Raw genomic sequence first — 922746 nt, forward strand, 5'->3', positions numbered from 1 at the left:
CCGCGAGCGGCAGGGACCACGGGCTGCGCCCGGGACGCGCCGGGCGGCCGGTTCGCCCGGCATTCCTCGGTGCCCGACGCCGGTCGGTGAACGGTGCCGCAGCCCGGGCCCGACGGGAGCCCATGTCCGGCGCCGCCGCCCACCCGTGCGGGCGCGGCGCGGCACCGGAGCCAGTCGCACGACCGCCGCGATCCGACGCGGAACCAGAGCCCGCCGCACCGTCGCCCGGGCCCGACAACGCACCGGAGCCGGTCGCCCGGCCGCCGCGACCCGACGCGGAACCAGCGCCTGCCGCACCGTCGCCGGGACGCGGTGTGGGACCGGCGCCGGCTGGGCGGTCGCCGGGACGCGGGGGCGAGCTGTCCGGCGGTACGAACAGGTCGGTCTGATAGGTGGGACGGGGCGGGCTACCGGCGGGGCGGGGCGACCGACCGGAACCGGTTCGTGGCCCGGCCCAGCCGGGCGCACCGGCCGAGCCGGAGGGTCGGGGTGCGCGGGCGGCGGTCATGACGGGCTCACCGTCGGGTGCCGCGACGGCGGGTCGCGGTGACCCAGAGGACCATGCCGGTGACGGTGAGCGCCAGACCGCCGGGGAGCAGCAGATTGCCGGTGATGTCGCCGGCGCTGCCGCCGAAGCCGGTCGCCGGCCCTCGGCTGGGCTTCATCTGGCGTACGACCTGGATCATGGTGGAGGCGGTCTCGCCGCCCCGGCACTCCAGCTTGACCCGGTAGTTGCCGGGGAGCACCCGCTCCTTGACCATCGCCGTGCCGGTCAGCAGCCCGCGCTGCGGCTGCACGGCGACCCGGCCGAACGCGTCCGAGACGACGATGGCCCCCACCGAGTTGTCGTGGCAGCTGGCGCGGAGCCCGACCAGATGGCCCGGTTCCACCATGCTCGGCGAGACCTCCACGAACACGGTCGGGCCGGGCTGCGGCGCGCCCTCGGGCGCACCGGGTTGCCCACCGCCGGGTTGCCCGGCGACGACCGGCACGACAGCGGCCCGCGCGGGTGCCGCCGGGTGCGCCGAGTCGGTGCCGGTCGGCACGGCCCGCGACAGCAGTGTCGCCACCGCCGGCACGGGCCGAGTCGGTGCGGCCACTCCGGCGGGCGCCGACGGAGGCGCCGCCACGGCCGGCACGGGTGTCAGCAGCGGGATGGCCAGGGCGATCGCGAGCAGTGGCGCGAGGGCCGCGACGGTGCGCAACGGAGCGGTGGACGATGCCGGACGAGTGCGGATCGCTGCTGACACGCTGCCCCCTCCCGGTGCGCCGGGGCGGTCGCCGGGCACCGCCGGACACCCGGTCCTGCCTTCTTCCGATGATGGTCTCACCACCGGGCGTACCTCACATCCGGGCCGGCGCGTGTTCGCGTAGGCTCGGGGCGTTGTGACCTCCACCGACCCCACTCCCGCCGTCGCCGTGCCGCATCCGGTACGGGCGATCCGCACCTACCACCCGCGTCGCGGCCGGATGAGCGGCCGGCAGGTGGCGGCGTTGGAACAGCACTGGCCGCGGTACGGGCTGCGCGTCGCCGACGCCGACCCGTTCGACCCCGTCGGCCTGTTCGGCCGCCGGGCCCCGCTGGTGGTCGAGATCGGTTCCGGCATGGGCGACACGACCGCGGAGATGGCCGCCGCCGACCCGGATCGAGATTATCTGGCGGTCGAGGTGCACACTCCCGGAATCGCCAACCTGCTGGACCTGATCCACCTTCGTGACCTGGGCAATGTCCGGATCGTCGACGGCGACGCGATGGAGTTGCTCGATCTGCTGCCGCCCGCCTCGCTGGACGCGGTACACGTCTTCTTTCCGGACCCGTGGCCGAAGTCCCGCCACCACAAGCGGCGGCTGATCCAGCCCGCCCACGTGGCACGGTTGCGGTCCCGGTTGGCGGTCGGCGGCACGCTGCACTGCGCCACCGACTGGGCGGAGTACGCCGAGTCGATGCGGGCGACCCTGGACGCCGACCCGGGCCTGGTAAACGCCCACGACGGGTACGCACCCCGGCCCGCGCACCGGCCGGTGACCCGGTTCGAGCGACGGGCGCTGCGCGCCGGCCGCCCGATCGCCGACCTGATCTACCACCGCCGCTGAGCCGATCCCCCGCCCGGGCCGGCCGGCCCTCGGAGCCCGGTTGGCGTCCCGACGCGTGATCCAGGCACCATGGAGCGGCCATGACACTCACCGCCGCGCTGCCGAAAACCGCCGACCCCGACACCCTCTACGACGCGTTCGCCAGTTGGGCGTCCGAGCGCGGCCTGGACCTCTATCCCCACCAGGAGGAGGCGGTCATCGAGATCGTCTCCGGGGCCAACCTGATCATGAATACGCCGACCGGCTCGGGCAAGAGCCTGGTCGCCATCGCCGCCCACTTCGCCGCACTGGCCGACGACCGGACGACCTTCTACACCGCGCCGATCAAGGCGCTGGTGTCGGAGAAGTTCTTCGCGCTGTGTGAGGTGTTCGGCGCGGAGAACGTCGGCATGCTCACCGGCGACGCCAGCGTCAACGCCGACGCCCCGATCATCTGCTGCACCGCGGAGATCCTGGCCAACCTGGCGCTGCGCGAGGGCAGCCGGGCCGACGTCGGTCAGGTGGTCATGGACGAGTTTCACTTCTACGCCGAACCGGACCGGGGTTGGGCCTGGCAGGTGCCGCTGATCGAGCTGCCGCAGGCCCAGTTCGTGCTGATGTCGGCGACGCTCGGCGACACCACCCGGTTCGTCGACGACCTGACCCGGCGTACCGGCCGGGCGACCGCCGTCGTGCGCTCCGCCGAGCGGCCGGTCCCGCTGCTCTTCTCGTACGCGATGACGCCGCTGCACGAGACCCTGGAAGAGCTGCTGGAGACCAAGCAGGCACCGGTGTACGTGGTGCACTTCACCCAGGCAGCCGCCCTGGAACGCGCCCAGGCGCTGATGAGCGTCAACGTCTGCACCCGGGCCGAGAAGGACATGATCGCCGCCGCGATCGGCGGGTTCCGGTTCACCTCCGGCTTCGGCAAGACCCTGTCCCGGCTGGTCCGGCACGGCATCGGCGTGCATCACGCCGGGATGCTGCCCAAGTACCGCCGGCTGGTGGAGACCCTCGCCCAGGCCGGGCTGCTCAAGGTCATCTGCGGTACGGACACCCTCGGCGTGGGGATCAACGTGCCGATCCGCACGGTGCTGTTCACCGGCCTGTCCAAGTACGACGGGGTACGCACCCGGCTGCTCAAGGCCCGCGAGTTCCACCAAATCGCCGGTCGGGCCGGACGAGCCGGCTTCGACACCATCGGGCGGGTCGTGGTGCAGGCGCCCGAACACGTCATCGAGAACGAGAAGGCGCTCGCCAAGGCCGGCGACGACCCGAAGAAGCGGCGCAAGGTGGTGCGCAAGAAGCCTCCGGAGGGCTCCATCGGCTGGGGCAAGCCGACCTTCGACCGGCTGGTGGAGGCCGAACCGGAACCGCTCACCTCCAGCTTCCAGGTCAGCCACTCGATGCTGCTCAAGGTCATCGGCCGCCCCGGCGACGCGTTCGCGGCCATGCGGCACCTGCTCACCGACAACCACGAGGACGCCGCGGCCCAGCGCCGGCACATCCGCCGGGCCATCGCCATCTACCGGGCGTTGCGGGCCGGTGGTGTGGTCGAGGAGCTGCCCGAGCCGGACGAGACCGGGCGGCGGGTCCGGCTCACCGTCGACCTGCAACTCGACTTCGCGCTCAACCAGCCGCTGTCGCCGCTGGCGCTGGCCACCATCGAGCTGCTGGACGGCGACTCGCCGTCGTACGCCCTGGATGTGCTGTCGGTGATCGAGTCGATCCTCGACGACCCGCGCCAGGTGCTCTCCGCGCAGCAGTTCAAGGCCCGTGGCGAGGCGGTCGCCGCGATGAAGGCCGACGGCATCGAGTACGAGGCCCGGCTCGAACTGCTCGACGAGGTGACCTGGCCCAAGCCCCTCGCGGAGCTGCTGGACAACGCCTACGAGATGTACCGGCGGGGGCACCCCTGGGTGGCCGACCACCAGCTCTCCCCCAAGTCCGTGGTGCGGGACATGTACGAGCGGGCGATGACCTTCACCGAGTACGTGCAGTTCTACGGGCTGTCCCGCTCCGAGGGCCTGGTGCTGCGCTATCTCGCCGACGCGTACAAGACGCTGCGGCAGACGGTGCCCGAGGAGGCCAAGACCGAGGAACTCGTCGACCTGATCGAGTGGCTGGGCGAGCTGGTCCGCCAGGTCGACTCCAGCCTCATCGACGAGTGGGAGCGGCTGCGCAACCCGACCGACCTGCCCGAGGTGGCCGCCGCCCTGGACGACCGGCCGGCGGCGGTCACCCGCAACCCGCGGGCGTTCCGGGTGCTGGTGCGCAACGCCCTGTTCCGGCGGGTCGAGCTGGCCGCGCTGCGGCAGTGGGACGCGCTGGGCGAGCTGGACGCCGACTCCGGTTGGCCCGCCGACGCCTGGGCCGACGCGCTGGAGCCCTACTTCGACTCGTACGACGGGATCGGGACCGGTCCGGACGCCCGTGGCCCGGCGCTGCTCATGATCGAACAGGGTCGGGAGCGCTGGACGGTGCGGCAGATCCTGGACGATCCGGAGGGCGACCACGACTGGGGCATCAGCGCCGAGGTCGACCTGGCCGCCTCCGACGAGGCGGGCGCCGCCGTCGTCCGGATCACCGACGTCGGCCAGCTCTGACCCTCTCGCGTGGCAACCGCCCTGCCGGCCGCGGTGCCGACGGCCGCAGCGGTCGGCTGGGCGAGCGGGCTGGCGGACAGCGGCCCGGGTAGGCCGTCCGTCCGATGCCACGGGGGTGGGACCGGGCCTGGTCCCACCCCCGCAGGGTCAACGCGAGCGTCAGTCGCGCGGGGTCTGGAACGCCACGCGACGGCGCCGGAACAGAACGAACAGCACGCCGCCGAGGGCCAGCACGGCGGCACCCACACCGGCCAGCGCGGCGGCCGGGGCGCCGGTCACCGGCAGGCCCCCGCCGGCTCCACCGTCGCCACCACCGGAACCACCGTCGCCCGTGTCGATGACGATGCGGGCGGTGTTGTTCTCGGGCTTGGACTCGGTGATCGTCCTGCCGCCGTCGACCACGATCGTGCCGTCGGTACCCGGCGTTGACTTGATCTTGATCTGAACGGTGGCCTTGATCCGGCCGTAGCCGGACGCGACGCTCGGAAACTCACTCTCGAAGTTGCAGCGCAGCTTCTCCGACTCGGGCAGCGTCCCGCCCTGACCGCCCTCGGTGTGGCACCACTCGGCGGGCAGCAGCACCGTGCCGCTCGGTGCGGTGATCGACACACCGGGGCCGCCGCCGTCCGACGGGCCGTTGTTGACGACCTCGTAGGTGAGGTCGACCGTCTCGCCGACCTTGCCCTTGACCGCCGGGGCGGTGACGGCCACGTCGAGATGGTTCGCCTTGGTCCAGAGCCGGAAGTCCGCGTAGTTGTCCGACTCGTCGAGCTCGCGTTCCACCACGGCCTGCCGGGCGGCACCGGCACGCGTGGCCTTGTCGTGCAGGGCGCGGACGGCATCGGCGAAGGACGGGCCGCTGCCCTTGCTGCTGGCGACCTTCTTCGCCGCCCGCGCCTCACCGGCCAGCGCGACGCTGAACGAGCCGTAGTGCTCGGCGGGGCCGGGCAGGTTACGACCGAAGGTCAGGTTGAACAGGGACTCCCCGGTCTCGTCGTCGAACAGCAGCAGGCCCTCACCCGGCTCCAGGGTCAGCGGCAGCACGCAGGTGACCGAACTCGGCCCGTACACGTACGGCAGACCGACGTCGTTCGGGTAGTAGTCCGTGTAGGTGCAGTCGCTGTAGCGCTCGACGAACGTGGTGCCGGTGCGCAGGTTGATGTCGATCGTGAAGTCGGTGGCGGGGCTGTCGCCCTCGTTGAGCACACCGGTGTACAGCGGGGCGGTGTCCCCGGCGCCGAGCCGACTCGACGCGTCGTTGACATCCTGGGCGGCGGCCACCAGATCAGGCCCGGAGGCGAGGATCGTCACCGGGAACGTCGTGGTGTTGTTGTCGGGGTTGGCGTCGTCCTCCGCGCCCGCGATCGTCACGGTGACCGAACCCGCGTCGCCCGGCGTGGCGCCCTGGCGGCTGGTCAGCGTGAGCGGGCGGATGGTGGTGACCTGACCGGCGTTGAGCGCGCCGACGGCGCAGGTGACGTTGTCGCCATCGATTTCGCAGGTGTCCCGCAGCCGGTCCGGCACGGTCGCGGCGACCCTCTCGGCCAGGTCGCCCAGGTCGAAGGTGACGGTCACCCCGGTCGCGTCGCCCGCACCGTGGTTGTAGGCGTACATGCCGATGGTGGTGCCGAGAGTGTCGATCTCGGCGACCGGCTCACGGGTGAACGAGACGAAGAGGTCGGGCTGGGTCTCCGCGGCGTGCGCGGTGGTGGCGGGGGCGAAGAGCGCGGTCGTCGCCAGCACTGCCGCGCCGACGGCGAGGCGGGACCAACGGGCCGTGAGGGATGTCATGTGTACTCCGGAGAAGGGGACGACGGAGCCACGGACTCTAGTTGAAGATCACCTCGGGCGTGGTCCCCCGCCGGGGCACCTCGGTCACGGGCCGGACCCGCTTCGCGGCGGAAAATCCGGTCGCCGACACCCGGTTGGCCCCTTATCTGCCCTGGGCGATGTCAGAGTCGTCGATTAGAATGTATGTACTAATCGAGTTCCTGACCTGGGAGGATGCTCGTGACCGCGCCCATCTCCGCCCCCCTCACGCCGTACGCCACCCTCCTCGGTTTCACCCGGTACGTCGACCGCACCGGCCCGACCAAGGCCAGCTTCGTCGGTGGCCTACGCCGACAGCGGGCGAGCCGTTCCGGATTCAATCCGCACGGGCAGTTCGTGAAGGCGCTCAAGGCCGACATCGCCTTCCACACCGGCGGCACCCACCTGGCGCAGGTGGTCGACGTGGTCAAGCCCCGCTGGCGCCCGCTCTACCAGTCGCTCGTGCCCGGCGCGACGGCCTGGCTGCACTCCCTCGGCGAGCCCGCCGAGGTCGACCTGGCCCAGACCCGCGACGCGCTGGCCATGCTCGGCGACCTTCCGATCAAGATCAACCCTCACTTCGGCATCCGGTACGCCGACGGCCGCGCCGAGGCGGTACGCCTGCACTTCGACGAGGCCCCGCCCAGCGAGGAGGCGACCCTGGCGGCACTGCACCTGACCGCCCGTCACATGGACGCCGTGCTCCCGCACGCCGAGCCGGTCCTGGTCGACGTGCGCCGGGGCAGCACCCACCGGATGCCCGACAACGCCAGGCCCCACGAGATCGAAAGCTGGCTCGCCGGCGAGGCAGCCGCCTTCCGCGCCATCTGGTCCGCCGCCGCCTGACCCACCCCGCCCCGCTCTCCCCCGCCCCCTGCCCTGCCCTGCCGTGCCGTGCCGTGCCGTGCCGTAGAAAATCAGCAACTTCGGGGGAAGTGTCGCCTCGACGCACCCGGAAGCAGCACTTTTCCCGAAGTTGCTTGAGCAGTAGCGCCCCGGGGCGGCGGGGCGGCGGGGCGGCGGGGCGGGGTGGCGGCGGGGCGGCGGGGTTATCCACAGGGGCGGCGGGCGGTGCTTGCGGTCGTCCATGGTGGACGGCATGGCTAAATCCGCTCGGCGTCCGCCGCAACTGCGCGGGCGCGTCTTCCAGGGTTCCCGTGCTGTGGCCCGAGGGCTACTGACCCGGGGCGAACTACGCAGCCGGGCGTGGCGACCGGTCTTCCGGGACGTGTACGCCGACGCACAGCTCACGATCTCGCACCGCACCCGATGCCTGGCTGCGGCGCGGTGGGTGCTCCCACCCGGGGCGGTGATCGCTGGGCGCAGCGCCGCCGCGCTGTTCGGCGCCGGATTCATCGGAGACGCCGATCCGCTCGACATCCTCGTACCCGCCGGTTTCCGCTTCGGGCCGGTCGCCGGTCTGGTGGTGCACACCGGCGAGGTCGCCGAGGCCGATGTGCTGTCGCACGCCGGCATGCCGGTCACCACGCCGCTACGGACCTGCTGGGACCTGGCCCAGTGGCTGGATCCGGAGGAGGCCGTGGTGGTGGTGGACCGGCTGCTCGGCCAACAACTGGTACGCGCCGAACAGTTGCGGGAGATGGCGGACCGGCGTCGCGGCGCCCGGGGCTGGAAACGCATGCTTCGGGTGACTCAGCTGGCCGACCCGGGCGCGGAGTCGGCTCAGGAGTCGCGGCTGCGGGTGCGGATCGTGCTGGCCGGTGTTCGCCGGCCGGTCACCCAGTTCGTGGTAGAACGTGACGGCAGGTTCATTGCCCGGGTCGATCTCGCCTGGCCAGAGTTGAAGATCGCGGTTGAGTACGACGGACTCTGGCACGACGACCCGCAGCAACTCCATCGCGACCGGCGACGCCTCAACCGCCTGCTCGGCGAGGACTGGATCGTGTTGCACGTGACCGCCCAACGGCTCCGCGAGGACTTCGACGGCTTCCTCGCCGAACTCCGCCAGGCAATCTGCACCCGCACCCGCTGATCCCACCACCCCACGCACAAGCCCGAACGGGCACAAGCGCAGACGAGCACAAGCGCAGACGGCAACTTCGGGGAGCTTGTCTCATCCTGTTTGTGCTGGTGGGCGAGTCTTGACATGGGCATGGCAGGTGTTTGGTTGCAGGTCAGGGGCCGGATGATCTTTGTGGTGATCGTCTGACTCGGATTCCGCGGGAAGTCTGCGGCGTGGCGACCCGGGACATGAAGGAACCCTCGGCGAGGGTTGCTGGTCGTGACACACATCAATCCGCCCACCGAGGGCCACGAATTGGTCTACCAAGTCCGCCTGCCCGTGTCCAGTGACACTGTCGCGCTGGTGACCGAGGCGATACGCACCTACCGGCGGCAGGTGAAGTCCCGCTGGCGCAAACTATCCGACCTGCAGACCACCACGATCGTCCTGGCGGTACTGCGCCACGACCAGCGTCCCGCCGACCTCGCCGCCGCCCACGGGGTGTCCCACCACAGCGTCCGCCGCTGGGTCAGACAAGTCATCACCACCGTGGCGCGGATGGCGCCACGTCTGGACCGTGTCCTGGCGGCCGCCGCCCGCACCTACCACGAACAGCCACTCCTGCTCGACGGCACCTGCGTGCCCGTGCACGCACCCGCCGACAAGGCCAAAGAACGACGCCACTGGTGCCTGAAACACAAAGTCCACCACCTACGCGTGATGACCCTGACCGACCAACACGGCCGACTCCTCTGGCTCTCCGCGGCCACCCCCGCACGACTCCACGAAGCCACCCACGCCAAACGCCTGCACCTGCCCGCCCGCCTGCGCCACCATCACCTCGCGATCATCTGCGACCGCATCCACACCCGCCTCGACGACCAACCCACCACCAACCCCACCGTCCTCGTCGGCCGCCGCGCCTGCCGCAACCACAAACTCACCCCCGCCGAGAAAACCGCCAACACCCTGCTCGCCCGCGAACGCGTCGCCAACGAACACGCCCACGCCCACCTCAAGAACTGGCGCATCCTCACCCGACTACGCCACGGCTGGCACCACCACGCCACCACCCTGCTCCGCGCCCTACTCGTCCTCACCAACACCGAAATCAACCGCTGACCCAGACAAACGATCACCACAAAGATCAACTAACCCATGGCCTGCGACCAAACACCTCACACCACCACGTCAAGCCCCCACCACCAGCACAAACAGGATGAGACAAGCTCGGGGAAACTGCCGCCTCGGGCCGTGTCGAGGGGACACCTTCCCCGAAGTTGCACACGCCCGTGGATCAGGGGTGCGAGCAGGGCAGCCTAGTGGGGGGTGGGTGGGGTCAGGTCGGTGACGGGCACGACCTTCGGATCCTCGGGGTTGCCGACGATGACGCGTAAGGCCGGATAGCGGTCGGCCAGGAGCTGCCGGCAGGGGTCGCAGGGGGTGACGAGGGACCGGCCACGGTCGCCGACGGTGACGATTGTCTCCAGCTCTGCCACGCCCTGTGTGGCGGCGGTGCCGAGCGCGACCGTCTCGGGGCAGGCTCCTCCCGTGGCGTGCACCACGTTGACTGCGGAGATCACGCGACCGTCGGCGGTACGCGCCGCCGTGGCGAGGGTGTGGGTGGCGCTGCGGCAACGCAGCTTCGCCACCGCGCTGGCGGCCTGCACCAGCGCCCGATCGGTGTCACGCATCTTCATCGGCGTCCCCGTGTCCCGCTTCCAGCCCGGCGCCCAACGATAGACCGACCGGAGCAGCCGGCCCGAGCAGGCCGGGCACGGCCCGGGTAACCAGGAGGCGGACCGGCGGGCGGCTGCCTATCCTTGGCCACGACATGCAGAATCCAGCCTCACCCGCCGCGACCGATCCCGTCCGCGAGTTGCAGCGTCGACTGTCTCCGCTGATGTTCCGCGACCAGCGTCACCTGCGCCGCCGGCTCGACGGGCTGCGGAAGCTACACGACCCGCGGCGCCGCGAGTCGGTGCTGGCGGAGATCGTCGCCGAGACGGTTACGGCGGAGGGCCGGCTGGAGCGGCGGAAAGCCGCGGTACCGAAGATCGTCTACCCGGCAAGTCTGCCGGTCAGCGAGCGCAAGGACGACATCGCCACCGCCATCCGCGACCACCAGGTGGTGATCGTGGCGGGCGAGACGGGCTCGGGCAAGACCACCCAGTTGCCGAAGATCTGCCTGGAACTGGGGCGCGGCATCGGCGGGCTGATCGGGCACACCCAGCCCCGGCGGCTGGCCGCGCGTACGGTGGCCGACCGGATCGCCGAGGAGCTGGGCACCGAGCTGGGTGACGTGGTCGGCTACAAGGTGCGCTTCACCGATCAGGTCAGCGAGAACAGCCTGGTCAAGCTGATGACCGACGGCATCCTGCTGGCCGAGTTGCAGACCGACCGGATGCTGCGCCAGTACGACACGTTGATCATCGACGAGGCGCACGAGCGCAGCCTCAACATCGACTTCATTCTCGGGTACCTCCGGCAGCTCCTGCCCCGCCGTCCCGACCTCAAGGTGATCATCACCTCGGCGACCATCGAGACCGACCGGTTCGCCCGGCACTTCGCCGGGCCACCGACCGCCGAGCATCCCGACGGCGAGCCGGCACCGGTGGTGGAGGTCTCCGGCCGGACCTATCCGGTCGAGGTGCGCTACCGGCCGCTGGTCGAGGTCGCCGGAGGCGAGGAGGAGGACGCCGACGAGGAGAACGTCCGCGACCAGATCCAGGCCATCGGTGACGCCGTCGAGGAGCTGGCCGCCGAGGGGCCGGGCGACATCCTGGTCTTCCTCAGCGGTGAGCGGGAGATCCGGGACACCGCCGAGGCGCTCAGCAAGCTGGTGCAGAACAAGCGGTCCCTGCTCGGCACCGAGATCCTGCCGCTGTACGCCCGGCTCAGCGTCGCCGAGCAGCACCGGGTCTTCGCCCCGCACGGCGGACGCCGGGTGGTGCTGGCCACGAACGTGGCGGAAACCTCGCTGACCGTGCCCGGCATCAAGTACGTGGTGGATCCCGGCACCGCCCGGATCTCCCGCTACTCGCAGCGGCTGAAGGTGCAGCGGCTGCCGATCGAGCCGATCTCGCAGGCCAGCGCCAACCAGCGCAAGGGTCGCTGCGGGCGTACCTCGGACGGCATCTGCATCCGGCTCTACGACGAGCAGGACTTCGACTCCCGCCCCGCGTTCACCGATCCGGAGATCCTGCGGACCAACCTGGCCTCGGTCATCCTCCAGATGACCGCCATCGGTCTGGGCGACATCGCCGCGTTCCCGTTCATCGATCCGCCGGACCGCCGCAACATCACCGACGGCGTGAATCTGTTGCACGAGCTGGGCGCGATCGACCCGACCGAGACCGAGCCGAGCCGCCGCCTCACCTCCCTCGGCCGGCGGTTGGCCCAGTTGCCGGTCGACCCCCGGCTGGCCCGGATGGTGCTGGAGGGGGAACGCAACGGTTGCGCCACCGAGGTGACGGTGATCGCCGCGGCCCTGTCGATCCAGGATCCGCGCGAGCGGCCGGCGGAGAAGCAGGCCCAGGCCGACCAGGCGCACGCCCGGTTCGCCGACGCCGAATCCGACTTCGTCGCGTACCTCAACCTCTGGCGGTACCTGCGGGAGCAGCAGCGGGCGCTGTCCTCCAGCGCGTTCCGCCGGATGTGTCGGGCCGAGTACCTCAACTACCTGCGGGTCCGGGAGTGGCAGGACATCGTCAGCCAGCTGCGGCAGGTGCTGCGTACCCCGGACGACCGGAACCGGGGACGCGGCCGGCGGGGCGGCCCGGACGCCGCGCCCGACGGCGGCGGGCGGCGTCAGGGCGGCGCGGACCTGCCGGAGGAGATCGACACACCGAAGGTGCACCAGTCGCTGCTGCCGGGCCTGCTGTCGCATGTCGGCCTCAAGGACGCGCAGAAGCACGAGTACCTGGGCGCGCGCGGAGCGAAGTTCGCCCTGTTCCCGGGCTCGGCGCTGTTCCGTAAGCCGCCCCGCTGGGTGATGGCCGCCGAGCTGGTGGAGACCTCCCGGCTCTGGGGGCGGGTGAACGGGCGGATCGAGCCGGAGTGGGTCGAGCCGCTCGCCCAGCACCTGGTCAAGCGCAGCTACAGCGAGCCGCACTGGGAGAAGAAGCAGGCGGCGGTGATGGCGTACGAGAAGGTCACCCTCTTCGGCGTCCCGCTGGTCACCTCACGCAAGGTCAACTTCGGCCGGATCGACCCGACGCTGAGCCGGGAGCTGTTCATCCGGCACGCGCTGGTCGAGGGCGACTGGTCCACCCACCACCAGTTCTGGCGGGACAACCAGCGACTGTTGCACGAGATCGAGGAGCTGGAGAACCGGGCTCGGCGGCGCGACATCCTGGTCGACGACGAGACGATCTTCCAGTTCTACGACGAGCGGATCCCGGCCGAGGTGGTCTCCGGGCGGCACTTCGACAGCTGGTGGAAGAAGACCCGGCGGGAGCGGCCCGAGCTGCTCACCTTCACCCGGGAGCTGCTGGTCAACGCGGGCCGCGGCGGGCTGGACGAGGCCGACTACCCCGACCAGTGGCGGGCCGACGGGGTGGCGTTGCCGCTGACGTACACGTTCGAGCCCGGCGCCCCGACCGACGGCGTGACGGTGGACATCCCGCTGCCGTTGCTCAACCAGGTGCCCGCCGAGAGCTTCGACTGGCAGGTGCCGGGGCTGCGCGAGGAGCTTGTCGTGGCGCTGATCCGGTCACTGCCGAAGCCGGTACGGCGCAACTTCGTGCCGGTACCCGACTACGCCCGCGCCGCGCTCGCCGCGATCACCGTCGGCGAGGAGCCGCTGCTGGACGCGCTGACCCGGCAGTTGCGGCGGATGACCGGGGTGACCGTGCCCCGGGACGCGTGGGATCTGAGCAGGCTGCCGCCGCATCTGCGGGTCACCTTCCGGGTGCTCGGTGACGACGACGAACCGGTCGCCGAGGGCAAGGACCTGCCGGCCCTGCAACGCCAGCTCAAGGCGGAGGTACGCCAGGTGGTGGCCGCCGCCGCACCGGAGGTGGCCCGGTCGGGGCTGACCGGTTGGGAGATCGGTACGCTGCCGCGCACCATCGAGCAGGTCCGGGCCGGGTACGCGGTGACCGCCTACCCGGCGCTCGTCGACGAGGGCGCGACGGTGGGCGTGAAGGTGTTCGACTCACCTGGCGAGCAGGAGGCCGCCCACTGGGCCGGTACCCGGCGGCTGCTGCGGTTGACCGTGCCGTCACCGGCGAAGTTCCTCCAGGGGCGGCTGAGCAACGAGGCGAAGCTGGCGTTGTCCCGTAACCCGCACGGCGGGGTGCAGGCGTTGATCGAGGACGCGGCCGGCGCGGCGATCGACAAGCTGATCACCGACGCGGGCGGGCCGGCCTGGGACGAGGCGGGTTTCGTCGCGCTGCGCGAGAAGGTCCGGGCCGAGCTGGTGGACACGGTGGTGGCGGTGATGGACCGGGTCCGGGCGGTGCTCGCCGCCGCGTACGCGGTGCAGCAGCGCCTCGGCGCGACGCGGAACCTGGCCGTGGTGGCCGCCCTGGCCGACATCCGCAACCAGCTCACCGGCCTCGTCCACGCCGGTTTCATCACCGAGGCCGGGTACGCCCGACTGCCCGACCTGCTGCGTTACCTGACCGCGATCGAGCGTCGACTGGACCGACTGCCGAGCAACCCCGCACGGGACAAGCAGCAACAGGACCGCGTCGCGGTGGTGCAACGCGAGTACGACGAGTTCCTGGCCGCCCTGCCCACGGCGCGACGCTCGTCGCCGGCGGTGCGCCAGATCCGCTGGATGATCGAGGAGCTGCGGGTCAGCATCTTCGCCCAGGCTCTCGGCACCCCGTACCCCGTCTCCGAACAACGCATCTACCGCGCCATGGACGACGCCGAGAACGGTTAGGGCAGGGGTTCGACGCCAGGGGGGAGTTGGCGGGTGGCGGTGGCGGTGTGGATGTAGTCGAGCAGGATACGGCGTAGTTCGCGGCCGGCGTGGGTGGGTACGGCGTCGCGGCGGCGGGCCACCGCGATGGTGCGGCGTACGCCCGGTGGAGCGAGCCGGGTGACCCGGATGCCGGTTCGGCGGGCCACCACCATGCCGGGTACCACGGCGATGCCCAGCCCGGCCTCGACGAAGCTGAGCACCGCGTCCATCTCCCCGCCGTCCACCGACAGGGTCGGTTCGAAGCCGGCGTCCCGGCACGCCTGGAGGGTGGCGTCGCGCAGGTCGTAGCCCTCCCGGAACATCACCATCGGCTGGTCGCGCAGGTCGGTGATGCGCAGCTCGGCACCGGGGATGGCGGTGGGCACCGGGTCGACCGAGGCGACCACCAGGTTCTCGGTGAGGATCGGATCGGCCCGCAGGCCGGCGTCGGTGCCCTGGCCGGGCATGATGATCAGCGCGAGGTCGAGGTCGCCCCGGAGCAGGTCACGGACCAGGTCCTGCGAGCCGCCCTCCTCCATCCGCAGGTCGACGGTGGGGTGGGCGTCGCGGAACCGGCGGAGCACCGGCGGAGCGAGCGAGGTGGCGAGGCTGGGGGTGGCGCCGAGGCGTACCCGGCCGCGCCGCAGGCCGACAAGTTCCTGCACCTCGCGGGTGGCGGTCTCGACGTCGGCCAGGATCCGGGTGGCCAACGGCAGCAGCACCTCCCCCGCCGCGGTCAGCGTTATGTTGCCCCTTACCCGCTCGAACAGGGGTGCGCCGAGGGTGTCCTCCAACGCGTGAATTTGCTTACTCAACGACGGCTGGGTGATGCCCACGAGGTCGGCCGCCTGGGTGAAATGTCGTACTTCGGCCACCGCGACGAAGTACTTCAGCTGATGGAGCTGCATCTACATAGCTTATGGCTATCAAGACTGCGGTGTCGATGCATTGGACGACTGATCGAAGTCCTCCTAGCGTCGGTCGAGTGGTAGTCACGACGAGAACCCGGTCGCCCATCCGATCGAATGTCGGCCTCAAGGCCGTCATGGCGGTGACGGGCATCCTGCTGGTGCTGTTCCTCATCGCCCACATGCTGGGCAACCTGAAGATCTTCTCGGGCGCTTCCTCGTTCGACCACTACGCGCACTGGTTGCGCGACATCGGCGTGCCGCTGCTGCCCAGCGCCGGGTTCCTGTGGATCCAACGGGTCGGCCTGCTGGTGGCGGTGCTGCTGCACATCTGGGCCGCCACGGTGCTGGCGTTGCGGGCCCGCGCCGCCCGCCCGGTCCGCTACGCCCACCGCAAGAAGGTCCGGGGCAGCTACGCGGCCCGGACCATGCGCTGGGGCGGCGTGATCATCCTGCTCTTCGTGGTCTACCACATCCTCGACCTGACCACCGGCACGCTGAACCCGGTCGGCGACCCGTCCCGCCCGTACGCCAACGTGGTCGCCGACTTCGCCCCGCAGCGCTGGTACGTCACGGCCTTCTACACCCTGGCGATCGTCGCGCTCGGCTTCCACCTGCGGCACGGCGTGTTCAGCGCGCTGCGCAGCCTGGGCCAGCAGACCCCACGCGGCGAGCAGCGGGCCCGGGTGGTGGCGCTGGTCTTCGCCGTCGTGCTCTGCGCCGGCTACCTCGTGGTCCCGTTCGCCGTACTCACCGGATTGGTGTCCTGACCATGGATCTGTTCACCGAGGGCGACCCGATCGCCGACACCAGGGCTCCCGACGGGCCGATCGAGACCCGCTGGGAACGCCGCCGTTTCGAGGCCAAGCTGGTCAACCCGGCCAACCGCCGCAAGATGACGGTGATCGTGGTCGGCACCGGCCTGGCCGGCGGTTCCGCCGCCGCCACGCTCGCCGAGCAGGGCTACCGGGTCAAGTCGTACTGCTACCAGGACAGCCCCCGCCGGGCGCACTCGATCGCCGCGCAGGGCGGCATCAACGCCGCCAAGAACTACCGCAACGACGGCGACTCGGTGCACCGGCTCTTCTACGACACCGTCAAGGGTGGTGACTTCCGCTCCCGCGAGTCGAACGTGCACCGCCTCGCCGAGGTCTCGGTCAACATCATCGACCAGTGCGTCGCCCAGGGTGTGCCGTTCGCCCGCGAGTACGGCGGCCTGCTCGACACCCGTTCGTTCGGTGGCGCGCAGGTGCAGCGCACCTTCTACGCCCGGGGCCAGACGGGTCAGCAACTGCTGCTCGGCGCGTACCAGGCGTTGGAGCGGCAGATCGGCCTGGGCAACGTGGAGATGAACGCCCGGCACGAGATGCTCGAGCTGATCGTCGTGGACGGCAAGGCCCGGGGCATCGTGGTCCGGGACATGGTCACCGGCGAGATCACCACTGAGTTCGCCGACGCGGTGGTGCTCGCCTCCGGCGGCTACGGCAACGTCTTCTACCTCTCGACCAACGCGAAGGGCTGCAACGTCACCGCCACCTGGCGGGCACACCGCAAGGGCGCGTACTTCGCCAACCCCTGCTACACCCAGATCCACCCGACCTGCATCCCCGTCTCCGGTGACCACCAGTCGAAGCTGACCCTGATGAGCGAGTCGCTGCGCAACGACGGCCGGGTCTGGGTGCCGAAGGTCAAGGGCGACGACCGCGACCCCCGTGACATTCCGGAGGACGAGCGGGACTACTACCTGGAGCGCATCTACCCGTCCTTCGGCAACCTGGTGCCCCGCGACATCGCCTCCCGCGCCGCGAAGAACGTCTGCGACGAGGGCCGGGGCGTCGGCCCGACGAAGCTGGGGGTCTACCTCGACTTCGCCGACGCGATCGACCGGCTCGGCCGCAAGGCCATCGAGGCCAAGTACGGCAACCTCTTCGAGATGTACGAGCGGATCACCGGCGAGGACCCGTACGAGGTGCCGATGCGGATCTACCCCGCCGTGCACTACACGATGGGCGGCCTCTGGGTCGACTACGACCTCCAGTCGACGATCCCCGGCCTGTTCGTCATCGGTGAGGCGAACTTCTCCGACCACGGCGCGAACCGGCTCGGCGCCTCGGCGCTGATGCAGGGCCTGGCCGACGGGTACTTCGTGCTGCCCAACACGGTCGCCAACTACCTGGCCGCCGGTCCGTTCGAGAAGGTCGACGCGACCCACCCGGCGGCCGTCGAGGCCCGGCGCGACGTGGAGGACCGCATCCAGCGGCTGCTCGCGATCGACGGCGACCGGACGGTGGACTCGTTCCACCGCGAACTGGGCCAGATCATGTGGGAGCACTGCGGCATGGAGCGCTCCGAGGCCGGGCTGCGCAAGGCCATCGACGAGATCCGCGCGCTGCGGGACCAGTTCTGGCAGCGGGTCCGGGTGCCGGGCAACGGCGAGGGGCTGAACCAGTCGCTGGAGAAGGCCGGCCGGGTGGCCGACTTCTTCGAGCTGGCCGAGCTGATGTGCATCGACGCCCTGCACCGGGAGGAGTCCTGCGGCGGCCACTTCCGCGCCGAGCACCAGACCCCGGAGGGCGAGGCGCAGCGCGACGACGAGCGGTTCGCGTACGTCGCGGCCTGGGAGTTCACCGCCACGGGTGAGCCCTCGGTGTTGCACAAGGAAGACCTGAACTTCGAATACGTCCACCCCACGCAGCGGAGCTACAAGTGAACCTGACCCTGCGCATCTGGCGCCAGTCCGGCCCCCAGGACAAGGGTCGGATGGTGACGTACCAGGTCGATGACGTCTCCCCGGACATGTCGTTCCTGGAGATGCTCGACGTGCTCAACGAACGGCTCATCCTCGCCGGTGAGGAGCCGGTCGCCTTCGACCACGACTGCCGTGAGGGCATCTGCGGCATGTGCGGCCTCATGATCAATGGGGACGCGCACGGCCCGCAGCGCGGCACCACCGCCTGCCAGCTGCACATGCGGCAGTTCAAAGACGGCGACACGATCGACATCGAGCCCTGGCGGGCCCGGGCCTTCCCGGTCATCAAGGACCTGGTGGTCAACCGCACCGCCTTCGACACGATCATCGCCGCTGGCGGGTACGTCACCGCGCCCACCGGCAGCGCGCCGGAGGCGCACTCCGTACCGGTGGCCAAGGCCGACGCCGACGCCGCCTTCGAGTCCGCCGCCTGCATCGGCTGCGGCGCCTGCGTGGCCGCCTGCCCGAACGGCTCCGGCATGCTGTTCACCGCCGCCAAGGTCACCCAGCTCTCGCTGCTCCCCCAGGGCCAGCCCGAGCGTTACACCCGGGTGATCGGCATGGTCGACGCGCACGACGAGGCCGGCTTCGGCGGCTGCACCAACGCCGGCGAGTGCACCGTGGTCTGCCCGAAGGGCATCCCCCTGACCACCATCGGCCGCCTCAACCGCGACTACCTGGCGGCCACCACCCGCCACGCCGACACCCCCGGCACCTGACCCCCCTCTGACCGAATCTGCTCCGTTGATCATGAGGTTGGCGGTAATTGTTGATCTTCAAACTGCCGCCAACCTCATGATCAACCCCGTGAAAGGCGGGGTTGGCCGGTCGGTTGAAAGCCGTTGGTGGGGGTAGCAGACCAGCTACGGGGACGGCGGCGAACTAGGGGGCGACATGCGGGCACTTACCTGGCAGGGGAAGCGGGACGTACGGGTCGAGGAGGTGCCCGACCCGAGGATCGAGGACCCGACGGACGCGATCGTCCGGATCACCTCGACCGCCATCTGCGGCTCGGACCTGCATCTGTACGAAGTCCTGGGGCCGTACCTCAAGCCGGGTGACATCCTCGGTCACGAGCCGATGGGCATCGTCGAGGAGGTCGGGTCGAGGGTGACCCGGCTCAAGCCCGGCGACCGGGTGGTGGTGCCGTTCAACATCTCCTGCGGATCCTGCTGGATGTGCCAGCGGCAGCTCTACGCCCAGTGCGAGACCACCCAGGTCACCGCCGAGGGCAAGGGTGCCGCGCTGTTCGGCTACACCTCCCTCTACGGCGCGGTGCCCGGCGGGCAGGCCCAGTTCCTCCGCGTTCCGTTCGCCGAGTTCGGTCCGATCAAGGTGCCGGACGACGGGCCGGACGAGCGGTGGCTCTACCTCTCCGACATCCTGCCGACCGCCTGGCAGGCGGTGAAGTACGCCGACACCCCACCCGGCGGCACCCTGGCGGTCTTCGGGCTGGGCCCGGTCGGGCAGTTCTGCGCCCGCATCGGCCGCCACCTCGGCGCGGACCGGGTGATCGGCCTCGACGTGGTGCCGGAACGGCTGGAGATGGCCCGCCGGCACGGTGTGGAGGTGCTCGACATCTCCCAACTCGACGACGTGCCCGGCGCGTTGATCGACCTGGTGGACGGGCGCGGGCCGGACGCGGTGATCGACGCGGTCGGCATGGAGTCGCACGGCGCGCCGCTGGGCAAGCTCGGCCAGGCCGCCGCCGGGTTGCTGCCGGACAAGCTCGCCCAGCCGATGATCGACAAGGTCGGGGTGGACCGGCTGGTCGCGCTCAAGGCCGCGCTCAAGGCCGTCCGGCGCGGCGGCACCGTCTCGATCTCCGGCGTGTACGGCGGCGAGGTCGACCCGCTGCCGCTGATGGAGATGTTCGACCGGGGCGTCCAGGTGCGGATGGGTCAGTGCCACGTGCGGCGCTGGACCGACGAGATCATCCCCCTGCTCACCGACGACGACCCGCTCGGCGTGACCGATCTGCGTACCCACCGGCTGCCGCTGGAGCAGGCGCCGCAGGCGTACGAGATGTTCCAGAAGAAGCAGGACGGCTGCGTGAAGGCCGTTCTCGCCCCGTGAGCCCATCGACGGGGTCACCTACGTCGATCCTTCGGCCTAGGGTGTGTCCTGCACACACCAGGGCACCGACGGGAGAGACGAGTGACCATTCGGATGGACCGCAGGACCGCGCTCGGCCTGGGCACCGTGGCGACGGCCGGCGCCGTGCTCGGCACCGCGATGCCCGCCGCCGCTGACCCGACCGGGCAGGCGGGCACGGGTGGCGAGCCGGGCGGTGACCGCGAACGGCTCGCCGCCCGCATCGGCGCGGCCTTCGACCGGGTGAGCACCCGGGCCGGCGGCAACTGGCAGGCGTACGTCAGCCTGGCCGGTCCGGACGGGCCGCTGGTCGCGGTGAACGAGTCGGCGGACCTGCGGATCGAGGCGTACAGCGTCAACAAGATCGCCGTGGCGGTCGCGGTGCTGGACAAGGTCGACCGGGGTCTGCTCGCCATCGACCACCAGGTGGAGGTGACCGAGGCGATCGTGGTGACCGGCGGCGACGGCATCTTCAGCCTGGACGGCGCCCACCCCAGTCTGGTGACCGTCGGCCACGTCCTGGCGAACCTGCTGACCGTCTCCGACGACACCGCGGTCCGGCTCTGCGGGCTGGTCTGCCCGGCCGCCGAGATCAACCAGATCCTGGTCGCGAAGGGCTTCCCGAACACGCAGGTGCAGCCGGTGGCGAACCCGAACCGCTTCTACCTGGGCACCAGCACGCCCCGGGAGACCCATGACCTGCTGCGGGCGCTGGTCGCCGGCACCCTGCTCTCCCCCGCCTCGACCGACCGGGTGCTGCGACTGCTGCGCTCACCGGTGGCGTTCACCGACGGGGTACGCCGCGAGATGTCCTCCGCCGAACGGGCCCGCGTCGCCACCAAGGCCGGCTGGTTCGCCGACGCCCGACACGAAGCCGGAGTGATCTTCGACACCGCCGGCGCGCCACTGGTGACGTACGCCCTCTTCGCCGACGGGCAGGCCGGCGCGGACGACTTCGGCGCCACCCACCCCGCCGTGCAGGCACGCGCCCGGTGGGGCCGGCGGGTCATGGACCTGACCGACGGTTTCGGCGGCACCGGCACCACCCACCGCAAGCACACGTACCGCCCCAGCAACGGCGGCTGAAGCCTGCCGACGGAGCTAACGTGAACCTCGGGGACCAACCGAGGGGGAACGATGCGGGTGCCGAACGAGCCGAGCGGGCGTAGCACCGGACGGCGGATCACCGGATCGGTGGCGGGCCTGGCCGCGGTGGCCGGGCTCGCCACCGCGGCCTGGGCCGCGCGGAACGTGCCGGCCGCGATCGGCGGCCGGCTGGCCGGCGCGCGCGCCGAACGGGCGGCCCGGTCACCACAGTTCCGCGACGGCACCTTCCACAACCGGACGGACACCCGCACGATGGTGCCCGCCTCCGACCGCAACCTGTTCCGGGAACTGCTCTTCGGCAAGCAGAAGCGCCGGCCGGGCGCACCCGTGCCACTGCTGCGACCGGCCGCCGAGACCGGCATCGACCCGGCGCGCGAGCTGAACGTCGTCTGGTACGGCCACGCCTCCGCCCTGATCGAGATCGAGGGTCGCCGGGTGCTGCTGGACCCGGTGTGGAGCGACAGGTGCTCCCCCTCGACGGCAGTCGGGCCGCGCCGGCTGCACCAACCGCCGGTACGCCTCGACGAACTGCCCCGCCTCGACGCGATCCTGATCTCGCACGACCACTACGACCATCTCGACATGGGCACGGTGCGGGAACTGACCGCCCGGCAGTCGGCGCCGTTCCTGGTGCCACTCGGGGTCGGTGCCCACCTCGACCGCTGGGGCGTACCGGCGGAGCGGATCATCGAGCTGGACTGGTCGGAGACCCACCGGGTGGCCGAGCTGGAGATCACCTGCACCGCCGCCCAGCACTTCTCGGGCCGGGGCCTGCGCCGCAACGGCACCCTGTGGAGTTCCTGGGTGGTGGCCGGCCAGCAGCGCCGCGTCTACTACACCGGGGACTCCGGCTACTTCGGCGGGTACGCCGAGATCGGCGCCGCGCACGGGCCGTTCGACGTGACGCTCATGCAGATCGGTGCGTACGACCGGGCCTGGCCCGGCATCCACATGTTCCCGGAGGAGGCGGTCGCCGCCCACCTGGACCTGCGCGGTGGGCTGTTCCTGCCGGTGCACTGGGGCACCTTCAACCTCGCCCTGCACGACTGGTCCGAGCCGGTGGACCGGCTCTGGGCCGAGGCGAAGGCCCGCGACGTGCGGCTGGCCGTGCCACGCCCCGGTGAGCGGGTGGTGGTCGACGACCCGCCGCCGGTCGACGGTTGGTGGCAGGCCATCGCCTGAGTCGCCGCCGCCCCGACGGCCCGAGCCGGTCGCCTCAGAGGACGAAGGCGTCGGTCCACAGGGCGCCGGAACGGCCGGAGAGCGCGTCCAGCATCGCCACCGCCTGACCGTCGGTGAGCTGGGCGACGAAGTCCACGATGGCCCGCCCGCGCGCCTTGCCGATCCGGTCCGGGGTACGCGGATGCAGTTCCGCCTCGGCCAGCTCCACCAGGTCGTGCAGCCGCCGGGGCAGCCGGGACTCCTCCTCCGGGTCGAGCAGCCACTCCCGCAGCGCCTCGACCAGGGTGTCGAGCAGCCGGGCCTGACCGCGCTGGTGCAACGCCAGGTCCGGGCGGGCCAGCACGAACCGGTGGTGCACGAACTTGAGCACCTGCACCTCGTGCCACTGCGCCGGAGCCAGCAGCACGTGCCCGGAGCGTACGGCGGGCTGCTCGACGACGGTGATCGCGTCCACGAAGCGGGTGGTCCACCGGGCGGAGAAGCGGGCCACGTACTGTTCCGCCTCGATCGAACCGTCGAACGGCACCGCGAGCAGCCCCTCGACCAACTCCTCCCGGACGTGTTCGACGGCGGCGGCGAACGCCTCGTCGTCGGCGATCCAGGCGTCCTTGTGGTGCAGTTGGCGACGCAGCCGCTCGATCGACGAGCCGGGGCGGCGGGCCGAGGTGGCCAGCGCGGAGTCGGTGATCGCCCGCAGGTGACCGCCCTCACGCTGCCAGGCCATCAGCTCGGCGGCCACCGCGCCCTGCTGGAGCACGCCGACCCGGTAGAAGTCCTCCACGTCGTGGATGGCGTACGCGATGTCGTCGGCGGTGTCCATCACCGACGCCTCGACGGTCTGCTGCCAGTCGGCGATCCGACCGGCGAACGGTGCCCGCGCCTGCCGCAGGTCGTCCAGTTCCGTGCGGTACGCCCCGAACTTCAGCGAGCCGCTGTCCGGGTCGTCCGGCGGCGGGGTCGCGCCGCGCGGCGGCGGGTCCATCGTCCGGGGGTGCGGGTCGGGGTGGTCGAGCCGGGTCCACGGGTACTTCAGCATCGCCGCCCGCACCGCCGCGGTCAGGTCCAGGCCGGTGGTCGCCGCGCCCCGGATCTCGGTCGAGGTGACGATCCGGTACGACTGGGCGTTGCCCTCGAACCCGTCGGTCAGGCCGAGCCGGTGCCGGGCCAGCCGGTCGAGCACCCGCTCCCCCAGGTGCCCGAAGGGCGGGTGCCCGAGGTCGTGGGCGAGCGCGGCGGCCTCCACCACGTCCGGGTCGCAGCCGCCGAGCTTCTCCACCAGGTCACGCTGGTGGTCGTCGGCGGTGAGCCGCTCGGCGATCGCCCGGGCCACCTGGGCGACCTTGAGGCTGTGGGTGAGCCGGTTGTGCACCAGCAGCCCGGACCCGCCCGGGCTGATCACCTGGGTGACGCCGCCGAGCCGGGTGAAGAACGGCGAGCCGACGATGCGGTCCCGGTCGGCCCGGAACGGGCTGGTCGCCAGGTCGCCGAGGGCCCGCGCGCTGCCGCCGAAGAGTCGGCGCGCCCGGGGCTCCACAGGTGGTTCCATGATCGCCACGGTAGCCCGGCAGAATGCACCACGGAACCCACACCCGAAGGCGGAGCGACAACGTGACCCTCTCTGTTCATCAGCGGATCGCCGAGGAACTCGGCGTCGCCGAGCGCCAGGTACGCGCGGCCGTGGAGCTGCTCGACGGTGGTGCCACCGTGCCGTTCATCGCGCGGTACCGGAAGGAGGCCACCGGCCTGCTCGACGACACCCAGCTGCGCACCCTGGAGGAGCGCCTGCGGTACCTGCGGGAGCTGGACGAGCGGCGCGCGGCGGTACTGGAGTCCATCCGTTCCCAGGGCAAGCTCGACGAGGCCCTGGAAGCGCAGATCATGGCGGCCGACTCGAAGTCCCGCCTGGAGGACATCTACCTGCCGTACAAGCCGAAGCGACGGACCCGGGCGCAGATCGCCCGCGAGGCCGGACTGGAGCCCCTGGCCGACACGCTGCTCGGCGACCCGTCTTCGGACCCCCGCTCGACGGCGGCGGCGTACGTCGACGCCGACAAGGGGGTGGCCGACGCCGCCGCCGCGCTGGACGGGGCGCGGGCCATCCTGATCGAGCGGTTCGCCGAGGACGCCGACCTGATCGGCACGCTGCGCGAGCAGATGTGGTCGCGGGGCCGGCTGGTGTCCCGGGTACGCGAGGGACAGGAGAGCGCCGGGGCGAAGTTCGCCGACTACTTCGACTTCGCCGAGCCGTACCCGAAGCTTCCCTCGCACCGCATCCTGGCGATGTTCCGGGGCGAGAAGGAGGGCGTACTCGACCTGACCATGGATCCGGAGACCGACGGCGACGTCGACGCGGTGGCCAGCGGGCCGACCCGCTACGAGGCCGCCATCGCCGGCCGGTTCGGGGTGAGCGACCGGGGGCGGCCCGCCGACAAGTGGCTGGCCGACACGGTGCGTTGGGCGTGGCGTACCCGGATCCTCATCCACCTCGGCGCGGACCTGCGGATGCGACTGTGGCAGGCGGCCGAGGAGGAGGCCGTCCGGGTCTTCGCCACCAACCTGCGCGACCTGCTGCTGGCCGCGCCGGCCGGTGCCCGGCCCACCATGGGACTGGACCCGGGCCTGCGGACCGGGGTGAAGGTGGCAGTCGTGGACGCCACCGGCAAGGTGGTCGCCACCGACACGATCTACCCGCACGAGCCGCGCCGGCAGTGGGACGCCTCCCTGCACACCCTGGCCACGCTGGCCGCCGCGCACGGAGTCGAGCTGATCGCCATCGGCAACGGCACCGCCAGCCGGGAGACCGACAAGCTCGCCGGTGATCTGATCAAGCGGCACCCGGAGCTGAAGCTGACCAAGGTGGTGGTCTCCGAAGCCGGCGCCTCGGTCTACTCAGCCTCCGCGTACGCCGCCCAGGAGCTGCCCGGGCTGGACGTGTCGCTGCGCGGCGCGGTCTCCATCGCCCGCCGCCTCCAGGACCCGCTCGCCGAGCTGGTGAAGATCGACCCACGCTCCATCGGTGTCGGGCAGTACCAGCACGACCTGTCCGAGGTGAAGCTGTCCCGGTCGCTGGACGCGGTGGTGGAGGACTGCGTCAACGGCGTCGGCGTGGACGTCAACACCGCCTCCGCGCCGCTGCTGACCCGGGTCTCCGGCATCGGCGCCGGGCTGGCCGAGAACATCGTGCTGCACCGGGACGCCAACGGCCCGTTCCGCACCCGGGCCGAGCTGAAGAAGGTGGCCCGGCTCGGCCCGAAGGCCTTCGAACAGTGCGCCGGCTTCCTGCGCATCCCCGGCGGCGACGACCCGCTGGACTCCTCCAGCGTGCACCCCGAGGCGTACCCGGTGGTGCGCCGGATCCTCACCTCGACCGGCCAGGACCTGCGGTCGATCATCGGCAAGTCGGCGATCCTGCGGGGGCTGCGGGCCACCGACTTCGTCGACGACACGTTCGGCCTGCCCACCGTCACCGACATCCTCGCCGAACTGGAGAAGCCGGGCCGCGACCCCCGACCCGAGTTCAAGACGGCGACCTTCGTGGAGGGCGTGGAGAAGATCAGCGACCTGACGCCCGGGATGGTGCTGGAGGGCGTGGTCACCAACGTGGCCGCGTTCGGCGCGTTCGTGGATGTCGGGGTGCACCAGGACGGGCTGGTGCACGTGTCGGCGATGTCCCGCACCTTCGTGAAAGATCCCCGCGACGTGGTGAAGTCCGGTGACGTGGTGAAGGTCAAGGTGTTGGACGTCGACGTGCCGCGCAAGCGCATCTCGCTGACCCTGCGCCTGGAGGACGAGGCGGAGCCCGCCGCAGGGCGTGCCGGCGGCCGGGGTGACGCGGGCCAGCAGGGACGTGGCAGGCAGAGCGGTCAGGGCCGCGGCGGGCAGGGTCGTACCGGCCAAGGTGGGCAGGGCCGTGGCGCGCAGGGCGGGCAGGTGCGCCAGGGACGCGGCGCTGCGGCACCCGCCGATGGCGCGATGGCCGACGCGCTGCGCCGCGCCGGTCTGCTCTAGAGAGCCTCCATCGTCAACGGCCGTGGCGGACGGGACGCATACCCGGTCGCGCCGGCCACGGCCGTTGGCACCAGCCGAGGCACGTACCACCTCGCGCCCTTTGCTCTGCTTCAACGGACGCAACGGTTCCGAGGCACCGCCGGTGCGTGGGTTGAAGCAGAGCAAAAGGCGTCAACCCAACACCGATCGGGTTCAACACATCGGACAACTTCGGAGATGTTGCTGCCTCAACCCGTCGCGAGACAGCAGCATCCCTGAAGTTGCTGACGGTGCCGGGGGTAGCGGGTGGGGGGTGGGAAAAGCGGCGGGCGGGTGGGTGGGCGTACCGTCGGGTCGTGGTGAGCGACGGCGGCCCGGACTGGCGAGAAGCGCGGCAGCAGGCGGTGCTGGCGCACGCGGCGGCCGCGCAGCGCCGCCGGGAGGCCGAGCAGGCGGAGGCGGCGGCGCTGGTCAGCGCCTTCGTCGCCGAGGCGCGGCGGCGCGGCCTGGCCACCACCCGACTCGTCGCCCGATCGCATGACGGCCGGGCCCGCTACCGGACCGGCCTGTACGGCTGGTACATCGACCGGGCGCGCAGCCGGGCGGTCGACGTGGACGGTCGTTTTCACCTGCTGACCGTGCCGCGCTCACTGCGTGCCCGGCTTTTTGGTGCCGACCCGCAGCCCGACCCGGCCCCGCTGATCGTCGGCGAAGGTGCTCGGGACGGCGAGTCGCTACCGCTGCGGATCATGTTGCAGCGGCGCCTCGACGCGGGCGACGCGGGCCTCTGACCAGCGGCTACGCGACACACCCGAGCTGACGCGGCGCGCCGGGACGCGTGTCCTTTCCATGTCCTCGCGGGTTGAGGTGTCGGGATGCGTGTCGACTGTCGCCATTTTCCGAAATCACGAGTGCTCAGTCTGATACAACCCGTTTGTCTGCTATGACCGGTTGACGTACGGAGGTCAGAACGGTGCCCGTATCCTCGGTGGCCACCCCGACGCGCCCGCCCCGGCCCGCCCGGCCGGACGACCCGGTCAAGCGGCTGTTCGACGTGGTCGTCGCGACCGCGCTGCTGCTGCTGACCGCGCCGTTGATGGCGGCGGTCGCGGCGGCGGTCGCGGTACGGCTGGGCCGACCGGTGTTCTTCCGGCAGTGCCGCATCGGACGGGACGACCGGCCGTTCGAGTTGATCAAATTCCGCACCATGCGGGCGCCCGATTCAGCCCGGGGATTGCTGACCGACGCCGAGCGGCTCACCCCACTCGGCCGCTGGCTGCGGGCCACCAGCCTGGACGAGCTGCCGACGCTCTGGTGTGTGCTGCGCGGCGACATGAGCCTTGTCGGTCCCCGACCGCTGCTGCCGCAGTACCTGAGTCGGTACTCCCCCACCCAGGCGCGACGGCACGAGGTGCGCCCCGGCATCACCGGGTTGGCCCAGGTACGCGGACGCAACAGCCTCGACTGGGACGCCAAGTTCTCGCTCGACGTGGAGTACGTGACCAAGCGCAGCCTCCGCCTCGACCTGTCGATCCTGGCCGCCACCGTCGGCACGGTGCTACGTCGGGACGGCATCTCGGCCGACGGCAACGCCACCATGCCCGAGTTCCTCGGCAGCCGACGATGACCGACACCATTCACCTGTCCTCACCGGACATCGGTCCGCTGGAGGAGTCGTACCTGATCGCGGCGCTGCGCTCCGGCTGGGTGGCGCCGGTCGGCCCGGATCTCGACGCCTTCGAGCGGGAGGTCGCCGCCCGGGTGGGCACCCGGGGCGCGGTGGCGGTCAGTTCCGGCACCGCCGCGCTGCACCTGGCGCTGCTCGGGCTGGGCGTCGGCCCCGGGGACGTGGTGCTGGTACCGACGCTGACCTTCGTCGCCACCGCCAACGCGGTCCGCTACACCGGGGCCCGACCGGTCTTCGTCGACTGCGATCCGCGCACCGGCAACATCGACGTCGCCCTCGTCGCCGAGCTGCTACGGGATCTGCGCTCGCGCGGGGAGCGGATCGGCGCGGTGATCCCGGTCGACATGTTCGGCAGTTGCGCCGACTACACCGCGCTGCTGCCGATCTGCGCCGCCGCCGACGTCGCGCTGATCGAGGATGCCGCGGAAGCGCTGGGCGCCACGCATCTCGGCCGACCGGCCGGTTCCTTCGGCCGGGTGGGTGCCCTCTCCTTCAACGGAAACAAGATCATGACCACCTCCGGCGGTGGCATGCTCGTCGGCGACGACCTGGCGCTGCTCGACCGGGCGCGACACCTGTCCACTCAGGCGCGCGAGCCGGTCCCGCACTACGAGCACCGGGAGACCGGGTACAACTACCGGTTGAGCAACCTGCTCGCGGCGTTGGGGCGGGCTCAGCTGATTCGGCTGGACGGGATGATCGACCGTCGGCGGCGGCTCCGCGACCGGTACGCCAAACTCTTCGCCCCGGTACCGGGAGCCGACCTGGTCGGCGCCGAGGACGCCGGCTCCAACTGCTGGCTCACCAGCATCCGGGTCGACCCGCGCCGTTCCGGCTGGACCGCGGCGGACCTGGCCGCCCACCTGTCCGCCCGGAACATCGAGACCCGTCCGGTGTGGAAGCCGATGCACCTGCAACCGGCGTACGCCGACGCGGAGAGCCGGCTCACCGGAGCCGCCGAACGGCTCTACGCCGAAGGGTTGACCCTGCCCAGCGGCAGCGCCCTCACCGAAGCGCAGGTCACCGCCGTGCTCTCGGCGATCGACGAGTTCCTGGCCGCCCGGACCGGAGTTCCGGCACCGTGACGGTACCCCTGGTCATCGTCGGATGCGGCGGGCACGGTCGGGAGGTCCTGACCATCGCCCGTGCCGTGAACGCCGCCGCTCTCCTGCCCCGGTGGCAGGTCCTCGGCTTCGTCGACGACCGGCCGAGCGAGGTGAACCTCAAGCGGGTGCAGCGACTCGACGTGCCGTTTCTCGGCGGTCTGTCCTGGTTCGCCGAGGCACCCACCGACACCCACCACGTCATCGCTATCGGCGACCCTCGGGTCCGGCGCACGGTCGCCGAACGGGTCGACCGGTACGGCACACCGGCGGCCAGTCTCGTACACCCCGACGCCACGCTCGGTCCGGACCTGCGGCACGGCCCCGGTCTGGTCGCCTTCGCCGGGGCGCGGGTCACCACGAACGTCACTCTCGGGCGGCACGTGCATCTCAACCAGAACTGCACGGTCGGGCACGACTGCGAGCTGGCCGACCACGTATCGGTGAATCCGCTGGCCGCGATCTCCGGGGAGTGTCGGCTGGCGGAGGGCGTACTCGTCGGCACCACCGCCGCCGTGTTGCAGGGCCTGCGGGTGGGTCGGGACAGCACCGTCGGCGCGGGCGCCTGCGTGGTGCGTGACGTGCCCGCCGGCGTCGTGGTCAAGGGCGTACCGGCCCGCTGAGCCCGACCGCTCGGCCGACATGGTCCGGCCGGTCACCAGCGGCACAACGATTCACCAGCAATCACCGAAAAGCCAACAAAGCACTCATATGGCATGTAACAAGGACAGGAGCGTACTGCTCCTTCCGCTCGCCCCGGGCGGAAGTGGTCGACAGCACAGGAGCCGCAGATGCGGGACACACAGACCAGCCGGCACCCGGACCCGACGGCACGCCGGAGCAGGATCCGATGGCGCACCCTGGCGTTCCTCGCCGTCGACGCCACGGCCTGGGTAGGTGGATTCGTCGCTGCCGCCTGGACCCGCTACGAGTTCGCCCTGACCACCACCCAACTCACCCGCGCCGCCGGCTGCGGGCTGATCGCCGCCGGGCTGCACGTGGCGGTGGCCGGGGCGCGCCGGGTGCGCTCTGGACGCCACCCGCTCGGCAGCCTCCCGGAGGTTCGCGGGTTGGCCGGCACCGCCCTCACCACCGTCGCGATCGTCCTGCTCGGCGTACTGCCGGTTGGCGAGCGGCCGGTGCCGGCGAGCACCCCGCTGGTCGGCGGCGCGCTCGCCCTGCTGTTCATGCTCGCCGTCCGGTTCGCCTACCGGCACCAGCGCGACCTGGCCCTGCGCCCGGACGTCCGCTCGTCGGCACCGGTGCTGCTGTTCGGGATGGGCGACGCCGGCCAGGGACTGCTCCGCGCCCTGCTCACCGACCCACGCAGCCGCTACCGACCGGTCGGGGCCCTCGACGACGACCCGGACAAGCGCAACCTCTGCGTCGACGGCATCCGGGTGCTCGGTGGGCGCGGTGACGTCGCCGAGGCGGTACGCCGCACCGGCGCCACCACCGTGATCTTCTCGGTCGCCAACGCCGACGCCGCGCTCATCCGGCAGATCCGGGAGGCCACCCTGAACACCGGCGCGGCGTTCAAGGTGCTTCCGCCGGTACGCGACCTGGTCGACCACCGGATCACCGTGACCGACGTACGCGACGTCCGGATCAGCGACCTGCTCGGCCGCCGGCAGGTGGTCGCCGAGATGGCGGTACGGACCAACGGCCTCACCGGCCGGCGGATCCTGGTCACCGGTGCCGGCGGCTCGATCGGCTCCGAACTGTGCCGGCAGGTGATGAAGGCCGACCCGGGCGAGCTGATGATGCTCGACCGCGACGAGTCGGCGCTGCACGCGCTCCAGATGTCGCTGAACGGCCGCGCCATGCTGGACGGGCCTGAGTTGATCCTGGCCGACCTGCGCGACGACGAGGCGATCCGGCGGATCATCCGGGAACGCCGCCCGGAGATCATCTTCCACGCCGCCGCGCTCAAGCACCTCACCCTGCTCGAACGGCACCCGGGCGAGGCGGTGAAGACGAACGTGTGGGGCACGCTGTCGGTGCTGGACGCCTGCCAGGACGTGGCAAAGTTCGTGAACATCTCCACCGACAAGGCCGCCGACCCGATCAGCGTCCTGGGCTACTCCAAGCGGATCACCGAGCGGCTGACCGCGCACGCCGCCTCGCGCTTTCCCGGCACCTTCCTCAGCGTGCGCTTCGGCAACGTGCTGAGCAGCCGGGGTTCGGTGGTCACCGCCTTCCAGCGGCAGATCGAGGCGGGCAACCCGCTCACCGTCACCCACCCGGAGGTGACCCGCTACCTGATGACCATGCAGGAGGCGGTGCACCTGGTGCTCCAGGCCACCGAGATCGGCCGTGACGGTGAGGCACTGGTGCTCGACATGGGCGAGCCGGTCCGCATCGCCGACCTGGCCCGGCAGATGGCCGAGCAGGCCGGCAGCGACGTACCGATCGTCTACACCGGCCTGCGCCCCGGCGAGAAGTTGCACGAGGACCTGCTCGGCACCGGCGAGACCGACGCCCGCCCGCTGCACCCGCTGGTCTCGCACGTCGCGGTTCCCCCACTCGATCCACTGGAGGTCAGTGGCCTCGATCCGTTCGACGACCCGAACAAGGTCATAGCCGAACTGGCCCGCCTCAGCGGCCAACCGGCCGGGCGCGTCAGCGACTCGGTCCTGGGTGGCCTCGCGCTGCCCCGGTAGCAGTCGCTGTACCGACGAGGGCTGGTGACCGATCCGGTCACCAGCCCTCGTGACATCGCTCAGCGACGGATGCCCGCCCAGTCGTGGTGCCGCCGCACGGTGGACAGGATGAAGTTCACCACCAGGCGGGACGTGTCGGTGACGTGGTAGTCGTCCGGACAGGGAACGCCGGCCACCGCCACCTGGTCGACCGCGACCCGAACAGCCTCGACGATCCCGTCACGGTCGAGACCCGTCATGATGATGCCGCCGGCGTCGAGCGCCTCCGGACGCTCCATGGAGTCGCGCAGGGTCACCGCGGGGAAGCCGAGGATCGCGGCCTCCTCGCTGATCGTGCCGCTGTCAGAGAGGACGCACCGGGCCTGGGTTTGCAGGCGTACGTAGTCGAAGAAGCCGAACGGCTCGTGAAAGGCGATGCCGTCGAGGTCTGTCCCATCGTCGGTCAGCGACTCCAGCCGTTTGCGGGTACGTGGATGGGTGGAGACCAGCACGGGCAGGCCCCACTCGGCGCGAACGGCCCGCAGACAGTCGAGCAGGCGCCGCAGTCGGGCGGGATCGTCCACGTTCTCCTCCCGGTGGGCACTGACCACGAAGTACCCTCCGGGCTTCAGCTCCAACTGGTGCAGAACCGAGGATGCCTCGATCTCGGGCCGGTAGTGGTCAAGCACCTCCCGCATCGGTGACCCGGTGTGCAGGATCCGCCGGGGATGCAGCCCCTCGGCGAGCAGGTTGCGTCGAGCGTGTTCGCTGTAGACCAGATTGAAGTCGGCGACGTGATCGACCAGACGACGGTTGGTCTCCTCCGGCACGTTGAGGTCGAAGCACCGGTTGCCCGCCTCCATGTGGTAGACCGGCACCCGCATCCGCCGCGCCATCACCGCGGCGATGGCGCTGTTGGTGTCCCCGAGCACGAGTAGCGCGTCCGGTCGCAGCTCACGGATCGCCTCCTCCACGCCGACGAGGACGCCGCCGAGCACCCGCCCGAGTGAAGACGTGTCCACCCGGAGAAAGCGGTCGGGTTCCCGAATCCTCATCTCCGCGAAGAACACATCGGACAGCGAGCGGTCCCAGTTCTGGCCGGTGTGGACGAGCACATGGTCGACCGTCCGGTCCAGTCGCTCCATGATCCGGGACAACCGGATGATCTCTGGTCGCGTTCCCACCACGGTCATGACCCGCGTCATCGCCTCACCCTTCGCACGGCCGGCTCCGACAATGGGCCGGCAACGGACCGTTGTTCAACGAGTCGAACCGGCCGGAGGGAACGCGAACGAAGCGCGAAGAATCGTCGGACTGCTGAGTCCATGGTCGATTCTCGAATTGCGGCTCTCCGGCAGTTGCCGAGCTGTATGGTCCGATTCGATGCGAATCATCAGCGCCCCCGGGGGTGCAAGGAAAGACAGGGGGAAATGTGGATTCCTCACTTTCGGGCCGCCATTTCTTGATCACCGGTGGCACCGGCTCCTTCGGGCAGACGATGGTCTCCCGCTTGCTCGACGCCGGCGCCGCCGAAGTGCGCGTACTCAGCCGCGACGAGTCCAAGCAGGACGCCATGCGGCACCGGCTGCGCGACGACCGGGTGCGCTACTACGTCGGGGACGTCCGGGATTTCGACAGCGTCCACAAGGCGGCCCGGGGCGTGGATTTCGTCTTTCACGCCGCCGCCCTCAAGCAGGTTCCGTCCTGCGAGTTCTTCCCGCTGGAGGCGGTCCGGACCAACGTGCTCGGCAGCGCCAACGTCGTCGACGCCTGCGAGCGCAACGGTATTGAGACGCTGGTGCTGCTCAGCACGGACAAGGCCGTCTACCCGGTCAACGCCATGGGCATGACCAAGGCGTTGATGGAGAAGGTCGCCCAGGCGCACGCACGGAACAATCCATCGGCACGGACGCGCGTCTGCTGCGTCCGCTACGGCAACGTCATGTATTCGCGGGGCTCGGTGATCCCGCTGTTCATCGAGCAGATTCGCAACGGTGTGGCGCCGACGGTGACGGAACCGACCATGACCCGGTTCCTCATGTCGCTGGGCCAGTCCGTCGAACTGGTCGAGCACGCGTTCCGGCACGGCCAGCCCGGTGACATCTTCATCCGTAAGGCCGGTGCCTGCACCATCGCCGACCTCGCCACCGCGCTGTGCAACCTGTTCGGCGTGCCGGCGAAGTTCGAAGTGCTCGGCATCCGGCACGGCGAGAAGCTGTACGAGACCCTGGCCAGCCGCGAGGACCTGGCTCGGGCCGAGGACTTCGGCGACTTCCTGCGGGTGCCGATCGACAGCCGCGACCTCAACTACGCCCTGTACTTCGACGAGGGCGACACCCGCCAGGAGCACGTCGCTGACTACCACTCGCACAACGCCCGCCGCCTCGACGTTCCCGAGATCATGGCGCTGCTGCTGACCCTGCCGGAAGTGCGTGCGCAGCTCGATGAGGTCGGTCAGCCGACCGAAGTACCCAGCACGTGACCGGGCCCGAGGCCGACGACCCGCTGTCCACCCGGGTCACGCTGGTCAGCCAGTTCTTCCCACCGGAGCCGGTGCCCATTCCCCTGGGGCTCACCCGCTGCCTGCGGCGGCAGGGCTTCAAGGTGGACGTGCTGACCGGGATGCCCAACTACCCGACCGGCGTGGTCCACCCGGGCTATGCACACCGACGGTCAGTCGTCGATGAAGTGGACGGTCTCCGGGTGTTGCGTACCCCGTTGCACCCGAGCCACGACCGGTCCGCTGTCGGCCGCGCCGCGAACTACCTGAGCTGGGCGACGTCCTCGACGCTGCTGGGCTCGTCGCTGCTGCGTACCGCGGACGTGGCGCTGGTCTACTCGTCACCGGCCACCGCGGCGACCGCGGCCCTGGCGGCCCGGCTGCGGTGGGGAATCCCGTACGTGCTGATGGTGATGGACCTCTGGCCAGACTCGGTCTTCGCGACGGGCTTCGTCACCCGGGGTCTGGCTCGCCGGGTCGCGGAGCCGACGCTGAGCCGGTTCACCGAGCTCACCTATCGCCGGGCCGCACATGTCACGGTCCCCTCCCCCGGGCTGCGCGACACCCTCGTCGCGCGGGGTGTGCCCGCGGAGAAGGTGTCCGTCGTCTACAACTGGGCCGACGAGAAGCTCATGCAGCCGACCGAGCCCGACCCGCACCTGCGCGCCGGCCTGGGCCTGTCGTCCGACGACTTCGTGGTGCTCTACGGCGGGAACCACGGGCCGGCGCAGGACCTCGGCGTCGCCATCGCGGCCATGGGCCGACTCCGCGACCTGACCGACCTCCACCTCGTGCTGGTCGGCGACGGGGTCAGCAAACCCGCGCTGCGTACGGCGGCTGCCGAACTCGGTCTCCGCACCGTCCACTTCGTCGACCCGGTCGCGCCGGAGCGTATGGCCGCCGTGATGGCCGCCGCCGACATCCAGCTGGTCAGCCTCGCCGACCAGCCACTGTTCCAGATCACCATGCCGAGCAAGGTGCAGACCATCCTCGCCTGCGGCCAGCCGATCCTGTCCTGCGCGCCCGGCGACGCCGCCCGGGCGATACGCGACGCCGGCGCCGGATTCACCACTGCCCCGGGCGATCCGCAGGGGCTGGCCCAGACCATCCGGCTCGCCCACGCCACGCCTCGCGCTCAGCTACGGGCGATGGGGCGGGCCGGTCTCGACCACTACCGGCTTCTCATGAGTGAGGCGGCCAACGTCCAGGTCCTCGCCGAGCTACTGGCTGTGGCGGCGAAGGACGGCGGCAGGCCCGACCGAAAGCGGGTGCGACGATGAACCGACGGGTACTCGTGCTGGGCGCCACCGGCATGCTCGGGCACACCCTGATGCGGGAGCTGCACGACGCCGCCGGCGTCGAGGTGCACGGCACCGCGCGGAGCAGCGCCGATCTGCCGCCGACGGTCGCGGCACGAGTCAGCACGGGGATCGACGTGCTCGCCCACGGGCGGGTGGGTCGGCTGCTCGACCAGATCGGTCCCGACGTGGTGGTCAACTGCGTAGGCGTGATCAAACAACGGCCCGAGGTCCAGAACGCCGTGCACACCGTCACCGTCAACGCCCTGTTTCCCCATCAGCTCGCCGAGGAGTGTGCGCGGCGCGGCATTCGTCTGGTGCACGTCAGCACCGACTGCGTCTTCTCCGGCGACCGGGGTGGCTACGTGGAGACAGACATCCCCGACCCGCCAGACTTGTACGGCCGGTCGAAGCTGCTCGGCGAGGTCGACCGCGCACCGGCCCTGACGCTGCGTACGTCGATCATCGGGCACGAGCTGAGCGGTCGCCGATCCCTGGTCGACTGGTTCCTCTCCCAGAATGGCGTCGTGTCCGGCTACACAAAGGCGATCTACAGCGGCATCACCACCGTCGAGTTCGCCCGGCTGCTGCGATCGGTAGTGCTGCCGCGCGACGACCTCACCGGTCTCTACCATGTGGCGGCGACGCCGATCTCGAAATACGAGCTACTCAGGCTGATCGCGGAAGCCTACGGCTGGACCGGTGACATCCTCCCGCACGACGCGTTCGTCTGCGACCGCTCCATGAATGCCGATGCGTTGGCCCAGACCACCGGATACCGCCCACCATCCTGGTCGAGGATGATCCACGACCTGCACGGCGCGCGCGGGCGTTGGGCACTGCTGACAGCTCCTGACCTCCGTCGCCCGACTCCTACGAGCTGACCCGCGACTTCACGAACAGGAAGATCTGATGGCCAGACGTTGGACGGCCGGCACTCTGATAGTTGGTGCCGGCACCATAGTGGCGGTCGTCGCCGCACTAGCCGTGGCGCACCCCGTCGTCGCCGTCGTCGCCGTCGTCATCGCGATTGTCGGCTATCTACTTGGACGGCTCGATGGGTGGCAGCGACTCTTTGCCGCAACGCTGGTGCTGTTGATCGGTGCTGTCTCCAACATCGCACCTCTCGCTCAGGTCACCTTCTATCCGCGCTACCTAGCTGCGGGCGCGCTGGTGGTTTGGACGTTCGTCGGCGGCGGCAGTGCGAAGATCAAGCGCCTCACCGGCTGGCCCCGCTTGTTCCTCGGCGGTCTCTGGGCATGTGTCGCCCTCGCAGTTGCCAGCAGCACGTGGTCCGTCGTGCCCCTCCTCACCCTCCAGCAGGCCGGTGCGCTGGCGCTGTTGGTGGCTTTGGTACACGGACTCGCCACGCGACGGTGGAGTAGCCAGCACCGTATCGCGCGGGACCTCGGCACCGCCTACGTCATCCTCACAGCCGCTTTCGTGATCAGTCTCGCCTACGGAGCCGCAGGCGCGACTGACGCATGGACCTATGGCGATCGGTTTCAGGGCATCTTTGCGAACCCGAACATGCTCAGCGTCCTCTGCGCCGTGGCCGTTCCGATTGGCTGGACCGTCTATCGGAACTCAGGCCGGTTGATTCACCTCGGTGGTGTCGTTCCGGCAACCGTCGCACTGATCATGACCGAGTCAAGGACTGCGCTGCTCGCCATCCTCGCAGGCGCCTGTTGGGTAATCGCCCGACACGGCCTGCCCACCGCGATCCGGGTTGTTTCCGCCTGCCTGGCGGCTGGGGCCGTCCTTCATTTGTTCAACGTGACCAGTGCTGTGACCGGCTCCCAGTGGACAGAACAACTGGCAGCCCGGTTCACCGACGCCGAGGACGGTGACATCTCGAGCGGTCGCATGGTCACCTGGCAGGCAGCACTGGATCTTTGGAAGAACCGGCCATCATTCGGTTTCGGTTATTCGGCTGGATGGTCTCTCTTCGAATACACTCGCCAAGTTGACCTCTTTGCCACCGAGGTGAACATGGTCCATAACAGCTACCTTCAGTGGTTATTGGAACTAGGGCTGGCTGGCGCGGCCAGCCTGCTACTGGTTCTGGCAGCCTGCGTCTGGGCGATCACCCGCGTCTCCCCGGTCGGAACAAACTCGGGTCTGATCTGGCTCGTCGCGACCGGGCTATTCGTTCAGGTCACCGAGTCTGCGATGTTCGGCACCGGGCAGCCTTACCCGTACATCTTCTGGATGGCGATGGCGGGCCTCGCCGCTAGCGCGCTGAGCCCTCCCCCTGCGGCTTCCCACCGGACACACCCCGGTGGCCGCATGGGACGTTCGGACGCTTACTCGGGTCCAAGTCGTAACCGAGGTCCCGACGTCAGGCCAGGTGTTGCCGTCCTAACCGCCGTGGGAGCCAGCGGTAGGCACAGGCGTTAGTTCTCGACGGTCACCGACAGCGGGGCACCCTCGTTTGCCCGAACTGGAACGTAGGACCGGAACACCCGGAGGACGGTCGTGAAAGTTCGAGAAGGACGTCTGGGATCCAGTCTCGGTCGCCCCAGAGCCGCAGACCCGAAGTCGTTTCAGATACTTCTGACCTGTGAATACTTTGAGCCAGGTTTCCGTGCCGGTGGACCTGTGCGATCGATAGCTCAACTACTGGAGTCCAGCTCACCCGAAGTGCAAATCACCATGGTTACCAGGAATCACGACCTGGGCTCCAAGGAGCCCTACGTCGGCCTGTCTGGACACTGGGTGCAGCGTGGACGTGCACGCATCTGGTATATCGAGCCACGCCGTCCATGGAGATGGCGTCGGCTGACTTCCGAACTCCGACGCACTCAATTCGATCTCTTGTACGTCAACAGTCTGTGGGCACCCTCATCTCTTATTCCGATCGTCGCTGCGAGACTGGGTCTCCTTCATGTGCAGCGGATACTGGTCGCCCCTCGTGGCGAACTGGGGAGCAACGCTTTGAGCACCAAAGCCACAAAAAAGCGCCTCTTCCTCCCGCTGTGGCGCGCTGTCCTTAAGCGATCCAACGTCTCCTGGCATGCGACCAACCACCACGAAGCTGATGCCATTCGCAGACTCTTCCCCGGCGGTGCGATCGAGATCCGGCAAAATGACGTGGCACTTCCGCCCGATCCGTTGCCACCGGAAGCATCAGGTGAGACTGCCCGGCTGGTCTTCCTCGGTCGCGTCAGTCCGATCAAGAACCTGACCGGCGTTCTTGAGGGGCTCACGCAGGTGATCCACCCCTTGATCTTCGACATCTACGGCCCGATCGAGGACGTCGCCTACTGGCAGGAGTGCCACAAACTCATGCGACTTGTTCCCGCGAACGTCTCGGTCACTTACCGGGGCGAACTCACGCCGAGCGAGGTACGACCGACCTTTGCACGATACGACGCCTTTGTTTTCCCGACCCGCGGAGAGAACTTCGGACACGTCATCGCCGAGAGTCTCTCCGCCTCCTGCCCGGTCATCTGTTCAGACCAGACGCCATGGAACGCGGTGCTCCGCTCGGGCGGCGGAGTGGTACTCACCGAACCGACTGCTGCTGCTCTTGCCCGTGAGATCGACCTGGTCGCCGCGGCTCCGGCGATGCACCGACTGCATGCCCGCGCGGCGGCGGGCGCGGCGTACCAGCGCTGGCGCGCCGGCGCGACGCAGCCGAACATCTTTGATCAGTTCCGGCAAGCTGGGCGGGCCACAGGAGCCCGAGACCAGGCTGAAGCCGAGACGCAGGACGCGTAGTCGATGCCGCCAGATGCCGGGCAGGCCGGCAAGATCCGCTCCAGCACGATCGTCGCTTCGGCGTCCAGCCTGCTCAGTGGGCTGGCCAACGCCGCGATGCTGGCGTACGCGGCACGGCAGGGTCAGACCGGGGAGATCGCTGCATACAGCGTCATGACCGCCGCGCTCACCTGGGTCGTGATCATGGTCATGGGCGGCTCGTCGCTGCTCTACGTCTCCGGCGATGAACGCGAACGCCGTGCCGTACGGAGCCAGCGCCTGCTTATCGCGATACCGATCATGATCGCTGCCACGGCAGGCATCACCGGGCTGTACCAGGTTCGGGGGTACGCAAGTCCGGCTCTGGTCGCGGCCGGCGGGATCATGATGCTGAACAGTCTCGCCGAGCTGCGCTACAGCGATCTGGTGCGGCAGATGCGGTTCGTCGCCGCGTCCGCCGTACTGACCGTGCCGCGGCTGTTGGCTCTGGCTCTGCTGATTGGGGGTGCGCCGCTGACCGCTGCGCTGGCGATCGGCGCAGCCGTCTACCTCCTCAGCGGTGAAGTCGTGGTTTGCCGCACTGTGACCGGCGCACGGCCGATGTGGACCCAGCTCTCGTTCCGGAACGCCGCCCGCGCCTTCCGGCTCAACCGCCGACTCTTCTCCTACAGCCTCGCGGACGCCTTCAGCGCCCGGGCTGGCACCATCGCCTTGTCGTTGGTCGCCAGCCCGCACGTGGTGGGCTGCTACGGCGCGTTGGTCAGCATCTATCAGGCGCTGGTGGCAGTAGTGTTCAGTGGCCTACGCGTGCCGATGGCGGTGCGGACGCGGCGCCGCCACCGCATCGGCCCGCCTGGCTCGATTGGGCGGGAAGCCGAACTCATCTCCGTGCTCTCCGCCTCGGTGATCGCCTTCGGCATCGTCACGTTCGCATCCCGGCTGACCATGGACATCCTGGACCTCGGAGTTCCCGACGCGGCGCTGTGGCTGCAGTTGCTGGCACTCGCGTTGCCGTTCGCCACGATCAACCGGGCCTTCGCCATGAACCGCATCGGCGACGGCGACTACGGCGCCGCGACGCAGGTCGCCACTGCGGTCGCCATGCTCGTCGGTGTCGGGCTCCTCATCCAAGCGACCACGCTCGGAGCGGCAGGGGTCGCCACGTCAGCGGCCGGCGCGGAGTTGGTCGTCGCTGTGGCGATACTCGTCGTGGCTGGCCGGCGGCGATGGGCGAGACGCCCGACGACGGGAGCCACCAACCTGTCGGTCACTAGACGAAGAGAGCGTGCTTCCCAGCGCGGGTCCGTTCCTGTTCGCTGACCTGGTAGAACGTGATGGACTCGGCGCGCAGGTCCGGGTGATCCTTGCGTAGCTCACGAACGAAGAACGCGCTGACCTCGGTCAGGTCAAGTTCGACATCAGCCTGCACGTGAATGTGCAGGTCGTCGGGTCGCTTCTGCCGGAACTGCACGCCCACAATCCCCGGGTACGTCTTCAGGATGTGCACCGGCAGGATGGGAGACAGATCGAGAATGCCCTGAGCCGCCGCCACCCGGACGACCTCCTGGCGGCGACCCAGGATCGACCGCAGTTCCAGGGCGTTCCCGTCGATGGCGTCGACCGGTTCGACCCGATCCCCGATCGCATAGTTGATCAGTGGGAACAACCGACGGTCCAGGGTGGTTACGGCAAGCGACTGATCACCGCCGACCAGGCAGATGAAACTGTCCCAGATGACCCGTATTGACCTGGCGCGATCACGTGATGCCGCCATCACCCCGGTCTCGGCCGCACCGTACTCGATGACGGCGGGTGCCTGGAGTACCCGCTCCACCAGCGCGATGTCGGCGTCGCTGGCAGTCTCCGAGCAGAGCAGCACCGCACGCAGCCGGCTCTTGTCACCCATATCCAGGCCATGTCGCTCGACATACCGGGCAAGCTTGAACACGGCGGAGGTGTAACCAACCAGCGACACCGGGTTTCGGTCGCGTAGCGCGAGATGGTGGGCGCGCAGTGCCGGCTCGCTGAGGTCGTACGCGTTGAGTCGGGTCATCCTCATGAGCCGGTCGGCGGCACCACGCTTGACCTTGGCTACCCGCGCCGTCATCCCGCTGCCGAACAGGTGTGCGTGCCCCCAGAGCAGCACCTGCGGATCAGCGGGTCGGACTCCCCACCACGAGCGCGCGAGGTAGTTGTTCGCCCACCGGGCGGCCAGTTCACCTGGTCCCTGCGGAAACCGCGTGGGTTGGCCGGTGCTGCCGCCCGTGCTGTACACGTGTCGAGTAGAGGCGCCCTCGAAGACCTCGACTGAGCGCCGGATCAGGGTTTCCTTGTCGAGCGCGGGAAAGTGCCGTAGGTCGGTCGGGTGGTCGATGTGTCCGGGCAGATCGTGCTCCCGTTGCCAACGACGGTAGAAGGGCACCTCGGTGGTGCAGTAGGACCAGATTTCGTTGAACCGTCGGACCTGGATCTGCTCGATCTCCGTCCTGGACAGGGCTTCGTCGTGCAATGCCTGTTTATTCGCCAACAGCCTGCGGCGGTCGCGAAACATCACTGTCGGCGGTGTCCATCCGCGCACGTCATCGCCCCCGAGATCCTCGCTGGTGGTGGAGACGCGGCCATTTGCACGCGCGCCCACACAACGCCGGCAACAGCCCAACGAGGCAACGAAATACGGGGTTACGTGCACCGATCGCCCGCAGCGGGATGTTACGCCGGATGTATTGACACGCGTGATGACCGGCACAAGGCTCAGCGCGGAAGTCCTTCGATCCAAGGGGGCAGGATGAGGCGCACACCGCTGGCGATCGCCGGCGTGTTCACTCTGGTCGGTGCGCTGGTGCTGACCGCACCGGCGAGCGCACGGCCGCCGTCCGACCCGGGCGGCGGCGACGGCATGGAGGTGTATGTCGGCACCGTCGATCCCGCGCAGTTGCACCAGCTGCGGGAGGCCGGTGTCGACGTCGGGCACGGCACGACGCCCGACCAGTCCGGCAAGACGGAGATCGAGACGGTGCTCAGCCGGGCGCAGGCCGACCGGCTGGCCCGCAAGGGCGTCGATCTGAAGGTCAAGAAGCTACGCGGCAAGGATGCCTCGCGGGTGCTGCGGGAGCAGAGCGCGGCGGGCTGGCGGGCCTTCCGGTCGTACAGCGAACCCGGCGGCATCCGCGACGAGATCACCGCCACCGCGGCCCGGTATCCGAAGCTGACGAAGGTGCAGAGCATCGGTCGGTCGGCCCAGGGCAAGCCGATCCTCGCGATCAAGGTCACCAAGAACGCGACCAAGACCAAGGACGGCAAGCGGCCGGCGGTGCTTTACGGCGGCACCCAGCACGCCCGGGAGTGGATCACGCCGGAGATGACCCGCCGGTTGATGCACCACGTGTTGACCAGCTACGGCTCCGACCGGGAGATCACCCGGTTGGTGGACACCACCGAGCTGTGGTTCATTCCGGTGCTCAACCCGGACGGCTACGACCACACCTTCACGCCCGGCAACCGGCTGTGGCGCAAGAACCTGCGCGACAACAACGGCGACGGCCAGATCACCGGGGCCGACGGCGTCGACCTGAACCGCAACTTCAGCTACAAGTGGGGCTACGACAACGAGGGTTCCTCGCCGGATCCGGCGAGTGACACCTATCGCGGCCCCGGTCCGAACTCGGAGCCGGAGACGAAGGCGCTCGACGGCCTGTTCAAGCGGATGGGGTTCGAGTTCTTCGTCAACTACCACTCCGCCGCGCAGTTGCTGCTGTACGGCGTCGGCTGGCAGGTGGCCACGCCCACCCCGGACGACGTGATCTACGAGGCGATGGTCGGCGACGACGCCAACCCGGCGGTGCCCGGTTACGACCCGGACATCTCGGCCGAGCTGTACACCACGAACGGCGACACGGACAGCCACGCCACGGTGCGTTACGGCACGCTGGGCTTCACTCCGGAGATGTCCACCTGCCAGGCGGCGGCCGAGTCGGACCCGGACGACCAGTGGCTGCCGGAGGACTGTGTCAGCGGCTTCATCTTCCCCGACGACGAGAAGTTGATCGCCGCCGAGGTGGCCAAGAACATCCCGTTCGCGCTGTCGGTGGCGAAGTCGGCCCACCAGCCGGACGACCCGGTCTCGGTGGTCGGCCGCAGCACCCCGGACTTCGTGGTGGACGCCTTCGACGTGTCGTACGGCCGGACCCAGCAGGTCGCCGCGATCACCCGGCGCTCGTTGAAGAACGTCAAGCTGAACTGGTCGGTGAACGGGGGCCGGACGAAGTCCACCCGGGTCCGCGAGTGGCGCGGCGGTGAACGCTACGGCGACACCCACGACGACTACTACGCCGAGCTGCGCGGCAAGGTCACCGGTGCCCGGCCGGGCGACCGGGTGCAGGTGTGGTTCACCGCGACCAGACCGGGCCGGGGCAAGGTCAGCAGCGAACGCTTCAGCTACCGGGTGCACGACGACATCGGTGGGGACGTGCTGGTGCTGGCGGTGGAGGACGTGACCGGGCTGAGCCCGGCCCAGGACACCACCACGGCGAAGTACGCCGACGAGATCGCCGCCTCGCTGAAGGCCGCCGGGCGCAGCAGCGACGTGTACGACTTCGACGCGATGGGGCGTGCCGCCCCCCACCACCTGGGGGTGCTGTCGCACTACGACGCGGTGGTCTGGGAGACCGGCGACGACATCATCCTGCGCGAGCCGGGTCAGGTGCCGGGCACCGTGGCGAAGGCGGCGGTGGACACCGAGCTGTCCGTCCGGGACTACCTAAACGAGGGCGGCAAGCTGCTGGTCAGCGGCAAGTACGCGCTCTACGCCCAGGCGGCCAACGGATCGTACGGCTATCTGCCGGACGCCCCGCCGGAGTGCACCGACGCCGCCGATCCGGCCTGCCTGCCGCTGCTGAACGACTTCCAGCAGTACTGGCTGGGGGCGTACAACTACGTCAGTGACGGCGGTACGTCGCCCGACGGGCAGCCGTACCAGGTCCTCGGCGACGAGGGCCGGTTCGCGGGGTTCACCGGCACGCTCAACGCCGACGGCTCGGCGGGCAACCAGGACCACACCGCGTCGTTCCTGACCACGTCGAGTTTCCTGCCACCGGCCCAGTTCCCACAGTTCACCAGCTCCGCTCCGGTGGGCTGGGGGCGTCCGGGCGGGGCGCCGTTCGATCCGCGTACCGGCGAGTGGTACCTGTTCAGCGGGCAGTCCGACGAGTCGTACAAGCGGCTCACCCGGACGGTGGACCTGACCGGGGCGAGCAGTGCTGAGCTGCGCTTCTTCACCTCGTTCGACATCGAGACGAACTGGGACTTCATGTTCGTCGAGGCGCGTGCGGTCGGCACCGACGACTGGACCACGCTGCCGGACGCCGGGGGTCTGACCACCCAGGAGACCGGGGAAAGCTGCGCCTCCGGCTGGGTGGCTCAACTGCACCCGTTCCTGGCGCACTACCAGGGCGCGGACTGTTCACCGACCGGCAGCACCGGCCAGTGGCACGCGGCGACCGGCAGCTCCAACGGCTGGAAGGAGTTCGTGGCCGACCTGTCCGGGTACGCGGGCGGGCAGGTGGAGGTCTCCATCAGCTACGCCACCGACTGGGCCACCCAGGGTCTCGGCCTGTTCGTCGACGACACCCGGGTCGTGGTAGACGGGGCCACCGCCGCCGAGACGTCGTTCGAGACGGACCTCGGTGGCTGGACGGTGGCCGGTCCGCCGGCCGGGTCGGCCCCGGCGGCCAACGACTGGTCGCGTAGTCAGCAGGCGTTCGAGGAGGGGTCGGCGGTGGTCACCCCGGACACCGTCTACCTGGGCTTCGGGCTGGAGGGGCTGGCACCGGCGGCCCGCGACGACCTGGTCGCCCGGTCGCTGACCCACCTGACCGGTCGACCGCGCCGGTAGCGACGGTCCAGGGCGCGCCGGCGGTCCCACCGCCGGCGCGCCTTGTCGCGTACCGGCATGACGGGCGTGCGGACTGTGATGAGCTGTGGGTATGGACCGCATCCGGCTCGGGCTGGTGCTGCATCCCACCCGGGACGTGTCCCCGGTGGTGGACACCATCGCCGCCTGGGCCGCGCGGCACCAGGTGGAGCTGACGGTACGCGAACAGGACCGGCAACGGGTGCCCGAGTCCGTCCGCCCGGTACCGGAGGACCAGCTCACCGCTGGAGCGGACCTGCTGGTCAGCGTCGGCGGGGACGGCACGATGCTGGGCGCGCTGCGGGCGGCCGTACCGGATCCGAAGCCGGTGCTCGGCGTACATCTCGGCAAGTTGGGGTTTCTGGTGGAGGTGGAGCCGCCGGAGCTGCCGGCGGCGCTGGACCGGCTGCTGGCCGGCGAGTACACCGTCGAGTCGCACAGCTGTCTGGCCTGCGACGTGTGCGGCGACGACGTGGTCGCGTTCAACGACATCGCGCTGATCCGCCGCCCCGGTCAGGGTTTCGTCACCGCGACCCTGGCCGTGAACGGGCAACAGTACGGCTACTACCGCTGTGACGCGCTGGTGGTGAGCACCCCCAGCGGGTCGACCGCCTACAGTTACGCCGCCGGCGGGCCGCTGGTCTCTCCCGCGACGCGTGCCGTGGTGGTCACCCCCAGCGCGCCGATGTCCGGCATCTCGCGATCGGTGGTGCTCTCCTCCGACGAACGGGTCCGGCTGGAACTGCGTGCCGGGTCCGCGCCGGTCGCGATCGAGGTGGACGGCCAGGTCATCCGGGACGGGTCGACCTCCGGTGCGGTGGATATCGGCTACCGCACCGACGCGGGCCTGGTGGTCCGCCTCGACCCGGCCCGGTACCAGGAACGCAGTCAGCTCAAGCTGAGCCTGCTCGACCTGCCGCTGCTGCCGGAGCAGCTCCGCGAACTGCTGCCGGAGAATCTGCGCCGCCAACTCGGCCGCCGCGAAGCGCCCCCACCACGCTGACCCGGCGCCCCGGCGGCTGACTTTCCCCCCTTACATCGATAGACTTCGCTTAATCCGCTACCGGTGTCGGTGGCCGTCCCAATCGGGCCCCCCTGTCGCGACCTTCCCGCCCGACCCACCACCGCGCCGGATCAGCCTGGAAGGAGGCACATGACCCGCGCACTCCTGCGGGCGGCGACCGTCCTCGCCGCCGCGCTTCTCGCCACCACCGTCATGGCCGGCAGCGCAGCCGCCAGCCCGATCTCCCAGCGATTCTCCGTCCCCTCCGGAGACAACTGCACCTACGGCTACACCGAAGGGGTCCTGGAATGGCGCTCCACCGCGCCCACCAGTGCGGTGCGACTGACCGGAGTCGTCGTCGACCGGCCCAGCGCCAATGAGCCGATCGCCTGCCGCGACGACCGTCGTTACACAATCGCCAGCTACGTCGCGTACGCGGGCGAACGTCCGATCGACCGGGCAGCGCAGCGGGTGGACAACGGAGTGCTGCGGTTCGACTTCGTTCTCGGCTCCAACGCCTCGGCGGTGGGCATCGACCGCGTGGTGATCCAGGTCTGTCGGATGTCGCTCGATCGGCCCAGCACCGTGCCGGACTACTGCGGTCGCGAATACACCTTCCGCCCCACGTCGATCGGCCCCAACGGGTTGTGACAGCGCTGGCCGGGTGTGGTCGCCCGCGGTCACCACACCCGGCACCGCGGCTTGGGTCTGACGCTCGCCCGCGGTCCGCGACGACGTCAGGCGCTGCCGAGGACGTCGGTGACGAGGGCCTGGGCCTCCTGTTGGAGGCGGGCCAGGTGGTCGGGGCCCTGAAAGGACTCGGCGTAGATCTTGTAGACGTCCTCGGTGCCGGACGGGCGGGCCGCGAACCAGCCCGACTCGGTGGTCACCTTCAGCCCGCCGATCGGGGCACCGTTGCCGGGGGCGGTGGTGAGCGTGGCGGTGATCGGCTCACCGGCCAGCTCGGTCGCCTTCACCTGCTCCGGGGAGAGCTTGCCGAGCACGGCCTTCTGCTCCCGGCTGGCGGGTGCGTCGATGCGGGCGTACGCGGGTGCACCGAAGCGGTCGGCCAGCTCGGCCCAGTGCTCGCTCGGCGTCCGCCCGGTGCTGCCGATGATCTCGGCGGCGAGCAGGCAGAGCAGAATGCCGTCCTTGTCGGTGGTCCAGGTGCCGCCGTCGCGGCGCAGGAAGGACGCGCCGGCGCTCTCCTCGCCACCGAAGCCGACCGCGCCGTCGAGCAGGCCGGGCACGAACCACTTGAAGCCGACAGGCACCTCCAGCAGCGGGCGGCCGAGGTCGGCGGCGACCCGGTCGATCATCGAGGAGGAGACCAGGGTCTTGCCGACCGCCGCGTCGGGCCCCCACTGGTCCCGGGTGCGGAACAGGTGGGCGATGGCGACGGCCAGGTAGTGGTTGGGGTTCATCAGCCCGGCGTCGGGGGTGACGATGCCGTGCCGGTCGGCGTCGGCGTCGTTGCCGGTGGCCACCTGGTACTCGGCGCGCCGGGCGATCAGCGAGGCCATCGCGTTCGGCGACGAGCAGTCCATCCGGATCTTGCCGTCGCCGTCGAGGGTCATGAACCGCCAGGTCGGGTCGACCGTCGGGTTGACCACGGTCAGGTCGAAGCGGTGCCGGTCGGCGATCTCGCCCCAGTAGTCGACGCTGGCGCCGCCGAGCGGGTCGGCGCCGATGCGGACCCCGGCGGCGCGGACCGCGTCGAGGTCGAGCACCGCCGGCAGGTCATCGACGTACGCCCCCAGGAAGTCGTACGTGTCGGTGGTGTCGGCGGCGCGGGCCCGCGCGTACGGGATGCGGCGCACCTCCTTGAGCCCGGCGACGAGGATCGCGTTCGCCCGGTCCTGGATCCACTTCGTGACGTCGGAGTCGGCCGGGCCGCCGTGGGTGGGGTTGTACTTGAATCCGCCGTCGTCCGGCGGGTTGTGCGACGGGGTGATCACGATGCCGTCGGCGAGCGCGCCGGTGCGTCCCCGGTTGTGGGTGAGGATGGCGTGTGACACCGCCGGGGTGGGGGTGTAGCCGTCGCGACTGTCCAGCAGCACGGTGACGTCGTTGGCGGCGAGCACCTCCAGGGCGTCGACGGCCGCCGGGGTGGACAGCGCGTGGGTGTCCCGGCCGAGGAAGAGCGGGCCGTCGACGCCCTGTTCCCGCCGGTAGTCGCAGAGCGCCTGGGTGACGGCGAGGATGTGGTCGGAGTTGAAGGCGTTGCGCAGGCTCGACCCGCGGTGTCCCGAGGTGCCGAAGGAGACCTGCTGCGCCGGGTCGGCCGGGTCGGGATGCTCGGCGTAGTAGGCGGTCACCAGCCGTGGTACGTCGACCAGGTCGGCGGGCTCGGCGGGCTGCCCGGCACGCGGGTGACTACTCACGGCTGTATTGGCCTTTCGTTCGCGACTGCGGGGCTCGCAAGCTCACTCCTCGCGCTCACGGTTCTACCTTCTGTCCTTTGCCGATGACCACGATGCCGTTGTCGGAGACCGTGTAACGCTGCCGGTCCCGTTCCAGGTCCACGCCGATCTCGGCGCCCTCGGGCACGTAGACGTTCTTGTCGAGGATGGCCCGGCGGATGACCGCGTGCCGGCCGATCTCGACACCTTCCATGAGTACCGAGCCGTCCACGTGGGCCCAGGAGTGGACCTTCACCTTCGGCGAGACGATCGAGTTCTCCACCAGCGAGCCGGAGATCACCGCGCCGGGCGAGACCATCGAGGCGACCGCACGGCCGACCCGCTCCCCCCACTGGTGCACGAACTTGGCCGGCGGGAACGGCGGCTGCTCGGTGTAGATCGGCCAGTCGAAGTTGTAGAGGTTGAACACCGGGTGGACGTTGATCAGATCCATGTGCGCGTCGTAGAACGAGTCGAGGGTCCCCACGTCGCGCCAGTAGCCGCGGTCCCGGTCGGTGCTGCCGGGCACCTCGTTGTCGCGGAAGTCGTAGACGTTCGCCTCGCCGCGCTCGACGAGTGTCGGGATGATGCTGCCGCCCATGTCGTGCTTGCTGGTCTTGTCGTCGGCGTCGTGTTCGACGGCGTCGATGAGCGCCCGGGTGGTGAAGACGTAGTTGCCCATCGAGGCGTAGATCTCGTCGGGCGCGTCGGGCAGGCCGACGGCGTCGGTGGGCTTCTCCCGGAAGGCGCGGATCCGTCGGCCGTCCTCGCCGACCTCGATGACGCCGAACTGGTCGGCCGTCGACAGCGGCTGCCGGATGCCGGCGACGGTCACCCCGGCGCCGGAGGCGATGTGGTCCTCCACCATCTGCCGGGGGTCCATCCGGTAGATGTGGTCGGCGCCGAAGACGATCACGTAGTCGGGCTGCTCGTCGTAGATCAGGTTGAAGCTCTGGTAGATGGCGTCGGCGGAGCCGGCGAACCACCAGGGGCCACGGCGCTGCTGCGCGGGCACCGGGGTGACGTAGTTGCCGAGCAGCGTCGACATCCGCCAGGTCTTGGTGATGTGTCGGTCGAGGGAGTGGGATTTGTACTGGGTCAACACGACGATCTTCAGATAGCCGGCGTTGGCCAGGTTGGAGAGGACGAAGTCGACCATGCGGTACATCCCGCCGAACGGGACGGCCGGCTTGGCCCGGTCCGTGGTCAGCGGCATCAGGCGCTTGCCCTCTCCGCCGGCCAGGACGATCGCGAGCACCTTGGCAGCCATGACCAGACGCTATCCATACCGCTGCCGGTTCACCACTCGTACGGGACAGTTCCGCCGCCGGGTGCGGCGCCGGATTCTGCACTAGGGTGCCGGGCATGACCGACTCCGCACGGCTGCGCGTGGACCTGCTGACCCGGGAGTACCCGCCGGAGGTCTACGGCGGCGCCGGGGTGCACGTCGAGTACCTGGCCCGGGAGTTGCGCCGGATCACCGACGTGCGGGTGCACTGCTTCGGCGCGCCGCGTACCGAGCCGGGGGTTCGGGCGTACGCCGAACCGGCGGCCCTGACCGGCGCGAACGCCGCGCTGCGCACCATGGGCGTGGACCTGGAGATGGCCGCCGAATGTGCCGGCACCGACGTGGTGCACAGCCACACCTGGTACGCGAACCTGGCCGGGCACACCGCGAAGCTGCTGTACGGGGTGCCGCACGTGGCGACCGCGCACAGCCTGGAGCCGCTGCGACCGTGGAAGGCCGAGCAGCTCGGCGGTGGCTACGCGCTCTCCTCGTGGTGTGAGCGCACCGCGTACGAGGCGGCCGACGCGATCGTGGCGGTCAGCGCGGGGATGCGTCGGGACGTGCTGGCCGCGTACCCGTCGGTGGACCCGGACCGGGTGCACGTGATCTACAACGGCATCGACACCGCGCAGTACGCCCCGGATCCGGGCACCGACGTGTTGGCGCGACTCGGCATCGACCCGGCCCTGCCCAGCGTGGTCTACGTCGGGCGGATCACCCGGCAGAAGGGCCTGCCGCACCTGCTGCGCGCCGCCCGCGAGCTGCCGGCGGACACCCAGCTGGTGCTGCTGGCCGGCGCGCCGGACACGCCGGAGATCGCCGCCGAGGTTGAGGGCCTGGTCGCCGAGCTGCGGGAGAAGCGCTCCGGGGTGGTCTGGGTGGCCGAGATGCTGCCCAAGTCCGAGGTGATCCAGGTGCTCACCCACGCCACCATCTTCGTCTGCCCGTCGGTGTACGAGCCGATGGGCATCGTCAACCTGGAGGCGATGGCCTGCGAGACGGCGGTGGTGGCCACCGCCACCGGCGGCATCCCCGAGGTGGTCGCCGACGGCGAGACCGGCCTGCTGGTCCCGATCGAACAGGCGGCGGACAGCACTCCGCTGGACCCGGCACGTTTCGAGGCCGACCTGGCGGCCCGCCTGAACGAGCTGCTGGCCGCTCCCGAGCGCGCCGCCGCGCTGGGCCGGGCCGGCCGGCACCGCGCCGTCGAACACTTCTCCTGGGACGCCGTGGCCGCCCGCACCCTCGACCTCTACCGCTCCCTGCTCAAGTAACGCGATCAACCGGCCGGGGTGATCAACTCCAGCTTCGGGAAGTACGTCCGGTAGCGGGCCCCGTCGCGGGTGAGCAGACGGTATCCACACACGGCCGCCTGGGCCCCGATGTAGAAGTCGGCTATCGGTGACCTCTAGGTGCCGCCCTGCGCGCGGTAACTCGCGTACGCCTTGCCCGGAGTCGATCAGTCCCCACGCAGCAACTCCATGAGGTCGTCGGTGGACATACCGGCGGTCTGCTTCGCGCCACCGCGCCCGCGCATGTGTCGCACCAGGCGCTGCCCTCGACTCTCCGCGCCGCTCACCCGGACGATTCGGAGCGCACCGCCGTCCTCGATCATGTCGACCTCGTCACCCTCGTGCAGGCCGTACCGGGCGCGCAGCGCGGCCGGAATGGTGACCTGCCCCTTGCTGTTGAGCCTCATGGCGCCTCCGCGTATCACGTAATACGAACGATACGTGTCAGCAGACAGATTCGTCCTCCGAGCATCAGAACAGCAGTGGGCGGGGTAACTCCCGGGCGGCCTCGGCGGCCCACGCCGGCACGTCGACTGTCACGACAGGTTCCTCTCCCGTACGACGGTGAGCAGCCGGTCTACGGCATCGCGGTCGGGTTGTTCCGGCAGCGTGGTGGTGGCGGCCGCGTCGGCGAGTTGGGCTTGCAGGTCCTCGGCCCAGCCGGTGACCGACTCCCAGGTCAGCTCGCCTCGGCGCACCGCGAGCAGCCGGTCACGCAGGTGCCGCATGTCCACCAGGATCTCGCCGGTGCGCAGCACGTGCACCCCGGCGATCAGCAGTCGGATCATGTGCATGGTCTGTTTGTGGTTCGTCTCGCCGGTGCGCTCGCGGCGGGCCGTCACCCGGTCGAGCTGGTCCCGGGCGTAGCCGCCGTAGGTCTGGGCCACCCGCCGCGACAGGAACGCGTGCCGGTTGGCCAGCAACTGTCGCCCGTCCTCGGTGATCGTCTCGACGAGCGGGGACCAGAGCACCTCCAGCACCGTCGGGTTGCTCTGCAGGGCCAGCTCGCAGAAGCGTTCGACCTCCCAGGAGAACTGTTCCTCCGCCGGCCCGTCGAGGTGGGTGGGTGGCTTCGCCAGGTGCCAGAAGGCGCGGGTCGGTGCCACGTACACATCGCGCCGGTCATGGTCGGAATCCGGGCCGTGCAACCCGTACGCCCGCGACCCGACCACGACGGCCAGCACCGTGTGCCGCTCGACCAGCTCGATCATGCCCGGCACGCTACCCAGAAAAACCGTCCGCCCGTGCGCCGGGCCCGCGTGCCAGTGCAACTTCGGGGATGTTGCTGCCTCACGCGGCGTGGACACCGCAACATCCCCGAAAGTGCACGGATCAGTGGATCAACGACGGAGGCTGACGCAGTCGACCGAGCGCGAGGGGATCTCGGGCAGTAGGTTGGGGCGGTGAGCGGACGGTTCCCGATCGAAGACGTCTCCCCCGTCGTCTCCTGCGGTCGCTACCCGGCCCGTGCGGTGGTCGGCGAGGTGGTGCCGGTGTCGGCGCGCGCCTACCGCGAGGGGCACGACGCCCTCGGCTGCAACGTGGTGTGGCTCGGCCCGGACGGGGTGGCCCGCCCGTTCACCCGGATGCGTCCGGGTGAACCCGGCCAGGATCGGTGGCACGCCAGCATCGTGCCGGACGCGGTGGGCGAGTGGAAATTCACCGTCGAGGCGTTCAGCGACCCCTACCTGACCTGGCACAACGCGGTCACCAAGAAGATCGCCGCCGGCCAGGGGCCAGCCGAGCTGGCCAACGACCTGGCCGAGGGCGTACGCGTGCTGACCGCCGCCACCAAGCTGGTGCCGAAGGGCGAGCGGGCCCGCCTCAAGACGGCCGCGAAGGCCCTGGGTGACGCCAAGCGGCAGTTGCCCCAGCGGGTGAGTCCGGCGTTGGAGCTGGCCGACCTGCTCTGGGCGCACCCGGTGCGGGAGCTGGTCACCACCGGCGAGGAGTACCGCCTCTGGGTGGACCGCGAGCGGGCCCTCTTCTCCGCCTGGTACGAGTTCTTCCCCCGCTCCGAGGGGGCGATCCCGGCGACCGTCGACGCGCCGGCCCGCTCCGGCACCTTCGCCACCGCCACCGAGCGGCTGCCGGGGGTGGCGGCGATGGGTTTCGACGTGCTCTACCTGCCGCCGATCCACCCGATCGGGCGGGTCAACCGCAAGGGCCCGAACAACAGCCTGCTCGCCGGCCCGGACGACGTGGGTTCGCCGTGGGCGATCGGCGCGGCCGAGGGCGGGCACGACGCCATCCACCCCGATCTGGGTACGCCGGAGGATTTCCGCGACTTCGTCGCCGCCGCCGCCGAGCACGGCCTTGAGGTGGCGATGGACCTGGCGTTGCAGTGCGCGCCGGATCACCCGTGGGTGACCGAGCACCCGGAGTGGTTCACCACCCGGGCCGACGGCAGCATCGCGTACGCGGAGAACCCGCCGAAGAAGTACCAGGACATCTATCCACTGAACTTCGACAACGACCCGGAGGGCATCCGCGCCGAGGTGCTGCGGGTGGTGCGGCACTGGGTCGGCGAGGGCGTGAAGATCTTCCGGGTGGACAACCCGCACACCAAGCCGGTCGACTTCTGGCACTGGCTGATCTGGGAGGTCAAGCGGGTCGACCCGGACGTGCTCTTCCTGGCCGAGGCGTTCACCCGACCGGCGATGATGCACGGGCTGGCCAAGGTCGGCTTCACCCAGTCGTACACGTACTTCACCTGGCGGACCTCGGCCGCCGAGATGCGCGAGTACTGCACGGAGCTGGTGGCGGCGGCCGACTACATGCGGCCGAACTTCTGGCCCAACACGCCGGACATCCTGCACGCCTCGTTGCAGCACGGCGGGCCGCCGATGTTCAAGATCCGGGCGGTGCTGGCCGCGTTGCTCTCCCCCTCGTGGGGCATGTACGCCGGCTACGAGCTGTTCGAGCACGTGGCGCGCCCCGGCGCGGAGGAGTACCTCGACAACGAGAAGTACGAGCTGCGGCCCCGGGACTGGGCCGGCGCCGAGGCGCGGGGCCGGTCGCTGGCGCCGTTCCTCACCACCCTGAACCGGGTACGCCGGGAGAACCCGGCCCTGCGCCGGCTGCGCAACCTGGTCTTCCACGACATCGACAACCCGGCCCTGCTGTGCTGGTCCAAGCACGATCCGGAGACCGGCAACACGGTGCTGGTGATCTGCTCGTTCGACTCGCACACCGTGCAGTGGGGCAACACCACCCTGGACATGCCGGCGCTGGGCCTGGACTGGCACGACCGGTTCACCGTGCACGACGAGCTGACCGGGGCCCGCTACGACTGGGGGCAGCGCAACGCGGTCCGGCTCGACCCGTACCTGCAACCCGCGCACGTGCTCACCCTGCGCCCGGTCGCGGCGGCGTCGCCGTCGACCGGGCCGGGCGCGTCCGGGCCGGCCGACGCCGGGTCACCGGGTCAGGGCGGCACCGAGCCGGTCACCCTGACCGTTGAGAACGTGCCGGCCGACCTGTCGGGCGGCACCGCACCGACCGTTCCCGCCCAGAAGGACGACACCCGATGGACCAGCTGATCTCCGGGGAGATCCACGACCCACACGCCGTGCTCGGCGCGCACCCGACCGGCGGGCGTACGGTGATCCGCGCCCTGCGCCGGGGCGCGGGCGACGTGAGCGTGCTGGTCGGCGAGGAGCGGCACCCGATGAAGCGGGTGCACGACGTCGGCGTCTTCGAGGCCACCGTCCCCGGTGAGGTGCTCGACTACCGGCTCGACGTCGACGGGGTACGCCAGGACGACCCGTACCGTTTCCCGCCGACCCTCGGCGAGCTGGACCTGCACCTGATCGCGGAGGGCCGGCACGAACGGCTGTGGGAGGCGCTCGGTGCCCGGGTGCTCGACGGCGGGGTGGCGTTCGCGGTGTGGGCGCCCAACGCCCGGGGCGTGCGGCTGGTCGGTGACCTCACCGGCTGGGCGCCCGACGACGGCTGGCCGATGCGGTCACTCGGCTCGACCGGCGTGTGGGAGATCTTCGTGCCCGGGGCCACCGCCGGCAGCCGGTACAAGTACCGCGTGCTGGGGGCGGACGGACACTGGCGGGACAAGGCCGACCCCCTCGCGGCGTACGCGGAGGTGCCGCCGGCAACCGCGTCGGTGGTGCACCGGTCGACGTTCGAGTGGTCCGACGCGGACTGGCTGGGCCGGCGGTCGCGGCGGCAGCCGCACCAGGAGCCGATGAGCGTGTACGAGGTGCATCTCGGCTCGTGGCGGCCCGGCCTGGGCTACCGGGAGCTGGCCGAGCAGTTGACCGCGTACGTGGTGGAACTGGGCTTCACCCACGTGGAGTTCCTGCCGGTGATGGAGCACCCGTTCGGCGGCTCGTGGGGCTATCAGGTGACCGGCTACTTCGCTCCGACTGCCCGGTTCGGCGATCCCGACGACTTCCGGTACCTGGTGGACCGGCTGCACGCCGCCGGGATCGGGGTGATCCTGGACTGGGTACCGGCGCACTTCCCGAAGGACGAGTGGGCCCTCGCCCGGTTCGACGGCACGCCGCTCTATGAGCACTCCGATCCGCGCCGGGGCGAGCATCCCGACTGGGGCACCTACGTCTTCGACTTCGGTCGCCGGGAGGTACGCAACTTCCTGGTCGCCAACGCGCTCTACTGGCTGGACGAGTTCCACGTCGACGGATTGCGGGTGGACGCGGTCGCCTCGATGCTCTACCTGGACTACTCGCGGCAGGACGGGCAGTGGACGCCGAACGTGCACGGCGGCCGGGAGAACCTGGAGGCCATCGCGTTCATGCAGGAGGTCAACGCGACGGTCTACAAGCACCACGCCGGGGCCATGATGATCGCCGAGGAGTCCACCGCCTGGCCGGGGGTGACCCGGGCGACCAGTGACGGTGGGCTCGGCTTCGGGTTCAAGTGGAACATGGGCTGGATGCACGACACCCTGCTCTACACCTCGAAGGACCCGATCTACCGGCAGCACCACCACCATCAGCTGACCTTCTCCCTGGCGTACGCCTGGAGCGAGAACTACACGCTGCCGATCAGCCACGACGAGGTGGTGCACGGCAAGGGTTCGCTGGCGAGCAAGATGCCCGGCGACACGTGGCAGCGGCTGGCGAACGTCCGGGTTCTGCTGGCGTACATGTGGGCCCATCCCGGCAAACAGTTGTTGTTCATGGGTTGTGAGCTGGCCGACGACCGGGAGTGGAGCGAGGAACGCGGCCTCGACTGGTACCTGCCGCACGACCCGGCGCGGGCCGGCGTGCAACGCCTGGTCGGCGACCTGAACCGGGTCTACCGGGACACCCCTGCCCTGTGGGCGCAGGACACCTCCCCCGCCGGTTTCCGCTGGCTCGCCGGGGACGACGTCGCCAACAACACCATCTCGTTCGTCCGGATCGCGCCCGACGGGGGGACCCTCGTCTGCGTGGCCAACTTCTCCGCGCTGCCGCTGGAGGACTACCGGATCGGGTTGCCGGCCGCGGGTGCCTGGGCGGAGGTGGTCAACACCGACGCCCACCACTACGGCGGCTCCGGGGTCGGCAACCTGGGCACCGTGCACGCCGAGAACGTGCCGTGGCACGGCCAACCGGCCTCGGTGGCGCTGCGCGTGCCGCCCCTGGGCGCCCTCTGGCTCCGTCCGGCGTGAACGCGAGGCACCTCACGAGATCTTGGAAAGTTTCCGTTCAGCGCTGACGGGAACTTTCCAAGATCTCGACCGGATGTCGCCGCGAAGCCTGATGCCACTCAGGAATTTCATCTTTGGGCGACATGACGCTTACTGGAAGTAGAACAATCCGCCGCTCCGGCACGTAGATCATCGGACGGTGAACTTTGCCCGCCTCCGCGCCCGTACTCCCGGTTCCAGGTGGACGACGAGGCGGAGGATCGATGGCGAGCAGCAGGGGTACGGCCCGGGACCGGGGCGGCGAACCCTCGCCGGGGCAGCGGAGGATCGCGGGGTTCGCGGCGGTCGGGGTGACCCTGGCGGTGGCCTTCGCGGTGGCGACCGGGACCAGTCAGGCGAGTGAGAACTGCGACGGCCTCGACGCCGCCGTCGGCAACAACCTCGCGTTCATCGCCGACCAGCTGGTGTTCCCCGACGAGTTGACGGAGGCCCGCATCGCCAACCGGCAGGCGGTCATCGACCAGCTCGAACAGCGGCGCGCGGCGGCCGGGTGCACCGGTGAGGTCGAGGTGCCCGACGCGGACCCGAACGCCGCGCTCAACGGTGGTGCGGCGGAGAACTGCGCCGGCCTCGACGGCGCGGTCCGCAACAATCTCGCCTTCATCGACGGCCAGCGGCGCAACCCGGACGCGCAGTCCGAGGCGCGGATCGCCAACCGGCAGGCCGTCATCGACCTGCTCGAAGACCGGCGCACCCTGGCCGGTTGCACCGGCGAGGTCACTCTCACGCCGGGCGGCTGACGCCGACGGACGGTGGGTGGGCTGGGCCGGGGTGACCGGCTCCGCCCACCTGCCGACCCGCTCCCCCGGCCGGCCCGGTCGGCAGACCGAGACCGGCGGCCCGTGGGCCGGCTCAGACCAGGCCCGCGCCGCGCAGCAGGGTCCACAGGCCCGCGCCGTCGGGGGCGGAGAGCCACTTCTGCCCCACCGGCCCCTCGGTGGGACTGTCGTGCGGGACGGGCAGGCTACCGGCGAGCACCGCCTGGGTGGGTGACAGCCGGCGGATCGCCACCCCGGCGACGCTGTCCGGGTGAGCGACCGCGAACTCGCGGTAGATCTCCTGGTCGTGCTGACCGTCGTCGCCGACGAGCAGCCAGCGTACGTCCGGGAACTCCTTGGCCAGCCGAGCCAGGGTGGCGCGCTTGTGTTCCCGGCCGCTGCGGAACCAACGGTCCTGGGTCGGCCCCCAGTCGGTCAGCAGCAGCGCTCCGGCCGGGTAGAGGTGCCGGGACAGGAACCGGGTCAACGTCGGGGCGACGTTCCAGGCGCCGGTGGACAGGTAGAACACCGGCGCGCCCGGGTGAGCGGTGACCAGCCGCTCGTAGAGCACCGCCATGCCGGGCACCGCGGCGCGGGCGTGCTCGTCGAGGACGAAGGTGTTCCACGCGGCGAGCAGCGGCCGGGGCAGCGCGGTCACCATGACCGTGTCGTCGATGTCGGAGATGATGCCGAAGCGCACCTCCGGGTCGAGGATGCGCACCGGCGCTTCGACCGGTTCGGCGTCGGGCATGCTCAGCCGCACCGAACCCCAGCCGGGTGGCAGGCCCGCCTCGACCACCGTGTCGATGAAGCCGCTGCGGTCGGCCTGCGCCTCGTGCACCACCCCGCCGGTCTCGATGGTGACCGTGACGTGCTTGGCCGGCAGGGTGGTGAAGCTGCGCCAGCCCCGGACCTTCTCCAGCCGGCCACGCTGGCGGGTGTCCGGCCGCCCCAGCAGCACCCGGCACATCACCCGCACCCAACCGGGCCCGCCGTAGCCGGTGTACGCGATGATGTTGGTCCGCCAGCCGGTACGGCGCAGCCGGCGTTCCACCAGGGCGTGCACGGCATCCTCGATCCGCGCGGCCCGGTGCAGGTTCGGTATGGCCAGCTGGCCTGCGGGAGTCGGTGGCACGCCAGCAACCCTGCCACAGACCAGCCACCTCGGCCACGCGAGCTGAGCCGAACCGCCACGCCCGGCGTGACCGCCGTGACACACTCCGGTCGGGACGACGACGGGGGCGAGGTCGTGCCACGAGCAACGGCGGATCCAGGGCGACAGCGGGGGCGGTGGCGGCCACGGCTCGACCCGCCGGCGCTGGTCGCGCTGCTGTTCGGGGTGGTCGGCGTCGGCTACCGGCTGGTCCTGGTGCTGACCACCGTGCCGGTCTCCAACAGCGACGAGGCGACCTTCGGGCTGGCCGCGCTGCACATCGCGCAGGGCCGTGAGCAGCCGATCTTCCTGTACGGCCAGCGGTACATGGGCACCCTGGAGTCGTACCTGGCCGCGCCGCTGCTCGCGGTGACCGGACCGAGCTGGCCGGCGCTGCGGCTGCCGGTGCTCGCCCTCTACGCGCTGTTCCTCTGGCTGATCCACCGGCTGACCCGGCGGATCGGCGCGCCGTGGTTCGCCACCGTCGTCGTCGGGCTGCTCGCCCTCGGTTCCGAGCGGGTCGTCCGGGACCAGGTGACCGCGGTCGGCGGGCGGCCGGAGGTCAAGGTGGCGGTGCTGGCGATGCTGCTGGTCGTGGTGGCGCTGGCCCGCGGCACGGTACGGCACCGGACGCTGGCCGTGGGCGGCTTCGGGCTGCTCGCCGGGGTGGCGCTCTGGTCGGACTGGCTGATCGTGCCGTACCTGGCGGTGGCCGGACTGGCGCTGGTGTGGACGTTGCGTCGGGAACTGTTCGGCTGGGCGGGGCTGCTGCTGGTGGTCGGCTTCGCCGTCGGGCTCGCCCCGATGATCCGCGACAACCTGGTGGCCCCGCCCGGGCAGGACTCCCTGTCGGTGTTGCGTGGCGTCAGCGGCGAGAACGGGCCGGTGCCACCGTGGTCGCAGCGGCTCGGCGGTGGGCTGCTGGAGGGCGTACCGCTGGCCGCCGGGCTCTGCCCGGTCGACGGGTGCGCCCGGTGGCAGGCGTGGTTCGGCCTGCTCTACCCGCTGCTGCTGGTGGCGGCGGCGACGCTCGCCGGGCTCGCGTACCGGCGGGCGAGCGGGCGTGGCGACCGGGTCGGCCCGGTGGTGCACCTCGCGCTGCTGGCCGGCGCGGCGCTGACCCTGCTGGCGTACGTGCGCAGCCCGTTGGCGGCGACGGATCCGCTGGGCAACGCCCGCTACCTGTCGGTGCTGCAACTGTCGCTGCCGGCGGTGCTCTGGCCGTTGTGGGTGGCGGCGGTCGCCGCCCGACGGGGCACGGCCGGCGTGGCGGGCCGGGTGGCGGGGGCGGCGGCCACCGCTGTGCTGGGCGCGCTGGCGGCCGGTTCGCTCGTGGTGACCGTGCTGTTCGCCACCACCGGCGCGGATCCCGGGCGCGTGGAGGAACGGCAGGCCCGGGAGTTGGCCGACACGGTACGCGCGGCCGGCCTGCGTGAGGTGTACGGCGAGTACTGGACCTGCAACCGGCTGGTCTTCAACACCGACGAGGAGGTGGTCTGCGGGGTGGTCGACGGCGGCCTGCGCCCGGGGCAGAACCGGTACCCGGCGTACTGGTGGCGGCTGGCCCGGGCGCAGCGGCCCGGGTACGTGCTGGCGGCCGACGCCCCGGCGGACCGGCGGCTGCGGGAACTGCTCGGCGACCGGGCCAGCGCGGCGCTGCTCGCCGAGATCGGTGGCTTCCGGGTGTACCACCCACCGGAGCCGCTGCGGCCGTGGCGTTAGAGTCACCCATGCTCATCCTGCTGCCGCCCTCGGAGGGCAAGGCCGAGGCCGGCTCGGGCCGCCGACTGGACCTGGACCGCCTCTCCCTGCCGGAGCTGAACCCACGGCGGGAGGAGGTGCTGTCCGCCCTGGTCGCCCTCAGCGCCGGGCCGCCGGAGACGGCGCTGACCGCACTGGGCCTCGGTGCCGGGCAGCACGGCGAGCTACGGCGCAACGCCCGGCTGCGGCAGGCCGCCACCGCGCCCGCCGGCCGGATCTACACCGGCGTGCTCTACGAGGCCCTCGACCTGGCCGGCCTGCCGGCGACGGCGCAGCGGGCGGCCGGACGTCAGGTGCTGGTCAGCTCCGGCCTGTGGGGCGCGGTGCGGCTGACCGACCGGATTCCGCCGTACCGCTGCCCGATCGGGGCCCGGCTGCCCGGCGTCGGCGCGCTGCCGGCGCTGTGGCGGCAGGACCTGGGTGCCGCGCTGACCGCGGCGGCCGGTCGCGGCCCGGTGCTGGACCTGCGTTCCGGGGCGTACGCGGCGGCCTGGACGCCGCGCGGCGAGTTGGCCGAGCGCACCCTCACCGTGCGGGTGCTGCACGAGCGGGAGGTCGACGGGGTGCCGGTGCGCTCGGTGGTCAGCCACTTCAACAAGGCCACCAAGGGGCGGCTGGTCCGGGACCTGCTGCTCGCCGGTGCCCGGCCGCGTTCGGTGGCCGCGCTGGTGACGACGCTGCGGGACCTGAAGTACACGGTGTGCGAGCAGGCCAGCGGGCCCGGCCGGCCACGTCAGGTCGACGTGATCGTTTCGGAGCTGTAACCAGACGCAAGATTTCCTCAAGGCTGGACCGGATCGGTACCACCGGTCGGTGTCCCGGGTCACCGTAAGAGGACCCGACGCGACGAGGAGGCCCTCCGGTGGTTGCCGAACCGATCCTGCTCGACCGGTCCCGTCCGTCATCGGCCCCGCCGGCGTCCAGCATGCCGTCGTCGGTCCGGCCCGCGTCGGCACCGCCACCGCTGGACTGGACGACCCTGGCCGACGCCTTCGAGACGGCCTGCCTGCTGCGCTGCATGCCGCCGCCGGCGACCCCCGCGCACCGGCAGGCCGGGCAGCAACCCGTCCGGCCGACCACGATCGAGTTCAACCGGGAGGAGGCGGCCCGGCGGACCCGGCAACTGCTCGATCGGCTCGACATTCCGGTGCGGCACGAGGTGGCGGTCGGTGGGCTGCGCCGCCGCTACGAGCTGCACCGGCTGCACGTCGAACGGGAGCACCGGCCGACGTACGCGGCGATCGTGGAGAACGGCTGGCGGCGCGGTCGGCGCGAACTGCTCGGCGGCCCGGTGCCGGGTGCCTCGACGGCGCGGCGGTTGTGGCGCACCCGGTTGGCCGCCGCCGCCTGGCGGGCCGCGCTGCTGGCCGGGGGTCGGCATGTCCGGCGGCACATTCTCGGGGTGCGGATCACCGACCGGGAACTCGGTGCGGTGCTGGTACGCGGCGCCGCCCTGCTGGACGTGCCGGCGCTGCTGCGGCCGAGCACCGGCTGCTTCCTGGTCAGTGTGGCGCACGGTCGGGACCGGGACCGGATCCTGCGGTACGCGGCGGAGGAGGCGGTGCAGCGGCCGGTGGCCTGACCCGGCGGTCATCCCACGGCCGCACCGGGCTGCGCCCGCCCCGGGGTTGCGTCATCGCGGTCCGGCGGCGCACAGTGCTGCCCGTGACCAGTACCCGGTATCCCGCCCGAGTCCGGTGGCGCGGCGCCCGCGTGGCGGTGGCGTTGACCGTGCTGCTGGCCCTGCCCGGCCTCGTCGGCTGCCGCGACGATCCGGGCGAACCGGTGGTCATCCGGATCGCCACCGGCAGTCCGACCGCCGTCTACCACGCCTTCGGCGCGTCACTGGCGGCCATCCTCAACCGGGAACTGCCGCAGGTGCGGGCGGAGGTGCTGGTCACCGCCGCCTCGGCGGAGAACGTGCAACTGCTCAACGCCGGGCAGGCCGAACTGGGCTTCACCCAGGCCGACGTGTTGCAGGCCGACCCGGGCCCGGATCCGCCGGTGGTGGCGGTGGCCCGGGTCTACGACGACCTGCTGCACCTGGTCACCACCGCCGACAGCCCGGTGCGGACGCTGACCGACCTGCGCGGGCGGCGGGTCTCGGTCGGCGCGACCGGTTCCGGGACCAAGATCACCGTGGACCGGCTGCTGACCGCCGCCGGCCTCGACGGTGCTCAGGTGCGGCAGGAACAGCTCGGCCTGGACGACTCGGTGGCGGCACTGCGCGCCGGCCGGATCGACGCGTTCTTCTTCTCCGGCGGGCTGCCGGTGCGCGCGGTCGCCCAGTTCGCCCAGGACACCCCCACCCGCATCGTCGACCTCGGCGATTGGACGGCGCCGTTGCGGCGCGGCAACCCGGAGGTGTACGTGCCACGCGACATACCCCACTCGGTGTACGGCGTCGATCCGGTCACCACCGTGGCCAACCCGAACTACCTGGTGGTGCGGGCCAACCTGCCGGATTCGCTGGTACGCGAGGTGACCCGGCTGCTGATGGAACGCCGCTCCGAACTGGGCGCCGCGCATCCGGCGGCCGGCCGGATGAGCCCTCGCTCGGCCATCGCCACCTCACCGTTGCCCCTGCATCCCGGTGCCGTCGACTACTACCGGGCCAGCAAACCCTGACCCGGCGGATCAGGCGGACCGCGCGGAGTCGCCGAGGCGGGGGAACGGTTCGGTGGAGAAGACCACCTCCACCGGCACCTCGAAGTGCCGGGCGATCCGCAGCGCCAGGTGCAGGCTCGGGCTGAACTCGCCGCGTTCCAGGTAGCCGATGGTCTGGTAGTGGACGCCCAGCGCCTCGGCCAGCTGGCGGCGGGAGATCCCCCGCTCCGCCCGGAGCATGGCGATGCGGTTGTGGACCAGCTCACTCATCTCGACGGTCCATCCTCAGGTCACCCGCTGCATGGCCTTCTCGCGGCGGGCCGCCACGCTCGAACCGGACTCCCGGCGGGCCATCCGGCGCAGCACCACCGGTGCCAGCATCAGCCCGGCGACCGCCCAGCCGCCGAGCACCAGCAGCGTCTCCAGGTGTCGCCACGAATCGCCGAGCTCGACGGCGGCCATGGCCTCGGGCAGCAGCGCCGACCGCATGCCGAGACCGAGCCAGTAGATCGGGAAGACCTGCGCGACCGCCTGCACCCAGCCGGGCAGGACGGTGATCGGGTAGAAGATGCCCGATGTGGCGATGAGTCCCATCATCGGCAGCATGATCAGCCCCATGTTCCGGGGGTTCGACAGCAGCGAGCCGAAGACCGCGCCGACCGGCATCGTCGCCACCATCCCGACGAGCATCACCCAGGCCAGGGTCAGCCAGGCCGCCGTGCGGTCGAGCGCCAGGGCGTCGAAGAGGAAGAGGCCGGGTACGAGCAGCAGGGCGACGCTGATCAGCGTCATCCCCGAAACCAGGGCGATCTTGCTGATGAGGTAGCCGAACATGCCGTTCGGGGTGGCCTTGGCCCGCAGCAGGGTGCCGTCCTCGCGTTCGACGGTGAGGATCGACGCCGTGGTGACCAGCCCGCCGAACGCCACGGTCATGCCGAGCGTGCTGGGCAGGGTCTGCGCGCCGAGTGAGAACTCGGTGCCCGGCACGGTGGCACCCCGCAGGAAGAACATCACCACCAGCAGGATGACGGTCGGGAAGAGATAGCCCCAGAGGGTCTCCGAGTGGGTCAGGCTCTGCCGTAGCTCGATGCGGCCCCGGGACAGGCCGGCCCGGGCGGCCACGACCAGTGGGCGGACCGTCGGGCTCATCTGCCCACCTCCTCGAACGCGCGGGTCGCGCTCTCGCCGCGCCCGGACTCGTGATCGCGTACCAACGTCATGTAGGTGTCCTCCAGGCTCGCCCGGCGCACCTCAAGGTCGGCGACGTCCTCGCCGTGTCGAGTGAACAGCTCCCGGACGAACCCGGTCGCGTCGCTGGTGGAGTGCACGAAGCGGTTGCCACCCTGGCTCCATCGCACCTCGGCGTCGGCGGAGATGCGCCGGGACAGTTCGTCGGCGGAGCCGCTGGCGATGATCCGGCCGCCGGCCAGGATGAGGATCCGGTCGGCCAGCTTCTCCGCCTCGTCGAGGTCGTGAGTGGTGAGCAGGATGGTGGTGTCGTCGACGTCGGTGAGCCGGTGCACCAGGTCGTGGAACTCGCGGCGGGCGGCGGGATCGAACCCGGCGGTCGGCTCGTCGAGGAAGAGCACCTCCGGCCGGCCCACGATGCCGATCGCCACGTCGACCCGGCGGCGTTGGCCGCCGGAGAGCTGACCGATCTTCTTGTGCGCGTGCTCGGTGAGGCCGACCACCTGAATCAGCTCGTCGGTGTCCCACGGCCGGCGGATCTCGTCGGTCGAGTAGGGCGCGTAGAAGGAGCCGAGGTGGGCCAGCAGTTCCCGGACCCGCCATCGACCGTGGTCCCGCCAGGACTGGAGGACCACGCCGAGTCGGGCCCGCCAGCGTTCGTCACCACGCGCCGGGTCGATGCCCAGCACCTCGACCCGGCCACCGGAGCGCATCCGGAAGCCTTCCAGGATCTCGATGGTGGTCGTCTTGCCGGCACCGTTGGGACCCAGCAGGGCCAGCACCTCCCCGCGCCGCGCGCGGAACGACACGCCGGTGAGCACGTCGGTCGAGCCGTACCGCATCCGCAGGTCGTCCACGTCCAGGGTCAGGTCCGTGGACGCTGCGGCACTGGTCGGGGCGTCCGCCTCTGCGCTGACAGCCATGGACCACCACCTCCATATGATCTGTGCGCTGAAAGATAGCACTCATACTACGGTTCGCAGCAAACCTTGGCTGCCCCCGCTGGCGCGGTTCCGCGCTCAGGCCACTGCCGGCTGCGATGACGCCGCGGCGGTGGGTGCCGGTGGTCCGGCCTCGGCGCCCGGGTCGGCCGGCTCGGCCGGCTGCGGGAACCACAGCGCGGCGACCAGGCCGCGCGGCGAGTTCGGGTGCATGGTGAGCCGGCCGTCGGAGGCGTCGACGAGCACGGCGGCGATGGTCAGGCCCAGCCCGGCACCGTCGACGTTCTGCACCTCCGGTGCCCGCCAGAACCGTTCGGTGGCCCGGCCGAGCTGGCTGCGGGTCATCCCCGGGCCGGTGTCGCGTACCTCGAGGGTCGTCCCGCCGTCGCGGGCCGCGACGGTCACCGTCACCTCGCCGCCCGCGCCGCTGAACTTCACCGCGTTGTCGATCAGAGCGTCCAGCGCCTGGTCGATGGCGGTCGGCACGGTACGGGCGTAGGCCGGGCCGGAATCGGCCGCCAACCGCAGGGCGACCGCCCGGTGCCGGGCCAACGGCTCCCAGGCCGCGACCCGGGACGCGGCCACGGCCGTCGCGTCGACGGTGATCCGCTGGTTCTCGTGGCGTTCCGCACGGGCGAGGGTGAGCAACGCGTCGAGCAGCAGCGCGAGCCGGTCGGTCTCCTCCAACGCCAGCCGGTGCTCGGCGCGGCCCTGCTCGTCGGTGACGCTCGGCCCCAGTTCCTCCACCCGCAGCCGCAACGCGGTCAACGGATTACGGAGCTGGTGGCTGGCGTGCGCGACGAACGCACGCTGCCGGTCCATCACGTCGGACACGACGTCGGCCATGTGGTTGAAGCTCGCCGCCAGGCGGCGCAGCTCCGGCGGCCCCAGCCGGTGCTGCACGCGAGCACCACGGTCGCCCTCGGCGATCTCGTGGGTGACCGCGTCCAGCTCGGTGACCGGGCGCAGCACCCAACCGGCCAGCCCGAACGCGGTGAGCACGCAGGCCAGCACGGCCAGCAGGCCCAGCGCGGCGACGAGCGTCCACCAGGTGGCGACGGTACGCCGGACCCCGTCGGCCGGGGTCGCGGTGACCACCGCACCGAGGACCTCGCCGCCGTCGTTGATCGGCACCGCCACCACGATCGGCCCCTCGACCCACGGCCAGACCGAGTCGGGTCCACTGGCCTGCTGCCCGGACAGCGCGACGTCGAGCGCCTCGCGGGTGCCCGGGGCCGGGCGCCAGCTCGCCGAGGCCACCACCTCCCGCCGGTCCCGGTCCACCACCGCCGCACCGATGCCGTACAGCTCGTCGTAGCTGCCCAGCTCGTGGTCGAGCGGACCGGGCGTGCCGTCCCGCAACGCCGGCCCGGCCAACGACGCGAACCGGGTGGCGTCGGCGAGCCGGTCGGCCCGTACCCGGTCGGTCTCCCGGGTGGTCAGCGTCACCGCCAGCGGCGTGCCCAGCGCCACCACCACCAGCACCATCAGCAGCAGATAGCTGATCACCAGCCGCCGTCGCACCCCGGGCTCCTCACTCGCCCCGGAGCCGGTAACCGACGCCCCGGACCGTCTCCACCAGCCGCGGGTCGCCGAGCTTGCCGCGCAGGGAGCCGACGTGCACCTCGACGGTGTGCCGATCGGTGAAGGTGGTGCCCCAGGCGTCGAGCAGGATCCGGTCGCGGGGCACCGCGACGCCGGGTTGCCGGGCCAGCGAGAGCAGCACGTCGAACTCCTTGCGGGTCAGCGACACCGGCCGGCCGGCCACCGCCACGGTCCGGGCCGCCACGTCGATGTACACCGGACCGACCTCGATCAGGTTGCGCTCCGGTGCCGCGTGCGCGGCCCGCCGCAGCACCGCCTCGATGCGGGCCTGGAGTTCCACCATCGAGAAGGGCTTGACCACGTAGTCGTCCGCGCCGAGCCGCAGGCCGAGCACCCGGTCCCGTTCCTCGCCCCGGGCGGTCACCGCGATGATGCCGAGCTGGTTGCTGCGCCGCCGCAACTGCCGGCACAGGTCGGTGCCGTCACCGTCGGGCAGGGTGAGGTCGAGCAGCACCAGGTCACAGGGGGCGGCGGAGAGCGCGGCAGCGACGGTGGCGGCGTGCTCCACCTCGTAGCCGCGACGGGTCAGGGCCGACGACAGCGCGGCGGCCACCCGTCGGTCGTCCTCGACCAGCAGGATGCGCACCCGGCCTCCCCGTTCGGTCTGCTCAACTGCCTGCGCCCAGATGGTGGCAGACGAGCGGCCTGGTGCACAGGCCCGGGGGCGGTCAGGGGGCGGCTCGGGCGCTCAGAGGCCGAACGTCTCGTCGGAGGCGCCGTCGCGCACCCCGTCCACGAAGCCCTTGAATCCGGGGTCCTCGTGGCTGGCCGGCACGGTGGCGACAACCTCGCCGGTGGCCTCGGTGACCGCGTCGATCAGCGGCGCGAAGTCGGTCTCGGCGTCGGCGAGGGTGTCGTCGTCGGCCTCCGCCAGGTTGATCACGTGCTGGACATCCTCCGACGGCGTGTCGGGGTCGTCGGCCCAGTCGGCGCCGGCGCGGTAGCACTCGTCGTAGAGCGCGCGCTGGCTGTCGGTCCAGTCCTCGTGGTAGCTCTCCATGCCCATCCCCTCGCCGGCGGCCTGCCCTTCGAGCATGCCCGCCGGGGCGGCGGACCGGGCCGGTACCGGACAAAACCGGGTCTACGACGACGTGCCCGGGACGAGGGCTCGTCCCGGGCACGTCAGGCGGTTCGGCGTCAGCGGCAGAGCCGGCCGACCTCCTCGGCGAACCGGTCCATCGGGTTGGCGTCGGCCGGGCCGAGCAGGTAGGTCTTCAGCTCCCGGCGGGCCTCGGTCATCGGGTCGTCACCGGCCCGGGTCACCGCCACGATCTTCTCCAGCTCGCCGCAGTCGGCGGCCAGCAGGTACGCCGCCCGGGACGTCGGGAAGGAACGCCGGAACTCGTCCTCGGGCAGCCCGGCGGGGTTGGCCACCACGTACGGCCGCTGGCTCTGCACGAAGTCGGACACCACGCTGGACACGTCGCTGACCAGCAGGTCGGTCTGGTTGAAGCAGTCGAACAGCGCCGGCACCCGCCCGGTGACGACGCGGTGGGCCGGTCCGTCCAGGGTGCTCGCGTCGACGTCACCACCGGCGGCGCGGATCATCGCCACGATCCGTTCGTGCACCGCCTTGGCCTGCTTGGACCGGCTGCCGGTCAACGGGTGCGGCTTGTAGACCACCCGTACCCCCGGCCGGACCGCCAGCAGGCCGGCGATGATCCGCTCACCCATCAGCACCAGCGAGGTGTGGTACGGGTCGTCGTCGAGCCAACCCTCCCAGGTGGGCGCGTAGAGCACGGTGAAGGGCCGCTCGACCGCCTCCGAGCCGAAGGTGTGCACCCCGGCCAGCTGCGGCCGGCCGATCTCGACGATGTCGGCGTCCAGGACACCCACCCCGGCCCGCGCGTACCGCTCGCGCCCGGCCAGGCCGGCGACCCACACCTCGTCGTAGACCTTGCTGTACGGGTTGACGCTCGCCGCCTTGTCGCTGTCACCGTGACCGACGAACACGTGCTTCATGCCGGGTTCACGCAGCATGTGGATGTTCGGGCCGACGTTCGCCGCGTACAGGGTGGTCCGCAGGCTGCTCTTGTCGAGGTTCATGAAGTCCGGTGCGGCCGGCACACAGATGACCGGCAGCCGGGTGTCGGCCAGTTCGAGGAACGCCTCCTTGCTGCGCATCAGCACCACCGCCGGCCGACCGAGCGCCTCGATCGGGGCGAGCCACATGTTCGCCTGGTAGACGTCCTTGGCCGGGCCGGCGAAGTACAGCGCCACCTCCGGGCGGTCCCGGTCCAGCCAGCGCTGCACGGCCGGCAGCAGCGGGCTCTGCCCGGTGCCCCGGCCGCGCAGCCAGGTCACCGCGACCACGCCACCGACCAGCGCGGCCAGTCCGACGGCGACCGCACCGGTCACGAAGACCGGCGCCACCTCGCTCGTCACGGCGGTGACGACCGCGCCCGGCAGCAGCAGCATGTTCACCCGGGGCAGCCGGTCGCCGACGAAGCGGGTGGCCCACTCCGGCGGTCGAGGCGCCGCGGACACCGGCCCCAGGTCGATGTTGCGCACCAGGGCCGAGATGGGGTTACGCCTGTCGATCATGCGGTTGAACGCACCGGCGAAGACCGCGATCACCCAGACGGCGGCGGGCAGCAGGAGCAGCAGGGTCAGCTCCTGGTCGAGGAGCGGCACCTCGGCGGCCACCAGCAGCACGGCCGACAGGTCGCGGCTCAGTTGGCGGTAGACCCGGCTGATGCCGACCTTCCCCAGTAGGCTCACGGTCGCCGGTGACCACCGCTCGACCGCGAACTCCCCCAGGACCGCCGCCACGGCGGCGACCGCGAAGAGACCGACCCAGCCGAGCGCGGCCGCGGCCAGCAGAATGAGATAGGACGCCACCAGCAGGGCGCCGCGCGCGGCGACCCCGACGCGTGCAGTCAACGTGCCGAACAACGAGAACGCTCCCTAAAAGAGATCGATGACCGGCTGGATACGCCTCGACGGCCGCCAGCGTAGCTGCGACCTTAACGCGAATCGTCTCCGGGACAACGTCCGGGTATCCGGCATCTTTCCCCCAAACCGCCAGGCCCGGCGTGGGGACGAGCGTCCCGACCGGGCGGAAACCGCCCGGCCGGAACGTCGGGCCAGGTCAGGCCCGACGCAGGCAGGTGACGGCACCGGGCTGGTCGGGCACGGGTGGGGGGCGCTCGGCGAATTCCAGGTAGCCCAACCGTTGGGCCGTCCGGCGGGCGAAGCGGTTGCCGCTGTAGACACAGATCGTCCCCACGTCCAGCCGCTCCAACGCCGCGGCGACCTGTTCGCGGGTCGGTCGGCCCTCGGCCGCGCCACTGTTGGCGAACCGGGTCAGCAGCAGCCGGTCCTGGGCGAACTGCGAGTTCAGGTCGTACTCCACCAGGTAGAAGTCGCGCGGCATGACCACCCGCACCCGGGTGGTCAGCATCGGTATCGCGCGCATGGCGGTCTCCGGCGCGAGAACGAGCCCGTCCGGGCGGTCGAGGGTGGTGATCCACTGCGCGATGCCCAGCCGCTGTTGCGGGATCTTCCAGACCGGTTCGCCGTGCACCTGGACCCAGCTGCGCTCGGCCCACATCGGCGTGGCGTAGGTGGCGAACGAGGCCACCATCGCCCCGGCCAGCACCACGCCGACAAGCGCCCGGACGCTGCGCAGCCGGGTCGGCAACCAGACGGTGCACAACAGCCCGATCAGCGCCGGGAGGGCGAGCAGCCACGGCACCCGCCACAGCACCACCGAGATACCGGTGAGCGCACCGAGCCACTCCAGCACCCCGGGCAGCAGCAGCACGCTGAGCGTGAGCCCGCCGCCGGCCGCGAGCAACGCCGGGGTGCGGCGGCGGGCCAGCAGCGGGCCGCACCACAGGGCCAGGCCGGCGATCACTCCCACGATGCCGATCTGGAACGTGCGCTGAAAGGTCCGCTCGGCACCCCAGACGTTGACGTCCGCCGCGGCCTCGCTGGCGGATCCGACGATCAGCTGCGCGACGGCGACCACCCCGACCGGGTACGCGAGGGCCGCGGAGCCGGCCACCAACGCCGCCTTCCACCGCCCCACCAGCAGCATCATCAGGGCCGCCCCGCCGACCAGCATCGGCAGGATGATCGCGGCAGTGGTGGTCAGCCCAATAGCGGTGACCGACAGGGCGACGATCAGCACCAGGGCACGCCGGGAGCGCTCGTCGAACCACCGGGTCAGGTAGAGCCACATCAGCGGTACGACCGCCGAGACGAACATGCCCTTGCCCTGGTAGAGCCGGGGCAGGTGGAAGGTGCCCAGGGCGGCGTCCGGTCCGCAGACCAGGGCGAGGAACGCCACCGCCACGGTGAAGGCGAGCACCGGGCGCCGGGGTGCCCAGCGCTGCACCAGCCGCCACAACGCCAGCACGGCGAGCACCGCCATGATGGGCAACAGCACGTACCAGGTCGCCGAGGCGGCCGGAAGGGAGAAGAGGCGGGCCAGCGCGCCCGCGAGCACCTCGATGCTGGCGACCGGGGGCTGCGAGGCCATCGGCGGCAGCACGTTCTCGCTGAACAGGAAGTCGTTGAGGGGAACCTGATCCCGCTCCGCCACCCACACCGAGCGACCCACGTAGTAGATGTCGTCGGGAGTGTTGCGGGCCAGGTAGAGCGAGGCGACCGCGGCCCCGCCGGCGATCAGCAACGCGTACGCCGACTGCCAGGCCCCCGGCGACGGCGCCGCCGGAGTGCTCGCCGGGGCGACCCGCCACGTCCGCCAGGTGAGCAGCACCGCGCCGACCGCCGCGACGATGCCCGCCGAGGCCGGCACCCACCAGGACAGTCCCTCGCCGGCCGGTGTGCCGGCCACTCCCGCGGTGATCGCCGCGCCGGTGCCGATCAGCAGGACCAACGCCGTCAGCAGGCGCTGCGCCACCGACATCCGTGCGGTGGCGGCGGCGGTCCGCGCAGCCGGTTCACTCCGGGCCGGGTCCTGCGTCCGGGCCGCAGCGGTGCCGGGCCCCCGGTCGCCGTCCCGCTCCGTCGCGGGGGCGACCTCGTCGACGTTCCGCCGCTCAACCGGGGTGACGTCGACGGCACTCGGTGGGGCTGCCGCCCCGGCGGCGGGTCCCGAGGCGGCGGTGCCGGTCCCCCGCGCCGCGCCGGCGCCGTCGGTCTCGGCGCCGTCGGTCTCGCCGCCGTCGGTCTCGCCGCCGTCAGTGCCGTCGGTCCCGGTGCCGTCCGTGCCGTCGGTCCCGGTGCCGTCAGTGTCGGCGGTGCCGTCCGTGCCGTCGGTCCCGGTGCCGGCGGTGTCGGTGTGCCGGCCCGGCCTTCCGGCGGGAGCGTCTCCCGACGCCACCGTGGTGCCGGTGGGCCGGGCGGACCGGCGACGGCGATGCCAGCGCAGGGCGAACCGGGTCGCCACGGCCAGCAGGGCCAGGGCCGGGCCGGTCACCAGCCAGGTCCGCAGCGTCAGCGACGGGGCCAGGTCCAACAGCAGCGCGGCGTGGTAGAGCAGCGTCCAGAGCGCGAACGCGAGCACCGCGCCGTCGGTCAGTACGGCGGGTATCGCGGCGAAGCCCCGCCGGAGGTGACCCGCCACCACTCGTGCCCGACGGGGGCGGGCGGGCGTGGGGACGGTCGCCTCATCGGCCGTTGCCGGCTCGACAGCGGCGACGGCGACGGTCTGGTCGGTAATCGACACGGGCGTCCTTGTCGTCGTACGGGCGGATCCGGCGGGGCCACGCGCTCCTCGCGCGCGACGGCGCCTGCACCACGAGCCACACCGAGAGTAGTAGTCGTCGCGGGGCTGTCGGGTCGAGCCGACGCGCGGAGCGGCGGGCTGCCGGGTGCCGTTCCGAACAGCCCTACCCACGGCGGCCGGTGCTCAACCAGGGTCGGGCGCGGACCGTTGCCGGGGTACCGCGTCCTGGGCACCGAGGCCGGACGCCACCGACTCCACCAGGGCCGCCAGGTAGCTGTCGGTGACGGGGGTGCGGGCGATGGCGATCCGCCAGTACAGCGGACCGACGATCAGGTCGACGGCGGCGTCCGGGTCGGTGTCGGCGGGCAGCTCGCCGCGCCGCACCGCCCGGCCGATCAGCTCACCGGCCACCTCCTGCTGCCGGGCGCGCAGCACGCGCTGGAGGGTCTCGTCGATCGTCGGGTTGCGGGCCGCCTCGGCCAGCAGGTCGGGGATGATCTGCGAGGCCAGCGGGTGTCGCAGCGCGTGCGCCAGGACCTGGAACAGCAGGGACAGGTCACCGCGCAGGGTGCCGGTGTCCAGCGCGGGCAGCCGACGGCCGGCGGCGGCGGCCACCACCTCCAGCACGAGATCCAGCTTCGAGTTCCAGCGCCGGTAGATGGCGGTCTTGCTGACCCCGGCGCGGCGGGCCACCGCCTCGATCGAGAGTCGGCCGTACCCGACCGCGGCGAGTTCCTGCATGAGGGCGCGCCGGATGGCCGTGGTGATCTCCCCACGGAGCACCGCCGCACCGGCTGGTGTGCGTCTCTTCTCGGCCGTCACCTGGAACTCTTCTCGACTGTCACGAGGGACAGCGTAGCGCAACGACGCTACGGTTGCGTCCCGACGCATTTCGGACTACTGTCCAGCCAGCGACCGGGGGCGGCGCTCCCGCACTCACCACGCTAGATTCTCTCGTCGCGAGACATAACGCCGGCACGACAGATCGGAGCGCCAATCCCCATGGCCAACCTGCTGGCCGACCCCGACTCCGGCCTCACCCCAGCCCAGCTGGCCGCCCGACACGGGCTGCGGGTGGCCGGCGAGCGGCCCTCGATCGGCGCCTACAGCGGCCAACTGTGGCGCTACCGGCATTTCATCTCGGCGTACGCCCACGCCAAGCTGACCGCCTCGTTCAGCAACGCCCGGCTCGGGCAGCTGTGGCAGGTGCTCACCCCGCTGACCAACGCGGCGGTCTACTTCCTGATCTTCGGTCTGGTGCTCGAACAGAGCCGCAACATCCCCAACTTCATCGCCTACCTGACCACCGGGCTGTTCATCTTCAACTTCACCCAGGTCAGCGTGCAGCAGGGCACCCAGGCGATCAGCGGCAACCTCGGGCTGATCCGCGCCCTGCACTTCCCTCGGGCCGCCCTGCCACTGGCCATCACCACCACCCAGTTCCAGCAACTGCTCGGCTCGATCGTGGTGCTGCTGGCCATCGTGCTCGCCACCGGCGAGCCGATCACCCTGATGTGGCTGATGCTGGTGCCGGCGGTGCTGCTGCAGACGGTCTTCAACGCCGGGTTGACCATGGTGGTCGCCCGGCTGGGCGCCAAGGCCACCGACCTCAAGCAGGTCATGCCGTTCGTGCTGCGGGCCTGGATGTACGGCTCCGGGGTGCTCTACAGCGTCAACCTGTTCGCCGAGAACCTGCCGGGCTGGGCGACCGCGGTGGTGCAGTTCAACCCGATGCTCGTCTACATCGAGCTGGCCCGCATCTCCCTGCTGGAGAACACCCACCTGCTCAACGACTCACTGCCGCTGACCTGGCTGATCGCGCTCGGCTGGGCGACGGTCGCGGGCCTCGGCGGCTACCTCTACTTCTGGCGCGGCGAACAGGAGTACGGCCGTGGTTAACCTGGAAATGTCCAATGATGTGACGGTGACCCTCCCCCGGATCCAGGAGCGGATCCCCACCGTGGTGGTGGACGACGCGCACGTCGTCTACCGGGTGCACAAGGGCGCCGCCGGCAACACCAGCCCGGTGGCCGCCTTCAAGCGGATGGTCACCCGCACCAACGCGCCGAACGTGCGGGTGGTGCACGCGGTGCGCGGGGTCACCTTCACCGCGTACCGGGGCGAGGCCATCGGGCTGATCGGCACCAACGGCTCCGGCAAGTCGACCCTGCTGCGGGCCATCGCCGGGCTGCTGCCGGTGGAGCAGGGCTCGGTCTACACCCAGGGGCAGCCGTCCCTGCTCGGGGTGAACGCCGCCCTGCTCAACGACCTGCCGGGTGAGCGCAACGTCACGCTCGGCTGCCTGGCCATGGGCATGTCTCCGGCGGAGGTGCGGCGCAAGCTTCCGGAGATCATCGAGTTCTCCGGCATCAACCAGCGGGGCGACTTCGCCTCACTGCCGATGCGCACCTACTCCTCCGGCATGTCGGCCCGGCTGCGCTTCTCCATCGCCGCGGCGAAGCAGCACGACGTGCTGCTGATCGACGAGGCCCTGGCCACCGGGGACAAGGCGTTCCGCAAGCGCAGCGAGCAACGGGTGCGGGAGTTGCGGGAGAGCGCGGGCACGGTGTTCCTGGTCAGCCACCAGCTCTCCTCCGTACGGGACACCTGCGAACGGACCATCTGGCTGGAGTCCGGCGAAATCCGGATGGACGGCCCGACTGCCGAGGTGCTGGCGGCCTACGAGGCATTTACGAACGGCAAGTAGAGTCTGGGTGAACGAGCGGCGCCCTGGGCCGCGTTGTCCCGTTGGGGCGACGCGGCCCACGCGTTATGGTTCACTCCGTCGCCGTGTCGGCGGAACCTTCCGTTCACGTACCCCACCACTGTCATGCACCCCGAGAGCGAGGACCGGCAATGACGCAGGACCAGACCACCGATCCGGGTACCACGCCGGAGGACCGGGCGCCGTGGCGGCCCTCACGGACGGTGGCGGTGGTGTTGGCCGGCGGCACCGGCACCCGGTTGGGCCTGGGCATCCCCAAGCAGTTGCTCAAGATCGCCGGTAAGCCGATCATCGAGCACACCCTTGCCGTCTTCGAGGCCGCGCCCGAGATCGACGAGATCATCGTGCTGATGGCCACCGGGCACGTCGCCGAGGCGCAGAAGATCGTCGACAAGGCCGGCTTCCGCAAGGTCACCAAGGTGATCGAGGGGGGCGACACCCGCAACGCCACCACCCGCGTCGCGCTGGACGCGGTCGGTGCGGGCGACTGCAACATCCTCTTCCACGACGCGGTGCGCCCGCTGCTCAGCGGCCGCATCGTCCGCGAGTGCGTGAACGCCCTGTGGACCTACTCGGCCGTCGACGTGGCCATCCCGTCGGCCGACACGATCATCCAGGTCGACGAGAACGAGTGCATCACCGACATCCCGGTGCGGGCCACGCTGCGTCGGGGCCAGACGCCGCAGGCGTTCCGCTCCGGCACCATCCGCGAGGCGTACCGCCGGGCCGAGGGCGACCCCAACTTCGCCGCGACCGACGACTGCGGCGTGGTCCTGCGCTACCTCCCGGAGACCCCGATCAAGGTGATCGACGGCTCGGACGAGAACATCAAGGTCACCCACCCGGTCGACGTGCACCTGGCCGACAAGCTGTTCCAGCTGGCCGCCGCCAAGGTGCCCCGGCTGACCGACCACCGCGCCTACAGCGAGGAGGTCTCCGGCCGGACGATCGTCGTCTTCGGCGGCAGCTACGGCATCGGTCACGACCTGACGGAGCTGGCCCGCCGCTACGGTGCCCAGGTCTTCCCGTTCAGCCGCTCCAGCACCGGCACCCACGTGGAGCGCCCCGAGGACGTCGAGGCCGCGTTGCGGACCGCCTTCGAGGCCACCGGCCGGATCGACCACGTGGTGGTCACCGCCGGGATCCTGGAGAAGGGCGCGCTCGCCGAGATGGACCAGGAGACCATCGACCGGGTGCTCCAGGTCAACTTCGTCGGCCCGGTCACCGTCGCCCGGCAGGCCCTGCCCTACCTCCAGCAGACCAAGGGCCAGCTGCTGCTCTACACCTCCAGCTCGTACACCCGTGGGCGGGCCGACTACGCGCTCTACTCGGCCACCAAGGCCGCCCTGGTCAACCTCACCCAGGCACTGTCGGACGAGTGGGCGGAGTTCGGCGTACGGGTGAACGTCATCAACCCGGAGCGGACCGCCACCCCGATGCGGACGAAGGCCTTCGGCGCGGAGCCCGAGCACACGCTGCTCGCCGCCGAGACCGTCGCCCAGTCGTCGCTGGACGTGCTGATCTCGGATCTCACCGGCCAGGTGATCGACGTCCGCCGTCCGCCGGGCGAGGCACCGGTCGCCGTCGCCGTACCCGCACAGACCGACCGGTCGGCCAGCGCCGCCCCCGTCGGCTGACCTCCGACCCACACGACCCGCGAAAGCGACACCGAGATGCGTGGTGAGCTGGTCCGGAAGTTGACCGCACGGGGCCTGGCCACCGGTGGGGCGGTCCTGGCGTTCCTGGTGCTCGCCCTCACCGGCGCGACCGCCTGGGGGCTCTGCCTGGCCGTGGCGGCGCTTGCCGCCACCGTCTGGGAGCGCCGGGTACGACCTAGTGCCGACAACGTCGCGGAGACCACGCTGGTCGCGGCGGGAGTGCTGGTCGGCTATGCCCGGCAGCTCGACGCCGGCTTCGATCCGGCGCTGACCGCGACCGCCCTGGTGTTGCTGGGCCTGGTGCTGCTGACGGGTCCGCTGCGCCAGGCCGGGAACCTGGAGATCCGGGTCGCCAACCTGCCGGTGCGTGCCTGGGTACCGCAGGCCGCGGCGGTGCTCGGCGACGCCGTGGCCGCGCTGCTCGGCCTGCTGGCCCTGGCCGCCCTGGCGGGTCTGCCCGCCGCCGTGGCCCTGGCGGCGACGCTGCTGGTCGGTGGGGTCGCCGCAGCGGTCGCGCTCGACCTGGCCCGGCGACGGTTCCGGCCGTCCCCGGCCGGGTCGGCGGTGGCTCGGGCACTGCGCCGGCACCAGCCCGAGTTCGTGCTGCACTTCTCCGCCCCACCCGGCTCCGAGTATCAGGTCACCATGTGGCTGCCCTACCTGGCACGGATCGGCCGGCCCTTCGTGGTGATGGTCCGGGAGCCGGAGTTCCTGGCCCCGATCGCGGCGGCCACCAGCGCCCCGGTGGTCTACTGCCCCACCACCCGGAGCATGGACGAGGTGCTGGTGCCGAGCCTGCGGGTGGCGTTCTACGTCAACCACGGCGCCAAGAACAGCCACTGCATCCGGTTCACGCAGCTCACCCACGTGCAGTTGCATCACGGTGACAGTGACAAGGCCCCCAGCGCCAACCCGGTCTCGGCGATCTTCGACCGGATCTTCGTCGCCGGTGAGGCGGCCATCGAGCGGTACGCCCGCGCCGGGATCCACATCCCGGCCGAGAAGTTCGTGGTGGTCGGTCGTCCGCAGGTCGAGGCGATCGAGGTGCGCTCGCGGCCGGCGCGGGGCCTGACGAACCCGACGGTCCTCTACACCCCCACCTGGACCGGGCACAACGCCGACGCCGACTACTGCTCGCTGCCGGTGGCGGAGCCGCTGCTGCGACGGCTGCTGGACCGGGGAGCCACGGTCATCCTGCGGGCCCACCCGTACACCGCGCAGAACCCGGCCTCGGCCCGGCAACTGGCCCGGCTGCACGACCTGCTCGCCGCCGACCGGACCCGCACCGGACGGGCGCACGTGTACGGTGCCGTGGCGAGCCGGCTCACGCTCACCGACTGCGTCAACCGCGCGGACGCGCTGGTCTCCGACGTGTCCGGGGTGGTCTCCGACTGGCTCTACTCGGGCAAGCCGTACGCGGTGATCGACATGGGCACCGACGGCGACCGGTTCGTCGAGCGCTTTCCGCTGGCCGCCGCCGGCTACGTGCTGCGCCGGGACATGGCCGACCTGGACGACGTGCTGACCCGACTGTTCGACACCGATCCGCTCGCGGAGGCCCGCTGGGCCACCCGCCGCCGCTACCTGGGTGACTTCCCCGTCGACTCGTACGCCGAGGTCTTCCTGGCCGCCGCCCGACGCGAGCTGGACCCGGCCTGGACCGCACCGGTGCAACGCGCCGCGGTCGCCGCGCCCTTCACCTCCGCCACCTGAGCTCACGGGCGGCGCGTCCCGCTGGGCGACCCGGAGCGACCCGGTCCGCCGGGTGGTCCGGAGGCGTGGTCCGCCACACCGGGGCACCGGTGCGGGTGGTCGGCGTCGCCGACCACCCGCACGCGGTTCTGCCGGGGTTAGGTCACGGGCAGGGCTGCCAGGCGAGGTGGTACATCGTCTGGATGCTGCCGTCGGTCGAGTCCATCGTGAGGAAGTTCGTGTCCGTGGACCTGCCCCGGCTCAGGCGCAGCTCGGTGTTGATGTTCAGGTTGCGCAGCTCGCCGCAGGGGTGCCAGACCACGGAGGCGATCGGCACCTCGTCGGTCACCATCCAGTTGTCGTCGAGCGGGGCGGGGATCGGGTGGTTGCTGAAGGTGCTCTGCGTCATGCCCTGGAAGTAGTAGTTCGCCCGCGCCGAGGCGACGGCACCAGCGTTGAGCAGCCCGTACCCGCGGTAGTCCACCTTGACGATCGCGAAGGTGTAGCCGGCCGGGGCGTGCACCAGCACGTTGAGCTGGCAGTTACGGCGCCCGTCGGTGACCGGGATGCCCGGGCCCGCCTGGACCAGGTAGTCGCTGTAGATGGTGGTGAAGGCGGTGTTGTCCGGGGAGACCGCGACGTCGGCGGTGCCCGGGCGGCATCCGGAGCCGGCCATCGCGACAAGGTCGATCACGACCTTGTCGGTGGGCGGATCATCCATGACTCCCCGAGCGGACGCCGGCGCCCCCACGGTCAACGACGAAGCGAGTAGGGCCAGCACCACGCCGCCTCGCGTCAGCAGTTTACGCATGAATCCTCCTCCGGTACAGGAAACGACGCCACATGCGGAACAAGCTACGTACAGACATAGATGACTGTCAACGTAATCACCATTCTTCGATCGCGAACTTCAAGCCGAGAATTATTCGGCTCAACGCGCCAGCCTTACGTCGTCCCACTGGGTGAAGATCGCCGGATACTCCGACCCGTGAGAACACTTGATCGGGCAGACACCCGTTACGCAGCAACAGTTATAGAGGTTGATCTCCGTCTCCGGCAAATACGATCAAGCGCCCGCCGATAATCGATCACATAGACGTAAGCTGATGCTTGCGAGTGCCGTACGGCGTCGCTAGCATCCTCTCGCAGAACGACATCCGAGTGCTCTCCACCACCACTCGCCACCGCCTGCTCCGGGTCGGTAGGCGACGAGCCCCACGGCCGTTCGGCGAAGAAACACGCGTTGAATTCGGTGAACATCAACTGCATCCGAGAGGAACAGAATGACCAAGAACCTCGTCGGCGCGAGAACCGCGATCTTCGCCGTACTCGGCACGGTTCTCGCGTTGTCCCTGTCCGTACCGGCGCACGCCGCCCCGGCCGGTTCCACGGCTCCGCCCGACAGCGAGATCACCGTCGAGGTGGTGGCGGCCAACGGCTCCGGCTGTTCGCCCGGCACCGCCCGCGTGGTGGCCCATCCCGACAACACCGGCTTCCGGATCCGGTACTACGACTTCGTCGCGACCGGCGGCCGGGGCGTCGAGGTCACCGAGAGCCGGAAGAACTGCCAGCTCGGCGTGCTCGTCAACGTGCCGGCCGGCTGGACCATCGCCGTCGCCGCCGCCGACTACCGGGGCCGGGCCCGGATCCCCACCGGCGCGACCGGTCGCCAGCGGACGAGCTACTACTGGCAGGGCTCGTCCGAGACCAGCCGCACCGATGCGACCTTCACCGGCCCCTACAACGGTTTCTGGGGCACCTCGGACGTCGCCCCCGTGCTGGTCTACACGCCCTGCGGACAACAGCGGGTGCTCAACGTCAACACTGAGTTGAGAGTGGATCCGGGCACGGCCGGATCGAACGTCAGCATGTCCATGACGACGACCGAGGGCGACGTCGACACCCTGTTCAACCTCAGGTGGGAACGCTGCTGATCCCCTGATCCGGCCTCGCCACGGCGCCGAGCCGCCCGGCGGGCACGGTGGACGACCTGCCCCACCCCGCCGGTTCTGGGTGCGTTTGTTGTCGATGGGGCGACAACAAACGCACCCAGCTATGCCACCGGCACCTCGTCGTCCACCCGGGCCGCCCCCGCGACCTCGTGGACCCCACGAACCGCTGCCGCCGGCAGTGCCGCGTAGACGTGTGGGAACGGGCCGCCGTTCGGGGCGTCCTCCCACCGCAGTGCGTCACCGAGCAGGGACGCGTCGAGCGCGACGATGACAAGTTGCGGCTGGTCGCCGAAGACCCGCGCCGCCGTGGCGGGCAGTTGGAAGCGCGAGGAGCAGTGAATGAAGCCGCTGTCCCGATCGAACGGTGAGCCGTCGAACCGGCCGGCGGCCTGGAACTCGGCCCATTCGCCAGGGAGCAGGATCTTGTAGATCAGCACATCGCCATGCTGTCAGAGCGGCGGACAGGTGGGTCGAGGCGTGCGGCGATCTGGAGGGTGTTCAGGTAGTGCTTGCGTATCGTCCCGGCCGGGCGGGCGGCGATCAGCTGCCGGATCCCGGCGAACAGGGTTTGCCGTTGCCAGGGCTCGGCGGCGATGTGATTGGAGTACGTGGACAGCACGGCCAGGTACTCCTCGGCGGTGTAGTCGCGGCTCCAGACGTAGCGGTGCACGGTCGGGCTGGCGAAGAAACCGCTGCCCGCCATCACCGCCGCGTCGGGGGCCACGATCGCCTCGGGTGGCTGCGGACCGCCGTGCCCGTCACCCATGCCCACCTCGGCGTAGATCCGCTGGACCTGCCGGAAGAAGTCGTCGCCACCTGCCGGTGACACGTGCTCGGTGGCCACGATCGCCAGGTGGCCGCCGGGACGCAGCAGCTCGGCCGCCCGACGGTAGGCGACCTCCGGGTCCAGCCAGTGCCACGCCGTGGCGGCGAAGACGAGGTCGAACGGCACGCTTTCGTCAGCTTCCCACCGCTCGAAGGGCGACACCACCACGCGCACGTCGCCCCGGCCGGCGAGTACCCGACGCGCCACGGTGGCCAGCTCCCGTCCCGGCTCCAGGCCGACCACCTGCCAGCCACGCGCCAGCAGACCACGGGTGGCCTTACCGGTGCCGGTACCGAGCTCCAGCACCCGGGCCGGCCCGGTCGACAGGCCGGTCGTCTCGGCCAGGTCGGCGAACAACGCCTCCGGATAGCCCGGCCGGGCCTGCTCGTACAGCTCGGCGGCGGTGTCGAACGTCGTGGCCAGCCCCACGTAGGGCCCCTGCTTCCCCATGGCTCCCCCGCACACGTCTCGAAACGTCGAGGCCGATGTCACCCTGATCGTCGCATCCCCCAGCCGTCGTGCCGACCCATGTCCCTCAGCCGCCACCCCTACTCGCCACCCCCACCCATCGATCGTCCCCACCGTCCACTCCGGGGACCGATTCCCCGAGATCTTGGACAAAATCCGTTCGCGAAAGACGGAAACTGTCCAAGATTTCGCGTGATGGCAGCGGGGTCGTCAGGCGGGTTGGTGGCGGGCCCAGGCGATGAAGCGGGTGAAGAGGGTGGTGGGGGTTGGGGCGTCGTGGGGGTTGAGTTGGTAGAGGTCGCGCATGGCGTCGTACATCAGGCCGGCGAGGTAGATGGACAGGCGGAACGCCCGGCAGCTCCGCTGTTACCAGCCGACGCTGGTGCCGGGCCTGCTCCAGACCGAGCGCTACGCCCGCGCGGTGATCCGGACCGACGCCGCGCTGACCGAGGCGGGGGTGGAGCGTCGGCTGGCCAACCGGATGGCCCGGCAGACGGTGCTGGAGCAGGACGACCCGCCCCAACTCGTCGCGGTGATCGACGAGGTGGTGCTGCGGCGGGTCGACGAGGAGCTCAAGGACGTGCTGGTCGAGCAGGTGCACCACCTGATGGCGCTGGCCACCCGGCCCAACATCAGCGTGCACCTGGTGCCGACCGGCGTCGCCATGCACATCGGACTGACCGGCCCCTTCATCCTGGCGCGGGGGGCGGACGGCGGCTGGGTGGGTAATCTCGAAACTCAACTCGGCGGCGTCCTGGTCGACAAGGACGACGACCTGAGTGACCTGCTGTCCAGGTGGGAGACGGTGCGCAACGAGGCACTGTCCGGCCGCCAGTCGATCGAGCGCATGAAGGATGTTGTGAAGCCATGGATCTGAACGGCGCGACCTGGCGCAAGTCCACCCGCAGCGGCGCCGGCGGTGGCGACTGCGTGGAGGTCGCCGACAACCTGCCCGGCGTCGTGCTGGTCCGCGACACCAAGAACCGCGACGCCGCCACGCTGGCCTTCACCCCGGCCGCCTGGGCGAGCTTCGTCGGCCTGGCGAAGCAGCACCGCACGCACGCCTGACGAACCCCGAACTTCGTCGCCCCGGCGACACCGCACCGCACGCAGGCCTGACGAAACCCGAGCCACGTCGACCCGACGACCAGCGCGACCCGCCGCATGACGTACCCGAAACGGAAGCCCTCGGCCAGCGGGCCGAGGGCTTCCGGGTGCGGCGGAACGATGCGATCAGGCCGAGTAGCCGCGGGTGGCGGCCCAGTTGGCGAGATCGATGGTGCTGAGCCAGTACGACGGGTACGAGGCGTCCGCCGAGTCGGCGATCTTCACCAGCCGCCCGGAGTCCTGGTAGCCGACCACGGCGATGTAGTGCCCGCCGGGGAAGGAGTGCCAGCGGCCGTCGGTGTCGGTGACGGTGCCGGCGACGTTCACCACGACGCCCCGCCCGTCGGTGACGGCGGCGACGACGTCCGCCTGAAGCTGGTCCATCTGGGCCGGGGTGGCCGCACCGCCACGGATCATCGTGGTCTCGTACGGGTCGCCCTTGACGACGGCGTTGAGGACGCGGGTGGTGTCCTCGGCCGAGTTGGTGCCGGCGAACGTGGTGCCGAGCTGGCTGGCCAGGGCGTCCTGGCTGCGCGCGACACCGGCGGCGCTCAGCGCGTTACGCACCGCGGCGGGACCGCAGTAGTAGCCGTTGATCTGGGCTTGGTGGTCGTAGTCCAGAACCTTCGAGGCGGGCGGCTTCGGTGCCGCCTTCTTGCTGGTCAGGTCCGGGTCGGGGGTGGCCGAGCTGGGCTTCGGCGACGGCGAGGCGGCGGCGCTTGCCGGTGCCGGGCTGGCCGGTGCGGCGCTGCTCGGCGCGGCGCTGCTCAGCGCGGCGGTGGCCGGCGCGACCTCCGCCTGGCTCGGCGCGGCCACCGTGTCGCCGCGCAGTTCGGCGGCGGTGGTGGCCCGCGTGGGGGCCGGGGTGTTCCCGGTGCCGGCCAGGGCGGCGCCGGTGCCGGTGGCCAGGACGAGCGCCACGGCGGATCCGGCAACGAGCTGATAGGGGCGTTCGCTGACCAGCCGACGGAGCCGGCGGGAAAGGGTGTGCTTCACGGATTCCTCCACGGGCTGAGGGGAGAACGGCACACCGGCTCCGGCGGTCGGGTCGGCAACGGAACGCCGACGACCGCCTGGGCGAGCGGGACAGGCCGTTCAAGGGGTACGCCCGGAAGAACCCGGGCGGTGGCGATGACCGGGGTCAGCTCGCGGCGGTCGGGCCGGCGAGCACGGGCACCGCGGTGCCGTGGAGGTGGGGGAACGGGGGGATCACATCGGACCGCACGAGGGTTGGTACTCCTTCCGTCACCGCCGACCGGGTTAGCTGACGGATTCGGGCGGGAAGACGCCCTACCGCGGGCCGAGGCTCGCGGATTCACCCCAGTGGTGCAGTGGGTCCCCGGTTCGTGAGTTCACGATTGAGCGGGTCGGTACGGCGTCGCTTCCTGCGATCGGTTACCGCACCGGACGCGCTGACACTACTGGCCGGTCACCTTGAAGCCAACCCGCTCTGACCTGCTTAAACATGATCGAGCGGGGCAATTTTCGGGTACCTGGGAACTGGCGTCGCTCAATGGGACCGACGGCATTCCGGGCACCAACGGGTGACAACCGGACGGCAGGGAGAAAAGTCGGCGGGGATTACTGCGACAAACGTCTTACCTACGAACAGTGACCGAATTTCGCACCAATGTGACCCAGCTCACGGAATTTCAGCCGAGCCGAGCCGGACGCCAGCGCGGGACCAGGCCGGACCGCTCGACGATGGCGCGTCCGGAGACGGGCGGTCGGTTCGGCCGGAGCCGCGCGGCGGCCGCGTACGCTTCGGCGGAGAGGGCGCGGGCCGCCTCGGTGGCCAGTTCCGCCGCCCGCCACAGGTCACGTTCCCGCCCGGCGGCCGATCGATAGGCGGCCAGGCGGTTGTCGCGTACCACCCGGGCGAGAACGGCCTCCTGCTCGGCCGGGTGACGTCGGGGATCCCAGCCGGACCGGTGCGCCAGTACGTCGGTGAGCTGCCGGGCGGTCAGGTCACCGCGCCAGTGGGCAGCCATCGCCGCCCGGTGCAGCCAGCGTTCCCGAGCCGCGTACTCGGCCGGGGTGCGCGGAGTGCGCGGGGCCGGCAGTCCGGTGACACCGGCCAGCCGCCGGGCGGCGGCCTCCGCCTCGTCGTACCCGGCCCAGGCGCGGTCCAGCTCCGCCTGGGCCACCCGCCACGCCGTACGCCGCCGCTCGGCGTTCTGGCCGGCGCCGGCTGCCGCGACCGCCACCTCCCCGGCGTATCGGCGCAGGTCGGCCTCGTCGGCCGCGGCGCGGAGCGCGTCCGGGTCGGTGGTCTTCTCCACCGGCCCGGCCGGCTCCGGGCGGGCGACCAGCACGGTGAGCACGCCCAGCGCGAGCACCAGCAGGACCGACCAGATGGCGGCGGCGCGTGGCACCTCGATCAGGAACTGGTAGAGGACGGTCTTCTCCATGTCGGCACCTCGGCGGAGATCGGTACGGCGTCGGTGGTCGTACCGGCAGCGGATGGCGATGCGGCGCGGTTGCCCGGGTTGAGGCGGGCGGTGCCGCCGGTCCTGGGGCGCATCGACGGCGCGACCGACGGCAACGGGCCGGCCGTGCTTGGCGCGGGTGCGCGGCCGGGCGCGGCGCGGAGGCGAGGAAAGGGTCGCCAGGATCAGGCGTGCGGTGGGGCGCGGGCGGCCCGGACACCCGCAACCGGAGCCGGCGACCCCCGCGTGACGCCGGCGGTGCCGCTGCCGAGCGCCGTCAGCCCGGGCTGGCCATCGGCCGCCGGCGGCAGCGAGGGCATCCCGGACCCGGCGGAGTCATCGGCGTCCCGCGCGATCGGCGACCCGGAGGCTTCCGCCGGGTCACCAACGCGCGGTCCGGACGCCCCGGCCAGGTCGGTGCCACCGGCGCCGCGCACGGTCGGCATCGCCAGGCCGGCCCGGTCGAGGCCGGTCACCAGGTCGGGACCGGCCAGGTCGAGGGGTACGGCGACTTCGCGGGCCAGGTCCCGTGCGACGGCGGCCGGTACGGCGGCCTCGGCCGGCGGTGCGGCGGCGGGTGCCCGGTCGGGCAGTGCCCAGGCGCCGAGGGAGAAGGCGGCGGCGACCGCGAGCCCGGTCAGCAGCCGCGCGGCCCAGCGCGCCAACCACCACAGCGGACGGGCGGGCGCGGCGGGAAGCACCTCGTCACGCTACCGCCACCGGCGGCCCGCACGCACCGGTCACCGGGCGTGTCGCACCGTCCGGCGCGTCGGGTACGCACGTCGATACGCGCAGGTCAGCCCCGCCGGCCGCTACCGTCCCTGCTGGACGGAGCGGTCCTGCCCCGGGCCGGTGGCGAGGTCCGCATCGCCGCCACCGGACATCCGCTGGCGCGGCAGCCCGTCCACGACCGGTCCGCCCGGCGTCCCCGATCGCGGGGCACCGCGCGACTCCGTGGCTCGCCCCGGGCCAGCCGGCGTCGCGGACCACCCGCCACCCGGCGTCGCGGGCTCGCCGTCCTGCGGGCCGGGTCGGGGTGGCCGGGACGGGGCCAGGAGACGCATCATCGGCTGCTCCACGTACCGCTGCAACAGCGCGGCCAGGCCCAGGGTGAGCAGCAGGAATCCGATCACCGCGACCGGGCCCCACCAGCCGGGCAGGCCGGTGCCCCAGTCGCCGGTGACCCGCAGGATCGTCATGATCACGAAGACGTGCACCAGGTAGAAGGCGAAGGAGACCTCGCCCAGCCAGACCATCGGTCGGGAGCGCAGCGGTGAGCGCCGCCCGTGCACGTCCGCGTCGGCCGCCGCCGCGATCACCAGGACGTACGCCGCCGACAGCAGTGCCGTCCAGAACTCGGCCGGGATCCACTGGGAGGCCGCCACCCAGGTCAGCACGAAGATCAGACTGGCCAGCGGCAGCCGAGGACCCCGCCAGCGACCACGCAGCATGAGTTCGGCGGCGGCCACGCCCATCCAGAACTCCAGCGAACGGACCAGCGGGAAGACCTGGGCGAACCACCAGCGGTCCGCCTCCGGCACCAGGGCCTGCCCGGGCCACAGCGCCAGGATGAGCAGCGGCACCGCGATCACCACGGCCCACAGCAACCAGGGTCGGGCCCGCCGCACCGCCGGCAGCACCAGCGGCAGACACAGGTAGAAGAACAGTTCGCAGGAGAGCGACCAACTGACGTTGTTGACGCTGTAGAAGTGGCCGGGCCGGGGATCCCAGGCCTGGACGAGGAAGAGGTTCTCCAGCGCCGCCACCGGGTTGATCGGATCGGCGAACCAGAGCATCGCCAGCATGGCCAGCGCCCACAGCACCAGATGGTTCGGATAGATCTTGGCGAACCGTCGCCGCCAGAACCGGCGGCGGGAGGCGCCCGGCCGCATCGACCAGACCAGCACGAAGCCGCTGAGGATGAAGAAGAACTGCACCCCGGACAGGCCCAGGGTGAAGATCTCCCCCACCACCGCCTGCGGGCCGGGGTCGGCGATGATGCGCATGGTGCCGGCGTGGAAACCGAAGACCAGCAGCGCGGCGATCCACCGCAGACCGGTCAGCGACGGCAGGCGGCTCGCATACCCGGGCCCGGCGGCGGGCGTCGGTCGATCGACGGCGATGGTGCTGGTCACCCCGGAACCCTACCCACTGAACCTCGGTCCACCTGGACTGCCCGGCACGCCCGCCGTCGGCGGCCGGTGCGGCCGGTGGCGGTGGCATACCGGATGCACTCGGGCGCTGACCCACAGATCAGTACAGAACTCCCGCAACCGCCGCAGGTGTCATCTGCCGGTCCCGTGACCTACTATTCCGAGACCCGAGAGGGACACCACCCCGTTACCTGGCGACCCGGGGGCGTGGGGCGGACGCACCGACGAGAGGCAGAGCCAGCGATGCACCAGCGGATCCTGATGCGAGCCCGCAAGGAGCCCTTCGAGATCAACTCCCCGGAGGAGACGTTCGACCGGAACCTGATCGGTGACAACGTCGGCAACCTGGTGTTCAGCCACGCCGCGCACAAGCTGCTGGGCGCGCCCGGCGTCGAGATCACCTCCAACCGGTTCGTGGTCAACCCGCGCGCGGCGGACCGGATCAACGAGAAGTACGACGTCTTCGTGGTGCCGCTGGCCAACGCGTTCCGCCGCAGCTACGCGCACCGGGTGGACGCGATGACGAACCTCATCGAGCGGCTGAAGATCCCGGTCGTGGTGCTCGGCGTGGGCGTGCAGACGAACGTCGACGGTGACCGGGAGTACCTGCGACCGATCGACGAGTCGGTCAGCCGGTTCTGCCGCGCGGTGCTCGACCGCTCGCACAGCATCGGGGTACGTGGCGAGATCACCGCGAGCTACCTGCGTACGCTCGGTTTCTCCGCCGTCGAGGAGATCGGCTGCCCGTCGATGTTCCTGCACGGGGACACCCTGCCGGTGGAGAAGCGCAAGGCCACGCTCGGCACCGACGACCGGATCGCGCTGACCGTCTCGCCGTACGTGAAGTCGATGGCGAAGATCATCCAGTCACACCAGCAGCGCTACCCCAACCTGCGCTACATCCCGCAGGACCTGAAGACCCTGGGCACCCTGCTCTACGGCGACGCGCCGGAGGACCGGGGCAAGACCAGCGCGATCCCGCTGCACACCTCGCATCCGTTGTTCACCGAGGACAAGGTGCGGATGTTCGTCGACCCGTGGACCTGGATCGACTACCTCACCGGCTTCGACTTCAACTTCGGCACCCGCATCCACGGCACGATCGTCTCGCTGCTGGCCGGCACGCCCGGCTACCTGTTCGCGCACGACTCGCGCACCCTGGAACTGGCCCGGTACTTCGAGATCCCGCACCGGGTCATGCGGGACGTGCCCAAGGACGTCGACGCCGCCCAGTTGTACGACGAGGCCGACTACTCCGGGATGATCAACGGGCACAAGGCGCGCTTCGCCACGATGCTCGCCTTCCTCGCCAAGCACGACCTGGGCAACGCCTTCGCCGACGGGGACAGTCCGGCGGCGTTCGACGCCCAGGTCCGCGCGACGACCTTCCCACCGGCGGTCCGGCCGGCCCTGGCGACCGCACCGGAGGTGCTGCTGCACCGGATCCAGTGGCTCTACGACCGGGACGCCGAACTCCGCGAGCAGCTCCAGCAGCAGCGCCCGGACCGGTTCCGGTCGCGGATCAAGAAGGCCGTTCCGGCACCGGTACGCCGCATCCTGAGCCGTTAACCTGGTGCCGGCCGGCTGTTCAATTACTGAACCGTCGCCGGTCACGTCAGGTTCCAGGTCTGTCCACCCGGGTGGCCAATTGTTTCCGGGTGGTCACACAGCCGACGCCAACGCCGCTGCTGAGCATCGTCGTGCCGGTTTACGGCGTCGAGGCGTACCTGCGCCAGTGCCTGGACTCGATCCACGCCGACATCCCCGCCGACGAGGCGACGCGGGTCGAGGTGGTCGCCGTCGACGACGCCTCACCGGACCGGTGCGGTGACCTGCTGCGCGAGTACGCCACCGAGCATCCCGGGCTGCGCGTGCTGCACCTGGCCCGCAACGTCGGCCTCGGGCCGGCCCGCAACGCGGGCCTGGACGTCGCCACCGGCCGGTACGTCTGGTTCATCGACAGCGACGACTGGCTGCCGGCCGGCACGATCCCGGCGGTGCTGGACCGGCTGCGGGTGGACCGCCCCGACGTGATGATGGTCGACCACCTGCGGGTGCACGAGTGCGGACGCGAAGAGGTGGACGCCAGCAGCCGGCTGCTGCGCGGCACCCCCGGCGTGGTGCGGCTGGCCGACCGACCGCAACTGCTGCGGGTGCAGCACACCGCCTGGAACAAGGTGGTACGCCGGGAGTTCATGGCCGAGCTGGGGCTGCGCTTCCACCCCGGCTGGTACGAGGACATCCCGTTCAGCCACCCGCTGCTGGTCGGCGCGGAGCGGATCAGCGTGCTGGACCGGGTCTGTTATCTGTACCGCCAGGGTCGCCAGGGCGCGATCACCTCGACGCGCAGCGGACGGCACTTCGACTCCTTCGAGCAGTACGACCGCCTCTTCGCCTGGCTGCGGCACCGGCATCCCGACGGGCGCTGGCACGCCGAGCTGTTCGACCTGATGGTGAACCACTTCCTGGTGGTGGTCGGCAACGACGACCGGCTGCACCCACACCTGCGCCGGGACTTCTTCCGCCGGGTGGCCGCGCACTACCGCAGGTACCTGCCCAGTGGCGGCTACCCCCGGCCGGGCGGGGTGTCGGGGCTCAAGCACCGGCTGGTCGGCCGCGACAGCTACCTGGCGTACGCGGCGCTGCGGCGGGCCCACCGGCTCGCCGGCCGGTTGCGGGGCGGCGCCGGTGGGGATCCCCTGACGGACGGGACGGGCCCGGCAGCGGACGGCCCGGCCCGAGATCGCACGTTGGTAAGCACGCACGGAAACGGATCGGAATGACCTTCAAGATCGGCTCGCATCTGGTCGGCACCGGGGAACGCCCCTTCGTGGTGGCCGAGATGTCCGGCAACCACAACGGCGACCTGGACCGGGCACTGTCCATCGTGGACGCGGTGGCGGCCAGCGGGGCGCACGCGCTGAAGCTGCAGACGTACCGGCCGGACACCATCACCATCGACGTGGACACGCCGGACTTCCGCATCTCCGGCGGACACGAGCTGTGGGGCGGGCAGAACCTGTACCGGCTCTACGAGAAGGCGCACACTCCGTACGAGTGGCACCGGCCGATCTTCGAGCGGGCGCGCGCCCTGGGGCTGACCGTCTTCTCCTCCCCGTTCGACGCCACCGCGGTGGACCTGCTTGAGGAGCTGGACGCCCCGGCGTACAAGATCGCTTCGTCGGAGCTGGTCGACCTGCCGCTGATCCGGCTGGTCGCGGCCACCGGCAAGCCGATGGTCATCTCGACCGGGATGGCCACCCTCGCCGAGATCGACGCCGCCGTGCGGACCGCCCGCGACGGCGGTGCCGGCGGGATCGTCCTGTTGGCCTGCACCGCCTCCTACCCGGCGCCGCCGGCCGACAGCAACCTGCGCCGCATCCCGGTGCTGGCCGACGCGTTCGGCGTACCGGTGGGCCTGTCCGACCACACCCCCGGCATCGGGGTGCCGGTCGCCTCGGTGGCGCTCGGCGCCTGCTTCATCGAGAAGCACGTCACGCTGGACCGCGCCGACGGCGGGGTGGACTCCGACTTCTCCCTCAACCCGACCGAGCTGGCCGCTCTGGTGGTCGAGTCGGAGCGGGCGTACGCGGCACTGGGCGGCACGGCGGTCGGGCCGACCCCCGCCGAGCAGGAGGGCCTGCGTTTCCGGCGCTCGTTGTACGTGGTGGCGGACGTGCGGGCCGGTGACGAGGTGACCGTGCACAACGTCCGCTCGATCCGGCCGGCCGGTGGGCTCCCCCCGGTCGAGATCGACCGGGTGCTGGGCCGCCGGTTCACCGCCGACGTGGCCCGTGGCACCGCGCTGAGCTGGGACCTCGTCTGACGGTGCCGGGGCGCGCCGTGCCGATCGCCGGCGGACGGGTATACCTCTGCGTATGACCTTGGTAGCGGTGGCGGCGGGCCTGGCACTGATCGCCGTGGTGGTGATCGACGTCTGGCTCACCGTGCTGCACCCGGACGCGGAGGGACCGATCGCCCGTACGGTCCGGCGGCTGGTCTGGCGAGCCTCGTCACTGACCAGCGGCCGACGCCGCACGCCGCGCCGCACGCCGCTGGTCTGGGCGGGGCCGGTGCTGGTCACCGGCACGTTCCTCGCCTGGCTCGGGCCGCTGGTGCTCGGGGTCGCGCTCGTCGTCTGGCCGAATCTGGACGGCTACCACCGGGTCACCGGTTACGGACCGGCCGGCTTCGTCGACGCCCTCTACTACGCCACCGGGCTGCTGACCGTGCTCGGCTTCGGCGATCTCACCCCGGACACCGGCGCGCAGAAGCTGTTCGCGGTGACCGCCGCCGCCCTCGGCTTCGGCTTCTTCGCCGCGCTGGCCACCTATCTCATCGAGCTGATCACCGGGCTGACGGTCCGTAACCGGTTCGCGCTGACCATCTACGACCAGGTTCGCGGCACCGACGGGGTGGGCCTGCTCGCCCGGAGCCTGACCGACGAGGGGGTCGACGTGGCCCGCGAGCGGTGTACGGCCTGGGCGGCGAGCCTGCGGGAGGTCGACGACACCGTACGTCGGTATCCGCTTGTCGCCCTCACCTACCGGCCCCGCCGCCGGGACTACGACATCGAGCCCGCCCTGGAGCAGATCGCCGCGGTCACCGTCGCGGCCCTGCTGGCAGCCAGGTGCGATCCCTGGCGCGGCCTGCGCCCCCGGGCGGAGGAACTGGCGTACGCCCTGCTGCGCCTTCAGGACACCATCGCCAGTCGGTACCTGGGCCGTCATCTGCTGCTGGCGACCAGTGAGCCGGCGGCAGCCGACGCGGATCCCGACCAGGTTCTCCGACGCGTGCACGCGCGGCTGGTGGACGAGCTGGGGCCCCGGTTCGATCGGCCACCGGACGGCGACAGGTTCGTCGACGAGGTGCTCTCCCGGTCACTGCCCTTCCTCGCGGCGCTGCGCGGCTGGTCGGTGCTCGGGGCCACCCGCGACGGACCACCGATCGGAGTGGCCCGACCGGACGAGCCGGAGCAACCTTGACGCACGAAGCTTGCTTCGTGAATAATGGTACGTAGTTCGAGGGGGAGTACCCGACGCACTGCGCGCCACCGTCAGTACGGGCCCGGCCGATCCGGGCCCCGGTGACGCGGCCACCACACCGGTGGCCGGGGAGACCTTCGTCTTGCGACGCCGGACGCCGCGTCCGGCCGGACGAGAGGTCTTCCCGGTGTCTGTCTCCTGGTGGGTCTGGGCCCTGCTGATGCTGGCGATCGCCGTGATGCTGGCGATCGACCTGTTCCTGCACCGTGACAACCACGTCATAGGCTTCCGCGAGGCCGCGACCTGGTCGGGCATCTGGATCGCCGCCGGCCTGCTGTTCGGGGTGATCCTGTGGGCGTGGCAGGGCGGTGACGTGGCCGGCACCTACTTCGCCGGCTATCTGATCGAGAAGGCGCTGTCCATCGACAACGTGTTCGTCTTCGCGATGATCTTCGCCTACTTCGCGGTTCCCGCCGCGTACCAGCACAAGGTCCTGTTCTGGGGCGTCATCGGTGCGCTGGTGTTCCGGTTCGTGTTCATCTTCGTCGGCGCGGAACTGCTGGAGACGTTCTTCTGGACCGCGTACCTGCTCGGTGCGTTCCTCATCGTGACCGCCTACAAGATGGCGTTCCGGCACGGCGAGCAGACCCCGCCGGACCGCAACCCGGTGGTACGCCTGGTACGCCGTCTCGTGCCGACCGATCCGGCCTACCACGGCGACCGGTTCTTCACCCGGATCAACGGCAGGCGGGTCGCGACCCTGCTGTTCGTGGTCCTGATCGCGGTCGAGACCACCGATCTGATCTTCGCGATCGATTCGGTCGCGGCGATCCTCGCCATCACCACCAGCACGTTCATCGTGTGGACCGCCAACGCGTTCGCGATCCTCGGGCTGCGCAGCCTGTACTTCTGCCTCGCCGGCCTGCTCCGCCGCTTCGTGCACCTGCACTACGGCCTGGCGGTGCTGCTGGCCTTCGCCGGGGTCAAGCTCATCCTGTCCGAGACCCCGGCCGGCAAGCTGCCCATCCCGGTGACCCTGGGCGTCATCGTGGCGACGATCGCGGTGTCGATCGCCTGGAGCCTGCGCAGCACCAGCTCGCGCCCGGAAACACCGGAGCCCGCACAACTTCGGTGATGGTGCGGTCTCAGCCGGTGCCGGACACCGCACCGTCGGGGAAAGTGCGCGATCCTCGGCCGACGCGGTCGGCCCGGTCGGCCGGGTCGGCGGGGGTGAAGGCGACGGTGACGACCAGGTCGTCCAACGGCAGGGTGCGCCACAGCCAGGCGGTGCCGGGCGGCACCTCCAGGCCGTGCCGGTGCCACCAGGTGGCCACCGGCACGTCGGCGAGCTTGGCCAGACACTCCACCCGGGTCCACCGGCCCCAGAAGTCGGTGGACCCGAACCGGCGGGCCAGGGCGACAGGAGGCGCGGTGGCGGCGCGCTCGGCGTCGATCGCGACCCGCCACCCGGGCACCGGTGGGGCGTACCAGCCGACACAGCGCCCGTCGCCGAGGTGGCTGCGGGTGACGGCGGCACCCGAGTCGGCCACCGTCGCCACCCGCAGGTGCCGTGGTGCGGCGGCGAGCAGGGCGGACACCCGTTGTCCCGCGCCGTCGACGGCGCGGGACAACGGCTGCGGCAGGTCAGATCGAGGCGGCACCGTCGACCACGATGACCTGGCCGTTGATGTTCGTCTGGTCGCGCAGCAGCAATCGCACCACCGGCACCACCTCCTCCGGCTCGGTCAGCTGACCGGTCGGCGTACGACGCACGATCTGGTCGAGCTGGGTCTGGCCGAGCACCGCCGACATCTCCGAGGCGAAGAAGCCCGGGGCGACCGCGTTGACCAGCACCCGCCCACCCAGTTCCCGGGCCAGCGAGCGGGTCGCCGCGTCCATCCCGCCCTTGGTGGCGGAGTACGCGACCAGGCCGGGGAAGCCGCGCTGCGCGCAGATCGAGGTGATGTTGACGATCCGCCCGCGCCGCCCCTGGGCCAGCATCCGTCGCACCGCCAGCCGGGTGAGCTGCAACGGTGCGGTCAGGTTGGTCTCGATGATCCGGGCGATGTCGGCGGTGGCGGTGTGCACGTGCAGGCTGTCCTGCCCGACGGCCGCGTTGTTCACCAGGCCGTCGATCGGGCCGAGCCGCTCCTCGGCCGCGCGGAGGAACGCCTGCGCGGCGGCGAGGTCGGTCACGTCGACCGGGCCGACGTGGGTCCGCTCGGGGTGGGCGTCGGCGAGCTTGGCCAACTCGGGTGTGACGGTACGGGCGAAGGCGGCCACCTTCAGGCCCGATTCGAGCAGGTCGGTGACGATGGCCAGACCGAGACCGCGGGATCCGCCGGAGACGAGCACCACGGAGCTGGGCGGTACGGGGGTGGGGGTGGTGGGGTCAGACATCGCTCTTCAGGGTCTCCTTGACGGGAATCTCGGTCAGCACACGGATCCGCCGCGGGACCGCGTACTCGGGCAGCCGGTCGGCGCACCAGCGCACCAGCGTCGCCTCGTCCAACGTCGCCTCGGCGGGCACCGGCCGCCGGTCGGCCGGGCCGGTGCCGTCGGCCGGCCGGGCGGAGCCGGCCGACGCGGTGTCGCCCACGGTCGGTACCACCTCGGCCACGACCATGTGGCCGAGCAGCGGGGCCCGCCGACCGGTGACCCGGGCCCAGGCCACCCGCGGATGCGCGGTCAGCACGTCACGGACCACTCCGGCGGAGACCTTGCTGCCACCGACGTTAATCTCGTCCGCGTCGAGCCGACCGGTGATCAGCACCCGGTCACCGCTCACCTGCGCCCGGTCGCCGGTGCGAACCGGACCGTCCAGCCCGGCACCGTGGTACGGCGAGGTGATCACCAGCTCCCCGTCACGCACCCCGACCGTGGGACGGCCCGGAGCCGCCCGGTCCAGCCAGTCCACCGGGAACCCCGCCCGCCCGTCGTGCACCACGATGGCCGCGCCGACCTCGGAGGAGGCGTAGATCCAGGAGATCCGGGCCGCCGGGAACACCTCCCGCAGCCGGTCCAGGATGGTCTGGTCGACCGGTTCGCCGCCGAGGGTCAGCTGCCGCAGCGGCACCCGGGCCAGCCCGGCCGGGTCGCGGTGCAGGGCCCGCCGCCAGAAGGTGGGGGTGCCGGAGGCGGCGTCCACACCGTGCTCGGCCGCCAGTGCCGGCCAGTCGTCGAGCTGATCCGGTTCCACCACCACCAGGTGCTGCCCCGGCTGGGTCAGCGACAACGTGACCACCTGCCACCAGGCGTACGTGCCGGGGGCGTACGGGCAGAGCCAGGTCCGCGCCGGCTGCTGCCCCCGCACGGTGGTGAGCGATTCGAGGGTGTGCCCCACCCGCTTGGGCCGACCGGTGGAGCCGGAGGTCAGCAGCCACAGCCGGCCGGGCTCGGCGGTCCGCGCCGCGGGCGCCGTCGCGTCACCGGCCGGCGGGGCGCCCAGCTCGGTGACCGCGAACCCGGCGTCGCGCAGCTCCGCGCGCATCGCCGCGTCGACCCGGCTGGCGGCGCTGAGCAGCAGCTCGGTGCCGTGCACGGCGTGGTGCCGGGCGGCGGCGAGCGCGTACCGGGCCGAGTGGGCCAGCGCGGCGACGGGCTCCGGGAGAGTCAGCTCCGGCAGGTCGCGCCAGGTCAGCGTGGCACCGTCGACGACGATCCGGTTGTCCGCCCCCGCCGGACGGACGGGGGCCGGCGGGGCGGTCTCGACGCTCACTGCCGCTGCAACTCGACGAGGAAATCCAGCACGTCACCGACGGTGGCGATCCGGCGCAGCCCGGGAGCGTCGAAGTTCAGCTCCTCCCCCGTGGCGTCCTCGACCCGCAGCGCCAACTCGGAGAAGTCCAGCGACCGGAAACCAACCTCGCGCAGATCGGCGGCGTCGTCGGCGGGCAACGCCTTGCCCTGGTTCTTGAGAACCTCGCCCATGAGGTCGCGAATCTGCGTCCGACTCAATTCCTTCATGCGGCGGAGTGTACAGCCAGGTGAATCGTGATTAGGGTGCCCGGTGACCAGGTGAACGGAGCGGAAAGCGAGCGGTACGTGTTGCGTGACGCCACCGAGGACGACGTTAACCTGATGTTGTCCTGGCGCAATCAGGAAATCAACCGACAGGTCAGCAAGACCAGTCACGTCATCACCGTCGAGGAGCACCGACGGTGGTGGTCGGCGGTCCGCCAGGATCCCTCCCGCCGGGTGCTGACGTACCTGCGCGACGGCGTGCCCAGCGGCGCGGTCAGCTACTTCGACCTGCGGTTGTCCGGCCCGCGTACCGGCGGGTGGGGGTTCTACCTGGACGCCGAAGGGCTGGCCGAGCGGGGTGACACGCTGCCCGCCTGGCTGGAGGTGATGCGGGAGGCGGTCGACCACGCCTTCGACGTGCTGGCGCTGGACCGGCTCGACGGCGAGGTGCTCGCCCACAACACGGCGGTACGGCAGATGAACCGTCGGTTCCGTTTTGTGGAGGGGCCCGGCCGCCAGGAGACGCACGACGGCCGGGAAATCACCGTCATCCCCATTTCCCTGGAGCGCGCGAACCGTCGCGTTCGCTGATTCTTGGCATTCCGTCCACGCATTGTTCACGTGGCTGTCGGGTTATGTTGGCCGGCCCGGCGCGAATGTCACCGGCGCCGCCATCCGGCCCACTTCCGCTGCGGATCGCCGCCCAGCCGGACGAAGCCGTACCGCGCGCCGTCCCAGTCGCCGGGCTCGCCGGGCGCCCAGCGGGCGAAGACCACCTCCGCGTCGGCCGGCGGCCGGTCCCGGAACCACGGCACCTCGGTCCAGGTGACCTGGTGGCTGAGGTTGAACCGGAGCTGGTAGGGCACGCCGGTGGAGGCGGCGACCCGGTCCGGTGCCCGGACCCCCAGCCCGGTCACGCTGGGCACGGGCGTGCCGGCGGTCGCCAGCGGGCGGATCAACCGCTGCGCGATCACCTGCATGGTCGCCACGTTGAGCACGACCAGCGCCGCGAGCACGACCGCCAGCAGGCTGGTGCGCGCGGCCGGACGACGGATCGCCAGCACGAGCACCAGCAGCAGGCAACCGGCGATCCCGATCGCGGCGCCGACCAGGGGCCGCATCTGTCGCCACCCGTCGGTCAGGGCCATCAGGTCCGGCGCGCTGAACCCGCCCCAGCGCAGCCGCGCGCCCTCGGCCTCGGCGTGGTCCAGGCGCAGCCGGATCAGTGCCCCGCCCGCCGCGAGCAGCAGCACGGTGACCCCGAGCCGGCGCAGCAGCGGCCGGTACGCCGTGCCGAACAGCAGCCCGACGCCGACCAGCATCCAGAACGGGGCGAACACCTGCACGTAGCGGGCGTAGATGGCGTCCGGCACCCGGTCCGGCACACCGGCCAGGACGACCTCCGCGCCGACGGCGACGCCCACAGTGGTCAGCAGGGCCATCCCGAACGTCCACCGGGCGGCGGCACCGCTCCGGCGGCACACCCTGGTCACCGCCTCGGCGCCGGCCAGCCCGGCCAGCCCGAAGGTGACCACCGTCAGGTACCACAGCTGCGTACCGACCGACGCCAGCACCTGCGACAGTCCGCGGACCGAGGTGAGCGCCCGCACGGCGTTGCCGCCGGCTGGCTCGCCGAGCAGGCGCACCGTGTCGCCGAGCAGCCGTACCCCCGCCTCGTTGCCCAGCGCCGCGACCGCGACCGGCAGCACCGCCGCCAGCAGCACCGCCGGGTCCAGCCGACGGCGGACGAGAAGTGCCAGGACCAGCAGCGCGAATCCGGCGACGATCACCACGCCGCGCGAGTGCACCAGGTGAGCCGCGCCCGCCAGGGCACCGCACACCGCCGCGGCGACCGGCCCGGGTCGGTCGACCAGCCGGTGCACGGCGAGCAGCCAGGCCAGCAGCAGCGGCCCGAACACCGCGTCGGTCATCGCCACCGTGGGGTGGAAGGCCACCGCCGGCAGGGTCACCGCACCGACCGCCGCCGCCAGCGCCGCACCGGATCGCAGCCCCAACAGCCGGCGACCGAGCAGGTACGCCAGCGGCAGGATCGTCGCGTTGAGCGCCGCGTTGATCACCCGTACCAGCAGGTAGGTGTCGAGGAACTCCCGGTCCAGGAGGAAGGCCGGCGCGATCAGCAGCGGGTAGCCGATCCGGCGGAGGGTCTCGTTCTCACTGCTGAACCCCCCGGGACCGCCGGCCAGGGCGCGTGCGGTGTTGAGGTAGCTGTCCTCGTCGGTGTGCGCGAACGGCATGCCGGCGTGGCGGGCCAACCAGATCCGCCAGGCGGTCGCCAGCAGCCAGCCGCCGACCAGCAGCAGGGGCAGCAACCAGCGACGGCGGCGCCGCGACACCGACCCGCCCGGGGCCACCGTCGCGTCCGCGTGCTCGGCCCGGGTCGCCTCGACCTCGACGGTCATCGTTCCTCCCACGACACGTCCGGGCCGACGGCGGCCGTCCGCACGCACCTGGGATCCCGGTCGGGTGGAGACCCTAGTGCCCAGGTCGACGCAGCTCGGTGGGCACGGCGCAACGACCGCAGGTGTTCGCCAACCGGGTGCCGGCCATTCACCGCCGTACGACACGTGGTTAACCGCAGGGCTCGGGCCCGTTAACCCGCCGCGTCTAGCGTTCCCACCCGGCCGGCCCAGGCCGACCGCGAATCCGACACACACGGGAGCACCAAGTTGAGCGAGCTGAACGGATCGTCCATCCTCGTCACCGGGGGAACGGGTTCCTTCGGCAGGACCTTCCTGCGGCACCTCCTCGCCGATACCGATCCGGCCCGGGTGGTGGTCTTCTCCCGTGACGAACTCAAGCAGTACGAGCTGCGTCAGCAGCTCGGCGACGACCCTCGGCTGCGCTGGTTCATCGGTGACATCCGCGACCGGCACCGGCTGACCCGGGCCATGCACGGCGTGGACCACGTTGTGCACGCCGCCGCCCTCAAGCAGGTCGACACCGCGGAGTACAACCCGTCGGAGTTCATCGCCACCAACATCACCGGTTCACAGCACGTCGTCGACGCGGCGATCGAGGCCGGCGTGCAGAAGGTGGTGGCGCTCTCCACCGACAAGGCGTCCAGCCCGATCAACCTGTACGGCGCGACCAAGCTGGTCGGCGACAAGCTGTTCATCTCCGCCAACCACTACGCGGCACAGCACCCGACCCGCTTCGCCGTGGTGCGCTACGGCAACGTGGTCGGCAGCCGGGGCTCGGTGGTTCCGCTGTTCCGCCGGCTCGCCGCCGAGGGCAAGAGCCTGCCGATCACGGACAAGCGGATGACCCGCTTCTGGATCACCCTGGACCAGGCCGTGCAGTTCGTCATCGACTCGTTCGACCAGATGCAGGGCGGCGAGCTGTTCGTTCCCCGCATCCCCAGCATGCGCATCCTCGACCTGGTCGAGGCGGTCGCCCCGGACGCGACCACCCACGAGATCGGCATCCGGCCCGGCGAGAAGCTGCACGAGGAGATGATCGCCCCGGACGACAGCCGGCGGACGCTGATCGCCAAGGACCGGTTCATCGTGCAGCCGACCATCGCCACCTGGGGCTACCAGCCGCCCGTCGGCTGCGAGCCGGTGGCGGACGGCTTCGCGTACCAGTCGGACACCAACGACGAGTGGCTCACCGTGCCCCAGCTGCGTGAGATGCTCGGCATCGCGGCATGAGCGAGCACCGCGAGCGAATCATCAGGCTCGGCGGCTCCGTGCCTCATGGCGGCACGCAGCGCAGCGGAGTGCCGTCATGAGTTCTTTCCTGCCGTACGGACGCCAGTCGGTGACCGACGACGACGTGGCCGCCGTGGTCGCCGCCCTGCGCAGCGACTGGCTCACCACCGGCCCGGAGGTGGCCGCCTTCGAGGCGGACATCTCGGCCTGGGCCGGTGGCGCCGGGGTGGCGACGGTCTCCAACGGCACCGCCGCGCTGCACGTGGCGTACGCGGCGGCCGGTGTCGGCCCCGGCGACGAGGTGGTCGTGCCGCCGATGACGTTCGTGGCCACCGCCAGCAGCGCGGTCGCCCTCGGTGCCCGGATCGTCTTCGCCGACGTGCAGGAGGAGACGTTCACCCTGGACCCGGCGGCGGTGGCCGCGGTGACCACCGAGCGGACGAAGGTCGTCGCCGCGGTGGACTACGCCGGTCACCCGGCCGACTACGACGCGCTGCGGACCGCGCTCGACGGCGGCGACGCGCTGCTGCTCGCCGACGCGGCCCACTCGATCGGCGCCACCTACCGGGGCCGGCCGGTGGGATCACTTGCCGACCTGACCACGTTCTCGTTCTTCCCGACCAAGAACCTGACCACCGCCGAGGGCGGCGCGGTCGCCACCACCGATCCGGGGTTGCTCAAGCGGGCCCGCCGGTTCCGCAACATCGGGCTGGTCCGGGAACCGGACGAACTTCGGTGGCCGGACGAGGGCGGCTGGCACCAGGAGGTGCACGAGTTCGGCCTGAACTACCGGCTGCCGGACGTGTTGTGCGCGCTCGGCCGCAGCCAGTTGCGCCGCCTGGACGCCTTCCTCGCCCGCCGCGCCGAACTGGTGGCCCGCTACGACGAGGCGCTCGCGGAACTGCCCGGCGTGCTCATCCCCGGCCGACGCGACTGGGCGGCACCGGCCTGGCACCTGTACCCGATCCGGGTGCTCGACGGCCGCCGCCGCGAGATCTACGAACGGATGCGCGCCGCCGGCATCGGCGTACAGGTGAACTACATCCCCGCGCACTGGCACCCGGCCTTCGCCGATCTCGGCTACCGGCGCGGCAGTTGTCCCGTGGCGGAGGCCTTCTACGCCCAGCAGTTGTCGCTGCCGCTCTACCCTGGACTACGCGACGCCGACCAGGAGCGCGTCATCGACGCGTTGGCCGCGGCCCTGCGCGGCACCTCGCTCCGGCCCGCCGCCTGAAGGAAAGCCCGATGCACCACGCCAACCACTTCTACGGTCACGCCCACGTGCTGGCCCGCTACGCCGGGCTGGGTGACGGCCATCCACCCCGGATCAACGGGTACGTCCAGCACGGCTGGAACATCGGCGACGGCCTCGCCCCCGGTCACCCGTACGCCGAGCGCACGCCGAGCCTGCTCTGGTCGGAGCAGACCCGGCGGCGGGCCTGGTCGGTCGGACGGCGCAACGTCACGGTGATCGGGGCCCCGTTCGTCTACCTGCTGGCCATGCGGCCGGAGGAGGAATCACCGCCGCACCGGGAGGGCACCATCTGGTACCCGTTCCACGGCTGGGAGGGCCAGCACGTCAAGGGCGACCACAAGGAACTGATCGCCCGCATCCGGGACACCGAACCCGGCCCGGTGACCGTCTGCCTGTACTGGCACGAGCACCGGATGCGGCGGGTACGCCGGCTCTACGAGAACGCCGGCTTCCGGGTGATCTGCCACGGCTACCGGGGACACTGGTGGAAGGACACCGACCCAGAGTTCCTGGACCGCCAGCTCGCCGAGCTGCGCCGCCACCGCCGGGTCGCCTCCAACCGGCTGACCAGCGCCATCTTCTACGGCATCGCGGCCGGTTGTGAGCCGGCGGTGTACGGCGACCCGATGGTGCTGGCCGACGAGGACCCCACCTTCGGCGGCACCGCCCGGATCCGCCGGCAGTGGCCGCAACTGCACGGCGAGCAGGTGCACCTGCCGACCGCCGTCGAGATCGCCCACGCCGAACTGGGCACCGACCACCGCCACCCGCCCACCGCGTTACGGGAGCTGCTGGGGTGGGCGTACCCGCAGGAGGAGACGACGTGACAACCGAGACGGCGTCAGCGGTGACGCTGCCCGGCGGCGAGATGCTCGCCTGGTCCGACCGGACGGATCCAGCCGACGACGGCCCCCTCGCCGCGTTGGTCGCCCGCCTGGTGCCGGCCGGTGCCCGGGTGCTGCTGGCCGGACCGCACGGTCCGGCGCTGCTCGACGCGCTGGCCCACACCCGGCTCACCTGCCTGCTGCGCGGCTACCCGGACGCGACAGCGGTCGCCGGTCGGGTGGACCGGGTCCTGGTGACCGGCCCGCGGGGCCTGCCCGCCGGCGAGGAGTACGACGTGGTGATCGCCGGTGCCGGGCTGGACGCGATCGAGTCGGTCGAGGGTGACCCGCTCGGCTGGGACGCGCTGCTGGCCCGCCTGGTGGCGGCCGTCCGACCCGGCGGTGACCTGCTGCTACGGCTGGACAACCCGCTCGGCGTGCACCGGCTGGTCGCCGCCGAGAGCTGGTACGCCGGCCGGGGCGACGCCGAGTGGACCGTCGGTGGTGTGCTCGACGCCGCCCGTCCCGCCAACCTGGCGCAGGTACGCGAGCGGCTGACCGCCGCCGGGATGCGTGCCCGCACCTGCTACGCCGGGTATCCGCGGCCCGACCTGACCACCGCGCTGCTGGCTGTCGACGAGCTGGCCCGGCGCACCACGAGCGGGCTGTTCGACGCGGTGCTGCACGCCGCCTGCACCGACGGGTACACCGGCCGCTTCGTCCTCGCCGACCCGGCCCGGCTGGCCGTGGACGCCCTGCACGCCGGTCGCGCCGCCGACCTGGCCCCGTCCTGGCTGGTGCTCGCCCGCCGGCCGGCCACCGAGCCGGGCGGTGCCGACGACGACGCCGGTGACCCGCTGCCGCACCTCGGCCGGCCGGAGGACCCGCCGCCCGGGGGCGGACCCGACCGGCTGCCGGTGGCGTTCGTCGCCGACCCGACGGCGGGCGGCACGGTGGTCGAGGTGCGGGACGGGCCACCGGGCTGGCACTGGTACCGGACCGGCGTCACCGTGCCCACCGCGTCGGCCGACGCACCGGACGCCGGTCGTGAGCCGGTCCACCGCGACCCGGCCGCCCCCGACGGACCGGTGCCGGACGGGCGTCTGCTGCGCAGCCTGCTGCTCGACGGATGCCTGCGGCGCGACACGGCACTGCTGCGCCGGCTGCTCCGTGGTTACGCCGACTGGCTCGACGGCCAGGCCGAGCAGGGACGGCTCGCCGGGGCGGTGGCCCTGGCCGGGGCGGACGACCTGGTCGTCGACGGTGACCGCTGGGGAGTGCTCGACCGGGGCTGGCGGGCCGACGCCCCGTTGCCGGTCGACGTGGTGCTGGCCCGGACGCTGTGGCGCTTCGCCGCCGACCTGCTCACCGGCGGGTACGCCCACCCGTGGACCTCCACGCTCGACGTGACGGGGCTGACCGTGCTGCTGGGTGGGGTCGCCGGACGCGACTTCGACCGGGCCGTCGTCGAGGCCGCGACGGAGAAGGCCGCGACGGCCGAGGTCAGCCCGACCGACCCGCCGCCGGGCCCGCGCAGCTACCAGCAGCTGCGCGAGGCGTGGCTGCGCCAGCGGGAGGAGAACGCCCGGCTGAGCGCGCTGCTCAAGTGGACCGAGAACCTGCTCACCTCGCGCGAACGTGCGCTGCGCCGGGCCGAAGCGAAGCTGAACCTGCTGAGCGGTTCGCTCAGCTACAAGGTCGGGCGGCTGGCCCTGACCCCGGCCCGGATGGCCAAGCGCGGTGCCCGCGCCGCCAAACGCCGGGCCCGCACCGCCATCGCCGTGAAGCAGGAAGGACCGGAATGACGGACCGTATCGTCGGCATCGTGCAGGCGCGGATGGGTTCGTCCCGGCTGCCCGGCAAGGTGCTGCGTCCGCTGGCCGGGCGCAGCGTGCTCGGCCGGGTGGTCCGGGCCGCCCAGGACAGCGGCGTACTGGCCGACCTGGTGGTGGCGACCAGCAGCGACGTCAGTGACGACGCGGTCGTCGCCGAGTGTGACCGGCTCGGCGTCGCCTGGCACCGGGGCCCCGTCGACGACGTGCTGACCCGCTTCGTCGGCGCCCTGGACGCCCGTCCCGCCGACGCGGTCATGCGGTTCACCGCCGACTGTCCGCTGCTGGACCCGGAGATCGTCAGCCTGGTCGCCTCGGTGTACCGGGCCGTGCCGGGGCTGGACTACGCCAGCACGTCGATCGCCCGTACCCTCCCCCGCGGTCTGGACGTCGAGATCATCCGGGCGGACGCGCTGCGTACCGTCGACCGGCTCGCCACCGACCACCACCGGGTGCACGTGACCTCGTACGCGTACGCGCATCCGGAGGTGTTCCGGGTGCTCGGCGTGACCCTCACCCCGGACCGCTCGCAGCTGCGCCTCACCCTCGACACCGAGCGCGACTGGGAGCTGGTCCGCGCGGTGGCCGACCACTTCGGTGACGTCAGCGTGCCGTTGGCCAAGCTCGCCGACTGGCTGGACGGGCAGCCCACCCTGCGGGCGCTCAACGCCGACGTCCGGCAGAAGCGGTTGGAGGAGCGCTGAGCAGGTTACGTGTCGGGCTGCGTTGCGACGCCGGGCCGCTACGCGGTGTCGGGCACCTGGTTCGCTGTCTCGCGCTCGGCGAGGAGTTCCAGGCCCGGGGCGCCACCGTCGAGGTCTTCGGCACCGTCGACGGCGTCGGGTGGGCGGCCGACCAGCTCACCGCCCGGGGCATCGCGTCGCACCCCGGCGCGGACACCCCAGACGAGTTGGTCGCCGCCGCCCGCCGCCACGACCTCGACGTGCTGGTCCTCGACTCCTACGAGCTGGATCCCGCCGGTGCGGGGGCGCTGCGGGCCGCCGGGGTGCTGACGCTGGCCATCGTCGACGGGGACACCCGGGGACAGGACGCCGACCTCTACCTCGACCAGAACTTCGCCACCGACCTGGCGGTGCCGGCGGGCCGGCTGCTCGCCGGCAGCGGGTACGCCCTGCTGCGTGCGGGCGTCCTGGCCGCCCGGCCGGCGGCCCCGCGCCCGGCGGTGACGGTCGATCCCCCCTCGGTGCTGGCCTTCTTCGGCGGCACCGACGCGGTCGGCGCGGCACCGGTGCTGACCGAGGTGCTGCTGTCGACCGGCCGGCCGATGGAACTCACCGTCGTCGTCGGCCGACCCGAACTGGGCGAGCGGATAGCTGGGCTGACGCCCGGCCCCGGGCAGTCGTTGCTGCCGGTGCCGCCCACCGGCACGCTGCCGGCCCTGATCGCCGCGGCGGACCTGGTGGTCAGCGCGGCCGGCACCTCCACCTGGGAACTGTGCTGCCTCGGGGCGCCGTCGGCGCTGGTCTGCGTGGTGGACAACCAGCGCGAGTCGTACCACCGGGTGGTCGCCGCCGGGCTGGCCGCCGGTCTCGGTGAGCTGCCCGCGCTGGCCGGTGACCCGGCGGCGGTCCGCGCCGCCACGGACACCCTGGCGGGGCTGCTCGACGACGGGGCCCGCCGGGCGGAGCTGTCCGCACGGGCCTGGGCCACGGTGGACGGGCGCGGGCGGGAACGGGTGGTGGACGCGGTGCTGGACGCGCTACGGCACGTCGCGGCTGGCCGCCCAGCGCAGTGACAGGCCCCGCGCGGCGCGGTCGGTGTTGATCTGCATCATGCTGCCGAGGATCGTCGCCCGGTCGACCACGATCGCGGTGCCGTCGAGCGTGTAGGTGGTCCGGTCGCTGATCAGCACGGCAGCACCCGGTGCGTCGTCGAGGTGTGCCGCCAGCGCCATGTCGAGGACGCCGGGCCGGATCGTCTCGGTCGCCCGGGCGACCGAGACCCCACCGGCGGCGAGCGCCTCGTACAGCGACGTCGTGGTGAAGTCCACCTCGCGCAGACCGGCCGCGTGTGACGCGCGTACCCACGAGACCTGGTGCACGGCGCGACGGCCAGCGAACGCGCGCACCCGCTCCAGTCGCAGCCCGGAATCGGTGACGCCGGCCCGCAGCGCCCCGGCGATCCGCGCCGGCAGCCGACGCACCGCCCGGCCGACGACGGTGGTGCGCACCTCGTGGCCCTGATCCCGCAGGTCGTCGGCGAAGCTGCGCAGCGAGCCCAGCCGGTACGCCAGGTGTGGCGGGGTGACGAAGGTGCCCCGGCCGGGTTGCTGCTCGATCAGACCCTCGTCGCTGAGCTGCCGCAACGCCTGCCGCAACGTCATCAGCGTGACACCGTAGGCGGCGCTGAGGTCGCGTTGGGACGGCAGCGCCTCGCCGGGCCGGTAGTCCCCAGCGCGGATCTTGGCGGCCAGGTCGGCGGCGATGGTGCGGTACCGCGCCGTGGGCGCGTCCTGCCCGGTAGCCATGCCGCCGCCCGCCCCCTAACCTCCGGCGTCCGCCGTTGTCCGTGCCGGCACGCCGTCCAGCGCCGCGCGCAGTGACCGGACGAATCCGGCGGTCGACGCCGGGCCGGCACCGTCGAGCAGGCGTCGCATCAGCGCCGCGCCGACGATCACACCGTCGGCGTCCCGCGCCGCGGCGGCCGCCTGCGCCGGTGTCGAGATGCCGAATCCCAAGAATACGGGCCGGTCCGTGACGCCCCGCAGGCGCCGCGCGAGTGCGGCGGCCGAGGCGGCGAGGTGCTCCCGTTCGCCGGTGATCCCCATCAGGGAGACCGCGTAGACGAAACCACGGCTACGCTCGGCGATCTCCCGCAGCCGGTGCGTGGGCGTGGCCGGTGACACCAGCAGCGCGAGGTCGACGTTCGCGGCCCGGGCGGCCCCGCTCGTCGCCCCGGCCTCCTCCAGCGGCAGGTCGGGCACGATCAGGCCGTGGACGCCCGCCTCGGCCAGGGACCGGCAGAACCGGCCCGCGCCACGGCGCAGGGCGAGATTCGCGTACGTGCTGACCACGACCGGCACCCCGATCCGGTTCCTCGACAGGTCGGCGAGGACGCCATCGGTGGTGGCGCCCCGGGCCAGCGCGACGTCGGACGCCTCCTGGATGGTGACTCCGTCGAGGGTGGGGTCGGAGAAGGGGATGCCGACCTCGATCGCGTCGGCCCCGGCGTCGGCGATCGCACGCAGGTGGTCGGTCCAGTCCGGGGTGACTCCCCCGGTGAGGTACGGCATGAGCAGCTTGCGTCCACGGTCGCGCCGCAGCCGGGTCTCGAGCGTGTTCACCGCGTCACCTCGTCGCCCAGGTACGTGGTCAGGGTCGCGATGTCCTTGTCGCCGCGGCCGGAGAGCGTCACGAGCACGCTGCTGCCAGTGGGTAGCTCGGTGGTGCCGGCGGCCCGGACGACCCAGGCGAGCGCGTGGGCGGACTCGATCGCCGGGACGATGCCCTCGGCGCGGGCCAACCGGACCGCCGCCGCCAGTGCCTCCTCGTCGGTGGCGGTGACGTACTCGGCCCGGCCGAGATCGCGCAGGTGGGCGTGCTCCGGACCGACTCCGGGGTAGTCCAGGCCCGCCGCGACGGACCGCGCCTCACGGATCTGGCCCTGCTCGTCCTGGAGGAACAGCGACTGGAATCCGTGCAGGACGCCGACCTCACCCAGCGCCGCGCCGGCGCCGCCCGCCGCCTCGACCCCCACCAGGCGGGCCGGCGTCTCCACGAAGCCGGCGAAGGTACCGGCGGCGTTGGAGCCACCACCGACGCAGGCGACGACCTGATCAGGTGTGCCGGCCGACAACTGCTCGGCGCACTGGTGTCGCGCCTCCTGGCCGATGACCGCCTGCAGCTCGCGCACCAGCCACGGGTACGGGTGCGGCCCGATCACCGAGCCCACGCAGTAGTAGGCGTCCTCGGTGACGCTCACCCAGTGGCGCATCGCCTCGCTTGTCGCGTCCTTGAGGGTCCGGCTGCCCGAGCGCACCGGCACGACCTGTGCGCCGAGCAGCCGCATCCGGAACACGTTGTGCGCCTGCCGCTCGACGTCGCGCTCGCCCATGAAGACCGTCACCGGCAGGCCCAGCAGGGCACCGGCGGTGGCGGTGGCGACGCCGTGCATGCCCGCGCCGGTCTCGGCGATCAGTCGCCGCTTGCCCATCCGGCGCGCCAGCAACGCCTGACCCAGCACATTATTGATCTTGTGAGAGCCGGTGTGCGCCAGGTCCTCACGCTTGAGCAGCACCGTCACGCCGAGTTCGGCGGACAGTCGCAGAGCCGGGGTCAGCGGGGTCGGTCGGCCCGCGTACCTCGACAGCAGCCACGCCAGGTCACCCCGGAAGCCCGGATCCGCCCACGCCTCGGCGAAGGCGGCCTCGACCTCCTCGCAGGCGGGGATCAGCGGCTCGGGCACGAACCGGCCACCGTGGCGCCCGAACCGACCGGCCACGGGCGCGCCGGTCGGGTCACGCAGGTCCAGAGCCTCCACGACAACCTCCTATTGTTCTATAACTCATGGCGACAGTTATAGAACAGTTCCGCCGGGGTGTGCAAGGGAGTTCCACCGACACGCCCACTCGACCCGCGCGGACCGGCATGGCGCTAGGACAGGTGTGCTAACTCGCTGCTAGGGTGGGGGCATGTCGCAGACCGCGTACCAGCCGTCGATGCTGGAGGTCACCGACGCGGCGCCCACCCTCGGTCCGCTGGCCGGGCAGCCGCGCCGGCACCCGTTGAGCCGGGGCGGCTGGCTCGATCACCTGCCCGGCTGGGTGCGCGGCTCCGACCAGGTGCTCGACGTGCTGCTACGCGAGGTGCCGTGGCGGGCCGAGCGACGCACCATGTACGACACCGAGGTCGACGTCCCCCGGCTGCTCAGTTGGTACGGTGCCGGCCGGCCACTACCGCACCCGGTGCTCACCGCCGCCCGCGCGGCACTGACCCGCCACTACGCCGACGAACTCGGCGAGCCCTTCGTCACCGCCGGCATGTGTCTCTACCGCGACGGCCGGGACAGCGTCGCCTGGCACGGCGACACCCAGGGCCGCTCCGCCCACACCGACACCCTGGTCGCCATCGTCTCCTTCGGCTCGCCCCGCCACCTGCTGCTGCGCCCCCGCGGCGGCGGCACCAGCCTGCGTCTTCCGCTCGGTCACGGTGACCTGGTGGTGATGGGTGGCTCCTGCCAGCGCACCTGGGAACACGCGATACCGAAGACCGCCCGCCCGGTCGGCCCCCGGGTCAGCGTCCAGTTCCGCCCGGCCGGCGTCGCCTGAGCGACCCCGCAGCCGCTCCACCGTCCTGAGCATGGGCGAGCCCGCTCCCGCCGGGAAACGGGCTCACCCTCAGCGACCTGATTGGCGCGTTCCGCTCAGACCGCGTGCCCTAGAACTGCGCGAAGAAGCGCCACACCTCGCCCTTGGTCCAGGTCCTGGCGCCGCTGTCGCCGCCGCCGTCGACCGGGCCGGGGGTGTGACCGCCGTCGAACGCGGCCCACTGCACGGGATAGCCGGCCCGGCATCCCGAGTAGCCGGTGGTGATGTGCGTCCGGCTGCCCGCCGCCGGCTCCGGCGGGTTCTGCGGGGTGCAGCCGTTGTTACGGACGAACCTGTCCCGCAACGACCGCCCGCTGGTGATGTTGTCGGAGATGCCGTGGATGCCGAAGTACGCGATCGGCTCGGTGCCACCACTGCACCCGCTCAGCTCCCGGGGAGCGCCGTAGACCGCGACGGCCCGGAAGACGCCGGCGCGGGCACAGGCGAGGGCGTAGCTCATCGCCCCGCCGTAGCTGAACCCGAGGGCGAAGCGCTGCGACGTGTTGACGCACAGGTCGCTCTCGATCCGACGGATCATGTCGTCGACGAAGGTGACGTCCTCGCCGCCGGAGTTGGCCCAGCCGTTGCCGATGCCCTGCGGCGCGACCAGGATCGCGCTGTTGTTCGACTGCTCCTGCTGCCCGTAGTAGGCCCAGGCCGCCCCGTCGGCTCCACCGTAGGCGACATCGCCGGCGGTGCCGCCCCACCAGTGGAACGCGAACATCAACCGGTATCGGGTGTTGCTGTTGTAGTTCGCGGGGAGCCGCAGGATGAAGGTGCGACTCTGGCCGCCACTCTGGATGGTGTGCGTACCGTTGCCCAGCGTCGGCGTCCGGCCGCATCCCGCGCCCGGATCACCGGTGGGTGGTGGCGACGTGGGGCCGCCCCCGCCGTCGACCCGGGCCAGTTGCCACTGCTGGTTGGCGCCGTTCCAGTCGGCGTACTGCACGATGTTCGCGCCGTCCGCGGTGGAGGCACCCTGCACCTCGACGACCTTGTTGCTGTGCCGGCTGATCAACCGGACATGACCACCGTCCGAGTCGGCCAACCGGAACTGCTGGTTGGTGCCGTTGTGATCCGACCACTGCACGACCGCGGCACCATCGGCGGTCGACGCGTTCGACACATCCAACACCTTGCCCGAATGCCGCGACTTCAACCGGTAGTAGCCGCCGCCGGAATCCACGAACTGCCACTGCTGGTTCGCGCCGTCGTTACGGGTCCACTGGCTGATCCGCGCACCGTCGTTGGTCGCCAGACCGTACACGTCCAACGCCTTGCCACTGTTGCGGTTCACCAACACGTACCAGGCGTTGGGGTCCACGGTCGCCGCCGCCGCGGGCGCCGCGTTGACCGCGACGAGGCTGCCGGCCACCAGGACGGCCGCACCGACCGCCGCCACGACCGACCGCCGTCGACGCCTTGGAGGAGAGGCGGGACGAACCTCACCATTCATTGATCCACTCCTTCGACTAGGACCACGCGCGGTCGGGAGGGGACGCGCGTTGTCGCAGGCACCGACGGTGTGGATGGTGGTGTCGACGCGTCGGGCCGCCAGCGAGCAAGCCCAACGTATCGTCATAATACGTCATACGTCAATGACGGATGTCGATGGATTGCGGCGTGCCGGACGGTCGCGTCCGGCACGCCGGGTGCGGAACAGGCAGCTACTCGCGGTCGATCTGGTGCCCCACCACGGCTGGGCCGAGCATGACGGCGAAGCCGGAACCGTCGCGGCGCGGGTCGGCCGCCGGCAGCTCCACCGCCTCACCGTTGACCGTCGAGCCGACCGGCCGCGGACCGACCCAACCGACCACCACGTCGGTCTCACCCTTGAGGAACCGATGGGCCCGCACCCCGCCGGTCGCCCGCCCCTTCGCCGGGTACGCCGACAGCGGCGTCACCTTGACCGTCGCACCGGTCGAGGTGACCACCATCGGCTCACCGTGCTCCGGATCGTCGGTGCGGACCGCACCGAAGAACACCACCCGCGCTCCGGACGGCAGGGCTATCCCGGCCATCCCGCCGCCCTTGAGCCCCTGCGGCCGGATCGTCCCGGCGGCGAACCGCAGCAGCGAGGCCCCGCTGGTCAGGAAGGCGAGCGTCTCGGCACCGTCGACCAGCCAGGTCGCCCCGACCACCTCGTCGCCGTCGCGCAACCCGATCACCTCGAACTCGTCGGATCGCACCGGCCAGTCCGGGGCACAGACCTTCACCACACCCTGCCGGGTACCGAGCGCCAGACCCGGTGAGCCCTCGGCGGCAGCGCCGAGCGGCGCCAGGCCGACCACGGTCTCCCCCGGCTCCAACGGCACCAGCTCGGCGGCGGACATCCCGCCGCGCAACGACACCGTGCCAGCCTGCTCCGGCAACACCGGCAGCGGCAGCACGTCCACCTTGAACGCCCGGCCGGCACTGGTCACCAGCAGCACCCGCCCCCGGGCGGTGGAGTGCACCACGGCGCGTACCGCGTCGTGCTTGACCCGGCCGTGCCGGCGGCGCCCCTCGGCGGCCTCCTCCGACTCGGCCGCGGTACGGGCCACCAACCCGGTCGCCGACAGGATCACCTGGCACGGGTCGTCGGCCACCTCCAGCGGCCCGGCCGGCGCGGACGCGGCCAGCACCTCCTTGAGGTCGCCGTCGACGAGCGTCGTCCGCCGGGGCGCGGCGAACTGCTTGACCACGGCGGCCAACTCGTCCGAGACGACCTTCTTGAGCACGTTCTCGTCGTCGAGGATGGTCGACAGCTCGGCGATCTCGGCCCGCAGCTTCTGCTGCTCGGCCTCCAGCTCCAGCCGGTCGTACTTGGTCAGCCGGCGCAACGGAGTGTCCAGGATGTAGTTCGCCTGGATCTCGGAGAGCTTGAACTGGCGCATCAGGCCGCTGCGGGCCGCCTGGGCGTCCTCGCTGCCCCGGATCAGCTTCACCACCTTGTCGATGTCAAGCAGGGCGATCAGCAGACCGTCGACCAGGTGCAGCCGCTCCTCCCGCTTGCGCTTGCGGTACGCGCTGCGCCGGGTCACCACCTCGTAGCGGTGGGCCAGGAACACCTCCAGCAGCTCCTTGAGCCCCAGGGTGCGCGGCTGCCCGTCGACGAGCACCAGGTTGTTGACGCCGAAGGACTGCTCCAGCGGGGTCAACCGGTAGAGGTCGGCGAGCAGTGCCTGTGGGTTCACGCCGACCTTGCACTCGATGACCAGCCGGGTGCCGCTCTCCCGGTCGGTGAGGTCCTTGACGTCGGCGATCCCGGTCAGCCGCTTGGTCTTGGTCACCTCGTTGGTGATGGCCGCGATGACCTTCTCCGCGCCGATGCCGTACGGCAACTCGACAACCGTGATGGCCTGCCGCCCCCGGCTGCCCTCCAGCGGCCCGATCTCCACCTTGCCGCGCATCCGCACCACGCCCCGGCCGGTCTCGTACGCCCGGCGCACCTCGTCCAGGCCGAGCAGCATGCCGCCAGTGGGCAGGTCGGGACCGGGCACGAACTCCATCAGCTTGTCGAGGGTGGCGTTCGGGTGCCGGATCAGCCACCGGGCCGCCGCGACGACCTCGCCCAGGTTGTGCGGGATCATGTTCGTCGCCATCCCGACCGCGATCCCGGCGGCACCGTTGACCAGCAGGTTCGGGAAGGCCGCCGGCAGCACCGTGGGCTGGGTCAGCGAGCCGTCGTAGTTGGGCTCGACGTCGACGGTGTCCTCGCCCAGCTCACCGACGAGCAGCATCGCCTCCCGCGACATCCGCGCCTCGGTGTATCTCGCCGCGGCCGGGCCGTCGTCCGGGCTGCCAAAATTTCCATGCCCGTCGATGAGTGGCGCGTTCAGCGAGAAGTCCTGCGCCAGCCGGACCATCGCGTCGTAGATCGCGCCGTCGCCGTGCGGATGGTACTTGCCCATCGCGTCCCCGACGATCCGGGCGGACTTCACATGCGCCCGGTCCGGGCGGTGGCCCTGCTCGTACATCGACCAGAGGATGCGTCGGTGTACCGGCTTGAGGCCGTCGCGGGCGTCGGGCAGGGCCCGGGAGTGGATGACCGAGAAGGCGTACTCCAGGTAGGAGTCGGACACCTCGGTGGTCAGCGGGTTGTCGATGATCCGCGCGCCGGCCCGGTCGAACGCGGAATGGTCGACCTTCGTCTCCTTGCGGCGTGCCATGGCTCAGCTTTCCTTCCGAGAGACCCGATGGTCAGGCGTCGATGGCGTCACGGTCGACCCGATCGGCGGAGTCGATCAGCCAGTTGCGGCGCGGTTCGACCTTCTCCCCCATCAGCAGTTCGAGGATCCGCTCGGCGGCGTCCACGTCGTCCAGGGTGATCCGGCGTACCGCGCGGGTGGCCGGGTTCATGGTCGTCTCCCACAACTCGTCGGCGTCCATCTCACCGAGACCCTTGAACCGGGGCACCGGGGTGACGATCTGCTTGCCGGCCTTCTCGAACCGGCGCATCGTCGACTCCATCTCCGCCTGGGTGTAGGTGTAGACGGTCTCCGGGTTGCGCCCCTTTGTCGTGATCTTGTGCAACGGTGGCATGGCGGCGTAGAGCCGGCCGGCCTCGATCAACGGTCGCATGTACCGGGCGAAGAGGGTGATCAGCAGCGTCCGGATGTGTGCGCCGTCGACATCGGCGTCGGCCATGATGAGCACCCGTCCGTAGCGCAGCGCCGACAGGTCGAAGGTGCGCCCCGAGCCGGCGCCGAGCACCTGCACGATCGCCGCGCACTCGGCGTTGTCGAGCACCTGCTGAAGGCTGGCCTTCTGCACGTTGAGGATCTTGCCCCGAATCGGCAGAAGTGCCTGGTACTCGGAGGTACGGGCGACCCGGGCGCTGTTGTGCACGAACACGCCCGCTTCCAGTGCGAAGTTGTGGTAGCCATCGACTGTCAGGTCATAGACGTCCGCCGTCTCGTCGAGCACTTCGACGGACACCACACGGTGGTTGACCAGAGCAGCAGCCTCACGAAGCCGGGTGTAATCCCCGTCGTAAAGCGTGAGGAGCCGGTCGAAGCGAAGCCCGGTACGGGCGGACTTCAAGCGCTCAGCCTCGTAGGACGCCGCGAGTTCACCATCGTGCAGCGCAAGCATCGGCGCGAGTCGGCGCAGCGCGGCCAGCCGCCTCCCTTCCTGCTGACGGCTCACCCGGTCCGCACGCGGCACGTCGGCCACGTAGCGCAGCCGTCCGGCCTGCACCTTGGCAAGGTGGCCATTCTTTGGATCGGCCATCCGCTGCTTCATCCGGCGAGAGTGGCGCTCGCCGAACTCCCGGTTGTTCTCATGCCAGGCCACGACCGCGTTGCGTTGCCGATCCCGTTCGGCGGGATCGGAGAACTGCTCGACGGTCTTTCGGGAACGCCACGCACGCAGCTCGGAGTCCTGCCATTGCCGAACGGAACGCTCCCGCCACTCCGCGCGCCGCGCGGGGTCGGTGAAGTACAGCCGAGCCCGCTCCGCAGCGGCCGCTCGGTGCTCCGGATCCGACCAGTAGCCTGCCTGCCGTTCCCTCATGCGGTCGGCGTAAGCGAACCGTTCGTCTTCGCTCAGCGCGGCGTACCAGTCCTGGAACCCCTGCTCGACCTTGGCTCGGAACGCGGGTGACTCGTTGAGTGCGAAAAGCCGAGCCAGGCACGCCTCTCGGAAGGCGGGGTCGCGCCACTGAGCGGTGAGCATCGCCGACTTGAACTCCCGGCCGCCGTTCTCGAACCACTCACGCCACCCGGCCTGGACGTGCTCGCCCATCATCGCGGCGTGCAGCGCCGAATGATCGGCCCAGGTCATCCGCTTGATGTTGCGCGGGTCGTTGTTGCGCTTGTCGATGTCGATGTGGTGCCGGACCCTGCCGTTGGCGGCGCTGTCCCTGCCGTTTCTAAGGTTCCACGCGTCGGCGAGGTAGTGGGTGTAGACCCACTCATCTTTGTCGTTCATCCAGACCCGCTCGTACCCTTGCAGCTTCTGTCCGGCCGCCTTGTTGGACAGGCTGCGGTAGAGCGGCATGAGGGAGTCGCCAGGCATCAGGGCGTCGGCACGGCGGTAAGAGCCGTCACGGAGCCGGAACCGGTGATCGGGTGTGCATCTGACCGACTCGCCGTTGTCGAGGGTGACCCGCACCAAAGGTGCACCCCGCTTGGTCACACGCGGCTCGACCAGAGGTGCTATCACCACTCGGCCGGCCTTGTTCGTGGTGTAGCCGAAGTGGGTTACACCCTGCTGCCAGTCATTCGCCAGATCGGCGAACGAGCGGCTCATGCCGGAGGCCAGCGCGACCATGGTGTCGCCCGTAAAGCACCCGAGGGCGCTGTCCCCTTCGACAATGAACAGCTCGCTGCGGTCCACCCCGGTGGCGCGGCAGTCGACGAGTTTGGCGGGCATGGCCGCGCCTTCGAGGGCGGTCTTGCGGCGGGCCGCGTCCTTCTGCTGCTTCTGGGTGAGGCGCACCCGGGACGCGTCGACGATCTTCTGCAGGACGGTACGCGCCTCGGTGCGGGTCTTGCGGTCGTCCAGCCAGGACTTGACGTGCTGCTCCACCAGAGCCTGCACGACCTTCGTGATGCCGGCGGTGGAGAGTTCGTCCTTGGTCTGCGAGGTGAACTGCGGCTCGGGCACCCGTACGTGCACCACCGCCGTCATCCCCTCCAGGACGTCGTCCAGCGTGGGCGCGTCCTCCTTGGCCTTGAGCAGGCCCCGGGTGGTGCGTACGGCGTCGGCGAGGGTACGCGCCAACGCCCGCTCGAAGCCCTTGCGGTGGGTGCCGCCGTGGGCGTTGCGGATGGTGTTGGTGAAGCACTCGACCGTGCGCTCGTAGCCGGTGCCCCAGCGGAAGGCGATCTCGACCTCGGCCCGGCGCTGCACGTTCGACTGCATGACGCCGTTGGCGTCGGCGGCGTTCTCCCGGTACGTCCCCTCGCCGGTGACCAGCAGGGTGCCGGAGACGGGCCGGTCGCCGGCCGGTGCGAGGAACTCCACCATGTCGGTGAGGCCGTTGGGGTAGTGGAAACGCTCCTCGGTGGATTCTTCCGTGGTGCGGTTGTGCAGCGTGTAGCCGACGCCGGGGACCAGGAACGCGGTGTGGCGCAGCTTGGCCCGCACCGCGTCGTGGTCGAGGGTGGCGCCGGTCTCGAAGTAGCGGGGGTCGTGCCAGTAGCGGATCGAGGTGCCGGTGCGGCGGCCGCGCTTCATGGCGCCGACGACCTGGAGCCCGGGGCCGGGGGTGAACGGCGCGTCGGGGCCGTCGCCGTCGAAGACGCCGGGCACCCCGTGCCGGAACGACATGGCGTGCACCTTGCCGCCCCGACGCACGGTGACGTCGAAGCGGCGGGACAGCGCGTTGACCGCCGAGGCACCCACGCCGTGCAGGCCGCCGGAGGTCTTGTAGCCGGAGCCACCGAACTTGCCGCCGGCGTGCAGGCGGGTGAGCACCAGTTCGACGCCGGAGATGCCGGAGCGGGCGTGCACGTCGGTGGGGATGCCCCGGCCGTCGTCGTCGACCTGCACCGACCCGTCGGCGTGCAGGATGACCTCGACGCTTGTGGCATGGCCGGCGACGCCCTCGTCGGTCGAGTTGTCGAGGATCTCGTTGACGAGGTGACCCACGCCACGGCTGTCGGTGGAGCCGATGTACATGCCGGGCCGCTTGCGGACGGCGTCCAGCCCCTCGAGGTGCGTGAGGTCGTCGGCCCCATACAGGGTGTCAGGCTCTGCGGTCAACTGGTCGTACTCCCCGGTCTCGGCGATGTGCTCCCCCGCGCCGTCGGCGGTCGGCCCGGCGCGGGCACGCCGCAGCGAGCGTAGCCGCACGCCCCGACAACCTGTGCGGACACCCGCCCGGCACGCCGAGGGCCGCTGCTGGCGGACCTGCTGCGGTCAACGCCCCGGCTGCCGGCCTTATGCCCGGCGGCGCACTCGGCACCGGCCGCGCGAGGGCATCCCTGACCCCGCTGGACCCGCCTGTCACGGATGTTTCCCACTGTTGACGTTCGTCACACCCGCGTGATCTCATCACCGCACCAGAGGATCTTTCACATTTCTATGAACGGATGGGGATGCCGATGTCCGCGTTGCGTCGTACCGCCGCCGCGATGGCCCTGGCCGTCACCGCGGCGACTCTCTCCACCGCCGTCGCGGTCCCCACCGCCTCGGCCGCACCACCCACCGCGGCGGTGGCCCTCGGTGACAGCTTCATCAGCGGCGAGGGCGCCGGCTCCTACCAGCCGGTGGTCGACGTGACCGGCGTGGCGCGGAGCTTCCCGGGCTGGACCGCGCCCAACAGCAACGCCTTCTTCTGCCACCGCTCCGCCAACGCCTCGCTGCACAAGGCGACGCTGCCCGGCATCCAGGACCGGTTCAACCTGGCCTGCTCCGGCGGGCAGCCGCACGACATCGCCGCCGCCTCGTCGGCGCGGACGAACGGCCGGCAGGTCTCCGCCCAACTCGACCAGCTCCGCGCGGTCGCCCAGACCCATGACATCGACCTGGTGCTGATCGGGCTCGGCTCGAACAACAGCTCGTTCACCTTCGGCGGGGTCGCCGAGAAGTGCGCCAACCGGTTCATCGCCGACGCCTGGACCGGCTGGTGGGAGTTCTGGGCGTACCTGAACGGTCCGGTGGAGCAGAAGCCGTGCAGCGACGCCGACCTGGCCACCGCCGCTCAGATCACCGCGGCGACCGCGGAGACCACCGCGGCGGTACGCCAGATCCTGACCACCCTGCGCGAGGTGGACGCCGACGGTCAGCACCGGGTGGTGCTGCAGGACTACACCAACCCGCTGCCGCTGGATCTGGCCCCCACCTACCACTCCGAGGACAACCGGGACGACACCCGGGACAAGTTCCGCGCGCTGGGTGCCGAACGGTACGCGGCCGGCTGCCCGATCCACCGGGCCAGCCTCGCTCCCGGCCACCGGTTCTCGCAGGGCCTCGGGACCATCGTCCGGTCCACCCGGGACACCCTGGCCGCCGAGTTCGCCGGTGCCGACCTGGTCTACCTCAACGTGCAGCGGGCCTTCGACGGCGCCCGGCTCTGCGAGAACACGAACAGCCCGACCGGCACCCTGGCCACCCCGATCCGGTTGATGGACAACCCGCCGAACGGGACCTTCGTGACCAGCCTCTCCGGCAAGGACAAGATCGCCATCCAGCGGATCGCCAACACCTGTGTGAGCTACTTCCAGACCTGCCAGGAGTCGTGGCACCCGAACGCCGCCGGGCACCAGGTGCTGGGCCAGTGCCTCTCCGGCGCGGCCAGCACCGCGGCCCGCTCGGTGGCCTGCGTACGCTCCGCGAACGGCACGATCGGCGTTTCCTGACCGCTCCCGGGTCGGGCAGTGGGTGCCCCGGAATCCGGCCGGATTCCGGGGCACCCGTCGCTGCGGTGCGGTCCCGGCGGGGGCGAGCCCCCCGCCATTACCTACCCGCCGGTAACATGTTGCCGTGAACGTGATCGAGTATCAGCAGGAGTTCGTCAACGTCGACGGTGCCCGGCTCGGCATCCAGATCTATCCGGAGCCCGTCGGGGTGGTCGACGCCCCGGTGGTGCTGATCGCGCCGGCGATGGGGGTGCCGGCCCGCTACTACCGGCCCTTCGCCGCCGCGCTGCGCGCCGCCGGGCTCGCCGTGGTGGTGGCGGACCTGCGCGGCACCGGCGAGAGCACTCCCCGGCCGAGCCGGACCTGCCGGTACGGCTACGCCGAACTGGCCGCCGACATCGGGGCGGTACGCACGGCGCTCAAGCCCCGGCTGGACGGCCGCCGGACCCTGCTGCTGGGGCACTCCCTCGGCGGCCAGGCCGCCGTGCTGCACCTGGCCCTGCACGGCGAGCACGAGGTGGACGGGCTGGCCCTGATCGCGGTCGGCATCCCCTACTGGCGTGACTTCACCGGCGCTCGGCGGTACGGGTTGCTGCCGGTGACCCAGGGCATCGCCGCCACGGCCCGGATGCTCGGGGTCTGGCCCGGATGGGGCTTCGGTGGCCGGCAGGCGCGCGGAGTGATCCGGGACTGGGCGCACACCGCCCGCACCGGCGACTTTCCCGAGGTGGACGGGGTGGACACCGAGGCGGCGGTACGCCGGATCCGCACCCCGGTGCTGGCGATCAGCGTCGACGACGACCAGTACACCCCACATCCCACCCTGGACCGGCTCTGCGCCAAACTGACGTCGGCTCCCGTCGACCGCGAACGCTACGGCGCGCCGGACACCAACCTGGACCACTTCACCTGGGTACGCGCCAGCGGGCCGCTGGCCGCGCGGGTGGCCGACTTCGTCGCCACCCTGCCCGCCCGCTGAACCGCCCAGCGGCGGCCGGGACGCCCGACGGACAGTCAAACCGACGGGCTAGCCGAAGCGCGTCGGCGCAGCCGGAACAGCAGCCGGGCCACGCCCATCGGCAGCAGGTGCAGCACCACCACCAGCGCGGCCGTCAGCGTTGCGTACCGGCCCACGGAGAGCCCGGCCAGGGCCAGCACCAGCCCGGCGCAGGCCACGGTGACCAGCGCGTGGCCTGCGATCCGTAGCGCGATCCGTCGGGGCGACGGGTCCGCCTCGGCCTCGGCGGATCGTCGCAGCGCCGCGCCGGCCGCCGCCGCGACCGCGGTCAGGCCGGCGATCTGCAAGGCCCAGAGGGCGACCCGGCCGACACCGGCCTCGTCGGTCACCGCCGGCGCGACGAGGGTGGCCAGCGCGAACACGACGAAGGTCGGTGGCCAGGTGAGCACGAAGGCGGCCAGCACCGCCAGCGCGACCCTGCTCGCCAGGCTCGGCTCCGGGGTGACCTCCTGCCGGATACGGGCGATCACCTCGTCGGAGGCCCACACCAGCTTGCCGTCGGAGCCCGTCTCTGGTGCCGGTTGCGCCATGCGGCGAGCCTAGTGGGATCGGTCAATGCGCTCGGGGCATCACGGTGTCTTGCCGCCGGAGCCGGACCCGTGGGGCGCCAGGACCCCCGGTGCTCGTCATCGACGGCGGGTACGCCGGGGTCCGGAAGAGAGGTCGAGACGGTGTGAGTGAGCGCATCGGCTCCGAGATCCGACTCGTCCGCCGCTGAACGCCGGATCGTCCCGGCGGCGGGTGTCCCCAGGTCACGGCGATTAGCCCGGCCGAAGCCGGGTAAGCCGCTGCGCCCGACACGGTGGAAGGGGACCAGATGTCTGACAGCCACACCGCACTACGTTCCATGCACGACCTGGGCCTGGCGGCCTGGTTCGGCGGCAGCCTGATGGGTGCCTTCGGCGTGAACGGTGCCGCGGCCCGGATCGGTGACTCGACCCAACGACTCTCGGTGGCGTCGACCGGTTGGAACCGGTGGACGCCAGTCAACGCGGCGGCCATCGGCGCTCACCTGGCCGGCGCGGTCGGCGAGCTGGTGACCGAGAGCCCGCGGATGGCCGCCCAGGCCGGGGTCGGCCGGGCCAGCACCGTGAAGACCGCGCTGACCGTCGGCGCCCTGGCGGTGACCGGGTACAGCCGGTTGCTCGGCATGCGACTGGCCAAGGCCGGCCAGGCGTCGGTCGAGGGGGTGACCGAGCCGAACGGGCAGACCCCGGCGAACGTGGCCTCCTGCCAGCGCCAGATGAAGGCGCTGCAATGGGCGATCCCGGCGCTGACCGGCGCCCTGATCGTGGTCACCGCCTACATGGGTGAGCAGCAGAAGCCCGGGCAGGTGCTGCGCGGCATGCTCGGCCGCGTGGGTGGCCTGGGGCACGCGTCGAAGACGATGGGCAAGGGCGCCGGCGGGATGGCGGCGGCCAGGGCGATCCGGCAGATGGCGATGTCCGGCCGCTGACGGCGGCGGGCACGACCGCCAGTGCACCCATGTGCCGGATGTCGGTTTCGCAGGGACCGGCGGCCGCGCACCGATCAGCGAGGTGGCCATGACGGACCGGGACAGGCAGGACCGGACACCCGAGGGTGTCGCCCCCTGGGGCACCACCGACGGCTTCGACGGGGATCCGCCGTGGGGTGCCGGCGCGGACTCCCCGATGGACGAGGACAGCGAGGAGACCGCCGTCCCCGAGGGGCGACGCGGTGAACGACGCGCGGCCGGCACGTCCGCCGGTGACCCGACGGACCGGCCCGCCGGGCGGCACGGGTTCGGCTCGGTGGAGCCGACCCGTACCCCGGCGGCCGGGCCCGGGGCACCACCGGACCCGGCGCCCTCGCGGCGCAGCTTCCCGGACGACTCCGCCGATGGGGACCTGCCGGACAACGCGCTGGAGGAGGCGACCGGGATGCACCCGGAGGGCACCTGGCGCGGGTGAGCGCCACCGTGCTGTCCACTCAGGACGGTACGGTCCGCCGGTCGGCCCCGTCGAGCAGACCGACCAGCCGCTCCGCGTCGCGTTGGGCCTGACCCGCGCAGCAGTTGTTGAACAGCACGTGCAACTCGTCGGCCTGCCCGGCGAGATCGATCAGCAGCTCGGACCAGCGGCGCAGTTCCTCGTCGCCGTAGGCGTACCGGAACCGGTCCTCCTTGTCGCCGCTGGTCCAGGCGCTGCTGTGGCCGTGGAACCGGATCATCGCCAGGTCGGCGGTGGCGACCGGGATCGGCGGGACCGAGTCCGGATGGCCCTGCGGCATGTCCACACCGCAGAAGGTCAGCCGCTGCTCGCGCAGGAAGGCCAGCGTCTCCAGCGCCGCCGCCCCGTCGAACCAGGAGGCGTGTCGCAGCTCGACGGCGACCCGCCACGGCCGGCACCGCGACGCCAGCTCCGCGATCCGTCGGCGGGCCGCCTCGCCGCGGGCCAGCCACGGCGGGAACTGCAACAGCACCGCGCCGAGCCGGTCGGCCGCCGCGATCGGCGCCAGCGCCGCCCGGAACCGGTTCCACAACTCGTCGTACGCGGCCGTCGGCAGGTCACGTCGCCGGATCCGGGCCGGCCCGCTGGCCGGGCGGAGGTCGGCGGGCAGGGTGGCCACCGGGGTCGGATGGCCGGTGAAGAGGCTGAACGCCTTGACGTTGAAGGTGAACCCGTCGGGGGTGGCGTCGACCCAGCCCTGCGCGGTCTCCGGTGCGGGCACCGCGTAGTACGACGTGTCCACCTCGACCAGCCCGAACCGGTCGGCGTAGTGGCGCAGTCGACCGGCCGGGGTGTTGGCCTCGCGCGGGTACCAGCCGGAACGGACGAGCGTCCGGTCCGCCCACGAGGACGTGCCCACCTTGATGACACCCATGTAGTTCAGTGGACCGCCGAACGGGCCCGTCGGCAACCGCTGGGCGGTGACCGCCGGGCCGACCCGTTGGTAACGTGCCGCGATGACTCTGCGGCGTCGATCCGCGGCGGTGGTGCTGCTCCGCCTGGCGATCGTGACAAGTGTGCTGGCCGGTGTGGTGCTCACCGCGCTCGGTCCGGCCACGGTGACCGGGCTGCTGCCGTACTTCACCATCCAGAGCAACCTCGCGGTGGGCCTGGTCGCCGGGTACGCGATCTGGCGGGCCCGGCGGGGCCGGCCCGATCCGCCGGACGTACTCGCCGCCGCGGTGACCCTCTACATCACCATCACCGCCGTGGTGTACCACGTGGTGCTGGCCAATCCGGCCAGCCCGTTCGCCATGCCGCAACCGGACCGGGCGCTCGGTGAGGCGTTCGGCAACCAGTTCCTGCACACCGTGGTGCCGTTGCTCGCCGTCGCCGACTGGGCGCTGCTCGGCCGGCACGGGCGGCTGCGCCTGCGGCACGCGCTGTGGTGGTTGGTGTTCCCGCTCGGTTATCTGGGTTTCGCCCTGGTACGCGGGCTGGTGGTGCACCGCTACCCGTACCCCTTCCTGGACGCGGGCGAGCTCGGCTACGCCGGGGTGGGCATCGTCTCGGCCTGCCTCGCCGTGGTGTTCTGGCTGCTCGGCGTGCTGCTCGTCGGCATCGACCGGACGCTGACCCGGCTCCGGCCAGCATCCGTACCGGCCGACCCGGTGCCGGCGGCCCGACCCGACCCGGCCGGATCGACACCGTCCGACACTGCGGCCCCAGCGAAGGAGCAGGCGGCGGAGGTGGTTTGAGTCGGCGTCCGTCGGGGAGCCTCGGGCAGGGGCACGGCGACGGGAGACAGCGATGCGTGCACTGCGGCTGCCCGCCTGGAAGACCGAGCCGGAACTGGTCGAGGTCGACGACCCGACACCCGGCCCGGGCCAGGTGGTGGTGCGGATCGGAGCCGCCGGTGCCTGCCATTCCGACCTGCACCTGATGCACGACTTCGAGGCCGGCGGCCTGCCCTGGAATCCGCCGTTCACGCTCGGCCACGAGAACGCGGGCTGGGTGCACCGGCTCGGCTCCGGGGTGACCGGGCTGGAGGTGGGTCAGCCGGTGGCGGTCTACGGCCCGTGGGGCTGCGGTCGCTGCGCCCGCTGCCGGGTCGGTGTCGACAACTACTGCGAGAACCCGGCCGCCGCGCCGGTGCCGGGCGGTGGTGGTGGCCTCGGCCTGGACGGCGGAATGGCCGAGTACGAGCTGGTGCCGGACGCTCGGCACGTGCTGCCGCTGCCGGACGGGCTCGATCCGGTCGACGCCGCGCCACTGACCGACGCGGGGCTCACCCCGTACCATGCGATCCGCCGGTCGTGGCCGAAGCTGCCACCGGGCAGCACCGCGGTGGTGATCGGCGTCGGTGGGCTCGGGCACGTCGGGGTGCAGATCCTCAAGGCGACCACCGCCGCCCGGGTCGTCGCGGTGGACACCCGGGAGGAGGCGCTGCGGCTCGCCGAGGAGTGCGGAGCCGACCTGACGATGCGCTCGGCCGAAGGCACCGCCGAGGAGATCCGCCGGGCCACCGGCGGCCGGGGCGCCGACGTAGTGCTCGATTTCGTCGGCGCCGACGCCACGCTCAGGCTGGGCGTCGCCGCCGCCCGGACCGTGGGTGACCTGACCATCGTGGGGCTCGGCGGGGGTTCGCTGTCGGTCGGCTTCTTCTCCGTGCCGTACGAGGTCAGCATCCAGACCACCTACTGGGGCAGCCGTCCAGAGCTGCTCGAGGTGCTCGACCTGGGTGCGCGCGGACTGGTACGACCGAAGACCACCACGTTCGGGCTGGACGAGGCGATGCGCGCGTACCGGATGATGCAGGACGGCAGTCTGGAAGGTCGGGCCGTGATCGTGCCGTGAGTCGCCCGACGACGCGCCCCTCTACAGTGATCATGTGGTCGCCGCGTTGGAGCTGTACCTGGACACCGTCGCCACCCGGCGGATCCGCGTGCTGTGGGACGCCCTGGAGGCCGAGGGGGTGCAGAGCATGCGCTCCCTGCTGGCGCAGCGGCACCGGCCACACGTCTCGCTCGCGGTCGCGCCGCGCTTCGACCCGGAGCAGGTGACGGCGGCGCTGGCCGGCACCACGGTGGCGGCGCCGCTGCGGTTGTCGTTCCAGCATGCCGGCCAGTTCGTCGGTCGGGTGCTCTGGTTGGGCCCGGTACCCACCCCGGAGCTGCTGGCGCACCACCGGCGGGTGCACGACCTGCTCGTCGCGGGCGGGGTGCCGCTGGTGGAGCACTACCGGCCCGGCCGGTGGGTGCCGCACTGCACTCTGTCCATGCGCGTCCCCAACGCGCTGATGGCCCCCGCCGTCCGCCGCTGCCTCGAGGTGCTCCCGCTGGAAGCCACGGTGGTCGCCGCCGCCCTCACCGACCACGCCCGCAACATCTCCCACCCCCTCCCCTGACAGACCGCTCCCGCCCCTGGGGCGGCGGGTGGGGTGGGGTCGATGAGGGTCAGGAGGGGTGGTTGTGGCGCCAGTAGCCCATGAAGGCCACCGCGCGGCGGTCCAGGCCGCGTTCGGTGACCAGGTGCCGGCGGAGGGTACGGATGACTCCGGCCTCTCCGGCCAGCCAGGCGTAGAGCGGGGCGGTCGGGTGTGCGTCGGGTACCTCCCAGAGGATCTCGTGGTCCTCGTCCACCTCGTCGACCGGTTCCGGTACCGGGCCGTCGCCGGTGACCGGGGTGCTGGCCAGCAGTTCGTCTGCGGCCGCGGCGACGGCGGCGACGAGCCGGCTGCCGTGCCCACTGGCACCCCGGGGCAGCCAGGTCACCTCGACACCGGGCGGCGTGACCAGCGACAGCGCGTCGCCGGCCTCGGGGACCTCCAGCAGCACCCGACCGCGCGCGTCGAGTGGCAGCCGCTCGCAGATGCCGCTGATCGCCGGCACCGCCGTCTCGTCCCCGGCCAGCAGCAGGCGACCGGTCGACGGGGGCCGGAACTCGACGCCGCCGTGGTCACCGCCGTACGCCGAGTCCGGACCCACGATGGCGATCTCGTCACCGGGGCGGACCCGGCGGGCCCACCGGGTCGCCGGTCCACCGTCGCCGTGCAGCACCAGGTCGACGTCGACCTCGCTCAGGTACGGCCGGACCGCGCGCACGGTGTAGGTCCGGATCGGGTTGCGCTGGTGATCCGGCAGGGCCCGCCACCGCGCGTACCAGTCCGGCCCCTGCGGAAGGAGCACGCCGGCCTGGCCGGGCAGCGGCAACGCCAGCTTGATCCGCTGGTCGTAGCCGTTGTCGGCGAAGCGGTCCAGGTCGGGACCGGTGAAGGTGACCCGGACGAAGGACGGGCTGAGCCGACGTACCGCGCGGACCTCGACGGCGAACAGCCGCCACGGTGCGACGGGCAGAGTGTGGGTCATGATGCCTCTCCGGGTCGGGTCGGTGCGCTTACCGGGACGGGGTGGCGGCGCGGGACCGCCACAGCAGCCAGACGAAGTAGGGGGTGCCGATCATGGCGGTGACCAGCCCGGCGGGTATCTGAGCCGGAGCGATGACGGTGCGGCCGAGCGTGTCGGCGAGGCTGACCAGGGCCGCGCCGAGCAGCGCGGCGACCGGGAGCACCCGGGTGTGCCGGCCGCCGACGAGAGCCCGGGCCGCGTGCGGAGCGACCAGGCCGACGAAACCGATCACACCGACGGCGGACACCGCCGTCGAGGTGAGCAGGGCCGCCGCGCCGAGCGCGATCAGTCGGGTGCGTTCCAGCCGGACGCCGAGCACCCGTGGGGTGTCGTCGTCGAGCGTCATCAGGTCCAGCTCGCGCCGGGCGGCGACCACGGCCGGCGTGAGCACCAGCAGGGCTATCGCCACCGGCAGCACCTGCGTCGCGGTCCGCCCGTAGGTGGAGCCGGAGAGCCAGGTGAGAGCCTTGCCGGTGTTCCAGGGGTCGAACGCGACGATCATGAAGGTGATCATGGCCATGCCGCCCTGCCAGGCACCGAAGCCGATCAGGACCAGCCGGTCGGAGCTGAGACCACCGCGCCACGCCGCGCCGTACACCAGGGCGAAGGCCAGCATGGCACCGAGTCCGGCGACCCCGGAGACGGCCCAGACGCCGGCCAGCGGCACGAAGGTGAGCAGCGATACCGCGCCCAGTCCGGCCCCGGCGGTGATGCCGAGGATGCCGGGCTCGGCCAGCGGGTTGCGGCAGACCGCCTGCACGGTGGTGCCGGCGACCGCCAGGGCCGCGCCGGCCAGCATCGCCGCGGCGACGCGCGGCCACCGTTGGTCCAGCACGAAGGTGTACGCCGGCCCGGTGCTGCCGTTGATCCAGTTGACGATGTCGCCGAGCAGCAGCCAGGTGTCCCCGGCGAGCATGCCGAGCAGCACCGCCGCGACGGTGACCGTGGCGGCGACCGCCACCACGGTGCGGTGGAAGGCCGCGGAGCGTACGGCGGCGTGGCCGCCGGCGGGGCGGCGGGTGGGGCCGGCGTCGCGGTGCCGACGGGCCAGCCAGATGAGGATGCCCGCGCCGAACAGGGTGGTCACCACGCCGGTCGGGATGTCGACGCCGGCCTGGCCACCCATCAGGGCTCGCAGCAGCACGTCGGAGCCGAGGACGATGATGACGCCGGCCATGCCGGACAGCGGCAGCAGGATCCGGTGCCGGTGGACACCGGGCACCAGGGGGCCGAGCAGCCGGACGATCACCGGCGCGCAGAGGCCGACGAAGCCGACCGGGCCGGTGAGGGTGACCGCCGCGGCGGACAGCAGCACCGCCAGCACGGTGACGACCAGCCGGGTACGGCGTACGTCGATGCCGAGCACGGTGGCCGTGTCGTCGCCGAGGGCGAGGATGTCGAGGCGGTGGCCGAAGAACATCAGCGTCGCCACGGCGGCCACGATCACGGGGGCGAGCTGGGTGAGGGTGTCCAGGTCGCTCTGCACCAGCGAACCGTTGCCCCAGGCGAACAGGCCGATGGTGGCCTGCTCGAACAGCAGGAGCAGCAGCATGGTCACCGAGCTGAGCGCCAGCGCGGTGGCCGAGCCGGCGAGGATCAGCCGGGTGGTGCCGGCCTGGCCGCCGGAGGACATCGCCATGACCAGGCCGGCGGCGGCGAGGCCCCCGCAGAAGGCCAGGCCACCGGCGGGCAACGCGGGCAGCGCGATGCCGAACGCGGCCACCGAGACGATGGCGAGGTGGGCACCGGCGTTGACGGCGAGGGTGTCCGGGGACGCGAGCGGGTTGCGGGCGATCGACTGCAACGCCGCGCCGGCGAAGCCGAGGGCGACACCGATGGTGAGTCCGGCGAGCAGCCGGGGCACCCGGGAGGCGACGAACACCCGGGCGGTCTCGTCGTCACCGCCGGTCAGCAGGCGGAGCAGGTCGAGCGCGCCCACGGTGGAGGTGCCCTGGGTGAGGTGCACCGCCACGACCACCAGCAGCAGCGCGGTGGCCGCGAGGAAGATTCCGACGACGCGCGGAACCGAGGCGCGCCCGGCCGGAGCCGGCTGGACAGCCGGCTCCGGACGCGAGGGCGCGGACAGCATGGTCACCCCGCGTAGGTGGTGACGAGCTGGTCGATGTACTGCTTGCCGGACAGCGGCCCGCCGAAGGTCCAGATTCCGTCGGGCATCCGGTGCAGGTTGCCCTGCTTGACGAAGGGCAGCGACTTCCAGATGGCGTTGCTGTTCAGCCCGTCGGCGAAGACGTCGGTGCCGTCCGAGGCGTTGTAGAAGAAGTGCAGGTCCGGGCTCTTGAGCACGGTCAGGCCCTCGACGTCGGTCTGACCCAGGCCCCACGCCGGGTCGGTCTCGCCGGTCCACGCGTTGGTGAGGCCGAGCTGGATGCCGATCTGGGAGACCAGCGCGCCCTCGCCGAACATCCGGATGCTGACCGTGCTGCCTTCCTTCCAGCCGTCGGCGATGGCGAACGGCTTGCCGGCGGCACCGGCGTCGGCGATCTTCTTCTTGCCGTCGGCGATGGCGGCGTCGAAGTCGGCGAGCAGTTTCTCCGCCTCGGCGGTCTTGCCGACCGCGGCGGCGATCATGTTCAGGTCGGCCCGCATCCGGCCGAGGTTGTCCGAGGCGTCGCTGCCCTTGGTCACGACGACCGGGACGTACTTCTCCAGCTGGGTGATGACGTTGGCACCCCGGTCGTCCTCCATGACCACGAGGTCGGGCTGCAACGCCACGATGGAGTCGATGCTCGGCTCGCCGCGGGTGCCGACGTCCTTGACGCCCGGGTCGAGCTTGGCAGCGCTGACCCAGGTCGCGTACCCCTCGGGGTCGGCGACGCCGACCGGCATGACGCCGAGACTGACGAGCATCTCGACCTCGCCCCATTCGAGACCGACCACCTTGGTCGCGGGGGCGTCGAGCTTGACCTCCTTGCCGCGGCTGTCGGTGACGGTGACCGGGCCGCTGGCGGCGGAGGTGGCGGCGGCGGGCTCGGTGGTGTTCTCGGTGGTGCCGCAGGCGGCCAGCAGCACCGCGGTGGCGGCAGCCAGCAGGGCGGTTACACGGGTACGGGACATGATGTTCTTTCTCGGGTGGGTGTCGTGACCGGTCTGTGCTCAGACCGGGACTCGGGCCAGGTGTCGGCCCACAGGGCGAGTCGTCACCAACCCGCTGAGCGGGTCGGTGCTGACCTCGATCCGGATGCCGTAGGTCTCGGTCAGATCCGGTTCGGTGAAGACCTCGACCGGGGTGCCGGTGGCGCGGACCCGGCCACCGTGCAGCAGGACCACCTCGTCGGCCACCGCGGCGGCCTGGTTGAGGTCGTGCAGCACGACGCCGACCGCGACGCCGTGGTCGTCGGCGAGGTCACGCATCAGGTCGAGAATCCCGACCTGATACCGCAGATCGAGGAAGGTGGTGGGCTCGTCGAGCAGCAGCACCGGGGTGTCCTGGGCCAGGCAGGTGGCCAACCAGACCCGCTGCAACTCGCCACCGGAGAGCTCGTCCACCGGCCGACCGGCCATCACACTGACGCCGGTGACCTCCATGGCGCGGGCGATGGCGGCCGGGCCGTCCGGGTCGTCCGCGCGCCACCGGCCCCGGTAGGGGTGGCGGCCGTAGCCGACGACGTCGCGGACGGTGACGCCGTTGGGGACCGGCCTGCTCTGGGCGAGCAGGGTGACCCGGCGGGCGTACTCCTTGGCGGGCAGGCCCGCGGCGGCGATGCCGTCGGCGAACAGCACGCTGCCGCGGTCCACCGGATGGAGCCGGGCCAGCGCCCGCAACAGGGTGGACTTGCCACTGCCGTTGGGGCCGACGAGAGCGGTCACCGTGCCGGCACGCAGGGCGATACCCGCGCCGTGCACCACCGTCGTGCCGTGGTAGCCCAGGCACAGGTCGACACCGCGTAGGCTCTGCTCGGCGTCGTTCGACATCAGTCCGCTCGACATATGGTTAGGCTAACCTAACCTAATTGCCTGTCAAGACGTGGGTCCGTCTCACCCTTCCGAACCCCGACCGTCACTCGGCGTTGCTGGACCGCCGTCGATGCGCCGAGCCGCCTCGCCGGCCAGCCCCGGTGGCGCACGCCGTGACGAGCCGCCACCTGCGATCGGGCCGGGACGCCGATGCCGGGCCACCCGTCAGGCGGCCCGAAATCCGTACCGGGGTGGGACGACAGAGCAGTCGGAGCAGCGGTAACGTTGCGCGTCATCCGCCGCCGGCCCGCCGGCGTGGCGCTCTTCGATCCTACGGAGGATGGGGCATGTCCATCGGCGAGGAACCGTTCGCAGTCCGCGACGACCTGGCCTCGCGGCCGAACTTCGAGGTCGCCCTGCGTGGGTACGACAAACGGCAGGTGGAACGCTACGTCGAGCAGATCGACGGCCGGCTCGCCGCGGTCTCGGCGGAACGGGACCGGGCCACCGCCCAGCTACGGGAGCTGACCGGAAAGCTTCAGGCGGTGCAGGGCGAGATGGCCGAGCTGCGGCAGCGACCGGCGCAAGTGGACAAGGCCACCTTCCAGGACGTCGGCCCGATGGTCGGCCAGATCCTGGACCTGGCCGAGAAGCAGGCCGCGGCGATCATCGAGACGCACAGCCAGCGGGCCACCAAGCTCCAGGCGGAGGCGGAGAAGACGCTCGCCAACGCGCGGGAACGCACGGTCAAGGCGCTTGCCGACCTCGAGGAGGAGCTGGCCGGCCGGCGGGCCGAGCACGAGAAGACGTACGAGGAGCTGCGGGCCGCCGCCGACGCGGAGCTGGCCGAGAGCCGCGAGCGGGCCGACAAGCTGCGCGCCGACGGGGAGGCCGCGCACGAGCGCGCGCAACAGGAGGCGCAGCGGATCGGCGAGCAGTGCCGCCAGCAGGTCGAGCAGGCCCGCTCGGCGGCGGAGGCGCTCACCACCTCGGCGCGTACCCAGATCCACCAGGAGATCCAGGCGGCCCGGTCGAAGAGCCAGCAGGAGCTGGCGCAGTGGCGGGCCACGGTCGAGGAGGAGCTGGCCGAGCGGCGGGCCACGGCCGAGGAGGACCTGGCCGAGCAGCGGGCGGCCGTCGAGCGCGAGCTGGCCGCGCAGCGGTCCGCCGCCGAGCAGCGGGTCAGCTCGATGATCGCCGACGCCCAGCAGTACTCGGCGGAGATCCGCAAGCGCGCCGACGAGCAGGCGGCCGAGGTACGCAAGCTCAGCGACGAGCAGGCCGCGGCGGCCGAGGAACAGCTGCACGCCGTCCAGCTCGAGGTCGGGGAGCAGCGTCAGGCCCTGGCCCAGCTGCACGAGCAGTTGGACGACGCCGAGCAGCAACTCGACGCCGCCCGCCGCACCAAGGACGCCACCGAGACCGAGCTGACCCGGCTGCGGCAGTTGCTGGAGGAGACCAGCCACGAACTCGTGGCGGAGCGCCAGCGGCTGGACGAGGTGCGCCGGGCGGCCGAGGCCGCCGAGCGGCACGCCAAGGAGACCCGGGCCCGGGTGCAGCGGGAGGCCAAGCGGGTCGCCGATCTGGCGGCCGCGGCGGTGATGGCCGCGGCGGCCGGTGGCGGCGAGACCGCCGAGTACCCGATGGTGGCCGCCCGACTCGGGGTGTCCCGAACCGGTGGCGACGCCGCCGCGGCGGGCGATGGCGAGGTGGCCTCGGCGGCCGGTGGTCGGGCCGAGGACGTGGCCACCGAAGCCGAGGGTGACGCCGAGCGGGCCGGGTCGGATCCACAACGCACGGTCACCGACGCCACCGACCCGGCGGGTCGGGAGCGCAACGGCGTGGCCGGCGGCCGACCGGGTCACCCGCAGCCGGAGCACGGCGCACGTCCCGTGGTGGATCCGGTGGCTCGCGCGGCGGCCGCGGTGGCGGCAGGTGGGCCGGGTGGCATCGACTGGTTCGCCGGTCAGGCCGGGAACCAGCAGTCCGAGGCGGAGGAACCGCCGGCCGCGACCGCGGCCGACCGGGCGCCGGAACCCGCGGCGAACTGAGCGCGACCGACGACGGGCCGCCCACCCCCGAACGACGGGGTGGGCGGCCCGCTGCGGTCAGGACCGGCTGGTTGCCAGTTCCGGCTCCCGCGCGGTCGGATCCGGCACCAGTCCGGAGGGGCCGTAGACCAGACCCTTGCGCCGTGCGCCCCGCTCGAACAGCCGGTGCAACGGAGTCGCGGCGAAGGTGGTCACGATGGCCATGATGGCCAGCACCGTGTAGAGCTGTTGGCTCACCAGGCCGGCGGAGAGCCCGATGTTGAGCAGGATCAGCTCCATCAGCCCTCGGGCGTTGGCCAGTGCGCCCATCGACCCGGCCTCCCGCCAGGTCATGCCCTGCCACCGGGCCGCGAGCCCGACGGCGCCGAACTTGCCCAGGAAGGAGGCCGCCAGTACCACGGCGGCGACCAGCAGCACGGACGGCTCGAAGATGAGGCTGAGCTTGGTGTTCAGCCCGGAGTAGATGAAGAAGGCCGGTAGCAGCAGGTACGCGGCGAGCGGCTCGGCCCGTTCCCGGAGCGCGTCGACGAAGCGCCCCCGCGGCATGACCGCACCCGCGACGAAGGCACCGAAGACCGAGTAGATGCCGACGAAGTCGGTGAACCAGGCGGCGAGGAGCACCACCGTCAGCGTGACGGTCAGCGGCCCCACCGGCAGTGCCGCCGTCTCACCGACGGCGCGTCGGCTCTCGGCCCAGCCGTCGAGTCGGCGCAGCAACGGCCGACCCACGAAGATCATGAACAGCAGGAACGCCAGCCCACCACCGAGGGCCACCACACCGCCGCCGATCCCGCCGGCGGCCGTGGCCACCACGATCGCCAGGAGCACCCAGGCGCACGCGTCGTCCGAGGCCGCGCAGGCCAGGGCCATCGTACCGAGCCGGGTGCGCAGCAGACCCGAGTCGTACACGATCCACGCCAGCATGGGGAACGCGGTGATGGCGATGGCCGAGGCGATGAACAGTGCGCCCTGCCAGGGGGCCACCCCGGCGCTGAAGTACTCGTCACTGTGGACGGTAAGCCACCAGCCGAGCACGCCACCGAGCAGCAGCGGCACGCCGAGCCCGGCCGAGGCGGTGGCCCCGGCCTGCCGGACGTGCCCACGGAGAATACCCAGATCGAACGAGCAACCGACCAGAAACATGTAGACGACGAGGCCGAGTTGCCCGATGACATAAATAGCGGTCAGCGAGGGGTGCGGTATGGCCTCGCCGCCGACCTGCAATGTCAGCGGGAACATCCATTCTTGCGCCGCCGGCCACAACAGCCCGAACAGCGACGGGCCCAGCAGGAAACCGGCGACCATGATGGCCACCACCTGCACCTGCCCCAACCTGCGAAACAGCGGCCAGATCAGTCGATAGACGGCCAGAATCACGGCCATCTGCAGAAAAAGATGCATGGCAATTTCGAGCATCGAAGGCATGAGCCATCCACTTCTCGATTGACACGGCAACGGAAACAGCGCTCGACCGAAATTCCCCCCGGAGGAATTATCGACGATGCTAGATCCGGTCCGGAGCCGCGACAAGAGTGGCTCGGCGTCCTCGGCCGTCCGGTGGCGGACACTTCACGACCCGGCCCGGTTGCCACCCCGGTACCACCGGTGGAAACGACGAAAGGTCTGGTTGGTCGAGTCTCTCTCCGCTCTCCAGAAGGGACCTTCCCCCGCACCCGGCGAGGTTCGCTCGATATCGGGTCGGCTGGGACGCCGACCGGTGACACCGCCGCGCCCGGGGGTCACGGGCTCATCCGAGACCGGGACCACCGGACGCGGCATACGGCCGCCGGGCCGGTCAGAACGGCCGGCGTGGCAGCCAGCCGAGGAAGCGGTTGCGCGCCCGGGCCAGCGGCAGTCCGGGCAGGTCCCGGGCGGCGGCGAGCAGACAGGAGCCCAGGTAGACCGCGAGCGCGGCGCGGGCCCCGCCGAACTCCGCGAGCAGTTGACTCTGCTTGATCGCGCACGGCCACTCCTGCCCGCAGCCGGTGCAGGTCCAACTCGGCGGCGAGGGCAGGTGCTCCGGTGGCTTGGCGGAGCGGTAACGCACGGCGGCACTGTTGCGTCGGCCGACCCGGGTCGGCAATCGGTACGGACCGCCCGACGCGGGATGTCGATCGGTGAACAGTTCCCGACGGGCCAGTCCGAGCGCCCCGCCCACCCGGACCAGCGCGTCCGGCCCCGGGCGATAGCCGACCACGGCACCCAGCAGGTGGTGACCCAGCAGATCGAAGGCGTCCGGCCCGAGGGCGAGATCGCGACAGAGCGCGATCAGTCGCGTCGGTGCCACCACCCGCTGCGCCACCAGGGCGCAGCGCAGCACCTCCCGCAGCGCTCCACCCAGGTCGGACAGGCGGGATCCCACGATGCCGGTCAAGTCTGTCTCACCGGCGACCCGCCGGAGTGCCTCAGCCGTCGCCAGTCGGACGATGTCAGTCGGATCCTTGGTCTCCAACGCCCCACCCCTATCCGTTAGGCGAACAATTGCCCTTGTTCGACACCCTTCGCATGATCACGGCCACGGACGGTTGCTGGCTAGCCCGGATCGCGCAAGCCGGACCGCACCGACTAGCCCGAAAACGAAACTCCCCTGACATCGACAACGAGCGAGATCCACCGGCGCGACGGATGTGCCACGAAAACTTCATGGGACTCCTTCCTTTGTGGATACCATCGATGGGAATCCTGGCTCCGCATGTCCTACCGCTCTCCGGATCCACCACGTCCCGTCGGGTGCCGTCCCGGCGTGCCGAAGCGCCCTCCGTCCAGGTCGATGGAGACGTATTGAAGACGAAGGTGCCGACCACCCACCGGTTCGACAGCGGCGACCCGGAAACGATCCACGACTACCTGGCCCACGCCTACCACTCCACGCTCACCATCCGCGCGGCCGTCGACGCCCGCTACCGGTTCCGCCACCACCGGGTGGACGCGGGCTCGTTCTGGTGGGAGACGTTGGACCAGTCCACCCAGCTCGATATCGATGTCGGCCCGTCCACCGCCCTGGTGATCTGCGAGGTCGTCAGCGGGCGCGTCGACCGCTCCTGCGCCGGTGCGCACGGACGGTTCGGGCCGGGCGACGTCTTCCTCGCCACCCTGCCCGACCTGGCCTGCTCAATGCGCTGGCTGCCCGGCAGGATCACCGCCTGTCTGCTGAGTCCCTCCGTGCTGGACCGGGTGACCGGCACCGCGCCCGCCGGCCGGGCGAGCAGGATCCGGTTCACCGGGCTGATCCCCGCCATCCCGGCCCTGGCCGGTCTGTGGCGACACACCACGAGCTACCTCCACCACGTCGTGCTGGGCAATCCATACGCGTACCGCGAGCCCCTGGTGATCGCCAACGCGGCCCGGATGCTGGCCGCGTCGGCCCTGGCGGTCTTCCCGCACACCAGCGCGGGCTGGTCGTCCACCCTCGACCAACGGGCCGCCACCACCGCCACGCTGCGCCGGGCGACGGCGTTCATCGAGGAGTACGCCGACCGCGACATCGGTGCGGCCGACATCGCCGCCGCCGCCCAGGTCTCGTTGCGGACCCTGCAACTGGCGTTCCGCCGGCACCTCGACACCACCCCGATGGCGTACCTGCGCCGGGTCCGGCTCGACCGTGCCCACCGCGACCTGATGCAGGCCGACCCGCGGCGGGAAACCGTCTCGGCGATCGCCTCGCGGTGGGGGTTCCTCAGCCACAGCCGGTTCACCGCGCGCTACCACGCCACCTACGGGTTCCCGCCCAGCCGCACCCTGCACGCCTGACGGCCGCGCTGGCCGACCGCCAGGGGCGGGCCACCGTCCGCATGATGGCCGCCCCACCGCATCAATGCCAGAATCGCACCATGCGGGGTACGCTCGTCGGCCGCGACGGGGTGTTCGATCAGTCCTGGCGCGCACTGCGCGAGCCGGGCTCGGTGCTGTTGGAGGGCCCGGCCGGCATCGGCAAGACGACGGTGCTCCGGGAACTGGTCACCGAGGCGAATCGGGCCGGCTGGTCGGTGCTGAGCTGCTCCCCGACCGAGTGCGAGACCGAGCTGCCCTTCGCCGCCCTCGCCGACCTGCTCCGCCCACTGGCGGACCTGGTGGCGGCGCTGCCCCGCCCACAGCGGGTCGCGGCCGAGGTGGTGCTGCTCCTGCGGGACAGCGACGAGACCATCGACGAGCGCGTGGTCGGTGCCGCCACCCGCTCGCTGCTGGAGGCGGCCCTCGCCGCCGGCCGGCCGGTGCTGGTCGCCGTGGACGACGCGCCGTGGCTGGACCGGCCGAGCGAACGAGCGCTGCGGTTCGCGCTTCGCCGGGTCGGGCCCGGGCTGTCCATCCTGGTCAGCTGCCGCACCGACAACACCCCGGCGCCGCGGATCGCGCCACTCGGGCTCGACGCCGGGCCCGGCCGACTGACCCGGCTGACCCTGGCCCCGCTGGGCGTGGGTGCCCTGCACCACCTGCTGCGGGAGCGGGTCGGCGCCGCCCTGAGTCGTTCGCTGCTGGCCCGGATCGCCCGGGAGGCCGCCGGCAACCCCCTCGTCGCCATCGAGGTGACCCGCGCGGTGCAGCGCCTGCCGCAACCCCCGGAACCGGCACAGGACCTGCCGGTGGCCTCCTCGATGCACCAGCTCCTCGGCGAGGTGCTCGCCCGGCTGCCGACCGGCTGCCGGGACGCCGTACGGCTGGCGGCCCTGCTGGGCGTACCGCTGCTTCGGGACCTGGCCGCGGCGGGGATCTCCCCCGCGCTGTTCGACGCCGCGGAGGAGGCCGGGTTGCTCGTGGTCGGGGCGGCCCGGGTGGAGTTCACCCATCCGGTCTACGCCGCCGCGGTCCGCGCCGGCATCCCGCCCGGCGTCCGGCGTGGCCTGCACCGCAGGCTGGCCGAGGTGGTCACCGATCCGGACGAACGGGTCCGGCACCTGGCCCTGTGCAGCACCTCGCCGGATCCGGTGGTCGCCGACGCCCTCGCCGCGGCTGCCGCCCGGCAGTACGCGCGGGGTGCGCCGGAGGCCGCCGCGAACCTGTACGAGTCGGCCGCGCGGCTCACCCCCGCCGACGACGAGGCCGATCGTGGCCAGCGGCTGTTGGCGGCGGCCCGGTGTCGCTTCGGATGCGGCGACCATCCCGGGGCACGGGTCGCCGCCGAGGCGGTGGCCGCCGGGTTCGACGGCGACGTCCGGGCGGAGGCGCTGCTGCTGCGCGCGGTGGTCGCGTGGAGTGCCGACGAGTCCGGCGGTACGGCGGTCGAGGCAGCCGGCCGGGCGCTGGCCGCGACCCGTCCGGATGCCCCGCTGGCCGGCCGAATCCACGCCCACCTGGCGCTCTTCGTCGACCTGCCGGATCCGGCGCGGGCCCACGCCGAGGCCGCCATCGCCCTGCTCACCGGTGCCGGTGGGGACCGCACGCTGCTCGCCGCGGCGCTGCTGCACCTGTTCTTCAACGAGGTACGCGCCGGTGAACCGCCCCGCGTCGAACTGCTCGACCGGGCGCTGGAGATGGAGGGGCCGGAACCGTCCTGGCTCGCCGGCACGATCCCGGCGATCTGGTGGAAGTCGATCGACGATCCGGCGCGGGCCCGACGACGGCTGGGCCGGATGCTCGACCTGGCGGCGGCCCGGTGCGACGAGCCCTCGCAGTACGACCTGCTCAAACACCTCGGCGAGACCGAGCTGCTCGCCGGCCGGTGGTCGACCGCCGAACGGCACATCGCGGCCGCCCGGGAACTCGGCGAGCTTCTGGGCACCGAGGCGACCGCGGAGATCTGGCTGGCCGGGCTGCTCGACGCGTTGCGCGGCCGGCTCGACGTGGCGCAGCGGGTGGCCGAGCAGGGGCTGCGACTGGGTGAGCGGCTCGACGACGACTGGTGTCGGCGGATCCACCTGCAACTGGGCGCCTTCGTGGCGCTCTGCGCTGGCCGGATGGCCGACGCCGCGACCGGATACGGTCGGCTCGCCGCGACGGTCGACCGGATGGGTCTGGTCGAGCCGCTGGCACAGCGCTTCGAGCCCGACTGGATCGAGGCCTGCGTGGGCGCCGGTGACCTCGTCACGGCGCGGGACGCCCTGGCCCGGCTGGCGGAGCGGCACCGGCGGTTACCCCGGCCCTGGACGCGGCTGGGGCTCGCGCGCAGCCGGGCCCTGCTGGCCAGCGCCAGCGGCGCCGACCCGTCGGTCGCCCTGGACGAACTGACCGCCGCGCGGTCCGCCGTACCGCCGGAGGTGCTGCCGCTGGACCGGGCCAGGTGTCTGCTGGTCGAGGGCGTGGTGCACCGCCGGTCCCGCCGCAAGCGCCCGGCCAGGGAGGCACTGGCCGCCGCGGCGGCCGAGTTCGACGCGCTGGGCGCGACCGTGTTCGGCGGGCGGGCCCGGGCCGAGGCCGCCCGGCTCGGCGGGCGGCCGCCCGCACCGTCGGACCTCACCGCCACCGAGGAGCGGGTCGCCCGGCTCGCCGCACAGGGACGGACCAGCCGGGCCATCGCCGACGAACTGTTCGTCAGCCCGAAGACCGTCGAGACCAACCTGTCCCGGGTCTACCGCAAGCTGGGCATCTCCCGTCGGGCGGAACTGGGCGCCGCGCTGGCCCGGGTCGGTGGAGCCGACGAACAGGCGCGCCGGTCGACGGCCACCGCCGGTACGCCGGCCGGCGCGGTCAAAGGCTAGGGAAACGCCGGATTCATCCACGGCCGGGTGGTCGTAGCGTCGAGCTGTCACTCCCGCCGGACCGGCTTCTCACCGGCGCGATCCCACACCATGTCGAGCTGCCCGGCCCGGTCGCGGCCGGTGTCCGAAGGGAACCGAACACGTGCGTCGACTGATCATGCCCGTGGTGGTGGTGGCCGCGCTCGCGCTGACCGGCTGCGACAGCGCGGACCCTGCGCCACCGGCGGCCGGCCCCGGCGCGGACGCCGACGCGGAGACCGACCTCGACCTGCCCGCCGACGGTGCCGGCAACCAGACCCCGGCCTGCCCGTTCACCGCGGCCCAGGTCTCCGAGCTGGTCGGCCAGTCGATGGTCGACGACGGCAACTGCAGCTTCGGCGACGGCAAGGGGGTGGCGGCGCTGTCCGTGACGACCGCTTCCCAGTTGGCCGGCGAGACGACCTACGACTTTCAGCGCCAGCAGGCCGAGCAGAGCTACCAGACGGTGACGGACCTCGACGGCGACGGTAAGGGTTACCTGGCGGTCAAGGACATCGGCGCCGAGGCGGTGCTGGTCGGCGGTGCCGGCAGCTTCACCGTGACGTTGAGCAGCTTCGAGCGTCTCGGCGCGGAGCCCGACGGCTACGCGCAGGCGCTGCGCCGGCTGCTCGACGCCCTGCCCCGGTGACACCAGCCCCGAGGAGACGACCGTGAGGTACCTCAAGCTCACCGCGGCGGCCGCTGCCGTCGCCGTGCTCACCGCCTGCGGCGGCAGCGCCGAACCGGCTGCCGCCCCGCCGCCACCGACCGAGGTGGCGGAGCCGGCACCGCCCAGCGAGGCGACCGAGCCGGAGCCGTCGACCGAGGCACCGCAGGTCGACGCCTGTGCCCTGGTGCCCAAGGAGGACGCCGAGAAGCTGGCCGGCACCCGCCTGGAGGATCCGGTGCCGGTCCGCGAGACCTGCACCTACACCGGGCCGACGTCGGGGCCGTTGGCGCAGGTGGAGGTGTACGTGGGCGACGGGGCCAAGAAGATCCTCGACGTCGACCGTGACCTCGACCATGAGTTCGAGACGCTGTCCGGAATCGGGGACGAGGCGTACCTGGAGGACGGCGCGGTCTTCTTCCAGGCCGCCGGGGTGTGGGTGGCGATCCGGCTGGTCCGGCTCGACGACCCGGCGAAGTACGACAAGCCACTGACCGAGCTGGCCCGGACGGTCGCCGGACGGCTCTGAGTCCGGCCGGGCCGATCACGCCGCCTTCCGTTCGGCAGGCGACGGCTCCCCCTCCTCACTCCGCAGCTCGTGACGCTGCGCCTCGAAGCGTCGCCGGATCACCGCGACGGCCTCCTCCTCGTGGCAGCCGAGGCTGCGCAGCAGGTCGGTGGCGACGGTACGGATCTGGGCCACCACCACGCTGCCGGAGAAGCCGACCCCATCCTCGTACGCCTCCGCGGCCCGGTCGACCGCCTTGAGGACCAACTGCTCGGACCGGTTCGTCTGATGCCCGCTCTCCGCCTCGACCTGCAACAACGCCAGGGCGTCACCGAAGTAGTGCACCGCGGCGGCCAGCCCGGCCGGGATCGGTTCGCCGTCACGGACCGCGGTGGCCGCCCGGCGCAGCATCTCCTGACCGCCCCCGACGGACAGGTCGAGGTAGCGGGTACCGCGTTGGTAGTGCTCGAATTCTCGCCGCCGGTGCCAGCGGGCCGGCGACACCGCCACCGCCTCCCCCGCACCGGAGACGGCGTCGTTGAGCAGTGCCAGTTGAGGGGTCAGACCGTACAGCCCGTCCCGGGCCCGGGCGACCGCCCCGGCGTCACATCGGGACATCCCGTCCGCGGCGTTGTGCAGGTGTTCGATCAGGGCGGCGAAGAGCGGGCGGGCGGCCCGTTGGATGATGCGCACCGGGTTGACCGGTAGCAGGGCCACCACCACCACGGCGGAGATCGCGCCGATGACCGCGTCGATCACCCGCGGCACCTCCAGTCCCCGCTGGATCGGCGAGAGGGTGGCGATCAGCACCGCCGTACCGCCGGCCTGGGTGACCACCGCGCCACCCCGGCTCATCGTCAGCGCGAGCAGGATGGCCAGGGTGACCACGGTGCCGATCTGCCAGGGACCGGTGCCGATCACCATGATCAGCGCGTCGCCCACCAGCAGGCCGGCCAGCACGCCGACCAGCAGTTCGAGAGTGCGGCGGGTCCGCCGCCCGATCGCGGCGGCGATGGTGCCGACGGCGGCGCTGGGCGCGAACACCGGCGACGGGTGGTTCAGCAGCTCGTGCGCCAGCGTCCAGGCGAGCGCGGCGGCCACCCCGGACTGCACCGCGAGGATGGCGTACAGCTCCAGGCTCCGGCGTCGCTCCCGCCAATTGATCTTCCGGCTGATGCCGCCGACCGTCTCGGCGACCCCGGCCTCGAACCGGTCACCGGCACGACGCGCCCAGCCCCGGTCGTCCTCCGCCCCCGCCACACCGCCGACTACCCCACGAGGGTGCGCTCATTCGCCGCCGGCCGGACCAGTGCCGCCCGGCTCCGGCTGCCGCCACCGAGCCGCTGGCCGTCGGTTCCACCCTTGCGGTACGACCGGCAACCCTGTTTGCCCATCGGGTCACCTTCCCCACCTGGAGAGAAAGGGTTGAGATCGCGAATCGTCGATTGACAAAGTTGATGATCCCAACTTATGGTGCGAGCCGGCCGGATGTTTCCGGTGGACCGGCGGCGCCCGGCCAGCCACCCCGTTGACACCATCACCACGCGAGGAGCGTCATGGCTGGGCTGAAGGGCACACTCCGCAGGACACGATGGCGATTCGGCCTGGTCGCCAGCGGTATCGCCGCACTACTCGCCGGTGCCGGCCTGATCACCGCCGGCACCGCCCACGCGGCGGCCGGATGCCGGGTGACGTACTCCGCCCCCAGCCAGTGGCCGGGCGGGTTCACCGCGAACGTCGCGGTGACGAACCTCGGTGACCCACTGAACGGCTGGCGACTGACCTGGACGTTCCCCTCCGGGCAGCGGGTCACCCAGGCCTGGAACGCCACGGTCACCTCGTCCGGCAACGACGTCACCGCCAGCAACGTCGGCTACAACGCCGCGCTGGGCACCAACCAGACCGTGTCGTTCGGCTTCAACGGGTCGTGGTCGGGCAGCAACACGACACCGACCACGTTCGCCCTCAACGGCGTCACCTGCACCGGCAGCGTCGGCACCACCCCGCCGCCGACCACCACCCCGCCGCCGAGCACGCCCCCGCCGACGACCCCGCCGCCCACGTCGCCGCCGGCCGGCGACCCGATGGCCTACGTGGCCGCGATGCAGCCCGGCTGGAACCTCGGCAACACCTTCGACGCGGTCGGCGCCGACGAGACCGCGTGGGGCAACCCGCGCGTCACCCAGGCACAGCTCGACGCCATCCGGGCACAGGGCTTCAACAGCATCCGCATCCCGGTGACCTGGAGCAACCACCACGGCCCCGCCCCGTCGTACACCATCGACGCGGCCTGGCTGAACCGCGTCAAGGAGGTCGTCGGCTGGGCCCTGGACGACGGCTTCTACGTGATGATCAACCTGCACCACGACTCGTGGCAGTGGATCAACGAGATGCCGACGAACCGGACCACGGTGCTCAACCGCTACAACGCGCTGTGGACCCAGATCGCCGCCGCGTTCCGGGACCACTCGCCGAGGCTGCACTTCGAGAGCGTCAACGAGCCGCAGTTCGCCAACAGCTCCGGCGACGCCCAGAACGCGGAGCTGCTGCACGAGTTGAACGTCAACTTCCACCGGATCGTGCGCGCCTCCGGCGGCGTCAACGCCACCCGGATGCTGGTCCTGCCGACCCTGCACACCTCCTCCGAGCAGGCCCGGATCAACGAGCTGACCACGACGATCAACCAGCTCAACGACCGCAACCTGATCGCCACCGTGCACTTCTACGGCTACTGGCCGTTCAGCGTCAACGTGGCCGGCGGCACCCGCTTCGACGCCACCACCCAGCAGGACCTGACCGACTCGTTCGACCGGGTGCACAACGCCTTCGTGACCCGCAACATCCCGGTCGTGATCGGCGAGTACGGGCTGCTCGGCTTCGACCGGCACACCGGCACCATCCAGCAGGGCGAGAAGCTCAAGTTCTTCGAGTTCCTCGGCCACTACGCCCGGACCAAGCGGATCACCACCCAGCTCTGGGACAACGGCCAGCACTTCGACCGGGTCGCCTTCCAGTGGAAGGACCCGGAGCTGTGGGCCCAGATCAGGTCGAGCTGGACCACCCGTTCCGGCACCGCGTCGTCCGACCAGGTGTACGTGCCGCGTACCGGCTCGATCACCGCGAAGTCGTTGACCCTCAACCTGAACGGCACCACCTTCTCCGGGTTGCGCCAGGGCAGCACCAACCTGGTGCAGGGCACCGACTACACGGTTTCCGGCAACCAGCTCACCATCACCGCGAGCGCGCTCACCCGGCTGGTCGGCAACCGGGCGTACGGGGTCAACGCCAGCCTCCAGGCCCGGTTCTCGGCCGGCGTGCCCTGGCGGATCGACGTGATCACCTACGACACGCCGGTGCTGTCCAACGCCACCGGCACGACCGCCGCGTTCGCCATCCCCACCCAGTTCCGCGGCGACCAGCTCGCCACCATGGAGGCGAGGTACGCCGACGGCAGCAACGCCGGCCCGCACGACTGGACGTCGTTCAAGGAGTTCGACGTGGCCTTCTCACCCGACTACCCGGGTAACCGGATCACGTTGACCGACACCTTCTTCGGCGAGGTCCGCGACGGTGCGCCGGTCACCCTCACCTTCCACTTCTGGAGCGGCGCCCAGGTCACCTACCGCGTCACCAGGTCCGGCAGCAACGTCACCGGGGTCACCGGCTGACCGGCCCGCGCCACCGGCCGCCCACCGGGTGGCCGGTGGCGCGCGGCGGTCATCATGGGCTCATGATCCGATTCCTGCTGAACGTGCTCTGGCTCATCTTCGGCGGTGGCCTGGTGCTGGCGATCGGCTACGGTGTCGCCGCCCTGATCTGCTTCGTGCTCGTCATCACCATCCCGTTCGGCGTGGCGTCGCTGCGGCTGGCGTCGTACTCGCTGTGGCCGTTCGGCCGGACCCTGGTACCCAAGCCCGGCGTCGGGGTGGCCTCGGGTCTGGCCAACGTCATCTGGGTGCTGCTGGCCGGCTGGTGGCTGGCGCTCTCGCACATCGTCGCCGGTGTCGGCCTCTGCCTGACCATCATCGGGATCCCGTTCGGCGTGGCCAACTTCAAGCTCGTGCCGGCGGCGATCTGGCCGTTGGGGCAGGAGGTCGTCCCCGCACCGTGACCCGGTTCCGGCCGCTGACGACTCACCAGTGGGCGCCGCCGCAGACGCCTTCGGCATCGCGTGGTTCGACCTGCAAGGTGGCGTGCTCGATGGTGAAGCGGTCGTGCAGCAGTTGCCGGGCGGCGGTCAGCACCGGGGCCAGCTCGGCTCCGGTGTCCAGGGTGAGGTGTGCCGAGGCCACCTCCATGCCCGAGGTCAGCGTCCACACGTGCAGGTCGTGCACGTCGGCGACGCCGTCGAGCCCGCGCAGCCCGTCGCGTACCTCGGCGACGTCCAGGTGTGGCGGCGCGGCCTGCACCAGCACCCGCAGCGCGGCGCGGGCGAGGCGGTAGGTGCGCGGCAGAATGAACAGCGCCACCGCGACGGCGACGATCGGGTCCGCGTACCACCAGCCGGTCAGCGCGATCACCCCGGCCGCGACGAGCACGCCGACCGAGGCGAGCAGGTCACCGAGAACCTCCAGGTAGGCGCCGCGCACGTTGAGGCTCTCCGTCGACCCGGCGCGCAGCAGCAGGAAGGCGACCACGTTGGCGACCAGCCCGCCGACGGCCACCACGAGCATCGGGCCGACCAGCACCTCCGGCGGCTCGTCGAGCCGCCGCAGCGCCGCCACCAGCACGTAGAGGGCCACCCCGGAGAGCAGCACCGCGTTGGCCAGCGCCGCCAGGACCTCCATCCGGTACAGGCCGAAGGTGCGCTGACCCGCCCGGGTGGCCCGGCTCGCGGCGGTGATCGCGGCGAGTGCCATGCCGATCCCCAGCACGTCGGTGAACATGTGGCCGGCGTCCGACAGCAGGGCCAGCGAGCCGCTGACCCAGGCACCGACCGCCTCCACCAGCATGACGACCGTCAGCAGGACGAAGGCCGCCCACAGCCGCCCGCGGTGCTTCTCCCCCGCCCGGGCGACCTGCCGCCCGTGATCGTGCCCACCCCCCACCCCAACCTCCTCGAAACCCGCAACCCCACCCACGAAAAACATATGCTGACATTGCTATAAATGCAACAGTCGCGCCCCACCTACCCCCGCGATCTTGCACTTGTGGTCCCGAGATGCACCTTTCCTCCGCTTGTGCGGGGGCAGGAAGTGCAAGATCGCGGGGAGGGAGCGGTGGGGTGGGGTCAGCGGGCGCGGCGGTTGGCGAGCAGGGCGTTGAGGATGACCGTGGGGGTGGCCAGCGAACTCGGGTGCTTGCGCATCGAGACGACGTCGTTGAACCGGCGGGCGGTGGCCACGTCGGTGACGGTCGCCGCGATGATCTGCCGGCTCACCCAGCTGGAGAGCCGGTAGCCGCGTGGATAGGGACCGTCGACGTGCGGCAACGCCAGGTCGGCCGAGGTGGAGATCGACCAGGCGGCGTCGACCACGACCTTCTGGAGGGCGAAGAAGTGACGGGCCGGCAGGCCGAGGTCCGGGCCGGACCGCAGGTAGCTGGCCAGGCAGGCCGCGTGCAGCGCGGCGGCGGTGATGCCCTGGCCGTACACCGGATTGAACGAGGCGACCGCGTCACCGACGCTCACCAGCGCCGCCGGCAGCCGGGTCAGCGCGTGGAAGTCCCGGCGCCGGCTGTCGGCGTGCCGGTAGGTCTGCACGTCGCCGAGGAGTTCGCTGTCGGCGACCATCGCGAACTCCGGCGGAAACTGCTCCCGCAGCCGGCGGACGAAATCCTCGGCGGTGCGGCCGGGACGGTTCTCCCCGTAGCCGGCCATCATGGCCATCCACCGACCGTCCTCGATCGCGAAGAAGGCGGCACCGGCCACGTCCACCGACCTCGTCGGGCTGTTCAGCGCCAGCACCACCGCGTGCTCCGGATTCGCCTCGGAGCGCCGGAACAACGCGGTCGCGTAGTTGAGGTGCACCGTCATCCGCCGCAGCGCCGGCCGCTCCCAGCCGGCCTCCGCCAACCAGTCGGACAGCCGGCTGGACCGCCCCATGGCGTCCACCACCAGGTCGGCGTGCTCGACACCGGGCGAACCGCCGACGTCGCACCGCACGCCGCTGGTCACGTCGCCGTCGAAGACCAGGCCGGTGGCCCGCGCGGTGATCGTCTTGACGTTCGGCAGTCGCAGCACCTGCTGCCGGATCAACGACTCCAGCAGCGGCCGGCTGCCGGCCAGGCTGTCCGCGTCGTCCGGCACGACGACCTTCAGCCGGCCGTCCAGGTAGGTCCGCCGGGCCGCGGGCGGAGCCTCCACCGCCCCCCGCGCCAGGGCCTGCTCCCGGAACCCGGGGAACAGCTGCTCCAACAGGAGGAACCCGCCGGGCAACAGGGCGTGCAGCTGGGTTCCCTGTGGTACGCCCGGCCGTCCACCGGTGGCGTGCAGGTCGTCGCGGTCGACGACCACCACGCACTCGGCGTGGTCGGACAGCACCCGGGCGGCCAGCATCCCGGCGATGCTGCCGCCGACGACCACCGCCTTGCCGATGACGGGAGACGACTGGTCGGGCGGTCGCACCGCGTTCAGCGCGGCGAGGACCCGAGCCGGGGAGCGGGACATCGTGCTCTCCAAAGGGGTACGAGGTGGGACGCCTTCCCGTCGGCCTGCCAGTGACCGTTGCCCGGGCAGGCCGACGGAGCCGGGCGGTCGGCATGACGCCCAACGATCGTTGCACAGCAAGGGAACGCCGACGGCGATCCGGTCGTACCTCCGTCACACCGCCGCGTCGGCTCAGGTCCGGACGGCACCGTCCGGCGCGGCGTCGCGTCCGCTGCCCGCCCGGTTGACCAGGTACCCGAAGGCGGCAGCCGTGAAGAACATGACGATGCCGTAGACCGCGCCGGGAATCGCCATCCGGGTGCTGTCGAGCAGCGCCGGACTGAGCGCGATGGTGATGGCCAACGTGCTGTTGTGGATGCCGATCTCGAACCCGGCCGCCTTGGCGGCGCTGCGCTCGACCCCGGCCAGCCTCGGCACCCCGTACCCGATGCCGAGGCTGAGCAGGTTGAACGCGAGTACGGCCAGACCGACCGAGACGAAGTAGTCGGCGAGGTTCTCCCGCTCACCGAGCACCGCACCGGCGATCACCGCGACCAGTACCACCACGGACAGCACCCGGACCGGGCGGTCCAGTCGCTCGGCCACCCGGGCCCAGCGTGCCCGGATCAGCATGCCGACCACGACCGGGACGAGCACGATCGCGAACACCTGAAGCACCTTGTCGAACTGCAACCCGATGCTCCGCGCGTCGCCGAGGAAGTACGCCGCCGACAGGTTGACCACGATCGGCAGGGTGAACACGGCCAGCACCGAGTTGATGGCGGTCAGGGTGATGTTCAGCGCCACGTGGCCGCCGAACAGGTGACTGTAGAGGTTGGCCGTGGTGCCGCCCGGCGAGGCGGCCAACAGCATCATCCCGACCGCCAGTTCGGGCGGCAGGTCGAAGGCGAGCACCAGGCCGAAGCAGAGCGCCGGGAGCAGCAGCACCTGGCACCCCAGCGCGATGACGGCGGCCTTCGGGTGCCGGGCCACCCGGCGGAAGTCGCCGGTGGTCAGGCCGAGACCCAGACCGAGCATGATGATGCCGAGGGCGACGGGTAGTCCGATCAGGGTCAGAGCGGAGTCCATGACACGACATCGTTACCACCGGGTAATGCACTGGCAATCCTCCATGCGGCCGGGGTGTCCGCTCCCCCCGCTCAGAACTGGACGACCCGCCCCACCCGGGGCGGGGTTCGGCCCGCGAGCACGTCGAGCCAGGCGCTCTCCAGTGCGGCCGGGCCGGTGCCGAGTTGGACGTCGACCCATTCGCCGGCCACCTCGGTGAAGCGCCGCCAGGCGTCGGCGAACCGTCGGTCGAGCCCGTCGCGACCCCAGTCGAGGCGGCGTTTGCGCATCTGCACCGGGGCGAAGAAGACCTCCCCGGCGGCGTCGGCGTTCGGGATCTGGTTGGTCAGGCCGACCGCGATGTCGCGCACCAGCCGGTCGCCGAGGTGCCGCCGCAGGGCGACCCGGGTCGCGGGAGCACCGGACAGGTCGAGGTACGCCGTCGGCACCGGGTCGAGGGCGGTGATCCCGTCGTACGGCAGCACCTCGTCGTAGCAGCCGAGCGCGCGGGTGAACTCGACGTTGCCGGGCGAGGTGAGCCCGACCAGGCGTGGGCCGCGCGCGCGCAGTTCGACGGCGGCGGCGTACGCGGTCTTGCTGGACGCCGACGAGACGACCAGCGACGTCGCGCCGTAGCAGTCGTTGTCGACGACCTGGTCGGCCAGCATGAAGGAGGTGAAGAACAGCGGCCGGAACAGGATCAGCAGGTCCTCCTGGTCGGCCCGGTACGCCGGGTCACCGACGGTCGCGCGGTACCCGTTGTACGGCGACGGCAGGTCGGCCCGGTGCGCGCTGGCGTCCCGGAATCCCGAGGCGTCCACCCTCGCCGGCCGGACCACCAGGTGTCCGGCCGGCGGAAGGTAGCCGTACACCCGGCACCCCACCTCGACCTCGGCGACGGTGGAGGCGACCACCTCGGCGAAGCCCCACACCGGCGGCAGCCCCCACTGCCCTCCCAGCCCATGGTGGTCGGGTGGAAAGAACTCCCAGTAGCGCATCGAGTCGCCGAGCACCGCGTAGGTGACGTTGTTCGCGGTCAGTCCGACACGGTCCACGCGTAACAGCGCCTCGCCGTCGGACAGCGCGGGCACGGCACGCTCCACCAGGGTGGTGCGGCTCAGCTCGGCACGGGCCACGGCGAACGTCCAGGAGGCAGCCATGCCGAAGACGCTAGGCAGCCCCGGCCTCCGAAACAAGATGCACTGTAGGTGCAAAATCCCACTCCTCGTCGGCACCGCACAACCTTTCCGGTCGGCCCGGGGTCTTCCTGTCATGAACGATGCCCAGGCAGGGCTGGAGGGGAGCAGGTGACCGATGACGGCTTCCGCGAGTTCGTCGAGATCAGGTACGCGGACCTGGTCCGGACCGCGTACCTGCTGACCGGTTCCCGTCACGCGGCCGAGGATCTGGTGCAGATCGCGCTGATGCGGGCGATGCGCCGGTGGAGTCAGGTGGACGAGCCGATGGCGTACGTCCGCCGGATCATGGTCAACGAGCGGACCCGGCTCTGGCGGCGGTTCGGTTCCCGGGAGCTCCTCGCCGGTGTCACAGGTTCCTGGCGGTCTCCGAGCGAGCCTGGCCGGGACCTGGCCCACGATGTCGTGGTCCGCGACGAGATGCTCGCCGCGCTGCATCACCTGCCACCCCGGATGCGTGCGGTGCTGGTCCTGCGCTACTGGGAAGACCTCACCGAGGCCCAGATAGCCGACGTGCTCGGATGCTCGGTCGGCACCGTGAAGAGCCAGTCCTCACGGGCGCTCGCCCGGCTCCGGGCGGTGCTGCCGGCGGCACCGCCCCGGCCGGTGACATCGGAACAACCGGCACCGTGCCGCGACGTCGGCAAGGGTTCGCTGGCCGCGGTGCCGGACGCGTCGAGAAGGAGAGATCCGAGCGATGGCCGATGAGATCAGGCACGCGCTGGCCCGGCTCGCCGAACCGGTGGTGCCCGAGCCCGACCCGTACCAGCGGTTGCTACGTCGCGTACGGCGACGCCGGCAGCGACAGGCGGCGGTGACGGGTGTGGCCGCCCTGGTGCTGGGGGTGGTGCTGCTACCGCCGCTCGGTGGGGCGAACCTGCTGACTTCCGACGGGTCGTCGCTGACCACTGCGGCGTACCAGCCGGCGAGCCCGATCGACGATCCGATGGTGCGGCGGCTGCTCGACTCGCCCACCCGCGGCAGCCTGGCCGGCGACACCACACTGATCGCCACCATCGAACGGGAGTACCGGGCCGCCCGCGCCGAACTCCTTGTCGATCCCTCGTTGGAAGACGTGCGGGTGCTGTTCGCCCACGACGCGCCAGGTGCCCGCGTGGTGGTGGTGGCCTACCTGGACGATTCGCACGCACTGCTACGCCAGGGCAGCGGCCCGGCGGGTGCCTCCGTGCCGGAGTTGCTGGACCAGACCGGCACGCCGGACGAGCCACAGGAGCTGACTCCGTATGTCTTCTTCGGACGGCACTCCCTCGCGGACGACGACCACAGCGCCGATCTCGCGGTCGGCCTGGCACCGGCCGGTTGTCAGGTGGAGATCTCCACGGACGGTCGGCTTCAGCCGGACGGATCGATCGTCCGATCCTGGCGGCCGGTCGACACCGACGGTTTTGTGGTGCATGGGGCGGGTGAGACGGCCGGACGGTGGCAGTTCACCTGCGACGGGGTGGTCCGGTACGCCGGCCCGGCGGTCCAGACCGGCATGGTCCGGACGACCGTGCCGATCGCCTCGGCGCTGCGGCAGCCCGACCTCAGCGTCTCCGCCGTCCGCGAACTGCGCGGCATGCTCGACGGCGAAGGACTCACCGGCTCGACGCCCCAGGTGCGCTGGACCGGTCGGTTGCCCGCCTGGGTTCCCGGCGCGCCGGCAGCCGTTCTGGTCCGGTCCTGCTCGGCCGATGGCGGCTGCGCCGCGATGCTGAAGGCCGACGTGCGCGCACTTCCGCGCTCGGAGTCGGCGGTTCTGCTCGACCGTCGCACGGGCGTCGGTAGCTCCGACATCGTCGTTGTGCCGCTACCGGGCGAGACTGCCGGCCTGCTGGTGGCCGGGCCGGAGTCGGCGACGCGCGCCGAGCTTGTCGACGCGCGGGGCTCCACGGTGACCGACGGACCGCTCATCAACGGGCTCGGTGTCTTCGCAGTCGACAATCGTAAGGTTGCCGGGTTGAAGGTCTTCGACGGTGCCGACCAGCTCCTGCTCAGCACGGCCACGCCGCGTCTCACGGCCGACAGCTACCAGCTCGCCGAACCGACGGTCTGGCTCTGGTGACGAACCGGCGCCGTCCCGGAGACCGTGCGGTGTCCGGGACGGCGCCGGTGCGGGCTTACCGGGCCGCCATGCGGCGGGTCAGTTCGGCCGCCCGGTACGCCGCGACCCGACGGGCCTCACCGGCCACGAAGCGCCGCAGCGGCGCCGGCGCGTCGGCGGTGACCCGCTCGTGCACCCGGGTGCCCGCCGACCCGGCGGTCAGCGTCACCACGGCCCGCAGGGACACCCAGCCCGGGCTGCGCACCTGGCTGACCAGCGGGCCGTGCGGCGGCGTCGACACCATGCGTACCCGGATGCGGTTGTCCCACCGCACCGGCCCGACCAGCCGGAACCGCTCGACGGCGAGGTACTCGGCGACCGCGCGGCCCTCGGCGTCGTGACCGTGCCGCACCTCGTCGACCGCCACGATCAGCGGCGACAGTCCGATGTAGCTGCGCGGATCGGCCAGGTGCGCGTACACCACCTCGGGCGGAGCCGCGACGGTGCAGGTGGTATCGAACGCGATCGGCGGCTTCCGGTCCTCGGGCACACCCAATCGTGGCACGCCGACGGCCGGACCATGTCCCGCCACCGGCGTGCCCGACCGCTCGCCACGGTGGTCGAGCGGATCTCCCTGGTCGCCGCGCGGAGCTACCCCGCTGCCGCCTTCGCCAGGCCGCGCTCGACCGCCGCGATGAGCTGCGGCCGCAGTTCCTCGGGCTGGATGATGGCGTCCACCGAGCCGACCTCGACCGCCCGCTGGATGCTGTGCACGCCGTCGAACTCGGCGGCCACCTCCGCCAGCTTCTCCGCCCGCACCGACGCGCGTACGTCCATCAGCCGCGTCACCAGCGCCGCCCGCTGCCCGCCGCTCGCCGCCGCGACGCGGGCCTCCAGCTCGGCCACCCGGGGATCCTTCGCGGTACGGGCGTCGACGTCACCGGCGAACACCACGGCCGCGGCCGGTGCGCCGCCGATGACGGAGGCGAAGGAGCCCGCCACGGCGAGGACCGTCATGTTCGGGTTGAGCGCCTTGGAGAAGACCACGAACGCGCCACCGTGGTACCGCGAGATCACGCAGAAGACGATCGGTCCGTCGAAGTTGACGATCGCCCGGCCGATCTCCGCGCCGTACTCCAGCTGCAACTGGCGCATCGACTCCGGCGAGCCATCGAAGCCGGAGAGGTTCGCCAGCACCACGAGCGGCCGGTTTCCGCTTGCCGCGTTTATCGCCCGGGCGGCCTTCTTGGACGACCGCGGGAAGAGCGTGCCGGCGGTGTAGGTGTCCGGCCCGTCGGTGGGCGGGAACCCGCGCCGGGGCACCGAGCGGGACTCGATGCCGAGCAAGCACACCGGGATGCCGCCGAGGTGCACGTCCTGCACGACCGCCGTCTCCGCGTCGGCCATGCCCGCCCAGCGTTCCAGCACCGCGTGGTCCTGGTCGGCCAGGGCCCGCATCAGCGTACGGATGTCGAACGCCTTCTTGCGGTCGGGGTTGCGTACCCGGGAGAAGATCTCGCCGACGGTGGTGAAGTCGCTGTCCGGCACGGCGTGCGGGTAGTCGGAGATGTCACGGTCGACCGGGTCGGTGGTGACCGCACGACGTGGCCGGCTCTCCCCCGGTGCCACGTAGGCGTGGTCGTGGTACGCCATCAGCACCCGGTGGGCGCCGCGCAGGTCCGGCGCCCAGTACTGGGCCTGACCGTTGGGACCCATCACCCGGTCGTAGCCGCCGATGCCGAAGTTGTCCTCGGCGGAGACCCCACCGGAGAAGTCGAGCGACTGCTTGCCGGTCAGCACCATCGCCGAGTCGGGCGTCATCACCAGGATGCCCCGGGTGTGCATGAGCATCGTGGCCTCGGCGTTCCAGTACGGCTGGGCGCCCACGGTGATGCCCGCGACGACGATGTTGATCTCACCGCCGGCCTGGGTGAACTCGACGATCCGCTTGAGCGCGGCGGCCACCCAGTCCATGTTCTCGGTGCCCGAACTCATCGAGATCCGCGCCCCGGCCGACAGCGCGAACCAGTCGACCGGTACCCGCATCCGCTCGGCCAGGTCGAGCGCGGCGATCACCCGGGCGCACTCCGGCTCGGCCAGCGCGCCCAGCGCCCTGGTCGGGTCGCCGAGCAGCACCACCCGGGTGACACCCTCCGGATAGCGCTCGGTGGGCGTGCTCGCCACCCCGACGACGATGCCTGCCCTGTTCTGGCCCTTGGGTCGCCGCACCGGCACCAGTTCGCCGGAGTCGGTCAGGTCGTGCTCGACGAAGCTGCCGTTGCGGCCGGCCAGCAGCTCGGTCAGCTCGTACGGGTAGGTGGTGCCGCGCCGCCGAGCCGACAGCACCTTCTGCCGGTAGTCGTCGAGCGGTTGGATCAGCTCCGCCGTCGGCTCGGTGACCGAGATGCGCATGCCCTCGGCGTAGGAGATCTGCACCGCGATGTCGGTCAGCTCACCGGTGTCCGTGTCCCGCTGGCGGCCGAGGAACAGCACCTCCTCCAGCCCGGCGTCCGCCGTGATCGGCAGCACCCGCTGGGCGACGGTGTTCAGCTCCTCGATGCTCAGCTCGTTGGGCGGCCAGACGAAGATGGTGATCCGGTTGGTGTCGAACCGCTTCTTCGCCGGGCGCTGCGCCTGCACCTTGCGGATCGCGTCGAGGCAGGCGTCGAGCGCACCCTCGACCGCGGGCAGCGCCAGGATCCGACCGTCGGTGTCGCGCAGCGGGGTGAGGTCGCGTACCTGGGCCATCGCGGCCAGCCGCTCGTCGGCCGGATTGTCCGGGGCGACGCAGTGGAAGAGGTACACCTCCTCGTCGGCCGAGGGCAGCCGGGTCAGGTCGAAGTTGCGCAGCCGGGGCAGTTGCAGACGCTGGGCGATCAGCGGGTGCAGGCCCCGGATCACCCGGTCCTCGCCCAGGTCCGGCCGGAAGGTGAAGTGGTGGTGCATCTCGGCGCCGTTACGTCCGGCGACGGAGACCGTCACCCGCTGGAGCATGTCCAGCAGGCCGGCCTGGTCGAGCACCTCCCGCAGGGTCGCGGCCATCGCGTCCGCGTCGGGCTGCTCGGCCCAGGTCAGGTACACGTCGGCGACCGACGGCACGGGATCGCCGCCCGACACCAGCGAGCCGTCGTCCGCGCCGACCAGCGTGGCGATCTCCGTCAGGGCCGCCGGCAGCCCGGCGAAGTCCGTGGCCGCGGCGACCAGTCGGAAACGTTCACCGTCGCGGTCGTACCCGGCGGTGAAGAACGACCGTCCCGCCACCTCGACGGCCCGGGCGTCGCTCGCGCCACGGCTGCCGTAGTAGCGGCGACTGAGCACCTCGAGCATCGGGCCGTGGTCGACGCCCGGCCGGCCGATGCGCTGGGCGAGCAGCCGGACCAGCGGCTCCGGTGAGGCGACCATCGTCGCGATCCGCTCGGCCCGGTCGGCCGCGCCGGGGTCGCGGTCGAGGTGACGCAGGTTGCGCCGCACGTCGGCGTACACCTCGGCCCGCTTGCGGCGCAGCATCGGCTGCGCCGCCCAGCGGAACACCACGCTGCGGGCGAGGTCGCCGATCACCGGGAAGCGGCGCTGGGTGGCGAAGATCAGGTGTTCCAACGCCTGACCGACCAGCTCGCGCAGGCTTTCGGCCGGCGGCGGCTCGGTCAGCCACCGTTGCAGGAAGGTGACGACCACCTTCACGTCGGCCGCCGCCCGCTGCTGGGCGAGGAAGATCCGGAAGACGGCCTCCTCCAGCTCCGGCGTCCGCTCGAAGTCCTCGACGCCGTAGTGGGCGAGCACCCGGGCGAGGCGCTGACGGAACGTCTCCGGCAGGGCGGCCCGCTCGACGTCGAGGCACTGCAGGTAGGTGTGGAAGTACTCGCGCGGGCTGTGCACCCGGGTGTCGGTCCTGGTCTCCTCACCGGCCGGCCGGTTGCGGCTGAGCTCGGACAGGTCGGCGAAGACCTGGAGCAGCTCGACCTCCTCCTCCAGCGGCCGGTGCGGCAGTTCGGCCCGGGCGGCCAGGTACGCGGCGAGGACTCGGCGCTCGTCACGCGGGTCCAGGTCGTAGCCGAGCAGCAGACTGCGCAGGTCGGCGATGCCCCGCGCGACCCGGTCGCCGGCCGACAGGCCGCTCGGCTCGGGCGGCAGTTCCAGGTCGACGGCGCTGGACTCGGCGACCTCGCTCGCGGTCCCGTCACCGAGCGGCTCCAGGCGCAGCAGCGGTGCGCCGGTCTCCACCTGGCTGCCGACGGAGACCAGGCACTCGCGTACCTTCGCCGCGAACGGGGCGCGCAGCACGGTCTCCATCTTCATGCTCTCCAGCACCAGCACCGGCGCGCCGGCCTCGACCTCGTCGCCCACCGCGAGCGGGGTCGCGACGACGAGCGCGGGTGACAGGGAGCGCAGTACGCCGCCCTCGTCGCGGCTGACCCGGTGCGTGACGCCGTCGACCTCGACCAGGTGGATGGGTCCGTGGGTGTCGGTGACCAGCCGGAACCGCCGACCGTTGACCAGGATCCGTCCGCTGTGCTCGTCGTAGCGCTCCAGTTCGACGTCCACCGTCGCCGTCTCACCGACGCCCACCCGGAACCGGTGTGGTCCGGTCTGCGCGACGGAGACCCGGTAGGTCGCGCCGCGCAGCTTCAGGTCGATCGGCCGGCCGCTGACGTGCTGGACCTGGGGACGGCCGCCGTGCGCGGTGGAGAGCAGGCGCTGCCGCTCCACGTGCGCCTCGTCCTCGTACGCCTCGATGGCGGCGGCGGCCAGCGCCACCCCGGAGTGCCGGGTGCAGACCAGGCGGCCCTGCGCGCGGACCCGGTCGATCCAGCCGGTGTCGGCGCTGGCGTCGATCACCTCGGGCTGGTCCAGCAGGTCGAGCAGGAAGCTCTTGTTGCTCGCACCACCCTCGATGATCACCGTGGTCTCGGTGACCGCGCGGCGCAACCGGCTCAGCGCCTCGTCGCGACTGCGGCCGTACGCGATGATCTTCGCGATCATCGAGTCGAAGTCGGCGGGGATCACGTCGCCCTCGCTGACCCCGGTGTCCACTCGCACGCCGGGTCCGCTGGGCAGCACCAGGCGCACGATCCGACCGGGCGACGGGGCGAAGTCCCGGTCGGGGTCCTCGGCGTTGAGCCGGGCCTCGACGGCGTGCCCCGCCTCGACCGGGATCCGGTCGCCGAGCCGTCCCCCGGCGGCCACCTGGATCTGCGCCTTCACCAGGTCGAAGTCGGTGGTGGCCTCGGTGATCGGGTGCTCCACCTGCAACCGCGTGTTGACCTCCAGGAAGGCGAACATCCGGTCGCCCGGGTGGTAGAGGAACTCCACGGTGCCCGCGCCCCGGTAGTCCACGGCCAGTGCGAGCCGCTCGGCCGCCTCCTTCAGCTCGCGGGTCTGCTCGGCGGAGAGCACCGGCGAGGCGGATTCCTCGATCACCTTCTGGTTGCGTCGCTGCACCGAGCAGTCCCGCACGCCCAGCGCCCACGCGGTGCCCTGGCCGTCGGCGATCACCTGCACCTCGACGTGCCGCGCGCCGGTGACCAGCCGCTCCAGGAAGACCACACCGCTGCCGAACGCGCGCTGCGCCTCCAGGCTCGTGCGCTCGTACGCCTCGGCGAGTTCGGTGTCGCTGCGTACCACCCGGATGCCCCGGCCGCCCCCGCCCGCGGTCGCCTTCAGCATCAGCGGGTAGCCGATCTCGGCCGCGGCGCGCTGGGCCGCGTCGAGGCTCTCCACCGCGCCGCGACTCCACGGCGCCACCGGGACGCCGACCTCCTCGGCGATCAGCTTCGCGCCGATCTTGTCGCCGAGCTTGCGCATCGCCTCCGGGCTCGGGCCGATGAAGGTGACGCCGTTCTTCTCGCAGAGCTCGGCGAAGGCCGGGTCCTCGGCCACGAAGCCCCAACCCACCCAGGCCGCGTCGGCGCCGGTGTCGTGCAACGCCCGTTCCAGCACCCGGTGGTCCAGATACGGTCGGGCGGACGCGGGCCCGAGGCAGTAGCTGTGGTCGGCCTCGCGTACGAAGGTGGCCGACCGCTCCGCCTCGGTGTAGAGCGCGACGGTCTCGATCGGCGGGGCGTCGGTCTCGGCATTGAGCTCGCGAACAGCGTGGATCAGCCGCATGGCGGCCTCTCCCCGGTTGACGATGGCGATGCGGCTGAACACCGAGCAGGCCTCCGGAAGATCGTCCTTGACAGGAGGGGACGCTCCCTCGGACAGGGGGTCCCGCTCAACCAACCTTCGTGGCTACCGGCGGGTAAGGAAGACGTGGGAACTACCACCTCCGGACAACGGATTTTGTCGGGACCCTCCAACGCCACGCTTCGACCCGGACGACGGGTGGTCCGGGTCACCCCGGACGGGCGCTCAACGACCACACCGGGTCGAGACGACAAACACCCTGCGTGGCGGTCAAATCTCCCAAGATCATCAAACGTTTCCCTGACGGACCTGGTGCTATACGGTCAGCGGGTGAGAGTTGAGCGTCACTGGTGGAACGGCGACCACACCCCACGCGGACGTCGGGACGTCTACATCCGCACCGACGGCGAGTCGTGGGAGGTCGAGGCCCGGGCCGGCGGCGGCACCGGCCGCTCGAAGATCTACCCCTGCCCCGGCCGCAAGTCGGCGGAGATCCTGGCCGGCGCGTGGATGGGCGGCCAGAGCCGCTGGCGGGTCGTGGCACCCTCCTGAACCGCACCGGCAGCCGGCTCGCCGCCGGTCGGGTAGGCTGATCGTGCGACCCGCCCGACGGCGGGTCCGATTCGATGTCCCAGACCCCGCGCCGTCGACGCGCCCGGCCACGGCCGGCAACGCAGCGCCGGGTGGGACGTCCCCTTCGACGTTCGGAGCCTTCATGGCGGCACGCCGCCCACAGCAACAGACCACCCCGCCCACCGTCCCGACCTTCGCCGAGCTGGGCGTGCCCGCCGCACTCACCCGGGTGCTGGCGGCGACCGGGGTGGAGCGGCCATTCCCGATCCAGGCCGCCACGCTGCCCGACGCCCTGGCCGGTCGTGACGTGCTCGGTCGGGGCCGCACCGGTTCGGGCAAGACGTACGCCTTCGCCCTGGCGGTGCTCACCCGGCTGGCCGCCACCGCCACGCCCCGGCGGCCCGGACGGCCCCGGGCGCTCATCCTCGCGCCCACCCGGGAGCTGGCCACCCAGATCGACAGCGTGATGGCGCCGCTGGCCCAGGCGTTGTCGCTGCGCACCATGACCGTCTTCGGCGGCGTCGCCGCGCGGCCACAGATCGCCGGGTTGCGCGCCGGGGTCGACGTGCTGGTGGCCTGCCCGGGCCGGCTCGCCGACCACGTGCAGGCCGGACACGCCCACCTGGACGCCGTCGAGATCAGCGTGCTCGACGAAGCCGACCACATGGCCGACCTGGGATTCCTGCCGACCGTCCGCCGGCTGCTGGAGCTGACCCCGCGCAATGGGCAACGGCTGCTCTTCTCCGCCACCCTGGACTCCGGCGTCGACGTGCTCGTGCGGCGCTTCCTCACCGATCCGGTGGTGCACAGCGTCGACTCTCCCCGGTCGCCGGTCGCCGCGATGACGCACCACGTGCTGCACGTGCAGGCCGAGGACCGGTTCGCCGTGCTGGTCGACCTGACCGCCGCGCCGGGCCGGACGGTGGTGTTCACCCGTACCAAGCGCGGCGCCAAGACCCTCACCCGCCGGCTGGTCGCGGCCGGGGTGGCCGCGGTGGAGCTGCACGGCAACCTGGCCCAGGGCGCCCGCACCAGGAACCTCCAGGCGTTCTCCGACGGCACGGTGCGCACGCTGGTGGCCACCGACATCGCGGCGCGGGGCATCCACGTCGACGACGTGGCCCTCGTCGTGCACGCCGATCCACCCGTGGAACACAAGGCGTACCTGCACCGGTCGGGGCGTACCGCCCGGGCCGGCGCGGCCGGGACGGTCGTCACGCTGATGACCGACACGCAGGCCCCCGAGGTGCGGGAGCTGACCCGCAAGGCGGGCATCGCGGCGACCACCACCCGACTACGTCCCGGGGACGCGCTGCTGCGTCAACTCGCGCCGGGGGAACGAACGCTCGCGGTCGCGCCGGCCGCCGGGACCCCGGCCACCCGGCGGGAGGTACCGCCCGCATCCACGGGCCGCCGTCGTCGCGGCGGTAAACCCGCCCAGACCAGCGCGGCCCGGTCCGCTTCAGCCAACTCGGGGCGGGCGGCACCGGCCGGCTCGGCACGATCCGCGTCGGCCGGCAGCGGACGATCCGGTGCCGCCCGGTCGGGCACCGGGCAGGCCGGTGCCGCGCGCTCCGGCGCGGCCGCGTTCTCCGCCCGGGCCCGGCCCGGCGGGCGTGGCGGCGGGCGCTGAGCGGCACCCCACCCCGACGACCTGGACGATTCACTGAGCGCCCGCCGGCGATGCCGGCGGGCGTTTCCTTGCGCCGTCCGAATACCTAGAACTACCATGCCTCACAGTTCTAGGTATTGGTGGTGGGAGAATCTCATGAAGGTCACCAAGGATCTCGTCGCCGCCTCGGCGACGCCGATGGTGCTCGGCATCCTGGCCGACGGGGAGAGCTACGGGTACGCCATCCTCAGGCGGATCAACGAGCTGTCCGACGGCGAGCTGGACTGGACCGAGGGGTTGCTCTATCCCCTGCTGCACCGGCTCGAACGGCTCGGACACGTGGAGTCGAGCTGGCAGTCGGTGCCCGGGGAGCGGCGACGCAAGTACTACCGCATCACCGACAGCGGTCTGGCCGAGCTGGCCGAGCAACGTCGCCAGTGGGACACCGTGGTGAGCGCCCTCAAGGCGATCTGGATCGACCCCGGCGACGTCCGGCGCGCGGTGACGATTCCCCTGGGAGGTCTGGCATGACCGCGCCCGGCAGCCCCGACGGCGGCACGGCCTCCCCCGGCCCGGACGGGCTGGAGGCCCAGTTCGCCCAGTGGCGTCACTACGTCCGCCGCCGGCCGGAGTTGCAGCGCGCGGACGCCGAGGAGTTGGAGGACCACCTGCGCGGCTCGGTCGACGAACTCATCGCCGCCGGCCTGCGCCCCGACGAGGCGTTCCTGGTCGCGGTCAAGCGGCTCGGCGGCCTGGACGAGCTGTCCCGCGAGTTCGCCCGGGAGCACTCGGACCGGCTGTGGAAGCAACTGGTTCTCACCGGCGGCACCGATGACCCGGAGACGGACAACCGGTCCCGGCGCGACCTGGTCGCGATGATCGTCTGCGCGGTCGGCGCGGCCGTGTCGATCAAGCTGCCGGCACTGTTCGGCCTGGATTTCGACCAGGACGGGGCCTTCTACGCACCCAACTTCGCGTTGTTCACGCTGCCCTGGCTGGCCGCGTACCTGGCCTGGCGGCGCCGGGCCGGGACGGCGGTGATCGGGGTGATGGTGGCGCTGTTCGCCCTCGGCGCGGTGGCCGCCAACGTCTACTCCCTCGCGGAGGACTCCCAGTCGCTGGTGCTGACCACCATTCACCTGCCGATAGCCCTGTGGTTCGTGGTCGGCCTGGCCTACGTCTGCGACGACCTACGCTCGTCGCGGCGACGGATGGACTTCATCCGCTTCACCGGCGAGTGTTTCGTCTACTTCGTCCTCATCGCCCTCGGCGGCGGTGTGTTGACCGCCTTCACGGTCGGCACCTTCCAGGCCATCGGCATCGACCCGGAGGGCTTCGTCTCGCAGTGGTTGCTGCCGTGCGGCGTGGTGGCCGCGGTGGTCGTGGCGGGCTGGCTCGTCGAGGCCAAGCAGAGCGTCGTCGAGAACATCGCCCCCGTCCTCACCCGCCTGTTCACGCCGCTGTTCACCGCCGCGTTGCTGGCCTTCCTGATCGCCATCGTCTGGACCACCGCCGGCATCAACGTCGAGCGGGAGGCCCTGATCCTGTTCGACCTGCTGCTGGTCGTGGTGCTGGGGCTGCTGCTCTACTCGATCTCGGCCCGCGACCCGCTCGCCCCGCCCGGCCTGTTCGACAGGTTGCAGCTCGCCCTCGTGGTCAGCGCGCTCATCATCGACGTGCTGGTGCTGTGGGCGATCACCGAGCGGATCACCGAGTACGGCACCACCCCGAACAAGGCCGCGGCACTCGGTGAGAACGTCATCCTGCTGGCCAACCTCGCCTGGTCGGCGTGGCTGGTGCTGGGATTCGTCCGCCGGCGCACCCCGTTCGCGGCCCTGGAACGCTGGCAGACCGGCTACCTACCGGTCTACGCCGCCTGGGCCTGGATCGTGGTGCTGCTCTTCCCCCCACTGTTCAGTTACCTCTGATCCGCCACGCGCCCCGAGCGGCCACCGCGTGCGAACGATCGTCATCGCGACCCGTTTGAACGCGGTGGCCGCCCTTCCCGGCAAGCGTCAGCTGCGAACCATCGTGCGGCCGGGGCTCACCCAGACCTTGACGCGTTCGCAATCATCGTTCGGGCAGCCTCGCCACACGGGGCGCCGTGGAACCCGCCGGTAGATCCAGCTCGAGGCCGCCGAGTCTGGTGAACCGATCAATGAGTGCGGTGAACAGGTCGTTTGCCGGCGTGTCCTCGGCGATCGACGCGTCGACGTCGTCGCGGATCTCGGCTTCCACGGATCGGCCATGTTGCGCAGCGCACCGACCTTCCCCGGCTCCGTGGTCGAGACCCTGGCACCGGCAGCCGCTTGAAGTGCCTTGACGGCAAGAGCCGAACGACACGAACACCACCCTCTTCGGCGACGAAGGTTGGCATATATAGCATCGATGCTATGACGTGGGGTACCGTTGAGTTGGAGCCGGAAGTCGAAAAGTGGTTGGAGGGCCTGCCGGCCGCACTGTTTGCTCGTGCGGCATTCTACGTCGACCTACTGGCCGAACAAGGGCCACTGCTGGGCGAGCCGTACACGAAACAGCAGGATGGGAAGCTACGCGAGTTGCGGTTCTACCTGGAACGGCAAGCAGTCAGGATCACCTACTGGATCGCGTCGGACAAGCGGATCATCTTGCTGACCGTCTTTCACAAGACGCGTATGCGCGACGAGCGAGAGGTCGACCGAGCACGCCGGGTGTTGGCCAGATGCATCGATGAGGCGCACCGCGCCGTGGAGAAGGAGGGCTAGATCATGGGTGAGCGTGTTGATTGGGCCTCGCTGCGGGAGCGGCGGATGGCCGAGCCGGGGGCGGCGGAGGCATACGACGCGACGCGGTTGGCGTTCGAACTTGGTCGTGCGATTCGAGAGCTTCGTGAGCGCCGAGGTTGGAGCCAGGCACAGCTTGCCAAGGAATCGGGGATGACGCAGTCGGCGGTCGCACGGTTCGAGGCCGGCGGCACCGTTCCGACCCTGCCCGTGTTGGAGCGGTTGGCGGCGGCCTTGGACGTGAGCCTCAGCGTCAGTTTCGAGCCACGCGACGCGGCTGCCTGAGTCGCCGGATCGCCTGCTGATCAGGCTCTGGGCTGACGCACGCTGGTCGGCGGGCCGAAGGCGACCGGCACCCCCGGCGAGTAGAGCACGCTGGTCGGCGGCCCCTGCGGCGGCGGCAGCCCGGCGGCGGTCACCAGTTCGTCGTCCAGGGCGAGCAGTTCCGCGTGGTGCAGCGGCCAGCGGGGATGCCAGTTCGGCAGGTGCCGGGTTCGCCCGTACGCCCGGGTGTGCAGGCCCCAGCGGGCGGTGACGAAGTGCTCCAGCGGCGTCGGCTCGGCGATCGGCCCGCCGACCCGGACCTCGATGCGGCTCGTCGCACCCGGCCGGGCCGGGCCAGCGGCGCCGGCAGCGGTAGCGGAGTCGGTCGCCGTCGCGTTCCAGGCTCATCGCCGACCACAGGTACGGCAGCCGCAGGGTGGCCCGGGCGACCAGCACCGGCACCAGCCGGGAGGCGTCGAGCGAGCGGAAGACCACGGCTCGTCGGCCGGAGCCGTCCACGGAGTACAACCGGACGTTGGTTTCCCAGAAGCTGCCGAAGTACGGCACACCCGGCCCGAAACCGAGCCCCAGGCCGACCATCCGGAAGCCGATCAGCCCGACGTAGGTCAGCCCGTCGAGGGTGTCCGGGCGGGTGCCGGCCGGCAGCAGCGGCGCGACCCGCCCCGGCTCCACCGGCCAGTGCAGGAAGACCAGGTCGTCCCAGCGTTGCCGAAGCATCGCGCGGCGGAATCCCCGGAGGGGTGCCGCGTCGACCGGCTCGATGTCCACACACCGATCCTGCCGCACCGGCCGACGGCACGGCACTCCGCTGGGCCGGCGGCACCGGCCCGTCCGATCAGGAGGAGGGGTGGCGGCTGCTCATCCGGTTTCCGCCCGCCCGCTTCGCCGCGTACATCGCGCGGTCCGCGTTCGCCAGGGTCTCCCCGAGGGTGTACGGGTAGCCGCTGGCCACACCGACGCTGACCCGCACCGGCCAGGCGGTCAGTCCGGCCACGGCGTCGACGGTCCGCTGGGCGACCTGCTCGGCGGCACCGAGATCGGCTCCCGGCAGGATCGCGACGAACTCGTCCCCGCCCAGTCGGGCCACGAAGTCGTCCCGGCGTACGCTCGCCGCGAGCACCTGCGCCACCCTCCGCAGCACATCGTCGCCGGTGGCGTGCCCCAGCGAATCGTTGATCTGCTTGAACCGGTCCACGTCGACGATCAGCACGGCCACGGGGTCGGATGCGCCCGTGGTGGGAGTGGCCAGGTTCTCCAGGAAGCTGTCGAGACCACGCCGGTTGGCCACCCCGGTGAGCGGGTCGATCCGCGCGGCCCGTTCGGCCCGCTCGTGCTGCCACCGCAGCACGTCGTACGACTGCATGGTCACCGCCGCGTGCAGCCAGCGGTGCCGCTGCCGCCACAGCAGTTCGGCGAGCGCGTCGCCGTAGGTGAGGCCGGGCAGCGCGTCACGCGCGCCGTTCTTCGCCAGCAGTACGGCGTGCGTACGGTGCAGCGCCGCGGTGATCAGCCAGTCGTTGTCGGGCGACAGGCCGGTCACCGCCTCCTCGATGACGCGCAGCGCCTCACCGGGCCGCCCGGACCGGCTGAGCGCGACGGCGTGGAACGGTCGGCACAGCAGTTGCTCCTGGTGTCGCTGTTCGACACCGTGCTCCCGCAGCGACGCCAGGAACCGGGGGATGTCCTCCGCCGCACCGGCCGGGTCCTGGCGGTCGGCGCGGGCGCACGCCGCGAACAGCGACGCGGAGAGCCGCCACACCTCCGCCTTGGGGCCGGAGGCTTCCGTCATCGCCCGTACCGCGTGTTCCTCGGCCACCGTGGTGTGCTTCTCCGCCTCGGCGACCTGACCGACCTGGTACAGCTCCAGGGCCCACATCAGGTTGAGTTCGGCGAGGTTGCACAGCCACATCGCCCGGTTGCCGTTGTCCGGGTACCCGGGTCGGCAGGTGGTCTCGTACGCCGCCTGGAACTGCGGCACCGCCAGCTCGTAGAGGCGCAGCTTCGCGTACCCGATCGCCAGCCCGGTACGGGCGTTGCCCTCGATCACCGGATCGGGTTCGCCGGCCAGCAGCGCCGTCTCCGCGCGGACTAGGTCCCGCAGGACGGCCTCGATGTCGTACTCGGCGATGTCCTGGTCGCCGAGGCGCAGCCGCCGGTCGGCGCGCAGCGACAACGCGCAGGAGCGCCACCCGGCGCTGTTCTCCCGCTCGGCGGCGACAAGCATCAGATCGGCGGCGGCGATCGCGGCGCGCAGGTCACCGAGCCGGGTCAGCGCGACGACCCGGGCGAAGTGCATCGCCGCGGGGCCGTCGCGCAGTTCCCCGGTCGGTTCCCGCAGTGCCGCGACCGCCTCCGCCAGCACCTGGGCCGCCCCACCGGCCTGCGCCTCCTCCAGTAGCCGCAGGGCTCGGAGGGTCACATCGTCCATGCGGTCTCCTCCGCACCGCCCAGGGAAGAACAGCCCGATGGTACGGTAATCAGCCCTCTTCGATAGTCTCCGACCGGTTCGGACTCTGCGCCAGCGGTCGCCAGGCGGCCAGAGCGACAAGCGCCATCGTCACCCCGGCGATCCAGAACGGTGTCGTGAGGCCCCAGATGCCGGCGATCAGTCCACCGAGGAGGGAGCCGACCGCCGCCCCACCGAGATCGAGCACCGCGTACGCGCTGCCGACCCGGCCGAGCAGCTGCGACGGCACCAGCCGTTGTCGCAGCGACGCGACGGTGACTCCCCAGACCATGCCGTGCGCGCTGAACACGACAAGGACGGCCACCACGACCCAGAGCGCCGTGGTGGTGGCCAGGATCAGGTGCGTGAGCATCTCGACGACCAGCCCGACCCGCAGCACCGCGGTTCGACCGACCGTCCGGACGAGTCGGGCCGCCACCGCGGTGCCGGCCAGTCCGCCGACCGCGAACGCGGTGAGCAGGAAGCCGTAACCGACGTCGGAGACTCCCAGACGCTGCCGGCAGTAGAGCACGAACACCGCGAACGCGGCGCAGAAGGCGACGTTGCCCACGCCCATACTCAGGGCCAGGGTCCGCAGCAGCCGGTGCCGCCACAACCACCGCACCCCCTCGGCGATCGAGCGGACCACCGAGGCGTGCGTCGTGGTGGCCGGGGCCGGGGCCGGCCGCAACCCTGCCAGCAGCGCCGCGGCGACGGCGAACGTGAGTGCGTTGAGGCCGAACGGTGCCGCCGCGGCGATCACGAACAGCCAGGCACCCAGCGGCTTGGCCACGAACTGGTTGCCGATCGTGAAGGTGGCGTAGAGCCGCGCGTTCGCGCTCGGCAGCCGGTCGGGGGCGACCACCGATGGCAGCAGCGCGCCCATGGCGGTGTCGGCCAGCGTCTCCCCCGTACCGAGCAGGAAGAGCACCACGTAGCAGACGACCACGGTGACGGTTCCGGTGGCGATGGTGAGGGCCAGCGTGGTGAGGGCGGCGGCCCGGACCAGGTTCACCGTCACCACCAGGCGACGCCGGTCGAGCCGGTCCACGTAGGCACCGCTGAGCAGGGCGAACAGCAGCCAGGGCAACTGCTGCACGAAGACGGCACCGGCGACCAGTGCCGGGTTGTCGGTGATGGAGGCGACCAGCAGTGGGCCGGCCGCCATGGTGATGCCGTCACCGACGTTGGACACCGCCGAGGCGGTCCAGAGTTTGGCGAAGTCCGCGCCGAGACGCGCGGATATCAGGGCACGCAAAATTGCTCCTCGAGCTGGAAGGGAACGGCCGTCAGGGGGACCGCTCCGCTGCGAGGAGCACCGCCACCGCCGGTGGACCGGCGGTGGGCCGCACGGGTCAGCGCACGGTGAGCTCTCGCGTCGGAGCGGGGGCCGTGACCAGGTCGAGGCGCATCTCAACTCCTGTCCTTCGACGGATGTCGACGCGGAGGATAGTCGACCGAGTCGGTAGGCGGACACCGGTTTCCGCCGGGTCGCGGCGCGTCCATGATCGCGACCACGGTCGATACAGTGACCCGGTGGAACAGATCAGCCGGCGGCGGTTCCTCGACGAGATGGTGGCCGTCACCCGGGACCGGCAGGCCACCACTCACCTCTACCTGATGCTGCGCGAGGGCGGCGGCATCGGTGTGCAGTGGGAGCAGCCCGGGCTCGACCATCTGCGGGAGTTCCGCGTCGTCGACCCGGACGGGCCCGCCTGCCCGCACTGCGTCATCATCGATACGGTCGTGGAGCTGGCCCCGGTGCTGCCGCTGGACATGCTGCGGACGGCCCGCTCCAGAGTGCAGTACGAGAGGATCCTGCACGCCGGCATGCTGCCGGCGCCGGCGTTCGCCCGGCAGTCGACGAGTCCGGAGGTCACCTGGTTGGCGGACTGTCACGGCGCGGCCGGCGATCCGCACACCGACGCGGACTGCGCCGAGCACGCGGCGGTCGTCGCGTCGGTGGTCACCGACCCGCTCGACGTCGACTCCGGGACCGTACTGCCCCGGGCACTCGGCGAGCTGACCGACGCCACCGACGTGTGGGAGCGGCTACGGCTTGCCCGCGACTGGCGGGACACCGCCGCCGAGGTGGCGCGGCGCAGCCGTTGGGCCGAGACGACCTGGGGTTTCCTGCGCGGTTCCGGGGTGCTGGGCGTACCCGCCGCCGGTGTGCCGGGGGTGGTCTACGCCCTGACTCCCGGCGCACCGGCCGACGACCGGCCCTTCGCCGAGCGGTACGCGACGACGGTGCGCGCCCTGTCCGGCCAGACCACTCTGGTGTACGCCGACCCGGTGTGCCTGGTGCCCGACCCGGTGCCCGGCAGTCAGCGGATGCCCAGCTTCGCCGGTGCGGTGGACGTGGCCACCGGACAACCGGTACGCACGTTGCGGCTGCCGTCGCCCCGCCGGCCGCTGAGCCGGCTCGGCCGGGGGATCCTGCTGCTGTTCGAGGCGCGCCACGCGATGCTGATCCGCCACGTCAAGCGTCCCCCGGACTGGGAGTCGGAAGCGGCGCTGCACGCCTTCGAGTTCGGCCTGCTTGCGGACCTCGGTGGCGCCGAGTACACCTCGGCCGTCGCCGCCTATCTGGAAGCCCTGCGCCGCGAGGGCGATCTGCTGGCCCGACCGCAGAAGGTCCTCGACCGCCGCCGACGCAAGGCCCTCGCGCGGGTCTTCGGCGACATCGACGACGAGGAACTGCACCTGTGGGCGTCGGTCGCCTACCGCAACGCGATCCTGCAGATGCTCGGCAGCCAGGCCGCCTTCGCCGAACATCTCCGACGACAGGCGTCCTGAACCGGCAGCGGGCCGGCCCTTGTGGGTGGGTTCGCCGCGCGAACCCACCCACAAGGGGCGTCAGTTACGCAGGTTCCACTGCTGGTTGGCGCCGCCGTGGCAGGCCCACAGGTGGACCACCGTGCCGTTGGTGGTGCCGTACCCGCTGGCGTCGAGGCAGAGCCCGGACTGGGCACCGGTGATGGTGCCGTTGGCGTTGACGTTCCACTGCTGGTTGATCTGGCCGTTGCAGTCCCAGATGATCACCAGGGTGCCGTTGCTGGTGCCCTGCCCGGACGCGTCGAGGCACTTGTTGCCGTACACCATGAGTTGCTTGCCGGCGGTGTAGGTCCACCGCTGGTTCGTCCCGCCGTGGCAGTCCCAGAGCTTCGCCTGGGCGCCGTTGGTCGTGCTCGCACCTTCGACGTCCACGCACCGCCCGGACTGGGTACCGACGATCTGCACGTTCTGGGTGCTGCTGCCGCCCTGCGGGCCGGCCCCGGCCATCACCGCCTGGGCACCGGAGGGCCAGTTCCCGTTGGTCACCGTCACGTTCCCGGACACCACGTTGCCCCGGTCTCCGTTCGTCACGTTGGTGCTGCCGTTCGTCGACCAGTTGTTGGTGACGGTGAAGTTGCCCATGTTCTCGGCGTACCAGTAGTTGGCGGTGGCCCAGGTGCCGGTGGACGAGAACACGTTGTTGCGGGCGGTGTAGTAGCGGGACCCCTCGTCGAAGTAGACGCCGAAGTAGCCGTTGGTCCGCAGGCAGTAGTTGTCGCTGATCAACCCGCCCGGGTTCGCCGACAGGGTGTAGATGCAGCCGCCGTCGTTCATCTGCTGCATCACGTCGTGCACGTAGTTGCCGATGAGGCGGTTGTTCGACGCGGTGGTGGCCGTCGTGTAGCGCGGCTGGTAGTTGTACAGGCCACGGCCGGCGTAGTGCTCGCTGCCACCCGCGTCGTTGGAGCCCCAGCCGTACCCGATGGACATGCCGGTGTACGGCATGTTGTAGACCTCGTTGTACGACACCGTGGAGTTGGTGACGTAGGTGGTGAGCACCGACACGATGCCCCGGTACTCGATGCCCAGGTCGTGCAGGCGGTTGTTGCTGATGGTGATGTCCCGGTTGACCATCCGCTGGTCACTGGGGTGGTGGGCGTCGGCGCGTACGCCACCGACGACGATGCCGCCGGCCGCGTTGCGGGCGATCTCGGAGCGGGTGACGGTGATGTTGCTGGCCCCCAGGCCCACCCCGCTGGCGTGGGCGTTGGCGTCGTTGCCGATGCCGATGGCCGTCTGCCCGAGGTTGACGAACTGGGAGTCGCTGAAGGTGATGTTGTTGGCGGCCGAAACCTGCACGGCGGCGGGCATCTGCTGCCAGTTCGGCCGGGTGGCCTCGAACTGCGGGCAGCCGTTGTGGCAGGAGGAGAAGCTGGGCCAGTTCCAGTTGCCGTAGATGTAGGCGCCGGTCTGCTGGTCCACGTAGCCCTGGTTGCTGCTGGCCCCCAGCCAGGTCGTGCCGGTGAAGGTGATGCCGGTGAACGAGATGTGGTGTGCCGGCGAGGCGTAGGTCCCACCGAGGTTGACCAGGGACTGCTGCGTCGGCAGTTCCACGCTCACGCTGCTCATGTTCTGGCCGGCGAGCGGGATGTAGTTCAGCGCGCCGCTGCCCGGGTCGAGGTACCACTCCCCCGGGGTGTCCAGGAACTCGTAGGCGTTGGTCAGGTAGAGCGGCCCGGCGCGGTGCGGGCTGGTGAAGGTGTCGTACCCGAAGTTGTTGTTGCTCCAGCCGGGTTGCTGCATCCGGATCAGGTTGCCGCTGATGCTCTGCACCGACACGTACCGGTCGGTGAACGAGTTGACGCTCTCCATCTGGATGCGGCTCTGGTTGGCCAGGTTGTTGAGGTAGCTCAGGGCGCCGCTGGTGAACCGCATGCCGGTGCTGTCCGCGGTGAAGTCCGCCCGGTTGACCTGGGTGCGGGCCCGGGTGGCGAGTGCCCCGTTGACGTAGAGCTGGCGGGTGTCGGTGCCGGCGCCGACGTTGGCCCGCCAGATGTTGCGGCCGGCGTCCACCTGCGACCAGCCGGTGACCGCCCGGGCACCGCTGATCACGGGGCGGGCCGAGGGTGCCGCCTGCCAGATGACCCGGTAGCCGTTGGTGCCGGAGTCGGCGGCGGTGAACCGCAGCGGCGAGGAGAGCCGGTAGACGCCGTCCGCCAGCTGCACGACGATGTCGCCCGACATCGAGCTGTTCATCGAGCGGACGGCGGTCTGCGCACCGGTCAACGAGCACGGTTGGGTGGCGGTGCAGGCGCTGCCGCCACCGGAGGGGGACGCGTAGAGGGTGGTGGTCGCGGCGAGGGCCGGTGCGGCGAACGTGGTCACGGCGGCCACGGTGGCCGCGGCGGTCAGCGCCACCGCCGCCGTCGCGGCCAGCACCCGTCGGGGTGTGCCGGGGGGTGGAGGTACGGACACGGGGGTCTCCTTACCTGGACGGGTGGTGCGATGTGGTGGGTGGTATGTGGACGGCAGTTCATCATACGAATGATGTCTGCGCAAGGATCGACTGAGATCACGCCGGTGACCCGATGCCGGCGCGGGCGGCGCGGCTCAGCCGAGGATGCTGCGGAGATAGGCCAGCCCGTCCCCCGCGAGCCGGTCCGGTGACGGGGCGAGCGGACGCCAGATCGACGCGGCGGTCGCGATCGTCGCGTTCTCCGGAGTGAACGACTCGATGCAGATCGCACCCCAGTAGCCGGTGGCGGCCAGGGCGGCGAGCAGCCGGGGCCAGTCCAGGTGGTCCGACCCGGGCGCGCCCCGGTTGGTGCCGCTGACCTGTACGTGCTTGATGTGCGGACCCGCCGCGGCCAGCGCCGCGTACGGGTTCGCCTCCTCGATGTTCATGTGATACGTGTCAATCATGAGACCGACGTTCGACGGCAGCCCGTCGATCATCTCCACGGCCTGTTCGAGCGTGTTCACGACGCTGGTCTCGTACCGGTTGAGCGCCTCCACCCCGATGGACACCCCCCGCTCGCCGGCCCGGTCGGCGACCGGCACCAGCGCGCGACGGAAATCTACGTAACAGGTGGCGCGTTCGGCCGGCGTCATCCGCCAGGTGCGGCCGACCGACGCGTAGACCGGACCACCGACGCACGGCGCGCCGATGATCGCCGCGCTGTCCACGCAGCCGTTCAGGTACGCCACCGTGGCCTCCACCACGGCGGGCTCGGCATTGACGAGTTCCCGCCCGGGTGGGGTGACCGCGCAGACGCCGGCCGCGGCCAGCCCGTACCTGGCGAGCAGGTCGCGGACCCGGTACGGATCCCAGTCGCCCGGCTGCTCGATCGGCAGTTCGACCGCGTCGAAGCCGAGCGCCGCGATCCGTGGAATCAGCGCGGCCAGGGCCTCGTCGTCGACCGGCGAGGCCCAGACCCAGGGATTGACACCGACGGCACGCATCGGACGCCTACTTCCAGCGCTGCGGGTAACCCGGCAGGTCGGTGCAGCCGCACATGGCGTAGTGCAGCGGCGGCATGTTCGGGTCGAGGTAGCTGTCCAGGTTCTCCTGGGTGATCGTCGGCTGGGGCAGCTTCCACGGGTCGGACACCTGCTGGCCGTCGAGGATCCGCAGCGCCGCGATGATCGGCGTACGCCACTGGTAGGTCGGGTAGGTGGGCGCGATCGCGGTCAGCCCCTCGTCCTTCCACATCTTGAGGAAGTCGAGCTGGTCCTCACCGTTGATCGGCGGCACCGGCTGACCGGCGTCCTGGAACGCCTCCACCGCCGCGACGGCGACCGCGCCGGCGTCCATCCAGACACCGTCGATGGTGCCGTGCCGCTGGATGTAGTCGTTGACGATCTTCTTGGTCTTGGCCGGGTCACCGTCGGTGAACTCGACCCCGACCACGTCGACCTGCGCCTTGTCGAACGCCACCTTCGCGGCGGACCACCGGGTCTCCAGCACGTCGACACCGGGCAGGATGCGCAGCGCGAGAACCTTGCCGCCGGGCTTCATCCGCTGGCTGACGAACTCCGCGCCGACGTGACCGAACCCGTACCCGCCGATCGGGTTGATGAACGTCACCGGGCAGTCGGTGTCGACGCCACGGTCGAAGACGATGACCGGCAGACCGGCGTCGCAGGCCGCCGTCACGGCCGGGGTGAGCGTGGCGGTGGTGTTCGGCGAGACGATGAGCGCGTCGCAGCTCTTGCCGAGCAGGTCGTTGATGTCGGCGATCTGCTTCTGGTCCTTGCCCTCGGCGTCGACGTGGACGAACTCGGAGATCCGGTCGCCCTGCGCCTCGACCTCGGCCTGCATGGTCTTGAAGCCAACCTGCCGCCACGGGTTGTTCAGCGCCGCGTTCGAGAAGCAGATCTTGTGGGGGCCGTCCTTCTTGAACTTGGCGGTGTCCACCATCTTCGGGTTGAGCACCTGCTCCCACGGCTTGTCGGCCGGCCCGGTCGGTGCGGCGTCGAGCAACGCGAGCTCGTTGTCGTAGTCGGCCTGCACGAAGAACTTCGACTGCTCGCCGGTGCCGGCCCCGGCCGGTGGTGCGGAGGCGCCGTCCGACGGAGTCGCCACGGGCTCGTCGGTGGCGCAGCCGACGAGGGACACCAGGAGGAGCGCGGCCGTGGCCGCCATGCGTCGTTTCATGAGAATTCCCCTTATCTCGACGTGGAACGTCGGGTCGAGACCGCCACGGCGAACAGGATGATGGCGCCCTGGACGGTCGGTCTGAGGGCGCCGGAGACGCCGTAGAAGTTCATGAGCGTGAAGAGCAGTTCCAGGGTCAGCGCGCCGAGCATCGCGCCGACGACCGAGCCACGTCCGCCTCCCAGGGCGACGCCGCCAAGGACGACCGCGGTGATGGCACCGAACTCCAGCCCGGCACCGGCCTGGAAGGACACCCCGCTGTAGCCGCCGATCAGGATGGCCGCGACGGCGGCGGCGAGGCCGCTGAGCATGAAGGCGATGGTCCGGGTACGGCCCACCCGGGCGCCGCTCAGCGCCGCCGTCCGCGCGTTGTCCCCGACCGCGATCAGGATCCGGCCGAAGTCGGAGCGCATCAGCAGCACCGCGAGCGTGGCGAGGACCAGCAGGACGACCAGGGCGTACGGGATGCGGCCGAGCACCGGCACGTCCTCGAAGGCGCGCCGGCCGAACCGACGGAACTCCTCGGAGAGCCCACCCTTCGGCGCGCCGTCGGACCAGAGATAGACCGCCCCCACCAGGATCAGGAACATGCCCAGGGTGGTGATGAACGAGGGCACCCGCAGGCGCGTCGTGATCAGCCCGTTGACCAGCCCGACGAGCACCCCACCGGCGAGCAGCACCAGCACCACCGGCCAGGTCCGGGACGGATCGCTGTCGATGAGCCGGGCGGCGACCACGACCTGCGCGGTGACCAGCGAGCCGACGGACAGGTCGAACTCACCGGAGACGATCACGAAGTACTGACCGGCGGCGAGCAGGATGATCGGGGCCGACCGGCCGAGGAAGGACATCAGGGAGGCCGGAGCCAGGAAGTCGGGCTGGCGTACGGCGACCAGGACCAGCAACACCGCGAGTATCGCGAGCAGGGGCAGCAGGCCACCGGTGCGGACCCGGGACAGTTGGGGCGGCAGCGGGCGACGCTGGACGAGTCGCATGTCAGACGGCCGCCTTTCGCATGGCCCGACGGGCGTAGACGGCCACCGCGGCGATGATGATGGCTCCCCGGATGACCTGCTTGAAGAAGGCGTCCACCTCGAGCTGGTTGAAGATGGCGTCGATGCTGGCGAGCAGCAGCACGCCACCGAGCGTGCCGACGACGCCGCCCTTGCCGCCGGCTAGAGCGGTGCCACCGATCACCACCGCGGCGATCGACTCCAGGTCGTAGAGGCCCTCGGTGCCCACCCGGGGGGCACCGGAGCCTAGCCGGCTGGCCAGGTAGATCCCGGCGAGCCCGGCGCACAGCGAACAGAGCACGTGGGCGGTGACCAGCACCCGGTCGTTGCGGACGCCGGAGAGCCGGGCGACCTCCGGGTCACCGCCGACGGCGACCAGGTGGTGACCGAACCGGGTCCGCGCCAGGGCGAACCAGCACGCCCCGGTGACGGCGAGCAGCAGCAGGAAGGACAGCGGTACCGGGCCGATGCGCTGGTAGCCCAGGCTCTGCACGAGCCCCGGCGAGGTGCTGCCGGCCGGACCGTCGTAGCCGTTGTCGAGATATCCCTTGAGCAGCAGCCCGACGCCGAGAGTGGCGATGAACGCGTTGATCCGCAGCCGGGTGACGAGCAGTCCGTTGAGCAGCCCGACCGCGGCGCTGACCGTGAGCGCCAGGCCGACCGCGGGCAACAACGCGCCGTCGCGGCCGTTCATCGTCTCGGCCGCGACGAGGGTGCTCAGGCTGATCACGTACGCCACCGAGAGGTCGAGCGAACCACCGAGGATGACCAGGGTCTGCCCGACGGCGACGAGGCCCAGTCCGGCGGCGACGTGCAACAGGCTCACCGTCGTCGACTGGTTGAACAGTGAACCGCCGTCGATCATGACGACCAGCCAACCGACCGCCAGTGTGATGGCCAGCGCCACGAACACGCCCGGCACCGGCCGTCGGGTCGGCCGCAGCGGCAGCAGGCTCACGCCGCCGAGCCCGACGGCTCGCTCGCTCCGCTCACTCACGCCGCCGCCTCCCGTACCGTGCCGACCGCCAGGGCGAGGACGTCCTCCTCGGTGGCGCCGGCGGGCAGCTCACCGGCGACGCGACCGTCGCGCATGACGAGCAGCCGGTCACTCATGCCGAGCAGTTCCGGCAGCTCGGAAGAGATCATCAGTACCGCCGCACCCGCGCGGGCGAGCCGACGGACGAGATCGTGGATCGCCGACTTCGCGCCCACGTCGATGCCCCGGGTGGGTTCGTCGAAGAGCAGGATCAGCGGGTCGAGCGCGAGCCAGCGGGCCAGCACCACCTTCTGCTGGTTGCCGCCGGACAGGAACCGGATCTCCTGGTCGTCACCGGCGGCCCGGACCTCCACCGCGGCGAGCAGCTCGCGGACGCGTACGGCGCGCGCGGCGCGGCCCGAGCGGGCCGGCACGACCGCCCGGCTCGCGAGCAGGGCGTTGTCGAGCACGGACTGCCGGGCGACGATGCCCTCGCCCTTGCGGTCCTCGCTGACGTACGCGAGGCCGGCCCGGGTCGCCGCGCGCGGTGAGCGCAGCCGGGTCGGTCGTCCGTCGATCGTGACCACGCCGGAGGTGAACGGTTCCACTCCGAACAGCGCGCGGGCCAGCGCCGATCGCCCGGAGCCCTGCAGGCCACCTATCCCCAGCACCTCCCCGGCGCGCAGGTCCAGGTCGACGTCGCGTAGTTTCCGGTTGCCGCCGCCGCGCACGGTGAGCCGTACCGCGCCGATGTCCGTGGGAACGGCCCGATCCGGGTAGTAGCTGGACAGTTCCCGGCCGACCATCTGGCGTACCACGTCCTCGGCGGTGGCGTCGGCGGTAGGCATCGTCCGCACCAGGCACCCGTCCTTGAGGACCGTGATCCGATCGGACAGGTCGAAGACCTCGGTCAACCGGTGCGAGACGTAGAGCAGGCCGATGCCCTGCTCTTGCAGCCGTCGCACCAGACCGTAGAGCAGTTCGACCTCGTGGTCGGCGAGCGCGGCGGTGGGCTCGTCCATGATGAGCAGGCGAGCGTCCAGCGCGAGCGCCTTGGCGATCTCCACCACCTGCTGCTGGGCGACTCCGAGGCGGCCCACCACGGCCTCCGCGGGCAGGTCCGTCTCCCCGATGGTGGCCAGCAGCTCCGCGGTGCGGCTGAGCATCTGTCGCCGGTCGACCAGGCCGCGCCGCTTCGGCTCATGGCCCAGGTACACGTTCTCCGCGACGGTGCGCTCCGGCAGGAGGTTGAACTCCTGGTGGATGATGCCGATGCCGGCGCGCTGCGCGTCCCGCGGGCCGCCGAAGACGCGGGGCTGCCCGGCGAACTCGATGGTGCCGGCGTCCGGGGCGTGCCCACCAGAGACGATCTTCATCAGGGTGGACTTGCCGGCGCCGTTCTCCCCCACCACGGCGTGCACCTCGCCCGGTGCCACGTCGAGGTCGACACCGTCGAGTACGCGTACCCCGAAGAAGGACTTGCCGATGCCCCGCAGGGTCAGCAGCGCCGGGGGTCGAGCCGACATCAAGAATCCTCACGGACAGTAATCGCCAAGGGCATCGGTGTGCCACCTCAGAATTCGCTCGGGACCGGCCGGTCACCTGGCTTTAGTTATCGGAAGCGAAGCTTCCTGTTGTCGTGCTCAAACTTTCGCTTGACATGACCGAAACATCACACGTATGAAGATAGATGCTCGGAGATTGGTACGCAATCCCCGATCTTCCCGGACTCTCGACCGGGCCGGTGGCAGGCAACGACGCCGGGCCAGGTCCACTGGGGAACGCAGGCGCCAATGATCAGTCCCATCCATGTTGTCGTTAACATCAATATATGTCCATATCAGCACTAATTAGGCTCCTTGCCATCACGGGGCCCGGAACCCACTCAGGCGTGACTCTGCGTCACATCCGGCGGAGTCGCCCCGGTGCGACGAACCGCGCGACGACCATCGCGCGTCCCGTCGTGGCACCAGGCACCACCCGACGTGCCGTGGGAGGCGACCGGACTCGTGGTCGCGCCCCCTGTTGCTCCGCCCCGACGAGGAGACGGCATGCGTCGTAAGACAGCCATCATCGGACTGATCTCCGGTCTGTTACTGGCGCTCGCGCTGGTCCAGCCGGCATCAGCGGCTCCGGAGTTCCGCGCCCTGTTGTTCACCAAGACCACCGGCTACCGGCACGACTCGATCCCGGCCGGGGTCTCGATGTTCCAGCAGCAGGCCGCCTCCGACAATTTCGAACTGGTACACAGTGAGGACTCCAGCGTCTTCACCGCGGCGAACCTGGCCACCTTCGATGTCCTGATCATGTTCCAGACGTCCGGCATGGTGTGGACCTCCGCCAGCCAACGCCAGGCGGTGGAGGGCTACCTCGCCAGCGGCAAGGGCATCGTGGCCATCCACAACGCCACCGACATGGGCATCGAAGCCGAGTACCCGTGGTGGGACCAGACCATCAACGCGGGTGCCCACATGCCCGAGCACTCCCCCGGCGTCCTGCCCGGCACCGCCATCGTCGCCGACAAGAAGCACCCGTCGACGGCAAGCCTGCCGGATCGCTGGAACCGCAGCGAGGAGTGGTACAACTTCGACAAGAACCCGCGCGGTGAGGTGCACGTCCTGGTCACCGCCGACGAGCGCACGTACAACCCGGGCCCTCGCGCGATGGGCTCCGATCACCCGATCTCCTGGTGCCGCAACACCGGCGGCGGCCGGGTCTGGGCCACCGCGATGGGTCACGCCGCGGCGTCCTACAGCGAGACCCACTTCCGCAACCACGTCCTCGGCGGGGTGAAGTGGGCCGCCGGCAACGAGCCGGGCGACTGTGGCGGCACCGTCTGGGGCAACTTCGAGAAGCGGACCCTCGACAGCAACACCGTCGACCCGATGGCGCTGGCCGTGGCACCCGACGGCCGGGTGCTCTACGTCCAGCGTGGCGGCCAGGTCAAGATCTTCAAGCCGAGCACCAACAGCACGGTGACCGCCGGCACGCTCAGCGTCTACACCGGAGGCGAGGACGGACTCACCGGGTTGGCTCTCGACCCGAACTTCGCCAGCAACGGGTACGTGTACCTCTACCACGCACCGGCCAGCAGCTCCACCGACGTCAACCGGGTCTCCCGCTACACCCTCAACGGCGACACGTTGAACATGTCCAGCGGGGTGACGATCATCGACATCCCCGCCTACCGGGACCGGACGTACCCCGAGCCCGGGCACACCGGCGGGTACATCGCCTTCGGGCCCGACGGCAACCTGTACATCGGCACCGGTGACGACGTCGCACCGAACCTCGACCCGAACTGGCAGGGCTACGCCCCGCTGGACTGGCGCCCGGGCAAGCACATGCTCGACTCGGCGCGTACCGCCGGCAACACCAACGACCTGCGCGGCAAGCTGCTGCGCATCCGCCCCTCCGCCGGCGGCGGATACACCATCCCCTCGGGCAACCTCTACCCCCAGGGGACGGCGCAGACCCGGCCCGAGATCTACGCGATGGGCTTCCGCAACCCGTTCCGCTTCTCGATCGACCCGGCCAACGGCTGGGTCTACCTGGCCGACTACGGACCGGACCGGAACCCGCCGACCACCAACCGGGGGCCCGAGGGCCTCGTCGAACTCAACGTGATCAAGACTCCGGGCAACTACGGCTGGCCGTTCTGCCACGGCGACAACCAGCCGTACGCGCCGTACAACCCGGACACCGGCGTGGTCGGCGCCAAGTTCAACTGCGCCGCACCGGTCAACAACTCGCCGAACAACACCGGCCTGACCAACCTCCGGCCGGTCGTCGCGCCCAACATGTGGTACGGCTACGGTGCCTCGCAGAACTTCCCGGAGGTGGGCTCGGGTGGCTCGGCACCGATGGGCGGACCGGTCTACCGCTACGACCCGGCGAACCCGTCGGCGACGAAGTTCCCGCCGTACTACGACGGCGTGCACTTCTTCTACGAGTGGTCGCGTGACTACATCAAGGAGATGCACTTCGACTCGGCCTCGGCGGTCACCCGGACCAACCCCTTCCTGCCCGCCACCCGGTTCAACAGCCCGATGGACCTTGAGTTCGGCCCGGACGGATCGCTCTACCTGCTGGAGTGGGGCACCAACTTCGGTGGCGGCAACAGCGACTCCGGTCTCTACCGGATCGACTACGTCCAGGGTGGTCGGTCACCGATCGCCAAGGCCAGCGGCACGCCGACCAGCGGCAACGCCCCGCTGACCGTGCAGTTCTCCAGCGCCGGGTCGGCCGATCCCGACCCCGGTGACACGATCAGCTACCAGTGGACGTTCGGCGACGGCACCACCTCCACGGCGGCCAACCCGTCGAAGGTCTACACCAGCAACGGCAACTACACGGCGCAGTTGAAGGTGACCGACAGCTCGGGCAAGACCGCCTTCGCCAACGTGCCGATCACCGTCGGTAACACCGCTCCGGTGGTCACCATCACCACGCCGGCCAACGGGGGCATGCTCACCTTCGGCGACCGGGTGTCGTACCAGATCACCGTCACCGATCCGGGTGGCGCGGCGGTCGACTGCAGCAAGGTCTACCTCAACCCGGCGCTCGGGCACGACGACCACGCGCACGAGACCACCGACTACGCCGGCTGTTCCGGGACCATCCCCACCGACCTGCTCGGCGGGCACCCGGACGGTGCCAACCTGTTCTACGTGCTCAACGCGCGGTACACCGACAACGGTGGTGCGGGCGGCGCGGCCCCACTCACCGGCCGCGCCCAGGTGATCCTCCAGCCCAAGCACAAGCAGGCCGAGTACTACAGCAGCCAGTCCGGCACCCGGGTCATCGACCAGGCCGGCGCGGAGAGCGGCAAGCGCATCGGGGACATCTCCAACAACGACTGGGTGGCGTTCACCCCGATGAGCCTGTCCGGCATCAACACCGTCAGCTACCGGCTGTCGTCGCCCTCCGGCGGCGGATCGATCGAGTTGCGGGCCGGGTCGGCGACCGGCACGCTGCTGGCCACCACCCCGGTGCCGAGCACCGGCGGCTGGGACAACTACCAGTCCACACCGCCGGTGAACGTCACCCCGCTGGCCGGCACCCACACCCTGTACCTGGTGTTCAAGGGCAGCGCCAACAACTGGTTCGACCTCGATTCGCACACCTTCGGTGGTCCGGGAGTGGGCGTCGGTGACACCGACGGTGGGATAGCCGGCCGCACGTGGACGCTCACCGCCCAACACAGCAACAAGCTGATGGACGTCAGCGGCGTCTCCACCGCCGACGGAGCGCAGATCCACCAGTGGGCGTCCACCGGGGGCAACAACCAGAAGTGGCAGGCGGTCGACGCCGGCGGCGGCACCGTCTATCTGCGGGCCGTGCACAGCAACAAGTGCGCGGAGATCACCGGTGGCTCCACCACCCCCGGCGCCTTCCTCCAGCAGGCCACCTGCAACAACGGCAACCAGCAGAAGTTCACCGTCACCTCCACCGGCACCACCGGGGTCTACACGGTGAAGAGTGTGCTGAGCGGGCTCTGCATCGACGTCAACGGCGGCGCCACCACCGACGGCGCCCGCCTGTTGCAGTGGACCTGCCACAGCGGCACCAACCAGCAGTGGCGGTTCAGCCTGGCCTGACAGCCGCGACCATCGGCGACGTCCCTGGGCCGCAGGAGCGGACCAGGGACGTCGCCAGAGGTCAGCTCGAGGCGAGCAGCCCGGCGCTGGCCAGCGACGGCCACAGCTCGTCGGGCACCACCGCCGCCGAGCGTCGCACGGTCTGCGCCATCTGCGAACCGTCGCGGACACCGACCACCGTCGAGACCACGGCCGGATGCCGTCGGACGAAGGCCAGCGCCGCCTCCGGCAGGGTGACACCGTGCGCGTCGCAGACCTCGGCGATCCGACGCGCCCGCTCGATCAGCTCCGCCGGCGCCTGCTGATAGTTGTAGAACGCGTCGGCGGGTGGGTGGTCGCGCGACAGCAGGCCCGAGTTGTAGACGCCGGCGATCACCACGCCCACTCCCCGGCTCTCCGCGAGCGGCAACAGGTCGTCGGCCGCGCCCTGTTCGAGCAGCGTGTACCGGCCGGCGCACATCATCACGTCCACGTCGGTCTCCCGGACGAACCGGGCGAGCATCGCCGACTGGTTCATGCCGGCCCCGATCGCACCCACCACACCCTGGTCGCGCAGCTCGACCAGGGCGGGCACGGCCTCGGCGGCGGCCTGCTCCCAGTGGTCGTCAGGATCGTGCAGGTAGGCGATGTCGATCCGATCCAGGCCGGTGCGCTCCAGGCTGGCCTCGATGCACCTGCGTACCCCATCGCGGCTGAAGTCCCACTTCCGGCGATGGCTCGCGGGAACGTCGAACCCCTCGGGGTCGCGCTGGTGCGCGTTCTGCGGCGACGGCTCCAGCAGCCGGCCCACCTTCGTCGACACCACGTACTCGTCGCGTGGTCGGTGCCGCAACGCACCGCCCAGGCGACGCTCGGACAGCCCGAGGCCGTAGTGCGGCGCGGTGTCGAAGTACCGCACGCCGGCCGTCCAGGCGGTGTCGACCGCGGCGGCGAACTCCTCGTCCGTGGTCGCCCGGTACAGGTTGCCGCCCTGGGCCGCGCCGAAGCCCAACTCGGTGAGGCCGATCGCCGGCCGGCGCGGCAGTGCATGTTTCCTCATCACGCTGCCAATCGGTAGCAGCGCCGGGCGGTGCCCGCCCAGAACGCCGCACGGTCGGTCGGGTCGAGGTCGCCCAGCAACTCCGTGACCGCTGCCACCCAGCGGGCGTACGAGGTGGCGAGCAGGGACACCGGCCAGTCCGAGCCGAACATCAGTCGCCGCGGCCCGAACACGTCGAGTGCGTGGTCGACGGCGGGTCGGAGATCGGCCACCGTCCAGGGTGACCGGGGCACCTCGGTCGTCAGGCCGGACACCTTGGCCGTCGTGTTGGGCGCTGCGGCGAGAGCCCGTAGGTCCCGCTTCCAGTGCTCGAACTCCGGGGTGCCCAGCGCGGGCTTGCCGAGGTGGTCCAGGACGAAGCGCACGTCCGGCAGGTCGTGCGCCAACCGGGCGGCCATGGGCAACTGGTGTTGCCGGACCAGCAGGTCGAAGACCAGGCCGGCGGCGCCGACCGCGGCGATGCCCCGGCGGACGTCCGGTCGGTCCAGGTAGGCCGGGTCGGGCTCGCTCTGCACGAGGTGACGGATGCCGACCAGGTGCTGCCCGCCGGGGGCCGCGCACAGCCGGTCGAGCTGATCGGCGACGTCGTGGGCTGCCAGGTCGACCCAGCCGACGACCCCGCCGACCAGGACGTCGTCGGCCGCGACGCGGAGCAGGTCCACGGTCTCCCGCGCCGAGGCGATGGACTGCACGACGACCGTGGCGGTGACGCCCGCCGCCCGGGCCGGCGGAGCCAGGTCGGTCGGTTCGAAGTCGGCGTCGATGGCCGCCATGGTCACCGGGTCGATCCACGGCTGGGGATGCCGGGCCCGGACCCACAGGTGGTGGTGAGCGTCGACGATGCCGGTCGGCCCGGCTGCTGCGTAGGTCATCGGCCCAACCATCCCCCGTCGACCGGCAGCACGATCCCGTTGACGTAGTTGGAGGCCGCCGACGCCAGGAACACGGTGGCTCCGCCGAGGTCGTCGGCGGCACCCCACCTGCCGGCCGGAATCCGGGCGAGGATCGCCCGGTCGCGCTCGGGATCCTCACGCAGGGCCCGGGTGTTGTCGGTGGCGATGTAACCGGGGGCGATCGCGTTCACGTTCACCCCGTGCGCCGCCCACTCGTTCGCCAGCGCCTTGGTGAGACCGGCCACGCCCGACTTCGACGCGGCGTACCCGGGCACCGTGATGCCGCCCTGGAAGCTGAGCAGCGACGCGGTGAAGATGATCTTGCCGTGGCCGCGCTGCACCATCGTCCGGCCGATCTCCCGACTCAGCACGAACTGGCTGTTCAGGTTGACCTCGATCACCTGGTCCCAGAGTTCGTCGGGGTGGTCGACGGCTGGAGCGCGGGCGATCGTGCCGCCGTTGTTGACCAGGATGTCGATCGGTCCGAGCGCGATCAGCTCACCGGCCAGCCGGCGGACCGCCGCCCGGTCGGCGAGATCGGCGCGCAGCGCGGTGAACCGTCGGCCGGTGGCCCGCACCCGGCGCGCCACCTCGCTCTCCTCCGGTTCCAGGTGTGCGGAGACACCGACGACGTCGGCGCCGGCCGCGGCGAGGGCCTCGGCCATGGCCAGGCCGATGCCCCGCCGGGCCCCGGTGACCACGGCGGTCCGTCCGGACAGGTCGAACGGGTTCGTCACCGGTCATCCTCCCGCCAGTCGAGCAGCACCTTCATCACACCGCCGCGCTCCAGCGCGGTGAACGCCTCGGTCGCCGCTTCCGGCGGCTCGACGCGGGAGATCAGTTGCCGCGCCGGTACCGCACCGGAGGCGACCAGCCGGATCGCCTCCACCATGTCGTCCCGTTGGTAGAGGCGGGCGCCGAGCAGCTCCAACTCGCGCCAGAAGAACCGGTGCAGGTTCACCTCTCGCGGCCGGGGATGGATCGCCACCATCACCAGTCGTCCCCTGGCGGCCAGCACCTCGACCGCCGTGCCGACACCCGCCGCCGCGCCGGACACCTCGAAGGCGACGTCGGCACCCGCGCCGTCGGTCCGGTCGGCGACAAACGCCGCCACGTCGATCGCGGCCGGATCGACCGCCTCGATGCCGATGTCGCCCGCCACGGCGCGCCGCGTCGGGTCCGGCTCGACGAGCAGGACCCGCGCACCGCGGCCCCGGGCGACGGTGCCGATGAGCACCCCGATCGGCCCGCCGCCGACGACGACCACGTGGTCGTCGGAGGCCACCGCGCCACGCCGTACGTCGTGCACGGCGACGGCCACCGGTTCGACGAGTGCGCCCTGGTCGAGCGGCAGGTCCTTGGGCAGCGGCAGGACGAGTTCCGCCGGCACGTTCCACCCGGACTGCATGGCGCCGGGCGAGTCGATGCCGAGGAAGTCCATGGCGTGGCAGATGTGCGAGTTGCCGCGTCGGCAGGCGGCACACCGCCCGCACCATCTGGTGGGCAGCACCGTCACCGGCTGGCCGACGGACCAACCGGTGACGCCCTCGCCCAGCGCCGCGACCCGTCCGGACATCTCGTGCCCGATGACGGCGGCGGCACCGACCCGGGAGTCCATGTCCCCGTGGTAGATGTGCAGGTCGGTGCCGCAGATCCCGGTGTAGGCCACCGAGATGCCCAGCTCGCCGGGCCCGGGCGCGGCGGGCTCACGTTCCTCGACTCCGAGGCGCCGTGCTCCCCGGTAGATCACTGCCTTCATCGATCCTCCGTATCAACGGCCGCGCGTCGCTCGTGCCGCCGGCCACCACCGTGGGTCCGGGTCAGTGGCTTCCGGTCGGCGACACCTGGTTGCTGTTGTGTGCCGGGGTGGCCGCCCGGGCCAGCGGGAAGCCGCCGGCGGTCGGCAGGACACCGTCCGTCGCCGCCAGCAGCCGTCGCCCGGCCTGCTCCGGCCGGACGTTCGGCCCGTCGACCGCGGGTGCCTGCGGGTGCCGGTCCATGGCCCGGATCCGCTGTTCGTCGACCCGCAGCCCGAGCCCCGGCGAGTCGCCCAGGATGAAGGCTCCGTCCTCGACGTGCACGTCGACGGAGACGCCGACCGGCGGCCAGAGGTCCTGCAACTCGCTGGTCAGGTGGTTCGGCACCGAGGTGGCCGCGTGCAGCAGCCCGAGCGGGCTGTTGCCGATCGGGCTGACCGGCAGGTCGTAGGCGTGCGCCAGGGCGGACACCCGCAGGAAGTGGGTGACTCCACCGATCGCGGACGTCTGGACGACGTCGACCGCGCCGGCGGCGATCAGTGGGCGGTACTGCTCGAGTCCGGTGAGGTTCTCGCCGGTGGCGACGGAGGCCCGCACCCCCCGGCCGACGGCGGCGAGTCCTTCGGCGTCCCAGCGCCGGACCGGCTCCTCGATCCAGATGAGGTCGAGGGTGCGTTCGAGTTCGCAGACGTGCCGGACGGCCTGCTTGCGGGTCCACGCCTCGTTGACGTCGAGCATCAGACCCGGCCGTAGTCCGTGACCGGCCTCGGTCAGGATCTCCTTGACCAGGTGGAGCCGGTGTCGGTCGTGTTCGATGTCGAGTCCGCCCTTGAGCTTGGCGGCCCGCAGCCCGTGCTCGGCGTAACGGAGGTACGCCGAGGCGAGTTCCTCGTCGCTGAGGGCGATGTCGAGCCCGGACGCGTACGCCGGGACCCGGCGGTCACGGCCGCCCAGCAACCGCCACAGCGGCTGGCCGGCCGCCTGCGCCTTGATGTCCCACAACGCGGTGTCGAGTGCGCCGATGGTGCCGAACACCGGGCCGGCGTGACCGGCCTTGAAGGTGTGTCGCAGCATCCGGTCGTAGAGCGTCGTCACCGCGCGGGGATCCTCACCGTCGATGGCCGCGAAGATCCGCTCGATCTCGACGTGCGGGCCGATGCCGACACCCGACAACCCCTCGTCGGTCTCCACGACGACGATCGGCACCGGGACCCTCCCGTCGGCGAACACGCCGTTGGCGTCGCCGACCGGCCGCCCCCATTCGTGGACCGTGGTAAGCGTCCGATATCCGGTGATGCGCATGTCAGCCCTTCGTGGAGCCGGCGGCGACGCCGTCGGCGATCTGGCGCTGGAGGAAGAGGTAGACCACCAGGACCGGTATCGCGGCGATCAGTACCCCCGAGGCGAAGGTGGGAATGTCGTCGGAGTACTGGCCACGCAGCGAGGTCACGCCGACCATGAGCGTCCGGTGATCCGCCGACGGCATCATCACCAGCGACATCAGGACGTCGTTCCAGCAGAACAGCGCATTGAGGATGCCGACCGACAGCAGCGCCGGGGTGCCCAGCGGCAGCATGATCCGGCGGTACACGCCGTACACGCTGTTGCCGTCGATCCGGGCCGCGTCGATGACCTCCCGCGGGATGGTCTTGTAGTAACTGGTCATCAGGAAGACGGTGAAGGGCAGGAACTGGGCCACGAAGACCAGGACCAGTCCGGGGTACGTGTCGATGAGTGCGGTGTCGGCCATGATCCGGGCAAGCGGCACCATGATCACCTGGAACGGCACGAACAGGCCCGCGAGGCAGCCCAGGAACAGCGCCGAGGAGCCACGGAACCGAAGCTGGCTCAGGGCGAAGCCGGCCATGGACCCGAGCAGCAGCAGCAGGACGACCGACGACGTCACCACGATCAGGGAGTTGAGGAAGTACCGGTCCATGCCGACGCTGTTCCACGCCGCGCTGATGTTGTCCCAGCGCAGGGTGTCGGTCACGGAGAACCGGTCGAGGATGTAGTCGCGCCGGGTCTTCATCGCCACGTTGACGGTGAACAGCAGTGGGTAGATCGTCGCCAGCGCGAGCAGCGACATCGGGATGGCCAGCAGCCACCGGCTCAGTCGTACCCGGGACATCAGTCCTCACCTCCGGCCCGCCGGAGCAGCTTCACCTGGAGCAGCCCCACGACGAGCATGATCACGAAGAGCACCGTCGACGCGGCCGAGGCCAGGGCGGGCCGGTTCATCTGGCCCTGCTGGATCCAGATGTAGTACTCCGGGAGATAGGTGGATCCTTCCGGCCCACCGCTGGTCATCACGTAGAGCAGGCCGAACATCGAGGTCAGCATCCCGACCATGGTGGTCACGGCGACGAACGCGATGGTGCGGGACAGGCCCGGGATGATCACGTGCCGGATGACCTGGGGCAGCGAGGCACCGTCCACGCGGGCCGCGTCCAGCAGTGCGGCGTCGAGGGTCGCGAACCCGGCCAGGAAGACCACGAGCGCCATTCCGAAGGTGGCCCAGATGTGTACGCCGACCACCACGAACATCGCGACGTCGGGATTGCCGAGCCAGTCCACCGGGCTGATGCCGGCCGCCTCGAACACGGCGTTGACCGGACCGTCGAAGGCCAGCAGCAGATTGAAGATCGCGCCGACGATGACCGGTGAGAGCACCGCCGGGAAGAAGTAGACGCTGCGGTAGAAGCGATGTCCGGGCACCTTGAGGTAGATGAACGTCGCCAGCAGACCGGGGATCGCCACCGCCACCGGGAGCAACAGCACCAGCAGCCCGACGTTGCTCAGTGCGGTACGGAACAGCGGGTCATCGATCAACTCGAGGTAGTTGTCGAGACCCACCGCCTGACCGTTGCGCTCGCCGTCTCCGGTGAAGGAGAAGTTGACCCCGAGCAGCAACGGATACAGCCGCAGCACCACGATGATCAGGATTGCGGGTGCTACCAGGACGTAGGGGGCGAAGCGCTCGGCCCGCGAACCGCCGCGGCCGGGCCGGGCCCGGGCACCACGGCGGCGGCCCGCGGCGCCGGCCGCCGCCCCGTCGGTCCGTCCGGCGGGCACCGGACGGACCGACGGTGCTGCGTTTCCGATCGGCACGAAATCAGCCCGCCTGGTCGGAAGCTGCCAGCTGCTTCACCGCCTCGTCGACGCTGATCGAGCCGCTGAGCAGTTGCTGGGAGACCCGTCCCATCAGGTCCAGGGTCTTCGAGGAGAGCGCCACGTGCAGGGCGGGCTTACCGCTGTCGAGCGCGGCGACGATCGCGGCGGCGGCCGGACCGGCCTGCGACACGTCGATGGTGGTGTCGGCGGCGATCGCGCCGGCCTCAGCGTAGAACGCCTGGAGCGCTCCGGTCGAGGTCAGCGACCGCACCAGGTCGGCGGCGACCTTGGGATCCTTGGTCCACTTCGCCACCGCGTACCCGATGCCGCCGTCATAGGCCAGGCTCGGCGTGGTGCCGGGGGTGACCACCGGTGCCTTCATCACGCCGAGCTTCTCGGGCGTGAGGAACTCGTTGAAGTCCTTCCAGTGCCCCACGTCCGACATCAGCCCGATGACGTGCGCGGCCTTGGCGGACTGGAAGAGCGCGAACGAGTCGTTGAACATCGCGGTCGAGTTGGCCCCGTCGTTGTTCAGGCCGGCGTCACCGGCCTCCTTCCAGAGCTCGAAGATCCGCTTCACGTTCGGCGAGGTCCAGTCGCGCTTGCCGGCGATCCAGTCGTCGTACTCCTGGGCGGTGAGGATGCCGGAGCCCAGGGCCGACATCCAGAACTGGATCCCGGCACCTTCCTTGTTACCCAGCGCGAAGCACTTGGCGTCGACCTTGTCGATGGCGGCGCAGTCGGCGAGGAATTCGTCCCAGGTCGTGGCGGGGCTCGCCGGATCGAGCCCGGCCTTCTCGTAGAGCGCCTTGTTGTAGTAGATGGGGTGCCCCTGCAGCGTCACCGGCGCGGCGTAGACCTTGCCGTCCTTGGTGAAGGCGTCCCAACCCGCGAGCCGCTGCTTGTCCTCGGCCACGTACTCGTCGAGCGGCACCAGCGCGTCGACCCGGTCCCGGATCTGGCCGCCGCCGTTGAACAGCATCACGTCCGGGCCCTTGCCGGACTGGATGGCCGCGCCGAGCAGCGTGTAGTACTGGTCGAACGGCTGCGCGACGAACTCGACCGTGACGTCGGGGTGCTTGGCGGCGAAGTCGGCCTTCGCCTTGTCGACATACGCTTTGGCCGACGGCTCGCCGGACTTCCAGTCCCACACCACCAGTTTGTCGGTCGAGCCGCCGGAGGAGGGGCCCGTGTCGCTGGCACTTCCACAACCTGCCGTCGCCAGTCCCACAACGAGGACGGCGGACCACAATGCTCGTTGTTTCATCGTTGTTCACCTCTGAAGGGAGTGGCTGACGGCCTGCCGCAGCCAACGTGATCAAGAACGTAACTCGTATGACGTCTGACGTCAACAGTCAGCCGTACACTGGCCCTGGACGTCGTGGTACGACGAGCCAATCGGAGGGGGACATGACGCCATCGCAGGAGACGGCCCTGGAGAAGCTGGCCGCCCCGACCTGGTCGCGCCGCCCCACCAACCTCGCCACGGCGGTCACCGCCGAGCTGGTGGAACGCATCGTTCGCGGGGTGCATCCGTCCGGCACCGCGCTGCCTCCCGAGCCGGTGCTCTGTGAGACCTTCTCCGTCAGTCGAACGGTCGTCCGGGAAGCGGTGAAGATCCTCCAGGAGAAGGGTCTGGTGCAGGTCCGTCAGGGTGCCGGCACCATGGTCACCCCGCCCTCGAACTGGGACATGCTCGACGAGCTCGTCCTCGCGGCCACCATCGCCGAGGACGACAGCCTCGCCATCCTCGACGACGTGGTGGTGACCCGGCGGCTGCTGGAGTCCGACATGGCACACGTCGCCGCCCGGGTCGCCGATGAGGAGACCGTGGACCGCCTGCGCGCCCTGGTCGACCGGATGGACGAGCTCGTCGGCGACACCGTGGCCTACCACGAACTCGACCGTGCCTTTCACGACACCGTCATGCAGGCGTCCGGGAACCGCATCGCTCGTGGCGTCGTGCAGGCGCTGGAGAGTCAGGTCGTGAACACGGCGCGGTACACCGGCCGCACCGAGCGGTCGCTCTGCGTCGCCTCCAACCGTGGACACCGACGTGTTTACGAGATGATCGCCGCCCACGACCCGGAAGGGGCCGCGGCGGCGATGTTCACCCACATCACCGAGGCCTGGGTGGTCCGCCGCAGCGGCTCGGGCAAGCCGGACCGCCTGCAACGCTGACCCGGGACACGCCGGGCCGACGGGCCCGACCTCCTGGCTCCCACTGCCGCCAGGAGGCCGAGACCCGCCGTCACCCTCGGCCCGGTCAGGAGAACTGGGCGAAGAAGCGCCAGATCTCACCCTTGGTCCAGGTGGTGATGCCACTCTCGGCGTACGTCCCGTCCACCGGCCCGGGCATGTGCCCGTTGTCGAAGGCCGCCCACTGCACCGGGTAGCCGGCCCGGCAGCCGGAGTAGGCCGTGGTGATGTGCGTACGGCTGCCCGCTGCCGGCTCCGGCGGGTTCTGGGCGTTGCACCCGTTGTTGCGGACGAAGGTGTCGCGCAGCCCTCGGCCCTGGCCGATGCTGAGGACGTTGTCCGAGATGCCGTGCAGACCGAAGTACGCGATCGGCTGGGTACCGCCACTGCAACCGCTGATCTGCGCACCGGCGATCACGGCGACCGCCCGGAAGACGGTGGCCCGGGCGCAGGCGAGAGCGTAGCTCATGCCACCGCCCCAACTGAAGCCGAGGGCGAAGCGCTGCCTCGGGTTGACGCACAGGTCGCTCTCGATCCGACGGATCATGTCGTCGACGAAGGTGACGTCCTCGCCGCCGGCGTTGCCCCAGCCGTTACCGAGCCCCTGCGGCGCGACCAGGATCGCGCTGTTGTTCGACTGCTCCTGCTGGCCGTAGTAGGACCAGGCGCTCCCGCTGGTGCCGCCGGAGGAGATCTCCTGCATGGTGCCGCCGCGCCAGTGGAACGCGAAGATCAGCCGGTAGGGGTTGTTGTTGTTGTAGTTCGCCGGCATCCGCAGGATGAACTGGCGGCTCTTGCCGTTGCTCTGGATGGTGTGCGTGCCGTTGTACAACGTCGGGGCCTTGCCGCACCCGGTGCCACCGGTCGGTGGTGGCGACGTGGGGCCGCCCCCGCCGTCGACCCGGGCCAGTTGCCACTGCTGGTTGGCGCCGTTCCAGTCGGCGTACTGCACGATGTTCGCGCCGTCCGCGGTGGAGGCACCCTGCACCTCGACGACCTTGTTGCTGTGCCGGCTGATCAACCGGACATGACCACCGTCCGAGTCGGCCAACCGGAACTGCTGGTTGGTGCCGTTGTGATCCGACCACTGCACGATCGCCCCCCCGTCGGCGGTCGACCAGTTGTGCACGTCGAGGACCTTGCCCGAGTGCCGGGACTTCAACCGGTAGTAGCCACCACCGGAGTCCACGAACTGCCACTGCTGATTGGCGCCGTCGTTACGGGTCCACTGGCTGATCCGCGCACCGTCGTTGGTCGCCAGACCGTACACGTCCAACGCCTTACCACTGTTGCGGTTCACCAACACGTACCAGGCATTCGGGTCCACGGTCGCCGCCGCCGCGGGCGCCGCGTTCACCGCCACGAGCGCGCTCGCCGCCAGCACCGCGGCGGCCGCCGCGGCCAGCCCCGACCGCCAGCCGCGTCTGGGTGGAGAGGCGGGACGAGCCTCACCGATGGCCTTCATGGTCCACTCCTTCGATCGGGGTCATCACGAGCAGCCGTGGATGCCCTGGGGATGTGCCGGCGTCAGGTGGTGGCGTCAGCACGGTGGGGTGGTGCGAAAGATCCGGTCACCGGAGTCGCCGGCCGGCAGGACGACGTGCCCACGGTCGCAGCCGGCCGGCGCGGGACCACGGCGGAGAATCGGGCTCCCGGCAGCCACAACACCCGCCCGTGACAGCGAAGTTAGCGTTAACGTCGTCATACGTCAAACGACAGAGGTCTATTGATTGGCTCTGCTCCGAGCCCCGACTCCGGGGCCACGCGAGGGCCTGGCACGGCTCGCCGACGGACCCGGTGGCGACTCCCGGGCCCGGACGACGGTCACGGCGTCCAGTACAGGTGCGGGTTCACCCGCCCGAACCAGTCGAAGACGGCCATGTTGTCCCAGCCGTTACCGGTTCCGTTGATGTCCGCCGGATCCCACCCGTTGCCGCGCACCGCGTGCCAGGTCGGCTCCCAGTAGAAGACACCGACCGCACCGGCGTTGCGCGCGGTGTTCTGCACCCAACTGAACTGCTGCGCCTGCCCCGACCAGGTGGCCGGGATGTTGTCGCAGCGCTCGGTACCCGAGATCACGTTCGGTTGGTGGTCGGCGTCGGCGGTGGTGAACGGGTACGCGGTCTCGGCGATCACCACCGGCTTGCCGTAGCGCGACCGCACGTCGGCGATCACGTTGTACAGGTTGGCCAGGGTGCCGTGCCACATGCAGTAGTAGGACAGGGCGGTGACGTCCCACGGGACACCCTGTGCCCGGATCCCGTCGTAGAACCAGCGAGCGTTGGCGTTGCTGTCCGCGTTCGCCGTGTGGATCCACACCTGGGTGCCGCCGTGGCACGCCTTGGTGGCCTGGTAGCCCCGCTTGAGCAGGCTCGCCAGCGGGGCGAAGTCGTTGTTGACCACCTGGCCGGCGGGCCAGAGCATCCCGACGTTGATCTCGTTGCCGATCTGCACCGCGTCCGGCGTGGTGCCCTGCGCCTTGAGTGCGCTGCACACGTCGTAGGTGTAGTTGTAGACGTCGGCCTGCAACTGGCTCAGCGAATGGTTGGCCCAGGCCGCCGGCGGATGCTGCTTGCCCGGATCCGCCCAGGTGTCCGAGTAGTGGAAGTCGATCAGCAGCTTGAAACCCTTGGCTTTGATCGTCCTGGCCTGCTGAAGCACCTTGGCCTTGTTGTTGTAGCCGCTGGCCGGGTTGTTCCAGACGCGCAGCCGCAGGTAGTTGACGCCCTTCGAGGCGAGGATGTCGTAGGGGTCGGCCAGCGCTCCGGAGGCGTTGTAGTAGCGGGCGCCGAGGTCGAGGCTGCGTTGCAGCGAGGAGACGTCCGCGCCGCGCATGGTGAGAGTGTTCGCCGCCTGCACGGGGGCGGTCAGGGCCAGCGGGGCCGCGAGGACGACCACCGCCGCGAGGACCCGGAGGGACGGTTTCATGGCGCTCCTTCACATCCGCAGGATGCGGGTGCCCGACGGGGTTCGGGCACGCCCGGCGGGTCTGCCGGACGGTCTCGGCACCAGGTGAGGTGGTGACAGGTGTCGATGCATCAAGCCTGACTGCAAGAGTGGCCCACGCCGGTGCCGCCGCACCAGCCCTGACCGGCGACGCGTGGTGGCGGCGCGGCGGTCAGGCGAGGAATTGGCACAGGGCGGCGGTCAGGCCCTCGGGGTTCTCCTCGGCGACGTGGTGCCCGGACTCGATCGGATGGCCGCGCAGATCGTCGGCCCAGGGACGCCAGACGGCGAGCGGGTCGCCGTAGAGATCCTCCAGGTCGTCCCGGGTCGACCAGAGCAGCAGGGTGGGGCACCGGACCGTACGACCATCCCGCCGGTCGGCCTCCTCGTGCGCCCGGTCGACCCCGAGGCCGGCGCGGTAGTCCTCCAGCATCGCCCGTACCGTCGCCGGGTCGTGGATGGCCTGCCGGAACTCCCGGTGGTTGTCGCTTCCCATCCGGTCCGGTCGCGCCTTGTCGCCGTACCAGGCGTCGGGGTCGGCGCCGATGGCCCGTTCCGGCTTGTCCGGCTGGGCGAAGAAGAACCAGTGGTACCAGCTCCGGGCGAACGTCGCGTCGCACCTGGCGAGGGCCTCGCTGATGGGTACGCCGTCGATGACCACCAGCCGGCTGACGGTGTCGGGATGGTCGAGCGCCAGGCGGAGCGCCACGTAACAACCGCGATCGTGCCCGACGGCGGCGAACGTCGAGTGGCCGAGTGTGTGCATGAGTCGGACCATGTCCGCCGCCACCACGCGCTTGGACTGCTGGGAGTGATCCGGCAGGATCCGCGCCTTGCCGGACTGGCCGTAGCCCCGCATGTCGGGACAGACCACGGCGAACCCGCGATCCACCAGCCTCGGGGCGACCCGGTGCCAGGTCGATCCGGTACGCGGATGTCCGTGGACGAGCAGGACGGCGGGACCGCGACCGGCGTGCCGGACGCGCAGTTCCACCTCGCCCACGTCGACCCGCTCGTCGGTGAAGCCCTCGAACATGTGCCTCCAGTACCCAGGTCGGCGTCACGTCAACAGAAGGGCCAAGAGGCGGTATTACTCATTGATTATCTTGCATGTATCGATCAGCTTCGGTATGAAAGCTTAGGAATCGTTCAGGTTCCGCTTCCTGGGAGGAGCGACGATGAAACCTGTCCTGCGCCGTCTACGCACGGTGACCGTCACACTCGCCACCTGCACCCTCGGACTGACCCTGCTGTCGGCCCCCGCCGCGGCACAATCCGCGCAGCCGATCACGCCAGTGTCCGAGCGGGCACCCGAATCGGACCAGTTCTCGGCCGAGGGTGTGACGACCGTCGGTGAACTGCGCACCGTCGGCGGTTCGTTGTCGTCCGCCCGCGACGGCCGGACCCAGATCATCAAGCACCCCGGCGCGACGTACATCAAGGTGCACTTCAGCTCGCTGCGGCTGGCTCCCGGCGAGTACGTCACCGTGTCGAGCCCGGACGGCCGGGAGAGCTACCGGTACGACCGTCACCTGAACCGGGCCACCGGCGCGGACTACACCACCGACGGCCGGCCGGGCTTCTGGGCGATGTCGGTGGAGGGCGACACGGCGGTGGTGACGCTGCACGGCAACCGCTCCTCCCGGGGCAGCGCCGCGACCGTCGACCGGTTCTGGCGCGGCTACGACCGCACGGAGATCGGCCAGTACAACTTCTCCACCCAGTCGGTGTGCAGCACCGACGCCCGCCGCGACGTGGTCTGCTACCAGAGCAGCCACCCCACCGAGTACGCCCGGGGCAACGCGGTGGCCCGGCTGCTGATCAGCGGCGGCGGGATGTGCACCACCTGGCGGGTCGGCAACACCAACCGCATGCTGACCAACAAGCACTGCTTCTCGACCCAGGCCGCGGTCAGCGGCAGCGAGATGCAGTTCAACTACCAGTGCGCCACCTGCGGCGGCGCGAACCCGGGCCCCGGCACGAAGGTGAGCGGCGCGACGCTCTACCGGGTGAGCAGTGGTGGCTCCAGCCAGCTCGACTACGCCCTGTTCTCGGTGAACAACTTCGCCGCCATCCAGGGCTTCGGCACGCTCTACCTGGCGACCTCCGCCACCACCACCGGGACGCAGATGTACATCCCGGGGCACGGTGACGGCAGCCCGAAGCGGCTGTCCATCTTCGAGAACACCCAGAACGGGGCGCGCTGCACCGTGCGCAACGCCAACTACAACACCTGGAACATCAGCTACAGCTGCGACACCTCCGGTGGCAACTCGGGCTCACCGGTGCTGAACAGCAGCCACCGGGTGATCGCCCTGCACCACCTCGGCGGCTGCCCGTCCAACCAGGGCGCCAAGGCACATCTCATCTACAACGAGATCGCGAGTCTGATCGACAACGGCTGACCACCGTGGTGGCGACCCGGACCGGACCCGTCCGCCGGGTCGCCACCACCCTCGTGGGGCGCACACCGCACGCCGCCGTACCATCCGGTACATGACGATTGCCGTCGAACAGCACGTGGCCGCCGATCCCGCCACCGTCTGGCGGACCGTGAGCGACGTCGACCGTTGGGCCGAATTGCTGCCCACCATCGACGAGATCACCCGCATCGACGGCGCCGGTCCGGTGACGGTCGGCAGCCGCTTTCGGATCCGCCAGCCGGGGCTGGCCACCGCCAGGTACGAGATAACCGACTGGCGACCCGGGGCCGGCTTCACCTGGCAGGCCCGTACGCCGGGCGTCCGGACCACGGCGAGCCACGAGCTGCGTCCGGAGGGCTCCTCGACCCGCCTGCGGCTGAGCATCGACTGGGACGGCCCGGCAGCCCGCCTGGTCCAGCTGCTGTACGGCAGGCGCACCCGGCGGCTCCTCGAGCGGGAGGCGACGGTCTTCGCCCGGCTCGCCTCGGGCGGCGAGGGAGCACGATGAGCCCGGTCGAGCGCACCGCCACCCGGTGGGAGGTCCTGGACGAACGGTTCCGGGCGGTCAGCGGTGACCACGTGATGCAGCGGCTGTTCGACGGCGGGCGTTGGCTGGAAGGGCCGGCGTACTCCCCCGCGTGGCGCTGCCTGCTGTTCAGTGACATCCCCAACGACCGGGTGTTGCGGTGGGACGAGGTCACCGGCCGGTGCGACGTCTTCGAGACGCCCGCCGGTCACCCCAACGGCCGTACCATCGACCGCCTCGGCCGGGTCGTGACGTGCGAGCACGGCCACCGTCGGGTGACCCGTACCGAGCCCGACGGGTCGTTGACCGTCGTGGCGGACCGGTGGCGGGGCAAGCGGTTCAACAGCCCGAACGACGTCGTCGAGACCAGCGACGGCGCGTTGTGGTTCACCGATCCGAGCTACGGCATCGACAGTGACTACGAGGGGTACCGGGCGGATCCGGAGCTGGACGGCTGCCACGTCTACCGCTGCTCGCCGGACGGCCGGGTCGAGCGGGTCGCCGACGACTTCCTGCGACCCAACGGTCTCGCGTTCTCGGCGGACGAACGGCGACTGTTCATCGTCGACACCCGGCGTCGACACCTCCGCCACTTCGACGTGGGCCCCGACTGGACGCTGCGCGACCGTGGCGTGCTCGCCGAGTGTGATGCCGGCTCGTTCGACGGGATCCGACTCGACCGGGAGGGCCGGCTGTGGGTCGCCGCCCACGACGGCCTGCACTGCTTCGACCAGGAGGGCACGCTGCTCGGCAAACTCCGGCTACCGGAGATCTGCTCGAACCTGACCTTCGGTGGCCGCAAGCGCAACGTGCTGTTCGTGACGGCCACCACCTCGGTCTACTCGCTCGCGCTGAACGTCACCGGCGCGGGCCCGACGAGCAGGTAGACGGGCGGAGCGCCGCTCCGGCTCTGCTGGTGGTCAGCACGTCCGGTATCAGGCCGGGTAACGCATGAAGTAGAAGAGGCTCTCCGGATTGTCGTCAATGGCCGACCGGACGAATTTAGATCGCCACAGGCGAAAGAAACGATTTCCGGAACCGCCGAAAAGTTGACGTGCGGTTGTCCGGTGAGGCCGCCGGAAGCGAGCAGCTTCCCGGGAAAACCGCAGTCCGCGCGCGAGGTTGTGACCAAGCGCCGCAAGGTGTGGGCGAAAAGTTCAGATTGGGCATGTCGGACGCTATCCATTGCTGCGAGGTCTTTCCTGGACCGATGCTGGAGGCAACCTCGACCACGTAAGGCAACCCTTGCGGTAGGGCTCGCCCGGTAGCTAACTTGGTCGCTGCACAGAGAATTTCCCCGTCAATTTTCTTAGTGGATTGCGATTGCCCCACGTCCCGAAGGACCGGTAGGTGGGGAATGCCGCAGCCGTCGACACCGAACAAGTGCCGGAGCCGGGTCGTGACACCCGGCCCGACTGGGTGGGGGAGAAAACTCCGATGCCGCACGATGACCTGTCAATACTCCTGCTCGGCCCGATCCAGGCCCGCCGGGTGGACACCGATCTGTATCTGGGCACCCCACGACAACGTGAGGTGCTGGCGGTGCTGGCGATGCGCAGCGGCATGGTGATGTCCGTGGCCCAGATCGTCGACGCCATCTGGGTGGGCCGCCGACCCGACTCGGTGGAGAACATGGTGCACACCTACATCGGCCGGCTGCGCCGGGTGCTGGAACCGCCCGACCGCCGCCCGGCACTCGCCCGGGTGCTGCGCTCCACCCGTCCTGGGTACACCCTGGACGTACCGCCGGAGGCGGTGGACGTCGTCCGCTTCGAGCGTGACGTCCGGGCGGCCCGCGCCGCCCTGTCCCGGGCCGAGCTGGCGCAGTCGCTCCACCTGTTCCAGCGTGGCCTGGCGCACTGGTCCGGGCAGGCCCTGCACGAGGCCACCGGCCCGCTGGCCGAGGCCGAACGGATCCGGTTGACCGAGCTGCGTCAGAACGTGCTGGAGGAGGTGACCGGCCTCCGTCTGCTCCTGGGCGACGTGGAGGACGTGGTGGCCGAGTTGCGCTGGATGCTCGTGGAGCATCCGGTGCGGGAGCGGCTCTGGGAACTGCTGCTCGTCGCGCTCGGGCAGACCTCCCGGCGGGCGGAGGCGCTCACCGCGTTCCAGGACGCCCGGGACACCCTCGCCGACCGGCTCGGCGTCGAGCCGGGTCACCGGCTGCAGGACCTGCACCGCCGACTGCTGCGCAGCGAGCCCGTGACGGTTCGTCCGTGGTGGGAGCGGCGGGTGCCGGTCTGACGGTGCGGGTCGGCGTCTCGGTGCGCCCTGCGCCAGCGGCAGCGCCCGGCCGCAAGGGCGCCCGCTCGGCGGACGACGAAGTCCCGTCAACGGAGCCGGTAACCGATCTGGATTACCGAGGGTCTCCGGGACCGGGCCGGGAGGAATGGGTGACCACCGAGCCGGGTAATGGCACACCCGTTCGAGAGGAAGGGTGTACGAGATGACCGAGAAGCATGATCCGCAGGCCGCGGTGAAGGATCCGGACGAGTGGGTGACCGGCGACGAGCCGACGACGGCGGCGCAGGAGTCCTACCTGCGGACCCTGGCCCGCGAGGCGGGCGAGAGCGTGCCGGACGACCTCACCAAGGCCGAGGCGGCGAAGTTGATCGACCAGTTGCAGCAGCAGACCGGGCGGGGTGACCAGGGCTGATCCCGGAGGGCCACCTCCAGCTCATCCCCGGGTCAAGCCGAGGAAACCGGCGCGGTCATCGCCGCGGACGCGAGCGCCGACCCACTCGGGGCGATCCCGGTCAGCCAGGTCACGGGACTGGAGTACGACCGGGTGGTGCTGGTGGAACCCGCCGACATCGTCGCCGCCGAGCCTCGCGGCATGAGCCGGCTCTACGTGGCCCTGACCCGGGCCGTCGCCGAACTGGTCATCCTGCACACCAGGGCGCTGCCGGAGACACTCAGGTCGTTACCTCCGCGACGACCCGCCACACCTGGGCGGCGAGCCAGTCGTTGAGCTGGTCCGGCTCGACCTCGTCCCGGTGGTCGAACCACCAGATGATGCCGGCGTCGACCATGCCGACGACGCTGGCCACCACGTACGCGGGCAGGTGCGCCTCGTGCCCCGCGGCGCGCAGGTTGGCGACGGCCGCCTCGGTGATCTCGGGAACGGCGTGCGCGGTGCCGAGGCGGGCCCGGAACCGGTAGAGGTTGGGGTGGGCCACCGCCCAGCTCAACACCCGGCCGATGACGCCGTGCACCACCTCCGGCGGGGTACCCGGAGCCGACAGCGACGGGCGGATCCAGGCGCTCACCTGGCGGGCGGCGTACCGCGCCACGGCCTGATCGAGGTCGTCCTTGCTGGCGAAATGACGGTACACGTGCGGTCTGGGCAGCCCGGCCCGGTCGGCCACCGTGCCGAGCCCGGCGTCGGTGCCGTGCTCCTCGATGACGCGGACCGCGGCCTCCACGATCACCTGCCGCCGCCGGGCCCGCTCCTGCGGGATGCCACCGGCACGGCGGGCGGCGATGGTGTCCCGTTTCACCAACGCATTGCTCACCGGATCACTGTAGCGGCTCGGTACCCTTGGCTGGGTACGAGCTGTACCCAACCAGCGTCCTGCGAGGTAGCCATGCCCAGTCCCGTACCCGGCCCCGTCGACCTCACCCGCCTGCAGGACGTGCTCGACGGACCGTGGGCCGAGATCCGCAACGCGCATCGCAGGCACCTCGACGAGCGCTTCCTCCCGGTGTACGGCGAGACCGGCGACCAGGCGCGCGAGCGGGTCACCCGGCTGCTCGGCGAGCTTCCGGTGAAGCTGGGCATCGCCTCGGCCTTTCCCACCCAGTACGGCGGTGGATCCGACGTCGGCGGCTCGATCATCGCCACCGAGATGCTGGCCCAGGTGGACCTCTCGCTGATGGTCAAGGCCGGCGTGCAGTGGGGCCTGTTCGGCGGCGCGGTCGCGGCCCTGGGCACCCGTCGCCACCACGACGCCTACCTTCGGGACATCATCTCCGGCCGGATCCTGGGCTGCTTCGCGATGACCGAGACCGGGCACGGCTCCGATGTCCAGCAGCTGCGCACCACCTGCACGTACGACCCCGAAACGCAGACCTTCGACCTGCACACCCCGCACGAGGCGGCCCGCAAGGACTACATCGGCAACGCCGCCCGGGACGGGCGGATGGCGGTCGTCTTCGCGCAGTTGGTGACCAACGGGCAGCGGCATGGCGTACACGCGTGGTTGGTGCCGATCCGCGACGAGCGGGGCAACCCGCTACCCGGCGTGACCATCGGCGACGCCGGGCCCAAGGCCGGCCTGCTCGGCGTGGACAACGGGCGACTGAGCTTCGACCACGTCACGGTGCCCCGGGACATGCTGCTGGACCGTTACGGCCAGGTCGCCGAGGACGGCACGTACTCCAGCCCGATCGAGAACGACTCGCGGCGCTTCTTCACCATGCTCGGCACCCTGGTCCGGGGCCGGGTCAGTGTGGGTGGCGCCGCGTCGGCGGCCACCAAGTCGGCGTTGACCATCGCGGTCCGGTACGGCGACATCCGCCGCCAGTTCAGCACCCCCGACGCCGAGCGGGAGGTGCTGCTCAACGACTACCTGGCCCACCAGCGCAAGTTGCTGCCCGCCCTGGCCACCACCTACGCGCTGCACTTCGCCCAGGCCGAACTGGTCGCGGCGGTGCACGAGGTGCAGGGCGGAGACGGCCCGGTCGACGAGCGGCGGCAGCGGGAGTTGGAGTCCCGCGCCGCCGGGCTCAAGGCCGCGCAGACCTGGCACGCCGCGCGCACCATCCAGCTGTGTCGCGAGGCGTGCGGCGGCGCCGGCTACCTGGCCGAGAACCGGTTGCCGGGCCTGCGCGCCGACACCGACGTCTTCACCACGTTCGAAGGCGACAACACGGTCCTGCTGCAACTGGTCGCGAAGGGGCTGCTGACCGGGTACCGGGACGAGTTCGGCTCGCTGGACGGCTGGGGACGTGCCTCCTTCGTCGCCGAGCAGGTTCGGGAGATGGTGCTCGAACGCTCCGCCGCCCGGTCGCTGATCCAGCAACTGATCAGCGCCGTACCCGGCCGCGACGAGGAGGTCGCCGTCACCGACCGGGGCTGGCATCTCAAGATCTTCGACGACCGCGAGAAGCACCTGCTCGAAGGGGCGATCCGCCGTCTGCGCAACGGCGCGGCCAGCAAGCGGGACCGCCCGTTCGACATCTTCAACGACGTCCAGGACCACGTCCTCACCGCCGCCGCAGCGCACATCGACCGGATCACCCTGGAGGCGTTCGTCGCCGGCATCGAGGACACCGCGGACCCGGCGGTCCGGGCGCTACTCTCCCGCGTCTGCGACCTGTACGCCCTCAGCGTCATCGAGTCCCACAAGGGATGGCTGCTGGAGCACGGCCGACTCACCCCGGTCCGCTCGAAGGCGATCACCGCCGTGGTGAACGGCCTGCTCAAGGAGTTGCGTCCGCACATGCGAACGCTTGTGGACGGCTTCGCCATCCCGGAGACCTGGCTGCACGCCGCCGTCCTGCGCGAGGAACCCGGCCGCCAGGACACCATGACCGCCCACGACAGCACACGAGGCGGTTGACAGCCGGCGCGGTGGAAATGTGCAATATGTTGCATGCCGATTCCTGCCCGCGCCGGCGTCGTCGCCCGGTCACTGCTGCGCGACGACGCCTTCCGGGCGATCCGCGACGCGATCGTGAACGGGACGCTGGCCCCTGGTGAGCGGCTCAACGACGGCGATCTCGCCCAGTGGCTCGGGGTCAGCCGCACGCCGGTGCGCGAGGCGCTGACCCGGCTCGAGGAGGCGGGCCTGGTCCGGACGAGGCCGGGCCGTTACACCATGGTCAGCCCGCTGGACCTGCGGGCACTGCGTGGCGCCCAGTCGGTGACCACGGCGATGCACGAGCTGGCGGTGCGCGAGGCACTGCCGAACCTGTCCACCGCCGAACTGGACGCCATGCGGGCGACGAACGCCCGGTTCGCGCAGGCGCTGCGGGACGACGACGTGGACGCGGCCGTCGCGGCGGACGACGAATTCCACGGCGTCCTGGTGGGCGCCTCGGCGAACGCGGCGCTGCGGTCGGTGCTCGACCAGTTCACGCCCGCGCTGCGGCGGCTGGAACGACTCCGCTTCGCCTCGCTGAGCGGCCGTGGCTCCGTCGCGCAACACGAGCGGATCATCGCGCGGTGCGCGGCCGGTGACGTCGAGGGTGCGGTCGCCGCCACCCGCGCCAACTGGCAGACGCTGGCCCCCCTGCTGGACACGGCGATCGAGGCGGACGGGCCCGACAGCTGAGCTACCGCGGCAACTGCGCCGCCTCGTCGATCTGGTGCGTCACCCGACAGGCGACCTCCCGCAGCGCGGTGACCTGTTCCTCGGTGAGCCCGTCGATGACGAACCGGCGTACCGCCGCGACATGCCCCGGCGCCGCGGCGACCACGAGATCCCACCCGGCCCCGGTCAGCACCGCCCGGTTGTAGCGGGGGTTCTCCGGGTCGGGCTCACGACGCAGCAGACCTCGCTGCTCAAGACGCTTGACGACGTTCGACAGCCGGGACAGCGAGCTGTTGATCTGGCTGGCCAGGGCGCTGAGCCGCAGGGTGCGCCCGGGTGCCATGGACAGGCCGCTGAGCACGAAGTAGTCGAACAGCGTGAGGTTGTGGTCGCGTAGCAGTTGCGCGTCGAGCGCGCCGGGCAGCTTGAACATGAGGCTGGCCAGGGCGAGCCAGGCCTCGCGCTCGCACTCGTTCAACCACCGGGGTTCCTCCGGCATGCTGCCCAGCCTAGCCGCCGACCGCGCGGCGGGAGGTGAGCCATCTCGCATTCACTTCAACCTTGAACCTCACTGCCCCTATCGTCGACTTCAAGCTTGAACCCAACCTATCTTGGAGTTGTCGTGACCCTGTTCCGACTGGACGCCAGCATCCGTACCCACGGGTCCGCGAGTCGCGAGATCGCGGACATCGTCGAAGCGGAGTGGCTCGCCGCTCACCCCGGTGACCCGATCGAACGTCGCCACATCGGCGTCGACGCGCTGCCCGCCACCGCCTGGGCGGCAGCGGTCGCCGCCGGGACGACCGCGCCCGAGGAGCACACCGCCGAGCAGCGCGCGGCCGTCGCCCTCGCCGCGACCCTGGTGGACGAGCTGCTCGCCGCCGACGCCATCCTGTTCGCCGTGCCGCTGTACAACTACGGCGTCTCACAGCACTTCAAGACCTACGTCGACCTGGTCAGCACCGACCAGCGCGCATTCGGCAAGCCGTTCCTCGCCGGCAAGCGGGTCGTGCTGGTCACGGTCCGGGGCGGAGCGTACGGGGGTGGCACCCCCCGGGAGGGCTGGGACCACGCCACGCCGTACCTGCGCCGGATCATCGCCGACTGCTGGGGAGCCGACCTCACCGTCGTCGAACGCGAGTTCACCCTCGTCGGCGTCAACCCCGCCCTCGACTCGTTCGCCGACCAGGCCGCGAAGATGCACGCCGAGGCCCTGCAGGCCGCCCGGGAGGCCGGTCGCGCCCTCGGCGCCGTTCCGGCCCCCGCCTGAGCCGGCCGGCGAGAACCTGCCGGGCGTCCGTGCCGCACACCGACGGTGTGCGGCACGGAACGACCGCCCGGCCCGGCCCGACATGACGGCCCGACCATCCACGCGGCAGGCGGGATTCGCCGGCCGTTAACGCCAGCGCCGGGCGGGAGTCAACTTCCCGGGGAAGGGTGACCGCTTGCTCGCTTTGTGCGGGCGCTCCTGAAGTGGACTCTGCGTGGGACGGGGCCGGCAGACAATGCGATCCGACGTGACCGGAGAGACGACCCTGTCCGTGGTCGTGCCGATGTACAACGAGGAGGCCGTGATCGACGGCCTCGTCGCCCGGCTCCGGCCGGTGCTCGACGACCTGCACGTCGACTACGAGGTGGTGGCCGTCGACGACGGCAGCCGAGACGCGACGGTGGCGCTGCTCACCGCGCAGGCACGGGACTGGCCGCAGCTGCGCGTCGTCCGGTTGCGACGCAACAGCGGCCATCAGGCGGCGCTGACCGCCGGCCTGCACCGGGCCCGCGGGCGGTGGGTGGTCAGCCTCGACGCCGATCTCCAGGATCCACCGGAGACGATCGCCGAGATGTTGCGGTTGGCGCGGGCGGGCGCCGCCGTGGTGTACGGGGTACGCGCCGACCGGAGCACCGACACCTTCTTCAAGCGGCACACCGCGCGGATCTACTACCGGCTGATGCGGCGGATCGTCGGCGCGGAGGTGCCGGCCCAGGCGGGCGACTTCCGGATGGTCAGCCGGGAGGTGGTGCAGACGCTGCGTCGGCTGCCGGAACGCAACCCGGTCTACCGGCTGCTGATCCCGGCCCTCGGCTTCCCCAGCGCCGAGGTCCGCTACGTACGCGAGGCCCGGCACGCCGGCCAGACGAAGTACCCACTGCCCCGGATGATCGCGCTGGCCTGGGACAGCGTCGCGAACTTCTCCGCCGCGCCGTTGCGGCTGGCCACCTGGCTGGGCACGGGTAGCTTCCTGGCCTGCCTGCTACTGATGGCCTTCGGCGTCGTCGGGCACCTGCGCGGGGTGACCATCCCCGGCTGGACGTCCCTGTTCGTCGCGGTGCTGCTGCTCGGCGGGGTCCAGTTGGTCTGCCTGGGCCTGCTCGGTGAGTACGTCGGCCGGATCTACGCCGCCGTGCAGAACCGGCCGACCTTCCACGTCGGGTCCGACACCGCCGACGACCGGCCCACCGGGGCCGAGCACCGGACGGCCGACGCACGTCCGGTCGCTGCCGTCCGTGGCTGAGTCACCGCTGCCCGCCGCCCACTCGCAACCGTCCGCCGTGTCCACGGCGGCACCGCCCGGTCGGGGACCGGCGGGGCCGGATCCGGCACCCGCGCAGGCCACGGCGGCACCGAGGGCCGACGCGGCCGCACCCGCCCGTGGCCCGGACGCGCTACGTCGGTCCGCCACGCTGCTGCCCTGGCTGGTCGTGCTCGCCGTGCTGCCGATCGTGTGGTGGGACGGCGGCATCCCGGTGGCCGAGGTCGGGGCGTTCGGGGCCTACTGGACGTTGGCGGTGGTGCTGCCGGGGACACTGGTGCACCGGGCGTTGCGCGGCAGCCGGGGCAACCTGCCCGAGGATCTCGGCTACGGCGCGGCCACCGGCCTGCTGCTCGAACTGGCCGCCTGGGCGCTCGCCGCCGGCACCGGAGGCCAGCACCTGCTGCGCTGGTGGCCGCTGCCGGTGGTCGTGGTCTTCCTGGCGGTGCCCCGGCTGCGCCGGCACTGGCGCACCGGATCCGGCCGGCGGCTACCACTGGCCTGGCACTGGGCGATCTGCGCGGTGCTGCTGCTCATCGCCGTGTGGGGATACGCCAACTGGCGGTCGTTGCCGCTGCCTCCGGCGGACTACGCCTACTACCAGGATCTGCTCTACCACCTCGGACTGGTGCACGAACTCACCCGGGACATGCCCTTCCAGCTGCCACACCTGGCCGGGGAGCCGCTGCGCTACCACTACCTGTCCGACGCGCACATCGCCAGCGCCAGCATGATCACCGGCGTGCCGCCGTCCACGGTGCTGCTGCACCTGTGGGTGGTGCCGGTCGCCTGGGTCGCCGCGCTGGTCGCCGCCGCGCTGGTCCGCGAACTGGCCGGACCGTGGTGGGTCGGTCCGCTGGCCGCCGCCGTGGGGTATCTCGGCGCCTCACCCACGTTCGGCTCGCCGCTGGACATTCCGTGGACCCGCGCGCTGTCGTACGGCAGTCTCTCTCAGACGTACGCGCTGCCGCTGCTGATGCTGCTCGCCGCCGTCTGTGTCCAGGTGCTGCGCGGGCGGGCCCTCGGCCCGGCCTGGGTACTGGTTCCGGCGCTCGGCCTGGCCTGCGCGGGTGCCAAGTCCAGCGCCCTGCCGCCCCTGATCGCCGGCCTCGGGCTCGCCGCGCTGGCCGCCTGGATCCGCCGTCGTCGGGTGCCGTGGCGGGTGTTCGCGGTGCTGGCATCGCTGGTCGCCGCCATGGCCGTCGGCTACCGGCTGTTCGCCGGTGGCGGCGCGGGCACCCTGCGGGCCCAGCCTCTCGGGCTGATCCGGCTCCTGGTGCCCTATCAGCAGACCTACGGTGCGGACGAAGGCGCCCAGTTCGGCGGGCTGCTGCCGCCGGGCCTGGCCGAGGCGGACGGGACGGCCGCGTGGCTGCTCGCGGCGGCTCTGGTCGGCTCGTGGCTGCTGCGGCAGACACCCCGACTGGCTGGCGGGCTGCTGCTGGCCACACCGGCCCGACGCGATCCGGTCGCCTGGTTGTTCACCGGTGCGGTCGCCGCCGGCCTCACGGTGGCCTGGCTGACCTACCACCCCTCCGCCAGCCAGATCTACTTCTGGCTACCCGTCATCCCGTTCGGTGCGCTGCTCGCCTGCTGGCTGCTCGCCCGGATCCCGGTACGGTGGCCGGTGCTCGTGGCCACCGGTCTCCTCGGCCTGCTCGCCCAACTGCTCGCCCCACCACTCGGGTCGCCGCCCGCGCTGACCCGGGCGGAGCGGGCCGTCGAGTCGGTACGCGTCGCCAACGCCAACGACTGGATGACGACGCTCGGCTGGTCGGCTGCCCGGTACGCCGCCCTGATCGGCCTGGCCGCACTGCTCGCCGTCGCGGTGGAGGCGCTGCTCCTCACCTGGCCCCGGGCCGCCGTCACCGCCCGCCGCGCCGCCCTGGTTCGCCGGCTGGGCCGCCCGGCGCGGGCCACGCTGCTCGGCAGGTCGGCGCTGGCCGGGACGGTCACGGCACTGCTCGGTGCCAGCATCGCCACCGGAGTGGAGATTCCGGTGCGGCACCTGCTCGCCAACGCAGACCCGCTCGGCACCGTCAACCAGCAGCTCGTGGTGTCCGAGAACGAGATGCGGGCCGCACTCTGGCTGCGGAAGCACACCGACCCCGACGACCGGGTCGCCACCAACGTGCACTGCCGACCCGTACGCACCACGCCGAACTGCGACGCCCGCGCCTACTGGGTCACCGGCCTGGGCGGCCGGCGCGCGCTGGTCGAGAGTTGGGCGTACGCCGACGATGTCGTCGCCGCCCACGGCCGCGACGGACACGGCTATCCCCGACAACCCGCACCCGACCCGGCGCTGTTCGCCCTCAACGAACGGGTCTTCACCGATCCGACCCCCACCGACCTGGCCCGGCTCCGCGACAACCACGGGGTGCGCTGGTTGCTCGCCGACACCAACGCCGGACCGGTCTCCGCGGACCTGGCCCGGCTCGCCCCGGTCCGATACACCGCCGGCCCGGTCACCATCCACGAACTGCCCTGACGCCTTCCGGCCTCGGTGCACCGACCGGGTCGGGGGTGGCTGGCCCGCCTCGGCGAACCGACCACCCCCGACCCGACAGCTCAGAACAGCCAGGTCGGCAGCGGCGGGGCACCGCGCAGCGGCACCGGCGGCTGGGCGGCGGGGCCGGACTCCTGGCTCGGCGCCCGACCACGGGCCGACGTCGTGCCCGGCGGCGGGGCGGCGGCACAACGGGTACCCTCCGCCGGCACGACCCGGTCGATCAGGTACGTCTCGATGGCCCCGTCAGCGCAGCTCACGCGGCCGTACACGATGTGTCCCCAGCCCTCGTAGGTGAGCAGTTCGGCGTGGTCACCGAACTGGTCGGCGGCACCGAGCGCCCAGTTGTAGCCGGTCGCCGGATCGTGCAGCGAGTTGACCAGCAGCAGTTTCGACCCGTTCGTCGGGTTGATCCGCCGCTGCGGGTTGTTCGCCGGGGTCGGCCAGCCCAGGCAGATCGCGCCGACCGACGCCCGGGGCGGGTTCGGCAGGTCCGGTGCGGCGCGCTGGGCCTCGGCGAGGATGGACCGCCACTGGGTGACGTCCCGCGCCTTCAGGTTCCAGTCCTGGCAGAGCACCGCCTGGTACGCGAAGGGCACCACGATCGGCGGCTCGTCGGCGACCTCCCGGGCCGCCGTCGCCGACGTCCCCCACGGCCATCCCGCGTCGACCCGCTCCAGCTCGGCGGCGATCTCCAGCCAGTACGGCTGGTAGTTGAGATTGCCCAACACAAAGTTGACCAGATCCCGCTGGGTGATCTTGTAGCTGTGGTCGTCCGGATCCGGCAGTTCGCCCCGGGCGGCGCGGTCGAGCAGCCGCTGCCAGAACTGGCGGATGTCGCGGCCGTACAGGGCACACTGCGGCAACCGGGAGCAGCCCGCCACGAACTCGTTGAACGAATCCTGCCCGGTGGCCGCCTGGGTGACGGCGAACCCACGCGCGTCCTGGCTGTGATCCATCACGCTGTCGGCCACAATGGCGCCGACGCGGTCCGGATACATTTCCGCGTACTGCTGGGCCATCAAGGTGCCGTATGACATTCCGAGAAAGTTCAGCTTGGCGTCACCGACGGCCGCACGTATCGCGTCGATGTCCTGGATCACCTGGAGCGTGTCCACGTGATCGAATACCGGCCCACTGTTGGCGCGGCAGTCGTCGGCCAACGCCCGGCTCGCCGAGACCATCCGGGAAAATGCGCTGGATGTTTTGATCGGCTCGACCGGCAAATCGTTGATCCGGTCGAGAGTACACATGATCGGTGAACTGCGGGCCACCCCGCGTGGATCGAATCCGACGATGTCGAAATGACGACGCAGTTCGTCGCCGTAGCTGGCCCACAGCGCCGAGTCGACACCGGAGCCGCCCGGACCGCCCGGGTTCACCAGCAGCGACCCCCGGCGCACCGCCGGATCCGTCGCCGGCCGCTTGGCCAGCGCCAACTCGATGGTCGGCCCGCCCGGATCGGCCCAGTCGACCGGAACCTCCAGGGTGCCGCACAGGGCGCCTGCGTCCTGCTCGCACGGCATCCACGCCACATCCCCGGTCGGGGATGCGAACCCGGACGACGGGGCGAGCGGCGCCAGCACCACCCCCACAGTGACCCCGGCGAGCAATCGCCGGATCAGTTTTCTGCGCATGCTCCCACTCCCAGATCGTTTTCCGGCTTTCCGCCGGCCGGTGCTGAACGTAGCGAACACGCCACGGCGCGGGGTTACCGGAGAATGTCGTCGCCACTACCATTCAGATCGCGACCTGAATGACCGGAATGACAGGACCCGGGAGCGCTCCCACGGATCGCTCGTGAATGGCGAGGTCAGGCCGGATAAATGGGGTGTCGCGACCGGTGACCCGGCGCCCGCCCGACGATTGTCAACATGGCGGAGGTCACAGGTGGCGGCGATGTTCGCGCTAACATCAGAGGCACTCCCTCGCAACGCCCGGTCAAATTGCGTGACGGATTGGAAACCACGGATTCACGTACTCGAACGGCCGGGAGCCCGCACCCCGACCTCGGTCGCCCGACATACGGTCGGGTACCGCGATCCGCCAGTCCCGGTGGCTCTGTGCCGGGCGGGACACGCCGACCGGTTGTTTTGCTGGGCGCGTCGATGGGCAGGAGGCCACAATCCGACGGTGGAGGCGACGCGATGAGCCAGCACATGCACCAGGAGGCAGGGCGGACACGCCTGGCGAGAAGAGCGCTGGCGCTGCCACTGCTCGGCGCCCTCGCGGTCGCCGCCGGCTGCGGGGGCGCCGACACCGGCGAGCCGGACTCGACCGCCACCCCACCACCGTCGGCGTCGAGCGTCGCGACCGAGCCGGCCACGGCCACCCCCACGGCCGACGCGACGGTGGTCATCCCGAAGTCGGCCTTCCTCGAACTGCCCGCGGAGTTGCGGAAGCTGCCGCCGCGCACGATGCCCGTCGCCGACGCGGTACCCGAGTTGTGCGACGACGGGTTCGGCACCGGCGGTCGGTCGGTCACCGCCAGCGCCGCGATGATGACCGGCTACCGGCAGCCCGGCGACCCGCCCTCCAACGTGCCGTACGGCACGATCGCACAGACGATCTTCACCTTCTCCGATGACGGCGCGGCGGACTACCTCCGGCGGCTCCGGGCGACCCTCGCCGACTGCGCCTCCTTCACCATCGGCAACGGCGACACCGTGCGGGTCCGCAGCGAGCCGTTGCCCGACGCCGGCGACGAGGGACTGCTCGTCGTCCAGGTACGGCCGGCGCGGAACCTGCCGGGCGACCTCGTCGAGGGCGAGACGACGACCACGCAGGTCGCCGTGGTACGGGTGGCCGACGCGGTGACCCTGCTGCACGACGAGGGATGGGAAGGCACCAGCGGCGACCCCGCTCTGGTGGACGACTTCGTGCGGGCGGCGGTGGACGCCCTCGACACCTGGCAGCGCTGAGCCCCGGAGCAGCCGGCGCCGAGCCGCCGGGAGCTGTCAGTCGATGCCACGGAGTCGACGGCGCATGATCCACGTCGACGCCGTGCCCTCCCCGGTCACGGCGCCGGTACCCGGGTCGATCGCGCGCCAGCGGTGCCGGTGCGGCCGGACGATCACGTAGCCCAACCTCGCGTAGAACGAGACGGCGGCCTCGTCGTCGACGTCCACGTCGAGACTCATGGCGTCGGCCCCCCGGGCCGCACCGGCCGCTTCACCGGCTTCGACGAGCGCCCGTCCGATGCCACGGCGACGGGCCGACGCGACCACCGCCAGCCCGTACAGCCATGGGTTCGGTGGGTCGCAGCCGTCCCGCCACCGGACGCTCACCACGCCCACCACGCGATCGGCGGCCACGGCGACGAGCATCTCCTCCGCGCCGCGCCGGGCGGCCTGGAGCCGCACCTCGACGCGGTCCCGCGACCCCGCCATCTCCCCCAGCCCGTCCAGGTCGGTGTCCAGCGCGGCTCGAATCATCACCCGGATGACCGTACCGGGGTGCGTCCCGCCGGCCACCGAACCTAAAGCAATTAGGTTCGGGGCTACAGGGTGTAGGGTGGTGGGCATGGCACGCGCGAACCTGACCCGGGCGGTCGTCACCACCGCGGCGGCGGAGCTGGCCGACCGGGAGGGATTCGAGGCGATCACCCTGTCGGCGCTCGCCCGCCACTTCGGGGTGCAGACCGCGAGTCTCTACTCACACGTCCGCGACCGGTCGGCACTGCTCGACAGCGTCCACGAACTGGCCCTCGGTGAGCTGGCCGACCGGATCGCCGTGGCCATCGGTGGCCGGGCACAGCGCGACGCGCTCACCGCCCTCGCCGACGCGCACCGTGACTACGCCCGCCAGTGCCCCGGCCGGTGGGCCGCCCTGCAACGGCCGGCGGCGGCATCGACGGTGCGGTCGGACGCGGCCGGCCGACTGGTCGCGCTGACCCTGGCGATGCTCCGTGGCTACCGGCTGCCGGAGACCGAACTCGTCCACGCCACCCGGCTGCTCGGCGCGACCATCAACGGCTTCCTGGCGCTCGAGGTCAACGGCAGCTTCGGGCACCGCGAACCCGCCTCCGACGTCTCCTGGCAGCGAGCGTTGAGCGCGCTCGACACCGCCTTCCGCGCCTGGCCCACCGAAGGGAACCACTGATGCCCGTCTCCTCCGACCTTCTCCGCGGCGTCGCCGAGACCGAGGTGACCCCGCGCGGCATCCGGCCACACCGGCTGCCGGCCTGGGTACGGCAGCAGTTCCCGGACGGTCAGCTGCTCGCGATGGAGAGCCAGCCGTCCGGCGTACGCCTCGTCTTCCGGACGGCGGCGAGCACGCTCGACCTGGTGACCCACCCGACCCGGATCACCTACCTGGGCGCCGAGCGACCGCGTGGCCGCATCGACGTCTATGTCGACGGCGTCCTCGCCCTCCGCGACCCGCTCGGCGGCGGCGACCGGGTGGAGGTCGACCTCACCAGCGGCCAGAGCGTCTTCCATCCCGGGACGGCGCACACGACAAGTGTCTCCGGGCTGCCCGCCGGCCGGCACCGGATCGAGGTCTGGCTGCCGCACAACGAGAGCGTCGAACTTGTCGACCTGCGGGCGGACGCCCCGATCGAGCCGGACGACGCCACCCTGCCGCTGTGGGTACACCACGGCAGCTCCATCAGTCACGGGTCGAACGCCGTCGCATCCAGCGAGACCTGGCCGGCCGTCGCCGCCCGCCGGGCCGGCGTCGAGTTGCGCAACCTCGGGCTGGGCGGCAGCGCGTTCGTCGACCCGTTCCTGGCCCGCGTGATCCGCGACGCCCCCGCCGACTACATAAGCGTCAAGCTCGGCATCAACGTGGTGAACCTCGACGGGATGCGGCTACGCACCTTCGTCCCCGCCGTCCACGGCTTCCTCGACACCATCCGCGACGGCCACCCGGACGTCCCGCTGCTGCTGATCTCGCCGCTGTTCTGCGGCATCCACGAGGACACCCCCGGACCGGGCGCGATCGACCCCGACTCGATCGGCACCGACCAGGTGCGTTTCGTCGCGACCGGAACGCCCGGGGACGTCGCGCTGGGACGCCTGACGCTCCAGGTCATCCGGCGTGAGCTGCGCTCGCTGGCCGAGCGGCGCGCCGCCGACAAGAACCTGCACTACCTCGACGGCACCACCCTGTACGGTCCAACCGACGCCGTCGACCTTCCGCTACCGGACGGCCTGCACCCGAGCCCCGAGGCCCACCAACGGATCGGCACCCGTTTCGCCGAGTACGCCTTCACTCCGGACGGCCCGTTCGCGTAGGTGTCGCCACACCGCAAACAGCCATAGGCAATCTGCCAGCTAGCAACCTTGGGCGATTTTTTTTACTGCGCCCGGGTTGTCCAGGCGCAGCATGCCAACCGTCCCGAGGGCCGCGCCGGCCACCAGCCAGCAGATCTGGGCAGCCGACAGCTGCTCGTCGGCGGTGGCGAGCCCGACGGTCGCCGTGCCAGCCACGATCGCCACGGCACCCGCCAACGCCGGCACGTCAAAGCGCCGAGTGCGTCGGTTGCCGGAACGGTCGACCATGTCTTCCATGATGCCCGATCGCCACCACCCTGACCACGCCCTGGATCAGGAGGAACCAACGCCCGCGGTGGCACGTTGGCTGATCCGCACCCGCCTCCGCCGGCTGCGCGAGCGACGCCTGCTCACTCAGGATCAGGTGGCCAATGAGATGGATTGGTCGCTGTCCAAGGTCATCCGCATCGAGAGCGGCGCTATCGGGGTCAGCGCCATCGACATGCGTGCGCTGCTCGCCCTCTACCGCGTCGACGACCGGGCGCAGCTCGACGAACTGTGGCGGCTCGCGCTCATCGCACGCTCCCGGCACGACCGGCGGATCTTCCACATGCCGTCGTCGGTCCGTACGATGTTCGAGCAGGTCGCCCACTTCGAACGATCCGCGACCACCATCGACGTCTACGCCGCCACGTGGATTCCCGACCTCCTGCAGACCCGCGAGTACGCCGCCGCGCTCGCACCCGTCCGACTCGGCGACCAGGTCGTGACGGACGACGTGGCCACCTCCGTGATCCAGCGTCAGGAATGGTTGGTCCGTCGCACCGGACACGTCCGGACGACCTTCCTGATCCAGGAGGCGGTGCTGCACCGCCAGGTCGGCGGCGCCTCGGTGCTGGCCACCCAACTACGGCGGCTGGCGGCGGCACCATCGGTCCGCATCATCCCCCGCACCGCCGCCGCCCGATTCGTCGCCGCACCGTCCTTCGCCGTCATGACGATCGGCGACCACGGAAGCCTCGCCTTCGTGTACGGCTTCGACGGCAGCATTCAGCTCGTCGAGGAGCCCGACCGGCTCGCGCAACTCCAGAGTGCGCTGTCCCAGGCCAGCGAGTTCGCCACCGATGCCGCCACGTCGTCACGGCTCATCGCCGAGGCAGGTCAGGAGCGGTAGTCGGCGGGAGAGACGTTCTGCCTGGGCTCGACGACGGGGAACGTGACTCCGGTGAGGTCTTCGGAGACGGCCCACAGCCGCTGCTGGACGGTCACCTCGTACGACTCCGGGCTGGAGGTGACCAGCCGGGGGTGGCCCATGACCTCGCCGTGTCCACCGGGACCGTAGTACTGGCCGCCGAGCACGGCGGGATCGGTGGCGGCGCGCAGGGTCGGCAGCGCGCCCATCGCCGGTGTCTGGGTGATCAGCGGTGCGAGCCAGGTGAGCGGAATCCGGAGCGCTGCGGGGCTGTTACGGGCAAGTTCGGTGCTGGACACGCCGGGGTGCGCGGCCACCGCGACCGTGGTGCCGTGCGGGGCGAGCCGGCGCTGCAACTCGTAGGTGAACATCAGGTTCGCCAGCTTGGACTGGCCGTAGGCGGCGACCCGGCCGTACGACCGCTCCCAGTGCAGGTCGTCGAAGTGGATCGCGGCCCGGATGCGGTGACCGACGCTGCTGACCGTCACCACCCGGGAATTGGGCACCGGCAGCATCAGGTCGAGCAGCAGGCCGGTCAGCGCGAAGTGGCCAAGGTGGTTGGTGCCGAACTGCATCTCGAAGCCGTCCCGGGTGGTCTGCTTCGGGGTGTACATCACGCCGGCGTTGTTGATCAGCAGGTCGAGCCGGTCGAACCGGGAGCGCAGTGCCGCCGCCGCGGTCCGCACGGAGTCGAGCGAGGTCAGGTCCAGTTCCTGCACGGTCACGTCGCCGGTCATCCGGGCCGCCGCCCGCTCACCCTTGCCGACATCGCGGACGGCGAGCACCACGGCCGACCCGCGCTCGGCGAGCGCCTTCGCGGTCTCGTACCCCAGCCCGGTGTTGGCCCCGGTCACCACGGCCACCCGCCCGCGCTGGTCCGGAACGTTCGCCGTCGTCCACTTCTCGCCCATGCCAGTCTCCCTTTACGTACCGGAGGTATCTTGTACCCACGACGCTAAAGTACTATCGGTACGTTGTCAACGTACCGGCGGTACGTAAGCTAGGATGGCGATCGTGACATTCCAGCGGGCGCGTACCGAGGAGCAGCGGGAGATTCGCCGACGGGCGATCCTCGACGCAGCGTCGGCGATGCTCGACGAGATGCCGGTGGCCGCGGTCACGCTCAACGAACTCAGCCGCCGGGCGGGTCTGGCAAAGCCGAACGTGCTGCGCTATTTCGAGTCCCGCGAGGCGGTGCTGCTGGAACTGCTGGACCGCTTCCTGGCGGAGTGGCTGGCCGACCTCACAGCCGCGCTGACCAACGGCATCGACGCGAAGCTACCCATGGCCGAGCGGGCGGTAGCGGTGGCCGAGATCCTCAGCCGCTCACTCTCCGGTCGCGTGGTGCTGTGCGACCTCTTCGGCGCGCAGGGCAGCGTCCTGGAACACAACGTCTCCGTCGAGGTCGCCATTCGCCACAAGCGCGCCTCCCTGGCCCACCTGGCCACCATGGCCGAACTGATCCAGCGGCAGCTGCCGGAGCTGGACGAGAACGTGGAGCTGTTCGGCCTGCAAACGCTGGTCATGGCCGGCTCGCTGGCGGCGTACGCCACTCCCCCACCCAGCCTGGAGGCGGCCTACCAGGCCGAACCAAGCCTTGCCCGCTTCCACCTGGAGTTGGAGGACGCCTTGAAGCTGGCCCTGACCGCGACCCTGCTGGGCGTGCTACCCCGCCGCTGATCGTGGCATGACCGGATCGGACATCATCAACGCGTGGGTGACCTTTTGATCAACCTGCTGGCGAGCGTCATCGCCGGTACGGCCGTCTGGCTCTCGGGGTTCCTGTTACGTCGGCGCAAGCTGAACCGGACCCGGGCCTTCTTCGGCCTCGCCGCCGGAGCGAGCTGCCTGCTGGTGGTGTCCCGGCACGCCTCGTCGCCGCGCGAGTTCAGCGTGCACCGCCGCGACGTCGCCGCGCTCGTGGAACTGGCGACCATCGCCCGCGAATGCGGCGCCCGTGCGGACCGGGTCGGCGAGAACCAACCGACCGGGGAGATCGGCCGGCTGACCGAGTTCTGCGTCGGCGGCCCCGGCGGCGCGAGCCCGCGCAGCGTCACCCACGTACGCGCGATCCTCCGCGGCGTGACGTACGAGGTCTTCGACGAGGAGAAGCGTCGACTGTCGTTCACCGTCGGGGGCACCGAATACGTCTACAGTCCACAGACAAGCTACGCCCTGCTCGCCCGCTTCTGGGGGCCGGTCGGTGGACGCCCCGTGTTCTTCATCGGTGGCCTGACCGCCGGCAGCAACCTCGCCGGCGCCCGCTACCTGGCCCGGTACCACCCCGAGTTGTACCGGCGGTTCGGCGCCGACCGGCCGTTCGCACTGGTGCTGCGAATCGTCGAGCCCGCCGCGTACGGCACCGATTTCACCGAGCTGGCCGCCGACGTCACCGATGTGGCCTTCCAGCCGGGACCGCAGCCTGGTGTCATCGACTCGGCCGGGACACCGCCGTCGACGAACTCGGACGACGGAGATCCACCCCGGACACTCCAGCCGGGCGTCTCGCCGGTGCAGTAGGACAAGCGGAAGCCGTGCGCGCCGGGGCATCTGGAGCCCAGCCCCGAAGTGATCCAGCCGGCTAACCGATCGGCGAGACCGACGCGTGGCTCTTCGGGCATTGCCAGCAGGCAACCCCGTCAACGAGGGCTGCGTTCGGAGGGTGCGAGTGGCCGGGCAGACATCCGGGCCAGGCAGTGTCGCCCTCATCGAACTCTTCCTCCTGCAGCAGGTCGGCCAGCTCGACAACCGCCAGCTCCAGCTCGCCGGTCACCCGGAGGCTGCCCACGCTGCCCCGGTGCGCCTGTCCACGCCTGCCGTAGCACACAAGCAGGACGTCGAGGGTGTCCAGGTACACCCCGATCGGCTGGATGACGGCGCCCCGCCGGGCGAAGTCCCGCGCCACCCGGCGCACCGCGCGCTCGTAACACTCCAGAGCGCCCAACACCAGCTCGTCATCCACGTCGCCGTCCGGCACGGTCTCCATCGCCTCGATCCACTCCGCGCTACGCCCAACGCTACCGACCTACCTCACCGGCGCCGGTCGGGGTGTAGGCAGGCGGATTGACGGGTACCTCGCGCCCCAACCCCGCACCCCCGCCCAGGAGGATCCCATGACCGTCGTACTCGCCGTTGTCTGCAGCGACGGGGTGGTGATCGGCGCGGACTCCCAGATCACCGACAGCGACCGTGGCCTGAGCTTCCCCGCCCGGAAGCTGCACCCACTGGGCTCCTGCGCCGCCTGGGGCGGCAGCGGCGCGCGGGGAGTACTCAACGACCTGCGGCCCCTCCTTGAGGACTCGGCCACCGCCATCCTCGAAGCACCCGACATCGGCGACGAGTTGCAGGAGCGCGTCCTGCCCGTCTTCAAGAAGCACTACGAGAACTACATCCCGGACGTGCCCGGCGAGGGCGACGGCGGTGGGGTGTCTTCGTACCTGCTCGCCGCCGGCTACAGCCAGGGCGCGCCGTGGATCGTGGAGATCAACCCCAACGGGCTCATCGGCCGTTACGAGGACGTCGGCTTCCACGCCATCGGCTCCGGGGCGCCAATGGCCCAGCAGGCCGGCGCGCTGCTGTCCCACCTCCGGTTGACCAGGCGCACCGTCGAGTACGGCGTGGTCGGCGTGATCCGGGTGCTGGAGGCGCTGGACCTGACCTCGCCGTCGGTCGGCGGGCCGTTCAACGTCGCGTGCATCCGCGAGGAGGGCGCCCACCACCTCGACGAGAAGGAGATCGCCAAGGCACTGAAGGACGCCCGGCGCTGGCGCGACCTCGAACAGGAAGCGCTCGACCGGCTGTTCGACTGACGCGAAGCGGGCGACGGCGACGACCCGCACGGACCGGGCGTACGGCAGACATGCGCCCGGCGTCCGCCAGGTCTCCGTTGTACGTAGGGTGCGGAAGTGGCAAGAGGCGAGCGGCTCTCGGAGCAGTTGGACTGGTACTGGCGCAAGAACCTGCGGCCGCGGCTCGAGGGTCTTACCGACGAGGAGTACTTCTGGGAGCCGGTGCGGGGCTGCTGGAGTCTCCGTCCACGGGGCACGTCGGCCGCGCCGATGTCGGACGATGCGGTCGAGTGGACGATGGACCAGGTGACCCATGGCCCGGTGCCGGCGCCGGTGACCACGATTGCCTGGCGGCTGGCGCACGTCATCGTCTCGTGTCTGGGCTATCGCGTCGGATGGTACTTCGGCGGCCAGCACGTCGACTCCGAGACATTCGCCTACGCGGGAACCGCCGACGAGGCACTGGAACAGCTCGATGAGATGTATGGGAGATGGCACGCGGGGGTTCGCGACCTGTCGGACGCTGACCTGGACAATCCACCCACGCTGGGTCCCGAGCGCTTTCCCATGGAGAACAGGATCCTGCACGTCAACAGGGAGCTGATCCATCATGGCGCCGAGATCTGCCTGCTGCGCGACCTCTACCGCTGGCAGGACCCTGTCGCTGCCGTGTCAGGCGGCGATCATGATGCGGTCGCCGATGCGTAGCAGGCCCTCGCGGTGGACGGCATCTGCTGTGGGTGGATCCGTCCCGGGAACTGGTCCTCACCTCCCATTGGACCGAGAATCCGCTCGGCCTCATCCGTCGGGTGTCGGAGGCCGTCACGGGTTCCGGGGGTAACTGACGGTCGGCGCTTGCGTCCTGTCGCGCACGCCGAGGACCTCGTTGACGAAGTCGTCCTTGTTGCGGGCGTAGGCCGTCAGGTCGGCGCCGTGAGCTTGCGCGAGATCGCGCTTGAGTTGCTCGTACCGGGACCGGTAGTCCGCCCGGCACCGGAGCGCATCGCGGAAGGCGACCCGCCGCAGCCAGAGCAGGGAGGTCGGCTCGGTGAGATGAAGCTGGTGGGTACGTTCCCACCAGTTGTCGGTCTCCGGCTTGAAGAAGTAGTGCGCCTCCTCCGGACGGTGCACGCCGTTGCGGTAACCAAGAGCGGTCACCACCTCGATGGCGGCTGCCGCCGCGGACAGACTCCGCACCGGTGCCATCATGTCGATGATCGGCTTCGCTGCCAGACCGGGAACCGACGTGGAGCCAATGTGCTCAACCGGCCCGACCAGCCACTGTCCCAGAGCGGCTTCGAGGCTGACCCGCTCCTGCTCGAACAGCACAGCCCACCGCGGGTCGTACGGGCTGAGGACAACCGGTGCCTGCTTCACGACAACTGCCTTTCAGTGCGACTAGCTGTGGACGGCGGGAGTCTCTACAAGATCGGGGCAGTTCAGTCTCGACGTGGGCGGTAAACGGAGAGCCGACTCTCATCGGTCGGACGGACAGTAGCGGTAACCAGTGTTCACGCGGCTGCCACAGCGCTGCGGTCCAGCACGCGGGCGTACCGGGCATCGCGGCCGGCGCGGCGGTGAGATCCTGGGCGGCATGACGGACCTCGACGCCAAGGCGAATCTCCATCGGTACCTGCGGGAGGCGCGCGAGGCGTTGCTCGGCAAGCTCGACGGGCTGTCGGAGTACGACGTACGGCGCCCGCTCGTGCCGACCGGGACGAACCTCCTCGGGCTGGTCAAGCACGTGGCCTCGGTGACCGCCGGGTATTTCGGCGAGGTGTTCGACCGCCCCTTTCCCGAACCCGTCGCGGGCCTGAACGAGGAGGCCGAACCGAACGTGGACATGTGGGCCACAGCCGACGAGTCCCGCGACGACATCATCGGCCTGTGGCACCGAGCTTGGGCACACGCCGACGCCACGATCGAGGCGCTCTCGATCGACGCGCCCGGCTCGGTGCGATGGTGGGAACACACGCCGGTGACGCTTCACCACATCCTCGTGCACGTGCTCGCCGAGGTGAACCGGCACGCCGGGCACGCCGACATCGTGCGCGAACTGGTCGACGGCCAGGTCGGCTGGCGGAAGCCCGGCGACAACGTGGTCGAGGGCGACGAGGCGTGGTGGGCCGCCTACCGCGAGAGGCTCGAATCCACCGCACGGAAGTTCGCCTGAGGACGCGTCTTCGCGCAGAAAGCAGCGAGATCAACGCTGAGCGAGTAGTAGGCAGACGGCCACCGCACCGGCTTTGAACCACGCGACCGATACGCGGACCCCGCACCCTGTTCGTGATCGCCGGTTGTGCGGCCTACTGGTACGTCAGCGGCAGATACCGCTCCCGGCCGCTCTGCTCAGTCGTCTGCGTGAACCCGGCCGCCTCCAGGATCGCAGCGAACTTGGCCCGTCGGCGTCGACGAATGGAGACCAGAAACAGGGTGACAGACATCAGCGCCGCCCAGGCGACGGCGGCGATAGCCGCGGCGGCGGTGGGGGACGTCCCACCCAGCCCGAGCCACACACCGAGGATCGCGCACAGCACGGTGAGGACGACATAGAGGAACCACGTTCGCTGCTTGTCGTCGTTCCAGCCTTCCAGGTCGTAGCTGATACGGGCCTTGAACAGATCCAGCACGTCGGCGGGCACGGGGGGCAGTGCGCCCCCGGTGGAAGCATCCGGGTACTGCACTCGGTTCCGCTCGGCCCTTTCGCGGGCCTGCGGACGGGGGTCGGGTACGAGGAACAGCTGCGGTCCGTTGCGGTGTCGCTGCCGTGTGTCCGTGTACGCGTAACCGAATTGCTCGGCAATAGCGGCCATATAGGCGAGTGAGCGCAACGTGGCCACCTGCTCGACCTCCACCGGCTGCCCGCTGGCCATCTTCCGCAACATCTTCCGCACGTGCCGCTGTCCCACCAGCGATCCCCCATCACATCGTTGATCAGACTTGCACAGCCTCTCGTCCGGGACGGGCCGGAGGTCCATCCACCAGTGCCACGGTCCCGGTTGAGCGATGCCACCGTAGCGGGTTCGAGCCATACCGCAGGGAAGCGGGCCGCCGCTCGGCCCCCACGTCAAGCGGGCCTTGACGGGTCGTACGGGCGCTGCCGGAACAGACCGGGTCGGCTCTCGTGTCACGGCTTACCCCCGGCGGACACCGCCACAGTGGCACAGTTGACCCAACCTCGCCCGGCACGAACGAGGCTCCCAGGGTCGGACCGCTGCTCAGGCAGCAGAAAGGCCACCTCCCGGAGCTGGGAAGTGGCCTGAGCTGCGTGGGCGATACTGGGATCGAACCAGTGACCTCTTCGGTGTGAAGCAGGACGCGGCACCCACCGCGACCTACAGAAACGAGAACCCGCAGGTCGTGGTGGGTGCAGTTAAGTGCCATTCGATGCCGTTGGGCGCGGTTCAGAGCCGTTGAACGCGCCCGACTGCTCCCACGTTGCTCCCCGATCCCCGGTGGTCGACCGCGTCGTCGGCCGGCCCGTCTTCACGCGTAGCTTCGGCGCGGCTCCCAAGGAACAACGCCGAGACTGACGGGTACTCAGCGTGACCAGCGTGCTGAGGTACCACGCGCACCGTCGGTGGCAGATGTGCTCACCGTGTAGTGGTCGTTCGGTCACGGTTCTCGGGCGGGTAGTGCTTGCGGAGGTCGGAGGTCGTCATCCGGTCGAGCATCTTGTCGGGGAGGATGCGGGAGGCCCGGATGAGGAGGGTAGCCGTTGCGCCGATGGTGTAACGGGTGCGGGGCCTGGCGTCGGTCACTGCTTTGGCGATCCTCGTCGCGGCGATGTCGGAGGTCACGCCGGCCTTGGTGAACGCCGCCACGTGGGAGGGTATTGCCTGCATCAGAGTGCCGTAGAGAACATCGTCGTCTCCTCGCAGAGGCCGCAGGCAAAGTCGTATCAGCGGCCTGGCTGGTCATGCTCCCCGGTACGGAGGTCGCCACCCTGTGGGGCGGCTCGATCCTCAGACATTGGCGAGGCAAGGACATCTACCGCGCGCTGGTCGCCCGCCGCGCGCAGATCGCCGCCGACCAGGGCATCACCTACCTCCTGGTCGACTCCTCCAAGGACAGCCGACCCTCCTCCAACGCCTGGGTCTACAACCGTTCACGACCACCACTCCATCGGTATGGAGCCCGACCACCCGAGCGAGCGTCACAGGGCAGATGGCCAACGGCGCACCATCGGCGGCAGCTTCGTGCATCTGCTGGCCGAGGTGCGACCAGTGGCGAAGCCGGGCAGGTCAGCAGGGACGCTTCCACGGTCGCTAATGTCGTCATCGTGAGTGATCATTACGGTGGCGCTTGGACGCTGCACCGACGCGACGACGGCGGGGTACTTGCTGAGCTCGTGGTGACCGGTGGCGACTTCCCGTGGTTGAACGCTCGTGTCGACCCGAGAGAAGGACTGGCGGAGCTTCGGCCGCTGTTCGCCGAGGAACTGCGGCTGCTCGACGGCATCGATGAGGATGTCGAGTCCTGGGAGCACGCGTACGAGACCGTCCGGAACGCCGTCACGCTTCGGTACCCGGATGGCCAGGAGGTTCCTGAGTTTCTTCTCCACCTTGACGGCGACGAGGCGTGGTGGCGGTGGAGTGACGAGCCGTTCGACGAGCAGAATGTCTAACCCGCCCGCTCGCTCGGCGGCCAGCTGCGCGTACACGTTGAGGGGCTCAGGACGACGATGCTGCCACCGGCGCGGTGTTCCCGATCCAGGCCCGGATGCGAGGCTGAGCGGGTGACCTACCCGCTCGCGCGCCGCGTCTACGACACCTGCCATCTGACCGGACGGTTCCGGCTGCGCTCCGGGCAGGTCAGCGAGGAGTACTTCGACAAGTACCTGTTCGAGGCAGAGCCGGATCTGTTGCGCGAGGTCGCGCAGGCGATGGTGGCGCTGCTGCCGGAGTGCGACGTGTTGGCGGGGATGGAGATGGGCGGCATCCCCCTCGCCACCGTGATGTCACAACTGACCGGGCTGCCCACGGTCTTCGTACGAAAGCATGCCAAGGAGTACGGCACCAGCAAGGTCGCCGAAGGCGGTCCCGTGAACGGGCGGCGGGTCGTTCTGATCGAAGACGTCGTGACCACCGGAGGCGCCCTGCTGGCGTCGTGCGGACAGCTGCGCGCCATCGGCGCCCAGGTGGACACCGTGGTCTGCGCCATCGACCGTGAACAAGGCGGTCGCGAGAACCTGGCAGCCGAGGCGCTACAACTCCACGCCGCCCTCACCCGTCACGATCTGGAAGCCTCCCAGATGACGTGACAACTCCGGCGCCGGCTCGATGCGCGGCAGGAGCACGTACCTTGACCCTGAACGGACATCGATGGTATCTGCGTGCCCTCCGCGCTCCAGCCCATGCCCAGACAGGTGTTATGAGGTGATTGTCAGGGCGTGCATGCCGCCGACAAAGCTGGTTCACCGCTCAACATGACGGGCATTGATCACCAGTCGCGCCACTCGCCAGCTGCTTCATCGACGCCACGGCGCTCCAACAACGCCTCGACGTCGATGCCTGCCTCAGCGAGTACTCACCGACGACGACCGCCGCCGGCCTGGCCGGCGACCGCGACACCGGTGTCGCCAGCCTCGGAAAACCGTGGAGTTAGGGCACGGTCGAAGGCCAGGTCAAAACCACATCAAAACGATCAAGCGACAGATGTACGGTCGCGCAAACCTAGACCTCCTCCGCCGACTCGGTCGTTTGCGCGTGACACCACAAGGCATCAGAGAGTTAGGCGCTGCGTCCACGGCTCGGTGCGGAACCGCCCGGCGCAGCGCCTCGGCGACGTCGACCAGCCGCTGGTGCGTCGCTGCCATGGCTGCCCGTCGAAGTGTCCGAGCCAGCCGTCACGTTCCGTCCGTAGCCATTGCCGGGCCTGCTCGACGCCGCGCGGCGCAACCGGGTCCCGCCCAGGCTTCGGCGGATTGCCCCACCCGGGGTCGAACCACCGTGCTGCGGCGGCGGTGTCCAGGTACCAGTCGGTCAGCCGCCGCCCCTCGTCGTCCGCTCCGTCGGTGGTTCCTCGGCGCGCAGGCGGGCGGTGGCGAACAATCGGATCAGGTCGTCGAGTCGGTATTGTTCGGGCCCGCCCGGTTGCAACAGTCCCAGGTCGACGAGTTCCTCCAGCACCTGCTCGGCGTCGTGCGGCCCGAGCTGGGTCAGTGCTGTCGCCGTTGCGATGGTGAAGGAGGCCGTCGTGGTGTGCGCCAGCCGCCTGAAGGCGGTCCGCGTCGGCTCCGGCAACTGCTGGTACGACACCATGAACGCGGCCTCGACCCCGGCGCCGTCAGGCGTCAGCACCGCAAGACGGCGATCGCTGTCGGACAGCTCTTTCACCAGGCGGGTCATCGACCAGCCCGACCGGCCGTCCAGCCGCGCGGCGGCGATCTGCAACGCGAGCGGAAGGTGGCCGCACAGGCGCGAGACGGCATCGATCTCCTGGGTGGAACAACCCTCCGCGTCGACGACGGTGCGCAGGAACGTCGCCGACTCCTCGGCTGTGAACGGCGCCAGACCGATCCGCAGGACCGCCTCCAGACCACCGAGGGCGCGTCGGCTCGTCACGATCACCATGGTCGGGCCTGCGCCGGGCAGGAGATGCCGGATCTGGCCCTCGTTCGCGGCGTCGTCGAGGACGATCAGGCAACGCCGTTGTTGCAGGATCGCACGCAGCTGGCCGGTACGCTCGTCGTCGTCACCGGCGATCCGCCGAGGGCTCACTGCCAACGCCCGCAGTAGTCGGGTCTGCGCGTCGCCGACCGCCAAGGCTGCCCCACCGGCACCGCTCAGATCGAGGTGGAACCGCCCGTCGGGGAAGAGGTCCCGTTGCTCCTCGGCGACCCGGAGCGCGAACGCGGTCTTGCCGACTCCGGGTGGACCGTACACGACAGCCACCAACGCGGCGCCGCCGATCGTCAGATTCGCGCAGCGGTGGGCGATCTGGCCGAGTTCACGCTGCCGTCCGATGAATTCGCGGTTCGGGCGTGGCAGGTCACCTGCACGGGGTCGGCCGGTCACCGCCGTGCGGCGGCCCGCTCGGGCCATCGTCACGAATGCCTCGCTGGCGGTGGGGGTGAGACCGAGGGCCTCGGCGAGGGCGGCCACCGTACGCGGGAGTGGGGCTCGGCTGAGTCCGCGTTCCATGTCACTGATAGCTCGGACGCTGATGCCCGATACCTCGGCCAAACCCTCGATCGTCAATCCGATTCGCTTACGTCGCGTACGCAGTTCCTGGCCGAATCCGGCGTCGTCATGCAGCGGACCGCGACGCGGCCCGTCGGCGGCCTCAGGCGCCGGGTCGTGCTCTTTCTCGGCCCCGACGGTGAGCGCAATGACGTCGTCGACCGCAGCGGCGGCGGACGTCTCGGGCAGTGGATTCCGATCTGTCCGCCCATCGTGGGTCTCGGGTAGGAGATCGAGGGAGTCCGCGTGGTCGTGAGTGTTCGGCACGTGACGTGACCTCCATCCGGGGTCGATATCGCCGTCGGGTCAGTGAACCGCCGCACTGTTTCGTGGGCCCGGCCTGCCGCGCTCATCGTCGCACCCGCGTTGCCGCCCCGAGCGCGGCCGATCCGCTGGGTGGTGCCTTCTCAAGGGCCTCACTCGTGCATGGCGGCCAACTCCGACCGGGCCATCGCCTCGTACTTCTCCGGCATGCGGCCTTCCAGCAGCTCGACTGCCTGAGTCAGGTCGCGCCGTGCCTCGACGCGTGCACCCAGCGCGGCACGGGCCCGGCCGAGCATCAGGTACGCCCGGCCGACGTACGCAGCGTCGCCGACCTCGACCGCCGATGGCAGCGCCAGTTCGGCCTCACCGAGAGCCTCCTGCCCGCGCCCCAGCTCCATCAGCACCAAAGATGCGTAGGTGTGGGCGATGGCAAGGTAGGCCACGGCTGGTCTCGGCCCGAGGGGCCGTTGTTCCACCTCCCGCAGCAGGTGACGAAAATGCGTCAGTGCGTCGTCGTACCGCTCGAGGTCGATGGACAGAAGGCCGATCCCGGTAAGTGCGGTCACGTACGCGTCATGGTCGCCGACGCTGTCGGCGAGCTCCTGTGCCTGCTGGTAGGCCCACAGCGTCCGGTCGGGCTGCCCGCCGAGGCGCCAGGAGTGAGCGGCGTAGGTCAACGCCCACCCCTGTTCCTTGACATCGCCGATCTCGACCGCGAGCTGGTATGCCTCCATCGCGGTCGCGGCGCCCTCGTCCGGCCTGTGCACGGTGTAGGTGGCGGCCCACGCGTGGTAGTTGAGGTGGGTGACCTCCTGGTGGCGGTCGGGCAGGTGTGCCGACGCCGCCCGGGAAAGGCCGTAGACCTCGTACCAGCCGGGCCAGCCCAGCATCGAGTCGGAGAACCAGTGCATAGCCTCGGCGACGTCGACGACCAGCTGGTGCTCGCCGGCGTCGGCCGCGGCGTGCAGGGCGCCGAGCCAGTTGTCGGCCTCGGCCTGGAGCCACGCGCCCGCCTCCTCGATCGAGGCGAGGGCGACCAGACCGGTCCACTGGTCCGGCAGTGAGCCGTAGGCCGGTTCGAACCATCGTCCGGCCACGATCGCGGTCTCCAACAGCCAGTCGGTCATCCGCTTCGCGGTCACGGAGCGGGTACCCGCCGCCTCCTCGATGTGCAGCCGCTCCCGGGCGAACAGCCGAATCAGGTCATGGAAGCGGTACCGGTCCGTCCCCGAGAGTTCGAGCAGGCCGAGTTCGACGAGTTCGTCCAGTCCGTCGGTGACGTCGAACAGGTTCGTCCCGTTGAGCACGCTGGCGATCGGTGGTGCGAAGTCGACGCCCGGCACGTGCGCGAGTCGGCGGAAGAGTTCCTGTGCGTCACCGGACAGCTGGGCATGGGACAGCGCGAAGGCGGCCGCGATCCCGGTATCGCCCGCGACCAGGTTGGCGAGCCTGCGGTCGGCGTCGGACAGCCGGGCGGCCAGATGCGCGACGGTCCATCCGGGGCGGGTGGCGAGCCGGGTGCCGGCGATCCGCAACGCGAGCGGCAGGTACCCACACAGTCGGGAGACATCCTCGACCTCGTTCGTCACGGCGGGGTCGGTGGCCTGGCCGGCGATCGCAGCGAGCATCTGCGCCGACTCGGCCGGCGCGAGCGGTGTCAGGGGTATGCGCAGGACGCCGTCGAGGCCGCCGAGCGTCCGGCGACTCGTCACCAGGACGAGGCCGGGGGCGGGGCCGGGCAACAACGGTCGGACCTGCGCCTCGCTGGCGGCGTTGTCGAGCAGCAGCAGGCACCGCCGGTCGTGCAGGACCGCCCGCAGCTGACGGGAGCGCTCCTCGTCGGTGCCGCCGATGCGTCGCGGGTTCACCCCGAGCGCCCGCAGCAACCGGGACAGCGCCTCACCGACCGCCATCGGTTGTGTCTCGGTGCCACGTAGGTCGACGTAGAAGTGACCGTCGGGGAAGCGGGCGGTCAACTCGTCGGCGGCCCGTACCGCGAACGTGGTCTTGCCCAGACCGGCCTGCCCGTGTACGACCACGACCGGCGGGGGACCGTGGTCGACTGCGACGTGCCGACGGACGAGGTCTAATTCCGTCGTCCGCCCGACAAAGTCCGGGACCAACCGGGGCAGTCCACCGAGCCGTGGCGATCCCGCCCCACCAATCGATCGCCCGGCACGAGCGGCCTCGTCGAGCTGCCGGCGTTCGTCCGAATTCAACCCGAGCGCCCTGGCCAGGGCCGCGAGCGTCCGCGTCTGGGGTGCGCCTGTGTGCCCCCGCTCCATGTCGCTGATCGCGCGGATGCTCACGCCGGACGCTTGAGCGAGCTCCTCCAGCGTCGACCCCGCCGCGCGCCGCAACGCCCGCAGCCGGGATCCGAACGGTACGTCGGACATCGCGCCTCCAAACGTGTCACTGGGACGACAGTGTGACCACGAGATGCGTGCCGCGCCCAGTCATTCTTTCGGCGCGGCCTGATCAACCGGAACCTCGCTGAGGCTCTTGCGCCGTGCCGTCTCGCCGGATCGCCCCGACTCGAGCTTGAAGTTCGGAGTCACCTGCCGTCTACCGCCCGTCCCGAGGTTGGCTCCTCACCCGCGACGAACCGCCCCGTCGCCCGACTGTTCGAGGGCGAAGGAGCGGCTCGGCCGGTGCGGACCGGTCAGATGGCGATGTCGGCGGCGACACCGATCGGAAGCCAGCGGACACTGCGCTGGATGTCCTCTGGCGCGCCGGCAAACTCGCGCTCGATGGCCTTCCGATGTTGCCGGAAGTGTTTCCAGCCCTCGTAGTGCACCGGAATCACGGTGTTCGGTCGGATGGCCTGGCAGAGTTCGACGGCGTCACGGCCGGTCATGGAATAGCGCGCCGGGCCGGTGATGGGAAATCGGACCCCGCCGAGATGGACGAGCGCGATGCCGACCCGGAGGCGTTCCGCGACCTCGCGGAGGCCGCGGAACAGGACGGTGTCGCCGGAGATCCACACGACGCCGTGTCGCTGCCCCTCCCAGCGCAACGAAAACCCGATGACGTCGCCGACGATCGGCCCGCTCAGGGGCGGCCCGTGCCGGCACGGCGTGGCGGTGATGTGGAGCGTGGGTCGGCCCTCGGCGCGGAGGGTCGTGGTCGACCACGCGGCAAGGCCCTCGGCGATGCCGCCCAAGCGCCTGGCGCCCGGAATCGTGGTGAGCACGGTGCCTGCGCTCGGCAGCAGCGCCCGGCCGGCGTCGTCGAGATTGTCCCCGTGCTGGTCGTGGGTGAGCAACACCGCGTCGACCCGGCCCAGTGCCGACGTGGTCACCGCCGGCCCTGCCAGTTTCCGCGAGGACGTCCCCCAGCCGAAGGCATACCTTCGGCCGGGGGCGTCGAACGTCGGGTCGCTGAGCAGCCGCCATCCGCCGATTTCGATCAGTGTGGTGGGTCCGCCGATGTGGGTGACACGAATGGTGGCTGTCGGATTCATCGGCAGTGGCGCACGGCCCAGTCGAGGGCGGTGTCCGCGACCTGTTCCCAGCCGGCTTCGCCGCAGGTCCAGTGGGAGCGGCCGGGGAATTCGATGTAGTCGGTGACGGTGCCCTCGCCCCGGTAATGGTGGGCGTTGGAGCGGTTGACCGACGGCGGCATGATGTGGTCCGCGCCGCCGGCGATGAACAGCAGCGGTGCCCGGTCGGGGTTGCGGAAGTCGACCCACGTCTCCTGCTTGCCGGGCTTGAAGTTCGCGATCAGCCCGTATGCCCAGACCCAGCTGCCGGGGGCAGGGATGGCATAACGGTCGTAGGCCGCCCGCGAGTCCGCCTCCGACAGCGTGTTGGTGAACGCGTAGTGCCACTGCTCGTGGGTGAACCCGGCCGCTTGGTGCCGCTTGGCGGGGTTGTTGAGGATCGGGAAGAGAGACTTGATCTGTGACGGAGGGGTGACTCGGATTCCCTCCGGCGGAGCGGAGTCGATGACCACCCCTGCGGCACCGTGCCCACGGTCGAGGAGCAGCTGGGTCAGCGTGCCGCCGAACGAGTGACCCATGATGATCGGTTTCTCCGGCAACGCGGTGATGATCTTCTCCAGGTGGGCGATCACCTCCGGGACGGTAACTGCGGCGATCGGGGTGGGATCGGCACGCAGCGCCTCCACTTCCGCCTCGAAGCCCGGGTAGGCGGGCGCGATCACGGTGTGCCCCCGAGCCTCGTAGTACGGAATCCAGTGCTCCCAGCTGCGCGGGGTGACCCACAGCCCATGCACCAGCACGATCACGCTCATGCGCCGTACTCCTTCAGAAAGGCCAGCAGATCCTGACCGAGCTGTTCCTTGTGGGTGTCGGTGATGCCGTGCGGGGCGCCCGCGTAGACGATCAGTTCGGCATCCTTGACCAGTGCCGCGGACGCCTTGCCGCCGACGTCGAACGGCACGACCTGGTCGTCGTCGCCGTGGATGACCAGCGTCGGAATGTCGAACCTGGTCAGGTCCTCGCGGAAGTCGGTGGCGGAGAACGCGGCGATGCACTCGTACGCGTTGCGATGTCCCGAGGCCATGGACTGCAGCCAGAAGGCGTCCCTGATGCCCGCCGAGACGTTGGCGCCCTGGCGGTTGTTGCCGAAGAACGGGCCGTCGGCCAGGTCTTTGTACAGCTGTGACCGGTCCGCCAGGGAACCGGCGCGGATGCTGTCGAACACCCCGACGGGCACCCCGTCGGGATTGTCGCCGGTGCGCACCATGTACGGCGGCACGGCGGAGACCAGCACCGCCTGTGCGACCCGCGCGGTGCCGTGGCGACCGATGTACCGGGCGACCTCACCGCCGCCGGTGGAGAACCCGACCAGAGTCGCGTCGCGGAGGTCAAGGTGCTCGATCAACGCGGCGAGGTCGTCGGCGTAGGTGTCCATCTCGTTGCCGTGCCAGGTCTGCGTCGAGCGGCCATGCCCACGCCGGTCGTGAGCGATGACCCGGTAGCCGTGGCCGGCGAGGAACAGTTGCTGGGCCTCCCAGCTGTCGGAGTTCAGTGGCCAGCCGTGCGACAGCACCACCGGGCGGCCGCTGCCCCAGTCCTTGTAGAAGATCTGCGTCCCGTCGAACATCGCGACGAACGGCATGCTCTGGTCCTTTCGATCATGCATCGGATGAGGTAGAGGTGCCGCGTGGTCAGGCGGTGGCGCGGGCCGCAAGTGTGATCAGATCGGCGGTGATCTTCGGCTGCGAAATCATCGCGACGTGCGAGGCGCGGACCTCGACAGTCCGGGCGCCGGCACGCTTCGCCATGAATCGCTGGGCTGCCGCCGGGATGAGGTTGTCGTCGCGGGCGACGAGGTACCAGGATCGGACCCCCCTCCAAGCCGGGGCCCCGGACGGCTCCTGCAGAGTGTGCACGTCACCCGGCCGCTGGGTCGCCCACATCAGATCCGTGGTGGACCGGGGCAGGTCACCGGCGAAGACCTCGCGGAAGGCCGCTTTCTTCACGTACCCGTCGACGCTGCCGCCGTCCGCCGACGGGTACGGCCGGAAGTCCAACTGGGCTTCGCCGAGCTTCGTCCCCGGAAACTGCGTCTGCAGGGCGAAGACGGTGTCACCGGCGTCCGGCGCGAACGCCGCGACATAGACCAGGGCCTTGACGTTCGGGTTTCCGGTCGCCGCGTTCGTGATCACCACACCGCCGTAGGAGTGGCCGACCAGCACGATCGGTCCTGACACGGTAGCCAGGATGCTCGCCAGGTAGGCCGAATCCGACGCCACGCCGCGCAGCGGGTTCGCCGGCGCAAGCACCGGATATCCCTCACGGGTGAGCCGACGCACGACCTCGTTCCATCCGGAGGCGTCGGCGAACGCGCCGTGGACCAGGACGACAGTGGGTTTCGCCTCCGAGCCGTGACCGGCTGCGGCCGGTCCGCCGATCGCGGCGGTGAGGACGCCGGTGGCCACGACTGCCGCCGAGCCGACGAACACCGTACGTCTTGCTACTCCAGACATGTGCTGCTCCCAGTGCTTAGATGGGCCGGTGACGGGCACGAGGCGGTGGGTCACCTGCCGGCTGGCATCGCGGCCCGGTTCTCGCATCACCGACGGATCTGCTGACCACCACCGGGCGGTCGATCAGGTCGTGGGTTCATGCAACCAACGGCACGGGGCGGACACCATGCGGAGCGTTAGGCAGAACGAGTCACCCGGTCGTCCGGCCGCGGGATCGCGTTGACGATCTCCCGCCGCGGATGCTTCTCTTTGCGGTCGTCCGCGTTCGGCTCCGGCAACAGCGGCTCGATCGCGCCCACTGGGCGGCGGCCAGGTCGGAGGGGTAGTCACGGCGCGCAGAGACCGCGCCACCCTGCCCGTACCAACGGTGCATGTCACGCCGCAACGCCGTCCACAACAGACCTTCTCGAACACGCACTCAACAGCGACCGCGCGCTCGTCGGCCGCCGGAATGGCGGGCTGGGGACCGGCCGGCGTCATCGCCAGCCTGCTCCCAAACTGCTCCCAATTTAAGGGGTGATAGCCAAGAAGCTCGTTACCGACCCTTCCGGCAACGAGCATCTGACCTGCACGTATAGATGGTGGGCGATACTGGGATCGAACCAGTGACCTCTTCGGTGTGAACTCTCGGCAAGCCGGTCGGATCGGGCTTGATACGAGGTCATCCGGCCCGGTGGGGCGCGTGTCGGTCGCGTTCGGTCGGCACGGTTGCTGTACTTCGCTGCTGTACTTCCGACGGCTGCCTGGTCCAGCCGATGAAGCGGCGGTGCAGCGCTCCGGCGGGTGCCCAGGGCATGTCCTCGGCGGCCCGGACGAGATAGCCGCCGAGGTAGAGGGCCAGCGACACCGGTGCGCCTGCGTACTCCGCGCGCAGCTCCCGCCGCCGCGTGGGACACGGCCAGGGCAGGTCGCAGCCACCGCAGCTCCAGATCGGCAACACCGGGCCGTGGGTGGTCAACGCACACCACCCAGGAACCGGGCCACGCTCGCGCGGGCCTGCCGACTCGTCGCCCAATCCACCTGCCAGCAGGGGTACGGGGCCAGCCGCGACCACCACGCCCGACAGCCGACACACATCCCGTCGAGCCCTCGGACGTGCACCGCGAGGATCATCCGCTCCGACCCGCCGGTCACTGCTCGTCCTCCTGCGGCCAGTGACCCCGGTTGATCGGAATACGGTGCCGAGCACGGCACGGCAGTTCGGCTCCGCACCGGCAGATGCGCCGCCAGTGCTGCCAGGACCACACTGGCCGGTGTCGGCGGGCGAGGGTCAGCGCGGCGGCTAGGACGTACTCGTCGTAGGAGACCCGATTGACCGGCTCGTTGCGCGCCCGACCCATGATCGTTCCTCTCGGCCATGGCGAAGGGAGCACTTGCCACCTCCTTGTGCCGCAGCTGCTTGGAAGACGTGGATGCCCGAGCGCGGGGGATGCGCCGGACATCCACGTCGGCGAGGACGGCCCAACAGCGCCAACCGAGGGAATCGACCTCCTCGCCAACCTCCCATGGGTAGCGTTGGGTAGTCAAGGGCTGACGTAGGTGGTCTACTCGTGTTGCCAACCGAGGAGAACCAAGTGCCACCGCGTTACCGATACGAGCAGATCGCCGACGACCTCGCCGAACGCATCGCATCCGGCGAGTTCCCACCAGGCTCCAAGCTGCCCAGCCGGCGAGAGCTGATCGAGCACTACGAGGTCACCGAGCCGGTGATCGACCGAGCCATGCAGGTACTACGAATCAAGGGAATGACCGAGACTCTGCCAGGGGTCGGCGTCTTCGTCGCCGAGTAACGCCTTCCACACCCGGCCGGCTCGACTTGGACCCCTCGCTTGTAAGTTCTAGGCGCTTCGTCCGGCGGGGTCCGTCTGCGTCCGTGACCTCGGGCGACTGTCCGCGCTCCCTCGTCGGTGGTCGTCTTCGTCCGGGCTCGTTGCTGTCACTGTTGCTGTCGACAGCATCAGAGCCATCGCCAGCTACGAGCGGGTCACGCTGCTGCCGCGACAGATGCTGTTCGGCCGACCCGACCCATCACCGGGCACTACCGGAGGGTCGAAGGACGTTTCCCAACCCTAGTACGGCAGCCGCCGTTTGAGATGTCGCTGGTGGGGCCGGGTAGACGAGGTGCGGCCACCGCGTGATCGTCTGTCTGCTGTGGACATAACTTCAGATCTGGCGGTGGCCGCGTGCCACAGCGTAAACCCTGCCCGGTGGCGGCGGGTTCTGGCCGGGGTGTGTGATGCGTTCGCGGGTCGGTTCGGGCGGGTCGAGCCGCGGCGGGCTGCGGCGGCGTTCGTGACCGGGCTGCTGGCGGATATCGAGGTCAAGACGTGCTGGCAGTTGGCGGAGCAGGCCGGGCATGCGCGGCCGGATGCGATGCAGAGGTTGTTGTATCGGGCGGTGTGGGATGCCGACGCCGTCCGCGACGATCTGCGTGACGTGGTCGTGGCCCGGTTCGGTGACTCGGACGCGGTGCTGGTCGTTGACGAGACCGGGGATCTGAAGAAGGGCACGCATACGGTTGGGGTGCAACGCCAGTACACCGGCACCGCCGGCCGGATCGAGAACGCGCAGGTAGGGGTGTTCTGTGGCTACGCCAGCCGGCATGGGCACACACTGATCGACCGCCGGGTCTACCTGCCGGTGTCGTGGACCGATGACCGGGACAGATGCCAGGCCGCCGGAGTTCCCGACGAGGTCGTCTTCGCCACGAAGTCCGAGCTGGCCGCCGACATGATCACCGCTGCCCTCGACGCCGGCGTCCCCGCTGGGTGGGCGGCTGCGGACGAGGCCTACGGCAACAGCAGTGTCTTCCGTGCTCGCCTGCGTGAACACCACCTGGGCTACGTCCTGGCCGTGTCCCGCAGCCACCTGGTCCCTCTCGACGGCGGGAAGACTCGGGTGCGGGCTGACCGGGTCGCCGCCGGCCTGCCGGCCTCGGCGTGGCAGCGCCGCAGCGCTGGCGCCGGATCCAAGGGCCCGCGTTTCTACGACTGGGCCTGGCTCGACGACGTCTGCACCGACGCCGACCCCGACGACGGCGGCCACCACAGCCTCCTGATCCGCCGCAACACCACCACCGGTGAACTGGCCTTCTACCGCTGCTGGACACCCAGACCGGCCACCCTCGCCCAGCTCGTGAGGGTCGCCGGCATCCGCTGGACGGTCGAGGAAAGCTTCCAAGCCGCCAAGGGCCAGGTCGGCCTCGACCAACACCAAGTCCGCCGCTGGGACTCCTGGCACCGCTTCACCACCCTCGCCCTGGCCGCCCTCGCCGTCTTGGCGATCTGCGCCGCCGAAGCCGACGATGATTCCACCGACACCGGTCTGATCAAGCTGACCGTCAACGAGACCCGCCGGCTGATCAACACCCTCGTACTCCGCCCGATCCGCGACCTCGCCCACCGTCTGCGCTGGTCAGACTGGCGCCGCCGCCATCAAGCCCGAGCCCGCCAAGCCCACTACACCCGACGCCTCAACCTCGAACTCCAGCCATGATCCCGAACGGCGGCTGCCGTACTAGGTTGCGAAGCATCTGGCCGAAAAGCCGGTCCATTGCGCCGCGAAGGTCGCCCCCGATTTCGGCCAGCGGTACAAGTGTTTGACCTTGGTATGTTGCGCCGGGATAGCTCTCCCGCGTCGATGCACGTATGTCCCGCGCTCGGCCAACGACTCCGTCGGCGGGCTCCTCGGGCACGGTGTTCATCAGTTCCACGTGTACGGCAATGGCCACACCTGCGCGATAGCCCGCCTCGGCGGTGATGCTGTCCAGCAACCCAAGCGTCCATACGGCGGCGGAAAGCACAGTTCGCCAGGCTAGTACTCGACGATCGTCCCCTCGTTCTGGGTAGATGATGTAGTTGGACGAAAGTCTCACCGCTCCCGACTCGTCGATCGCCAAGATGTCACGTACCGGAATCTCGGGTTCGTGCCCTTCGCCAGTAGTCGCCCGTTCGACGCCGGTCATGGTTCGGGCATACCTCGGCACACCGCGATCCGGTGACCAGCCGCCGCTGTAGAGGGCCTGCGCCAGGTCCTGATGCAGCCCGATCAGCCGTCCAGCGCGGTCTTTGGCTACCTCCATGTGTTCCTCAAGCCAGCGACTGTACGAGTTGTTGTCAGCCAGCCGTGCGGCCAGCAGGTGTTGATCTCTCACCGGGACCGGCTCTGCTGCGAGGGTGAAACAACCGACAAAAAGAGAGGCCGAAGGCGTGAATCCGCGGTCGCCTCGGGACAGATCCTTGACCGTCTCGTCGAGCGAGCGGGCGACGCGATTGGCGCGCTCTTCGCGCTGACGCATCAGCCGTTCAACCATCGCGTCGGGCATGACGTGGGCCCGGCGTTCGTCCCTGGCGTAGTACATGCCGGAGGGCACCTGGTGCGGGGCCATCAAGCTGACCGGAACTCGCACGACGACAATCCCCCGGGCCGGGTCATTGGGATCCTCAAGTTCCACCGCGCGCTCTAGGTGCAGCGGTGGATCTAGGCTTGCGGCCACTCCCTCGATGCGCTCCACGAGCCCGGCCAGTTGTACCGGTACAAGTCGCTCGGCCCTGACGGTCGCCTTGTCCTCCTCGACACCGACAACGAGGACGCCTCCATCGTTGGCCAAGCTCGCCAGAGCCTTACGGATCTTGCCGGTGCCAGCCTCGCCACCGCCGAACTCGGCCTTGAACTCCAGATAGTGACTCTCGCGGATGACCTTGGAGCGAAGATCCTCTTCGGCCTCTTTGAAGGAGCGCGGTGTCCAAGCGGGACGTTCTATGTTCACTGCCTGATGGTGCGGCTCGCGCACCTTCGGCGCAACTACGTTCGCCCTGCCGACATTCGTGCCTGAGCCCCGACTGCTTGCCCTCGCTCCGGAAGCCTCTTGGCAACTCTCCAGACGCGCTTGTACAGCACTCCGTGCCTGCCGCGAGCTACCTAGGGCGCCGGTCGGCTGGACACCCACTGGTTCCACCCAGCCTCGACCGCCTGGGTGACGTGCGCAGAATCCGGCATACAGTTCGACTCGTCCGTCGCCCACCAGGTCAGCCGCCGCCATATGGCGTCTGACCTGCTGTTTCTTTGGCCGCTACTGGTCGCCGTTGGTCATTCTTGGTCGGCGTTTGACGGCCGGCGACGGCCCAGACGGCCCGGGACGGCCCAGTGAAGCAGAAGCCGTCCCTCCGGTCGGCGGCCTTCGCGTCGTTGTCATTCGCACGCGATCCCGTCGCCGTCTCGGTCCAACTTGCGTGAGTAGCCTGGCTCGCCTTTGCGGATGGGAGCCGCGCCGGCAGCTCGTACCGCCGAGCAGTTCGCGTAGTAGACATCGCCGTCTGGCGCGGGCCCGGTGTCGCCGTTGCCGCCGTCTGGCTCGCAGGCTTCGCCATCGCCGTCCCGATCCAGGGCAGGTCGGAACCCGGGGTCATCCTCGTACAACGGGTCCTTCCCGGCAGCACGCACGGCGTCGCAGTTGCGGTAGTAGGGCTCCTTCGGTTGCGATGCCGCTGTGGTCGGTTTCGGCTTCGGCGGTGCGATCGTCCTGGACGGCTCAGCCTCGATGCTGGGAGAAGCGCTGACGGCCGCCAAGCGTTCGGCGGTCGGTACTACGGTGCTTGGTGAGGATGACGGACTTGGTGATGCGTTGGCCTCAGGTTTTTCGTCTCCGACGAGAGCGCCTAGACCAGCAAAGCCGTAGCAAGCAAGCAGGACCCCGCCAACGACGATTGCGGCAATGCCTCCGGCTCCGAGTTTCTTAGCAGGGGTCATCGGATCGGTCAGTACGGGCACCGTGAGGGGCGAGCTGGGCTGCCGAGTAGCCCACGGGCCCTGGGGCGGAACACTGGTCATGATGCGGAGTCTTCACAGGCGGCGTCCCGGTCTATACCCGCTGATGGGTTGATTTCCTGTCGGTAAGCCGACTTCTCAAGTGCGACCCCTCGCTTGCAGCTCTGCGCGCTTCGTCCGGCCGCGTCCGTGCACGTCTCTGACGTCGGGCGCTGATCCGTAGCCTTCCCTCGCCGGCCCTCCGCGTCTGGCCCTGTTGCTGTCACCGCTGCCCAGGTCCACAGCATCGCCGAGGTGACCGCCTGTCGACAGCAACAGGGCCACCTGCATCCGGGGACGGACTGTCAGCTTGGGAATCGGCTTGATTTGCACCGTGGGTAGCGGTCCCGCCTTAGGAGGGGGTACGGACCGTCCAGTTTCCTGCTGCCGCAGGTTCAGTGCGTACCGGTAGTTGCCCTTGTGTCGGGTACACAGCGGGCACGGCGACTCTTTGTGTCGAGCGCAGTTGAGGGATACCCTCCGCTGCGCCTGAGGTTAGCCCGAGTGGGTCCCGCGCTCTGCTGCCTGGTGCTGTCTTGTGCCAACCGCCGCCCATCGGCGTTGCCACCCTATTCATGAAGGCCGCGAGTTACGGCGGCATAGCGCTCGCCGAGTTGCTGGCGGAAGCATTGAAGCCTTTGAGCAGTAATAGCGCTGGTTGAGGTTGCTTCAGGTAGCTCCATCGAACTGTACCACCAATCTGGCCGAGCTTTCGCATGCAGGATAAGGGTCGAGATCTCGATGATTTCCTCGACTATGGACAGCGCCCACTCGCGCTCGTCCCTCAACAGGAAGGGTGCAGCATCAATCAGGAGTAGGTTTACCTCTCGACGCTCCTCGACACCCAAAGGAATCGGACCGACACCAAATCTAGCGCGTTGACGGAAGCTGTCTTCCACCTCGGATAACTTTGTCCACACCTTCGAGAGATATTCGACACGCTTCGCCCTGTAATCCTTGGACTTCTCGCGTGCCTGAGCGCGACGCCACTGCCAGAATCCCACTGCAATTACGAGCAGTGTTCCGACGAAGGTGAACAGTGAAGCGTAAATCTGAGACATTTGGGCCCTCGCACGGTCGAAAGTCTGCGAATCGCCGATATCTTCCATCAGAAGTTGATGCCAGACGTGGGTCCCTCAACGCCGAGCCACCTCACGTTCCAGCTTCAACCTCTGCCGATACTGCTCCAAGCGCCTGGCAAGCACGCGTCGATACTGCCTTGTACGAGCAACCTCCCAGATCAGGTGCCATTCCGTCTGCCGTCGACCCGCCCTGCTGGGGAGCGGGCCGCCGCCCGGGCCGCCACGTCAAGCGGACCTTGACACAGGTTCGGACGCTGGCGGGTCGGGCGGTGGTCTGCTCGGCTCGCCCGGGTCGTCGGCTGGCGGGATGGCTCCCCACCGCAACCACCCACGGACCGCGACACGCCGGTGGAGCCCCGGCCATCCTGGAGCCGGAGCGCCCCCGCCGGAGGCGCTCTAACCGCAACGCCGCGACCACCGCCAGCCCGCCGACGCGGCCGGCGTGCGCTTCCCTACGCCGCGCGGGCTCGTGGCCGTGCGGCCCGGCCGGCTGCCGGCCCACCACCCATCGGGAAGCGGCCTGTCGATCTGCGGCGGCCCCGTGGGCTACCCGCTGTTCGCGCCAGCCGCCGGGCGTGTTGCGTGGCCGGAGTCGGAGCGTCAGCGGAGCGACGGACGCGCGCCCAGGCGGCGGCGCGTGCGGCCCGTCAAGGGCCGCCTTGATAGACGTACAGAAAGTCCTCCCACACCGGCCGGCAGTCGGCCGGCAGTCGGCCGGCAGTCGGCCGTCCCAGCCCTGGCCGGAGGGATCACTGCGGGTTGACGTGTCGGTACCCGGTGCTACTCTGGCGGTCGTTGAGCACGCCAGCGCGGCCTTCCCGCCGGATCGCTGGACTCGACTCCTGAGAGGTCGAGCGGCGTTCTGCCGCTGATGCGGGGCACATCCCGCCGCCTCTCCATCGCCCGGCCACAGTGCCGGCTCTCTGAATCCGCCGAGCGGCCCAGCACGGCCTTCCGCCGTCCACGATGGCCCGGATTCGCTCGCTTTCCACGGGTGGGGCAGCCTGCGGCGATCCCGCCGGATGCCGGTATCCCAGGCTTCCCACCCGTGCCGGCCAATCACGTTCACGAGCGCGAGAGGACATCACCGATCGGCGGAGTGTGGCAGCACCACGATTCCGCCCTCCGGCGTCGGCCGCCCTTTCGGCGGTGCCAGGAGACACGACGAACACCACCAGCGGACCAGGGTCCACGGCTGGTGGTGCTTCGTCTTCCGTCCCTGCCACCCCGTGAGGAGAAACCGATGTCCGCCCCACTCGCCGTGTCCCGGCCCGGCCTCGCCGCCGGCCGGATCACCCAAGCCCTGCACCGTGCGGCCACGCCGGACTACTTCGACTGGCTGGAACACACCGCCGCCGCTGGCGGCTGTACCCGCCCGATCCGCCTCACCGGCACCCTCGCCAGCGTGGAGGCCGACACCGGCCGCGTCATCCGAGAACTGCACACCGACGAGCTGCCCGACCGCGCGATCTACAAGGCGTGCGGCAACCGCCGTGCGTCGCAGTGCCCGGACTGCGCCTGGGTCTACGCGGGCGACGCCTTCCAGGTCGTCCGCACCGGCCTGACCGGAGGCAAGACCGTCCCCGCCACCGTCGCGCGGCATCCGGTCGTGTTCGCCACCTTCACCGCACCCTCGTTCGGCGCGGTCCACCGTCGACACGTCCCCGGACACACCTGCGGCGACCGGCGGCGCTGCGACTGCCGCCCCGCCCCTTGCCACGCCCGCCGCGATGTCGGCACCTGCGACCACGGGCGGCCCGCGGCCTGCTTCGCCCGCCACGACGCCGACGATCCACAGCTCGGACGGCCGCTGTGTCTGGACTGCTACGACCACGACCACCAGGCCGTGTGGAACTTCGTCTCCGGCGAGTTGTGGCGGCGCACCAAGCAGGCCATCGAACGCCAGCTCGCCGCCCTCTACCGCCGACGCGGCATCAGCCACGTCCAGGTCGTCACGGACTCCGGCCGGGTGCGCCGGGTGCCGCCGGTTCGGGTGTCACACGGCAAGGTCGCCGAGATGCAGCGCCGGGGAGCGGTGCACTTCCACGTCCTGCTCCGCCTCGACGGCGTCGACCCCGGCGACAAGGACGCTCTGGTGCCGCCGCCGGCCGGCATCAACGCCGATGACCTGGACGCCGCCGTGCACGCCGCCGCCCGGCAGATCACCGTCACCACACCTCCGCACCCCGACCGTCCGGAGGGCTGGCCGGTGGCCTGGGGTGAGCAGGTCGACGTGCGCCGGATCGGCAGCGGCGACGGTGACGTGACCGACGCCAAGGTGGCCGCCTACCTCGCCAAGTACGCCACCAAAGCCACCGAGGTCACCGGCCACGCCTCGACCCGGCTCACCTCCGACACCATCGACGCCTACGCCAACCCCGACGGCGACCACCTCGCCCGCCTCATCGACGCCTGCTGGCGACTCGGACGCCCCACCGCCACCTACACCACCCGCAGCGCCGCACGAGCCGAGGACCGTCCAGGCCGCCTTGACACCAACCCATACGCCGGGCTGCGGCGCTGGGCGCACATGCTCGGCTTCGGCGGCCACTTCCTCACCAAGGCCCGCCGCTACTCCGTCACCTTCGCCCTGCTCCGCGACACCCGCGCCACCTACCGGCGGGCCGAAGATGAGGAAACCGAAACCCTCACCGTCGGCACGCTCACCTACCTCGGGGCCGGCTGGCGTACCGACGGTGACGCGCTGCTGGCCAACACCGCCGCCCGACAGCGACGGGAAAGCAGACGCGTCGGCTGGGAAGAACTCGCTCACGACGCCTGGCTTACCGGGGCCGCCGCATGAACCACGACCTGCGCCCCCGCTGGTACTCCCCCGCCGAGGTCGCCGTCCTGCTCGGCTTCGGCATCTCCAAGGTCAAGATGAAGATCGCCACCGGCGAGCTGCGCTCCATCAAGGACGGCAAGTACCGCCGCATCCTTCCCGAATGGGTCGACGACTACATCCGCGCCCAGATCGACCGGCAGGAGGCTGCCTGATGCCCGGATGTGCCCGCGCCAACGGCGAAGGCTCGATTTTCCCGTACCGCAACGGCTTCGCCGCGTACGTCTGGGTCACCAAGCCGGACGGGAAGCGGACCCGCAAGTACGTCTACGGCAAGACCCGGGAAGCCGTCCACGACAAGTGGATCAAACTGCACCAGCAGGCCAAGGCCGGACCGGTGGCGACAAGTGTGCCGACCGTGGGTAGCTTCCTCGCCTACTGGCTGACCGAGATCATCGAGCCGAACCGGGCGCCGCTCACCTTCGCCACCTACGAGACGTTCGTCAGGCGTTACCTCTCCCCCGGCCTGGGGGCCAAGCGGCTCGACCGGCTCCAGTCCCGGGACGTGCAGACCTGGCTCAACCAGGTAGCCCGCACCTGCCAGTGCTGCGCCCAGGGCAAGGACGCCGCCCGCCGTAAGGAGAAGCGGCGCTGCTGTGCGATCGGGCGTTGCTGCCAGGCGGTCCCGTCGACCCGCACGGTCAGCGACATCCGGGCCGCGCTGCGGGCCGCCCTCACCCACGCCCAGGCCGAAGACCTCATCACCCGCAACCCGGCTGTCCCGGTCACCCTCGCCACCGTCCGCCGCCGACGCGGCAAGTCCTGGTCCAGCGACGAAGCCCGCCGGTTCCTCGAATCCGCCCGCGCCGACGCCGACCCGCTCTACGCCGCGTACGCCCTGGTCCTCGTCACCGGCCTACGCAAAGGCGAAGCCCTCGGTCTCACCTGGGCCGACGTCGACCTCGACGCCGGGGAGCTGACCATCGGCCGGCAACTGCAACGCGTACGCGGAAAGCTCCTGCACCGCGACACCAAGACTCAGGCGTCCGACGCCACCCTGCCCCTGCCCGACATCTGCTTGGCCGCTCTCAAGCTCAGACAGCAACAACGCGACGAGGCACGAGCAGCCGCCGGCAAGGCGTGGCACGAGACCGGACTCGTATTCACCACCCGCTACTGCACGCCCATCGAGCCGCGCAACTTCCAACGCTCCTGGCAGACCCGCTGCGACAAGGCGGGAGTCACGCCGATCACCGTCCACGACGCGCGGCGAACCTGCGCCACCCTCCTGGCAGACCTCGACGTCCACCCGCGAGTCGCCATGCAGATCCTCCGGCACGCCCGCTTCTCCGTGACCATGGAGATCTACACCCAGGTCTCGTCCAAGGCGACCCGCGACGCGCTCAGGCGTCTCGGCGACTCCCTCGGCCGCTGACTGTTGTCCCTAAAGGGCAGCCCTTCGGAGGGCGTAGTTCAGCCTTTGCGGTTCGGATCGGTGAGAGCATCCCAGTCTTCAGCGCTCTTCGGGAACGGTCCCCAGTGCGGCAGGTAGAAGGGTCGCCGCGGTGGGTCGGCCACCGTGAACGGCTTGAACTCCGGGTCCGCGATCACCCGGTAGACGAACTCGGCCGTTGACATGTCGAGCTGGTGCCACGGCTCGATGGCGTCCCACCGCGCGACCACAGGCCACCGGTCGGGCTCCACTGAACGGTCCGCTAGCCAGTAGTACTCCCCCTCGGTCTGATCGCTGCCCCATTGGATCAGCCCCGGCCCCTCTTCGGGCTCGTACATCTCGTAGGGGGCCCACAGCCGCGCGGACTCATGCCCGGCTACCCATTGCCGAGAAGAGGCCCACGTCCGAAGCAGCGGCTGCGCATGGTCGTCGGTCTGCCGTAGAAGGTCCAGGTACGCGTAGAACGCCCCCGGCACAAACCGCCGACACAGTTCCTTGAAGTCTGTCGGCAGCGCGACGCCCAGCTCGGCTTCCACCTGCTCCCAGCCGGCACCGTCCTCGGGCTCTTGGTGCCATCCGGTCACGTCGATGATCCGGTCGATCCACGTCAGCTGATCATTCACGGCCGGCAAAGTAACAGTGCAGGCGGACATCCCCTCGCCTGCTCGCCACCCCGTCCGATGACCGTTGCTGTACTTCGCTGCTGTACGGGCAGCAGAAAGGCCACCTCCCGAATCCCGGGAAGTGGCCTGAGCTGCGTGGGCGATACTGGGATCGAACCAGTGACCTCTTCGGTGTGAACGAAGCGCTCTCCCGCTGAGCTAATCGCCCTCAGCGCGGATGACTCTACCCGATCGGGCGCGCGGACCGCGAACCCGGGGTCAGTGCGTCGCGAGGTAGTGCAGCACCTGGGCGATGACGTCGATGCCGAGGCTGTACTTGATCGACAGCAGGGCGACGGCGCCGACGAAGACGAGGCCGATTGAGCCGATCACCAGGCGTACGGGCAGGGATTGTTTCTTGACCCAGGCCGTCCAGCCATGGACGTGCCGGCGGGTGAAGGCGAGTAGGCGTTTGGCCCAGTGGAACTCCACCGCCCAGATGCCGAGGCCGGCGATCACCAGCAGCCAACCGGGGCCGGGCAGCGGGATGAGGGCGATGCCGAGGGTGACCACCAGGGCACCCAGCACCCCGAAGATGATCTTTAGTGCGATTCGGCCGGTGGGGTTGGCCCGGATCAGGGCGAGAGTGGTGGATATCCGCTGCCGCCACGGCGGCGGGTCGCGTCGCTCGGACACGGCGACACCACCCCTCTCGCGCTGTACGCCCCCGGTCATCTCCCCACGATGCCCCTTCCCGGTCGATCTATCCCGGCTTCCACCCGGGTAGCCACGTCCGTTGCGCACCCGCACAGCCGCAGCGCCACGGCCGCCCGACCGACCGTGATCGATCACTGACCGACCGTGCCGGCTTCTCCGCTTCTTCGGCACCCCGTACCCCCGCTGTTCGGCTGTGCGGACCGCGACGTTCGACGGGTCTCGCCCGGGCGCCGCATCCACTGAGGAACGCGTCCGCGACCATTTCCCGCCCCAGTGTGGCGCGGGCCCGTCACTGCAACCGCCGACTGGACGTTACCGGAGTAAGTCGACGACTCAACAAACCCGATGCCGGGCAGGATGAACCCACTGGGCAGAATCGGAAATTCTACATGAAGTTTCACTTTCATGAGGCCCTTCCGACCCCCTTCCCACCACTGGGTGAAGTCAGCGCATGGCGGAGCGTAGCCAGGAGTAGCGGCTGAGTATGGGAAAAGCGGGACACGCGCGTTCCGCAGCGGTGCCGGGGGGAGAACGTTCATGAGTGTCATCCGACCGACGACCGTAGAGGTCGAGACGTCGCTAAGGCTCGTCGCACCTGACGCCACCGCCCTGCCGGTGCGCGCCAGTCTGCGCTACGACCCTGCTGATCCGTATGCGGTCCATGTCCTGTTCCATGCGGAATCGGCTGGTGGCGAGGCGGTGAGCTGGTCCTTCGCCCGCGAGCTGCTGGTGACCGGGCTGGACGAGCCGGCGGGCATCGGGGACGTACGGGTCTGGCCCTGGGCCACCCCGCGCGGCGACTTCGTCGCGCTGGCGCTGTCGTCGCCGGACGGCAACGCCCTGTTCGAGGTGCCGCGCAGCGTGCTGGTGCGTTTCCTGCGGCGGACCTACGTCGTCGTTCCGCGCGGCCGGGAGGCCGAGCACCTGGACGTCGACACCGCGGTGAACCGGCTGCTCGCCGGTCGCTGACAGACCGAACCGGGGCCGCGCGGATCTGCCGAATCCGCGCGGCCCCCGCCTACCCCCTCCACACCCTCCCCCGCACCCCGCGACATCCTCCGCGATCTTGCACTTTCGGTCGTTGTTACGCGGCTTCTGCGGTGTAGGCACCGACACAAACTGCAAGATCGCGGGGCGGGTTGGGGTGGGGGTGGGGTAGGGCGGTGGGGTGGGTGGTCAGCCGTGGGTGGTTAGGCCGCCGTCGACGGGGATCACCGCGCCGGTCAGGTAGGCCCCGGCTCGGGAGGCCAGGTAGATGGCGGTGCCGGCCATGTCCTCGGGGCGACCGATGCGGCCGAGAGGGATCTGGGCCTCGATGGCCGAGCGGGAACCGGGGTCGTCGAGCGCGAACGCCATCATCTTGCTCTCGAACGGCCCGGGGGCGATCGCGTTGACGGTGATCTGCTCGCCGGCCAGCTGATGGGCCAGGCTGCGGGTCAGCATGTGCACCGCCGCCTTGGTGGCCGAGTAGGCGTACACCTCCATCATCGGCACCCGGATGCCGTCGATGGAGCCGATGTTGATGACCCGCGCCGGGTCGTCCGAGTTCGCCGCCGCCCGCAGGGCCGGCAGCAGCGCGGTGGTCAGCCGGAAGACCGCCTTGACGTTCACCGCCCACAACTTGTCGAACGCGCTCTCCGGGTAGCTCTCCAACGGCGCGCCCCAGGTGGCCCCGGCGTTGTTGACCAGGACGTCCAGCTTGTCGACCCGGTCCTGGACGGCGGCGGCGAGGTGCTGCGCGCCCTCGTCGCGGCTCAGGTCGGCGGGGATCGCCTCGCAGCGTCCGTGCACGGCCAACTCCTTGGCCACCGCCTCGCACACGTCGGCCTTGCGGGAGGAGATGATGACGTGCGCCCCGGCGGCGACGAAGCCCCGGGCGATCATCAGGCCGATGCCCCGGGAGCCGCCGGTGACCAGGACGGTCTTGCCGTCGACCGAGAACAGATCCTTCATGCCATCCCCTTGCGGTACCCGGCCTGGGGGCAGCCGGTGTCGGTGCCGCCGTCACGGACCCTCGGGGGCGTCACGACGACCAGGTCACTACCGATCAGTAACCTAACCGTCCGGCCACTTCGGGAACAACCCCGTCCGTCCGCCGAAGCCGCAACCTCCAAACCGGGTGGGGCGGGATGCGTACGGGCCGGGCTCGGGCTAACGTCGCAGGTGATGGTCCCTTCCGGTCACCTCGCCCCGGCGCCGCCCGACGCTGCCGCCAACCCGGCCGAGATCGAAACGATCACCCTCGGTGATCTCGCACCCGACAGCGGGTGGCGACGACCGTTGCTGCTGGACCGCGACGTGATCGTGCTGACCACGAGTGGGCACGGGCTCGCCGAGGTGGATTTCCGGGCCCTGCCCTGCCGGCCCGGCACGCTGCTGCGGATCCGTCCCGGTCAGGTGCTGCGGTGCGCCCTGCCCCAACTCGACGCCACGGTGGTCCGGTGGCGTCCGGAGGCGCTGGACGGGTTCGACGTCGACATCGACGGCGTGCCCAGCTGGGTCCAGCTGGCCGGCGAGGACGAGGACGCGATCATCAACGAGGTCAGCCAACTGACCGTCGATGCCAGCCGGCACCGGGACACCCGGGCCGCCCGCAGCCTGCTGCGCCATCAACTGAGCGTGCTGCTGCTGCGGCTGAGCATGCTGCCGTCCGGCTCCGGGCAGCCGTCGCGGCCGGAGGACGAGACCTTCCGACGACTGTGCCGCGAGGTGGAGCGGGCATACCAGGACACCCGGCGGGTCGAGGACTACGCCGACCGACTGGGCTGCTCGGTGCGTACCCTCACCCGGGCCTGCCTGGCGGTCACCGGGCGCAGCGCCAAGCAGGTGGTGGACGAGCGGGTCGCGCTTCAGGCCAGCCGGTTGCTGGCGGCCACCGATGAGCCGATCGCCCGGATCGGCCGGCAGCTCGGCTTCACCGAACCGACGAACTTCGGCCGGTTCTTCACGCGCGAGGTCGGCATGAGTCCGGGCGCGTTCCGGGCCGCCCGCGAACGGCCCGCGTCGGCACCGGTGGTCCGCCCCCGTCCACCCGTCGACGCTCGCATCGACGTCCATCGGGCATGACGGTGCGGCGCACGTGGTGCGCCGCCGGGCGATCCGGCGGGCTCAGGTGCGGCACCGGCGGCCACGGATTGGGCATGATGACGGGGTGCAGATCTCCGCGCGTGGCGACTACGCGGTACGGGCGACACTGAGTCTCGCGGCCAGCTACCCGTCGCTGCTGTCCACCCAGACCATCTCGGCGGAGCAGGACATGCCCCGCAAGTTCCTGGAGGCGGTCCTCGCCGACCTGCGTCGGGCCGGCATCGTGCGGGCCCAGCGCGGCGCGGAGGGCGGTTACACCCTGGCCCGACCGCCCGGCGAGGTGACCGTGGGCGCGGTGCTGCGGGCGGCGGAAGGGCCGCTGGCCGGCGTCCGCGGCCTGCGTCCGGAGGAGACCCGCTACGACGGGGTGGCCGCGCACCTGCCCGAGTTCTGGGTCGCGGTCCGCGCCGCCCTGCGCCGGGTGGTCGACGAGGTGAGCCTCGCCGACCTGGTGAACGGGCGGCTGCCTCCGCACGTCCGTCGCCTCACCACTCTGCCGGACGCCTGGGAACCCCGCTGATGCCCACTCCCACCCTGCGTACCGGCCTGCCCCGGATCCACGCCACCGTGGACGCGCGGAACAGCGCGTCGCTGGCCCTGCTGGCCCGGCTCGGTTTCGGTCACGAACGCGATGTCGCCGAGCCCGACGGCAGCACCACCTGGGTGTTGTTCGTCGACCACCCGAGCGACTGATACTCCACTGCGGATCCGACCTGGTTTGGCGAATAGACGCAACGGGAATCTTCGAGCCCGTACGGGAAGTCTCGAAGGGAGCCCCACAATGGGTGTGATGTTGCGTAAGCGCAAGAAGTTCGGGCCGCTGATCCTGCACTTCACGCAGAACGGCTTCTCGTCCTGGAGCATCAAGCTCGGTCGGTGGTCCTGGAACTCGCGGGCCAAGGCGCACCGCGTCGACCTGCCGGGGCCGCTGCACTGGAAGCAGGACAAGTCCTGAAGCGCCGACGTTCAGCGGGGCGCCGGCACCCCCGGCGCCCCGACATTGTGTCTGGCCGCACCATCCGTTTCCGCTGACCCGGGCGGGTCGCACCGATGACGCACCGCCGGGCCGGACAATTTCGACATGAATCAGAAAGCGGACCACCGGTCGGCGCGTCGGCGTACCGCACTGGCCTGCGGGCTCATTTTCGTGACCTACTTCGTCGTGCCGGTGGAGTCCGATCCCGACCCGACACGACTCGGCCTGCGCATCGTGCTCACGCTGCTGATTCTCGGCGTGGTGGCGTGGCTGGTCACCGGTCAGGTACGCCGCCAGGTCGTCGCCGCGACCCACGAACGCGAGGCCCCTCCGGTGACGCACCTGGTCCTCGCGCTGGTCGCCGGCCTGCTCGCCTTCGCGCTCGCCGACTATGTGATCGCCCGGGTCGCGCCGTCCCAGTTCGTGAACCTGGAAACCCGCGTCGACGCGTTGTACTTCGCGCTGGCCACGTTGACCACCATCGGCTACGGCGACGTGCACGCCCACGGGCAGCTCGCCCGGGTGCTGGTCTGCGCGCAGATGGTGTTCAGCATCGGGGTGATCGCCACCGGCTTCTCACTCGTGGTCAAGCGTCTGACCGCACGGGTGTGACGAGCACGTCGCCGCCGAGCCGGCCGGCCGGCGGGGTCCGGGTCACCCGGCCGCCGTCGAGCAGGTCGTGCAGGGCCCGAACGGCGTCCACCGCCCGGTAGGCGGTCTCCGTCAGCGCGTACCGGCGCAGCTCGGTGACCGTGCGCGGGCCGTGCCGGGTCAGCTCGCCCAGCAGCATCCGCCCGAGCGGGGCCGGATCCACCGGGGACGCCGGTGAGAGTGGCTCGCCGTACGGGTCGCGGAACCGCAACCCGCTCGCCCACAGGGTCTCCTTCAGCTCCTCCAGGCTGCGGTCCGATCCGGTGCCGAAGCCGAGCCGCCGGTCCGTGTCGACCAACTCGACCTCGGTGGCCAGCGCGAACCCGGCGTCGACAAGCGCCGCCCGCAGGTGCCGCGCCACACCGGCGACCACGAACGCCTCGGCGGCCCGGCCGGTCGCGGCGGCGGTCAGCGCCACCGGATCGTCCGCCTCCAGGTAGGACAGCACCGGCGCGCCCGCGGCACCGGCCGCCCGAAGGGCCACCGGCAGCCGGGCCGGCGGGCCGGGCATCAGGTGTACGGCGACCTCGGCCGGCAGTCCCGCCTCGGCGGCACCGACCCTGGCCGGCAGGGCCTCGGTGCCCTCGGCGAGCACGAGGACGGTGAGCCGGCAGCCGCGCAGCCGCGCGGCGTGCTCGCCGGCCAGGCGTACGGTCTGCTCGGCCAGGTGCGGGTCGCTGCCGTCGTACCCGAGGGCGACGGTGGCCCGGCGGGCGCGGCGCAGCGCGGCCGGCAGCCACCGGTCCAGGTGTCGGAGAAACGGCGCGTGCCCTACGGCGTCGATCGGCATGCTCAGGTTCTACCGCAACGGGTCAGGCCGGCCCGCCTGGACGGCGGGTCACACCGGGACCGAGATGCCGACGCCGCCTCGGGTGTCCCCGCCGTAGCGCTGGATCTCGGCGGCCAGGTCGAGACGACCGATCCTGGTCCGGGCGGCGAGGGCGGCGTCGTCGAGCCGGTCGGCGGGCACCAGCCAGACCACTTCGAACTCGAGCCCGTCCGGATCCCGGCCGTAGAGGCTCTTGGTGGTGCCGTGGTCGGAGGTGCCGACCAGCGCGCCGGCCTCGGTCAGCCGCCGGGCGGTGGTGGCCAGTTCGTCGAGGGTGTCCACCTCCCAGGCCAGGTGGTAGAGGCCGACGGTGGCCCGGCCGGCGGTCGACCGGCCGGCGCCCGCACCGATCTCGAACAGGCCGAGGTCGTGGTCGTTGGTGGAGCCCGGCGCCTGGAGGAAGGCGGCGCCCCGGAAACCCTCCGGGGTCATCGGTACCCGGCGGAAGTCCAGCACGTCGCGGTAGAAGGCGACGCTGCGGTCGAGGTCGCTGACATAGAGGACGGCGTGGTTGAGGCGATGGATTCCCATGCGCCAAGGCTAGCCGGAAATTAGTTGAGTGTTCAACTAACACGCTATGATGCTGGTCATGACCCGCTGGCTGGACCCGGACGAACAGCGCACCTGGCGGGCGTTCCTGACCGCCTCCCGGGCGCTGATGGACACGCTCGATCGCGAGCTGCAACGCGACGCCGGGATGCCGCACGCCTACTACGAGATCCTGGTACGCCTCTCCGAGGCACCCGGACGCCGCCTGCGGATGAGCGAGTTGGCCGAGTCCAGCGGCTCCTCGCGCAGTCGGCTGTCGCATGCGGTGGCCCGCCTGGAGGCGGCCGGCTGGGTGCGTCGTGAGGACTGCCCCACCGACCGGCGCGGCCAGATCGCCCACCTCACCGACGACGGTTTCGCGAAACTGGCCGCCGCCGCGCCCGGCCACGTCGAGGGGGTACGCCGGCACCTGTTCGACCCGCTCGACCCCGACCAGGTGGCGCAGCTACGCCGGATCAGCGAGGTGCTGGCCGAACGCCTGAGGTCAGCGTGACCGGATCCTGACCGAACCACTCCGGCGCGGGTCTTGTACTAAACGTCGCTGAATGAGCACGATGGGGCGTGCCCTCCGGCTTCGGTGAACTGACTGATCAGGCGCACGACCTGGTCTCCGCCGGCGATCTCGCCGGCGCCCAACGGCTGCTCGCCGACGCGCTGACCGGCGCCGACCCGCGCCCGGCCAACGCCACGTCCGAGTTGGCCGAGGCGGCCAGCCTGCACGCGCGGGTGCTGGTCGCGCTCGGTGAGCCGCACTCGGCACGGGGCTGGGCCGCCTACGCGTACGCCGCCAGCACCCGGCTGTACGGCCGCTCCGATCCGCGTACGGTGGCCGCCGCGGCCACCCTGGCGGCGGTGCTGCACCGGGTGGGCAGCTGGTCGCGGGCGGCCCGGCTGTACCAGGAAGTGATCATCGAGCTGACCGCGTCGGACGGGCCGGAGTCGTTGCGGGTGCTCGCCGCCCACGCCGATCTGGCCACCGTGGAGTACGCCCGGGGGCAGTGCCAGGTCGCCCGCGACCGGCTCCAGGACGCCTGGGAGTTGCACCGCGAGGTCTACGGCGACGGGCACCCGAGCGGGATCAAGATGCTGGCCCGGCTCGGCTCGATGCAGCGCGACTGCGGCCAGTTCGCCGAGGCGCAGGACCACCTGGCCCTGGCCCGTGAACTGGCCCGCCAGCACCTCGCCGTGGACGATCCGCTGGCCGTCCAGGTGGCGGCGCTGTCCCGGGCGGCGGCCAACCCGGACCACGTCTGCGCCGACAACCCGCCGGTCAGCGCGGAGGAACCGGTCGTGCCGTCCGCCCGTACCCCACCGACCGAAGACGTCCCTCCCGCGTCGACCTGGCCGCATCCGCGCCGGCCCGACGACGACGGTTCCGCCTGGGCGGCACCCGCGCCGACCGAGGCGGACAACACTGCTGCCGGAACAGCCGCGGCGGACACCTGGGCCGAACACGGTTCAGGATCCGCCGCGCCGCCGCGTGACACCTGGCCGCCCGCTTGGGCGACGGCATCGGAGGACGAACCGCCGGACGCACCGACCTGGGCCGCCGCTGCCGCGCCGCCCTGGGGTTCGGACGAGCCGGCGCCCGCCGCCGGGGAGGACCATCCGGCGGAGGGCTACCACCCGAGCCACGGGTACCCGACGTCGGATATCGGAGCGCCCGGTGCCGCCTCGGCGGTGCCCACGCCCCGGCAGCCGGTCGACGGCCCGGCCGGGCCGCCCGAGGACTGGTGGGTCGGCCCGGCCGCCGAGCAGCCCGCCCCGAACCCCTATCCGGAGGTGCCGCCACCCGCCGGCGGTGCCGTGCCGCCGAACGTGGTCGGACTGACCGGCACGCCCCAGGCCCCCGGGGTGTACCGGCTGCGCCGGGTCGAGCCGGAACGCCCCGGGCCACCGTCGCGGCTGCTGCCGGTCCCGGTACGCCGCACCGCCGCCGCACCGGAACCGGCCGACCGACCGAACCGGCTGGTGCTGATCGTCGCGGCCGGAGTGGCCGTGGTGCTGCTCGGCGCCGCGGCGGTGATCGCCGGGGTGTCCCGGGTCGACGGCGGCGATCCGGCACCGCCGGCGGCCAGCGGTGACCCGACCGGCGCGGCACCTCCGGCGGCCACGGCCACCGATGGCGCTGCTCCCCCCGCCTCGCCCGGTGCCGCGCCGACCGGCCTGTCGCTGCGCGACAACCGGGACAGTGTGACGCTGCGGTGGACGTACCCGGCCGGGGCGGAGGGGCCGGTGATCGTCTCGGGTGGTCGGAACGGTCAGCCGCAGAATCCGTTCGCGGATCTGCCCGCCGGCAGCGACAGCTTCGTGGTCTACGGGCTCAACCGCAGTCTCGACTACTGCTTCACCGTCGCCGTGGCCTGGTCCACCGAGACCGTCGCCCGCTCCGACGAGGTCTGCACCGAGCGCCGCTGACCGGCGGAGCGCGCTATCTTTGGCAGTTCAGGCACAAAAAAGAACGGCTTGAAAAAGCCGTTCTGAATGCGAATTCTAGCCAATCGGGAGACGGATTGTCAAGGCACTCCGGCGGTTCACCGTCCGACGACGAGATCGGCCGCGAGCAGGAGTACGTCTCGATGCTGTACCAACGCCTCGACGACCTGCGGGACCAGGCGGCGACGCGGTTGACCGAGCAGCTGCGGTCCACCGGTGGCACGTTGCAGGCCCGGTCGCAGCGCGACGGCTCGGTACGCATGTACGCCGATCAGGTCGAGCAGTTCTCGGCGGTGGAGAACGGCCTCTGCTTCGGCCGGCTGGACACCGACAGCGACCAGCGTCACTACATCGGTCGAATCGGCATCTTCGACACCGAAGGTGACTACGAGCCACTGCTGATGGACTGGCGGGCCCCGGCCGCCCGCGCCTTCTACCTCGCCACCGCCGCGAACCCGCAGGGCATCCGGCGACGCCGGCACCTGCGTACCCGGCAGCGGAAGGTGGTCGGCCTCAACGACGAGGTACTCGACCTGACCGCCGCCTCCCCCGCCGCCCACGAGGAGCTGACCGGTGAGGCGTCGCTGCTCGCGGCGGTGAACGCCGGCCGGACCGGCCGGATGCGCGACATCGTGGAGACCATCCAGGCCGAGCAGGACCGGATCATCCGGGCCGACCTGTCGGGCGTGCTGGTGGTGCAGGGCGGGCCGGGCACCGGCAAGACGGCGGTGGCGCTGCACCGGGCCGCGTACCTGCTCTACACCCACCGGCGGGAACTGTCGACCCGGGGGGTGCTGCTGGTCGGCCCGAACGTGACGTTCCTGCGGTACATCTCGCAGGTGCTGCCGGCGCTCGCCGAGACCGGCGTGCTGCTGCGCACCCAGGGCGACCTGTTCCCGGGGGTCACCGCCCACCGGGCCGAGCCGGCCACCACCGCCGCCCTGAAGGGCCGCCTGACCATGGTCGAGGTGCTGACCAACGCCGTCCGCGACCGGCAGCGGGTGCCCGACGAGCCGCTGGAGATCGAGCTGCCGCAGCGGGAGGTCCTGGTCCTCGACCCGGCCACCGTGCGGGCGGCGCGCGACCGGGCCCGGCGCAGCGGCCGGCCGCACAACCTGGCCCGCGCGGTCTTCGACATCGAGGTCATTCACGCGCTCGCCGACCAGGTGGCCGAACGCATCGGCGCCGACCCGCTGGGCGGGGAGAACCTGCTGGAGGAGGCCGACCGCGCCGAGATCCGCCGTGAGCTGCGCGAGGAGCCGGAGGTACGGGCGACCCTGGACGAGCTGTGGCCGGTGCTCACGCCGCAACGCCTGCTCGCCGACCTGTACGCCGACGCCGAGCGCATCGACACCGCCGCGCCCATGCTCAGCGACGCCGAGCGGGCCGCGTTGCACCGCGAGCCGGGCGGCTGGACACCGGCGGACGTGCCCCTGCTCGACGAGGCGGCGGAGTTGCTCGGCGAGGACGACCGGGCCGCCGCCGCCCGCCGGAGCCGGATCCGTGCCCTGCAACGCGAGTACGCCGAGGGTGTGCTGGAGATCGCCCGGGGTTCGCGCTCGATCGACGTGGAGGACGAGGCCGAGGGGGGCGAGATCCTTGGCGTGACCGACCTGCTCGACGCCGACCGGCTGCTGGAACGGCAGGAGGAGGCGGACCGGCTGACCACCGCCCAACGCGCGGCGGCCGACCGGGGATGGGCGTTCGGGCATGTCATCGTCGACGAGGCGCAGGAGCTGTCGCCGATGGCGTGGCGGCTGCTGATGCGCCGCTGCCCGAGCCGTTCGATGACCATCGTGGGCGACGTGGCGCAGACCGGTGCGCTGGCCGGCACCCCGTCGTGGGCGGAGGCGCTGGCGCCGTACGTGGCGGACCGGTGGCGGCTGACCGAGCTGACCGTCAGCTACCGCACCCCCGCCGAGATCATGGATGTGGCCGCGGGCGTACTGGCCCAGATCGATCCGGCGCTGCGCCCGCCCCGCGCCGTACGCTCCAGTGGTTTCGCGCCGCGCCAGCGGGCGGTGCCGGCGGAGTCGCTCGCCGCGGAGCTGGTGGCGACCGCCACCGCCGAGGCGGCCGGGCTGACCGACGGGCGGCTCGGGGTGATCGTCCCGGCCGGCCGGCTCGACGACCTCGGTGCCGCGCTGACGGCGGCGCTGCCCGAGGCGGCCGTCGGCGAGCAACCGGAGCTGGAGAGTCGCGTCGTGCTGCTGACCGTCGCCGGTGCCAAGGGCCTCGAATTCGACTCGGTCATCGTGGTCGACCCCGACCGCATCATCGCCGAGTCCCCCCGAGGCCCCAGCGACCTCTACGTAGCCCTGACCCGAGCCACCCAGACCCTGACCACCCTCACCCCCACCCCCTGACCCCTCACGCGTTGATCATGAGGTTGGCGGCGTCTTTGATCTCTGTGAGTGCCGCTAACCTCATGATCAACAAAGGGTTCGGGCGGGGTGGGGGTTAGTCGAAGTTGCCTTGGTGGGTGGTGGGGGTGGAGTTGTCGCTGGTGGGGCCGGCGGGTGGGGTGGTCAGGCCGCCGGTGGTGGCGTCACCGGTGGTGGTCGGGGCGACCTTGCCGGGGTGGCGCTCCGGTTGGCGGGCCACCCGACGGGCGCTGGCCGGGCCGGCGGTGCCGCCGGTCGTGGTGATCGCGCCCTGGCCGCGCGTCGGCCCGCCGTCGCGCAGGACGGTCGGGTCGATCGGCACGTCGGCCGGGTCGTCCGGGTCCTCACGTTGCAGCTGGCTCTCCACGTCGGTCGGCGGCACGGTCACCTCGTCCAGAGCGCCTTCGCCGTAACTGCCGCCGGTGATCCGCTCCTCGGCCCGGCGGGCGGCGTCCTGCCGCATCTCGTCCTCACGCACGATCCATCACCTCGCAGAAGGGTCGGTCTCGGTGCGTGCCCGGTGACCGGCGCGGCAAACCCGCACCGCCGGTTCACCCGACCGTCGCACTGCGCTTGCCTGCCCGCCGTGCCCGCTGCCGATGCTGTGCAGCGGATTCGGCGGGAGATCCCCGCGGGAGGGAGAGGACAGCGTGCGCACCGTACGCCGTACCGCCGTCGTGGCCCTGGTCGCGACGACAGTGACGACCATGCTGGCGGCGCCTGCCCCGGCACATCAGCGCCCGGACCGGAACTTCGACCTACAGGCCCACCGGGGCGGGCTCGGGCTGCGGGTGGAGAGCACCCTCGCGTCGTTCGGCAACGCCCTCCAGCTCGGGGTGAGCACCCTCGAACTGGACGTTCAGATCACCGAGGACGGACGGGCCGTGGTCACCCACGACCGGCGGGTCAGCGCCGCGAAGTGCACCGACACCGCCCCGGTCGTACCCGGTGACCCCGAGTTCCCGTACGTCGGGAAGTACGTCAACACGTTGACCCTGGCGCAGGTGCGCACCCTCGACTGCGGCTCACGTACGCTGCCGGACCGGCCCGGGCAGCTCGCCGTGCCGGATGCCCGGATGCCGCTGCTGAGCGAGGTCTTCGCCCTGGTGAAGCGGTACCGGGCGGACGACGTGACGCTCAACATCGAGACCAAGGTAGAGGCGGGAGCGCCGAGCGAGACCGCCCCGCGGGAACAGTTCGTCCAGGTCACCGCGAAGGAGATCCGGGCCGCCGGGCTGCTGCGTCAGGTGACCATCCAGAGCTTCGACTGGGGCGCGCTGAAGCGGATGCGTCAGGTCGAGCCCCGGCTGCCGCTGGTCGCGCTGACCAACTTCGACTTCCTCCAGGTCGGGCAGCCGGGCGCCTCCCCGTGGCTGGGTGGGCTGGACATCGACGACTTCGGCGGCGACCCGATCCGGGCGATCCGCAGCCTCGGCGTCACCGCCTTCTCGCCGGTGCACGGCTTCCCGCAGAACGGCACCGTCACCGACCCCGGCTACCGGCCGTACGTGACGCGGGAGATGGTGACCCACGCGCACCGCAACGGCATCCGGGTGATCCCGTGGACGGTGAACGACGTGCCGACCATGGCCAAGCTGATCGACGACGGGGTGGACGGCATCATCACCGACTACCCGGACCGGCTGCGCACGCTGCTCGCGCAGCGCGGCTACCGGCTGCCCCGGGCGTACGCGTCGCCGTTCGACATCCAGGCCCACCGCGGCGGCCGGGCGACCCGACCCGAGAACACCCTGCCCGCCTTCGCCAACGCCCTGGCCAACCCGGCGATCTCCACCCTGGAACTGGACACCGGCGTGACCTCCGACGGCCGGCTGGTGGTGCTGCACGACCGCGCCGTCAACGGCTCGCACTGCCTCGACACCGCACCCGTGCGGCCCGGTGACCCGCAGTTCCCGTACGTGGGCAAGCTGGTGCACTCGTTGAGTCTCGCGCAGCTCAAGACCCTCGACTGTGGTACGAGGACCGCCGCCGACATGCCGGAGCAGGTGCCGGCCCCGGGTGCCCGGATCCCCACCTTGGAGGAGGTCTTCGCGCTGGTGAAGGCCAGCGGCCGGACGGACATCCGGTTCAACATCGAAACGAAGATCAGCCCGTTGGTGAACGACACCGAGCCGTACCGCGGCTTCACCCGCAAGCTGGTCACCGCCGTGCAGCGCGCCGGCCTCACCGGCCGGGTCACCATCCAGTCCTTCGACTGGCGCACCATCACCTACGCCCGGCACCTGGACCGGCGGATCGAGACGGTCGCCCTGATCTGGCAGTACGGGCCGGCGGAGTGCGCCAGGCTGGCCGACGAGTGTTCGCTGCGGGCGGTGTACGGCGACCCGTCGGTGAAGAGCCCGTGGACCGCCGGACTGGACTGGTGGAAGTACCGGGACCTGGGCCGGCTCACCCGGGCCGCCGGCGCCAGCACGGTGTCGGCGAACTGGCAGGTGCACGACCCGGCGCAGGGTTCGGTCACCCACCCCGACTGGTACCTGCGGCAGGACCCGACGTACTTCCACGGACCGGACGTACGCACCCTGCAGGCCCGGTACGGCCTGAAGGTGATTCCCTACACCGTCAACGACGCGGGCGTGATGCAGCGGGTGATCGACCTCGGGGTCGACGGCATCATCACCGACGACCCCGATCTGCTGGTCGGCGTGGCCATCCGCAACGGCCTGCGGTGAGCCTCGGCGCGGGCGACGCGGCACCCCGGCGTCGCCCGCGGGAACGGCCCGAATCGCGGACCGGTCGGGGTTACTGCCCCCGTCGGCGGGGGTAGACGCGGGGTGCCCCCGCCAAGTGCGCGAACCGTGCCGTGGCCGACACGCGGTAGCGGGGCGAGGGTCGCAGGTTACGACTCATCAATCCTGAGGAGGACAGATGAGCACGCAGGCTGCATCTACCAGGCCGATGAACCGCCCGGCGCAGGACATGCAGAACCGCGCGGCCATGCAGGAGGCACCGACCCGTCAGATGCCGATGATGCAGGACGGGCACCGGGAGCCGATGCCGGCACCGGGTACGGAGACGAAGCAGGCGTTCCTGACCACCGAGTTCTGGATCTACGCCGCTGCCGTCACCACCGTGGTCATCGCCGCCTTCTGGCGTGGCACCAGCTCGTACGGGCTGAATCTGAACAACCCCGGCCAGGCGTGGTTCTTCATCACCCTGCTGACCCTCGGCTACCTGGGTAGCCGTGGTCTGGCCAAGGCCGGCAGCGCGAAGCGTTCCGGTGAGGAGCGTAAGCGGGGACGGTGACCCCGCTTAGGCGGGGCCTCGACCGGCCCGCACACGCACGGTGGCCCCTCGGGATCCGCTCCCGAAGGGCCACCGTCCCGTCGTGCCTAGAACTCCTCGAAGCCGCCGAAGTCACCGCCGAAGTCACCGGCGGCCTCGCTCACCTCGTCCTCGGCCCCTTCGAAGGCGTTGCCGATCATGTGGCCGGCGAGCATGCCACCGGCGGCACCCAGCGCCGCACCGGCCACCACGCCACCCATGCCGGAGCCGTGGCGCTGGTGCGGGTGGCCGAACTTCTGCCCGCCGCCGTAGCCGTGCGGGCCGAACGCCTGGGCGCGCAGGGCACCGAAGCGGCCGATCGTCTCCTGCAACCAGCCGTCGACCACCTGCACCCAGTCGGAGCGCTCCGCGTCGGAGTGCGCGACCTGGTGACGGCCGAAGACGTCGTGCCCGGGCGCCAGGAAGCCGCCGCGCTTGTCGCACTCCAGCACCACGTCCACGCCGTGCGGGTTGGTGACGAAGGTCAGTTCGAGTTCGTTGATGGTCTGCGCGTACTGCGGTGCGGCGAAGAACTCGATCTCCTGGTAGAACGGCAGGGTCTGGTGCACTCCGTGGATCAGCCCACGCTCCAGGTCGGCCTTCTTGAACCGGAAGCCGAGCTGCAGGAACGCCTCCAGGATGCGCTCCTGCACCGGCAGCGGGTGCACGTTGATCTCGTCCAGGTCGCCCTTGTCGACGGCGCGGGCGATCGCCAACTCGGTACGCAGCCCGAGGGCCATCCCGTGCAGACGCTGACCGTAGACCGCGGTGATCGGCGTCTCCCAGGGCAGCGGCAGCTGGAACGGGATGGACAGCGTCTGCTTCGCCGCGAGTTGCAGTGGCCCGCTGACCACCTGGCGGTGGAACTCCATCACACCGGCGTGCTCACCGACCTCGACCCGGGCGACCAGACCGACGGCGATCTCTTCGATGTCCGCCGCCGCGTCCCCGCCGAGCAGGTTGACCTGGCCGTCGAGGGCGAGTCCGGGTCTGGTGTTCGGGTTGGCCAGGACGGTGTCCACGCTGGGACCGCCCACGCCCAACGCGCTCAGCATCTTCTTGAAGACCATTGGTACTCCTGCGGGGTCTGGTGCCCGTACTCCATTGTGGGAGCGGACGCGGACCAGCGCACCCTATCGACCCGGGCTGTGAGGTCGCTGAAAAACCGGCGATCCTGGTGCGTCCCGGGTGCGTTCCCGGACGCCGACTGGCCGGGCGGCCCGAACCCGGGCCGCCCGGCTGCACGCGCTACCGGTCAGGGACGCCGAATGCTCTTGGTGTTCGGCGAGGAGTACGGACACTGGCTGGAGTATCCGGTACCGACCACGACGTAGCCCGACGGAACGGGCGAGACCCCGCAGACGACGGTGGTGCCGCTGGCGGACGGGATGCGGATGGTCCAGGTGTTCGGCCAGGCGTACGGACACTGGGTGGAGTTGCCCTGGGCCAGGATCACGTAGCCGTCCGGCAGCGGCCCGGCCTTGCAGACCACGGTGGTGGTGCTCGTGGACGGAATCCGGATCGTCATCGTGTTCGGCCACGCGTACGGGCACTGCGTGGAATTACCCTCGCTGAGCATGACGTAGCCGGCCGGGATGGTCGACACCTTGCAGACCGTGGTGGTGCCGGTGGTGGACGGGGTGGTGATGGTCCAGGTGTTCGGGTATGCGTACGGGCAGGAGCTCGACGAGCCCTCGGCGATGATCACGTAGCCGGCCGGTACCGGGGAACTCTTGCAGATGGTCGTGGTCGCCGCGCTGGCCGGCGACGACGCCGCCAGGTTGACGCCGATTGCCGCGGCGAGTACGACCAGCATGGTCAGTACGGCCCGCAACCTCGCATGACCCGCTTGACGCAACAACTGCACTGACGCCTCCACTTGTCAAGACTTCAATCGCTTTTCTGGGAGTCGGCCGCCGCGGCTTGACGCCAATCGCAATGATGCAAGTTAATGCTGACATGAAGTCAAGATCTGGTGGGCGATCAATGACTATCGGCGAGCTGGCCGGCCGGTTCGGCCTGGCTCCACACGTACTGCGGCACTGGGAGGCGATGGGTCTGCTCGCCCCTGACCGGCAACCCAACGGACGGCGTCGTTACCAGCGAAAACACGCCGGTCAGGTCGGTCTGATCCTGCTCGGCAAGGAGGCCGGGTTCAGCCTCGGCCAACTGCGGGCACTACTGACCAACCGGGACGACCCGACGGTATGGCGGCAGCTGCTGACCGAACAGCGAAACGTACTCCGCCGGCGAATAAGTGACTCACGCACCTCGTTGGCAATTATTTCCCACGCTCTGGACAGCGATCACCGGGACCTCACCGAATGCACCGAACTGGTGAATTCGATGAACACGACCGATGCCCGGTCGGAGCCCTCCCCCATTTCCGGCGAACCCGACTGAGCCCTTTCCACCTCGACCACGGCACAGCGGTGGCCGGGCCCGTGCCGGGCCCGGCCACCGACGGTGTGAGGTCAGCTCGCCGTGCAGCTCACCGCAGGAGCCGAGTTGGTCCCGGCCCAACTGCCGAGGAAGCCGAAGTTGGTGCTGGCCCCGGCACCGAGACGACCGTTGTAGGAGACGTTGCGGGCGGTCACGGTGGATCCGCTGCTGGAGATCGTCGCGTTCCAGGACTGGGTCACCGTCTGTCCGTTGGCGTACGTCCAGCGCACCGTCCAGCCGTTGATGGCGGTGGAGCCGGCGGTCACCCGCACGTCGCCCTGGAAGCCACCCTGCCACTGCCCGGTGATCGAGTAGGTCGCCGTGCAACCGGCGCTCGGCGGCGGGGTCGACGGGGGCGGCGTCGAGGGCGGCGGAGTCGAGGGGGGCGGCGTGGACGGGGGCGGGGTCGACGGCGGCGGCGTGGTCGGCGGAATCGAGTCGTAGACGCTCGCCTGCCGTGCGGTCTGCCGGATGCCGTTGGTGCCGTTGAACAACCGCTCACCCCAACTGGTCAGCTGGTTCGGGTTGAAGTTGGTGGCCATGTCGAGGTACTCCACGCCACCGCTGTTGCCGCTCCACGACCAGCCGAGCCAGCCGATGCCGTTGGCCTGGGTGTAGGAGAGGATCGCGTCCTCGTCGGGGTTGCCGTCGGAGTGGTTGTGCCCGAACTCGCCGACCACGATGGGCAGGCCACGGCTGCGGAACCGGCCCAGGTAGTCGCTGATCTCGGCGGCGGTGTCGAAGACGCCGTACATGTGGATCGAGAAGACCGTGTTGCCGGCCGGATCGGCGCTGAACACCGTGGGCGCGTTGTCGCGCATGGTGAACGACCAGTCCTGACCCCAGTTCGGCGCGTCCACCATGATGGTGTGCGTGAGGCCGCCGGTGCGCAGCCGGCGGATCGCGTTGGCGGTGTCGGTGGCCCACGACGAGTAGTTCTGGTTCCCGTACGGCTCGTTGCCGATGTTGACGATGACGTACGCTTCCTGGCCGTTGAGCGCACTGGCGATGCTGAGCCAGTAGTCGACCGCGCGGTCCAGGCTGACCGCCCCGCTCTGCTCGCCGTACCCCGTGGTGTCGTGCACCTCCAGCACGCAGATCAGCCGGTTGGCCTTGCAGAGCTGGATCACGTTCGACACGTCGCTGGCGCTGTTGCGGGTCCACCGGTCGCCACTGGAGAGCACGACCCGCACCGCGTTGGCGCCGAGGGCCTTGACGTCGGCGAAGGAACTGGTCTGGTTCGGATACCAGGTGTGCGCGTGGTTGACCCCACGCATGATGAACTCGTTGCCGTTGGCGTCGTAGAGCCGACCGTTGCTGACCGTGAAGCCGGCGGCGGCCTGGGCCGAAGGCCCGAAGGCGAACACTGCGGCGACGGTCGCCAGCAGGATGGCGCCGACGGCCGCGAACAGTTTTCTCATGCATTCCTCGCAGGAGGTGTCTCCCCCGTGCCCAGGGGGTGCGGTGAGTGGCAGGTGCGCGGCTGCAGCCCGACAGCCGCGTTCAGACCCGGCGAGGCATCAGCGTATGCCGATGGGATGGCGAAAGCAACCGGTTCAGTACGCCGGCTGCCCGTGACGACCCAGGAGACACCGAGTCGTCACGGGGGCGGACATCCCCACCACAGGACGTACACCACGCCGGCATCTGAACCGGTTCAGACAACGGTAGGCACGGGCCGAGCGCACCGTCAAGCGCCGAACAGGGGTTGACCGATCCGGGCCGGGGTATCCGGAATGACCCGTCCTCGGCCCGAAGGAGACGTCAATGGTCAGCGTCGGCTACACCCTGATGTGCGAGCAGGCAGGTCCGAAGGAACTCGTCGACCACGCCGTACGGGCCGAGGCGGCGGGCTTCGACCACCTCGTCATGTCCGACCACTACTACCCCTGGCTGGAGTCGCAGGGGCATTCCCCGTACGCCTGGTCGGTGCTGGGCGCGGTCGCGCACGCCACCTCCCGGGCGGCGCTGATGTCCTTCGTGACCTGCCCGATCCGCCGTTACCACCCGGCGGTGGTGGCGCAGAAGGCGTCCACCCTGGGGGTGCTCTCCGACGGGCGGTTCACCCTCGGCCTCGGTGCCGGGGAGAACCTCAACGAGCACGTGGTGGGCGGCTGGCCGCACGTGCAGCAGCGGCACGAGATGTTCGAGGAGGCGTTGCAGATCATCCGTCCGCTGCTGAACGGCGAGACGTTGACCTTCTCCGGCAACCACTTCGACGTGCCGGACGCCTACCTGTGGGACCGTCCGGACACGCCGGTGCCGATGGCGGTGGCCGCCTCCGGCCGGCAGTCGGCGACCCTGGCCGCCGAGTACGCCGACGGCATGATCGCCACCGATCCGGAGCCGCACCTGGTCGAGATGTACGAGCAGGCCGGCGGGGCCGGACGCCCGCGCTACGGGCAGGTGGCCATCTGCTACGGACCGGACGAGGCCGAGTGCCGCAAGATCGCCCACGATCAGTTCCGCTGGTTCGGACTGGGCTGGAAGGTCAACACCGACCTGCCCGACACCGACTCCTTCGCGGCGGCCACCCGCGGCGTCCGCGAGGAGGACGTGGCCGCCGAACTCTCCTGCGGCCCGGACGTCGACAAGCACGTGGCGGCGTTCAAGAAGTTCGTCGACGCCGGCTTCACCCACGTGGCCCTGGTCCAGGTCGGCGGCGACACCCAACCGATGTTCCTGGACTGGGCGCAGGACGAACTGCTGCCCCGACTGCGTGACCTGTGAACGACGAGGAGTGATCGATGCGCATCGGTAACACGGAGATCCGCCCCGCCGGCGGCGGCGTCGGCTGCCTCCTGATGGTCCTCTTCTCCATCCTCGCCTCGATCGTCCTGACCGTCCTGCTCAACCTGCTCCTGTGACCGCCGCCGGCGGGGTGAGGGCGAACTCGGCCAGCAGGGGGTAGTGGTCGGAGGCGTGGTCGGTGTGGGGGGTGCGGACCACCTCCACGCGGGTGAGGTGGGTGGCCAGGGTGGGGGTGGCGAGCAGGTAGTCCAGGCGCACGTCGGGGAACTCGGCGCCACCGTGGGCGGTGGGCACTGTCGGGCCGGCGTCGGTGCCGAGATCCACCAGCCCGGCGGCGAGCAGCCGGGCCACCGCGCGGGTCTCCAACGTCCGCCCGTCCCGACGCAGATGCCGTCGCCGGTACGCGGGCGGTAGCCGACCCACCCGGTCGGCGTGCTCGGCGTACGGGTCGAGGGTGTTCAGATCACCGGCGAGCAGCGCCAGGCCGTCCCGGCCGGTACGCACGGCGCCGGCCGCCCACCCCGCCTCGACCAGCCGTCGGGTGCCCGAGTACGGGTCGAGATGGGTACCGAGCACCGTCAGCGGACCGGCGTCGGTGCCCACCACCACACGTTGGGCCGCGTGGTGGAACGGCCGACGTACCGGTGCGGCGGCCAGCACCGGCCACGGTGCCCGCACCAGCACCGCGACCGGCTGCCCCAGCCAGGAGCGGGCCAGGTACGGCCGGAGCCCGACGCCGCCGGCGAAGCCCGCGACGTCGAGACCACCCAGTTCCTGCAACGCGAGCACGTCCGGCCGCTGCCGGCCGATGACCCGGGCCACCAGCTCGCGCCGGTCCGGACCGCCACGGTCCCGGCCACCGGTGCGGATGTTCCAGGTCATCACCCGCAACACGGGCGGCTCAGCCGGGCCGGCCGGCCCGGGCCAGCTCGTCGTCGAGGGTGTCCACGTCCTCCGACTCGATGGCCGGCTGGTTGCCCTGCCGGACGTCCTCGTTGGGGCGTACCACCCAGTACAACAGCCCGATCCAGAGCGTGGTGAGCAGGATCGCGCCCATGAAGTCCGTCGGGTGGTGCATGCCCCGGTACATCCGGGAGACCGCCACCCCGACCGGCATCACCACGGCGAGCGCCACGAAGACCCACCGCCACCACCGGTCGGTACGAGGGAAGACGATCACGGCGATCGCCACCCAGATGCAGAGTGTGGCGGCGATGTGCCCGGACGGGAACGACGAGGTCGGCATCGGACCGTCCAGGTTCTCCACCGGCGGGCGGGGCCGGTCCACCGCCGCCGCGCTGGCCAGGAAGAGGGTCAACTCGCCGAACATGGTCAACGCCACGAACAGCACCGGCCGCCACCGCCGCCAGATGGCCAGCACCAGCGGACAGAAGACCAGCGAGATCGCCAGGATGGCGTGGGTGTCGCCGACCTTGCTCCACCACCAGCTGAAATCGTCGAGCGCCGGGGTACGCCGCTCGGCGAACCAGGTCGGCACCGTCTCGTCGAGGCTGGCCAGGAAGGTGCTGTCGGCGTAGTAGCTGACGAACATGCCGAAGCCGTAGAGGGCACCGAACACCAGCACCCAGCCGACGATGATCTCGGCGACGCCGGCCCGGGCGTGCGGCAGCAGCTTCTCCTCGTCCGGCGCGGGCGCCACCTCCTGCCCGGCCTCCGGCTCCAACCCCTCGGTCAACGGCGCCGCGGGCCGCCCCCGCTCCAACCGCCACAACCGGAAGGCGTACGCGGTGACGCCCAACCAGGCCGCGCCGAGCAGCCAGGCACCGATCACGTCGGAGAGGAAGTGAACACCGAGCGCCACCCGGGTGAACCCGATCAGGAAGACGACGGCGGCGACCAGGGCCATCGCCGGCCGGCGCCAGCGGGGTGCCATCGCCGGCAGGAACACCAGCAACAACGCGCCGTAGGCCACCATCGACCCGAGGGCGTGACCGCTGGGGAAGCTCTGCCCCGCGTACGCGCCGATCGGCACCTCCACCTCGGGACGCAACCGGTCGACGAGCGTCTTGAGCGACGGGTCGAGGATCAGCGCGCCCGCGCCGGTGACGATCAGGAACACCGCGAGGCGACCCTGCCGGCGGATCAGCAAGCCGACCACGGCGACCGTCACCAACCAGATGATGACCGCCCGGCCACCGAGGTCGGTGATGGCGTTGAGCACCGTCACCAGCGGCCCGATCGGTGACACCTGGTCGTTGAGCCACTGGGCCACGCCGTGGTCCACGTCGTACAGCGGCGACCACCGCACCCGGACCAGCACCAGCAGCAACCCGAAGCCCACCCCGGCACCGAGCACGAGCGCCAGACCGGCGAGCGTACGTTCGGTGAAATGTCCCAGGGGTCGTCGCAGTACGTCCCTGACCGCGCCCACGGCAGCCTCCTTCGCTTCTGGCGTGGCGCAGTACCCGATCCGCCGCCGCGGTACACCCGGCGACCGGACGGTCAGAGTGCGGTCATCTCGCCGGTGTCGTGCACCGGTACCCGCTGTACGTTCGGCTCCCACAGGTCCGGCTTCGCCGGCTCCTGCACGCCGATGCGTACCGCCTCCAGTTGCGCCGCGAACGAGAGCCCGCCGAACAACGCCATGCCGGTGAGGTTCGCCCAGAGCAGCAGCGCCATGATCCCGGCCAGCGCACCGTAGGTCTGCCCGAAGTCTTCGCTGAACCGCACGTACCCGGCGAGCAGGAGGCTGGCCAGCCACCACATGGTGGTCGCGATGCCGGCACCGAACAACAGCCAGGACAGGCCGGGCTGGTGACGGCGGGGCGCGTGGCGGAACAGCACCGCGACGGCGAGCACCGTCAGGCCCAGGCTGAGCGGCCAACGCACCACGTCCCACACCGTCCCGGCGACATCACCCCAGGAGTAGTGGCGTTCCACCGAGTCGCCCATCGGCCCACCGCCGACCAGGATGAGGAACCCGGCCAGCGCCGGGAGACCGGCGGTGACGGCGAGCACGGCCGCCCGCAGGTACTTCCACAGCGCCGGGCGGTCCCGTTCGACGCCGTAGATCCGGTTGGCGCCCCGCTCGATCTGGGCCATGGTGCTGGTCAGCGCCACCAGGCCGGTGATCAGACCGAGAGTGAGCGCCACCTCGCCGGTCTCCTCGACCTGCTCGGCGCCCGCGCCGTCGCCCCCGCCGAGCAGCTCGGCGACCATCTGGTCACTGGTGCCAGGGGTCAACGCCAGCACCGTGTCGGCGACCACCTCCCCACCCTCGGCCACGCCCAGCTCGGAGATCAGCCCGGTGAGGGCGATCAGGAACGGCACCACGGCCAGGCAGAGCTGAAACGCGAAGGCACGGGAGTGGCTGAACCCGTCGCCGTAGCGGAACCGGGTGAACGCGTCACGCAACAGGTGCCAGCCGCCCTCCCGGCGCAGCGTCTGCCAGGCATGGTCGGCGCAGAGCTGTTCGTCGGACATCAGCCGGGTCTCCGGCACGATCCTGGTGCTGCTCACCGAGCGACCCTCTCGTTCGCGACCGCGGGGCTCGCAAGCTCACTCCTCGCGCTCACCCCGGCCAGCCCTCCGTTCGCGACTGCGGGGCTCGCAAGCTCACTCCTCGCGCTCACCGAACCGGCCCTCCGTTCGCGACTGCGGGGCTCGCAAGCTCACTCCTCGCGCTCACCCCGGCCCTCCTCGACGAGGCGTTCGCCGCGCTCGGCGGCGGCCGACGCGTCCTCGGCCAGGTCGGGCGCCTGCTCCGGCCGCGGTACGCACAGCCACAACGCCCGCCGCCGGATCTGCACCCGCAGCTGGCTACCCGGTTCGATCAGGTCGCCGTCCAGTTCCCGAGGCTGGCTCCGGTTGCTGGTTATCTCCACTCGACGGGCGCGGTACACCTCCATCCGCGGCACCCGGTCGCGACGGCGCAACACCGCCCAGCCGAGGGTGAGCCAGTGCCGCAGCGTGCGCGGGGTGAGCACGGCGACGTCGAGGTACCCGTCGTCGGGCTCCGCCTCGGTGAGCAGGGTCACCCCACCCTGGAGCCGACCGACGTTGGCGACCAGCACCGAACGGGCGCGGCGGCGCAACGGCGGCTGGTCGTCCAGCCGGATCGACACCCGCATCGGCCGGTCCCGCAGGTGTCGTGCCGCCCCGACCACGTACGCGGGCCAGCCGATCCGGCGCTTGGTGGTCTCGCTCGTGGCGTCGAGCATCTGGGCGTCGAAACCCATGCCGGCCATCACCGCGAAGTGGTGCCCGTCCACCGCACCGACGTCGAGCAGGCGGCGGCCACGCTCGATGGCCACCGCCAGCCCGGCGGGCAGTTCGTCGGAGAGCCCCAGGTTGGCGGCGAGCAGGTTGCCGGTGCCTTGAGGCAGCACGGCGAGTGCCACCTCGGTGCCGACCAGAGCATCGACGCAGGCCATCACCGTACCGTCGCCGCCGCAGGCGAAGACCACGTCGACCCCGGCGGCGAGCGCCTTCTCGGTCTGCCCGCGACCGGGATCGTCGGGGGTGGTCTCGAACCACAGCGGTTCCGGCCAGCCGGCCGCGTCGAGCGTGTCGCCGACGGTCCGGCGCAACGCGTCGAGATCGGTCACCTTGACCGGATTGACCACCACCGCGCTGCGCAGCGGCCCTTCGTCCCGTCCAGCTTCCACGGCGTCAGTGTGCAGCACCGTGCCGGGTTGGGCGACCCGACGCCGATGTGCCTCGATTCACCCCGCCGACGCCCCGTGCCGACGTTTCGACCGACGTTCGTCGGGGGACGCGGAGCAGTCGGTCGTCAGGCGCTGGCGCGCAGCGCGACCTCGACCCGCTGGCGTACGTCGGCCAGGTCTACCCCGGCCTCGGTGAGCGCCAGCGCGGCGAGGCCGTTTCCCTCCCGCAGCAGGCCGAGCAGGATGTGCTCGGTGCCGATGTGGCGGTGCCGCAGCCGGATCGCCTCGCGTAGCGACAGCTCCAACACCTTCTTCGAACGGGCCGAGAAGGGACCACCGGTCGGCCGTCGCCGGCCCCATCGGCGGCGCGGTGCCGGCACCGCCTCGCGGAGGGCGTCCTTGCCGAACGACTCCTCGATCCGGGTGACGATGGCGGCCAGGTCGATGCCGATCTCACGCAGCGCCGCCGCATCGGCCTCGCCCAGGCCGCTGCCCCCGGTCGCGGTGTGGCGGTGGACCCGCTCGCGCAGGTCGTCCGCGGTGACACCCGCGTCGCGGAGCACCCGCGCGGCCAGGCCGTCCCCGTCGGCGAGAACGGCCAGCAGAAGGTGCTCGGTGCCGACCGGCCGTTGGCCCTCGGCGCGGGCCTCCTCGCGGGCCCGTCGCACCACCTCGCGGGCACGGTCGGTGAATCGTTCGAACATCACGCCTCCCAGGAGGAATCGACCGCCGGTCGCCCGGCGTGCTTCTTGTGCACCGCCTGCCGGCTGACCTCGAGCGCGTCGGCGATCTCCTGCCACGACCAGCCCTGCCGTCGGGCGTTGTCGACCTGGACCACCTCAAGCCGTTCGAGCAGCCGGCGCAGGGCGCGGACGGCACGCAGGCCGACCCGGGGGTCGGTGCTGCCGGCCGCGGCCGCGAGTTCCGTCGCCTGACTCATGGCGTCAACTTACATTGACATCGCCGGAGTGTCAACCCCGGTTGACATCCGAGGTGTGGTTCCCCTTCGCTAGGGTCGTGGCCGCGCGGGCGTTCCGCGCCAGCCGTCGGTTGGAGGCCCGGTGAGCCAGGACGCGGACTACCAGGCAAGCCGTTTCACGCTCACCGACCTGACTCTCGAGATGGCCGGCGGCAGCGTGGTCGGCAACCGGTACCGCGACAACTACGACGTCCTGCACGTCGATCCCGCCCTCCCCTTCGTCGTGGTGGCCGACGGGATGGGCGACGGGGTGGGCAGCCGTCGCGCCGGTGCCGCCGCGGTACCGACGTTCGCCGCGCTCGTCCGCGAGGCGTGGCCCGAGATCGGGGCCGACCGGCTCCGCACCGTTGCCGACGCGGTCCAGGCCGCCGTACTCGAGGCTGGGCGAGGTAGCCCCCAGCTGACCGGCTGCACTCTCACCGGTCTGGTCGTCGAGCCGGAGGGCGGCCAGGGCTGGGTGGTCCAGTTGGGCGACTCACGGGCCTACCGGCTCCGCAACGACCTGCTGGAACTGGTCACCACCGACCACACCGTCGCCTGGCTGGGGGTGCTGCACGGCTGGTACCCGAGCGACTCTCCCGCCGCCGCCCGGGCCCGGTACCAGCTCACCCGCTACGCCGGCCACCCGGCCGCACCGGAAGCCGACCTGCTGGCCGTGACGGTGCGTCCCGGCGACACCTGGCTGCTCTGCACCGACGGGGTGAGCGACCAGGTCAGCTACCACGTGATGCAGGAGGCCCTCATCCGGGCTGAGCCGGCGGACGCGGTCCGGACTCTGCTGCGCGCCGCACTGGACGCCGGTGGGGCCGACAACGCCAGTGCCGTCGTGGTGCGGGCCCGGCCGGCGTCCTGACCACCCACCGGCGGTGCGGCGATCACGCCCCGGAGCAGCACCGGCGCGACTAGCCTCAACAGCAGGCCGAGCGCGACAGCTGCGGGGGTGATGGCGATGGCCGCAGCCAGCGACGCGCCGGTGCTCGTCGGCGTCGGTCCGGAGGACGCCCTGCCGGTGGCCCGCCTCGCCGCCCGGGTCGCCGCCGCCCACGGACGCGGGCTGCACCTGCTGCACGCCTTCAACTGGGCGGCCTTCGACGCACCGGCGGTCTCCAGCTCCCGGGCCGCCGCCGAACAGTTGATCGCCGAGGCGACCGCGGCGGCCAACGCGAACGAGCCGGGCGTGCCGGTCACCGCCGAGATCGCCGAGGGCTCGGCGGTGGCGAACCTGGTCCGCCGGTCGGAGGCCGCCTTTCTGGTGGTGGTCGGCGACGGCGGTATGGCCCACTGCGACCGCTGCATACCGGCGGACAGTCCCGCCGTGCAGGTGGCCGCCCGCGCCGAGTGCCCGGTGCTGGTCGCCCGGCGGGAACCACCACCCTCCGGCCCGGTCCTGGTCGGCATCGACGGCTCGGCCTCCGGCGAGGTGGCACTGGACTGGGCGCTCACCTGCGCCATCCGGCACGGCGCTCGGCTGCTGGCGGTCTGGGTGGTCGACCCCGACGGCATCGTCGAGGAGGCCACCGAACGGCTCAGCGACACGGTGTCCCGCCATCGGGCCGACCATCCCGACGCCGCCGTCGAGTGCCACGTCATCCGGGGCGAGCCCGGTGACGTGCTGGTCGACCAGTCCCGCTCGGCGCAGTTGGTGGTGGTCGCCGCCCGGGGCGAGGAGCCGCTGCGCGGGATGCTCGGCGCGGTCAGCCAGTCACTGCTCTACCACGCGCCGTCCCCCGTACTGGTGATCCGTGGCGTGACCGACACACCGGACCCGGACGGGTCGTGACACCCGGGCCGGCGGGACCAACGGCCCTGATCCAGGATCGCCGATTCCGCGAAGCTGACAGAGGAAACCGCGTTGCGGATGCGAGATTCACCGACCCGCGAGAGGCTCAAGCAGTATGGACACCGCTGTAGACCTGCGAAGCCCCCTGACCGATGACGAACTGCGCCGGCTGGACGCCTACTGGCGGGCGGCGAACTACCTCACCGTCGGGCAGATCTACCTGCTGGACAATCCCCTGTTGCGCGAACCGCTGGCCCCCGAGCACGTCAAGCCCCGCCTGCTCGGGCACTGGGGCACCTCTCCCGGGCTGAACCTGATCTACGCCCACCTGAACCGGGCCATCGTGGCGCGGGATCTCAGCGCCATCTACATCACCGGACCCGGACACGGCGGACCGGCGCTGGTGGCGAACACCTGGCTCGAAGGCACCTACAGCGAGCTCTACCACGACATCGGTCGCGACGAGGCCGGCATGGCCCGGCTGTTCCGCCAGTTCTCCTTCCCCGGCGGCATCCCGAGCCACGTCGCCGCGGAGGTGCCGGGTTCGATCCACGAGGGCGGCGAGCTGGGGTACGCGCTCAGTCACGCCTACGGCGCCGCCTTCGACAACCCCGACCTGCTGGTCGCCTGCGTGATCGGCGACGGCGAGGCGGAGACCGGCCCGCTGGCCGGCAGCTGGCTGTCCAACGTGTTCCTCAACCCCGCTCGCGACGGCGCGGTGCTGCCCATCCTGCACCTCAACGGATACAAGATCGCCAACCCGACGGTGCTGGACCGCATCCCCGAGTCCGACCTGCTCGACCTGATGCGGGGCCAGGGCTACCAGCCGTACGTGGTGGCCGGCGACGATCCCGCCGTGGTGCACCAGACCCTGGCGGCCACCCTGGACCGCGCGCTCGACGAGATCGCCGAGATCCAGCGCCACGCCCGCTCCGGCGGAACCGTCGAACGCCCGCGCTGGCCGATGATCGTGCTGCGTACCCCGAAGGGCTGGACCGGGCCGCACGATGTCGACGGCAAGCGGGTCGAGGGCACCTACCGCGCGCACCAGGTGCCGCTCTCCGAGGTCCGCGACAACCCGGATCACCTGGCCGAGCTGGAAAGGTGGCTGCGCAGCTACCGCCCGCAGGAGCTGTTCGACGCCACCGGCGCGCCCGTCGCCGAGCTGGCCGATCTGCCGCCCCGAGGGCCACGACGGATGAGCGCCAACCCGGTCGCCAACGGCGGCACGCTGCTACGCGACCTGAACCTGCCCGACTTCCGCGACTACGCCGTCGAGGTGCCCCGGCCCGGCGCGACGGTCACCAGCGCCACCGGCGAACTCGGCAAGTGGGTCCGGGACGTGATCAGCGCCAACCCGCAGACGTTCCGGCTGTTCGGACCGGACGAGGTCGCCTCCAACCGCCTCCAGGCCGCCTTCGAGGTCACCGACCGGGCCTGGGTGGCCGGCACCGTCGACGGGGACGACCACCTCTCCCCCGACGGACGGGTGATGGAGGTCCTCTCCGAGCACCTGTGCCAGGGCTGGTTGGAGGGCTACCTGCTCACCGGCCGGCACGGAATCTTCACCAGCTACGAGGCGTTCATCCACATCGTCGACTCGATGGTCAACCAGCACGCCAAGTGGCTGAAGGTCACCCGTGGCATCCCGTGGCGGCAGCCGGTCGCCTCGCTGAACTACCTGCTGTCCAGCCATGTCTGGCGGCAGGACCACAACGGCTTCTCCCACCAGGATCCGGGCTTCATCGACCACGTGATGAACAAGAAGGCCGAGGTCGTGCGGGTCTACCTGCCGCCGGACGCGAACACCCTGCTCTCCACCATGGACCACTGCCTACGGAGTCGCCACTACATCAACGTGGTGGTGGCCGGCAAGCAGATCGCGCCCAGCTGGCTCACCATGGACGAGGCCGTCGCGCACTGCCGGCGTGGCCTGGGCATCTGGGACTGGGCCAGCACCGACGACGGCAGCGAACCGGACGTCGTGCTCGCCTGCGCCGGTGACGTGCCGACACTGGAGACGCTCGCCGCCGCGGACCTGCTGCACCAGCACCTGCCCGAACTGAAGGTACGGGTGATCAACGTCGTCGACCTGATGCGGCTCCAGCCGGACTCCGAGCACCCGCACGGCCTGCCGGACTCCGAGTTCGACACGCTGTTCACCCGCGACAAGCCGATCATCTTCGCCTACCACGGCTACCCGTGGCTGATCCACCGGCTCACCTACCGCCGCACCAACCACCACAATCTGCACGTGCGCGGGTACAAGGAGGAGGGCACCACCACCACACCGTTCGACATGGTGATGCTCAACAACCTGGACCGCTTCCACCTCGTGATCGACGTGATCGACCGGGTTCCCGGTCTGGCCGCCCGCGCCGCGCACCTGCGCCAGGAGATGACCGACGCGCGCCAGTCCGCCCGCGACTACACCCGCCGCTTCGGCGAGGACGACCCTCGGGTCGCGGAGTGGCGCTGGGTCCGCGAGACCGACCCGACCAACCGGTGAGGAGATGCCCGTCATGAGCGAGCACGGCGCGGACGCGGAGATCCTGGTGGGCTACGACGGCTCCCCGGACGCCGCGACGGCCCTGGAGTGGGCGCTCGATCAGGCCCGCCGCGACGGCCGGCCGGTCCGGTTGGCGTACGTCTTCGAGTGGTTGACCGTGGCCGGCTGGGTCGGTCCGGGCGTCACGCCGGGGATGTGGCCCGACGAGCAGGCCCGCCGGCAGGTCGAGGAACTGGTCGGCAAGGCCGTCGCGGACGCCGCCGCCACCCATCCGGGCCTGGACGTACGCGGCGAGGTGCTGGACGGTCCGCCCGCCCTCATCCTCGAGGAGGCATCGACGCAGGCCGGCCTGCTGGTGCTGGGCAGCCGTGGTCACGGTGGCTTCGCCGGTCTGCTCGCCGGGTCGACCGCCGTCGCCGTCACCGCGCACGCGCACTGCCCGGTGGTGGTGGTCCGTCGCCGACCCGCCGAGAGCGAGCGGACCGGGCACGTCGCGGTCGGGGTGGACGGCTCCGAACAGTCGCTGCTGGCCCTCGGCTTCGCCGTCGAACAGGCCGCCCTGCGTCGGGTACCGCTGCACGTGGTGCGGGCCTGGCAGCCGCCACGGGACCAGTGGAGCCTGCGCGGCGAGCAGGCCCGCGACGCGGCGCTCGCCGACCAGCGTGCCGAGCTGGACGAGGCGTTGCACCGCTGGCAGGGCCGCTTCCCCGACGTCGAGGTGACCGTCGAGACCGCCGCGGCCGCGCCGGCCGGTCTGCTCGTCGACGCCAGCCGCAACGCGCAACTGATCGTGGTCGGCAGCCGGGGGCGCGGTGGGCTGCGGGGCATGCTGCTCGGCTCGGTCAGCCAGCAGCTTCTCCAGCACGCCCACTGCCCGGTCGCGGTGGTGCGGGAGCGCTGAGATGCGCCGTGGGCCGGCCGCGGTCAGGCCGGCCCACGGGAACCACCGCGAAGCGCGCGCAGCGCGTTGAGGATCACCAGCACGTCGATGCCCTCCTGCAGGAACGCGCCCGCCACGGGCGGCAGCCGACCGGCCGCCGCGAAACCCATCGCGAGCAGCGCCAACCCCATGCCGACCGTGGCGCTCTGCACCGCGATCCGACGGGCGTACCGGGCCACCTCAACCGCGTCGGCGAGCGGATCGAGGCGGTCGACGCTGAGCACCGCGTCGGCGACGTCGGCCGAGGCGGTCGCCCCGGTGGCGCCCATCGCCACGCCGACCTGGGCCTCCGCCAGCGCCGGGGCGTCGTTCACCCCGTCGCCCACCATCACGGTGACCGCCCGGCCCGCCTCGGCTCGGACCCGGGTCGCCTTCTCCCGCGGCGTGCACCGGGCCAGCACGTCGTCGACGCCCACCGCGTCGGCGACCCGGCGGGCGTCCTCCGGCCGGTCGCCGGTGACCATCACGATCCGGGTGAGGCCGGCGGCACGCAGCCGAGCCACGGTCCGGCGGGCGTCGGGGCGTACCGGATCCTCCAGCAGGACAGCGCCGAGCGGCCCGGTCTCCTCGGCCACCCAGACCAGCGAGTGTCCCGCCGCGCCGGCCCGACGGCTGGCCCGCTCGGCCCACTGCGGCAACTCACCGGCGAACTGGCCGACCCGGACGCGCCGGCCGTCCACCCGCCCGCTCACCCCCCGGCCGGGCTCCTCGGTCACCTCAGCCGGGGTGACCAGCCGAAGACCGCGCTCCCCGGCGGCGCGCACCAGCGCCGCCGCCAACACGTGCGAGGACAACTGCTCCACCGAGGCGGCCAACCGCAACACCTCGTCGGGGTCGCCGCCGGGAGCCACGACGAGGTGGGCGACCCGGGGACGGCCGGCGGTCAGCGTCCCGGTCTTGTCGACGAGCAGGGTGCGCGCCCGGCCCAGGACCTCCAACGAACCGCCGTCGCGAACCAGCACCCCGCGTCGGGCCACCCGGGACAACCCGGAGACGATGGCGATCGGGGTGGCCAGCAGCAACGGACACGGCGTGGCCACCACCAGCACCGCCACCGCCCGGAGGAAGTCGCCGGAGAGCACCCAGCCCAACCCGGCCAGCGCCAGCGTGAACGGCACGAAGGCGGCGGCGTACCGGTCGGCCAGTCGCACCGTCGGTGCCCTGCGGGCGGTCGCCTCCTCGGCCAGCCGGACGATGCCGGCGTACGTGCTGCGTTCGGCGCTCTCCGTGGCCCGCAAGCCGAACGCGGCCCCGGCGTTGACCACACCGCTGGCCACCCGGGCCCCGGCCGGCCGCTCGACGAGCCGGGACTCCCCGGTGACCACCGACTCGTCCAGGGTCGCGGGTGCCTCGGTGACACCGTCGACGGCGACCACGTCACCCGGACCGACCAGCAACCGGTCACCGGCCGCCACCCGGTTCACCGGCACCTCCTCGACAGCACCGTCGGCGGTGCGCCGCCGGGCGGTACGGGGTGCGCGCTCCAGCAGCGCCCGCAGATCACGGGTCGCCCGGCGCTGCGCGTACGCCTCCAGGGTCCGCCCGGTGGCCAGCATCACCGCGACCACCGCACCGGCCAGGTACTCGCCGACGACAAGTGCGCCGCCCAGCGCCAGCACGGCGATCACGTCCACGCCGAACCGCCGCCGCAGCAGGTCCCGCAGCACCGCCACGGCCGCCGGCAGCAGCGCCGCGAGGGTGGCCACCGCCCACAGCGCGTCGGCGACGCCGGGAAGCCCGGCCGGTCGCACCGCCGCACCGGCCAGCACCAGCAGCGTGAGACCGGCCAGCGGGATCCACAGCCACCAGCTGCCACGCCGCCGACGGGATGCCTCGGGTTGCGGACGCACCGGTTGGTCCGGCAGGCACTCGCCCTCGCCCCGGTCGCCGGCCGAACGTCGCTCACCCACCTGCGGATCGTCCCAGCCGGGCCGGGCGGTCGCGGCGGAACGCGGGCCAGACGTCCCGCCGGGTCGTGACGTGCGGATCGTGCGACCCGGCGACCGATGACGCACGATGAACCGGACCGCGCCCACAGCCGTACCGAGGTGCGGCACGATGGGCAGAGACGGAAAGGTCGTGAGGATGAGCCACCAGACGCCGGCTACCCACCGCCCGCTGACCACCGCCCTCGCGGAGGCCGCCGCGATGGCCGGTCACGCGCCGTCGGTGCACAACAGCCAGCCGTGGCGCTGGCGGGTGCTGCCCGACGCGCTGGAACTGCGGGTGGTCCGCGACAGCAGGTTGGCCGCCACCGACCCGGAGGGCGAGCTGGTCACCCTCAGCTGCGGTGCGGCGCTGCACCACGCCCGGCTGGCGTTGGCCGCCGAGGGGTGGGCGACCACCGTGCGGCGGATGCCCGACCCGGGCGACCCCGACCTGCTCGCCCGGCTCACCGAGCCACGGGCCACCGGCGCCGACCCGGACGCGATGCGGGCGGTGCAGTGCATGCAGGTGCGGCACACCGACCGGCGTCCGGTCAGCGACGAGCCGGTCTCCGACGACTCGTTGAGCGCCATCGCGGCGGCCGCCGTCGCGGAGGGTGCCCGGTTGGAGGTCCTCGACCGCGACCAGATGCTGCAACTGGCCGCGTCCGCCTCGCAGGCCGCCACGGTCGAGGCGGAGGACTCCCGGCTGCGGGAGGAGCTGGAGTACTGGACCAGCCGTGCCGGCGACACCGGGCTCCCTCCCGAGGTGTTGCCGGAGCAGCCCGCGCAGACCACCGTGCCGGGGCGGGACTTCGGTCGCGCGGGCACGCTGCCGGTCGGGCCGGGACACGACCGGGCGGCGTCCTACGCGGTGCTCTACGGCGACCAGGACGAGCCGGTCGACTGGCTGCGGGCCGGGGAGGCGCTGTCGGCCGCCTGGCTGGCCGCCACCCGACTGGGTGTCTCGATGGTCCCGCTCAGCGGGGTGGTCGAGGTGCCGGCCACCCGGCAGACCCTGCGCCAGCTGCTCGCCGGGCTCGGCCAGCCGTACCTCGGCCTGCGCCTGGGGGTCGCCGACCCGGCGCACGCCGGCCCACCGCACACCCCGCGACTGCCCCGCGAGCAGGTGGTGGACACCTCGGCGGTGGCCGGCGACGCCGCCTGACCGCGCTGTCCCGGACACCCCGCCGGCCGGCGTCGGGCGTTTCCGCGCGGCCGGTCGCCGGTTAGCATCGCCGGGTGACCGTCGGTGCACCCAACCCCCGGCACGAGCCACCGTCGCTCGGCCTGAGCCCACTGTCCCGAGTACGCCTGGACGAACTGCTCCAGGAGATGCTGGATCGCGTCGGCGAGGTCATGACCAGCCGGGAACGCCTACGGGCGCTGCTCGACGCGGTCGTCGGCATCGGCACCGACCTCGATCTGCGCAGCACCCTGCGGCGCATCGTGCAGGCGGCCTGCGACCTGGCCGGGGCCCGCTACGGCGCGCTCGGGGTGATCGGTCCCGACCGGATGCTGCACGACTTCATCACCCACGGCATCTCCCCGGAGCTGCACGCGAAGATCGGTGACCTGCCGCACGGCCGAGGGGTGCTCGGCCTGCTCATCGACGAACCGAAACCGGTGCGGATGCCGGACATCACCCAGCATCCGAACTCGTACGGCTTCCCGCCGCACCATCCGCCGATGCACACCTTCCTCGGCGTGCCGGTACGCATCCGCGACCAGGTCTTCGGCAACCTCTACCTGGCCGAGAAGCAGGGCGGCGTCGAGTTCACCGAGGACGACGAGGAGATCGTCGTCGCGCTCGCCGGTGCGGCCGGCGTGGCGATCGAGAACGCCCGGCTGTACGCGCTGGCCCACCGGCGGGAACGCTGGCTCGCCGCCACCGCCGAGATCACCTCACTGCTGCTCGGCGAGGTGCGCCGTACCGACGCACTGACCCTGGTGGCGCGGCGCGCCCGCGAGGTCGCCGAGGCCGAACTGGCCCTGGTGCTGCTCTACGACGAGGATGCGGAGCACTTCACCGTCGAGGTCGTCGACGGCGTCGGCGCCCAGGCCGGCGCGCTGGTCGGCACGGTGCTGCCGGCCGCCGACACCAGCTTCGCCGGTCCGGTCGTCGCGGGTCGGCATGATTCGGTGGAGGATCTGGCCCACGCCGCGCCGTGGCCGGCGGTGCTGCACACCGGACCGGCGGTGATCTCTCCGCTGGCCACCGCCGACACTCTGCACGGGGTGCTGGTGATCGCGCACCGCGTCGACCACGGCGGCGCCACCGACGACGACGTGGCCCTGCTGGGCAGCTTCGCCGGTCAGGCGGCGCTGGCCATGGAACGCGCCCGTGGCCAGGAGGAACGCGAGCAGCTGGTGGTGCTGGAGGACCGCGAGCGGATCGCCCGGGACCTGCACGACGTGGTGATCCAACGGCTGTTCGCCACCGGCCTGCAACTGCAGAGCGCGGTGCCGTTGACCGCGCGGCCGGAGGTCGCCAAGCGGATCAATGCCGCCGTCGACGACCTGGACACCACCATCAAGGACATCCGCCGCACCATCTTCGAGCTGCGTACCCCGATGAGCGCGGCGCTGCGCACCGAGATCCGCGAGGCGGTGGAGGCCGCCGCCGAGTCACTTGGTTTCCGACCGAGGCTGGAGCTGACCGGGCCGATCGACAGCGCCGTGCCGGACGAGGTCCGCCCCGAACTCGCCGCCGTGCTCCGCGAGGCGCTGTCCAACGCCGTACGCCACGCCGAGGCCACGGCGGTGTCGGTGGCGGTACGCGTCGACGCCGCCCGGGTCGCCGTCACCGTCACCGACAACGGCGTGGGTTGCGACCCGGCCGCCGCCCGGGGCGGACTGGTGAACCTGCGCGAACGCGCCGAACGGCACGGCGGCACCTTCGAGGTACGCGAGGCCGAGCCGCACGGCACGGAGCTGCACTGGTCGGTGCCGTTGGGGGCCTGAGCCGCACTGGTCAGTGCGTCTTGCCCAGCAGGCGGGTGGCCAGCACCGCGGCCTGGGTGCGTCGCTCCAGACCGAGTTTGGCCAGCACACTGGAGACGTAGTTCTTCACCGTCTTCTCGGCCAGGAACATCTTGCTGGCAATCTCCCGGTTGGTCAGCCCCTCGGCGACGTATTCCAGGATGCGCCGCTCCTGCTCGGTGAGGGACTGCAGCTCGCGGGGCTGCTCCACGCCGCTGCGGATGCGATCCAGCACCCGGGTGGTGATCGCCGGGTCCAGCAGCGACTGACCGGCCGCCACCCGGCGTACCGCGTCGACGAGGTCGGTGCCCCGGATCTGCTTGAGCACGTACCCGGAGGCACCAGCCATGATCGCCGCGAACAGCGCCTCGTCGTCCTCGTACGAGGTCAGGATCAGCCCTTTGATCGAGGAGTCCACGGCCCGTACGTCCCGGCACACGTCGATGCCGTTGCCGTCGGGCAGCCGGGCGTCAAGAATCGCCACGTCGGGCCGCAGCGCCGGAATCCGGCGGGCCGCCTCCGGTGCGGAACCGGACTCACCGACCACCTCGATGTCCCCACTGGCATGCAGCAGGTCGGCCAGACCACGACGGACGACCTCATGGTCGTCAAGCAGAAACACCCGGATCATCCCCCCTTTCTACCCCCTCCCACCCGCCCCCACCCGGGCCGAAAGTCCCAACCTCCCCGCCCACCCCGCCCCCCTCCGGTCAATCGATCATGAAGTTGTCACCACCTCACCTCGGCGCGTTGGGCAACAACTTCATGATCGTCGAGTGCTGGGTGGGAAAGGGGGGAGGCCGGGGAAGCCGGGGAGGCGGGGGGTCCTGGGGGTTCGGGACGTGTGGCCCTGCTGGGTGGGGGTGGGTGGGGCGCACCGTGGGGAGGTACCAGGCGGATGCGAGGGGGCACGACCATGGAGACCGGCTACACCGTCGAACAACTGCGGGCCGCCGCGACCGACGCGGTCCGTGCACCGTCCCTGCACAACGTCCAGCCGTGGCGGTTCCGGTTGCGTGACGGTGGGATCGAAGTGCTCCTCGACCCGACCCGACGGCTGCCCGCCACCGACCCGAGCGGCTGGGGTGCCCGCGTCGCCGGTGGAGCGGCGCTGTTCAACCTGCGCCTGGCCCTGGCGGTGGCCGGCGCACCGGCGACGGTACGACTGCGCCCGTACCCGTCGGAGCCGGACGTGCTGGCCCGGCTGGTGCCGGACCTGCCGCGCCGACCCAGCCCCGCCGAGCAGAGCCTCTACGCGGCCATCCCGCGCCGGTTCAGCAACCGTGCCCCGTTCTGGCCCGACCCGGTCCCGGCCGACTCCCGTTGGCGACTGGGTGAGGCGGCCCGGGCCGAGCACTGCTGGCTGGAACTGCTGATCGGGGTGAGCGCGGTCAACGCCTTCGCCGAGATCGCTCGCGGCGCACACCGGGTCCTCGAACGCGACCCCGCCTACCGGGCGGAACGCGAGGCGTGGGTACGCGCCGGCACCGAGCCGGACGGCGTCCCGGTGACCGCCAGCGGCCCCCGGGCCGAGCCACAGGATCTGCTTCCGTCGCGTGGCTTCGGTGGCACCCAGCGGGCACCAGGGCGGGACTTCGAGCCGGAGCCGCTGGTGGCGGTGCTCGGCTCCGCCGGCAACACCGCCGTCGACCAGGTGGTCGCGGGCCAGGCGTTGCAGCGGGTGCTGCTGACCGCCACCGACGCCGGGCTGTCGGTGTCGATGCTGTCCCAACCGATCGAGGTGCCGTCGGCCCGGGAGCAGCTCCGGCTGTCGCTGGGACGGTTCGGTACGCCGCAGATGGTGATGCGGATCGGGTACGGCCAGCCGGGCTGGCCCACCCCCCGCCGCTCGGTGGACGAGGTGCTGGACCTGCCGGTACCCCTCGCCTAGCGACGTCAGCGGGGTGGCACCGGGGACGGAGGGTCGGTGGCCAGGGCCGCGAGCAGGCCGGCCTCCCGGACCGGGTCCAGACCGACCGGCGGCCGGGCCGGTCGACCGGCCCGGGCCGGCACCGAACCCACCCGGCGCAACCAGGCCCAGGTGTCGGCAACGGTCTCGGTCACCGGGCGGCAGCCGAGTCCGTCGGCGTACGCACGGGTGACGTCCATCTGCTGCAGCCACCGGTACTCGTGCCCCGGCGGGATCCAGATCGGCAGATCGTTCCACGGTTCCACCCCGGCGGCGAGCAGGCGCCCCGGGTCGATCCAGCGCAGCCGGGCGGCAGCGCCGGTGGCCGCCAAGCCGGCGGTGAGCAGTTCGCCCATGGTGGTGTGCCCGGGTCGACTCACCACGTTCACCGCTCCGGCCTGGCCGGCGGCCCCGGCATCCAGCAGGAAGGCCGCCAGGTCGCGCACGTCGACGTACTGCACGGGCAGGTCCACCGGGCCGGGCGCGAGCACCTCACCGCCCTGGGCGAGACGGGTCAGCCACCACGGCAGCCGACCGATGTCCTCACCCGGACCGAGGATGAGGCCGGCGCGGGCGAGCAGTACCCGGTCGCCGAGCACCGCGCGCAGGGCCCGCTCGGCACCGGCCTTGAGCATCGGGTAGTCACCGTCGATGTCGTCCGCAGCGGCCTCCACCAGCGGGGCCTGCTCGGTCACGCCGGCCGGCACCGGCTGGGCGTACACCGAACCGCTGGAGACGTAGACGTAGTGTCCGACCCGGCCGGCCAGCATCCGCGCCGTCGCCTGGGCGACGCGGGGCGCACCGTCCCAGGTGTCGACGACGAGATCCCACTCCCCCTCGGTCAGCGCGGCCAACCCGTCGGCGGTGGTGCGGTCACCCACCAGGTGCCGTACGCCAGCCGGAGGCGCCCCGTGCCGCCCCCGGTTGAACGCCGTCACCGCCCAGCCCCGGTGCGTCGCCTCGGCGACCACCGCCCCACCCACGAATCCCGACCCGCCCAGCATGAGGAGTTTCATGTGAGCCACCCTGCCCCTCGTCGGCGCTGTCCGGGCGGCTCGTTCACCGTCAGCGGATCTGCCAACGGCAGAAGCCGGCGACGGCCCGCACCGGCTCGGGTGGGAAGTGGGTGCCGTGTCCGGCGGACGGCGTGGGCGTCCGCCGGACACGGCCGGGCGGTGCCGCGGGCACGGCGGGCACCACCAGCCAGTTCCTTGGTGAAAGGACGGCGAGTCCCATCGTCGGCCCCACCGGATGCGACGTCAACAACTTCCGGAAAAATATCGGTAGCCGGTCAGGCCGGTGCGGCGCTGTCCCGGACGACGAGTTCGGTGGCCAGTTCGACCCGAGGGCTCTCCACCTGCTCACCCCGGGCCAGCCGCAACACCGTACGCGCCGCCAGCATGCCCATCTCGGCCAGCGGCTGCCGCACCGTGGTCAACGGCGGCGAGCACCACCGCACCTCCGGCAGATCGTCGAAGCCGACCACGCTGATGTCGTCCGGTACCCGCAGACCCCGCTGCCGGACCGCCTCGTACACGCCCAGCGCCATCTGGTCGCTCGACGCGAAGATCGCCGTCGGCGGCTCGGTCAGCCCCAGCAACCGCAACCCGCCGTTGAAACCGGCCTCGTGGTAGAAGTCGCCCGGGCAGACGAGGTCCTCGTCGAAGGCCAGCCCGGCGGCTTCCAGGGCGGCCCGGTAGCCGTCCATCCGGGCCCGGCTGCACATCAACTGCGGCGGCCCGGCGATGAACCCGATCCGCCGGTGCCCCAGCCCGATCAGATACTCCGTCGCCCGCAGGCCCCCCGCCCAGTTCGTGGCGCCGATCGTCGGCGCCTCCCGGGCCGGCAGACCGTCGGCGTCGACGATCACCACCGGAATGCTCAGCCGACGCAGCTCGGCCTGCAGGGGCGGCTCGACCATCGAGGTCACGAAGATCACGCCTTCGGTGCCCCGGCGGCGCATGCCGTCGAGCCACTGCTCCGCGGAGGAGGTCTGCCGGTGGATGGCCGACACGACCGTGCCCACCCCCGCCGCGTGCGCCACATCCTCCACACCCCGGATGATCTCCACCGCCCACGGACTGTCCAGGTCGTTGAAGACCAGGTCCACCAACCCCGAACTGGCCCGCATACTCGGCGGCCGACGCCGGTAACCATGCCGCGTCAGCAACTCCTCCACCCGCTCACGGGTCTGCGGAGCCACATCCGAACGACCATTGATCACCCGGGACACCGTCGGCACCGACACTCCCGCGAGGTCCGCTATCGCGGATATGGTGATCTTCCGGGTGTCTCTGGCAACCACGACACTTCCCACCCAACCGGTACGGCGACAGCCCGCACCATGCCCCGGGGCGGCCAGGACGGGCAACCGGCCGCCCGCCCACACCCTAGTGCCGGAAATTTCACTCGACTATCGGTAGTTGGCGCAGTTCACTCCGAGGACCCCCGGTCGGCCCGTGGCGCGCACGAACTGTCCCGAATGACGAGTTCGGTGGCCAGTTCGACCCGAGGGCTCTCCACCTGCTCACCCCGGGCCAGCCGCAACACCGTACGCGCCGCCAGCATGCCCATCTCGGCCAGCGGCTGCCGCACCGTGGTCAACGGCGGCGAGCACCACCGCACCTCCGGCAGATCGTCGAAGCCGACCACGCTGATGTCGTCCGGCATCCGCAGACCCCGCTGCCGGACCGCCTCGTACACGCCCAGCGCCATCTGGTCGCTCGACGCGAAGATCGCCGTCGGCGGCTCGGTCAGCCCCAGCAACCGCAACCCGCCGTTGAAACCGGCCTCGTGGTAGAAGTTGCCCGCCTGGATCAACCGGTCGTCGATCGGGATCCCGGCGGCTTCCAGGGCGGCCCGGTAGCCGTCCATCCGGGCCCGGCTGCACATCAACTGCGGCGGCCCGGCGATGAACCCGATCCGCCGGTGCCCCAGCCCGATCAGATACTCCGTCGCCCGCAGGCTCCCCGCCCAGTTCGTGGCGCCGATGGTCGGCGCATCCTGGGCGGGAACACCCGCCGGGTCGACGATCACGGCCGGGATGTTGAGCCGGCGCAGCTCCGCCTGCTGCGGCGGTTCGAGGGTGGAGGTCACGAAGATGACCCCCTCGGTGGACCGGGTCCGGATGTTGTCCAGCCACTGCTTGGCCGAGGACGAGCGCCGGTGGATGGCCGACACGACCGTGCCCACCCCCGCCGCGTGCGCCACATCCTCCACACCCCGGATGATCTCCACCGCCCACGGACTGTCCAGGTCGTTGAAGACCAGGTCCACCAACCCCGAACTGGCCCGCATACTCGGCGGCCGACGCCGGTAACCATGCCGCGTCAGCAACTCCTCCACCCGCTCACGGGTCTGCGGAGCCACATCCGAACGACCATTGATCACCCGGGACACCGTCGGCACCGACACTCCCGCCAGGCGGGCGATGGCCGCGATGGTCACTGTCCGGTTGTCGTTGGCAGCCATGCGCCCTCCCTACTTCGCTCATCCCTCGACGCTGCCGGCGGGATCGCCGACGAGCTGACGGACGGCGGCGGCGCGGTGCCCGAGCGCCGACGACGCCCGTTACTGCTTCTTGGCCACCCTGGTGATGTCCTTGACGATCTGGTCCGGCCGCTTGGTGCCGGCGATCAGCTGCGCCACGCTCTCGTTGACCTGCGCGCCCACCGCCGGTGGGTACGCCTGGTCGAGGTAGAGCTGGAAGCCGGTCGCGATGCCGAGGTTCGCCGCCACGACCTGGTTGTTCAGATCCTTGATCCCGCCGGCCGCGGCCTGGTTGGTGGGCAGCACCGCGCCGGTCTGCGCGGCCCGGCGCTGGTTCCTCGCCTGCAGCAGCGTCCGGAGGAAGTCCACGGTGGCGGGCGGCGCGTCGCGGCCGACCACGAAGCCGTTGCCGCCGCCGAACGCGTCGGTGGCCGAGCCCTTGCCATCCTCGACCGCCGGGAACGGGAAGAAGGCGAGTCGGTCACCGAGGCCACGCTTGCTGGTCGAGGAGGACGCCTGCACCGACGGTGCCCACTGGCCCATCAGCTCCATGGCGGCCTCCTCGTTGCCCATCGTCGCGGCCTGTCCGGTCTCGGACCCGTACTCCGCGCGCAGGTAGCCCTTCTGGAACGGCTGCATGTCGACGAGTTCGCGGAGGCGTTCGCCGGCGGCGACGAAGACCGGGGTGTCGAAGTTACGGTCCTCGGCCGCCTGCTGCAGCGCCTCGAGACCGCCGATCCGCATCGCCAGGTACGCCCAGTAGTAGTGCCCGGGCCACTTGTCCTTGCCGCCGAGCGCGATCGGGGCGATGTTGACGGCCTTGAGCTTGTTGACCACCTGCAGCAGTTCGCCCCAGGTCTTCGGCGGCGTCTCGATGCCGGCCTTGGCGAAGTGGTCCCGGTTGTACCAGAAGCCGACCATGCCGATGTCGAACGGAATGCCGTAGATCTTGTCGTTCACCGTGTACGGCTGCAACGAGGCGGGCAGCAGTTGCCCGATCCAGCCCTGGACCTCGCTGGTGATGTCCTTGACCAGGCCGGCCTCCACCTGCTGCTGCAGTGCGCCGCCACCCCACGACTGGAACAGGTCCGGCGGCAGCGCGGCCTCGACCGCGCCGTTCAACTTGGTCTTGAACGCCTCGACCTCGAGCGGCTGCACGTCGATCGTGACGTGGGTGTGTGCGCCCTCGTACTGCCGGGCCAGATCAGCCCAGACGCCGAGCATCGGCTCGGCGTCCTGGACGTGCCACCATCTGATCTTCTGCGGGCTCGCGGAAGCGCCGCTGTCCCCATCCCCGCAGGCGCCGAGCAGGAGCGCGCCGGCGCCCGCGCCGGCCAGCCCCAGCAGCGACCGGCGGGTGAGGTGCGATGTCATGGTTAATCCCTTCGGGAGGCGTAGTAACGCGGAGGGAACACCACCGCGATCAGCGGCGGCCATGAAAGCGGGATCGCAAGTTTCGCTTCGATACCGGTATTTTCGACGTGATGGCCGGCACGTTACGACGGGCTTGCGTCGCCGGTCAAGGGGGTGTCGCGAGCGGACGTCAGCCGATACCGTGAGCGCCATCCCGGTATTTCCGGAGTATTTCCGGGAGGAAACCGGGATCGTGACCTGAAGGAGTCGAACATGTCGACCGAGATCGCAGACGTCGCCATCGTCCGGTCGATCCGCAACCCCGTTCTGACCGGCTTCCATCCGGATCCGTCCATCCTGCGGGTCGATGACGACTATTATCTGGCGACCTCGACCTTCGAGTGGTATCCCGGGGTCCGGGTGCACCACTCGAGAGACCTCGTCCACTGGCGGGAACTCGGCGGCATCATCACCGAACGCCGCCTGCTCGACCTGCGCGGCTGCGGCGACTCCAACGGGATCTGGGCACCCGACCTCACGTACCACGACGGGTTGTTCCACCTTGTCTACAGCGACGTCGCCAGCTTCGCCAGCGGCTACTGGGACGCACAGAACTTCCTCACCACCGCGCCGACCATCACGGGACCGTGGTCGGACCCGGTACGGCTGCACTCGCACGGCTTCGACGCCGCGCTGTTCCACGACGACGACGGCACCTCCTGGCTGCTGGCGATGAGTGCTGACTGGCGGCCGGGTCGCGACCGCTTCGGTGGCATCGAGATTCAGCAGTATGACCCGACCCGGCGGCAACTGGTCGGCCGACCCCGGATCATCTTCACCGGCACCGAGGTCGGTCTGACCGAGGGACCGCACCTCTACCGGCACGACGGCTGGTACTGGCTGGTCACCGCAGAGGGTGGCACCAGCTGGGAGCACCAGGTCACGGTGGCCCGGTCGCGGGAGTTGTTCGGACCGTACGAGGTGGACCCGGCCGGACCGCTGCTCACCTCGGTCGGCCGTCCGGACCTGACGCTGCAGAAGGCCGGCCACGGCAGCCTGGTGCGCACCCAGCGTGGCGAGTGGTATCTCGCCCACCTGGTGGGCCGTCCCTACACACCGCTCGGCAACTGCGTCCTCGGTCGGGAGACCGCGATACAGAAGGTCGACTGGTCGCCGGGAGGCTGGCCGTGTGTGTCCGGCCGGGTGCCGGCCGACGAGATCCCCGCCCCGGACCTGCCGGCCCATCCGTGGCCCGACGAGCCGGCCACCGACCACTTCGACGCCCCGCGCCTGGGTGCCGGCTGGTCGACCCTGCGTCGCCCGGCGACCGACGACTGGATCGACCTGCGCTCCCGCCCCTCGCACCTGCGGGTGCACGGCGGCCAGTCCCCCGTCGGTAAGCAGACGCCGAGTCTGGTGGCACGGCCGGTGGGCGCGGTGCGTTGTTCGCTGGAGACCGTCGTCGAGTTCGACCCGGGCGACCACCGGCATCTGGCGGGCATCACCGGTTACTACAACACCGAGAACTGGCACCACCTCTACCTGACCCGGGCCGACGACGGACGCTCCGTGCTGGAGCTGCTCAGCTGCGACGGTGGCCACCGCACCGCGTATCCACAGCTGACCGTCGACACCGGCGGCCGGCTGCGGGTGGGCCTGCGGGTCACCTTCGACGGGCCGGTGCTGCGCTTCGCGTACGACCTGGGTGACGGTTGGCAGTGGCTGCCGGTCGAGCTGGACGCCACCATCCTCTCGGACGAGCACGCGGCCCGGATCGTCGACGGCGAACCGGCGGCCTGGGGCTTCACCGGCGCTCTGCTCGGCCTCTGGGTGCAGGACATCGGCGGCGACGGCCGCTACGCCGACTTCGATCACGCCACCTATCTCGAACACTGATCCGCGTCGACCCACCGCCCGCCCTCCGATCGACCCACCGCCGGCGGGCACCCGGCCCCGGGCCGGCTCGACCCCGTCCACGGAACCCGCGGGAGCGAGCCGGCCCGGCCACTTCCGGCACGGGCGGCGGCCTCAGCGAGTCGGGAAGCCGGAGCTGGATCCGGAAGTTTCCGGTTGTAAACCGGACGTTCCAGCAGTGCAGACGGCCGACTTCCGGAAGTCTTCGTGGTTGACTGCGGGCATCGATGGCCCTAACGTTTCGGCCAAGTTACCGATCGACATTCGGAAAAATATCGGCGCCCTTTCCGGCACGTGTCACGTCCGGCCAGAGCGCCGCCAGCGCTGCCAACCTGCTCAGCACCGGTCCGAACCCGGCACTTCATGATCGACATATGTCGATCGAAGATCGAGAGGAATGCAGATGAAGTTGAGACGGTGGATGGCCGTCGGTGCGGTCGCCGTCGCGACCGCAGCGACATTGAACATGGTGCCGGCCACGGCCGGCCGGCCGTACGACCCGACCGCACAGACCCTGGGCGCCCTCGGCCTGCGCCACGGCCTGCAGATCGGCACCGCGGTCAGCGCGGACGCCCTCAACGACACCGCCGACCCGGAATACCGCAAGATCGCCGCGTCCGAGTTCGTCTCGGTCACCGCGGAGAACGCCATGAAGTGGGAAAGCCTCGAACCCACCCGGGGCACCTACGACTGGGAGGCGGCCGACCAGCTCGTCAACTTCGCCAAGCGTAACCGCCAGAGCGTACGGGGTCACGTGCTCGTCTGGCACAACCAGTTGCCGCAGTGGCTGACCGAAGGGGTCGCCGACGGCTCCATCAGCAAGCAGGAGCTGCGCGAGCTGCTGCGCAAGCACATCACCACCGTGGTCAAGCGCTACAAGGGCAAGATCTGGCAGTGGGACGTCGTCAACGAGGCGGTCAGCGACCCCTGGGACACCCCGCCCACCCTGCACTACAAGGGTTTCTGGGCCGAGAACCTCGGGCCCGGCTACATCGCCGACGCGTTCCGGTGGGCCCGCGCCGCCGACCCCAGGGCGCTGCTGTTCTACAACGACTACAACATCGAGGCGTTCGGCTCCGGCAACCCGGCCGACGACAAGACCCAGTTCGTCTACGACATGGTCAAGCGGCTGCGCGCCCAGGGCGTACCGATCGACGGCGTCGGCGCGCAGGGCCACCTCGGCACCCAGTACGGCAACTTCAGCACCTTCCAGGTGACCGAGGCGCTGAAGAAGTTCACCTCGCTCGGTGTGGCGACCGCGTTCACCGAGGTCGACGTCCGCAGCCAGATGACCGAGGCGGTCCAGGCCGGCAACTCCGAGGAGATCAACCCCAGGTTGCAGGCGTCGGCCGCCAACCACAGCGTGCTGATGAAGGCCTGCCTGCTCGTCCGCAGCTGCCTCTCGTACACCGTCTGGGGCTTCAGCGACAAGCACTCCTGGGTGCCGGGCTGGTTCGACGACCCGCCGGAGGGCCTGGCCACCATCATGGACGAGAACTACCAGCCCAAGCTGGCCTACCACGAGATCAAGTCCGACCTGATCCTCGCCGGCCCGCCGTTCGTCCTGCCCCGCATCGCACCCAAGCCCCGCCGCTGATCCTCGTCGCGGCGGGCGGACCAGCCATCCACCACCAGCGGGCCGTGTGGGGCGCCGAGCGCCCCACACGGCCCACCAGCGGAAGGTCCGACCGATGTCGTCCACCATGCAGCCCCTGCGTCCCCCGCCTGCCGCGTCCGGGTCGGGCGTCGGACCGCCGCCGGTACGGCCCACCGAGGTGATCGGCACCGACCGGGTCATCTGCCTCACCTTCGACGACGGACCGCACCCGGAGCACACCCCGCACCTGCTCGACGTCCTGGCCGCCCACCACGTGCGGGCGGTCTTCTTCCTTCAGGGCGACCGGGTCATCGAGCACCCCGAGCTGGTCCGCCGGATCGTCGCGGCCGGACACGCGCTGGGCAACCACAGCATGCACCACCACGACATGGGATCCTGGGCCGCCGGCCGGATCGCCTCGGACCTGCTGGAGACCAACGCGGTCATCCGGCACGCGGTCCCGCACGTCCGAGTCCCCTACTTCCGGGCACCGTACGGTGCCTGGGGCCAGACGCCCGGCGTGGCCACGGCGCTCGGGATGCGACCGATGGGCTGGCGGCTCGCCGTCACCGACTGGGAACCGCCCGGCACGGACGAACTGCTGCGGCGTCTCGTCGAGGGCGTCGCGCCGGGCGCCGTGGTGCTGCTGCACGACGGCGGCGGCGACCGTAGCCAGACCGTCGACGCCGTCGACCGCGCGATTCCCGCCCTGCACGCGGAGGGCTGGCACTTCGCCCTGCCCACCAGCGCCGACGGCCGCTGACCGGCCGTCGCGCTGTCGGGCGTACGCCGGGCCGCCGCTCGGTGGATCCGTTCGGAGCAGGTCACGCTCGACGGGGGCCGACCAGCCCGCCTCCGATCACCGTAGGTGGGACGGCTCCGGACCGAGGCCCACCGGTGCGGGTTCGGACGGAACACGCAGCGACAGGCACGGGGACAGGGCCGCGAGGACATCCGGCGCGTCGAACATCGCGCCCGCCGAGGCTACGCCGACGGCCCTGGTCCGGCCGGTGAGGATGCGGTCGACGGCCTCCACCGCGAGCGGCGCGCTGATCGCGTAGATGTCCTGACCTGTCGCCGCCAGGCGCCGGTGCGTACCACCGGCCCGGACGAGGACGTCGACCACGAAGGTCTGTGCGGATCGGCCGCGCTCGTCGACGGCGGTCGGCACCGGGGTGTCCGGAGCGGACAGCTCCGCCGCCGCCGCGGCGGTCAGGTAGGTACACACCCGGGGGACGGCCAGATGGCTGGGCACGGTGACCACGTCGGCCATGGTGAACTCTCCGATGACGCGTCGCGGGCCGAGCGGAGCCGGGAAGGGCCACTCCAGCGTCGGTAGCGCGTCGTCGTGGTACTCCAGTTGCCCGCCGGTGTAGCGGACCCGGCGGTGACCACGTCGCCGCGCCGACACCGCGCCGGCGGCGCGCGTTCCGGGGGTGGGCCGCCAACTGCTCAGGCCGTAGGCGACGTGCACCTCGTCCGCCGCCGCCGCGCCGTCCAGGACGGTGGTGACCAGCAGGTCGCCGAGCCCGCCGAAGAAGGCCATCGCCGGGACCACCGCGACGCCCGCGGCGCGGGCCGGCGCCGCGAAGTGCCGGAACGTGTCGAGGTTCGCCTCGATCTCCGCCGCCACGTCGACGTACGGGATGCCGGCGCGCAGCGCCGCCGTCACCAGCGCGGCGGCGGTCGAGGCGAACGGCCCGGCACAGTTGATCACAGCGGTCGCGCCGCGCAACGCCCGGTCGAGGGAGGTCGGCTCGTCTATCGACGCCCGCCGCGTCACCAGCCCCGGTCGGGTCCGCGCCAACGCCAGCAGCTTGTCCCGGTCGCGGCCGAGCAGCAGCGGCATGTACCCGCGCTCGCCCAACTCCGCCACCACGAACCGGCCGGTGTGCCCGTACGCGCCGAACACCGCCACCTCTCGCCCCGGTGCCATGCCTGCCTCCTCTTCGACGCGATCTGCTGGGCAGAACTCTGGCGGGATCGACGCGACAGCGCGAGTGTCTGGAACGACACGACCCATACAATTCCCGACATGAGCGTCGCCCCACGCTCCGTCGCGATCGCCGCCACCGACGGGATGCTGCACTTCGAGCTGTCGCTGGCCTACGAGGTCTTCGGCTCCGCGCCGGACGCCGTGCCCGTTGCCTGGTACGACGTCCGGGTGTGCGGCACGCACCCCGTCCGCGTCGGCCGGTTCCGGCTGGAGCCCGACCACGGGCTCGACCGGTTGGCCGCCGCCGACACCGTGATCGTGCCCGCCCTGGCCGACGTCGCCGAGGAACCACCCGCCGTCCTGGTCGAGGCGGTGCGTACGGCGTACGACTCAGGTGCGCGGGTGGTTTCCCTCTGCACGGGCGTGTTCGTGCTGGCCGCCGCCGGCCTGCTGGACGGGCGGCGGGCGACGACGCACTGGGCCCACACCCGGGAGCTGGCCGCGCGCCATCCGCGGGTGACGGTCGACCCGGACGTGCTCTACGTCGACAACGGCCGCGTGCTCACCTCCGCCGGCAAGGCCGCGGCCATGGACCTGTGCCTGCACCTGGTCCGCCGCGATCACGGCCCGGCGATCGCCAACATGGTCGCCCGCCGCCTGGTCGTACCACCGCACCGGGCCGGTGGTCAGGCCCAGTTCGTCAGCACGCCGGTGCCCGCCCGGGACGGCCATCCCCTGACCGAACTGCTCCCCTGGGTGATGCACCGCCTGGACCAGCCGCTCACCGTCGAGGATCTGGCCCGCCAGGCGAACCTCAGCTCCCGCCAGCTGGCCCGCCAGTTCCGCTCGGTGACCGGCACCACTCCGCTGCGGTGGCTGCTGACGCAGCGGATCCGTCGCGCGCAGGAGCTGCTGGAAAGCACCGACGACAGCATCGACACCATCGCGTCGGCGGCCGGCATGGGCACGGCGACGACGCTGCGTCGGCATTTCCACCGCGCGGTCGGCGTACCGCCGGACACCTATCGGCGGACCTTCCGGGCCTGAGCTGGGTACCCGCTCGGCGCGCTCGCCGTCGTCACAGTGTGGCGCCAGCCGAAAGCTGGTGGGCGATACTGGGTTTGAACCAGTGACCTCTTCCGTGTCAAGGAAGCGCGCTCCCACTGCGCCAATCGCCCGTGGTGCACCGGCGACACCCGCAGGTGTCACCGAATCGCGAGCGGACGACGGGATTCGAACCCGCGACCCTCACCTTGGCAAGGTGATGCGCTACCAGCTGCGCTACGTCCGCACTGCCTCCGGCTGCGCCGGCGACGGGGCAACTCTACCCGATGACAAGATCGCCGGAGGCGCCGCCCCCACGGCCGGTGATTGCGCCGCTCCCGACCCGGGTACAGACCTCTCCCGACAGCACACCGCACCCCCGGACAAAGGAGGCTGTCATGGGTATCGGCACCAGCATCTTTCTGTTGGCGCTCGGCGCCATCCTCACCTTCGCGGTCAACGCCAGCATCGGCGGGCTCGACATTGACGTGGTCGGCTGGATCCTGATGGCCACCGGCGTGCTCGGCCTGATCCTGACGACGCTCGTCTGGGGCCGCCGTCGCCAGACGGTCGCCACCACCGACGAGCCGGTGGAGTACCGCCGGGTCGAGGAGCGGCGGGACGTCGCGCCGCCGATGTGACCGGCTGCGGGTGGTGGCGGTCACCGGACGGTGGCCGCCACCGCCACGCGTCGGCGACCCGGCGCGGCACGCGCAGCTCGTCGACTCAGGAGCGGCGGGCGGCCAGTTCCGTGGTGACCGGCGCGTCCCAGTCGATCCGGTAGCGCTGCTCCGGGCCGAGCGTCCGCTCCTGGTTGAGGAAGGTACGCAACGCCAGCGGCATCATGATCCGCATCATCCGTTTCGCGACCGGGCCGACCGTCTTGGTGGAGGTCGTCTGCCGACCCCGCCGGAGCACCTTCTCCACCCGCACCCGACGCAAGCGCTCGTACGCGTCGAACGCGGCGGGCACCTCGGCATGGTCCCGCAGACAGCGGGCCAACTGCACGGCGCTCTCCACGGCCAGTGACGCACCCTGGCCGGAGCTGGGCGACGGCGCGTGCACCGCGTCACCCACCAGCACCAGCCGACCGCCGTGCCAACGGGGCACCGACGGCATGCTCTCGATCGATCCGATGGCCACCAGGTCGTCCGGCACGGTGTGGGCGAGCACCTGCCGGGCCGGCACGTCCTCGGCGAACACCTCACGGAGCCGGTGCAGCCACTGCGGTCGGGGGATCCGGCTCGCCTCGGCGTAGCTGGTCGGTCGACGGTCCGGAACGTTCGCGAACCAGGCGGTGCGACCGTCGGGCTGCACCCAGTAGCCGAAGAAGGCCCGAGATCCGAAGACGAAGTACATCGCCTCCGGATCGGCGTCGGGCACCGCGTACGGGGCCGCGCCGCCGAGGTTCAGCAGCGGCAGCACCTGCGGCCCGGGCGCCTGCGGGTCGATGAGCGTACGCACCCGGGACCGGACGCCGTCCGCGCCGATCAGCACGTCGGCGCTGGCCGTGGAGCCGTCGGCGAACCGGGCGAGTACGCCGTCACCGCTCTGCTCGGCGTCGACCAACCGCTTGCCGTACGCGATGCGCACGCCCTGCGCCTCGGCGCGTTCGCGCAGCACCCGGGCCAGGTCGTCGCGCCACAGCCCGAGCGTGACCGGTTCCACCGCCACATGGGGGAAGGCACCGATGCGGCCCCCGCGACCGTCGGTGACCACGGTGCGTCGCATGGGCAGGCCGACCCGCTCGACGGCTCGCTCGGCGTCGACCAGGCGCAGCGCGGCCAGTCCGTTCGGCGCGAGGGTCAGGGTGACTCCGCTCCCCTCGGCCGCCGACGGGTACGCCTCGTGGACGGTGGCCTCGATGCCGGCGCGACGTAGCGCCATCGCGGTCACCGGACCGGCGATCCCGCCGCCGATCACCAGCGCGGTTCGGACGGCTGTCATGCGCGACCTCCCATGGTCTCCTGCCAGGACTTCGCGTAGTCCGGCTGCTTGAGGGACTCGATCAACTCGGTGACGAACCGGCGCTCCGCCTCCAGCAGCGCGAGCGCGTACTGCTCCTCGACCAGGAAGATCCACCCGACACCGTCGGCGCGCGCCTCGTCGATGGTGGTGCGGGTCTCCTCGATCCGGCCGGCGAGCGCCGCCGACCGGCGGCGCAGCACCTCGACCGCCTCGTCGGGCGGAAGCAGGCTGAGCAGCGACAGCGCGACGGCGAAGTGCGGATGCTCCTGGCGGGGCTGGGCCAGCAGGGAACGCAGCCAGTCGTGCACCTCGTGGCGGCCCTCTTCGGTGATCGCGTACACCGTCCGTTCGGGCCGGGCGCTGTCCCGGACCGTCTCCTGCGCGGCGACGAAGCCGGCCCGGGCGAGTTGCTCGATGACCATGTAGAGGGAGCTGCGGGTGTACCGGATGAGCTTGTCCTGACCGGTGTGCTTGAGTCGTCGGCCCAGCTCGTAGGGGTGCATCGGCTCCCACATCAGCCAGGCCAGCACGGCCAGGGCCAGCGGGTTGGGCACTCTCCGACGTCGCTCCACCAGCACTCCTTAGTCAGGAATGACTATCCAGCACTGACTATTGAGTCGTCAACCCGCTGCCGCGGTGCCTCGCCGGAGAGAATGCGAAAGGCCCGCTACCGGATCTCCGGTAACGGGCCTTCATCTGCTGGATCCACTGGTGGGCGATACTGGGTTTGAACCAGTGACCTCTTCCGTGTCAAGGAAGCGCGCTCCCACTGCGCCAATCGCCCTTGCTGTTTACCGAGGTGGGGACGGGATTTGAACCCGCGTACACGGCTTTGCAGGCCGTTGCCTCGCCTCTCGGCCACCCCACCGAGGTTGCCCCCGTCACGCGTGGCGGCAGCTCCGAGCGGACGACGGGACTCGAACCCGCGACCCTCACCTTGGCAAGGTGATGCGCTACCAACTGCGCTACGTCCGCACGCCCCGGGGCGTACCCGGTGACGGATGAGAACTCTAGCCGAGCGGTGGATCGGATGCCAAATCGGGCTCCCGTCCCGGCGAGTCCGGAACTGTCCGGCTTCCGACTGTCGCAAGCCGGATCAACAGGGGTTTGGTGACCGGCCGTATCCGTTTCGATCGGATACGGTGACGGACGTGACGAGACGTGCGGCGGAAATCCGCCTGGATGCCCTGCTGCGCACCGCATGTGACGTGATCGGGCAGCGCGGGTTGGCCAACACCCGCACGGCTGATGTGGCGCAGGCCGCCGGGGTGAGCCAGGCACTTGTCTTCTACCACTTTGCCACCAAGGAGCGGCTGCTCGCCCAGGCCTTCGCGTACGCGGTCGAGCAGGATCTGGCCCGGCTCGACGCGGTCACCCGTTCCAGCGCCCCGCCGCTGACCAAGCTCCGTCGCATCCTGCGCCTCTACACCCCGGCCGGGCGGGCCACCTCCTGGTCCATGTGGATCGACGGCTGGGCGGAGTCGCTGCGTACCCCCGAGCTGGAGAAGGTCTCCCGCAAGCTGGACCTGCGGTGGCGGCAGGACCTGGCCACGGTGATCGCCGACGGGGTCCGGGAGGGCAGCTTCGTCTGCGCCGACCCGGCCGGGGCCGCCTGGCGGATCAGCGCCGTGATGGACGGCCTGGCGGTGCAGCTCGCGGTGCACGACCGGGTGATCTCCCGCCGACAGTTCGCCGAATGGGTACGCCTGGTGACCGCCCGCGAACTCGGGCTCGATCCGGAGCAGCTGGAGTAGACGGCCCCGGTTACCGACGCCACCGAATCCGGCGGGTTACCCGCGCCAGCGGCGGGAACAAAGGCGACATGGAGCTGCTGAAGACGTACCGGCGCAGCCTGGCCGAGTTCACCGACCGGGTGGAACAGGTACACCCCGGCCAATGGTCGGCCGCCACCCCCTGCCCCGGCTGGGACGTCCGCACACTTGTCAACCACGTGGTCAGCGAGGAACGGTGGAGCGTGCCGCTGCTCGCCGGCCGCACCATCGACGAAGTCGGTGACCGCTACGACGGCGACCAACTCGGCACCGACCCGATCGAGGTCGCCCGCGAGGCCGCGGCGCAGGCCGAGGTCGCCGCCACCAGCCCGGGCGCGCTGGAGCGGACCGTACACCTGTCGGCCGGCGCCACTCCCGCCGAGGAGTACCTGCACCAGCTGCTGGCCGAACATCTGATACACGGCTGGGACCTGGCGGTGGCGATCGGCGCGGACCCCACGATGGACGCCGACGCGGTGGCCGAGGCGGCCCGCTGGTACTCCCGCCACGTCGCGGACTACCGGCGCGACGGGCTCGTCGAACCCGAGGTCGAGCTGCCCGCCGGGGCCGGTGAACAGGACCGCCTCCTCGCCGCCTTCGGGCGGAACCCGGACTGGGCACCGTGACGCGACGCCACGGTGGGCCGGTTCGCGACCGCGCCCACCGTGGCCCGGATCAACTGAGGTAACCGTCGTCGCGGGGTACCGTCCGCCACCGGCTCCGCGGGTCCGGCCGTCGGTCCCAGTGCCCGGGCGTCGGACCGCCGACATCGACCGCGGGCTCCGGCTCCCGAGTCAGCTGCCGCAGCCGCAGCAGCAGGCCCACCCCGAGGAAGAGCAGCAGACCACCGAGGAGGAAGGCCACCTCGGTCAGCCCCAGCCCGCTGCCGGTCTGGTTCCCGGCGGCGTCGGCGTCCGGCGGATCGGCCGCCCCGCCCGCGTACCCCGCGTCGTCGGCGGGATCGCTCTCCTCCTCGGTCGGATCCACCGTCGGCACCTCGGTCGGATCCTCCGTCGGGTCCTCCGTCGGCGCCTGCGACGGGGTGGGTGGCGCGGTCGTGGGGCGGGCCTGGCCGCCCCGACCCACCACCTCGCGGGTCGCGGTCTGGCGGGACAGCAACCGCAGATTTCGGTCGTACGCCTCAGCGGCGAGGCTCACCCGACCCCGGTCGACGTCCCGGTCGAAGGCGATCCGGTACTGCGCGGTGACCGTACGCCCCGGGCAGAGCGTGCCCGGGTCGAGCTGACGGTCGGTCAGCCGGGCCGCGTCACCCTCGGCGCGCACCTCCACCGGGAACGAACCGGTCTCCTCGATCCGGTCCACCCGCACCTGGTCCAGTCGCAACCCCTGCACACCCAGCACCAACGACCAGCGGACCTTGATGCAGTCGCCCTGATCGTCGCGGGACACCACAGCGGAGACCGTCGCCACCCGCCCACCGGCGGTGAACTGGTCCGGCAGGCCGCCGAGTTCGGTGGCGAACGCCGCGTGCGCCGGCGCGGCCATGGCGAAGTCCACCCCGGTGAGACATGCCAGTGCCACCCCGATCCGTAGCGTGTGACGCCACAGCCTCTTCACGATCCGTCCTCCCGTTGGTCGCCTCCATTGGCAACGCTAGGAGCGCGGGGAGCCACCCGGTAGACGGGCGTGTTCGCACGTACCGTGAAGCGAGATGCCCGATTTCACGTACGGTATTGAACCGCCTACGGATCACCCCCGACACGCCGAACACGGCGACGGTGGACAATCACCGGATGTCCGCGCTCTCCGCCGCCTTCGTCCGGCTGCACGCCCGGCTCACGCCCGTCGCCTTCGTACCCGAGGTGCGGTTGCACCAGGCGGACGAGCCGATCGGGTTGTGGGAGCTGACCGAGGGCGAGTTCCGTAGCGACCGGCCGCCACCGTTCTGGGCCTTCGCCTGGGCCGGCGGCCAGGGCCTGGCGCGCTACGTCACCGACCACCCGGAGACGGTCGCCGGCCGCCGGGTGCTCGACCTGGCCTCCGGCTCCGGCCTGGTGGCCATCGCCGCCGCCCGGGCCGGCGCGGCCGCCGTCCGCGCCGTGGAGATCGACGAACTGGCCGTCGCGGCGGTCGCGCTCAACGCCGAGGCCAACGGGGTACGCGTCGACGCCGAACTCGGCGACATCCTCGACGGCGACGCCCACGACGCCGAGGTGGTCCTGGCCGGCGACGTCTTCTACAGCGAGGCGATGGCCAACCGGGTGCTGCGGTTCCTGCTGCGCGCCACCCGGGCCGGGGCGTCGGTGCTGGTCGGTGACCCGGGTCGGGCTTTCCTGCCCCGGGAACGCTTCGACGAACTCGCCGCCTACCAGGTGCCGGTGAGCGAGGCGCTGGAGAGCGTACGGGTGAAGCGCACCACGGTGTGGCGGTTGCGCGCCGGGCGCCCGACGGCGGCCGACTAGCGTGACGCCGTGCTGTTCCGCAGCTGGGAACGGGCCCCGGCAGGTACCGGGGTCGGCCCCGCCCACTGGCCCGACGTGGCCCGGGTGGCCGACCACGTGGGCGTCGAGCACCTGCTGGTGACCCGGCACGCTCTGGTGCGGCAGGTGCTCACCGACCCCACGACGTTCCGACCCGACAACGCACTGGACGCGGTGACCCCGATGCCGGTGGCCGCGCTGCGGGTGCTCGCCGCCCACCGGTTCCGGCTGCCGCCGACGCTGGCCAACAACGGTGGTGCCACCCACCCGGAGATCCGCGCCCTGGTCGCCGCGGCGCTGCATCCGGCACGGGTGGCCGCCCAACAGGACTGGCTGGCCACGCTGGTCCGGCAGCGGATCGCCGAGCTGACCGCCGCCCTGGACACCGGCGCACGGGTCGACCTGCACGCGGGTCTCGCCGCCGACCTGCCGCTGCTGGTCCTGGCCCGGCTGGTCGACCTGCCCGACGCGCCCGTCACGGCGGTGAAGGAGTTCGCCCGCGCGGCGCTGGAACTCTTCTGGGCGCCGCTCGACGTCGACCGGCAGCAGGCGCTCGCCGCCGAGGTGGGGCGGTTCCACCGGCTGCTGCGGGAGTTCGCCGCCACCGGTGACGGTCTGGTCGCGTCCCTGCGCGCCGCCGGGCACCCGCCCGACGTGGTCGTCGGCGCGCTGTTCTTCCTGCTGGTCGCCGGGCAGGAGACCACCTCGCAGTTCCTCACCCTGCTGCTGCACCGACTCGCCGGTGAGCCGACGGTGCTCGCCGGGCTGCGCGACGGCTCGGTCGACGTGGCTGACGTGGTGGAGGAGGGGCTGCGACTGGAACCGCCGATCGTCACCTGGCGGCGGGTCGCCGCCGTGGACACCACGCTGGGCGGGACGGGGGTGCCGGCGGGCAGCAGTGTGGTGTTGTGGCTGGCCCGAGCCGGACGCGACCCATCGGTCGTGCAGTCGCCGGACGAGTTCCGGCCGGGGCAACCTGGGTCGCGCCGGCACCTGGCCTTCGGGGCGGGCGCGCACCGCTGCGTCGGCGACCAACTCGCCCGGATGGAAGCCGCCACGCTGGTGCGCGAGGCGGCGCCGCTGCTGACCGGGGTACGCGTGGTGCGCCCACCCCACTACCCCGACAATCTCACCTTCCGGATGCCCGACGCCTTCGTCGTCCGCCGCTGACCGGCACCGCCGCTCAGGTGGTCTCGTCGGCCCAGGCGCGCCAGTCGTCGAGCACGCCGTACAGCGCCGGGGTGAGCCAGCCCGGCGCCGAACGCCGGAACACTCCCGGGTCCATCGCTCCGGCGCCGGCTGGCAGCGCGCCGAGCAGATTTGGCAGCAGGTCGCTGAGGTTCGCCCAGTGCACCAGTTCCGGCTCGGTCGGCCAGGCGCCGATCACCACGCCCGCCGGCACGGCCCGCCGTTCGAGGGCCTCCAGGGTGAGCGCGGTGTGGTTGAGGGTGCCCAGGCCGGCCCGCGCCACCACCACCGCCGCGGCGCCGAGCGACACCGCCAGGTCGGCGACCGTCCACGGCTCACCGGAGGGCCGCAGGCCCATCGGTACGAGCAGCCCGCCCGCCCCCTCGACCAGCACCAGATCGTGCTTGTCGGCCTCGTCCCGCACCGCGTCCACCGCGTTGTACAGCTCCAGCGGTGGCAGTTCGGCCACCCGGGCGGCGGCCAGCGGCGCGAGCGGGTCCGGGAAGCTGGCGAGCGTACGGCCGGTCATCGGGGCGGCCAGCCGGGTGACCGTCTCGACGTCGGCGGGGTCGCCGGTGGCCGTACCGGTCTGGCCCGGTTTGACCACCGCGACCCGCAGCCCGGCCGCCTGCGCCGCAGCCGCTATCGCCGCGGTCACCACCGTCTTGCCGACCTCGGTGTCGGTGCCGGTGACCAGCACCGGCCCGCGCCACTGATCCGTCATGGCGCACACTCCACGATGACCTCCAGGGCGTGTTCGAAATCCCCCCGTGGCACCCCGGCGCTGATCGTCAGCCGCAGCCTCGACCGGCTGTCGGGGGTGGAGGGCGGGCGGAAACAGCCGACCGCCACCCCCCGGTCCCGGCAGGCGGCGGCCCACGCCGTCGCCGCCTCCGGGCTGGGCGCGGTGACCGAGACGACGGCGGCGTCGGCAGCGGAGACGTCCAGGCCGGCGGCGCGCAGCCGGCCGACCGTGCGGGCGGCCCGCTCGGCCAGTTCGGCGCGCCGGCCGGCACCGGAGCGGGCCAGCCCGACGGCGGCCCGCACCCCGGCCGCCACCACCGGCGGCAGGGCGGTGTCGTAGATGAAGGTCCGCGCGGTCTCCACCAGGTGCCGGACGAACTCGGCCGGGCCGGCCACCACACCACCGGCCCCGCCGAGCGCCTTGGACAGCGTCGCGGTGACCACCACGTCGGGTTCGCCGGTCAGCCCGGCCCCGGCCACCGCGCCGGCGCCGTCCGGGCCGACCACGCCCAGCGCGTGCGCGTCGTCGACGAGCAGCAACGCGCCGTGTTCGCGGGCGGTGGCGTGCAGTTGAGCCAGCGGGGCGAGGTCACCGTCGACGGAGAAGATCGACTCGGTGACCACCACCGCCGGCCGGCCCGGAGCGGCGGCGAGAGCGGCGGCGACCGCGGCCACGTCGGCGTGCGGTGTCACCACCGTCTCCGCACCGGAGATCCGGCAGCCGTCGATGAGGGAGGCGTGGTTGTGCGCGTCGGAGATCAGCAGCGTACGGGGACGCACCAGCGCGCGGACCGCACCGAGGTTGGCCAGGTACCCGGAGGAGAAGACGAGCGACCGGTCGGTGCCGAGCCAGTCCGCGAGTGTCTCCTCAAGGGTGTGGTGCACGTCGGTGGAGCCACGGACCAGCCGTGAGCCGGTCGCACCCAGCCCGTACGCGGAAAGGGCCTGCGCGGCGGCGGCGATCACCTCCGGGTGCCGGGCCAGCCCCAGGTAGTCGTTGCCGGCCAGGTCGATCACGCCGTCGGCGGCGGCGCGTGGGCGCAGCCGGCGGGTCAGCCCCGCCTTCGCCCGCAGCTCGGCGCGGCGGTCCAGTGCCGCCAGCCAGTCCGCCACCGCCACGTCCCTCCCCCGCCGGTTCCCGCCGTCAGGCGCTTCCGCCGGGCGAAGTTACCACCCGCCGGACCTGCCCCGGCGTGGCGTGGTGCGGCTCGCCGCACCACGCCGAGACCGCTCCGCGCCCACCGTCCGCGCTCGTTTACCGCCCGCGAAGGGGCCTTGTAGGGTACGTGCCATGCCAGAGATCCTCGACCAGGCCCGGGAGCAGGTGCTGCACAACGGCGTCGGCCTCGACGAGGCCGGTGTCCTCGCCGTGCTGAACCTGCCCGACGAGCACCTGTCCGCCACCCTCCAGCTCGCCCACGACGTGCGGATGCGCTGGTGCGGCCCGGAGGTCGAGGTCGAGGGCATCGTGTCGCTGAAGACCGGTGGCTGCCCGGAGGACTGCCACTTCTGTTCCCAGTCCGGCCTGTTCACCTCGCCGGTGCGGTCGGTGTGGCTGGACATTCCCTCGCTGGTCCAGGCGGCGAAGCAGACCGCCGCGACCGGGGCGACCGAGTTCTGCATCGTGGCCGCCGTGCGCGGGCCGGACGACCGGCTGATGAAGCAGATGCGGGAGGGCGTCGCCGCGATCAGGGCCGAGGTCGACATCCAGGTCGCCGCCTCGCTGGGCATGCTCACCCAGGAGCAGGTCGACGAGCTGGTCGACATGGGGGTGCACCGCTACAACCACAACCTGGAGACCTGCCGGTCGTACTTCCCGAACGTGGTCACCACGCACTCCTGGGAGGAGCGGTGGGAGACCCTGCGGATGGTCCGCGAATCCGGCATGGAGGTCTGCTGCGGCGGCATCCTCGGCCTCGGTGAGACCGTCGAGCAACGGGCGGAGTTCGCCGCGCAGCTGGCCGAGCTGGACCCGCACGAGGTGCCGCTGAACTTCCTCAACCCTCGGCCCGGCACGCCGCTGGGCGACCGCCCGGTGGTCGAGGGCAGGGACGCGCTGCGGGCCATCGCCGCGTTCCGGCTGGCCATGCCGCGCACCATCCTGCGGTACGCGGGCGGCCGGGAGATCACTCTGGGTGATCTCGGTACCCGCGACGGGCTGCTCGGCGGCATCAACGCCGTGATCGTCGGCAACTACCTGACCACTCTCGGCCGACCGGCCACTGATGACCTCAAGCTGCTCGACGAGCTGAAGATGCCGGTCAAGGCGCTGTCGGCGACCCTGTGACGGCAGCCGTGACGGGTCAGACCTGGTGCGACAGATGCGGGGAGGCGGCAGCGTCCGGCGCCCACGAGCAGTGTGCGGCGGCCCGTGCCCTGGAGCCGCCGCGGTACTGCGCCCGGTGCCGCCGCCGGATGAAGGTGCAGGTGCTGCCGGTCGGCTGGTCAGCGATCTGCGTGGAACACGGCGAGATTCGGAGCTGAGCGGATGCTGCGCGGCACGGCGGTGACCCTACGACCGGCGACGGCCGCCGACGTGCCCGCGCTGGCGAGGATCCGCGCCGAGCCCGAGGTACGCCGCTGGTGGCGCGGTGGCGACGACCTGGTCGCGGCCGTCGAGGCGGATCTCGCCGAGGAGAGCGTCTCGGTGTACGCGATCGAGCACGGCGACCGGGTCGTCGGCGCGATCCAGTGGCACGCCGAGGAGGACCCGGACTACCGGCACGCCGGCCTCGACATCTTCCTCGACCCCTCGGTGCGCGGCGCCGGGCTGGCCGGGGACGCCATCCGCGTGCTGATCCGGCACCTGATCGAGGTGCATGGTCACCACCGCTTCACCATCGACCCGGCGGCGGCGAACACCGCCGCCATCCGGGCGTACGCGAAGGTGGGGTTCCGGACCGTCGGCGTGATGCGCCGCTACGAACGTGGTGAGGACGGCCGCTGGCACGACGGCCTGCTGATGGACCTCCTCGCCGACGACCTGCGCTGACGCCGCCCGGGCGGACTCGTCCGGCGGAGCCCTGCCCTCCCCGACGCACGGCTCCTGACAGACCGTGAGGTCTGCCCCCTGCAGCCCACTCCACTCTGCTCCCTTTGCTCTGCTTCAACCGACGCAACACTCACCGACAGTGACGGCAATCGTCGCCTGCTTGGCTGCTGGCCAATGCGAAGCCCCTGCTCAGGCGCTATTGCGTAGGTTGAAGCAGAGCAAAGCGTGCGAAGTGAGGCAAAGGTCTGACGCCGCCTATGCCACGCAGAGCGAGCATCGCTCGCTGTGCGTGGCATGTCACCCAGGAACGGTCGTTCCTGGGTGACATGCCAGCGCGGCGCCTTACACCGGCCGGCCGGCGGCGACCGGGAGACCGGTACTCGTCTCAGCCGATGGTGCAGGTGGCGCCGTTGAGCGTGAACGTGGTGGGCTTCGGGTTGCTGCCGGTGTGCGTGCCGTTGAAGCCGATGCCGACCGACGCGCCCGGTGCCAGGTTGCCGTTGTACGACATGTTGGTGGCGGTCACCGCCGCACCGGTCTGGGCGTAGGTGGCCGACCAGCCCTGGCCGACCCGCTGCCCGGCGTTCGGGAAGCTGAACGCCAGTGTCCAGCCGTTGATCGCGGTCGTGCCGGTGTTGGTGATGGTGATGTTCGCGGTGAAGCCGGTGCTCCAGTCGTTGGTGCCGTAGGTGACCCGGCAGGGCGACGTGGGCAGCGGCGCCGAGGTGGTCACCATCACCGTCTGCGAGGGCGGCGAGGCGTTGCCGGCGGCGTCGATCGCGACCACGTAGAACGGGGTCGTGCTGTCCGGAGTCAAGCCGGTCAGCCGGTAGGTCGGCTCGGTGACCGTGTCGATCAGGGTGTCGACCAGGTACGAACGGTAGATCCGGTACCCGACGACGCCCACGTTGTCGGTCGACGGAGCCCAGGTCAGCGTCGCACCGGTCGAGGTGACGGCGGAGACCGTGGGCGTGCCCGGCGTGGTCGGTGGGACGGTGTCCCCCGTGTCCACGGCGGGAGTCGTCACGCTCAGCGACGGTGACGAGAAGGACGTGTTGCCGGCCCTGTCCCGGGCCACCACGCTGAACTCGTACGTCCGGGCCGGCAGCACGTCGATCGTCAGCGAGTTGGTGCTGGCGTTGCTCAACACGATCGCGTCGCTGCCGATTTGGCGGGTGCTGACGAGGTAGACGTCGATCCCGCTGCCGGAGTCGGTGGACGGTGCCCAGGTCAGGCTCACCGACCGGGAGGTGACCGAGGTGGCCACCGGGGTGCCGGGGGTGGTCGGCCGGGTGGTGTCGGGGGCGTCCGGCGCGGGCTCCGAACCCCACACCACCTCGCCCCCGGAGTAGAGCGGCACGTTGCGGTTCGGCCCGGCGGTGGCCTGGTACGACGGGTCGTTCGCCGGGTTCCAGGTGCCGCCCTCGGGCACACCGACCTTGAACTGCACCTCCATCCGGTGCTGCGACTGGCCGGCCGGGGCGATGGTGTGCCCGGTGCAGTCGACCTCGACGTACCAGAGATCGCCGCTGGCCTGACGGGCGGTGGTCGGTGCCGGGCAGCCCTGGGTGTAGCTGGAGGTCACCTGCACCGGGCCGGTGCCGTCGGGCCGGAAGTAGTAGCGGAACTTCGCGTCGGTCAGCGCCCGGGCCGGGAAGGCCGACTTGTTGTAGATGATCGCCTTGATGCCGGTGGCTCGGGTCTCGTTCTGCATGACCGTGGTCTCCACGGTCAGCTCGTCGATGTCGGGCTGCTCGGGGACCGGGAAGTTGGCCAGCGGGGTGCCGCCGTACTCCTGGGAGAGCCGGGCCAGCGCGGAGGTGAAGCCGGCGTTGTAGTCGGTGGCGACCTCGTTCATCACGTAGTCGGACCGGTTGTCGGTGTACGCGTCGTTCGGCGAGGACGGCCCGCCGACCAGCGCGCCGTAGAGGGTGTGCCGGGTCTCGGTGGGTACGGTCTGGCTGTCCCACCAGGAACCGTGCGCGGTGCGGTGGTGCGGATTCTTCGGCGGATTGGTGCCGAAGCCGATCACGTAGCTGGAGTTGCGGGGGTTGTCACCGAGCGCGTAGTTGATCTGCCGGACGGCGAAGTCGTGGTAGCGCGCCTTGCGGGTCGCGTCGGTGGTCTTGTCGCTGTAGACCAGTGCGGCGAACGCGGTGTTGGCGGCGTACCGCAGGGCACCCCACGAGTCGAGCACCGCCATCCCGCCGGGCGAGTACCGGACCCGTTCGCCGTTGACCCCGACGGTCCAGAAGTCCAGCCACCGGTTGGCGTCGTCGACGTACTTCTGCTTGCCGGTCAGGTTGGCCAGCAGCACGTACGCCCCGAACTGCTTGTTGTCCCAGGCGACGGTCCACTTGTACGAACGGGTGGTGGTCTGCGGCTCGGTACCGAGCTTGTCGTACTCGCTCTCCGCCTTGGCCAGGTACGCGGCGTCACCGGTGGCCCGGTACAGCCAGATCGCGCCCCAGACCAGTTCGTCCTGGTAGCCGCTCCAGGACCGGTAGAAGCTGGTCGCGTCGGTGATGCACTCGTGGTAGTTCTTCCGCACCGTGTCGGCGAAGGTGTAGAGCTGGCGCGCGTGGGTCAGCAGCTTGTCGGCGTACGCGGCGTCGGTGGGCCGGAACACCATGGACGAGGCGGCCATCGCGGCGGCGGTCTCCCCCGCCAGGTCCGCGCCGCCGCAGCTCGCGTCGATCTTGTACGCGGGCCGCGCCATCGGCATCACCTCGGCCGGTCCCCACCACTTGTGGTCGTCGTCGCCGTTGCCCACCTGTCCGTAGAGGACGTTCGGCGACGGGTGCGCCTTGACGAAGTAGTCGTTGACGTACCGCAGGTTGTTCAGCAGGTGGGTGAGCTGGCCGGAGGCGGCGTACCCGGACCGGTACTCGACCGCGCCCCAGGCCAGCATGGTGGCGCTGAACGCCATCGGGAAGCCGAACTTCACGTGGTCACCGGCGTCGTACCAGCCGCCGGTGAGGTCGACTCCGACGTCCGAGCCGTCACGGAGCGCCGAGTCGCCACGCCACGAGACGCGGTTCCAGTCCGGCAGTTTCCCGGACTGCTGCGCCTCGTAGAACAGCAGGGACTTCTGCAGCGCCTCCGCGTAGTTGAAGGCCGGTGCCGCGGCGGTGGTCGCGGCACCGTCGGTCGGCGCGGCGGCGGCACCGGTGGCGGGTACGCCGAGCGCGAGCGTGCCGCCGGCGGCGAGCGCGGTGACGGCCGCCAGCATCCGGCGGGGCCAGGGCTGGTCCGGCCGGTGTCGACGGCCGTGGGGACGGCCCGGCCGGGTCGGTTCGTGCATGCGACTACTCCTGTCGATGCGTGGTCGGCAGCACCGACGGAGGCGAGGCCAGGTCGGACGGAACGGGCTGCCGACAGTGGTGGCGAGGTGGCTCCAACAGGACCGGGAGCGCTCCCATGGATATCCAGCAATGTAATGCTCAGGTCACCGCTTTGTGAAGACCGACAACCAACCCGACGGCAGCCCGTCCACAGATCTGCGGTTGTGACACCGCGACACGGCTGCGGGCGTACTCACCAGTAACAAAGGGGTCTTCTTCACATCATCGACATCCGTCTATTGGCTTGCCGGGAAGTGCCAGGTGAATCCAGATCTTCGAGGCGGCGAACGCGCGTCCACTCAGGACGCTCGACGACGCGTCGCCCTGATATACGGACCGTACTGTTGCCGTCGCACTGGGCCGCAGGCGACAGTACGCGGCACCTGGCGGCACCCGTCGACGGCCGCTCCCCCGCCCACCTGAGGAGATCGCGATGGCTCTACGACTCGCCGACGGAACCTCCTGGTCCGACACTCTCGCCCGGGCGGTGGCCGCCGCCGCGGAGGCGTTCGACCACCCGGCCGACGGCACCGTCACGCTACGGAACCTGGTCGGCGGCGAGTGGCGCACCGGCGGCGCGCCGACGCCGGCGCGTACCCCGGTCGACAACAGTGTGCTCGTCAACCTGGCACGGCTGGACGCGGCGACCGCGCACGACGCGGTGACCCACGCCGCCACCGCCCACGCCACCTGGGCCGACACTCCGCTGGCCGAACGCCGGGCGCGGGTCATCGACGCGCTGGACGCCCTCACCGCCCACCGCGACCTGCTGGCCCTGCTGCTGGTCTGGGAGATCGGCAAGCCGTGGCGACTGGCCTGCGCCGACGTCGACCGCGCCCTCGACGGGGTGCGCTGGTACGTCGACGAGATCGACCGGATGCTCGCCGACGGCCGTACCCCGCTGCCCGGCCCGGTCAGCAACATCGCCTCGTGGAACTACCCGATGAGCGTGCTGGTGCACGCCGAACTGGTGCAGATGCTCGCCGGCAACGCGGTCATCGCCAAGACGCCGTCGCAGGGCGGCGCGGTCTGTCTGACCGTGGCGCATGCCCTGCTGCACCGCGCCGGGCTGCCCGCCACGCTGCTCTCCGGCAGCGGCGAGGCGCTGTCCGAGGTGCTGGTGCGGGCGCCCGAGATCGGCGCGGTGGCCTTCGTCGGTGGCCGCTCCAACGGAGGAAAGGTGGCCGCCGCCCTGCTCGACTCGAACAAGCGACATTTCATCGAGCAGGAGGGCCTCAACGCCTGGGGCGTGTGGAACTTCTCCCAGTGGGACCTGCTCGCCGCGCATCTCAGGAAGGGCTTCGAGTACGGCAAGCAGCGCTGCACCGCGTACCCCCGGTTCGTGGTCCAGCGGGATCTGGTCGACGAGTTCCTCGACATGTACCTGCCGGTGGTCCGCTCGGTCCGGTTCGGGCACCCGCTCGCGGTCGACGAGACCTGGCGGGCCGGCGACCCGCTGCCGGAGCTGGACTTCGGCCCGCTGATCAGCGCCGCCAAGGCCGACGAGTTGCACCGGAAGGTCGACGAGGCGGTACGCGGCGGCGCCGTTCCGTTGTACCGGGGCAAACTCGACTGCGCGCCGTTCCTGCCCGGGCAGGACACCTCGGCGTACGTCGCGCCGTCGGTGCTGCTCGCCCCGCCCGGCCGATCCCGGCTGATGCACGCCGAGCCGTTCGGCCCGGTCGACACCATCGTCGTGGTGGACACCACCGACGAGTTGCTGGCCCAGATGAACGCCTCCAACGGCGCGCTGGTGGCCTCCCTCGCCTGCGACGACACCGACGAGGCGGCGAAGCTGGCGGTCGACCTGCAGGCCTTCAAGGTGGGCGTCAACAAACCCCGCTCACGGGGCGACCGCCAGGAGCCGTTCGGCGGGCGGGGCGCCTCCTGGAAGGGTGCGTTCGTCGGCGGGGACCTGCTGGTCCAAGCCGTCACCGTGGGCGACGACGACCGCCTCTACGGCAACTTCCAGGACCGCACCGCCCTGCCGCCGAACCTCTGACCAGGGGTCGACCAGAAGCACGCGGTGGGCAGGACTCCCGCACCGGGAGCCCTGCCCACCTCACCGGCCTCCGCACCGGAGGTCGGTCGTCTGAGCCGTCAGCCGGCGGTTTCCGCCGTCGCCGGGGCCTCGGCGGCCAACGGCACGGTCATGGTCAGCAGGCCACCGTCCCGCTGGACGGTGGTCGGCCGGGACAACCGGCGCAGCGTACGCAGCATCGGGGTGTTGTCCGCCTGGACGTGCAGCACCATCGCCGCGTAGCCGGCCGACTCGGCCTGCCGGGTCAGCCGGCGTAGCAGCGTCGAACCGAGCCCACGGCGCTGCCAGTCGTCGCGTACCAGCAACGCCAGCTCGGCCTCGTCACCCTCGGCGAGCAGGTTGGCCATCGCGACGACCGACTCCGCCGCCCCGCCGGAGCCGGTCGTCGCGGCGACCAGGGTCAGCCCGCGGGCCGGCTCCAGCAGCCGGCGCAGTCGGGCCGGAGCGGGCAGACCCGCGCCGCCCAGGTAACGGCGCTGCCGGCTGCGCGCCGAGCAGGCCTGATGCAACTCGACCACCGCCGTCAGGTCGTCCGCGACGGCGGGACGTACGGTCAGTTCGGCACCGTCGGGCAGCACCACGGTGACCTGCTCGGTGCTGCGGCGGACGGCGGTGGCCCCCAGTTCGAGCAGTGCCTGGGCCCGGGCGTACTCGGCCGGGGTGAAGCTCGGCGCGAGCCGGCGCAGGGTGTACGACCCGCCGTTCGGGTCGGCCAGCAGCATCGTGTTGCCGTCGATCCCGGGGCGGGCCAGGGCGGGCGCGGCCCGCCAGGTCACCTCGTCGGCACCGAGCAGCGCCCGGAGCACCTCACCTGTGGCATCCGGATCGTGCACCAGCCGGGTCGCCAGCCCGAGCACCCGGGTCGGCTGGTCGGCCAGGCCACGCGCCTCACTGCGCGCCACCCAGCAGTCCCGCCCCCGGCCCCGTTCGACGGCGGCGAGCAGTCCCGCCTCGTCGAGGGTGTCCGGCGCGTCGACGAGGAAATCGTCGACGGCACCGTGCTCGGTGGTGTGCACCTGCACGGTGAGGATGTTGACTCCACGCAACGCGAGGCTCGCCGTGAGCACCGACAGGTAGCCCGGCCGGTCGTCCACGGTGGCTCGGATCCGCCACAGCGTCATCGTTGCCTCCCTTCGCCTGCCACCCTCGTCCGCGGCTGTTGCCGGTCGGTTGCCTCACCATGTCCAGCCGCGTCCGGCCCTGCGGTCTGCGTCACAGCCGGTCAGGGGTTGGCGCTCACCGGCGGGGTGCCCACCAGGTCGAGCCGGTCGCCGAGGATCACCGCACAGGCGCGGACCAACTGGGCGAGCCGGTCCACCTCGGTCGAGTGGAACGCGGCCGGCGTGAGCGTGTCGCTGTGCTCGCGGGAGACCACCAGGACCAACCCGGCCCGACCGAACGGCGCGACCGCGAAGTGACCGCCGTCGGGTGCGGTCATCGCCCGGGCGCGCAGCGGGGTCACCTCCGGCAGCTTCGGTGGCACCGGGGTACGCCAACTGGCGTGCCCGACCGTCGCACCGCCACCCCCGGTACGCGACGCCCAGTCGACCGGCACCACCGCGGCGACGGACCAGTCGGCAGCGAGCAGCCCGGGTACCGCGTCGACCAGGGTGGCCAGCCCGTCGGCCGGGTTCGCCGCGACCTGCGCCAGCAGTTCGGCGTCCTGGCCGGTGGTGGTGGGCGCGCCGATCGCCCGCCAGACCCCGTCCACCCGGACGCCGGGGATCGCCGCCAGACCGGCCAGCAGCCGTTCCACCCGGGCGGCGCCCGGCCACACCACCGTGAAGTCGTCGACCGCCCGCCCGCCGAGGCGTTCCAGCACGACCACCTGGACGATGTCCGCCCCGGACACGCCGAGGGTGCGCGCCACCTGACCGAGCGTGCCCGGACGGTCCGGCAGGGTGACCCGAACGCGCAGCAACATCTCAAACCCCTCCGCTCGGCGGGCCGACACGGTGGCCGGCAGGCTGATGCCAGCCTGGCAGTTGACCATTTCGTCCCTGTTGCGGCGGCATGTCCCGAGGGTCAAACCTGACCTTGACAAGCCGCCGGAGCTGCCATGGACTGTCCGGATGACCGAACCGACCGCCGGCTCGCCCGCCGGTCTGGATCTGGACCGGCTCGGCGGCTACCTGTCGGCGCACCGTCCCGATCTGGCCGCCGGCCCGCTACGGGCCGAGCTGATCGCCGGTGGCCGGTCGAACCTGACCTACCTGGTCCACGCCGGCGATCGCGACGTGGTGCTGCGTCGTCCACCGCTCGGGCACGTGCTGGCCACCGCGCACGACATGGCCCGGGAGTTCCGGGTCATCTCGGCGCTCGCCCCGACCGACGTCCCGGTGCCCGGCGCCCTGCTGCTCTGCACCGAGCCGGACGTGCTGGGGGCGCCCTTCTATCTGATGGAACGGGTGCCGGGTGAGGTATTCCGCAGCCGCGCCCGCACCGACCGGCTCACCGGCGAGCAGCGACACGGGCTGGCCATGACGATGATGGACACCCTGGCGGCGCTGCACACGGTCGAGCCGACCGCGGTCGGCCTGGCCGACTTCGGCCGCCCGGAGGGGTTCCTGGCCCGGCAGGTCCGCCGCTGGTCGGGGCAGCTCGACCGGTCCCGCAGCCGACCGCTGCCCGGCATCGACGAGCTGCGCGACCGGCTCGCCGCCACCGCGCCGGAGGGGGCCAACGCCGGTCGGATCGTGCACGGGGACTTCCGGCTGGACAACCTCCTCGCCACCGTCGACCCGGTGACGGTGACGGCGGTGCTGGACTGGGAGATGGCCACCCTCGGCGACCCGCTGGCCGATCTCGGGCTGCTGCTGACCTACTGGGACGTGCTCGGCGGCGGCGCTTTCTCCGAGGGCAATCCGGTCGCCGACGGCCTCGGGCCGCGCGCCGGCTTCCCCAGCGGCACCGAGCTGATCGACCGGTACGCCGGCCGCAGCGACGTCGACGTCGGTCCCCTGCACTGGCACGTCGCGCTGGGCTGCTTCAAACTCGCCGTCATCTGCGAGGGCATCCACTACCGGCACACCCTCGGCCAGACCCTCGGCGAGGGCTTCGACACCATCGGGGGCCTCGTCGCCCCGCTTGTCGCACACGGACTGACCGCGGTGAGGGAGACCTGATGGACTTCGCGTACGACGCCCGGACCGAGCAGCTGCGCACCGAGCTGACGGATTTCCTCGAGCAGCACGTCTACCCGGCCGAACCGGTGCACGCCGCCCAGGTCGCCGCGGCCGGTGACCCGTGGGCCCGCCCGCCGGTGATGGCCGAGCTGAAGGCCGAGGCACGCCGGCGCAACCTGTGGAACCTCTTCCTGCCCGATCCGCGCCACGGTGCCGGGCTGACGAACCTCCAGTACGCCCCACTGGCCGAGCTGACCGGACGCAGCCCGCACCTCGCGCCGGAGGCGCTCAACTGCGCCGCGCCCGACACCGGCAACATGGAACTGCTCGCCGAGTTCGGCTCCCCCGCCCAGCAGGAACGCTGGCTCACCCCGCTGCTGGCCGGCGAGATCCGCTCCGCGTTCTGCATGACCGAGCCCGACGTCGCCTCCTCCGACGCGACGAACATCGCCACGTCGATCCGCCACGACGGTGACCACTACGTCGTCGACGGCCGCAAGTGGTGGTCGTCCGGCGCGATGGACCCGGCCTGCGAGATCCTCATCGTGATGGGCAAGACCGACCCGGGCGCCGAGCGGCACCGGCAGCAGAGCATGATCCTGGTGCCCCGGGACACGCCGGGGGTCACCATCCGCCGGGGCATGCGGGTCTTCGGCTACAGCGACGCCTCGCACGGCGGGCACGCCGAGATCGACTTCGACGGTGTACGGGTGCCGGCGGAAAACCTTATCGGTGCCGAGGGGACCGGCTTCGCCATCGCGCAGGCCCGGCTCGGTCCGGGCCGGATCCACCACTGCATGCGACTGATCGGCATGGCCGAACGAGCGCTGGAGCTGCTCTGCCGCCGGACCGTCGAGCGGATCGCCTTCGGCCGCCCGCTCGCCGAACAGGGCGTGGTACGCGAGTGGATCGCCGAGGCCCGGGTCCGCGTCGAGCAGGCCCGGCTGCTGGTCCTCAAGACCGCCTGGCTGATGGACACCGTCGGCAACAAGGGCGCGCACACCGAGATCCAGGCCATCAAGATCGCCACGCCGGCGATGGCCGAGTGGGTCATCGACAAGGCCATCCAGGCGTACGGCGCCGCCGGGGTCAGCCAGGACACGCCGCTGGCCGCGCTCTGGTCCGCAGCTCGCACGCTGCGCCTCGCCGACGGCCCCGACGAGGTACACCGCAACAGCCTCGCCAAGCGTGAGCTACGCCGCTGGACCGCCCCCGCCTGAGCGCGGTCGCCCCATGCCGCCCGAGGCACCACCGCCTTGCCGGCACCGGTCAGCGCCAGACCCACATCCGGCGATTGCCCGAACATCACTCCCCGTGCACATCAGGCCGACCCCGACATACCAGGTTGCAGCCTTTGCTCTGCTTCAACCGACGCAACGCTCACGGTCCGCATACACGCGCGGCCGACAGTCAGCACCGGCCATCGCGTTACCACTGCTCAGACACCAGTGCGTGGGTTGAAGCAGAGCAAAGCGCGCAGGGTGGCAGGTGGGTGGGACGGCTGCTGGCCACGCAGTGTCAGAAACACGGAGAGCAAGCGAGCGCTGACCGCAATGGCGGCCGGCCGAGTACCCGCACCCTGCATCCCCGGGGTACGCAGATCAGGCGGACGCACGCTCGACGAACTCGGTGTCCAGGACGACGTGTGGGGTGAGGATCTCGTCGCCGCGGATGCGGTCGACCAGCAGCCGTGCCATCTGCCGGCCCATCTCCTCCACCGGCTGGAACACCGAGGTCAGTGGCGGGTTGGCCTGCCGGGCGATGGGCTCGTCGCCGAAGCCGACCACCGCCACGTCCTGCGGCACCCGGCGGCCGGCCTCCCGCAGCGACCGCATGGCACCGAAGGCCATCAGGTCGGCGGCCACGAACACGGCGTCCAGGTCAGGGCAGCGCTCCAGCAGCCCCCGCATGGCCGTCGCCCCGCTCTCCTCGCTGAAGTCGCCGTACGCGATCAGGTCGGGGTTGACGCCGAACCCGGCGGTGCGGACCGCGTCCCGGTAGCCGGACAACCGGGCCAGGCCGGCGCCCATGTCCTGCGGGCCGGCGATGGTGGCGATCCGCCGCCGTCCGCGGCTGGCGAGATACTCGACGGCCTGCCGCGCCCCGCCGGCGTTGTTGACGTCGACGAACGACACGGGCTGCGCCTCGGGATGCAGCATCCGCGCCGGCCGCCCGCCGAGCACGGTGGGCAGGCCACGCTCCTCCAGCAGGGTGGGCAGCGGATCGTCGTCGTGCAGCGACAACAGCAGTACGCCGTCGACGTGCTGGTTGGTCAGGTGGTGCTCGACCCGCTCCCGCTCCAGCGGCGACTGGGCCATGGCCAGCCAGAGCTGCAACGGCGTCTCCAGCAGGGCGGAGCTGATCCCCCGGACGATGCCGGCGAAGAACGGCTCGGCGAAGATCCGCTCACCGGACTCGCTGACCACCAGGGCCACCGAGTCGGTCCGCTGGGTGACGAGCGCCCGAGCGGCGCGGTTGGGTACGTACCCCAGCTCGGCAATGGCCTGCTGCACGGCGGCCCGGGCCTCCGGACTCACCTGCGGGGAGCCGTTGACCACGCGGGAGACCGTGCCACGGCCGACTCCGGCACGGGCGGCGACCGCGTCGAGCGTCGGCCGCCCGAGCGACCGGGTGCGCTGCGTTGTCATCGTCTGCTCCTCCGACGTCAGGCGGCCCCGGCACCTTCACCAGCGTCGGTGCCGGGCCGCCCGTTACTGGCTGGCCATCGCCCTATTGTGCGGCCAGACCGTTGCGTCGGATCACCTCCGCGTACCACCTGGCACTGGACTTGGGGATGCGGGTCTGCTTGTCGTAGTCGACGTAGATCATGCCGAACCGCTTCGTGTAGCCCCAGGCCCACTCGAAATTATCCATCAGCGACCAGGCGAAGTATCCCCGCAGGGGGACGCCCGCGCTGATCGCCTCGTGCGAGGCGCGCAGGTGAGCGTCGAAATAGGCGAGCCGGTCGACGTCGTCGACCCGACCGTCGACCACCTCGTCGACGAAGGCCGAGCCGTTCTCGGTCACGTAGAGCGGAAGGTCCGTGTACTCCTCGTGCACCCGGCGCAGGGTCTCCACCAGACCGGGAGCGTCGATCTCCCAGTCCATGTCGGTGACCGGCACCCCCCGGGTGACGAACCGGACGTCCTCGCTGCCCGGCCAGCAGGACTGCGCCCGCCAGTACGGTTCCGGCTCCTCGCCCGAGACCGGCGCGGCCACCACATGCCGGCTGTAGTAGTTGACGCCCACCACGTCCAGCGGCGTGGAGATGGTGGCCAGGTCACCGTCGTGGACGTGGCCGAAGTCGGTCACCTTCACCAGGTCGGCCACCAGGTCGTCGGGGTACGCGCCGCGCAGGATCGGATCGAGGAAGAACCGGTTGGCCAGGGCGTCGATCCGCCGGGCCGCGTCGACGTCGGCCGGCGAGTCGCTGGCCGGGGTGACCGGGTACAGGTTGACGGTCACCCCGAGCTGTGCCTGCGGCACCGCCGTACGCAGCGCCTGCACCGCGAGCCCGTGCCCGAGCATCAGGTGGTGTCCGGCGCGGACCGCGTCGGCCCCGTCGGAGCGGCCCGGAGCGTGCACCCCGGAGCCGTAACCGAGGAAGGCCGAGCACCACGGCTCGTTGAGCGTGGTCCAGTACTTCACCCGGTCACCCAGGGCGTCGGCCACGAGCAGGGAGTAGTCGGCGAACCGGGCAGCGGTGTCCCGGGCCGGCCAGCCCCCGGCGTCCTCCAACTCCTGCGGCAGATCCCAGTGGTAGAGGGTGAGCCAGGGCTCGATCCCGTTGGCCAACAGCTCGTCGACCAGCCGCTGGTAGAAGTCGAGCCCTTCGGCGTTCGCCGGACCCGACCCGCCCGGCTGCACCCGCGGCCAGGACACCGAGAACCGGTACGACTTCAACCCCAGCTCGGCCATCAGCCGGACGTCGTCGCTGAGCCGGTGGTAGTGGTCGCAGGCGACGTCGCCGGTGTGCCCGGCGACCGTCCGGCCCTCGGTGTGGCTGAAGGTGTCCCAGATCGACGCGGTCCGACCGCCCTCGTTCGCCGCGCCCTCGATCTGGTACGCGGCGGTCGCCGCGCCCCAGAGGAAGCCGGGCGGGAAGGTCAGCGGCGGACGCTCGTCGAGGACGCCGACGGCGGGCGGGGTGGCGGGGTTGCTCACGACTTGACTGCACCTTCCATGATCCCGCCGATGATCTGGCGGCCGAAGAGGAGAAAGACGAGCACCAGCGGGATGGTGCCGACCGCCGTAGCGGCGAAGACCTGGGAGTAGTCCGTGTAGTAGGCGTACGAGAGGAAGGAGAGCGAGACCTGCAGGGTCGGGTTCTCCGGGGTGAGGATCGCGTACGGCCAGAGGAAGGAGTTCCAGGTCTCCATGAAGGTCAGCAGACCGAGCACGCCGGCCGCCGGACGCAGCGCGGGCAGCACGATGTTCCAGTAGATCCGGAACGTGCTGGCACCGTCGACCCGACCGGCCTCGATCAGCTCGTCGGAGATCGCCTGGCTGGCGTACTGCCGCATCATGAACACGCCGAAGGCGCTCACCAGGAACGGCACGGTCACCGCGTAGAGGGTGTCGTACCACCCCAGCGACTGCATCATGCTCCAGAGCGGGATGAGGCCCATCTGGGTCGGGATCATCATGGTGACGATGATCGCCAGCAGCAGCACGTTGCGACCGCGGAAGCGCAGCTTCGCGAAGGCGAAGCCGGCCAGGGAGCCGGTCAGCACCACCGACACGGTGACCACCGAGGAGACGATGATCGAGTTCATCAGGCCCTTGAGGAAGTTGGCCGCGTCGTTGTCGAGCACCCGACCGAAGTTGTCACCGAACGCGCCGGCCGGGGTCATCGGCGGTGGCACGTCGTTGATGGACTCCAGGCTGCGGGTGCCGATCACGATCATGTAGTAGAAGGGGTAGATCGACAGCAGCGCCGCCAGGACGAGCGCCATGTAGGTGAGTGGACTGGTGCGCCACAGGCGCTTTGAAGCCGAGATCATCGATCTCTCCTCACTTGGCCGCGCGGCGGACGAGTACGAAGTTGATCAGCGACACGAAGACGATGATCATGAAGATGGCCCAGGCCACCGCGGCACCGTAACCTGCGGTACTCAGGTTGTAGATGCCCTTCTCGTACATGTACATGGCCAGCGTCTGGAACTCCCGCTGGTTACCGCCGATGATGCTGCCGTTCGCGAAGAGCAGCGGCTCGGTGAACAGCTGCATGCCGCCGATCGTGGAGAGGATGACCACGAAGATGAAGGTGGGCTTGAGCATCGGCAGGGTGATCTGCCAGAACTGCCGCCACGGGCTGGCCCCGTCGATCGCGGCCGCCTCGTACAGGTCCTTCGGGATGGCCTGCATGCCGGCGAGCAGGATCAGGGTGTTGTAGCCGGTCCACCGCCAGTTGACCATCGTGGCGATCGCGGTCCAGGAACTCCACTCCTGGGCACGCCAGTCGATCTGGTCCACCCCGACGAGGCCGAGCAGCCAGTTGAACAGGCCGAAGTCGCGCTGGAACAGCATGCCGAAGACGATCGCGACGGCGGCCACCGACACCACGTTCGGCACGAAGATGGCCATCCGGAAGAAGGTCTTGGCGCGCAGCAGGGTCTGGTTCAGCAGGTTCGCCAGGAACAGTGCCATCAGCAGCTGCGGGATGGTCGACAGGGCGAAGATGCCGAACGTGTTGACCAGCGCGTTCCAGAAGTACTCGTCGGAGAACAACGCGGTGTAGTTGTCGAACCCGATGAACGTGTGCTCGCCGACCATGTCCCAGTCGTGCAGGGACATCCAGGCGGTGCGCAGCATCGGGTACAGCCCGAAGGCTCCGAAGATCAGGAAGAACGGCGCTATGTAGAGGTACGGGGAGTACTTGAGATCCAGGCGGTTGAACAGATAGCCCCGCCGACGTCGGGCGGGGACGTCGGGAGGTGGTGCTGCTGGCGACGGCGGCGCCGTCGTGGCCGACACGCTCATGAGTTATTCCTTTTCCAGCGAGGCCCGGGGGCCCTCGCGCAGAGTGCTGCGCGGTGGGGACCGACCGGTGGCGTCCGGGTAGTCCCGAACGCCACCGGAGGGGAATCACTCAGAAGACGCCCTGGGTCTGCGCGTCCTTGGTGAACTGCTCCCAGGCCGCATCCTTACTGGCCTGCCCGTTCTCGAACGCCCGCATCGCCGGCTCGAACGCGTTCTCCTTGACCGCCTGGTGCTTCGGGCCCAGGTGGATCGGCTCGATCTGGGCGACGCTCTCGCCGAAGATCTTGCCGGTCGGCGCGTTGCTGAAGTACTCGTTGGTGTAGTTGAGGAAGGCCTCGTCCTTCAGCGCCTCCAGGTTGGTGGGCAGCGGGCCCTTGGCCTTGAAGGCCTCCACCTGGCTGGTGGCGTTGGTCAGGAACTGGGCGAGCTTCGCCGCCTCCTCCGGGTAGTTGCTCTGCTCCGGCACGGCCAGCCACGAGCCGCCCCAGTTGCCGCCACCGCCCGGCACGGCCGCCACATCCCACTTGCCCTTGTTGGCCTCACCGGAGTTGTCCGCGACGATGCCGAGCATCCAGGACGGGCAGAAGGTGGCCGCGAAGGTGCCCTGCTTGAAGCCGCCGGACCACTCGGGCGACCAGGTGGACGCCTTGGCGGAGATGTCCACCATCGAGGTGGCGGTGTCCCAGGCAGCCTTCACCGCGGGGCTGGAGTCCGCGATGATGTTGTTCTCCTTGTCGTAGAACAGGTCGCTGCCCTGCTGGAACAGCACGCCGTTGGAGACGGCGGTGATCGAGTCGATGAACGCCTTGCCGGTGGCCTGCTTGTACTTCTGGCCAGCCTGGTGGAAGCCGTTCCAGTCCGGCCACAGCGCCGAGACCGCGTCCCGCTCGGTGGGCAGGCCGGCGGCCTCGAACAGGTCCTTGCGGTAGCAGACCGCGAGGCTGCCGACGTCGGTCGGCAGGCCGATCAGCCGGCCGTCCGGCGCCTTGCCCAGCTCCCACTTCCAGGGCAGGTAGTCGTCGGAGATCTCGGACGACACCAGCGGAGTCAGGTCGGCCCAGTTGCGCGGGTTGGCCTTGAACTCGTTGAGGATGCCCTCTTCCAGGGCGGTCACGTCGGCCGCGCCCTTGCCGGTGGCGAGGTAACGGACCAGCTTCGGCCGGTACTCGCCGAGCTGGGCGGTCTTGCGCAGCTCGACCTTGATGCCGGTCTGCTGCTCGTACTGCTTGACGAGCTCGTCGTAACCCATTTCGCCGAAGGTGTCGACGACCAGCTTCGCGGGCTTCTCGCCCTCGGCCGGCGTGTCGTCGTCGTTGCCGCAGGCCGCGAGCCCGCCGATGGCGGTGATCGCGGCCAGGGTGGCTGCCGCCATGCGGGAACGCCGCGTGGTGAGGCTCATCCTGACCCCTCTTTCGATGGTGAGGCTGCTTTTGTCTGTGGTGGGGGGTGCCGCAGCGCCTGCCGGCACCGGCTGCGTCAGCCGGCGTCGGCGCCCAAGCGCGCGCCATTGTGATCCACGCCTCTTGGGAACGCTCCCATGAGATTGCCGGCAGGTGTCGGGAGTGTCAATAGTCCAGTGGGAGCGATCCCAGATCGTTACCACGCAGCTCGTTTGACCGGGCAACCAATCGGGAATGACCGATAGGTTGTGCACAGACAACGGTCGATGGAGTCGTTGCAGTCAGCAGAGACGACGCAGCAGGGTGTCGACCCGACCGGCGTCGAAGCCCGCCGGGTCGAAGGCGGCACCGACCCAGTCCCGCATCGTCCGATGCTCCGGATGACCCGGCTCGGCCAACGCGGCGAGCAGCTGCCGATAGCCCTGCGGGCCGCCGACGTCCTCCGGCGGACCGGCCCGCTCCCCGTCGAGGCAGCTCGGATAGCGTTCGTCCGCCTCGGCGCCGAAGACGTCCTCCACCAGCAGGTCGTGCTCCCACCAGTCGCCGAAGTCGTACGTGTAGTGGAACCGGCTGCCCTTGCCGACCACCGCGTCCAACCGCACGTCCAACTCGTCGTGCAGGGCCAGCTCGCCGTCGGGGTCGGGTTCGCCGTACTGCACGCCGTCGATCTCGAACGAGTGCAGGTGGCAGTCCCGCCAGCCCATCACGTGCTGCACCACCCGGTGCAGCCGGTCCAGGGTGTAGCCGCCGGGTACCAGCACCCGACGCCAGATCGCCGGACGAACCCCGGACAGGGACATCCTCAGCTGGAAGATCTGACGCGGCATGGGTGTCCCATCCTCCCTCGGCATAGGCTGCGAGCATGATCTGCCGAGCGTGCCGGGCGCGGCGGCACGACGACTGCCCGGGCCGGAACTGGTGCGACTGCCAGCACCGTACCCCCCGACCGACCCCTCCCGTCACCGGTCCGGCCGGCGAATGAGCGACAGCGCGCCGATTTCCGTCCTCTGGCCGGATCCATCGCCCGGGCCGGTGGACGACGACACGCTCATCGCCAGATACGCCCGCGCCGACCGGCCGCACCTGCGGATGAACTTCGTGACCAGCGTCGACGGCGCGGTCAGTCTCGACGGTTACTCGGCCGGGCTGTCCGGCGCGTCCGACAAGCGGGTCTTCGGGCTGCTCCGGATGCTCTGCGACGCACTGCTGGTGGCCGCCGGCACGCTGCGCCACGAGAGATACCGGGCGATCCGGCTCGACGAGCGACGCCGGGCCTGGCGACGCGCGCACGGGCTGACCGAGTACCCGACCCTGGTCGTGGTCTCCGGCTCGCTGAACCTCGATCCGGCCCAGGCCGCCTTCGCCGACGCACCGGTACGCCCCGTGGTGCTCACCCACCGGAACGCGGCGGCACCGCCCGGCCTGACCGACGTGGCCGACCTGGTACGCCACGGTGACGACCGGGTCGACCTGGTCGCCGGGCTGGCCGAACTGCACCGACGCGGACTCGGTCAACTGCTCTGCGAGGGCGGACCGCACCTGTTCGGCGCCCTCACCGCCGCCGACCTGGTCGACGAGGTGTGCCTCTCGATCGCGCCGCTGGCCGCCGGGGCCGGGCCCGGCCGGATCACCGCCGGCGCCCCGAGTCCCGCCCGGAGCCTGCCGCTGCGGCACGTGCTCCGCGCCGACGACGGCACCCTGCTGCTCCGCCACGCCCGGCACTGACGGGCGACCCGCACGCCGTTACCGAAAAGACCGCGAGACCGCAGGTCAGCTCACTAGCGTAGACCGGTGTCGGGGGGCTGGGACGGGGCGTACGAGGTGGTCGAGCTGCGGGTCCACGGCGTTTCGGGAGCCGCCGCCGAGACACTGCTCGACCATCCGGTGGTGACCAGGGTCGCCGGTGACGACAACGCCGGCTTCTACCGTCCCCGGCCCGGCTTCGGCGTCAGCGACCGGCCGCAGGCCCTGCGGGTCGAGGCGTACCGGTGGGGGGCGCTGACCGCCGGCGGCGCCGTGCGTACCCTCTCGCTGCTCTTCCTGCTGCCGTTCATGCTCGTCAACCTCGCGGTGTGGACGCGGCCGGCGACCGGTGGGGCCGGCGGCGTGATCGGTCCGCTGTGCCGGGTGCTCGCCGCCACCCTGACCGCCGCGTTCATGCTCTCCGTGGTCGGCGTGACCGTCGACATCGTCGGCTGGCAGTGCGTTCCCTACCAGCCCTGCCTGCGTGGTCGCGGCTATCTGTCCTGGCTCGCCCACCTGCCGCTCGGGCCTCGCCTGGCGCTGCTCGCCCTGGTGCCGATCGGTGCCCTGCGGCTGCTCTGGTGGCTCGGCGAACGGTCGGCCCGGGTGTTCGAGGCGTTCCCGGCCGCCCGTGGGCAGGACCGCACCAGCGGCGGAGAGGACCGCGTCGACAGCCCGGGCTTCTGGAACGACGCACTCGTGGTGCACCGGTTGCGCGCCATCCACGTCGCGGTCGGGCTCGGTGTGCTCGACGCGAGCCTGCTCGCCGCGCCGGTGCATCGTCATCCCACGCCGGTCGCGTACCTGCTCTTCGGCGCGTCCTGGGTGTTGCTGGCGGCCGGTGTCGTCCTGCTCCTGCGTCCCGCGCGCGCCGCGCCGGACGGCCAGGGCCGGGGACCGGTCGACCTGCGCGGCATCCGGCCACTGCGGATCGGTGCGCTCACGCTCACCGTACTCACGCTGCTCTACAGCGCGGTGCCGGTGGAGCCGGAGCCCCCGCACGGCCAGTTGCCCGGATACGAGGGCGCGGTGGCCGGCCTGGTGGCGGTCCAGGCCGTGCTGCTCGGCGCGCTCGTGGCGGCCACGCTGCACCAGCGGCGGCGTAGCCGCGCCGTCGGCTCGTCCTGGCTGAGCGGGCTCGCGACGCCGATCTTCGCCGCCACGTCCATCGCCGTCTCGTACGGGTTCGCCGCCGCCCTCGTCTACCGGATCGCGGACCTGCTCGACCGCGGCGACATCCCGAATCCGGCCCGACTGGACCGGTCCGGCGCGCCGCCCCTGGAGCCACCGGTCTCCTACCGCTGGGCGGCCCTGGCCGGCCTGGTCACCGTCCTGGTCGTGGCCGCGACGACGCTCTGGCGCATCCAGGTGTCCCGGCGGCAGCGCCGCCGGATGGCCGAGGAGATCGTCCGACGCGACTTCCCCGACCCACCGCCGGAGGCACTGCCCCGACGCGCCGCCGTCCGGGAGATCGTCGCCCGGTCCGCGATCGCCGAGCATCTGGGGCCGGTGCTCACCGTGTTCCTGGTGCTGTCGGTGGTCGGCGTCACGGTCGTCGCCCTGGACCTGATCGGCATCGGACCGTCGGAGCTGAGCCGACGGCTGGCCGGCACCGACGGCGAGGCGGCCACGGACCTGGCCCTCGCGACCGATGTGGGTATCTACGTCATCGGCCTGGTCGGGCTCGGCATCGTGGTGCTCGGGCTGTTCTCCTACCGCTCCGAGGAGACCCGGCGCACGGTGGCGGCGATCTGGGACCTCGGCACGTTCTGGCCGCGTACGGTGCACCCGTTCGCGCCACCCTGCTACGCCGAGCGGGCGGTACCGGAGCTGGCCAAGCGGGTCGCCGCGCTGGCCGACCAGGGCGGGGTGATCCTCTCCGGGCACAGTCACGGTTCGGTGCTGGCCGCCGCCACCCTGCTCCAACTGCCGTCCCGGGTGCTGCCCCGGGTGGCGCTGCTGACCCACGGCAGCCCGCTGCACCGGGTGTACGCGCGCCTGTGCCCGGCCTTCTTCGGCAGCCCTGTCCTGACCGAGCTGGGCGAACGGATCGGTTGGCGCTGGGTGAACCTGTGGCGGGACACCGACTCGATCGGCGGACCGATCTTCTCGGCCCACCGCCCCGGCCAACGGCCGCGGGTCACCGGGCCCGCCGGCACCGTCGACCGGCGGCTGCGCGATCCCCGTGGCATCACCGTGCCGCCCGACGACACCGTCCCACCCCCGGTGAACCGGCACTGGCCGTACCACACCGACGAGGCGTACGAGGCGGCCGTGCGGGACCTGGCCGGGCGGTTGCGGGCGGCAGCCGGCACGAGCCCGGGCCCGACGGCCTGACGCTCGACGAGCCGCCCTTCACAGCCCGGACACCCGCCGTCAGAGTCCCGTCGCCGTGCGCGATCGGCACGGTGTCGTTACGTGGCCTGCGCCGCGTCGCGTGGCGGCCTGTCGTACTCCTCCGGCAGGATGCAGGGCGTGTGTGCCGACCGCGACGACCGACCGAGCGGAGTAGCCCGATGATCGACCAGGGGTTCGACGGCCCGGGCGAGGGGGTGGGCCGGGTGCTGGGCACCGCCGACGCCACTCCCCTGCAGTTCTGGACGGCGGTCGCCCCGGGCAGCTATCTCCAGCTCGACGACGTGGTGGTGACCCGGCGGGAGTTGCCCGACCGGGAGCCGGTGACCATCGCCGGAGTGGTCACCCAGGTCCGGGCGCGGCACGAGGGCGCGCAGTTCGACTCCGACGTGTTCGCCATCGCCGACGGCACGCTGCCGGCGCAGGTGCAGGAGGCCGCCGAGATCACCACCACCCGGGTGGATCCCGAGTTCTACGTGCCGCCGCAGCCGGGTGCCGTGGTGCACCGGGCCGAGGGCGACGCCCGCGCCCGGGCCCTGCACTTCGACCGGATGGAACGGCGCATCCCGATGGGCACCGGCCGCGACGGTGTGCCGGTCTACCTCAACGCCGACTTCCTCGACGGCAGTCGGGGCGCGCACGTGTCGATCTCCGGCATCTCCGGGGTGGCCACCAAGACCAGCTTCGCCACCTTTCTTCTCTACTCGGTGTTCCGCTCCGGCCAACTCGGCGGCGACGCGGTGAACGCCAAAGCGTTGATCTTCAACGTGAAGGGTGAGGACCTGCTCTTCCTCGACCACCCGAACGCCCGGCTCGACGATCCGACCCGGGCCGCGTACGCCCGGCTCGGCCTGGCCGCGGACGCCTTCCCCGACGTGCGGGTCTACGCGCCGCCCCGGGTCGGTGACTCGTCCGGCACACCGGACGTGAGCAGTCGGCTCACCGGGGTCGACAGCTTCTACTGGACACTCACCGAGTTCTGCGCGGACCGCCTGCTGCCGTACGTCTTCGCCGACGCCGACGACGAACGTCAGCAGTACACGATGGTGGTCCACTCCGTCGCCGCCCACCTGGCCCGGTACGCCCAGCCCGCCGACGGCGGCGTCAGCATCGACGGTGTCCGGCTGGGCAGCTACGGCGACCTGGTCGACCACGTCGTCGAGCAGCTCAGCGACGACGAGACGCGCGGTGACTGGGCGGGCAGCGCGGTCGGGTTGGGCACGGTGAACGCGTTCGCCCGCCGGCTGATCGGCAGCAAGAAGGACCTGTCCCGGCTGATCCGCGGCGATCTGGCCACCCGCCGTCCGCACAGCATCAACACCTCGGAGTCCGCCCAGGTCACCGTCGTCGACCTGCACAACCTGCCGGACCGGGCGCAACGTTTCGTGGTCGGCGTGACGCTCAAGACCGAGTTCGAGCGCAAGGAGAAGGCCGGCACCGCCAAACCGCTGCTGTTCGTGGTGCTCGACGAGCTGAACAAGTACGCCCCCCGGGAGGGCTCCTCCCCGATCAAGGAGGTGCTGCTCGACATCGCCGAGCGGGGCCGCTCCCTCGGGGTGATCCTGATCGGCGCGCAACAGACCGCGAGCGAGGTGGAGCGGCGGATCGTCACCAACTCCGCCATCCGGGTGGTGGGCCGGCTGGATCCGGCCGAGGCGTCCCGCCCGGAGTACGGATTCCTCCCACCCGCCCAGCGGCAGCGCGCGCTGCTGGCCAAGCCGGGCACGATGTTCGTCAACCAGCCGGACATCCCGGTGCCACTGTGTCTGGAGTTCCCGTTCCCCGCCTGGGCGACCCGGGTCTCCGAGGCGGGAGCCGCGCCGTCGCAGACCCTGCGGTCGATCACCCAGTCCGCCGACCCGTTCGCGGTCGTCGGCTCCGGCGGCGGCACCGACGACGACATCCCGTTCTAGCCCGGGGGTAACAGCATGAAGATCCTGCACACCTCCGACTGGCACGTGGGAAAGGTCCTCAAGGGACAGTCGCGGGCCGAGGAGCACAAGCAGGTGCTGGCCGGGGTCATCGAGATCGCCCGGCGGGAACGGCCCGACCTGGTCGTCATCGCCGGTGACCTCTACGACACGGCGGCACCGACCCCGGAGGCGACCCGCCTGGTCACCCGGGCGTTGACCGCGCTGCGCCGCACCGGCGCGGACGTGGTGGCGATCGGCGGCAACCACGACAACGGTCCGGCCCTGGACGCGCTGCGCCCGTGGGCCGAGGCCGCCGGCATCACCCTGCGCGGCGGCGTACGCGAGGATCCGGCCGAGCACGTCATCGACGGCACCACAGCCGACGGGGAACGCTGGCGGCTGGCCGCGTTGCCGTTCCTGTCCCAGCGCTACGCGGTCCGGGCGGTGGAGATGTACGAGCTGACCGCCGCCGAGACCACCCAGACGTACGCCGACCACCTGGGCCGGATCCTGGCCCGGTTGACCGAGGGTTTCGACGAGCCGGACCGGGTGCACCTGGTCACCGCCCACCTCACGGTGGTCGGCGCGGCCACCGGCGGCGGCGAGCGGGACGCCCACACCATCATGGGTTACGCGGTGCCCGCCTCGGTCTTCCCCGGCACCGCGCACTACGTGGCGCTCGGGCACCTGCACCGCGCCCAGCGGGTGCCGGGGCCGTGCCCGATCCGCTACAGCGGCGCCCCGCTCGCGGTGGACTTCGGCGAGCAGGAGAACGTCCCGGCGGTGACCCTGGTCGAGGTCACCGCGACCACGGCGGCGCGGATCCGCGAGGAGCCGGTGACCGCGGCGACCGCGTTGCGCACCGTACGCGGCACCCTCGCCCAGCTCGCCGAGATCACCCCGCCGGAGGGCTGGCTGCGGGTCTACGTGCGCGAACAGCCCCGCGCCGGTCTGCGTGAAGAGGTGCAGCAACTGCTTCCCCGGGCCCTGGAGATCCGCATCGACCCGGAGCTGGTGCCGGCGCCCGGCACCGGCACCCGGGTGGCGCAGCGCTCCGGCCGCTCGCCCCGGCAGTTGTTCGCCGACTACCTGGACAGCCGGGGGCATGTCGACGAGGGCGTCCGGGAACTCTTCGACGAACTGCTCGAAGAGGTCGATCACTGATGCGGCCGATGCGACTGGACCTGGCCGGTTTCACCGTCTTCCGCGACGCCACCACGATCGACTTCACCGACGCGGACTTCTTCGCCCTGGTCGGGCCGACCGGTTCGGGCAAGTCGACGGTGCTCGACGCGATCTGCTTCGCGCTGTACGGCACGGTGCCCCGCTGGGGCGGCACCCGTGGGCTGGGCAACGCGCTCGCGCCGTCGGCCACCGAGGCGCGGGTCCGGCTGGTCTTCGAGTCCGGCGGTGCGCGCTACGTCGCCACCCGGGTGGTGCGTCGGGACAGCCGGGGCAACGTCAAGACCGCCGGCGCCGGGTTGCAGCTGATGCCGGAGGGGTTCGACGTCACCAAACTGGACACCGGGCTCAGTCCGGAGGATCTCGGCGAGGTGGTGGCCGGCACCCCGGCGGAGATGGACGCGGCCGTGCTGGCGGCGGTCGGCCTGCCGTACGAGCAGTTCACCAGCTGTGTGGTGCTGCCGCAGGGCCAGTTCGCCGATTTCCTGCACGCCCGTCCGGCCACCCGGCAGCAGATCCTGGTCAACCTGCTCGGTCTCGGCGTGTACGAGCAGGTGCAGCAGCGGGCCACGACCCGGGCCGGGCTGGCGGAGGCGAAGCTGGAGGCGGTCGACCAGTTGCTCGCCGGGCTGTCCGACGTCGACGACGACGCACTGGCGCAGGCCGCCGGTCAGGTCGACCGGATGCGGGAGCTGGCCGGGTCGGTGACCGCCGCCGTACCGGAGCTGGAGGCAGCGCGCACGACGGTGCGGGAGGCCAACGCGGCGCTGGCCACGCTCGACGCCGAACTGGCCGCGTTGGCCGAGGTCCGGGCACCGGACGGGGTGGCCGAGGTGGCCCGGGCGGTCACGGCGACCCGGGCCGAGTCCGACGCGGCGGCGGCCGCGGTGTCGCTGGCCGAGGAACGCGAGGAGAAGCTGCGCGGCGAGCTGGCCGCCGCCGGCGACGAAAGCGCCCTGCGGATGCTGCTGCGGGCGTACGCCGACCGGGAGCAGCTGTCCGCCCAGGCGGAGCAGGTGCGGGCCGGAATGGAGGCGGCCGGCGTCGAGCACGACGCGGCGGTGCGGGCGCTGACCGGGGCGCAGGCGGCGGCCGAGCGCGCCGAGGCGGAGTTGGCGGTGGCGTTCCAGGCGCACGAGGACGCGAAGACCGCCGACCAGGCGACGGCGTTGCGGGCCCACCTCAGCGACGGGGACGCCTGCCCGGTGTGCGAGCAGCCGGTGGCCCGGGTACCGACGGTGCCGGCCGGCTCGGCGGTGGCCCGGGCGGTAAAGGCCGGCAAGGCGGCCCGGGCGGCGAGCGAAGCGGCCCGGAAGCTCGTCACCGAGCGCGACGCTGCCGCACGTGACCTGGAACGGGTGCTGCTGCGCGCCCGCGCCGAACATGACGGCCTGCGGGCCCGACTGGCCGAGCTGGACGAGCGGCTGACCGGTGCGGCCACCGCCGAGGCGCTGCGGGCGCGGCTGGCGGAGCTGGCCCGGCTGCGGCAGGGGCTGGACGAGGCGACCACGGCGCTGCGGGCGGGCCGGGACGCCGCCCGGCAGGCCCGGGCAGCGGTCGAGGCGGCGCAGGACCGGCTCCGGACGGCATGGCGGCGCTTCGACGGCGCCCGTGACGCGGTCGCCCGGTTCGGACCGCCGGCCACCGACCGCGACGACGTCGCCGCCGCCTGGGCCACGTTGGCCGAGTGGGCACGGGAGCAGGCACGGCACCGCCGGTCGGAGCGGGACGGGCTGGCCGGTGCGGTGGTCGAGGCGGAGACGGCGGCCGGTGCGGCGGCGGACCGCATCGCGGGCATCTTCGTCGACGCCGGGCTGCCCGCCCCGGACGATCCGGTCCGCGCCGCCGCCGTCGCCGTGGAGCGGGCCGAGGCCGAGCTGCGCCGGTTGACCGAGCGACGCGAGCAGGCGGCAGCGCTGCGCGAGCAGCGGGCCGGGCACGAACGCGAGGCGCAGGTGGCTCGGGCGCTGGCGGGGCACCTGCGGGCCAACAACTTCGAGCGGTGGCTGCTGGCCGAAGCGCTGGATCTACTCGTCGACGGCGCGTCGGGGATCCTGCGGGAACTCTCCGGCGGCCAGTACGACCTGGTCCACGACAAGGGCGAGTTCTTCGTGGTCGACCACCACGACGCCGGGCTGCGGCGCGGGGTACGGACGCTGTCCGGCGGCGAGACGTTCCAGGCGTCGCTGGCGCTGGCGCTGGCGTTGTCCGAGCAGTTGGCCGGGATGTCCACCACCGCGGCCAGCCTGGAGTCCATCGTGCTGGACGAGGGCTTCGGCACTCTCGACGCGGCCACCCTCGACACGGTGGCCGCCACCCTGGAGAACCTCGCCGCCCGGGGCGACCGGATGGTCGGCGTGGTCACCCACGTGCCGGCGTTGGCCGAGCGGATCCCGGTCCGCTTCGAGGTGCACAAGGACGCCCGCTCGGCCCGGGTGGAACGGACCGGCCGGTGATGCGGGCGTGAACCGCTTCTTCGTCGACGCCTGGGATCCGGGCTACGGCGCGTCGTTCGAGGCCGCGCCGGCCGGTCCGGCCGCGCCGAGCAGCGCCCAGGTCGAGGCGGAACACGAGCTGCCTGCGGTGGACTGGCGGGCGATCGGCCCCCGCCCGGAGGTCCGGGCACCGGACGTGGTGCTGCTTGTCGACGGGGTACGCCGGATCGACGCCAGCATCTGGACGGCCGAGGAGGACGGCGGCTCGTTTCCCGGGCTGGCCGCCTCGTACGCGGCCGGGGTGGTGCGGTGCGACCTGGACCGCGGTGCCGCGCAACTGGCCGGCGCCACGGTGGAGCGGGGCCTGTTCACCGCCAGCCCGTCGGCGACCGACGTGGTGGCCGGCAACGTCCGCTACCCGGTGCACCGGGTCGGCGGCAGCGGTGAGCTGGCCAAGCTGCCGGCCGCGGTGCAGGGTCCGCTCACCGCCCTGGAGGTGCGGGTCTCGGCCGCCGCGCGTACCGACGACGACCTGCTGGTGGTGGACGGGCCGTTGCGCAACCGGCGGCAGTTGCCGCGCACCCTCGGCTACATCAAGACCCAGCACAGCCAGTACCTGGACGCCCGACTCACCGCCGTGGTCACCGCTCTGCCACCGGGTCACCGTTCGCCGGTGTTCCGGCTCGGCACCGCCTGGGGCGGCTGGTCGTGGTATCTGCGGCTGCCGGTGGCCGCGGGCGCGCCCTGGGCCGGCATCGTGCGGCTGGAGTGCTCCGCCGACCTGGAGATCGCCGAGGCGGTGCGGCTGGCCGACCTGTCGCTTGCCACCCTGCCCCGGTTCGCCTCCAGCCCGTACAAGGATCCCCGGGCCCCACAGAACCTGGTGCCGATCGCCGGGCTGGAACGGTTGCTGCGTTCCCGCCTGGGTGACGCCCGGCTGCTGCATCGGGCGCTCACCGTCGCCGCCCGCACCGCCGCCGCCCGGGCCGGCCGCTGATGGGTCGGCGGCGCGACGCCGACCGGATCACCGAGCCGGTCGACACGGGGCTCGCCGAACTGGTGCCCGATCCGGACCGGTCCGGCTCGTGGACGCTGCTGCTCGACGGCGCACCACAGTCGCACGTGGACCTGACCGACCCGACGCACCTGGAGTTCGAGTACGTCCGTCGGCTGGCCGCCGCGATCGACCTGGTCGCACCGGCGGGTGCCCCGCTGCGGGTGCTGCATCTGGGTGGCGGTGCGCTGACCCTGCCGCGGTACGTCGCCGCCACCCGCCCCGGCTCGACGCAGCGGGTGGTCGAGGTGGACGGGGCGCTCGTCGAGCTGGTCCGGCGGACGCTGCCGTGGCGAGCCGACCCCCGCCTGAAGGTACGGGTGGGTGACGCCCGGGCGGTGCTCGCCTCGTGTCGCGAGGCCAGCTACGACGTGGTGGTCGCCGACGTCTTCGCCGGTGCCCGGACACCGGCCCGGTTGACCTCGGTGGAGTACGCGGCCGACGCGGCGCGGGTGCTGCACCCGGGGGCTGGTACCTGGCCAACGTCGCCGACGGCCCGCCGCTGCGCCACGCCCGGGCACAGGTGGCCACCGTGCGAGCGGTGCTGCCCCGGGCGTGTCTGGTCGCCGACGCCGCCGTGCTGCGCGGCCGGCGCTACGGCAACCTGGTGCTCGTCGCCGGCCGGCAGGATCCGCCGGTGGCCGCGTTGGCCCGCCGGGCCGCCGGTGACTGGTTTCCCGGCCGGGTGCTGGCCGGGGCGGAACTCGACCGCTTCACCAGTGGTGCCGTCGTGGTGCACGACGGTGCGGCCGTCGACTCCACGCCACCTCCGCCGGGGATTTTTTCCGTCCGACGTTGATCCGTTCGGTGCCGCCTTCCGTACCAGTCAGCAGCCATGCCCGTGGGGGGACGGCTTTCTGTCCAGGGACGTCGGAGGTCTGCATGCACGCACTGGCGGTCGGTTGGCAGGGCGACCGGGTGCGGGTGGACTGGATGTCCGCCCGGTCCCAGTCGCGGCCGACCACGTCCACCCGTGGGGTCGACTCTCGTGCGGCGGCTCGCCAGAATAGCCCGGTGACGCCGCGACCCACCCCTGGCCGCCACCAGGCTTCCACCACCGAAGCCGCCCATTCCGACCAGTTGGTCCGCACGCTCTACGCGGAACACGCCGGGCCGCTGCTGATGTTCGTGATGCGGCTGACCGGCGGGGACCGGCAACGGGCCGAGGACATCGTCCAGGAGACGCTGCTGCGGGCCTGGCGCAACGCGCATCGGTTGGGCGCGCAGGGACAGGGGTCGCTACGGCCGTGGCTGGTCACGGTGGCGCGACGGATCGCCATCGACGAGCACCGCAGCGAGCAGGCCCGCCCGGCCGAGACGTACGACCGGGACCTGACCGCGTTCGCCGAGGCCGACAGCACCGACCGGGTGCTGCGGTCGATGACGGTGGCGGACGCGCTGCGAACGTTGAGTCAGTCGCACCGGGAGATCCTGGTGGCGACGTACTTCCGGGGCCGGACGGTGCCGGAGGCGGCCGAGGAACTCGGTCTGCCACTGGGCACCGCGAAGTCGCGGGTCTACTACGCGCTGCGCGCGCTGCGCACAGCTCTGCAGGAGAGGGGGGTGACGGAATGAGCCGGGTTGACCACATGGACGTCGCCGCGTACGCGCTCGGCGTGCTTGACGAACAGGACATGGAGCGGTTCGAGGAACACCTCGCGACCTGCTGGGCCTGTGCCGCCGAGCTGGAGACGATGGTGCCGGTGGTCGGGCTGCTCTCCGACATCGACGAGGAGTCGATCACGGCATTGGAGCAGACCCACTCGGATCCGGTCCTGCTGGACCGGACGCTCGTGGCGCTGCGTACGCACCGTCGGCGGGCCCGGTTCCGGCAGGTCCTGGCGACCGCGGCGGCCGTGGTGGTCTTCGGTGGCCTGACCGGTGTGGTGTTCAGCAATCTCACCGACAGCAGCACGGCACCGCCGCTCGCCGGGCCGACCACGGCCCCGGTGAATCCGCCGGGCGACCGCCCCGGCAACCCCAGTGGTCCGGGATTCGGCGGTAACGAGCAGGAGGGTGAGCAGGTCGACGTCACCGACCCGGCCACCGGCGTCGAGGCGACGTTCTGGCTGACCTCGAAGGACTTCGGCACCAAGATGGACTTCAGCCTGGGCAAGCTGCCGGGGCCGCGCACCTGTCGCCTGGTGGTGGTACGCGACGACGGTTCCACCGAGGTCGTCTCCACCTGGTCGGTGCCGGACGGCGGGTACGGCACGAACGCCAACACGCAGAAGCTGGCGCTGTCGGCGGCCACGTCGACGAAGCGGGACGACATCAAGCAGTTCGAGGTGCAGGAGATCGATTCGCGGGGTGCCACGGACACTCTGGTGACCGTCCCAGCGGCCTGATCCACGTACCCGGAAGGCCCGCCTCGACCCCGAGGCGGGCCTTCGGTCTTTCCCGGCGTCAGGCGACTCAGCCACCCGGGGATACGGACTCACACGGACAGCGAACCCAGACGGTTCAATGGATTCTTGTGAACTTGCCCACCCTTTCGGATTCAACCTTGACAGCGCTCGACCCGTACTTCCCGGTGAACTGCCAAGTATGAGGAGGGCACGTGGCACAGATGAAGCGGACCGTCATCGCCGTGGGCGCCATGTTCGCACTTACGGCCTGCGCACCCGCAGGCTACAACGGGGCGGACGCGGGCGCGGCCGAGCCGGTCGCCGTCGCCGCGGCCGAGCCCAGCGTGACCGCCGACCCCGAGGCCAGCGCGGAGCCGGGCGCCTCGGCGTCACCGGGCGCGGAGGAAGAGACCGACGCTCCCCTGCCCGACGGTGTCGAACTGACCGACAGCCTGACCGGCAAGAAGTTCCCCCGGATGGGTAGCGCCGTGGTCAACCAGGACGGCTACATCCTGTACCGCTTCGACCGCGACACCAACGACCCGCCGTCGTCCAACTGCGACGGCCAGTGCGCCGAGGTGTGGCCGCCGGCGCTGACCGACGGCGCGCCGGAGCTCAAGGGCGTCTCCGACGACGCCGTCGGCACCATCACCCGCGAGGACGGCACCCGCCAGATCACCCTCGACGGCTGGCCGCTCTACACCTACATCGGTGACAAGAAGCCGGGTGCATGGAAGGGCCAAGGCGTCGGCGGCACCTGGTTCGTGGTCAACCCGGACGGCAGCAAGAACCTGGAGTGCCTGCCCAAGGGCACCCCGAAGGCGGTCGCCCCGCCGTCGAAGACCGAGTCGAACGAGTCGGACTCCGACTACGACTACTGATCCAGCAGGCACCTCGGTGGCCGGTCGCAGCCAGCAATGGCGCGGCCGGCCACCGGCGTCTGTCAGGGGCGTTCCCAGGGACTGGGCACCGGAAAGTAGGTGTCGAGGAAGGGCGTGACGACCTTGAGCTGGGCGGCCAGATCCTCCTCGGTCGAGAAGGCGTCGTTCAGGCAGAACACGTGCCGGTCCCGCCTGGCCAGCAGGTGTGCAAGCCGCGCAGGAGTATCCGGGTCGGACAACTCGGCGATCGCGTACCGGAGATTCCCGGGTACCGCCCGTCCGGTGTGGAACGAGTAGTAGTGGTGCAGCGACGAGGCGATCGAGATGTCCGTCAGGCTCCGGAAGCGACTCGCGGCGGTCTGCCGGTGCTGGGCGGCGAAGTTTTCTTCGATCTCGTACAGCACACTGCGCCGCAGGGCATGAGGCATGTGCTTCATTTTCTGCGTCAGCACGGTGCCGAAGCGCTCAGCGATCAGGGCACGATTGTTCTTGCCCGCCGCCGAGGACGGGATATCGGTCTCGGCGACGACGCCAGGCGGCACCAGGGCGGGCGACGGGAAGAACCGAGAGATCCCGTTGGCCAGGAAGAAGTCCCTTGGCAACACTTCCGTGCCGAGGAATACGTCGTCGTTGAAGTAGAGAAAGTGCTCGGAGAGTCCCTCGATGTGGTGCAGTTGGCTCTCGATGGCGTGCGAGTTGTAGGTGGGCAGCACCGACGGGTCCGCGAAGATCTCCCGGTGACTGACCACCCGGATGCCCGGCACGGACTGCTCCAGCCAGGGCGGCACCTGGTCGTCGGTGACCAGGTAGATGTTGCGAACCCAGGGTGCGAACAGATGCAGCGACCGTAGCGAGTAGCGGAGTTCGTCACGGCTGAGGAACCGCGCGGCGCTCGCCGCCTCGCTGTGATACGGCACTCCCGTCACTGCGGCTCGGCGTCGTAACCAGTCAGGGTCGGTGCCGTCGACCCAGGTATAGACCACGTCGACGGGGAACGTGACGTCGTCAGGGCGGGGCCCCACGAACGGCGGCCTGGTCGGCGCGGTCTCGGTGACAGTCACCGGGACCAGCCCGGTGAACAGTGATTCGGACGCCAGCACCGAGGGTTCCGACAGGTCGACCTCTACGGCCACCGGGTTCGGGCGAGGCGCCACCAGAGTGTTGCCCTGGCGGTTCCAGAACTCCACCTCGCAGCCGTACGTCTGCCCCAGCACCAGTCGTCGCCTGGGGTCCGTCCGGTACCAGGTCAACCGCAGTACGGGAGCCTCGGCCAGACGCTTCCAGGTTCTCGGCTCGAACCCGGCGACCGGTGGACGCTCGTCACCGGCCGTGGCCGTGGTCACGTATCCGGGAACTCGACCGCAGGCGTCAGCCAGGGCGACATGCGCCCGGTCGCGGTCGGCGGCGTCCACCGCGACCACCGAAGACCGATCAGAGGCACCACGGACACGAAAGTACGCCACGCCTGCTTCGTCGAGTGCTGCGGTAACTGCGGCAAGATTCTCAGCCCGCGCCCGCAGCGGCGTGATTTTCGCGGCCACCAGGGCGATCCGGGGTGCCTGATCCGCTACGACGACCGTTCGATCCTCCCCGGTCAGTAGCTCCGGCCGCCGCCGGGCCAAACGCTCGGCGCGGCGGTCGGCGAGTTGACTGTCGCGGGAGGCACGGGCGACCCATTGCTTCAGTTGGTGCCGGGTGCGCGGGCTGACCTTCTTTGCGATGGCCCGTCGAGCCTGCGGGCTCAACACCCGCCGGTAAACATCCACGAGTCCCGTCGGCTCGGCGAGTGCCCGTGGAGTCTCCGCCGGCGTCGACTGCTCGCCAGTCATCCGCGTCCTTTCGGTCCATCTTCCTTCGGACACCGTGCTCGCCCCATAGAACAGCGTCGGTTCATCGCCGAGGCCCGGGCAGCGCCGCAATCGCCGCAGCGGCACGTTGGCAGTTGTTTTGGTCCTGGAAAGTGAAGAAGTTGGCCGCGCGACGCGCGTACACCTCCTCCCGGACGCATCCGTTGTCAAGGTAGCGGATGATCGCGTTCACCGTTTCCTCGGCGTTCTCGCAGACCGGACCGAAGCCGTCCTCGCGATGCTCGAAATAGCCCTTCTTGTAGCCGCCGATGGTCCAGAACTCGTCGGCGTCGAACTGGGCGTAAATCAACGGCGTACCCAGATAGGCGACGTCGACTGCCGTGGACGAGTAATCAGTGATGAACAGGTCGCACTGGCGTAGTGCCTCCTGTACCGTCCGCTCGGTCTGGTCCGCCATCGCGAAACAGTCGTCGGTCGGCACGATGTCGGTCAACAACGAGCGCATCTCGTAGTGCGGCAGGAGTTCCAGTACGTAGCCATGTTGACGCAGCGCATCCCGCAGGCGCGAGTTACCGAACAGCTCCTTCAGGAAGGTCTGGTACGACGACCCCTGGAAGGCCATCTTCGGCCGGGCGGCCTTGTTGTACGACGGGGTCACCAGATAGGTACGCCAGGTCGGCATGAACAGGATCCGGTGCCGGCCACGTTCGGGGATCAGCGCGTCGAAGCGGGGTAGGCCGGTGTTTGAAACCATGTCACCGTAGTCGAGATCCTTGGCCACATACTCCGCTTCCCGGTGCGCCGAGGTCACGAAGAGGTCGAAGGCGGCACGGCCACGATGCACGCCCGAACTGACGTCCTTCTCGATGACGCCATGGTCGAGGAACACCCGGGCAGTGCCGATCCGCCAGTGCAGATGCTTGAGGAACTGCGACCGCTCCCAAGCCGACGGGAGCATGTACGAATCGATGTCGTACGAGTTGATTAGCTTCGTAGCGTGCAACATCAAGAACTTGTGCCGCCAGGAGTCGTGCTTGACGACGTTGCCCAGCCCACGCAGCCGCCGCGCGTCCGGGCTGTTCTTGGCCAGCAGGTAGTAGATGTTCCGACGCCGCTCCACCTTGCGCAGATAGCGGAACAGGTGCGACGAGTTGTCCTGTGCGGTGTCCTTACGCTCGCCGATCAGCCACACGTCCCGCCGTCGCATGAAGGGTGCCGTCACCAGGCGGAGCAAGCGCCAGTTCCAGAGCGGGGCTCGCGAGACGATGTGTCGAAGGTCCTTGCGTACCATGATCCGACGCCATCCACGTCGCCCGGCGACGCCGGCCTGCCGCCGCACCAGCAGGCCGGCGTTCTCGTGATCAGTGCAGGTGGGCAGGATCCGGGTGTCTCCGGCCAGCTTCAGCGTGGCGTCCCGCAGGAACGCGGCTGTGACGAGGCACTGTCGGGATGCCTGACCGGTAGCGGTCATGAACACGAGCCGCAGATTGTGCTGCCCGCCGCGAAGCTGCTGCACCGGAATCTCGGCGGAAAAGCCTGCCCACTCGCGATCAGGGTCGGCATTTCGTAGATCTGTACGCCGTTCGGAGACGACCGGCACGGTCAAATTGCTGCCACGCACCCGGAGCCCGAGCGGCGTGGTCATCGGGCCACGCATCGGCAGGCCGTTGAGCACCACCTGTCCGGACAGCTTCAGCACCGTCTCCGAGGACGAGAGCCGCACCTGTTCAAGCCGAGCACTTACGCTGCTCACCTTGGTCAGCGGTAGCAGCGCCGGTGTGACCGGGTAGTCGAGATGCAGGTCGCCACCGCACGCGATGACCCCGTGCACCCGCTCCCACGGCCGCGCGAAGAGCTCGAAGTCGTAGGTCTTGAACGCCAGATACGCGACACGGTGCCGAGTGTCCAGCGTCCACCGTGCGATGAAGGACGGATCGATGTCCTGGTAGATCCGGGTGCACTTGTCGAACATCTTCCAGAGGTCCGCGTCAGCGAAGTTGGCGTGCGCCCGCATGGCGAAACCCTGGAAACTGCGGACGAGGAACCGCTCCAGCACCTCGCGCCGGAATACGTCAAGATCCTGCCTTAGGTCCGCTATCGTCTCGCAGAGTTCCAGGTGATCCCAGAAGTTCCGCGTCCGGGTGAACAGATTGTCCATGATCGAGTCACCGACCGCCCGCTTGCGGTAGAGGTAGACGACCTCATCCACCAAGGCGATTCGCTCCGCCTTGAGCAGCATCGGAATAGCCAGGAAAGCATCCTCAAAGTGGACCCCCTCCCGGAACCGCAGACCGTGGGCGCGCAGCTGCGCGAGATCGTAGAGCTTATGACACGGTCCGGCGTCGAAGACCAGGTCGGGTGCGTCGACCACCGACTCCAGTAGCCGGTCTCCCTTGCCGAAGGGCTTCTTCCAGATAAACCGGGTGAGGTTCGGGAAGGTATCCATATCGCCGACGGCGATGCTCGCCTTGTGCTTCACGATGGCCTTGAGAAGCACCTCGATGGCGCGGGGCGGTAGAATGTCATCCGAGTCGACGAACGCGACGTACGGCGTATCTGCCATGTCCAAGGCAAGGTTTCGCGCGGCACCCGGCCCGCTGTTGTTCTGCCGGACCGCGGTCACGTTCGGATGTTCCTCGGCGAACTGCTTGGCGACCAGATCGGACCCGTCGGTGCTGCCGTCATCTACCAGAATCACACGGCATTGTTCAAAGACGGTTTGCGCCGCGATCGAGTCAAGGGTCTCCGGCAGGTAGTCCTCGACGTTGTAGACCGGAACAATGATCGTGACCTGGGGAACAGTGCCTACCACTCGGGGCTCCAGTGAGGATGGTGTGTGGGAAGTACGCGTTGACAGGTGCACCTACACGCGCCAGGTCAGCCGTCGGGCCTCGTGAGGACGTTGTGACCGCCGGCAGCCTTGAATCTGGTGTTGGGCAGGGTCGGTGCGTCGACCTGGTTCGGCCGCCGACTAGCCGGAAGGCTCTGCCGGGAACTGCGCCACAGTGCGCTCGCCCCCTGCCCGCGGCGCTCGGCCACAACCTCCTCGGGCAGTTCGAACGGTGCCGGGAAGGGCAGGTAGCGGGGCAGGAAGTCGGCGAGCATCCGCTCCTGTTCCGGCAGCGCGCGAGGATCCGAGTCGGTGTCGTTGAGGCAGAACACGTCGCGGTGACGACGCGCGAGCAGTTCGGCGAGGCGGGCCGGGGTCGAGGGGTGACCGAGGTCCGCGTACTCGTACTCGATGTCGGCCGGGACCGCCTGCGCGGTCAGGTACGCCCAGTACTGGTGCAACGACGACGGGATCGACAGATCCTCGTGGTGGCGGAACCGGTGCTGCGCGGTGGCTGTCACGTCGGCCTGCAACACCGCCTCGATCTGGTGCATGATGCTACGACGCAGGGCGAACGGCGTGTGCTTCATCTTCTGCGTGATGGTCACGCCGAACTGCCGTTGGATGTGCCGGCGGTTGTTCTTTCCGGCGGCGTTCACCGGCGGATCCGTGGGCTTGGCCTCGCCGAGCCCGAACTGGGCGGGCGAGAGGAAGAACTTCGCGATCCCATTGGCGTGGAAGAAGTGGGTCGGCAGCAACGGCCGGCCCAGGAAGACGTCGTCGTTGAGGTAGAGGAAGTGCTCCGCCAGCCCTTCGATGCGGTGCAGCCGGGCCTCGATGGCATGCGAGTTGAACGACGACAGCCCACCGAGGTCGGCGAAGAGTTCGGCGTGCGACACGACGGTGATCATCGGGTGGCTCGGGTCGAGCCAGCTGGGCAGCTGGCCGTCGGTCACCAGGAAGATCTTCCGCAGCCAGGGGGCGAAGCTGTGCAGCGAGCGCATCGAGTACCGCAACTCGTCCCGGTTCTGGTAGCGCGACGAGTTGGCCGCGATCGCGTGCAGCTCACCGTCGGGACCGCCCAATGCGGCCCGCTTGCGCTCCAACCACTCCGGATCCGAACCGTCCACCCAGGTGTAGACCGCGTCGATCGGGAACCCCACCCGATCCGGTGCGCGGACCGTGAGGTCCCGCCGGGTGCCGTAGGTGTGGTCGTCCGCCTCCGGCACGAAGTGGCTGAGCAGCGCCGCGGCGACCCGGACCGGCTCGGCCCGGGCCGGCGCCTCGTCGATCACCGCGTTGTGCCGAGGGGCGCGGACGACGTCGCCCACCCGGCTCCAGAACTCGATCTCGCAGGCGAACTGGGCACCGAGCACCACCCCAGCCCGGACGTCGGTCACCGGGAACCACACCTGAATAACCTCGGTCGGTGCCAGGTCGGGCTGGTTACGTCCGGGGCGTACCTCGACGGTGCGTACGTGGGCACCCGACAGCGCCGGCGCCGAACGCACCAGCCGGCGCACGGCGTCCCGCTGATCCACCAGAATCGCCACCGAACTGCGCAGGTAGTCGTCGTTACGCAGACAGTGGTACTCGATGCCGGCGTCCTCCAGGGCCGCGGTGACGGCGGTCAGGTTGCGGTGCCACAGCTCCAGCGGTGTCGCCGCAGCCACCACCTCGGCCTCGGTACGGGAACCGTCGTCGGTCACCGTCACCCGCGCGCCGACCGGGTGCAGGTCTTCACCGCCGCGCGGCCGGGTGAAGGTACGCACCAGGCCGAGCCGCCGATGTGCGGGAAGCAGGTGGAGCAGCCGCTGCCGGAGAGCGGGCGGCAGGAGACGGTAGAGGCGCAGCGCTATCATTCGCCGGGCCGTTCGATATGGACGGTCACGGCACGATCAGCGCTGACGGACGCCGGAGGGTGAACCGTGCGCCAAGCGCTCTGTATGAACAACCGCTGCGGCCGTCATCCCCGTTACCCTCCTGCACAGCTCCCCGTGTCGCGCAAGGACGACCGGCCGATGGTTCCCCCGGTGCACCGTGCCGTTTGCCGGACGGATCTGACCCTGCGCAGGTCGGACCATAGCAGCGTGTTCACCAGTGGGACAGGTGCGCTACTCCTGTTGGTCACCGTGTCGACAAGCCAGCAAGCCGGATAGATCCGGTGGTGCGGATTTTGCCCAAATAATCCTGGCCGATCAGGTGGTCCGAAAACCGGACGGATGGCTGTCAAGAATTGGCTGGGTAAATGGCTGCCCGGCATGCCGGGGTGGGTCGGCGGTGACCTGTCGCGAGCGGGGTGACACAGTGACCTGGTGACCGGGACGGAACCGAACGCCCGCCGGGTGTCGCCAACCCCGCCCGGCTACCGCTTCGCCGCTTCGGTGCGCCCGCTCACCTTCAGCCCGTACGACCCGTGTGCGCGCTTCGTCGCGGGCGTCTTCTGGTGGGCGGCGCGCACACCCGACGGACCGGCCACCCTCGCCCTGCGGCCCGAGGGCGGCGATCTGGTCGCCGAGGGTCACGGGCCCGGTGCCGGCTGGATGGTCGAGCACGCCGACGCGGTGGCCGGCCTCCGCGACGACCTGACCGGCTTCGCGGAGCTGGCCGCGAGCCACCCCGTGGTGGCGCGGCTGGCCGCGCAGCAGGCTGGGCTACGGATGCCGACCAGCGGGTTGATCTTTCCCAGGGTGCTGCGGGCCGTGTTGGAGCAGAAGGTCACCGGCAAGGAGGCCTACCGGGGGTACGCGGCGACCGTGCGCCACTTCGCCGAGCCGGCGCCCGGGCCGGTGCGGTTGCTGCTGCCACCCGACCCGGCGGTGATCGCCGCCGCCCCGTACTGGGTCTTCCATCCGTTCGGCGTGGAACAGCGACGCGCCGAGACACTGATCCGGGCCGCGCGGATGGCCGACCGCCTGCAGCGGTGCGCCGACTCGACCCAGGCCACCCGCCTGCTGCGGTCGATCCCGGGCGTCGGGCCGTGGACCGCCGCCGAGGTGGTCCGGGTCGCGTACGGCGACGCGGACGCGGTGAGCGTCGGCGACTACCACGTACCCAACACGGTCGCCTGGGCCCTGGCCGGCGAGGCGCGCGGCGACGACGCCCGGATGCTGGAGCTGCTGGAGCCGTTCCGGGGTCACCGGGGCCGGGTCTGCTGGCTGCTGGAGACCGCCGCTGTGCAGGCGCCGAAGTTCGGCCCACGCGCCCCGATCCGCTCCTTCGCCCACTACTGAGCGCCGGTATCAGGCGGCCTCGCGCAGGTCGGCCAGGTCGACCGGGGTACGCCGACGCAGCAGCTCCGCCAGTTCGTCCACCGAACCCACCTCGCCGAGCACATTCCTGCCGCCGCCGAAGCGCCGGGGATAGGTGTGCGCCAACCGGTACACGTACCGGCCGTGAATCAGCTCGACGCTGACCCGCCACCGTCCGCAGCACCCGCACACCCACTCCGCCACCTCGCGAAAGTAGCTCTGACCTGCGGTTTCTCGATCCGCCCGAGTGGGACGTGACGGGCCGGAGGAGGACACGCCGCCCACCGGGCGGCCGTGATCCGGGTCACCGCTGTCGGTGCCGTCTGGTTGACTGATCGCCGTGGACCTGCCGATCAACCCGCCGGTGGAGCCGATGCTCGCCCGCAGCGTCAACTCGATCCCCACCGGCCCGGGGATGACCTACGAACCCAAGTGGGACGGCTTCCGCTGCATCGTCTTCCGCGACGGCGACGAGGTGGAGCTGGCCAGCCGGGGCGGCAAGATGATGACCCGCTACTTCCCCGAGGTGGTGGAGCAGGCCCGCCGGCAGTTGCCGCCGCGCTGCGCGGTCGACGGCGAGCTGATCGTGATCCGCCGCGACGGCCCGGACGGGCAGCCCAGGCTCGACTTCGAGCTGCTGGCCCAGCGCATCCACCCGGCGGCCTCCCGGGTGAAGCTGCTCGCCGAGACGACGCCGGCCGACTTCGTCGCCTTCGACCTGCTCGCGCTCGATGACGAGAGCCTGCTCGACGCGCCCTACCCGACCCGCCGGGCCCGGCTGGAGCAGGCGTTGTCCGGGGTGCGGCCGCCGGTGCACGTCACCCAGATCACCACCGACGCCGAGGTGGCGCGCCGCTGGTTCGACGTCTTCGAGGGCGCCGGTCTGGACGGGCTGATCGCCAAGCCGGCCGACCTGCCGTACGAGCCGGGCAAGCGGCTCATGTCGAAGGTCAAGCACGCCCGGACCGCCGACGCGGTGGTGGCCGGGTTCCGCTGGCACAAGTCCGGTCCGGTGGTCGGGTCGCTGCTGCTCGGCCTCTACGACGACGCCGGGGTGCTGCACCACGTCGGGGTGAGCGCCTCGTTCACCATGGCCCGCCGCGCCGAGTTGCTGGAGGAGTTGGCCCCCTACCGCGACGTCGGGTCCGAGCACCCGTGGGTGCACGGCGACCACGAACGCGGGCAACGCATCCCCGGCGGGGTCAGCCGGTGGACCGGCACGAAGAACCTGGAGTGGGAGCCGCTGCGCCCGCAACTCGTGGTCGAGGTGGCGTACGACGCGATGGAGGGTGACCGGTTCCGGCACACCGCGCGCTTCGTTCGCTGGCGACCCGACCGTGACCCGCTCTCCTGCCGATACGATCAACTTGACCGGCCGGTCCGGTTCGACGTGGACCAGGTGCTGCGGGGTGACCCGGCGGTGCAGGCCGGGCCCGCGTAGCTTGGCCGTCGACCCGATCACGGAGGCTCGTTCGTGACCCGTACGCCCGACCGGACCCGCCGTTTCCGGCTCACCGTGGCCGGCCTCACCGCCGCCGTGGTGGTCACCGCCGGCTGCACGCTGCCGGCGTTCGCGCCGCGGACCGACGTCGACGGCGAGGCCGCGGCACCGGGGGCCGCACCGAACTGGCGGTCCTGCCCCGAGGTGGCCGACGAGGTGGTCGGGCGGCAGGCACCGGACATCCGGTACGAGTGCACCCGAATCCAGGTGCCGCAGGACTGGGCGGGCGGCAGCGCCGCCACGACCGGTCCCGGTGCCGGTGAGACCTTCGAGATCGCGCTGCTGCGGGCCCGCTCCACCAACCAACGCGACCGGATCGGCTCGCTGGTGGTCAACCCGGGCGGTCCCGGCGGCTCCGGCGTCGACACCGCCGTCTACCTCACCTTCGGTGAACAGTACGGCGGCCTGCCCGACGCGATCCTCGAACGCTTCGACATCGTCGGCTTCGACCCGCGCGGCGTGTCCCGGTCCAGCCCGGTCGAGTGCATCTCCGACGCCGACCTCGACGCCGTCTTCGGCTACAACCCCGACCCGGAGAGCCAGGCGTCGTTCGACGACTTCGTCGCGCTCAACGAGCGCATCGGCCAGGGCTGCGGCGCCAAGTACGGCGACCAGCTACCGCTGTACGGCACCGAGCAGGCGGCCCGCGACATGGACGCGATCCGGGCCGCCGTCGGCGACGAGAAGTTGACCTACCTCGGCTACTCCTACGGCACCCTGCTCGGCGCCACGTACGCCCAGTTGTTCCCCCAGCGGGTGCGGGCGCTGGTGCTCGACGGCGCGGTCGACCCCCGGCAAGACCTGATCGAAGGTTCGGAGAGCCAGGCGAGAGGCTTCGAACGCGCCTTCGACAACTTCACCAAATGGTGCGCGGCGAACGCCGCCCGCTGCCCCATCGCCCCCGACGCCCGAGCGGCGGTCACCTCGGCGATCGACAAGGCCGAGGTGACCCCCGTCCGCTCCGCCGACGGGCGGGAGGCCACCGCCGGCTGGATCTTCTACGCCATCGTCTCGTCGCTGTACTCCGAGCCCGGCTGGGAGCAACTGGGCCGGGCCATCGACCGGCTGAACGAGGGCAACCCGAGCGACGTGTTCCGGCTCGCCGACAACTACACCGACCGCGACTCCGACGGCGACTACAGCAACCTCTTCGACGCCAACCTGGCCATCAACTGCGCCGACGAGGAGCAACGCCCCGACCTGGAGCGCATCCGCCAAATCCAGTCCGAGTGGCGCAGCCGGTATCCGCTCTTCGGCGCGCCACTGGCCGCCGGCCTGGTCTCCTGCACCGAGTGGCCCGGCGGCAGCGACCCCTACCCGACCGGCCGCGCCGAGGGCGCCCCGCCGATCCTCGTCGTCGGCACCACCGGCGACCCCGCGACGCCGTACGAGCAGACCCCGGCGTTGGCCGAGATGCTGGGTGTGGGGCGGGTGCTCACCTGGGAAGGCGAGGGGCACACCGCCTACCCGCAGACGGCCTGCATCACCCAGGCCGTCAACGCGTACCTGATCGACCTGACCGTCCCACCCGACGACAAGCGCTGCCCAGCGCGCTAATGCCACGGATGCAGGTTCATGGCAAACTACTCGTCCCGGCCGCCGCTCGACGTCAGGTTAATGCCCTGCGCGTCCGCCATTTGCTCGGCGCTATGGATAATCTCATCAATTTCGCGTTCATAGAGCCCGAGCTCCTCGACGGCCTGCACGAACCCAAGCACCTTTACCTGAATCGCAAGTTCCAGATCAGATTCTGTGTATACGGCGCGATCTTCACCAAGCACACCCTCGGTTATCGAAATGACAGCCAACCTATCCAAGAGTGGATCCTGCGAAGCGGTGACCACCCTTTCAGCAAAGCCGGCAACAATTTCGCCGGTTTGATCGCGATTAAAGCGTTTCTTGACTGCCATCCCAAACGCCGCGTTGACCACTGCAACGATCGCCTCGTTAGACTGCTCACGCGGCAACGCAGCCACCCGCTCGCGGTCATATCCGGCCATAGCCCTCAACGTCTGACCAATCACCGATTTCGGTTGAATACCCGCGTCATTGCCGCCACCGGTGGTAGCACTTACACGCATCCCACGGCGAGATCGTCCAGCCTTGCGGCGCCAACGATCCAGCCGCTTCTCCGCCGCCCTGACCAATTCCGCCACCTCCCGTTCCGACAGACGCGCCGTCCGAACTGATTCTTCGAGAATAGGTAGAACCAGCAGTCGATCACGACGTCGAAGATCAAGTGGATGGGCTTCCCCCATAGCCAGATCAACGAGCGCCTTAACGACGTCGGGCGCGACCGGAGAATGCCGCTGCCTCGTGAGGATGGCTGAAACGAAGGTTCGAGCCGCTTCGGCATTGGCGTCTTGGGCAAACATCCGCCGCATCGCGACAATCCATGCTTGGTAGATCAGCTCGGGCGCCAAGACAGGATGGACCATCAGTAGCAATGTGTGCTGCATATTCTGATAGATCAGATACTGCCATACGCGCTTCCCGGCACCCGTCGCCGGCACCAGGGTCACCTTTCTTGCCTCCCGTACCACCGCCTCGCCACCTCCACCATCATCTTCACCGCACGTTTTGCTATCGCAAAAACTGCCAAGAATCCTATAAACCAGCCGGTCGCTGGATCAGGGTGTGCCGCCTTGATTGCCTTCTCAAGACCTCTCGCCGGCGCCTCGGTTTGGGTACGACGATTTTTGATTTGCTCCGACCGCTCCGTGGTCCGGTTTATTTCAATAAGGTTCTCTCTGCCAATCCTGTCGCATGTACATACCTGCGGCTCGCGCAAGTCCCGGTTGGGAATGCCCGTAGCTCCGCCGTGCACCGGACAACTCCGGTTGACATTATGTACGAGAACCGAGATGTCGCCGACGATCACATGGTAGGTGTGGATGTCGTCGACGGTGAGGTTGTGAACCGTGGCGATCGCGCCATAGGCGACGACGGCGATGACGCTGACCCGGGCGCCGTCGGGAGTCAGCAGCTGGTCGCCCAGGTTGAGGTGCTCGGCACGCAGCCATTCCCGCTTGTTGTCGACCCAGAACGGGTGCCCGTCGGTGGCGGTGACCGTGCCATCGGCGGTGCCGTCGCCATCGGAATCGACGCTGATGTCGACGAGCGTCTTGTCTCCGCCGCTCGTAATCAGCGCAGTGACCGGGCGGGCACCCTCCTGGCCCGTCTCGGGATCGACGGCCCAAACCACGTCGTCGAGTTCAATCTGCTCGATGGCCTTGTAGCTGCCGTCCGCCATCAACACGGGAGTACCAGGAACAAAGCTGTTACATGGCGGCCGCTTGCTCTTGATGGCGTTCTTTACTGCGCCCGCACCGCGCGCAGCGGTCTTCGCTTGGCGAACGCCGGGGACCATGCCTGCCACGCCCATCGCGCAGTCCAGACCGACCTCGCCCACACACGTCTTGATCGTGTCGATCGCACCGGCCACCACAGCCACAGCCCCGGCGGCTACTGCCACCACCTGCGCCGGCGGCGGTAGCACCGCAGCCACCATCGCCACCGTGCCGGCGACGGCGGAGATGGTGCCAGCGTTGTTGACGACCGCCTTGACCGCCGAGGTGGCGGCGCTAGCCACCGCGTTGCCGGCCCGGCTGGCCGCGTTCTTAACCTTGCCCCAGAAAAGTCCATCCGGGTCGGCGAACGTGATCGGGTTGTTGTTCGCGTACGCGAACGGGTGCATCCGTTGCGGGTCGTATTCGTCGGTTTGTGGGTCGACGGAGATGAACGCACCCAGCGCCGCGTCGTAGAACCGGGCACCCAGCAACGACAGGCCCGTCGGATCCTCGATACCTCCGACGAAGCCACGCTGGCCCGAGGGCCAGGTGCCGCCAGCGCCGCCGGAACGCTTGTTGCCGTACGGGTCGGAGTAGCGGACAGTGTCGACCCGGGTCACCGAGTTGACCGCCCAGTGGGCCGAGTCGTGCTGGTCCGAGGCCAGCCAGATCAGGTCCTTCGCACCGCTGGCGGTGGACGCCGTACGAGAGGCGACGACATCACCGGCGTGCTCGTAGTAGCGGGTCGTCGTCTTGTTCTGGCCGGAGACGGTCAGCTCTTGGCCGGCCACGAAGACGGTGGCGTCGCCGTTCGGGTCGATCCGAGCGATCCGGTTGCCGTCCACGTCGTAGTGCATCCGGGTCGTGCCGTCGGGTCCGGTGATCTCGCTGAGCTTGCCCTGGGCGTTCCAGTCGAGGGTTTCGGTGACCCCGCCGACCCGCCGGTAGGTCAGGTTGCCGATGGCGTCCCAGTCGTAGTGGTCGACCCGCTCGCCGGTGGTGACCGTCCGCACCGCGTGCGGCTGGCCGGCCGTGGCGGCGTACCCGTAGGTCGAGGTCACGCCGGCGCGCTGGTCGGTCACCGACTCGCGGGAGCCGGCCTTGTCGTAGGCGTACGACTTCCAGTACGGCGACACTCCACCCACGTCGCTCGACTGCGGGGTGCCGGCACACGTGCTCGTGCTCTGCGTCCATGCCTGGGTGAGCCGACGCAACTGGTCGTACTGGAAACACTGGACGTCGCTGTCGCCGGGCCGGGCGTTACCGTCGTTGTCCTGCGGCCGGTTGGCCATCGACAGCACGTTGCCCGCCGGGTCGTACTCGTAGTTCAGGGCGGCGACGTTTGTGATGCTGGCGTCGCGGTCGAAGTAGAACTCTGCCAGCCGCCGGGTCACGTCGTCGTAGACGTAGGTCTGGTACGCCTGCGGCTTGTTGTTGACGCCGAGCTTGCGTTGCAGCAGCTCGCCGTAGGGCGAGTAGGTGGCGTCGTCGACGTAGACGTTCACCGCTCCCGAAGGCGAAGACGTGCCTACCAGCCGGGTCACGTTGCCCAGGTCGTCGTAGGTGTGGTTGAGCATCTCGCGCTCAAGAGCACCGGCCCGCGGCATGGTGATCCGTTCGGGCGAGCCGTCGACCTTGAACGTGAAGGTGGAGACGTAGGTGCCTGCGGCACCGGCCAGGCCAGGCATAGCCGGCACGACCGACTCCTCGTCGCGGATCTGGTAGGCGTCGTTGTAGTCGAAGATCTGGCGGGTGAAGTGATAGCCGTCGACGATCGACAACTGCTTGGTCAGGTGGCCCTTGGCGACGGTGTCGTAGGTCCACTCGGCGGCAAGCTGGCCGTTGACCAGACGCTTACGTTGCCGCCCGAGCAGGTCGTACTCGGTGGAAACCACCTCGCCGCGCGCGTCGGTCGAGGAGGTCACGTCGTCGCTGTTGTCGTACGTCAGGGTGGTGACGCCCTTGTCCGGGTCGGTGGTGCGTCGCTCCCGTCCCCGCAGGTCGTACTCGTACTGCCACACCTTGCCGGTCGGGCCGGTCACGGTCTTCAGGTCGTCGCGCGGGGTGTAGGTGTACGTGGTGGTGTCGAACCCGCCGGTGGGGGTCCGGCCGTGGAACTGGCGCAGCTCGAACGTCCGGTCGTGGACATCGCTCAGAGTGGCAGTCGCGGTGCCGCCGAGCGGCGGGGTGACCGCCACCTGCCAGCCATCCGGGTTACCGCCGTAACTGGTGACCGTTGCCCACAGCTGGCTGTCCCCCGACCACAGCCCTTCGTTGACGACCCGACCAACGGCGTCGTGGCTGAACACCGTCCGCACCCGGTCCGCACCCGGGTTCAGCGCCAACAGCCCGGTGCCGGGTTGACCCGTGACGTATGCCGGACCTGCCTGGTACGCCTCCAGACCACGGTCGTTGTAACCGGTCGACGACACCAGGCGCCGGCCGTCGAGGGCGTCCTCCTGGGTCTGCACCGGCCGGTAGAGGGAGTCGAAGAGCCCGATCTCGGTGATGTAGTTGCCGTTGGGGCCGAGCCGCTTCGTGGTCACGGCCAGCGGCCCGTCGGCCCGTAACAGGTAGCCGAACTCCAGGTTCGGTGTCTGGGTCGCCTTGGTCCGGCCGGGCAACCACACCTTGGTGAGCCGGCCCAGCGGGTCGTGCGTCAGGTCGGTGCGCTTGTTGTTCGCGTCGACCACCGCGGTCGGCTCGGCCCAGGCCGGCTGCTGATAGGTGGTGACCTTGTGCTGAAGGGGGTTGAGGGTGACCGTCTGGGTCACCGGACCCGGTCCCGCCGGGGTGTACGCGGTGGTGGTGACACCGCCACGGGCGTCCGTGACGCTCTCGACCCGACCCAGATCGTCGTAGCTGGTACGGGAGGTGGTGGCGTAGACCGGCCCACCGCTCCAGGTGTCGAGGGTGTCCTCGCGGGTGACCAACCCTGCGCTCGGGGTGGCACCGTGGGTGTCCGAGCCGTCGTGGTAGGTACGGACGTCGGAGACGACGTCGTCCGGGCGGGAGATCGTCGCGCCGCACGCCTTGGCGACGGTCTCCACCCGGGACACGGCTGCCCGGATCCATGCGGTGTCGTTGCTGACGTACGTGGTGCGGGTGCAGGTCTCGTCGCCGGTGCTCGCGGTGTCTCCCAGGTCGGACACCGCCTCCGGCAGACCCTCCGCGGTGTACGTCGTCCGGGACTCGGTGCGCGCCCACTTGTTCGCCGCGAGAAGCTTGCGGCTCTTCTGCACGGACGGACCACTGAGGTACGCGCGGGCGGTGCCCCCGTCGTGGTCACGCTCGGCGGTCTGGCGGGTCCAGTACTGCGTGGTGGACGCCTCCACCACTGTCGAGTTGTCGAGGGTCGCCTCCTCCAGCGGCATACCGGCCAGCGCCGGGTGGTCGGTGAAGGTGTTGCCCTCGGAGTCGGACACCTGCACGTCACGTCGCCCTCCGCCGGGCAGCGGCTGGTCGTGCATGCCTCGGTGGAACCGCTTGCGGGTGGTCAGTGGCACGCCCTGGCCGGGCTCACCGACCTTGGTGACCACCTGGGAGTAGCCGCGCCACTGTCCGTACGTGCGGTGCTTCTTCTTGGTGAACTCGCTGTCGTCGTACCCCCACAGGGTCGACGTGCCACCGCCGGTGGTGGAGTACTCGTAGCTGGTGGTGATGGCGGGCTGGTCGGCGGTGCGGTCGATCTCGGAGATCTCGGTGACCACGTACTTGCGGAACCAGTCCAACTTCGGCGAGGCGTAGCCGTCCGGTGTCCAGTACACCGGGTAGCAGAGCCGGGAGTTGTTCTCCGGCGCGGCCGGCACGTCGTTGTAGTCGCAGTCCGCCTCCGAGTACGTGACGTGGATGTCGGCGCCCGATTCGGTACGGATGTTCTGGATCCGCCACCTGGAGAACAGGGGTGCCCCGGCGAGCACGTTGGCGCGGTTGGACAACTCCACTCCGGTGAACTGCACCGCCGGCTCGGTGACGGTGCCGCCGACGTGCCCGGCGTGCACGATCTCCTTCAGCCACAGTGACGCCGACCCGGCCACCTTCGGTGCCTTGAACTCGTGGGTCAGCGCCCACGACTCCACGTCCGAGAAGGTGCTGCCGCTCCACACCTGAGTGGTGATCTTCGTGAGCCGCTTGGTGGTGAAGAAGACCGGAGCCAGCTTGTCGGTGCAGGGCGCCGCGTCGCAGTACTTGTCCCACGGTACGTCCGGCCAGTTCGCCTTGACCGGCTTACCGTCCTTGTGGCATTCGGTGGCCAGGCACCGGTCGGCGACGTCGAACACCACTCGCCCGGTGGCGGACACGCTCGGGTGATCCGCGTGCAGGCCGTACTCGATCCGCCTCAGATGGCCACCGCGGTGGAACGACTGCCGGTTGTCCTTGTCATCGGCCGCACCGTAGTAGCCGGTCTCGCTCTCGTAGTGGTAGCGGACCGTGTTGCCGTGCACGTCCACGGCCTTGTCCAGCAGCCACCGCCACGCCTGCTTGCACGACGAGTCCTTGAAGGCGGTGGCGTGGCACTTCTCGCCGGCGTGGTTGCCGAAGACGGGGATCGTCCATCGGGAGTTCGCCGAGGTGACCTCGCTGGCGAAAAAGTACCGGGTGCCATCCGGCGTGGTGATCGTCCACCGCTCGGTCGTGGCGTTGCCTGACGTGGCTGCGGCGCCCTCCAGGCGGATCCGCCAGTTGCTGTCGTTCTGGACTCGCCAGGTACCGCTGCTGTCGTCCCTGATCAGCGAGGCATTGGTGCCGTTGAGCGAGACGGTGACGTTGTGCGAGTCACCCTTCCAGCAGTGGTCGTAGGTCTTCTTGTCCTTGTTGTTCGGGTCGTTACCGTCGACCGCGTCGCGATCGTCGGTGCAGGTGACGTAGGAACGCTCGATGAATCCCGGCGCGTACTCCCAGCCGTCGCCGACCCACGACGCCTGGTTGTTGGCACCGGCCATCCGGCCGTCCACCACCTGCGACGAGTAGTCCAACGACACCTCTGGTAGCGGACCCTCCGCCGGGGGCAGCCGCAGTGGGTTCGAGTACGAGAAGGCACCGGAGCTGTCTCCCGCCGTCCACGAGCCCGACGCCTTCAGGTCGGTGGCCTTGTAGTCGCCCTCCTCCGAGGACTCGTCGGCCGTCATGGCGAACACCATCGGTGCCGCTCCGGAGAGCGTGACCTGAGTCGAGACCGTACCGGTGACCGGGTTGTTGGTCGCCTGAACCGTCTCGATCTCCTGGCACTCCGACCGCTGCGGGGTGGTCGCCGCGCAGGCCGGCAGCCGCTTGAGGGTCAGCCGCTCCCCCCACCCCGCGCCGTAGAGTTCGCGGATCCCGGCGTAGTCAAAGGCAGCCTCGACGGTGCCGGAGCTGCCGTCGACGACAACGATCGGCCCACTGACACCTAGCCGACGCGAGTGTTGCTCGGCCAAGACCTGCACCCGCGCCTGGTCCGGAGCACGTTTACCGGTGACGGCTGAGGCCGTGACAGGTAGGCCGCCAGCAGTTCCCCGCACCGTCCGGCCGGACTGCCGGTCCCCGTCAAGGCGTCGGTCCGGCCGAGCGCCCGCGACCGCAAGGCTGGTCTCGCCCGCCGCTGGCCACGTCGCTCGCCCCGCGCCGGTCCATCGGCCGCCGTCGTCGGGCAATGGCGACCGGTCGACAGGTGCTTGCCGGAGCGACTCGGCAGGGATCGTCTTGACCGCACGGTCACCGGAGGGCACCTCGGCCGCCTGAGCTGGCTGAGCTGCGGCGAGGGTCGAGGCCACCAGCACCGCGACGGTGCCGAACGTGACGAGTCGTCGGGAACGGGAGGGGACGGTGCGAGGCTGCGACATGACACCTTCCTGACGCAGAGGGGTGGGGGAAAGTCAGGTGGGCGGGGTTGGGGCGGCCCCAAGCCGCCCCAACCCATGGCTCAAAGAGCAGCGAGGTCGGCGATCCGATCCGGATCGACGGTGGAAGTCCAGATGCGTACGTCGTCCACGACGCCACCCAGGGGTGCCCAGCGGCGTCCGTCGGCGGCACCGTTGCATCCGATCAGCGTCGGTCCAGCAGCCATCCACGGCGTGGTAGGGCCGTCTGCCTCGCCCTGCAACTCACCGTCGACGTAGAGCCGAATCTTGCCGGCCGCGACGTCGTAAACCCCGGCCAGGTGCGTCCACTTGCCCAACTCGGGCGGCTGCTGCGACTCGGCGGTGTGCCAGATCGCGGAAGTGCTGTTTCCGGTCGACGGGATGCCGAAGTGCCAACGATCGTGGGTCGGGTTGTACTTCAGGAAGAAGCCGCCGTGCACGTTGCCGACCTGCGAGAGCACCGTATGGTGATCGGTTGTCTGTTCCAGCAGCACCCATGCGGCCACGGTGAACGAGGCATCGGTTCGTACCGCCGGACCGGCCGACTCCGCGCAGGAGTTGTCGGAGAGTTCCAGGCCAAGTGCGCCGTCACGACCAAAACCCCTGTCACGCGCCCAGGCATACGGTCCAGTGATGGTCAGGTCGCGACCGTTACCTGACCAGTCCGTCAGATAGGTAGGGGTATCGCTCGCTGGGCCGTCCAGCGGCCACATCCCCTCCAGCTTCACTTCTGGGTTGCCGCCGTGCACCGCGGCCACCTCAGCGGCGCTCAACACACCCCGCCAGGCCCGCACCCCGGAGATCGCCCCGTGGACACGGTCGCCATGTGCCCCGGCCCACTTCGCGCACCCGACGGTCATCGGCCCACCGGCGTTCCAGTTGGTCCCGGTACGCTCCCTGGACGAGACGAGAACTCCGTTCACGTACAAGCTCATTTGTCTTGTTGTGGCGTCGTAGACGCCAGCCAGATGGGTCCACCGGCCGACGTCTCCGGTAATCGGAACCGTCGACGCGGTCACCGGCCCTCCGCCGATCTCACTGTCGGAGGCCAGCATCATGAGCGCCCAGTAAGGAACACCGTTCAAGTACCGCGTGCCGAGATACCACCCGCTGACCCGGTCACCGTCCTGACCCAGAACCGTCCGATTGCCCGTGCCAGCCGTGGCCAGCCTGACCCACGCCCCAACTGTGAACGATTCATCCGTGCGCACTACCGGGCCGGATGTGGTCGCGCACTGCGTGCCATCAAGCTCGACCGCCGACTCGGCTCGTCCGAACTGGTCATCCGTCCAGGACGCGTTCTCCGGCAGGATCACGTCCGTGGATCGGCCCGTGGCATCAGCTCCGCTGCCGTGCATCTGCCAGTCACCGACGGCACCAGCGGGCAGCTCAGTGGCGGCACGCGTGATGTGGGCGTCGGAAAGGAGGCCCTGCCAGACGCCGACGTGGTCGATGGAGCCAACCGTCTGATGCCACACTGTGGTTCCAGTTCCGACGCATCCCATCAAGAAACGTTCCTGAGCGTTCCAGGGTGCGAACGGGATCGATCCCTCGGCGGCGAGTTGTCCCCCGAGATAGAGGCGCATAACTCTGGCGACCGGGTCGACCGTGACCGCCACGTGCTGCCACGTTCCCAGCGCCGTCGCCGTCGGTGCAGAGATCGTGGTGAACGTCGCATCCGCAATGTCGGCGCTACTCAGCGTCAATTGCCAGCGGTCGGTGGGGCCGTTGTACTGCAGATAGAAGGACGAGCGGGAGGTGCCACCCTGGGCCGCCAACGCACGTACGCTCTGTTTGTCGGCGATCTTCGACCAGCCCGCCACCGTGTATTCGGCATCGGTGCGGATCACCGGCGTTGTCTCCGCACAGCTCGCGCCGTCGAAGTTCAACGCGGCATTCGCGTTACCTCTCCGGTCGGGACCGAACCCCGCCCCATTGCCCACCGTCAGGTCATGGCCCTGGCCGGAGTCGTCGAGGGCGTCACCGTCGAAACGCCAGGCACCCTGGGGCTGTGCCTCGGTGATGCGGCCGGTGAAGAAGTTGTACGCGGTACGCACCGAGTAGTTTCCGGCGATGTCCTGCGCCCAGACGTAGACGACAGTACGTCCGACCTCCGGTGTGAACGTGAGGGTGGTCGTACCCGTCGACGCCTTGAAGTTCTGCTGGGCGTCGACCCCGATGCCGTACGCGAACTGCTTCATGCCCGAGCGAGCGTCGGACGATTTGAAGGACAGCGTCACCGGCTGGCCCTCGATCGGGGTACCGGAGGTGCGGGTGACCACCGGCGCGGTGGGTGGGGTGTAGTCCAGCCGGAAGTAGCAGAGGCTTGTCCAGTCGGTGTCGTCTTTCCCGTCGATACCCCGGATTCGCCAGTTGTAGTTCCCCTCGGCCAGGGTGGGCGCGGGCCAGGAACGCTCGGCACCCGACTTGGTCGAACCCGAGGTGCTTTCGGCGGGAGCGGTCGGACCGTTGAGGTCGAACCGGATCTTGACGGTGCCGTCGCCGTCGCTGGCCTTGCCCCACAACATCGGCGTGCGGTCGGTGATCCACGGCCCCGGCGACGTCTTGGCGCAGGCACCGCCAGGGGTGGTTTTTACCGCCACCGGCGAATGCGGCTTGTGCTGGTAATCCGTGATCAGTTTAACCCTGGCCGGGTCGAACTTGGCCCATCGTCCGCCGCTCTCGGTCGCCATCCGCAGACCGAAGGTGATCGAAGTGTGGCCTTCGTCTGCGTGGCGTTGAACATGGTGGCCGATCTCCGTGTCGTTGAAGGACATCCAGTTGGGATCTTGGGAAGGGCTACATCCGCCGTTCGCCTTGCCGAGCTTCGTCTGCAGCGGTTCGCCGTGCAGCCATTTGTCCTTCATGCCGTTCCAGGTGGGCGTGTTGGCGGCCAGCGAGTTCGTTTGCCAGACGGAGATCGACTCACCGTCGCAGTCGGCGGTGTGCACGAGATAGGCGTCCAGACTGGCTCGGTCGATCAAGCGCTTGCCGGCCAGCGCTGACGTAGCGAAGTAGAAGTGCGACCGCCAAATGTCTCCGTGGTCGTCATGGTTCGATCCAACCCGGGCGACCTCTCTGGGCCAGTCGCTGCCGGAGGTCCACTGGGTGCTCGCCCTGGAGTCGTTCACCGGAGCCCAGCTGGCCCACTTCTTGTCATAGGTAGGGTCGATGAAGACGGGAAACCGGCCGGCGTCAAGCAGCTCGGGGTCTGCGGAAACGCTCATATGACCGTCGCCGACCTGGACGTCGACCGCCGCGGTCCTGGCGGCGTCCGCCGGACCACGAGCGGTGGAACGATCCGGCCTCGGATCAGATGGCGCACCGTCAGCCAGGAACCCGGCCCGCGCACCGGCGACCTCACGTGTCGAATCCCATGCTTTGGCCGGTGGGGCTGCCGCCAGCAGGCCCTCCGGGCCGGACACGGTGACGCCTCCGCCCAACGCGGACACGGTCGCTGACCCGCCCACGACGTAGCGTGTCTCGCGGACCAGCGGATTGGCCGCCGCCGCTGCGCTCTTGACCACGAGAAGGTGGGAGAAGCCACCCCGCTCGGCGCGCACCACGAGGTCGACGTCCGGGTACACGTTCGGATAGGTGATGCTGTCTCCGGCGATCACACCCTCCGGAAGTGGATCCACCCAGCCGAGTGAGAACGTGGCACCGCCCCCGGTCATGGTGGCGAAGGCCCCCGCACCGCCTGAGGAGAAGACCACGTCGGCCGTTGAGGCAACCGGCCGTACCAGGCCGTCGTGCCCCACCTGCAACGTCGTGTCGATCTCAGTCCAGTCGCCGTCCTGTCTGGTCCATTGCGGCTCGGCCCACGATTCGAAGGCGAAGTCACCGGAAGGCTGGGCAAAGACCTTCGTCGTCTCCGAGGCCGCATCGAGCACTTCCACGGCGACGTCACACGCCTCGGCCATGGCCTGGGCCGCGTGCTCCGAACTCACTCCGGATGGGGCACCGCTCGGGCACGGGTCGGTGCCTTCGGCACTGGCAGGAGCAACTGGCGACAACGCGGACAAGGAGCCGGCCAGTACTACGAGGGCCACAGTGGACTGAATCCAGGCAGGACGAATCGACAAGCCGCACCCCCGTGAAGCAAACGTGATCAAGCTTGCGGCACAACGTACAGATAGATGGAGCCCAACACCAGAGCGAATCTGTGACAACACTCTCCGTGTACCCATTACGGCGCAATAGCCGGTTTTGGCGATGCCGAGGTTTCGCGGTGGTTACTGCCCGTTCACTCCCGAGGGTCCGATTCGCGTTCGTGCTGGCTTCGCTGCTGCGGGGCGTGCCGATGCTCGCGGTGCGTCCGCCGCATGGACGAGCCCATCGACAGCGACCGACCGAACGCACCTCGCTAAGGGGAGCCGGCCGCGTGGTAGAGGCGAATCAGGCGGGTGACGGTGTCGCGGTCGCCGTCGACGCGTACGGTGCCGGCGCGTTCGGCGTCGATGAGCGGCAGGCCGCCGAACAGCACCTCGCTCCAGGCCGTCGAGTCGGTGGTCACGGTCGCCACCGGGTCGACGGCGGCACCGGGCTGGACGTCCAGCAGCCCGTCGACGGTGGTCAGCCGGTAGTCGCGGACCGGCGGGTCGGGCTGCCGGGCGTCGTAGAGGCGCAGGGCGGTCAGTGGTAGGCCCTCGGGGACGGGGGGCGCCATGGTGCGCATGGCGAGGACCATGGCGTCGGGGGTCATGCCACCACTGGTGCGAGGGTCCGGCCCGGAGGAGTACCAGCGGCCGAGCGAGGCCAGAACCGATTCCAAGCCACGGCCCCACTCGGTGACCGTGTACGCGCGGGTACGCGCCAGGTCGGGCAGGGTCACCTGGTCGACGATGCCGGCCTGACGCAGGGATCTGAGCCGGTCACTGAGGACTGCCGGCGTGATGCCACGAACGGCGTCCTGAAGATCGGCGAAGCGCTTGGGACCGAGGAGCAGTTCGCGGACGACGATCAACGTCCACCGGTCACCCACCAGGTCAAGGGCGTTGGCAGCCCGGCAGGCGTCGCCGTGGTGGGCGTAGGTCAGCTTGACAGGCAATCCCGATCAACTTCTTTCACGCTAGTAGACGCTATGTTTATAGTAGCGGTATGCCGAGTATGGATAGACAATCAGCGCCTCCCGTGGTCGACCGCGACACCTGGCTTCGGGAACGGAACGCACTGCTGGTCCGGGAGAAGGAGCACACCCGAGCGGGTGATGCCATCGCGGCCGCCCGCCGTCGCCTGCCGATGACCGAGGTCAACCCGGTCAAACTGGTCGGCGAGCAGGGCCCGGTCTCGTTGCTCGACATCTTCGACGGGCGAGACCAACTCGTGGTCTACAAGCACATGTGGCACCTCGGCAAGCCATTCGAGGAGCAGTGCGAAGGCTGCACCATCAGCATCTGGAACTTCCACGAGGCTAGCTACCTGGCGGCACGGGGCATCAGGTTCGCGGTCTTCGCCGAGGGACCGTACGAGGAGATCGCGCCGTTCCGCGAGTTCATGGGCTACCTCCACCCGTGGTACTCGAACTACGGCATCGACGAGCCCGCCGTCGCCGGCGGCGGCGTCATCGCCTGCTACCTGCGCCAGGGTGACCGGGTGTTCCTCACCTACGAGACGACCGGACGCGGCGTCGAGGCGATCATGGGCTCACTCAAGCTGCTCGACATGACCGCCTATGGACGGCAGGAAGCCTGGGAGGACTCCCCCGACGGCTGGCCGCAGGCCGACCCGACGTACAGCTGGTGGCGCAAGGACGGCCGCCCGGTAGCCCAGTGGACCCGCCCCGGCGTCACGCCCGTTCAGTCGGACCAGCACCACTGCCACTGAAGACCTGAGCCGAACGGTTGCCACCTACCCCGGGGCCATCGGTGGCAGAGGCCACGCCACACCGACCGGCATGTCGCTGAGGGATGGACGCGGACATTACGGATCTAATGGATCGGTGCTACGGATCGATGTCCTTGCTGCCTTCTTGTTGCTGGCCCTGACCGGCTGCACCGATGGCCCTCGGACACCTAGCAGCACCGAAGAGGCACCCGGACGCCCGTCGGGGCAGACGCCGGAGTCGACGCCTGCCCTGACGGTCGGGAGCGGCCGGGTGTTGGACGGTGACGGTTACCGGACCCTGGTCGCCGGTGCCACGTACGACTTTCTCGCGGCGATGCACGGCCGGGTAGCCGTCGGTGATGGCGGCCCGCCGGAACACCTGCCGCCCGTGCCGGTCGGATGCGCACCCGCCGGCGCCTCCGTGGCGGTGCTCTAACGCGTCACCCGGCGCAGCGACAGTTGACGTTGCTCCGCCGCACATCGGGTCGCACCGTTGTGGGACGCTCGCGGGATGAGTGAGGTGATCTTCCGTGAGGCGGTCCGGGCGGACCTGCCGGCCGTGCTCGACCTGCTCGCCGACGACGTGCTCGGCCGTACCCGTGACGTCGGGGAGGTCGACGCCACGTACGAGAAGGCGTTCGCGGACATCACCGCCGACCCGCGCAACCAGCTCGTGGTCGGTGAGGCCGACGGCGAGGTGGTGGGGTGCATGCAACTCACCTACATCCCCGGGCTCGGCCGGCACGGCGCCGAGCGGTTGCTCGTCGAGGCGGTCCGGGTCCGCTCGGACCAGCGCGGTCGCGGGCTGGGACGCCGAATGATGACCTGGGCGATCGACGCGGCCCGCCAGCGCGGCTGCGGGCTGGTGCAGCTCACCACCGACAAGACCCGCCACGACGCGCACCGCTTCTATGCCAACCTCGGCTTCGTCGCCAGCCACGAGGGTATGAAGCTCAGTCTCTGACACCGGCAGACGGGGGCCCGGCCAGCCTGGGTCGCCCCACATCGCAACCGAGGACGGTGGCCCAGAAGGTCGTCAGCGTCGCCAGACTCGACCCGTGGATCAAGGACCGGGTGGACTTCCGGATCAGCCAGAAGCCTCCCTCGGGCAGGACGATCACCCAGCCAACGGGTACGTCGTTCTCCGCCACGAGCACCAGCAGTTCCGGCTTGCTCTCGACCTCGATCACAGGCAGGTCCGCCATCTCGACGGACCCCATCCCCTGTCCCCCGCTCACCGGTAGCTCCGCCGGTGGCATCGCCGGACGGCGTGGCGAGACCGCCACAGCCGGGCCAGCCGCAGCAACGGCCGCTGCTGCGGCTGAACCGCCGCTGAGGCGCTCCGCTCGGGTTGACGGGCGCGGTACGCAACGGCCCGCTCGGAATAGGCGGGCCGCTGTACCACGTCGATCGGGTCGTCCTGCCGTTGAAACCACTTCCACCGGGCCACCACGAGCCTCCCGCGAACACGCATCGATTGCCGATGCCTGCCACCATCGGCCCGCGCTTCGCCGATCTGCAACGTCTCATGCGGAGATTCGGAGAAAGACATTTGCGGTGTGTCATCTGGGCCTCGATGCTGTTCCAAACGAGACACTGGCAGCACCGATCTGAGACGGGGTGACATGAGCGACGTTGGGTCTTCGGTGCCACGGCGGCAGCTGGGCCGGTTGCTGCGCCAGGCCAGGGAGGAAGCCGGCATCAACCTGGAGGCTGCCGCCGAGGCCCTCGAATGGTCGCGCGCCAAGATGTACCGCCTGGAGAGCGGACAGACATCGCTGCGTACCCACGATGTGACGCTGATGTGCCAGCACTACGGCACCTCAGCCGAGCTGACCGAGGTCATGGTCAGCCTGGCCCGGGAAAGCAAGAGTCGGGGTTGGTGGCACGCCTACGGTGAGGCCATCCCGGCGTGGTTCGAGCTGTACGTCGGGCTGGAGGCGGCGGCCCGCCGCGTGCGTCAGTACGAGCCGACGCTGATCCCTGGGTTGCTCCAGACCGCCGAGTACGCTGCGGTCATCTTCAGCGCCAAGGCTGGCCGGAGCCAGGATGAGATAGCGCAGAAGGTCGCGCTACGCATGGAGCGTCAGAAGCTGCTCGCTCGCCGCAGCCCGAAGGCTCCGAGCTTCGAAGCCATCATCGACGAGGCCGTGATTCGCCGCCCCATCACCGACCTGGACGCCTGGCGCAGCCAACTCGCACACCTGGTGAACGCCGCACAGCGACCTAACGTCTCGGTCCGGGTGCTGCCGCTGGGCAGCGGCCCCCACGCGGCATCCGTTGCCGGATCGTTCATCATGCTGGACTTTCCAGCGGTCGGCACGCGGCCCGCGGAGCCGTCGACCGTCTACAGCGAGGCGCTGACCGGCAGCCTTTACCTGGACAAGCCGACAGAAGTGGCGGCGTACGCTGACGCCTGGTCCACTCTTCTGGACCTTTCACTGGGCGTGCGCGAGTCTGAAGATCTGATCGGGACGGTTATCAAGGAGACCTTCGATGAATGACCTGACCAACGCCCGGTGGCGCAAGAGCAGCCGGAGCGGTGAGGGCGAGTGCGTCGAGGTGGCCGACGATCTGGCCGGCGCGGTCGGGGTGCGGGACAGCAAGGACGTTGCCGGGCCGGTGCTGCTGTTCGCCCCCGCCGAGTGGCGGTCCTTCGTCGAGACCCTCAAGGCCAACAGCCTCCCGTAGCCCCTTCGCCGCAACCCGCGAGCATCGGCCGCCTCCCCTCGTTCCGCCGCCCAAGGTCACACCTCCCGCCCTCGCCTCGTTGACCATGGGGTTAGCGGCAGTTTGAAGATCTACAACTGCCGCCAACCCCATGATCAACGGATACGGGAGGGGTGGGCGGGGCAGGGTCAGCGGGGGCGGTCGCGGTCTTTGGAGGGTTGGACGCGCTTGGGTTCGCCGGGCATCTTCGGGTGGTCGGGTGGGTAGGGCAGGTCGCCCTCGCCGGCGGCGGCGTCCCGCTCGGCCCAGTCCAGCAGGGGGGTGATGTCCCATGCGGCGTCGTCGATGCCGGCGTGCGGGTCGCCTCGTTGGGCCAGCCGTTCCGGGACGGTACGCAGGTCGAAGTCGTCCGGGTCGACGTCGGCCAGCTCGTCCCAGGTGACCGGGGTGGAGACGGTCGCCCGGGCGTTGGCGCGCAGCGAGTACGCGCAGGCGATGGTGCGGTCCCGCGCCATCTGGTTGTAGTCGACGAAGACCCGCTCACCGCGTTCCTCCTTCCACCAGGCGGTGGTGACCAGGTCGGGCCGGCGGCGGGCCAGTTCCCGGGCCAGCGCGATGGTGGCCCGGCGTACCTCGACGAACGTCCAACGCGGCTGGATGCGCAGGTAGACGTGCACGCCCCGGCCACCGGACGTCTTCGGCCAGCCCGGCACGCCCAGCTCGTCGAGGATCGCCCGCAGCTCGGCGGCGGCCGTCGCGGCGTGCGCGAAGTCGGTGCCGGGCTGCGGATCGAGGTCGACCCGCAGCTCGTCGGGCTGGTCGACGTCGGCGGCGCGGACCGGCCACGGGTGGAACACCACGGTGCCCATCTGCGCCGCCCAGGCCACATGGGCCAGGTCCGCCGGGCACAGCTCGGCGGCCTTGCGACCGCTGGGAAAGCTGATCTCGGCAGTCCGCACCCACGGCGGCACGCCCCGGGTCGGCACCCGCTTCTGGAAGAACATCTCCCCCGCGATGCCGTCGGGGAAGCGCTGCAACGTCGTCGGTCGGTCGCCGAGCGCCCGCATGATGCCGTCGCCGACGCTGACGTAGTAGTGGAAGACGTCGGCCTTGGTGAAGCCCCGCTCCGGGAAGATCACCCGATCGGGACTGGACAGTCGTACGGTCTGCCCGGCCACCTCGATCTGCTCGGCCGCAGCCTTCGTGCCACCCATTGCGCGACCATATGCGATGGGTCCGACCTTCGGCGTACCGTTGACCTGTGACTGTTCCCGACAGCGAACTGCCCCGCACCGAGGACGAGTGGCGGGTCCGGCTCAGCCCCGCCGAGTTCCGGGTGCTGCGCGAGCACGGCACCGAACCGGCGTGGACCGGCGAGTACGTCGACACCAAGACGCCCGGCATGTACCGGTGCCGGGCCTGCGGTGTCGAGCTGTACCCGAGCGACACCAAGTTCGACTCGCACTGCGGCTGGCCGAGCTTCGACGACGCCATCCCGGGCGCGATCAAGGAGATCGAGGACAACTCCCTCGGCATGAGTCGCACCGAGATCCGCTGCGCCCGCTGCGACAGCCACCTCGGTCACGTCTTCCGGGGTGAGGGCTTCACCCCGAAGGACACCCGGCACTGCGTGAACTCGCTCTCCATCCGCCTGGACCCGAGCGCCGCCTGACCGGGCCCCGGCCGCGCCGCCCTCCCCGCCCGCGCCGCGTCGGCACCAGGTCGACCGCTCAGGCAAGCCCGCGCCGATGTCGCGCGCCGGCCGGGGGTCGTCGCGGCCCGGCCGGTCAGTCGGCCGCGGGCCGGGCGGCCATCAGCGCGACCTGAGCGGTACGCGACTGCTCCACGCGCCGGGCCAGGTCGAGCACCCGCGCGTCGGTACCCGCCGCCTGATGGGCCCGAGCCAGGTTGGCGGCGGCCTGCTGGTGCGCGCTGAGCACCTCGATCAGCACCCGGTCTACCTCGGCGTCCGGGGCGTCCCGCAGCCGTGCCAACTGCTCGGGGCCGGTGCCGTGCCCGGCGTGGTCGTCGGCGCGGGCGCTGCGCCCGGCACGTGCCAGCCAGCCGCGTGCGGTGGCCAGTTCGTCGGTCTCGGTCGCCTCGACGGCGGCCACCAGAGTGCGCAGTTCGTCGTCGGTGAGCCGGTCGCGCACCAGCCGGACGATCTGGAGGGTCTGCTCGGTGTGCCCGGCCATCATCGACAGGAACAGCAGGTCGATGCCGGTCATCTCGCTGACGGCCCCAGGCGTCCGGGTCGACGTCCCACCAGAGGTTGCGGCCACCGGCGGCGTGGTGTCGGCGGGCGCGGGCCGCCCGGACGGCGCGGGCGGACCGCCGCAGCCGGCAACCAGCAGCACCGCGAGCAGGTACAACGGCAGCACCCGCGGTACGGCGGGCGGGAGGTGCGGCCGGTGCCGGTCGCACCTCCCGTCGGTCAGAGCTGGCTCCACAGCGCCGGTACGTTCGGCGGCTCCCAGCCGGCGATGGCGGTGTGCGCCTGCCGGCAGCGGTAGGTGCGGCCACCGTAGGTGACCTGGTCCCCGACCGCGTACGCGCGACCGGCGGTCCAGGTGCCGCCGGTCGGCGGGTTGGTGGTCGGGGCGACCGTCGGGGTGGGTGACGGTGCGGGCGGGTTGGTGGTGGGGCTCGGGCTGGGCGGGGGGTTGCCGCCGCCACCGCCGATCTGCAGGTCGACGCAGGAGTAGAAGGCGTTCGCGGTGTCGGAGATGTTCCACACCGCCAGCAGCTTCTGCCGGCCGGAGTAGCCGGACAGGTTGACGGTGTGCGAGACGGTCGCGCCGGGCTGGCGTCCGCCGCCGGAGAAGACCGCGACCCGGGTGTTGCCGATGAAGTACTCCCAGTCGCGGGTGGCGTGCATGGCCGTGTTGACCCAGGTGAACGTCACGGTGGTGCCGACCGATGTGGCCGGCCAGCCCCGGTTGTCGTCGTTGAGCACGGCGAAGTGCGAGATGTTGGCGTGACAGTTGCGCAGCCCCTTCGGGCCCTCGACGCTCTGCGGTTCCCATCTGATCTGCCCGCAGTCGGGCACCCGGTTCTGGGCGCAGAGCGCCTGGCGGCTCGGTGGTGACGAGACGTAGCCGTGGGCCTGGGCGGGCGTGGCGACGGCCAGGGTGGAGACCATGGCGCCCGTCGCGACCAGCGGAAGGGTGATTCTTCGACGCATGGCGGCAGCTCCTTGTCGGCGTGGTGCCTGGTGAGGTGCCACAAACATAATTTAAACCTTGTTAACAGTAAAGACCGCTGTCAATAAAACAGGGGCCAACCAGCGCCGTGCCGCAAGATGGGACAAAAGGTTTCTCTGATGGAGGTACGGGGCGTGGCTACCTGCGAGGTCTGCGGCAACGACTACTGGTTGGCGTTCGAGGTGCGGACGGTCAGCGGCGACGTGCACACTTTCGACAGCTTCGAGTGCGCCGCCCACAAGCTCGCCCCGATCTGCGAACACTGCAACGTCAAGATCGTCGGCCACGGGGTCGAGGTGTCCGGTCGGTTCTTCTGCTGCGGTCACTGCGCCCGCGCGGTGGAGACGGAACAGGGCGCCGAGATCCGCGACACTGTCGGCGCCCGCCCCGCCTGATCGTCCCCGCACCGACACCAGCACCAGGTGCCAGCAGGGGGTCGCGGGGACACGGCACTAGCCTGGCGGGATGCCTGACACGCCGCTGCACAGCGCGAGCTTCGCCGAGTTGGACGCGCGCACCTTCCACGACCTGGTGCGGCTGCGCGTCGACGTGTTCGTGGTCGAGCAGGAGTGCGCGTACCCGGAGCTCGACGGGCGGGACGTCGAACCCGGAACCCGGCACCTGTGGCTGACCCACGACGGCGCTCCGGTGGCGTACCTGCGAATCCTGGCCGACCCCGGCGGGGTGGCCCGGATCGGACGAGTGGTGGTCGCCCCGACGGCCCGGGGCGACGGGCACGCGGGCCGGCTGATGACGGCGGCCCTCGCGGAGATCGGTGACCGGCCGTGCGTGTTGGACGCCCAGTCGCATCTCGTCGACTTCTACACCCGACACGGCTTCACGGTCAGCGGGCCGGAGTACGTCGAGGACGGCATCCCGCACACACCCATGAGCCGGAAGCGGTGAAGGACCGCGAAACCGGTGCTGGAAGCGCTTCGACGCCCCCGTGCACCCGGTGCTGGAAATCGCTTTCCTCATTGACGGATGACGATCGAACGTGCCATCCTTCCGGTCGAGTCAGCACGCGAGGGCCACACCGACGGCACGGGAGAGGGCAACTCCCGAGCGTCCGGGCGATGTCGAGATCCGACGACTTCCCCTGGGGGCTCCCATGTCCAACTCGCTCAGATCATCACGGGCGCTCTGGCTGCTGGCCGTCGCGGCCGTCGCCACGCTGCTGCTCTCCACGGCATACGTGCGACCCGCCGCCGCGCACGGCTCGGTGGCCAACCCCATCTCCCGCAACTACGGCTGCTGGCAGCGCTGGGGCGGTGACTTCCAGAACCCACGGATGGCCACCGAGGACCCGATGTGCTGGCAGGCGTGGCAGACCGACACCAACGCCATGTGGAACTGGAACGGCCTCTACCGCGAGGGCGTGGCCGGCAACCACCAGGCCGCCATCCCGAACGGCCAGCTCTGCTCCGGCGGACGCACCGAGAACGGGCGCTACCGGGCGATGGACGTGCCGGGTGCCTGGCGGACCACCTCGGTCGGCAACAGCTTCCGGCTGAAGTTCTACGACCAGGCCAGCCATGGTGCCGACTACATCCGGGTGTACGCCACCCGGCAGGGCTACGACGCGCTGACCACGCCGCTGGCCTGGTCGCACCTGGAACTGGTCGGCCAGATCGGCAACACGCCGGCCTCGCAGTGGCAGCAGGAGCCCGGTGGGGTCTCCATCGAGATCCCGGTCAACGCCCCGGGGCGCACCGGCCGGCACGTCATCTACACGATCTGGCAGGCCAGTCACTCCGACCAGTCGTACTACATCTGCAGCGACGTGCAGTTCGGCGGCGGATCCAACCCCCCGCCCACCACGCCCCCACCGACCACGCCGCCCACCACGCCCCCACCGACCACGTCGCCCACGACGACCCCGCCGACCACCAACCCGCCGGTGACGGGGGCCTGCTCGGCGACCTACCGGGTCACCTCGACCTGGTCCGGCGGATTCCAGGGTGAGGTGCAGGTGACCGCCGGCAACGCCGCCATCCGCGGCTGGCGGGTGACCTGGACCAACAGCAGCGGACAACAGGTCAACCAGGCCTGGAACGCCACCCTGACCTCCAGCGGCTCCACCGTGACCGCCACCAACGTCAGCTACAACGGCAACCTCGGTGCCGGCGCCAGCACCAGCTTCGGCTTCCTGGCCTCCGGCAGCAGCACGACCATACCAACCGTGACCTGCACCGCCACCTCCTGACCCCGGCCGGGGCCGCGCCACACTCCCTCGGGCGCGGCCCCGCCCGGCTCAATGAGCGACAGCGGTGCCGTCCCCGCTGCGGAGGGCGCTTCCCGCGTTGACGTACGCCGATCCCCCGTGGCACGCTTCCTCCGGAGCCAACACCACAGGGCAACGCTGATCGACCACGGGAGAGGCAACTCCCGAGCGTCCGGGCGCAGTCGCGAACTGACGATTCCCTTGGGGAGCTCCATGTCGAACGTACTCAGATCACCCCGCGCCGCCTGGCTGCTGGCCGTCGCGGCCGTCGCCGCCGTCGCCCTGTTGCTGCTCAGCACCGCGCTGACCAACCCCGCCTCCGCACACGGTGCCACGGTCAACCCGGGTTCCCGCGCCTACGGCTGCTGGGAGCGCTGGGGCGGTGACCACATGAACCCGCGGATGGCCACCGAGGACCCGATGTGTTGGCAGGCCTGGCAGGCCAACCCGAACGCCATGTGGAACTGGAACGGCCAACTCCGCGAGGGTGTGGGCGGCAACCACCAGGCGGCCGTACCGAACGGCCAGCTCTGCTCCGGTGGGCGGGCCGAGGGCGGTCGCTACAACGCCCTCGACACGCTCGGCGCCTGGAAGACCACCCCGGTCCCCAACAGCTTCCAGTTGAAATTCTTCGACCAGGCCAGCCACGGTGCCGACTACCTCCGGGTGTACGCCACCCGCCAGGGTGTGGACACGCTCACCAAGCCACTGGCCTGGTCCGACCTGGAACTGGTCGGCCAGATCGGCAACACGCCGGCGTCGCAGTGGCAACGGGAGGTCGACGGAGTGTCGATCCAGATTCCGGTGAACGCGCCCGGCCGCACCGGCCGGCACATCATCTTCACCGTCTGGCAGGCCAGCCACTTCGACCAGTCGTACTACCACTGCAGCGACGTCCAGTTCGGTGGCGGCACCACCCCGCCGACCACCACGCCACCCACGACCACGCCGCCGACCACCACGCCACCCACGACGACCCCGCCGACCACCACGCCGCCGACCACCAACCCGCCGGTGACGGGGGCCTGCTCGGCGACCTACCGGGTCACCTCGACCTGGTCCGGCGGATTCCAGGGCGAGGTGCAGGTGACCGCCGGCAACGCCGCCATCCGCGGCTGGCGAGTGACCTGGACCAACAGCAGCGGACAACAGGTCAACCAGGCCTGGAACGCCACCCTGACCTCCAGCGGCTCCACCGTGACCGCCACCAACGTCAGCTACAACGGCAACCTCGGTGCCGGCGCCAGCACCAGCTTCGGCTTCCTGGCCTCCGGCAGCAGCACGACCACACCAACCGTCACCTGCACCGCCACCTCCTGACCCCGGCCGGGGCCGCGCCACACTCCCTCGGGCGCGGCCCCGCCCGGATCAGCCGACCAGATCGGCAGGCCAGCACCGGCCAGCCGGCCGGCGCCTCAGGCCAGTGCGGAGACGATGTCGGCGACCGAGCGACGACGGCCGGTGTAGAACGGCACCTCCTCGCGGACGTGCAACCGGGCGCGGGAGGCCCGTAGGTCACGCATCAGGTCGACGATCCGGTGCAACTCGTCGGCCTCGAAGGCCAGCATCCACTCGTAGTCGCCGAGCGCGAACGAGGCCACCGTGTTGGCCCGTACGTCCGGGTAGCCGCGGGCCATCTTGCCGTGCTCGGCGAGCAACTCCCGCCGCTCGGCGTCGGGCAGCAGGTACCAGTCGTACGACCGGACGAACGGGTAGACGCAGAGGTAGGCGCGGGCCTCCTCGCCGGCCAGGAACGCCGGGATGTGGCTCTTGTTGAACTCGGCCGGCCGGTGCAGCGCCATCTGCGACCAGACCGGGGTCATCGCCCGGCCCAGGGCGGTCCGCCGCAACCGCAGGTACGCGTCCTGGAGCGCGTCGCTCGACGCGGAGTGCCACCAGACCATCAGGTCGGCGTCGGCGCGCAGCCCGGAAACGTCGTAGGTGCCGCGCACCACCACGTCCTTGCCGGCCAACTCCTCGATCAGCGACTCGACCTCGCCGGTGACGTTGTCCCGCAGCGACGGCAGCGGCGCGCTGGCCCGGAACACCGACCACATGGTGTAGCGGATGGTGGAGTTGAGTTCCTTCAGTCGGGCCGCGTTGCTCTGCTCGGTCATCTCCCCGATCCTTCCAGTGCCGTGATGATCTCCTCGGCCGCCGTCTCACCGGAGCGGACGCAGACCGGGATGCCGACCCCGTCGTAGCCGGCACCGGCCAGCCGCAGAGTCGGATGTGCCGCCCGCAGCGCCGAACGGGCGGCGACCACCCGGTCGAGATGACCGGGGGTGTACTGCGGCAGCGCGCCGCCCCAGCGCTGCACGTGCCCGGCGACCGGGGCGGGCAGCGGCGCACCCAGCACCGCCGACACTTCCCGGTGCACGGTCGCGGCGAGGTCCTCGTCGGGGCGCTGGAGTTGCTCCTCGTCGCCGTACCGGCCGACCGAGGCGCGCACCAGGGCCACCCCGTCCGGCCGGCGCAGGTGCCCCCACTTGGTGGTGAAGAAGGTGGCCGCCTTGACCAGCAGTCCTTCGGTGGCGGGCACCAGGAAGCCGGAGAGGTCCGGCAGCATTGCTCCGGGCAGCGCGAGGGTGACCAGTGCGACGCTCGCGTAGTCCAGCCCGCCGATCTCCTTCGCCGCCTCCGGGGCGACGTCGGCGAGCAGCCGCGCCGCCGGTCGGGCCGGCACCGCGAGCACGACCGCGTCCACGTCGACGTGCTCCGGGTCGCGGGTCGGACCGACGGTCAGCCGCCAACCGGCGCCGGTCGGGGTGAGTTCGCGTACCGCCGCGTGGCGGTGGATCGTCGCGCCGCTGGTCGTCACCGCCGCGTCGACCAGGGTGCTCAGCCCGCCGTCGAGGGTGCCGAAGACCGGCTCACCGGGGGCGCGCGGCGCGGCGGCCTGCGCCGCGCGCACGGCCGCCAGCAGCGTGTGTTCCACCCGGGCGGCCCGGGCCAGCGCCGGCATGGTGGTGACCAGGGACAGGTCGTCGGCGCGGCCCGCGTACACCCCGCCGAGCATCGGGTCGACCAGCCGGTCGACCACCTCGTCACCGAACCTCGCGCGGACCAGTGCCCCCACCGCGATGTCCTGGTCGGCGCCGAGCAGGGGCCCACCGCCGTCGCGGTCGGCCGCCGGGGTCGGCCGCGCCACCGCCGCCACCTTCTCCAGATCACCGGGTACGCCGACAAGCGTGCCGCCCGGGATCGGGCGCAGCCCGCCGTCGACGGCCAACGCCGCCTGCCCGACGCTCGGGTGCACGATCCGTCCCGCCAGGCCGAGCCGGCGGATCAGGGCCACGGCGGCGGACTCCCCGCCGGCCGGGTCGCGCATCAGGAACGACTCGGCGCCGAACTCGACCGGCCCGCCGGCCAACTCGCCGGTGCGCAGCTTGCCACCGAGGTCGCCGGACTGCTCGTACACGGTGATGTCGACGTCGGCGGGGGCGCGGTCGCGCAACCGGACCGCGGCGGCCAGGCCGGCGACACCGCCGCCGACCACCGCCACCCGCCGCCTCGGCACGGCGGTCAGCCCCGGTCGACCGGTCGCGCGGACAGTTCGTGCACCAGGGCGACCACCCGGGTCAACACCTCCGGGTCGGTCTCCGGCAGCACGCCGTGGCCGAGGTTGAACACGTGTCCCGGCGCGGCCCGGCCCTGCTCCAGGATCCGGCGCACCTCCGCCTCCACCACCGGCCACGGAGCCAGCAGCAGGGTCGGGTCGAGGTTGCCCTGCACCGCCCGCTCCGGCCCGATCCGGCGGGTCGCGACGTCCAGCGGCGTACGCCAGTCGACGCCGACCACGTCGGCGCCGGCCTCGCCCATCGCGCCGAGCAGTTCGGCGGTGCCCACCCCGAAGTGGATCCGGGGCACACCGGTGTCGGCGAGCCCGGTCAGCACCTTCGTCGAGTGGGGCAGCACGAACCGGCGGTAGTCGGCCTCGGAGAGCGCGCCGGCCCACGAGTCGAACAGCTGCACCGCCGACACACCGGCCTCGATCTGCACCCGCAGGAACGCCAGGGTCACCTCGGCCAGCCGGCCGGCGAGGGCGTGCCACAGCTCCGGCTCACCGTGCATCAGCGCCTTGGTCTTGGCGTGGGTACGCGACGGACCACCCTCCACCAGGTAGCTGGCCAGCGTGAACGGGGCCCCGGCGAAGCCGATCAGCGGAGTGTCGCCCAGCTCCTTGACCAGCAGCCGGACCGCCTCGTCGACGTAGTCGACGTCGTCGCGCCCGATGGGCCGGATCCGTTCGACGTCGGCGGCGGTCCGCACCGGTTCGGCCACCACCGGGCCGGTGCCGGGCACGATGTCCAGATCGATCCCGGCGGCGGCCACCGGCACCACGATGTCGCTGAACAGGATCGCCGCGTCCACGTCGTGCCGGCGTACCGGCTGAAGGGTGATCTCGGTGACCAGATCGGGCCGGCGGCAGGACTCCAGCATCGCCACGTTGGCCCGGATCTCGCGGTACTCCGGCAGCGACCGGCCCGCCTGGCGCATGAACCAGACCGGGGTGTGCGGCACCGGCCGGCGGCGGCACGCCCGCACGAAGGGCGAATCGGCGGGCCCGCCGGGGCGGGGTTCGTCGTCTCGGGCGGCGGTGCCCGTGGTGTCGGTGGTCATCGCGGCAATCGTGCCACGCGGCCGATCGCCACCCCCCGCCCACCGCCACCTTTGTGACGTGGAAGGGAAAGACCAACGCCGTCGACAGTCGTGGATCACCGGGGTGCCGATCTCGGCGTGCCGACGCGACCGAACCGGTACGGCGGCTTAGGCTGCGGGCATGGCCCCCCCGATCGCGCTTCCGGACACGTTCGCCCGCGCGGTCGCGGGGCTCCGGTCGGCGACGCCCCGGCCGGAGATCCTGCTGGAGGAGGTGGGGGCACCCCAGCGGCTGGCCCCCTACTCCTTCGCGCTCTCCGCGTCCGTGCTGCGCGACGGCGACGAGGTGGCCAGCGGGCGGCTGATCCTGCTGCACGATCCGGCGGGGCACGAGGCGTGGCAGGGCACGCTGCGGCTGGTCACCTACGTGACCGCCGAGATGGAGGTGGACCTCGCCGCCGACCCGCTGCTGCCCGGGGTGGGATGGACCTGGCTCACCGACGCTCTCGACGCCCAAGACGCCGGGTACCGGGCCATCGGCGGGACGATCACGCAGACGATGTCGACCCGGTTCGGTGAGCTGGCCGGCCCGCCCGCGACCGGCGACGTGGAGATCCGCGCCTCCTGGACGCCGACCGGCGTCGACCTCGCCGCCCACCTGGACGCCTGGTGCACCCTGCTGGCCTCCACCGCCGGCCTGCCGCCGCCCGGCGTCACCGCCCTGCCGGAGCGCCGCCCGGCCGCCACCGGCTGAGCCGGCCTGCCCGGTGCCGGCCGCGCCGGTCCCGGCCGGGCGGCCGACACGCGGCGGGGCGGGTGGCGGCACTCGATCCACTCGCGCACTAGGGTTGGCAGGTGACCGACGAACCACCCCTGCGCCGTCGGGCCGCCGCAAGCCGTACGGGAAACGACACGCAGCACCCGCCGTCGGCGCGGTCGGAGCCCTCGGACGCGGGGACCGAGCCCACCGGCGGCGAGTCCGTGCCGCTGACCGCGCCCCGCGAGGGCACCCCCGAACCAGTCGCCACCCCGGATCAGCTCGCCGAGGTGGTGGCGCGATTCGCCAGCGGTGCCGGCCCGGTGGCCCTGGACGCCGAACGCGCCTCCGGCTACCGGTACAGCCAGCGCGCGTACCTGGTGCAGCTACGCCGCGCCGGTGCCGGTACCGCGCTGATCGACCCCCTGCCGCTGCCCGACCTGAGCGCCCTCGACGCCGCGATCGCCGGGACGGAGTGGGTGCTGCACGCGGCGAACCAGGATCTGCCCTGCCTCGCGGAGCTGGGACTGCGGCCACGCCGGTTGTTCGACACCGAGCTGGCGGCGCGGCTGGCCGGCTTCGAGCGGGTGGGTCTCGCCGCCCTCACCGAGCAGTTGCTCGGATTCAGCCTGGAGAAGCACCACTCCGCGGCGGACTGGTCCAACCGGCCACTGCCCGAGTCCTGGCTGACCTACGCCGCGCTGGACGTCGAGCTGCTGACCGACCTGCGCGACGCGCTCGACGCGGAGCTGGCCCGGCAGGGCAAGTCCGAGTGGGCGGCCGAGGAGTTCGCCGCGCTCGTGGCCAGCGGCGCCCGACCGCCCCGGGTACGCGCCGAACCGTGGCGACGGACGTCCGGGATCCACCGGGTCCGGGGCGCGCGGGCGCAGGCCCGGGTCCGGTCCCTGTGGTACGCCCGGGACCAGATCGCGGCTCGGCGGGACTCGGCACCGGGCCGGGTGCTGCCCGACTCGGCCATCGTCGCGGCGGCGGAGTTGGATCCGAGAGACGAGAAGGCGCTGCTCACCCTGCCCGGCTTCGGTGGTCGGTCGGTGCGGCGGCTGGCGCGTACCTGGCTGGCGGCGCTGGATGACGCGCGGCAGTTGCCGGACGACGCCCTGCCCGTGACGCCGACCGTGGAGGGGCCACCCCCGCCGCACCGGTGGGCCGAGCGGGATCCGGTCGCCGCCGGCAGGCTGACCCGCTGCCGGGAGGTGGTGTTGCGGGTGGCCGGCGAGCACAACCTGCCCCCGGAGAACCTGATCTCGCCCGACACCATCCGCCGGGTCGCCTGGCAGCCCCCCGAGGAGATCACCGAGGCGAGCGTCGCCGAGGCCCTGCGCGCCCACCACGCCCGCGAGTGGCAGATCGCCCTCCTCCTCCCCCACCTCCCCACCGCCCTCACCCCCACCCCCTGACCCCCCTCCCGCGCCCTCCCGGTTTCACCCCGATGACCAAGAAGTTTGCGTCAGCCGCACGGCGTGTCGTTGACGCAAACTTCTTGATCACCCGCAGTGCTGGCTGGGCGGGGGCCGGGTGGGTGGGTGGGTGGGTGGGTGGGTGGGTGGGTGGGTGGGTGGGTGGGTGGGTGTGGGGTGGGTTACAGGGGGAGGTGGCGCGGGGGTTATTACTGGCGAGTAGCATCGGGGAAACGCCAGTGCTGGCGACCTTTGTCCGGTCCGTCGTGCGCCTGCGGCGCGACGAGCCGGATCGTGGTCGAATAGGAGGCTCATCGTGCCCCGTGAAGTCCGGGATGTCGTCTTCGTCGACGGTGTCCGCACCCCCTTCGGCAAGGCGGGTGGCATGTACGCCAACACCCGCGCCGACGACCTGGTGATCCGCTGCATCCGCGAACTGCTGCGCCGTAACCCGCAACTGCCGCCGGAGCGGGTCGAGGAGGTGGCGATCGCCGCCACCACCCAGATCGGCGACCAGGGCCTGACCATCGGCCGCACCGCCGCGCTGCTGGCGGGCCTGCCCAAGACCGTTCCGGGTTTCGCCATCGACCGGATGTGCGCCGGGGCGATGACCGCCGTGACCACCGTCGCCGGCGGCATCGCCATGGGCGCCTACGACATCGCGATCGCCGGTGGCGTCGAGCACATGGGCCGGCACCCGATGGGCGAGGGCGTCGACCCCAACCCGCGCATCATCGCCGAGAAGCTTGTCGACCCGTCCGCGCTGGTGATGGGCTCCACCGCGGAGAACCTGCACGACCGGGTCCCGCACATCACCAAGCAGCGCACCGACGCGTTCGCCCTCGCCTCGCAGCAGAAGACCGCGAAGGCGTACGCCAACGGCAAGCTCCAGGACGACCTGGTGCCGGTGGCGATCCGCGACGAGGAGAACGGCTGGGGCCTGGCCACGGTGGACGAGGCGCCCCGGGACACCTCGATGGAGAAGCTCGCCACCCTCAAGACCCCGTTCCGTCCGCACGGCAAGGTCACCGCGGGCAACGCGGCCGGCCTGAACGACGGTGCCACCGCCAGCCTGCTCGCCGACGAGGCCACCGCCCGTGAGCTGGGCCTGCCGGTGGCGATGCGGCTGGTGTCGTACGGCTTCGTCGGCGTCGAGCCGGAGGTGATGGGGGTCGGCCCGATCCCGTCGACCGAGAAGGCGCTGCGCATCGCCGGCCTGACTATCGACGACATCGGCCTGTTCGAGCTGAACGAGGCGTTCGCCGTGCAGGTGCTGGCCTTCCTCGACCACTTCGGCATCGCCGACGACGACCCGCGGGTGAACCCGTGGGGCGGCGCGATCGCCATCGGTCACCCGCTCGCCTCCTCCGGCGTACGGCTGATGACCCAGCTCGCCCGGCAGTTCGCCGAGCACCCCGAGGTCCGTTACGGCATCACCGCCATGTGCATCGGCATCGGCATGGGCGGCACGGTCATCTGGGAGAACCCGCACTGGACCGGGTCCGCGCAGGAGGGTGGCGACAAATGAGCATCACCGCACCGAACGAGGTCGTCACCAGGGCACTGCTGCGGCAGGTGAACGTGCCGGGGCTGGACCGCCCGGCCGCCCTGATCACCCTCGACAACGGATTCGACCACACCAAGCCGAACACCTTCGGCCCCGGCGGCCTGACCAGCCTGGACGAGGCGATCAGCGCCGCGCTCGCGGCCGACCCGGCGTTCATCGCGGTCACCGGCAAGCCGTACATCTTCTGCGTCGGCGCGGACATCACCGGTCTGCCGCAGCTCGCGGACCGCGAGCAGGCGCTGGAGATCGGCCGGCTGGGCCACCGGGTCTTCGCCCGGCTCAAGGACAGCTCCGTGCCGACCTTCGCCTTCGTCAACGGCGCGGCGATGGGCGGCGGTCTGGAGCTGGCCCTGCACTGCCACTACCGGACCCTGTCGGCCGGCGCGACGGCGCTGGCGCTGCCGGAGGTCTCCCTCGGGCTGATCCCGGGCTGGGGCGGCACCCAACTGCTGCCGAACCTGATCGGCATCCCGGCCGCCACCCAGGTGATCATCCAGAACCCGTTGATGCAGAACAAGATGCTCAAGCCTAAGCAGGCCGCCGAGCTGGGCATCGCGGACGTGCTGCTGGAGCCGGCCGACTTCCTGGAGCGGTCCCTGGAGTGGGCCGCCGGTGTCGTCCGGGGGCAGGTCGAGGTGACCCGGCCCGAGGTCGACAAGGACATGTGGGCCGGCGTGCTGTACTTCGCCCGGCAGACGTTGGACCAGCGATTGCACGGCGCGGTTCCGGCCGCGTACCAGGCGCTCGACCTGCTGGAGACGGCGAAGGACGCGGACTTCGCCACCGGCACCGCCGCGGAGGACGAGGCCCTGGCCGACCTGGTCTTCTCGGAGGAGCTGCGCAGCGGCCTGTACGCCTTCGACCTGGTGCAGCGGCGGGCCAAGCGGCCGGCCGGCGCGCCGGACAAGGGCCTGGCCCGCCCGGTCACGAAGGTCGGCATCGTCGGCGCCGGTCTGATGGCCAGCCAGCTGGCGCTGCTGTTCGCCCGCCGCCTCCAGGTGCCGGTCGTGCTGACCGACCTGGACCAGTCGCGGGTCGACAAGGGCGTGGGCTACGTGCACGCCCAGATCGAGAAGGCGGTCAGCAAGGGCCGGATGGACAAGGGCACGGCCGCGAAGCTGTACGGCCTGGTGTCCGGATCGGTCGACAAGTCCGTCTTCGCCGACGCCGACTTCGTCATCGAGGCGGTCTTCGAGGACCTGAGCGTCAAGAAGCAGGTCTGGGCCGAGCTGGAGAAGATCGTCAAGCCGGAGGCGGTCCTCGCCACCAACACCTCCTCGTTGTCGATCACCGAGATGGCGGCGGAGCTGGAGCACCCGGAGCGGGTGGTCGGCTTCCACTTCTTCAACCCGGTCGCGGTGCTGCCGCTGCTGGAGATCGTCCGGGGCGAGCGGACCGACGACGCCACCCTGGCCACCGCCTTCGCGGTCGGCAAGCAGCTCAAGAAGTCGAGCGTGCTGGTGAAGGACGCTCCGGCGTTCGTGGTGAACCGGCTGCTCACCCGCTTCCTGGGCACCGTGTTCGCCGCCGTCGACGCCGGCACCCCGCTGGAGGTCGCGAACCGGGCGCTGGACCCGCTTGGTCTGCCGATGCGCCCCCTCGCCCTGCTCCAGCTGGTCGGACCGGCGGTGGCCTACCACGTGGGCGGCACCCTGCACGCCGCGTTCCCGGACCGGTTCGGGGTCAGCGAGAACCTCAAGCGGATCGCCGACTCCGGCCAGCCGATCGTCGTCGACGACGAGATCAACGCCGAGGTGGCGAAGCTGCTGGTGGTCGGCGACCAGCCGCTCACCGAGGAGCAGGTACGCCGCAACGCGCTGGACGCGCTGGCGCAGGAGATCCGGCTGATGCTGGACGAGGGCGTCGTCGCCGAGGCGCAGGACATCGACCTGTGCATGATCCTCGGTGCCGGTTGGCCGTTCCACCTGGGCGGCGTCACGCCGTACCTGGACCGGACCGGCACCAGCGAGCGGGTCACCGGTAAGCGGTTCCTGCCACCCGGCGCGGCCAGCCTGGCCGGCTGAGCGGCGACGAACGACACCGATCGCGGTGGTCACCCGACGAGGTGGCCACCGCGAATCGCTTTCTCGTGGTGCCGCTGGTGCGGATGCGACACCTGGCTACGATGACCGATCCACCCGAAACCCAGGAGCTGACCGCATGTCCCACCCCTCGGACGAGCACCAGAATCCGCCGCCCGCCGGTCCGTACCCGCCGCCGGGCGGGTATCCGCCCCCGGGCGGGTACCCCCAGCAAGGTCCCGCCCCGTACCCATCGGCTGGGGCCCAGCCGGTGCCGCCGCAGCAACCCGGCCAACCGGCGCCCGGCACCTACCCGCCGCCCGGCGCCTACCCGCCACCCGGCCAGCCGTACCCCGCCGGTCCTGCGCCGGCCGGCCCGGGGCAGGCCGGTCAGGGATTTCCCGGCCCTGGATTCCCCGGCCCCGCGCCGGCCGGTCCGCCGAAGAAGAAGTTCCGGGTCGGGATGATCGTGCTGATCGTTCTCGCGGTCCTGCTGGTGCTCTGCGTCGGCGGTGGCACCGCCGTCTGGTTCGCGGTCAAGGACGACGTCAGCGAGGCGGTGGACGCCACCCGGACCCGGATGGTGGCCCCGGACACCCTGGCCGGCCGACCCAAGAACACCGACCCGGAGTTGCAGCAGGCGGCCGACGACATGGTTCGCGACATCCGCTCGACGGTGAGCAACGAGACCAGCGCGGTGGGCGCCTTCTACGGTGACCCGGCCGCCGAGGACCTTGTCATGATCGCAGGCGCGTCCGGCCTGATGTCCGACCCGAAGCAGGAACTCGACGCGGCGGTCCAGGGCCTCTCCGCCGACCTGGGCCTCAGCAACATGACCTCGGTCGATCCAGGTCCGCTCGGCGGTGAGGCCAGCTGCGGCGACGGCCTGACCGAGGACGTGCCGCTGGGTGTCTGCACCTGGGCCGACCGGGGCAGCGTCGGGCTGATCGTGATGTTCTTCTCGTCCCGCGCCGACGCCCAGGCCGAGTTCGTCACCATCCGCGGCCAGATCGAGCAGCGCGACTGACCGCGGCCGGCAACCGGGCGGCGGAGGAGACCCCGCCAGCCCTGTTGCCGGCCGTTTCGCGTCGCGCGCCGGGGTCGGTCGAGTCCGACAGGCGCCGCGTCAGGAGGTGGCCGCGTCGTAGTCGTCGCGGTGCGCGAGAACCTCGCCCATGTGGGCCTGAGCCCAGTACCTGATCTCGCGCGTCGTGCGGTGCAGCGACAGGCCGAGGTCGGTCAGCTCGTAGGTGACGGTGACCGGGACGGTCGGCGTCACGGTACGGGTGAGCAGGCCGTCACGTTCCAGCGAACGCAGGGTCTGGGTCAGCATCTTCTGACTGACGCCGGCCAGCAGGCGGGCAAGCTCGGAGTAGCGCATCGCTCGCGGCGCTCCCGGACCCTGCGGAGCCGCGTCACCCCCCAACGCGCACAGGATCAGCACCACCCACTTGTCCGAGATCCGGTCGAGCAGCTGGCGGCTGGGACAGACCGCGAGGAACGCGTTGTATTCCACCCTGGCCTGCGCCTGCCGCTGGGCCGTCTTCGTCGTCGCCACCGAGCGCCCCTCTCACTGCTGGATGGTTACGCACTTTAGGGTGCCTACTTCCCGCTGGGAAGTTCCTCTCCAACACTGAGGCAGGCAAGCGAAACATGCCACCGTCTCCGCAGCGAAGAGGGCCACACCATGAGCACCCCTACTCCTTCCCTTCCCGGCGGCGCCTGGATGCTCGGCGACCGGACCGTCACCCGGTTCGGGTACGGCGCCATGCAACTCGCCGGCCCCTGGGTGATGGGGCCACCCGCCGACCGTGACGAGGCACTGGCCGTGCTGCGCGAAGCCGTCGACCGGGGCATCACCCACATCGACACCAGCGACGCCTACGGACCGCACGTCACCAACGAACTGATCCGCGAAGCGTTGCACCCCTATCCCGAGTCGTTGCTCATCGCCACCAAGGTGGGGGCGGACCGGGACGCACAGGGCGGCTGGCCGACGGCCCGCCGACCCGAGGATCTGCGCCGGCAGGTGCACCAGAACCTGCGCTCTCTCGGGGTCGACACCCTCGACCTGGTCGACATGCGGATGGGTGATGCCGAAGGCCCCCAGCCCGGCTCGATCATCGAGGCGTTCGAGACCCTCGCCGCGCTCCAGCAGCAGGGCCTGATCCGTCATCTCGGGGTCAGCAACGTCACCGCGGAACAGGTCGCCGAGGCCCGGGCCGTCGCCCCGGTGGTGTGCGTGCAGAACATGTACAACCTCGCCCACCGCCACGACGACGACCTCATCGAGCAGCTCGCCGCCAACGGCATCGCCTACGTGCCGTTCTTCCCGCTCGGCGGCTTCTCGCCGGTGCAGTCCGAGGCGCTCTCGGCGGTAGCCGCCCGGCTGGGCTCGACACCGATGTCCGTCGCCCTCGCCTGGCTGGTGCAGCGCGCACCGAACATCCTGCTGATTCCCGGCACGTCCAAGGTGGCGCACCTGCGGGAGAACATCGTCGGCGCGGGGCTCTCGTTGTCCGCCGAGGACGTCGCCGCCTTGGACGGCATCGGCCGGTGATCGGTATGCCGGACTGACATCGGAGCGGCGGCACCCCGCCGCTCCGATGTCCCGGCGTCGCTCCGCTCAGCCGTCCGTCGCGGCTTCCTCCGCCGACTGCCGGGCCGCCGCCTTCTCGGCGGCGCTGCGCAGTACGCAGAACTCGTTGCCCTCCGGGTCGGCGAGCACCACCCAACCGGCACCGGTCGGCCCGATGTGGTCGGCGATGTGCCGGGCCCCGATGCCGAGCAGCCGCTCGACCTCCTCGTCCCGGGTCCGGTCGGTCGGTTCCAGGTCGAGGTGCAGCCGGTTCTTCACCGTCTTGCCCTCGGGCACCGCCAGGAACAGCACCTCCGGACCACCCGGCGGCAGCAGCATGGCCTCCGGGTCACCCGGGAAGTCGTCCGGCTGGCGGGGGCACTCGAAGACCTGGGCCCAGAAACCGGCCAGGGCGTACGTGTCGTGACAGTCGATTCCGATGTTGTGAATCCGTGCGCTCATGTGTCGTCCTCGTGGTGTTCGCCACCGGCGTCGCAGCCCTGCCGGTCGCCAACCGACACCGCCGGGGCCGGCGAGCCTACGAGAGGCGCGACACGGCATGGCGGGGTCGGAGGCGGCCCTGCGGGCACGGACGTCGGGGCAGTCAGAACTGGCGTGTCTGGTCCGCTGAGTGGCGGGACAGCGATCCCGCTACGGGTGCCCCGCGAGGATGAGCGGTCAGCCGGCAAGGCGGGGCGCGGACAGCATCATGATGAACATCGACGCACCCCCCTCCCTGGTCGGGCTGACCTCGTGATCATCGCACTGCCACGCCTCGGGGAGCAACCCGGAGCGACCACCAGCCCGACTCGAACGATTGACGACATCAGGGCAAGGACCAGAAATTGGCGCGCACTACCGCCGGGGCCAGGACTGAAATCATTCACCCTCGGCGCTGTTTGCCCCTAGCTAGCAGCAATACGGCCGACAGAATGAAAAGTCCGCCAGAAAAAGCCGTCAGTATACGCTCCTGCGGACGATCAAGACCTGCTAGAACCTGCGAGAGCGTCACAGCAGCCATCGCACCTAACGTGGTCCACAAGAGCCAGGTGAGAATGGATTTCAAGCCGGCGACTCCTCTTTAGAACCAGAATCAGAATAGCCAGAGCAGAGGTGCAGAAATGCCGGCATTCCGCGAAACCAGGGTCAGCCGCAGCTACCTACCGACCCACTCGAGGCTGACGGCGAGCAGTACGCCAGGCACCGATAAGCCCTACAAAACCAGCCAAAGCTGCAAAACCAGCGAGAAGTGGCCGGTCTGCAAAAATAGCCCAAATCCCCCCGAGAAAGCATACAACTGAAAGGGCAACCTGGAACCAGGCCGGCCAGTAGGTGTCTTTCATCCCTGCTCCCTCTTCTTATGACCCAACATAAGGACGACAGCCACGGCTCGTCCAACATCGGACGGATGGCGGTCTACACGCCACGCATCAGTTGCCGCTGCTATGCGCGCTCTGCTTCTTCCGTTACCCGCTTGAGGCCAGCCCGCAAACCACCTCGCCGGTGCTGGCGCGGGGCTTGGCTACTATCGACTGATCCCTGGCGACGCCATGTTCCGCCTTCGAACTGCGGCTACCGAACTGCGCTGCCGACCGGGCACCGTGATCCCTCGGGTACGGTGCCCGGTCGGCAGTCAGCTCTGCATACCGCAGTCAGGGTTTCTTCTCTCCCGTAACCGCCGTGATCACTGCGAATAACGCCACAACCAGAACAGCGCCGCCGAGAATGTACGCGCTTAGGTTGCCATCTGCCACGACCATGAAGACGCTTGAGGCGACAGCGAGGAGACCGAAGGCGATCACGAGAACAACCGCCACCCTGTTCGTCAGGTCCACGGCTTGACCCGCTTCTCGGCCGACCAGGCCGAGGCCTCTACGGCGACTAGCGGCACGGTAAGCCATAACGATCGCTGCAAGTGCGGCAATAAGCGCAAGACCGAACAAGTAAGGGTGATCAACTGTGAATGCGTAAAGTCCAGTTGAGAAGCACGCGACCGACAGGACGATCCATAGCCAAACCGGCCCGTAGCTGTTTTTCATCACTTCCTCTTCCTTGCCAGCGCGGACTGCCCTTTGATCCCGAGCCATCTATCCGGTCTGGGGACCCGATGGGTCGGGAGAAAGGAAGTCGACGCCCGTGACGATTGCCGAGATACCACTGATCAGGCAACCCGCTGCCGGTAGCCAAATCTGCGCTCCCGGCAATGGCACGAACACAGATAGCTGTAGCCCGATCTGGAATCCGCCGGCACATGCGGTCACCAAGGTCAAAAAATCCGAGGCGTTCTGTAACCAATCTTGGCCGGTAGGGTCGATGTTGTTGGTTGGGTTGCAGCCAGCGTACGCGTACCGATTACCCTTTTGCGGGTTGCCGATGAAGCTGAGGTTGTCCTGCTGGGTGAAGCGGCCTTGGGTGGGGTTGTACCAACGTTGGCCGAACTTGGTGTAGCCGGTTGCGGGATCGTAGGTGCCGCCAGCGTATCGGAGGATGTTGGCCTGCCCGAGGCCAGATTCCGAGGCGGTCAGCGTGTTGCCGTACGGGTCGTAGGTGTAGTTGGCGGACAGTGAGCCGTCGGCTTTGACGGCGGCGACGACGGAGCCGAGGCCGTCGAGGACGAAGGCGTGGTCGGTGGTGCCGATGCGCAGGCCGAGCGGGGTGCCGAGGCCGTCGCGTTCGACGTAGGCGTTCAGGTTGACGCCGTTCTTCCAGGACTGGAGCCACGGCATGCCGTGCTGGTCTTCGTACCCGTAGGTCAGGTTGATGCCACCGGCGCGGGTGAGTTCGACCTGGTCGGTGCCGGCGTAGCCGTAGGTGGTGGTGCCGGTGGTGGTGGCAGTGGTCATCTGCCGGGCGGCGTTGTAGCCGATGCCGCTGACCGCCGGCGTGCTGGTCCGGGTCTGGTTGCCGCGGGTGTCGTAGGTGTTGTTGGTGGTGGTGACCTGGTTGGCGCTGTTGTAGGTCAGGGTCTGGGTGGTGGTGCCGTCGACCTTGACGGTCTCCCGGTTGCCATTGGTGTCATAGGTGTAGTCGTAGGTCTTGGCATGGTGGTTGGCGGCCTTGGTGAGTCGGTCGCCCTTGTCGTAGGTGTACTGGGTGACCTGCCCGCTGGCTTCGTTCTTCTGCCACTGCCGTATACCGGTGTCATCGGCCTTGGCGGTGGAGCAGGGCTGCCCGGAGACGTACTTCGCGTAGCAGTAGGTCACGTCGAAGACGGTGGCCGGGGTGCCTGAGTTGCGGGTGGCGGTGATGCGCTTGGGCCGGTCGGATTTGTCGTACGTGGTGGTGACGCGCAGGGCCCAGGTGCTGTTGGTGTCGTTGGTGGCGAACCACATGTTGGTGCGGTTGCCGTCCTTGTCGTAGGCGAAGTTGTAGCGGGTGCCCCCGGCGGTGTCCATCCGGACCAGCCAGTTCCGGGTGTTGTAGTAGTACTTCGTGGTGCCGCGCCCGTCGACGAGTTCGTCGAGGTTGCCGGCGGCGTCGGGGCGGTAGGTCTGCTCCGGGGTGCCGGGGGCGGTGCGCTTGCGCAGGCGGTTGAGCTGGTCGTACTGGTAGATGGTGGTGCCCGTGGCATCGGTACGGATCAGCAGGTTCCCGGAGCCACCGTGCTCGTAGGTGACCGTCCCGGTGGCGGCGCAGCCGGAATAGCTGGTCTTCGTCAACCGGTCGTCGAGGCTGTATTCGTAGGTGGTGGTGCAGCCCCCTGCGGTCTCGGTGCGCAACCGGCCGTAGGTGTCGTAGGTGAACGTCTTCGCCGACAGGTTGTTTCCGGTCGGCGGCGTCATCGTCTTGAGTTGCTTGTCGCTGTCATAGCTGTAGGTCGTGGAGTTGGTGCCGTTTCCGGGGTCGGTGGACGACTTGACGGTGCCGTCGCTGTTGTAGTCGACCTTCGCCTCGGCGGCGAGGGCATCCGTGCTGGAGGTCTTGTTTCCGGCACCGTTGTACGTGTAGGTGGAACTGTTGCCCTGCGTATTGATTGACGACGACGGCTGGAAGTTCGCCGTCGGATTCGTCGAGGTCGCCGTGTTCGCGTACGCGGCCGACGCGCTGGCACCGGTGGGCGATTCGGACTTCGTCTGGGACTGGCCGCTGTTGGCGCCGTGAGTGTTGGTGGTCGTGCCGCCCTCGGCGGAGACGCTCGTCGCGACGTCGCTGAACGGGGTGTACGTCTTGCTACGGCTGTTCCCGGCCGGGTCGGTGACCTTCGTGACCCGCTTGTTGGAGTTCAGTTCGTAGGTGGTGTGCGGCACCGAGGTGACCGGCAGCGACAGATCCTGCCGGGGGTCAGCCACGTTGGTGACCGCGGAACTGGTGTAGGCCAGGCGGGTGGTGGAGCCCTTCATCGTGGCGTTGTCGGTGACCTGGGTCAGCGACGTCACCCGGTGCTGCCCGTCGTAGGTGATCGTGACGAAGGTGTCGTCCTCCATGAGGATCTTCGTCAGGTCACCGGCGGTGTCGTACTCGAAAGACACCTTGCGCCAGGTCGCACTCTGGATCGTCTTGAGCCGGTTGTTGGCGTCGTAGCTGTAGGACACGTCTCGCCAGTTGCCGTCGCTGCCGGTGTGCCGGTAACGGGTCAACCGGTCACCGGTGTAGGTCACCGCTGCCGTGCGCACCGACCCGACGCCCCGGTTCGAGGTCACTGTCGACATCTTCCCCCCGCTGTAGGAGAAGTCGACCACGTTGTCGTTACGGTCCTCGGTCTTGTCCAGCGTCCCGTCGGAGGTAAAGAACAACTCCTTGCCGCTGTCGTTCTCGGTCAGCTTCCAGCCCGTGCCGTTGCGGGCCAGCTTTGCCTTGAACTCACCCGGCGAGGTGTAGCCCGAGCCCGACGCGGTGAACTTCCCGACCACCCCGTCGGTGGCCACGTAGGTGACCGAGTTGTCGTCGGTGGCCTCGATCAGCCGTACGTCCACTCCGGAGCGGGTCCGCCACCCGGGGCCGTGCGCCCCGTTGGCGATGTCGCTGCCCAACAGCAGGCTGTTGAACGACGCTCCGAGGGTCACGTTCTCCGCGATCCCCGGCAGCGTCAACTCCGTGCTGGTCAGCAGCAGGTTCCCGGAGCCGACGTTCACCTTCGCCTGCAGTCGGTCGGTCAACGAGAACGACAACTGCGTACCGTTGCGCACCGGCCCGGTGCCCTTCGGCACCGACGGAGCGGCACCCGCCACCATCGCCCGCGCCGCCGGCTGGGACGCGGAGTCGAACAGCCACACGTTCGGCCCCGACTGCGGCGACACCACTGGCTCAATTCCGGCGGACGGCGGACCCGCAGCCTCCGGCGCAGCCTGCACCGGCAGCGCAACCAGGGTCGACGCGGCGATGAAAACCGACGCCACCCCGACACTTACCTGACGAGATAACACACACCCTCCTAATATGAAATTCGGCGGGCCGATCCCGCCGAACAAAAAATCACCTGCAAATCGCCAAAAGAGCGCACGATGCCGCGCGACGCATCACAGAACTGGGAATGCACCGCTCAGCAGATAGAATCAGGCGACTTGCTTCAGTTCATCACCCTCATGAGGCGACAGATCATCCCGCCGACTCGGCGGCAGCGACGCGAGAATGCGCAAATCGCGGTCGACTCTGCGAGACGCCCGAATCAACGCCCACGTGGCGTACAAACTCAGGAGAAGACAAAATAGTCCGACAGCAGCCGCCCTCATGGACAGCACACAATGGCATAGCGCACGAAGCTCCCCGTAACAGCTCGTCCAGCCGATAGTTGCTTCACGACAAGCTATAGCAGTGCTTGAATCGGATCAATGCAAGTTACAAGCTGCAAGGAGCTTCCATCCCAAACCGGGCAATAAGAATCTTTGGTATCACAGCCAGTTACTTGTGACAGTCCTATCCGAGTGGCGGCGAAGAGGCACGCACCCACATGCACCGGGGCGCCGCGATGGGCTGCCCGCGACGCACCCAGCCGACGATCCGCAGGTGCAGTTCCTGCGGCGACACGTCGGTCAGGTCGGCGATGGCGTCGTAATAGTGGGCTGCCATCGCCAGGGACAGGCCGGACACATCCGGACCGTACGCGTGCAGCAGGTGAGCCCGGACGGTGCCGCACGGCCACGCGTCGCCGCACCCGGCGCAGTCCCAGGAAGGGCGGTCCGGGTGGTGTCGGTCAGGGTCGGTCGCGACGACGAACCGCAGCCGATCGCCTGCCTCCCCCTCGGTCACCGCGCGCCGGCCAGGCACGCCCTGATGGCGGCGACGAGCACGTACGCCTCCCAGCAGTGATGGCGTCCGCAGTCGGGATGCCGGTGGTCGCAGGCGTGCGCGTGCGTCAGGACCAGTCCGCCGGTGACCTACCGGCTCACCGCGACCACCGACACGAGGACGTAACGCCCGGCGGCCCTGCCCGGCTCCGGATACCACTCACCGGCCAGCAGGAGCAGCACCTGGCCGGGCGGCACCTCGAGGTCTACCGGCACGTCGCACCCCTTCTGTCGTCGGGAGGCTGCGGTGACCGTGCGGCACCGTCACGGACGGGGGATGCCAGGTACGGCTGGCCCGGTCACCGCAGCCCTGAGGACGCCCGCAGCTACCCGCCTCGACCACGACGTCAGCGACGAGTAGCGCTTCGTCCCCTTCGGTTCCGGCCAGTCGGCGCGGACCCGAACGTAGGTTGCCGACTACCCTGCGTGTGCGGAAAGGTGTGAGCAGTCCGGTTGGCCGCCGACCTGCTCGATGGCTTGCCGGCCGAGCACCGCAACGAACTGCTGCTCACCGTGGCCAGGCAGGTGGCGGACGCCGTTCCGGCAGGTGAGCGGCGGCGGCCCGCGTACGGGGAATTGACCGCCCGCGTCGGCGCATAGGCTGCCCGTCATGGCCATCGCCTACGCCCGGCACACCAGCCTTACCAGCGCTTTGGTGGAGGCCCTCGCCGACCTGTACGCGGTGGTGTACGCCGAACCTCCCTACGAAGAGGGGCCGGACGAGGTGGCCGGCTTCCGCGGCGGCCTACCCGAGCAGGCCGAACGCGGGGGCTTCACCCTGCACACCGCCCACCAGGGTCGGGCGTTGATCGGGGCGGCGTACGGATGGACGATGCCGGCCGGGGTGTGGTGGCGCAACGCCGACCGGAATCCGCCCACCGACATCCACGCCGCCGACAAGCTCGCGGTCATGGAATGGATCGTCCATCCGCGGTTGTGCGGCCGAGGTGTCGGTGCTGAGCTGATGCGACGACTGCTCGACGGGCGGCCGGAGCCGGTCGCGACCCTGGCAGCCAACCCGGAGTCGGCCGCCCGAGGCATGTACGAGCGAGCCGGGTGGGTGCAGGTGGCGAGGTCGATGTTGCCGTGGGGCACGCCGATGGACGTGTTGGTGCTGCGGCTACCCGCCGACGGCGTCCACGGATGACGGCGACGGGTCAGCGGGCGGCCTCGGCCGCCGGCAGGCTGACGGTCACCTCCAGGCCGCCGCCGGGCTGCGCGATGGCGGTCACCGTGCCGCAGTGCGCGTCGCAGACCGCGCGCACGATGGACAGGCCGAGGCCCGACCCGCGCGCCCCGGTGCGTTCCCGCCCGCCCCGCCGGAAGGGCTCGAACAACCCCGGCACGTCGGCCGGGTCCACCTCGAAGCCGGTGTTGCCCACCACCAGCCAGGACCGCTGCCCGTCCGAGCCGGTCCGTACCCAGAGCCGGCCGTGCAGGTGGTTGTAGCGGACCGCGTTCTCGATCAGGTTGCCGGCCAGCCGGTCCAGCAGCCCGGGATCACCCACCACCGGTGCGGGTTCCAGCGACGTCTGGACCGCCAGCTTGATCCGCTCCACCTCCCGGCGTACGGCGGACAGCGCGTTGACGGTGCCGGCGGCCAGGTCGAACTCGCTGCGCCGGCCGAGCCGTTGGCCGGCCTGCGCCTCGCTGCGCGCCAGCACCAGCAGCGCGTCGACCAGCCCGTTGGCGCGCTCGGAGGCGTCGCGGACCACCGTCGCCATCCGGCGGTACTCGGCCGCGTCCGCGTCGTCGTCGCTGAGCGTCACGTCGATTTCGGTACGCATGACCGCCAGCGGCGTACGCAGTTCGTGCGAGGCGTTGGCCACGAACCGTCGCTGCGCCTCGAAGGCGGCGGCGATCCGGTCCAGCATGGCGTCGAACGTGTCGGCCAGCTCGGCCACCTCGTCGTCCGCCCCGGAGTAGCCGATCCGCTGGTCGAGGGTGGTTTCGCCGAGCCGGCGCGCGGTGGCGGTGACCTGGTGCAGCGGGCGCAACGCGCGCCCGGCGACCGCGTACGCCCCGACCACGCCGACGATGCCGATCGCCAGCAGCGCGGCCAGCCCCTTGGCCAGCAGTTCCCCGGAGGCCGCGTCGACGAGCCGCTGCTGCCATGCGGCGGCCTCCAGGGTGCTCCCGTCGGCGAGCACCACCGTGGTGCCGGGCAGCAGCTCGTCGGTGGGACGCAACGCGTCCCGCACCAGCAGCCAGGCCAGCAGCACCAGGATCGCGCCGGCACCGACCAGCAGCACGCCGTTGAGCAGGGTCAGCCGCAGCCGCAGCGTGGGGCGTAACCGCAGGGTGGGTCGCCGCAGCGCGGGCAGCCGGCGGGCCGCGCCCGTCACTGCACGACCTCGGCCGTCCGGTAGCCGGCACCGACCACGGTCTCGATCAGCGGTGGATCACCGAGCTTGCGACGTAGCGTCATCACGGTGACCCGGACGATCGTGGTGAACGGATCGGTGTTGGCGTCCCAGACCCGTTCCAGCAGTTCCTCGCTGGAGACCACCGCACCCCGGGCCTTGAGCAGCTCGCAGAGCACGCCGAACTCCTTGTTGGTCAACTCGACCGGCACTCCGTTCCGGGTGGCGGTGCGGCGGGCCGGGTCCACCACCAGGTCCGCGATCTCCAGCACCGGCGGGGCCGCCGGGGTGGCGCGACGGCCCAGTGCCTGCACCCGGGCGACCAGTTCGTCGAAGGCGAACGGCTTCGGCAGATAGTCGTCGGCACCCAGTTGCAGACCCTCGACCCGGTCGGCGACCGTGCCGCTGGCGGTCAACATCAGCACCCGGGTCAGTTCACCGGACGCGGCCAGCTCCGCGCAGATCTGGTCGCCGTGCCGGCCGGGCAGGTCACGGTCGAGCACCACCACGTCGTACCGGGTCACGAAGGCCATCTCGTGGCCGCTGTCGCCGTCGTACGCGACGTCCACCGCCATGCCCCGCTTGCGCAGCCCCCGCGCTATCGCGTCGGCGAGGTTGCGCTCGTCCTCGACCACCAGTACCCGCATGCCCGCCCCTTTTCCGCCCGCCGACCACCGACAACGTAACGCCGCCGACCAAGCCGCCCGGGACGGGTGCCCGGCACACCGGCCGGGACGCAGGCGCGAGCCGGTCGCCCGGCACGGGATCAGTCGGGCAGTTGCCAGATGCCGTAGCCACCGTCGCGCAGGCGGCAGCCGAGCAGGTCGTACCGGCTCTGGCAGTCACCGCCGGCGTCGGGCAGCAGGTCGAGCCGGCGGGCCGGTGCCCCGGTGGGATCGAGCCGGGCCAGCACCAGCCCCACCTCGGCCACCGGACGCACCACGAGCACCTGCGGCGTGTACTCGTAGCGGGCCACCATGTTCCACGAACCGTGCTCGGTCAGGGTCGCGCCGGTGTCCAGGTCGAGGGTGAGCATCTCGTTGGTGTTCCGCGCCACCGCGAGGACGTTGTGCTCGTCGACCAGCACGAGATCGAGAATGTCGTCACTGCTCCAGCGCAGCGCCCCGGTGGCCGGGTCGAGGACCTGCAACCCGCCGCCGGCCAGCCCGGCGCAGAGCAGTGGCCCGCAGCCGGTGACGTAGGTCGCCGTCGGCACGGTCACCTGCCAGCGCTGGGCCAGGCCGTCGACGCTGAGCGCGGTGATACTGCTGGAGTTGCGTACCACCGTCACCAGGTCGCCGGTCACCCACGCCTGCTGGTAGCCGCTCGCGTGGTCGGCGGACGGTGCCAGGCGGTGCCGCACCGTCCCGGTCGTCGGGTCGATCACCTGGACCTCGCCGTCGACCGTGGCCACCACGATGCCGTCGAGCGTTCCGTCGTCCCGCTGCCGGTAGTCGACGCTGGCCGCCGACAACGACATGGACCACACCTCACGGGCGTCGGCCAGCTCGATCACCCTCAGCACGTTCGGCTCGCTGTCGGTGAAGGTACGCAGCAGCGCCCGGCCGGGCAGGTCGAGAACCGCGATGCCGGGTACCCGCCAGCGTTCCTCGCCGGTGTGGGCGTCCAGTCGCAGCGTCTGGCTGGTGCCGGCGTCCTGCCGGCCCATGGCGACCAGGACCCCGGCGTCGGCGACCGGATGTACCCGGTAGACCCGGTTGCCCAACGGCACGGGCACCCGCCACAGCGGTGTCAGCCGCTGCGGGGCGTCGGTGGGCCGATCGGGACGCGGATAGGCGAGCAGTTCCTGGCTGCCGTCGGTCGCCTCGGGCACCGGGGAGACGGTGAAGACCAGACCGGCGGCGATGAACAGATCGCTGCCCAGGGCCGCGGGCACGATCGCGTGGATCCGCCCGGCCGGCGGTGCGCCGCCCGCCAGGGTCAGCAGCGCGACGAGTGCCACCACCACGATCGCCAGCCGGCGGCCACCCGGCCCGGACCGACGGCGTGACACTGGCGGATCGGTCTGCTCGGTCAGCTCACCGAGGTCGATCAACGTCACGCCTGTCCTCCCCTGACACACACCGGACGCGCGGCGGGTTGGCGTGGTTCCGCCTGTACGATGGCCCGTCGTGGCTGTGCCGGTGGTGAATCCCTCGCTGAACCCCGTCTCCGAGACCGTCGAGACGCGATCAACGACAACACGTCCCCGGCGACGACTGACACGCGCCGACGTGCTGGCCATCGGAGCCTACGTGCTGCTCGGCGTCGTCGTCTGCCTGAACTACTGGGCGGACGTGAACAACCGGGTCTCGTCGCACCTGCCCACCGACCACAGCTGGTTCGAGTGGCTGTTCGCACACGGTGCGTACTCGGTGCAGCACCTGGAGAATCCGCTCTTCACCGCCCGGCAGAACGCCCCGGACGGGGTGAACATGATGGCCAACACCTCGCTGCTCGGGGTGACGCTGCCGTTGGCGCCGCTGACCATGCTGCTCGGTCCCCAGGTGGTCTACGCGCTCTACCTGGGTGGGGCGTTGGCCGCCACCGCCGGCACCTCGTACTGGATGCTGTCGCGACACCTGGTGCGCTCCCGGGCGGCGGCCTTCGTGGGCGGCGCCTTCCTGGGCTTCGCGCCCGGCATCGTGCACCACGCCAACGGCCAGCCCAACTTCGTCTCCAACTTCCTGCTGCCACTGATCGTGGTGCGGGTGTTCCGGCTGGTCGAGCCGGGCCGGTGGCGGCGCAACGGGCTGGTGCTGGGGCTCCTGGTCGCGTACCAGATCTTCATCAACGAGGAGATGCTGCTGCTCACGGCGCTGGCCTGCCTGGTCGTCGTGATCGCGTACGCGGCGATGCGTCCGCGCGTGGCGTGGGCGCGGGCCGGCACGTTCGCGGCCGGACTGGGTCTCGGCGGTGCGGTGGCGCTGCTGCTGACCGCCTACCCGATCTGGTTCCAGTTCAACGGCCCGCAGTCCTACCGGGGGCTGCAGGGCGGGGTGTTCCACAGCTGGGGCGAGGACGTCGTCGCCTTCGTCACCTTCCCCCGCGACACCATCGCCGGTGACGAGGCGGTGGAGGCGACCATCGGCATGACCGAGCAGAACACCTGGTTCGGCTGGCCGCTGGTGCTGCTGTCGGTGGTGGCCCTGGTCCTGCTGGTCCGCCGCTCGCTGGTGGCCCGGATCCTGGCCGTGCTGGTGGTGGTCTTCTCGGTCGCCGCGCTCGGCCCGGAGATCCGGTTCAACGGCGAACTGACCGGGATCGCCGGCCCGTGGTCGTACATCCCGGCGGACCTGCCACTCGTCGAGATGATGATGCCGACCCGGCTGACCCTGGTGACCACCGCCGCGCTCGGCGTGCTGCTGGCACTGGCCTGGGACGCGGTGGCCGGCAGCCACCGGTCACCGGTGCCGGCTCCCCGGGCCCCGCAGTCCGTGGCCACCGACCGGCGGCGGCTGCGCTGGCAGCACGTCGTCGGGTACGCCGCGATCACTCTCGCCCTGCTGCCGCTGCTGCCCCGTCCGCTGCCGGCCGAGCCGATCGACGCGCCGCCGACCTTCATCACCTCGGGGGCCTGGCGACCGTACGTGCCGGACGGTCGCACACTGGTGCCGGTGCCCATCCCCAGCAACGTGCACGGCCTGTCCACGCTGCGGTGGAGCGCGCTGACCGGGCACGACTTCCCGATCCCGGCCGGCTACTTCATCGGCCCGAACGAGGACGGCGAGGGTGTCTTCGGCGCGCCGAACCGGCCCACCAGCACCCTCATCTACCAGACCATGGACGCCGGTGAGCTGCCCGAGATCAGCGACGAGAACCGTCGGCAGGCGGTGGCGGACCTGCGCTTCTGGCGGGCGTCGGTGGTGGTGCTCGGCGCGCATCCCCGCGAGCCGGTGCTGCGGGAACTGCTGACCGCCCTGCTGGGCGAGCCACAGCGGGTCGACGACGTCTGGCTCTGGGACGTACGCGACCGGGTGTGACGCGACCACCGCACGGGTATCAACCGTCGAGAGTGGACGGGGTGCGGGATGAGTCAAGACGGATCGACGCAGCAGCGGGTGCGGCGGGGACGCCGCCGCTTTCTGCTGGTGGTGGTCGCAACGATGGTCGCCTCCTTGGTCTTGGGTGCCGCTCTCGCGGCGTCCGGTGTCGTCGCCGTGGACTCCGATTTCTGGGACGGTGGCCCGCCGGGCTGGGCGCAGGTCCTCGGCGCGGTGTTCACCGTCGGCGGGCTGGTCTTCGCGGTGGGCGGCTTCTGGTGGCTGGTCCGCAGCGGCTACTACCGCCGCAACGCCCGCTCGGTGCTGTGGGCGCAGAGCTGGTCGCGCCGCCGGCAGCTGGTCCGGCAGGTACGTGGTGACGCCCCGTACCTGGACGAGGATCTGCGCCTGCTGCGTCGGGTCGCGGCGCAGATGGTCGATCAGCCCGGTTTCCTGCTGCCCATGGCTGCCCTGAGCCTGGTGCAGGTCGGGCAGGCATTCTTCCAGTGGGCGCCGGCCTTCGTCATCATCGCCGCCGTCATCACCGGGGGGTTCGCGGTCGCGGCCGTCGCGGTGGTCCGCGACGCGCGCCGGGCGAGGGCGTTCCTGGCGGCCGAGCCCGCTGACGACGCAGTTCCGCAGCTCTGACGACGGGAGTGCTGGTCGGCACGGGTGGCCCGGCGAGCGGATCAGCCCGGGTCGGCGGGGTGGTGCGGGCCGGGCAGCGGCTCGGAGACGTGGGCGGTGACGATGCGCCAGCCCTCCGGTAGGCGCACCCAGGTCTGGGTCTGCCGGCCGGTGGTGGCGCCGCCGGCGTACCCGAACCGGGTCGTGACGACGGCGAGGTCCGCGCCGAACGCGGTGACCACCGTGTCGACCAGCCGGCGGCCGGGCGGCAGCGGTGGTTGACCGGCCCGCCACTTGCGCTGCTCGTCGAGCCCGTACTGGTGGTCGGCGAGGCCGAAGCGCACGGTGGCCCCGGAGTCCCAGAAGTATCCGCAGATCCGGTCGACGTCGCCGGCCACCAGCGCCCGCTCGTAGCCGGCGAAGGCCGACGTCACCTCGGCGACCACGTCCGTCCGGTCGATCTCCATCCGGCGAGGGTCCTTTCTGACGGCGGGTGGGACGTGGGGTGGGCGCACCCGGCCGGGCGGCGGCGGGCTGGTGCGGGCCGCACCGCCGCCCGGCCGGAGCTCAGTTGTTCACCGCCGGTTCGCGCTTCTCGTCGCCGGCCGGCGCGCCGGTGGCCACCGCCGGGCCGGTGCCGGCGGGAGTCGCGGGTGCCGGAGTGTCCCCGCCGTGCAGGCGGTCCAGTTCGGCCTCCTCCGGCTCGGGCACCCGGGGCGGGTACTTGCCGAGCGCGAAGATCGCGCAGATCACCGCCACGAAGAGGTAGCCGAGCGCCACCTGTCCGTTGGCGTTCCACTGCACCTCCTCGCCGTGGATCAGGCCGATGAAGGCGAGCACCGCGCCCGAGGCGGCGAAGATGGCCGCCTGGACGAAACGTTTGTCGATGATGAAGGCGACGATCGCGCCGAGCACCAGACCGGCGAGGATCGCCCCCTCGCCGAGGATCCGCAGGCCGTCGTAGACCACCCCGGCGCCGGCCAGGGCCTCGTCGCCCACCTCGGCGGCGGTGGTGCCGGCCGCCGCCAGGGCATTGTTCATCTGCCCGGTCGCCCACGCCGCGATGTTGGGTATCAGGGCCGCGACCACCGCCGCGGCGTGCGCCCGGGGTGTCGCCTGGAACGCCTGGGCGCCGATCAGCAGCCCGATGTAGAGCAGGATGGGCACGATCGCCGCGGTCGGGAAGATCGCGCCGAGCAGGGAGAACATCCCGAGGAAGCAGAGCAGCGCGATGACGACCCCGGTCGCCATCGAATAGCCGGTACGCCCACCGGCGGCCTTCCAGCCCGGGTGGCCGACGTATACCGCCGGGGGAAACGGCGAGCCGAGGGCGGAACCGATGACCGCGCCGGCACCGTCGGCGAGCAGCACACTGCGCAGGTTGTAGTTGTCCCCGGCGGTGGCCGCGCTCTCCACGTTCGTCATCGCCTCGGTGAAGTTGTAGACCCCCAGCGGGATCGCGGTCGCCAGCAGCGGCGCCATGTCGGAGAGCCCGCGCAGCAGCAGGTCGAGCTGGAAGGTGGGCACGGCGAACGCGATGTCCCGGGCCGCCGCGGTGACGTCCGGCACCGACATCGCCCCGCCGAGCCAGCCGATCGCCGTACCGAGCAGCAGGGCGGCCAGCCCGATCGGGAAGTTGAACGGCAGTTTGACGTCGGTCAGCAGGCCGATCAGCAGCAGCGCCAGGACGGGCAGGGCGATCCAGGCCAGCCGCCACATCTGGCCGGCCGGGTTCATCGAGATGAAGGTGATGGAGATGCCGGCGAGCGTGCCGAGCAGCGCCGCGCGCGGCGTGTAGCGACGGATGTACGGGCCGACGAACGCGCCGATCAGCACGATCACGCCGATGATGAAGGCCCAGGCCAGCCCGGCTTCCCAGGCGCGCACCGGGTCACCGGTGCTGAGGTAGATGGGCAGCATGATGACGAAGATGACGATGAACATGTGCGGCACGCTCGGCCCGTACGGCAGGGCGGTCACGTCGGAGCGGTTCTCCCGCCGGGCCAGCCGACGGGCCAGGTGGGTGTAGTAGATGTTGCCCGCGACCAGGGCGATGCCGAGGGCCGGCAGGATCGTGCCGAACACCTCCCGCTCCGGCAGGTTCACCACGAAGAGGCAGAGCCCGGTCAGGGTTAGCACATTTACCAGGACGTTGACGCCGAAACCGAAGAACGCGTTGGTGTCGCCGCGTACCCAGTACGGCAGCGACACGACGGAGGGTCTGGTGGGGACCATGGCTGCTCCCGGTCAGGAGGAGGATTGCAACACGGGGGTGGTGGGCAGCACGGCGAGCACGTCGGTCGAGTCGGCGACCCACCCGAAGATGCCGCCCTGGGCGGCGATCATGTCGAGCCCCACCCGATGGAACTCCGGGAAGTAGGACCCGACACAGTCGGCGAGCACGAGGCACTCGTACCCACGGTCGTTGGCCTCCCGGACCGTGGTGTGCACGCACACCTCGGTGGTCACCCCGGTGACCAGGAGGCTGTGGATGGTCCGCTCGGCGAGCAGGGCGTCCAGCCCGGTGGCGTGGAAGGCGCCCTTGCCCGGCTTGTCGATGACCGGCTCGCCGGGCAGCGGCGCCAGCTCGTCGACGATGTCGTGGCCGTACTCACCCCGCACGAGGATGCGGCCCTTGGGCCCGGGGTCACCGATCCGCTTGCTCGGCAGGCCCCGGTTGAGCTTGGCCGGTGGGCAGTCGGAGAGGTCGGGCAGGTGCCCCTCCCGGGTGTGCACGATGGTCAGTCCGGCGGCCCGGGCACCGGACAGCAGCGTCGTCAGCGGCGCGATGGTCCGCCGCAGCTGGCCGACGTCGTTGCCCAAGCTCTCGCCGAAGCCGCCGGGCTCCAGGAAGTCGCGTTGCATGTCGATGACGAGCAGCGCGGTGGTCGCAGGGTCGAAGGTGTACGGGAAGGGCCGCGCCGCGGCAACTGTCAACATGGCTCACCTCACATGGTCGTGGCGGCGATGACGGCGTCGGAGGTGGCGACGCAGCCGAACACGCCGCCCTGCATGGTCACCATGTGCAGCGCGGCGTCGTGGTTGTCCTTGTCGGTGGCACCGGTGCAGTCGGCGAGGATCAGGCACTCGTAGCCCCGGTCGTTCGCCTCGCGCATCGTGGTGTGCACGCAGACGTCGGTGGTGATGCCGGTGAGGATCAGGTGGGTGATGCCCCGGGTACGCAGCACCAGGTCGAGATTGGTGGCGTAGAAGGCGCCCTTGCCGGGCTTGTCGACGATCACCTCGCCGGGCGCCGGGGCGACCTCGGGCACGATCTCCCAACCGGGCTCGCCCTTGACCAGGATCCGTCCGCACGGGCCCGCCCCGCCGATCTCGGCGCCGATCTGCGCCGACCGCCAGCGCTTGTTCGCCGGCAGGTCGGACAGGTCGGGGTCGTGGCCCTCCCGGGTGTGCACCACGAGCATGCCGAGCGACCGGGCGTGCTCCAGCAGCCGGGCGGTGGCCGGCAGCCCCGCCCGGGTGAGGCCGATGTCGTAGCCCATCGCGTCGACGTAGCCGCCCGGGCCGCAGAAGTCGGTCTGCCAGTCGATGCAGAGCAGTGCGGTACGCGCGGTGTCGGCCATGCCGTCGTACGGCCACGGGTAGGGGTTCGCCGTTACCGGCCCGATGCTGCCCATCCTCTCCTCCTCCGGTTGTCAACTCCGCTGCGCCGCGGCCCGGCGGTAGGCCCGCCACCCGCCGGCGGCGCTGATGTCCTCGGCACCCGAATCGACCGCGTACGCCTCGCAGAGGAAACCGAGCACGTCCCGCCCGTCGTGCAGCCGAACCCAGCCCAGCGACAGCGGGGCCGGCACCCCGGCCAGCAACTCACCCACGGCGGCCACCGGCAGCCGCCACAGCTCGACCTCGATCGGATGGCCGTCCGGGTCGGTGTCGGCGACCCGGACCAGGCCGGGCAGTCCTGCGCCGTCGGCCGTCTCCAGGCGGTAGAGCCGGTAACGCGGCGCGGTGCGGGCGGCACCGGCGAGAGTGGCGCCCCGCTCGGTCAGCTCCGCGTTGCGGGACTCGCCGGCCAGGTGCCGGCCGACGACGGCGATCAACACCTGCGCCGACCCGGGCGGCGCGGCGACGGGGGCGGTGGCCTCGGGGACGGCTCGGGTGGCGGCGGTGAAGGCGGCGGCGAGTCGGGCCAGGGTGGTGTCGCTGAACGCGGGGCCGAGCAGGGTCAGGCTCGCCGGCCGGCCGGCCGCGGTGAACCCGTTGGGCACGGTCACCGCCGCCTGGTCGAGCAGGTTGGCGAACTGGGTGTAGCGGCCGAGCACCGTGTTGCGGCCGATCGGGTCCTCGGCGACCTCGGCGAGCGTGAAGGTCGTGCCGACGGTGGGCACCACCAGCACGTCGACCTCGTGCCACAGCTGGTCGACCTGGGCCCGCAACTCGCGCAACCGGTGCTGCCCCCGGAAGACGTCGATCGCGTCGTAGCGCCGGCCGGTCTCCAGCACGCCGCGGGTCACCGGCAGGACCGCCTCGGGGTGTTCCCGCAGGAAGCCGTCCAGCCCGGCGAGCCGTTCGGCCACCCACGGTCCCTGGTAGAGCAGCTCGCCCGCCTCGAGGAAGCTCTGCAACGGCACCGACCCGACCTGGCCGACCAGACCCCGTAGCGCCTGCACGCCCGCGGCGAACCGGACCGCCTGTCCGGCGTCGCCGAAGAACTCCAGGTCTTCTGCGCGGGGCACGCCGAGGCGTAGCGTGCCCGGCATGCGGGCCACCACCCGCTCCGCCGGTAGCGGACGCCCCCACGGGTCGGCCGCCGAGACGCCGCGCGCGGCGTGCAGCACGTCCACCGCGTCCGCGACGTCGGTGGCGAAGACCGAGACGCAGTCGAGCGAGCGGCAGGCGGGCACCACTCCGGCGGTGCTGAGCAGGCCCCGGGTGGGCTTGAGGCCAACGATGCCGTTCAGCGCCGCCGGAACCCGGCCGGAGCCGGCCGTGTCCGTGCCCAGGGCGAAGCTGACCTGGCCGGCGGCGACCGCCACGGCCGAGCCGGAGCTGGAACCGCCGGAGATCAACCCGCCGCCGAAGACGCTCGCGCAGCTGCCGTACGGCGAACGCGACCCGGTCAGGCCGGTGGCGAACTGGTCGAGGTTGGTCTTGCCGACGAGCAGGGCACCGGCGTCGAGCAGCCGGCGCACCACGGGCGCGTCCTCCACGGCCGAGTACCCGAAGTCGGGGCAGCCGGCGGTGGTGGTCATGCCGGCGACGTCGATGTTGTCCTTGACCGCGAACGGTATCCCGTACAGCGGCAGGGTCGCGGGGTCGGCGGTGGCCGCCAGCCGCTCGGCGCGGGCGAGGAGCTGGCCGGCCGGCACAGTGGTGATCCAGACCGGCCCGCCGTCCGCTCCGGACAGCCCGGCCAGGACCTGTTCCGCCAGTTCGGTGGGGGTCAGGCCGCCGTGGCGGTACGCCGACCGCAGCTCCGAGATCGATCCGATCCGCTCTGGCATACAGTCGATTGTCGACAGTTGTGTTTCGGCAAACCGCGCGCTACGTAACGGCGGCATGACGGCCAGCCGGTGCGGCTAGCCGAGATACGAGCGCGCCCCGTGCTCGGACAGCACGGCGAGCACCAGCTCCGGGTCACCGGCGGCGACCGCCTCGAAGAGCCGCTCGTGCCGGTGGACGCCGTCCTGCGGCTGCGCCACCTCCGCCTCGCGGCGCAGGTTGATCGCCATGTACAGCTGCAACTTCACCAGTATCGAGTCGTACACGGCCGAGAGCTGCCGATTGCCGGCCAGCGCCACCAGCGCGACGTGGAACGCCCGGTGCGACTCGGCGACCGCGAGCCGATCGCCGTCCCGGGTCGCCCCCCGCATCTGGTCCAGCGCCGCCCGCAGTCCGGCGAGGTCACTGTCCCGACGCACCGGGACAGCCGACCGCACTGCGAAGCGTTCCAGCACGTCACGCAGCTCGTACAGCTCCCGCACGTCGCGATCGGACAGGGTCGCGACCCGGACCCCCCGGCGCGGGACGTGCTCGACCAGACCCCGCTGCGCCAGCAGCCGCAACGCCTCACGCAGCGGCGCGCGGCTGATTCCGAGCCGCCGGGTCAGTTGCTCCTCCACCAGCCGTTCGCCGGGATCACTCCGGCCACTGAGGATCTCCCGGGTCAGCCGGGCGGCGGCGAGCTCCACCAGACTGACACTCTCCAGCTCGCCCTCCGCCGGCGATGCGGCCACGTCGTTCACCCCGACGAGTGTGCCACCTGCCGCCGCAGCCTCCGGCGGACGCGTCAGGCCACGAGAGGCCGGACATCCCAGACGAGGGCACCGTCGATCTCTCGGGCGGGGCCGAGCAGCGCCTCCATCGTCCGGCGCACCGGGTCACCGTGGTGCAGCCCACCCTGGACCACCACGGCCGCCCGCCAGTGCCTCAGATCTGCCACCGCCTGCCGGCGGTCGGTGTCGCTGATCGGCGGCACCTCACCGGTGTCGGCCACCCGGCGCAGCAGCAGCGACGTGGGCCGGTCCGGGGCGCCCCACCGGGCCGCCGGATCGTCCGGCGAACGGGGGCCGATGAAGAATCCACCCGGTGCGGTGAAGGCCAGGTCGGTGCGGGCGGACCAGAGCATGGCCGGGCTCTGGCCCGCGTTGGTCACCGGCGGCACGGCCACCACGGTCCGCCCCGCCGGCACGTAGGCCCGCCAGGTGCCCTCCGCCACGAACGCCGGCACCTGCCAGACCGGGACGGTACGGATCGGGGTCGGGGTCAGCGGCAGCAACGCGGCGGCCACCGCGCCGGCCCAGAGCAGCCGCACCGGCACCGCGTCCGGTCGCGTCGCGGTGCCGACCGGCTGACGTCGCACCCGGTCCACCGAGAGGGCGAGCAGGATGCCCAGCACCGGCACGCAGACCAGCGCGAACCGGGCCGGCACCACGTGGTCGAGCAGAGGCAGCTCGGCGATCAGCCGGTACGGGCCGGGCAGGTCGGTCAACGCTCCGTCGAGGCGTACCCGGGGGCCGAGGGAGAGCAGGGCGAACACCACTGCGCAGCCGGCCAACGCCCGGACCAGCGGCCGATGCCACAGCCACACCGTCACGACCAGGGCCAGCACCAGCAGACCCGGCCCGAAGAAGGAGTTCTCCTCGGTGGCGTTGGGTGCCAACAGGGCCGGCAGGCGGTGGTCACCGAAGACGGTCTGCCGGGCGGTGGCGGTGAACGACGCGGCGTCCAACTGGAAGCCGTACGCGTGGAACGGCATCCCCCGGTAGTGGCCGGGGCCGAAGAACTGGAACCACAGCGGGTAGGCCAGCAGCGCCGCCGCCACCACCGCGCCGACCGCGATCCGGCCGGCCGTGGCCGGGGCGAGCCGGCGCGCGGCGGCCCGGTCGGCCAGCGCGTACCCCACGACGAGGACTCCGGCGGCGAGCGCCACCAGGAGCAGCACCTCCTCGCCGAGGAAGACCTGGTACGTCACGACCAGACCGAGCAGCACACCGGGGCGCCACACCCGCGACCACGTGCCCGACGAGGACGCGTTCGCATCGGCGGGGTCGGGGGCGAACACCAGTGCCAGGATCACCGGCACCAGGAACTGGGCGGCCATGTGCAGGTGCGATCCGGCCTGCGCGACCATGCCGGGCGCGAAGCCGCAGACCAGCCCGCCGACCGCGGCGGCCAGCCGGGATTGAACCAACCGGCGGCGCAGCAGTACGTACCAGGCGGTGGCCGTACCGGCCAGGCACCCGATCACCGCCACCCCGAACGCCACCTGCGAGCCGAACAGCAGGGTGACCGGGGCCAGCGGAACGCCGAGGCCGAGCACCGAGGTGTTGGCCATCAGGTTCACCCCGTCGGGCACGTTCAGCGCTTCGCTCCACAGTGGATGCGCCCGGCCGGACACGACCCGGGCGGCGTGGGCCAGCATCCACTCGAAGAGAATCTGGTCCCCGGCCTGGTGGAAGAGCCGGTCCGGTCGGCCCCACTGCCGGCTGGTCAGCCAGCCGGCCAGCGCCAGGTAGCCGGCCACCACAACCAGGCCAGGCGTACCCGGGCGGAGCCGCCACCGGCGTCGGGGGCGGGCCCGCGCCTCCCGGTCGAGCGTACCGAGCGACATCAGGCCCGAGGGTCGGTGAGCGAGCGTACGTCCCACACCCAGACGTCCAGTTCGAGCCGGGCCGGCCCGACCAGTTGCTCGACGGTCTGCCGCAGTGACTCCGAATGCGGCTGCCGGACCGGCAGCACCAGGATCGCCGCCCGCCAGTACCGCAGCTCGTCCAGGGACCGGCGCCGCTGGCGGTCGGTCAGCTCAGGGGTCCGGCCGGTGGTGGCGACCTCCTCCAGCAGCTTCCCGATGCCACTGGGTCGGCCACCGAAGCGACCGGGGTCGCCGGTGTTGCCGTTGCGGGGGGCGAGGAAGTAGCCACCGGGGATCTTGAAATCGAGGTTGGTGGCGGCGGCCCAGCGCATGCCGTGGGTGTTGCCCATGCTCGGCACCGGGATCGGCACCAGGGTCTGGTCCGGCGCGACGTAGGCGCGCCACCGGTCGGAGGTGATGAAATCCGGCACCGGCGGTCGGGACGTCATCGGCAGCGGCATGGGGGTGATCGGCAGCAACGCGAGCACCAGACCGGCGGCGGTGAGCGTACGCACCGTCCGCCGGTCCATGGACAGCGTGCTGGTCCGCTCGATGGCCAGGGCCAGCAGGATCGCCACCACCACGCTGGTGATCATGCCGAATCGGGTCGGCACCACCGCGTCGAGCAGCGGCAGCCGGACCAGCCACTCCCAGGGACCGACGACCAATTCCCGGTCCCACCAGCTGATCCGCTCGCCCAGGGACAGGATGGTGTAGAAGGCGGCGGTCGCGGCGAGCGCCCGGACCAGCACCTCCCGCCGGAGCCAGAGGACGATCCCGACGGCGATCAGCGCCAGACTCCACCCGAAGAACGCGTTCTCCTCCGAGTAGTTCGGCGCGAGGTTGACGTTCGCCCGCTGGTTGCCGCCGATGGTGGGTGAGCCCGGGGCGAAGTAGGCGGCGATGTCGTTGCCGTAGTCACGCACGGCGTCACTGAGCCCGTGATACGCCATCGGGCCGGCGAACTGGATGTACAGCGGGTACGCCAGCAGTGCGCCGGCGATCACCGTGCAGGTGGCCAGCGCCTTGGCCAACGGTCGCCAGGCCGCCGACCAGAGCCCGGGTCGCTGGACGAGCACCGCGATCAGGAAGATCCCGCAGCCCATCGCGGTGAAGAGCAGGATCTCCTCGTTGATGAACGCCTGCACGGTGACCAGCAGGGCCAGCAGCGCACCGTCCCGGTACGGTCGGGTCGACCTCGTGATCACCATGACCCGCCACACGATGAACGGCAGCAGGAACTGGCTGATGATGTTCGGGTGCCAGCTGGCGTGCGACAACATCGCCGGTGAGAAGCCGCAGAACCAGCCGCCCACCACCGCGGCGAACCGGTTGCTCACCACGTGCCGGGACAGCACGAAGTACCAGGCCGAGGCGGTCCCGGCGAGACCGAGCGTGACCAGCAGCACGAAGGTCACGGCCGGTCCGAACAGCAGGGTCACCGGCACCATCGGGATGCCCAGGGCGAGGATGGCCGTGTTGGCCATCAGGTTGACCCCGTCGGGGTAGTTGAACTGCTCGGTGAAGAAGGGGAACTCACCGTGCAGGACCACTCGTACCGAGTGGGCGAGGAAGAACTGCACCTGGGCCGGGTCGCTGCTGTAGAGCGAGGCCACCCGCCCGGCCGGGTCCATCCAGATCTGGCTGGTCACCCAGAGCGCGGTCACCAGGAACCCGCCGAAGACGGCGAGATCCCGTCGCCGGGGAGTCCACCGGAACCGGCGTCGGCGGTCCGGAGCGGCCTCGACGCCGTCGGCACCCCGCGTACCGTCGGCCGGCGCGGTCTCCGGCAACTGCCGGTCCGCCCCGCCCTCGGTGGCGGGTGCCTCGGTGGCGTCGATCGCCACGGCCTGGACCGTGGCCGGCTCGACGATGGGTGCGGTCCCCAGTGTGCGCGCGATGGCCGCGTCGGCGTCGTTGCGCACCTCGTCACCCACGGTGACAACTTCGGACGGAGAGTCGGCGACGTCGGCGGATCTCGGCAGCGCGGCGGCGCGGGTCTCGGCAGGCGTCACAGTCGGCGGAGTCTACCCGAGTGGGGAAAGTGCCCCAAGTCAGACGCGGTGTCCCCTGTGGCCGGTGTGGTGACCGCGCGACGCAGCGTACGGTGCCCCGAAGCATCGGCGGGACATCTCGTACTATTGCCCTCCGACACGACGACGCGATCCGATCGGGGGCGTGACAGGTGGCTCCAGCCCGTTGGCGCGGCTTGACCGCCACCGGCCTGTCCACCCTGCTGATCGCGGTCACCGCCTGCGGGCCGGTCGCCGAGCGTCAGGCACGGGACCTGCGGGTCGGCTACGACAGCATGGACGGCGCCCTGACGGTGTGGCCGCCGCGCGGCTCCCTGGCCGAGGACACCACGGCGACCGCCGCCGTCACCGAGGCGGTACGCGACTGGCGCTCGCCCGTGGACGACCGGGTGCACGTACCCTCCTCCGGCATCCTCTTCTCCGGTGAGGTCGACGGCCGTCCGCTGGCCCTGGTCGCCGCCTCGGTACCCGGCGAGGCCGCGTCCTGGCTGCTCCAGCTCACCGGCGACGGCGGCCGCTACACGGTCAGTCACGCCACCGAGTACACCGACCCCGGCTACCTGGTCTACTCCGACGTGTTGCCGGTCCAGTCCGCCGACGGCCGGCGCTACCTGACCTCCGAACGGGTCCGGCGGCTGGTCGGGCCGAACGGTCGCATCGTCTCCGACCGCGACGGCCTGACCAACCCCGTCGAGGTGCCCCGGTGTCGCGCGGTGACCGTCACCGCCACCCTGCGCTCCACCGAGTCGTTGCCTCGGGGCCGGGCCACCGACCGGCTGCTCGACCTCGGCACCGGCATCACCGCCCCGCGATATCCGCTGGTCCGCGACGAGAGCGGCTCCGGCCGACGCGCCCTGACCGGCCTCGACACCTGTCTGCTGGCCGACGAGGACGGCCCGTTCGGCAGCATCGACCGGCGGGTCGGCGACCGGGACGTCCCGCAGTCGGTGCCGGCGTCCTGGCCGATGGCGAAACTCGCCGTGCGTACCCTCGGCGAGTTGTCGCTCGACGGAGGCGAGCCGGCCGAGTTGGAGCAGCTCACCTGGGAGAGCGCCGAGGGCACGATGAGCGCGGTGGTGTACCGGCCCGCCGACGACGGCGCGGTGGTGCTCTCCCCCGCCGACCGGACGAACCCGTTGCAGGTCTACGAGCTGCCGGTGCCGGATCAGCCGCTGGTCGTGCTGAGCTGGCGCGCCACCAAGGACACCGCGCTCTCGGTGCCACCTAACACGATCCGCCTGGTCGACCGCCCCGGCCTGGTGGTGGCTCCCCTCCCCGAGCGCCGCGAGACCTTCAGCCTCGCCGCCGCCGAAAAGACCCACTACCGCTCCGCCGGCTCCCCCCGCCGCTAACCCCACCCAACCCCCCGACCCCCGACCACCCGGGTTGATCATGAAGTTGTTGTCATGCCACGCCGATGGCGGTGACAACAACTTCATGATCAACGGCGCGAGGCATTCGCGCGGGGCCGGGTGGGAAGGTCAGTTGGGGGTGGGGTTGGCGGTCAGGTGGCGCGGGTCGACCGGTTCGGTGTCGAGGCGGGAGATCCAGCCGGTCACGTCGCGGGCCACGTCCTGAGCCGTCAGGCCGAGGTCGGTCAGGAGCTGGCTGCGCGAGCCGTGCGGATGCCAGCCGGCCGATACGCCCAGGTCCCGCAGCGGCACCCGGACATCGGCGTCGCGCATGGCCTGGGCGAGCGCGTCGCCCACCCCGCCGGAGCGGACGCCGTCCTCGACGGTCACCACCAGCCGGTGCTCGCTGGCCAGCTCGACCAGCTCCGTCGGGACCGGACGGACCCAGCGTGGGTCGACCACGGTCACCCCGTAGCCCTGCTCGGCGACCCGGGCGGCGACGTCCACGCCAAGCTGACCGAAGGCCCCCACCGCGACCAGCAGCACGTCGGTACGCGCCGACTCCGCCAGCACGTCGACCGGACCGACCCGCCGTAGACCGGGCAGATCGGCGGCGACCGCGCCGGTCGGGAAGCGGACGATCGTCGGGCCGTCGTCGACGGCGACCGCCTCACGCAGCTCCTCACGCAGCGTGGCGGCATCCCGGGGGGCCGCGATCCGCAGACCCGGCACCGCCCCGAAGACCGACATGTCCCAGATGCCGTAGTGGCTCGGCCCGTCGGGCCCGGTGATCCCGGCCCGGTCCAGCACGAAGGTGACTGGCAGCTTGTGCATCGCCACGTCCAGCAGGACCTGGTCGAACGCCCGGTTGAGGAAGGTCGCGTAGACCGCCACCACCGGGTGCAGGCCACCGAGCGCCAGGCCCGCCGCCGACGTGGCGGCGTGCTGCTCGGCGATGCCCACGTCGTAGGTGCGCTCCGGGTACTTGCGGGCCAGCTTCGCGATGCCGGTCGGCTCGGCCATCGCCGCGGTGATGCCCACCACGTCGGGCCGCTCGTCCGCGATCGCCACCAGCTCGTCGGCGAAGACGTGGGTCCACTTCACCGACGGCGCGGCGGTGGCCTTGCCGTCGGTGATGTCGAAGGCGCCGGGGCTGTGGAAGCAGTCCGCCTCGTCCTCCTCGGCGGGGCGGTAGCCGTAGCCCTTGCGGGTCACCGCGTGCACGATCACCGGACCGCCGAAGTTCTTGGCCGCCCGCAGGGCCGTCTCGACGGCGGTGATGTCATGCCCGTCGACCGGCCCGACGTACTTGATGCCGAGATCCTCGAACATCGCCTGCGGGGCGACCGCGTCCTTGATGCCCTTCTTGACCGCGTGCAGCACCTCGTACATCGGCTTGCCGACCAGCGGGGTCGAGCCGAGGGCGTCCTTGACGGCGTCCAGCACCTTCTCGTAGCCGGGGTTGAGCCGCAGCGTCGAGAGGTGATGGGCCAGACCACCGATCGTCGGCGCGTACGAGCGACCGTTGTCGTTGACCACGATGACCAACGGGTTGTCGGTGGCGGCGATGTTGTTGAGCGCCTCCCAGCACATGCCGCCGGTCAACGCCCCGTCGCCCACCACGGCGACGACGCTGCGCGACTCGCCACGCAGCGCGTACGCCTTGGCCAGCCCGTCGGCGTAGGACAGGGCGGTCGAGGCGTGCGAGTTCTCGATGAGGTCGTGCTCGCTCTCGGCCTGGTTGGGGTAGCCGGAGAGCCCGCCACGCTGGCGCAGCTGGTCGAACCCGCCCTGCCGGCCGGTGACGATCTTGTGCACGTACGCCTGGTGGCCGGTGTCGAACAGCAGCCGGTCCCGGGGAGAGTCGAAGACCCGGTGCAGGGCCAGGGTGAGTTCCACCACGCCCAGATTGGGCCCGATGTGCCCACCGGTACGCGACACCTTGGCGATCAGAAAGTCGCGGATCTCGGCGGCGAGGATGTCCAGTTCGGTGGCGGACATCCGCTTGACGTCCTGGGGACCGTGCACCGTGGCCAGCAGCCGGCCGTGGTTGGCCGTGTCCTCTTCAACACTCATGACCGCAGAGTCTATCGGCCCTCGCCCGCCGCGCAGCCCGGGCGCGGCGACCACCGGTCCTGAGCACCTGGTCAGCTGCGCACCCGTAGCCGGCGTGGCGACCCCGCTGCCCGGCGGCCGTGGCAGCCCGACCACCGGACGGGGACGGGCCGGTCAGGCCGGCACCAGCAGCCCGACCAGTTCCACGTGCCGGGTCATCGGGAACAGGTCGTACCCGCGCAGCGCCGCCAACCGCCACCCCAGCTCGGTGAAGACCCGCAGGTCCCGCGCGAAGGCCGCCGGATCACAGGCGACGTAGGTCACCGCGCGCGGCCTTGCGGCCAGCACGTCGCGTACCACCCGCGCCCCGGCGCCGGTCCGGGGCGGGTCGAGCACCACCACGTCGACCGGCCCGGTGACCCGGCGACGGGCCAGGGCGGTCTCCACCCGGGCCGCCACCACCTCGACGGCGGGCAGGTCACGCAGGTTCTCCCGGGCCGCCGCGACGCCGTCACCGGCCGCCTCGACCAGGGTGACCCGTCCGGTCTCACCGACCCGGGGGGCCAACGCGGCAGCGAACAGGCCGGCGCCACCGTAGAGATCCCAGGCCCGCTCCCCCGGCCGGGGGTCGGACAGCTCCAGCACCGCGTCGACGAGGGTGTCCGCGGCGGCGGGGTGCACCTGCCAGAACGACGAGGCGGGCAGCATCCACTCGCGGCCGGCGGCCCGCTCCCGGACCCGTTCCGGGCCGCTGACCCGCCGACCGGCCCCGGCCGCCACGGCGGTCACCGCCACGTCCCCGCCGGTGGTGGCGACGGTCTCCACCGCCTCGGCGTCCGGCCAGCTCGCCCCGCTGGAGGTGAGCACCGGCAGCTGCTGGATCGCCGGATGGGCGATCAGGCAGCGGTCGACCGGCACCACCTCGTGGGAGCGGTGCTTGAGCAGCCCGGCGCGACCCGCCGCGTCCACCGCGTACCGGACCCGGGAACGCCAACCGAGCGGACCGCCGGGCAGCGCCGTCACCCGCAGGTCCAGTGCGTCGCAGTCGGCCTCGTCCAGCCCGCCGAGGCGGACGAGCTGCTCCCGGACCACCGCCGCCTTCCAGCGCAGCTGCGCGTCCGGGGCGACATGTTGCAGGTCGCAGCCGCCACACCGACCCGGTCGGGCGTACGGGCAGGGCGGGTCCACCCGGTCCGGTGCCGCCTCCAGCACGGTGACCGCGTCGGCCCGGACGAAACCCCGGTGCACCTCGGTCACCTCGGCCAGCACCCGTTCACCCGGCAGGGCGTGCCGGACGAAGACCACCTGGCCGTCCACCCGGGCCACGCAGTGCCCTCCGGGAGCGACGGCCGCCACGGTCAACTCGACCCGCTCGGCCTCCTCCAGCCCGCTCACCGGGCCTCCCCGTCCGACGGCTCGCGCTCGGCGGGCGGCGGCAGGGTGGCGCGTGGCGCCACCCGAGGCCCACGCACCGGCCCACGGCCGAGCGTGGCGTCCATCCGCTCGAGGTCCTTGCCGGCCGTCGAGGCGAGCTGCCACGGCACGCTCGTCACCATCACGCCCGGTTCGAACAGCAGCCGCCCCTTGAGCCGCAGCGCGCTCTGGTTGTGCAGCAGGTTCTCCCACCAGCGGCCCACGACGTACTCCGGGATGAAGACCGTGACCACGTCGCGCGGCGACTCCCGGCGGACCCCGGCCACGTAGTTCAGGATCGGTCGGGTGATCTCCCGGTACGGCGAGTCGATCACGGTGAGCGGGATCGGCACTCCGCGACGGTCCCAGTCGGCCTGCAACTGCCGGGTGTCGTGGTCGTCGACGTTGACGGTCACCGCGGTGAGCGTGTCCGGTCGGGTGGCCTGTGCGTACGCCACCGCCCGCAACGTGGGTTGGTGCAGCTTGCTGACCAGCACGATCGCGTGGTTGCGGGCCGGCAGCACCGGCCGCCCGTCGTCGGGGGCGAGTTCGACGGCCACCCGGTCGTAGTGTCGGCGGATGGCCAGCATCAGCACGTAGATCAGCCCCATCGCGACGATGGCGATCCAGGCGCCGAGCAGGAACTTGGTGATCAGCACGATCACCAGCACCGTGGCGGTCATCGCCATGCCGAAGCTGTTGATCGCCCGGGACCGGAGCATCCGACGCCGCACCTGCGGGTCCCGCTCGGTGCGCAGCAACCGGTTCCAGTGCCGGATCATCCCGGCCTGGGAGAGGGTGAACGAGACGAAGACACCCACGATGTAGAGCTGGATGAGCTTGGTCACCTCGGCCTGGAAGCCGATGATCAACAGGATCGCGAAACCGGCCAGGAAGAGGATCCCGTTGGAGAAGGCGAGCCGGTCACCCCGGGTGTGCAGCTGGCGGGGCAGGTAGCGGTCCTGGGCGAGGATCGAGCCGAGCACCGGAAAACCGGTGAAGGCCGTGTTGGCGGCCACGAACAGGATCGTCGCGGTCACCCCGACGACCAGGAACAGCAGCACCGACCCGGGCCCGAAGATCGTCTCACCGAGTTGCGCGGTGACCGTCTTCTGCACGTACCCCTCCGGGCCGGAGACGATCTGCAGGGCGGGATCCTCGACGAACTGCAGCCCGGTGAGCCGGGCCAGCCAGACGATGCCGACCAGCATGCTCACCGCGACCAGGCCGAGCATCAGCAGCGTGGTGGCGGCGTTACGGCTCTTCGGCGCCTTGAACGCTGGCACTCCGTTGGAGATCGCCTCCACACCGGTGAGCGCGGCGCACCCGGAGGAGAAGCTGCGTAGCAGCAGGAACGCCATCGCCCAGCCGGTGGTGTCGTGCCACTCGGCGGCGATCACCAGGTCGGCGCTGGGAGCGCGCAGGTCCTCACCGAGCACGACGACCCGGACCAGCCCGGTGAGGATCATGCCGATGATGACGATCATGAAGCCGTACGTCGGGATGGCGAACGCGCTGCCCGCCTCCTTGATCCCGCGCAGGTTGACCGCGGTCAGCAGCACCACGGCGGAGACCGCGATGAGCACCTTGTGCGTCGCCACGAAGGGGATCACCGAGCCGAGGTTGGCCACCCCGGACGAGACCGACACCGCGACGGTCAGCACGTAGTCGACTAGCAGCGCACTGGCCACACCCACCCCGGCGCGCGGGCCGAGGTTCACCGTCGCCACCTCGTAGTCGCCACCGCCCGAGGGGTACGCGTGCACGTTCTGCCGGTAGCTGGCCACCACGGTCAGCATGACCACGACCACGCCGAGGGCGACCCACGGCGAGAACACGAACGCCGAGGCGCCCGCGATGGAGAGCATCAGCAGGATCTCGTCCGGCGCGTACGCCACGCTCGACAGCGCGTCCGAGGCGAAGACGGGCAGGGCGATGCGCTTCGGCAGGAGGGTGTGCTTGAGCCGGTCGGACCGGAACGGCCGGCCGACGAGCAGCCGCTTCAGCAGGGAGGTGGATCGGGCCACAACGGCCAAGCGTACGGCCACCGCCGACGGGCACGTGGGGTGGCCGGTCACGGGCGTGACCGAGGCGGGAGTACCGTCGGTCCCCGGCCGCGGCCCGGACGTGGCAGGCTCGCAGGCGACGAGGCGCAGCGGTACGCACCGTGGGAGGCAGCGTGCATGTCGTGATCATGGGTTGTGGCCGGGTCGGCTCGACCCTGGCTCACAACCTGGAGGCCCGGGGACACTCGGTGGCGGTCATCGACCAGGACGCGGACGCCTTCCGCCGGCTGCGGCCCGACTTCGCCGGGGTCACGGTCACCGGGGCCGGCTTCGACGGCGATGTGTTGCGCCAGGCCGGCATCGAGCGGGCCGACGCCTTCGCCGCCGTCTCCAGCGGCGACAACTCCAACATCATCTCGGCCCGGTTGGCCCGCGAGACGTTCGGTGTGGTCCGGGTCGCGGCTCGCATCTACGACCAGCGCCGCGCGCAGGTCTACGAACGACTGGGCATCCCCACCGTGGCCACCGTCCGGTGGACGGCCGACCGGATGCTGCGGCACCTGCTGCCCGAAGGGAACGTGGAGATCTTCCGCGATCCGACGAGCACCGTCTCGATCGTCGAGGTGCCGGTGCACAAGGACTGGATCGGCCGCCCGGTGCGGGCCCTGGAGGAGGCGACCGGCGCCCGGGTGGCGTACCTGATCCGCTTCGGCATCGGCACGCTGCCGACGGTGGCCAGCGTGGTGCAGGAGGGCGACCAGATCTTCATGCTGGTCACCGACGACATGGTGGCGGCGGTCACATCCGTGGCGGCGACGCCGGAAGGGGGTCAGTGATCATGCGGGTCGCTATCGCCGGCGCCGGCAACGTGGGCCGCTCCATCGCCCAGGAGCTGATCGAGAACGGGCACCAGGTGATGCTCATCGAACGGCAACCCCGGATGCTCCGGCCGGCCCGCGTGCCGGACGCCGAATGGGTGCTGGCCGACGCCTGCGAGCTGGCCAGCCTGGAGGAGGCCGAGCTGGCCGGCTGCGACGTGGTGGTCGCGGCCACCGGCGACGACAAGGTGAACCTGGTGGTCTCGCTGCTGGCCAAGACCGAGTTCGCGGTGCCCCGGGTGGTCGCCCGGGTCAACCGGGCCGAGAACGAGTGGCTGTTCACCGAGCAGTGGGGCGTGGACGTGGCGGTCAGCAAGCCCCGGGTGATGGCCGCGCTGGTCGAGGAGGCGGTCACCGTCGGCGACCTGGTCCGGCTGATGACGTTCCGGCAGGGCGAGGCGAACCTGGTCGAGATCACCCTGCCGCCGACCGCGCCCTACGTCGGGCACCCGCTGCGCGAGGTGCCCCTGCCCCGGGACTCCGCGCTGGTGGCGATCCTGCGCGGCAAGCGCGTCCTGGTACCCAGCCCGGACGACCCGCTCGAGGCCGGCGACGAGCTGGTCTTCGTCTGCACCGCCGAGGTGGAGGACGCGGTACGGGCGGTGGTGCTCGGCCCGGACAGCGTCGAGCGCACCCGCGAGTCACGCTGACCACTGCGCCGGGTCGGGCCCCGGCACCCCGACCGCCGGGGCGGCTCAGCTCGGCAGTGGCTCCGTGCGGTGCTCGCGGGTCACCCGCCGCACCGTCCAGACCGTGATCAGCAACAGCAGCACGTACGGCGGGTAGCCCAGGGCCAGCCGCGCCACCCCGAGGGCGGTCTCCATGTCGGCGGCGGCGGCCTCGTCGCCAAGCTGGTCGAACCGGCGGGCCGCCAGGTAGATGCCGGCCTGCACGCCCACCTTGGCCAGCCAGACGACGCCCCACAGCACGGTCAGCCTGGTGAAGGTGCGCACCAGCAGGGGGTCGTCGCGCCACTGCGAGCTGCCCTTGGCCACCAGCACCGACCAGATCCAGCCGACCAGCGGTTGCCGGATCACCGCCGACAGCAGCAGGGCCAGGCCGTAGCCGATGCCGTAGAGGATCCCCGGCAGGTAGAAGTCACGCGCGTCGCCGGTACGCCAGGCGATGGCGGCGCCGATCCCGATGCCGACCAGCCCGTTGACCGCGTGCCGCACCGGTCGGCGCTGAGCCAACCGCAGCCCACCGATCAGCAGCGCCACCGCCACCGAGGCGATCACCGCTGGCCGCAGGTCGGTGACGATGTTGGCGATCACGAAGACCACCACCGGGACGCTGGACTCGGCCAGCCCTCGCCAACCGCCGAGCTGGTCGGCCATCTGCTCGGCGACGGTGGGCAGCCGCTCCTCGTCCACCGGCCCGGTCTCCGGCTGGGTCGCCGGCTGCTGTCCGGTCGTCATCGCCCGCTGTCCATCCGCAACGCCCGCAGGTTCACTTCGACGGCTCCAGCTCGTAGTACGGGTTGTAGATCACCTTGCGGTCGTCGCGCACCGCGACCCGCCCCCGGGCCGTCAGGTGCCGGCCCGGCTCGATGCCGACGATGTGCCGCCGCCCGAGCCAGACCAGGGTCACGACGTCACTGCCGTCGTAGAGATCCGCCTCCAGCGCCGGCAGGTTCGTCCGGGGGGTGTAGACGACGGTACGCAGGCGGCCACTGACCGACACCACCTGCCCCCGACCGCACTGCAACACCGGCATCGCGCCGCAGCGGGCACTCTCCCGCTGCAGCTGTTGCGCCTCGATCTCGGCCTCGCTCGCGGTCAGCCGTCGCAACATCCGCCGCAGCGAACCCCGACCCTCGTCGGTGGCCATGTGCTCCGCGTCACCCTCTCCACACCGGTTGGCCGGTCTCGGAAGCCACCGCCGCCGGACAACTGCCGCGACGGCACCCGCCAGCGTACGCCGGACAGGCCGTTCCCGGCGCACCGGAAGCGCTCCTGCGGCCGGGCCGGGCACCCGCGCGGGCGCGGGGCCGCTGCTGGCCGATCAGCGGTTCCCGGGCGCCGACGCGGCGTCGGCCGGACCGGCCGCTGCGGCCTCTCCCGCCTCCCGGGGCAGCCGCAGCGGCAGCGGCTCACGCACCGGCTTGGCCTCCACACCCCGGTCGACGACCAGCCCGTCCAGGCAGCGGGTCAACGGACCGGCGGCGGACGGATCGGTGGCCGCCGCGCCCTGGTAGACCGCCCGAACCATCCAGCGCGGGCCGTCGATGCCGACGAACCGCAGATCGGTCAGGCCGTCCTCGGTGCGTACCCGGGCGTGCAGCTCGGTGCCGTACTCGCCGGTGGCCTCCTGCGCGGCGGCGCCGTCGGCGACCAGCGACTGGCGGATCTCTTCCCGTACCTCGTCCCAGATCCCCTCGGACCGCGGGGCCGCGAAGACGCCCAGTTGCAGGGCGCTCTGGCCGTGCACCAGCACGACCTGCTGGACCACCCCCTGCTGGTCGGCCTGCACCCGCACCTCGACCTCGGGCACCGCCGGAATCTGCAGGCTGCCCAGGTCGAGCCGCTGCACCTCGGTCGGGGCCTCGGTGACGTCGTACGGCCCGCGCGCCGGCTCCGCCGGAACCGACGGGGCGTCCTCGGTCTCGGGCAGGTTCGTGGCCCGCTCGTCAAGGGCGTGCCGTCCCGCGGCCCGCTTCCGGGAGAAGATCACTGCGTCCAACCTCCGCTGTTCGCACTCACGGTGCCATCTTTTCCGTTCGCGCCGTCCGTGGCCGGCGGCGGTACCAGCCCGGCGTGCCCGCCGGTGGAGCCGTGCCCGCCGGTCCCGCGTCCGGACGCGGGCAGCTCGGCCACCGGCTGGAAGATCGCTCGTTCCACCCGCTGCACGATCAGCTGCGCGATCCGGTCACCCCGGGCGATCTTCACCGCCGCGGCCCGATCGTGGTTGATCAGGTTGACCAGGATCTCACCCCGGTAGCCGGCGTCGACCGTACCGGGCGCGTTGAGCACCGTCACGCCGAGTCTGGCCGCGAGCCCCGATCGGGGATGGACCAGGCCCACGTACCCCTCGGGCAGGGCGATCGCCACGCCGGTCGGCACCAGCGCCCGACCGCCCGGTGGCAGCTCCACGTCGGCGGCCGCCACCAGATCGGCACCGGCGTCACCGGGATGGGCGTACGCCGGCATCGGCAGCTCGGGATCGAGCCGCCGGACCGGCACGGGCACCACGTCGGTCACGATGTCCCTCTTTCGTCCGTTCCGCTGGGGGTGACCCTGTCATCCTGCCCGGTACCCGAGGGCCGCCGCGCCGTACCCTGGCACGAGTGAGCCAGTCAGCGTCACCTTCGTCCGTCTCGGCCCCCCCGGCGTACGCCGAGCGCCTGCGGCTGCCCTGGTGGTTGTGGCTCGCCGGGCTCGCGGCCGCCGCCCTGCTCGCCGTGGAGGTGTGGATGGGCGCGGCCGGTGCGCGCGCCTGGCTGCCGTTCGCGGTGCTGCTGCCCGCCGCTGCCGCCGGGCTGGCGTGGTTGGGCCGGATCCGGGTCGCGGTGACCGACGCGGAGCTGCGGGTCGACGACGCCCGGCTGCCCGTCCGGTTCGTCGCGGACGCCGTCGCGCTGGACGCCGCGGGGCGGCGTGAGGTGCTCGGTGTAGGCGCCGATCCGCTGGCGTTCGTCGTCCAGCGCCCGTGGGTCCCCGGTGCCGTCCAGGTGGTCCTGAACGACCCGGCCGACCCTACGCCGTTCTGGGTGGTCAGTTCCCGCCACCCGGTCGAGCTGGCCGAAGCGCTGCTGGCCGCGCGGGACGCGGCCCGCTGATCCGAGCCGCCACCGCTCACCGGACCGTGCGCTGTCCGCCGACGCCGCTGCCGGCGGTCAGGACGACTCCGGCAGGGCCGGCGGGGTGGGCGACGCACCGGGCAGGCTGTGCCGCTGCCGACGCAGGTCGGCGCGGAGCTGGTCGGCCAGCGTCCGGGTCGCCCGCCGGTTCAGGTAGCTCGCCACCGCGGCTCCGGTGAGGAAGGGACCGAGCGTGGTGAGGTTGCGGCCGAACCGCTTGAGCAGCGTGTCCCGCAGCTCGTTCCGGGCGGCCGTACCCAGCACGGCGCCCACGCCGGCGCCGGGCATCATCGGGTTGACGCCGCGCTGGCTGGCCCATGCCTGCACCAACGCGATCGTCCGCTCGGTGCCGCCGGCCGGCAGCGGTAGGCCGTAGATCTCGTGCAGCTCACCGGTCAACTTCAGCTCCACCGCCACCACCGCGACCGTCTCGGCGGCGAGCAGTACCGGAGCGGACAGCAGGGTCGGTGTCACGGTCCACTGCACCGCCGAGGCTCCGCCGCCGGCCGCGCCGACCCCCGCCGTGGCCCGGGAGGCGTTGCGGACCAGCCGGTCGGCCAGTTCCTCGTCCGACAGCCCGGGAAAATGGCGGCGCAGGGTGGCCAGGTCCCGAACCGGCACGTGCGGGGCGATCTCCGCGACGGTGTCCACCATCCAGCGCAGCGCGGCCCTCGGCTTGAACAGGTCGCCGATCCCCCGGGCCCGAGCCTGGCCGACCAGCCGGGTGAGCAGTTGACGCCGTCTTGCCGGCTCGATCTCGTCGGCGGTCAGCGCCGCGACGGTCTTGCCCAACTCGTCGCGGTCCTCGGTGCGCTCGCTGTCCTCGCTCATGACCGCACCACGGCGCCGCGCCCGCCGATTCGCTCGCTCATGGCTATCGAGTCAACCAGGTTGCGCGGCGTCGCGCTCGCCGAGCCGGGCGGCGGCGACTCCACTTGGGAGTCGCCGCCATGGTCGTGGTCGTCGCCCTGCGGTCAGACGCACTCTCGGCAGATCAGCTCGCCGTTGCGTTCCACCGCGAGCTGGCTGCGGTGGTGCACCAGGAAGCAGCGGGCGCAGCGGAACTCGTCCTGCTGCATCGGTAGCACCTTGACCGTCAGTTCCTCGTCGGCAAGGTCGGCCCCGGGCAGCTCGAAGCTCTCAGCCACTTCGGCCTCGTCGACGTCCACGGCGCCCGACTGCGAGTCGACGCGCCGGGCCTTGAGCTCTTCCAGGCTGTCCTCGCCGAGGTCGACCTCGTCGCGGCGCGGAGCGTCGTAGTCGGTGGCCATCGGTTTCACTCTCCCATTTCGATGTTGTCGCTTCCGGTTGTAACGCCGGACGACGCTGTTTCGGTTCCGCTGGCCGGCTACCGCTAGTGTCGGCCACCTGACCCGACGACCGCTCGGACCAGACCGCCAGAGGATCTCCCCGGCGAGCGCGGAACCCTACCCCCCCTTTGGGCGAGGCATGTATACCGCCCTCGTGGCTGAGATGTACGCCCCTGCACGGGAAGTTGTTCCCAATGTGACTCAGGCGACACGAAGATAGGGGTAGTACTACCCCGTTCTCCGGTGGCGCGCCGGCATGTCGGACTGTTTCCACGCGACGGTCGGACACCCGTTAACCTCAGCGGCGTACCCGACGACCGACGGAACGGCCCGATGGTCGGCCGCCGCCACCCACCACTGCCCGGGAGTGACCTGATGAGCTTTGCGCGAGTGCGAGCACTCGTTGTCGTCGGTTTACTGGCGGTGGTCGCCCTGGTCTTCGTGGTCGTCGCCCTGGTCCGGGACACCCAGAGCAACGCCGGCGCCGGTGCGGGTTGTCCGGACGACTGGCCGCGCGCCGACGTCACCCTGCGCGACCACAAGGACGTCAAGATCAACGTGCTGAACGGCACGGATCGTCCCGGTCTGGCCGCCGACGTCGCGGGCGACTTCCGTAACCGCGACTTCCAGGTGCAGAAGGAAGCGACCCAGAAGAAGAAGATCGACGACGTGGCGGTGCTGCGCTACGGGCCGAAGGGAGTCGGCTCGGCGCACCTGCTGCGGGCGTACTTCCTCGGCGACGCCGAACTGGAGTACGACCCCAAGCGCGAGGACGACATCGTCGACGTGGTCCTGGGCGGCAGCTTCCAGCAGTTGGCCACCATCACCGAGGTCAACCAGTCGCTGGGCGACCTGGGTGCCCCGGTCGCCCCGCCCGGTTCCTGCCCGATGCCGGTCGACGGCTGACCGCCGGGTCTTCGAGCGGGTCCGACCGGGCACCAGGCGGCCTCAGGGGCCGCCGGAGGCGTCCAGGGCGGCCAGGCGGTCGTGCAACGCGTCGAACAGCGCCGGTGGGGCGGCAACGACCATCTCCGGCCCGGGGGCCACCCCCTTGAGCCCACCGACCCGCAGACCGGCCTCGGTGGCCACCAGCGCCCCGGCGGCCTGGTCCCAGGCGGCCAGACCCTTCTCGTAGTAGGCGTCGGCCCGCCCCTCGGCGACCAGGCAGAGATCGACCGCCGCGGCGCCGAGACGGCGGATGTCGCGCACGTGCGGAATCAGCTCGGCCAGTACGCGGGCCTGGTGAACCCGGCGGGCGGCGTCGTAGCCGAAGCCGGTGATCACCAGCGCCTGACCGAGATCGGTCTCGGTGGAGCAGTGCAGCCGCCGACCCGCCCGCCAGGCACCCCCGCCGACGGTCGCGGTCCACTCCTCGCCGGTGTGGATGTTGCGCACCACACCCGCCACCACCTCGCCGTCCACCTCCGCGGCGATGGACACCGCGCAGTGCGTCAGGCCGTACAGGTAGTTGACGGTGCCGTCGATCGGGTCGACGATCCACCGCACCCGGGCACGCGGGCCGTCGCCACTGGCCGCGGCACCGTACTCCTCGCCCAACACGGCGTCATCCGGCCGCAGCCGGCGCAGTTCGGCGGTGATCTGACGCTCCACGGCCCGGTCAGCCGCGGTCACCACGTCGGTGACGGTGCTCTTGGTCGCCGCGACCGAGACGCCTTCGGTCCGCATCCGGTACGCGGTGGCCGCCGCGCCCCGGGCCACCTCGATCGCGATCTCCAGCAGTTGCGGTGGCGGTGGCGCCGCGCGCTCCATATCCGTTCCCTTCCCGCACGGCCAGGTATCCGGCTTCCGCGCGGGTATCATCCTTACAAAGTCCAAAAGCGCACCGAATCGGCGGTCCCGACCGCCGATCAGCCGTGCGGCGCAGGATGATCGCCGCAGACGGCGTTACAATTCACCCCTGCCCACGCGCCACGGGCCGCCCGACAACCGGCCGGCCCGGGACACGGGGGTTCCTCAACCACATCGCCCGGCGCGGTGCCCTACGCTGCGTCGGACGAACCCGGCCGTGCTCGCTCTTCGCCTCCGGAAGGTCATTCGTGACAGAACCCCGCCAGACCGGCGCCGACGTTCGCTCGCTCACCGACACTTTGATCGCCCACGCGCAGAGCGCCGGCGGCCAGCTCACGTCGGCCCAGCTCGCGCGCACCGTCGAGTCCGCCGAGGTGACTCCGGCCCAGGCCAAGAAGATCCTGCGGGCGCTTTCCGAGGCCGGGGTGACCGTCGTGGTCGACGGCTCGGCCAGCACCCGCCGCCGGGTCGCCGCCGCCCGGTCCGCCACCCCCGCGTCCCGGGCCACCACCGCCAAGACCACCAAGAAGGCGGCCGCGCCCGCCCCGAAGCAGGCGCCTGCGGCCGAGGAGGCATCGGCACCGGCACCGCGGAAGGCGACCTCCCGCAAGGCGGCCGGGACCACCGCGGCAGTGGCCGCCAAGGCCGCCGCGCCGGCCAAGAAGTCCACCCGGGCCACCAAGGCGACGGTGGCCGCCGCGGCGGGCGCGGCGAAGCCGGCCAACGCAGCCGAGGGCGAGGCGGCCGAGGGCGAGGTCAATCCGGAGGAACTCGCCGCTGAGATCGAGGACGTGGTGGTCGAGGAGCCGGCGGAGCTGGCCCAGGCCGCCGCGGCCGACGCGGCGAACTCCGCCACCGACAACGACTTCGAGTGGGACGACGAGGAGTCCGAGGCGCTCAAGCAGGCGCGTCGGGACGCCGAGCTGACCGCCTCGGCGGACTCGGTCCGGGCGTACCTCAAGCAGATCGGCAAGGTCCCGCTGCTCAACGCCGAGCAGGAGGTGGAGCTGGCCAAGCGGATCGAGGCCGGGCTCTACGCCGCCGAGCGGCTGCGGGCCGCCGACGAGGGCGAGGAGAAGCTCGCCCGCGACATGCAGCGCGACCTGCTGTGGATCTCCCGGGACGGTGAGCGGGCCAAGAACCACCTGCTGGAGGCGAACCTCCGCCTGGTCGTCTCGCTGGCCAAGCGGTACACGGGCCGGGGCATGGCCTTCCTCGACCTCATCCAGGAAGGCAACCTCGGCCTCATCCGGGCCGTGGAGAAGTTCGACTACACCAAGGGCTACAAGTTCTCCACCTACGCCACCTGGTGGATCCGACAGGCCATCACCCGCGCCATGGCCGACCAGGCCCGCACCATCCGCATCCCGGTCCACATGGTCGAGGTGATCAACAAGCTGGGCCGGATACAGCGCGAGCTGCTCCAGGATCTGGGCCGGGAGCCCACGCCGGAGGAGTTGGCCAAGGAGATGGACATCACACCGGAGAAGGTGCTGGAGATCCAGCAGTACGCCCGGGAGCCCATCTCGCTCGACCAGACCATCGGTGACGAGGGCGACAGCCAGCTCGGTGACTTCATCGAGGACTCGGAGGCCGTGGTCGCCGTCGACGCGGTCTCGTTCTCTCTGCTTCAGGACCAGCTCCAGCAGGTGCTGCAGACGTTGTCCGAGCGTGAGGCGGGTGTGGTACGTCTGCGGTTCGGGCTGACCGACGGCCAACCGCGTACCCTGGACGAGATCGGTCAGGTCTACGGAGTGACCCGCGAACGGATCCGGCAGATCGAATCCAAGACGATGTCCAAGCTCCGGCATCCCTCGCGTTCCCAGGTTCTCCGGGACTACCTCGACTGATCAGCATCCGTCAACTGATCGTGCCGTTTTGACCACCTGGCGTACAACGTCGGATGGTGATCAGGTGGTTGCACGAATGTGATCGTTGACGTGGCACCCTGGGTGCACGGCACACTATCCGTGCCAGGTGTGACCTCGGTCCCCCGCGGGCACACAGGGAAGGCGAGGCCCGACAAGGGTGTTGCACGATAGGTGACCAAGACCGAAGAGAGTGTTCATCGGTGACGACCAGAGGAGGAAGGCGATGACCCCGACCCTCACGCCGCCGCCCGAGACGGTGAGCCCCCCGGCCGCCGATGAACGGTGCGACCGCTGCAATGCCGCCGGCAAGCTCCGGATCACCCTGGCGGGTGGCAGTGAGCTGGTGTTCTGTGGGCACCACGCCAACAAGTACGCCGAGGATCTCGTCAAGATCACCGTGCGGTACGCGACGGACCCGGAGTTCACCTGGCGCGGCGCTGACCTGATGGCCAACTGAGGCCTGAGCGACCGACACAAGCCGGCCGGAGACACCCACAGGGTGTCTCCGGCCGGCTTTTCCATGCCCTGGCCTTGGTGGACCAAGAGGTTCGCGTCCCGAAACCGCCCCCACGATGACGGGGCGGCGGGGGCCGTCCGGTGCCCATGGAGGGGGTGGGGTCGGTGGGGTGGGCGGTGTCAGAGGGTCTGGACGGTGGCTATGCGTTCTTCCAGTTGCTCAATGGTGGCCTGGGCGCTGGGTGGGCCGCCGCAGATCCGGCGCAACTCAGCGTGGATCTTGCCGTGGGGCTGGCCGGTGCGGTGGTGCTGGGCCGCGACCAGGGCGTTGAGCTGGCGGCGTAGGGCCACCCGGCGCTGGGCGGCGCTCATCGGTGCCGGCGGAGCGGACGCTGGCGCCGCGGATTCCGTCCTTCGCTCGGTCGCCCGACGTCGCTGGGCAGCGAGCTGGTCGGCCTGTCGTTTGGCGAGCAGTGACGCCACCTGTTCCGAGGTGAGCAGCCCGGGCAGGCCGAGATACTCCTCCTCCTCGGGGGTGCCGGCCTGGGCCGCCGTACCGAACGAGGCCCCGTCGAAGATCACCTGATCCAGTTCCGCCGTGGCGGACAGCGCGGCGAAACGCTTCTCCAGTTCACCGCTGGCCTGCTCGTCGCGCTGAGCCCGGTCCAGCAGTTCGTCGTCGAAGCCCTCGCGGTCCTTGGGTTTGCCGAGCACGTGGTCCCGCTCGGCCTCCATCTCACTGGCCAGCCCGAGCAGGTGCGGCACGCTGGGCAGGAAGACCGACGCGGTCTCCCCCGGGCGTCGGGCCCGGACGAAGCGCCCGATCGCCTGCGCGAAGTACAACGGGGTGCTGGCACTTGTCGCGTACACACCGACGGCCAGCCGGGGGATGTCGACGCCTTCGGACACCATTCGCACCGCGACCAGCCATCGTTGCTCGGACGCCGCGAACGTCGCGATCCGGGCCGAGGCACCCGCGTCGTCGGAGAGCACCACGGCCGCCCGCTCCCCAGTCACCTGCTCGATGAGCCTGGCGTACGAGCGGGCCGTCTGCTGGTCACTGGCGATGACGAGGCCGCCCGCGTCGGGCATGCCCGCCTCCCGCAGCACGGTCAGCCGGGCGTCGGCCGCCCGCAGCACCTGCGGCATCCAGTCGCCCGCCGGATCCAGGGCGGTACGCCACGCCTGGGCGATGAGATCCTGCGTCATCGGTTCGCCCAGCCGGGCCGCCAGTTCCTCCCCGGCGTTGGTCCGCCACCGGGTCTCACCCGAGTACGCCAGGAACAGCACCGGCCGTACCACGCCGTCGCGCAGCGCGTCGCTGTAGCCGTAGACCGAGTCGGCCCGGGAACGCAGCAGGCCGTCACCGCCCCGCTCGTAGCTGACGAACGGGATGGGGTTGTCGTCGGACCGGAAGGGCGTACCGGTGAGCATCAGCCGGCGTACCGCCGGCTCGAAGGCCGCTTTCACCCCGTCCCCCCAGGTACGCGAGTCACCGGCGTGGTGGATCTCGTCGAGGATGACCAGGGTCCGGCGGGTCATGGTGCGCCGCCGGTGCACCTGCGGTGCCATTCCGACCTGCGCGTAGGTGACCACGGCACCGTGGAAGTCGGCCGAGGAGTGCAGGTCGGCGTTGCGGAAGGCGGCGTCGAGTTGGATGCCCACCCGGGCCGCCGCCTCCGCCCACTGGGTCTTCAGGTGTTCGGTCGGCGCGACCACGGTGACCGCCTCGACGCTGCCGTCGGCGAGCAGTTCGGCGGCGATGCGCAGGGCGAAGGTGGTCTTTCCGGCCCCGGGGGTGGCGACCGCGGTGAAGTCCTCAGCCCGACGGCGCAGGTACTCCACCAGAGCCTTGCGCTGCCAGGCGCGGAGGGATGGAAACGTGTCGAGCGCCGGCGTCCGGACTGCCACCCGTTCGCTCCTCTCCGGCCACGGAATGTCCCGGCCGCAGGCCGGCGGGCCCGGGCCGGGGGGCACGGCGGTCGCCCCACGAAAATGCCTCCGCGCAGCCGAGCCGCGAAGGCCGACTCAGCATAACCAGCGGCCGCCCGGCCGCCCACGCGACGCCACCCCCCTTACCGGGGTGCCGTGCGCCACTGCCGGCTCACTCCGGCGGCGGCCCCGACAGGCCGGTGCGGGGTGGTCGCACCGTCGCCACCGGAGCCGACCAGCGCCGACGCAGGGCCACCAGGCGTACGCCGAAGACCAGCACCACGGCGACGGTGAGCGGGATCGGCCCGGTGTGCCCGAGGCCGTGGAGGAGCACCACCACGATCGAGCCGACGAGCGACGCGACCGCGTAGATCTCCCGCCGCAGTACCACCGGAATCTCACCGGTGAGCAGGTCGCGGACGAGTCCTCCACCGATCGCGGTGATCATGCCGATCAGGCAGGCACCGACCGCCGGGACCTGGGCGTCGAGGGCTTTGAGGGTGCCGGCGACGGTGAACAGGCCGAGCCCGGCCGCATCAAGCACCAGGACGGTGGTGCGCAGCCGGGCGAACTGTGGATGCAGCCAGAAGATCGCTGCGGCGGTCACGGCGGCGGTACCCGCGTAACGCCAGTCGGCGAAGGCCAACGGCGGAACCTCGTCGATGACCAGGTCCCGGACGATCCCGCCGCCGAGGGCGGCGACGAAGCCGACGAAGACCACGCCGAAGAGGTCGAGCCGTTTGGCCACCGCCGCAGAGGCGCCCGAGGCGGCGAAGACCGCGACTCCGGCCAGGTCAGCCAGGAGAAGGGCGGTGGAGGTGGTCACCGCCGCAGGTTACGCGGGCCGCCGCGCGGACCGAGGGCGTCACTCGCGGTACGAGTCGTAGATCTCCTTGCACTTCGGGCAGACCGGCGAACCCGGTTTGGGCGTCTTCGTCACCGGAAACGTCTCCCCGCACAGCGCCACGACGAAGGTGCCCATGACGGCACTCTCGGCGATCTTTTCTTTCCGGACGTAGTGGAACATCTCCGGACCGGTGTCGGCGTCCTTCAGCTCGGGACGTTCGAGGATCTGTGTACTCACGTCTGCACCTCCAACCGACAAGTCTGGCAGGTCACCCGCACCCGGTCCACCTGAGGTGACCCGGAGGGCGGGCGTACGGTGAGCGATTGTGACCGACTTTCATCTTCGCTACGGCACCGAGGTGGCCCGGGCCCTGCGCGAGCAGGGGCCCGTGGTCGCGCTGGAGAGCACCATCGTCTCGCACGGCCTGCCCCGGCCGGACAACCTCCGGGTGGCCCGGCAGATCGAACAGGCCGTCCGGGACGCCGGGGCAGTGCCGGCCACCATCGGCATGGTGGCCGGCGAACTCGTGGTCGGGCTCGACGACGCCGAACTGACCCGGCTGGCCACCGCCGACGGGGTGACCAAACTCTCCGTCCGCGACCTCGCGGTGGCGGCCGCATCCGGCGCTGACGGCGCCACCACCGTGGCCGCGACAAGTGCCGTGGCGGCCGCGGCGGGCATCGGCGTGTTCGCCACCGGCGGGCTGGGCGGGGTGCACCGCGAGGCGGCGCAGACCTTCGACGAGTCCGCCGACCTGGTCACCCTGGCGCGTACGCCGATCGCGGTGGTCTGCGCCGGGGTGAAGTCGATCCTCGACGTGGGCGCGACCCTGGAGCGGCTGGAGACCCTCGGGGTGGCCGTGGTCGGCTACCGGACCCGCCGGTTTCCGGGCTTCTTCATCACCGACGGCGGCTTCGACCTGGACTGGTCGGTCGACTCCCCGGAACGGGTCGCCGACGTGCTGGCCGCCCGCGAGCGGCACCGGGCACACCATGGCGGGCTGATCGTCGCCAACCCGCTGCCCACCGACGAGCAGCTCGACCCGGACCTGCACGACCGTACCCTCACCGAGGGTCTCGCCCGGCTGGAGCGCGACGGGGTGACCGGCAAGGCCGTCACGCCGTACCTGCTGGCCCACTTCCACTCCGCGACGCAGGGTGCCAGCCTGGCGGTGAACGTCCGGATCATCCTGCGCAACGCCGACCTGGCCGCCCGGATCGCGGTCGCCGCGGCCCAGCGCCGGGTCGACGCGTCGGCGTGACCGGGGTGACCGAGAACGACAGCGGCGGTACCGGCCGGGTCCTGGTCGTCGGCGACGTGGTCACGGACGTGGTGGCGGTGCTCTCCGGACCGTTGGCGTCCGGCTCCGACACCCCGGCGGCGATCCGTTCCACCGGTGGCGGCCAGGCCGCCAACACCGCGTCCTGGCTGACCGCCCAGGGCGTACCGGTGACCCTGGTGGGCGCCGTCGGCGACGACGGCGCCGGGCGTGACCGGGTGGCGGAGCTGACCGCGGCCGGAGTCGACTGCGCGGTGGACGAGATCGCCGGGTCCGCCACCGGCACGGTGATCGTGCTGACCGCCGGCGACGAACGCACCATGGTCACCGAGCGTGGCGCGAACGTACGGCTGCGTCCCGACCACGTGGACGCGGCGCTGTCCGACGCGCCGGACGCCACGCACCTGCACCTGTCCGGGTACACCCTGTTGGACGCGGGCTCCCGACCGGCCGGCCTGCGGGCACTGGCCGGCGCCCGCGAACGCGGCCTCACCACGAGCGTCGACGCGGCTTCCGCGGCACCGCTGCGGGCGGTCGGGGCGGCAGCCTTTCTGACCTGGGTACGCGAGGTCGACCTGCTGCTGGTCAACGTCGACGAGGCGACCGTGCTGGCCGGTGGACTGGAGCCGGCGGCGCAGGGCCGGGCACTGCTCTCCGTGGCCCGCCGGGTGGTGGTCAAACGCGGCGGGGCCGGTGCCGTCTGGGTCGATCGGGACGCCACGATCGTCACCTCGGCGGCGCACCGGGTGGCGGTGCGGGACGTGACCGGGGCGGGTGACGCCTTCGCGGCAGGCCTGCTGCGTGCCTGGCTGGCCGGGGCGGCACCCGATGCCGCCCTGGCCCGGGCCGTCGATCTCGGTGCCGCGGCGGTGGCGCAGGTCGGGGCCCGACCGGTTCGTTGAGCCACGCCGGGCGGGTCAAGGCTCCGCGTCGATGACCTTGTGGGGCCGCTCCTCGGCGGCGAGGCTCATCGGAGGCGGTGCCGCCTCGGTGGCCGAACGCGACGAGAAGCGGTTGGCGAGGCGGTGACGCTCCTTGGGCGGCCGGTCGTTGGCCAGCAGTACCGCGAGCCACGGGATGAGCACCATGCCCAGCGCGACCAGCGGCAGCCAGAGCCAGAGCAGTGGTGCCCGCACCCCGACCAGGATCGCGCCGACGATCACGCAGGCGACGCGGACACCCATCATCACGACGTAACGCCGCTGCCGGCTGGTCAGTTGATCATCCTGGCTGCGGGCGGCGTCGGTGATGAGGATCGGCTGGTACGCCTGGCGCTTCACCCGTGGTACCTCCTCCGGAGGGGTCGCATCCCATCCTGTCACTCCGACCGGGCGGGCGACGAGCTTCGACGGCCCCGAAATCCGTGTTACGGCCGTGGTACGCTCGCCGCGTGGGCAGCAGGTTCAGCTTCACCGACGAGGCGCTGGCCAATCTGCGGGTCTACGACGTCACGCCGGGGGAAGTCTGGGAGGCGCTGCACAGCGGCCGGCGGGTGATCCGCCACCTCGGCGACGACGTGATGGTGGTCTACGCCCCCACTGCCCGCGGACGCCGGGTGGCGGTGCTGCTGGCCGAGACCGACGGTGCCGACAACGACTGGGACGTCCTCTCCGCCCGCGAGTTGAGCGACGTCGAGGCCAAACGCTACGACGAGGCCGTGCGGAATTCTCCGGAGACGAGGAGGCGGTGACGATGAACCGTCACGACGCGATCAAGCAGTTCCACGGCGGCGGCGACCGGATCGCCGATCTGATCGACGAGAGCCAGGCGGTGGGCCTGCCCACCCCCGACACCGAGACTCCGATGGTCAGCCGATCCGTCCGGCTGCCGCTGGAGACCTACGAACGGGTCCGGGCCGCCGCCGAAGCCCGGGGCATCGGCGTGACGACGCTGATGCGGCAGTGGATCGAGACGGGCCTGGCCGACCTGGACGACTCGGCGACCGTCTCGCTGGCCGACGTCCGGCGGGCCATCGCCTCGCTGGCCCATCCGAGCGCTGCCTGACGGGATCATCGACCACCCCTCGGCGACCCGCGCGGCGGTCCGCGGCGCGCGGGTCAGGTCGGGAAGTTGGCATCACCCGGATCCGGACGGTCCAGCGGAGATGCCGATGGCTCCATCGGCTGGTCACGAGCACGCAACCCGTCCACGACGGCTACCAGGGCCAGGCCGGCCGCGACCACGGACAACGCCAGCATCGGCGTGCCGAGCAGGAGCAGCGGAGCGGACCCGAGCAACGCCAGCATCATCAACACCCGGCGGCGGGAGACCCGGGCGAAGATCTCGTACTCGAAACGGGCCCGCCCCAACAGGAACAGGGTCGGCCCGCCGACGATGAAGACCAGCCACGCCGGCTCGACCCGGTCGAACGGTTTCACGATGACCAACTCGTAGCCCACCCCGGTGAGCAGTACGCCGAGCACCATGACCAGGTGCGTGGTGGAGGCGGAGGCACCGAGCCGACCGGGCGACCGGGCCAGCCGCAGCGCCTCGACGAGCAGGTGACCTGCCCGATGGAAGTAGATCCGCCAGAGCAGCGCGGTGGTGAGGAAGGCGACCGTGAAGGCCGCCGCCGCGAGCTGGCCGAACCCCTCGCCGCTGTAGGTGATCCCGATGACCAGGACCGTCTCGCCCAGCGCGATGAGGAAGATCTGCTGGTAGCGCTCCGCGATGTGCTCCCCGGCGATCCGCCAGGCCGAGACCGGCGCCCGCCCCAGCACGGGCACCGGCCAACCCAGCAGGTAGCCGGCCAGATCGATGGTGATGGCCAGCGCCCACAGCCCGAACCGCAGGTCGGCGGGCCCGAGCGCACCGGCCAGCCAGAGCACCCCCGACGCTGCCGCCCAGGCGGCCAGCCGCCACGGCACGGTGCGGCGTGGATGCCGACCCAGCACGGCGGCGATGATCAGCGGTCGGCCGATCACCGTCACCAGATAGGCCATGACGAACGCCAGCGCCCGCTCCTCGAACGCCCGGGGCACGGCGACGGCCATCACCAGGCTGCCGAGCATGGTCCCGACCACGACGAGTTGGATCGTCAGGGCGTCCGGCTCGTATCGGCTGGTGACCCAGTTGATCAATGTCCAGACGTGCCACAGGGCGAGGAAGAGGATCAGGGTCTCCAGGAAGCCCAGCACGGTCAGCCCGTGCTCGACCTCGCCGATGAAGCGGACCGAGACCCGGGTGAAGGCGAAGACGAAGGCCAGGTCGAGAAAGAGTTCCAGGAAGGTAGTCCGCGCTGTTCCGTGCCCACCACGCAGCAGCGCGCCGCCCCGCTGCGCCATCGACCGCCCCCTGCCGTCGTCGGCGGCCCGGTCAGTCCCCGCGTGCGCTCGCCTTCGCCGCCGCCTTCACCTGCTGTTTGTACTCCCGAACCAGGCGCAGTGACTCGGCATCGGTCACATCCGCGACGGACCGGTGAGCGTCCGGATCACCGTAGTGGCCCGCGGCCTCCCGCCAACCCGGCGGTTGCACCCCGAACCGCTTGCCGAGCAGGGCGAGGAAGATCTGGGCCTTCTGCCGACCGAATCCGGGCAGGGCGGTGATCCGCCCGAGCAGCTCGCGGCCGTCGGCCGGGTCCGCCCAGAGCCGGGCGGCGTCGCCGTCGTAGCGCTCGACCAGCACCCGGCACACCTCCTGCACCCGGGCCGCCATCGCCTTGGGAAAGCGGTGCAGCGCGGGTGGTTGGGCGAAGATCGCCACCAGGGCCTCCGGATCGAAGCCGGCCAGTTCCCGGGCGTCCAGGTCGTGGCCGAGCCGCTGGGCCAGCACGTACGGCGAGGAGAAGGCCTTCTCCATCGAGACCTGCTGGTCGAGAACCATGCCGACGAGCAGGGCCAGCGGATCGCGGGCCAGCAGCTGGTTCGCCTGCGGGTCGATGGGCAGCGCGAGCGTCATGCCCTCATCCTGCCCGTACGCCGGTCGGGACGGGCACTGACACCCCTTCCGGACCGACCGGTCGGGACACGACGTGACGCGGCCCGGCGGATCGGTTCGCACCGTCCGCCGGGCCGATCACGCGGGGTGTGGGTCAGTTGACCACGAACAGCAGGCGGTTCGGCGAGCCGCTACCCGGGCTGGTCACCACGCCGGTGGTGGCGTTGTTGACCAGGTAGCTCTTGACCTGGGCCGGCGAGTAGGACGGGTTGGCGCCGAGCACGAGCGCGGCGGCACCGGCCACGTGCGGCGAGGCCATCGAGGTGCCGCTGATCGTGTTGGTGGCGCTGTTGCTGGTGTGCCAGGCCGACGTGATGCTCGAACCCGGCGCGAAGATGTGCACGCAGGAGCCGTAGTTGGAGAAGGAGGACCGGGCGTCGGTGCTGGTGGTCGAGCCGACGGTGATCGCGGTCGAGGTCCGGGCCGGCGAGTAGTTGCAGGCGTTGGCGCTGGAGTTGCCCGCCGCGACCGCGTAGCTGACGCCGGAGGCGATCGAGTTGCGCACCGCGTTGTCGATGGAGGTGCTGGCGCCGCCACCCAGGCTCATGTTCGCCACGGCCGGCTTCACCGCGTTGGCGGTCACCCAGTTCACCCCGTTGACCACGCTGGTGGTGGTGCCACCGCCGGAGCAGTTGAGCACCTTCACCGCGATCAGGCGGACCCCCTTGGCCACACCGTGGGTCGAACCGCCGACCGTGCCGGCGACGTGGGTGCCGTGGCCGTTGCAGTCGGTGTTGTTGCTGTCCACGGTGTTGGTGCCCCAGGTGGCCCGGCCGCCGAACTGGCTGTGGGAGGTCCGGATTCCGGTGTCGATGATGTACGCCCGCACGTTCGACGCGGTGTTCGGGTAGGTGTAGGTGGTGCTCAGCGGCCGGTTGCGCTGGTCGATGCGGTCCAGGCCCCAGGTCGCGTTGGTCTGGGTCGCCTGGATCGTGACCACCTGGTCCTGCTCCACGTAGGCCACCGCCGAGTTGGCGGCGAGCCGGGCCGCCTGGGCGGCGGTCATCTTCGCCGCGAAACCGGTGAGCGCGGCGCTGTAGGTGTCGGAGACACTGCCTCCGTACCGCTTGACCAGGGCACTGGCCCGGTCCGGAACGGCAGAGCGAGCCGTCGACGAACCGGCGGCACCGACGGCGTCGGTGCGCAGGACGACCAGGTAGCTACCGCTGACCGCGTTCGACGCGCCGGCGCCACGGATCTCGCCGGTGGGTGCGGCGACCGCCGCGGTGGTGCCGGCCGCCGAGACGGCCGCCGCGGTGGCGACGACGGCGAGCGCCCGGATGAGCTGCCGCCGCGCGGTGGACCCTGAGGACATCGTGCCTCCCTTACCTGGGCGGCCGACCGGGCTTCTGGCCGGGCGGTCCGCACCCTGGACTGAGTTGGAGGGAATGCTAGCGTTAGATCGACGAATATGACATAGATGTCAGTAGATTTAACTTCCGATGTCACGGGCGGTGGTCTCCGGACCCGACGCCACCAGGCAGGATGACGGTGTGGACGGACATGACATGCTGCTCTCCCGCGCCGGCATCGAAGCGCTGCGGACCGCGCTGACCCGGGCGGGCTTCACCGCGAACGGCATCGCCGCCCGGCTCGGCCCGCAGGCGACCGGCGGAGTCGCCCGCAACGACTTCCGAGCCGCGCTGCGCGCCACCGCCGACCGGGACCCCCTCGCGACCCTGATCCGGATCTTCATCTGCGAGCAGACCGAGCCGGAGGCGGCGGTGGCCGCCGCGCTGGCGCCGCTGCCACTCACCGACGCCCTCGAGGCGGGGATCGTCGAACGGCACGGCGACGGGCTGCGGATGGGGCTGGACCTGGAGCCGTACGGCGACGACTGGTGGGTCCTCGCGGATGTGCCGGCCAGCGCCCGCCCCGGCCGCCCGCTGCACGCCGAACACGTGCTCGGCATCGGCGGTGCGACCCAGACGATGATCGGGGCGGCCGTCCGACGGCCGGTGGACAGCGCGCTGGACCTGGGTACCGGCTCGGGCGTGCAGGCACTGCACCTGGGCACCCACGCGCGGCGGGTCACCGCCACCGACGTGTCCCGGCGGGCGCTGCGCTTCGCCGCCACCACCGCCGCCCTCAACGGTCAGGACTGGGAGTTGCTGCACGGCGACCTGGTGGCCCCGGTCGCCGGCCGGCGGTTCGACCTCGTGGTGAGCAACCCGCCGTTCGTGGTCGGGCCGGGCACGACCACCCACGTCTACCGCGACTCCGGTCGGGTCGGCGACGCGATCGGCGCGGAGCTGGCCGCCGCCGCCCCGGGCCTGCTCACCGCAGGCGGCGCCATGCAGTACCTCGCCAACTGGGTGCACGTCACCGGCGAGGACTGGGGCGAGCGGGTCGCCGGCTGGTTCGCCGGCACCGGCCTGGACGCCTGGGTCATCCAGCGCGAGGTCGCCGACCCGATGGCGTACGTCAACCTGTGGCTGACCGATGTCGGGGAGGCCACCGACCCGCAGCGGATGGCCGACTGGCTCGACTGGTTCGACGCGCACAAGGTGGAGGCGATCGGCTTCGGCATCGTCTCGCTGCGCCGCAGCGACCGCGCCGACCCGGTGCTGCGGGTGGAGGGCCTGCGCCAGCGGGTGCAGCCACCGATGGGCGATCGGATCGCCGACTGGTTCGACCGGCAGGACTGGCTGCGCGGTCGCGACACCGACGGGCTGCTGGCCGCGCGGTATCGCGCCGCCGACGGGCTGCAACTGCGCCAGGAAGCGACGATGGGCGCCGACGGTTGGGGGGTGGACCGGCAGGTGCTCGCCCTGCCCGACGGACTGCGCTGGACCGAGGAGATCGACCCACTGGTGCTCGCGCTGGTGGGCGGCGCCGACGGGCGGTTGCCGCTGCGGGACCAGTTGGCGCTGCTCGCCGTCGCCCACGACGTGGCCGTCGACGAGCTGGCCGAGGCGGCCGGGCCGATCGTGGCACACCTGGTGGAGCGGGGCTTCATCGCGCCGGTGCAGCCATGAGCCGCCCGATGCCCGCACCGCCGGCAAGCGGTCGCGCGTCGGTGGTGGTGGCCTGATGCGGGCCGTGGTGCAGACCGTCGGCCGGGCCAGCGTGACCGTCGCCGGCGAGGTGGTCGGCGCGGTCGACGACGGGTTGCTGGTGCTGCTCGGAGTCACCCACAGCGACACGGCCGAGATCGCTCGGACGATGGCCCGCAAGGTGCACGAGCTGCGCATCCTGGACGACGAGCGGTCGGCGGCGGAGATCGGCGCGCCGATCCTCGTGGTCAGCCAGTTCACCCTCTACGGCGACGCCCGCAAGGGCCGCCGCCCGAGCTGGACCGCGGCCGCCCCGGCCGAGGTGGCGGAACCGCTCGTCGAGGAGACGATCCGGGCGCTGCGCGAGCGAGGCGCGACGGTCGAGACCGGCCGCTTCCGCGCGCACATGCTGGTGGAGAGCGTCAACGTCGGTCCCCGCACCATCCTCCTCGACCTGTAGCGCAACTAATTGTTGCGCGTTCCGCCGACACCTCCTAGAGTCATACGCAACCAACGGTTGCAGGTATGGAGGAGCGCATGGAGTACGGCAGCATCGAACGCGAGATCCACATCGACGCCACGCCCGAGGTGGTCTACGAGGTCGTCACCGCGCCCGAACACCTGCGGCAGTGGTGGCCGGACGATGCGGACCTCGAACCGGTCCCCGGCGCGACCGGGACGATCACCTTCGGCGACACGCCGAACACCCAGGTCGTGCCACTGACCGTGGTGGCGGCCGACCCGCCCCGGCGTTTCTCGTTCCGGTGGGTGTACGACGATCTCGCCGTCGCGACGCCGACCAACTCGCTCCTGGTGACCTTCGAACTGGTCCCGTCGGGCACCGGGACGCTGCTGCGGCTCACCGAGACCGGGTTCCGGGAGCGGGGCTGGCAGGCGGCCGTGCTCGAAGAGCACTACCGCGACCACGTCACCGGCTGGGACCACTTCCTGCCCCGCCTCGTCGACTACGTGGCCCGGCTGGTGTCGACTCGATGAGTGTCGGTGTCGACGACGACCTCTGGTCCGCCGTCGGGGACCCGACCCGGCGGCGGATGCTCGACCTGCTGCTGACCGACGGCGGCGGCACGGCGACCACGCTGAGCGAGCAGCTGCCGGTCACCCGGCAGGCGGTCGCCAAACACCTCGGCGTACTCGGCCGGGTCGGCCTCGTCCACGGCACGCCGTCCGGCCGCGAACGCCGCTACGAGGTCGACGAGGCACAACTCGCCCGCGCGGTTGCGCAACTGTCGGCGGTCGGCGCCACCTGGGACGCGAGGTTGCGACGGATCAAGCGGATCGCCGAGGCGATCCAGCGCGACCAGCAGAGCTGAGTCCACCCACCCGACCGCCGCCACGTCCGTGGCGGCGCGATCCAGCCTGCCCATGTCCGGGCGTCATCACTCAGAAACGAGGTATCGAGATGTTGGACATCCTGCACCGGGTCGGCGTCACGTCGGCTCCCGAGGACGTCTACCGGGCCCTGACCACTGTCGACGGGCTCGCGAACTGGTGGACCGAGGACACGGGCGGCGACGGCGACGTCGGCGGGGTGCTCCGATTCCGGTTCATCCCCGGTGGCTTCGACATGAAGGTGCTGGAGAGCCGGCCGGCCGAGCTGGTGCTCTGGGAGGTCGTCGACGGCCCCGAGGAGTGGATCGGCACCCGGGTCCGCTTCGAGCTGAAGCGGGAGGACGACTTCACGATCGTGCTGTTCCGGCACGAGGGTTGGCGCGAGCCCGTGGAGTTCATGTACCACTGCAGCACCAAGTGGGCGATCTACCTGATGAGTCTCAAGCGGCTGGTCGAGACCGGTAAGGGTGAGCCCGCGCCGCACGACGTGCAGATAAGCAACTGGCACTGAGGTACGGCGCGGGATCGCGGAGTTCAGCCGAAGAGGCCGCGGCGTTGCAGCGACTGACGCAGCCAGCCGTCGAGCTGGGCGGCAAGGTCGGTGTTGGCCGCCGAGGCGTGCTCGACGGCGAAGCGACCGAAGACGTCGCGGCCCTCGGTGAACAGTCCGCCCCGCTTGTCCAGCTCCAACACCACCTGCACCTGCCGAGGGTCGGTGACGAAGGTGACCTCCAGCTGCTTCATCGCGCCCGCGTACTGGGGCGGCGGGTAGAACTCGATCTCCTGGTAGAACGGCAACGTCTGGTGGACGCCGTAGATGTGCCCGCGTTCCACGTCGGCACGGGAGAACCGGAAACCGAGCCGTAGCAGCGCCTCCAGCAGTCGCTCCTGGGCCGGCAGCGGGTGCACCGCCACCGCGTCCAGGTCGCCCTTGTCGACCGCGCGGGCCACCTCCAGTTCGGTACGCAGACCCATCGTCATGCCGTGCAGGTGCTGCCCGTACAACTCGGTGAGCGGGGTCTCCCACGGCACCTCGAACCGGAACGGGACGTCGTAGCGCTGCCCCGCCTCCAGCCGGAACGGGCCGGTGACCTGCTGGCGCTGAAACTCCTGGTTGGTGGTGTACTCGTTGTCCCCGCTCTCCACCTCCACCCGGGTGAGCAGCCCCAGTGCCACGTAGGACACGTCGACCCCGTGGTCGCCGCCGGTGACCGCGATGCTGCCCTCCAGGTGGCCGCCCGGCCGGCAGTTCGGATTCGACAGCACCGTCTCCACCGACGGACCACCGACTCCCATCGCCTGCATGAGCCGTTCGAACACCACGATTGCCTCCGTCCGTCGATCGCCCGCATCCGAGCCGGTACGCCGGCCCGACGGCCGACCGCTGGCACGGTAACCGGCGCCGACAAGCCCGACCGGCCGAACCGCCGAGCCACCGAGTGCCGGCTCGGAGACTGTCGGTTCCCCGATCGCCTCACTCCCGTTTTACGCCCCGACCGCCAAGCTGTTTGTCACCGGCGCGACTGGCCGGCGGACACGGCACGGACGTGGACACGGGGAGAGACTGAGATGGCCCAGCAGATGACGGAGCACCGGACGCACGCCGGCACCGAGGCGGAGCACGGCGTCGACACCCTGACCGACCTGGACGCCACCGACGAGCGCGGCGTCTCCACCGACCTGGTCCGGGCATACCTCAACGGAATTGGTCGGACGAAGTTGCTCACCGCCGTGCAGGAGGTGGACCTGGCGAAGCGGATCGAGGCCGGCCTGTTCGCCGAGGAGAAGCTCAGCACCTGCACCCCGGTCTCCGAGGAACTGCGCGCCGACCTGGAACTCGTCGCGCGGCAGGGCCGGGCGGCCAAGAACCACCTGCTGGAGGCGAACCTGCGGTTGGTGGTCAGCATCGCCAAGCGGTACACCGGTCGGGGCATGGCCTTCCTCGACCTCATCCAGGAAGGCAACCTCGGCCTCATCCGGGCCGTGGAGAAGTTCGACTACACCAAGGGCTACAAGTTCTCCACCTACGCCACCTGGTGGATCCGACAGGCCATCACCCGCGCCATGGCCGACCAGGCCCGCACCATCCGCATCCCGGTCCACATGGTCGAGCAGGTCAACCGGATGGTTCGCGCCCGCCGGGAGCTGGCGGTGTCGCTGGGCCGGGAGCCCACGGTCGCCGAGGTGGCCCGCGCGCTCGACGTGCCGGAGTTCCAGGTGATCGAGCTGATCTCCTACGACCGGGAGCCGGTGAGTCTGGACCAGGCTGTCGGCGAGGACGGCGAGAGCGCCCTCGGTGACTTCGTCGCCGCCGTCGACCCGGCCGCCGGACCGGGGGACGCCGCAACCCAGGGCGAACTGCGCAACGAGGTGAGCATCGTGCTGGCCACGCTCTCGCAGCGCGAGCAGGCCGTGATCCGGTTGCGGTTCGGCCTCGACGACGGCCGGCAGCGCACCCTGGACGAGGTCGGCCGCGAGTTCGGCCTCTCCCGGGAACGGATCCGGCAGATCGAAAAGGTGACGCTGCTCAAGCTGCGGGCACCGGAGCGAGCGCAGCGACTGGAGGCGTACGCCTGCTGAGCTGAGCGTTCGGCCATCGGCCCCCGGCGGTTCGCCGGGGGCCGATGTGCTGTTTCCACTTGACGGCAGGGGCACCGTCGGATACAAACCTCTTGGTTATCGAACCGGAAGGTTATATGACGTGCTCACCGACCTGGATGCCACCTTCGCCGCCCTCGCCGACCCGACCCGGCGGGCCATCCTCGCCCGGTTGGCGACCGGCGAGGCCACCGTCACCGAACTCGCCGCCCCCTTCGCGATGAGTCAACCGGCCGTCTCCAAACACCTGCGGGTGCTGGAACGGGCCGGACTGGTCAGCCGGGGACGCGACGCCCAACGACGCCCGTGCCGCCTCGAGGCCGCGCCGCTGCGGGAGGCCACCGCCTGGCTCGCCGCGTACCGCGACCACTGGGCCGAGCGCTATCAGCGTCTCGACGCCCTGCTCGACGAGCTGCGCGCGGCCGGGGAAGGACCGCACGGCACCGGCGGTACGGCCCGGTGATCGACGACCATCTGGTGGTCGACACGCCGGGCGATCGGGAGATCGTGCTGAGCCGGGTCTTCGACGCACCGGCGCGACTCGTGTTCGCCGCCTTCACCCGTCCTGAGCTGCTCGTCCGCTGGTACGGCGCACGCGGCTGGCAGTTGGTCGGGTGCGAGGTGGACCTGCGGGTGGGCGGGCGGTGGCGCTTCGAGTCGCAGGGCCCCGACGGCGAGCGGATGGTCCAGCGCGGGGTCTACCGGACGATCGACCCGCCGCACGGCCTCGTCTGCACCGAACGCTTCGACGACCAGTCGTATCCCGGCGAGACCCTGGTCAGCCACACGTTCACCGAACTGGCCGGGCGGACCACCGTCACCACCGCCCTGCGCTACGCCACCCCCGAGGGACGCGACATCGCCCTGCGGTACCCGATGGTCCGTGGGGTCTCCGAGAGCTACGCCCGACTCGCCGAACTGCTGGCGACGAGAACAGGAGGACCGCAATGAACTGGACGCTGGAAGTGGTCGTCGTACCGGTCTCCGACGTGGACCGGGCCAAGGATTTCTACGCCGAACGGCTCGGTTTCGCCGTCGACCACGACACGGTGATCAGCGACGAGGTCCGCATCGTGCAGCTGACCCCACCCGGGTCCGGCTGCTCGATCGTCATCGGCAAGGGCGCCGTGCCGCAGATGCCGCCGGGGTCGCTGAAGGGCCTGCAACTCGTCGTGCCGGACCTCGGCAAGGCCCGCGCCGAGCTGCTCGACCGCGGCGTCGAGGTCAGCGAGATCCAGGTGCTCGGCGAGAACCCTCGCCCGGTGCCGGACCCGCTGGACAACGTCGGCTTCGTCTTCTTCGCCGACCCCGACGGCAACGCCTGGGCGGTGCAGCAGATCTCCAGCCGAGCCTGACCCACCGTCCTTCACAGCCGGCGGGGGCCGGTGTCGGGGCGCGGCACGTCGGCCGAGCCGATCCGGACACTCGCGTGCAGCACCGACAGACCGTCGGGCCGGGCGAGCACCGGGTTCAGCGTCAGCGCCCGGACCCGGGGCTGGTCGTCGGCGAGACGACCGACCCGCAGCAGCAGATCGGCCAGGGCGGCGCGATCGACCGGCGCGGCCCCCCGATGACCACGGAGCAACGGGGCCGCCCGGGGCGCGTCGACCAGCTCGGCGGCGTCCCGGTCGGTCAACGGCACGGCCCGCCACGCCCGGTCGCCGAGCAGTTCCGTGGCGACCCCGCCGAGCCCGAACCCGACCACCGGCCCGAACGCCGGATCCTCGACCAGCTCCACCACACACGCCACCCCGGGCGGCACCATCGGCTGCACCAGGACGTCAGCGCCGAAGGCTGCCGCCAGCTCCGAACCGGCCCGGCGCACGGCGGCGGCGTCCGACAGGTCGAGGCGGACCGCCCCGAGGTCGAGGCGGTGCCGCAGTCCCGGCGCCGCGGCCTTGAGCGCCACCGGGAAACCGAGCCGGGTGGCCGCCTCGACAGCCTCGTCGACCGAGGCGGCCGGCACCGACTCGACCACCTCGATGCCGTACCCGGCCAGCAACGCCGCCACGTCGGTGTCGTCCGCCCGCAGCGCCGTCTGCGCCGCACCCGGGTCGACCCCGGACAGCTCCGGCAGGGTGCCGGTCGGCCGGCGCAGCCACTGCGCGTACGCGGTGACCCGGGCCAGCGCCCGAACCGCCTCCTCCACGCTCGGGTACGAGGGCATCCCGGCCGGGGCACGGCCGACGAGGAAGGTCGCCACCGCGGGCTTGCCGCCGGACAGCGCCGCGGGCAGGGCGGCGGTGAGGTCGGCCTCGGTGCCGGTGAACTGGCCGGGCAACGGCGGCGCGAAGAGCGCCACCAACGCGTCGACCGAATCGTCGGCGGCGGCACCGGCCAGCGCCTCGGCGAACTCGGCCGCGCTCGCCCTCGGCCCCACGTCCCGCGGGTAGCCGTCGGCGACGGTGAGTCCCTGGGCCGCGCAGGCGGTGGCCGCGAGCCCGGTCAGCGCCGAGGAGTTGCCGACCACGCCGACCCGATCGCCGGCCGGCAGCGGCTGGTTGGCCAGCAGCACCCCGACGTCGAGCAACTCGCCGACGGTGTCCACCCGGATCACCCCGGACTGGGCGAACAACGCGCTGACGGCCGTGGCGTCCGGGCCGGTGGCGTCACCCATCCCCGGTGGGCGGGCCGGTGAGGCCAGCGCCACCACCGGCTTGTCCCGGCCGATGCGCCGGGCCAGCCGGGCGAACTTGCGCGGGTTACCGAAGGTCTCCAGGTACAACATGATGACGTCGGTGCCGGGGTCGTCCTGCCAGTACTGCAACAGATCGTTGCCGGAGACATCGGCCCGGTTGCCGGCCGAGACGAAGCTGGACAGGCCGAGCCCGCGCCGGTCCGCCTCCGCCAGCAGCGCCACGCCGAACGCACCGGACTGGCTGAAGATGCCGACCCGGCCCGGCACCGGCAGGCGCGGAGCGAGGGTGGCGTTGAGGCGTACACCCGGGTCGGTGTTGGCCACCCCCAGGCAGTTGGGGCCGATCACCCGCATGCCCGCCGCGTGCGCCGCGCGCACCAGCGCACGCTGCGCGGCGGCGCCCTCGACACCAGCCTCGGCGAAGCCGGCGGAGATCACCACCAGTCCGTGCGCCCCGGCCGCCGCGGCGTCGGCGACCACCGCGGCGGCGGCGTCCGGGGGCACCGCCACCACCGCCAGGTCGACCGGCAGCCCGGCATCGGCCGCCGACGGGTACGCGGGCAGCCCGGCCACCCGCGCCGCACTCGGGTGGACCGGCACCACCGACCCGGTGAACCCGCCGTCGCGCAGATGCCCGAGCACCGCCGCACCCACCCCCTGGCCGGTGGCGCTGGCACCGTAGACGGCGACGCCGCGCGGGGCGAGCAGCCGGGCGATGGACCGCGCCTCGGTACGGTGCTCCCGCCCGCGCTGCACCTCCAGGGTCGCCTCGGTGGGCGCGATCGGGAAGCTCAGGTGCACCACCCCGTCGGCGAACTGGCGCTGGATCTGGTACCCGAAGTCGGCGAACACCCGCAGCATCTGCCCGTTGGCCGGCAGCACCTCGGCCACGAAGTTGACGATCCCGGCCCGGCGGGCGGCGTCGGCGAGATGCTCCATCAGCACCGAGCCGATGCCCCGCCCCTGGTAGGCGTCCTCCACCACGAAGGCCACCTCGGCGTCGGGCGCGGCCGGGCCGAGCCGTTCGTAGCGGCCCACGGCGACGATCCGGTCGCCGGCCAGCACCACGAACGCCTCCCGGTCCCGGTGGTCGACGTTGACGAAGCGGTGCAGGTCCCGCTCCGGGATCCGGGGGTACGGCGAGAAGTAGCGCAGGTAGCGGGTGCGTTCGGAGAAGCGGGAGTGCATCGCCACGATCTCGGGCGCGTCGGACGGGTCGATCGGCCGCAACTGGACCGTGCTGCCGTCGCTGAGCAGCACATCCACGGCGTGTTCGGCAGTGGTCACCTCGGACGGCCCTCCCCGGCCGGGTCAGTCAGTCACGCGGATCGTGCGGGTCGAGGCCGAGCAGCGGGAAGACCGCCTTGCGGGTCGCCGCGATCGCCCGGTCGACCGGGCTCGGTTCCCCGGTGGGCTGCCACGGCTCGTACCCCGGGTCGACGTCGTCGGTCATCCGCAGCGGCACGTCGAAGCCGGGCCGGCGGGCGGCGGCCAGTTCCCGCCAGGCCGGCGGGGTCAGCGTCGCCGGATCCAGCGGCGCTCCGGTGGCCACCGCCAGCAGGTGCGTCCAGGCCCGGGGCACCACCTCGACCAGGGCGTACCCGCCACCGCCGGTGGCCACCCAACGCCCGTCGCACAACTCGTCGGCGAGCGCCCGCAACGCCAGGTAGGTGGCGCGCTGCCCGTCGACGGACAGGTGCAGGTCGGCGAGGGGATCGACCCGGTGGGCGTCCGCTCCGCACTGGGTGAACAGGAGTTGCGGACGGAACGCCCGCAACACCGACGGCACAACCGCGTGAAAGGCACGCTGCCAACCGGCGTCCTCGATGCCGGGCGGCAACGGGATGTTGACCGCGGTGCCCGCGGCGTTCGGGCCGCCGGTCTCGTCCGGGAAGCCGGTGCCCGGGAACAGCGCGAGCGGGGTCTCGTGCAGGCTGACCGTCAGCACCCGGGGGTCGTCCCAGAAGATCTGCTGCACCCCGTCGCCGTGGTGCACGTCCACGTCGACGTACGCGATGCGCTCGGCACCCAGGTCGAGCAGGCGGGCGATGGCCACCGCGGGGTCGTTGTAGACACAGAACCCGGCCGCTCGGGCGGGCATCGCGTGGTGCAGACCACCGGCGACGTTGACCGCCCGGCGGGCCGCGCCCCGCCACACCGCCTCGGCCGCGATCACGCTCGCCCCCGCGACCAGCGCGCTGGACTCGTGCATCCGGTCGAAGACGGGATTGTCCGAGGTGCCCAGACCGAACCCGGCGAACAGCGGATCGCGCGGCGCGATCCGGACCGCGTCCAGGTAACGCGGGTCGTGCACCCGGGTGAGCAGAGCGTCGTCGGCCGGTGTCGGCGGCACCAGGCGCACCCCGGCCCGTTCCAGCACGCCCAGCTCCCGGGCCAGGGCGATGGTCAGTTCCACCCGCACCGGATCGAGCGGGTGGTCACCGAGGTCGTAGCCGAGCAACGACTCGTCCCACACCACCACCGTGTCGTCGGACATCTGCCCATGGTCGCACGAGGGTCGGTCGGCGGCCCGGCGGCCGGGCCCGACGACCCGGGTACGCCGCCGCCGAACCCGCGACCCGGCCGTCAGGTGTCGGAGACGGTCAGGTGTCGGTGGCCACCGGTCGGTCCGGGTCGGCGACCCAGTTGCTCCACGAACCCACGTAGAGCGCGGCGTCCGTGCGGCCGGCCAGATGCAGCGCGAGCACCGCCTGGGCTGCGGTCACCCCCGATCCGCAGTACGCCCCGACGGGAGCCTCGGCGGCCACGCCGACGGCGGCGAAACGGTGCCGCAGGGCCTCGGCGGCCGGGAAACGGCCCTCGGTGACGTACTCGGGCGCCGGCAGGTTCACCGCGCCGGGGATGTGACCGGCGACCGGATCGATCGGCTCGTGCTCGCCCCGGTAGCGGGGCGCGGCCCGCACATCGACCAGGACGCCGTCGCCGGCCGCCAGGCGGGCGGCGGCCGTGGCGTCCAACACCGGCAGGGACCCCGGGCGGACGGTCACGTCGCCCGGTACCGGATCGGTTCGGTCGGTGCTGACCGGCAGACCGGCCGCCGTCCAGGCCGGGTAGCCGCCGTGCAGCAGCCGGACCGCCCGGTGCCCCGCCCAGCGCAGCGTCCACCAGGCCCGCGCCGCGGACATCCCGTCACCGCCGTCGTACACCACCACCGGGTGCCCGGCCCGCACGCCGGCCGCCCGCAACGCCGCCTCCAGCGCGACCGGTTCGGGCAGCGGGTGCCGCCCGGCCGGGCCGGGAGCGCCGCACAGCGCGGTGTCCAGGTCGACGAAGACCGCGCCCGGTAGATGTCCGGCCAGGTAGTCGTCCCGTCCGGGCGGCCCGATCAGACGCCAGCGGACATCGAGCAGGGTGGGCGGGTCGACGCCGTCGAGCTCGGCGGCGAGCCGCTCGGCCTCGACCAGAGGTTCCTCGCTAGCGGGCATGGCCCCCAGTCAACACCACGAGTGACATGCCCGACGGCTCGGCAACCGGCCTCCAGGGTGCGGCAGGGTACCATCGAGGCCTGGAGGGCCGCTGACACCATGAAGACCCACGACCTGGTCGATACGACCGAAATGTACTTGCGTACGATCCTCGAACTCGAGGAGGAGGGTGTGCCTCCGCTGCGCGCCCGGATCGCCGAACGCCTGCGCCAGAGCGGCCCCACGGTCAGTCAGACCGTTGCCCGGATGGAACGCGACGGACTGCTCACCGTCGAAGGTGACCGGCACCTCAGCATCACCGACCAGGGGCGCAACGCCGCCGTCTCGGTGATGCGCAAGCACCGGCTCGCCGAGCTGCTGCTGGTCAACGTGATCGGGATGCCCTACGAGGAGGCCCACGAGGAGGCCTGCCGCTGGGAGCACGTGATGAGCGACGCGGTCGAGAAGCGGGTCTACGACCTGCTCAACCGGCCGACCCGGTCGCCCTACGGCAACCCGATCCCGGGGCTGGACGAGCTGGGCTCGCCCCAGTCCGAGCCCGAGCCGACGGACGTCGAGCGCAACCTGGCCTTCCCCGGTCTGACCGGCACGGTCATCGTGCGACGGATCTGCGAGAGCGTGCAGACCGACGCCGAGGTGCTGCGGCAGCTGCACGCGGCCGGCGTCGACCCGGGTGCCACGGTGACCGTGGCGCAGGAACGCGACGCCGTCTCGATCGACCGCTCCGGCGAGAGCGTCCGGCTGCCCCGCGAGATCGCCTCCCGCGTCTTCGTCGCCGCCGCCTGAGCACGGCGCGTACCCGCCGCCCTCAGGTCACGTAGGGGCAGTGTCGGCAGCCCCGGCCGCAGCAGGTGCCCCGACGGGCCAGGAAGCCGGCCGTGAGGACGAACAGCCCGGTCTCCGGGTCCGGATAGCCGGCGTCACCCGCGGCCAGGGCGGCGGCGTGCTCGGTGAGGATGCGCTGCCGGCCAGGATGATCGAGCGGCAGCCGGGACGGGTGCGGCTCGGTCAGCGGCCGAGCCGCCAGGGGCCGTCGTTCTCCGCTCATCACCGGCAGTCTAGGTTCTCCCCGATCGCGTCCATCCGTGCTGGCCCCGCCCAGCGGCGAGACAGCGGACCAAGTCGATGAAGGAGACCCAGTGGCCCAGTACGCAGTCCTGATCTACTCGCCGGCACCGGCCGACCCGATGGACCTCACCCCCGACTACATCGCCCTGCTGGAGCGGTATCCCGCGCAGGTGGCCGAACTCGGTGGGCAGATCGTGACGGGTTTCGCCCTGCAACCGAGCACCACCGCCACCGCGGTGCGCGGCGACCTCGTCACCGACGGCCCGTTCATCGAGGCCAAGGAGGTCGTGGCCGGGTTCTTCGTGCTGGAGGCGCCCGACCTGGACACCGCGGTGCGAATCGCCAAGCTGAACCCGGCCACCATCCACGGCGGGGTGGAGGTCCGGCCGCTGTTCGAGCCGCCTGCCGAGTGAGCGCCGACGAGCGCGGCGTCGGGCCGGCCACGGCCGCCGAGGTCGAACGGGCCGTCGCGGACGCACACCGCCGTGAGTGGACCTTCGTGCTCGCCGCCACGGCGCGCGTCGCCGGTGACTTCGACCTCGCCGAGGAGAGCGTCCAAGAGGCGTACGTGGCCGCGCTCGGCGCCTGGGCCCGCGACGGCGTACCGGAGCGTCCCGGCGCCTGGCTCACCGCCACGGCCCGGCGCAAGGCCCTCGACGTGCTGCGCCGACGGCAGGTGCTCCGCGCGAAACTGCCCCTGCTGGTGGAACCGGACCAGGCGGAACCGGACGTCCCGGACGAGGTGGCGGTGCCGGACGACCGGCTGCGCCTGGTCTTCACCTGCTGCCATCCGGCGCTCGCCCGGGAGGCGCAGGTGGCGCTCACCCTGCGCCTGGTCTGCGGGGTGAGCACCGCCGACATCGCCAGCGCCTTCCTGGTCCCCGAGCCGACCATGGCGGCGCGGATCACCCGCGCCAAGAAGAAGATCGCCGCCGCCCGGATCCCCTACCGGGTGCCCGAGGCCGTCGAACTGCCCGACCGGCTCGACGCGGTGCTCACCGTCGTACACCTGCTCTACACCACCGGGCACACCGCGCCCAGCGGCGGCGACCTGGTCCGCGCCGACCTGGCCGACCGCGCGCTGCACCTGGCCCGGATGCTGACCGCCCTGCTGCCCGACGAGCCGGAGGTACGCGGGCTGCTCGCGCTACTGCTACTCACCGACGCGCGCCGGGCCACCCGCACCGACGCCGAGGGCCGGCTGCTGCGACTGGAGGACCAGGACCGCTCCGGTTGGGACCGGGACGCCATCGCCGAGGGGCACCGCCTGGTGCTCGACGCGTTCCGCACCGGACGCACCGGCCGGTACGCGATCCAGGCTGCCATCGCCGCGCTGCACGCCCTCGCGCCCAGCTACCAGGCGACCGACTGGCCGCAGATCGTCCGGCTCTACGACGCGTTGCTGACGCACTGGCCCTCACCGGTGGTCGCGTTGAACCGGGCGGTGGCGGTGTCGATGGTGGACGGACCAGCCGTGGCGCTCACCGAGGTCGACGCTCTCGCCCGGGACCCGCGGCTGGCCGGCTACCACTACTTACCGGCGATCCGGGCCGACCTGTTACGCCGGCTCGGCCGCGACGCCGAGGCGGCGGTGGCCTACCGGGATGCCCTGGACCTGGTCGACAACGATGCCGAACGGGACTTCCTCACCACCCGCCTCGACGAGGTCCTCACCTCCTGACGACGTCTGCGCCAGGCCACTGTCACCTGTGCGAACGCCATGTCACGGAGACCTGATCGTGTCACCGTGACATGCGCCACGGAGAAGCCGCTCCCTGCCGGGCTATCGGGCGGACGGCGGGAAGGTTGCCCGGTAGTCGCGGGGACTGACGCCGACAAGCTGCCGGAAGCACGCCCGGAAGGCGGTCGGCGACGTGAAGCCGACCAGCTCGCCGATCCGCTCGACCGGCTGGTCGCTGCGCTCCAGCAGGTGCTGCGCCCGACGGACCCGGTGTCGGCTCAGCCAACGCATCGGCGTGGTGCCGGTCTGGTCGCGGAAGTGCCGGCTCAACGATCTCGGGCTCATCGTCGCGTACGCGGCGATCTCGGCCAGGGTCAGCGGACGGTGCAGGTTGTCGGTGAGCCAGGCCAGCAGCGGTTCGAGACTGTGCCCGGCCGGCGCGGGTGGCTCGTACGCGATGAACTGTGCCTGCCCACCGGCCCGCTCCAACGGCATCACGCAGCTGCGGGCGGTCTCGGCGGCGACGGCGGCGCCGTGGTCGCGGCGTACCACGTGCAGGCAGAGGTCGAGCCCGGCGGCGGCGCCGGCCGAGGTCAACACCGGCGCGTCCTCGACGAACAACACGTCCGGGTCGACGATGACGCTCGGATACCGGCGGGCCAGCTCGGCGGCGGCGGCCCAGTGGGTGGTGGCCCGCCGGCCGTCGAGCCGACCGGCGGCGGCCAACACGAAGGCGCCGGTGCAGATCGAGAGCAGCCGGGCCGGGCTGTCGGCCAGCGCCACGCGGACCGCCTCCGGCAGCGGCGCGTCCAGGTCGGCGATTCCCGGTACGACCACCGTGTCCGCCTCGGCCATCGCGGACAGGTCGTACGGCACCCGCAGCCCGAACGCACCGGCCCGGACCTCGCCGGTCGCCCCACAGACCCGGACCTGGTACGCGGCAGCGCCGTCGGCCCTACGGGCCCGGCCGAACACTTCCACCGGCACGGCCAGGTCGAACGGGACCACACCGTCGTACGCGACCACTACCACTCGGTGCATGAGCCCATTCTGGCGAGAACCCGTCGGTCGATGGCTCGCCGGCCCCTGCTCTCCCGCGCCGCCGGTACCTACATTCACCGCTCATGAACATCGTCGTGCCGCTGCTCATCGGCGTCCTCTACGTCTGCCTCAACTCGCTGATCCGGGAACCGCACCGCCGCCGTCTCAACGCCATCATGATCGCGGGAGCGGGCGCGGCGTACCTGAGCGGTGGTGGGCTCGGCGCGTGGGAGTTCCCGTTCGTGGCCGTGCTGGTCTACGTGGCCTTCCGAGGGCTGGAGTCGTGGCGGTGGATCGGTGTCGGCTGGCTGCTGCACACCGGCTGGGACGTCGTCCACCACCTGAAGGGCAACCCGATCATCCCCTTCGCCCACGACTCGTCGTTCGGCTGCGCGATCTGCGACCCGGTCATCGCGCTCTGGTGCCTGACCGGCGGCTGGTCGCTGCGGGACCTGCTCCGCCTCCGATCGGCCGAGCCCGTGGCGGCTACCCGAACCAGGTGATCTCCTGCCCGTGCCCGCGCGTCCAGGCCAGTGGCTGCCCGTCGAGCGCGAGCACGTTGAGGTGCAGATCGCTCGGCGGCTGCGGCAGGGCCGCGTACGGCAGCACGCTGGGTCCCTCGTTGGCGATCCAGTGGCCGGGCAGCCCGCGTACCGCCTCGGTGAAGGCCGCCCGGCGCGGTGCCGGCACCAGATAGAGCACGCTGGTGTGGAAGACCACCAGGGTGGCGTCGGCCGGTGCCCGCGCGGCCAGCGCCGGCAGGTCGTCGACCAGGTCGCCGCGGACCAGCAGCGGCGGATCGGCGGCGGCCACGGCCGCCGCCGCCCGTAGCCGGTCCCGGCGGTGCTCGTGCTCCGGCCAGATAAGGGCGTCCAGCCAGGCCACGTCGGCGGGCTCGGTCACGTCGAGCGGATTCAGGTCCAGGCCGGCCCGCCACACCACCTCCGGCCGGTGGTCCGGCGGCGTCAGGTTCGTGACTACGCAGTCGAGCACCGGCTCGCCCGCGCCGATCAGGTGGCCACCCGGGCTTCCGTCGCTGCCGGCGTAGCGGTAGGCGTACCGGTCCGGGTAGAGGCAGAGCCCGGCGGAGGCGCCGACCTCCAGCAGCGCGAGCGGCTGCGGCAGCGCCGCGAGCAACGGCAGCAGTACGGCGCAGCGACCGGCCTCGTTGGTCTGGGTGACCCGGGCACGGACCTCGGCCTCGACCGTCGACCAGTTGGCCAGCACGTAGTCACCGAACGCGGCCGGATCGTCGACCGGCCCGCCGAGCAGGCGCACCACGCCGAAGAGCAGATTCGGCTGCTGCTTGGCCTCCGGCAGGGTGCCGAGCAGGCCGAGCAGTTTCTCGTCCCGGGACACGAAACAGGCCAGCCGCTCGTACGCCGCAGAGACCCCGCGCGCCTCGCGCTCGGCGAACCTGACGTAGCGCTGACCGATCGTCATCGCCCGATCATCCCAACAACCCGGTCCCGGTGAACGGTGACCTTCCTCGCCGCCGCTCGTCACGAGATCTTGGTCCGAAACCGCCCTCGGAGGGGCGGCTTCGGACCAAGATCCGTGGCCGTCGGTGGATGCGGCACGCCGAACAGGCCGGCTGCACGAAACGAGCCCCGGGCGGTGATCCGCCCGGGGCTCGTCGCGTACTCCGGTCAGCTGCAGCCGCTGGTGGAGCCGCAGCCCTCACAGACGTAGCAGCTACCGGCGGGGCGCATCTTCGTACCGCAGGTGAAGCAGAGCGGTGCGTCGGCGGCCTTGCCGATCACGGCCTCCAGCAGCTCGGTGCTGGAACCGACCGACGGTGCCGGCTTGACCGCGGCGACGTCGCCGAGTTCCTGGGCCGGCTGGGCGACCGGGCCGGCCTTCGGCTCCTCCGGCTTGGTCTCCACCGGGGCGGAGGCGGCCATCGCGGTCAGGTCCGTGCCGTTCGCCTCGGCCTCGGCCTCGGCGGCGAGCTGGGCGGCCCGCTCCTTGGCGGTGAAGATGCCCAGCTCGGCGCGGCGCTCGTAGGGCAGGAAGTCCAACGCCAGGCGACGGAAGATGTAGTCCATCACCGAGGCGGCCATCCGCACGTCCGGGTCGTCGGTCATACCGGCCGGCTCGAAGCGCATGTTGGTGAACTTGCTGACGTACGTCTCCAGCGGCACGCCGTACTGCAAGCCGATGGAGATGGCCACCGAGAAGGCGTCCATCACCCCGGCCAGCGTGGAGCCCTGCTTCGACATCTTGAGGAAGACCTCGCCGAGACCGTCGTCCGGGTACGACGAGGCGGTGAGGTAGCCCTCGGCCCCGCCCACGGAGAAGGAGATGGTCTCCGACGGGCGCTTCTTCGGCAGCCGCTTGCGCACCGGGCGGTACTCGACGACCTTCTCCACCACCGGCTCGACCGCGGTGACGGTCGCCTCCGGCTCGGCGGCCTTCTTCTTCGCCGCCGACAGCGGCTGGCCGACCTTGCAGTTGTCCCGGTAGATCGCGAGGGCCTTGAGGCCGAGCTTCCAGCCCTCGAAGTAGATCTTCTCGACGTCCTCGACGGTGGCCTGCTCCGGCATGTTCACCGTCTTGGAGATGGCGCCGGAGATGAACGGCTGGACCGCCGCCATCATCCGTACGTGCCCCATCGGCGCGATGGACCGCTCGCCCATGGCGCAGTCGAAGACCGGGTAGTGCTCCGGCTTGAGGCCGGGGGCGTCCACCACGTGGCCCTGGTCGGCGATGTGCTCGACGATCGCCTCGACCTGCTCCTCCGGGTACCCGAGGGAACGCAGGGCGCGCGGCACGGTCTGGTTGACGATCTGCATCGAGCCGCCGCCGACCAGCTTCTTGAACTTGACAAGCGCCAGATCGGGCTCGACGCCCGTGGTGTCGCAGTCCATCATCAAGCCGATGGTGCCGGTCGGCGCGAGCACACTGGCCTGGGAGTTGCGCCAGCCGTTCTTCTCACCGATCTTGTTGCCGAGGGTCCACTGCTTGGTGGCCTCGCGGGTCAGCGCGGTGGCCACCGTCCCGGTCGGCTTGATCTCGTCGTTGGCGGCGGCGTGCTTGCGCATCACCCGCTTGTGCGGCTCCGCGTTGCGGGCGTAGCCGTCGTACGCGCCGACGATGCCGGCCAGCTCGGCCGAGCGGCGGTACGCCGTGCCGGTCATCAGCGAGGTGATCGCGGCCGACAGCGAGCGGCCCTGGTCCGAGTCGTACGGCAGGCCGGAGGCCATCAGCAGGGCACCCAGGTTCGCGTAGCCGATGCCGAGCTGCCGGTACGCCCGGGTGGTCTCGCCGATCTTCTCGGTCGGGAAGTCGGCGAAGCAGATCGAGATGTCCATCGCGGTGATGACCAGCTCGACGCTCTTGACGAACTTCTCCACCTCGAAGCCGCCGTCGGCGCGGAGGAACTTCATCAGGTTCAGCGAGGCCAGGTTGCACGAGGAGTTGTCCAGGTGCAGGTACTCCGAGCACGGGTTCGACGCGGTGATCCGGCCGGTCTCCGGGCAGGTGTGCCAGTCGTTGATGGTGTCGTCGTACTGCAGGCCCGGGTCGGCACACTCCCAGGCGGCCTGGGAGATGGTGCGGAACAGGTTCTTGGCATCGATGGTGTCGATCACCGCGCCGTCGAGCCGGCCACGCAGGTCGAAGCTGCCGCCGTTCTCCACCGCCGACATGAACTCGTCGGAGACCCGGACCGAGTTGTTGGCGTTCTGGTACTGCACGCTGACGATGTCGGAGCCGCCCAGGTCCATGTCGAACCCGGCGTCGCGCAGCGCGCGGATCTTGTCTTCCTCGCGCGCCTTGGTGACCACGAACTCCTCGATGTCCGGGTGGTCGACGTCGAGGATGACCATCTTGGCCGCGCGGCGGGTGGCACCGCCGGACTTGATGGTGCCGGCGCTGGCGTCGGCACCGCGCATGAAGCTGACCGGGCCGGAGGCGGTGCCGCCGGAGGAGAGCAGTTCCCGGGAGGAGCGGATCCGGGACAGGTTGACCCCGGAGCCGGAGCCACCCTTGAAGATCAACCCTTCCTCCTTGTACCAGTCGAGGATCGAATCCATCGAATCGTCGACGGCGAGGATGAAGCAGTTGTGCACCCGCAGGTTGCCGGCCAGGAACTCGCCGCTCTCGGTCTGGATGTCGTACACCTCCATCGACCCGATCGGCTCGATGCGGTCGATCTCCAGCCGCTTGACGTCGGCGGCCGGCCGGCCCGGCTTGGCGAAGCCCGCTTCGAGCTTGGCCATCTTCTCCGCGCCGACGAACCCAATGTGGGTGGCGAAGAGGTCCCGGTCGCCGTCGTTCTGGATGCGGACCGTCCACACGCCCTTGCGATCCGGACGCGAATCGGCCTTGAACGACACCCGGGAGAAGATCCCGAAGCGCAGCAACAGGCTCTGCACGCCCCGGATCAGCTCCTCCGAGATCATGTCCGCCGCGACGAGCGTGGACCGCTCGCGCGCCGAGACGTAGCCCTCGGCCTGGAAGATGCTGCGCAGGTACCCGGCGACGACCGGCAACGGCGCGGTGAACAGCCGCTGCGGCACCCGCATGTCGGTACCCCGGGTCAGCAGGTCCCACTTCTGCACGAACGGCCGAAGATGCTCGCCGTAGAGGCGGGTACGCCGGCAGTCGAGGTTCTGGTCCTGGGTGGTCACCGAGCGCTCCTTGCGGTGCGCGCCAGGGAACACCTCGTCGAGGATGGTGGTGACCCAGTCCAGCTCGTCGTCGTTGACGGTCATCGCCTCGATCGTCAGTGACCGGTTGGTGCCCTCGGCGTACTGGCCGACGAAGCCGTCCGACTGCAACCAGCCGGCCAACGCGGCCTCGCGGACCTCGCGCAGCTCCAGTTCACTTTCGCCGTAGGCGTAGGTGCGGTGCCATTCGAGCTTGTCACCCGGGTTGAGGCTGCCGGCCTCGACCCATTCACCGGTGCCGCTGCCCGTGCTCTTCCACACCACGTGGTCCGGCGTGACATCGAGCGTGTAGCCCGCCTTGGTGTGCAGTCGGAGTACGTCGCGCACCCCGTTCGCCTTGACGGCGACGATGCTGGTGAGGCCGGTGCCGTCGTAGACCTTGGCACCGACGGCGCCCTCTTCGACAAGCTTGCCGATCGGCACCAGCCCGCCGGGGGTGCTGACCAGCGAGTCGTACGGCAGGCAGGCGCTGACCTGCTGGGGTGAGGGGGTGCCGACGTTGAACCAGACCGGGGAGTTGAAGCTGAACACCTGGTGCAGCAGCATCCAGGTCAACTCGTGGGCGAAGACCTCGGCGTCGGCCGGGGAGGCGAAGTAGCCGTACTCCTCACCGGCGGTGCGGTAGGTGGTGACCACCCGGTCGATCAACTGCTTGAGCGACCACTCGCGCTCCGGGGTCCCCACCGCGCCCCGGAAGTACTTGGTGGTCACGATGTTGGCCGCGTTGACGCTCCAACTCTCCGGGTACTCCACGCCCCGCTGCTCGAAGTTGATCGAGCCGTCCCGCCAGTTCGTCATCACGACGTCGCGGCGTTCCCAGCTGACCTCGTCGTACGGGTGCACTCCCGGGGTCGTCCAGACCCGCTCGACCTTGAGCCCCGCGCCCGCCTTGTTTCGTGACCTGCTTGTCGTCACACCGTCCCCCGGCATCTCATCCGCCCCCTCGTCCGCGCGGGCCCGCCGCGCGATCCGACTGTCACTGGTACTTCTGGAATTCACTGCGCGCTGGCCGGCTCGGCACCGGCAGCCTCGCGGGCACGCGCGGCGGCCCGTAGCGTGTCGATCTCCCGCTCGAAGTCGGCGAGCGAGTCGAACGACCGGTAGACGCTGGCGAACCGCAGGTACGCGACCTCGTCCAGGTCCCGTAGTGGACCCAGGATGGCCAGCCCCACCTCGTGGCTGGGGATCTCGGCGGCCCCCTTGGCCCGGACGGTCTCCTCGACCCGCTGCGCCAGCAGCGCGATCGAGTCCTCGTCGACCGGCCGGCCCTGGCACGCCTTGCGCACCCCGCCGATGATCTTCGTACGGCTGAACGGCTCGGTCACGCCGCTGCGCTTGACCACGGCGAGCACCGCCTCCTCGACGGTGGTGAACCGCTTGCCGCACTCGGGGCAGGCCCGCCGCCGCCGGATCAGTTGGCCGTCGTCGGCCTCCCGCGAGTCGACCACCCGGGAGTCGGCGTGCCGGCAGTACGGACACCGCATCGCCCGACCTCCTCGATCGACCACAGGGCCGCCCCGCCCGCCCCCGGGCACGCCTCGGTAAGCCGGCGCCATCCCCGCAGGATGGTCGCCGGCCCGGCGGTACGGGAGTGCGGTCGGTAGTCGAACCCAACCTGTAGGCAACTTACGCCCATGTGACTACTACATCTAGGGGTCGACCGTAGGCCGCCGACGATCCGGGGTCAAGTTGGTCGGCGTGTCCGGCGCGTCACCCGATCCCCCCGTTTTTCACAACCGGTGGACCCAACGCGACGCCACCCACGCCGGTTACCACCAGCCCGGCGCGAGCATCGACAATTCCCCGCCACTCGAACACCCGTACTATTTATCAGGAAGGACCCGGGCGTCGCGCTGATTTCCGGATCGACACGCGACCAAAGGTCGTACAGATGTTTGAAAAAGACCGATCTCACCTATACGGTCATGAACAACCGGAGGTGACCATGGTCGACCCGCTGGCCAGCAGACCACCGCGCGCACCACGAGCCGCCGAGGCACCCAGCGCCGACCAGGGAGGACGGACGTGACCGAGGACCGGGCCAACCGGCCACAGAGCCCGCAGCAGAGCATCGAGGCGGGTCCGCCGGCCGCCCGACGCCGGAGTGTCACCCGCGCCCGTTCCGGTCAGCCGACCGTACGTCCGGTGACCCCGGTGGTCAGCAGCTTCCCCGACCCGGCGACCGTCGACCTCACCGCCCGGCAGCGACGCATCCTCGACTTCATCCGCACCTGGGTCGAACGCCACGGCTACCCGCCGAGCGTGCGCGAGATCGGCGAGGCGGTCGGGCTGGTTTCCCCGTCGAGCGTCGCCTACCAGCTCAAGGAGTTGGAGAAGAAGGGCTTCCTCCGGCGCGACCCGAACCGGCCCCGGGCCGTCGACGTCCGCTCCCCGAACGACGTCGACGACGAGCTGAGCCGCTCCCAGCGCCCCACGCCGGCCTACGTCCCGATGCTCGGTCGGATCGCCGCCGGTGGCCCGATCCTCGCCGAGCAGTCGATGGAGGACGTCTTCCCGCTGCCGCGCGAGCTGGTCGGCGAGGGCGAGGTCTTCATGCTCCAGGTCAAGGGTGACTCGATGCTCGACGCGGCGATCTGCGACGGCGACTGGGTGGTCGTCCGGCAGCAGCCGACCGCGGATTCGGGTGAGATCGTCGCCGCCATGCTCGACGGCGAGGCGACCGTGAAGACCTACCGTCTGCGTGACGGTCACGTCTGGCTGATGCCGCAGAACCCGGCCTTCGACCCGATCCCCGGCGACGACGCCACCATCATGGGGCGGGTGGTCGCGGTGCTGCGCCGCATCTGAATCGGCGACCGGGACCGGGTACCGACCCACGCTCGGTACCCGGCCGTCACATCAGTACCGGTCGCCCCGGTAGCCGTAGTGGCCGCCGCGCACCTGGCCGTACGGTTCGCCGTCGTCCTCCCGGTAACGCCCGGACCGTCGCCCCCGGTAGTCGGGCTCGGCCGGGCCGCCACGTCGGGGAGGCTCCGCCCGCCCACCGGTACCGGGCTGCGCGCCACCACGGGCACCGCCGCCGTAGACGCCGCCGCCCGGGCGTCCACCGCCGCCGGACGGTCGACCACCGCCCGGCCGCCCGCCGTAGACCGGAGCGCCCTCACCACCGGGCCGGCCCGCACCGCCGCCGCCGTAGACGCCTCCGCCGCCCTGCCCCGGGCGAGCACCGTTGCCGGCGGCCGGTCGGCCATTGCCGCCGCCGTAGACGCCGCCGGAGCGGGCGCCGCCGCCGGCCGGCGATCCCCCGTAGACGCCACCGGCCGCTGCCCCGCCGTACACCCCGCCCCGGCCCCGGTCCTGGGCCGAGCCGAATCCGTCGCCCTTTTGCTTCGCGGCGTCCACGTCATCGTCGCCGTCACGGTTGCGCCCGGCCGGTGCCGGACGCTTGCGGGCGCGCAGGATGCCGAAGATGCCCGCGCCGACCAGCAACGCACCGAGCACGCCGACCGCCGCGATCAGGTACATGATGTCGGTCGGGGTCAGGCCGTCGAGGAACGACTGACCCGACTTCTGCGCCGCGTCGGGATCGTTCGCCAGGTCTTTCGGCCCCTCGGTGGAGGGGGTGTAGCTGAGGATGTTGACGGGGTCGTCGTCCTCCAGGTGACCGGCGTCGGAGACGGTCAGGAACGTCTTGCCGTCGGTCGAGTAGGAGATCGCCTCGCCGAACGGGTCGGCCAGGGCGGTGACCCGGGGAGTGGTCGTGGTGAGGGCGGTGACGATGTCGCCGTTGGCGACGTCGTACTCGAAGGCGTCGGCATAGGTGCGCAGGACCACCCGTGAGCCGTCCAGGGATCGGGCCGCACCGGTGATCGCGACGCGCCCGAAGGTGCTCAGCGGATTTTCGGTGTCCGTCCTGGGCAGTTCGATGTCGCCGAGCTTCTTCATCGGCACGGGCTCGGTGTTACCGGTCTTCAGTGGCCCGTCCGGGGTGAAGATCTCGGCCTTGCCGGCGGTGACCTTGGTGATGATCAACGGTAGCTTGTCGTCGCCGATCAGCAGCGCCTCGGCATCGCGCGGCTCGCCGTCCGGGTACGACAGGCGGTGCAGCTTCGGCTGGCTGCCACCACCGATCGGCATGCTCCAGACCGCCACCCGCTCACGGCGTTCGCGGCTGGTCACGTTGTCGCCGGTGTCGGCGATCCACAGCGTCTTGCCGTCCGGGGCGACCGCGAGATCCTCGGTGTCGAACGGCCCCGCCCCCGAGTAGGGCACTTCGCGGACGACCTGGCAGTCCTTGTTGAGGTAGAAGACCCGCTTACGGTCGTCCTGCTCGGTGCTGTCGTTGACGACGATGTAGCCGTTCTTGGTCGCCACCAGGCCGGACAGCTCACGCAGTCGCGAGTCGGTGACCGAGCACTGCTTCTTGCCCGCCGCGGTGACCGGCGGCCCCGCCACGGCGGCCGGAGGGGCCGCCACCAGGGAAGACGCTGCCTTGGCGGGGGTCGAGCCGGGCGCGGCGAGCGCGGCACCGGTGACCGCCACGGTGACCCCGGCCAGGCCGAGGGCAACCGTGACGGAGGAAACAGTGCGGAGCATGAAAGAAGTGTCGCATGCCGCAGGTTTCCGTCGGGTGACGCGGCAGCCCGGTCACCGCGGGCGATCACCGCGCGGTACGGGCCGCCTGCGCCGTGTCATGGTACGGGGTCAGTTCGGCCGCGAGTGCCTCGTTGACCCGTACGTGCAGCATCGTCCCGTCCGGCAGGTGGGCGGTGCTGAGCACCTCGCCCTGCCGGTGCAGTCGGGCCACCAGGTCGCCCCGGTCGTAGGGCAGCACCACGCGCAGCTCGACCGCCGGGCGGGGCAGCCGCCGCTCGATCGTCTCGCGCAGGTCGTCGATGCCCCGGCCGTTGTGTGCGGAGACGAAGACCGCGTCGGGCCAGAGCCGCTTGAGCCGCAGCAGGGTCTCCTCGTCGGCCGCGTCGGTCTTGTTGACCACCAGCAGCTCGGGCAGCCGGTCGGCGCCGACCTCACCGAGCACCTCGCGGACGGCCCGGACCTGCTCCTCCGGGTCGGGGTGGGCGCCGTCGACCACGTGCACGACCAGATCCGCCTCGGCGACCTCCTCGAGCGTCGACCGGAACGCCTCGACGATCTGGTGCGGCAGGTGCCGGACGAAGCCGACGGTGTCGCTCAGCGTGTAGACCCGGCCGTCGGACGTGGTGGACCGGCGGGTGGTCGGGTCGAGCGTGGCGAACAGGGCGTCCTCCACCAGCACACCCGCCCCGGTCAGGCGGTTGAGCAGGCTGGACTTGCCGGCGTTGGTGTAGCCGGCGATCGCCACCGCGGGCACCGCGTTGCGGGTCCGGCGGGCGCGCTTGGTCTCGCGTACCGTCCGCATGGCCTTGATCTCCCGGCGCAACCGGGCGATCCGGTGGCGGATGCGCCGCCGGTCGGTCTCCAGCTTGGTCTCACCGGGACCACGGACGCCGACGCCGCCGCCGGCACCGCCACCCCGACCCGACCCACCGGTCTGCCGGGACAACGTCTCACCCCAGCCGCGCAGCCGGGGCAGGAGGTATTCCAGCTGGGCCAGCTCGACCTGGGCCCGCCCCTCCTTGCTCTTGGCGTGCTGGGCGAAGATGTCGAGGATCAGCGCGGTCCGGTCGACCACCTTGACCTTGGTGCGCTGCTCCAGGTTGCGCAGCTGGGACGGGGACAGCTCACCGTCACAGATCACCGTGTCGGCGCCGGCGGACAGCACCACCGAGCTGAGGTCGTCGACCTTGCCGCGACCGATGTAGGTCGCCGGGTCGGGGCGATTGCGTCGCTGGATGAGCCCTTCGAGCACCTGTGAGCCGGCGGTCTCCGCCAGCGCGGCCAGCTCGGTGAGGGAATTCTCCGCGTCGAGGAGGGTGCCTTCGGTCCAGACGCCGACCAGAACCACCCGCTCCAGTCGGAGCTGTCGGTATTCGACCTCGGTGACGTCGGTCAGCTCGGTGGAGAGACCGGGGACCCGTCGCAGCGCCTGCCGTTCGGAGAGCTCGTACTCGCCGGTGGTGGTGTCGAGCTCGTCGTCGGGGATGGAAACGTAGGTCTCCTGGTCTCGCAAGCGATCTCTCCTGTCCGTTCTGTGCACGTACCGAGTAATCCTGACATGTGTCAACGCCCGGTGCACCTGGTATATGCCCACCTGCGGACCGGCGGGAGCGGGGGCGGATGCCGGCGGCCCGGGGCGGGCGAGTAGAAATGCGGACGAGCCGTTCAGCGCCGACGGAGGGACCTGCGTGGCCACGACCCGACTGCCCAGTGCCGGATTCTCGATCACGATCCGGATCGCCGTGCCCGCCGACGCCTCCTCGATCGGCCGGCTCACCACTTCGGTGGGTGAGGCCGGGGCGATCGTCACCGCGCTGGACGTGGTCGACTCCGATCCGACGAACGTGATCGTCGACCTGACCTGCGACACCGCCGACGCCGGTCACGCCGACCAGGTGGTCGACGCGCTCAGCGCGCTCGACGGCGTGGACGTCCGCAAGGTTTCCGACCGCACCTTCCTGCTGCACCTCGGCGGCAAGATCGAGGTCAGTCCGAAGGTCGCGCTGCGCAACCGGGACGAGCTGTCGCGGGCGTACACCCCAGGGGTGGCCCGGGTGTGCCAGGCGATCGCGGACAACCCCGCCGACGCCCGCCGGCTGACCATCAAGCGCAACACGGTGGCGGTGGTCAGTGACGGCTCGGCCGTGCTGGGGCTGGGCAACCTCGGTCCCGCCGCGTCGCTGCCGGTGATGGAGGGCAAGGCGGCGCTGTTCAAGCGCTTCGGCGGGGTGGACGCCTGGCCGGTGGTGCTGGACACGCAGGACACCGACGAGATCGTCACCATCGTCAAGGCGATCGCGCCCGCGTACGGCGGGATCAACCTGGAGGACATCGCCGCGCCGCGCTGCTTCGAGATCGAGGCCCGGTTGCGCGAGGCGTTGGACATCCCGGTCTTCCACGACGATCAGCACGGCACCGCCATCTGTGTGCTGGCCGCGCTGACCAACGCGCTGCGCGTCGTCGGCAAGCAGCTCGCGGACGTCCGGGTGGTGGTCTCCGGCGCGGGCGCCGCCGGCACCGCGATCATGAAGCTGCTGCTGCGCCAGGGCGTCGGTGACATCATCGCGTACGACCGGCAGGGCGCCCTGCACCGTGGCCAGGCCGACCTCAACCCGGCCTGGCGGTGGCTGGCCGAGAACACCAACGCCGACGGCTACTCGGGTGACCTGCCCGGTGCGCTGGCCGGTGCCGACGTCTTCATCGGGGTGAGCGCGCCGAACCTGCTCACCGGCGACGACATCGCCACGATGGCGAAGGACGCGATCGTGTTCGCGTTGGCGAACCCGGACCCGGAGGTCGACCCACGGGAGGCGCGCAAGCACGCCGCGGTCGTCGCCACCGGCCGCTCCGACCAGCCAAATCAGATCAACAACGTGCTCGCCTTCCCCGGCGTCTTCCGTGGCATGCTCGACGCGCACGCCGAGGAGTTCACCGAGGAGATGGCGATCGCCGCCGCCCGGGCCATCGCCGACGTGGTCGGCGAGGAAAAAATCAACCCGACGGTCATCGTGCCCAGCGTCTTCGACTCCCGGGTCGCCCCGGCGGTCGCCGCCGCCGTCCGCGCCGCCGCCCAGAACCCCACCGTCACCCCACCCCCCGCCGCCGACCCCGGCCCCGCCGACCTCCCCGAAATCGCCGCCTCCGCCTCCGCCACCCCCTGACCCTCCCCTCCCCGCCCACCCTGACCGGCGTTGATCATGAGGTTAGCGGCGGTTTGAAGATGGCGGATTCTAGGGTTCAGTGCAACTGATCTTGGTTGTGCTGGAGGTGTTGGTGGCCAGGCCGGGTGTGGTGACGTTCGGGCATCGGCAGGTGTTGGAGCATTTGTGGGGGTCGGGGCGAACGATCTCGCAGATCGCGGGGCTGTTAGGCGTGCCGGTGTGCACGGTGTCGCGGGAGGTCGCGCGGTATCACAGTGCGCGGCACGGGACGAAGAATCCGCTCGGGCGGTCGTTGCCGCCCGGGCGGGCTCGTCGGCCGTATCGGTGGGGGTATCAGGCGCAGTGGGCGCAGCGGCGGGCTGACGCGGCTCGGCGGCGGCCGCAGGCGTCGAAGCTTCGGCCGGGCACGCGGCTGCGGCACACGGTGGCGGGGAAACTGGCGCGTAGGTGGTCTCCGAAGCAGATCGCCGCGTGGTTGCGGGCCACGTACGCCGACCGTCCGGAGTCACAGGTGTCCCACGAGACGATCTACCAGGCGATCTACGTGCAGTCGCGGGGCAACCTGCGCGCGGAGTTGGGTCGGCAGGTGGCGCTGCGTTCGGGTCGTACCCAGCGGCGCCCGCAGTCACGCGCCGCGGGTGCCGCCCGTCGCCGGCGGCCCTGGATCGGGGATCTGCACATCAGCACCCGGCCCGCGGAGGCCGCTGACCGGGCCGTGCCCGGGCACTGGGAAGGTGACCTGGTCATCGGCAAGGCCGGCGCCTCGGCGATCGTGACGCTGGTCGAACGCAGCACCCGCTACGTGATGCTCGGCGCCCTACCCAACGGCCGTGACAGCGAAGCCGTCATCGCCGTGCTCACCACCCTGGCCACCCGGATGCCGGCACACCTGCGCCGGTCGCTGACCTGGGACCAAGGCACCGAGATGGCCACCCACCCGAGATTCACCGTCGCCACCGGCTGCCCGGTCTACTTCTGCGACCCCCACAGCCCCTGGCAACGCGGCAGCAACGAAAACACCAACGGCCTACTGCGCCAGTACTTCCCCAAAAGCAGCTACGACTTCCGCACCATCGACCAGACCGGCCTGGACGAGGTCGCCCACGAACTCAACACCCGACCCCGCGAAACGCTGGACTGGGACACCCCAGCCCAACGCCTCGCACACCTCATCGCTCCCTAACGATTGCACTCACCCCTTGACCCCAAGGATCGACAACTGCCGCTAACCTCATGATCAACACGGGTCAGAGCGGGGGGAGGGTGAGCTGGCCGGTGGCGACGAGGAGGGCGGGGCCGGAGAGCCAGCAGGAGTCCTCGTCCACGGTCACGGTTAGGCGGCCGCCGGGGACGTCGACGGCGACAATCCCGGTCTGCCGGTTGGCGTCGCGTAGGGCCACGGCGGCGACGGCGCAGGCGCCGGTGCCGCAGGAGAGGGTCTCGGCGGAGCCACGCTCGTGGACGCGCATCAGCACGTGTGCGTCGACACCGGCCACCGGCGCGCCGGCGGCGGTGAACTCGACGTTGACGCCGTTGGGGAAGACCGCCGGGTCGACGTCGGGGGCGCGGGTCAGGTCCAGCCCGGCCAGTTCCAGCCCGGCGGGTAGCGGGCAGACCAGGTGGGGATTGCCGACGTCCACCGCCGTGCCGGGCAGGGTCAGCCCGCCCAGGGCGGCGGCGGAGGCGTCGTACAGCCGGGGTCGTCGCATCTCGACCGCGATGGTCTCGCCGTCGACCCGGGCCCGCACGACGCCGGCCCTGGTCGCCACCGGCAGCGCGTCACCGGACGGGACGGCGAACCCGGTCGCCAGCAGGTACCGGACGAAGACCCGGGCGCCGTTGCCGCACATCTCGGCGAAGGAGCCGTCGGAGTTCCAGTAGTCCATGAACCACTCGGCCTCGCCGGCCAGGGCGGCGCCGTCGGGGTGCTTGGCGGCGCGGACCACCCGCAACACGCCGTCCCCGCCGAGGCCGCGGCGCCGGTCACAGATCGCCGCGACCAGCTCGGGAGTCAGGTCGAGCGCGCCGTCCGGGTCGGGCAGGATGACGAAGTCGTTGCCGGTGCCGTGCCCCTTGGTGAACTCCACGTCCCCATCATCGCGCAGTCCCACCGAGGATCCGCAGTGCGGCCCCGACCAGCTCCGGATCGGCCGAGTCGAGCCAGTGCACCCGGGGATCGCGGCGGAACCAGGAGCGCTGGCGGCGGACGAAGCGACGGGTGGCCCGGACCGTCTCGTCGTACGCCTCGGTCTCGGTCAGCTCGCCGGACAGGAGACGCAGCACCTGCTGGTAGCCGAGCGCCCGGCTCGCGGTACGCCCGTGCGGCAGGCCGCGCTCGACAAGCCCCCGGGTCTCGGCGACCAGCCCGTCGGCCCACATCCGGTCGACCCGCAGCGCGATCCGCTCGTCGAGCCGGGCGGTGTCCAGATCCACCCCGATCTGCACGGCCGGGTAGTGAGGCGTCGGCTCGGGCAGCGCCGCGGTGAACGGCCGGCCGGTCAGCTCGATCACCTCCAGGGCGCGTACGATCCGCCGGCCGTTGCCGGGCAGGATGCCGGCCGCCGCGGCCGGGTCGGCGTCGCGCAGTCGCGCGTACAGCGGTGCCGGTCCGAGCGCGGCCAGTTCGCCTTCCAGGCGTTCGCGCAGCGCGGGGTCGGTGCCGGGGAACTCGAACTGTTCCAGCACCGCCCGCACGTAGAGTCCGGACCCACCGACCAGCAGCGGCACCCGGCCCCGGGCGAGCACGTCGTCGACCGCCGCCCGGGCCAGCCGCTGGTACTCCGCCACGCTGGCCGGCTCGGTGACCTCCCAGATGTCGAGCAGGTGATGGGGCACGCCGTCGCGTTCGGCGACGGTGAGCTTCGCCGTGCCGATGTCCATGCCCCGGTAGAGCTGCATCGAGTCGGCGTTGACCACCTCGCCGTCGAGCGCGTGCGCCAAGGCGATGCTCAGGGCCGACTTGCCGGCGGCCGTCGGCCCGACGACCGCGACCACGGTGCCCGGGGTGGTCACGGCCGCTCCCAGTTCGCCACGAGGTAGCCCACCCCGTAGGGCGCGGCGTGGTAGCGCAGTTCGCCGCGCCACGGGCCGCCCGCCGCCCGAGCGGCACCGGCGAGCACCTGCCACGGCGCCCGGCCGGCGACCCTGAGCTGCGTCGACCGGCCGGGGTCGAGGCCGAGCAGGGCGTCGCCGTCCGCCTCGGCCAGGGCCCGCGCGACCGTCTCGTCGTACGCCTCGGCGCGCGGATCGGCGTAGCCGGGTGCCTTCTCGCCGCGGCAGGCCGAGCCGTCCCCCATGACCAGCAGCGCCCACGGCTGTGGCGGCCCGAGCCGGGCACCGAGGTCGACGCAGGCCTGGACGGGTTCGTCGGCACCGACCGTCGTCATCCGCCAGTCCGTGCCACGGGTCCCGGCCGTCGGTTGCCGGTTCAGCAGCCAGGCACCGACAAGCAGGCTGAGGGGTAGTCGGTCGGTGCCCACCGGCCCGTCGGAATGGCTGCCGAGACGGACCTCAAGCGGCACCCCCCACGGTGCGAAGCTGCCCCGGAACGGGGCGTCGAGGTCGGCGTTGCGGTCGCCGGCCCCGAGCACCACGACGGTCCGCGCTCCGGAGTCGAGCAGCCGGGAGACGGCGGCGTCACAGGCGGCGCGCAGGTCGTCCAGCTCGGACGCGGCGGCACCGGCGATCTCGGGGACGAGCAGCGGCGGGTGGGGGCAGACTGCGGCGGCGACCAGTGGCACCAGGCAACCGTAGCGGCCCGGTCCGGCTGGGTGCCGCGTGCCGCCCGGCAGGGACGACGCGCCGTACGGTCGAAAGCGGCACGCCGGTCGGATGGCCCAGACAGGCCCTAGGACACCGTATGGTCACGGTCGGCGATAGGCGCTCGACGCGGACCGGGGCGCACCTGTGACAATGCCCGGAGAAACTTGGCTGCGCCGTGGCGGCGCCCGGGAGACTGCTCCCTGGTGCCGGGAGAACGAGGATGGGCACATGAGCGACTGGACTGCCTTCGGACGGGTGGACGCGGACGGCACCGTTTACGTCAAGACCGCCGAGGGCGAGCGGGTGGTCGGATCCTGGCAGGCGGGAGCACCGGAGGAAGGGCTGGCACACTTCGCACGCCGCTTCGCCGACCTGGTGACCGAGGTGGATCTGACCGAAGCACGGCTCAACTCCGGTGCGGCGGACGCCAACCATTCGCTCGCCACCATCCGACGGATCCGTGCTTCCCTCCCCGAGGCTCACGTCGTCGGCGACATCGACGCCCTGGCGACCCGGCTCGACAAGCTCGCCACCGTTGCCGAGGAGAAGGCCGGTGAGGCCCGGGCGGCGAAGGAGGCCGCCCGCGTCGAGGCGCTCGCCCGCAAGACCGCCCTGGTGGAGGAGGCCGAGAAGCTGGCTGCCGAGTCGACCGGTTGGAAGACCGCCGGTGACCGGCTCAAGGAGATCCTCGACGAGTGGAAGACCATCCGGGGGGTCGACAAAAAGACCGATGGCGAGTTGTGGAAGCGGTTCGCCGCCGCCCGGGACGGCTTCACCCGCCGCCGAGGTGCCCACTTCGCCTCCCTCGACGCGCAGCGCAAGCAGGCGCAGACGGTCAAGGAGGAGCTGGTCGCCGAGGCCGAGAAGGTCGCCGAATCGACCGACTGGGCGGCGACGGCCAACCACCTCAAGAACCTGATGACGCAGTGGAAGGCCGCGCCGCGCGCCTCGAAGGAGGCCGAGCAGAAGCTCTGGGAACGGTTCCGGGCCGCCCAGGACGCCTTCTTCAGCCGGCGTAGCGAGGTTTTCTCCGCCCGGGACAACGAGCAGCGCGCCAACCTGGAGCGCAAGCAGGCACTGCTCGCCGAGGCCGAGGCGCTCGACATCGACGGCGACCCGAAGGGCGCCCAAGCGAAGCTGCGGGAGATCCAGGCGCAGTGGCACGAGGCCGGTCGGGTGCCGCGCGAGGCGGCAGCCGGGCTGGAGCGCCGGCTGCGCGCAATCGACGAGAAGGTCCGCGAGGTGATGGACTCGGCCTGGCGGCGCACCAGCCGGGAGGACAATCCGCTGCTGGCCCAGATGCGTTCGCAGGTCGCGGAGGCAGAGGAGCGGCTGGCCCGGGCGCAGGCCGCGGGTGACACCCGACGGATCAAGGAGGCCGAACAGGCGCTGGAGTCCAAGCGCCAGTTCCTCAAGCTGGCTGAACAGTCGAGCTGAGTCGCGTCGGCTACCGAGCCCCCGCCCTTTGAGGCGGGGGCTCCGTTGTGTCCGTCCCGCCGGTACTTGACGACCAGACGAAGCGCGTTCGGGCGGCACACCCTTTACATCGACGACCGTCTGTGGTTCGCTGAGGAAAGCGCTTACCTATGGGCACGGCACGGGAGCCATCCGTACAGCGCAGTCAGCAATTGGTAAGTCCATTGGCAGGGACGGCCCGACCGGCACGCCCGTCTGGGCACCGGGCAAACGCGGATCGAGCCGACCATCCCTGCGCACCCTCTCCGAGAGGAAGCGACCATGCGCACCGCACGGCGTCGTACGACGCTGCTCGCCACCACCGCCTCGGCCACCGCCGCACTGCTCGCCGCCGGGGTACTCACCGCCGTCACCGCCCACGCCGCGGCCGGCTGCCAGGTCAACTACTCGGTCGCCGGCGAGTGGCCGGGCGGCTTCACCGGCAACGTCGTCGTCACCAATCTCGGCGACCCCATCTCCGGCTGGACCCTGCGCTGGTCGTACAGCGCCGGGCAGCAGGTCGTCAGCCCCTGGAACGCGACGATCTCGCAGAGCGGGAGCCAGGTGACCGCCACCAATGTCGCCTACAACGGCAACATCCCCACCAACGGGAACGTCTCGTTCGGGTTCAACGGCTCCTGGAACAACTCCAGCAACCCGGCCCCGACGAGCTTCACCCTCAACGGCGTGTCCTGCACCGGCGGCGTCACGCCAACCACCCCCGGCGGAACCACGCCGCCACCCACCACCACACCACCGACCACTCCGCCACCGACCACTCCGCCACCCGGCCCGGTACCGACGGGTCTGGTCGGCTGGGCCACCCAGAACGGTGGCACCACCGGCGGAGGTAACGCCTCCTCCACCACGGTCACCAGCGAGTCGGCGCTCCGTTCGGCAGTCAGTTCGTCAAGCGCCGCGGTTATCCGGGTGTCCGGCACGATCAGCTGCTCCGGCATGCTCAGCGTGGGCAGCAACAAGAGCATCCTCGGCGTCGGCTCGTCGGCCACGATCTCCGGTTGCGGCTTCAACATCAATGGCAGCCGGAACGTGATCATCCGTAACATCAACTTCCGCAACTGGAACGACGACGCCATCAACGTGCAGGAGTCGGCCACCAACGTCTGGGTGGACCACAACTCGTTCACCAACGGCTACGACGGCGCGGTGGACATCAAGCGCGGCTCCGACTACATCACGGTGTCCTGGAACCGGGTGTTCAACCACGACAAGTCCATGCTGCTCGGGCATTCCGACAACAACAGCAGCCAGGACCGCGGCCACCTGCGGGTGACCTACCACCACAACTGGTTCGACGGTTCCGGCAGCCGGCACCCGCGGGTGCGGTTCGGTAACCCGGTCCACGTGTTCAACAACTACTACTACAACAACGACTACGGCGTCGCGTCGACCATGGGCGCCGGCGTGCTCGTCGAGGGCAACTACTTCGAGTCCGTCGACGACCCGACCCTGGTCGGGTACGCCGCGTCGGGCCCGGGGACGTTGGTCCAGCGCAACAACCACTTCGTCAACTCCGGCAGCCCGCAATCGTCGGGCAGCGTGGCGAGCATCCCGTACTCGTACTCGCTGACCAGCGCCAGCCAGGTCAAGTCGGTCGTCACCAACGGCGCAGGCACCGGCAAGATCGGCCTGTAACCGTCGGTTTCACGGTGTTCCCCGGCCACCCGGTGGCCGGGGAACACACCTGCCTCACGCCGGTAGACGCCTGCCGAACTCGACCCGGCGCTCGGTCAGCGTACGCAGGCCGACTCGGCCGGCGGCGCGGCCGGCGGCACGCCCACCGTGGGCAGCCCCAGCGACACCCCGCCGGTACGCGGCACCCGTCCGGCCTCAACCGCGTCACCGGCCCTGGTCCGCCGGTGCGACAGGGGTTGACCGTCGGCGTTCAGATGGTGCGGAGCAGCGTAGGTGACCGTGGTCTCAACGAGGTCACCCGGGCGGATCGCACCCGCCAGCGACCCCACGTCGAAGTGCACCAGGCGGCCGTCGCAGGCCCGGCCCGACATCCGGCCGGTCCGCTCGTCCTTGCGGCCCTCACCGACGGCGACCAGCACCTCGACGGTCTCGCCGACGAGCTTCTTGTTCTCCGCCCAGGTGATCTCCTCGACGCAGGCGATCAGCCGCTCGTACCGCTCCTGCACGACCTGCTTGGGCAGTTGGCCGTCCATGCTCGCGGCGGGCGTGCCGGGGCGCTTGGAGTACTGGAAGGTGAAGGCGGAGGCGAACCGCGCCTCGCGGACCACGTCGAGGGTGCGCTCGAAGTCCGCCTCGGTCTCGCCGGGGAAGCCGACGATGATGTCGGTGGTGATCGCCGCGTCGGGCATCGCGGCGCGGACCTTCTCGATGATCCCCAGGTACTTCTCCGACCGGTACGACCGGCGCATCGCGCGCAGCACGTCGTCCGAGCCGGACTGCAACGGCATGTGCAGCGAGGGGCAGACGTTCGGCGTCTCGGCCATCGCCGCAATCACGTCGTCGGTGAAGTCCTTCGGGTGCGGGCTGGTGAACCGGACCCGCTCCAGCCCGTCGATCTCGCCGCAGGCGCGCAGCAGCTTGCCGAAGGCGTACCGGTCGCCGAACTCGACGCCGTAGGAATTGACGTTCTGCCCGAGCAGGGTCACCTCCAGCACGCCCTCGTCGACAAGCGCCCGGACCTCGCTGAGGATGTCGCCGGGGCGGCGGTCCTTCTCCCGGCCGCGCAGCGACGGCACGATGCAGAAGGTGCAGGTGTTGTTGCAGCCCACCGAGATCGACACCCAGCCGGCGTAGGTCGACTCGCGGCGGGTCGGCAGCGTCGAGGGGAAGACGTCGAGGGATTCGAGGATCTCCACCTCGGCGGCGGCGTTGTGCCGGGCGCGCTCCAGCAGCACCGGCAGCGAGCCGATGTTGTGGGTACCGAAGACCACGTCCACCCACGGTGCCCGGCGGACGATGTCGCCCCGGTCCTTCTGGGCCAGGCAGCCACCGACGGCGATCTGCATCCCCGGGTGCCGGTTCTTGACCGGACGCAGGTGACCGAGGTTGCCGTAGAGCCGGTTGTCCGCGTTCTCGCGGACCGCGCAGGTGTTGAACACCACCACGTCGGGGGTGTCCTCGGCCTCGCCCGCGCGGACGTAACCCGCCTGCTCCAGCAGGCCGGAAATGCGCTCGGAGTCGTGCACGTTCATCTGGCAGCCGTAGGTGCGCACCTGGTAGGTGCGCGGGCCGCCCGCCGCTGCGGTAGTCATGACGTGCACAGCGTAGCTGGGCCCGAGGAATCGGACGCAAACGTGATGCACTGCGGCAGCCGACCCGCCGCGGCGTCGTAGGACCTCAGGCGGCGGCCAGGGCGGGGTTCACCGAGTCGGGCGCCCAGCGGGAGCGGCGGCAACGCGACCAGCCCCGGCAGCGCGGATCCGCCTCGGTGCACAGCCGGCGGTCGCTGAGCACCTCGCCGTCGTCGGTCTCCCGCACGTCGAAGTGGACCGGGCGGATGCTGCCGTCCGGGGCCACCAGCAGGTGCCGGGTGTCGTCGAGCGTGTCGTCACGCAGGACGCAGTTGCGGCCGAGCAGCCGGGCCAGCGCCGCGACGCTGGGCAGCTCGGGCAACTCGTCCGGTACGCCGTAGCAGTCCACGATCGTGGCGAACTCCCCCGGCGCCTGCCAGACGTCGCAGACCACCGCGTACGTCGGCAGCCGCAGCGGATCCGCCACCGCCAGCGGCATCACCACCCGACCGAGCGCGTCGGCCAGCGCCGGGTAGACCTCCACCGGTCGTACCTGGTCGATTCTCCAGTTCCACAGCTCGGTCATGCCGTCTCCTCGCTGTGCTCGTCCCCACCGGCCTCCGGATCGGGCCATACGACGATGGTGGGGGGCATTTGCCCCCAGCCGGGGGCAAGTTACCGGTCTGTGACCATTCTGGCCCAAATTTCCCGGAGCATCATCGCTCCAGGTAGCGGGAAGATGACAGTTTATCGGGTATCGTGCGCGTTCCCACGCAACGGCACGCGTACCGAAACCTGCGTTCAGCGCAGGACGACCCGGTGTTCCCCGGGAGGCAGCAGCTCACCGATCACCGGGGCGCCCGGTATCTCCCCGGCGATCAGCAGCCCGCCGGAGGTCTGCGCGTCGGCCAGCAGCAGCCGATCCTGCTCGGTGGCGGCGCCGAAGTCCGTCCACGGGGTCACCCACTCCAGGTTGCGGCGGGAACCACCGCTGACGTACCCGTCCCGGACCGCCTCGCGGGCACCGGCCAGGTACGGCACCCGGGCGGTGTCGATCGCCACCGTCAGCCGGCTCGCCCGGGCCAGCTTCGAGGCGTGCCCGAGCAGACCGAATCCGGTCACGTCGGTGCCGCAGCGCACGCCGGCCGCCACGGCCACCCGCGCGGCGTCCCGGTTCAGCGTGGTCATCGCCGCCACCGCCGCCGGGAAGCTCTCGCCGGTGCTCTTGTGGCGGGTGTTGAGCACGCCGACGCCGAGCGGTTTGGTAAGCGACAGCGGCAGACCGGCCCGCCCGGCGTCCAGGGTGATCAGCTCTTCCGGCCGGACCAGCCCGGTGACGGCCAGGCCGTACTTCGGGCCGTCATCGTCGACGCTGTGCCCACCGGCCAGGTGGCAGCCCGCCGCGCGGGCCACGTCCAGGCCACCGCGCAGCACCTCGCGGGCCAGTTCCAGCGGCAGCACCTCGCGCGGCCAGCAGAGCAGGTTGAGCGCCACCAGCGGGCTGCCGCCCATCGCGTACACGTCGGACAGCGCGTTGGTGGCGGCGATCCGACCCCAGTCGTACGCGTCGTCGACCACCGGGGTGAAGAAGTCCGCCGTGGTCACCAGGCCGGTGCGCTCGTCCAGCCTCACCACCGCGGCGTCGTCGCCGTGGTCCAGCCCGACCAGCAGCTCGGCGGTGCCGGCGGTAGGGCCGAGACCGGCCACCATCGCCTCCAGCTCGCCCGGCGGGATCTTGCAGGCACAGCCGCCGCCACGGGCGTAGCGGGTCAGCCGCACGGGCTCGGTCATCTCCTCATGATCTCCGTCACGGGAGCGGGACGCCAGCCGGGTCGGTCAAATTCGGACGGCGGAGTCGGATCATCCATGGTGTTACCGCTCCGTGACCATCTGAGTTGTGTTCCGCCACTTCACCCCGCCTACAGTGGCCGCTACCGGGGGTCGACCGACTCCCGACAGCGACGAGGAGGACAGACGACGTGGCGACGGGCGAACCGCTCATCGTGCTGGACTCGGTCAACAAGTGGTTCGGGCCGCTGCACGTACTCGACGACGTCTCGCTGTCGGTGGGCCGGGGCGAGGTGGTCGTGGTGATCGGCCCGTCCGGCTCCGGCAAGTCGACGCTGTGCCGCACCATCAACCGGCTGGAGCCGATCAACTCCGGCACCATCACCTTCGACGGGCAGGCGCTGCCGGCCGAGGGCAAGGCCCTGGCCAGGCTGCGCAGCGAGGTCGGCATGGTGTTCCAGTCGTTCAACCTCTTCGCGCACAAGACGATCCTGGAGAACGTCACCCTCGGCCCGATCAAGGTCCGCAAGGAGAAGCCGGCGGCGGCCCGGGAGCGAGGGCTGGCCCTGCTCGACCGGGTCGGCATCGCCAACCAGGCCGACAAGTACCCGGCCCAGCTCTCCGGCGGCCAGCAGCAGCGCGCCGCGATCGCCCGCGCGCTGGCCATGCAGCCCAAGGCGATGCTCTTCGACGAGCCCACCAGCGCGCTGGACCCGGAGATGGTCGGCGAGGTGCTGGACGTGATGACCTCGCTCGCCCGCGACGGCATGACCATGGTCGTGGTCACCCACGAGATGGGCTTCGCCCGGCACGCCGCGAACCGGGTCATCTTCATGGCCGACGGCAAGCTCGTCGAGGACGCCGCTCCGACGGAGTTCTTCGCGAACCCGCGCAGCGAGCGCGCCAAGGACTTCCTCTCCAAGATCCTCACCCATTAGGCGTCCGGTAGTGGGGCGGGCCGTGACCCGGCCGGCTCCAGTCGAAGAAGGAGATCAGGTATGCGAATGAAGCGGATGGCGGCGGTTGCCGCCGTTGCCGGCCTCGCGGTCGCGATGACCGCCTGCGGCGGGGACAGCGACGAGGGCGGCTCCGGCACGGGCGCCGGTGGCATCGTCGGCAAGGCCGAGAGCCAGAACAAGCTGGTCATCGGCGTCAAGGCCGACCAGCCCGGCCTGGGTCTGCAGACCGGCAGCCAGTACGAGGGCTTCGACATCGAGATCGCGAAGATCATCGCGAAGGGCCTCGGCGTCGAGGAGAGCGGCATCGAGTGGAAGACCACCGTGTCGGCCAACCGGGAGCCCTTCATCGAGCAGGGCACCGTCGACCTGGTGGTGGCCACCTACACCATCAACGACGAGCGCAAGCAGAAGGTCAACTTCGCCGGACCGTACTACATCGCCGGCCAGGACCTGCTGGTCAAGTCGGACTCCACCCTCACCGGCCCGGACCAGCTGGCGGGTAAGACGGTCTGCTCGGTGACCGGCTCGACGCCGGCCAAGCGGATCACCGAGAACTACCCGGACGCCAAGCTGCAGCAGTTCGACGCGTACTCGAAGTGCCTGCCGCTGCTGGAGAACGGTCAGGTCGACGCGGTGACCACCGACGACATCATCCTCGCCGGCTACGCCGCGCAGGACCAGTACGCCGGCAAGTTCAAGGTGGTCGGCCAGACCTTCTCCGACGAGCCCTACGGCATCGGCCTGAAGAAGGACGACACCGACGGCTGCGAGAAGGTCAACGAGATCCTCAAGGCCGCCGCCGAGGACGGCAGCTACAAGGCTGCCTGGGACGCCACCCTGGGCAAGAGTGGCACCCCCGCGCCCGAGCTGGACACCACCAAGATGACCCACTGCGGCGCTGTCTGACCGGTACCGGAGCCGGCACCCGTTACGGGTGCCGGCTCCGGCCTGTCACCGGCCCTCATCACGTGCCCCGGGAGCCGAAGCATGGACGTATTCACCGATCCGGAGAACTTCGACGCATTCGTGTCGGGTTTCGTCTGGATCCTCAAGCTGACCGGCGCGTCCGCGGTCTGCGCGCTGGTCATCGGCGTGCTGCTGGCCGCGATGCGGGTCTCCCCCGTACCCGTGTTGCGCGGCTTCGGCGCGGCCTGGGTCAACATCTTCCGCAACACCCCGCTGACCCTGGTCGTCTTCTTCTGCTACTTCGGGCTGTACGCCACCCTCGGGCTGAGCCTGTCTCAGGAGCTCGACGTCAATATCTACTGGCTCGGGGTGATCGGCCTGTCGACCTACACCGCCGCCTTCGTCTGCGAGGCGGTGCGCTCGGGCATCAACACCGTGCCGACCGGCCAGGCCGAGGCGGCCCGGGCGATCGGGCTGTCGTTCGCGCAGACGCTGCGGATCGTGGTGCTGCCGCAGGCCGCCCGCTCGGTGATCGCGCCCTTCGGCAGCATCCTGATCGCGCTCTGCAAGAACGCCACGATCGTCGGCACCATCGGGCTCGTCGAGGCCTCCAGCGTCATGAAGGACCTGCTCAACAGCTACGGTAACGCCGTCATTCTGATCTTCCTGGTCTTCGCCGGCACGTTCGCCGCACTGCTCATCCCCACCGGCTACTTCTTCGGCTGGCTGGCCAACCGTCTGGCGGTGAAGCGCTGATGAGCACCAGCAACGTCCTCTACGACCACCCGGGCCCCCGGGCCAAGGTGCGCAACGCGGTGCTCAGCGTCGTCTTCGGCGTCGCGCTGCTCGCCCTGCTCTACTGGATCTACACGAAGTTCGATCAGGCGAACCAGTGGGAGCCCCGGCTGTGGGAGCCGTTCACCCGGTCGGCCACCTGGACCCAGTTCATCCTGCCGGGGCTGTGGGCCACTTTGAAGGCGGCTGGCGTCGGCATGGCGCTGTCGCTCGCCTTCGGCGTCGTCTTCGCCTTCGGCCGGCTCTCCGACCGCTGGTGGATCAGCGTGCCGGCCGGCATGGTGGTGGAGTTCTTCCGCGCCGTCCCGCTGCTGCTGATGATCTTCTTCATCTTCTACGGCGTGCCGTTCCTCATCCAGGGACCGGTGACCGCCTTCTGGGCCGTGGTGATCGGCCTGACCCTCTACAACGGCTCGGTGCTCGCCGAGGCGTTCCGGGCCGGCATCCGGGCCGTGCCCGGCGGGCAGTCCGAGGCGGCGTACGCGATCGGCATGCGCAAGAACCAGGTGATGCGGATCATCCTGCTCCCGCAGGCCGCCCGCGCCATGCTGCCGATCATCGTCAGCCAGTTGGTGGTGCTGCTCAAGGACACCGCGCTCGGCTACATCGTGGCCTACCCGGAGCTGCTCCAGCGCGGTGTCAACGACCTCGCCGCCAACTACGGCAACATCATCGCCTGCGCGATCGTCGCCGCCGTCATCTACATCGTGATCAACTCGATGCTCACCTGGTTCGCCGGCTGGCTGGACCGGCGCACCGGTGCCCGGGCCTTCCGGGTACCGAAGCAGACCGCACCGGCCGGAGCGGCGGACTCCACCCCCGAGGGCGGCGCCACCGTCTCCGAGCCGCAGGGCTGAGCGGTGTCAAGGAAGGGCCCCTGCTCGACTCGTTGCGGCGAGCAGGGGCCCTTCCTTACGCCTAACGGGCGATCTCGGTGACCCTGGACTCGCGAACCACCGTCACCCGGATCTGCCCCGGATAGGTCAGCTCCTCCTCGACCTGCTTGGCCACGTCCCGGGCCAGCACCGCCGCACCGATGTCGTCGACGTCGTCGGGCTTGACCATCACCCGGATCTCCCGGCCCGCCTGCATCGCAAAGACCTTGTCCACCCCGACCTTGCCGGCGGCGATCTCCTCGATGCGTTCCAGCCGCTTGACGTACGCCTCCAGGCTCTCCCGCCGCGCTCCCGGCCGCCCGCCCGAGCAGGCGTCCGACGCCTGGGTCAGCACCGCCTCCACGGTCTGCGGCGGCACCTCGTTGTGGTGCGCCTCGATGGCGTGCACCACGTCCTCGCTCTCCCCGTACTTACGGGCCACGTCCGCGCCGATGATGGCGTGGCTGCCCTCCACCTCGTGCGTGAGCGCCTTGCCGATGTCGTGCAGGAACGCCGACCGCTTGATCAACGGCACGTCCAGCCGCAGCTCGGCCGCCATCACCCCGGCGATGTGCGCGGTCTCCACCAGGTGCTTGAGCACGTTCTGCCCGTACGACGTGCGGTAGCGCAACCGGCCCAGCAGGGTGACCAGCTCCGGGTGGATCTCGGTGATGCCGACCTCCACCAGGGCGTCCTCGGCGGCCCGGTGGCAGAGCTGGTCGACCTCCTGGCGGGCCAGCTCGTGCACCTCCTCGATGCGGTGCGGGTGGATCCGACCGTCCAGCACCAGCTTCTCCAGCGTCAACCGGCCCACCTCCCGGCGCACCGGGTCGAAGCAGGACAGCAGCACCGCCTCGGGAGTGTCGTCGATGATCAGGTTCACCCCGGTGACCGACTCGAAGGCGCGGATGTTGCGGCCCTCCCGGCCGATGATCCGACCCTTCATCTCGTCGCCCGGCAGGTGCAACACGCTGACCACGCTCTCGGCGGTCTGCTCGCTGGCCACCCGTTGGATGGCGTCGACCACGATGTGCCGGGCCCGCTGCTCGGCGGTCGACCTCGCGTCGGATTCGATGTCCCGGACCAGCAGCGCGGCCTCCCGCTTCGCCTGGCCCTCGATCGCCTCGACCAACTCGGCCCGCGCGGCGTCGGCGGTCAACCCGGCGACCCGCTCCAACTCACGTCGCCGCTGGTTCTCCACCTCGGCGAGATCGGCCTCCCGCTCGACAAGCGCCGCCTCACGGGCCGCCAGCGCCGCGTTGGCCGCGGTGAGCTGGCGTTCCCGCTCCGCGAGCCGCTCCACCTCCTCGGTGTGCAGCCGCTCCCGCTCGTCCATCCGGGTCGCCCGCCGCTCCACCTCGGCCGCCTGCTCCCGGGTGGTCGCGGCCAACACCGCAACCTCCCGTTCACCGCTGCGCCGGGCCGCCGTGCGCAACTGCTCGGCGTCCGCCTCGGCCTGCTTGTGCGCCCGTTCCAGCACCGTGTCCGCCTCGGCACGGGCGTCGTCGAGCACCCGACGCGCCTCCGCCCGGGCGGCCTTCGCCTCGGCCTTGGCCCCCGCCGCCTCGGCACGAGCCGCCGCAGCCGCCGACTTCGCCACATCGATTGTGCTGTTCACCTCGTCGGCGGCGGTACGCAGCGCGGCCAGCGACTGCTCCTGCCGATCCTTCTCCGCGACGTACGCCGGATCCTCCGGTGCCGGACGCGTCAGCAACCCCCGCATCATCCGCACCCCGAACAGCACCGCGCCGAGCACCACGAGGGTCAGCACCAGCACGGCGACCAGGATGACGACGTCGAAGGCGCTCACCGGTCGGCTCCGTCCGGACCGTCACCGGCCACCACGGCAACGGCAGGTGGACCGGAACTCTGCTCACCGTCGTCGCCGGCACCGGAATCCGCCGCGCCGGGAGCACCCGCCCCCGCGCTCATGCCGACGCCCCGTTCCGCCGCGCACCCTTGGCGGGCAGCGCCGAACAGAGCCTCACGGTCGGCCCGCTCCGCTCGCTCATGCCGGGACTCCGGTGAACCTGTGCCGCCTCGCCATGGCGCGCCTCCCCTGAACCGTCGCGCCGCAACAGCCTGCCGGGTGGGCACGCTCCTGCGACTCTGGACGCCCGACCGGAGCGCATGGCCGTGGGTTGGCTTCCTCCGCCGACGTCCTGACGGCCGTGGGCGGGCCGGGTGCAGTGTCACGCGAGCCCGGACCGGCCCGTCCGGAGCTGACGTACGCGGCCGAAGGTGCCGGCCAAAGTGATGCTGTTCTGTTACGGGATCTATGTTGTGCGCTTAGCCTGCGCTTGGTCGGGCAATGTGAGCCTTTATGGCGAGGCTAGGTCTCAACCGGCCTCCGGTCAAGAACAGATGATCAAACCACCCGGACGGAGAGAAGTTAACTCGTCACCCTCCGCCAATGAACACTCGGACGCCAGCGGGCAAAAAAGACGAACGACCAACACCGAGTTGACCTCATCGGGGCTGGTCACGTCACGGAGGCGGGCGTCGCACCCGCGCTCGTCGCATCGCCCACGGCTCCGGGCGAGATCACAATTGGTGAGACGGCACGACGGCACGAACGCGCGGTCAGCGGTCGATCTCACCCTCGGCGTCGGCGAGGGCGTCGGCGTCGATCTGCTCGGCGAACTCGGCCGCCTCGGCGCTCTGCGCGGCGATCGCGTCCTTCACCGCCCGGATCGCGACACCGGCCGGGTAGCCCTTGCGGGCCAGCATGCCGACCAGCCGCCGGAACACCGCGTCCGGCTCACCCCGGGCGGTCCGCAGCTTCCGCTCCACCAGCGCGCGGGCGGTCTCCGCCTCGGTGGTCTCGTCCAGCTCGTCCAACGCCTCGCTGGCCGTGTCGCCGTCCACGCCGCGCTGACGCAGCTCGTTGGCCAGTGCCCGGCGAGCCAGCCCACGGCCGGCGTGCCGGCTACTCACCCAGGCCCGGGCGAACGCGGCGTCGTCGATGATGCCGACCTCGTCGTACCGGTCGAGGACCTGAGCGGCGGTCTCCTCGGAGATGCCCCGCCGCGCCAACACGGTGGCCAGCTCGGCACGGGTACGCGGGCGCACCGCGAGCTGCCGCAGACAGATCTCCCGGGCCACCTCGGCCTCGTCACGAGGCGCGGCTGCCGCGGCACCGGATGCCGAGCCGCCGGCCCGTCGGGCGGAACCGGCCCGGCCCGACGCGTCCGACGGGTCATCCGGGTCGGCGGGGCCTCCGGCGGCGCGGCGGCCCCGCCGGGGACGTGGTGTGGCGTCACCCGCGCGGGGCGGGCTGGCATCCCAGCCCCGCCCCGTGCGGGCACGTCGTCCTGCCACGACTCAGGATCAGAAGTCGACCGGCGGCAGCTCCGGGCCACCGGCGGCGTCGCCCGCGCCGACCCCGACGCCGAGCTTCTCCAGGATCTTCTTCTCGATCTCGGCGGCCACGTCCGGGTTCTCCCGGAGGAACTCGCGGGCCTTCTCCTTGCCCTGGCCCAGCTGGTCGCCCTCGTAGGTGTACCAGGCACCGGACTTGCGGATGATCGACTGCTCGACACCGACGTCGATCAGCGAACCCTCACGAGAGATGCCCTTGCCGTACATGATGTCGAACTCGGCCTGCTTGAACGGGGACGCGACCTTGTTCTTCACAACCTTGACCCGGGTCCGGTTACCGACCACGTCGGTGCCGTCCTTCAGGCTCTCGATGCGCCGCACGTCGAGCCGGACCGAGGCGTAGAACTTCAACGCCCGACCACCCGTCGTCGTCTCGGGGCTGTTGTGCACCATGACGCCGTCGACGAAGTAGTTGTGGTTGCCCTCGACCTCGATGTCGAACCGGTTCATCGAGCGGGTCTTCGGCTTGACCCGGACATCGATGACCCGTGCCGGCACCGGCATCAGCTCCGCCGCGACGAACTGCGGCTCGACGGCGCACCGGCCCCGGAAGCGCGGCAGCAGCTTGGCCTCCATCGCCGCCGGCACGTAGGGAGCAACCAGTTCCTGGAACCTCGCCGACGACTCGGTGGTGAAGACGATCGACGCCGTCTGCCGGGCCCCCCGGGCGACCAGCTTCACGTCCATCCCGTACGCGTCGCGCAGATGCTCCACCAGACGGTCGCGGCTGCCCTCCGCCATCGCCTCGACGCAGATCTCGATCCGGCCGGAACCGCCGGCCGTACGCTCCTGCAGGCCCTTGGAGCGGACGGTGAAGCAACCGTCATCCATGTACCACACCGCGAGCGCCAGCGGAGTCAGCGCCTTGAGGTAGTCCCAGTTGAGGTGCTTCTTGCCGTCGCCCAGGTAGACCGCGCGCTGTAGCTCGCCCAACTCCGGCAGCGGAGTGAAATCGACGAAAGCCGCGCCCCGTGCGTCGGTGCGCCGGGAGTGGCCGATGTTGCCGAGCAGCGAGACCTTCCAGTCGAGGTAGTCGACCTGCTGTGCACCGTGGCCGAGCCGGAAGCGGACACCGGAGCGGTCCTGGCGGTTCGGCGACAGGGCGCCGTCGTCCATCAGCGAGCCGAGCACGACCTGCCACTGCTGGTCGCTCAGCCGGCGTGACTCGGCGAGCATCACCCGGTCACCGGCGATCAACTCACCCGCCTCCCGCCAGCCCCCCGGAGTGCGTACCAGGTGGTTGGCGGTGGCGGCGAACTGCGCCCGCCCGTTGCCGCCCGACTTGGCGACGGTGAACTGGAGGAACTGCTCCGCCGGGCCGTTGTTGAACCAGTTGGTGATCCGCTTCGGCTCCACCCGGTCGGTGTCCGGGTTGTAGGAGAGAACCTCGACGTTCATCCGCTGGTTGACGATCTTGCCGATCTTCTCCTGCGTGCCGTCGGCCAGCGTGACCCGGGTCGAGTACGACATGCACCCGAACATGACACCGATCTTCTCGCGGAGCTGGTTGATGAAGATCGCGGTGGTGCCGGTGTTGTTGAGCACGCCGGTGATCTTCCGCAGCGCCTGGCTCATCAGCCGGGCCTGGAGACCGACGTGACTGTCGCCCATCTCGCCCTCGATCTCGGCGCGCGGCACCAGCGCGGCGACCGAGTCGATCACGATGATGTCGATCGCGCCGGAGCGGACCAGCATGTCCGCGATCTCCAGCGCCTGCTCGCCGGTGTCCGGCTGGGAGACCAGCAGGGCGTCGGTGTCGACACCGAGGGCCCTGGCGTACTCCGGGTCGAGCGCGTGCTCGGCGTCGATGAAGGCGGCGATGCCGCCGGCCCGCTGGGCGTTGGCCACCGCGTGCAGGGCGACCGTGGTCTTACCGCTGCTCTCCGGGCCGTACACCTCGACGACCCGGCCACGGGGCAGACCGCCCACGCCGAGCGCCACGTCGAGCGCGATGGAGCCGGTCGGAATGACCGAGGTCTGGATGACCGGTCGCTCCCCCAGCCGCATCACCGAGCCCTTGCCGAACTGCTTGTCGATCTGAGCGAGAGCAAGGTCGAGCGCCTTCTCCCGGTCAGGTCCTGCCGCCATCGTTGCCACCCCTGCCTTCGCCGGCGTCTTTCCTGAGCTTCGCGTCACGCGGGACACGCTAGGCGCTGGGTCCGACAGAAAACCAGCCGACTGGCCGTGGCCTGTGGACGAGCACCTCGCTGTGGACAATAGCCGAACAGGTGTACGACTCGGCAAGAGACACGCGGAAGTAACGAATCGGCTGCTCAGCGTAGTCGGGTGGGGACCCGGTCGGGGTAGGCCGCGACCACGGCACGCCACACCACGTGCGTCTCCACGCCGGCCTTGAGGGCCTGCTCGATGGTCCGCCCACCGAGTTCCGACAACACCTGGTCGCTGGCGATGCTGGCCGCGTACGCGGGCCCGAACGCCTCGGCCAGGCGCGCCCAGAAGTCGGTCAGCCGCACGTGATCAGTCCTTCCTGTCCGGTGCACCCACCGGCACCGGACGCAACGCTAGCGCCAGCAGGGGTGCCACCGCGACCGCGGCGAGCAGGGTGAGCACGGGATAGCCCGCGAGTTGCATGACAAACCCGCTGAGTGCTCCGGCCAACGCGCCGGCCAGCCCCATGAGCAGGTCGGACAGCCCCTGGGCGCTGGGCCGCACCTCGTCCGGCACCGACTCCGACAGCAGGGTGGAGCCGGCCACCATGGTCGCCGACCAGCCGAGCCCGAGCAGGATCAGCCCGACGGTGAGCCGGGGCGTGTGGTGCCCGGCGGTGCCGGCGACCGCGCAGGCGGCCAGCAGCGTCGCGATGCCACCGAGGATCACCGGGCGGCGGCCGAACCGGTCGGCGAGCCAACCGACCACCGGTGCCAGCGCGTACATGCCGGCGATGTGCAGGCTCAGCACCAGCCCGACCACCGGCAGCACCTCGTCGACGGCGTAGTACTCCCGCAGGTGCACCGGGGTCATCGCCATCACCGCCACCATCACCAGGTGGCCCACTGCCACGGCGGACACGCCGAGCCGGGCGGCCGGTCGGGCGCGTACCACCGACCAGGCGGCGCGCATGCCTCCGCCGCGCCGGGCCGGCGCGGCCGGCGCCGGGATCGGGCTGGCCGGGGCGAGCGCGGACGCCGCCTGGGCCGGCTCGGCCGGTGCCGGTGGCGGACCGGGCGGGGTCGGCTCGGACGCGCCGGCCCGGGCCGCCGCGAGCCGGCGCGCGGTGAGCAGCGGGTCGGGCCGCAACCACAGCAGCAGTACGCCGGCGGCGAGCACGAACGCGACGGCGCTGAACGCGAACGGGCCGGACAGTGCCGGCAGCCCCCAGCCGCTGGTGGTCCGGTCGGCGAGGGCGGCGAAGTTCGGGGCGGCCACCGCGCCGATGGTGGTGGCCCAGACGATCAGCGACAGTTGCCGGGCGCGCCGGTCCGGTTCGGCGAGGTCGACCGCGGCGTAGCGGGCCTGGAGGTTGGCGGCGGAGCCGCCGCCGAACAGGAGCATGCCGAGGAAGAGCAGCGGAACCGACCGGGTCGCCGCGGCGAGCACGACGAGCGTCCCACCCACCGCCCCGACCAGGTACGCGACGGCCAGGCCGGGGCGGCGGCCGTGCCCGGTGATGATCCGGGTGACCGGGACGGCGAGCAGGGCCGCACCGACCACGGCGGCGCTCTGCGCCAGGCCGGCCACGGCGGTGCCGGCGATCTCGGCGGCGAGCAGGGCGCCGACGGCGATGCCGATGGTCACGCCGATGCCGCCGACGACCTGGGTGGTGAAGAGCAGCCGCAGGGTGCGCCGCTGGATGGGCGCGACGTCCGGGTGCGCCGGTGTGGTCGTCAGGTCAGTGGCCAACGGGAGGCTCCTTGGTAAGGGGTGACCATCCTTTCGCACCCGACCGACGGTCGGCAGCCCGGTTTTCGTCACAGCCCCAGGCCGCGGCCGATGATCTCCTTCATGATCTCCGTGGTGCCGCCGTAGATGGTCTGCACCCGGCTGTCCAGCCAGGCCCGCGCCACCGGGTACTCCGCCATGAAGCCGTAGCCGCCGTGCAACTGCACGCACCGGTCGGCGACCCGGTTCTGCAACTCCGTGGTCCACCACTTGGCCTTGGCCGCGTCGGTCACCGACAGCCGGCCGGCGTTGAACTCGGCCACGCAGTGGTTGACGAAGGTCCGCGCGATGGTGACCTCGGTGTCCAGCTCGGCGAGGAGGAACCGGTTGTGCTGGAACTTGCCGATCGGCCGGCCGAACGCCTCCCGGGTGCGGGCGTAGTCGAGGGTGAGGGCGAGCAGCCGTTCGGCCGCGGCGACCGCGGCGACCGCGATGCTGAGCCGTTCCCGGGGCAGGTTGGCCATCAGGTGGTAGAAGCCGTGGTTCTCGGTGCCGAGGAGGTTGGCGGCCGGCACCCGGCAGTCGTCGAAGAAGAGTTCGGCGGTGTCGTTGGCCTTCAGCCCGACCTTGGCCAGCCGGCGGCCCCGGCTGAAGCCGGCGGTCCCGGTCTCCACCGCGATCAGGCTCACGCCGTGGGCGCCCTCGTCGGCGGTACGGGCCACCACGATCACCAGGTCGGCCAGCTCACCGTTGGTGATGAACGTCTTCTGCCCGTTGAGCAGGTAGCTGTCGCCGTCGCGGACGGCGGTGGTGCGGACGCCGGCCAGGTCGGAGCCGGCGCCGGGTTCGCTCATGGCGATGGCGGTGACGAGGTCGCCGGAGCAGAACCGGGGCAGCCAGCGCTGGCGCTGCTCCTCGGTGGTCAGCTCGGTGAGGTACGGCGCGACCACGTCGTTGTGCAGGCCGAAGCCGAGCCCGGAGCAGCCCGAGTTGACGATCTCCTCGACCAGGACGGCGTTGTACCGGAAGTCCCGCTGTCCGCCGCCGCCGTAGGTCTCGTCGACGTCCGGCCCGAGCAGTCCGGCGGCACCGGCCTTCCGCCACACCTCGCGGTCGACGATGCCGTCGGCCTCCCAGCGGTCGTGGTGCGGCACGGCCTCGCGGTCCAGGAAGCGCCGGCACAGATCCCGGAACTCGTCGTGGTCGGGCTGGTAGAGGTGCTGCTGCATGGCGGCAAGTGTGGCACCGCTCATGCGGACCGCCCAGCGGCCTCCTCCGGTCGCTGCGGGCCTGCCAGGTCGTGCGGGTGGTGATCGCCGTTCAACCGTCGGCCGAGGCGGCCGGCCCTGACCAGCACCCAGCCGGCCCAACCGGCGAGCGGTGGCACGAACAGGGCGTACATGACCGGCCAGGCCCGCTCCACACCGCCGTGCCAGCCGAGCAGGATCAACCCGGCGAGCAGTGGCAGGCCCGTGACGAGCGCGAGCGCCGCGCCCCGGACGCGCCAGCGGAGGTACGCCGGCAGTTCGGCGCGGAGGCTCTCGTCCTCGGGTGGTTCACCCGTCCGCAGGGCGCGGTTCAGGGCCTGCTCGTCCGCGCGGCGCCGGTCGCGTTCGTGCTGGCGTCGGACCGCGTCCGGCACCGGCCCGGCGCCGGACGACGTCGGCTGCTTCGCGCGCGACTGTGGCTGGACCGACGCCCACAACCAGGCTGGCAGCAGGAACAGGACGAACATGGCACCGGCGAGCACCGCCTCGGCCCAGGGGTCGCGGAACAGCAGCCGGAACCCGACGGCGAGCGGAGTGGCGGCTGCCCACAGCACCACCGGCCGCAGGATCGGTGGGATGCGACGGAACGCCACCGGTCCGGTCCGATCACCTGCCATGGGCTGGTTCTACCCCGCCGGCATGGCGACCAATCTCCACTAGGGATGGTCGATGGCCAGGGTGGCTGGTCAGCCGGTCAGCGCGCGGGAGACGACGGTGAGGTCGGCGACCAGCCCGTCGTACGCCATGTCCTGGTTGTCGGCCCGGAGCACGGCGGACGGATGGATGGTGGCCAGCAGCTGGGCCGATGGTGCGTCGGCGGCGTGGCCGGCGTTGTCGACCGGCACCTGGTGGAAGTCCTCGGGGCGCTGGGCGGCGGCCGGCCAGGGCAGCAGCTCACCGCGCTGACGGGTGACCCGGAACGTCGGGCCGAGCAGCGCCTTCGCGGCGGTCGCCCCGAGTACCACGATCACTTCGGGGGCCAGCTGGGCGAACTCGGCGACCAGCCAGGGCCGGCAGGCGGTGATGTGCACCCGGTCGGGGGTCTGGTGGATGCGCCGCTTGCCGCGCAGCTCGAAGCGGAAGTGCTTGACCGCGTTGGTGAGGTAGATGTGTCCAGGGTCCAGGCCGGCGTCGTCGACCGCCTTGCGGAGCAGCCGACCGGCCGGGCCGACGAAGGGCAACCCCTTCTGGTCCTCCATGTCGCCGGGCTGCTCACCGACGAAGACCACCCGGGCACTGGCGTCGCCCCGGCCGAAGACGGTCTGTGTGGCGTCCCGGTACAGCTCGCAGCCCCGGCAGCCGGCGGCGGCCGCGCGCAGCTCGTCGAGGGTGTCGGCCTGCGGCGGAATGAACCGCTGTGCGCCGGGCGCGGTGTCGGTGTCGGCCATGGCGACTGTTCTACCCGGTTCGGTGCGGCCCACGCGAGCCAGCGACAAGGCAGCAACATCAGGGAGGTAGTTCCATCCTGAATCCGCTGGTCAGCAGGTCTTGACCCTTGGGCGGTGGTGGGTGATTGAGCAGGTCCACGAAGAGATGATCTCCGGGTTGATCGTTTGCCCAGCACCAGCGTGGCCTGCATGACATACAGGTGAGCCCTCGGCCAGGGTGTTCGGTCGTGACACACAAAAACCCGCCGGCCGAGGACTCGCCGCTTGTCTACCAGTCCCGTCTGCCGCTGTCCACGAAGACACTGACCACGGTCACCACCGCCATCCGCCGTCACCGAGCCCAGGTGCGCTCACGATGGCGCAAGCTACCCGACCACAGCGCAGCAGCGATCGTCCTCGCAGTGCTGCGTCACGACCAACGCCCGGTCGACCTGGCCGCCGCCAATGGCATCTCCGCCAACACCGTCCGCCGCTGGGTCAACCAGGTGATCACCACCCTCGCCGCCCAGATGCCCCGACTGTCCCGGATCCTGCGCCGCGCCCGCCACCACACACAGGTGGTCCTGCTCGACGGCACCCTGATCCCCGTCCAACGCCCCCGCGACCGACGCCGCCGCCACGCCCACTACAACGGCAAACACAAAACCTTCGGCCTGACAGTGCTCGCCATCACCGACCTGACCGGAAACCTGCTGTGGATCTCCGCCGCCTACCCCGGCCGCACCGCCGAGATCACCGCAGCCCGCCGACACCGCATCCCCGCCCACCTACGCCACCACGACCTGGCCGCCATCTGCGACCTCGGCTTCACCAACCTCGACGACCAACCCGGCCCCTACCCCGGCCTACGACCACGCCGCCAACCCCCCGGCCGACCCGACGACCACCCCACCATCATCACCGGCCGCCGACCCGCCCGCGCCCACCCACTGACCCGCTACCAACACGCCGTCAACAACCTCATCGCAGGCGAACGCGCCACCAACGAACACGGCTTCGCCGACCTGAAGAACTGGCGCATCCTCCACCAACTACGCGGCAACCACCGCCACGCCACCACCCTGCTCCGCGCCCTCACCGTCCTGACCCAAAGCCACATCACCCGCTAACAACCAAACGGGGCATGCCAAACGATCAACCAAAAGATCACCCACCCCGTAACCAGCCCACCCACCACCACCAACCCTACAGTCAAGACCCCCCTACCAGCCCAAACAGGATGGAACTACTTCAGGGAAGTTGCCGCCTCGAACCCGGTCAAGGCGGCAACAGCAGGGAAGTTGCTGCGGCCGCCTCCGCGCGTCAGCGTCCGTGTGCGGGGTGGGTCAGGCGGTGAAGTTCGGTGAAAGGGTGGGGCGGGCGGCGCGGGCGACCGTGTCGGCGAACGCCGGGATCTCCTCCTCGCGCAGGTCGCTGACGGTGATGCGCAGTCCGGGCGGGCCGGCGATCCGGTAGAGCGCGCCCGGCGCGACCACCCAGCCGGCGTCGCGCAGGACGGTCAGCGCGCTGGTCTCGTCGTCCACCGGTACCCAGACGTTGATGCCGGTGCGGCCGTGCGCGGGCAGGCCACTGGCGGTGAGGGCGGTGACCAGGGCGTGTCGCCGTCGTTCGTAACTCTGCGCCGCCCGGTCGACAAGGGCGGTCGTCTCCGGGTCCGCCCAGAGCGAGAGCACCAGGCGTTGCAGCACGGTGGAGACCCAGCCGGTGCCGACCCTCGCCCGGCCGGCCACCCGCGCCACCGTGGTCTCGTCCGCGGCCAGCACGGCCAGGCGCAGGTCGGGGCCGAAGGGCTTGCTGACCGAGCGGAGTAAGGCCCAGTGGGTGGTGGCTCCGGCGAGCGGGTGCAGCGGTACGCGGGCCAGTTCGGCGGCGTGGTCGTCCTCGATCAGCAGCAGGTCGGCCCGGCCGGCGAGCAGGGCGCGTAGGGCGTCGGCCCGGTCGGCGGAGATTGCCGCGCCGGTGGGATTCTGGGCTCGGCTGGTCACGATGACCGCTCGTGCTCCGGCGTCGAGGGCGGCGGCCACGCCCGCGACGATCGGCCCGTCGTCGTCGACGGGCATCCCGATCGGCCGTAACCCGAGGGCGGCCAGCAGGTCGAGCAGGCCGGCCCAGCCCGGATCCTCCACGGCGACCGCGTCACCGTGGCGCAGGTGCGCGTCGAGCAGGCGCTCGATGCCGTCCAGTGCGCCGCCGGTGAGGGTCAGCCCGGGCGCCGGTACCCCGTCGGCGGCCAGTCGAGCCCCGGCCGCCTCGGTCATCTCGGGCAGCACACCGAGGTCGGGGTAGCCCACCGGGTCGCCGACGGTGTCGGCGAGGGCGGCCAGGTGCCGGCGCAGCGGCGGCAGCAACCGCTGGTCGGGTTGACCTCGGGACAGGTCACGCTGGCCGGGTGCGGGCGGCGGGCGCAGCGCGGCTCGGCGGGCGGCGACCGGCGGTCGGGGGCGTACCCGGGTGCCGTGCCGGCCGGCGGTGACGACGAGTCCGCGACGGCGCAGCTCGGCGTAGGCCCGGGAGACGGTGGCGGGGCTGACGGCCAGGTCGGCGGCGAGCGTGCGCACCGGTGGCAGTGGGTCGCCGGGGGCGAGGGTGGCGTCGCGGATGGCGGATTCGATGCTGGCCGAAATCTCGACGGCCGTCGCTCCGGCAACCTGATAGCGTGCTGACACAAAGATGGGATTGTACTAGAACAAAGGTGGAGGCATGTACCCGCAGACCACCCGCACCACCGCCAGCCGTTCCCGGGACCGGATGAGCTACGACCGCGCCGCCGCGCACGCCGTGCTCGACGAGGCGTACCACTGCGCGCTCGGGTTCACCGTGGACGGTGAGCCCCGGGTGCTGCCCACGCTGCACGTGCGCATCGGGGACACGCTCTACCTGCACGGCTCCACCGGCAGCCGGCCGCTGCTCGCGGCCCGCGCCGACGGCCTTGCGGTGTGCGTCGCGGTCACCCTGCTCGACGGGCTGGTCTACGGGCGCTCCCAGTTCCACCACAGCGCCAATTACCGGTCGGTGGTCGCGCACGGCACCGCACAACCGGTCACCGACCAGATCGAGAAGGCCGACGTGCTGACCGCCCTGGTGGAGAAGGTCGGCACCGGCCGCGCGGCGGACAGCCGACCGCCGAGCCGGCGGGAGCTGGCCGAGACCGCCGTGCTGGCGTTGCCGCTGACGGAGGTGTCGCTGCGCACCCGCGCCGGCGGGGTACGCGACGACCCGGCCGATCTCGACCTGGCGCACTGGGCCGGGGTGGTGCCGCTGCGGCTGACCCCCGGCCGGCCGGAGCCGGACGCCGGGGTCACCGCGCCGCTGCCGACGTACCTGCGCCCGCGCCGCTCGCCCTGGCACGAGCCGGCGGCGCTGCGCGGCGCCCACGTGCTGCTGGAGCCGCTCGACCTGGCACACGCCGACGAGTTGTACGCCGCCACCGCCGACGCCGAGGTCTGGCGGCACCTCACCCGACCGCTGCCGACCGGGCCGGGGCAGGTTCGTGAGGTGATCACCGAGGCCCTCTCCGACCAGCACCGGGTCGCCTGGGTGCAACGGTGCGCGGTCACCGGCGCGGTGGTCGGCTCCACCTCGTACTACGAGATCGATCCGGCGCGTCGGTCGGTGACGATCGGACACACCATGCTCGGCCGGCCGTGGTGGCGTACCGGGATCAACACCGAGGCGAAGCTGCTGCTGCTCGCCCGCGCCTTCGAGGAACTCGACGCGGTGCGGGTGGTCTGGCACACCGACATCCGCAACGAGCGGTCGCAGCGCGCCATCGAGCGGCTCGGCGCGACCCGGGAGGGGGTGCTGCGGATGCACCGGTTGCGGCCGGACGGCTCGTGGCGGGACACCGTGCAGTATTCGATGACCGTCGACGAGTGGCCGAAAGCACAGGTCAGCCTGCGGGAAAGGCTTCGTGCCCAGCCCATGTCGGCCCGATGATGTCGGACGTGCTGGGAATCACCGACCTCTGGACGTACGTGCTGGGCACCGTGGCCATCGTGCTGCTGCCCGGCCCCAACTCGTTGTTCGTCCTCTCCACCGCCGCACGTCGTGGCGTCGGCGTCGGCTACCAGGCGGCGAGCGGCGTCTGGGTCGGTGACGCGATCCTGATGTTCCTCTCCGCAGCCGGAGTGGCGTCGCTGCTCAAGGCGTACCCGCCGATCTTCCTTGTGATCAAGTACGCGGGCGCGGCGTACCTGGGCTATGTGGGGTTGACCATGCTGCGCGGGGCGTGGCGACGCTGGCGGGACCGCAACGACCCGGCCACCCCGCGGTTGATCGACGCCGCGGAGCCGGCCGCGATGCGCAGCCCGTTCCGCAAGGCCCTGGTGATCAGTCTGCTCAACCCGAAGGCGATCCTGTTCTTCGTCTCGTTCTTCATCCAGTTCGTCGACCCGACCTATCCCTGGCCGGCGTTGTCGTTCCTGTTGCTCGGTCTGATCGCCCAGGTGACCAGCGCGCTCTACCTGACCGCGTTGATCTTCGCGGGCACCTTCCTGGCCGCCCAGTTCAGCCGGCGTCGCCGGCTGGCGGCCGGCGCGACGAGCGCGGTGGGTGCGCTCTTCCTCGGCTTCGGCCTCAAGCTCGCCCAGGGGTGAGTGGCGGCTGGGCGGCGACCTCACGTGCCACCGCCACCACCGCCGCCACCGCCCTCGCCGCCGCCGACACCCGCGCCGCCCGCGTCGCCACCAACTGTCGGGCCGGGCGGCAGCGGCCGGTCGGGTGGACGGCTGACGTGAGCCGACTCGGGGACGGGGGCTGACCAGTCGGCGTGGGCCGCGGCGGCGGCGTGCCGGTTGATCGCCTCGCGCAGCCACCCGTCGACGGTGCTCACCCAGTCCCGCTGGTCGACGCCGGCGTGCCAGATCCGGAACCGGCTGATGCTGGTGTGGGTGATTCCGGCCAGCGCCAGCCGCCGGTCGCACCAGAGGATCACCTCCAGGCCGGCGGAGTTGGTCACGAAGATCACCTCCAGCTCGGTGATCGGCCCGGCGTAGAGCGGACCGACCCAGAAGCCCCACCGTTGGTGCAGGGGCAGGGCCTGCGCCACGCCGGGTAGCCGGCCGTCGACCAGGCCGGACTGGCGGACGCGGAAGCCGAGCGTGTCCAGGGCGGCGAGGATGTGCTGCTGGGTCGGCAGCGGATGGACCAGAACCGGCACCATCGCCCCCTGGTCCAGGGTGGCGTCGACCGCCACCTCGGTACGCAGTCCCATCCGCAGGCTGAGCAACGGCACCCCACCCAGCGTGGTCACCGGCGTCTCCCACGGCACCGGGAACTCGAACGGGATCGACCGGGCCCGTCCGGCCCGCAGCACCATCGCGCCGGCCACCTGGGCCTGATGGAACTGCACCAGCCGGCGGGGAGCCTCCGGGTCGTCCGGCTCGACCGTGCTGACCAGGCCGAGCCGGACGTGCCGGACCGGTACGTCGACGGAGTCGGCGATGAGGTTCACCCGCCCCGGCAGGCGCAGGCCGGGACGGGTGCTCGGGTTGGCCAGCGCGGTCTGCACCGTCAGGCCCGTTCCGCCCGATCCCGGTGACACCCCCGTCAGCCGCACCCGTTACCCCTATCTGAGCCGGCGTACCGCGCGCGGGATCGGATCGGTCTCGTCGTCGAACTCCCCGATGACCTCCTCCAGCAGGTCCTCCAGCGCGACGAAGCCGACCGGCCGGGTGGGGCCGCCACCGTTGCGGACCAGGGCGAGTTGGGACTGGCGGGCCCGCATCACGGCCACCGCCTCGGTCACGGTGGCGGTGTCGGGCAGCGTGATGGCGTCGTTCATCAGGTCCGCCGCGGTGGCGTCGGGTCGACCGGCGGTGGCCCGCACCGCCTCCCGTACGTGCACCAGACCGCAGACGTCACCGGCGGCGTCCAGCACCGCCAGCCGGGACCGGCCGCTGTCCCGGCTGACCTGCTCGATGCGGTCCGCCGGATCGTCCCGGCGCACGGTCACCATCCGGTCGAACGGTTCCATCACCTGGGCGACCGTCGTGCCCTGCAACTCCAGCATGCTGGTGAGCAGTTCGTGCTGGGCGGCACCGAGCAGTCCGTGTTCCCGGGACTGTTCGAGCAGCATCCGCAGCTCGTCCGGGCCGTGCACCTGGGCCAACTGGTCCTGCGGGTTCACCTTCACCAGCCGCAGCATGGCGTTGGCCACCGCGTTGAGCACCGACAGCACCGGACGGGCCACCCGGGCGAAGGCCCGGAACGGCAGGGCCAACAGCAGCGCGGAGCGCTCCGGGTGGGTGATCGCCCAGGACTTCGGTGCCATCTCACCGACCACCAGGTGCAGGAAGGTGACCAGGCTCAGCGCGAAGATCAGCGCGATCACGTGGCTGGCGCCGTACGGCACGCCGACCGCGTGCAGCAGCGGGCTGAGCAGCCGCTCGATCGCCGGCTCGGCCAGGGCACCGAGGCCCAGCGTGCACAGGGTGATGCCGAGTTGCGCACCGGCCAGCATCAGCGACAGCTCACGTACCCCGTCGAGAGCGGCCCGGGCCGCCCGGCCACCGCCGGCCGCCGCCTGTTCCAGGCGGTACCGCTTGCTGGCCACCAGGGCGAACTCGGCGGCGACGAAGAAGCCGTTGAGCGCCAGCAGGACCACGGAGGTGATCAACGCGAATCCGGTGCTCATGCCGTCACCTCCGAATGCCCGTCGGTGACCTGGAGGCGGACCGAGTCGGCCACGTGCCGATCCACCGCGAGCACCTCGACCAGGGCGCGCGGCGGCACCTGGCCGTTCTCGCCGTCGGCCGGCAGGCTGATCTCCAGCCGGTCACCGACCTCGGGCACCCGGCCCAGCTCCCGCATGACCAGCCCGGAGAGGGTGTCGTACTCGGCCCCCTCGGGCAGGGCGATGCCGGTGCTGTCGGCGACCTCGTCGATGCGCCAGCGCGCGGGCACCACCCAGGAGCCGTCCTCCTGCCGCGTCGGGGCCCGCTCCGGCGGGTCGTCCTCGTCGCGGATCGGGCCGACCAGTTCCTCGGCGATGTCCTCGAGCGTGATGACCCCGGCGAAACCGCCGTACTCGTCGACCACGCAGGCGAGCTGGCGGTGCCCCGAGCGCAGCCGGTCCAGCACGGTGGGCAGCGGCAGTGTCTCGGGCACCAGCAGCGGCGGTACGGCGACCGCGCTGACCGGGGTGGCGGCCCGCTCGGCCGGTGGTACCTGGAGCACGTCGGCGATGCCGATCACGCCGACCAGGTCGTCGACGCCCTCCGCGCCGCGTACCGGGAAACGGGAGTGGCCGGTGTCGAGCAGCTCGACCACCCGGCTCACCGGCTCGTGTGCGCGCACGGTGTGCACGTCCACCCGGGGCACCATCGCCTCGCCGGCCGTCAGCTGCCGGAAGTCGAGCCCCCGGTCCAGCAGCTCCGACATGTCGGCGTCGAGATGTCCCTCCAGCCGGGACTCGGCGATGATCTGTTCCAGGTCCTCCGGGGTGGCGCCGCTGGGCAGTTCCTCGATCGGCTCGATGCCGACCCGCCGCAGCAGACGCACCGCGGACTTGTCGAAGAGCTTGATCAGCGGACCGGCCATGGCCAGGTAGATCAGGGTGGAGCGGGCCAGTGCCCGGGCGACCGGTTCGGGCCGGGCGATGGCCAGGTTCTTCGGGGCCAGCTCGCCCACGACCATCTGCACCACAGTGGCGATGACCAGGGCCAGCGCGACCGACAGCGGCAGGCTGACGCCGGTGGAGACACCGGCCACGCCGAGCAGCTCGGCCAGGCCGGCACCGAGGTAGGGCTCGGCGACGTAGCCGACGAGCAGGGCGGTCACGGTGATGCCGAGCTGTGCGCCGGAGAGCATGAACGACAGCCGCCCAGTGACCTCCAGGGCCCGGACGGACGCCTGGTCACCCTCGGCGGCGAGCTGCTTCAGCTTGCCGCGGTCGACCGCGACGTAGCCGAACTCCTGCGCGACGAAGTAACCCGTCGCGACGGTCAAGACAACGATCAGAAGAAGACCGACGAGGATCAACACGGGAGGTTCAGGGCTCCCGGGGTCGTCGGTGCGTGGGGATGCCGGGGCCTACCCGGCTGGCTACTGCTGCCCTCCTGGGCAGAAGAGTCGATCATGTGGTCATTCTACCGGCGGCGTGGCCCGGGCCGGGCGGGTGTGCTTACTCATTGTGTCCGCAGGGCGGGACGGCTCAGTGGTCGGCGAGTTCGTCGACGTCGAGCAGGTCCCGGTCCACCCGCCCGGCCCGGTACGCGGCCCGACCGATCATCTGGGCGGCGACCGGGGCGGTGGCCAGTTGGAAGAGCCCGACGAGAACGATCATGCCGAGGTCGGCCGGGCTGCGCAGCCGCAGACCCACCCCCAGCAGCAGGAGCAGCACACCGAGCACCTGCGGCTTGGTGGCCGCGTGCATGCGACTCAGCGTGTCCGGGAAGCGCAGCACCCCGATGGCGGCGGCCAGGCTCAACAGCGCACCGGTGACGAGGCTGACCGCGGCCAGCCAGTCCGCGACGGCGCCCGGTGTCACGACCGGTCCCGGACGGCGAAGCGGACCAGCGAGACGGATCCGACGAAGCCGAGCAGGGCGAGCACCACCAGCACCGGCAGGGTGGTGGCGTGCCGGTTGACCGCCGCCTCCGCGCCGACGGCGCCGACCATGGTGGCGAGCAGCATGTCGGCGGCGACGACCCGGTCCAGCAGCGTCGGACCCCGGTAGAGGCGGACGAGGGCGAGCAGCGCGGTCACCGACAGCAGGCTGGTGAGCACGACGGCGAGGAAGATCGTCACGGGAACTCCTTGTCCACTTCTCGGGTACGCGTCCGGCGTAGTTCGGCGGTCGAGCCGATCGCCGCGACGATCCGCCCTTCCACGGCGCGGACCTGGTCACGGCTGGCGTCGAGGGCGGCGGGGCCGCGTACGTCGAGCACGTGCACGTAGAGGATTCCGGCGTCCCGGTCCACCTCGATGATCAAGGTGCCGGGCACCAGGGAGAGCACCTCGGCGGTGAGGGCCAGGTTGAGGTCGGTGGGCACCCGCAGCCGCACGCCGATGATCGCCGAATGGGGCGTGTAGCCCGGTTGCACCGCGATCCGGGCGACGTGGGCGCTGGCCCGGACCAGCTCGACGACGAACCGGCCGCCGAAGGCCAGCAGACCCCGCGGCCGGAGCCGGCCGTGGAAGGTCACCGGCGGCAGCGGAAAGAACAGCAGCACCACGCCGGCGGTCAGCAGCCCACCGAGCAGGTTGCCCCAGGTGAACTCCCCCCAGAACAGGTTCCAGGCGAGCACCAGCCAGCCGTAGGCGATCAGTTGGTCACGCCACCGGCCGACCCGGGTCCGCCGGTCCGGAGCCGCCGGCGTGGTCATGACGTCCCGCCAGGCAGCACGGCACGCACGTACGGGGTGCGCTCGATCAGATCCGCCGCCGCCCGCCCGGTGAAGTCGAACAACGGTCCGGCCAGGAAGGTCAACGACACGCCGAGCACCACCAGGGCGACCGTGGCGCCGACCATCAGCGCGGGCAACGGAGCGGTCGGCGCGACCGTTTCGCAGGGCGAGCGCCAGAAGGCGATGTTCCACACCCGGCTCGCCACGTAGAGGGTGAGCAGGCTGGTCACGGCACCGACGGCCACCAGTGTCCAGGGCAGCGGACCGCCCACGGCGACGCCGGCCTGGAGCAGGCCGAGCTTGCCCAGGAAGCCGGAGAACGGCGGGATACCCGCCAGGTTCATCGCCGAGACGAAGAAGAGCACGCCCACCAGGGGCGCCAGTCGAGCCAGCCCGCCGAGGCGGCGCAGGTCGGTGCTGCCGGCCCGCTGCTCGACCAGTCCGGAGATCAGGAACAGGGTGGTCTGGATGGTGATGTGGTGGACCACGTAGAAGATGGCGCCGACCAGTCCGGCGACCGTGCTCAACCCCACTCCGAAGATCATGTAACCGATGTGACTGACGAGCGTGAACGACAGCAGTCGCTTGATGTCCGACTGGGCCACCGCGCCGAGGATGCCGACGAGCATGGTCAGGCCGGCCGCCACCATCAGCAGTTCCCCGGCCCGCTGGTCCGGGAAGAGCAGGGTCTGGGTCCGGATGATCGCGTACACGCCCACCTTGGTGAGCAGGCCGGCGAAGACCGCGGTGACCGGGGCCGGTGCCGTGGGATAGCTGTCGGGAAGCCAGGCCGACAACGGGAAGACCGCCGCCTTGATGCCGAAGGCCACCAGCAGCATCAGTTGCAGGCTCAGCCGTACGCCGCCCGGTAGCGCGTCCAGCCGCGCGGTGAGCTGTGCCAGGTTGAGCGTGCCGGTGGCCGCGTAGACCAGGCCCACCGAGATCAGGAAGATCATCGATGCCAGGACGTTTACCACGACGTAGGTGGAGCCGGTCCGGATGCGTGGCCCGGTGCCGTTGAGGGTGATCAGGACGAAGCTCGCGGCGAGCAGCATCTCGAAGCCGACGAAGAGGTTGAACAGGTCACCGGCGAGGAACGCGTTGCACACCCCGGCGGTCAGCACGAGGTAGGTGGGGTGGAAGATCGCCACCGGCGACCGCTCCCCGACCTCCGCCTGGCCCTGCCCGATCGAGTACAGCAGCACGCAGAGGGTCACCGCCGAGGAGACCACGAGCATCAGCGCGGCCAGTTGGTCGGCCACCAGCACGATGCCCACCGGCGCCGGCCAGCCGCCGAGCTGTACCACCAGCGGGCCCTGCCGGTACGCCTGGACCAGCAGGACGACCGCCACCACCAGGCTGGTGCTCAGGCAACCCACGCTCACCGTCCGCTGGGTCCACGGCCGGCCCGCCAGCAGCAGGGTCAGCGCGGCACCCAGCACGGGCAGCACCACCGGCAGCGGGACGAGCGTGTTCATCGCCGCCTCCGGTCCGGTCCGGTCGACGCGTACCGGCTCATCCCGGGCCCTCCTCGCGCGGTGGGGCGGGTGCGTCGACCTGCTGCGGATCGGCGGTCGGCGGCTCGCCGGTGAGATCGGCGGCGGAAACCTCCCGTTGGGCTCTCCGGCGGACGATCTGCCGGTCCTCTATGTCGTCGGGCACCTCGTCGTCGCCGCTGAGGTACCAGCTGCGGTAGCTGATTGCCAGCAGGAAGGCGGTGAAGCCGAAGGTGATCACGATGGCGGTGAGCACCATGGCCTGGGGCAGCGCGTCGCTCATCGCCGCCTCGTCACTGACGCCGACCACCGGCGCCTCGCCGGACCGGCCGCCGAAGACGATCAACAGGTTGACGCCGTTGCCGATCAGGATGACGCCGAGCAGGACCCGGCTCAGGCTGCGTTCCAGCAGCAGGGTCACGCCACAGCCGACGAGTACCCCGATCGTGATGAAGGAGACGAGGTTCGCTCCGGCGGCCCTCACCGTGCCTCCCCTCGCTGGCCGGCGAGCCCGCCCCCGGCCCCGCCGGCCGCCTCGATGTGCCGGTCCACCTCGGCGCCGAGGCTGCGCAGCACGTCCAGCGCCAGACCGATCACCACCAGGTAGACGCCGATGTCGAAGAAGAGGGACGTGACCAGGTAGAAGTGACCGACCAGGGGCAGCCAGAGGTCGACCGTGGTGCTCTCCAGCACGGTGCCGTCGGCGATCAGGGAGACCACGCCACTGCCGATCGAGAGCAGCAGGCCGGCACCGAGCACGGTGCCGGCACCGATCGGCGCCGCCTCGACCAACTCGTACCGGCCACCGGCGAGGTACCGCATGGTCAGCGCGAGGCTGGCCACCAGCCCTCCGGCGAAGCCACCGCCGGGCGCGTTGTGCCCGGAGAAGAGCAGGTAGAGCGAGAACAGGACCGCGGTGTGCGAGATCAGTCGGGTGACCACCTCCAGCACGATCGACCGTTGCCGTTCGTGCAGCGTCGCCCCGCCACGCAGCCAGACCGCCCGACCTGCGGGCGCCTCGTCCTCGGCGACCTCCCGACGCCGGGGACGGGGGCCGGTACGGGACCGGTGGAAGATCAGACTCGCCACTCCGGTGGCCGCCGCCACCAGTACCGCCATCTCCCCCAGCGTGTCCCAGGCGCGGATGTCCACCAGGGTCACGTTGACCACGTTGCGTCCGTGCCCCTCCTCGACCGCCAGGTGCGGGAACTCCTCGGAGATGGACCGGGCCTGCCGGGCCGCCGCGGCACCGACGGCCAGCGCGGCAACGGTCGTACCGACGATCACGCCGATCGTCCGCCGGATCCAGCGACTGCGCCGCAGCGGCCGGGTCGAGAACCGTTCGGGCAGTCGACGCAGCACCAGCACGAAGATCGCGATGGTCATCGTCTCCACGAGAAACTGGGTGAGCGCCAGGTCGGGCGCGCCGTAGAGCACGAACAGCATCGCGGTGCCGTAACCGGTCATGCCGACCAGCAGCATCGCGGTCAACCGTCGACGGGCACCCACGGCGAGCAGGGCGGCGACGCAGACCACCAGCAGCACCACCGGCTGCGCGGGAGTGGCCCACAGCTCCAGTGGCTGTTCCCAGGGCTCGATGAGGAGCACCGTCCCGCCCGGCACCGCGGCCAGCACGATCAGGATGAGGCCGAGATACTGCGGCAGCGATCCCCGCTGGGTGACGCTGGTGACGTCCAACGCGACCCGGTCGAAGCGGTGGGTGATCCACTCGTACCCCTGTTGGCCGGTGACCGGCCAGCGCAGCCGGGCCAGCACCGGGGCCAGCGGGCCGCGCAGCGCGAACAGCGCGGTGCCACCCACCAGCGCCAGCGCGGACAGGCCGAGCGCCGGGGTGAGCCCGTGCCACAGCGCCAGGTGTTTCCCGACGGCGCCGAAGAGTTCGGGATACGGGCGGAGCAGCTGGTCCAGCGCTCCCGCGGCGGGGCCCGCGACGAGCCCGACGACGGCCAGCAGGGCCGGTGGGGCCAGCAGCGACGGCGCGATCCGGCCCAGGTCGGTGGCGTCGGCGCCGGGACGGTCGGCGAACGCGCCCCAGATGAACCTGATGCTGTACGCGACGGTGAGCACGGTGCCGACGACGAGCACCGCCAGCACCAGCGGCCGGTCGGCGAAGGCGGCGAACACGGCCTCCTTGGCGACGAAGCCGAACAGCGGTGGCAGCCCGGCCATCGAGGCGGCCGCGAGCACGGCCACCCCGGTCAGCACCGGTGCGGTGCGCCGCAGCCCGGACAACTCGCGCAGGTCACGGGTCCCGGCGCCATGGTCGATCACGCCGACCACGAGGAACAGCGCCGCCTTGAACAACGCGTGGGCGAGCAGCATGGCGACACCGGCGAGCGCGGCGTCCGCGGTGCCCACCCCGACGACCACCGTCAGCAGTCCGAGCTGGCTGACCGTGCCGTGGGCGAGCAGCAGCTTCAGGTCGGTCTGCCGCAGTGCCGCCCAGCCACCCACCAGCATGGTGGCCAGGCCGGCGACCAGCACCACCGGACGCCACGGACCGATCACGGCGAGCACCGGGGTGAGCAGGCCGAGCAGGTAGACGCCGGCCTTCACCATCGCCGCCGCGTGCAGGTACGCGCTGACCGGTGTCGGTGCGGCCATCGCCACCGGCAGCCACGAGGTGAACGGCAGCACCGCCGACTTCGACAGCGCACCGAGCAGGATCAGCAGTACCGCGACGACCAGGTACGCCCCACCGGGCAGCGGTTGCTGGGCCAGCTCGGACCAGCGGTAGGTGCCGGCGTGGTGACCGAGCATGAGGAACCCGACAAGCATGGCCAGGCCACCGAGGGTGGTCACGGTCAGCGCCTGGGCCGCGGCCCAACGGCTCGACCGCCGTTCGGTGCTGTGGCCGATCAGCAGGTACGAGAAGACGGTGGTGAGTTCCCAGCAGACGTAGAGCAGCAGCAGGTTGTCGGCGAGGACCAGCCCGAGCATCGCCCCGGCGAAGGCGACGAGCACCCCGGCGAACCGTGAGTTGCCGAGCGCGTCGGGCGGGAAGTACCGGGCGCTGTAGCCGAGCACCAACGCGCCCACCCCGCCCACCAGCAGGGTCATCAGCCAGGACAGGGTGGTCATCCGCAGCGCGAGATCCAACCCCAGTTCCGAAATCCACGGGTAGGTCTCGACGACCGCACCGCCACGCGTCACGTCGGGTGTGCGTACCAGTGCCCAGCCGAAGGCGGCCGCCGGCACCGACGCCAGCAGGTAACAGGCGCGCGGACCCCACCGGCGAACCAGCGGCGGCGCCACGACGGCCGCCACGAGGTGCAGGATCAGCAGTACGAGCACGCGCGCTCCCGGTCGAGGTGGCCGCGACGCCCCATGGGGGTTGGGGGTCTAGCAGCGATCAGACGACAGATCAGCGCGCTATGGATGCTTTTTCCGAGATAAAAACACTTTCGCCGTCAATGCGGCTGAAGGCGGGGAAAGACCGAATCAGCTGTGCGCGGCAACATCCGTCGTGGCGCTTCCGCCGCCACGCACCGGACGCCCCTCGACCACCAGGTCCGCCCGACCAAGTTGGGCCGCGGCCTTGTTGACCAGTCGCTGCGCGGCGGCCAGGGACCGCACGGACAGCAACCTCCCACGGCTTTCCCGACGCAGGACGAAGTAGTGCACGGCGGCCCGCACCTGGGCGCGGTCGGCCGCGCTGGCCTGCGCGGTGGACACGACGAGTTCGCGCAGGCAACTGGCGAGCCGCTCGGCCAACTCGAGATCCGCGCCGTGCAGCCCGGCACGCAGGGCCGTGACATGGCTGTCGACCTTGCGGATCAGGATGTCGGTGCCGGGGCCCGACCTCCGCTCCTCGACGGCCATCCCGCCCCCTCCACCGCTCACCACGACCCGGGTGAAGTTACTTTATGTTGCCTCGCCAGAGCAAGCAGTTAAGTAAGACTTAACGGATTCTCGGTGCAAGTAGCCTTAAACGCCTTAACACGACATAGCCGCCCCGACTCGCGGCGGATGAATGTCGGTGCCCGGGGGCAGGATGGGTGCGTGGCGGACACCAGCACGGCCTCCGGCGAGGGGGTGCTCTCCCGGTTCGGGCCGGCGACCCGGGAGTGGTTCGATGCGGCGTTCGCCGCACCTACGGCGGCGCAGGCCGGCGCCTGGAACGCGGTCGCCGCCGGCCGACACGCCTTGGTCGTGGCGCCCACCGGTTCCGGCAAGACCCTCGCGGCGTTCCTGTGGTCCCTCGACCGGCTCTCCCGCGAGACCGCGCCGGCCGATCCTCGGCGACGCTGCCGGGTGCTCTACGTCAGCCCGCTCAAGGCGCTCGCGGTCGACGTCGAACGCAACCTGCGCGCCCCGCTCACCGGCATCCGGCAGGCCGCCACCCGGCTCGCCCTGCCCCCGCCGGAGATCACCGTCGGGATGCGCACCGGCGACACCCCCGCCGACGAGCGGCGGGCCTTCGCCCGCACCCCGCCGGACATCCTCATCACCACGCCGGAGTCGCTGTTCCTGCTGCTCACCTCGGCCGCGCGGGACTCGCTGCGGGGTGTCGAGACCGTGATCGTCGACGAGGTGCACGCGGTCGCCGGCACCAAACGCGGCGCCCACCTGGCGCTCTCCCTGGAGCGGCTCGACCAGTTGCTGCCCGCCCCGGCACAGCGCATCGGGCTCTCCGCCACCGTCCGGCCGCTGGACGAGTGCGCCCGTTTCCTCGGCGGCGCCCGCCCGGTCGAGGTGGTGGCCCCGGCGACCGCCAAGACGATCGAGGTCAGCGTCCAGGTGCCGGTGGAGGACATGACCCGCCTCGACGAGCAGCCGCCGCCGGAGGACGATCTCGCCGGTCCACGCACGGCATCCATCTGGCCGGCCGTGGAGGAGCGGGTCTTCGCCCTGATCAGGGCGCACCGTTCGACGATCGTCTTCACCAACTCCCGACGCAGCGCCGAACGTCTCTGCGCCCGGCTCAACGAGTTGGCCGCCGACGGGACTGTTACGGCGACGTCACCCGCGACCGGCCCGGCGGCTCGGACACCTGCCGAGATGATGGCCCAGGCCGGCGCGGTGTCCGGTGCCCCGCCGGTGATCGCCCGGGCGCACCACGGCAGCGTCTCCCGGGAGGAGCGCCGGCAGATCGAGGAGGCGCTGAAGGCGGGCCGGTTGCCCGCGGTGGTGGCCACCTCCAGTCTCGAACTCGGCATCGACATGGGCGCGGTCGACCTGGTCGTGCAGATCGAGGCACCGCCGAGCGTGGCCGCCGGCCTGCAACGGGTCGGCCGGGCCGGGCACCAGGTCGGCGCGGTGTCGCGCGGGGTGGTCCTGCCCAAGCACCGCGGCGACCTGCTCTCCTGCGCGGTGGTCGCGGAGCGGATGGGCGAGGCGGCCATCGAGGAGCTGCGCCATCCCCGCAACCCGCTGGACGTGCTCGCCCAGCAGATCGTCGCGATGGTCGCGCTCGACGAGTGGCGGGTCGGCGACCTGGCGACCGTCGTCCGTCGGGCCGCGCCCTTCGCCGAGCTGCCCGACTCCGCGCTGCACGCCGTACTGGACATGCTCTCCGGCCGTTACCCGTCCACCGCCTTCGCCGAGCTTCGCCCCCGCCTGGTGTGGGATCGCGCCACCGACGTGCTGACCGGCCGTCCCGGCGCCCAACGGCTCGCGGTGACCAGCGGTGGCACCATCCCCGACCGGGGGCTGTTCGGCGTCTTCCTGGCCGGCGCGGAACGGGCCGCCCGGGTCGGCGAGCTGGACGAGGAGATGGTCTACGAGTCCCGGGTCGGAGACATCTTCCTGCTCGGTTCCTCCTCCTGGCGGATCGAGGAGATCACGCCCGACCGCGTGCTGGTCTCCCCGGCACCTGGGCAGGCGGCGAAGATGCCGTTCTGGAAGGGCGACCAGCCGGGCCGGCCGGTGGAACTGGGCCGGGCGATCGGCGCCCGGGTACGGGCCCTGCTCCGGCAGGACACCGAGCAGGCCACGGCCGCGCTGCGGGCCACCGGGTTGGACGACTGGGCCGCCGGGAACCTGCTGACCTACCTGCACGAGCAGCGGGCGGCGACCCGGGCCCTGCCGGACGACCGGACGGTGGTCGTCGAACGCTTCCGCGACGAGCTGGGTGACTGGCGACTGGCCGTGCACAGCGTCCTGGGCGCCCGGGTCAACGCACCGTGGGCGTTGGCCATCGGCCGCCGGCTCGCCGAGCGCTACGGGGTCGACGCGCAGGTGATGCCCGCCGACGACGGGATCGTGGTCCGGCTGCCGGACACCGCCGACACCCCGCCCGGCGCCGACGTGGTGGCCTTCGACCCGGAGGAGATCGCGCAGTTGGTGGAGGAGTCGGTGGGCACCTCGACGCTGTTCGCCGCGCGGTTCCGGGAGTGCGCCGCCCGGTCGCTGCTGCTGCCCCGCCGCGATCCGCGCCGCCGCCAGCCGCTCTGGCAGCAACGGCAACGCGCCGCCCAACTGCTCGACGTGGCCCGCGAGTACGCCGACTTCCCGGTCACCCTGGAGGCGGCGCGGGAGTGCCTGCAGGATGTCTTCGACCTGCCCGCCCTGACCGAGGTGATGCGTGACCTGGCCGGCCGCCGGGTGCGCCTGGTCGAGGTGGAGAGCGCCCGGCCGTCCCCGTTCGCCCGCTCGCTGCTGTTCGGCTACGTCGGTGCCTTCCTCTACGAGGGCGACGCGCCGCTGGCCGAACGCCGGGCCGCTGCCCTCACCCTGGATTCGGCCCTGCTCGGTGAGTTGCTGGGCCGGGTCGACCTGCGCGAGCTGCTCGACCCGGCGGTGCTCGCCGAGACCGAGCGGCAACTACGCTGGCTGACCCCGCAACGCCGGGCCCGCGATGCCGAGGACGTGATCGAACTGCTCCGGCAGCTCGGCGAGCTGAGCACCGCCGAGTTGGCCGAACGCGGAGTGCCCGAGGCGTGGCTCACCGACCTGGCCGCCGCCCGACGGGTGCTGCGGGTCCGCATCGCCGGGCAGGAACGCTGGGTCGGCGTCGAGGATGCCGGCCGGCTGCGGGACGCTCTCGGCGTGGCCCTGCCGGTCGGTGTCGCCGAGGCGTACCTCGAACCGGTTGCCGACCCGCTCGGCGACCTGGTGGCCCGGTACGCCCGCACCCACGCCCCGTTCACGGCCGCGAGCTGCGCGGCCCGGTTCGGGCTCGGGGTCTTCGTGGTCGAGCAGGCGCTGCGCCGGCTGGCCGCCCCCGGCCGGGTGGTCTCCGGCGAGTTCACCCCGGACACGGCCGGCACCCAGTGGTGCGACGCCGAGGTGCTGCGCCTGCTGCGCCGCCGTTCCCTCGCCGCGCTCCGCCGCGAGATCGAGCCGGTACCACCGCAGGCCCTGGCGACCTTCCTACCCCGCTGGCAGCAGGTCGGCTCCTCGGCGCGCGGGGTCGAGGCGGTGGCCGCGACGGTCGAGCAGTTGCAGGGTGCCTCGGTGCCCGCGTCGGCCTTGGAACGGCTGGTGCTGCCGGCCCGGGTCGCCGACTACTCCCCCGCCCAGCTCGACGAGCTGTGCGCCAGTGGCGAGGTGCTGTGGGCCGGCGCGGGGGCGATCTCCGGTGGGGACGGCTGGGTCAGCCTGGCGTACGCCGACTCGGCCGCGCTGCTGCTGCCGCCACCGGACGAGACCCTCGCGCGTACGCCCCTGCACGACGCGGTGCTGGACGCGCTCGACGCCGGGCAGGCCCTGTTCTTCCGGCCGCTGGCCGACCGGGTCGGCGCCACCGACGACGCCGAGCTGACCGCCGTCATCTGGGACCTGGTCTGGGCCGGCCACCTCAGCAACGACACCCTTGCTCCGCTGCGGGCGGTCCTCGGCGCCGGTGGCGCGCACCGCGCCCGCCCGACCGCCGCCCGCAGCCGTTACCGCCGACCGGGACGGGTGGCGCTGCCGAGTCGCGGTGGCCCGCCGACGGTGGCCGGACGCTGGTCCCGGCTGCCGGCGCGGGACACCGACCCGACCCGCCGCGCCGCCGCCCTCGCCGACGTCCTGTTGGAGCGGCACGGTGTGCTGACCCGGGGCGCGGTGGTGGCCGAGCAGGTGGCGGGCGGCTTCGCGGCGGTCTACCCGGTGCTCGCCGCGCTGGAGGAGCGCGGCGCGGCCCGGCGGGGATACTTCGTCGACGGGCTGGGCGCGGCGCAGTTCGCGGTGCCCGGCGCGGTGGACCGGATCCGCGCCGGTGCCGACCCACTCGACGGCGGCCGGCCTCGCGGCGGGGCCACGGTGGTGCTGGCCGCCACCGACCCGGCGAACCCGTACGGCGCGGCACTGCCCTGGCCGGAGCGGGCCGTCGACTCCGGTGACGCGGCATCGCCACCGACCAGCGGGCACCGGGCGGGTCGCAAGGCCGGGGCGCTGGTCGTGCTGGTCGAGGGTGGGTTGGCGCTCTACGTGGAGCGGGGTGGGCGGACGCTGCTCTCCTTCACCGACGACGTCGACGTGCTGGCCGCCGCCGGCAAGGCGCTCGCCGACGCCGTCCACTCCGGCGCGCTGGGCCCGATCTCGGTGGAACGCGCCGACGGCGAGTCCGTCGGCTCGTCGCCGCTGCGCGACGCCCTGACCGCCGCCGGCTTCCGCACCACCCCCCGCGGCCTCCGCCTCCGCCCCTGACCACCTCGTCACGGTGCGTCAGGCGGGGCAGGAAGAGAAAAGAGCAGGGTGGAGGGGTCAGCGAAGCTTGTCGAGGACCTTCTCGTAGCGGGGACGGTCGGCGGGCGGCGTTGGCGCCTCGAGGTAGTTGAGCACCACGGTGCCGCTGCGGTAGGCGGCTCCGCTCCACCGCTCGGCCAGGTCACCGGCGCTGCTCTCGTCGGGGAAGACGTAGACGGCCACGTGGTCGGTCACGACCAGTTCCGAGCAGCCCAGACCCAACCCGTCCGGTCCACAGTCGACGGAGCGGTCCCGGACGTTGGCCGCCTTGAGCCCGGCCGCCCGGAACGCCGCCACGACCTCCCGGCCGGTCGGTTCGCCGGCCTGGCGGGGCGGTAGCTCCACCGGCGGCGGGCTCGGTGGTCGCCGCTCGGTGGTGGCGTCGGCCTTCGGCGCGGCCGTACCCGGTCGCGATGGCGGCGGCGGCGCGACACCGCTCGGGGCGGTGTCACCCGGGGGCGCCGGGCTGGCAGCCGCGGTCGGCGCGGTCGCGGCCCCCGGTGCGGCCGGAGCCGCCGACGGGCCGCTGAGGGTCGGGGCCGGTCCGGCGGCCGGCGGCGCGTCCTGGTCGGCACCGCAGGCGGCCAGCGCCACGGTGGTCACGAGCACGACGACGGTGGGCAGCATCCGGTGACTCACCCACGCAGTCTGTCCAACCGGGACCGCCGCCGGCAGTGGCCGGTCGGTCAGCCACGGTGTCGGCTTTCCGGCATCGGAGCGCCCACCTCTCGACTCCGACAGACCGACGTGGTGCGGCAGCGGCGGCGCGGGTACGCCGCTACCGGGGATTGGCGGCGGAAGCGGCGGTCCCGCGCCGGCACCCTCCGCCGGGACGGCGGATACGGGCGTACGATCCGGTGCCGTGACCAGCAGCGCCGCCCGCGAGCCCCGGCCACCGGCCGAGGTCGTCTCGCTGACCACCGACTACGGCCTCGCCGACGGCTTCGTGGCGGCCTGCCACGGGGTGATCGCCCGCCTCGCGCCCGCGCTGCGGGTCATCGACGTGACCCACCTGGTGCCGCCGGGTGACGTCCGTCGGGGCGCGGCGGTGCTGGCCCAGACCGTGCCGCACCTGCCGCCCGGGGTGCACGTGGCGGTGGTCGACCCCGGGGTCGGTACGAGCCGGCGGGGTGTCGCCCTCGGCACGCCTGAGGGTCTGCTGGTCGGCCCGGACAATGGCCTGCTGCTGGACGCCGCCGCGGCGCTCGGCGGGGTGACCGGGGCGGTGGAGCTGACCAACCCGCGCTGGCTGGCCCCCCGGGTGTCGGCCACCTTCCACGGACGGGACGTCTTCGCCCCGGTCGCGGCCCGCCTGGCTCTCGGTGCCCCGCTGACCGACGCCGGCCCGGCGGTCGATCCGGCGACGCTGGTACGGCTGCCCGAACCGCTGGTCCGCCGGGTACCGGACGGGTTCGTCGCCGAGGTGCTGACGGTGGACCACTTCGGAAACGTCCAGTTGGCCGCCCCTGCCGAGCTGCTCGACCCCCTGCCGGCGCGGGTCCGGGTGTGCCCGGCGACCGAGCCGACCGCACCCGGCGCGGACGAGGACGCCCCGGCGGGCGTCGGCGGGTGGGAGCGGGAAGCGGTGCACGGGCGTACCTTCGGAGACGCCCCGGTCGGTGCCCTGGTGGCGCACGTCGACTCGACCGGCCGGGTCGCACTCTCCGTCAACGGTGGACACGCCGCCGAACTACTCGCGGTGGATCCGGGTACGCTGCTGCGGGTCCGGGGTTACGGCGTCGTGGGGGACGCTCCCGGACAACACGGATGAAGTGTCTACTGTGGAAAGCTGTCAAGGTGGATGATCGCTGGGTTCCCGCCGCTTGTCCCTGCTGCGCGTACCGGACCGGCGGTGGCACCTGCCCGGTCTGTTTCTGGACAGACGACGGTCAGGGCGACGCCGACGCGGACGTCGTACGCGGCGGGGCGAACGGGGACCTGAGCCTGTCGCACGCCCGCCTGAACTTCGCCGTCTACGGTGCCTGCCATCCCCGGTACCAGGAACTGGTGCGGACACCGAGGCCGGAGGAGATGCCCTGAATCGGCCGGGCACCCGCTGACGCGGCGAGCCGGGCCGGCCTGGGAGGACGCCGACCCGGCTCGGGGTGCCGGTCTCAGCAGACCGGCACCGACCCACCCCAGACCGTCGAGATGTACGCGTGGCTGACGAACTGCCCGCTGGCCAGGCGGTTCCACCGGTTGGTGGTGCGGTACGGGCCGACGATCGTCTGTCCGGTCACGTAGCACTGGATCGGCACGTTCGCGTACTGGGCGGCCAGGCCACGGGACTGGTAGCCGGTGCTCGGGCCGGAGCGCACGGTCAACGGCCCGTCACCGACCACCCCTCGCGGGCCGGTGCCGGTCCACAGGTACCCCACGTCGACCCAGGCGTTCGTGGACAGTTGCAACCCGTCCCAGAACGTCCCGTCGGCGAGGTCGATGCCGGCCGGGTTGAGCACCACCCGACCGAACTGGTCCCGCCCGCCGTTGTAGCCGTCCTGGTACGCGGCCTGCGCCTGCGGCCGGCCCTGCGGCAGTGCCTTCCAGTTCTCCCGCACCGCGCTGAGATTCCAGTAGTCGTCGCGGGTGTTCCACGGACCGACGTCCCAGACCGGGGCGTATTCGCACCGGCTGCCGGTGACGGTGCAGACCCGGACGGTGTAGTCGCCGGTGTTGCGTGGAGACAGCCCCCGACGCGACGGCAACGCGACGAAATGGTCCCGGGCGCGAACCGTGTGCCCGTTCGCGGTCAACTCGCCCACCAGTCCGACCCGGGTCGCGTACACCCGGTAGGTCAGACCGGGGGTGGCCGCGGTGGTGGCGGCGACGGTGTCGGCGGTGAGCCGGACGGCACGGACCTCGGTGCTGGCACCGGAGGGGCTGCCGGTCAACACCACCCGAGCCTGCACCCGGCGGACCGGCCGGTCGAAGACGGCCGCGGGCGCCGCGTCGCGCCATTCGGTCCAGCCGGCGGCCCGCCAGCCGCGGACCTGCACGGTCGCGGTGGCGCCGGCCCGGTCGACGATGGTGACCTGGGCACGGACCCGGGTGGCCGGGCGACTGAGGGTACGCGGTACGGCCACCAGCATGCCCTCGGCGACGGCGCTGCGTCGGGCGGGCACGCCGGGTGGCCGGGCGTCGGCCAGTCGCAGGCCGGCACGGGTGTGTCGCACGTTGACGTCGTCGGCGTCGACGACCGACAGCTCGGCGGTCCACCGGTCGGCCCGGCCGGCCGAGGAGGCGGCGTGGGGATGGAGGGCGAGGGCGAGGGCAGTGGCCAGGAGCGTGGCCAGGACGGCGTTGCGGGGATGATTCATCGGCATTCTCCTCAGAACTCCCCGATAGTGCCTATATCCGTAGATCGAACAGAAGCGTCATACAAATAGCGATACATGTGAATTGCGCTCGGGTGAGGGAGAATGGTGCCGTGCCCGAAGGTGACACCGTCTGGAACACCGCCCGCGTCCTGGAACGCGCGCTGGTCGGCGCCCGGCTGACCGGCAGCGACTTTCGGGTGCCCTCGCTGGCCACGACCGACCTCGCCGGATGGTCGGTACGCGACAGCGCGAGCCGGGGAAAACACCTGCTGCTCCGGCTGGACGCCCCGGCCGGCACCGGTGAGTCGCGCTGGACGCTGCACTCGCACCTGCGGATGGACGGCACCTGGCGGGCCTACCCGCCCGGGGAGCGGTGGACCGCCCGGCCGGCGCACCTGATCCGGGTGGTGCTGCGTGCCCCGGCCGCCACCGCCGTCGGCTATCACCTGCACGAGGTGGCCCTGGTGCCCACCGCCGACGAGGACCGCCTCGTCGGCCACCTCGGCCCCGACCTGCTCGGCGCCGACTGGGACCCCACCGAGGCCGCCCGTCGGCTCGCCAGCCACCCGGACACGCCGGTCGGTGTGGCCCTGCTCGACCAACGCATCCTGGCCGGCGTCGGCAACCTCTACAAGTGTGAGGTGCTGTTCCTGCGCGGGGTGCACCCGCGTACCCCCGTGCGGGACGTGCCCGACCTCACCGGTCTGGTGACCCTGGCGCAGAAGTTGCTGGCCGCGAACCGGGGCCGCTGGACGCAGAGCACCACCGGGGCGCTGGGGCGCGGCCGGACCAGCTACGTGTACGGCCGCCGGGCGCAGCCGTGCCGACGCTGCGGCACCGCCATCCGCAAGGAGGAGCTGGGCGACCGGGTCACCTACTGGTGTCCCACCTGCCAGCCCGGCGCGCCGGCCTGAGCCGGCACCACGCATCTTCCACGCGCCGGCCCGAGCCGGCACCACGCATCTTCCACGCGGCGGTCTGGGCAGGTCGGAGCCGGTGGACGGCCGGCCGCGCCAGCGGCGCGGAGTGGCGACAACGACACGCCGGCAGCTCGGCAGTTTGGCACGAATGGGGACTTCCTAACCGGCCACCACACGTCGCATGCTGCGGTTGAGGGCTCACGGAACGTCAGCACGCGGGCCCGGCCGCCACGTCGGGGTGACGGCCGGCGCGCCTCGATCACCGGGAGAGCCATGGCCGTGTTCCGCAGACTCCGGTCGACCTGGCTGGACCGCGCCGCCCGCACCGACCAGCCCGGCACGCCGAGCGCCGTGCCCGGCACCCGGACCGCCCCGGACACGGAGAACGGCACGCACCCCGGGGCCGACCGTGAGGTCCCGACGGCGGGGACCGCCGGCACCGCAAGTCCCGACGACACGGGCGCGGCGACGCGGACACCACCGGTGCCCGGCCAGCCGCATCCGGGAACGGCCCCGTCCCGGCCCGGGCCGGCGAGCCTGGACCCGGCGGCGGCCCCCCGCTACTTCGGCGCCGTGCCCAACCACGCCTACAGCCCGCTGCCCACGCTCGACGAGGACGGGCAGCCGGTGCCCGGCAGCGGGTTGCGCAAGTTCGTCGACCCGCTGCCCGGCCTCGGCCCACTGGGACGTACCCCGCACGGTGCCCACCTGCCGGTCGCCGTGCCCGACACGATCACCTATCCCGGTTGCGACTACTACGAGATCGGGCTCCAGGAATACACCCAACGGTTGCACCGGGACCTGCCGGCGACCCGGCTGCGCGGCTACCGCCAGCTGAATCTGGGTACCAACGCGGACGGGCACAACACCGTCGCCCCGCCACGGCGGCCCTGGCACCTCGGTCCGGTCGTGCTCGCCCGACGCGGCCGGCCGGTACGCGTCAAGTTCATCAACCAACTGCCCACCGGCGACCTCTTCCTACCGGTCGACCCGACCGTGCCCGGTGCCGGCCCGGGGCCCCTCGACGGGCCGGCACCCTACCCGCAGAACCGGGCCGTGCCGCATCTCTGCGGCGCGCTCACCGGCTGGATCAGCGCCGGCGGCCCCGGGCAGTGGATCACTCCGGCGGGCGAGATCACCCCCTATCCCACCGGTCCCGGCCTGGCCCACGTGCCGGACATGCCCCATCCGGGGCAGGGTGCGACCACCCGCTACTACCCGAACGACCAGAGCGGCCGGCTGCTCTGGTTCCACGACAACACCGTCGGGCTCTCCCGGCTGACCGTCTACTCCGGCCAGCTCGCGCTCTACCTGCTCACCGACGACGCGCAGGAGCGGTTGATCGCCGACGGCACGCTGCCGTCCGAGCAGTTGCCGCTGGTCTTCGAGGACAAGACGTTCGTGCCGGACGACGCCCAGCTCGCCGCCCAGGACCCGACCTGGGATCGGGACCGGTGGGGTTCCCGCGGCGCCCTCTGGCACCCGCACGTCTACCAGGTCCGCCAGAACCCCTACCGGCGCGACGGCATCAACCCGACCGGCCGGTGGGACTACGGGCCCTGGTCGCGTACCGCCCACGCCGGCCCCGACGCCTCCGCCGCCTGCGTGCCCAACCCGCATCACGACCCGGTCACCTCGCCGGATGAGCCGCCGGAGAGCCCGGGCGTGCCGCAGCCGAGCGCGGTGCCCGCCAGCTACGGCGACACGGTCCTGGTGAACGGTGTCGCGTACCCGTACCTGGAGGTGCAGCCGACGGTCCACCGGTGGCGCATCCTCAACGCCTGCACCGACCGCTGGCTCAATCTGCAGCTGTACCGGGCCGCCTCGGACACGCCGATGTGGACGCCGGACGGAAGCCTCGCCGACGCCGACGCCGGTGAGGTGCCGATGGTCGACGCGGTGCGCGCCCCGGGCCGGCCGGCGGGCTGGCCCACCGACGGGCGGCCCGGCGGCGTGCCGGACCCGACGGCGGCCGGCCCGGAGATGATCCGGATCGGCAACGAGGGCGGCCTGCTGCCGGCACCCGTGGTCGTGCCGAACCGACCGATCGGCTTCCGCCACGACCGACGCGACCCGACCGTGCTCAACGTCGACGGCCACGCGCTGCTGCTCGCCCCCGGCGAGCGGGCCGACGTGCTGGTCGACTTCGCCGCCGTCGACCCCGGCACCACCCTGATCCTCTACAACGACTGCCCCGTCCCGCTGCCCTGCTTCGACCCCCGCTACGACCACCACACCGGCGGCACCGACCGGACCGCCGAGGGCGGTGCGCCGCCGACCGTGCCCGGGTACGGTCCGAACACCCGTACCCTGTTGCAGCTGCGGGTGACGGGCACTCCGGCCCCGCCGTACGACCTCGACCGGCTGCGGGACCGCCTGCCCGCCGCGTACGCGGCCAGCCAGCGTCCCCCGGTCGTGCCGCAACCGGCGTACGACCCCTGCTTCGGCACCACGAGTACGGCGACCCGGATTCCGGTCCACGCCAGCACCGTCGAGTTCACCCCGCCCGGCGGGGCACCGGTGCGCCTGCCGCTGACCGTGCGGTCCGTGTGCCAGGTCTTCGAACCCGAGTACGGCAGGCTCGCCGGCCGCCTCGGCGTGGCCCACCCGCACGGCGGACCGCGCGGCGCGGCGACCCTGCCGCTCGGTCCCACCGACCCGGCAACCGAGGTGGTGTACGCCAGCGACCCGGCCCTGGCGATCGGCACACCGGGCGACGGCAGTCAGCTCTGGCGGGTACGCGGCTGCGGACGGCAGAGCCATCCGGTGCGGTTCGACGGCCTGGACGTGCAGGTGATCGGCCGGGTCGGCCGCGACGGCAGGATCCGGCCACCGCACCCCGGCGAACTCGGCTGGAAGCAGGTGGTGCGCGTCGATCCCGGTGAGGACGTGCTGCTCGCGCTGCGACCCGAGGCACCGCCGCTACCGTTCAAGATCGGCGACAGCGTGCGGCTGCTCGATCCGAGCCGACCGGCCGGCGCCCGGCTCGACTCCACCCCGGTCAGTCCCGTCGACGGGCGACCCGCGTCGGTGGTCAACCAGCTGGTGAACCTCGGCTGGGAGTACCGCTGGGGCAGCGCGGCGGCCGGCCATCGCGATCTGGGCATGAGCCGCCCGCTCGTGGTCCGGGTCTCGCCCCGGGCACCGACCGGGCTCACCGCCGCGCCGGCCCCGGGCTCGGCCACCGCGCTGCCAGCGATCACCCTCGCCTGGACCGGCAACGGCAGCCGCCCCCCGGCCACCAGCCACCTGCTGCACCGGGCCACCGACGCGACCTTCACCAACGGGCTGACCTGCATCACCGTCGCGGCCACCGCGACCCGGTACACCGACGCCACCGTCACCCCGGGCGTCACCTACCACTACCGGATCCGCGCCGAGAACGCAGCCAGCTGCTCCACCTGGTCCAACAGCGTTCCCGCGTCGGTACAGCTCACCGCGCCGGCCAAGCTGACCGGGACCGTTCCACCGGCCGCACCGCTGCGGGTGGCGCTGCGCTGGGCCAACAATTCCTTCGCCACCGGCATCGACGTGCAACGCGCCACCAACCCGACCTTCACCAGTGGGCCCGGCACCACCGCGATAGGCGTCGGCGACAGTCACCTGGACCCGGCGGTCGCGCCCGACACCACCTACTACTACCGGGTACGCACCACCTACCTGGGCGCCGCCTCACCCTGGTCCACCTTGGCGGCGGTGACCACTCCACCCGCGCCCGGCACGCCGACCTCGGTCAGCGTGGCCACCACCGCTCCCGGCCCGGACACCGCGACCGTGGTGCTCGGCTGGTCGGCCAGCACACCCGCCGGACAGGGTGCGGGCTTCACCGTGGAACGGGCCCTGGACCCGGCGTTCACCCGGGAACTGGCCACCTTCACCGTGACCGGTCGCGGCTTCACCAACACCGGCCTGGCCCGGGGCGTGACCTACCACTACCGGGTGCGCTCGTTCAACGTGGTCGGCGCCTCCCCGTACACCGGCCCCATCCCGGTCACCACCCCCGAGTAGGACGGGGGCGGTCAGCGCGACGGGGCGGGGCGGCCCACGGCGCGTAGTTCGGAGAGGGCGGAGGCGAAGCCGTGCAACAGGTCGGTCGCTTCGGTGAGGCGGGCGGCTGCGGGGTGTTCGGTTTCGGGGCGGCACTCCTCGGCGAGATAGCCGGCGGCGGCGGCGACCAGCCGCTCGTACGCTGTCACGCCCGTCTCCAACTGGCCGGTGAGCGCCCGGTGCGCCTCGGCCAGCGGCGGCTTCGCATCGGCCGGGGCGAGACGGGCCGCGCGTTCCACACTGGCGACCCGGTTGGCCAGCTCGCGCAGGGACTGTTCGGCGGCGGAGGCTTCGGCGACGGCCGGTTCGGCGAGACCGGTCAGCCGGCCGGCCATGGCTGCCATGGTCGCGGCGGCCCGGTCGAGCCGTTCCCACGGCTGGGCGGCGGCGGTGCCGCGCAGCGCGGTGCGGGAGCGGACCCGACGTACCTCGGCCAGCACGCCGGCACCGGCGGGAAGTCGTTCCACGGCGGCGACCAGGCGGGCGCGGTTACGGGCGGCCGCCTGGGCCGGGTCCAGCGGTGGTGGAGCGGGTTGGGCGGCGAGGGCGCGCAGGTCCACCCAGCGCCAGGTGGCCAGTGCGGTGGCCGCGCCCGCGGCGGCGGCCCACGCCGCGTCGGCCAGACCGATCCCGGCGTACGGGGTCAGCACCGCCGCCGCACCACTGAGCCCGCCGGCCAGGACGCTCCACCGGCGGGCGGAGCCGCGCAGCCTGCTCAGCCGGCGGAAATACCGGGTACGCTCGTCCGCTGCCACCGTCGCCTCCTCGATCCTCCGACTTAGCCGGCGATTCTGCGCTCAGCCGGCGGCCGTGGTGTCGCCGGTGCCGCGTTCGCGGCTCATGCTGGCGCGGATCTCGTCGAGCCGGGCCACCCCCGGGTCCGCGCTGGCCGGCTGCTCCTCGGCGGTGCCGCGGTCGGCGCCCGCGCCGAGCTGCTCACCGGCCATGCTGGCCCGGATCTGGTCCAGCCGGGCGGAGCCCGCCGAGTCCAGCGTCGCCTGCTGGATCTCCAGCATCCGGCCCTCGGTCGAGTTGCTGGCCAGCTCGGCGCGGCCCATGGCGTTGGCGTACCGACGTTCGATGCGCTCGCGTACCTCGTCGAGGGTGGGCGTGCTGCCGGGGGCGGTGAGCGCCGACATGGACTCCAGCGAGGCGGCGACGCTCTCCTGCATCTTGGCCTGCTCCAGCTGGCTGAGCAGCTTGGCGCGCTCGGCGAGCTTCTGCTGGAGGATCATGGAGTTGTTCTCCACCGCCCGGCGGGCCTGCCCGGCGGCGGCCAGCGCCTGGTCGTGCAGGGTCTTCAGGTCCTCCGCGGACTGTTCGGCGTTGACCAGCTGGGTGGCCAGGGTCTGTGCGGACTGCTCGTACCGCCCGGCCTCCGCCTCGTCACCCTTGGCCCGAGCCTGGTCGGCGAGAACCAGCGCCTGGCGGGCGTTGGCCTGCAACCGCTCGACGTCGGACATCTGCCGGGACAGTTTCATCTCCAGCTGCCGCTGGTTGCCGATCACCGCGGCGGCCTGCTGGACGAGCGCCTGGTGCTGCCGGTGCGCCTCGTCGATGGCCTGCTGGAGCTGCACCTTCGGGTCGGCGTGCTCGTCGATGCGGGCGCCGAAGAGCGCCATCAGGTACTTCCACCCCTTGACGAACGGGTTCGCCATCTCCGCGGTATCCCCTCAGTCACGTCGCTGCGCCTGCCCCACCTCCGGGCAACCGGCTCGGCTACCGGCGATGGTGGCTCCATCGTCCCAGCCGGGCGCCAACACGGCATCCGTACCGGCGGAAGGGGACGTCCGCGATCAACCCTACGCGGCGCAAGCTACCGCGACCATCGGCCACGAGGCTCAGGCGGCGCAGACCACGTCCCGGTCACTGCGGTCCGCGGGCCGGACCCGGGCACTGCGCAGCGTGGCCTTGAGCGGGGAGTCCTGGCGCACCGACACGGCGACGTTACCGTCCGAGGTGACCTGACGTACCCCCCGACCGGTGGCCTTGTGCACCGGCGCGGCGGCGACCGGCGTCGACTCGGTCGGCTCGTCCTGCACCGGCACCAGCACGCCCGGCATCTGTTCGGCGAGCGCGACCGTGTCGCTGACCTCGCGCAGCAGCTCGGAGAGGCGGGCACCCAGCGCGTCGCAGATCGCCGCGAGCAGTTCGCTCGAGGGTTCCTTCTGGCCACGTTCGATCTCGGAGAGGTAGCCCAGGCTCACGTTGGCTGCGGAGGAGACCTCGCGCAGCGTGCGGTGCTGCCCCTGCCGGCGCGCCCGTAGTGCGTCACCGATCACCCGGCGTAGCAGGACCATCGCACCTCCCCTGAGGGACACAGTTCGCCCGGCCGACCGGCCTGCGGGAGCACCGGCTGTCGGAGCTTTCCCGCAACCGTACCCGCTGTGCGCCGCCGCGACATCCCGCCCCGCCCGGTCATCCCACGGCCGCCGCTCACCGCCCGGTCGGTCCGGGGCGGCGCGGGCGTCCGGCCCGGCCGGTCCGACGGCACCTGGAGCCGCGGTCGGTGGTCCCGCGGGAATCGGCGGCGGCGCGGTCAGGCCGGGTACGGGGCGTCGATCCGGTCAGCCAGCAGGCGCAGGGCCTCGGTGACGGCGGCTCCCCGGACCTGGTCGCGCCCACCGTCGAGACGCAGTTCCCGCACCTCGGTGCCGCCCGGTCCGGCGACCGCGACGAAGACCAGACCGACGGGCTTGCCGTCCTGCGGTTCCGGGCCGGCCACCCCGGTGGTGGCCAGACCCCAGTCGGCGCCACAGCGCCGCCGCCCGCCCTCGGCGAGTGCCGTCGCCACGTCGGGATCGACCGGGCCGCGTTCGGCCAGCAGCTCCGCCGGCACGTCGGCCAGCCGCTGCTTCAGCTCGGTGGCGTAGACCACCAGGCCACCCCGGTAGACCGCGCTCGCCCCGGCGATCTCCACGACCGTTGCGGCCAACAGGCCTCCGGTCAGCGACTCGACGGTGGCGAACGTCTCCCGCCGATCGGCGAGCCGGTGCACCACACCGGCCGCCGCAGCGCCCATCGAACCCTCACCCTCGCGTACACCCATGATCTGCATCCTTCCCGGCGCCGGCGCGGTCTACCCGTCGCAACGCCGTTGCGCCGCTCACCCCTTGGCGCGGCGCAGCCGGGCGGCCTGGGCGATGTAGTCCAGCCCGGTGACGAGGGTGACCACGACCGCCGCGCCCATGATCCAGGGCCCGACCGGGGTGAGAGCGTCCGGCATCGGCCACAGGTACCAGGTGATGGCCAGCACCTGAAGCGCGGTCTTGATCTTTCCGCCCCGACTGGCGGCGATCACGCCGCGCCGGATCACCCAGAACCGCAGGACGGTGATGCCCAGCTCCCGGGCCAGGATGACCGCAGTCACCCACCAGGGCAGCCGGTCGTACCAGGACAGCAGCAGCAGGGCGGCACCGGTGAGCGCCTTGTCGGCGATCGGGTCGGCCACCTTTCCCACGGCGGTGACCAGCGCGAACCTGCGGGCGATCCACCCGTCGACCAGATCCGTCACCGAGGCCACGGCGAAGATCACGCAGGCGATGACCTGCCATCCGGCGTGGGTCATGCCCGACACCACCACCGAGGCGGCGAAGACCGGTACCAGCACCAGCCGCAGCGCGGTCAGGGCGTTGGCGGCGTTGACCACGGGTACCCGGGCCACCACCGGCACCGGAGGCGACTCCGTCGCCCCGGTCATCGAATCGCCCCGCTCGGGTGGCGCACCCGGCACCGCACCTCGTGCCCCCTCCGCCTCGTCCCAGCCCACCGTCACCGCGCCGCGCCGGGCGCGGCGGAGATCATCTCATCCGGCACGGCGAGCAGGTCGACGCCCTCGGTACCGGTCACCGTGGCCCGGACCAGGTCGCCGGGGCGCAGCGCGGCCAGGTCGACGCCGTCGCCGTCCGGGGCGACCAGGGTGGTCGACCCGTCCACCTCCGGCGCCTGGTGCGCCGCCCGTCCCTCGACGACCCCACCGTCCACCGAGTCGACGAGCACCTCCACCGTCGAGCCGAGGCGGTCCTCGGCCCGCTGCGAACACAGCTCGTCGGCGAGCGCGCTGAGCCTGTCGTACCGGCGTTTGATGGTGGCGGCGGAAACCTTGCCCGACAGTCCGGCGGCCTCCGTGCCGTCCTCGTCGCTGTAGTCGAAGACGCCGATCGCGTCGAGCCGGGCCTCGGTGAGGAACCGCACCAGTTCGTCGACGTCGCCCCGGGTCTCGCCGGGGAACCCGACGATGAAGTTGCTGCGTGCCCCGGCCTCCGGCGCGAGTCGCCGGGCGGCGGCGAGCAGCTCCAGGAACCGGTCGGTGGAGCCGAAACGACGCATCCGGCGCAGCACCGGCTCGCTGGAGTGCTGGAACGACAGGTCGAAGTAGGGTGCCACCCCCGGTGTGCCGGCGATCGCCTCGATCAGCCCGGGCCGGGTCTCGGCCGGCTGGAAGTAGCTGGCCCGGACTCGGACGATGCCCTCGACGGCGGCGAGCTGCGGCAACAGCTTCTCCAGCGCGCGCGGGTCACCCAGGTCCTTGCCGTAGGAGGTCGAGTTCTCACTGACCAGCACGAGTTCCCGGACGCCGCTCTTGGCCAGCCACTCGGCCTCGGCGAGCAGCTCGTCGGGGGTACGGGAGACGAAGGCGCCCCGGAAGGCGGGGATGGCGCAGAACGCGCAGCGCCGGTCGCAGCCACTGGCCAGCTTGAGCGAGGCCACCGGGCCGCTGTCCAACCGGCGACGCAGCACCGTACGCAGGTGCGCCGGGGTGTGCTCGTCGACGTCGGTGCCGCGACCGTGTCCCGGCAGGGAGACCGCGCTGTCGCGCCGGGCGACCGGGGTCAGCGGCAGCAGCTCGCGCCGGTCGCGGGGCGTGTGCGCGGCGACCTCCCGGCCGGCCACCACCGCGTCCAGCCGGGCGGCGATGTCGGGGTAGTCGTCGAAGCTGAGCACCGCCTGGGCCTCGGGAAGGCTGTCGGCCAGCTCCCGGCCGTACCGCTCGGCCATGCAGCCGGCGGCCACCACCTTCGCCCCCGTGTCGGCGGCGGCCAGCAGCGTCTGGATCGAATCCTGCTTGGCCTTCTCCACGAACCCGCAGGTGTTGACGACCACCACGTCGGCACCCTCGCCGTCGGTGGTCACCTGCCAGCCGTCGGCGTGCAGGCGGGCGGCCAGCTCCTCCGAGTCGACCTCGTTGCGGGCACAGCCCAGGGTCAGCAGCGCGACCCGGCGACCGTCGGGGGAAGGCGAGGAGGTGGCAGACACCATCCGAGGGTACCGGGCGACGGTGCCCGCACCGGCGACGGCGGTCGACGCCGGTGCGACTCAGACCGCCGTGGCGAGGATCCGGACCACGCGGTCGAGCAGGAAGACCTCGGTGCCGGCCAGACCGACCGAGCAGAAGACCGAGATCTGGTCCGCGCCGGTGCGGCCGGGTGCCGTGCCGGCCAGCACCGCGCCCAGGTCGCGCAACCGGGAGGCGTACGGCGGCAGCGCGGCGAGCATCGGCGGGGCGTACGACCGCGCCTGCGCCACCGAGTCGCTGGCCAGCACGGTGGCGGTGTCGAGCAGGTCGGTGCCGAACTCCGCGCGGTCCAGTTGCTTGAAGCCGACCGCGTTGACGTGCGTTCCGGGGCGCAGGTCGGCGGCGCTGAGCACCGGAGTCGGGCTGGTGGTGGCAAGCACCACGACGTCCCGGTCGCGTACCGCCTCCCGGGCGGTGTCCACCGCGCGGGCCGCGATGCCGAGTTCGGCCCGCACCCGGGCGGCGAACGCCTCCCGACGCGCGGCCGAGCGGCTGTGCACGGTCACCTCGTCCAGACGGCGCACGGCGGCGGTGGCCCAGACCTGGGTCCACGCCTGTCCACCAGCGCCGATCACGCCGACGGTGGCCGCGTCCGCGCGGGCCAAGGTGTCCACCGCCACCCCGCCCAGTGCGCCGGTGCGCCGCGAGCCGAGTTCCTCCCCCACGGCCACGGCCCGCACCGCGCCGGTCCGCCCGTCGTGCAGCACCACCACCTGCTCGGTCTCCGGGTGCCCGAACGTGTCGTACGCCCGGTACCCGTACCACTGCCCCACCAGGTGGCCGGCGGTGAGCACCATCCGGCCGGCGCCCAGCGGCGCGGCGGCCCGGGGCGGGGCCACGAGCCGTCCGTCGTGCGCGGCGAGCAGGGCCTGACGCATCGCGTCGACCGAGGTCGCCGCGTCCAGCGCGGCGGCGACCTCCGGATCGGAGATGAGCACGGTCACGCGTCCATGGTGCAGCTTGAAGCGGGCTTGAGGTACATCCGAGGTGATCCGTCTCACCCGGACCGCCGTCGAGGCGGTGCTACGGTCGATTTCGGCGGCCCGCGTGGCCACCCCGGACGAGTCGTGGGCGTACCCGGTCAGGCCAAGACGCCCCGGTGGCGAAACCGACTCGTCCCGGCCCCGGCGGCCGGGCCACTGCTGAAGAGGTGACCTGATGGCCTGGCTCGTGCTGGTGCTCTCCGGACTACTCGAAACGGCCTGGGCCATCGCCCTGGACCGCTCCGCCGGATTCACCCGACCCGTCGCCTCGGTGGTCTTCGTGATCACGCTGGTGCTGAGCATGGCCGGGCTGGCGTACGCGCTGCGGGAGATTCCGGTCGGCACCGGCTACGCGGTGTGGGTCGGCATCGGCGCGGTCGGCACCGCTGTCGTCGGCATGGTGGCGCTCAGCGAACCCGCCAACCTGCCCCGCCTGCTCAGTCTGCTGCTGGTGGTGGCCGGCGTGATCGGACTCAAGCTGTTTCACTGACCGGCGGGGGTGCGTGACGAGCGTCCGTAGTGGGTAGAGATCCGGACAGCAGACCTGAGACTCATCCCTTGGAGGAAGACATGGCCACCAGCACCGTCCGCTCGACCAGCGCCGCCCGCATCTGCACCATCGTGGGGTTCGTGTGCGCGGTCCTCGCGCTGCTGCTCAACCCGATCCTCTTCGGAGTCATCGGTCTGGTCCTCGGCGTCGTCGGCGCGGTGCTCGGTGACAAGCCGCTCGGCTGGTACGCCGCCGCGGCCAACGTGGTCGCCATGGTGCTGAGCATGCTGGTCCTCAGCGCTCTCTGACCACCGACTACTTCGATGGCCCGCCGCATCCCGCGGCGGGCCATCTCCGCATGACCGTTCCCGCCACGTAGAAGCCCGGCCGAGCACCGCTACGGACGGCAACATCGCTGATCGAACACGAACTGTAGCGCCAGCGGGGCAGCCAACCCTTACCCCTTCCACCGCTTTGCTCTGCTTCAACCAACGCAACGGGCTCTGAGCTGGGCCGATGAGAACGCATCCGCCGATGGCGGACAATCGACCGTTACCTTCGGTGACCGTTGCGTATATTGAAGCAGAGCAAAGGCGGCAGAGGGGTAGGTAGGTTTCCGGGCAGGAATTCACCTTGAGTAGTGAAGGTTGGTCAGGCGTGCTCGGCGATCAGGACCCAGTTGCCGTCGCTGGCCAGTGCCGTCGGCTCAGCCATCGCCACCCCGCAGCCCATCCAGGACCTCTTCCAGTTCGTCCGGCTTGACCAGCACATCACGCGCCTTGGAGCCCTCCGACGGGCCGACCACGCCCCGGGTCTCCATCAGGTCCATCAGCCGGCCCGCCTTCGCGAAGCCAACCCGCAACTTGCGTTGCAGCATCGAGGTCGAGCCGAACTGCGAGGTGACCACCAGTTCGACCGCCTGCACCAGCAGGTCCAGGTCGTCGCCAATGTCCTCGTCGATCTTCTTCTTGCTGTCCTGCGCGGGGGTCAGCACGTCCGGGCGGAACTCCGGCTCCCGCTGGTCCTTGCAGAACTTGACCACATCGTTGATCTCGCGCTCGGTGACCCAGGCACCCTGGATCCGCACCGGCTTCGAGGCGCCCATCGGCAGGAACAGCCCGTCGCCCCGGCCGAGCAGCTTCTCCGCGCCCGGCTGGTCGAGGATGACCCGGGAGTCGGCCAGCGACGAGGTGGCGAACGCCAGCCGGGACGGCACGTTGGCCTTGATCAGGCCGGTCACCACGTCGACCGAGGGCCGTTGGGTGGCGAGCACCAGGTGGATGCCGGCGGCCCGGGCGAGCTGGGTGATCCGCACGATCGAGTCCTCGACGTCGCGTGGAGCGACCATCATCAGGTCGGCCAACTCGTCCACGATCACCAACAGGTACGGGTACGGCCGCATCTCGCGCTCGCTGCCCGGCGGCGCCTTGATCTCGCCGTTGCGGACTTTCCGGTTGAAGTCGTCGATGTGCCGGACCCCGTTCGCGGCGAGGTCGTCGTAGCGCATGTCCATCTCACGGACGACCCACTCCAGCGAGTCGGCCGCCTTCTTGGCGTTGGTCACGATCGGGGTGACCAGGTGCGGGATGCCCTCGTAGCCGGTCATCTCGACCCGCTTCGGGTCGATCAGCAGCAGCCGCACCTCGTCCGGCGTCGCCCGGGTCAGAATGGACATGAGCAGGCTGTTCAGGCAGCTCGACTTACCGGCGCCGGTGGCCCCCGCGATCAGGATGTGCGGCATCTTCGCCAGGTTGGCCACCACGTAGCCGCCCTCGATGTCCTTGCCGAGGGCGACCACCATCGGATGGTGGTCGCTGGTGGCGGCGCGCGAACGCAGCACGTCACCCAGCGCCACGTTCTCCGGGTCGGTGTTCGGGATCTCCACACCCACCGCGCTCTTGCCCGGGATCGGGCTCAGGATGCGTACGTCGGGCGACTTCACCGCGTACGCGATGTTGCGGGAGAGCTGGGTGATCCGCTCGACCTTCACCCCGTGGCCCAGCTCGACCTCGTAGCGGGTCACCGTCGGCCCCCGGGTGAAGCCGGTGACCGCCGCGTCGACGTCGAACTGGTCGAAGACGCCGGTGAGCGCGGCGATCACCTCGTCGTTGGCCTTGCTGCGGGTCTTCGGGGCGGCCCCGCTGCCGAGCATGTTCGACGGGGGCAGCGTGTAGTCGCCGGCCAGACCGGTCAGCGCGAGCTGCTCGGCCCGGGTCGGCGCCGGCGAGTGCTCCGGCGGCTCGGCGGGCTTACGGCTGGCCGGCACCCGCGACGGCGCCTTGCGCGGCAGGACCATGGTCTCCTGCAGGTCCGCGCCGTCCAGGTCGTCGAACTCGTCCGGGTCCACCGGCGGGGGCACCCGCTTGGTGGGGCGCCGCCGGGTCGGCGTCGTCAACGCCTCCGCCGGCTCCGCCTCGTCCTGCCCGATCACCCCGCCGGCCAGCAGACCGAGCCGCTCGGGAATCTTGTTGATCGGAGTCGCGGTGACCACCAGCAGCCCGAACACCAGCAACAGGACCAGCAGCGGCACCGCCACCCAGGCGGTGACCGCGCGCTCCAGCACGCTGCCCACGCCCGCACCGATCAGGCCACCGGCGAAGTCCCGCTCCCCCGGGCCGGCCGGCTGCTGGCCGATGTGCAGCAGGGCCGCAGTGGAGACCAGCATGGAACCCCAGCCGACCAGCCCGCGCCCGCGGTGCTCGGGATCGCCGGGCTGCCGCATCAGCCGCCACGCACCGATGCCCAGCAGGACCGGCACCACGATGGAGATCGCCCCGAGGAAGAGCCGCACGGTGTCGGCCAGTCGGGCGCCGACCGGACCGGCCGCAGAGAACCAGATGGCACCCGCACCGAGCAGGGCGAGACCGATGAGCAGCAGGCCGGCGCCGTCGCGGCGGTGCTCCGGGTCGAGGTCGCGGGCCGAGGCGGCCTGCCGGCCGGCGGCGCGGACCACCCAGCCGACCCCGTGGGCCAGGCCCATCCACAGTGCCTGGACGGCCCGACCGACGTACGCGGCGAGGCCCGGCCCTCTCGCCGAGGTGCGGCGGCGCGCCGGCGTACGGGTGGTCTTCTTGGCCGGCTGACGGGCACGGCTGTTCGTGCCGCCACGCGGCGACGCGCCGCGCCGCCGACTCGCCTGAGGGGTACGGCCCGCCATAGCATCACCGTAACGGCGGGCCGGGTGATTGGCCGGTCATCCTGGTCGCTCCGCGTGTCGCAGCGCGGTCCCCGCCGCCTGCCGTGATATTCGCCTCGCGAGGGAGTGTCCGATGGGGTCGCCGGAATTCGAGGACCGTGCCGGCGACCCGTTGGCGGGTCATCCGTCGACGCTGCGGCCGTTGACGCGGGATCTCGTCGCCGCCGTGCTGACCCACCGCGGTCACACCGTGGCCGCCGACGCCGACGGCGCGCTCGTGGGCCGGTGGGCACAGGGGCACATCTGGTTCCTCCGCGCCGGAGACGCCGGGGAACTGCTCCAGGTGCGTACGGTCGCCGTCCACGCCTTCTCCGTCGAGGACGTGCCGTGGCTGCACGACTTCTGCAACACCTGGAACCGCGACCGGTTCTGGCCGAAGGCGTTCGTGCACGTCGACGACGCCGGCCGGGCCCGGGTCTGCGGCGAGGCCATCACGGACCTGGAACGCGGCGTCACGCCGCACCAGCTGGACCGGCTGCTCGACCGGGGCATCTCGGCCGGCTGCCGGCTGGCCGCCGAGGTCGGCCGGCTGGCGGGGACGGCGCACCCGTGACGGGGCCGGTCCCCGGCGCCCGCCGGAGCCGCAGCCGGACGCGAGGCACCGCCGGGCCGGCCGACGGCGTACGCGCCGATCAGCGAATCGCCGACGCCCTCGCCGACGCCCGCGACATGCCCGACGGCGAACTGCGCGTCGGCGAGTTGGCACGGGTCGCCGCCCTCGCCGAGGCGGACGGTGATCGGCACACGGCGCTGAACGCCTGGTGCGAGCTGGTCGAGACGCACCTGCGCGGCGGCGAGCGGTGGCGGCTGTTCGAGCCCGTGCAACGGTGCCTGCGCGCGGCGGAGACGGACGACGACACGCTGCGCCGCTACCGGCGGTACGCCGTCGAGGCGCTGCTCGGCACCCCTCGCATCGGCCTGGACCAGGCGTACGGCGTGCTGGAAGGGCTCGCCGTCGCAGGTGGCGAGGCGAACCCGGCGCTGGTGGCGCAGCTGAGGTGCCGGGTCGCCGACCACGTGGGCGACGAGCCTGCCGCCCGACGCTGGCTGGCCCGGTGGCGCGTCGCGACACCCGACCCGGCCGCCGGGTGCCCCGACTGCCTGCCGGTACGACAGGCGCGACTACTGGCCGGCTGGGGCGACTGGACGACGGCGCTCGACGTGCTCGATCCGCTGCTCGACGCGCCGGCCGGCTGCACCGCCCAACCGGAGGCGGCCCTGACCGCGGCGCTGCTGCCCTGGCTGCGGGCCGGCCGGCCGGAGCAGGCGGGCCACGCGCACGTGCGGGCGTACCGGCGGCACCGGGCGGAGCCCGACGGATTCGGCCACCTCGCCACCCACCTGCGTTTCTGTGCACTCGGTGGATACCTCGACCGCGGGATGGAGATCGTCGTCGAGCAGCTGCCCCGACTGGACGAACCGCACGAGGACCTGTCCGTGATGGAGTTCGCCGCGGCGGCCGCGCTGGTCTGCGGCCTGGCGGGCGAGGCGGACGCCGGCCGGACGGTACGCCGGTCGGCGTACCGTGGGCGACCGGCCGCCGAGATCACGGCGACTCAGCTCGGCGCCGAACTGCTCGCCGTCGCGACCACGCTGGCCGGCAGCTTCGACGCCCGCAACGGGACCGGGCACCAGTCCGGTCGGATGGCGGCCTGGCTGGCCGAGCGGCCACTCGCCCCGGCGGTACCGCTGCCCGCCGAGGAGGAGTTCGAGTCCGACGACGAGTTCGGGCCGGACGGCGGACCCGACGGCCGGACGGCGCCGCTCGGTCCTACCGCCGGGATGGCCATGGATGAGATCGGCGCGTTGACCGTGACCATGATCACCGAGGCGCTGGACCGGCGGGGTGACGACTACACCGTCGACCCCGCCGGCACGGTGCTGGGACGCTGGGGCGACGCGGTGATCCACTTCCGGCGGGCCGGGACGCGCCAGGACATCCTGCACGCCCGGGTGGTGGCCGGGCGTCGGCTGGCGGCGGACCGGCGCACCGAGGCGTACGCCTTCTGCAACGCCTGGAACCGGGACCGGCTGCTGCCCAAGGCGTACGCGCACGATCCGGGCGACGGTGAACTGGTGCTGGCCGGCGAGGTGACCACCGATCTGGCGTACGGTGTCGCCCCGGATCAGGTCGCGGTACTCGTCGACGCGGCGATCCGCACCGGCGTCGCGTACGCGGCGGCGGTCACCGCCCTGCCCTGATCCGACCCGGTCGGGCGCGTAACCGCACCCGACCGGGATCGGCCGATCAGCGCCGGCCGCTCAGGGCGCGGAAGTTCTGCGTGGTGAGCAGGGTCAGGTTGTTGCGCTGGAGGATCTCGTTGACCGGCTGGTAGAAGGTGGTGCCGCCGCGGACGCAGTCGCCGGAACCGCCGGAGGTCACCCCCTGCGCCTGGTTGCCCGAGATCCACGAGCCGCCGGAGTCACCGGGCTCGGCGCAGACGTTGGTCCGCACCAGGCCGCCCACCAGCCCTTCCGGATAGCGGACCGTGGCGTTACGGGCCTGCACCGTGCCGCACCGTACGCCCGTGGTGGAGCCGGAGCGGCAGATCGACGAGCCCACCGGCACCTCCTGCGAACCGGCCACCCGGGCCACCCCGCCGCGGAAGTCGGTCACCTCTGGCAGCACCCTGGTGTCGTTGTTGACCTGCACGAAGGCCCAGTCGTCACCGGGGAACGACGAGGCCCGGAAGACGCCCTGCGGTGCCCGGTCGGCACCGGTGGTGCGGGCACCGACCCGCCCGCAGTGGCCAGCGGTGACGAAGCCGCCGACCACCGCGAAGCCGACCGAGCAACGGCCGCTACCGATGAAGTAGGGCTCGCCGCCGCGTACGTCGGCGAAGAGCCGTGGCTGCTCCTCGGTGGCCATCCGCACCGCGGTTCGCGGCACACCGGCGCGGGCCACGAAACGCCACCCGGCGGCCTCGGCACCCGGCTCGGCGAGCACCACCACGCTGTTCGAGGCGACGTCGACGTACCAGCCGGAGACCTGCCGGGCCCGGGCGGCGGTACGGTCCATCCGGCTCTTGAGGGTGTCGAGCTGGCCGACCCCACGCTCGACCACCTTCGGCACCGCACCGGCGGCCCGGACCCGCTGCGCCTGGGCGGCGTCGGCGACCGCCACGTTGAGTACGCTGCCGTCGGCGCTGAGCCAGCTGCCGCCGTAGGTCGCGCCAAGGTCCGTCCGGAGCTGGTCGACCACTCCGGAGGCCCAGCGTTCGGTCTTCAGCCGGGCGGCCACCTGCGAGTCGTTCAGCCGCAGGTCCCGACGCATCGCCTCGACCACGTCCGGGTCGGCGCCCGCCACCGCCCCGCTGGTCGGTGCGCCGACCGGCGCGCCGCCGTCACCGGCGAACGACGGCAGGGCGACGGCCGCCGCCGCGCCCACGGCCGCCACCACGACACCGATGGCTGTCAATCGTCTGCGGTCCATCCGCCACGCTCCTCCCGGCCGGCGCGGTCACGCCTGCCGGCTCGGAGTACGGGCAAACCGCTCGAACGGTTGAACTCGCACGGCGACAAACCGATCTACTGACGCCGATGGGCCACCACCCGCCAGGTGTGGTGGCCCACCGGAGTCGGTCCGGTACGCCCGGTGTTCAGACCTCGACCACGGTAGGGACGATCATCGGGCGACGACGGTAGGCGTCGTTGACCCAGCGACCCACGGTGCGCCGGACGATCTGCTGAAGCTGGTGCGGGTCGGTGATCCCGTCCGCGGCGGCCCGGTTGAGCGCCTCGGTCACCAGCGGGATCACCGCGTTGAACGCTGCCGGGTCCTCGGAGAAGCCCTTGGCCGAGACGGTCGGACCGGCGACCACCTTGCCGGTGACCGAGTCCACCACGACGGTGGCGGCGATGAAGCCACCGTCACCGAGGATGCGCCGCTCGGTCAGCAGTGACTCGCTGACGTCGCCGACGGCCAGGCCGTCGACGTAGACGTACCGGCTCTTGACGCGACCCACCAGGCTGGCCCGCCCCTCCACCAGGTCGACCACGTCGCCGTCCTCGCAGAGCACCACCCGGTCCGCCGCCACGCCGGACTCGATGCCCAGCCGGGCATGGGCCCGCAGGTGCCGCCACTCGCCGTGCACCGGCATCAGGTTGCTGGGCCGGACCACGTTGAGCAGGTAGAGCAGTTCCCCGGCCGGGGCGTGTCCGGAGACGTGCACCTTCGCCACGTCCTTGTGCACCACCACCGCACCGGCCCGGGCCAGCCGGTTGATCACCCGGTAGACGGAGGTCTCGTTCCCCGGTACCAGCGACGAGGCGAGCACCACGGTGTCACCGGGCGCGATGGTGATGTGCCGGTGGTCGCCGCTGGCCATCCGACCCAGGGCGCTCATCGGCTCACCCTGCGAACCGGTGGACATCAGCACGATCTGCTCGGGCGGCATCGAGGTCGCCTCGTCGAGACCGACGACCAGGCCGGGCGGAATGTTCAGCAGGCCGAGATCCCGGGCGATGCCCATGTTGCGGACCATCGACCGGCCGATCAGGGCGACCTTGCGACCGTGCTCGGCGGCCGAGTCGAAGACCTGCTGCACCCGGTGCACGTGGGAGGCGAACGAGGCCACGATGATCCGACCCCGGGCCTTCGCGAAGATCGAGTCGAGGACCGGACCGATCTCCCGCTCGGGCGTGACGAAGCCCGGGATCTCCGCGTTCGTCGAGTCCGACAGCAGCAGGTCCACGCCCTCCGCGCCGAGCCGGGCGAAGCCCGCCAGGTCGGTGATGCGGCCGTCCAGCGGCAGCTGGTCCATCTTGAAGTCGCCGGTGTGTAGCACCAGCCCGGCCGGGGTCCGGATGGCCACCGCGAGCGCGTCGGGAATCGAGTGGTTCACGGCGAAGAACTCGCACTCGAACGGACCCAGCCGCTCCCGACCGCCCTCCCGCACCGTGAGCGTGTACGGCTGGATGCGCCGCTCGGCCAGCTTCGCCTCCACCAGCGCCAGGGTGAACTGCGAGCCGACCAGTGGGATGTCGGGCTTGTGGGCGAGCAGGTAGGGCACCGCGCCGATGTGATCCTCGTGACCGTGCGTCAGCACGATCGCCTGGATGTCGCCGAGCCGATCGAGGATCGGTCCGAAGTCCGGCAGGATCAGGTCGACACCGGGCTGTTCCACGTCCGGGAAGAGCACGCCGCAGTCGACGACCAGCAGCTTGCCGTCGTACTCGAAGACGGTCATGTTCCGGCCGATGGCGCCGAGCCCGCCGAGCGGAATGATCCGCAGTCCGCCCTCCGGCAGCGGCGGTGGAAGTTGGGCCTCCTCGTTGTGCGCCTCGGTCACGCGTTCACCTCATTCTGCGACGCCGTCACCCGACGGCCGTCGTATCGTTTGATCATTCAGGGAGCGGCAGGCCCGCCGCCGCGCAGTCAGCGCGCAGCTGGGCGATCTCGCCGTCGGTGGCGTCCACCAACGGTGGTCGGACCGGCCCGCCCGGCAGGCCCTGCACCGTCAGGCCGGCCTTGACCAGGATCACGCCCTGGGTACGGAAGATCCCGGTGAACAGCGGTAGCAGGCGGCGGTGCAGCGCCAGTGCGGTTCCCGTGTCCCCCGTGTCGAACGCCTCGATCATCCGCTTGGTCTCGGCGCCCGTGAAGTGCGTGGAGGTGCCCACCACGCCGACGCAGCCGACGGCCAGGGCGGGCAGGGTGAGCGAGTCCTCGCCGCTGTAGTACGCGAGCTCCGCCCGGCTGGTCACCCAGCTCGTCGCCGTCAGGTCGCCCTTGGCGTCCTTGACCGCGACGATCCGACCGTGCTCGGCCAGCTGGACCAGGGTCTCGGTCTCGATCGCCACACCGGAGCGGTGCGGGATGTCGTAGAGCATCACCGGCAGGCCGGTGGCGTCGGCCACCGCCGTGAAGTGGCGTAGCAGGCCGGTCTGTGGCGGCTTGTTGTAGTACGGCGTGACCACCAGCAGCCCGTGCGCGCCGGCCTTCTCCGCCGAGGTCGCCAGCTCGATGGTGTGCCGGGTGTCGTTGGTGCCGACCCCGGCCACCACCCGGGCCCGGTCGCCGACGGCCTCCACCACGGCCCGGATCAGCCGTTCCTTCTCGGCGTCGGTGGTGGTCGGCGACTCGCCGGTGGTGCCGTTGACCACCAACGCGTCGTTGCCCTGCTCGGTGACCAGATGATCCGCCAGCCGCGCCGCGCCGTCGAGGTCGAGCGCCCCGTCGGCGGTGAACGGGGTCACCATGGCCGTGAGCACCCGGCCGAACGGACGGGAGACCGTTCGGACCGGAGCGTCGAGGTGGTCGTGCGTCATGGTGACAACCTATCGGACGGCCGACGGCCGGCCACCGGGGAAGGGCGCACCACCCCCGGGCGGGCGGTCTCCCGCCGGGTCAGGACGCCTGGGCGTGCGGGCTCTGCGCCACCTCCGTGCCGTCGGGCAGCGTCGAGATGGTGAAGTCGGCGAAGACGTTCGGCGCGACCCGCTGCAACTGTCGCAGGCACTCCACCGCCAGCTCACGGATCTCCACGTCGGCGTGCTCGGTGGCGCGCATGCCGATGAAATGCCGCCAGGCCCGGTAGTTGCCGGTCACCACGATGCGGGTCTCGGTGGCGTTCGGCAGCACCGCGCGGGCCGCCTGGCGGGCCTGCTTGCGCCGCAGGGTCGGGTTCGTCACGTCGGCGAAGCGGCGCTCCAGCCCCTCCAGCAGATCGTTGTAGGCGCGCACACTGGCCTCGGCCGCCGCCACGAAGCGCTTGTGCAGCTCCGGGTCCTCGGCGATCACCGTCGGCTCCACCATGGCGGCGTCCCGCTCCGGCACGTACCGCTGCGACAACTGGGAGTACGAGAAGTGCCGGTGCCGGATCAGTTCATGGGTGAACGATCGGGACACGCCGGTGAAGTAGAAGCTCACCGAGCCGTGCTCCAGCACCGAAAGGTGCCCGACCTCCAGGATGTGCGCCAGGTAGCCGGCGTTCGTGGCGGTGGCCGGATTCGGCTTCTTCCAGCTCTGGTAGCAGGCCCGCCCGGCGAACTCCGCGAGCGCCTGCCCGCCGTCGGCGTCGGTCGACCAGGGCACGTCCTCCGGTGGATCGAAGTGTGTCCACGCGATCAGCTTGACCTGGGGCTGCACCATCTCCGGCATTCCTGGGACTGTAGCCGAGACCCACCGACGACCAGAAAACGCCGGTCCGGGCCGCTAGACGTAGAGGGCGGTGAACGGGGGCCAGGGCAGGTTGCGGACCACCGAGAAGGCCAGCCAGGCGGCGAGGAAGCCGCCGATCAGCTTCGGGCCGATGCGCAGCTCGGGCAGCCGCCAACCGAACGCCTGCCGACCGGCCCAGGCGACGAAGAGGTACGCCAGGAAGGGCAGCGCGAAGACGAAGAGGAAATGGTGCCGGGCGGCGGCCGGCAGATCGGCGTGCAGCACGTACCAGAGGGCGCGGGTGCCGCCGCACCCTGGGCAGTCCAGCCCGGTGGTCAGCTTGAGCAGGCAGGTCGGCAGGGCGTCGGGCGCGGAACGGGTGGGATCGCTGATCAGCGTGTACCCGATGCCGGCGGCGACACAGCCGACGGCGGCCAACGGCGCCACCCAGCGCGGTGTGCGGGCGTGCGCCCGTTGCACGAACCGGGTGAGCCGGTCGGACTCGACCACCGGATAACCGGCCGGGTAGCCAGCCGGCCAGTCGCCCTGCGGCGCCGCACCCGCCGGCCCACCGGACGGGTGACCGGCGTCCGGGCCACCATGGGCATGCTCGCCGTGCAGGTCGGGCCGCGGCTGGGCGTCCGGTCGGTCAACGCTCGTCACGGACCTCACCGTACACCGGCCACGCCCACCAGCGCGGCGGCCAGCGGCGCCGCGAGGTCACCGGCGGCGGGCGGAGCCACCGCGTCCAGGCCGAGCCAGCCGGCCAGGCGGTACAGCTCGGCGGCCAGGGCGATCGCCGTCTCCCCCGGGTCGACGCCCGGCTCCACCCAGGCTGCCGGCACCAGCAGCGCCCCGGCCTTGCGGTCCGCCTTCAGGTCGACCCGGGCGGTGAGGCGCTCGCCCTGACGGAACGGCAGCACGTAGTAGCCGTGCACGCGTTGCGGTGCGGGCACGTAGATCTCGATGCGGTAGCTGAAGCCGAACAGTCGCTCGGTGCGGGCGCGCTCCCAGACCAGCGGGTCGAAGGGGCTCACCAGGCCGTTGCCGCGTACCCAGCGGGGCAACCGGGCCTCGGCGTGCAACCAGGCCGGCTGCCGCCAGCCCTGCACCGTGACCGGTCGCAACTCCCCCGCCTCGACCAGCTCGGCGATGGCCTGCCGGGCACCGGCCACCGGCAGCCGGAAGTAGTCGCGCAGCTCCGGCTCCGCGGCCACCCCGAGCGACCGGGCCGCGATGCTCACCAGGGTGCGGTACGCCTCGGCGTCGCTCGGCGTGGGCGTGTCCAGCACCTGCGCCGGCAGCACCCGTTCGGGCAGGTCGTAGCGGCGGGCGAACGAGGTGGTGCGCTGGGCCGCGCACACCTCGCCGGCCCAGAAGAGGTACTCCAGGGCCTGCTTCACCGCCGACCAGTTCCACCCCCAGTTGCCGGTCTGGCGGGGTGCGTCGTGCTCGATCTCGGCCACGGTGAGCGGCCCCCGGGCGGCCACCTCGTCGCGTACCCAGGCGACCAGGGCGGGCTGCTCGGCGGCGATGCGACGCATCCCGCCCCAGGCGTCGGCGTGCGCCCGCGCCATCCGCCACCGCAGCGCCGGATGCAGGGCGACCGGCACCAACGACGCCTCGTGGCCCCAGTACTCGAACAGGTCGCGGGGGCGGCGGTAGGCGGCGGCGTCGAGCAGGGTGGTGGGATAGGGCCCGAGCCGGCTGTAGAGCGGCAGGTAGTGCGCCCGTTGCAGGACGTTCACCGAATCCATCTGGATCAACCCGATCCGGTCGAGCACCCGACGCAGGTGCCGGCGGGTGGGCGCCCCGGTGGGCGCCGGATCGGCGAAGCCCTGTGCGGCCAACGCGACGCGGCGGGCCTGGGCGAGCGAGAGCGATTCCGGAGCGGCCATCGCAGGCAGGCTACGGCAGGAGTACGACATCGGTGCGGACACTGGACCTGCCCACCCTGACGGCCTAGAACTAGTCCCATGCCCTGCATCCGCCGTGAGCAGCCCGACGACGCCGAGGCGGTGGCCCGGGTGCACGTGCGCGGCTGGCAGGCCGGCTACGCCGGGATCATGCCGGACGAGGTGCTCGACCGGCTCAACCCGGTCGCCTGGGCGCAACGCCGGCGGGCCCTCGGCACCGCCGATCCGGACCACCCCTTCACCACCCTGCTGGCCGAGGAGCACGGCACGCTCGTCGGCTTCACCACCTTCGGGCCGTACCGCAACAACCAGGATCGCGGCGACCTCGACCCGACGTACGGCGAGGTGGTGAGCCTCTACGTCACGCCCGAGAACTGGGGTGACGGCACCGCTCGGGCCCTGTTCGCGGCGGCCCGGTCGGGCCTGCGTGAGGCCGGCTGGGCGGAGTACCGGCTGTGGGTGCTGGCGGCCAACGACCGGGCCCGCCGGTTCTACGAGCGGGCCGGACTGTCACCGGACGGTGAGCGGTCGACCTATCCGGTGCCGTTGTCCGGCGGACGACCGGCGATCGAGCTTGTTGAACTGCGCTACACCGGCCGGCTCGACGGCAGCTGAGGCCGACGGCGACCGGGGCGCGACCCGGCGTACCGGCAGGAAGGCCAGCAGCGCCAGGCTGATCCAGACGTAGGTGTTGCCGAACAGGAAACCGTCGAGGCCGGTGAAGTCCTCCTCCCACGCCCAGACGATCCGGCTGGTCAGGAACGCGTACCCGACGGCCGCGCAGGCCAGCAGGACCCGGCGTCGGCCGCCCGGCGGGGCGGCCATGCCCCGGTCCACCAGCAGCAGCAGGCCCGGCAGCAGCCAGACCAGGTGATGCACCCAGGTGACCGGGCTGACCAGGCACATCACCGCGCCGGTCAGGGCCAGCCCGGTGGCCTCGTCGCCGACGGACGCCGCGACCCGGGACCGCCACGCCCAGAGCACCAGCGTCGCGGCGACCAGCAGCAGCCAGGCCAGCGTGCTGGGGCTCTCCGGGTCGAGTCGGGCCACCACGCCGCGCAGCGACTGGTTGGAGACGAAGGCCAGCTCACCGACCCGTCCGGTGTTCCACAGCGCGCTGGTCCAGAACTCCCGGGAGGCGTCCGGAAACAGCGCGGCGGCCAGCACGGTCGCGGCGGTCGCGGTGCCCGACGCGGTCACCGCGGCGCGCCACCGTCGGGTCACCAGCAGGTAGACGATGAAGATGCCCGGCGTGAGTTTGATCGCGGTGGCCAGGCCGATGCCGACCCCCGCCCATCTGTTGCCGCCCGGCAGCAGCCGGAGCAGGTCCACGGCCACCAGGAAGAGCAGCAGCGTGTTGACCTGGCCGAAGTTGATCGTCTCGCGCATCGGTTCGAAGGCGGCGACCAGACACAGCGCCACCGCGAAGGCGAACCAGCGGGTCCAACCGGCACGCCGGGACACCGGGTCCAGCAGCCACCAGATCAGCACCGCGCTGGTCAGCACCCCGGCGGCCACGCTGACCACGATCGCGGCGTGCCAGGACAGGTACGCCATCGGCAGCATCACCAGCGCGGCGAACGGTGGGTAGGTGAAGCCGTACTGGGTGCCGGGCTTGAGGTAGTCGTAGATCTCCCCGCCGTCGTGCACCCACCAGACCAGGGCACCCCGGTAGACCTGCAGGTCGAAGAAGCCGTGCCGGACGGCCGCCACGGACAGGAACCCGGCCACCGCGACGGCGAGGACGACGACCGCGGCGACCTGTCCCACCGTCCGCCTGGCACCCTGCGCCACCGTCGCCTCCCTCGCCCTGCGTAGGCTGTCGTGCCATGAGTCTCGGGTACGTCCGCCCGGCGCGTCCGGAGGACGCCGCCGAGATCGCCCGCATCCAGCTCGCCACCTGGCGGGTCGCCTACCGGCGACTGCTGCCCCGGGAGGTGCTGGACGGCCTCGACGAGGCGTCGCTGGCCGAACGCTGGGACGCCTCGGTGCGCCAGCCGCCGAGCGACACCCACCGGGTGCTGGTCGCCGTCGAACAGGCCGAGCAATCGTATCTGGTGGGCTTCGCCGCCTCCGGTCCGGCCGACGCCGAGGCGCTGGCCCCGAACGAACCGGCCGACGCGCTCGGCGCCGACGTGGTGGCGGTGACCGACCTGCTGGTCGAGCCCCGGTGGGGCCGGCGCGGGCACGGCTCCCGGCTGCTCGCCGCCAGCGTCGACCTGTGGCGGGAGTCCGGCTTCGACCGGGCGGTGGCGTGGGTGTTCGAGGGCGACCAGGCGTCCCGGAAGTTCCTCACCACCGCCGGCTGGGAGCCCGACGGCGCGGGTCGCGCGCTGGACGTCGACGACATGCTGGTCCCCCAGCTACGCCTGCACGTCGCCGTTCCCACCGAGCCACCCCAGGCCGGCTGAACGTCCCGTCCGGCCCGCCTCGGTCGCGCTCAGTCGAGCAGGTCGTCCAGGCCGAGGGTCAGGCCCGGGCGGTTGCGCACCGCGCGTACCGCGAGCAGCACGCCCGGCATGAACGAGACCCGGTCGTACGAGTCGTGCCGGATGGTCAGGGTCTCGCCGGTGGCGCCGAAGAGGACCTCCTGGTGGGCGACCAGTCCGGTGGCCCGCACGGCGTGCACCCGGACTCCGTCCACGTCGGCACCCCGGGCACCGGCGATCTCGTCCTTGGTGGCGTCCGGTGCCGGACCGAGGCCGGCCTCGGCGCGGGCCGCCGCGACCAGGCGGGCGGTGTGCATGGCGGTGCCGCTGGGCGCGTCGAGCTTGCGCGGATGGTGCTGCTCGATGATCTCGACCGACTCGAACCAGCGGGCGGCACGCGCGGCGAACTGCATCATCAGCACCGCGCCGAGACCGAAGTTGGGGGCGATCACCACGCCCACGTCGGGCCGGCCGGCCAACCAGCCGCGTACCTTCTCGATCCGCTGCTCGGTGAAGCCGCTGGTGCCGACCACCGCGTGGATCCCCTGGTCGATGCACCAGTGCAGGTTGTCCAGCACGACGTCGGGAGTGGTGAAGTCGACGAGCACCTCCGCGCCGGCCTCCGCGGCGTTCGCCAACCAGTCGTCCTGGTCGACCGTCGCGACCAGTGTCATGTCGGCGGCCGCCTCGACGGCCCGGCACACCTCGGCACCCATCCGGCCACCGGCGCCCAGCACGCCGACCCTGATCGACTCGGGGGCGGTCTTCTCCTGCTCGTCAGTCACGCGGCACAACCTATCCCAATCGGGACGCGGACACCCCGAGGGTGGTGCCCACCCGTTCGGCCGAAAAGGTCAGGCGCTGAAGTCCCGGCCGGCGAACGGGCCGACGACGGCGAGGGACATCGGCCGGTCCAGCAGTTCCGCGGCGAGGGCGTTGACGTCGTCGAGGGTGACCGCGTCGACCCGGTCGAGCAGCTCGTTGACCGGCACCAGATCCCCGTAGAGCAGCTCGCCCTTGGCCAGCCGGCTCATCCGGGAACCGGTGTCCTCCAGGCCGAGCACGAACGAACCCTTGCTCATCCCCTTGCCCCGGGCCAGTTCCGCCTCGGTGACGCCGTGCGCGGCGGTACGCGCCAACTCGGCCCGGGTCAGCTCCAGCACCTCGTCGACCCGGCTCGGGGCGCAGCCGGCGTAGACACCGAACAGGCCGCTGTCGGCGTACTGGCTCGCGTAGGAGTAGACGGAGTAGGCGAGGCCACGACGCTCCCGGATCTCCTGGAAGAGCCGGCTGGACATGCCCCCACCGAGCACGTTGTTCAGCACGCCGAGGGCGAAGCGACGCTCGTCGAGCCGATCGATGCCCGGGCAGCCCAGCACGATGTGCGCCTGCTCGGTCTCCTTCGCCTCCACCACGGTGGCGGCGGCCCGGGTGCGTACGCCCGGGGTGGCCGGCCGCTGCGGCGCGGGCGCCGCCGGATCGGTGTCCAGCGGAGTGCCCCGCAGCGCCTGGCGGACCAGCCGCACCACGGCGGTGTGGTCGAGGTTGCCGGCGGCGGCGATGACGATCTGCGGCGCCACGTAGCGCCGCCGGTAGAAGCTCTGGATCTGCCGGCGGGTCATCGGGGTGACCGTGTCGGCGGTGCCGGAGATCAGCCGGCCCAGCGGGTGGTCACCGTAGACGGCCTGGGCGAACAGGTCGTGCACCTCGTCGCCGGGCTCGTCGTCGTGCATGGCGATCTCCTCGAGGATCACGCCGCGTTCGGTCTCCACGTCGGCCGGCTCCAGCAGCGAGTCGGCGACCAGGTCGCACATGACGTCGATGGCCAGGGGCAGGTCCTCGTCCAGCACCCGGGCGTAGTAGCAGGTGTACTCCTTCGTGGTGAAGGCGTTGGTCTCGCCGCCCACGGCCTCGATGGCCGAGGAGATCTCCATCGCGTTCCGCTTGTGGGTGCCCTTGAACAGCAGGTGCTCCAGGAAGTGGGCGGCACCGGCCTGCGGACCGGTCTCGTCCCGCGAGCCGACCGCCACCCAGATGCCGAACGAGACGCTGCGCATGGCCGGGATCGCCTCGGTCAGCACCCGCAGCCCGTTGGGCAGCACCGTGCGGCGCACCGTGCCGCCCAGCGGATCGTCGCTCAGGGTCCGGGTCACCGCCCGGGTCGACCCACCGGCGGCCCGAGCGGTAGGGGTGGCCTGCCGGCCGGCGCGCGGCGTCGACCCCGGTCGGGTCCCGAGGAAAGACGAATGCCGGGTCCGGCTCACGGCCACCTGCTTCCAGTACGACGAGGGGATGGATGAGTTGACGAACGAACCGGCCGGGCGACGGTGTCGCCCGGCCGGTCAGCGGTTCACGTGTCAGCTGTGCCGGGTACGGCGTCGGGGACGGTTGTCGCCGCCACCCTCGCCACCTTCGCCACGCTCCGGCCCACGACCGCCCCGGTCGCCACCGCGGTCGCGGTCGCCCCGGTCACGCGGACCCCGGTCGCCACCCCGATCGCGGCTGGCGGGCCGCTCCTCACCGGTTGCGGCGGCCGGCGCCTCGGCGCCTTCCGGGCGGACCTTGTCCAGGTAGATCTTGCCGCGCTGGTCGATGTCGGCGATCTCCACCTCGACCCGGTCACCGACGTTGAGGAAGTCCTCGACCTTCTCGACCCGCTTGCCGTCACCCACCTTGGAGATGTGCAGCAGGCCGTCGCGACCCGGCAGCAGCGAGACGAACGCGCCGAACGGGGCGGTCTTCACCACCGTGCCGAGGAAGCGGTCGCCGACCTTGGGCAGGGTCGGGTTGGCGATCGCGTTGATCCGCTCGACCGCGGCCTGCGCCGACGGACCGTTCGTCGCGCCGACGTAGATGGTGCCGTCGTCCTCGATGGAGATCTCGGCGCCGGTCTCGTCCTGGATGGCGTTGATGGTCTGACCCTTCGGGCCGATCACCATGCCGATCTTGTCTACCGGGATCTTGACCGTGGTCACCCGGGGCGCGTAGTCGGACATCTCGGCCGGTGCCTCGATCGCCCGCTGCATCACGTCGAGGATGGTCTGCCGCGCCTCGTGGGCCTGCTGGAGGGCGGCGGCCAGCACGTCGGACGGGATGCCGTCGAGCTTGGTGTCGAGCTGCAACGCGGTGACGAAGTCGCGGGTACCGGCGACCTTGAAGTCCATGTCGCCGAAGGCGTCCTCGGCACCGAGGATGTCGGTGAGCGTGACGTACTGGGTCTTGCCGTCGACCTCGTCGGAGATGAGGCCCATCGCGATGCCGGCGACCGGCGCCTTCAGCGGCACACCGGCGCTGAGCAGGCCCAGCGTCGAGGCGCAGACCGAGCCCATCGAGGTGGAGCCGTTGGAGCCGAGGGCCTCGGAGACCTGTCGGATCGCGTACGGGAACTCCTCCCGCGAGGGCAGCACCGGGATCAGCGCCCGCTCCGCCAGCGCGCCGTGCCCGATCTCGCGGCGCTTCGGCGAGCCGACCCGACCGGTCTCACCGGTGGAGTACGGCGGGAAGTTGTAGTTGTGCATGTAGCGCTTGGACTTCTCCGGGGAGAGGGTGTCCAGCGCCTGCTCCATGCGCAGCATGTTGAGCGTGGTGACGCCGAGGATCTGGGTCTCGCCACGCTCGAACAGCGCCGAGCCGTGCACCCGGGGCAGCACGCCCACCTCGGCGCTCAGCGGGCGGATGTCGCGCGGACCCCGGCCGTCGATGCGGACCTGCTCGCGCAGCACCCGGCTGCGCACCTCGGACTTGGTCAGCGACCGGAACGCGGCGGAGAGCTCCTTCTCCCGGCCCTCGAAGCGGGCGCCGAGTTCCTCGTGCACCCGCAGCTTGATCGCGTCCAGGGCCTCCTCGCGGTCGGCCTTGCCGGCGATCTGCAGGGCCTCGGCGACGTCGGCGCGGGCCAGGTCGGCGACCGCGTCGTACGCGTCGTCCTGGTAATCCAGGAAGACCGGGTACTCGGCGACCGGCTTGGCGGCGACCTCGGCCAGCTCGCTCTGCGCCCGGCACAGCTCGCGGATGGCGGGTTTGGCGGCCTCCAGACCGCTGGCCACGACCTCCTCGGTCGGGGCGGGCGCCCCGCCGGCGACCAGCTTCACGGTGTGCTCGGTGGCCTCCGCCTCGACCATCATGATCGCGACGTCGCCGTCGGGCAGGGCCCGGCCGGCAACCACCATGTCGAAGGTGGCCCGGGCCAGCTCCTCGTGAGTCGGGAAGGCGACCCACTGGCCGTCCACGTGGGCCATCCGGGTGGCCCCGATCGGACCGGAGAACGGCAGGCCGGACAGCTTGGTCGACATCGACGCGGCGTTGATCGCGACCACGTCGTACGGGTGCTGCGGGTCGAGCGCGAGGATGGTCTCGACGACCTGGACCTCGTTGCGCAGGCCCTTGACGAACGACGGGCGCAGCGGCCGGTCGATCAGACGGCAGGTGAGGATGGCGTCCTCGCTGGGCCGGCCCTCACGACGGAAGAACGAGCCGGGGATGCGGCCCGCGGCGTACATCCGCTCCTCCACGTCGACGGTCAGCGGGAAGAAGTCGAACTGCTCCTTCGGCTGCTTGCCGGCGGTGGTGGCGGACAGCACGACGGTCTCGCCGAGCTGGGCGGTGACGGACCCGGCGGCCTGTCGGGCCAGCCGGCCGGTGGAGAAGGTGATCTCACGGGTGCCGAACGACCCGTTGTCGATCACGGCGGTGCGGGTTTCGGTGCCGAGTTTGGTCTCGGTCATGCTCTGTCAATGCTCCTTCGCATCGGGGGCCACGACGCGGGAGCTGTGCGGACGGCCGGTCTTCGATCGAAGCGCCCGGGACCGCCGGCGGGATGCCGGGGTGCCCGGAGGCCACTACCGGAGACCGGTACGCCGACGCTCCCTTGTCTGGGTGGTCGTGGCCCGTTTCTCGGTTGGGACGCCGACGGGGGAGTGACCTGGTGGGCCACTCCCCCGTCACGTCACCGGCGCAGGCCGAGTCGCTCGATGAGCGACCGGTAGCGGTTGATGTCCTTCTTCTGAACGTAGTTGAGCAACCGACGGCGACGGCCGACCAGCAGCAGCAGCCCACGGCGGCTGTGGTGGTCGTGCTTGTGCACCTTCAGGTGCTCGGTGAGATCGGCGATCCGCTTGGTGAGGACCGCGACCTGCACCTCGGGCGACCCGGTGTCACCCTCGGCGGTCGCGTACTCCTCGCGGATCTTGGCCTTTGCCTGCTGGTCGAGCGCCATGTTCTCCCTGTTCTGGTGGGTTGTCTCGATGCGGTCCGTCGGGCCGGGCTACGGCACCGGTGACGGACGGTCCTCGCACCCGCGGCGTCGAGCAGGCAGGCGAGGCCCCACGTCGGTCAGCCGACGTCCCAGCCAGCCTACCAGCACCCGCCCGGGCCGGCCGGTCAAGGGCCACGGGCGGGTCGGTGACCGGTCAGCCCAGCACCCGGCGGGTCCGCTCGACGTCCTGGGCGATCTGGGCGATCAACGGCTCGATCGCGTCGAAGCGGGTCTGGCCGCGCAGATGCGCCACGAAATCCAGTGCCAGCCGCTCGCCGTAGAGGTCGCCGTCGAAGTCCAGCGCGTAGGCCTCGACCCGGCGCTCCCGGCCGGAGAACGTCGGGTTGGTGCCGATCGACACGGCGGCGGCGAGCGGCTGCCGCTGCCCTCGACGGATCATCCGGGCGGCGTAGACGCCGTCGGCCGGGACCGCCGCGTGTCGGTGGCAGAGCAGGTTCGCGGTCGGGAAGCCGAGTTCCCGCCCACGCTGATCACCGCGGACGACCACCCCCTCCAGCCGGTGCGGCCGACCCAGCGCCGCCGCCGCCGCGGTCACGTCACCCGCGTCGACGCAGGAGCGGATGTAGGTCGAGGAGAAGACCGTGCCCGACTCGGCCACCAGCGGAGCCGCCTCGACGGCGAACCCGAAGGTGCGGCCGAGCCGCTCCAGCAGTGCCACGTCACCGGCGGCCCGGTGACCGAACCGGAAGTTGTCGCCCACCACCACGAGCGCGGCGTGCAAATGCTCGACAAGCACGTCGTGCACGAACGCCTCGGCCGACAACCGGGACACCTCGGGCGTGAACGGCATCACACAGAGCACATCCGCCCCGAGGGTCTCGATCAGCTCCGCCTTGCGGTGCGGCTCGGTCAGCACCGCCGGGTGGGAGCCGGGTCGCACGACCTCGGCCGGATGCGGGTCGAAGGTGAGCACCACCGACTTGACGCCGAGTTCACGGGCACGGGCCACGGCGTGCCCGATCGTCGCCTGGTGCCCCTTGTGCACGCCGTCGAAGACGCCGATGGTGACGACCGACCGTCCCCAGCCACCGGGCGCCGCGTCGTACCCCCGCCACCGCTGCATGCTGCTCCTCCGCTGTCGTTCACCGCCTGCCGCCGTCGGTCGGCCGTCCGGTACCCGGCGTCAGGCCGGGGCGAGCACGATCTCCGCGCGGGCCCGGCCGGCCCGCTCGCTGACGATAGCGATCAGTCCACCGGCCGGGTCGAACACGGCGTACGGCCCGGTATGGCCGACCGGGTCGAGCGGGCCGCCGTGCGACAGCACCTTCGCCTCCTCCTCGGTGGCGTCCCGGCGCGGGAAGAACCGTTCGGCGGCGGCCGCGAGCGGCAGGCCCACCACCTCCGGCGCGCGGTGCTCCAGCTCGTCGAGGGTGGCCGCCTCCGCCACGGTGAACCCGCCCACGGCGGTCCGGCGCAGGGCGGTCAGGTGGCCGCCGACGGCGAGGGCCAGACCCGCGTCGCGGGCGATCGCCCGGATGTACGTCCCGGTCGAGCAGGCCACGTCGATGTCGACGTCGACCACGTCGGGCGAGGCCCGGCGGATCGCCAGCACGTCGAGCCGGGACACGGTGACCCGCCGGGCCGGCAGGTCGACGCTCTCCCCCGCACGGACCCGCTTGTACGCGCGCTGGCCGTTGATCTTGATAGCGCTCACCGCGCTCGGCACCTGGTCGATCTCCCCGGTCAACCCGGCCAGCGCGCTCCGGACCGCCTCGTCGGTGAGCGTCCCGGCGGGCGTGGTGGCGATCACGTCGCCCTCCGCGTCATCGGTGACGGTGGCCTGGCCCAGCCGGACGGTCGCCGCGTAGCTCTTGTCCGCACCGATCACGTACGTCAGCAGCCTGGTGGCCCGACCGACCCCGATCACCAGGACGCCGGTGGCCATCGGATCGAGCGTGCCACCGTGGCCGACCCGTCGGGTCCGAGCCAACCGACGCAACCGGGCGACCACGTCGTGCGAGGTCATACCGCCGGGCTTGTCCACCACGATCAGGCCGTCTGTGCTCACGACGTGCAAGCCTGCCAGACCCGTTCGCCCGGCCGAGCACCGGACAGGCCGCCGAAAACGGGATGTTCCCGCTGGGACCTCCCTGCCACGATGGGCTCATCGGCGGCGGTGAGTGCCGCGCCGGCAGACACGGGGAGAACGAGATGAGCACGGACCGAGGTCCCGATTGCACGCGCCGGCCCGACGATTCGGTCGGCCTGCGTACGCCCGAGCAGCCCAGCGCGCTGCCGGACTGGATGCTGAATCCGCCACCGGCGAGGCGCACGCTGGGCACCCGCCTCGCCGAGGGCGTCGCCGCGCTGCCCGGTGCCGGTGCGGTCCGGCGCCGCTGGTGGGCCTGGCAGCGACGGCAGCCCCTGCGTCAGCGTTACCCCAACACCATGAAGATCATCGCGTTGCTCGTCTCCTTCGTGGCGAGCCTGGCCCTGGTGCTCGTCCTCTACGCGCTGTACGGCCAGGTCTTGTCAGGCGGGTAGACGCTCCTCGCCGATGACCGCCCAGGCACCGCTGCGTAGCCGCAGCAGCAGCCCGATCAGGCGGATCACGGTGAACAGCATCAGCCCGGCCCAGATGCCACCGAGACCCATGTCGAGGGCGTACGCCAGCCAGATCGCCGGCAGGAAGCCGCCGAGCGCACCGGCCACGGTGAGGTTGCGCAGATAGCGGATGTCACCCGCGCCGATCAGTACCCCGTCGAGGGCGAACACCACCCCGGCCAATGGCAGCATCGCGGCGAACCAGGGCCAGGCCACCAGCGCCTGCTCGTGGACCGCGCGATCGGAGGTGAACCAGGTGGGCACCACGGTGGCACCGGCCGCGGCGAGCACGGCGAACCCCGTACCGCAGATCGCGCCCAGCCGGCCGATCCGGCGGGCCAGCGCCCGGGCCGTCGCGTCGTCACCACCGCCGAGCGCCGCACCGACAAGCGCCTGCGCGGCGATCGCCAGCGCGTCGAGCACCAGTGCCGCGAAGAACCAGAGCTGCACGGCGATCTGGTGGGCGCCCACCGTGGCGGCGCCGAACCGGGCGGCCACCGCCGTGGCGGACAGGAAACTGGCCTGGAAGGCCACCCCACGGATCAGCAGGTCCCGGCTGAGCACCAGCTGCTGGCCGATGACCCGGGGGCGCGGGCGCAGCGCCACCCGCTCGGCCACCAGGGCGGCGGCGAAGAGGGCCCCGGAGAGGGTCTGCGCGATCACGTTCGCCACCGCCGAGCCGATCAGCCCCAGGCCCACCGGATAGACGAGCACCGGGCAGAGCACCGCGGAGAGCAGGTTGGGGCCGACCACGAAGAGCAGCGGCCGGCGGGTGTCCTGCACACCCCGCAGCCAGCCGTTGCCGGCGGCGGCGAGCAGCAGCCCGGGGGCACCGAACGCGGCGATGCGCAGCCACTCGGCGGCGGCGAGGGCCACCTCACCACCGCCGGCCAGGGCCCCCGCCAGGGCACCGCCGCCGATCTGCATGCCGACGACGACCACCAGCCCGACGCCAAGGGCCGACCAGGACGCCTGGACCCCCTCGGCCACCGCCGCGGCGCGGTCGCCGGCACCGTACCGGCGGGCCGCGCGGCCGGTCGTGCCGTACGCGACCACGGTTCCCAGCCAGGCGGTGAGGGTCATCACGGTGCCACCGACGGCCACCGCCGCGAGCGGCACCCGGCCCAGATGGCCGACGACCGCGGTGTCGACGAGCACGTAGAGCGGCTCGGCGGCGAGTACCACGAGGGCGGGCAGGGCGAGCGCGGCGATTCGGCGCGGCGACGCGACCCAATCGGCGGCAAGGGTGGACTGGCTCATCGGCGCCGATGGTGGCACGCGGAATGTAAGGGGAGCAAACTGGGGTGCTACTTACCGGGGTGAGCGTTCTCCCGGGTCAGTGCGGTGGCGCCGTCCCCCAGTACGGCGGCGCGCAGGGATCGTTCGGACCGGTGGTGACGTCGTACGCCTCGGCGGCCGGACGTCACCACCGGTCGGACACCGTCACTGACGGGTGTCCATGGAGGTCTGCAGGGCGCGACGGGCCTGCTCGCGGGCCTCGTCAGTGGTCTCGGGCTGGGGCTTGGCGGCCATGGTGGGCTCCCTTCCAGGGCACGCGCCACCGAGCGCGGCGGCGCGTCACGGGCGGTGCGGGGACTGTCGCCCGAGACCGGTTCCGGGATCGCCGGAACGGCGGAGGGCGGCCTGGTGGCCCGGGTCGGTCAACCCTTGGAGCACGAGCGGCACCGGGTATGGCTCCGCCCCTGACCTGCGCCGAAAGCGGCGCCGGCCGTTTCCCAAGTTATCGTTCAGGTCCACATGTTGCGTACTGTTCCCGCGATCTGGACAGGTTGCCGCACCGTCATCGGGCCAGGAAGTGCCAGCCGATCCACCACCAGAAGCCGAACAGGCCGATCCGGCCCACCGGCACCGGCCCCACCTCGTAGCGCATGACGTACCCGCAGAGCTCGCCGAGCGTCGGGATCTTCGAGCCCTCCCGTCGGGCCAGCCACTCGACCAGCCCGAACAGCGCCAACCCGACCAGGAACCCGCCGATCGCCAGTGCCCGCATCATCGCCGCACCAGTCCCCAGAACGCCGACAGCCAGACCAACCAGGCCGCGGACCGGACCAGGCGGTCCTCCAGCAGCGGGTCGGCCAGCAGGGAGAAGGTGGGAAAGTCGTCACCGGCCGCCGCGATGAAGGTGACCCCCTCGAAGATCCCGAAGACCACCACCGGCAGCGTCCACCAGACCGCACCGGGCCGCAACCGTTCCGGCGCCGGACGAGCCTGCACCCGCTTGGTCAGGCCGAGCCAGATCAGCACCCCGCCAGCACCGAACACATAGACGTTGGCCTCGGTCGAGAAGGACGGGAAGCGGCCACCCACCAGGGAGAGGGCGACAAGCACCGGTACGCAGACGACCGGCCGCTCCCAGGTGCGAGGGGTGTCGACGGTGAGGTCGTGGGGCTGCTCCATCATCCGATTCTCCCCGCCCTGTCCAGGTGCCGAAGTCTCGACGCCCCGGAGTCGACCCTGAAATCACCCCTGCTGGTCGGCGTCGCTCTCCGGGTCGTACGCCCGCAACTGGGTCCGGATCCGCTCGACGACCTCGTCCACCGTGCCACGGCCGGTGAAACCGGCGGCCAACCGGTGCCCACCGCCGCCCAGCGCGACCGCCACTCGACTCACGTCGGTCGCGCCCTTGCTGCGCAGGGAGACCGCCCACACGGCCGGCGCGGTCTGCTTGACCACACAACTGACGTCGGCCTCGGCGGTGCAGCGCACCGGATCGATGAGCGCCTCCAGCACGTACGGCCGCTGCTCGTGGCGGGCCAGGTCGTCCAGGGTCGCGTAGGTCCAGACCAGGCCCTGCCCGCCGGCCTCCTCGGGCTCCAGCCGGGCCCGCCCGAGCACCTCACCGAACAGCCGCACCGCGCCGAACGGCCGGCTGTCGAACACCCGTCGCGAGATGTCACCCGGCCGGATCCCGGTGGCCAGCAACCGGGCCGCCATCTCGTGCACCGCCGGGGTGGTCGCGTCGAACCGGAACGACCCGGTGTCGGTGCTCAGCGCCACGTACAGGCACTCCGCGATGCCGGCGTCCAGCGGCACACCGAGCCGCTCCAGCAACTGCTCGGCGAGCACGGAGGTCGCCGCCGCCGCCGGGTCCACCAGGTTCACGTCGCCGAAGCCGCGGTTCGAGGCGTGATGGTCGAGCACCAGGGCGGTGCCCTTCCCGGTCAACCGGCCGGCCAGCTCGCCGAGCCGCGACTCACTGGCCGCGTCGAAACAGATGACCAGGTCCGGCTCGGGTTCCGCCGCCGCCTCCGGTACCAGCAGTTCCAGCCCGGGCAGGCCGCGCAACGGCTCGGGCACCTCCGGCGGACCGGGGAAGGTGGCCTGCACCCGGTGGACCCCGAGCCGCCGCAGCCCGAGCGCGAAGCCGAGCATGCTGCCCAGCGCGTCCCCGTCCGGGTTGACGTGACAGATCAGCAGCACCCGGCCGTCGGCCGGCAGCTGGCGGACCGCCGCCACCGCGGCGGCCCAGTCGGCCTCGGTCGGCCCGGACGGACTCGACCCGGCCGGGTCGACCAGGCCGGCCGTCGCGGCCGGAGCCGGCGCGCCACTGCCGGCCGAACCCACCCGGCCAGGGCCGGGCTGTCGCCGCACGGCGGGATCCGGCTCGGTCACGGCACCACCGGAGGGGACGGTCACCGCCGGTCCCCGCCCCGGGCCTGGTCGGCGGTTCCGTCTGGTTCGTCCTCGTCCTCGGTGCCGCTGTCGTCCTCGTCGAGGCGGTACGGCTGCGCCTCACCGGCGTACTCGGCCCGTGCCGCCAGGCGCTGCACCTCGGCATCGGCGTTGCGGGCCGCGGCGAGCAAGTCGTCGATGTGCTTGACCTGATCCTGGACGTCGTCCAGGACGAAGGTCAGCGTCGGCGAGTGGCGCAGCCCGAGCGCCTTGCCGACCGTGCTGCGCAGCATGCCCTTGGCGCTGTCCAGCGCGGCGGCGGTCCCCGCCTGGGCCGCCGCGTCGCCGAGCACGGTGTAGAAGACCGTGGCGTCCCGCAGGTCGGCGGTGATCCGGGCGTCGGTGATGGTGATCATGCCGAGGCGGGGGTCCTTGATCTGACTCCGCACCACCGACGCGACCAGCTCGCGCACCCGCTCCGCGTGCCGGCGTACCTTGGCCGCATCCGTCATCTCCGCCACCTCCACGGCGTCCCGCTACCGGCCGGGCTCCGGTGACGCCGGCGTCACCGGAGCCCGCACCGACCCCAACACTCGAACCCTACCCGCGCCGTCCGCCCCGGCGTGCGGGGCGGCGGCCAACCGGCTCAGTCGTCGTCGCCGTGCAACCGACGACGCACTGACAGCAGTTCGACCTCCGGACGGCCCGCCACCAGACGCTCGCACGAGTCGAGCACCTCGCGGGCATGTGCCGCCTCGGCGGCCACCACCGCCACTCCTATCTCCGCTCGTCCGTGCAGGTCGAGCGCCCCTACCTCGGCGGCCGACACGTCGAACCGGCGCAGCGCCGCGACGATCGGCCGCACGTACGACCTCTTGGCCTTCAGCGACCGGGAGTCCCCCGGCAGCAGCAGGTCGAAAACTGCGGTTGCGGTGTACATCGCTGCGGACACTACCCGCACCCCACCCCACATGATCAAGGGGTTTACGCCGACCGGCGTAAACCCCTTGACCAGTGCGTCACCGCAGGATCAGGCGCGAACCTTCTCCCGCATCTCGAAGGTCTCGATCACGTCGCCGACCTGGACGTTGTTGTAACCACCCAGGGTCAGACCGCACTCGAAGCCCTCCCGGACCTCCGTCGCGTCGTCCTTGAACCGCTTGAGCGAGCTGATCGTGAGGTTGTCCGCCACGACCGTGCCGTCGCGCAGCAGGCGCGCCTTCGCGTTCCGTCGGATGACACCCGACCGGACGATGCAACCGGAGATGTTGCCGATCTTGGACGAGCGGAACACGTCGCGGATCTCCGCGGTGCCGAGCTCGACCTCCTCGTACTCCGGCTTGAGCAGACCCTTGAGCGCCGCCTCGATCTCCTCGATGGCCTGGTAGATGACGGTGTAGTACCGGATCTCCACGCCCTCGCGGTCGGCCATCTCGCGGACCTTGTTCGAGGCCCGCACGTTGAAGCCGATGATCGTGACCGGCTCGGACGAGGCGCTCGCGAGCATGATGTTGCTCTCGGTGATCGAGCCGACGCCCCGGTCGAGGACCTTGAGCTGGACCTCCTCGGGAATGTCGAGGTTGAACAGCGCGTCCTCCAGGGCCTCCACCGAACCGGAGACGTCGCCCTTGAGGATGAGGTTGAGCGAGGTCTTCTCGCCCTCCTTGAGCTGCTCCATGAGCGTCTCGAGGGTGGCCCGGCCACGGGAGTTGGCGAACGCCGCCGCCCGCCGGCGGGCCTGCCGCTGCTCGGCGATCTGCCGCACCGTGCGGTCGTCCGCCGCGGCGAGGAAGGTGTCGCCCGCGCCCGGCACCGCGGTCAGACCGAGGACCATGACCGGACGCGCCGGCCCCGCCTCGGTGACCTGGTTGCCGTTCTCGTCGAGCATCGCCCGGACCCGGCCGTGCGCCCCACCGGCGACGATCGAGTCGCCCGCCCGCAGGGTGCCCTTCTGCACCAGCACCGTCGCGACCGCACCACGGCCCTTGTCCAGGTGCGCCTCGATGGCCACACCCTGCGCCGGCCCGTCGGTCGGAGCGGTCAGCTCCAACGACGCGTCGGCGGTGAGCAGCACCGCTTCGAGCAGTTCCTCGATGCCGATGCCGGGCTTCGCGGCCACGTTGACGAACATGGTCTCGCCGCCGTACTCCTCGGCGACCAGGCCGTACTCGGTCAGCTGCTGGCGGACCTTGTCCGGGTTCGCCTCCGGCTTGTCGACCTTGTTGACCGCGACCACGATCGGCACCTCGGCCGCCTTGGCGTGGTTCAACGCCTCGATGGTCTGCGGCATGACACCGTCGTCGGCCGCGACGACCAGGATCACGATGTCCGTCACCTGGGCACCACGGGCACGCATGGCGGTGAACGCCTCGTGACCCGGGGTGTCGATGAACGTCACCGCGCGGTCCTCGCCCTCGTGCGGCACGTGGACCTGGTAGGCACCGATGTGCTGGGTGATGCCTCCGGCCTCGCCGGCGACGACGTTCGCCTTGCGGATCGCGTCGAGCAGCTTGGTCTTACCGTGGTCGACGTGACCCATGACGGTCACCACCGGCGCCCGGCTGACCAGGCGGTCCTCCGCGACCTCGGCGTCGAGGTCGATGTTGAACTGCGCGAGCAGCTCGCGGTCCTCGTCCTCCGGGCTGACGATCTGCACGTTGAAGCCGAGGTGTTCGCCCAGCAGCAGCAGCGTGTCGTCGGAGCACGACTGGGTCGCGGTGACCATCTCGCCCAGGTTGAACATCTCCTGGACCAGCGAACCCGGGTTGGCGTTGATCTTGTCAGCGAAGTCCGACAGCGAGGCGCCACGGGAGAGGCGCACCGTCTGCCCCTGACCTCGGGGGGCACCCGAGCTCATGGTCGGAGCCGACAGGTTGTCGAACTCCTGTCTGCGCTGCTTCTTGGACTTGCGACCACGGGTGGGCTTGCCGCCCGGACGCCCGAAGGCACCAGCGGCTCCGCCGCCACGGCCACGACCACCGCCGCCGGGGCGACCGCCGCCGCCGGCCGGCGCACCCGGGCGGAATCCACCGCCAGCGCCGCCGCCACCGGGGCCACCGCGGTAGCCACCGCCACCGCCGCCGCCACCGGGGCCACCGCGATAGCCACCGCCACCGCCGCCACCACCCGGACCGCCGCGGTAGCCACCGCCACCGCCGCCACCGGGACGACCGGCGCCGCCACCGGAGCGACCGGCACCGGGGCCACCGGGACGACCCGGACGCTGGCTCGGCATCGAGGCCGGGCTGGGCCGCGGCGGCATCGAGGCCGGGCTCGGCCGCGGCGGCATCGACGCCGGGCTGGGCCGGGAACCACCGGCACCGGCGGCCGGCGGCCGCTGCTGCTGGCTGCCCTGGATGCCGAAGGGGTTGTTACCGGCGCCGCGCGCCGGCGGGCGACCCTGCCGGCCACCCGGACCCGGGTTGGTGGGACCGGGACGACCCGCGGCCGGGGAACCCGGGCGGGGCGGCATCGCGCCGGGACCGGGTCGGGGACCCGGACGGGCGCCACCGTCGGCCGGGGGCTCCCGGCGAACGTTGTCCCGCTGCTGCTGGCGGGCGGCCTGGGCGGCCTTGACCGCGGCCTCCTGCTCAGCCTTCAGGGCGGCGGCACGCGCCTCCGCGGCGGCCACCTCGATGTCGTGAGCGCTCGCCGGCTTGGCGACCGGGGCCGCCGGCGGCGGCGGACCGGGCACCGGACCCTTCGGCTTCGGCCCGGGCACCGCCGGACGCCGTGGCGGCGTCGGCTTGGCGGTGACCCGAGGCTCGCCGGGGGTCGGCGACGGGGTCGGTGCCGCCGTCGGAGCCGGTGCGGCCGGCGGCGCGGCCGCCGGGGCTCCGGAGCCGCCCGAGGCGACGAAGGCGTTGCGCAGCCGTCGGGCGACAGGCGCCTCGACGGTGCTCGACGCGGACTTGACGAACTCGCCCATCTCCTTGAGCTTGGCGAGTACGGTCTTGCTTTCGACCCCGAGCTCTTTTGCAAGCTCGTGTACGCGGGCCTTACCTGCCACTGCACTCCTCACTCCGAGGTCGTGCGGGCAGCACCCGCAGCGACCTCACTCGTGCACTTGAAGCCTGATCATTTCTGGGACTTCATCGTGTGCTCATGTCGGTCGTCCTACCTTGCTAGCGGCCCTCGTCCGGTCGGGTGACCGGACGTGGTGGTTGACGCGTCAGGTACTCCGCGAGGGCCCCGTCATCCGGAACCCCGGCGACACGCAGCGCGCGCCCGAAGGCACGACGCCGCACTGCCTGCGCGAAGCAGGCCGGATCCGGGTGCATGTTCGCTCCCCGACCCGGCAGCGTGCGGGTCGGATCGGGTCGGAGGCTGACATCAGCCTCGTCGCCAATCGCGACGATCCGCAGCAGTTCACTGGCCGGTGCGCGCCGTCGACAACCCACACAGGTGCGCTCCGGCAGCGCGCGTCGTGCCACTGGTGGAAGTCTACCCCTAGCTACCCGACACCGCTCCGCCCGGTTCCCGGACGTGATCAGCCGCAGCCTGCCCGGCGGGGGCGGCCGGCTCGGCGTCGGACCGGATGTCGATTCGCCAACCGGTCAGCCGGGCAGCAAGTCGGGCATTCTGCCCCTCCCGCCCGATCGCGAGCGACAGCTGGAAATCCGGAACGGTCACCCGCGCGGCCCGGTTGGCCAGGTCGACCACCTCGACCCGCAACGCCTTGGCCGGGGAGAGCGCGTTACCGACGAAGGTCGCCGGATCGTCCGACCAGTCGATGATGTCGATCTTCTCTCCGTGCAGCTCGCTCATCACCGCCCGGACCCGCTGGCCCATCGGACCGATGCAGGCGCCCTTGGCGTTGACCCCGGCCGCGGTGGAACGCACGGCGATCTTCGTACGGTGACCCGCCTCACGGGCGATCGCGCCGATCTCGACCGTGCCGTCGGCGATCTCCGGCACCTCCAGGGCGAACAGCTTCTTCACCAGATTCGGGTGCGTGCGGGACAACGTGATCTGCGGGCCACGCATTCCCTTGGCCACGTGCACCACCACGCAGCGGATCCGCTCGCCGTGGGTGTACCGCTCGCCGGGCACCTGCTCCGACTGCGGCAGCACACCCTCGAGCTTGCCCAGGTCGACGGTGACGATGCCCTTCTCGGCCCGCGCCTCGTGCGCCTGCACCACCCCGGTGACCAGGTCGCCGTCGCGGCCGACGTACTCACCGAAGTGCACCTCGTCGGTGGCCTCCCGCAGCCGCTGGAGGATCACCTGCTTGGCGGTCATGGCAGCGATCCGACCGAAGTCGTGCGGAGTGTCGTCCCACTCCCGCTCCACGGTGCCCTCGGTGCCCAACTCCTGGGCGTAGACAAGTGCCGCGCCGGTCTTCCGGTCGATCTCCACCCGGGCGTGCGACTGCGCACCCTCGGTGTGCCGGTACGCGGTCAGCAGCGCGGTCTCGATCGCCGCGAGGATCGTGTCGAACGGGATCTCCCGCTCGCGCTCCAGTGCGCGCAGCGCCGCGAGGTCGATGTTCACCTCTCCTCGTCCTCCACATCATCGTCGTCGACGTCTTCTGATTCGGCCAACTCGTCCAGGCGGGTGAACTCGACCTGCACCCGGCCCGGGCCGAGGTCGGCGTAGGCCCACTGCGTACGGTCGGTGTCGGTCTCCAGCACCACGCGTTCGGCGTCGGCGTCGACCACCCGGCCGGTGACCTGCCGGTCGCCCCCGGACGGCGGGTTACCGCGTACGGTCACCCGCACCAGCCGCCCCACGTTGCGGCGCCAGTGCCGGGGCAGCGTCAACGGACGGTCCACCCCCGGCGAACTGACCTCGAGCTGGTACTCCCCCGCGACGATGTCGCCGCCGCTCTCCTCCGCCGCGTCCAGCGCGGTGGAGACCGCGCGCGACACGTCGGCCACCGCGTCCAGGTTGATCCCACCGTCGGCGTCGACGATCACCCGCACCACGTGCCGGCGGCCGGCCCGGGAGACGGTGAGATCCTCCAGGTCGTAGCCGGCGGCCTGCACCACGGGCGCGATCACCGAGCGCAGCCGCTCGCGGCGGGCGGCGAGGTCACCGCGGGAGGTCTGACCCGCGCGTGCAGCCTGGCCACCGCGGGGTCGACCCGTCGTCCTGGTGGCACGGCCACGCTGCGTCATCCGAAGAACCCTTCCGCTGCTCGCCGACGCCATGCCGGCACGCCACCGGTGCGGACGCGCCGGTGGCTGCGCAGAGCGTAACGCGCCGCCGGGACGACGGCCCGGGCGGCGCACCGACGCCACCGCCGGACACACCGCACGGCCATGGTGTTGACTTGTCCGGTGGCGATGGGCAGAACGACGCGGCAGGACGACGCCTCCGAGCTTTCCCGACGCGGCCTGCTGCGGGCTGGTGCGCTGCTGGCGCTCGGTGGGGCCGCCGCTCCGCTGGCCGGTTGCGGCCTGCTCGACCGCGACGAGCCACCGCCGCCACCCGATCCGCTCGCGCCGCTGCTGGACGAGTCCCGACAGCTCGCGGCCGGTCTGCGCGCCGCCGCCACCGCCCACCCCGACCTGGCCGCCCGGCTGCTGCCGCTCGCCGAGTCACACGAGGCACACGCCACGGAGATCGCCCGGCTGACCGGTGCGGCTACCGCCTCCGCCGCGCCCACGGCCACCCCGTCAGGCTCGCCGCCGACGGACCGCTCGGCGACGTTGGCCGCACTGCGCAGGTCCGAGCGCGCCGGCCGGGAGGCGGCGATCCGGGCCTGCGCCGAGGCACCCGCCGAGCGCGTCGCGCTGCTCGGGTCGGTCGCCGCCGCCCGCGCCACCCACCTGGAGGCGCTGCGATGAGCGAGTCCACCGAGGCGCTCGCCGACGCCCTCACCGCCGAGTACGCCGCGATCTGGGCCTACGGCCCCGTCGGGGTACGACTCAGCGGGGCCGAACGCAAGGCCGCGGCCGAGGCCGAGGCCGCCCACCGGGCTCGCCGGGACGCGCTCGTGGTGCAGTTGAGTACCGACGGCGGCAGCGTTCCGCCGGATCGGCCCGGGTACGCGTTGCCCTTCCCGGTGACCGACCGGGCCAGCGCCCTGCGGCTCGCCGTGCAGGTGGAGGAACGTACCGCGGCCTTCTGGCGGGCGGCGCTGCCGGTCAGCACCGGCGCCGATCGGGATCGGGCCCTGGCCGCCCTGGTGGAGTACGCGGTCCGGGCGACCCGCTGGCGGCGCAGCGCCGGAATCGCCCCGCTGACCGTGCCGTTCCCGGGCCGGCCGAGCTGAACCGGCCCGGCGGACCCACCCGGGCGTAGTCGAACTCACGTCCGCGCCGGTTGCGGTCCGCATACCAGGTATGCATACTCCGGTCCATGTCCATCCGCCACGGCCTGCTCGCCCTGCTCGAACGCGGGCAGATGTACGGCTACCAGCTCCGGGCCGCCTTCGAGGAGTCGACCGGCGCCACCTGGCCGCTGAACATCGGGCAGGTCTACACGACCCTGTCCCGGCTGGAGCGGGACGGGTTGGTCAGGTCGCTGCCGGAGAGCGAAGCCGGCCAACGGCCGTACGAGATCACCGACGCCGGGCGGGCGGACCTGGCCCTGTGGTTCGCCACCCCGATCAGCCGCAGCGACCGCCCGCGCGACGAGTTGGCGATCAAGCTGGCGCTGGCGTTGACCACCCCCGGGGTGGACGTCCGCTCGGTGGTCCAGACCCAACGGACCGCCACCATGCGCACGCTCCAGGAGTTGACCAGGCTGAAGTACGCCAGCGACCGGCCGGAGGACCTGCCGTGGCGGCTGGTGCTGGACGCCATGGTGTTCCAGGCCGAGGCCGAGGTGCGCTGGCTCGACCACTGTGAGAGCAGTCTGGTACGGCACCGCCCCCCGGCCGCCGGCCCAGCGCCCCTCTCCGAGGCGGTGGGCCACAGTGGTGAGGAGGCACGACGGTGACGACCGGCGGCGGACGGATGCCGGCCGCCCCCGACCCGCGAGCCGCGTCCGACTCCGCCGCGCCCTCCGACCAGGCCGTTCCCGCCCCGGCCGGCGACACCGTACTCGACCTGCGTGACGTGCATCGCACGCACGGCAGCGGCCCGGCGGCGGTACACGCCCTGCGCGGGGTGAGCCTGGCCGTGCGCCCCGGCGAGCTGGTCGCCGTGATGGGCCCCTCCGGCTCCGGCAAGTCCACCCTGCTCACCCTGGCCGGCGGGTTGGACAGCCCGACCGCGGGTGAGGTGCACGTCGAGGGGCAGCCGCTGCACGCCCTCGACCGGCGCGGGCTGGCCCGGCTGCGCCGCCGCCGCATCGGGTACATCTTCCAGAACCTGAACCTGATCGGCAGCCTGACCGCCGTGGAGAACGTCGCCCTCCCCCTCGAACTGGACGGCACCGGGGTACGGGCGGCCCGCCGGCTGGCCCTGGACGCACTGACCGAGGTGGGGTTGTCGGAGCTGGGTGACCGGTTCCCGGACCAGCTCTCCGGTGGCCAGCAGCAACGCGTCGCCATCGCCCGGGCGTTGGTCGGGCAGCGGCGACTGGTGCTGGCCGACGAACCGACCGGGGCGCTGGACTCGCAGACCGGGGAGGCGGTGCTGCGACTGCTGCGCCGCCGGGTCGACGCCGGGGCCGCCGGAGTGCTGGTCACCCATGAGGCGCGCCACGCCGCCTGGGCCGACCGGGTGGTCTTCCTGCGCGACGGCGTGACGGTCGACTCGACCGCCCCGCTGGCCGGCGTGGAGGCCCTGCTCAGCGGCAGCGGCCGGTGAGCGGTCGACCGTCCGGACCGACCGGCGGCGGGCGGCTGGCCGAGGCGCTCGGCTCGTGGCGGGCGGCGCTGCGTATCGCCCGACGGGAGGCGAGGCGGGCTCGCGGGCGCACCACCCTGGTGCTGGCGATGATCGTCCTGCCGGTGCTGGCGTTGAGCTTCGTCGCGGTCAGCGTCGACATGGCGCGGCTGACGCCGGGCGAGCAGATGGAACGCCGGCTCGGCAACGCCGACGCGGAACTTCGGGTGGTGGGACGCGGTCCGGTCGAGCAGAACTCCGACGGCAGCGGCTGGACCTCCGGCGACCGGGACCAGCCGCCCACCGCCGAGATCACCGCGGAACACGTCGCCGCGTTGCTGCCGGAGGGCAGCCGGGTACTGCCGGTGCGTCGCTGGGTGCCGTTCGGTGCCTGGCAGGGCGACCGGATCCGGGACGACATCGCCGCCACCGTGATCGACCTGACCGACCCCCTCGGGCGCGGCCTGGCCCGGGTCCACCGGGGCCGGGTACCGGCCGCCGCCGACGAGATCGCGGTGAACCTGGCCGCCCGACGCAGCCTCGGCGTCGACGTCGGAGACCGGGTCGCCGCCGCGGACGGCAGCCGCACCTGGACGGTCGTCGGCGTGGCCGAACTCCCCGAGCAACTGACCCCGATGGTCCTCCTGCACCCCGCCGGGGCGCCGGTGGAGACCAATCCCGACGAGGCGTTCCTGGCCGACCTGTCCGGCCCGCTCACCGACGACCTCTTCCGGCACCTCAACCGCAACGGTGTCGTGGTGGCCGCCCGGGTGCCCGCTCCGCCTGGGAAGCTGCCCCAGCACGTCGACTCGTCCACGGGCCGGATGAGCCTGGAGGAGGTCAGTACCGGTGTGCTGATCGGCGGGCTCGGTCTGCTCGAGGTGGTGCTCCTGGTCGGGCCCGCGTTCGCCGTCGGAGTGCGCCGTCGGCGACGGGAACTGGCTCTGGTCGCGGTGGCCGGTGGCGATGCGGTGCAGCTGCGCCGGGTGGTGCTCGCCGACGGCGTGGTGCTGGGCGGAGTCGGCGCCGTGACCGGAATCGCGCTCGGCATCGCCGCCGCCTTCGCCGGCCGCCCCCTGGTCGAGCAGTTCATCTTCTCGCAGCGGTTCGGCGGCTACCGTGTCTGGCCCGCCGCCCTGGTCGTGATCGCGTTTGTCGCGGTGCTGGCCGGGGTGCTGGCCGCACTGGCACCGGCATGGACGGCCGCGCGGCAGGACGTGGTGGCCGGGCTCGCCGGACGACGTACCCCGCCCGTCCACCGGCGCCGGTGGCTGGGCATCGGCGTCGCGCTGGCCGCCGGCGGCACCGTCGTGGCCGCGATCGGTGCGGTCGTCACCTCGCAGTCGGTCATCCTCGCCGGACTGGTCATGGGCGAACTGGGGCTGGTGTTCGCCACCCCGACGCTTGTCGGACTGCTGGCCCGGCTCGGTCGGTTCCTCCCGCTGGCGCCCCGGATCGCGGTACGCGACGCCAGCCGCAACCGTGCGTCGGCCGCGCCGGCCATCTCCGCCGTGATGGCCGCGGTCGCCGGCAGCGTCGCCCTCGGGCTCTTCCTGGCCAGCGACGACGCGCGCAACGAGCAGCAGAACCGGGCGCTGCTGCCGGAGCACACCGTGCTGGTCACCACCAGCGGCGATCCCGCGACGGACCGCCCGCCCACCCTCGACGAGATCAGCGGCCCGGCGCGGCGGCTGCTCGGTGCCGACACGATCGCTCCGCTGGTGGCGGCCGGCTGCTCGCCGGACTTCTACGCCTGCACGATCACCGCGACCATGCCTGCCGAGCGGGTCTGCCCCTGGCAGCCGTACGAGCCGCTCAGCGCGGCCGACCAGCTGCTGGCCCGGGCCGACCCACGCTGCCAGCACGACCACGAACCGCACGGCCCGTACCTGCGGGTGGCCGTGGACGACGGCACCGCGCTGCGGCTGCTGACCGGGGTCGCACCGGCCGACGTCGCGGCCGCCACCGCCACGCTGCGCGCGGGCGGTGCGGTGATAACCGACGCCCGCTTCCTCCACGACGACCGCCTGGATCTCCGGGTCGAACACGGGGACGAGACGCGGCCCGCGGACATCGCCACCGTGCCCGGACACGCGCTGCACACCGGGCTCGGTGAGCACTGGCTGCTGCTCTCGCCCGTCGCGGCCGACCGGCTCGGGCTGAGGACCTGGCAGGTCGGCTGGGCGCTGGACGCCCGGCAGCCACCGGACGAGCAACGACAGGACGACCTCGCCGCCGCACTCCGCCCGCTGGGCGCCGCCGGGGTCTCGGTGGAACGGAACCGGGACTACGACGACACCCGGCCGCTGCTGCTGTTGCTGGCGGCGGTCTCCGCGGTGGTCACCGTCGGCGCCGCCGGCATCGCCACCGGGCTGGCCGCCGCCGAGGGACGGGCCGACCTGTCCACCCTCGCCGCTGTGGGTGCGGGGCCGGGCGTACGCCGCCTGCTCTCGCTCTGCCAGGCTGGCGTGATCGCGGTGCTCGGCTCGGCGCTGGGCATCGTCGCCGGACTCGCCTCGGCCCTGATCGTGCTGGCCTTCACCAACCAGCGGTACGCCGACAGATGGCCGATCGAACCGCCCTTTCCGCTGGTGATGCCCTGGCTGACCCTGGGCGTGCTGGTGGTGGTGCCGCTGGTGGCGATGCTCGGCGCGGCGCTGTTCACCCGGTCCCGGCTACCGGTGGAACGCCGTCTGGACTGACCGGTGCCCCACCCGCCAGACTGTGCGGATGTCCGTGCTGGGAAGCCTCACCCGCCGGGTCGGCCGGTACCGATGGTTCGGTGCCACCGTCCGGCTGCTGGTACCCGTCGATCGGGCCGTCGGGCGGCTGACCCGGGGCCGGGTGGTCGCCCTCGGGCTCGTACCGTCGTTGGTGATCACCACGACCGGTCGCCGGTCTGGTCGGCCACGCAGCAACCCGCTGCTCTACGTGCCCGACGGCGATGGGTACGTGGTCGTCGGGTCGAACTGGGGCCAGACCCACCAGCCGGCGTGGTCGCTGAACCTGCTCGCCGAACCGAGGGCCGAGGTGGACGTCAAGGGCCGCCGGATCCCGGTACGCGCCGAGGTGGCCACCGGCGCCGAGCGCGACCGGCTGTGGAAACTGCTGGTCGACCAGTGGCCGGCCTACGAGACGTACGTGGCGCGGGCCGGTGGCCGCCAGATCCGGATCTTCCGACTCGTGCCCGAGCCCGGCCGCCGCACCTGACCTCTGCCTCGGTTCGACCGGGGAGTCCGGCACAGACGTTAGGGTGTGCGGTGACCGACAGGTCACAGTGGGTGGCGTGAACGCGGGGTGGTCGGCGTGGACGGTGTCCAGGAACACCGGGACGATCCCCGGTGGGACGTGGCCGAGCGGGTCGCCGCGGCCGTCCGGCGGCGGTTCCCGGCCGACGTGCTCGCGGTCGCGGTCCACGGTCCGCTGGCGCACGGCGACGACGACGGTGGGGGCGACGGCGAGGTGGGGTTGCTGGTGGCCACCTACCGGCCCGGCACCGGACCGCCGCCGGCGACCCGACGGGTGGACGGCGTGCTCGTCGATCTGACCGTCGTCGCCGCCGAGGAGCGGCTGCGCCAGGCGCGGCAACTGACCAGCCGGTGGCCACTGACCGCCGACCGGTACGTGACCACGCGCGCGCTGCACGATCCGACCGGATGGCTCGCCACGCTGCGCGACGAGCACCTCGGCCGGCTGGCCCGGGCCCGCCCGGCCGAGTTCACCTCGGCCGCCCGGCGGGCCTGGTACCGGGGCAGCGCCGCGCATGCCCGGGCGGCCCGGCTGGCCGAGTGGTACGAGACCGACCAGGCCCTGCTGATGCTGGGCGAGGCCCGGCTCGGCGCCGCCACGGTCAGCGGGCTGCTCAGCCGCACCTACTTCCGGGATCCCGGCGACGCGGTACGGCGAACCGGGCTCGCCGGTGCGGACATGACCGAGGTGGGTGCCGTGCTGGCCCGTCAGTCGGCGGAACTCACCGCCCGTGGCCGCCCGGTCGACGGCACCATCGACGACCTGCTCGACGGCTGACTCAGCCGAGCCCGCCCTGGACTCCGATCAGCGCACCGATCAGGTACGTCGCCACCGCGGCGGCGGCACCGAGCAGCAGTTGGCGCAGCCCGCCGGACCACCACCGGCGGTTGGTGAACCGGGAGACGATCGCACCGGCGACGAAGAGCCCGAGCCCGCCGACCGCCAGGGCGAGCGCCAGGCTGGTCGCGCCGAACAGGTACGGCAGCAGCGGCACCAGGGCCCCGACGGAGAAGCAGAGGAACGACGAGAGCGCCGCCGCCCACGGGTTCGGTTGTTCGTCCGGGTTGACGCCCAACTCCTCCTGCACGTGCATCCGCAGCGCCTGCTCCGGGTGGCGGCGTACCGCCTCGGCGACCTGGATCGCGAGGTGCTCGGGCAGCCCCCGGGCGACCCACATGTCGGCAAGCTCGCGGGCCTCGGCCTCCGGGTGACGCTCCAGCTCCCGGCGTTCCTTGGCCACCTCCGCGGCGATCTGCTCGTTGGCGGACCGCACGCTCGTGTATTCACCGAGCGCCATCGAGATCGCGCCGGCGACCAGGCCGGCGGTGCCGGTGAGCACGATGGTGCGGGGCGAGAGCCCGCCGCCGCCGACGCCGGCGATCAGGGCGATGTTGGTGACCAGGCCGTCCATCGCCCCGAACACCGCCGGGCGCAGCCAGCCGCCGGAGACGTCGGCGTGGTGGTGCTCGCGCAGTGCGGCCGGGGTCTCGGTCACGGCAGCGTCAGGATCTCGTGGCCGTCCTCGGTCACCAGCACGGTGTGCTCGAACTGGGCGGTCCACTTCCGGTCCTTGGTGACCACCGTCCAGCCGTCGTCCCACAGGTCGTACTGGTAGGTGCCGAGAGTGATCATCGGCTCGATGGTGAAGGTCATTCCGGGCTCCATCACGTCGGTGGGGCGCGGGCTGTCGTAGTGGGGCACGTAGAGCCCGCTGTGGAAGGACTCGCCGATGCCGTGGCCGGTGAAGTCACGGACCACGCCGTAGCCGAAGCGCTTCGCGTACGACTCGATGACCCGGCCGATCACGTTTATCTGTCGCCCCGGGGCGACGGAACGGATCCCCCGCATCATCGCCTCGTGGGTCCGCTCGACGAGCAACCGGTTCTCCTCGGCCACCTCGCCGACGCAGAACGTCGCGTCCGTGTCGCCGTGCACGCCCCCGATGTACGCGGTGACGTCGACATTGATGATGTCGCCGTCGACGAGCACGGTCGAGTCGGGGATGCCGTGGCAGATCACCTCGTTCAGGCTGGTGCAGCAGGACTTCGGGAAGCCCCGGTAGCCCAGGGTCGACGGGTAGGCGCCGTGGTCGATGAGGAAGTCGTGCACCACCCGGTCGATCTCGTCAGTGGTCACGCCGGGCTTGCAGTGTTCCCCCGCCAGCTGCACGGCCTGGGCGGCGATCCGCCCGGCCAGACGCATCTTCTCGATGGTCTCCGGGGTCTGCACGTGCGATCCCCGCCAGGGCCGGGGGGCCTTCTTGCCGACGTACTCCGGGCGGGCGATGTGGGCGGGCACCGGCCGCCACGGGGAGAGCGTGCCGGGGGTCAGCGGCGCACGGACGGTCATGACGCAAGCCTATCGCCGCCCGGTCAGTGACCCCCGCCACCGGTCCTCGCGAGCGGTTGTTGCCCTACCACAACCACTGTGTCAAGGTGTCTGCGTGGATCAAGGGGGCGCACCTCCCGATTTCTCCGCCAACGCGGAGACCGATGGTGATCACCTGAGCGTGGTGGTCACCGGCGAGGTCGACATGGCGACCGCCGACACCATGCTCCAGACCGTGCTGCGCGAGCCGGCCGGCCGGGTGACTCTCGACCTGCGGGCGGTCACCTTCTTCGACTCGGCGGCGATTCACGCGGTGGTCCGGCTGGCCGGCCACTATCCGGACGCGTTGACGGTCCTGCCGTCCCGGCAGGTCAGCCGGGTGCTGGAGATCGCCGGTCTGGGAAGTCAACCCTGGTTGCATCCGGCCTGACCGCGACCACCGCAGGCCGGGCGTCAGCCGGTCAGCACGCGGCGCAGGGTGAGCCGGGTCCCCTCGGGGGTGTGTTCGACCGAGAGATCCCCGAGTGCCCGGATCAGCGACAGTCCGCGACCCCGGAAGCCCGAGCCGGTCGACTCCCGCCACTGCCCGCTGTCCGACACCGTCGCCACCACCGTGCGGTCCTCGACCCGCACCTCGATCTCGACCACCGGTTCCACCGGGTCGACCGGGTGCTCGATGGCGTTCGCCGCCGCCTCGGAGACCGCCACGGTCAGGTCGAACAGGTCGGTCTCGCCCACCCGGTGCGCGACGAGAAAGTCCTCCAGCCGCTTGCGCAGCACGCTCAGCCGGGTCGGGTCGGCGGGCAGCCGCAGCGCGAACCGGTTGAGTTCCACCGCCTCCAGGGCCAGCACCGCGACGTCGTCCCGGCGGGGCCGGCCGGCGACCCGCGCCACCACCGCGTCGATCAGGTCGGCCACGTGCTCGCCGGAGCGGGCCGCGTCGGCGCGCAGCAGGGCCAACGAGTCGTCGATGCCGAGCTGCCGGTCCTCGATCAGGCCGTCGGTGTAGAGCAGCAGCCGGTCACCGGCCCGCAACTCGCCGGAGACGGTCTCGTACTCGGTGCCCGCGATGGCACCGACCGGCGGCCCGAGCGCCCGCCCGTGCAGGAACGCCACGTCGTCGCCCCGGATCAGCAGCGGCGAAGGGTGCCCGGCGCTGGCGTAGCGCAGTCGACCTGTCCGGGGGCTGAACCACAGGCAGAAGACCGTCGCGAACGAACGTTGCTCGGTGGAGCCCACCAGCCGGTTCAGCCGGGTCAACGACTCGCCGGGATCGAAACCCTCGAGCACGTACGCGCGCAGCGCGTTGCGCAGCTGGCCCATGGCCGCCGCCGCCGGCACCCCCTTGCCGACCACGTCACCGATGATCAGCATGAGTTCGTCGTCGTCCCGGGCCACCACGTCGTACCAGTCGCCACCCACCTCGACGTCCGCGCTGCCCGGCAGGTAGCGGCTGGCCACCACGGCTCCGGGCAGCTGCGGCAGGGTACGGGGCAGGAAGCTGTGCTGAAGGGTGGTGGCGATGCGGTGCTCGGCCTCGTAGAGCTGTGCGTTCTCCATGCGTACCCCGACCAGGCGGGCGAGCTGGGTCAACGCGGCCTCGTCGGCGTCGGTGCTCTCCCCGGTCGGATGCCACACCCGCAGCTCACCGAGCGGCTGGTCGGCCACTCCGGTCAGCGGCAGGACGAAGGACGGCTCGGCGCTGCTGGGCCCGCCGCCGTCGGCCTCGTAGCGCGTGCCACCGGCGGAGACCACCACCCGGACGGCCTCGGCGAGACTCAACGCGTGACGGGCGGCGATCTGGAGCACGTCGGCGGTGGATCGCGCGGTGTTGACCGCGACCGCCGCGTCCGCGAGCGCACGCAGCCGGCGGATGATCTGGTTACGTAGCTGGCCGAGGGCCATGTTCGCCCGGACCCGGGCGATCAACTCCTGCCCGGAGAACGGTTTGGTGAGGTAGTCGTCGGCACCCACCGACAACCCGGCCACCTCCTCGGCCGAGCCGGCGCGGGCGGAGAGCAGCACGATCGGCACATACCGGGTACGCGGGTCCGCGCGCAGCGCGGCGACCAGCCCGAAGCCGTCCAGGCGCGGCATCATCACGTCGGTCAACACCAGATCGAAGGCGCTCTCGGTGGCGCGTCGCAGCGCCTCCACGCCGTCGGCGGCGGTACTCACCTCCCAGGTGGGCACGAGCAACCGGGTGACGTGTTCGCGCAGATCCGGATTGTCGTCGACGACCAGCACGCGACCGGCGGGCACGACGGCGAGGGGCCGGGGTGCCCGCTGCGTCGCGGCGTCGGCGTCCGGCACGGTCGAGTCGTCGGTCGACGCCGGGCGGGACGCGGTCGCCACAGCGCCGGCGGTCCACTGCACGGTCTCGGCGACGAAGAGCGGGGCCTGCCGTGGCTCGCGGATGGCGTGCGCGGCGGGCTCGGCATCGGCCACCCGGTCGGCCTGCAGATGCCCGACACCGAACGGGACGGTGACCAGGAAGGTACTGCCAACGTCGACCTGGCTGGTGGCACTGACCCGGCCGCCGTGCATCTCGACCAGTTCGCGCACCAGGGCCAGGCCGATCCCGGTGCCCTCGTGGCTGCGGGAACGCACCCCCGGCACCCGGTGGAACCGCTCGAACACGTGCGGCAATTCCCGCGCGTCGATGCCCACCCCGGTGTCGGAGACCTCCAACTGCGCGGCACCGTCGACCGCACGGACCCGGATGCTGATCTCACCCTCGAAGGTGAACTTCAGGGCGTTGGAGACCAGATTGAGGACGATCTTCTCCCACATGTCCGGATCGACGAAGACCGGCTCCGCCAGCGGCGGGCAGTCCACCACCAACCGCAGGCCGGCGCGCTCGGTGGCCGAGCGGAACGTGCTGGCCACCCGGGAGGTGTAGTCGGCCAGATCGGTGGGTTCGTAGTGCGCCACCAGCCGCCCGGACTCCAGCCGCGAGAAGTCGAGCACCGTGTTGACCAGCTTCAGCAGCCGCAACGCGTTGCGGTGCATCACGGTCAGCCGCTGGGTGTGGTCCTCGCCAAGCCCCGGGTCCGCGAGCAGGTCCTCCAACGGGCCCAGCACCAGGGTCAACGGGGTGCGGAACTCGTGACTCACGTTGGCGAAGAAGTTGGTCTTGGCCAGGTCCAGGGCGGCCAGCTCGGCGGCGCGGGCCCGTTCCTGCTCGTACGCCCGCTGCTTGCCGACCGCCCGGGAGATCTGCGCGGCGACCAGTTCGAGGAACGTGCGGTAGTCCTCGGTGAGCGGCAGGCGCCGGGTCACTCCCAGCACCAGCACCCCGGCCGGGTCGTTGGTCGCGCTGATCGGCAGCACCACCGCCTCGTCGGCGGCATCGGGCGGAACCCGGCCGAGCAGCTCGGCGGTGGCCACCGCCGTTGCGACGCCGACCGCGCCCAGCTCCCGCAGCGCGGCGGGCGGATCAGCGGCGACGCTGACGGCTCCGCTCACCCCGGCCAGGCGCAGACGTCCGTTGTCGTCGCGCAGGTAGAGCAGCCCGAACGGGAGGTCGGCCCGGTGCCGGTCGAGCACTGCCGCCGCGACCTGGCCGAGTTCCGCGCTGCGCACCGGATCGGCCAGTTCCGAGCCGAGTTCGGCCAGCGCCCGCAGCCGGCGTTCGCCGAGCACCCGCCCGGTGGTCTCGCTGCAGATGCAGAGCACCCCGCTGATCATGCCGTCGACGTCGCGGATCGGATCGTACGAGACGTCGAAGTAGACGTCCTCCACGAAGCCGTGTCGATCCAGCAGAAAGTGATGGTCGCGGGCCTGGTACGCCTCGCCGCCGCGCAGCACGCTGGTCAGCAGCGGCCCGAGCACGTCCCAGGTCTCCGCCCAGTGCTCCCGGGCGGGCTCGCCCAGCACGGCGGGATGCTTGTCGCCGATGGTCGGCCGGTAGGCGTCGTTGTAGAAGGCACGCAGGTCCTCGCCCCAGAACATGGCGATCTGCGCCTTCGAGGCGAGCATCGTGCTGACGGCGTTGCTCAGCGAGGTCGGCCAGCGCTCCGGTGGACCGAGCGGACTCGCCGACCAGTCGCGGTCACGCAGCAGGGCGCCCATCTCGCCGCCGCCCGCGAATGCCGCCGCGAGCAGCGGCGACGTCCCGCTTTCCGCTGCGGACGGCTGACCATCGTCCACGCCCCCCTGGGCCGAGTTCATGCAGCCTCCCCGGCCGTGTCCTGCACCGCGCCCGATCACCAATGCCCTGATCCGCCTTCTACCCAGACGGATCAGCAACGTAACGCATCCGGCGGTTCGGACGCTGTTCAGCTCCAGGTGAACGTCGGTGACGGCGCGAGCGACCGAGAGTCGTCACCTGCTGTGCACGGGCGATCACAGCGGAGTGACGTACGCGCCGGTGATGCCGCCGTCGACGACGAACTGCGCGGCGGTCATGAACGAGGCGTCGTCGCTGGCCAGAAAGGCCACCGCGGCGGCGATCTCGGTCGGTTCACCGAACCGGCCCATCGGCACGTGCACCAGCCGGCGGGCGGCGCGCTCCGGATCGGCCGCGAACAGCTCACGCAGCAACGGCGTGGCCACCGGTCCCGGGCAGAGTGCGTTGACCCGGATGCCCTCCCGGGCGAACTGCACGCCCAGTTCCCGGGTGAGCGCCAACACCCCACCCTTGCTCGCGGTGTACGCGATCTGCGACGTGGCCGCGCCCATCAACGCCACGAAGGAGGCGGTGTTGATGATCGAGCCCCGCCCCTGCCGGCGCATGTGCGGGATGACGTGCTTGCAGCAGAGGTAGACGCTCGTCGTGTTGACCCGCAGCACCCGTTCCCAGGCGTCCAGCCCGGTCTCCAGGATGGAGTCGTCGTCCGGCGGGGAGATGCCGGCGTTGTTGAAGGCGACGTCCACCCGCCCGTACCGCTCGACCACCCCGTCGAAGAGATCGCGTACCGCCGCCTCGTCGGCCACGTCGGCCGCGACGAAACTCCCGCCCACCTCGTCGGCGGCCCGCTGGCCGGCTTCGGTGTCGATGTCGACGCAGACCACCCGGGCACCCTCGGCGGCGAACCGCCGCACGGTGGCCAGCCCGATACCGCTGGCCGCCCCGGTCACCACGGCCACCCGGTCCCGCAACCGTCCCTGCATGCTCACTCCTCGGTGCTGACGAAGACGTTCTTGACGTCGGTGAACGCGTGCAGGGCGTCCGGCCCCAGTTCCCGGCCCAGGCCGGAGCGCTTCATCCCGCCGAACGGCGTCCAGTACCGCACCGAGGAGTGGGAGTTGACGCTCAGGTTGCCGGCCTCGACGGCCCGGGCCACCCGCAGCGCCCGGCCCACGTCCCGGGTCCAGATCGAGCCGGAGAGACCGTACTCGGTGTCGTTGGCCAGCCGGACGGCGTCGGCCTCGTCGTCGAAGGGCAGCACCGAGACGACCGGACCGAAGATCTCCTCCCGCCAGTGGCGGTCCCCGGGCGAGTCGGCGAGCAGCACGGTCGGGGGGTACCAGTAGCCGGCGCCGTCGGGCCGGGAACCGGTGAACGCCACCCGCGAATCCTCGACGTACCCGGCGACCCGGTCCCGCTGCCCGGCCGAGATCAGTGGTCCCATCTCGGTGCTCTCGTCGGCCGGGTCACCCACCCGGAAGGCGTGTACCGCCGGTTCGAGCAGTTCGAGGAAGCGGTCGTACACCCCACGCTGCACCAGCAACCGGGACCGGGCGCAGCAGTCCTGGCCGGCGTTGTCGAAGACCGCGTACGGCGCGGTGGCGGCGGCCCGCTCCAGGTCGGCGTCGGCGAAGACGAGGTTCGCCGACTTGCCGCCCAACTCCAGGGTGAGCCGCTTCACCTGGCTCGCGCAGCCGGCCATGATCCGGGTGCCCACCTCGGTGGACCCGGTGAAGCAGATCTTGCGGACGGCCGGGTGGCTGACGAACCGTTCGCCGACCACCTTGCCCCGCCCGGGCAGCACGGTGAACACGCCCTCCGGCAGACCCGCCTGGTCGGCCAGCTCGGCCAGCCGCAACGCGGTCAACGGCGTCAGCTCGGCGGGCTTGAGCACCACCGTGTTGCCGGCGGCGAGCGCGGGGGCGAAGCCCCAGGCGGCGATGGGCATGGGAAAGTTCCACGGCACGATCACCCCGACCACACCGAGCGGTTCGTGGAAGGTGACGTCCAACCCGCCCGGCACCGGGATCTGCCGCCCGGTGAGCCGTTCCGGCGCCCCGGCGTAGTAGTCCAGCACGTCCCGGACGTTGCCCGCCTCCCAGCGCGCGTTGCCGATGGTGTGGCCGGCGTTGGCCACCTCAAGCCGCGCCAGCTCCTCCAGGTGTTCGTCCACCACCGCCGCGAACCGTCGCAACAACCGGCCCCGCTCCGCCGGACTCACCCACCGCCACCGCTGGTACGCCCGCTGCGCCCGCTCGACCGCCGCGTCCACATCCCCGACGGAGCTCTCCCCAACCTCCCTCAACACCACCCCACGAGCCGGGTCCCACACCTCACCCACCCACCCTCACCCCACCCTCTCCTCATCGATCATGCAGTTGTGGCATCTGGCAAATGCCATGTATCCCCGCACTTCAGGAGCCACAACTGCATGATCGCGGCTGGGGTGGGGTCAGAGGCGTTCGAAGCCACGGGTGAGTTCCCAGTCGGTGACGGCGGCGTCGAAGGCGGCCAGCTCGACCCGGGCCATGTTGGCGTAGTGGGCGACCACCTCCTCGCCGAAGGCGTCCCGGGCGACGTCCGACGCTTCCCAGAGGGTGAGGGCGTCGCGGAGGGTGCCGGGGACGCGTTCGGCGCTCGGGTCGTCGTACGCGTTGCCGGTGCACTCCTCGGCCAGGTCCAACTCGTTCTCGATGCCGTGCAGCGCGCCCGCCACCAGGGCCGCGATCGCCAGGTACGGGTTCACGTCGGCACCCGGCACCCGGTTCTCCACCCGCATTCCCTGACCGTGGCCCACCACCCGCAGGGCGCAGGTGCGGTTGTCGGTGCCCCAGCGCAACGCGGTCGGAGCGAACGAGCCCGGCTGGTAACGCTTGTAGGAGTTGATGTTCGGCGCGAAGAGCAGGCTCATCTCCCGCATCGTGGCGAGCAGTCCGGCGAGCACCCGTTGCCCGGTCGGGCTCAGGTGTGCCGGCCCGTCACCGAGCATCGCCGAGCCACCGGAGGTGTCCCGCAGCGAGAAGTGGATGTGGCAGGAGTTGCCCTCGCGCTCGTTCGGCTTGGCCATGAACGTGATCGACATGCCCTCCTGGGCGGCGATCTCCTTCGCCCCGTTCTTGTAGATGACGTGGTGGTCGGCGCAGGCCACCGCCTCGTCGTAGCGGAAGGCGATCTCGTGCTGGCCGAGGTTGCACTCCCCCTTGGCGCTCTCCGGAACCAGTCCCGCGCCGGCCATCTCGGTGCGGATGCGGCGCAGCAGCGGTTCCACCCGGGCGGTGCCGAGCAACGAGTAGTCCACGTTGTACTGGTTCGCCGGGGTCAGCTCCCGGTAGCCGCTGCGCCACGCCTGCTCGTACGAGTCCCGGAACAGGACGAACTCCAGCTCGGTGCCGGCGTACGCGGTCAACCCGTGCCCGGCCAACCGGTCCAACTGCCGGCGCAGGATCTGCCGCGGTGAGGCGATCACCGGACCGGTGCCGTCCAGCCACTCCAGGTCGGCCAGGAGCAGCGCCGTCCCGGGCTGCCACGGCACCCGGCGCAGGGTGCCGAAGTCCGGTTTCATCGCGAAGTCGCCGTAGCCGCGTGCCCAGCTCGACATCGCGTACCCGTCGACGGTGTTCATGTCGACATCCACGGCGAGCAGGTAGTTGCAGCCCTCGCTGCCGTTCGCGACGACCTGGTCGAGGAAGTACGGGGCGTGGAACCGTTTGCCCTGCAACCGGCCCTGCATGTCGACAAGGGCCAGCACCACCGTGTCGATCTCGCCCTCGACGACGGCGACCCGCAGTTGCTCCAACGTGAGCGGCGGCCTTCTCATCCGCGAGCCTCCATCACCAAGGTCTACCGGCCCGAGCCGATCACCGTCAACAAGACGCTCCGCCCGTACCCCCAACCACTCCCCCGGCAAACCGTCAGGGACCGACGACCGGTCGCCATCCGCGCACCGCGACAACGTCGACGCCGGCGGTGGTGAAGTAGGGATCGTCGGCCATAAGCCGATCGACCTCCGCCCGGTCGCCGGTGAAGACCAGCAACGCACCGGAGTCGCCGTCCCAGGGGCCGGCGAGGAGCAGCGCGCCCTGCTCGTGCAGCGCCCGCAACCGGCTCCGGTGGGCCGGCCGGGCCGCCAGCCGGGCAGGCTCATCGGTGAAGGCAAGTTCCACGCAGATCATGGCAAGGAGCCTAAGGACCAGGCAGTCGTACGGCTGTATCCCGCGATACGCTCCGCGAGATGGACCAGGTCGAACTGGCGGCGGTGCCGCTGTTCTCGATGCTCGACGAGGCACGCCTGGCATGGCTCGCCAACAAGTGTCCGCCCCGCGACCTTTCCCGGGGCGCCACCGCCGCCCGCGTCGGCGAGCCGGCCCGACACCTCGTCGTTGTGATCCGCGGAACTCTCTCGGCAGGCTATGACACCAGCCACGGCTCGCGGATCCGATTCGTGACGGTGACCGGCCCATGCGTGATCGACAAGGCAGCCGTACTTGGCGGCGGATCGCACACGGCGACCTGGACCGCGTCGACCGCCTGCCGGATCCGCCTGCTACCGGCGGACCACCTGCGAGATCTCATCGATGAGGTGCCGGCGCTCCGCGACCACGTCCTACGCCACCTGTCCGACCAGGTGAACCGCGACCGCCGGGCCCAGGTCCGCCGCGCCGCGCCGCAGCCCGTCACGCGGGTCGCCGCCTGGGTCGTCGAATCCATGCGTACGCGGGGCAGCCGGATCACTCTGCCGGGAGCGCAGCAGGGACTCGGTGAGGAGATCGGTCTGTCCCGGGTGACCGTCAACCGTGCGCTGCAGGCTCTCGTCGGCGCGGGTGCCATCCGGGTCGAGCCCGGCACCATCGTCGTGTTGGATCCGACCCGCCTCAGCTCCATGGATGGCGGGTAGGAGCGCCAGGGTCGCAATTGCGTTGCCGGTCGGGTGGGTCGTACCCCATGCTTAGGCCTGTGACCAGGCCCGATCGCGACGGGCCGACCACCGGGCCCTCGGAACGGCCCGGCCGCCGCGGCGGCGCGGGAAAGCGTCACCTCTCTCTCGGGTACGGCGTCGCGCCGTACCCCGACTCCGCCCCGCGCCGCTTCGGTCAGCACCGTGCCGCCGGTCAGGCCATCACCAGGCCGGCCACCCACAGGGCACCGATCACCATGCCGGAGAGGAACTCGACAAGCATCGACAGGCCCGCCGCGGCGACCGCCTGTTTCGTCGCCGGCCAGGCTAGTCGGGTGTCGCCGAGCCGCAGCCGCTCCATCGCGAAGATGCCGCCGACGAAGCCGATGACCAGCCCGACCACCGGGATCACGAAGAAGCCGACCAGACCGAGCACCGCACCGGCGAGCAGCGAGGTGGTGGGCACTCCGGCCCGCTTGAGGTTGCGGCCGGGCCAGGCGTACTTGACCACGGTGCCACTGACGGCGACCAGCGTCGCGGCGGCGAGTACCAGCCACCGGCCGGCTCCGGCGTCGCCGAACAGGGCCCACACCAGGACGCCGCCCCAGCACAGCGGCAGTGCCGGCAGTCCGGGCACCACCACCCCGGCCAACCCGGCGAGGATGGCCAGCGCGGTGATCACCGACACCGCGGTACCCGTGTCGGTCAGGCTCACGTCGACTCCCGTTGGCTCGGCACATCAGTTGGGCTCGGTACATCAGTTGGCTCGGCATGTCAGTCGCGCAGGGCATTGTCCCCGCGGGCGTCGACCGGGTGCTTCCTCACTCCGGCTCGCGGAGCCGGGCGACGATCGCCTCCGCCGGCCCCGGCGGGCCGAACAGCCGGCCCTGGGCGGTGTCGCACCGCAACGCCCGCAACCGTTCCGCCTGTACCTCGGTCTCCACCGCCTCCGCGGTGACCCACAGCTCCAACGCGTGGGCCAGCCGCACCAGCGCGTCGACGATGCGCTCGTCGCGGTGGTCGGCGTCGTCCGGCTCGGTGCCCCGGATCCCCTCGACGAACGGGCCGGCCAACTTCAGGCAGGTGATCGGCAACCGGCGCAGGTAGGCCAGGTTCGAGTACCCGGTGCCGAAGTCGTCCACGGCCAGCCGTACGCCGAGCGCGGCGAGCCGGTGCAGGGTACGCAGCGGCTCCCCCGCCGACCCCATCACCGCGCTCTCGGTCAGCTCCAGTTGCAGCAGTTCCGCCGGCAGTCCGGTGCTGGCCAACGCGTCGGCCACGGTGTCCACGATCGCCGGACGGTCGGCCTGGCGGGCGGCCAGGTTGACGCTCACCACCAGCCCGGCGTCCGGGAAGTCGGTGTGCCACCGCTGGGCGTCGCGGCACGCCTGCCGCAGCACCCACTCACCGAGCCGGACGATCAGGCCGGTCTCCTCGGCGAGCCCGATGAACCGGTCGGGACCGATCAGCCCCAGTTCCGGATGCTGCCACCGGACGAGCGCCTCGACGGCCAGCATGCGCCCGTCGAGCAGCGACACGATCGGCTGGTAGTGCAGCACGAACTCGCCCCGGTCGAGGGCCAGCGGCAGCCCGGCGGCCAGCGCCGACCGGGCGGTGTCCCGGGCGCTGCGCTCCGGGTCGTACACCGCCCACCGGTCGCGGCCCTCCGCCTTCGCCCAGTAGAGCGTGGCGTCGGCGGCCTTCATCAGCTCCACGACGCTGGTGCCGGCGACCGCCGAGTCGACGATGCCGATGCTCGCCGAGACCGCGAGCTGCTGGTCGCCGACGTGCACCGGCGCGGCGACGGCGGCCAGCGCCGACTCGGCCACGGCGATCACGTCCTGGACGGCGGTGACCCCGTCGACCAGGATGACGAACTCGTCACCGCCCATCCGGGCGACCAGGTAACCCTGGTCGGCCACGCAGTCGGCCAGCCGTCGGGCGATCATCACCAGCAGCCGGTCGCCGAGGGCGTGCCCGAGGCTGTCGTTTATCGCCTTGAACCCGTCCAGGTCGAGGAAGCAGACACCGACCCGACCGGGTGCGTCGGGCTGCTCGACCAGGCCGGCCAGCGTGTCGAAGAACAGCGTCCGGTTCGGCAGGCCGGTGAGCGGGTCGTGCAGTGCCTGGAAGCGCAGCCGCTGCTGGAGTTCGTACCGTTCGGTGATGTCCTCGACCACGGCCACGGTGAACCGGGGACGGCCGTCGTCGTGGCGGATCAGCGAGACGGCCAGGTCGGTCCAGACGGCGCTGCCGTCCTTGCGGTAGTACCGCTTCTGGACCCGGGCCGCGTCGTGCTTGCCCTCGATCAGTTCCTGGTACAGCTCCCACATGCCGGCCGCGTCGTCGGTGTGGAACAGCGACGCCACGTTGAGCTGCCGAAGCTCCTCGACGGGGTAGCCGAGCATGTCGGCGAAGGCGTGGTTGACGTCGATGATCGTCCCGTCGACTCCGGCGATGCCGATGCCGATGGCCGCGCCGTCGAAGACCGCCCGGAAGCGGGCCTCGCTGTCCCGCAACGCCGCCTCCGCGTCGTCCCGCGCCTGCCACATGGCGCGGGCGATCCCCTCCTGCTGGACGAAGGTCCGCTCCCGCAGCGCGCGGGCGAAGCCGGCCGCGAGTGCGCCCCGCATCACCGCGAGCCGCTCGTCGAGGCCGGGCCGCCCGGCCGTGGCGGCGAGCACGTCGGTCCGGAACCGCTCGCCGAGCGTACGGATCGACCACTCGATAACCCCCGGCTCGGTGAGGTGCGCGGCGACGAGTGAGCGTCCGACCTCCTCCGCCGCCGCTGCCGGTGGTTCGGCGGAGAGCAGCACCTCCGCCAGCCGGAGGGTGTGCCCCAGCAACAGCCGTTCGGTCTCGGCCGCGCTCAGCGGCACGAAACCCAGCCGGCGTACGGCCCGCGTCCAGGCGGCGGCGTACCGCTGGGCGCCGGCCGGGTCGACGGTGTCCCCGCCGGAGGCACCCACGGCGGCCATCGGGATCAGCCGGCGGGCCGGTCGTTCCGGGCGACACCACCGAAGGCACCGAAGCGCTGCCCGTCGGCGGTGACCTCGGACGGCGAGTCGGGTCGCCACAGCTCCATGTGCACCACCCCGGGCTCCACAATGGTCCAGTCGCCGAAGAATCCGGTGATCTCGGCCCGCGAGCGGAGGGTGATCTCGGTGGCGGTACGCGCCGACAGCCGTTGCGCGTCGAGCATCTCCTGCGGCTGGTCCTCGAAGGTGGAGTGGGAGATCACCAGGTGGCTGCCGGGGGCCGCCGCCGCGCGCAGGGTGGCCAGGATGTCACCGGGTCGGTCGGTGTCCGGGACGAAGTGCACCACCCCGGCGAGCAGGATGCCCAGCGGCCGGTCGAAGTCGAGCAGGTCGAGTTTGCGCGCCTCGGCCAGGATCCGTTCCGGGTCCCGCAGGTCGCCGTGGATGACGCCGGTCGACTCGTTGCCGGCGAGCAGCTCCCGACTGTGCGCCACCGCGACCGGGTCGATGTCGACGTAGACCACCCGGGCCTTCGGGTTCACGGCCTGGGCCACCTCGTGCACGTTGCCGACGGTGGGGATGCCGGAGCCGATGTCCAGGAACTGGTCGATCCCGGCCTCAAGCAGGGTATGCACGGCCCGGCGGAGGAACTCCCGCCCCGCCCGCATCGTCGCCGGCAGGTTCGGCGTCATGGCCGCGATCTGGTCGGCCAGTTGCCGGTCGATGTCGAAGTTGTGGGCGCCGCCGAGGAAGTAGTCGTACACCCGCGCCGCGCTGGGCCGGGAGAGGTCGATCTCGGCGGGAAGTCCGTCCGGCTGTTGCACTGGTTGCACCTCACGTCGTCGCCGTGGATCGTGATGCTGACCACTCTAAGCCGGTCCGTCGCGCGGGGGGAGATCCACAACGCTCTTTTCCTGATCCACCGTTCGGTGCCGACGGGTCAGGCGGCCTCCAGCAGCAGCGCGATGCCCTGCCCCACCCCGATGCACATGGTGGCCAACGCCCGCCGCCCGCCGCGCCGACGCAGTTCCAGCGCGGCGGTCAGCGCCAGCCGGGCACCACTCGCGCCGAGCGGGTGCCCCAGGGCGATGGCGCCGCCGTTGGGGTTGACGTGCTCCGCGTCCTCCGGCAGGCCGAGTTCGCGCAGCACCGCGACGGACTGGGCGGCGAATGCCTCGTTCAGCTCGATCACGTCGATGTCGGCGAGCGCCAACCCCTGCCGGTCCAGCAGCCGCCGGGTCGCCGGAACCGGCCCGATGCCCATGACCCGGGGCGGCACACCGGCCGCCGCCGTGCCGGTGACCCGGGCCAGCGGCGTGAGACCGTACGCCGCGACGGCCGCCTCCGAGGCGACCAGCAGGACCACCGCGCCGTCGTTGACGCCCGAGGAGTTGCCGGCGGTCACCGTGCCGCCGTCGCGGAACGGGGTGGGCAGCGCCGCCAGTTTCTCCAGCGAGGTCTGTCGGGGGTGCTCGTCGACCTCGACCAGCCGGGTCTCCCGCCGGCCCGCCGGCACGGTCACCGGCACGATCTCCTCGGCCAGCCGGCCGTCGGCCTGGGCCTTCGCGGCCCGCAACTGCGAGCGGTACGCGAACTCGTCCTGTGCCGCCCGGTCCACGCCGTACTCGGCGGCCACGTTCTCCGCCGTCTCCGGCATCGAGTCGATGCCCCAACCCCGCTCCATCAGCGGATTCACCAGCCGCCAACCGATGGTGGTGTCGTACACCTCGGCGGATCGGGAGAACGCGGTGGTCGCCTTCGGCATGACGAACGGCGCCCGGCTCATGCTCTCCACCCCGCCCGCGACCACCAGGTCCGCCTCACCGGCGACGATCGACCGGGCGGCGGTGGCCAGCGCGTCCAGCCCGGAGCCGCAGAGCCGGTTGACCGTGCTGCCGGGCACCTGCTCGGGCAGCCCGCCGAGCAGCGCCGCCATCCGGGCCACGTTGCGGTTGTCCTCGCCGGCCTGGTTCGCGCAGCCCAGCACCACGTCGTCGGTACGCGCCCAGTCCACCGACGGGTGCCGCGCGACCAGCTCGCGGATCACGTGGGCGGCCAGATCGTCGGGGCGTACGCCGGCCAGCGCGCCCGCGTACCGGCCGATCGGGGTGCGGACACCGGCCACCAGGTATGCCACGGTCATCGCGAGTCCTTCGGGGGTGGTGGGAAGGGCGGAACGGTGCGTCCGCCGGGTCGCGGGGACTCACCGACGGCCAGGATATCCCCGGTGGCTGCCGATAGGTTGTGGGCATGGCACGGGCCCAGTTCAGCGCGGAAACCAGCGGCGGCGGCGCGTTCGTCCGCCAACCCAACCGGTTCACCGGGCGGGTGACCCCGCACTCGACCGCACCGCCAGGCGGCGGGCCGGACGAGCAGGACCGCTGGCCGCTGGAGCCCGGCCGCTACCGGCTGATCTGGTGCCGGGCCTGCCCGTGGGCGCACCGGGCGCTCATCGTGCGTAACCTGCTCGGGCTGACCGACGCCATCTCGCTGGGCACCGTCGACCCGATCCGCGACGACCGGGGCTGGCGGTTCGCCCTCGACCCGGACGGCTTCGACCCGGTGCTGGGCATCGGTTTCCTCTCCGAGGCGTACCTGGCCACCGATCCGGACTACACCGGCCGGGTCACCGTGCCGGCGCTGGTGGACACCCGGACCGGCCGGGTGGTCACCAACGACTACCCGCAGCTGACCCTGGACCTGTCCACCGAGTGGCGGCGGCTGCACGCTCCCGGCGCGCCGGACCTCTACCCGGTCCAGCTGCGCCCGGAGATGGACACACTGATGGCCGAGATCCACCGGGACGTCAACAACGGCGTCTACCGGTGTGGCTTCGCCACCAGCCAGCAGGCGTACGACGAGGCCTTCGAGGCGCTGTTCACCCGGCTGGACGCGCTGTCGGAGCGGTTGGCCGGCCGGCGCTACCTGATGGGGGACTCGATCACCGAGGCGGACGTGCGCCTGTTCACCACGCTGGTCCGCTTCGACGTGGCGTACCACGGGCACTTCAAGTGCAACCGGCAGAAACTCACCGAGCTGCCGGTGCTGTGGGCGTACGCGCGGGAACTGTTCCAGACCCCCGGTTTCGGGGAGACCGTCGACTTCGACCACATCAAGCGGCACTACTACGCCACCCATCACGAGATCAACCCGACCGGGATCGTCCCGCTCGGGCCGGACCTGCACGGCTGGACGACGCCGCACGGGCGTGGCTGAGCCGCCGGCCACGGTCCGACGGCTGGTGCGGCGCGGCGCCGCGCTGGTCGCCGCGCTCTGCGCCCTGGCTGGCGCGGCTGCGGTGACACTCGCCGTGGTCGCCGGCCCAGGACCGGGCCTGACCGGGTACGTGAGTGAGGCCGGTGTCGTCGACAGCGACTATGCCTGGACGTACCGGATCGGAGTGTTCGCCCTGGCCGGGGCGCTGCTGCTGCTCGCCGTAGCGCTACGGGTCGGTGCGCCGCACGGCGACACGGCACTTCGGGCCGCCGTGACGCTACTCGTGGCGGCGAGTCTGTGCACGGTCCTGTCCGGAGCGGTGACGTGCAGCGCCGGCTGCCCACTCCCGCCGTTCGAACAAGCCACCGTGGCGGATCTGGTGCACGGCGGGGCCAGCATCGCCGCGACGGCGGCGGTGGTCTTCGCGATGCTGGCGGTCGCCTTCTCGCCGGTGGCGAGACGCCGGCTGCGGCGCACGGGCCTCGTCGCGGCAGCGGTGTCGCTGCCACTCGCGGGCGCGGTCGGTTTGGCGATGCTGCTGGTCGGCCGGAGTCCGCTGGTCGGGGTGCTGGAGCGGCTGCTGCTGACGGTTGCCGTCGGCTGGGCGCTGGCCACCGCCGGAGCGTTGGCGGTACGCGACCCCACGGTGGTGGCGGCGCAGGGTCAGCGGACACCGACCGTGCGCGAGCCCACAGCTCGCCGTCGGCGCTGAGGTCGCGCCCACGGGAGAGGATGGCGCGATGAGTTCGTTGTTCACGCCGCTGACGCTGCGGACGGTCACCCTGCCCAACCGGATCGCGCTGGCACCGATGTGCCAGTACAGCGCCGGACCCGACGGCCTGCCCACCGACTGGCACCTGGTCCATCTGGGCACCCGGGCGATCGGTGGCGCGGGCCTGGTGATGACCGAGGCGACCGCCGTGCTGCCGGAGGGCCGGATCAGCCCGCAGGACACCGGGTTGTGGTCCGGCCGCCACGTCGACGCCTGGCGGCCGGTGACCAGGTTTGTGGCCGCGCACGGCGCGGTGCCCGTGGTGCAGCTCGCGCATGCCGGCTTCAAGGCGTCGACGTACCGGCCGTGGGAGCCGCGCCAGGGTGGGGTGCCGGACGCCGAGGGTGGCTGGACGCCGGTCGGGCCCACCGGTGCACCGTTCGTGCCGGAGTACCGGGTGCCGTCGGCCCTGGACGACACCGGGATCGCCGATGTCGTCGCGGCATTCGCCGAGTCCGCCACGCGGGCGGTGGCGGCCGGCTTCGCCGCCGTGGAGATCCACGCCGCACACGGCTACCTGCTGCACGAGTTCCTCTCCCCGCTGACCAACGATCGGGCCGACGGCTGGGGCGGTGACCGGGCCGGGCGGATGCGGCTGACGCTGGAGGTGGCTCGGGCGGTGCGCGCCGCTGTCGGTGAGGACGTGCCGGTACTGGCCCGGATCTCGGCCACCGACTGGGTGCCAGGCGGCTGGACGGTCGAGGACAGCGTGGCCCTCGCCGCCGAACTCGCCGCCGCCGGGGTGGACCTGATCGACTGCTCCTCCGGCGGGGCCTCGCCATCCGCCAAGGTCCCGGTCGGGCGCGGCTACCAGGTGCCGCTGGCCGCTCAGGTCCGCCGCGAGGCGCAGGTGCCGACCGGCGCGGTCGGCCTGATCGTCGAACCGGAGCAGGCCGAGGCGATCATCGCCGACGGCGAGGCCGACCTGGTGCTGCTCGGCCGGGAACTGCTGCGCAATCCGTACTGGCCGTACCAGGCCGCCGCCAAGCTGGGCGCCGCGCCCAACTGGCCGGACCCGTACCTGCGGGCGGCCTGACCGGCGGGTCCGGCTGCCCGGTGACGACCGAGGGCAGCCGGACCCGTGCGGATCTCAGACCCGCTCTCAGCCGGCCAGGTGACCCCAGCGTCGGTCCAGGTCGCGCCACGGGCCCTGGGCGGCCACCGTGCCGGCGATGAGCACCACCACGTGGTCGGCCCGCACCAGCGCGGCCCGCTTCGAGGTGGAGCCGACCACGGTCACGCCCCGGTCCCGCAGCGCCTGCCAGAGCGCCAGCTCGGTGGTGACGTCGAGCGCGGAGGAGACGTCGTCGGCCACCAGCAGTTCGGTACGCGGCGCCAGCGCCCGGGCCAGCGCCAGCCGTTGCAGCTGGCCACCGGACAATCGGGTGCCCTTGTGCCCGATGAGCAGGCCGAGTCCGCTGCCGGTGGCGGCCAGGTCGTGGTCCAACTGGGCGGTGCTGACCGCGTGCGCGGCGTCCACCTGATGCCCGAGGGTGATGTTGTCCGCGACCGTGCCGGAGAGCACCCGAGGCAGCTGACCGACGTAGCCGACCTGGTTGGGGCGCAGGAACAGCTCCGGCTCGGTCACCGGCTCACCGTTCCAGCTCAGCACCCCGGTGTGCGGCGCGATGCCGGCGAGGGCCCGCAGCAGCGACGACTTGCCCGAGCCGACCGGCCCGACCACCAGGACCAGCTGCCCGCGTGCCACCGTCAGGTCCACGTCGCGTACGGCGGTGGTGCCATCGGTGTGCCGGACGCCGAAGCCGACCAGTTCCAGCCGCCGCAGCGGGGTACGCGGTGGCACCGTGGGGGCTGGGGCGGTGCCGGCGGCCAGGTCCACCCCGGGCACCCGCGCCGAGTACGCCTCGATCCCGGTCATCTCGGCCGTCCGTCGGGTCCACACCCGCGCCGACGGCACCTGGGAGATCAGCGAGGCGGTGGTCCAGGCGAACCAGCGTGCCGCGCCCAACGTGGCGACCGCGACCAGCGCCGCCCCGGCGGAGAGCCCACCGGTCAGGAACAACGCCCACACGCCGATCGGGAACAGCCCGCTGGCCACCGCCGGCGTGGAGCGCGCCCAGACCTGCACGGCGATCTCCCGGCGCTGCCGTTCGCTGCGTACGGTGTCGAGGTCGGCCAGGTGGGTCAGCACCGGTCGGGTGGCCCCGGCCAGCTTCACCGTGCGGGCCGCGGACAGCGTGGAGACCAGGGCGGTGGCGAAGGCCGCCCGCGCGGCGACGGTGTCCCGCGCCGCCCGCTCCAGTCTCGGGCCGAACGCCGTGGCGGCCAGCCCGGAGAGCACCATCGTGCCGAGGAAGAACAGTCCGGGCACCACGCTGCCGGTGATCAGGGTCATGGCGACCAGCAGGATCAGGCCGACGGTCTGGTCGAGCACGTTGTCGGCGAGTTGGACGACCCGCTCGGTGTCGCCGCCCTGGGCCACCACCTCGGCGGGGGTGTGCCGGCTGACCCGGCGCGGGCCGGTCTGGCCGTACACCAGGCGGGCGCTGATCCGCAGCATCTGCCGTACCCACCAGGCGGGGAACCACAGGTGGGTCCAGTAGTGCGCCGGGATGGCGAGGATCAGCCCGGCCGCGATACCGACGGCGGGCAGCCAGGGGTCGCCGGTGCCGTCGACCACGTCGGCCCAGAGCCAGGCGAGCACCGGCCCGTCCAGGCCGAGGATCGCCAGCACGGCGAAGATGCCCACCGCCGCCGCGCCGTACCGGGGGTCGTTGAGGCAGAGCCGGGCGATCTCCCGCAGGGTCCGTCCCCGGGAGGCCGGCCGCCGGTCGGCTTCGGTCGCCGCGTCCGTGGCACCGGCGCCGGCTTCCCGCCCGCCGACCTGTCGCCCCTCCGCCGGGTCGACCGGCTCCGGCCCGACGACCGGCGCGGGATCGCCCACCGGCAGACCTGCCTCGACGCCGTGCCGGGCGGGCAGCTCAGCATCGTCCGGCGGTGGCGAGCCGGTGCCGTCGCCGGTCTCGCCACCGACGGGCAGCAGCACGTCGGCGCCACGCCCGGCGGCCGTGCGGGCCCCCGCGGGCACGCCGATCGCGGTCGCCGGGCTGAACGTGCCGGCTGGTGTGGTGGCGGCCGGGTTGGCACCGACGAGCGCCGGCTCCGCCCAGATCCGGTCCGTCGCCGGCTCCGGCAGCAGCTCGGTCGCCGCGTCGACACCGTGCCCGCCCTGGTGGCCGGCCGCCAGCAGCTCGGCGAAGCGTCGCGACTCGGCCAGCGGGGCGGCCTCGACCACGGCGCCGTCGGCCAGCACCACCACCTCGTCGCAGCGGCTCACCGACGACAACCGGTGGGCGATGACGATGCCGATCCGGTCGCGCAGCAGGCGCTCGGTGGCCTGCTGCACCCGGGTCTCGGTGACCGGGTCGAGCCGGGCGGTGGCCTCGTCGAGGATCACCACGTGCGGGTCGCGGACCAGGATCCGGGCGAAGGCGACCAGCTGCTCCTGACCGGCCGAGAGCACGTGGCCGCCGTCGCCGAGGCGGGTGTCCAGGCCGGCCGGCAGCTCGGCGATCCAGTTGGCCAGCCCCAGCTCGTCGAGGGCCCGGGCGGCGGCGTCGAGCAGCTCGGGGTCGAACAGCGCCACGTTCTCGGCGAGCGTGCCGGCGAGGATCTCGGTCCGTTGCGGCACCACGGCGACCCACTGGCGCAGCTGCTCCACGTCGAGATCGAGCACGTCGCGCCCGGCGAGCAGGACCGTCCCCGCCGGCACGTCGACCGCCCGGGTGAGCAGCTTGGCCAGCGTGGACTTACCCGACCCGGTCCGGCCGACCAGGGCGTACGAGCGGCCCCGGACGAAGGTCAGGTCGACGTCGCGCAGTGCGGGGCCACGGTCGGCGTCCGGCCCGGTGCTCGGATAGCGGTAGGTCAGGTCGCGGATGACCAGGTCACCGTCGCTGGGTGCGGCACCGCCGCTGGGTTCCTGCGGGGCGGCCGAGAGCAGTTGCACCCGTCCCCACGCGCCGAGGGCGTACTGCACCTCCGGCACCATCCGGCTGACGTGTTCGACGGTCATGCCGAGGGAGAGTGCGAGCAGCCAGATCGCGGTGATCCGGGCGGCATCGACCCGGCCGGTGGTCAACGCCCACACCCCGCCGAGCACGACCAGCGCCACCCCGACCCGCGTCACCCCGGCCGCGACGGTGTTGACCTGCGCCGACATCTGCCACACCCGCAGTCCACGGCGCAACACCTCGGCCGCCCGGCGGGCGTACAGGCGCAGCACGTACGGCCGGGCCAGGCTGGTGCGTACGTCGTCCTGGCCGTGGATCGACTCCTCCATCACCGCCGCGAGGTCCGACCAGGCCGCTTCCTCGTGCATCCGGGCCGGGGCGATCCGGGCGGCGGGACGCCGCAGGGTGAACGCGAGCACGACGCAGAGCAGCAGCATGCCGAGCCCGGCCGGCCACCAGACGGTGAGCGCGACGAGCGTGGAGAGCAGGCCGACGGCCAGCGCCTGGGCCAGCCGTACGCCGGGGCCGCGCACGCCCGAGGCGACGTCGTACACGTCGCCGTCGATGCGGTCGAGCATCTCACCGACCGGGGTCGTCTCCAGCGCGGGCACGGGCTGCCCCAGCGCCACCCGGCACAGGCGACGGCGCAGGTCGGCGGACCAGTCGGCGGTGACGCCGGCCATCACCAGGCTCACCACCAGGTCGCTGACGACCGCCGCGACAAGCGCCACCGACAGCAGCACGAAGAACCCGACGGAGCGGTGCAGCAGCACCGGCCCGGCGAGCGCGGCGGTGGCCGCCTGGCCGATGCCGCCGAGCAGGATCAGGACGACCACCAGGGTCATCCGGCGCGTGGAGGTGACCCACAGATCACGGAGCAGGCGCATGCGTCGGTTCCTCCGGTCTGGTGGCGGAGTTTCCAGCCTGCTTCGCCCGGCCGCCTGACTCAACGCATTTTCGCCGGTGGCGGGGCGTGACGAAGGTCTCCGCCGACTTGGGGCCGGCTCAGAACAGCACGGTCGCCAGGGTGCCGACCGGGCGGAAGCCGCAGCGCTCGTAGACCCGCCGGGCGGGCAGGTTGAAGTCGTTGACGTAGAGGCTGACCGTCGGGGCGACCCGGGTCAGCGCGTCCGCGACCACCGCGGCCATCGCGGCGGTGGCGATGCCGCGTCCCCGCCACTCGGGTGCCACCCACACCCCCTGGACCTGCGCGGTGCGCCGGGTGACGACCGCCAGTTCGGCCTTGAACACCACCCGGCCGTCGACGAACCGGGCGTACGCCCGGCCAGAGCGGATCATGTCGGTGACCCGGCGCCGGTACCCGCGACCGCCGTCCTCGGCGAGTGGGGACACACCCACCTCCTCGGTGTACATCGCCACCGCGGCCGGGAAGAGCCGGTCGAGTTCGCCGCTGCGCACCCGGCGCACCTGCGGGTCGACCGGGACCGGGGGCAGCGCGTCGGTGACCAGCAACGGCTGGTTCGCGCGTACGTCGCGGGCCGGACCCCAGGTGTCGGAGAGCCGCTCCCACAGTTGCAGGACGGCGTCGGCCCGCCCGACGATCGAGGAACAGAGCCGTTCCTCGCCGGCCAGCAGGTCGGCGAAGGCCGCGATGGCCTGCGGGCCGGCCAGCACCGGGGTGAGGTTCCCGCCGAGCCAACAGACCGATTCGAGGTGCCGGCGGGAGCCGTACCCCAGCACCCGGCCCTCGGCCCGCCACCAGGCCAGCCCACGCGCGGCGACCCGCTCCGCGACCTGCGCGCTCGCGAACGGGTCGAGGTCGAGCAACCGCTCGACCGCGCGCCGTTCCGATTCCCCGATTTGCCGCACCGGCGCCGTCAGCACGGTTACAGCCTGCCAGATCCCTTCACCTTCCGTCGGCAGACACCAACCCCACCCCACCCCACCGCCAAACGCACCCACCCACCCCCACCCGCCACCGCCCGCCCCCGCTCGCGTTGATCAAGAGGTTTTCGCCAAATCCGGCGGCGAATCACGACGCGAACTTCTTGGTCAACAAGGCGGAACCCGGGCGGAGCTAGGTGAGGTGAGTTGTCGGCGTTGTGTTGGCGATATATCGTTGTTGCATCAGTGATAGTCCAAAGAAGGAGAAGGTCATGAGGTTCCATCGACGCGGGCATGGCGTGCACGAAGGGCGGATGCGGGGGTTCGGGTTCCCGCCGGGGCCGCCGTTTCCGCCGGGCGGGCACGGACACGGGTTCGGACACGGTCGGGGTGGCCGCGGACGGGGCCGGGGGCGCCGGCCTAACGTCCGCAACGCGGTGCTGGCCCTGCTCACCGAGCGGCCGATGCACGGCTACGAGATGATCCAGGAGATCGACTCCCGCACCGGCGGGAGCTGGCGACCCAGTCCCGGTTCGATCTACCCGACCCTGCAGTTGCTGGAGGACGAGGGCGTCATCGCCGCCACCGAGGAGTCCGGCGGTGGTCGCAAGCGGTTCACCCTCACCGAGCAGGGCCGCGCCGAGGCCGACGAGGCGGCCCAGACGCCACCCTGGGCGGAGGTCGCCGAGGACACCATCAACAGCTGGCACGACATCCGCAACGCCGGCATGCAGGCGATGCAGGCGCTACGCCAGGTGATGATGACGGGCACCGACGACCAGCGGGAACGGGCCGCCCAGGTGCTCGACGAGACCCGCCGCAAGCTGTACGCGATCCTCGCCGAATCCGAGTGACCCCGGTACGCGTCGAGGGCGGCCACCCGATGGATGGCCGCCCTCGTCCTGGTCGCGTTCGTCAGTGCACGGTGACGGTGGCGCCGGGAATCATGTCGCGCAGTTCCTCGGGCAGGTCGGCGCCCATCTCGTCGGCGAGCCGCAGCGCCTCCTCGATCAGGGTCTCCACGATCTGCCCCTCGGGCACGGTCTTGATGACCTGGCCCTTGACGAAGATCTGCCCCTTGCCGTTGCCGGAGGCCACGCCCAGGTCGGCCTCGCGGGCCTCACCGGGACCGTTCACCACGCAGCCCATCACGGCGACCCGCAGCGGCACCGGCAGCCCCTCCAGGCCGGCGGTGACCTCCTCGGCCAGCTTGTAGACATCCACCTGGGCCCGCCCGCAGGACGGGCACGACACGATCTCCAGGCCCCGCTCACGCAGCCCGAGCGACTCCAGGATCTGGTTACCGACCTTGATCTCCTCGACCGGCGGCGCGGACAGCGACACCCGGATGGTGTCCCCGATCCCCTCGGCCAGCAGCGCCCCGAAGGCGACCGCCGACTTGATGGTGCCCTGGAACGCCGGCCCGGCCTCGGTCACCCCCAGGTGCAACGGATAGTCACACTGCTCGGCGAGCTGCCGGTACGCCCGGATCATCACCACCGGGTCGTTGTGCTTCACCGAGATCTTGATGTCCCGGAAGCCGTGCTCCTCGAACAGCGAGCACTCCCACAGCGCCGACTCGACCAACGCCTCCGCCGTCGCCCGGCCGTACTTGGCCAGCAACCGCTTGTCCAACGAACCGGCGTTGACCCCGATCCGGATCGGCGTACCAGCGGCGGACGCCGCCGCCGCGATCTCCTTGACCTTGTCGTCGAACTGCCGGATGTTGCCCGGGTTGACCCGCACCGCCGCGCACCCCGCGTCGATCGCGGCGAACACGTACTTCGGCTGGAAATGGATGTCCGCGATCACCGGGATCTGCGACTTGCGCGCGATCGCCGGCAACGCCTCCACGTCGTCCTGACTCGGCACCGCCACCCGCACGATCTGACACCCGGACGCCGTCAACTCCGCGATCTGCTGCAACGTGGCGTTCACATCGGAGGTCAACGTGGTCGTCATCGACTGCACCGACACCGGCGCACCACCACCCACCGGCACCGACCCGACCATGATCTGACGGCTGGCCCGACGGGGCGCGAGCGGCGGCGGCGGCACGGGCGGCATACCAAGACTGACAGCGGTCACTTCAGGCACTCACTTTGGGAAGAGGGTGATCGGGTTGACCACGTCCGCGGTGATGGTGAGCAGGGTGAACACCCCACCGATCAGGATCACCACGTACGTGAAGGGCATCAGCTTGAAGTAGTCCACCCGGCCCGGGTCGGGCCGGCGCAGCCGCGCGTACAGCCAGGAGCGGGCTCGTTCGAACCAGGCGATGGCGATGTGGCCGCCGTCCAGCGGTAGCAGCGGCAGCAGGTTGAACACCCCGATGAAGAAGTTCAGCGAGATGAACAGCATGATGAAGATTTCCCAGGCGTTGTTGGCGACCGCCTCGCCGCCGAGGACGCTGGCGCCGACCACGCTGATCGGGGTGTCGATGTCCCGCTCGCCGCCGGTGATGGCGGTCCAGAGCGCGGGGATCTTCTCCGGCAGCCGCTGCAACGCCTGCGCGGTGGCCACCGCCATGTCGCCGATGAAGGTGCTGGTCGCGCCGACCGCCTCCACCGGGCCGTAGCTGACCAGGCCGGGGGTGCTGATGACCAGGCCGATGCCGAGGGCGGAGACGTCGCCGACCGGCCCGTCCGGGTTGTCGATCGGCGGGCGCTTGGTGGTGGCCAGCACTGTCTCGACGTTGCCGGGCTGGCCGTCGCGTTCGTACCCGATCTGGGCGGTGCTGCCGGGGCTGGTGGCCCGCAGTGTGGTGAGCAGGTCGCCGTAGTTGGCGATCGGGGTGCCGTTGATCGAGGTGATCCGGTCGCCGTCCTGAAGCCCGGCCGCAGCGGCGGGACTCGGCGCGTCACCGGTCTCGCAGGCCCGGTACGTGGTGTCCGGCAGGACGCAGTCCTGGAGGGCGATCACCGCCGGCTCGCTGCGGATCTGCTCCTCGGTGCTGGGAAAGTTCGGGTTGGGTAGGCCGAAGGTCATCGCGGCCAGCCACGCGGCGAAGATCGCCAACCCGAAGTGGGTCGCCGACCCGGCGGACATCACGATGGTGCGCTTCCACACCGGGTAGCGCCACATGGCGCGCTTCTCGTCACCGGGCTCGACGTCGTCGTCCTGCGGCGTCATTCCGACGATCTTGCAGAAGCCGCCGAGTGGGATGCCCTTGAGGCCGTACTCGGTCTCGCCGCGCTTGAACGAGAAGACGGTGGGGCCGAAGCCGACGAAGTAGCGGGTGACCTTCATGCCGAAGGCCTTGGCGGTGAGCATGTGCCCGGCCTCGTGCAGGCTCACCGAGACGAGGATGCCGAGGGCGAAGAGAACCACCCCGAACGCGAACGACATCAAGCTCCTTCCACCGCAGCAGCGATGATCTCCTGCGCGTGTGCGCGCGCCCAAGACTCGGCTTCGAGTACGTCCTCGACGGTACCCGGTTCGCCGAAATCGGGAGCCTCCTCCAACACGCGCTGCAACGTGTCGACGATGCCGAGGAACGGCAGCCGCCCGGCGACGAACGCCGCCACGCACTCCTCGTTCGCCGCGTTGTAGATTGCCGGCCGGCACCGACCGGCCTCCCCGGCCGCCTTGGCCAGCGCCACCGCCGGGAACGCCTCGTCGTCAAGCGGCGCGAACTCCCAGGTGTGCGCCGTGGTCCAGTCGACGGCGGCGGCGGCCTCCGGCACCCGGTCCGGCCAGCCGAGGCCCAGGGCGATCGGCAGCCGCATGTCCGGCGGGCTGGCCTGCGCCAACGTCGACCCGTCGACGAACTCGACCATCGAGTGGATCACCGACTGGGGGTGCACCATCACGGTGATGTCGGCGTACGGCACGTCGAACAGCTCGTGCGCCTCGATCACCTCAAGCGCCTTGTTGACCATGGTCGCCGAGTTGATCGTGACGACCGGTCCCATGTTCCAGGTCGGGTGGGCGAGCGCCTGCTCCGGCGTGACAGCCGTCAACTCGTCGCGCCGCCTACCGCGGAACGGGCCGCCGCTGGCGGTCACCACCAGCCGGCGTACCTCACCCCGGGTGCCGCCGCGCAGGCACTGCGCCAGCGCCGAATGCTCCGAGTCCACCGGGACGATCTGCTCCGGCCGCGTCACCGCGCCCTTGACCAGCGAGCCGCCGGCCACCAGCGACTCCTTGTTGGCCAGCGCGAGCGTACGCCCGGCGCGCAGCGCCGCCAGGGTCGGCGCCAGCCCGAGCGACCCCACCACCCCGTTGAGTACGACGTCACACGGCCACTGCGCCAGCTCGGTCATCGCCTCCGGCCCGGCCACGATCTTGGGCAGCTTGAACTCCCCGCTGGCCCAGCCCCGCCGGCTCGCCTCGGCGTAGAACGCCAGCTGGAGATCCTGCGCGGCGGACGCCTTGGCCACCCCGACCACGTCGACAGCGAGTTCGAGGGCCTGGGCGGCGAGCAGCCCGATGTTGCCGCCACCGGCACCCAGCGCCACCACCCGGAACCGCTCCGGGTTGCGGCGCACGATGTCGATGGCCTGCGTACCGATCGACCCGGTACAACCCAGCAGCACAAGATCACGGGGGGACGTCACGCCGCCCATTGTTACGCACTGCCGCTGAGCGCAAGGCAGGGCACCTTGTTGCGCCTGAGGTCGCGGAAGGGCGTCTCTGAAGGAAGGAAAGCTACTTCCCTTCCCGGTCCGCCTCCGGCGAGACCGGGCCTTCCGTCGAGTCAGCATCCTGCGGTGCCTCGTCGTCGAGCAGGTCTCCCGGGTCGACCGAGAAGTCGATCGACACCGCCGCCAGCGGTGACCACGAGACAACCACGCGAGACCTCGATCCTCGGTCCGTTGTTCTCCGGCAGCACGTACAGGGCAGCGCTCGCTGTCCACGGCGAGTCGCGGACGGCCAACACCTCAAAAGGCACGTGCCATCTTCTCCCGCTGCACGCAATCAACCTCTCACCGCCTCAACGGGTCAAACCCAGGACTGGCCGGTGGGACGGCGCCGTCCGCGTCAGCCGGGGGCGCTGCCGGCCGCGCGGGCGGTGTTCCGTCGAGCCGTGCCCGGACGGCGGCCGCTTCGGAGACGCCAAGCTCGTCGAGGATCGTGAGCGCCTGCCGCCACGCACGCCCGGCCGCCTCCGGGGAGCCGGCCGCCTGGTGGGTGTCGCCCAGATGGACCAACATCTCCGCCTCGTTGTTCCGCTCACCGATCCGGCGGATGAGGGCCAGCGCGCGCCGGTAGGCGGTGACCGCTTCCCCATACTGCCGGAGCCCATGGTGGGCGAAGCCGATACTGTCCCAGGCCTGGGCCTGCCCGAGCCGGTCTCCGACCGCCCGCATCAGGTCGAGGGCGCGGGCGCAGGAGGCGAGCGCGACCTCGTAGTCGCCGAGCAACGCATGCTGCCAGCCCAGGCCGTTGTACGCGCGGGCCTGCCCGGGACGGTGACCGGCACGCTCGAAGAGTTCCAGCGCCCGCTGGGTGTGCTCCAACGCGGCCCGGTACTCACCGTTTCGCTCGCAGAGCAGGCTGAGGTGGAACCGTACGTAGCCCTCGTCGACGGGCCGGTCGGCGGTGGCGAAGTTCCTCAGGGCCCGGTTGAAGTGGATGCGGGCCCGGAATCTGCGGTTGTCGATGCTGCTGTAGGCGCGGCCGAGTCCGCGATGGGCGTGGCCCTGGGCCAGCGGGTCGCCGATCCGCCGCGCCGCGGCCAGTGCCACCCGTTGCAGGGCGGCCCACTGCTGGCGGGGCACCTGGCGGTACAGCATCGGCTCGCACGCCCACGTCAGTTGCCAGGCACGGGCGTGAAAGCCGGTGCGCGCGGCGCCGTGGATCGCCGCGACCAAGGTGGTTTCCTCGGCCGCATACCAGTCCAGTGCGGCGGCCTCGTCGCTGAGGGCGACCACGGTCACCCCTTCGTCGGGCGGCGGGATGGCGATGGTGTGACGCTGGGGGTCCAGCATCCGGCTGGCGGCGTAGGCGGTGTGGAGCAGATGGTCGAGGAGCCGACCCTGTGCCATCCGTCGACGCGCTTCGGGATCGGTGGCCCTGGCCAGCTCCATCGCGTAGGCGCGCAGCAGATCGTGCGTACGGTACCGGTCACGATGGGGCGCCGAGACGAGGTGCGCGCGGGCCAGTTCCGCCAGGGCCGGCCGGACCTGCCGCACGGGTACGCCCGCGAGGCTGGCGGCGGCGGCCACCGTGACGTCGGGACCAGGGTGCAGCCCCAGCGTCCGGAACAGGGTCGCGGCGATCGGGCTCAGCCGTCGATAGGACCAGGAGAAGGCGGTACGGACGTCGGCGCCGTCGGTACCGGTGGACAACGTGTCGAGCACCGCGGTGCCGGTCCGTAACTGCGCGGCGAGCGCGGCGAGTGGTTCGTCGGGGCGGTCGGCCGCGCTGGCGGCGGCGATGGCCACGGCCAGGGGTAGCCGGGCGCAGCGGTCGACGATCTCCGCCACGGCCGCCGGTTCCTCGGCTGCCCGGCCGGTGCCGAGTCGGGACGCGAACAGCTCCGCCGCGTCGGTGGGGGTCGGCAACTCCAGCCTGAGCGGCAGCGCGCCCTCGCCCACGACCAGGCCGGTCAACTGGTTGCGGCTGGTCACGAGAGCCATACAGGAGGGGCCGCCGGGCAGCAGCGGGCGGACCTGGCCCGGGTCGCGGGCGTTGTCCAGCACCACCAGCACTCGACGATCGGCCAGCAGGCTGCGGTAGAGCGCGACGCGCGTGGACAGGTCGTCCGGCAGCCGGTGGGGGTCGGCGCCCAGCGCGATGAGGAATCCCCGCAGGGCGTTCTCGGGGGAGACCTGGGTGCCGTTCGGGTCGAAGCCGCCCAGGTCGACGTGGAGCTGTCCGTCGGGGAACCGGCCGCCGGCCCGGTGCGCCCACCAGAGCGCGACCGTGGTCTTGCCGACACCGGCGGTACCGTCGATCACGACCACGGTGGCCGACCCGTCCGGCTTTCCGCAGCTTGCGGCGGCCCTGTCGAGCGTGGCCAGTTCGGCCGCCCGGCCCACCAGGTGTCGGGCGACCGGGGGGAGTTGCCGGGGCACCGGCCACCGGCGGGACGCCGTCGGCGGGCGGGAACCGGTGCCACCGGGCGGGGTACGCCTGCGCTGGAAGGCGTACTCCAGCATCGCGTACCGGGGTCGCCAGGTCTCCTCGACCCCGGTACGCAGGGACAACTGGGACAGCCGGTGGTGCGCCCGCGCGTGGTCGTGGAAGCACTCCACCAGGCGACGCACCACGTCCCAGTCGGGTGGCCGGCGGACCGTGCCGTTGAGGATCGCGCCCACCTGGCTCTTGCCGAGACCGACCCGGGCGCTCACCACCCGCAGGCTCGGTCCCTGCGCCTGCGTCCAGAGCAGACGCAGATCAGCGCAGAAGTGCCGGAGCAGCTCGTCCGGATCGTCGGCGGGCACGGGCGTAAACCTTCCGCTCGCTCGCTGGTGGGGTCGGCCGCTGGCTGTCCGGTGCTGTCCGGCCGGGGCGGTCGGCAGCGTGCATCCGACCGGCGGCATCACGGTACCGTGACGCGGCGCGTCCGCACTGGCCACTCACCGTCACCCGGATAGTCGACTCTGATGGCTCCCCGACGAGAGGGAGTAGGAATGACCCGAGGAAAGAGGAGAGCCCGGAGTCGGCCGGTGCGCGTCCTGCTGGCCGCCCTGCTGTCCATCGTGGTGGTGGTGCCCACCGGCGCTCGACCGGCGTACGCGATCGACTGGACCCAGGTGATCACCGCAGCGATCAGTGCGGTCAGCTCGTGGGCGAGCGCCGGTAACACTCAGGCCGCGATCCAGGAGGCGACCCGGCAGATCCTGACCGCGGTCAACTCGGCCCGCACCGAAATCCTGGCGCAGATCCAGACGATCGCGACGGCGCAGACCCGGGCCTGCGCCAACCATGCCGTGATCGAGTTCTTCGACATCGAGCGGATGACGCCGGACAACATGCAGCGGTTCGCCCAGGACGCCACCGGCTGCGCGGTGGCGATCGAGAGCATGATCTCCGCGCTGACCGACAAGGCGAGCGTGGACCAGCTCGGTTTCGCGATGAACATCGTGACGCCGATCGCCCTGGTGGCACGGGCCCGGACCGGCCTGACCACCGACGGGCTGAAGAACACCCTGCGCTCGGCCAACACCCAGCTGGTGCCGAAGCTCGCACCGCCGTCCTGCACCTTCTGGTCACCCAACTTCGACCCGGAGCTGCCGTTGCCCCGCAACGGTGACATCGTCAGCTACTACCTCTACTGCACGGCGTACAACAACGACCATGGGTATGCGTACACGGAGGTCGTCTGGCCCAACCGGCTCCCGGACAACGCCTTCGATCCGGCGATCGCAGACGCCACCAGAAATACCAGCCGGGCGATCGCCGTCGCGGTGTTGCCCATGCTGGGCGGCTGACCCAGGGGCGGCGGCCCCGGGCAGGGGCAGTCTCGTGCCGGGCACCTGTCACACCTGGCTCGTCGGTGTGGCAGGTGCCCCGTCGCTCGGGCTGTTGCCCGAGCAGATCGCGCAGGGGCCGGCACGGGGCGTGCTTGAGCGCGGCGACCCGCAGCGCGTGGGCGTCGTGCGTTCGCCGCCGACTCCCGCGTCGTGCACGCCTCCACGTCGGCTACCTGCTCCGCACCCTCTCAGTCCAGCAGGTCGACCTCCCAGTTCGCCCGCTGAACCAGCGTGTCGGCCTCGCGTAGCTGCCGGGCGGGGCCATCGGCCTGACGAGGTAGACCCGCCACCGGCAACGCCGGGGTCAGGCCGATGCCGCCGCACGGAACGAGCACCCTTACGGCGTCGTGCTGGTGGCGTACACGTCGAGAGCGAACCGCCGGTACCTGCGCCGACGCGGGATCGCCGCGACGATCCCGTCGAAGGCCGACCAGGATGCCAACCGACGTCGGAAGAGGTCGAAGGGCGGCCGGCCCCTGGCCTTCGAACCCGAGCGGTACAAGCTACGTCATGCAGTGGAGCGCGGCACCAACCGGCTCACACGCAACCGGGCCGTGGCGACCCGGGACGACGTCCAGAATGGGCAGCACTGAGCAGCGTGGCGGCTTGGTGCGATGTGATGGCCAAGGCCCGCGCCGCCGACCCCCGAGTGGGACAATGCGACGCGCGTCGCTCGACGTGCCCGGATGCGGAAGCAGATACTCGCCGGTCAGGCGGCACGCGCAGTCTGCAACGGATGCCAGCGCATAGCCGATTCAGGTTGTGATCGACACCGTTGCGGCCATCCGGCAGCCTCCCCGCGTCGTAGGGACCACAATTTCCACCGAACCGGTTTCCTGATCGTGCTCCGACCGGCTCAGGACTGCGAAGACACGGTCCGGTGCCGACCGGGTTTGGTCGGCACCGGGCGGGTCCCGCCAGGTTCAGGTGCGGGGGGCGAGGCGGCCCGCGCGGGTGGCGGCGACGAACCGGGTCCAGCTCGTCACGCCGAAGCTCAGCTCCGCGCCCTGCCGGTCCTTGCTGTCGCGTACGCCGACCGCGTCGACAAAGCCGGCCACCTCGACGCATTCACCGCTGCCGGACCGGGACGACGTGCGCCACACTCCGTCACGTCTCATGGGTCATCTCCTTCGCGATCGCCGTGATCAACTCACGGGAGTCATCGACATCGAGCGCCCGCTCGCCGAGCGAGCGCCAAACTTCCTCGTAGGTCCGGATCTCGTGCGGTTTGTCAAGGTAGACCGCGCCGCACGGACCGTCCATGTAGATCGTGGTCGGCTCCGGTTCCCGCACGTCGGTGGGGAAATCGAGCATGGTGAAGGTGCCCGTGTCGGTCGAGCGGAACAGCCCGGCGGCCAACGGAAGCACCCGGATCTTGATGTTGTGCTGTCGACCCGCCACCACCAGCGCGTCGAGTTGCCGGGCCATCGCCGCCCGGTCACGCAGCGGCCGACGTAGCACCGCCTCGCTGAGAATCACGTCGTAGTAGGGCGCGCGGGGCACCGCCCGAGCCAGCAGACGTTGTCTGCGCAGTCGAACATCTACCTTGACCTGCTGTTCCGCCTGGGACAGATCCGGATGGTTCGTCGCGATGACCTCAGTCATGTACTCGACCGTCTGCAACAGGCCGGGTACCAGGTCGGCCTCGTACTTTCGGATCTTTGTCGCGGCGGCCTCCAAGCCGACGTACAGCTTGAACCAGTCCTCGATCGCCTCGCCGTAGCTGTGCCACCAGCCGTGCGCCTTGGTCTCCCGGGCCAGCGACCGCATGGTCTGGATGGTTTCGTGGGTCGCGCCGTACACCCGGCACATGGCCTCCACGTCGTTCGGGTGCATGGGGACCTGGCCGGTTTCGTACCGCCAGATTCGCGGCGTCGACCATTCCAGTTCCTTCGCGGCGGCGACCACAGTTACGTGCGCGTTTTCGCGAAGTTCTCTCAAATACCTGCCGAGTTGCCTACGCGGGACGGTGCTTCCCGGGTCGTCCACGTCATCTCCTCTGCTGTTGTCGCGTAAGGCACCTCATCCCTTGATTCGCATTCTCGCGCAAAACATTGCGCCAGGCCAGTAGTGAAATGACCATCGTGGATGACCAGCCAATCCCCCTGGCAGGTCACGGCCGGAGCGGACGCCTCCCACGAACCTCATCCCGGCGTCCGCTCCGGCCCGCGACCATTCCACAGAGGAGGATCATGGATTCGATCGACGACGCCCTCGGCGAGATTCCGCTGCCTCCCTACATCACCGCCGAAGATGTCACATTCGCGCTCCGGGCGATAAACGTGCACGCCGCAGAACAATGGCCCGACGGCCCGCGCTGCCGCAACGACCGGGCACCCCACCCCTGCCGCCTGCACCGCTGGGGCCGCCGCATCCTCGCCATGCGCGGCCTCACCGATCAGCAGATCACCACGATGCTCGCCGAGCAGGAAGCCGCCCGCCCATGATCTACCTGTCCGGGGAGCGCCCACTCCCCCAGCACGCCCGCGCCGCCACCTTCGACACCCGTTGGCGCGGCCTCGACCCGGACCAGGTGTACGCCTACCTCAACCGGCTCGCCGACGAACTGGAACGCCTGCACCGCGAACTGACCACCGCCAACACCGAAGCCGAACGCATCCGCCAGGCACTGCGCCAGTGGCAGTCTCGCCAGGCCGCCCACCGCCACCACAGTCGCGGATCGCGATGAGCCCGCCCCGCTGGGTGATCCACCTACCCACCACGCTGACCAGCCTCGACGACGCGACCGCACTCGCCGTGGCCCTCCGTGACTCCCTGGGCCACCTGACGGTCATCGACTTCGGCGAAACCACCCTCAGCGAAGAAGACCACCAAAGCCGGCGTACCCGAGTCTGGTGCGACACCCCACTCGACGGCCCTTACCGCTGCCACCGCCCCGACGACCACCCGGGCACCTGCGCTCTCGACCGATCTTGACGCCCACTGCCGGACCAAGTCCATGATCTTGTGACCTACTTCTGCCCGTACGATTCGTACGAGTTGCACAATCGGACTTGTGAGTGAGCCCGCAGCCGAACTCTCGATCTCAGACGCCCGCGACAGCCTCGCGGATATCGTCTCCCGCGCTCACTACGCCGGGAGAATCACCTACGTGACCCGTCGGGGGCAACGCCTGGCCGCCATCGTGCCGGCCGAGGTCGTCGAGGCCATCGAGCGCGCCGAAGACGCCAGCAATGTCGCCGCCGCCCGCGAGGCTTTGACTCGCATTGACGCGGGCGACACCCCGATACCGCTGATCGACCTACGCGACGAGCTCGGCTTGTGACCAGCCCGAATCCACCCGCCTACACCGTCCAGGTCGACAGAGCCGCCGCCAAGCTGCTGCGCGGCCTTTACCTGCACCGGCCAGCGCCGCCGCCGTCTCGGACGCCGTCAACGCCACCGACAGACCCGACGGGTCGGAGTGGGTGACCGGGTTGTTGTGGGCGTACGTGAAGCCGTTGTTCTGTAGCGGGTCGGTCAGGGCCGCTGACCCTCAACCATCAGCTCGTCGCGGTCGAGACAGTTCGCCAGCTCCAACGGCCTACGAGTAAACGTCCTTGCGATGCCCGACATCGTGGATGGTGAGTTCGTCGTCGTCTAGCCGGTAAAGGACCCGGTAGTCACCGACGCGCAGACGACGCCCAGATCCGTCGCGCATCTCGGTCGAGTTCTGCGGCGCAGGATCGGCGACCAAGCCGAGGATCGCACTCAGGACGGTCAAGAAAACGTTGCGAGGTTGCTTGTGCAGCCAGACCAGCACGTCCCGGTCGATCTGAACCTTCACGCCGCCGCACCGCCGGCCCGGTCAGCCAGCAGCGCCTCCACCTCGCGAGGATCGACCCCAAGCGATTCCAAAGCTGCCGACAGCGGCACGAACTGACCCTCGGCACGGGAACGGGCGATCACCGCCGAGTCCCGGCGGTCCCGGAACGCCTCGATCTCCTCCCACTCGTCGATGCCGATCAGGACAGCCACGGGCCGCTCGTACTTGGTGATGATCACCGGCTCACCGGTGCGCTCGATCCCCTCCAGCACCCGACCCACGCCATCGCGAAACTCCCGCAGCGTAATCCTCGCCATGTACCGCACTGTACCACGCGGTACCATTCCAACGCCCACAGCATGCCTCCGCCGCCACCTTCGACACCCGCAGGCGACGCGGCCCATCCCGGCGACGGCCCGGGCACCCTGGACCGTCGAGTACCCGATCAGGCGGTTCGCGGCGCGTCACCAGTCTCCGGCCACGGTGGGTCGGGTGGCGTCCACGGCGGTGTGCCTGCCGATGAGGATCCTCGCCCCGGCACCCGGCGTAGGGCGTAACGGATGGCCCACGCGACGCCGACAACCATCACGACCACCGCGACGATCGGCACGACGGCCACCGCCGCACGTTGCGGAGGCCAACCGGTCAGCAGACGCAGCAGCAACGACAGCGGCACCATCGCCCCAGCGAGGATGCCCGCGACGCAGATCCGGCCGGCCACGGCCTGCGACGGCGCCGTGACGTTGGCGACGAGCACCGCGACGCCCGCCGGCACCGCCGTCATGCCCACGATCAGCGCAACCACGAGAACCGATCCCACCCCGTCGTCCGAGTTCGCGCCACGCAGTGCGTAGGGGACGTAGACACCGAGCGCCACGAGGCCGAGCGCGCCACCGACGGCGGCGAGTGGAATCACGAACCAGCCGTACCGCCGCGTCAGCAACGTGGCGCAGCCGGCAAGCACCACCATGCTTCCCACCGCGACCGAAAGCGGAACGGCGACCCGCCAGCCGACGATGACGGTCGCCTCCGCGACACCCGGGATCGGTGTCGCGGATTGCTGGTGCCGGAAGCTGTCACCGGCAAGCGTGCCGAAACCGATGCGCTCCCAGCGGCCGGCGGTGTCGCGGCGGGCGAAACCGTCCCGGCCGTTCGCCACCAGCACGACCACTCCACCGCCCGGCTGATCCCGGACCAGCAGTGCGCGGGACGACAGGTACTCCTGCACGTCACGCATACCGGGTATCGCCGTTGCCAGTCGCTGCCGAGCGTCCTCGTCGACCTGCCAGGCGACGCGCCAGTTGGCCCCACCGTCCCGGCTCTCCTGCACCGCCAGGCGGCGCGGCACGATCCGGAAGCAGTGCCCCGGATCCCGCGCCGAACAGTCCTCCCCCGACGCGGCCGGTGGCGGCTGCTTGGAGAACAGCTCGTAGCCGCCCTCCGGCAGCTCCGAGAACGTCGGTCCGTCGTCCGCGCCGACCCACCACGTGTAGGGCTCCCGGGAGTCGTGATAGGCGTTGCCGATGCCGGCCACGGCGACGTCCCGCCACTCGTACAGGGCGACAGCGTCGTCGTACCGGGGAGCGGAGGTGGCCGCGACACCCAGCCCGGCGATCGGCAGCACCACCAGCACCGCCACCATCCGCAGCCACCGCGCCAGACTCGGGCGGGCCACCGCCGAACACCACGTCCACCAGGCCAGGGCCAGCGCCGGCAACGCCAGCAGGTCCGTGCCGTCGGCCAGGATCACCGAAGGTCCGCTCACCACGCTCCACACCGCGGACGCCGTGGCCGCCCCCTCCGGAGTGGCCTTCACCGCCGTGAATCCCACTCCAACGACGAAAATCGAGACGGCCGCCAGCAGGTCGCTCGGCGTTCGGCCAGATCCGGGACCAGCAATCCTGACCGTACGCCGCAGCACCGGCAGTCGACCGCACCCGGCCAGCAGCAGCGCCAGCACGACGGCCAGCAACGGTGGCGCCATCACCAGCCCGGCGACGTCGCTGAGCTTTCCCGTCAACCAGCCGGGATAGACCGCCTTGAGCACCTGGTCGTTGAGGATCAACAGCGCGGTGGCCGCCACCGTCACCGGATGGATCAGCCAGGTCAGGAAGCTGTCCATCGCCTTGTCACTCGAACGGCCCACGCCTGGTCCATGCTGCGGTGACGTGCCCATGCTTCCCCCGTGATGCTGCGAGCGCCCGAGCCTTCACGGTCGCCCCTGCTGGTAACACTCCAGCCTCACCCGAGCCTCAAACCCGCATCCATGCCGATCTGTCCAGCACCTCGCGGACACCCCTGGCGCTCGTCCGGCAACACGGGTGACAGGACGGTTGCCGAAGGGGATCACGGGGAAATGGAGCGCGATGGGCGGTGCGTGGGAGCGGACGAAGCGGATCAGCAGTGGGGCTTTCCGCCCCGTCCGTGGCCGGGACCTGTCACTGCACGCCGCCGCGATCACGTTCTACGGGGCGATCGCCGTGGTGCCGGTGGCGCTGCTGGCGATCTGGCTCACCTCGCTGCTGGCGGGGGCGTCCCAGGTCCGCCGGCTCACCGGGTACGCGGTGGAGGCGCTGCCGGACGCGATCGGTGCGCCGCACGCGGTGGCCGTGCTGGTCGAGGCCGGGGTCGGGCTGACGCCGTGGCTGGCCCTGGCCTCGCTGCTGCCGGCGTCGCTGTACGGCGAGGGGCTGCGCCGGGCGTTCGTGTCGGTCGCCGCGCCCCGTTCCGACGAACACCTCGTCGGCTGGCGGGGCCGGTTGCTGCTGCTGCCGCTGCTGGCACCGGCCCCGGCGCTGTTGCTGTCGATCCTGCTGGCCCTGCCGACCACCACCGGGCTGGTCCGGCGCGGTGGTTGGGCCGGTGTGCTGGGTGTGGTGCTGTCGTTCCTGGCGGTGTGGCTGGTGCTCACGCCGGTGCTGATGTGGGTCTTCCGGGTGGTCGGACCGGCGTCGCCGGACTGGCTCGCCACGCTGGGGATGGGCTCCTTCACCGCGGCGAACCTGTCCGGCTTCCTGCACGGTTTCGTGCTCTTCGCCTCGTTGCCACTCGACCTGGGCGTGCCCTTCGGTGGGCTCGACGAGGTGGGTGCCGCCGTGGCGATCCTGCTCTGGCTCTACCTGTTCCACGTGATCGTGCTGGCCGGTTACTCCGCCACGCTGGCCCTGTCCGCCTGGCGTCAGCGGCGGAAGGGGCCGGTGACCTCGTAGGTGATGCCGCCGGAGCCGGTCGAGTTGCCGCTGGTGCCGCGCTGGGAGGAGAAGTAGAGGCGGGAGCCGTCGGGGCTGAACGCGGGACCGGTGATCTCCGAGGAGGACTGGCCGTCGATCCGCAGGAACGGGGCGACCACGCCGGCCGGGGTGATCACGCAGACCTCCATGTTGCCGCCGTCCTCGGCCACGTAGAGGTCCCCGCCCGCGGTACCGGTGATGTTGTCGACGCCGGTCAGCGGCGCGGTGCCGGCCGGCACCAGCGAGTCGTCGTACGCCAGGTCGATGCGCTGGTTGACCGCGTCGTACGCCCACACCCGGTTGTCGCCCTTGGTGGTGAACCAGCAGGTGCCCCGGTCGTACCAGCAGCCCTCGCCACCGTCGAAGTGCTTCGCCGCGCCGACCTGGAAGCGGGTCGGGATCGGGAAACCGTCCCGGTCCGGAATGTTCTGCCAGGTCACCGGGCCGGAGGTGGCGTTGGCCGGCGCGCACAGCACCTGCACCTGACCGGTGCGCAGATCCCCCCAGGTGTCGGGGACGAAGCGGTAGAAGCAGCCGTCGCTCTCGTCCTCGGTCAGGTAGATCACCCGCCGGTCCGGGTCGCAGGCCGCCGCCTCGTGGGTGAACCGGCCCATCCGGGTACGCTCCTCGGCGCCGCGGCTGCCGTCGGGCCAGGTCTCGAAGACCCGCCCCAGCGGCACCTCCTCGCAGGACAGCCAGGTGCCCCACGGGGTGGCCCCACCGGCGCAGTTGACGTTGGTGCCGCCGAGGATGCGGTACGCGGTGGCGATCGACCCGTCGGCGCGGAACCGCACCGCGGAGGCCCCACCGATCAGCGGCACCTCCGAGTTCGAGACGTAGATCCACCCGTCACCGGCCGGGAAACAGGCACCACCGTCCGGCGCCCAGTGCCAGACGTACGAGGTGCCGGCGACCCGCTGACCCGAGCGGGCGATGACCCGGCTGCTGAAGCCGGCGGGCAGGTGGATGCCGTTGGCGTCGGCGGCCAGCAGGCCCCCGTACGGGCCGGGGCCGGGTTGGGCGGGTGCGGCCAGCGCGGCACCGGCCCAGAGGCTGCCGGAGAAGGCGGCGGCACCGCCGGCGACGGTGGCACGCAGCACGGTACGACGATCCATCAGGGGAACCTCCCAGGGGTGGCGGGGGCGGGCCCCACCCACGCTAGGTACCCCACCCCATCGACAAAACCCACTCCCCCATGAACACCAACCAAACCCTCAACCCCTGTTGATCATGAGGTTGGCGGCACTCCCGGAGATCGACAGCGCCGCCAACCTCATGATCAACAGGCGTGCGGCGGGGTGGGGAGGGGTTAGGGTGCGGGGATGGTGGGTGGTGGGATGCCCGGGCGGGCTGACGTGGTGGTCGTGGGGGCGGGGCACAACGGGTTGGTGTCGGCGATCCTGCTGGCGCGGGCCGGGCTGGACGTGCTGGTGCTGGAGGCCGCCGAGGTGATCGGTGGGGCGACGCGCACCGAGAACCCGTTCCCGAAGGTGCCCGAACTGCGTCACTCCACCGGGTCGTACCTGCTCGGGCTGATGCCGCCGGAGCTGCTGGCCGCGCTCGACGCCCGCATCCCGGTGCTGCGCCGCGACCCGCACTACTTCCTGCCCACCCCCGGCGGGGTCGGCTCCCCGTACCTGCTCTTCGGCACCGACCCGGAGGCCACCCGGGCGCAGCTCGCCGAGTTCTTCTCCCCCGCCGACGCCGCCGCCGACGAGGCGTTGCAGGCCGAGCTGGCCGCATTGCGCGAGGACCTCGCCCCGGCCTGGCTGGCCGAACCGCTCGGCGTCGAGGAGACCGCCGACCGCTACGTCCGCCCCGCGTTGCGCCAGGTCTTCGTCGACCTGGTACGCGGCTCCGTCGCCGACTACCTGGCCCGCTTCGACTTCCGCTCCGAGCTGCTGGTCAGCATGTACGCGGTCACCGACGGCCTGTCCGGGCTCAACGCCGGCCCCGACGACCCCGGCACCGGGCACAACTTCCTGGTGCACAACATGTGCCGGCTGCCCGGTTCGGGCGGCACCTGGATGATCGCCGAAGGCGGCATGGGTACCGTCTCGCGGATCTTCGCCGACGCGGCCCGGGCCTCCGGCGCGCGGATCGTCACGGGTGCCCCGGTCGCCGCGATCACCCTCGACGGAGGTGCCGCCCGGAGCGTGGTGCTCGCCGACGGCCGCCAGGTCGACGCCGAGGTGGTGCTCGGCGCCTGCGACCCGTACCGGCTGATGGAGCTGCTGCCCGACGGCGCGCTGCCGACCACGCTCAGCGAACGGATGGCGGCGGTCCGGCGCACCGGCAGCACCCTCAAGCTGAACCTGGCGCTGCGCGGGCTGCCCCGCTTCTCCTGCCTGCCCGAGGGCGCACCGAGCCCGTTCGGCTCCACCATCCACCTGCTGCCCGGCTCGGCGACGCTGGCCGGCGGCACCGGCGAGTCACCGATGGCGGCGCTGCGCGCCATGTGGGCCGACGTGCGGGCCGGGCAACTGCCGGCGGAGCCGACGATCGAGTGGTACCTGCACACCACCGTCGACCCGTCGCTGGCCGACCCGGCCGGGCACCACTCGTCGGCGCTGTTCGTCCAGTCGGTGCCGTACGAGTTGGCCGGCACCAACTGGGACGCCGAACTGCCCGGTTACGTCGACAAGCTGATCGGAATCTGCGAGCGCTACGCGCCCGGCACCGGCGACCTGATCGCCGACGCGGTGCCGCTGCCGCCACCCGGCATCGAGACGCACTTCGGCATCACCGGAGGCCACATCCACCACGTCGACAACACCGTCTCGTTCGCCGACCGGATGCCCTACGCCACCGGCGTCGACGGGGTGTACGCGGGCAGCGCCGGCTGCCACCCGGCCGGCAGCGTCATCGGTGCCGCCGGCCACAACGCCGCCCAGCGCATCCTCGCCGACCTCGGTCGGTAGGCGAGGCGTCGGCGTCCCCGGCCGGGGACGCCGAGGCGGACGGGCTCAGCTCGCCGGTGGGGCGGCCTCCGCGACCGCGACCTCCTCGCCGACCCGGTGGGCGCGGACCTTGTGGCCGACGCTGGTCAGGCAGCGCCCGCTGGGCAGGTCGAACCGCCAGCCGTGCAGCTGACAGGTGAGCTGGTCGCCGTCGACGATGCCGAACCGGCTCAGGTCCGCCTTCAGGTGCGGGCAGCGCCGCTGCACCACCCAGTCGCCGAGGGTGATGTCCTCGGCGTCGACGGCCCGCTCGTGCTCGTCGTACCAGCCCTCGGCGTACTGGAGGCGCTCGGTGGACAGGCACTTGAAGAAGGCGTAGACGAACTCGTTGTACTGCCCGATCCGGGCGGCCGAGAAGCGGCAGGACAGGAAGAGCGAGTTGACCCAGTCGACCTCGCCGATGTGCAGCAGGTGCTCCACCAGCGCCCGCTCGGTACGGAACCGGTAGCGCACCTTCTCGTCGGCGTACGGCCGCACCTGCTTGCCCGGGAAGTCGACCACGATGGATTCGATGCTCTCACCGTCGTAGCCGACCAGGTCGAAGCGGACCGGACCGCCGACCCCCTTGGCCAGGTAGATCGACTCGTCGAGCAGCGGTTCGACGCGCCGCTTCAGCTCCTTGAGCACGTCGACCTCGGGGTGCCGCCAGGACGCCTTCTCCGCCTCGATGATCGGCCGCTTGCGTTTGCGCATCTCCTCCAGGTGGGCGACCTTGTTGGCGAAGAACTCCTCCACCGGCACCGGGTGGGTGGTCGTGGCCCCGGTGGTGGTGACCTCGGTGACGCTGCCGGGCAGCAGCACGATGCCGTTGGTGCCGCCGACCTTGGCGTACTCGGACAGGAAGACCGACTGGTCGGGGAAGATGTTCCCCTCGTCGCCGAAGATGTCGTTGAACTGCCAGAGCTCGTCGTCGAGGAAGCACGGCGGGCCGGCGATCGGGAAGACGTGGTCGGCCTTCAGATCGTCGATGTAGCGCCAGGTGCGGTCGAACTGCCGGTCCCGCTTCTGCTTGCCGAACGCGGTCTTCGCCGCGCTGGGCAGCTCGTAGACCATCGGATACCAGATGGCGCCGGAGAACTGCAGCAGGTGCGCGTGCACGTGACCCAGCTCGGCGAAGGTGCTCAGGTCGGTCGGGCGGGCGTCGTTCTGGTTGAGCAGCCGGACGCCGTCGTACTCCACCCAGAGCGAGGAGTCACCGATCGGACCGTCGGTCGGGCTGGTCAACGCCTGGATCATGATCTTCAGGCCGCCGTCCAGCTCGACGACCTCCTCGTTGCGGGTCTTCAGGAACTTCGTGAAGCCCAGCGCGCGGAACTCGTCCTCCATCTCGGAGGTGGGGAACTCGGGCAGCAGCACGGTCGCCTTCTTCGACACGTACCGCTTGAGGTGCGCCGCGTCGAAGTGGTCCCGGTGCAGGTGGGACACGTACAGGTAGTCGACGTCGCCGAGGGCCTCCCAGTCGAGCTGGGAGTTGTCGGGGAACGGGAACCAGGAGGCGAAGTAGGCCGGATTGACCCACGGGTCGCACAGGATGCTGCCCGCGGCCGTGTCGATCCGCATGCTCGCGTGCCCCGTACCGGTCACTCGCACCGCAGTTCCCCCTCAAAACGACAATCAAGGTGTACGCCCCAGAACGCTACCGGAGGCAGTCTGGTCGTCGCCCCGCGACGCCGGTAGTGCCCTTCCACCCACCGGAGCGGGGCCCATCGGCCCTGGCCGGAAACCGTCCCGAGGGACGTGCCAGACTAGCCGGAGATCCGTTCGCGAGGAAGGACCGACAGTGGCAGGCAGCGAGCCGGTAACGTCGCCAGACCAGCACAAGCCCGGGCACCGTAAGGCCGGGCGGATCGGCGCGGTGCTCACCGCGTTCGCGCTGCTGGCCATGCTCTGCGGCAACCACGAAGGCCGGGTCGAGAACCTCTGGCTGATCGGTCTGGCCGCGCTGCTGCTGCTCATCGTGATCGGTGACGTGGTGCTGCGCCGCAACGGCCTGCGCTCCTGACGATTCCGGCGACCCGCGACCGTCCGCGGCTGAGCGACCGGACCGCACGCGTTCCGCGGCACCCGTTACCCGGAGACGTCGGACGACCTCGGCCCACCGCCGTCACCCGCCCGAACGAGCGAACGGGCCCGGCTCCGGTCTCCGGAGGAGGGCCCGTCCGCGTTGGTGCCGCTCAGCGGCCGAAGAGGATGTCCTGCACGTTCTTCAGCGCGGCGTCGACCTCGGCCTCGAAGTAGCCGCCCTGCACCAGTCCGAAGCGCAGCGTGTCCAGATCCTTCGGGTTCACCGGCATCTGGTTGCGCCCGGCCATCCCGCCGAGCAGCGACTCGAAGAACCGGTCCACCTGGTCCGGGTCGTACCCGCTGCCGAAGCGACGGACCTGGAAGCTGCGGCGGATCTGGTCCACCCGGTAGAGGTCGCTGCCGGGCGGGCCGGCCATCGGTGGCCCACCCATCGAGGGACCGGCCATCGCGGGCGGACCGCCCATTGCCGGGGGGCCGCCCATCGGAGGGCCGCCGAGCGCCTGCTGCGGCAGGCCGGGAGGCCCGGCCGGGCCGCGCCGCGGGTCCCGGTCCGGCAGCCTGATCTCGGCGGTCATGTCGGTACGGCCGTGCCGACCCGCCTCGAACCCGTCGAAGCGCTGGTCGTCCGGGGGGCCGTAGCCACCGGGGCCGTCCGGCGGACCGTAGCCGCCCGGCGCGTCCGGCTGACCGTAGCCGCCGGGGCCGGCGGGCAGACCACGCGGCGGGGGCCCGCCGTGGCCCATGCCGCCGGGCGGGCCCATCGGCGCACCCGGACCCATCGGCGCGGCCGCCCCGCGCGGGCCGTCGTAGCCACCCCGGGGTGCGTTGTCGTACCCGCCGGCGAAGGCACCCGTCGGCTCGTCGTAGCGGCCGTAGGGAGGCCCGGCCTGTGCCGGCATCGCCCGGGGTGGCATCGGCGGCTGCGGCACCGGGGACATGCCGCGGTCCTCCCGCATGCCGGGGCCCATCCGGTCCATCGGGCCCATCCGGCCGTCGCCGCGACCGGACATGCCGCCGCGCTCCTCCAACTCCGCCAGCTGCCGTTCGACCCGGTCGAGGTGCAGGTCCACCTGCCACTCGTCATAGCCGTTGAAACGAACCCGGAAGACGACGTCGTGGACTTCCTGCGAGGCCACCGGCGCTCCGACCGGCTGCCCGGCGAGTGTCGCCTCGACCCGGTCCAGGAAGGCGTCCACCTCGTCAACCTTGTATCCCCGGCGGAGCGCCTTACGCCGGAAACGCTGACCCTGACTCGCCACTATGTCTCCTGGTCTCGTTCGCCACGCCCGGTCACTCCGTCATCTCCCCGGCCGGGTCGGTGCCACTGTCCTCCGCGGCGGCCAGCTGCCCACATGCCCCGTCGATCTCGCGACCTCGGGTGTCCCGCACCGTGGTGGACACCCCGGCGTCGCGCAACCGCCGGACGAACTCCCGCTCGACCGGCTTCGGGCTGGCGTCCCAGCGGCTGCCCGGAGTCGGGTTCAGCGGGATCAGGTTCACGTGGGCCAACTTGCCGGCCAGCAGCCGGCCGAGCAGGTCAGCTCGCCACGGCTGGTCGTTCACGTCCTTGATCATCGCGTACTCGATCGACACACGACGGCCCGTGCGGGCCGCATAGGCCCAGGCTGCGTCCAGCACCTCGCACACCTTCCAGCGCTGGTTGACCGGCACGAGTTCGTCGCGCAGCTCATCATCGGGGGCATGCAGCGACAACGCAAGAGTCACCGAGAGGTCTTCGCTGGCCAGTCGGTGGATGGCCGGGACCAGCCCGACCGTGGAAACGGTGATGTGCCGCTGCGACAGACCGAGCCCCTCGGGCGCCGGCGCGACCAGGCGACGGATCGCGCCGATCACCCGGTTGTAGTTCGCCAGCGGCTCACCCATCCCCATGAAGACCACGTGCGACAGCCTCGGCGGCGACCCGGCGACCTTGCCGGCGGCGGCCACGCCCGCCAGGTACACCGCCTGGTCGACGATCTCGGCGGTGGACAGGTTGCGGGTCAGGCCGGCCTGACCGGTCGCGCAGAACGGGCACGCCATGCCACATCCGGCCTGGCTGGAGATGCACACGGTGACCCGGTCCGGGTAGCCCATCAGCACGCTCTCCACCAGCGAGCCGTCGTGCAGCCGCCACAACGCCTTGCGGGTCGCGCCGTCGTCGCAGGCCAGCTCGCGTACCGGGGTGAGCAGCCGGGGCAGCAGCTGGTCGGCCAGGCGGTCGCGGGACGACGCCGGCAGGTCGGTCATCTGCGCGGGGTCGCGTACCAGCCGGCCGAAGTAGTGGGTGGAGATCTGTCGGGCCCGGAACGCCGACTCGCCCAGCTTCGTGACCAGGTCCTTGCGGCCGGCGAGGTCGAGGTCGGCGAGGTGTTGCGGTGGCATCGCCGCCCGGCGCGCGCCAGGCGCGTCCGGGTCGACCGGGATCAGGGGAAGACTCGTCATGGCACGTCCAGTCTGGCACGCCCGGCTCGGAACACACCCCTGCGGAGGCGCCGGATCCGCTCCCGCATGGTCCGCCTCCTGGTCCCGCCGACGTCGGCCATGCCTCAGTTCACCGCCGGAACGAACACCACGAGCAGCAGGTACGCCGTGGGCACCGCGAACAGGACGGAGTCGAGCCGGTCCATCAGGCCGCCGTGCCCGGGCAGCAGGTTGCTCATGTCCTTCACGCCGAGATCTCGCTTGATCATCGACTCGGCGAGGTCACCGAGGACCGCGGCGCCCGAGACCGCCACCCCGAACACGGCACCCCACCAGGGCGCCACGTCGAACAACAGCCAGAGCAGCACCGCACTGCCCAGGGCCGCCGCACCGACCGAGCCGGCGAAGCCCTCCCAGGACTTCTTCGGGCTGATCGTCGGCGCCATCGGCCGTTTACCGAAGTTGGCGCCGGCCGCGTACCCCCCGGTGTCGGAGAGCACCACCGCGACCAGCGTCACCAGCACCCGCAGCGCACCGTCACCGGGAGACGACGCGAGCAGGGCGGCGAAGCCGCCGAGAAAGGGCACGTACACCGAGATCAGGGTCGCCGCGGTCATGTCCCGACGGAGGTTGGCCGTACCGTCGCCGAGCCGCCAGACCAGGGTGCCCGCCACGGTGACCAGCAGGCCGAGCAGGAGCGCGTCCAGCCCGGCGAACCAGGCCAGGGTCACGGTGAGCACCCCACCGGCGACCAGCGGCACCAGCGGCACCTCGGCGCCGCCACGGCGTACCGCGCGGGACATCTCCCAGATGCCGACGCCGAATGCCGCGACGAGCACCAGCAGGAACGCCGGGGTGTAGAGGAACAGGGGCAGCAGCACCGCCGCACCCAGGCACACCCCGACCGAGATGGCCGCCGGCAGGTTCCGCCCGGCCCGGCTCGCGCCCTGCTGGGTGGCCGGCCGACCGGCACCGGCCCGACGCCGGCCCCGGTGGCGCCGACCCGGACCGTCCGTCCCGTCGGGCTCTGGCGTCCCGAGGTCCGCGTTCCCCGGCGGGACGGCGGCGAGCTGGGTGGGCGGCGCGTCGTCGTGCTCCCGCACGGGCGTCAACTGGGTGGTGGGTGCCTCGTCGTGGTCCCGGCCGGCACCGACCCGCACCGGCGCGATCTGTGCGGTGGGTGCGTCACCGTGGTCCAGGTCGCGGGGTGCGCCGTGTCCGTTCGGTGGCTGGTCCCAGCCGCCGGGTCCACGCCCGTTGCGGTTCTCCGGGGCGGGCCGGTCGCCGCCGTACCGGCCCCGGCCCCACGGGCCGGGTTCGACGTCCGGGTCCGGCCAGGGCAGCGAGGTGGGTCGGTCCGGGCGATCCCAGTCACGGGCCTCGGCGCCGCCGTAGGGGTCGAGGTGGGCCATCACGCACCAGGGGGGAGCGGTACGAGATCCACCACTTGACGCACAGCCACTACCATCCCCTACCCGCGCGAGACGCTCCGTCTATGTGCCGGCCTGTCGGCTGGCCGATCCCCACCGTTCACCGTCGGGTCACCGGGAATCGTGCCGAGCCTACTGCACCCGCCCGCCCGGCAGGACGTACCGGTGCCCGCTCCCGCAGCCCTGATCATGAAGTTGTCACCACGCCACGCCGGTGGCGGGGGCGACAACTTCATGATCAAACAGGTGGTGGCCTCGGCGTCAGACTTCCAGGAGCTCGGACTCCTTGTGCTTGACCAACTCGTCGACGTGCGAGACGTAGCGCTGGGTCAGGTCGTCCAGTTCCTTCTCCGCACGCCGGCCCTCGTCCTCGCCGACCTCGCCGTCCTTGACGAGCCGGTCCAGCTCCTCCTTGCCCTTACGGCGGATGTTGCGGATGGCGACCTTCGCCTCCTCACCCTTGTGCCGGGCCACCTTGATCATGTCCCGGCGGCGCTCCTCGGTCATCTGCGGGAGCAGGATGCGCAGTTGGTTGCCCTCGTTGTTCGGGTTGACCCCGAGGTCCGAGTCCCGGATCGCCTTCTCCATCGCATTGATCTGCGAGTTGTCGTACGGCTTGATGATGGCCATCCGCGGCTCGGGAACGGCCACCGACGCCATCTGCGTCAGCGGGGTCGGGCTGCCGTAGTAGTCGATGATGACCTTGGAGAACATGGCCGGAGTGGCGCGACCGGTGCGGATGGCGCCGAACTCCTCCTTGGCGTGCTCGACCGCACGCTCCATCTTCTCCTCGGCCTCGAGGAGGGTGTCGTCGATCACCGGTCTCCTCGCCTCCTTCTTGTGCTCGTCGTGGGCTTGTCGGGTCACCGGGACCGCCGAGATCGCCGTCGGCGGTCGGCTCAGGTGGTGATCAGCGTGCCGATCTTGTCGCCACCCACGGCCCGGACGATGGTGTCGTCGCCCTGCGCGCCGAAGACCAGCATCGGCAGGCCGTTCTCCATGCAGAGGCTGAAGGCTGCCGCGTCGGCGACCCGGAGGTTGCGACGCAGCACCTCGGAGAAGGTGATCGAGTCGAACTTGCTGGCGGTCGGATCGATCCGGGGATCGGCCGTGTAGACGCCGTCCACGCCGTTCTTGCTCATCAGCACGACGTCCGCGTGGATCTCCAGTGCGCGCTGGGCGGCGACCGTGTCGGTGGAGAAGTACGGCATGCCCGCGCCGGCGCCGAAGATGACCACCCGGCCCTTCTCCAGGTGCCGGATCGCCCGCAGCGGGATGTACGGCTCGGCCACCTGGGCCATCGTGATGGCGCTCTGCACCCGGGTCTCGATGCCCTCCTTCTCCAGGAAGTCCTGGAGGGCCAGGCAGTTCATGACCGTGCCGAGCATGCCCATGTAGTCGGCCCGGGCCCGGTCCATGCCCCGCTTCTGCAACTCGGCGCCCCGGAAGAAGTTGCCGCCGCCGACCACCACGGAGACCTGCACACCCCGGCGCACCACGGTGGCGATCTGCCGGGCGATGGCCTGCACGACGTCCGGATCGACACCGATCGCGCCGCCACCGAACACCTCGCCGGACAGCTTCAACACCACCCGCCGGGCCCGGCCGGGCGGTGGTGCCGTCGGATCGTCCGCCGCCAACGTCCGGTCACTCACAACCTGCGTCATCCGCCCGTCCTTCCCCCACTGGCGCGCTCAGGTGCGCGTACCTGCCGCTGCCGACCTTATGGGACGAGGAGGCCGCGGTGTGTGTCGCGTACACCGGCGGCCTCCTCGTCTCGTCGTTGCTCCCAGCCCACGGGGCGCGGTACGCCCCGAGCCGGCTCAGGCCTGGCCGACCTCGAACCGCACGAAACCGGTGACCTCGATGCCCGCCTCGGCCAGCACCTGCTTCACCGTCTTCTTGTTGTCGGTCACCGAGGACTGCTCCAGCAGGACGAAGTCCTTGAAGAAGGAGTTGACCCGGCCCTCGACGATCTTCGGCAGCGCGGCCTCGGGCTTGTTCTCCTCGCGGGCGGTCTGCTCGGCGATGCGCCGCTCGGACTCGACGACCTCGGCCGGCACCTCGTCGCGGGTGAGGTACTGCGGCCGCATCGCGGTGATCTGCATCGCCGCGCCGCGCGCATCGGCGTCGCCCGCCTCGTCGGCCTTGCCGGTGTACTGCACCAGCACGCCGACCGCCGGGGGCAGGTCCTGCGCCTTGCGGTGCAGGTAGACCGCGACGTTGCCGTCGAGCTTGGCGAACCGGTTGAGCACCAGCTTTTCGCCGATCTTGGCGGACTGCTCCTGGACCAGGTCGGCGACGGTGCGGCCGTCGATCTCGGTAGCGAGCAGCTCCGCTGCGTTGCCGACGCCGGCCCGCTCGCCGTGCTCGACGAGCTGCTGCGCCAGCGCGATGAAGTTGTCGTTCTTGGCGACGAAGTCGGTCTCGCAGTTGAGTTCGAGCAGCGCCTTGCCGGAGTGCGCAACCAGACCGTTCGCAGCGGTCCGGCCGGCCCGCTTGCCGACGTCCTTGGCGCCCTTGACGCGCAGGATCTCGACGGCCTTGTCGAAGTCGCCCTCGGCCTCGGTCAGCGCCTTCTTGCTGTCCATCATGCCGGCGCCGGTCAGGTCGCGGAGCTTCTTGACGTCCGCGGCGGTGATCTGGGACATGGCTCTCTCTTCGGTGTTGAGACTGCGTGGAATGGTCTGAGGTGACGATTACCCGGTTCCGAGAGGTTCGTGCCCGGTCTACCTGCCGCCGGTCACCGTCCGTGGAACGGGCGGTGACCGGACGGCGGTACGGTCACTGGCCGGAGACGGCGGCCGGCTGCTCGGCCGCGGGCTGCTCGGCGGCCGGCTGCTGCTCGGCGGCCGGCTGCTCAGCGGCCGGCTGCTGCTCGTCGGCCTTCTTCGGCTCCTCGAGCAGCTCGCGCTCCCACTCGGCCAGCGGCTCGTCGGTGGCGACACCCGCTTCCGGCTTCTCGTCGCCGCCCCGGCGACGACCGGAGCGGGCGATCAGGCCATCGGCCACGGCGGCGGCGACGACCTTGGTCAGCAGCTCGGCCGAGCGGATCGCGTCGTCGTTACCCGGGATCGGGAAGTCGACCTCGTCCGGGTCGCAGTTGGTGTCGAGCACGGCGATCACCGGGATGCCCAGCTTGCGGGCCTCGTCGACGGCGATGTGCTCCTTCTTGGTGTCGACCACCCAGACCGCGGCCGGGAGCTTCTGCATGTCCCGCAGGCCGCCCAGGGTGCGGGTCAGCTTGATCTTCTCGCGGGAGAGCTGCAGGGTCTCCTTCTTGGTGTAGCCGGCGGCGGTGCCGCTGAGGTCACCGAGGGCCTCCAGCTCCTTCATCCGCTGCAGCCGCTTGTACACCGTCTGGAAGTTGGTGAGCATGCCGCCGAGCCAGCGGTGGTTGACGTACGGCTGGCCGACGCGGGTCGCCTGCTCGGCGATCGCCTCCTGCGCCTGCTTCTTCGTGCCGACGAACAGGATGCTGCCGCCCTCGGCCACCGTGTTGCGCACGAAGTCGTACGCCTTCTCGATGTAGTCGAGGGTCTGGCGCAGGTCGATGATGTAGATGCCGTTGCGCTCGGTGAAGATGAAACGCTTCATCTTCGGGTTCCACCGCCGGGTCTGGTGCCCGAAGTGAACACCACTCTCCAGCAGCTGACGCATGGTCACGACGGCCATGATTCGTACTCCTTGCGGTCCCTGGTTGTCCCGCCCGGCCGGCGGCCGGGCGTCCTGGTGCCCGGTCGTCGACCATGGTGGGCCCGACCGGGGTCGGGACCAGGGAGGCCGCCGCCGCACGACGACTCGTGAGGAGGGCACGCGAGGTCGACCGCACGAGGCGGTCGCCGGTTGACCAGTGTACGCGCTCTCCCGACCGTGCCACGCCCGGGTGCGGTGAGACTCCGCTCCACGGCGGCCGACCCGGGTGCCGCCACCGGCGGCCAGGCCACCGGCCGCCGCCGGCTACGTCCCGCCGCCTCGGCGACGCGCAGCCGGTGGCCCGACCATCCTCAGCCGGCGGCGAGCGCGGCCACCAGGAAGAGCGCCAGGCCGACCGTGAGGTAGGCCGTCGGCGGTCGCAGCCAGCCCCGGGCGCCGTCGATCAGCGAGAACCCGGTCGTCCGCAGCCCGTAGAGGCCGGCCGCGAAGATCGGCAGCCCACAGACCAGAAACGTGCCGGCCAGCACGTCCCCGGCGGCAACCGGATCGGCGGTCGCGCCGTGCAGCAGCACCCGCGCCGCCGGCACCTCGAAGATCACGACCAGCGCCGCGAAGAGCACCGCGAGCACCGGCCGCCGCGTCCGGTAGACACCGTCCCCGGCCGGCACCCCTGGCTGGACGCCGCCCGTCGGGTGACCAGATGTCGGGTGACCGAGGATCGGGTGACCCGCTGCCGGATGGCCAGCCGGGTGACCGGTCACGGCGTCGGCGGGACCGGGCGGGGCCTCGCCCACCGGCGGTTCCGTCCGGGGTGCCACCGACGGCACCGGACCGGTCGGCTGTTCCAGCGGGTTGGTCGCCTCCGGGCCGCGCTTGGCCTCGACGATCGGGTATCCGGCCAGCACGGCGCGGGTCGGATCCGTGGACAACGGCGCTCCGCCGCTGGTCGGGCCCACCTCGTAAGCGGCACGCCGGCCCGGGCGGTCGACCGGCAGTTCACCGGAGACGTCCGGTCCCGCCGGTTCCGTTCGGCGGGAACGCGACGCCCGGTAGCGCTCGGGCTCCCCCGCCACGTCGCCGAGCGGGTCCGTCAGTGCCGCCCGCCGCGGTGAGCCGTACCGGTCGTCGTCGTCACCGCGCTGCTCGGGTACCGCGCGGGGCTCGTCGCCGGGGTGGCGCCCCTCTCCCGCCGGACGCCACTGCGGGTCGGTGTAGCCACGGTCATGGTCGCCCGGATACCAGCGGGGCTCCTGGTCGTCGGCGAAACTGCGTCGTCCGTCCACGCCCGGCACCGTATGCGACAGGCGGTTGGTACGCCATTCGACCCCGCACCTGACCAGCCCAAAAAGGTCGCGCTAGCACATCCGGGGCATGATCGTCCGGTCGTCCACAACACCCTCGGTCGTCCACAGGCCACCACGGCGGGGTCGCCGCGAGTCCCGGCCCGGAGCAGTGTGCCGGTCATGACCAAGCGGAACCAGGCGATCGGCGGTTACGGGGAACGCTGCGCCGTGCGGCACCTCATCGAGGAGGGACTACGCCCGGTGGCCCGCAACTGGCGCTGCCGCACCGGAGAGATCGACATCATCGCCTGGGACGGGCCGGTGCTCGCCTTCTGCGAGGTGAAGACGCGGCGGACCGCCACCTTCGGCAGCCCCGCCGAGGCGGTGGTGCCGCGCAAGGCCCGCCGGCTGCGGGGGCTTGCGGCCGCCTGGCTCGCCGCCACCGGCACCACCGCCGACGAGGTGCGCTTCGACGTCATCTCGGTACTGCTGCCCCGCCTCGGCCGGGCGCGGGTCGAGCACGTCAAGGACGCCTTCCGGTGAGCGGGCGCAGCGGCCGGACCGGTCGGCCCGGTGCGTTGGGGCCGTGTCGCGGCACCGCAAGCGCCGAGGTGACGCGGTGAGTTACGCCCGGGTGCTCTGCGTCGGTCTGGTCGGAGTGACCGGGCAGCTGGTGGAGGTGGAGGTGGACCTCGCCGCCGGCCTGCCCGGAGTGGCGATCTCCGGCCTGCCCGACACCGCCCTGCACGAGGCGCGCGACCGGGTCCGGGCCGCGTTGGTCAACTCCGGCCAACGGTGGCCGAACCGCCGGATCACCCTCAACCTGCTACCGGCCACCCTGCCCAAATTCGGTTCGGCGTTCGACCTGGCGATCGCGGTGGCGCTGCTCGGCGGCTCCGGCGAGCTTCCGCTGCTGCCGCTGGACGGCGTGGCGGTGCTCGGGGAGCTGGGCCTGGACGGCACCGTGCGACCGGTCCGGGGCGTACTGCCGATGGTCGCCGCGGCGGCGAAGGCCGGCATCCGGCGGGTGATCGTCCCGGCCGGCAACACCGCCGAGGCGGCGGTCGTGCCCGGCCTGCTGGTCCGCGGCGTCGACACCCTGCACCGGCTGGTCGCCTTCGTCCGCGACGGCCGACCGCTGATCGAGCCACCGGTCGACGCTCCGCCGCCGCCCGCACCCGGGCCCGACCTGGCCGAGGTGGCCGGGCAGGGGCTGGGTCGACGGGCGCTGGAGATCGCCGCGGCCGGTGGGCACCACCTGGCGCTGATCGGGCCTCCGGGAGCGGGCAAGACGATGCTCGCCGAACGCCTGCCGTCGATCCTGCCGGAACTGGACGACGAAGCGGCCCTGGAGGTCACCGCCCTGCACTCGATCGCCGGCCTGTTGCCGGCGGGTGGCCGGTTGATCCGGCGTCCGCCGTTCCAGGCACCTCATCACACCGCGACCGTCCCCTCGATCGTCGGTGGCGGATCCGGGCTGGCCCGCCCCGGTGCGATCTCGCTCGCCCACCGGGGGGTACTGCTGATGGACGAGGCACCGGAGTTCAGCAAGGCCGCGCTGGAGGCGCTGCGTCAGCCGTTGGAGCACGGCCGGGTGCTGTTGACCCGTAGCCGGGGCAGCGCCGAATATCCGGCCCGCGCCCAGCTGGTCCTCGCGGCCAACCCGTGTCCGTGTGCGAACCCGGCCGGCGACGACCGCTGCGAGTGTGCCCCGCAGGCCCGCCGTCGTTACCTCGGCCGGCTCTCCGGTCCGCTGCTCGACCGGATCGATCTCCAGGTGCGGCTGCCTCCGATGCGCGCCGCCGAGCTGATGGAGTCGACCAGTCACGAATCCTCCACGGTGGTCGCCGGGCGGGTGGTGGCGGCGCGTGCGGCGGCGGCCGCACGTTGGGCACCGCTGGGTCGGCGGCTCAACGCCGAGATACCCGGCCCGCAGCTACGTCGGGCGCCGTGGCGGCTGCCCGGCCGCGTCACCGCCGATCTGCGGGCCCGGCTCGACTCCGGTTCGCTCTCCGCCCGTGGCTTCGACCGGGTCGTCCGACTCGCCTGGACGATCGCCGACCTCGACGGGCGGGCCCGGCCGGACGCAGGAGACGTCGGCGAGGCCATCACGCTCAGGACGGGAGAGGGCACATGAGCAGCCATGAGGAGTTGACCCTGGCACGGGTGGCGTTGACCTGGCTGGCCGAGCCGGGCACCCGGTCGGTGCACGCGCTGGTCGACGAGTTCGGCCCGGTGGGCGCGCTGGACCTGCTGCTGGACGGCGGAGCACCCCAGCAGGCGCTGCGCGAGTCGGTGGCGGCGCGCAGCCGGGGTGGTGACGCCAGGGTGATCGCCGCCACGGCCCTGCACCGCGCCGAGCGCCTCGGTGTCCGGGTCGTCATCCCCGGCGACGACGAATGGCCGGCGACGGTGGAACAGCTGCGTACGCTCCGCCTGTCCGACACCCGCCGCCGGGTGGATGTCGAGACCGCACCGCCGCTCTGCTTCTGGGTACGCGGCTCGTGGCCACTGGCGGAGGCGCTGGACCGGTCCGTGGCGGTGGTCGGGTCTCGGGCCGCCACGGCGTACGGCACCCACGTCGCGACCGATCTGGGTTACGGCCTGGCCGACCGGGACTGGACCGTCGTCTCCGGCGGCGCGTTCGGCATCGACGCCGCCGCGCACCGTGGGGCGCTGAACGCCGGTGGGCGCACTGTCGCGGTGCTCGCCTGCGGGGTGGACCGCGCGTACCCGATGGGCAACGCGGCGCTGTTCGACCGGATCGCCGACACCGGTCTGCTGGTCAGCGAGTGGCCGCCCGGCGCCGAGCCGCTGCGTCCCCGTTTCCTCATCCGCAACCGGGTGATCGCGGCGGGCACCCGGGGCACGGTGCTGGTCGAGGCCGCAGCCCGCAGCGGCGCCACGCAGACCACCCGACGGGCCATCGCCCTGGGTCGACCGGCGATGGTGGTGCCGGGCCCGGTCACGTCGGCCATGTCGGTCGGTGCCCACGAGATGCTTCGGGAGCACCCGGAGGCGCGACTGGTGACCGGCCTGGCCCACGTGCTGGAGGAGGTGGGTCGGATCGGCGAGTTGGCCCCGGTGCCGCGCGGGCCCCAACGCCCCACCGACCTGCTCGACGACGACGCCCGGTCGATCGTGGAGGCGATGCCGCGACGCGGTCGTGTCGATGTGGACGGCCTCGCCGTGCGGGCGGGTCTTGCCGTTCGCACGGTGCTGCGCAAACTACCGCTGTTGGAGGAGTTGGCCCTGGTGGTACGCCGGGAGGGCGGCTACGCCCTGGTCCCGCCGGGCCGACCGAGCACGCCGGCCCAGCCCGGCCCGAGCACGCCGGCCCAGCGCGGCCCGGTCGCGCCGGTCAGCAGGCCGATCGGCGGTGACGTCCCACCTTCCGCCTGATCAAGGGGTGCCGTCTGGCGGGCCACCTGTTCGCCGTCCGGGCAGGCCGACCGTAGGGTGGATCTCGTGGGCAGGATGGGCGGGATGGGCGGGCACGTGCCCGCCGCCAACGGCACCCAGGCGATGCACGACGCGCTGCCGGCACCACTGCGGGACGCGGTGGACGAGTTCGCGGGATACCTGGCCTCGGTCCGCAACCGTTCGGCACACACGGTGCGGGCGTACGTCGGCGATCTGGTGTCGCTGTTGGATCATGCTGGGCGGATGGGCTGCACCGAGGTGGCCGACCTGAGCCTCGACACGGTACGCAGTTGGCTGGCCCGGCAGCGCACCACCGGCGCTGCCCGCACCTCGCTGGCCCGCCGGGCCGCCGCGGCCCGCACCTTCAGCGCCTGGGCGCACCGGCACGGGTTGCTGCCCACGGACGTCGCCGCCACGCTGGCCAGTCCCCGACCGCGCCGGACACTTCCCACGGTGCTCCGTCCCGAGCAGGCGACCCTGCTCGTCGAGAGGCCCGCCCACCCCGCGGCCACAACCGTCTCCGGCGGGCCGGCAGCCGTCGCCGATCCCCCGCCGTCAGCCGACGACCCGTCCGTCGCCGTCGAGGCGGTACGGCTGCGCGACCGGGTACTGCTCGAACTGCTCTACGGCACCGGGGTACGGGTCAGCGAGGTGTGCGGGATCGACACGGCCGACGTCGACCAGGATCGGCGGGTGGTCCGGGTACGTGGCAAGGGCGGGCGGGAGCGGACGGTGCCGTACGGCCTGCCGGCGCAACGCGCCCTCGACGACTGGCTACGGCACGGGCGGCCGGTGCTGGCGGTCCCCGAATCCCGGGACGCGCTGCTGCTCGGCGCCCGGGGTGGCCGGCTGCATCCGACCATGGCTCGTCGGATCGTCGGCGATCACGCCGAGGCCGCGGGGCTGCCCCGGACCAGCCCGCACGCGCTGCGCCACACCGCCGCGACCCACCTGCTCGAAGGCGGCGCGGACCTGCGGGCGGTGCAGGAACTGCTGGGGCACTCCTCGCTGGCCAGCACCCAGATCTACACGCATGTCTCGGTGGAACGGCTCCGGGCCGCCTACCGCCAGGCCCACCCGCGCGCCTGACGGTAGGCGGCACGGCCATCGGGTCACGCACGACCTCCCGGCGGCGGGACGCCGTCCCTGACGTGACGGCTGCTCTGCATCCTGACCGGTGACGGCGGCAGCACCCCGGACACACCGAGCCCGACGGCTACGATCATCGGGTGAGCGTCCCGCCGCCGCCCGAGCCGATCACGGGCGCCCGTCTGCTCTTCTCTCTGGACCCGGCGGTCAGCCACCTCAACCACGGCTCGTTCGGGGCGGTGCCGATCGTGGCGCAGCGCGCCCAGCAACGGCTACGCGACGAGATGGAGGCCGACCCGCTGCGGTTCTTCACGCAGGGCCTGGTCGACCGGATCGCGCACACTCGCCGGCACCTGGCGGGTTTCCTCGGTGCCGATCCCGACGGCACCGCCCTGACCACCAATGCCACCACCGGCGCCGCCGTGGTGCTCCAGTCCCTGGGGCTGCGGTCTGGTGACGAGGTGCTCACCACCGACCACGGCTACGGTGCCGTGGCCTACTCCGTCCGCCGGGAATGCCGCCGCACCGGGGCCACGCACCGGGTCCTGCGGGTGCCGCTGACCGCCACCGACGACGAGGTGGTGCAGGTCGTCCGGAACGGGCTGCGGCCCGGCCGGACCCGACTGCTGGTGGTCGACCAGCTCACCTCGGCGACGGCCCGGCTGTTCCCGGTCGCCGCGATCGTCGGGGTGGCCGGTGAGCACGGCGTGCCGGTGCTTGTCGACGCCGCACACGCTCCCGGCATGCTGCCGGCGTCGGTGTGCAGCATCGGCGCCGACTTCTGGGTGGGCAACCTGCACAAGTGGGGGTACGCGCCGCGCGGCACCGCCGTGCTGGTGGTGGCGACCCGGTGGCGGGACCGGATCGAGCCACTTGTCGTCTCCTGGGAACAGGACTCGGGCTTCCCGGCCCGCCTGGAGTGGCAGGCCACCTCGGACTACACGGCCTGGTTGAGCGCACCGGCCGGGCTCTACACACTGCGCAGCCTCGGCGTCGACCGGGTACGTGGGCACAACGCCGGACTGGCCGCGTACGGGCAACGGGTGGTGGGGGACGCGCTCGGCGTGCCACCGGCCGACCTGCCCGACCCGGGCGGACCGACGGTCGCCATGCGACTCGTTCCGTTGCCGGCGGGGCTCGCCACGACCCTGGACGGTGCCCGGGCGTTGCAGTCCCGGATCGCGGAGCGGCTCGGTGCCCAGGTCGCCGTCACGACCTGGGACGGCCGCGGCTGGCTGCGGTTGTGCGGCCAGGTCTACAACACGCCCGAGGAGTACCAGCGACTCGCGGTCGGGCTGCCCGGTCTGCTCGCCCAGCGGTGAGCGGACGCACCGCGGCGACGACGAGGTCGCCGACGGGCAGCAGTCGAACCCGTCCGAGACCGAGCAGGGCGAGCGGGTCGAGGTAGTCCTCCCCCCGGCGCAGTCCCCAGTGCAGGCACGCGCTGCCCGGACAGCCGGCGTGCCCGGGCAGCAACGTGCCCAGGGGCGCACCGGCCGACACCACCGTGCCCACCGTGACGGTCGGTCGGACCGGTTCGTACGTGGTCCGTAGGCCGTCGGCGTGGCCCACGGTGACCACCGGCCGGTCGGCGACCACGCCGGCGAACAGGACCGTGCCGGCGCCGGCCGCCCGGATCGTGGCGGCGGCCGGGGCGAGCAGGTCGATCCCCCGGTGACCGGCCAGCCACGGCCGGGGCGGCGGGTCGAACCGGCGAACCGGCCGTGGCATCCCGTCGACCGGCCATCTGAACCGCCCGCTTCCGCCGAGCTGCGGCACCCCCTCGACCGGCCACCGCAACGGCCCGCCAACGGTGCCCGGGGTGCCCCCCGCCTGCGGTGAAGCCACCGGGCGCGACCAGCCGCTCGGCGCGGCCGGCGGGAACGGCGCGGCCGGCGGGAACGGCCGAGCATCCGGCGCGGCCGGCGAGGGCGACCCACCACGTGCCCCGGCCGCACCACCCATCGGTCCGGTGGGGGCCAGCAGCAGGAGCGTCGTGACTCCGCCGAGTATCGACATCCGTGGAGACATGCCGTCGAGCCTGACCGGGCCCGCCGAAGTCCACCGCCCCGGGCGGCAGATCTGTGGACGACCGGGCGTCCTGTGGACAGTCCACGCACGCACTGGTCGATCTGCTATGGGCGATCGTCGCCTACGCTCGGGACGTGACCCGCGACTGGTACGCCTGGCACCACCACTACGAGGACCCGGATTCGTCGCTGTCGCGGCGGCTGACCGAGGTGCGCCGGCGGATCGGCACCGCCCTGGACGAGGCGGCGGCCGGCCCGCTGCGGGCGGTCAGCCTCTGCGCCGGGCAGGGCCGGGATCTCATCCCCGTGCTGGCGACCCACCCACGCGGCGGTGACGTGACCGCCCTGCTGGTCGAGCAGGAGCCCCGCAACGTGGAACTGGCCCGCGCCGCCGTCCGCGAGGCGGGACTGTCCGGGGTCGAGGTGAGGTGCGGCGACGCGGCCGACAGCGACGCCTACGTCGGGATGGTCCCGGCCGACCTGGTGCTGGCCTGCGGCATCTTCGGCAACATCTCCGATGCCGACGTCCGCGCGATGGTGGGCCACTGCGCCTGGCTCTGCGCCACCGGCGGTACCGTCGTCTGGACCCGGGGGCGATGGGAGCCGGACCTGGTACCGACGATCTGCGACTGGTTCGTCGCGGAAGGGTTCGAGCAGATCACGGTCAGCACCCCGGCGGAGGGGGTCGGCGTGGGCGCGCACCGGCTACTCGGTCCGCCGCGACAGCGGCCGGCCGGCGCGACGATGTTCGAGTTCGTCGGGCGGCCGGAGGCCGCCGGGCACTGACGAAACAACGGGGTGCACTGTGGACGCCGGACGCGCGGTGGGTGGGGGCCTCCGTCGCTGCTGCGGCGGTACCCGGGGTCAGCCGCCGAAGCCGGAGTCGGCGGGCAGGGAGATGTCCGGCTTCTCCAGCTCCTCCACGTTCACGTCCTTGAACGTCATCACCCGGACATTCTTCACAAACCGGGCCGGACGGTACATGTCCCAGACCCAGGCGTCGTGCATCTCCACCTCGAAGTAGACCTCGCCGTCGGAGTTGCGGACGTGCAGGTCGACCTGGTTGGCGAGGTAGAAACGACGTTCGGTCTCCACCACGTAGGAGAACTGACGGACGATGTCGCGGTACTCCCGGTAGAGCTGGAGCTCCATCTCGGTCTCGTACTTCTCGAGATCTTCCGCGCTCATCGCACTCCGCCTTCCATGACCACATCTTCCCCCACCGGCGCCGGAGGCCGAGGCTGCTCGCCCAACGCCACGCCGACGGTACCCCCTACGGCGCCCGAGCGCCCCATCGGCTCGTCCCGGCTTGCGCCGAGCGGTCGCCGCGAGCGGGGTGGCCGGCCGTCGAGCCCGGAGACGGCGGCCACGTTGACGTACGAGTAACGGTGCTCCCGACACGGCCCGCGCTCCCGCAGTGCGGCGGTGTGCTCCGCGGTGATGTACCCCTTGTGCTCGGCGAATCCGTAGCCGGGATGCTCGGCGTCCAGGTCAACCATGATCCGGTCCCGGGTGACCTTCGCCAGCACGCTCGCCGCCGCCACGCAGGCGGCCACCCGGTCGCCCTTCCACACCGCGAGCCCGGGCGCACCCAGGCCGTCCACGCCGAACCCGTCGGTCAGGACATACTCCGGCCGGACCGCGAGCGACGCCAGCGCTCGGCGCATCGCGGCCAGGTTGCACACGTGCAGCCCGCGGGCGTCGACCTCGTCGGCCGGGACGACCACCACCGCGTACGCCAACGCGCGCTCGACGACCTCGTCGTGGATCCGTTCCCGACTCGCCGGGGTCAGCAACTTGGAGTCGGCCAGCCCGTCGATCTCGCCTCGCCGGCCCTCCGGCAGCACCACGGCGGCGGCGACCAACGGCCCCGCGCAGGCACCGCGGCCAGCCTCGTCGGCACCGGCGACATGCCGGAAGCCGCGCCGTTGCAGGGCCCGCTCCAACGCGTAGAGCCCGGCCTCCCGGCGTACCACGGTGCGTGGTGGAGTCAGCATGCCCGTCCCTCGATGACAGCCGTCGTGCCCAACGCGCGGGCCAGAACCTCGGCAAGGTCAGCTGGGTAGCAGCGCTCCCGGGTGCCCCGCAACTCGTCCGCCGACCACCACCGGTGATCGTCGACGCTGCCCCGCTCCAGCTCGCTGAACCCCGCCGTGTCGACCTCGTGCGCCGTCACCCGGACCAGGAAGAACTGCTGCTCCTGCCGGTACCAGACGCCGCCGAAGGAGAACTCGGTGACGTCGGCGTGCACCGGTTGACCGACCTCGGCCACGCTCACCCGGAGCCCGGTCTCCTCGGCCAGCTCGCGGATCGCGGCCTCGGCGTACGTCTCCCCCGGGTCGACTCCTCCGCCCGGGGTGACCCACCACCGGCCGTGTTCCGGACGGGCGGGGTCGAAGCCGCGGAACAGCAGCAACCGGCCGGCCGCGTCGACAAGCAGGACGCGAGCGGCACACCTCGGGGTGTAGACGGTCACCGCACCAGACTGCCAGATGCCCACGACGTCGCCCACGCCGCGCTGTCCGGGACGGGTGGGCACCCGCTCACCGACCGCGCCGGCCCTGGTCAGGAACTCGGGATGGCCTCGAACTCGTCCGGCACGGTCAGGATCCTCGCCCGGTCGAACGGCCAGAAGATGGTGAAGGCGCGCCCCACCACGTCGTCCTCGGGGATGGTGGCGGCCTCGACGTTCTGCCCGGACTGCTGGTAGTGCTCCAGCGAGTCACCGGAGGCGGACCGGTGATCACCCATGACCCAGAGCCGACCCTCGGGCACCTGCACGTCGAACTCCTGGTCCGCCGGCTTGTCCCGTTGCCCGTCGACCGAGAAGATGTACGGCTCGTCGAGCGGGGTTCCGTTGATCAGCAGGCGGTCCTGGTCGTCGCAGCAGACCACCCGGTCGCCGCCGACACCGATCACCCGCTTGATGAAGTCCTCCCCCGCCGGATTGCCACTCCACTCCAGCGGCGCCTTGAAGACGATCACTTCGCCGCGGTGCGGCGAACGGGTGTGGTAGACGAGTTTGTTGACAAGTACCCGATCGTCGATCTTGAGAGTGTTCTCCATCGACGGCGAGGGGATGAAGAAGGTCTGCAGTACGAAGGCACGTACCAGTACCGCGACCAGGATCGCCACCCCGAGCAGGATGGGCAGTTCCTTCCAGAAGGAGTGGCGCGGCTTGTCGGTCTGCTCGTCAATCACGGGAGGAGCCTACGTTGCCCGACCGAGCGCCACCGTCCGGAACGCGCGAGAACGGAAAGTGTGGCCGCAATCGGGATCAGCAGGACGACACCTCCGTCGGGGTCGGGGCGTACCGGGGCCGCGCCGCCGCCGGCGGTGGGTGGCGGTGCGACGGTGGCGAAGGTGTCGGGGATCGGCAGCGAATGCCACCGGTCGGACGGCCAGACCACCGCGAACGCCCGCCCGACCACGTTGTCGATCGGCACCGTGCCCTGGCACCGGGCATCCTGCGAGACCTGCCGGTGGTCGCCGAGGACGAACATCTGACCGGGCGGGACCACGATCTCCTCGAACCGGCGGGAGCGGCACTCCTGCGGATTCGGCGGGAGATCGAGCGGCGAGTCGCGCAGCACGTACGCCGACTCGTCCAACGGGGTGCCGTTGACCAGCACCCGTCCCTGGTCGTCACAGCAGCTCACCCGGTCCCCGGGCAGCGCAATGACACGCTTGATGAAGTCCTTCTCCCCGGGCCGACCGACGCCGATCAGATCGCCGACGGTGCGGCCGAGCTTGTCGGCGAAGCTGGTGGGCGGCTGCACGTCCACCTGCGGAACCCACTGGTCGGTCCCCCGGAAGACCACGACCTCGCCGCGCTGTGGGTTCCGGACGTTGTAGACGACCTTGTTGACCACGACCCGATCGCCGACGAGCAGGGTGTCCTCCATCGACCCGGAGGGGATGAAGAACGCCTGGAGCAGGAAGGTACGGATCAGCACCGCCAGGCAGAAGGCGACGATGAGCAGCAGCGGCAACTCCTGCCAAAGTGGCATCTGCCGCTTACCGCGCCGGGTACGCCGGCGCCACGGATCGGCCGCGCCGCTGTCGTCAAGCGCCTGTACCACGCTCACTCCCCGGTCCGCAGAAACAACTACCGCCCGGGAACCTCGTCGAGGCTCCCCGGGCGGTAGTGGAGGTCACCCGCCACACAGGAGGCGGGTCACCGCCGCGCTGCGCCCGTACGACCAGGGTAGTGCGGACTGGCCGGTACGGCATACGCGCAGCTCGGGCGGCGTGGCGCGGTACGAGATCAGCTCGGCTGCTTCTCGCGCAGCTCCTTGATCTTGGCCTTCTTGCCCCGCAGCTCACGCAGGTAGTAGAGCTTGGCCCGGCGGACGTCACCGCGAACCACGACCTCGATCCGGTCGATCGCCGGGCTGTTGATCGGGTAGGTCCGCTCGACGCCGACGCCGAAGCTGAGCTTGCGGACGGTGAAGGTCTCGCGCAGCCCGGCACCCTGGCGGCGGATGACGACGCCCTGGAAGATCTGGACCCGGGACCGGGCCCCCTCGACCACCCGGGCGTGCACCTTGACGGTGTCACCGGCACGGAAGTCGGGCAGGTCGGTGCGCTTCGACTGGGCGTCAAGGGCGTCCAGGATGTTCATCGCTGTGTCCTCGTGAGGCTCACGGCGCACCGTCACTCGGCGCGCGGATGGGTGATACTGATCCCCGGGTGGTGGCCGGACGAACCGGCCCCGGTCGGAGATCCTCGCAGCCGCCCACGGGCGCGGACGTCTGCGGCAACCCCCCTACTTTGCCACATCCGGTCCGGGCACCTGAAATCCGGCCCGATCCAGTGCCGCCACGTCCCGTTTATCCAGGCTCTGCGGATCCAGCCCGGTGAGCATGTCCGGCCGGCGGCGACCGGTGCGGACCAGCGCCTCGTCACGCCGCCAGCGGGCGATCCGGCCGTGGTCGCCGGAGCGGAGCACGTCCGGCACCGGCAGGCCGCGCCAGGTCGCCGGCTTGGTGTACATCGGCGCCTCCAGCAGCCCGTGCGCGTGGGACTCCTCGGTCAGCGAACCGGCGTTGCCGAGCACCCCCGGCAGCAGCCGGGTCACCGCCTCCAGGATCACCAGCACCGCGACCTCGCCGCCGAAGAGCACATAGTCACCGAGGCTCACCTCGGTGACCGGCATCCGCGTCGCCGCGTGGTCGAGGACCCGCTGGTCGATGCCCTCGTACCGGCCGCAGGCGAACAGCAGGTGCGGCTCGGCCGCCAGCTCGTGGGCCATGGCCTGGGTGAAAGGCACGCCGGCCGGCGACGGCACCAGCAGCCGTGGTGGGGCCAGCTCCGCCGGTGCCAGGGCGTCCAACGCCTCGCCCCACGGCTCCGGCCGCATCACCATGCCGGGTCCGCCGCCGTACGGGGTGTCGTCGACGGTGCGGTGCACGTCGTGGGTCCAGCCCCGCAGATCGTGTACGGCCAGCCGCAGCGTGCCGTTGACCCGCGCTCGGCCGATCAGCGACAGGTCCAGCGGGGCGAAGTACTCCGGGAAGATCGACACGATGTCGACGCGCATCAGGCTGCTCCGCCAGCTAGAGATCGAGCAGGCCGCCGGGTGGGTCCACCACGACCCGGCCACCGGCGAGATCGACCTCGGAGACGATCGCCTTGACGAACGGGATCAGCGCCGTGCGCCCCTCGGGACGCCGCAGCACCAGCAGGTCGGAGGCCGGAGCGTGATCGATCCGGGCCACCTCACCCAACCGCTCGCCGGTCGGCGTGACCACGGCCAGCCCGACCAGCTGGTGATCGTGGAACTCCTCCGGATCCTCCGGCGGGTCGACGTCGGCGCTGTCCACCGCGAGCAGGGTGCCCCGCAGTGCCTCGGCGACGTCGCGGTCCAGCACCCCGTCGAAGGCGACGAGCAGCCGCCCCTGATGCCGACGCGCGGACTCGACGGTCAACGTGTCTGGCGTCCGGAACGGCACGCCGGGACCGTCCGGCGCGGGCTGGGCGGCGTTCGCCCCCGGCACGGTGACGAGCACCATGCCGGGGGCGAACCGCGTCTCGGGCTCGTCGGTACGCACCTCCACGGTGACCTCACCGCGGATGCCGTGCGGCTTACCGATCCTGCCGACGATGAGCTGCATCAGTACGAGTCGACGATGTCGACGCGTACCCCGCGCCCACCGATGGAGCCGATCACCTGGCGCAGCGCCTTGGCGGTCCGGCCGGACCGCCCGATCACGGTGCCCAGGTCCTCGGGATGCACCCGGACCTCCAGCCGCTTCCCTCGCCGGGAGTCGACCATCCGGACGCGCACGTCGTCGGGGTGGTCGACGATGCCCTTGACCAGGTGCTCCAACGCCGGCCGCAGCGCCATGTCAGGCCTGCTCGCCGGTGTCCGTGGCGGGCTGCTCCTCGGCCTTCGGGGCTTCCTCGGCCTTCGGGGCCTCGGCGGCCTTGGCGGCCTTCTTCGCCGGCTTCGCCGGGGTGTCGGCCACACCGGCGGCGGCCTTCGCCTCGGCCTCGTAGGCCGCCTTGCGGTCGGCCCGCTCGGGCGCGACCTTCAGCGGCGGCGGGGCCGGCAGGCCCTTGAACTTCTGCCAGTCACCGGTCAGTTCCAGCAGCCGCTGCACCGCCTCGCTGGGCTGGGCGCCGACGGACAGCCAGTACTGGACCCGCTCCGACTTGACCTCGATGACCGAAGGGTCTTCCTTCGGCTGGTAGATGCCGACGAACTCGATCGCTCGGCCGTCGCGCTTGGTGCGCGAGTCGGCGACGACGATGCGGTACTGCGGGTTGCGGATCTTGCCCATCCGCAGGAGCCGGATCTTTACGGCCACGGTTGTTTCGCTCCTGTTGCGATCTCACCGACCCGGTACGGGCGGTGTGCACGGGTGAGCGCCAACCGGCACAGTGGGGTTGGGCCGGAGACCGCTCGGGTGGACTGGCGACGCGCCCGGGTTAGAGGGCGCCGGACACGCGCCGGATACCAGCCAGCCATTCTGCCAGATCCTCGCCGGAACGCTCACACCGCACCGGCAGACGTCACCCGGGGCGGACCCTGCGTGACGAACGACACCCCCGGCCGGTCAGCGCACCGGTGGCCGGTCCCAGCCGTCCGGCAGGCGGTCGGGAGCGGTCCAGTGCGGCGGCGGGGTGAAGTCGCACCAGGTGCCGTCGAAGGGAAAGACCCCCGCCTCGGCCAGGGCGATCACCCGTTTGCCCTCGGCCCGCACCGCCGCCTCGTCGGTCACCCAGTAGTGCTCCGGGAAGGCCAGTCGCTCGACGAACTCGTCCTCGTCCTTCCATTCCCAGCTGCGGTCCGGCCGGACCCACACGTCGAGATCCTGGTCGACGATGTCCACGCCGGCCAGCCCGCCGTCGTCCCACCGGACCCCCGGTTCCTCCAGGTTGACGTACCAGCCGGCGAAGCGGCCCCGCACGTCGCGGAACCACCAGACCGAGTGGGCCGCGCCCGTGGGCAGGAACTTCAACAGTGGTGGACCGGTCCAGCGCCCCTGGGCCAGCCGGTAGGTCGGGGTCAGCCACTCCCGGAAGGGCACCGCCCGCATGCCCAGCCCGGCCGCGTTGACCTCGGCCGCCACCGGCGTGCCCTCGGCGACCCAGAGCAGCAGCCCCCGCTCGTCGTCGCTGACCACCCGGGCCGGCCGCACCCAGCCGATCCGCCCCCGCCGCACGTTACGGTGCACCACCACCCGACCCCGCTCAAACCACACACCCCGACCCTACCCCCACCCCACCCGCACCGTTGATCATGAGGTTAGCGGCAGCTCAAGAGATCAACTATGCCGCCAACCTCATGATCAACAAGGCCGGTGAGGGGGTGGGGGTTAGTAGGCGCGGGCGAGGGTGGCGATCAGGTCGGGTTCGGTCTCGGTGTCGGGGACGGTGCCGTCGGCGCGGGTCAGGCAGCGGACGGTGACGCCCTGGGCGTTGGCCTTCGCCTCGCCGTCGACGCCGACTTCCGACCACGGGACGCGGGCCCAGCCGGTGGTCGCCGCCTCCAGCGCCTCGTCGAGGGTCGCCACGTCGACCGTGCGCGACTCGCGGAAGGCGAGCGCCTGGTCGTGCAGCGCCCGCTGGTCGGCGTCGAGGGCGGCCAGCACCGCACCGACCACGTCCGCCACCGGCGTGGGCGCCTTCGAGCCGTCGGTACGCCGGACCACCACCGCGTTGCCGGCGGCCAGGTCGCGGGGACCGACCTCGACGCGTACCGGATAGCCGCGCAGTTCGGCGTCGACGGCCCGCCGGCCGAACGGGGTGTCGGTGCGGTCGTCGAGCGCGACCCGGACACCGGCGTCCCGCAGAGCGTCGCGCAGCTTGGCCGCCGCCTCGGTGACGCCGTCACCGTCCTTGACCACCATGACGTACGCCTGGGTCGGCGCCAGCCTCGGCGGCACCCGCAGCCCGTTGTCGTCGCCGTGGCACATGATCAGGCCGCCGAGCATCCGGGTCGAGGTGCCCCAGGAGGTCGTCCAGGCGTGCTCCCGGCCCCCTTCGGCCGAGGAGTAGCTGATGTCGAACGCCTTGGCGAAGTTCTGGCCCAACTCGTGGCTGGTGCCCAACTGGAGCGCCTTGCCGTCGCCCATCATGCCTTCGCAGGTGTAGGTGGCGGTCGCCCCGGCGAACCGCTCGCGGGCGGTCTTGAGCCCGACCACCACCGGGATGCCGAGCACGTTCACCATCAGGTCCTCGTACGCCTCGTGCAGGATCTTGCGGGCGTAGGCGCGGGCGTCGGAGCGGGTGGCGTGCGCGGTGTGCCCCTCCTGCCAGAGGAACTCGCTGGTCCGCAGGAACACCCGGGGGCGCAGCTCCCAGCGGACCACGTTGGCCCACTGGTTGAGCAGCAGCGGCAGGTCCCGGTAGGAGTCGATCCACTTGGCCATGAACTCACCGATGACCGTCTCGCTGGTCGGCCGCACCACCACCGGCTCGGCGAGCTGCTTGCCGCCACCGTGGGTGACCACGGCCAGCTCCGGCGAGAAACCCTCGACGTGCTCGGCCTCACGCTTGAGGTAGCTCTCCGGGATGAACAGCGGGAAGTACGCGTTCTCCGCCCCGGCGGCCTTGATCCGGTCGTCCATCTCGGCCTGCATCCGCTCCCAGATGGCATAACCGGCCGGTCGGATCACCATGGTGCCCCGCACCGGCCCGTTGTCGGCCAGCTTCGCCTTGGCGATCAGATCCTGGTACCAGCGAGGAAAATCCTCTGCCCGGGGAGTAAGCACGCGCGCCATGACCGCACATCCTATGCGCCCACCCGTCCCGCCACCGCCTCCCCCGCCCTTCCCAGGGTTGATCATGAAGTTGTTGCCGCTCCGTTCGGCGTGTCACGCCAACAACTTCATGGTCAACGGGGTGATCGGGCGAGGGGGTGGCCGCGGAGCATCAGGTGGGTGGGGGTGCGGAGGGTGGTGAGGTCCTGGCGGGGGTCCTGGGGGTAGATGGCGAGGTCGGCCAGGCCGCCTTCGACGAGGCCGGGGAGGCCGAGCCAGGCGCGGGCTCCCCAGGAGGCGGCGGCGAGCACGTCCAGGGTGGACATGCCGGCCTGCTCGTGCAGCAGGAGCATCTCCTCGACGGCGAGGCCGTGGTCGATGCCGCCACCGGCGTCGGTGCCGACGTAGATCGGCACACCAGCCTCGTACGCGGACCGCACCACCTGCGGGAAGCGGTCACGCAGGGCGAGCATGTGCTCGGCGTACCCGGGGAACTTGGCCCGGGCCTGGTCGGCGATGTGGCCGAAGGTACGGATGTTGATCATCGTGGGAACCAGCGCGGTGCCCTGCCGGGCCATCAGGTCGATCAGGTCGAGGCTTAGTCCGGTGCCGTGCTCGACCGAGTCCACCCCGGCCCGCACCATGATCTCCACCGCCGACTCGCTGAAGGTGTGCACGGCGGCGCGTACCCCGGCGGCGTGCGCGGCGGCCACGGCTGCGGTCATCGTGTCGGCGTCCCAGGCCGGCGCCAGGTCGCCGACGCCCCGGTCGATCCAGTCCCCGACCAGCTTCACCCAGCCGTTGCCGGCGGCGGCCTGCTCCGTCACGGTCGCGGCCACCTCGGCGGCACCCACCTCCACACCGATGTCGCGCAGGTACCGCTTGGGCGGTGCCACGTGCCGGCCGGCCCGGACCAGCCGGGGCAGGTCGGGTTCGTCGTCAAGTTCCGGGTACGGGAAGGGCGAGCCCGCGTCCCGGAGGGCGAGGACTCCGGCGTCCCGGTCGATCCGCGCCAGCGCACGCGCCTGGTCCAGCGAGGTGATCGGTGCGCCGCCCCGGGCGATGCCGATGTGGCAGTGCGCGTCCACCAGGCCGGGCAGGATGAAACCGCCGTCGGCGACCGTCTCCGCGCCGGGCACCGGTTCGAAGGTGACCCGGTCGCCGACCAGCCACAGGTCGCGTACCTCGTCGTCGGGCAGGAGCACACCGCGCACATGCAGAGCCATGCGCACAGTCCTACCCGATCACTGCCCGTCGCGCGCCAGAAGCCCGGCCCGCCGCACGGTCAGCGCGGGCAGGTCCACCGACACCTTCCAGGGCCGCTCGCTGACGAAGAGGTCCTCGGTGTGCGTGGTGACCTCGTAGTCTCCGGACGCGCTGAGCGCGTACTCGGTCAACGTCATCTTCTCGTGCAGCGGGTCGACCACCCAGTACGACCGGACCCCCGCGTGGGCGTAGACCTTGGCCTTGTCGTACAGGTCGCGGAAGGTCGAGGTGGGCGAGATGACCTCGACGGCGAGCAGCGCGTCCTCCACCGGGACGGGCGAACGGTTCGCGTGCTCCCGGCGGATGGCGACCACGTCGGGTCGGGGCTCGTTGCGCCGGTCGATCCGCATCGACAGGTCGATGCTGACCAGGTAGTCGGGTGGGCAGTTGTCGTCCAGCGCGAGCAGCAGCTCGACACAGAGGTCCTGATGCAGGGCGGTCGGCGCTGGCAGGATCAACCTTCCGTTGACCAGTTCGTACGGAAGGTCCTCCGGCAGTTCGCCGAGGTCGTCGACCGTCCACTCCGAGCGCTCAGGTGGGATGGGCAGCACGGTCATGACTCCTCCTCCCAGGGGCGACATCACCCTAGGAGCCGGCAACACCACCCGCCGTCACCGACACGCTCAGCGGGGCGGCTTGCCGTCCTTGCCGAACTTGTTGAAGTCGATCTTCGGCAGCTTGAAGCCCGGCGGCAGACCCTGACCGGCGGCCAGGTCGTCGGGGTTCATCCCCGGCGGCAACTGCGGCATCCCGCCCGGGAAGCCACCCTGCACGCCCCGGGTGCCGGCGCCGCTGCGCGGCCGGTTGCCACCCTTGGTGCCCTTGCGCTTGTTCTTCGGCGACTTGGTCGCCTTGCGCCGACCGGCACCGGGCAGGCCCATCATGCCGCCCATCTGCTTCATCATCTTCTGCGCGTCGGTGAAGCGGTTGAGCAGCTGGTTGACGTCCATCACGGTGACGCCGGAGCCGTTGGCGATCCGGGCCCGCCGGGAGCCGTTGATGATCTTCGGGTTGGTGCGCTCGGCCGGGGTCATCGACCTGATGATCGCGGTGATCCGGTCGAAGTGCTTGTCGTCCAGCTCGGCGAGCTGGTCCTTGACCTGCCCCATGCCCGGCATCATGGCCAGCACGTTGGCGATCGGTCCCATCCGGCGTACCGCGATGAGCTGGTCGAGGAAGTCCTCCAGGGTGAACTGCTCGCCGCCCATCAGCTTGGCGGTCATCTTCTCCTTCTGATCGGTGTCGAAGGCCGCCTCGGCCTGCTCGATCAGAGTGAGAACGTCGCCCATGCCGAGGATCCGGCTGGCCATCCGGTCGGGGTGGAAGACGTCGAAGTCCTCCAGTTTCTCGCCGGTGGAGGCGAACAGGATCGGCTGCCCGGTCACCTCACGGACCGACAGGGCGGCGCCACCCCGGGCGTCGCCGTCGAGCTTGGAGAGAACCACGCCGGTGATGCCGACGCCGTCCCGGAACGCCTCGGCCGTCCGGACCGCGTCCTGGCCGACCATCGCGTCGATGACGAAGACGACCTCGTCCGGGTTGACCGCGTCCCGGATGTCGGCGGCCTGCTGCATCATCTCCGCGTCGATGCCGAGCCGGCCGGCGGTGTCGACGATGACGACGTCCCGGGCGGCCCGGCGAGCGTGCTCGATCGAGGACTTCGCCACCTGCACCGGGTCGCCGACGCCGTTGCCGGGCTCGGGGGCGTACACCTCGACACCGGCGCGGCCACCGAGCACCTGGAGCTGCCCGACGGCGTTGGGACGTTGCAGGTCGGCGGCGACCAGCAGCGGCTGGTGGCCCTGGGCCTTGAGCCAGCGGGCCAGCTTGCCGGCGAGGGTGGTCTTGCCGGAGCCCTGGAGGCCAGCCAGCATGATCACCGTCGGCGGCTGCTTGGCGAACTGGAGCCGCCGTCCCTCGCCGCCCAGCACGGCGATCAGTTCCTCGTTGACGATCTTGACGATCTGCTGGGCCGGGTTGAGCGCCTGGGAGACCTCGGCGCCGCGCGCCCGCTCCTTGACGTTCGCGATGAAGCCCTTGACCACTGGCAACGCGACGTCCGCCTCCAGCAGCGCGAGGCGGATCTCGCGCGCGGTGGCGTCGATGTCGGCGTCGGTGAGACGTCCCTTGCCGCGGAGCTTGGTGAAGATCCCGGAAAGGCGGTCACTCAAGGTGTCAAACACGCGAACATCCCGTTTGTCAGTGTTCCGATGAGCACGAACGAGGCCGGGTGAGCTGTCCGACCACCGCTAGGGTAGCCCGCCACCCACACCCCCGCTCCCGGCCGGGCAGCCCACCGCTGGGGCAGGTCTGTGGCAGTTGCCGTCGCCGACACGCCGCCCGGTCGACGCCTTCACTGCCACAGATCCTTCGGGCGTCGCTCAGACGGCGGCGAGCACGGCGGCCTCCAGGCGGGCCCGTTCGTCCTCCGGGGGCCAGCCGCCGACCATGTAGAAGGCGTCGACCACGTCGCCGCCGAGGGTGGCGATCCGGGCCGCCCGGACCTGCGCGCCGGCCGCGTCGAGCGCGCTGGTGACCCGGTAGAGCAGGCCGGCGGCGTCGGCGGCCCGCAGTTCCAGCAGTACCGCGTCGGTGGCGGCGTCGCGGTGCCAGACCACCCGCGGTTGGGCCCCGGCCCCCCGTGCGGCCAGGGCCCGGCCGCGCAACCGCTGGGTCACCGACACGTCGCCGCGTACCGCGCGACGCAGGTCCGCGCTCAGCGCCACCGGATCCGGGGCCAGGCCGTAGCGCGGCTGCACCCGGCACTGCACCAGGGCTCGCCCGTCCACCGTGGCGGCGTCGGCGGCGAGCACTTCCAGCCGGTGCAGGGCCAGGCAGCCGGCCACCGTCGCGAGCAGGCCCCGACGATCGGCCGCGGCCACCGACACCCGGTCCCCGGTCAGGTGTACGACCGGCAGCGGCCCGGCCACCAGCGCCGGGTCCGGTGCGGGCGGGGCGGGTACGTCGCCGGTGTCGAGGGTGGTGCGTACCCGGGCGACCAGCTCGGCGACCAGTCGGCCCTTCCAGTCCGACCAGGCGGCCGGGCCGGTGGCGGCGGCGTCGGCGCGTACCAGCGCGTACAGCAGGTCGAGGGTGGTGACGTCGCCGACCGACTCGGCCACCCGGGCGATGGTGACCGGATCGGACAGGTCCCGCCGGGTGGCCACCTCGGGCAGCACCAGGTGCAACCGGACCAGCGTGCCGATCAGCGCCGCCTCGGCGGCCGGCAGGCCGATCCGGGTGGCGATCCCCTCGGCGATCGGCGCGCCCACCACGCTGTGGTCACCGGGGAGCCCCTTGCCGACGTCGTGCAGGAGCGCGCCGAGCAGCAGCAGGTCGGGGCGATCCACGTCGCGGGTGTGCCGGCCGGCCTCGGCGGCCGTCTGCACCAGGTGCCGATCCAGGGTGAACCGGTGCACCGGGTTGTGCTGGGGCAGGCTGCGCAGCCGGGTCCACTCCGGCAACCAGCCGTCGATCAGCCCGTACCGGTCGCAGGTCTCCCAGGCCGGGATCATGCCGGTGCCGGCTCCGAGCAGCGTGGTCAGGGCGGCGCGGGCCTCCGCCGGCCAGGGCGTGGGCAGCGGCGGGCAGTACGCGGCCAGCCACTCGCAGGTGGCGCGGGCGATCGGCAGTCCGGTGGTCGCCGCGGCGGCGGCCAGCCGCAGCGACAGGCTGGCGTCCGGGCGGGCGCCGATCGCGGTGCGGGCCAGCACCAGTTCGCCGTCGTGCTCGACCACGTCCCGGGCCACCGGGCGGCGCAGCGGCCTTCCGTCGGCGCCCCGACGGCGACCGGAGCGCAGCCGGTCCGCGGCGCGGAGCGCGTCGTCCAGGGCGTGGCTGACGGTCCGGGCGTCACCGGCGACCCGACGCAGCAGGGTGTCGCCGTCGCCGTCCTCGGCACGTGACGCCGTGCCGTACCGCTGCTCCGGTGCGGTGCCGGCCGGCTGTGGCGGCACCGTGCCCGGCGGGGTGCCCTCGGCGACGCCGGACGGTGTGCGACGCAGGCCGAGCAGGGCGGCCACCCCGTCGCGCTCCTGGGCGAGCAGCCGGTCGACGCGCCGGCCGACCTGCTGGTGCAGCGCGTCCCGGGTGTCCAGCAGCCGCAGGTGTGCGGCGTGCACGGCGGGTCGTAGCGCGTCGGTGATCCCGGCGGTGGCGATGGCCCGCAGGATGCCGACGTCACGCAGCCCCCCGGCCGCCTCCTTCAGGTCGCCCTCCAGCAGATGGGCCAGCTCGCCGTGGGACTGCCAGCGGGCGGCGGTGCTTTCCCGCAGGGGCCCGAGCTGACGGACGGCGGTACGCCGCCAGTGGTCGGTCGCGCTGCTCACCAGCGTGTCCGCGAGGTCCGGGTCACCGGCGACGAGCCGGGCGTCGAGCAGCCCGAGGGCCACCTTGACGTCGTCCTGGGCGACCGACAGCGCCTCGGCGACGGTCCGGACGGAGTGGTCGAGCCGCAGCCCGGCGTCCCAGATCGGGTACCAGAGGGCGGCGGCAAGTTCGTCGATGCCGGGCACCCCGGCGTGCACCAGCACCAGGTCGAGGTCGCCGTAGGGGGCGCACTGCCGCCGGCCCAGCCCGCCGACCGCGAGCAGCGCGACGCCCGACCGGTCCGGCAGCAGCCGGGCCAGCCAGGCGTCGTACGCGTCGGCCCGGGCTCGGCGCGCCGTCGCGCCGACCCCGGCCGGTACGCCGACGACCTCGTTGACCAGGAGGTCAGCGCTACCGGGGGGTTCCGAGGCTGTCCTGCTGGTCAACGAGGTCATCGATCAGCGCCCTACAGTGCGTCCAGGCCGCGCTCGCCGGTACGGACCCGAACGACCTCCTCGACGGCGGTCACCCAGACCTTGCCGTCACCGATCTTGCCCGTCCGGGCCGCCGACACGACGGCGTCGACGATCTTCTCGACGTCGATCTCGTCGGTCAGCACCTCCACCCGGATCTTGGGCAGGAACTCGACGGTGTACTCGGCGCCCCGGTAGACCTCGGTGTGGCCCTTCTGCCGCCCGTAGCCCTGGACCTCGCTCACCGTCAGACCGGCCACGCCCAGCGTGTGCAGGGCCTCCTTGACGGCGTCCAACTGGTGCGGCTTGATGACCGCGGTCACCAGCTTCATGTCCAACCCCTCCATTCGCAGAACGTTAGCCGGCGACCTTTTCGCTTACCGGTTCGGTGGGCCCGGTCTTCGGCGCCGCCGAGGTACCGATGCCCGCGGCGGCGAACGCGCCACCGCCACCACCCGTGGAGCTGAACTCGTACGCGCTCTCCGCGTGCTCGGCGTTGTCGATGCCGTCGACCTCGGCCTCGGCGCTGGCGCGGAAGCCGATGGTCTTGTCGATCACGAAGCCGATGAGGTACGCGACCACGAACGAGTACACCAGCACGGCGGCCGAACCGAGTGCCTGCTTGCCGAGCAGCGTGACACCGCCGCCGTAGAGCAGACCGTCGTTGCCCTCACCCGCCAGCACCTCCATCGCCAGGAAGCCGATGAGCAGCGACCCGATGATGCCGCCGATCATGTGCACGGCGACCACGTCGAGCGAGTCGTCGTACTTGAGGCGGTACTTGAGGCCGACGGCCAGCGCGCAGACGACACCGGCGATGACACCCAGCGCGATGGCGCCGAGCGGCTCCAGGAAGGCACAGGCCGGGGTGATGGCGACCAGACCGGCGATGGCACCGGACGCCGCACCGAGGGTGGTCGGCTTGCCGTCCCGGATCTTCTCCACCAGCAGCCAGCCGAGCACCGCGGCGGCGGTGGCGACCTGGGTGTTGATGAAGGCGATCGCGGCGGTGCCGTTGGCGGCCAGCGCCGAGCCGGCGTTGAAGCCGAACCAGCCGAACCACAGCAGGCCGGCACCGAGCAGCACCATCGGCAGGTTGTGCGGCTTGAAGCTGTCCTTCGGCCAGCCGACCCGGCGGCCGAGCACCAGCGCCAGGGCGAGGGCCGCGGCACCGGCGTTGATGTGCACCGCGGTGCCACCGGCGAAGTCGAGCACGCCCAACTCGAAGATCCAGCCACCGCCCCACACCCAGTGCGCCACCGGGAAGTAGACCAGGGTGGCCCACAGGCCGGCGAAGAGCAGCCACGGGCCGAACCGGGCCCGGTCGGCGATCGCGCCACTGATCAGCGCGACAGTGATCACCGCGAACATCAGCTGGAAACCGGCGAACAGCAGGTCGGGGATGCCACCCTCGGTCCCGCTCTCCAGCATGCCGCGCAGACCGGCAGCGGAGAGATCACCGGTGATCCCGCCGACGTCCTCACCGAACGCGATGCTGTAGCCGTAGAACACCCACAAAAGGCTGACCAGGCCGATCGCGCCGAAGCTCATCATCATCATGTTGAGCACGGACTTGGACCGGGTCATGCCCCCGTAGAACAGCGCCAGGCCGGGCGTCATGAGCAACACCAGCGCGGCTGAAGTCAAAATCCAGGCGGTGGCACCAGAATCTAGCTCCGGCACGCTGCCTCCTCTCGGGTTGTTTTCTCCCTCCCTCCCGGCACCGCGCAGCATCGCCCGTACGCCGGTTGCGCGGAAGCCTGGTGGTCCGCTGTTTCACCCAGGGTCCCCGGCCGGTTTCCGAACCGTGACGGCTTGTTTCGGACGTGTGAAGAAAGTCGCACACCTCGGCGCTTCGACGGGGGTGGATCGGCCGTTTGGTGCCGGTCTATCCCCCCGTCGGCCCAGCGACCGACCGTCGCGAGGACCGCTCAGCGGAGGGCGTGCTCCAGGGCGTGTCGCTCGTAGTCGAGCAACCGCAGATCCCGCATCGGCCGGCGCAGGTGGCCCTTGTGCACGATCCGGACGAAGGCCGGCTCCCCGGCCGCGGCCATCCGGCGGATGCCCTCCACGTGGTCCACGATCCGTTTGCGGATGGTCCGGATCAGCCGGTGGCGGTCGCGCGGAATGAGCCCGTAGGCGTCAGCGAACAGCCGCAGCCGACGTGGCCGGTCCGGACGCTTCCAGCCGAGGGTGATCGAGTCCCGGTCGGAGAAGATCGGCACCCACGTCCAGGCCGCGTACGCCACGTCGTAGATCCGGGCACCGGGCGAGGCGAGGTCGAAGTCGATCAGCCCGAGGGTGCCGTCCGGCCGCCAGATCACGTTGTGCGGGGCCGCGTCGTGGTGGCAGATGACCTCGGTGTCCGGTGGCGGCGGGCCGAACGAGCGCCACACCGCCTGCGGTGGCGGCACGAAGCCGTACTGGGCGTCGTGGAACATCCGCAGCATGGTGGCGACGGTGACCAGGGCCTCGTCGGTGACCCAGTGCGGGGCCAGCGGGTACTCCCCGCACTCCCCCTCCAGGTACGACAGCACCTCCCGGTTGCGCTCGTCCATGCCGAGGGCACGGGGCGCGCCGGTGAACCCGACGTACTCCAGGTGACGCAGCAGGGCGTGCACCGACGGGGTCCACGGGCCGGCGTTGCGCCGCACCGTGTCACCGACCCGCACCACGGTGCTCACGTTCCCGCCGTGCAGCGGGATCTCCTGCGAGGTCACGTACGGTCTCCCGAGGCGCTGCGACGGGTGGCTCGGGTCGCGCCAGCCCGCGTACGCGCGATCGTCTCTGGTCACCCGAGGTTACGCGGTCTGGCCGGTGGGTTCGGTACCCAGCAACGCGTCGACGAACTGTGCCGGGTCGAACGGTGCCAGGTCGTCGGGGCCCTCGCCGAGACCGACCAGCTTCACCGGAATGCCGAGCTTGCGCTGCACGGCGATGACGATGCCGCCCTTGGCGGTGCCGTCGAGCTTGGTCAGCACCACCCCGGTGACGTTCACCACCTCGGTGAAGACGCGCGCCTGCTCCAACCCGTTCTGGCCGGTGGTGGCGTCGAGTACCAGCAGTGTCTCGTCGATCGGGCCGTGCTTCTCCACCACCCGCTTGACCTTGCCCAGCTCGTCCATCAGGCCGATCTTGTTCTGCAACCGCCCGGCGGTGTCGACGAGGACCGTGTCCACGCCGGTCTCGATGCCCCGCTTGACCGCGTCGAAGGCGACGCTGGCCGGGTCGGCGCCCTCCGGACCGCGGACGGTCTCGGCCCCGACCCGCCCGGCCCAGGTCTGCAGCTGGTCGGCGGCGGCGGCCCGGAAGGTGTCGGCGGCGCCGAGCAGCACACTGCGGCCGTCGGCGATGAGCACCCTGGCGATCTTGCCGCAGGTGGTGGTCTTGCCCGCGCCGTTGACCCCGACCACGAGCAGCACCGCCGGCACGCCCTCCTTCGGGGCGGTGTGCAACGACCGGTCCAGTCCCGGGTCGAGCGCGTTGACCAGCTCGGTGGCGAGCAGGGTGCGCAGCTCGGCGACCGAGCGGGTACCCAGCACCCGGGTGCGCTCCCGCAGCCGGTCGACGATGTCCCGGGTGGCGTCGACACCGACGTCGGCGGTGATCAGGCTGTCCTCGATCTCCTCCCAGACGTCCTCGTCGAGCCGGTCCCGGCTGAGCAGGCCGAGCAGGCCCTTGCCGAACACGTTCTGCGACCGCGACAGCCGGGAGCGCAGCCGCACCAGCCGGCCGGCGGTCGGCTCGGGCACCTCGACGGTCGGTGCCGGCGCCTCGACCGGTGGCTCGACCAGGACACCCGTGGACAGGTCGGCCTCCGGCGCCTGCACCGGCGGGCCGGCGAGGTCCTCCTCCGCCCGGGTGTCGACCTCCGTACGCGGCAGCGGCGGCTGCGGCCGTCGGCGCAGCCGCGGCACGACCAGCCCGATGCCGCCGAGGATCAGCAGACCGAGCAGGGCGAGAGCGATGAGGAGGTATTCCGTCATGCCGGAATCCTGTCAGATGCCGGCGATCACGTCTCAGCCACCGCTCCCGCCGGGCTCGGCGGTCACCCGGCGCCCGACCGCCCCCGGCGTCGGCCCAGGATGCGGCGGTAGTCTCGGCCACAGTTGGCAGTGGTGCGCCGCCGGCCGGGTAGTAAAGGATGAAGCTTTCTCGTCTGGAGGTTCGCATGCCCGCCGAGCTGCTCATCGGCCCCTTGCTACGCCGGGTCGTCGGCACTCGGGCCACCGTCTGGGTGGAGACCACGACGCCCGCTGTGGTCACCGTCCGCACGACCGGCGGCGCCACCGGCACCGCCCCCACCTTCAGCGCGTACGACCACCACTACGCGCTCGTCGTGATCGACGGGCTGACCCCGGACAGCGCCACGACGTACGAGGTGCTGATCGACGACGAGGTGGTCTGGCCGCTGCCGGACAGTCGTTTCCCGCCCAGTCTCATCCGCACCCGGGCCACCGACGACCGGGACCAGCCGGTCCGCCTGCTCTTCGGTTCCTGTCGGGAGACCACCCAGCACGCGACCACCCGCAAGTTGCCGCCGGACGCGCTCGACGCGTACGCCCGGCGGGTGATGGCCGACCCGGACCCGGCCGCCCTGCCCGACCTGCTGCTGCTGCTCGGTGACCAGGTCTACGCCGACGAGACCTCGCCGACCGTCAAGCGGCTGCTGCGCCGTCGGCGGCGGCGTCCCGAGGGCGCGCCGAAGGACCAGGTGGTCAGCTTCGACGAGTACACCAAGCTCTACCTGGAGTCGTGGCGCGACCCGGAGATCCGCTGGCTACTCTCCACCGTGCCGAGCGTGATGATCTTCGACGATCACGAGGTCATCGACGACTGGAACACCTCGGCCTCCTGGCGGGCCGACATGCGCGAGCAGCCGTGGTGGGCCGAGCGGATCGCCAGTGGGTTGGCCTCCTACTGGGTCTACCAGCACCTGGGCAACCTCTCGCCCGACGAGATCACCGCGGACCCGGTCTTCGCCAAGGTGAGCGCGGCGGAGGACGCCACCGGCGTGTTGCGGGAGTTCGGCGCGCGGGTCGACACCGAGGCCGACCTGGCCCACGACACCGAGCGCTGGCGGGCGGTGCAGTACCAGTGGAGCTACGCGCTCGACCTGGGGCGCACCCGCCTGGTGATGCTGGACAACCGGTGCAGCCGGGTGCTGTTGCCGGGTCGGCGGGCGATGCTGCCGCCCGGCGAATGGTCGTGGTTCGTCGACCGCGCCCACGGTGGCTACGACCACCTGGTGGTCGGCTCCTCACTGCCCTGGCTGCTGCCGCCCGGCATCCACCACGTCGAGACGTGGAACGAGAAGCTGGCCGACTCGCCCCGGCGGTGGGTCTCCGGGCTGGGCGAGCGGCTGCGCCGCGCGCTGGACCTGGAGCACTGGGCCGCGTTCCGCCGCTCGTTCGACGCGCTGGCGGAGTTGTTCGCCCGGATCGGCGCCGGCACGCCGGGTGCCCCCGACGACCGCAAGGGCGCCGGGCCGGCGTACCCGCCACCGGCGTCGATCAGCGTGCTCTCCGGCGACGTGCACCACTCGTACGTGGCGCGGGTCAGGTTCGCCGACCCCGGTGTGCACACACCGGTGCACCAGCTCACCTGCTCGCCGATCCACAACCAGGTGCCGGCCGGGATGCGCCCGCTGATGCGGCTGGGGTGGGCGCGCGGCCCGGCCGGAGCGGCCCGGGCCCTGGCCCGCACGGCGGGCGTCCGTCGGCCCCTGGTCAAGTGGCGCAAGCTGGCCGGTCCGTACTTCGGCAACGCGGTGGCGACGCTCACCCACGCCGGGCGCGGGGCCGAGGTGATCATCGAGGGCACCACCGGCGACGGTCACCTGCACGTGGTGGCCCGGCAGCGGCTCACCGACGGCCACTGAGCGCTCCACAAATCCGTCGCAGGTTGTCAGATACCGGGGCCAGAATCCTCGGATGACTTGGACAGCACCGGCGGTCGACCGAACCCCCGAGCCCTACGTCGGCGACGAGCGCACCATGCTGGAGGGCTGGCTGGACTATCACCGGCAGACCCTCCTGCTCAAGTGTGCCGGCCTCACCGCCGAGCAGCTACGCACGGCCAGCGTGGCACCGTCCGGCCTCACGCTGCTCGGGCTGGTCCGGCACCTGGCCGAGGTGGAGGCCTGGTGGTTCCGGGAGAACTTCGCCGCCGAGCAGGTCGACTACCCGTACTACACGCTGGACGACCCGGACGCCGACCTCGACGTCGGCGACGCCGACGCCGAGGCGGACTTCGCCACCTACCACCGGGAGGTGGCACGGGCCCGCGCCGCCGTCGTCGGGCGGTCGCTCGACGAGACGTTCACCGAGGTCGGCCCGAAGCGGCGCACGTTCAACCTGCGCTGGGTCTACGTCCACATGATCGAGGAGTACGCCCGGCACAACGGGCACGCCGACCTGATCCGCGAACGCATCGACGGCGTCGTCGGGGAGTGACCCGGCTGCTCTCGACGCCGGTCACGGCAGGTGCGCCCCGGGACACCGCGGCGTGCCGCGGGCCGGGCCTCAGGCGGCCAGTGCGGCGCGCAGGTAGCGCAGGTCGGCCGGCCCGTTCCAGCGGTACGCCGACAGCCCGGCCGCCCGGGCGCCGCTGATCGCCCGGTCCTCGTCGTCGACGAAGAGCACCCGGGCCGGCGGCGTGTCCAGCGCCGCACAGGCGGCCTGGAAGTACTCGGGTGCCGGCTTGTGCACCCCGATGGCCGAGGAGTTGACCACCACGTCCAACTCGTCGGTCAGGTCGAGGGCGGCCAGGTCGGCGTCGAGCAGGTCGGTGGCGTTGGTGCCGAGACCGACCCGGATGCCGGCGGCTCTCGCCTCGCGGACGAACGCGAGCACCTCGGGGTCGACCTCACCGCGATAGCGCTGCCACTGGGCCACCGCCGCCCGCGCCCGCTCGGCGTCACCGACCGACGGCGTGAGCGCGTCGGCCACGCTTGTCATCCAGTCGGCGTGGCTGACCTGGCCGGTGAGCACCGGTTGCAGCCGCCCCCACTGCATGGCGATCTCGCCGAGCACACCGGCGGAGAGGCCGTACTCCCGCTCGACGGCGGCGGCGACCGCCGGATCCCAGCGCCGCAGCACACCGTCGAAGTCCACCAGGAGCGCCGTCGCGCGTTCCCGAGCCACTACCCGTTCTCCTCGCCGCGGCCCTGCCGCTCGTCATCCCCGTCGGCCCGGTTGAGCCGTTGACTGATCACCTGGGTCACCCCGCCGCGCATCGTCACACCGTAGAGCGCGTCGGCGATCTCCATGGTCCGCTTCTGGTGCGTGATGACGATCAGCTGGCTCTTCTCCCGTAGCTGCGCCAGCAGGGTGATCAGCCGGCCCAGGTTCACGTCGTCGAGGGCCGCCTCCACCTCGTCCATGATGTAGAACGGGCTCGGTCGGGCTCGGAAGATCGCCACCAGCATCGCGACCGCGGTCAGGGACCGCTCGCCGCCGGAGAGCAGCGACAACCGTTTGATCTTCTTGCCCGGCGGGCGGGCCTCGACCTCGACGCCGGTGGTCAGCAGGTCGTCCGGGTCGGTGAGGATCAACCGACCCTCGCCACCGGGGAACAACACGGTGAAGACCTGCTCGAACTCTCGCGCGGTGTCGGCGAAGGCGCTGGCGAAGACCTCGAGAATCCGGTCGTCGACGTCCTTGACCACGGTGAGCAGGTCCCGCCGGGTCGCCTTGAGGTCCTCCAACTGCTCGGAGAGGAACTTGTACCGCTCCTCCAGCGCCGCGAACTCCTCGAGGGCGAGTGGGTTGACCTTGCCCAGCAGGGCGAGTTCCCGTTCCGCCTTGGCGGCCCGCTTCTCCTGCACCGGACGTTCGTAGCGGACCGGTTCGGGAACCGGCAGCCCGTCCCGCTCGGCTGCGGCCACCTCGGCGTCGGTGGGTGGCACCAGCTGACTCGGGCCGTACTCGGCGACCAGGGTCTCGACCGTAAGGCCGAAGTCCTCGGCCGCCTTGGCCTCCAGCTGCTCGATGCGCAACCGTTGCTCGGCGCGGGCGACCTCGTCCCGGTGCACCTGGCTGGTCAGCCGTTCCAGTTCCGCACCGAACCGTTTCGCGGCGGCCCGCACCTCCTGCAGCTCCGCCTCGCGGGTGGCCCGTTCCCGCGCCACCGCGTCGCGGTGCTCCTCGGCCCGGGCGATGCTGCTGGTCAGCTGGGTCAACGCCGACCGCGCGCCACCGGCCACCGCGCGGGCGATGGCGGCACCCCGGGTCCGCGCGGCGCGCCGGGCCGCCGCCCGTTCCCGCGCCGCCCGTTCGGCACCGGCCTGTCGGCGCAGCGAATCGGCCCGCCCGGCGATCGAGGCGACCCGCTCCTCGGCGGTACGCACCGCGAGCCGGACCTCCATCTCGTTCTGCCGGGCCTGCGGCACCATGGCGGCGAACTGGTCGCGTTCCTCGGTGGAGGGTTCCGCGTCGATCGGGGTCGCCTCCGCCAACCGCAGCCGCTCCGCCAACTCGGCCAGGGTGGTCAGATCCCGCTCCCGGGCCGCCTCGGCGCGCGCTCGGGACTCGCCGAGACGGTCGGTCTCCGCCTTCGCCGACCGCGCGGCGGCACCCAGCTCGGCCAGCCGCCGTGCCGCGGCGTTGCGGTGGCTCTCGGCCTCCCGCTTGGCCGCCGCCGCATGCTGCACCGCCTCCTTGGCGGTGGTCACCTCGGCACGTGCCTCGACCAACTGTTCGCGCAGCTCGGCGCTGGCCCGCTCGGCCGACAACCGACTGGCCCGGGCCTCCTCGACGGCCGCCTGGACCTCGATGTAGCTGGGCGCCTTGGCCGACCCGCCGGCCGCCGCGTACGCGCCGACCACGTCACCCTCCCGGGTGACCGCCCGCAGTTCGGGATCGCCGGTGACCACCTCGGCGGCGGCCGACAGGTCCGCCACCAGCACCACGTCCCGCAGTGCCCGGTGCACCGCGGGCCGGATCTGGTCGTCGCAGTCGACCAGGTCGGGTGCCCAGTGGGCGCCGTCGGGCAGTTTCGGCCGCAACGCGTCGGCCGAACCGGACATCCCCGGCCCGGCGGGGCTGCCGACGAGCAGCCCGGCACGTCCGGCGTCCGAGATCTTCAGCAGGCGCATCGCCTCGACGGCCTCGTCGACGCCGGTCACCGCGACCGCGTCGGCCAGCCCACCGAGCGCCGCGGCGAGCGCCGCCTCGTGGCCCGGTGCCACCGAGAGCAGGCCGGCGAGGCCGCCCAACAGACCGGGCACCTGGTCGGCGCGGGCCAACAGGGCGCCGGCACCGTCCTTGCGGCGCAGGCCGAGGGCGAGCGCCTCCTCCCGCGCCTTCCAGGTCGCGGCGTCCTTCTCCGCCGCCCGCTCCGCGTCCGACAGCGACCGGACCGTGGCCTGTGCCCGCTCCTGGGCGGCGACGGCTTCGGCGTGTCGGGCGTCCAGGTCGGCGTTGTCGCGGTCCGCCTCGGTGGACTGCTCGGCGACCGCGTCCAGCTCGGCCTGGGCCCGCTCGGCGCGGGCCATCGCGTCGGTGTGCGCGGCGGCGAGCCGCTCGATCTCCTCACCGGCGCTCGTGGTTCGCGCCCGGGCGGAATTCACCTGTCCGGTCAGCCGGGCCAGGCCCTCCCGCCGGTCGGCGATGGCCTTCGCCGCGGCGACCAGTTCCCGCTCGGCGGCGGCGAGTTGCCGCTCCAGCTCCTGGCGGTGCTCGACCGCCTCGGCGAGCCGCACCTGGTCGTCGGTGAGCGCCGCGCGCAGTTCCTCCTCCTGCTCGCGGACCCGCTCGGCTTCGGCCTCCAGCTGTTCCGGGTCCCGTCCCGGACGCTCGTCGTCCGGTGTGGCGGTCAGGTGCCGCAGCCGCTCGACGGCGAGCTGCTCGATCGAACGGAACCGTTCCTGCAGGGCGGAGAGCTTGTACCAGGTGTCCTGCGCGGCGGCCAGCAGCGGGGCGTCGGAGGCCAACGCCTCCTCCAACTCGCCGAGCCGGGACTGCACCTCGGCGTGCTCGGCCTCGACCTGCTCGCGTCGCTGCCGGAGCGCGGTCTCGTCCGCGATCTCCTTGTCCAGCGTGGTCCGCAGGGTGGCCAGGTCGTCGGCGAGCAACCGCAGCCGGGCGTCGCGCAGGTTCGCCTGGATGACGGCGGCCCGGCGAGCCACCTCGGCCTGCCGGCCGAGAGGTTTGAGCTGTCGACGCAGCTCGGCGGTGAGGTCGGTGAGCCGGTTCAGGTTGGTCTGCATCGCGTCGAGCTTGCGCAGCGCCTTTTCCTTGCGCTTGCGGTGCTTGAGGACGCCGGCCGCCTCCTCGATGAACGCCCGCCGGTCCTCCGGCTTGGCGTGCAGCATCCCGTCGAGCCGACCCTGCCCGACGATGATGTGCATCTCCCGGCCGATGCCGGAGTCGGACAGCAGTTCCTGGATGTCGAGCAGCCGGCACGAGTCGCCGTTGATCTCGTATTCGCTCTCACCGGAGCGGAACATCCGGCGGGTGATGGAGACCTCGGTGTACTCGATCGGCAGGGCGCCGTCGGTGTTGTCGATGGTGAGGGTCACCTCGGCCCGGCCCAGCGGGGCCCGCCCGGCGGTGCCGGCGAAGATGACGTCCTCCATCTTGCCGCCACGCAACGCCTTGGCGCCCTGCTCGCCGAGCACCCAGGCGATGGCGTCGACGACGTTCGACTTGCCGGAGCCGTTCGGGCCCACCACGCAGGTGATCCCCGGCTCCAGCTTGAGCGTCGTCGCGGAGGCGAAGGACTTGAAGCCCTTCACCGTCAGGCTCTTGAGATACACCTTCTCGATCCTCGTCCGGTGGCCGCCGTACCGTCGCCCGGCTGCGCGGACCCTGGTAAACCCGCAGACTAACCCGGGACCGGGTGGAGCACGCCACGCGACCCGCCTGCCCGACCGCCGGACACCGGCCGGCCCCGACCCCCACACGCGTGGCCGAGGCGGTCGGGCACGCACAGAGCTGCGCGCCGGCACAGGGTGTCGGCGCGCTCGGTGCGGTGGTGCTATTCAGTTGTGGCGACCGGTTGCGGCGGTCGCTCTCGTGCGACCAGGTGGATCAGGTCAGCGCGGGCTCGGCCAGACGGAGCAGATCGTCCGCCTCCGCCGCAGCCGCCGCGAGCCGATCGTTCTCGGCGCGCAGCCGCGTGACCTCGAACTCCAGTGACTGAACCCTGGCACGCAGTCGGGTGACCTCGTCGAGCAGGCGCCGGTCGGGCGCCGCACCTACGTGGCCGTAGAGGGCCTTCGCCATTTTTACTCCTTGATGTGCGCTGCCGGAGAGGCCGGCCAACGCGCGCCCATGTGAACGCGACTACCACTCCCACACATTCTGGGCATGGCCGGGCGCGACTGGCGACACCACCATATTGAGCCGACAGCCCCTGCTTCGTCAAGTTCTCGCAGGCCGTAGATCATCTCGGCGTCGGCCACACCCGTCACGGGAGGCTGCCATCAGGCGCGGACACGCTCTGTCCGGACACCCCGACTCTACGCTCCGGAATCACCGAACACCTCACCCGGACGTACCGGCTCCTCTTAACTCTTCCTTAGCCAGATTGCCGCTGCTCAGACACAACACGTAGCGTCACCCCGGCCCGTAACTGACCCGTGGAGGCGACAGGCGTGCACGGCTGGAATGATCCGATCGACCCGGAGCGCACCCCGTGGCGAGCGGAACCGCCGACCGACGATCCGGCCTGGTTGACCGACCGGCCAGCGCCACGGTCGTCCTACCTGTTCGGCGACGATCCGGCGGAGCCGTCCGACGGGTGGTACCGCGAGCAGCCGACCGAGCAGTGGCGGTCCGACGCTGCCGCGCACCCGGCCACGGAGGCGTACCGGCCGGCGGAGCAGCCGTACCCGACAACGGGACAGGACTGGTACGACACCTCCAGCGCACGGCACCAGCAGACCGGACGGCACCACCGCGACGACGAGCCCACCGCCACCGATGCCACCGACTGGCCCACGCACCACGCCGCGCCGCAGGAGAGCGCGTACGCCTACGATGATCGGCCCGACTGGTACACCGATCAGGCCGTCGGGTACACCGACCGGACCGGCGCGTACGCCGAACCGGTCGTTGGCCCGCACTACGGCCCGCCGCAGACCGGGCACCGGGAGCTGGCCGGTGTCGACGAGCCGGCACCCGAGCCGATCGCCGCGACCCGTCGGCCCCGCCGGCTGCCGCGCCCCCTGGTGATGGGGGGTGCCGCCGCGGCCGCCACGCTCGTGGTGAGCATCGGTGTCGCCGCCCTCGCGCTGCCCGGTGACGACGCCCCGACCAACACCACGGCGGGCCAGGCACCGGTCGCCAGCGCGCCCGCCGCGGAGGAGGATCCGGCACTCACGCTGGACCTGCCCGAGAGCACAAGCCCGAGCGCCAGTCCCAGCCCCAGTGTCTCCCCGAGCACCGCCACGGCCGCACCGTCACCGAGCCGGACCACCCGGACCAGGCCCGCACCCTCGCGGAGCACGGCCCCGTCCCGGCTGGGCACCGACCGCCAGGGCAGCCCGAGCCGGGCCGCCTCGACCAGCCCGTCGCCCTCCGACGACGTCACCGCCGAGGCCGCCGAGGTGGTCAAGCTGGTCAACGCCGAGCGGGCGAAGGCCGGCTGCGGCGCGTTGAGCATCGACGACAAGTTGATGACCGCGGCCCAGCGGCACAGCCAGGACCAGGCCGACCACCGGAACATGTCGCACACCGGCAGCGACGGCAGCGATCCCGGCGACCGGATCGACCGGGTCGACTACGCCTGGCGTACCTACGGCGAGAACGTCGCGTGGAACCAGCGGACGCCCGCGGCCGTCATGGACGCCTGGATGAACAGCGACGGACACCGCGCCAACATCCTCAACTGCGCCTTCACCGAGATCGGCGTCGGCGTGGCGCGCAGCAACGGTCCGTACTGGACGCAGGTCTTCGCCGCGCCGCGCTGAGTCGGCCGCGAATCCTCGTCGGGTCCGTGCTCGTTTGACCGGGTGGGTACGCCGGGACCCGGCGTACCGGGCTCGGGCGGCCCGACGCCGCCCCGCGACCTGCGGAGCTGGCGATGCGGTTCGGCCTGGGCGGGCGACCGGCCCGGTGGGTGCACCGCCGGGCGCTGCCGGCCGGACTGACGTTCACGCTGCTCGTCACTGCTGCGGCCTGCCGGCCTGACCTCACCCCGCCCGGAGCACCGACCAGTTGGCCGACCACCTCGACGCGGCACTGGCAGTGGCAGTGGCAGCTGGACGGGGTGCTCGACCCGGCCGTCGAGGCGGACGTGTTCGTCCTCGACCCGGTCGACACCACCGCCGCGCAGACCAGCGAGCTACGGTCCCGGGACCGTCGGCTGGTCTGCCAGGTGCACGTCGGTTCGGTGCACCCGACCGACCCCGACGCCAGCCGCTACCCGGCCCGCGTCCGCGGCGCGACGACGGCCCGGACCGGGCGCGTCTGGCTCGACGTACGCCGGTGGGACGTCCTGCGACCAGTGCTGGCCGACCGGTTCCGGCTCTGTCGTGGCAAGGGTTTCGGCGCGGTGGTGTTCGCCGACGCCGACGGCTACGACAAGCGCTCCGGCTTCGCGCTGGAGTTCGACGACCAGTTGACGTTCAACCGCAAGCTCGCCGCGCTGGCCCGCTCGCTCGATCTCTCCCCCGGGCTGCTCAACAACCTGCCGCAGGTCGCCGCGCTGGCACCGGACTTCGACTTCGCCGTCAACGAGGAGTGCGTACGGCTGGACCGGTGCGACAAGTTGCTGCCCTTCGCCGACGCCGGCAAACCGGTGTTCCACGTCGAGTACACCGGCGCCACCACCGACTTCTGTGTCACAAGCGTCGGCTACGGCTTCGCCTCGATCCGCAAGAACCGCAACCTGGACGCCTGGCGTCTGCCCTGCCCAGCCCCCTGACAGTGCCCCTCCCGCCCGACAGTGGGCGGGGTCAGGGGCGCGAGCGGGGGCGGGGTTGGCAGCGGGGGCAGCTGTAGGACGAGCGGTTCATGAAGGCCTCGCGGCGGATCGGTGCGCCGCAGCGACGGCAGGGCTGTCCCTCCCGCCCGTACGCGTTCAACGACCGGTCGAAGTAGCCGCTCTCGCCGTTGACGTTCACGTAGAGGGCGTCGAAGCTGGTACCCCCCGCGGTGATCGCCTCACCGAGGACGTCCCGCACGTGCGCGAGCAGCCGGTGGGCGGCCGGGCCGGTGAGCGCGTCGGTTGACCGGGTGCCGTGCAGCCCGGCCCGCCACAGCGCCTCGTCGGCGTAGATGTTGCCCACGCCGGAGATCAGGCTCTGGTCGAGCAGCGCCCGCTTGACCTCGGTACGCCGCCGACGCAGCGCGGCCACGAACTCCGCGTCGGAGAACTCCGGATCAAGCGGGTCGCGGGCGATGTGGGCGATCTCCGCCGGCAACGTGCCGCCGCCCTCGCTCACCGACAGCCCGCCGAACGTACGCTGGTCGACGAAGCGCAGCTCGGGGCCGCCGTCGTCGAAACGGAACCGGACCCGCAGGTGCGTCTCGTCGGGCGCGTCCGCCGGTTGCAGCAGCAGTTGCCCGGACATCCCGAGATGCCCGACGACGGCGTCCCCGCTGTCCAGCGGCAGCCAGAGATACTTTCCGCGTCGACGGACGTCGAGTACCTTCCGGCCGGCCAGCACGTCGGCGAAGTGTGCGCCGCCGGGCACGTGGCGACGGACCGCCCGGGGGTGGCGTACCTCCACCGAGTGGATCCGGCGGCCGGTGATCCAGCGGGACAGGCCCTGCCGGACGGTCTCCACCTCCGGCAGCTCAGGCATGGTGCGCCTGGGCCTCGACCTCGTCAACCAGGCTCCGCTGGCCGTCGACCGTCCCGTTGACCTGCTCGTCGACCGTGCCGTCGGCGGCCGCCCCGGCCTGGCCTTCGGCGGTCTTCTCCGCCTGCTCGGTGAGGGTCCGCCACGCCGACTCCGCCGCCCGCTGCTCGGCTTCCTTCTTGCTCCGCCCGTCGGCGCCGCCGTACCGGTTGCCGGCCACCACCACCCACGCGGTGAAGGTCTTCAGGTGATCCGGGCCGGTGCCCTCGATCCGGTACTCCGGCACGCCGAGGCCGAGCGCGGCGGTCAGTTCCTGCAGGCTCGTCTTCCAGTCCAGCGCGGCGCCCCGGCCGGCGGACTCGACCATCAGTGGGTCGAACAACCGGTGGATGACGATGGCGGCGGTGTCCAGGCCGTACTGAAGGTAGATCGCGCCGAGCAGCGCTTCGAGAGTGTCGGCGAGGATGCTGGCCTTGTCCCGACCGCCGGTGGTCTCCTCGCCCTTGCCGAGCAGCAGGTAGGGGCCGAGCCCGTCCGGGCCCAGGCCGCGCGCCACGTCGGCGAGCGCACGCATGTTGACCACGCTGGCACGCAGCTTCGCCAGCTGGCCCTCCGGCAGGTCGGGGTGGTTCTGGAAGAGCGCGGTCGTGATCACCACACCCAGCACCGAGTCGCCGAGGAACTCCAGCCGCTCGTTGGTGGGCAGGCCGCCGTTCTCGTACGCGTACGAACGGTGGGTCAGCGCGCGTTCCAGCAGCTCCGGGTCCAGCGAGACACCGAAGGCGGCCTCCAGGTGGCCGATCTCGGGTCGCCGGCGCTTGTCGTTGCTCATGATGTGCGTACCTCGGTGTCGGTCGTGCGATCGGTGCGGTCCCCGCCGAGCAGCGCGGCGACCCGCTCGGTGGCGTCGCGCCGCCAGAGATGGGCGGCCAGGGCGATGCCGGAGGCGATGTCGTCGGCGCGGGCGGCGCCGTGGCAGACGACGACGGTGCCGGCCACGCCGAGCAGCGCGGCGGCCCGGGGCGCGCCGCCACCGGGCGGGTTCCCGCCGGCCATGGCGTACGCGCCTTCGATGGCTTTGAGCAGCACGTTACCGGTGAAGCCGTCGGTGACCACCACGTCGGCGCTGGTGCCGAGGCAGACGTCGTAGCCCTCGACGAGCCCGACGTAGCGGGCGTCGCCGGGCAGCGCCGCCGCGCCGAGCACGGGGTCGGTGAGCCGGCGAGCCCGGTCGCCCTTGCCGGCTTCGGTGCCCACCGAGAGCAGCCCCACCCGGGGCGCGGTGATGCCGTGGGCGACCGCGGCGTAGGCGGCGCCGAGGGCGGCGTTGCGGGCGAGGGTCGCCGGGCTCGGCTCCAACGAGCCACCCACGTCGAGCAGGACGACGGTGCCGGAGACGGCGGGCAGCGCGGCGGCGAGGGCCGGGCGCCGGACATCGGGCCAGCGACCGAGGACGAGGGCGGCGGCGGTGACGGTCGCACCGGTGGACCCCGCGGAGACCAGCGCGTCGGCGTACCCGGCTCGCACGGCCGCCACGGCGGCCCGGACGGTGGTGTCGGCACGCGCCGCGCTGGGGTCGTCGGCCATGTCGACGACGGAGTGGGTCGGTCGGACCGTGATCCGGTCCCGTTGCGCCGGGTCCAGGGCGTCGATCAACGCGCCGGCGGCCCGGGTCGGCCCGACGAGAAGCAGGTGCAGGTCCGGGTCGTCGCACACCGCCCGCAGAGCGCCGTCCACCACGACGGCGGGAGCGTCGTCCCCGCCGAGGAGGTCAACGGCGATCCGTGCGACGCCCGGCTCCGTCTCGACGCCGACCGGCCTGGGCCGGCCGGCGTCGGCCGGAGTTGCGGACGACCGCCGGGGGGTGTGCGTCACCCGACCTGTGGTCGGAGACGTCACGCGCCGTCCGGGTCAGACCTCAAGGACCTGGCGGCCGTTGTAGGTGCCGCAGACCGAGCAGGCGGCGTGCGGCAGCTTCGCGGACTTGCACTGCGGGCAGGCGACGGTCGCGACCGCCGCGGCCTTCCAGTTCGCCCGGCGGGACCGGGTGTTGCTGCGCGACATCTTGCGCTTGGGGACGGCCACGGTTCTTACTCCTCTGTACGGGTCAGTTGCGACAGGCCCGCCCAACGCGGGTCGATCTGCTGGTGGCTGTGATCGGCCGGCAGATCGTCCCGGTGCACCCCGCATTCGGGGCACAGACCTGGGCAGTCCTGACGGCAGAGCGGGTTGTTCGGCAGCGCGAGCACCACCGCGTCCCGCAACGCCGGTTCCAGGTCGATCAGGTCGCCCTGCATTCGACCGACCTCGTCTTCCTCGGTGGTGACGTCAGTGGTGCTGTTTTCGTACGCGTACAGCTCCTGGATCGTCACCGTCACCGAGTCGTTGATCTCGCGCAGGCAGCGACCGCACTCGCCCCGGATCGGACCGCTGACGGTCCCCGAGACGAGCACACCCTCGGACACCGACTCCATCCGCAGATCGAGGTCGAGGCCCGCGCCCTCCGGCACGCCGATCAACTCCACACCGAGGTCCGACGGTGCCGGGACCACCCGTTCGACGGTACGCAGAGCACCAGGTCGGCGTGGCAGCTCCCTCGTGTCGAGGACCAGCGGCGACCTGGGGTCGAGTGAAGTGGGTGAGTTCTTGGGCATAGTCAGACTCCGGCCGGTGAGAGGCCGACAAACGAGGTTACCTGGACGGACGCCCCAGCGTCGAACCGGGGTGACCAGCCGGAGCGGCGGTCGGTCCTGGCGGCGGCGGATTGGTCCGGTCGGCGGCGGACGATCCGTTCGGCGGCGGCGGTGCGAGGTCAGAAGGGCAGCGGTCGCTCCGCCTCGTCCCCGGCGAAGGTGCCGATCTCCCGCAGCGCGTGCATCTTGTCCCGGCCGCGCTCTATCGAGGCCAGCGCCCGGGTGAGGAACTGTTCGAAGTTGGCCAGCGCGGTGTCGACGTAGTCGTCGACCTCCTCGCGCAGCCGCTGCGCCTCCGCCCGCGCCTCGGCGATGATCCGGGCACCCTCGTGCTCGGCGGAGACGGTGATCTCGTTCACCGAGACCAGGCGGGCGTGTTCCGCCTCACCCTCGCTGATGATGCGGTCGGCCTCCCGCTTGCCGGCCTCCATGATCTTGTCCCGCTCCTCCAGCAGGGCGGCGGCACGGCGCAGGTCGGCCGGAAGCCCTTCGCGCAGTTCGTCGAGGGCACCGATCATCTCACTCCGGTCGACCATGCAGTTGTTGCGCGACATCGGCACGGAGCGCGCCTGCTCCACGATGCTGATCAGTTCGTCGATGCGGTCGAGCGGGTCCACCGGTACCTCACTCCTGTCATTCGTCGGGCCGACCTACATCATGCGGGCTGCGGCCGGTTTCCCGCTTCACCCAATGATGTCGTCCCCCACCACCCCCGCACCGACCCCTCCCCGGGCGTGTCGCCCCGTGGTGGCCGTCAGGGGGGTGGGGGGACCAGGCGGGCCTTGAGGGCGTCGCGGACCACGTCGGGTACGTGGGGCGTGACGTCGCCGCCCCACTTGGCCACGTCCTTCACCAGGCTTGACGAGAGGAAGGAGTACAGCGGGTTGGTCGGCATGAACAGCGTCTCGACCCCGGCGAGGCCGATGTTCATCTGCGCCATCTGCAACTCGTAGTCGAAGTCGCTGACCGCCCGCAGTCCCTTGATCAACACGGTTGCCCGCTGCGCCCGGCAGAAGTCCACGAGCAGGCCCCGGAAGGACGCCACCCGCACGTTGCCGTAGGAGGCGGTCACCTCACGGAGCATCTCGATCCGCTCCTCGACGGTGAACAGGCCGCTCTTCGACTGGTTGACCAGTACGCCGACGATCACCTCGTCGAACAGCCGGCTGGCCCGGCCGATGATGTCGAGGTGACCGTTGGTGACCGGGTCGAACGAGCCGGGACACACCGCACGTCTCATGATCGGCGACCGTACCAAAGGGTGGTCTCGCCGTACCGGCGACTGCGCTGGCCAGTGATGCCTTCCACCCACTCGACCGGTCCGCCACGACTGGACCGCTCCACCACCACCAATGCCTCCGGCGCCAGCCAGCCCCCGTCCACCAGAGCGGCGAGCATCGCGCGGACGCCGTCGTCCGGCAGCGCGTACGGCGGATCGGCGAAGACGGCGTCGTACGGCTCGCCCGCCACGCCGGCGGCCAGGACGGTGGCGACCTTGCCGGCGACCAGCCGGGCCGAGGCGCCGACCCGCAGCGCCGTCAGGTTCTCCCGGATCACCCGGGCGGCGCGAGGGTCGGACTCGACGAGCAGTACGTGCTCCGCGCCGCGCGACAGCGCCTCCAGGCCGACCGCGCCCGAGCCGGCGTAGAGGTCGGCGAAGCGGGCGCCCTCCAGATCCACCTCGGCTTCGACCGCGCTGAACAACGCCTCGCGCACCCGGTCGGAGGTGGGTCGGGTGCCGGCACCGGGCGGGGCGGCGATCCGCCGGCCACCGAGGCTGCCGGCGACGATGCGGGTCATCGCGCACTCCTCATGTCCTTGACGCTACGCGATGCCAACCGGACGACCCGCACGCCACTGTTGACCCATCCGCACCCGTCCGAAGACTTTCCGTATATGGGAGATCACGAATCCACAACATCATTCTTAGGATTCCCTGAAGGCTATGGCGCGCAAGATCGGATCGATAAGGTCTGCCGGGTGTCGGGACGGGTACGGCCTGTCCGTCGCCGACGAAGCTTCCGGTTCCCCACTCAGGAGTAGACGTGAACCGTCTGAACTTCCGGCGCGTCGCGGCAGCCGCCGCCGGTGCGCTGATCGGCCTCGCCGGCGTCGCTGTCGTCGCCGCCCCCGCCAGCGCTCACCACCCCATCATCGAGGGTGTCGGCTGCAAGCTGAAGAACGGCACCGTGAGGGTCCAGTGGACCGTCACGAACAGCGAGCGGCAGTGGACCGCCGAGATCACCGAGGTGGTCTCCGAGACTCCGGTCACCAACATCGTGGTCGGCGCCATGCTGCCGAAGTTGGGTGAGGGCTCGCTGGTCGGCGAGCAGATCGCGACGTACAAGCGGCGCCAGGCTCCCCGCCTGACGGTGACCGCCGTCTGGGCGAAGCCCAGGCAGACCGTCACCAACACCCGGACCGGCGAGGCCCGGATCACCGGCTGGTGCCCGAAGCCCGAGCCGACGCCGACGCCGACGGAGAGCCCGACGCCGACGGAGAGCCCGACGCCGACGGAAAGCCCCGAGCCGACCGAGAGCCCCGAGCCGACGCCGACGCCGACCGACAGCCCGGAGCCGACCCAGAGCCCCGAGCCGACGCCGACGCCGACGGACGAGCCGGTGGTGCCGGAGCCGGGTGAGCCGACCTTCGAGCTCATCGAGACCTGCGACGAGCTGACCTTCGAGATCGACAACCCGGCCGATGGCATCCCCTTCTCGGTCGCCCTGACCTCGGACAAGGGGACGACGAAGACGCTGGAGGCAGTTCCGGGCGAGATCACGTCGGTCACCTTCGACGCGTACCCCGGCCTGGTGGTCACCCCGACCTTCACTGTCGAGGACGAGACCGTCGAGGGCGAGCCGGTGGCCTGGGAGCAGCCGGAGGACTGCGGTAGCGGCGGGGGTGGCGGCGGGCTGCCGGTCACCGGTGCCGCCACCGGCGGCATCATCGCCGGTGCCGTCGCACTGCTGGCCGCGGGCGCGGCCCTGTTCGTGGTGACCCGCCGTCGTCGACTGCGCTTCACCGCCTGATCCCTCCTGATCCGAATCGCGGCCGAGGGCGCGTCGACCTGTGGGTCGACGCGCCCTCGTGCGTTTCCGGTTTCCATACCCCGGGCGCGCTGCCGGCAGGTCCACAGCGGACACTGGTGCGCAAAGCCCTGACACGATCACCCGACGTATATCAATGATCTCGCATTCATAACATCTCACTTAAGCTTCCCTGAGGGCTGTTTCGTTTCTCGCGATCTCGCTAGGGTCTGCCCGGTGCCGGCGTCATGGCCGCCGGTCATCGGCACGGGAGACACCCCTTCCAGGCGCGGCACATGCCGCCAGCGCCGTCCGTCCCGCCCGCGCCGACACCTGACGCTCTTCACCCCGGGAGTACGCGTGATCCGACCCAAGCTGTCGCTGCGGCGGCCGCTGGCTGTCCTGGCAGCCGCCCTCATCGGCCTGACCGGAGCAGCGGCGGTGGCCACCCCCGCCAGCGGCCACCACACCACCATCACCGCCACCGTCGTCTGCGACCAGCTCAGTGGCGAGCGGGTGATCACGTGGACGGTGGCCAACAGCGAGCGCAGGACTGCCGCCACGGTCAAGAAGGTGACCGCCGAGCCGTCGACTCCGGTCCAGGTCCTCGTGCCGGGTGCCGACCCCGTCGACCTGCAGGGTGTGGCGATCCCCCGGGGCGGCTCGGTTCAGGCCGTACAGCGTGTTCCGGGCACCACCGAGAGCGCCAAGCTCATCGTCGAGGGCCGCTGGGACAACCGGCGGGAGCGGACCAACGAGGGCACCATCAACCTCGCCGCCGACGGTGCGTGCACGCCGGCGCCGAAGTGCGTCGACGCCAGCGAGGCGAAGTACAGCCACACCTTCGACGGCCCGAAGGGCACGGCGACGGTCAAGCTGGAGGGTGACCTGCCGCTGTGCGGCGAGGAGAAGCAGTACTTCACGCTGGTGTCGTACTTCGCCCCGCGCCCGCAGTTCGCCACCCCGCAGTACGTCTACGGTGAGCCGGACAGCGACTTCCTCGGCGCCGGCCAGAACGAGATCGAGCTGAACGTCGGTGTCCCGGACTGCCACACCCAGGTCGACCTGATCTGGGGCGGCGTCGACGAGGTCATCGACCCGCTGGTCGAGGACGGCAAGCGCTACGGCTCGAAGAAGCTGGGCGACAAGGGTGCTCCCGGCAACCGCTCGTCGGGCCCGCAGGGCTGGTACAACGGCGGCAGCAAGAACTGCACCACCCCGGCGTCCACCTTCTCCTCCGCCTGCGACGGCAGCGTCACCGTCTCGCTGAGCAACGACGGTTCGATCTCGAAGTACCCGGTCGAGTTCGAGGTCCGGGGCGAGAACGGCTGGTCCAAGACCGTCACCGTCGCGCCGGGCAAGGCCGACAACGAGACCGTGGTGCCCGCCGAGAACGCCGGCAAGATCGAGGTGCTGGTCGACGGCGAGGTCATCGAGAACGGCACGTACTCCTGGGAGCGTCCCGAGGACTGCCCGCTGCCGACGGTGACCACCGACGCGGACTGCGAGACCTTCGGGCTGACCGCGTCGAACCCGGAGGGCGGCATGCCGGTCAAGGTGGAGTTCACCTACGGCGACAAGACCGAGACCCGTACCGTCGCGCCGGGCTCGTCCGAGTCGGTCAAGTTCCCGGCCGGTGACGAGGAGGCGGCGCTGGTCGTCCTGCCGGAGCTGGGCCTGGAGCTTGAGGTCGTCTACGCGCCCGAGGGCTGCGGTGGCGGTGGCGGCGGCGAGGAGCCGCCGGGCCTGCCGGTGACCGGTGCCGCGGCCGGCGGCATCGCCGCGGGCGCGATCGCCCTGCTGGCGCTGGGCGCGGTCCTGTTCGTGATGGCGCGGCGGCGGCGGATCCACTTCACCGCCTGAGCCGAGCTGAGCGTGCCCGCCCCGGTCACCCCGTTCCACGGGTGACCGGGGCGGTTCGCTGTCCCGCCCGGCAACCGGGGCGCGAGGCAAGCGGAACGGCCGGTGGCCGGCGAAGCTGCTCAGCCCTTTTCGAGGTACTCTGCGCGGTCCTCGTCGACGAGCGCGGCGACCGAGGCGGCGAGCGCCGGATGTCGGACCAGCTCCGGATCCTCCTCCACCAACGCGATCGCCTCCGCCCGAGCGTCTCTGATCAGGTCCGCGTCGCGCAGCAACGACAGCAGGCGCAGGTGCGAACGACGACCGGACTGGGTGGCACCCAGCACGTCCCCCTCCCGCCGCTGTTCCAGGTCCAGCTCGGCGAGCTTGAAACCGTCAGTGGTGGAGGCGACCGCGTCCAGCCGCTCCCGCGCCCCGCTGCCGTCGGCCGCCTCGGTCACCAGCAGGCAGAGCCCGGGAGCGCTGCCCCGGCCCACCCGGCCACGCAACTGGTGCAGCTGCGAGACGCCGAACCGGTCGGCGTCCAGCACCACCATCATCGTCGCGTTGGGTACGTCCACCCCCACCTCGACCACCGTGGTGGCCACCAGCACGTCCAGCTGGCCGGCCGCGAAGGAGCGCATCACCGCGTCCTTCTCGTCGGCCGGCAGCCGGCCGTGCAGGACACCGATCCGTAGCCCGTGCAGCGGCCCGTCGGCCAGCAACGGCGCGACGTCGGTCACCGCGAGCGGTGGCCGCCGCTCCGAGTCGTCGACCGCCGGCGGCTCCTCCTCGGCCCCGGACGTCGAGTCCCCGATCCGGGGGCAGACCACGTACGCCTGATGGCCGGCGGTGACCTCCTCCCGCAGCCGCCGCCAGGCACGGTCGAGGAAGGCCGGCTTCTCCGCGGCCGGCACGACGTGCGAGGCGATCGGCGAACGACCGCGCGGCAGCTGGGAGAGGGTGGAGATCTCCAGGTCGCCGTAGACCGTCATGGCCACCGTACGAGGGATCGGAGTGGCGGTCATCACCAGTACGTGCGGCGGCTGCTCCGCCTTGGCCCGCAACGCGTCGCGCTGCTCGACGCCGAACCGGTGCTGTTCGTCGACCACGACCAGACCCAGGTCGGCGAAGTCGACCCCCTCGTAGAGCAGGGCGTGGGTGCCGAGCACGATGCCGGCCGCGCCGCTGGCGACCTCGGCCAACGCCCGGCGCCGCGCCGCCGCGCCCAGCGAGCCGGTGACCAGTTCCACCCGGGTGGCGTGCTCGGCGGCACCCAGTTCACCGGCCTGGGCGAGCGGGCCGAGCAGGTCGAGCATGCCCCGGTGGTGTTGGGCGGCGAGCACCTCGGTGGGGGCCAGCAACGCGGCCTGGCCGCCCGCGTCGACCACCTGGAGCATCGCCCGCAGCGCCACCACGGTCTTGCCGGAGCCGACCTCGCCCTGCAACAACCGGTGCATCGGGTGACCGGTCGCGAGGTCGGCGGCGATCTCGACGCCGACGTCACGCTGGCCGGCGGTCAGCTCGTACGGCAACCGGGCGTCGAAGGCGTCGAGCAGACCACCCGGTCGCCCCGGTCGGGGGCGCGCGGGCGACGCGGCGGCGTCCCGCTTGCGGCGGACCAGGGTCACCTGCACGGCGAACGCCTCGTCCCACTTCAGCCGCCGACGGGCCCGGTACAGCTCCTCCCGGCTGGAGGGCCGGTGGATCTCCCGTAGCGCGGTGCCCAGGCCGACCAGGTTCCGACTGGCCCGCACCGTCGCCGGCAGCGGATCCTCCGGCGGGGCCACCGTGTCCAGCACCACCCGGACGCAGCGGGCGATGACCCAGGTGGGCACCGCGGCGGCGGCCGGATAGACCGGAATGAGTGCCCCGGCGAACTCCTCGATCTGCTCGCTGGCCGCCGCCTCGCTGTCGGTCTGCTCCCCGAGCAGGACGTACTCCGGCCCGTTGAGCTGCCGCCGACCCCGGAACTCGGTGACCTTCCCGGCGAACAGTCCCCACCGGCCCGGCCGCAGTTCCCGTTCGCGCCACGCCTGGTTGCCGAAGAAGGTGAGGGTGAGGCTGCCACCGGAGCCGTCGCCGACGGTGACCTCCAGCAGGTTGCCCCGCCGCTGCCGCATCGGGCGTACGGCGGTGCGCTGCACCTGGGCCAGCACGGTGACCTGTTCGCCGACGTCCAACGTGCGGATGTCGGTGTGCTCGCCACGCTCGTCGTAGCGGCGGGGGAAGTGGTAGATCAGGTCACCCGCGGTGTGCAGGTCGAGGTGGCCGGCCAGCGCCTTGGCGGTCTTCTCACCGACCAGCTTCTTCAGCGGGGTGTCCAGATCGGACGGCTCGGCGGTCATTCGACACCGACCAGCAACGGATGATGCGGTTGCCCACCCGGGTACGCCTGCACCTCGACGAAGGGCCAGCGCGCCGTGATGTGCGTGCGTACCGCGTCCACCAGCCCGTCGGGTGCGTCCGCGCCGACGAGCAGGGTGACCAGTTCGCCGCCACCGCCGAGCATCCGGTCGACAAGTGCGACGCAGGTGTCCACCAGGTCCCCGCCGATCAGGTTCACCTCCCCCTCGACCAGGGCGAGCACGTCACCGGCGCGGCACGGGCCGGCGACGGTGAGCGCGTCCCGGCCGGCCCGGCACACCTCGGCGTACCGGCAGGCACCGGCCGCCTCGGCCATCGCGATCACGTCGTCGGCGAAGCGACGCCCCGGATCGCGCACGGCCAGCGCCGCCAGCGCCTGCACCGGTGAGCGGGTCGGCACCACGGCCACCTCCACCCCCAGCCGGTGCGCCTCCTCGACGACCTGGTTCGCCACCGCCTGCGCGGCCGGGTCGTTGGGCAGCACCACCACGCGGGCCGCGCCGGTGGCGCGTACCGCGTCGAGCAGTTCGCCGGTCGACGGATCGCCGGGCACCACCACCGCTCCCTCGGCGGCGAGCAACTCGGCGATCCCGGCACCCGCGGCCACCACCACGGCGGCCCGCCCGTCGGAGGACCGGGGCGGTACGGGCTCCGGTTGGTCGGTGAAGCGGGTCACCGCGATCTGGTGCGGGCGGCCGGCGACCACGCCCGCCTCGATCGCCGCGCCGACGTCGTTGACGTGCACGTGGACCTGCCAGGTGCCGTGGTCACCGACGACCACCAGGGAGTCACCGATGTCGGCGAGGGTGGCCCGCATCCGCCGCACCGCGGCGGGCTCGGCGTCGAGCAGGAACTGCACCTCGTAGGCGAACTCGGTCGAGCCGGTCTCCCGGGCGACGGTGACCGGCGGCCGCACCGACGAGACGCTGGACGCCGGCCGCACCGGGCTGTCCCCCGCCACCACCTCGACCAGCGCGTCGAGCAGCAGGCACAGCCCCTGCCCACCGGCGTCGACCACCCCGGCCCGGGCCAGCGCGGGCAACTGCTCGGGGGTACGGGCCAGCGCGTCGGCCGCGGCGTCGGCCGCCGCCCGGGCCACCACCCGCAACTCGTCGCTGCCTACCCGCTCGGCCGCGTCGGCCGCGGCCGAGGCCACCGAGAGCAGGGTGCCCTCGACCGGGCGGGCCACCGCCGCGTACGCCGCGTCGGTCGCCTCGCGCAGCGCCGCCGCCAGCTCCCGGCCCCGCACCTGGGGGGTGGCGGCCAGCGCGTCGGCGAGGCCGCGCAGGATCTGCGACAGGATCACCCCCGAGTTTCCCCGCGCGCCGAGCAGGGCACCCCGGGCCATCAGGCGCAACGCGTGCCCGTGCGCGGTCGCGACGCCGTCGGCGTGGGTGTCGAGATCCATCGCGAGCGCCTGGTGTGCGGAGGTGAGGGTGAGCACCAGGTTGGTGCCGGTGTCACCGTCGGGCACCGGGTAGACGTTCAGCTCGTCGATCTCACCCTGGTGCCGCTTGAGCGCGGCCAGGCCGCTGGCGCACCAGCGGCGCACGGCGGCGGCGTCGAGGGTGTCCAGCACGGTGGCAGCCTACTGGCGTACGCTGACACTCGCCCGGCGCCGGGTGGGTGCGCCCCGGTCGGGTTCCCGGCACGGTGCTGCCCGCGTCGGATGCCGAGCCGTCTGGGTGGCCGAGCCCGGTTGGGCGTGCGGTTCCCCCATCGGGTACCCTGGCCAGGTTGCCCGGGCTGCGCCTGGTGCCGACTTCATGAACGTTTCAATCCCAGGAGTATCCCGTGGCTAGCGTGTGCGACGTCTGTGGCAAGGGACCGGGCTTCGGCCACAACGTGTCCCACTCGCACCGGCGGACCAACCGCCGCTGGAACCCGAACATCCAGTCGGTGCGCACCCCGGCCGGTGGCGGCACGACCAAGAAGCTGAAGGTCTGCACGTCCTGCATCAAGGCCGGCAAGGTCGCCCGCGCCTGACGCGGTAGCACCCGGACATCACGACCGTCACACCGGCGGGCCCCGACGGGCCCGCCGGTGTCGTCGTGTCCGCATGAGCCGGGGGCTCAGAGCGTGCGGCCGAACGACAGGCAGCCGGGCTCGTCGGCGTAGAAGCCGAAGTTGGGGATCCGCTCGTAGCCGGCCGCCTTGTACAACGCGATCGCCTCGGGCTGGCGGTCACCGCACTCCAGGATGATCCGTCGGCGGCCGTGCTCCCGGGCCGAGCGTTCGATGGCCGCCAGCACCGTGCGGGCCACCCCCCGCCCCCGCGCCTGCGGAGCGGTGTACATCCGCTTCAGCTCGGCGGTCCCGTCGCCGTGGCTGCGCCAGCCGCCGCAGCCCACCGGCTGCCCGTCGATCCGGGCGACCAGGAACGCCCCGGCCGGCGGCACGAACTCGCTCGCGTCCACCGGGGTCTCGTCGCCGCTGCCACCGTAACGGGCGCCCAGGTCGGCCAGGGTCGCAGTGATCAGCCGCTGGGCCACCGGAGAGTCGAACGGCACCGTGTGGATCTCGATTTCGGGCACCCGTGCAGGGTACGACCCGACCGGCGGCCCTCCGCCGGGTGGCCGGTGGTCAGCGGAAATGGTCCCATCCGGGCGGGCCGTCGAACGGTCGGCCGTCCACGGTCACCCCGGCACCTTCGGTGACCCGACCGATCGCCCGCCAGCCCGCTGGCAGGGCCGTCGCCGGGGGGAAGGTCGCCGCCAGCGCGTGGTCGTCGCCACCGGCCAGCAGCCAGGCGTACGGGTCGACGCCGAGCGCCTGCGCGGCGTCGCGCATCTGCGGCGGCACCTCGAAGGCGTCCCGGGTGATGTCGACGGCCACCCCGCTGGCCTTCGCCACGTGCGAGAGGTCGGCGAGCAGCCCGTCCGAGATGTCGATCATGGCAGTGGCGCCGAGCCGGGCTGCCTGCGGTCCGGCCCGGTAGGGCACCTCCGGCCGCCGGTACGCCTCGACCAGCAGCCGGGGCGTGCGGAACCCACGGGAGAGCACGGTGAACCCGGCCGCCGCGTACCCGGTGCGACCGGCCAGGGCGAGCAGGTCACCGGGGCGGGCGCCGGCCCGGGTGACCGGTGACCGACCGCCCAGGTCACCGAGCGCGGTGACCGCGATGGTGAGCGTGGGACTGGCCGACATGTCCCCGCCCACCACGCTGGCCCCGACCCCGGCCGCCTCGGCGCCGAGACCGTCGGCGAGCTGCTCCATCCATCCGGTCTCCACGTCGGCGGGCACGCAGAGCGCCACCAGCAGGGCCGTCGGCTCGGCCCCCATGGCCGCCACGTCGGCGAGGTTCGCCGCCGCCGCCCGCCGGCCGATGTCGTGCGCGCCGGACCAGTCCCGGCGGAAGTGCCGTCCCTCGACCAGCACGTCGGTGGTGGCGACCACGCGGGCGTCCGGCGCGGCGACCACCGCCGCGTCGTCCCCCGGGCCGAGCAGCACCGTCGCGCCGTACGACAACCGGGCGGTCACCCGGTCGATCAGCCCGAACTCGCCGACACCCGCGACGCTCACCACGACACCCCCCTGCGCTCGCTCACGACGGCACTCCGCTTCGCTGCGCGCCGCCGTGAGGCACCACCGCCCTGAGCCTGACGGCTCGCTCGCTACGCTCGCTCACGACGGCACTCCGCTTCGCTGCGCGCCGCCGTGAGGCACCACCGCCCTGAGCCTGATGGCTCGCTCGCTGCGCTCGCTCACTGCTTCTCCTTGGCCACCGATCGGGATCAGCCCTGGTCCGTAAGGTACTTTCTCCCTTCGGGCCGCCTTGCCGGCGGCGACGGAGGGAGGTCGAGCGTGGTACAGGCGTACATCCTCATCCAGACAGAGGTCGGCCGGGCACGTGACGTGGCCGGTCTCATCGCGGACCTCGCCGGCGTGGTCCGCGTCGACGCGGTCACCGGGCCGTACGACGTGGTCGTGCTCACCGAGGCGAACACCGTCGACGAGCTCGGCAAGCTCATCGTCAGCAAGGTGCAGATGGTGCCCGGCATCACCCGCACCCTCACGTGTTCGGTGGTGCGCCTGTAAGTGGACGAGCACTCGAACTCCCCTGTCGCCCAGGCCGACCGGCCGGACGCGAAGGCACCCGACCGGACCAACCGCAGCGCGGCGCTGATCGCCACCGCGGTGGCGCTGCCGGTGACCCTGCTGGTGGGCGCGCTCGCGCTGAACATTCTCGCGCCGGAGGAGCCGGCCGCCGCGCCGCAGCCGTCGGCGAGCACCCCCGGCCCGGTCTCCACCGCGCCGGTCGAGATGGCCGCTCCCCCGCTCGGCGAGCGCCCGACCGTCGTCTGTCGTGCCCTGTTGTCGCAGCTGCCCGACTCGATCCGCGACCTGCCGCAACGACCGGTGAGCGCCGGTCCCGAGCAGAACGCCGCGTACGGCGACCCGGCGCTCACGGTGGCCTGTGGTGGTGCCGCGCCACAGGTGCGTCCCGACGACCACCTCTACCTGGTCAATTCGGTCTGCTGGTACGCGGTGGAGGGGCCGGACGCGACGGAGTTGACCACGGTCGACCGGGAGACGGCGGTGACCCTGCGGGTGCCGAACTTCTACGGCGAGGCGTTGCAGTGGGCCTCCCCGGTCTCCGCCACCATCGTCGAGTCGATCCGGTCCTCCGGCACGGCACCGTCCGGCTGCACCTCCTGACGCCTCCGGGCCGGCCCGCCCGGTACCGGGGCTGCGCGTCAACCGCCGCGGCGGGGCTCAGTACTGCCCGGGCCCCCGGGTCAGCGCCGTCCGGATGAGCCGGTCGACCAGCTTCGGGTACTCCAGGCCGGCGGCCGCCCACATCCGGGGGAACATCGACGTCGGCGTGAAACCGGGCATCGTGTTGATCTCGTTGAGGTAGACCTCGAGGTCGGGCGTGACGAAGAAGTCGACCCGGGCCAGGCCGGCGCAGTCCAGCGCGGTGAACGCGCGCACGGCGTAGTCGCGGACCTGCCGGGTGACCCGCTCCGGCAGGTCGGCCGGGATGTCGTACTCGCAGGCGGTCTCCGCGTCGATGTACTTGGCCTCGAAGTCGTAGAAGTCGTAGTCGCCGACCACCCGCACCTCGGCCAGCACGGACGCCTCCGGCGCGCCGCCGGCCTCGCCCTCCAGCACACCGCACTCGATCTCCCGACCGACGACGGCGCCCTCCACCAGCACCTTGCCGTCGATCTCCCGGGCGGTGGCGAGGGCCGCGTCCAGGTCGTCCCAGTCGTTGACCTTCGTGATGCCGAAGGAGGAGCCGGCCCGGGAGGGCTTGACGAAGACCGGCAGGCCCAACCGCCGCTTGTCCGCCTCGCTGAGCGTCGTCCCGCTGCGCAGCACCGCGTACGGGCCGACCGGGATGCCCTCGGCGGCGCAGAGCTTCTTGGTGAACTCCTTGTCCATCGCGGCGGCCGAGGCAAAGACCTTCGCTCCGACGTACGGGATGCCGGCCATCTCCAGCATGCCCTGGATGGTGCCGTCCTCACCGTAGGCACCGTGCAGGACCGGGAAGACCACGTCCACGTCGGCGAGCGCCCGGGGCCCCTCGGTCGGGTCGAGCACCAGCAGTCCACCGCCGGTGGGGTCGGCACGCAGCACGATGTCCGTGCCGGACGCCGTGGTGATCTCCGGCAGCCGGCGGGCGTTGATGGCCAACTGACCGGGGTCGCCGCTGGTGAGTACCCACTGGCCGGCCCGGGTGATACCGACCGGCACCACCTCGAACTCGTCCGGGTCCAGCGCGGCGAGCACACTGCCGGCGCTGACGCACGAGATGCCGTGTTCCGGGCTGCGGCCGCCGAAGACGATCGCCACGCGGGTCTTGCCTGGGGTGGTCACTGTGATCACCTTTCCGGGACGCACTGCTGGCGCTCTCCCGGATGACCTTACTGTGCGTGGCGGGCGAAGGGAGCCGATACCCTGCGGCAACGCAGCGCGGGCGCAAACGGTCAACAAGTCATATACGCAACGTAACCAGGCCGGCGCGGGTCAGCCGGCCAACTCACGCTCGCCGTAGGCGTGCCGGCGGCCGATGGCGAGCACCTTGACCCGCTGCCGGCCGGCCCGCACCATGCCCAGCGCCATGAAGGCCCCGGCGATCCGGTCGGCCGCCTCGCGGCTGCTCGCGCCGACCACCTGGCGGCGACGCTCGGGGGCCAGCCGCTCGTTGCGGCCGTCCACCTCGTACGGGCGCACGTCGGTCAGCACCACCAGGAAACGTGTCATCGCCGGCCGCCCCGGCGCTCGCCGAAAAACCGCTGACCAGTCCGCACGTCGATTCCCTTCCGGTGGCCGACCAACTGGCGTGGCACGCGGCGGTCAGGTACGGGGGAAAAACCTGACCGCCGCGCGCCCCATCCCCTCCGGTCGCTCACCACCACCGTCGCCACGACAACCGGCGGTGAGGACGCGCTAACAGATTGACAGCCTCATGGGCATGAATGCAACTCTCACCGGCGTTCTCTCATGTACAGCTTCCCAAGTATGTGCGACCATCTATCCATGGCTCCGAAGACCGCACGCGCCCGCCGGTTGGGCATCGCCCTGCGCCACCATCGCGAGGCCGCCGGCCTCACCCTGGAGACCGCGGCTGACGAGATCAACAGCACCCGCAGCACGCTCTCCCGCTACGAGAACGCGCAGACCCTGGTCAGTCCGGCCACCGTGCGCGCCCTGCTCACCCTCTACGGGGTCGGCGCGGACGAGGTCGCGGCCGCCGTCCAACTCGCCAAGGACGCGCGCAAGCCGGGTTGGTGGGTGTCCTACTCGTACCTGCTCGACCGGCGCACCATCGACTTCATCGCGCTGGAGGCCGAGGCCGTGGCCATCGCGAACTTCGAGCCGTCGGTGGTGCCGGGGCTGCTGCAGACCGCCGACTACATCCGCGGCGTGATGCGCGGCGGGCCGCACACCCTCAGCGACAACGACGTCGAGGAGCGGGTACGCATGCGACTGGACCGGCAGCAGCGGGTCTTCGAGGAGGACCCGCCGATCTTCGACGCGATCATCGACGAGGCCGCGCTGCTGCGCCCGGTGGGTGACGACGCCGCGCAGCAGGGCCAGCTGAGCCACCTGCTCAAGATGAGCGAGCTGCCGAACATCACCGTGCAGGTGATCCCGTTGGCCGCCGGCTACCACCGGGGCACCCGGGGTTCCCTGCACATCCTCGAATTCGCCGATCCGGAGGATCCGATCATCGCCTCCGTGGAGACGGTCGCCGGGCAGATGATCCTCGACCGTCCTGGCGACCTGCGTACCTGCACCAAGATCATGGAACACCTGCGCACCGTCGCACTCAGCCCGACGGACAGTCGCGAGGCAATCTTCGAACTCCTGAAGGGACGGTAAGGCGATGACACCGGAGATCAGCGCGGCGGTGACCGTGACGGGATGGCGCAAGAGCAGCCACAGCGGTGACGAGGGAGCCTGCGTCGAGATGGCGGTCGTCCCCGGCACCGTCGCCGTCCGCGACTCCAAGGACCCGCACGGCCCGCTGCTGAGCTTCCCGCCGGCCGCGTGGAGCGCCTTCACCCAGGCGCCGCCGACCCGCTGAGCCTCGGAGGAACCGCACCCCAGAGCCGCTGACCGGGCCGGTAAGGGCACCGCCGGCCCGGTCAGCCCCTCCGCCGTCGTCCGCTCAGTCGCCGACCAGCGGCGGCGGCGACGGCAACGCCCGGATCGCCTCCAGCGCCGCCAACGCCACGCCCCGCGCACCGGCCATGTCGCGGTCCGGCACCAGGGCGAAGGTGGCCAGGGCGGCCTGCTCCACCCGGAGCAGCGTGTGCTCCCGCACGGCGGCCAGGAACCAGTCGCGGAACGCCGGGTCCGTCTCCACCACCCCGCCGCCGACGAAGTACGCGTGCGGATCGGTGAAGTTCGCCGCGATGGTGAACAGGGCACCGAGCGCCCTCGCCTGCTGGGCGAAGATCTCCCTGGCCAGCTCGTCGCCCCGCTCGCCGTAGCCGCGTACCAGTTTCGCCGCCCGCTGCGGCGACTCGCCGGCCAGTGGGTGCCCCGGGAAGCGGGTCAGCCAGTACGGCAGCAGGTTGTGCTCGATCGCGGTCAACGACACGACGCTCTCGACGTCACCGGCGAAACCGCAGGCGCAGGTCGGCACCGGCTGTCCCGGTGCCAACACGGTGGTCAACGGAATCTGCACGTGCCCCAGTTCGCCGGCCATCCCCGCCGCCCCGGAGATCACCCGGCCGTGCTCGACCAGGCCGCCGCCCAGTCCGGTGCCGACGATCGCCGACACCGACGACCGCCGCATCGCGTCGGTCCCGAAGTGGACATGATGGGCGTAGAGCGCGGCGGCGTTGCCGTCGTTGTGGTAGATCACCGGCAGCCCCAACCGACGTTCGAGGGCACCCCGGACGTCGTAGCCGCGCCAGGCCGGCTGGGAGAAGTTCGTGGACCCCTTCGACGAGATGACGCCGCTGGCGCTGGCCGGGCCGGGGGTGTCCAGACCGACCGCGCCGACCTGGCCGCGGGACACCCCGGTGCGGGCCAGCACGCCGTCGAAGGCCTCCGCCATCGCCGCCACCGCCGCCTCCGGGCCCTCCTGCACCCGGCTCGGCGTCTCCACCAGGCGATCGACCAGGAACCGTCCGTCGAGCGTGAGCACGGTGGCGTTGTTGGTCGTGCCACCGTTGTCGATCCCGACCACCACCGTCGCGCCGTCCACCCGAGTTCCGCCTCCCACCGTCACAGCCTGACGTGAGGCTAGTTCTCGTACCGCCCGCCCGCCACGTCGTCCGGGCATCGGCCCGTCATCGCGGTGGCGTCGGCGACGTCGTCACGCGCCACCGACGGCACCAGGCCTGCCTCGCTCAGCACCGCCCGGAACCGCTCGACCTGCGTCCGGCCCACCTCCACCACCAGATGGCCGCCCGGCGCGAGCCAGTACGGCGCGGCAGCGGCCAGCCGACGCAGCACGGCCAGCCCGTCCGGCCCGCCGTCGAGTGCCGCGGCGGACTCGTACCGGCGTGCCTCGGGAGGCAGCAGAGCCATCGCGACCGTCGGTACGTACGGGGCGTTCGCCACCACCAGATCGAGCCGGCCACGCCAGGCCGCCGGCAGCGGATCGAACAGATCCCCGATGAGGACCGGCACCCCCGCGGCCGCGAGGTTCCGCCGCGCACAGGCCACCGCCGCCGGATCCACGTCGACCGCGGCCAGCAGCCGGGGCGCGGCGAGTCGACGCGCCAGCACCCGGCTGATCGCACCGGAGCCGCAGCACAGCTCCACCACGGTCGCCGCCGGCCCGGTCACCGCCACCGCCGTCGACACCAGCAGGGCGGTACGCGCCCGGGGCACGAAGACGCCCGGGTCGACCTCGATCCGCTCGCCGCAGAACTCCGCCCAGCCGAGCAGGTACTCCAGCGGCTCGCCGGCGACCCGCCGGTCGACCAGATCCGCGAGCGTCTCCGGGCCGCCGTCGACGGCCAGCAGCAGGCGGGCCTCCTCCTCGGCCCACACACAGCCGGCCTGCCGCAACCGGGCGACCAGGGCGTCGTACCCGACCGGGAAGACCGGCGCTCCCATCAGGCCGCGGCGTCCAGCGCGGCCGCGACGTCGGCGACCAGGTCGGCGGTGTCCTCCACCCCGCAGGAGAGCCGGACGAAACCGGGCGACGTGTCGTCGCCCCACTGCGCCCGCCGGTCCGCCGTGGTGTGCAGGCCGCCGAAGGAGGTCGCCGCGGCGACCAGCCGGGCCGCGTCGAGGAAGCGGGCGACCCGGTCGGCGCTGCCGAGATCGAAGGAGAGCACGCCCGGCATCCGTCGCAGTTGGCGCACCGCCACCGCGTGCGCCGGATCGTGCGGCAGGCCGGGCCAGCGCAGCCCGGCGACGTCGGCGCGCTCGGCCAGCAGCCGGGCCAGCGCCTGCGCGTTCGCCGTCTGCCGGGCCAGGCGCAGGTCGAGGGTGGCCAGCGACCGGTGGGCCAGCCAGGCGTCGAACGCGCCCGGCACGGCACCGGTCGCGGTACGCCAGGCGGTGACCGTCGACAGCAGCTCCGCCGACCGGGTGGTGACGTAGCCGAGCAACAGGTCGGAGTGCCCGGTCAACGCCTTGGTGCCGGAGGCCACGACCACGTCGGCGCCGAGGTCCAACGGCCGCTGCCCGAGCGGGGTGGCGGTGGTGTTGTCCACGGCCAGCAGGGCGCCCGCGGCGTGCGCCCGCTCGGCGAGCGCCGGCAGGTCCACCACGTCGAGTCCCGGGTTCGCCGGCGTCTCCACCAGCACCAGCCGTACCCCGTCGAGGTCCGGGTACGGGCCGGCGGTCGGCGCGAACCGCACCCGCACGCCGTTGCCGGCGAGGGTGTCGGTGGCGAACGCGCGCACCGGGAAGTACCCGTCGGCGGGCAGCACCACCACGTCACCCGCCCGCAGCACCGCCAGCAGCAGCCCGGTTATCGCCGCCTGGCCGCTGGCGAAGACCCGGCAGTCGCCGCCCTCCAGCTCACCCACCGCGGCCTCCAGCAGCCGGCGGGTCGGGTTGTCCGGACGCCCGTACCCGTTCGGGGCCGTCGCCGGGCCCTGCCACGGGTCGAGGTGGTACGGCGCGGCGAACACCGGCCCGGGCAGGAACGGCGCACCCGGGGTGGGCTCGGGCAGGCCGGCGTGCACGCACCGGGTGCCGTCTCCCGTCGACGGGTGGTCATGCGGCTGCGGGGCGTCGCGCTCGCTCATGGTGCTGCTCACTCCGGCTTCGTGGTGCGGCTCATCAGGGCCTGGACCGCCAGGCGCGGGTCCACCCCCTCGTGGCAGACCAGCTCGACCTGCTCGGTGATCGGCATCTCCACGCCGTGCGCGCGGGCCAGGTCCCGGATCGCCAGCGCGCTCTTCACCCCCTCGGCGGTCTGCCTGGTGGCCACCCGTGCCTCCTCCAGGGTGGCGCCCCGGCCGAGGTGCTCACCGAAGGTGCGGTTGCGGGCCGACGGCGACGAGCAGGAGGCCACCAGGTCACCCATCCCGGCCAGGCCGGCGAAGGTGAGCGGATCCGCGCCGAGGGCGACCCCGAGCCGGGCGGTCTCGGCCAGCCCACGGGTGACGAGCATCGCCCGGGTGTTGTGGCCGAAGCCCATCGCGGTGGCGATGCCGTACGCCAGCGCGATCACGTTCTTGACGGCGCCGCCCAGCTCGCAGCCGATCACGTCGTCGTTCGTGTACGGCCGGAAGTAGGGCGTGGTGATCGACCGCTGCACCAGGGTGGCCCGATCGGAATCGGTGCAGGCCACCACGGTGGCCGCGGGTTGCTCCGCGGCGATCTCCGGTGCCAGGTTGGGGCCGGAGACCACCACCACCCGGTCCGCCGCGACCCCGGCGGTCTCGACGATCACCTCGCTCATCCGCTTGGTGGTGCCGAGTTCGATGCCCTTCATCAGCGACACCAGGGTGGCCTCGGGGTGCAGGTGCTCCACCCACTCGGCGAGGTTGCCGCGCAAGGTCTGCGACGGCACCGCCAGCACCACCATCTCGGCACCCTTGATCGCCTCGACCGGGTCGCCGGTCGCGGTGACCCGCTCCGGCAACACCACACCGGGCAGGTACTCCGGGTTACTCCGCTCGGCCCGGATCGCGTCGGCGATCGACTGTCGCCGCGCCCAGAGCGTCACCTCCCGGCCGGCGTCGGCGAGGATCTTCGCGAACGCCGTACCCCACGACCCCGCCCCCAGCACCGCCACCTGCCCACTCACGCCGCCGCCTCCCTACGGTCGGCACCGGCGTGAGGCAACACCACACCGCACCGATGATTCGCTCGCTGACGCTCGCTCATGCCGCCGCCTCCGGGTGCTGGCGGTCGGGCTGGGGGCGGGTGGTGCGCTGCCACAGCGGCGGCGGTGTCCCGCCCCGGATGTCGGCGAGCATGTCCCGCAGCCGCAACATGATCACGTCGGTCATCTCCTCCAACACCTGGCGGCTCGGGGTGGCGCCGGCCCAGCGGCTCAGGTCGATCGGCGGCCCGGCCACCACGGTCACCGGGATCCGGGGCCGCAGGTTGATCCGGGCGCGGCGCGGATCGAAGATCCGCTCCGGTCCCCACATCGCCAGCGGCACCACCGGGGCGCCGGTGGCCAACGCCAGCCGGGCCGCGCCGGTCTTGCCCTTCATCGGCCACAGGTCCGGCTCCCGGCTGGTGGTCCCCTCCGGGTAGAGGATCACGGCACCGCCCGCGTCGAGCGCCCGGACCAGAGCGTCCAGCGACTTCACCGCGTCGACCGAGCCCCGCTCCACGGGGATCTGCCGGCACCGGTGCAGGATCCAGCCGATCACCGGCACCTTGAACACGCTCGCCTTGCCGAGGAACTGCGGCCATCGCCCGGCGTCGTAGACGAAGTGCGCGGAGACCAGCGGATCGGCGTGCGAGATGTGGTTCGGCACGATGATCACGGGACCGTCCTGGTCCAGGTGTTCCATGCCCCGCCAGGTACGCCGGGTCCAGACGGTCATCACCGGCTTGACCAGCACCACGGCGAACCATTGCCAGAATCCCAGCCTCCGCCGACCCACCGTGCCTCCTCATGCCCACCCCGACCCGCCACCGGAGGAGCCCGGTGAGGTCCGCAGCGGAAATCATGCCTGCTCGCCCCGGGTACGGCCAGTGAGGGTACCGCCGGCCGGCTGGCAGGATGGCAGGCGTGACACAGCCCTGGACGGTGGTGGTGCCGGTCAAGCGCCTGGCAGCCGCGAAGACCCGGCTGCGTGGCGGGCTGCCGGGCGTACCCCACCAGGAGCTGGCGCTGGCGCTGGCCGCCGACACCCTGGCGGCGGTGCGGGCCTGCCCGGTGGTGGCCGAGGTGCTGGTGGTCACCGACGACACCCGGGTCGCCGACGAGGCCCGGTCCGGTGGTGCCCGGGTACTGCCGGACGTCGCGGACGCCGGGCTCAACGCCGCGTTGCGGCACGGCGCGGCGGGCGTCGCCGGCTGGGTGGCCGGGCTGACCGCCGACCTGCCGGCGCTGCGGCCGGCCGAGCTGGCGGCGGCGCTGCACGCGGCGCTCGCCGGACCGCGCGGGGTACGCCGGTTCGTGGCCGACGCTCCGGGCACCGGCACCGTGCTGCTGGCCGCCCCGCCCGGCGTACCCCTGGACCCGCGCTTCGGCCCTGGCTCGGCCGCCGCGCACGCGGCCAGTGGCGCCCGTCCACTCACCGGCGACTGGCCGAGCCTGCGACGGGACGTGGACACCGCCGACGACCTGGCCGCCGCCGCGCGACTCGGCCTGGGTCCGCGCACCACGGCGCTGACCGGCGGCTGCCGCACCGAGTCCTTCGCCACCTGACCCCCGGGTGTGCGCGCGCCCGCCGGAGAGTTCGGTACGGTGCTGGCATGCAGGGCACGGTGGCGACCTTCGACGCGGCGACCCGCAGCGGACTGCTGCTGCTGGACGACGGCACCGAGCTGCCCTTCCCGGCCCGGGCGTTCGACGCCTCCGGGCTGCGCCTGCTCCGCCTCGGCCAGCGGGTCCGCGTGGAGACGGACGCCGCCGGCGACGTCGTACGCGTGACGCTGCCGACGATGTCCTGACAACCCGCCGCAAGTTCATTTTGCGTTAACCGAGTTCGGGTGATTATGGGCGGGTGAGCACCCCTCGCGAACACCCCGCCAGCCCCGCCGCCACCGACGACACCACCAGCCGCAACGGAGGTCGCCCCCGGGGGACCGACGGCCGGTTCCGCAGCGCCCACCCGACCCCGGACGACGGCCCGGGCAACGACCCGGCGGCGGCCTCCGCCGGCCTGGAGGAGGTGCTGGACCCGGTCTCGGAACCGGGGCTGCCGCAGCCCGCCGACGAGCCACCGTCCGTCCACCCGCTGCCCGAGGACCGGTTCCTCAACCGGGAGCTGTCCTGGCTCGACTTCAACGCCCGGGTGCTCGCCCTGGCCGAGGACCCGCACACCCCGCTGCTGGAACGGGCCAAGTTCCTGGCCATCTTCGCCAGCAACCTGGACGAGTTCTACATGGTGCGGGTGGCCGGGCTGAAGCGCCGGCTCTCCGCCGGCCTACCCGTGCGGGGCGGTGACGGACTGCCCCTGCGTACCCAACTGGCGCTGATCTCCGAGAAGGCCGCCGCGCTGGTGGCCCGGCAGGCCGCCTGCTACGTCGACGACCTGCTGCCCAAGCTCGCCGCCGAGGACATCCGGGTGCTGCGCTGGTCCGACCTCGGCGATGCCGAGCGGGAACGGCTGCGCACCTACTTCCGGGAGAAGATCTTCCCGGTGCTCACCCCGCTGGCGGTCGACCCGGCCCACCCGTTCCCGTACATCTCGGGCCGATCGCTCAACCTGGCCGTCGCGGTACGCGACCCGGACGGCGGGCCGGAGCTGTTCGCCCGGGTGAAGGTGCCGAACAACGTGCCCCGGTTCGTCCGGGTCGACCGGGACCGGCCCGGAGTCCGCATGCTGCCGGTGGAAGATCTCATCTCGGTGCACCTCGGGCAGCTCTTCTCCGGCATGCAGGTGGTCGAGTGCCACCTGTTCCGGGTCACCCGCAACGCCGAGGTGGAGGTCGACGAGGACCGGGACGAGGACCTGCTCCAGGCGCTGGAGCGGGAGCTGGCCCGCCGCCGTTTCGGCCCGCCGGTACGACTGGAGGTCGCCGCCTCCATCTCCGACCACATGCTGGAACTGCTCGTCCGGGAACTGGACATGGACACGCAGGACGTGCTGCGGGTCCGTGGCCTGCTGGATCTCTCCGCGCTGTGGCAGCTGTACGGCGAGGCCGACCGGCCCGACCTGAAGGACCCACCGTTCGTCCCGGCCACCCATCCCCGCCTGGCCGAGGGCGAGGTGCCGAGAAGTGTCTTCGCCACCCTGCGCGACGGCGACGTGCTGGTGCACCACCCGTACCACTCCTTCGCCACCAGCGTGCAGCGGTTCATCGAGCAGGCCGCCGCCGATCCGAACGTGTTGGCGATCAAGCAGACGCTCTACCGCACCAGCGGTGACTCACCGATCGTGGACGCGCTCGTCGACGCCGCCGCCGCCGGAAAACAGGTGGTGGTGCTCGTCGAGGTGAAGGCCCGCTTCGACGAGGTGGCGAACATCGGCTGGGCCCGCACCCTGGAACGAGCCGGCTGCCACGTGGTGTACGGGCTGGTCGGTCTCAAGACCCACTGCAAGACCGCCCTGGTGGTACGCCAGGAGGGCAACCAGATCCGCCGCTACTGCCACATCGGCACCGGCAACTACCACCCGAAGACCGCCCGGCTCTACGAGGACTTCGGCATGCTCACCGCCGACCCGGAGATCGGCGCCGACCTGACCGACCTGTTCAACGTGCTCACCGGGTACAGCCGGCAGACCGCGTACCGGCGGCTGCTGGTGGCGCCACAGGGCATCCGCAGCGGGCTGATCGAGCGGATCGAACGGGAGATCAACCATGTCCGGCTGGGCATGCCGGGACTCGTCCAGTTCAAGGTGAACTCGCTGGTCGACGAGGAGATCACCGACGCGCTGTACCGGGCCTCCCAGGCCGGCGTGCACGTCGACCTGATCATCCGGGGGATGTGCACACTGCGACCGGGGGTGCCCGGGCTGTCGGAGAACATCCGGGTGCACTCGATCCTCGGCCGTTTCCTGGAACACTCGCGGGTCTTCCGCTTCGGCAACAACGGCGACGCGGAGTTCTGGATCGGCTCCGCCGACCTGATGCACCGCAACCTGGACCGGCGGGTGGAGGCACTGGTCCAGGTCACCGACCCGGTGGCCCGGGCCGAGCTGGACCATGTGCTCGGTGCCGCGATGAGCCCGGACGTGGACGCGTTCGAGCTGGCCGGCGACGGCACCTGGACCCGCCGCGCGGGCCGGCCGGAGGCACCGCTGAGCCACCTCCAGCACCTGCTGCTGCGTCGCGTCGGCAGCACGGCCGGTTGACCGGGTCGGAATAGGCTGGGCAGATGGTCGAGGAGGAACGGAAGTTCACGGTGGAGGCCGGGTGGCTGCTGCCCGACCTCTCCCCCGCCGTGCCGGCCTCGGGGAGCGTCCGGACGCTGGCACCGGCGACCCTCGTGGCCACCTACCACGACACCGTCGACCTGCGGCTGGCCCGGGCGGGTGTCTCGCTGCGGTACCGCGAGGGTGACGAGGTGCCGTGGACGGTGAAGTTGCCTACCGACAGCCCCGGCGTCCGCCACGAGATCTCCCGCTCCGGCCCGCCCGACGTGCTGCCGACGGAGCTGGTCGAGCTGGTCACCGTGTTCCACCGGGGTGCCGCGCTCACCCCGGCGGCGGTGGTGCGTACCGTCCGGCACGCTCAGGAGATCGTCGACGAGGCCGGCCGGGTGCTGGCCGAGGTGGTCGACGACCAGGTCACCGTGCTGGACGCCGAGGGCGCCACCACCGGCGCCTTCCGCGAGGTGGAGGTGGAGCGCAAGGCCGGTGACGGCGCACTGCTCGACCGGCTCACCGAGTTGCTGCGTGACTCCGGTGCCCGGGGCGGTGACTTCACCCCGAAGCACGTCCGCGCGCTCGGCCGGGCGGCCACCGCCGAACCGGACCTGGTCGCCCCGGACGAACTGCCGGCCGATCCCAGTGCCGCGGCGGTGGTCACCGAGGCGGTACGCCGCGAGGTGGCCCGGCTGCTGGCGCACGACCCGCTGGTCCGGCTGCGCGCGCCGGTCGGCGACGACGACACCGCCGTCCACCAGATGCGGGTGGCCTGCCGGCGGTTGCGCAGCGACCTGAAGACCTTCGGCCCGCTGGTCCGCCCCGCGTGGGCCCGACCGCTGCGTACCGAGTTGAAGTGGCTGGCGGACGCCCTGGGGGCGGCCCGGGACGCGGAGGTGCTGCGGGAACGGTTGCGCCGCACCGCCGCCGCCGATCCGGTGAGTCCGGTGGATCCGGCGGCGGTCGACCGGCTCGACGCCGTCCTCGCCGAATGGCAGGCGGAGGCGCTGACCGGGGTGGACGAGGCGCTGCGCGCGCCGCGGTACCTCGCCCTGGTCGACGCGCTGGTGCTGGCGGCCCGCGCACCGCGACTCACGCCCCGGGCGGACGCGCCGGCCCGGCGGGTGCTACCTCGACTCGTGGCCCGCCCGTGGCGACGGCTGGCCGGCACACCGAAGAAGCCGGGCGGCGTCGCGACGCTGCACCCGGCCGGACCCGACGAGCAGTGGCACACCGTACGCAAGCAGGGCAAGCAGGCCCGCTCGGCGGTGACGGCGGTCGCCCCGGTGCTCGGCGGGGACGCGGCGAAGCTGGCCCGGGCACTGGCGAAGGTGCAGAACCTGCTCGGTGAGCACCAGGACGCGGCGGTGGCCGCCGAGACCTGGCGCGCGGTGGCCGAGGCCCGGCCCGACGACCATCAGCTGGCGATGACCGTCGGCCGGCTGCTGGAACGGGAGCGGGCGGCCGTACGACGGGCGCGGGCGGACTTCCCGTACGCCTGGCGGCGCGCCAGCCGGCGACGCCGGACCCGGTGGCTGGCGTGACCGCGATCCGGGCGGCCGGCGGGGTGGTGTGGCGACCGGCGGGGGTGGACCACGTCGAGGTGTGCCTGGTGCACCGGCCCCGGTACGGGGACTGGACCCTGCCCAAGGGCAAGCTGGAGCCGGGCGAGCATCCACTGCTCGCCGCCGCCCGGGAGGTCGCCGAGGAGGCCGACGCGCAGGCCGTGCCGCAGTTGCGGCTGCCGTCGGTGCGCTACCACAGCGAGGGCCGGCTCAAGGTGGTCGACTACTGGTCGATGCGGGCGGTCGGCTCCGGGGGATTCCAGCCGGACACGGAGGTCGACGAGGTCCGCTGGCTGGCCGTCGACGACGCGATGACGCTGGTGAGCTATCCGCACGACATGGAGGTGCTGGCCGCGTTCGCGGCGCTGCCGCCGGTCACCGCGACCCTGGTGCTGGTGCGGCACGGCCACGCCGGTAAGCGGCTGGCCTGGCCTGGCCCGGACACCGGGCGGCCACTGGACGCCCGGGGCTGGTCCGAGGCGGACGCGTTGGCACCGCTGATCGGGCTGATCCGCCCGGCCCGGCTGCTCTCCGCGTCACCGCGCCGGTGCGTGCAGACCCTCGATCCGGCGGCGGCGCTGCTGGACCTGCCGATTGAGATCTGCGGCGACCTGGACGAGCCGAGCGCCGGGCAGCAGCCCGACGAGTGCGTGCTGGCCGCCGCCGCACGCCTGGCCGCGCTGGCCGCCGCCGGCGAACCGGCGGCGGTGTGCAGTCAGGGCAAGGTGATTCCCGGTGCCCTGGAGCGGCTGGCGGGTCGGTGCGGCGACTACAGCACCGGCAAGGGCGGCGGCTGGCTGCTCGCCTTCACCGGCGACCGCCTGGTCGCCGCCGACCGTCTCTGACCGGGCGCCGGGCCAGCTCGGCCGGCAGCGATAGCGCAGCCGGTTCAGCTCGACAGGCGCACCGGGGCGTCCCTGGCCCCTGCACATCGCGCCGAGCTGGCCACGCCGCAGTCGAGCCGCGACCGCCTCAGCGGTCGGGCAGGGTGAGGGTGACGGCGACCGGCAGGTGGTCGCTGGCGGTGCCCGGCACCGCGACCGCGTCGGCGGCGACCAGATCGGGTGAGACGAGGACGTGGTCGATCTGCTCGCGCGGATCGTCCGCCGGGCTGGTCGGCAGCGGGCGGGCGGCGGCGAGCGCGTCGACCAGCCCGGCGTCGGTGAACGCGGTGAACGCCGGGTCGCCCGGCTCGGTGTTGAGATCACCGGCGACCACCAGCGGCGCGCCGTCGGCGTACCCGGTGGCGAAGTCCGCGACGGCGCGGGCCTGCACCACCGGGTCCGCACCCGGCGGCGGCTGCAGGTGGGTGCTCACCACGGCCAGGCGTACGCCGGCACCGAGGTCGACCGTCACGCCCAGCGCCTGCGCGCCGGTGGGCGCGCCCACCGCTGGCAGCGGACGGGTCCGGGCCCGTTGCACCGGCCAGCGACTGAGCACCGCGTCGCCCCACAGCGGGTCGGCGGCCGGCGCGAAGACGTACGGCATCCCCAGCCGGTCGGCGAGCAGGCCCAGTGTGTCGTGGCCACCGTTGAGCAGCCAGCCCCGGTCGACCTCGCTGAGCACCACCACGTCGGCCCGGCCGACCATCCGGTCCAGGGCGGTGAGGTCGAAGCGGCCGTCGAGGCCGAAGCCCATCCGGATGTTGTACGCCACCAGCCGCACCTGCTCCGGCGGCCCGGGCCGGTTGCTGGCCACCAGCCATGGCCCGTGCAGCCAGGCGGCGGCGAGGGCGACGACTGCGGCCAGCACCGCCAGCCGCCACCGGGGCAGCTCCGGCGCGGGGTCGGCCCGCGGTTGCCCGCCCGACGCGGCGGTCGCGCGCATCGCGACCATCCCGGTCAGGGCGGCCACCGCGGCCGGTACCCACTGGTTGGGGTAGCCGATGTCGTAGGCGGCGTAGTAGACGAGCGCGGCGACGGCGAAGACGAGCATCCCGCCCACCGCCGCGTACGCCGGGCCGGTGCCGCTCCGGTCGGTCGGCTGCGGCGACGCGCCGTCACCGGTCAGGCCGAGGCAGCCGCCCAGCCCCGCCGCGCCGGCCAGGACCGCGACGGTGAGCAGCGTCGGCGGACCGTATCCGAACAGCAGGGCCCCGGCCACCAGCAGCACCGGCGGCAGCGCCCGCCACCGTGGCTGCCACGGGGTCAACGCACCGAGCAGGAACAGCGGTGCCGCGGCACCCAGCGGCGCCAACGCGAACGGCGGGGGCGCGGCGGTGCCCGCCTCGCCGTACCAGTAGGACATGGCGCTTATCGCGACCGCGGGTGACAACGCCACCATGCCGCCGAGCAGCAGGGCCGGCCCGACGAGCAACCAGCCTCGGCGGTTCGGCGGCGGCCGGTCGTCGACCGGTCGTGTGGCGGCACGGCCGAAGGCCGTCTCGGCGGCCAGCAGCGCCGCCACCACCGCCACGCTCGCCACCCACGCCGGCCAGCGCTGCCACCACACCAGGTCGTACGTGCCGAGCAGCGCGTGGCCCAGCGCGCTCGCGGTCATCCCCAGCACCAGCCCGGGCACCGGGTGCGCGACCCGGGCGGCGGTGGCGGCCAGCCAGACCAGACCGGCGAGCAGACCGGCGCTGGCCAGCCACAGTTGGGCCCGCCCGCCCGGCGCGGCGGTGAGCGCCAGCCGGGCGGCACCGAGCACCAGCACCGCCGCGACCCCGACGGTGGCGGAGCCGACCCGTGCGACGAGGACCGGCGCGGCGAGCGCCAGCACGAACCAGCTGACCGCGAACGCGCCGAGCAGCTCGGCCGGGGTCGACGCGGCCTGACCGAAGATGGTGATGACCGACGGCAGGAAGACCCGCAGCACGTCGGTCAGGACGACAAGTCCCAGAGCCAGGGTGGCGGTGCCGAGACGGCGCTGACTCAACACGGTTCTCTTTCCGGCGAGGGGTGGTGCGGCGATTCTGCTGGCCGGGTCCCGGGCCGGTCAACGGTTCCCCGCCGTGTGCGGGTGGACCGTCGGTCGGAATGGCGAGGGCGCCCGCCGTGCCGGCGGGCGCCCTCGTCGTACGACCGGCTCAGCGCCGGGTCGCGGTCTTCCTGGCCGGCGCCTTCTTCGCCGGCGCCTTCTTGGCCGTGGCGGTCTTGCGAGCCGCCGTCGCCTTGGTCGCCGCGGCGGTCTTCTTCGCCGGGGCGGCCTTCTTGGTGGCGGCCTTCTTCGCCGGGGCGGCCTTCGCGGTCGTCTTGGTCGCGGTGGTCTTCTTGGCCGCCGCGGTCTTGCTCGCCGCGGTCTTCTTGGCTGCGGTGCTCTTCGCCGCGGTCGTCTTCTTCGCCGCCGTCGCCTTGGCACCGGTGGTCTTGGCGGTGGCTCCGGCGGTCTTCTTCGCCGCAGCCGTGGCCTTCGGCACCTTGCCGCTGGCCACCATCTCCTTGAACCCGGCACCGGGGCGGAACGTCGGCACCGAGGTCTTCTTGACCTTCACCGCCTCCCCGGTACGCGGGTTGCGGGCTGTTCGCGCGCCCCGGACCCGCTTCTCGAACGCTCCGAAACCGGTGATCGCCACCTTCTCGCCCTTGGTGACCGCCGCCTGGACCTCAGCGAGGACCGCGTCGAGCGCGGCCGTCGCCGTTTTCCGGTCCCCCAGGCGAACGGCGAGCGCCTCGATGAGCTCGGCCTTGTTCACGACTTCCTCCTGATTGTGCAACTGACTCGACGCGAGCCATTCTGCGCGCACGGTATGCCCTGTGCTGGCGGGACACAAACATTCGGCGGAAAAAAGCCCTTGTGTCGTAACGGATTCGCCCCCACCGGTGGCACCGGTGGGGGCGGAATCGGCTGCGGATCGGGGCGTTCGGGCTACGCGACCCGGGGCAGGAAGGCCGGTCGGTCGGCCTCGAAGGCGCTGATCCGGTCCTCGTGGCGGAGGGTGAGTCCAATGTCGTCCAAGCCCTCCATCAGCCGCCAACGGCTGAAGTCGTCAAGCGGGAACGACCAGGTGGCGGTGCCGACCCGCACCTCACGCGCGGTCAGGTCGACGATCAGCGGGGTGGCCGGATTCTCCTCGACCAGGCTCCAGATTTCTTCGACAGCTTTCAATTCAAGCTCTACCGGAAGCAACCCTTCCTTGAGGGCGTTCCCCCGGAAGATGTCACCGAAGCGCGGTGAGATCACCACTCGGAAGCCGTAGTCACGCAACGCCCACACCGCGTGCTCCCGCGATGACCCGGTGCCGAACTCGGGGCCGGCCACCAGAATCGACGCTCCCGAATAAGCTTGATCGTTGAGCACGAATGCCGGATCCTCCCGCCACGCGCTGAACAGCCCGTCGGCGAAACCGGTCCGGGTCACCCGCTTGAGGTACACCGCGGGGATGATCTGGTCAGTGTCCACGTCGGAGCGACGCAGCGGCAGGGCGGTGCCGGTGTGCACGGTGAACTTGTCCATGTCGCAGCCCTTCTACAGGTCGGCGGGTGCGGCCAACCGGCCGACGACGGCGGTGGCGGCGGCCACCGGCGGGCTGACCAGGTGGGTACGCCCACCCCGGCCCTGGCGGCCCTCGAAGTTCCGGTTGGAGGTCGAGGCGGCGCGCTGCCCCGGCGAGAGCGTGTCCGGGTTCATGCCCAGACACATGGAGCAGCCGGCGAAGCGCCATTCGGCACCGGCGTCGGTGAAGACCTTGTCCAGCCCCTCCGCCTCGGCCGCCTCGCGTACCGCGGCCGAGCCGGGTACCACGAGCATGCGTACCCCGTCGGCAACCCGATGGCCGCGCAGCACGTCGGCGGCGGCGCGCAGGTCCTCCAGGCGCCCGTTGGTGCAGGAACCCACGAACACCACGTCGACGGCGAGGTCGCGCAACGCGGTGCCGGGGTTGAGGTCCATGTACGCCAGGGCACGGCGGGCGGCGGCCCGCTCCGGCTCGGTGACGAACTCGTCCGGGTCCGGCACGACCGCACCCAGCGGCGCACCCTGCCCCGGGTTGGTGCCCCAGGTGACGAACGGCGTGATCTCGGTGGCGTCCAGGGTCACCTCGGAGTCGAAGGTCGCGCCCTCGTCGGTGGGCAGGGTCCGCCAGTAGGCGAGCGCCGCCTCCCAGTCGGCGCCGCCGGGGGCGTTCGGCCGCCCCTTCAGGTACGCGAAGGTCGTCTCGTCCGGCGCGATCATGCCGGCCTTGGCGCCCCACTCGATGGACATGTTGGCGATCGTCATCCGCCCCTCCATGGACAGCGCCCGGATCGCCTCGCCCCGGTACTCCACGATGTGCCCGCGCCCGCCGCCGGTACCGACCTTGGCGATCAGGGCGAGCACCAGGTCCTTGGCGGTGACGCCGGGGCCGAGCCGGCCGTCGACGGTGACCGCCATCGTCTTCGGGCGAGCCTGCGGCAGCGTCTGGGTGGCCAGCACGTGCTCCACCTCGCTGGTGCCGATGCCGAAGGCCAGGGCGCCGAACGCGCCGTGGGTGGCGGTGTGCGAGTCGCCGCAGACGATCGTCATGCCGGGCTGGGTTAGGCCGAGCTGCGGGCCGATGACGTGCACGATGCCCTGGTTGGCGTCGCCGAGCGGATGCAGCCGTACGCCGAACTCGGCGCAGTTGCGCCGCAGCGTCTCGATCTGGGTACGGGAGGTGGGGTCGGCGATGGTGAGCAGGTCGCCGCGACGCTGCTGGAACGAGGGATCGGCGTACCCGGTCGGGGTGTTGTGATCCTCGGTGGCCAGCGTGAGGTCGGTACGCCGCACCCGACGGCCGGCCATGCGCAGACCGTCGAACGCCTGCGGGCTGGTCACCTCGTGCAGCAGGTGCAGGTCGATGAAGAGCAGATCGGGCTCACCATCAGCGGACCGGACGATGTGTGCGTCCCAGACCTTCTCGGCCAAGGTTCTCGGCTCTGGAGTGACTCCCACCATCTGGACATCCTAAATTCTGGGAGGTAAATTTCGGCTTGTGGGACACAGTATGAGCGGTGTCGGCGTTCTCGACAAGGCGGTGGTCATCCTGGCCGCCTGTGTCGACGGCGCCAGCCTTGCCGAACTTGTTGAACGCACGAAGCTGCCCCGAGCCACCGCGCACCGGCTGGCGCAGGCGCTGGAGATCCACCGGATGCTGGTCCGGGACACTCAGGGTCGCTGGCGTCCCGGCCCACGCCTGGGCGAGTTGGCGAACGCGGCGCCGGATGTGCTGCTGACCGCGGCCGAGCCACTGCTGGCCGCCCTGCGGGACGCCACCGGTGAGAGCGCCCAGCTCTACCTGCGTCGGGCGGACGAGCGGATCTGTGTGGCCGCCGCCGAGCGGGCCAGCGGGCTACGGGACACCGTGCCGGTGGGCTCGGTGCTGCCGATGACCGCCGGTTCGGCCGCGCAGATCCTGCTCGCCTGGGAGCCGCCGGAGGCGGTGATGCCACTGCTGCCCCGGTCCAAGTTCACCGGCCGCACCCTCGCCGAGGTCCGCCGCCGAGGCTGGGCGCAGAGCGTCGCCGAACGCGAGGCCGGTGTGGCAAGCGTCTCAGCCCCGATCCGCGACCGCACCGGCCGCGTGATCGCCGCCATCTCCATCTCCGGCCCCATCGAGCGCCTCGGCCGCCGCCCCGGCGAACGCCACGCCATGGCCGTGGTCCGCGCCGGCCAACGCCTCTCCGGCCTCTGACCCCCACCCCCGCCCCATCCCGCTGCACCCGTTGATCATGAAGTTGTTGTCACGCCACGCCGGACGGCCAGACAACAACTTCATGATCAACGCGGCGGAGCGGGCGGGGCGGAGGGGGAGATGGGAGAAAGCCCGTCTCGGCGGGCGAGACGGGCTTTGGTGTGTGGTAGCCCCGACCGGATTCGAACCGGCGCTACCGCCTTGAGAGGGCGGCGTCCTGGGCCGCTAGACGACGGGGCCAGGCACTTTTGCGGATTCACCAGCCCTTGTGGGCGGTGCGGCAGTAGTCTAGCGGCGCCGCCGCCGAGTGCCGCACAGGGGTGGCGGGTGGGCGCCGCGGTCGGGGTCGGCAGTTGACCGAGAAAGCGAAACGGCTCGCTCCGCAGCGGCGGAACGAGCCGTGAACACCTGTAGCCCCGACCGGATTCGAACCGGCGCTACCGCCTTGAGAGGGCGGCGTCCTGGGCCGCTAGACGACGGGGCCAGAACACATCGCGGCACCACCCTTTCAGGCAGTGCCGCCGAACTCTACCAGACCTCGCCACCAAGGCCCCTCGCGGTGCCTCGTGCCGAACTCCACCAGAATCCAGCTGCCTCGATTCGTGACGAATCTCGGCTGCGCTGGGGTACCAGGACTCGAACCTAGACTAACTGAACCAGAATCAGTCGGGCTGCCAATTACCCCATACCCCATTGGCCCCTTGCGGCGCCGGGAACAAACTCTACCCTCCCGGCACCGACAGGCCAAATCGACTTCCCCAAACCGCTACTGAGCTGCCAAAACGGCGATCAGGTCGCCGACACCACCGGGTTCGTCAGCTCTCCGATCCCCTCGATCCGGACGCTCACCGTATCCCCGTCCGTGAGCGGGCTAACCCCTGCCGGCGTACCGGTCAACACGACGTCACCGGGCAACAACGTCATCACGTGTGAAACGTACGACACCAGGGCCGGCGCGTCGAAGACCATGTCGCCGGTGCGGCCGAGCTGCCGCACCTCCATCTCCTCCGGATCGCGACCGACCTCGCAGCGGATCTCCAGGTCGGTGACGTCCAGCCCGGTGGTGATCCACGGCCCGATCGGGCAGAACGAGTCGAACCCCTTCGCCCGGGTCCACTGGCTGTCGGAGCGCTGCAGATCCCGGGCGGTGACGTCGTTGGCGCAGGTGTAGCCGAAGATCGCCCGTTCCGCCGCGGCCCGGTCGGCCCGGCGGGCGCCGGGTGCGCCGATCACCACCGCCAACTCGGCCTCGTGCTCGACCTGCCGGCTGAACTCCGGCAGCCGGATCGCGTCCCGGGGACCGATCACCGAGGTCGAGGGCTTCAGGAACAACAGCGGCTCCTTCGGCACCTCGGCGCCGTGTTCGGCGGCGTGCTCGGCGTAGTTACGGCCGACGCAGACCACCTTGCTGGGCAGGATCGGCGAGAGCAGCCGGACGTCGGACAACGCCCAGCGGACCCCGCTGAACGTGATCTGGCCGAACGGGTGGCCGGAGATCTCGGCGATGGTGAGCCCCTGGGGGCCGGCCTCCGGTTCCCCCTCGACGACACCGAACGACATTCCCTTGGCATGAGCAAAACGAGCGATACGCACCAGGCCAATGTAGTGCGGCCAGCGCACGGTCGGCGCAGCTTACCCGCGCCGCGCACCGTCCGGGCCGGATTCACCGCTTCGTACCCACCCGACGCGCGCCCGCCCCTAGCGTCGGCTGCGGAGGTTCGTTCGTATGCCTGCATCGACACGACACCACAGGACCCTCGCCGCGATCGTGCACTGCGTCGGTCTGTTGACCGCGCTGCCGGTGCTGCCGACCGCCACCGCCCCGCACGCTCCGGCGGTCACCGCCCCGCATGCTCCGACGGCGGGGCTCACGCCGGCGGCGGCCGCACCCGAGCCCAGCATGCCGGCGGCACCACCGGCGGTACCGACGCCGACCCGGGTGGTCGCGCCGGCCGCCAGGCCGAAGGTGAGCGTACGGGTCGCGCCGGAGCGGAGCAGCGCGCCCGGGTACCGGATCGAGGTCCGGAACGCCGGCAGCACCCCGGTGGAGACGACCGTCCGTCAGGAGTTGCCCCAGGGGGTCTCGGCGACCACGGTGAGCGACGGTGGTCGGGTGCTCCGCCCCGGCGGATCGTCGGCGACCGAGGTGACCTGGCGGCTGAGGCTGGCGCCGGAGAGCACCACCACACTGGGCACCACGCTCACCATGACCGGATCCCGACAGCCGGTGACCGCTCCGACGTGCGCCTACGCCAGCGACGGCCGACAGCCGTACGACTGTGCGAGCGCCACCTGGACGGCGCCGGGGATGGCGGCGACGCAGTCGCCGGAGGCCACGGGCTGGCGGCGCCAGACACCCGCGCTGACGGCCGCCGGTGCCGCGCTGCTGGTGCTGGCCGTGGTGGGACTGCTCGCCTGGCGACGCCGCCGACGGCCGGTCGCCGCGGCACTGGCCTCGGACGGGCCGGGCACCGTCTACCCACGCCCGGCCGCGCCCCGGCCGCCGGCCCGACGCCGCAAGCCGCCGGTGTGGGTCGTGGTGCCGGTGGCCGCGATCGTGCTGGCCGGCACGCTGGGCGCCGCCGCGTGGTCCGCCACCCGCCGGGTCACCGCGATCGACACGGACAGCCAGCCGACCAGCGGCGCCTGGAGAGGCACCGGAGTCAGCGGGAGCCTGGGGACGCCGCTGCGCGAGGACGCGTTCGAGTTCACCGTCTACCGGATGACCTGCGAACCGGGCCGGGGCGCGCGGCAGTGTCAGGCGACCGTCGGGGTCCGCAACCTCACCCGCGAGCACCAGAGCTGGCACGGCAAGTTGCAACGGGCGTACCTGGCCAACGGCAACTGGGTCACCACCGACGAACCGGCCACCCGCCAGGCGAACCAGGGACGCGACGTGTTCGCCGACCCGCTGGCCGCCGGCAGCCGGGTGGTGCTGCCGCTGGTCTTCACCGTCACCGGGCGTGAGGCGCCGCAGCGACTGGAACTGCGCAGCGGGGTCTTCTCCGCTGGTGTCCGCGTCGACGTGCCCTGACCGGCGACCGGACGGCGGTCGTACCCTTGGCTCCGTGAGCACCGTCCCCGCCCCCGTCGTCGGTGGTGTCGACGGCGGGCGACCGACCAGCCTGCCGGCAACCGCCTGGCGACCCCTGCTGGCCGGGCACGAGCGACGCGCCGATTCACTCACGGCGGGACACCGGGCCCGGCGGGCCGCCGGGGCACGGCACGCCATCGACGACTTCCTGTACGACTACTACGGCACCCGGCCGTCGGTGCTGCGCCGGTGGCACCCGGGGGTCGGTGTCCGGCTGGAAGCCGGTCCGGACGGCCCGGCACCGCAGCACCGGTGGCGCTGGTACGCGACCGACGCCGACGGCTCGGTACGCCTCGACGTCGACGCGTTCCTGACCGACCGGGGCGACTCGGTGCGCTTCATCCACCGACTGCTGACCTCGATCGCGTCCCGACCGGCCTTCACCGGCTGCTTCGGGCTGCACGAGTGGGCGATGGTGTACCGCCAGGCCGAGCACCGGCACCCGCTGCCCCTTCGACTCGGTCAGCGGGGCACGGACGCGGTGGTCGAGTCGCACCAGATCCGGTGCACGCACTTCGACGCGTACCGGTTCTTCACCCCCGAGGCCGTCGAACTCAACCACCTCCGACCGACCCGGACCGGTCAGGTGGACCTCGACCAGCCCGGCTGTCTGCACGCCTCGATGGACTGCCACAAGTGGGCCACCAAGCTGGGCCCCGCCGTGCCCGGTGCGCTGGCGCTCGACTGCTTCGAGCTGGCCGGCGAGATCCGGCTGCTCGACATGCGGGCGTCGCCGTACGACTTCTCCTCCTACGGCGAGCCGCCGGTGGCGATCGAGACGCCGGAGGGCAAGGCCGAGTACGTGGCACGGCAACGCGAGTTCGCGCAGCGGGCCGGCCGGCTGCGGGCCCGGCTGATCGAGGTGTGCTCCGCGCTGCTCGACCGCGGTTGACGGTGCTACTCGCCGTCCACCCGACGGTCGCGCTTGCGCTGCCCCCGACGCTTCTTCTCGGCCAGCCGCCGCTCCTTGGCCGCCCGCGACGGGCGGGTCGGACGACGCGGTGGCGGTGGCGGGGCGACCGCCTCGCGCAGCACCGAGACCAGACGTTCCCGCGCCGCTTCCCGGTTGGCCAGCTGCGTCCGGTGCTCGCTGGCGGCGATCGTCAGCACGCCGTCGACCAGCCGTCCGGCGAGCCGGTCCAGCGCCCGGGCACGCAGCGACTCGGGGATGCTGGGTGAGCCGGCCAGGTCGAAGCTCAGCTCGACCCGGGAGTCGGCGGTGTTGACGCCCTGCCCGCCCGGCCCGGACGATCGGGAGAACCGCTCCCGCAGTTCGGCGGCGGAAACCACCCACCGGTCGGTCACCCGCAGTCCGTCGTCCACGCCCTGAGGCTAGCGCGGGGTCCGCGGCGCCTCCGCGCCAACGCCGCGAGCGCGCATCCGATCCGTTGTCAGCGGTCGGGCCGCTCGTCGGCGGTGCTGCTCGGCGTCGGCGTCGACGGCGCCGGATCGTCACCGCCACCGGTGGCGGCGTACGCGACCGCGCCGATCAGGAGCAGGGCGATGACACCGACCTTCGTGGTGACGACTTTGATCAGCATCCAGGCTGCCCGACGCGCCCCGGGCACGGTCTTCTTGGCCGCCTGGTAGTCGTTCCAGCCCCGCCGGGCGCGTGCGTACGACGACCCGACGCCACTTCCGATGATGAGGCCCACCAGCAGGAGGGCCGCGATGAGAGGACGCTCCACCCACGCCAGTATTCATACCGAGCGTAATATTTCCATTCTCCGATCATCGGTCGCCGGAATCCGACAGTTGCCCCGATCTCCCCGTAATCGGACAGTTACTATCGGTGATCAGCCGCCTTTCCCGATGATCGTGTCGGCGGTCTGCTGCACCTGCTCGATCGGGATGGCGAACCCGATGCCGATGGAGCCGTTGCCGTCGATCGTCGCGATCGCGGTGTTCACCCCGACCACCTCGCCCCGGGCGTTGACCAGGGGTCCACCTGAGTTGCCGGGGTTGATGGAGGCATCGGTCTGCACCGCCCGGTGCCGGTTGTCGCCGAGGCGCACCTGCCGGTCCAGCGCGCTGACGATGCCCGCGGTGACCGTGCCGGGCAGCCCCAGTGGCGACCCGACGGCCAGCACCGGTTCGCCCACCCGGGTCGCACCCGGCTTGGCCAACGGCAGCGACGTCAGGTTGGCCGACGACGGCACCTTGAGCACCGCGAGATCACTGTCCGGTTCCCGGCCGACCACCTCCGCCGCGTACCGCCGGCCGTCCGGCAGTTCGACGGTCACCGGCCCGCCACGGCCCTTGGCGATGATGTGGTCGTTGGTGATGATGTGTTGTTCGGAGTCGACCGCGAAGCCGGAACCGCTCGCCGAGCCACCCGCCGCCCCACCCACCAGCACCGACACCACACCGGGCACGGTCTTCTCGGCGGCGGTCACCAGCTCGGCCGGCACCGGGGCGGCGGACGCGGCGGCCGGCCCCGGGATGCCGTCGCGACCGGCCACCCAGCCGCCGGCGAGCGCTCCCGACCCGGCGGAGATCGCGATCATCGCCAGCCCGGCGAGCAGCCGGCGCCGCCAGCCGCCCAGCAACCGCTCCCGCGCCCGCGCCGCCGGGTCCGTCCCGCCCCGCCCGTCCGGGTCGAGATCGGGCGAGACGAACCAGGGTCCGCGCGGCTCACCCAGTCCGGTCTGCACTGCCATACGTACGCTCCTCACGTGTGTGGCTCGGCCGCGGCCGCCGTCGCGGGTCGGACGGTCGGAACTCAGGGCAGGCGGGAGAACCAGCGCATCGAGCCGGCCGCCGCGCCCATCGCGAAGACCAGCCCGAGCCCGATGAACCGGGCCGAGACGTCCTGCCGCACCGTGCGCCAACCCACCGAGCTGCCGATGTCGTCGTAGACGGCCCGCAGTTCGGCGCTCGTACCGGCCTCGTGGAAGCCGCCCCCGGTCTGCTCGGCCACGGCCCGCAGCGTCTCCCCGTCCACCGGCACCTGAATCGGTCGACCGCCCCGGTCGACGAAGCCACCCGGCGTACCGAACGAGATGCTGTGCACCGGCACGTCGAGGGCCACCGCCTCGGCGGCGGCCTCCACCGGATCCATGCCCGAGGTGTTCGCCCCGTCGGAGAGCAGGATGATCCGGGCCGGTGGTGGCTCGGTCGTGGCCTTGTCGTCGAGCGCCTTCACCGCGCCCAGCGAGGTGCTGATCGCCTCGCCGATCGCGGTGCCCTGCACACCCGTCGTGCCCTCGGCCAGCCGCTCGATCCCGTCGTGCAGCGCTTCCCGGTCGGTGCCCGGCGGCACCAGTACCGCCGCGCTACCGGCGAACGCGACGAGTCCCACGTTGAACTCGCCGGGCAGACCGTCGGCGAAGCGCCGAGCGGCGCTCTTGGCCGCGCTGAGCCGGTCCGGCTCGACGTCGCCGGCGAGCATCGAGGTGGAGACGTCCACCGCCACCATCACCGTGGCGCGTTCCCGGGGCACCCGGACCTCGGCGGTGGGTCGGGCGAAGCCGACCACGAGCAGGGCCAGCATCGCCAGGAAGAGGCCGGCCGGCAGGTGCCGACGCCAGGTCGGGCGCCGGGGCGCCACCCGGTCGAGCAGCCGCAGGTTGGTGAAGCGGACCGCGTACCGACTGCGACGCCGCTGCGCCACCAGGTACGCCGCCGCCAGTGCGAGCACACCGAGCAACAGCCAGAGCCGGACAGGTGACTGCCAGATCACGCCGCACCTCCCCGGTTCGGTGCCGGCGCGGCGGCGACCAACCGGCGTTGCGCGTGCACGTGCCGGACGATGTCGACGGTCCAGTCCCGGTCGGTGCGTAGCGCCAGGTGGGTCGCACCGGCCCGGCGCAGCGCCTCCCGGACCTGCTCACGTTGGGCGGCAGCCGCCGCCGCGTAACGCTCGCGCAGGTGTCGGTCGCCGGTCCACACCTCGCGGTGTTCACCGGTCTCCGGGTCGACCAGGGTGATCAGACCGACGTCCGGCAGTTCCAGCTCGCGAGGGTCGGTCACCTCGACCGCGAGCACCTGGTGGCGCACCGCGAGCTGACGTAGCGCCCGCTCCCAGCGGGCCGGACACCGTGGGTCGTCGGGCAGTCCGTCGAGAAAGTCGGAGACCACCACCACCAGACCACGCCGGTGGGCGACCCGGCGCACCTCGGCCAGCGCGTCGGCCAGCCCGGCGACGGGCGCGGTCCGGGGCCCGACGTCCGGGTCGTCGCCGGCCCGGGGCGCGGCCAGCAACGCACGCAGCAGCCCGAGCAGGTGAGTACGCCCGCCCCGGGCCGGCACCCGGTGCAGCCCGTACGGCGTGAGCACCTGCGCGCCGAGCCGGTTGCCGGGCCCGGCGGTGAGGAAGCCGACGGTGGCGACCGCGGCGACGGCCAGTTCCCGCTTGTCCAGCTCGGCGGTGCCGTACTCCATGCTGGGGCTGGCGTCGACGAGCAGCCAGGTGGTCAGCTCCCGGTCGGCGTCCACCTCCCGCACGTGCGGCACGGCGGTGCGGGCCGTCACCGACCAGTCCATCCGGCGTACCTCGTCCTCACCCGGCCGGTACTCGCGGCTGCCCGCCGGTTCGCTGCCGGGACCGGGCAGCAGACCGTGCCGCTCGCCGTGCAGCAGGCCGTCGAGACGTCGGGTCACCGTGAGTTCCAGCCGCCGCAACCGCTGGCCGGGGGTGAGGTCGGTGAGCACCGGGTCCGCCGCCACCGGCGGCACGGGGTTCCGGCGGCCCATCAGGCGACTGCCAGGTCGGTCGCGTACGCCGGCCTGGCGGCGGTCACCCGGGGCGGCGGTACCGCCTCGACCAGCCGGTGGACCACCCGGTCGGCGCTCACCCCGTCGGCGACCGCGTCGAAGGAGAGCACCAGCCGATGGGCCAGTACGTCCGCCGCGAGTTCCCGGACGTCGTCGGGCAGCACGTAGCCGCGTCCCCGGAGCAGGGCCTGGGCGCGAGCGGCCGATACCAGCCCGAGGGTGGCGCGTGGGCTGGCGCCGTAGGCGAGCAGCCCGGCCATCTCCGGCAACCCGAACCGGCCGGGGTCACGGGTGGCGAGGATGAGCCGAACCACGTACTCGGCGATGGCGTGATGGACGAAGACCTGCCTGGCCTGACGCTGGAACTCGCGCAGCCGCTCCGGGTCGAGCACCCGGTGCGCCCGGGGGCGGTCGGCGCTCATCCGGTAGAGGATGGCCAACTCGTCGGCGACGTCCGGATAGTCGACGACGATCTTCATGAGGAAGCGGTCCCGCTGCGCCTCCGGCAGCTGGTAGACCCCTTCCGACTCGATGGGATTCTGGGTGGCCAGCACCAGGAACGGCTCCGGTACCGGGTGGCTGCGCCCGCCGATCGACACCTGGCGCTCGGCCATCGCCTCCAGCAACGCCGACTGCACCTTGGCCGGTGCGCGGTTGATCTCGTCCGCCAGCACCAGGTTCGCCATCACCGGGCCCAGCTCGACGTCGAAGCTCTCCTTCGAGGCGCGGTAGATCCGGGTGCCGACGATGTCGGAGGGGACGAGATCGGGGGTGAACTGGATACGGGAGAAGCTGCCGCCGACCACCGTCGCGAGGGTCTGTGCGGCGAGGGTCTTGGCCACTCCCGGTACGCCCTCCAGCAGGCAGTGCCCGTCGGCGAGCAGTGCGACCAGGAGGCGTTCGACGAGCCGGTCCTGCCCGACGATCACGCGTTTGACCTCGAAGAGCGTCTGGTCCAACTCCGCCGCGGTCGCGTCCGGATCGGCCGGGCTGGGCAGGCTGGCCATGGTGTCCGAGATGTCCGTCACGGTGCTTGCTTCCCGAGCCGACCGGCGGACAAACGTCGGAATTTCCGGCCCTCCGCCGCCCAGACCACGTGATCGGCACCCTTACCGGACAGTGGGAAGGAGCGGGCCCCTACTTGCCCGGCACCGGCCTCCGTCCTGGGACGAAGGCCGGTGACAGTGGACCGATCAGCGGTGCACGAGGAGGTAGAACGGCAGGTCGGCCGGGGTGCCAGCGGAGTTGCGGGTCTGGATGAAGACCGCGTTCGGGGTGAGCAGTCGCCGCGCGACCGACACTTCACCGGCGGGTGGGATGCAGCACGAGTCCGGCCGGCCGATCGTCGCGACGTAGATGCCGTTCGTGACGTTGCTGCCGAACTGCACCTCGTACTCGCCGACGCCGTACTTGATGACGACACCGTCGCCGCGGGCCTTGGTGCCGTTGGCGTTGACCGCCGTGGCGTAGAAGCCGCTGACGGCCTGGGTGCCCATCGCGTCACCCTTGGCGAGGGTGGCCTTCGCGCTGTTCAGTGAGGCGGTGGTGACGGCCGGCTGCTGGGCGCTGCGGGCGGTGGGCTGGGCGGAACCGGTGGTCGGCTTCGCCGCGGCGATTCCGCCGCCGGCCAGGGCCAGCGCCAGCGCCGCGATCGCCACCGCGGCCGTCTTGCGTCGGAATAATCTGGTCATGACGGGACTCCCTTTTCAGGCGTGGAGATACGGCCGACCCGCGACACGCGGGGCGGTTGTTGCCTTTTTCGAGTCGGGCGGCAATGAGCGCTCACCGCCTGCGCACCCCGTCCGGGAGCGCACCCGCAGACGCATCCAACCCGGCCCATTGACATGCACTCTGAGCTGGCAGTTCCTTGCCCGAGCGCAGCCTCCCGAGCAGCTGAAACGTAGCACTGCAAAATGCCGAGGGTCAATAGTGACAATGCCGTCGGCGAGTTGTCGGATCAAGGCCATAAATTGCGAAAGTGAAGCCGTGCGCAATTCATGAAATCGTCTCTCGGAACTTTGTCGAGCTGCCGTACGGGATCCGGCCGGCTCGGGCTTTCGCGGCCGGGCGGTGCACACCGGGCGAGATTCAGTAGCCTGCCTGCCGTGGAGATCACCATCGGCCACCGGGCCTGGCGGCCGTCCCGGGTCGGCCTGCTCTGCTGGTTGGCCGTCGCGCCGGGTGTCGGCTGGGTGCTGGTGCGGTCGATCGGTCTGGACCGGGGGCCGTTGGTGCAGGCGTTGGCCTTCACGCCGTACGTGACGATCGCGAGCCTGGCCCCGCTGGTCCTCGCGCTCGCCCTGCGCCGCCGGGCCCCGGCGATCGTGGCGGCGCTGACCACCCTCGCCCTGGTCGCGCTGGTGGCACCCCGCGCCCTGCCCGCGCCGCAGCCGGACGCTGCCGGACCGACCGTGCGGGTGCTCACCGCCAACCTGCTCGCCGGTGCCGCCGATCCGGCGGCGGTGGTGGAGCTGGTCCGCGCCCGGCAGGTCGACCTGCTGCTCGTGCAGGAGTTCACCCCGACCGCCCAGGCCGAGCTGGATCGGCTCGGCCTGGACATGGTGCTGGTGCACCGGCAGCTCAACCCGGTCGTCGGCACCCCCGGCTCCGGCCTGTACGCCCGACATCCGCTCAGCGACGGCGGCATCCGACAGCTGCGCGGCGCCTGGGGCTTCACCCAGGCGTACGCCACCGTCACGGTGCCCGGCGCACCCCCGGTCCGCGTCGAGTCGGCGCACCCGGCGGCCCCGTACGCGGTCGACCAGGTGGAGTCCTGGCGAGCCGACCTGGCTGCCCAGCCGGCGGCCACCCCCGACGGACCGTTGAGCATCCTCGCCGGAGACTTCAACGCCACCCTCGACCACGGTCCGCTGCGCACCCTGCTCGACACCGGCTACGTGGACGCCGCCGCCTCGGTCGGTGCCGGGCTCACCGGCACCTGGGGACCGTACGACGGGGACCTCATCCCGCCCGTGGTGATCGACCATGTGCTGGTGGACCGGCGCATCGCCGTACGGGACGTGACGGTCCACCCGCTACCCGGCAGCGACCACCGGATGATCCTCGCCGAGCTGCGCCTACCCGCGGCGGAGAGCCGGTAGGCCACGGGGCCCCAGAGGTCAGACCCGGGCGCGGTCCAGGCCGTAGGTGAGCGCGTCGACCAGGGCGTGCCAGCTCGCCTCGACCACGTTGGGGTGTACGCCGACGGTGGTCCAGCCACCGCCCCGCCCGTCGGCCGTCTCGACGAGCACCCGGGTCACCGCGCCGGTGCCGTGGCTGCCCTCCAGGATCCGCACCTTGTAGTCGGCCAGCTCGAAGTCCCGCAACTCGGGGTAGTGACGGCCGAGACCGACCCGCAGCGCCTCGTCCAACGCGTTCACCGGACCGTTGCCCTCGGCCGTGGCGATCACCCGTTCCCCGCGTACCCGGATCTTGACGGTTGCCTCGGAGACGACCGAGCCGTCCTCGCGGTGCTCGACCAGCACCCGGTACGACTCCAGCGCGAAGGGCCGCACCGGCGCGGCGTCCGGCAGCTCGGAGCGGACCAGCAGCTCGAACGAGGCGTCGGCGGCCTCGAAGGACCACCCGCCGGCCTCCAGCTCCTTGACCCGGTTGGTGACCCGGGACAGGGTCTCCGGATGGCCGGCCAGTTCCAGCCCCAGCTCGCGGCTCTTCAGCTCGATGCTGGCCCGGCCGGCCATCTCGGTGACCAGGATCCGCATGTCGTTGCCGACCACCTCGGGCTCCACGTGGTTGTAGAGCAGCGGATCCACCTTGATCGCACTCGCGTGCAACCCCGCCTTGTGGGCGAAGGCGGCGGCCCCGGCGTACGCCTGGTGGGTGTCGGGGGCGATGTTGGCGATCTCGGCGATGGCGTGGGAGACCCGCACCATCTGCTCCAGGCAGCCCTCCGGTAGGACCGGCAGCCCGAGCTTGAGTTGGAGGTTCGCGACGACCGCGAAGATGTCGGCGTTGCCCGGCCGCTCGCCGTACCCGTTGGCGGTGCCCTGCACGTGCCGGACCCCGGCCTCCACGGCGGCGATGGTGTTGGCCACCGCGCAGGCGGTGTCGTTCTGGGCGTGCATGCCGAGCAGCTCCGGCGCGACGCCGATCCGGTCGGTGAGGTCGACGATGGTGGCGGTCACCTGGGACGGCAGCATCCCGCCGTTGGTGTCGCAGAGCACGAACCGCTCGGCGCCCGCCGAGAGGGCCGTCTCCACCACCGACGCGGTGTACGCCGGATCGTGCCGGTAACCGTCGAAGGTGTGCTCACCGTCGACGAAGACCCGACGTCCCTCGGCGACCAGGTGGGCCACCGTGTCGTGGATCATCGCCAGGTTCTCCTTGGCGGTCGTGCGCAACGCCCGCTCGACGTGCCGCAGGTCGGCCTTGGCGACCAGGGCGACCGCCGGGGTCTGCGCGTCGAGCAGGCCACGCACCTGCGGATCGTCCGCGGCCACCGTGCCGGCCCGGCGGGTGGCGCCGAAGGCGACCAGCACCGCGTGCCGGAGGTCGAGTTCGGCGCGCGCCCGGCGGAAGAACTCGGTGTCCTTCGGCACCGCGCCCGGCCAGCCGCCCTCGATGAACCCGACACCGAACTCGTCGAGCAGCCGCGCCACGGCGAGCTTGTCGACCACCGAGTAGCTGAGCCCCTCGCGCTGGGCGCCGTCGCGCAGCGTGGTGTCGTAGACCTGAAACGTCATGGTGATCCCTTCGTCAGGCACCGGCCGGCGCAACAAAAAGACCCCCCGCGGCTGCGGGAGGTCTGCGCGCTCGGCGAGGGGAAGGCCGGCGCGCTAGTTGCCAATAATGCGGGCGGTGCTGGTCACGCCCGGTACTCTGCCACCTCCAGGACGCTTCTGGGAGGCACAATCCACATCTCGGGACAACGGGTGGTGGCTGTGCCGGATGGTTTTCCTGGTGTAGAGCGCTCGTGCCCGGGTAGGAGTTTTCGGGACAACGAAACACGTTCCTCCGAGACGGTCCGACCGAGGACCGGGGCAGGAGAATCCCATGGACAGGCTCGACCCCAACACCACGCACACCACGCCCGACCCGGAGCTGCGTGCCGTCGACCAGAGCGTCGTCGCGGGCGGCCCGCCCGCCGGTGCCTTCGACCCCTGGAGCTACCGGGACGAGGCCGGGGTGGCCGGCGCGAACCTGGTCGGCTACAAGGTGGAGGCCAGCGACGGCTCGATCGGCAAGATCGACAGTGACAGCACCGAGGTCAACGCCAGCTACCTGGTCGTGGACACCGGACCGTGGATCTTCGGCAAGAAGGTGATGCTCCCGGCCGGCACGGTGAACCACGTCGACCACGAGGAGCAGAAGGTCTTCGTCGACCGCACCAAGGACCAGATCAAGGCCGCGCCGGAGTACGACGAGACGGCCACCGACCCGGCCTACCGGGACAAGCTCGGCGGCTACTACAACGACACGTACAGCGCCATGCCGCCCGGTGGCCCGCTCCGGTAGGACACCTGACGACGTGACGGCCGGTGGGACGCTGTTCCACCGGCCGTTACCGTGTCCGGATGGACGCCATTGAGCAGACTCGCAGGATCCCCTTCACCAGGATGTTCAACTTCCGGGACGTGGGCGGCTACCGCGGCCTGGACGGGCGTGCCGTCCGCACCGGACGGCTCTACCGCTCCGACTCGCTGCACGGGATGGATGAGGCCGACCGGGAGGCGTTCGCCGCGCTCGGCGTCCGGACCGTGGTCGACCTGCGCCGCCCGCAGGAGGTCGAGCGATACGGCCGGGTCCCCGACTTCGACGGCCTCACCTACCGGCACATCCACCCGGAGCACGCGCACTGGGAGGAGCGACCGTACCAGCCTGACACCGATCTGGCCCGCTACCTCGCCGACCGGTACGCCGATCTGGCCCGCACCGGCACCGCCGGTCTCGCCGAGGCGATCGGCCTGATCGCCGACAGCGCGAACGCGCCGGTGGTGGTGCACTGCGTCGCGGGCAAGGATCGCACCGGCATCGTCTGCGGCCTGACCCTCGCGGTGCTCGGCGTCGAGGACGCCGAGATCGCGGCGGACTACGCGCTGAGCACCGAGGCGTCGCAGCGCTTCGCCGCCTGGGTGGCCACCGCCCATCCCGAGGTGCCCGAGCTGCCCGTGCCGTACCTGTCCTCACCGGCCGAGACGATGCTGCTCTTCCTGGCCGAGATCCGGGAGGGGCACGGCTCGGTCGACGACTACCTGCGGCATGCCGGGGTCACCGACGAGCAGCTCGCCGCCCTGCGTGACCACCTGCTGACCTAGGCCGGGTTGTCCCAGACCGTGCCCGCGCGAGCTTCATGAGCACGGCAGGACGGTGCAGGGGCCCCGCGCCACGCTCGGCGTGACGACGGGGCCCCGACGAACCGCTCAGAAGACGCGGTGGACCCAGTTGTGCGGGTCCTCGGCCTTGCCCCGCTGGAGGTCCACCAGCTGTTGGCGCAGCGCCATGGTGACGGTGCCCGGCTCGCCGCCGGCGACGGTGAACTCCCCGTCCGGGAAACGCACCTGCCCGATCGGGGTGATCACCGCAGCGGTGCCGCAGGCGAAGACCTCGCGGAGTCGGCCGCTGGCGGCGTCAGTCCGCCAGTCGTCGAAGGTCACCGGCCGCTCCTCGACCCGGTGACCGGCCGCCGAGGCCAGGGTGAGCACCGACTCGCGGGTGATGCCGGGCAGGATCGTGCCGGTCAGCGGCGGCGTGGCGATCGACCCGTCGTCGTAGACGAAGAAGACGTTCATGCCGCCCAGTTCGTCGACCAATCGACGCTCCACGGCGTCGAGGAAGACCACCTGGTCGCAGCCGTGTTCGAGGGCCTCGGCCTGGGCGGCCAGCGAGGCGGCGTAGTTGCCGCCGCACTTGGCCGCGCCGGTACCGCCGGGCGCGGCGCGGGTGTAGTCGGGCGAGACCCAGACCGTCACCGGCTTGACCCCGCCGGAGAAGTACGCGCCGACGGGCGAGGCGATCACCGAGTAGAGGTACTCGTTGGCCGGGCGGACGCCGAGGAAGACCTCGCTGGCGAACATGAACGGCCGCAGGTAGAGGCTGCCGCCGTCGTCGCCGTCGGGAATCCACTCCCGGTCGATCTCGATCAGCCGGTGCAGCGAGTCCACGAAGGTCTGTTCCGGCAGCGCCGGCATGGCCATCCGGGCGGCGGAGGTGTTGAACCGGGCCGCGTTGGCGTACGGGCGGAACATCGTCACTCCACCGTCGGCGGCCCGGTACGCCTTCATGCCCTCGAAGATCTCCTGCGCGTAGTGCAGCACCGCGCTGGCGGGATCCATCGGGATCGGTGCGCGGGCCTCGACCCGGGCGTCGTACCAGCCCTTGCCGTCGGCGTACCGGATGGTGACCATGTGGTCGGTGAACACCCGGCCGAACCCGGGGTTTGCCAGCAGCGCAGCCCGGTCGGTGGCGGATACCGGTGCGGGGTTCGGACGGATCTCGAAATCGATCTTGTCACCACCGCTCATCGCGCTGACCTCCCTGGGGACGACGGCATGCGCCGACCGCACGCCGGAAACATGGTTGTGCCAGAAACCTACCCCGAACGGTCGTTCAGCGGATAGGTCCACCGGTGGACAGGTGGCACACCACCGGCGAGTCGCCACCGCCACCCTGGTTCCGCCGAAGCGGTGAGGTGGCCGTGGCCGGTGGGACGGGAACGGTTCAGCCGGCGGCCTGCGCCGCGATCCGGTCCCCCACCTCGGCGGTGCGTACGACCGCCTCGGGGCTGCGGGCGGCCAGTTCCGCGCTGACCGCGGCGGTGATCCGGGCGGCGGCGTCGGCGTGCCCGAGCTGATCGAGCAGCAGCGCCGCCGACAGCACGGCGGCGACCGGGTCGGCGACGCCACGGCCGGCGATGTCCGGGGCGGAGCCGTGCACCGGCTCGAACATCGACGGGTACGCCCCGTCGGGGTTGATGCAGCCGCTGGCGGCCAACCCGATACCACCGGTCACCGCGGCGGCGATGTCGGTCAGGATGTCGCCGAAGAGGTTGTCGGTGACCACCACGTCGTACCGCTGTGGCTGGGTGACCAGGAACATCGCCGCGGCGTCGACGTGCTGGTACTCGGTGGCGATGTCGGGGTGCTCGGCGGCGACCGTGTCGAAGGTGCGCGACCACAGAGAGCCGGCGTGGGTGAGCACGTTCGTCTTGTGCACGAGCGTCACCTTGCGCCGCTCGCGCCGGGCGGCGCGGGCGAAGGCGTCCCGGATCACCCGCTCGACACCGTGCCGGGTGTTCAGGCTCTCCTCGGTGGCGATCTCGGCGGGGGTGCCCCGGTGCAGCGAGCCGCCGGCGCCGGCGTACAGGCCCTCGGTGCCCTCCCGGACGACCACCAGGTCGACCTCGCCCGGCTTGACCGCCGCGAGCGGACTTGTCACTCCCGGCCAGAGCCGCGACGGGCGCAGATTGACGTACTGGTCGAAGGCGAAGCGCAGCTTCAGCAGCAGACCGCGCTCCAGCACGCCGGGCGGCACGGTCGGGTCGCCGACCGCGCCGAGCAGGATCGCGTCGTGCCCGGCCAGCTCGCCGAGCACCGAGTCGGGCAGCACCTCGCCGGTGCGGTGGTAACGTGCCGCACCGAGGTCGTACTCGGTCACCTCGACACCGGGCAGCACCGCGTCGACGACCTTGCGGGCCTCCGCGACCACCTCGGGGCCGATGCCGTCCCCGGCCACCACCGCGATCCGTGCCACGTCCGTCAGCTCCTTAGCTCGAATGGCTCGACGGTACGCCGCCGTCCCGCCCCCCGGTACGAGTGTTCCACCTTTCGGGAAATTGGTGACGCACAGCAGCTTCCCAGGCGGCATTCATGGCTCGGTCATCTCCGCTGTCTAGCGTGATCGTGAGCGTGACGGGCGTGGGCCCGGGCGAGCGCCGCGACGGGGCGGCACGCGCCGAGGAGAGGGCGGACGCGATGTGGACCGACGAGCAACCACGAACCCGCTGGGTCGATCCGGCGGTCTTCCGCCTCCGCCGGCCCGACCTGCGACTGGGCGCCCGGGAGGAACGGCCGGACCGCACCGATCTGGTGGCCGGCGACCGGATCGCCGTCCGGCACACCGTTCGCACCTCGACGGCTGCCTACACCCTGCTGCTGAACGCTCCCGAGTGGTTGGGCCGACGCGGCACCGGCGCGGCGCTGCGCGACGCGGTCGCCGAACTGCGGGCGATCGACCTGACCTACGGCCCGAACCGCCCGGAGAGCCTGGTGTCCCGGCTGCGCCGGGGTGAGATCGGTCCCGAGTCGTACCCGCCGCTGCGCGACCTGGTGGACCGCTGCGCCGCGATGCGCGCGGCCACCGACGGCTGGTTCGACGCCTGGGCGGTGCCCGGCGGCTTCGACCCGGGTGGCCTGCTCGGCGGATGGGCGGTCGAGCGGGCCGCGGCCCGGTTGCGCGACGCCGGCATCCACGACTACGCCGTGCTCACCGGCGCCGACCTGGTGGTACGCGGCCAGGCCGGACACGGTGGCCCGTGGCGGATCGCGGTGCACCACCCCACCGACCGGAGCCGGGCCCCGCTGCTGCTGGAGATGACGGCCGGTGCGGTCGGCACCTCCGGGGTGACCGGACGGCAGGGCCACGTGGTGGACCCGCACACCGGCGAGCCGGCCGGGCAGTTGGTCGCCGCCACCGTGGTCGGGCCCGACCTCGCGGTCGCCGACGCCTACGCCACCGCCCTGTACGCCGCCGGGCCGGCGGGGCTTGCCTGGTTCCGCCCCGGGTCGGACTACCGGGTGCTCTTCGCCGCCGAGCGCTGAACCGCGCGATCCCCCCAGGGGCGAGGGGAAGCAGGGCGTAGAAACAGCGATCGGCCTCCACGGTCGCGGCAACGACCGTGGAGGCCGGTCGGCGACGAGTGCGCGTGGCTCGCGCAATCGAGGGGTGCGGGCCGCTCGGCCGGGCGTCGACCTCGCCACCCGAAGACGGGCCGGCGCCACATGCTCGGCAGGTGACCGCACCGGTACGTTATCGAATTGACGCGTTTCGCGGCAAGGGTTCCACAGGGGAGCATCTGCGCAATGCCGGTACCCCCAGGCGTTCGCCTGCGGCAGGGTCGTTTTCGACAAGGTGAACCGCAGATGGCACGCTGTCCGCCGTGAGTTTCGATCTGAGCGTGTGGGCCCTGGCGGACGGGGCGACGCCCGAGGACGTACGAGCGGCGGTGCAGCAGTGCCGTAGCGGCCGGCACCACCAGCGTCAGCCGGACCCACGATGCGTGGGCTTCTACCGGGCGATCACCGCCAGCTACCCCGACCAGCCGGCCGGCCCGAACACTCCCTGGGCGGTCGCACCGCTGCACAAGGCGGCCGACCACATCGAGCTGAACCTGGACCCCGCCTGCCCGGACCAGGTGCTGCTCGACATCGAGCGGTTGGCCGGCGAACACCGGCTGATGCTGTTCGACGCCCAGGACGGTTCGGTCTACCCGCCGCCCGGGGTCCGGCTGCCCGGCTGACCGGCCCGCCGGTGCCGGGTGACGGGACCGACACGCGGGCGGACGCGATGCTCCGACCGATGCCGGCTCGGTGACCGGACGACGAGGGGCCCGGCCGATGGCCGGGCCCCGTCGTGGCGTGCCGGTGGCGAGCTACTCGTCGCGCAGGTCGGCGGCGCTGGCCGACGTCGCGCCGATCGAGTCCGCGACCGAGGTGAGCAGGTCGGCACCGAGCGCCTGGTCCACGGTGAGGGTCATCAGCGTCTCACCGCCGGCCTCCCGGCGAGCCACCTGCATCGCCGCGATGTTGATGCCGGCCTGACCGAGCAGGGTGCCGACGGTGCCGACCACGCCCGGGCGGTCGGCGTAGCGGAGGAAGAGCAGGATGCCCTCGGCGCCGATCTCCACGTCGAAGCCGTCCACCTCGGTCAGCTTGATGACGTCGCGGGTGCCGGCCTGCGCGACGGTGCCGGAGACACTCACCGTACGACCGTCGGGCAGCGCGCCACGCACGGTCACCAGAACCGGGTGGTCGACGGTCTCGGTCTGGGTGTTCAGCGACACCTCGACACCGCGCTGCGCGGCCAGGTGCGGAGCGTTGACGTAGGTCACCTGCTCCTCGACCACCGAGCTGAACAGGCCCTTGGTGGCGGCGAGCTTGAGCACCGACACGTCGTGGTCGACGATCTCACCGCGCACCTCGACGGTGACGCTGGCGGCGATCCCGCCGGCCACCGCGGTGAACGCGCGGCCGAGCTTCTCGGCGAGCGGCAGCAACGGCCGGACGTCCTCGGCGACCACGCCGCCGGCCTGCACGTTCACCGCGTCCGGCACGAACTCGCCCTGCAGGGCGAGCTTCACGCTCTTGGCGACCGCGAGGCCCGCCTTGTCCTGCGCCTCGGCGGTGGAGGCCCCCAGGTGCGGAGTCGCCACCACGTTGTCGAAGGCGAACAGCGGCGAGGAGGTGCACGGCTCCTTGGCGTAGACGTCCACCCCGGCGCCGGCGACCCGACCCTCGGCGAGCGCGTCGGCGAGGGCCTGCTCGTCGATCAGGCCGCCCCGGGCGGCGTTGACGATGCGTACGCCCGGCTTGACGATTGACAGCTCCTTCTCCCCGATCAGGCCCACGGTCTCGGGGGTCTTCGGCAGGTGGATCGAGATGAAGTCGCTCTCCCGCAGCAACTCCTCCAGCCCGACCAGCCGTACGCCGAGCTGCGCGGCACGGGCCGGCTGGATGTACGGGTCGTACGCGATGAGCCGGGTGCCGAAGGCGGCGATCCGGGAGGCGAAGAGCACGCCGATGCGGCCGAGGCCGACCACGCCGACGGTCTTGCCCTGCAACTCCACGCCGGTGTACTTCGAGCGCTTCCACTCCCCCGCCTTCAGCGCTGCGCTGGCGCTGGCGGTGTTGCGGGCGACCGCGAGCAGCAGCGCGACGGCCTGCTCGGCGGCGGAGACGATGTTGGAGGTGGGTGCGTTGACGACCATGACCCCCCGCGCGGTGGCGGCCGGCACCTCGACGTTGTCCAGGCCGACACCGGCCCGGGCCACGACCTTGAGTCGGGGGGCGGCGGCGATCGCCTCGGCGTCGATCTGGGTGGCGCTGCGGACGATGACGGCGTCGGCCTCGGAGAGCGCCGAGAGCAGGGCCGGGCGGTCGGTGCCGTCCACGTGCCGGACGTCGAAGTCGTGGGCGAGCACCTCGATGGCGGCGGGGGCGAGTTCTTCGGCGATCAGTACGACAGGAGTCATTGGTCCTCGTAGATGTCGTCAGAGCGGTCGGCCGGGGGCTGGGCGCTGCGCTGCGCCCGGCGCGCTCCCGGGCCATGGCCGTCAGGTGCCGCCTGGAGCACCTACCCGCGATCGTAGGGTGCGGGCCGCCCGGGGCGCGCCGGAGTGTGGGGTGAGTGCCCTCACAAACCGGACGTGACGTGCGTGTTAACGATCGTTTGCCAGGCGGAGACAGTACGGCACCCGGCCCCGGCGTCGGGGAGAACGCCGGGGTCGGGTGCCGCTGGGAAGGACGCTCAGGCGGTCTCGGTGATCGGCCGGTCCACCCAGCTCATCATGCCGCGCAGCTTCGCGCCGGTCTCCTCGATCGGGTGCGCCGCGCCCTCGGTCCGCCACTTGTTGTAGTTGGGTCGCCCGGCCTCGTCCTCGGCCACCCACTCGCGGGCGAACTCACCGTTCTGGATCTCGGTGAGGATCTTGCGCATCTCCTCCTTGACCCGGCCGTCGATGACCCGGGGGCCGCGGGAGAGGTCGCCGTACTCGGCGGTGTCGGAGACGCTGTAGCGCATCCGGGCGATACCGCCCTCGTACATCAGGTCCACGATCAGCTTCAGCTCGTGCAGGCACTCGAAGTAGGCCACCTCGGGGGCGTAGCCGGCCTCGGTGAGCACCTCGAAACCGGTCTGCACCAGCGCCGCCGCGCCGCCGCAGAGCACCGCCTGCTCGCCGAAGAGGTCGGTCTCGGTCTCCTCGGTGAAGGTAGTCTTGATCGCGCCGGCCCGGGTGCCACCGATGCCCTTGGCGTACGACAGGGCCAACGCGAACGCGTCGCCGCTACCGTCCTGCTCCACGGCGACCAGGCAGGGCACGCCCTTGCCGTCGACGTACTGCCGGCGGACCAGGTGACCGGGACCCTTCGGGGCGACCATCGCCACGTCCACCCCGGCCGGCGGCTTGATCAGCCCGTACCGGATGTTGAACCCGTGGCCGAAGAACAGCGCCTTGCCGGCGCTGAGGTTCGGCGCGATCGACTCGGCGTAGATGTGACGCTGCGCGGTGTCCGGCGCGAGGATCATGATCACGTCGGCCTCGGCCGCCGCTTCGGCCGGGGTGAGCACCCGCAGCCCCTGCTCCTCGGCCTTCGGCCGGCTCTTCGAGCCCTCCGGCAGACCGATCACCACGTCGACACCGGAGTCGCGCAGCGACAACGCGTGGGCGTGGCCCTGGCTGCCGTACCCGATCACGGCGACCTTCTTCGCCTGGATCAGGCCCAGGTCGGCGTCGTCGTCGTAGTACACCTCAACGCTCATGACTTCCCTTTCGTACGGCGGCCGCAGCGGCCCGTCGTGGCTGGTGGCCGGCCCCGGTCACCCGGACCCGGGCCGTGGTGGGTCAGGCGGCCCGCAGGGCCGGGCCGGCGGTGATCGCACGCGAGCCGCGCCCGATCGCCACCACACCCGACTGGACCATCTCCTTGATGCCGAAAGGCTCAAGGTCGCGCAGCAGCGCGTCGAGCTTGTCCGGGGTGCCGGTCGCCTCGACGGTGAGGGTGTCGGCGGCCACGTCTACCACCCGGGCGCGGAACAGGTTGACCGTCTCCAGGACCTGGCCCCGGGCGTTGCGGTCCGCGCGCACCTTGACCAGCAGCAGTTCGCGGGCCACCGAGGTGCCCGGATCCAACTCGACGATCTTCAGTACGTTCACCAGCTTGTTGAGCTGCTTGGTGACCTGCTCCAGCGGCGAGGACTCCGCGTTGACCACGATGGTGATCCGCGAGACGTCCGGGTTCTCGGTCTCGCCGACCGCCAGACTGTCGATGTTGAAGCCGCGCCGGGAGAACAGGCCGGAGACCCGGGCGAGCACGCCGGGCTTGTTCTCCACCAGGACGGACAGGGTGTGGATGGTCATTAAATATCGTCCTCGTCGAAGGCCGGGCGAACGCCACGGGCGAACATGATCTCGTCGTTGCTGGTGCCGGCAGGGACCATCGGCCAGACCATGGCGTCCTTGCCGACCACGAAGTCGATCACCACCGGCGCGTCGTTGATGGACATGGCCATCTCGATGGTCCGGTCCACCTCCTCGGCCGTCTCGCAGCGCAGCCCGACGCAACCGAGCGCCTCGGCCAGCTTGACGAAGTCCGGGATGCGGTGCTTGTGGGTGCCCAGCTCGGTGTTGGAGTAGCGCTCGTTGTAGAACAGCGTCTGCCACTGCCGGACCATGCCGAGGTTGCCGTTGTTGATGACCGCGATCTTGACGGGGATGCCCTCCAGGGCGCAGGTGGCCAGCTCCTGGTTGGTCATCTGGAAGCAACCGTCGCCGTCGATGGCCCAGACCACCGTGTCCGGTCGGCCCACCTTGGCGCCCATCGCCGCCGGCACCGCGTAGCCCATGGTGCCGAGTCCACCGGAGTTGAGCCAGGTCTGCGGCTTCTCGTACGAGATGAACTGGGAGGCCCACATCTGGTGCTGGCCGACGCCCGCGACGTAGATCGTGTCCGGTCCGGCGATCTCCCCCAGTCGCTTGATCACGTACTGCGGGGAGAGGGTGCCGTCGGACGGCTCCTCGTAGCCCAGCGGGTAGCGCTCGCGCAGGTCGTCGAGCTGCGCCCACCAGTCACTGAGGTCGGTGCCACGGCCCGCAGCCCGCTCGGCGGTGACCGCCGCCAGCAGCTCGTCGATGACGTGCCGGGCGTCGCCGACGATCGGCACGTCCGCGTGCCGGTTCTTGCCGATCTCCGCCGGGTCGATGTCGGCGTGCACCACCGTGGCGTCCGGCGCGAACGAGTCCAGCTTTCCGGTGACCCGGTCGTCGAACCGGGCGCCCAGCGCCACGATCAGGTCCGCCTTCTGCAGCCCGTAGACCGCGGCGACGGTGCCGTGCATGCCCGGCATGCCCAGGTGCTGCCGGTGCGAGTCGGGGAACGCGCCGAGCGCCATCAGCGTGGTGATCACCGGGATGCCGGTCAGCTCGGCCAACCGACGCAGACCCTCGGTGGCACCGGCCTTGAGCACGCCACCGCCGACGTAGAGCACCGGCCGGCGGGCGGCGCTGATCAACCGTGCCGCCTCGCGGATCTGCTTGCCGTGCGGGTGCAGGGTGGGCCGGTAGCCGGGCAGGTCCAGGGTGGGCGGCCAGGCGAAGGTGGTCGACGCCTGAAGGACGTCCTTGGGGATGTCCACCAGGACCGGCCCGGGACGCCCGGTCGAGGCCAGGTGGAACGCCTCGGCCAGCACCCGGGGAATCTCGCCGGCGTCCTGCACCAGGAAGTTGTGCTTGGTGATCGGCAGCGTGATGCCCTGGATGTCCGCCTCCTGGAAGGCGTCCGTGCCGATCGACGGGCGGGCCACCTGACCGGTGATCGCCACCAGCGGCACCGAGTCCATGTACGCGTCGGCGATCGGGGTGACCAGGTTCGTCGCGCCCGGACCGGAGGTGGCGATGCACACCCCGACCCGGCCGGTGGCCTGGGCGTAACCGGTGGCGGCATGACCGGCGCCCTGCTCGTGCCGGACCAGGATGTGCCGCACGGTCGAGTCGTAGAGCGGGTCGTACGCCGGCAGGATCGCGCCGCCCGGGATGCCGAAGACGACGTCTACGCCGAGTGCCTCCAGGGAGCGCACCAGCGAACCGGCACCGGACACCTGGGCCGGGGCGGGACGGGCCGCCGGGACGGCCGGCGAGGCGGCGCGGGTGTGGTCGGCGTCACCCGGTGCCTCGGCGGCGGTGCGGGCGCGCCGGGCGGAGTGGGCGAGCGTCTCGGGCGTGGGTCTCGTCATGACGGTTGGCCTTCGGCTGAAGTGGGTGGGGCTGCTCACACTGTGGAACGCGGGCGAGGCCGGCGTTCGATTGGTTCGACGGCAAGAAAAAGGCCCACGTGCCAGATGCACGGGGCCAGCGCACTCTCAGTCAGGGAGAGTGCGCTCAGGTAAGTACTCGCAGCGACCGGTACGACGACATGGGCTCAAGACTGACGCATCTCATGCGATGAGTCAACTGATCCCACATTTTGGTTCACGGACCGCGGCGCGTCGCCGTTCGGCGCGCCGATCGGACCGGGCGTGACCTGCCCGGTGACGCCTTCGCCGCGCCGCTGGACGGGCGGCCCGACGGGTCGCGGAACCGTAGTGCCGGCAACCGCCGGACGGGCCGGGCGGGCACCCGGCGACGTCGCCGCGTCCAGCATCGCCTCCAGGTGCTCCGCCGGTACGCCCCAGCCGAACAACGCACCCTGGCCGAACCGGCAACCGGCGGCCACCACGGCGGCCAGCTCCGTGGGAGTGGTCACCCCCTCGGCGATCACCTCCAGGCCGAACTGGTGGCCCAACCGCATCACGATGTCGACCATCGGAGCGAAGGCCGGACCGTCGCGCCCTTCCGGCTGCACCGGCTCGTGCTCCGCCACCAGTCCGTGATCGATCTTGAGAATGTCGATCGGCAGCCGGCGGAGCTGATTGAGCGAGGAGTAGCCGGCGCCGAAGTCGTCGAGGGCGATCCGCACACCGGTCAGCCGCAGCGCGGTCAGCCGCCGGATCAGCTCGTCGAGGTCGGTGGCGACCGCGTGCTCGGTGACCTCCAGCACCAGCCGCTGCGGCGGCACGTGATGGGCGCGCAGCGCCTCGGCGACCTGCACCACGTACTCGGGAGCGTGCAGCTCGCGCGGGGAGACGTTCACCGACACCCAGACGTCGTGGCCCTCGGCCAGCCAGCGGGACAGCTGATAGCAGGCCTGGTGCAGCACCCAGGCACCGAGCTTGGCGATCATCCCGCTCTCCTCGGCGAGCGGGATGAACTCGTCCGGCCGCACGTTGCCCAGCTCCGGGTGACGCCACCGCAGCAGCGCCTCCGCGCCGACCGGGCGGACCGACGGCAGGGAGGCCACCGGCTGGAACACCAGCCGCAGCTCGTCCCGCTCGATCGCACCGCGCAACTCGTGCTCGAGCGTGGTGCGTCGGCGCAGCAGCCGGTCGTACGCGCCGTCGTAGCGCTCGATCCGGTTCTTGCCGCGTTGCTTGGCGTAGCGCAGCGCCAGATCCGCGTGCCGCAGCAACAGTTCGACGTCGGGTTCGTCGGCCCAACCCGCCAGGCCGATGCTGACCGACAGGAAGACGGGTGCCTCGGGCTGCTCGTAGGCGCCGCCGAGCACCCGCAACAGCCGCTCCGCGACCACCCCCGCGCCGGCCGGGCCACCGTGCATGAGCACCGCGAACTCGTCACCACCGAGCCGGGCGGCCAGATCACCGGGGCGCAGGTTGCCCCGCAACCGCCGGCCCACCTCGGCGAGCACGGCGTCGCCGACGTCGTGCCCCCGCATGTCGTTGACGTTCTTGAAGCCGTCCAGGTCCAACCCGAGCAGCACGCACGGCACCCGTTCCTCCGCGCAGCGGTGCAGGGCCCGCAGCAGGCCGCGACGGTTGGCCAGCCCGGTGAGCGCGTCGGTGTGCGCGAGCTGCCGGAAGTGCGCCTCCCGGTCGGCCAGCCGGCGGGCGTAGGCCCGTACGTCGTGCAGGGTGAGGTACTGCCGGGCGACCAGGGCGAACCCCTCGACGCTGCCGGCCGCGATGGCCAACCCGTCGAACCGGCCGTCCTGGAGGAGGTGGTACATCGCCGAGGCGGCCATGGCGCCCATCGGCACGAAGGCGTACTCGCCGTCGCGACGGATCACGTCGATGGCGAGGTGGCCCGGCGGATCGATCCGGTACGCCGCCACCGCCGCGACCAACAGCCCGACGGCCAGGATCACCGCGCCGGTCAGCGCCAAACCCGGCCCGGCCTGGCAGAGCCCGGCCGCGACACCCAGCCCACCGACCGACGCGGCGGTGATCCCGGTGCCGAGCACGGCCAGGCACCGTCGGGGCGCGGGCGCCCGGAGCACCATGATCGCGGACAGGCCGGCGCTCAACGCCGCGCTGACCGAGGCGAGCAGGATCGACGGGCAGGCCGTCGGCGTCGCGTCGCCGAGCAGCCGGGTCGGCTCGGAGAACAGCACCCAGCCGACGAACCACAGCGCGGCTCCCACGATCACGCCGTCCAGCGCCAGCCGGGCCGCCGAGGGCACCGACCCGGTCACCCCGGGCAGCCGGAGCAGACCGAAACAGAACAGCAGGCCGCCGGTGGCCGTGCCGAGCGCCACCAGCGTGGCCCACGTGCTGCGATGCTGCTGCTCGTGCGCCCAGTGCTCGCTCGCGGTCACCGCGACAGCCGCACCGACCAGCACGGTCATCGCCGCGAACGCACCGCCGACGGCCAGCACCGCGTACGCCGGACGATGCGGCGCGGCCCGGCGCCGGACGGCGGCGGCGAGCAGCACGCCGGCCGTCAGGGCGATCAGCGCGCTCAGCACCGCGGCGCCGATCATGGCCGGGGGTGTGTGCACGCCCTCAACTCTGCCGGATCGACGCCCGCTGTGGGGATCGGGTGTGCATCTGTTGGGACACGGCGCGACGCCCGTGTCCGGACCGGCTGACCGGTGTCAGACTGGTACGCATGCCTGAGCTGCGGTCGAAGACCTCCACGCACGGTCGGACGATGGCCGGCGCCCGGGCCCTCTGGCGGGCCACCGGGATGACCGACGACGATTTCGGCAAGCCGATCGTCGCCATCGCGAACAGTTTCACCCAGTTCGTGCCGGGCCACGTACACCTCAAGGACATGGGCGGCCTGGTCGCCGACGCGGTGGCCGAGGCCGGCGGGGTGGGCCGGGAGTTCAACACCATCGCGGTCGACGACGGCATCGCCATGGGCCACGGCGGCATGCTCTACTCCCTGCCCAGCCGGGAGCTGATCGCCGACGCGGTGGAGTACATGGTCAACGCGCACTGCGCGGACGCCCTGGTCTGCATCTCCAACTGCGACAAGATCACTCCCGGCATGCTGCTGGCCGCGCTGCGGCTGAACATCCCCACCGTGTTCGTCTCCGGCGGCCCGATGGAGGCCGGCAAGACGGTGGCGATCGAGGGGATCGTGCACAGCAAGATCGACCTGATCGACGCGATGATCGCCTCCTCGAACGAGGCGGTGACCGACGAGCAGCTCGGCGAGATCGAGCGGTCCGCCTGCCCCACCTGCGGCTCCTGCTCCGGCATGTTCACCGCCAACTCGATGAACTGCCTCACCGAGGCGATCGGGCTGGCCCTGCCGGGCAACGGATCCACCCTCGCCACCCACGCCGCACGCCGGTCACTGTTCGTCGAGGCCGGCCGCACCGCCGTGGAGATCGCCAAGCGGTGGTACGACGGCGACGACGCCTCGGTGCTGCCCCGCGCGGTGGCCTCCCGGGCCGCGTTCGAGAACGCCGTCGCCCTGGACGTGGCGATGGGCGGGTCGACGAACACGATCCTGCACCTGCTGGCCGCCGCCCGCGAGGCGGAGCTGGACTTCTCCGTGGCCGACATCGACGCGATCTCCCGCCGGGTGCCGTGCCTGGCGAAGGTTGCCCCGAACTCGCCGCAGTACCACATGGAGGACGTGCACCGCGCCGGTGGCATCCCGGCCATCCTCGGCGAGTTGGACCGCGCCGGCCTGCTGCGCCGGGACGTGCACGCGGTGCACACCCCCACCCTGGAGCGCTGGCTGGCCGACTGGGACGTGCGCGGTGGGGCGGCCAGACCCGAGGCGGTCGAGCTGTTCCACGCCGCACCGGGCGGGGTGCGCACCACCGAGCCGTTCTCCACCACCAACCGCTGGTCGTCCCTGGACACCGACGCCGCCGGCGGCTGCATCCGGGACCGTGAGCACGCGTACACCGCCGACGGCGGGTTGGCCATCCTGTCCGGCAACCTCGCGCCGGAGGGTTGTGTGGTGAAGACCGCCGGGGTGCCCGAGGAGTGCCTCACCTTCCGTGGCCCGGCGAAGGTCTACGAGTCGCAGGACGACGCGGTGACCGCCATCCTGGCCAAGGAGATCGTCGCCGGGGACGTGGTGGTGATCCGCTACGAGGGGCCGAAGGGCGGCCCCGGCATGCAGGAGATGCTCTACCCCACCTCGTTCCTCAAGGGCCGGGGACTGGGCCGGGCGTGCGCGCTGCTCACCGACGGCCGGTTCTCCGGCGGCACCTCCGGGCTGTCCATCGGGCACGCCTCCCCCGAGGCCGCCTCCGGTGGGCTGATCGCGCTGGTCGAGCCGGGCGACGAGATCGTCATCGACATCCCGGCCCGCTCGATCGAGCTGAACGTGCCGGCCGACGTGCTGGACGCCCGCCGGGTCGCCCAGGAGAAGCGGGACCGCCCGTACACCCCGGTCGACCGGCAGCGCCCGGTGTCGGCGGCGCTGCGCGCGTACGCCTCGATGGCCACCTCGGCCAGCGACGGCGCCTACCGCCGCGTCCCCGAGTGACCGGCCGGATGGCCCGCCCCCGGTGGCGGGTCATCCGGGCCCTCGTAACCGCCCCGTCTCGGGTAGCGTGGAGGCAGCGTCGCGTGTCGGTGGCAGACCGTGTCAGGCATGGAGGCGTCGGATACGAAGGACCACGACGATGACATTGTCGTTCCCTTCGCCCTCCTGTGTCTGAGGGCGAGAAGACCAGGCTCATCGCCTGGAGTCACGAGCTGCGCAGCGTGCACGATCGGCTACACGAAGCCCTGCGCCTGACCCGCAGCGCACTCGCCGGTGGCGAGGCGGCGGAACCCGCCACCCGTGACCTGCTGCTGTTCTGTCACGGCTTCTGTGCCGCATTGACCGGGCACCACGAAGGCGAGGACCGCGAACTGTTCCCCGCCATCGCCGCCGCCCATCCGGAGCTGCAGGACACCCTGCGACACCTGAAGCAGGACCACTCGATGATCGCGCATCTGCTCGTGGGACTGCAGGCTGCCGTGAACCGGGCCGCCTCCCCGGCCGAACTCGACCGCCACGTCGAGGGGATCGCCGCCATCATGGAGAGCCACTTCCGGTACGAGGAACGCCAACTACTGGCAGTGCTCGACACGCTCGCCCTGAACGCCGACCCGCACGACGTCCTGGGTCCACTGTGAACCAGTTCACCGTCAACAAGACAACCGCGTCGAGCCCGGCGCGGTAAGGCATGCGTCGGGCTCGACGTACGTCGCGCTTGCCGTCACGACCCGAAGCACGCCCGCCCCGGGTCGTTGCTGGTCACGGACTGGTGCAGGTCAACGACGGCGTGGACGGGGAGCCGGAACCCAGGAAGCCGAACGTGGTGGTGCCGGCGGCCGGCAGCGATCCGTTGTAGTCGACGTTCCGCACGGTGACGGATGATCCGCTGGTGCTGAGGTTTCCGTTCCAGAGCTGACTGATTCCCTGACCACTGCTCAGATTCCACCGGACGGTCCATCCGTTGATCGGCGCATTGCCCGCCCGGACGACAACCTCGCCCTGGAAGCCGCCGGACCACGAGCTGACGGTCCGGTAGGTCGCGCTGCACGCTCCGCTCGGCGGATTCGTGGTCGGTGGCGTCGTGGTCGGAGGCGTCGTGGTCGGAGGCGTCGTGGTCGGAGGCGTCGTGGTCGGAGGCGTCGTGGTCGGAGGCGTCGTGGTCGGAGGCGTCGTCGGGTTCGAGAGCTTCGGCCCGGCGCAGTTGCTGACGATGCCGGGTACATCGTTGGCGTTGTCCAGTGCGTAGCTGTAGGGCGGGTTGGTGAACGGGGTGACACCACTGCCCTGCGCTCCGGTGTCCCGCCTACCGCTGGTGCCGTCGTAGACGTTGCCGCGGGCGGTGATGTATGTCGGGTTGGAGTCCTGGAAGCGGTGCGGGTTGTTGACGTTCTTGAAGTAGTTGTTCTCAACCAGGACCGAGGCGTACGAGCCGGTGCCGATTGAGTAGGCGTTCCCGGCGGAGGTGTAGTAACTGTTGTAGATGTGACCCTTGCCGAACAGCATGCGGGGGCCCCGCTGGTCGACGAGTTCGGCGAACCAGTTGTGGTGGTAGGTGGCGTTCAACTTCCCGCTGTCGGTGTCACCGTGGGTCGATCCACCGCCGACCAGGCTCGCGAGTCGGTGACTGTGCGAAGAATTGGTGTACCAGAACTTCGACCAGGACACCGTGATGTAGTCGACCCCGCGGGTCAGGTCCAACAGACCGTCGCTGGCGTCCCAGAGGTTAAGGTGGTCGAACCAGAGGTGGTGGGCGTTGCGCGCGGCGATCGTATCCGCCGGACTGCTGCCCTGGCCACCACCCTGCACGTTCAGGTTTCGCACAATGATGTTGCCACCACCGTTGATGTTGATCCCGCCACGGATCGTGGCATTCGCGTCCGCCCCGACGAGCGTCTTGTTGCTACCCACCTCCACCGGCGACGATCCGGTGCTGATGGTGCCGGAGATACGCAGTACCCGGGGCGTGGAACCACCCGCGTACTGACGCAGATCAGCCAGTGATGTGATGTTTTGCGTCGGAGCATTGCCGCCGCCGGTCGTCGTGCTGACCCCGTTGGCGGACACCGCCGCCCAGCCGTACAGCCGGTCGTCGCAGGCGACTGCGGCGGCCACGCTCGCGCCGTGCGGCGTCGGCACCGCCGCTGACACGCTCGGAATTGCCAGGGCTCCTGCCACGGTGAGGGTTACTGCCGAGGCGACGATCGCGGACATCCGCAGGCGTCTTGGCCGGACAGAATTGCCAGACTGAATCACTGCATTGCCTCCGTGTTCGGTGCGCGGCCGGTCAGCCGGCCGTGCACGACCAGTGCGGGTCAGGGGCAACCGCCCCACGAACTGGCATCACGCGCAAGGCAACTCCGCCCGGCTTGTCGCATTGCCAGCGGCCTTACATCACTGCGTGCCCTACCGCTTGATGTTCGGCGCGCACCATGGCGGATCCACGTGTGACGCTCGAATCGGTGACCCGGTGACCGGCTGGGGCTGCCCGTGCCCGACGGCCCGTGATTCCGCCTCCGGCTCACTGCGGAACCCGATCGAGACTATCCATAGAACTCAATATAAGGCAAGCGGTTTCCTCGCCCACTGTCACACTGCACGCTACTGAGAACACGTCGTCCACGTGTGGCTTGGTCCCGATCTTGAGTCACACGTCGCCGGGCGGCGCACCGGGGAACGAACCTGTCGACCATGGTTCACCCGAACGCCATGTCACCCCCGGTAGCGTGGCGCTGGTCGATCGAGATCAGGGAGGATGTCGATGGGTGCGAAACGGATGGCATGCGCCGCGGCCATGGCGGGAGTGCTCGCGGTGGGGGCCGGGATCACCGCCGCTCCGGCGAGCGCGGGCGGACAGCGACCCGGCAACCTACGGGTGGCGACCTTCAACGCCTCGCTGAACCGGGGTGTCGCCGGCGGGCTGGTCGCCGACCTGTCCGGGCGGGACGACGCGCAGGCCGGCAACGTCGCCGAGGTGATCCAGCGGGTACGCCCGGACGTACTGCTGATCAACGAGTTCGACTACGACCCGGCCGGGCGGGCGTTGGCGTTGTTCCAGGACAACTACCTCTCCGTGCCGCGCAACGGCACCCGCGCGATCCGCTACCCGTACCGTTACGCGGCCCCGTCGAACACCGGTGTCCCCTCCGGACACGATCTCAACAACGACGGGACCGTCGGCGGGCCCGACGACGCGTACGGTTTCGGGCTCTTCCCCGGCCAGTACGGCATGGCGGTCTACTCGGCGTACCCGATCGACCTGGCCCGGGTGCGCACGTTCCAGACGTTCCGCTGGCGGGACATGCCCGGCGCGCTGCTGCCCGACGACCCGGCCACCCCCGCGCCCGCCGACTGGTACTCCCGGCAGGAACTCGCCGACGTGCGGCTCTCCTCTAAGAGCCACTGGGACGTGCCGATCCGGCTGCCCGGCCGTACCGTGCACCTGCTGGCCAGCCACCCCACGCCACCGGTCTTCGACGGGCCGGAGGACCGCAACGGCCGCCGCAACCACGACGAGATCCGCTTCTGGGCCGACTACATCTCGCCGTGGCGGGCCGGCTACATCTACGACGACACCGGGCGACGCGGCGGGTTGCGGCCGGGGGCGGCCTTCGTGATCGCCGGGGACCTCAACTCCGACCCGTACGACGGTGACAGCCTGCCCGGCGCGGCGCTGCAGCTGCTCGACCACCCCCGGGTCAACGACCGGGTCGTGCCGGCCAGCGCGGGCGGCACCGCCGCGGCGCGACGGCAGGGCGGCGCCAACCTCGGCCACCGCAGCGATCCGCGTTTCGACACCGCCGACTTCGCCGACACCAGCCCCGGCAACCTGCGGGTCGACTACGTGCTGCCGAGCCGGGGCCTGCCGGTCCGTGCCACCGGAATCTTCTGGCCGGTGCCGGGTGACCCGCTGTTCCGGTTGGTCGGCGACTACGACCCGGCCCTGCCGGGCGGCTTCCCCACCTCCGACCACCGGCTGGTCTGGCTCGACCTGCGGCGCTGAGGTGTCGCCTGCCCCGGCGTCGGGTGACCGGCGCCGGGGCCTGCTAGACCTGCGCGCTTCAGCAGTGCTCGGCCTTCCGGTCGAACATCTGCCCGATGCGGATCTGGTTGCCGAACGGGTCGCGGATACCGAAGTCGATGCCGTACGGGCGTTCCATCGGCTCGTCGGTGATGTCGACCCCCTTGGCGACCAGCTCCTCGTACGTCTTGTGGGCGTCATCGGTGGTCATGAAGAGGAAGCCACCCGCGGCACCCTTGGACAGCAGTTCGCGGACCTGCTCGGCGGTGGCCGGGTCGAGGTTCGGCGGGCCCGGCTTCTCCAGCAGGATCTCCCGCTGCCGGTCGCCGGGAATGTTGACCGTGAGCCAACGCATGAAGCCGAGATCCTGATCCGTGTTCAACTCCAGGCCGAGCTTGCCGATGTAGAAGTCGAGCGCCTCGTCCTGGTCGAGGACGTAGATCTGGGAGCGGCTGATCGCGTTCATCGTCATGCCCGAAACGCTAGTGCAACGCTCTGACCTGCTGCTTATCCAAAACTGCTCGGTCTGGTCCACGCTTTCGTGAAGCAGCTCGGCACCGGCGCGGCGGGCGCCGTCCGCCGCTTGCGGTAGTCGGTGGGCGACTCACCGACGATCTGCCGGAAGGTACGGCTGAACGTGCCGAGACTGCCGAAACCGACAGCCGTGCAGATCTCCGTCACGTCCTGACCGGTGTGCAGCAGCAGGTACATGGCCCGCTCCACCCGACGCCGTTGCAGGTAGCGGTGCGGGGTCTCACCGAAGGTGGCCCGGAAGGTACGGATGAAGTGCGCCTCGGAGACGTGCGCGACCCGCGCCAGGGTCGGAATGTCGAGCGGTTCGGCGTATGCCCGGTCCATGGCGTCCCGGGCGCGCAACATCGACCTGTTCGTCTCTTCGATTGCTCTGCCCACAGCTGAGTACGGTGCCACAGCCTGCCGCCCCGGTCACGACACCGGCCCGCAGGCGAATCCTGGAGCAGTTCCTGCTCCTCCAGGCCAGGAACTGCTCCAGGGTCTGCACGAACGTGATGTCAGCGTGGACCAAGCCGGGCTACGCATTGATCGGCTGGCTACAGCTCGACGACGGCGTCCTTAGCGAGAGTGAACAGGCCAGCGTCAAGCGTGACGGTCTTCAGTTTCGTGCCCTTCGGCACCTACCAGGGTGTCTCCCGGGACACGGCCTTAGATGCAGGCGCCGACGTTCGCGCCGTTGGCCGGGCGTAGGAAGTTCGATGACGGGATGGACCCGTCCGCGTTGCGCGGCCCGGTGATGGTGCCCTGGTTGGTGCTGGCAAGCGACCAACTACCGCCGATGTCCCAGGAGTTGCCACTGCCCCGGGAGTTGCTGCCCAGTGACACGTTTGTGCCGTTGCTGACCGCCAGGTTGCCGGTCAGGATACTGGTGGAGCGGTTGACGTTGAATCCGACGCCCGGGTGGTTCCAGGCGGTGCTGCGCTCGATGCGATGCTGGCCGGGGTTGTTGTTGTCGACGAATCCGCTTACCGCGTTACTCCAGGCCATACTGTTGCGGACGGTGTGGTCGGCGGAGACACCGTTGCCACCGAGCTTGAACCCGTTGCCGTCACCAGTGTAGTCGGGAAGACTCCACCGATTGAACCCGTTTCCCCAGGTCAAGGTGTCTTCGGTCAGGATTGGCGAGCTGAACATCCAGTAGTCCAGGCCGTCGTCGGAGTTGTTCCACAGCCGGGCACCGCGGACCACGTTGCCAGTGCCGGAGCCCTCCTTGATAGCCAGTCCGTCGGCACTCTCACCGTTCTTGCGCGGGTCCCGGTTGCCGTAGGCGTCCAGGTTCAAGATCTGGTTGTTGCTCGACGCTCCCTGGATGTGGAAGCCGGACTCGTAGTTGTCCCGGGTCACCAGTCGTTCGAAGACACCGTTGTTGACGTCCAGGCCGAAGACACCGTACGGGCCGTTGATGATCTCCAGCCCGATCAGCCGCCACCAGTCACCCTCGATGTGGACCGCGCCCCGCTCGGGGCGAGGGATGCTCCCGCCGACCGGGGCGGGCGTGTGCGGCATGTTCTCCCCGTCGATGACGACCCGCTCGTTGGCGTGGTTGCGCATCGTGATGGGTTGGCTCGCCGTACCGTTCTTCAGCAGTTGGATGTTGCTGCCCGGCGCGTACGTTCCACCCCTGATGACGATCGTGTGGCCCGGCTCCGCGAGGTCGACAGCCCGTTGGATGGTGGCCAGCGGGGACCCGATCGTGCCGGGGTTGCTGTCGTTGCCGTTGGTCGCGACGTAGAGCATGGCTGGCGGTGGCGCGTTGCCCGCCTCGACGTCGAGATAGTCGACGTTGGGGAGGCCGTTGGACGAGGTGGGGCTGAGCCGGACGGTGTTGCTGCCGGCGTGCAGACCCACCGACAGTGCCTTGGTGCGCCAGGAGTCCCAGGCACCGGTGCCCTCGAACGAGACGTTCGAGGCGGTGGCACCGTTCACGATCAGGTTGGCCGGACGGGAACTGCTCGTGCCGTTGGCGAACCGGACGTGCAGCTCGACGGTCCCGGCGGTCGCGACGGACACGGTGAACTCGGCGTACGCGCCGACGGCGTTGGTGCCGTTGCAGAAACCGGTGCCGGAGTAGCCGGACCAGTTGGCATCGATGGTGCCGGTGCACCGTGCGGGACTGTTCTCGGCCTCGTAGCGGACAGGTGCGGCCATCGCCGGTGCGGCGATCGACACCGCGGCGACACAGGCCACGAGCGCGAGGCTGGTGGCGAGCGGCTTGAACGTCATGACTTCTCCAGGGGTCGGTCGTGCTTCGACGGCACGGCGACCGTCAGGTGCGGTCCCTGAAGCGGCCGTGCCGGCGCTGCGTGGTGGCCACGATCGGCCGGCCCGCGCTGCCCCTGCCCAGAGGGCCCCGCGACGACTCGCAGGACCTCGCGCCACCCGGACCTGGGCGAGGAAAGCGCTTTCCAACGTACCAGGATGCTAGCAATCCCCCGCACCACCGTCAATGCACTTCATTCACCACCGACATGCGACCGAAGTGTCAATGAATGTTCGCGACCACAAATAACGGCGATATTGAAATCACTAAGAGGCTGCAATGTCAAGGCGAGCGGTAAGATTTAGGACATTCTCAACCCGGAAAGTGGTTGCACTCTCGCTCTGCGGGTGAAGAAATACTCACCTACGGAACGAGGGCGACACCCATGGCCGCATCCGGCTGCGCCAGAATCAGTTCTATCCGGATGAACCAAAGAAGGACGTGATCATCAGCTCGCCGTTGAGCATCGAGCTGTCCGTGAACACCAACTACAGCACCAGCCAGGAAGCCGACAAGATCTTCTTTACCACCCACCACGGCAGCACAAAGCGCATCATCGCGATCCTCGACTCCGAGGGCAATTTGCAGATTGCCGGCCGCGTCATGGAAATGCAGCGGGACCTCAAATACAGGTGATCTGAACACCCGTCCGGCCGGCGATGGGACGCAATTTTCGGCCCACCGCCGGCCGGTCAACCTCACCCGAGAAAACACTCACTGAACTGCCGGAGTATCGCGGCCGACCACGCGGCCGTACTGCGCGAACGCGATCTGCTCGTAGACGTGGACGGCCCGCACGGCCCATGCCGACCACCGATTGTCGGCCTGGTCGCCCTGGTGAGTGGATCAGGGCACCGGGCGGACCTGCGTGGCGCCGCGCCAGCATCCGGTGCGACCCACGGCCGACCGCCACCCCTCACCGGAAAGCTGCACCATCGCATAGACGCAGGTACGCGTGCTGGTCAGCAGGTTGCCGTAGGCGGAGATGCCGGCGTAGTCCATGCTGAACTCCGCGGTGCGCGCCGGATCATCACCGTCGGTCACTGTCAGCCGCACCTGCGCGGGGCTGGATACCCGCACGGCCGGTTCCGGCGCCGGCACGAAACGAGGCCAGCTCGCACCGCAGGCGGGCGCGTAGCGAAGCTCGACAGTGCCGATCACCCGATCGTCGAGCAGCACCGCATTGCTGTCCAACGTGGTCACTGAGGGATCGGCCGCACAGCCGGCGTCCTTCGGATCGGCGCCGTCCCGGGCCGTCGCGCTGGTGTACCCCGTCGCCGAGTCGGATGCGGCTGCGGAAGGATTCACGGGCGCGCCGGGCGGCGGGCGGAAGGCCCCGGCGAGCCAGGGCACGGTGACGAAGGCGGCAAGCACGACTACGGCGAGTCCGACGGCAGAGCCGGTCTGCTTCACTGTCCGGGGGGCAAGAGCGTCCCGGGGCTGATCGGTCCTGACGGGTTGAGCGGGTCTGGCCGCCGGACCGGCGACCGCCTCACCAGTCTCGTCTGCGCCGGCCGCAGCACCCACGCGCCGCTCGGCACTGGGCTTGCGCTCGGCGAGAGGCGCATCGGGAGCTGCATCGCCTACGCCGTGGATGGCGGCCCGCAGTGCGTGCCACCGTTCGGCCCATTCCCGCTCGTCGCCGCCGAGCGCGCGGACGTAGGCGAGCGTGGTGTCCAGGGTGGGCATCCGCCGGCCGCCGGCCGCTTCCGACAACGAACTCGACGACCGGTGTGCCCGTCGAGCCAGGGCATGATAGGTGGGACGCCCGGCCGCTTCCCTGAGCAGGCGCAACTCGGCGGCGAACGCCTGGAGGGGATCGGCGGTGGGGTCTACGGGACGCTCCGCCCGAGCCATGAGCCCTCCCAGGGGTTGATTAACCGTCGCCGTTTTTGATTGTCCGTCGCGACACAGCGTAGAGATCAGTGTCGACGGACGGTAGAGATGAGGAGCCGAGTCCCGGGCTGACACAGCCCATCAGAGGTCAGGAGAGACAATGATCCGGAACGCCCGCCGGTTGGCCGCCGCTGCCGCAGGCGCCCTCATCGCCGCCAGCCTCCTGGTCGCGACGCCCGCCAGCGCCGCCACCTGTAGCGGTCACGGCTGCGACGGCACCGACCCGATCGACACCGGCTGCTCCGCGAACGCCCGTAACGCCACGAACTACCCGGCGTACATCATGCAGGGTTCGACCACCCTCGCCGTCGTGGAGCTGCGCTGGAGTGAGACCTGCAAGACCAACTGGGGTCGGATCTCCAACCGGGTCAGCCCGCACAACACCGTCCGGGTCCGGGTGTACCGGTCCAACCCGCACGGCAACACCAGTTGGTACGGCGGTACGGGCACCCAGTACTACGGCGACCAGCTCTACGGCCACAACATGACGGTCTGCGCGGTCGGCGAGGTGACCACCTCCTCCGGAACGACTTACACCAGCAACGCGCTCTGTGCCTGACGGTCTCCCGGGGCCGGTCCTGCGGTGCGAGCAGGACCGGCAGACAGGGTTACCGGGCCGGCGCGTCATGGGACCACGCGCCGGCCCGGTAACCACCCGCTACGGCGGCGGTGAGGTCGGGAAGCGGCCCCTCCGTCACCCGAGGCGTCATGAGGGTGCCCGTACCGGCAGGTCGTTGACGCAGCGCAGCACCGGGCGGGTGGTGAGGGCGGTGGGGTCGAGGGGCGCCGCCGACCGCACCGTGACGGTCGCCGCCTCGCCGGGGAGCAGGGTGACGAGCGCCGTGTCGATCTCAGCGGACGGGTCGAGGCGATCCGGGAACAGGGTCACGTCGCGCAGGATGGTGCGGGCGGTGACGCGTACCTGTTGGCCGCCCTCGGTCGGCTGCACCGTCGCGTCGAAGGCCGCCGTCGGCCATCGCACGTCGCGGTCCTCGGCAAAGAACCACCAGGCCCGTTCGGCCTGGTCGTCGGTCTCGGCGACCAGCAGTTCGTCCCGGGCGTCGTCGGGCCGGGCCAGCTCCGCCGCCAGTGCCAGGGTCACCGTCTCGTACGCGGGCACTTCCAGCTCCAGAATGGACTTCGCTTTCGGTTCCCCGGCCAGGGTGAGCCGGGTGACCGTGGCCGACGCCCGCCACGGCAGCCCGTCGTCGTTGACCGCGACCAGGGCCAGCCCACCGTCGCGGGGCTGCACGGTGAGCAGCCGGTCGGCGTAGGAGCGGCGTAGCGCGTACCAGAGTGGCTTGCGGCGACCGTCGCCGTCGACGGCGGCCCACGAGGTGACCGGCCAGCAGTCGTTGAGCTGCCAGACGATGGTGCCCATGCACCGGCCCCGGTGGGAGCGGAAGTGTTCCACCCCCAGGGCGATGGCCCGGGCCTGGTTGAGCTGGGTCAGCCAGTGCCAGTCGTCGAAGTCACGCGGCTCGGGCAGGTGCGCGTCCAGTCCTCGGCGCAGCTTGTGGTCCCCGTCGGCGGCCTTCTGGTGGTGCGCCATGCCAGGCGAGTCGGGCGCGAGGGGCTCGTCGGAGAGGGCGCGGCGCAGCGTCGCGTACGCGGGTGGTCCCTGGTAGCCGAACTCGGCGACGAACCGGGGCAGGTACTGCCGGTACTTGACGTAGTCGTCGGCGTTCCACACGTCCCAGATGTGCGTGGTGCCGTACGCCGGGTCGTTGGGGTGGATCTCCTCGCTGCCCGACCAGGGGCTGCCCGGCCAGTACGGTCTGGTCGGGTCCAGGGTGCCGACGACCCGGGGCAGCAGCTCCAGGTAGTAGCCGCGCCCCCAACTGCGCCCGGCCAGCGGTGCCTGCCAGTCCCAGTCGTGCCAGCCCCAGATGTTCTCGTTGTTGCCGGTCCACAGCACCAACGAGGGATGTGGCGCGAGGCGGATCACCTGTTCGGTGGCCTCGGCGGCCACCTCGGTGGCGAACGGCTCCTCCTCCGGGTACGCGGCGCAGGCGAAGAGGAAGTCCTGTTGCACCAGCAGTCCGCGCTCGTCGGCCAGGTCGTAGAAGTCCTCCGACTCGTACCGGCCGCCGCCCCAGACCCGCAGCAGGTTGACGTTCGCGGCCTCGGCCTGGTCGAAACGGTGGGCCAGGCGGGCGCGGGTGACCCGGGTGGGAAAAACGTCGTCGGGGATCCAGTTGACGCCCCGAACGAAGATCGGCACCTCGTTGACGTACAGCGTGAACGGGGCACCGTGCTCGTCGGGGGTGGTGTCCAGGCGGACCGACCGGAAGCCGATCCGGTGCTGCCACTCGTCGAGCGGGCCGCCGTCGGCGTCGTGCAGGGTGACCGTCAGCTCGTGCCGGTGCGGTGCGCCGTGGCCCCGGGGCCACCAGAGTTGCGGCCGGTGGACGGTGAGGGCCAGCACCGCGGACCGTTGCCCAGCCGGGATGCTCACCTCGGCGTGTTGACCCGCCACCCGCGCCCGTACGGTGAGCGGCCGGTCGACGACCCGTTCCACGTCGACGTGCACCTCCACCCGGCCGGTGTCGCCGTCGACGGTGACCAGTGGGCGTACCACCGCCAACCGGGCGACCGACCAGCCGTGCAGGGCGATCTCCTGCCAGATGCCGGCGGTGACGAGGGTCGGTCCCCAGTCCCAACCGAAGTTGCAGGCCATCTTGCGGATGAACTGGAACGGCTCCGGGTACGCGTTGGGCCGGTCACCGAGCCGGTCCCGCTGCGCCTCGGCGTACCGGTAGGCGGAGTCGAAGCGTACGGCCAGGTGGTTGGTCTCGGCGCGGAGCAGCGACGTGACGTCGAAGCGGTGACCCCGGTGCATGTTCTCGGTGTGGCCCACCTCGACGCCGTTGAGCGTGATCGTGGCAACCGTGTCCAGGCCGGCGCAGACCAGGTCGAGGCGGGCGGGTTCGTCGGACGGCCGCTCGAAGGTGGTCTCGTACACCCAGTCGGTGCGGCCGATCCAGGCCAGCGCGGTCTCGTTGTCGTCGAGGTACGGATCGGGGATCAGCCCGGCCGCCAGCAGGTCGGTGTGCACACAGCCCGGCACGGTGGCCGGCACCGTCACCCCGTCGACCTCGGGCGGCACCCGCTGGCCGGGCACCGCCCGCACGGTCCACCCGTCGTGCAGCGCCAGCCGGATCGGTCCGGTCCCCCGCGCGTCGCTCACGATTTCACCGCGCCTTCCATGATTCCCCGGACGATCTGCCGACCGCCGACGACAAGCATGATCAACAATGGGACGGTGGCCACGAACGCACCGGCCAGCACCCGGCGGTAGATGACGTAGTTGCCGCTGGCCAGGTCGGAGATGGCCACCATCGAGGTGGGATAGTCGGTGCCGTTGAGGGTGATCAGAGGCCACTGGAAGTCGTTCCAGGTGGCCACGAAGGTGAGCAGGCCGAGCACCGCCAACGCCGGCCGCACCGCCGGCAACACGATGTTCCAGTAGACCCGCATGGTGGTGGCGCCGTCCACCCGGGCCGACTCGACAAGCTCGTCCGGCACCGTGTTGACGATGAACTGCCGCATGTAGAACACCCCGAAGGCGGTGACCAGGCCGGGCACGATCACCGCCAGCAGGGTTCCGTTCCAGCCCAGCTTGCCCATCACGATGTAGAGGGCGACCACGCCGAGTTGGTTGGGCACGGTCAGGGTGAGGATCACGAACAGCATCAGCGGCCTGCTGCCCCGAAACCGCAACTTGGCGAAGGCGAAGCCGGCCAACGAGCAGAAGAACAGCACCGACGCGGTGACCACGGTCGACACGATCACGCTGTTCACCAGGGAGGCGGCGAAGTAGACGTCCTGGAGTGAGAACACCTCGTTCAGGTTGACCAGGAACTGGTCGCCGGGGATCACCACCGGTGGCAGTTGGGCGGTCGCCTCGTCGGTGCTGGTGGCGATGACGAACATCCAGTACAGCGGAAAAGCCGCGAACAGCGTGCTCACCGCCAGGAGCAGGTAGGTCCAGAAACCCGCCGGGGTGTCCTGCGGGGCCCGGCCCAGCAGCACGGCCCGTCGGCGTCCGCCGCGCGGTGCCGGCGTCGCCGGCAGGGGTCGTTCCAGCAGGCTCATCGCGCCTCGCTCATTTGCGTCCCCCCGAGATGCGGTTGGTCAACAGGGTGTTCAGGGCCGCGACCACGAGGATGATCAGAAACAGTGCCCAGGACATCGCGGCGGCGTAGCCGAGGTTGAGGTCCTTCCAACCGACCTTGTAGATCAGCTGCGCCACGGTCTGCCACTCACCGCCGGCTCCACCGGTGGCGGCCTGCGCGTTGAGGTCGAACAACATCGGCTCGGTGAACAGTTGCAGCCCGCCGATGGTGGACAGCACCACGGTGAAGATGACCACCGGCCGGATCATCGGCACGGTGATCCGCCAGAGCTGGCGCCACGGGCCGGCACCGTCGAGCGCCGACGCCTCGTACACGTCGCGCGGGATGGACTGCATCGCCGCCAGGTAGAGCAGGGCGTTGTAGCCGATCCACTTCCAGTTGACCATGGTGGCGATGGCGATCCAGGAATGCGTCTTGTCGGCCCGCCAGTCGATCGGGTTCTCGGTGCCGATACCGATCAGGCCCAGGGCCCAGTTCGCCATGCCGAGGTCGCGGGAGAAGAAGACGTTGAAGACCAGCGTGGAGGCGGTGATCGGGGTGATGTAGGGCAGCAGCGCACCGACCCGCCACCAGGTCTGGGCCCGCAACCGACGGTTGAGCAGCGACGCGATGATCAACGCGAGCAGCAGTTGCGGGACCGTGGAGAGCAGGAAGATGCCGAAGGTGTTGTAGAGGGCATTGCCGAAGTCCCCGTCGGTGAACAGCCGGCTGAAGTTCGCGGCGCCGGCCCAGCCGGTCAGCTCCGGGTCGTCGAGGCGCCAGTGGCGCAACGCCACCACGCCGTTGAAGATCATCGGGAAGAGCCCGAAGACGAGGAAGAGCAGAAAGAACGGCGCGATCATCAGGTACGGCACGTACCGCATGTCGAAACGGTGCAGCCGGTCGCGCCAGGTCATCGATCGGCCGGGAGTGGGCCGGGGGTGGCGGGTGGCCGTCGCGGGGGTCGCGCGGGTGGTGGACATTACCTGCTGGCCTTCTCGGCTTCCTTGATCGCCTCGGCCCAGGCGGCGTCCGGCCCGAGTGTGCCGTTCTGCACCCGGTTGATGACGTTCTCGACGGCGACCCGGGTGGGACCGTTCTTCCTGCCCAGGTACTGCGGCGTCAGGCCCTCGGCCATCCTGGGGAAGATCTGGCCGACCGGCGCGGAGTTGAAGAACTCGTTCTTGAAGTCGGCGATCGCGGGGTCGGTGTAGAGCGCCGGCTGCGAGGGCAGGTTGCCGACCGTCTTGAAGACCTCGATCTGCTGCTCCGGCTGGATCAACCACTCCAGGAACCGGTACGCCTCGTCGATGTTCCTGCCCTGCTTGGGAATGGTGAGGAAGGAACCACCCCAGTTGCCGCCGCCTCCGGGCACCGCGGCGATGTCCCACTTGCCCCTGGTGCCGGGAGCGGTGTTCTGGATGTGCCCGAGCATCCATGCCGGGCAGGCCAACACCGCGAACGAGCCGCTGGTGAAGCCCTTGTCCCAGTCGGCCTGGAAGCTGGTCAGGTTGGCCGACAGCCCGGCCTCGGCAGCCCGCACCGCATAGTCGAAGGCGACCTTCGGCCCACCCTCCATCCGCAGTTGCTCGTTCTCGTCGTAGAAGCCGACCTGCTGCTGGACCAGGATCGGGTTGAACAGATTCGTCGCGTTGTCGACGAATTTCTTCCTGGTCGTGGCGGTGTACTGCTGGCCGACCTCCAGGAACCTGTCCCAGGTGGGCCAGAGCGCGGAGACCTGCTCCCGCTCGGTGGGCAGGCCGGCGGCGGCGAACAGGTCGGTGCGGTAGCACATGGCCAGCCCGCCGACGTCGGTGCCGAGGCCGATCTGGGTGGCACCGTCCGTGGACAGGGACTGCTTCCACTTCCACGGCAGGTAGCTCGCCTCGTACTTGCCGGCACCGGAGTCGAGCAGGTTGACGAACTTGTCGGCCTGGCTGCGGAACTGGACCATGAAGCCTTCGTCGATCGCCGCGATGTCGGGCGCGCCCGTGCCGGCGATCAGCTTCTTCTGCAGGTCCTCGTGCTGGGCGTTGTACTCGCCCGAGTTGAGGGCGATCGTGACGTTCTGGTTCTCCGTCTCGTACTTCGCCTTCAGGTCCTGGAGCCCGAAGTCGCCCCAGAAGTTGATCGTCAGTGTCACCGCGCCACCGCTGTCGCCGCCCTGGGTGCTGCGCCCGCTGCACGCGACAACCAGGGAGCCGACCGTCAGACCCACGGCTGCGAGCCGCAGCCACCGAGGCGTAGACCGTCTCATGACCCATCCTCCGACACCGTTGGAAACGCCCCAGAGATCGAGGAACGTTGACTGAACCGGATAAGTGAGGTCACCGTACGAGGGTGTCGTCAGCGTGTCAACGACGGGTTAACATTGAGCGCCACCGTTAACCTCCAGCCTGTCCGTTCATGTGGGATCTACTGGTAGAGCAGGGATTATCGGCGGTAGAGCGTGGGAGTCCAAGCACCCGAAGGAACGACCGACAGCGAGCCGACCCGTCGACTGAACCGCACAAGTTCGCATGCTGGCCGGTGGCGCACCGCCCCGTACCGCCCGACGGTCGGGCGGACGGGTAGCGTGTGCCAAGCCGCCCGCGCGCCATCGACGCGGCCGGCTGGACGAACTGGTTCAGGAGGACGTACGCCGGTGAAGCGGCCCACGATCGCGGACGTCGCCCGGCGGGCGGGGGTCTCCAAGGGTGCGGTCTCGTACGCGCTGAACGGCCAGCCGGGCGTCTCCGAGGCGACTCGGCAACGCATCCTCGCCATCGCCGCCGAGATCGGGTTCAGCCCGAGCAGCGCCGCTCGTGCCCTGTCCGGCGCGACCGCCCGCGCCATCGGCCTGATCCTCGCCCGGCCGGCGCGAACCCTCGGCATCGAGCCGTTCTTCATGGAGCTGATCAGCGGCGTCGAGGCGGAGCTGTCCGCCCGGTCGTACGCGCTGACCCTGCAGGTGGTGGCCGACCAGAGCGCCGAGATCGCGGTGTACCGGCGCTGGTGGGGCGAGCGGCGGGTCGACGGCGTGCTGATCTGCGATCTGCGGACCGACGACGGGCGGGTGCCGGTGCTCGAGGCGCTGGGTCTGCCGGCCGTGGTGATCGGCGGCCCGACCGGCACCGGCGGGCTGCCGAGTGTCTGGTCGGACGACGCGGCGGCACTTGTGGAGACGGTGGAGTACCTCTACGCCCTCGGTCACCGGCGGATCGCCCGGGTCGGCGGCCTGCCCGAGCTGCAGCACACCGCGATCCGCACCCAGGCGTTCACCGAGGTGTGCCGGCGGCTCGGTCTCGCCGAGGCGGTCACCGCCTCCTCCGACTACACCGGCGAGGAGGGCGCCCGAGCCACCCGGCGGCTGCTCAGTTCCCGGGTCCGCCCGACCGCGATGATCTACGACAACGACGTGATGGCGATCGCCGGGCTGTCGGTCGCCCAGGAGATGGGTCTCGCGGTCCCCGCCGATCTGTCCATCGTGGCGTGGGACGACTCCCCGCTGTGTCGGCTGGTGCATCCACCACTCACCGCGTTGAGTCGGGACATCCCGGCCTACGGGGCACACGCGGCACGCCAGCTGCTGCAGCTGATCGAGGGATCCCCGACGGGCGGGCTGGAGGACGAGGCCCCGCAGCTGACTCCACGCGGCAGCACCGGCCCCGCCCCCGCAAACAGGTGAGACGGCTGGGCGGCCGCACCGGTCAACGCGACGTCGAGGGGAACTCCTCGAAGTACGCCTCGACCCGCTCGGCGGTCGCCGGCCGGGCCAGCTCGAACCCCTGGCCGTACCGGCAGCCGGCCCGCTGCGCCCCCTCGACCTGGTGGGCCGACTCCAGTTCCTCGGCCACCACCTCGAGACCCAGCCGCTCGGCCACCGTGACCACCACGTCCAGCAGGGGCCGGTGCGGGTCGGCGCCGGCCGTGGCCACCTCCGGCCCGACCTTGAGCAGGTCGATCGGTAGTCGCCGGAGTTGGGCGAGGGAGGCGTGCTCGGCCCGGAAGTCGTCAAGCGCGGTGCGGATGCCCATCGAGCGCAGCCCGGCGAGCCGGGCCACCACCGTCGGCAACTCGGCGGCCACCTTCGGCTCGGCGACCTCGACCACCAGCTGGTCCGGCCCCACTCCGTACGCCTCCAGCACCGCCGCCGTCCGGGGTACGAAGTCCGGTGAGGTGAGTTCCCGGGTGGTCACGTTCACCGCCATCCACATCCGCCGGCCGCCCACCGTCCAGTCGGCCAGCTGTCGACAGGCCCGGTCCAGCACCCAGGTGCCCAGTTCGCCCACGATGTCGAGATCCTCGGCCACCGGCAGCAGTTCCGCCGGGAACACGGTGCCCAGCACCGGGTTGCGCCACCGCAACAACGCCTCGGTGCCGACCGGAGCCCGGTCGGCCAGGCCGAGCACCGGCTGGTAGACCAGATCCAACTCGCCCCGGGCGACCGCCCCGGGCAGCTCCCGCTCCAGGTCGAGCCGGCGGACCAGCTGCTCCTCCAGGTAGGCGTCGTACCACTCGACCCGGTCCCGGCCGAGCTGGGCCGCGCGCCGACGGGCCAGGTCCGCCTGGCGGAACAGATCCTCCGGCTGCCCGCTGCCCAACTCGGTCAGCCCGATGCTGGGTCGCGACCGCAGCACCGCCCCGGAAACCTCGTAGGGTCGACTCAGCGCGGTGAGCAGCCGGGTGCCGAGCGCGTACGCGAGCACCGGTCCGGACCCGCTGACCACCGCGAGTCCCGTACCGGTCAGGTCGAACACCTCGCCGTCGTCGGCGACCACGGCTCGGGCCCGGCGGACGGCCTCGGCGGCGACGTCGTCGCGCACCAGCCGGCCGGGCAGTTCGGTGAGGTGCAGGTCGACCACGAGCAGGGCGCCGCAAGCCGGTTCGGTGCGGGCCGCCAGCGCCCGCAGCAGGCCGGCGCGGCCTGCGACGCCACCGGGGCCGGCGGGTGCCGGTGCCGGCATCGGGTCGGGTGCGACGGCCGACTCGTCCGTCGACATCGGCGGCAAGGAATTGACCAGTTGGCGCACCACGAGCGGCGGGACCACCGCGAGCGCGAGGAGCACCGCCGTGCGGTCGGGCAGCAGACCGACCTGCAACTGGTGGACAACGGCGAGCGCCACCGCGACCGGTGGGAGCACCGCCCGTGGCCAGACCAGTGGGGCCCGCCGGGCGGGCACGGGCCGCGCCACCTGCCGGACTCCGGCGGCGACCAGCAGCACGCCGACCACGAGTGGCGGCACGGCCAGCAGCGCCACCCGCCCACCGGCGGGCCCGGGCGGCAACCCGGCCAGCAGCACCAGGGCGAACAGGGTCAGCGCGGAGCCACCACGACACCGGGCGGTACCGCCGTCGCGGCCGGCCCCGGTCAGCACGGCCAACGCGTCGACGGCGAGTAGACCCAGGACCACCGCGACCGCCAGGCGCATCGGCGCGGGCACACCGGCGTACGGCAGCAGCAGCCAGGCGGTGAGGACCAGGCAGACACCGGGTACGGCCTGGTCGAGCAGCCGGTGCAGCCGACCCCGCGCCGACCGACGCGACCGGTACAGGCTGAACAGGCCACCGCCGAGCAGCGCGGTGGTGCCGGCGAGCCCGGTCGCGACGGCGGCCGGGCGGTATCCGGCGGAGGCCAGCGGTAGCACCGCCGCGGTCAGGCCGGCGGTCACCACCGCGGCATGCAGCAGGGCGGCGGCCCGCCGCGGACGCGCCGCCCGGCGGCGAGCCAACCGGCCGGCCGGTGGTTCGGCCGGCGCATCGGGACCGAGGGTCAGCCGGGACAGCCGAACCCCGGCCAGCGTGGACGCGGCCGCGCCGGCCAGCGCCACCACGGCCAGGGCGGGCACCGGACCGGCCACACCGAGGGCGATCAGCACGGCGGCGACCGCGAGCACGCAGGTCTCCGGCAGGATCGGCCGGGCGTTGGCACACGACGGAGCGCTACGGAACACAGACGCGACGGGCACGGCGGTCGCCTTCGTGAGGGGGCACGGGGGCGGTACGCGGACGACGGACATGGTCCACCGCCCACCCTCGGTGAACGAGTCGTTCGGCGAGAAGTGACGGCCTGTCGACAGTGAGTCAGGTCACGGCAACCGAGTGTCGAGATGGACCCATGACGGTGTCGCCGGATGGCGTGCGCTGGCGACCGACGGCCCACCGACAACCGCCTGCGCCGAGGTGGGATCATCTGGTCATGCCGCGCACCGACACCGCACGCTTCCGGCACAACCAGGCCATCCTGGTCGGGGCGATCGTCGCCACCATCGGCGCCGTGCCGCTGGCCAGTTCCCGCCCCTACCTGCTGCCGGTGCTGCTGGTGCCGCTGGCGGTGGCGGTCTGGGCCTGGCGGGCCGGCACCGACGCCGACCTGCGGGGTCTCCGGCTACGGGCGCTCGCCGGGGAGCGCCGGATCTCGTGGGACCAGGTGGTCGAGCTGGCGGCCGACCCCCGCGGACGGGCGGTGGCCCAGCTCGACGACGGCCGGTGGTTCGTGCTCCCGGCCGTGCGGAGTGCGGACCTGCCGAGGCTGGTGGCGGCGGCCGGACGCGACCCCGCCGAAGCGGATCAGTAGCCGTCCACCACGACGTTGCGCGGTGGCTCACCGGCCGCGAACCGTCGGATCTGCTGGCCGACCAGCCGGTACGCCCGGGGCAGCAGGCCCCGTACCGAGCCGGCCACATGCGGAGTGATCAGCACATTCGGCATCTCCCAGAGCGGATGGTCGGCGGGTAGCGGCTCGGGGTCGGTCACGTCCAGCGCGGCGCAGATCCGTCCGGTGGCCAGCTCGGCGACGAGGGCGTCGGTCCGGGCCACCGGGCCCCGGGCCGCGTTGACCAGCAGGGCGCCGTCCCGCATCGCGGCGAGGAACGTCTCGTCGACCAGCCCCCGGGTCTGCTCGGTCAGCGGCACCAGCAGCACCACGACGTCGGCCAGCGGCAGCAGTCGCGGCAGCTCGTCGACCCCGTGCACCCCCTGCTCGGGCCGGGCGCTGCGGGCCACCAGCAGGAACTCCACCTCGAACGGCGTCAGCCGCGCCCGCAACGCGGTGCCGATCGATCCCGAGCCGACGATCAGCACTCGTTTGCCGGCCAGTTCGTCGGTGGGGGCCACCTCGTCGTACGCCCACCGTCGCCGGGCCTGCGCGCGGGCCATCGCCGGGAAGGCGCGCAGCTGGGCGAGGATCGCGGCGACCACCCACTCGGCGGTGGACGGGTCGTGCACCCCACGAGCGTCGCAGAGCGTGACACCCTCGGGCACCCGACCCACCCAGGCGTCGGCACCGGCCGAGAGCAGTTGCACCACCGCCAGGTCGGGCAGCTCGCGCAGCAGGGCCACGGCCTCCTCGCCGGCCAGGAAGGGCGGTACCCAGAACCGGACGCCGGCCCTCGGCGACGGCAGCTTCGCCGGATCCTCCATCGTCTCGACGACGACCCCCGGCGGCAGCTCGCCGAGCAGGACGTGGCCGGCCTCGTGCGGGATCCAAACCTTCACCTCGCCGACGATAGGCGTCGGCGCGCGTCGACCAGCCGATGGGGGGCGACCCGCGCCGCCATCCACGGGGTCGGCCCCGGCGGGCTACTCTGGGGCGGGTGAGCGCTCCCCCGTACCTCCGCGCCCGTCAGGTTCGTGCCGCCCTCGTGGCGTCCTGCGCGATGCTGCTGCTCGTCGCCAGTGGTTGCAGCCTCGGCGACCCGGAACCCGACCCGGCCGGCGAGCCACCGAACCTGCCCAGTCCGACGGTCACCGCGGGCGACGGCGACCAGGAGGTTGTCGCCACCGTGCTCGCCCAGGGGTTGCGGGTGCCGTGGGGGATCGCCTTCCTGCCGGACGGCGGTGCCCTGGTCACCGAGCGCGACAGTGGCCGCATCGTCCAGGTCGGCCCGGAGTCGACCGCCGACGGTTTGAAGGTCACCGAGGTGCAGACCATCGACGACGTGGTCGCCTCGGGTGAAGGTGGTCTGCTGGGCATCGCGGTCTCTCCGGAGTTCGCCCAGGACCGGACGGTCTTCGTCTACTACACCGCCGAACGGGACAACCGGGTGGCCCGGCTGCGACTCGGCGAGAAACCGACCCCGATCCTGACCGGCATCCCCAAGGCGGGCATCCACAACGGTGGCGGCCTGGCCTTCGGTCCCGACGGACAGCTCTACGCCAGCACCGGCGACGCCGGGGACACCGACCAGTCGCAGGACGTCGAGCAGCTCGGCGGCAAGATCCTGCGGATCACACCGGACGGGAAACCGGCCCCCGGGAATCCCTTCCCGGATTCGCCCGTCTGGTCGCTGGGCCACCGCAACGTGCAGGGCATCGCCTGGTCCGGCGACCGGATGTACGCCGTCGAATTCGGCCAGAACACCTGGGACGAGATCAACCAGATCACCAAGGGCGAGAACTACGGCTGGCCCGAGGTCGAGGGGCGCGAGGACGACGACCGGTACGTCGACCCGATCGTGCAGTGGTCGACCGATGAGGCGTCCTGCTCCGGCCTGGCCGCGGTGGAACGGATGCTCGCCACCGCCTGCCTGCGTGGTCAACGACTCTGGCTGGTCGAGCTGACCGAGACCGGCACGGTCCTCGGCCAGCCGCAGGCCCTGCTGACCGAGCGGTACGGGCGACTGCGGGCGATCGCCGCCGCGCCGGACGGTTCGCTCTGGGTCAGCACCTCCAACCACGACGGGCGGGGCCGGCCGGCGCCCGAGGACGACCGGTTGCTGCGCCTCGTCTTCGCCGGTGGCGGTGCCGGGCGTAGCTGAGGCGCCGGCGCACGGCCTCATTCCAGGTTTGCCAAGATCTTTCGGCGGGCAGGTCAGAATCTCATCATGGACGGTCAGCAGAACGACGAGCCGCGCCGCGACCGGGACGGGGAGAGCACCCCGGAACGGTCGCGTCGCTTCCCACTGAGGCGACGCTCCGCTGCGGCGCGTACCGGCGGCGGGGGGTACCTGGGCCTGCGCCGCCTCGCCGTCGGCCTGGCCGTCCTGGTCGTGACGCTCCTCGGGGTGCTCGCCGGGGTCGTGGCGGGCGGCAACGTGGGCACCGAGATCGGGCCGTTCCACGCTGAGCTGTCCGTGTCGCCGACGACCGACGGCGGCACCACCGTCGACATTCCGCCGCTGGGCTCGTTGCTGCTGGACAGCCACGACGGGCCGACCCAGCTGACCGTCGAGCTGGGCGCGTTGGAGCAGAGCCGGGTGGAGGCGCTGATCGGCGACCCGGCGAGCCTCAACCGGGCCACCCAGTCGGCGGTCGACGAGGTTCGGGAGGGGGTGCTGCGGCTCGGCCTGCGCACGGTCGGCTCCGCCGTCCTGGCCACCCTGGTGCTGGCGCTGCTGGTGTTCCGCGACACCCGCCGGGCGGCCTGGGCCGGCGGCCTCGCGCTGCTGATCACGGCCGGCAGCCTGGGCACCGCCGCCGCCACCATCCGGCCCCAGGCGATCGAGGAGCCCCGGTACGAGGGACTGCTGGTCAACGCCCCGGCCATCGTCGGCGACGTGCGCAAGATCGCCGACGACTACACCCGGTACGCCGAGCAGCTCCAACGGCTCATCGGCAACGTCACCCAGCTCTACACGACGGTCTCGGCGCTGCCGGTGTACGAGCCGGACCCGGGCACCACCCGCGTGCTGCACATCTCCGATCTGCACCTCAACCCGAGCGCCTGGCAGCTCATCCGAACCGTGACCGAGCAGTTCGGTATCGACGTGGTGATCGACACCGGCGACATCACCGACTGGGGCAGCGAGCCCGAGGCGTCCTACGTCGGCTCGATCAGCCTGCTGGAGAAGCCGTACGTGTACATCCGGGGCAACCACGACTCGGGCCGTACGGCGGCGGCGGTGGCCCGCCAACCGAACGCGGTCGTGCTGGACAACACCACGACCACCGTCGCCGGGCTGACCATCGCCGGGATCGGTGATCCCCGCTTCACCCCGGACAAGAGCACCTCGCCGGCCAGCGGAGGGCTGAACCAGACCACCGCCGACGAGTTGATCACGACAGGTGAGAAGCTCGCCGCCACGATCCGCAGCTCACCCCGGCCGGTCGACATCGCGCTCGTGCACGATCCGGCCGCCGCCGGCCCGCTCTCCGGCACCACCCCGCTGGTGCTCGCCGGGCACACCCACGATCGGCAGGTCAACACGCTGCCGGAGGTGGCCGGCCAGCAGCCCACCACGCTGATGGTGCAGGGCTCCACCGGCGGTGCCGGGCTACGCGGGCTGGAGCAGGAGGAGCCGACCCCGCTGGCGATGACGGTGCTCTACTTCGACCAGGAGAAGCGGCTCCAGGCGTACGACGACATCACCGTGGGCGGCACCGGCCAGGCCCAGGTGAACCTCGAACGCACCGTCATCGCCCCGCCGGTAACCACCCCCCTCGGCGCCACCCCCACAGCCACCCCCACCACCACCATCTCCCCCACCCCAACCCCCACCCGCTGACCCCTACCCCCTGCCCTCCTCCACATCGGCCCAGGCCGCCCCAGCCCAGATGATCAAGAAGTTTTGGCCACTGTGAAGCGCTCTCCCAGGCCAAAACTTCTTGATCAACGACGCGAGGCGAGGCGGGCCGGGCCGGGTGGGGGTGGGTCAGCGGAGGGAGAGGGCGGCGAGGGCGGCGTTGACGATGCTGCCGGGGAGCAGGTCGTGCAGGTCGTAGAGGTCGTGGACGCTGCCGGACTGGCCGAACTCGTCGACGCCGAGCGGAACCGCCGGCGCGGCCACCGCCGAGCCGAGCCAGGCCATGGCGTGTGAGGCGGCGTCGTGCACGGTCACCACCGGCACCCGGTCGGCGAAGGCGGACCGCAGCGCGCCCGGCACGCTCGGCACGGTCGCCGTGCGTACGCCCTGGCGCAGCGTGCGTTGCCAGGCCCGGTAGAGGCGGTCCAGGCTGGTCACGTCCACCACATGGGCGGCGACCCCCTCGTCGGCCAGTTCCGCCGCGGCGGCCAGCACCTCGGGCAACACCGCACCGGAGGCGGCCAGTTGCACGGTCGGCGCCTCGGCCAGGTGCGGGTACGCCTGGTGGGCGTCGACCAGCCGGTACGCCCCGGCCAGCACCTGCCGGCGGAGTACCGCGTCACCGAGCCGGACCCGGGCCGCCTCGAACGGCGCCTGGTCGACCGGCCGGGTGCTGAGCCGGAAGTAGTACGCCCCGTCCTCGGCCGGCACCGCCGTCGGCGTCGCCCGGTCCGCACCGGCGATGTGCCCGAACGCGTCGCAGAGCAGCCAGTCGAGGCTCGCCGCGTACGCGGGCTCGACGAAGGTCACCCCGGGCAGTTCCAGGCCCACGCTCGCGGTGATGGTCGACTGGTGGGCGCCGCCCTCCGGCGCGAGGGTGACCCCGGACGGGGTACCCGCGACCACGAACCGGGCACCGGAGTAGGTGCCGTACAGGAACGCGTCGAGCCCGCGCAGCACGAACGGGTCGTAGACGGTGCCGACCGGCAGCAACGGCTGCCCGGACAGGTCCCACGCCAGGCCGAGCTGGCCGAGCAGCAGGAACAGGTTCATCTCGGAGATGCCCAGCTCGATGTGCTGACCCTCGGGGCTCTCCGTCCAGCGCAGCATCCGGTCCTCCGACCAGGACCGCTGGGCGGTCGGCGCGAACACGCCGGTCTTGTTGATGAACCCGGCCAGGTTGGTGGAGGTGGCGACGTCCGGTGCGGTGGTGACGAGGTACCGACCCACCTGCGGGTCACGGGCCAGGTCGACGAGCACCCGACCGAAGACCTCCTGCGTGGAGATCGGCTTGTTGGCGCGTACGTTCGTGGCCTGGGGCACGGCGACCCCCAGCGCACGCTCGCGGGGCGCGCGGGACAGCGCCTCCCGACGCTGCCCGGCCCGGATCCCGGCCGGCGACGCCGGGTCGAGCCGGTCCCACTCGGTGTCCCGGGTCAACCCCTGCGCGGCGCGCAACGCGTCGACCTGTTCGCCGGTCAGCAGGGCGGAGTGGTTGCGCGGGTTGCCGGCGATCGGCAACCCCCACCCCTTGACGGTGTACGCGAACACCACGCTCGGCCGGTCGGTCACCGCGTCGCACTGGGCGTACGCGTCCAGCAGCGCCGCCAGGTCGTGCCCGCCCAGGTCGGTGACGAGTGGGCCGAGATCGGCGTCGGCGACGTCGGCGATCAACGCGGCGATGCCCTCGGGGGCACCGTCCAGGAACTGCTTGCGCAGCGCCGGCCCGGTCAGCCCGAACAGCGACTGGTACTGCTCGTTCGGCATCGCGTCGATCCAGTCCCGCAACGCCGCCCCGCCCGGCCGGTCGTACGCTTCGGCGAGCCGGCGACCGTACTTCACCTCGACGACGTGCCAGCCGGCGGCCTCGAACTGGCCGCGCCACTGGTCGATCCGCACCCCGGGCACGACCCGGTCCAGCGACTGCCGGTTGAAGTCGACCACCCACATGACGTTGCCGAGCCCGGTGGTGGCCGGGTCGGCGACGGCCTCCCAGATGTTGCCCTCGTCCAGCTCGGCGTCACCGATCAGGGCCACGAACCGGGAGTGCGGTCGCGCCCCGAAGTGGGCGTCGACGTAGCGCCGGGTCACCGCCGCGAACAGCGGCGCGGCGGCGCCGAGCCCCACCGACCCGGTGGAGAAGTCGACCTCGTCCGGATCCTTCGTCCGCGACGGGTACGACTGGAGCCCGCCCCGTGCCCGCAGCCGGGGCAGGTACGACCGGTCCAGGTTGCCCAGCAGGTACTGGATGCCGTGGAAGACCGGCGAGGCGTGCGGCTTGACCGCGACCCGGTCCTCGGCGTCCAGGTGGACGAACCACAGCGCGGTCATCGCGGTGACCAGCGACGCGCTGGACGCCTGGTGCCCGCCGACCTTCACCCCGTCCCCAGCACCCCGGTCGTGATTAGCCGCGTCCACGATCCGGGTGGCGAGCCACAACACCCGCCGCTGAATTTCATCAAGAACATCAAGATCGTGCTCGTCCACGCTGGAACTCCATCCGGACATCTCCATTGACGCCCTCATTCGGGGTGGCGCAAGCGTTGATCATGTGGTTAGCGGCGGCGGGAAGATCGACAACTGCCGCCAGCCTCATGATCAACGCGGTCGGGGTGGGGTGGGGTGGGTCAGGATTGGGGGGTTAGGCGGGCCAGGATGAGGGTGCGGACGGTCTGGGCGTCGGCCTGGCCTCGGGTGGTCTTCATGACCGCGCCGACCAGGGCTCCGGCGGCGGCCACCTTGCCGCTGCGGACCTTGTCGGCGATGGCCGGGTTGGCGGCGATCGCCTCGTCCACCGCCGCGGTGAGGGCGCCGGTGTCGGAGACGACCTCCAGGTTGCGGTTGGTCATGATCTCGGTCGGCGAGCCCTCGCCGGCGACCACGCCCTCCAGGACCGTGCGGGCCAGCTTGTCATTGAGCTTGCCGGCGTCGACGAGGCCCTGAAGCTCGGCGACCTGGGTCGGGGTGGCCCCGATGTCGGCCAGTTCCACACCCGTCTCGTTGGCCCGCCGGGACAGCTCGCCCAGCCACCACTTGCGGGCGGCGGCCGGCGTCGCACCGGCCGCCACGGTGGCCTCGATCAGCTCGACAGCACCGGCGTTGAGCACCGACTGCATGTCCGCGTCCGACAGGCCCCACGCCTCCTGGAGGCGACGGCGGTGCAGCCGGGGCAGCTCCGGCAGGGCAGCCTTCAGCTCGGCCACCCAGGCCGGGTCCGGCGCGATCGGCACCAGATCCGGCTCGGGGAAGTAGCGGTAGTCGGTGGCGGTCTCCTTGGACCGGCCCGGGGTGGTGTCCCCGGTGTCCTCGTGGAAGTGCCGGGTCTCCTGGGTGATCCGACCGCCGGCCTCCAGTACGGACGCCTGGCGCAGCATCTCCGAGCGGACCGCCCGCTCGACCGAGCGCAGCGAGTTGACGTTCTTGGTCTCGGTGCGGGTGCCCCACTCCTCGCCGGGCAGGTTCAACGAGGTGTTGACGTCACAGCGCAGCGAGCCCTCCTCCATGCGTACATCCGAGACGCCCAGCGAGCGGATCACGTCACGCAGCTCGGTGACGTACGCGCGGGCCACCTCGGGGGCGAGCGCGCCGGTACCGGGGATCGGCTTGGTGACGATCTCGACCAGCGGAATACCGGCCCGGTTGTAGTCGACGAGCGACTCGGTGGCGCCGTGGATGCGGCCGGTGGCGCCGCCGACGTGCAGCGTCTTGCCGGTGTCCTCCTCCAGGTGCACCCGCTCGATGCCGATGCGCACCAGCTCGCCGTTGACCTCGACGTCCAGGTGGCCGTCGAAGCAGAGCGGCTCGTCGTACTGGCTGATCTGGAAGTTCTTCGGCATGTCCGGGTAGAAGTAGTTCTTCCGGGCGAACCGGCACCACTGCGCGATGGAGCAGTTCAGCGCCAGGCCGATCCGGACGGTCGCCTCGATGGCCGCGGAGTTCGCCACCGGCAGGGAGCCGGGCAGACCGAGGCAGACCGGGCAGACCCGGGTGTTCGGCTCGCCACCGAAGTCGGTCGGGCAGCCGCACCACATCTTGGTGTTCGTGCCCAGCTCGACGTGGGTCTCCAGGCCGATCACCGGCTCGTAGCGCGCGACGACCTCGTCGTACGCGGGCAGCGTCGTGGTCATGAGAACTCCAGCTTTGCAGGCGGTAGCCGGCCCACGGCGGCATCCGGACACAACGCCGCCAAGCCTAGCCGCTCGACCGGGCACGTCTCGGCCGGGCGTCACCCGGATGTCACTCGGGTGTGCTGAACCGCCTACGACGATTGAAGGTCACGACGAGCAGGATCCCGCCGATGGAGAACGCCAGCACGCCCAGCGACAGCAGCACGAGTGTCGAGTTCGACCCGGTGACCGGCAGCCAGGCCCCGCTCGTCTTCGACGGCGACGGGACGGGCGCCGCGGGGCTCGGCGACAGCGTCGAGGTCGGGTCGGCCGGGCTCGGCGTGGCGGTGGACGCGGTCGGGGTAGGGGTAGGGGTAGGGGTAGGGGTAGGGCTCGGAGCGGTCGGGGTGGCGCTCGGAGCGGTCGGTGTCGGGCTCGGACCGGTCGAGGTCGCCGTGGGGGTCGGGGTAGCGGCCTCGGCGACGACGATCGTGATGTCCTGCTCGCCGAAGAAGCCGTTCCTGTCGGTCATCCGCAGGGTCGCGGGGTAGGTGCCGGCCGTGGTCGGCGAACCCCCGAGCGAGTTACCGACCAGCAGCATGCCCGGCGGCAGGCTCCCCGCACTCAACGACAACCGGTACGGCTCCGTGCCACCCGTCGCCTCGACGGTGTGGATCGCGTACACCTGCCCCAGGACCATCGGCGACCGGGGCACGCCCGAGGTGATCTCGACCGTGGGTTCGCGTACCTCGATCGTGGCCGTCCGCTCGGCGAACTGGCCGGCCGCGTCGGTCATCCGCAGGGTGAAGGTGTAGGTGCCCGCCGTGGTCGGCGAACCCCCGAGCGAGTTACCGACCAGCAGCATGCCCGGCGGCAGGCTCCCCGCACTCAACGACAACCGGTACGGCTCCGTGCCACCCGTCGCCTCGACGGTGTGGATCGCGTACACCTGCCCCAGGACCATCGGCGACCGGGGTGCGCCCGAGGTGATGGTGACGGCCACCGCCGCGGCCGGGGATGCGGTGCCCAGCAGCAACGCGACCACCATCGTCAGGGCCATGACCGGGCGCAGTGTCTTCATCGCACATCCAGCTCTGATCAGAACGGCTCGCGTTCGCCAGCGACCAGCCGGTCCACCCGACTCTCGGTCATCCAAACAGGAGGGTTGACGATCGGCAATTACCCGATCGGTGACCAGTGTGTCGCGCCGACGCCACCGCGCCCGGCGCGGCCGGGTGGCCGCACCGGGCGGGCGAACGGTGCCGTGCGCGGACGACGGTCGGCCGCCTGCGCACGATCGGTCACATGGTCGGTGGCGTGAGCGTGCCGACCGCGCTCTCCAAGGCGGCGGCGACCCGGTACATCCGGTCGTCGGCCATGGTCGGTGCCATCACCTGCAGGCCGACCGGCAGCCCCTCGGAGAGCCCGCACGGCACCGAGATGCCCGGCCCGCCGTACAGGTTGCTCGGGATGGTGAACAGGTCGGCCAGGTACATCTGGTACGGGTCGGAGGTGCGCGCGCCGAGCGGGAAGGCGACGAACGGGGTGGTCGGCGAGATCAGCGCGTCGACCCGCTCGAACGCCGCGGTGAAGTCGCGGGTGATCAGCGTCCGCACCTTCTGCGCCTGCCCGTAGTAGGCGTCGTAGTAGCCCGAGGAGAGCGCGTACGTGCCGAGCATGATGCGCCGCTTGACCTCGGGGCCGAAGCCGGCCTCCCGGGTCAGCGACATGACCTCCTCCAGCGACCGGTTGCCGTCGTCGCCGGTCCGCAACCCGAACCGGACGCCGTCGAAGCGGGCCAGGTTCGAGGAGCACTCGCTGGGCGCGATCAGGTAGTACGCCGGCAGGGCGTAGCGGAAGTGCGGGCAGGAGATCTCGACGATCTCCGCGCCGAGCTTGGTGAGCGTGTCGACGGCCTCGTTGAAGGCGGCCGTCACGCCCGGCTCCGCGCCCTCGCCGCCGAACTCGGTGACGATGCCCAGCCGCACCCCGCTCAGGTCGCCGGTCGCGCCGAGCTTCGCCGCGGCCACCACGTCCGGCACGGGTGCCGGGATGGAGGTGGAGTCACGCGGGTCGTGCCCGCCGATCGCCGCGTGCAGCAACGCCGCGTCGAGCACCGTACGCGCGCACGGGCCAGGGGTGTCCAGCGAGGAGGAGAACGCCACCAGCCCGTACCGGGAGGTGCCGCCGTATGTCGGTTTCGCGCCGACGGTGCCGGTGACCGCGCCCGGCTGGCGGATCGAGCCGCCGGTGTCCGAGCCGATCGCCAACGGCGCCTCGTACGCGGCGAGCGCCGCCGCGCTTCCGCCGCCGGAGCCACCCGGGATGCGGTCGGTGTCCCACGGGTTGCGGCTCGGCCCGTACGCCGAGTACTCCGTGGAGGAGCCCATCGCGAACTCGTCCATGTTGGTCTTGCCGAGCATCACCGTGCCGGCGGCGCGCAGCCGCTGCACGATCGTCGAGTCGTACGGCGGACGCCAGCCCTCGAGGATCTTCGAGCCGACCGTGGTCGGCACACCCTTCGTGGTGAGGACGTCCTTGACCGCGACCGGCACACCGGCCAGCGGCCCCAGTTCCTCGCCGGCCGCCCGACGGGCGTCGATGTCCCGGGCGGCGGCGAGCGCGCCTTCGGTGTCGACGTGCAGGAAGGCGTTGACCCGGCCGTCCACGGCGGCGATCCGGTCCAGGTGGGCCTGGGTGACCTCGACCGCGGAGGCCGCGCCGGTGGCGACGAGCCCCGCGATCTGCGTCGCGGTCATTGCGGTGACGTCGGTCATGAGGCCACATCCTCGTCCAGGATCCGCGGTACGCGGAACCGCTGCTCCTCCGCGTCGGGGGCACCCGACAGCGCTTCCTCCGGCGTCAGGCACGGCGTCACGACGTCCTCGCGGAGCACGTTCGTCAGCGGCACCGAGTGGGAGGTCGGCGGGATGTCCGCGGCGGCGACCTCGCCCACCTGTGCGACCGCCTGGAGGATCACGTCGAGCTGACCGGCGAAGGTGTCCAACTCCTCCTCCGTCACGGCGAGCCGCGACAGTCGCGCCAGGTGCGCGACCTCCTCGCGGGAGATGGCGGCCATCGGTGCCCCCTTCGTGGCTGTGCTGCGTCTGCCTGACCTGCGCCCACCGCTGCCGGCTACGCGACACGCGGTGACCGCAGCGAGTCTATTGTTTCCCGCCCGGCCGGCCGTTGCCGCCTCCCCGAGCACCCGATAGCGGCCGGTCCCGGCCCGGCCGGATCAGCGGGCGTGCCGTCGGGGAATGTCCGCCTCGTCGTGGCCGCCGAGTGGGCGCAGCGGACGGTACCGGGCCAGCCAGGCGGCCAGTTCCTCCGCCGGCATCGGCCGGGCGTAGAACCAGCCCTGGGCGGCGTCGCAGCCGGCCGCGTGCAGCATCCGCCAGGTCCGCTCGTCCTCCACGCCCTCGGCCACCACCCGCAGCCCCAGCGCCTTGGCCAGTTCGATGGTGGAGCGGACGATCGCCGCGTCGTCGGCGTCCTCGACCATGCCGAGGACGAACGAGCGGTCCACCTTCACCTCCGACAGCGGCAGTCGGCGCAGGTGCTGGAGGGACGAGTAGCCGGTGCCGAAATCGTCGAGCGCGATGCCCACGCCGATCCGGTGCAGCCGGGTGATGGTGGTCAGCACCCGCCGCGGGTCGGCCATCAGCGCGCCCTCGGTGATCTCCAGTTGCAGCCGCTCGGGTGCCACCCCGTAGCGGGCGAGCCGATCGGCGATCTGGTCGGCGATCTCACCGGTGTGCAGGTCCCGCACGCTGACGTTCAACGCCGCCCGCAGTCCGAGGCCGGCCGCCGACCACTTGGCGAGCTGCTCCACCACGTCGTCGACGACCCGGCGGGTGAGCAGCCGCATCACCGCGCTCTGTTCGGCGACCCGGATCAGCTCCTCCGGGTCGACCATCCCCCGGCGCGGATGCCGCCAGCGCAGCAGCGCCTCCACCCCGACCACCTCGCCGGTGGCGATGGCGACCTGCGGCTGGTAGTACATCGTGATCTCGCCCGCGTCCGTGCCCGGCTCGGCGCCGGGACGATCCTCGGCGGTGGGTTCCGCCCCACCACCGAGGTCCGACTGGTCACCGGCGCGCGTCCCGGACCACACCGCCCCGCCGGCCGTCGCGGCGTCCGATCCGGCGTCCCGGGCCGCCCGGCGCAGGGTCGGGTCGGCGCCGGTGATGATCCGGGCGATCAGCTCGTCGTCGGGCCGCATCACCCGGGGACGGCGTCGCCGGCGATCCCACCATCGGGCGCCGGCCGGCTCCTCCGTCGGCACGGAGGTGGGCAGCACCGCGCCGTCGCCGCCGCGAACGGCGGTCAGGTCGGCCGGCGCGGATCCGTCGTTCCGCCCCGACGCGCCGACCTCCAGCACCCGGCGCAGGTCGGCCAGCAGCCCCAACCGCTCGGCGGAGTTGTGGTCGGACTCGGCGGTGTAGACGGCGACGGTGTCGTTGCGGTGCTTCGCGTCGTACATCGCCACGTCCGCGTGCCGCATCAGGGTGGCGAAGTCCTCCCCGTGATCCGGAAACAGGGCGATGCCGATGGAGCCGCCGACGTCCAGCGGCAGCCCGTCCAGCGGCACCGGTTCGGCGAGCGCCTGGACGACCTCATCGGCCAGCGCACGAGCCTCGCCGACCTCGCTGAGCCCGGTCATCACGATCGCGAACTCGTCGCCGCCGAGCCGGGCGACCATCTGCGGCGGCGCGACCACGCCGGTCAACCGGGCGCTCACCTCCACCAGCAGCCGGTCACCGACCGCGTGGCCGAGCGCGTCGTTGACGTTCTTGAACCGGTCCAGGTCGATGAGCAGCAGGGCGAGGCGCGTCGCGGGCTCTCCCCGGGCGGCGCGCTCCGCGTGCCGGTGCACCTGTTCGTTGACCTCCGCCAGCAGGGCCTTGCGGTTGGGTAGGCCGGTGAGCGGGTCGAGTGCGGCCAACTGATGCTGCTCCACGGTGAGCCGGGCCATCCGGTAGACCGCGAACAGCGGCACCAGCACCAGCGGCACCAGGGCGGCGCTGGCCCTGGCGGCGGTGACCAGCACCGGCGCGAGCAGCAGTAACGACCCGGTGGAGAGCAGCTCGAAGGGCAGGCCGTGCCACGCGTTGGGCCACCACCGCTCCCCGAAGCGCAGCCGCACCGCCGTGGTGACCAGCCCATAGTTGACGGCGAACCAGGCGACTCCGGCGCCGCCGATCGCGGCGATGTCGGTCCAGCCCAGCGCAGCGCCGTCGTAGATGCCGCCGGGGCCGAGCCGGGTGACCGCGTACGCCGCCGCCAGCGAGCAGGCGTACTGCCCCGCGTTGAAGGCCGTCCGCCAGGGCGCGTGCCGCATCCGGATCCCGGACACCACCACGGCGACCGCCTGCACCGCGACCGCGGGGCCGAGCCCCCAGCCGAGCAGGATCGCGAAGGTGAAGCAGGTCGAGGGGAAGACGGCCGAGGAGGACTGCCCCCGACCGGGCGGCAGGAAGGGCCGCGCGTCGCAGGCCACGGCGAGCACCGCCATCGTCCAGAACGCCGCCGGCAGGTCAGGCAGGGTCGAGACGAACGACACCAGCCCGCCGGCCGAGACGAGCACGGCCACCGCGAGTACGGCCGCGACGAAGGTGGAGAACTGCGCGGTACGCCCGGGCGGGACGAGGTTGCGCGGATCGGGCGACTCCATCACACCTCCCGGCACGAGACCGGCCCGTGGTCTCACGCGCCGTGCCCCAATGAAACGCCCCACCGCCCATCAACCCGGCGCGACAGTCACGAACCGGTCGTAGTCGTAATTAAGTTGGTATCCGGCACCGTGTCGTAAAGATCGTCACTCCTCGACCCGGGCCACCTGCCGGGCCGCCTCGGGGCCGGCGTCGAGGAGCACCCGGAAGCCCTCCTCGTCGAGCACGGGCACCTTCAGGCTCGCCGCCTTGTCCGCCTTGGAGCCGGGGTTGTCGCCCACCACCACGAAGCCGGTCTTCTTCGACACCGAGCCGCTGACCTTGCCACCCCGGGACTGGATCGCCTCCGCCGCCTGGTCCCGCGAGAAGCCGCCGAGGGTGCCGGTCACCACCACGGTCACCCCCTCCAGCGGACGTGGCCCCTCCTGCACCGCCTCCTCCGCCATGCGAACACCCGCCTCGGCCCACTTGCGGACCACCTCCCGGTGCCAGTCGACGGCGAACCACTCGCGGATGCTGGCGGCGATGGTCGGGCCGACACCGTCGACTGAGGAGAGTTCCTCCTCGGTCGCCCGGTCGACCGCCTCGATGGACCGGAAGTGCCGGGCCAACGCCTGCGCGGCGGTCGGCCCGACGTGCCGGATCGACAGGGCCACCAGCACCCGCCACAGGTCGCGTTCCCGGGCCGTGGCGAGATTGTCGAGCAGCTTGACGGCGTTGCTGCCGAGGCTGCCGTCCTTGTTGACGAAGAACGGCGCACGGGCCAGCCGCTCGGCGTCGAGCGAGAAGAGGTCACCCTCGTCGGTGATGATCTGCGCGTCGAGCAGCGCGGCGCCGCTCTTGTAGCCGAGTGCCTCGATGTCGAAGGCGCCCCGCCCGGCCAGGTGGAACACCCGCTCCCGCAGCTGCGCGGGGCAGCTGCGCGAGTTGGGGCACCGGATGTCGACGTCGCCCTCCTTGGCGGGCGCGAGCGGCGTCCCGCAGGCCGGGCAGGTGGTCGGCATGACGAACGGTCGGGCGTCCGGCGGACGCAGGTCGACCACCGGACCGAGCACCTCGGGGATCACGTCGCCGGCCTTGCGGATCACCACCGTGTCGCCGATCAGCACCCCTTTGCGCTCGACCTCGCGGGCGTTGTGCAGGGTCGCGTACTCGACGGTGGAGCCGGCCACCCGGACCGGCTGGAGCACCGCCCGGGGCGTGACCCGACCGGTCCGCCCGACCTCGACCTCGATGTCGAGCAGGGTGGTGTTGACCTCCTCCGGCGGGTACTTGAAGGCGATCGCCCAGCGTGGCGCCCGGCTGGTGGAACCCAGCCGGCCCTGGATGGGCACCGGGTCGACCTTCACCACCACGCCGTCGATCTCGTGCTCGACGTCGTGCCGGTGCGCCGCGTAGTGCGCGATGTAGTCCCGGACGCCGGCCAGGTCGGGCACCACCCGCCAGCGGTCGCTGGTGGGCAGCCCCCAGCCCTGCAACGCCGCGTACGACTCGGACTGGGTGGCCGGCTGGAAGCCGCGGCGGGCGCCGATGCCGTGCACCACCAGGCGCAGCGGGCGGGAAGCGGTGATCCGTGGATCCTTCTGCCGCAGGCTGCCGGCCGCGGCGTTGCGCGGGTTGGCGAAGGGTGCCTTGCCCTGCTCGACCAGACCGGCGTTGAGATCGGCGAAGGCGGTCACCGGAAAGTAGATCTCGCCCCGCACCTCGATGAACTCGGGGGCCGGTCCGAACTCCGCCGACTCGGTCAGCCGACCCGGCACGTCCCGGATGCTGCGTACGTTCGCGGTGACGTCCTCGCCGGTGCGGCCGTCGCCGCGGGTGGCCGCGCGGATCAGCCGGCCGCCCTCGTAGGTGAGGTTGATCGCCAGCCCGTCGACCTTCAGCTCGCACAGATAAGGTGCCGGACCACCGGCGTCCCGCTCGACCCGCTCCGCCCAGGCGGCCAGTTCCTCGTCGGCGAAGGCGTTGTCCAGCGACATCATCCGTTCGGCGTGCGCGACCGGGGTGAAGTCGGTGGAGAACGTGCCACCGACCCGCTGGGTCGGTGAATCCGGGGTGCGCAGCGCCGGGAACTCCGCCTCCAGCGCCTCCAGCTCGCGTAGTTGGCGGTCGAAGTCGGCGTCGGAGACGGTCGGGGCGTCGAGCACGTAGTAGCGGTACTGGTGCTCGGTCAGTTCCTGGCTGAGCGTGGTGTGCCGCTCCCGCGCCTGCGGCGTCGGCTCGGGACCGGCGGCCTCCTGCGCCGCATCGACCTGCTGGGGAACCGCTTCCTCGGACACCCTGCCGCCTCCGGACACCGCTGTCGACCTCCCGTGATCGTGCTACCCCCGCACGGTATCCCCCGGGTGGGACAACCGTGCGGCCAGCGCGGCGAGTTGATCGGCGTACTCGATCCGGCCGGCCCAGTCCGCCGGCCAACCGGCCATCCCGTTGGCCGCGCCGACGAAGGCTCCGGCGAGGGCGGCGATCGAGTCGGAGTCTCCGGCGCTCCGCGCGCCCCGGGCCAGCGCGTCGACCGGGGCGTCCGGGTGCCGGAGCGCGCAGTACAGGGCTGCCGTGAGCGCCTCCTCGGCGATCCAGCCCGCACCGGTGACGCGGCACGGATCGTCGCCGTCGTCCGGGGCGGCCAGGGCCGCGTCGAGTCGACCCAGCGCCAGGAGGCACTCGTCCCAACCGCGGGCGATGAACTCCTCCGGCGTCCGCTCGCCCGGCCGTTGCCACAGCTCACCGAGCCAGTCGGCCCGGTAGACCGTGCGCTGCTGCCGGGCCCGGGCGGTGAGCAGGCCGGGGAGGTCGGTCAACGGAGCGTCGCCGACGAGCAGCCGCACGGCGTACGCGGTCAGCTCGCTCGCCGCCAGCCCGGTCGGGTGTCCGTGGGTCAGGCCGGCCTGGAGCTGGGCCAGCCCGGCGAGGGTGTCCAGGTCGACGTCGAGCAGCCCGACCGGGGTGACCCGCATGTTCGCGCCACACCCCTTCGAGCCGGCCTCGGTGGCCTGCTGCCAGGGCCGGCCCCGGGACAGTTCGGCGCAGGCCCGCAGGCAGGTCATCCCCGGCGCGCGGTTGTTGTCCGGGCTGGCCGCCCAGTCCAGGAACCGGCGGCGCAGCAGCGGCTCCACCGCCTCGGCGGTGTACGCCGGCGCGTCGTGCAGCGCCCAACCCACCGCCAACGCCATCTGGGTGTCGTCGGTGACCAGCGCCGGGTCACCGTCCAGCTCACGCGGACCGGTGGACCCGTAGCGCCGGTCGATCTCGGCGACGGTGAGGAACTCGGTGGGCTTGCCGAGGGCGTCACCGAAGGCGAGCCCGAATAGCGAGCCGGCGACGCGCTGCGGCGCAGGGCTGATCATGACCGTGATGATGCCCGCCGCCGGCAAGTCCGCGCAGCACCCGGTCGGACCACCATTGTCGGCCTGCCGGTCCGGCCGAGGCCGGCACCGGCAGGCCGGGCGGTCAGTCCCAGCAGAGGCAGAAGGGGTGTCCGGCCGGGTCGGCGTAGACCCGGAAGCCCTCGCCCTCGCCGGGTAGCCGGCGGGCGCCCAGGGCCAGGGCCGCCTGCTCCGCCGCCTCGATGTCGTCGACCGTCACGTCGAGGTGGAACTGCTGGGGCCGCGCCGGATCCGGCCAGGCCGGCGGGCGCAGGTCGAGGGCCCGCTGGAAGGCCAGCCGGGGCTGGTGGCCGGGTGGCCCACCGAGCACCACCCACTCGTCATCGTCGGAGTTGTCCCCGATCAGCGGCAGGCCGAGCAGCTCCGCGTAGAAGCCGGCCAGCGCACGTGGGTCGGGGCAGTCGATCACCGTCGAACGCAGCTGTCCAATCATGGCGGGCATCGTGCCCGGTGGGTACGACGGAAAACCTCACTGCTCGGACAGCCGGCGGCCGGCGTCCCGACAGGCCGCGAGGACCGCCCGGACATATCCGGCGTCGGCACCGGCCAGGCCGCAGGCGGGAGTCACCACCACCTGCTCGGCGAGCCGGCGGCGCGGGAACCCGAGGCGGTCCCAGAGGGTGCGTACCCGGTCGGCCAGGTCGGCCGAGGTCGGTGCCCGACCGTTCGGCGTCGTCGGCGCAGCACCGGCCAGCAGCCCGAACCCGGCGTCGAGCGCCTCACCGAGCGGGTCGAGGTCGGTGAGCAGGCTCAGGTCGAGCGCGACACCGACCGCTCCGGCGGAGCGGAGCAGCTCCAGCGGCACGTCCGGGGCGCAGCAGTGCACCACGGTCGGCACCCCGACCGCGTCGATCACCGCGCTCAGCAACGCGCGGGCGTCGCCCGACTCCACCGCCCGGTAGGCACCGAGGCCACTCTCGGTGGGAACGCGGCCGGCCAGCACCGCCGGCAGGCCCGGCTCGTCCAGTTGCAGCAGCACCGAGGCGCGCGGCAGCCGACGGGTCACCGCCTCAACGTGGTCGCGCAGCCCTTCGGCCAGCGAGCCGGCCAGGTCCCGCAGCGCGCCGGGGTCGCGCAGCATCCGACCGCCGATCGGCAGCTCGATCGAGGCGGCCAGGGTCAGCGGTCCGGCCGCCTGGATCTTGAGTGGGCCGGCGTACTCCTCGGCCTGCTCGGCGAGCTGGTCCAGGTCGCGTTCCATCAGGTCGCGGGCCCGGCGCAGGTCGCGGCCGGGGCGCGGAGCCACCCGCCACCGCGCCGCGTACAGCTCGATCGGCAACTCCACCAGCAGACCGCCGGTGCGCCCGATCAGGTCCGCACCCGGCCCCCGGGCCGGCAACTCCGGCAGATGAGGCAGGGCGGGCAGCTCACCGAGGACGATCCGCTGCGCCTCGGCGACGTCGGTCCCCGGCAACGACCCCACACCCGTCGCCGCACCCACCGTCCACGGCAACCCTAGATCACTCACCGCCGCAGCCTACCCGCGAACACCTCAGCCACCTGTTGATCAAGAAGTTCTGGTCACGATTCCGGCGTGCGGCTGATGCAAACTTCTTGATCAACGCCCAGAGATGGCGGTCAGTCGGTGATGGTGGCGGAGCCGAGGACGATGTCGCCGGCCGGGTCGGGGCGGTAGGCGACGATGGCCTGGCCGGCGGCGACGCCGCGCACCGGGTGGCGCAGGTCGGCGTGCAGGGTGTCGCCGGCCACCGTGACGGCGGCGGGCACCACGACGCCGTGGGCGCGTAGCTGCACCTCGCACTCGATCGGGCCCTCGGGTCGCGGGCCACCGGTCCAGACCGGGCGGGTGGCGTTGACCTCGGAGACCTCAAGCACCTCCGCCGGGCCGACGGTGACGGTGTTCGTCGTCGGCGTGATGGAGAGCACGTAGCGGGGCCGGCCGTCCGGGGCGGGCCGGTCCAGGTGCAGCCCGCGCCGCTGGCCGACGGTGTACGCGTACGCGCCGGCGTGCCGCCCCACCACCGCACCGGTGGTGGCGTCGACCACGTCGCCGGGCGTCTCACCGAGGCGCTGGGCCAGGAAACCCCGGGTGTCTCCGTCGGCGATGAAGCAGATGTCGTGCGAGTCCGGCTTGTCGGCGACGGCGAGCCCGCGCTCGGCGGCCTCCTGCCGGACCTGCGCCTTCGTCGAGTCGCCCAGCGGAAACATCGAGCGGTCCAGCTGCTCACGGGTGAGCACGGCCAGCACGTACGACTGGTCCTTGGCCGCGTCGACACTGCGGCGCAGCAGGCCGTCGGGGCCGAGCCGGGCGTGGTGACCGGTGACCACCGCGTCAAACCCCAGGGCCACCGCCCGGTCCAGCACCGCGGCGAACTTGATCTTCTCGTTGCAGCGCAGGCACGGGTTCGGGGTACGCCCCGCCGCGTACTCGGCGACGAAGTCGTCGACCACGTCGGCGTGGAAGCGGTCGGCCATGTCCCACACGTAGAACGGAATCCCGAGCACGTCGGCGGCCCGCCGGGCGTCCCGCGAGTCCTCCAGCGTGCAGCAGCCCCGGGCCCCCGTGCGGTAGGTCTGCGGGTTGCGCGCCAACGCCAGGTGCACGCCGGTCACGTCATGCCCGGCCTGCACCGCCCGCGCCGCCGCCACGGCGGAATCCACACCGCCGGACATCGCCGCCAACACCCTCACCCGGACCACTCTCCCTTCCCACCGAGCCTATCCCCGCCCGGCACCGGCTCAACGGGGCGTACGCGGAGCCGCCGCCCGCCGGGCCCGTTCCACGGCCCCCGGTAGGGCGGCGATGAGCGCGTCGACATCGGCCGTGGTGCTGGTGTGGCCGAGGGAGAAGCGCAGCGACGAGCGGGCCCGGTCGTCGTCCGCGCCCATCGCCAGCAGCACGTGGGAGGGCTGCGCCACTCCCGCCGAGCACGCCGAGCCGGTCGAACAGGCGATGCCCTGGGCGTCCAGCAGGAGCAGCAGCGCGTCCCCCTCGCAGCCGGGAAAGGAGAAGTGCGCGTTGCCGGGCAGCCGGTCGGTCGGGTCGCCGTTGAAGACCACCTCGGGGACCGCCTGACGGACCCGCCGCACCAGGTCGTCACGGAGCGCGGCCAACCCGGCCGCGTACTCCTGCTGGCCCTTGACGGCCGCTTCGACGGCGACCGCGAAGGCGACGATGCCGGCCGCGTCGAGGGTGCCGGAACGCACGTCCCGTTCCTGTCCACCACCGTGCAGCAGCGGTACCGCCGCCACGTCCCGGCCGAGCAGCAACGCGCCGACGCCGACCGGGCCGCCGAGCTTGTGACCGGTCACGGTGAGCGCGGCGACGCCGCTGGCGGCGAAGTCGACGGGTACCTGCCCGACCGCCTGGATGGCGTCGGTGTGGAACGGCACCCCGTACTCGGCGGCCACGGCGGCCAGCTCGGCGATCCGCTGGACGGTGCCGACCTCGTTGTTGGCCCACATGGCGGTGACCAGCGCCGCCCGGTCGCCGTGTTCGGCCAGCTCGGTGCGGAGTACGTCCGGGTGCAACCGGCCGGACCCGTCGACGGACAGCCAGCCCACCTCGGCGCCTTCGTGCCGGTCCAGCCACTGCACCGCGTCGAGGACGGCGTGGTGTTCGACGGCACTGGAGATCACCCGGCGCCGCCCGGCCTCGGCGGCCCGACGCGCCCAGAAGATGCCCTTCACCGCGAGGTTGTCACTCTCGGTACCACCACCGGTGAAGATCACCTCGGACGGCCGGGCCCCGAGTACGGCGGCCACCCGCTCCCGCGACTCCTCCACCCGCCGACGGGCGCGCCGGCCGGACGCGTGCAGGGAAGACGCGTTGCCGACCTCGCGGGCGGTCGCGACGTACGCCTCCAATGCCTCGTCGAGCATCGGAGTGGTCGCGGCATGATCCAGGTAAGCCATCACGATTCAGCCTAACGACCACTCCGGTGCCGACCGCAGACCGGATTGCCTGACGGGACGTCAGACCGGTGACGCGGTCACCACGATGTTGTCCCGGTAGCGGCGAGCCTCGGCGTCGAACGGCCCACCACAGGTGATCAGCGTCAGCCGGGGACGCCCGTCGCGGGCGAAGTACCGCTCCAGTGGAATCTTCGTCTTGTCGTACTCCTCCCGGGCCACCACCCGGTAGGTCCGCTCGGTCCCGTCTTCACCGGTGGCCGTGACGGTGTCCCCCGGTGCCAGTTCCCGCAGCCGGTAGAAGGCACCCTTGCCCTGATCGGCGCTGTCGACGTGTCCGGCGATCACCACCGAGCCGGACTCGGCCTCCAGCCCGGGGCCGTAGCGGTACCAGCCGATCTCGTCGACGCTGGGCGGCACGTCGAACTCCTGGGTGCGCTCGTCGACGCCGACCGGGTCGACCCGCGCGGTGACCCCGATCGCGGGGATGCGCAACCGGACCGGGCGCACCGGTTCGGCGTCGTCCGGCAGCGCGCCGGGGGCCACCGCCACGGCCGGTCCGGTGCGCACCGCAGTGGGGCTGGCCAGGGCGGCGGCCTGCTCGGTGCCGACGCTTCCCGCCGGCCGGGACACGACCGCCACCACCGCCGCGACGGCGAGCGCGGCGGCGCCGGCGGCCACCGCCGCCAGCGCCGCACGGTTGCCGACGGTCACCGGCGACCCGACCGGACGACAGCCGCCCGCGCCCCACCCGCGACCAGCAGCAGGAGCCCGGTGCCCGCCAGGGCGTACCACCAGGTGCCGAGACCGGTGTCGGCCTGCCCGCCGGTGCCGCTCGGCACGCCGGACGGCGCCGAGTGCAGGCCGTCGATGGTCTGCGCGACGACGGAGAGGTTCTCCGCCTCGGCGGAGCCGATGGCGTAGACGATCGTCGCCGTGCCCTCGCGCAGGTTGAGGTCGGCCGGACCGATCACCACGGTGTCGGTGCCGGCGAGCACCACGTCCGCCGAGACGCTGCCGGCGTCCACGTCACCCTTCGCCTCGTTCGGGTTGGTCAGGCCCTCGAAGACCGGGCTGCCGCCGGCCCGCACGTCCACGGCCGGCGCGGCGGCGGTGTGCCGGACGATCAGCCGGGCCTTGCCGGCGTCGACCTTCGCGGTGTCGTTGACGAAGGGGGTGATGGTCGGCTCGCCGCCGGCGTTGAGGTGGGCGGCGATGCTGATGTTCGCCCCACCGGGCACCTCGGCGTCGTCGGCGGTGAGGATGGCGTCGCCGATCGGCTCGCCCGGCCTGGTCAGCGCGAGGTCGTACTGCCCCTCGGGCAGGTCCAGCGGACCGGCCACGTCACCGGGCTCGAAGTTCTCCAGGGTCTTCTCCCCGTTGACGTAGACGTCGACCGGGGTGTCCGGGATGCCGTGCACGACGGAGACCTTCGAGTCGGCGGCGTACGCCGGGGTCGCCGTCGCGATGCCGGCGCCGACGAAGGTCAGCGCGGCGACCGCGCCACCGGCGGCGACGCGACGAAGGTACGCGAACTGCATGTCTGCCTCCTGATGTTTCGTGCCACTTCGTCATGCTTGCTGTGCACCCCGAGTTACGCCGACAGCTCGCCGCCCGGATGCGGGCGGCGGCGACTTTCTTTTTGCGGCGGCAACCGCATCCGGCGGGCACCGTCCCGACGTAGTGAGGTCGACAGGACGCTGGGCTGACAGAGGGGACGGCGCCGGTGCGAGCTACAGTCGGGCATGCCCCCAACCAGGCGAACCGTCCCGTGACCGGGATCCGGCAGCAACCGGGCACACCCGAGGACGAGCTGGCCCGCCGTTTCCGGGCCGGCGACGAGCTGGCGCTGCGTGAGGCGTACGACCGTTACGGTCGGGCGGTTCTCCACCTGGCCACCAGCACGCTTGTCAACCGCAGCGACGCGGAGGACGCGACCCAGGCCACGTTCGTCGCCGCCTGGCTCGGCCGGGAGACCTTCGACCCGGCGAAGGGCTCACTCGTCGGCTGGTTGCTCGGCATCGGCCGGCGCAAGGTGATCGACCGGCTCAGGTCCGCCGCCCGGGAGAACCGGGTGGTCGACACCGTGCGCCAACTGCCCGAGCCGGCGCCCGCCGGCAGTGACCCGGACACCGTGGTCGACCGGCTGGTGGTCGCCGACGAACTGGCGCGGCTGCCGGACGAACAGCGACGCATGCTGGAATTGGCCTTCTTCGACGACCTGACCCACCAGCAGATCGCGACGATGACCGGAGTGCCGCTCGGCACGGTCAAGAGTCACATCCGGCGGGGCATGGCGAGTCTGAAGCGCAGATGGGAGGTGGACGGTGCAGCACCTGGAGCACGACCGGCTGGTATTTCTGGCGCTCGGTGAGAGTGAGGTGGACGTCTCCGACCGCACCCATCTCGACGCCTGCCCGCACTGCCGGGCCGAGTTGGACAGCCTGCGCCACGTCGCCGGTCTCAGTGCCGCCGGTCAGGAACTGCGTGATCTGCCCGACCCGCCGGAGCACGTCTGGCAGGGCATCATGGCCGAGATCACGGCGGCGGAGGAACTGCCCCGCCTCGCCGACCGGCAGCGGCCGGGCGGGACCGACCCGGTCACCACCGACACTGCGCCGGCACCTCGCCGATCACGACGCGGACGCTGGTCCCGGCTCGCCACCACGGCGGTCACGGCGGTCGCCGCCGCCACCGTCGCGGTGATCGGCACCGCCGCCGTGCTGCGCGACGGTACGCCCGCCGAGCCGACGGTGCTGGCCAGCGCTCCCCTGGCGGCGTACGGTTCGACTCCGCCGACGGCCCGGGGTGACGCGCGGGTGCTGGGCAGCGGCGAGTTGCATCTGCACGTGGCGAATCTCCCGGCCGTACCGGGGTACTACGAGGTCTGGCTCATCAACCCGCGGAACATGGAGATGTTCTCGGTCGGTGTGCTCGGCGACGGCTCCGACGTGCTGCTGCCGTTGCCGCCGAACGTGGACCTGGGGCAGTACTCGGTCGTCGACGTCTCGGCCGAGCAGTTCGACAACAACACCGCCCACTCCGGCGACAGCCTCCTGCGGGGCTCCCTGACGGGCTGATCGGCGGGCCGGTTCAGCTCCCCGGCCCGCCGATCAGCTCCCTCCTGCCACCGACGACACAGCCGCCGCCCGCAGTCGCGGGCGGCGGCTGTGTCGGGTACGACTCACTTGCGCTTGCGGATCTCCTCGGCCGCCTGCGGCACGATCTTGAACAGGTCACCGACCACGCCGAAGTCGGCCAGTTCGAAGATCGGCGCCTCGCCGTCCTTGTTGACCGCGACGATCGTCTTCGAGGTCTGCATGCCGGCCCGGTGCTGGATCGCACCGGAGATGCCCAGCGCGACGTAGAGCTGCGGGGAGACCGTCTTGCCGGTCTGGCCCACCTGGAACTGGTGCGGGTAGAAGCCGGAGTCGACCGCGGCCCGGGAGGCGCCGACGGCACCGCCGAGCAGGTCGGCCAGCTCCTCGACCAGCTTGAAGTTGTCCGCGTTGCCGACACCGCGACCGCCGGAGACGACCACGCCGGCCTCGGTCAGCTCGGGGCGGGAACCCTTCTGCTCGGCCACCCGGTCGACGACCTTGGCCAGCTTGTCGCTGTCGGTGACCGCGACGGTGAGCTGCTCGACCGCGGCGCTGGCCGCGGCCGGCGTCGGGTTCACCGAGTTCGGCCGGACGGTGACCAGCGGCAGCCCTCGGGTGACCTTGGACTTCACGATCGTCGACCCGGCGAAGGCCACCTGGGTGGCGGTGCCGTCGGCGGCCAGGCCCACCACGTCGGTCAGGATGCCGTTGTCCAGCTTGACCGCCAGCCGGGCGGCGATCTCCTTGCCCTCCTGGGAGGAGGCGAGCAGCACGGCGGCCGGCTGCACCCGCTTGACCAGCTCGGCGACCACGGTGGCCTTCGGCGCCACCAGGTAGCCGTCGATCTCGTCACCCTCGGCCGCGTAGATCTTCTCCGCGCCGTACTCGCCCAGTTTGCCGGCGAGGGCCTCGGCCGCACCGGTGCCGCCGAGCACCACCGCCGACGGGGTGCCCAGCTCCCGGGCGAGGGTGAGCATCTCCAGGGTGACCTTCTTGACGCCGAACTCCGCGGTGGCTTCGACGACGACGAGAACCTCAGACATGTCCCACACCCCTCACACGAACTTCTCGGTGGCGAGGAACTCGACGAGCTGCGTGCCGCCGGAGCCCTCATCGGTGACCTTGACGCCACCCGAACGCGGCGGGCGCTTGCTGTGCTCCACCACGGCGCTTGTCGCCCCGTCGAAGCCGACCTCGTTCGCGGCCACGCCCAGGTCGGCCAGGGCGAGCGTCTGCACCGGCTTCTTCTTGGCGGCCATGATGCCCTTGAACGACGGGTACCGGGGCTCGTTGATGGTGTCCCACACGGAGACGATGGCCGGGGTCGAGGCGGTGACCACCTCGTAGCCCTCCTCGGTCTGCCGCTCCACGGTGAGCGTGGCCCCGTCGACGGTGAGCTTGCGCGCACCGGTCAGCGCCGCGATCCCCAGCCGCTCGGCGAGCATGTGCGGCATCACCTGCACCCGCCCGTCGGTCGACTCCGAGCCGCAGAGCACCAGGTCGGCGTTGAGCTGCCCCAGTGCGGCGGCGAGCACCTTCGAGGTGGCGACGGCGCAGGAGCCGTGCAGGGCGTCGTCCACCACGTGCACCGCCTTGTCCGGGCCCATCGACAGCGCCTTGCGGATCGACTCGGTCGCCCGGTCCGGACCCATGGTCAGGATGGTCACCTCGCCGCCGTGCGCCTCCTTGATCTTCAACGCCTCCTCGATGGCGTACTCGTCCATCTCGTTTATGACGTTGTTCGCCGAACCGCGGTCGACAGTGTTGTCGTCAGTACGCAGGTTGCGGTCCGCGCCCGAATCGGGCACCTGCTTGACGAGTACGACGATGTTCATCGCGCTTCGACGACCCTCCTGCTGTGGTTATGTGATCTTTTCGCCCCAGATCTGGGCGCAGCCTCGCGCGTGCGGTGCCGTCCGGTCAACCATGGGCTGTTGTGCGGTTGCCCACGGCGCCATGTTACCTGTCAGTAGCATCGGCGCCCAGCACGCCCCTGATCCGTTCGATGACCTCGGCCTCAGCTGGGCTGATCCCATCATGGGCACGGGCCGTACGATCGGCCGCCGCCAGCACCACCGCGCGGTAGACCGGCACGTCCTGCGGCACCTTCTCGGTCAGGATCTCGATCCCCCGGCGCAGCGCCGGCAGCACCACCGACTCCACCTCGAGCGCCGAGTCACGCGGCAGTTTCGGTAGCGGCCCGCTGGTCAACGCCTCCTTCACCACTCCGCTGGCGCCGGCCATCGCCCCGGAGGCGGCGAAGCTCTCCCGGAACAGCGCGAGCACCCCCGGGTCGGCGTTCGAGACCATGAGCACCGCGCCGAAGGCGCCCGTCTTCAGCGTCATCTTCTCGTCGTCCGTCAGCCGCTGGCTCATGATCACGGAGTGTAGACGTACGGCGTGGTGGTGGTGACCGCGACGAGCCCGAGTCGCTCCAGCACCGGACGACTCTCGTCCGACGCGTCGACCTGCACCAACGTGCGGCCCCGCGCACCGGCCAGTCGGGCCCGGTAGGTGACCAGCGCGCGGTAGATGCCCTGACGCCGCCACCGCGGCAGCGTCGAGCCGCCCCAGAGCGTCGCGAACGTGCTGTCGACCGGGTACCGCACCCACCCGGCGCTCACCATCGTCTCGTCCGCCTCGGCCACCACGACCGTGATGGACTGCGGATCGGCGGCGATCTCCCGTTCCAGCCCGTCGGCCAGGTCGGACAGGTCACGCCCCCACACCTGCGACTTCAGCTCCGCGATCCGGTCCAGCTCCGCGCGCCCGGTCACCTCACGCAGGCGTACGCCCTCGGGCACCACCGGCAGCGCGGAGGCCAGCGGGGCGACCGGACCGATCACCACGGTCTCCTGATCTTCCGGCACGAATCCGGCGGCGCGCAGCCGCTGCGGCAGGTCGGCCGGCTCGTCGTGGCCGTGCAGCTTCCACTCGACCGGCTCACCCCGCTCGCGGAACACGGCCACCTGCCGGACGATCAGCTCGTCGAGACCGGCGCCGGTCAACCCACCGAGGTCGCGATAGGTCACCAGGCCCCGCTGGTCCAGGCCGCGCACCCGGAACACCGGACCGTCCGACTCCACCACCACGCCGTCGGGCACCGGGTCGGGCAGGCCCGGCCGCAACTGGGTGTCGTACGCCGCCCGCAGCGTGCTCGCGTCAAGATCCGTCATGCTCCCAACCTATTCCCGCCGGGAATCGGATAATCACTCTCGTGTGGCAGATGATCAGGAACTGGTTCGATCCGCAGGAGTTGCGTTCGGTGGGAACCACCCCCGACTACCGCTTCTCGCTGGCCAACGAGCGCACCTTCCTGGCCTGGCTGCGTACCGGGCTGGCGCTGATCGCCGGCGGGCTGGCCGCCGCGCAGTTCCTGCCGACCCTGTCCCTGGTCCACCTGCGCGAGGCGATCGCCGTGGCGTTGCTGCTGCTCGGCGGCGTGGTGGCGATCCGGGCCGTCGACCACTGGGCCCGCACCGAGCGGGCCATCCGGCTCGGCGAGGAGCTGCCCGCGTCCCGCTTCCCGGCCGTCCTCGCGCTGACCGTCGGCCTCGGCGCGCTGTCCCTGGTGGTGGCGGTGCTGGCCGGCGCGATACGCGGATGAGCACCGTTCGCGACCCGGGCCTGCAACCCGAACGCACCCGGCTTGCCTGGCGGCGCACCCTGCTCACGCTGACCGTCGTGGCGCTGCTGACCGTCCGCCTCGCGCTCACCGGCGGACCGGTCGGAGCCGGGTTGGCGGCGCTGACCATCCTCGGCTGGGGTGTGGTCGTCACGCTCTGTTGGCGACGGGCCACCGGAAGCGGCATACCCCCGACCGGCGGTCGGCTTTTCGCCCTGGTAGGGCTGGCCGCCGCCGGATTCGCACTCCTCGGAGCGCTGTTGGTGCTGCGCGGGCTGTGACCGCTGTGCGCGGTAGGTAATGATGGTTACATGGCCCGGCTGTACATTCTCCTCTTCCTGGTGCAGATCGTCCTCGCCGTCTGCGCCCTGATCAGCTGCCTCTCCGCCGAGGAGGACGGCATCCGCCACCTCCCCCGGATCGCCTGGCTGCTGATCATCCTGTTCTTCCCGCTGGTCGGCTCGATCGCCTGGTTCGTCGCCGGCCGGGAGCGCAAACCTGTCGGCGGGTCGACGTCCTGGGCTCCGGGGGCACGCCCGGCCGAACGCCACCGACCCGTCGCACCCGACGACGACCCGGAGTTCCTCCGCTCGATCGAGGAGCGCCCCCGCCGGGAGGATCAGGAACTCTTCCGCCGTTGGGAGGAGGACCTGCGCAAACGCGAGGACGACCTGCGCAAGCGTGAGGGCGAGCCGCCGCGCGAGGAACCCCGCCCCGAGGTGTAGCCGCCGGGGCGGGATCCGCGGTTTCAGGCCAGGTTCGAGGAGCGGGGGTACGCGTCGGCCGGATCGGTGAGCACGTTGACCAGGTACGGCACCCCGGCGTCGAAGGCCCGTTGCAGGGCCGGACCGAGTTCGGCGGCCTTGGCGACCGTTTCGCCCGCCCCGCCGAGCGCGCCGACCACCTGGTCGTAGCGCAGCTCCGGTTGCAGGTCGGCGGCCACGTCGTAGCCGTACATCGCCCGCATCGGGTGCTTCTCCAGGCCCCAGATGCCGTTGTTGCCGACCACGATGACCACCGGCAGTTTCTGCCGGGCCAGGGACTCCACGTCCATCAGCGAGAAACCGGCGGCGCCGTCGCCCATCAGCACGCAGACCTGCCGGTCCGGGTGGGTGACCCGGGCACCCATCGCGTACCCCATGCCGGTGCCGAGGCAGCCGTACGGGCCGGGGTCGAGCCAGGTGCCGGGCTGGGCCGGCTCCAGGTACCGCCCCGCGTACGAGACGAAGTCGCCGCCGTCGCCGATGGTGACCGCGTCCCGGGCGAGCACCTTGCGCAGCTCGCCGTAGATCCGGGCCGGGCGGATCGGGTCGGTCTCGGCCGCCATCTCCTCGGCGTCGCGGGCCTTCGCCGCGTCCTCGGCGGTCCGCAGCTGGGCGACCCAGTCGTCGTGGTCGACCCGGTCGCCGGAGTGCTCGGCCAGGGCGGTGAGGATGCCGCGCAGGTCACCGGCGGGTGCGGCGGCGGGTTGGACGTGACCGGCGCGCTGGCTGGGCGCGTCGACGATGTGCACCACCTGGGCCTCGCCGAAGTCGCCGAAGGAGAGCCGGAAGTCCAACGGGGTGCCGATCACCACGACCACGTCGGCGTTGGACAGGGCCACCCGCCGGGCCTTGGCGAAGGCCAGCGGGTGCTCCGGTGGCAGGGCGCCGCGGCCCATGCCGTTGGTGAACACCGGAACGGTGAGCGCCTCGGCCGCCGCCCGCAACTCGTCGACCGCGTCACCGGTCCAGACGTCCGAGCCGGCGATGATCACCGGACGGGCCGCGCCGGCGATCAGCGCGGCGGCGCGGGCCACCTCGTCGGGGTCGGCTTCGAGCGGGCTGAGCTGCGGGCCGGCCGGCAGCTCGGCGTCGCCGACCGAGAAGACCGCCTCCAGCGGGAAGTCGAGGAACACCGGCCCCCGGTGCGGGGTGAGGGCGGTGGTCAGCGCTGCGGCCACCGCTCGTGGGATGTCGTCGGCGCTGAACACCGTCTCGGCGTGCTTGGTGACCGGGGCGACCAGCGGAAGGTGGTCCATCTCCTGGAGGCTGCCGGAGCCCCAGCGGAACTGCGGCGCCCGGCCGCCCAGCACGAGCACCGGCGAGGCGTTGAAGAAGGCGCTGGTCAGACCGGAGATGCCGTTGGTCACGCCGGGGCCGGCGGTGAGTACGGCCAGCCCGGGGCGGCGCTGGAGCTTCGCCACCGCCTCGGCGGCGAAGACGGCGGACTGCTCGTGCCGCACGTCGTAGATCGGGAAGTCGGTCTTGTGCGCGGCATCGTAGAGCGGGAACACGTGTCCGCCGGAGAGGGTGAACATCTCCCGCACCCCGTACGCGCGCAGCGCCGCGAGGGCGAGCTCCCCGCCGTGGCCTTCGATCCGCTCCGTCATTCCCACTCCTTCTCGTCGCCTGACCGGAGTCACACGCTACTGGCCGGTAGGGAGAATGTGAACCATTCTCGGCACGCTCAGCGTCCGGTGAAGTCCGGCTTCCGCTTCGCCACGAAGGCCGCCATCCCCTCGCGTCGGTCGTCGGTGGCGAACAGCGCCGCGAAGAGCTGGCTCTCCCAGGCCAGACCCGAGTGCAGATCCATCTCCAGACCACCGTCGACGGCCAGCTTGGCCGCCCGTAGCGCCTGCACCGGACCGGTGAGGTACGGCCGCACCATCGCGACCGCGGTGTCGTACACCTCGGCCGCCGGGGCGACCCGGTCGGCCAGACCGATCCGCAGTGCCTCCGGCGCGTCCACCATCCGCCCCGACATGATCAGATCCTTGGCCCGGGCCGGCCCGACCAGCCGGGCCAGCCGCTGGGTGCCCCCGGCGCCGGGGATGATGCCCAGCTTGATCTCGGGCTGGCCGAGCTTGGCGTCCTCGGCCACCACCCGCCAGTCACAGGCCAGCGCCAGCTCACAGCCGCCGCCCAGCGCGTAACCGGTGATCGCGGCGACCACGGGCTTGGGGATCCGGGCGATCGCGCCGAGCGCGCTCGACAGGTCGGCGGCCCGCGCGGCCATGTCCACGTAGGACATGTCCGCCATCTCCTTGATGTCCGCACCGGCAGCGAAGACCTTCTCGCCGCCGTACACGATGACCGCGCGGACGTCGTGGTCGGCGGTGGCCGCGATCGCGGCGGCGCGCAACTCCTCCTGCACCTGGGTGTTGAGAGCGTTCATCGGCGGCCGCTCCAGCCGGATGGTGCCGATGCCGTCCCGGGTCTCCAGCCGCACGAACTCGCCCACGCTGAGCCTCACTTCCTCGTCGAAGTCGCGTGCCAACCTTACGACCCGGCTCGTTGGGGTAAGTAGTCTGGTGCCAGCCCCGTCGGTCGGGAGTCGCACGATGAACCCTCGTCACCCTGAGCCCCGCACTGGCCGTGCCGCGACGCCGTCGCCACACCCGGGCCGGCCGCACGGGCCGGGTGAACGGCGCGCCGTGGTCACCTACTACGACGACCGAGCGGTCCGGGTCACCTCGGCCGCGGTCACCGTCGAGGGCCGGGTCTACCCACTGGCCGAGATCAGCGAGATCTGGCACCAGCACGGCACCCGCTCCTGGCGGGTGCTGGCCGGTCGGGGCGCCATCGGCGCCGCGCTCGTCGCCCCGCTGGTGGCCGCCGCCGCCGGAGTCGCGCTGGCCATCCGGCTGGACCGGTCGGCAACCGTCACGATCGCCATCGTCGGGGCGTCCGTGCTGGTCGGGCTGGCGGTCGGGCCGGTCGCCGACTTCCTCTTCGAACACCTCGACCGCTCCTACGCCCGGGGCAGCCGGCAGCGGGAGGTCTGGATCCGCTGGCGAGGCCGCCCGGTGCAACTGCTGCGCACCCCGGACGCGCTGCGCTTCGGGCAGATCTACCGGGCCGTGCAACGCGCCATGGAGGTCGGCCGACCGATACCACCCCGTCGACGCTGAGCGCTCAGCCGACTACTGAAGGTTGCCCGGTGGTGTTTAGGCTTAGTGATGGCCCTCTATTACCGGGACGACGCGGTGCAGGTGACCTCCGAGGCGATCCGGGCCGGTGGACAGGTCATCCCGATCGCCGAGGTCACCTACGTCTGGCACGCGAAGGGGCGTACCACCCTCGCCGTACGTGGTCGGGTGCTCGGCCGGGGCGTGCTGGTCCTGCTGCTGTCGCTGCCTCCCCTGGTGGGCCTGATCTGTGTGCTGTCGCTGGCCTGGTCAGCCCAGGACCGGGGCGAGTGGCTGCCGGCGCTGATCGTGCTCGCCGCCTGCGTCATCGTGCCGCTCGCCTTCGTCCCGTTCCTGGAGATACCGCTCGGTTGGCTGGACCGCTCGTACGAGCGCGGTAACCGGGTGCTGGAACTGTGGGTGCAGTACCGGCGGCAGGAGGTTCTGGTGCTGCGCACGCCGGACGCGCTGCGGTTCGGCCAGATCTACCGCGCGGTGCAACGCGCCGTCGAGCAGCAGAGCGACGGGTGAGACCGTCGTCGGGCGGTGGTGGCCCGCCCGACGCACACTTGAACGCATGGCACTCCCCCTTCCCCGGCCGACCGCGGTCCTCGGTCTCACCCGTTCCGCCCTCGACCAGGCCGCGTCCTTCGCCGCCATCCCGGCCCGCGCGTTCGCGGTGCTCGACGAGGTGGAGGCGCTGCTGGCCCGGATCAACGGCGTGGTGGACCGGGTCGAGCGGACCCTGGACCGGACCGACCAGATGGTCACCGACGCCGAGGTGGCGGTCCGTGAGGTCGCGGTGATCAGCGCCGCCGCCACCGCCGCCGTGGACAACGCCACCGAGGTCGCCGCGGCGGCGGCCGTGGTCGTGGAGTCAGCAGGTTCGGTGGCCGGGCGGGCCGCCGAGACCGTGGGTACGGCGGCGGAGGCCGCCGCCACCGCCGCCGAACTGCTGAAGGCGTACGAGCCGGCGCTGCGCCGGGCCGCCCCGATGGCCACCCACTTCGTCGAGCAGCTCAGCCACGAGGAGGTGACCGCGGCGGTCCGGCTGGTCGACGAGTTGCCGAAGCTACGGCAGCACCTGACCGCCGACGTCCTGCCGATCCTGGCCACCCTGGACCGGGTCGGCCCGGACCTGCACGACCTGCTCGACGTCACCCGGGACCTCAAGCTCGCGGTGGCGGGTATCCCCGGGCTGTCGATGCTGCGCCGGCGGGGCGAGAAGCTCAACGACGACGCCGGCTGACCTCCCGACCCGCGCTCCAGCTGACGGTCCGCAAGGTCAACGCCCGGCGGGCCGGCTGATCGGCCCGCGGACCGCCCGGCGGGCCGGACGGTCGGCCGGGCGGTCAGCAGTCGCAGGTGGCGACGGTTCGCGGGGCGGTCAGGTCGTCGACCGGCCGGTGGGTGAATCCGGTGGCGGTCGCCACGGGCAGACCCTCCCGCACCCAGTACTCGTAGCCACCGCGCATCTCCTTGACCCGGTAGCCGAGCCGGGCGAACTCCAGCGCCGCCCGGGTGGCGCCGTCGCAGCCGGGGCCCCAGCAGTAGGTGACCACGAAGGCGTCGGGTGGCACCGCGTCGGCGGCCCGCGCGGCGATCAGGTCGGTGGGCAGGTGCACGGCGCCGGGCAGGTGGCCCTGCGCCCAGGCCGCGTCACCGCGCGAGTCGACCACGACCAGGCCGGGCAGTTCCGCGGTCAGGTCGTGGTGCACGTCGGCCACGTCCGTCTCGAAGCGCAGTCGGGCGAGGAAGTGGGCGACGGCGGTGGACGGATCGGCGGCCGGTACGGCGAAGGTTCGAGTCATGTGATCGATCGTCGACCGGTGCCGACCGCCGGGCGAGTGGCGGTCACGCCGTCCTGCGCTAACATCCGGCCATGACGCCGGTCGACCGCAGTGTGGCTGTGCTCGCGTACCCCGGGATGTCGGGTTTCGAGACCGGGATCGTCACCGAGGTCTTCGGGCTGCCCCGGCCGGAGCTCGACGTGCCCTGGTACGACCTGCGGCTGTGCGCCGAGCGACCGGGTCCCGTGCCGCTGCTCGGCGGCGCCAACCTGCACAGCCCGTACGGCCTCGACGTGCTGGCCGCCGCCGCGACCGTCATCGTCGCCGGCGTACCCGACGTGCACGGCACACCGTCGCCGGAACTCGTCGCGGCCCTGCGCCGGGCGCACCGGGCCGGGGCGCGGCTGCTGTCCATCTGTTCGGGCGCCTTCGCGCTGGCCGGTGCCGGCCTGCTCGACGGTCGACGGGCCGCCACCCACTGGCGGTACGCGGACCTGCTGGCCCGCCGGTACCCGAGGGTCACGGTCGACCCCGACGTGCTCTACCTCGACGACGGGGACATCCTCACCAGTGCCGGCAGCGCCGCCGGCCTCGACCTGTGCGTGCACGTGGTACGACGTGACCACGGCTCGGTCGTGGCCAACGCGGTGGCCCGACGGCTGGTGATCCCACCGCACCGCGACGGCGGACAGGCGCAGTTCGTCGAGGCACCGGTCGCCGTGGACCCGGACGACGACCGGATCGCCGGCAGCATCGACTGGGCCCTGGCCCATCTGGCGGAGCCGCTCACGGTGGCCCGGCTGGCCGGGCAGGCCCACATGTCCACCCGCACCTACCTGCGGCACTTCGCGAGAGCCACCGGCACCAGCCCCATCCGGTGGCTGGTCGAGCAACGCATCCGGGCCAGCCTGGCGCTGCTGGAAACCACCGACGCGCCGGTCGGGCAGATCGCGACGGCCGTCGGCTTCGACGCCCCGGTGACCTACCGTCACCACTTCACCCGGGCGATGCGGACCTCACCGACGGCGTACCGTCGCGCGTTCCGTACCGGCGTCGACGCCGCCGCGCAGGCCCGCCGGCTCGGGCGGCCCAGCCCGACCGAGCGGCGCTGACCCGGTCAGGACGCGGGCGCGTACAGCTGGTCGATCTCGACCCGGTGCGGCAGTGAGACGCTGGCGCCGAGCCGGCGTACGCAGGCGGCACCGGCGGCCGAGGCCCAGCGCACCGCGTCCACCAGGTCGCGTCCCTCGCCCCAGGCCACGGCGAGCGCACCGGTGAAGGCGTCACCGGCGGCCGTCGAGTCGATCGTGTCCACCCGCACCGCCGGCACGTGTACCGCCGTGCCGTCCCGGTCGCCGTACCAGGCACCCTGGGCACCGAGGGTCAGCACCGCCCGGGGCACCAGGTCGAGCAGCGCCCGCGGTTCCTCCCGCCCCCGCCCGGTGTACGCCTGCGCCTCGTTCTCGTTGACGACCAGCAGGTCCACGGCGGCGAGCAGTTCCGGCGGCAGTGGCACGGCCGGCGCCGCGTTGAGCACCACGCGGGTTCCGGCGGCGCGGGCCGCCACCGCCGCCTCGGTCACCGTCTCCACCGGGATCTCCAGCTGCGCGACCAGGACGTCGGCGTCGCGTACGGCGGCGAGTTCGGTCTCGGTCAGCTCGGTGAGCGACGAGTTCGCCCCCGGGGTCACCAGGATCGCGTTCTCGCCCTGCGCGTTGACCATGACCAGGGCCACCCCGGACGCGCCGTAGGTGGTGCGCAGCTGGCCGGTGTCGACCCCGGCGGCGGTGATCCGCGCCCGCAGGGTCACCCCGAAGGCGTCCGAGCCGATCGCGCCGAGAAAGACGCTTGCCGCACCGGCTCTCGCGGCGGCGATGGCCTGGTTGGCCCCCTTGCCGCCGGGCACGGTGACGAAGTCGGTGCCGAGCCTGGTCTCCCCCGGGCGCGGCAACGCCTCGGCGGTGGCGACCAGGTCCATGTTGGCGCTGCCCACCACCACGACACGGGTCTGTCGCACGGGCACCTCCCTGTCGCGGGACGTCGCCTCAGGCGGCGCGGGCGGTGTAGCGGTCGCCGTGGCGCTCGACGAGCAGCGGCAGCCCGAAGGTCTTGGTGAGGTTGTCGGCGGTGAGGGTGTCGGCCAGCATGCCCTGCGCCATCACGGTCCCGTCGCGCAGCAGCAGCGCGTGGGTGAAGCCGGGGGGAATCTCCTCGACGTGGTGGGTGACCAGCACGAGTGCCGGAGCGTCCGGATCCTGGGCCAGGTCGGCGAGGCGGGCGACCAGATCCTCCCGGCCGCCCAGGTCCAGGCCGGCCGCCGGTTCGTCGAGCAGCAGCAGCTCCGGGTCGGTCATCAGCGCCCGGGCGATCTGCGTCCGCTTGCGCTCCCCCTCCGACAGGGTGCCGTACGCCCGGTCGGCCAACGCGCTGACGCCCAGTTGGTCAAGCAGCGCCCGGGCCCGGGCCTCGTCGGCCGGGTCGTAGTCCTCCCGCCACCGGCCGACCACCGACCAGGCGGCGGTCAGCACCACGTCGACGACCCGCTCGTCGGCCGGCACCCGCTCGGCCAGCGCGGCGGTGGACAGCCCGATCCGGGTACGCAGCTCCGTGAGGTCGGTGCGACCGATCCGCTCGCCCAGCACGTGCGCGGTGCCGGTGGTCGGATGCAGTCGCCCGGCGACGATGTTGAGCAGGGTGGTCTTGCCGGCGCCGTTCGGCCCCAGCACCACCCAGCGTTCGTCCAGCTCCACCCGCCAGTCGACGTCGTGCAGCAGGGCGGTGCCGGACCGGCGTACGGCGACGCCGTCGAGGCTGACCACCAGATCCGCGTCCACGGGCGAGGGGGCGGGTGCGGCGCCGGCGGCGCCAGGGATCAGGTCACCAGTCACCAGCCCATCCAACCACGCACGCCCGTGGTGCCCCCACGGGCCGGCGTCGTCGCCGTAGGGTGAGGCGCCGTGTCGTTGCTCACCCCGCCCGGAGGGCCGCCAATGACCAGTGGGGTCATCGAGATCGAAGGTCTCCGCAAGACCTTCCACAGCCTGCGTCGCGGGCGACGGGTCGCGGTCGACGGCTTCGACCTGCTGGTCGAGGCCGGCCAGGTGCACGGCTTCCTCGGGCCCAACGGATCGGGAAAGACGACCACCCTGCGCGCGCTGCTCGGGCTGGTACGCGCCGACGACGGGCGGATGCGGGTGCTCGGTGCCACCGCGCCGGAGCAGTTGCCCCAGGTCGCCGGCCGGGTCGGTGCGATCGTGGAGAGCCCGCAGTTCTACGGCAACTTCACCGGGTACCGGACGCTGCGGCTGCTCGCCCTCGCCGGTGGCGTACCGGTCGGCCGGGTCGACGAGGTGCTGGAGCAGGTCGGCCTGGCCGACCGGGGCGACGAGCGGGTGAAGGGCTACTCGCTGGGCATGAAACAGCGGCTGGCGGTGGCGTCGGCGCTGCTCAAGCGACCCGAGCTGCTGATACTCGACGAGCCGGCGAACGGGCTCGACCCGGCGGGCATCCGGGAGATGCGCGACCTCGTCCGGGCGCTGGCGGCCAACGGCGTCACGGTGCTGGTGTCCAGCCACATCCTGGCCGAGATCCAGCTGATCTGCGACCACGTGACGATCATCTCGGGGGGTCGGCGGGTGACGGCCGGCCCGGTCACCGAGGTGCTCGCCGGCTTCGACCACAACGAGCACCTGGTCCGCGCCGACGACCTGGCCCGGGCCGAGGAGTTGCTGCTGGCCGCCGGGCTGACCGTCACCGGCCACGCCGACCACCTGGTGGTCAGCGGGGTGCCGGACCCGACCGAGGTGAGCCGGACGCTGGGCGAGCAGGGGGTCTGGGTACGCGAACTGACGCCGCTGCGGCCGGATCTGGAGAGCGTCTTCCTGGAGCTGACCGGCGCGCCGGCGCATCCGGGTGTGCCCCGGCAGGTGGACGGTTCGACACCGGCGGGCGGTCCGGCCGCCGACCAGGAGATCGACCTCGGGATGCGGGGAGTGGACGCGTGAACCTGATCCGTGCCGAGTTGGAGCGGCTCGGCGCCCGCCGCTTCGTACAGCTGATGATCGTGCTGCTGATGCTGGCGTTCGGGGTGACCGCGGCGACCACGCTGGCCGGGTCGCACCAGCCCTCCGCCGTCGAGCTGGCCGAGGCGCAGCGGCAGGCCGCCGCCAACCTGCGCGGCCTGGAGCTGGAGCACGAGCGGTGCCTGGCCCGGGATCGGGGCCAGCCGTTCCCTGGCGACGAGGGTTTCTACCTGCCGGAGGACTGCTCCGAACTGGACCCGGCGCTGCGCGACCGGTTGCCGGTGGCCGCCGACTACCTGACCGGGGTGTTCACCTTCACCCGGCAGGCCGAGCCGCTGCTCTACTTCCTGGTGGCGTACCTGGTGCTCTTCGGGTTCCTGGTCGGCGCCTCGTACATCGGCGCCGACCTGAACTCCGGCGGAGTGGTCAACCTGCTGCTGTGGCGACCGCGCCGGCTGACCGTGCTCGGCGCCAAGCTCGGCACACTGCTCGGGGCGGTGCTGACGGTGTCGGTGCTCGCCTCACTCACCTATCTCGTCACCTTCTGGGTCATCGCGCAGGTCGCCGGCTATCCCGGACCGACCAACACGGCCTTCTGGGCCGATCTGGGCGCCATCTGGGGGCGCGGGTTGACGCTTGTGCTGCTCGCGGCGGCGACCGGCTTCGCCATCGCGACGATGGGACGGCACACGGCGGCGGCGCTCGGCGCGGTGGCCGCCTACCTGGTGGTGTGGGAGCTGGGTGGGCGGATCGTGCTGCAGATCCTCGAGGTGGCCCGGCCCGACCAGCTCATGCTCGCCAGCTACGTCGGCGCGTGGCTGGCCGGCGAGGTCAGATTCTGGGACAGCACCGCCTGCCGGACCGTCGTCGACAGCTTCTGCGACGGCAGCTACACCCTGACCTGGCAGCCGGCGCTGGCGGTGCTGCTGCTGCTCACCGCCGGCCTCAGCGCCTCGGCCTTCGCCATCTTCCGCCGCCGCGACCTGATCTGACCCCCGCCCGGTCAGGCGATGGTGGAGCCGAAGACCTCGTCGCGGACGGCGTCCAGGGCCGTGCGCAGGGCACCGTGCACGATCGGCTCCTCGATCAGCCCGGTCGGCACCACCCGGGGCCGTACCAGGGTGATCGCGGCGACCTCGTGCTGCACCCGTTCGGCCAGGGCCGCCCCGCCGGCCTGCCCCACCTCTCCGGCGAGCACCACGAGCGGCGGGTCCAGCACCACACAGGTGCTGGCCACGCCGAGGGCGAGCCGGCGGGCCACCTCGTCGAGCATCGGCCCACCCGAGGTGCCGTCGGCGATCGCGGCCCGGACCGCGTCGGCGGCGGCAGCGTCCGGGTAGCCGTGTTCCCGGGCCAGGCCGCGGATCGCGTCGGCGCCGGCCAACTGCTGGAAGGCCGGCTTCGCCCGGCGCGACACGTCGCGCGGGATGGGAGCGCCGGGCACCGGCAGGTAGCCGATCTCACCGGCGGCACCGCTGCTGCCGTGGTGCAGCCGCCCACCCAACATGATCGCCAGACCGACACCGGCACCGACCCAGACCAGGACGAAGTCAGCCAGGCCCTGGGCCGCGCCGGACTGCGCCTCGGCCACCGCGGCCAGGTTGACGTCGTTCTCGAAGACGACGGGGGTGTCCAGGTCGTCGCGGAGTGCGGCGAGCAGACCCCGATGCCAGCGGGGCAGGTTGTACGCGAAGGTGATGTCGCCGGTGCCCGGGTCGACCAGGCCGGGGGTGCCGAGCACGATCCGGCGTACGCTCGACAGCTGCGCTCCGGCGCTGCCGGCCACCCGCACGACCGCGTTATGCACCACGCCGACCGGGTCGTCGGTGTCCTGGGTGGACTGCTCGACGCGCCCGATGACCGTACCGGTGATGTCGGCGCAGGCGGCCACCACCCGCTCCGGGCCCACGTCGACGCCCACCACGTGTGCGCTGCCGGGCCGTACGGCGTAGAGCTGGGCGTTCGGTCCGCGGCCCCCGGCCTGCTCGCCGACGCGGGTGACCAGTCCGCGCTCCTCCAGCCGCTCCACCAGTTGCGAGGCGGTGACCTTGGACAGGCCGGTCAGCTCACCGATCCGGGCCCGGGTCAGTGGCCCCTGCTCCAGCAGCAGTTCCAGCGCCGCGCGGTCGTTGAGGGCCCGCAACAGACGTGGGGTGCCGGGCAGCCGGGTCGCGCTCATGCCATGTGTCCTCAAGTATTAGTAAACTTTGCTAACTGTATGAACCTTTGAAGCCGTAGAACCGACAGGCGAACGGGTAAGCCGTAGCGTATCGGCCACGTGGGAGCGCGACCCTCCGCCGACCCGGTACGAGATCCGCGCCGGCCGGCATCGAGAGGAGAGAACACGTGGGGCTGGATCCAGGACTGCGCCGACTGGCGCTGGGCACCCTACTGGCCGCGTACCCGGGGTCGGTCCCGCCCGAGTGGGCCGTCGACCTGGTCGCCGACGGGCTCGCCGGACACACCCTGTTCGGCGGCAACGTCATCGCACCGACGCAGGTGTCGGCCAGCACGGCGGCGCTGCGCGGCGGCCGGTCCGACGTCCTGATCGCCATCGACGAGGAGGGCGGCGACGTCACCCGACTGGCCCACGCCACCGGCAGTCCCTACCCGGGCAACGCCGCCCTCGGCACGGTCGACGACGTGGCGCTCACCCGCCGGGTCTACCAGGCCATCGGTACCGAGCTGGCCGGCGTGGGCATCACCCTCGACCTGGCACCCACGGTCGACGTCAACACCGCCGACGACAACCCGATCATCGGCACCCGGTCCTTCGGCGCCGACCCGGAGAAGGTCGCCGCGCACGCCGCCGCCGCGACCGCCGGGCTCCAGGCCGCCGGAGTGGCGGCCTGCGCCAAGCACTTCCCCGGCCACGGGGCCACGGTGGCGGACTCGCACCACGAACTACCCACCGTGGACGTCGCGCCCGAGCTGCTGCGCCGGCGGGACCTGCCCCCGTTCGCCGCGGTGGTCGCCGCCGGGACGAAGGCGGTGATGACCGCACACATCCGGGTACCCGCGCTGACCGGGGACGGGCCCGCCACGTTCAGCCGGACCGTGCTGGTGGACCTGCTGCGCCACGAGTACGGCTTCGACGGCGTCGTCGTCACCGACGCGCTGGAGATGAAGGGTGCCGCCCTGGCCGCCGGCGGCATCGCCCCCGGCGCGGTGCGCGCCCTGGCCGCCGGTGCCGATCTGCTCTGCATCGGCGCCAAGGTCGATGCCGACCTGGTCGAGCGGGTGGCCGCCGGGATCGTGGCCGCGCTCGGCGACGGCCGGCTGGACCGGTCCCGCGTCGAGCAGGCGGCCGGTCGCGTCGCGGACCTCGCCGCCTGGACCCGGACCGCCGACCGCACCACCGCCGCCCCCGGCGACCTCGGGTACGCGGCGGCCCGCCGCGCGGTACGGGTGGAGGGCGCGCCGAGCGGGCTGGACCGGTCGCTCGTGGTGCAGTTGCACGCCAACTCCACGATCGCCGAGGGTCGGGTGCCGTGGGGACTCGGGCCACACCTGGACGGCACCGAGCAGATCCGGGTGGTGGCCGCCGAGACGGATCCGGCCGACCTGCGCCGACGCGCCGCCGGCCGGCCGATCGTCCTGGTCGCCCGCCACCTGCACCGGCTGCCCGGCGGCCCGGAGCTGGTCGACGCGCTGTCCGCCACGCATCCGGTGGCCGTGGTGGAGATGGGCTGGCCGGCGACCTGGCGACCCGACCGCGTACGGGCCTTCGTCACCACGTACGGCGCGAGCCACGCCAACGGCCGAGCCGCTGCCGAGGCGCTCGGCCTGGCCCACTGCGGCTGATCGACGGCGCGGTGCCGCTCGTCGACCGGCTGGTGAAGCTGTCGCGACTGCGCGTACTGCGGCCGGCGACTCAGCAGTTCGTCAGTCTGATTCACACCCTGCGTCACTGACCGCGCCGGGCGACAGGTAACGCTTCTTCCCAGGTCAAGTCCACAATTGGACAGCAACAAGACGGTGGCTGAGGCTTGCCCAGCGGGTTCCGGATACGTAGCGTGATCGGCACTGGAGCCGCACCCGGACCTGGGGGAGGCTGCGGACCGTGGATCCGGCCCGGGATCCACGGTCCGCGCCCTGCCGGGCGGTGTTCAGCTCGGGTAGACGCCGTAGGACCGCCAGCCGCGGTCGGGAAACCCGGCGGCCTCCGCCACCCGCGCCGAGGCGCCGTTGCGCCGGTCGTGCAGATAGGTCGGCACGGCACCGTCGTCGAGCACCCGGCGAGCCGCCTGGGCCACCAGTCTGCGGGCCAGGCCGCGGCCACGCGCCGCCGGGACGGTACCCACCGCCAGTTCGTGTCCGTGCCGGTCATGCCGCTTGATCCCGACGCCGGCCAGGTAGCGGCCCCGGTGGTCGCGCACGATGAGCACCGACCGGTCGAACAGCCGCAGCCAGGAGGGCAGGCCGGGGGTGGTCGGAGGGGCCCACTCACCGACGTCCGGCAGGTCCGCCGGCGCGACGCTCCACCGGAAGACGTCGTCGTGCACGGCCCAGCGTGGGTACCCGACCGCGGCCGGCAGGGCGTTCAGCAGCCCGTCCGGGCGCCGCACCAGCTCACGTACGGCCGCGACCCGGTCGGGCGCCACGGAGAGCACGCCGCTGGCCCGGGCGTGGACCGCGATGGCGGGGCGCGGGCGGCCGTCCCAGGCGGGTCGGGTCCGCCGCCCGGACCCGACCACGTGCAGGCCCGGGCCGGCCGGCCACTGTCCCAGCCAGGTCGCCAGGTGCAGGTGGAGCCGCCGGTCGAGCATCAACACCTCCCGGTCCGTCACCGTCGACGCCGCTCACGGTACGACGGACCCGGTGAGTTCGGGGCGTAGGTGGGCGCGATCCGGGGAACCTGAACGATCGATCGACCGTCATACCCATTTCCATACATGGACAACTTTCTTTGGAACGGTGTAGGCATGCCGAAACACCCGCACGACCGTGATCAGCAGGACCCCGAGCGCGCCTGGCGACACCACGGGGCGACCGGCCGGCCTCCCACCCAGACCCCCTACCGGGGACACCGCACCCGCCCTGCCACCCTCTCCTGGCATGACCTGAACAGCCTGCCGGCCGGCCCCGTACGACACCACCTGAACCCCCACTGACACACCAGCAATAAGCCGATCTTGATGCCTTGAAAAATCGCGGCGACCGCCGAGACGCACGGAGCGACTGTGCTGCACTACGACGCCGACTACGACCGGATCGCCGCGATCACCGGTCAACCGACCGAGTGGGTGGCGCCCCGGGGAAGCCTGTAGAGCGGCGAGCCACCGCGCGCTTTCGCACACCTGTCGGGTAACGTCTGCTGGTCCTTCGCGGGTCACGACAGGAGTTGGCACATCCATGGGCAAGAAGACGATCCACGTCTCCGACTTCAGCGGCACGATGCTGGGTGCCGACGACGAGGCCGTCCGCGTCGTCGTTCTCGATCATCCTGACCTGGTGGCCGGGCCCGTGCAGTTGGACGCCACCCCGGTGGAGGTGGAGAGCATCGACGACGCGGCGCTGGACGTGGCGGTGGTCGAGATCCACGACCGGCACGGCCAGGGCGAGCCGCGTCGGGTGGTGCTGACCGCGAGCGAGTTCGACGCGATGGCCACCGACGTGCCGATGGCGCAGTTGCTGAGGACCGCCGAGCGGGTACGCCCGCCGAAGGCCCGCCGCAGCGCCGAGAAGGTCGACTACGGCACCATCGAGCACGCCGGCCGGCCGCACCGGGGACGGGTCACCGAGGAGGAGGCCCGGTTGGTGCGGGAGCGGCTCGACGAGGTGAACAAGCGCCTCGCCGACGCCGGGCTACGCCAGATCGATCCGGCCGATCCGGAGCACGCCGCCCGGTACGGCTTCCCCGTCGAGCCCTGATCGGCTACTCGAACGTCCGCAGTTTGGCCAGGGCCGCCGCGATGTTCGCCTCGACGGCGGCCTTGTCCACACCGAGGCCGGTGAGCACGCCCTCGCCGTTCTCCTGCTCCAGCAGGGCCAGCAGGATGTGCTCGGTGCCGATGTAGTTGTGCCCGAGCCGCAGCGCCTCGCGGAAGGTCAACTCCAGCGCCTTCTTGCCTGCGGTGTCGTACGGGATCAGGTCCGGAACCTCGTCCGAGGATGGCGGCAGCGCCGCCGTGGCGGCCTCGCGCACGGCTTCGACCGACGCACCACCGGCGGCCAGCGCCCTGGCGGCCAGCGCCTCCGGTTCGGCCAGCAGGCCGAGCACCAGGTGCGCCGGGGTGATCTCGGCGTTACCCGCGGCCTTCGCCTCGTTCTGCGAGGCCAGCACCACGTTGCGGGCGCGGGGAGTGAACCGCTGGAAGCCTTCCTGCGGATCCAACGACGAGGCCACGAAGCGCTTCTGGGCGGCCTGCTTGCTCACCCCCATGCTGCGACCGATCTCCGTCCAGGACGCCCCGGAGCGGCGAGCCTGGTCCACGAAGTGGCCGATCAGGTGGTCGGCGACGTCACCGATGTGATCGGCCATCATGACCGCGTCACTGAGCTGGTCGAGGGCATCGGTACGGGTCTGCTTGATGACCTGGATCAGGTCGTCGAGGCGGACCGGATTCTTCAGCTGCACGGGTTCAGTCATGCGTCAACCTTAGGTTGACGGCCCACCCGTCGTCAACCATTGGTTGACGACGCTTCTCAGTGATGATCGCTGTTAACAACCTTGACTAATTTGGCCGAAATCGACAGACTCGGATTCGGAGAGCGCTCTCCAGCCGCCTCGCCAGCGTATCCGTCCCTCCACCCCCGAGGAGATTCCATCGTGGACGCCATCTCCCGCAGCCTCCGCCGGGCAGCCGCCGCCCTGGGTGCGGCCCTCGTCACCAGTGCGCTCCTGCTACCCGTGCAGTCCGCACCGGCCGCCGCCGCGATCGGCGGCCTCACCTGGCAGGACGAGTTCAACTCACCGGCCGGCACCCCGGTCGACCAGTCCAAGTGGCGCTTCGACATCGGCGGCCACGGCTGGGGCAACAACGAACGGCAGTACTACACCAACAGCACCAGCAACGCGGTTCACGACGGCCAGGGCAACCTGGTCATCACCGCCCGCCGGGAGAACCCGGCCAACTACCAGTGCCACTACGGCCGGTGCGAGTACACCTCGGCCCGACTGCTGACCGCGGCCACGTTCACCCAGGCGTACGGGCGGTTCGAGGCACGCATCAAGATTCCCCGGGGGCAGGGGATCTGGCCGGCGTTCTGGATGCTCGGCAACGACTTCGGCAACGTCGGCTGGCCGGCCTCCGGCGAGATCGACATCATGGAGAACGTCGGGCGGGAGCCGAACACCGTGCACGGCACCATCCACGGTCCGGGCTATTCCGGCGGCGGCGGGATCACCGGCAGCCGCACCATCGGACAGCCGCTGGCCGACACCTTCCACACCTACCGGGTGGACTGGGAGCCGAACATCATCCGCTGGTACCTCGACGGGTCGGAGTTCTTCCGGGTCGACCCGAGCCGGCTCGGCGGTAACCGCTGGGTCTTCGACCACCCCTTCTTCATGATCCTCAACGTGGCGGTCGGCGGCAACTGGCCCGGCTACCCCGACGGCAGCACCCAGTTCCCGCAGCAGATGCTCGTCGACTACGTCCGGGTCTACGGCCACGTTCCGGACGGCAACACCGGCACCACCCGGATCCGGGGACAGCAGAGCGGCCGGTGCATCGACATCCCCGGCGCCAACCCGGTCGACGGAGCGCCGCTACAGATCTGGAACTGCAACACCACCGCCGCACAGGCGTGGACCTTCGCCGCCGACGGCACCATCCGCGCGATGGGCAAGTGCATGGACCCGGCCTGGGCCGGCACGGCCAACGGCACCGAGGTCAACCTCGTGACCTGCAACGGCAACCCGGCACAACGATTCACCCTCAACGCCGCCGGCGACCTGGTGAACCTCAACGCGAACCGCTGCGTCGACGTACGCGACAACAACCCGAACAATGGCGGCCGGCTGCAACTGTGGGACTGCGCCGGCACCCCCAACCAGAAGTGGTCCCGAGCCTGAGACGACCGCCCACGAAGGATCGGTGGGCTCACCGCCACGCCCGGCGGTGAGCCCACCGGACGGGACACGCGTAAGAGTCGGTGACAGGCGGGTAGTAACCCGTGCGGTCATCGATGTACGGGAGGCGACGTGGAGAACGCTCAGGCAGCCGGCGGACGACGGATGTGGTGGTGGATCGGTGCGGCCGTACTGGTCATCGTGGTGGTGGTGGTCGCCACCTGGACGTGGGTGTCGGTCCGGGGCGACGGCCGTGACGGTCACGTCGTCACCGGCGCCGTCGGCGACCTGCGGGAGGCCACCTTCGTCCTGCTCGACGGTGCCGACGTGGTCAAGGTGCGCACCGCCGATCTCGGCGACGACGCGTACCGGGTGTCGACCCCCCGCGACGCCAACGTCCGGCCCGCGGTCTCCCTCACCGACGGCAGCCTGCTGACCAGCCTGCGCGGCACCGACCGGAACGGCCCGGCGGTCGTGGAGGCGGTGCTGGCCGAGTCGGTCCGCTGGCACGTGCGACTCAACGGTGGCGCCAAGGAGCAGCACCTGGACCTGCGCGGCGCGCGGGTCGGCGACGTCGAGTTCACCGCCGGCGCGAACCGGGTCGAACTGACGCTGCCCGCACCGGAGGGCACGCAGCGCACCCTGCTCGGCGGCGGCGCGAGCCAGATCGTCGTCCGCCTGGCCGGCGACGCGCCCGTGCAGGTACGCGCCGGTGGCGGCGCCGGTTCGGTCACCATCGACGGCACCACCCACTCGGGGGTGGCCGGCGGCACGACCTTCACCCCGCCCGAGTGGGACACCGCCACCGACCGCTACGACATCGACGCGACGGCCGGCGTCAACACCATCACCGTCGAACGCGTCGACGCCGGCTGAGCATTCGCAGACACGGTCAAGCCGGCCCGCGCGTCGCCGCCGATCGGGTACGTCAGATGCCGAACACCTGGTTCAGCTGATAATCCAATAGCTCTATCGCGGCCTGCGGCCCGCGCATGTTCGCCATCACGCTGTCGGCCAGGCCGGTCGCCAGGGCCAGCAGGTTGCCCGCCTCAGCGTCGATGTCGCGACCCGGGGGAAGCTCACCACTCTGCTGCGCGTCGGCCAGCAGCGCCCGGAGCATCCCTTCCAGCTCGCCGGAACCCCGGGTGTAGGAGAGTTCGGCCAGCGCCGGATCGGTCAGGGCCAGGGCGTGGTAGGCGGCGAAGACGGTGTACGAGGCGCGTTGCTGCTCGTCGACGGGGATGAGCTGCACCAACCAGGCGTACAGGCGGTCGCGGACACCGGCGGTCGCGCTGGCCTCCAGCCCGGTGTCGATCCGCCGGCCGACCGCCTCGGCCTGGTGTTGCAGCCCCGCGAAGAGCAGTTGCTCCTTGGTGTGGAAGTAGTACTGCACGGTGCTGACCGAGACGCCCGCCTCGGCCGCGACCGTCCGCATGCTCGCGGCGTGCAGACCTCGACTCGCCGCGATGTGCAGGAGCGCGGCGACGATCAGGGCCCGCCGTTCCTCGTGGTCGGCCAGCTTCGGCATGCGCCACATCACCCTTCTCGCTTTGGTGGTACGACTGTACTGTACTATCGTACTACCAAAACGCAGAGGGGAGGCCCGGTGACAGCCACCAGAGATCCCGGCGTCGGACGGTTCGCCAACGACCAGGCGAGGGAGAAATTCCTCCAGGCGTACGAGGTGGCGATGCGGTCCTGGCCGCAGCCCCGACAGGAGTTCGACGTCGAGACGAGCTTCGGCACCGTCCACGTGCACCACCACGGTGCCGGGCCGGGCGCACCGGTCGTCCTGCTGCATGGCGCCCAGGGCAACTCCTCGAACTGGTACCCGCAGGTCGCCGCACTCGGCGAGCACCATCCGGTGTACGCGCTGGACACCATCGACGACCCGGGACGCAGCATGCAACGGCGCCCGGTGGCAGGCACGGCCGAGAGCGCCGCCTGGCTCGACGAGACGCTCGCCACCCTCGACCTGAGCGATGTTCACCTGGTCGGGATGTCGTACGGCGGCTTCCTGGCGCTGGCCGCAGCCGTGCACCGACCCGACCGGTTGGCGTCGGTCACCCTGCTCGACCCGGGCGGCCTGCAGAAGGTCCCGTTCAGGTTCTACGCCAACATCATCGCGGGCGCCCTGGCCACGATGGCGCCACGCCGCACCCGGGCCTGGTTCGCCCACCGGCTCGCCAACCACGCGCTGATCGAGTCTCCGGAGCAACTGGCGCCCATCATGATCGCCGCACGGCACTGGCGGACCCAGCGTCCTTCGGCCCGCCGATTCGACGACGAAGAACTGCGGTCGATCCCGGTACCAGTGCTGCTGCTGGTGGCCGGGCGCAGTTCACTGCTGCGGCCGCACGAGGCGGTGGCCCGGGCCCAAGCACTGATTCCCTCGGTCCGGGCGGAGATCGTGCCCGGTGCTGGTCACGGTCTTCCGCTGGAGCGTCCAGAGCTGGTCAACCAGTGTGTCCTCGACTTCATCGCCGGCAGCACATCGGGCGACGCCGCCGGACGTGACCAGCCCGATCGGTGACGGTGCGGGGCTGCGTGGGGCGACCCGCCCGGGCTCGTTCCGACGCCCGCCCGCCGTCCGACAACCAGCCTCCGGCTACGGTACGTCCGATCGCCCGCTGCTAAGCGGGAACGACTGCGGTGTACCGAGGCTGGAGGGGCCGGCGTGGCCATGCGACTGCACGTCGGGTGTGCGATGTGGACCCATCGGTCGTGGCAGGGCAGACTGCTCCCCCATCCCCTGCCGGCGCAGGAACGCCTGCGGCACTACGCCAGCTGGTGCGATGCGGTCGAGGGCAACACCACCTTCTACGCCACACCGGCCCGCGAGACGGTCGCCTCCTGGGCGGAGCAGACCGGACCCGACTTCCGCTTCGTGGTCAAGCTGCCGAAGGTGGTCACCCACGAACGCCGCCTCACCGACGTCGACCAGCCGATGCGCGCCTTCCTCGACGCGATCGAGCCGCTCGGCTGCCGGGCGTACGCCCTCTGGGTGCAGTTGCCCGGCTCGTTCGGCCCGGATGACGTACCCACGCTCGCCCGGTTCCTGCGCCGCCTGCCCGCCGCGCACCGACCAGCCGTGGAGGTACGCGACCCGGTCTTCTTCACCGACCCCCGCGCGACCCGGCTGCTGGAGACGACGCTGGCCGAGACGGACGCCGAGTGGATCCCGTTCGACACCACGGCGTTCTTCACCGACCCGCCGACCAGCGACGCCGAGCGGGACGCGTGGACGAAGAAGCCCAGGATGCCGCTGCGTACGGTCGCGCTCACCGACCGGCCGATCGTCCGTTACCTCGGCCGGGACGACCCGGCGCGCACCGTCCAGGGCTGGCGGCGCTGGGTGGACGCCACCGTGACCTGGCTGCGCGAGGGCCGGTCGCCGACCGTCTTCGTCCACACCCCGGACAACGCCGACGCGCCGACGCTGGCCCGCCGCTTCCACGACGAGGTACGCGCCCGGGTGCCGGAGCTGGACCCGTTGCCCGAGCCGATCCCGGTCGAACCCACCACCCTCTTCTGACAGACTCCCGGCCCCGGCCCCACGGACCGCTGCCGCACCGCATTCAGGAAGCCTGCGCGATGAAGCCGGTGACATCCTCGGCGATCCGTTCGGGCTGCTCGCCGTTGACAGCATGGGAGGCGCCCGGGTAGAGCCGGACCGTGCCCCGGGGCAAAGTTTGGCGTGCGGTCTCGGCGGCCGACTGCGGGTCGTGCATCACCGATTCACCAGCGATGATCGCCAGGACCGGCAGGTCGAGTCGACGGAGTCGTTCCTCGCTGATCCGGGTGGGCTGCGGCAGCCGGAGCTTGTAGTGCTGCATGCCGGCTTCGATCATGTCGGCGACCGGCTCGTCCTCGACCGGGGCGCCACCGGCAGTGTAGGAGTTGAAGCTGTCCCGCCACGACCTGGGCAGCCAGGGCAGCGCGGCCGGGATGGACCGCACGATGGTGCCGAACGGCAGGTCGCCGAAGACGTGGACCGGGTCGATGAGGGTCATCGATGCGATGTGCTCCGGTCGGTGCAGCGCGAGGTTGACCGCGGTCCAGCCCCCGATCGAGAGACCGACCAGGTGAAACCTGTCCGGTGGGAGCGCCTGGAGGGTCTGGTGCAGCCACTCGGCCTGCGCCGCGTCGGTGTTGATCGGGCGGTTCTGCACGCTCATGCCCGGCTCGCCGAGCAGGTCGACGGTGTAGACGTCGCCGATCGGCAGCAGCAGCGGCAGGTTGTCCGCCCAGACCGGGGTGGCCGAGGCGCGCCCGGGCAGCAACAGCAACGGGGTGCTCGTACCGCCGCCGTCCGCCGTGCCGGCGAAGCGGTAGACGCGGACGATGCCGAAGTCGGTGCGTACGTCGATGGTCTCCGCCGGGTCGGGCAGGGCGGCGAAGGCCTCCGTGTAGGCCCGGAGGAACCAGTCCTGCCCGTCGGCGCTGTCCCAGTGGCCGATCGGAGCGGGCTGGCGGATGGCGAAGGTGACCACCAGTGCGATCAGTGCGAGCCCGGCCAGGACCAGGCGCAGCCATCGTGACCTGGGCCGCAGCCGGTTGAGAACCTTCATGATTCTGGTCCGCACCACACACTCCTAACCGATCGGTAGATTTTTCGACCGTACGGTAGAATCTGGCGGGTGACAAGGAGACGAAAGGGCGCGACGGGCGAACTGACCCTGATCGAGCGCGCCCGCCGCACCCAACTGATCGAGGTCACCATCGAGCTGGTCGCCGACCGGGGTTACGCCGGTGCCTCACTGGCCGCCATTGCCGAGCGCGCCGGCATCACCAAGGCCGCCGTGCTCTACCACTTCCCCACCAAGGCCGCCGTCGTACGCGCCGCCCACGAGCACGCCCTCGCCGCCCTTGTCGCAGACGTCGCCGCCGCGGTCGAGGCCGCCGACCCCGCGAACCGGCCCGCCGCGTACGTCAGGTCGATGGTGGGACACCTACGGGAGCATCCGCGACACACCCGCATGATCATCGAAGCGATGGTGCACGAGAACGATGGCCACGATCCGGCCGCCCGTTGGCGTCCCCTGGCCCAGCTCATCGATGCGGCCCGGCTCGCCTGCGGCGCCAGCGGTGACATCGACACGCGTACGACGGCGATCATCGTCGGGGGCGGCATCGACGCCATCGTCGCCGAGCAGCTCCACGACCCCGACTACGACACGGCAACGGCCGCCGAGCACCTCGTCGACATGCTCGACACGACGATCTCGCGGTGACCCGGGCTCACTGTCGCCGTGTGTACGCCCCGTGGTGCCGGACCGGTCACGCGGTCGGTTGAAGTGGCCTCGGCCGCCGGTGGTACTTCGGTCCGTCCGGAGCATGCATCTCGCCCCGGTAGACGCCGTGCCGCAGCTCGGAGACGTACCCCGCCAGCTCGGGCATGCCCATCCGGGCCGCCACGGCCAGCTCCGCCTCGACGTCGTACGGCACGCGGACGAACTGGATCGAGAACGGCGCGTCGAACTCCGCGTCGACGACACCTTCGAGGATCACGTAGACCGGGGTCGGATCGTCCATCGCGTTGCCGACGCTGCCGGTGTTGAACAGGGTGCGGCGCTCGCGGTCCACCTCGTAGAACGGATCGTGCGTGTCGCCGTAACCCACCACCGAGGGCTCCGGCCCGTCGCCGGTCGCCGGGGTGTTGGCGAACATGCCGAGGAACTCGGCCTCGTCGTGGTCGAACCGCACCCGACGGTGCACGGTCGTCGCCGACGCGTGGAAGAGTCGCACCCGCCGCCCGCTGAGCAGGAAGTCGTGGCTGAACGGCAGGCCGCGCAACCAGTCGCCCTGGCCGTCCGCGAGCTGCGCCAGCCACCAGGCCAACGCCTCGCTGTCGTAGGTCCGATCCGGGTCGGGGAGGAAGTCGTCCCAGTTGCCGAGGATGTTGACCTCGCACCGCTCCCGGCAGACCTCGATCACCTCGCGACCGCGCGGACCCTTGCCGACGTAGTCACCGAGGTTGAAGATCCGCTCGATGCCGCGGGCGTCGATGTCGGCCAGCACGGCCTCCAGCGCGGTCAAATTGCCGTGGACGTCGGAGATCAGGGCGATGCGGTCGAGGGGGCGGGCCACCGGCCGATCGTAGCCGCGGCGATGCCGTGGGTGGGTACGGCGGCCCGCCTACAACCAGCCGACGTCGCGCAGTTCGGCGAGCAGTCGCGGGTCGAGGTCGTCCGCTTCGAGTACGTCCCCGGCCGGTGGCGGTTCGATCGACAGTCGCCGACCGAACGAGTGGTAGAGAAGCTGCCACTCACCGGCGCCCGCTTCCACCTGATCGAAGTGCAGCGTCAGGTTCGTCAGCCGACCCTGCGCGTCGAGGGTGGCGTCGAACGGCACCATCGTGTTCGTCCCCGACAATTCTTCACGCAGCTCGGCGGTCAGCTGTGGATGCCGGCGTAGGTCGAGGACACCACGAACGGCTCGTTCGGTGACGAGCCGCAGCTCGACCGACGTCTTCACCAGTTCCTGAAGGTCGTCCGTCGCCTGCGTACCCATGAAGATCGAGGAGTCGTCACCCAGCAGCCGCGGCAGGTCGACCGCTAGCCACCTCTCGGGAGGCGCCCCGAAGCCGAAGAACCGCGCCCAACTCTCGCCGTCGACGGTCTTGATCTCGACCCACTGGAAGTGGCCGGGTTGCCGAATGGGGAAGTGGATGCTCATGTCGCTGCGGCGCCTGGCCGGATCCACCGTCATCTCGACTCTCGTACTGACCGAAGCTCCCTCGACGTCCCGGCGTGTGATGGTCAACCGGGTTGAGTAGGTGTCCTGGCCGACCTTCTTCGCACCCTCGTGCAGCCACGTGTGGAGGTCCTGCTCCGCCGCGCTCACCGACGGGCTCGGAGCGGACGCCGGCGAAGCCGCGTCGGCGCAGCCGGCCGCCAGGGCCAGCGCGACGGCCATACCTGCCGCCACGGTCAGCCGGCCCACCGCGCGAACACCCGATCGCCCCGACAGCCCGCCCGACCCCGGCCACGAGCTGTTCACCAGGTTCTCCATCCGATCCCGCTTCATGATCGGCACATGGTGCCAGCTCACCCGCGCCTCGTCCAGGGCGTCGGTCTCCGCGCGCGCTGCGCTTCTCTGACGCCGGAGGGGTCAGGCACCGCCGGTGCCTGACCCCTCCGGTTGCGGCTCTCAGCTGCGTCGACTCCACTGCTGGTTCGCGCCGCCGTTGCAGGACCAAAGAATGATCTTCGTTCCGTTGGCGGTGGCGGCGCCGTTGGCGTCGAGGCACAGTCCGGACTGGGCGTTCGTGATGGTGCCGTTGGCGTTGACGTTCCACTGCTGGTTGAGACCGCCGTGGCAGTCCCAGATGATGACCGTGGTGCCGTTGGTGGTGCCGGCGCCGTTGGCGTCCAGGCACTTGTTGCCGTACACGGTGAACTGCTTGCTCGCGGTGTAGGTCCAGCGCTGGTGCGAGCCGCCGGCGCAGTCCCACAGTTGCGTCTGGGTACCGTTCGTGCTGGTGGCGCCGGGAACCTCGAGGCAACGGCCGGACTGGCCGCCGACGAGCTGCGTGTCCGGCGTACCGCCGGTGCCCTGCCGCCGGACGAGCGACTTCGACTCGGCCGACCGACTCCCCTGGGCGTCGACCACGTAGAGCCGGTAGTCACCCGACGCCGTCGGCACCGCGATGGCGGTGGCGTTGCCGTCCGCCCTGGTCATCGTCGGACCGGCGGCGAAGGTGGTGGTGCCGGCCGGGGCCAGCCACAGCGACCTCGTCGGGTCACCGCTGCTACGAATCGGGATCGAGGACGTGCCGCTGCCGACGAACGTGCTCGCCGGCAGGACGTAGTCCTGCATCGGCAGGTTGCGCGGCTGGGTGATGTCCCGGAAGGAGTCCTGGAGCCCGGAGTTGACCGCGATCCCGTAGGCCGCCGCCGGCCAGACGTAGTCGGCGGAGACGAGGATGTCGTGGATGGTGCTGTTGGGCAGGTTCTTGTTGGAGACCTTGTTGATCGGCCCGTACGTCTGGGTGATGCTCAGGTCGTGCTTACGCCCGAAGTCGTCTGAGTTGATCATCCAGGTGATGTTCTTGTCCACGCTCAGGACGTTGTCCCGGAAGGTGATGAACGCCGAGCCCTCGTCCGGGTGGAGCCCGTACTTGTGGCCGGCCGGGACACCTTGGAAATAGTTGTCGTGGATCGTGGTGCCCGGCTGGCTGCCCAGCGTGTAGATGGGCGCCGTGTCGCTGAGTCGCTGCACCGTGTCGATGATGTGGTTGTGGCTGATGGTGTTGTTCTTCGCCGTGGTGGTGGGCCGGTTCGGCGCGATCGACCCTGCGGAGCCGTCGAAGTTCCACCACCCCCAGCCCATCGTGATACCCGCCCAGGGCGCCTTCTCGATGCGGTTGTGCTGCACCGTCAGGGTGTCGGCGAAGTACGCCGCGACCGCGCCGTGCCCGTTGAACAGCACCGCACTGTCGTGGATGTAGTTGTTCCTGATCTCGATGTTCTTCGGCGGCCCTTCGACCTGCGGCGGGTACTTCTCCCGGTTGCTCGACGTGTGGTCACCGATGAAGACGTGCTGCGGGTGGCCGACGCTTATCGCCGTTCCGGCGATGTCGTTCGTGTAGTTGCCGATCAACTGGGTGTTCGTCACGTCGTTGACCAGGTTGATGCCGTCGGCTCCGGTGTGCGCGATCCGGTTCCGCTCCAACCGGATTCCGCTGGCGTTCTGCAGGTGGATGATGCCGGGGGTGACGTCGACGTTGCGGTAGTAGTAGACGTGGAAGTTGCCGCGCGCGTACGCCTGGGCGCCGAGATTGCCCTGCTGGGCCTGCTTGTACACGGAGCCGGCGACGTTGAACAGGTTCCAGTCGGAGTGCCGCACGGTGAGCCCCGAGAACGTGATGTCGCGCGCCTGGTTGCTGGTCGAGGTGCCGGCGACCCGCAGCACGGTGGTCACGTTGTTGGGGGCGAAGACCGACGCGGTGGACATGTTGTCGGCGCCGGCCTTGTAGTAGTACAGCGTCCGGCTGGTCTTGTCGAAGTAGAACTCCCCGGGGGTGTCCAGGAACTCGTAGGCGTTCATGACCTTGTGCGAACCGTTGATCTGCGCGTTGCCGTTGAACGCCCCCTGGGCGATGGCGGCACCCGGCTGCTGGAACAGCGCGACGCGGCTCCCGCCCTCGGTGGTCACCTGCCGGACTCCCACGATGGCCGTGGTCCAGGTGGTGGCCGTCTCGATCTCGATGTCTTCCTGATTCTGGGAGATCGCCGGGAAATCGGCCGTACTGTATCTCGCGCCTGCGCACTGCGAGCCTGATTCCCAGGCCCAGTCGGCCTGTCCCGCGGTGATGGTGTACGTGCCGTGACAGCCCGCCGAGGTGATCGTCTTGGCCGCCATGTGGGCCCGCTGGCCGTTGACGTAGAGCGCCCGCAGCTTGTTGGCCCGGTCGAGCGGGGCCTTCCAGATGTTGCCGCTGTGCTGGGTCCAGCCGGTCACCTGCACACCGGCCTCGAGCACCGGCGTCTCGTTCGGGTACGCGGAGTAGATCACCCGATGGCCGTTGGTGCCGGAGTCACCGGCCCCGAACTCGATCGTGCTGCTCACCGGATAGCTGCCACCGCGAAGGTAGACCTGGATGTCGCCGGTCATGCTCGCCGTCTTCGTGCGGACCACGTCCCGCGCGCGCTGAAGCGTCCGGAACGGCGCGGCGAGCGTGCCGGGGTTGGCGTCGTTCCCGTTCGGTGCGACATGGAGCGTCTCCTGGACCGCGGCCAGGGCCGGCGCCTGATCTGCGATCACGGCCGGCAACGCGGCGGAGACGAACACCCCCAGCGCGAGTAGGCAACCTTTCCCGGCATGGACGACGGATCTCATCTCTTCTCCCTCCACGTCCGCGACGGCCCGTGCCCCGCCGAGGCGATGCGCCTATGCGCGCGACAGTCGGACCGTCCCGGAAGCCATTGACCTACCGCGCCCGCCGAGTCGGTACGGACGGCACGGACCGTTGCTGATGAATGCCGGGTCAGGCGGTCTGCACCTGCCACTTCTGGTTGTCGCCACCCCAGCAGGCCCAGAGCTGCACCTTGGCCGTGGTGGTGTTCACGTCCAGGCAGAGCCCGGACTGCGCGCCACGGATCGTGCCGTCGCCGCCGACCGTCCACCGCTGGTTGTCGCCGCCGTTGCACGCGTACGTGCCGACGACGGTGCCGTTCGTGGTTCCCCGGTTGTACGCGTCGAGACACCGCTGGCCGGCGAGGGCGGTGAGCTGCCCACCGGCCGCCACGGTCCACCGCTGGGCGGCGCTGTCGTTGCAGGCGTACACCTGGACCTGGATGTTCGCGGTGGTCGCGCCGGGGATGTCCAGGCACTGCCCGGTGCCGACGTTGCGCAGCCGGCTCACCCGGTCCGGGGTGCCGCCGTCGGTCAGGCCCCAGGCGTACCGGAGGCGGTCGAGTCCGCTGGCGTTGGGGGTGCTCAGGGTCAGGTTGGTGCCGGTGCCGTGCAGCTTCTGCATGGCGTACCAGTCGTCGCCCTGACCGGCGGTGACCTTGCCGCCCAGACCCGGCCAGTAGATCGAGCCGATCCGCAGTTCCCGCAGCACGTCGGTGGTGGCGCGGAAGTAGCGCACGAAGTTGTCGGTGCTGGTGGTGTCGTGGTAGTTGAGCCCGGTGTCCATCGGCGCACCGAACTCGTCCATGACGGTACGGGCGGCGCAGGAGCCGATCGCGTCCCGCAGGAACGTCACCCACTGGTCGTAGGTCTTCGCGCCGCTGAAGAAGGTGTAGTGGTGCAGCGACACGATCGTTCCGTCGAGCCGCCGGTCGGCGCACATCGACCTGATGTCGGTGTTCAGGCCGGCGCCGCTGACGAAGACCCGGTGGCGGGGGATCGCCGGACGGGCGGTGAGCCAGTTGTTCACCACGTTGGCCCAGTCCGCGGCGCTGTGCCCGCCCGGCTCGTTCATCGGCTCGAAGTACACCAGGTCGTTGCCGCCGTACCTGGCGACCACGGTGTTCCACATGGTGTCGAAGGCGGTGGTGTCGACGATCCGTCCGCCGCTGGCGGCCACGCCGTCGTCCCAGTAGGAGAGGACGACCCGGAGACCCTTCGCGGTGGCCGCGTCGATCGCGCCGGTGTACGCGTTCCACCAGCTCGTACCGACGGTGTAGGTGTTGATCGGCAGCCGGACCGTGTTGGCGCCCAGGTTGGTCTGGAAGCCGGTGTAGATCGCGTTGGCCTTGGCCAGCACGGTCGCGTAGCTGTCGGAGCTGTTCAGCCCGTGCAGGACCAGCGGGCCGCCGTGGAAGTTGTCACCCAGCCTGGCCCAGTTGACCCCACGGAACTGGCTGGTGTCGGCGGCTGCCGGTGCGGCAGCCGCGAGCACGACAGCCGGCACCGCAACGAGAGTGGCCAGGGCGCAGGCGAGCATCCGGCTCAACGAGCGGTTCGGGCGGAATCTGACCATCGTCGTTCCCCTCTGTGCGGTGCCGACTGTCGCGCTCATCAGCTCAGGCCCGAGCCCAGCGCTGGTTGGCCGCGCCGTGGCAGCTCCACACGATCACCGCGGAGCCGTTGGCGGTGGCGGCGCCGTTGACGTCCAGGCACAGCCCCGTCTGTGCGTTGCTGATCGTGCCGTTGCTGTTGACGTTCCACTGCTGGTTCGCCCCACCGTGGCAGTCGTAGATCTGCACCCGGGTGCCGGCGGCGGCGTTGTTCGGCACGTCCAGGCACTTGCCCATCACCTGCAATGCCCGCCCGTTCTGGGTGAACTGCTGGTTGGCGTTGCTGTGGCAGTCCCAGATGATCATCTGTGCGCCGTTCGCCGAACTCGCACCGTTGACGTCCAGGCACCGGCCGGACCCCTCGTTGCGGAACCGGTTGCCGGTCGGGGTCGGGGTGCTGCCGCCGTTGAGGGCGTCGAGGACCGCCGTGTACGCGGGCTTCTTGTTGCCGGCGCAGTCGAACAGCAGCGCGTTGTCGCCGCCGCGCCAGGAGTCACAGTCCCGTACGCCCCACACGGTGATGCCGGTGCAGCGCGAGATCGCCAGGCAGGCGCGGGTGACGGCGCCGTACATGTTGGCCTGGTTGCCGCCCTGGGTGATGTCCAGTTCGGTGATCTCCACGTCCACGCCCAGGTCGGCGAAGCGCTGGAGGTTGGCCTGGTAGTCACCGGGAAGCGTGGTGCCCAGGTGGGACTGGAAACCGACGCAGTCGATCGGCACGCCCCGGGACTTGAAGTCCCGGACCATGTTGTAGACGCCTGTCGACTTCGCGTTGATCCCGTCGGTGTTGTAGTCGTTGTAGCAGAGTTTGGCGTTCGGGTCGGCCGCGCGGGCAGCGCGGAACGCCGCCTCGATCCAGTCGTTGCCGGTGCGTTGCAGGTTCGAGTCCCGCCGGCCGCCACTGCCGCCGTCGGCGAACGCCTCGTTCACCACGTCCCAGGAGTAGATCTGCCCCCGGAAGTGGCTGGCCACCTGGGTGACGTGGTTGATGGCGGCGTTGCGCAGGTCGCCGCCGGAGAGGCCCTGCGCCCAGCCGGGCTGCTGGGCGTGCCACAGCAGGGTGTGCCCGCGCACCTTCATCCCGCGCGAGCGGGCGTGGTTGACGATGCGGTCACCGGCGCTGTAGTTGAACACGCCCCGCTGCGGCTCGGTCGCGTCCCACTTCATCTCGTTCTCGGCGACCAGGCTGTTGAACTCGCGGTTCAGCACCGTCATGTACGTGTTGTCGTTGAACTTGTACGTGCCGACGGCGGCGCCGAAGTAGCGCCCCTTCTCCGCCGCCGAGGTGCCCAACGTGGTGCCCGCGTTGGCGGCACCGCTGGGCACCAGGACCGTGCCGGCCACCAGCAACCCCACCGCCAGCGCGCGCATCGTTGCCGTGGTCGACCACCGTCGTCGCGGAGATCTGCTCGGATGTACGAGATTCCTCATGTGTCTCAGCACCTTCCAGAGTCGCGTCACTTCGACGAGTTAGCGCTAACATCGCCCGGCGACTCAGGTGCCCATCGGTGCAGACCACAGGAGACGAGAGAACGCTACACATCGATGGCAGTGAGATTGCCACAAAGTTACGGGGCGCTCAAGAAGTTCAGCCCAACGTCCGGAAAAAGACCAGCTAAGACGGGCACGTCGGACCGACCGGTCAGCCCGACCACCACACTGTCGATCGATGGCGGTAGCGGGTCAGAGATCCACACCGGTGCGGCACGTCGACTGCGCCATCACCGTCACGCGCAATGTGTACGTGAACATCAGCCACTCTGATCCGCCCTGCGGACGAGCAGGCGCCGGCCAGCGATGCGTGGCGCGCACCGATCCGACCTCCCCGGCCCACCCGGGCCGGTGGGCGCGGTGGTCGTCAGACGGAGCCCGCGGAACCGACACCGCGTTCACCGACCGGATCGGCGGCCGGCGCCGGCCCAGCCGCGTCGCCCGCCCCGGTCACCAGACCCAGGCTGGCCGGGTAGCTGCCGAACCGGCGTAGGCGCAGCTTGCGCACCGCGACCGGCCACGGCGTCTCGGTGGCGAGCACCACGAGATGCTCGAAGTTGGCCAGATACGACTCACCGCGCGCTGCCCGCTCGGCGAGGATGTACGGCTCCAGCACGCTCCACGCCTCTCGGGCGCGGAAACCACCCGTGCCGATCAACAACGCCGGGTCGACGACGCCGAAGGCCAGCATCTGGCCCAGGCCGTTGTAGTACAACGCGATCCGGTTCACGTGCTTACGAGCCTCGGGCGGCAGGTCGCTGACCCGCAGACCGGGCGGACAGCTCGCGCTCAGCTCGGTGAGCACGAACTGCTGACTGTCCAGGAAGGCGTCGCTCATCCGGTCCCGGGTGAGCAGCTCGATCGCGACCAGGGTGTGGTTCGCACTCTGCGACAGCCGCAGTTGCCGGAGCGCGAAGAACACCGAGACACCGACGGTGATCACCGAGACCGCGGCCACGACCGCGTTCGTCACGATCGCAACATCCATGGCGGTCATCGCACGAAGACCACTCCACCGGCCACCGGTTCCGCGCCGCCAGCCAACGCATCGATAAGAGTTGATGTAGTGTTGGTCGCGCTCCCAGCCTGCGTACTCCCCATCACCTGCTCAAGGAGCTGAGAACATGTCGCGACCACGTTGGCGTCCGGTACCCGTACTGGCCGGCCTGCTCGTCCTGGTCCTGTCCGCGCTCCTGTCGGCGGCGGTCGCCGGCACCGCCACGGCCGGCGCGCCGCGCCCCGGCAAGGTGCCGCTCACCGAGCTGACCGTGGTCTCCGAACAGGTGGCCTTCGGTCTGCGGCGTCCGATCGCGCTCACCGGGCTGCCGGACGGCCGGATGCTGATCGCGGAGAAGAACGGCACCGTCCGCGCCTACCACCCGGACACCGGCCTGGCGGCCGAGCCGGTGCTCGATCTGACCGCCCGGGTCGACACGTCGGGCAACGAACGCGGCCTGCTCGGCATCACCCCCGCGCCGGACTTCGCGCGGACCGGGATGCTCTACGTGGCCTACACCAGCCTCCCGGACGGCGCCCTGACCCTGGCGCGACTGCCCGTCGACGCCCCCGAGCGGCTACAGGTGCTGCTCACTCAGGAACACGCCGAGTACAACAACCACAACGGCGGACAGGTCGCGTTCGGCCGCGACGGCTACCTCTACTGGTCCCTCGGCGACGGCGGCCACGCGAACGACCCGTACAAGGCCGGTCAGGACCTCGGCACCCTGCTCGGCAAGATCGTCCGGATCGACGTCAACCGCAGCTGCGGCGCGAAGCCCTACTGCGTACCCCGGGACAACCCGTTCGTCCGCAACCGCGACGCACGGCCGGAGATCTGGCTGTACGGGCTGCGCAACCCGTGGCGGTTCTCGGTCGACAAGCTCGACAACTCACTGTGGATCGGTGACGTCGGTCAGGGTCTGGTCGAGGAGATCAACCACATCCGCCCGTGGCAGGGCGGCGCGAACCTCGGCTGGTCCTGCCGCGAGGGCACCCCGGTGTTCGACCCGGAGCAGTGCCGGCCAGGCGTGAAGTACACCGACCCGGTCTTCGAGTACGAGCACTACATGACCGAGAGCTGCTCGGTGACCGGCGGTGTGGTGTACCGAGGCTCCGCCACCCCGGAAGCCTGGGGCACCTACGTCGCCAGCGACTACTGCTCGACCCTCGCCTTCGCCGTACGCCCCAGACCGTGGGGTGGCTACGAGAGCGCCATCATCGGCAACTTCCCCATCCAGCCGACCGCGATCGACGCCGACGTGCACGGCGAGCTGTACGCGCTCAGCGACCTGCCGGGCTGGCTGAGCCGGATCCGGTTCGAGCGCGTCCAACCGGCCCCGAGCAGCGAGCCAGCGAACCGCTGAACCTGGGCGAGGGCCGGCGGCACCCGCAGATCGTCGTCTGTGCCGCCGGCCCCGCCGCCGCACTGGTCATCGCACCGCGCGGACGCCTTTCCGGCACGCTGCCCGGCTCACCGTTCGCTCAGCTCCGCAGGTCGAGCAGGGCCTTCCGTTCGACCTCGGTCAGCGGGCCACGGGCCTCGGCGGCGAGGCACTCCGCCAACTCGGTGCGGTTCTTGACGCCGAGCACCACGGTCGCCACGCCGGGGACGCTCAGGGCGTACCGGTGGGCCAACGAGGCGGGCGACTCACCGAACTCGGCGGCGAGCGCGCGGAACCGCTCCGCCCGGGCGAAGTCGACCGCGACCGGGGCGTCGTCGTCCACGGACCGGTCGATCTCGCCGGTGAGCGCTCCCGCCGCCACGGCACGGATGGCGATCACCGAGACGCCGTCGGCGACCGCGGCTCGGCGGATCTCGTCGTTCCGAGGCTCGGCCGACGCGCCGAGCAGCCACATGTCGCCACTCAGATCAAGGGCGTTCACCACCGCCTGGACCGCATCCGGGCGCGGCTGCTGGTGCATGGCGTCGATCACGGTCTGCGGGTGGCCGACACCGGTCAACCCCCAGGCCCGGATCTTGCCCTCGTTGCGCAGCCGTTCGAAGGTGGGCACCACCTGGTCTCGGTACAGCTCCCAGCCGAGTGTCCGGGGAGTGGGACCGGTCCAGCCCTGCGGGTGCAGTTGAGAGTGGAGCAGGAAGAGATCCAGCTGCTCGCGGCCGAGACGCTCCAGGGTGGCGTGCAGGCTGCGGATCATCTTCGCCGGGAGATCGCCGCCGTCCTGCTCGGGCAGTTCGATCTTGCTGGTGACCAGGACGTCCGCGGCCGGAATGCCGCGCAGCGCGGCACCGGCGACGTTCTCGGCCGCGTAGCCGTCACCGTAGGTCGGGGCCAGGTCGAGCATCGTGACGCCACCGTCGACGGCCGCCCGCACGGTCGCCACCGCCTCGGCGTGGTCGGTCGCCCCCCACACACCGCCGATCCCGCCCCCGCCCAGGGTGAGCGCGCTGACCGTGCCGAGACGACCGAAATCCCTGCTGTGCATCTACACCTCCGTGACGGAACGTGGCTGCCATTCTACTGATCGGAACGCCACTCACATCAATGCGCCGGACCGCGCCCCATGGACCCGGAACAGCGCCGCGTACCGGTCCAGGCATCCCTCCACACCGAACTCCTCCAGGGCCCGCTTGGCCCCCTCGCGTCGGGTGTCGGCGTCCCAGCTGAGCACGTCCAGCAGCGCCACCCGTAGCCCGGCCGGGTCCCGCGGTTGGACGACCCTTCCCATCCCGGTCGCCAGGACCGGATACCGGCCGCCGGGCAGATCGGTGGTGACCGACGGGATGCCGCACATCATCGCCTCGGCCTGTGCGATGCCGAAGGACTCGGCGACGGAGGGCAGGGCGAAGGCGTCGATGGAGGCGTAGAAGTCGTTGATCTGCCGGCCACGGAGCAGCCCGAGAATCCGGATCCGGGGATCCCGTTCGGCGGCCGCCCGGATCCGGTCGATCACGCTTCCGCCCGCGACGGTCAGATAGTCGCCGCCGAGCAGCAGCCGCGCCTCGGGATCCGGGATCTCGGCGAATGCGGCCACCAGGTAGTCCAGGCCCTTGTCCGGCACGATCCGGCCGAGGAAGCCGATGTGCGGGCCGCCGGTCTCCCGGAACGCCGCCTCCCCACCGCGCCGGTCGAGGCAGGGTGCCGGAATCGCGGACCGCTGGCTGGACCGCAGGATCGACCAGAGCTCCGAGTACCGCGCCTGGTCGTCGCTGTTGACGACGACGGCGTCCGAGCGGCGCAGCGTGACCCGCGACGACACCCGCACCGCGGCCATCGCCGCCCGGGTCACCAGGGTGGGCGGCAGCCAGAGGTCGATGTGGTAGGTGGTCACCACCGGCACCCGCAGCGGCAGGGCAGTGATCAACGCTCCCTCCAGCATGGGCAGATGCAGGTTGACCACCCGCGAACGTCGGGCGACCCGGCGCACCAGGGCCGGAAAGCCGGGGCTGACCGGGCCACGGCCGATCGAGGCGACCACCGGGCTGCGGTAGACGTCGACGCCGTTGCGGCTCTCCCGCAGCGGAAGCGTCGGGTCGTGCCGGACGGCGACCACCGCCACCCGCCAGCCCCGCCCGGCAAGGCCCTCGGCGAGCACCCGGGCCACCTCGGTCAGCCCGCTGACGTAGGGCGAGTAGTAGTTGACCGCGACGCAGAGGTCGTACTCGTGGGAGTCTTTGCTGCTCACGCTCTTCTCCAAGGGGTGTCGATCGGTTACCAGACGTGCCAGGTGCCGGCCAGCATCGCCTGCGCCAGCACCGCGGCCCAGAGGCCGAGATTGACCAGCAGCGCGCGGTCCCGGACGAGGTCCTCGACCGGATCGCCGCGGGAGCCGCCCATGGCGATCATCTGCAGGTAGCGGTGTACCGCGAACGCGGCGAACGGGAAGGTCAACCCGGCGGTGACCGGCCCGTACGGCGGGGTCTGGGTCCAGACGAAGGCGACGTAGCCGATCAGCGCCGCCACCAGGTTGACCACCACCATCTGGTCCAGGAAGTGCACCGAGTACGCGCGCAGCGCCGGCCGGTGCTCGCCGGCCTCACCGCCGGCGGCCGACAGGGCGGCCAGTTCGTGGCGTCGCTTGCCGAGGGAGAGCGCGAGGCACGCGCAGTAGACCCCGATCAGCAGCGCCGGATGGACGGCCGCGCCGACGGCGATGGTGCCGGCGAGCACCCGCAGGACGAATCCGATGGAGACGACCGACACGTCGACCAGGGGCTGGTGCTTGAGTGCCAGGCAGTACCAGAGGTTGAGGGCGAGGTAGCCGGCGACGACCACGCCGGTCAGGGCAGGTAGCAGGGCGGCCAGGGCGGCGGTGCCGGTGAGCAGGCCGACGAGGAGTACGACAGCGGCGGTCGTACTCACCCGCCCGCTGGCCAGTGGACGGTTTCGTTTGACCGGGTGCAGGCGGTCGCGCTCCCGGTCCCTGAGGTCGTTGAAGACGTACACGGCCGAGGCGGCGGCCAGGAAGCTCAGCAGCGTGCCGAGCAGCGGCACGATATGCGTCACCGTGGCGCCGGGGGCCGCGACGAGCGGCGCCGCCAGCACCAGGCCGCCCTTGACCCACTGGCGGGGTCGCAGTAGGACGAACAGTCCGGTGACGCGGGCCAGCGGTTTCAGCGCCTGCACGGCGACGGCCGGGTCGACAGAGACCACGGGCAGGTCCGACGAGGTGGGGGTCGGGACTTCCAGGGCGTGATTCATGGCGGACCTCTCCTTGCTCCGTGGAGTGTCAGAACAGCGCCTTCGCCAGGCTCAGGGCGCCCTGCTTCCAGGGGTCGCGGTGCGTACGTCCGGCGCTGCGCCGCGTTTCGGCGGCGTTCGCCCGCCACCACTGGTACGTCTTCAACAGCGCCTGTTCGTTGCTGAACCGCGGGTTGAAACCGAGCCGCTGCGTCGCTCGGTCGATCGAGACGTACGAGTCCCGGGTGAGCTTGTGCACGAGTCGCTTGTAGACCGGGGAGAGGCGCGTCGCGGCGAGCACGCGCAGCACGGTGACGGCGGGCCCCACCGGCATGGCCAGGACCCGCCGGCCGTGGCCGGCGGCGTCCAGGACGGCCTGGAAGTCCTCCCGTAGGGTGCGGAACTCGCGCGCGCCGATGTTGAACGTGTCGTTGGCCTTGTCGTCGGGCGCCTCGCAGATCAGCTGGATCGCCGCGCAGAGGTCCTCGACGTCGAGCATCTGGGTGGCGACGTCGCCGCCGCCGATCAGCGGGAAGTGCCGGCCCTCGTCCGCCCACTCGAAGAGCATGGCGAAGAGACCAAGACGCTCCTCGCCGAGGAAGGTCTTGGGCCGCACGATCGGGGCGCAGAGGCCCTGATCGCGCTGCCGGAGCACGGCGGTCTCGGCGCCGAGCTTCGCCGCCGAGTAGGGGTCCACCGGTTCACACGGGTAGTCCTCCGGGGTGGGGCAGTCCCGGGGCAGCCCGTAGACGGCGGTGGACGAGATGTGCACGAACCGGTCCACACCGGCCCGCCGCGCCGCGGCCAACGCCGCCCCGGTGCCCTCCACGTCCACCGATCGGATCTCCGCCGCCCGATGGCTGGGCAACGCGGCGGCGGAGTGGATGACCACGTCCGCGCGGCGGAAGGCCCGGGTCATCGCGTCGACGTCCCGGACGTCAGCCCGGACGAAGCTCGCCCGCCCTCGCACCCGGGGCGCGAGTGGACGGATGTCCACTCCGGTCCACGTCACTCCCGGCCAGGGGCGCGCCAACAGCGCGGTGCCCAACATGCCTGCGGCTCCGGTCACCACAACGTGCACTTCCACCTCCCGTTTCGAAGAAATGCCGCGCTCTCGACGGCAGTGTCACGACTGCACAGCGGCGACGTTTCCGGCATTCACCGTCATTGGATATTTACCGGCCGACCATCCATCGGTCACCGTTACCGACCAATCGGGCCGGTCCGCCAAATGCCCGGCAAGTCGCATACCCGACCGACCAGCCCCGCCGCGCCGACGTCGGCTCCGTGCGAGCGTCGATAGGCTGCGCGTGCTCCATCCGGCGGCTCCGTCCTCGGTGGTGAATCCGGTATTAGCACTCGTGACGCTAGTGAGTGACGATTGCCCCCTCCTTGGTGTCCGGAACAAGCTTCGAGCAAGGTGCCGATCGATACCTTTTTCCCGGCCGGTACCGACCTCGGCGGGAACCGGAGCCACGTAAAGGAGTTGCGATGACGGAAGCGGCAGCAAGAACGACCGCAATAATGGACGAAAAGGATCCGGAGCTGTCGCCGGGGCCTTCCGGCCGGTCCCGGCGGGCCCGCTGGGGGGTACGCCTCGCGGCCGTGGCCTGCGTGGGCTGGCTGGCCGTCGTCGTGCTGCACCATCTGCTCAGCGCCCGGACCTACGTGTGGGGACCGGTGGACCTGCTCCCGCCGATCGTCTGGGCGGCGGTCCCGGTGGTGCTGCTACCCGTCGCCTGGCTGGCGCGACCGATGCGCAGGCGGCTGGTCGGGGCGGCGCTGCTCGCCCTCGTGCTCGGCGTCGGCTACAGCGGGATCAACTTCGCGACGGTGTTCCACACCCCGCCACCGGCGCCCGCCGACGCCGTCAAGGTGGTGACCTGGAACACCGAGTACTGGGACCAGGACCGGCGCAACGGCGGGGAGCAGCGCACCACCACGGCGCAGTTCTACGACTTCCTGCGGGAGATGGACGCCGACGTCTACATGCTGCACGAGTACGCCAACGTCGACGACTCGCTGGTCGACATCTTCGCGCAGGCGTACGAGATCGACCAGACGGCGCAGTTGAAGGCCGCGTTCCCCGGCTACACGATCGTCCGCGAGGGGCGCAACGTCACGCTCACCCGGCTGCCGGTGGTCGGGCATGCGTGGCTCGACTCGCAGCCGTACCTGCCGGACGACCTGAAGCCGGTGCCGCCGGCCCTCGTCGACCGACCACTCTTCTACACGTCACAGGCGCTGCGTACCGACATCCGGGTCAACGGCCAGGTCGTGTCGTTCTACAACTCGCACATCTTCCAGCCGCCGGTCCGGATCCTGCTGCTGCGCAGCGACGATGACCGCAACATGTTCGAGATCGACCGGTTCAACTTCGAGATTCGGCAGGCCAGCTACCAGGCCATCGCCGCCGACCTGGAAAAGAATCCGAACCGGGCGGTGATGGCCGGTGACCTGAACACGTCACCGTCGATGAATCTCCTCGACATGGTCTCCGACCGGCTGGTCGACCAGAGCAGGGCGCTCTCCTCGCTCTACCCGGTCACCTGGCCGGTGGGTGACAAGCCGCGAATGTGGCGTATCGATTGGCTCTTCACCACTCCGGACATCAAGGTACACAGTTACGATCTGACCCTCCCCAATGGCTTGTCCGACCACAAGGCCCAGCAGTTCGTCATCTCCGCACCCTGACGAGATGAGCGTCACATTGGCGCAGAACACGCGGTGGCGGGGCATCCCGAGCATTTAACCAGCATGAAACCGATCGACAGTTGTCTACCGATGTCGATCAGGCACTAAGGTGGTCGACGGGTCTTCTCGATGACGAGAAACCGACGAGTAGGTGCGTCGTCCACCTCCCAGCGCAGCCGAATTCCCTGCCCGAGGAGCATCAATGAAGCCCGCCCACGCGCCACTGGTGTCAGTGGTAATCCCCTGTCACAACAGCCGGAAGACCATCGCCCTGAGCGTGCTCTCGGCATTGCACCAGACCCACCCGTCGATCGAGGTCATCGTCGTCGACGATGCCAGCACCGACGACACACCGGAGATCGTCAGAAAGCTCGGTTGCCGGCTCATCGAACTGACCGACAATGTCGGTGCCGGCCCCGCGCGCAACCGCGGCATTGCCGCAAGCAGCGGCGACATCCTCTTCTTCCTCGACTCCGATGTGGCCCTCGCCCCCGACGCGGTCGCCAACGCCGTCAAGATCTTCGAGGAGAACCCCTCCTACGGAGCCGTCTGGGGCGTCTACGGCGACCGTCCCCTCGTCGACGACGGCGTGGTGGAGTGGGTGCAGGTGCTCTACGGCCACTACCGCGCCACCCGCAAGCTCGGGCCGGCCCGGACCGGCCACTTCGCCAGCGGCGCCGTGCCCCGCCGGGTCATCGACGACATCGGGGCGTTCGACGAGCGGCTGCTCGGCCAGTACGCCAACGAGGACCACGAGTTCAGCCTCCGGATCGCGGAGCACTACCCGGTCACCCGCACCCTGTCCGTGGTCGGCTACCACGACGACGACGACCAGCTGTCCTCGATCCTGCGGAAGCTCTATCGGCGGGCCGGCTCACTGGTTCCCCTGGTCCTCAAGCAACGCGACCTGAAGCCCGAGCGAGAGGCCACGCACCGGCCCGCCGAGGTCGCGGCCGCCTTCCTGGCCACCACCAGCCTCCCCCTGGTGCTGGTCTCCCCCTACCTGGCGGCCGTTCCGCTCGCCTTCCTGACGTGGTTCATCGGCGTCGACCTCCCCCTGTTGAACTACGTCCGACGCACCGCGGGCTGGCGGATGGTCCCGCCGAGCGCGCTACTCAGTTTTCTGTACAGTCTCGCGATTTCCGCGGGGGCGTTGAGTGGTGGCCTGCGCTACCTGCTCGACGCACGCTTCCGACAGAGGTACCGGACGCCGGTCGGCGTCCATTAGCACACCGGCCGGTGTCAGCCGTGATGGCGGGGAGAGCATGTGAGGATCCGACTACTGGGGCCCATCGAGGTGGAATCGGCGGATGGCCCGCTGGATGTGGGGCCGCGTCAGCGTCGCGCAGTCCTGGCGGCCCTGGCCGTGGACGCCGGCACGCCGGTGTCGATCGACACCCTGACGGAACGGGTGTGGGGGCCGGCGGCTCCGGAGGCGCCCCGCAGCGCCCTCTACGCCCATGTCGCCCGGCTGCGTCGGGCCCTGGCACAGGCCGACGACGGCTCCGGCAGAACCATCGGCCTGGGTCGCCACGGGGACGGCTACGTGCTCGACGTCGAGCACCAGCAGGTGGACCTGCACCGGCTGAACCGTCTCATCGACACCGGCCGCGCGGCGACGCGGATCAGTGACGAGAAGCGGATCGCCGCCCTGCGCGAGGCGATGGACCTGTGGCGGGGAGACCCACTCGCCACCCTCTCCAGTGACTGGGCCAACCGGGTGAGGCGCAGCGTGGCATCGCAGTTGATCAGCCTGGCCGGCGCCTGGGGCGCCGAGGAGCTACGTCTCGGCAGCCCCGAGGCGGTGGCCGAGCGGCTGGCCCGGATCCTCGGCTCCTACCCGCTCGCCGAACCGCTCGTGTCGCTGCAGATGCGGGCGCTCTGCGCGATGGGGCGTACCCCGGAGGCGCTGCAGTACTACGTCGACACCCGCGCGCAGGTCGTCGAGCAGTTCGGCGCCGAGCCCGGCCCCGAGTTGCGCAACCTGCACGTCGCCATACTCCGCGGCGAACTCGACGAGCCGTACCCGGGCAACGTCGGCCCGGTCACCACCCCGATCCGGCACGTGCCGCGGCAGCTACCCGCCGACATCGCCCGATTCTCCGGCCGGCACGACGATCTCGCGCCGCTCATGAACTGGCTGAGGCCGGCCAGCACAACGGACTCAGCCCCGGTCGTGTCGATCTACGGGACGGCCGGGGTGGGAAAGTCCACCCTGGCCATCCACGCCGCGCACAAGCTCACCAGCCGCTACCCGGATGGCCAGTTGTACATCGCCCTACGCGGCACCAGCGTGGACGCCGAGCCGCTGACGCCGGTCGACGCACTCGCCCGGCTGCTGCGCACCCTCGGGGTCAGCATGAGCTGCGACCAGGAGCAGGTCGACGAGGCAGCGGCCCTGTTCCGCTCGGTCGTCGCCGGGCGGCGGCTGTTACTGGTCCTCGACAACGCCGTCGACGCTGCCCAGGTGCGCCCGCTGCTGCCCAGCGGCGCCGGATGCGCGACGCTGGTGACCAGCCGCCAGCCGCTGGCGGGGCTCAGCGACGTGCGCCAACTACGCGTCGGACCGCTCACCGTCCCGGACGCCATCGGGCTGCTGAGCCACTGGGTCGGTGCGGAACGGGTCGCGGCGGAGCCGGAGGCCGCGACCGCCATCGCCGAGTGGTGCGAGTGCCTGCCGCTGGCGCTGCGCATCGTCGGTGCCCGCCTCGTCGCCCGTCCCGGTTGGCCGCTCGCCGAGCTGCGCGACCGGCTCGCCGACGAGCGCCGCCGGCTGGACAACCTCGAGTTCGACGGTGTCGGCCTGCGGGCCAGCATGGCCGGCTCCTACGATCGTCTCTCCGGCAGCCCGGACCGCTCCGAGCGGGCCATCGCCGAGGCGTTCAAGTTGCTGGGCACCTCGCCGATGACCGAACTCAGCCGGTCGACCGCCGCTCGGGTGCTCGCCCGCTCGGAGGCGCACACCGAACGCATCCTGGAGCGGCTGGTTGACGCGCAGCTGTTGGAGACCTCGACCCCGGGCAGTTACCGAATGGGGGAACTGCTGCGGCTGTACGCCCGGGAACGCTTCGCCGGGCCCGAGACGGAAATGACCGGCGATCCGTCGGACAAGGAAGAAGCAAGCGGTTCGCGGTTAGCGTGAGCCACCAGCTCGATTCCTTTCCACGATCGGAGAAGGTGCCGCGTGTCAACAAAAGAACTGGACGCACCGCAGGCCTTCCCGGAAATCACCGTACCGGTGAGCGCCGTGCCCCGGAAGCGTTGGCCCGCAGTGGCCCGCCGGGTACTCATGAGCCTGTTACTGGCGGTGACCGTGGTCTTCATCGTGCTCGCGCTGCGCGGTCAGGACTGGTCCACGGTGGCCGGCACGCTCCGCGGCCAGCGACCCGGCTTCGTCCTGACGATGACGGCGCTGGCCGTCCTGGCCAACGCCGCCGGTCTGGTCGCCACGATGATCTCCTGGCGGGCCATGCTCGCCGGCGTCGGCGAGCGGGTTCCCGCCGTGGACGCGGCCCGGATCTTCTACTTCGGACAGCTGGTCAAGTACGTACCCGGCAAGGTGATGGGTTTCCTGGTCAGCGTCGAGATGGGCAGGGCCATCGGCGTGCCGGCGGCCCGGATGAGCGCGGCCTGGCTGCTGGCCCTGGTGGTGAGCCTGCTGACCGGCGCAACCGTGGGGCTGGCCGCCGGGCCGGAGGTTTTCGGCGCGTCGTCCGGCTGGCTCCTGCTGGCCGTCCTACCGGTGGCCGCGGTCCTGGTCCGCCCCGGTCTGGTGGGTGGGGCCGCGACCCTGCTCGGTCGGCTGCGCCGCCGACCCGAGCCGACGACGGCGATCTGCGGCACCGGCATCCGGCAGGCGGTCGTCGCCCAACTGCTGGCGTGGGTGATCGGGGGCGCTCACCTGTGGATCCTCGCCGTGGCGATGGGGGCACCGCCGCTGCGCGCGCTGCCGCTCTGCCTCGGCGCGTTCGGCCTCGGCGCGGTGGCCGGGGTGATCGCCGTGTTCGCCCCCGACGGCATCGGTGTTCGGGAGGTGGTCGTGACCGCCGCGCTCAGTGTCATCCTGCCGATTCCGGTGGCCGGGGTGGTGGCGCTGGTCAGCCGGGTGGTGGTGACGCTGAGTGAACTCGCCACCGCGGGAGTCGGCTTGCTGGTGGCCGCGGCCGTCATCCGGCGGCGCCCGGCGGCGGCGGTTCCCACCGTGGCGGTGGCGACCGGTCCGGAGCACACGAATGCCGGGCCAACGGTTCCCAAGAAATCGCCAAGAATATGGCCACAGGGGAACCACTAACGTGCTCAGAGGTTAGGTAATCGGCCGTAGCGATACCTCAGAGAATGCGGTACCCATGCCGGACAGGAAATACGATCTGACGCTCGCGGCCACCCACTACGAGCCGTACGTCAGTGGCTTCACGCAGACCGCACGCAGCATCGCCGAAGGAATGGCCAATCGGGGTTGGCGGGTCGCCGTCGTCACCGCCCAGCACGACCCCGATCTGCCGCTGCGGGACACCGTCGGCGGGGTGGACATCTACCGTTCCCCGGTTTTGATGAAGGTGAGCCGGGCGATCGTCGCCCCCCGCTACCCGATCCTGGCCGGCCAGCTGGCGCGCAGCTCGTCGCTGCTGCACGTCAACCTGCCGATGCCGGAGGCGGCCCTGCTGATGCCGCTGGCCCGCCGCGTACCGGTGGTGAGCATGCTGCACTGCGACCCGTACCTGCCGGCGGGCTGGTCGGGCCGGGCCTTCGCGCGGGCCTCGGACGTCGCCTCCCGAGCGGCCATCCGCCGCTCCGCCGCAGTGGTGGCGAGCAGCCACGACCAGGCGCACGCCTCGCGGTTCTGGCCGGTCATCCGCGACCGCAACTTCACTCCCATCACGCCGCCGTGCCTGGACCGGCGGGGCGGTGAGCCCCGATACCGGGAGACCGGCGGCCTGCACGTCGGCTTCCTGGGCCGGATCGTGGCGGACAAGGGCGTCGGCTACCTGGTCCGGGCGTTCCAGCGGATCGTCGACCCCGCCGCCCGGCTGTTGATCGCGGGCAACTACCACGAGGTGGCCGGTGGCGATCTCACGGCGGTGCAGTCCGAGATCGACCGGGACAGTCGGGTACGGATCCTCGGCGAGCTGCGCGGCCGGGAGGTCAACGACTTCTACGCCTCGGTCGACGTGTTCGCGCTACCGGCGGTCGCCAGCTCGTTCGGCACCGTCCTGGCCGAGGCGATGATGAGCGGCATCCCGTCGGTGACGACCGATCTCCCCGGTAACCGGTACCCCGTCGCCGCGACCGGCTTCGGTCGGGTGGTTCCGCCCCGGGATCCACAGGCGCTGGAGCGGGCCATCTCCGAACTGGCGGCAGTGCCGCGGCATTGGAAGGAGCAGAAGGCCCGGGCGGCACGGGCGCGTTTCTCCGTGGCGGCGTCGCTGGACGCGTACGAGGTTCTCTTCACCACCCTTCGCGGACGCACCGCGGCACGGTAACACCGATGAGACAAAAGAAAGGTTGGAGCCCGATGAATGAGCAGCCACTCGTCTCCGTGATCATCCCGAACTACAACTACGCCAGCACCATCGGCGAGTGCATCAGAGCGGCGAAGAACCAGACGTACCCGGCCGTCGAGGTGATCGTGGCCGACGACGCGAGCACGGACGACTCAGTGGCGATCGCCAGGGCGCTCGACGTCACGGTGCTGCAGGTGCCGGTCAACAGCGGCGTCTCCACCGCGCGGAACCTGGGTGCCCGGCACGCCAAGGGTGAGGTGTTGTTCTTTGTGGACTCCGACGTCGCGCTCGACCCCGACGCGGTCGAGCGGGCAGTCGACCACCTGCGGGAGGAGCCGCAACTCGGCGCAATCTGCGGCATGTACCGGGCCGAGCCGATGTTCCCCGACAGCCTGGTCAAGCGCTACCGCGCCATCCAGCAGTACGTCTGGTTCTGCGAGGTCGAGGGCGCCATCCCGGGTCTGCACTCGGCGCTCTTCGCGATGAAGAAGGAGACGTTCCTGGAGATCGGCGAGTTCAACGACCGGCTCCGCTGGACCGAGGAGCAGGACTACGGCTTCCGGCTCAACGCCCGGTACGAGGTCAAAGCCGTACCTACCATCCGGGGACGGCACGACCACGACGGCACGCTGCGGGTGATGCTGACCAAGGTGTTCAACCGTACCCGGCTCGGCGCGCCGAACTGGCTGCGGCTGAACAAGCTTCCGGGTGGCGCCGGCACCGGATATCGGGCTCTGGGCAGCGCCTTCCTGCTCGCGGCGGTGATCGCGCTGGCCTCGGCGACGGTCCTCGGCCCGTGGGCGCTCCTCGCCGCCGCGGTGCTGACCGGGATCAGCATCGGGCTCGACAAGCGCACCTACGGCTACGCCTATCGTCACCACGGAATCCTTTTTGGACTACAATTCACGGTGCTTCACCTAATGGTGACGCTCACCTCGGCGGTGGCGGCCAGCATCGGCATTCTGCAGGGACTGCTGTTCCCCCGAATGACGCGGCGGCTCTACCGCGTCGAGAACCCCGCCTGACCCGCGCGCCAGCAGTAGCGGTGCCCGACCGGAAAGTTGAACATGACTCGTTCTGATCAGCCTGACGACCAGGGTTTCGGGATCGACAGCACGGCGACGGAGGTGCTCGCCGGCATCGACCTCTCCGGTAAGTTCGCCATCGTCACCGGCGGATACTCCGGCCTGGGCCTGGCGACCACCCGGGCCCTCGCCGCCGCCGGCGCCCGGGTCCTCGTTCCGGCCCGCCGTACGGACGTCGCGCGGGAGGCGGTCGCGGGGATCGCCGGCGTGGAGGTCGACGAACTCGACCTCGCCGACCTCGACAGCGTCCGGAACTTCGCCGACCGCGTCCTCGAATCGGGTCGCCCCATCGACATCCTGATCAACAACGCGGGCATCATGGCCACCCCGCTGACCCGGGTGGGTGAGGGCTGGGAGGCCCAGTTCGCGACCAACCACCTCGGGCACTTCGCCTTGGTCAACCGGCTCTGGCCGGCGCTCACCGCGGACGGCGGCGCGCGCGTCGTCGTCACCGCCTCGGGCGCCGGGGAGACGCCGCGGATCAACTGGGACGACGTGCACTTCGAGAACGGCTACGACAAGTGGGCCGCGTACAGCCAGTCGAAGTCGGCCAACATCCTGTTCGCCGCCGAACTCGACCGGCTGGGCCGGGCAGCCGGGGTACGGGCCTTCTCGGTGAACCCCGGCTACATCCTCACCCCGTTGCAGCGGCACCTCTCCAAGGAGGAGATGGTCGGCGCCGGCTGGATCGACGAGAACGGCACCGCCCTGCTGCCCGAGTTCCGGGCACCCGAGCAGGGCGCCGCGACCCAGGTCTGGGCCGCGACGTCACCGCGACTGACGGAGGCGGGCGGCGGCTACTGTCAGGCGTGCGCGGTGGCCAAGACCTTCGACGGCCCCGCCGACCGCGAGGCGGCCGAGCGGCTCTGGGCGCTCTCGGCCGAGTTGACCGGCGTCGACGCGTTCGGCAAGTCCGAGTAGTCGAAGCGGCGGGCCGGTTGCCAGCCCGCCGGACGTGACATGGGGTGGGCCCGGCCGGGCCCACCCCATTCGGCCCGACTGTTCACCAGATCCGTGCGCCACGGACTCGAAGGATCAAGAGTCTCGCTCGATGTTCGTGCCTTGACGGTCAGCGATATGCGGCCGCCTGCAGGCTGAAGAATTCGGCGTACATCCCGTTGAGCGCCAGCAGTTCGTCGTGGCTGCCGGACTCTACGATCCGCCCGTCCGACACGACCAGGATCACGTCAGCCATCCGGACGGTCGAGAACCGGTGTGACACGAAGACGGCGACTCCGCCGGTACGGATCCCCACGTCACGCGCCGCGTCGGCGTACCGGTCGAACAAGGCGTGCTCGGTCAGCGGGTCCAGGGCGGCGGCGGGTTCGTCGAGCAACAGCAGCAGCGGATCGTCGCGCATCATCGACCGGCTCAACGCGATGCGCTGCCACTGCCCGCCCGACAGTTCGAAGCCGTTTTCGTAGGACGTGCCAAGGTAGGTCTCCAGGCCGACCGGCAGCCGGTCGATCACCTCCTCCGCGTCTGCTCGCCGGGTCGCCCGCTCGACCGCGCCCGGCTCGTCGAGTCGAGGCAGGTCACCGAGGCCGATACTGCTCCGGGCCCGCAGCTCCAGCCGGAGGTAGTCCTGGAAGCTGGCGGAGATCCGCTGGCGCCATCCCAGCGGGTCGAGCCGCCGCAGGTCGGCGCCATCGATGGTGATCTCGCCTGCGGTCGGCCGGTAGAACTGGCAGAGCAACTTGACCAGGGTGGACTTGCCGGAACCGTTGTCGCCGACGATGGCGACGATCGTGCCGGAAGGGATGCGCAGGCTGAGGCCCTGCAGCACGTCGACATCGGTGCCCGGGTAGCGGAACGCGACGTCCCGCAGCTCGATGCCGTCGGTGAGGACGGCGGGCGGTGTCTGGTCGGCCGGCGGCCCGGGTTCCGGCGGCGTCGCATCGCGGATCCAGCTCAACCACCCGAAGGCCCGGGCGTTGCGTTGCAGCGCCTGGGCGAGCGCGACGGCGCCGGCAGCTTGCGCGTTGGTCTGCACGGCCAGGGTGATGGCGAGGACAACGTCGCCGACGGTACGTTCGCCGCTGATAGCGGCGCGAACGACCAGCACGATGGAGCCGATGTACCCGAGCGCGAAGATCAGCTGACCGGCGAACCGCAGCGCCGCGCCGACCCATTCAGCCCGGCGCAGTCGGCTGTCCACCTCGCGACGGACCACCCCATGGCGTCGGCGGAGCTCTCCGCCGAGCCCGAAGAGCCGAATCTCCTTGGCGGCTGTCGAACTGAGGGCCAGCTCGAACAGGTGCCAGCTCAGGCGGGCCGACTCGGCGGTCACGAGTTCGGCACGTTCCAGCCGCTTCTCGGCCAGCCGCCCGGCGATCAGCGGGGGGACACCGAAGATCGGCAGCAGGAGCAGCCACGGCTCGATGCGGGCGAGGAGCACGGCGGTCAGGGTGATCTGGGTGAGTAGCACCCCGATCGTCAGGACGGTCTGCACGCTCTGACTCAGCGTCCACGACTGCTGTCGGAGCAGCTCGAAGCGATCTGCGGCGTCGCGCCGTTCGTGCAGCGCCAGCCCGACCGACCCGTGCGCCAGGTCGCCGAGCTGCCGTTCGGTGTCCTGCTTGTGCAGATCACCGAGTTCGAAGAAAAAGATGTGGGCGAAATGCTCCATCGTCAAGCTGAGCAGGACACTCACGGCGGCGGCCGCCGCCGTCCAGACCGCGATGTCGGTCCGCCCGTCGAGGGCCGCGTCGACCGCCACACCCAGAAAAAGCGCCAGCAGGGGCCCACTCACGGCACCGAGCATCATCAACAGGGCGGCGATGATCAGCCTCCCCGGGCTGAGCCGCCACGCCGAGGCCAGCGTCGTGCCGACACTGCGCAGCAATCTATTCACAGCCCTCCCCCTCTTCCTCGGTGAACCGCGCAGCCTGCAGCCGAAACAGCTCCGCGTAGCGACCGTCGAGGGTGAGTAGCTCCTCGTGGGTACCCTCCTCGACGACGCGACCGTGTTCCAGCACGACGATCCGGTCGGCACGGCGCACCGTGGAGAATCGGTGCGAGATGACCAAGCTGGTGACTCCCCGGGTCAGGTCGAGGAACCGCTCGAAGAACGCCACCTCCGACCGCACGTCCAGGTTGGCGGTCGGCTCGTCGAGGACGAGAATGCCGGCGCCACCCTCGACTGCGAGGAGAGCACGGGCGATCGCGATGCGCTGCCACTGCCCGCCGGACAGTTCGGCGCCGCCGGCGTATCGCCGCGACAGTGGAGTCTCCAGGCCACGGGGGAGACGGTCGACGAAATCCGCCGCGCCGGCCTTTTCCAGGGCAGCCCGGAGCACCTTGTCGGCACGCTCGGGCTCTGCGAGCGTCTCGATCGCCCCGAAGGCGACGTTGTCGCGCACCGGCAACTCGAAGTGGGTGAAGTCCTGGAAGATCGCCGCGACCCGGCGCTGCCAGGCCGTCGCCGGGAAGGTCCGGATGTCGACGCCGTCAGCGGTGATCGCCCCCGTCGTCGGCTCGTAGAGCCGGGCCAACAGCTTCACGAGGGTGGTCTTGCCTGCGCCGTTGAGGCCGACGATCGCCAGCGACCGGCCCGCCTCGATGGTGAGGTCGAGGTCGTTCAGCACCGGTGGCCCGCCCGGGTAGGCGAAGGACACCTTGTCGAATCGCAGCACCGTCCTGGGCAGTCCAGCCGGATCGCCCCTGCCGCTCTCGGTGGTTCGGGCGGCGGCTTCGCTCATCCTCTCGATCCGCTCCACCGACCGGTAGGCATTGAGGCCCTGCTCGGTCGCCACATCGGACTCGGCGATGAACCCGCCGATCCGCATGGCTGCCAGGGACGCCTGGAACACGAGTATCAACCCGCCCAGGCCGAGCAGTCCGGCCGCCGTTGCCTGAGCCGCTCCCGTCAGCAGCACGCCCAGCAGCGCGAAGGCGACAAGAACGTAGAGAATGTAGGGGCCGTAGAACAGCCGGCGCCGGGCTCGCCAGACCGGGAGCGCGGCGTCCATGGCGGCGGTCGTGTACTCCTGCTTCAACCAGGGTAGAAGCCCAAAGACCCGCAACTCCTTCGCCGCCGCGGGCTGGAGCAGCATGGTGCGGAGATATTCGCTGCGGCGCCGCAGCCGGGCGGTGCTCCGAAAAACCTCGGTGAACACCGACAGGCCGAGCCGGTAGCCGAAACGGATCGTCAGGGCCGCGACGAGCAGAGCCGGCCCGGCCCACCACACGAAGGCGACCGACGTGACCCCGGCGGCGAGCACGGTCTGCAGGTACCGCGAGATCAGCGCGATCTGACCGGCACCCGCGGCACCCGGCGACCACATTTCGGTCCGCAGCCGGTCCTTGGCGTCGGCGACGTGATCGAGCAGTTCCGGATCCTCCATGACGGCCACGCCGCCGCTCGCTTGGGTGGCCGCCATCAACCGGTCACGGACGAGGTCGTCGAGGCGACGGCGGATCAGGTTGCCGAGCAGTTCCTGTACCGGCAGCAGCAGCTGCACTCCGAAGAACGCGGCCGCCGCGAGGATCAAGTTGGTCCGAAGATCGCTCCAGGCCGCCGATCCGAGCCCGCCGGCCACCGCGTCCGGCACTCGGGCGACCACGGCTGAGGTGGCGAGGATGAACGCGACCGGCAGGATCCCTGCGGCGATCTGGACCAGCACGGCCGACGAGACCAGCGGCCAGCCAGCGTTGGGCACCAGGTGCAGGATTCTCATTCGCCCGTCGCGGCGCGATCTGTGGCCGTCGACAAGTTCCGCCCACACGGACCTCTCGTGCATCGTCACCACCCAGCGCCTCCAGTGGATGTCTCGGACCCGTCCTTCAACTCCGCCTATGCGACAGCGACCGGAACATCGCCCTCCTCGACCTCGACACGTGACCCGGGAAAGGCCGCGGGGGTCGACCTGACACACATTTCGAACCGCTCGTAGAGATCGGTCCAGTTGGCGCCTACCGCAGGGTTGAAGATTGGCGCGAGCATGGCCTGGAGGATCACCTCAGGAGATTCCTTGTGCAGCGCGATGAACAGGCTCAAGTTCTTCAGCCAGCCCTCATAGACACGCGTGTCGGGGCTCAGCGGCGGCCCTTGATGGTAGGCGAAGCTTTCGTCGTCGAAGACTAACTGCGTGCCGGAGCGCTCCAGCCTGTAACCCAACTCGGAATCCTCCAGGCCCCATCCCCGAAATTCTTCGTTGAACCCACCGACGCGCTTGTAGTCGACGCTTGGTACAGACACGTTGCAGGTGAAGAAGAGATGCCATGATGTCTTCAGGCCACCACCGATATCGCTCAGGCGACTCAACAGGTCCAGCCGGATGTCGCTTTTCAGCACGCCACCGAGGAACTCCTCGGCGCCGCCCTCCACGAAGCGCTCATCGAACGCCTCCGGTGACCGCAGATATTTCCTGAAGCCGATGACGGCCTTCTTCCCGCCGGCTACGCGGTAGTGGCGAAGGTGCCGATCGACGAAGGTGGGCGGAACCAGTTGGTCGCCATCGACGAAGATCAGGATGTCGCCGGTCGACTCTTCCGCACCGCGATTTCTTGCGGCACTTCTGGACGAGGCCGCCGAACGAGGTAGGTACAGGTAGCGGAACCGGGAGTCCGCCGTCACGTGACGCTGCACCGTCTCTGCTGTCGGGTCGGTCGATCCGTCATCCACGATGAGCACTTCGAGGGAATCGTCGGCAGCCAGCCGCTGTGAACGGAACGTGCGGAGGCATCTGTCCAGCAGCACGGACGAGTTGAATGTCGGTACAACCACTGATGCCTTCATCGGGGACTCCATCCCAGAGCAAGAACCGAAATTCCACGTGCGACGACCAGCCGACGACCGACGGCGTCGCCGCCGGTACGAGCTACGTACCGCCACGGTCAGGTGACCCGGCCGCGCCGTCCCCTGCGGCCTGCTGGGATTCCGCGCGCCAGGTGCACCCGTCGCCTGCCTGTTCGCACGACACCGTGACGTCCGCTTCGACGTAGCGGGCGGCGATGGCGGTGTTGAGTTCCTGACAGTACTGGCATGGTGATGCGAAGGTCAGTTTGACGCCGGCACCGGCGGCCAGTTTGCGGTACCGCAGGATCCCACATTCGGTGTTGCGCAGGACGGTGCCGGCGGGCTGGGGCTCGCTGGTCACCGCCGAGTCGTAAAGCAGCAGTTGGCGCTGCAGCCGGGCCATGAAATGGGCGGTGGCCGACTCCCCGGCGGGGCGCTGCGACCGCAGTAGGTCCGCGGTGATGCGCGAGTTCGCCTGGATCCACGCGGACACGCCTTCATCACCGTGCATGCCGAGAATGAACTCTTCGGCGGCCGCCTGGGCCTCGAAGAACCGCTGGCGCCAGAGGTCGACCTTGACGGTGGGGTCGAGGGAAGCAGGATCACTGGTCATGGTCGGTGTCCTTGGCGGTGTCAAGCTCGGCGAATACCTCCTGGGCGATGCGCAGCCCGTTGTTGGCAACCGGCCAACCCCCGTAGTAGGCGAGCTGGATGATGATTTCGACGATCTTCTCCCGTGGCATCCCGAGGTGGAGGGCGGCACCGATGTGGCCGCGCAGTTCCCAGTCGGTCCGGGCCAGTGCGACCGCGGTCAGCGCGATCAATTCGCGTTCCTCGACACTCAGGTGCGGGCGGGTCCAGATCTCACCGAACAAGTGGTCGATGGTGAGCTGCAGGAAGTCGGGGTAGGAGCCGGGGCGGGGTTCGCGGCCGAAGACGTGCTTGAACATGGCCTCACCCCGCTCATGTCGGGTGAGTGGCTGGTTCATCGATCACTCCTTCGTGGTGCCAGGTGGCCTGTCGGACAGCGGTGAGCTGCTACGCCGCCTCGAAGGCGGCGAGCAGTGACGGCGCAGATGTCGGTGCACATCGAGAAGGCGGCGACGCCGCCGGGGCCCCGCCGCCGGCATCGTCGATCAGCACGGCAGGTACCGGCGCAGCCTGACCAGACCCACCCCGCGTCCAGAGCGGTGAGGAGGGCCGTGGCCCGGTCAGATCTCAGAGGATGATGCTGAGCTTTCCGTGTTCGAAGAGACTCTCGTGGTCGAGCACCACGAGACGTCTCCGGACCCGGAACGACTCGCCCTCGACGGCGAGTTCGAGCCGAAACTTTCCGACGTAACAGTCAGAGCGACCGTGCCCGAACCGGTACACGACGACATTCGCCGCCACATCGAGGTGTGTGCCCCGATCAGCCACGATCTCCACGTTGCTGATCATCCGATTCGTCCGCGAGCGGGGATTCTCGCACCACACCTCGCCGTTGAGGATCTGCTCGATCCGCTGGCGCAGCCGGGCGGCGTTGTCGTCGATGAGCCCGAGCGCGTCGGCCGGCTCACCCCGGACGTCCGTGGCCGGCACCAGGTAGCGGATGTCGTCGGTCAGCATCTCGTCGTACCACTCGCGCAGGCGCCACTCGTCGAGCAGCCGCGCCTCGCGGAAGAGGAACTGGCTCACCCGGTGCCACAACCGCAACTGGGCCGTGTCGTCGACCGCCGGCTCGGTGTTGATCGTGTCGGTGGTCATCGCCGTTGCCCCCCTTGCCTCTCGGCCCGCTGAGTGAGGTGGTGACCTTCCTCGCGGTCGTCGCCGTCGTGCATCAGCCGGTCCCACTGCCGCCAGAACTCCCGGGCTGGCAGTTCGTCGGTGGTCTCGGGGACCTCCTTGCCCATACCGCGGGACAGGTCCGAGTGGCGGAGCGTGCGATTGAGGTAGCCACGTTGGCAGGACTCGATGATCTCGATGTCGTCGGGGGTGGCGAAGCCGGCGGGGCCGAGGAAGGTCAGGTAGTGACTCTTACGCAGTTCCCGTATGTCCGGATCCTCGTCCTTGGGGGCCAGCGCGACCGAGGTGATGGACATCTGGCCGGCGCTTACCGGGTCGATCTTGCGGATGGTGATCCCGATGGCGTCGATGATCATCAGGTTAGGGAAGATCATCAACGCCCGGTTGGCGCCGGTGATCCGTTGGGCGCGTTCGGCGCCGAACCGTTCGACGAAGCGGGCGGCCGTCGCCTCCATCCGTGACCTGACCTCGGCGGGAAACATCGGCGTCCAGTAGGCGAGCGGTCGGGCTGCCGCCGGTACCAACTCATTGGCGCCATGCCCCCGTCCGAGAGCACGGGCGAAGCCGCCTCGTCGTCGCGGTGCCATCGTCCCGAGCGACTCGATGTAGCTCACGTATCGCTTGTGCAGGGCGCGGAAGTGGTAGATGTCGACGCTGTTCTCCATCATGAGCTTCCAGTTGGCCCGGGCCCCGTGCAACTGCGCGCCTTGGATCACCTCCATTCCGACTTCGGACTGGTCGGCGATCAGATCGAGGTACTCCGTCGCGCCCGCCAGATACTCGGTCAAGGTGCGTGGCTGCTCAGGATCGAAGGTCGCGAACACGAAACCGCGGTAACTGTCGCTACGGTGTCGCGCCAGGTCGAAGTCGGACTTGCGGAAGCCTGGGCCGTACCCGTCCGGGAGCGGAACCCCGACCAGGTCACCCTGGTTGGAGAAGGTCCAGTCGTGATACGGGCACCGGAACGATCTGGCCTGGCCGGCCGACTGCGAGCAGATCAGCGCACCGCGGTGCGGGCAGCTGTTGGCAAGCACTCGAATCACCCCGTCGGAGCCGCGCGCCATGACCACCGGGCGCCCTCCGACGTCACGTGACACATAGGAGCCCAGTTCGGGCACCTCCGATTCGTGCCCGACGTACAACCAGCAGCGATCGAAGATTCTGGTCATCTCCTGTGCGGCCACGTCGTCGTCGGTGTAGGCCCGGCGGTCCACCCGGAACGACAAATTTTCAGGATCGTCGAAGACGATCTGACCGTCCACCGGCCGCTGCAGTTCTATCGTCACTGCTCCCCCTTTCGCTGTAGCTTCTCGCTGATGCTGCCGACTATTTCTGCCGTGCGCGCGGCGGAATCACCGCACTCGGGCTGCGCCGCGCGCAGCCGCGCCCGGTAGTCCCGGCCGGGATCAAGCAGATCGGACACAGCGTCAGCGACTGCCTGTTCTGAGACGTCGACCGGCTCCAATGCCGTCCCGAAGCCCGCGGTCTCCACGAAGTACGCCTGGATAGGCTGATCCACGGCCAGCGGGATCACCAGCATCGGTGTCGCCGCCCGGATCGACTCCGCCACCGAGTTGTAGCCGCCATGGGTGATGAACACGTCGGCGCGCTCAAGCACCTCACGTTGGGGCACGTACGGGGCGGTAAGCACGTCGGCGGGCAGCGCGAGTTCCTCAGCGAGATCTCCCACCGCCGCAATCACCTGCGCGCCGGTCTTCACCGCCCCCATGATCGCCGTGCGTAGGAGCTCGGGCCGCCTGAAGAAGATCGTGCCGAATGAGACGAACACCAACGGCCGGCCGGGGTCGATCTCCGCCAGGCCGGGAAAGGCGACCTCGTCGCCGCGCACACCGGCCGCACCCGGCAACCCGACCAGCTGCACGCCGTCGTCCGTGACCGCTTCATCCCCGACGAGCGAGGGAATCGTCGGCATCACATTGAGGATCGGCGAACGCGCCGAGTGCGTTCGGGTCGACCACAACACCCCGCGCCTGGTCAGATAGTCGCCAACCTGCTCGTCGTACAGCCAGCGACCTCGCCGACGCTCCTTCGGGCATACCCCGCCGAGGTTTGCCCAGATCATCCCGTACGGCACCCCGGACGCCTGGGCCCCCGCCATCGCTGCCGCCAGTACCGGCAGCGAATCGAGCAGCGCGAAGTCCGGCGCCGTCGCCCGCAGCACATCGGCCACCTGGTCCGCCAACGGTGACGATTCGAGCATCGGACCGATCTTTGCCGGATCGTCGCTCCACGGCGCCATCTGGACCTGCCCGACCATGTGGACCTCCGCCGCCCCCAGCGCCTGGCGACGCTGCTCGCCGAGCACGCCACCGTCCGCCGACACCAACAGCAGGACAACCTCGTTGCCGGCGGCTTGGAGCGCGTTGACCACCGGGATGTACGGGTTGAGGTGGCCATGCTGAGTCGTGGTGAGGAAGGCGATGCGCACTAGATCTCCGATCCATGGGAAACAAACAGGCCGATTCAGATCTAAGTCTGAATCAGCCGCACCGGTCACGAATACGCCACCCGGCTTTCAGAGACGAGTCCAGAGCCGCGACCCACGAGCGGCGGAACTTTGCCCGAAGGCACGCGGAACCGGCAGGCGAGAAAGCCATCGACGTCCAAATGCTGGTAAGAGACTCAATGCAATCCCCAACGCCATTGTGGGGACCCGGACCTGTCTACGTTGACTGCCGAAACAACCTTGCAACAAAGGGCTTACCGGCCGCATCGTGGCGACTCCGGAAAGTGTGCCGGATGGCATGATCAGAGTCAATGCTTTGACGTGTCGGCACACCCACGACGATGGCTTTGACCATACTCCGCCTCGACCCTCAGCAGGCCAGCCCGGTTGCTCGGCAGCGAAGTCGTGGAAGTGCGGACTCATAACCCTTCCGGCCGAGTCGCCGGATTTCGTGCGATGGTGTCGATGAAGCTTGAAATGTCGCCTTGGCAGAGCTATGAGGCGTGGTCACCGGCTAACCGGCGCCGGCTAGCGGATGAGGTCCTTGCCAGAGGTTCCCCGCTTTTCGACAGCAGCCTCTCCCTGCCTTTCCCCAATATGGCGACGCGATCGGCCCGCAGCGCACACGCTGCGGACCGACTTCGTGCTCCGTCAACCGAGGAAAACCGACTATGAAAGCCACTGTCACGTGCGCGGGGCGCACCGCCCACGATGCCGAGCCCCGGACCACTATGACTGATCCGGCAAACCTGATTTTTCTCCGCATTCATACAGTGGTTACCGGCTCCGGCTACCGCAGGTCTCCGTCGGCACGAATTCGCCCGCGATCGCAGGTGAAAGAAGCTTGAAGCGCAGGCACCCGTTCTCGTTATTTGAGATGCGTTGCCCGCCAGCCCTTGTGCTCGGAGCGAGGCTGAGGGCCACACGCTACGGTCGCCAGCCCAACTCGATCCGGGCGAAACACACGAGGCGAGGCCGTAGGGTCGGTCGCGTGGCCGAGACACAGACCGAACCTGATCTCTCCTACATTGCCAACGTGACGCGCGTCCGCGCAGCCGCCGGAATGATCCTGCGCGACGAGGCCGGTCGGGTGTTGGTGGTCCACCCGACGTACAAAGACGTGTGGGAGATCCCCGGCGGGACGGTGGAACCGGACGAGTCCCCGGCGGACGCATGTGTCCGCGAGGTCAGGGAGGAACTGGGCCTGTCGGTGTCCGCAGGAGCGCTGCTGTGCGTCGACTGGGTGCCGGCCACCCCGCCATGGGACGGCGGACTCATGTTCGTCTTCGACGGCGGAGTGCTGACAGCGGACCAGGTCACGACGATCCGCCTGTGCCCAGACGAGCTGGACCGGTACGAGTTCGTCGGCCCGGAACGCCTCGACGAGGTGTTGATTCCTCGGTTGGCTCGGCGGGTTGCCGCAGCGGTCGACGCCATCGGGCATGGCGGCGTCTACCTGGAGGATGGAGTCGCGACCTCAAGCCGGTAGTCGGCCGCACTGAATCATGAAGGTGCGCAGGTCAAGTGAGGCGACGCGGAGTTTGAGGTGGACACCCAGGCAAGGACGGCCTCGACCTATGGTCAGGCGATCATCTGCCTCGGCCTCGGTCAGCCCTCGGCGCGGACGACGATACTCAGCGCGTCGACGGCTGAGCGGGTGAGGTCAGGAAGCTGGTCTTCACCGAGAACGACGCCATGAAGGTTGTCCAACGGTGTCCTGAAGTGGTGCAACCGGCTGCCCCGCAGATCGGCACCGTCGAGGCGGCAGGATTCCAGCTCCAGGTCGCTCAGATTGCAGGAGCGCAGGGCAACGCCGGACAGGCGGCAGGACGACCAACTGCCGTGGCCAAGGGTGCAGTTGGTGAAGGCCACCGAACCGGCCGCGCTGACGCGATTCAGGGTGGCATAGTCGAACCGGCAGTCGTCGAACAGGACGTCTTTGAGGCGGACGTCGATGAGCCGAGCGCCGGTGAACCGGGATCCGGTGACCGAGCATCGCTCGATGCTGATGCCGGTGAGGGTCGCGCCGGACAAGTCCGTCCCGACGATCTCGCACCCGTAGAGAGCCCCCGCTTCCCAGCTGACCTCACCGAGGTCCGCGCCGGTGATCCGGCAACCTCGAATACTCTGCTCCGCAAGCTGCTCACCACGCCAGGAGACCCCGTCGATGAGGCCGTCGCGGACGTCATCGTCGGACAGATCGCTGACCTGGTCGAGGTCCTCCGGATCGAGGTCGGGCAGGAGAAGGGTCACGTCGCCCACGGTGGTCGTCCGCATGTCTCCTCAACCTGTTCGGGCGCGGGGTGGGCACGCCACTGCGCAGTCGTTGAGCGCGGTCACGAACTCGGTGACGTATCGCAGCTCCCTGGCACCGGCGAGCATGTCCCCGATCGGCTCGTGGAGCACGTTGCCGGCGATGAAGTCCGCGTAACGCGGGTCTTTGATGCCGAGCAGCTCCGGTGACAGCAGAACCACCTGGCCGTCGTGGGAGACGGTGGGGATCGGCTCGTACGGGACGTGGCCGACAAGCCCGGCACGGGTGGCGACGAGGTAGTCGGCCAGGCGGTCCACGTCGCGGATCCGCAGCAAACTGCCAGCAAGCCGGTACCGCACGATCTGGTGCCAGAACCGGTAGGCGGCTTCCTCGGAGACTGGCAGGCGGTCGGCACCTTCCTGCTCCTCGATGTTGAAGCCCACCGACTCACAGCACGGCAGACCGGCAAAGAACTCGACGAGGTCGTCGGCATGGTCGATGGTCTCGGGTGTAACGACGCAGATCACTGAGTACGTCAGGCCGTTGTCGACGAGCGTCTGTATGCCACGCATCGTCCGGGCGGTCGTTGCCCTGCCTCCTCGGTCGAGCCGGTTGCCGTTCAGCGTGCCTGGACCGTCGATGCTGATCCCGATCTCGAAGTCGTGTATGGCGAGCAGGTCGCACCACCGCTGGTTGATGAGGGTGCCGTTGGTCTGGATCTCGTGACGCACCCGGCCGTCGCGCCGCAGATCCTCAAACGGCGTCAGCAGCCGCTGAAAAGTCTCGGTGGGGGTAGCAGTCGGCTCGCCGCCGTGCCACACGACGCTGACCGGATGACTGCTGTTCTGCTGGGCGATCGATTCGGCGCAGGCTTGCGCGACGGCATCGCTCATCAGGCGGATGGATCTGCGGTCGGGCAGATAGCAGTAGGTGCAGTCGAGGTTGCAGAAGCTGGTGGGCTGCACCACCAGTGTGTGGAACCTGCTGGCGATCGCCGGCTGACGATTGACGCTGATGAGGCCGATACCGTTCACGGCGAGGCGTCCTCGCTTCTCGGTGGTGCAGTAGACGTTCGGTAACCGTGGGTGTGGCGGGCGGGCCAGCCGAGGAATCGGTCGTACATGTCAGCCGCGTTGCCCGTCACGCTGGGGTTGAGCCGGTGTAGGTCATCAATTGCGTCGTGCAGGCAGCTGGCCAGATAAAGGATCAGGCTCACCGACATGTCCCGGTACTCGGCCACGAGGGCCAGCTTTGCCGCCCCGCACGGCCATGGCTGCCCACACCGGCGGCAAAGCCACAGCGGACGCATCGGCAGATGCTCCCCCTCAACCGCAAGGTTCCGGTGCACCGACAGGCGGCGAGTCCCGCCGGTCACGGCCTATCGCTCTCTCTGGCCTGCTGCTCGAACAACCGACGCCACGCATGGGTCAGCAACGGCGGATCCGCCTGCCGCGTCTGCCAGTGCGAAGACGTGGACCCGGGCTCTGGTCGCCGGGGCTGGCCGACAATCGCGTTGTGCGAGATGTAAACCGTCATGCCGGGACACCCCTTCGAGACGGTCGACGGTGGGCTCGCCGGGAATGGCGAGCCCACCGCCGTCGCACGGCGGCTTCGGGTATGCCGCCGATCACCCACCCGCGCAGCCCCGATGGCGGTACGCAGGCGGGGAGTCGTATCGACGTGAACGGAAGGATGCGGTGGTGGCTGGCGACAACCAAAGCCTGCACTTTCGGTAAAGTCCTCAGTTCTCTCTCGCTTCGGACAGCTCACCTCGCACTCTCCGGCTCAGTAAGTGGGGTTTGATCGCCTGTCTCCCACCCAACCGCTGTTCGCCGGCCGGTCCCAGTGCGGCAATGACGCAGAACCGATGCATTCCCATTGCGATGAACACCGTGAGCTGGATAAATGGATCTGTGATACGCAGTGGCGGAAGTGGGCGGCGCGCGTCGGGCCTACGCCGGTATCGGCTGGCGCAGCGACGCAAGGCGATTGGGCTCAGCCAGGAGCACCTCGCCGAAGTCCTCGGCGTGGACCGCTCCACAATCGTTCGGTGGGAACGGGCAGAGACGGACCCTCAGCCCTGGCACCGCCCGCACCTGGCCACGGCTCTCAAAGTGTCCGTCGAGGAACTGGCCGATCTATTGGCTGACACCCGGCAGCCGCCCGCCACGCCCGACGGGCGTCTCGACTACGCGCTGCGGCAGCCCGGTCGCGTCGACCTGATCACGGTGGCGTACCTGCGGGAGCGCGTGCGGCATCTTGACGAACGCTACGACCAGACACCTTCGACCCTTCTCCTGGCCGAAGCGGCGCAGTTGCACGGGCAGGCGGTCTTTCTCCGTCGGTACGCCGACGCCGGCTCAGTTCAGCGTGAACTGGCTGCCGCGATCGCCGAATCGGCCACGCTGATGGGCCAGCTGGTATGGGACGCCACGCAACGACACGACGACGCCGCCAGCGCCGCATACTTCGACCAGGCGATCAACGCCGCGAAGGAAGCCCGCGATCCTGTCGCCGAAGCCAACGCGCTACTTCGCAAGAGCTACCTGGCGCTCTATGGCACCAAGCGGCCAACCGCTGCCATCGCGTTGACCGCAAACGCCACTGAGGTGAGCCGCCGCACCAGCCCTGTACTTGCGGGCCTCGCCCAACTACACCGCGCCGAGGCACACGCGATGCTCGGTCAGGTTCGGGACTGCGCTGAGGCCCTCGGAGTCGCCGAGGATTCCTTCGCCTCGGTGGGCCCGCAGGATCCTGCCTCCGTCCTCTACTGTCCCAGCCACCACGCCCGACTCGCGGGCTCGTGCTGGTTGTCGTTGAACAGGTCGGCGGACGCGATCACGGCGTTGGAGAAAGCCCACCAACTGGTCGCCGCACGCCGCAAGTCGACAGCCGTCGTCCTCGGTAACCTCACCCTCGCCAACATCCGTCATCGCGACCTCGATACAGCCATCTCTTACCTGCATCAAGCCATCAGCGTCATTGAGCGGACCCGCGCGGGAGGCGGCCTGAACCTCGCCTTCGCCGCAGCCCGCGAACTGCGGCCCTGGAGCGATCGGCCTGCGGTCCAGGATGTCAACGAACGCCTCCTCACCCTCATGACTCCATAGGAGCAACATCGTGACAAGCACCGACGACGCCAAGCAGGCCGTTCGCCGACGCGTCTGGGATCTCCTCGAACGCGAAGGCATGGCACCGCCAGGGGTGCATGGCCACATTCCTGACTTCACCGGCAAGGACGACGCCGCAGCCAGGCTCGCGGACCTGGATGTCTGGACGAAGGCAAGGGTCATCAAGTGCAACCCCGACCGGGCCCAGTTGCCTGTCCGGGTACGCGCCCTCCAAGAGGGCAAGCTGCTCTACATGGCGGTCCCGCGACTCGCCACACCGAAGCCCTTCTACCTGCTCGACCCGGCGGTGCTGACAGTCCCGTTCGAGATTGCCGCCACGAGCACAGGCGCGCCCGGGATCGCCCCCACGGTCGGCCCCGACGAAATGCGGCCGGTAGACATGATCGTGTGCGGCAGCGTCGCGATCAGCCGACGCAACGGCGTACGGGTCGGCAAGGGCGCCGGCTACTCCGACCTGGAGATCGCGCTCCTGACAGAGGCCGGATTAGTGACCCGGGACACCGCCATAGCCACCACCGTCCACCAGAGTCAGCTCCTTGACGAGGAACTTCCGGACGCCGATCACGACTTCAGCGTCGACTACGCGATCACTCCCGAAGAGGTCGTTGCCTGCGCACCTGACCGGGCACGACCGTCCGGCATCGTCAGGAAGAACCTTCGCCCTGATCAGCTCGACAACATCCCAGCCCTGCGTTGATCAAGCTCCGACCGATCCGCTGTCGTACCCGCGTCCCACCGACGCTGCCCCAGTCCAACGGCTCCCGAGCACCCACCGAGCGACCAGCCGCCACCGGCGTACGCGAAAAAGGCCCCGACCGGCAGAGCTCTACCAGGTCAGGGCCTTGCTCGTTGGTGCGCCGCCAGGGACTCGAACCCCGAACCCGCGGATTAAGAGCTCCGTCGATGCCATGCTTATCTGTTCCGTACGGCCCTGGCAGTCCCACATCCCCCTGCCAGTCCGCCGCCGGTAGGCCGCCGTGTACCACAGAATGCCTGTCCGTCCACGGCGCGCGAGCACCCGGTGAGCACCCGCATTCTGTGCCCGGAAGACCGTAGACGAGCTGAGCGGACCGCGGGTTCGGCCGGCCACGCTCCTCAAAGCAGTGGGCCGAAGAAGTCCTTGTGCATCGTTCGTGTCCGTCGTACCGTGCAGGAGTCGGGACGCCGGTCTATCCGTCTCCCCTTGCTTGCCGCTTCCTCTCGCGGAGCCCATCGCGGCGTGAAGGCCGCGGGCTACAGACCCGCTTGCGGCGCTACCCATCTGGTTGCTGAAGACATTCCGCCTATCGGACGGACCGCCTGTCTCGCGAGTTCCTACCTGCCGGGCCCCACGCTGCCGCGCCCATGGTCAGCGTCGCTCCTGCCGTGAGAGGAGTACCACCATGATCGCCGAATGCCATGCCGCCCCACAGGATCCCGTCGGCACCTGGCTTGCCGATACTTTTCCGTACCAGCACACCCTGCGCGCCGAAATCGCGGCAGATCTTCGCCGCTGTCCAGTTCTGCTGATCGACCCGCCGAACAAGTCGTTCTTCGGCCACGTCGTGGAACTCGCGACCGGTCTGACCTTGTGCGATCAGAGCCCGTACCTTCGCCTGCTCCACTGCCTCGGCCATGACCTCGCGACCCGGTTGCTCAGCATGGCGGGCTATCGGCCCACGGCTGACGCTGCCAAAACCTACAACGTCTGGCACCGTGGCGGCTCAGCGCTGCACCCGGCGCACATCTTCACCGTCGCCAGCCGGCTCGCCTATGTCCGTAGCTTGCTCAACGATCTCGACCGTCATCGCTTCCATGCCGGGGATGTCGCGCGTGATCTCCTGGAGCGCTATCCCCGCCTTCTCAATGGTCGTCCCGACGAGACCTACCGCACGAGGCGTGCGTTCCGTACCGTCTGGGCCAGTTACTCCAATGGCTTCCACAGCGCTCTCCGTTCCTACGGGCCCGCGACCGCGGAGCTGTCGCTGCTTGACGGACGCCGCCACGCCGACTTCCTCCTCGGCACGACGGTGCTGGAAGTAAAAAGCGGCCGACTCGACGACGATCGCTACCTGGACGAGCTGATCCGTCAAATCGTGACGTACGCGCTGCTTGCCCATCACGACGGTCTCCGCGTCACCCATGTCGCCGTCTACGCTGCTCGATACCAGCGGCTCCTGCGATACCGCATCGGTGAGCTGACCAATCAGCTAGCCGGCACGCCCATCGATCTGGCCGCAACCGGAGCTCACCTGGCCGCCCTCATCAGGGACCGGCCCCGCCGAAGGCCAGCCGCCTGACCACGAGAGGCAATCCGGGCTTCGAAGTTAAGCGGGGCCCTCGCCTGTTCACTGCACCAGCGTCCCATTTACAGAGGCCACCATGGCTATCACTCGTCTAGACTGCGGTCCGACGTCAGGCGGGAGGGGAGATTGATGGCCAGCTGCGGCAACTGCGGCGAAGATGGGCACAACGTCCGGACCTGCACGGGCTACGCCGTCTATCACTGTCGAGGCTGCGGCCACGACTTCCGAGTCAACGGCAACGGCGGCCTCGTGTTCGGGTGCTACCCCAACTGCCCCCAATGTGGTTCCTATGTGGAGACGGTGGAGGAAGGCTAGCGCCGTTCGTAGGCAGACGTCTATGCCGAAGGCGATGGGCGGAGACAGCCGCGGCGGAAAGACGTTCGGCGATCACCAGGGAGAAGCGGAGGCCTGCTACAAGCGACGAGTTCCAGTACTGCGTGCAGTTTCCTCGAAGTGAGAGTGCAAGCGAAGTAACACCTCGGCGTCGAGGGCGGCGTAGGTCACCTGGCTGCTCGTCAGCGGTCGCCGCGCCCAGTCCCCAGTTTGTTCCCTCTTGTCGAGTTCCATGCCAAGTTCACGGGCGCAGACCTCGCGCAGGCTGTGGCCTTTGGCGGTGGGGCGAAGCCGCCTCGACACGTCACACGTATCCACGACGGCCTTCAGGGCGAACCCGTGCCGGCCAAGGACGGCGCGCTCGAATGAGGCGTAGTGGATTAGCTTGGTTGTTTCGGTGCTCGCGAACAGTTCGCCGAGCGGTTCCAGGTCTGGAAGTTCGAGGACGTCTAAAAGGTAGGTCGCCTCACGGCTCGCCATCTGAATCAGGCACAGGGCACGGTTCGCCAGTGTGGTTTCAACGTCGAGACCAACGACGGACTCGGACATCAGCTCAGCAACCGCTGCCTGGAGCTGCGGGAGGGTGCGCACCCAGACCAGTGGCCGCTCGTGCTCGCGGCGCAGCGGGGGCAGTTCCGCTGGGACCTGCTCGAGGCGGGCGAGGCGCACCGCGTCGCTGGGCGACAACGTCCGGACGGACTCGGGAAGGCGAGGTCCTCTGCCTCGAAGTCCCGAGAGCCATTGCCAGGCCCCGCCAACGTCGAGCAGATAGCTGGCGATCACTTCACGTTCGACCCAGGGGGGCATCAGCGGCTGGAATTTGCTGAGGCGGTAGTTGGGCAGCGATTCGGCGACGTCACCCCAAAGCCGATCGTTCTCCCAGAACTCGGGTTCGGCGAGCCCGGCAATCGCGTCGCGGAAGGTCAGCACGTCGAGGTTCTCTCCCCGAACCTTGATGAGAAAGTTGTCCGGGATGACTTTCCAGTCGTTGCCGACCGCTTCGAGTGCGTACCGCAGGGTCGAGTTGATCCGTCCGCCAGCGAAGGTCCACCAGCGGATCTCCCCGTCGTCAACTTCCACGCCTCCACGGTGGGAGGTGACGGTCCCGCGCATGGTCGCGCGGTGCTCGGCGAGGACCCTGCACGCAGCATCGTCAAGGTATGGATAGCGGTCGTCACACAGGAGTATCGACAGGATGCGCTGGCAGAGCTCGAATCCGAGGTACTGGGGAAGGAAGCCTCCCCAGGTGGGCTGGCGCCCTCGGGGTGCCGGCTCGACGATCACGCTGCGATCGCGGTGCTCGACCCGAAGGACTGCCCACGCGCGTCCGCTGAGCAGGAAACTACTGACTCCGTCGACGAGCCGGTCGACGAACGTCTGGTTCAGCGAACCGAGGGCCTGACCACCGACGGTCTGAACCGTATAGGTCTGCGGGCTGGAGAAGACTGCGTAGAGGTCCATGAAGTTCTTACGCCCGAAGCGGCGTTCCGCCTTGGGGCCGAGGACCAGGCGGCCATCTGCGATCCGCAACGCGTCGTCCCGCAGCATCCAGCTCAGGAGACGGTCGAACTCGGCCTGGTGAATACCCCGGAAATCCGGTACCCGCGAAAGGTGCTCCCAGGCAGCTGCGACGGTGATCCCGTCGCTGGACAGCGACATGGCCAGGAGTTGGTGGATGAGTACCGGCCAGCAGCGGTCCTCCGCCTCGACCGGTTCGACCCAGCCCGCCTTCGCCAACTCGACCAGGGCGATGGCCTGGACGACACCGTCGGTGGTTTCGCAGAAGAACGTGGTGTTGGCCGCCTGGCCGGCGCGCCGCCCGGTTCGGCCCATACGTTGCAGGAACGAGCTCACCGTGTCTGGCGCCTCGGCCTGCAACACCCGGTCGAGGTCGCCCACGTCGATGCCCAACTCCAGTGTGGAGGTACACACGATGCAGGCGTCGTCGCCGCGGTGGAAGCGTTCCTCGGCGAGTTGGCGTTCTTCCCTCGACACGGCGCTGTGGTGGACGAATACGGTCGTACCGACGCGTCTCATGTACTCGGCGACGGCCTCTGTCGTGGCGCGGGACTGGCAGAAAAACAGGCTCCTGCGGCCCCGCGCGACGGTTGCCGCGTCCCGGGACAGCAGTGCGAGGTTCCGGCGGTAGGTGACCAGGATCTGCCGGCGCCCCGGCTGCTTCGGCGGGTCGACCACCCTCCCCGGCCGGTTCGATGTGCCCCGCAGCCATGACAGGATCGCCTCCGGGTTGCCCACGGTCGCGGACAGCCCCACGCGTTGGAGGTCGTGTTTGGAGACCCGCGCCAGGCGTTCGAGCACGCTCATCAGGTGGGCGCCCCGATCCGTTCCGGCCAGGGCGTGCACCTCGTCGATGACCACGATCCGCAGATCAGCGAAGAGCCTACTCTCATCCACTCGGGGTGACACCAGCATCACTTCGAGTGATTCAGGTGTGGTCATCAGCAGTTCAGCGGGATCTCTGAGGAACTGGCTGCGGGCATGATTCGGGGTGTCGCCGTGCCAGACGAAACGACGCAGACCGATCATGTCGGTGTAGAGGCCCAGCCGGTCGGCCTGGTTGTTCAGCAGCGCCTTGATCGGTGCGACGTAGAGGACGCTCACCCCGTCCGGCGCGGTTTCGACAAGCTGGGACAGGGCCGGGAACATCGCCGCCTCGGTCTTACCGCCGGCGGTGGGTGCCAGAATGACGGCGTTGTCGCCGGCCAGTAGCGCCTCGCCGGCTGCTTCCTGCACCGGGCGCAGGCTGGACCAGCCCAGCCGGGAAACGATCGCCTGCTGCAGGCGTGGTGCGAATCTGGCGAAGACGCTCACCACACATCCTCTGCGGGCACGAGCCCGTCCGCCTCGTCGTCGAGGTCGGCAAGTTTCGTACCGGAGAGCACGTGCTGCTCTTCGGGACTGAGTTCCGTGGCCTGGAATCCGTACTCCGCCATGGGATCGTAGTCAAGGTGTTCCTCGACCAGGTCGAGTTGGGTGACGAACTCGCGCAGGAACTGGCGTGGCACCACGCCGACGTCTCCCTTGAATCCGGCGGTCACCTCTGTGACCAGCCGTTCCACGAACGCCGTGCTGATCTTCTTTTCGAGGCCGCCACGGTCCGACGTCGGGAACAGCTCACGCAGTCGAAGCGCAACCGATCGGAGGCGATCGGCGTCGAAGGGCACGAGTTCCAGCTGCGCCTGCCGCAGGCTGGCAAACCTGCCCTGCTTTAGGAACCGGATCCGATCATGCAGGGGTGCGAGTCCGGCAACGCCATGCCGGGTGTCGAAGAACTCCGGGGTGCCGGTGAAGACCCACAACATGCCCGGATAGGAACTCGCCGCGTCGGAGATCTGCCGGATTCCGTTGAGGGATTTGTGACGCGAGTCCGAACGCATGCGCAGGATGGTCTCGGCCTCATCGATGACGACGACGAGGCCCGCGTACCCGGCTGCCTTCACGATCTCGAGCACACCACGCAGGTAGTCCAGGGCATCGCGGCTGCCGATGTCGCCCTTGATACCCGCGGACTTCTTGGCCGCCATTGCGACGTTGCCGCTACCGCACAACCATGAGATGAGCGCTCCCGCTTCAGTGATATCGCCCTTCTGCTTCAGCTCAAAGATCGTCTGGATGACGCGGACGAAGTCCTGTGGTGCCCGGCCGCCGGTCATGGCCGAGAGGTCTTCGTCGAGGCGTTTCTGTACCTTGGTGTCGAAGTCAGGGGCCGAGTCGTCTTCGCCGGCTGCGACGAGGCTGTCTTCCACCCGTCCGATCCAGCGGTCGAGGATGTCGCCCAGGGCCCCTCGTGAGCATGATGCGGTTCCGAGCTCGGTCAGCACCTTGCGGTACACGTCGTCGAACCGGTGGAACCGAAGATCGTTGTCGGAGACCACGACGAAGCTGGTGGCGAACCCTTTGGCCTGGGCATCGAGCAACGTGAGCCGTGCCATGAAGGTCTTGCCGCAGCCGTAGCCGCCACGAATGAACTTGACGGTACCCTCGCCGCTCTTTGCGAAGTCGAGCTGTCGATGAAGCTCACCGCGCTGTTTGTCGATGCCCACGGCGAACGCGTCGATTCCTCGCTCGGGGACGAGGCCCTTGCGGAGCGACTCGAAGACGTGCTCGACGTCCTTCTGAGTCAGTGTGCTCATTCCATACCCTCACGTACATATCGTTTCACTCCGGCTACGACATCGATGCGCACGCCGAAGGGTGCCTTCTGGGCATAGGTTTCAAAGTGGATGGCGAAACGCCGAAGACTACGTGGACCCCCCAACATCGCGGCGGCTTCGTTCTCCGTGACCGTGCCGTGCGTGGCCAGGTGCTCAAACACCTGCCGGACTCCCGGTTCGGAGAACTGCTCGAGCCAGCTTGTACTGCCCGCCCCGACACCTAGCGTTGCTGCGGGCGGTAGTGACGATGGCCCGCGGGTCGCCGTGACCGCGAAGCGAACGTCCGGTACGCACGGCTCCACATCCGCCACGGCGCTGGGGTGGTGGAGCTGCACGAGCACGCGCGCATTGGATGCTCCGGAGAGCCGGAAGAACATCTCGAAAGGTTCGCCGACGGTCGCGACCACCACGCCGCCTGCGATCCGCGCCTTGCCGCGGGTTTGGCAGAGTTCGACCTGCACGCCTTCGGCGTCGTGAACCCGCAGTGCGAGCTCGACGTTCTGTGAACTTCCGAAGTCCAACGACCGCTGCGCGAGGACCTCAACCATGGCCTCGATGCAGTGCATCCCCCCGACGTCCTCACGGGCCTCGGCTTTGATGCCGTATTGCACGTTATTTCCGCCAGAGGCGGCACGGTGCACCACGGTCAAGACCGGGATGACGCGCTCCTGCAGGCTGTTGCCCCCGTGGACAAAACTCATGGAGCGTCGGCCGGTATCGAACACCGCAGTGGTCTCTGGGAACATCAGGTGCCCGTCGGCTCCCTCGTAGCCTAGGTTTGCCAGGGCGACCCTCACCTCTCCATCATGATCCGCTGCCACAGGGGAGAAGACATGCCTTCGGTCTGGGTCGATGCGACGGCCGTGCGCCTGAGCCGACCCGGTGTTGTCGTCAAGCAGGAGAAAGCCGTGATCGCTAGTGAAGACGAACCGACGCACGCCCGCGTCTCGAAGAAGACGCCAGGCGGCGCGCAGCTTCTGCATGGCGTGGTCGAAGACCGCAGGACCGACACCCTTTTCGCCTGCATTGTCGATTTCCTGGCTATGAACGACGACCAGTCGTGCCTGGGCGATCGAGCGTTTGAGTGAGCCACTGTCCCGGCTGACGACCTGATCGAGGGTGAGCCATGGGCACGTCGTTCCGCCCACCCGATCGTGCATGGCCCGCTTGCGGGTTTCGGGGTCAGACACGCGAAACTCGCCTGTCTTGAAACCTTGAATCCCTGCCGTGTCGCTCGCCATCGAAACACGCAGACGGCCGTTCTTTTCGACTGGTGCGAGTGCGTTCATGCCTACCGCAGTAACGGTGGGAAGTTCTGCGAGCCTGGGCTTGAGCAGCACAGTGGTGGCGGGCGTGTCCTTCAGCTGGTGATAGAGCTCATCGCCCATCTCGAATCGAAGAGCGTCGACAACGAAGTACGCCGTGGTGCCAGCTTCCTGCGTCATCGGCTTGACCACCTCGTTGAAAAGCATCCGCTGCTGGTGCGAGGCGCCCGGAAGGAAGCCGTGGGATGTGCAGAGCGCGTTGAACTCGCGCGCCCACCCATCGGCCCACACGCTCCAGGCACGACGCATCCCATCGAGGCGCGTCCGCAGGGTTTCGAACTCGGGCAACTGTGGGTAGAGCAGTGCCACCCGCCGTTGCTCGAGATGCCGATGTGCTTGATCGACGGAGGCACCCCGCTCGACGTAGGCGTTCACGGCGGTCTCGAGGCCGCTCTGAGTGCCCGCGCCAACCCCCAACTTCTCGCCCGCGTGCGCGATGGCCTGGCCGAGGCGGGCCGCGTCGTGAACGAGTTGCCAGGCGGACTGCCTAGTTGGATCGTCCTGAAGCCAGAACGAGGCACTTGAGGTCCGCGTGTCTACGCGCAGCTCAGCCCACTCGGCGGCCAGGCCGTAGTCCTCGCGATCGAGGGCCGCCAACGCGGCCTTGAGCACCTTGTCCTCTTCAAACCGGAACGTGTCGACCTTGCCGAGATCTTCAGCGTGGGCGGCCTCGACCTCATCGGCGAGCACGGCTTCAGTCCCATCCGCCGTTCGCTGGTAGAAGACCGCATGGCGCTCGCGGAGATGGGTCGCCGCGCTGCGGCAGTTTTCGACCACCGGACGGGGCAGGTCCACGGCGGAGGTGAGATGCGTGTTGACGGGCGCACGCTTGAGGTCGTGCACGTACTCCACGCACAGAGTCCAGCTTGCCGCGACAAAAGCCACGTCCTCGGCATGTGGCCTGATGGGCGGAAGCATGGCATCGCGCCAGTCGCTTGGCAGGCCGACCTCTGCGGCCAGCCGTCCCCAGAGGGCGTTCTCGTCGCCGAACTGTTCGATGTGCCTGGCGACGAGTCCCCCGTCGAGAAGGTCATCGAACAGAGCGGTCAGTTTCATTGCTCGAAGCTGCCCAGCGATGCCGACACCGGTGTGGTCCAGGTGCGCACTTAGCCAGGCGTCGGCCCCCGCGAGCGTCATGTTGGGCTGTTCTTTGAACGAGGCGATCTGATCCGGCCGCACCCGTCCTGCTGCAGCCTCGGTGACGAGGGTGTCGAGCGCCTTGCGGTATCGTACGCCGGCCGCGTAGAGCTCGAAAAGCGGTGTGCCGCGTACGGTCTCCTCGGTGAAGCCTGGCAAGTGGATGACCAGCGGCACCTTCTCGGTACCGGCGGCGACACCATCGAGCGCCAAAATCAGCGACAGATAGCTGCCCCTGAACGCGTAAACCTCGTATGGCACCGAGCCGGACTCACGTAACGCCTTGAGCCGGTCGACGAACTCCCTGTAGTGCCCGGCCTGGTCAAGCCATACGACCACGCCGTGTCTGCGCACCCACCCGCGGAGATCCGCCTCGAGACACTCTGACACGGGACCACCCAGTTCGACGGTCGTAGCCCCAGGTCCTGCCGTCGTCACGCGTCGTCCCCCACGCTCTCTTCGACCTCGTCCTGTGCACTCTCAGCGGCAAACAGGCCGATGCGTGGGGCAAGAGCGGCAACGAACTCCTTGCGCTCACGTACCTTCGTTGGATACGTAGCCTCGAACGCCGCGCGAGCCTCCGGCTCGTCGGGAGCAAGGATGCGAAACTCCGCATCCTGCTTCTCTGCCAACCGGAGCTCCATCTCCCAGATAGCCCCAGCATGTGCTGACCAGAGACCCGGCTCAAGGATCCGCAGCTCAGTTAACTGCTCCCGGCTCTTGCCCCGTCCCATGCGCCGAAGGGCCTCCCTTTCGATCGCTGCGAGGGCGGCCTTGGGCTGGTCGCGCAGGAACGCCTCACGGTACGGGGCGTCACCAACGTCGCCCAGGTCGCGGCCACCGGGGCGATAGGGTGCCTCCTCGATGCGGAAGTCGGGACGGATCTCGTCTTGAAGCCGTAGCTCCCAGGCCCAGGCGCGCTCAGGGTGGTAGCGCCAGAAGCAGCCATGAGCAACGCTCAGGCTCGGGTCCTGCCGACACTTCTTGTCGACCCGCGTAGGCCAGTAGCGCATGGCCAGATGGGCCCAGTCGTAATCCTTACGGCCGCTGGCTGTGGCGAGCTCCTTCCACCATTTTTTCGGGTCTTTCCACTGCGGGTCGAGCAGTGGCCACAGCGCGGCAGAATTGATCATTACGCCGTCGTCTAGGTCGGGTGCGTAGCGGGCGTCCTGCTCGCGGGGCGGACACTTGCTGTCGGTCGGCGGCCCGCCCCGGTCGGCGCACTGCTCGACGGCGTGAACGAACGCTCGCAGCTCGTCCCTTGCCTTGAGCGTCCGGTCGAAATGCCGCTCGGCCGCGCGGATAGCCCTTTTGTCGGTGCCGTCGCGGGCGGCGCGTAGGTCGGCCAGCTCGCCATCGAGGCGGGACAGCGTCGGCATCAGGTGGTCGGCGAGCAGCACTCGCAGGGTCTGCTCGGTCATGCGATGGATGTTCACCCACGCCACGAAAGTCTTGCCTGCGGAAGACAGCGGCCAGTGGATAGGCCGATTTTCGTACATGCCCCTGTGGACATCCTTAAAGAAGTCGAGGGCGAACCAGTCGCGCAAACTCCGATTCGAGTCAATCGCCGAGCCGTGCTGCGCCCAGGCGGCGTGTAACGGAGCCGTCGCCGGGTGGCCGAGGCTGTCGCGATGGTCTTCAGCGTCCAGCGTCCTGTCGAGGAAGAGAATGCCGTGGGGTAGGGCGTGCGACAGATCGGCGGTGCTCGCGTCGAGGACGCCTTCGGAGGTGCTGCCGGCGGCACCGAACCGACCGAGAGCCACGCCGAGCGCGAAGCTCAGGTGATCGGTGGAGGGCTCGGGATCAAGTTGATCGACGTAATCGGGCAGTGGCGCGCCCTCCGGGCGGTCGACGGCAGCCTGGGCCCATATCTGCGCATGGCGCCAGGGCGAGGGGCCAGGGCGTCGGAACTCGACGGACGGCTCACTGTAAGATTCGTGCGCATTAAAGGCAGAGCAGACCTTGCTCCAGATTTCCGATGCCGCACCGTCGAGAAGAACTGGAATTCGGAGTGCATCGCCCGCCGTAAAATGAATGGTCGGGTTCAGCGAGGACATCACACTTCGCGCCGGCCGACCGTTCAGTAGCACGACAGCTTCGTCGACGTCAAGGCCAAAGACCGACCGACCTTCCACATCGAAGATGCTGGGGCGATCGAATGCCCTCGCACCAAAATCAGTTCCCTTGGATGTCATTGCGACCCCCGGACGGAGGTATAGCTCCTCGCTACGAACCGACCGGCTGGCACTTCCGTAGATCCACTCATTGAGGATCTTGATATCCAGGCCGTTGCGGCCCCAGCTTACACACCAGTCATAGGGCTGCTTCCACTTGGCCCCATTCGCACCCTTGACATACGGGACCCAGACCAGCGTGCGCGAACACTCGCTCGAACTAGCTGGCTGTGAATTGGCCGCCGAAACAGAAACTTCCCAGGGCCGGCGCAGATATCGGACATTGTCGTTCGTTTGAAGACCATTCTTGATTTGTGCAACTTCCGCAAGCTTTGGTGCGCGAGAATACCGCAAAAGAAAGGCCGGGTCCCACCAATATACTAGCGGCCACTCCGGCACAACCGTCAGCGCGGCCACATCAAAGGCGTAGCGGCCTTCGTGACAAAGAGTTGCGGCACGCTTTCTGTTTAATGCTGGAATTGACTCGTCGCGCTCCGCTCGCGGTGTCGGGACGAGTCCCACAGACTGCGCACCTTTTGCTGCGCCCCGCATCAGACAGTACATGGCTACAGTATCGTGGCGCATCTGCTCGAAGGCGCACCAAAGGAGATCGACTACTGACCTGACGGAGTGTTCAGTAAGCACAACCTTGCGCAGTTCAGCGTATTGTTTGACAAACATCCACCCATTCCTGGATACCTGAGCGGCGATTCCTCCGTCGTGTACTAGCTCCAACCCTCGCAGGAGAAATGCTGCGTAGAGGTCCGCCTTGCCGAGGGGATATCGTTGTTCTATGTACCTCGTCTCGGCTAGCTTGCTCGTACCCTGATAGGGCGGGTTCGCCACCACAAGGTCATACGTACCCTCGCGAACGAGCCGTACGAATCGCACGCCGGCCGCAAGCTGTTCGCCGCGTAGCCGTAGGCCGAGGTCGTCGCCGCCGGTGTGCTTTGCCAGGAAGTTTTCGAGCCGTTTGAGGAGTGTTTCCTTGGCCTCGCCTCGACGGATGGCGATCCGATCCGGCTCGGGTTTGAAGCCGGCGAAGAGGTCGCCCTGCTCCGGCTTGATCCGCCCCAGCGCAGCCTCGTGTCGATTCAGCGTCTCGTCCACGGCTGTGTCGACCTTGAGTAGGCTGCCAAGGTGGTCGGCGCCGCGCAGGGCGTGAATCAGCGTGTCGGTCAGGGCGCCCGGGATGCCGGTTTCGCGCTCGACCTCGCGGCGTAGCTCGACGAGCGCCGGGTCGTTGTCGGCCAGGCTCGCCAGGCGCAGGTTCGACGCGACCAGGTTCAGCTGCTCGGGCCGGACGTCGGGTGCGATCTGTCGGGCCTTGAGCCACAGCGCTGCGGCGGCAATCTGTACCGCTCGTGGGTCAAGATCGATGCCGTGCAGGTTGTGCGCGAGGATACGCTCGACGATGGCCTTGTCGGACCAGCGTTCGGTGCCGGCCTCGCCGCGGTGGCGGGCTTCCTCGTGGTAGAGCGCCACCAGCAGATCGAGCGCCACCACCAGGAAGTGCCCCGAGCCCACCGCCGGGTCGAGCAACTTCAGGTCACGAACTGTGTCAGGTGCTTGCACGACCGCACTCTCGGTGATCGGCTGCGGCAGGTAGTAGGCCCAGTGACGCTCCGCCTCGGTGTACAGCGGCATCAGCTCGGTGAGCGCGACCTCGCCCGATGCACGGTTGGCCCGCCATTGCGCCCGTCGCTCCTCCAGACGGTCCAGGGTGCCGTCCGTCTGGACCTCGGGTTCCCAGCCGTGCCGCTGGCATATGGCCAGCCACATGGGACCCAGGCTGTTCTGCAGCAGCCAGTCGACCATGTACCGCTCGGTGAACATCTGGGTCTTGCTGGCGATCTCATGGGGCTCGACCTTGCCGCCGCCGTTGAGCTTGTCGTCGAGCGCCTCCCGCTCGGGGTCGTTCCAGTACTGGTAGACCCAGCCGAGCGTCATGTCGTCGGTCCAACAGCTTTCGAGCGTCTCCGCGTCGAGGGCGTCGACGACGTACCGAAGCGTGGATGCCGGAACCGGGATCAGGTCGGCCACGCCCGCCGGCCCGTAGAGGCCGGGCAGTTCGGTGGCGAGATCTTCGAACGTCAAACGCAGCAGAAAGGCGTAACCCTCGGTCTCATCGCCTCGGACCAGCCCCGGCGCGAGCTGGCGAAAGTCCTTGTAGGCGCGGCTTTCCCAGCCACCCGTCACCACGGCGGGGGTGCGAAGCGGGACTCCCGAGGGCCGGGGGGCCTCCATGAGCCGCAGCAGCACCAGCCGGTTCAGCAGCGTGTATGCGGCCTGTTTCTCAGCTTCGCGGCGGAAGTCCTCCGCGGATCGGTCGGACTTGTGTGCAGTCTTGGCCGCACGTTGGGCGCGTAGCTGCTCGGCCACCCATGCCTCCAGCCGAGCCCGCAGCGTGCGCGCGGCGGCGTCGAGTCCTGCGTCTTGGGCGCGTACCGAGAGCCGGTAGGCGGTCTCGGTGGCGTCATGCAGGTCGTCGAGGAGGCGAAGGCGCAGGAACCGGATGGTTGTCGAGAGAGCGCGCTTGGCGTCGGAGGTCATGGGCATGGTCGTTCCTCCAGCTACCGCAGCCGTACGCGTGTGCCGGCGCGAACGTGTTCGAGCAGGCGCGCCCTGATCTCCTCGACAAGTGCCTGTACGTCGGCCTCTGTCGCCACCTCTCGATGACGCAACTGCAGGTCGACCTGGGCGATGAGCGGCTTCTTGCCCTCGCTCAGGATCTCGTCGAGGAGGTCGTTCGCACGGTCCTCGGCACGACCTAGCGCGACCGTGAACGGGTCCTTCAGGTCGACGAGCCGCGGCGCGACCGCCTCGGCGGCGGTATTGGTCGTCGCCTCGGTGAGGGGCCGGAGCACGCGGTGCGCTTGCTCGGCAGTGAGGGTGCTGAAGCCGCCGCGCGCCTTGACCCGGCTGCGGGCCGCCTCTACCTGCTGCTCTTGCCATTGGAGCAACTGTTGCCGCTCGGTGAGGTACCGGGTGCGGATCTCGGCGAGATCGTTGTCGAGCGCGCCGATGTCACGCCAAGGCTGCTCTTGTTCGAGCTGAGCCGTGATTCGTGCCGCGGCCGCCTTGGTCGTGCTGTCCTCGACGCCGAGGTCCGTGAGCTGCCTCGCCTGGTACGTAAGCGTGTTATGGGCGTCCAAGACGGCACGAATGGCATCGTCCGTGAGCTCCGCATTGTAGATCTGCAGGAGCTGGATGCCGTCCTGCAGCGTGTCGAGGTGCTTCTTGACCAACATGACGGTGGGCTTGGTCTGCCGGCCGGTGCGTATGCACTGCTCGAGTGCCTCGCCGAGTTTGCTGAAGACGGGCGGCCCCTCTGGCGAGCCTGGAAGTTTGTTGAGTCGGCCCTGCACGCTGCGAAGCTGCTGCGCGACCTGCGGGAAGTGCTGGAGGACAGCGTCGGCGATGGCATGGTCCTCACGGTCCATTGGGTGCCCAAGACGGTCATCGAAAAACCTGCAGATACGGGCTCGCGTCTGGGGGCCGATGTCGTCCTGGCCGGCGGGGAAGATCGTTGCACGGCGGAACGGACGATCCTTTTCGAAGAGCTCACGCACGCCCGCGTCCCGAATGGCGGTGATCTCATTTCCGCCATCGGGTTGGAGTCGCACCTTGCTGGCGCGTAGCAGACCCGCGACACATGCCTTCACGACGTTTGCCGTGTACCCGTATGGCGGGCCGCCGAAGTGGGCGAGGAGCGTCGTTCCGCCGAGCCCACCTTCGGACTCGATGTGCTCCTGGATGCGGCGTGCCACGACACCGCTGCACGACGGGACGTAGCGTCCAGAGTCAAGCTCAAGGATGCCGAGATCACCCGTAAGAAACTTGGGCGACGGGCCCGAGAGTTCGGCCTCGACGAGTTGAAGCAGCTCAGATGGCTGAACCTGCGTCGCGGTGAAATGCGGAAACAGTTCCGGTAGCACCCGGGTTGCCGCCGCGTGGAGCGCTGTGGCAAACGATGCGCCATGCTCCTGGGGTGAGAAGCTCCGACCTCGGACGTACATCTTTCCGGTCATCCAGGCTGCCTCGGTGACGTCCCGAACGAGCTTCTCGAGGTCCTCGGCGCGGTTCTCCTCCTGCTGAAGCAGGAGCTTGCGAGCGGGATTCAACGATTCGCGGCGCGGCTTGTACTTCTTGACCATGGCTCGTGAGTGGTAGAGCTCACGTGCACGCTGGTCCACGTTGCCGCTATCGCCACACAGCCATACGAGGCGGTCGTGAAGTGCGTTCTCGCCACTCCTCTTGACCCACGTGCTTTCGGTGCGCTCCTCTTGGACCAGGAACCGGAAGTCGACTCGGACGGCAGCGTCGTCGCGCGGGTCGGCGATGGAGACGTCGTCGGCGTGGCGACCGTCGGAGAACAGGCCCGCCCAGGGGAATGACCGTCCTTGCAGTCGCGGACGATCCGGCGTGGCGAGGAGAAACCTGAGCGCTTCCTGCACGATCTCGCTGACCGACTCGCGCGTGACGCCGACGTCACGGCGCTCACGTTCCCATTCTTCGCCGGCCGAGGACTGGATCTTGTAGCCGTGTCGTTCCGAGTACCCGAGGAGGTTTCTGCGTCGCAGCTCCTCCAGCGCCTCGGTCACAGCGGCAACGTTGTTAACACGGTCGACTCGGTCGTAGAGACACTGCGCCACGAGTCTCGCGTCAGTGGCCTGAGTGTCCTGAATTAGCTCGAGTAGCGCCACTGCCTTGGCCGCCCGCACCAGCAGCCCATCCGCATCAGCGTTGCACTGGCTCAAGACGCGGGCCATCGACGCTTGCACGTCGGAGTCGAGCGCGGTGTGCTGAACCTCGTAGATCCGGTCGAGGGTCACGAGCGTCCCCATCGGCTGCTCCGCGAGTTTCTGATCGCGAAACAGCTCGCCGAGCAGTTGGAGCAGGCCACGGATGGCCTGGTCATCGCCTTGGGCGCGGGTCGAACGCGTACGCAGGGCGGTGGTGATCTGCAGGATCAGGTCGATCTGGCCGGGGAGCATCGGGTAGACCTCGACGAACTCCTCCGGAGTCACCGACTCACAACCATAGGCATACAACTTGAGGTCAGGTCGGTGATGTTCAAAGAGCGCGTGCAAATGCTCTTCGGCATCGGGTCGCTTCTGGAGGAGCCGCTTGTGGACGACATCCCGGATGTTCGTGGCGGCCAGGTGGACACGGAACTTCGGAGGGAAGCGGTCTTTGGCCCACACCAGGAAGGAGTCGTCCGCCTCCTCGTCGAGCTTCTGCTGCCCGAGCGCCAGCAGCCATGCTTTGCCGCGTAGCGTGGAGCCGATGGCCGTGGCGAAGGCGCGCAGCCGATCCACGCGGTCCTTGCTGGATAGAACGTATTGGGAGACCTCGTCGACGACGAGGAACAGCGTCGCACCGGGGCGCCGGAACTTGAGCATGTCGCGGATGGCGGCCACGGCCTCCTCTGGCGACTCCGAGCGGGTATGGGTGCCGCCGCGGCTGGTGAACCAGCTCATAGGGTCGGTGTACCGGTCGGGGTACACCGCGTTCATGACCTGGGAGAACTCCTCCTCGGCCAGCGACTTGTCCTTCACACTGGCCCACGGCGTACCCAGCACTTCCTGGGCCATCTGCTCGAAGCGGGACCACTCGCCGTCGCGTTCGAGGCTCAGCTCGAAGTCGGCCACAAGGGGCTCGGCGCAGTAACCAAGCCGTCGCTGGACCTGCCGAACGGCTGCGGCATGGATGTGCTCGTTGTCGCGTGCGACGCCTCCGATGTCGAACACGACGGCCAGCGGATCGATCTTCTGGCGGAGTACGCGCCACGCCTCGCGAAGTTCGGCGGACTTCGGTGACGTGTCGCGCTGAAGCCACGCTTCAGCGAGCGAGCGTCCATCCGGCAATGCGACACCATCGAGAGCAAGCCCGAGGAGCTTGGCGAAGCTCGACTTACCGGAACCGTAGAACCCAGAGACCCAGACGTTGGGGAGTTCGGGTCCACTCGCCCTGTCGAGCTCCGTAGCGATGTTCGCGAGTAGCCGAACGTATTCCTCATGAATGCCGTACGGCACACGGCGATGGTTCGGATGTTCCTCGGGCCAGCCTCCGGTGATGATGTATTCGGAAACCTCGTCGGCAAGCTTGTCCGGACCATGCTCGTGAAAGTAGACCACGGGCGGGATGTCCCGGGTGACGTCCGAGATGAAGAGGTCGCGAATCAGCATGTTGTCCCTCATGGATAGATCCGAGGCCGGTAGTCATTATCTGGATTGAGGATGCCCATAAATGAGAGTCCTGCCGGGCCTCGCCGTGCGCCCGGATAGAGCAGCACGACCGGGACGTTTCGCGTCCGGCCGTCGAGGTGACGGAGAAGAGCTGATGTCCGAATGAACGGATACAGTGCGCCCGCGCGTCCGATGAGGACGACGGTTCGATCGACGGTGCCCGGATTGTTGTCGGCATATTCGCAGATCAGGCGGCCGCAATCAGCTGCGATCCCGTCCGGTCCCTCGATGAGGGGTGAGAGCTTGGACTTCAGGTAGTTCAGCCCGCGCGCCGGTTCGATGTCGGCCATACGCCGTTCCATCTGTGTTACCCGGTCGACCCACTCCGAGCCCTGCGCCCTGACTCGGTCGAGCAGGAGCTTCTGAAGACTGACCGAAATGATCATCCAGCCGTTTGCGGAAAGGTCAGTGGTCAGGCGCTGCACCTCGCCGCGGAGCTTGAACTCGTCGGACGGTTCGTACTGCAGGATCGCGAATCGGTAGTTACGCATCGTGCTGATGCTCGGTCCATCGACGTTGATGAGATCTCGCCGGAGTGCAGCAAACGCCTCGCGCAGTGGGCTCTGCTCGAAGAGGGGGAGAGTCACCAGGCGGCTCCAGCCATAGACGGCTGGGCGCCTCGGATGTTGACGTCGGCCCACATCCGCAGGTTGTGATACTTCCAGCCGAAGTCGACAAGGTCGCCCTGCCGCTTGAACGCGAGCCCGGGGAGTCTACGTAGGCGTTCGTCGAGGATGGCGCCTTCCAGCCCGACCGAACGAAGATACGGGTTGTCGAGCATGCTGCCTTCGAATTCCGTCTCACGGAGTAGATACAGGAGATACTCAAGCGCTTCGTCAGGCACGCGTGGCACACCCAGCGGACGAGGGTCACGGATTGTGGTAACCAAAGCTGCCGAGTGTGCCGCTGCGAGAAGCTTGCTGGCGAGTTCGATCCGCATGGATATCCTCCAGCGTGCGCCCGCTTGATCACCGACCCAGCCGACGACGAGATCGCGCGTCACTTCCGGGCGCAGCCAGTAACGGCGCTCGGCGAGATACACACCCGTGCAGCTTCGATAGAGCGGGTCGGTCAGCTGCAGGTGCCAGTGGCAGATGACTCGACGCGTGTCCGGCGACATCTGTTCCCAGCTGTGTAGTGTGGCCAGTGCGGACGGAAACGCACTGAAGCGCGCTCGCATGTTGGTGACAAGGATCTTGACTCGCGCCAGGCTCCGGGCGCCGAACCAGTACTCGTCGAAGGCCAGCTGCGCGTTCACGGAGATTCCCTCGTCAACGCGGGCCCAGAAGGCGCGCGAGTTGTCGACCTCGAGGGCACATTTCGACAGGCGCGTATGGACCTCCGTAACCTCTCGCGGTCGATCTGTCATGGCGTCCTCCTGAAGTGCGGAAGCGGGTAACGCTCGCTCTTCGGCGCGAGTCCTGCGATCAGCTTCCGTACCAGTTGATCCAGGGCGATCGGAGGACTCCCCTTGAGTCGCCGCCCGACTGGAGTGGCCGTCCCGTCGGGAGCGCCGTGGCCAGCGACCCAGTCCCAGAAACGATCCCGGTCCCAGCCGTCACTGACGATCGCCAGACCTGGGAGCGCCTCTTCCGGGAGACGGCTCGAGCGCTTCAGATCTTGAAAGCGCTCCTCGATGCGCTCGTCCAGTTCGAAACCCAGGCTGAAGAGTGAGACGAGCCGGTCTGGGTCATGGTCCTGACGCCGGACGTCCGCGTCCACCGTTCGGGCGGCCTCTCTGGCGCCCTGAAGCACGGCCCAGCGCCAGGTGCTCGGCAACAGCCTGCGGAACAGATCCTCGCCGCCGTACTCGGATACAAGATCAGACCGCCACCAACCAAGCCGACCTTCTTCCCCCGTCTCGCCGGCCCACGCCACCACCAGCTGCGAGGTGAGCGCCATGTCGATGTCCGACGCCGGAATCGGCTGCCGGTCACTTTCGGCTGGCGCGTTCTCGGAATCGAACATGATCATTGCTCGACCTTCCCAGTCTCCGACTCGGCCGCTCCACCCGCCTCAATCCAAGCGTCGACCTGTGAAAGCTTGAACTTCCACAATCGGCCCACCCGGTGCGCGGGTAAGGACTTCGACTCGATCCAGCGGTAGACCGTGTCCTTAGCAACGCCAAGGTGCTGCGCAACCTCCTCCACCGACACCCAGGGCTCATGCTCGTACATTGTTCGGCTCCAGCAGGGCGCAGGGGAGGTTCGTTCGCGCCTTCTTCAGACGCGGCAAGAACGTACCACGGCGAACAGGAGACGTTGAAAATCGGCATGGATCGGCGAGGCTCGCCGAGACTCGGTTTAGTGGCTGCGTTTGACCTGCGGGGGTTGCTCAGGGTATAGAGGAAATTACAGAGACCAAGCGGCTATGCGAGCGGTCTCCGTAGATGCTCGTCTTCTATGCGCCTTCGCTGACGGCGGGGCACCACGGAGGCGGTTGCTTCCGCTGCGGCGTGGGACAGCTCGGGCAGGACGTCACCGTAGAACTTCGCGGTGAAGTGCGGGCTGGAGTGGCGGAGCCGGTTGGAGATGACCTTCATTTGGACACCGGCGGCGAGGCCCATAGTCGCGGCGCCATGGCGGAGGTCGTGGAGCCGGATGGGTGGTAGCCCGGCTTGGGTGGCGAGGTCGTGGAAGTGGTCGGTGACGTCGGCAGGGTGGAGCCGACCACCAGTGGGCGTGGTGAACACGAGCCCGGTAGTGGTCCAAGCAGCACCGGCGGCGAGGCGTTCGCGGTGATGCCGGGTGCGGTGGGCGCGCAGCGCCGCGACGGTTTCCGTGTCGAGAGCGACCGCGGCCTCGCTGTCGGTGGTTTTAGGAGTGTCGATGGCGGTGGCCCAGCCGTGTTGGACGAGTTGCCAGCGGACGGTGAGGGTGGCGGCGTCGAGGTCGAGGTCGTCCCAGTGCAGGCCGCAGGCTTCGCCTCTGCGGAGGCCGGTGAAGGTGATGAGGTGGTAGAGGGCGTAGAGCCGGTCGTTCGCGCCGAGGGTGTGGTCGAGGAATCTGCCGGTGTGTTCGGGGGTCCAGATCATGACGGGGCTGGGGGTCTTGCCGGTGTCGCGCCAGGTGCGGATGCGTTGGTCGGTCCAGACGGTGGGCTTGGGTGGTCGGGCTGTCGGTAGTTCGACCATGAGGGCGGGGTTGGTGTCGATGTAGCGGTGGCGGCGCATCGCGTCGTTGAGGGCTTTGCGCAGGGTGGCGTGGATGACGTGCAGGGTTCTGGGGCCGACGATCCGCTGGTTCTTGACCTGGTCGCGTTTGGCGGGGTCACGGCTGGCGCGCAGGGTGGCGATGGTGGTGTTGCGTTCGGCGATCGCGTCGTACATGGCGTCGATGTGGCCAGGGCGGAGCCGGTCGATGCGCAGGTGGCCGAGGTGCGGGATCAGGTACAGCCGGATGTGCCCTTCGTAGGACCGTAGGGTGCCGGCCTTGATGTTCTTGCGCCCGGCGAGCCAGTCCGTCAGATACGCCTCCATCGTGGGCAGCTCGATCGGAGTGATGTCCAGGTGCAGCGCCCGCCGAATCTGATCCGGTGTCGGGACGGGCGCGCCGGTCTTGACGGCGCTCTCGATGAGGTCGCCGGTCTTGACGGTGGTGTGCGGGTCGGTGGGGTCGGGGACTGCGAGGGCGGCGCGGATGCGGTCGAGGATCGCGTCGGCGTCGGCCTGGGTCGGGTAGGGGCCGTGGCGTAACGGTCGGCGGCTGCCGTCGGCTCGGGCGGGGATCTCGATCTGCCAGTGCCAGTGGCCGTGGGTGCGGGACCAGCCGCCGCCGGGCCGGCGCAGCTGAGGGCAGGAACGCCCCAGCCTGCGGCCGGTGGTGGTGTCGCGGCAGCCGCAGCGTTTGAAGGTGGAGCCCTTCACGGGTTGTCTCCTGGGTGCTCGGCGTGGTGCCGCCAGCGGTGGCGGTGGTAATCCGCTGGTGGCGGGGCCGTTGCATCCACGCTCGCCACGGGGTCGGAATCAAGTCCCCGACTGTCGTCAAGGGTCGGGGCGTTGTTGTCGAGGAGGAGGAGTCGGAGGAGTCCGGCGACGGGGACGATGATGCGGGTGCCGGCGCGGATCAGCGGTGCGGGAAAGGTGTCGGTGGCGGCGAGGCGGTAGGCCTGGGATCGGCTGATGCCGAGGACGGCCGCGGCGGTGGGCAGGGTGGTGGCAGCGCCGAGCGCGCGGATCCGCTCGGCAGTCCACGGCGTACCGGTAGGCGGGTGTGGGCTGGTCGGTCGGGTGTCGCTGGTTGGGGTGTCGGGGTTCACGGTGTCGGTTCTCCTGACTGCGGTTGACGCTGATGCGAGTCGAGTGCGGTGGTGGGCGTAGGAGCGCCGGGTACCGGGGTCATCGGTGGGGCGCTGTCACCGGCTTCCTGGGCATGAGACGGAGACGCCGCAGGCTGGTCGGCTTTGAGGATCTTCAGCAGGTGCGATGCTCTGGTGTTTGACACGGTGTGTCCGCTGGAGCGCAGCGCCGCAGCGAGTACGGCGCGGGTCAGCGGCTTGCCTTCGGCGGCACGCCGCTCTCGGACGCCCCTGGCGGCGGCGAGCAGTTCGTCGGTGCCGGTGGGGTGGGTGGACGGTCCGCGTCGTGACGACCGATGCCGGTGGACCGGTCCACCAGTACGGGAACGGTCCGGTCCGTGGTGATCTTGATGTTTGCCGGTGTCGTGGACGCTCCGGGCGGTGAGTGGTCGGTCCGAGTCCGGTGGGGTGGACCGGCCGTCACGGTCCCCGTCCGGCTCAGCCAGGGTGACGGTGATGGACTGGTCCGCCGGCTCGGCGGTGGACGTCTCGGTGTCCGCTTGCGGGGGCGTGGACTCGGCGGTGTAGCCGAGGGCGATCTTGACCATGACGAGGAAGCCGAGCGCCGGCACGGCTGCGGCGATCCAGCCGATCGGTGACGGCTCGGCTTCCACGACCTGCGCCGCGAGGGACAGCGTCACCGCGCAGGCCAGCACCGTCGCCGGGAACACCACCGACACGCTGGCTCGTTTACGGCGGCGTAGTTCCAGGCCGGAGGCGATGGACATCAGTTCCAGCACGATCGCGTCCGCCCACGCCAGCCAACCCGGCTGGCCGTGCGCGGCGGCGACGTCGCGGACGTGGGTGAAGCTGGCCGCGCCAGCCGCACCACCGATAGCGAGCATGATCACGACTTGGACGAAGCCCTCGGCCCGGCTCCGTCCCGAGCTGGCATCCGGATCATCTGGTGGAGTCGTGGCGGACTCTCCTTCCGGACCGGACCACGACCGCCCCAGGTCTCCAGGGCCGGACGAGTGGACGGGAGGTCCCGGCACGCCGGTTCGGGACCGCGGGCGGACGGGTCCAGGCAGGGATCGTGGACCGGCGAGGAGAGGGCCGGGACGATACCTCTGCCCTCGCACTGTCAGGGCGGTCCGGTTCTGTCACCGGTCTGTCAGCCGCCTGCGGTGAGACGCTGACAGACCGGTGACAGGACCACCTCACTGCGGTGTCGTACGCGGAGGGAGTGGGGACGGTGTTCGGTGGGCTGTCGAGGTTCACGCCGCCGCCTCCCCCGCCAGGTCACGAGCGTCGGCGACCCACACCGCCAGGTCGGCGAGCGTCGATCGTTGGCCGTCGCCGCCGGCCGCGATCCACACCGCCTGTGCGGGGCACAGGCCCGCCGTGTTGGCGTGGTCGCGGGCTCCGGTGGCGACCGGCACCAGCGGCCGTGTCTCGGCCAACAGGCGGCGTAGGTTGCGTTCCCGGGCGGCGGAGTGCAGCCAGAACAGCACCGGCCACACCCGCCCCAACGCGGCAAACCACTGCCGATAGCCGGTCAGCTTGCTGGTCAGCACCGACAGCTGCTCGCCGCCGGTGTCGTACTCGACGAAGAACGGCACCTCGACACCCCGTACCGTCCACAGGCCGTAGCCGTCCGGACGTACCCGGGGCTGATAGGCGCGCAGAAGTGCCGGATCCTCCGGTCGCGTGAACACCGCCGACCGTTGGCACGTCGCCTCCGACAGCCACTCCCCCAGGCGGGCCTCGGGGTGGGTGCGGGCGTAGCCGGCGAGGTCGGTGAAGAAGCCGTTCACACCAAGCCGGTGCTCCAGGGTGCGGGTCGACGTCCAGCGTCGCCGTTCCACCCGGGCGTGATCACGACGCGGGGGCCGCTCATCCCGGCCGGCGGCCACGACCTCCGCGCCCAGCTGGTCGATGACGTAGTGATACGGGTACGAGCCGCCGTCGGCGCGCTGCGGCCGGAACCTGGCCACCAACCGCAGCCGGTACAACGTCAGCAACCGGCGCTGGCAGAAATCCAGCGACGGGAACAGGGCATGCGCGATCTGGAACGAGGTCAGCACCCCGTGGTCGTAGAGCCAGCCCAGCAATACCCGATCACGGGCGGTCAACTGCGACTGGACCCGCAGGACCGGATCATCCATCCACCATCACCTCCTTCTCCTATGCGCATGTGGTCTCCCCAGGGGGAGAGACCCGAGACCAGCAGGGGTCTGTCGCAGGACATCCAGTCACCACTGACAGGCCGGCTGACCTGCGGTGTGAGGACGAATCGTGGGTCCGTTCGGGGGTCCGTTCGAAGACGGACACCAACCCGGACGGCAAGCCCGACCCCCGAACGGGGGCCAAGCCGGGCACTGTCACCACCACCAGCCACGGCAGCGGTCGAAAGCATGGGGAACAACAACGGAACTCCTTGTCGAAAAGGTCGCCGACGCCGGCCAAGCACGGCATCGGGTGGAAACACGGGAATCGCGGAACAGACGCCCAGCAGTGGACGAGGGGCACCGGCAGCGGCAGCCCTCACAGACCCGGAGGTCAGAGCGGGCGAGCGCTACCACCACTGTGGAGTTATCAAGAGACAAGCCCGCCCCAGGAGGCGAGTAGACGGGTACACCACAGTGCCCGCCAGCGGTCAGTGACCCTTACAGCGACGCACGGAAGACGTACATCAGCGAGAGGTGCGTTCAGACGCGATCAGATCCGGGCCTTGGCCTCGCGCAAGTGGTGGACAGGGGCGGCGCCGAACCCGGCAGCCACCAACGGGGAGGCTGCGACGGCCACCGGCTCAACCAGCCGGGAGAAGATCCTTCATGGCGGTCCCCCTGTCACTCAGAACCCTTTGACCGCCCGCCCAGTCCTGAGGCCCCGAACGACAGGCGACGCTCCGAAGGAGCGCCACCAGATCGACCGATCGAACCCGGCAGACAGACCGTCAAACGATCGCGTGCATCCCAGTACGCCTCCACCAGCAGCGCCTTGTCAACCAGATACACCAGCGGTCGATCATGACGGATCCGGACCCAGCAGGACGCGTCAGCACGGGCTGACCCGCATTGGTCTCCATCAGCACGAATTCCCCGCGATAACAGGTGAAAGAATCTTGGGGAACGATCAGCCCCATCTCATTTTGTGAGATGCCTTCTACGGCCGAGCCCTGCGATCGGACGAGGGCCGCCGCACTACGGTCGCCGGACCTCGCTCGATCCGGGCGAAACAGATGAGGCGAGCCCTTAGGGTCGGTCGTGTGGCTGAGACACAGACCGAACCCGATCTTTCGTACATTGCCAACGTGACGCGCGTCCGCGCGGCCGCCGGCATCATCCTCCGCGACAAGGCCAGTCGGGTGCTGCTGGTCAGCCCGACCTACAAGGACGTGTGGGAGATCCCGGGCGGGATGGTTGAACCGGACGAGTCCCCGGCGGACGCATGTGTCCGCGAGGTCAGGGAGGAACTGGGCCTGTCGGTGTCCGCAGGAGCGTTGCTGTGCGTGGACTGGGTGCCGGCCAGCCCACCGTGGGACGGCGGACTCATGTTCGTCTTCGACGGCGGGGTCCTCACGCCGGACCAGATCGCGACGATCCGCCTGAGCCCCGACGAGCTGGGCCGGTTCGATTTCATCAAGCCGGAACGCCTCGACGAGGTGTTGATTCCTCGGTTGGCTCGGCGGGTTGCCGCAGCGGTCGCCGCCATCGGGCGCGGCGGCGTCTACCTGGAGGACGGGCGTGCGACCGCAAGCAGGTAGCCGGCCGGACTGAACCGTGAAGGTGCGCAGGTCAGATCAGGCGACGCGGAGCTTGAGGTGGACACCGAGGCAAGGACGGCCTCGGCCCGTGGTCAGGCGGTCATCTGCCTCGGCCCGCGGTCAACCCGCGGCACGGACGACGATACTCAGCGCGTCGACGGCTAAGCGGGTGAGGTCAGGAAGCTGTTCTTGACCGAGAACGACGCCGTGAAGGTTGTCCAACGGCGTCTTCAGACGGTGCAACCGACTGCCCCGAACGTCCGCGCCATCGAGGCGGCAGGATTCCAGCTCCAGGTCGCTGAGATCGCAGGAGCGCAGGGCAACGCCAGACAGGCGGCAGGACGACCAACTGCCATGGCTGAGAGTGCAGTTGGTGAAGGCCACCGAACCTGCCACGCTGACGCGATTGAGGGTGGCATAGTCGAACCGGCAACTGTCGAACAGGACGTCTTTGAGGCGGACGTCGATGAGCCGGGCACCGGTGAACCGGGATCCGATGAACGAGCACCGCTCGATGCTGACACCGGTGAGGGTCGCGCCGGACAAGTCCGTCCCGACGATCTCGCACCCGTAGAGAGCCCCGGCTTCCCAGCTGACCTCACCGAGGTCCGAGCCGGTGATCCGGCAACCTCGGATGCTCTGCTCCGCAAACTGCTCACCACGCCAGGAGACCCCATCGACAAGGCCGTCGCGGAGGTCACCGTCGGACAGATCGCTGACCTGGTCGAGGTCCTCCGGATCGAGGTCCGGCAGGAGAAAGGTCACGTCGCCCACGGTGGTCGTCCGCATGTCTCCTCAACCTGTTCGGGTGCGGGGTGGGCACGCCACCCCACGTCTAATCGCACCGCCGGTCGGGCTACGACTTCTTCTTGTTCCAGTTGTCCCAGGCGGAGCGGCTGTCGAACTTCCCCTTGTTGTCCCAGGTGGGACGGTTGTCGAACTTCGCCGCGTCGATCGACGCTACCGCGCGGGTCGGGTCGACGCCGAGCAGGGCGAGGCGGTCCGGCGGGGCGTCGAGAAGCGCGGTGAGGGCGTGGGTCATGGCGGTCCTCCTTGAGGTGATCCGCAGCAGCGCGGATCAGGGCTTGCCGGGTGGTGCGGCAGTAGGCGGTCTCCCGCGGGGTGAAGGTGCCGTGTTCGAAGTAGCGATTGCCTGCCTGCGCACCCCGGCAGAAGTCGTAGAAGTCGCAGCGGTCGGCGCAGTCGTTGAGCGCGGTCACGAACTCGGTGACGTATCGCAGCTCGCTGGCATGGGCGAGCATGTCGCCGATCGGCTCGTGGAGCACGTTGCCGGCGATGAAGTCCGCGTAGCGCGGGTCTTTGATGCCGAGCAGTTCCGGTGACAGCAGAACCACCTGACCGTCGTGGGAGACGGTGGGGATCGGCTCGTACGGGACGTGGTCGACAAGCCCGGCGCGGGTGGCGGCGAGGTAGTCGGCCAGGCGGTCCACGTCGCGGATCCGCAGCGGACTGCCGGCAAGCCGGTACCGCACTATCTGGTGCCAGAACCGGTAGGCGGCTTCCTCGGAGACCGGCAGGCGGTCGGCACCTTCCTGCTCCTCGATGTTGAAACCCACCGACTCACAGCCCGGCAGACCGGCGAAGAACTCGACGAGGTCGTCGGTATGGTCGATGGTCTCGGGAGTAACGACGCAGATCACTGAGTACGTCAGGCCGTTGTCGGCGAGCGTCTGTATGCCACGCATCGTCCGGGCGGTCGTTGCCCTGCCGCCCCGGTCGAGCCGGTTGCCGTTCAGCGTGCCTGGACCGTCGATGCTGATCCTGATCTCGAAGTCGTGGGTGGCGAGCAGGTCGCACCACCGCTGGTTGATGAGGGTGCCGTTGGTCTGGATCTCGTGACGCACCCGGCCGTCGCGCCGCAGATCCTCAAACGGAGTCAGCAGCCGCTGAAAAGTCTCGGTGGGGGTAGCAGTCGGCTCGCCGCCGTGCCACACGACGCTGACCGGATGACTGCTGTTCTGCTGGGCGATCGATTCGGCGCAGGCTTGTGCGACGGCCCCGCTCATCAGGCGGTTGGATCTGCGGTCGGGCAGATAGCAGTAGGTGCAGTCGAGGTTGCAGAAGCTGGTGGGCTGCACGACCAGTGTGTGGAACCTGCTGGCGATCGCCGGCTGACGATTGACGCTGATGAGGCCGATGCCGTTCACGATGTCTCCTCGTTCCCGATCGCCGTGGCGGTGTTGGCTCGGTAGGCGTGGGTGCGGGCGGGCCACCCGAGGAACCGGTCAAACAGTGAGGCGGTACCACCCGCCTCACTGGGATTGAGCCGGTGCAGGTCATCGATCGCGTCGTGCAGGCAGCTGGCCAGGTAGAGAAACAGGCTCACCGGGCTGTCCCGGTACTCGGCCGCGAGGGCGAGCTTCGCTGCGCCGCACGGCCACGGCTGACCGCACCGCCGGCAAAGCCACAATGGCTGCATTGGCAGATGTTCCTGCCGGAACACGGCTGCACCATTCGCTCGGGCCGGGCCCTGGTCCCGGTCGCCGGTCATCGGCGGCCGGCTTCCCGGACCTGCCGCTCGAACAGTTGACGCCAGGCATGGGTGAGCAGCGGTGGATCAGACGGTCGAGTCGTTTGTGGCATAGGGCCCTCGGTGGTCAACGTCTGTCGCCATAGACGGTCGGCTTTCGCGTGACGTGAGACGTACACCGTCATGCCAGCACTTCCGTTCGAGACGGTGAGCGGTGGGCTCGCCGGGGGAAGGGCGAGCCCACCGTCGCCGCACGGCGGCCTCGGGCAGACCGCCGATCACTCACCCACGCGGCCCCGATGGCGGTACGCAGGCGAGGAAGACTCCGATGCGGTGCGCTCCAGGACAGTCCGAGCCGGCGATTCGAGCCGCACTTGGGTAAGCCGGTCATCGATCCCTCCATCCGCAGCTCTCTCTTAGGCGATCCAGGCATAGGCATCGACATGCGACGGTGACCTGGGGTGCACTGAACGTAGGGGCGACCTGTCGAAGGGACCGGGAAAATTCGTACCGGGTCAGGCGGGCATCAGCGGGCAGGGTGATGGTGTGCGAGGAATGACGGACGACATGACCATCGGCCAGCGCGTCGCCTTCTACCGGCGGCGGCGAGGGCTTTCTCAGGAGGTGCTGGCCGGGTTGGTCGGCAAGACCCAGGAGTGGCTACGCAAGGTCGAGACGAATCGCGCCGACCTGGACCGCCTTTCGGTCATTCGCGCAATCGCCAAGGCTCTCGATGTCTCTCTTGGGGACCTCATCGGCGCACCGAGTCTGTTCGAGTGGTCCGACGACTCAGGGCGTGAAACCATTCCCGCGTTACGCGCCGCGCTCCACGACTACCGACACCTCGCGCCAGCTCTGTCCAGCCCGGCTACTGTCGATGCGCCTCCCATGCGTGAGATCGAGAACGATGTGGCCGAGATCTGGACCGCCTACCAGCATTCGCGCTACGGCACCCTCGCCCGCCGGCTTCCGTATCTCATCCACGACTGCCTGACCGCCACCGAGGCCTACGACGGAGACGACGGCCAGCGTGCACACGCGTTGACCGCCTATGCCCACCAGCTCGCTGCGTTGTTCCTCACCAAGCTCGGCGAAGGTGATCTCGCCTGGACCGCGGCCAGTCGAGGGCTGGCCGCCGCCAACGCCAGCCACGACCACGTCGTTATCGGCTCGCTCAGCCGCTCCGCCGCGCACTCTCTGATTGCGATCGGCGAATACGCGCAGGCCCGAGGCCTCGCCGCCACCGCAGCACAGTTCCTCGAATCACGGCTGACCAAGCCCACACCGCAGTTGCTGTCGGTCTACGGCAGCCTGCACCTCGTCTGCGGTCTCGCCGCCGCCCGCGACGACGACCGCGCCTCCGCAGACATCCACATCGCCGAAGCCGACGCCGCAGCGACCCGGCTCGGCGCCGACGCCAACCACGTGTGGACCGCCTTCGGGCCCACCAACGTGTCGATCCACAAGACGACCGTGGCGATGGAACTCGGCGACGTGCAACGCGCCATCGCCATAGGTGCCCCGCTCGACACCGGTGCCCTGCCTGTCGAGCGGCAGGTCCGCCACGCCATCGAGACCGCGCGAGCGCTGGCGCGCTGGAACCGCATCGACGACGCCCTCGGCGCGCTGTTGGACGCGGAGGTCATCGGCCCAGACCAGGTGCGCTACCACCGGCTCTCCCGCGACCTCGTCCGGGACATCCTCATCCGCCCCCGGCCGCCCCGACTAGCCGTCGAACTCAGCGAACGGATGGGCGTCCGGTCGGGTGGACCACGCTGGTAGCCGTCGTCAGACCAGCCGGCTCGTGTAACCGGCCGCCACCAGCCGCTCGAAGGCGGCCCGGACTTCGTCCGGCATCTCCTGTGGGATCGCGAACCCGCGCGAGGCGTACACCGCGATTCGCTGGGTGTCGCCGACCAGCATCTCCACCACCCGCCGTGGGTCACCGATGTTGCGCACGTAGTCGTCGAGTGCCAACGGGTTCGACGCGCAGACCACGTCGACCTCGGGCCACATCAGCTTGCATGTGGCGTACGCCCGACGCTGCTGGTACGGCCTCGACATGATCACCACTGACCGCACCGGGATACGTCGTTCGGCCAGGAGCTGCCGGGTGTACTCCAGGTTCTGGGCGGTGTTCGTCGCCCGTGGCTCCACGAGAATCGAGTCCGCCGGCACGCCCTGCTCCATCGCGTACTCGCGGTAGTGAACAGCCTCGCCGCGAGGGAACCGCTCCACCGTCGTCGGCGCGTTCGCCCCAGTGAACACGATCCAGGGAAACAATCCCTCGTGGAACAAGCGCGTCGCGATCACCGCGACGCCAAGGTCATGGCTGCCCAGCCCGATCCCCACGTCACACGGCCTCAGCTCGTGGCCCATGTCGTGGTAGCGCCACAGCGTCTCCACCTCGACACGGATCTCGTCAGGGATCGACTCGGCCGGCGCCGCCGGGCGCTGCTTCATCAACAAGTACCAGGCAGGACCGTCACCGCAGCCCTTCGTCGGTTCTTCCCAGTGCCGCCAGGCCCGCCCTCGCTACCTCCAGCGGCACGACAGCGGCGACCGGTTCATCCTGCTCGCTGAGGTAGACGACCTGCCCCTCACGAACACTCCGCAGCAGCTCAGGCAGCAAAGCCGAGACCGGGAGGTCATCCGGCGTGGCGTAGGTCCGGTCCGCACTGGGTTCCCTCATGCCGCCAGCGTAGGGGTTATGCGGCGACGGGGCGACGCCGACTCCAGGCAAGGATGCTCTGCCCAAGCTGCCTACACCGAGAGCAGTGCCTCCTTGTTGAAGGTGATGAACTCGGCCAGCCCTTCCGGCTTGAGATCCACCGCAGGCAGCTCGTCGATCGTCACTCGCTCAAGCTGATAGCCACCACGCGACGGATCATCGAACTCCGGCCCGGTCCGAGCAGCCTCCCGCAGCTCAAGTAGCCGACAGACGAAGAAGTGCTGCACGGAAACACCATCCCCAACGGGAGCGGTGAACAGGAACACCTGGGCGAACCGATCGGCCGAGGCACCGAGTTCTTCGTGCAACTCCCGGCGAAGCGCAGCCTCCAGGGAGACATCCGTCGACTCCACGCCACCACCCGGCGTCGTCCAGTACGGCGCCTGGCCAGGCTTGATCCGCTTGATCAGCACGAGACGGTCGTCCTCGTCCAGCAGAATGGCCCGCACCGACCTACGCACGATCCGACGCACAACCGGCCCCTATCCACATCCAGAGCGACCAGGCACCAGCGCACCCGTGACCTATGGAACTGTCCGCCGGCATCGCACCGCGTCCCACCGATGCCGCCGCCGTCCAACGGCTCCCGAGCACCCACCGAGCGACCACCCGCCACACGCGTACGCGAAAAAGGCCCCGACTGGCAGAGTTCTACCAGATCAGGGCCTTGCTCGTTGGTGCGCCGCCAGGGACTCGAACCCCGAACCCGCGGATTAAGAGTCCGCTGCTCTGCCAGTTGAGCTAGCGGCGCTCGCTGACAACGGGGGAAACACTAGCACGCGGCCCGAACCGGGTTCCAATCCGATCCCAGGCTCACCCCTTCGGTCGAGCTTATCGGACATTAGCCAAAAATCCCTCGCAAAGTGTGGGACCGGGGTGATGCCGGGCGGCAGCGGTACGGCACGATGTCCGCCAGGTGCGCAACGACAGGGGTGGGGATGGGCAGGTTCGCGCGGACCGGGGCGCTGTTGGGCGGCTTGGGGCTGGTGGCGTCGCTGGCATTGTCGGGCTGCGGCGAGGAACGTGCGGTGGCCGAGTTCGTACCCGGTCAGACACCCGGTGCGACCGGCACCGCGACGCCGGGCACACCGGAGGCGCCGAGTGGTCCGCCGCTGACGGTGAGCCCGGCCGACGGGTCGAAGAACCGGCCGGTCAGCGTGGAGATCGGCGCGAAGCTGCCGGACGGCGGCGAAGTGTCGCAGGTCACCCTCAAGACCAAGGACGGCAAAACGGTCAAGGGCAAACTGCGTACGGACGGGTCGTCATGGGTGCCGTCGGCTCCGCTGAAGTGGTCCACCCGTTACACCGCCACCGTCTCCGCGAAGGGGCCGGACGGCGCGGTGAGCGAGGGCACCAGCACGTTCACCACGATGGCCAAACCGGGCTCGATGATCACCTCTGGGTTGTACCTGTTCGACGACCGGACGTACGGGGTGGCGATGCCGGTGGTGGCGGAGTTCCACCCGGGCATCCCGGCCAAGGATCGGGCCAAGGTGCAGAAGCGGATGTTCGTGCAGACCGACCCGCCGCAGCCGGGCGCCTGGCACTGGGTGAGCAACGGCACGCAGGCGTACTACCGGGCGCCGGAGTACTGGAAGGCCGGCACCAAGCTGACCGTACGCATCGCCCTGGCCGGCATCCCGCTGAGCAACGGCAGGTACGGCAACGTCGACCGCAACGCCACCGCGAAGATCGGCTCGGCCTTCGAGATGAAGGTGACCAACTCGGACAAGCAGATGCGGGTGTACGAGGACGGGCAGCTGGTCAAGACGTTGCCGGTCAGCCTGGGCAAGAAGAAGACGCCCTCGTCCAGCGGCACGCTGGTGGTGATGGAGAAGAAGGAAGCGACAGTCTTCGACACGATGGACGACCCGGATCCGGAGAACCGGTACGTCACCGACATCGAGTTCGCCCAGAGACTGACCTGGGGCGGCGAGTACATTCACGCGGCGCCCTGGTCGGAGCACGTCCAGGGGCGGCAGAATGTCTCCCACGGCTGCGTCAACGTCTCCATGGCGAACGCGCGCTGGCTCTTCCAACGTACGAAGATCGGCGATCCGATCACCATCACCGGCACCGAACGCAAGTTGGCGGCGGGTAACGGTTGGACCGCGTGGAACCTGAGCTGGTCGGAGTTCGTCAAGGGCAGTGCGTTGCCAGTTCCGGACGGTGGCGCCGGTCCGGCCATCTGACCGGACGAAATATGTCACTATCCGGACATCCCGCTCCACGTGTTTCGGTTCACTGGGCGCAACGGGTACGTGAACCGGTGCGTCAGTGATGTGGACGGGAAGCGGACCACGACTGTGAGGACACCATGCGGATTCGGGACCAGCGCAACCGGAGGCGGGGGGTGCTCGCCGCGGGCCTGCTCGTCGTGACGTTGGCGCTGACCTCCGCCTGCACCGGCGGTAAGGGCGGCGACAAGGGGCCGGGTTGGCAGGACGGTGCCGACCAGCCGGCCGCGAAGGCGTCGGTGAGCATCAGCGAGCCGGCGGCGGACGCCAAGGACGTGCCGGCGTCGGCGGCGATCGCCTTCGCCGCCGAGCAGGCCGAGGACGTCACGGTCGAGCTGACCGACGCCGAGGGTGAGTCGGTCGAGGGCAAGCTCGCCGCCGACGGCCGCAGTTGGCTGCCGGCGGAGGCGTTGACCTACGGCGCCTCGTACACCGCCACCGTCACCGCGACCGGCGACGACGGCCTGCCGGCGACGGCGACCAGCGCCTTCACCGTGATGGAGAAGCCGGAGAAGCAGGTACGCATCAGCAGTTTCCTCGGCGACGACCAGACGGTCGGGGTGGCCATGCCGCTGATCGTCAAGTTCGGTCGGGAGATTCCGGAGAAGTACCGCGCCGACCTGCAGCGCCGGATGACGGTGACCTCGGAGCCGGCCCAGGAGGGCGTCTGGCACTGGGTGAGCCCCACCGAGATCCGGTACCGGCCGAAGGAGTTCTGGCAGGCCGGCAGCAAGGTGTCGTACCGGGTGCAGGCCGGTGGGCTGCCGCTGGGTGACGGCTGGTACGGCCGGGCCGACCTGACCGTCGACATCGCCATCGGCCCGAAGCTGCTGATGACGGTGGACAACCGCACCAAGCGGATGACCGTCACCAAGAACGGCGAGAAGATCAAGACCATTCCGGTGAGCCTGGGCAAGAAGAGCACCCCGTCCTCCAGCGGCACCATGGTGGTGATGGAGAAGCTGCGCAAGACGGTCTTCGACACCTACGACGAGTTGGGCCCCGAGGACGGGTACCGGACAAAGATCGATTACGCGCAGCGGCTCACCTGGGGTGGCGAGTTCATCCACGCGGCACCCTGGTCGGAGGGGCAGCAGGGCACGACGAACGTCTCGCACGGCTGCGTGAACGTCTCGATGGCCAACGGCGCCTGGCTGTTCAAGAACACGAAGGTCGGTGACCCGATCGTCGTCAAGGGCACCGAGCGCAAGCTCCAGCTCGGCAACGGCTGGACCGACTGGAACGTCAGCTGGGAGGAGTACGTCAAGGGCAGCGCCCTGCCGTACGAGCCGGCGGAGTCCGGCTCGGCCGACCCGGACGTCGCGCCCAGCGAAGCGCCCACCGCCTGAGCACCTGCGCGACGGCGGCCGTTGCCCGGTAGGCGGCCGCCGTCGCCACGCCTGTCCGACGGGCGGGAGACGAACTCCCCTACCAACCCCCTACAACGCGTCAGGCCCCGTCTGAAGACGGGGCCTGAACTGCTGTGGAGTAGATCCACCAACCGGGTGACTGATGGGAATTGAACCCACGACAACCGGGACCACAACCCGGTGCTCTGCCAACTGAGCTACAGCCACCATGCCGCCGCTCCCGGTCGATCGCCGGGGGCGGGTGCGGTGAAATCATACCCCCACCACGGCCGACTCCGTCCAGCGGGTTGCCGCCGGGCCGCAAGGGGCCCGCCGAGGGCGTCAGAGTTCGCCGGCGATGGCCTTGGCGCTCTCCACGTCCGGCCCGGGCAGGGGGACGAAGATGGTGCGTCGGTAGTACTCCAACTCGCGGATGCTCTCCCGGATGTCGGCCAGGGCCCGGTGTGCCAGGCCCTTCTGCGGCTGACCGAAGTACACGCGGGGATACCAGCGGCGGCACAGTTCCTTGATCGAGGAGACGTCGATCATGCGGTAGTGCAGGTGGGCGTCGAGGCGGGGCATGTCCCGGGCGATGAAGCCACGGTCGGTGGCGATCGAGTTGCCACACAGCGGGGCGGTGCGCGGATCCTTGACGTGGCGGGTGACGTAGTCGAGCACCCGCTCCTCCGCCTCGGCGAGGGTGATGGTGGAGCGACGTACCTCTTCGGTCAGTCCCGACTTGCCGTGCATCGTCCGGACGATCTCGGGCATCGCGTCCAGCGCGGCGTCGTCAGTGTGGATCACCACGTCGACGCCGTCACCGAGCACGTTGAGGTCGGGGTCGGTGACCAGCGCGGCGACCTCGATCAGTTTGTCGCCACCGAGGTCCAGCCCGGTCATCTCACAGTCGATCCAGACGAGAAGATCAGCCACCGGGACAGCCTACGCGCAGGCCAAGTCTCGTGGCTCCGCGCCGTCACGGTCACCGACCGCTAGGGTCTTCCCCGTGCCCGCCGAACCCGCCACACCACCCTGCGTCGACCTGGACGACCCGGGCAGCCGTACGGCCCGCCGGGTCGTCGGGGCACTGGCGTTGGCGGCGGTGCTTCCGGCTCTCTACCTGCCGGGACGCACCCACGACTTCTTCGACCTGAAGATCTACATGGCGGCCATGGACTGGTGGGCCGCCGGCAACCCGCTGTACGACTACGCACAGCCGGACCGGGTGCAGGGCGAGTTGTTCTTCACCTATCCACCGTTCGCCGCGCTGATCCTGCTGCCGTTCTCCTGGTTGAAGCTGGGCGCCACCGTGGCGATCTTCACCGGGCTGACCCTGCTCGGCGTGGTGGTCACCACGAAGTGGCTGCTTGAGCCGGTGATCCGCCGGCGCCGGCTACCTCACCTGTTCACCCTGGTGGTGGGCGTACTGTTCGTGCTCGGCGTGGAGAGCACCCGGGAGACGGTCACCTTCGGGCAGATCAACATGCTGCTGGTGGTGCTGATCCTGGCCGACCTGCTGTTCGCCGTACCCCGTGACAGCCGCTGGGCCGGAGTGGGCATCGGGTTGGCGGCGGCGCTCAAGCTGTTCCCGGCCATCTTCGTGATCTACCTGCTGGCGACCCGGCGGTGGCGGGCGGCGGTGGTGGCCGGGGCGACCGCGGCCGGGGCGACCCTGCTCGCCGCGGCGGTGGCGCCGGGTGACTCGTGGCGGTTCTGGACGCACGAGCTGTGGGCCACCGACCGGGTCGGCCGCACCGACTACACCGGCAACCAGTCACTGTTCGGACTGCTGAGCCGGCTCACCGCTCCGGAGGAGCCGAACCGGCTGGTCTGGCTGCTGCTGGTCGCGGTGGTCAGCGGGTACGGGTTGTGGCGGGCGGTGCGGGCGTCGCAGGCCGGGGACGCGCTGACCGGCCTGACGCTGACCGGCCTGGTGGCGGCGCTGATCAGCCCGATCACCTGGACACACCACATCTACTGGTTCATCCCGGCGGTGGTGATCCTCGCCGACGCCGCGTTGGGCGCCGACCCGCGCACCGCCGCGGGGGCCCGCCGACGCCGCCGGCTGGTGATCATCGCTGTCAGCGTCACCTCGATCATCGTGTACGGGGTGGTGTCCTTCTACGACTGGGGAATCACTCCGTCGCCCACCGGCAGCCCGTGGGAGTTCGTGCTCCGCAACGCGTACGTGTGGCTCTGTCTGGTGCTGCTCGTCGTCCTACCGGTGCGTGGCGGGGCGCGAGCCCCGAGTCGTCAGCCCACAAAGTCGGACACTCTTCCCGAGACTCCCATCCATCGGTAATCTGCTTCAAGGGTTACCAAAACCCCACGGACCCCGATATCCCCCGGTGAAGGGCGGCCCTCCGCGTCGGCAGCACGGAGGGCCGCCCGCCCACTCTCCCAACCCCGCAGCCCCGCTCACCCCCACCCCTTCCTCGCCGATCTTGCAGTTCTGGTCGTTGATACACGACTTTCATCCCTTTTGCCGCGACCATAAGTGCAAGATCGGCGTGCGAGGGCTCAGGGCGCGGGCGGGGTGGGTCAGGTTGGTGGGGCGGGTGGGCGGAGGGGGTGCGGCGGGGTTGCCGGGTCGGGGAGTTCGGCGAGGGTGGTCGGGCGTGGCACCGGGCCGATGGCGGGCCGGGTCGTGGTGGCAGGCACGGTGGCGGCGACCGGGACGAGTTGACGCCCGGGCAGCCGGCGAGGACCGGGCGGTGTCGGGGCGCCCAGGCCACTGAGTGAGCTGATCCCGAGCCGTCCGGCGAGCACCGGCACCTGGTCCGGCTCGACCACGAAGACCACCTCGCGCGGCCGGACCGGCCGCAGCAGCACCAACGCGGCGAGGATCACCAACAGTGTCCCGCCGGTGAGCGAGCCCCAGGTGGCCGGGGCGATCCAGCCGGCCCGCAGTTCCGCGCGCAGGTCGAGGGTCACCCCCGCCCCACCGTCGGGGCGCAGCAGCACCAGACTCAGCCGCTGCCCGGCCAGGTCGCCGGGGCTCCACTCGAGCACGCCGTAGCCGGCGCGTACCCAGAAGGTCTGCGCGGCGGGTGCGGCCGGGACGGTGGGCGGTGTCCCCGCCGCCGGGGTCACCTGTTCCAGCCGGACCGGCAGCGGACCCCTGGCGAGCGGCACCCGGAGCACCGCGGCGTGCGGCGCGCCGGCCAGCCAGCGCTGCGCCTCCTCGGCCGGGGCCAGCCCGACGAAGGCCGGCCCGTCGGGAGTACGGGCGTCCAGCCGCAGCCGGGCCTGCCCGCCCCGGGCGAACGGCACCTCCCGGCGTACCAGCGCGTCGAGGTCGGTCACCACCACCGCGTGGCCCGGCGTCTGCACGGTCTCGAACCGGGCGGTGAACGCCCCGTCGGGGCCGGCGTGACCGGTCAGCAGACCGAGCGCGGCCGCACCGAGCAGCGCGGCGGTGCCGACGGTCAGCAGCAGCATTCCGGTAAGCGTCCACACGAAACGCATGCGCCCTGCTCCCCTCTGTAGCCAGACACCCGGCCGACCTTACCTACGCCGACCCGCCAATCAGCGGATATCCACGGCACGGACGCCGAAAGCGGACAGGCCCGCCCGGGGATCACCCCGGCGGGCCTGCGATGCGATGACGCCTCAGGGGGCTGGCGTCGCCGCGGTGCCACTGGAGCGCCGGGTGCGGGCGAAGGCCAGCCCCCCGAGCACCAGCCCGCCGAGGCCGGCGAGCAGTCCGGCGACGCCGAGGCCGACCGCCAGACCGTTGCCGTCCTCGTCGTCGCTGTCGTCGGACTGCGCCCCAGCGGGCGAGTCGGCCGGCGCCTCCGTCGGCGTGTCGGCGGCGGAGGCGGCGGTGAGCGTGAGCACCGGTGCCGGGGCGGCCGGCTCCTCGCCACCGGGCTGCGGCTCGTCGATCCAGCGCACCACGGCACCGTCGGAGTAGGTCTGCAACGCCTTGAAGACCATCTGGTCGGTCTCGGGCAGCGGCCCCATGGACACGGGGAACTCCTGGAAGGTGCCGGGGGCGATGGCGGCTCCGTCACCGGCCGTCCAGGTGATCTTGGAAACCACCTCGGTGATCTCGCTGCCGTGCACCTGCACCGGCGGGTCGACCTGCCGCTTCTCCACCGCCACCGACCAGCCGGGCACCGGCATGGTCGACACCGAGCCGACCGGTGCGTTCTCCGGCAGGAAGATCTCCAGCTTGGTGGTCGACGCGGTGTCGCTCTCGTTCGGTACCCGGAACGCGAGCCGACCGTAGCCGCCCTGGGTGGCCTCGCGCGGATTGACCGTGACGTGCGCGGAGGCCGGGGCCACGAAGCCGAACACGGCCGTGGCGACGGCGCCGAGCGTCAGAGCGGCGGCGGTGGCGGCGAAACGCCGGTGACGGAGCATCGATGGAACCTCTCTATCGGACGGGCACGGTGACGGTCACCGTGGCCTGGTCGATCTCGGTGGTACGGGCGGTGACCCGCAGCTCCCACTCGCCCGCCGCGGGCAGGCTGATCTCGCCGGTGGCGTGGTTGTCGGTGAGCGGCAGCAGGGGCACCTGGATCGGCTCGATCCCGGCCGCCGGCAGGGCGACCGTGACCTGCCATTCGACGACCGGCAGCGGTTGGTTCTCCAGCGTGTACGCGTACAGGTGCACCGAGTTGTTGCCCCGGCGGGCCGGCGACACCTCGATCTGCATGGAGTACAGCGAGCTGGTGGCGGTGGTGCTGAAGTAGCCGCTGTCGGCGGCGGACACGTCCGTGGAGACGCTGCGGGCGGGGGTCGTCTGGACCAGGGTGGCCGACACTCCCAGCACGATCGCGGTGATCGCCAGCTCGGCCCAGATCGCCCGGCGCACCGGAGCCGGCCGGCTGGCCGCGACCCGGGTGCGCACCAGGTGGCGGGAGTAGGCGGCCACGGCGATGACAAGCACGAAGAGGCCGATCTTGGCCAGCACCAGCCGCCCGTACGTGGTGTTCACCAGGGCCGCCGGGGTGGCCACCTCGATCAGCGCCTGGACGGTGCCGGCGAGCAGCAGCGCGGAGACCGCCAGAGCCGCCCACCGGGACCAGATCGGCAGGATCGCACCCAGTTCCCGCTCGTCGGCGCGGGGCAGCAGGAACACGGCGAGCATCACCAGCCCGCCCAGCCAGACGGCCATGCCGCCCAGGTGCACCGTGTCGACGAGCACCGACACCGCCGGGGCCGGCGAGGCCGCCGGATGCCCGGCGATCGGCCAGGTGAACAGCGCTCCCACGGCCAGCACACCCAGGATCACCAGGTCCGTCCGGCCCACCGGGCCGGCCAGCAGCGGCCGGAGCAGCAACGCCACCGCGGCCAGCAGTCCGAGCCGGACCAGGTGAGCGGCGCCGAAGGCGCTGCCGAGCACCAGGCTCAGCCCTTCGCCGGTGACGTCGAACACCCCGCCGCCGTTGGTGTAGGGCACCTGGAGCAGAACCGCCGCCACCGTGGCCAGCGCCACCAGCCCGAGGCCGGTCCAGGCCAGCCGGGCCGGCCCGCGCCGGGACAGCCGGCGCGGCCAGAGCAGGGCGAGCACCAGCGCCGGCCCGATCGCCAGCAGCAGGCCGGCGTACCCGAGGAACTTGGCGACCTTGACGGCGGTGCCGACCACCGGGTTGGCCTGGCCGTCGTCGCCGCTGTCCACCGGCGGCTCGGAGGGTGCGCCCACCGAGTAGGTGAACGCGCCGGAGACCGGGTGGCTGTCGGCGGAGATCACCCGGTAGGTGACCAGGTAGGTGCCGTTGCCGCGACCGGTGTCGACGGGGATGTTGACCACACTGCCGGCGAAGGTGGGCTCGCCCTGGTCGGCACGGGACCCGTCCGGGGCGATCACCCGGATCCGGTCCGGCACCTTGCGGACCGTCTCGCTGAAGGTGAGCACCACCTCGGCCGGCGCGGCGGGTACCACGGCCGAGGCGGCCGGGCTGCTGCTGGACAGCACGGCGTGGGCGCTGGCCGGGCTGGCGGGGACGAGCAGCAGCGCCACGACGGCGACCAGGAGGCCGACGGTCGCGGCCAGCCGGGCGAACCGGCGGCGATGGGCGGCAGTCATGCCGCCCATGGTCGCCGACGACACCCGTTCCAGGCGAACCAGGTCCATCGATTGATGGCGATTGCCTGTGATCGAGCGCGGGCGCGCGGACACCGGGCCGGAGCTCATAGGCGGATAGTCGGTCACAACGCCGGAAAAGTTCCCGGAGTGGTGCACCCCATGGAAGGGCCGAAGGACCCTGCTGCTCGGCGCGCCGCCGCGTAACCTGGGTTGTCGTGATCCCCGCCCCGCGCGACACCTCCGCCAGCGCCGACACCGGCACCGTCGGCCCGGAACGCGCCGACGGCCGGCCCCGGCGACCTGCCGGGACGCCGCGGCACGCAGAGCCCGACCCGACCGCCGACCCGGCCACCGGGTGGGCGCTGGCCGCCCGGGACGGCGACCCGGTCGCGCAGGCCGCGTTCGTGCGCGCCACCCAGGCGGAGGTGTGGCGGTTCACCGCGGCGCTCATCGATCCGGACAGCGCCGACGATCTCACCCAGGAGACCTACCTGCGGGCGTTCCGCGCGCTGCCCTCCTTCGCCGGCCGGTCCAGCGCCCGCACCTGGCTGCTCGGCATCGCCCGGCGGACCTGCGCCGACCACCTGCGCACGGTGGTGCGGCGGCGGCGACTGGATCAACGGCTCACCGCGCACGCGCACACCGACGTGCCGCACCCCGACCCGGCCGGTCAGCTCGGCGCGAGCGACCTGGTGCGCCGGTTGGACCCCGAACGACGCGCGGCATTCGTGCTGACCCAGTTGCTCGGCCTGTCGTACGCCGAGGCCGCCGCGGTGGAGGGGGTGCCGGTGGGCACCATCCGCTCGCGGGTGGCGCGGGCCCGGGCCGAGCTGGTCGACGCCGTGGACGAGGCGTTGGCCGGGTGAACGCCAACCTGCGCACCTGGCGCCCCTGGCTCGGTCTCGCCGTCCGGCTCGGCCTGGCCGGCGTCTGGTTCTGGGCGGGCTGGTCGAAGGTCGGCGACCTGGCCGCCTCCGGCCGCGCGGTGAACGCCTACCAGGTGCTGCCGTACGACGTGGCGATGGTGGTCGGTGCGGCGCTGCCCTTCGTCGAGCTGGCGTTGGCCCTGCTGCTGCTGCTCGGGCTGGCCACCAGGCTGGCCGCCGGAGTCTCCGCGGCTCTGCTGCTGGTCTTCATCGCCGGCATCGCCTCGGCCTGGTCACGGGGGCTGGCCATCGACTGCGGCTGTTTCGGGGTGGGCGGCGAACTGCCGGCCGGGGAGAGCCCCAGTTATCTCCCGGAGATCCTCCGGGACATCGGCTTCCTGGCGTTGGCCGGGTTCCTGCTGATCTGGCCCCGCACCGCCGTCTCCGCCGACGGCGCGCTCGCGGGCGAACCGGTGGAGGACGACAATGAGTAGTCGCAAGGGACGCAAGGACGCGGCCCGGGTGGTCCGGGAACAGATCAACCGGGAGCGGCGCCGCAAGCGGACCCTGTGGATCTCGGTGGGCGCGGTGCTGGTGCTGGTCATCGCCGGCCTGATCGGCTGGAGCGTCTGGTCCAGCCAGCAGTCCGACGAGTTCACCGCGCCGCCGGGCGCCAACGACGCGGGCACCGGCATCGTGGTCGGCTCCGGGCCGGTGACCATCGACATCTACGAGGACTACATCTGCCCGGCCTGTAAGCAGTTCGAACAGACCAGCGGTGCCACCATCGACCAGTTGGTGGCCGACGGCAAGGTACGGGTGGTCTACCACCCGGTGGCCTTCCTCGACCGGTACTCCAGCACCGACTACTCGACCCGGGCCTCGGCCGCGTCCGGCTGCGCCGCCGAGGGCGGCAAGTTCACCGAGTTCAGCGAGGCACTGTTCGAGCGGCAGCCGCCGGAGGGCGGTGCCGGCCTCAGCAACGACGAGCTGATCGACATCGGGGCCGAGGTCGGGCTGGACCGCGAAGCGTTCGCCAGCTGCGTCCGGGACGCCAAGTACCAGCCGTGGACCGAGCACGTCACCGCCGAGGCGAGTCAGGCCGACGTCACCGGCACGCCGACCATCCTGGTCGACGGCGAGCCGGTGCGGGAGTGGACGCCGGAGAACATCACCGCGGCGGTGGAGGCGGCCGGCCGGTGACCCTGCTCGCCCGGGCCGGGCTGCTGTTCGCCGGCACGATCACCGCGATCCTCGCCACCGCCGCCCCCGCCCTCGCCCACGGCGCGGACGCGCCGAACGGCACGGACTACCGGGTGACGGTCACCGCCGCCGGTCACCCGGACCTGCGGGTACGGGTCATCGAGGCGGGTGCCCGGCTGGAGCTGACGAACACCGGCGCCACGCCGGTCGAGGTGATCGGCTACTCGGGTGAGCCGTATCTGCGGATCGGACCGGACGGCGTCTACGAGAACTCCCGCTCACCCGCGACGTATCTCAACCGCACGCTCGTCGGTGACACCGCCCTGCCGGCCGAGGCCGACCCGGCCGCCGAGCCGCGCTGGCACCGTGTCGACGGCGGGACGACCGCCCGCTGGCACGACCAGCGGGCCCTGTGGCGCGAGGCGGAACCGCCCGCCCAGGTCCGCGCCGCACCCGACCGTGAGCACCGGGTACGCGACTGGGTGGTCCCGCTACGCGGCGCGGACGGGCCGACGGAGATCCGCGGCACCCTGGACTGGGTACCGCCGCCGGACGCGTACACCTGGTGGGTGGTGACCGTCGTCGGCGTGCTGGCGGTCGGTGCGCTCGGGGTGCTGCCGGCGGCCTCCGGCCCCGGGCGGCGGGCGCTCGCCGCCCTCGGCGGGCTGCTGATCGTCGGCGGAGCCGCGGCGGTCGCGGTCGCGCTCGGACGGACGCTCGACGCCGGGGCACAGGGACCGGGCGGCGTGCTGGCCGGCCTGCTGACCGGTCCGGTGTGGACCCTGCTGACCGGCCTGGCGGCGATCGTCGTCGGGGCGCGGGCGGCGACCGGCGTCGCTGCCTCGTCCGCTCCCCGGTCCCACGTCGACTTCCTGGTGGCGCTGGCGGGCGTCTGCCTGGCGTTGTTCGCCGGGGTGACGAACATCGCCGGTTTCAGCCGGGCGGTGCTGCCGACGCCGTGGCCGCCGACCGTCGCCCGGACACTCGTCGTCCTCGTCATGGTGGCCGGTGCCGGCGCGCTGGCCGCCGCGCTGCTGCGCCTGCACACCGCCGCCCGCCGCCCGTCCGCGACAACGGCCGTTACTCGCTGATCGGCGGGCGCCCGGTGGTGGGACGGAACGGGTAGGGCAGTTCGAGGCGGTGCCGGGCGAGCAGCTCCTCATCGTCGAGCAGCACGGCCGTCGGCCCGTCGGCCACGATCCGCCCACCGTCGAGGATGACCGAGCGGTCGCAGAGTTCGAACGCGTACGGCAGGTCGTGGGTGACCATCAGCAGGGTCACCGGCAGGGTGCGCAGGATGTCGGCCAGTTCCCGCCGTGCCGCCGGGTCGAGGTTCGACGACGGCTCGTCGAGCACCAGGATCTCCGGCCGCATCGCCAGCACGGTGGCCACCGCCACCCGACGACGCTGCCCGAAGGAGAGGTGGTGCGGGGTCCGGTCCCGGTGTTCCGACATGCCCACCGCGGCCAGGGCCTCGTCCACCCGGGCAACCAGTTCCGGCCCGCGCAGCCCGAGGTTGGCCGGGCCGAACGCCACGTCCTCGGCGACGGTGGGCAGGAAGAGCTGGTCGTCCGGATCCTGGAAGACGATGCCGACCCGGCGGCGGATCTCGGCGAGCGTCGCCCGGTCCGGGCCGACTGTCAGCCCACCGACCGCGACCTGCCCCTCGGTGGGCGTCAGGATGCCGTTGAGGTGCAGCACCAGCGTCGTCTTCCCGGCGCCGTTGGGGCCGAGCAGCGCGACCCGCTCGCCGCGCGCCACCGTCAGGTCGACGCCGTGCAGCGCGACGTGGCCGTCGGGGTAGGCGTACCGTACGCCACGGACGTCCAGGCTGGGCGGGGTGGGCTGCACGCTTCGATCATGTCAGGACGGCGGCCGTGGCGGCGACGGTGCCCGCCAGCACCGGCACGGTGGCCGCGATCAGCCACTGCCCGGTCGTCGCCGCCGCGCCGCCCTGCCACACCGTCGGCATCCGACCGGTGTAGCCACGCGAGAGCATCGCCAGGTAGACCCGCTCGCCCCGCTCGAAGGCGCGCAGGAACAGCGCCCCGACGCCGGCGGCGAAGCCGCGCAGCTGCCACACGAAGCGTGGATCGTCGCCCCGGGAGATCCGGGCGAGACGCATCCGCCGGGCCTCGCCGACCAGCACGTCGAGGTAGCGCAGCATGAAGGTGGCGATCTGGGTGACGATCTGCGGGCAGCGCAGCCGGTCCAGCCCCACGATCAGGTCGCGGGTGGTGGTGGTCGCCGCCAGCAGCAGCGACGCCCAGACGCCGAGGGTGCCCTTGGCGATGATGTTCCAGGCACCGTAGAGACCGTCGACCGACAGGTGCAGCCCGGCCACGTCCACCCGCTCGCCCGCGCCGAGGAACGGCAGGGCGAAGGCGAACAGGACGAACGGCAGCTCGATCGTCGACCGCAGCAGCAGCCAGCGAGCCGTCACCCGGGCCAGCACCGCGACGACCGCGACCAGCAGGGCGTACGCGCCGAAGGCCCAGAGCGCCTCGCGGGGGGTGGCGACCACGGCGATGGTGAACGCCACCATCGCCGCGATCTTGACCTCCGGTGGTAGCCGGTGCACCGGCGAGTCGGTGGCCCGGTACAGCACGTGGGCGTGACCGGCTCCCACCTCGGCTACCCGCCGCTCGTGGTGGCCGGGTCGGTGCGCTGCGCCCCGGTGGTGCTCTCCCCCGTCGGCTGCCGGCGGCGGACCAGCCAGAAGGCGCCGCCGGCCACGGCGAAGGTCAGCAGTACGCCCAGCACGCCGGAGAGCCCGGTGGAGAGGAAGTCGTTGTCCACGCCCGCGATGCCGTAGTCGGCGAGCGGGCCGCCGATCTCGTGCTCCCGCTCCTGCTGCGCCGGGCAACTGCCGCCGGTGATCTCGTCGTCGGCGTCGAAGGTGCAGCCCTCCCGCAGCGACGAGTCCAGCCCGTCCGGATGCGACGAGGCGAAGTTGCTGACCACGCCGGCCAGCAGCAGGGCGACGAGGAGCCCTCCGACGATGAAACCCCACTTCCTCACCGGACACCTCCGACGGTCGGGACGGTCACCGGTGCGGCCGGCTTCAGGGCGCGCAGCGCGTACACCAGGTCGGGACGGACCTTCGCCACGGTGACCACAGTGGTCGCCGTGATCAGCCCCTCGCCGACGCCGATGAACAGGTGGGACACGGCCATGGTGCCGGCCAGGCCGGCCAGGTTGCCGCCGAGATCGGTGGTGCCGCCGAGCTGGTACTGCAGCACGAAGCCCATCGCCGCGACGACCACGCTGACCAGCGCGGCGACGAAGGCGGTGACCGCCAATCCGGCCGGGGTGCGGGGCAGTACCCGCAGCAGCAGCGCGATCAGCAGGTACGCCACCGCGATGCCGATCACGGCCATGTTGGTGATGTTGAGGCCGAGCATGGCCACCCCACCGTCACCGAAGACGAGGGCCTGCACCACGAGCACCACCGCGACGCAGAGCGCGCCGACCCACGGCCCGACAAGCATCGCGGCGAGCGCACCGCCGAGCAGGTGGCCACTGACCCCGGCGGTGAAGATCGGAAAGTTGAGCATCTGCACGGCGAAGATGAACGCGGCGACCAGGCCGGCCATCGGCGCCAGCCGGTCGTCCAGGTCCTGCCGGCCACGCATGACGCAGTACGCCATCGCCGCCAGCGCGATCACCGCGAAGACCGCGGCGACCGGACCGTTGATGATGCCGTTGGAGATGTGCATCGCCAGGGTTTCCACATGACCTCCACGGGTCGGCGGACCCGTGCCCGCCGGCAGGGGTGAGCGTATTTCCCGTACGGCACTGTTGCCAATACCTGGCAACAGTGCCGTACGCCTCGTCCGACGTGCCGCGCCGACCGGCTGGCCCAGCGCGGCGGTAGGGTCGTGCCATGACCGCTCCCGCCCGCCTCTCCCCCGGCGACCCGGCGCCCGGGTTCAGCCTGCCCACCGACACCGACGGGCAGCTCACCCTGGCCGACCTGCGCGGTCGCAAGGTCGTGCTGTACGCCTACCCGGCCGCGATGACGCCCGGATGCACCAAGCAGGCCTGCGACTTCCGGGACTCGTTGGCGTCGTTGCAGGCCGCCGGATACGAGGTGGTGGGCATCTCACCGGACAAGCCGGAGAAGCTGGCGAAGTTCCGCGAGCGCGACGCGATCACCTTTCCGCTGGTCGCCGACGTCGACAAGGCGGTGCTGACCGCCTACGGCGCGTACGGCGAGAAGCAGATGTACGGCCGCACGGTCACCGGCGTGATCCGCTCCACCTTCGTCATCGACGAGGAGGGCCGGATCGAGCGGGCGCTCTACAACGTGAAGGCCACCGGCCACGTCGCCAAGCTGCGCCGCGACCTCGGCCTGGACTGACCGTCGCGGTGCCGGTGGTGCTGATGGTGGTGACCGCCCGCCGACCTGTCGAGCTGATGGCGCAGATGATTCAGCACGACAGCGCCCGCACCGAACGATCAGCCCCGTCGACCGTCTAGACTTTCCCGGCCGGCGGGAGTGGCGTAACAGGCAGCCGCGCAGGTCTTAGGAACCTGTGTCCGAGAGGACGTGGGGGTTCGAATCCCCTCTCCCGCACCGATCGACCTGTCAGCCTGGTCACCATGACGGGCGACCGGGACGCTGCCCGGGCGAGGATGAGCGGCGTGAACCTGCGCTTCGTCCTCGACCCCGAACTGACCGCCGACCTGCGCGAACGGATCGTCGCGCTGTGGGTCGACGTGACGAACGCCGGCGGCGCGGTCGGCTTCGTGGCACCTGTCGACGCCGTGCAGGTCCGCACCATCGCCGACCCGACGCTGGCCGACATCGCCGACGGACCGGACCGGTTGCTGCTGGGCTACGACGGCGATCGGCTGGTCGCCATGGCGATCTTCACCGATCCCCGGTTCCACCTGAAGACGCACCTGCGGGTGCTCACCCGGGTGATGGTGCACCCCGACAACCAGGGGCGTGGCTTCGGTGAGGCGCTGATGCGCGAGGCCGAACGGGTGGCCCGCCGCCTCGGGCTGGCGGCGCTGCACGTCACCGTGCGGGACGGGTTCGGGCTCGACCGGTTCTACCGGCGGCTCGGATACCACGAGGTCGGCCGCTGGCCCGCGGCGATCCGGGTCGCCCCCGGCGACGACCGCGACGAGATCCTGATGTGGCTCGACCTGACGGCAGCCCGGCAGGATCAACACACCAGCGGCTGACCGGCACCGGCCGCAGGGTCAGTCGCAGCCGGGCGAGGGGGCGGCGAGCGGCGCGGGTGCGAACGCTTCGAATCCGGTCGGCTCGCCCGACGCGCTCGCGTCGACCGTCACCGCGACCGACGGCGTCGGCCGGGCCGAGGCGCGCACCGACGCGCTGGCCGACGGCTTCGCACGCGCTGCCGGTGTTCGGGCGGCCGTGGCCGACTCGGCCGAGCTGCCTCCGTACATCCGGACGGAGCTGCGCTGCACCTTGCCCGGCGCCATCCGGATGCCCGTGGCGGTGGCCTGGTGGCCCCGGGTGTCGGTGACCCGGACCTGGTACGGGCCGGGCCCGGCACCGGAGTCGATCAGCCAGTAGTTGTAGCTCTCCCGCGCGGCCGCCCGCCACGGCCCCGAACCGCCCTGACGCACCTCGACCGAACGCAGCGGATTGCCGTGGCCGGCGACCAGCACGGCGAACCACCACTGCGACGCGCCCTCCTTGATCCGGAAGGTGAGCGGGCCGGACAGCGGCGGGTCGGCGACCAGCCGGTAGCTGACGTCGACGATGCCCCGCACCGGATCCGCGATGCGGGCGAACGCCTCCCGGGACAGGTCGAGATGACCGGGTTCGCACTCGGGGCACTGGTCCATCACCATCACCCGTACGGTGCCCTTCGGCCCGGTCACCTCCAGGTACCCGCCGCAGGCGGCACCGTCGGCGTACTCGGCGGGGCCGAGCGCGACGTAGCGGCGGTCGGCCGGGGCCGCCGGGTAGGAGCAGTTCCCACCCGCGCCCTTCGAGTCGTAGAAGGTCGCCTTCCCCTCGTGGCGGGTGCCGGCAGCGGGCGGGGCGAGCTGCGCGACGGCGGCCGGGAGCGCGACGGCCGGACCGGCCGGTGCGGCGCAGGCGGGTGCGGCGCCGGAGCGGAGCGCGAGGCTGAGCCCCACCACCGTGGCGAGGGTGGCCACCGCCCCGCCGACCAGCCACCGACGCGGCGCGGAACGCCGAGTCGACGAATGGCCGGCGGGGCCGTCGATTCCGTCGGTCACGTGCAGACATGCTGCCGGAGCGGCGACCGCCCGGACAAGCGGTCTAAGCCAAAGCTAAGACGAACTTGATCTCGACTGCGCCTGGGTGGTCAGCCGGCGCAGCGGCTCCACGGCGTCCGGGTGGCTGCGCAGCGCGTCCTCGATCCGGACCCGCCACACCCCGGCCTCGACCAGGTCGCGCCCGTCGTCGGGGGCCGAGCGCAGCCGGTCGCGCGTCTCCCGCAGCGACTGCGCCACGCCACCGCCGAGCAGCCGCTCCAGCTCACCGGCGATGCTGCGGAAACGCTCGTCGTCGGGTACCGCCCCGACCAGTGTCCGGGCCGCGTCCCACGCCACCCGGGGATGATGGATCACCGACATCTCAGACTCCCTTGGTCGAGGTCCGCCCTCGGCCATCATCGATCCGCCGGACGGCCGGCGGCAAGAGGTGTCCGTCGCTCGTCGCCGAGCCGTGTCCACCTGGTCAGTCGGCCAGTTCCACCGGGTCGCCGAGCCGCACCCGGCCCGACTCCAGCGGCACCAGGTTGAGTCCGAACAGGAGCTTGCGGTCGATGTTGCGGTGCCGGGCGAGGGTCCGCAACGGTTCCCGGCCGCGTACCCCGGTCTCCTGGTCGGTGGTGATGACCAGGCAGCGGGCCGACGGGCCGGCGGCGCGGAAGCGGACGGCGCCGATGCGCAGCCCACGCCCGGCCCAGTCGTCCTCCGCCCAGGCGGAGGCACCGTCGAGCACCAGGTTGGGCCGGAAGCGGGTCATCGGCACCGGTTGCGCGCCGGCCGCGACGAGCCAGTCGCCGAGGGCCGCCAGCGATGCCGTGCTGGTCAGCAGCACCGGGTACGCGTCGGCGAAGCTGACCTGGTCCCCGGGGTCGTACTTCCGGTCGCCACGTGGGATGTGCCGGGCCGGTCGAGCCAGTCGGACCAGCCGGACCGATCGGTCCAGCACCGCACCGAACCAGGCGTCGGCGGCCGGGCCGGCGGGCAGCGCGTCGACCCGCAGCACCCGCCGCCGGAACGTCCGCACCGACACCGGCGTGCCGTCGGTCGGCTCGGGCACCACCAGGTCGGGTTGACCGTCGGCGCGCAGCAGCAGCCCGTCGGGGCCGGGGCTGGCATGCACCCGGACCAGCGACGTGGCCTCGCGCTGGGTGACACCGATCCCGTCGGCGTCGACAAGCATCCAGCGCCGGTCCTCGTCCAGCCCCCACGGTCGTACGTCGGCCGCATCGTGGACGAGACCACGGCAACCCTTGACCGGATAGGTGGTGATCCCGCTCAGCCGCACCCGGCTACCATGCCACGCCGATGCCGTCGCCCGGGTACCAGTGGTTCGCCGGCGTCTCCCGGTAGGCGAGGAACCGCCGCCCGGTGCGTTCGGCGTGCTCGGCCAGCACGTTCGTGTGGGTGACGTTGTCGGTCAACAACATCGCCCCAGGGGCCAGTTTCGACTCGACGGCCGCGAATTCGCGCCGCTCGTACGCCCTGCTGTGGTCGCTGTCGTGCAGGAACAGGTCGACCGGCCGGTCCAACGCGTTGATCGACTCGACCGAGTCGCCGATCACCAGGTCGATCACCTCCGACCAGGGTTCGGTGCGGGCGAGATAGCCGGCCTCGGGGTTGATGTCGATCGAACTCACCCGACCCGGATGCCCCTCGGCGGCGTTGCGCAGCAGCGCGGCGGCCAGCACACAGCTGCCCAGTCCCTTGTCGACGCCGGTCTCGACGATGTGCTTCGGCCGCCGGGCCCGGACGATCGCGTACCAGCCGATCCGGCGGGCGTACCGCACCTGCCGGTCCGCCAGCCCGCGACGGGCGGCGCCCGCGATGGCGGAGCTGATGTGCTGCCGCAGCGCGTCGTCGGACTCGATCTCGGCGAGGTACCCCCGGACCTGCTTGACCGGCAGCTCGCAGACGACGCTGACGAACCAGGCGAGATGGTGCCGACTGAGCTTGGTCAACTCGTACGTGTAGTTGTGATGCTCCCGCGAGGCGACCAACCAGCGAGCTGAGGTACGCAGCACCTTGGCGTCGTGCCGGGCGACGGCGACCAGGCGTTTCGGAAAGGCGGCGACGGGGGCGAGGCGGGTACGGGCGATCGCCCGACGCAGCTTGACGGCATCCACCGCTGCGTTCTACCAGATCAACGGAAACAGTGGGGTAACAAAGGGAAGTTGGTCGTACCGCCCATTCCACTGTGTTTCGGCTCGGCGACGGGTCGACACGGGAAAGCAACGACAGGGGAATGCGAGCCAGGGGTCGCAATCAGTAGCATCCTCATCATGCGCCAGGACCACGGGGACGTTCAAACTGATACGTCGCTTTCCGAGAGCCCACCGGCTGCGGCGTCGCCCGCCGACGAGCCGCCGACACTGAAGGCGCCGGCCGAGCGCCCACGACGCCGTCGGCGGTGGTCGCGCCTAGCGTTGATCATGGGCCTGGTGCTGGTGCTGGTGGTCGGTGGTGGGATGCTCGCCGCAGGGCTCTACTACCGGTCCGTCGAATCCAGCGTCGAGCGGGTCGACGCCTTCGAGGACGTCCCGGAGGAGTCCCGACCACAGGTCGTCGCGGCCGACGCCTTGAACATCATGATTCTTGGCAGCGACTCCCGCGATCCGGAGAACACCTCGGGATCCCGCACCGACACGATCATCCTTGCCCACCTCCCGAAGGATCGGTCCAGCGCCCAGCTCATCTCGATCCCTCGCGATACCTGGGTGAGTGTGCCGAGATCCCGCCAGGGGCGCGGCGGTCGCGATGCGAAGATCAACGCCGCGTACGCCTGGGGTGGTGTCCCGCTCATGGTGCAGACGGTGGAGAAGTTCACCGGCGTTCGTGTCGACCACGTGGCGATGGTCGACTTCGCCGGGTTCAAGGAGATCGTCGACGCCCTCGGCGGCATCGAGATCACCGTCGAGCAGGGCTTCACCTCCCGGCACTCGTTCACCCCCGACGGCCGGCGGCAATTCGTCGCGGGCAAGCAGGAGATGGATGGTGCCGCGGCGCTCGACTACGCCCGCGAGCGGTACGCGTTCGCCGACGGTGACTTCACCCGGATCAAGCACCAGCAGCAGGTCATCAAGGCCATTCTCGACAAGGCGGCCTCCGGTGGCACCCTGGCCAGCCCCACCAGACTGAACTCGTTCGTCCGTGCTACGGCGGACGCGGTGGCCGTCGACGAGTCCATGTCTTTGTTGGATCTAGGCATGGAACTGCGTCATCTGCGTGGCGGAAATCTCGACTTCTACACCTGCCCGACCAAGGGCACGGGCCGGATCGGCAACGAAAGTGTAGTGCTCGCCGACACAGCGAAGGCTGATCGGCTCTTCGACGCGGTGCGCCGTGACGCGGTGCCGGAAATCCAGTCCGCCGCAAAGTAGGAAGAGGGAACGAGCCTTCCTACTATGGCGGTCTATCTCACCCGACCGTATCCTGCGGTCGCCCTTTGAGACTTGTCACGCGGCCAAGGGTTCCACGGGGGGAGCGCCAACCATGACAAGCCAGCCGACAATCAGCCATCCCCCGTCCGGCGAGCGCACCGACGGGTCGGGACAACAACGGGTCGCGCGGCAGGACGCCGTCGACGACGAGGTTCTACCGGCCCCGGCTTCCGTCGAGATGCCGGTCGCCGACGAGATGGCGGACGAGGCCACCTCCGGGCTCGACACGACTGCGGTCCTGCCCTATGCCCGATCCCGTACATCGTCGCGGACGCGACGACTGCGGGCATGGATGATGACGCTTCCCATCGACGCCGCCGCGCTGCTCACCCCGCTGCTGCTGAGTCAGACATACTGGCGGGGCACGTTGGCAAACGCCGTTCTCGCGGTGGCCATCTTCGCCGCCGGGGGGCTCTACCGGCCCCGCCGGCACGTGAGCATCCTGGACGAGCTGCCGAGCCTCTGTGGGCGACTACTGGCGTCTGCCGCCGTGGTGGCCATCATCGCGGCGCTGCGTCACTCCTCCGTCGAGTACGTCAGCGGATTCATGCGGGGAGTGGCGTTGTCGGCTGGCTTGGTGATCCTCGGCCGGGTGGTCAGCCGCACCCTCACCATCGCCGTACGCAAGCGCCGGTGGGTGGAGCACAACGCGATCATCATCGGTAGCGGGCCGGTCGGGCTCGAACTCGCCCGGCTCCTCCGCCGCTACCCCCGTTACGGGCTACGGTTCGTCGGCTGTGTCGACGCCCCCGCCCGGCAGCGCGGTGCCACGCTCCCGCTGAGCGGCACCCTCGACGATCTGGAGCACCTGGTTCGCCTGTTGGAGTGCGAGGTTCTCGTCATCGCCGACCCGGACTGTCCGGAGTCCACTTTGATGGAGACCCTGCTACGTCCCCGCAGTGCCCGATGCGACCTGTGGGCGGTCCCGCGTCTGTGGGGCTCCCGGGCTCAGGGCGGATACCCCGACCACATCGGGGCGATCCCGATCATCAAGATCGGTGACGTCACGTTCTCCGGTCCGCGGTGGGCCGTCAAGCGAGCCTCGGATCTGCTGTTCGCCACGGTGGCTCTGATCGTGCTGTGTCCGGTGCTCCTACTCTGCACCGTCGCCACCGCCGCCGAAGGGGGGCGCGGCATTTTCTTTCGTCAGGAGCGCATCGGCCGGCACGGCAGGTCCTTCCAGGTCATCAAGTTCAGGACGCTGCGTCCGAGGGACGAGCAGGAGTCGCAGACCAACTGGACCATCGGGCACGACCGGCGGGTCGGGCCAATCGGCCGGTTCATGCGCCGTACGTCGCTCGACGAGCTGCCTCAGCTGTGGAACATTCTGCGCGGCGACATGAGCGTGGTGGGTCCGCGGCCGGAGCGGCCGTACTTCGTCGAGAAGTTCTCGGCGGAATATCCGAACTACGCCGCGCGTCACCGGGTGCCCGTCGGGCTAACTGGGCTCGCGCAGGTCAGCGGCCTGCGGGGGGACACGCCGATCTCCGATCGCACGCGGTTCGACAACTACTACATCGAAAACTGGTCGCTCTGGCTCGACGTCAAGGTGGTGCTGCGTACGGTCGCGGAGGTGTTCCGCGCCGGAGGTCGCTAATGCTGCCGGAATCGGCTCGACGCACCGCCGCCGAGTGGGTGCGTTCGCACGTTCGCCGCCCAGGCAGCCTTGAGGTCTGCGCTGACGGGTGTGCCCAACCTGCGGTGGGCATGACACACGGCGATGCCGATCCCAATTGCGAATCCACCGAGCGCACCGAGGGCCGCATGCCACGGCCAGGGCACCGCTTCAGGTCCCTTGGGGACGACGCCGACCTTGAGCACGGAGACCCGCGCCCTCGACACGAGGCCGGCCGGCGCTGCGTCGCGCTCCGCGATTCGCTGCAGTTCGGCGGCGAGCGCGTTGACGATGGCGGCCGCCCCCGCTGGGTCGCCGTAGGTGACAGCCACGTCGATCGCCAGGGTGTTCACGGTCGACGACGCAACGATGCGATCGGCGAGTTGGGCGGGTGTGTCCGGCAGGCCGAGCGAATCGATCACCGGTTGGGTCAGCCGCGCACTGTTCATCATGCTGGCGTAGGTCTTCACCCGCCGCTGCATCAACTGTTCGGCGAGCGCCGGGGCGGCGGCCTCCCGGATGTCCGGCGGTTCCGGTACGAAGCTGACGAGCAGTTGCACCTCAGAGCGATAGCTGGCGGGCTGGCTGGCGGCCAGGGCACCCGCCCCGACCCCGCCGAGCAGGGCCAGCAGCGCCATCGTCGCCCAGTGCGCGCCGAAGTAACGGGCGAGGTACATGTGGCTCCACGTCTGTTGTCCCCGGACGAGCCGTCAGATTACCGGTGAGTGAGGTCGTCAAATGTCCGAGGGGCCGCTCGGCGGATGCGGCAGGTTCGGTCCAGGCGGTCGATTGCGGGACCGAGCGTCGTTCGGGTAGAAAGTGCCAGCGACGTGGCGTTCATGCTGGCACATCCACCACATCTTCGGGGGAGACGAGTGGGAAGCGTGTGGCTGGCCGACGCTGCCCGGTCTCGGCAAGACGTCAGCCCGGGATCGACCGAGGACAACGCGTGCTAGGTATCCACCGCCGCCTCTCACCCGAACGTCTCTACATTGCCGCGCTCGGGATGACCGGCCTCGCCGCCGTCGTATCGGTTGCGCTTCCGGCGACCGAACGCGGTGAACTCGCGGCAAACATGGTGGCCGCCACGATGGGGGCTGCGATCGGTGGTTTCTCGACCGACACCTTCCTGCTGTCGCGTCCCGCTGGCTGGATCATGTCTCGCGGACGCAGCTGGATTCTCGGCATCCTCGGGGTCTCGCTCGGGCTCACGGCCGCAGCCGCAGCAGCGATGACAGCGCTGGCCGGGATCGGCAGCTTCACGGTGGGCATCGGCGCCGCCTGCGCCCTCACCGTCTTCAACACGGCAGCCGCGCTGGGTCTACGCCTCAAGAAATTCTGGCTCGTGTATGCCACCCGGGCGGCAGGCGGCGGTGTGCTGATGGCTGGGTACGCGATCCTGCTCGTCGGCGACGAGCGCGACGGCAGCCACTGGAGTCTGGTCTGGCTTCTCGTCCAGGTGGCAGCCGCTGCCGTCCTGGCCGGCGCGGTCCTGGTCTGGGCGCAACGGCTCCGGCCGTTTCCGGCGGTGACCGCACGGCTGCCCGAATACCGGGCCGACCTCGTCGCCGTGGGCCAGTTGCACGTCGGCGTCTCCGCTCAGATGGTGACGTACCGATTGAGTCAGGTCCTGGTGGCTCGCTTCGCCGGGGCCGGACCACTTGGCGTCTACGCCCTGGCCGTCGCCGCGTTGGAGTTCGCACAGGCCGGCGCGGTGGTCAGGTCGCAGCGGATCCTCGCCGAACGAGATCCCGACGCCATCCAGGACCAGAGCCGGGCAGCGGTGCGGGCGGCGTTTCCCGTGGCCTGCCTGGCGGTGATCGGGCTCGCTGTTGTCGGCCTGCTGGTGCCCGACTACCGCGACGCCTGGATCTTCGGGCTGCTCCTGCTGCCCGGCACGTTGGCGCTGGCCGTCGGCAAGACCTGGAGCGCCATGCTGCTCAAGCAGAGTGGCGAGCGAGCCACCACGGCCGTCGCTCTAGTCACGATGTCAGTCTCGGTCGTGCTCTACCTCCTGCTCATTCCATGGATCGGCGCTACCGGTGCCGCCACGGCCTCATCGCTCGCATACGGCGTTTACGCGTTCCGGACCTGGCAGCGCCTGCGGCGGTCGTCGCACCTTCTCCTCAATCGGGTGGCCTAGCGGTGGATGTTTCAATCGTCGTTCTGACCTGGGAAGACTTCGAGCGGACGAACGCCTGCGTGAGATCGCTGCCGTCTGCCGCTGAGGTTGTCGTCGTGGACAACGGCAGCGCCGCTGACATCAGCTCGGCCCTGCAGGCAATGTGCGATGAGACCGGAGCCCGGTACCTCCGTTCGGAGGTGAACCTTGGCTACGCGAAGGGCATGAACCTGGGAGTACGGCACACCACCCGGTCCCGCGTGGTCTTGTCCAACAACGACATTGTCGTTCGAACCGGCGCCGTCGAGGAGTTGTCCGCGCGTCTCGACGATCCGACGGTCGGGGCCGCGTTTCCGACCGTCCTCGACGTGAACGGCGCGGACCAGACCGCAGCCGGACGCTTCCTGACCGTGCCTGCCGGGCTCGCGCACGCCACCGGATTGAGCCTGGTACTACCGCGCCTGCGGATAGTCTCCCCGCCCGAACAGGGCGACTGGTTCTCCGGGCCCTTCGTGGCGATCCGCCGGGAAACCCTCGACGCCATCGGCGGCGTCGACGAGTCCTCCTTCTTCTACTCCGAGGATCTACGGCTGTGTTGGGCGGTCCGGCGGCTGGGGCTGCGCCTCGCCTACGTACCGGCGGCCGTCGTGACCCACGAGGACGACGCGAGCGCCAAGCGACGGTGGCCGCCGGAGGAGATCTCGCGCCGGCAGACCCGCGAGTTCATCCGGGCGAGTCGCGAGCTTGCTGGCTGGCGCGGAAGGATCGCCTGTTCCGCCTACACCCTCGGGGTGCTGCTACGGGCCGGGGTGGGTGGCGGTGCCACCCGTCGGGCGGTGGCCCGGGGCGCCATCGAAGGACTGCGTGCTCGATGAGGGTCCTCTTCGTGTGTACGACGGGTGGTGCCGGGCGACGGCAACTTGGCGGCGCTGAGCGATTTCTCGCCGAGATGCTGCCGGCGCTGGCCGAGCAGGGGGTGGAGGTGCTGGCCGCCACGCCCGACGACGAGGTGGCGGCGACGCTCCGCGACTCGGGAATCAGGTGGTTCAGGCTCGCAGCCACCCGACGGGTCGATCTCGACTACGCGCGGGACATTCGGCGGCTCGTCGACGAGTCGCGGCCGGACGTGGTGAGTGCCCACCTGCTCTCCGCCGCGATGCACGTCAGAGCCGGGCTCGGCATCAAGGGCCGGCAGACTCCGCTGGTGGTCGCACTGCACAACAGCTTGTGGCAGTACCGTGACGCCGCAGTGTCGTTGCGCGGAAAAGCCGCGGTGCAGGCGAACATCGCGCTCGACCTGATCGCTCGTCGACTACGACCGCACGCGACCGTCGCGGTTTCCGCTTTCGAAGCCGAGGAGTTGCGGGTACGCGGACGTGTCCACGACGTACGCGTGATAACCAACCCGTTGCCCGCGATCTGGCCGACGGCGGACGTCACCTCGCGCCACCCGTCGACGAGGGCGATTCGGGTGGGCTTCCTCGGTCGACTCGAGCGGGAGAAAGGTGTCGACCTCATCACCGACATCGCGGACGAACTTGCCGATGCCGAGTTCCTGGTCGCCGGAGCCGGAACACTGAAAATCGCGGCTCGTCCCAACATCAGACTCGTCGGCCGCGTGGATGCCGCATCGTTCCTACCGACGCTCGATTGTCTGCTCGTACCATCCCGAGTGGAATCCTTCGGACGTAGCGCGCTGGAGGCGATGTCCCTCGGCGTTCCGGTCGTGCACTCCGGAGTCGGCGGGCTGGCGGAGATCACTCGGCGGGGTGCGGGCGTGCTTGCCTACCAGGCGGACCTGACGACACCGGCGATCACCGCCGCCATCCGGGCGGCAACTCGTCCGGGCAGCGACCCGGAACATCGGCGCGAGCTGGCGCAGGAGTACGCGTCGGAGCACTCCTTCGCCCGATGCGTCCAGAACTGGCTTGACCTGTACCGAGCGGTCAGCAAATGACGCTACGCCGACCTGAGGCGGATGGCGTCCGGCTGCCGAATTCGACCGCAGACCCCGATCCAGCGCCAGGGGAGGTGACAAGGATTCCGATGACCCCCGCGGAGAAACGGCTCTGGTCCGTCGGCGTCCCCTTCGCCTGCGGCATGCTCCTCCTCCTGGCCACGTGGGACGCCGGTGCCGCCGTGACACTCGCCTTGGCGGTAGCGGCCCTGCTCGCAGCGAGGTCGCGGATGTGGGGTTTGGCCGCATGTACAGCCGCCTGGGGTGCCACCTTCCTCGCCGTACTTACCGTTCCCGGCCCCTACGACTCCTGGGCTGGCGAGGCGGTGTTGCCGGTCCTCGCCGGCTACGTGGCCGTGTTCCTGACCGCGTGGGCTGTCGGACGGCGACTGACGGGACGGCGCGACGGCGTCGAGTCGCGTCGGCCGACGCTTTCATGGCCCAGTCAACGGCGCCTGCTGACGTACCTGTTCGTTCTGCTCGGTATCGCGGCCGCGACGTCGGCCTTCCGGTTCCGGGGGGCCATGCCACCACTGCTGGCCGACAACCCGGATGCGGCACGGCAGGTGCTGCGGGAACAGTCGAACATCGTCATCGGGCTGCTCTCCGAAGCGTGGACCCTCGGGATGGCGGTCTCCCTCCTGCGCGCCCTGTCTCGAAACTGGCGGACATCGCTCATCTACTACGCTCTTGCCGGCGTCTTCACCGTGGGAGCCGCCCTGGGCGCGAGCAAGAACTCCGTGCTCGTCGGGATCGCGCCCGCGCTGATCGCCGCCCTGTCGATGTACCGCCCGAGGCGGCGAGCGACGAAAGCCTTCCCGAAGACCCCGGTCATCCTCATCGGCCTGGCGGTCCTCGGCACTGCCGTCTTCCTCGGCGGGCAGCGCACGATGGCGGGGACCGGTTCGTTCGAGAACGAGTTCCGGTCGCAGTACGGCGGCAACGCCGTGGCGAGCAGCGTCGGCTCGCTCGATCTGTCCCTGAGCTCGTCCACGGAGACATTCGGCCGGCTCTGGTCCCAACGGGAGCACCTGGACCCGAGGTACGGCGCGTACTCCCTGACATTTCTGGGCTCCCGCGTCGAGCCACTGGTCGGCGAGGCGGATGTGTACGCGGTGACGTCCCAACTCAGCCAGCCGTACCACATGAACACCGCGACGTTCGTTGCCATACCGCTGCTCGATTTCGGAGCGGCCGGTGCAGTCCTTTTTCTCGCCGCCCTGGGACTGGTGGTCGGCGCAGCCGAACGTCGGCTCGAGTTCACCACCGCACCCGCCGGACAGTTGGGCCGGGGCTTCATCGTGTATTTCGCCATGTTCGGCCTGTACGAGCTCTACCCGTTCATCTATCCGACCTGGCTGAGCCTGGTACCCGGGCTCTACGTCCTACACCGGCTGGGGAGATCCGCGACGTGAGCGAGACGTCTGCCACGGGCCTGACGGTGGTCACCGTCCTGTACCGGTCGGGCGACATGCTGGCCGAGACGCTGCCGACGTGGGTACGCGCCGTCGGTGAACTCCCGGTCCGGTTCGTCTTCGCCGACAACTGCCCCGGTGACGGCTGCGAGGCGACCATCGCGGGTTGTCTGGGTGACGCCTCGTACACCTATCTTCCCGACTCCTCGAATCCCGGTTTCGCGGAAGGCTGTAACCGCGCCGTCGCAGCCGCGACGACGAGCCACGTCCTGCTGCTGAATCCGGACGTCTGGCTGCCCGAGGACGGCCTGGCCCGCGTCTGGGCCACCGTCGCGGCGAATCCCGACGGCCCGATCGCGGTAGGTCTGTCCATGTACGGCGGCGCGTACGTCGGCATCGATCTCCACCCGATCTCCCTCTTCATCGACCGGGTGGCGACGGTGTCCCGAGGTCCGCTAGGGCCGTCGGGTGGCGCGGCGGTCTTTCCCACCGACCTGTTCCGACGGTTCGGCGGATTTTACGAGCATCTGTTCGCCTGGGGGGAGGACGCCGACCTGGCCTTCCGGCTCTATGCCTCGGGCCTACGCACTCGCCCGCTGGACCTGGTGCTACCGCATGCGGGCGGTCACAGCGTCGAGGGCGACAGCAGCCTGCAGGGGTTCCGGGCCCGACTTTTGGCACGCAACCGGCTCCTCGTAGCGGCCCGGACCTTCACCTGGCCACTGCTGCTCGTCGCGGTTCCCGTGCTGACACTCGCCCACCTCGCACTGGCCGCCCGCCGCGCCCGGCAAGGGCTGCTACGACCGTTCCTTCGCGGTGTCGGGCGCGGCCTGGTCGAGGCGCCGGCCGCCCGCCGGCAGTGGAACGGCAAGAGATTCGGCTTCGTGTCCCTGTACCGCTACCTGACAGTTCGGAGAGCGTGATGACTGAACGTAGGTGGAGCGTCGTCACGGTCACCTACAACTCGGCGGAGACCCTGCGCCGCTGTTGGCACAGCGAATCCAGACCGTACGAGTGGATCGTCGTCGACAACTGCTCCACCGACGACTCGGTACAGGTGGCGGAGAAACTGGGTGCCCGAGTCATCCAACTGGCGGAGAACGTTGGCTTTGCCAAGGCCAACAACATCGGGCTACGCGAGGCGGGTGAGTACGTTCTGTTCGCGAACCCGGATCTCGAGCTTCGCCCTGACGGTCTCACCGTGTTGAAACGGCACCTTGACGTGCACGGCGGGCTGGTTGCGCCCCAGTTGCTCTCGGCGGAGGGCATTCCACAGCCCAACGGCCGCGGCTTCCCGTACGCGACGGCGAAGCTGGGTAACCGGCGCGTCTGGCCGCTGAACCGGCTGCACGGGTCGTACCGCATCCTGGCCGGTCCCGGCGAGTCGGTCTACGTCGCCTGGGTCATGGGCGCGGCGGTAGCGGCGCGTACGGCGGAGTTCGTCGAGTTGGGTGGGTGGGACGAGCGGTTCTTTCTCTACTACGAGGATCACGAGCTCGGTCTACGCTCGTGGCAACTCGGCCGCCCGGTCGTCCTGCTCGGTGATGTCCGTTGGACCCATCATTGGGCCCGCGCGACAAACTCACTGCACTGGTCACGGGCACACAACCTCGAACTGCGCAGTGCTCGGACCTTCTTCGGCATCTTTCCCGAGTTCCTGATCGGACTGCCGCCGGCATCCCGACGGCACCGGACCGCCGCCCGCCTGATCGGCTCGCCCGTGGATGCGGAACCGGGTGTACAGCGGTGTCAACCACCCCGGTAACCCTGCCCGCGCTCATCGCGACAGTTTCCCCCGCCGCAACAATGCCTGCCCTTGGTAGCGTCTCGCCGTGCCCGAGACGCGCCGCCTCCCGGTCCACCCCGCCTTAGCGGCTGCTGCGCCAGCCCAGTCCCGTTACGGCCGGCAGACGGCGTCCGGGGCGGCACCCTCGATCGTGAAGGCACCGGGCCGGCTCCCCTACTGGTCGCTTGCCGGCATCATCGTCGGGTTTGGTGCGGTGTTGCGGATCCGGCAGTGGACGTTCGGGCGCAGCTTCTGGAGCGACGAACTGTACGTGGCTCACAACCTGCGCGAGCGAAGTTACCTGGAGTTGCTGGAGCCGCTCGCCTTCAGCCAATCTGCCCCGCCAGGTTGGCTCTGGCTCGAACGGCTCTCCCTCCAGCTGTTCGGCCCAACGGAACAGTCGATGCGGCTCGTACCGCTGCTCTTCGGGCTGGCGCTGCTGCCGCTGGTCGGCTGGCTCGGACGGCGGCTCATGCCGCCACTCACCGCGCTCACCGCTCTGCTGCTGGTCGCGATCGCACCCTTCCTCATCGCCTACTCGAACGAACTCAAGCCGTACAGCGCCGAGGCATTCTGCGTGACGCTGCTCGTGGGAACGGCTCTCCTCCTGACCCGCCGGAACAGGTTGACCCGGCGCAGTGGCATCGAGTTCTGGGGAATCGCACTTGTCACGTCCGTACTGAGCACCATGGCCATACCGGTCGCCGCTGCGCTCGGTGTGTTGATTGGGCTGCACACGCTCGTCAGTCCGGGACAGCGGTGGGTGCAGCGGTTGCGTGAACTGGGCCGCTTCCTGCTGCCCGCGCCAATCTGGATCATCGCTGCGTTGTGGATCTATGTAGCGGTCCTGGCACCCGGTCAGAACGACTCCCATCTCCAGGCGTACTGGCTGGGCAAGGCGATCTACCCGTACCAGCCGCTGACGAACGTTCCCGCCACCCTGGACTGGCTCGGTTCGACGTATCGCAGCCTGGCCCGCGTGCCGTTCGTGTCCTGGTCGGCCTGGATAGTCGTACCGTTGCTGGTCACCGGTGCGGTCCTGTGGTGGCGTCGCGTAGCCGCTCTCGCCGTATTGATTCTGATCACCCCGCTGATCGTCGGACTGGTCGGCGCGGCCGCGTCGGTCTACCCGTTCACCGGTCGGCTGGCGCTCTACACGGTGCCGGCTCTGCTGATGCTGGCCAGCCTCGCGGTGGCCGCGCCGGACGCCCGGCACGGCGTTCCCAGTCGCGTCCGCAGGGCGCTCGGTGCGGCGCTTGTCATCGCGCTGGCGGCTCCTCAGCTCGCCCTCGACGTGACGGCGTCAACCCGTCCACAACGCGCCTTCCCGCAGGGTGGGGGTGCCAACGTGGCCGACTACCGGACCGCCCTGCGCCACCTGAGTGACGAGCGGCGTCCGGATGACCTGTTCCTCGCGACCCGGCTGTCCTGGAACTCGCAGTCCTACTACGGCCCGCCAGCCGACGGCTATGTGGCGCCGGCTCCGCCCACCGGTTGTCCACGGCGGACCGTTGCGGAGCTGCTGGCCGGACGGTCCCGGGTCTGGCTGTTCCAGATCACCGACTGGGAGGAGATCGAGAACAGAGATGTCATCGTCCGCCTCGGCAGTCACGGCGGAGCGGTCACGGAGCGAATCTTCCGCGGTGCGCGCCTGGTTCGGATCGACCTTCCCGCCGACGTCACGGTAGGTGCCGACGTCTGTCTGGTCGCTCCACCCGACGGAGCCGCGGTGCGCTGAGGTCCGGCGGTGTCACCGCCGGCCGGTGTCGGGCCCGGGTGGACGATTTGAAACCGGGTCAGCTGTTCCGGTGCCAGAGGTCCCGAAGCGCGTCCCAGTTGCCACCGAGCCCCGCGCCGCAGGGCGTCTCCAGATACAAGGAGCTGAGGCCGTCGTCGCGGCTCCACCAGATCCCGCAAACCGGCCGCCCGTCGTGGCCGTTGCCCGCGTACTCGACGTAGGCGCCTGGGGCTCCACTGGAGCCGCCGGTGCTCTGGGTGGCCTCCCTGAGACCCGGTGCGAGTGCCCGGCCGATGATGCCCATCTCCTGGCGGAAGGTCCGCGCGGCCTCCTTCGTGGCCGCCGACTCGTACCGGGCGAAATGCACGGCCACGCCGCGGTACCGGCAGAAGACGTGCCGGCTCTCACCGTCCAACAGTTCGGGACCACCGACCTCCGTGTCAACCGCGCATCCACCCATCTGCGCCAGCCAGGGCTCGGCGAGCGGCATGAGGTCCCCGTCGAACTTCGTCTTGTTCAACGAGTTCTGCGTCGCGTCGTACAGCGGCGGAGAGGCACTTACCGACGGATCGCCGGCCGGCTCGCCCGACCCGTCGAGCGCGCCGCCGACGAAGAACCCGGCACCACCGGCCAGCAGCGCGGTCAGCACCACACCGCCGATCCAGAGACGGAGCCGGTTACGCGGCGGACGTGCGACGGGTACGATCCTGCGCCCGCCGGACGAGTCGAACGGATCTACGGCGCCGAATGTGCCCGGCGCCGCCGGACCGAATCCCGCGGCCGATACCGGAGTCGCCGCGCCAGCGGACGGTGCCGACGTCCCCACCTGGGGCGCCCCCGGCGAGGCCGGCGCGCCAGAGATCGGGTGCGGAGCTCCGGACGCCGGCTGCTCGGGAATCTGCACCGACCGGTGCACGACAGGTGAGCCCGACACGGGCTGCGGGGCTCCGGACACCGGCTGCGGAGCACCGGAAACCGGCTGTGGCGGCGCGGAGACGGGTGCCCTGGCCTCCGCCTGGATCGGCTGGTAGTCCACCCCGAGCGAGCGCATCAGCCGTTCCGCACCCGGCCCAGCTTCGGCGGGGTAGGCGACCCACGGCGCGGCGGCCGAGAAGTCGGCGTACGTGTACGGCACACCCTCGGGCGCCTCGGCCAACGAGTTAGCCATTCCGGCGAACGCCTCCCGCCAACCCTCGGTGGCGGCGACGGTGGCATCCAGGACTGCCACCGTCACAAGGCGGCCCTGTTCATCGATGGCCGCCCACGCCTTGCCCACCGAAGACCCGCCCAGCATGTGGGTGAACCTGTAGGGCGTTCCCGGCTGCATGCCAACTCCTTCGCTCAACCGCCATGCGGATCCTACAGAGACGGCACCAACTGGCTCGGCCCGCCGCCGCTGGCCGCCCAGAGCCCGGAGTTGCTTGGTGAAAGTTTTCATGCATAGAGTCACGGGATGAATGAGGGAGCTGCCATGGCGTCGACGGAGCGGGTCGTCGGCCTGTTCGACGGCGTCCGGCTCACCCCGACGCAGCGGCGCATCGCGCACTGTCTGGTGCAGCACGCCCCCGCCGTCGGTTACCTCTCCGCCGCCGAGGTCGCCGAGCTGGCCGGGGTCAGCCAGCCCTCGGTCACCCGGTTCGCGGTGGCGCTGGGCCACGACGGCTACCCGGCGCTGCGTCGCCGGCTGCGCGAGCTGACCGCCGCCGCGCCCGGCCCGACCACCGCCGGCAACGAACTTCAGCAGGCGGTACGCGCCGAGATCGGCAACCTGGACCGGCTGGCCGGCCAGTTGGCCGACCGGGAGCGGATCGCCGAGACCGGGCGTCTGCTGGCGGCCAGCCGACCGCTGCCGGTGCTCGGTCTGCGCTCCGCTGCGCCGCTGGCCGCGTACTTCGCGTACTTCGCCGCCAAGGTGCATCCCGACGTGCGGGTGCTCGACGACGGCGGCAGCCTGCTCACCGACCGTCTCGAACAGGCCGCCGAGGCAGGGGCGCGGGCGCTGCTGGCGTTCGTGCTGCCGCGCTATCCCCGGGAGACCCTGGAGGCGCTGCGCGAGGCCCGTGCGGCGGAGCTGACGGTGGTGGCGATCACCGACTCACCGGTGAGCCCGGCGACCGAGCACGCCGACGTGGTGCTACCCGCCGCGGTCGGCGCGCAACTCGTGTTCGACCTGCACACCGCTCCGATGACCCTGGCCATGGTGCTGCTCCAGGCGATCTGCGACGCCGCCCCGGCCGAGACCCAGCGGCGGCTGGAGGCGTTCGAAGCCTCGGCGGCCCGTCGACAGTTGTTCCTCGGTTAGGAGGAGAACCACGATGACGCGATCCGACCAGGCCACGCCCGGCCCGGGAACCAGCATCCACGCCGCACGCGGTACCGAACGCACCGCCCGGGGCTGGCCGCAGGAGGCCGCCCTGCGGATGTTGATGAACAACCTCGACCCCGAGGTCGCCGAGCGCCCCGACGACCTGGTCGTGTACGGCGGCACCGGCCGGGCCGCCCGGGACTGGCCGTCGTACCACGCCCTGGTGCGGACGCTCACCGAGCTGCGCGACGACGAGACGATGCTCGTGCAGTCGGGTCGCCCGGTCGGTGTGCTGCGGACGCACGAGTGGGCGCCCCGGGTGCTGCTGGCCAACTCGAACCTGGTCGGCGACTGGGCGACCTGGCCGGAGTTCCGCCGCCTGGAGCAGCTCGGCCTGACCATGTACGGGCAGATGACCGCCGGCTCGTGGATCTACATCGGCACCCAGGGCATCCTCCAGGGCACCTACGAGACGTTCGCCGCCGTCGCCGCCAAGAAATTCGACGGCACCCTGGCCGGCACGTTGACCCTCACCGCCGGTTGTGGCGGCATGGGCGGGGCGCAGCCGCTCGCGGTCACCATGAACGGTGGTGCCTGTCTGATCGTGGACGTGGACCGCAGCCGACTGGCCCGCCGGGTGCACGACCGCTACCTGGACGAGATCGCCGACGACCTGGACGACGCGGTCGCCCGGGTCCTCGCCGCCAGGCGGGACCGGCGGGCGTTGAGCGTCGGTGTCGTCGGCAACGCCGCCACGGTCTTCCCGGAGCTGCTGCGCCGGGGCGTAACCGTCGACATCGTCACCGACCAGACCAGCGCGCACGATCCGCTGTCGTACCTGCCGGAGGGGGTCGAGCTGGCCGGCGCCCGGGAGTACGCGACGGCCAAGCCGGCCGAGTTCACCGACCGGGCCCGGGCGTCGATGGCGAAGCACGTCGAGGCGATGGTGGGTTTCCTCGACGCGGGCGCGGAGGTCTTCGACTACGGCAACTCGATCCGGGGCGAGGCCCGCCTCGGCGGGTACGATCGCGCCTTCGACTTCCCCGGCTTCGTGCCGGCGTACATCCGGCCGTTGTTCTGCGAGGGCAAGGGACCGTTCCGGTGGGCGGCGCTCTCCGGCGACCCGGCCGACATCGCCGCCACCGACCGGGCGATCCTGGACCTGTTCCCGGAGAACGAGTCCCTCGCCCGGTGGATCCGGCTGGCCGGCGAGCGGGTCGCCTTCCAGGGCCTGCCCGCGCGGATCTGCTGGCTCGGCTACGGCGAGCGGGACAAAGCGGGCGTACGGTTCAACGAGATGGTCGCCTCCGGTGAGCTGAGTGCGCCGGTGGTGATCGGCCGCGACCACCTGGACTGCGGCAGCGTGGCCAGCCCGTACCGGGAGACCGAGGCGATGGCCGACGGCTCGGACGCGATCGCCGACTGGCCCCTACTCAACGCGCTCGTCAACACCGCCAGCGGGGCGTCCTGGGTCTCCATCCACCACGGCGGCGGCGTCGGCATCGGCCGGTCGATCCACGCCGGCCAGGTCTGCGTGGCCGACGGCAGCGCGCTGGCCGGGCAGAAGATCGAGCGGGTGCTGACGAACGACCCGGCGATGGGCGTCATCCGGCACGTCGACGCCGGCTACGACGCCGCCCGCGAGGTGGCCGAGCGCACCGGCGTCCGCGTCCCGATGGCGGAGTGAGGGAAGCTCTTGTTGACGCATTCGGCAGCGGACCAGCACCGGCTGGACAGGTTCCGGCAGCTCTGGGACGAGATCGCCCCGATCGGGCGGGACGAGCGCAGCGGCGGCTACCTGCGGTACGCGCTTACCGAGCCGGAGCTGCGGCTACGGCAGTGGTTCCGGGCGCAGGCCGCCGAGCGGGCCATGCCGGTGACCGACGACGGCAACGGCAACCTGTTCGCCTGGTGGGGTGACCCGGAGGCCGGGGAGGCGGTGCTGACCGGCAGCCACTTCGACTCGGTGCCGCACGGTGGGGCGTACGACGGTCCGCTGGGCATCGTGAGCGCCTTCCTCGCGGTCGACGAGCTGCGCGCCGCGGGTGTCAGGCCGGCCCGGCCGGTGGCGGTGGCGGCGTTCGTGGAGGAGGAGGGTGCCCGGTTCGGCGTACCGTGCCTGGGGTCCCGGCTGCTCACCGGCGCGCTCGACGTCGAGCGGGCGGCCGGGTTGCGCGACGCCGACGGGGTGAGCTTCGCCGAGGCGCTGGATGACCGGCCGGCGGGTGCCCGACCGGAGCTGCTCGGCCGCTTCGCGGCCTTCGTGGAGTTGCACGTCGAGCAGGGCCGCGCGCTCGTCGAGCAGGACGCGCCGGTGGCCGTCGCGAGCGCCATCTGGCCGCACGGCCGCTGGCGCTTCGACTTCACCGGCGAGGGCAACCACGCGGGTACGACCCGGATGGTCGACCGCCGGGACCCGATGCTGACGTACGCGTTCACGGTGCTCGCCGCCAACAAGGAGGCCCGGCTGCGTGGTGCCCACGCCACCGTCGGTCGGGTGGCGGTGGAGCCGAACGCCACGAACGCGATTCCGTCCCGGGTGACCGGCTGGCTGGACGCCCGCGCGGCCGAGCCGGAGACGCTGACCGGGATGGTGGCGGCCGTGCACGGCAAGGCCACGGAGCGGGCCCGGCGCGACGGTACTCAGGTGACGCTGACCGAGGAGTCGGCAACCCCGCTGGTGGCCTTCGACGGCGAATTGGCCGACCGGTTGGCCGGGCTGCTGGCCGCGCCGGTGCTGCCCACCGGGGCGGGGCACGACGCCGGAGTGCTCGCCGCCCACGTGCCCACCGCGATGCTGTTCGTCCGCAACCCGACCGGGGTGTCGCACTCCCCCGCCGAATCAGCCACCGACGCCGACTGCGCCACCGGGGTGACCGCGCTGGCCCGGGTGCTGGAGGAGTTGCTCCGATGACCGCCATCCGTTGGCTCGCGGAGTACGCCTGGCTCCCCGGGGAGGCCGAGCCGACCCCGGACGTGCTGATCGAGACGGTGCACGACCGGATCACCGGCGTCACAGCGCTCACGCCCGGCGGCCGGCCCGACGCCGGTGTCGAGGTGCTGGCCGACGCGGTGCGGCTGCCGGGGCTGACCCTGCCGGGGCTGGCCAACGCGCACTCGCACGCGTTCCACCGGGCGCTGCGCGGGCGTACCCACGCCGGGCGCGGCGACTTCTGGAGCTGGCGCGACCAGATGTACGCGGTCGCCGGCCGCCTCGACCCCGACTCGTACCTGGCGCTGGCCCGGGCGGTGTACGCCGAGATGGCGCTGGCCGGCATCACCTGTGTGGGCGAGTTCCACTACCTGCATCACGGGCCGGGCGGCAGCCGGTACGCCGACCCGAACGCGATGGGCGCGGCGCTGGTCGAGGCGGCGGCCCAGGCGGGGATCCGGCTGACCCTGCTGGACACCTGCTACCTGACCGCCTCGGTGGACGGCCGGCCGCTGGTCGGGCCGCAGCAGCGGTTCGGTGACGGCGACGCGCTGCGGTGGGCGGAACGGCTCGACGCGTTCAACCCGGACGGCGGGCACGCGCGGCTCGGCGCCGCGATCCACTCGGTACGCGCGGTGCCGGCCGAGCAGCTCGCCACCGTGGCCGGCTGGGCGCACCGCCGCGACGCGCCGCTGCACGTGCACCTGTCGGAGCAGCCCGCCGAGAACGACGCCTGCCGGGCGGTGCACGGGTGCACCCCGACGCGGCTGCTCGCCGAGCACGGGGTGCTCGGCCGGGCCACCACGGCGGTGCACGCCACCCATCCGACAAGCGCCGACGTGGGGCTGCTCGGCGACAGCCGGACCGCGGTCTGCCTCTGCCCCACCACCGAGCGGGAGCTGGCCGACGGCATCGGTCCGGCCCGCCGGATGGCCGACGCCGGCATTCCGCTGAGCCTGGGCAGTGACAGCCACGCCGTGATCGACCCGTTCGAGGAGGCACGCGCCGTCGAGCTGGACGAGCGGCTGCGCACCCATAGGCGGGGCCACTTCACCCCGGTGGAGCTGTTCACCGCCGCCAGCAGCGCCGGGCACGCCGCGCTGGGCTGGACCGACGCCGGCCGGATCGCCGTCGGTGACCGCGCCGACCTGGTCACGGTGCGGCTGGACAGCGTACGCACGGCCGGCGTGATCCCGGCGGGCGTCTGGTTCGCGGCGAGCACCGCCGACGTGGCGCAGGTGGTGGTGGACGGTCAGGTGCTGGTCCGCGACGGTCGGCACGTGCGGGTGGACGTGGCGCAGGAACTGGCCATCGCGATCACGGAGGTCACCCGTGTCTAGTCTGCTGGTGGACAACATCGGTGAGCTGGTCACGAATGTGGCCGGTCGCGGCGAGGGCGGGCCGCTGGGGATCCGGCGACGCGCTGCGGTGCTCGTCGAGGACGGCGAGGTGGCCTGGGTGGGCCCGGCGGCCGACGCGCCGCCCGCGGACCGGCGGATCGACGCCGCCGGTGCGGCCGTGCTCCCCGGGTTCGTGGACAGCCACGCCCACCTCGTCTTCGCCGGGGACCGGGCCGCCGAGTTCGCCGCCCGGATGACCGGCGAGCCGTACACCGGTGGCGGTATCCGCACCACGGTCGGCGCCACCCGGGCCGCCTCCGACGGCGAGCTGCGGGCCACCGTGCGCCGGCTGCGCGCGGAGGCGCTACGGCAGGGCAGCACCACGATCGAGATCAAGAGTGGGTACGGCCTCACCGTCGCCGACGAGGCCCGCTCGCTGCGGATCGCCGCCGAGGTCACCGGGGAGACCACCTTCCTCGGCGCGCACGTGGTGCCGGCCGAGTACGCCGACCGCCCCGACGAGTACGTGGGGCTGGTCTGCGGGCCGATGCTGGCCGCCGCCCGGCCGTACGCCCGCTGGATCGACGTGTTCTGCGAGCGGGGCGCCTTCGACGCCGACCATGCCCGGGCGATCCTGACCTGCGGGCAGGCGGTCGGCCTGGACGTGCGGGTACACGCCAACCAGCTCGGCCACGGTCCGGGCGTGCGACTCGGGGTCGAGTTGGGCGCGGCCAGCGTGGACCACTGCACCCACCTGACCGACGCCGACGTCGACGCGTTGGCGTCGACGCGGTTCGACTGCGTGTGCCACGAAGGCGGGCACACCACGACCGTCGCCACCCTGCTGCCCGGTGCCGAGTTCTCCACCCGGTCGCCGTACCCGGACGCGCGCCGGCTGCTCGACGCCGGTGTCACCGTGGCGCTGGCCACCGACTGCAACCCCGGCTCGTCGTACACCTCGTCGATGCCGTTCTGCATCGCGCTGGCCGTCCGCGAGATGGGGATGACCCCGGCGGAGGCGGTCTGGGCCGCGACCGCCGGTGGCGCGCGGGCGCTGCGCCGCGACGACATCGGCGTGCTTCGGCCCGGTGCCCGCGCCGACCTGATCATCCTCGACGCGCCGTCCCACCTGCACCTGGCCTACCGGCCCGGGGTGCCTCTCGTCCGCCAGGTCCTGCACAACGGAGTACCGCGATGACCGTCACCGTCCAGCCCACCGGAATCACCCCCGCCGACGTGCGCGCCGTGGCGCGGGGCGGCGCCAAGGTGGTCCTCGACCCGGCCACCGTCGGAGCGATGGCCACCAGTCGGTCCATCGTGGACGGTATCGAGGCCGCCGGTCGTCCCGTGTACGGCGTGTCGACCGGTTTCGGGGCCCTGGCGAACACCTTCGTCGCTCCCGAGCGTCGCGCCGAGTTGCAGCACGCGCTGATCCGGTCACACGCCGCCGGCGTCGGCGCGCCGATGCCCCGGGAGGTGGTGCGGGCGATGATGCTGCTGCGGGTCCGCTCGCTGGCGCTCGGCCGCTCCGGGGTACGTCCGCTGGTCGCCGAGGCCCTGGTGGACCTGCTCAATCACGAGGTCACCCCGTGGGTGCCGGAGCACGGTTCGTTGGGCGCCTCCGGTGACCTGGCCCCGCTGGCGCACTGCGCGCTGGTGCTGCTCGGCGAGGGCTGGGTGCTCGGCCCCGACGGCGGACGGGTGCCCGCCGCCGAGGCGCTGCGCCGGGCCGGCCTCACCCCGATCGAGCTGGCCGCCAAGGAGGGGCTGGCGCTGATCAACGGCACCGACGGCATGCTCGGCATGCTGCTGCTGGCCATCGACGACGCCGCCCACCTGTTCACCATGGCCGACGTGACCGCCGCCCTCGCCATCGAGGCGATGCTCGGCTCGGAACGGCCGTTCCGGCCGGAACTGCACGCCATCCGTCCGCATCCCGGGCAGGGCGTCTCGGCCGCCAACATCCACCGGTTGTTGCAGCACTCGGCGGTGATGGACTCGCACCGCGACGACCTGGCGCACGCGGTGCAGGACGCCTACTCGATGCGCTGCGCACCGCAGGTGGCCGGCGCGGCCCGGGACACCCTGGACTTCGTCCGGACGACCGCCGCCCGGGAACTGGTCTCGGTGGTGGACAACCCGGTGGTGCTGCCCGACGGTCGGGTCGAGTCGACCGGGAACTTCCACGGCGCGCCCCTGGGCTTCGCGGCGGACTTCCTGGCCATCGCCGCCGCCGAGGTGGGCGCGATCGCCGAGCGTCGGGTGGACCGCCTGCTCGACGTCACCCGGTCCCGGGACCTGCCGGCGTTCCTCTCCCCCGACGCCGGGGTCAACTCCGGGCTGATGATCGCGCAGTACACGGCCGCCGGCATCGTCGCCGAGAACCGCCGGCTGGCCGCGCCGGCCTCGGTGGACTCGCTGCCCACCAGTGGCATGCAGGAGGACCACGTCTCGATGGGCTGGGCGGCGACCAAAAAGCTGCGTACCGTGCTGGACAACCTGGCCAGCCTGCTCGCGGTGGAACTGCTGGCCGCCGTACGCGGTCTGCAGCTGCGGGCGCCGTTGGTTCCGTCACCGGCCGGGCGGGCGGCGATCGCCGCGCTCGGCGGAGCCGTCGGCGAGCCCGGCCCCGACGTCTTCCTCGCCCCGCTGATGGAGGCCGCCCGCGCCGTACTGGCCGGCCCCGACCTCCGTAGCGCCATCGAACAGGAGATCGGTTCCCTCGGCTGACGCGACGGCGCGGGAGAGCGGGCGGTCAGCTGACCGGCGGGAGCACCTTGGCGACCAGGGCGGCCAGCTCGCGCAGCGCCTTGCCGCGGTGGCTGATCGCGTCCTTCTCCTGCGGGGTCAACTCGGCGTTCGTGCGGTCCTGACCGTCGCCGAGGAAGATCGGGTCGTAGCCGAACCCGCCGTCGCCGCGCGGAGCACGCAGCAGGCGACCCGCCTGGCGGCCGTCGACCAGGTGTTCCTTGCCGCCAGGCAGCACCAGCGCGACGGTGCAGACGAAGGAGGCGCCCCGGTGCTCGTCCGGCACGTCGCCGATCTGGTCGAGCACGAGTTGGAGGTTGGCCTGGTCGTCACCGTGCCGCCCGGCCCAGCGGGCGCTGAACACCCCCGGCATCCCGTTGAGCGCGTCGACGGCCAGCCCGGAGTCGTCGGCGATCGTCGGCAGCCCGGTACGCCGGCAGCCCTCCCGGGCCTTGATCAGCGCGTTCTCCCCGAAGGTCAGGCCGGTCTCCGGCAGCTCCGGGTACGCCTCGACGTCGTCGAGCCCGATCAGCGCCACCCGGTGCGCACCCAGCGCCCCGTCCAGGATGCGCTGCAACTCGATCAGCTTCTTCTGGTTCCGCGTGGCGAGCAGCACCTTGTTCATGGGAGTAGCGCCTTCCGCTGGGCTTCGGCCAGATCCAGGCAGCCGACCACGGCCAGGTCGAGCAGGGCGTCGAGCTGGTCGCGGGCGAAGACACCGGCCTCGCCGGTGCCCTGCACCTCGACGAAGTCGCCGGTGCCGGTGCAAACCACGTTCATGTCGACCTCGGCGGCCACGTCCTCGTCGTAGCACAGATCCAGGCGCGGCTCACCGTCGACCACACCGACGCTCACCGCCGCCACCGACCGGTGCATCACCTTCTCCGGCTGCCCATTCAGGGCCTTGCGGGCGGCGAGCCAGTTCACCGCGTCGTGCAGCGCCACGTAGGCACCGGTGATCGCGGCGGTCCGGGTGCCGCCGTCGGCCTGCAGCACGTCGCAGTCGAGCACGATCGAGTTCTCACCGAGCGCCTTGAGGTCGATCGCGGCGCGCAGGCTCCGGCCGACCAGCCGGGAGATCTCGTGGGTACGCCCACCCACCCGGCCCTTGACGCTCTCCCGGTCGGATCGGGTGTTCGTGGCCCGGGGCAGCATCGCGTACTCCGCGGTCACCCAGCCCAGCCCGGAGCCACGGCGCCAGCGCGGCACCCCCTCGGTGACGCTCGCGGTGCAGAGCACCCGGGTGCCGCCGAACTCCACGAGCACCGAGCCCTCGGGATGGGTGCTCCAACCGCGGGTCAGGGTCACCGGTCGAAGTTGGTCGGGTCGCCGCCCGTCAGGTCGCGCCATCCCTGCACCCTATGTGGTCCGCCGATCGGACCCGCCCCGGGTGTCGACCGCTCCCGGCCAGCCGCCGCGATCACCGGTCGGTGCGACCACCGGTCGGCGCGATCATTGCTCGGCGCGACCATTGCTCGGCGTGGGCGCCGTGCGCGCGGAGGAACCCGGCGACCGCCGCCGGCCAGCCGAACTGCTCCGCCCGGTGCCGGGCAGCGGCCCGTCGGGCGGCCTCGGGGCGCGACAGCAGCTGACCGATGGCCGCGGCGAACGCCGCCGGGGTGCCGTCGGCGGCGATCCCGCCCGGACCGACCACCTCGGGCAACGCGCTGGCCGCGTTCACCACCACCGGGGTACCGCAGGCCAACGCCTCCAGCCCGGCCAGGCCGAAGGTCTCCACCGGCCCCGGGGCCAGAACCACGTCGGCGCTGGCCAGCACCGCCGCGAGGGTACGACGGTCGGGCAGGAAACCGGTGAAGGTGACGGGAAGGTCGGCCGCGCGCCTTTCCAGCGCGGCGCGGCGCGGACCGTCGCCGACCATCACCAGCACCGCCGGCACACCGGCCCGGCGCAGCTGTGCCAACGCGTCGACGGCCAGCTCGGGCCGCTTCTCCACGGACAGCCGCGCGCAGTGCACCAGCAGCACCTCGCCCGCGCCCGCGTACCGGTCCCGGACCTCCGGATCGGCGCGGCCGGGGTGGAACGTGTCCAGGTCGACACCGAGCGGTACCAGGTCGACGTGGGGCACGCCGATCCGGGCGAACTCCTCGGCCGCCCATCGGGTGGTGCAGACGATCCGGTCGTACCGGCGGGCCGTGTCGGCGTTCAGCCGGTCGGCGAGCCGCCGCCCCAGCGGACCGGGTACGCCCCAGGCGCCCAGCAGACCGGTGAGGGACTCGTGCGAGACCATCACCGACGGCACGCCGTTCGCCCGCGACCAGTCGCCGGTCCAGCGCAGCGTCGCACGGTCGGACACCTCCAGCCGGTCGGGTGCGAGCGTGGTCAGCAGCCGCGCGAGCCGACGGCGGGCGGTCAGCAGCCGGTAGCCGCCACTGTGCGGCAGCGGTGGTCCGGCGAGGGTGACCACCCGGCCCCACGGATGTCGTTCGTCGTCGTCGCGGCGGCCGGGCACCACCAGCACGGGTTCGTGCCCGGCCGCCCGGTAACCCTCGCCCAGCTGCTGCAACGCGGTGCGCAGCCCACCGGAGGTCCCGGTGACGAAGCTGGCCAACCGGACGATCCGCAGCGCACCGCCGGGGGTGCCCGCGACCTGGGTCGTGGTGGTGGCGCCGGTACTCCGGGTGGTGCTGGTGCGGTCCGGGTGGCTGCCGGTCACGACGCCGCCGGCAGGTCGACGGCCGGGATGCTGGCGCGGGCGGCCCGGTAGTGCCCGACGAGTTCGTCGCCGACCGCCGCCCAGCTGCGTCCGCTCACCTCGGCGCGCGCCGCGATGCCGTACGCCTGCCGGCGGGCCCCGTCGGCGGCCAGCCCCGCGACCGTCTCGGCGATCGCCAGGTCGTCCCCGGGCGGCACCAGCTCGCCGGTCTGCCCCGGGGTGACCAGGTCGACCGGCCCGCCACTGGCCGGCGCGACCACCGGCACCCCGCTGGCCAGCGCCTCCTGGACGGTCTGGCCGAAGGTCTCGTGCGGACCGGTGTGCACGAACAGGTCCAGGCTGGCGTAGAGGCGGGCCAGCGCCTCGCCGTGCTGGACGCCGAGGAACCGCACGCCGGGCAGGTCCCGTTCGAGCTGGCGGCGGACCGGGCCGTCACCGGCGACCACGACCCGGACGCCGGGCAGGCGGGCCGTGGCGGCGAGCAGGTCGACCCGCTTCTCCGGGGCGAGCCGTCCCACGTAACCGATCAGGAGTTCCCCGTTGGGGGCGAGGGTCCGGCGCAGGCTCGGGCACCGTTTGTCCGGGTGGAAACGCTCCGCGTCGACGCCCCGGCGCCACAGCCAGATCCGCTGCACGCCGTGCGCGGCGAGGTCCTCGGCGGCCCGGGTGGAGGGTGCCAGGGTCCGGCGGGCCGAATTGTGGATCTCCCGCAGCCGCCGCCAGGCCGCGGCCTCACCCCACCCGACCCGGTACGCCCGGGCGTACGCGGCCACGTCGGTCTGGTAGACGGCGACGGTGGGCAGCCCGTGCCGGGCCGCCAGCGTTGCCGCCCGGGCGCCGAGGATGAACGGACTGGCCAGGTGCACCACGTCGGGCGAGTGCTCCAGCAGCACCCCGGCCAGCCGGTTGTTCGTCGGCACGCCGAGCCGGAAGCCCTGGTAGCGCGGCAACGGCACGCTCGGGATGCGGACCACCGGGTACGGGTACCGGTCGGTGGCGCGGCGCAGCGTCCCCGGCGGGGCGGGTGCGATCACCAACGGCTCGTGGCCGCGGGCGACGAGGTGCTCGGCGGCCCGCACGACCGAGTGGGCGACTCCGTTGACGTCGGGCGGGAACGACTCGGTCACGATGGCGATCCGCATGTCTTCACCGTCGTGGTGGCAGCGAAGGTCCAGGAGACGTCCACTTGACCACCCGGCGAACAGTGCGGCACGAACCCGCGCCCGGCGGGTCAGACCTCGTAGCAGGCGCCGGGACGGACCACTTCCAGCGGGCCGGCGTACGCGGCGGAGGCGGCCGCCACGGTGAGTGCCTCGCTGCCCCAGGCGGGAACCAGATGGGTCAGCAGCAGCCGCCCGACGTTGGCCTTGGCGGCCGCCTCGCCCGCCTCACCGCCGGTGAGGTGCAGGTCCGGCGGGTTGTCGACGCCGTCGAGATAGCTGGCCTCGCAGAGAAAGACGTCGGCGTTCTGGGCCAGACGCAGCAGCGCCTCGCAGGGAGCGGTGTCCGAGGAGTAGCAGAGCACCCGGCCGGCGTGCTCCAGGCGTACGCCGTAGGTCTCCACCGGGTGCAGCACCCGGTCGACGGTGACGGTGAACGGGCCGATCGGGAAGGTGCCGGGTTGCAACGCGTAGAACTGGTAGACGTCCTCGACGGTGCTGTCCTCCTGCCCGTACGCGGTGGCGAGCCGGTCCGGGGCGCCGGCCGGCGCGTAGACCGGCAACGGCGGGTACGGCCCGTCCGGGGCGTACCGCCGCACCACCACGTAGGTGGCGGCGTCGAGGATGTGGTCGCAGTGCAGGTGGGTCAGCAGGATGGCGTCCGGGGCGTGCAGCCCGGCATAGCGTTGCAGGGTGGACAGTGAGCCCGAGCCGAAGTCGACCAGGAGCCGGAAGTCCTCGGCCTCGACCAGGTAGGCCGAGCAGGGGGACTCGGGTCCGGGGAAGCTGCCCGCACAGCCCAGGACGGTCAGTCGCATCGAGTTGTCTCGCTGTCACGGTAGGTAGTGAACGTGCCGGCCGCCGCTCCGGCGGTGATCACTACCGACGCGTACGCCACGCTGCGCAGCCTACGCCCGCGCGTGCAAGGGCAAGAATGATCTGCTGGAAGTTGTCATCAACGTGACACCGGTTTCGCCCGTCCGATCGAGCACCCGTCGCCGAAGTGGTCGGTCCGGGTGGACCGACGCGACGAGGGCCACCGGCGCGATGCCGGTGGCCCTCGTCACATGTCGATCGCGCCGCAGGTCAGGCCCAGAGCTGACCGTCCAGCGCCTCCTCCGCGTCGGCGAGCGTCCCGCCGTACGCGCCGGTGCTCAGATATTTCCAACCGCCGTCACTGACCACGAACGCCACATCGGCCCGGCGGCCGGCCCGCGCGGCCTCGTGGGCCACCGACAGCGCCGCGTGCAGGACCGCGCCGGTGGAGAAGCCGACGAACAGCCCCTCGACCTCCACCAGTTGCCGGGTACGCAGTACCGCGTCCCGGGTGCCGACGGAGAACCGGCGGGTCAGCACCGACGCGTCGTACAGCTCCGGGACGTACCCCTCGTCGATGTTGCGCAGCCCGTAGACCAGCTCGCCGTAGCGGGGCTCGGCGGCGATGATCTGGATGCCCTCGACCTTCTCGCGCAGGTAGCGCCCGGTGCCCATCAGGGTGCCGGTGGTGCCGAGCCCGGCCACGAAGTGGGTGATGGTCGGCAGGTCGTGCAGCAGCTCGGGCCCGGTCGTTTCGTAGTGCGCCCGGGCGTTCGCCTCGTTGCCGTACTGGAAGAGCATCACCCAGTCGGGATGCTCGGTGGCGATCTGCTTGGCCGTGGCCACCGCCTGGTTGGAGCCGCCCGCCGCCGGCGAGAAAATGATCTCCGCGCCGTACATCCGCAGCAGCTGCACCCGCTCGGTGGACACGTTCTCGGGCATCACACAGACCAGCCGGTAGCCGCGCAGCTTGGCCACCATGGCCAGGGAGATGCCGGTGTTACCACTGGTCGGCTCCAGGATGGTGTCGCCGGGCCGGAGGCGGCCGGCCGCCTCCGCGGCGCGGACCATGAACAGGGCGGCCCGGTCCTTGACGCTGCCGGTGGGGTTGCGGTCCTCGAGCTTCGCCCACAGCCGCACCGGCGGCGCGCCCTCGGGCACCGTGGGTGACAGTCGGGGCAGCCCCACCAGGGGCGTTCCCCCGCAGGCGTCCAGCAGGCTGTCGTACCGCGTCATCGCGGCCGCCTCAGCTCGCGGTGACGCGCGCCCGGCGCTCGGCCGGCGCGGCCCCGACGTGCTGCGCCATCGCCGCCGCCGCGGCGAAGCCGAACGCGCCACCGGCCACCGCGGGCAGGATGGTGACGCTGTCGCCGTCGTTGAGCTTGGCGTCCAACGCGCCGAGGAAGCGCACGTCCTCGTCGTTGACGTAGACGTTGACGAAGCGGTGCAGCGCGCCGGCCTCGGTGACCAGCCGGCCACGCAGCCCGGAGTGCCGCGAGTCCAGGTCGGTGAGCAGGTCGTTCAGCGTGTCACCGCTGCCCTCGACGACCTTCGCGCCGCCGGTGTAGCTGCGCAGGATGGTGGGGATGCGAACCTCGATGGCCATGGTGTCGTACTCCTCGATCGGGTAGGTGCTCGGTGACGGGAAGGGCGTGCGGGGGCTGAGGGTGGTCAGCGGCCCGAACACTCGTAGTCGACCGTCGCCGGGCTCTGCCCGAACATGTATGACTGCACGGCGTGTGGATCCACGCCGGCGTCGAGGATCCGCACCGGCTCCTCGGTCACCACGCCGTCCACGATGCGGAAGGAGCGGATCTCCTCCGTGTCGGGCTCGCGCGTGGAGACGAGGAGGTAGTGGGCGTCGGGCTCACCGGCGAAGGAGATGTCCGTCCGTGACGGGTACGCCTCGGTGGCGGTGTGCGAGTGGTAGATGACCACCGGCTCCTCGTCCCGGTCGTCCATCTCACGCCACACCCGCAGGTGCTCCATCGAGTCGAACTCGTAGAAGGTCATCGACCGGGCGGCGTTCTCCATGGGGATGTGCCGGGTCGGCGTGTCACTGCCGACGGGACCGGCGACCACACCGCAGGCCTCGTCGGGGTGATCCCGACGGGCGTGGGCGACGATCGCGTCGACGATCGACCGGTCGATGCTCAGCACGCCGCCAAGGGTAACGCCCGATGCCGGCCGACCGCGAGGCGGCGCCGGTCACAGTCAGTCGATCAAGGCGTTGAGCAGGGACTCCTGCAGGTACCCGAGGTACGCGTAGACCGAAAGCTGGAACACCCGGCTGGAACTCGGATCGTCGGCGACCGCGTCGTCGAGCTCCGCGCCCAGGTCCGTCCCGTCCTTGATCTCCAGCCGTACGCCCATCGCCAGCCGGGCGTCGTTGAGCGCCCGCAACCACGCCTCGGCCGCCTCGGCGTCCAGGCGTACCTCCCCGCCGCCGTCGCCGGGCAGGGCGGCCAGGATCGCACCGGCCTGATCGATCTTCGCGGTCTTCAGGTCACCTTCGGTGTACCGGCGGAACTCCGCGGTGCCCGTCGCGTCTTCCGGGTAGACCTCCGGAAACAGCCGGCAGACAACCGGGTCGGAGTGGTCGAAACCGTCGGTGAGCAGGCCGACCACCTCGGAGGCGACCTTACGGAGCACACGCACCTCGTCCACCGCGAAGGTGGCGATGTACCGGTCACCCCGGCGGCGGAACATGCTCACGGTGCCATCCCTGTTCGCGACTGCGGGGCTCGCAAACCCGGCTCACTCCTCGCGCTCACGACCGGTCCACCGTCGCCCAGAGACCGTACGCGTGCAGCTGGGAGGCGTCGTGCTCCATGCGTTCCCGGGCCCCGCTGGAGACCACCGCCTTGCCCTTGTGGTGCACGTCCAGCATGAGCTGCTCGGCCTTCTCCCGGCTGTACCCGAAAAGCTTCTGGAACACCCAGGTCACGTAGGTCATCAGGTTGACCGGGTCGTCCCACACGATCGTCACCCACGGTCGGTCGGCTGCCGGCACCTCATCGGTGTCCGGGGTCTCGACCGGTGCAACCTGCGGAGCCGCCATGCCCCCCATCGTGCCACCGGATCCGGGGAATCGAGGAACCGGAACGCCGGACCAGCCCGGATCACCACCCACGGCCGCACCCCCGCCCCGGTCGACCCCGTCCCGGGCGTGCGCGGATCCCCCGCCGGCACCGCCGGCAGGGTGGACGGCAGCCCGGTCAGGCGAGCAGGAGGCCGTGTTCGGCAGCATCGGACAGCACCGCGCCGAGCGAGAGCCGGACCGCCTCGAAGCGGCGGGCGACCTCCCGGGACAGCTCCAACTCGATCTCCCGCAACGCCCGCTGCGCCCAGGCCCGCGCCGCGCTCGGGTCGTTGTTGCCGGGCGAACGCCAGTGCTGCCAGCAGCCTCCGGACAGCGCCACGGCCACCGGTGGGAGCACCTCCGTACGGGGCGACGTGGGATAGGCGGACAGCATGTCGACAGCCGCCGGACCGGTGAGCGACGCCATGCCCGCCGTGCTGGTGACCAGCAACGCCCGCTCCAGCTCCTGCCCGGCGGGGTCGTCGACCAGACCCCAGCGGACCGCCTTGTCGATGCGCCGCCGAACCGCCTCGGGCAGGGGCGCACCGAAGAGCCGGCCGGCGGCGTCCTCGACGATTTCGCCGGCATGGTGGTCGCACTGCGCGGTGGCCAGCAGCGACAGCGCCGCCATCTCCTGGTCGAGCAGGTGCGGCAGGCCGGCGCAGCCGACGCCGAAGACGATCTGCTGCACCAGGCGCAGGTGCATGTTGGCCAGTTCCAGGGCAAGGTGCTGGCGGATGCGCCGGGCCGCCGTGCGGACCTGCCGGTCGAGCTGTTCCGACCATTCGCCCGGCTCGGCGAGGACCGGCACCCGGCCGCGCTCACCGGGCAACTCGGGCGGTTCCAGACTGCCCCGCCGTAGTTCCTCGGCGGACGCCCAGTCCACAAGTGCCCGCCGCAGGTCGGCCTCGCCGCCGGTGACCAGCGGAAACCAGCGGGCGTCGGCCAGCCCGGGCACGGCGGCGAGCAGCGCGGCCCGGTGCGCCTCGACGGTGACCGTGACCGGATCGACCGCCGGGCCGCCGGACTCCCCCGACTCCCGCACCGCCGCCGTACCCTCGCCGGCCGCCCAGCCGGCGGCGCCCGGCGTGACCGCGAAGAAGACCCGCACCGGTGTCCCGGCGAGGTCGGACAGCAGATTCAGCTCGGTGGCGCCGAACGACTGATCCGCCGCGATCACGAACAGCAGCGCCCCGGCCCGCCCCACCGCGTCGAGCAGGACGCCGCAACCGGCCGCACCCAGCGTGGCGATGTCCGGCGTGTCGACCACCACGAACCGTCTCACCAGCGGCTGGGGCAGGCTCAACTCGACCCGGCGCGGCGGCCGGGCCAGCGCCGGACCCGCAGCCGGCAGCTCGGGCCGGTAGGCGTGCGGCGTACGGTAGCCGGGCACGTAGGCGGCCCGGGTGGGTTCGGCGCTGTGCCGGATCACCAGCCAGCCGCCGCTCGGCACGGCGAGCAGCCCGGAGTCGAGTTCCAGCAGCGCGGCGAGGACTCCGGTGCGCCCGGCGTCGGCGGGCCCGGCCGCGACCACCGCGACCGGTTCCCGGGCGTTGGTGCTGGACACGCCGAGTCGCTCCGGAAAGGGCCGACGACCAGGCGGTCCCGCCGGGTCGTCGGGCGTGCCGAGGTGGTGGAGCGGGCCCGGCTTCATCAGGCGTCGGCCTCCGAGGCAGGGCGACCGGCAAGCCGGCCGCAGTGAGCATCCGGTGTCGACACTCGGATTCCGGAAGGGTACGGGGGCGAGCGTCGGGAACGGGACAATTGCGATACTCACCGGTAACTCTACAACTACTCAAGTTCGCCCTCGCGCGCTGCCGTACGGGCCACAGTTCCGTCGATATGCTGCGCGAATGAGTCGGTGGAGCTTCGTGGGCCGGGCTGAGCAACTCGACCGTCTCCGGATGGCGGTGGCCGGCGTCCGAGGCCGGGGAATCCTCTTCACCGGCAGTGCCGGCATCGGCAAGAGTCGCCTGCTGCACGAGGGTGTCGACGCGTTGCCCGGCGACAAGTACGCCGTCTGGCGGATCGCGGCCAGCGCCACCACCTCCGCGATGGCCTTCGGCGGCCTGGTCCAGGTGCTGCCGGAGCAGCCGCAGGGCCTGTCACCGGCCGGCATCCTGCGCTGGGCCGTCGACGTGTTGCAGCAGCAGGCCGCCGGCCGGCGGATCGTCCTCGCGGTCGACGACGCGCACCTGCTCGATCCACCGTCGGCCGCCCTGGTGCACCTGGTGGCCCGGGCGGAGAACGCCTCCGTGGTCGGCACCCTGCGCGACGGGGAGCAGATCCCACTGCCGATCCGAGCACTGTGGACCGACGGTCTGGTGGAGCGGGCCGAGCTGGGCCCGCTGCCGCCGGACGAGACGGCGGCGATGCTGACCGCCATCGTCGGCGGTCAGGTGGACAGCGGCTCCACCGACCGCCTGGGCCGGCTCAGCGCCGGCAACCCGCTGCTGCTGCGCGAGCTGGTACACGCGGCCACCAACAGCGGTGAACTCGTCGAGCGGTACGGCGTCTGGACCTGGACGGGCCGGCTGGAGCTGGCACCCAGCCTGACCGAACTGATCGACATCCGGATCGGCCAGCTCACTCCCGGGGTACGGGCGGTGGTCGAGCTGGTCGCGTTCGGCGAGCCGCTCGGCCTGCGGCTGCTGCACCAGGCCGTGGAACAGCACGACGTGGAGTACGCGGAGGAACGCGGCCTCATCACCATGGTGGAGTCCGACCGGCGCCTCGACGTCCGCCTGGCGCACCCGCTCTACGGCGAGGTGGTCCGCCGACAGTGCCCGGTGAGCCGGACCCGCAGGTTGCAGGCGCACCTGGCGGACCTGCTGGAGAAGGTCGGCAAGCGGCGGCGGGAGGATCTGCTGCGGGTGGCGAGATGGCGGCTGGCCTCCGGCACCGCGCAGGATCCGGCGATGCTGATCGCCGCGGCCGGTGAGGCGTTCGCTCGTTACGACGTGCCGCTGGCGACCCGGCTGGCCCGCGCGGCGCTCGACGCCGGTGGCGGGTTCGACGCGGCCGAACTGCTGGCGACCATCCTGATGTTCGCCGACCGGCCGGCCGAGGCGCTCGGCGTGCTCGACGCCGTCGCCACCGATGCGGGCCAGGAGGAACGGCTCAGTCGGTGGCTCACCGTACGCGGCATGGTCAGCTACTGGGGGCTGAGCCAGGCATCCACCGTCGAGGAGATCGCCGCCGAGGGCACCAAGCTGACCGACGCCGCCGCCCAGGCCCGGGTCCGCGCCTTCGAGGCGATCATGCGGCTGCACCGGCTGGACGCCCCGGCCGCACTCCGGCTCGCGCAGGGCGTGCTCGATCGCCCGGCGGCCAGTGTCGCCGCGCGCGAGCTGGCCCGCTGCACGATCGCACACCTTCAGGCCGTGCAGGGGCAACTGTGCCGCAGCGCCTCCGCGGTGGACCTGGTGCAGGCGAAGGTGGCCAGCTGGCGGGCCGACATGCCGTACCTGCAACTGGCGGTGGAGCTGGCCCGAGGCACCCGGCTGGCCCTCTCCGGCGACCTCGCCGGCATCGACGCGCTGGTGGCCGACGAGTTCGCCGACCTCGCCGACGCGGGTGACTTCCGGCTCGGCACCGGCTACCTGGCGATCCTGCGGGCGTACGCGGCGCGGCTGCGCGGACGCAGCGACACCGCGTTGCAGGCCGCGCTCAGCGCCTGCGCGGTGCTGGCGACCAGCCGGGTCTACGCGGGGCTGGCCCAGTCGGAACGAGCCCAGGCCGCCGCGTTGCGGGGCGACGCCCGGCAGGCCGCCGAGGCGATGGCCGAGGCCGACCGCCTCCACTCGCCGACCATGGTGGTGTTGTACCCGTGGCTGGAACAGGCCCGGGCGGCGACGCTGGCCGCCGGTGGTGAGCCCGCCAGCGCGGTGAAACGGCTGCACGACCTGGTGGACCGGCTGCGTGCTGACGGCTTCGCCGGACACGAGGCCCTGGTGCTGCACGATCTGGTGCGGCTGGGGCAGGCCGCGGCGCAGACCGGTCCGCGATGTTCCGACGGGGATCGCCGCACCGTGGCGCAGCGGTTGACCGAGCTGTCCGAGCAGGTCGACGGCGAGTTGCCACCGCTGCTGGCCCGGCATGCGCGGGCGTCGGCCGACGGCCTGCCGGAGGAGTTGCTCGGTGCCGCCGACGGCTTCGCGGAGCGGGGCCTCGACCTGCTTGCCGCCGAGGCCGTGGCGGAGGCCGTGCACCTGCTGCGGCAGCGTCGCTCGCCCGAGGTCGGACACGCCCGGCAACGGCTCGGCGCGCTACTCGCCGGATGTGACATGGTGCACACTCCGGCGCTCCAGGCGGCCACCCCGACGTTGACCGACCGGGAGTGGCAGGTGGCGCGGCTCGCGGCGGTCGGCGGCACCAGCCGCGCCATCGCCGAGCAGCTCTTTCTCTCCGCCCGCACGGTGGAGAACCACCTGCAACGGGTGTACACCAAGCTCGGCGTGACCAGCCGGGCGGAGCTGCGGGTGGCGCTCGGCACGATCCCAGGGCACGACGGCACGACGGCGATGTGAACCCTAGTCTGAGGGGGTGCACACCCTTCGTCCCGCGCTGCTGACCGACCACTACGAGCTGACCATGGTCAGCGCCGCCCTGCGGGACGGCACGGCTGACCGTCGGTGCGTGTTCGAGGTGTTCAGCCGGCGGCTCCCCGCCGGCCGCCGGTACGGCGTGGTCGCCGGCACCGCACGACTCATCGAGCTGATCCGCGCGTTCCGCTTCGACCCGGCCGAGATCGAGTTCCTGCGCCGCACCGGCGTGGTGGACGAGCCGGGTGCCGAATGGCTGTCGCGGTACCGGTTCACCGGCGAGATCGACGGGTACGCCGAGGGCGAGCTCTTCTTTCCCGGCTCGCCGATCCTGACCGTCTCCGGCAGCTTCGCCGAGTGCGTGGTGCTGGAGACGCTCGTGCTGTCGGTGCTCAACCACGACTGCGCGGTGGCTGCCGCGGCGGCGCGGATGGTCACCGCCGCCCGCGGCCGGGCGCTCATCGAGATGGGCTCGCGGCGGGCGCACGAGGAGGCGGCGGTCGCGGCGGCCCGGGCGGCCTATCTGGCCGGTTTCCGGTTCACCTCGAACCTGGCCGCCGGCCAGCGCTACGGCATTCCCACCGCCGGCACTGCCGCGCACGCCTTCACCCTGCTGCACGACGACGAGCGGGCCGCGTTCGCCTCCCAGGTCGCCACGCTGGGCAAGGACACCACGCTGCTGGTCGACACGTACGACATCAGCCAGGGCATCCGGAACGCCATCGAGGTGGCCGGGCCGGAGCTGCGGGCGGTCCGCATCGATTCCGGCGACCTGGCCGTGATCGCCCAGCAGTCGCGGCAGCTGCTGGACTCCCTCGGCGCCACCGAAACGAAGATCATCGTTTCGGGTGACCTCGACGAGTACGCCATCGCGGCGTTGGCCGCCGAGCCGGTGGACATGTACGGCGCGGGTACCGCCGTGGTGACCGGCTCCGGCGCACCCACCGCCGGGCTGGTCTACAAGTTGGTCGAGGTCGAGGGCCGTCCCGTGGTCAAACGGTCCGAGCAGAAGGCGACCATCGGCGGACGCAAGGTCGCGGTCCGCCGGCACAAGCCGACCGGGACCGCCACCGAGGAGATCGTCGTACCCCAGGGGGTGCCGGACCGCCGCCCCAACGACCGGCTGCTGCAACGGTCGTACGTCGTGGACGGGGAGCCGATGGCCCTGCCGACGCTCGACGAGTCGCGGGAGCACCTGCGGCAGTGCCTGATCTCGATCCCGTGGGAGGGCCTCAAGCTCTCCGCCGGCGATCCGGCCATCCCGGTCACCGTGGTACCCGCCGAGTGAGAGGAGTGGAGTCGGTGAGCAACGCGCTGATCATCGTGGACGTGCAGAAGGACTTCTGCGAGGGCGGCTCGCTGGCCGTGGCCGGTGGAGCGGGAGTCGCGGCCGGGATCTCCCGGTTACTGGCCGCCGAGCCGGACCGCTGGGATCACGTCGTCGCGACCAAGGACTACCACATCGACCCCGGCACGCACTTCGCCGACTCGCCGGACTACGTGAGCACCTGGCCCCGGCACTGCGTGGTCGGCACCCCCGGCTCCGAGTTCCACCCGGAACTGGCCACCGACCGGATCGAGGCGATCTTCCACAAGGGCGAGTACGCCGCCGCGTACTCCGGGTTCGAGGGGCAGGCCGACGACGGCGAAGGGCTGGCCGACTGGCTGCGGCGACGCGGCGTGGCGCGGGTGGACGTGGTCGGCATCGCCACCGACCACTGCGTACGGGCCACCGCGCTGGACGCCGCCCGGGAGGGTTTCACCACCACCGTCATGCTGGACCTGACGGCGGCGGTCGCGCCGGACACCACCGATGTCGCGTTGCGCGCGTTCGAGGGGGCCGGGATCACCACAATCGGTGCCCCTGTGATCAAAGCCGCATGAGCCGGTAAACCGTTGGCGGCCCTCGCGCCGGCGGTCGAGGATGTCCGGCGGAGGTACGGACCGACGTGAACATGAAGCCTTACCGGGAGGCGCTCGCCCTGCCCGGTCTGCGGTCGCTGCTGCTCGTCGCGGTGCTGGCCCGGGTCCCGCTGACCGCCACCGGCGTCACGCTGACGTTCTACGTCGTCCAGGATCTCGGGCGCGGCTACGGTGCGGCCGGCCTGGTCGGCGCGGCGATCACCGTCGGCGCGGCGGTCGGCGGCCCGCTGCTCGGCCGCCTGGTGGACCGTCGTGGCCTGCGGCCCGTGCTGGTTCTCACCACCGTGGCCGAGGCCGCCTTCTGGTCGACCGCACCGGTGCTGTCGTACTACCTGCTGCTGCCGGCGGCGTTCCTGGCCGGCCTGTTGGCGCTGCCGATCTTCTCGGTGATCCGGCAGTCCGTCGCCGCACTGGTACCGCCGGAGCAGCGCCGGCCGGCGTACGCCCTGGACTCGATGTCGGTCGAGCTCTCGTTCATGATCGGTCCGGCCCTGGCCACGGTGGGTGTCACCACCATCTCCGCCCGTCTGACGCTCTACCTCGTCGGTGCCGGCATCGTCGCCGCCGGGCTGGTGCTGTGGCTGCTCGATCCGCCGGTACGCAGCGCGGCCGAGGCGTCGACCGGCCCGCAGCCACGGGTGGCGCGGCGGCAGTGGCTCACCTCGCGCCTGGTCGCCGTGTTCGCGGTCAGCGCCGCGGCGACCCTGGTGCTGGGCGGCACCGACGTGGCGGTCATCGCGGTGCTGCGGGAGAGCGGCGACGCCGGTTTCACCGGCGCGGTGCTCTCGGTCTGGGCGGTAGCGTCACTGCTGGGTGGATTCGCCTACGGCGCGATCCGCCGCTCGTTCTCGCCGGTGGCACTGATGGGCCTGTTGAGCCTCTGCACCATCCCCGTCGGCCTGGGCGGTGCCCACTGGTGGCTGCTCTGCCTGGCGTTGATCCCGGCGGGAGCGCTCTGCGCGCCGACCATCGCGGCGACCTCCGACACCGTCAGCCGGCTCGCACCGGCCGGCGTCCGCGGTGAGGCGATGGGCCTGCACGGCTCGGCGGTGACCGTCGGCATCGCCGTGGGTGCCCCGCTGGCCGGCGCGGTCATCGACATGTCCGCGCCGCTGTGGGGCTTCGCGGTCACTGGCGCGGTCGGTGCCCTGGTCGCCCTCGCGGTGCTCCCGATCGAGCTACGCCACCGCGCAAACCTCGCGACCACCACCCCGCCCGGCGACGAGCCCTCCGCGACCACCCTCACCCCGACCGCCTCCTGACCCACAGCACCGCACGGCCGGCGGATCACCGCCGCTGGCACCATGTCGCCAACCCAGAGCTGGAGGTGACGTTACGCGACCACTCACGCCATCCCACCCTTACCTATCCGCTGCCTTTGCTCTGCTTCAACCCACGCAACGGATTACGGACCGTGTCACAGCGGCCGGCACGCCCTTACCGGGCCGCCGCATAGGGGCAGCTCAACCGCTATTGCGTGGATTGAAGCAGAGCAAAGGTCGGAAGGTGACAGCTGGGCTCCAACCCTGGAGCATCACGCAGAGTGAATCTTTGCGCCAATGATCGCTCGTCACAGAGAGCGACACACTCCCACTCCTCTCCCAGATGGGGCAGCGGTAGTGGCGCGGATGGGGTCGCGGACCTGACACCAGCCCCAGGCGCCAGCCGGGTAGCGGGCTTGGGGCAGGGGGCGTGGGCAGGAGGCGGTGGGCAGAGGGTAGCGGGGTGGCGCTGTCGTGAGCGGGGTGCCCTCGTTACAGGGGAAGTCGGAGACGGGCGCCGACCCCCGGTGGGGATCGGCGCCCGTCGGGCGAGGCGATGGGTCAGCGGCGGTCGGTGTCGCTGGCGACGTCCTCGGTGTAGCTGGCACCACCGTCGGACTCGCTGGTCAGCGGCTTGGAACCACCCTCGGGCGGACCGGCCAGGGTCTGTCCCGCAGCCAGCTCGGGGAACTTGTGGTCGAAGGCCGGCCGCTCGGAGCGGATCCGCGGCATCCGGTCGAAGTTGCGCAGCGGCGGCGGCGAGCTGGTCGCCCATTCGAGCGAGTTGCCGTGGCCCCAGGGGTCGTCGACCTCGACCACCGGGCCCGCCTTGTACGACTTCCAGCAGTTGTAGATGAACGGCAACGTCGAGATACCGGTGATGAACGCGCCGATCGTGGAGATCATGTTCAGCGTGGTGAAGCCGTCGTCGGGCAGGTAGTCGGCGTACCGCCGGGGCATGCCCTCGCTGCCCAACCAGTGCTGGATCAGGAACGTGGTGTGGAAGCCGATCATGGTGAGCCAGAAGTGAATCTTGGCGAGTCGCTCGTCGAGCATCCGACCGAACATCTTCGGGAACCAGAAGTAGATCCCGGCGAAGACCGCGAAGACGATCGTGCCGAAGAGCACGTAGTGGAAGTGCGCCACCACGAAGTAGGAGTCGTGCAGGTGGAAGTCCAGCGGCGGGGCGGCCAGCAGCACGCCGGTGAGGCCACCGAAGAGGAAGGTGACCAGGAAGCCGAGGGAGAACAGCATCGGCGACTCGAAGCTGATCTGCCCCCGCCACATGGTGCCGATCCAGTTGAAGAACTTCATGCCGGTCGGTACGGCGATCAGGTAGCTCAGGAAGCTGAAGAACGGCAGCAGCACCTGACCGGTGGCGAACATGTGGTGTGCCCAGACGCTCATCGACAGGCCGGCGATGGCGATGGTGGCGGCGACCAGGCCCTTGTAACCGAAGATCGGCTTACGGGAGAAGACCGGGATGATCTCGCTGATGATGCCGAAGAACGGCAGCGCGATGATGTAGACCTCGGGGTGGCCGAAGAACCAGAACAGGTGCTGCCACAGCATCGGCCCGCCGGTCTCCGGGCTGTACACGTGCGCACCCAGCAACCGGTCGGCGGCCAGCGCGAACAGCGCGGCGGCCAACAGCGGGAAGACCAGGATCACCAGGAGGCTGGTGACCAGCATGTTCCAGGTGAAGATCGGCATCCGGAACATGGTCATGCCCGGCGCGCGCAGGGTCAGGATCGTGGTGATCAGGTTGACCGCGCCGAGGATGGTGCCCAGACCGGAGATGGCCAGACCGACCACCCACATGTTGGCACCGACGCCCGGGGCGTGCTCGCTGGTGCTCAGCGGGGTGTAGGCGGTCCAGCCGAAGTCCGCCGCGCCCCCGGGGGTGAGGAAGCCGGCGGTGGCCATGGTGCCGCCGAACAGGTACAGCCAGTAGGCGAAGCTGTTCAGCCGCGGGAAGGAGACGTCGGGAGCACCGATCTGGATGGGCACCACGTAGTTGCCGAACGCGAACACGATGGGCGTCGCGAAGAACAGCAGCATGATCGTGCCGTGCATCGTGAACAGCTGGTTGTACTGCTCAGGCGACAGGAACTGCAGCCCGGGCCGGGCCAGCTCGGCCCGCATGATCAGGGCCATCAGGCCACCGATCATGAAGAACACGAACGCGGTGACCATGTACATGATCCCGATCTGCTTCGCGTCCGTGGTCCGCAGCAGCCGCGCGATGGCCGACCCCTTGACCGGCTCCCGGACCGGCCAGGGCCGGGTCACGACCGGCTTGGGTGCGACGGTGGTCACGAGTGGCCTCCGGTTCTGGGTTGTCCCGCTCGGCACGCGCTCACTCGGCGGGCCGTCATCCGCAAGGAGGATAGTCCCCGGCAGGTGACAGCACCGCGTGGGGTCGGCCGGGGGTGATCACAGCGGGCCGAGAAGCAGCCGGTAGTGCTCCCCGAAGATCCGGTCGCCGCGTCCGCGCAGGAGCGGGTCGCGGAGCGCCGGCGGCACGTCGCGGGTGCGGTTGCGGTCCCGGGTCCGGTCCTGCACCCATCGGGTACGCGGCCGACGACGACTCTCGTACGCGGTGAGCGCCGCCTCGACGCTGCCCGCCGCGCGCAGTGACTCGGCGAGCACCACCGCGTCCTCCAGGGCCATCGCGGCCCCCTGGGACAGGGTCGGCGCGGTGGCGTGGGCGGCGTCGCCGACCAGCAGCACCCGGCCCCGGTACCAGCGCCCGAGCTCGACCTCGTCGGTGGTGGTCGCGTACACCCCGTCGAGCGCGGCGAGCACCTCCGGCACCGGCCCGCCGTACTCGCCGAACAGGTCGCGCAGCCGGGCCAGCGGGTCGTCCGGCAGGTCGGTGCCGGCCTCGTCGGCGTAACAGTGCAGCCGACCGGCACCGATCGGCACCACGAGAAAGCCGCAGCGGCGCCCGAGCAGGGCCGTCCACTCGTCGACCGGCGGACCGTCCCGGACGACGCCGCGGTAGACCACCTGCCCGGCCGGACGGGGTGGGCCGCCGAGGGCGGCCAGCGCCCGGATCGAGGAACGCGGTCCGTCGGCACCGATCACCAGGTCGTACTCGGTCTGGGTGCCGTCGACGAAGGTGACGCCGACGGCGGCCGGCAGCAGCTCGATGGTGCGTACCTCCGCGCCGTGCCGCACCGCGCCGCCGGCACCGCTGAGCAGCACCCGGTGCAGGTCGGATCGGGCCAGCGCGCGGCACTCGCCGACCCCGGCCCAGAGGGCGTCGAGGTCGACCTCACACAGCGGCGCACCGGTCGAGTCGAGGAACCGCTGGCGGTGGACGACCTTCCCGTACGGGCGGACGGGGTCGTCGAGGTCCAGCCGGCGCAGCGCGCGGGCCGCGTTGCCGGGCAGGTACAGGCCGGCGTCGGTGAGGTCGTGCGGCGGCGCCTTGTCGGTGAGGTCCGGCCGAAAGCCCGCCAGGCGCAGCGCCCGGGCCACGGCCAGCCCGGCGATGCCCGCGCCGACGACGAGGATGCGCAGGGGGGAGCCACGCATGGGGGTGTACGCCTCCGGAGGGGATTCGGCACGCGTTGAAGGCAAGAGACTACTCGGCGCAATCAGTACACACCAGAGGCAACCGGCTCACCTCCGGCACCCCTCGGCACCAGCGGATCCACCCGCCGGCGCTGGTCACCAGCCAGCCGGAGGCGGCGGATGTCCGATCGTGCGCCCACGACACACGTCGCAATTGACACCAATCACCCCCAGCGGTTGCGCCCAATGTTTCAAGGATGTAAATGTGACGATGAGCATGGGAGCGCTCCCGGATCCGTCGGGGCGCGTTACCGAACGCTCCGTCCGCATCCGTCCCGGCGTCCGGGCGACGCCGCAGCGCTAGGAGCATCATGAGACGTACCGTGCGGGCCATCATGGCCGTCGGGCTGGCCGCCGCCGGCTCGATCGTCGCCGTGGCCCTCGGCGGGACCGCCTCCGCCGACACCCAGATCTGCGAGCAGTACGGCTCGACCGTGATCCAGAACCGTTACGTGGTGCAGAACAACCGCTGGGGCACCACCGCCCAGCAGTGCATCAACGTCACGAACAACGGCTTCGAGATCATCACCCAGAACGGCAGCAGCCCGACCAACGGCGCTCCGACGGCGTACCCGTCGGTCTTCCTCGGCTGCCACTACACCAACTGCTCCCCCGGCACCAACCTGCCGATCCAGGTCAGCCAGATCAGCAGCGCGACCAGCAGCATCAACTACCGGTACGTGAGCAACGGCATCTACAACGCCTCGTACGACATCTGGCTCGACCCGTCGCCCAAGCGCGACGGCGTGAACCAGATGGAGATCATGATTTGGTTCAACCGGCAGGGCCCCATCCAGCCCATCGGCTCCCCGGTCGGCAACGCCAACATCGACGGCCGCAGCTGGGAGGTCTGGCGGGGCAGCAACGGCTCCAACAACGTCATCTCCTACGTCGCCCCGTCGGCGATCAGCAGTGCGAACCTGAACCTGCTGGCCTTCATCAACGACACCCGCAACCGGGGCGCGATCACCAACTCCTGGTACCTGACCAGCATCCAGGCTGGCTTCGAGCCCTGGCAGGGCGGTGTCGGGCTGGCCGTGACGAACTTCTCGGCCGCGGTCAACGGTGGCGGCAACAACCCGCCGCCGAGCAACCCGCCGCCCACCACGCCCCCGCCCTCCGGCAGCGGTGCCTGCGCGGTGAAGTACACGGCCAACTCGTGGAACAACGGCTTCACCGCCGACGTGCAGATCACCAACACCGGGTCGAGCACGATCAACGGTTGGACCCTGGCCTACTCGCTGCCGTCCGGGCAGCAGGTGACCAACTCCTGGAACGCCACGGTGAGCCAGAGCGGTTCGTCGGTGACCGCCCGCAACGTCGGCCACAACGGCACGATCTCACCCGGCGGCACGGCCAGCTTCGGCTACCAGGGCACCCTCAGCGGGTCGTACGCCAACCCCACCAGCTTCACCCTCAACGGCACCGCCTGCTCGCGCTCCTGACGAGCGGGTGCCGGGGTGCGGCGGACGCCGCACCCCGGCACCGAACAGGGCCGACTGACGTCCACCGACCGGTGGCCTCACCCGGGGTTGCCCAGTGGTGTCTGGAGATCGCAGACTTGGCAGCCACCATGACGGGGGGCCGAGCTGACGTGGACGTACGCCTGGAAGGTGACGGGGTGGTCCTGCGCCAGTGGTCCGAGCAGGATCTCGACCAGCTGGTCACGCTCTTCGACGATGCCGAGATGGCGTACCGCCTGCCGGTGGCGACCCCGTTCGACCTGGCTGCCGCCGAGGCGTACCTGAACTCCGCCCGGCGTGCCCAGCAGGCCGGCGACCGGGTCTACCTCGCCGTCACCAGCGGCGACGACCTGGCCCGTGGCGAGGTGATGCTCAACCTGGTCACCGGCACCATCGGCTACGCGATCGGCCCGGCCTATCGCGGTCAACGCCTGGCCAGCCGCGCTCTCCGGCTGTTGACCGGGTACGCCCACCGGGTGGTCGGCCTGTCGACGGTGTATCTGGAGATCGAGCCGGACAACACCGGCAGCGTGGCCGTTGCCCGGTCCGGCGGTTACCGGCCGACCGGCGACGAACCGGTCTTCGTCGAGGACAAGGGCCGCCGCTACGCACTCCACCGCTGGTTGCACATCGACCCCACGCCGCCCGCCGGCACCTGACGACGAGCGGGTGACCGGTACCGCTCACGGATTGCGGCAACTCGGGCTCTCCGCGCTGCGGGAGAGCCCAAGTTGCGGCATGTCGCGACGGCTCCGCCTCGCGGCGGCGTCCGCAGGGCGCCGTCTGGCCCCAGGTCAGGAGTTGCCGAGGGCGTCGATGTCGCGCATCTCCTCGGCGGTCAGCGAGAAGCCGAAGATGTCCGCGTTGGCGCGGATCCGCTCCGGCGTCACCGACTTGGGGATCGCCACGATCTCGTGGTCGAGGTGCCAGCGCAGCACCACCTGGGCCGGCGAGACGTTGTGCGCGCCGGCGATCCGGGTCAGCACCGGGTCGGACAGGTCGGTGGTCTTGAACGGGCTGTAGCCCTCCAGCACCACCCCCCGGTCCCGGTGCTCGGCGTGCCGCTGCCGGTCGTAGAGCCGGGGCCCCCACTTGATCTGGTTGACCGCCGGGTTCTCCTCGGTCGCCTGGATCAGCGCGTCGATCTGGGCGGTGCTGTAGTTGCTGACCCCGACCGCCCGGGCCAGGTTCGCGTCGCGGGCGGCGAGCATCTCCCGCCAGACCGGGATCAGCGCACCGGAGTCGTTCGGGGGCCAGTGCACCAGCCACAGGTCGACGTAGTCGACGCCGAGCGCACGCAGGCTCTCCTCGATGGTCTCCCGTTCCCGGCCGACCCGCTCGGGTGGGAGCTTGGTGGTGATGAAGACGTCCTCCCGGCGCAGCCCGCTCTCCCGGATCGCCCGGCCGACCTCCTCCTCGTTGCCGTACATGGTGGCCGTGTCGATGTGCCGGTAACCGGCGTCGAGCGCGGCGAGTACAGCCTTGTAGCCCTCCTCGCCGGTCGCCTGCCAGGTGCCGAAGCCGAGCAACGGGATCCGGACGTCACCGGGGAGAACTGCGGTGGGGTGGTCACTGTGGTCCATGTCGACCGTTCTACCCCCGATGACGCTCGGCATGCCCGAGATCGGGCGCGTCGAACCCCGCCGCCGGGCGCGTCGGCGCGATTTGCCGGAGAATCGGTGCGTGGCTGACCGGCTGGAGGAGTACCGGCGCAAGCGGGACGCCGCGCGTACCCCCGAGCCGGTGCCGGCCGAGCGTCCCCGGCGGGCCCGGGCCGGCGACCGGGCCCGGTTCGTCATCCAGCAGCACCACGCCCGCAGCCTGCACTGGGACCTGCGGCTGGAGCGCGACGGGGTGCTCGTCTCCTGGGCGGTGCCGCGCGGCCTGCCCCGCGAACCGGGGCGCAACCATCTGGCCGTGCACACCGAGGACCACCCCATGGAGTATCTCCGCTTCTCCGGTGAGATCCCGGCCGGTGAGTACGGCGGCGGGCGGATGCTCATCCACGACCAGGGCACCTACCGGTGCGAGAAGTGGCAGGACCGTGAGGTGGTGGTCGAGCTGCGGGGTACCCGGACCACCGGGCGGTACGTGCTGTTCGCCACCGGTGGCCGCGACGGCCGGGACTGGATGGTGCGCCGCACCGATCCGTCGCCGCCGGGCTGGACCGCCATGCCCGACCTGGTCGCGCCGATGCGTCCCACCCCGGCCGGCCGGCTGCCAACCGACCAGGCCGCCTGGGGGTACGAGCTGCGCTGGGACGGGGTACGCGCAATCGCGTACGTCTCCGGCGGGCGGCTGCGGCTGCTCTCCGACACCGATGAGGAGATCACCGGGGCGTACCCGTGGCTACGGCCGATGGCCGAGGCCCTGGCGCCGACGGAGGTCGTGCTGGACGGCATCCTGGTCCGCATCGACCGGGCCGGTCAGGTCCGGCCGGCGCGCGGCGGAAGCAGCAGCGCCGATGCCCAGTACCTGCTCGTCGACCTGCTCTGGTTGGAGGGGGTGAGCAGCCTGGAGTTGCCGTACCCGCAGCGCCGCGAGTTGCTCGACTCGCTGGCGCTGGCCGGACCGCACTGGCAGACTCCGCCGTGGTTTCCCGGCGCCGGTGCCGAGACCATGCGCGCGGCGCGCGACCAGGGCCTGCCCGGGGTGGTGGCGAAGCGGCTGGATTCCGGCTACGAGCCGGGCCACCGCAGCCGTGCGTGGCGCAGCGTGGACGCGGGCTGAGACGGCGAGGAGCGGCGTGTATCTGACCCACCTCGAGTGCCCGCGCTGCGGCCGGGAACACGACGCCGACGTACCGCAGAACCTCTGCGGGTGCGGCTCGCCGCTGCTGGCGCGCTACGACCTCGCGGCGGCGGCGCGGGCGATCGAGCCGGAGCGGTTCGGGTTGCGCGCGGCCGACCTGTGGCGCTACCGGGAGCTGCTGCCGGTCGCCGACCCACGAAACGTCACCACTCTCGGCGAGGGGTGGACGCCGATGCTGCGCGCACCGGCGTACGGCGCGGACATCGGCGTCGACGACCTGCTGGTCAAGGACGAGGGGCTGACCCCGACCGGCTCGTTCAAGGCGCGGGGTGCCGCCGTCGGCGTGAGTCGGGCCCGCGAGCTGGGCATCCGGCGGATCGCCATGCCCACCAACGGCAACGCGGGCGCGGCGTGGGCCACCTACGCGACCCGGGCGGGGCTGGGCGCCACCATCGTGATGCCGCTGTCCGCACCGGAAATCTGCCGCCGGGAGTGCGTGGCCGCCGACGCCGACCTGCGCCTGGTCGACGGCCTGATCGGTGACGCCGGGCGCCAGGTGGCCGCGCTCGTCGCGGCCGCCGAGGGCACCGTCTTCGACGCCGGCACGCTGCGCGAGCCGTACCGCCTCGAGGGCAAGAAGACGATGGGGTACGAGATCGTCGAGCAACTGAGCTGGCAGGTGCCCGACGTCATCATCTATCCGACCGGCGGCGGCGTCGGGCTGATCGGCATCCACAAGGCGCTCGGCGAGCTGCGGGAGCTGGGCTGGGTCGAGGACAAGCTGCCCCGGCTGGTGGCGGTGCAGGCCACCGGCTGCGCGCCGATCGTACGGGCGTTCGCCGCCGGAGACGACCGCGCACAACCGTGGGAGGACGCCCACACGGTGGCGTTCGGCATCACCGTTCCGGCACCGTTGGGCGACGAGCTGATCCTCGCCGCGCTGCGGGCCACCGCCGGCACCGCGATCGCGGTGGAGGACGCCGAGATCCTCACCGATCTGCGCGACTTCGCCGCCCGGGAGGGGCTGCTGCTCTGCCCCGAGGGTGCCGCCTGCCTGACGGCCGCCCGCCGGCTGCGGGCCGGCGGCTGGATCCGGGCGGGCGAACGGGTCGTCGTGCTCAACACCGGCGCCGGGGTCAAGTACCCGGAGACCATCGACGTCTCCGGCGTGCCGGTGCTGCCACGCTGACCCGCGACGGCGCACCGCCGGTCAGTCGAACATGGGGTTGGTCAGCCGCCACGCGGCGTTGACCTGACCGATGTGGGACAGCGCCTGCGGCGTGTTGCCCAGGTGCGCCCCGGTGGCCGGGTCGATCTGCTCGCTGAACAACCCGACGTCGTTGGCGTGCCCGCTGACCCGCTCGAACAGCCGGGCCGCCCGCTCCCGTTCGCCCGCCAGCACCAGGCACTCCACCAGCCAGAACGAGCAGAGCACGAAGCCCGCCGGGTCGTCTTTCCAGCGGTGGACCAGCCCGTCGTCATCGCCGAGTTCCCGCTCGATCGCCTCGATGGTCGCCCGCATCCGTGGATCGGTGGCCGGCAGGAAGCCCACCACCGGCAGGTACAGGGCCGCCGCGTCCAGTTCCGGCGACCCGAAGGCAGTGGTGAAGACGCCGCGACGCTCGTCGAAGCCGTCCCGGAGGACCGTGGCCCGGATCTCGTCCCGGATGCCGGTCCAGCGCCGCACGTCCGCCCATTCTCCCAGCTGTGGGGCCAGCCGCACGGCACGGTCCATCGCCACCCAGCAGAGCGCCTTCGACGACAGGTAGTGCCGCTCCCGGTCACGCGGTTCCCAGATCCCCCGGTCGGGCAGTCGCCAGTTGGCCGCCACCTGTTCGATGAGCCCGAGCACCATGTCGCGCAGGTCCTCGGCAAGCTGGTCGCCGAGGTAGTCGTGCAACCGCCATACCGCCGAGATGACCTCGCCCGGCGCGTCGAGCTGCCGCTGCCGCCAGGCGTCGTTGCCGTTACGTACCGGTCCGGTCCCCGCGTATCCGGCCAGGTGGGGACAGACATGCTCGGAGACGTCCCGTTCCCCTTCCAGACCGAACAGCACGGGCACCGGATCGGAGCCGACCCGGCCGATCGAGCGCGCCGCCCATTCGAACAGGCGGGACGACTCGGTCGGGCAGGCCGCCACCCAGAAGGCCCGCATGGTCATCGCGAAGTCGCGCAGCCAGCAGAAGCGGTAGTCGTAGTTGCGGTCGCCGCCGATCAGTTCCGGCAGCGAGGTGGTCGCCGCCGCGGCGACCGCGCCGCTGCGGGCGTACGTGAGGCCGGTGAGGACCGTGGCGCTGTGCCGCACCACCTCGGGATAACGGCCCTCGTACCGGTGGCTCTCGCGGAACGCCTCCCAGGCCAGCACCGTGTCCGCCAGCGTACGGACCGGGTCCAGCCGGGCCGGTGGCTCGCCGTAGGCCGGCGCGTAGGCCAGATCGAAGCCGAGCACCTGCCCCTCGTCGACGGTGAAGGTCTGCCGCACCCGGTCGTGCTCGACGCGCAGCGGCAGTCCCCCGCAGCGCAACACCAGCGCCATCGAGCCGGCCACGCCCACCACCGCGCCGTCGGGCAGTTCCCGCAGGTACGGGCTGACCAGGCCGTACTCCGGTCGCGGCCGGTAGTCCAGGGTCATCGGCACCTGCCCGGAGAGCCCTTCGACGACGCGCAGCAGCACGGCCGGCGAGCGTATACCGAACTCGTGGGCGCGGGCACCTTCCTCGGCGGCGAGGGCGTCGGTGACCGCGACGCTGCCCTCCGCGGTGTGGTGCACGGTGCGTAGGACCAGGGTGTTCGGCCGGTACGAGCGCTGTATCCGGTGCCCGGGCTGTCCCACGGCCACCGGTGCCAGTCGCCAGTGACCACCGTTCGGGTCGAGCAGCCGGGCGAAGACCGACGGCGAGTCGAACCGGTGCGGGCACCACCAGTCGATCGAACCGGCCAGGCTGACCAGCGCGCCCGATCGGCAGTCGGAGAGGTATCCGTAGTCGGAGATCGCCGGCTGCTCCATGCGCTCGGCGTACCCGCGATCGCGGGGCTCATCCGGCGTCCGAGGAGGTCCGCCGGCCCGGGTCCGCCGGGCCGGCGGGACGGGTCAGGAGGTCGGCGGCTCGTCCTCGCCCGCCGCCTCCGCGGCGTCGGCCTCCTCCTTGGTGTGGTGCACGGCCTGGTCGGCGTGCTCCGGCGGCCCGTAGACGGTGTACAGCACCAGCGGGTTCGGGCCGGTGTTGACGAAGTTATGCCGGGTGCCGGCCGGTACGACCACCAGGTCGCCCTGCACCACGTCGCGCTTCTCCCCGGCCACTCGCGCCTCACCGGTGCCGCTGACGAAGGTCAGGATCTGGTCGATGTCCTCATGGACCTCCTCACCGATCTCGCCGCCCGGCGGGATCGTCATGATCACCAACTGGGTGTGCTTCCCGGTCCACAGCACGCGCCGGAAGTCCGGGCTCTTCTCGGCGACGGTCGCGATAGTGAAGTGCTCCATGTCCCGACACATACCCCATCCGGGGCCGCGCCACGCCGTGCTTCGCAGATGGTGGAATTGACCACCGCCCTGGGGTTTGGACCGACGCCGATCGGGGATCGACACGACCGACCGGTTCGACCGGTCATGCCAGGTCCCCGCTGACGTACCGCCGTACGGCTGCGGTGGTGGGAGACGGCCGAGCGCGGCGCGGTTTCGACCCTCGGGTCAACGGCGCCGCGCGCTCGTCCGCGCCTCGGGTGGTGCTCAGGAGAGCACGGCGAGGTGAAAGGGACGGTCGGCGGCCGACCCGGCACCGTCGAAGGTGGTCACGAAGACGGCGTTCGGGATGCCGGTACGCCCGGCAACCGCGATCTGACCGGCGGGGGCCAACCCGGAGCTACCCGGGAGGCCGACGGTGCCGACCAGGCTGGCACCGGTGACGTCCTGGTCGAACACCACCTGGTACATCCCGGTCCGCAACCGGTTGGCCGCCGCCGCGCCCAGCCCGCGGACCAGGAGACCATCGGCGCTGACGACGGCGAACAGCACTCTCGCGGTCAGTGGCATGCCGGCGCCGGCGCAGGTGGTGTGTTCGGCCTCGGCGTGGGCCGTGGCCTCGTCCCCCGGTACCGGCTGGGGAACCCCGCGGCTCCTGGCTCTCGCGCTGGACATCGGACTCCTTCCCCGGCCCGGTCGAGCGGCCATGGCATGTTGAGTTGGTTGCGACGGCTAAAGGGGGGTCAGCGCCGATCAGCCCCCTTTGTGCCTCGAACGTATGTCGCGTTCCCCGCCGGTAGCCAGGCGATCGGCTGTCCGATCAAGGACATTCGGCGTAACGATCATGGGTTTGACCTGCGGTGACGCCCGAATGTGCGGGTTGCTCAGTCGTCGGGGTCGAGCGTGGGCACCCCGCCCACGCACCAGACCGACAGCTCGTACTCGCCGCTCGGGCCGACGAACGTCACGTCCGCGTCGTCGTCCGGGCCACGATCGACGTCGTCGACCCGGTAGCCCGGTCGTGCGCTCCAGGAAACCAGGTAGACCCCGTCGGGCCGGCACTCGGCCACCGCGCTGCCGCCCGTGGTGGAGAAGCCGCGTCGGTTGGCCGACTCCGCGTTCGGGTCGGCCGGCGACACCGGGCTCGACGGCGACCCGCTCGGGCCGGGACCGGTCGTCGTACTGCCGGACGCCGGGGTGCCGGTCGGCACGCTGCCGGGCGGATCGGTACCCGGTGCCGGTTCGGCGAGCGCGCGGGCGATCTCCTCCTGGCTGCGGACCCCACCCGGCGTCCCGGTGAGGCTCTCACCGACCAACCGGATCGCGGCGAGCCCGATCAGGGTGGCGACGACCGCGGTGGCCAGCCATCCGGCCACGGCGAGGAAGGTTCGACGGCCCATCACCCGACTATCCCCGATCGGCGGTTGGGGTGACCTTCGGGCAACGCTAAGGGAGGGTTAACGAAGCGGGGCTCTGACGATCGCCGGGGATACCCTGCCTGCTGTGGCCCGCCTGCTGCTGATCGAGGACGACCTGACCATCCGCGCCCCGCTGGTGCGGGCGCTGCGCGAGCGGGGACACGCCGTGGCCGCCGCCTCCACCGCGATGACCGGGCTGCGCGACGCCCTCGACGACCGCCCCGATCTCGTGGTGCTCGACCTCGGGCTGCCCGACCTCGACGGCCGTGAGCTGCTGCGGATGCTGCGGGCCGTCAGCGCCGTACCGGTCATCGTGGCCACCGCCCGCGACGACGAGCGGGAGATCGTCCGGGTGCTCGACGCGGGGGCCGACGACTACGTGGTCAAACCGTTCACCGCCGCCCAACTCGACGCGCGGGTACGCGCGGTGCTCCGCCGCGGACCCGGCGGACAGCCGGAGGATCCGACGGTGGTGGTCGGCGGTCTGCGGATCGACCCCCGCTCCCGGCAGGTCGACCTCGACGGCGAACCGGTCGAGTTGACCCCTCGGGAGTTCGACCTGTTGCGGCATCTGGCCACCCGGGTCGGTGAGGTGGTGACCAAACGGGAGTTGCTGACGGAGGTGTGGCAGATCCCGTACGGCGGCGCGGACAAGACTGTCGACGTGCACCTGTCCTGGCTGCGCCGCAAGCTCGGCGAGAGCGCCCAGCGGCCGCGCTACCTGCACACCGTACGCGGGGTCGGGGTGCGCCTGGTCACCCCGGAGGTCGACGGGTGAGGGCCCGCCTGGCCCTGCTGGTCGCCGCGGTGAGCGTCCTCATCGTGATCGCCTTCCTGGTGCCGCTGGCGTTGCTGCTGCGCACCGCCGCCGAGGACCGGGCGACGGTGCGGGCCACCGCCGACGCACAGAGCCTCGCTCCTGTGGTGGGCACCGCCGACCCGGAGACGGTGCGGCTGACCGTCGAACAGCTCGCCGCCGAATCGGCCCGGCCGGTCAGCGTGTTCCTGCCGGACGGCACGGTGCTGGGCTCGGACGCCCCCCGCACCCCCGCGGTGGAGCTGGCCGGGCGGGGACAGAGCCTCACCGCCGAGACGGCCGACGGTCGAGAGGTGGTCATCGCGGTGCAGGGTCGCGCGGACGGCACCACCGTGATCCGCACCGTGGTGCCACGGGCGGAGATGACCGCCGGGGTGGGACGTGCCTGGTCGGTGCTGGCCCTGCTCGGCACGCTGCTGGTGCTGATCGCCCTGGCCGTCGCCGACCGCCTGGCCCGCACGCTGGTCCGGCCGATCGGCGAGCTGTCGGAGGTCTCGCACCGGCTGGCCAACGCCGAACTGGACGCGCGGGTGCGGCCGTCCGGGCCGGCGGAACTGCGCGAGGTGGGCGGTGCCCTCAACCACCTCGCCGGCCGGATCCAGGAGTTGCTGGTGCAGGAGCGGGAACAGGTGGCCGACCTGTCGCACCGGCTACGTACGCCGCTGACCGCCCTGCGCCTGGAGGCCGAGTCACTGCGCGACCCGCAGGACGCCGCTCGGGTGATCGACGCCGTGGACGGTCTGGAGCGGGCGGTCACCGGTCTGATCCGGCAGGCCCGCTGGCGTGCCCCCACCGACGGCGCGGTGGTCGCCGACGCCGCCGCCACCGTGGCCGATCGGGTCGCCTTCTGGTCGGTGCTGGCGGAGGAGACCGGCCGTGCCGTCGACCTCGACCTGGCCCCCGGCCCGGTTCCGGTCGCCGTCGCGGCCGACGAGTTGGCCGCCGCGCTGGACGCCCTGCTCGGCAACGTGTTCGCGCACACTCCGGACGGCACGCCCTTCGCCGTCCGGCTCCGTGCCGTCGGCGACCAGGTCGTCCTGACGGTCGCCGACGAGGGCCCCGGCATCGCGGCCGACTCGGTGCGCCGGGGGGCGAGCCGGGCCGGGTCGACCGGACTCGGGCTGGACATCGCCCGCCGGGCGGCCCAGGCCAGCGGCGGCCGGCTGAAGCTGGGCGAGCGGCCCGGCGGCGGTGCCGAGGTGACACTCTGGCTCGGCCGGGCATGACCCTGGGCGAGGCACGCCGGCCCGTCACTCTTGGTGCGCAGATCCGGTCTTAACCGGGGCTTAGGGTTCGGACAGCGCGCCGCTATCGCGGCCCGACCGATCCTCGATACGACAACCGAGGAGAGGTGCACAACGATGAAGCGCAACCCCCTGATCCTGGCGTCGGTCGGCGGCGCGGCGGCGGTGCTCGCGGTGGCCGGGGTGTTCCTCGGCGTCGCGGCGGCGGACGACAGCCAGGCACGGCAGACCACCCTGACCGCCGCGACCGGCGCACCGACGACCGCGGGTGTCCCCGACGGCACCACCGGCGCCACGGCCCCGGACCCGACCGGCACCACCGTCCCGGCCGACCCGACCAGCGTGACACCCAGCACGCCGGCGCAGACCCAGCCGGCCACGGAGGGTGACGCGGTGAGTCGGGAGCGGGCCGGTGAGATCGCGCTGGCGCAGGCCGGCGGTGGACGGATCACCGAGACCGACCGGGACGAGGAGAACGGCCGGGGCATCTGGGAGGTCGAGATCGTCAACGGCGGTACCGAGCACGAGATCGACGTCGACCGGCAGTCCGGTGAGGTGGTCAAGGCCGAGCAGGAGCCAGCGGACGACGACGAGGACGACCGGGACGACGATGACGACGAGGACGACGACGACCGGGACGACGACTGACCCGAACCCCTCGGGTCGGTGACGGCCCACCGGCGCCCCCGGAGCGGCACCCCGCTCCGGGGGCGCCCGCGTCTTCACGCCTCGGTTCGGTGCAGCCAGGCCAGCAGGTCCGGCGGTGCCAGGGCGGCGGCTCGGGAGTGGTAGCGGGCATGGGCATCCGCGTCGAGCAGCGTGCGGCCCTGACCGGACCGACCGCTGCGGAAGAAGGCGTTGCGGTCCTTCAGGATGCCGGCGGCGTCGGGCGCGAGCCGGTCGGCGCGGGCCCGCATCCGGTCGAAGGTGGCCGCCTCCACCAGATCAGGTCCGGGCGGTTCGAGGCCCAGGCGCTCGGCCAGGCGCCGCATCTGCCCGGACAGGTCGACTCGCAGGTCGTCGTAGTGGACGAGGTGGACGTTCGGTTGGTGCCGGCGGGCCCAGGCGTCGCCCAGGTGCCACAGGACACCCGGCAGCGAGTCCAGTTCGGCACGGGGATCCGGATCCGCGTCGATCCAGCGTACGAGCGCCTGTTCGACCGGCGGACGGGGGCGGGCCGGCTCCGTTGGGGCGGGCTGGCCGGTCAGCTCGGCGAGCCGGACGCGATCCAGATTGGCCCCCTGGTGGTGCAGTGAGACCGCCGCGTCGAGTGGATGGCGGGCCACCACCACGTAGTGCACCCGGGAGTCACTCGGCACCCCGTCCAGCGGCGTGTGGGTCTTGATGAAGCGCCGGTGCCGCTGGGCGGCCAGCCGGGCGTACACCCGCTCCGGCGGCTCGACCAACCAGTCGAGCCAGGGTGACAGCTCGGTCAGCGGCGCCGGCAGTTCCGGCGTACGCAGCACCAACAGGGCACAGATCATCTGCATCCAGGTCGTCCCGCTCTTGGAACGCGTGCTGATCACGATGTCACCGGGGCGGAAGGGAAAACCCTGCCAGCGGACGCTGTCCTCGTCGGCGGACCGGTACCTGGCCAGTGCGTGAGACACCGCGCGAGGATAGTCGGGGAGTTGACACCTGTCCGGTGAATTCCCGCTCTTCCGCCCTGTGAGGTGGGTAATCGGCTGGCTACATTTAATTATGATGCCCGCCCTCGGAGGACGGGCGGAGGAGCCGGTCTACCGTCCCGTCCTCGCCGCCCGGCGCGGGGAACTGGAAGCGCTCGGCCACCTCGATGACGCCCTCGCCCCGCTGCTCAGCCCGATCCTTCAACTGTCCGAACTCGACAGCACCGTCCTCGACGCGCTGACCCGGTTGCCGCCGGGGCTGCGGCCCGCCGTCGAGTTCGGTGCCCTGCCCGACACGACGGCGTCCGTGCTGACCCGCCGGGGCGTACCACTGGTGCCGGTGATCGGGCTGACGGACGGCGAGCGGCGGTTGGCGGCGCTCGGTGCCACGGCCCGGGCACAGACCCAGCGGGCCGTGGTGCGCCTGCGGCTACGTCGGGACCGGGCCGGCCCCGACGCCACCACCGTGGCCGTGGAGCGGATCGGCAGACACGCGCGGCTGGTCCCGGAGCAGTGCGATCTGGTGCTCGACTGCGGCGACGTGTGCTGTCCGGCGGACGTCCGGCTGGTCGAGCCCCGGGTCCGGCGGATGCTGGACTGGACCCGCCGGCACACCTGGCGTTCGGTGAGCGTGGTGGCCGGTGGCATGCCGCCGGTGCTGTCCCGGCTGCCCATCGACGAGCCGGTACGGGTGGACCGCTGGGACTGGCTGCTCTGGCAACGGCTGGCCGACCTGGGCGTCACCTTCGGCGACTACGGCGTGGCCTCGACCACGGGCCAACCCACCGTCGACCGCCACCTGACGGTCCCGTACACCGGCGACGGCGTCTGGTTGATCCACCGCTGGTCGCGCCGCCGAGGTCAGGGTGATCAGCGGGTCGCGGACCTGTGCCGCACGCTGGTGTCGAGCCCGCACTGGCCGCCGACCGGCGCGAGCTTCTCCTGGGGCGACCAGGAGATCTCGCGCCGGGCACGCCGGGGTGCCGGGGCAGGCTCGGCAACCAACTGGATGGCGTGGAGCACCTCCCACCATCTGGCCCACGTGTTGAACGCGCTGGCCCGGTCTACTCCTTCTCGGTGAACCCGAACTGCACGACGCCCTCGTCGTCGACGGTCGCGTCGACCGAGGCGTCACCGAGCAGGTCGGCCGCGTCGGAATCGAGAAAGATCCGGGCGCCCTGGTTGTCGACCACCTGGTCCCCCTCGACCGGGGCGGGTACCAGCTCGACGCTGAGCGAGCCGGCGGTGGTGTCCGCGGCGATGCGTACCCCGCCGCCCTCGGAGACGTCCTGCTGGGCGGCGAGATCACGGATCACCAGGACGGCGTTGTCGGTCATCGTGAGCATGGTGGGACTCCTCGTGGGTTTCTGGGCTCCCGGGCGGTGCCATCCACCGCCACATCGGGGCAGCTCAAGGCCCCTCCAGCCCCCACGGTGCCCGCTGCCGAGGCGTCCGTCAAATAGAGCGATGTCAGCGCGACACGAGGCATGACGGCCCGCTGGGCGGGTATCGGTGCCGGTTGGGCCTCGTGCGCACCGACCCGCCTCGTGCGCCGCTCAGGCCGGGGGCCGGGGCGGCAACGCGGCTGCGGGGTCGCCGCGTTCGATGAGCGCGGCGATGTCGGCGTCGCGCAGGCCGCGTAGCGCGAGCACCCGGGTACCCCACCGGTGCAGCCGGCACGGGTGCGGGCTGGCGTCGTTGCGGCAGACCGTTCCCCCGGACCAGCGTCGGGGTGCGTGCACCACGACAGCCCGCACGGCGAACTGGGCATCCTCGGCGGTCACGTACGGCGGCAGCGGAATATCCCGCAGCCCCACCCCGGGCCGCTCGCCGGTGGGCGGGGCGGGACGGACGGTACTGCTGCTGCTGTTCATCGGCCTGGCCTCCACACAGGACAGTCGAACACGGACAGCAGGACGTTACGACCCGGTGGACCCGCGGTGACGGACAAACTGTCCCGGGTGCGCTCAGCCGGTCGCGGCCTGTGCCCGCAGCGCCGCAGCCGTCCGGCCGGGGTCGTAGCCGGGGCCCACCCCGTCGAAGATGATCGCCGAGGCGTCGATGTGCCGCGTCCGCAGCGGCAGGATCTCCTGGTACGCCGGCGAGTCGTACCAGGCGTGGGCCTGCTGCCGATCGGGGAACTCGAGGATGACCACGCTGCCCGGCCACTCCCCCTCGCGTACGTCCACCTCCGGACCGTGCACCACGAACCGGCCGCCGAAGGGCTCCAGGGTGGCCTGGATCCGCTCCAGGTAGGTCAGAATGTCCTCGTTGACCTGCGGGTTGCGCAGGTGCGCCAAGGCGAAAGCGGGCATCGTTCGTCCTCCCCGGTCGTCTCGTCAAGCACGTTCGAGCAGTACCACCGGGATGTCCCGGTCGGTCTTCGCCTGGTAGTCGTCGTAGGCCGGCCAGACGGCGGTCATCACCGGCCACAGCCGCGCCTTCTCCTCGGGCGTGGCCGGGCGCGCCCGCGCGGTGAACCGGTCGGCACCGACCTGCACCTCGACCCGCGGCTCGGCCAGCAGGTTGAGATACCAGGCCGGGTGCTGCGGAGCCCCACCCTGGGAGGCGACCACCGCGTACGCGTCGCCGGACCGGCCGTAGATCAAGGCGGTACGCCGCAACGCGCCACTGCGCCGCCCACGGGTGGTCAGCAGCAGCGTGAAGACGCCCGGTCGCCACTCGTGCCCCTCGGCACCGTCGGTCTCGACATAGCGGTTGATGTGCTCGGCCACCCAGTTCGTGGGGCTGTCCAGCACCCGTTCGCCCGTGGTCATGCGGTCCTCCCGGTGGTGTGGGACGGTCGCCGACCAGGCTACTGCCGAAGTGGGCCGCCGGCCGGGCAACGACCGGCCGGCGGCCCCGCTCAACCGAGCGCCGCGGTGAGCCGGGCGATCTGTGCGGCCTCCGTGAGCGTGCTGCCCTGGCCACGGACGTACCGCACGGTGCAGAAGAGCGTCACCCGGTAGCCGCCCACGATCGCCGCCACGGTGGTGCCGTCGCAGTCCGGGCCGCCGGAGAGTCTCATCGTCACCAGTTCCCGGGCCTCGGCCGCGGCGTCGGTGAGATTGCTGCCGAAGCCGTTGGTGTAGGACCCCGGGCAGTAGATCTGCACGTCGAACCCGCCCACCAGCGAGTCGACGAGCGAGCCCCGGCAGCTCACGCCGTAGGTGAGATAGAGCTGGTAGAGACGCAGCGCCTCCAGGTTCGCGTCGCTGAGCGTACGGCCGAAGCCGTGGATGTAACCCGCGTCGCCGCAGCGGATGATGACTCGGTAGCCGCCCACGATCGCCTGGGACGACGAGGTCGAGCAACTGGCGGCCGCCGTGGCCGGCCCCACCGGGACCACCACCGCGACCAGGGTCAGCACGGCCGCGACGAGCGCGGCCCGAAGGGTACGGAACATCGATGCGATCCTCCTGGTCCGGGACGAACGGTCACCGTCGTTCAGCTCAGCACCCGTCCATTAGAAGCAGCCTTCATCGACACAAAAAGCTGATTGCGCATAGACGACAGAGAATGGATCGGACGGTGGCGCGGGCGGTCAGTCGCGGATGTCGAACCCGAGGGCCCGGGCCAGGGTCGCCGCCTGCATCAGGTCGATGACCGCTCCCTTCCGGTGCACCGAGGCCGGGTCCAGTCCGGCCAGGTCACTGCCGCGCAGGTCCGCACCGGTCAGCCGCGCCCCGCGCCACTGCACGTCGGACAGGTCGCACCCGGTCAGCGCCGCGCCGGACAGGTCGGCACCGGACAGGTCGGTCTCGCGCATCCGTACCCCGGTGAACCGCGCGCCGCGCAGGTCGCCGCCGGCCAGGGTGAGGAACGACCAGTCGCCCCCGGTCACGGTCAACGGCCGCAGGTCGCAGCGGTCGAAGGTGCTGCCCAGCAACTTGCAGCCGGTGAACTCCGCCTCGAACAGGTTGCACCGGGTGAAGACGCACCGGGTGAATGCCGAGTCGACGTGCCGGGAGACGTTGAAGGTCACGTCGCCGAAGGTGCAGCCCGTGAAGACCGCGCCCTGGCTGGTCGCCTCGGTCAGATCCACCCGGTGGAAGGTGCAGTTGACGAAGTGCCGGTCGGCCAGGTCCTCGGCGTACCAGTCCTCATCGTGGAAGGTGACGTCCTCGGTCGGCTCCGGCATGACAGCAGGCTAGCCAGTGACCCCGACAACAGAGCTTCCGCGCCTCGCGTACCGGCCGGTAGGTTGCCTGGGGTGAGCATCACAACCAGCATCGAGGCGGGACAGGTCGGATTCGACCCGGCGCGGCTGGCCCGCATCGACGAACACTTCGCCGGCTACGTCGACGCGGGGCGGCTCGCCGGTTGGCAGGCGGTGGTCACCCGGCGCGGCGAGATCGCGCACAGCTCGACGTACGGGCTGCGGGACCGCGAGGCGGGCACGCCGGTGGAGCCGGACACCCTCTGGCGGATCTACTCGATGACCAAGCCGATCACCTCGGTCGCGGCGATGATGCTGTGGGAGGAGGGTCGCTTCGAGCTGACCGACGAGGTCGGCCGCTGGCTGCCCGAGTTCGCCGACATGCGGGTCTACTCGAAGGGGTCGACCCTCAAGCCGTACACCGTGCCGGCGGTCGAACCGATCCGGATCTGGCACCTGCTCACCCACACCGCCGGCCTGACCTACGGCTTCATGCAGACGTCGGTGGTCGACGGGCTGTACCGGGCCGCCGGCTACGACCTCTACCCGCCGGCCGAGGTCGACCTGGCCGAGGCGTGCCGGGTCTTCGGTGAGCTGCCGCTGCTGTTCCAGCCCGGCACCGCCTGGGGCTACTCGGTCGCCACCGACGTGCTCGGCCGGCTGATCGAGGTGGTCTCCGGGCAGAGCCTGGACACCTTCCTGACCGAACGGATCCTGCGTCCGCTGGACATGGGCGACACCCGCTGGCACGTCGACGGCGCGGACGCCGAGCGGCTGGCCGCGCTGTACGTCCCGGATCCGGCGTCCGGTCGCGCGGTGCGGTACGACGCACTCGGCGCGCTGGCGTACGAGAAGCCGGCGCTGCTCTCCGGCGGCGGTGGACTGATCTCCTCGGCCGCCGATTACCACCGCTTCACCCAACTGCTGCTGCGCGGCGGTGAGCTGGACGGCACGCGGCTGCTCGGTCCCCGGACGGTGCGCTTCATGACGCGCAACCACCTGCCCGGCGGCCAGGACCTGGGCACCCTGTCCACCGGTGGGTTCGCCGAGACCAATCTCGACGGCGTCGGATTCGGGCTCGGCTTCGCGGTCATCGACGACCCGGTGCCGAGCCGGGTGCCGAGCAGCGTCGGCGAGTACTACTGGGGCGGCGTGGCCAGCACCGCGTTCTGGGTCGACCCGGTCGAGGAGATCACCGCCATGTTCTTCACCCAGCTGATGCCGTCGAGCACCTGGCCGCTCCGCCCGCAACTGCGCCAGCTGGTCTACTCGGCACTCGTCGACTGAGCCGTTCCGCCGACGCCCACCCGACCGAATCCCTAGCCTGGGAGGCGTGGTCAACATCGTCGTGTTCGGCGCGGGTGGCACCGCCGGTTCGCGGATCGTCCGGGAGGCGTTCGACCGGGGGCATCGGGTGGTGGCAGCGGTGCGTCGTCCCGAGGCGGACGCGCCGTACCTGCCGGCCGGGGTTCGGGTCGTGACCGGGGACGCGACAAGCGTGCGTAGCGTGCGGGAGCTGGCCCCGGAGGCGGACGCGCTGGTCGTGGCGATCGGCGGCGGTGACCGTACGCTGTGGCCCGACGCGGCGCGAACCGTGCTCGACGCATTGCGGGGGATGCCGGCGGCGCCCCGGGTCATCCACGTCGGCGGGGGTGCCACCCTGCTCGACCCGGCCGGCACGCCACTGCTGGACGACCCGGACTTCCCCGACGAGTACCGCGACGCCGCGCTGGGCCAGGCGGAGGCCCTCGACGTCTACCGCTCCTCGGCCGACGGGGTGACCTGGACGTACGTCTGCCCACCACCGCTGGAGTTCCATCCGGGCGAGCGCACCGGCCGGTACCGCACCGGCACGGACCAGCCGGTAGCCGACGCGGCGGGCCGAAGCGTGCTCAGCTACGAGGACCTGGCGGTCGCGGTGGTCGACGAGATCGAGAACGGCCGCTTCCGGAACATGCGGTTCACCGCCGCGTACTGAGCACGATCACGGCAAATCTGATCTTGAGTGACGGCGACCCGCCGGATAGATTCGAGTCTCTGTGACCCGGACGTCACACCCCTGACGCGCGGGTCGGACCTCGAATCAGGAGGGCGCCGTCTTGGCCTCGCTCGACGACACCGTGACACCCCCGCACGCATCGTCCCGCTCCACCGGATCAGGATCGCTCGACCGGCGACGGATGTTGACCGTCGCGCTCGGCGGCGCCGCCGCCGTGGCGCTGCCCGCCCCCGCCTGGGCGGTCACCGACCGGCGTCCGGGCGCGCACCGCCCCCCGACCCTCACCCCGTCCGACCGGATCGTCGTCGCCCAGCTGTCGGCGAAGCGTGCCCTGCAACACCTGAAGGTGCTCTCCGAGGACATCGGCCCACGCATCGGCGGCACCGACTCGGAGCGCCGGGCGGCGCACTACATCGCCGGCCAGCTCGACCGGCTGCGCTACGACACCACGCTGCAACCCTTCCCGGTCGCCGACAAGTTCCTCGCCCAGCTCAGCGCACCGTCCGGGCTGCCACGGGACCTGAACTGGCAGGTCGGCGCGAGCGGGCAGGCCGCGCTGGACACCCGGGTCACCGCACCGGTGGTCGATGTCGGCGCGGGTGCGCCCGGCGACTACCCGGCCGACGTCAGCGGCCGGATCGTGCTCGTGGACTATGTCGCGGCCCAGCGCGAGCAGCTCGCCGCCACCGCCGTCGCGGCCGGTGCGGCAGCCGTGGTCTTCCTGCCGGCCGACCTGGTGGAGCCCCGTCGCGCGTCGGCGTTCTCCCCCACGCTGCCCGGCTCCGCCACCACGCCGCTGCCGATTCCGGTGGTCGGGGTGGCCCAGGCGCAGAAGCACCGGCTGCGCGCGTTGCTGGCCGCCGGGCCGCTCACCCTGACCATCGTCACCACCGCCCACCGGGGACTGACCTCGCACAACGTGCTGGCCGAGCGGCGCGGTCGGGCGGGCCGCGATGCGCCGGTGGTCATGGTCAGCGCCCACTACGACTCGGTCATCGGCGCGCCGGGTGCCAACGACGACGGCTCGGGCACCGTGCTCTGCCTGGAACTGGCCCGGGTGCTGAGGGCGGTGCCGATGAACGCCACCGTGCGCTTCGCCCTGTGGGGCTCGGAGGAACAGGGGCTGATCGGCTCCCGCTACTACGTGGCCCAGCTGCCGCAGCCCGAGCGGGACCGGATCCTCGCCGTCTACCAGAACGACATGGTCGCCACCAGTTGGGACCCGGCGACCCGGTACTGGCTGTTGTCGTTCACCGGCGAGAGCAACCGGGCCACCGACGAGGTCGCGGCCGCCGCCCGGCGGCTCGGCTACGAACCGCGGATCTCGCCGGTCACCCAACGCGGCGCCAGCGACCACCAGTCGTTCCAGGAGGTCGGCATCGCCAGCGCGAACTTCTCCTGGCGCGGCGAGGAGTCTCCGGCGCTGCTCGAACCGCCGTACCACAGTCCCGAGGACACCATCGCCAAGAACATCAGCCTGGAACGGCTCCAGGTGTCGATGGAACTGATCGGCTGCGCCGCGTACGCGACGGCTCGGTGCTGAACCCCGGTGGGGCGCGGCGCCACGCCGCGCCCCACCGCGGGATCAGTCGGCCAGTCGGGCCGGAAAGCCGCCGGTGGCGATCGGGCCCCACCCGGTGACGGTGATCCTGATCAACGACTTGCCCTGCCGCCGCATCGCCTCCCGGTACTCGTCCCAGTCCGGATGCTCGCCGGAGATGCTGCGGAAGTACTCCACCAGCGGTTCGAGGGCCTCGGGCAGGTCGAGCACCTCGGCGGTGCCGTCGACCTGCACCCACGGACCGTTCCAGTCGTCGGAGAGCACACAGGCCGACACCCGGGGGTCGCGGCGGATGTTGGCGACCTTCGCGCGTTCCGGATAGGTGGAGATCACTAGCCGGCCCTGCGCGTCCACCCCGGCCGAGACCGGCGAGGACTGTGGGCGGCCGTCGGCGCGGGTGGTCAGCAACACCACCCGGTGCCGGGGGCGGAGAAACTCAAGCAGTGCGTCCCGGTCGACCCGGGTGTTACGCGCGATCATGCGTGCCATCGCTCGTTTCTACCAGCACTCAGGCGTGCTGACCGGCGGACGGCTGGCTGGGTACCCGAGGTCGCAGCGACGGCCGCCAGGCCCGGCCGTTGGCGTAGATGATCCGGAAACCCAGGTACGACGCGAGCGGCGCCCAGTGCGCCGAGCCCATCCGCAGCTCGG

At 71.2% G+C, this 922746-nt stretch carries 818 protein-coding genes, 12 tRNA genes, 17 pseudogenes and 2 riboswitches (2 of these 849 running past the window's edge); of the genes and pseudogenes, 355 read left to right on the plus strand and 492 right to left on the minus strand.

What is annotated here, in order from left to right; all coding sequences use genetic code 11:
* Window positions 1-124 carry the start of a class F sortase gene (locus O7605_RS10035; protein WP_269738921.1) on the minus strand. 596 nt of this gene lie to the left of the window's left edge, so only the first 124 of its 720 coding nucleotides appear in the window; its start codon is at window positions 122-124; its stop codon lies beyond the left edge, outside the window.
* Window positions 125-515: 391 nt separating this feature from the next.
* On the minus strand, window positions 516-1250 hold the full coding sequence (locus O7605_RS10040) for a hypothetical protein (protein ID WP_269738922.1): 735 nt from the start codon (window positions 1248-1250) through the stop codon (window positions 516-518).
* A gap of 136 nt (window positions 1251-1386) precedes the next feature.
* Between O7605_RS10040 and trmB the strand changes: the two genes are divergently transcribed.
* Window positions 1387-2094, plus strand: coding sequence for a tRNA (guanosine(46)-N7)-methyltransferase TrmB (gene trmB, locus O7605_RS10045; protein ID WP_443083908.1), 708 nt, complete (start codon window positions 1387-1389; stop codon window positions 2092-2094).
* An 80-nt stretch (window positions 2095-2174) separates the two neighbouring features.
* Window positions 2175-4679 carry a DEAD/DEAH box helicase gene (locus tag O7605_RS10050; protein ID WP_269738923.1) on the plus strand — a complete coding sequence of 835 codons (2505 nt, stop codon included), beginning with the start codon at window positions 2175-2177 and terminating at the stop codon, window positions 4677-4679.
* Window positions 4680-4838: 159 nt separating this feature from the next.
* Here O7605_RS10050 and O7605_RS10055 read toward each other — a convergent pair whose 3' ends face one another.
* Window positions 4839-6470: an LPXTG cell wall anchor domain-containing protein gene (locus tag O7605_RS10055; RefSeq protein ID WP_269738924.1), complete on the minus strand. Its 1632-nt coding sequence runs from the start codon at window positions 6468-6470 to the stop codon at window positions 4839-4841.
* Between the two features lie 219 nt (window positions 6471-6689).
* Between O7605_RS10055 and O7605_RS10060 the strand changes: the two genes are divergently transcribed.
* The 3 genes from O7605_RS10060 to O7605_RS10070 all read left to right on the plus strand — a co-directional run bounded on the left by O7605_RS10060 (window position 6690) and on the right by O7605_RS10070 (window position 9573).
* Window positions 6690-7334 (plus strand): hypothetical protein, encoded by a 645-nt coding sequence (locus tag O7605_RS10060; protein WP_269738925.1) that lies wholly within the window; start codon window positions 6690-6692, stop codon window positions 7332-7334.
* A 253-nt stretch (window positions 7335-7587) separates the two neighbouring features.
* Entirely contained in the window at window positions 7588-8481 is an 894-nt protein-coding gene (locus tag O7605_RS10065) for a hypothetical protein (protein WP_269738926.1), read from the plus strand.
* Window positions 8482-8730: 249 nt separating this feature from the next.
* The gene (locus tag O7605_RS10070; protein ID WP_269738927.1) at window positions 8731-9573 is read left to right on the plus strand and encodes a transposase family protein; all 843 of its coding nucleotides are present in this window, start codon (window positions 8731-8733) and stop codon (window positions 9571-9573) included.
* Between the two features lie 197 nt (window positions 9574-9770).
* Here O7605_RS10070 and O7605_RS10075 read toward each other — a convergent pair whose 3' ends face one another.
* On the minus strand, window positions 9771-10151 hold the full coding sequence (locus O7605_RS10075) for a cytidine deaminase (RefSeq protein ID WP_269738928.1): 381 nt from the start codon (window positions 10149-10151) through the stop codon (window positions 9771-9773).
* A 134-nt stretch (window positions 10152-10285) separates the two neighbouring features.
* Here O7605_RS10075 and hrpA point away from each other — a divergent pair, with 134 nt between their 5' ends.
* Window positions 10286-14344, plus strand: a complete 4059-nt coding sequence (gene hrpA / locus O7605_RS10080; RefSeq protein WP_269738929.1) for an ATP-dependent RNA helicase HrpA — start codon at window positions 10286-10288, stop codon at window positions 14342-14344.
* Here hrpA and O7605_RS10085 read toward each other — a convergent pair.
* Window positions 14341-15273, minus strand: a complete 933-nt coding sequence (locus O7605_RS10085; RefSeq protein WP_269738930.1) for a LysR family transcriptional regulator — start codon at window positions 15271-15273, stop codon at window positions 14341-14343. The two genes, hrpA and O7605_RS10085, sit on opposite strands and share 4 nt — an antisense overlap.
* 77 nt (window positions 15274-15350) lie before the next feature.
* On the opposite strand from O7605_RS10085, the gene O7605_RS10090 reads away from it, so the two are divergent.
* The 6 genes from O7605_RS10090 to O7605_RS10115 all read left to right on the plus strand — a co-directional run bounded on the left by O7605_RS10090 (window position 15351) and on the right by O7605_RS10115 (window position 22405).
* Window positions 15351-16043, plus strand: coding sequence for a succinate dehydrogenase cytochrome b subunit (locus tag O7605_RS10090; protein WP_269738931.1), 693 nt, complete (start codon window positions 15351-15353; stop codon window positions 16041-16043).
* A 2-nt stretch (window positions 16044-16045) separates the two neighbouring features.
* A complete protein-coding gene (locus tag O7605_RS10095) occupies window positions 16046-17983 on the plus strand; it encodes a fumarate reductase/succinate dehydrogenase flavoprotein subunit (RefSeq protein ID WP_269738932.1) in 1938 nt (645 codons plus the stop codon).
* Window positions 17980-18741 carry a succinate dehydrogenase/fumarate reductase iron-sulfur subunit gene (locus tag O7605_RS10100; protein ID WP_269738933.1) on the plus strand — a complete coding sequence of 254 codons (762 nt, stop codon included), beginning with the start codon at window positions 17980-17982 and terminating at the stop codon, window positions 18739-18741. Before O7605_RS10095 ends, O7605_RS10100 begins: the two co-directional genes overlap by 4 nt.
* A gap of 175 nt (window positions 18742-18916) precedes the next feature.
* Window positions 18917-20098 carry a zinc-dependent alcohol dehydrogenase gene (locus O7605_RS10105; protein WP_269738934.1) on the plus strand — a complete coding sequence of 394 codons (1182 nt, stop codon included), beginning with the start codon at window positions 18917-18919 and terminating at the stop codon, window positions 20096-20098.
* 93 nt (window positions 20099-20191) lie between these two features.
* Window positions 20192-21202 (plus strand): serine hydrolase, encoded by a 1011-nt coding sequence (locus O7605_RS10110; RefSeq protein WP_269738935.1) that lies wholly within the window; start codon window positions 20192-20194, stop codon window positions 21200-21202.
* A 51-nt stretch (window positions 21203-21253) separates the two neighbouring features.
* Window positions 21254-22405 (plus strand): MBL fold metallo-hydrolase, encoded by a 1152-nt coding sequence (locus tag O7605_RS10115; RefSeq protein ID WP_269738936.1) that lies wholly within the window; start codon window positions 21254-21256, stop codon window positions 22403-22405.
* Window positions 22406-22439: 34 nt separating this feature from the next.
* Here the strand turns inward: O7605_RS10115 and O7605_RS10120 are convergent, their stop codons facing one another.
* Window positions 22440-23951: a deoxyguanosinetriphosphate triphosphohydrolase family protein gene (locus tag O7605_RS10120; protein WP_269738937.1), complete on the minus strand. Its 1512-nt coding sequence runs from the start codon at window positions 23949-23951 to the stop codon at window positions 22440-22442.
* A gap of 62 nt (window positions 23952-24013) precedes the next feature.
* Between O7605_RS10120 and O7605_RS10125 the strand changes: the two genes are divergently transcribed.
* The 6 genes from O7605_RS10125 to O7605_RS10150 all read left to right on the plus strand — a co-directional run bounded on the left by O7605_RS10125 (window position 24014) and on the right by O7605_RS10150 (window position 31845).
* Entirely contained in the window at window positions 24014-26413 is a 2400-nt protein-coding gene (locus tag O7605_RS10125; RefSeq protein ID WP_269738938.1) for a Tex family protein, read from the plus strand.
* A gap of 335 nt (window positions 26414-26748) precedes the next feature.
* On the plus strand, window positions 26749-27183 hold the full coding sequence (locus tag O7605_RS10130; RefSeq protein ID WP_269738939.1) for a hypothetical protein: 435 nt from the start codon (window positions 26749-26751) through the stop codon (window positions 27181-27183).
* A gap of 182 nt (window positions 27184-27365) precedes the next feature.
* Window positions 27366-28019, plus strand: a complete 654-nt coding sequence (locus tag O7605_RS10135; RefSeq protein WP_269738940.1) for a sugar transferase — start codon at window positions 27366-27368, stop codon at window positions 28017-28019.
* Window positions 28016-29164: a DegT/DnrJ/EryC1/StrS family aminotransferase gene (locus O7605_RS10140; protein ID WP_269738941.1), complete on the plus strand. Its 1149-nt coding sequence runs from the start codon at window positions 28016-28018 to the stop codon at window positions 29162-29164. Before O7605_RS10135 ends, O7605_RS10140 begins: the two co-directional genes overlap by 4 nt.
* Window positions 29161-29805, plus strand: a complete 645-nt coding sequence (locus tag O7605_RS10145) for an acetyltransferase (protein ID WP_269738942.1) — start codon at window positions 29161-29163, stop codon at window positions 29803-29805. The genes O7605_RS10140 and O7605_RS10145 overlap by 4 nt, the downstream gene beginning before the upstream one ends.
* Window positions 29806-29973: 168 nt before the next feature.
* Window positions 29974-31845, plus strand: coding sequence for a nucleoside-diphosphate sugar epimerase/dehydratase (locus O7605_RS10150; RefSeq protein WP_269738943.1), 1872 nt, complete (start codon window positions 29974-29976; stop codon window positions 31843-31845).
* 59 nt (window positions 31846-31904) lie between these two features.
* On the opposite strand, the gene wecB is transcribed toward O7605_RS10150, so the two are convergent.
* Window positions 31905-33029 carry a non-hydrolyzing UDP-N-acetylglucosamine 2-epimerase gene (wecB, locus tag O7605_RS10155; RefSeq protein WP_269738944.1) on the minus strand — a complete coding sequence of 375 codons (1125 nt, stop codon included), beginning with the start codon at window positions 33027-33029 and terminating at the stop codon, window positions 31905-31907.
* Between the two features lie 227 nt (window positions 33030-33256).
* Here wecB and O7605_RS10160 point away from each other — a divergent pair, with 227 nt between their 5' ends.
* The 6 genes from O7605_RS10160 (at window position 33257) to O7605_RS10185 (ending at window position 40644) form a co-directional block, all read left to right on the plus strand.
* Window positions 33257-34306: a polysaccharide biosynthesis protein gene (locus O7605_RS10160; protein WP_269738945.1), complete on the plus strand. Its 1050-nt coding sequence runs from the start codon at window positions 33257-33259 to the stop codon at window positions 34304-34306.
* Entirely contained in the window at window positions 34303-35604 is a 1302-nt protein-coding gene (locus O7605_RS10165; protein WP_269738946.1) for a glycosyltransferase family 4 protein, read from the plus strand. The genes O7605_RS10160 and O7605_RS10165 overlap by 4 nt, the downstream gene beginning before the upstream one ends.
* Window positions 35601-36506 (plus strand): dTDP-4-dehydrorhamnose reductase family protein, encoded by a 906-nt coding sequence (locus tag O7605_RS10170; RefSeq protein WP_269738947.1) that lies wholly within the window; start codon window positions 35601-35603, stop codon window positions 36504-36506. Before O7605_RS10165 ends, O7605_RS10170 begins: the two co-directional genes overlap by 4 nt.
* Before the next feature lie 28 nt (window positions 36507-36534).
* Complete coding sequence (locus O7605_RS10175) at window positions 36535-38022, plus strand: O-antigen ligase family protein (protein ID WP_269738948.1); 1488 nt, start codon at window positions 36535-36537, stop codon at window positions 38020-38022.
* A 537-nt stretch (window positions 38023-38559) separates the two neighbouring features.
* The gene (locus tag O7605_RS10180) at window positions 38560-39345 is read left to right on the plus strand and encodes a glycosyltransferase family 4 protein (RefSeq protein ID WP_269738949.1); all 786 of its coding nucleotides are present in this window, start codon (window positions 38560-38562) and stop codon (window positions 39343-39345) included.
* Window positions 39346-39498: 153 nt separating this feature from the next.
* Window positions 39499-40644 (plus strand): hypothetical protein, encoded by a 1146-nt coding sequence (locus O7605_RS10185; RefSeq protein WP_269738950.1) that lies wholly within the window; start codon window positions 39499-39501, stop codon window positions 40642-40644.
* On the opposite strand, the gene O7605_RS10190 is transcribed toward O7605_RS10185, so the two are convergent.
* Window positions 40595-42100: a phenylacetate--CoA ligase family protein gene (locus O7605_RS10190; protein ID WP_269738951.1), complete on the minus strand. Its 1506-nt coding sequence runs from the start codon at window positions 42098-42100 to the stop codon at window positions 40595-40597. The two genes, O7605_RS10185 and O7605_RS10190, sit on opposite strands and share 50 nt — an antisense overlap.
* A 9-nt stretch (window positions 42101-42109) precedes the next feature.
* On the opposite strand from O7605_RS10190, the gene O7605_RS10195 reads away from it, so the two are divergent.
* From O7605_RS10195 to O7605_RS10205, 3 genes are all read left to right on the plus strand, one after another.
* On the plus strand, window positions 42110-45214 hold the full coding sequence (locus O7605_RS10195; protein ID WP_269738952.1) for a M14 family metallopeptidase: 3105 nt from the start codon (window positions 42110-42112) through the stop codon (window positions 45212-45214).
* A gap of 91 nt (window positions 45215-45305) precedes the next feature.
* Window positions 45306-46235, plus strand: a complete 930-nt coding sequence (locus O7605_RS10200) for an NAD(+)/NADH kinase (protein ID WP_269738953.1) — start codon at window positions 45306-45308, stop codon at window positions 46233-46235.
* Window positions 46236-46385: 150 nt separating this feature from the next.
* Window positions 46386-46886, plus strand: coding sequence for a hypothetical protein (locus tag O7605_RS10205; RefSeq protein ID WP_269738954.1), 501 nt, complete (start codon window positions 46386-46388; stop codon window positions 46884-46886).
* An 86-nt stretch (window positions 46887-46972) separates the two neighbouring features.
* On the opposite strand, the gene pgm is transcribed toward O7605_RS10205, so the two are convergent.
* Together pgm and glgC are read right to left on the minus strand one after the other, a co-directional pair.
* Window positions 46973-48619 (minus strand): phosphoglucomutase (alpha-D-glucose-1,6-bisphosphate-dependent), encoded by a 1647-nt coding sequence (gene pgm / locus O7605_RS10210; protein ID WP_269738955.1) that lies wholly within the window; start codon window positions 48617-48619, stop codon window positions 46973-46975.
* 55 nt (window positions 48620-48674) lie between these two features.
* A complete protein-coding gene (gene glgC, locus O7605_RS10215; protein ID WP_269738956.1) occupies window positions 48675-49907 on the minus strand; it encodes a glucose-1-phosphate adenylyltransferase in 1233 nt (410 codons plus the stop codon).
* A gap of 95 nt (window positions 49908-50002) precedes the next feature.
* Between glgC and glgA the strand changes: the two genes are divergently transcribed.
* A complete protein-coding gene (gene glgA / locus O7605_RS10220) occupies window positions 50003-51199 on the plus strand; it encodes a glycogen synthase (RefSeq protein WP_269738957.1) in 1197 nt (398 codons plus the stop codon).
* Window positions 51200-51384: 185 nt separating this feature from the next.
* On the opposite strand, the gene O7605_RS10225 is transcribed toward glgA, so the two are convergent.
* Window positions 51385-51624, minus strand: a complete 240-nt coding sequence (locus O7605_RS10225; RefSeq protein WP_269738958.1) for an AbrB/MazE/SpoVT family DNA-binding domain-containing protein — start codon at window positions 51622-51624, stop codon at window positions 51385-51387.
* Between the two features lie 129 nt (window positions 51625-51753).
* Entirely contained in the window at window positions 51754-52428 is a 675-nt protein-coding gene (locus tag O7605_RS10230) for a nucleotidyltransferase domain-containing protein (RefSeq protein ID WP_269738959.1), read from the minus strand.
* A gap of 192 nt (window positions 52429-52620) precedes the next feature.
* Between O7605_RS10230 and O7605_RS10235 the strand changes: the two genes are divergently transcribed.
* The 3 genes from O7605_RS10235 to O7605_RS10245 all read left to right on the plus strand — a co-directional run bounded on the left by O7605_RS10235 (window position 52621) and on the right by O7605_RS10245 (window position 57628).
* Window positions 52621-54759 carry an alpha-1,4-glucan--maltose-1-phosphate maltosyltransferase gene (locus O7605_RS10235; protein ID WP_269738960.1) on the plus strand — a complete coding sequence of 713 codons (2139 nt, stop codon included), beginning with the start codon at window positions 52621-52623 and terminating at the stop codon, window positions 54757-54759.
* The gene (gene glgB, locus O7605_RS10240) at window positions 54747-56849 is read left to right on the plus strand and encodes a 1,4-alpha-glucan branching protein GlgB (RefSeq protein ID WP_269738961.1); all 2103 of its coding nucleotides are present in this window, start codon (window positions 54747-54749) and stop codon (window positions 56847-56849) included. The genes O7605_RS10235 and glgB overlap by 13 nt, the downstream gene beginning before the upstream one ends.
* A gap of 242 nt (window positions 56850-57091) precedes the next feature.
* Window positions 57092-57628 carry a hypothetical protein gene (locus O7605_RS10245; protein ID WP_269738962.1) on the plus strand — a complete coding sequence of 179 codons (537 nt, stop codon included), beginning with the start codon at window positions 57092-57094 and terminating at the stop codon, window positions 57626-57628.
* A 112-nt stretch (window positions 57629-57740) separates the two neighbouring features.
* Here O7605_RS10245 and O7605_RS10250 read toward each other — a convergent pair whose 3' ends face one another.
* Window positions 57741-58781: an App1 family protein gene (locus O7605_RS10250; protein WP_269738963.1), complete on the minus strand. Its 1041-nt coding sequence runs from the start codon at window positions 58779-58781 to the stop codon at window positions 57741-57743.
* Between the two features lie 75 nt (window positions 58782-58856).
* Between O7605_RS10250 and O7605_RS10255 the strand changes: the two genes are divergently transcribed.
* The 4 genes from O7605_RS10255 to O7605_RS10270 all read left to right on the plus strand — a co-directional run bounded on the left by O7605_RS10255 (window position 58857) and on the right by O7605_RS10270 (window position 63188).
* The gene (locus O7605_RS10255) at window positions 58857-60521 is read left to right on the plus strand and encodes an ArnT family glycosyltransferase (RefSeq protein WP_443083909.1); all 1665 of its coding nucleotides are present in this window, start codon (window positions 58857-58859) and stop codon (window positions 60519-60521) included.
* Window positions 60522-60529: 8 nt separating this feature from the next.
* Complete coding sequence (gene yaaA / locus O7605_RS10260) at window positions 60530-61324, plus strand: peroxide stress protein YaaA (RefSeq protein WP_269738964.1); 795 nt, start codon at window positions 60530-60532, stop codon at window positions 61322-61324.
* A 161-nt stretch (window positions 61325-61485) separates the two neighbouring features.
* On the plus strand, window positions 61486-62142 hold the full coding sequence (locus tag O7605_RS10265) for a hypothetical protein (RefSeq protein ID WP_269742590.1): 657 nt from the start codon (window positions 61486-61488) through the stop codon (window positions 62140-62142).
* An 83-nt stretch (window positions 62143-62225) separates the two neighbouring features.
* Window positions 62226-63188 carry a TAXI family TRAP transporter solute-binding subunit gene (locus O7605_RS10270; RefSeq protein WP_443083910.1) on the plus strand — a complete coding sequence of 321 codons (963 nt, stop codon included), beginning with the start codon at window positions 62226-62228 and terminating at the stop codon, window positions 63186-63188.
* A gap of 9 nt (window positions 63189-63197) precedes the next feature.
* Here the strand turns inward: O7605_RS10270 and O7605_RS10275 are convergent, their stop codons facing one another.
* The 9 genes from O7605_RS10275 to O7605_RS10315 form a co-directional block, all read right to left on the minus strand.
* Entirely contained in the window at window positions 63198-63437 is a 240-nt protein-coding gene (locus O7605_RS10275) for a helix-turn-helix transcriptional regulator (protein WP_269738965.1), read from the minus strand.
* 15 nt (window positions 63438-63452) lie between these two features.
* Entirely contained in the window at window positions 63453-64316 is an 864-nt protein-coding gene (locus O7605_RS10280; RefSeq protein ID WP_269738966.1) for an ABC transporter permease, read from the minus strand.
* Window positions 64313-65278 (minus strand): ABC transporter ATP-binding protein, encoded by a 966-nt coding sequence (locus tag O7605_RS10285; RefSeq protein ID WP_269738967.1) that lies wholly within the window; start codon window positions 65276-65278, stop codon window positions 64313-64315. The genes O7605_RS10280 and O7605_RS10285 overlap by 4 nt, the downstream gene beginning before the upstream one ends.
* 96 nt (window positions 65279-65374) lie before the next feature.
* Complete coding sequence (locus O7605_RS10290) at window positions 65375-66820, minus strand: sensor histidine kinase (protein ID WP_269738968.1); 1446 nt, start codon at window positions 66818-66820, stop codon at window positions 65375-65377.
* A 10-nt stretch (window positions 66821-66830) separates the two neighbouring features.
* The gene (locus tag O7605_RS10295) at window positions 66831-67487 is read right to left on the minus strand and encodes a response regulator transcription factor (RefSeq protein ID WP_210824448.1); all 657 of its coding nucleotides are present in this window, start codon (window positions 67485-67487) and stop codon (window positions 66831-66833) included.
* Between the two features lie 102 nt (window positions 67488-67589).
* Entirely contained in the window at window positions 67590-67937 is a 348-nt protein-coding gene (locus tag O7605_RS10300; protein ID WP_269738969.1) for a hypothetical protein, read from the minus strand.
* 101 nt (window positions 67938-68038) lie between these two features.
* On the minus strand, window positions 68039-69796 hold the full coding sequence (locus O7605_RS10305; protein ID WP_269738970.1) for a CDP-glycerol glycerophosphotransferase family protein: 1758 nt from the start codon (window positions 69794-69796) through the stop codon (window positions 68039-68041).
* Window positions 69797-69992: 196 nt separating this feature from the next.
* On the minus strand, window positions 69993-72539 hold the full coding sequence (locus tag O7605_RS10310) for a DUF6077 domain-containing protein (protein WP_269738971.1): 2547 nt from the start codon (window positions 72537-72539) through the stop codon (window positions 69993-69995).
* Between the two features lie 183 nt (window positions 72540-72722).
* On the minus strand, window positions 72723-73322 hold the full coding sequence (locus O7605_RS10315) for a TetR/AcrR family transcriptional regulator (RefSeq protein WP_269742592.1): 600 nt from the start codon (window positions 73320-73322) through the stop codon (window positions 72723-72725).
* A 219-nt stretch (window positions 73323-73541) separates the two neighbouring features.
* Here O7605_RS10315 and O7605_RS10320 point away from each other — a divergent pair, with 219 nt between their 5' ends.
* The 4 genes from O7605_RS10320 to O7605_RS10335 all read left to right on the plus strand — a co-directional run bounded on the left by O7605_RS10320 (window position 73542) and on the right by O7605_RS10335 (window position 78635).
* On the plus strand, window positions 73542-74438 hold the full coding sequence (locus O7605_RS10320; RefSeq protein ID WP_269738972.1) for an ABC transporter permease: 897 nt from the start codon (window positions 73542-73544) through the stop codon (window positions 74436-74438).
* Window positions 74439-74445: 7 nt separating this feature from the next.
* Entirely contained in the window at window positions 74446-75246 is an 801-nt protein-coding gene (locus tag O7605_RS10325; protein WP_269742593.1) for an ABC transporter ATP-binding protein, read from the plus strand.
* A 149-nt stretch (window positions 75247-75395) separates the two neighbouring features.
* Complete coding sequence (locus O7605_RS10330; protein WP_269738973.1) at window positions 75396-76901, plus strand: bifunctional cytidylyltransferase/SDR family oxidoreductase; 1506 nt, start codon at window positions 75396-75398, stop codon at window positions 76899-76901.
* A 36-nt stretch (window positions 76902-76937) separates the two neighbouring features.
* Window positions 76938-78635, plus strand: coding sequence for a CDP-glycerol glycerophosphotransferase family protein (locus tag O7605_RS10335; protein ID WP_269738974.1), 1698 nt, complete (start codon window positions 76938-76940; stop codon window positions 78633-78635).
* A 142-nt stretch (window positions 78636-78777) separates the two neighbouring features.
* On the opposite strand, the gene O7605_RS10340 is transcribed toward O7605_RS10335, so the two are convergent.
* A complete protein-coding gene (locus O7605_RS10340; protein ID WP_269738975.1) occupies window positions 78778-79425 on the minus strand; it encodes a DUF4360 domain-containing protein in 648 nt (215 codons plus the stop codon).
* A 472-nt stretch (window positions 79426-79897) separates the two neighbouring features.
* Here O7605_RS10340 and O7605_RS10345 point away from each other — a divergent pair, with 472 nt between their 5' ends.
* On the plus strand, window positions 79898-80548 hold the full coding sequence (locus O7605_RS10345) for a DUF4360 domain-containing protein (RefSeq protein ID WP_269738976.1): 651 nt from the start codon (window positions 79898-79900) through the stop codon (window positions 80546-80548).
* Window positions 80549-80667: 119 nt separating this feature from the next.
* Here O7605_RS10345 and O7605_RS10350 read toward each other — a convergent pair whose 3' ends face one another.
* Window positions 80668-81003, minus strand: coding sequence for a DUF952 domain-containing protein (locus O7605_RS10350; protein WP_269738977.1), 336 nt, complete (start codon window positions 81001-81003; stop codon window positions 80668-80670).
* Complete coding sequence (locus tag O7605_RS10355) at window positions 80997-81842, minus strand: class I SAM-dependent methyltransferase (RefSeq protein WP_269738978.1); 846 nt, start codon at window positions 81840-81842, stop codon at window positions 80997-80999. The genes O7605_RS10350 and O7605_RS10355 overlap by 7 nt, the downstream gene beginning before the upstream one ends.
* Before the next feature lie 352 nt (window positions 81843-82194).
* Between O7605_RS10355 and O7605_RS10360 the strand changes: the two genes are divergently transcribed.
* Window positions 82195-82737 (plus strand): DUF5753 domain-containing protein, encoded by a 543-nt coding sequence (locus O7605_RS10360; RefSeq protein WP_269738979.1) that lies wholly within the window; start codon window positions 82195-82197, stop codon window positions 82735-82737.
* The gene (locus tag O7605_RS10365; RefSeq protein ID WP_269738980.1) at window positions 82728-82928 is read left to right on the plus strand and encodes a DUF397 domain-containing protein; all 201 of its coding nucleotides are present in this window, start codon (window positions 82728-82730) and stop codon (window positions 82926-82928) included. The genes O7605_RS10360 and O7605_RS10365 overlap by 10 nt, the downstream gene beginning before the upstream one ends.
* Window positions 82929-83093: 165 nt before the next feature.
* On the opposite strand, the gene O7605_RS10370 is transcribed toward O7605_RS10365, so the two are convergent.
* From O7605_RS10370 to O7605_RS10385, 4 genes are all read right to left on the minus strand, one after another.
* Window positions 83094-83975 carry a C39 family peptidase gene (locus tag O7605_RS10370; RefSeq protein ID WP_269738981.1) on the minus strand — a complete coding sequence of 294 codons (882 nt, stop codon included), beginning with the start codon at window positions 83973-83975 and terminating at the stop codon, window positions 83094-83096.
* A 226-nt stretch (window positions 83976-84201) separates the two neighbouring features.
* Window positions 84202-84342: riboswitch (cyclic di-AMP (ydaO/yuaA leader) on the minus strand.
* A gap of 277 nt (window positions 84343-84619) precedes the next feature.
* Window positions 84620-85378 (minus strand): hypothetical protein, encoded by a 759-nt coding sequence (locus tag O7605_RS10375; protein ID WP_269738982.1) that lies wholly within the window; start codon window positions 85376-85378, stop codon window positions 84620-84622.
* Window positions 85379-85581: 203 nt separating this feature from the next.
* Window positions 85582-86097, minus strand: coding sequence for a hypothetical protein (locus tag O7605_RS10380; protein WP_269738983.1), 516 nt, complete (start codon window positions 86095-86097; stop codon window positions 85582-85584).
* 111 nt (window positions 86098-86208) lie between these two features.
* Entirely contained in the window at window positions 86209-87531 is a 1323-nt protein-coding gene (locus O7605_RS10385; protein ID WP_269738984.1) for an acyltransferase family protein, read from the minus strand.
* Between the two features lie 261 nt (window positions 87532-87792).
* On the opposite strand from O7605_RS10385, the gene O7605_RS10390 reads away from it, so the two are divergent.
* From O7605_RS10390 to O7605_RS10410, 5 genes are all read left to right on the plus strand, one after another.
* A complete protein-coding gene (locus O7605_RS10390) occupies window positions 87793-89118 on the plus strand; it encodes a polysaccharide pyruvyl transferase family protein (RefSeq protein ID WP_269738985.1) in 1326 nt (441 codons plus the stop codon).
* A gap of 89 nt (window positions 89119-89207) precedes the next feature.
* Window positions 89208-90332 (plus strand): glycosyltransferase family 2 protein, encoded by a 1125-nt coding sequence (locus O7605_RS10395; protein WP_269738986.1) that lies wholly within the window; start codon window positions 89208-89210, stop codon window positions 90330-90332.
* Window positions 90323-91375 carry a pseudaminic acid synthase gene (gene pseI, locus O7605_RS10400; protein WP_269742594.1) on the plus strand — a complete coding sequence of 351 codons (1053 nt, stop codon included), beginning with the start codon at window positions 90323-90325 and terminating at the stop codon, window positions 91373-91375. Before O7605_RS10395 ends, pseI begins: the two co-directional genes overlap by 10 nt.
* A gap of 52 nt (window positions 91376-91427) precedes the next feature.
* Window positions 91428-92534, plus strand: a complete 1107-nt coding sequence (locus O7605_RS10405; protein ID WP_269738987.1) for a potassium channel family protein — start codon at window positions 91428-91430, stop codon at window positions 92532-92534.
* 187 nt (window positions 92535-92721) lie between these two features.
* Window positions 92722-93669 carry a TerC family protein gene (locus tag O7605_RS10410; RefSeq protein WP_269738988.1) on the plus strand — a complete coding sequence of 316 codons (948 nt, stop codon included), beginning with the start codon at window positions 92722-92724 and terminating at the stop codon, window positions 93667-93669.
* Between the two features lie 10 nt (window positions 93670-93679).
* Here O7605_RS10410 and O7605_RS10415 read toward each other — a convergent pair whose 3' ends face one another.
* From O7605_RS10415 to O7605_RS10430, 4 genes are read right to left on the minus strand one after another with little or no spacing between them, the layout of a single operon-like run.
* Window positions 93680-94195: a hypothetical protein gene (locus O7605_RS10415; protein WP_269738989.1), complete on the minus strand. Its 516-nt coding sequence runs from the start codon at window positions 94193-94195 to the stop codon at window positions 93680-93682.
* Window positions 94179-94934: an SDR family NAD(P)-dependent oxidoreductase gene (locus tag O7605_RS10420; protein ID WP_269738990.1), complete on the minus strand. Its 756-nt coding sequence runs from the start codon at window positions 94932-94934 to the stop codon at window positions 94179-94181. Before O7605_RS10420 ends, O7605_RS10415 begins: the two co-directional genes overlap by 17 nt.
* Window positions 94927-96252 (minus strand): AMP-binding protein, encoded by a 1326-nt coding sequence (locus O7605_RS10425; RefSeq protein WP_269738991.1) that lies wholly within the window; start codon window positions 96250-96252, stop codon window positions 94927-94929. Before O7605_RS10425 ends, O7605_RS10420 begins: the two co-directional genes overlap by 8 nt.
* Window positions 96249-96500 (minus strand): acyl carrier protein, encoded by a 252-nt coding sequence (locus O7605_RS10430; RefSeq protein ID WP_269738992.1) that lies wholly within the window; start codon window positions 96498-96500, stop codon window positions 96249-96251. Before O7605_RS10430 ends, O7605_RS10425 begins: the two co-directional genes overlap by 4 nt.
* Window positions 96501-96551: 51 nt before the next feature.
* On the opposite strand from O7605_RS10430, the gene O7605_RS10435 reads away from it, so the two are divergent.
* Window positions 96552-97088, plus strand: a complete 537-nt coding sequence (locus O7605_RS10435) for a GNAT family N-acetyltransferase (protein ID WP_269738993.1) — start codon at window positions 96552-96554, stop codon at window positions 97086-97088.
* Between the two features lie 68 nt (window positions 97089-97156).
* On the opposite strand, the gene O7605_RS10440 is transcribed toward O7605_RS10435, so the two are convergent.
* Window positions 97157-98917, minus strand: coding sequence for a glycosyltransferase family 39 protein (locus O7605_RS10440; protein WP_269738994.1), 1761 nt, complete (start codon window positions 98915-98917; stop codon window positions 97157-97159).
* 267 nt (window positions 98918-99184) lie between these two features.
* On the opposite strand from O7605_RS10440, the gene pseB reads away from it, so the two are divergent.
* The 5 genes from pseB (at window position 99185) to O7605_RS10465 (ending at window position 104783) form a co-directional block, all read left to right on the plus strand.
* Window positions 99185-100168, plus strand: a complete 984-nt coding sequence (pseB, locus tag O7605_RS10445; RefSeq protein WP_269738995.1) for a UDP-N-acetylglucosamine 4,6-dehydratase (inverting) — start codon at window positions 99185-99187, stop codon at window positions 100166-100168.
* Between the two features lie 76 nt (window positions 100169-100244).
* On the plus strand, window positions 100245-101402 hold the full coding sequence (locus O7605_RS10450) for a DegT/DnrJ/EryC1/StrS family aminotransferase (RefSeq protein WP_269738996.1): 1158 nt from the start codon (window positions 100245-100247) through the stop codon (window positions 101400-101402).
* 11 nt (window positions 101403-101413) lie between these two features.
* Entirely contained in the window at window positions 101414-102250 is an 837-nt protein-coding gene (locus O7605_RS10455; RefSeq protein WP_269738997.1) for a hypothetical protein, read from the plus strand.
* Window positions 102247-104052, plus strand: coding sequence for a class I SAM-dependent methyltransferase (locus tag O7605_RS10460; RefSeq protein ID WP_269738998.1), 1806 nt, complete (start codon window positions 102247-102249; stop codon window positions 104050-104052). Before O7605_RS10455 ends, O7605_RS10460 begins: the two co-directional genes overlap by 4 nt.
* The gene (locus O7605_RS10465) at window positions 104049-104783 is read left to right on the plus strand and encodes a glycosyltransferase family protein (protein WP_269738999.1); all 735 of its coding nucleotides are present in this window, start codon (window positions 104049-104051) and stop codon (window positions 104781-104783) included. The genes O7605_RS10460 and O7605_RS10465 overlap by 4 nt, the downstream gene beginning before the upstream one ends.
* Before the next feature lie 38 nt (window positions 104784-104821).
* On the opposite strand, the gene O7605_RS10470 is transcribed toward O7605_RS10465, so the two are convergent.
* Window positions 104822-104965, minus strand: a complete 144-nt coding sequence (locus O7605_RS10470; protein ID WP_269739000.1) for a hypothetical protein — start codon at window positions 104963-104965, stop codon at window positions 104822-104824.
* A 24-nt stretch (window positions 104966-104989) separates the two neighbouring features.
* Here O7605_RS10470 and O7605_RS10475 point away from each other — a divergent pair, with 24 nt between their 5' ends.
* Complete coding sequence (locus O7605_RS10475) at window positions 104990-105835, plus strand: spore coat protein (protein WP_269739001.1); 846 nt, start codon at window positions 104990-104992, stop codon at window positions 105833-105835.
* On the opposite strand, the gene O7605_RS10480 is transcribed toward O7605_RS10475, so the two are convergent.
* From O7605_RS10480 to trpB, 3 genes are read right to left on the minus strand one after another with little or no spacing between them, the layout of a single operon-like run.
* The gene (locus O7605_RS10480; RefSeq protein WP_269739002.1) at window positions 105800-106567 is read right to left on the minus strand and encodes a GntR family transcriptional regulator; all 768 of its coding nucleotides are present in this window, start codon (window positions 106565-106567) and stop codon (window positions 105800-105802) included. The two genes, O7605_RS10475 and O7605_RS10480, sit on opposite strands and share 36 nt — an antisense overlap.
* A gap of 15 nt (window positions 106568-106582) precedes the next feature.
* Window positions 106583-107383 (minus strand): tryptophan synthase subunit alpha, encoded by an 801-nt coding sequence (gene trpA / locus O7605_RS10485; protein ID WP_269739003.1) that lies wholly within the window; start codon window positions 107381-107383, stop codon window positions 106583-106585.
* The gene (gene trpB / locus O7605_RS10490; protein WP_269739004.1) at window positions 107380-108579 is read right to left on the minus strand and encodes a tryptophan synthase subunit beta; all 1200 of its coding nucleotides are present in this window, start codon (window positions 108577-108579) and stop codon (window positions 107380-107382) included. The genes trpA and trpB overlap by 4 nt, the downstream gene beginning before the upstream one ends.
* A 151-nt stretch (window positions 108580-108730) precedes the next feature.
* Between trpB and O7605_RS10495 the strand changes: the two genes are divergently transcribed.
* Window positions 108731-109366: an alpha-ketoglutarate-dependent dioxygenase AlkB gene (locus O7605_RS10495; protein WP_269739005.1), complete on the plus strand. Its 636-nt coding sequence runs from the start codon at window positions 108731-108733 to the stop codon at window positions 109364-109366.
* Between the two features lie 109 nt (window positions 109367-109475).
* Here O7605_RS10495 and O7605_RS10500 read toward each other — a convergent pair whose 3' ends face one another.
* From O7605_RS10500 to O7605_RS31860, 5 genes and pseudogenes are all read right to left on the minus strand, one after another.
* Window positions 109476-110861, minus strand: coding sequence for an RICIN domain-containing protein (locus tag O7605_RS10500; protein ID WP_269739006.1), 1386 nt, complete (start codon window positions 110859-110861; stop codon window positions 109476-109478).
* 211 nt (window positions 110862-111072) lie between these two features.
* Complete coding sequence (locus tag O7605_RS10505) at window positions 111073-113556, minus strand: DNA gyrase/topoisomerase IV subunit A (protein WP_269739007.1); 2484 nt, start codon at window positions 113554-113556, stop codon at window positions 111073-111075.
* A gap of 31 nt (window positions 113557-113587) precedes the next feature.
* Window positions 113588-114226: pseudogene (locus tag O7605_RS31850) on the minus strand (toprim domain-containing protein); the annotation flags it as partial.
* Between the two features lie 6 nt (window positions 114227-114232).
* Window positions 114233-115705: pseudogene (locus O7605_RS31855) on the minus strand (Hint domain-containing protein); the annotation flags it as partial.
* Window positions 115679-117221, minus strand: a pseudogene (locus O7605_RS31860) (ATP-binding protein); the annotation flags it as partial. The pseudogenes O7605_RS31855 and O7605_RS31860, both read right to left, overlap by 27 nt.
* A gap of 217 nt (window positions 117222-117438) precedes the next feature.
* Between O7605_RS31860 and O7605_RS10515 the strand changes: the two are divergent.
* The gene (locus O7605_RS10515; RefSeq protein ID WP_269739008.1) at window positions 117439-118695 is read left to right on the plus strand and encodes a hypothetical protein; all 1257 of its coding nucleotides are present in this window, start codon (window positions 117439-117441) and stop codon (window positions 118693-118695) included.
* A gap of 133 nt (window positions 118696-118828) precedes the next feature.
* The gene (locus O7605_RS10520; protein WP_443083978.1) at window positions 118829-119674 is read left to right on the plus strand and encodes an alpha/beta hydrolase family protein; all 846 of its coding nucleotides are present in this window, start codon (window positions 118829-118831) and stop codon (window positions 119672-119674) included.
* Window positions 119675-119709: 35 nt separating this feature from the next.
* Here the strand turns inward: O7605_RS10520 and O7605_RS10525 are convergent, their stop codons facing one another.
* Complete coding sequence (locus O7605_RS10525; protein WP_269739010.1) at window positions 119710-120243, minus strand: hypothetical protein; 534 nt, start codon at window positions 120241-120243, stop codon at window positions 119710-119712.
* Between the two features lie 287 nt (window positions 120244-120530).
* Here O7605_RS10525 and O7605_RS10530 point away from each other — a divergent pair, with 287 nt between their 5' ends.
* Window positions 120531-121169 carry a hypothetical protein gene (locus tag O7605_RS10530; RefSeq protein ID WP_269739011.1) on the plus strand — a complete coding sequence of 213 codons (639 nt, stop codon included), beginning with the start codon at window positions 120531-120533 and terminating at the stop codon, window positions 121167-121169.
* Window positions 121170-121257: 88 nt separating this feature from the next.
* A complete protein-coding gene (locus O7605_RS10535; protein WP_269739012.1) occupies window positions 121258-121644 on the plus strand; it encodes a hypothetical protein in 387 nt (128 codons plus the stop codon).
* 19 nt (window positions 121645-121663) lie between these two features.
* Here the strand turns inward: O7605_RS10535 and O7605_RS10540 are convergent, their stop codons facing one another.
* The gene (locus O7605_RS10540) at window positions 121664-122557 is read right to left on the minus strand and encodes a DUF72 domain-containing protein (RefSeq protein ID WP_269739013.1); all 894 of its coding nucleotides are present in this window, start codon (window positions 122555-122557) and stop codon (window positions 121664-121666) included.
* Window positions 122558-122639: 82 nt separating this feature from the next.
* Here O7605_RS10540 and O7605_RS10545 point away from each other — a divergent pair, with 82 nt between their 5' ends.
* From O7605_RS10545 to O7605_RS10555, 3 genes are read left to right on the plus strand one after another with little or no spacing between them, the layout of a single operon-like run.
* The gene (locus tag O7605_RS10545; RefSeq protein WP_269739014.1) at window positions 122640-123380 is read left to right on the plus strand and encodes a Pr6Pr family membrane protein; all 741 of its coding nucleotides are present in this window, start codon (window positions 122640-122642) and stop codon (window positions 123378-123380) included.
* A 52-nt stretch (window positions 123381-123432) separates the two neighbouring features.
* On the plus strand, window positions 123433-124479 hold the full coding sequence (locus tag O7605_RS10550; protein ID WP_269739015.1) for an NAD(P)-dependent alcohol dehydrogenase: 1047 nt from the start codon (window positions 123433-123435) through the stop codon (window positions 124477-124479).
* A 34-nt stretch (window positions 124480-124513) separates the two neighbouring features.
* A complete protein-coding gene (locus O7605_RS10555) occupies window positions 124514-125029 on the plus strand; it encodes a 2'-5' RNA ligase family protein (protein ID WP_269739016.1) in 516 nt (171 codons plus the stop codon).
* A 49-nt stretch (window positions 125030-125078) separates the two neighbouring features.
* Here the strand turns inward: O7605_RS10555 and O7605_RS10560 are convergent, their stop codons facing one another.
* Genes O7605_RS10560 through O7605_RS10575 form a run of 4 tightly spaced genes read right to left on the minus strand, consistent with a single transcriptional unit; the run spans window position 125079 to window position 129977 of the window.
* Window positions 125079-125990 carry a siderophore-interacting protein gene (locus tag O7605_RS10560; protein WP_269739017.1) on the minus strand — a complete coding sequence of 304 codons (912 nt, stop codon included), beginning with the start codon at window positions 125988-125990 and terminating at the stop codon, window positions 125079-125081.
* 28 nt (window positions 125991-126018) lie between these two features.
* A complete protein-coding gene (locus O7605_RS10565) occupies window positions 126019-128115 on the minus strand; it encodes an iron ABC transporter permease (RefSeq protein ID WP_332317172.1) in 2097 nt (698 codons plus the stop codon).
* A 5-nt stretch (window positions 128116-128120) separates the two neighbouring features.
* Window positions 128121-129104: an ABC transporter substrate-binding protein gene (locus O7605_RS10570; protein ID WP_269739018.1), complete on the minus strand. Its 984-nt coding sequence runs from the start codon at window positions 129102-129104 to the stop codon at window positions 128121-128123.
* Between the two features lie 39 nt (window positions 129105-129143).
* A complete protein-coding gene (locus O7605_RS10575; protein ID WP_269739019.1) occupies window positions 129144-129977 on the minus strand; it encodes an ABC transporter ATP-binding protein in 834 nt (277 codons plus the stop codon).
* A 314-nt stretch (window positions 129978-130291) separates the two neighbouring features.
* Between O7605_RS10575 and O7605_RS10580 the strand changes: the two genes are divergently transcribed.
* Window positions 130292-131995 carry a hypothetical protein gene (locus O7605_RS10580; RefSeq protein WP_269739020.1) on the plus strand — a complete coding sequence of 568 codons (1704 nt, stop codon included), beginning with the start codon at window positions 130292-130294 and terminating at the stop codon, window positions 131993-131995.
* Window positions 131996-132052: 57 nt separating this feature from the next.
* On the opposite strand, the gene O7605_RS10585 is transcribed toward O7605_RS10580, so the two are convergent.
* Window positions 132053-133378: a cation:proton antiporter gene (locus tag O7605_RS10585; protein WP_269739021.1), complete on the minus strand. Its 1326-nt coding sequence runs from the start codon at window positions 133376-133378 to the stop codon at window positions 132053-132055.
* 412 nt (window positions 133379-133790) lie between these two features.
* Entirely contained in the window at window positions 133791-134369 is a 579-nt protein-coding gene (locus tag O7605_RS10590; RefSeq protein WP_269739022.1) for a hypothetical protein, read from the minus strand.
* A gap of 407 nt (window positions 134370-134776) precedes the next feature.
* Here O7605_RS10590 and O7605_RS10595 point away from each other — a divergent pair, with 407 nt between their 5' ends.
* The 4 genes from O7605_RS10595 (at window position 134777) to O7605_RS10610 (ending at window position 139841) form a co-directional block, all read left to right on the plus strand.
* On the plus strand, window positions 134777-135745 hold the full coding sequence (locus O7605_RS10595) for an AraC family transcriptional regulator (RefSeq protein WP_269739023.1): 969 nt from the start codon (window positions 134777-134779) through the stop codon (window positions 135743-135745).
* An 80-nt stretch (window positions 135746-135825) separates the two neighbouring features.
* Window positions 135826-138627 (plus strand): ATP-binding protein, encoded by a 2802-nt coding sequence (locus tag O7605_RS10600; protein ID WP_269739024.1) that lies wholly within the window; start codon window positions 135826-135828, stop codon window positions 138625-138627.
* Window positions 138628-138769: 142 nt separating this feature from the next.
* Window positions 138770-139294, plus strand: coding sequence for a hypothetical protein (locus tag O7605_RS10605; RefSeq protein WP_269739025.1), 525 nt, complete (start codon window positions 138770-138772; stop codon window positions 139292-139294).
* A gap of 22 nt (window positions 139295-139316) precedes the next feature.
* Window positions 139317-139841: a DUF3558 family protein gene (locus O7605_RS10610; RefSeq protein ID WP_269739026.1), complete on the plus strand. Its 525-nt coding sequence runs from the start codon at window positions 139317-139319 to the stop codon at window positions 139839-139841.
* A 15-nt stretch (window positions 139842-139856) separates the two neighbouring features.
* Here the strand turns inward: O7605_RS10610 and O7605_RS10615 are convergent, their stop codons facing one another.
* Both O7605_RS10615 and O7605_RS10620 read right to left on the minus strand, forming a co-directional pair.
* Window positions 139857-141080 carry an FUSC family protein gene (locus O7605_RS10615; protein ID WP_269739027.1) on the minus strand — a complete coding sequence of 408 codons (1224 nt, stop codon included), beginning with the start codon at window positions 141078-141080 and terminating at the stop codon, window positions 139857-139859.
* 8 nt (window positions 141081-141088) lie between these two features.
* Window positions 141089-141214 carry a hypothetical protein gene (locus tag O7605_RS10620; RefSeq protein WP_269739028.1) on the minus strand — a complete coding sequence of 42 codons (126 nt, stop codon included), beginning with the start codon at window positions 141212-141214 and terminating at the stop codon, window positions 141089-141091.
* Between the two features lie 162 nt (window positions 141215-141376).
* Here O7605_RS10620 and O7605_RS10625 point away from each other — a divergent pair, with 162 nt between their 5' ends.
* Window positions 141377-143488, plus strand: coding sequence for a cellulase family glycosylhydrolase (locus tag O7605_RS10625; RefSeq protein WP_269739029.1), 2112 nt, complete (start codon window positions 141377-141379; stop codon window positions 143486-143488).
* A gap of 62 nt (window positions 143489-143550) precedes the next feature.
* Window positions 143551-143931, plus strand: a complete 381-nt coding sequence (locus tag O7605_RS10630) for a YccF domain-containing protein (protein ID WP_269739030.1) — start codon at window positions 143551-143553, stop codon at window positions 143929-143931.
* 22 nt (window positions 143932-143953) lie between these two features.
* Here O7605_RS10630 and O7605_RS10635 read toward each other — a convergent pair whose 3' ends face one another.
* The 4 genes from O7605_RS10635 to O7605_RS10650 all read right to left on the minus strand — a co-directional run bounded on the left by O7605_RS10635 (window position 143954) and on the right by O7605_RS10650 (window position 148634).
* Window positions 143954-144868, minus strand: a complete 915-nt coding sequence (locus O7605_RS10635) for a cation diffusion facilitator family transporter (protein WP_269739031.1) — start codon at window positions 144866-144868, stop codon at window positions 143954-143956.
* Between the two features lie 182 nt (window positions 144869-145050).
* Window positions 145051-146427 (minus strand): FAD-dependent oxidoreductase, encoded by a 1377-nt coding sequence (locus tag O7605_RS10640; protein WP_269739032.1) that lies wholly within the window; start codon window positions 146425-146427, stop codon window positions 145051-145053.
* A gap of 171 nt (window positions 146428-146598) precedes the next feature.
* Entirely contained in the window at window positions 146599-147495 is an 897-nt protein-coding gene (locus tag O7605_RS10645) for a bile acid:sodium symporter family protein (protein WP_269739033.1), read from the minus strand.
* Window positions 147496-147566: 71 nt separating this feature from the next.
* Window positions 147567-148634, minus strand: a complete 1068-nt coding sequence (locus O7605_RS10650; protein WP_269739034.1) for a DUF2855 family protein — start codon at window positions 148632-148634, stop codon at window positions 147567-147569.
* A 147-nt stretch (window positions 148635-148781) separates the two neighbouring features.
* On the opposite strand from O7605_RS10650, the gene O7605_RS10655 reads away from it, so the two are divergent.
* Window positions 148782-149378, plus strand: coding sequence for a SigE family RNA polymerase sigma factor (locus O7605_RS10655; RefSeq protein ID WP_269739035.1), 597 nt, complete (start codon window positions 148782-148784; stop codon window positions 149376-149378).
* Window positions 149368-150735 carry a hypothetical protein gene (locus O7605_RS10660; RefSeq protein ID WP_269739036.1) on the plus strand — a complete coding sequence of 456 codons (1368 nt, stop codon included), beginning with the start codon at window positions 149368-149370 and terminating at the stop codon, window positions 150733-150735. Before O7605_RS10655 ends, O7605_RS10660 begins: the two co-directional genes overlap by 11 nt.
* Window positions 150736-150790: 55 nt before the next feature.
* Here O7605_RS10660 and O7605_RS10665 read toward each other — a convergent pair whose 3' ends face one another.
* Both O7605_RS10665 and O7605_RS10670 read right to left on the minus strand, forming a co-directional pair.
* Window positions 150791-151264, minus strand: coding sequence for an SRPBCC family protein (locus O7605_RS10665; RefSeq protein WP_269739037.1), 474 nt, complete (start codon window positions 151262-151264; stop codon window positions 150791-150793).
* Window positions 151265-151365: 101 nt separating this feature from the next.
* Window positions 151366-156861, minus strand: a complete 5496-nt coding sequence (locus O7605_RS10670; RefSeq protein ID WP_269739038.1) for an ATP-binding protein — start codon at window positions 156859-156861, stop codon at window positions 151366-151368.
* Between the two features lie 306 nt (window positions 156862-157167).
* On the opposite strand from O7605_RS10670, the gene O7605_RS10675 reads away from it, so the two are divergent.
* The 4 genes from O7605_RS10675 to O7605_RS10690 all read left to right on the plus strand — a co-directional run bounded on the left by O7605_RS10675 (window position 157168) and on the right by O7605_RS10690 (window position 160950).
* Window positions 157168-157389, plus strand: a complete 222-nt coding sequence (locus tag O7605_RS10675; RefSeq protein ID WP_099851929.1) for a hypothetical protein — start codon at window positions 157168-157170, stop codon at window positions 157387-157389.
* A 163-nt stretch (window positions 157390-157552) separates the two neighbouring features.
* Window positions 157553-159043: a DEAD/DEAH box helicase gene (locus O7605_RS10680; RefSeq protein WP_269739039.1), complete on the plus strand. Its 1491-nt coding sequence runs from the start codon at window positions 157553-157555 to the stop codon at window positions 159041-159043.
* Between the two features lie 135 nt (window positions 159044-159178).
* A complete protein-coding gene (locus tag O7605_RS10685) occupies window positions 159179-159553 on the plus strand; it encodes a PadR family transcriptional regulator (protein ID WP_269739040.1) in 375 nt (124 codons plus the stop codon).
* On the plus strand, window positions 159550-160950 hold the full coding sequence (locus tag O7605_RS10690) for a permease prefix domain 1-containing protein (RefSeq protein ID WP_269739041.1): 1401 nt from the start codon (window positions 159550-159552) through the stop codon (window positions 160948-160950). Before O7605_RS10685 ends, O7605_RS10690 begins: the two co-directional genes overlap by 4 nt.
* Window positions 160951-161092: 142 nt before the next feature.
* Here O7605_RS10690 and O7605_RS10695 read toward each other — a convergent pair whose 3' ends face one another.
* On the minus strand, window positions 161093-161260 hold the full coding sequence (locus O7605_RS10695) for a hypothetical protein (RefSeq protein WP_269739042.1): 168 nt from the start codon (window positions 161258-161260) through the stop codon (window positions 161093-161095).
* Between the two features lie 155 nt (window positions 161261-161415).
* Here O7605_RS10695 and O7605_RS10700 point away from each other — a divergent pair, with 155 nt between their 5' ends.
* Together O7605_RS10700 and O7605_RS10705 are read left to right on the plus strand one after the other, a co-directional pair.
* Window positions 161416-161766 (plus strand): type II toxin-antitoxin system RelE/ParE family toxin, encoded by a 351-nt coding sequence (locus O7605_RS10700; protein ID WP_269739043.1) that lies wholly within the window; start codon window positions 161416-161418, stop codon window positions 161764-161766.
* Between the two features lie 3 nt (window positions 161767-161769).
* Entirely contained in the window at window positions 161770-162069 is a 300-nt protein-coding gene (locus O7605_RS10705; protein ID WP_269739044.1) for a helix-turn-helix domain-containing protein, read from the plus strand.
* A 20-nt stretch (window positions 162070-162089) separates the two neighbouring features.
* Here the strand turns inward: O7605_RS10705 and O7605_RS10710 are convergent.
* The 3 genes and pseudogenes from O7605_RS10710 to O7605_RS10720 form a co-directional block, all read right to left on the minus strand.
* A pseudogene (locus O7605_RS10710) lies at window positions 162090-162837 on the minus strand (YqjF family protein).
* A 67-nt stretch (window positions 162838-162904) separates the two neighbouring features.
* Window positions 162905-164497 (minus strand): GGDEF domain-containing protein, encoded by a 1593-nt coding sequence (locus O7605_RS10715; protein WP_269739045.1) that lies wholly within the window; start codon window positions 164495-164497, stop codon window positions 162905-162907.
* A 49-nt stretch (window positions 164498-164546) separates the two neighbouring features.
* Window positions 164547-165773, minus strand: a complete 1227-nt coding sequence (locus O7605_RS10720) for an MFS transporter (protein ID WP_269739046.1) — start codon at window positions 165771-165773, stop codon at window positions 164547-164549.
* 278 nt (window positions 165774-166051) lie between these two features.
* Between O7605_RS10720 and O7605_RS10725 the strand changes: the two genes are divergently transcribed.
* Window positions 166052-167314, plus strand: coding sequence for a hypothetical protein (locus tag O7605_RS10725; RefSeq protein WP_269739047.1), 1263 nt, complete (start codon window positions 166052-166054; stop codon window positions 167312-167314).
* Window positions 167315-167374: 60 nt separating this feature from the next.
* Here O7605_RS10725 and O7605_RS10730 read toward each other — a convergent pair whose 3' ends face one another.
* The 6 genes from O7605_RS10730 to O7605_RS10755 form a co-directional block, all read right to left on the minus strand.
* A complete protein-coding gene (locus O7605_RS10730; RefSeq protein WP_269739048.1) occupies window positions 167375-169768 on the minus strand; it encodes an RICIN domain-containing protein in 2394 nt (797 codons plus the stop codon).
* Between the two features lie 135 nt (window positions 169769-169903).
* Window positions 169904-170755, minus strand: coding sequence for a sugar phosphate isomerase/epimerase family protein (locus O7605_RS10735; protein WP_164445410.1), 852 nt, complete (start codon window positions 170753-170755; stop codon window positions 169904-169906).
* A gap of 7 nt (window positions 170756-170762) precedes the next feature.
* Complete coding sequence (locus O7605_RS10740; RefSeq protein WP_269739049.1) at window positions 170763-171950, minus strand: substrate-binding domain-containing protein; 1188 nt, start codon at window positions 171948-171950, stop codon at window positions 170763-170765.
* Window positions 171951-171961: 11 nt separating this feature from the next.
* A complete protein-coding gene (locus O7605_RS10745) occupies window positions 171962-172945 on the minus strand; it encodes an ABC transporter permease (RefSeq protein ID WP_269739050.1) in 984 nt (327 codons plus the stop codon).
* A gap of 1 nt (window position 172946) precedes the next feature.
* Window positions 172947-173960 carry an ABC transporter permease gene (locus tag O7605_RS10750; protein ID WP_269739051.1) on the minus strand — a complete coding sequence of 338 codons (1014 nt, stop codon included), beginning with the start codon at window positions 173958-173960 and terminating at the stop codon, window positions 172947-172949.
* Window positions 173957-175465 carry a sugar ABC transporter ATP-binding protein gene (locus tag O7605_RS10755; RefSeq protein ID WP_269739052.1) on the minus strand — a complete coding sequence of 503 codons (1509 nt, stop codon included), beginning with the start codon at window positions 175463-175465 and terminating at the stop codon, window positions 173957-173959. The genes O7605_RS10750 and O7605_RS10755 overlap by 4 nt, the downstream gene beginning before the upstream one ends.
* A 525-nt stretch (window positions 175466-175990) precedes the next feature.
* On the opposite strand from O7605_RS10755, the gene O7605_RS10760 reads away from it, so the two are divergent.
* Complete coding sequence (locus tag O7605_RS10760) at window positions 175991-179539, plus strand: ThuA domain-containing protein (protein WP_269739053.1); 3549 nt, start codon at window positions 175991-175993, stop codon at window positions 179537-179539.
* Between the two features lie 61 nt (window positions 179540-179600).
* On the opposite strand, the gene O7605_RS10765 is transcribed toward O7605_RS10760, so the two are convergent.
* From O7605_RS10765 to O7605_RS10800, 8 genes are all read right to left on the minus strand, one after another.
* On the minus strand, window positions 179601-180578 hold the full coding sequence (locus O7605_RS10765; RefSeq protein ID WP_269739054.1) for an aldo/keto reductase: 978 nt from the start codon (window positions 180576-180578) through the stop codon (window positions 179601-179603).
* Window positions 180578-181450 carry an amidohydrolase family protein gene (locus O7605_RS10770; protein WP_269739055.1) on the minus strand — a complete coding sequence of 291 codons (873 nt, stop codon included), beginning with the start codon at window positions 181448-181450 and terminating at the stop codon, window positions 180578-180580. The genes O7605_RS10765 and O7605_RS10770 overlap by 1 nt, the downstream gene beginning before the upstream one ends.
* A complete protein-coding gene (locus tag O7605_RS10775; RefSeq protein WP_269739056.1) occupies window positions 181447-182208 on the minus strand; it encodes an SDR family oxidoreductase in 762 nt (253 codons plus the stop codon). Before O7605_RS10775 ends, O7605_RS10770 begins: the two co-directional genes overlap by 4 nt.
* Window positions 182205-183230 (minus strand): zinc-dependent alcohol dehydrogenase, encoded by a 1026-nt coding sequence (locus tag O7605_RS10780; protein WP_269739057.1) that lies wholly within the window; start codon window positions 183228-183230, stop codon window positions 182205-182207. Before O7605_RS10780 ends, O7605_RS10775 begins: the two co-directional genes overlap by 4 nt.
* A gap of 61 nt (window positions 183231-183291) precedes the next feature.
* Window positions 183292-184530 carry a mandelate racemase/muconate lactonizing enzyme family protein gene (locus O7605_RS10785; protein ID WP_269739058.1) on the minus strand — a complete coding sequence of 413 codons (1239 nt, stop codon included), beginning with the start codon at window positions 184528-184530 and terminating at the stop codon, window positions 183292-183294.
* 1 nt (window position 184531) lies between these two features.
* Window positions 184532-185359 carry a carbohydrate ABC transporter permease gene (locus O7605_RS10790; protein WP_164445419.1) on the minus strand — a complete coding sequence of 276 codons (828 nt, stop codon included), beginning with the start codon at window positions 185357-185359 and terminating at the stop codon, window positions 184532-184534.
* Window positions 185359-186339 (minus strand): carbohydrate ABC transporter permease, encoded by a 981-nt coding sequence (locus O7605_RS10795; RefSeq protein ID WP_269739059.1) that lies wholly within the window; start codon window positions 186337-186339, stop codon window positions 185359-185361. The genes O7605_RS10790 and O7605_RS10795 overlap by 1 nt, the downstream gene beginning before the upstream one ends.
* 4 nt (window positions 186340-186343) lie before the next feature.
* A complete protein-coding gene (locus O7605_RS10800) occupies window positions 186344-187609 on the minus strand; it encodes an ABC transporter substrate-binding protein (protein WP_269739060.1) in 1266 nt (421 codons plus the stop codon).
* 143 nt (window positions 187610-187752) lie between these two features.
* On the opposite strand from O7605_RS10800, the gene O7605_RS10805 reads away from it, so the two are divergent.
* A complete protein-coding gene (locus tag O7605_RS10805; protein WP_269739061.1) occupies window positions 187753-188523 on the plus strand; it encodes a FadR/GntR family transcriptional regulator in 771 nt (256 codons plus the stop codon).
* 85 nt (window positions 188524-188608) lie between these two features.
* On the opposite strand, the gene O7605_RS10810 is transcribed toward O7605_RS10805, so the two are convergent.
* From O7605_RS10810 to O7605_RS10820, 3 genes are all read right to left on the minus strand, one after another.
* On the minus strand, window positions 188609-190006 hold the full coding sequence (locus tag O7605_RS10810) for an RICIN domain-containing protein (RefSeq protein ID WP_269739062.1): 1398 nt from the start codon (window positions 190004-190006) through the stop codon (window positions 188609-188611).
* Window positions 190007-190365: 359 nt separating this feature from the next.
* Window positions 190366-191469 (minus strand): glycoside hydrolase family 53 protein, encoded by a 1104-nt coding sequence (locus tag O7605_RS10815; protein WP_269739063.1) that lies wholly within the window; start codon window positions 191467-191469, stop codon window positions 190366-190368.
* A 190-nt stretch (window positions 191470-191659) separates the two neighbouring features.
* A complete protein-coding gene (locus tag O7605_RS10820; protein ID WP_269739064.1) occupies window positions 191660-192523 on the minus strand; it encodes an alpha/beta fold hydrolase in 864 nt (287 codons plus the stop codon).
* Between the two features lie 142 nt (window positions 192524-192665).
* Here O7605_RS10820 and O7605_RS10825 point away from each other — a divergent pair, with 142 nt between their 5' ends.
* From O7605_RS10825 to O7605_RS10850, 6 genes and pseudogenes are all read left to right on the plus strand, one after another.
* Window positions 192666-193892 carry a trypsin-like serine peptidase gene (locus O7605_RS10825; protein ID WP_269739065.1) on the plus strand — a complete coding sequence of 409 codons (1227 nt, stop codon included), beginning with the start codon at window positions 192666-192668 and terminating at the stop codon, window positions 193890-193892.
* A 91-nt stretch (window positions 193893-193983) separates the two neighbouring features.
* Entirely contained in the window at window positions 193984-194418 is a 435-nt protein-coding gene (locus tag O7605_RS10830) for an SRPBCC family protein (RefSeq protein ID WP_269739066.1), read from the plus strand.
* On the plus strand, window positions 194415-195323 hold the full coding sequence (locus O7605_RS10835) for an SMP-30/gluconolactonase/LRE family protein (protein WP_269739067.1): 909 nt from the start codon (window positions 194415-194417) through the stop codon (window positions 195321-195323). Before O7605_RS10830 ends, O7605_RS10835 begins: the two co-directional genes overlap by 4 nt.
* 550 nt (window positions 195324-195873) lie before the next feature.
* On the plus strand, window positions 195874-196680 hold the full coding sequence (locus tag O7605_RS10840) for an AfsR/SARP family transcriptional regulator (RefSeq protein ID WP_269739068.1): 807 nt from the start codon (window positions 195874-195876) through the stop codon (window positions 196678-196680).
* 202 nt (window positions 196681-196882) lie between these two features.
* Window positions 196883-197092 carry a DUF3072 domain-containing protein gene (locus O7605_RS10845; protein ID WP_269739069.1) on the plus strand — a complete coding sequence of 70 codons (210 nt, stop codon included), beginning with the start codon at window positions 196883-196885 and terminating at the stop codon, window positions 197090-197092.
* Window positions 197093-197152: 60 nt separating this feature from the next.
* Window positions 197153-197407 (plus strand): annotated as a pseudogene (locus tag O7605_RS10850) (helicase); the annotation flags it as partial.
* Here the strand turns inward: O7605_RS10850 and O7605_RS10855 are convergent.
* Window positions 197352-197951 (minus strand): TetR/AcrR family transcriptional regulator, encoded by a 600-nt coding sequence (locus O7605_RS10855; protein WP_269739070.1) that lies wholly within the window; start codon window positions 197949-197951, stop codon window positions 197352-197354. The pseudogene O7605_RS10850 and the gene O7605_RS10855 sit on opposite strands and share 56 nt — an antisense overlap.
* 72 nt (window positions 197952-198023) lie before the next feature.
* On the opposite strand from O7605_RS10855, the gene O7605_RS10860 reads away from it, so the two are divergent.
* Together O7605_RS10860 and O7605_RS10865 are read left to right on the plus strand one after the other, a co-directional pair.
* Window positions 198024-200000 carry an acyl-CoA dehydrogenase family protein gene (locus O7605_RS10860; RefSeq protein WP_269739071.1) on the plus strand — a complete coding sequence of 659 codons (1977 nt, stop codon included), beginning with the start codon at window positions 198024-198026 and terminating at the stop codon, window positions 199998-200000.
* A gap of 33 nt (window positions 200001-200033) precedes the next feature.
* Window positions 200034-200714 carry a GntR family transcriptional regulator gene (locus O7605_RS10865; RefSeq protein WP_269739072.1) on the plus strand — a complete coding sequence of 227 codons (681 nt, stop codon included), beginning with the start codon at window positions 200034-200036 and terminating at the stop codon, window positions 200712-200714.
* Window position 200715: 1 nt separating this feature from the next.
* On the opposite strand, the gene O7605_RS10870 is transcribed toward O7605_RS10865, so the two are convergent.
* Window positions 200716-201192: a MarR family winged helix-turn-helix transcriptional regulator gene (locus tag O7605_RS10870; protein WP_269739073.1), complete on the minus strand. Its 477-nt coding sequence runs from the start codon at window positions 201190-201192 to the stop codon at window positions 200716-200718.
* Between the two features lie 123 nt (window positions 201193-201315).
* Between O7605_RS10870 and O7605_RS10875 the strand changes: the two genes are divergently transcribed.
* From O7605_RS10875 to O7605_RS10885, 3 genes are all read left to right on the plus strand, one after another.
* On the plus strand, window positions 201316-201963 hold the full coding sequence (locus O7605_RS10875) for an FMN-dependent NADH-azoreductase (protein ID WP_269739074.1): 648 nt from the start codon (window positions 201316-201318) through the stop codon (window positions 201961-201963).
* 247 nt (window positions 201964-202210) lie between these two features.
* On the plus strand, window positions 202211-203206 hold the full coding sequence (locus tag O7605_RS10880) for a glycosyltransferase family 2 protein (RefSeq protein ID WP_269739075.1): 996 nt from the start codon (window positions 202211-202213) through the stop codon (window positions 203204-203206).
* A complete protein-coding gene (locus O7605_RS10885; protein WP_269739076.1) occupies window positions 203199-205715 on the plus strand; it encodes a hypothetical protein in 2517 nt (838 codons plus the stop codon). Before O7605_RS10880 ends, O7605_RS10885 begins: the two co-directional genes overlap by 8 nt.
* Window positions 205716-205795: 80 nt before the next feature.
* On the opposite strand, the gene O7605_RS10890 is transcribed toward O7605_RS10885, so the two are convergent.
* Entirely contained in the window at window positions 205796-207370 is a 1575-nt protein-coding gene (locus O7605_RS10890) for an alpha/beta hydrolase (RefSeq protein WP_269739077.1), read from the minus strand.
* A gap of 510 nt (window positions 207371-207880) precedes the next feature.
* On the opposite strand from O7605_RS10890, the gene O7605_RS10895 reads away from it, so the two are divergent.
* Window positions 207881-208654: a hypothetical protein gene (locus tag O7605_RS10895; RefSeq protein ID WP_269739078.1), complete on the plus strand. Its 774-nt coding sequence runs from the start codon at window positions 207881-207883 to the stop codon at window positions 208652-208654.
* 36 nt (window positions 208655-208690) lie between these two features.
* Here O7605_RS10895 and O7605_RS10900 read toward each other — a convergent pair whose 3' ends face one another.
* Window positions 208691-209167 (minus strand): GNAT family N-acetyltransferase, encoded by a 477-nt coding sequence (locus O7605_RS10900; RefSeq protein WP_269742597.1) that lies wholly within the window; start codon window positions 209165-209167, stop codon window positions 208691-208693.
* 88 nt (window positions 209168-209255) lie between these two features.
* On the opposite strand from O7605_RS10900, the gene O7605_RS10905 reads away from it, so the two are divergent.
* Together O7605_RS10905 and O7605_RS10910 are read left to right on the plus strand one after the other, a co-directional pair.
* The gene (locus O7605_RS10905) at window positions 209256-209834 is read left to right on the plus strand and encodes a TetR/AcrR family transcriptional regulator (RefSeq protein WP_269739079.1); all 579 of its coding nucleotides are present in this window, start codon (window positions 209256-209258) and stop codon (window positions 209832-209834) included.
* Window positions 209834-210970, plus strand: a complete 1137-nt coding sequence (locus O7605_RS10910) for a GDSL-type esterase/lipase family protein (RefSeq protein ID WP_269739080.1) — start codon at window positions 209834-209836, stop codon at window positions 210968-210970. The genes O7605_RS10905 and O7605_RS10910 overlap by 1 nt, the downstream gene beginning before the upstream one ends.
* Before the next feature lie 39 nt (window positions 210971-211009).
* Here the strand turns inward: O7605_RS10910 and O7605_RS10915 are convergent, their stop codons facing one another.
* Window positions 211010-211237: a hypothetical protein gene (locus O7605_RS10915; RefSeq protein WP_269739081.1), complete on the minus strand. Its 228-nt coding sequence runs from the start codon at window positions 211235-211237 to the stop codon at window positions 211010-211012.
* A 7-nt stretch (window positions 211238-211244) separates the two neighbouring features.
* Between O7605_RS10915 and O7605_RS10920 the strand changes: the two genes are divergently transcribed.
* Window positions 211245-212123: a DUF5753 domain-containing protein gene (locus O7605_RS10920; protein ID WP_269739082.1), complete on the plus strand. Its 879-nt coding sequence runs from the start codon at window positions 211245-211247 to the stop codon at window positions 212121-212123.
* On the opposite strand, the gene O7605_RS10925 is transcribed toward O7605_RS10920, so the two are convergent.
* On the minus strand, window positions 212111-213052 hold the full coding sequence (locus O7605_RS10925) for an SDR family NAD(P)-dependent oxidoreductase (protein WP_269739083.1): 942 nt from the start codon (window positions 213050-213052) through the stop codon (window positions 212111-212113). The two genes, O7605_RS10920 and O7605_RS10925, sit on opposite strands and share 13 nt — an antisense overlap.
* A gap of 94 nt (window positions 213053-213146) precedes the next feature.
* Between O7605_RS10925 and O7605_RS10930 the strand changes: the two genes are divergently transcribed.
* Both O7605_RS10930 and O7605_RS10935 read left to right on the plus strand, forming a co-directional pair.
* Complete coding sequence (locus tag O7605_RS10930) at window positions 213147-213821, plus strand: TetR/AcrR family transcriptional regulator (RefSeq protein WP_269739084.1); 675 nt, start codon at window positions 213147-213149, stop codon at window positions 213819-213821.
* Window positions 213822-213854: 33 nt separating this feature from the next.
* Window positions 213855-214661, plus strand: a complete 807-nt coding sequence (locus O7605_RS10935) for a hypothetical protein (RefSeq protein WP_269739085.1) — start codon at window positions 213855-213857, stop codon at window positions 214659-214661.
* A 61-nt stretch (window positions 214662-214722) separates the two neighbouring features.
* Here O7605_RS10935 and O7605_RS10940 read toward each other — a convergent pair whose 3' ends face one another.
* Window positions 214723-215127 (minus strand): hypothetical protein, encoded by a 405-nt coding sequence (locus O7605_RS10940; protein WP_269739086.1) that lies wholly within the window; start codon window positions 215125-215127, stop codon window positions 214723-214725.
* A 127-nt stretch (window positions 215128-215254) separates the two neighbouring features.
* On the opposite strand from O7605_RS10940, the gene O7605_RS10945 reads away from it, so the two are divergent.
* Both O7605_RS10945 and O7605_RS10950 read left to right on the plus strand, forming a co-directional pair.
* Window positions 215255-215950 carry a proteasome protein gene (locus tag O7605_RS10945; protein WP_269739087.1) on the plus strand — a complete coding sequence of 232 codons (696 nt, stop codon included), beginning with the start codon at window positions 215255-215257 and terminating at the stop codon, window positions 215948-215950.
* Window positions 215951-216046: 96 nt separating this feature from the next.
* Window positions 216047-216637: a DinB family protein gene (locus tag O7605_RS10950; RefSeq protein WP_269739088.1), complete on the plus strand. Its 591-nt coding sequence runs from the start codon at window positions 216047-216049 to the stop codon at window positions 216635-216637.
* 114 nt (window positions 216638-216751) lie between these two features.
* Here O7605_RS10950 and O7605_RS10955 read toward each other — a convergent pair whose 3' ends face one another.
* Complete coding sequence (locus tag O7605_RS10955; RefSeq protein ID WP_269739089.1) at window positions 216752-217306, minus strand: GrpB family protein; 555 nt, start codon at window positions 217304-217306, stop codon at window positions 216752-216754.
* Between the two features lie 217 nt (window positions 217307-217523).
* Between O7605_RS10955 and O7605_RS10960 the strand changes: the two genes are divergently transcribed.
* Window positions 217524-218102, plus strand: coding sequence for a DinB family protein (locus O7605_RS10960; protein ID WP_269739090.1), 579 nt, complete (start codon window positions 217524-217526; stop codon window positions 218100-218102).
* A gap of 133 nt (window positions 218103-218235) precedes the next feature.
* Here the strand turns inward: O7605_RS10960 and O7605_RS10965 are convergent, their stop codons facing one another.
* The gene (locus O7605_RS10965; protein ID WP_269739091.1) at window positions 218236-218802 is read right to left on the minus strand and encodes a hypothetical protein; all 567 of its coding nucleotides are present in this window, start codon (window positions 218800-218802) and stop codon (window positions 218236-218238) included.
* A gap of 720 nt (window positions 218803-219522) precedes the next feature.
* The gene (locus O7605_RS10970) at window positions 219523-219753 is read right to left on the minus strand and encodes a hypothetical protein (RefSeq protein WP_269739092.1); all 231 of its coding nucleotides are present in this window, start codon (window positions 219751-219753) and stop codon (window positions 219523-219525) included.
* A 458-nt stretch (window positions 219754-220211) separates the two neighbouring features.
* Between O7605_RS10970 and O7605_RS10975 the strand changes: the two genes are divergently transcribed.
* Complete coding sequence (locus tag O7605_RS10975; RefSeq protein ID WP_269739093.1) at window positions 220212-220556, plus strand: hypothetical protein; 345 nt, start codon at window positions 220212-220214, stop codon at window positions 220554-220556.
* Window positions 220557-220667: 111 nt separating this feature from the next.
* A complete protein-coding gene (gene pyrE, locus O7605_RS10980) occupies window positions 220668-221192 on the plus strand; it encodes an orotate phosphoribosyltransferase (protein WP_269739094.1) in 525 nt (174 codons plus the stop codon).
* Between the two features lie 721 nt (window positions 221193-221913).
* Here the strand turns inward: pyrE and O7605_RS10985 are convergent.
* The 9 genes and pseudogenes from O7605_RS10985 to O7605_RS11025 all read right to left on the minus strand — a co-directional run bounded on the left by O7605_RS10985 (window position 221914) and on the right by O7605_RS11025 (window position 230691).
* A complete protein-coding gene (locus O7605_RS10985; RefSeq protein ID WP_269739095.1) occupies window positions 221914-223380 on the minus strand; it encodes a helix-turn-helix domain-containing protein in 1467 nt (488 codons plus the stop codon).
* A gap of 149 nt (window positions 223381-223529) precedes the next feature.
* Complete coding sequence (locus O7605_RS10990) at window positions 223530-225773, minus strand: ATP-binding protein (RefSeq protein WP_269739096.1); 2244 nt, start codon at window positions 225771-225773, stop codon at window positions 223530-223532.
* 266 nt (window positions 225774-226039) lie between these two features.
* Entirely contained in the window at window positions 226040-226840 is an 801-nt protein-coding gene (locus tag O7605_RS10995) for an MBL fold metallo-hydrolase (protein ID WP_269739097.1), read from the minus strand.
* The gene (locus O7605_RS11000; RefSeq protein WP_269739098.1) at window positions 226837-227631 is read right to left on the minus strand and encodes an alpha/beta hydrolase; all 795 of its coding nucleotides are present in this window, start codon (window positions 227629-227631) and stop codon (window positions 226837-226839) included. Before O7605_RS11000 ends, O7605_RS10995 begins: the two co-directional genes overlap by 4 nt.
* Window positions 227628-228461 (minus strand): alpha/beta fold hydrolase, encoded by an 834-nt coding sequence (locus O7605_RS11005; RefSeq protein WP_443083911.1) that lies wholly within the window; start codon window positions 228459-228461, stop codon window positions 227628-227630. The genes O7605_RS11000 and O7605_RS11005 overlap by 4 nt, the downstream gene beginning before the upstream one ends.
* A 49-nt stretch (window positions 228462-228510) precedes the next feature.
* Entirely contained in the window at window positions 228511-229332 is an 822-nt protein-coding gene (locus O7605_RS11010; protein ID WP_269739100.1) for an alpha/beta fold hydrolase, read from the minus strand.
* A 212-nt stretch (window positions 229333-229544) separates the two neighbouring features.
* Window positions 229545-229705, minus strand: a pseudogene (locus O7605_RS11015) (transposase); the annotation flags it as partial.
* 288 nt (window positions 229706-229993) lie between these two features.
* Window positions 229994-230290, minus strand: coding sequence for a hypothetical protein (locus O7605_RS11020; RefSeq protein ID WP_269739101.1), 297 nt, complete (start codon window positions 230288-230290; stop codon window positions 229994-229996).
* Window positions 230287-230691 (minus strand): hypothetical protein, encoded by a 405-nt coding sequence (locus tag O7605_RS11025; RefSeq protein WP_269739102.1) that lies wholly within the window; start codon window positions 230689-230691, stop codon window positions 230287-230289. Before O7605_RS11025 ends, O7605_RS11020 begins: the two co-directional genes overlap by 4 nt.
* Window positions 230692-230906: 215 nt before the next feature.
* Between O7605_RS11025 and O7605_RS11030 the strand changes: the two genes are divergently transcribed.
* Entirely contained in the window at window positions 230907-231122 is a 216-nt protein-coding gene (locus tag O7605_RS11030) for a winged helix-turn-helix domain-containing protein (RefSeq protein ID WP_254876763.1), read from the plus strand.
* A gap of 385 nt (window positions 231123-231507) precedes the next feature.
* The gene (locus O7605_RS11035; RefSeq protein WP_443083905.1) at window positions 231508-232827 is read left to right on the plus strand and encodes an IS701 family transposase; all 1320 of its coding nucleotides are present in this window, start codon (window positions 231508-231510) and stop codon (window positions 232825-232827) included.
* Here O7605_RS11035 and O7605_RS11040 read toward each other — a convergent pair.
* The 3 genes from O7605_RS11040 to O7605_RS11045 all read right to left on the minus strand — a co-directional run bounded on the left by O7605_RS11040 (window position 232805) and on the right by O7605_RS11045 (window position 236246).
* Window positions 232805-234100 carry an AlbA family DNA-binding domain-containing protein gene (locus O7605_RS11040; RefSeq protein WP_269739103.1) on the minus strand — a complete coding sequence of 432 codons (1296 nt, stop codon included), beginning with the start codon at window positions 234098-234100 and terminating at the stop codon, window positions 232805-232807. The genes O7605_RS11035 and O7605_RS11040 overlap by 23 nt on opposite strands.
* A 422-nt stretch (window positions 234101-234522) precedes the next feature.
* Window positions 234523-235161: an excalibur calcium-binding domain-containing protein gene (locus tag O7605_RS31865; RefSeq protein ID WP_332317121.1), complete on the minus strand. Its 639-nt coding sequence runs from the start codon at window positions 235159-235161 to the stop codon at window positions 234523-234525.
* 545 nt (window positions 235162-235706) lie between these two features.
* Window positions 235707-236246, minus strand: coding sequence for a hypothetical protein (locus tag O7605_RS11045; RefSeq protein ID WP_269739104.1), 540 nt, complete (start codon window positions 236244-236246; stop codon window positions 235707-235709).
* Between the two features lie 1216 nt (window positions 236247-237462).
* Between O7605_RS11045 and O7605_RS11050 the strand changes: the two genes are divergently transcribed.
* Genes O7605_RS11050 through O7605_RS11060 form a run of 3 tightly spaced genes read left to right on the plus strand, consistent with a single transcriptional unit; the run spans window position 237463 to window position 240436 of the window.
* Window positions 237463-239022 carry a replication initiator gene (locus tag O7605_RS11050; protein ID WP_269739105.1) on the plus strand — a complete coding sequence of 520 codons (1560 nt, stop codon included), beginning with the start codon at window positions 237463-237465 and terminating at the stop codon, window positions 239020-239022.
* Complete coding sequence (locus O7605_RS11055) at window positions 239019-239216, plus strand: excisionase family DNA-binding protein (protein ID WP_269739106.1); 198 nt, start codon at window positions 239019-239021, stop codon at window positions 239214-239216. The genes O7605_RS11050 and O7605_RS11055 overlap by 4 nt, the downstream gene beginning before the upstream one ends.
* Window positions 239216-240436, plus strand: coding sequence for a tyrosine-type recombinase/integrase (locus O7605_RS11060; protein ID WP_269739107.1), 1221 nt, complete (start codon window positions 239216-239218; stop codon window positions 240434-240436). Before O7605_RS11055 ends, O7605_RS11060 begins: the two co-directional genes overlap by 1 nt.
* Before the next feature lie 38 nt (window positions 240437-240474).
* Here O7605_RS11060 and O7605_RS11065 read toward each other — a convergent pair whose 3' ends face one another.
* The 3 genes from O7605_RS11065 to O7605_RS11075 all read right to left on the minus strand — a co-directional run bounded on the left by O7605_RS11065 (window position 240475) and on the right by O7605_RS11075 (window position 242013).
* Window positions 240475-241077, minus strand: coding sequence for a hypothetical protein (locus O7605_RS11065; protein WP_269739108.1), 603 nt, complete (start codon window positions 241075-241077; stop codon window positions 240475-240477).
* Between the two features lie 136 nt (window positions 241078-241213).
* Window positions 241214-241285, minus strand: a tRNA-Val gene (locus O7605_RS11070).
* Window positions 241286-241335: 50 nt separating this feature from the next.
* Entirely contained in the window at window positions 241336-242013 is a 678-nt protein-coding gene (locus tag O7605_RS11075) for a TIGR02611 family protein (protein WP_269739109.1), read from the minus strand.
* A 297-nt stretch (window positions 242014-242310) separates the two neighbouring features.
* Between O7605_RS11075 and O7605_RS11080 the strand changes: the two genes are divergently transcribed.
* On the plus strand, window positions 242311-242742 hold the full coding sequence (locus O7605_RS11080) for an SsgA family sporulation/cell division regulator (protein WP_007457244.1): 432 nt from the start codon (window positions 242311-242313) through the stop codon (window positions 242740-242742).
* A 207-nt stretch (window positions 242743-242949) separates the two neighbouring features.
* Here O7605_RS11080 and O7605_RS11085 read toward each other — a convergent pair whose 3' ends face one another.
* Complete coding sequence (locus tag O7605_RS11085) at window positions 242950-243726, minus strand: glucose 1-dehydrogenase (protein WP_269739110.1); 777 nt, start codon at window positions 243724-243726, stop codon at window positions 242950-242952.
* 213 nt (window positions 243727-243939) lie between these two features.
* On the opposite strand from O7605_RS11085, the gene O7605_RS11090 reads away from it, so the two are divergent.
* The 5 genes from O7605_RS11090 to O7605_RS11110 all read left to right on the plus strand — a co-directional run bounded on the left by O7605_RS11090 (window position 243940) and on the right by O7605_RS11110 (window position 246448).
* Entirely contained in the window at window positions 243940-244839 is a 900-nt protein-coding gene (locus O7605_RS11090) for a helix-turn-helix transcriptional regulator (RefSeq protein WP_269739111.1), read from the plus strand.
* An 85-nt stretch (window positions 244840-244924) separates the two neighbouring features.
* On the plus strand, window positions 244925-245380 hold the full coding sequence (locus O7605_RS11095; RefSeq protein ID WP_269739112.1) for an RrF2 family transcriptional regulator: 456 nt from the start codon (window positions 244925-244927) through the stop codon (window positions 245378-245380).
* Window positions 245380-245553: a GNAT family N-acetyltransferase gene (locus O7605_RS11100; protein WP_269739113.1), complete on the plus strand. Its 174-nt coding sequence runs from the start codon at window positions 245380-245382 to the stop codon at window positions 245551-245553. The genes O7605_RS11095 and O7605_RS11100 overlap by 1 nt, the downstream gene beginning before the upstream one ends.
* Window positions 245554-245641: 88 nt before the next feature.
* Entirely contained in the window at window positions 245642-245815 is a 174-nt protein-coding gene (locus O7605_RS11105) for a DUF4236 domain-containing protein (RefSeq protein ID WP_093402924.1), read from the plus strand.
* Between the two features lie 126 nt (window positions 245816-245941).
* Window positions 245942-246448, plus strand: a complete 507-nt coding sequence (locus O7605_RS11110; RefSeq protein ID WP_269739114.1) for a potassium channel family protein — start codon at window positions 245942-245944, stop codon at window positions 246446-246448.
* On the opposite strand, the gene O7605_RS11115 is transcribed toward O7605_RS11110, so the two are convergent.
* Both O7605_RS11115 and O7605_RS11120 read right to left on the minus strand, forming a co-directional pair.
* Complete coding sequence (locus O7605_RS11115) at window positions 246423-247271, minus strand: hypothetical protein (protein ID WP_443083979.1); 849 nt, start codon at window positions 247269-247271, stop codon at window positions 246423-246425. The genes O7605_RS11110 and O7605_RS11115 overlap by 26 nt on opposite strands.
* Window positions 247272-247325: 54 nt before the next feature.
* Window positions 247326-247847: a VOC family protein gene (locus O7605_RS11120; RefSeq protein ID WP_269739116.1), complete on the minus strand. Its 522-nt coding sequence runs from the start codon at window positions 247845-247847 to the stop codon at window positions 247326-247328.
* Window positions 247848-247896: 49 nt separating this feature from the next.
* Between O7605_RS11120 and O7605_RS11125 the strand changes: the two genes are divergently transcribed.
* From O7605_RS11125 to O7605_RS11135, 3 genes are all read left to right on the plus strand, one after another.
* A complete protein-coding gene (locus tag O7605_RS11125) occupies window positions 247897-248358 on the plus strand; it encodes a MarR family winged helix-turn-helix transcriptional regulator (RefSeq protein WP_269742598.1) in 462 nt (153 codons plus the stop codon).
* 68 nt (window positions 248359-248426) lie between these two features.
* The gene (locus O7605_RS11130) at window positions 248427-250283 is read left to right on the plus strand and encodes a tetratricopeptide repeat protein (protein ID WP_269739117.1); all 1857 of its coding nucleotides are present in this window, start codon (window positions 248427-248429) and stop codon (window positions 250281-250283) included.
* 161 nt (window positions 250284-250444) lie between these two features.
* On the plus strand, window positions 250445-252667 hold the full coding sequence (locus O7605_RS11135; protein WP_269742599.1) for a HelD family protein: 2223 nt from the start codon (window positions 250445-250447) through the stop codon (window positions 252665-252667).
* 94 nt (window positions 252668-252761) lie between these two features.
* Here O7605_RS11135 and O7605_RS11140 read toward each other — a convergent pair whose 3' ends face one another.
* Entirely contained in the window at window positions 252762-253163 is a 402-nt protein-coding gene (locus tag O7605_RS11140; RefSeq protein WP_269739118.1) for a hypothetical protein, read from the minus strand.
* Window positions 253164-253335: 172 nt separating this feature from the next.
* Here O7605_RS11140 and O7605_RS11145 point away from each other — a divergent pair, with 172 nt between their 5' ends.
* Together O7605_RS11145 and O7605_RS11150 are read left to right on the plus strand one after the other, a co-directional pair.
* Window positions 253336-255378 (plus strand): glycerophosphodiester phosphodiesterase family protein, encoded by a 2043-nt coding sequence (locus O7605_RS11145; RefSeq protein ID WP_269739119.1) that lies wholly within the window; start codon window positions 253336-253338, stop codon window positions 255376-255378.
* Between the two features lie 196 nt (window positions 255379-255574).
* On the plus strand, window positions 255575-255952 hold the full coding sequence (locus tag O7605_RS11150) for a hypothetical protein (protein WP_269739120.1): 378 nt from the start codon (window positions 255575-255577) through the stop codon (window positions 255950-255952).
* An 86-nt stretch (window positions 255953-256038) separates the two neighbouring features.
* Here O7605_RS11150 and O7605_RS11155 read toward each other — a convergent pair whose 3' ends face one another.
* Window positions 256039-257040 (minus strand): sporulation protein, encoded by a 1002-nt coding sequence (locus tag O7605_RS11155; protein ID WP_269739121.1) that lies wholly within the window; start codon window positions 257038-257040, stop codon window positions 256039-256041.
* A 185-nt stretch (window positions 257041-257225) separates the two neighbouring features.
* On the minus strand, window positions 257226-257804 hold the full coding sequence (locus O7605_RS11160; RefSeq protein ID WP_216592581.1) for a hypothetical protein: 579 nt from the start codon (window positions 257802-257804) through the stop codon (window positions 257226-257228).
* A 152-nt stretch (window positions 257805-257956) separates the two neighbouring features.
* Between O7605_RS11160 and O7605_RS11165 the strand changes: the two genes are divergently transcribed.
* The gene (locus tag O7605_RS11165) at window positions 257957-258373 is read left to right on the plus strand and encodes a MerR family transcriptional regulator (RefSeq protein ID WP_269739122.1); all 417 of its coding nucleotides are present in this window, start codon (window positions 257957-257959) and stop codon (window positions 258371-258373) included.
* A 71-nt stretch (window positions 258374-258444) separates the two neighbouring features.
* Here O7605_RS11165 and O7605_RS11170 read toward each other — a convergent pair whose 3' ends face one another.
* Window positions 258445-259833 (minus strand): cellulase family glycosylhydrolase, encoded by a 1389-nt coding sequence (locus O7605_RS11170; protein ID WP_269739123.1) that lies wholly within the window; start codon window positions 259831-259833, stop codon window positions 258445-258447.
* Between the two features lie 346 nt (window positions 259834-260179).
* On the opposite strand from O7605_RS11170, the gene O7605_RS11175 reads away from it, so the two are divergent.
* A complete protein-coding gene (locus O7605_RS11175) occupies window positions 260180-261142 on the plus strand; it encodes a TIGR03557 family F420-dependent LLM class oxidoreductase (protein ID WP_269739124.1) in 963 nt (320 codons plus the stop codon).
* 120 nt (window positions 261143-261262) lie between these two features.
* Here the strand turns inward: O7605_RS11175 and O7605_RS11180 are convergent, their stop codons facing one another.
* The 6 genes from O7605_RS11180 to O7605_RS11205 all read right to left on the minus strand — a co-directional run bounded on the left by O7605_RS11180 (window position 261263) and on the right by O7605_RS11205 (window position 266731).
* The gene (locus tag O7605_RS11180) at window positions 261263-262057 is read right to left on the minus strand and encodes an endonuclease/exonuclease/phosphatase family protein (protein WP_269739125.1); all 795 of its coding nucleotides are present in this window, start codon (window positions 262055-262057) and stop codon (window positions 261263-261265) included.
* A 7-nt stretch (window positions 262058-262064) separates the two neighbouring features.
* Window positions 262065-263555, minus strand: a complete 1491-nt coding sequence (locus tag O7605_RS11185; protein WP_269739126.1) for a phosphatase PAP2 family protein — start codon at window positions 263553-263555, stop codon at window positions 262065-262067.
* A gap of 71 nt (window positions 263556-263626) precedes the next feature.
* Window positions 263627-264643, minus strand: a complete 1017-nt coding sequence (locus O7605_RS11190) for a YihY/virulence factor BrkB family protein (protein ID WP_269739127.1) — start codon at window positions 264641-264643, stop codon at window positions 263627-263629.
* 152 nt (window positions 264644-264795) lie between these two features.
* Window positions 264796-265791 (minus strand): diacylglycerol/lipid kinase family protein, encoded by a 996-nt coding sequence (locus O7605_RS11195; RefSeq protein ID WP_269739128.1) that lies wholly within the window; start codon window positions 265789-265791, stop codon window positions 264796-264798.
* Window positions 265792-265916: 125 nt separating this feature from the next.
* Complete coding sequence (locus O7605_RS11200; protein WP_269739129.1) at window positions 265917-266495, minus strand: Clp protease N-terminal domain-containing protein; 579 nt, start codon at window positions 266493-266495, stop codon at window positions 265917-265919.
* Window positions 266495-266731 carry an HTH domain-containing protein gene (locus O7605_RS11205; protein WP_093402906.1) on the minus strand — a complete coding sequence of 79 codons (237 nt, stop codon included), beginning with the start codon at window positions 266729-266731 and terminating at the stop codon, window positions 266495-266497. The genes O7605_RS11200 and O7605_RS11205 overlap by 1 nt, the downstream gene beginning before the upstream one ends.
* Before the next feature lie 121 nt (window positions 266732-266852).
* Between O7605_RS11205 and O7605_RS11210 the strand changes: the two genes are divergently transcribed.
* The 4 genes from O7605_RS11210 (at window position 266853) to O7605_RS11225 (ending at window position 271960) form a co-directional block, all read left to right on the plus strand.
* Complete coding sequence (locus O7605_RS11210) at window positions 266853-267623, plus strand: PP2C family protein-serine/threonine phosphatase (protein ID WP_269739130.1); 771 nt, start codon at window positions 266853-266855, stop codon at window positions 267621-267623.
* 96 nt (window positions 267624-267719) lie between these two features.
* On the plus strand, window positions 267720-268550 hold the full coding sequence (locus O7605_RS11215; RefSeq protein ID WP_269739131.1) for a universal stress protein: 831 nt from the start codon (window positions 267720-267722) through the stop codon (window positions 268548-268550).
* A gap of 115 nt (window positions 268551-268665) precedes the next feature.
* The gene (locus O7605_RS11220; RefSeq protein WP_269739132.1) at window positions 268666-271059 is read left to right on the plus strand and encodes a phosphoketolase family protein; all 2394 of its coding nucleotides are present in this window, start codon (window positions 268666-268668) and stop codon (window positions 271057-271059) included.
* 13 nt (window positions 271060-271072) lie between these two features.
* Window positions 271073-271960 carry a universal stress protein gene (locus O7605_RS11225; RefSeq protein ID WP_269739133.1) on the plus strand — a complete coding sequence of 296 codons (888 nt, stop codon included), beginning with the start codon at window positions 271073-271075 and terminating at the stop codon, window positions 271958-271960.
* 23 nt (window positions 271961-271983) lie between these two features.
* Here the strand turns inward: O7605_RS11225 and O7605_RS11230 are convergent, their stop codons facing one another.
* Window positions 271984-273909, minus strand: a complete 1926-nt coding sequence (locus O7605_RS11230; protein WP_443083912.1) for a heavy metal translocating P-type ATPase — start codon at window positions 273907-273909, stop codon at window positions 271984-271986.
* 175 nt (window positions 273910-274084) lie between these two features.
* On the opposite strand from O7605_RS11230, the gene O7605_RS11235 reads away from it, so the two are divergent.
* Both O7605_RS11235 and O7605_RS11240 read left to right on the plus strand, forming a co-directional pair.
* The gene (locus O7605_RS11235; protein ID WP_269739134.1) at window positions 274085-275092 is read left to right on the plus strand and encodes an Acg family FMN-binding oxidoreductase; all 1008 of its coding nucleotides are present in this window, start codon (window positions 274085-274087) and stop codon (window positions 275090-275092) included.
* A 122-nt stretch (window positions 275093-275214) separates the two neighbouring features.
* Complete coding sequence (locus O7605_RS11240) at window positions 275215-276888, plus strand: GAF domain-containing sensor histidine kinase (RefSeq protein ID WP_269742601.1); 1674 nt, start codon at window positions 275215-275217, stop codon at window positions 276886-276888.
* 10 nt (window positions 276889-276898) lie between these two features.
* Here the strand turns inward: O7605_RS11240 and O7605_RS11245 are convergent, their stop codons facing one another.
* Window positions 276899-277537: a response regulator gene (locus O7605_RS11245; protein WP_099846899.1), complete on the minus strand. Its 639-nt coding sequence runs from the start codon at window positions 277535-277537 to the stop codon at window positions 276899-276901.
* A gap of 285 nt (window positions 277538-277822) precedes the next feature.
* Between O7605_RS11245 and O7605_RS11250 the strand changes: the two genes are divergently transcribed.
* Window positions 277823-278797, plus strand: coding sequence for an Acg family FMN-binding oxidoreductase (locus O7605_RS11250; RefSeq protein WP_269742602.1), 975 nt, complete (start codon window positions 277823-277825; stop codon window positions 278795-278797).
* A gap of 5 nt (window positions 278798-278802) precedes the next feature.
* Here the strand turns inward: O7605_RS11250 and O7605_RS11255 are convergent, their stop codons facing one another.
* The 4 genes from O7605_RS11255 to O7605_RS11270 all read right to left on the minus strand — a co-directional run bounded on the left by O7605_RS11255 (window position 278803) and on the right by O7605_RS11270 (window position 283678).
* Complete coding sequence (locus O7605_RS11255; protein WP_269739135.1) at window positions 278803-279831, minus strand: NAD-dependent epimerase/dehydratase family protein; 1029 nt, start codon at window positions 279829-279831, stop codon at window positions 278803-278805.
* Between the two features lie 275 nt (window positions 279832-280106).
* Window positions 280107-281120, minus strand: coding sequence for a LacI family DNA-binding transcriptional regulator (locus O7605_RS11260; RefSeq protein WP_269739136.1), 1014 nt, complete (start codon window positions 281118-281120; stop codon window positions 280107-280109).
* Between the two features lie 128 nt (window positions 281121-281248).
* Window positions 281249-282286, minus strand: coding sequence for a LacI family DNA-binding transcriptional regulator (locus O7605_RS11265; RefSeq protein ID WP_269739137.1), 1038 nt, complete (start codon window positions 282284-282286; stop codon window positions 281249-281251).
* 99 nt (window positions 282287-282385) lie between these two features.
* On the minus strand, window positions 282386-283678 hold the full coding sequence (locus O7605_RS11270) for an extracellular solute-binding protein (protein ID WP_269739138.1): 1293 nt from the start codon (window positions 283676-283678) through the stop codon (window positions 282386-282388).
* Window positions 283679-283930: 252 nt separating this feature from the next.
* On the opposite strand from O7605_RS11270, the gene O7605_RS11275 reads away from it, so the two are divergent.
* The 3 genes from O7605_RS11275 to O7605_RS11285 all read left to right on the plus strand — a co-directional run bounded on the left by O7605_RS11275 (window position 283931) and on the right by O7605_RS11285 (window position 287931).
* Entirely contained in the window at window positions 283931-285553 is a 1623-nt protein-coding gene (locus tag O7605_RS11275) for a glycoside hydrolase family 43 protein (protein ID WP_269739139.1), read from the plus strand.
* A 421-nt stretch (window positions 285554-285974) separates the two neighbouring features.
* Window positions 285975-287168: an endo-1,4-beta-xylanase gene (locus tag O7605_RS11280; RefSeq protein ID WP_269739140.1), complete on the plus strand. Its 1194-nt coding sequence runs from the start codon at window positions 285975-285977 to the stop codon at window positions 287166-287168.
* 94 nt (window positions 287169-287262) lie between these two features.
* A complete protein-coding gene (locus O7605_RS11285; protein ID WP_269739141.1) occupies window positions 287263-287931 on the plus strand; it encodes a polysaccharide deacetylase family protein in 669 nt (222 codons plus the stop codon).
* A gap of 96 nt (window positions 287932-288027) precedes the next feature.
* Here O7605_RS11285 and O7605_RS11290 read toward each other — a convergent pair whose 3' ends face one another.
* The gene (locus O7605_RS11290; protein WP_269739142.1) at window positions 288028-289104 is read right to left on the minus strand and encodes a saccharopine dehydrogenase NADP-binding domain-containing protein; all 1077 of its coding nucleotides are present in this window, start codon (window positions 289102-289104) and stop codon (window positions 288028-288030) included.
* Between the two features lie 99 nt (window positions 289105-289203).
* On the opposite strand from O7605_RS11290, the gene O7605_RS11295 reads away from it, so the two are divergent.
* Window positions 289204-290151, plus strand: a complete 948-nt coding sequence (locus O7605_RS11295; protein WP_269739143.1) for a helix-turn-helix domain-containing protein — start codon at window positions 289204-289206, stop codon at window positions 290149-290151.
* A gap of 56 nt (window positions 290152-290207) precedes the next feature.
* On the opposite strand, the gene O7605_RS11300 is transcribed toward O7605_RS11295, so the two are convergent.
* Window positions 290208-290282 (minus strand) — tRNA-Val (locus tag O7605_RS11300).
* A 40-nt stretch (window positions 290283-290322) separates the two neighbouring features.
* Window positions 290323-290395, minus strand: a tRNA-Gly gene (locus O7605_RS11305).
* A 151-nt stretch (window positions 290396-290546) separates the two neighbouring features.
* Between O7605_RS11305 and O7605_RS11310 the strand changes: the two genes are divergently transcribed.
* On the plus strand, window positions 290547-290789 hold the full coding sequence (locus O7605_RS11310) for a DUF6458 family protein (RefSeq protein WP_269739144.1): 243 nt from the start codon (window positions 290547-290549) through the stop codon (window positions 290787-290789).
* An 85-nt stretch (window positions 290790-290874) separates the two neighbouring features.
* Here O7605_RS11310 and O7605_RS11315 read toward each other — a convergent pair whose 3' ends face one another.
* The 5 genes from O7605_RS11315 to O7605_RS11335 all read right to left on the minus strand — a co-directional run bounded on the left by O7605_RS11315 (window position 290875) and on the right by O7605_RS11335 (window position 293091).
* Window positions 290875-292095 (minus strand): FAD-dependent monooxygenase, encoded by a 1221-nt coding sequence (locus tag O7605_RS11315; RefSeq protein WP_269739145.1) that lies wholly within the window; start codon window positions 292093-292095, stop codon window positions 290875-290877.
* Window positions 292092-292688, minus strand: coding sequence for a PadR family transcriptional regulator (locus O7605_RS11320; protein WP_269739146.1), 597 nt, complete (start codon window positions 292686-292688; stop codon window positions 292092-292094). Before O7605_RS11320 ends, O7605_RS11315 begins: the two co-directional genes overlap by 4 nt.
* Before the next feature lie 137 nt (window positions 292689-292825).
* Window positions 292826-292900, minus strand: a tRNA-Val gene (locus O7605_RS11325).
* Between the two features lie 13 nt (window positions 292901-292913).
* Window positions 292914-292984, minus strand: a tRNA-Cys gene (locus O7605_RS11330).
* Between the two features lie 34 nt (window positions 292985-293018).
* Window positions 293019-293091, minus strand: a tRNA-Gly gene (locus tag O7605_RS11335).
* Between the two features lie 176 nt (window positions 293092-293267).
* Between O7605_RS11335 and O7605_RS11340 the strand changes: the two genes are divergently transcribed.
* Both O7605_RS11340 and O7605_RS11345 read left to right on the plus strand, forming a co-directional pair.
* Window positions 293268-293870, plus strand: a complete 603-nt coding sequence (locus O7605_RS11340) for a TetR/AcrR family transcriptional regulator (protein WP_164445494.1) — start codon at window positions 293268-293270, stop codon at window positions 293868-293870.
* Between the two features lie 68 nt (window positions 293871-293938).
* Window positions 293939-294514 (plus strand): TIGR03086 family metal-binding protein, encoded by a 576-nt coding sequence (locus tag O7605_RS11345; protein ID WP_269739147.1) that lies wholly within the window; start codon window positions 293939-293941, stop codon window positions 294512-294514.
* A 49-nt stretch (window positions 294515-294563) separates the two neighbouring features.
* Here the strand turns inward: O7605_RS11345 and O7605_RS11350 are convergent, their stop codons facing one another.
* Window positions 294564-295466, minus strand: a complete 903-nt coding sequence (locus O7605_RS11350) for a hypothetical protein (protein ID WP_269739148.1) — start codon at window positions 295464-295466, stop codon at window positions 294564-294566.
* Window positions 295467-295642: 176 nt separating this feature from the next.
* Here O7605_RS11350 and O7605_RS11355 point away from each other — a divergent pair, with 176 nt between their 5' ends.
* Together O7605_RS11355 and O7605_RS11360 are read left to right on the plus strand one after the other, a co-directional pair.
* Window positions 295643-296311: a class I SAM-dependent methyltransferase gene (locus O7605_RS11355; protein ID WP_269739149.1), complete on the plus strand. Its 669-nt coding sequence runs from the start codon at window positions 295643-295645 to the stop codon at window positions 296309-296311.
* A 9-nt stretch (window positions 296312-296320) separates the two neighbouring features.
* Window positions 296321-297499 carry a cytochrome P450 gene (locus O7605_RS11360; protein ID WP_269739150.1) on the plus strand — a complete coding sequence of 393 codons (1179 nt, stop codon included), beginning with the start codon at window positions 296321-296323 and terminating at the stop codon, window positions 297497-297499.
* A 13-nt stretch (window positions 297500-297512) separates the two neighbouring features.
* Here the strand turns inward: O7605_RS11360 and bioD are convergent, their stop codons facing one another.
* Window positions 297513-298241 carry a dethiobiotin synthase gene (gene bioD, locus O7605_RS11365; RefSeq protein WP_269739151.1) on the minus strand — a complete coding sequence of 243 codons (729 nt, stop codon included), beginning with the start codon at window positions 298239-298241 and terminating at the stop codon, window positions 297513-297515.
* The gene (locus O7605_RS11370; protein WP_269739152.1) at window positions 298238-299374 is read right to left on the minus strand and encodes an 8-amino-7-oxononanoate synthase; all 1137 of its coding nucleotides are present in this window, start codon (window positions 299372-299374) and stop codon (window positions 298238-298240) included. The genes bioD and O7605_RS11370 overlap by 4 nt, the downstream gene beginning before the upstream one ends.
* Before the next feature lie 178 nt (window positions 299375-299552).
* On the opposite strand from O7605_RS11370, the gene bioB reads away from it, so the two are divergent.
* Genes bioB through O7605_RS11385 form a run of 3 tightly spaced genes read left to right on the plus strand, consistent with a single transcriptional unit; the run spans window position 299553 to window position 301253 of the window.
* Complete coding sequence (gene bioB, locus O7605_RS11375) at window positions 299553-300548, plus strand: biotin synthase BioB (protein WP_269739153.1); 996 nt, start codon at window positions 299553-299555, stop codon at window positions 300546-300548.
* Window positions 300545-300745 (plus strand): biotin synthase auxiliary protein BsaP, encoded by a 201-nt coding sequence (gene bsaP / locus O7605_RS11380; protein WP_269739154.1) that lies wholly within the window; start codon window positions 300545-300547, stop codon window positions 300743-300745. Before bioB ends, bsaP begins: the two co-directional genes overlap by 4 nt.
* A 4-nt stretch (window positions 300746-300749) precedes the next feature.
* The gene (locus O7605_RS11385; protein ID WP_269739155.1) at window positions 300750-301253 is read left to right on the plus strand and encodes a GNAT family N-acetyltransferase; all 504 of its coding nucleotides are present in this window, start codon (window positions 300750-300752) and stop codon (window positions 301251-301253) included.
* 385 nt (window positions 301254-301638) lie between these two features.
* On the opposite strand, the gene O7605_RS11390 is transcribed toward O7605_RS11385, so the two are convergent.
* A complete protein-coding gene (locus O7605_RS11390) occupies window positions 301639-304557 on the minus strand; it encodes a glycoside hydrolase family 9 protein (protein WP_269739156.1) in 2919 nt (972 codons plus the stop codon).
* Window positions 304558-305030: 473 nt separating this feature from the next.
* On the opposite strand from O7605_RS11390, the gene O7605_RS11395 reads away from it, so the two are divergent.
* Window positions 305031-306599 carry an aldehyde dehydrogenase family protein gene (locus O7605_RS11395; protein WP_269739157.1) on the plus strand — a complete coding sequence of 523 codons (1569 nt, stop codon included), beginning with the start codon at window positions 305031-305033 and terminating at the stop codon, window positions 306597-306599.
* A gap of 98 nt (window positions 306600-306697) precedes the next feature.
* Here the strand turns inward: O7605_RS11395 and O7605_RS11400 are convergent, their stop codons facing one another.
* Both O7605_RS11400 and O7605_RS11405 read right to left on the minus strand, forming a co-directional pair.
* A complete protein-coding gene (locus O7605_RS11400) occupies window positions 306698-307759 on the minus strand; it encodes a GNAT family N-acetyltransferase (protein ID WP_269739158.1) in 1062 nt (353 codons plus the stop codon).
* A gap of 101 nt (window positions 307760-307860) precedes the next feature.
* The gene (locus tag O7605_RS11405) at window positions 307861-308562 is read right to left on the minus strand and encodes an amino acid-binding protein (RefSeq protein WP_269739159.1); all 702 of its coding nucleotides are present in this window, start codon (window positions 308560-308562) and stop codon (window positions 307861-307863) included.
* A 148-nt stretch (window positions 308563-308710) separates the two neighbouring features.
* On the opposite strand from O7605_RS11405, the gene O7605_RS11410 reads away from it, so the two are divergent.
* Both O7605_RS11410 and O7605_RS11415 read left to right on the plus strand, forming a co-directional pair.
* A complete protein-coding gene (locus tag O7605_RS11410) occupies window positions 308711-309763 on the plus strand; it encodes a phosphotransferase family protein (protein ID WP_269739160.1) in 1053 nt (350 codons plus the stop codon).
* Complete coding sequence (locus O7605_RS11415; RefSeq protein ID WP_269739161.1) at window positions 309763-310983, plus strand: acyl-CoA dehydrogenase family protein; 1221 nt, start codon at window positions 309763-309765, stop codon at window positions 310981-310983. Before O7605_RS11410 ends, O7605_RS11415 begins: the two co-directional genes overlap by 1 nt.
* A 381-nt stretch (window positions 310984-311364) precedes the next feature.
* On the opposite strand, the gene O7605_RS11420 is transcribed toward O7605_RS11415, so the two are convergent.
* The 6 genes from O7605_RS11420 to O7605_RS11445 all read right to left on the minus strand — a co-directional run bounded on the left by O7605_RS11420 (window position 311365) and on the right by O7605_RS11445 (window position 317972).
* The gene (locus O7605_RS11420; protein WP_269739162.1) at window positions 311365-312411 is read right to left on the minus strand and encodes a LacI family DNA-binding transcriptional regulator; all 1047 of its coding nucleotides are present in this window, start codon (window positions 312409-312411) and stop codon (window positions 311365-311367) included.
* An 82-nt stretch (window positions 312412-312493) separates the two neighbouring features.
* Entirely contained in the window at window positions 312494-313927 is a 1434-nt protein-coding gene (locus tag O7605_RS11425) for a GH1 family beta-glucosidase (RefSeq protein ID WP_269739163.1), read from the minus strand.
* Complete coding sequence (locus O7605_RS11430; protein WP_093402872.1) at window positions 313924-314766, minus strand: carbohydrate ABC transporter permease; 843 nt, start codon at window positions 314764-314766, stop codon at window positions 313924-313926. Before O7605_RS11430 ends, O7605_RS11425 begins: the two co-directional genes overlap by 4 nt.
* Before the next feature lie 10 nt (window positions 314767-314776).
* A complete protein-coding gene (locus O7605_RS11435) occupies window positions 314777-315745 on the minus strand; it encodes a carbohydrate ABC transporter permease (RefSeq protein ID WP_269739164.1) in 969 nt (322 codons plus the stop codon).
* A gap of 109 nt (window positions 315746-315854) precedes the next feature.
* Window positions 315855-317144, minus strand: coding sequence for an ABC transporter substrate-binding protein (locus O7605_RS11440; RefSeq protein WP_269739165.1), 1290 nt, complete (start codon window positions 317142-317144; stop codon window positions 315855-315857).
* A 282-nt stretch (window positions 317145-317426) separates the two neighbouring features.
* Entirely contained in the window at window positions 317427-317972 is a 546-nt protein-coding gene (locus O7605_RS11445) for a plasmid pRiA4b ORF-3 family protein (protein WP_269739166.1), read from the minus strand.
* 151 nt (window positions 317973-318123) lie between these two features.
* Between O7605_RS11445 and O7605_RS11450 the strand changes: the two genes are divergently transcribed.
* The 10 genes and pseudogenes from O7605_RS11450 to O7605_RS11495 all read left to right on the plus strand — a co-directional run bounded on the left by O7605_RS11450 (window position 318124) and on the right by O7605_RS11495 (window position 331056).
* Complete coding sequence (locus O7605_RS11450; RefSeq protein WP_269739167.1) at window positions 318124-318870, plus strand: pyrimidine reductase family protein; 747 nt, start codon at window positions 318124-318126, stop codon at window positions 318868-318870.
* Window positions 318871-318936: 66 nt separating this feature from the next.
* On the plus strand, window positions 318937-321225 hold the full coding sequence (locus O7605_RS11455) for a hypothetical protein (protein WP_269739168.1): 2289 nt from the start codon (window positions 318937-318939) through the stop codon (window positions 321223-321225).
* 179 nt (window positions 321226-321404) lie between these two features.
* Window positions 321405-323156, plus strand: coding sequence for an ATP-binding protein (locus O7605_RS11460; protein ID WP_269739169.1), 1752 nt, complete (start codon window positions 321405-321407; stop codon window positions 323154-323156).
* Between the two features lie 15 nt (window positions 323157-323171).
* Window positions 323172-324320, plus strand: coding sequence for an exonuclease SbcCD subunit D (locus O7605_RS11465; RefSeq protein ID WP_269739170.1), 1149 nt, complete (start codon window positions 323172-323174; stop codon window positions 324318-324320).
* Window positions 324320-326794 (plus strand): AAA family ATPase, encoded by a 2475-nt coding sequence (locus O7605_RS11470; RefSeq protein ID WP_269739171.1) that lies wholly within the window; start codon window positions 324320-324322, stop codon window positions 326792-326794. Before O7605_RS11465 ends, O7605_RS11470 begins: the two co-directional genes overlap by 1 nt.
* 7 nt (window positions 326795-326801) lie before the next feature.
* The gene (locus tag O7605_RS11475; RefSeq protein ID WP_269739172.1) at window positions 326802-327770 is read left to right on the plus strand and encodes a hypothetical protein; all 969 of its coding nucleotides are present in this window, start codon (window positions 326802-326804) and stop codon (window positions 327768-327770) included.
* A pseudogene (locus O7605_RS11480) lies at window positions 327770-328626 on the plus strand (spermidine synthase). The gene O7605_RS11475 and the pseudogene O7605_RS11480 overlap by 1 nt, the downstream one beginning before the upstream one ends.
* Before the next feature lie 83 nt (window positions 328627-328709).
* Window positions 328710-329402 carry a sigma-70 family RNA polymerase sigma factor gene (locus tag O7605_RS11485; RefSeq protein ID WP_269739173.1) on the plus strand — a complete coding sequence of 231 codons (693 nt, stop codon included), beginning with the start codon at window positions 328710-328712 and terminating at the stop codon, window positions 329400-329402.
* A complete protein-coding gene (locus O7605_RS11490) occupies window positions 329399-330175 on the plus strand; it encodes an anti-sigma factor family protein (RefSeq protein WP_269739174.1) in 777 nt (258 codons plus the stop codon). The genes O7605_RS11485 and O7605_RS11490 overlap by 4 nt, the downstream gene beginning before the upstream one ends.
* A gap of 212 nt (window positions 330176-330387) precedes the next feature.
* Window positions 330388-331056: a COG4315 family predicted lipoprotein gene (locus O7605_RS11495; RefSeq protein WP_443083913.1), complete on the plus strand. Its 669-nt coding sequence runs from the start codon at window positions 330388-330390 to the stop codon at window positions 331054-331056.
* Window positions 331057-331118: 62 nt separating this feature from the next.
* Here the strand turns inward: O7605_RS11495 and O7605_RS11500 are convergent, their stop codons facing one another.
* The 3 genes from O7605_RS11500 to O7605_RS11510 all read right to left on the minus strand — a co-directional run bounded on the left by O7605_RS11500 (window position 331119) and on the right by O7605_RS11510 (window position 337556).
* Window positions 331119-332990 carry a stealth family protein gene (locus O7605_RS11500; RefSeq protein ID WP_269739175.1) on the minus strand — a complete coding sequence of 624 codons (1872 nt, stop codon included), beginning with the start codon at window positions 332988-332990 and terminating at the stop codon, window positions 331119-331121.
* On the minus strand, window positions 332947-335676 hold the full coding sequence (locus O7605_RS11505) for a bifunctional glycosyltransferase/CDP-glycerol:glycerophosphate glycerophosphotransferase (protein ID WP_269739176.1): 2730 nt from the start codon (window positions 335674-335676) through the stop codon (window positions 332947-332949). Before O7605_RS11505 ends, O7605_RS11500 begins: the two co-directional genes overlap by 44 nt.
* Window positions 335677-335741: 65 nt before the next feature.
* On the minus strand, window positions 335742-337556 hold the full coding sequence (locus O7605_RS11510; RefSeq protein WP_269739177.1) for a stealth family protein: 1815 nt from the start codon (window positions 337554-337556) through the stop codon (window positions 335742-335744).
* Window positions 337557-338009: 453 nt separating this feature from the next.
* Here O7605_RS11510 and O7605_RS11515 point away from each other — a divergent pair, with 453 nt between their 5' ends.
* Complete coding sequence (locus tag O7605_RS11515) at window positions 338010-338927, plus strand: DNA-3-methyladenine glycosylase family protein (RefSeq protein WP_269739178.1); 918 nt, start codon at window positions 338010-338012, stop codon at window positions 338925-338927.
* Between the two features lie 9 nt (window positions 338928-338936).
* Here the strand turns inward: O7605_RS11515 and O7605_RS11520 are convergent, their stop codons facing one another.
* Window positions 338937-339149 carry a hypothetical protein gene (locus O7605_RS11520; protein ID WP_269739179.1) on the minus strand — a complete coding sequence of 71 codons (213 nt, stop codon included), beginning with the start codon at window positions 339147-339149 and terminating at the stop codon, window positions 338937-338939.
* A 136-nt stretch (window positions 339150-339285) separates the two neighbouring features.
* Here O7605_RS11520 and O7605_RS11525 point away from each other — a divergent pair, with 136 nt between their 5' ends.
* Window positions 339286-340386, plus strand: a complete 1101-nt coding sequence (locus O7605_RS11525) for an ATP-dependent DNA ligase (RefSeq protein ID WP_269739180.1) — start codon at window positions 339286-339288, stop codon at window positions 340384-340386.
* Window positions 340387-340419: 33 nt separating this feature from the next.
* The gene (locus O7605_RS11530) at window positions 340420-342003 is read left to right on the plus strand and encodes an alpha/beta hydrolase (RefSeq protein ID WP_443083914.1); all 1584 of its coding nucleotides are present in this window, start codon (window positions 340420-340422) and stop codon (window positions 342001-342003) included.
* Between the two features lie 26 nt (window positions 342004-342029).
* Here O7605_RS11530 and O7605_RS11535 read toward each other — a convergent pair whose 3' ends face one another.
* From O7605_RS11535 to O7605_RS11550, 4 genes are all read right to left on the minus strand, one after another.
* Window positions 342030-342968, minus strand: coding sequence for a hypothetical protein (locus O7605_RS11535; RefSeq protein WP_269739181.1), 939 nt, complete (start codon window positions 342966-342968; stop codon window positions 342030-342032).
* Window positions 342965-349153 (minus strand): polymorphic toxin-type HINT domain-containing protein, encoded by a 6189-nt coding sequence (locus tag O7605_RS11540; RefSeq protein ID WP_269739182.1) that lies wholly within the window; start codon window positions 349151-349153, stop codon window positions 342965-342967. Before O7605_RS11540 ends, O7605_RS11535 begins: the two co-directional genes overlap by 4 nt.
* A 485-nt stretch (window positions 349154-349638) precedes the next feature.
* Window positions 349639-353526, minus strand: a complete 3888-nt coding sequence (locus O7605_RS11545) for a LamG domain-containing protein (protein ID WP_269739183.1) — start codon at window positions 353524-353526, stop codon at window positions 349639-349641.
* 416 nt (window positions 353527-353942) lie between these two features.
* Window positions 353943-354626: a winged helix-turn-helix transcriptional regulator gene (locus O7605_RS11550; protein WP_269739184.1), complete on the minus strand. Its 684-nt coding sequence runs from the start codon at window positions 354624-354626 to the stop codon at window positions 353943-353945.
* A 50-nt stretch (window positions 354627-354676) separates the two neighbouring features.
* Here O7605_RS11550 and O7605_RS11555 point away from each other — a divergent pair, with 50 nt between their 5' ends.
* From O7605_RS11555 to O7605_RS11565, 3 genes are all read left to right on the plus strand, one after another.
* Entirely contained in the window at window positions 354677-355402 is a 726-nt protein-coding gene (locus O7605_RS11555; protein WP_443083915.1) for a DUF899 family protein, read from the plus strand.
* Window positions 355403-355673: 271 nt separating this feature from the next.
* A complete protein-coding gene (locus O7605_RS11560) occupies window positions 355674-355838 on the plus strand; it encodes a hypothetical protein (protein WP_269739185.1) in 165 nt (54 codons plus the stop codon).
* A 75-nt stretch (window positions 355839-355913) separates the two neighbouring features.
* On the plus strand, window positions 355914-356366 hold the full coding sequence (locus O7605_RS11565; protein ID WP_269739186.1) for a GNAT family N-acetyltransferase: 453 nt from the start codon (window positions 355914-355916) through the stop codon (window positions 356364-356366).
* Here the strand turns inward: O7605_RS11565 and O7605_RS11570 are convergent.
* On the minus strand, window positions 356356-356622 hold the full coding sequence (locus tag O7605_RS11570; RefSeq protein ID WP_269739187.1) for a hypothetical protein: 267 nt from the start codon (window positions 356620-356622) through the stop codon (window positions 356356-356358). The genes O7605_RS11565 and O7605_RS11570 overlap by 11 nt on opposite strands.
* Before the next feature lie 405 nt (window positions 356623-357027).
* Between O7605_RS11570 and O7605_RS11575 the strand changes: the two genes are divergently transcribed.
* Window positions 357028-357906 (plus strand): helix-turn-helix domain-containing protein, encoded by an 879-nt coding sequence (locus O7605_RS11575; protein WP_269739188.1) that lies wholly within the window; start codon window positions 357028-357030, stop codon window positions 357904-357906.
* Entirely contained in the window at window positions 357899-358093 is a 195-nt protein-coding gene (locus O7605_RS11580) for a DUF397 domain-containing protein (RefSeq protein ID WP_269739189.1), read from the plus strand. The genes O7605_RS11575 and O7605_RS11580 overlap by 8 nt, the downstream gene beginning before the upstream one ends.
* Window positions 358094-358260: 167 nt before the next feature.
* Here O7605_RS11580 and ligD read toward each other — a convergent pair whose 3' ends face one another.
* Window positions 358261-359286 carry a non-homologous end-joining DNA ligase gene (gene ligD / locus O7605_RS11585; protein WP_269739190.1) on the minus strand — a complete coding sequence of 342 codons (1026 nt, stop codon included), beginning with the start codon at window positions 359284-359286 and terminating at the stop codon, window positions 358261-358263.
* Between the two features lie 47 nt (window positions 359287-359333).
* On the opposite strand from ligD, the gene msrB reads away from it, so the two are divergent.
* On the plus strand, window positions 359334-359744 hold the full coding sequence (gene msrB / locus O7605_RS11590) for a peptide-methionine (R)-S-oxide reductase MsrB (protein ID WP_164445539.1): 411 nt from the start codon (window positions 359334-359336) through the stop codon (window positions 359742-359744).
* 115 nt (window positions 359745-359859) lie between these two features.
* Here the strand turns inward: msrB and O7605_RS11595 are convergent, their stop codons facing one another.
* A complete protein-coding gene (locus tag O7605_RS11595) occupies window positions 359860-360453 on the minus strand; it encodes a DUF305 domain-containing protein (RefSeq protein WP_269739191.1) in 594 nt (197 codons plus the stop codon).
* Between the two features lie 53 nt (window positions 360454-360506).
* Window positions 360507-361256 carry a lytic polysaccharide monooxygenase gene (locus O7605_RS11600; protein ID WP_269739192.1) on the minus strand — a complete coding sequence of 250 codons (750 nt, stop codon included), beginning with the start codon at window positions 361254-361256 and terminating at the stop codon, window positions 360507-360509.
* Window positions 361257-361409: 153 nt separating this feature from the next.
* Here O7605_RS11600 and O7605_RS11605 point away from each other — a divergent pair, with 153 nt between their 5' ends.
* The 4 genes from O7605_RS11605 to O7605_RS11620 all read left to right on the plus strand — a co-directional run bounded on the left by O7605_RS11605 (window position 361410) and on the right by O7605_RS11620 (window position 364819).
* On the plus strand, window positions 361410-361670 hold the full coding sequence (locus tag O7605_RS11605) for a Prokaryotic metallothionein (RefSeq protein ID WP_164445973.1): 261 nt from the start codon (window positions 361410-361412) through the stop codon (window positions 361668-361670).
* A gap of 70 nt (window positions 361671-361740) precedes the next feature.
* A complete protein-coding gene (locus O7605_RS11610; RefSeq protein ID WP_269739193.1) occupies window positions 361741-362181 on the plus strand; it encodes a GNAT family N-acetyltransferase in 441 nt (146 codons plus the stop codon).
* A gap of 205 nt (window positions 362182-362386) precedes the next feature.
* Entirely contained in the window at window positions 362387-363481 is a 1095-nt protein-coding gene (locus O7605_RS11615) for a lytic polysaccharide monooxygenase auxiliary activity family 9 protein (RefSeq protein WP_269739194.1), read from the plus strand.
* 231 nt (window positions 363482-363712) lie between these two features.
* Entirely contained in the window at window positions 363713-364819 is a 1107-nt protein-coding gene (locus O7605_RS11620) for a lytic polysaccharide monooxygenase auxiliary activity family 9 protein (RefSeq protein WP_269739195.1), read from the plus strand.
* 95 nt (window positions 364820-364914) lie between these two features.
* On the opposite strand, the gene hemQ is transcribed toward O7605_RS11620, so the two are convergent.
* From hemQ to hemE, 3 genes are read right to left on the minus strand one after another with little or no spacing between them, the layout of a single operon-like run.
* On the minus strand, window positions 364915-365616 hold the full coding sequence (hemQ, locus tag O7605_RS11625; RefSeq protein WP_269739196.1) for a hydrogen peroxide-dependent heme synthase: 702 nt from the start codon (window positions 365614-365616) through the stop codon (window positions 364915-364917).
* Window positions 365613-367019 carry a protoporphyrinogen oxidase gene (gene hemG / locus O7605_RS11630; RefSeq protein WP_269739197.1) on the minus strand — a complete coding sequence of 469 codons (1407 nt, stop codon included), beginning with the start codon at window positions 367017-367019 and terminating at the stop codon, window positions 365613-365615. Before hemG ends, hemQ begins: the two co-directional genes overlap by 4 nt.
* Before the next feature lie 5 nt (window positions 367020-367024).
* Window positions 367025-368122 carry a uroporphyrinogen decarboxylase gene (hemE, locus tag O7605_RS11635; RefSeq protein WP_269739198.1) on the minus strand — a complete coding sequence of 366 codons (1098 nt, stop codon included), beginning with the start codon at window positions 368120-368122 and terminating at the stop codon, window positions 367025-367027.
* Between the two features lie 160 nt (window positions 368123-368282).
* Here hemE and O7605_RS11640 point away from each other — a divergent pair, with 160 nt between their 5' ends.
* The 5 genes from O7605_RS11640 (at window position 368283) to O7605_RS11660 (ending at window position 374891) form a co-directional block, all read left to right on the plus strand.
* The gene (locus O7605_RS11640; RefSeq protein ID WP_269739199.1) at window positions 368283-368855 is read left to right on the plus strand and encodes a DUF3000 domain-containing protein; all 573 of its coding nucleotides are present in this window, start codon (window positions 368283-368285) and stop codon (window positions 368853-368855) included.
* Between the two features lie 101 nt (window positions 368856-368956).
* Window positions 368957-370276: a ribonuclease D gene (locus tag O7605_RS11645; protein WP_269739200.1), complete on the plus strand. Its 1320-nt coding sequence runs from the start codon at window positions 368957-368959 to the stop codon at window positions 370274-370276.
* A gap of 316 nt (window positions 370277-370592) precedes the next feature.
* The gene (locus O7605_RS11650; protein ID WP_269739201.1) at window positions 370593-371804 is read left to right on the plus strand and encodes a thiolase family protein; all 1212 of its coding nucleotides are present in this window, start codon (window positions 370593-370595) and stop codon (window positions 371802-371804) included.
* A complete protein-coding gene (locus O7605_RS11655) occupies window positions 371801-373867 on the plus strand; it encodes a 3-hydroxyacyl-CoA dehydrogenase NAD-binding domain-containing protein (RefSeq protein ID WP_269739202.1) in 2067 nt (688 codons plus the stop codon). The genes O7605_RS11650 and O7605_RS11655 overlap by 4 nt, the downstream gene beginning before the upstream one ends.
* A 136-nt stretch (window positions 373868-374003) precedes the next feature.
* Window positions 374004-374891 carry a hypothetical protein gene (locus tag O7605_RS11660; protein WP_269739203.1) on the plus strand — a complete coding sequence of 296 codons (888 nt, stop codon included), beginning with the start codon at window positions 374004-374006 and terminating at the stop codon, window positions 374889-374891.
* Between the two features lie 99 nt (window positions 374892-374990).
* Here the strand turns inward: O7605_RS11660 and O7605_RS11665 are convergent, their stop codons facing one another.
* Window positions 374991-375422, minus strand: coding sequence for a winged helix-turn-helix transcriptional regulator (locus O7605_RS11665; protein WP_269739204.1), 432 nt, complete (start codon window positions 375420-375422; stop codon window positions 374991-374993).
* 129 nt (window positions 375423-375551) lie between these two features.
* On the opposite strand from O7605_RS11665, the gene O7605_RS11670 reads away from it, so the two are divergent.
* Window positions 375552-376424 carry an aldo/keto reductase family oxidoreductase gene (locus O7605_RS11670; protein WP_269739205.1) on the plus strand — a complete coding sequence of 291 codons (873 nt, stop codon included), beginning with the start codon at window positions 375552-375554 and terminating at the stop codon, window positions 376422-376424.
* A 66-nt stretch (window positions 376425-376490) separates the two neighbouring features.
* On the opposite strand, the gene O7605_RS11675 is transcribed toward O7605_RS11670, so the two are convergent.
* The 5 genes from O7605_RS11675 to O7605_RS11695 form a co-directional block, all read right to left on the minus strand.
* On the minus strand, window positions 376491-376904 hold the full coding sequence (locus tag O7605_RS11675; RefSeq protein WP_269739206.1) for a VOC family protein: 414 nt from the start codon (window positions 376902-376904) through the stop codon (window positions 376491-376493).
* Window positions 376905-378094: 1190 nt separating this feature from the next.
* Window positions 378095-378481, minus strand: coding sequence for a hypothetical protein (locus O7605_RS11680; RefSeq protein WP_269739208.1), 387 nt, complete (start codon window positions 378479-378481; stop codon window positions 378095-378097).
* 48 nt (window positions 378482-378529) lie between these two features.
* A complete protein-coding gene (locus O7605_RS11685; RefSeq protein WP_269739209.1) occupies window positions 378530-381778 on the minus strand; it encodes an RHS repeat-associated core domain-containing protein in 3249 nt (1082 codons plus the stop codon).
* A 517-nt stretch (window positions 381779-382295) separates the two neighbouring features.
* Window positions 382296-382646, minus strand: a complete 351-nt coding sequence (locus tag O7605_RS11690) for a hypothetical protein (protein ID WP_269739210.1) — start codon at window positions 382644-382646, stop codon at window positions 382296-382298.
* 110 nt (window positions 382647-382756) lie between these two features.
* Window positions 382757-382882 (minus strand): hypothetical protein, encoded by a 126-nt coding sequence (locus O7605_RS11695; protein WP_269739211.1) that lies wholly within the window; start codon window positions 382880-382882, stop codon window positions 382757-382759.
* A gap of 237 nt (window positions 382883-383119) precedes the next feature.
* Between O7605_RS11695 and O7605_RS11700 the strand changes: the two genes are divergently transcribed.
* Both O7605_RS11700 and O7605_RS11705 read left to right on the plus strand, forming a co-directional pair.
* Window positions 383120-383266: a hypothetical protein gene (locus O7605_RS11700; RefSeq protein ID WP_269739212.1), complete on the plus strand. Its 147-nt coding sequence runs from the start codon at window positions 383120-383122 to the stop codon at window positions 383264-383266.
* 10 nt (window positions 383267-383276) lie between these two features.
* Window positions 383277-383813, plus strand: a complete 537-nt coding sequence (locus tag O7605_RS11705; protein ID WP_269739213.1) for a GNAT family N-acetyltransferase — start codon at window positions 383277-383279, stop codon at window positions 383811-383813.
* A 10-nt stretch (window positions 383814-383823) separates the two neighbouring features.
* On the opposite strand, the gene O7605_RS11710 is transcribed toward O7605_RS11705, so the two are convergent.
* The 3 genes from O7605_RS11710 to O7605_RS11720 form a co-directional block, all read right to left on the minus strand.
* Entirely contained in the window at window positions 383824-385011 is a 1188-nt protein-coding gene (locus O7605_RS11710; RefSeq protein ID WP_269739214.1) for a sensor histidine kinase, read from the minus strand.
* Window positions 385008-385676, minus strand: a complete 669-nt coding sequence (locus O7605_RS11715) for a response regulator transcription factor (RefSeq protein ID WP_269739215.1) — start codon at window positions 385674-385676, stop codon at window positions 385008-385010. The genes O7605_RS11710 and O7605_RS11715 overlap by 4 nt, the downstream gene beginning before the upstream one ends.
* 119 nt (window positions 385677-385795) lie before the next feature.
* Complete coding sequence (locus O7605_RS11720) at window positions 385796-387091, minus strand: outer membrane protein assembly factor BamB family protein (protein ID WP_269739216.1); 1296 nt, start codon at window positions 387089-387091, stop codon at window positions 385796-385798.
* 82 nt (window positions 387092-387173) lie between these two features.
* On the opposite strand from O7605_RS11720, the gene O7605_RS11725 reads away from it, so the two are divergent.
* Together O7605_RS11725 and O7605_RS11730 are read left to right on the plus strand one after the other, a co-directional pair.
* On the plus strand, window positions 387174-389012 hold the full coding sequence (locus O7605_RS11725; protein WP_443083980.1) for a hypothetical protein: 1839 nt from the start codon (window positions 387174-387176) through the stop codon (window positions 389010-389012).
* 48 nt (window positions 389013-389060) lie between these two features.
* Window positions 389061-389660: a hypothetical protein gene (locus O7605_RS11730; RefSeq protein ID WP_269739218.1), complete on the plus strand. Its 600-nt coding sequence runs from the start codon at window positions 389061-389063 to the stop codon at window positions 389658-389660.
* Between the two features lie 41 nt (window positions 389661-389701).
* Here the strand turns inward: O7605_RS11730 and O7605_RS11735 are convergent, their stop codons facing one another.
* The 8 genes from O7605_RS11735 to O7605_RS11770 all read right to left on the minus strand — a co-directional run bounded on the left by O7605_RS11735 (window position 389702) and on the right by O7605_RS11770 (window position 399527).
* Window positions 389702-390106: an AtzH-like domain-containing protein gene (locus O7605_RS11735; protein WP_269739219.1), complete on the minus strand. Its 405-nt coding sequence runs from the start codon at window positions 390104-390106 to the stop codon at window positions 389702-389704.
* A 100-nt stretch (window positions 390107-390206) separates the two neighbouring features.
* Window positions 390207-391874, minus strand: a complete 1668-nt coding sequence (locus O7605_RS11740) for a regulator (protein ID WP_269739220.1) — start codon at window positions 391872-391874, stop codon at window positions 390207-390209.
* 12 nt (window positions 391875-391886) lie between these two features.
* Complete coding sequence (locus O7605_RS11745; RefSeq protein WP_269739221.1) at window positions 391887-392579, minus strand: cysteine hydrolase family protein; 693 nt, start codon at window positions 392577-392579, stop codon at window positions 391887-391889.
* A gap of 8 nt (window positions 392580-392587) precedes the next feature.
* A complete protein-coding gene (gene biuH, locus O7605_RS11750) occupies window positions 392588-393277 on the minus strand; it encodes a biuret amidohydrolase (protein WP_269739222.1) in 690 nt (229 codons plus the stop codon).
* 18 nt (window positions 393278-393295) lie between these two features.
* Window positions 393296-395104, minus strand: coding sequence for an allophanate hydrolase (gene atzF / locus O7605_RS11755; RefSeq protein ID WP_269739223.1), 1809 nt, complete (start codon window positions 395102-395104; stop codon window positions 393296-393298).
* Window positions 395105-395179: 75 nt separating this feature from the next.
* Entirely contained in the window at window positions 395180-395845 is a 666-nt protein-coding gene (locus O7605_RS11760; RefSeq protein WP_269739224.1) for a GntR family transcriptional regulator, read from the minus strand.
* A 44-nt stretch (window positions 395846-395889) separates the two neighbouring features.
* Window positions 395890-397713, minus strand: a complete 1824-nt coding sequence (locus O7605_RS11765) for a hypothetical protein (RefSeq protein WP_269739225.1) — start codon at window positions 397711-397713, stop codon at window positions 395890-395892.
* Complete coding sequence (locus O7605_RS11770; RefSeq protein WP_269742606.1) at window positions 397713-399527, minus strand: hypothetical protein; 1815 nt, start codon at window positions 399525-399527, stop codon at window positions 397713-397715. The genes O7605_RS11765 and O7605_RS11770 overlap by 1 nt, the downstream gene beginning before the upstream one ends.
* Window positions 399528-399919: 392 nt before the next feature.
* Here O7605_RS11770 and O7605_RS11775 point away from each other — a divergent pair, with 392 nt between their 5' ends.
* The gene (locus O7605_RS11775; protein ID WP_269739226.1) at window positions 399920-401119 is read left to right on the plus strand and encodes a hypothetical protein; all 1200 of its coding nucleotides are present in this window, start codon (window positions 399920-399922) and stop codon (window positions 401117-401119) included.
* A gap of 129 nt (window positions 401120-401248) precedes the next feature.
* Here the strand turns inward: O7605_RS11775 and dxs are convergent, their stop codons facing one another.
* The 3 genes from dxs to O7605_RS11790 form a co-directional block, all read right to left on the minus strand.
* Window positions 401249-403195 carry a 1-deoxy-D-xylulose-5-phosphate synthase gene (dxs, locus tag O7605_RS11780; RefSeq protein WP_269739227.1) on the minus strand — a complete coding sequence of 649 codons (1947 nt, stop codon included), beginning with the start codon at window positions 403193-403195 and terminating at the stop codon, window positions 401249-401251.
* 153 nt (window positions 403196-403348) lie between these two features.
* Window positions 403349-404569: a class I SAM-dependent RNA methyltransferase gene (locus tag O7605_RS11785; RefSeq protein ID WP_269739228.1), complete on the minus strand. Its 1221-nt coding sequence runs from the start codon at window positions 404567-404569 to the stop codon at window positions 403349-403351.
* Window positions 404566-406614 (minus strand): APC family permease, encoded by a 2049-nt coding sequence (locus O7605_RS11790; RefSeq protein WP_269739229.1) that lies wholly within the window; start codon window positions 406612-406614, stop codon window positions 404566-404568. The genes O7605_RS11785 and O7605_RS11790 overlap by 4 nt, the downstream gene beginning before the upstream one ends.
* Window positions 406615-406766: 152 nt before the next feature.
* Between O7605_RS11790 and O7605_RS11795 the strand changes: the two genes are divergently transcribed.
* Window positions 406767-407429, plus strand: coding sequence for a potassium channel family protein (locus tag O7605_RS11795; RefSeq protein WP_269739230.1), 663 nt, complete (start codon window positions 406767-406769; stop codon window positions 407427-407429).
* Window positions 407426-408121 carry a potassium channel family protein gene (locus O7605_RS11800; RefSeq protein WP_443083916.1) on the plus strand — a complete coding sequence of 232 codons (696 nt, stop codon included), beginning with the start codon at window positions 407426-407428 and terminating at the stop codon, window positions 408119-408121. Before O7605_RS11795 ends, O7605_RS11800 begins: the two co-directional genes overlap by 4 nt.
* Window positions 408122-408166: 45 nt before the next feature.
* Here O7605_RS11800 and O7605_RS11805 read toward each other — a convergent pair whose 3' ends face one another.
* The 4 genes from O7605_RS11805 to dut form a co-directional block, all read right to left on the minus strand.
* Window positions 408167-408889 (minus strand): DUF3159 domain-containing protein, encoded by a 723-nt coding sequence (locus O7605_RS11805; RefSeq protein WP_269739232.1) that lies wholly within the window; start codon window positions 408887-408889, stop codon window positions 408167-408169.
* Between the two features lie 31 nt (window positions 408890-408920).
* Window positions 408921-409301, minus strand: a complete 381-nt coding sequence (locus O7605_RS11810; RefSeq protein ID WP_269739233.1) for an OB-fold nucleic acid binding domain-containing protein — start codon at window positions 409299-409301, stop codon at window positions 408921-408923.
* 174 nt (window positions 409302-409475) lie between these two features.
* Entirely contained in the window at window positions 409476-410144 is a 669-nt protein-coding gene (locus O7605_RS11815) for a DUF3710 domain-containing protein (protein WP_269739234.1), read from the minus strand.
* On the minus strand, window positions 410141-410671 hold the full coding sequence (dut, locus tag O7605_RS11820) for a dUTP diphosphatase (protein WP_269739235.1): 531 nt from the start codon (window positions 410669-410671) through the stop codon (window positions 410141-410143). Before dut ends, O7605_RS11815 begins: the two co-directional genes overlap by 4 nt.
* 86 nt (window positions 410672-410757) lie before the next feature.
* On the opposite strand from dut, the gene O7605_RS11825 reads away from it, so the two are divergent.
* Complete coding sequence (locus O7605_RS11825; RefSeq protein ID WP_164445572.1) at window positions 410758-411249, plus strand: DUF3093 domain-containing protein; 492 nt, start codon at window positions 410758-410760, stop codon at window positions 411247-411249.
* 57 nt (window positions 411250-411306) lie between these two features.
* Here O7605_RS11825 and O7605_RS11830 read toward each other — a convergent pair whose 3' ends face one another.
* Both O7605_RS11830 and O7605_RS11835 read right to left on the minus strand, forming a co-directional pair.
* A complete protein-coding gene (locus O7605_RS11830) occupies window positions 411307-412101 on the minus strand; it encodes a hypothetical protein (protein WP_269739236.1) in 795 nt (264 codons plus the stop codon).
* Between the two features lie 143 nt (window positions 412102-412244).
* The gene (locus tag O7605_RS11835) at window positions 412245-412541 is read right to left on the minus strand and encodes a DUF4193 domain-containing protein (RefSeq protein ID WP_007075406.1); all 297 of its coding nucleotides are present in this window, start codon (window positions 412539-412541) and stop codon (window positions 412245-412247) included.
* Window positions 412542-412970: 429 nt separating this feature from the next.
* Between O7605_RS11835 and O7605_RS11840 the strand changes: the two genes are divergently transcribed.
* On the plus strand, window positions 412971-413486 hold the full coding sequence (locus O7605_RS11840) for a LytR C-terminal domain-containing protein (protein ID WP_269742607.1): 516 nt from the start codon (window positions 412971-412973) through the stop codon (window positions 413484-413486).
* A 42-nt stretch (window positions 413487-413528) separates the two neighbouring features.
* Here O7605_RS11840 and O7605_RS11845 read toward each other — a convergent pair whose 3' ends face one another.
* A complete protein-coding gene (locus tag O7605_RS11845; RefSeq protein WP_269739237.1) occupies window positions 413529-414350 on the minus strand; it encodes an inositol monophosphatase family protein in 822 nt (273 codons plus the stop codon).
* A 287-nt stretch (window positions 414351-414637) separates the two neighbouring features.
* Between O7605_RS11845 and O7605_RS11850 the strand changes: the two genes are divergently transcribed.
* Both O7605_RS11850 and O7605_RS11855 read left to right on the plus strand, forming a co-directional pair.
* Complete coding sequence (locus O7605_RS11850) at window positions 414638-416239, plus strand: RNA polymerase sigma factor (RefSeq protein WP_269739238.1); 1602 nt, start codon at window positions 414638-414640, stop codon at window positions 416237-416239.
* Window positions 416240-416483: 244 nt separating this feature from the next.
* Entirely contained in the window at window positions 416484-416717 is a 234-nt protein-coding gene (locus O7605_RS11855; RefSeq protein WP_093410327.1) for a DUF7455 domain-containing protein, read from the plus strand.
* A gap of 179 nt (window positions 416718-416896) precedes the next feature.
* Here O7605_RS11855 and O7605_RS11860 read toward each other — a convergent pair whose 3' ends face one another.
* From O7605_RS11860 to O7605_RS11870, 3 genes are all read right to left on the minus strand, one after another.
* Window positions 416897-418627, minus strand: a complete 1731-nt coding sequence (locus O7605_RS11860) for a DEAD/DEAH box helicase (RefSeq protein ID WP_269739239.1) — start codon at window positions 418625-418627, stop codon at window positions 416897-416899.
* A gap of 193 nt (window positions 418628-418820) precedes the next feature.
* Window positions 418821-419474, minus strand: a complete 654-nt coding sequence (locus O7605_RS11865) for a trimeric intracellular cation channel family protein (RefSeq protein WP_269739240.1) — start codon at window positions 419472-419474, stop codon at window positions 418821-418823.
* A 39-nt stretch (window positions 419475-419513) separates the two neighbouring features.
* Complete coding sequence (locus O7605_RS11870; protein ID WP_093410319.1) at window positions 419514-419732, minus strand: DUF3039 domain-containing protein; 219 nt, start codon at window positions 419730-419732, stop codon at window positions 419514-419516.
* An 88-nt stretch (window positions 419733-419820) separates the two neighbouring features.
* On the opposite strand from O7605_RS11870, the gene O7605_RS11875 reads away from it, so the two are divergent.
* On the plus strand, window positions 419821-420756 hold the full coding sequence (locus tag O7605_RS11875) for a pseudouridine-5'-phosphate glycosidase (protein ID WP_269739241.1): 936 nt from the start codon (window positions 419821-419823) through the stop codon (window positions 420754-420756).
* 5 nt (window positions 420757-420761) lie between these two features.
* Window positions 420762-421676 carry a carbohydrate kinase family protein gene (locus O7605_RS11880; protein ID WP_269739242.1) on the plus strand — a complete coding sequence of 305 codons (915 nt, stop codon included), beginning with the start codon at window positions 420762-420764 and terminating at the stop codon, window positions 421674-421676.
* Window positions 421677-421691: 15 nt separating this feature from the next.
* On the opposite strand, the gene O7605_RS11885 is transcribed toward O7605_RS11880, so the two are convergent.
* Window positions 421692-422054: a DUF3099 domain-containing protein gene (locus O7605_RS11885; protein WP_164445582.1), complete on the minus strand. Its 363-nt coding sequence runs from the start codon at window positions 422052-422054 to the stop codon at window positions 421692-421694.
* Between the two features lie 110 nt (window positions 422055-422164).
* On the opposite strand from O7605_RS11885, the gene O7605_RS11890 reads away from it, so the two are divergent.
* Together O7605_RS11890 and O7605_RS11895 are read left to right on the plus strand one after the other, a co-directional pair.
* Complete coding sequence (locus O7605_RS11890; RefSeq protein ID WP_232511440.1) at window positions 422165-422464, plus strand: hypothetical protein; 300 nt, start codon at window positions 422165-422167, stop codon at window positions 422462-422464.
* A gap of 2 nt (window positions 422465-422466) precedes the next feature.
* Window positions 422467-422778, plus strand: coding sequence for a hypothetical protein (locus O7605_RS11895; protein WP_269739243.1), 312 nt, complete (start codon window positions 422467-422469; stop codon window positions 422776-422778).
* Between the two features lie 53 nt (window positions 422779-422831).
* Here the strand turns inward: O7605_RS11895 and O7605_RS11900 are convergent, their stop codons facing one another.
* The 3 genes from O7605_RS11900 to O7605_RS11910 all read right to left on the minus strand — a co-directional run bounded on the left by O7605_RS11900 (window position 422832) and on the right by O7605_RS11910 (window position 426025).
* Window positions 422832-424058 (minus strand): low temperature requirement protein A, encoded by a 1227-nt coding sequence (locus O7605_RS11900; protein WP_269739244.1) that lies wholly within the window; start codon window positions 424056-424058, stop codon window positions 422832-422834.
* A gap of 31 nt (window positions 424059-424089) precedes the next feature.
* A complete protein-coding gene (locus O7605_RS11905) occupies window positions 424090-424671 on the minus strand; it encodes an HhH-GPD-type base excision DNA repair protein (RefSeq protein WP_269739245.1) in 582 nt (193 codons plus the stop codon).
* 133 nt (window positions 424672-424804) lie between these two features.
* Complete coding sequence (locus O7605_RS11910) at window positions 424805-426025, minus strand: S8 family peptidase (protein ID WP_269739246.1); 1221 nt, start codon at window positions 426023-426025, stop codon at window positions 424805-424807.
* 178 nt (window positions 426026-426203) lie between these two features.
* Between O7605_RS11910 and O7605_RS11915 the strand changes: the two genes are divergently transcribed.
* From O7605_RS11915 to O7605_RS11935, 5 genes are all read left to right on the plus strand, one after another.
* Window positions 426204-427688 carry a DUF7782 domain-containing protein gene (locus O7605_RS11915; protein WP_269739247.1) on the plus strand — a complete coding sequence of 495 codons (1485 nt, stop codon included), beginning with the start codon at window positions 426204-426206 and terminating at the stop codon, window positions 427686-427688.
* A 55-nt stretch (window positions 427689-427743) separates the two neighbouring features.
* Window positions 427744-428166: a D-aminoacyl-tRNA deacylase gene (gene dtd / locus O7605_RS11920; protein ID WP_269739248.1), complete on the plus strand. Its 423-nt coding sequence runs from the start codon at window positions 427744-427746 to the stop codon at window positions 428164-428166.
* Window positions 428167-428243: 77 nt separating this feature from the next.
* A complete protein-coding gene (locus tag O7605_RS11925) occupies window positions 428244-428702 on the plus strand; it encodes an SRPBCC family protein (RefSeq protein ID WP_269742608.1) in 459 nt (152 codons plus the stop codon).
* Window positions 428699-429037 carry an ArsR/SmtB family transcription factor gene (locus O7605_RS11930; RefSeq protein WP_269739249.1) on the plus strand — a complete coding sequence of 113 codons (339 nt, stop codon included), beginning with the start codon at window positions 428699-428701 and terminating at the stop codon, window positions 429035-429037. The genes O7605_RS11925 and O7605_RS11930 overlap by 4 nt, the downstream gene beginning before the upstream one ends.
* 89 nt (window positions 429038-429126) lie before the next feature.
* Window positions 429127-429567: an SRPBCC family protein gene (locus tag O7605_RS11935; protein ID WP_269739250.1), complete on the plus strand. Its 441-nt coding sequence runs from the start codon at window positions 429127-429129 to the stop codon at window positions 429565-429567.
* Window positions 429568-429590: 23 nt separating this feature from the next.
* Here O7605_RS11935 and O7605_RS11940 read toward each other — a convergent pair whose 3' ends face one another.
* Window positions 429591-430379: a sporulation protein gene (locus O7605_RS11940; protein ID WP_269739251.1), complete on the minus strand. Its 789-nt coding sequence runs from the start codon at window positions 430377-430379 to the stop codon at window positions 429591-429593.
* A gap of 246 nt (window positions 430380-430625) precedes the next feature.
* Here O7605_RS11940 and sigB point away from each other — a divergent pair, with 246 nt between their 5' ends.
* The 4 genes from sigB to O7605_RS11960 all read left to right on the plus strand — a co-directional run bounded on the left by sigB (window position 430626) and on the right by O7605_RS11960 (window position 433009).
* The gene (gene sigB / locus O7605_RS11945) at window positions 430626-431636 is read left to right on the plus strand and encodes an RNA polymerase sigma factor SigB (protein WP_269739252.1); all 1011 of its coding nucleotides are present in this window, start codon (window positions 430626-430628) and stop codon (window positions 431634-431636) included.
* A 121-nt stretch (window positions 431637-431757) separates the two neighbouring features.
* A complete protein-coding gene (locus tag O7605_RS11950; protein WP_269739253.1) occupies window positions 431758-432117 on the plus strand; it encodes an ArsR/SmtB family transcription factor in 360 nt (119 codons plus the stop codon).
* Window positions 432114-432605 (plus strand): SRPBCC family protein, encoded by a 492-nt coding sequence (locus O7605_RS11955; protein ID WP_269739254.1) that lies wholly within the window; start codon window positions 432114-432116, stop codon window positions 432603-432605. The genes O7605_RS11950 and O7605_RS11955 overlap by 4 nt, the downstream gene beginning before the upstream one ends.
* On the plus strand, window positions 432602-433009 hold the full coding sequence (locus tag O7605_RS11960) for a VOC family protein (RefSeq protein WP_269739255.1): 408 nt from the start codon (window positions 432602-432604) through the stop codon (window positions 433007-433009). The genes O7605_RS11955 and O7605_RS11960 overlap by 4 nt, the downstream gene beginning before the upstream one ends.
* 11 nt (window positions 433010-433020) lie before the next feature.
* Here O7605_RS11960 and O7605_RS11965 read toward each other — a convergent pair whose 3' ends face one another.
* The 3 genes from O7605_RS11965 to O7605_RS11975 all read right to left on the minus strand — a co-directional run bounded on the left by O7605_RS11965 (window position 433021) and on the right by O7605_RS11975 (window position 437738).
* A complete protein-coding gene (locus O7605_RS11965; protein WP_269739256.1) occupies window positions 433021-435579 on the minus strand; it encodes a bifunctional acetate--CoA ligase family protein/GNAT family N-acetyltransferase in 2559 nt (852 codons plus the stop codon).
* 28 nt (window positions 435580-435607) lie between these two features.
* Window positions 435608-436789: an acetoin utilization protein AcuC gene (locus O7605_RS11970; RefSeq protein ID WP_269739257.1), complete on the minus strand. Its 1182-nt coding sequence runs from the start codon at window positions 436787-436789 to the stop codon at window positions 435608-435610.
* A 106-nt stretch (window positions 436790-436895) separates the two neighbouring features.
* Window positions 436896-437738 carry a sulfurtransferase gene (locus O7605_RS11975; RefSeq protein ID WP_269739258.1) on the minus strand — a complete coding sequence of 281 codons (843 nt, stop codon included), beginning with the start codon at window positions 437736-437738 and terminating at the stop codon, window positions 436896-436898.
* Between the two features lie 99 nt (window positions 437739-437837).
* On the opposite strand from O7605_RS11975, the gene O7605_RS11980 reads away from it, so the two are divergent.
* Complete coding sequence (locus O7605_RS11980; protein WP_269739259.1) at window positions 437838-438524, plus strand: metal-dependent transcriptional regulator; 687 nt, start codon at window positions 437838-437840, stop codon at window positions 438522-438524.
* Between the two features lie 22 nt (window positions 438525-438546).
* On the opposite strand, the gene O7605_RS11985 is transcribed toward O7605_RS11980, so the two are convergent.
* Window positions 438547-438786 (minus strand): DUF5522 domain-containing protein, encoded by a 240-nt coding sequence (locus O7605_RS11985; RefSeq protein WP_269739260.1) that lies wholly within the window; start codon window positions 438784-438786, stop codon window positions 438547-438549.
* Between the two features lie 91 nt (window positions 438787-438877).
* Between O7605_RS11985 and O7605_RS11990 the strand changes: the two genes are divergently transcribed.
* Both O7605_RS11990 and O7605_RS11995 read left to right on the plus strand, forming a co-directional pair.
* Window positions 438878-439219 carry a YciI family protein gene (locus tag O7605_RS11990; protein ID WP_269739261.1) on the plus strand — a complete coding sequence of 114 codons (342 nt, stop codon included), beginning with the start codon at window positions 438878-438880 and terminating at the stop codon, window positions 439217-439219.
* An 86-nt stretch (window positions 439220-439305) separates the two neighbouring features.
* Entirely contained in the window at window positions 439306-440487 is a 1182-nt protein-coding gene (locus tag O7605_RS11995; protein ID WP_269742609.1) for an RNA polymerase sigma factor, read from the plus strand.
* Window positions 440488-440589: 102 nt separating this feature from the next.
* Here the strand turns inward: O7605_RS11995 and O7605_RS12000 are convergent, their stop codons facing one another.
* The gene (locus tag O7605_RS12000; protein ID WP_269739262.1) at window positions 440590-441528 is read right to left on the minus strand and encodes a GlxA family transcriptional regulator; all 939 of its coding nucleotides are present in this window, start codon (window positions 441526-441528) and stop codon (window positions 440590-440592) included.
* An 83-nt stretch (window positions 441529-441611) separates the two neighbouring features.
* Here O7605_RS12000 and O7605_RS12005 point away from each other — a divergent pair, with 83 nt between their 5' ends.
* On the plus strand, window positions 441612-442031 hold the full coding sequence (locus tag O7605_RS12005) for a DUF6010 family protein (protein WP_269739263.1): 420 nt from the start codon (window positions 441612-441614) through the stop codon (window positions 442029-442031).
* Here O7605_RS12005 and O7605_RS12010 read toward each other — a convergent pair.
* The 5 genes and pseudogenes from O7605_RS12010 to nrdR all read right to left on the minus strand — a co-directional run bounded on the left by O7605_RS12010 (window position 442015) and on the right by nrdR (window position 447685).
* Complete coding sequence (locus O7605_RS12010) at window positions 442015-442971, minus strand: DUF2332 domain-containing protein (protein WP_269739264.1); 957 nt, start codon at window positions 442969-442971, stop codon at window positions 442015-442017. The two genes, O7605_RS12005 and O7605_RS12010, sit on opposite strands and share 17 nt — an antisense overlap.
* 206 nt (window positions 442972-443177) lie before the next feature.
* Window positions 443178-445604, minus strand: a pseudogene (locus tag O7605_RS31870) (vitamin B12-dependent ribonucleotide reductase); the annotation flags it as partial.
* A 177-nt stretch (window positions 445605-445781) separates the two neighbouring features.
* A pseudogene (locus O7605_RS31875) lies at window positions 445782-446663 on the minus strand (LAGLIDADG family homing endonuclease); the annotation flags it as partial.
* A pseudogene (locus O7605_RS31880) lies at window positions 446664-447131 on the minus strand (vitamin B12-dependent ribonucleotide reductase); the annotation flags it as partial.
* Window positions 447132-447196: 65 nt separating this feature from the next.
* Window positions 447197-447685 (minus strand): transcriptional regulator NrdR, encoded by a 489-nt coding sequence (nrdR, locus tag O7605_RS12020; protein WP_164445600.1) that lies wholly within the window; start codon window positions 447683-447685, stop codon window positions 447197-447199.
* 541 nt (window positions 447686-448226) lie between these two features.
* Between nrdR and lexA the strand changes: the two genes are divergently transcribed.
* Window positions 448227-449009 carry a transcriptional repressor LexA gene (gene lexA, locus O7605_RS12025; protein WP_164445601.1) on the plus strand — a complete coding sequence of 261 codons (783 nt, stop codon included), beginning with the start codon at window positions 448227-448229 and terminating at the stop codon, window positions 449007-449009.
* Between the two features lie 51 nt (window positions 449010-449060).
* On the opposite strand, the gene O7605_RS12030 is transcribed toward lexA, so the two are convergent.
* Both O7605_RS12030 and hflX read right to left on the minus strand, forming a co-directional pair.
* Window positions 449061-450758, minus strand: coding sequence for a hypothetical protein (locus O7605_RS12030; protein WP_269739266.1), 1698 nt, complete (start codon window positions 450756-450758; stop codon window positions 449061-449063).
* Between the two features lie 64 nt (window positions 450759-450822).
* On the minus strand, window positions 450823-452271 hold the full coding sequence (hflX, locus tag O7605_RS12035; protein ID WP_269739267.1) for a GTPase HflX: 1449 nt from the start codon (window positions 452269-452271) through the stop codon (window positions 450823-450825).
* 175 nt (window positions 452272-452446) lie between these two features.
* Here hflX and O7605_RS12040 point away from each other — a divergent pair, with 175 nt between their 5' ends.
* The gene (locus O7605_RS12040; protein ID WP_269739268.1) at window positions 452447-453919 is read left to right on the plus strand and encodes an NAD-dependent malic enzyme; all 1473 of its coding nucleotides are present in this window, start codon (window positions 452447-452449) and stop codon (window positions 453917-453919) included.
* 79 nt (window positions 453920-453998) lie between these two features.
* A complete protein-coding gene (locus O7605_RS12045) occupies window positions 453999-455102 on the plus strand; it encodes an IS30 family transposase (RefSeq protein ID WP_269737567.1) in 1104 nt (367 codons plus the stop codon).
* 64 nt (window positions 455103-455166) lie between these two features.
* Here the strand turns inward: O7605_RS12045 and dapF are convergent, their stop codons facing one another.
* The 3 genes from dapF to O7605_RS12060 are packed head-to-tail and all read right to left on the minus strand — an operon-like array spanning window position 455167 to window position 457659.
* The gene (dapF, locus tag O7605_RS12050; protein WP_269739269.1) at window positions 455167-456006 is read right to left on the minus strand and encodes a diaminopimelate epimerase; all 840 of its coding nucleotides are present in this window, start codon (window positions 456004-456006) and stop codon (window positions 455167-455169) included.
* A 7-nt stretch (window positions 456007-456013) separates the two neighbouring features.
* Window positions 456014-456931 carry a tRNA (adenosine(37)-N6)-dimethylallyltransferase MiaA gene (gene miaA, locus O7605_RS12055; RefSeq protein WP_269739270.1) on the minus strand — a complete coding sequence of 306 codons (918 nt, stop codon included), beginning with the start codon at window positions 456929-456931 and terminating at the stop codon, window positions 456014-456016.
* Window positions 456928-457659, minus strand: a complete 732-nt coding sequence (locus O7605_RS12060; protein ID WP_269739271.1) for a class III extradiol dioxygenase subunit B-like domain-containing protein — start codon at window positions 457657-457659, stop codon at window positions 456928-456930. The genes miaA and O7605_RS12060 overlap by 4 nt, the downstream gene beginning before the upstream one ends.
* Before the next feature lie 250 nt (window positions 457660-457909).
* On the opposite strand from O7605_RS12060, the gene O7605_RS12065 reads away from it, so the two are divergent.
* Window positions 457910-459118, plus strand: coding sequence for a DUF349 domain-containing protein (locus tag O7605_RS12065; protein ID WP_164445606.1), 1209 nt, complete (start codon window positions 457910-457912; stop codon window positions 459116-459118).
* 300 nt (window positions 459119-459418) lie between these two features.
* Entirely contained in the window at window positions 459419-460792 is a 1374-nt protein-coding gene (locus O7605_RS12070) for a pectate lyase family protein (RefSeq protein WP_164445607.1), read from the plus strand.
* Between the two features lie 95 nt (window positions 460793-460887).
* On the opposite strand, the gene miaB is transcribed toward O7605_RS12070, so the two are convergent.
* The 3 genes from miaB to selD all read right to left on the minus strand — a co-directional run bounded on the left by miaB (window position 460888) and on the right by selD (window position 464154).
* Entirely contained in the window at window positions 460888-462384 is a 1497-nt protein-coding gene (gene miaB, locus O7605_RS12075) for a tRNA (N6-isopentenyl adenosine(37)-C2)-methylthiotransferase MiaB (protein ID WP_269739272.1), read from the minus strand.
* Between the two features lie 85 nt (window positions 462385-462469).
* Entirely contained in the window at window positions 462470-462949 is a 480-nt protein-coding gene (locus O7605_RS12080) for a hypothetical protein (RefSeq protein ID WP_164445609.1), read from the minus strand.
* A gap of 215 nt (window positions 462950-463164) precedes the next feature.
* Complete coding sequence (gene selD, locus O7605_RS12085) at window positions 463165-464154, minus strand: selenide, water dikinase SelD (protein ID WP_269739273.1); 990 nt, start codon at window positions 464152-464154, stop codon at window positions 463165-463167.
* Between the two features lie 188 nt (window positions 464155-464342).
* Here selD and O7605_RS12090 point away from each other — a divergent pair, with 188 nt between their 5' ends.
* From O7605_RS12090 to O7605_RS12105, 4 genes are all read left to right on the plus strand, one after another.
* Entirely contained in the window at window positions 464343-465089 is a 747-nt protein-coding gene (locus O7605_RS12090) for an amino acid ABC transporter ATP-binding protein (RefSeq protein ID WP_269739274.1), read from the plus strand.
* Between the two features lie 60 nt (window positions 465090-465149).
* Window positions 465150-466016, plus strand: coding sequence for a glutamate ABC transporter substrate-binding protein (locus tag O7605_RS12095; protein ID WP_269739275.1), 867 nt, complete (start codon window positions 465150-465152; stop codon window positions 466014-466016).
* An 81-nt stretch (window positions 466017-466097) separates the two neighbouring features.
* Window positions 466098-466772 carry an amino acid ABC transporter permease gene (locus tag O7605_RS12100; RefSeq protein ID WP_269739276.1) on the plus strand — a complete coding sequence of 225 codons (675 nt, stop codon included), beginning with the start codon at window positions 466098-466100 and terminating at the stop codon, window positions 466770-466772.
* The gene (locus O7605_RS12105) at window positions 466772-467668 is read left to right on the plus strand and encodes an amino acid ABC transporter permease (RefSeq protein ID WP_269739277.1); all 897 of its coding nucleotides are present in this window, start codon (window positions 466772-466774) and stop codon (window positions 467666-467668) included. The genes O7605_RS12100 and O7605_RS12105 overlap by 1 nt, the downstream gene beginning before the upstream one ends.
* 61 nt (window positions 467669-467729) lie before the next feature.
* Here O7605_RS12105 and rny read toward each other — a convergent pair whose 3' ends face one another.
* The 11 genes and pseudogenes from rny to O7605_RS12160 form a co-directional block, all read right to left on the minus strand.
* On the minus strand, window positions 467730-469496 hold the full coding sequence (gene rny / locus O7605_RS12110) for a ribonuclease Y (RefSeq protein WP_269739278.1): 1767 nt from the start codon (window positions 469494-469496) through the stop codon (window positions 467730-467732).
* On the minus strand, window positions 469493-469618 hold the full coding sequence (locus O7605_RS12115; RefSeq protein WP_269739279.1) for a hypothetical protein: 126 nt from the start codon (window positions 469616-469618) through the stop codon (window positions 469493-469495). The genes rny and O7605_RS12115 overlap by 4 nt, the downstream gene beginning before the upstream one ends.
* A gap of 651 nt (window positions 469619-470269) precedes the next feature.
* Window positions 470270-471007 carry a regulatory protein RecX gene (locus O7605_RS12120; protein WP_269739280.1) on the minus strand — a complete coding sequence of 246 codons (738 nt, stop codon included), beginning with the start codon at window positions 471005-471007 and terminating at the stop codon, window positions 470270-470272.
* Window positions 471008-471016: 9 nt separating this feature from the next.
* Window positions 471017-471517 (minus strand): hypothetical protein, encoded by a 501-nt coding sequence (locus O7605_RS12125; protein ID WP_269742610.1) that lies wholly within the window; start codon window positions 471515-471517, stop codon window positions 471017-471019.
* Window positions 471518-471688: 171 nt separating this feature from the next.
* A pseudogene (locus tag O7605_RS32105) lies at window positions 471689-472243 on the minus strand (LAGLIDADG endonuclease); the annotation flags it as partial.
* 60 nt (window positions 472244-472303) lie between these two features.
* A pseudogene (gene recA / locus O7605_RS12135) lies at window positions 472304-473155 on the minus strand (recombinase RecA); the annotation flags it as partial.
* A 185-nt stretch (window positions 473156-473340) separates the two neighbouring features.
* Window positions 473341-473541 carry a DUF3046 domain-containing protein gene (locus O7605_RS12140; protein ID WP_269739281.1) on the minus strand — a complete coding sequence of 67 codons (201 nt, stop codon included), beginning with the start codon at window positions 473539-473541 and terminating at the stop codon, window positions 473341-473343.
* A 4-nt stretch (window positions 473542-473545) separates the two neighbouring features.
* Complete coding sequence (locus O7605_RS12145) at window positions 473546-474928, minus strand: MFS transporter (RefSeq protein ID WP_269739282.1); 1383 nt, start codon at window positions 474926-474928, stop codon at window positions 473546-473548.
* 68 nt (window positions 474929-474996) lie between these two features.
* Window positions 474997-476136, minus strand: a complete 1140-nt coding sequence (locus O7605_RS12150; protein WP_269739283.1) for an acyl-CoA dehydrogenase family protein — start codon at window positions 476134-476136, stop codon at window positions 474997-474999.
* 20 nt (window positions 476137-476156) lie between these two features.
* On the minus strand, window positions 476157-476792 hold the full coding sequence (locus O7605_RS12155) for a hypothetical protein (protein ID WP_269739284.1): 636 nt from the start codon (window positions 476790-476792) through the stop codon (window positions 476157-476159).
* 69 nt (window positions 476793-476861) lie between these two features.
* Complete coding sequence (locus O7605_RS12160) at window positions 476862-477563, minus strand: UdgX family uracil-DNA binding protein (RefSeq protein ID WP_269739285.1); 702 nt, start codon at window positions 477561-477563, stop codon at window positions 476862-476864.
* A gap of 227 nt (window positions 477564-477790) precedes the next feature.
* On the opposite strand from O7605_RS12160, the gene O7605_RS12165 reads away from it, so the two are divergent.
* Entirely contained in the window at window positions 477791-478672 is an 882-nt protein-coding gene (locus tag O7605_RS12165; RefSeq protein WP_269739286.1) for a transposase family protein, read from the plus strand.
* Between the two features lie 216 nt (window positions 478673-478888).
* Here the strand turns inward: O7605_RS12165 and O7605_RS12170 are convergent, their stop codons facing one another.
* Entirely contained in the window at window positions 478889-480229 is a 1341-nt protein-coding gene (locus O7605_RS12170) for an aminotransferase class I/II-fold pyridoxal phosphate-dependent enzyme (protein WP_269739287.1), read from the minus strand.
* Between the two features lie 34 nt (window positions 480230-480263).
* On the opposite strand from O7605_RS12170, the gene O7605_RS12175 reads away from it, so the two are divergent.
* Both O7605_RS12175 and leuE read left to right on the plus strand, forming a co-directional pair.
* The gene (locus O7605_RS12175; RefSeq protein WP_269739288.1) at window positions 480264-481499 is read left to right on the plus strand and encodes a bifunctional pyridoxamine 5'-phosphate oxidase family protein/GNAT family N-acetyltransferase; all 1236 of its coding nucleotides are present in this window, start codon (window positions 480264-480266) and stop codon (window positions 481497-481499) included.
* A complete protein-coding gene (leuE, locus tag O7605_RS12180) occupies window positions 481496-482158 on the plus strand; it encodes a leucine efflux protein LeuE (RefSeq protein ID WP_269739289.1) in 663 nt (220 codons plus the stop codon). The genes O7605_RS12175 and leuE overlap by 4 nt, the downstream gene beginning before the upstream one ends.
* A 20-nt stretch (window positions 482159-482178) precedes the next feature.
* On the opposite strand, the gene O7605_RS12185 is transcribed toward leuE, so the two are convergent.
* From O7605_RS12185 to O7605_RS12230, 10 genes are all read right to left on the minus strand, one after another.
* Window positions 482179-483120, minus strand: a complete 942-nt coding sequence (locus O7605_RS12185) for a sporulation protein (RefSeq protein WP_269739290.1) — start codon at window positions 483118-483120, stop codon at window positions 482179-482181.
* Window positions 483121-483129: 9 nt separating this feature from the next.
* Window positions 483130-484197 (minus strand): hemolysin family protein, encoded by a 1068-nt coding sequence (locus tag O7605_RS12190; RefSeq protein WP_269739291.1) that lies wholly within the window; start codon window positions 484195-484197, stop codon window positions 483130-483132.
* Window positions 484194-485546: a hemolysin family protein gene (locus O7605_RS12195; protein WP_269739292.1), complete on the minus strand. Its 1353-nt coding sequence runs from the start codon at window positions 485544-485546 to the stop codon at window positions 484194-484196. Before O7605_RS12195 ends, O7605_RS12190 begins: the two co-directional genes overlap by 4 nt.
* Before the next feature lie 169 nt (window positions 485547-485715).
* Window positions 485716-486051, minus strand: a complete 336-nt coding sequence (gene mnhG, locus O7605_RS12200) for a monovalent cation/H(+) antiporter subunit G (RefSeq protein ID WP_269739293.1) — start codon at window positions 486049-486051, stop codon at window positions 485716-485718.
* Window positions 486048-486311 carry a monovalent cation/H+ antiporter complex subunit F gene (locus tag O7605_RS12205; protein ID WP_269739294.1) on the minus strand — a complete coding sequence of 88 codons (264 nt, stop codon included), beginning with the start codon at window positions 486309-486311 and terminating at the stop codon, window positions 486048-486050. Before O7605_RS12205 ends, mnhG begins: the two co-directional genes overlap by 4 nt.
* Entirely contained in the window at window positions 486308-486889 is a 582-nt protein-coding gene (locus O7605_RS12210) for a Na+/H+ antiporter subunit E (protein WP_269739295.1), read from the minus strand. Before O7605_RS12210 ends, O7605_RS12205 begins: the two co-directional genes overlap by 4 nt.
* Entirely contained in the window at window positions 486886-488388 is a 1503-nt protein-coding gene (locus O7605_RS12215; protein ID WP_269739296.1) for a Na+/H+ antiporter subunit D, read from the minus strand. Before O7605_RS12215 ends, O7605_RS12210 begins: the two co-directional genes overlap by 4 nt.
* Before the next feature lie 37 nt (window positions 488389-488425).
* On the minus strand, window positions 488426-488890 hold the full coding sequence (locus O7605_RS12220; RefSeq protein ID WP_269739297.1) for a Na(+)/H(+) antiporter subunit C: 465 nt from the start codon (window positions 488888-488890) through the stop codon (window positions 488426-488428).
* Window positions 488887-491721, minus strand: coding sequence for a Na+/H+ antiporter subunit A (locus O7605_RS12225; protein WP_269739298.1), 2835 nt, complete (start codon window positions 491719-491721; stop codon window positions 488887-488889). Before O7605_RS12225 ends, O7605_RS12220 begins: the two co-directional genes overlap by 4 nt.
* Before the next feature lie 147 nt (window positions 491722-491868).
* Window positions 491869-492249 carry a hypothetical protein gene (locus tag O7605_RS12230; RefSeq protein WP_269739299.1) on the minus strand — a complete coding sequence of 127 codons (381 nt, stop codon included), beginning with the start codon at window positions 492247-492249 and terminating at the stop codon, window positions 491869-491871.
* Between the two features lie 147 nt (window positions 492250-492396).
* Here O7605_RS12230 and O7605_RS12235 point away from each other — a divergent pair, with 147 nt between their 5' ends.
* A complete protein-coding gene (locus O7605_RS12235) occupies window positions 492397-497001 on the plus strand; it encodes an ATP-dependent helicase (RefSeq protein ID WP_269739300.1) in 4605 nt (1534 codons plus the stop codon).
* Between the two features lie 57 nt (window positions 497002-497058).
* Here O7605_RS12235 and O7605_RS12240 read toward each other — a convergent pair whose 3' ends face one another.
* Window positions 497059-497679: a hypothetical protein gene (locus O7605_RS12240; protein WP_269739301.1), complete on the minus strand. Its 621-nt coding sequence runs from the start codon at window positions 497677-497679 to the stop codon at window positions 497059-497061.
* Between the two features lie 223 nt (window positions 497680-497902).
* Between O7605_RS12240 and O7605_RS12245 the strand changes: the two genes are divergently transcribed.
* Window positions 497903-498811, plus strand: coding sequence for an SAM hydrolase/SAM-dependent halogenase family protein (locus O7605_RS12245; RefSeq protein ID WP_269739302.1), 909 nt, complete (start codon window positions 497903-497905; stop codon window positions 498809-498811).
* 26 nt (window positions 498812-498837) lie between these two features.
* The gene (locus O7605_RS12250; protein WP_164445633.1) at window positions 498838-499080 is read left to right on the plus strand and encodes a CPCC family cysteine-rich protein; all 243 of its coding nucleotides are present in this window, start codon (window positions 498838-498840) and stop codon (window positions 499078-499080) included.
* A 74-nt stretch (window positions 499081-499154) separates the two neighbouring features.
* On the opposite strand, the gene O7605_RS12255 is transcribed toward O7605_RS12250, so the two are convergent.
* Window positions 499155-500357, minus strand: a complete 1203-nt coding sequence (locus O7605_RS12255; protein ID WP_269739303.1) for a hypothetical protein — start codon at window positions 500355-500357, stop codon at window positions 499155-499157.
* Window positions 500358-500467: 110 nt separating this feature from the next.
* On the opposite strand from O7605_RS12255, the gene O7605_RS12260 reads away from it, so the two are divergent.
* Both O7605_RS12260 and O7605_RS12265 read left to right on the plus strand, forming a co-directional pair.
* Window positions 500468-501271: a DNA-formamidopyrimidine glycosylase family protein gene (locus O7605_RS12260; RefSeq protein WP_269739304.1), complete on the plus strand. Its 804-nt coding sequence runs from the start codon at window positions 500468-500470 to the stop codon at window positions 501269-501271.
* Window positions 501272-501550: 279 nt separating this feature from the next.
* The gene (locus O7605_RS12265) at window positions 501551-505285 is read left to right on the plus strand and encodes a hypothetical protein (RefSeq protein ID WP_269739305.1); all 3735 of its coding nucleotides are present in this window, start codon (window positions 501551-501553) and stop codon (window positions 505283-505285) included.
* Between the two features lie 11 nt (window positions 505286-505296).
* Here the strand turns inward: O7605_RS12265 and pspM are convergent, their stop codons facing one another.
* The 7 genes from pspM to O7605_RS12300 all read right to left on the minus strand — a co-directional run bounded on the left by pspM (window position 505297) and on the right by O7605_RS12300 (window position 511564).
* The gene (pspM, locus tag O7605_RS12270; RefSeq protein ID WP_269739306.1) at window positions 505297-506079 is read right to left on the minus strand and encodes a phage shock envelope stress response protein PspM; all 783 of its coding nucleotides are present in this window, start codon (window positions 506077-506079) and stop codon (window positions 505297-505299) included.
* A 42-nt stretch (window positions 506080-506121) separates the two neighbouring features.
* Window positions 506122-506982: a PspA/IM30 family protein gene (locus tag O7605_RS12275; RefSeq protein ID WP_164445636.1), complete on the minus strand. Its 861-nt coding sequence runs from the start codon at window positions 506980-506982 to the stop codon at window positions 506122-506124.
* Between the two features lie 183 nt (window positions 506983-507165).
* Entirely contained in the window at window positions 507166-507624 is a 459-nt protein-coding gene (locus O7605_RS12280; RefSeq protein WP_269739307.1) for a helix-turn-helix domain-containing protein, read from the minus strand.
* Window positions 507625-507863: 239 nt separating this feature from the next.
* Complete coding sequence (locus O7605_RS12285; protein WP_269739308.1) at window positions 507864-508373, minus strand: CinA family protein; 510 nt, start codon at window positions 508371-508373, stop codon at window positions 507864-507866.
* A 57-nt stretch (window positions 508374-508430) separates the two neighbouring features.
* Window positions 508431-509024, minus strand: coding sequence for a CDP-diacylglycerol--glycerol-3-phosphate 3-phosphatidyltransferase (pgsA, locus tag O7605_RS12290; protein WP_269739309.1), 594 nt, complete (start codon window positions 509022-509024; stop codon window positions 508431-508433).
* Between the two features lie 71 nt (window positions 509025-509095).
* Window positions 509096-510583, minus strand: coding sequence for a 30S ribosomal protein S12 methylthiotransferase RimO (rimO, locus tag O7605_RS12295; RefSeq protein ID WP_269739310.1), 1488 nt, complete (start codon window positions 510581-510583; stop codon window positions 509096-509098).
* Window positions 510584-510640: 57 nt separating this feature from the next.
* On the minus strand, window positions 510641-511564 hold the full coding sequence (locus tag O7605_RS12300; protein ID WP_269739311.1) for an ornithine cyclodeaminase family protein: 924 nt from the start codon (window positions 511562-511564) through the stop codon (window positions 510641-510643).
* Between the two features lie 91 nt (window positions 511565-511655).
* A riboswitch (guanidine-III (ykkC-III) riboswitch) is annotated at window positions 511656-511721 on the plus strand.
* 57 nt (window positions 511722-511778) lie between these two features.
* Between O7605_RS12300 and O7605_RS12305 the strand changes: the two genes are divergently transcribed.
* Both O7605_RS12305 and O7605_RS12310 read left to right on the plus strand, forming a co-directional pair.
* Entirely contained in the window at window positions 511779-512093 is a 315-nt protein-coding gene (locus tag O7605_RS12305) for a DMT family transporter (RefSeq protein WP_269739312.1), read from the plus strand.
* A gap of 80 nt (window positions 512094-512173) precedes the next feature.
* The gene (locus O7605_RS12310) at window positions 512174-512401 is read left to right on the plus strand and encodes a hypothetical protein (RefSeq protein ID WP_269739313.1); all 228 of its coding nucleotides are present in this window, start codon (window positions 512174-512176) and stop codon (window positions 512399-512401) included.
* Window positions 512402-512799: 398 nt separating this feature from the next.
* Here the strand turns inward: O7605_RS12310 and O7605_RS12315 are convergent, their stop codons facing one another.
* Window positions 512800-515250, minus strand: coding sequence for an FtsK/SpoIIIE family DNA translocase (locus tag O7605_RS12315; RefSeq protein ID WP_269739314.1), 2451 nt, complete (start codon window positions 515248-515250; stop codon window positions 512800-512802).
* A 112-nt stretch (window positions 515251-515362) separates the two neighbouring features.
* Between O7605_RS12315 and O7605_RS12320 the strand changes: the two genes are divergently transcribed.
* Window positions 515363-515842, plus strand: a complete 480-nt coding sequence (locus O7605_RS12320) for a YbjN domain-containing protein (RefSeq protein ID WP_269739315.1) — start codon at window positions 515363-515365, stop codon at window positions 515840-515842.
* Window positions 515843-515958: 116 nt separating this feature from the next.
* Entirely contained in the window at window positions 515959-517491 is a 1533-nt protein-coding gene (locus O7605_RS12325; protein WP_269742611.1) for a YbjN domain-containing protein, read from the plus strand.
* Between the two features lie 46 nt (window positions 517492-517537).
* On the opposite strand, the gene O7605_RS12330 is transcribed toward O7605_RS12325, so the two are convergent.
* The 6 genes from O7605_RS12330 to O7605_RS12355 form a co-directional block, all read right to left on the minus strand.
* Entirely contained in the window at window positions 517538-518722 is a 1185-nt protein-coding gene (locus O7605_RS12330) for a S1 family peptidase (protein ID WP_269739316.1), read from the minus strand.
* Between the two features lie 166 nt (window positions 518723-518888).
* The gene (locus tag O7605_RS12335) at window positions 518889-520580 is read right to left on the minus strand and encodes a ribonuclease J (RefSeq protein ID WP_269739317.1); all 1692 of its coding nucleotides are present in this window, start codon (window positions 520578-520580) and stop codon (window positions 518889-518891) included.
* A gap of 52 nt (window positions 520581-520632) precedes the next feature.
* Complete coding sequence (gene dapA, locus O7605_RS12340; RefSeq protein WP_269739318.1) at window positions 520633-521559, minus strand: 4-hydroxy-tetrahydrodipicolinate synthase; 927 nt, start codon at window positions 521557-521559, stop codon at window positions 520633-520635.
* Window positions 521560-521638: 79 nt separating this feature from the next.
* Complete coding sequence (gene thyX / locus O7605_RS12345; protein WP_269742612.1) at window positions 521639-522382, minus strand: FAD-dependent thymidylate synthase; 744 nt, start codon at window positions 522380-522382, stop codon at window positions 521639-521641.
* A gap of 63 nt (window positions 522383-522445) precedes the next feature.
* Entirely contained in the window at window positions 522446-523063 is a 618-nt protein-coding gene (locus O7605_RS12350; RefSeq protein ID WP_443083917.1) for a DUF2752 domain-containing protein, read from the minus strand.
* The gene (locus O7605_RS12355) at window positions 523060-524289 is read right to left on the minus strand and encodes a winged helix-turn-helix domain-containing protein (RefSeq protein ID WP_269739319.1); all 1230 of its coding nucleotides are present in this window, start codon (window positions 524287-524289) and stop codon (window positions 523060-523062) included. Before O7605_RS12355 ends, O7605_RS12350 begins: the two co-directional genes overlap by 4 nt.
* A gap of 78 nt (window positions 524290-524367) precedes the next feature.
* On the opposite strand from O7605_RS12355, the gene O7605_RS12360 reads away from it, so the two are divergent.
* A complete protein-coding gene (locus tag O7605_RS12360) occupies window positions 524368-524922 on the plus strand; it encodes a GNAT family N-acetyltransferase (RefSeq protein WP_269739320.1) in 555 nt (184 codons plus the stop codon).
* On the opposite strand, the gene O7605_RS12365 is transcribed toward O7605_RS12360, so the two are convergent.
* Complete coding sequence (locus O7605_RS12365; protein ID WP_269739321.1) at window positions 524818-526101, minus strand: glycosyltransferase family 87 protein; 1284 nt, start codon at window positions 526099-526101, stop codon at window positions 524818-524820. The genes O7605_RS12360 and O7605_RS12365 overlap by 105 nt on opposite strands.
* A gap of 35 nt (window positions 526102-526136) precedes the next feature.
* Between O7605_RS12365 and O7605_RS12370 the strand changes: the two genes are divergently transcribed.
* The gene (locus O7605_RS12370) at window positions 526137-526718 is read left to right on the plus strand and encodes a GNAT family N-acetyltransferase (RefSeq protein WP_269739322.1); all 582 of its coding nucleotides are present in this window, start codon (window positions 526137-526139) and stop codon (window positions 526716-526718) included.
* 29 nt (window positions 526719-526747) lie between these two features.
* On the opposite strand, the gene dapB is transcribed toward O7605_RS12370, so the two are convergent.
* The 6 genes from dapB to truB all read right to left on the minus strand — a co-directional run bounded on the left by dapB (window position 526748) and on the right by truB (window position 534019).
* Window positions 526748-527521, minus strand: coding sequence for a 4-hydroxy-tetrahydrodipicolinate reductase (gene dapB / locus O7605_RS12375; protein WP_269739323.1), 774 nt, complete (start codon window positions 527519-527521; stop codon window positions 526748-526750).
* Between the two features lie 69 nt (window positions 527522-527590).
* Window positions 527591-529000: a M16 family metallopeptidase gene (locus O7605_RS12380; RefSeq protein ID WP_443083918.1), complete on the minus strand. Its 1410-nt coding sequence runs from the start codon at window positions 528998-529000 to the stop codon at window positions 527591-527593.
* A 93-nt stretch (window positions 529001-529093) separates the two neighbouring features.
* Window positions 529094-531460 (minus strand): polyribonucleotide nucleotidyltransferase, encoded by a 2367-nt coding sequence (locus O7605_RS12385; RefSeq protein WP_269739325.1) that lies wholly within the window; start codon window positions 531458-531460, stop codon window positions 529094-529096.
* 221 nt (window positions 531461-531681) lie between these two features.
* Window positions 531682-531951, minus strand: coding sequence for a 30S ribosomal protein S15 (gene rpsO / locus O7605_RS12390; RefSeq protein ID WP_013732184.1), 270 nt, complete (start codon window positions 531949-531951; stop codon window positions 531682-531684).
* Between the two features lie 193 nt (window positions 531952-532144).
* Window positions 532145-533074 (minus strand): bifunctional riboflavin kinase/FAD synthetase, encoded by a 930-nt coding sequence (locus tag O7605_RS12395; protein ID WP_269739326.1) that lies wholly within the window; start codon window positions 533072-533074, stop codon window positions 532145-532147.
* Window positions 533075-533134: 60 nt separating this feature from the next.
* Complete coding sequence (gene truB / locus O7605_RS12400) at window positions 533135-534019, minus strand: tRNA pseudouridine(55) synthase TruB (protein ID WP_269739327.1); 885 nt, start codon at window positions 534017-534019, stop codon at window positions 533135-533137.
* Between the two features lie 143 nt (window positions 534020-534162).
* Between truB and O7605_RS12405 the strand changes: the two genes are divergently transcribed.
* Window positions 534163-534495, plus strand: a complete 333-nt coding sequence (locus tag O7605_RS12405; RefSeq protein WP_269739328.1) for a hypothetical protein — start codon at window positions 534163-534165, stop codon at window positions 534493-534495.
* Here the strand turns inward: O7605_RS12405 and O7605_RS12410 are convergent.
* From O7605_RS12410 to rimP, 10 genes are all read right to left on the minus strand, one after another.
* The gene (locus O7605_RS12410) at window positions 534484-535815 is read right to left on the minus strand and encodes an MATE family efflux transporter (RefSeq protein WP_269739329.1); all 1332 of its coding nucleotides are present in this window, start codon (window positions 535813-535815) and stop codon (window positions 534484-534486) included. The two genes, O7605_RS12405 and O7605_RS12410, sit on opposite strands and share 12 nt — an antisense overlap.
* A 541-nt stretch (window positions 535816-536356) precedes the next feature.
* Complete coding sequence (locus O7605_RS12415; protein ID WP_199172386.1) at window positions 536357-536566, minus strand: DUF6186 family protein; 210 nt, start codon at window positions 536564-536566, stop codon at window positions 536357-536359.
* Window positions 536566-536973: a hypothetical protein gene (locus O7605_RS12420; RefSeq protein WP_164445986.1), complete on the minus strand. Its 408-nt coding sequence runs from the start codon at window positions 536971-536973 to the stop codon at window positions 536566-536568. Before O7605_RS12420 ends, O7605_RS12415 begins: the two co-directional genes overlap by 1 nt.
* A 63-nt stretch (window positions 536974-537036) precedes the next feature.
* Complete coding sequence (locus O7605_RS12425) at window positions 537037-538092, minus strand: DHH family phosphoesterase (RefSeq protein WP_269742614.1); 1056 nt, start codon at window positions 538090-538092, stop codon at window positions 537037-537039.
* Window positions 538093-538208: 116 nt separating this feature from the next.
* The gene (gene rbfA / locus O7605_RS12430; RefSeq protein ID WP_269739330.1) at window positions 538209-538700 is read right to left on the minus strand and encodes a 30S ribosome-binding factor RbfA; all 492 of its coding nucleotides are present in this window, start codon (window positions 538698-538700) and stop codon (window positions 538209-538211) included.
* Window positions 538701-538834: 134 nt separating this feature from the next.
* Window positions 538835-539128, minus strand: coding sequence for a DUF503 domain-containing protein (locus tag O7605_RS12435; RefSeq protein ID WP_269742615.1), 294 nt, complete (start codon window positions 539126-539128; stop codon window positions 538835-538837).
* Between the two features lie 90 nt (window positions 539129-539218).
* Window positions 539219-542197 (minus strand): translation initiation factor IF-2, encoded by a 2979-nt coding sequence (gene infB, locus O7605_RS12440; RefSeq protein ID WP_269739331.1) that lies wholly within the window; start codon window positions 542195-542197, stop codon window positions 539219-539221.
* A 115-nt stretch (window positions 542198-542312) separates the two neighbouring features.
* Window positions 542313-542621, minus strand: a complete 309-nt coding sequence (locus tag O7605_RS12445) for a YlxR family protein (RefSeq protein WP_269739332.1) — start codon at window positions 542619-542621, stop codon at window positions 542313-542315.
* Between the two features lie 16 nt (window positions 542622-542637).
* Window positions 542638-543681: a transcription termination factor NusA gene (gene nusA / locus O7605_RS12450; protein ID WP_269739333.1), complete on the minus strand. Its 1044-nt coding sequence runs from the start codon at window positions 543679-543681 to the stop codon at window positions 542638-542640.
* Complete coding sequence (gene rimP / locus O7605_RS12455; protein ID WP_269739334.1) at window positions 543678-544307, minus strand: ribosome maturation factor RimP; 630 nt, start codon at window positions 544305-544307, stop codon at window positions 543678-543680. The genes nusA and rimP overlap by 4 nt, the downstream gene beginning before the upstream one ends.
* Window positions 544308-544526: 219 nt before the next feature.
* Between rimP and O7605_RS12460 the strand changes: the two genes are divergently transcribed.
* The 7 genes from O7605_RS12460 (at window position 544527) to O7605_RS12490 (ending at window position 550934) form a co-directional block, all read left to right on the plus strand.
* On the plus strand, window positions 544527-544979 hold the full coding sequence (locus O7605_RS12460) for a hypothetical protein (protein ID WP_269742616.1): 453 nt from the start codon (window positions 544527-544529) through the stop codon (window positions 544977-544979).
* Window positions 544976-545407 carry a ferritin-like domain-containing protein gene (locus tag O7605_RS12465; protein ID WP_269739335.1) on the plus strand — a complete coding sequence of 144 codons (432 nt, stop codon included), beginning with the start codon at window positions 544976-544978 and terminating at the stop codon, window positions 545405-545407. The genes O7605_RS12460 and O7605_RS12465 overlap by 4 nt, the downstream gene beginning before the upstream one ends.
* An 86-nt stretch (window positions 545408-545493) precedes the next feature.
* Window positions 545494-546075: a PadR family transcriptional regulator gene (locus O7605_RS12470; protein ID WP_269739336.1), complete on the plus strand. Its 582-nt coding sequence runs from the start codon at window positions 545494-545496 to the stop codon at window positions 546073-546075.
* A complete protein-coding gene (locus tag O7605_RS12475; protein WP_269739337.1) occupies window positions 546072-546890 on the plus strand; it encodes an ABC transporter ATP-binding protein in 819 nt (272 codons plus the stop codon). The genes O7605_RS12470 and O7605_RS12475 overlap by 4 nt, the downstream gene beginning before the upstream one ends.
* On the plus strand, window positions 546887-549610 hold the full coding sequence (locus O7605_RS12480) for an FtsX-like permease family protein (protein WP_269739338.1): 2724 nt from the start codon (window positions 546887-546889) through the stop codon (window positions 549608-549610). The genes O7605_RS12475 and O7605_RS12480 overlap by 4 nt, the downstream gene beginning before the upstream one ends.
* A 28-nt stretch (window positions 549611-549638) precedes the next feature.
* Window positions 549639-550118 (plus strand): nitroreductase/quinone reductase family protein, encoded by a 480-nt coding sequence (locus O7605_RS12485; protein ID WP_269739339.1) that lies wholly within the window; start codon window positions 549639-549641, stop codon window positions 550116-550118.
* A gap of 96 nt (window positions 550119-550214) precedes the next feature.
* Window positions 550215-550934 (plus strand): nucleotidyltransferase domain-containing protein, encoded by a 720-nt coding sequence (locus O7605_RS12490; RefSeq protein ID WP_269739340.1) that lies wholly within the window; start codon window positions 550215-550217, stop codon window positions 550932-550934.
* A gap of 1 nt (window position 550935) precedes the next feature.
* Here O7605_RS12490 and O7605_RS12495 read toward each other — a convergent pair whose 3' ends face one another.
* Window positions 550936-551652, minus strand: a complete 717-nt coding sequence (locus tag O7605_RS12495) for a VIT1/CCC1 transporter family protein (protein ID WP_269739341.1) — start codon at window positions 551650-551652, stop codon at window positions 550936-550938.
* The gene (gene map, locus O7605_RS12500) at window positions 551649-552506 is read right to left on the minus strand and encodes a type I methionyl aminopeptidase (RefSeq protein ID WP_269739342.1); all 858 of its coding nucleotides are present in this window, start codon (window positions 552504-552506) and stop codon (window positions 551649-551651) included. The genes O7605_RS12495 and map overlap by 4 nt, the downstream gene beginning before the upstream one ends.
* A gap of 94 nt (window positions 552507-552600) precedes the next feature.
* On the opposite strand from map, the gene O7605_RS12505 reads away from it, so the two are divergent.
* The gene (locus O7605_RS12505) at window positions 552601-552915 is read left to right on the plus strand and encodes an STAS domain-containing protein (RefSeq protein WP_269739343.1); all 315 of its coding nucleotides are present in this window, start codon (window positions 552601-552603) and stop codon (window positions 552913-552915) included.
* Between the two features lie 23 nt (window positions 552916-552938).
* Here O7605_RS12505 and O7605_RS12510 read toward each other — a convergent pair whose 3' ends face one another.
* The 5 genes from O7605_RS12510 to O7605_RS12530 form a co-directional block, all read right to left on the minus strand.
* Complete coding sequence (locus O7605_RS12510; RefSeq protein ID WP_269739344.1) at window positions 552939-556658, minus strand: SpoIIE family protein phosphatase; 3720 nt, start codon at window positions 556656-556658, stop codon at window positions 552939-552941.
* Between the two features lie 174 nt (window positions 556659-556832).
* A complete protein-coding gene (locus O7605_RS12515; RefSeq protein WP_269739345.1) occupies window positions 556833-557600 on the minus strand; it encodes a 3-oxoacyl-ACP reductase in 768 nt (255 codons plus the stop codon).
* Window positions 557601-557602: 2 nt separating this feature from the next.
* Window positions 557603-558958, minus strand: coding sequence for an aldehyde dehydrogenase family protein (locus O7605_RS12520; RefSeq protein WP_269739346.1), 1356 nt, complete (start codon window positions 558956-558958; stop codon window positions 557603-557605).
* Window positions 558959-559069: 111 nt separating this feature from the next.
* Window positions 559070-560434 (minus strand): glutamine synthetase family protein, encoded by a 1365-nt coding sequence (locus O7605_RS12525; protein WP_269739347.1) that lies wholly within the window; start codon window positions 560432-560434, stop codon window positions 559070-559072.
* A 94-nt stretch (window positions 560435-560528) separates the two neighbouring features.
* Window positions 560529-560789: a YciI family protein gene (locus tag O7605_RS12530; RefSeq protein WP_269739348.1), complete on the minus strand. Its 261-nt coding sequence runs from the start codon at window positions 560787-560789 to the stop codon at window positions 560529-560531.
* Window positions 560790-560848: 59 nt separating this feature from the next.
* Between O7605_RS12530 and O7605_RS12535 the strand changes: the two genes are divergently transcribed.
* Window positions 560849-561511, plus strand: coding sequence for a Crp/Fnr family transcriptional regulator (locus O7605_RS12535; RefSeq protein WP_269739349.1), 663 nt, complete (start codon window positions 560849-560851; stop codon window positions 561509-561511).
* A gap of 214 nt (window positions 561512-561725) precedes the next feature.
* On the opposite strand, the gene O7605_RS12540 is transcribed toward O7605_RS12535, so the two are convergent.
* From O7605_RS12540 to pcaF, 4 genes are all read right to left on the minus strand, one after another.
* Window positions 561726-562226, minus strand: coding sequence for a DUF456 domain-containing protein (locus O7605_RS12540; protein WP_269739350.1), 501 nt, complete (start codon window positions 562224-562226; stop codon window positions 561726-561728).
* A gap of 106 nt (window positions 562227-562332) precedes the next feature.
* Window positions 562333-564489: a putative bifunctional diguanylate cyclase/phosphodiesterase gene (locus O7605_RS12545; RefSeq protein WP_269739351.1), complete on the minus strand. Its 2157-nt coding sequence runs from the start codon at window positions 564487-564489 to the stop codon at window positions 562333-562335.
* A 5-nt stretch (window positions 564490-564494) separates the two neighbouring features.
* Window positions 564495-565313: an SAM-dependent methyltransferase gene (locus tag O7605_RS12550; RefSeq protein WP_269739352.1), complete on the minus strand. Its 819-nt coding sequence runs from the start codon at window positions 565311-565313 to the stop codon at window positions 564495-564497.
* Between the two features lie 116 nt (window positions 565314-565429).
* Window positions 565430-566632: a 3-oxoadipyl-CoA thiolase gene (gene pcaF, locus O7605_RS12555; RefSeq protein ID WP_269739353.1), complete on the minus strand. Its 1203-nt coding sequence runs from the start codon at window positions 566630-566632 to the stop codon at window positions 565430-565432.
* Window positions 566633-566739: 107 nt separating this feature from the next.
* Here pcaF and O7605_RS12560 point away from each other — a divergent pair, with 107 nt between their 5' ends.
* The 3 genes from O7605_RS12560 to O7605_RS12570 are packed head-to-tail and all read left to right on the plus strand — an operon-like array spanning window position 566740 to window position 569513.
* Complete coding sequence (locus O7605_RS12560) at window positions 566740-567705, plus strand: glutathione S-transferase family protein (RefSeq protein ID WP_269739354.1); 966 nt, start codon at window positions 566740-566742, stop codon at window positions 567703-567705.
* Window positions 567698-568417, plus strand: coding sequence for a DUF998 domain-containing protein (locus O7605_RS12565; protein ID WP_269739355.1), 720 nt, complete (start codon window positions 567698-567700; stop codon window positions 568415-568417). The genes O7605_RS12560 and O7605_RS12565 overlap by 8 nt, the downstream gene beginning before the upstream one ends.
* 28 nt (window positions 568418-568445) lie before the next feature.
* Window positions 568446-569513 (plus strand): NADH:flavin oxidoreductase/NADH oxidase, encoded by a 1068-nt coding sequence (locus O7605_RS12570; RefSeq protein ID WP_269739356.1) that lies wholly within the window; start codon window positions 568446-568448, stop codon window positions 569511-569513.
* Between the two features lie 66 nt (window positions 569514-569579).
* Here the strand turns inward: O7605_RS12570 and O7605_RS12575 are convergent, their stop codons facing one another.
* Both O7605_RS12575 and O7605_RS12580 read right to left on the minus strand, forming a co-directional pair.
* A complete protein-coding gene (locus O7605_RS12575; protein WP_269739357.1) occupies window positions 569580-573338 on the minus strand; it encodes an ATP-binding cassette domain-containing protein in 3759 nt (1252 codons plus the stop codon).
* 118 nt (window positions 573339-573456) lie between these two features.
* On the minus strand, window positions 573457-574296 hold the full coding sequence (locus tag O7605_RS12580) for a GNAT family N-acetyltransferase (protein WP_269739358.1): 840 nt from the start codon (window positions 574294-574296) through the stop codon (window positions 573457-573459).
* A 272-nt stretch (window positions 574297-574568) separates the two neighbouring features.
* On the opposite strand from O7605_RS12580, the gene O7605_RS12585 reads away from it, so the two are divergent.
* Entirely contained in the window at window positions 574569-575150 is a 582-nt protein-coding gene (locus tag O7605_RS12585) for a PadR family transcriptional regulator (RefSeq protein WP_269739359.1), read from the plus strand.
* 61 nt (window positions 575151-575211) lie between these two features.
* Here the strand turns inward: O7605_RS12585 and ispG are convergent, their stop codons facing one another.
* The 5 genes from ispG to O7605_RS12610 form a co-directional block, all read right to left on the minus strand.
* Window positions 575212-576384: a flavodoxin-dependent (E)-4-hydroxy-3-methylbut-2-enyl-diphosphate synthase gene (gene ispG, locus O7605_RS12590; protein WP_269739360.1), complete on the minus strand. Its 1173-nt coding sequence runs from the start codon at window positions 576382-576384 to the stop codon at window positions 575212-575214.
* A gap of 9 nt (window positions 576385-576393) precedes the next feature.
* Window positions 576394-577644: a M50 family metallopeptidase gene (locus O7605_RS12595; protein ID WP_269739361.1), complete on the minus strand. Its 1251-nt coding sequence runs from the start codon at window positions 577642-577644 to the stop codon at window positions 576394-576396.
* A complete protein-coding gene (dxr, locus tag O7605_RS12600; RefSeq protein WP_269739362.1) occupies window positions 577644-578855 on the minus strand; it encodes a 1-deoxy-D-xylulose-5-phosphate reductoisomerase in 1212 nt (403 codons plus the stop codon). Before dxr ends, O7605_RS12595 begins: the two co-directional genes overlap by 1 nt.
* Before the next feature lie 91 nt (window positions 578856-578946).
* Entirely contained in the window at window positions 578947-579090 is a 144-nt protein-coding gene (locus O7605_RS12605; protein WP_269739363.1) for a hypothetical protein, read from the minus strand.
* Window positions 579091-579224: 134 nt separating this feature from the next.
* Entirely contained in the window at window positions 579225-581687 is a 2463-nt protein-coding gene (locus tag O7605_RS12610) for an ATP-binding protein (protein ID WP_269739364.1), read from the minus strand.
* 225 nt (window positions 581688-581912) lie between these two features.
* Between O7605_RS12610 and O7605_RS12615 the strand changes: the two genes are divergently transcribed.
* Complete coding sequence (locus tag O7605_RS12615; RefSeq protein WP_269739365.1) at window positions 581913-582677, plus strand: hypothetical protein; 765 nt, start codon at window positions 581913-581915, stop codon at window positions 582675-582677.
* 230 nt (window positions 582678-582907) lie between these two features.
* Here O7605_RS12615 and O7605_RS12620 read toward each other — a convergent pair whose 3' ends face one another.
* The 3 genes from O7605_RS12620 to O7605_RS12635 all read right to left on the minus strand — a co-directional run bounded on the left by O7605_RS12620 (window position 582908) and on the right by O7605_RS12635 (window position 584708).
* Window positions 582908-583054 carry a DIP1984 family protein gene (locus O7605_RS12620; protein WP_269739366.1) on the minus strand — a complete coding sequence of 49 codons (147 nt, stop codon included), beginning with the start codon at window positions 583052-583054 and terminating at the stop codon, window positions 582908-582910.
* A gap of 588 nt (window positions 583055-583642) precedes the next feature.
* The gene (locus tag O7605_RS12630; protein WP_269742617.1) at window positions 583643-583822 is read right to left on the minus strand and encodes a DUF397 domain-containing protein; all 180 of its coding nucleotides are present in this window, start codon (window positions 583820-583822) and stop codon (window positions 583643-583645) included.
* Window positions 583823-583826: 4 nt separating this feature from the next.
* The gene (locus O7605_RS12635) at window positions 583827-584708 is read right to left on the minus strand and encodes a helix-turn-helix domain-containing protein (RefSeq protein ID WP_269739367.1); all 882 of its coding nucleotides are present in this window, start codon (window positions 584706-584708) and stop codon (window positions 583827-583829) included.
* 203 nt (window positions 584709-584911) lie between these two features.
* On the opposite strand from O7605_RS12635, the gene O7605_RS12640 reads away from it, so the two are divergent.
* The 4 genes from O7605_RS12640 to O7605_RS12655 all read left to right on the plus strand — a co-directional run bounded on the left by O7605_RS12640 (window position 584912) and on the right by O7605_RS12655 (window position 586005).
* Complete coding sequence (locus O7605_RS12640; RefSeq protein ID WP_269739368.1) at window positions 584912-585166, plus strand: hypothetical protein; 255 nt, start codon at window positions 584912-584914, stop codon at window positions 585164-585166.
* Window positions 585163-585408, plus strand: a complete 246-nt coding sequence (locus O7605_RS12645) for a DivIVA domain-containing protein (RefSeq protein WP_269739369.1) — start codon at window positions 585163-585165, stop codon at window positions 585406-585408. Before O7605_RS12640 ends, O7605_RS12645 begins: the two co-directional genes overlap by 4 nt.
* Window positions 585405-585656, plus strand: a complete 252-nt coding sequence (locus tag O7605_RS12650) for a hypothetical protein (RefSeq protein ID WP_269739370.1) — start codon at window positions 585405-585407, stop codon at window positions 585654-585656. Before O7605_RS12645 ends, O7605_RS12650 begins: the two co-directional genes overlap by 4 nt.
* Window positions 585657-585735: 79 nt before the next feature.
* Window positions 585736-586005 (plus strand): type II toxin-antitoxin system prevent-host-death family antitoxin, encoded by a 270-nt coding sequence (locus O7605_RS12655; protein ID WP_269739371.1) that lies wholly within the window; start codon window positions 585736-585738, stop codon window positions 586003-586005.
* Window positions 586006-586263: 258 nt separating this feature from the next.
* On the opposite strand, the gene O7605_RS12660 is transcribed toward O7605_RS12655, so the two are convergent.
* The 3 genes from O7605_RS12660 to O7605_RS12670 form a co-directional block, all read right to left on the minus strand.
* Complete coding sequence (locus tag O7605_RS12660) at window positions 586264-586506, minus strand: type II toxin-antitoxin system RelE family toxin (protein WP_269739372.1); 243 nt, start codon at window positions 586504-586506, stop codon at window positions 586264-586266.
* On the minus strand, window positions 586503-586802 hold the full coding sequence (locus O7605_RS12665; RefSeq protein WP_102661059.1) for a type II toxin-antitoxin system Phd/YefM family antitoxin: 300 nt from the start codon (window positions 586800-586802) through the stop codon (window positions 586503-586505). The genes O7605_RS12660 and O7605_RS12665 overlap by 4 nt, the downstream gene beginning before the upstream one ends.
* Window positions 586803-586930: 128 nt before the next feature.
* Window positions 586931-588631: a hypothetical protein gene (locus O7605_RS12670; RefSeq protein ID WP_269739373.1), complete on the minus strand. Its 1701-nt coding sequence runs from the start codon at window positions 588629-588631 to the stop codon at window positions 586931-586933.
* Between the two features lie 220 nt (window positions 588632-588851).
* Here O7605_RS12670 and O7605_RS12675 point away from each other — a divergent pair, with 220 nt between their 5' ends.
* Window positions 588852-589694 carry a YhjD/YihY/BrkB family envelope integrity protein gene (locus tag O7605_RS12675; RefSeq protein ID WP_269739374.1) on the plus strand — a complete coding sequence of 281 codons (843 nt, stop codon included), beginning with the start codon at window positions 588852-588854 and terminating at the stop codon, window positions 589692-589694.
* On the opposite strand, the gene O7605_RS12680 is transcribed toward O7605_RS12675, so the two are convergent.
* Window positions 589664-590830: an alkaline phosphatase PhoX gene (locus O7605_RS12680; RefSeq protein ID WP_269739375.1), complete on the minus strand. Its 1167-nt coding sequence runs from the start codon at window positions 590828-590830 to the stop codon at window positions 589664-589666. The two genes, O7605_RS12675 and O7605_RS12680, sit on opposite strands and share 31 nt — an antisense overlap.
* Before the next feature lie 222 nt (window positions 590831-591052).
* Between O7605_RS12680 and O7605_RS12685 the strand changes: the two genes are divergently transcribed.
* Window positions 591053-592636 (plus strand): phytoene desaturase family protein, encoded by a 1584-nt coding sequence (locus tag O7605_RS12685; RefSeq protein WP_269739376.1) that lies wholly within the window; start codon window positions 591053-591055, stop codon window positions 592634-592636.
* A gap of 45 nt (window positions 592637-592681) precedes the next feature.
* On the opposite strand, the gene O7605_RS12690 is transcribed toward O7605_RS12685, so the two are convergent.
* Window positions 592682-594265, minus strand: coding sequence for a Rieske 2Fe-2S domain-containing protein (locus tag O7605_RS12690; protein ID WP_269739377.1), 1584 nt, complete (start codon window positions 594263-594265; stop codon window positions 592682-592684).
* A gap of 190 nt (window positions 594266-594455) precedes the next feature.
* On the opposite strand from O7605_RS12690, the gene O7605_RS12695 reads away from it, so the two are divergent.
* Window positions 594456-594677, plus strand: coding sequence for a DUF2631 domain-containing protein (locus O7605_RS12695; RefSeq protein ID WP_093401678.1), 222 nt, complete (start codon window positions 594456-594458; stop codon window positions 594675-594677).
* Window positions 594678-594849: 172 nt separating this feature from the next.
* Here O7605_RS12695 and O7605_RS12700 read toward each other — a convergent pair whose 3' ends face one another.
* From O7605_RS12700 to O7605_RS12735, 8 genes are all read right to left on the minus strand, one after another.
* Complete coding sequence (locus tag O7605_RS12700; RefSeq protein WP_269739378.1) at window positions 594850-595959, minus strand: DivIVA domain-containing protein; 1110 nt, start codon at window positions 595957-595959, stop codon at window positions 594850-594852.
* Window positions 595960-595990: 31 nt separating this feature from the next.
* Window positions 595991-597142 (minus strand): 23S rRNA (adenine(2503)-C(2))-methyltransferase RlmN, encoded by a 1152-nt coding sequence (gene rlmN / locus O7605_RS12705; protein ID WP_269739379.1) that lies wholly within the window; start codon window positions 597140-597142, stop codon window positions 595991-595993.
* Between the two features lie 104 nt (window positions 597143-597246).
* A complete protein-coding gene (locus tag O7605_RS12710; RefSeq protein WP_269739380.1) occupies window positions 597247-598533 on the minus strand; it encodes a phosphatidate cytidylyltransferase in 1287 nt (428 codons plus the stop codon).
* A 279-nt stretch (window positions 598534-598812) separates the two neighbouring features.
* Window positions 598813-599370, minus strand: coding sequence for a ribosome recycling factor (gene frr, locus O7605_RS12715; RefSeq protein ID WP_093402027.1), 558 nt, complete (start codon window positions 599368-599370; stop codon window positions 598813-598815).
* Window positions 599371-599450: 80 nt separating this feature from the next.
* Complete coding sequence (gene pyrH, locus O7605_RS12720) at window positions 599451-600218, minus strand: UMP kinase (protein ID WP_093401681.1); 768 nt, start codon at window positions 600216-600218, stop codon at window positions 599451-599453.
* 156 nt (window positions 600219-600374) lie between these two features.
* Window positions 600375-601202 carry a translation elongation factor Ts gene (tsf, locus tag O7605_RS12725; RefSeq protein ID WP_269739381.1) on the minus strand — a complete coding sequence of 276 codons (828 nt, stop codon included), beginning with the start codon at window positions 601200-601202 and terminating at the stop codon, window positions 600375-600377.
* Window positions 601203-601335: 133 nt separating this feature from the next.
* Window positions 601336-602226: a 30S ribosomal protein S2 gene (rpsB, locus tag O7605_RS12730; protein ID WP_269739382.1), complete on the minus strand. Its 891-nt coding sequence runs from the start codon at window positions 602224-602226 to the stop codon at window positions 601336-601338.
* A gap of 332 nt (window positions 602227-602558) precedes the next feature.
* On the minus strand, window positions 602559-603500 hold the full coding sequence (locus tag O7605_RS12735) for a hypothetical protein (RefSeq protein WP_443083919.1): 942 nt from the start codon (window positions 603498-603500) through the stop codon (window positions 602559-602561).
* A 171-nt stretch (window positions 603501-603671) separates the two neighbouring features.
* On the opposite strand from O7605_RS12735, the gene O7605_RS12740 reads away from it, so the two are divergent.
* The 5 genes from O7605_RS12740 (at window position 603672) to O7605_RS12760 (ending at window position 609325) form a co-directional block, all read left to right on the plus strand.
* Entirely contained in the window at window positions 603672-604034 is a 363-nt protein-coding gene (locus tag O7605_RS12740; RefSeq protein WP_269739384.1) for a YraN family protein, read from the plus strand.
* A gap of 76 nt (window positions 604035-604110) precedes the next feature.
* On the plus strand, window positions 604111-605628 hold the full coding sequence (locus O7605_RS12745; RefSeq protein ID WP_269739385.1) for a YifB family Mg chelatase-like AAA ATPase: 1518 nt from the start codon (window positions 604111-604113) through the stop codon (window positions 605626-605628).
* Window positions 605625-606893: a DNA-processing protein DprA gene (locus O7605_RS12750; protein ID WP_269739386.1), complete on the plus strand. Its 1269-nt coding sequence runs from the start codon at window positions 605625-605627 to the stop codon at window positions 606891-606893. Before O7605_RS12745 ends, O7605_RS12750 begins: the two co-directional genes overlap by 4 nt.
* Window positions 606894-606989: 96 nt before the next feature.
* The gene (locus O7605_RS12755; protein WP_443083981.1) at window positions 606990-608003 is read left to right on the plus strand and encodes a tyrosine recombinase XerC; all 1014 of its coding nucleotides are present in this window, start codon (window positions 606990-606992) and stop codon (window positions 608001-608003) included.
* Between the two features lie 140 nt (window positions 608004-608143).
* Entirely contained in the window at window positions 608144-609325 is a 1182-nt protein-coding gene (locus O7605_RS12760) for an aminotransferase class V-fold PLP-dependent enzyme (protein WP_269739387.1), read from the plus strand.
* Here O7605_RS12760 and O7605_RS12765 read toward each other — a convergent pair.
* Complete coding sequence (locus tag O7605_RS12765; RefSeq protein ID WP_443083982.1) at window positions 609213-609968, minus strand: peptidoglycan DD-metalloendopeptidase family protein; 756 nt, start codon at window positions 609966-609968, stop codon at window positions 609213-609215. The two genes, O7605_RS12760 and O7605_RS12765, sit on opposite strands and share 113 nt — an antisense overlap.
* Before the next feature lie 200 nt (window positions 609969-610168).
* Between O7605_RS12765 and O7605_RS12770 the strand changes: the two genes are divergently transcribed.
* Window positions 610169-610819 (plus strand): SAM-dependent methyltransferase, encoded by a 651-nt coding sequence (locus O7605_RS12770; protein ID WP_269739389.1) that lies wholly within the window; start codon window positions 610169-610171, stop codon window positions 610817-610819.
* 78 nt (window positions 610820-610897) lie between these two features.
* On the opposite strand, the gene O7605_RS12775 is transcribed toward O7605_RS12770, so the two are convergent.
* The 20 genes and pseudogenes from O7605_RS12775 to ftsY form a co-directional block, all read right to left on the minus strand.
* Window positions 610898-611221 (minus strand): DUF2469 domain-containing protein, encoded by a 324-nt coding sequence (locus O7605_RS12775; protein WP_007075222.1) that lies wholly within the window; start codon window positions 611219-611221, stop codon window positions 610898-610900.
* Window positions 611218-612030: a ribonuclease HII gene (locus O7605_RS12780; RefSeq protein ID WP_269739391.1), complete on the minus strand. Its 813-nt coding sequence runs from the start codon at window positions 612028-612030 to the stop codon at window positions 611218-611220. The genes O7605_RS12775 and O7605_RS12780 overlap by 4 nt, the downstream gene beginning before the upstream one ends.
* Window positions 612024-612572, minus strand: coding sequence for an NUDIX hydrolase (locus tag O7605_RS12785; protein ID WP_443083920.1), 549 nt, complete (start codon window positions 612570-612572; stop codon window positions 612024-612026). Before O7605_RS12785 ends, O7605_RS12780 begins: the two co-directional genes overlap by 7 nt.
* A 26-nt stretch (window positions 612573-612598) precedes the next feature.
* Window positions 612599-613234, minus strand: a complete 636-nt coding sequence (gene lepB, locus O7605_RS12790; protein ID WP_269739392.1) for a signal peptidase I — start codon at window positions 613232-613234, stop codon at window positions 612599-612601.
* Window positions 613235-613243: 9 nt separating this feature from the next.
* Window positions 613244-614115: pseudogene (lepB, locus tag O7605_RS12795) on the minus strand (signal peptidase I).
* Between the two features lie 185 nt (window positions 614116-614300).
* Window positions 614301-614657: a 50S ribosomal protein L19 gene (rplS, locus tag O7605_RS12800; protein WP_093401691.1), complete on the minus strand. Its 357-nt coding sequence runs from the start codon at window positions 614655-614657 to the stop codon at window positions 614301-614303.
* A 144-nt stretch (window positions 614658-614801) separates the two neighbouring features.
* Window positions 614802-615575: a tRNA (guanosine(37)-N1)-methyltransferase TrmD gene (trmD, locus tag O7605_RS12805; RefSeq protein ID WP_269739394.1), complete on the minus strand. Its 774-nt coding sequence runs from the start codon at window positions 615573-615575 to the stop codon at window positions 614802-614804.
* A gap of 16 nt (window positions 615576-615591) precedes the next feature.
* Window positions 615592-616149 carry a ribosome maturation factor RimM gene (gene rimM, locus O7605_RS12810; protein WP_269739395.1) on the minus strand — a complete coding sequence of 186 codons (558 nt, stop codon included), beginning with the start codon at window positions 616147-616149 and terminating at the stop codon, window positions 615592-615594.
* Complete coding sequence (locus tag O7605_RS12815; RefSeq protein WP_013732101.1) at window positions 616149-616382, minus strand: RNA-binding protein; 234 nt, start codon at window positions 616380-616382, stop codon at window positions 616149-616151. Before O7605_RS12815 ends, rimM begins: the two co-directional genes overlap by 1 nt.
* A 1-nt stretch (window position 616383) precedes the next feature.
* Window positions 616384-616845 carry a 30S ribosomal protein S16 gene (gene rpsP / locus O7605_RS12820; protein ID WP_164445711.1) on the minus strand — a complete coding sequence of 154 codons (462 nt, stop codon included), beginning with the start codon at window positions 616843-616845 and terminating at the stop codon, window positions 616384-616386.
* Between the two features lie 249 nt (window positions 616846-617094).
* Window positions 617095-617742 (minus strand): DUF402 domain-containing protein, encoded by a 648-nt coding sequence (locus tag O7605_RS12825; RefSeq protein WP_269739396.1) that lies wholly within the window; start codon window positions 617740-617742, stop codon window positions 617095-617097.
* A gap of 114 nt (window positions 617743-617856) precedes the next feature.
* Window positions 617857-619263, minus strand: coding sequence for a proline--tRNA ligase (proS, locus tag O7605_RS12830; RefSeq protein ID WP_269739397.1), 1407 nt, complete (start codon window positions 619261-619263; stop codon window positions 617857-617859).
* Between the two features lie 113 nt (window positions 619264-619376).
* On the minus strand, window positions 619377-620468 hold the full coding sequence (locus tag O7605_RS12835) for an amidohydrolase family protein (protein WP_269739398.1): 1092 nt from the start codon (window positions 620466-620468) through the stop codon (window positions 619377-619379).
* Window positions 620469-620486: 18 nt separating this feature from the next.
* Window positions 620487-621065: a Uma2 family endonuclease gene (locus tag O7605_RS12840; protein ID WP_269739399.1), complete on the minus strand. Its 579-nt coding sequence runs from the start codon at window positions 621063-621065 to the stop codon at window positions 620487-620489.
* A gap of 66 nt (window positions 621066-621131) precedes the next feature.
* Window positions 621132-622691 (minus strand): signal recognition particle protein, encoded by a 1560-nt coding sequence (gene ffh, locus O7605_RS12845; protein WP_164445716.1) that lies wholly within the window; start codon window positions 622689-622691, stop codon window positions 621132-621134.
* Between the two features lie 198 nt (window positions 622692-622889).
* Window positions 622890-625271, minus strand: coding sequence for a [protein-PII] uridylyltransferase (locus tag O7605_RS12850; RefSeq protein ID WP_269739400.1), 2382 nt, complete (start codon window positions 625269-625271; stop codon window positions 622890-622892).
* An 11-nt stretch (window positions 625272-625282) separates the two neighbouring features.
* Complete coding sequence (locus O7605_RS12855; protein ID WP_166458079.1) at window positions 625283-625621, minus strand: P-II family nitrogen regulator; 339 nt, start codon at window positions 625619-625621, stop codon at window positions 625283-625285.
* A gap of 25 nt (window positions 625622-625646) precedes the next feature.
* Window positions 625647-626909 (minus strand): ammonium transporter, encoded by a 1263-nt coding sequence (locus tag O7605_RS12860; protein WP_443083921.1) that lies wholly within the window; start codon window positions 626907-626909, stop codon window positions 625647-625649.
* A 311-nt stretch (window positions 626910-627220) separates the two neighbouring features.
* Window positions 627221-628084 carry an aminoglycoside phosphotransferase family protein gene (locus O7605_RS12865; protein ID WP_170863284.1) on the minus strand — a complete coding sequence of 288 codons (864 nt, stop codon included), beginning with the start codon at window positions 628082-628084 and terminating at the stop codon, window positions 627221-627223.
* Window positions 628085-628090: 6 nt separating this feature from the next.
* Window positions 628091-629275, minus strand: coding sequence for a signal recognition particle-docking protein FtsY (gene ftsY, locus O7605_RS12870; RefSeq protein ID WP_269739402.1), 1185 nt, complete (start codon window positions 629273-629275; stop codon window positions 628091-628093).
* Window positions 629276-629460: 185 nt separating this feature from the next.
* Here ftsY and O7605_RS12875 point away from each other — a divergent pair, with 185 nt between their 5' ends.
* Together O7605_RS12875 and O7605_RS12880 are read left to right on the plus strand one after the other, a co-directional pair.
* Complete coding sequence (locus tag O7605_RS12875; protein ID WP_269739403.1) at window positions 629461-631170, plus strand: alkaline phosphatase D family protein; 1710 nt, start codon at window positions 629461-629463, stop codon at window positions 631168-631170.
* Between the two features lie 52 nt (window positions 631171-631222).
* Window positions 631223-631744 (plus strand): DinB family protein, encoded by a 522-nt coding sequence (locus tag O7605_RS12880; RefSeq protein ID WP_269739404.1) that lies wholly within the window; start codon window positions 631223-631225, stop codon window positions 631742-631744.
* 69 nt (window positions 631745-631813) lie between these two features.
* On the opposite strand, the gene O7605_RS12885 is transcribed toward O7605_RS12880, so the two are convergent.
* From O7605_RS12885 to O7605_RS12895, 3 genes are all read right to left on the minus strand, one after another.
* The gene (locus O7605_RS12885; RefSeq protein WP_269739405.1) at window positions 631814-632434 is read right to left on the minus strand and encodes an HAD-IA family hydrolase; all 621 of its coding nucleotides are present in this window, start codon (window positions 632432-632434) and stop codon (window positions 631814-631816) included.
* Window positions 632434-636048, minus strand: coding sequence for a chromosome segregation protein SMC (gene smc, locus O7605_RS12890; RefSeq protein WP_269739406.1), 3615 nt, complete (start codon window positions 636046-636048; stop codon window positions 632434-632436). The genes O7605_RS12885 and smc overlap by 1 nt, the downstream gene beginning before the upstream one ends.
* A 274-nt stretch (window positions 636049-636322) precedes the next feature.
* Window positions 636323-636517, minus strand: a complete 195-nt coding sequence (locus O7605_RS12895; RefSeq protein ID WP_093401709.1) for a hypothetical protein — start codon at window positions 636515-636517, stop codon at window positions 636323-636325.
* A gap of 371 nt (window positions 636518-636888) precedes the next feature.
* Between O7605_RS12895 and O7605_RS12900 the strand changes: the two genes are divergently transcribed.
* Window positions 636889-638205, plus strand: a complete 1317-nt coding sequence (locus tag O7605_RS12900; protein WP_269739407.1) for a CAP domain-containing protein — start codon at window positions 636889-636891, stop codon at window positions 638203-638205.
* A gap of 113 nt (window positions 638206-638318) precedes the next feature.
* On the plus strand, window positions 638319-639161 hold the full coding sequence (locus O7605_RS12905) for an endo alpha-1,4 polygalactosaminidase (protein ID WP_269739408.1): 843 nt from the start codon (window positions 638319-638321) through the stop codon (window positions 639159-639161).
* Window positions 639162-639192: 31 nt separating this feature from the next.
* Here the strand turns inward: O7605_RS12905 and mutM are convergent, their stop codons facing one another.
* From mutM to rsmD, 8 genes and pseudogenes are all read right to left on the minus strand, one after another.
* Entirely contained in the window at window positions 639193-640044 is an 852-nt protein-coding gene (gene mutM / locus O7605_RS12910) for a bifunctional DNA-formamidopyrimidine glycosylase/DNA-(apurinic or apyrimidinic site) lyase (protein WP_269739409.1), read from the minus strand.
* A complete protein-coding gene (gene rnc, locus O7605_RS12915) occupies window positions 640037-640873 on the minus strand; it encodes a ribonuclease III (protein ID WP_269739410.1) in 837 nt (278 codons plus the stop codon). The genes mutM and rnc overlap by 8 nt, the downstream gene beginning before the upstream one ends.
* The gene (locus O7605_RS12920; RefSeq protein ID WP_269742620.1) at window positions 640870-641823 is read right to left on the minus strand and encodes a phosphate acyltransferase PlsX; all 954 of its coding nucleotides are present in this window, start codon (window positions 641821-641823) and stop codon (window positions 640870-640872) included. Before O7605_RS12920 ends, rnc begins: the two co-directional genes overlap by 4 nt.
* Before the next feature lie 129 nt (window positions 641824-641952).
* On the minus strand, window positions 641953-642126 hold the full coding sequence (gene rpmF / locus O7605_RS12925) for a 50S ribosomal protein L32 (protein ID WP_091435485.1): 174 nt from the start codon (window positions 642124-642126) through the stop codon (window positions 641953-641955).
* Between the two features lie 5 nt (window positions 642127-642131).
* Complete coding sequence (locus O7605_RS12930) at window positions 642132-642695, minus strand: YceD family protein (RefSeq protein ID WP_269739411.1); 564 nt, start codon at window positions 642693-642695, stop codon at window positions 642132-642134.
* Window positions 642696-642853: 158 nt separating this feature from the next.
* Window positions 642854-643351, minus strand: a complete 498-nt coding sequence (locus O7605_RS12935) for a hypothetical protein (protein WP_269739412.1) — start codon at window positions 643349-643351, stop codon at window positions 642854-642856.
* 137 nt (window positions 643352-643488) lie between these two features.
* Entirely contained in the window at window positions 643489-643974 is a 486-nt protein-coding gene (gene coaD, locus O7605_RS12940) for a pantetheine-phosphate adenylyltransferase (protein WP_164445728.1), read from the minus strand.
* A pseudogene (gene rsmD, locus O7605_RS12945) lies at window positions 643971-644537 on the minus strand (16S rRNA (guanine(966)-N(2))-methyltransferase RsmD); the annotation flags it as partial. The gene coaD and the pseudogene rsmD, both read right to left, overlap by 4 nt.
* Window positions 644538-644779: 242 nt before the next feature.
* Between rsmD and O7605_RS12950 the strand changes: the two are divergent.
* Window positions 644780-645766, plus strand: coding sequence for a cell wall anchor protein (locus O7605_RS12950; protein WP_269739414.1), 987 nt, complete (start codon window positions 644780-644782; stop codon window positions 645764-645766).
* A gap of 357 nt (window positions 645767-646123) precedes the next feature.
* Window positions 646124-647626 (plus strand): cell wall anchor protein, encoded by a 1503-nt coding sequence (locus tag O7605_RS12955; RefSeq protein ID WP_269739415.1) that lies wholly within the window; start codon window positions 646124-646126, stop codon window positions 647624-647626.
* Window positions 647627-647745: 119 nt separating this feature from the next.
* On the opposite strand, the gene recG is transcribed toward O7605_RS12955, so the two are convergent.
* Both recG and O7605_RS12965 read right to left on the minus strand, forming a co-directional pair.
* A complete protein-coding gene (recG, locus tag O7605_RS12960) occupies window positions 647746-649950 on the minus strand; it encodes an ATP-dependent DNA helicase RecG (RefSeq protein WP_269739416.1) in 2205 nt (734 codons plus the stop codon).
* Window positions 649947-651548 carry a DAK2 domain-containing protein gene (locus O7605_RS12965; RefSeq protein WP_269739417.1) on the minus strand — a complete coding sequence of 534 codons (1602 nt, stop codon included), beginning with the start codon at window positions 651546-651548 and terminating at the stop codon, window positions 649947-649949. The genes recG and O7605_RS12965 overlap by 4 nt, the downstream gene beginning before the upstream one ends.
* 215 nt (window positions 651549-651763) lie before the next feature.
* On the opposite strand from O7605_RS12965, the gene rpmB reads away from it, so the two are divergent.
* Window positions 651764-651955: a 50S ribosomal protein L28 gene (gene rpmB, locus O7605_RS12970; protein ID WP_093401721.1), complete on the plus strand. Its 192-nt coding sequence runs from the start codon at window positions 651764-651766 to the stop codon at window positions 651953-651955.
* An 86-nt stretch (window positions 651956-652041) separates the two neighbouring features.
* Here rpmB and O7605_RS12975 read toward each other — a convergent pair whose 3' ends face one another.
* Both O7605_RS12975 and O7605_RS12980 read right to left on the minus strand, forming a co-directional pair.
* Complete coding sequence (locus O7605_RS12975) at window positions 652042-652503, minus strand: GNAT family N-acetyltransferase (protein WP_269739418.1); 462 nt, start codon at window positions 652501-652503, stop codon at window positions 652042-652044.
* A gap of 49 nt (window positions 652504-652552) precedes the next feature.
* The gene (locus O7605_RS12980) at window positions 652553-653491 is read right to left on the minus strand and encodes a thiamine-phosphate kinase (RefSeq protein ID WP_269739419.1); all 939 of its coding nucleotides are present in this window, start codon (window positions 653489-653491) and stop codon (window positions 652553-652555) included.
* Window positions 653492-653773: 282 nt separating this feature from the next.
* Here O7605_RS12980 and O7605_RS12985 point away from each other — a divergent pair, with 282 nt between their 5' ends.
* The gene (locus tag O7605_RS12985) at window positions 653774-654007 is read left to right on the plus strand and encodes an Lrp/AsnC ligand binding domain-containing protein (RefSeq protein ID WP_013284547.1); all 234 of its coding nucleotides are present in this window, start codon (window positions 653774-653776) and stop codon (window positions 654005-654007) included.
* Complete coding sequence (locus tag O7605_RS12990; RefSeq protein ID WP_269739420.1) at window positions 654008-654628, plus strand: DUF3515 family protein; 621 nt, start codon at window positions 654008-654010, stop codon at window positions 654626-654628.
* Between the two features lie 57 nt (window positions 654629-654685).
* On the opposite strand, the gene O7605_RS12995 is transcribed toward O7605_RS12990, so the two are convergent.
* On the minus strand, window positions 654686-655792 hold the full coding sequence (locus tag O7605_RS12995; RefSeq protein ID WP_269739421.1) for a D-alanine--D-alanine ligase family protein: 1107 nt from the start codon (window positions 655790-655792) through the stop codon (window positions 654686-654688).
* Window positions 655793-655942: 150 nt separating this feature from the next.
* Complete coding sequence (locus O7605_RS13000) at window positions 655943-656179, minus strand: hypothetical protein (RefSeq protein WP_164445736.1); 237 nt, start codon at window positions 656177-656179, stop codon at window positions 655943-655945.
* Window positions 656180-656455: 276 nt separating this feature from the next.
* Here O7605_RS13000 and O7605_RS13005 point away from each other — a divergent pair, with 276 nt between their 5' ends.
* Together O7605_RS13005 and O7605_RS13010 are read left to right on the plus strand one after the other, a co-directional pair.
* Complete coding sequence (locus O7605_RS13005) at window positions 656456-657301, plus strand: helix-turn-helix domain-containing protein (protein ID WP_269739422.1); 846 nt, start codon at window positions 656456-656458, stop codon at window positions 657299-657301.
* A 4-nt stretch (window positions 657302-657305) separates the two neighbouring features.
* Window positions 657306-657506, plus strand: a complete 201-nt coding sequence (locus O7605_RS13010; RefSeq protein WP_269739423.1) for a DUF397 domain-containing protein — start codon at window positions 657306-657308, stop codon at window positions 657504-657506.
* Between the two features lie 84 nt (window positions 657507-657590).
* Here O7605_RS13010 and O7605_RS13015 read toward each other — a convergent pair whose 3' ends face one another.
* From O7605_RS13015 to O7605_RS13035, 5 genes are all read right to left on the minus strand, one after another.
* The gene (locus O7605_RS13015) at window positions 657591-658655 is read right to left on the minus strand and encodes an ROK family protein (RefSeq protein WP_269739424.1); all 1065 of its coding nucleotides are present in this window, start codon (window positions 658653-658655) and stop codon (window positions 657591-657593) included.
* 20 nt (window positions 658656-658675) lie between these two features.
* Window positions 658676-659497, minus strand: coding sequence for a putative protein N(5)-glutamine methyltransferase (locus tag O7605_RS13020; RefSeq protein ID WP_269739425.1), 822 nt, complete (start codon window positions 659495-659497; stop codon window positions 658676-658678).
* Complete coding sequence (locus O7605_RS13025; protein ID WP_269739426.1) at window positions 659497-660642, minus strand: cystathionine gamma-lyase; 1146 nt, start codon at window positions 660640-660642, stop codon at window positions 659497-659499. The genes O7605_RS13020 and O7605_RS13025 overlap by 1 nt, the downstream gene beginning before the upstream one ends.
* A gap of 8 nt (window positions 660643-660650) precedes the next feature.
* Window positions 660651-661649, minus strand: coding sequence for an NAD(P)H-dependent glycerol-3-phosphate dehydrogenase (locus O7605_RS13030; protein ID WP_164445742.1), 999 nt, complete (start codon window positions 661647-661649; stop codon window positions 660651-660653).
* 76 nt (window positions 661650-661725) lie between these two features.
* The gene (locus tag O7605_RS13035; RefSeq protein ID WP_269739427.1) at window positions 661726-662463 is read right to left on the minus strand and encodes a lysophospholipid acyltransferase family protein; all 738 of its coding nucleotides are present in this window, start codon (window positions 662461-662463) and stop codon (window positions 661726-661728) included.
* 128 nt (window positions 662464-662591) lie between these two features.
* Between O7605_RS13035 and cofC the strand changes: the two genes are divergently transcribed.
* Genes cofC through O7605_RS13060 form a run of 5 tightly spaced genes read left to right on the plus strand, consistent with a single transcriptional unit; the run spans window position 662592 to window position 668248 of the window.
* Window positions 662592-663233 carry a 2-phospho-L-lactate guanylyltransferase gene (gene cofC, locus O7605_RS13040; RefSeq protein ID WP_269739428.1) on the plus strand — a complete coding sequence of 214 codons (642 nt, stop codon included), beginning with the start codon at window positions 662592-662594 and terminating at the stop codon, window positions 663231-663233.
* Window positions 663234-663280: 47 nt separating this feature from the next.
* A complete protein-coding gene (locus tag O7605_RS13045) occupies window positions 663281-663478 on the plus strand; it encodes a cold-shock protein (protein WP_093401734.1) in 198 nt (65 codons plus the stop codon).
* A gap of 53 nt (window positions 663479-663531) precedes the next feature.
* A complete protein-coding gene (locus tag O7605_RS13050; RefSeq protein WP_269739429.1) occupies window positions 663532-665826 on the plus strand; it encodes an RNA degradosome polyphosphate kinase in 2295 nt (764 codons plus the stop codon).
* A 23-nt stretch (window positions 665827-665849) separates the two neighbouring features.
* Window positions 665850-667382: a CYTH and CHAD domain-containing protein gene (locus O7605_RS13055; protein ID WP_269739430.1), complete on the plus strand. Its 1533-nt coding sequence runs from the start codon at window positions 665850-665852 to the stop codon at window positions 667380-667382.
* The gene (locus O7605_RS13060; RefSeq protein WP_269739431.1) at window positions 667370-668248 is read left to right on the plus strand and encodes an NUDIX hydrolase; all 879 of its coding nucleotides are present in this window, start codon (window positions 667370-667372) and stop codon (window positions 668246-668248) included. The genes O7605_RS13055 and O7605_RS13060 overlap by 13 nt, the downstream gene beginning before the upstream one ends.
* Before the next feature lie 127 nt (window positions 668249-668375).
* On the opposite strand, the gene O7605_RS13065 is transcribed toward O7605_RS13060, so the two are convergent.
* The 4 genes from O7605_RS13065 to leuC all read right to left on the minus strand — a co-directional run bounded on the left by O7605_RS13065 (window position 668376) and on the right by leuC (window position 673256).
* Window positions 668376-670283: an endonuclease/exonuclease/phosphatase family protein gene (locus O7605_RS13065; protein ID WP_269739432.1), complete on the minus strand. Its 1908-nt coding sequence runs from the start codon at window positions 670281-670283 to the stop codon at window positions 668376-668378.
* Window positions 670284-670431: 148 nt separating this feature from the next.
* Window positions 670432-671037, minus strand: a complete 606-nt coding sequence (locus tag O7605_RS13070) for an HU family DNA-binding protein (RefSeq protein ID WP_332317123.1) — start codon at window positions 671035-671037, stop codon at window positions 670432-670434.
* 173 nt (window positions 671038-671210) lie between these two features.
* On the minus strand, window positions 671211-671798 hold the full coding sequence (leuD, locus tag O7605_RS13075) for a 3-isopropylmalate dehydratase small subunit (RefSeq protein ID WP_269739434.1): 588 nt from the start codon (window positions 671796-671798) through the stop codon (window positions 671211-671213).
* A 12-nt stretch (window positions 671799-671810) separates the two neighbouring features.
* Window positions 671811-673256 carry a 3-isopropylmalate dehydratase large subunit gene (leuC, locus tag O7605_RS13080; RefSeq protein ID WP_269739435.1) on the minus strand — a complete coding sequence of 482 codons (1446 nt, stop codon included), beginning with the start codon at window positions 673254-673256 and terminating at the stop codon, window positions 671811-671813.
* A gap of 49 nt (window positions 673257-673305) precedes the next feature.
* Between leuC and O7605_RS13085 the strand changes: the two genes are divergently transcribed.
* Window positions 673306-673992 carry an IclR family transcriptional regulator gene (locus O7605_RS13085; RefSeq protein WP_013284529.1) on the plus strand — a complete coding sequence of 229 codons (687 nt, stop codon included), beginning with the start codon at window positions 673306-673308 and terminating at the stop codon, window positions 673990-673992.
* A gap of 164 nt (window positions 673993-674156) precedes the next feature.
* Here O7605_RS13085 and O7605_RS13090 read toward each other — a convergent pair.
* From O7605_RS13090 to O7605_RS13105, 4 genes are all read right to left on the minus strand, one after another.
* A tRNA-Glu gene (locus O7605_RS13090) sits at window positions 674157-674232 on the minus strand.
* Between the two features lie 171 nt (window positions 674233-674403).
* Window positions 674404-674476 (minus strand) — tRNA-Glu (locus tag O7605_RS13095).
* 137 nt (window positions 674477-674613) lie between these two features.
* Window positions 674614-674685, minus strand: a tRNA-Gln gene (locus O7605_RS13100).
* Window positions 674686-674781: 96 nt separating this feature from the next.
* Entirely contained in the window at window positions 674782-675585 is an 804-nt protein-coding gene (locus O7605_RS13105; protein WP_269739436.1) for a fumarylacetoacetate hydrolase family protein, read from the minus strand.
* A 133-nt stretch (window positions 675586-675718) separates the two neighbouring features.
* Here O7605_RS13105 and O7605_RS13110 point away from each other — a divergent pair, with 133 nt between their 5' ends.
* Window positions 675719-677026, plus strand: coding sequence for a hypothetical protein (locus O7605_RS13110; protein ID WP_269739437.1), 1308 nt, complete (start codon window positions 675719-675721; stop codon window positions 677024-677026).
* 34 nt (window positions 677027-677060) lie between these two features.
* The gene (locus O7605_RS13115) at window positions 677061-677978 is read left to right on the plus strand and encodes a 3-methyladenine DNA glycosylase (protein WP_269739438.1); all 918 of its coding nucleotides are present in this window, start codon (window positions 677061-677063) and stop codon (window positions 677976-677978) included.
* 5 nt (window positions 677979-677983) lie between these two features.
* Here O7605_RS13115 and arfB read toward each other — a convergent pair whose 3' ends face one another.
* The 7 genes from arfB to O7605_RS13150 all read right to left on the minus strand — a co-directional run bounded on the left by arfB (window position 677984) and on the right by O7605_RS13150 (window position 683493).
* The gene (arfB, locus tag O7605_RS13120) at window positions 677984-678409 is read right to left on the minus strand and encodes an alternative ribosome rescue aminoacyl-tRNA hydrolase ArfB (RefSeq protein ID WP_269739439.1); all 426 of its coding nucleotides are present in this window, start codon (window positions 678407-678409) and stop codon (window positions 677984-677986) included.
* 68 nt (window positions 678410-678477) lie between these two features.
* Window positions 678478-678774, minus strand: coding sequence for a hypothetical protein (locus O7605_RS13125; protein ID WP_164445753.1), 297 nt, complete (start codon window positions 678772-678774; stop codon window positions 678478-678480).
* A gap of 108 nt (window positions 678775-678882) precedes the next feature.
* The gene (locus tag O7605_RS13130) at window positions 678883-679746 is read right to left on the minus strand and encodes a S1C family serine protease (RefSeq protein WP_269739440.1); all 864 of its coding nucleotides are present in this window, start codon (window positions 679744-679746) and stop codon (window positions 678883-678885) included.
* Between the two features lie 62 nt (window positions 679747-679808).
* A complete protein-coding gene (locus tag O7605_RS13135) occupies window positions 679809-680768 on the minus strand; it encodes a VWA domain-containing protein (protein ID WP_269739441.1) in 960 nt (319 codons plus the stop codon).
* Window positions 680765-681754, minus strand: coding sequence for a DUF58 domain-containing protein (locus O7605_RS13140; protein WP_443083983.1), 990 nt, complete (start codon window positions 681752-681754; stop codon window positions 680765-680767). The genes O7605_RS13135 and O7605_RS13140 overlap by 4 nt, the downstream gene beginning before the upstream one ends.
* 26 nt (window positions 681755-681780) lie before the next feature.
* On the minus strand, window positions 681781-682830 hold the full coding sequence (locus O7605_RS13145; protein WP_269739443.1) for an AAA family ATPase: 1050 nt from the start codon (window positions 682828-682830) through the stop codon (window positions 681781-681783).
* 165 nt (window positions 682831-682995) lie between these two features.
* Complete coding sequence (locus O7605_RS13150) at window positions 682996-683493, minus strand: hypothetical protein (protein WP_269739444.1); 498 nt, start codon at window positions 683491-683493, stop codon at window positions 682996-682998.
* A 462-nt stretch (window positions 683494-683955) separates the two neighbouring features.
* Between O7605_RS13150 and O7605_RS13155 the strand changes: the two genes are divergently transcribed.
* Window positions 683956-684903, plus strand: coding sequence for an endonuclease/exonuclease/phosphatase family protein (locus tag O7605_RS13155; RefSeq protein WP_269742621.1), 948 nt, complete (start codon window positions 683956-683958; stop codon window positions 684901-684903).
* Window positions 684904-684921: 18 nt separating this feature from the next.
* Here the strand turns inward: O7605_RS13155 and cimA are convergent, their stop codons facing one another.
* The gene (gene cimA, locus O7605_RS13160; protein ID WP_269739445.1) at window positions 684922-686505 is read right to left on the minus strand and encodes a citramalate synthase; all 1584 of its coding nucleotides are present in this window, start codon (window positions 686503-686505) and stop codon (window positions 684922-684924) included.
* 310 nt (window positions 686506-686815) lie between these two features.
* Here cimA and O7605_RS13165 point away from each other — a divergent pair, with 310 nt between their 5' ends.
* Window positions 686816-687277, plus strand: a complete 462-nt coding sequence (locus O7605_RS13165) for a PRC-barrel domain-containing protein (RefSeq protein ID WP_269739446.1) — start codon at window positions 686816-686818, stop codon at window positions 687275-687277.
* 59 nt (window positions 687278-687336) lie between these two features.
* On the plus strand, window positions 687337-688077 hold the full coding sequence (locus O7605_RS13170; RefSeq protein ID WP_269739447.1) for a tyrosine-protein phosphatase: 741 nt from the start codon (window positions 687337-687339) through the stop codon (window positions 688075-688077).
* 105 nt (window positions 688078-688182) lie between these two features.
* Here the strand turns inward: O7605_RS13170 and O7605_RS13175 are convergent, their stop codons facing one another.
* Both O7605_RS13175 and O7605_RS13180 read right to left on the minus strand, forming a co-directional pair.
* Entirely contained in the window at window positions 688183-689283 is a 1101-nt protein-coding gene (locus O7605_RS13175; protein WP_269739448.1) for a branched-chain amino acid aminotransferase, read from the minus strand.
* Between the two features lie 196 nt (window positions 689284-689479).
* Window positions 689480-690511: a 3-isopropylmalate dehydrogenase gene (locus tag O7605_RS13180; RefSeq protein WP_269739449.1), complete on the minus strand. Its 1032-nt coding sequence runs from the start codon at window positions 690509-690511 to the stop codon at window positions 689480-689482.
* Window positions 690512-690732: 221 nt separating this feature from the next.
* Here O7605_RS13180 and O7605_RS13185 point away from each other — a divergent pair, with 221 nt between their 5' ends.
* Together O7605_RS13185 and O7605_RS13190 are read left to right on the plus strand one after the other, a co-directional pair.
* On the plus strand, window positions 690733-691578 hold the full coding sequence (locus O7605_RS13185; protein WP_269742622.1) for an FAD:protein FMN transferase: 846 nt from the start codon (window positions 690733-690735) through the stop codon (window positions 691576-691578).
* A gap of 338 nt (window positions 691579-691916) precedes the next feature.
* Window positions 691917-692276 carry a hypothetical protein gene (locus O7605_RS13190; RefSeq protein WP_216592606.1) on the plus strand — a complete coding sequence of 120 codons (360 nt, stop codon included), beginning with the start codon at window positions 691917-691919 and terminating at the stop codon, window positions 692274-692276.
* A 132-nt stretch (window positions 692277-692408) separates the two neighbouring features.
* On the opposite strand, the gene serA is transcribed toward O7605_RS13190, so the two are convergent.
* The 5 genes from serA to O7605_RS13215 form a co-directional block, all read right to left on the minus strand.
* Window positions 692409-694007 (minus strand): phosphoglycerate dehydrogenase, encoded by a 1599-nt coding sequence (gene serA / locus O7605_RS13195; protein WP_269739450.1) that lies wholly within the window; start codon window positions 694005-694007, stop codon window positions 692409-692411.
* 275 nt (window positions 694008-694282) lie between these two features.
* The gene (ilvC, locus tag O7605_RS13200; RefSeq protein ID WP_269739451.1) at window positions 694283-695296 is read right to left on the minus strand and encodes a ketol-acid reductoisomerase; all 1014 of its coding nucleotides are present in this window, start codon (window positions 695294-695296) and stop codon (window positions 694283-694285) included.
* Window positions 695297-695378: 82 nt separating this feature from the next.
* Window positions 695379-695894, minus strand: a complete 516-nt coding sequence (ilvN, locus tag O7605_RS13205; RefSeq protein ID WP_269739452.1) for an acetolactate synthase small subunit — start codon at window positions 695892-695894, stop codon at window positions 695379-695381.
* Window positions 695894-697765, minus strand: a complete 1872-nt coding sequence (locus O7605_RS13210; RefSeq protein WP_269739453.1) for an acetolactate synthase large subunit — start codon at window positions 697763-697765, stop codon at window positions 695894-695896. Before O7605_RS13210 ends, ilvN begins: the two co-directional genes overlap by 1 nt.
* Window positions 697766-697950: 185 nt before the next feature.
* Window positions 697951-700362: a putative bifunctional diguanylate cyclase/phosphodiesterase gene (locus tag O7605_RS13215; RefSeq protein ID WP_269739454.1), complete on the minus strand. Its 2412-nt coding sequence runs from the start codon at window positions 700360-700362 to the stop codon at window positions 697951-697953.
* Window positions 700363-700472: 110 nt separating this feature from the next.
* Here O7605_RS13215 and ilvD point away from each other — a divergent pair, with 110 nt between their 5' ends.
* Window positions 700473-702320, plus strand: coding sequence for a dihydroxy-acid dehydratase (ilvD, locus tag O7605_RS13220; protein ID WP_269739455.1), 1848 nt, complete (start codon window positions 700473-700475; stop codon window positions 702318-702320).
* A 167-nt stretch (window positions 702321-702487) separates the two neighbouring features.
* Window positions 702488-702958 carry a hemerythrin domain-containing protein gene (locus O7605_RS13225; protein WP_269739456.1) on the plus strand — a complete coding sequence of 157 codons (471 nt, stop codon included), beginning with the start codon at window positions 702488-702490 and terminating at the stop codon, window positions 702956-702958.
* 121 nt (window positions 702959-703079) lie between these two features.
* On the opposite strand, the gene O7605_RS13230 is transcribed toward O7605_RS13225, so the two are convergent.
* A complete protein-coding gene (locus tag O7605_RS13230) occupies window positions 703080-704468 on the minus strand; it encodes a cellulose binding domain-containing protein (protein WP_269739457.1) in 1389 nt (462 codons plus the stop codon).
* A gap of 610 nt (window positions 704469-705078) precedes the next feature.
* On the opposite strand from O7605_RS13230, the gene O7605_RS13235 reads away from it, so the two are divergent.
* A complete protein-coding gene (locus tag O7605_RS13235; protein ID WP_269739458.1) occupies window positions 705079-706320 on the plus strand; it encodes an endonuclease/exonuclease/phosphatase family protein in 1242 nt (413 codons plus the stop codon).
* A 58-nt stretch (window positions 706321-706378) separates the two neighbouring features.
* Here the strand turns inward: O7605_RS13235 and O7605_RS13240 are convergent, their stop codons facing one another.
* From O7605_RS13240 to O7605_RS13250, 3 genes are all read right to left on the minus strand, one after another.
* On the minus strand, window positions 706379-706810 hold the full coding sequence (locus O7605_RS13240; RefSeq protein WP_093401766.1) for a VOC family protein: 432 nt from the start codon (window positions 706808-706810) through the stop codon (window positions 706379-706381).
* A 35-nt stretch (window positions 706811-706845) separates the two neighbouring features.
* The gene (locus O7605_RS13245; RefSeq protein ID WP_269739459.1) at window positions 706846-707250 is read right to left on the minus strand and encodes a helix-turn-helix domain-containing protein; all 405 of its coding nucleotides are present in this window, start codon (window positions 707248-707250) and stop codon (window positions 706846-706848) included.
* A gap of 270 nt (window positions 707251-707520) precedes the next feature.
* On the minus strand, window positions 707521-709095 hold the full coding sequence (locus O7605_RS13250) for a right-handed parallel beta-helix repeat-containing protein (protein ID WP_269739460.1): 1575 nt from the start codon (window positions 709093-709095) through the stop codon (window positions 707521-707523).
* 418 nt (window positions 709096-709513) lie between these two features.
* On the opposite strand from O7605_RS13250, the pseudogene O7605_RS13255 reads away from it, so the two are divergent.
* A pseudogene (locus tag O7605_RS13255) lies at window positions 709514-709768 on the plus strand (DUF6342 family protein); the annotation flags it as partial.
* Between the two features lie 210 nt (window positions 709769-709978).
* Here O7605_RS13255 and O7605_RS13260 read toward each other — a convergent pair.
* Window positions 709979-710989, minus strand: coding sequence for a helix-turn-helix domain-containing protein (locus O7605_RS13260; protein WP_269739461.1), 1011 nt, complete (start codon window positions 710987-710989; stop codon window positions 709979-709981).
* Between the two features lie 139 nt (window positions 710990-711128).
* On the opposite strand from O7605_RS13260, the gene O7605_RS13265 reads away from it, so the two are divergent.
* Entirely contained in the window at window positions 711129-711587 is a 459-nt protein-coding gene (locus O7605_RS13265; RefSeq protein ID WP_269739462.1) for a DUF2690 domain-containing protein, read from the plus strand.
* A gap of 147 nt (window positions 711588-711734) precedes the next feature.
* Here O7605_RS13265 and O7605_RS13270 read toward each other — a convergent pair whose 3' ends face one another.
* The 4 genes from O7605_RS13270 to O7605_RS13285 are packed head-to-tail and all read right to left on the minus strand — an operon-like array spanning window position 711735 to window position 717403.
* Window positions 711735-714218: a glycoside hydrolase family 2 protein gene (locus O7605_RS13270; RefSeq protein WP_269739463.1), complete on the minus strand. Its 2484-nt coding sequence runs from the start codon at window positions 714216-714218 to the stop codon at window positions 711735-711737.
* Window positions 714215-715126 carry a carbohydrate ABC transporter permease gene (locus O7605_RS13275; protein WP_269739464.1) on the minus strand — a complete coding sequence of 304 codons (912 nt, stop codon included), beginning with the start codon at window positions 715124-715126 and terminating at the stop codon, window positions 714215-714217. Before O7605_RS13275 ends, O7605_RS13270 begins: the two co-directional genes overlap by 4 nt.
* 10 nt (window positions 715127-715136) lie before the next feature.
* A complete protein-coding gene (locus tag O7605_RS13280; protein ID WP_269739465.1) occupies window positions 715137-716129 on the minus strand; it encodes a carbohydrate ABC transporter permease in 993 nt (330 codons plus the stop codon).
* Window positions 716129-717403: an ABC transporter substrate-binding protein gene (locus O7605_RS13285; protein ID WP_269739466.1), complete on the minus strand. Its 1275-nt coding sequence runs from the start codon at window positions 717401-717403 to the stop codon at window positions 716129-716131. The genes O7605_RS13280 and O7605_RS13285 overlap by 1 nt, the downstream gene beginning before the upstream one ends.
* A gap of 387 nt (window positions 717404-717790) precedes the next feature.
* Between O7605_RS13285 and O7605_RS13290 the strand changes: the two genes are divergently transcribed.
* Window positions 717791-718813 (plus strand): LacI family DNA-binding transcriptional regulator, encoded by a 1023-nt coding sequence (locus O7605_RS13290; protein WP_269739467.1) that lies wholly within the window; start codon window positions 717791-717793, stop codon window positions 718811-718813.
* A 22-nt stretch (window positions 718814-718835) separates the two neighbouring features.
* On the opposite strand, the gene O7605_RS13295 is transcribed toward O7605_RS13290, so the two are convergent.
* A complete protein-coding gene (locus O7605_RS13295; RefSeq protein WP_269739468.1) occupies window positions 718836-721094 on the minus strand; it encodes a bifunctional diguanylate cyclase/phosphodiesterase in 2259 nt (752 codons plus the stop codon).
* Between the two features lie 230 nt (window positions 721095-721324).
* On the opposite strand from O7605_RS13295, the gene O7605_RS13300 reads away from it, so the two are divergent.
* A complete protein-coding gene (locus O7605_RS13300; RefSeq protein ID WP_269739469.1) occupies window positions 721325-721702 on the plus strand; it encodes a PH domain-containing protein in 378 nt (125 codons plus the stop codon).
* Here the strand turns inward: O7605_RS13300 and O7605_RS13305 are convergent.
* Window positions 721696-722622 carry a 2-hydroxyacid dehydrogenase gene (locus tag O7605_RS13305; protein ID WP_269739470.1) on the minus strand — a complete coding sequence of 309 codons (927 nt, stop codon included), beginning with the start codon at window positions 722620-722622 and terminating at the stop codon, window positions 721696-721698. The genes O7605_RS13300 and O7605_RS13305 overlap by 7 nt on opposite strands.
* A 38-nt stretch (window positions 722623-722660) precedes the next feature.
* Between O7605_RS13305 and O7605_RS13310 the strand changes: the two genes are divergently transcribed.
* Window positions 722661-723884: a PQQ-dependent sugar dehydrogenase gene (locus O7605_RS13310; RefSeq protein ID WP_269739471.1), complete on the plus strand. Its 1224-nt coding sequence runs from the start codon at window positions 722661-722663 to the stop codon at window positions 723882-723884.
* Window positions 723885-723950: 66 nt separating this feature from the next.
* Window positions 723951-725570 (plus strand): metallophosphoesterase family protein, encoded by a 1620-nt coding sequence (locus O7605_RS13315; RefSeq protein ID WP_269739472.1) that lies wholly within the window; start codon window positions 723951-723953, stop codon window positions 725568-725570.
* A 147-nt stretch (window positions 725571-725717) separates the two neighbouring features.
* Here O7605_RS13315 and O7605_RS13320 read toward each other — a convergent pair whose 3' ends face one another.
* The 14 genes from O7605_RS13320 to O7605_RS13385 all read right to left on the minus strand — a co-directional run bounded on the left by O7605_RS13320 (window position 725718) and on the right by O7605_RS13385 (window position 744169).
* Window positions 725718-728075, minus strand: coding sequence for a transketolase-like TK C-terminal-containing protein (locus tag O7605_RS13320; RefSeq protein ID WP_269742623.1), 2358 nt, complete (start codon window positions 728073-728075; stop codon window positions 725718-725720).
* A gap of 140 nt (window positions 728076-728215) precedes the next feature.
* The gene (gene gatB, locus O7605_RS13325) at window positions 728216-729715 is read right to left on the minus strand and encodes an Asp-tRNA(Asn)/Glu-tRNA(Gln) amidotransferase subunit GatB (protein ID WP_269739473.1); all 1500 of its coding nucleotides are present in this window, start codon (window positions 729713-729715) and stop codon (window positions 728216-728218) included.
* A 109-nt stretch (window positions 729716-729824) separates the two neighbouring features.
* Window positions 729825-730775 (minus strand): putative Ig domain-containing protein, encoded by a 951-nt coding sequence (locus tag O7605_RS13330; protein WP_269739474.1) that lies wholly within the window; start codon window positions 730773-730775, stop codon window positions 729825-729827.
* 220 nt (window positions 730776-730995) lie between these two features.
* Window positions 730996-732471: an Asp-tRNA(Asn)/Glu-tRNA(Gln) amidotransferase subunit GatA gene (gatA, locus tag O7605_RS13335; RefSeq protein ID WP_269739475.1), complete on the minus strand. Its 1476-nt coding sequence runs from the start codon at window positions 732469-732471 to the stop codon at window positions 730996-730998.
* Window positions 732468-732773 carry an Asp-tRNA(Asn)/Glu-tRNA(Gln) amidotransferase subunit GatC gene (gatC, locus tag O7605_RS13340; RefSeq protein ID WP_088995614.1) on the minus strand — a complete coding sequence of 102 codons (306 nt, stop codon included), beginning with the start codon at window positions 732771-732773 and terminating at the stop codon, window positions 732468-732470. The genes gatA and gatC overlap by 4 nt, the downstream gene beginning before the upstream one ends.
* A gap of 159 nt (window positions 732774-732932) precedes the next feature.
* A complete protein-coding gene (locus O7605_RS13345; protein WP_269739476.1) occupies window positions 732933-735371 on the minus strand; it encodes a putative bifunctional diguanylate cyclase/phosphodiesterase in 2439 nt (812 codons plus the stop codon).
* Between the two features lie 144 nt (window positions 735372-735515).
* Window positions 735516-737648, minus strand: coding sequence for an NAD-dependent DNA ligase LigA (ligA, locus tag O7605_RS13350; RefSeq protein WP_269739477.1), 2133 nt, complete (start codon window positions 737646-737648; stop codon window positions 735516-735518).
* A 42-nt stretch (window positions 737649-737690) separates the two neighbouring features.
* Window positions 737691-738716 (minus strand): ADP-ribosylglycohydrolase family protein, encoded by a 1026-nt coding sequence (locus O7605_RS13355; protein ID WP_269739478.1) that lies wholly within the window; start codon window positions 738714-738716, stop codon window positions 737691-737693.
* Window positions 738717-738819: 103 nt separating this feature from the next.
* Window positions 738820-739188 carry a VOC family protein gene (locus O7605_RS13360; RefSeq protein WP_269739479.1) on the minus strand — a complete coding sequence of 123 codons (369 nt, stop codon included), beginning with the start codon at window positions 739186-739188 and terminating at the stop codon, window positions 738820-738822.
* Window positions 739189-739224: 36 nt separating this feature from the next.
* Window positions 739225-740223 carry a methionine synthase gene (locus O7605_RS13365; protein WP_269739480.1) on the minus strand — a complete coding sequence of 333 codons (999 nt, stop codon included), beginning with the start codon at window positions 740221-740223 and terminating at the stop codon, window positions 739225-739227.
* Window positions 740224-740333: 110 nt separating this feature from the next.
* Window positions 740334-741407: a tRNA 2-thiouridine(34) synthase MnmA gene (gene mnmA / locus O7605_RS13370; protein ID WP_269739481.1), complete on the minus strand. Its 1074-nt coding sequence runs from the start codon at window positions 741405-741407 to the stop codon at window positions 740334-740336.
* A 48-nt stretch (window positions 741408-741455) separates the two neighbouring features.
* A complete protein-coding gene (locus O7605_RS13375) occupies window positions 741456-742631 on the minus strand; it encodes a cysteine desulfurase family protein (RefSeq protein ID WP_269739482.1) in 1176 nt (391 codons plus the stop codon).
* A 60-nt stretch (window positions 742632-742691) separates the two neighbouring features.
* Entirely contained in the window at window positions 742692-743342 is a 651-nt protein-coding gene (locus tag O7605_RS13380) for a class F sortase (protein ID WP_269739483.1), read from the minus strand.
* Entirely contained in the window at window positions 743339-744169 is an 831-nt protein-coding gene (locus O7605_RS13385) for a DUF4397 domain-containing protein (RefSeq protein ID WP_269739484.1), read from the minus strand. Before O7605_RS13385 ends, O7605_RS13380 begins: the two co-directional genes overlap by 4 nt.
* Window positions 744170-744399: 230 nt before the next feature.
* Here O7605_RS13385 and O7605_RS13390 point away from each other — a divergent pair, with 230 nt between their 5' ends.
* Both O7605_RS13390 and O7605_RS13395 read left to right on the plus strand, forming a co-directional pair.
* Window positions 744400-745002 (plus strand): RNA polymerase sigma factor, encoded by a 603-nt coding sequence (locus tag O7605_RS13390; protein WP_269742624.1) that lies wholly within the window; start codon window positions 744400-744402, stop codon window positions 745000-745002.
* Complete coding sequence (locus O7605_RS13395) at window positions 744956-745708, plus strand: anti-sigma factor (protein ID WP_269739485.1); 753 nt, start codon at window positions 744956-744958, stop codon at window positions 745706-745708. The genes O7605_RS13390 and O7605_RS13395 overlap by 47 nt, the downstream gene beginning before the upstream one ends.
* A 104-nt stretch (window positions 745709-745812) precedes the next feature.
* Here the strand turns inward: O7605_RS13395 and O7605_RS13400 are convergent, their stop codons facing one another.
* The 4 genes from O7605_RS13400 to O7605_RS13415 all read right to left on the minus strand — a co-directional run bounded on the left by O7605_RS13400 (window position 745813) and on the right by O7605_RS13415 (window position 748905).
* Window positions 745813-746772 carry an electron transfer flavoprotein subunit alpha/FixB family protein gene (locus O7605_RS13400; protein WP_269739486.1) on the minus strand — a complete coding sequence of 320 codons (960 nt, stop codon included), beginning with the start codon at window positions 746770-746772 and terminating at the stop codon, window positions 745813-745815.
* A gap of 12 nt (window positions 746773-746784) precedes the next feature.
* Window positions 746785-747564 (minus strand): electron transfer flavoprotein subunit beta/FixA family protein, encoded by a 780-nt coding sequence (locus O7605_RS13405; protein ID WP_210831123.1) that lies wholly within the window; start codon window positions 747562-747564, stop codon window positions 746785-746787.
* Between the two features lie 124 nt (window positions 747565-747688).
* Window positions 747689-748105 (minus strand): hypothetical protein, encoded by a 417-nt coding sequence (locus O7605_RS13410; protein ID WP_269739487.1) that lies wholly within the window; start codon window positions 748103-748105, stop codon window positions 747689-747691.
* Between the two features lie 2 nt (window positions 748106-748107).
* Entirely contained in the window at window positions 748108-748905 is a 798-nt protein-coding gene (locus O7605_RS13415; RefSeq protein ID WP_269739488.1) for a GNAT family N-acetyltransferase, read from the minus strand.
* Between the two features lie 41 nt (window positions 748906-748946).
* On the opposite strand from O7605_RS13415, the gene O7605_RS13420 reads away from it, so the two are divergent.
* The 3 genes from O7605_RS13420 to O7605_RS13430 are packed head-to-tail and all read left to right on the plus strand — an operon-like array spanning window position 748947 to window position 750079.
* Window positions 748947-749336, plus strand: a complete 390-nt coding sequence (locus tag O7605_RS13420; protein ID WP_164445801.1) for a YidH family protein — start codon at window positions 748947-748949, stop codon at window positions 749334-749336.
* Window positions 749333-749635 (plus strand): DUF202 domain-containing protein, encoded by a 303-nt coding sequence (locus tag O7605_RS13425; protein ID WP_164445802.1) that lies wholly within the window; start codon window positions 749333-749335, stop codon window positions 749633-749635. The genes O7605_RS13420 and O7605_RS13425 overlap by 4 nt, the downstream gene beginning before the upstream one ends.
* Before the next feature lie 30 nt (window positions 749636-749665).
* On the plus strand, window positions 749666-750079 hold the full coding sequence (locus tag O7605_RS13430) for a PLD nuclease N-terminal domain-containing protein (RefSeq protein WP_269739489.1): 414 nt from the start codon (window positions 749666-749668) through the stop codon (window positions 750077-750079).
* A gap of 23 nt (window positions 750080-750102) precedes the next feature.
* Here the strand turns inward: O7605_RS13430 and O7605_RS13435 are convergent, their stop codons facing one another.
* Window positions 750103-751725 (minus strand): acetolactate synthase, encoded by a 1623-nt coding sequence (locus O7605_RS13435; protein WP_269739490.1) that lies wholly within the window; start codon window positions 751723-751725, stop codon window positions 750103-750105.
* A gap of 77 nt (window positions 751726-751802) precedes the next feature.
* Window positions 751803-752576: an enoyl-CoA hydratase-related protein gene (locus tag O7605_RS13440; RefSeq protein WP_269739491.1), complete on the minus strand. Its 774-nt coding sequence runs from the start codon at window positions 752574-752576 to the stop codon at window positions 751803-751805.
* Window positions 752577-752769: 193 nt separating this feature from the next.
* On the opposite strand from O7605_RS13440, the gene O7605_RS13445 reads away from it, so the two are divergent.
* The 3 genes from O7605_RS13445 to O7605_RS13455 are packed head-to-tail and all read left to right on the plus strand — an operon-like array spanning window position 752770 to window position 754492.
* Window positions 752770-753246 carry a DUF6232 family protein gene (locus O7605_RS13445; RefSeq protein ID WP_269739492.1) on the plus strand — a complete coding sequence of 159 codons (477 nt, stop codon included), beginning with the start codon at window positions 752770-752772 and terminating at the stop codon, window positions 753244-753246.
* Window positions 753247-753294: 48 nt separating this feature from the next.
* Complete coding sequence (locus tag O7605_RS13450; RefSeq protein WP_269739493.1) at window positions 753295-753774, plus strand: DUF6232 family protein; 480 nt, start codon at window positions 753295-753297, stop codon at window positions 753772-753774.
* Between the two features lie 46 nt (window positions 753775-753820).
* Window positions 753821-754492 carry a hypothetical protein gene (locus O7605_RS13455; RefSeq protein WP_269739494.1) on the plus strand — a complete coding sequence of 224 codons (672 nt, stop codon included), beginning with the start codon at window positions 753821-753823 and terminating at the stop codon, window positions 754490-754492.
* Between the two features lie 103 nt (window positions 754493-754595).
* On the opposite strand, the gene O7605_RS13460 is transcribed toward O7605_RS13455, so the two are convergent.
* Window positions 754596-755054 carry a rhodanese-like domain-containing protein gene (locus O7605_RS13460; RefSeq protein WP_269739495.1) on the minus strand — a complete coding sequence of 153 codons (459 nt, stop codon included), beginning with the start codon at window positions 755052-755054 and terminating at the stop codon, window positions 754596-754598.
* A 71-nt stretch (window positions 755055-755125) separates the two neighbouring features.
* On the opposite strand from O7605_RS13460, the gene O7605_RS13465 reads away from it, so the two are divergent.
* Window positions 755126-756145: a helix-turn-helix domain-containing protein gene (locus O7605_RS13465; RefSeq protein ID WP_269739496.1), complete on the plus strand. Its 1020-nt coding sequence runs from the start codon at window positions 755126-755128 to the stop codon at window positions 756143-756145.
* Between the two features lie 5 nt (window positions 756146-756150).
* Here O7605_RS13465 and O7605_RS13470 read toward each other — a convergent pair whose 3' ends face one another.
* Together O7605_RS13470 and O7605_RS13475 are read right to left on the minus strand one after the other, a co-directional pair.
* Window positions 756151-757050, minus strand: coding sequence for a ribokinase (locus O7605_RS13470; protein ID WP_269739497.1), 900 nt, complete (start codon window positions 757048-757050; stop codon window positions 756151-756153).
* Window positions 757051-757078: 28 nt separating this feature from the next.
* Complete coding sequence (locus tag O7605_RS13475; RefSeq protein ID WP_269739498.1) at window positions 757079-757921, minus strand: ABC transporter ATP-binding protein; 843 nt, start codon at window positions 757919-757921, stop codon at window positions 757079-757081.
* 102 nt (window positions 757922-758023) lie between these two features.
* Here O7605_RS13475 and O7605_RS13480 point away from each other — a divergent pair, with 102 nt between their 5' ends.
* Entirely contained in the window at window positions 758024-759037 is a 1014-nt protein-coding gene (locus O7605_RS13480) for an ABC transporter ATP-binding protein (RefSeq protein WP_269739499.1), read from the plus strand.
* Window positions 759034-760047, plus strand: coding sequence for an ABC transporter permease (locus O7605_RS13485; RefSeq protein WP_269739500.1), 1014 nt, complete (start codon window positions 759034-759036; stop codon window positions 760045-760047). Before O7605_RS13480 ends, O7605_RS13485 begins: the two co-directional genes overlap by 4 nt.
* 11 nt (window positions 760048-760058) lie before the next feature.
* Here the strand turns inward: O7605_RS13485 and O7605_RS13490 are convergent, their stop codons facing one another.
* Window positions 760059-761234, minus strand: a complete 1176-nt coding sequence (locus O7605_RS13490) for an ROK family transcriptional regulator (protein WP_269739501.1) — start codon at window positions 761232-761234, stop codon at window positions 760059-760061.
* Between the two features lie 167 nt (window positions 761235-761401).
* Here O7605_RS13490 and O7605_RS13495 point away from each other — a divergent pair, with 167 nt between their 5' ends.
* The gene (locus tag O7605_RS13495; RefSeq protein WP_269739502.1) at window positions 761402-762859 is read left to right on the plus strand and encodes a glycoside hydrolase family 3 protein; all 1458 of its coding nucleotides are present in this window, start codon (window positions 761402-761404) and stop codon (window positions 762857-762859) included.
* 305 nt (window positions 762860-763164) lie between these two features.
* On the opposite strand, the gene O7605_RS13500 is transcribed toward O7605_RS13495, so the two are convergent.
* Window positions 763165-763824, minus strand: coding sequence for a GNAT family N-acetyltransferase (locus O7605_RS13500; RefSeq protein ID WP_269742625.1), 660 nt, complete (start codon window positions 763822-763824; stop codon window positions 763165-763167).
* A 586-nt stretch (window positions 763825-764410) separates the two neighbouring features.
* Here O7605_RS13500 and O7605_RS13510 point away from each other — a divergent pair.
* Window positions 764411-764929 carry a hypothetical protein gene (locus tag O7605_RS13510; protein ID WP_269739503.1) on the plus strand — a complete coding sequence of 173 codons (519 nt, stop codon included), beginning with the start codon at window positions 764411-764413 and terminating at the stop codon, window positions 764927-764929.
* A 4-nt stretch (window positions 764930-764933) separates the two neighbouring features.
* Here the strand turns inward: O7605_RS13510 and O7605_RS13515 are convergent, their stop codons facing one another.
* Window positions 764934-765647 (minus strand): Clp protease N-terminal domain-containing protein, encoded by a 714-nt coding sequence (locus O7605_RS13515; protein WP_269739504.1) that lies wholly within the window; start codon window positions 765645-765647, stop codon window positions 764934-764936.
* A gap of 180 nt (window positions 765648-765827) precedes the next feature.
* On the opposite strand from O7605_RS13515, the gene O7605_RS13520 reads away from it, so the two are divergent.
* Window positions 765828-767075 (plus strand): ricin-type beta-trefoil lectin domain protein, encoded by a 1248-nt coding sequence (locus tag O7605_RS13520; protein ID WP_269739505.1) that lies wholly within the window; start codon window positions 765828-765830, stop codon window positions 767073-767075.
* 129 nt (window positions 767076-767204) lie between these two features.
* Entirely contained in the window at window positions 767205-767948 is a 744-nt protein-coding gene (locus O7605_RS13525; protein ID WP_269739506.1) for a hypothetical protein, read from the plus strand.
* 52 nt (window positions 767949-768000) lie between these two features.
* Here O7605_RS13525 and O7605_RS13530 read toward each other — a convergent pair whose 3' ends face one another.
* Window positions 768001-768600 (minus strand): TetR/AcrR family transcriptional regulator, encoded by a 600-nt coding sequence (locus O7605_RS13530; protein ID WP_269739507.1) that lies wholly within the window; start codon window positions 768598-768600, stop codon window positions 768001-768003.
* 78 nt (window positions 768601-768678) lie between these two features.
* Between O7605_RS13530 and O7605_RS13535 the strand changes: the two genes are divergently transcribed.
* Window positions 768679-769605, plus strand: coding sequence for an alpha/beta fold hydrolase (locus O7605_RS13535; protein WP_269739508.1), 927 nt, complete (start codon window positions 768679-768681; stop codon window positions 769603-769605).
* A 174-nt stretch (window positions 769606-769779) separates the two neighbouring features.
* A complete protein-coding gene (locus tag O7605_RS13540) occupies window positions 769780-770607 on the plus strand; it encodes a DUF72 domain-containing protein (protein WP_269742626.1) in 828 nt (275 codons plus the stop codon).
* A gap of 43 nt (window positions 770608-770650) precedes the next feature.
* On the opposite strand, the gene O7605_RS13545 is transcribed toward O7605_RS13540, so the two are convergent.
* Window positions 770651-771658 (minus strand): alpha/beta fold hydrolase, encoded by a 1008-nt coding sequence (locus O7605_RS13545; protein WP_269739509.1) that lies wholly within the window; start codon window positions 771656-771658, stop codon window positions 770651-770653.
* 54 nt (window positions 771659-771712) lie between these two features.
* Here O7605_RS13545 and O7605_RS13550 point away from each other — a divergent pair, with 54 nt between their 5' ends.
* Window positions 771713-772306, plus strand: a complete 594-nt coding sequence (locus O7605_RS13550; RefSeq protein WP_269739510.1) for a TetR/AcrR family transcriptional regulator — start codon at window positions 771713-771715, stop codon at window positions 772304-772306.
* Between the two features lie 46 nt (window positions 772307-772352).
* On the opposite strand, the gene O7605_RS13555 is transcribed toward O7605_RS13550, so the two are convergent.
* From O7605_RS13555 to O7605_RS13580, 6 genes are all read right to left on the minus strand, one after another.
* Window positions 772353-773162, minus strand: coding sequence for a metallophosphoesterase family protein (locus O7605_RS13555; protein WP_269739511.1), 810 nt, complete (start codon window positions 773160-773162; stop codon window positions 772353-772355).
* A 48-nt stretch (window positions 773163-773210) separates the two neighbouring features.
* On the minus strand, window positions 773211-774125 hold the full coding sequence (locus O7605_RS13560; protein WP_269739512.1) for a hypothetical protein: 915 nt from the start codon (window positions 774123-774125) through the stop codon (window positions 773211-773213).
* A gap of 99 nt (window positions 774126-774224) precedes the next feature.
* Complete coding sequence (locus O7605_RS13565) at window positions 774225-776915, minus strand: RICIN domain-containing protein (protein ID WP_269739513.1); 2691 nt, start codon at window positions 776913-776915, stop codon at window positions 774225-774227.
* A 148-nt stretch (window positions 776916-777063) separates the two neighbouring features.
* Window positions 777064-778506 carry an RICIN domain-containing protein gene (locus tag O7605_RS13570; RefSeq protein ID WP_269739514.1) on the minus strand — a complete coding sequence of 481 codons (1443 nt, stop codon included), beginning with the start codon at window positions 778504-778506 and terminating at the stop codon, window positions 777064-777066.
* Window positions 778507-778549: 43 nt separating this feature from the next.
* Complete coding sequence (locus tag O7605_RS13575; RefSeq protein ID WP_269739515.1) at window positions 778550-779914, minus strand: endo-1,4-beta-xylanase; 1365 nt, start codon at window positions 779912-779914, stop codon at window positions 778550-778552.
* Window positions 779915-780401: 487 nt separating this feature from the next.
* On the minus strand, window positions 780402-781022 hold the full coding sequence (locus O7605_RS13580; RefSeq protein WP_269739516.1) for a DUF4760 domain-containing protein: 621 nt from the start codon (window positions 781020-781022) through the stop codon (window positions 780402-780404).
* A gap of 136 nt (window positions 781023-781158) precedes the next feature.
* On the opposite strand from O7605_RS13580, the gene O7605_RS13585 reads away from it, so the two are divergent.
* Complete coding sequence (locus O7605_RS13585) at window positions 781159-782397, plus strand: PQQ-dependent sugar dehydrogenase (protein WP_269739517.1); 1239 nt, start codon at window positions 781159-781161, stop codon at window positions 782395-782397.
* Between the two features lie 118 nt (window positions 782398-782515).
* Here the strand turns inward: O7605_RS13585 and O7605_RS13590 are convergent, their stop codons facing one another.
* The 4 genes from O7605_RS13590 to O7605_RS13605 are packed head-to-tail and all read right to left on the minus strand — an operon-like array spanning window position 782516 to window position 786754.
* The gene (locus O7605_RS13590; protein ID WP_269739518.1) at window positions 782516-783478 is read right to left on the minus strand and encodes an aldo/keto reductase; all 963 of its coding nucleotides are present in this window, start codon (window positions 783476-783478) and stop codon (window positions 782516-782518) included.
* A gap of 51 nt (window positions 783479-783529) precedes the next feature.
* Window positions 783530-784678 (minus strand): glycosyltransferase family 4 protein, encoded by a 1149-nt coding sequence (locus O7605_RS13595; RefSeq protein WP_269739519.1) that lies wholly within the window; start codon window positions 784676-784678, stop codon window positions 783530-783532.
* Window positions 784679-784704: 26 nt separating this feature from the next.
* Window positions 784705-785694 carry a UbiA prenyltransferase family protein gene (locus O7605_RS13600; RefSeq protein WP_269739520.1) on the minus strand — a complete coding sequence of 330 codons (990 nt, stop codon included), beginning with the start codon at window positions 785692-785694 and terminating at the stop codon, window positions 784705-784707.
* Between the two features lie 28 nt (window positions 785695-785722).
* On the minus strand, window positions 785723-786754 hold the full coding sequence (locus tag O7605_RS13605; RefSeq protein WP_269739521.1) for an NAD-dependent epimerase/dehydratase family protein: 1032 nt from the start codon (window positions 786752-786754) through the stop codon (window positions 785723-785725).
* Window positions 786755-787197: 443 nt separating this feature from the next.
* On the opposite strand from O7605_RS13605, the gene O7605_RS13610 reads away from it, so the two are divergent.
* The 7 genes from O7605_RS13610 to O7605_RS13640 all read left to right on the plus strand — a co-directional run bounded on the left by O7605_RS13610 (window position 787198) and on the right by O7605_RS13640 (window position 795874).
* Window positions 787198-788367, plus strand: a complete 1170-nt coding sequence (locus O7605_RS13610; RefSeq protein WP_269739522.1) for an endonuclease/exonuclease/phosphatase family protein — start codon at window positions 787198-787200, stop codon at window positions 788365-788367.
* Window positions 788368-788569: 202 nt separating this feature from the next.
* Complete coding sequence (locus O7605_RS13615; RefSeq protein WP_269739523.1) at window positions 788570-789595, plus strand: glycosyltransferase family 2 protein; 1026 nt, start codon at window positions 788570-788572, stop codon at window positions 789593-789595.
* Between the two features lie 39 nt (window positions 789596-789634).
* Window positions 789635-791509: an AfsR/SARP family transcriptional regulator gene (locus tag O7605_RS13620; RefSeq protein WP_269739524.1), complete on the plus strand. Its 1875-nt coding sequence runs from the start codon at window positions 789635-789637 to the stop codon at window positions 791507-791509.
* A gap of 42 nt (window positions 791510-791551) precedes the next feature.
* Window positions 791552-792658 (plus strand): lysylphosphatidylglycerol synthase transmembrane domain-containing protein, encoded by a 1107-nt coding sequence (locus O7605_RS13625; protein ID WP_269739525.1) that lies wholly within the window; start codon window positions 791552-791554, stop codon window positions 792656-792658.
* Between the two features lie 55 nt (window positions 792659-792713).
* Window positions 792714-793847, plus strand: coding sequence for a glycosyltransferase family 4 protein (locus O7605_RS13630; RefSeq protein WP_269739526.1), 1134 nt, complete (start codon window positions 792714-792716; stop codon window positions 793845-793847).
* A gap of 32 nt (window positions 793848-793879) precedes the next feature.
* The gene (locus O7605_RS13635) at window positions 793880-794893 is read left to right on the plus strand and encodes a glycosyltransferase family 2 protein (protein ID WP_269739527.1); all 1014 of its coding nucleotides are present in this window, start codon (window positions 793880-793882) and stop codon (window positions 794891-794893) included.
* Window positions 794894-794935: 42 nt separating this feature from the next.
* Window positions 794936-795874: an oxidoreductase gene (locus O7605_RS13640; protein WP_269739528.1), complete on the plus strand. Its 939-nt coding sequence runs from the start codon at window positions 794936-794938 to the stop codon at window positions 795872-795874.
* Between the two features lie 148 nt (window positions 795875-796022).
* Here O7605_RS13640 and O7605_RS13645 read toward each other — a convergent pair whose 3' ends face one another.
* The 8 genes from O7605_RS13645 to O7605_RS13680 all read right to left on the minus strand — a co-directional run bounded on the left by O7605_RS13645 (window position 796023) and on the right by O7605_RS13680 (window position 804927).
* Entirely contained in the window at window positions 796023-797807 is a 1785-nt protein-coding gene (locus O7605_RS13645; protein ID WP_269739529.1) for an ABC transporter ATP-binding protein, read from the minus strand.
* Window positions 797800-799614 carry an ABC transporter ATP-binding protein gene (locus O7605_RS13650; protein WP_269739530.1) on the minus strand — a complete coding sequence of 605 codons (1815 nt, stop codon included), beginning with the start codon at window positions 799612-799614 and terminating at the stop codon, window positions 797800-797802. Before O7605_RS13650 ends, O7605_RS13645 begins: the two co-directional genes overlap by 8 nt.
* A gap of 134 nt (window positions 799615-799748) precedes the next feature.
* On the minus strand, window positions 799749-800693 hold the full coding sequence (locus O7605_RS13655) for a glycosyltransferase (protein WP_269739531.1): 945 nt from the start codon (window positions 800691-800693) through the stop codon (window positions 799749-799751).
* Window positions 800694-800775: 82 nt separating this feature from the next.
* Entirely contained in the window at window positions 800776-801306 is a 531-nt protein-coding gene (locus O7605_RS13660) for a hypothetical protein (protein ID WP_269739532.1), read from the minus strand.
* Complete coding sequence (locus tag O7605_RS13665) at window positions 801296-801682, minus strand: carboxymuconolactone decarboxylase family protein (RefSeq protein WP_269739533.1); 387 nt, start codon at window positions 801680-801682, stop codon at window positions 801296-801298. Before O7605_RS13665 ends, O7605_RS13660 begins: the two co-directional genes overlap by 11 nt.
* A 229-nt stretch (window positions 801683-801911) precedes the next feature.
* Window positions 801912-802439, minus strand: coding sequence for an aromatic-ring-hydroxylating dioxygenase subunit beta (locus O7605_RS13670; protein ID WP_269739534.1), 528 nt, complete (start codon window positions 802437-802439; stop codon window positions 801912-801914).
* Complete coding sequence (locus O7605_RS13675; RefSeq protein ID WP_269739535.1) at window positions 802436-803764, minus strand: aromatic ring-hydroxylating oxygenase subunit alpha; 1329 nt, start codon at window positions 803762-803764, stop codon at window positions 802436-802438. The genes O7605_RS13670 and O7605_RS13675 overlap by 4 nt, the downstream gene beginning before the upstream one ends.
* Entirely contained in the window at window positions 803761-804927 is a 1167-nt protein-coding gene (locus O7605_RS13680) for a nucleotide disphospho-sugar-binding domain-containing protein (RefSeq protein ID WP_269739536.1), read from the minus strand. The genes O7605_RS13675 and O7605_RS13680 overlap by 4 nt, the downstream gene beginning before the upstream one ends.
* A gap of 1054 nt (window positions 804928-805981) precedes the next feature.
* On the opposite strand from O7605_RS13680, the gene O7605_RS13685 reads away from it, so the two are divergent.
* A complete protein-coding gene (locus tag O7605_RS13685; RefSeq protein WP_269739537.1) occupies window positions 805982-806434 on the plus strand; it encodes an NUDIX domain-containing protein in 453 nt (150 codons plus the stop codon).
* 119 nt (window positions 806435-806553) lie between these two features.
* Here O7605_RS13685 and O7605_RS13690 read toward each other — a convergent pair whose 3' ends face one another.
* From O7605_RS13690 to amcA (O7605_RS31890), 4 genes are read right to left on the minus strand one after another with little or no spacing between them, the layout of a single operon-like run.
* Window positions 806554-807222 carry a pentapeptide repeat-containing protein gene (locus tag O7605_RS13690; protein ID WP_269739538.1) on the minus strand — a complete coding sequence of 223 codons (669 nt, stop codon included), beginning with the start codon at window positions 807220-807222 and terminating at the stop codon, window positions 806554-806556.
* A 6-nt stretch (window positions 807223-807228) separates the two neighbouring features.
* A complete protein-coding gene (gene amcB, locus O7605_RS13695) occupies window positions 807229-808233 on the minus strand; it encodes a cyclophane-forming radical SAM peptide maturase AmcB (protein ID WP_269739539.1) in 1005 nt (334 codons plus the stop codon).
* Window positions 808230-808574 (minus strand): hypothetical protein, encoded by a 345-nt coding sequence (locus O7605_RS13700; protein ID WP_269739540.1) that lies wholly within the window; start codon window positions 808572-808574, stop codon window positions 808230-808232. The genes amcB (O7605_RS13695) and O7605_RS13700 overlap by 4 nt, the downstream gene beginning before the upstream one ends.
* Window positions 808571-808735 (minus strand): multiple cyclophane-containing RiPP AmcA, encoded by a 165-nt coding sequence (gene amcA / locus O7605_RS31890; protein WP_307818710.1) that lies wholly within the window; start codon window positions 808733-808735, stop codon window positions 808571-808573. Before amcA (O7605_RS31890) ends, O7605_RS13700 begins: the two co-directional genes overlap by 4 nt.
* 377 nt (window positions 808736-809112) lie before the next feature.
* On the opposite strand from amcA (O7605_RS31890), the gene O7605_RS13705 reads away from it, so the two are divergent.
* The 3 genes from O7605_RS13705 (at window position 809113) to O7605_RS13715 (ending at window position 812609) form a co-directional block, all read left to right on the plus strand.
* The gene (locus O7605_RS13705) at window positions 809113-810309 is read left to right on the plus strand and encodes a helix-turn-helix transcriptional regulator (protein WP_269742627.1); all 1197 of its coding nucleotides are present in this window, start codon (window positions 809113-809115) and stop codon (window positions 810307-810309) included.
* A gap of 10 nt (window positions 810310-810319) precedes the next feature.
* A complete protein-coding gene (locus O7605_RS13710) occupies window positions 810320-811027 on the plus strand; it encodes a 5-formyltetrahydrofolate cyclo-ligase (RefSeq protein ID WP_269739541.1) in 708 nt (235 codons plus the stop codon).
* A 685-nt stretch (window positions 811028-811712) separates the two neighbouring features.
* Complete coding sequence (locus tag O7605_RS13715) at window positions 811713-812609, plus strand: hypothetical protein (protein ID WP_269739542.1); 897 nt, start codon at window positions 811713-811715, stop codon at window positions 812607-812609.
* 417 nt (window positions 812610-813026) lie between these two features.
* On the opposite strand, the gene O7605_RS13720 is transcribed toward O7605_RS13715, so the two are convergent.
* The 13 genes from O7605_RS13720 to O7605_RS13780 all read right to left on the minus strand — a co-directional run bounded on the left by O7605_RS13720 (window position 813027) and on the right by O7605_RS13780 (window position 834414).
* Window positions 813027-815780, minus strand: a complete 2754-nt coding sequence (locus tag O7605_RS13720) for a DEAD/DEAH box helicase (protein ID WP_269739543.1) — start codon at window positions 815778-815780, stop codon at window positions 813027-813029.
* Window positions 815777-817102, minus strand: a complete 1326-nt coding sequence (gene brxD / locus O7605_RS13725) for a BREX system ATP-binding protein BrxD (RefSeq protein WP_269739544.1) — start codon at window positions 817100-817102, stop codon at window positions 815777-815779. The genes O7605_RS13720 and brxD overlap by 4 nt, the downstream gene beginning before the upstream one ends.
* On the minus strand, window positions 817099-820023 hold the full coding sequence (gene pglZ, locus O7605_RS13730) for a BREX-6 system phosphatase PglZ (RefSeq protein ID WP_332317124.1): 2925 nt from the start codon (window positions 820021-820023) through the stop codon (window positions 817099-817101). The genes brxD and pglZ overlap by 4 nt, the downstream gene beginning before the upstream one ends.
* Window positions 820020-824318, minus strand: a complete 4299-nt coding sequence (gene pglX / locus O7605_RS13735) for a BREX-6 system adenine-specific DNA-methyltransferase PglX (RefSeq protein ID WP_269739546.1) — start codon at window positions 824316-824318, stop codon at window positions 820020-820022. Before pglX ends, pglZ begins: the two co-directional genes overlap by 4 nt.
* Before the next feature lie 14 nt (window positions 824319-824332).
* Entirely contained in the window at window positions 824333-827962 is a 3630-nt protein-coding gene (gene brxC, locus O7605_RS13740) for a BREX system P-loop protein BrxC (RefSeq protein WP_269739547.1), read from the minus strand.
* Window positions 827959-828597, minus strand: coding sequence for a DUF1788 domain-containing protein (locus O7605_RS13745; RefSeq protein WP_269739548.1), 639 nt, complete (start codon window positions 828595-828597; stop codon window positions 827959-827961). The genes brxC and O7605_RS13745 overlap by 4 nt, the downstream gene beginning before the upstream one ends.
* Window positions 828594-829268: a hypothetical protein gene (locus tag O7605_RS13750; protein ID WP_269739549.1), complete on the minus strand. Its 675-nt coding sequence runs from the start codon at window positions 829266-829268 to the stop codon at window positions 828594-828596. The genes O7605_RS13745 and O7605_RS13750 overlap by 4 nt, the downstream gene beginning before the upstream one ends.
* A gap of 107 nt (window positions 829269-829375) precedes the next feature.
* On the minus strand, window positions 829376-829984 hold the full coding sequence (brxE, locus tag O7605_RS13755; RefSeq protein ID WP_269739550.1) for a BREX-6 system BrxE protein: 609 nt from the start codon (window positions 829982-829984) through the stop codon (window positions 829376-829378).
* Window positions 829981-830187, minus strand: a complete 207-nt coding sequence (locus O7605_RS13760; protein WP_269739551.1) for a helix-turn-helix domain-containing protein — start codon at window positions 830185-830187, stop codon at window positions 829981-829983. Before O7605_RS13760 ends, brxE begins: the two co-directional genes overlap by 4 nt.
* Before the next feature lie 191 nt (window positions 830188-830378).
* On the minus strand, window positions 830379-831875 hold the full coding sequence (locus O7605_RS13765) for a tyrosine-type recombinase/integrase (protein ID WP_269739552.1): 1497 nt from the start codon (window positions 831873-831875) through the stop codon (window positions 830379-830381).
* Window positions 831872-832267 (minus strand): hypothetical protein, encoded by a 396-nt coding sequence (locus O7605_RS13770; protein ID WP_269739553.1) that lies wholly within the window; start codon window positions 832265-832267, stop codon window positions 831872-831874. Before O7605_RS13770 ends, O7605_RS13765 begins: the two co-directional genes overlap by 4 nt.
* Window positions 832264-833151: a DUF2637 domain-containing protein gene (locus O7605_RS13775; RefSeq protein ID WP_269742628.1), complete on the minus strand. Its 888-nt coding sequence runs from the start codon at window positions 833149-833151 to the stop codon at window positions 832264-832266. The genes O7605_RS13770 and O7605_RS13775 overlap by 4 nt, the downstream gene beginning before the upstream one ends.
* A gap of 372 nt (window positions 833152-833523) precedes the next feature.
* The gene (locus O7605_RS13780) at window positions 833524-834414 is read right to left on the minus strand and encodes a replication-relaxation family protein (RefSeq protein WP_269739554.1); all 891 of its coding nucleotides are present in this window, start codon (window positions 834412-834414) and stop codon (window positions 833524-833526) included.
* Between the two features lie 1148 nt (window positions 834415-835562).
* Between O7605_RS13780 and O7605_RS13785 the strand changes: the two genes are divergently transcribed.
* Window positions 835563-836015, plus strand: a complete 453-nt coding sequence (locus O7605_RS13785) for an NUDIX domain-containing protein (RefSeq protein WP_269739555.1) — start codon at window positions 835563-835565, stop codon at window positions 836013-836015.
* Window positions 836016-836135: 120 nt separating this feature from the next.
* Here O7605_RS13785 and O7605_RS13790 read toward each other — a convergent pair whose 3' ends face one another.
* The 5 genes and pseudogenes from O7605_RS13790 to amcA (O7605_RS31900) form a co-directional block, all read right to left on the minus strand.
* Window positions 836136-836804, minus strand: a complete 669-nt coding sequence (locus tag O7605_RS13790; RefSeq protein ID WP_269739556.1) for a pentapeptide repeat-containing protein — start codon at window positions 836802-836804, stop codon at window positions 836136-836138.
* A gap of 67 nt (window positions 836805-836871) precedes the next feature.
* Window positions 836872-837057: a multiple cyclophane-containing RiPP AmcA gene (amcA, locus tag O7605_RS31895; RefSeq protein ID WP_332317175.1), complete on the minus strand. Its 186-nt coding sequence runs from the start codon at window positions 837055-837057 to the stop codon at window positions 836872-836874.
* Window positions 837050-838183: pseudogene (gene amcB / locus O7605_RS13795) on the minus strand (cyclophane-forming radical SAM peptide maturase AmcB); the annotation flags it as partial. The gene amcA (O7605_RS31895) and the pseudogene amcB (O7605_RS13795), both read right to left, overlap by 8 nt.
* Window positions 838180-838527: a hypothetical protein gene (locus O7605_RS13800; protein ID WP_269739558.1), complete on the minus strand. Its 348-nt coding sequence runs from the start codon at window positions 838525-838527 to the stop codon at window positions 838180-838182. The gene O7605_RS13800 and the pseudogene amcB (O7605_RS13795), both read right to left, overlap by 4 nt.
* Window positions 838524-838691 carry a multiple cyclophane-containing RiPP AmcA gene (gene amcA / locus O7605_RS31900; RefSeq protein ID WP_332317125.1) on the minus strand — a complete coding sequence of 56 codons (168 nt, stop codon included), beginning with the start codon at window positions 838689-838691 and terminating at the stop codon, window positions 838524-838526. Before amcA (O7605_RS31900) ends, O7605_RS13800 begins: the two co-directional genes overlap by 4 nt.
* Before the next feature lie 370 nt (window positions 838692-839061).
* On the opposite strand from amcA (O7605_RS31900), the gene O7605_RS13805 reads away from it, so the two are divergent.
* The gene (locus O7605_RS13805) at window positions 839062-840288 is read left to right on the plus strand and encodes a helix-turn-helix domain-containing protein (RefSeq protein WP_269739559.1); all 1227 of its coding nucleotides are present in this window, start codon (window positions 839062-839064) and stop codon (window positions 840286-840288) included.
* Window positions 840289-840294: 6 nt separating this feature from the next.
* Here the strand turns inward: O7605_RS13805 and O7605_RS13810 are convergent, their stop codons facing one another.
* The 4 genes from O7605_RS13810 to O7605_RS13825 all read right to left on the minus strand — a co-directional run bounded on the left by O7605_RS13810 (window position 840295) and on the right by O7605_RS13825 (window position 841988).
* Window positions 840295-840969: a YdcF family protein gene (locus O7605_RS13810; protein WP_443083922.1), complete on the minus strand. Its 675-nt coding sequence runs from the start codon at window positions 840967-840969 to the stop codon at window positions 840295-840297.
* A gap of 22 nt (window positions 840970-840991) precedes the next feature.
* On the minus strand, window positions 840992-841198 hold the full coding sequence (locus O7605_RS13815; protein WP_269739561.1) for a hypothetical protein: 207 nt from the start codon (window positions 841196-841198) through the stop codon (window positions 840992-840994).
* Window positions 841199-841269: 71 nt separating this feature from the next.
* On the minus strand, window positions 841270-841710 hold the full coding sequence (locus O7605_RS13820; RefSeq protein ID WP_269739562.1) for an NUDIX hydrolase: 441 nt from the start codon (window positions 841708-841710) through the stop codon (window positions 841270-841272).
* Between the two features lie 202 nt (window positions 841711-841912).
* A tRNA-Lys gene (locus tag O7605_RS13825) sits at window positions 841913-841988 on the minus strand.
* A 187-nt stretch (window positions 841989-842175) separates the two neighbouring features.
* Between O7605_RS13825 and O7605_RS13830 the strand changes: the two genes are divergently transcribed.
* Entirely contained in the window at window positions 842176-843429 is a 1254-nt protein-coding gene (locus tag O7605_RS13830; RefSeq protein WP_269739563.1) for a L,D-transpeptidase, read from the plus strand.
* 125 nt (window positions 843430-843554) lie between these two features.
* Window positions 843555-844823, plus strand: coding sequence for a L,D-transpeptidase (locus O7605_RS13835; protein WP_269739564.1), 1269 nt, complete (start codon window positions 843555-843557; stop codon window positions 844821-844823).
* A gap of 155 nt (window positions 844824-844978) precedes the next feature.
* On the opposite strand, the gene O7605_RS13840 is transcribed toward O7605_RS13835, so the two are convergent.
* Window positions 844979-845051 (minus strand) — tRNA-His (locus O7605_RS13840).
* A gap of 114 nt (window positions 845052-845165) precedes the next feature.
* Window positions 845166-845756 (minus strand): oligoribonuclease, encoded by a 591-nt coding sequence (gene orn, locus O7605_RS13845; protein WP_269739565.1) that lies wholly within the window; start codon window positions 845754-845756, stop codon window positions 845166-845168.
* Between the two features lie 73 nt (window positions 845757-845829).
* Here orn and O7605_RS13850 point away from each other — a divergent pair, with 73 nt between their 5' ends.
* A complete protein-coding gene (locus tag O7605_RS13850; RefSeq protein WP_269739566.1) occupies window positions 845830-847125 on the plus strand; it encodes a glycosyltransferase family 87 protein in 1296 nt (431 codons plus the stop codon).
* A 239-nt stretch (window positions 847126-847364) separates the two neighbouring features.
* Here O7605_RS13850 and O7605_RS32110 read toward each other — a convergent pair.
* The 3 genes and pseudogenes from O7605_RS32110 to O7605_RS13865 form a co-directional block, all read right to left on the minus strand.
* A pseudogene (locus O7605_RS32110) lies at window positions 847365-847766 on the minus strand (hypothetical protein); the annotation flags it as partial.
* Between the two features lie 669 nt (window positions 847767-848435).
* Window positions 848436-849191: a YcnI family copper-binding membrane protein gene (locus O7605_RS13860; RefSeq protein WP_164445869.1), complete on the minus strand. Its 756-nt coding sequence runs from the start codon at window positions 849189-849191 to the stop codon at window positions 848436-848438.
* 13 nt (window positions 849192-849204) lie between these two features.
* Window positions 849205-850869, minus strand: a complete 1665-nt coding sequence (locus O7605_RS13865) for a copper resistance CopC/CopD family protein (protein WP_269742629.1) — start codon at window positions 850867-850869, stop codon at window positions 849205-849207.
* Between the two features lie 206 nt (window positions 850870-851075).
* Here O7605_RS13865 and O7605_RS13870 point away from each other — a divergent pair, with 206 nt between their 5' ends.
* The 4 genes from O7605_RS13870 to O7605_RS13885 are packed head-to-tail and all read left to right on the plus strand — an operon-like array spanning window position 851076 to window position 854020.
* On the plus strand, window positions 851076-851726 hold the full coding sequence (locus O7605_RS13870; protein ID WP_443083923.1) for a sigma-70 family RNA polymerase sigma factor: 651 nt from the start codon (window positions 851076-851078) through the stop codon (window positions 851724-851726).
* The gene (locus tag O7605_RS13875; RefSeq protein ID WP_269739567.1) at window positions 851723-852220 is read left to right on the plus strand and encodes a MauE/DoxX family redox-associated membrane protein; all 498 of its coding nucleotides are present in this window, start codon (window positions 851723-851725) and stop codon (window positions 852218-852220) included. Before O7605_RS13870 ends, O7605_RS13875 begins: the two co-directional genes overlap by 4 nt.
* Window positions 852213-852929 (plus strand): DsbA family protein, encoded by a 717-nt coding sequence (locus O7605_RS13880; RefSeq protein ID WP_269739568.1) that lies wholly within the window; start codon window positions 852213-852215, stop codon window positions 852927-852929. The genes O7605_RS13875 and O7605_RS13880 overlap by 8 nt, the downstream gene beginning before the upstream one ends.
* Window positions 852926-854020, plus strand: a complete 1095-nt coding sequence (locus tag O7605_RS13885) for a hypothetical protein (RefSeq protein ID WP_269739569.1) — start codon at window positions 852926-852928, stop codon at window positions 854018-854020. The genes O7605_RS13880 and O7605_RS13885 overlap by 4 nt, the downstream gene beginning before the upstream one ends.
* Here the strand turns inward: O7605_RS13885 and O7605_RS13890 are convergent.
* The 4 genes from O7605_RS13890 to O7605_RS13905 are packed head-to-tail and all read right to left on the minus strand — an operon-like array spanning window position 854010 to window position 856663.
* A complete protein-coding gene (locus O7605_RS13890) occupies window positions 854010-854780 on the minus strand; it encodes an energy-coupling factor ABC transporter ATP-binding protein (protein WP_269739570.1) in 771 nt (256 codons plus the stop codon). The genes O7605_RS13885 and O7605_RS13890 overlap by 11 nt on opposite strands.
* Before the next feature lie 7 nt (window positions 854781-854787).
* Window positions 854788-855558 carry a cobalt ECF transporter T component CbiQ gene (gene cbiQ / locus O7605_RS13895; protein ID WP_269739571.1) on the minus strand — a complete coding sequence of 257 codons (771 nt, stop codon included), beginning with the start codon at window positions 855556-855558 and terminating at the stop codon, window positions 854788-854790.
* A 5-nt stretch (window positions 855559-855563) separates the two neighbouring features.
* Complete coding sequence (locus O7605_RS13900; protein ID WP_269739572.1) at window positions 855564-855950, minus strand: PDGLE domain-containing protein; 387 nt, start codon at window positions 855948-855950, stop codon at window positions 855564-855566.
* Window positions 855947-856663 carry an energy-coupling factor ABC transporter permease gene (locus O7605_RS13905; protein WP_269739573.1) on the minus strand — a complete coding sequence of 239 codons (717 nt, stop codon included), beginning with the start codon at window positions 856661-856663 and terminating at the stop codon, window positions 855947-855949. The genes O7605_RS13900 and O7605_RS13905 overlap by 4 nt, the downstream gene beginning before the upstream one ends.
* 152 nt (window positions 856664-856815) lie before the next feature.
* Between O7605_RS13905 and bcp the strand changes: the two genes are divergently transcribed.
* The 3 genes from bcp (at window position 856816) to O7605_RS13920 (ending at window position 858125) form a co-directional block, all read left to right on the plus strand.
* Window positions 856816-857292: a thioredoxin-dependent thiol peroxidase gene (gene bcp, locus O7605_RS13910; RefSeq protein ID WP_269739574.1), complete on the plus strand. Its 477-nt coding sequence runs from the start codon at window positions 856816-856818 to the stop codon at window positions 857290-857292.
* Window positions 857293-857424: 132 nt separating this feature from the next.
* Window positions 857425-857508, plus strand: a tRNA-Leu gene (locus O7605_RS13915).
* Between the two features lie 68 nt (window positions 857509-857576).
* Window positions 857577-858125 carry a GNAT family N-acetyltransferase gene (locus tag O7605_RS13920; RefSeq protein WP_269742631.1) on the plus strand — a complete coding sequence of 183 codons (549 nt, stop codon included), beginning with the start codon at window positions 857577-857579 and terminating at the stop codon, window positions 858123-858125.
* A gap of 18 nt (window positions 858126-858143) precedes the next feature.
* Here the strand turns inward: O7605_RS13920 and O7605_RS13925 are convergent, their stop codons facing one another.
* The 4 genes from O7605_RS13925 to O7605_RS13940 form a co-directional block, all read right to left on the minus strand.
* Window positions 858144-859157 carry an expansin EXLX1 family cellulose-binding protein gene (locus tag O7605_RS13925; RefSeq protein WP_269739575.1) on the minus strand — a complete coding sequence of 338 codons (1014 nt, stop codon included), beginning with the start codon at window positions 859155-859157 and terminating at the stop codon, window positions 858144-858146.
* 54 nt (window positions 859158-859211) lie between these two features.
* On the minus strand, window positions 859212-859517 hold the full coding sequence (locus tag O7605_RS13930; RefSeq protein ID WP_269739576.1) for a hypothetical protein: 306 nt from the start codon (window positions 859515-859517) through the stop codon (window positions 859212-859214).
* Between the two features lie 103 nt (window positions 859518-859620).
* Window positions 859621-860439 (minus strand): MOSC domain-containing protein, encoded by an 819-nt coding sequence (locus tag O7605_RS13935; protein WP_269739577.1) that lies wholly within the window; start codon window positions 860437-860439, stop codon window positions 859621-859623.
* 4 nt (window positions 860440-860443) lie between these two features.
* Window positions 860444-861277 carry a CmcI family methyltransferase gene (locus tag O7605_RS13940; RefSeq protein WP_269739578.1) on the minus strand — a complete coding sequence of 278 codons (834 nt, stop codon included), beginning with the start codon at window positions 861275-861277 and terminating at the stop codon, window positions 860444-860446.
* A 48-nt stretch (window positions 861278-861325) separates the two neighbouring features.
* On the opposite strand from O7605_RS13940, the gene O7605_RS13945 reads away from it, so the two are divergent.
* Both O7605_RS13945 and O7605_RS13950 read left to right on the plus strand, forming a co-directional pair.
* A complete protein-coding gene (locus O7605_RS13945) occupies window positions 861326-862531 on the plus strand; it encodes an LCP family protein (RefSeq protein WP_443083924.1) in 1206 nt (401 codons plus the stop codon).
* A gap of 112 nt (window positions 862532-862643) precedes the next feature.
* Window positions 862644-864188, plus strand: a complete 1545-nt coding sequence (locus O7605_RS13950; protein WP_269739579.1) for a sugar transferase — start codon at window positions 862644-862646, stop codon at window positions 864186-864188.
* Here the strand turns inward: O7605_RS13950 and O7605_RS13955 are convergent.
* Window positions 864185-864883, minus strand: a complete 699-nt coding sequence (locus O7605_RS13955; protein ID WP_269739580.1) for a lipopolysaccharide biosynthesis protein — start codon at window positions 864881-864883, stop codon at window positions 864185-864187. The two genes, O7605_RS13950 and O7605_RS13955, sit on opposite strands and share 4 nt — an antisense overlap.
* 329 nt (window positions 864884-865212) lie before the next feature.
* Here O7605_RS13955 and O7605_RS13960 point away from each other — a divergent pair, with 329 nt between their 5' ends.
* From O7605_RS13960 to O7605_RS13990, 7 genes are all read left to right on the plus strand, one after another.
* The gene (locus O7605_RS13960) at window positions 865213-866349 is read left to right on the plus strand and encodes a lipopolysaccharide biosynthesis protein (RefSeq protein WP_269739581.1); all 1137 of its coding nucleotides are present in this window, start codon (window positions 865213-865215) and stop codon (window positions 866347-866349) included.
* A 2-nt stretch (window positions 866350-866351) separates the two neighbouring features.
* Window positions 866352-867203: a glycosyltransferase gene (locus tag O7605_RS13965; protein ID WP_269739582.1), complete on the plus strand. Its 852-nt coding sequence runs from the start codon at window positions 866352-866354 to the stop codon at window positions 867201-867203.
* Window positions 867200-868285: a glycosyltransferase family 4 protein gene (locus tag O7605_RS13970; protein WP_269739583.1), complete on the plus strand. Its 1086-nt coding sequence runs from the start codon at window positions 867200-867202 to the stop codon at window positions 868283-868285. Before O7605_RS13965 ends, O7605_RS13970 begins: the two co-directional genes overlap by 4 nt.
* Before the next feature lie 89 nt (window positions 868286-868374).
* On the plus strand, window positions 868375-869700 hold the full coding sequence (locus tag O7605_RS13975; protein ID WP_269739584.1) for a hypothetical protein: 1326 nt from the start codon (window positions 868375-868377) through the stop codon (window positions 869698-869700).
* Window positions 869697-870623 carry a glycosyltransferase family 2 protein gene (locus O7605_RS13980; RefSeq protein WP_269739585.1) on the plus strand — a complete coding sequence of 309 codons (927 nt, stop codon included), beginning with the start codon at window positions 869697-869699 and terminating at the stop codon, window positions 870621-870623. Before O7605_RS13975 ends, O7605_RS13980 begins: the two co-directional genes overlap by 4 nt.
* Window positions 870623-871465 carry a glycosyltransferase family 2 protein gene (locus tag O7605_RS13985; RefSeq protein ID WP_269739586.1) on the plus strand — a complete coding sequence of 281 codons (843 nt, stop codon included), beginning with the start codon at window positions 870623-870625 and terminating at the stop codon, window positions 871463-871465. The genes O7605_RS13980 and O7605_RS13985 overlap by 1 nt, the downstream gene beginning before the upstream one ends.
* Before the next feature lie 172 nt (window positions 871466-871637).
* Window positions 871638-873224 carry a glycosyltransferase family 39 protein gene (locus O7605_RS13990; protein WP_269739587.1) on the plus strand — a complete coding sequence of 529 codons (1587 nt, stop codon included), beginning with the start codon at window positions 871638-871640 and terminating at the stop codon, window positions 873222-873224.
* A gap of 58 nt (window positions 873225-873282) precedes the next feature.
* On the opposite strand, the gene O7605_RS13995 is transcribed toward O7605_RS13990, so the two are convergent.
* Window positions 873283-874551 carry a hypothetical protein gene (locus tag O7605_RS13995; RefSeq protein ID WP_269739588.1) on the minus strand — a complete coding sequence of 423 codons (1269 nt, stop codon included), beginning with the start codon at window positions 874549-874551 and terminating at the stop codon, window positions 873283-873285.
* A 126-nt stretch (window positions 874552-874677) separates the two neighbouring features.
* On the opposite strand from O7605_RS13995, the gene O7605_RS14000 reads away from it, so the two are divergent.
* Genes O7605_RS14000 through hutH form a run of 6 tightly spaced genes read left to right on the plus strand, consistent with a single transcriptional unit; the run spans window position 874678 to window position 882531 of the window.
* Window positions 874678-875526: a MurR/RpiR family transcriptional regulator gene (locus tag O7605_RS14000; RefSeq protein ID WP_269739589.1), complete on the plus strand. Its 849-nt coding sequence runs from the start codon at window positions 874678-874680 to the stop codon at window positions 875524-875526.
* Between the two features lie 13 nt (window positions 875527-875539).
* Window positions 875540-877216 carry a urocanate hydratase gene (hutU, locus tag O7605_RS14005; RefSeq protein ID WP_269739590.1) on the plus strand — a complete coding sequence of 559 codons (1677 nt, stop codon included), beginning with the start codon at window positions 875540-875542 and terminating at the stop codon, window positions 877214-877216.
* 12 nt (window positions 877217-877228) lie between these two features.
* Window positions 877229-878443 carry an allantoate amidohydrolase gene (locus O7605_RS14010; protein WP_443083925.1) on the plus strand — a complete coding sequence of 405 codons (1215 nt, stop codon included), beginning with the start codon at window positions 877229-877231 and terminating at the stop codon, window positions 878441-878443.
* Window positions 878440-879801 carry a formimidoylglutamate deiminase gene (locus O7605_RS14015; RefSeq protein WP_269739592.1) on the plus strand — a complete coding sequence of 454 codons (1362 nt, stop codon included), beginning with the start codon at window positions 878440-878442 and terminating at the stop codon, window positions 879799-879801. Before O7605_RS14010 ends, O7605_RS14015 begins: the two co-directional genes overlap by 4 nt.
* Entirely contained in the window at window positions 879794-880999 is a 1206-nt protein-coding gene (gene hutI / locus O7605_RS14020) for an imidazolonepropionase (protein WP_269739593.1), read from the plus strand. The genes O7605_RS14015 and hutI overlap by 8 nt, the downstream gene beginning before the upstream one ends.
* The gene (gene hutH / locus O7605_RS14025) at window positions 880996-882531 is read left to right on the plus strand and encodes a histidine ammonia-lyase (RefSeq protein ID WP_269739594.1); all 1536 of its coding nucleotides are present in this window, start codon (window positions 880996-880998) and stop codon (window positions 882529-882531) included. The genes hutI and hutH overlap by 4 nt, the downstream gene beginning before the upstream one ends.
* A 25-nt stretch (window positions 882532-882556) precedes the next feature.
* Here hutH and rdgB read toward each other — a convergent pair whose 3' ends face one another.
* The 11 genes from rdgB to O7605_RS14080 all read right to left on the minus strand — a co-directional run bounded on the left by rdgB (window position 882557) and on the right by O7605_RS14080 (window position 891848).
* Entirely contained in the window at window positions 882557-883174 is a 618-nt protein-coding gene (gene rdgB, locus O7605_RS14030) for an RdgB/HAM1 family non-canonical purine NTP pyrophosphatase (RefSeq protein ID WP_269739595.1), read from the minus strand.
* On the minus strand, window positions 883171-883899 hold the full coding sequence (gene rph, locus O7605_RS14035) for a ribonuclease PH (RefSeq protein ID WP_269739596.1): 729 nt from the start codon (window positions 883897-883899) through the stop codon (window positions 883171-883173). The genes rdgB and rph overlap by 4 nt, the downstream gene beginning before the upstream one ends.
* Window positions 883900-883969: 70 nt before the next feature.
* On the minus strand, window positions 883970-885133 hold the full coding sequence (locus O7605_RS14040; protein WP_269742632.1) for a glycosyltransferase: 1164 nt from the start codon (window positions 885131-885133) through the stop codon (window positions 883970-883972).
* An 86-nt stretch (window positions 885134-885219) separates the two neighbouring features.
* Entirely contained in the window at window positions 885220-886365 is a 1146-nt protein-coding gene (locus tag O7605_RS14045; RefSeq protein ID WP_269739597.1) for a glycosyltransferase family 4 protein, read from the minus strand.
* An 89-nt stretch (window positions 886366-886454) separates the two neighbouring features.
* Window positions 886455-887201: an MBL fold metallo-hydrolase gene (locus O7605_RS14050; protein WP_164445898.1), complete on the minus strand. Its 747-nt coding sequence runs from the start codon at window positions 887199-887201 to the stop codon at window positions 886455-886457.
* Window positions 887202-887469: 268 nt separating this feature from the next.
* A complete protein-coding gene (locus O7605_RS14055; RefSeq protein ID WP_269739598.1) occupies window positions 887470-888435 on the minus strand; it encodes a PLP-dependent cysteine synthase family protein in 966 nt (321 codons plus the stop codon).
* A 10-nt stretch (window positions 888436-888445) separates the two neighbouring features.
* Window positions 888446-888805, minus strand: a complete 360-nt coding sequence (locus O7605_RS14060; RefSeq protein ID WP_164445900.1) for a MoaD family protein — start codon at window positions 888803-888805, stop codon at window positions 888446-888448.
* Window positions 888806-888870: 65 nt separating this feature from the next.
* The gene (locus O7605_RS14065) at window positions 888871-889359 is read right to left on the minus strand and encodes a Mov34/MPN/PAD-1 family protein (protein WP_164445901.1); all 489 of its coding nucleotides are present in this window, start codon (window positions 889357-889359) and stop codon (window positions 888871-888873) included.
* A 54-nt stretch (window positions 889360-889413) separates the two neighbouring features.
* Complete coding sequence (locus O7605_RS14070; RefSeq protein WP_269742633.1) at window positions 889414-889908, minus strand: DUF2017 domain-containing protein; 495 nt, start codon at window positions 889906-889908, stop codon at window positions 889414-889416.
* Between the two features lie 61 nt (window positions 889909-889969).
* A complete protein-coding gene (gene clpS / locus O7605_RS14075; RefSeq protein WP_093401920.1) occupies window positions 889970-890260 on the minus strand; it encodes an ATP-dependent Clp protease adapter ClpS in 291 nt (96 codons plus the stop codon).
* Window positions 890261-890417: 157 nt separating this feature from the next.
* On the minus strand, window positions 890418-891848 hold the full coding sequence (locus O7605_RS14080; protein ID WP_269739599.1) for a hypothetical protein: 1431 nt from the start codon (window positions 891846-891848) through the stop codon (window positions 890418-890420).
* 286 nt (window positions 891849-892134) lie between these two features.
* Here O7605_RS14080 and O7605_RS14085 point away from each other — a divergent pair, with 286 nt between their 5' ends.
* The 4 genes from O7605_RS14085 (at window position 892135) to O7605_RS14100 (ending at window position 898010) form a co-directional block, all read left to right on the plus strand.
* Window positions 892135-894810, plus strand: a complete 2676-nt coding sequence (locus O7605_RS14085; RefSeq protein WP_269739600.1) for a LuxR C-terminal-related transcriptional regulator — start codon at window positions 892135-892137, stop codon at window positions 894808-894810.
* Window positions 894811-894826: 16 nt separating this feature from the next.
* Window positions 894827-896113 carry a nicotinate phosphoribosyltransferase gene (locus O7605_RS14090; protein WP_269739601.1) on the plus strand — a complete coding sequence of 429 codons (1287 nt, stop codon included), beginning with the start codon at window positions 894827-894829 and terminating at the stop codon, window positions 896111-896113.
* A 14-nt stretch (window positions 896114-896127) separates the two neighbouring features.
* Window positions 896128-896709, plus strand: a complete 582-nt coding sequence (locus O7605_RS14095; RefSeq protein ID WP_269739602.1) for an isochorismatase family protein — start codon at window positions 896128-896130, stop codon at window positions 896707-896709.
* Between the two features lie 71 nt (window positions 896710-896780).
* Entirely contained in the window at window positions 896781-898010 is a 1230-nt protein-coding gene (locus O7605_RS14100; protein ID WP_269742634.1) for an MFS transporter, read from the plus strand.
* Window positions 898011-898571: 561 nt separating this feature from the next.
* Here the strand turns inward: O7605_RS14100 and ctaD are convergent.
* Complete coding sequence (ctaD, locus tag O7605_RS14105) at window positions 898572-900329, minus strand: aa3-type cytochrome oxidase subunit I (RefSeq protein ID WP_269739603.1); 1758 nt, start codon at window positions 900327-900329, stop codon at window positions 898572-898574.
* 117 nt (window positions 900330-900446) lie between these two features.
* The gene (locus O7605_RS14110) at window positions 900447-901553 is read right to left on the minus strand and encodes an FAD-dependent monooxygenase (RefSeq protein WP_269739604.1); all 1107 of its coding nucleotides are present in this window, start codon (window positions 901551-901553) and stop codon (window positions 900447-900449) included.
* 350 nt (window positions 901554-901903) lie between these two features.
* Here O7605_RS14110 and O7605_RS14115 point away from each other — a divergent pair, with 350 nt between their 5' ends.
* Together O7605_RS14115 and O7605_RS14120 are read left to right on the plus strand one after the other, a co-directional pair.
* Window positions 901904-903037 (plus strand): GH12 family glycosyl hydrolase domain-containing protein, encoded by a 1134-nt coding sequence (locus tag O7605_RS14115; RefSeq protein ID WP_269739605.1) that lies wholly within the window; start codon window positions 901904-901906, stop codon window positions 903035-903037.
* A gap of 128 nt (window positions 903038-903165) precedes the next feature.
* Window positions 903166-903714 carry a GNAT family N-acetyltransferase gene (locus tag O7605_RS14120; RefSeq protein ID WP_269739606.1) on the plus strand — a complete coding sequence of 183 codons (549 nt, stop codon included), beginning with the start codon at window positions 903166-903168 and terminating at the stop codon, window positions 903712-903714.
* A gap of 135 nt (window positions 903715-903849) precedes the next feature.
* Here O7605_RS14120 and O7605_RS14125 read toward each other — a convergent pair whose 3' ends face one another.
* Window positions 903850-904638 carry an aldo/keto reductase gene (locus O7605_RS14125; protein WP_269739607.1) on the minus strand — a complete coding sequence of 263 codons (789 nt, stop codon included), beginning with the start codon at window positions 904636-904638 and terminating at the stop codon, window positions 903850-903852.
* Between the two features lie 100 nt (window positions 904639-904738).
* Between O7605_RS14125 and O7605_RS14130 the strand changes: the two genes are divergently transcribed.
* Together O7605_RS14130 and O7605_RS14135 are read left to right on the plus strand one after the other, a co-directional pair.
* Window positions 904739-905785, plus strand: coding sequence for a DNA polymerase ligase N-terminal domain-containing protein (locus O7605_RS14130; protein ID WP_269739608.1), 1047 nt, complete (start codon window positions 904739-904741; stop codon window positions 905783-905785).
* 16 nt (window positions 905786-905801) lie between these two features.
* Window positions 905802-906995, plus strand: a complete 1194-nt coding sequence (locus O7605_RS14135; RefSeq protein ID WP_269739609.1) for a threonine synthase — start codon at window positions 905802-905804, stop codon at window positions 906993-906995.
* Between the two features lie 21 nt (window positions 906996-907016).
* On the opposite strand, the gene O7605_RS14140 is transcribed toward O7605_RS14135, so the two are convergent.
* From O7605_RS14140 to O7605_RS14155, 4 genes are all read right to left on the minus strand, one after another.
* Window positions 907017-908813: a glycoside hydrolase family 15 protein gene (locus O7605_RS14140; RefSeq protein WP_269739610.1), complete on the minus strand. Its 1797-nt coding sequence runs from the start codon at window positions 908811-908813 to the stop codon at window positions 907017-907019.
* A gap of 84 nt (window positions 908814-908897) precedes the next feature.
* On the minus strand, window positions 908898-909290 hold the full coding sequence (locus O7605_RS14145; RefSeq protein ID WP_269739611.1) for a cupin domain-containing protein: 393 nt from the start codon (window positions 909288-909290) through the stop codon (window positions 908898-908900).
* Window positions 909291-909536: 246 nt separating this feature from the next.
* Window positions 909537-909944 carry a hypothetical protein gene (locus tag O7605_RS14150; protein ID WP_269739612.1) on the minus strand — a complete coding sequence of 136 codons (408 nt, stop codon included), beginning with the start codon at window positions 909942-909944 and terminating at the stop codon, window positions 909537-909539.
* A gap of 209 nt (window positions 909945-910153) precedes the next feature.
* Entirely contained in the window at window positions 910154-910669 is a 516-nt protein-coding gene (locus O7605_RS14155; protein ID WP_269739613.1) for a septum formation initiator, read from the minus strand.
* Window positions 910670-910772: 103 nt separating this feature from the next.
* Between O7605_RS14155 and O7605_RS14160 the strand changes: the two genes are divergently transcribed.
* The 3 genes from O7605_RS14160 to O7605_RS14170 all read left to right on the plus strand — a co-directional run bounded on the left by O7605_RS14160 (window position 910773) and on the right by O7605_RS14170 (window position 913396).
* Complete coding sequence (locus tag O7605_RS14160) at window positions 910773-911465, plus strand: response regulator transcription factor (RefSeq protein ID WP_210830227.1); 693 nt, start codon at window positions 910773-910775, stop codon at window positions 911463-911465.
* Window positions 911462-912730, plus strand: coding sequence for a sensor histidine kinase (locus O7605_RS14165; RefSeq protein WP_269739614.1), 1269 nt, complete (start codon window positions 911462-911464; stop codon window positions 912728-912730). The genes O7605_RS14160 and O7605_RS14165 overlap by 4 nt, the downstream gene beginning before the upstream one ends.
* A gap of 135 nt (window positions 912731-912865) precedes the next feature.
* Entirely contained in the window at window positions 912866-913396 is a 531-nt protein-coding gene (locus O7605_RS14170) for a PepSY domain-containing protein (protein WP_269739615.1), read from the plus strand.
* Between the two features lie 74 nt (window positions 913397-913470).
* Here O7605_RS14170 and O7605_RS14175 read toward each other — a convergent pair whose 3' ends face one another.
* On the minus strand, window positions 913471-914358 hold the full coding sequence (locus tag O7605_RS14175) for a sulfotransferase domain-containing protein (protein WP_269739616.1): 888 nt from the start codon (window positions 914356-914358) through the stop codon (window positions 913471-913473).
* Window positions 914359-914452: 94 nt separating this feature from the next.
* Between O7605_RS14175 and O7605_RS14180 the strand changes: the two genes are divergently transcribed.
* On the plus strand, window positions 914453-915457 hold the full coding sequence (locus tag O7605_RS14180; RefSeq protein ID WP_269739617.1) for a beta family protein: 1005 nt from the start codon (window positions 914453-914455) through the stop codon (window positions 915455-915457).
* On the opposite strand, the gene O7605_RS14185 is transcribed toward O7605_RS14180, so the two are convergent.
* The 6 genes from O7605_RS14185 to O7605_RS14210 all read right to left on the minus strand — a co-directional run bounded on the left by O7605_RS14185 (window position 915441) and on the right by O7605_RS14210 (window position 918517).
* Window positions 915441-915722 carry an adhesin gene (locus O7605_RS14185; protein WP_269739618.1) on the minus strand — a complete coding sequence of 94 codons (282 nt, stop codon included), beginning with the start codon at window positions 915720-915722 and terminating at the stop codon, window positions 915441-915443. The two genes, O7605_RS14180 and O7605_RS14185, sit on opposite strands and share 17 nt — an antisense overlap.
* A gap of 210 nt (window positions 915723-915932) precedes the next feature.
* Window positions 915933-916250 carry a hypothetical protein gene (locus O7605_RS14190; protein WP_269739619.1) on the minus strand — a complete coding sequence of 106 codons (318 nt, stop codon included), beginning with the start codon at window positions 916248-916250 and terminating at the stop codon, window positions 915933-915935.
* A 93-nt stretch (window positions 916251-916343) separates the two neighbouring features.
* Entirely contained in the window at window positions 916344-916691 is a 348-nt protein-coding gene (locus tag O7605_RS14195) for a DUF1330 domain-containing protein (protein ID WP_269739620.1), read from the minus strand.
* 24 nt (window positions 916692-916715) lie between these two features.
* Window positions 916716-917153, minus strand: a complete 438-nt coding sequence (locus tag O7605_RS14200; protein ID WP_269739621.1) for a nitroreductase family deazaflavin-dependent oxidoreductase — start codon at window positions 917151-917153, stop codon at window positions 916716-916718.
* 89 nt (window positions 917154-917242) lie between these two features.
* The gene (locus O7605_RS14205; RefSeq protein ID WP_269739622.1) at window positions 917243-917782 is read right to left on the minus strand and encodes a hypothetical protein; all 540 of its coding nucleotides are present in this window, start codon (window positions 917780-917782) and stop codon (window positions 917243-917245) included.
* Between the two features lie 138 nt (window positions 917783-917920).
* Window positions 917921-918517, minus strand: coding sequence for a pentapeptide repeat-containing protein (locus O7605_RS14210; protein ID WP_269739623.1), 597 nt, complete (start codon window positions 918515-918517; stop codon window positions 917921-917923).
* 72 nt (window positions 918518-918589) lie between these two features.
* Between O7605_RS14210 and O7605_RS14215 the strand changes: the two genes are divergently transcribed.
* The 3 genes from O7605_RS14215 (at window position 918590) to O7605_RS14225 (ending at window position 922077) form a co-directional block, all read left to right on the plus strand.
* Complete coding sequence (locus O7605_RS14215; protein WP_269739624.1) at window positions 918590-919822, plus strand: serine hydrolase domain-containing protein; 1233 nt, start codon at window positions 918590-918592, stop codon at window positions 919820-919822.
* A 46-nt stretch (window positions 919823-919868) separates the two neighbouring features.
* A complete protein-coding gene (locus O7605_RS14220; RefSeq protein ID WP_269739625.1) occupies window positions 919869-920513 on the plus strand; it encodes an NAD(P)-dependent oxidoreductase in 645 nt (214 codons plus the stop codon).
* Between the two features lie 202 nt (window positions 920514-920715).
* Window positions 920716-922077 (plus strand): M20/M25/M40 family metallo-hydrolase, encoded by a 1362-nt coding sequence (locus O7605_RS14225; protein WP_269739626.1) that lies wholly within the window; start codon window positions 920716-920718, stop codon window positions 922075-922077.
* A 42-nt stretch (window positions 922078-922119) separates the two neighbouring features.
* Here the strand turns inward: O7605_RS14225 and O7605_RS14230 are convergent, their stop codons facing one another.
* On the minus strand, window positions 922120-922584 hold the full coding sequence (locus O7605_RS14230) for a PPOX class F420-dependent oxidoreductase (RefSeq protein ID WP_269739627.1): 465 nt from the start codon (window positions 922582-922584) through the stop codon (window positions 922120-922122).
* 19 nt (window positions 922585-922603) lie between these two features.
* Window positions 922604-922746 carry the 3' portion of a DUF6642 family protein gene (locus tag O7605_RS14235; RefSeq protein ID WP_269739628.1) on the minus strand. 487 nt of this gene lie beyond the right edge of the window, so 143 of the gene's 630 nt are visible here — the last part of the coding sequence; the start codon falls outside the window, past its right edge — the gene reads right to left on this strand; the stop codon is at window positions 922604-922606.

Source organism: Verrucosispora sp. WMMA2121 (assembly GCF_027460185.1).
Classification (GTDB): Bacteria; Actinomycetota; Actinomycetes; order Mycobacteriales; family Micromonosporaceae; genus Micromonospora; species Micromonospora palythoicola.

Coding starts and splice junctions, on each gene's coding strand:
- O7605_RS12190 (WP_269739291.1), bottom strand. CDS start 484,197: ATGAGCACCGGATTCGCGTTGATCACCTCCGTGGTCCTGCTGGCGCTC.
- pgsA (WP_269739309.1), bottom strand. CDS start 509,024: ATGACCGGGGCGACGGAGTCGCCTCCGGTGCCGGTGGTGGCCCGGGTA.
- O7605_RS10810 (WP_269739062.1), bottom strand. CDS start 190,006: ATGAAGGCCATCGGTGAGGCTCGTCCCGCCTCTCCACCCAGACGCGGC.
- O7605_RS14045 (WP_269739597.1), bottom strand. CDS start 886,365: ATGCGGATCGCCATCGTGACCGAGTCGTTCCCGCCCGACGTCAACGGA.
- mutM (WP_269739409.1), bottom strand. CDS start 640,044: ATGCCTGAGCTGCCGGAGGTGGAGACCGTCCGGCAGGGCCTGTCCCGC.
- bcp (WP_269739574.1), top strand. CDS start 856,816: ATGACCGCTCCCGCCCGCCTCTCCCCCGGCGACCCGGCGCCCGGGTTC.
- O7605_RS11055 (WP_269739106.1), top strand. CDS start 239,019: ATGAACCACGACCTGCGCCCCCGCTGGTACTCCCCCGCCGAGGTCGCC.
- O7605_RS10455 (WP_269738997.1), top strand. CDS start 101,414: ATGCACCACGCCAACCACTTCTACGGTCACGCCCACGTGCTGGCCCGC.
- O7605_RS13450 (WP_269739493.1), top strand. CDS start 753,295: ATGGCCCTCTATTACCGGGACGACGCGGTGCAGGTGACCTCCGAGGCG.
- O7605_RS10535 (WP_269739012.1), top strand. CDS start 121,258: ATGACGGACCGGGACAGGCAGGACCGGACACCCGAGGGTGTCGCCCCC.
- hemE (WP_269739198.1), bottom strand. CDS start 368,122: ATGACCACCGACACCACGGGCACCGCCGCCCGAGACGACGAACCCCGC.
- O7605_RS10860 (WP_269739071.1), top strand. CDS start 198,024: ATGCCCAGTCCCGTACCCGGCCCCGTCGACCTCACCCGCCTGCAGGAC.
- O7605_RS10330 (WP_269738973.1), top strand. CDS start 75,396: ATGACGCAGGACCAGACCACCGATCCGGGTACCACGCCGGAGGACCGG.
- O7605_RS13360 (WP_269739479.1), bottom strand. CDS start 739,188: ATGATTGGACAGCTGCGTTCGACGGTGATCGACTGCCCCGACCCACGT.
- O7605_RS11200 (WP_269739129.1), bottom strand. CDS start 266,495: ATGTTCGAACGATTCACCGACCGTGCCCGCGAGGTGGTGCGACGGGCC.
- O7605_RS11655 (WP_269739202.1), top strand. CDS start 371,801: ATGAGCATCACCGCACCGAACGAGGTCGTCACCAGGGCACTGCTGCGG.
- O7605_RS13955 (WP_269739580.1), bottom strand. CDS start 864,883: ATGTACCTCGCCCGTTACTTCGGCGCGCACTGGGCGACGATGGCGCTG.
- O7605_RS13715 (WP_269739542.1), top strand. CDS start 811,713: ATGATCGCCGAATGCCATGCCGCCCCACAGGATCCCGTCGGCACCTGG.
- O7605_RS10120 (WP_269738937.1), bottom strand. CDS start 23,951: ATGGAACCACCTGTGGAGCCCCGGGCGCGCCGACTCTTCGGCGGCAGC.
- O7605_RS10625 (WP_269739029.1), top strand. CDS start 141,377: ATGGCTGGGCTGAAGGGCACACTCCGCAGGACACGATGGCGATTCGGC.
- O7605_RS11155 (WP_269739121.1), bottom strand. CDS start 257,040: ATGGTCTTCAAGAAGATGCTGAGCGCGTTGGGCGTGGGCGGTCCCAGC.
- O7605_RS10545 (WP_269739014.1), top strand. CDS start 122,640: ATGACTCTGCGGCGTCGATCCGCGGCGGTGGTGCTGCTCCGCCTGGCG.
- O7605_RS13425 (WP_164445802.1), top strand. CDS start 749,333: ATGAGCACCGTTCGCGACCCGGGCCTGCAACCCGAACGCACCCGGCTT.
- O7605_RS13405 (WP_210831123.1), bottom strand. CDS start 747,564: ATGAACATCGTCGTACTCGTCAAGCAGGTGCCCGATTCGGGCGCGGAC.
- O7605_RS10505 (WP_269739007.1), bottom strand. CDS start 113,556: ATGGCACGCCGCAAGGAGACGAAGGTCGACCATTCCGCGTTCGACCGG.
- O7605_RS13240 (WP_093401766.1), bottom strand. CDS start 706,810: ATGACGATGAACGCGATCAGCCGCTCCCAGATCTACGTCCTCGACCAG.
- O7605_RS10465 (WP_269738999.1), top strand. CDS start 104,049: ATGACGGACCGTATCGTCGGCATCGTGCAGGCGCGGATGGGTTCGTCC.
- O7605_RS13530 (WP_269739507.1), bottom strand. CDS start 768,600: ATGCCGAAGCTGGCCGACCACGAGGAACGGCGGGCCCTGATCGTCGCC.
- O7605_RS12310 (WP_269739313.1), top strand. CDS start 512,174: ATGGCCACCAGCACCGTCCGCTCGACCAGCGCCGCCCGCATCTGCACC.
- O7605_RS11735 (WP_269739219.1), bottom strand. CDS start 390,106: ATGGAGATCGACCGGACGGACGTGGTCGCCGAGGTGACGTCGGCCTTC.
- O7605_RS11570 (WP_269739187.1), bottom strand. CDS start 356,622: ATGGGGTCCGTCGAGATGGCGGACCTGCCTGTGATCGAGGTCGAGAGC.
- O7605_RS13410 (WP_269739487.1), bottom strand. CDS start 748,105: ATGAGCCAGCGGCTGACGGACGACGAGAAGATGACGCTGAAGACGGGC.
- O7605_RS11135 (WP_269742599.1), top strand. CDS start 250,445: ATGCTGTACCAACGCCTCGACGACCTGCGGGACCAGGCGGCGACGCGG.
- O7605_RS14190 (WP_269739619.1), bottom strand. CDS start 916,250: ATGAACAGCAGCAGCAGTACCGTCCGTCCCGCCCCGCCCACCGGCGAG.
- O7605_RS11855 (WP_093410327.1), top strand. CDS start 416,484: ATGACCCCGACCCTCACGCCGCCGCCCGAGACGGTGAGCCCCCCGGCC.
- O7605_RS11740 (WP_269739220.1), bottom strand. CDS start 391,874: ATGGTCCCCACCAGACCCTCCGTCGTGTCGCTGCCGTACTGGGTACGC.
- O7605_RS10105 (WP_269738934.1), top strand. CDS start 18,917: ATGCGGGCACTTACCTGGCAGGGGAAGCGGGACGTACGGGTCGAGGAG.
- O7605_RS12585 (WP_269739359.1), top strand. CDS start 574,569: ATGAGGTTCCATCGACGCGGGCATGGCGTGCACGAAGGGCGGATGCGG.
- O7605_RS13185 (WP_269742622.1), top strand. CDS start 690,733: ATGTGGACCGACGAGCAACCACGAACCCGCTGGGTCGATCCGGCGGTC.
- O7605_RS10275 (WP_269738965.1), bottom strand. CDS start 63,437: ATGAGTGAGCTGGTCCACAACCGCATCGCCATGCTCCGGGCGGAGCGG.
- O7605_RS12485 (WP_269739339.1), top strand. CDS start 549,639: ATGTCCGTGCTGGGAAGCCTCACCCGCCGGGTCGGCCGGTACCGATGG.
- O7605_RS11745 (WP_269739221.1), bottom strand. CDS start 392,579: ATGTTGACAGTTGCCGCGGCGCGGCCCTTCCCGTACACCTTCGACCCT.
- O7605_RS10925 (WP_269739083.1), bottom strand. CDS start 213,052: ATGGGCGAGAAGTGGACGACGGCGAACGTTCCGGACCAGCGCGGGCGG.
- O7605_RS13510 (WP_269739503.1), top strand. CDS start 764,411: ATGGGCAAGAAGACGATCCACGTCTCCGACTTCAGCGGCACGATGCTG.
- O7605_RS12285 (WP_269739308.1), bottom strand. CDS start 508,373: ATGGGTGTACGCGAGGGTGAGGGTTCGATGGGCGCTGCGGCGGCCGGT.
- O7605_RS13085 (WP_013284529.1), top strand. CDS start 673,306: ATGAGCGGTGTCGGCGTTCTCGACAAGGCGGTGGTCATCCTGGCCGCC.
- O7605_RS12575 (WP_269739357.1), bottom strand. CDS start 573,338: ATGCGCCTGCTCCGTGATCTGTGGGTCACCTCCACGCGCCGGATGACC.
- O7605_RS11385 (WP_269739155.1), top strand. CDS start 300,750: ATGCTGCGCGGCACGGCGGTGACCCTACGACCGGCGACGGCCGCCGAC.
- O7605_RS10550 (WP_269739015.1), top strand. CDS start 123,433: ATGCGTGCACTGCGGCTGCCCGCCTGGAAGACCGAGCCGGAACTGGTC.
- trmD (WP_269739394.1), bottom strand. CDS start 615,575: ATGCGCGTCGACATCGTGTCGATCTTCCCGGAGTACTTCGCCCCGCTG.
- atzF (WP_269739223.1), bottom strand. CDS start 395,104: ATGCCAGAGCGGATCGGATCGATCTCGGAGCTGCGGTCGGCGTACCGC.
- O7605_RS13285 (WP_269739466.1), bottom strand. CDS start 717,403: ATGAGACGGTCTACGCCTCGGTGGCTGCGGCTCGCAGCCGTGGGTCTG.
- O7605_RS10735 (WP_164445410.1), bottom strand. CDS start 170,755: ATGCGTGCCGTCGGTGTCAATCCCTGGGTCTGGGCCTCGCCGGTCGAC.
- O7605_RS11565 (WP_269739186.1), top strand. CDS start 355,914: ATGAGTGAGGTGATCTTCCGTGAGGCGGTCCGGGCGGACCTGCCGGCC.
- O7605_RS11270 (WP_269739138.1), bottom strand. CDS start 283,678: ATGACATCGCACCTCACCCGCCGGTCGCTGCTGGGGCTGGCCGGCGCG.
- O7605_RS10320 (WP_269738972.1), top strand. CDS start 73,542: ATGGCCAACCTGCTGGCCGACCCCGACTCCGGCCTCACCCCAGCCCAG.
- O7605_RS10905 (WP_269739079.1), top strand. CDS start 209,256: ATGGCACGCGCGAACCTGACCCGGGCGGTCGTCACCACCGCGGCGGCG.
- O7605_RS10200 (WP_269738953.1), top strand. CDS start 45,306: ATGGACCGCATCCGGCTCGGGCTGGTGCTGCATCCCACCCGGGACGTG.
- O7605_RS14055 (WP_269739598.1), bottom strand. CDS start 888,435: ATGACGCGGTACGACAGCCTGCTGGACGCCTGCGGGGGAACGCCCCTG.
- rbfA (WP_269739330.1), bottom strand. CDS start 538,700: ATGACGGATGCGGCCAAGGTACGCCGGCACGCGGAGCGGGTGCGCGAG.
- O7605_RS10760 (WP_269739053.1), top strand. CDS start 175,991: ATGCGTCGTAAGACAGCCATCATCGGACTGATCTCCGGTCTGTTACTG.
- O7605_RS11280 (WP_269739140.1), top strand. CDS start 285,975: ATGAAGTTGAGACGGTGGATGGCCGTCGGTGCGGTCGCCGTCGCGACC.
- O7605_RS11245 (WP_099846899.1), bottom strand. CDS start 277,537: ATGATCCGGGTGTTTCTGCTTGACGACCATGAGGTCGTCCGTCGTGGT.
- O7605_RS10790 (WP_164445419.1), bottom strand. CDS start 185,359: ATGTCCCGGGTACGACTGAGCCGGTGGCTGCTGGCCATCCCGATGTCG.
- O7605_RS13970 (WP_269739583.1), top strand. CDS start 867,200: ATGAGGGTCCTCTTCGTGTGTACGACGGGTGGTGCCGGGCGACGGCAA.
- O7605_RS10580 (WP_269739020.1), top strand. CDS start 130,292: ATGTCCATCGGCGAGGAACCGTTCGCAGTCCGCGACGACCTGGCCTCG.
- O7605_RS12650 (WP_269739370.1), top strand. CDS start 585,405: ATGAGCCCGCCCCGCTGGGTGATCCACCTACCCACCACGCTGACCAGC.
- wecB (WP_269738944.1), bottom strand. CDS start 33,029: ATGACGCGGGTCATGACCGTGGTGGGAACGCGACCAGAGATCATCCGG.
- O7605_RS14060 (WP_164445900.1), bottom strand. CDS start 888,805: ATGGCCATCGAGGTTCGCATCCCCACCATCCTGCGCAGCTACACCGGC.
- O7605_RS13790 (WP_269739556.1), bottom strand. CDS start 836,804: ATGCGGACGACCACCGTGGGCGACGTGACCTTTCTCCTGCCGGACCTC.
- O7605_RS14225 (WP_269739626.1), top strand. CDS start 920,716: ATGTTGACCGTCGCGCTCGGCGGCGCCGCCGCCGTGGCGCTGCCCGCC.
- ilvD (WP_269739455.1), top strand. CDS start 700,473: ATGCCTGAGCTGCGGTCGAAGACCTCCACGCACGGTCGGACGATGGCC.
- tsf (WP_269739381.1), bottom strand. CDS start 601,202: ATGTCCCAGATCACCGCCGCGGACGTCAAGAAGCTCCGCGACCTGACC.
- O7605_RS12640 (WP_269739368.1), top strand. CDS start 584,912: ATGGATTCGATCGACGACGCCCTCGGCGAGATTCCGCTGCCTCCCTAC.
- O7605_RS10140 (WP_269738941.1), top strand. CDS start 28,016: ATGACCGACACCATTCACCTGTCCTCACCGGACATCGGTCCGCTGGAG.
- O7605_RS11005 (WP_443083911.1), bottom strand. CDS start 228,461: ATGCCGTTCGTCGCGATGTTCGACGGGACGCAGATCTTCTACAAGGAC.
- sigB (WP_269739252.1), top strand. CDS start 430,626: ATGGCCCAGCAGATGACGGAGCACCGGACGCACGCCGGCACCGAGGCG.
- O7605_RS10170 (WP_269738947.1), top strand. CDS start 35,601: ATGAACCGACGGGTACTCGTGCTGGGCGCCACCGGCATGCTCGGGCAC.
- O7605_RS10865 (WP_269739072.1), top strand. CDS start 200,034: ATGCCGATTCCTGCCCGCGCCGGCGTCGTCGCCCGGTCACTGCTGCGC.
- O7605_RS10420 (WP_269738990.1), bottom strand. CDS start 94,934: ATGTCTGACCCCACCACCCCCACCCCCGTACCGCCCAGCTCCGTGGTG.
- O7605_RS13435 (WP_269739490.1), bottom strand. CDS start 751,725: ATGACGGAGCGGATCGAAGGCCACGGCGGGGAGCTCGCCCTCGCGGCG.
- O7605_RS12325 (WP_269742611.1), top strand. CDS start 515,959: ATGCCCGACGGCGAACTGCGCGTCGGCGAGTTGGCACGGGTCGCCGCC.
- O7605_RS11575 (WP_269739188.1), top strand. CDS start 357,028: ATGAGCGACGTTGGGTCTTCGGTGCCACGGCGGCAGCTGGGCCGGTTG.
- O7605_RS13690 (WP_269739538.1), bottom strand. CDS start 807,222: ATGCGGACGACCACCGTGGGCGACGTGACCCTTCTCCTGCCCGACCTC.
- O7605_RS10870 (WP_269739073.1), bottom strand. CDS start 201,192: ATGCCGGAGGAACCCCGGTGGTTGAACGAGTGCGAGCGCGAGGCCTGG.
- O7605_RS12150 (WP_269739283.1), bottom strand. CDS start 476,136: ATGCAGCAGCACCTCTACCAGCCCGACCACGACGAGTTCCGGGATCTG.
- miaB (WP_269739272.1), bottom strand. CDS start 462,384: ATGACTACCGCAGCGGCGGGCGGCCCGCGCACCTACCAGGTGCGCACC.
- O7605_RS10325 (WP_269742593.1), top strand. CDS start 74,446: ATGTCCAATGATGTGACGGTGACCCTCCCCCGGATCCAGGAGCGGATC.
- O7605_RS11905 (WP_269739245.1), bottom strand. CDS start 424,671: ATGACGCTCGCGCTGCCCATCGACCCGCAGGCGAACCAGCTGCTGGCC.
- O7605_RS13670 (WP_269739534.1), bottom strand. CDS start 802,439: ATGACCACCGACACGATCAACACCGAGCCGGCGGTCGACGACACGGCC.
- O7605_RS13415 (WP_269739488.1), bottom strand. CDS start 748,905: ATGACGGATCTTGACGCGAGCACGCTGCGGGCGGCGTACGACACCCAG.
- O7605_RS12665 (WP_102661059.1), bottom strand. CDS start 586,802: ATGGCGAGGATTACGCTGCGGGAGTTTCGCGATGGCGTGGGTCGGGTG.
- rimM (WP_269739395.1), bottom strand. CDS start 616,149: ATGCAGCTCATCGTCGGCAGGATCGGTAAGCCGCACGGCATCCGCGGT.
- O7605_RS11220 (WP_269739132.1), top strand. CDS start 268,666: ATGGACACCGCTGTAGACCTGCGAAGCCCCCTGACCGATGACGAACTG.
- rnc (WP_269739410.1), bottom strand. CDS start 640,873: ATGAGCAACGACAAGCGCCGGCGACCCGAGATCGGCCACCTGGAGGCC.
- O7605_RS12155 (WP_269739284.1), bottom strand. CDS start 476,792: ATGGCAGGTGATCGGACCGGACCGGTGGCGTTCCGTCGCATCCCACCG.
- O7605_RS12280 (WP_269739307.1), bottom strand. CDS start 507,624: ATGGTCCTGCTACGCCGGGTGATCGGTGACGCACTACGGGCGCGCCGG.
- O7605_RS11985 (WP_269739260.1), bottom strand. CDS start 438,786: ATGAGCGGAGAACGACGGCCCCTGGCGGCTCGGCCGCTGACCGAGCCG.
- O7605_RS11310 (WP_269739144.1), top strand. CDS start 290,547: ATGGGTATCGGCACCAGCATCTTTCTGTTGGCGCTCGGCGCCATCCTC.
- bioB (WP_269739153.1), top strand. CDS start 299,553: ATGCCAGAGATCCTCGACCAGGCCCGGGAGCAGGTGCTGCACAACGGC.
- O7605_RS10705 (WP_269739044.1), top strand. CDS start 161,770: ATGGGTGAGCGTGTTGATTGGGCCTCGCTGCGGGAGCGGCGGATGGCC.
- O7605_RS11670 (WP_269739205.1), top strand. CDS start 375,552: ATGAGCACCCCTACTCCTTCCCTTCCCGGCGGCGCCTGGATGCTCGGC.
- dxs (WP_269739227.1), bottom strand. CDS start 403,195: ATGAGTGTTGAAGAGGACACGGCCAACCACGGCCGGCTGCTGGCCACG.
- O7605_RS10920 (WP_269739082.1), top strand. CDS start 211,245: ATGATGCCCGATCGCCACCACCCTGACCACGCCCTGGATCAGGAGGAA.
- O7605_RS10450 (WP_269738996.1), top strand. CDS start 100,245: ATGAGTTCTTTCCTGCCGTACGGACGCCAGTCGGTGACCGACGACGAC.
- O7605_RS13490 (WP_269739501.1), bottom strand. CDS start 761,234: ATGAGCGCGACCCGGCTGCCCGGCACCCCACGTCTGTTGCGGGCCCTC.
- O7605_RS10620 (WP_269739028.1), bottom strand. CDS start 141,214: ATGGGCAAACAGGGTTGCCGGTCGTACCGCAAGGGTGGAACCGACGGC.
- O7605_RS11580 (WP_269739189.1), top strand. CDS start 357,899: ATGAATGACCTGACCAACGCCCGGTGGCGCAAGAGCAGCCGGAGCGGT.
- O7605_RS11935 (WP_269739250.1), top strand. CDS start 429,127: ATGTTGGACATCCTGCACCGGGTCGGCGTCACGTCGGCTCCCGAGGAC.
- O7605_RS14155 (WP_269739613.1), bottom strand. CDS start 910,669: ATGGGCCGTCGAACCTTCCTCGCCGTGGCCGGATGGCTGGCCACCGCG.
- glgA (WP_269738957.1), top strand. CDS start 50,003: ATGACCGACTCCGCACGGCTGCGCGTGGACCTGCTGACCCGGGAGTAC.
- thyX (WP_269742612.1), bottom strand. CDS start 522,382: ATGGTGCAGCCCCAGGTCAAGCTGATCGCGTGGACACACTTCGATCCA.
- O7605_RS13130 (WP_269739440.1), bottom strand. CDS start 679,746: ATGGCAGTGCAGACCGGACTGGGTGAGCCGCGCGGACCCTGGTTCGTC.
- O7605_RS11315 (WP_269739145.1), bottom strand. CDS start 292,095: ATGACAGCCGTCCGAACCGCGCTGGTGATCGGCGGCGGGATCGCCGGT.
- O7605_RS10930 (WP_269739084.1), top strand. CDS start 213,147: ATGGCGATCGTGACATTCCAGCGGGCGCGTACCGAGGAGCAGCGGGAG.
- O7605_RS10560 (WP_269739017.1), bottom strand. CDS start 125,990: ATGACCCACACTCTGCCCGTCGCACCGTGGCGGCTGTTCGCCGTCGAG.
- O7605_RS13210 (WP_269739453.1), bottom strand. CDS start 697,765: ATGACGAGACCCACGCCCGAGACGCTCGCCCACTCCGCCCGGCGCGCC.
- rimO (WP_269739310.1), bottom strand. CDS start 510,583: ATGGTGTCTGCCACCTCCTCGCCTTCCCCCGACGGTCGCCGGGTCGCG.
- O7605_RS10430 (WP_269738992.1), bottom strand. CDS start 96,500: ATGAAGGAATTGAGTCGGACGCAGATTCGCGACCTCATGGGCGAGGTT.
- O7605_RS13045 (WP_093401734.1), top strand. CDS start 663,281: ATGCAGGGCACGGTGGCGACCTTCGACGCGGCGACCCGCAGCGGACTG.
- O7605_RS13580 (WP_269739516.1), bottom strand. CDS start 781,022: ATGGATGTTGCGATCGTGACGAACGCGGTCGTGGCCGCGGTCTCGGTG.
- O7605_RS13260 (WP_269739461.1), bottom strand. CDS start 710,989: ATGGCTCGGGCGGAGCGTCCCGTAGACCCCACCGCCGATCCCCTCCAG.
- O7605_RS10405 (WP_269738987.1), top strand. CDS start 91,428: ATGACCTTGGTAGCGGTGGCGGCGGGCCTGGCACTGATCGCCGTGGTG.
- O7605_RS14110 (WP_269739604.1), bottom strand. CDS start 901,553: ATGCGTGGCTCCCCCCTGCGCATCCTCGTCGTCGGCGCGGGCATCGCC.
- O7605_RS13590 (WP_269739518.1), bottom strand. CDS start 783,478: ATGCACAGCAGGGATTTCGGTCGTCTCGGCACGGTCAGCGCGCTCACC.
- O7605_RS12265 (WP_269739305.1), top strand. CDS start 501,551: ATGGCCGTGTTCCGCAGACTCCGGTCGACCTGGCTGGACCGCGCCGCC.
- O7605_RS13430 (WP_269739489.1), top strand. CDS start 749,666: ATGGCCCGGCTGTACATTCTCCTCTTCCTGGTGCAGATCGTCCTCGCC.
- bioD (WP_269739151.1), bottom strand. CDS start 298,241: ATGACGGATCAGTGGCGCGGGCCGGTGCTGGTCACCGGCACCGACACC.
- O7605_RS12855 (WP_166458079.1), bottom strand. CDS start 625,621: ATGAAGCTGGTGACCGCGGTCATCAAGCCGCACCAGTTGGACGCCGTC.
- O7605_RS14100 (WP_269742634.1), top strand. CDS start 896,781: ATGAAGCCTTACCGGGAGGCGCTCGCCCTGCCCGGTCTGCGGTCGCTG.
- O7605_RS11430 (WP_093402872.1), bottom strand. CDS start 314,766: ATGATCTCGGCTTCAAAGCGCCTGTGGCGCACCAGTCCACTCACCTAC.
- O7605_RS12880 (WP_269739404.1), top strand. CDS start 631,223: ATGACTTGGACAGCACCGGCGGTCGACCGAACCCCCGAGCCCTACGTC.
- O7605_RS13355 (WP_269739478.1), bottom strand. CDS start 738,716: ATGATCAGCCCTGCGCCGCAGCGCGTCGCCGGCTCGCTATTCGGGCTC.
- O7605_RS11290 (WP_269739142.1), bottom strand. CDS start 289,104: ATGGCACCGGGGCGAGAGGTGGCGGTGTTCGGCGCGTACGGGCACACC.
- O7605_RS12775 (WP_007075222.1), bottom strand. CDS start 611,221: ATGAGCGCGGAAGATCTCGAGAAGTACGAGACCGAGATGGAGCTCCAG.
- O7605_RS14230 (WP_269739627.1), bottom strand. CDS start 922,584: ATGGCACGCATGATCGCGCGTAACACCCGGGTCGACCGGGACGCACTG.
- O7605_RS12100 (WP_269739276.1), top strand. CDS start 466,098: ATGGACGTATTCACCGATCCGGAGAACTTCGACGCATTCGTGTCGGGT.
- O7605_RS10785 (WP_269739058.1), bottom strand. CDS start 184,530: ATGCGCATCACCGGATATCGGACGCTTACCACGGTCCACGAATGGGGG.
- O7605_RS12030 (WP_269739266.1), bottom strand. CDS start 450,758: ATGCTCCGCACTGTTTCCTCCGTCACGGTTGCCCTCGGCCTGGCCGGG.
- O7605_RS12535 (WP_269739349.1), top strand. CDS start 560,849: ATGGACCAGGTCGAACTGGCGGCGGTGCCGCTGTTCTCGATGCTCGAC.
- O7605_RS12320 (WP_269739315.1), top strand. CDS start 515,363: ATGGGGTCGCCGGAATTCGAGGACCGTGCCGGCGACCCGTTGGCGGGT.
- O7605_RS10640 (WP_269739032.1), bottom strand. CDS start 146,427: ATGTCCCGCTCCCCGGCTCGGGTCCTCGCCGCGCTGAACGCGGTGCGA.
- O7605_RS11705 (WP_269739213.1), top strand. CDS start 383,277: ATGGCCATCGCCTACGCCCGGCACACCAGCCTTACCAGCGCTTTGGTG.
- O7605_RS11615 (WP_269739194.1), top strand. CDS start 362,387: ATGTCCAACTCGCTCAGATCATCACGGGCGCTCTGGCTGCTGGCCGTC.
- O7605_RS11405 (WP_269739159.1), bottom strand. CDS start 308,562: ATGTTGCTGCGCGTTCGGGTCACCCTGCCGGACCGTCCGGGCACGCTC.
- O7605_RS10945 (WP_269739087.1), top strand. CDS start 215,255: ATGACCGTCGTACTCGCCGTTGTCTGCAGCGACGGGGTGGTGATCGGC.
- O7605_RS11675 (WP_269739206.1), bottom strand. CDS start 376,904: ATGAGCGCACGGATTCACAACATCGGAATCGACTGTCACGACACGTAC.
- ligD (WP_269739190.1), bottom strand. CDS start 359,286: ATGGGTGGCACGAAGGCTGCGGCCGAGCAGATCGAGGTGGCCGGGCAG.
- O7605_RS11090 (WP_269739111.1), top strand. CDS start 243,940: ATGGTCCCTTCCGGTCACCTCGCCCCGGCGCCGCCCGACGCTGCCGCC.
- brxD (WP_269739544.1), bottom strand. CDS start 817,102: ATGAGCACACTGACTCAGAAGGACGTCGAGCACGTCTTCGAGTCGCTC.
- O7605_RS11265 (WP_269739137.1), bottom strand. CDS start 282,286: ATGGCTGCCAACGACAACCGGACAGTGACCATCGCGGCCATCGCCCGC.
- O7605_RS11470 (WP_269739171.1), top strand. CDS start 324,320: ATGCGGCCGATGCGACTGGACCTGGCCGGTTTCACCGTCTTCCGCGAC.
- O7605_RS13930 (WP_269739576.1), bottom strand. CDS start 859,517: ATGTCGGTGATCCATCATCCCCGGGTGGCGTGGGACGCGGCCCGGACA.
- O7605_RS13110 (WP_269739437.1), top strand. CDS start 675,719: ATGCCTGCATCGACACGACACCACAGGACCCTCGCCGCGATCGTGCAC.
- yaaA (WP_269738964.1), top strand. CDS start 60,530: ATGCTCATCCTGCTGCCGCCCTCGGAGGGCAAGGCCGAGGCCGGCTCG.
- O7605_RS10685 (WP_269739040.1), top strand. CDS start 159,179: ATGAAGGTCACCAAGGATCTCGTCGCCGCCTCGGCGACGCCGATGGTG.
- O7605_RS11910 (WP_269739246.1), bottom strand. CDS start 426,025: ATGTCCTCAGGGTCCACCGCGCGGCGGCAGCTCATCCGGGCGCTCGCC.
- O7605_RS10645 (WP_269739033.1), bottom strand. CDS start 147,495: ATGGACTCCGCTCTGACCCTGATCGGACTACCCGTCGCCCTCGGCATC.
- O7605_RS10285 (WP_269738967.1), bottom strand. CDS start 65,278: ATGGCTGTCAGCGCAGAGGCGGACGCCCCGACCAGTGCCGCAGCGTCC.
- O7605_RS13500 (WP_269742625.1), bottom strand. CDS start 763,824: ATGCTCGACCGGCGGCTCCACCTGCACCTGGCGACCTGGCTGGGACAG.
- O7605_RS11510 (WP_269739177.1), bottom strand. CDS start 337,556: ATGATAGCGCTGCGCCTCTACCGTCTCCTGCCGCCCGCTCTCCGGCAG.
- O7605_RS11205 (WP_093402906.1), bottom strand. CDS start 266,731: ATGAGTCAGGCGACGGAACTCGCGGCCGCGGCCGGCAGCACCGACCCC.
- O7605_RS12065 (WP_164445606.1), top strand. CDS start 457,910: ATGAGCGACTGGACTGCCTTCGGACGGGTGGACGCGGACGGCACCGTT.
- O7605_RS10700 (WP_269739043.1), top strand. CDS start 161,416: ATGACGTGGGGTACCGTTGAGTTGGAGCCGGAAGTCGAAAAGTGGTTG.
- O7605_RS12125 (WP_269742610.1), bottom strand. CDS start 471,517: ATGAACCGGTTCGACATCGAGGTCGAGGGCAACCACAACTACTTCGTC.
- O7605_RS12645 (WP_269739369.1), top strand. CDS start 585,163: ATGATCTACCTGTCCGGGGAGCGCCCACTCCCCCAGCACGCCCGCGCC.
- O7605_RS12360 (WP_269739320.1), top strand. CDS start 524,368: ATGCCCTGCATCCGCCGTGAGCAGCCCGACGACGCCGAGGCGGTGGCC.
- O7605_RS13995 (WP_269739588.1), bottom strand. CDS start 874,551: ATGCAGCCGGGAACGCCCTACAGGTTCACCCACATGCTGGGCGGGTCT.
- O7605_RS10910 (WP_269739080.1), top strand. CDS start 209,834: ATGCCCGTCTCCTCCGACCTTCTCCGCGGCGTCGCCGAGACCGAGGTG.
- rdgB (WP_269739595.1), bottom strand. CDS start 883,174: ATGAACAAGGTGCTGCTCGCCACGCGGAACCAGAAGAAGCTGATCGAG.
- O7605_RS13570 (WP_269739514.1), bottom strand. CDS start 778,506: ATGGTCAGATTCCGCCCGAACCGCTCGTTGAGCCGGATGCTCGCCTGC.
- O7605_RS10065 (WP_269738926.1), top strand. CDS start 7,588: ATGGCTAAATCCGCTCGGCGTCCGCCGCAACTGCGCGGGCGCGTCTTC.
- O7605_RS11100 (WP_269739113.1), top strand. CDS start 245,380: ATGCCCACTCCCACCCTGCGTACCGGCCTGCCCCGGATCCACGCCACC.
- O7605_RS13055 (WP_269739430.1), top strand. CDS start 665,850: ATGGTCGAGGAGGAACGGAAGTTCACGGTGGAGGCCGGGTGGCTGCTG.
- leuE (WP_269739289.1), top strand. CDS start 481,496: ATGATGTCGGACGTGCTGGGAATCACCGACCTCTGGACGTACGTGCTG.
- O7605_RS10825 (WP_269739065.1), top strand. CDS start 192,666: ATGAAACCTGTCCTGCGCCGTCTACGCACGGTGACCGTCACACTCGCC.
- dapA (WP_269739318.1), bottom strand. CDS start 521,559: ATGACGCACGACCACCTCGACGCTCCGGTCCGAACGGTCTCCCGTCCG.
- ilvC (WP_269739451.1), bottom strand. CDS start 695,296: ATGAGCGTTGAGGTGTACTACGACGACGACGCCGACCTGGGCCTGATC.
- rimP (WP_269739334.1), bottom strand. CDS start 544,307: ATGACGCAGCGTGGCCGTGCCACCAGGACGACGGGTCGACCCCGCGGT.
- leuC (WP_269739435.1), bottom strand. CDS start 673,256: ATGGTGGGAGTCACTCCAGAGCCGAGAACCTTGGCCGAGAAGGTCTGG.
- O7605_RS11105 (WP_093402924.1), top strand. CDS start 245,642: ATGGGTGTGATGTTGCGTAAGCGCAAGAAGTTCGGGCCGCTGATCCTG.
- O7605_RS10225 (WP_269738958.1), bottom strand. CDS start 51,624: ATGAGGCTCAACAGCAAGGGGCAGGTCACCATTCCGGCCGCGCTGCGC.
- O7605_RS14150 (WP_269739612.1), bottom strand. CDS start 909,944: ATGTCCAGCGCGAGAGCCAGGAGCCGCGGGGTTCCCCAGCCGGTACCG.
- O7605_RS11640 (WP_269739199.1), top strand. CDS start 368,283: ATGGCCCCCCCGATCGCGCTTCCGGACACGTTCGCCCGCGCGGTCGCG.
- O7605_RS14195 (WP_269739620.1), bottom strand. CDS start 916,691: ATGCCCGCTTTCGCCTTGGCGCACCTGCGCAACCCGCAGGTCAACGAG.
- O7605_RS10230 (WP_269738959.1), bottom strand. CDS start 52,428: ATGATCGAGCTGGTCGAGCGGCACACGGTGCTGGCCGTCGTGGTCGGG.
- O7605_RS13385 (WP_269739484.1), bottom strand. CDS start 744,169: ATGCAGTTCGCGTACCTTCGTCGCGTCGCCGCCGGTGGCGCGGTCGCC.
- O7605_RS10525 (WP_269739010.1), bottom strand. CDS start 120,243: ATGGCGCAACCGGCACCAGAGACGGGCTCCGACGGCAAGCTGGTGTGG.
- O7605_RS12765 (WP_443083982.1), bottom strand. CDS start 609,968: ATGGGTGGTGCGGCCGGGGCACGTGGTGGGTCGCCCTCGCCGGCCGCG.
- O7605_RS10245 (WP_269738962.1), top strand. CDS start 57,092: ATGGCGAGCAGCAGGGGTACGGCCCGGGACCGGGGCGGCGAACCCTCG.
- O7605_RS10205 (WP_269738954.1), top strand. CDS start 46,386: ATGACCCGCGCACTCCTGCGGGCGGCGACCGTCCTCGCCGCCGCGCTT.
- O7605_RS11805 (WP_269739232.1), bottom strand. CDS start 408,889: ATGACGACCGGACAGCAGCCGGCGACCCAGCCGGAGACCGGGCCGGTG.
- O7605_RS12355 (WP_269739319.1), bottom strand. CDS start 524,289: ATGGCCGCTCCGGAATCGCTCTCGCTCGCCCAGGCCCGCCGCGTCGCG.
- O7605_RS10115 (WP_269738936.1), top strand. CDS start 21,254: ATGCGGGTGCCGAACGAGCCGAGCGGGCGTAGCACCGGACGGCGGATC.
- O7605_RS11215 (WP_269739131.1), top strand. CDS start 267,720: ATGGCCGCAGCCAGCGACGCGCCGGTGCTCGTCGGCGTCGGTCCGGAG.
- O7605_RS10820 (WP_269739064.1), bottom strand. CDS start 192,523: ATGTTCGAGGGCTTCACCGACGAGCGGGTCGACGTGGGCGAGGTGGAA.
- O7605_RS12465 (WP_269739335.1), top strand. CDS start 544,976: ATGAGCGAGTCCACCGAGGCGCTCGCCGACGCCCTCACCGCCGAGTAC.
- O7605_RS10440 (WP_269738994.1), bottom strand. CDS start 98,917: ATGACCGTCGAGGTCGAGGCGACCCGGGCCGAGCACGCGGACGCGACG.
- O7605_RS10740 (WP_269739049.1), bottom strand. CDS start 171,950: ATGAAACGACGCATGGCGGCCACGGCCGCGCTCCTCCTGGTGTCCCTC.
- O7605_RS11125 (WP_269742598.1), top strand. CDS start 247,897: ATGCTGGTCATGACCCGCTGGCTGGACCCGGACGAACAGCGCACCTGG.
- serA (WP_269739450.1), bottom strand. CDS start 694,007: ATGACTCCTGTCGTACTGATCGCCGAAGAACTCGCCCCCGCCGCCATC.
- brxC (WP_269739547.1), bottom strand. CDS start 827,962: ATGAGGGACAACATGCTGATTCGCGACCTCTTCATCTCGGACGTCACC.
- O7605_RS13020 (WP_269739425.1), bottom strand. CDS start 659,497: ATGGGAGCGCCGGTCTTCCCGGTCGGGTACGACGCCCTGGTCGCCCGG.
- O7605_RS13005 (WP_269739422.1), top strand. CDS start 656,456: ATGGCTCCGAAGACCGCACGCGCCCGCCGGTTGGGCATCGCCCTGCGC.
- O7605_RS12930 (WP_269739411.1), bottom strand. CDS start 642,695: ATGCCCAAGAACTCACCCACTTCACTCGACCCCAGGTCGCCGCTGGTC.
- O7605_RS13575 (WP_269739515.1), bottom strand. CDS start 779,914: ATGCGCGCGCTGGCGGTGGGGTTGCTGGTGGCCGGCACGGTCCTGGTG.
- O7605_RS12470 (WP_269739336.1), top strand. CDS start 545,494: ATGTCCATCCGCCACGGCCTGCTCGCCCTGCTCGAACGCGGGCAGATG.
- map (WP_269739342.1), bottom strand. CDS start 552,506: ATGACCGTCCGTGCGCCGCTGACCCCCGGCACGCTCTCCCCGTGGCGG.
- O7605_RS11835 (WP_007075406.1), bottom strand. CDS start 412,541: ATGGCCACCGACTACGACGCTCCGCGCCGCGACGAGGTCGACCTCGGC.
- O7605_RS11225 (WP_269739133.1), top strand. CDS start 271,073: ATGAGCGAGCACGGCGCGGACGCGGAGATCCTGGTGGGCTACGACGGC.
- O7605_RS12680 (WP_269739375.1), bottom strand. CDS start 590,830: ATGGATCGTCGTACCGTGCTGCGTGCCACCGTCGCCGGCGGTGCCGCC.
- O7605_RS12835 (WP_269739398.1), bottom strand. CDS start 620,468: ATGGCTCTGCATGTGCGCGGTGTGCTCCTGCCCGACGACGAGGTACGC.
- O7605_RS13275 (WP_269739464.1), bottom strand. CDS start 715,126: ATGAGCCTGCTGGAACGACCCCTGCCGGCGACGCCGGCACCGCGCGGC.
- O7605_RS11970 (WP_269739257.1), bottom strand. CDS start 436,789: ATGTCCGACGACACGGTGGTGGTGTGGGACGAGTCGTTGCTCGGCTAC.
- O7605_RS12305 (WP_269739312.1), top strand. CDS start 511,779: ATGGCCTGGCTCGTGCTGGTGCTCTCCGGACTACTCGAAACGGCCTGG.
- O7605_RS11620 (WP_269739195.1), top strand. CDS start 363,713: ATGTCGAACGTACTCAGATCACCCCGCGCCGCCTGGCTGCTGGCCGTC.
- O7605_RS11120 (WP_269739116.1), bottom strand. CDS start 247,847: ATGGGAATCCATCGCCTCAACCACGCCGTCCTCTATGTCAGCGACCTC.
- O7605_RS12115 (WP_269739279.1), bottom strand. CDS start 469,618: ATGAGCGCGGGGGCGGGTGCTCCCGGCGCGGCGGATTCCGGTGCCGGC.
- O7605_RS12570 (WP_269739356.1), top strand. CDS start 568,446: ATGAGTTCGTTGTTCACGCCGCTGACGCTGCGGACGGTCACCCTGCCC.
- O7605_RS12675 (WP_269739374.1), top strand. CDS start 588,852: ATGGGCGGTGCGTGGGAGCGGACGAAGCGGATCAGCAGTGGGGCTTTC.
- O7605_RS10365 (WP_269738980.1), top strand. CDS start 82,728: ATGGATCTGAACGGCGCGACCTGGCGCAAGTCCACCCGCAGCGGCGCC.
- O7605_RS14085 (WP_269739600.1), top strand. CDS start 892,135: ATGAGTCGGTGGAGCTTCGTGGGCCGGGCTGAGCAACTCGACCGTCTC.
- O7605_RS10940 (WP_269739086.1), bottom strand. CDS start 215,127: ATGGAGACCGTGCCGGACGGCGACGTGGATGACGAGCTGGTGTTGGGC.
- recG (WP_269739416.1), bottom strand. CDS start 649,950: ATGACCGCCGAGCCGTCCGATCTGGACACCCCGCTGAAGAAGCTGGTC.
- O7605_RS10900 (WP_269742597.1), bottom strand. CDS start 209,167: ATGATTCGAGCCGCGCTGGACACCGACCTGGACGGGCTGGGGGAGATG.
- O7605_RS12315 (WP_269739314.1), bottom strand. CDS start 515,250: ATGGCGGGCCGTACCCCTCAGGCGAGTCGGCGGCGCGGCGCGTCGCCG.
- O7605_RS10335 (WP_269738974.1), top strand. CDS start 76,938: ATGCGTGGTGAGCTGGTCCGGAAGTTGACCGCACGGGGCCTGGCCACC.
- O7605_RS13400 (WP_269739486.1), bottom strand. CDS start 746,772: ATGTCTGAGGTTCTCGTCGTCGTCGAAGCCACCGCGGAGTTCGGCGTC.
- O7605_RS12385 (WP_269739325.1), bottom strand. CDS start 531,460: ATGACCGAGACCAAACTCGGCACCGAAACCCGCACCGCCGTGATCGAC.
- O7605_RS11980 (WP_269739259.1), top strand. CDS start 437,838: ATGAAGACCCACGACCTGGTCGATACGACCGAAATGTACTTGCGTACG.
- O7605_RS14170 (WP_269739615.1), top strand. CDS start 912,866: ATGAAGCGCAACCCCCTGATCCTGGCGTCGGTCGGCGGCGCGGCGGCG.
- O7605_RS11165 (WP_269739122.1), top strand. CDS start 257,957: ATGACTATCGGCGAGCTGGCCGGCCGGTTCGGCCTGGCTCCACACGTA.
- O7605_RS14185 (WP_269739618.1), bottom strand. CDS start 915,722: ATGCTCACGATGACCGACAACGCCGTCCTGGTGATCCGTGATCTCGCC.
- O7605_RS13010 (WP_269739423.1), top strand. CDS start 657,306: ATGACACCGGAGATCAGCGCGGCGGTGACCGTGACGGGATGGCGCAAG.
- O7605_RS10845 (WP_269739069.1), top strand. CDS start 196,883: ATGACCGAGAAGCATGATCCGCAGGCCGCGGTGAAGGATCCGGACGAG.
- O7605_RS11285 (WP_269739141.1), top strand. CDS start 287,263: ATGTCGTCCACCATGCAGCCCCTGCGTCCCCCGCCTGCCGCGTCCGGG.
- O7605_RS12160 (WP_269739285.1), bottom strand. CDS start 477,563: ATGGCCGACACCGACACCGCGCCCGGCGCACAGCGGTTCATTCCGCCG.
- O7605_RS12000 (WP_269739262.1), bottom strand. CDS start 441,528: ATGCACCGAGTGGTAGTGGTCGCGTACGACGGTGTGGTCCCGTTCGAC.
- O7605_RS13565 (WP_269739513.1), bottom strand. CDS start 776,915: ATGAGATCCGTCGTCCATGCCGGGAAAGGTTGCCTACTCGCGCTGGGG.
- O7605_RS12070 (WP_164445607.1), top strand. CDS start 459,419: ATGCGCACCGCACGGCGTCGTACGACGCTGCTCGCCACCACCGCCTCG.
- O7605_RS11060 (WP_269739107.1), top strand. CDS start 239,216: ATGCCCGGATGTGCCCGCGCCAACGGCGAAGGCTCGATTTTCCCGTAC.
- O7605_RS11845 (WP_269739237.1), bottom strand. CDS start 414,350: ATGGAGCGCGCGGCGCCACCGCCACCGCAACTGCTGGAGATCGCGATC.
- O7605_RS10300 (WP_269738969.1), bottom strand. CDS start 67,937: ATGCTCGAAGGGCAGGCCGCCGGCGAGGGGATGGGCATGGAGAGCTAC.
- O7605_RS10110 (WP_269738935.1), top strand. CDS start 20,192: ATGGACCGCAGGACCGCGCTCGGCCTGGGCACCGTGGCGACGGCCGGC.
- hutU (WP_269739590.1), top strand. CDS start 875,540: ATGACGCGATCCGACCAGGCCACGCCCGGCCCGGGAACCAGCATCCAC.
- O7605_RS10630 (WP_269739030.1), top strand. CDS start 143,551: ATGATCCGATTCCTGCTGAACGTGCTCTGGCTCATCTTCGGCGGTGGC.
- O7605_RS31865 (WP_332317121.1), bottom strand. CDS start 235,161: ATGACCAGTGTTCCGCCCCAGGGCCCGTGGGCTACTCGGCAGCCCAGC.
- O7605_RS10575 (WP_269739019.1), bottom strand. CDS start 129,977: ATGTCGAGCGGACTGATGTCGAACGACGCCGAGCAGAGCCTACGCGGT.
- O7605_RS12210 (WP_269739295.1), bottom strand. CDS start 486,889: ATGACCACGCCGGCGGCTCCGGACCGGCGGACCCGGGTCGGCCGGTGG.
- O7605_RS13865 (WP_269742629.1), bottom strand. CDS start 850,869: ATGGGCGGCATGACTGCCGCCCATCGCCGCCGGTTCGCCCGGCTGGCC.
- O7605_RS12370 (WP_269739322.1), top strand. CDS start 526,137: ATGAGTCTCGGGTACGTCCGCCCGGCGCGTCCGGAGGACGCCGCCGAG.
- O7605_RS14145 (WP_269739611.1), bottom strand. CDS start 909,290: ATGGAGCACTTCACTATCGCGACCGTCGCCGAGAAGAGCCCGGACTTC.
- O7605_RS11610 (WP_269739193.1), top strand. CDS start 361,741: ATGCCTGACACGCCGCTGCACAGCGCGAGCTTCGCCGAGTTGGACGCG.
- O7605_RS13000 (WP_164445736.1), bottom strand. CDS start 656,179: ATGACACGTTTCCTGGTGGTGCTGACCGACGTGCGCCCGTACGAGGTG.
- O7605_RS10175 (WP_269738948.1), top strand. CDS start 36,535: ATGGCCAGACGTTGGACGGCCGGCACTCTGATAGTTGGTGCCGGCACC.
- O7605_RS13975 (WP_269739584.1), top strand. CDS start 868,375: ATGACCCCCGCGGAGAAACGGCTCTGGTCCGTCGGCGTCCCCTTCGCC.
- O7605_RS10835 (WP_269739067.1), top strand. CDS start 194,415: ATGAGCCCGGTCGAGCGCACCGCCACCCGGTGGGAGGTCCTGGACGAA.
- O7605_RS13280 (WP_269739465.1), bottom strand. CDS start 716,129: ATGTCCACCACCCGCGCGACCCCCGCGACGGCCACCCGCCACCCCCGG.
- O7605_RS12510 (WP_269739344.1), bottom strand. CDS start 556,658: ATGAACTCGGCCCAGGGGGGCGTGGACGATGGTCAGCCGTCCGCAGCG.
- O7605_RS11235 (WP_269739134.1), top strand. CDS start 274,085: ATGAGCCACCAGACGCCGGCTACCCACCGCCCGCTGACCACCGCCCTC.
- O7605_RS11555 (WP_443083915.1), top strand. CDS start 354,677: ATGCCGAGTATGGATAGACAATCAGCGCCTCCCGTGGTCGACCGCGAC.
- O7605_RS13660 (WP_269739532.1), bottom strand. CDS start 801,306: ATGACCAGTGATCCTGCTTCCCTCGACCCCACCGTCAAGGTCGACCTC.
- O7605_RS14070 (WP_269742633.1), bottom strand. CDS start 889,908: ATGTTCCGCCGCCGGGGTGACCGGTACATCGCCACCTTCGCGGTGGAC.
- O7605_RS12230 (WP_269739299.1), bottom strand. CDS start 492,249: ATGGCCGTCGAGGAGCGGAGGTCGGGCCCCGGCACCGACATCCTGATC.
- O7605_RS10280 (WP_269738966.1), bottom strand. CDS start 64,316: ATGAGCCCGACGGTCCGCCCACTGGTCGTGGCCGCCCGGGCCGGCCTG.
- O7605_RS10515 (WP_269739008.1), top strand. CDS start 117,439: ATGTCCGCGTTGCGTCGTACCGCCGCCGCGATGGCCCTGGCCGTCACC.
- O7605_RS10540 (WP_269739013.1), bottom strand. CDS start 122,557: ATGGGTGTCATCAAGGTGGGCACGTCCTCGTGGGCGGACCGGACGCTC.
- O7605_RS12105 (WP_269739277.1), top strand. CDS start 466,772: ATGAGCACCAGCAACGTCCTCTACGACCACCCGGGCCCCCGGGCCAAG.
- O7605_RS13265 (WP_269739462.1), top strand. CDS start 711,129: ATGATCCGGAACGCCCGCCGGTTGGCCGCCGCTGCCGCAGGCGCCCTC.
- dtd (WP_269739248.1), top strand. CDS start 427,744: ATGCGGGCCGTGGTGCAGACCGTCGGCCGGGCCAGCGTGACCGTCGCC.
- O7605_RS12010 (WP_269739264.1), bottom strand. CDS start 442,971: ATGACGATCGGTCAGCGCTACGTCAGGTTCGCCGAGCGCGAGGCGCGC.
- O7605_RS13880 (WP_269739568.1), top strand. CDS start 852,213: ATGAGTAGTCGCAAGGGACGCAAGGACGCGGCCCGGGTGGTCCGGGAA.
- O7605_RS10050 (WP_269738923.1), top strand. CDS start 2,175: ATGACACTCACCGCCGCGCTGCCGAAAACCGCCGACCCCGACACCCTC.
- O7605_RS13150 (WP_269739444.1), bottom strand. CDS start 683,493: ATGACCAGATTATTCCGACGCAAGACGGCCGCGGTGGCGATCGCGGCG.
- O7605_RS13615 (WP_269739523.1), top strand. CDS start 788,570: ATGAAGCCCGCCCACGCGCCACTGGTGTCAGTGGTAATCCCCTGTCAC.
- O7605_RS11445 (WP_269739166.1), bottom strand. CDS start 317,972: ATGCCGCGTCAGATCTTCCAGCTGAGGATGTCCCTGTCCGGGGTTCGT.
- O7605_RS10495 (WP_269739005.1), top strand. CDS start 108,731: ATGTCGCAGACCGCGTACCAGCCGTCGATGCTGGAGGTCACCGACGCG.
- O7605_RS11450 (WP_269739167.1), top strand. CDS start 318,124: ATGAGCGACAGCGCGCCGATTTCCGTCCTCTGGCCGGATCCATCGCCC.
- O7605_RS12420 (WP_164445986.1), bottom strand. CDS start 536,973: ATGGAGCAGCCCCACGACCTCACCGTCGACACCCCTCGCACCTGGGAG.
- proS (WP_269739397.1), bottom strand. CDS start 619,263: ATGGCGCGCGTGCTTACTCCCCGGGCAGAGGATTTTCCTCGCTGGTAC.
- leuD (WP_269739434.1), bottom strand. CDS start 671,798: ATGGACAAGTTCACCGTGCACACCGGCACCGCCCTGCCGCTGCGTCGC.
- O7605_RS11345 (WP_269739147.1), top strand. CDS start 293,939: ATGGAGCTGCTGAAGACGTACCGGCGCAGCCTGGCCGAGTTCACCGAC.
- O7605_RS12595 (WP_269739361.1), bottom strand. CDS start 577,644: ATGTCGTTCGCGTTCGGGGTGGTTCTCTTCGCCCTCGGCATCCTCGTC.
- biuH (WP_269739222.1), bottom strand. CDS start 393,277: ATGGGCAGCATCGGGCCGGTAACGGCGAACCCCTACCCGTGGCCGTAC.
- O7605_RS10375 (WP_269738982.1), bottom strand. CDS start 85,378: ATGGAGAAGACCGTCCTCTACCAGTTCCTGATCGAGGTGCCACGCGCC.
- O7605_RS11600 (WP_269739192.1), bottom strand. CDS start 361,256: ATGCGTCGAAGAATCACCCTTCCGCTGGTCGCGACGGGCGCCATGGTC.
- O7605_RS10345 (WP_269738976.1), top strand. CDS start 79,898: ATGACCAAGAACCTCGTCGGCGCGAGAACCGCGATCTTCGCCGTACTC.
- O7605_RS12215 (WP_269739296.1), bottom strand. CDS start 488,388: ATGAACACGCTCGTCCCGCTGCCGGTGGTGCTGCCCGTGCTGGGTGCC.
- O7605_RS11460 (WP_269739169.1), top strand. CDS start 321,405: ATGATCGACCAGGGGTTCGACGGCCCGGGCGAGGGGGTGGGCCGGGTG.
- pyrH (WP_093401681.1), bottom strand. CDS start 600,218: ATGACGCAGGTTGTGAGTGACCGGACGTTGGCGGCGGACGATCCGACG.
- hrpA (WP_269738929.1), top strand. CDS start 10,286: ATGCAGAATCCAGCCTCACCCGCCGCGACCGATCCCGTCCGCGAGTTG.
- amcA (WP_332317175.1), bottom strand. CDS start 837,057: ATGACCCACGCCCTCACCGCGCTTCTCGACGCCCCGCCGGACCGCCTC.
- O7605_RS10690 (WP_269739041.1), top strand. CDS start 159,550: ATGACCGCGCCCGGCAGCCCCGACGGCGGCACGGCCTCCCCCGGCCCG.
- O7605_RS11175 (WP_269739124.1), top strand. CDS start 260,180: ATGGTCAGCGTCGGCTACACCCTGATGTGCGAGCAGGCAGGTCCGAAG.
- O7605_RS10360 (WP_269738979.1), top strand. CDS start 82,195: ATGGACAGGCGGAACGCCCGGCAGCTCCGCTGTTACCAGCCGACGCTG.
- O7605_RS14180 (WP_269739617.1), top strand. CDS start 914,453: ATGCCCGCCCTCGGAGGACGGGCGGAGGAGCCGGTCTACCGTCCCGTC.
- O7605_RS11420 (WP_269739162.1), bottom strand. CDS start 312,411: ATGACAACGCAGCGCACCCGGTCGCTCGGGCGGCCGACGCTCGACGCG.
- O7605_RS11395 (WP_269739157.1), top strand. CDS start 305,031: ATGGCTCTACGACTCGCCGACGGAACCTCCTGGTCCGACACTCTCGCC.
- O7605_RS10530 (WP_269739011.1), top strand. CDS start 120,531: ATGTCTGACAGCCACACCGCACTACGTTCCATGCACGACCTGGGCCTG.
- O7605_RS11830 (WP_269739236.1), bottom strand. CDS start 412,101: ATGAGCGAGGACAGCGAGCGCACCGAGGACCGCGACGAGTTGGGCAAG.
- O7605_RS13950 (WP_269739579.1), top strand. CDS start 862,644: ATGACAAGCCAGCCGACAATCAGCCATCCCCCGTCCGGCGAGCGCACC.
- amcA (WP_332317125.1), bottom strand. CDS start 838,691: ATGACGGTGTACGTCTCACGTCACGCGAAAGCCGACCGTCTATGGCGA.
- O7605_RS11485 (WP_269739173.1), top strand. CDS start 328,710: ATGCACGCACTGGCGGTCGGTTGGCAGGGCGACCGGGTGCGGGTGGAC.
- O7605_RS13640 (WP_269739528.1), top strand. CDS start 794,936: ATGACTCGTTCTGATCAGCCTGACGACCAGGGTTTCGGGATCGACAGC.
- O7605_RS13805 (WP_269739559.1), top strand. CDS start 839,062: ATGACGGACGACATGACCATCGGCCAGCGCGTCGCCTTCTACCGGCGG.
- O7605_RS12710 (WP_269739380.1), bottom strand. CDS start 598,533: ATGGCCCACCTCGACCCCTACGGCGGCGCCGAGGCCCGTGACTGGGAT.
- O7605_RS13835 (WP_269739564.1), top strand. CDS start 843,555: ATGCGGATTCGGGACCAGCGCAACCGGAGGCGGGGGGTGCTCGCCGCG.
- O7605_RS13760 (WP_269739551.1), bottom strand. CDS start 830,187: ATGTACGAGCATGAGCCCTGGGTGTCGGTGGAGGAGGTTGCGCAGCAC.
- O7605_RS10770 (WP_269739055.1), bottom strand. CDS start 181,450: ATGACCTACGCAGCAGCCGGGCCGACCGGCATCGTCGACGCTCACCAC.
- O7605_RS12860 (WP_443083921.1), bottom strand. CDS start 626,909: ATGACGCCCGGCCTGGCGCTGTTCTACGGGGGCATGACCCGGTCCAAG.
- O7605_RS11930 (WP_269739249.1), top strand. CDS start 428,699: ATGAGTGTCGGTGTCGACGACGACCTCTGGTCCGCCGTCGGGGACCCG.
- O7605_RS11255 (WP_269739135.1), bottom strand. CDS start 279,831: ATGAAACTCCTCATGCTGGGCGGGTCGGGATTCGTGGGTGGGGCGGTG.
- O7605_RS11960 (WP_269739255.1), top strand. CDS start 432,602: ATGAACTGGACGCTGGAAGTGGTCGTCGTACCGGTCTCCGACGTGGAC.
- gatA (WP_269739475.1), bottom strand. CDS start 732,471: ATGACCGACGTCACCGCAATGACCGCGACGCAGATCGCGGGGCTCGTC.
- O7605_RS13165 (WP_269739446.1), top strand. CDS start 686,816: ATGGACAGGCTCGACCCCAACACCACGCACACCACGCCCGACCCGGAG.
- O7605_RS10680 (WP_269739039.1), top strand. CDS start 157,553: ATGGCGGCACGCCGCCCACAGCAACAGACCACCCCGCCCACCGTCCCG.
- O7605_RS12560 (WP_269739354.1), top strand. CDS start 566,740: ATGGCACGGGCCCAGTTCAGCGCGGAAACCAGCGGCGGCGGCGCGTTC.
- O7605_RS12750 (WP_269739386.1), top strand. CDS start 605,625: ATGAGCAGCCATGAGGAGTTGACCCTGGCACGGGTGGCGTTGACCTGG.
- O7605_RS11080 (WP_007457244.1), top strand. CDS start 242,311: ATGAGTGTCATCCGACCGACGACCGTAGAGGTCGAGACGTCGCTAAGG.
- O7605_RS14120 (WP_269739606.1), top strand. CDS start 903,166: ATGACGGGGGGCCGAGCTGACGTGGACGTACGCCTGGAAGGTGACGGG.
- O7605_RS13460 (WP_269739495.1), bottom strand. CDS start 755,054: ATGACTCGAACCTTCGCCGTACCGGCCGCCGATCCGTCCACCGCCGTC.
- O7605_RS12840 (WP_269739399.1), bottom strand. CDS start 621,065: ATGACCGTGCTGCCCATCCCACCTGAGCGCTCGGAGTGGACGGTCGAC.
- selD (WP_269739273.1), bottom strand. CDS start 464,154: ATGACCGAGCCCGTGCGGCTGACCCGCTACGCCCGTGGCGGCGGCTGT.
- O7605_RS11355 (WP_269739149.1), top strand. CDS start 295,643: ATGTCCGCGCTCTCCGCCGCCTTCGTCCGGCTGCACGCCCGGCTCACG.
- O7605_RS13655 (WP_269739531.1), bottom strand. CDS start 800,693: ATGAAGGCATCAGTGGTTGTACCGACATTCAACTCGTCCGTGCTGCTG.
- O7605_RS13310 (WP_269739471.1), top strand. CDS start 722,661: ATGGGGGGCGACCCGCGCCGCCATCCACGGGGTCGGCCCCGGCGGGCT.
- O7605_RS11390 (WP_269739156.1), bottom strand. CDS start 304,557: ATGCACGAACCGACCCGGCCGGGCCGTCCCCACGGCCGTCGACACCGG.
- O7605_RS12895 (WP_093401709.1), bottom strand. CDS start 636,517: ATGGCGAAGGCCCTCTACGGCCACGTAGGTGCGGCGCCCGACCGGCGC.
- O7605_RS12530 (WP_269739348.1), bottom strand. CDS start 560,789: ATGATCTGCGTGGAACTTGCCTTCACCGATGAGCCTGCCCGGCTGGCG.
- nrdR (WP_164445600.1), bottom strand. CDS start 447,685: ATGCGGTGTCCGTACTGCCGGCACGCCGACTCCCGGGTGGTCGACTCG.
- O7605_RS11680 (WP_269739208.1), bottom strand. CDS start 378,481: ATGAAAAACAGCTACGGGCCGGTTTGGCTATGGATCGTCCTGTCGGTC.
- O7605_RS14210 (WP_269739623.1), bottom strand. CDS start 918,517: ATGCCGGAGCCGACCGAGGACGTCACCTTCCACGATGAGGACTGGTAC.
- O7605_RS11660 (WP_269739203.1), top strand. CDS start 374,004: ATGTCCCACCCCTCGGACGAGCACCAGAATCCGCCGCCCGCCGGTCCG.
- O7605_RS13585 (WP_269739517.1), top strand. CDS start 781,159: ATGTCGCGACCACGTTGGCGTCCGGTACCCGTACTGGCCGGCCTGCTC.
- O7605_RS12515 (WP_269739345.1), bottom strand. CDS start 557,600: ATGCAGGGACGGTTGCGGGACCGGGTGGCCGTGGTGACCGGGGCGGCC.
- O7605_RS14000 (WP_269739589.1), top strand. CDS start 874,678: ATGAATGAGGGAGCTGCCATGGCGTCGACGGAGCGGGTCGTCGGCCTG.
- O7605_RS10895 (WP_269739078.1), top strand. CDS start 207,881: ATGAGCCAGCACATGCACCAGGAGGCAGGGCGGACACGCCTGGCGAGA.
- O7605_RS12435 (WP_269742615.1), bottom strand. CDS start 539,128: ATGTACACCGCAACCGCAGTTTTCGACCTGCTGCTGCCGGGGGACTCC.
- O7605_RS12875 (WP_269739403.1), top strand. CDS start 629,461: ATGCCCGCCGAGCTGCTCATCGGCCCCTTGCTACGCCGGGTCGTCGGC.
- O7605_RS13455 (WP_269739494.1), top strand. CDS start 753,821: ATGGCACTCCCCCTTCCCCGGCCGACCGCGGTCCTCGGTCTCACCCGT.
- O7605_RS10570 (WP_269739018.1), bottom strand. CDS start 129,104: ATGTCCCGTACCCGTGTAACCGCCCTGCTGGCTGCCGCCACCGCGGTG.
- O7605_RS11025 (WP_269739102.1), bottom strand. CDS start 230,691: ATGGCCGAGAGGAACGATCATGGGTCGGGCGCGCAACGAGCCGGTCAA.
- O7605_RS12235 (WP_269739300.1), top strand. CDS start 492,397: ATGAATGTCGGTGCCCGGGGGCAGGATGGGTGCGTGGCGGACACCAGC.
- O7605_RS10890 (WP_269739077.1), bottom strand. CDS start 207,370: ATGCGCAGAAAACTGATCCGGCGATTGCTCGCCGGGGTCACTGTGGGG.
- glgB (WP_269738961.1), top strand. CDS start 54,747: ATGGACCAGCTGATCTCCGGGGAGATCCACGACCCACACGCCGTGCTC.
- O7605_RS10660 (WP_269739036.1), top strand. CDS start 149,368: ATGGCCGATGAGATCAGGCACGCGCTGGCCCGGCTCGCCGAACCGGTG.
- O7605_RS10995 (WP_269739097.1), bottom strand. CDS start 226,840: ATGAATCCGACAGCCACCATTCGTGTCACCCACATCGGCGGACCCACC.
- O7605_RS13630 (WP_269739526.1), top strand. CDS start 792,714: ATGCCGGACAGGAAATACGATCTGACGCTCGCGGCCACCCACTACGAG.
- O7605_RS12740 (WP_269739384.1), top strand. CDS start 603,672: ATGACCAAGCGGAACCAGGCGATCGGCGGTTACGGGGAACGCTGCGCC.
- O7605_RS13830 (WP_269739563.1), top strand. CDS start 842,176: ATGGGCAGGTTCGCGCGGACCGGGGCGCTGTTGGGCGGCTTGGGGCTG.
- hutH (WP_269739594.1), top strand. CDS start 880,996: ATGACCGTCACCGTCCAGCCCACCGGAATCACCCCCGCCGACGTGCGC.
- O7605_RS11150 (WP_269739120.1), top strand. CDS start 255,575: ATGAGCACGCAGGCTGCATCTACCAGGCCGATGAACCGCCCGGCGCAG.
- O7605_RS10715 (WP_269739045.1), bottom strand. CDS start 164,497: ATGGACGATGTGACCCTCCGAGCCCTGCGGCTACTGGAGGAGGCGCAG.
- O7605_RS11715 (WP_269739215.1), bottom strand. CDS start 385,676: ATGCGGGTACTGGTGGTCGAGGACGAGCGCAACCTCGCCGACGCGATA.
- O7605_RS10915 (WP_269739081.1), bottom strand. CDS start 211,237: ATGGTCGACCGTTCCGGCAACCGACGCACTCGGCGCTTTGACGTGCCG.
- O7605_RS12005 (WP_269739263.1), top strand. CDS start 441,612: ATGAACATCGTCGTGCCGCTGCTCATCGGCGTCCTCTACGTCTGCCTC.
- O7605_RS10755 (WP_269739052.1), bottom strand. CDS start 175,465: ATGTCGGCTCGACCCCCGGCGCTGCTGACCCTGCGGGGCATCGGCAAG.
- O7605_RS11110 (WP_269739114.1), top strand. CDS start 245,942: ATGAATCAGAAAGCGGACCACCGGTCGGCGCGTCGGCGTACCGCACTG.
- O7605_RS11900 (WP_269739244.1), bottom strand. CDS start 424,058: ATGGCGCAGCGGGGCGGCGCGCTGCTGCGTGGTGGGCACGGAACAGCG.
- O7605_RS10765 (WP_269739054.1), bottom strand. CDS start 180,578: ATGAGGAAACATGCACTGCCGCGCCGGCCGGCGATCGGCCTCACCGAG.
- ftsY (WP_269739402.1), bottom strand. CDS start 629,275: ATGACGGAATACCTCCTCATCGCTCTCGCCCTGCTCGGTCTGCTGATC.
- O7605_RS14050 (WP_164445898.1), bottom strand. CDS start 887,201: ATGCGACTGACCGTCCTGGGCTGTGCGGGCAGCTTCCCCGGACCCGAG.
- O7605_RS13480 (WP_269739499.1), top strand. CDS start 758,024: ATGACCAGTGGGGTCATCGAGATCGAAGGTCTCCGCAAGACCTTCCAC.
- hemQ (WP_269739196.1), bottom strand. CDS start 365,616: ATGACCGAGCAGAGCAACGCGGCCCGACTGAAGGAACTCAACTCCACC.
- O7605_RS10805 (WP_269739061.1), top strand. CDS start 187,753: ATGACGCCATCGCAGGAGACGGCCCTGGAGAAGCTGGCCGCCCCGACC.
- O7605_RS12780 (WP_269739391.1), bottom strand. CDS start 612,030: ATGCTGACTCCACCACGCACCGTGGTACGCCGGGAGGCCGGGCTCTAC.
- O7605_RS14200 (WP_269739621.1), bottom strand. CDS start 917,153: ATGACCACGGGCGAACGGGTGCTGGACAGCCCCACGAACTGGGTGGCC.
- O7605_RS10075 (WP_269738928.1), bottom strand. CDS start 10,151: ATGAAGATGCGTGACACCGATCGGGCGCTGGTGCAGGCCGCCAGCGCG.
- brxE (WP_269739550.1), bottom strand. CDS start 829,984: ATGATCATGTTCGATTCCGAGAACGCGCCAGCCGAAAGTGACCGGCAG.
- gatB (WP_269739473.1), bottom strand. CDS start 729,715: ATGACCACGACGCTGCCCGCGTACGACGAGGTCGTCGCGCGCTACGAG.
- O7605_RS11400 (WP_269739158.1), bottom strand. CDS start 307,759: ATGACGCTGTGGCGGATCCGAGCCACCGTGGACGACCGGCCGGGCTAC.
- O7605_RS13775 (WP_269742628.1), bottom strand. CDS start 833,151: ATGCTCGCTATCGGTGGTGCGGCTGGCGCGGCCAGCTTCACCCACGTC.
- O7605_RS12850 (WP_269739400.1), bottom strand. CDS start 625,271: ATGACCTCGTTGACCAGCAGGACAGCCTCGGAACCCCCCGGTAGCGCT.
- O7605_RS10500 (WP_269739006.1), bottom strand. CDS start 110,861: ATGAATGGTGAGGTTCGTCCCGCCTCTCCTCCAAGGCGTCGACGGCGG.
- pglX (WP_269739546.1), bottom strand. CDS start 824,318: ATGCCCATGACCTCCGACGCCAAGCGCGCTCTCTCGACAACCATCCGG.
- O7605_RS11045 (WP_269739104.1), bottom strand. CDS start 236,246: ATGGAAGATATCGGCGATTCGCAGACTTTCGACCGTGCGAGGGCCCAA.
- O7605_RS12395 (WP_269739326.1), bottom strand. CDS start 533,074: ATGCAGCGGTGGCGGGGGTACGACGCGGCGCCCGGTGGCTGGGGACGG.
- O7605_RS10990 (WP_269739096.1), bottom strand. CDS start 225,773: ATGTCCGACGTACCGTTCGGATCCCGGCTGCGGGCGTTGCGGCGCGCG.
- O7605_RS13025 (WP_269739426.1), bottom strand. CDS start 660,642: ATGAGCGAGCGCGACGCCCCGCAGCCGCATGACCACCCGTCGACGGGA.
- O7605_RS10480 (WP_269739002.1), bottom strand. CDS start 106,567: ATGGCTACCGGGCAGGACGCGCCCACGGCGCGGTACCGCACCATCGCC.
- O7605_RS12415 (WP_199172386.1), bottom strand. CDS start 536,566: ATGCGGGCACTGGCGATCGGCGGGTTCCTGGTCGGGTTGGCGCTGTTC.
- O7605_RS11415 (WP_269739161.1), top strand. CDS start 309,763: ATGGACTTCGCGTACGACGCCCGGACCGAGCAGCTGCGCACCGAGCTG.
- O7605_RS11925 (WP_269742608.1), top strand. CDS start 428,244: ATGGAGTACGGCAGCATCGAACGCGAGATCCACATCGACGCCACGCCC.
- O7605_RS13375 (WP_269739482.1), bottom strand. CDS start 742,631: ATGGCTTACCTGGATCATGCCGCGACCACTCCGATGCTCGACGAGGCA.
- O7605_RS13800 (WP_269739558.1), bottom strand. CDS start 838,527: ATGACCGGCGACCGGGACCAGGGCCCGGCCCGAGCGAATGGTGCAGCC.
- O7605_RS13315 (WP_269739472.1), top strand. CDS start 723,951: ATGGACGGTCAGCAGAACGACGAGCCGCGCCGCGACCGGGACGGGGAG.
- O7605_RS11490 (WP_269739174.1), top strand. CDS start 329,399: ATGAGCCGGGTTGACCACATGGACGTCGCCGCGTACGCGCTCGGCGTG.
- O7605_RS14140 (WP_269739610.1), bottom strand. CDS start 908,813: ATGGAGCAGCCGGCGATCTCCGACTACGGATACCTCTCCGACTGCCGA.
- O7605_RS10840 (WP_269739068.1), top strand. CDS start 195,874: ATGCCGCACGATGACCTGTCAATACTCCTGCTCGGCCCGATCCAGGCC.
- O7605_RS13515 (WP_269739504.1), bottom strand. CDS start 765,647: ATGACTGAACCCGTGCAGCTGAAGAATCCGGTCCGCCTCGACGACCTG.
- O7605_RS11250 (WP_269742602.1), top strand. CDS start 277,823: ATGGAGACCGGCTACACCGTCGAACAACTGCGGGCCGCCGCGACCGAC.
- O7605_RS10085 (WP_269738930.1), bottom strand. CDS start 15,273: ATGCAGCTCCATCAGCTGAAGTACTTCGTCGCGGTGGCCGAAGTACGA.
- O7605_RS12685 (WP_269739376.1), top strand. CDS start 591,053: ATGCCCGGGCGGGCTGACGTGGTGGTCGTGGGGGCGGGGCACAACGGG.
- rph (WP_269739596.1), bottom strand. CDS start 883,899: ATGGCGCGACCTGACGGGCGGCGACCCGACCAACTTCGACCGGTGACC.
- O7605_RS11010 (WP_269739100.1), bottom strand. CDS start 229,332: ATGTCTGGAGTAGCAAGACGTACGGTGTTCGTCGGCTCGGCGGCAGTC.
- O7605_RS10745 (WP_269739050.1), bottom strand. CDS start 172,945: ATGCGACTCGTCCAGCGTCGCCCGCTGCCGCCCCAACTGTCCCGGGTC.
- O7605_RS13610 (WP_269739522.1), top strand. CDS start 787,198: ATGGACGAAAAGGATCCGGAGCTGTCGCCGGGGCCTTCCGGCCGGTCC.
- O7605_RS14205 (WP_269739622.1), bottom strand. CDS start 917,782: ATGTTCCGTACCCTTCGGGCCGCGCTCGTCGCGGCCGTGCTGACCCTG.
- glgC (WP_269738956.1), bottom strand. CDS start 49,907: ATGGCTGCCAAGGTGCTCGCGATCGTCCTGGCCGGCGGAGAGGGCAAG.
- O7605_RS14125 (WP_269739607.1), bottom strand. CDS start 904,638: ATGGACCACAGTGACCACCCCACCGCAGTTCTCCCCGGTGACGTCCGG.
- O7605_RS13635 (WP_269739527.1), top strand. CDS start 793,880: ATGAATGAGCAGCCACTCGTCTCCGTGATCATCCCGAACTACAACTAC.
- O7605_RS10095 (WP_269738932.1), top strand. CDS start 16,046: ATGGATCTGTTCACCGAGGGCGACCCGATCGCCGACACCAGGGCTCCC.
- O7605_RS13235 (WP_269739458.1), top strand. CDS start 705,079: ATGGGTGCGAAACGGATGGCATGCGCCGCGGCCATGGCGGGAGTGCTC.
- O7605_RS10355 (WP_269738978.1), bottom strand. CDS start 81,842: ATGGGGAAGCAGGGGCCCTACGTGGGGCTGGCCACGACGTTCGACACC.
- O7605_RS12080 (WP_164445609.1), bottom strand. CDS start 462,949: ATGACCGAGCTGTGGAACTGGAGAATCGACCAGGTACGACCGGTGGAG.
- O7605_RS10390 (WP_269738985.1), top strand. CDS start 87,793: ATGCACCAGCGGATCCTGATGCGAGCCCGCAAGGAGCCCTTCGAGATC.
- O7605_RS13600 (WP_269739520.1), bottom strand. CDS start 785,694: ATGAATCACGCCCTGGAAGTCCCGACCCCCACCTCGTCGGACCTGCCC.
- O7605_RS12905 (WP_269739408.1), top strand. CDS start 638,319: ATGCGGTTCGGCCTGGGCGGGCGACCGGCCCGGTGGGTGCACCGCCGG.
- O7605_RS13665 (WP_269739533.1), bottom strand. CDS start 801,682: ATGAACCAGCCACTCACCCGACATGAGCGGGGTGAGGCCATGTTCAAG.
- rpsB (WP_269739382.1), bottom strand. CDS start 602,226: ATGGCCGTCGTGACCATGCGTCAGCTGCTGGAGAGTGGTGTTCACTTC.
- coaD (WP_164445728.1), bottom strand. CDS start 643,974: ATGAGACGTGCGGTGTGTCCCGGCTCGTTCGACCCGGTCACCAACGGT.
- gatC (WP_088995614.1), bottom strand. CDS start 732,773: ATGGCCGCCATCTCCCGCGAGGAGGTCGCGCACCTGGCGCGACTGTCG.
- O7605_RS10960 (WP_269739090.1), top strand. CDS start 217,524: ATGACGGACCTCGACGCCAAGGCGAATCTCCATCGGTACCTGCGGGAG.
- rplS (WP_093401691.1), bottom strand. CDS start 614,657: ATGAACATCCTGGACGCCCTTGACGCCCAGTCGAAGCGCACCGACCTG.
- O7605_RS11810 (WP_269739233.1), bottom strand. CDS start 409,301: ATGGCCACCGACGAGGGTCGGGGTTCGCTGCGGCGGATGTTGCGACGG.
- cimA (WP_269739445.1), bottom strand. CDS start 686,505: ATGACGTTTCAGGTCTACGACACCACGCTGCGCGACGGCGCCCAGCGC.
- O7605_RS11050 (WP_269739105.1), top strand. CDS start 237,463: ATGTCCGCCCCACTCGCCGTGTCCCGGCCCGGCCTCGCCGCCGGCCGG.
- O7605_RS11275 (WP_269739139.1), top strand. CDS start 283,931: ATGTCGACCGAGATCGCAGACGTCGCCATCGTCCGGTCGATCCGCAAC.
- O7605_RS11765 (WP_269739225.1), bottom strand. CDS start 397,713: ATGTCGCTCGGTACGCTCGACCGGGAGGCGCGGGCCCGCCCCCGACGC.
- rpsO (WP_013732184.1), bottom strand. CDS start 531,951: ATGGCGCTCGACCAGCAGGCAAAGGCCAAGATCCGCGAGGAGTACGCG.
- O7605_RS10195 (WP_269738952.1), top strand. CDS start 42,110: ATGAGGCGCACACCGCTGGCGATCGCCGGCGTGTTCACTCTGGTCGGT.
- O7605_RS10600 (WP_269739024.1), top strand. CDS start 135,826: ATGCGGGGTACGCTCGTCGGCCGCGACGGGGTGTTCGATCAGTCCTGG.
- O7605_RS13175 (WP_269739448.1), bottom strand. CDS start 689,283: ATGAGCGGTGGTGACAAGATCGATTTCGAGATCCGTCCGAACCCCGCA.
- O7605_RS11000 (WP_269739098.1), bottom strand. CDS start 227,631: ATGAGCGTGATCGTGCTGGTGCATGGGCTGTGGGTCACCCCGCGCAGC.
- O7605_RS13960 (WP_269739581.1), top strand. CDS start 865,213: ATGACCGGCCTCGCCGCCGTCGTATCGGTTGCGCTTCCGGCGACCGAA.
- O7605_RS12815 (WP_013732101.1), bottom strand. CDS start 616,382: ATGGCGCTGCGGCCGGCGTTGGAGCACCTGGTCAAGGGCATCGTCGAC.
- O7605_RS12545 (WP_269739351.1), bottom strand. CDS start 564,489: ATGGCCGCCGTGGGTGCCTCCGGCGGGGACACCGTCGACCCGGCCGGC.
- O7605_RS12330 (WP_269739316.1), bottom strand. CDS start 518,722: ATGGACCGCAGACGATTGACAGCCATCGGTGTCGTGGTGGCGGCCGTG.
- O7605_RS12410 (WP_269739329.1), bottom strand. CDS start 535,815: ATGAGCCAGTCCACCCTTGCCGCCGATTGGGTCGCGTCGCCGCGCCGA.
- O7605_RS13465 (WP_269739496.1), top strand. CDS start 755,126: ATGACGCCGGTCGACCGCAGTGTGGCTGTGCTCGCGTACCCCGGGATG.
- O7605_RS10650 (WP_269739034.1), bottom strand. CDS start 148,634: ATGGCTGCCTCCTGGACGTTCGCCGTGGCCCGTGCCGAGCTGAGCCGC.
- O7605_RS11170 (WP_269739123.1), bottom strand. CDS start 259,833: ATGAGAAAACTGTTCGCGGCCGTCGGCGCCATCCTGCTGGCGACCGTC.
- O7605_RS12175 (WP_269739288.1), top strand. CDS start 480,264: ATGTACCCGCAGACCACCCGCACCACCGCCAGCCGTTCCCGGGACCGG.
- O7605_RS12255 (WP_269739303.1), bottom strand. CDS start 500,357: ATGAATCATCCCCGCAACGCCGTCCTGGCCACGCTCCTGGCCACTGCC.
- O7605_RS10830 (WP_269739066.1), top strand. CDS start 193,984: ATGACGATTGCCGTCGAACAGCACGTGGCCGCCGATCCCGCCACCGTC.
- O7605_RS10340 (WP_269738975.1), bottom strand. CDS start 79,425: ATGCGTAAACTGCTGACGCGAGGCGGCGTGGTGCTGGCCCTACTCGCT.
- O7605_RS13780 (WP_269739554.1), bottom strand. CDS start 834,414: ATGGATGATCCGGTCCTGCGGGTCCAGTCGCAGTTGACCGCCCGTGAT.
- O7605_RS10185 (WP_269738950.1), top strand. CDS start 39,499: ATGACCGCCGCGCTCACCTGGGTCGTGATCATGGTCATGGGCGGCTCG.
- O7605_RS10585 (WP_269739021.1), bottom strand. CDS start 133,378: ATGGCCGTGATTCTGGCCGTCTATCGACTGATCTGGCCGCTGTTTCGC.
- O7605_RS10815 (WP_269739063.1), bottom strand. CDS start 191,469: ATGAAACCGTCCCTCCGGGTCCTCGCGGCGGTGGTCGTCCTCGCGGCC.
- O7605_RS11975 (WP_269739258.1), bottom strand. CDS start 437,738: ATGCCCGCTAGCGAGGAACCTCTGGTCGAGGCCGAGCGGCTCGCCGCC.
- amcA (WP_307818710.1), bottom strand. CDS start 808,735: ATGACGGTTTACATCTCGCACAACGCGATTGTCGGCCAGCCCCGGCGA.
- clpS (WP_093401920.1), bottom strand. CDS start 890,260: ATGGCGGCTCCGCAGGTTGCACCGGTCGAGACCCCGGACACCGATGAG.
- O7605_RS10780 (WP_269739057.1), bottom strand. CDS start 183,230: ATGAAGGCAGTGATCTACCGGGGAGCACGGCGCCTCGGAGTCGAGGAA.
- rlmN (WP_269739379.1), bottom strand. CDS start 597,142: ATGACGAGTCTTCCCCTGATCCCGGTCGACCCGGACGCGCCTGGCGCG.
- O7605_RS12405 (WP_269739328.1), top strand. CDS start 534,163: ATGAGCACGGACCGAGGTCCCGATTGCACGCGCCGGCCCGACGATTCG.
- O7605_RS10150 (WP_269738943.1), top strand. CDS start 29,974: ATGCGGGACACACAGACCAGCCGGCACCCGGACCCGACGGCACGCCGG.
- O7605_RS11435 (WP_269739164.1), bottom strand. CDS start 315,745: ATGAGCGTGTCGGCCACGACGGCGCCGCCGTCGCCAGCAGCACCACCT.
- O7605_RS13345 (WP_269739476.1), bottom strand. CDS start 735,371: ATGGAGTCGCCCGATCCGCGCAACCTCGTCCCGCCCGGGCGTACCGCG.
- O7605_RS13300 (WP_269739469.1), top strand. CDS start 721,325: ATGCCGCGCACCGACACCGCACGCTTCCGGCACAACCAGGCCATCCTG.
- O7605_RS11085 (WP_269739110.1), bottom strand. CDS start 243,726: ATGAAGGATCTGTTCTCGGTCGACGGCAAGACCGTCCTGGTCACCGGC.
- O7605_RS13330 (WP_269739474.1), bottom strand. CDS start 730,775: ATGAAGACACTGCGCCCGGTCATGGCCCTGACGATGGTGGTCGCGTTG.
- O7605_RS11465 (WP_269739170.1), top strand. CDS start 323,172: ATGAAGATCCTGCACACCTCCGACTGGCACGTGGGAAAGGTCCTCAAG.
- O7605_RS11410 (WP_269739160.1), top strand. CDS start 308,711: ATGACCGAACCGACCGCCGGCTCGCCCGCCGGTCTGGATCTGGACCGG.
- O7605_RS13815 (WP_269739561.1), bottom strand. CDS start 841,198: ATGAGGGAACCCAGTGCGGACCGGACCTACGCCACGCCGGATGACCTC.
- O7605_RS13860 (WP_164445869.1), bottom strand. CDS start 849,191: ATGCTCCGTCACCGGCGTTTCGCCGCCACCGCCGCCGCTCTGACGCTC.
- O7605_RS10800 (WP_269739060.1), bottom strand. CDS start 187,609: ATGAAACAACGAGCATTGTGGTCCGCCGTCCTCGTTGTGGGACTGGCG.
- O7605_RS11895 (WP_269739243.1), top strand. CDS start 422,467: ATGAACCGTCACGACGCGATCAAGCAGTTCCACGGCGGCGGCGACCGG.
- O7605_RS11730 (WP_269739218.1), top strand. CDS start 389,061: ATGAGTCAAGACGGATCGACGCAGCAGCGGGTGCGGCGGGGACGCCGC.
- O7605_RS10265 (WP_269742590.1), top strand. CDS start 61,486: ATGCCGTCGTCGGTCCGGCCCGCGTCGGCACCGCCACCGCTGGACTGG.
- O7605_RS14015 (WP_269739592.1), top strand. CDS start 878,440: ATGACCGCCATCCGTTGGCTCGCGGAGTACGCCTGGCTCCCCGGGGAG.
- O7605_RS12525 (WP_269739347.1), bottom strand. CDS start 560,434: ATGAGAAGGCCGCCGCTCACGTTGGAGCAACTGCGGGTCGCCGTCGTC.
- O7605_RS14115 (WP_269739605.1), top strand. CDS start 901,904: ATGAGACGTACCGTGCGGGCCATCATGGCCGTCGGGCTGGCCGCCGCC.
- ilvN (WP_269739452.1), bottom strand. CDS start 695,894: ATGACCATCCACACCCTGTCCGTCCTGGTGGAGAACAAGCCCGGCGTG.
- O7605_RS13985 (WP_269739586.1), top strand. CDS start 870,623: ATGACTGAACGTAGGTGGAGCGTCGTCACGGTCACCTACAACTCGGCG.
- O7605_RS13810 (WP_443083922.1), bottom strand. CDS start 840,969: ATGAAGCAGCGCCCGGCGGCGCCGGCCGAGTCGATCCCTGACGAGATC.
- O7605_RS10055 (WP_269738924.1), bottom strand. CDS start 6,470: ATGACATCCCTCACGGCCCGTTGGTCCCGCCTCGCCGTCGGCGCGGCA.
- O7605_RS10965 (WP_269739091.1), bottom strand. CDS start 218,802: ATGGCCAGCGGGCAGCCGGTGGAGGTCGAGCAGGTGGCCACGTTGCGC.
- O7605_RS12095 (WP_269739275.1), top strand. CDS start 465,150: ATGCGAATGAAGCGGATGGCGGCGGTTGCCGCCGTTGCCGGCCTCGCG.
- O7605_RS13170 (WP_269739447.1), top strand. CDS start 687,337: ATGGACGCCATTGAGCAGACTCGCAGGATCCCCTTCACCAGGATGTTC.
- O7605_RS13540 (WP_269742626.1), top strand. CDS start 769,780: ATGTGGACCCATCGGTCGTGGCAGGGCAGACTGCTCCCCCATCCCCTG.
- O7605_RS12275 (WP_164445636.1), bottom strand. CDS start 506,982: ATGGCGAACCCGTTCGTCAAGGGGTGGAAGTACCTGATGGCGCTCTTC.
- O7605_RS11295 (WP_269739143.1), top strand. CDS start 289,204: ATGAGCGTCGCCCCACGCTCCGTCGCGATCGCCGCCACCGACGGGATG.
- O7605_RS11440 (WP_269739165.1), bottom strand. CDS start 317,144: ATGAGCCTCACCACGCGGCGTTCCCGCATGGCGGCAGCCACCCTGGCC.
- pcaF (WP_269739353.1), bottom strand. CDS start 566,632: ATGACCGTGGCATACCTGGTGGCCGGTGTCCGCACCCCGATCGGCCGG.
- O7605_RS13250 (WP_269739460.1), bottom strand. CDS start 709,095: ATGACGTTCAAGCCGCTCGCCACCAGCCTCGCGCTCGTGGCCTGTGTC.